Source organism: Paraburkholderia sp. OAS925, from assembly GCF_040543975.1.
Lineage (GTDB): Bacteria > Pseudomonadota > Gammaproteobacteria > Burkholderiales > Burkholderiaceae > Paraburkholderia > Paraburkholderia graminis.
In genome coordinates this window covers 1,951,793-2,874,538 of record NZ_JBEUNO010000001.1, presented here as the reverse complement: position 1 = coordinate 2,874,538, position 922,746 = coordinate 1,951,793, and the positions used below count along the sequence as shown (strand labels likewise).

754 protein-coding genes, 12 tRNA genes, 1 other RNA gene, 37 pseudogenes and 1 riboswitch (2 of these 805 only partly in view) are annotated in these 922,746 nt (G+C 63.8%); of the genes and pseudogenes, 405 read left to right on the top strand and 399 right to left on the bottom strand.

The genetic code is table 11. The annotated features are described in order from the left end of the window. From ABIE53_RS12505 to ABIE53_RS12495, 3 genes are all read left to right on the top strand, one after another. Window positions 1–497, top strand: partial view of an ABC transporter permease gene (locus tag ABIE53_RS12505; RefSeq protein WP_006053091.1) — the final stretch only. The gene continues 610 nt to the left of window position 1, outside the view; the window shows 497 of its 1,107 coding nt (coding positions 611–1,107); its start codon lies off the left edge, out of view; the stop codon is at window positions 495–497. A 2-nt stretch (window positions 498–499) separates the two neighbouring features. Continuing rightward, a complete protein-coding gene (locus ABIE53_RS12500; RefSeq protein ID WP_114156176.1) occupies window positions 500–2,146 on the top strand; it encodes an ABC transporter ATP-binding protein in 1,647 nt (548 codons plus the stop codon). A gap of 137 nt (window positions 2,147–2,283) precedes the next feature. Beyond that, on the top strand, window positions 2,284–2,949 hold the full coding sequence (locus ABIE53_RS12495; protein ID WP_107706669.1) for a C40 family peptidase: 666 nt from the start codon (window positions 2,284–2,286) through the stop codon (window positions 2,947–2,949). Between the two features lie 121 nt (window positions 2,950–3,070). Here ABIE53_RS12495 and ABIE53_RS12490 read toward each other — a convergent pair whose 3' ends face one another. Next, on the bottom strand, window positions 3,071–4,021 hold the full coding sequence (locus ABIE53_RS12490) for a patatin-like phospholipase family protein (protein ID WP_114156715.1): 951 nt from the start codon (window positions 4,019–4,021) through the stop codon (window positions 3,071–3,073). A 409-nt stretch (window positions 4,022–4,430) separates the two neighbouring features. Between ABIE53_RS12490 and gltX the strand changes: the two genes are divergently transcribed. The 7 genes from gltX (at window position 4,431) to ABIE53_RS12455 (ending at window position 7,387) form a co-directional block, all read left to right on the top strand. Continuing rightward, window positions 4,431–5,840: a glutamate--tRNA ligase gene (gene gltX, locus ABIE53_RS12485; RefSeq protein WP_114156175.1), complete on the top strand. Its 1,410-nt coding sequence runs from the start codon at window positions 4,431–4,433 to the stop codon at window positions 5,838–5,840. Window positions 5,841–5,979: 139 nt separating this feature from the next. Beyond that, window positions 5,980–6,055 (top strand) — tRNA-Ala (locus tag ABIE53_RS12480). A 186-nt stretch (window positions 6,056–6,241) separates the two neighbouring features. Then, window positions 6,242–6,317: transfer RNA gene (locus tag ABIE53_RS12475), tRNA-Glu, on the top strand. A gap of 80 nt (window positions 6,318–6,397) precedes the next feature. Further along, a tRNA-Asp gene (locus tag ABIE53_RS12470) sits at window positions 6,398–6,474 on the top strand. A 61-nt stretch (window positions 6,475–6,535) separates the two neighbouring features. Then, window positions 6,536–6,611: transfer RNA gene (locus tag ABIE53_RS12465), tRNA-Glu, on the top strand. A 92-nt stretch (window positions 6,612–6,703) separates the two neighbouring features. Continuing rightward, window positions 6,704–6,780, top strand: a tRNA-Asp gene (locus ABIE53_RS12460). Window positions 6,781–6,922: 142 nt separating this feature from the next. Further along, on the top strand, window positions 6,923–7,387 hold the full coding sequence (locus ABIE53_RS12455; protein WP_013338845.1) for a GNAT family N-acetyltransferase: 465 nt from the start codon (window positions 6,923–6,925) through the stop codon (window positions 7,385–7,387). Between the two features lie 16 nt (window positions 7,388–7,403). Here the strand turns inward: ABIE53_RS12455 and ABIE53_RS12450 are convergent, their stop codons facing one another. Further along, on the bottom strand, window positions 7,404–8,324 hold the full coding sequence (locus ABIE53_RS12450) for an AraC family transcriptional regulator (protein WP_244230929.1): 921 nt from the start codon (window positions 8,322–8,324) through the stop codon (window positions 7,404–7,406). Between the two features lie 145 nt (window positions 8,325–8,469). Between ABIE53_RS12450 and ABIE53_RS12445 the strand changes: the two genes are divergently transcribed. Further along, a complete protein-coding gene (locus ABIE53_RS12445; RefSeq protein ID WP_006052985.1) occupies window positions 8,470–8,871 on the top strand; it encodes a gamma-glutamylcyclotransferase family protein in 402 nt (133 codons plus the stop codon). 139 nt (window positions 8,872–9,010) lie between these two features. On the opposite strand, the gene aceB is transcribed toward ABIE53_RS12445, so the two are convergent. Further along, window positions 9,011–10,621 (bottom strand): malate synthase A, encoded by a 1,611-nt coding sequence (aceB, locus tag ABIE53_RS12440; protein ID WP_107706671.1) that lies wholly within the window; start codon window positions 10,619–10,621, stop codon window positions 9,011–9,013. Window positions 10,622–10,715: 94 nt separating this feature from the next. Continuing rightward, complete coding sequence (locus ABIE53_RS12435) at window positions 10,716–11,534, bottom strand: haloacid dehalogenase type II (RefSeq protein WP_107706672.1); 819 nt, start codon at window positions 11,532–11,534, stop codon at window positions 10,716–10,718. Window positions 11,535–11,682: 148 nt separating this feature from the next. Between ABIE53_RS12435 and ABIE53_RS12430 the strand changes: the two genes are divergently transcribed. Together ABIE53_RS12430 and ABIE53_RS12425 are read left to right on the top strand one after the other, a co-directional pair. Further along, entirely contained in the window at window positions 11,683–12,585 is a 903-nt protein-coding gene (locus ABIE53_RS12430; RefSeq protein WP_006052988.1) for a LysR family transcriptional regulator, read from the top strand. Between the two features lie 170 nt (window positions 12,586–12,755). Continuing rightward, on the top strand, window positions 12,756–13,190 hold the full coding sequence (locus ABIE53_RS12425) for a universal stress protein (RefSeq protein ID WP_006052989.1): 435 nt from the start codon (window positions 12,756–12,758) through the stop codon (window positions 13,188–13,190). A gap of 333 nt (window positions 13,191–13,523) precedes the next feature. Here ABIE53_RS12425 and aceA read toward each other — a convergent pair whose 3' ends face one another. The 3 genes from aceA to ABIE53_RS12410 form a co-directional block, all read right to left on the bottom strand. After that, on the bottom strand, window positions 13,524–14,831 hold the full coding sequence (gene aceA / locus ABIE53_RS12420) for an isocitrate lyase (RefSeq protein WP_006052990.1): 1,308 nt from the start codon (window positions 14,829–14,831) through the stop codon (window positions 13,524–13,526). A 431-nt stretch (window positions 14,832–15,262) separates the two neighbouring features. Continuing rightward, window positions 15,263–16,876 carry a DEAD/DEAH box helicase gene (locus ABIE53_RS12415; RefSeq protein ID WP_006052991.1) on the bottom strand — a complete coding sequence of 538 codons (1,614 nt, stop codon included), beginning with the start codon at window positions 16,874–16,876 and terminating at the stop codon, window positions 15,263–15,265. 478 nt (window positions 16,877–17,354) lie between these two features. Then, complete coding sequence (locus ABIE53_RS12410; protein WP_006052992.1) at window positions 17,355–17,624, bottom strand: acyl-CoA-binding protein; 270 nt, start codon at window positions 17,622–17,624, stop codon at window positions 17,355–17,357. 169 nt (window positions 17,625–17,793) lie between these two features. Between ABIE53_RS12410 and tsaB the strand changes: the two genes are divergently transcribed. The 4 genes from tsaB to ABIE53_RS12390 all read left to right on the top strand — a co-directional run bounded on the left by tsaB (window position 17,794) and on the right by ABIE53_RS12390 (window position 21,308). After that, on the top strand, window positions 17,794–18,612 hold the full coding sequence (tsaB, locus tag ABIE53_RS12405; RefSeq protein ID WP_107706820.1) for a tRNA (adenosine(37)-N6)-threonylcarbamoyltransferase complex dimerization subunit type 1 TsaB: 819 nt from the start codon (window positions 17,794–17,796) through the stop codon (window positions 18,610–18,612). After that, the gene (rimI, locus tag ABIE53_RS12400; RefSeq protein WP_006052994.1) at window positions 18,609–19,103 is read left to right on the top strand and encodes a ribosomal protein S18-alanine N-acetyltransferase; all 495 of its coding nucleotides are present in this window, start codon (window positions 18,609–18,611) and stop codon (window positions 19,101–19,103) included. The genes tsaB and rimI overlap by 4 nt, the downstream gene beginning before the upstream one ends. Then, the gene (locus ABIE53_RS12395) at window positions 19,090–20,262 is read left to right on the top strand and encodes a uracil-DNA glycosylase family protein (RefSeq protein WP_192698854.1); all 1,173 of its coding nucleotides are present in this window, start codon (window positions 19,090–19,092) and stop codon (window positions 20,260–20,262) included. Before rimI ends, ABIE53_RS12395 begins: the two co-directional genes overlap by 14 nt. A gap of 83 nt (window positions 20,263–20,345) precedes the next feature. Further along, window positions 20,346–21,308, top strand: coding sequence for a DUF1853 family protein (locus ABIE53_RS12390; protein ID WP_107706675.1), 963 nt, complete (start codon window positions 20,346–20,348; stop codon window positions 21,306–21,308). Window positions 21,309–21,324: 16 nt separating this feature from the next. Here the strand turns inward: ABIE53_RS12390 and thiD are convergent, their stop codons facing one another. Together thiD and lplT are read right to left on the bottom strand one after the other, a co-directional pair. Continuing rightward, window positions 21,325–22,134 (bottom strand): bifunctional hydroxymethylpyrimidine kinase/phosphomethylpyrimidine kinase, encoded by an 810-nt coding sequence (gene thiD / locus ABIE53_RS12385; RefSeq protein WP_107706676.1) that lies wholly within the window; start codon window positions 22,132–22,134, stop codon window positions 21,325–21,327. Between the two features lie 82 nt (window positions 22,135–22,216). Beyond that, window positions 22,217–23,525 (bottom strand): annotated as a pseudogene (lplT, locus tag ABIE53_RS12380) (lysophospholipid transporter LplT). A 218-nt stretch (window positions 23,526–23,743) separates the two neighbouring features. On the opposite strand from lplT, the gene alr reads away from it, so the two are divergent. The 3 genes from alr (at window position 23,744) to ABIE53_RS12365 (ending at window position 26,687) form a co-directional block, all read left to right on the top strand. After that, window positions 23,744–24,814: an alanine racemase gene (alr, locus tag ABIE53_RS12375; protein ID WP_006052999.1), complete on the top strand. Its 1,071-nt coding sequence runs from the start codon at window positions 23,744–23,746 to the stop codon at window positions 24,812–24,814. Window positions 24,815–24,876: 62 nt separating this feature from the next. Continuing rightward, the gene (gene radA, locus ABIE53_RS12370) at window positions 24,877–26,253 is read left to right on the top strand and encodes a DNA repair protein RadA (protein ID WP_006053000.1); all 1,377 of its coding nucleotides are present in this window, start codon (window positions 24,877–24,879) and stop codon (window positions 26,251–26,253) included. Window positions 26,254–26,408: 155 nt separating this feature from the next. Then, window positions 26,409–26,687 (top strand): DUF2866 domain-containing protein, encoded by a 279-nt coding sequence (locus tag ABIE53_RS12365; protein WP_006053001.1) that lies wholly within the window; start codon window positions 26,409–26,411, stop codon window positions 26,685–26,687. 44 nt (window positions 26,688–26,731) lie between these two features. Here ABIE53_RS12365 and ABIE53_RS12360 read toward each other — a convergent pair whose 3' ends face one another. Together ABIE53_RS12360 and ABIE53_RS12355 are read right to left on the bottom strand one after the other, a co-directional pair. Then, window positions 26,732–27,874 carry a CaiB/BaiF CoA transferase family protein gene (locus tag ABIE53_RS12360; RefSeq protein ID WP_053858277.1) on the bottom strand — a complete coding sequence of 381 codons (1,143 nt, stop codon included), beginning with the start codon at window positions 27,872–27,874 and terminating at the stop codon, window positions 26,732–26,734. Window positions 27,875–28,022: 148 nt separating this feature from the next. Further along, on the bottom strand, window positions 28,023–29,987 hold the full coding sequence (locus ABIE53_RS12355; RefSeq protein ID WP_107706677.1) for an ATP-binding cassette domain-containing protein: 1,965 nt from the start codon (window positions 29,985–29,987) through the stop codon (window positions 28,023–28,025). Window positions 29,988–30,122: 135 nt separating this feature from the next. On the opposite strand from ABIE53_RS12355, the gene ABIE53_RS12350 reads away from it, so the two are divergent. Next, window positions 30,123–30,602, top strand: coding sequence for a glutathione peroxidase (locus tag ABIE53_RS12350; protein ID WP_029970836.1), 480 nt, complete (start codon window positions 30,123–30,125; stop codon window positions 30,600–30,602). Between the two features lie 23 nt (window positions 30,603–30,625). Here the strand turns inward: ABIE53_RS12350 and cls are convergent, their stop codons facing one another. The 6 genes and pseudogenes from cls to dapC form a co-directional block, all read right to left on the bottom strand. Further along, window positions 30,626–32,107, bottom strand: coding sequence for a cardiolipin synthase (cls, locus tag ABIE53_RS12345; RefSeq protein WP_006053005.1), 1,482 nt, complete (start codon window positions 32,105–32,107; stop codon window positions 30,626–30,628). 281 nt (window positions 32,108–32,388) lie between these two features. After that, window positions 32,389–33,273, bottom strand: coding sequence for a 50S ribosomal protein L3 N(5)-glutamine methyltransferase (prmB, locus tag ABIE53_RS12340; RefSeq protein WP_107706678.1), 885 nt, complete (start codon window positions 33,271–33,273; stop codon window positions 32,389–32,391). A gap of 38 nt (window positions 33,274–33,311) precedes the next feature. Continuing rightward, the gene (dapE, locus tag ABIE53_RS12335; protein WP_107706679.1) at window positions 33,312–34,451 is read right to left on the bottom strand and encodes a succinyl-diaminopimelate desuccinylase; all 1,140 of its coding nucleotides are present in this window, start codon (window positions 34,449–34,451) and stop codon (window positions 33,312–33,314) included. Between the two features lie 117 nt (window positions 34,452–34,568). Continuing rightward, window positions 34,569–34,934: an ArsC family reductase gene (locus ABIE53_RS12330; protein WP_006053008.1), complete on the bottom strand. Its 366-nt coding sequence runs from the start codon at window positions 34,932–34,934 to the stop codon at window positions 34,569–34,571. Continuing rightward, window positions 34,934–35,761, bottom strand: a complete 828-nt coding sequence (gene dapD / locus ABIE53_RS12325; protein ID WP_053858274.1) for a 2,3,4,5-tetrahydropyridine-2,6-dicarboxylate N-succinyltransferase — start codon at window positions 35,759–35,761, stop codon at window positions 34,934–34,936. Before dapD ends, ABIE53_RS12330 begins: the two co-directional genes overlap by 1 nt. 107 nt (window positions 35,762–35,868) lie before the next feature. Then, window positions 35,869–37,087 (bottom strand): annotated as a pseudogene (dapC, locus tag ABIE53_RS12320) (succinyldiaminopimelate transaminase). A gap of 428 nt (window positions 37,088–37,515) precedes the next feature. Here dapC and ABIE53_RS12315 point away from each other — a divergent pair. The 5 genes from ABIE53_RS12315 (at window position 37,516) to def (ending at window position 46,464) form a co-directional block, all read left to right on the top strand. Next, window positions 37,516–38,541 carry a DMT family transporter gene (locus ABIE53_RS12315; protein WP_107706682.1) on the top strand — a complete coding sequence of 342 codons (1,026 nt, stop codon included), beginning with the start codon at window positions 37,516–37,518 and terminating at the stop codon, window positions 38,539–38,541. Window positions 38,542–38,701: 160 nt separating this feature from the next. Next, on the top strand, window positions 38,702–42,220 hold the full coding sequence (smc, locus tag ABIE53_RS12310) for a chromosome segregation protein SMC (RefSeq protein ID WP_107706683.1): 3,519 nt from the start codon (window positions 38,702–38,704) through the stop codon (window positions 42,218–42,220). Between the two features lie 138 nt (window positions 42,221–42,358). Beyond that, window positions 42,359–43,666: a cell division protein ZipA C-terminal FtsZ-binding domain-containing protein gene (locus ABIE53_RS12305; protein WP_107706684.1), complete on the top strand. Its 1,308-nt coding sequence runs from the start codon at window positions 42,359–42,361 to the stop codon at window positions 43,664–43,666. 186 nt (window positions 43,667–43,852) lie between these two features. Continuing rightward, complete coding sequence (ligA, locus tag ABIE53_RS12300) at window positions 43,853–45,934, top strand: NAD-dependent DNA ligase LigA (RefSeq protein ID WP_107706685.1); 2,082 nt, start codon at window positions 43,853–43,855, stop codon at window positions 45,932–45,934. Further along, window positions 45,931–46,464, top strand: a complete 534-nt coding sequence (gene def, locus ABIE53_RS12295) for a peptide deformylase (protein ID WP_006048667.1) — start codon at window positions 45,931–45,933, stop codon at window positions 46,462–46,464. Before ligA ends, def begins: the two co-directional genes overlap by 4 nt. Window positions 46,465–46,582: 118 nt before the next feature. On the opposite strand, the gene ABIE53_RS12290 is transcribed toward def, so the two are convergent. From ABIE53_RS12290 to map, 3 genes are all read right to left on the bottom strand, one after another. Next, a complete protein-coding gene (locus ABIE53_RS12290; protein WP_425183905.1) occupies window positions 46,583–48,313 on the bottom strand; it encodes a pseudouridine synthase in 1,731 nt (576 codons plus the stop codon). Window positions 48,314–48,994: 681 nt separating this feature from the next. Next, the gene (locus ABIE53_RS12285; protein WP_006048670.1) at window positions 48,995–51,574 is read right to left on the bottom strand and encodes a [protein-PII] uridylyltransferase; all 2,580 of its coding nucleotides are present in this window, start codon (window positions 51,572–51,574) and stop codon (window positions 48,995–48,997) included. 30 nt (window positions 51,575–51,604) lie between these two features. Next, a complete protein-coding gene (gene map, locus ABIE53_RS12280; protein WP_006048671.1) occupies window positions 51,605–52,414 on the bottom strand; it encodes a type I methionyl aminopeptidase in 810 nt (269 codons plus the stop codon). Window positions 52,415–52,923: 509 nt separating this feature from the next. On the opposite strand from map, the gene rpsB reads away from it, so the two are divergent. From rpsB to ABIE53_RS12200, 16 genes and pseudogenes are all read left to right on the top strand, one after another. Further along, entirely contained in the window at window positions 52,924–53,676 is a 753-nt protein-coding gene (gene rpsB / locus ABIE53_RS12275) for a 30S ribosomal protein S2 (RefSeq protein WP_006048672.1), read from the top strand. A gap of 181 nt (window positions 53,677–53,857) precedes the next feature. After that, a pseudogene (tsf, locus tag ABIE53_RS12270) lies at window positions 53,858–54,741 on the top strand (translation elongation factor Ts). A gap of 219 nt (window positions 54,742–54,960) precedes the next feature. Next, window positions 54,961–55,674: a UMP kinase gene (gene pyrH / locus ABIE53_RS12265; RefSeq protein WP_006048674.1), complete on the top strand. Its 714-nt coding sequence runs from the start codon at window positions 54,961–54,963 to the stop codon at window positions 55,672–55,674. A 100-nt stretch (window positions 55,675–55,774) separates the two neighbouring features. Further along, window positions 55,775–56,335, top strand: coding sequence for a ribosome recycling factor (frr, locus tag ABIE53_RS12260; protein WP_006048675.1), 561 nt, complete (start codon window positions 55,775–55,777; stop codon window positions 56,333–56,335). Window positions 56,336–56,487: 152 nt separating this feature from the next. Then, on the top strand, window positions 56,488–57,270 hold the full coding sequence (uppS, locus tag ABIE53_RS12255; RefSeq protein WP_006048676.1) for a polyprenyl diphosphate synthase: 783 nt from the start codon (window positions 56,488–56,490) through the stop codon (window positions 57,268–57,270). After that, window positions 57,264–58,085, top strand: coding sequence for a phosphatidate cytidylyltransferase (locus ABIE53_RS12250; protein WP_107706687.1), 822 nt, complete (start codon window positions 57,264–57,266; stop codon window positions 58,083–58,085). Before uppS ends, ABIE53_RS12250 begins: the two co-directional genes overlap by 7 nt. 10 nt (window positions 58,086–58,095) lie before the next feature. Then, window positions 58,096–59,301 (top strand): 1-deoxy-D-xylulose-5-phosphate reductoisomerase, encoded by a 1,206-nt coding sequence (locus ABIE53_RS12245; protein WP_053858268.1) that lies wholly within the window; start codon window positions 58,096–58,098, stop codon window positions 59,299–59,301. A gap of 7 nt (window positions 59,302–59,308) precedes the next feature. Continuing rightward, window positions 59,309–60,712 (top strand): RIP metalloprotease RseP, encoded by a 1,404-nt coding sequence (gene rseP, locus ABIE53_RS12240; RefSeq protein WP_107706688.1) that lies wholly within the window; start codon window positions 59,309–59,311, stop codon window positions 60,710–60,712. Between the two features lie 67 nt (window positions 60,713–60,779). Then, entirely contained in the window at window positions 60,780–63,092 is a 2,313-nt protein-coding gene (gene bamA, locus ABIE53_RS12235; RefSeq protein ID WP_029970852.1) for an outer membrane protein assembly factor BamA, read from the top strand. Between the two features lie 47 nt (window positions 63,093–63,139). Next, complete coding sequence (locus ABIE53_RS12230; RefSeq protein WP_006048681.1) at window positions 63,140–63,661, top strand: OmpH/Skp family outer membrane protein; 522 nt, start codon at window positions 63,140–63,142, stop codon at window positions 63,659–63,661. Window positions 63,662–63,741: 80 nt separating this feature from the next. After that, window positions 63,742–64,866: a UDP-3-O-(3-hydroxymyristoyl)glucosamine N-acyltransferase gene (gene lpxD / locus ABIE53_RS12225; RefSeq protein ID WP_006048682.1), complete on the top strand. Its 1,125-nt coding sequence runs from the start codon at window positions 63,742–63,744 to the stop codon at window positions 64,864–64,866. Between the two features lie 207 nt (window positions 64,867–65,073). Beyond that, window positions 65,074–65,538, top strand: coding sequence for a 3-hydroxyacyl-ACP dehydratase FabZ (fabZ, locus tag ABIE53_RS12220; RefSeq protein WP_006048683.1), 465 nt, complete (start codon window positions 65,074–65,076; stop codon window positions 65,536–65,538). A 105-nt stretch (window positions 65,539–65,643) separates the two neighbouring features. Continuing rightward, window positions 65,644–66,432, top strand: a complete 789-nt coding sequence (lpxA, locus tag ABIE53_RS12215) for an acyl-ACP--UDP-N-acetylglucosamine O-acyltransferase (protein ID WP_053858266.1) — start codon at window positions 65,644–65,646, stop codon at window positions 66,430–66,432. Between the two features lie 3 nt (window positions 66,433–66,435). Then, window positions 66,436–67,606 (top strand): annotated as a pseudogene (lpxB, locus tag ABIE53_RS12210) (lipid-A-disaccharide synthase). Continuing rightward, on the top strand, window positions 67,603–68,424 hold the full coding sequence (rnhB, locus tag ABIE53_RS12205; RefSeq protein ID WP_107706689.1) for a ribonuclease HII: 822 nt from the start codon (window positions 67,603–67,605) through the stop codon (window positions 68,422–68,424). Before lpxB ends, rnhB begins: the two are co-directional and overlap by 4 nt. 133 nt (window positions 68,425–68,557) lie before the next feature. Further along, entirely contained in the window at window positions 68,558–69,346 is a 789-nt protein-coding gene (locus ABIE53_RS12200) for a TrmH family RNA methyltransferase (RefSeq protein ID WP_107706690.1), read from the top strand. Between the two features lie 16 nt (window positions 69,347–69,362). On the opposite strand, the gene ppsR is transcribed toward ABIE53_RS12200, so the two are convergent. Next, on the bottom strand, window positions 69,363–70,178 hold the full coding sequence (gene ppsR, locus ABIE53_RS12195) for a posphoenolpyruvate synthetase regulatory kinase/phosphorylase PpsR (protein ID WP_006048688.1): 816 nt from the start codon (window positions 70,176–70,178) through the stop codon (window positions 69,363–69,365). A 540-nt stretch (window positions 70,179–70,718) separates the two neighbouring features. On the opposite strand from ppsR, the gene ppsA reads away from it, so the two are divergent. From ppsA to ABIE53_RS12180, 3 genes are all read left to right on the top strand, one after another. Then, window positions 70,719–73,124: a phosphoenolpyruvate synthase gene (gene ppsA, locus ABIE53_RS12190; RefSeq protein ID WP_029970856.1), complete on the top strand. Its 2,406-nt coding sequence runs from the start codon at window positions 70,719–70,721 to the stop codon at window positions 73,122–73,124. Between the two features lie 177 nt (window positions 73,125–73,301). Then, a complete protein-coding gene (locus ABIE53_RS12185; RefSeq protein WP_107706691.1) occupies window positions 73,302–73,757 on the top strand; it encodes an NfeD family protein in 456 nt (151 codons plus the stop codon). 96 nt (window positions 73,758–73,853) lie between these two features. Next, the gene (locus ABIE53_RS12180) at window positions 73,854–74,789 is read left to right on the top strand and encodes an SPFH domain-containing protein (protein ID WP_006048692.1); all 936 of its coding nucleotides are present in this window, start codon (window positions 73,854–73,856) and stop codon (window positions 74,787–74,789) included. Between the two features lie 132 nt (window positions 74,790–74,921). Here ABIE53_RS12180 and smpB read toward each other — a convergent pair whose 3' ends face one another. Then, complete coding sequence (smpB, locus tag ABIE53_RS12175; protein WP_006048693.1) at window positions 74,922–75,368, bottom strand: SsrA-binding protein SmpB; 447 nt, start codon at window positions 75,366–75,368, stop codon at window positions 74,922–74,924. A gap of 100 nt (window positions 75,369–75,468) precedes the next feature. Here smpB and ABIE53_RS12170 point away from each other — a divergent pair, with 100 nt between their 5' ends. Then, window positions 75,469–75,906, top strand: a complete 438-nt coding sequence (locus ABIE53_RS12170) for a type II toxin-antitoxin system RatA family toxin (protein WP_006048694.1) — start codon at window positions 75,469–75,471, stop codon at window positions 75,904–75,906. After that, entirely contained in the window at window positions 75,903–76,235 is a 333-nt protein-coding gene (locus ABIE53_RS12165) for an RnfH family protein (RefSeq protein WP_029970859.1), read from the top strand. Before ABIE53_RS12170 ends, ABIE53_RS12165 begins: the two co-directional genes overlap by 4 nt. Window positions 76,236–76,293: 58 nt before the next feature. On the opposite strand, the gene ABIE53_RS12160 is transcribed toward ABIE53_RS12165, so the two are convergent. Further along, complete coding sequence (locus tag ABIE53_RS12160; protein ID WP_107706692.1) at window positions 76,294–77,271, bottom strand: DMT family transporter; 978 nt, start codon at window positions 77,269–77,271, stop codon at window positions 76,294–76,296. Window positions 77,272–77,518: 247 nt separating this feature from the next. On the opposite strand from ABIE53_RS12160, the gene guaB reads away from it, so the two are divergent. From guaB to ABIE53_RS12140, 4 genes and pseudogenes are all read left to right on the top strand, one after another. Beyond that, window positions 77,519–78,979, top strand: a complete 1,461-nt coding sequence (gene guaB / locus ABIE53_RS12155) for an IMP dehydrogenase (protein WP_006048697.1) — start codon at window positions 77,519–77,521, stop codon at window positions 78,977–78,979. A gap of 6 nt (window positions 78,980–78,985) precedes the next feature. Beyond that, window positions 78,986–79,786 (top strand): hypothetical protein, encoded by an 801-nt coding sequence (locus tag ABIE53_RS12150; protein ID WP_107706693.1) that lies wholly within the window; start codon window positions 78,986–78,988, stop codon window positions 79,784–79,786. Between the two features lie 257 nt (window positions 79,787–80,043). Further along, the gene (gene guaA, locus ABIE53_RS12145) at window positions 80,044–81,627 is read left to right on the top strand and encodes a glutamine-hydrolyzing GMP synthase (protein ID WP_107706695.1); all 1,584 of its coding nucleotides are present in this window, start codon (window positions 80,044–80,046) and stop codon (window positions 81,625–81,627) included. A 222-nt stretch (window positions 81,628–81,849) separates the two neighbouring features. Continuing rightward, window positions 81,850–82,581: pseudogene (locus ABIE53_RS12140) on the top strand (tyrosine-type recombinase/integrase); the annotation flags it as partial. On the opposite strand, the gene ABIE53_RS12135 reads toward ABIE53_RS12140, so the two are convergent. Continuing rightward, window positions 82,576–83,145, bottom strand: coding sequence for an MFS transporter (locus ABIE53_RS12135; protein ID WP_376915792.1), 570 nt, complete (start codon window positions 83,143–83,145; stop codon window positions 82,576–82,578). The pseudogene ABIE53_RS12140 and the gene ABIE53_RS12135 sit on opposite strands and share 6 nt — an antisense overlap. A gap of 542 nt (window positions 83,146–83,687) precedes the next feature. Here ABIE53_RS12135 and ABIE53_RS12125 point away from each other — a divergent pair. The 8 genes from ABIE53_RS12125 (at window position 83,688) to ABIE53_RS12095 (ending at window position 102,057) form a co-directional block, all read left to right on the top strand. Continuing rightward, complete coding sequence (locus tag ABIE53_RS12125; protein WP_216649313.1) at window positions 83,688–85,853, top strand: two-partner secretion domain-containing protein; 2,166 nt, start codon at window positions 83,688–83,690, stop codon at window positions 85,851–85,853. A gap of 32 nt (window positions 85,854–85,885) precedes the next feature. Further along, window positions 85,886–87,730 carry a ShlB/FhaC/HecB family hemolysin secretion/activation protein gene (locus ABIE53_RS12120; RefSeq protein ID WP_374710187.1) on the top strand — a complete coding sequence of 615 codons (1,845 nt, stop codon included), beginning with the start codon at window positions 85,886–85,888 and terminating at the stop codon, window positions 87,728–87,730. A 10-nt stretch (window positions 87,731–87,740) separates the two neighbouring features. Then, window positions 87,741–88,655: a peptidylprolyl isomerase gene (locus tag ABIE53_RS12115; protein ID WP_192698856.1), complete on the top strand. Its 915-nt coding sequence runs from the start codon at window positions 87,741–87,743 to the stop codon at window positions 88,653–88,655. Window positions 88,656–88,721: 66 nt separating this feature from the next. Beyond that, window positions 88,722–89,090, top strand: coding sequence for a CC0125/CC1285 family lipoprotein (locus ABIE53_RS31990; RefSeq protein WP_502922731.1), 369 nt, complete (start codon window positions 88,722–88,724; stop codon window positions 89,088–89,090). Further along, a complete protein-coding gene (locus ABIE53_RS12110) occupies window positions 89,050–89,349 on the top strand; it encodes a hypothetical protein (protein ID WP_376915223.1) in 300 nt (99 codons plus the stop codon). Before ABIE53_RS31990 ends, ABIE53_RS12110 begins: the two co-directional genes overlap by 41 nt. 131 nt (window positions 89,350–89,480) lie before the next feature. Continuing rightward, complete coding sequence (locus ABIE53_RS12105) at window positions 89,481–101,159, top strand: two-partner secretion domain-containing protein (protein WP_192698858.1); 11,679 nt, start codon at window positions 89,481–89,483, stop codon at window positions 101,157–101,159. A 6-nt stretch (window positions 101,160–101,165) separates the two neighbouring features. Further along, window positions 101,166–101,495 carry a colicin immunity protein gene (locus ABIE53_RS12100; protein ID WP_107707655.1) on the top strand — a complete coding sequence of 110 codons (330 nt, stop codon included), beginning with the start codon at window positions 101,166–101,168 and terminating at the stop codon, window positions 101,493–101,495. 121 nt (window positions 101,496–101,616) lie between these two features. Continuing rightward, window positions 101,617–102,057: a hypothetical protein gene (locus ABIE53_RS12095; protein ID WP_207909686.1), complete on the top strand. Its 441-nt coding sequence runs from the start codon at window positions 101,617–101,619 to the stop codon at window positions 102,055–102,057. A 475-nt stretch (window positions 102,058–102,532) separates the two neighbouring features. On the opposite strand, the pseudogene ABIE53_RS12090 reads toward ABIE53_RS12095, so the two are convergent. After that, a pseudogene (locus ABIE53_RS12090) lies at window positions 102,533–102,859 on the bottom strand (transposase); the annotation flags it as partial. 372 nt (window positions 102,860–103,231) lie between these two features. On the opposite strand from ABIE53_RS12090, the pseudogene ABIE53_RS12085 reads away from it, so the two are divergent. Then, a pseudogene (locus ABIE53_RS12085) lies at window positions 103,232–103,501 on the top strand (Arm DNA-binding domain-containing protein); the annotation flags it as partial. 164 nt (window positions 103,502–103,665) lie between these two features. On the opposite strand, the gene ABIE53_RS12080 reads toward ABIE53_RS12085, so the two are convergent. Further along, a complete protein-coding gene (locus ABIE53_RS12080) occupies window positions 103,666–103,878 on the bottom strand; it encodes an FAD-dependent monooxygenase (protein ID WP_310399736.1) in 213 nt (70 codons plus the stop codon). A gap of 67 nt (window positions 103,879–103,945) precedes the next feature. Between ABIE53_RS12080 and ABIE53_RS12075 the strand changes: the two genes are divergently transcribed. Beyond that, the gene (locus ABIE53_RS12075; RefSeq protein ID WP_053858234.1) at window positions 103,946–104,281 is read left to right on the top strand and encodes a helix-turn-helix domain-containing protein; all 336 of its coding nucleotides are present in this window, start codon (window positions 103,946–103,948) and stop codon (window positions 104,279–104,281) included. Window positions 104,282–104,299: 18 nt separating this feature from the next. Then, a pseudogene (locus ABIE53_RS12070) lies at window positions 104,300–104,410 on the top strand (helix-turn-helix domain-containing protein); the annotation flags it as partial. A 185-nt stretch (window positions 104,411–104,595) separates the two neighbouring features. On the opposite strand, the gene ABIE53_RS12065 reads toward ABIE53_RS12070, so the two are convergent. Further along, the gene (locus ABIE53_RS12065) at window positions 104,596–105,507 is read right to left on the bottom strand and encodes a LysR family transcriptional regulator (protein ID WP_029971596.1); all 912 of its coding nucleotides are present in this window, start codon (window positions 105,505–105,507) and stop codon (window positions 104,596–104,598) included. A 165-nt stretch (window positions 105,508–105,672) separates the two neighbouring features. Here ABIE53_RS12065 and ABIE53_RS12060 point away from each other — a divergent pair, with 165 nt between their 5' ends. Genes ABIE53_RS12060 through ABIE53_RS12050 form a run of 3 tightly spaced genes read left to right on the top strand, consistent with a single transcriptional unit; the run spans window position 105,673 to window position 111,557 of the window. After that, on the top strand, window positions 105,673–109,119 hold the full coding sequence (locus tag ABIE53_RS12060; RefSeq protein ID WP_107706821.1) for a molybdopterin-dependent oxidoreductase: 3,447 nt from the start codon (window positions 105,673–105,675) through the stop codon (window positions 109,117–109,119). A 26-nt stretch (window positions 109,120–109,145) separates the two neighbouring features. Next, a complete protein-coding gene (gene lhpI / locus ABIE53_RS12055; RefSeq protein ID WP_107706697.1) occupies window positions 109,146–110,081 on the top strand; it encodes a bifunctional Delta(1)-pyrroline-2-carboxylate/Delta(1)-piperideine-2-carboxylate reductase in 936 nt (311 codons plus the stop codon). A gap of 24 nt (window positions 110,082–110,105) precedes the next feature. Then, the gene (locus ABIE53_RS12050) at window positions 110,106–111,557 is read left to right on the top strand and encodes a short-chain fatty acid transporter (RefSeq protein ID WP_053859044.1); all 1,452 of its coding nucleotides are present in this window, start codon (window positions 110,106–110,108) and stop codon (window positions 111,555–111,557) included. Between the two features lie 53 nt (window positions 111,558–111,610). On the opposite strand, the gene ABIE53_RS12045 is transcribed toward ABIE53_RS12050, so the two are convergent. The 4 genes from ABIE53_RS12045 to ABIE53_RS12030 form a co-directional block, all read right to left on the bottom strand. Then, window positions 111,611–113,173: a DHA2 family efflux MFS transporter permease subunit gene (locus tag ABIE53_RS12045; RefSeq protein ID WP_006050945.1), complete on the bottom strand. Its 1,563-nt coding sequence runs from the start codon at window positions 113,171–113,173 to the stop codon at window positions 111,611–111,613. A 31-nt stretch (window positions 113,174–113,204) separates the two neighbouring features. Continuing rightward, window positions 113,205–114,467: an EmrA/EmrK family multidrug efflux transporter periplasmic adaptor subunit gene (locus tag ABIE53_RS12040; RefSeq protein ID WP_006050944.1), complete on the bottom strand. Its 1,263-nt coding sequence runs from the start codon at window positions 114,465–114,467 to the stop codon at window positions 113,205–113,207. A gap of 88 nt (window positions 114,468–114,555) precedes the next feature. Next, window positions 114,556–116,112: an efflux transporter outer membrane subunit gene (locus tag ABIE53_RS12035; protein ID WP_006050943.1), complete on the bottom strand. Its 1,557-nt coding sequence runs from the start codon at window positions 116,110–116,112 to the stop codon at window positions 114,556–114,558. A 48-nt stretch (window positions 116,113–116,160) separates the two neighbouring features. Further along, entirely contained in the window at window positions 116,161–116,676 is a 516-nt protein-coding gene (locus ABIE53_RS12030; protein WP_006050942.1) for a MarR family winged helix-turn-helix transcriptional regulator, read from the bottom strand. 356 nt (window positions 116,677–117,032) lie between these two features. On the opposite strand from ABIE53_RS12030, the gene typA reads away from it, so the two are divergent. From typA to ABIE53_RS12000, 6 genes are all read left to right on the top strand, one after another. Then, window positions 117,033–118,859, top strand: coding sequence for a translational GTPase TypA (typA, locus tag ABIE53_RS12025; RefSeq protein ID WP_107706698.1), 1,827 nt, complete (start codon window positions 117,033–117,035; stop codon window positions 118,857–118,859). Window positions 118,860–119,251: 392 nt separating this feature from the next. After that, window positions 119,252–122,113 carry a 2-oxoglutarate dehydrogenase E1 component gene (locus ABIE53_RS12020; RefSeq protein ID WP_006050940.1) on the top strand — a complete coding sequence of 954 codons (2,862 nt, stop codon included), beginning with the start codon at window positions 119,252–119,254 and terminating at the stop codon, window positions 122,111–122,113. Window positions 122,114–122,256: 143 nt separating this feature from the next. Beyond that, window positions 122,257–123,540, top strand: a complete 1,284-nt coding sequence (odhB, locus tag ABIE53_RS12015) for a 2-oxoglutarate dehydrogenase complex dihydrolipoyllysine-residue succinyltransferase (RefSeq protein ID WP_029971603.1) — start codon at window positions 122,257–122,259, stop codon at window positions 123,538–123,540. A gap of 164 nt (window positions 123,541–123,704) precedes the next feature. Then, complete coding sequence (gene lpdA / locus ABIE53_RS12010) at window positions 123,705–125,135, top strand: dihydrolipoyl dehydrogenase (RefSeq protein ID WP_107706699.1); 1,431 nt, start codon at window positions 123,705–123,707, stop codon at window positions 125,133–125,135. A 107-nt stretch (window positions 125,136–125,242) separates the two neighbouring features. After that, a complete protein-coding gene (zapE, locus tag ABIE53_RS12005; RefSeq protein ID WP_006053265.1) occupies window positions 125,243–126,340 on the top strand; it encodes a cell division protein ZapE in 1,098 nt (365 codons plus the stop codon). Window positions 126,341–126,515: 175 nt separating this feature from the next. Further along, a complete protein-coding gene (locus ABIE53_RS12000) occupies window positions 126,516–126,971 on the top strand; it encodes a transposase (protein ID WP_006053264.1) in 456 nt (151 codons plus the stop codon). A gap of 99 nt (window positions 126,972–127,070) precedes the next feature. Here the strand turns inward: ABIE53_RS12000 and ABIE53_RS11995 are convergent, their stop codons facing one another. The 4 genes from ABIE53_RS11995 to ABIE53_RS11980 all read right to left on the bottom strand — a co-directional run bounded on the left by ABIE53_RS11995 (window position 127,071) and on the right by ABIE53_RS11980 (window position 133,422). After that, window positions 127,071–127,556 carry a DUF2147 domain-containing protein gene (locus ABIE53_RS11995; RefSeq protein WP_029971605.1) on the bottom strand — a complete coding sequence of 162 codons (486 nt, stop codon included), beginning with the start codon at window positions 127,554–127,556 and terminating at the stop codon, window positions 127,071–127,073. Between the two features lie 266 nt (window positions 127,557–127,822). Next, window positions 127,823–129,544 (bottom strand): ShlB/FhaC/HecB family hemolysin secretion/activation protein, encoded by a 1,722-nt coding sequence (locus ABIE53_RS11990; RefSeq protein ID WP_107706822.1) that lies wholly within the window; start codon window positions 129,542–129,544, stop codon window positions 127,823–127,825. Between the two features lie 339 nt (window positions 129,545–129,883). Then, complete coding sequence (locus ABIE53_RS11985; protein ID WP_107706717.1) at window positions 129,884–131,269, bottom strand: collagen-like triple helix repeat-containing protein; 1,386 nt, start codon at window positions 131,267–131,269, stop codon at window positions 129,884–129,886. 371 nt (window positions 131,270–131,640) lie between these two features. Next, a complete protein-coding gene (locus ABIE53_RS11980; RefSeq protein ID WP_107706718.1) occupies window positions 131,641–133,422 on the bottom strand; it encodes a collagen-like triple helix repeat-containing protein in 1,782 nt (593 codons plus the stop codon). A gap of 654 nt (window positions 133,423–134,076) precedes the next feature. Between ABIE53_RS11980 and ABIE53_RS11975 the strand changes: the two genes are divergently transcribed. The 15 genes from ABIE53_RS11975 to ABIE53_RS11905 all read left to right on the top strand — a co-directional run bounded on the left by ABIE53_RS11975 (window position 134,077) and on the right by ABIE53_RS11905 (window position 148,242). After that, complete coding sequence (locus ABIE53_RS11975; RefSeq protein WP_006053275.1) at window positions 134,077–134,244, top strand: Flp family type IVb pilin; 168 nt, start codon at window positions 134,077–134,079, stop codon at window positions 134,242–134,244. Window positions 134,245–134,394: 150 nt separating this feature from the next. Beyond that, window positions 134,395–134,895: an A24 family peptidase gene (locus tag ABIE53_RS11970; RefSeq protein WP_053858227.1), complete on the top strand. Its 501-nt coding sequence runs from the start codon at window positions 134,395–134,397 to the stop codon at window positions 134,893–134,895. After that, entirely contained in the window at window positions 134,892–135,464 is a 573-nt protein-coding gene (locus ABIE53_RS11965) for a TadE/TadG family type IV pilus assembly protein (protein ID WP_107706719.1), read from the top strand. Before ABIE53_RS11970 ends, ABIE53_RS11965 begins: the two co-directional genes overlap by 4 nt. Before the next feature lie 91 nt (window positions 135,465–135,555). Beyond that, window positions 135,556–136,497 (top strand): Flp pilus assembly protein CpaB, encoded by a 942-nt coding sequence (gene cpaB, locus ABIE53_RS11960; RefSeq protein ID WP_107706823.1) that lies wholly within the window; start codon window positions 135,556–135,558, stop codon window positions 136,495–136,497. A gap of 41 nt (window positions 136,498–136,538) precedes the next feature. Next, window positions 136,539–137,990 carry a type II and III secretion system protein family protein gene (locus ABIE53_RS11955; protein ID WP_107706720.1) on the top strand — a complete coding sequence of 484 codons (1,452 nt, stop codon included), beginning with the start codon at window positions 136,539–136,541 and terminating at the stop codon, window positions 137,988–137,990. A 149-nt stretch (window positions 137,991–138,139) separates the two neighbouring features. Next, window positions 138,140–139,381: a fimbrial protein gene (locus ABIE53_RS11950; RefSeq protein WP_053859039.1), complete on the top strand. Its 1,242-nt coding sequence runs from the start codon at window positions 138,140–138,142 to the stop codon at window positions 139,379–139,381. A 3-nt stretch (window positions 139,382–139,384) separates the two neighbouring features. Continuing rightward, window positions 139,385–140,749: a TadA family conjugal transfer-associated ATPase gene (locus ABIE53_RS11945; RefSeq protein ID WP_114156170.1), complete on the top strand. Its 1,365-nt coding sequence runs from the start codon at window positions 139,385–139,387 to the stop codon at window positions 140,747–140,749. Continuing rightward, the gene (locus ABIE53_RS11940; RefSeq protein ID WP_107706824.1) at window positions 140,742–141,860 is read left to right on the top strand and encodes a type II secretion system F family protein; all 1,119 of its coding nucleotides are present in this window, start codon (window positions 140,742–140,744) and stop codon (window positions 141,858–141,860) included. Before ABIE53_RS11945 ends, ABIE53_RS11940 begins: the two co-directional genes overlap by 8 nt. A gap of 2 nt (window positions 141,861–141,862) precedes the next feature. Beyond that, a complete protein-coding gene (locus tag ABIE53_RS11935) occupies window positions 141,863–142,972 on the top strand; it encodes a type II secretion system F family protein (RefSeq protein WP_107706722.1) in 1,110 nt (369 codons plus the stop codon). A gap of 49 nt (window positions 142,973–143,021) precedes the next feature. Next, the gene (locus ABIE53_RS11930) at window positions 143,022–143,849 is read left to right on the top strand and encodes a tetratricopeptide repeat protein (RefSeq protein ID WP_244231003.1); all 828 of its coding nucleotides are present in this window, start codon (window positions 143,022–143,024) and stop codon (window positions 143,847–143,849) included. 26 nt (window positions 143,850–143,875) lie between these two features. After that, entirely contained in the window at window positions 143,876–144,238 is a 363-nt protein-coding gene (locus tag ABIE53_RS11925) for a DUF3613 domain-containing protein (protein ID WP_107706724.1), read from the top strand. A gap of 1 nt (window position 144,239) precedes the next feature. Further along, window positions 144,240–145,160, top strand: coding sequence for a TadG family pilus assembly protein (locus ABIE53_RS11920; protein ID WP_376915212.1), 921 nt, complete (start codon window positions 144,240–144,242; stop codon window positions 145,158–145,160). After that, the gene (locus ABIE53_RS11915; RefSeq protein WP_376915210.1) at window positions 145,091–146,047 is read left to right on the top strand and encodes a Tad domain-containing protein; all 957 of its coding nucleotides are present in this window, start codon (window positions 145,091–145,093) and stop codon (window positions 146,045–146,047) included. The genes ABIE53_RS11920 and ABIE53_RS11915 overlap by 70 nt, the downstream gene beginning before the upstream one ends. 10 nt (window positions 146,048–146,057) lie before the next feature. Further along, complete coding sequence (locus ABIE53_RS11910; protein ID WP_107706726.1) at window positions 146,058–147,449, top strand: sigma 54-interacting transcriptional regulator; 1,392 nt, start codon at window positions 146,058–146,060, stop codon at window positions 147,447–147,449. A 49-nt stretch (window positions 147,450–147,498) separates the two neighbouring features. Next, the gene (locus tag ABIE53_RS11905; protein ID WP_053858219.1) at window positions 147,499–148,242 is read left to right on the top strand and encodes a DUF2968 domain-containing protein; all 744 of its coding nucleotides are present in this window, start codon (window positions 147,499–147,501) and stop codon (window positions 148,240–148,242) included. A 243-nt stretch (window positions 148,243–148,485) separates the two neighbouring features. Here ABIE53_RS11905 and ABIE53_RS11900 read toward each other — a convergent pair whose 3' ends face one another. Then, complete coding sequence (locus ABIE53_RS11900) at window positions 148,486–148,704, bottom strand: hypothetical protein (protein WP_053858218.1); 219 nt, start codon at window positions 148,702–148,704, stop codon at window positions 148,486–148,488. Window positions 148,705–149,003: 299 nt separating this feature from the next. Between ABIE53_RS11900 and ABIE53_RS11895 the strand changes: the two genes are divergently transcribed. Beyond that, on the top strand, window positions 149,004–149,228 hold the full coding sequence (locus tag ABIE53_RS11895; protein WP_053858217.1) for a hypothetical protein: 225 nt from the start codon (window positions 149,004–149,006) through the stop codon (window positions 149,226–149,228). Between the two features lie 24 nt (window positions 149,229–149,252). Here ABIE53_RS11895 and hfq read toward each other — a convergent pair whose 3' ends face one another. After that, complete coding sequence (hfq, locus tag ABIE53_RS11890; RefSeq protein WP_192698859.1) at window positions 149,253–149,756, bottom strand: RNA chaperone Hfq; 504 nt, start codon at window positions 149,754–149,756, stop codon at window positions 149,253–149,255. 358 nt (window positions 149,757–150,114) lie between these two features. Between hfq and ABIE53_RS11885 the strand changes: the two genes are divergently transcribed. From ABIE53_RS11885 to ABIE53_RS11865, 5 genes are all read left to right on the top strand, one after another. Continuing rightward, window positions 150,115–150,258: a hypothetical protein gene (locus ABIE53_RS11885; RefSeq protein WP_165919791.1), complete on the top strand. Its 144-nt coding sequence runs from the start codon at window positions 150,115–150,117 to the stop codon at window positions 150,256–150,258. 14 nt (window positions 150,259–150,272) lie between these two features. Continuing rightward, window positions 150,273–150,803: a sigma-70 family RNA polymerase sigma factor gene (locus ABIE53_RS11880; protein ID WP_053858215.1), complete on the top strand. Its 531-nt coding sequence runs from the start codon at window positions 150,273–150,275 to the stop codon at window positions 150,801–150,803. Then, window positions 150,800–151,675, top strand: a complete 876-nt coding sequence (locus tag ABIE53_RS11875; protein ID WP_192698860.1) for an anti-sigma factor family protein — start codon at window positions 150,800–150,802, stop codon at window positions 151,673–151,675. The genes ABIE53_RS11880 and ABIE53_RS11875 overlap by 4 nt, the downstream gene beginning before the upstream one ends. A 28-nt stretch (window positions 151,676–151,703) precedes the next feature. Then, window positions 151,704–153,281 carry an FAD-binding oxidoreductase gene (locus ABIE53_RS11870; protein ID WP_114156169.1) on the top strand — a complete coding sequence of 526 codons (1,578 nt, stop codon included), beginning with the start codon at window positions 151,704–151,706 and terminating at the stop codon, window positions 153,279–153,281. 114 nt (window positions 153,282–153,395) lie between these two features. Then, the gene (locus tag ABIE53_RS11865; RefSeq protein ID WP_107706729.1) at window positions 153,396–153,812 is read left to right on the top strand and encodes a hypothetical protein; all 417 of its coding nucleotides are present in this window, start codon (window positions 153,396–153,398) and stop codon (window positions 153,810–153,812) included. Between the two features lie 18 nt (window positions 153,813–153,830). Here the strand turns inward: ABIE53_RS11865 and ABIE53_RS11860 are convergent, their stop codons facing one another. The 8 genes and pseudogenes from ABIE53_RS11860 to ABIE53_RS11825 all read right to left on the bottom strand — a co-directional run bounded on the left by ABIE53_RS11860 (window position 153,831) and on the right by ABIE53_RS11825 (window position 165,918). Continuing rightward, window positions 153,831–154,811 (bottom strand): DUF1571 domain-containing protein, encoded by a 981-nt coding sequence (locus ABIE53_RS11860; RefSeq protein ID WP_374710142.1) that lies wholly within the window; start codon window positions 154,809–154,811, stop codon window positions 153,831–153,833. Between the two features lie 92 nt (window positions 154,812–154,903). After that, window positions 154,904–156,682 carry an AMP-binding protein gene (locus ABIE53_RS11855; protein WP_107706731.1) on the bottom strand — a complete coding sequence of 593 codons (1,779 nt, stop codon included), beginning with the start codon at window positions 156,680–156,682 and terminating at the stop codon, window positions 154,904–154,906. 80 nt (window positions 156,683–156,762) lie between these two features. Further along, a complete protein-coding gene (locus ABIE53_RS11850; RefSeq protein WP_107706732.1) occupies window positions 156,763–158,064 on the bottom strand; it encodes an acetyl-CoA C-acetyltransferase in 1,302 nt (433 codons plus the stop codon). Window positions 158,065–158,167: 103 nt separating this feature from the next. Continuing rightward, a complete protein-coding gene (locus tag ABIE53_RS11845) occupies window positions 158,168–159,103 on the bottom strand; it encodes a MaoC/PaaZ C-terminal domain-containing protein (RefSeq protein WP_053858209.1) in 936 nt (311 codons plus the stop codon). A gap of 2 nt (window positions 159,104–159,105) precedes the next feature. Then, window positions 159,106–160,548 (bottom strand): 3-oxoacyl-ACP reductase, encoded by a 1,443-nt coding sequence (locus ABIE53_RS11840; protein WP_107706733.1) that lies wholly within the window; start codon window positions 160,546–160,548, stop codon window positions 159,106–159,108. Between the two features lie 116 nt (window positions 160,549–160,664). Next, window positions 160,665–163,164: pseudogene (locus ABIE53_RS11835) on the bottom strand (acyl-CoA dehydrogenase). Window positions 163,165–163,294: 130 nt separating this feature from the next. Further along, complete coding sequence (locus ABIE53_RS11830) at window positions 163,295–164,281, bottom strand: TetR/AcrR family transcriptional regulator (RefSeq protein WP_107706735.1); 987 nt, start codon at window positions 164,279–164,281, stop codon at window positions 163,295–163,297. Between the two features lie 389 nt (window positions 164,282–164,670). Beyond that, complete coding sequence (locus ABIE53_RS11825; RefSeq protein ID WP_053858205.1) at window positions 164,671–165,918, bottom strand: MFS transporter; 1,248 nt, start codon at window positions 165,916–165,918, stop codon at window positions 164,671–164,673. Window positions 165,919–166,363: 445 nt separating this feature from the next. On the opposite strand from ABIE53_RS11825, the gene ABIE53_RS11820 reads away from it, so the two are divergent. Next, entirely contained in the window at window positions 166,364–167,557 is a 1,194-nt protein-coding gene (locus tag ABIE53_RS11820) for a hybrid sensor histidine kinase/response regulator (protein WP_044021885.1), read from the top strand. Between the two features lie 33 nt (window positions 167,558–167,590). Here the strand turns inward: ABIE53_RS11820 and ABIE53_RS11815 are convergent, their stop codons facing one another. Beyond that, window positions 167,591–170,221 (bottom strand): response regulator, encoded by a 2,631-nt coding sequence (locus tag ABIE53_RS11815; RefSeq protein WP_192698861.1) that lies wholly within the window; start codon window positions 170,219–170,221, stop codon window positions 167,591–167,593. 28 nt (window positions 170,222–170,249) lie between these two features. Continuing rightward, on the bottom strand, window positions 170,250–171,464 hold the full coding sequence (locus tag ABIE53_RS11810; RefSeq protein ID WP_192698862.1) for a hypothetical protein: 1,215 nt from the start codon (window positions 171,462–171,464) through the stop codon (window positions 170,250–170,252). Between the two features lie 412 nt (window positions 171,465–171,876). On the opposite strand from ABIE53_RS11810, the gene ABIE53_RS11805 reads away from it, so the two are divergent. The 6 genes from ABIE53_RS11805 (at window position 171,877) to ABIE53_RS11780 (ending at window position 177,589) form a co-directional block, all read left to right on the top strand. Next, complete coding sequence (locus ABIE53_RS11805) at window positions 171,877–172,671, top strand: OBAP family protein (RefSeq protein WP_107706737.1); 795 nt, start codon at window positions 171,877–171,879, stop codon at window positions 172,669–172,671. A gap of 203 nt (window positions 172,672–172,874) precedes the next feature. Beyond that, window positions 172,875–173,204 carry a four-helix bundle copper-binding protein gene (locus ABIE53_RS11800; protein WP_082367054.1) on the top strand — a complete coding sequence of 110 codons (330 nt, stop codon included), beginning with the start codon at window positions 172,875–172,877 and terminating at the stop codon, window positions 173,202–173,204. Between the two features lie 16 nt (window positions 173,205–173,220). Then, entirely contained in the window at window positions 173,221–175,347 is a 2,127-nt protein-coding gene (locus ABIE53_RS11795; protein ID WP_107706825.1) for a protein-L-isoaspartate(D-aspartate) O-methyltransferase, read from the top strand. Between the two features lie 107 nt (window positions 175,348–175,454). Continuing rightward, window positions 175,455–176,063 (top strand): cytochrome b/b6 domain-containing protein, encoded by a 609-nt coding sequence (locus ABIE53_RS11790; RefSeq protein WP_310073292.1) that lies wholly within the window; start codon window positions 175,455–175,457, stop codon window positions 176,061–176,063. A gap of 2 nt (window positions 176,064–176,065) precedes the next feature. Continuing rightward, window positions 176,066–176,857, top strand: a complete 792-nt coding sequence (locus tag ABIE53_RS11785; RefSeq protein ID WP_006051790.1) for a molybdopterin-dependent oxidoreductase — start codon at window positions 176,066–176,068, stop codon at window positions 176,855–176,857. A gap of 114 nt (window positions 176,858–176,971) precedes the next feature. Next, window positions 176,972–177,589: a hypothetical protein gene (locus tag ABIE53_RS11780; protein WP_006051789.1), complete on the top strand. Its 618-nt coding sequence runs from the start codon at window positions 176,972–176,974 to the stop codon at window positions 177,587–177,589. A 55-nt stretch (window positions 177,590–177,644) separates the two neighbouring features. Here the strand turns inward: ABIE53_RS11780 and ABIE53_RS11775 are convergent, their stop codons facing one another. Further along, complete coding sequence (locus ABIE53_RS11775; protein ID WP_192698863.1) at window positions 177,645–178,487, bottom strand: EamA family transporter; 843 nt, start codon at window positions 178,485–178,487, stop codon at window positions 177,645–177,647. Between the two features lie 423 nt (window positions 178,488–178,910). Further along, entirely contained in the window at window positions 178,911–179,423 is a 513-nt protein-coding gene (locus tag ABIE53_RS11770) for a low affinity iron permease family protein (protein ID WP_107706739.1), read from the bottom strand. 291 nt (window positions 179,424–179,714) lie between these two features. On the opposite strand from ABIE53_RS11770, the gene ABIE53_RS11765 reads away from it, so the two are divergent. Beyond that, window positions 179,715–180,575: a class I SAM-dependent methyltransferase gene (locus ABIE53_RS11765; RefSeq protein ID WP_107706740.1), complete on the top strand. Its 861-nt coding sequence runs from the start codon at window positions 179,715–179,717 to the stop codon at window positions 180,573–180,575. Between the two features lie 224 nt (window positions 180,576–180,799). Here the strand turns inward: ABIE53_RS11765 and chrA are convergent, their stop codons facing one another. Further along, the gene (gene chrA / locus ABIE53_RS11760) at window positions 180,800–182,128 is read right to left on the bottom strand and encodes a chromate efflux transporter (protein WP_107706741.1); all 1,329 of its coding nucleotides are present in this window, start codon (window positions 182,126–182,128) and stop codon (window positions 180,800–180,802) included. A 234-nt stretch (window positions 182,129–182,362) separates the two neighbouring features. Here chrA and ABIE53_RS11755 point away from each other — a divergent pair, with 234 nt between their 5' ends. From ABIE53_RS11755 to ABIE53_RS11705, 11 genes and pseudogenes are all read left to right on the top strand, one after another. Further along, the gene (locus ABIE53_RS11755) at window positions 182,363–182,968 is read left to right on the top strand and encodes a 2'-5' RNA ligase family protein (protein WP_053858194.1); all 606 of its coding nucleotides are present in this window, start codon (window positions 182,363–182,365) and stop codon (window positions 182,966–182,968) included. A gap of 258 nt (window positions 182,969–183,226) precedes the next feature. Continuing rightward, window positions 183,227–183,673: a DnaJ family domain-containing protein gene (locus ABIE53_RS11750; protein WP_006051782.1), complete on the top strand. Its 447-nt coding sequence runs from the start codon at window positions 183,227–183,229 to the stop codon at window positions 183,671–183,673. A 440-nt stretch (window positions 183,674–184,113) separates the two neighbouring features. Further along, complete coding sequence (tadA, locus tag ABIE53_RS11745; protein ID WP_244231002.1) at window positions 184,114–184,650, top strand: tRNA adenosine(34) deaminase TadA; 537 nt, start codon at window positions 184,114–184,116, stop codon at window positions 184,648–184,650. A gap of 167 nt (window positions 184,651–184,817) precedes the next feature. Further along, complete coding sequence (gene ldcA, locus ABIE53_RS11740; protein ID WP_053858191.1) at window positions 184,818–185,744, top strand: muramoyltetrapeptide carboxypeptidase; 927 nt, start codon at window positions 184,818–184,820, stop codon at window positions 185,742–185,744. A 311-nt stretch (window positions 185,745–186,055) separates the two neighbouring features. Beyond that, a complete protein-coding gene (locus ABIE53_RS11735; RefSeq protein WP_192698864.1) occupies window positions 186,056–186,922 on the top strand; it encodes a GntR family transcriptional regulator in 867 nt (288 codons plus the stop codon). A 355-nt stretch (window positions 186,923–187,277) separates the two neighbouring features. Then, complete coding sequence (locus ABIE53_RS11730; protein WP_006051777.1) at window positions 187,278–188,759, top strand: NCS1 family nucleobase:cation symporter-1; 1,482 nt, start codon at window positions 187,278–187,280, stop codon at window positions 188,757–188,759. Between the two features lie 60 nt (window positions 188,760–188,819). Continuing rightward, window positions 188,820–189,647: an aspartate/glutamate racemase family protein gene (locus tag ABIE53_RS11725; RefSeq protein ID WP_107706745.1), complete on the top strand. Its 828-nt coding sequence runs from the start codon at window positions 188,820–188,822 to the stop codon at window positions 189,645–189,647. 240 nt (window positions 189,648–189,887) lie between these two features. Beyond that, window positions 189,888–190,839 (top strand): annotated as a pseudogene (gene puuE, locus ABIE53_RS11720) (allantoinase PuuE). After that, complete coding sequence (gene uraD / locus ABIE53_RS11715; protein ID WP_107706747.1) at window positions 190,836–191,357, top strand: 2-oxo-4-hydroxy-4-carboxy-5-ureidoimidazoline decarboxylase; 522 nt, start codon at window positions 190,836–190,838, stop codon at window positions 191,355–191,357. Before puuE ends, uraD begins: the two are co-directional and overlap by 4 nt. Window positions 191,358–191,430: 73 nt before the next feature. Beyond that, window positions 191,431–192,444, top strand: coding sequence for an allantoicase (alc, locus tag ABIE53_RS11710; RefSeq protein WP_006051773.1), 1,014 nt, complete (start codon window positions 191,431–191,433; stop codon window positions 192,442–192,444). Continuing rightward, window positions 192,441–192,953 carry an ureidoglycolate lyase gene (locus ABIE53_RS11705; RefSeq protein WP_107706748.1) on the top strand — a complete coding sequence of 171 codons (513 nt, stop codon included), beginning with the start codon at window positions 192,441–192,443 and terminating at the stop codon, window positions 192,951–192,953. Before alc ends, ABIE53_RS11705 begins: the two co-directional genes overlap by 4 nt. Window positions 192,954–193,330: 377 nt before the next feature. On the opposite strand, the gene ABIE53_RS11700 is transcribed toward ABIE53_RS11705, so the two are convergent. After that, the gene (locus ABIE53_RS11700; protein WP_006051771.1) at window positions 193,331–194,524 is read right to left on the bottom strand and encodes a urate hydroxylase PuuD; all 1,194 of its coding nucleotides are present in this window, start codon (window positions 194,522–194,524) and stop codon (window positions 193,331–193,333) included. 181 nt (window positions 194,525–194,705) lie between these two features. Continuing rightward, entirely contained in the window at window positions 194,706–195,059 is a 354-nt protein-coding gene (gene uraH, locus ABIE53_RS11695; RefSeq protein ID WP_006051770.1) for a hydroxyisourate hydrolase, read from the bottom strand. A gap of 118 nt (window positions 195,060–195,177) precedes the next feature. On the opposite strand from uraH, the gene ABIE53_RS11690 reads away from it, so the two are divergent. After that, window positions 195,178–195,435 (top strand): hypothetical protein, encoded by a 258-nt coding sequence (locus ABIE53_RS11690; RefSeq protein WP_161966571.1) that lies wholly within the window; start codon window positions 195,178–195,180, stop codon window positions 195,433–195,435. A gap of 172 nt (window positions 195,436–195,607) precedes the next feature. Further along, the gene (locus tag ABIE53_RS11685; protein ID WP_107706750.1) at window positions 195,608–197,014 is read left to right on the top strand and encodes an 8-oxoguanine deaminase; all 1,407 of its coding nucleotides are present in this window, start codon (window positions 195,608–195,610) and stop codon (window positions 197,012–197,014) included. Window positions 197,015–197,093: 79 nt separating this feature from the next. Here ABIE53_RS11685 and ABIE53_RS11680 read toward each other — a convergent pair whose 3' ends face one another. Next, the gene (locus ABIE53_RS11680) at window positions 197,094–198,026 is read right to left on the bottom strand and encodes a LysR substrate-binding domain-containing protein (protein WP_006051768.1); all 933 of its coding nucleotides are present in this window, start codon (window positions 198,024–198,026) and stop codon (window positions 197,094–197,096) included. 249 nt (window positions 198,027–198,275) lie between these two features. Between ABIE53_RS11680 and ABIE53_RS11675 the strand changes: the two genes are divergently transcribed. From ABIE53_RS11675 to ABIE53_RS11660, 4 genes are all read left to right on the top strand, one after another. Next, window positions 198,276–199,889: an ABC transporter ATP-binding protein gene (locus ABIE53_RS11675; RefSeq protein WP_107706751.1), complete on the top strand. Its 1,614-nt coding sequence runs from the start codon at window positions 198,276–198,278 to the stop codon at window positions 199,887–199,889. An 83-nt stretch (window positions 199,890–199,972) separates the two neighbouring features. Further along, window positions 199,973–201,079, top strand: a complete 1,107-nt coding sequence (locus tag ABIE53_RS11670) for an ABC transporter permease (protein ID WP_006051766.1) — start codon at window positions 199,973–199,975, stop codon at window positions 201,077–201,079. A 28-nt stretch (window positions 201,080–201,107) separates the two neighbouring features. Next, window positions 201,108–202,037, top strand: coding sequence for an ABC transporter permease (locus tag ABIE53_RS11665; RefSeq protein ID WP_029968638.1), 930 nt, complete (start codon window positions 201,108–201,110; stop codon window positions 202,035–202,037). A gap of 65 nt (window positions 202,038–202,102) precedes the next feature. Next, window positions 202,103–203,209, top strand: a complete 1,107-nt coding sequence (locus ABIE53_RS11660; protein ID WP_107706752.1) for a BMP family ABC transporter substrate-binding protein — start codon at window positions 202,103–202,105, stop codon at window positions 203,207–203,209. Between the two features lie 154 nt (window positions 203,210–203,363). Here the strand turns inward: ABIE53_RS11660 and ABIE53_RS11655 are convergent, their stop codons facing one another. Further along, window positions 203,364–203,573: a dodecin gene (locus ABIE53_RS11655; RefSeq protein ID WP_006051763.1), complete on the bottom strand. Its 210-nt coding sequence runs from the start codon at window positions 203,571–203,573 to the stop codon at window positions 203,364–203,366. Window positions 203,574–203,798: 225 nt separating this feature from the next. Here ABIE53_RS11655 and ABIE53_RS11650 point away from each other — a divergent pair, with 225 nt between their 5' ends. Further along, window positions 203,799–205,391, top strand: a complete 1,593-nt coding sequence (locus ABIE53_RS11650) for an ABC-F family ATPase (RefSeq protein WP_006051762.1) — start codon at window positions 203,799–203,801, stop codon at window positions 205,389–205,391. 103 nt (window positions 205,392–205,494) lie between these two features. On the opposite strand, the gene ABIE53_RS11645 is transcribed toward ABIE53_RS11650, so the two are convergent. Next, entirely contained in the window at window positions 205,495–205,947 is a 453-nt protein-coding gene (locus ABIE53_RS11645) for a hypothetical protein (RefSeq protein ID WP_006051761.1), read from the bottom strand. Between the two features lie 199 nt (window positions 205,948–206,146). On the opposite strand from ABIE53_RS11645, the gene ABIE53_RS11640 reads away from it, so the two are divergent. From ABIE53_RS11640 to ABIE53_RS11630, 3 genes are all read left to right on the top strand, one after another. Further along, window positions 206,147–207,571: an aldehyde dehydrogenase family protein gene (locus ABIE53_RS11640; RefSeq protein ID WP_107706753.1), complete on the top strand. Its 1,425-nt coding sequence runs from the start codon at window positions 206,147–206,149 to the stop codon at window positions 207,569–207,571. 129 nt (window positions 207,572–207,700) lie between these two features. After that, window positions 207,701–208,891, top strand: coding sequence for an NAD(P)H-dependent flavin oxidoreductase (locus tag ABIE53_RS11635; protein WP_107706754.1), 1,191 nt, complete (start codon window positions 207,701–207,703; stop codon window positions 208,889–208,891). Window positions 208,892–208,959: 68 nt separating this feature from the next. After that, on the top strand, window positions 208,960–209,616 hold the full coding sequence (locus ABIE53_RS11630; protein WP_006051758.1) for an OmpW/AlkL family protein: 657 nt from the start codon (window positions 208,960–208,962) through the stop codon (window positions 209,614–209,616). 9 nt (window positions 209,617–209,625) lie between these two features. Here the strand turns inward: ABIE53_RS11630 and ABIE53_RS11625 are convergent, their stop codons facing one another. From ABIE53_RS11625 to ABIE53_RS11615, 3 genes are all read right to left on the bottom strand, one after another. Further along, a complete protein-coding gene (locus ABIE53_RS11625) occupies window positions 209,626–209,829 on the bottom strand; it encodes a DUF1289 domain-containing protein (protein WP_006051757.1) in 204 nt (67 codons plus the stop codon). Window positions 209,830–209,949: 120 nt separating this feature from the next. Beyond that, window positions 209,950–211,314, bottom strand: coding sequence for a phospholipase A (locus tag ABIE53_RS11620; RefSeq protein ID WP_107706755.1), 1,365 nt, complete (start codon window positions 211,312–211,314; stop codon window positions 209,950–209,952). Window positions 211,315–211,608: 294 nt separating this feature from the next. Continuing rightward, window positions 211,609–212,904 (bottom strand): Nramp family divalent metal transporter, encoded by a 1,296-nt coding sequence (locus tag ABIE53_RS11615; RefSeq protein ID WP_107706756.1) that lies wholly within the window; start codon window positions 212,902–212,904, stop codon window positions 211,609–211,611. Between the two features lie 427 nt (window positions 212,905–213,331). On the opposite strand from ABIE53_RS11615, the pseudogene ABIE53_RS11610 reads away from it, so the two are divergent. The 4 genes and pseudogenes from ABIE53_RS11610 (at window position 213,332) to ABIE53_RS11595 (ending at window position 217,438) form a co-directional block, all read left to right on the top strand. Then, a pseudogene (locus tag ABIE53_RS11610) lies at window positions 213,332–214,433 on the top strand (polyamine ABC transporter substrate-binding protein). Between the two features lie 94 nt (window positions 214,434–214,527). Then, window positions 214,528–215,694, top strand: coding sequence for an ABC transporter ATP-binding protein (locus ABIE53_RS11605; protein ID WP_161966570.1), 1,167 nt, complete (start codon window positions 214,528–214,530; stop codon window positions 215,692–215,694). Beyond that, entirely contained in the window at window positions 215,691–216,620 is a 930-nt protein-coding gene (locus ABIE53_RS11600) for an ABC transporter permease subunit (RefSeq protein WP_006051752.1), read from the top strand. The genes ABIE53_RS11605 and ABIE53_RS11600 overlap by 4 nt, the downstream gene beginning before the upstream one ends. Further along, entirely contained in the window at window positions 216,620–217,438 is an 819-nt protein-coding gene (locus ABIE53_RS11595; protein ID WP_107706757.1) for an ABC transporter permease subunit, read from the top strand. The genes ABIE53_RS11600 and ABIE53_RS11595 overlap by 1 nt, the downstream gene beginning before the upstream one ends. 42 nt (window positions 217,439–217,480) lie before the next feature. Here the strand turns inward: ABIE53_RS11595 and ABIE53_RS11590 are convergent, their stop codons facing one another. The 3 genes from ABIE53_RS11590 to ABIE53_RS11580 all read right to left on the bottom strand — a co-directional run bounded on the left by ABIE53_RS11590 (window position 217,481) and on the right by ABIE53_RS11580 (window position 221,803). Then, complete coding sequence (locus ABIE53_RS11590; protein ID WP_029968623.1) at window positions 217,481–218,884, bottom strand: methyl-accepting chemotaxis protein; 1,404 nt, start codon at window positions 218,882–218,884, stop codon at window positions 217,481–217,483. Window positions 218,885–219,195: 311 nt separating this feature from the next. Beyond that, window positions 219,196–220,197, bottom strand: a complete 1,002-nt coding sequence (locus ABIE53_RS11585) for an alpha/beta fold hydrolase (RefSeq protein ID WP_107706758.1) — start codon at window positions 220,195–220,197, stop codon at window positions 219,196–219,198. 97 nt (window positions 220,198–220,294) lie between these two features. Next, on the bottom strand, window positions 220,295–221,803 hold the full coding sequence (locus tag ABIE53_RS11580) for a flavin-containing monooxygenase (RefSeq protein ID WP_107706828.1): 1,509 nt from the start codon (window positions 221,801–221,803) through the stop codon (window positions 220,295–220,297). 170 nt (window positions 221,804–221,973) lie between these two features. On the opposite strand from ABIE53_RS11580, the gene ABIE53_RS11575 reads away from it, so the two are divergent. After that, window positions 221,974–222,663, top strand: coding sequence for a TetR family transcriptional regulator (locus ABIE53_RS11575; RefSeq protein WP_192698908.1), 690 nt, complete (start codon window positions 221,974–221,976; stop codon window positions 222,661–222,663). Between the two features lie 97 nt (window positions 222,664–222,760). Here the strand turns inward: ABIE53_RS11575 and ABIE53_RS11570 are convergent, their stop codons facing one another. From ABIE53_RS11570 to ABIE53_RS11560, 3 genes are all read right to left on the bottom strand, one after another. Next, window positions 222,761–223,972: a tetratricopeptide repeat protein gene (locus ABIE53_RS11570; RefSeq protein WP_107706830.1), complete on the bottom strand. Its 1,212-nt coding sequence runs from the start codon at window positions 223,970–223,972 to the stop codon at window positions 222,761–222,763. A gap of 125 nt (window positions 223,973–224,097) precedes the next feature. Beyond that, entirely contained in the window at window positions 224,098–224,778 is a 681-nt protein-coding gene (locus ABIE53_RS11565; RefSeq protein ID WP_006051744.1) for a PspA/IM30 family protein, read from the bottom strand. Window positions 224,779–225,195: 417 nt separating this feature from the next. Next, complete coding sequence (locus ABIE53_RS11560; RefSeq protein WP_029968619.1) at window positions 225,196–225,885, bottom strand: plasmid mobilization protein; 690 nt, start codon at window positions 225,883–225,885, stop codon at window positions 225,196–225,198. A 532-nt stretch (window positions 225,886–226,417) separates the two neighbouring features. Between ABIE53_RS11560 and ABIE53_RS11555 the strand changes: the two genes are divergently transcribed. Beyond that, window positions 226,418–228,919, top strand: a complete 2,502-nt coding sequence (locus tag ABIE53_RS11555) for a penicillin-binding protein 1A (RefSeq protein ID WP_006051741.1) — start codon at window positions 226,418–226,420, stop codon at window positions 228,917–228,919. 156 nt (window positions 228,920–229,075) lie between these two features. Here ABIE53_RS11555 and ABIE53_RS11550 read toward each other — a convergent pair whose 3' ends face one another. The 4 genes and pseudogenes from ABIE53_RS11550 to ABIE53_RS11535 all read right to left on the bottom strand — a co-directional run bounded on the left by ABIE53_RS11550 (window position 229,076) and on the right by ABIE53_RS11535 (window position 235,884). Further along, window positions 229,076–229,795 (bottom strand): glycosyltransferase, encoded by a 720-nt coding sequence (locus ABIE53_RS11550; RefSeq protein ID WP_107706760.1) that lies wholly within the window; start codon window positions 229,793–229,795, stop codon window positions 229,076–229,078. Between the two features lie 228 nt (window positions 229,796–230,023). After that, window positions 230,024–231,593, bottom strand: a pseudogene (locus ABIE53_RS11545) (efflux transporter outer membrane subunit). A 2-nt stretch (window positions 231,594–231,595) separates the two neighbouring features. Beyond that, entirely contained in the window at window positions 231,596–234,724 is a 3,129-nt protein-coding gene (locus tag ABIE53_RS11540; protein ID WP_053858173.1) for an efflux RND transporter permease subunit, read from the bottom strand. Continuing rightward, window positions 234,721–235,884 carry an efflux RND transporter periplasmic adaptor subunit gene (locus tag ABIE53_RS11535; RefSeq protein WP_107706762.1) on the bottom strand — a complete coding sequence of 388 codons (1,164 nt, stop codon included), beginning with the start codon at window positions 235,882–235,884 and terminating at the stop codon, window positions 234,721–234,723. Before ABIE53_RS11535 ends, ABIE53_RS11540 begins: the two co-directional genes overlap by 4 nt. Before the next feature lie 217 nt (window positions 235,885–236,101). Here ABIE53_RS11535 and ABIE53_RS11530 point away from each other — a divergent pair, with 217 nt between their 5' ends. Further along, on the top strand, window positions 236,102–236,719 hold the full coding sequence (locus ABIE53_RS11530; protein ID WP_029968608.1) for a TetR/AcrR family transcriptional regulator: 618 nt from the start codon (window positions 236,102–236,104) through the stop codon (window positions 236,717–236,719). Between the two features lie 99 nt (window positions 236,720–236,818). Here the strand turns inward: ABIE53_RS11530 and ABIE53_RS11525 are convergent, their stop codons facing one another. Continuing rightward, on the bottom strand, window positions 236,819–237,031 hold the full coding sequence (locus ABIE53_RS11525; RefSeq protein ID WP_006051735.1) for a hypothetical protein: 213 nt from the start codon (window positions 237,029–237,031) through the stop codon (window positions 236,819–236,821). A gap of 275 nt (window positions 237,032–237,306) precedes the next feature. Here ABIE53_RS11525 and ABIE53_RS11520 point away from each other — a divergent pair. Next, window positions 237,307–238,318 (top strand): annotated as a pseudogene (locus tag ABIE53_RS11520) (LysR family transcriptional regulator). Here ABIE53_RS11520 and ABIE53_RS11515 read toward each other — a convergent pair. The 7 genes from ABIE53_RS11515 to ABIE53_RS11485 form a co-directional block, all read right to left on the bottom strand. Then, complete coding sequence (locus ABIE53_RS11515) at window positions 238,315–238,704, bottom strand: cupin domain-containing protein (protein ID WP_006051733.1); 390 nt, start codon at window positions 238,702–238,704, stop codon at window positions 238,315–238,317. The pseudogene ABIE53_RS11520 and the gene ABIE53_RS11515 sit on opposite strands and share 4 nt — an antisense overlap. A gap of 185 nt (window positions 238,705–238,889) precedes the next feature. Further along, window positions 238,890–239,120 carry a DUF2795 domain-containing protein gene (locus tag ABIE53_RS11510; RefSeq protein WP_006051732.1) on the bottom strand — a complete coding sequence of 77 codons (231 nt, stop codon included), beginning with the start codon at window positions 239,118–239,120 and terminating at the stop codon, window positions 238,890–238,892. Between the two features lie 183 nt (window positions 239,121–239,303). Beyond that, on the bottom strand, window positions 239,304–239,558 hold the full coding sequence (locus tag ABIE53_RS11505) for a hypothetical protein (protein WP_029968601.1): 255 nt from the start codon (window positions 239,556–239,558) through the stop codon (window positions 239,304–239,306). A 334-nt stretch (window positions 239,559–239,892) separates the two neighbouring features. Then, on the bottom strand, window positions 239,893–241,230 hold the full coding sequence (locus ABIE53_RS11500; protein ID WP_029968600.1) for a C45 family autoproteolytic acyltransferase/hydrolase: 1,338 nt from the start codon (window positions 241,228–241,230) through the stop codon (window positions 239,893–239,895). Between the two features lie 140 nt (window positions 241,231–241,370). Next, a complete protein-coding gene (locus ABIE53_RS11495) occupies window positions 241,371–243,104 on the bottom strand; it encodes a ClcB-like voltage-gated chloride channel protein (RefSeq protein ID WP_029968599.1) in 1,734 nt (577 codons plus the stop codon). A gap of 112 nt (window positions 243,105–243,216) precedes the next feature. After that, complete coding sequence (locus ABIE53_RS11490) at window positions 243,217–243,954, bottom strand: glutathione S-transferase (RefSeq protein WP_029968598.1); 738 nt, start codon at window positions 243,952–243,954, stop codon at window positions 243,217–243,219. A 211-nt stretch (window positions 243,955–244,165) separates the two neighbouring features. Continuing rightward, a complete protein-coding gene (locus tag ABIE53_RS11485; RefSeq protein ID WP_053858169.1) occupies window positions 244,166–245,269 on the bottom strand; it encodes a YeiH family protein in 1,104 nt (367 codons plus the stop codon). A gap of 114 nt (window positions 245,270–245,383) precedes the next feature. Here ABIE53_RS11485 and ABIE53_RS11480 point away from each other — a divergent pair, with 114 nt between their 5' ends. The 8 genes and pseudogenes from ABIE53_RS11480 (at window position 245,384) to ABIE53_RS11445 (ending at window position 253,744) form a co-directional block, all read left to right on the top strand. Beyond that, entirely contained in the window at window positions 245,384–246,295 is a 912-nt protein-coding gene (locus ABIE53_RS11480; protein WP_006051726.1) for a LysR family transcriptional regulator, read from the top strand. A gap of 187 nt (window positions 246,296–246,482) precedes the next feature. After that, the gene (locus ABIE53_RS11475) at window positions 246,483–247,256 is read left to right on the top strand and encodes a sugar phosphate isomerase/epimerase family protein (protein ID WP_107706763.1); all 774 of its coding nucleotides are present in this window, start codon (window positions 246,483–246,485) and stop codon (window positions 247,254–247,256) included. Window positions 247,257–247,537: 281 nt separating this feature from the next. Then, a pseudogene (locus ABIE53_RS11470) lies at window positions 247,538–248,522 on the top strand (sugar kinase). Window positions 248,523–248,781: 259 nt separating this feature from the next. Then, window positions 248,782–250,071, top strand: a complete 1,290-nt coding sequence (locus ABIE53_RS11465; RefSeq protein WP_053858166.1) for an MFS transporter — start codon at window positions 248,782–248,784, stop codon at window positions 250,069–250,071. A gap of 4 nt (window positions 250,072–250,075) precedes the next feature. Then, complete coding sequence (locus ABIE53_RS11460; RefSeq protein WP_107706765.1) at window positions 250,076–251,041, top strand: 2-hydroxyacid dehydrogenase; 966 nt, start codon at window positions 250,076–250,078, stop codon at window positions 251,039–251,041. Between the two features lie 109 nt (window positions 251,042–251,150). Next, window positions 251,151–252,251 carry a LacI family DNA-binding transcriptional regulator gene (locus ABIE53_RS11455; protein ID WP_107706766.1) on the top strand — a complete coding sequence of 367 codons (1,101 nt, stop codon included), beginning with the start codon at window positions 251,151–251,153 and terminating at the stop codon, window positions 252,249–252,251. Window positions 252,252–252,428: 177 nt separating this feature from the next. Then, window positions 252,429–253,277: a YhfC family intramembrane metalloprotease gene (locus tag ABIE53_RS11450; RefSeq protein WP_107706767.1), complete on the top strand. Its 849-nt coding sequence runs from the start codon at window positions 252,429–252,431 to the stop codon at window positions 253,275–253,277. A 101-nt stretch (window positions 253,278–253,378) separates the two neighbouring features. After that, a complete protein-coding gene (locus ABIE53_RS11445) occupies window positions 253,379–253,744 on the top strand; it encodes a DUF3022 domain-containing protein (protein WP_029968588.1) in 366 nt (121 codons plus the stop codon). Window positions 253,745–253,761: 17 nt separating this feature from the next. On the opposite strand, the gene ABIE53_RS11440 is transcribed toward ABIE53_RS11445, so the two are convergent. Further along, complete coding sequence (locus ABIE53_RS11440) at window positions 253,762–254,199, bottom strand: PGDYG domain-containing protein (protein WP_029968587.1); 438 nt, start codon at window positions 254,197–254,199, stop codon at window positions 253,762–253,764. A gap of 243 nt (window positions 254,200–254,442) precedes the next feature. Then, on the bottom strand, window positions 254,443–254,967 hold the full coding sequence (locus tag ABIE53_RS11435; RefSeq protein WP_006051717.1) for a Spy/CpxP family protein refolding chaperone: 525 nt from the start codon (window positions 254,965–254,967) through the stop codon (window positions 254,443–254,445). Window positions 254,968–255,191: 224 nt separating this feature from the next. On the opposite strand from ABIE53_RS11435, the gene ABIE53_RS11430 reads away from it, so the two are divergent. From ABIE53_RS11430 to ABIE53_RS11420, 3 genes are all read left to right on the top strand, one after another. After that, window positions 255,192–256,076 (top strand): LysR family transcriptional regulator, encoded by an 885-nt coding sequence (locus tag ABIE53_RS11430; RefSeq protein WP_006051716.1) that lies wholly within the window; start codon window positions 255,192–255,194, stop codon window positions 256,074–256,076. A 70-nt stretch (window positions 256,077–256,146) separates the two neighbouring features. After that, window positions 256,147–256,605: an Lrp/AsnC family transcriptional regulator gene (locus ABIE53_RS11425; protein WP_006051715.1), complete on the top strand. Its 459-nt coding sequence runs from the start codon at window positions 256,147–256,149 to the stop codon at window positions 256,603–256,605. 276 nt (window positions 256,606–256,881) lie between these two features. Then, complete coding sequence (locus ABIE53_RS11420; RefSeq protein WP_029968583.1) at window positions 256,882–257,988, top strand: saccharopine dehydrogenase family protein; 1,107 nt, start codon at window positions 256,882–256,884, stop codon at window positions 257,986–257,988. 70 nt (window positions 257,989–258,058) lie between these two features. Here ABIE53_RS11420 and ABIE53_RS11415 read toward each other — a convergent pair whose 3' ends face one another. After that, window positions 258,059–258,646: a P-loop nucleotide/nucleoside kinase family protein gene (locus tag ABIE53_RS11415; protein WP_029968582.1), complete on the bottom strand. Its 588-nt coding sequence runs from the start codon at window positions 258,644–258,646 to the stop codon at window positions 258,059–258,061. A 263-nt stretch (window positions 258,647–258,909) separates the two neighbouring features. Here ABIE53_RS11415 and corA point away from each other — a divergent pair, with 263 nt between their 5' ends. The 11 genes from corA (at window position 258,910) to ABIE53_RS11360 (ending at window position 275,740) form a co-directional block, all read left to right on the top strand. Next, window positions 258,910–259,887, top strand: coding sequence for a magnesium/cobalt transporter CorA (gene corA, locus ABIE53_RS11410; RefSeq protein ID WP_053858160.1), 978 nt, complete (start codon window positions 258,910–258,912; stop codon window positions 259,885–259,887). Between the two features lie 355 nt (window positions 259,888–260,242). Next, window positions 260,243–261,205: a sugar ABC transporter substrate-binding protein gene (locus tag ABIE53_RS11405; RefSeq protein ID WP_006051711.1), complete on the top strand. Its 963-nt coding sequence runs from the start codon at window positions 260,243–260,245 to the stop codon at window positions 261,203–261,205. A gap of 287 nt (window positions 261,206–261,492) precedes the next feature. Beyond that, a complete protein-coding gene (locus ABIE53_RS11400; protein WP_006051710.1) occupies window positions 261,493–263,088 on the top strand; it encodes a sugar ABC transporter ATP-binding protein in 1,596 nt (531 codons plus the stop codon). Then, on the top strand, window positions 263,085–264,158 hold the full coding sequence (locus tag ABIE53_RS11395; protein ID WP_029968580.1) for an ABC transporter permease: 1,074 nt from the start codon (window positions 263,085–263,087) through the stop codon (window positions 264,156–264,158). Before ABIE53_RS11400 ends, ABIE53_RS11395 begins: the two co-directional genes overlap by 4 nt. Window positions 264,159–264,305: 147 nt before the next feature. Further along, complete coding sequence (locus ABIE53_RS11390) at window positions 264,306–265,346, top strand: LacI family DNA-binding transcriptional regulator (RefSeq protein WP_006051708.1); 1,041 nt, start codon at window positions 264,306–264,308, stop codon at window positions 265,344–265,346. 60 nt (window positions 265,347–265,406) lie between these two features. Beyond that, complete coding sequence (rbsK, locus tag ABIE53_RS11385) at window positions 265,407–266,330, top strand: ribokinase (RefSeq protein WP_029968579.1); 924 nt, start codon at window positions 265,407–265,409, stop codon at window positions 266,328–266,330. A gap of 498 nt (window positions 266,331–266,828) precedes the next feature. Next, complete coding sequence (locus tag ABIE53_RS11380) at window positions 266,829–268,652, top strand: methyl-accepting chemotaxis protein (protein ID WP_107706768.1); 1,824 nt, start codon at window positions 266,829–266,831, stop codon at window positions 268,650–268,652. A gap of 457 nt (window positions 268,653–269,109) precedes the next feature. Then, window positions 269,110–269,871: a 2-keto-4-pentenoate hydratase gene (locus ABIE53_RS11375; protein WP_107706770.1), complete on the top strand. Its 762-nt coding sequence runs from the start codon at window positions 269,110–269,112 to the stop codon at window positions 269,869–269,871. Between the two features lie 828 nt (window positions 269,872–270,699). Then, a complete protein-coding gene (locus ABIE53_RS11370) occupies window positions 270,700–272,625 on the top strand; it encodes a PrkA family serine protein kinase (protein WP_376915177.1) in 1,926 nt (641 codons plus the stop codon). 131 nt (window positions 272,626–272,756) lie between these two features. After that, window positions 272,757–274,028, top strand: a complete 1,272-nt coding sequence (locus ABIE53_RS11365) for a YeaH/YhbH family protein (protein ID WP_006053195.1) — start codon at window positions 272,757–272,759, stop codon at window positions 274,026–274,028. Continuing rightward, window positions 274,025–275,740 (top strand): SpoVR family protein, encoded by a 1,716-nt coding sequence (locus ABIE53_RS11360; protein WP_006053194.1) that lies wholly within the window; start codon window positions 274,025–274,027, stop codon window positions 275,738–275,740. The genes ABIE53_RS11365 and ABIE53_RS11360 overlap by 4 nt, the downstream gene beginning before the upstream one ends. 113 nt (window positions 275,741–275,853) lie before the next feature. Here ABIE53_RS11360 and ABIE53_RS11355 read toward each other — a convergent pair whose 3' ends face one another. Continuing rightward, window positions 275,854–276,891 carry a GSU2403 family nucleotidyltransferase fold protein gene (locus tag ABIE53_RS11355; RefSeq protein ID WP_053858155.1) on the bottom strand — a complete coding sequence of 346 codons (1,038 nt, stop codon included), beginning with the start codon at window positions 276,889–276,891 and terminating at the stop codon, window positions 275,854–275,856. Window positions 276,892–277,159: 268 nt separating this feature from the next. Between ABIE53_RS11355 and ABIE53_RS11350 the strand changes: the two genes are divergently transcribed. Next, entirely contained in the window at window positions 277,160–278,464 is a 1,305-nt protein-coding gene (locus ABIE53_RS11350) for an MFS family transporter (RefSeq protein ID WP_006053192.1), read from the top strand. Window positions 278,465–278,513: 49 nt separating this feature from the next. On the opposite strand, the gene ABIE53_RS11345 is transcribed toward ABIE53_RS11350, so the two are convergent. The 6 genes from ABIE53_RS11345 to ABIE53_RS11320 all read right to left on the bottom strand — a co-directional run bounded on the left by ABIE53_RS11345 (window position 278,514) and on the right by ABIE53_RS11320 (window position 283,724). Continuing rightward, on the bottom strand, window positions 278,514–278,735 hold the full coding sequence (locus ABIE53_RS11345; RefSeq protein ID WP_006053191.1) for a hypothetical protein: 222 nt from the start codon (window positions 278,733–278,735) through the stop codon (window positions 278,514–278,516). A 154-nt stretch (window positions 278,736–278,889) separates the two neighbouring features. After that, window positions 278,890–280,071 carry a glycosyltransferase family 2 protein gene (locus ABIE53_RS11340; RefSeq protein WP_053858154.1) on the bottom strand — a complete coding sequence of 394 codons (1,182 nt, stop codon included), beginning with the start codon at window positions 280,069–280,071 and terminating at the stop codon, window positions 278,890–278,892. A gap of 212 nt (window positions 280,072–280,283) precedes the next feature. Further along, a complete protein-coding gene (locus tag ABIE53_RS11335; protein WP_006053189.1) occupies window positions 280,284–280,460 on the bottom strand; it encodes a hypothetical protein in 177 nt (58 codons plus the stop codon). A 54-nt stretch (window positions 280,461–280,514) separates the two neighbouring features. After that, on the bottom strand, window positions 280,515–281,435 hold the full coding sequence (locus ABIE53_RS11330) for a LysR family transcriptional regulator (protein ID WP_114156713.1): 921 nt from the start codon (window positions 281,433–281,435) through the stop codon (window positions 280,515–280,517). 231 nt (window positions 281,436–281,666) lie between these two features. Beyond that, complete coding sequence (locus ABIE53_RS11325; protein ID WP_107706774.1) at window positions 281,667–283,058, bottom strand: DHA2 family efflux MFS transporter permease subunit; 1,392 nt, start codon at window positions 283,056–283,058, stop codon at window positions 281,667–281,669. 228 nt (window positions 283,059–283,286) lie between these two features. Continuing rightward, window positions 283,287–283,724 carry a carboxymuconolactone decarboxylase family protein gene (locus tag ABIE53_RS11320; RefSeq protein WP_029968571.1) on the bottom strand — a complete coding sequence of 146 codons (438 nt, stop codon included), beginning with the start codon at window positions 283,722–283,724 and terminating at the stop codon, window positions 283,287–283,289. 229 nt (window positions 283,725–283,953) lie between these two features. Between ABIE53_RS11320 and ABIE53_RS11315 the strand changes: the two genes are divergently transcribed. Beyond that, on the top strand, window positions 283,954–285,057 hold the full coding sequence (locus tag ABIE53_RS11315) for an NAD(P)/FAD-dependent oxidoreductase (RefSeq protein WP_376915172.1): 1,104 nt from the start codon (window positions 283,954–283,956) through the stop codon (window positions 285,055–285,057). 72 nt (window positions 285,058–285,129) lie between these two features. Here the strand turns inward: ABIE53_RS11315 and ABIE53_RS11310 are convergent, their stop codons facing one another. Then, on the bottom strand, window positions 285,130–285,366 hold the full coding sequence (locus tag ABIE53_RS11310) for a hypothetical protein (RefSeq protein WP_006053184.1): 237 nt from the start codon (window positions 285,364–285,366) through the stop codon (window positions 285,130–285,132). 198 nt (window positions 285,367–285,564) lie between these two features. Between ABIE53_RS11310 and coxB the strand changes: the two genes are divergently transcribed. From coxB to ABIE53_RS11280, 6 genes are all read left to right on the top strand, one after another. Continuing rightward, entirely contained in the window at window positions 285,565–286,659 is a 1,095-nt protein-coding gene (gene coxB, locus ABIE53_RS11305) for a cytochrome c oxidase subunit II (protein WP_114156712.1), read from the top strand. 53 nt (window positions 286,660–286,712) lie between these two features. Further along, complete coding sequence (ctaD, locus tag ABIE53_RS11300) at window positions 286,713–288,743, top strand: cytochrome c oxidase subunit I (protein ID WP_114156164.1); 2,031 nt, start codon at window positions 286,713–286,715, stop codon at window positions 288,741–288,743. Window position 288,744: 1 nt separating this feature from the next. Continuing rightward, window positions 288,745–289,407 carry a cytochrome c oxidase subunit 3 gene (locus tag ABIE53_RS11295; RefSeq protein WP_114156163.1) on the top strand — a complete coding sequence of 221 codons (663 nt, stop codon included), beginning with the start codon at window positions 288,745–288,747 and terminating at the stop codon, window positions 289,405–289,407. After that, the gene (locus ABIE53_RS11290) at window positions 289,392–289,832 is read left to right on the top strand and encodes a hypothetical protein (RefSeq protein ID WP_029968560.1); all 441 of its coding nucleotides are present in this window, start codon (window positions 289,392–289,394) and stop codon (window positions 289,830–289,832) included. The genes ABIE53_RS11295 and ABIE53_RS11290 overlap by 16 nt, the downstream gene beginning before the upstream one ends. Before the next feature lie 2 nt (window positions 289,833–289,834). Then, window positions 289,835–291,301, top strand: coding sequence for a c-type cytochrome (locus ABIE53_RS11285; protein ID WP_114156711.1), 1,467 nt, complete (start codon window positions 289,835–289,837; stop codon window positions 291,299–291,301). A gap of 165 nt (window positions 291,302–291,466) precedes the next feature. Beyond that, the gene (locus ABIE53_RS11280; RefSeq protein ID WP_053858148.1) at window positions 291,467–291,961 is read left to right on the top strand and encodes a DUF421 domain-containing protein; all 495 of its coding nucleotides are present in this window, start codon (window positions 291,467–291,469) and stop codon (window positions 291,959–291,961) included. Window positions 291,962–292,188: 227 nt separating this feature from the next. Here the strand turns inward: ABIE53_RS11280 and ABIE53_RS11275 are convergent, their stop codons facing one another. Further along, window positions 292,189–293,586 (bottom strand): MFS transporter, encoded by a 1,398-nt coding sequence (locus ABIE53_RS11275; protein ID WP_114156162.1) that lies wholly within the window; start codon window positions 293,584–293,586, stop codon window positions 292,189–292,191. A 234-nt stretch (window positions 293,587–293,820) separates the two neighbouring features. On the opposite strand from ABIE53_RS11275, the gene ABIE53_RS11270 reads away from it, so the two are divergent. Then, window positions 293,821–293,973 carry a hypothetical protein gene (locus ABIE53_RS11270; RefSeq protein ID WP_013588207.1) on the top strand — a complete coding sequence of 51 codons (153 nt, stop codon included), beginning with the start codon at window positions 293,821–293,823 and terminating at the stop codon, window positions 293,971–293,973. A gap of 181 nt (window positions 293,974–294,154) precedes the next feature. Here ABIE53_RS11270 and ABIE53_RS11265 read toward each other — a convergent pair whose 3' ends face one another. Beyond that, on the bottom strand, window positions 294,155–294,301 hold the full coding sequence (locus ABIE53_RS11265; RefSeq protein WP_165919781.1) for a hypothetical protein: 147 nt from the start codon (window positions 294,299–294,301) through the stop codon (window positions 294,155–294,157). A 156-nt stretch (window positions 294,302–294,457) separates the two neighbouring features. After that, window positions 294,458–294,664 carry a hypothetical protein gene (locus ABIE53_RS11260; RefSeq protein WP_006053305.1) on the bottom strand — a complete coding sequence of 69 codons (207 nt, stop codon included), beginning with the start codon at window positions 294,662–294,664 and terminating at the stop codon, window positions 294,458–294,460. Between the two features lie 40 nt (window positions 294,665–294,704). Here ABIE53_RS11260 and mprF point away from each other — a divergent pair, with 40 nt between their 5' ends. From mprF to ABIE53_RS11235, 5 genes are all read left to right on the top strand, one after another. After that, window positions 294,705–297,257: a bifunctional lysylphosphatidylglycerol flippase/synthetase MprF gene (gene mprF, locus ABIE53_RS11255; protein ID WP_244231001.1), complete on the top strand. Its 2,553-nt coding sequence runs from the start codon at window positions 294,705–294,707 to the stop codon at window positions 297,255–297,257. Continuing rightward, entirely contained in the window at window positions 297,254–298,558 is a 1,305-nt protein-coding gene (locus ABIE53_RS11250) for a virulence factor family protein (RefSeq protein ID WP_114156160.1), read from the top strand. Before mprF ends, ABIE53_RS11250 begins: the two co-directional genes overlap by 4 nt. A gap of 266 nt (window positions 298,559–298,824) precedes the next feature. Then, window positions 298,825–300,396, top strand: coding sequence for a threonine ammonia-lyase, biosynthetic (ilvA, locus tag ABIE53_RS11245; RefSeq protein WP_114156159.1), 1,572 nt, complete (start codon window positions 298,825–298,827; stop codon window positions 300,394–300,396). A 248-nt stretch (window positions 300,397–300,644) separates the two neighbouring features. Further along, the gene (locus tag ABIE53_RS11240; protein ID WP_006052830.1) at window positions 300,645–301,823 is read left to right on the top strand and encodes a 4-hydroxybenzoate 3-monooxygenase; all 1,179 of its coding nucleotides are present in this window, start codon (window positions 300,645–300,647) and stop codon (window positions 301,821–301,823) included. A gap of 154 nt (window positions 301,824–301,977) precedes the next feature. Continuing rightward, window positions 301,978–302,229, top strand: a complete 252-nt coding sequence (locus ABIE53_RS11235; RefSeq protein ID WP_114156158.1) for a hypothetical protein — start codon at window positions 301,978–301,980, stop codon at window positions 302,227–302,229. 87 nt (window positions 302,230–302,316) lie between these two features. Here ABIE53_RS11235 and ABIE53_RS11230 read toward each other — a convergent pair whose 3' ends face one another. Both ABIE53_RS11230 and ABIE53_RS11225 read right to left on the bottom strand, forming a co-directional pair. After that, entirely contained in the window at window positions 302,317–302,586 is a 270-nt protein-coding gene (locus ABIE53_RS11230) for a hypothetical protein (RefSeq protein ID WP_006052828.1), read from the bottom strand. A 114-nt stretch (window positions 302,587–302,700) separates the two neighbouring features. Continuing rightward, window positions 302,701–303,075, bottom strand: a complete 375-nt coding sequence (locus ABIE53_RS11225; RefSeq protein WP_029968545.1) for a hypothetical protein — start codon at window positions 303,073–303,075, stop codon at window positions 302,701–302,703. 659 nt (window positions 303,076–303,734) lie between these two features. On the opposite strand from ABIE53_RS11225, the gene ABIE53_RS11220 reads away from it, so the two are divergent. Then, window positions 303,735–304,289: a cytochrome b gene (locus ABIE53_RS11220; RefSeq protein ID WP_181324897.1), complete on the top strand. Its 555-nt coding sequence runs from the start codon at window positions 303,735–303,737 to the stop codon at window positions 304,287–304,289. Between the two features lie 59 nt (window positions 304,290–304,348). Here ABIE53_RS11220 and kdgR read toward each other — a convergent pair whose 3' ends face one another. The 3 genes from kdgR to kduI form a co-directional block, all read right to left on the bottom strand. Continuing rightward, window positions 304,349–305,227 carry a DNA-binding transcriptional regulator KdgR gene (gene kdgR, locus ABIE53_RS11215; RefSeq protein WP_114156157.1) on the bottom strand — a complete coding sequence of 293 codons (879 nt, stop codon included), beginning with the start codon at window positions 305,225–305,227 and terminating at the stop codon, window positions 304,349–304,351. A 111-nt stretch (window positions 305,228–305,338) separates the two neighbouring features. Further along, complete coding sequence (kduD, locus tag ABIE53_RS11210) at window positions 305,339–306,139, bottom strand: 2-dehydro-3-deoxy-D-gluconate 5-dehydrogenase KduD (RefSeq protein WP_114156156.1); 801 nt, start codon at window positions 306,137–306,139, stop codon at window positions 305,339–305,341. A 49-nt stretch (window positions 306,140–306,188) separates the two neighbouring features. Next, window positions 306,189–307,025 carry a 5-dehydro-4-deoxy-D-glucuronate isomerase gene (gene kduI, locus ABIE53_RS11205; protein WP_114156710.1) on the bottom strand — a complete coding sequence of 279 codons (837 nt, stop codon included), beginning with the start codon at window positions 307,023–307,025 and terminating at the stop codon, window positions 306,189–306,191. Between the two features lie 323 nt (window positions 307,026–307,348). On the opposite strand from kduI, the gene kdgT reads away from it, so the two are divergent. Then, window positions 307,349–308,365 (top strand): 2-keto-3-deoxygluconate transporter, encoded by a 1,017-nt coding sequence (gene kdgT, locus ABIE53_RS11200; RefSeq protein WP_053858142.1) that lies wholly within the window; start codon window positions 307,349–307,351, stop codon window positions 308,363–308,365. 104 nt (window positions 308,366–308,469) lie between these two features. Here the strand turns inward: kdgT and ABIE53_RS11195 are convergent, their stop codons facing one another. Together ABIE53_RS11195 and ABIE53_RS11190 are read right to left on the bottom strand one after the other, a co-directional pair. Continuing rightward, window positions 308,470–309,003, bottom strand: coding sequence for a GNAT family N-acetyltransferase (locus tag ABIE53_RS11195; RefSeq protein ID WP_310073336.1), 534 nt, complete (start codon window positions 309,001–309,003; stop codon window positions 308,470–308,472). Between the two features lie 107 nt (window positions 309,004–309,110). Next, window positions 309,111–310,556, bottom strand: a complete 1,446-nt coding sequence (locus tag ABIE53_RS11190; protein WP_107707802.1) for an NAD-dependent succinate-semialdehyde dehydrogenase — start codon at window positions 310,554–310,556, stop codon at window positions 309,111–309,113. A 306-nt stretch (window positions 310,557–310,862) separates the two neighbouring features. On the opposite strand from ABIE53_RS11190, the gene ABIE53_RS11185 reads away from it, so the two are divergent. Together ABIE53_RS11185 and ABIE53_RS11180 are read left to right on the top strand one after the other, a co-directional pair. Then, complete coding sequence (locus ABIE53_RS11185; protein ID WP_006052818.1) at window positions 310,863–311,066, top strand: cold-shock protein; 204 nt, start codon at window positions 310,863–310,865, stop codon at window positions 311,064–311,066. A 529-nt stretch (window positions 311,067–311,595) separates the two neighbouring features. Further along, window positions 311,596–312,459 carry a ProQ/FinO family protein gene (locus ABIE53_RS11180; RefSeq protein ID WP_114156155.1) on the top strand — a complete coding sequence of 288 codons (864 nt, stop codon included), beginning with the start codon at window positions 311,596–311,598 and terminating at the stop codon, window positions 312,457–312,459. A gap of 29 nt (window positions 312,460–312,488) precedes the next feature. Here the strand turns inward: ABIE53_RS11180 and ABIE53_RS11175 are convergent, their stop codons facing one another. After that, window positions 312,489–313,829 carry a TAXI family TRAP transporter solute-binding subunit gene (locus tag ABIE53_RS11175; protein ID WP_006052816.1) on the bottom strand — a complete coding sequence of 447 codons (1,341 nt, stop codon included), beginning with the start codon at window positions 313,827–313,829 and terminating at the stop codon, window positions 312,489–312,491. Between the two features lie 490 nt (window positions 313,830–314,319). Here ABIE53_RS11175 and ABIE53_RS11170 point away from each other — a divergent pair, with 490 nt between their 5' ends. Beyond that, complete coding sequence (locus tag ABIE53_RS11170; RefSeq protein WP_006052815.1) at window positions 314,320–315,066, top strand: glucose 1-dehydrogenase; 747 nt, start codon at window positions 314,320–314,322, stop codon at window positions 315,064–315,066. 84 nt (window positions 315,067–315,150) lie between these two features. Here the strand turns inward: ABIE53_RS11170 and ABIE53_RS11165 are convergent, their stop codons facing one another. Continuing rightward, window positions 315,151–316,020, bottom strand: a complete 870-nt coding sequence (locus tag ABIE53_RS11165; protein ID WP_107707799.1) for a LysR substrate-binding domain-containing protein — start codon at window positions 316,018–316,020, stop codon at window positions 315,151–315,153. Between the two features lie 133 nt (window positions 316,021–316,153). Between ABIE53_RS11165 and ABIE53_RS11160 the strand changes: the two genes are divergently transcribed. Together ABIE53_RS11160 and phnX are read left to right on the top strand one after the other, a co-directional pair. After that, window positions 316,154–317,386, top strand: coding sequence for a 2-aminoethylphosphonate--pyruvate transaminase (locus ABIE53_RS11160; RefSeq protein ID WP_114156154.1), 1,233 nt, complete (start codon window positions 316,154–316,156; stop codon window positions 317,384–317,386). Window positions 317,387–317,426: 40 nt separating this feature from the next. Continuing rightward, window positions 317,427–318,230 carry a phosphonoacetaldehyde hydrolase gene (gene phnX, locus ABIE53_RS11155; protein ID WP_006052812.1) on the top strand — a complete coding sequence of 268 codons (804 nt, stop codon included), beginning with the start codon at window positions 317,427–317,429 and terminating at the stop codon, window positions 318,228–318,230. Window positions 318,231–318,256: 26 nt separating this feature from the next. On the opposite strand, the pseudogene ABIE53_RS11150 reads toward phnX, so the two are convergent. The 3 genes and pseudogenes from ABIE53_RS11150 to ABIE53_RS11140 form a co-directional block, all read right to left on the bottom strand. After that, window positions 318,257–321,174, bottom strand: a pseudogene (locus ABIE53_RS11150) (Hsp70 family protein). Continuing rightward, window positions 321,171–323,030 carry an Hsp70 family protein gene (locus ABIE53_RS11145; protein WP_114156152.1) on the bottom strand — a complete coding sequence of 620 codons (1,860 nt, stop codon included), beginning with the start codon at window positions 323,028–323,030 and terminating at the stop codon, window positions 321,171–321,173. The pseudogene ABIE53_RS11150 and the gene ABIE53_RS11145 overlap by 4 nt, the downstream one beginning before the upstream one ends. Continuing rightward, window positions 323,027–323,590, bottom strand: a complete 564-nt coding sequence (locus ABIE53_RS11140; protein WP_006052809.1) for a DUF2760 domain-containing protein — start codon at window positions 323,588–323,590, stop codon at window positions 323,027–323,029. The genes ABIE53_RS11145 and ABIE53_RS11140 overlap by 4 nt, the downstream gene beginning before the upstream one ends. 467 nt (window positions 323,591–324,057) lie before the next feature. Here ABIE53_RS11140 and deoC point away from each other — a divergent pair, with 467 nt between their 5' ends. The 7 genes from deoC (at window position 324,058) to ABIE53_RS11105 (ending at window position 333,609) form a co-directional block, all read left to right on the top strand. Next, window positions 324,058–325,065 carry a deoxyribose-phosphate aldolase gene (gene deoC, locus ABIE53_RS11135; protein WP_114156151.1) on the top strand — a complete coding sequence of 336 codons (1,008 nt, stop codon included), beginning with the start codon at window positions 324,058–324,060 and terminating at the stop codon, window positions 325,063–325,065. Between the two features lie 14 nt (window positions 325,066–325,079). Continuing rightward, on the top strand, window positions 325,080–327,497 hold the full coding sequence (locus ABIE53_RS11130) for an aldehyde dehydrogenase family protein (RefSeq protein WP_114156150.1): 2,418 nt from the start codon (window positions 325,080–325,082) through the stop codon (window positions 327,495–327,497). A 167-nt stretch (window positions 327,498–327,664) separates the two neighbouring features. Then, entirely contained in the window at window positions 327,665–328,633 is a 969-nt protein-coding gene (locus ABIE53_RS11125) for a ribokinase (RefSeq protein WP_114156149.1), read from the top strand. A 49-nt stretch (window positions 328,634–328,682) separates the two neighbouring features. Beyond that, window positions 328,683–329,756 carry an ABC transporter permease gene (locus tag ABIE53_RS11120; protein ID WP_114156707.1) on the top strand — a complete coding sequence of 358 codons (1,074 nt, stop codon included), beginning with the start codon at window positions 328,683–328,685 and terminating at the stop codon, window positions 329,754–329,756. 130 nt (window positions 329,757–329,886) lie between these two features. Continuing rightward, window positions 329,887–330,891 (top strand): autoinducer 2 ABC transporter substrate-binding protein, encoded by a 1,005-nt coding sequence (locus ABIE53_RS11115; RefSeq protein WP_006052803.1) that lies wholly within the window; start codon window positions 329,887–329,889, stop codon window positions 330,889–330,891. Window positions 330,892–330,951: 60 nt separating this feature from the next. Beyond that, window positions 330,952–332,499, top strand: a complete 1,548-nt coding sequence (locus ABIE53_RS11110) for a sugar ABC transporter ATP-binding protein (RefSeq protein ID WP_006052802.1) — start codon at window positions 330,952–330,954, stop codon at window positions 332,497–332,499. Window positions 332,500–332,574: 75 nt separating this feature from the next. Beyond that, complete coding sequence (locus ABIE53_RS11105; protein ID WP_310035324.1) at window positions 332,575–333,609, top strand: ABC transporter permease; 1,035 nt, start codon at window positions 332,575–332,577, stop codon at window positions 333,607–333,609. A 78-nt stretch (window positions 333,610–333,687) separates the two neighbouring features. Here the strand turns inward: ABIE53_RS11105 and ABIE53_RS11100 are convergent, their stop codons facing one another. Further along, window positions 333,688–334,413 carry a DeoR/GlpR family DNA-binding transcription regulator gene (locus ABIE53_RS11100; RefSeq protein WP_029968517.1) on the bottom strand — a complete coding sequence of 242 codons (726 nt, stop codon included), beginning with the start codon at window positions 334,411–334,413 and terminating at the stop codon, window positions 333,688–333,690. 250 nt (window positions 334,414–334,663) lie between these two features. On the opposite strand from ABIE53_RS11100, the gene ABIE53_RS11095 reads away from it, so the two are divergent. The 4 genes from ABIE53_RS11095 to ABIE53_RS11080 all read left to right on the top strand — a co-directional run bounded on the left by ABIE53_RS11095 (window position 334,664) and on the right by ABIE53_RS11080 (window position 338,388). Next, window positions 334,664–334,915: a DUF2934 domain-containing protein gene (locus ABIE53_RS11095; protein ID WP_006052799.1), complete on the top strand. Its 252-nt coding sequence runs from the start codon at window positions 334,664–334,666 to the stop codon at window positions 334,913–334,915. Window positions 334,916–334,968: 53 nt separating this feature from the next. Further along, window positions 334,969–335,244 (top strand): hypothetical protein, encoded by a 276-nt coding sequence (locus ABIE53_RS11090; protein ID WP_006052798.1) that lies wholly within the window; start codon window positions 334,969–334,971, stop codon window positions 335,242–335,244. Between the two features lie 223 nt (window positions 335,245–335,467). Next, a complete protein-coding gene (locus ABIE53_RS11085) occupies window positions 335,468–336,523 on the top strand; it encodes a glycosyltransferase family 4 protein (RefSeq protein ID WP_006052797.1) in 1,056 nt (351 codons plus the stop codon). A 38-nt stretch (window positions 336,524–336,561) separates the two neighbouring features. Continuing rightward, window positions 336,562–338,388: an HAD hydrolase family protein gene (locus ABIE53_RS11080; protein ID WP_114156148.1), complete on the top strand. Its 1,827-nt coding sequence runs from the start codon at window positions 336,562–336,564 to the stop codon at window positions 338,386–338,388. 47 nt (window positions 338,389–338,435) lie between these two features. Here ABIE53_RS11080 and ABIE53_RS11075 read toward each other — a convergent pair whose 3' ends face one another. From ABIE53_RS11075 to ABIE53_RS11060, 4 genes and pseudogenes are all read right to left on the bottom strand, one after another. Next, window positions 338,436–341,402 carry an ATP-binding protein gene (locus ABIE53_RS11075; protein ID WP_114156147.1) on the bottom strand — a complete coding sequence of 989 codons (2,967 nt, stop codon included), beginning with the start codon at window positions 341,400–341,402 and terminating at the stop codon, window positions 338,436–338,438. A 181-nt stretch (window positions 341,403–341,583) separates the two neighbouring features. Next, entirely contained in the window at window positions 341,584–342,561 is a 978-nt protein-coding gene (locus tag ABIE53_RS11070; RefSeq protein ID WP_192698867.1) for a helix-turn-helix transcriptional regulator, read from the bottom strand. Window positions 342,562–342,990: 429 nt separating this feature from the next. After that, complete coding sequence (locus ABIE53_RS11065) at window positions 342,991–343,812, bottom strand: alpha/beta fold hydrolase (protein WP_029968505.1); 822 nt, start codon at window positions 343,810–343,812, stop codon at window positions 342,991–342,993. 319 nt (window positions 343,813–344,131) lie between these two features. Then, window positions 344,132–344,651: pseudogene (locus tag ABIE53_RS11060) on the bottom strand (Dps family protein). A 295-nt stretch (window positions 344,652–344,946) separates the two neighbouring features. Here ABIE53_RS11060 and ABIE53_RS11055 point away from each other — a divergent pair. The 10 genes from ABIE53_RS11055 to ABIE53_RS11005 all read left to right on the top strand — a co-directional run bounded on the left by ABIE53_RS11055 (window position 344,947) and on the right by ABIE53_RS11005 (window position 358,705). Beyond that, on the top strand, window positions 344,947–346,818 hold the full coding sequence (locus ABIE53_RS11055; RefSeq protein ID WP_006049060.1) for an amidohydrolase: 1,872 nt from the start codon (window positions 344,947–344,949) through the stop codon (window positions 346,816–346,818). 72 nt (window positions 346,819–346,890) lie between these two features. After that, window positions 346,891–348,417, top strand: a complete 1,527-nt coding sequence (locus ABIE53_RS31985) for a mechanosensitive ion channel domain-containing protein (protein WP_502922730.1) — start codon at window positions 346,891–346,893, stop codon at window positions 348,415–348,417. Between the two features lie 155 nt (window positions 348,418–348,572). Further along, a complete protein-coding gene (locus ABIE53_RS11040) occupies window positions 348,573–349,214 on the top strand; it encodes a phosphohydrolase (protein ID WP_114156144.1) in 642 nt (213 codons plus the stop codon). 24 nt (window positions 349,215–349,238) lie between these two features. Then, on the top strand, window positions 349,239–349,490 hold the full coding sequence (locus tag ABIE53_RS11035) for a DUF1427 family protein (RefSeq protein WP_006049057.1): 252 nt from the start codon (window positions 349,239–349,241) through the stop codon (window positions 349,488–349,490). A 71-nt stretch (window positions 349,491–349,561) separates the two neighbouring features. Next, window positions 349,562–350,530, top strand: coding sequence for a VOC family protein (locus tag ABIE53_RS11030; RefSeq protein WP_192698868.1), 969 nt, complete (start codon window positions 349,562–349,564; stop codon window positions 350,528–350,530). Next, window positions 350,520–352,136 carry an alginate export family protein gene (locus ABIE53_RS11025; RefSeq protein ID WP_244230927.1) on the top strand — a complete coding sequence of 539 codons (1,617 nt, stop codon included), beginning with the start codon at window positions 350,520–350,522 and terminating at the stop codon, window positions 352,134–352,136. The genes ABIE53_RS11030 and ABIE53_RS11025 overlap by 11 nt, the downstream gene beginning before the upstream one ends. Window positions 352,137–352,188: 52 nt before the next feature. Continuing rightward, window positions 352,189–353,916: an FAD-dependent oxidoreductase gene (locus ABIE53_RS11020; protein ID WP_006049053.1), complete on the top strand. Its 1,728-nt coding sequence runs from the start codon at window positions 352,189–352,191 to the stop codon at window positions 353,914–353,916. An 11-nt stretch (window positions 353,917–353,927) separates the two neighbouring features. Beyond that, window positions 353,928–354,941, top strand: a complete 1,014-nt coding sequence (locus ABIE53_RS11015) for an MBL fold metallo-hydrolase (protein ID WP_114156143.1) — start codon at window positions 353,928–353,930, stop codon at window positions 354,939–354,941. A 99-nt stretch (window positions 354,942–355,040) separates the two neighbouring features. Beyond that, window positions 355,041–355,580 carry a DUF3331 domain-containing protein gene (locus tag ABIE53_RS11010; RefSeq protein WP_029968496.1) on the top strand — a complete coding sequence of 180 codons (540 nt, stop codon included), beginning with the start codon at window positions 355,041–355,043 and terminating at the stop codon, window positions 355,578–355,580. Between the two features lie 113 nt (window positions 355,581–355,693). Next, entirely contained in the window at window positions 355,694–358,705 is a 3,012-nt protein-coding gene (locus ABIE53_RS11005) for an ATP-binding protein (protein WP_114156142.1), read from the top strand. A 72-nt stretch (window positions 358,706–358,777) separates the two neighbouring features. On the opposite strand, the gene ABIE53_RS11000 is transcribed toward ABIE53_RS11005, so the two are convergent. From ABIE53_RS11000 to ABIE53_RS10985, 4 genes and pseudogenes are all read right to left on the bottom strand, one after another. Next, the gene (locus ABIE53_RS11000; RefSeq protein WP_006049049.1) at window positions 358,778–359,713 is read right to left on the bottom strand and encodes a LysR family transcriptional regulator; all 936 of its coding nucleotides are present in this window, start codon (window positions 359,711–359,713) and stop codon (window positions 358,778–358,780) included. 131 nt (window positions 359,714–359,844) lie between these two features. Beyond that, window positions 359,845–360,757 (bottom strand): annotated as a pseudogene (locus ABIE53_RS10995) (MBL fold metallo-hydrolase). Window positions 360,758–360,833: 76 nt separating this feature from the next. Further along, a complete protein-coding gene (locus ABIE53_RS10990) occupies window positions 360,834–361,772 on the bottom strand; it encodes a LysR family transcriptional regulator (RefSeq protein ID WP_114156141.1) in 939 nt (312 codons plus the stop codon). Window positions 361,773–361,895: 123 nt separating this feature from the next. After that, on the bottom strand, window positions 361,896–362,849 hold the full coding sequence (locus tag ABIE53_RS10985) for a 2-hydroxyacid dehydrogenase (RefSeq protein ID WP_107707780.1): 954 nt from the start codon (window positions 362,847–362,849) through the stop codon (window positions 361,896–361,898). 424 nt (window positions 362,850–363,273) lie between these two features. Here ABIE53_RS10985 and ABIE53_RS10980 point away from each other — a divergent pair, with 424 nt between their 5' ends. Beyond that, window positions 363,274–364,671 (top strand): MFS transporter, encoded by a 1,398-nt coding sequence (locus tag ABIE53_RS10980; RefSeq protein ID WP_107707779.1) that lies wholly within the window; start codon window positions 363,274–363,276, stop codon window positions 364,669–364,671. 37 nt (window positions 364,672–364,708) lie between these two features. Here ABIE53_RS10980 and ABIE53_RS10975 read toward each other — a convergent pair whose 3' ends face one another. Further along, a complete protein-coding gene (locus ABIE53_RS10975; protein ID WP_107707778.1) occupies window positions 364,709–365,026 on the bottom strand; it encodes a TFIIB-type zinc ribbon-containing protein in 318 nt (105 codons plus the stop codon). Between the two features lie 33 nt (window positions 365,027–365,059). Beyond that, window positions 365,060–365,818, bottom strand: a complete 759-nt coding sequence (locus ABIE53_RS10970) for a TerC family protein (RefSeq protein ID WP_044020922.1) — start codon at window positions 365,816–365,818, stop codon at window positions 365,060–365,062. Window positions 365,819–365,961: 143 nt separating this feature from the next. On the opposite strand from ABIE53_RS10970, the gene ABIE53_RS10965 reads away from it, so the two are divergent. Further along, complete coding sequence (locus tag ABIE53_RS10965; protein ID WP_006049042.1) at window positions 365,962–366,843, top strand: LysR family transcriptional regulator; 882 nt, start codon at window positions 365,962–365,964, stop codon at window positions 366,841–366,843. Here the strand turns inward: ABIE53_RS10965 and ABIE53_RS10960 are convergent. From ABIE53_RS10960 to ABIE53_RS10935, 6 genes and pseudogenes are all read right to left on the bottom strand, one after another. Further along, window positions 366,816–367,277 (bottom strand): tellurite resistance TerB family protein, encoded by a 462-nt coding sequence (locus tag ABIE53_RS10960; protein WP_107707777.1) that lies wholly within the window; start codon window positions 367,275–367,277, stop codon window positions 366,816–366,818. The genes ABIE53_RS10965 and ABIE53_RS10960 overlap by 28 nt on opposite strands. 217 nt (window positions 367,278–367,494) lie before the next feature. Beyond that, window positions 367,495–368,931: an aspartate aminotransferase family protein gene (locus ABIE53_RS10955; protein WP_107707776.1), complete on the bottom strand. Its 1,437-nt coding sequence runs from the start codon at window positions 368,929–368,931 to the stop codon at window positions 367,495–367,497. A 37-nt stretch (window positions 368,932–368,968) separates the two neighbouring features. After that, the gene (locus ABIE53_RS10950; protein WP_029968479.1) at window positions 368,969–370,303 is read right to left on the bottom strand and encodes a glutamine synthetase family protein; all 1,335 of its coding nucleotides are present in this window, start codon (window positions 370,301–370,303) and stop codon (window positions 368,969–368,971) included. A gap of 30 nt (window positions 370,304–370,333) precedes the next feature. Then, window positions 370,334–371,130 (bottom strand): annotated as a pseudogene (locus ABIE53_RS10945) (gamma-glutamyl-gamma-aminobutyrate hydrolase family protein). 306 nt (window positions 371,131–371,436) lie between these two features. Next, entirely contained in the window at window positions 371,437–371,670 is a 234-nt protein-coding gene (locus ABIE53_RS10940; RefSeq protein WP_244230926.1) for a hypothetical protein, read from the bottom strand. 274 nt (window positions 371,671–371,944) lie between these two features. Then, a complete protein-coding gene (locus tag ABIE53_RS10935; RefSeq protein ID WP_107707775.1) occupies window positions 371,945–372,688 on the bottom strand; it encodes an SDR family NAD(P)-dependent oxidoreductase in 744 nt (247 codons plus the stop codon). Window positions 372,689–372,858: 170 nt separating this feature from the next. Between ABIE53_RS10935 and ABIE53_RS10930 the strand changes: the two genes are divergently transcribed. After that, window positions 372,859–373,446 (top strand): TetR/AcrR family transcriptional regulator, encoded by a 588-nt coding sequence (locus ABIE53_RS10930; protein ID WP_244230925.1) that lies wholly within the window; start codon window positions 372,859–372,861, stop codon window positions 373,444–373,446. A gap of 242 nt (window positions 373,447–373,688) precedes the next feature. Next, complete coding sequence (locus tag ABIE53_RS10925) at window positions 373,689–374,030, top strand: cupin domain-containing protein (protein WP_006049034.1); 342 nt, start codon at window positions 373,689–373,691, stop codon at window positions 374,028–374,030. 21 nt (window positions 374,031–374,051) lie between these two features. On the opposite strand, the gene ABIE53_RS10920 is transcribed toward ABIE53_RS10925, so the two are convergent. Beyond that, window positions 374,052–375,524 carry an HD domain-containing phosphohydrolase gene (locus tag ABIE53_RS10920; RefSeq protein ID WP_107707773.1) on the bottom strand — a complete coding sequence of 491 codons (1,473 nt, stop codon included), beginning with the start codon at window positions 375,522–375,524 and terminating at the stop codon, window positions 374,052–374,054. Window positions 375,525–375,808: 284 nt separating this feature from the next. On the opposite strand from ABIE53_RS10920, the gene ABIE53_RS10915 reads away from it, so the two are divergent. Both ABIE53_RS10915 and ABIE53_RS10910 read left to right on the top strand, forming a co-directional pair. Next, window positions 375,809–376,513 carry an FMN-dependent NADH-azoreductase gene (locus tag ABIE53_RS10915; RefSeq protein WP_114156140.1) on the top strand — a complete coding sequence of 235 codons (705 nt, stop codon included), beginning with the start codon at window positions 375,809–375,811 and terminating at the stop codon, window positions 376,511–376,513. Further along, on the top strand, window positions 376,510–376,962 hold the full coding sequence (locus ABIE53_RS10910) for a cupin domain-containing protein (protein WP_114156139.1): 453 nt from the start codon (window positions 376,510–376,512) through the stop codon (window positions 376,960–376,962). Before ABIE53_RS10915 ends, ABIE53_RS10910 begins: the two co-directional genes overlap by 4 nt. A gap of 74 nt (window positions 376,963–377,036) precedes the next feature. Here ABIE53_RS10910 and ABIE53_RS10905 read toward each other — a convergent pair whose 3' ends face one another. Further along, window positions 377,037–377,348, bottom strand: a complete 312-nt coding sequence (locus ABIE53_RS10905) for a hypothetical protein (RefSeq protein ID WP_029968463.1) — start codon at window positions 377,346–377,348, stop codon at window positions 377,037–377,039. Window positions 377,349–377,637: 289 nt separating this feature from the next. Here ABIE53_RS10905 and ABIE53_RS10900 point away from each other — a divergent pair, with 289 nt between their 5' ends. Continuing rightward, window positions 377,638–378,990 carry an MFS transporter gene (locus ABIE53_RS10900; protein ID WP_029968461.1) on the top strand — a complete coding sequence of 451 codons (1,353 nt, stop codon included), beginning with the start codon at window positions 377,638–377,640 and terminating at the stop codon, window positions 378,988–378,990. 52 nt (window positions 378,991–379,042) lie between these two features. Here the strand turns inward: ABIE53_RS10900 and ABIE53_RS10895 are convergent, their stop codons facing one another. After that, complete coding sequence (locus ABIE53_RS10895; protein ID WP_114156138.1) at window positions 379,043–381,559, bottom strand: penicillin-binding protein 1A; 2,517 nt, start codon at window positions 381,557–381,559, stop codon at window positions 379,043–379,045. 309 nt (window positions 381,560–381,868) lie between these two features. Here ABIE53_RS10895 and fabV point away from each other — a divergent pair, with 309 nt between their 5' ends. After that, window positions 381,869–383,065: an enoyl-ACP reductase FabV gene (gene fabV / locus ABIE53_RS10890; protein ID WP_006049027.1), complete on the top strand. Its 1,197-nt coding sequence runs from the start codon at window positions 381,869–381,871 to the stop codon at window positions 383,063–383,065. A 116-nt stretch (window positions 383,066–383,181) separates the two neighbouring features. Here the strand turns inward: fabV and ABIE53_RS10885 are convergent, their stop codons facing one another. Then, on the bottom strand, window positions 383,182–383,805 hold the full coding sequence (locus tag ABIE53_RS10885) for a glutathione S-transferase family protein (protein ID WP_029968457.1): 624 nt from the start codon (window positions 383,803–383,805) through the stop codon (window positions 383,182–383,184). Between the two features lie 344 nt (window positions 383,806–384,149). On the opposite strand from ABIE53_RS10885, the gene ABIE53_RS10880 reads away from it, so the two are divergent. Continuing rightward, window positions 384,150–384,515 (top strand): hypothetical protein, encoded by a 366-nt coding sequence (locus ABIE53_RS10880; RefSeq protein WP_006049025.1) that lies wholly within the window; start codon window positions 384,150–384,152, stop codon window positions 384,513–384,515. Between the two features lie 311 nt (window positions 384,516–384,826). Then, window positions 384,827–385,759: a LysR substrate-binding domain-containing protein gene (locus tag ABIE53_RS10875; protein WP_114156137.1), complete on the top strand. Its 933-nt coding sequence runs from the start codon at window positions 384,827–384,829 to the stop codon at window positions 385,757–385,759. Window positions 385,760–385,880: 121 nt separating this feature from the next. Here ABIE53_RS10875 and ABIE53_RS10870 read toward each other — a convergent pair whose 3' ends face one another. The 4 genes from ABIE53_RS10870 to aldA form a co-directional block, all read right to left on the bottom strand. Beyond that, window positions 385,881–387,557: a GMC family oxidoreductase gene (locus ABIE53_RS10870; protein ID WP_114156136.1), complete on the bottom strand. Its 1,677-nt coding sequence runs from the start codon at window positions 387,555–387,557 to the stop codon at window positions 385,881–385,883. 3 nt (window positions 387,558–387,560) lie between these two features. Beyond that, entirely contained in the window at window positions 387,561–388,778 is a 1,218-nt protein-coding gene (locus ABIE53_RS10865; protein ID WP_114156135.1) for a mandelate racemase/muconate lactonizing enzyme family protein, read from the bottom strand. Beyond that, window positions 388,779–390,125: an MFS transporter gene (locus tag ABIE53_RS10860; protein WP_114156134.1), complete on the bottom strand. Its 1,347-nt coding sequence runs from the start codon at window positions 390,123–390,125 to the stop codon at window positions 388,779–388,781. It lies immediately after the preceding gene. Window positions 390,126–390,227: 102 nt separating this feature from the next. After that, complete coding sequence (gene aldA / locus ABIE53_RS10855) at window positions 390,228–391,682, bottom strand: aldehyde dehydrogenase (protein ID WP_114156704.1); 1,455 nt, start codon at window positions 391,680–391,682, stop codon at window positions 390,228–390,230. 274 nt (window positions 391,683–391,956) lie between these two features. Between aldA and ABIE53_RS10850 the strand changes: the two genes are divergently transcribed. Further along, window positions 391,957–393,135, top strand: coding sequence for a porin (locus ABIE53_RS10850; protein WP_029968447.1), 1,179 nt, complete (start codon window positions 391,957–391,959; stop codon window positions 393,133–393,135). Between the two features lie 13 nt (window positions 393,136–393,148). Here the strand turns inward: ABIE53_RS10850 and ABIE53_RS10845 are convergent, their stop codons facing one another. From ABIE53_RS10845 to nirB, 5 genes are all read right to left on the bottom strand, one after another. Beyond that, the gene (locus ABIE53_RS10845) at window positions 393,149–393,649 is read right to left on the bottom strand and encodes an MgtC/SapB family protein (protein WP_192698869.1); all 501 of its coding nucleotides are present in this window, start codon (window positions 393,647–393,649) and stop codon (window positions 393,149–393,151) included. 75 nt (window positions 393,650–393,724) lie between these two features. Next, window positions 393,725–394,447: a type IV pili methyl-accepting chemotaxis transducer N-terminal domain-containing protein gene (locus ABIE53_RS10840; protein ID WP_114156132.1), complete on the bottom strand. Its 723-nt coding sequence runs from the start codon at window positions 394,445–394,447 to the stop codon at window positions 393,725–393,727. 37 nt (window positions 394,448–394,484) lie between these two features. Then, window positions 394,485–395,852 carry an MFS transporter gene (locus tag ABIE53_RS10835; protein WP_006049016.1) on the bottom strand — a complete coding sequence of 456 codons (1,368 nt, stop codon included), beginning with the start codon at window positions 395,850–395,852 and terminating at the stop codon, window positions 394,485–394,487. Window positions 395,853–396,001: 149 nt separating this feature from the next. Next, complete coding sequence (nirD, locus tag ABIE53_RS10830) at window positions 396,002–396,355, bottom strand: nitrite reductase small subunit NirD (RefSeq protein ID WP_114156131.1); 354 nt, start codon at window positions 396,353–396,355, stop codon at window positions 396,002–396,004. A 33-nt stretch (window positions 396,356–396,388) separates the two neighbouring features. Further along, complete coding sequence (gene nirB, locus ABIE53_RS10825; RefSeq protein ID WP_114156130.1) at window positions 396,389–398,929, bottom strand: nitrite reductase large subunit NirB; 2,541 nt, start codon at window positions 398,927–398,929, stop codon at window positions 396,389–396,391. A 784-nt stretch (window positions 398,930–399,713) separates the two neighbouring features. Here nirB and cobA point away from each other — a divergent pair. Beyond that, entirely contained in the window at window positions 399,714–400,493 is a 780-nt protein-coding gene (cobA, locus tag ABIE53_RS10820) for a uroporphyrinogen-III C-methyltransferase (protein ID WP_114156128.1), read from the top strand. A 36-nt stretch (window positions 400,494–400,529) separates the two neighbouring features. Here cobA and ABIE53_RS10815 read toward each other — a convergent pair whose 3' ends face one another. Beyond that, window positions 400,530–401,411 carry an MOSC domain-containing protein gene (locus tag ABIE53_RS10815; RefSeq protein ID WP_114156127.1) on the bottom strand — a complete coding sequence of 294 codons (882 nt, stop codon included), beginning with the start codon at window positions 401,409–401,411 and terminating at the stop codon, window positions 400,530–400,532. A gap of 288 nt (window positions 401,412–401,699) precedes the next feature. On the opposite strand from ABIE53_RS10815, the gene ABIE53_RS10810 reads away from it, so the two are divergent. Both ABIE53_RS10810 and ABIE53_RS10805 read left to right on the top strand, forming a co-directional pair. After that, a complete protein-coding gene (locus ABIE53_RS10810) occupies window positions 401,700–402,104 on the top strand; it encodes a GlcG/HbpS family heme-binding protein (protein ID WP_006049011.1) in 405 nt (134 codons plus the stop codon). 160 nt (window positions 402,105–402,264) lie between these two features. Next, complete coding sequence (locus tag ABIE53_RS10805) at window positions 402,265–404,442, top strand: malate synthase G (protein ID WP_114156703.1); 2,178 nt, start codon at window positions 402,265–402,267, stop codon at window positions 404,440–404,442. A 180-nt stretch (window positions 404,443–404,622) separates the two neighbouring features. On the opposite strand, the gene galU is transcribed toward ABIE53_RS10805, so the two are convergent. Both galU and ABIE53_RS10795 read right to left on the bottom strand, forming a co-directional pair. Further along, the gene (gene galU / locus ABIE53_RS10800) at window positions 404,623–405,537 is read right to left on the bottom strand and encodes a UTP--glucose-1-phosphate uridylyltransferase GalU (protein ID WP_006049009.1); all 915 of its coding nucleotides are present in this window, start codon (window positions 405,535–405,537) and stop codon (window positions 404,623–404,625) included. A gap of 286 nt (window positions 405,538–405,823) precedes the next feature. Next, window positions 405,824–405,994, bottom strand: coding sequence for a hypothetical protein (locus ABIE53_RS10795; RefSeq protein ID WP_157140611.1), 171 nt, complete (start codon window positions 405,992–405,994; stop codon window positions 405,824–405,826). A 220-nt stretch (window positions 405,995–406,214) separates the two neighbouring features. Between ABIE53_RS10795 and ABIE53_RS10790 the strand changes: the two genes are divergently transcribed. Next, the gene (locus ABIE53_RS10790) at window positions 406,215–407,450 is read left to right on the top strand and encodes an acyltransferase family protein (RefSeq protein ID WP_029968437.1); all 1,236 of its coding nucleotides are present in this window, start codon (window positions 406,215–406,217) and stop codon (window positions 407,448–407,450) included. A 118-nt stretch (window positions 407,451–407,568) separates the two neighbouring features. Here the strand turns inward: ABIE53_RS10790 and ABIE53_RS10785 are convergent. The 3 genes and pseudogenes from ABIE53_RS10785 to ABIE53_RS10775 all read right to left on the bottom strand — a co-directional run bounded on the left by ABIE53_RS10785 (window position 407,569) and on the right by ABIE53_RS10775 (window position 413,746). Continuing rightward, window positions 407,569–410,044: pseudogene (locus ABIE53_RS10785) on the bottom strand (glycosyltransferase family 4 protein). Continuing rightward, entirely contained in the window at window positions 410,041–411,507 is a 1,467-nt protein-coding gene (locus tag ABIE53_RS10780; RefSeq protein ID WP_192698910.1) for a flippase, read from the bottom strand. The pseudogene ABIE53_RS10785 and the gene ABIE53_RS10780 overlap by 4 nt, the downstream one beginning before the upstream one ends. 35 nt (window positions 411,508–411,542) lie before the next feature. Then, window positions 411,543–413,746: pseudogene (locus ABIE53_RS10775) on the bottom strand (NHL repeat-containing protein). A 709-nt stretch (window positions 413,747–414,455) separates the two neighbouring features. Here ABIE53_RS10775 and ABIE53_RS10770 point away from each other — a divergent pair. Genes ABIE53_RS10770 through gmd form a run of 3 tightly spaced genes read left to right on the top strand, consistent with a single transcriptional unit; the run spans window position 414,456 to window position 417,432 of the window. Further along, a complete protein-coding gene (locus ABIE53_RS10770) occupies window positions 414,456–415,553 on the top strand; it encodes an acyltransferase family protein (RefSeq protein WP_114156123.1) in 1,098 nt (365 codons plus the stop codon). Window positions 415,554–415,599: 46 nt separating this feature from the next. After that, window positions 415,600–416,349: an SGNH/GDSL hydrolase family protein gene (locus ABIE53_RS10765; RefSeq protein ID WP_114156701.1), complete on the top strand. Its 750-nt coding sequence runs from the start codon at window positions 415,600–415,602 to the stop codon at window positions 416,347–416,349. A 39-nt stretch (window positions 416,350–416,388) separates the two neighbouring features. Beyond that, window positions 416,389–417,432, top strand: a complete 1,044-nt coding sequence (gene gmd / locus ABIE53_RS10760) for a GDP-mannose 4,6-dehydratase (protein WP_029968426.1) — start codon at window positions 416,389–416,391, stop codon at window positions 417,430–417,432. A gap of 151 nt (window positions 417,433–417,583) precedes the next feature. Here gmd and ABIE53_RS10755 read toward each other — a convergent pair whose 3' ends face one another. Continuing rightward, the gene (locus tag ABIE53_RS10755; RefSeq protein ID WP_198143912.1) at window positions 417,584–417,961 is read right to left on the bottom strand and encodes a hypothetical protein; all 378 of its coding nucleotides are present in this window, start codon (window positions 417,959–417,961) and stop codon (window positions 417,584–417,586) included. 69 nt (window positions 417,962–418,030) lie between these two features. Between ABIE53_RS10755 and ABIE53_RS10750 the strand changes: the two genes are divergently transcribed. Beyond that, window positions 418,031–419,182: a Fic family protein gene (locus ABIE53_RS10750; RefSeq protein ID WP_376915139.1), complete on the top strand. Its 1,152-nt coding sequence runs from the start codon at window positions 418,031–418,033 to the stop codon at window positions 419,180–419,182. Between the two features lie 24 nt (window positions 419,183–419,206). Here the strand turns inward: ABIE53_RS10750 and ABIE53_RS10745 are convergent, their stop codons facing one another. The 10 genes from ABIE53_RS10745 to ABIE53_RS10700 form a co-directional block, all read right to left on the bottom strand. Next, window positions 419,207–420,373 carry a glycosyltransferase family 4 protein gene (locus tag ABIE53_RS10745; RefSeq protein ID WP_114156121.1) on the bottom strand — a complete coding sequence of 389 codons (1,167 nt, stop codon included), beginning with the start codon at window positions 420,371–420,373 and terminating at the stop codon, window positions 419,207–419,209. A gap of 73 nt (window positions 420,374–420,446) precedes the next feature. Then, window positions 420,447–421,676, bottom strand: coding sequence for a glycosyltransferase family 4 protein (locus tag ABIE53_RS10740; RefSeq protein WP_114156120.1), 1,230 nt, complete (start codon window positions 421,674–421,676; stop codon window positions 420,447–420,449). After that, window positions 421,673–423,199: a glucose-6-phosphate isomerase gene (locus tag ABIE53_RS10735; protein WP_114156119.1), complete on the bottom strand. Its 1,527-nt coding sequence runs from the start codon at window positions 423,197–423,199 to the stop codon at window positions 421,673–421,675. Before ABIE53_RS10735 ends, ABIE53_RS10740 begins: the two co-directional genes overlap by 4 nt. A 3-nt stretch (window positions 423,200–423,202) precedes the next feature. Next, window positions 423,203–424,408 carry a glycosyltransferase gene (locus tag ABIE53_RS10730; protein WP_114156700.1) on the bottom strand — a complete coding sequence of 402 codons (1,206 nt, stop codon included), beginning with the start codon at window positions 424,406–424,408 and terminating at the stop codon, window positions 423,203–423,205. Between the two features lie 79 nt (window positions 424,409–424,487). Next, window positions 424,488–425,420 (bottom strand): glycosyltransferase family 2 protein, encoded by a 933-nt coding sequence (locus ABIE53_RS10725; RefSeq protein ID WP_006048995.1) that lies wholly within the window; start codon window positions 425,418–425,420, stop codon window positions 424,488–424,490. Window positions 425,421–425,481: 61 nt separating this feature from the next. Then, window positions 425,482–427,680 carry a polysaccharide biosynthesis tyrosine autokinase gene (locus ABIE53_RS10720; RefSeq protein ID WP_107707754.1) on the bottom strand — a complete coding sequence of 733 codons (2,199 nt, stop codon included), beginning with the start codon at window positions 427,678–427,680 and terminating at the stop codon, window positions 425,482–425,484. Window positions 427,681–427,723: 43 nt separating this feature from the next. Further along, entirely contained in the window at window positions 427,724–428,959 is a 1,236-nt protein-coding gene (locus tag ABIE53_RS10715; protein ID WP_029968417.1) for a polysaccharide biosynthesis/export family protein, read from the bottom strand. Further along, window positions 428,953–429,390, bottom strand: coding sequence for an arsenate reductase/protein-tyrosine-phosphatase family protein (locus ABIE53_RS10710; protein ID WP_029968415.1), 438 nt, complete (start codon window positions 429,388–429,390; stop codon window positions 428,953–428,955). Before ABIE53_RS10710 ends, ABIE53_RS10715 begins: the two co-directional genes overlap by 7 nt. 53 nt (window positions 429,391–429,443) lie before the next feature. Next, a complete protein-coding gene (locus tag ABIE53_RS10705) occupies window positions 429,444–430,916 on the bottom strand; it encodes a UDP-glucose dehydrogenase family protein (protein WP_029968413.1) in 1,473 nt (490 codons plus the stop codon). 31 nt (window positions 430,917–430,947) lie between these two features. Then, a complete protein-coding gene (locus tag ABIE53_RS10700; RefSeq protein WP_006048991.1) occupies window positions 430,948–432,345 on the bottom strand; it encodes an undecaprenyl-phosphate glucose phosphotransferase in 1,398 nt (465 codons plus the stop codon). A 666-nt stretch (window positions 432,346–433,011) separates the two neighbouring features. Here ABIE53_RS10700 and ABIE53_RS10695 point away from each other — a divergent pair. Beyond that, entirely contained in the window at window positions 433,012–434,577 is a 1,566-nt protein-coding gene (locus tag ABIE53_RS10695; RefSeq protein ID WP_114156118.1) for a mannose-1-phosphate guanylyltransferase/mannose-6-phosphate isomerase, read from the top strand. A gap of 115 nt (window positions 434,578–434,692) precedes the next feature. Here ABIE53_RS10695 and ABIE53_RS10690 read toward each other — a convergent pair whose 3' ends face one another. Next, the gene (locus ABIE53_RS10690) at window positions 434,693–436,129 is read right to left on the bottom strand and encodes a DUF6566 family protein (protein ID WP_192698871.1); all 1,437 of its coding nucleotides are present in this window, start codon (window positions 436,127–436,129) and stop codon (window positions 434,693–434,695) included. A gap of 599 nt (window positions 436,130–436,728) precedes the next feature. Then, the gene (locus tag ABIE53_RS10685; RefSeq protein ID WP_029968407.1) at window positions 436,729–437,025 is read right to left on the bottom strand and encodes a YciI-like protein; all 297 of its coding nucleotides are present in this window, start codon (window positions 437,023–437,025) and stop codon (window positions 436,729–436,731) included. 466 nt (window positions 437,026–437,491) lie between these two features. Here ABIE53_RS10685 and ABIE53_RS10680 point away from each other — a divergent pair, with 466 nt between their 5' ends. The 3 genes and pseudogenes from ABIE53_RS10680 to ABIE53_RS10670 all read left to right on the top strand — a co-directional run bounded on the left by ABIE53_RS10680 (window position 437,492) and on the right by ABIE53_RS10670 (window position 439,511). Then, window positions 437,492–437,785, top strand: a complete 294-nt coding sequence (locus ABIE53_RS10680; RefSeq protein WP_006048987.1) for a PsiF family protein — start codon at window positions 437,492–437,494, stop codon at window positions 437,783–437,785. Window positions 437,786–438,100: 315 nt separating this feature from the next. Beyond that, a pseudogene (locus ABIE53_RS10675) lies at window positions 438,101–438,554 on the top strand (hypothetical protein). A 369-nt stretch (window positions 438,555–438,923) separates the two neighbouring features. Next, the gene (locus ABIE53_RS10670; RefSeq protein WP_006048985.1) at window positions 438,924–439,511 is read left to right on the top strand and encodes a BPSL1445 family SYLF domain-containing lipoprotein; all 588 of its coding nucleotides are present in this window, start codon (window positions 438,924–438,926) and stop codon (window positions 439,509–439,511) included. Between the two features lie 377 nt (window positions 439,512–439,888). Here the strand turns inward: ABIE53_RS10670 and ABIE53_RS10665 are convergent, their stop codons facing one another. From ABIE53_RS10665 to mltG, 11 genes are all read right to left on the bottom strand, one after another. Next, the gene (locus ABIE53_RS10665) at window positions 439,889–440,956 is read right to left on the bottom strand and encodes a glycosyltransferase family 4 protein (protein ID WP_006048984.1); all 1,068 of its coding nucleotides are present in this window, start codon (window positions 440,954–440,956) and stop codon (window positions 439,889–439,891) included. Window positions 440,957–441,208: 252 nt separating this feature from the next. After that, the gene (locus ABIE53_RS10660) at window positions 441,209–442,375 is read right to left on the bottom strand and encodes an AAA family ATPase (protein ID WP_114156115.1); all 1,167 of its coding nucleotides are present in this window, start codon (window positions 442,373–442,375) and stop codon (window positions 441,209–441,211) included. Between the two features lie 100 nt (window positions 442,376–442,475). After that, entirely contained in the window at window positions 442,476–443,885 is a 1,410-nt protein-coding gene (gene otsA / locus ABIE53_RS10655) for an alpha,alpha-trehalose-phosphate synthase (UDP-forming) (RefSeq protein ID WP_006048981.1), read from the bottom strand. A 290-nt stretch (window positions 443,886–444,175) separates the two neighbouring features. Continuing rightward, window positions 444,176–445,414, bottom strand: coding sequence for a mechanosensitive ion channel family protein (locus ABIE53_RS10650; protein ID WP_114156114.1), 1,239 nt, complete (start codon window positions 445,412–445,414; stop codon window positions 444,176–444,178). Window positions 445,415–445,737: 323 nt separating this feature from the next. Then, on the bottom strand, window positions 445,738–446,094 hold the full coding sequence (locus tag ABIE53_RS10645; protein WP_006048979.1) for a Rap1a/Tai family immunity protein: 357 nt from the start codon (window positions 446,092–446,094) through the stop codon (window positions 445,738–445,740). Between the two features lie 176 nt (window positions 446,095–446,270). Then, the gene (locus ABIE53_RS10640; protein WP_029968403.1) at window positions 446,271–447,008 is read right to left on the bottom strand and encodes an ankyrin repeat domain-containing protein; all 738 of its coding nucleotides are present in this window, start codon (window positions 447,006–447,008) and stop codon (window positions 446,271–446,273) included. Window positions 447,009–447,055: 47 nt separating this feature from the next. Beyond that, window positions 447,056–447,847, bottom strand: a complete 792-nt coding sequence (locus ABIE53_RS10635; RefSeq protein ID WP_029968401.1) for a TatD family hydrolase — start codon at window positions 447,845–447,847, stop codon at window positions 447,056–447,058. A 33-nt stretch (window positions 447,848–447,880) separates the two neighbouring features. Then, the gene (locus tag ABIE53_RS10630; RefSeq protein ID WP_114156699.1) at window positions 447,881–448,405 is read right to left on the bottom strand and encodes a GNAT family N-acetyltransferase; all 525 of its coding nucleotides are present in this window, start codon (window positions 448,403–448,405) and stop codon (window positions 447,881–447,883) included. Window positions 448,406–448,501: 96 nt separating this feature from the next. Next, window positions 448,502–449,545, bottom strand: coding sequence for a DNA polymerase III subunit delta' (locus ABIE53_RS10625; protein ID WP_029968397.1), 1,044 nt, complete (start codon window positions 449,543–449,545; stop codon window positions 448,502–448,504). Window positions 449,546–449,642: 97 nt separating this feature from the next. After that, window positions 449,643–450,263 (bottom strand): dTMP kinase, encoded by a 621-nt coding sequence (gene tmk / locus ABIE53_RS10620; RefSeq protein ID WP_114156113.1) that lies wholly within the window; start codon window positions 450,261–450,263, stop codon window positions 449,643–449,645. After that, window positions 450,264–451,274 (bottom strand): endolytic transglycosylase MltG, encoded by a 1,011-nt coding sequence (gene mltG, locus ABIE53_RS10615; RefSeq protein ID WP_029968395.1) that lies wholly within the window; start codon window positions 451,272–451,274, stop codon window positions 450,264–450,266. A 77-nt stretch (window positions 451,275–451,351) separates the two neighbouring features. On the opposite strand from mltG, the gene ygfZ reads away from it, so the two are divergent. Together ygfZ and ABIE53_RS10605 are read left to right on the top strand one after the other, a co-directional pair. Beyond that, window positions 451,352–452,428: a CAF17-like 4Fe-4S cluster assembly/insertion protein YgfZ gene (ygfZ, locus tag ABIE53_RS10610; RefSeq protein ID WP_029968394.1), complete on the top strand. Its 1,077-nt coding sequence runs from the start codon at window positions 451,352–451,354 to the stop codon at window positions 452,426–452,428. Window positions 452,429–452,565: 137 nt separating this feature from the next. Continuing rightward, window positions 452,566–453,447 carry an NRDE family protein gene (locus tag ABIE53_RS10605; protein WP_029968393.1) on the top strand — a complete coding sequence of 294 codons (882 nt, stop codon included), beginning with the start codon at window positions 452,566–452,568 and terminating at the stop codon, window positions 453,445–453,447. Here ABIE53_RS10605 and ABIE53_RS10600 read toward each other — a convergent pair whose 3' ends face one another. From ABIE53_RS10600 to ABIE53_RS10580, 5 genes are all read right to left on the bottom strand, one after another. Next, a complete protein-coding gene (locus ABIE53_RS10600; protein ID WP_114156112.1) occupies window positions 453,448–454,407 on the bottom strand; it encodes an alpha/beta hydrolase in 960 nt (319 codons plus the stop codon). A 64-nt stretch (window positions 454,408–454,471) separates the two neighbouring features. After that, window positions 454,472–455,365 (bottom strand): SDR family oxidoreductase, encoded by an 894-nt coding sequence (locus ABIE53_RS10595; protein WP_192698872.1) that lies wholly within the window; start codon window positions 455,363–455,365, stop codon window positions 454,472–454,474. 232 nt (window positions 455,366–455,597) lie between these two features. Further along, window positions 455,598–456,596 carry an NADP-dependent oxidoreductase gene (locus ABIE53_RS10590; RefSeq protein ID WP_029968390.1) on the bottom strand — a complete coding sequence of 333 codons (999 nt, stop codon included), beginning with the start codon at window positions 456,594–456,596 and terminating at the stop codon, window positions 455,598–455,600. 116 nt (window positions 456,597–456,712) lie between these two features. Further along, a complete protein-coding gene (locus ABIE53_RS10585) occupies window positions 456,713–457,198 on the bottom strand; it encodes a PaaI family thioesterase (RefSeq protein ID WP_006048967.1) in 486 nt (161 codons plus the stop codon). A gap of 126 nt (window positions 457,199–457,324) precedes the next feature. Beyond that, window positions 457,325–458,872, bottom strand: a complete 1,548-nt coding sequence (locus ABIE53_RS10580) for an aminotransferase-like domain-containing protein (protein ID WP_114156111.1) — start codon at window positions 458,870–458,872, stop codon at window positions 457,325–457,327. Between the two features lie 213 nt (window positions 458,873–459,085). Between ABIE53_RS10580 and ABIE53_RS10575 the strand changes: the two genes are divergently transcribed. Then, window positions 459,086–459,442, top strand: coding sequence for a hypothetical protein (locus ABIE53_RS10575; RefSeq protein ID WP_114156110.1), 357 nt, complete (start codon window positions 459,086–459,088; stop codon window positions 459,440–459,442). A gap of 68 nt (window positions 459,443–459,510) precedes the next feature. Then, on the top strand, window positions 459,511–460,014 hold the full coding sequence (locus ABIE53_RS10570) for an LEA/WHy family protein (protein ID WP_006048964.1): 504 nt from the start codon (window positions 459,511–459,513) through the stop codon (window positions 460,012–460,014). A gap of 10 nt (window positions 460,015–460,024) precedes the next feature. Here ABIE53_RS10570 and ABIE53_RS10565 read toward each other — a convergent pair whose 3' ends face one another. The 3 genes from ABIE53_RS10565 to ABIE53_RS10555 all read right to left on the bottom strand — a co-directional run bounded on the left by ABIE53_RS10565 (window position 460,025) and on the right by ABIE53_RS10555 (window position 465,291). Next, window positions 460,025–461,203, bottom strand: a complete 1,179-nt coding sequence (locus tag ABIE53_RS10565) for an acetyl-CoA C-acyltransferase (protein WP_114156109.1) — start codon at window positions 461,201–461,203, stop codon at window positions 460,025–460,027. 132 nt (window positions 461,204–461,335) lie between these two features. Continuing rightward, window positions 461,336–463,420 (bottom strand): 3-hydroxyacyl-CoA dehydrogenase NAD-binding domain-containing protein, encoded by a 2,085-nt coding sequence (locus ABIE53_RS10560; protein WP_114156108.1) that lies wholly within the window; start codon window positions 463,418–463,420, stop codon window positions 461,336–461,338. A gap of 185 nt (window positions 463,421–463,605) precedes the next feature. Then, window positions 463,606–465,291, bottom strand: a complete 1,686-nt coding sequence (locus tag ABIE53_RS10555; RefSeq protein ID WP_114156107.1) for a 3-(methylthio)propionyl-CoA ligase — start codon at window positions 465,289–465,291, stop codon at window positions 463,606–463,608. A 221-nt stretch (window positions 465,292–465,512) separates the two neighbouring features. On the opposite strand from ABIE53_RS10555, the gene ABIE53_RS10550 reads away from it, so the two are divergent. The 5 genes from ABIE53_RS10550 to ABIE53_RS10530 all read left to right on the top strand — a co-directional run bounded on the left by ABIE53_RS10550 (window position 465,513) and on the right by ABIE53_RS10530 (window position 469,364). Beyond that, the gene (locus ABIE53_RS10550) at window positions 465,513–467,069 is read left to right on the top strand and encodes a protein adenylyltransferase SelO (RefSeq protein ID WP_114156106.1); all 1,557 of its coding nucleotides are present in this window, start codon (window positions 465,513–465,515) and stop codon (window positions 467,067–467,069) included. Window positions 467,070–467,130: 61 nt separating this feature from the next. Continuing rightward, window positions 467,131–467,553: a peptide-methionine (R)-S-oxide reductase MsrB gene (msrB, locus tag ABIE53_RS10545; RefSeq protein WP_006048959.1), complete on the top strand. Its 423-nt coding sequence runs from the start codon at window positions 467,131–467,133 to the stop codon at window positions 467,551–467,553. Window positions 467,554–467,729: 176 nt separating this feature from the next. Continuing rightward, on the top strand, window positions 467,730–468,260 hold the full coding sequence (locus tag ABIE53_RS10540; protein WP_006048958.1) for a septation protein A: 531 nt from the start codon (window positions 467,730–467,732) through the stop codon (window positions 468,258–468,260). 1 nt (window position 468,261) lies between these two features. Then, the gene (locus ABIE53_RS10535; RefSeq protein WP_006048957.1) at window positions 468,262–468,573 is read left to right on the top strand and encodes a BolA family protein; all 312 of its coding nucleotides are present in this window, start codon (window positions 468,262–468,264) and stop codon (window positions 468,571–468,573) included. 11 nt (window positions 468,574–468,584) lie between these two features. Further along, a complete protein-coding gene (locus ABIE53_RS10530) occupies window positions 468,585–469,364 on the top strand; it encodes a peptidylprolyl isomerase (RefSeq protein ID WP_006048956.1) in 780 nt (259 codons plus the stop codon). A gap of 55 nt (window positions 469,365–469,419) precedes the next feature. On the opposite strand, the gene ABIE53_RS10525 is transcribed toward ABIE53_RS10530, so the two are convergent. The 3 genes from ABIE53_RS10525 to purL form a co-directional block, all read right to left on the bottom strand. Continuing rightward, window positions 469,420–470,712, bottom strand: coding sequence for a HipA domain-containing protein (locus tag ABIE53_RS10525; RefSeq protein WP_114156105.1), 1,293 nt, complete (start codon window positions 470,710–470,712; stop codon window positions 469,420–469,422). Continuing rightward, the gene (locus ABIE53_RS10520) at window positions 470,702–470,989 is read right to left on the bottom strand and encodes a helix-turn-helix domain-containing protein (RefSeq protein ID WP_029968379.1); all 288 of its coding nucleotides are present in this window, start codon (window positions 470,987–470,989) and stop codon (window positions 470,702–470,704) included. The genes ABIE53_RS10525 and ABIE53_RS10520 overlap by 11 nt, the downstream gene beginning before the upstream one ends. A gap of 315 nt (window positions 470,990–471,304) precedes the next feature. Continuing rightward, window positions 471,305–475,399, bottom strand: a complete 4,095-nt coding sequence (gene purL, locus ABIE53_RS10515) for a phosphoribosylformylglycinamidine synthase (RefSeq protein ID WP_114156104.1) — start codon at window positions 475,397–475,399, stop codon at window positions 471,305–471,307. Between the two features lie 350 nt (window positions 475,400–475,749). On the opposite strand from purL, the gene ABIE53_RS10510 reads away from it, so the two are divergent. The 3 genes from ABIE53_RS10510 to pgi all read left to right on the top strand — a co-directional run bounded on the left by ABIE53_RS10510 (window position 475,750) and on the right by pgi (window position 480,845). After that, window positions 475,750–477,057 carry an FAD-dependent oxidoreductase gene (locus tag ABIE53_RS10510; RefSeq protein ID WP_114156103.1) on the top strand — a complete coding sequence of 436 codons (1,308 nt, stop codon included), beginning with the start codon at window positions 475,750–475,752 and terminating at the stop codon, window positions 477,055–477,057. Window positions 477,058–477,292: 235 nt separating this feature from the next. Then, the gene (locus ABIE53_RS10505) at window positions 477,293–478,879 is read left to right on the top strand and encodes an NAD(P)H-hydrate dehydratase (protein WP_114156102.1); all 1,587 of its coding nucleotides are present in this window, start codon (window positions 477,293–477,295) and stop codon (window positions 478,877–478,879) included. Window positions 478,880–479,222: 343 nt separating this feature from the next. After that, window positions 479,223–480,845 (top strand): glucose-6-phosphate isomerase, encoded by a 1,623-nt coding sequence (gene pgi, locus ABIE53_RS10500; protein WP_114156101.1) that lies wholly within the window; start codon window positions 479,223–479,225, stop codon window positions 480,843–480,845. Window positions 480,846–481,023: 178 nt separating this feature from the next. On the opposite strand, the gene ABIE53_RS10495 is transcribed toward pgi, so the two are convergent. Further along, window positions 481,024–481,710 (bottom strand): ABC transporter ATP-binding protein, encoded by a 687-nt coding sequence (locus tag ABIE53_RS10495; protein WP_029968371.1) that lies wholly within the window; start codon window positions 481,708–481,710, stop codon window positions 481,024–481,026. Between ABIE53_RS10495 and ABIE53_RS10490 the strand changes: the two genes are divergently transcribed. Beyond that, window positions 481,709–482,455: an arylesterase gene (locus ABIE53_RS10490; protein ID WP_192698873.1), complete on the top strand. Its 747-nt coding sequence runs from the start codon at window positions 481,709–481,711 to the stop codon at window positions 482,453–482,455. The two genes, ABIE53_RS10495 and ABIE53_RS10490, sit on opposite strands and share 2 nt — an antisense overlap. Window positions 482,456–482,571: 116 nt before the next feature. Next, on the top strand, window positions 482,572–482,913 hold the full coding sequence (locus tag ABIE53_RS10485; protein WP_006048947.1) for a hypothetical protein: 342 nt from the start codon (window positions 482,572–482,574) through the stop codon (window positions 482,911–482,913). 177 nt (window positions 482,914–483,090) lie between these two features. Here ABIE53_RS10485 and ABIE53_RS10480 read toward each other — a convergent pair whose 3' ends face one another. Next, complete coding sequence (locus ABIE53_RS10480) at window positions 483,091–485,031, bottom strand: SurA N-terminal domain-containing protein (RefSeq protein WP_114156100.1); 1,941 nt, start codon at window positions 485,029–485,031, stop codon at window positions 483,091–483,093. Window positions 485,032–485,114: 83 nt separating this feature from the next. Next, window positions 485,115–485,191: transfer RNA gene (locus ABIE53_RS10475), tRNA-Asp, on the bottom strand. A 244-nt stretch (window positions 485,192–485,435) separates the two neighbouring features. On the opposite strand from ABIE53_RS10475, the gene ABIE53_RS10470 reads away from it, so the two are divergent. The 3 genes from ABIE53_RS10470 to ABIE53_RS10460 all read left to right on the top strand — a co-directional run bounded on the left by ABIE53_RS10470 (window position 485,436) and on the right by ABIE53_RS10460 (window position 488,274). Next, window positions 485,436–486,341 carry a LysR family transcriptional regulator gene (locus tag ABIE53_RS10470; protein ID WP_114156099.1) on the top strand — a complete coding sequence of 302 codons (906 nt, stop codon included), beginning with the start codon at window positions 485,436–485,438 and terminating at the stop codon, window positions 486,339–486,341. 116 nt (window positions 486,342–486,457) lie between these two features. Beyond that, the gene (locus ABIE53_RS10465; RefSeq protein WP_114156098.1) at window positions 486,458–487,135 is read left to right on the top strand and encodes an HAD-IA family hydrolase; all 678 of its coding nucleotides are present in this window, start codon (window positions 486,458–486,460) and stop codon (window positions 487,133–487,135) included. After that, complete coding sequence (locus ABIE53_RS10460) at window positions 487,132–488,274, top strand: DSD1 family PLP-dependent enzyme (RefSeq protein WP_114156097.1); 1,143 nt, start codon at window positions 487,132–487,134, stop codon at window positions 488,272–488,274. Before ABIE53_RS10465 ends, ABIE53_RS10460 begins: the two co-directional genes overlap by 4 nt. Before the next feature lie 35 nt (window positions 488,275–488,309). Here ABIE53_RS10460 and ABIE53_RS10455 read toward each other — a convergent pair whose 3' ends face one another. After that, complete coding sequence (locus ABIE53_RS10455; RefSeq protein WP_053858065.1) at window positions 488,310–488,813, bottom strand: flavin reductase family protein; 504 nt, start codon at window positions 488,811–488,813, stop codon at window positions 488,310–488,312. Window positions 488,814–488,938: 125 nt separating this feature from the next. Here ABIE53_RS10455 and budC point away from each other — a divergent pair, with 125 nt between their 5' ends. The 3 genes from budC to ABIE53_RS10440 all read left to right on the top strand — a co-directional run bounded on the left by budC (window position 488,939) and on the right by ABIE53_RS10440 (window position 491,729). Further along, a complete protein-coding gene (gene budC, locus ABIE53_RS10450) occupies window positions 488,939–489,721 on the top strand; it encodes a meso-2,3-butanediol dehydrogenase (RefSeq protein ID WP_192698874.1) in 783 nt (260 codons plus the stop codon). Between the two features lie 9 nt (window positions 489,722–489,730). Next, window positions 489,731–491,101 (top strand): 3-deoxy-D-arabino-heptulosonate 7-phosphate synthase, encoded by a 1,371-nt coding sequence (locus tag ABIE53_RS10445; RefSeq protein WP_114156096.1) that lies wholly within the window; start codon window positions 489,731–489,733, stop codon window positions 491,099–491,101. Between the two features lie 103 nt (window positions 491,102–491,204). Continuing rightward, window positions 491,205–491,729, top strand: a complete 525-nt coding sequence (locus tag ABIE53_RS10440) for a cyclophilin-like fold protein (RefSeq protein WP_244230989.1) — start codon at window positions 491,205–491,207, stop codon at window positions 491,727–491,729. A 141-nt stretch (window positions 491,730–491,870) separates the two neighbouring features. Here ABIE53_RS10440 and ABIE53_RS10435 read toward each other — a convergent pair whose 3' ends face one another. Then, window positions 491,871–492,146, bottom strand: coding sequence for a DUF4148 domain-containing protein (locus ABIE53_RS10435; RefSeq protein WP_006048938.1), 276 nt, complete (start codon window positions 492,144–492,146; stop codon window positions 491,871–491,873). A 234-nt stretch (window positions 492,147–492,380) separates the two neighbouring features. On the opposite strand from ABIE53_RS10435, the gene ABIE53_RS10430 reads away from it, so the two are divergent. From ABIE53_RS10430 to ABIE53_RS10405, 6 genes are all read left to right on the top strand, one after another. After that, the gene (locus ABIE53_RS10430; RefSeq protein WP_006048937.1) at window positions 492,381–493,274 is read left to right on the top strand and encodes a LysR family transcriptional regulator; all 894 of its coding nucleotides are present in this window, start codon (window positions 492,381–492,383) and stop codon (window positions 493,272–493,274) included. A gap of 346 nt (window positions 493,275–493,620) precedes the next feature. Further along, on the top strand, window positions 493,621–494,808 hold the full coding sequence (locus ABIE53_RS10425; RefSeq protein WP_114156094.1) for an MFS transporter: 1,188 nt from the start codon (window positions 493,621–493,623) through the stop codon (window positions 494,806–494,808). Between the two features lie 212 nt (window positions 494,809–495,020). Continuing rightward, window positions 495,021–495,602: an RNA polymerase sigma factor gene (locus ABIE53_RS10420; protein WP_192698875.1), complete on the top strand. Its 582-nt coding sequence runs from the start codon at window positions 495,021–495,023 to the stop codon at window positions 495,600–495,602. Window positions 495,603–495,614: 12 nt separating this feature from the next. Next, window positions 495,615–495,923 (top strand): hypothetical protein, encoded by a 309-nt coding sequence (locus ABIE53_RS10415; RefSeq protein ID WP_006048934.1) that lies wholly within the window; start codon window positions 495,615–495,617, stop codon window positions 495,921–495,923. 2 nt (window positions 495,924–495,925) lie between these two features. Continuing rightward, window positions 495,926–496,222: a 4Fe-4S dicluster domain-containing protein gene (locus ABIE53_RS10410; RefSeq protein WP_114156092.1), complete on the top strand. Its 297-nt coding sequence runs from the start codon at window positions 495,926–495,928 to the stop codon at window positions 496,220–496,222. A 5-nt stretch (window positions 496,223–496,227) separates the two neighbouring features. Then, a complete protein-coding gene (locus tag ABIE53_RS10405) occupies window positions 496,228–496,944 on the top strand; it encodes an O-methyltransferase (RefSeq protein ID WP_114156091.1) in 717 nt (238 codons plus the stop codon). 153 nt (window positions 496,945–497,097) lie between these two features. Here ABIE53_RS10405 and ABIE53_RS10400 read toward each other — a convergent pair whose 3' ends face one another. The 7 genes from ABIE53_RS10400 to tig form a co-directional block, all read right to left on the bottom strand. Further along, window positions 497,098–498,720 carry an MFS transporter gene (locus tag ABIE53_RS10400; protein ID WP_114156090.1) on the bottom strand — a complete coding sequence of 541 codons (1,623 nt, stop codon included), beginning with the start codon at window positions 498,718–498,720 and terminating at the stop codon, window positions 497,098–497,100. A gap of 188 nt (window positions 498,721–498,908) precedes the next feature. Next, window positions 498,909–498,984, bottom strand: a tRNA-Val gene (locus ABIE53_RS10395). A 59-nt stretch (window positions 498,985–499,043) separates the two neighbouring features. After that, a complete protein-coding gene (locus ABIE53_RS10390; RefSeq protein ID WP_006048930.1) occupies window positions 499,044–499,316 on the bottom strand; it encodes an HU family DNA-binding protein in 273 nt (90 codons plus the stop codon). A 333-nt stretch (window positions 499,317–499,649) separates the two neighbouring features. After that, window positions 499,650–501,992: an endopeptidase La gene (gene lon / locus ABIE53_RS10385; RefSeq protein WP_502922729.1), complete on the bottom strand. Its 2,343-nt coding sequence runs from the start codon at window positions 501,990–501,992 to the stop codon at window positions 499,650–499,652. Between the two features lie 281 nt (window positions 501,993–502,273). Next, on the bottom strand, window positions 502,274–503,545 hold the full coding sequence (gene clpX / locus ABIE53_RS10380) for an ATP-dependent Clp protease ATP-binding subunit ClpX (protein WP_006048928.1): 1,272 nt from the start codon (window positions 503,543–503,545) through the stop codon (window positions 502,274–502,276). A 180-nt stretch (window positions 503,546–503,725) separates the two neighbouring features. Continuing rightward, the gene (gene clpP / locus ABIE53_RS10375; protein ID WP_006048927.1) at window positions 503,726–504,379 is read right to left on the bottom strand and encodes an ATP-dependent Clp endopeptidase proteolytic subunit ClpP; all 654 of its coding nucleotides are present in this window, start codon (window positions 504,377–504,379) and stop codon (window positions 503,726–503,728) included. Between the two features lie 171 nt (window positions 504,380–504,550). Beyond that, window positions 504,551–505,897: a trigger factor gene (gene tig / locus ABIE53_RS10370; RefSeq protein ID WP_006048926.1), complete on the bottom strand. Its 1,347-nt coding sequence runs from the start codon at window positions 505,895–505,897 to the stop codon at window positions 504,551–504,553. On the opposite strand from tig, the gene ABIE53_RS10365 reads away from it, so the two are divergent. From ABIE53_RS10365 to ABIE53_RS10355, 3 genes are all read left to right on the top strand, one after another. Further along, window positions 505,896–506,192 (top strand): hypothetical protein, encoded by a 297-nt coding sequence (locus ABIE53_RS10365; protein ID WP_376915113.1) that lies wholly within the window; start codon window positions 505,896–505,898, stop codon window positions 506,190–506,192. The genes tig and ABIE53_RS10365 overlap by 2 nt on opposite strands. Before the next feature lie 105 nt (window positions 506,193–506,297). Further along, complete coding sequence (locus ABIE53_RS10360; protein WP_006048925.1) at window positions 506,298–507,443, top strand: glycerate kinase; 1,146 nt, start codon at window positions 506,298–506,300, stop codon at window positions 507,441–507,443. Between the two features lie 64 nt (window positions 507,444–507,507). Further along, window positions 507,508–507,960 (top strand): MarR family winged helix-turn-helix transcriptional regulator, encoded by a 453-nt coding sequence (locus ABIE53_RS10355; RefSeq protein ID WP_029968344.1) that lies wholly within the window; start codon window positions 507,508–507,510, stop codon window positions 507,958–507,960. A gap of 136 nt (window positions 507,961–508,096) precedes the next feature. Here ABIE53_RS10355 and ABIE53_RS10350 read toward each other — a convergent pair. Together ABIE53_RS10350 and ABIE53_RS10345 are read right to left on the bottom strand one after the other, a co-directional pair. Next, window positions 508,097–509,630: pseudogene (locus ABIE53_RS10350) on the bottom strand (DUF3999 domain-containing protein). After that, a pseudogene (locus tag ABIE53_RS10345) lies at window positions 509,627–513,149 on the bottom strand (DUF2339 domain-containing protein). The pseudogenes ABIE53_RS10350 and ABIE53_RS10345 overlap by 4 nt, the downstream one beginning before the upstream one ends. A gap of 518 nt (window positions 513,150–513,667) precedes the next feature. Between ABIE53_RS10345 and ABIE53_RS10340 the strand changes: the two are divergent. From ABIE53_RS10340 to ABIE53_RS10330, 3 genes are all read left to right on the top strand, one after another. After that, window positions 513,668–513,955: a hypothetical protein gene (locus ABIE53_RS10340; protein ID WP_114156087.1), complete on the top strand. Its 288-nt coding sequence runs from the start codon at window positions 513,668–513,670 to the stop codon at window positions 513,953–513,955. Between the two features lie 347 nt (window positions 513,956–514,302). Further along, the gene (locus ABIE53_RS10335; protein WP_006048920.1) at window positions 514,303–514,530 is read left to right on the top strand and encodes a hypothetical protein; all 228 of its coding nucleotides are present in this window, start codon (window positions 514,303–514,305) and stop codon (window positions 514,528–514,530) included. A 34-nt stretch (window positions 514,531–514,564) separates the two neighbouring features. Beyond that, window positions 514,565–514,804, top strand: coding sequence for a hypothetical protein (locus ABIE53_RS10330; RefSeq protein WP_107707717.1), 240 nt, complete (start codon window positions 514,565–514,567; stop codon window positions 514,802–514,804). A gap of 203 nt (window positions 514,805–515,007) precedes the next feature. Here the strand turns inward: ABIE53_RS10330 and ABIE53_RS10325 are convergent. Continuing rightward, a tRNA-Leu gene (locus ABIE53_RS10325) sits at window positions 515,008–515,094 on the bottom strand. Between the two features lie 230 nt (window positions 515,095–515,324). Between ABIE53_RS10325 and ABIE53_RS10320 the strand changes: the two genes are divergently transcribed. Continuing rightward, window positions 515,325–516,185 (top strand): squalene/phytoene synthase family protein, encoded by an 861-nt coding sequence (locus ABIE53_RS10320; RefSeq protein WP_114156698.1) that lies wholly within the window; start codon window positions 515,325–515,327, stop codon window positions 516,183–516,185. Between the two features lie 25 nt (window positions 516,186–516,210). On the opposite strand, the gene ABIE53_RS10315 is transcribed toward ABIE53_RS10320, so the two are convergent. Both ABIE53_RS10315 and ABIE53_RS10310 read right to left on the bottom strand, forming a co-directional pair. Beyond that, window positions 516,211–517,413, bottom strand: a complete 1,203-nt coding sequence (locus ABIE53_RS10315) for a DUF1501 domain-containing protein (RefSeq protein WP_114156085.1) — start codon at window positions 517,411–517,413, stop codon at window positions 516,211–516,213. 325 nt (window positions 517,414–517,738) lie between these two features. Next, entirely contained in the window at window positions 517,739–518,065 is a 327-nt protein-coding gene (locus tag ABIE53_RS10310; RefSeq protein ID WP_082366974.1) for a hypothetical protein, read from the bottom strand. Window positions 518,066–518,294: 229 nt separating this feature from the next. On the opposite strand from ABIE53_RS10310, the gene ompR reads away from it, so the two are divergent. The 4 genes from ompR (at window position 518,295) to ABIE53_RS10290 (ending at window position 521,803) form a co-directional block, all read left to right on the top strand. Continuing rightward, window positions 518,295–519,029, top strand: coding sequence for an osmolarity response regulator transcription factor OmpR (gene ompR, locus ABIE53_RS10305; RefSeq protein ID WP_006048917.1), 735 nt, complete (start codon window positions 518,295–518,297; stop codon window positions 519,027–519,029). Window positions 519,030–519,073: 44 nt separating this feature from the next. Further along, the gene (locus tag ABIE53_RS10300) at window positions 519,074–520,423 is read left to right on the top strand and encodes an ATP-binding protein (RefSeq protein ID WP_006048916.1); all 1,350 of its coding nucleotides are present in this window, start codon (window positions 519,074–519,076) and stop codon (window positions 520,421–520,423) included. A gap of 238 nt (window positions 520,424–520,661) precedes the next feature. Then, on the top strand, window positions 520,662–521,210 hold the full coding sequence (locus tag ABIE53_RS10295) for a peroxiredoxin (protein WP_006048915.1): 549 nt from the start codon (window positions 520,662–520,664) through the stop codon (window positions 521,208–521,210). 74 nt (window positions 521,211–521,284) lie between these two features. Next, window positions 521,285–521,803 (top strand): carboxymuconolactone decarboxylase family protein, encoded by a 519-nt coding sequence (locus tag ABIE53_RS10290; protein WP_006048914.1) that lies wholly within the window; start codon window positions 521,285–521,287, stop codon window positions 521,801–521,803. 77 nt (window positions 521,804–521,880) lie between these two features. Here ABIE53_RS10290 and ispF read toward each other — a convergent pair whose 3' ends face one another. Together ispF and ispD are read right to left on the bottom strand one after the other, a co-directional pair. Further along, window positions 521,881–522,360, bottom strand: a complete 480-nt coding sequence (gene ispF, locus ABIE53_RS10285; RefSeq protein ID WP_114156084.1) for a 2-C-methyl-D-erythritol 2,4-cyclodiphosphate synthase — start codon at window positions 522,358–522,360, stop codon at window positions 521,881–521,883. A gap of 54 nt (window positions 522,361–522,414) precedes the next feature. Then, window positions 522,415–523,128 (bottom strand): 2-C-methyl-D-erythritol 4-phosphate cytidylyltransferase, encoded by a 714-nt coding sequence (gene ispD, locus ABIE53_RS10280; RefSeq protein WP_029968333.1) that lies wholly within the window; start codon window positions 523,126–523,128, stop codon window positions 522,415–522,417. 120 nt (window positions 523,129–523,248) lie between these two features. Between ispD and mfd the strand changes: the two genes are divergently transcribed. From mfd to mscL, 4 genes are all read left to right on the top strand, one after another. Then, a complete protein-coding gene (gene mfd / locus ABIE53_RS10275) occupies window positions 523,249–526,731 on the top strand; it encodes a transcription-repair coupling factor (RefSeq protein WP_114156083.1) in 3,483 nt (1,160 codons plus the stop codon). 199 nt (window positions 526,732–526,930) lie between these two features. Then, window positions 526,931–528,178 (top strand): acetylornithine deacetylase, encoded by a 1,248-nt coding sequence (gene argE / locus ABIE53_RS10270; RefSeq protein ID WP_114156082.1) that lies wholly within the window; start codon window positions 526,931–526,933, stop codon window positions 528,176–528,178. A 62-nt stretch (window positions 528,179–528,240) separates the two neighbouring features. Next, a complete protein-coding gene (locus tag ABIE53_RS10265) occupies window positions 528,241–529,275 on the top strand; it encodes a threonine/serine dehydratase family protein (protein WP_006048909.1) in 1,035 nt (344 codons plus the stop codon). Between the two features lie 110 nt (window positions 529,276–529,385). Next, window positions 529,386–529,832: a large conductance mechanosensitive channel protein MscL gene (gene mscL, locus ABIE53_RS10260; protein ID WP_006048908.1), complete on the top strand. Its 447-nt coding sequence runs from the start codon at window positions 529,386–529,388 to the stop codon at window positions 529,830–529,832. A gap of 67 nt (window positions 529,833–529,899) precedes the next feature. Here the strand turns inward: mscL and ABIE53_RS10255 are convergent, their stop codons facing one another. The 3 genes and pseudogenes from ABIE53_RS10255 to ABIE53_RS10245 form a co-directional block, all read right to left on the bottom strand. Next, the gene (locus ABIE53_RS10255) at window positions 529,900–531,873 is read right to left on the bottom strand and encodes a hybrid sensor histidine kinase/response regulator (protein ID WP_006048907.1); all 1,974 of its coding nucleotides are present in this window, start codon (window positions 531,871–531,873) and stop codon (window positions 529,900–529,902) included. Between the two features lie 52 nt (window positions 531,874–531,925). After that, a complete protein-coding gene (locus ABIE53_RS10250; RefSeq protein ID WP_006048906.1) occupies window positions 531,926–532,411 on the bottom strand; it encodes a response regulator in 486 nt (161 codons plus the stop codon). Between the two features lie 142 nt (window positions 532,412–532,553). Next, a pseudogene (locus ABIE53_RS10245) lies at window positions 532,554–534,165 on the bottom strand (sensor histidine kinase). 334 nt (window positions 534,166–534,499) lie between these two features. Here ABIE53_RS10245 and ABIE53_RS10240 point away from each other — a divergent pair. Further along, entirely contained in the window at window positions 534,500–534,991 is a 492-nt protein-coding gene (locus tag ABIE53_RS10240; protein ID WP_006048904.1) for a hypothetical protein, read from the top strand. Window positions 534,992–535,092: 101 nt separating this feature from the next. Here the strand turns inward: ABIE53_RS10240 and ABIE53_RS10235 are convergent, their stop codons facing one another. Then, on the bottom strand, window positions 535,093–537,732 hold the full coding sequence (locus tag ABIE53_RS10235; protein ID WP_114156081.1) for an AsmA family protein: 2,640 nt from the start codon (window positions 537,730–537,732) through the stop codon (window positions 535,093–535,095). A gap of 191 nt (window positions 537,733–537,923) precedes the next feature. On the opposite strand from ABIE53_RS10235, the gene ABIE53_RS10230 reads away from it, so the two are divergent. Beyond that, a complete protein-coding gene (locus ABIE53_RS10230) occupies window positions 537,924–538,634 on the top strand; it encodes an ABC transporter ATP-binding protein (protein WP_114156080.1) in 711 nt (236 codons plus the stop codon). Further along, window positions 538,631–539,437: an ABC transporter permease gene (locus ABIE53_RS10225; RefSeq protein WP_029968320.1), complete on the top strand. Its 807-nt coding sequence runs from the start codon at window positions 538,631–538,633 to the stop codon at window positions 539,435–539,437. The genes ABIE53_RS10230 and ABIE53_RS10225 overlap by 4 nt, the downstream gene beginning before the upstream one ends. Window positions 539,438–539,461: 24 nt before the next feature. Here the strand turns inward: ABIE53_RS10225 and ABIE53_RS10220 are convergent, their stop codons facing one another. After that, on the bottom strand, window positions 539,462–540,025 hold the full coding sequence (locus ABIE53_RS10220; protein ID WP_006048900.1) for a DUF6013 family protein: 564 nt from the start codon (window positions 540,023–540,025) through the stop codon (window positions 539,462–539,464). Between the two features lie 396 nt (window positions 540,026–540,421). Next, on the bottom strand, window positions 540,422–541,438 hold the full coding sequence (locus ABIE53_RS10215; protein ID WP_029968319.1) for a zinc-binding alcohol dehydrogenase family protein: 1,017 nt from the start codon (window positions 541,436–541,438) through the stop codon (window positions 540,422–540,424). A gap of 160 nt (window positions 541,439–541,598) precedes the next feature. Here ABIE53_RS10215 and ABIE53_RS10210 point away from each other — a divergent pair, with 160 nt between their 5' ends. Next, window positions 541,599–542,564, top strand: a complete 966-nt coding sequence (locus tag ABIE53_RS10210) for a LysR family transcriptional regulator (RefSeq protein WP_192698878.1) — start codon at window positions 541,599–541,601, stop codon at window positions 542,562–542,564. 19 nt (window positions 542,565–542,583) lie between these two features. Here the strand turns inward: ABIE53_RS10210 and ABIE53_RS10205 are convergent, their stop codons facing one another. The 4 genes from ABIE53_RS10205 to ABIE53_RS10190 all read right to left on the bottom strand — a co-directional run bounded on the left by ABIE53_RS10205 (window position 542,584) and on the right by ABIE53_RS10190 (window position 548,388). Further along, window positions 542,584–542,886: a hypothetical protein gene (locus tag ABIE53_RS10205; protein WP_029968318.1), complete on the bottom strand. Its 303-nt coding sequence runs from the start codon at window positions 542,884–542,886 to the stop codon at window positions 542,584–542,586. A 271-nt stretch (window positions 542,887–543,157) separates the two neighbouring features. After that, window positions 543,158–545,980 carry a DNA ligase D gene (gene ligD, locus ABIE53_RS10200; RefSeq protein WP_192698879.1) on the bottom strand — a complete coding sequence of 941 codons (2,823 nt, stop codon included), beginning with the start codon at window positions 545,978–545,980 and terminating at the stop codon, window positions 543,158–543,160. Window positions 545,981–545,989: 9 nt separating this feature from the next. Further along, window positions 545,990–546,997 carry a non-homologous end joining protein Ku gene (gene ku, locus ABIE53_RS10195; RefSeq protein ID WP_114156077.1) on the bottom strand — a complete coding sequence of 336 codons (1,008 nt, stop codon included), beginning with the start codon at window positions 546,995–546,997 and terminating at the stop codon, window positions 545,990–545,992. Window positions 546,998–547,158: 161 nt separating this feature from the next. Continuing rightward, window positions 547,159–548,388 carry a cytochrome P450 gene (locus ABIE53_RS10190; protein ID WP_114156076.1) on the bottom strand — a complete coding sequence of 410 codons (1,230 nt, stop codon included), beginning with the start codon at window positions 548,386–548,388 and terminating at the stop codon, window positions 547,159–547,161. Window positions 548,389–548,815: 427 nt separating this feature from the next. Between ABIE53_RS10190 and serB the strand changes: the two genes are divergently transcribed. After that, entirely contained in the window at window positions 548,816–549,661 is an 846-nt protein-coding gene (gene serB, locus ABIE53_RS10185) for a phosphoserine phosphatase SerB (protein ID WP_114156075.1), read from the top strand. A gap of 283 nt (window positions 549,662–549,944) precedes the next feature. On the opposite strand, the gene ABIE53_RS10180 is transcribed toward serB, so the two are convergent. The 12 genes and pseudogenes from ABIE53_RS10180 to ABIE53_RS10125 form a co-directional block, all read right to left on the bottom strand. After that, window positions 549,945–550,406 (bottom strand): hypothetical protein, encoded by a 462-nt coding sequence (locus ABIE53_RS10180; RefSeq protein WP_029968309.1) that lies wholly within the window; start codon window positions 550,404–550,406, stop codon window positions 549,945–549,947. A gap of 205 nt (window positions 550,407–550,611) precedes the next feature. Continuing rightward, window positions 550,612–551,798 (bottom strand): annotated as a pseudogene (locus ABIE53_RS10175) (cystathionine beta-lyase). 126 nt (window positions 551,799–551,924) lie between these two features. Beyond that, a complete protein-coding gene (locus tag ABIE53_RS10170; RefSeq protein ID WP_114156074.1) occupies window positions 551,925–552,557 on the bottom strand; it encodes a hypothetical protein in 633 nt (210 codons plus the stop codon). A gap of 59 nt (window positions 552,558–552,616) precedes the next feature. After that, window positions 552,617–553,801, bottom strand: coding sequence for a beta-ketothiolase BktB (gene bktB, locus ABIE53_RS10165; RefSeq protein WP_006048888.1), 1,185 nt, complete (start codon window positions 553,799–553,801; stop codon window positions 552,617–552,619). A gap of 77 nt (window positions 553,802–553,878) precedes the next feature. Further along, window positions 553,879–554,816, bottom strand: a pseudogene (locus tag ABIE53_RS10160) (sugar kinase). A gap of 3 nt (window positions 554,817–554,819) precedes the next feature. After that, on the bottom strand, window positions 554,820–556,211 hold the full coding sequence (gene rimO / locus ABIE53_RS10155) for a 30S ribosomal protein S12 methylthiotransferase RimO (protein WP_114156073.1): 1,392 nt from the start codon (window positions 556,209–556,211) through the stop codon (window positions 554,820–554,822). Between the two features lie 286 nt (window positions 556,212–556,497). Then, the gene (gene phaR / locus ABIE53_RS10150) at window positions 556,498–557,109 is read right to left on the bottom strand and encodes a polyhydroxyalkanoate synthesis repressor PhaR (RefSeq protein ID WP_006048885.1); all 612 of its coding nucleotides are present in this window, start codon (window positions 557,107–557,109) and stop codon (window positions 556,498–556,500) included. Between the two features lie 127 nt (window positions 557,110–557,236). Continuing rightward, the gene (locus tag ABIE53_RS10145; RefSeq protein WP_006048884.1) at window positions 557,237–557,977 is read right to left on the bottom strand and encodes a 3-ketoacyl-ACP reductase; all 741 of its coding nucleotides are present in this window, start codon (window positions 557,975–557,977) and stop codon (window positions 557,237–557,239) included. A gap of 210 nt (window positions 557,978–558,187) precedes the next feature. Further along, window positions 558,188–559,369, bottom strand: a complete 1,182-nt coding sequence (locus tag ABIE53_RS10140) for an acetyl-CoA C-acetyltransferase (RefSeq protein ID WP_006048883.1) — start codon at window positions 559,367–559,369, stop codon at window positions 558,188–558,190. Between the two features lie 123 nt (window positions 559,370–559,492). Then, complete coding sequence (gene phaC, locus ABIE53_RS10135) at window positions 559,493–561,460, bottom strand: class I poly(R)-hydroxyalkanoic acid synthase (protein ID WP_192698880.1); 1,968 nt, start codon at window positions 561,458–561,460, stop codon at window positions 559,493–559,495. A gap of 374 nt (window positions 561,461–561,834) precedes the next feature. Beyond that, on the bottom strand, window positions 561,835–562,695 hold the full coding sequence (gene pgeF / locus ABIE53_RS10130; RefSeq protein ID WP_107707701.1) for a peptidoglycan editing factor PgeF: 861 nt from the start codon (window positions 562,693–562,695) through the stop codon (window positions 561,835–561,837). Further along, window positions 562,692–564,017, bottom strand: coding sequence for an RluA family pseudouridine synthase (locus ABIE53_RS10125; protein WP_029968293.1), 1,326 nt, complete (start codon window positions 564,015–564,017; stop codon window positions 562,692–562,694). Before ABIE53_RS10125 ends, pgeF begins: the two co-directional genes overlap by 4 nt. Before the next feature lie 38 nt (window positions 564,018–564,055). Here ABIE53_RS10125 and ABIE53_RS10120 point away from each other — a divergent pair, with 38 nt between their 5' ends. Then, window positions 564,056–564,916, top strand: coding sequence for an outer membrane protein assembly factor BamD (locus ABIE53_RS10120; protein ID WP_006048879.1), 861 nt, complete (start codon window positions 564,056–564,058; stop codon window positions 564,914–564,916). Window positions 564,917–565,035: 119 nt separating this feature from the next. Here ABIE53_RS10120 and rlmD read toward each other — a convergent pair. The 6 genes and pseudogenes from rlmD to surE form a co-directional block, all read right to left on the bottom strand. After that, window positions 565,036–566,465: pseudogene (rlmD, locus tag ABIE53_RS10115) on the bottom strand (23S rRNA (uracil(1939)-C(5))-methyltransferase RlmD). 91 nt (window positions 566,466–566,556) lie between these two features. Next, on the bottom strand, window positions 566,557–567,333 hold the full coding sequence (locus ABIE53_RS10110; protein ID WP_029968289.1) for a 3'-5' exonuclease: 777 nt from the start codon (window positions 567,331–567,333) through the stop codon (window positions 566,557–566,559). Window positions 567,334–567,337: 4 nt separating this feature from the next. Beyond that, window positions 567,338–568,417, bottom strand: a complete 1,080-nt coding sequence (gene rpoS / locus ABIE53_RS10105; protein ID WP_006048876.1) for an RNA polymerase sigma factor RpoS — start codon at window positions 568,415–568,417, stop codon at window positions 567,338–567,340. Window positions 568,418–568,428: 11 nt separating this feature from the next. Then, window positions 568,429–569,376: a peptidoglycan DD-metalloendopeptidase family protein gene (locus ABIE53_RS10100; RefSeq protein WP_107707699.1), complete on the bottom strand. Its 948-nt coding sequence runs from the start codon at window positions 569,374–569,376 to the stop codon at window positions 568,429–568,431. A 5-nt stretch (window positions 569,377–569,381) separates the two neighbouring features. Then, window positions 569,382–570,512 carry a protein-L-isoaspartate(D-aspartate) O-methyltransferase gene (locus ABIE53_RS10095; protein WP_107707698.1) on the bottom strand — a complete coding sequence of 377 codons (1,131 nt, stop codon included), beginning with the start codon at window positions 570,510–570,512 and terminating at the stop codon, window positions 569,382–569,384. Then, window positions 570,509–571,267 (bottom strand): 5'/3'-nucleotidase SurE, encoded by a 759-nt coding sequence (gene surE / locus ABIE53_RS10090; RefSeq protein WP_053858026.1) that lies wholly within the window; start codon window positions 571,265–571,267, stop codon window positions 570,509–570,511. Before surE ends, ABIE53_RS10095 begins: the two co-directional genes overlap by 4 nt. A gap of 252 nt (window positions 571,268–571,519) precedes the next feature. Here surE and ABIE53_RS10085 point away from each other — a divergent pair, with 252 nt between their 5' ends. Continuing rightward, window positions 571,520–572,494 carry an NADPH:quinone oxidoreductase family protein gene (locus ABIE53_RS10085; protein ID WP_107707697.1) on the top strand — a complete coding sequence of 325 codons (975 nt, stop codon included), beginning with the start codon at window positions 571,520–571,522 and terminating at the stop codon, window positions 572,492–572,494. Window positions 572,495–572,588: 94 nt separating this feature from the next. Here the strand turns inward: ABIE53_RS10085 and ABIE53_RS10080 are convergent, their stop codons facing one another. The 8 genes from ABIE53_RS10080 to ffs all read right to left on the bottom strand — a co-directional run bounded on the left by ABIE53_RS10080 (window position 572,589) and on the right by ffs (window position 581,745). Further along, window positions 572,589–573,413: an ABC transporter permease gene (locus ABIE53_RS10080; protein WP_006048871.1), complete on the bottom strand. Its 825-nt coding sequence runs from the start codon at window positions 573,411–573,413 to the stop codon at window positions 572,589–572,591. A 78-nt stretch (window positions 573,414–573,491) separates the two neighbouring features. Beyond that, window positions 573,492–574,304 carry an ABC transporter ATP-binding protein gene (locus tag ABIE53_RS10075; protein WP_006048870.1) on the bottom strand — a complete coding sequence of 271 codons (813 nt, stop codon included), beginning with the start codon at window positions 574,302–574,304 and terminating at the stop codon, window positions 573,492–573,494. A gap of 88 nt (window positions 574,305–574,392) precedes the next feature. Continuing rightward, a complete protein-coding gene (locus ABIE53_RS10070; RefSeq protein ID WP_029968283.1) occupies window positions 574,393–575,430 on the bottom strand; it encodes an ABC transporter substrate-binding protein in 1,038 nt (345 codons plus the stop codon). A gap of 137 nt (window positions 575,431–575,567) precedes the next feature. Further along, entirely contained in the window at window positions 575,568–576,815 is a 1,248-nt protein-coding gene (locus ABIE53_RS10065) for a CaiB/BaiF CoA transferase family protein (RefSeq protein WP_192698881.1), read from the bottom strand. Window positions 576,816–576,887: 72 nt separating this feature from the next. Then, window positions 576,888–577,484, bottom strand: coding sequence for a recombination mediator RecR (gene recR / locus ABIE53_RS10060; protein ID WP_006048867.1), 597 nt, complete (start codon window positions 577,482–577,484; stop codon window positions 576,888–576,890). A 356-nt stretch (window positions 577,485–577,840) separates the two neighbouring features. Further along, window positions 577,841–578,167 carry a YbaB/EbfC family nucleoid-associated protein gene (locus ABIE53_RS10055; protein WP_006048866.1) on the bottom strand — a complete coding sequence of 109 codons (327 nt, stop codon included), beginning with the start codon at window positions 578,165–578,167 and terminating at the stop codon, window positions 577,841–577,843. A gap of 79 nt (window positions 578,168–578,246) precedes the next feature. Next, window positions 578,247–581,324: a DNA polymerase III subunit gamma/tau gene (dnaX, locus tag ABIE53_RS10050; RefSeq protein ID WP_192698882.1), complete on the bottom strand. Its 3,078-nt coding sequence runs from the start codon at window positions 581,322–581,324 to the stop codon at window positions 578,247–578,249. Between the two features lie 322 nt (window positions 581,325–581,646). After that, window positions 581,647–581,745: signal recognition particle sRNA small type (gene ffs, locus ABIE53_RS10045), an RNA gene on the bottom strand. A 428-nt stretch (window positions 581,746–582,173) separates the two neighbouring features. Here ffs and trxA point away from each other — a divergent pair. The 8 genes from trxA to ABIE53_RS10005 all read left to right on the top strand — a co-directional run bounded on the left by trxA (window position 582,174) and on the right by ABIE53_RS10005 (window position 591,130). Then, window positions 582,174–582,500 (top strand): thioredoxin TrxA, encoded by a 327-nt coding sequence (gene trxA, locus ABIE53_RS10040; RefSeq protein ID WP_006048864.1) that lies wholly within the window; start codon window positions 582,174–582,176, stop codon window positions 582,498–582,500. Between the two features lie 262 nt (window positions 582,501–582,762). Then, on the top strand, window positions 582,763–584,031 hold the full coding sequence (gene rho / locus ABIE53_RS10035) for a transcription termination factor Rho (protein WP_006048863.1): 1,269 nt from the start codon (window positions 582,763–582,765) through the stop codon (window positions 584,029–584,031). 185 nt (window positions 584,032–584,216) lie between these two features. Next, the gene (locus ABIE53_RS10030) at window positions 584,217–584,798 is read left to right on the top strand and encodes a MerR family transcriptional regulator (protein WP_107707694.1); all 582 of its coding nucleotides are present in this window, start codon (window positions 584,217–584,219) and stop codon (window positions 584,796–584,798) included. After that, on the top strand, window positions 584,795–586,351 hold the full coding sequence (locus ABIE53_RS10025; RefSeq protein ID WP_107707693.1) for an MFS transporter: 1,557 nt from the start codon (window positions 584,795–584,797) through the stop codon (window positions 586,349–586,351). The genes ABIE53_RS10030 and ABIE53_RS10025 overlap by 4 nt, the downstream gene beginning before the upstream one ends. Before the next feature lie 14 nt (window positions 586,352–586,365). Then, window positions 586,366–587,199: a M90 family metallopeptidase gene (locus tag ABIE53_RS10020; protein WP_192698883.1), complete on the top strand. Its 834-nt coding sequence runs from the start codon at window positions 586,366–586,368 to the stop codon at window positions 587,197–587,199. Window positions 587,200–587,394: 195 nt separating this feature from the next. Beyond that, window positions 587,395–587,661: a type B 50S ribosomal protein L31 gene (locus ABIE53_RS10015; protein WP_006048858.1), complete on the top strand. Its 267-nt coding sequence runs from the start codon at window positions 587,395–587,397 to the stop codon at window positions 587,659–587,661. 325 nt (window positions 587,662–587,986) lie between these two features. Then, window positions 587,987–589,744 (top strand): ArnT family glycosyltransferase, encoded by a 1,758-nt coding sequence (locus ABIE53_RS10010; RefSeq protein ID WP_006048857.1) that lies wholly within the window; start codon window positions 587,987–587,989, stop codon window positions 589,742–589,744. A gap of 6 nt (window positions 589,745–589,750) precedes the next feature. Beyond that, window positions 589,751–591,130 carry an MATE family efflux transporter gene (locus ABIE53_RS10005; RefSeq protein WP_107707691.1) on the top strand — a complete coding sequence of 460 codons (1,380 nt, stop codon included), beginning with the start codon at window positions 589,751–589,753 and terminating at the stop codon, window positions 591,128–591,130. 193 nt (window positions 591,131–591,323) lie between these two features. Here the strand turns inward: ABIE53_RS10005 and ABIE53_RS10000 are convergent, their stop codons facing one another. Beyond that, window positions 591,324–591,755, bottom strand: a complete 432-nt coding sequence (locus ABIE53_RS10000) for a carboxymuconolactone decarboxylase family protein (RefSeq protein ID WP_006048855.1) — start codon at window positions 591,753–591,755, stop codon at window positions 591,324–591,326. Then, window positions 591,707–592,207: a MerR family transcriptional regulator gene (locus tag ABIE53_RS09995; RefSeq protein WP_053858018.1), complete on the bottom strand. Its 501-nt coding sequence runs from the start codon at window positions 592,205–592,207 to the stop codon at window positions 591,707–591,709. Before ABIE53_RS09995 ends, ABIE53_RS10000 begins: the two co-directional genes overlap by 49 nt. A 321-nt stretch (window positions 592,208–592,528) precedes the next feature. Here ABIE53_RS09995 and ABIE53_RS09990 point away from each other — a divergent pair, with 321 nt between their 5' ends. Further along, window positions 592,529–593,179 (top strand): ComEA family DNA-binding protein, encoded by a 651-nt coding sequence (locus ABIE53_RS09990; protein WP_107707690.1) that lies wholly within the window; start codon window positions 592,529–592,531, stop codon window positions 593,177–593,179. A gap of 228 nt (window positions 593,180–593,407) precedes the next feature. After that, window positions 593,408–593,836, top strand: a complete 429-nt coding sequence (locus ABIE53_RS09985; protein WP_029971378.1) for a YidB family protein — start codon at window positions 593,408–593,410, stop codon at window positions 593,834–593,836. 195 nt (window positions 593,837–594,031) lie between these two features. On the opposite strand, the gene clpB is transcribed toward ABIE53_RS09985, so the two are convergent. Both clpB and ABIE53_RS09975 read right to left on the bottom strand, forming a co-directional pair. Next, window positions 594,032–596,629, bottom strand: a complete 2,598-nt coding sequence (gene clpB, locus ABIE53_RS09980) for an ATP-dependent chaperone ClpB (RefSeq protein ID WP_006048851.1) — start codon at window positions 596,627–596,629, stop codon at window positions 594,032–594,034. A gap of 132 nt (window positions 596,630–596,761) precedes the next feature. Continuing rightward, a complete protein-coding gene (locus tag ABIE53_RS09975) occupies window positions 596,762–597,271 on the bottom strand; it encodes an Rrf2 family transcriptional regulator (protein WP_107707689.1) in 510 nt (169 codons plus the stop codon). A gap of 310 nt (window positions 597,272–597,581) precedes the next feature. Here ABIE53_RS09975 and ABIE53_RS09970 point away from each other — a divergent pair, with 310 nt between their 5' ends. After that, window positions 597,582–598,124: a group III truncated hemoglobin gene (locus ABIE53_RS09970; protein ID WP_029971376.1), complete on the top strand. Its 543-nt coding sequence runs from the start codon at window positions 597,582–597,584 to the stop codon at window positions 598,122–598,124. A gap of 36 nt (window positions 598,125–598,160) precedes the next feature. Here the strand turns inward: ABIE53_RS09970 and ABIE53_RS09965 are convergent, their stop codons facing one another. From ABIE53_RS09965 to ABIE53_RS09940, 6 genes are all read right to left on the bottom strand, one after another. Further along, complete coding sequence (locus tag ABIE53_RS09965; protein ID WP_006048848.1) at window positions 598,161–598,637, bottom strand: molybdenum cofactor biosynthesis protein MoaE; 477 nt, start codon at window positions 598,635–598,637, stop codon at window positions 598,161–598,163. A gap of 17 nt (window positions 598,638–598,654) precedes the next feature. Further along, entirely contained in the window at window positions 598,655–598,912 is a 258-nt protein-coding gene (moaD, locus tag ABIE53_RS09960) for a molybdopterin converting factor subunit 1 (protein WP_006048847.1), read from the bottom strand. Between the two features lie 24 nt (window positions 598,913–598,936). Beyond that, entirely contained in the window at window positions 598,937–600,193 is a 1,257-nt protein-coding gene (locus ABIE53_RS09955) for a molybdopterin molybdotransferase MoeA (protein WP_107707688.1), read from the bottom strand. A 123-nt stretch (window positions 600,194–600,316) separates the two neighbouring features. Next, window positions 600,317–601,768 (bottom strand): threonine synthase, encoded by a 1,452-nt coding sequence (gene thrC, locus ABIE53_RS09950; protein WP_107707687.1) that lies wholly within the window; start codon window positions 601,766–601,768, stop codon window positions 600,317–600,319. 7 nt (window positions 601,769–601,775) lie between these two features. Continuing rightward, window positions 601,776–603,107 (bottom strand): homoserine dehydrogenase, encoded by a 1,332-nt coding sequence (locus ABIE53_RS09945; protein ID WP_107707686.1) that lies wholly within the window; start codon window positions 603,105–603,107, stop codon window positions 601,776–601,778. Window positions 603,108–603,201: 94 nt separating this feature from the next. Next, complete coding sequence (locus ABIE53_RS09940; protein WP_029971373.1) at window positions 603,202–604,449, bottom strand: pyridoxal phosphate-dependent aminotransferase; 1,248 nt, start codon at window positions 604,447–604,449, stop codon at window positions 603,202–603,204. A gap of 464 nt (window positions 604,450–604,913) precedes the next feature. Here ABIE53_RS09940 and ABIE53_RS09935 point away from each other — a divergent pair, with 464 nt between their 5' ends. From ABIE53_RS09935 to ABIE53_RS09880, 12 genes and pseudogenes are all read left to right on the top strand, one after another. After that, window positions 604,914–605,288: an Mth938-like domain-containing protein gene (locus tag ABIE53_RS09935; RefSeq protein ID WP_107707685.1), complete on the top strand. Its 375-nt coding sequence runs from the start codon at window positions 604,914–604,916 to the stop codon at window positions 605,286–605,288. A gap of 163 nt (window positions 605,289–605,451) precedes the next feature. Then, window positions 605,452–607,173, top strand: a complete 1,722-nt coding sequence (locus ABIE53_RS09930; RefSeq protein ID WP_107707684.1) for an ArnT family glycosyltransferase — start codon at window positions 605,452–605,454, stop codon at window positions 607,171–607,173. Between the two features lie 25 nt (window positions 607,174–607,198). Further along, on the top strand, window positions 607,199–607,570 hold the full coding sequence (locus ABIE53_RS09925) for an SMR family transporter (RefSeq protein WP_006048839.1): 372 nt from the start codon (window positions 607,199–607,201) through the stop codon (window positions 607,568–607,570). 198 nt (window positions 607,571–607,768) lie between these two features. Further along, window positions 607,769–608,929 (top strand): DegT/DnrJ/EryC1/StrS family aminotransferase, encoded by a 1,161-nt coding sequence (locus ABIE53_RS09920; protein WP_107707683.1) that lies wholly within the window; start codon window positions 607,769–607,771, stop codon window positions 608,927–608,929. A gap of 6 nt (window positions 608,930–608,935) precedes the next feature. Continuing rightward, entirely contained in the window at window positions 608,936–610,006 is a 1,071-nt protein-coding gene (locus ABIE53_RS09915) for a glycosyltransferase (RefSeq protein WP_053858011.1), read from the top strand. Next, a complete protein-coding gene (locus ABIE53_RS09910; protein WP_006048836.1) occupies window positions 610,003–610,938 on the top strand; it encodes a formyltransferase in 936 nt (311 codons plus the stop codon). The genes ABIE53_RS09915 and ABIE53_RS09910 overlap by 4 nt, the downstream gene beginning before the upstream one ends. Continuing rightward, a pseudogene (locus tag ABIE53_RS09905) lies at window positions 610,935–611,982 on the top strand (bifunctional UDP-4-keto-pentose/UDP-xylose synthase). Before ABIE53_RS09910 ends, ABIE53_RS09905 begins: the two are co-directional and overlap by 4 nt. 10 nt (window positions 611,983–611,992) lie before the next feature. Then, window positions 611,993–612,886 (top strand): polysaccharide deacetylase family protein, encoded by an 894-nt coding sequence (locus ABIE53_RS09900; protein WP_192698884.1) that lies wholly within the window; start codon window positions 611,993–611,995, stop codon window positions 612,884–612,886. 198 nt (window positions 612,887–613,084) lie between these two features. Beyond that, the gene (locus ABIE53_RS09895; RefSeq protein ID WP_107707681.1) at window positions 613,085–613,546 is read left to right on the top strand and encodes a peroxiredoxin; all 462 of its coding nucleotides are present in this window, start codon (window positions 613,085–613,087) and stop codon (window positions 613,544–613,546) included. A 361-nt stretch (window positions 613,547–613,907) separates the two neighbouring features. After that, window positions 613,908–615,782 carry a PhoH family protein gene (locus ABIE53_RS09890; RefSeq protein ID WP_107707680.1) on the top strand — a complete coding sequence of 625 codons (1,875 nt, stop codon included), beginning with the start codon at window positions 613,908–613,910 and terminating at the stop codon, window positions 615,780–615,782. A 213-nt stretch (window positions 615,783–615,995) separates the two neighbouring features. Continuing rightward, window positions 615,996–617,261, top strand: a complete 1,266-nt coding sequence (locus ABIE53_RS09885; protein ID WP_107707679.1) for a C40 family peptidase — start codon at window positions 615,996–615,998, stop codon at window positions 617,259–617,261. Window positions 617,262–617,535: 274 nt separating this feature from the next. Continuing rightward, window positions 617,536–618,342 carry an SDR family oxidoreductase gene (locus tag ABIE53_RS09880; RefSeq protein WP_006048830.1) on the top strand — a complete coding sequence of 269 codons (807 nt, stop codon included), beginning with the start codon at window positions 617,536–617,538 and terminating at the stop codon, window positions 618,340–618,342. A gap of 155 nt (window positions 618,343–618,497) precedes the next feature. Here ABIE53_RS09880 and ABIE53_RS09875 read toward each other — a convergent pair whose 3' ends face one another. From ABIE53_RS09875 to ABIE53_RS09830, 10 genes are all read right to left on the bottom strand, one after another. Continuing rightward, a complete protein-coding gene (locus ABIE53_RS09875; RefSeq protein WP_006048829.1) occupies window positions 618,498–619,508 on the bottom strand; it encodes an inorganic phosphate transporter in 1,011 nt (336 codons plus the stop codon). Continuing rightward, on the bottom strand, window positions 619,508–620,134 hold the full coding sequence (locus ABIE53_RS09870; RefSeq protein WP_006048828.1) for a DUF47 domain-containing protein: 627 nt from the start codon (window positions 620,132–620,134) through the stop codon (window positions 619,508–619,510). The genes ABIE53_RS09875 and ABIE53_RS09870 overlap by 1 nt, the downstream gene beginning before the upstream one ends. Before the next feature lie 194 nt (window positions 620,135–620,328). Next, the gene (locus ABIE53_RS09865) at window positions 620,329–621,714 is read right to left on the bottom strand and encodes a replicative DNA helicase (RefSeq protein WP_006048827.1); all 1,386 of its coding nucleotides are present in this window, start codon (window positions 621,712–621,714) and stop codon (window positions 620,329–620,331) included. 146 nt (window positions 621,715–621,860) lie between these two features. Beyond that, window positions 621,861–622,313 (bottom strand): 50S ribosomal protein L9, encoded by a 453-nt coding sequence (gene rplI / locus ABIE53_RS09860; RefSeq protein WP_006048826.1) that lies wholly within the window; start codon window positions 622,311–622,313, stop codon window positions 621,861–621,863. Window positions 622,314–622,340: 27 nt separating this feature from the next. After that, entirely contained in the window at window positions 622,341–622,616 is a 276-nt protein-coding gene (gene rpsR / locus ABIE53_RS09855; RefSeq protein WP_006048825.1) for a 30S ribosomal protein S18, read from the bottom strand. A gap of 2 nt (window positions 622,617–622,618) precedes the next feature. Beyond that, complete coding sequence (priB, locus tag ABIE53_RS09850; RefSeq protein ID WP_006048824.1) at window positions 622,619–622,918, bottom strand: primosomal replication protein N; 300 nt, start codon at window positions 622,916–622,918, stop codon at window positions 622,619–622,621. A 53-nt stretch (window positions 622,919–622,971) separates the two neighbouring features. Next, window positions 622,972–623,346: a 30S ribosomal protein S6 gene (gene rpsF, locus ABIE53_RS09845; RefSeq protein ID WP_006048823.1), complete on the bottom strand. Its 375-nt coding sequence runs from the start codon at window positions 623,344–623,346 to the stop codon at window positions 622,972–622,974. Window positions 623,347–623,539: 193 nt separating this feature from the next. Continuing rightward, the gene (locus ABIE53_RS09840; protein WP_107707678.1) at window positions 623,540–624,520 is read right to left on the bottom strand and encodes an anti-sigma factor family protein; all 981 of its coding nucleotides are present in this window, start codon (window positions 624,518–624,520) and stop codon (window positions 623,540–623,542) included. Next, window positions 624,510–625,223 carry an RNA polymerase sigma factor gene (locus ABIE53_RS09835; protein ID WP_374710193.1) on the bottom strand — a complete coding sequence of 238 codons (714 nt, stop codon included), beginning with the start codon at window positions 625,221–625,223 and terminating at the stop codon, window positions 624,510–624,512. Before ABIE53_RS09835 ends, ABIE53_RS09840 begins: the two co-directional genes overlap by 11 nt. A 137-nt stretch (window positions 625,224–625,360) precedes the next feature. Further along, on the bottom strand, window positions 625,361–626,275 hold the full coding sequence (locus ABIE53_RS09830; RefSeq protein WP_107707676.1) for a LysR family transcriptional regulator: 915 nt from the start codon (window positions 626,273–626,275) through the stop codon (window positions 625,361–625,363). 165 nt (window positions 626,276–626,440) lie between these two features. Here ABIE53_RS09830 and gcl point away from each other — a divergent pair. The 4 genes and pseudogenes from gcl to ABIE53_RS09810 all read left to right on the top strand — a co-directional run bounded on the left by gcl (window position 626,441) and on the right by ABIE53_RS09810 (window position 631,156). Beyond that, window positions 626,441–628,220 (top strand): annotated as a pseudogene (gene gcl / locus ABIE53_RS09825) (glyoxylate carboligase). A 103-nt stretch (window positions 628,221–628,323) separates the two neighbouring features. Beyond that, window positions 628,324–629,133, top strand: a complete 810-nt coding sequence (gene hyi, locus ABIE53_RS09820) for a hydroxypyruvate isomerase (protein ID WP_006048818.1) — start codon at window positions 628,324–628,326, stop codon at window positions 629,131–629,133. 112 nt (window positions 629,134–629,245) lie between these two features. After that, entirely contained in the window at window positions 629,246–630,154 is a 909-nt protein-coding gene (locus ABIE53_RS09815; RefSeq protein ID WP_006048817.1) for a 2-hydroxy-3-oxopropionate reductase, read from the top strand. A 600-nt stretch (window positions 630,155–630,754) separates the two neighbouring features. Next, complete coding sequence (locus tag ABIE53_RS09810) at window positions 630,755–631,156, top strand: DUF3597 domain-containing protein (RefSeq protein WP_006048815.1); 402 nt, start codon at window positions 630,755–630,757, stop codon at window positions 631,154–631,156. 134 nt (window positions 631,157–631,290) lie between these two features. Here the strand turns inward: ABIE53_RS09810 and ABIE53_RS09805 are convergent, their stop codons facing one another. The 6 genes from ABIE53_RS09805 to ABIE53_RS09780 all read right to left on the bottom strand — a co-directional run bounded on the left by ABIE53_RS09805 (window position 631,291) and on the right by ABIE53_RS09780 (window position 637,693). Next, window positions 631,291–632,322: an asparaginase gene (locus ABIE53_RS09805; protein ID WP_107707675.1), complete on the bottom strand. Its 1,032-nt coding sequence runs from the start codon at window positions 632,320–632,322 to the stop codon at window positions 631,291–631,293. Between the two features lie 111 nt (window positions 632,323–632,433). Continuing rightward, window positions 632,434–633,360, bottom strand: coding sequence for a CysB family HTH-type transcriptional regulator (locus ABIE53_RS09800; RefSeq protein WP_006048813.1), 927 nt, complete (start codon window positions 633,358–633,360; stop codon window positions 632,434–632,436). Between the two features lie 85 nt (window positions 633,361–633,445). Continuing rightward, window positions 633,446–634,504: a sulfate/molybdate ABC transporter ATP-binding protein gene (locus ABIE53_RS09795; protein ID WP_107707674.1), complete on the bottom strand. Its 1,059-nt coding sequence runs from the start codon at window positions 634,502–634,504 to the stop codon at window positions 633,446–633,448. Next, entirely contained in the window at window positions 634,504–635,583 is a 1,080-nt protein-coding gene (cysW, locus tag ABIE53_RS09790) for a sulfate ABC transporter permease subunit CysW (RefSeq protein ID WP_181324884.1), read from the bottom strand. Before cysW ends, ABIE53_RS09795 begins: the two co-directional genes overlap by 1 nt. After that, complete coding sequence (cysT, locus tag ABIE53_RS09785) at window positions 635,580–636,482, bottom strand: sulfate ABC transporter permease subunit CysT (RefSeq protein WP_006048810.1); 903 nt, start codon at window positions 636,480–636,482, stop codon at window positions 635,580–635,582. The genes cysW and cysT overlap by 4 nt, the downstream gene beginning before the upstream one ends. A 152-nt stretch (window positions 636,483–636,634) precedes the next feature. Further along, entirely contained in the window at window positions 636,635–637,693 is a 1,059-nt protein-coding gene (locus ABIE53_RS09780; RefSeq protein WP_107707673.1) for a sulfate ABC transporter substrate-binding protein, read from the bottom strand. A 311-nt stretch (window positions 637,694–638,004) separates the two neighbouring features. Between ABIE53_RS09780 and lexA the strand changes: the two genes are divergently transcribed. The 3 genes from lexA (at window position 638,005) to ABIE53_RS09765 (ending at window position 639,995) form a co-directional block, all read left to right on the top strand. Further along, complete coding sequence (lexA, locus tag ABIE53_RS09775) at window positions 638,005–638,676, top strand: transcriptional repressor LexA (protein WP_376915071.1); 672 nt, start codon at window positions 638,005–638,007, stop codon at window positions 638,674–638,676. 107 nt (window positions 638,677–638,783) lie between these two features. Continuing rightward, window positions 638,784–639,164: a hypothetical protein gene (locus ABIE53_RS09770; protein ID WP_006048807.1), complete on the top strand. Its 381-nt coding sequence runs from the start codon at window positions 638,784–638,786 to the stop codon at window positions 639,162–639,164. Between the two features lie 129 nt (window positions 639,165–639,293). Beyond that, the gene (locus ABIE53_RS09765) at window positions 639,294–639,995 is read left to right on the top strand and encodes a DUF2939 domain-containing protein (RefSeq protein ID WP_107707672.1); all 702 of its coding nucleotides are present in this window, start codon (window positions 639,294–639,296) and stop codon (window positions 639,993–639,995) included. 85 nt (window positions 639,996–640,080) lie between these two features. Here the strand turns inward: ABIE53_RS09765 and ABIE53_RS09760 are convergent, their stop codons facing one another. Further along, complete coding sequence (locus ABIE53_RS09760; RefSeq protein ID WP_006048805.1) at window positions 640,081–640,545, bottom strand: universal stress protein; 465 nt, start codon at window positions 640,543–640,545, stop codon at window positions 640,081–640,083. A gap of 275 nt (window positions 640,546–640,820) precedes the next feature. Here ABIE53_RS09760 and nodI point away from each other — a divergent pair, with 275 nt between their 5' ends. Together nodI and ABIE53_RS09750 are read left to right on the top strand one after the other, a co-directional pair. After that, a complete protein-coding gene (nodI, locus tag ABIE53_RS09755; RefSeq protein ID WP_006048804.1) occupies window positions 640,821–641,735 on the top strand; it encodes a nodulation factor ABC transporter ATP-binding protein NodI in 915 nt (304 codons plus the stop codon). 75 nt (window positions 641,736–641,810) lie between these two features. Beyond that, window positions 641,811–642,638 carry an ABC transporter permease gene (locus tag ABIE53_RS09750; protein WP_107707671.1) on the top strand — a complete coding sequence of 276 codons (828 nt, stop codon included), beginning with the start codon at window positions 641,811–641,813 and terminating at the stop codon, window positions 642,636–642,638. 81 nt (window positions 642,639–642,719) lie between these two features. Here ABIE53_RS09750 and ABIE53_RS09745 read toward each other — a convergent pair whose 3' ends face one another. Both ABIE53_RS09745 and ABIE53_RS09740 read right to left on the bottom strand, forming a co-directional pair. Next, window positions 642,720–643,142 (bottom strand): hypothetical protein, encoded by a 423-nt coding sequence (locus ABIE53_RS09745; protein WP_006048802.1) that lies wholly within the window; start codon window positions 643,140–643,142, stop codon window positions 642,720–642,722. Window positions 643,143–643,353: 211 nt separating this feature from the next. Next, a complete protein-coding gene (locus ABIE53_RS09740; protein WP_192698885.1) occupies window positions 643,354–644,406 on the bottom strand; it encodes an NADP(H)-dependent aldo-keto reductase in 1,053 nt (350 codons plus the stop codon). 142 nt (window positions 644,407–644,548) lie between these two features. Here ABIE53_RS09740 and ABIE53_RS09735 point away from each other — a divergent pair, with 142 nt between their 5' ends. From ABIE53_RS09735 to ABIE53_RS09710, 6 genes are all read left to right on the top strand, one after another. Beyond that, window positions 644,549–644,761, top strand: a complete 213-nt coding sequence (locus ABIE53_RS09735; protein WP_006048800.1) for a DUF3820 family protein — start codon at window positions 644,549–644,551, stop codon at window positions 644,759–644,761. Window positions 644,762–644,865: 104 nt separating this feature from the next. Further along, a complete protein-coding gene (locus ABIE53_RS09730; protein WP_107707670.1) occupies window positions 644,866–645,210 on the top strand; it encodes a hypothetical protein in 345 nt (114 codons plus the stop codon). A gap of 271 nt (window positions 645,211–645,481) precedes the next feature. Continuing rightward, on the top strand, window positions 645,482–646,720 hold the full coding sequence (locus ABIE53_RS09725) for an acyltransferase family protein (RefSeq protein ID WP_035570657.1): 1,239 nt from the start codon (window positions 645,482–645,484) through the stop codon (window positions 646,718–646,720). 83 nt (window positions 646,721–646,803) lie between these two features. Next, entirely contained in the window at window positions 646,804–647,811 is a 1,008-nt protein-coding gene (locus ABIE53_RS09720; RefSeq protein ID WP_310399477.1) for an SGNH/GDSL hydrolase family protein, read from the top strand. A gap of 15 nt (window positions 647,812–647,826) precedes the next feature. After that, window positions 647,827–648,900, top strand: coding sequence for an acyltransferase family protein (locus ABIE53_RS09715; protein WP_107707669.1), 1,074 nt, complete (start codon window positions 647,827–647,829; stop codon window positions 648,898–648,900). Between the two features lie 50 nt (window positions 648,901–648,950). Further along, entirely contained in the window at window positions 648,951–649,076 is a 126-nt protein-coding gene (locus ABIE53_RS09710; protein WP_279635428.1) for a hypothetical protein, read from the top strand. A 230-nt stretch (window positions 649,077–649,306) separates the two neighbouring features. Here the strand turns inward: ABIE53_RS09710 and ABIE53_RS09705 are convergent. After that, window positions 649,307–649,382: transfer RNA gene (locus tag ABIE53_RS09705), tRNA-His, on the bottom strand. A gap of 99 nt (window positions 649,383–649,481) precedes the next feature. Next, complete coding sequence (gene dusA / locus ABIE53_RS09700; protein ID WP_107707668.1) at window positions 649,482–650,483, bottom strand: tRNA dihydrouridine(20/20a) synthase DusA; 1,002 nt, start codon at window positions 650,481–650,483, stop codon at window positions 649,482–649,484. Between the two features lie 333 nt (window positions 650,484–650,816). Here dusA and ABIE53_RS09695 point away from each other — a divergent pair, with 333 nt between their 5' ends. Then, the gene (locus ABIE53_RS09695; RefSeq protein WP_029971350.1) at window positions 650,817–651,083 is read left to right on the top strand and encodes a hypothetical protein; all 267 of its coding nucleotides are present in this window, start codon (window positions 650,817–650,819) and stop codon (window positions 651,081–651,083) included. Window positions 651,084–651,205: 122 nt separating this feature from the next. On the opposite strand, the gene ABIE53_RS09690 is transcribed toward ABIE53_RS09695, so the two are convergent. From ABIE53_RS09690 to ABIE53_RS09680, 3 genes are all read right to left on the bottom strand, one after another. Next, window positions 651,206–651,580 (bottom strand): glyoxalase superfamily protein, encoded by a 375-nt coding sequence (locus ABIE53_RS09690; RefSeq protein WP_029971349.1) that lies wholly within the window; start codon window positions 651,578–651,580, stop codon window positions 651,206–651,208. Between the two features lie 73 nt (window positions 651,581–651,653). Further along, window positions 651,654–651,896, bottom strand: a complete 243-nt coding sequence (locus ABIE53_RS09685; RefSeq protein WP_006048792.1) for a DUF6566 family protein — start codon at window positions 651,894–651,896, stop codon at window positions 651,654–651,656. A gap of 152 nt (window positions 651,897–652,048) precedes the next feature. Then, window positions 652,049–652,246, bottom strand: coding sequence for a hypothetical protein (locus ABIE53_RS09680; protein WP_006048791.1), 198 nt, complete (start codon window positions 652,244–652,246; stop codon window positions 652,049–652,051). A gap of 176 nt (window positions 652,247–652,422) precedes the next feature. Here ABIE53_RS09680 and ABIE53_RS09675 point away from each other — a divergent pair, with 176 nt between their 5' ends. Next, window positions 652,423–652,719 (top strand): hypothetical protein, encoded by a 297-nt coding sequence (locus ABIE53_RS09675; protein WP_029971346.1) that lies wholly within the window; start codon window positions 652,423–652,425, stop codon window positions 652,717–652,719. A gap of 8 nt (window positions 652,720–652,727) precedes the next feature. On the opposite strand, the gene ABIE53_RS09670 is transcribed toward ABIE53_RS09675, so the two are convergent. Genes ABIE53_RS09670 through ssuD form a run of 4 tightly spaced genes read right to left on the bottom strand, consistent with a single transcriptional unit; the run spans window position 652,728 to window position 656,123 of the window. Next, window positions 652,728–652,943, bottom strand: a complete 216-nt coding sequence (locus tag ABIE53_RS09670) for a TOBE domain-containing protein (protein ID WP_006048789.1) — start codon at window positions 652,941–652,943, stop codon at window positions 652,728–652,730. 47 nt (window positions 652,944–652,990) lie between these two features. After that, the gene (locus tag ABIE53_RS09665) at window positions 652,991–654,049 is read right to left on the bottom strand and encodes an ATP-binding cassette domain-containing protein (protein ID WP_107707667.1); all 1,059 of its coding nucleotides are present in this window, start codon (window positions 654,047–654,049) and stop codon (window positions 652,991–652,993) included. Beyond that, window positions 654,046–654,912, bottom strand: a complete 867-nt coding sequence (ssuC, locus tag ABIE53_RS09660; protein WP_053857989.1) for an aliphatic sulfonate ABC transporter permease SsuC — start codon at window positions 654,910–654,912, stop codon at window positions 654,046–654,048. Before ssuC ends, ABIE53_RS09665 begins: the two co-directional genes overlap by 4 nt. 50 nt (window positions 654,913–654,962) lie before the next feature. After that, window positions 654,963–656,123, bottom strand: coding sequence for an FMNH2-dependent alkanesulfonate monooxygenase (ssuD, locus tag ABIE53_RS09655; protein ID WP_006048786.1), 1,161 nt, complete (start codon window positions 656,121–656,123; stop codon window positions 654,963–654,965). 371 nt (window positions 656,124–656,494) lie between these two features. Between ssuD and ABIE53_RS09650 the strand changes: the two genes are divergently transcribed. Further along, a complete protein-coding gene (locus ABIE53_RS09650) occupies window positions 656,495–656,920 on the top strand; it encodes a hypothetical protein (protein ID WP_006048785.1) in 426 nt (141 codons plus the stop codon). Between the two features lie 58 nt (window positions 656,921–656,978). Here the strand turns inward: ABIE53_RS09650 and ABIE53_RS09645 are convergent, their stop codons facing one another. The 3 genes from ABIE53_RS09645 to ABIE53_RS09635 all read right to left on the bottom strand — a co-directional run bounded on the left by ABIE53_RS09645 (window position 656,979) and on the right by ABIE53_RS09635 (window position 659,222). Beyond that, window positions 656,979–658,115 (bottom strand): enoyl-CoA hydratase/isomerase family protein, encoded by a 1,137-nt coding sequence (locus ABIE53_RS09645; RefSeq protein ID WP_107707666.1) that lies wholly within the window; start codon window positions 658,113–658,115, stop codon window positions 656,979–656,981. Between the two features lie 250 nt (window positions 658,116–658,365). After that, window positions 658,366–658,650, bottom strand: coding sequence for a DUF1488 family protein (locus ABIE53_RS09640; protein WP_029971341.1), 285 nt, complete (start codon window positions 658,648–658,650; stop codon window positions 658,366–658,368). A 305-nt stretch (window positions 658,651–658,955) separates the two neighbouring features. Beyond that, window positions 658,956–659,222, bottom strand: a complete 267-nt coding sequence (locus tag ABIE53_RS09635; protein WP_006048782.1) for a hypothetical protein — start codon at window positions 659,220–659,222, stop codon at window positions 658,956–658,958. 219 nt (window positions 659,223–659,441) lie between these two features. Here ABIE53_RS09635 and ABIE53_RS09630 point away from each other — a divergent pair, with 219 nt between their 5' ends. Continuing rightward, the gene (locus tag ABIE53_RS09630; RefSeq protein ID WP_029971340.1) at window positions 659,442–659,633 is read left to right on the top strand and encodes a hypothetical protein; all 192 of its coding nucleotides are present in this window, start codon (window positions 659,442–659,444) and stop codon (window positions 659,631–659,633) included. Window positions 659,634–659,678: 45 nt separating this feature from the next. Beyond that, complete coding sequence (locus ABIE53_RS09625; RefSeq protein WP_053857986.1) at window positions 659,679–660,059, top strand: hypothetical protein; 381 nt, start codon at window positions 659,679–659,681, stop codon at window positions 660,057–660,059. Window positions 660,060–660,149: 90 nt separating this feature from the next. On the opposite strand, the gene ABIE53_RS09620 is transcribed toward ABIE53_RS09625, so the two are convergent. Together ABIE53_RS09620 and ABIE53_RS09615 are read right to left on the bottom strand one after the other, a co-directional pair. Further along, complete coding sequence (locus tag ABIE53_RS09620) at window positions 660,150–660,482, bottom strand: SMR family transporter (protein ID WP_370882129.1); 333 nt, start codon at window positions 660,480–660,482, stop codon at window positions 660,150–660,152. A gap of 10 nt (window positions 660,483–660,492) precedes the next feature. Further along, on the bottom strand, window positions 660,493–660,990 hold the full coding sequence (locus tag ABIE53_RS09615; protein ID WP_006048778.1) for a heme-degrading domain-containing protein: 498 nt from the start codon (window positions 660,988–660,990) through the stop codon (window positions 660,493–660,495). A 373-nt stretch (window positions 660,991–661,363) separates the two neighbouring features. Here ABIE53_RS09615 and ABIE53_RS09610 point away from each other — a divergent pair. The 7 genes from ABIE53_RS09610 (at window position 661,364) to ABIE53_RS09580 (ending at window position 666,898) form a co-directional block, all read left to right on the top strand. Beyond that, window positions 661,364–661,440: transfer RNA gene (locus tag ABIE53_RS09610), tRNA-Met, on the top strand. A gap of 278 nt (window positions 661,441–661,718) precedes the next feature. Beyond that, a complete protein-coding gene (locus ABIE53_RS09605; protein WP_006048777.1) occupies window positions 661,719–662,264 on the top strand; it encodes an NUDIX hydrolase in 546 nt (181 codons plus the stop codon). A gap of 9 nt (window positions 662,265–662,273) precedes the next feature. Further along, window positions 662,274–663,011, top strand: a complete 738-nt coding sequence (gene aat, locus ABIE53_RS09600; RefSeq protein WP_107707665.1) for a leucyl/phenylalanyl-tRNA--protein transferase — start codon at window positions 662,274–662,276, stop codon at window positions 663,009–663,011. A gap of 129 nt (window positions 663,012–663,140) precedes the next feature. Next, window positions 663,141–663,962 carry an arginyltransferase gene (locus tag ABIE53_RS09595; protein ID WP_107707664.1) on the top strand — a complete coding sequence of 274 codons (822 nt, stop codon included), beginning with the start codon at window positions 663,141–663,143 and terminating at the stop codon, window positions 663,960–663,962. A gap of 178 nt (window positions 663,963–664,140) precedes the next feature. Continuing rightward, window positions 664,141–665,163, top strand: a complete 1,023-nt coding sequence (locus ABIE53_RS09590) for a quinone-dependent dihydroorotate dehydrogenase (RefSeq protein ID WP_107707663.1) — start codon at window positions 664,141–664,143, stop codon at window positions 665,161–665,163. 155 nt (window positions 665,164–665,318) lie between these two features. Next, a complete protein-coding gene (locus ABIE53_RS09585) occupies window positions 665,319–666,113 on the top strand; it encodes a cystine ABC transporter substrate-binding protein (protein ID WP_107707662.1) in 795 nt (264 codons plus the stop codon). Window positions 666,114–666,238: 125 nt separating this feature from the next. After that, window positions 666,239–666,898: an amino acid ABC transporter permease gene (locus ABIE53_RS09580; RefSeq protein WP_006048772.1), complete on the top strand. Its 660-nt coding sequence runs from the start codon at window positions 666,239–666,241 to the stop codon at window positions 666,896–666,898. Window positions 666,899–666,995: 97 nt separating this feature from the next. Here ABIE53_RS09580 and ABIE53_RS09575 read toward each other — a convergent pair whose 3' ends face one another. From ABIE53_RS09575 to ABIE53_RS09560, 4 genes are all read right to left on the bottom strand, one after another. After that, window positions 666,996–668,054: a Gfo/Idh/MocA family protein gene (locus ABIE53_RS09575; RefSeq protein ID WP_244230987.1), complete on the bottom strand. Its 1,059-nt coding sequence runs from the start codon at window positions 668,052–668,054 to the stop codon at window positions 666,996–666,998. A gap of 172 nt (window positions 668,055–668,226) precedes the next feature. Next, complete coding sequence (locus tag ABIE53_RS09570) at window positions 668,227–668,955, bottom strand: FadR/GntR family transcriptional regulator (protein ID WP_053857982.1); 729 nt, start codon at window positions 668,953–668,955, stop codon at window positions 668,227–668,229. A 384-nt stretch (window positions 668,956–669,339) separates the two neighbouring features. Beyond that, window positions 669,340–670,209, bottom strand: a complete 870-nt coding sequence (locus tag ABIE53_RS09565) for a class I SAM-dependent methyltransferase (protein WP_107707661.1) — start codon at window positions 670,207–670,209, stop codon at window positions 669,340–669,342. A 57-nt stretch (window positions 670,210–670,266) separates the two neighbouring features. Continuing rightward, on the bottom strand, window positions 670,267–670,800 hold the full coding sequence (locus ABIE53_RS09560; RefSeq protein ID WP_192698886.1) for a GNAT family N-acetyltransferase: 534 nt from the start codon (window positions 670,798–670,800) through the stop codon (window positions 670,267–670,269). Between the two features lie 1,545 nt (window positions 670,801–672,345). On the opposite strand from ABIE53_RS09560, the gene ABIE53_RS09555 reads away from it, so the two are divergent. Genes ABIE53_RS09555 through ABIE53_RS09545 form a run of 3 tightly spaced genes read left to right on the top strand, consistent with a single transcriptional unit; the run spans window position 672,346 to window position 675,472 of the window. Next, a complete protein-coding gene (locus ABIE53_RS09555; protein WP_006048767.1) occupies window positions 672,346–673,080 on the top strand; it encodes a Crp/Fnr family transcriptional regulator in 735 nt (244 codons plus the stop codon). A 35-nt stretch (window positions 673,081–673,115) separates the two neighbouring features. Next, window positions 673,116–674,510: an undecaprenyl-phosphate glucose phosphotransferase gene (locus tag ABIE53_RS09550; RefSeq protein ID WP_107707660.1), complete on the top strand. Its 1,395-nt coding sequence runs from the start codon at window positions 673,116–673,118 to the stop codon at window positions 674,508–674,510. A gap of 2 nt (window positions 674,511–674,512) precedes the next feature. Then, a complete protein-coding gene (locus ABIE53_RS09545) occupies window positions 674,513–675,472 on the top strand; it encodes a glycosyltransferase family 2 protein (protein WP_192698887.1) in 960 nt (319 codons plus the stop codon). Window positions 675,473–675,560: 88 nt separating this feature from the next. On the opposite strand, the gene ABIE53_RS09540 is transcribed toward ABIE53_RS09545, so the two are convergent. From ABIE53_RS09540 to rnr, 5 genes are all read right to left on the bottom strand, one after another. After that, entirely contained in the window at window positions 675,561–675,983 is a 423-nt protein-coding gene (locus tag ABIE53_RS09540) for a helix-turn-helix domain-containing protein (RefSeq protein ID WP_006048764.1), read from the bottom strand. Window positions 675,984–676,283: 300 nt separating this feature from the next. Beyond that, complete coding sequence (locus ABIE53_RS09535) at window positions 676,284–677,498, bottom strand: glycosyltransferase family 4 protein (RefSeq protein WP_107707658.1); 1,215 nt, start codon at window positions 677,496–677,498, stop codon at window positions 676,284–676,286. Between the two features lie 322 nt (window positions 677,499–677,820). Further along, the gene (gene rpiA, locus ABIE53_RS09530; protein ID WP_107707657.1) at window positions 677,821–678,516 is read right to left on the bottom strand and encodes a ribose-5-phosphate isomerase RpiA; all 696 of its coding nucleotides are present in this window, start codon (window positions 678,514–678,516) and stop codon (window positions 677,821–677,823) included. Between the two features lie 64 nt (window positions 678,517–678,580). Further along, window positions 678,581–679,324, bottom strand: a complete 744-nt coding sequence (gene rlmB / locus ABIE53_RS09525; RefSeq protein ID WP_006048761.1) for a 23S rRNA (guanosine(2251)-2'-O)-methyltransferase RlmB — start codon at window positions 679,322–679,324, stop codon at window positions 678,581–678,583. A gap of 254 nt (window positions 679,325–679,578) precedes the next feature. Next, window positions 679,579–682,074: a ribonuclease R gene (rnr, locus tag ABIE53_RS09520; protein WP_006048760.1), complete on the bottom strand. Its 2,496-nt coding sequence runs from the start codon at window positions 682,072–682,074 to the stop codon at window positions 679,579–679,581. Window positions 682,075–682,391: 317 nt separating this feature from the next. On the opposite strand from rnr, the gene ABIE53_RS09515 reads away from it, so the two are divergent. From ABIE53_RS09515 to ABIE53_RS09500, 4 genes are all read left to right on the top strand, one after another. Continuing rightward, window positions 682,392–682,478, top strand: a tRNA-Leu gene (locus ABIE53_RS09515). 152 nt (window positions 682,479–682,630) lie between these two features. Next, window positions 682,631–682,717 (top strand) — tRNA-Leu (locus tag ABIE53_RS09510). A 144-nt stretch (window positions 682,718–682,861) separates the two neighbouring features. After that, entirely contained in the window at window positions 682,862–683,254 is a 393-nt protein-coding gene (locus tag ABIE53_RS09505; RefSeq protein ID WP_244230986.1) for a phage integrase central domain-containing protein, read from the top strand. Window positions 683,255–683,563: 309 nt separating this feature from the next. Further along, window positions 683,564–683,944, top strand: coding sequence for a hypothetical protein (locus ABIE53_RS09500; protein ID WP_181324911.1), 381 nt, complete (start codon window positions 683,564–683,566; stop codon window positions 683,942–683,944). 289 nt (window positions 683,945–684,233) lie between these two features. On the opposite strand, the gene ABIE53_RS09495 is transcribed toward ABIE53_RS09500, so the two are convergent. The 3 genes from ABIE53_RS09495 to ABIE53_RS09485 all read right to left on the bottom strand — a co-directional run bounded on the left by ABIE53_RS09495 (window position 684,234) and on the right by ABIE53_RS09485 (window position 687,577). After that, window positions 684,234–685,253 (bottom strand): aldo/keto reductase, encoded by a 1,020-nt coding sequence (locus ABIE53_RS09495; RefSeq protein ID WP_107708275.1) that lies wholly within the window; start codon window positions 685,251–685,253, stop codon window positions 684,234–684,236. 81 nt (window positions 685,254–685,334) lie between these two features. Next, window positions 685,335–686,201 (bottom strand): NmrA family NAD(P)-binding protein, encoded by an 867-nt coding sequence (locus ABIE53_RS09490; RefSeq protein WP_053858245.1) that lies wholly within the window; start codon window positions 686,199–686,201, stop codon window positions 685,335–685,337. A gap of 62 nt (window positions 686,202–686,263) precedes the next feature. Continuing rightward, entirely contained in the window at window positions 686,264–687,577 is a 1,314-nt protein-coding gene (locus tag ABIE53_RS09485; protein WP_107708276.1) for a serine hydrolase domain-containing protein, read from the bottom strand. Window positions 687,578–687,865: 288 nt separating this feature from the next. Between ABIE53_RS09485 and ABIE53_RS09480 the strand changes: the two genes are divergently transcribed. The 9 genes from ABIE53_RS09480 to ABIE53_RS09440 all read left to right on the top strand — a co-directional run bounded on the left by ABIE53_RS09480 (window position 687,866) and on the right by ABIE53_RS09440 (window position 698,160). Then, window positions 687,866–688,798, top strand: a complete 933-nt coding sequence (locus tag ABIE53_RS09480; RefSeq protein ID WP_029969346.1) for a LysR family transcriptional regulator — start codon at window positions 687,866–687,868, stop codon at window positions 688,796–688,798. Between the two features lie 324 nt (window positions 688,799–689,122). Continuing rightward, a complete protein-coding gene (locus ABIE53_RS09475) occupies window positions 689,123–689,443 on the top strand; it encodes a hypothetical protein (protein WP_053858247.1) in 321 nt (106 codons plus the stop codon). Window positions 689,444–689,557: 114 nt separating this feature from the next. Further along, complete coding sequence (locus ABIE53_RS09470; RefSeq protein ID WP_161966568.1) at window positions 689,558–689,716, top strand: hypothetical protein; 159 nt, start codon at window positions 689,558–689,560, stop codon at window positions 689,714–689,716. Between the two features lie 137 nt (window positions 689,717–689,853). Then, window positions 689,854–690,885, top strand: a complete 1,032-nt coding sequence (locus ABIE53_RS09465) for an acetamidase/formamidase family protein (RefSeq protein ID WP_006050995.1) — start codon at window positions 689,854–689,856, stop codon at window positions 690,883–690,885. A 139-nt stretch (window positions 690,886–691,024) separates the two neighbouring features. Further along, window positions 691,025–693,400, top strand: a complete 2,376-nt coding sequence (locus tag ABIE53_RS09460) for an acetamidase/formamidase family protein (RefSeq protein WP_192698888.1) — start codon at window positions 691,025–691,027, stop codon at window positions 693,398–693,400. Between the two features lie 136 nt (window positions 693,401–693,536). After that, window positions 693,537–694,439, top strand: coding sequence for a polysaccharide deacetylase family protein (locus ABIE53_RS09455; protein ID WP_006050997.1), 903 nt, complete (start codon window positions 693,537–693,539; stop codon window positions 694,437–694,439). A 76-nt stretch (window positions 694,440–694,515) separates the two neighbouring features. Beyond that, on the top strand, window positions 694,516–695,367 hold the full coding sequence (locus tag ABIE53_RS09450) for an ABC transporter substrate-binding protein (protein ID WP_232292322.1): 852 nt from the start codon (window positions 694,516–694,518) through the stop codon (window positions 695,365–695,367). A 59-nt stretch (window positions 695,368–695,426) separates the two neighbouring features. Beyond that, on the top strand, window positions 695,427–697,130 hold the full coding sequence (locus ABIE53_RS09445; protein WP_114156068.1) for an amino acid ABC transporter permease/ATP-binding protein: 1,704 nt from the start codon (window positions 695,427–695,429) through the stop codon (window positions 697,128–697,130). 13 nt (window positions 697,131–697,143) lie between these two features. Continuing rightward, window positions 697,144–698,160, top strand: a complete 1,017-nt coding sequence (locus ABIE53_RS09440) for an alpha/beta fold hydrolase (protein ID WP_029969339.1) — start codon at window positions 697,144–697,146, stop codon at window positions 698,158–698,160. 125 nt (window positions 698,161–698,285) lie between these two features. Here the strand turns inward: ABIE53_RS09440 and ABIE53_RS09435 are convergent, their stop codons facing one another. Beyond that, on the bottom strand, window positions 698,286–699,365 hold the full coding sequence (locus ABIE53_RS09435; RefSeq protein ID WP_232292323.1) for a LacI family DNA-binding transcriptional regulator: 1,080 nt from the start codon (window positions 699,363–699,365) through the stop codon (window positions 698,286–698,288). A 342-nt stretch (window positions 699,366–699,707) separates the two neighbouring features. Here ABIE53_RS09435 and ABIE53_RS09430 point away from each other — a divergent pair, with 342 nt between their 5' ends. The 3 genes and pseudogenes from ABIE53_RS09430 to ABIE53_RS09420 all read left to right on the top strand — a co-directional run bounded on the left by ABIE53_RS09430 (window position 699,708) and on the right by ABIE53_RS09420 (window position 703,536). Further along, the gene (locus tag ABIE53_RS09430) at window positions 699,708–700,910 is read left to right on the top strand and encodes a CaiB/BaiF CoA transferase family protein (protein WP_006051003.1); all 1,203 of its coding nucleotides are present in this window, start codon (window positions 699,708–699,710) and stop codon (window positions 700,908–700,910) included. A gap of 159 nt (window positions 700,911–701,069) precedes the next feature. Continuing rightward, entirely contained in the window at window positions 701,070–702,431 is a 1,362-nt protein-coding gene (locus ABIE53_RS09425; RefSeq protein WP_107708283.1) for an MFS transporter, read from the top strand. A gap of 114 nt (window positions 702,432–702,545) precedes the next feature. Further along, a pseudogene (locus ABIE53_RS09420) lies at window positions 702,546–703,536 on the top strand (D-2-hydroxyacid dehydrogenase family protein). On the opposite strand, the gene ABIE53_RS09415 reads toward ABIE53_RS09420, so the two are convergent. Genes ABIE53_RS09415 through ABIE53_RS09405 form a run of 3 tightly spaced genes read right to left on the bottom strand, consistent with a single transcriptional unit; the run spans window position 703,511 to window position 707,634 of the window. Continuing rightward, window positions 703,511–703,792 (bottom strand): CoA transferase, encoded by a 282-nt coding sequence (locus tag ABIE53_RS09415; protein ID WP_244230985.1) that lies wholly within the window; start codon window positions 703,790–703,792, stop codon window positions 703,511–703,513. The pseudogene ABIE53_RS09420 and the gene ABIE53_RS09415 overlap by 26 nt on opposite strands. A 57-nt stretch (window positions 703,793–703,849) precedes the next feature. Continuing rightward, on the bottom strand, window positions 703,850–705,535 hold the full coding sequence (locus tag ABIE53_RS09410; protein WP_244230999.1) for a hydantoinase B/oxoprolinase family protein: 1,686 nt from the start codon (window positions 705,533–705,535) through the stop codon (window positions 703,850–703,852). Between the two features lie 59 nt (window positions 705,536–705,594). Continuing rightward, window positions 705,595–707,634 carry a hydantoinase/oxoprolinase family protein gene (locus ABIE53_RS09405; RefSeq protein WP_114156696.1) on the bottom strand — a complete coding sequence of 680 codons (2,040 nt, stop codon included), beginning with the start codon at window positions 707,632–707,634 and terminating at the stop codon, window positions 705,595–705,597. A gap of 312 nt (window positions 707,635–707,946) precedes the next feature. Between ABIE53_RS09405 and ABIE53_RS09400 the strand changes: the two genes are divergently transcribed. Continuing rightward, window positions 707,947–708,882, top strand: a complete 936-nt coding sequence (locus tag ABIE53_RS09400; protein WP_044021608.1) for a LysR family transcriptional regulator — start codon at window positions 707,947–707,949, stop codon at window positions 708,880–708,882. A 79-nt stretch (window positions 708,883–708,961) separates the two neighbouring features. On the opposite strand, the gene ABIE53_RS09395 is transcribed toward ABIE53_RS09400, so the two are convergent. The 6 genes from ABIE53_RS09395 to ABIE53_RS09370 form a co-directional block, all read right to left on the bottom strand. Next, a complete protein-coding gene (locus tag ABIE53_RS09395) occupies window positions 708,962–709,855 on the bottom strand; it encodes an MBL fold metallo-hydrolase (protein ID WP_244230984.1) in 894 nt (297 codons plus the stop codon). An 84-nt stretch (window positions 709,856–709,939) separates the two neighbouring features. Continuing rightward, window positions 709,940–710,899 carry a hydroxymethylglutaryl-CoA lyase gene (locus ABIE53_RS09390; protein ID WP_107708289.1) on the bottom strand — a complete coding sequence of 320 codons (960 nt, stop codon included), beginning with the start codon at window positions 710,897–710,899 and terminating at the stop codon, window positions 709,940–709,942. Window positions 710,900–710,941: 42 nt separating this feature from the next. Further along, entirely contained in the window at window positions 710,942–712,309 is a 1,368-nt protein-coding gene (locus ABIE53_RS09385) for an MFS transporter (protein WP_107708291.1), read from the bottom strand. A 72-nt stretch (window positions 712,310–712,381) separates the two neighbouring features. After that, window positions 712,382–713,197, bottom strand: a complete 816-nt coding sequence (locus tag ABIE53_RS09380; protein ID WP_006051012.1) for an enoyl-CoA hydratase-related protein — start codon at window positions 713,195–713,197, stop codon at window positions 712,382–712,384. An 862-nt stretch (window positions 713,198–714,059) separates the two neighbouring features. After that, on the bottom strand, window positions 714,060–715,178 hold the full coding sequence (locus ABIE53_RS09375; RefSeq protein WP_107708293.1) for an NAD(P)/FAD-dependent oxidoreductase: 1,119 nt from the start codon (window positions 715,176–715,178) through the stop codon (window positions 714,060–714,062). A gap of 107 nt (window positions 715,179–715,285) precedes the next feature. Then, the gene (locus ABIE53_RS09370) at window positions 715,286–716,677 is read right to left on the bottom strand and encodes an MFS transporter (protein ID WP_029969331.1); all 1,392 of its coding nucleotides are present in this window, start codon (window positions 716,675–716,677) and stop codon (window positions 715,286–715,288) included. A gap of 120 nt (window positions 716,678–716,797) precedes the next feature. Here ABIE53_RS09370 and ABIE53_RS09365 point away from each other — a divergent pair, with 120 nt between their 5' ends. Next, a complete protein-coding gene (locus ABIE53_RS09365) occupies window positions 716,798–717,667 on the top strand; it encodes a LysR family transcriptional regulator (protein ID WP_006051015.1) in 870 nt (289 codons plus the stop codon). Window positions 717,668–717,691: 24 nt separating this feature from the next. On the opposite strand, the gene ABIE53_RS09360 is transcribed toward ABIE53_RS09365, so the two are convergent. Continuing rightward, entirely contained in the window at window positions 717,692–718,477 is a 786-nt protein-coding gene (locus tag ABIE53_RS09360; RefSeq protein ID WP_192698889.1) for an IclR family transcriptional regulator, read from the bottom strand. A 192-nt stretch (window positions 718,478–718,669) separates the two neighbouring features. On the opposite strand from ABIE53_RS09360, the gene ABIE53_RS09355 reads away from it, so the two are divergent. Next, window positions 718,670–719,953 carry an MFS transporter gene (locus ABIE53_RS09355; protein WP_029969330.1) on the top strand — a complete coding sequence of 428 codons (1,284 nt, stop codon included), beginning with the start codon at window positions 718,670–718,672 and terminating at the stop codon, window positions 719,951–719,953. A 4-nt stretch (window positions 719,954–719,957) separates the two neighbouring features. Next, a complete protein-coding gene (locus ABIE53_RS09350; RefSeq protein WP_006051018.1) occupies window positions 719,958–720,404 on the top strand; it encodes a type II 3-dehydroquinate dehydratase in 447 nt (148 codons plus the stop codon). A 12-nt stretch (window positions 720,405–720,416) separates the two neighbouring features. Here the strand turns inward: ABIE53_RS09350 and ABIE53_RS09345 are convergent, their stop codons facing one another. Continuing rightward, window positions 720,417–721,337: a helix-turn-helix transcriptional regulator gene (locus ABIE53_RS09345; protein ID WP_107708294.1), complete on the bottom strand. Its 921-nt coding sequence runs from the start codon at window positions 721,335–721,337 to the stop codon at window positions 720,417–720,419. 233 nt (window positions 721,338–721,570) lie between these two features. Here ABIE53_RS09345 and ABIE53_RS09340 point away from each other — a divergent pair, with 233 nt between their 5' ends. From ABIE53_RS09340 to ABIE53_RS09295, 10 genes are all read left to right on the top strand, one after another. Continuing rightward, complete coding sequence (locus tag ABIE53_RS09340; protein ID WP_107708296.1) at window positions 721,571–722,725, top strand: ABC transporter substrate-binding protein; 1,155 nt, start codon at window positions 721,571–721,573, stop codon at window positions 722,723–722,725. After that, the gene (locus ABIE53_RS09335; protein WP_107708298.1) at window positions 722,722–724,296 is read left to right on the top strand and encodes a sugar ABC transporter ATP-binding protein; all 1,575 of its coding nucleotides are present in this window, start codon (window positions 722,722–722,724) and stop codon (window positions 724,294–724,296) included. The genes ABIE53_RS09340 and ABIE53_RS09335 overlap by 4 nt, the downstream gene beginning before the upstream one ends. Beyond that, the gene (locus ABIE53_RS09330; protein WP_053857966.1) at window positions 724,280–725,233 is read left to right on the top strand and encodes an ABC transporter permease; all 954 of its coding nucleotides are present in this window, start codon (window positions 724,280–724,282) and stop codon (window positions 725,231–725,233) included. Before ABIE53_RS09335 ends, ABIE53_RS09330 begins: the two co-directional genes overlap by 17 nt. After that, entirely contained in the window at window positions 725,230–726,201 is a 972-nt protein-coding gene (locus ABIE53_RS09325; RefSeq protein WP_053857965.1) for an ABC transporter permease, read from the top strand. Before ABIE53_RS09330 ends, ABIE53_RS09325 begins: the two co-directional genes overlap by 4 nt. Before the next feature lie 56 nt (window positions 726,202–726,257). After that, window positions 726,258–727,328 (top strand): 2,3-butanediol dehydrogenase, encoded by a 1,071-nt coding sequence (locus tag ABIE53_RS09320; protein WP_029969320.1) that lies wholly within the window; start codon window positions 726,258–726,260, stop codon window positions 727,326–727,328. A 4-nt stretch (window positions 727,329–727,332) separates the two neighbouring features. Beyond that, window positions 727,333–728,241, top strand: a complete 909-nt coding sequence (locus ABIE53_RS09315; protein ID WP_107708300.1) for an NAD(P)-dependent oxidoreductase — start codon at window positions 727,333–727,335, stop codon at window positions 728,239–728,241. Between the two features lie 29 nt (window positions 728,242–728,270). Beyond that, entirely contained in the window at window positions 728,271–728,555 is a 285-nt protein-coding gene (locus tag ABIE53_RS09310) for a YciI family protein (protein ID WP_006051026.1), read from the top strand. Between the two features lie 20 nt (window positions 728,556–728,575). Next, window positions 728,576–729,439 (top strand): intradiol ring-cleavage dioxygenase, encoded by an 864-nt coding sequence (locus ABIE53_RS09305; protein WP_107708302.1) that lies wholly within the window; start codon window positions 728,576–728,578, stop codon window positions 729,437–729,439. Continuing rightward, the gene (locus ABIE53_RS09300) at window positions 729,436–730,515 is read left to right on the top strand and encodes a maleylacetate reductase (RefSeq protein ID WP_107708304.1); all 1,080 of its coding nucleotides are present in this window, start codon (window positions 729,436–729,438) and stop codon (window positions 730,513–730,515) included. The genes ABIE53_RS09305 and ABIE53_RS09300 overlap by 4 nt, the downstream gene beginning before the upstream one ends. 70 nt (window positions 730,516–730,585) lie before the next feature. Next, window positions 730,586–731,656 (top strand): SDR family oxidoreductase, encoded by a 1,071-nt coding sequence (locus ABIE53_RS09295; protein ID WP_006051029.1) that lies wholly within the window; start codon window positions 730,586–730,588, stop codon window positions 731,654–731,656. A gap of 10 nt (window positions 731,657–731,666) precedes the next feature. On the opposite strand, the gene ABIE53_RS09290 is transcribed toward ABIE53_RS09295, so the two are convergent. Next, window positions 731,667–732,566 carry a LysR family transcriptional regulator gene (locus tag ABIE53_RS09290; RefSeq protein WP_107708306.1) on the bottom strand — a complete coding sequence of 300 codons (900 nt, stop codon included), beginning with the start codon at window positions 732,564–732,566 and terminating at the stop codon, window positions 731,667–731,669. Window positions 732,567–732,666: 100 nt separating this feature from the next. On the opposite strand from ABIE53_RS09290, the gene ABIE53_RS09285 reads away from it, so the two are divergent. Further along, a complete protein-coding gene (locus ABIE53_RS09285) occupies window positions 732,667–733,530 on the top strand; it encodes an SDR family oxidoreductase (RefSeq protein ID WP_107708308.1) in 864 nt (287 codons plus the stop codon). Window positions 733,531–733,577: 47 nt separating this feature from the next. On the opposite strand, the gene ABIE53_RS09280 is transcribed toward ABIE53_RS09285, so the two are convergent. The 7 genes from ABIE53_RS09280 to ABIE53_RS09250 all read right to left on the bottom strand — a co-directional run bounded on the left by ABIE53_RS09280 (window position 733,578) and on the right by ABIE53_RS09250 (window position 744,631). Further along, on the bottom strand, window positions 733,578–734,855 hold the full coding sequence (locus tag ABIE53_RS09280) for an NAD(P)/FAD-dependent oxidoreductase (RefSeq protein WP_107708502.1): 1,278 nt from the start codon (window positions 734,853–734,855) through the stop codon (window positions 733,578–733,580). A gap of 103 nt (window positions 734,856–734,958) precedes the next feature. Next, on the bottom strand, window positions 734,959–736,530 hold the full coding sequence (locus ABIE53_RS09275) for an ABC transporter substrate-binding protein (RefSeq protein ID WP_107708310.1): 1,572 nt from the start codon (window positions 736,528–736,530) through the stop codon (window positions 734,959–734,961). Between the two features lie 243 nt (window positions 736,531–736,773). Continuing rightward, window positions 736,774–738,801 carry a hydantoinase B/oxoprolinase family protein gene (locus ABIE53_RS09270; RefSeq protein WP_192698890.1) on the bottom strand — a complete coding sequence of 676 codons (2,028 nt, stop codon included), beginning with the start codon at window positions 738,799–738,801 and terminating at the stop codon, window positions 736,774–736,776. A 31-nt stretch (window positions 738,802–738,832) separates the two neighbouring features. Next, entirely contained in the window at window positions 738,833–740,872 is a 2,040-nt protein-coding gene (locus tag ABIE53_RS09265; protein WP_107708314.1) for a hydantoinase/oxoprolinase family protein, read from the bottom strand. Window positions 740,873–740,924: 52 nt separating this feature from the next. Next, window positions 740,925–742,259: an NAD(P)/FAD-dependent oxidoreductase gene (locus tag ABIE53_RS09260; protein ID WP_107708315.1), complete on the bottom strand. Its 1,335-nt coding sequence runs from the start codon at window positions 742,257–742,259 to the stop codon at window positions 740,925–740,927. 66 nt (window positions 742,260–742,325) lie between these two features. After that, the gene (locus tag ABIE53_RS09255; protein WP_244230982.1) at window positions 742,326–743,750 is read right to left on the bottom strand and encodes an aminotransferase; all 1,425 of its coding nucleotides are present in this window, start codon (window positions 743,748–743,750) and stop codon (window positions 742,326–742,328) included. Next, a complete protein-coding gene (locus tag ABIE53_RS09250; protein WP_107708317.1) occupies window positions 743,747–744,631 on the bottom strand; it encodes an aldo/keto reductase in 885 nt (294 codons plus the stop codon). Before ABIE53_RS09250 ends, ABIE53_RS09255 begins: the two co-directional genes overlap by 4 nt. Window positions 744,632–744,793: 162 nt before the next feature. Between ABIE53_RS09250 and ABIE53_RS09245 the strand changes: the two genes are divergently transcribed. After that, a complete protein-coding gene (locus tag ABIE53_RS09245; protein ID WP_029969294.1) occupies window positions 744,794–745,525 on the top strand; it encodes an IclR family transcriptional regulator in 732 nt (243 codons plus the stop codon). A 28-nt stretch (window positions 745,526–745,553) separates the two neighbouring features. Here ABIE53_RS09245 and ABIE53_RS09240 read toward each other — a convergent pair whose 3' ends face one another. Beyond that, window positions 745,554–746,477, bottom strand: coding sequence for a LysR substrate-binding domain-containing protein (locus ABIE53_RS09240; protein WP_107708319.1), 924 nt, complete (start codon window positions 746,475–746,477; stop codon window positions 745,554–745,556). Window positions 746,478–746,579: 102 nt separating this feature from the next. Between ABIE53_RS09240 and ABIE53_RS09235 the strand changes: the two are divergent. From ABIE53_RS09235 to ABIE53_RS09215, 5 genes and pseudogenes are all read left to right on the top strand, one after another. Further along, window positions 746,580–747,726, top strand: a pseudogene (locus ABIE53_RS09235) (NAD(P)/FAD-dependent oxidoreductase). Next, window positions 747,710–748,012, top strand: a complete 303-nt coding sequence (locus ABIE53_RS09230) for a (2Fe-2S)-binding protein (RefSeq protein ID WP_107708323.1) — start codon at window positions 747,710–747,712, stop codon at window positions 748,010–748,012. Before ABIE53_RS09235 ends, ABIE53_RS09230 begins: the two are co-directional and overlap by 17 nt. After that, window positions 748,009–749,478, top strand: coding sequence for an FAD-dependent oxidoreductase (locus ABIE53_RS09225; RefSeq protein ID WP_192698891.1), 1,470 nt, complete (start codon window positions 748,009–748,011; stop codon window positions 749,476–749,478). The genes ABIE53_RS09230 and ABIE53_RS09225 overlap by 4 nt, the downstream gene beginning before the upstream one ends. 68 nt (window positions 749,479–749,546) lie before the next feature. After that, complete coding sequence (locus ABIE53_RS09220) at window positions 749,547–750,341, top strand: ABC transporter substrate-binding protein (protein WP_006051045.1); 795 nt, start codon at window positions 749,547–749,549, stop codon at window positions 750,339–750,341. Window positions 750,342–750,547: 206 nt separating this feature from the next. Beyond that, complete coding sequence (locus ABIE53_RS09215; RefSeq protein WP_107708326.1) at window positions 750,548–752,506, top strand: acid phosphatase; 1,959 nt, start codon at window positions 750,548–750,550, stop codon at window positions 752,504–752,506. 69 nt (window positions 752,507–752,575) lie between these two features. Here ABIE53_RS09215 and ABIE53_RS09210 read toward each other — a convergent pair whose 3' ends face one another. The 7 genes from ABIE53_RS09210 to ABIE53_RS09180 form a co-directional block, all read right to left on the bottom strand. Then, window positions 752,576–754,132, bottom strand: a complete 1,557-nt coding sequence (locus ABIE53_RS09210) for a DHA2 family efflux MFS transporter permease subunit (RefSeq protein WP_107708328.1) — start codon at window positions 754,130–754,132, stop codon at window positions 752,576–752,578. 105 nt (window positions 754,133–754,237) lie between these two features. Beyond that, window positions 754,238–755,578 carry an HlyD family secretion protein gene (locus ABIE53_RS09205; protein WP_107708330.1) on the bottom strand — a complete coding sequence of 447 codons (1,341 nt, stop codon included), beginning with the start codon at window positions 755,576–755,578 and terminating at the stop codon, window positions 754,238–754,240. 46 nt (window positions 755,579–755,624) lie between these two features. Further along, window positions 755,625–757,127, bottom strand: coding sequence for an efflux transporter outer membrane subunit (locus tag ABIE53_RS09200; protein WP_006051049.1), 1,503 nt, complete (start codon window positions 757,125–757,127; stop codon window positions 755,625–755,627). A 37-nt stretch (window positions 757,128–757,164) separates the two neighbouring features. Then, a complete protein-coding gene (locus ABIE53_RS09195) occupies window positions 757,165–757,602 on the bottom strand; it encodes a MarR family winged helix-turn-helix transcriptional regulator (protein ID WP_107708332.1) in 438 nt (145 codons plus the stop codon). 151 nt (window positions 757,603–757,753) lie between these two features. Continuing rightward, window positions 757,754–758,191: a MarR family winged helix-turn-helix transcriptional regulator gene (locus ABIE53_RS09190; protein WP_107708334.1), complete on the bottom strand. Its 438-nt coding sequence runs from the start codon at window positions 758,189–758,191 to the stop codon at window positions 757,754–757,756. Window positions 758,192–758,293: 102 nt separating this feature from the next. After that, window positions 758,294–760,162 carry a serine hydrolase domain-containing protein gene (locus ABIE53_RS09185; RefSeq protein WP_114156067.1) on the bottom strand — a complete coding sequence of 623 codons (1,869 nt, stop codon included), beginning with the start codon at window positions 760,160–760,162 and terminating at the stop codon, window positions 758,294–758,296. Between the two features lie 284 nt (window positions 760,163–760,446). Then, window positions 760,447–761,235: a phytanoyl-CoA dioxygenase family protein gene (locus tag ABIE53_RS09180; protein ID WP_114156066.1), complete on the bottom strand. Its 789-nt coding sequence runs from the start codon at window positions 761,233–761,235 to the stop codon at window positions 760,447–760,449. 165 nt (window positions 761,236–761,400) lie between these two features. Here ABIE53_RS09180 and ABIE53_RS09175 point away from each other — a divergent pair, with 165 nt between their 5' ends. The 5 genes from ABIE53_RS09175 (at window position 761,401) to ABIE53_RS09155 (ending at window position 767,195) form a co-directional block, all read left to right on the top strand. Further along, window positions 761,401–762,498, top strand: coding sequence for a LacI family DNA-binding transcriptional regulator (locus tag ABIE53_RS09175; protein WP_006051054.1), 1,098 nt, complete (start codon window positions 761,401–761,403; stop codon window positions 762,496–762,498). Between the two features lie 108 nt (window positions 762,499–762,606). Then, complete coding sequence (locus ABIE53_RS09170; RefSeq protein WP_006051055.1) at window positions 762,607–763,617, top strand: ABC transporter substrate-binding protein; 1,011 nt, start codon at window positions 762,607–762,609, stop codon at window positions 763,615–763,617. Between the two features lie 83 nt (window positions 763,618–763,700). Next, window positions 763,701–765,263 carry a sugar ABC transporter ATP-binding protein gene (locus tag ABIE53_RS09165; protein ID WP_107708338.1) on the top strand — a complete coding sequence of 521 codons (1,563 nt, stop codon included), beginning with the start codon at window positions 763,701–763,703 and terminating at the stop codon, window positions 765,261–765,263. Further along, window positions 765,253–766,233: an ABC transporter permease gene (locus tag ABIE53_RS09160; protein ID WP_107708340.1), complete on the top strand. Its 981-nt coding sequence runs from the start codon at window positions 765,253–765,255 to the stop codon at window positions 766,231–766,233. The genes ABIE53_RS09165 and ABIE53_RS09160 overlap by 11 nt, the downstream gene beginning before the upstream one ends. A gap of 5 nt (window positions 766,234–766,238) precedes the next feature. Next, window positions 766,239–767,195, top strand: a complete 957-nt coding sequence (locus tag ABIE53_RS09155) for an ABC transporter permease (protein ID WP_053857943.1) — start codon at window positions 766,239–766,241, stop codon at window positions 767,193–767,195. A 31-nt stretch (window positions 767,196–767,226) separates the two neighbouring features. On the opposite strand, the gene ABIE53_RS09150 is transcribed toward ABIE53_RS09155, so the two are convergent. Beyond that, window positions 767,227–768,189, bottom strand: coding sequence for a quinone oxidoreductase family protein (locus tag ABIE53_RS09150; RefSeq protein WP_107708342.1), 963 nt, complete (start codon window positions 768,187–768,189; stop codon window positions 767,227–767,229). Then, on the bottom strand, window positions 768,186–768,470 hold the full coding sequence (locus ABIE53_RS09145) for a hypothetical protein (protein ID WP_107708344.1): 285 nt from the start codon (window positions 768,468–768,470) through the stop codon (window positions 768,186–768,188). Before ABIE53_RS09145 ends, ABIE53_RS09150 begins: the two co-directional genes overlap by 4 nt. Window positions 768,471–768,565: 95 nt before the next feature. On the opposite strand from ABIE53_RS09145, the gene ABIE53_RS09140 reads away from it, so the two are divergent. The 3 genes from ABIE53_RS09140 (at window position 768,566) to madM (ending at window position 770,828) form a co-directional block, all read left to right on the top strand. Next, the gene (locus tag ABIE53_RS09140; protein WP_107708346.1) at window positions 768,566–769,393 is read left to right on the top strand and encodes an AraC family transcriptional regulator; all 828 of its coding nucleotides are present in this window, start codon (window positions 768,566–768,568) and stop codon (window positions 769,391–769,393) included. A 257-nt stretch (window positions 769,394–769,650) separates the two neighbouring features. Then, window positions 769,651–770,046, top strand: a complete 396-nt coding sequence (gene madL / locus ABIE53_RS09135) for a malonate transporter subunit MadL (protein ID WP_006051063.1) — start codon at window positions 769,651–769,653, stop codon at window positions 770,044–770,046. Window positions 770,047–770,060: 14 nt separating this feature from the next. Further along, window positions 770,061–770,828 carry a malonate transporter subunit MadM gene (madM, locus tag ABIE53_RS09130; RefSeq protein ID WP_006051064.1) on the top strand — a complete coding sequence of 256 codons (768 nt, stop codon included), beginning with the start codon at window positions 770,061–770,063 and terminating at the stop codon, window positions 770,826–770,828. Between the two features lie 45 nt (window positions 770,829–770,873). Here madM and ABIE53_RS09125 read toward each other — a convergent pair whose 3' ends face one another. The 11 genes from ABIE53_RS09125 to ABIE53_RS09075 all read right to left on the bottom strand — a co-directional run bounded on the left by ABIE53_RS09125 (window position 770,874) and on the right by ABIE53_RS09075 (window position 783,000). After that, window positions 770,874–771,788, bottom strand: coding sequence for a LysR family transcriptional regulator (locus tag ABIE53_RS09125; protein ID WP_006051065.1), 915 nt, complete (start codon window positions 771,786–771,788; stop codon window positions 770,874–770,876). A gap of 132 nt (window positions 771,789–771,920) precedes the next feature. Beyond that, on the bottom strand, window positions 771,921–772,088 hold the full coding sequence (locus tag ABIE53_RS09120) for a hypothetical protein (RefSeq protein WP_192698892.1): 168 nt from the start codon (window positions 772,086–772,088) through the stop codon (window positions 771,921–771,923). A gap of 48 nt (window positions 772,089–772,136) precedes the next feature. Beyond that, window positions 772,137–772,334, bottom strand: coding sequence for a hypothetical protein (locus ABIE53_RS09115; protein WP_006051067.1), 198 nt, complete (start codon window positions 772,332–772,334; stop codon window positions 772,137–772,139). Between the two features lie 464 nt (window positions 772,335–772,798). Further along, entirely contained in the window at window positions 772,799–773,002 is a 204-nt protein-coding gene (locus ABIE53_RS09110; RefSeq protein WP_107708347.1) for a hypothetical protein, read from the bottom strand. Window positions 773,003–773,038: 36 nt separating this feature from the next. Next, complete coding sequence (locus ABIE53_RS09105) at window positions 773,039–775,888, bottom strand: nitrate reductase (protein ID WP_107708349.1); 2,850 nt, start codon at window positions 775,886–775,888, stop codon at window positions 773,039–773,041. 13 nt (window positions 775,889–775,901) lie between these two features. Then, window positions 775,902–777,191, bottom strand: a complete 1,290-nt coding sequence (locus ABIE53_RS09100) for an NAD(P)/FAD-dependent oxidoreductase (protein ID WP_053857937.1) — start codon at window positions 777,189–777,191, stop codon at window positions 775,902–775,904. Further along, window positions 777,188–777,535 (bottom strand): nitrite reductase small subunit NirD, encoded by a 348-nt coding sequence (gene nirD / locus ABIE53_RS09095; protein ID WP_107708508.1) that lies wholly within the window; start codon window positions 777,533–777,535, stop codon window positions 777,188–777,190. Before nirD (ABIE53_RS09095) ends, ABIE53_RS09100 begins: the two co-directional genes overlap by 4 nt. 396 nt (window positions 777,536–777,931) lie before the next feature. After that, window positions 777,932–778,312 carry a DUF3579 domain-containing protein gene (locus ABIE53_RS09090; protein ID WP_029969264.1) on the bottom strand — a complete coding sequence of 127 codons (381 nt, stop codon included), beginning with the start codon at window positions 778,310–778,312 and terminating at the stop codon, window positions 777,932–777,934. A gap of 6 nt (window positions 778,313–778,318) precedes the next feature. Then, the gene (locus ABIE53_RS09085; protein WP_029969263.1) at window positions 778,319–779,704 is read right to left on the bottom strand and encodes a sigma-54-dependent transcriptional regulator; all 1,386 of its coding nucleotides are present in this window, start codon (window positions 779,702–779,704) and stop codon (window positions 778,319–778,321) included. Beyond that, window positions 779,694–781,634: a sensor histidine kinase gene (locus ABIE53_RS09080; protein ID WP_244230981.1), complete on the bottom strand. Its 1,941-nt coding sequence runs from the start codon at window positions 781,632–781,634 to the stop codon at window positions 779,694–779,696. The genes ABIE53_RS09085 and ABIE53_RS09080 overlap by 11 nt, the downstream gene beginning before the upstream one ends. Then, window positions 781,624–783,000 carry a 2-hydroxycarboxylate transporter family protein gene (locus tag ABIE53_RS09075; RefSeq protein WP_107708350.1) on the bottom strand — a complete coding sequence of 459 codons (1,377 nt, stop codon included), beginning with the start codon at window positions 782,998–783,000 and terminating at the stop codon, window positions 781,624–781,626. The genes ABIE53_RS09080 and ABIE53_RS09075 overlap by 11 nt, the downstream gene beginning before the upstream one ends. Before the next feature lie 596 nt (window positions 783,001–783,596). On the opposite strand from ABIE53_RS09075, the gene ABIE53_RS09070 reads away from it, so the two are divergent. Then, complete coding sequence (locus tag ABIE53_RS09070) at window positions 783,597–784,604, top strand: sulfonate ABC transporter substrate-binding protein (protein ID WP_006051076.1); 1,008 nt, start codon at window positions 783,597–783,599, stop codon at window positions 784,602–784,604. A 62-nt stretch (window positions 784,605–784,666) separates the two neighbouring features. Here the strand turns inward: ABIE53_RS09070 and ABIE53_RS09065 are convergent, their stop codons facing one another. From ABIE53_RS09065 to ABIE53_RS09020, 10 genes are all read right to left on the bottom strand, one after another. Continuing rightward, window positions 784,667–785,140: a VOC family protein gene (locus tag ABIE53_RS09065; RefSeq protein ID WP_107708352.1), complete on the bottom strand. Its 474-nt coding sequence runs from the start codon at window positions 785,138–785,140 to the stop codon at window positions 784,667–784,669. A gap of 284 nt (window positions 785,141–785,424) precedes the next feature. After that, window positions 785,425–785,850 carry an organic hydroperoxide resistance protein gene (locus ABIE53_RS09060; RefSeq protein ID WP_006051078.1) on the bottom strand — a complete coding sequence of 142 codons (426 nt, stop codon included), beginning with the start codon at window positions 785,848–785,850 and terminating at the stop codon, window positions 785,425–785,427. Between the two features lie 183 nt (window positions 785,851–786,033). Beyond that, on the bottom strand, window positions 786,034–786,600 hold the full coding sequence (locus ABIE53_RS09055; protein WP_107708354.1) for a TetR/AcrR family transcriptional regulator: 567 nt from the start codon (window positions 786,598–786,600) through the stop codon (window positions 786,034–786,036). Window positions 786,601–786,728: 128 nt separating this feature from the next. After that, window positions 786,729–786,995, bottom strand: coding sequence for a hypothetical protein (locus ABIE53_RS09050; RefSeq protein WP_029969256.1), 267 nt, complete (start codon window positions 786,993–786,995; stop codon window positions 786,729–786,731). A gap of 79 nt (window positions 786,996–787,074) precedes the next feature. Further along, the gene (locus ABIE53_RS09045; RefSeq protein WP_107708356.1) at window positions 787,075–787,917 is read right to left on the bottom strand and encodes an IclR family transcriptional regulator; all 843 of its coding nucleotides are present in this window, start codon (window positions 787,915–787,917) and stop codon (window positions 787,075–787,077) included. 70 nt (window positions 787,918–787,987) lie between these two features. Continuing rightward, a complete protein-coding gene (locus ABIE53_RS09040) occupies window positions 787,988–789,529 on the bottom strand; it encodes an AMP-binding protein (RefSeq protein ID WP_107708357.1) in 1,542 nt (513 codons plus the stop codon). Between the two features lie 26 nt (window positions 789,530–789,555). Beyond that, the gene (locus ABIE53_RS09035) at window positions 789,556–791,337 is read right to left on the bottom strand and encodes an ABC transporter permease subunit (protein WP_192698893.1); all 1,782 of its coding nucleotides are present in this window, start codon (window positions 791,335–791,337) and stop codon (window positions 789,556–789,558) included. 11 nt (window positions 791,338–791,348) lie between these two features. After that, window positions 791,349–792,449, bottom strand: a complete 1,101-nt coding sequence (locus tag ABIE53_RS09030) for an ABC transporter ATP-binding protein (protein WP_107708361.1) — start codon at window positions 792,447–792,449, stop codon at window positions 791,349–791,351. A 9-nt stretch (window positions 792,450–792,458) separates the two neighbouring features. Beyond that, window positions 792,459–793,520 (bottom strand): ABC transporter substrate-binding protein, encoded by a 1,062-nt coding sequence (locus tag ABIE53_RS09025; protein ID WP_006053144.1) that lies wholly within the window; start codon window positions 793,518–793,520, stop codon window positions 792,459–792,461. Between the two features lie 104 nt (window positions 793,521–793,624). Then, complete coding sequence (locus ABIE53_RS09020) at window positions 793,625–794,386, bottom strand: enoyl-CoA hydratase/isomerase family protein (protein WP_006053145.1); 762 nt, start codon at window positions 794,384–794,386, stop codon at window positions 793,625–793,627. 614 nt (window positions 794,387–795,000) lie between these two features. Between ABIE53_RS09020 and ABIE53_RS09015 the strand changes: the two genes are divergently transcribed. The 3 genes from ABIE53_RS09015 (at window position 795,001) to ABIE53_RS09005 (ending at window position 796,578) form a co-directional block, all read left to right on the top strand. Further along, a complete protein-coding gene (locus tag ABIE53_RS09015; RefSeq protein WP_310073563.1) occupies window positions 795,001–795,195 on the top strand; it encodes a hypothetical protein in 195 nt (64 codons plus the stop codon). Between the two features lie 229 nt (window positions 795,196–795,424). Then, window positions 795,425–795,832, top strand: a complete 408-nt coding sequence (locus ABIE53_RS09010; RefSeq protein ID WP_029969247.1) for a hypothetical protein — start codon at window positions 795,425–795,427, stop codon at window positions 795,830–795,832. A 119-nt stretch (window positions 795,833–795,951) separates the two neighbouring features. Beyond that, complete coding sequence (locus tag ABIE53_RS09005; RefSeq protein ID WP_107708366.1) at window positions 795,952–796,578, top strand: dihydrofolate reductase family protein; 627 nt, start codon at window positions 795,952–795,954, stop codon at window positions 796,576–796,578. 34 nt (window positions 796,579–796,612) lie between these two features. Here ABIE53_RS09005 and ABIE53_RS09000 read toward each other — a convergent pair whose 3' ends face one another. Continuing rightward, entirely contained in the window at window positions 796,613–797,515 is a 903-nt protein-coding gene (locus tag ABIE53_RS09000) for a LysR substrate-binding domain-containing protein (RefSeq protein WP_029969244.1), read from the bottom strand. Window positions 797,516–797,612: 97 nt separating this feature from the next. Here ABIE53_RS09000 and phnA point away from each other — a divergent pair, with 97 nt between their 5' ends. The 3 genes and pseudogenes from phnA to ABIE53_RS08985 form a co-directional block, all read left to right on the top strand. Then, window positions 797,613–798,842: a phosphonoacetate hydrolase gene (gene phnA, locus ABIE53_RS08995; protein ID WP_107708368.1), complete on the top strand. Its 1,230-nt coding sequence runs from the start codon at window positions 797,613–797,615 to the stop codon at window positions 798,840–798,842. A gap of 51 nt (window positions 798,843–798,893) precedes the next feature. Beyond that, complete coding sequence (locus tag ABIE53_RS08990; RefSeq protein WP_107708370.1) at window positions 798,894–800,183, top strand: MFS transporter; 1,290 nt, start codon at window positions 798,894–798,896, stop codon at window positions 800,181–800,183. Window positions 800,184–800,516: 333 nt separating this feature from the next. Beyond that, window positions 800,517–800,789 (top strand): annotated as a pseudogene (locus ABIE53_RS08985) (cation efflux transmembrane domain-containing protein); the annotation flags it as partial. Window positions 800,790–801,032: 243 nt separating this feature from the next. On the opposite strand, the gene truB reads toward ABIE53_RS08985, so the two are convergent. From truB to ABIE53_RS08940, 9 genes and pseudogenes are all read right to left on the bottom strand, one after another. After that, window positions 801,033–801,971, bottom strand: a complete 939-nt coding sequence (gene truB / locus ABIE53_RS08980) for a tRNA pseudouridine(55) synthase TruB (protein WP_107708371.1) — start codon at window positions 801,969–801,971, stop codon at window positions 801,033–801,035. Window positions 801,972–802,083: 112 nt separating this feature from the next. Then, window positions 802,084–802,449, bottom strand: a complete 366-nt coding sequence (gene rbfA, locus ABIE53_RS08975) for a 30S ribosome-binding factor RbfA (protein WP_006053158.1) — start codon at window positions 802,447–802,449, stop codon at window positions 802,084–802,086. A 261-nt stretch (window positions 802,450–802,710) separates the two neighbouring features. Beyond that, window positions 802,711–805,660 (bottom strand): annotated as a pseudogene (gene infB, locus ABIE53_RS08970) (translation initiation factor IF-2). Between the two features lie 94 nt (window positions 805,661–805,754). Then, the gene (gene nusA, locus ABIE53_RS08965) at window positions 805,755–807,230 is read right to left on the bottom strand and encodes a transcription termination factor NusA (RefSeq protein ID WP_006052963.1); all 1,476 of its coding nucleotides are present in this window, start codon (window positions 807,228–807,230) and stop codon (window positions 805,755–805,757) included. Beyond that, complete coding sequence (gene rimP, locus ABIE53_RS08960) at window positions 807,227–807,685, bottom strand: ribosome maturation factor RimP (protein ID WP_006052964.1); 459 nt, start codon at window positions 807,683–807,685, stop codon at window positions 807,227–807,229. The genes nusA and rimP overlap by 4 nt, the downstream gene beginning before the upstream one ends. A 481-nt stretch (window positions 807,686–808,166) precedes the next feature. Beyond that, window positions 808,167–810,110: a 23S rRNA pseudouridine(2605) synthase RluB gene (gene rluB / locus ABIE53_RS08955; RefSeq protein WP_114156064.1), complete on the bottom strand. Its 1,944-nt coding sequence runs from the start codon at window positions 810,108–810,110 to the stop codon at window positions 808,167–808,169. Between the two features lie 64 nt (window positions 810,111–810,174). Beyond that, window positions 810,175–811,329, bottom strand: a complete 1,155-nt coding sequence (gene scpB / locus ABIE53_RS08950; protein WP_029969238.1) for an SMC-Scp complex subunit ScpB — start codon at window positions 811,327–811,329, stop codon at window positions 810,175–810,177. 340 nt (window positions 811,330–811,669) lie between these two features. Continuing rightward, on the bottom strand, window positions 811,670–812,896 hold the full coding sequence (locus ABIE53_RS08945) for a pyridoxal phosphate-dependent aminotransferase (RefSeq protein WP_107708374.1): 1,227 nt from the start codon (window positions 812,894–812,896) through the stop codon (window positions 811,670–811,672). Window positions 812,897–813,228: 332 nt separating this feature from the next. After that, window positions 813,229–814,131 (bottom strand): LysR family transcriptional regulator, encoded by a 903-nt coding sequence (locus tag ABIE53_RS08940; RefSeq protein ID WP_107708375.1) that lies wholly within the window; start codon window positions 814,129–814,131, stop codon window positions 813,229–813,231. 408 nt (window positions 814,132–814,539) lie between these two features. Here ABIE53_RS08940 and ABIE53_RS08935 point away from each other — a divergent pair. Together ABIE53_RS08935 and ABIE53_RS08930 are read left to right on the top strand one after the other, a co-directional pair. Then, window positions 814,540–814,935, top strand: a pseudogene (locus ABIE53_RS08935) (transposase); the annotation flags it as partial. Window positions 814,936–815,318: 383 nt separating this feature from the next. Next, window positions 815,319–815,573, top strand: coding sequence for a hypothetical protein (locus tag ABIE53_RS08930; protein ID WP_006052970.1), 255 nt, complete (start codon window positions 815,319–815,321; stop codon window positions 815,571–815,573). 301 nt (window positions 815,574–815,874) lie between these two features. On the opposite strand, the gene ABIE53_RS08925 is transcribed toward ABIE53_RS08930, so the two are convergent. Next, a complete protein-coding gene (locus ABIE53_RS08925) occupies window positions 815,875–816,198 on the bottom strand; it encodes a hypothetical protein (protein WP_053857918.1) in 324 nt (107 codons plus the stop codon). A gap of 267 nt (window positions 816,199–816,465) precedes the next feature. On the opposite strand from ABIE53_RS08925, the gene ABIE53_RS08920 reads away from it, so the two are divergent. The 3 genes from ABIE53_RS08920 (at window position 816,466) to ABIE53_RS08910 (ending at window position 818,178) form a co-directional block, all read left to right on the top strand. Then, complete coding sequence (locus ABIE53_RS08920) at window positions 816,466–817,185, top strand: YdcF family protein (RefSeq protein WP_181324916.1); 720 nt, start codon at window positions 816,466–816,468, stop codon at window positions 817,183–817,185. A gap of 257 nt (window positions 817,186–817,442) precedes the next feature. Next, window positions 817,443–817,688 (top strand): hypothetical protein, encoded by a 246-nt coding sequence (locus ABIE53_RS08915; RefSeq protein WP_006052973.1) that lies wholly within the window; start codon window positions 817,443–817,445, stop codon window positions 817,686–817,688. 232 nt (window positions 817,689–817,920) lie between these two features. Then, window positions 817,921–818,178 (top strand): hypothetical protein, encoded by a 258-nt coding sequence (locus ABIE53_RS08910; RefSeq protein WP_006052974.1) that lies wholly within the window; start codon window positions 817,921–817,923, stop codon window positions 818,176–818,178. 115 nt (window positions 818,179–818,293) lie between these two features. Here ABIE53_RS08910 and ABIE53_RS08905 read toward each other — a convergent pair whose 3' ends face one another. Continuing rightward, entirely contained in the window at window positions 818,294–818,584 is a 291-nt protein-coding gene (locus tag ABIE53_RS08905; protein WP_006052975.1) for a putative quinol monooxygenase, read from the bottom strand. A 604-nt stretch (window positions 818,585–819,188) separates the two neighbouring features. On the opposite strand from ABIE53_RS08905, the gene ABIE53_RS08900 reads away from it, so the two are divergent. Beyond that, complete coding sequence (locus tag ABIE53_RS08900; protein ID WP_192698911.1) at window positions 819,189–820,499, top strand: EAL domain-containing protein; 1,311 nt, start codon at window positions 819,189–819,191, stop codon at window positions 820,497–820,499. Here the strand turns inward: ABIE53_RS08900 and arfB are convergent. After that, a complete protein-coding gene (gene arfB / locus ABIE53_RS08895; RefSeq protein ID WP_029969227.1) occupies window positions 820,496–820,900 on the bottom strand; it encodes an alternative ribosome rescue aminoacyl-tRNA hydrolase ArfB in 405 nt (134 codons plus the stop codon). The genes ABIE53_RS08900 and arfB overlap by 4 nt on opposite strands. A gap of 139 nt (window positions 820,901–821,039) precedes the next feature. On the opposite strand from arfB, the gene ABIE53_RS08890 reads away from it, so the two are divergent. Further along, window positions 821,040–821,681: a VC0807 family protein gene (locus ABIE53_RS08890; RefSeq protein ID WP_107708378.1), complete on the top strand. Its 642-nt coding sequence runs from the start codon at window positions 821,040–821,042 to the stop codon at window positions 821,679–821,681. Window positions 821,682–821,775: 94 nt separating this feature from the next. On the opposite strand, the gene ABIE53_RS08885 is transcribed toward ABIE53_RS08890, so the two are convergent. The 3 genes from ABIE53_RS08885 to recC are packed head-to-tail and all read right to left on the bottom strand — an operon-like array spanning window position 821,776 to window position 831,241. Then, on the bottom strand, window positions 821,776–824,142 hold the full coding sequence (locus ABIE53_RS08885; protein WP_192698894.1) for an AAA family ATPase: 2,367 nt from the start codon (window positions 824,140–824,142) through the stop codon (window positions 821,776–821,778). Further along, the gene (gene recB / locus ABIE53_RS08880; RefSeq protein WP_107708380.1) at window positions 824,139–827,840 is read right to left on the bottom strand and encodes an exodeoxyribonuclease V subunit beta; all 3,702 of its coding nucleotides are present in this window, start codon (window positions 827,838–827,840) and stop codon (window positions 824,139–824,141) included. Before recB ends, ABIE53_RS08885 begins: the two co-directional genes overlap by 4 nt. After that, window positions 827,837–831,241 (bottom strand): exodeoxyribonuclease V subunit gamma, encoded by a 3,405-nt coding sequence (recC, locus tag ABIE53_RS08875; protein ID WP_192698895.1) that lies wholly within the window; start codon window positions 831,239–831,241, stop codon window positions 827,837–827,839. Before recC ends, recB begins: the two co-directional genes overlap by 4 nt. 244 nt (window positions 831,242–831,485) lie before the next feature. Here recC and ABIE53_RS08870 point away from each other — a divergent pair, with 244 nt between their 5' ends. Next, on the top strand, window positions 831,486–834,068 hold the full coding sequence (locus ABIE53_RS08870) for an FUSC family protein (protein ID WP_502922737.1): 2,583 nt from the start codon (window positions 831,486–831,488) through the stop codon (window positions 834,066–834,068). Window positions 834,069–834,165: 97 nt separating this feature from the next. Here ABIE53_RS08870 and ABIE53_RS08865 read toward each other — a convergent pair whose 3' ends face one another. Further along, window positions 834,166–834,399, bottom strand: coding sequence for a hypothetical protein (locus tag ABIE53_RS08865; RefSeq protein WP_029969219.1), 234 nt, complete (start codon window positions 834,397–834,399; stop codon window positions 834,166–834,168). A 246-nt stretch (window positions 834,400–834,645) separates the two neighbouring features. On the opposite strand from ABIE53_RS08865, the gene ABIE53_RS08860 reads away from it, so the two are divergent. Together ABIE53_RS08860 and ABIE53_RS08855 are read left to right on the top strand one after the other, a co-directional pair. Continuing rightward, complete coding sequence (locus ABIE53_RS08860) at window positions 834,646–836,073, top strand: homospermidine synthase (protein ID WP_107708382.1); 1,428 nt, start codon at window positions 834,646–834,648, stop codon at window positions 836,071–836,073. Window positions 836,074–836,095: 22 nt separating this feature from the next. Beyond that, window positions 836,096–837,406, top strand: a complete 1,311-nt coding sequence (locus ABIE53_RS08855; protein ID WP_107708383.1) for an NAD(P)/FAD-dependent oxidoreductase — start codon at window positions 836,096–836,098, stop codon at window positions 837,404–837,406. 49 nt (window positions 837,407–837,455) lie between these two features. On the opposite strand, the gene ABIE53_RS08850 is transcribed toward ABIE53_RS08855, so the two are convergent. Further along, window positions 837,456–837,923, bottom strand: coding sequence for an Lrp/AsnC family transcriptional regulator (locus ABIE53_RS08850; RefSeq protein WP_006052938.1), 468 nt, complete (start codon window positions 837,921–837,923; stop codon window positions 837,456–837,458). 132 nt (window positions 837,924–838,055) lie between these two features. On the opposite strand from ABIE53_RS08850, the gene ABIE53_RS08845 reads away from it, so the two are divergent. Next, complete coding sequence (locus ABIE53_RS08845; protein ID WP_374710133.1) at window positions 838,056–838,688, top strand: cysteine dioxygenase family protein; 633 nt, start codon at window positions 838,056–838,058, stop codon at window positions 838,686–838,688. Between the two features lie 95 nt (window positions 838,689–838,783). Here ABIE53_RS08845 and ABIE53_RS08840 read toward each other — a convergent pair whose 3' ends face one another. The 4 genes from ABIE53_RS08840 to ABIE53_RS08825 all read right to left on the bottom strand — a co-directional run bounded on the left by ABIE53_RS08840 (window position 838,784) and on the right by ABIE53_RS08825 (window position 843,550). Then, the gene (locus ABIE53_RS08840) at window positions 838,784–841,495 is read right to left on the bottom strand and encodes a mechanosensitive ion channel family protein (RefSeq protein ID WP_107708384.1); all 2,712 of its coding nucleotides are present in this window, start codon (window positions 841,493–841,495) and stop codon (window positions 838,784–838,786) included. 188 nt (window positions 841,496–841,683) lie between these two features. After that, complete coding sequence (locus ABIE53_RS08835; RefSeq protein ID WP_107708385.1) at window positions 841,684–842,331, bottom strand: NAD(P)-dependent oxidoreductase; 648 nt, start codon at window positions 842,329–842,331, stop codon at window positions 841,684–841,686. Between the two features lie 163 nt (window positions 842,332–842,494). Further along, a complete protein-coding gene (locus tag ABIE53_RS08830) occupies window positions 842,495–842,950 on the bottom strand; it encodes an Rrf2 family transcriptional regulator (RefSeq protein ID WP_006052942.1) in 456 nt (151 codons plus the stop codon). A gap of 123 nt (window positions 842,951–843,073) precedes the next feature. Beyond that, on the bottom strand, window positions 843,074–843,550 hold the full coding sequence (locus tag ABIE53_RS08825) for a BCAL1086 family glycoprotein (RefSeq protein ID WP_107708386.1): 477 nt from the start codon (window positions 843,548–843,550) through the stop codon (window positions 843,074–843,076). A gap of 209 nt (window positions 843,551–843,759) precedes the next feature. Between ABIE53_RS08825 and ABIE53_RS08820 the strand changes: the two genes are divergently transcribed. Further along, window positions 843,760–844,341 carry a DJ-1/PfpI family protein gene (locus ABIE53_RS08820; RefSeq protein WP_029969212.1) on the top strand — a complete coding sequence of 194 codons (582 nt, stop codon included), beginning with the start codon at window positions 843,760–843,762 and terminating at the stop codon, window positions 844,339–844,341. A gap of 117 nt (window positions 844,342–844,458) precedes the next feature. After that, a complete protein-coding gene (locus ABIE53_RS08815; protein WP_006052945.1) occupies window positions 844,459–844,785 on the top strand; it encodes a hypothetical protein in 327 nt (108 codons plus the stop codon). Between the two features lie 172 nt (window positions 844,786–844,957). Here ABIE53_RS08815 and ABIE53_RS08810 read toward each other — a convergent pair whose 3' ends face one another. Further along, window positions 844,958–846,658, bottom strand: a complete 1,701-nt coding sequence (locus ABIE53_RS08810) for a sensor histidine kinase (RefSeq protein WP_029969211.1) — start codon at window positions 846,656–846,658, stop codon at window positions 844,958–844,960. A gap of 418 nt (window positions 846,659–847,076) precedes the next feature. On the opposite strand from ABIE53_RS08810, the gene ABIE53_RS08805 reads away from it, so the two are divergent. From ABIE53_RS08805 to ABIE53_RS08795, 3 genes are all read left to right on the top strand, one after another. Next, window positions 847,077–848,279 carry an ammonium transporter gene (locus ABIE53_RS08805; RefSeq protein ID WP_107708387.1) on the top strand — a complete coding sequence of 401 codons (1,203 nt, stop codon included), beginning with the start codon at window positions 847,077–847,079 and terminating at the stop codon, window positions 848,277–848,279. An 89-nt stretch (window positions 848,280–848,368) separates the two neighbouring features. Beyond that, window positions 848,369–848,474, top strand: a riboswitch (Fluoride riboswitch). A 75-nt stretch (window positions 848,475–848,549) separates the two neighbouring features. Further along, the gene (crcB, locus tag ABIE53_RS08800) at window positions 848,550–848,930 is read left to right on the top strand and encodes a fluoride efflux transporter CrcB (RefSeq protein ID WP_006052948.1); all 381 of its coding nucleotides are present in this window, start codon (window positions 848,550–848,552) and stop codon (window positions 848,928–848,930) included. 76 nt (window positions 848,931–849,006) lie between these two features. After that, a complete protein-coding gene (locus ABIE53_RS08795; protein ID WP_006052949.1) occupies window positions 849,007–849,480 on the top strand; it encodes a PRC-barrel domain-containing protein in 474 nt (157 codons plus the stop codon). 123 nt (window positions 849,481–849,603) lie between these two features. On the opposite strand, the gene ABIE53_RS08790 is transcribed toward ABIE53_RS08795, so the two are convergent. Further along, a complete protein-coding gene (locus ABIE53_RS08790) occupies window positions 849,604–849,882 on the bottom strand; it encodes an ElaB/YgaM/YqjD family protein (RefSeq protein WP_029969205.1) in 279 nt (92 codons plus the stop codon). A 235-nt stretch (window positions 849,883–850,117) separates the two neighbouring features. Between ABIE53_RS08790 and ABIE53_RS08785 the strand changes: the two genes are divergently transcribed. Continuing rightward, a complete protein-coding gene (locus tag ABIE53_RS08785) occupies window positions 850,118–850,570 on the top strand; it encodes a DUF3597 domain-containing protein (protein ID WP_006052951.1) in 453 nt (150 codons plus the stop codon). A 64-nt stretch (window positions 850,571–850,634) separates the two neighbouring features. Here the strand turns inward: ABIE53_RS08785 and arsN2 are convergent, their stop codons facing one another. After that, window positions 850,635–851,063: an arsenic resistance N-acetyltransferase ArsN2 gene (arsN2, locus tag ABIE53_RS08780; RefSeq protein ID WP_244230980.1), complete on the bottom strand. Its 429-nt coding sequence runs from the start codon at window positions 851,061–851,063 to the stop codon at window positions 850,635–850,637. Between the two features lie 44 nt (window positions 851,064–851,107). After that, the gene (locus tag ABIE53_RS08775) at window positions 851,108–852,370 is read right to left on the bottom strand and encodes an MFS transporter (RefSeq protein WP_181324918.1); all 1,263 of its coding nucleotides are present in this window, start codon (window positions 852,368–852,370) and stop codon (window positions 851,108–851,110) included. Between the two features lie 304 nt (window positions 852,371–852,674). On the opposite strand from ABIE53_RS08775, the gene arsH reads away from it, so the two are divergent. The 8 genes from arsH to ABIE53_RS08735 all read left to right on the top strand — a co-directional run bounded on the left by arsH (window position 852,675) and on the right by ABIE53_RS08735 (window position 865,016). Beyond that, window positions 852,675–853,376, top strand: coding sequence for an arsenical resistance protein ArsH (arsH, locus tag ABIE53_RS08770; protein ID WP_232292400.1), 702 nt, complete (start codon window positions 852,675–852,677; stop codon window positions 853,374–853,376). A 9-nt stretch (window positions 853,377–853,385) separates the two neighbouring features. Further along, window positions 853,386–853,736 (top strand): ArsR/SmtB family transcription factor, encoded by a 351-nt coding sequence (locus ABIE53_RS08765; protein WP_006052955.1) that lies wholly within the window; start codon window positions 853,386–853,388, stop codon window positions 853,734–853,736. A gap of 64 nt (window positions 853,737–853,800) precedes the next feature. Next, window positions 853,801–854,316: an arsenate reductase ArsC gene (locus ABIE53_RS08760; protein ID WP_107708390.1), complete on the top strand. Its 516-nt coding sequence runs from the start codon at window positions 853,801–853,803 to the stop codon at window positions 854,314–854,316. A gap of 2 nt (window positions 854,317–854,318) precedes the next feature. Beyond that, complete coding sequence (gene arsB, locus ABIE53_RS08755) at window positions 854,319–855,392, top strand: ACR3 family arsenite efflux transporter (protein WP_053857902.1); 1,074 nt, start codon at window positions 854,319–854,321, stop codon at window positions 855,390–855,392. Window positions 855,393–855,856: 464 nt separating this feature from the next. Further along, window positions 855,857–856,693, top strand: coding sequence for an IclR family transcriptional regulator (locus ABIE53_RS08750; RefSeq protein ID WP_192698896.1), 837 nt, complete (start codon window positions 855,857–855,859; stop codon window positions 856,691–856,693). 429 nt (window positions 856,694–857,122) lie between these two features. Further along, on the top strand, window positions 857,123–858,550 hold the full coding sequence (locus tag ABIE53_RS08745) for an MdtA/MuxA family multidrug efflux RND transporter periplasmic adaptor subunit (protein ID WP_107708396.1): 1,428 nt from the start codon (window positions 857,123–857,125) through the stop codon (window positions 858,548–858,550). Window positions 858,551–858,568: 18 nt separating this feature from the next. Further along, window positions 858,569–861,691 carry an MdtB/MuxB family multidrug efflux RND transporter permease subunit gene (locus ABIE53_RS08740; protein WP_029969190.1) on the top strand — a complete coding sequence of 1,041 codons (3,123 nt, stop codon included), beginning with the start codon at window positions 858,569–858,571 and terminating at the stop codon, window positions 861,689–861,691. 4 nt (window positions 861,692–861,695) lie between these two features. After that, on the top strand, window positions 861,696–865,016 hold the full coding sequence (locus ABIE53_RS08735) for an efflux RND transporter permease subunit (RefSeq protein ID WP_107708400.1): 3,321 nt from the start codon (window positions 861,696–861,698) through the stop codon (window positions 865,014–865,016). Window positions 865,017–865,060: 44 nt separating this feature from the next. Here the strand turns inward: ABIE53_RS08735 and ABIE53_RS08730 are convergent, their stop codons facing one another. The 3 genes from ABIE53_RS08730 to ABIE53_RS08720 form a co-directional block, all read right to left on the bottom strand. Further along, window positions 865,061–865,525: a hypothetical protein gene (locus ABIE53_RS08730; RefSeq protein ID WP_107708402.1), complete on the bottom strand. Its 465-nt coding sequence runs from the start codon at window positions 865,523–865,525 to the stop codon at window positions 865,061–865,063. Window positions 865,526–865,547: 22 nt separating this feature from the next. Next, a complete protein-coding gene (locus ABIE53_RS08725) occupies window positions 865,548–866,108 on the bottom strand; it encodes a peroxiredoxin (RefSeq protein WP_006051082.1) in 561 nt (186 codons plus the stop codon). 157 nt (window positions 866,109–866,265) lie between these two features. Then, window positions 866,266–867,600: an EAL and HDOD domain-containing protein gene (locus ABIE53_RS08720; protein WP_107708404.1), complete on the bottom strand. Its 1,335-nt coding sequence runs from the start codon at window positions 867,598–867,600 to the stop codon at window positions 866,266–866,268. 298 nt (window positions 867,601–867,898) lie between these two features. Here ABIE53_RS08720 and ABIE53_RS08715 point away from each other — a divergent pair, with 298 nt between their 5' ends. Beyond that, window positions 867,899–869,737 carry a putative bifunctional diguanylate cyclase/phosphodiesterase gene (locus tag ABIE53_RS08715; RefSeq protein ID WP_107708405.1) on the top strand — a complete coding sequence of 613 codons (1,839 nt, stop codon included), beginning with the start codon at window positions 867,899–867,901 and terminating at the stop codon, window positions 869,735–869,737. Window positions 869,738–869,828: 91 nt separating this feature from the next. After that, the gene (locus ABIE53_RS08710) at window positions 869,829–871,286 is read left to right on the top strand and encodes an HDOD domain-containing protein (RefSeq protein WP_006051085.1); all 1,458 of its coding nucleotides are present in this window, start codon (window positions 869,829–869,831) and stop codon (window positions 871,284–871,286) included. Window positions 871,287–871,440: 154 nt separating this feature from the next. On the opposite strand, the gene ABIE53_RS08705 is transcribed toward ABIE53_RS08710, so the two are convergent. The 15 genes from ABIE53_RS08705 to ABIE53_RS08635 form a co-directional block, all read right to left on the bottom strand. Next, window positions 871,441–872,856, bottom strand: coding sequence for an EAL and HDOD domain-containing protein (locus ABIE53_RS08705; RefSeq protein ID WP_107708407.1), 1,416 nt, complete (start codon window positions 872,854–872,856; stop codon window positions 871,441–871,443). 306 nt (window positions 872,857–873,162) lie between these two features. Beyond that, window positions 873,163–873,957 (bottom strand): ABC transporter substrate-binding protein, encoded by a 795-nt coding sequence (locus tag ABIE53_RS08700; RefSeq protein WP_053857895.1) that lies wholly within the window; start codon window positions 873,955–873,957, stop codon window positions 873,163–873,165. A 299-nt stretch (window positions 873,958–874,256) separates the two neighbouring features. Beyond that, window positions 874,257–875,309 (bottom strand): succinylglutamate desuccinylase, encoded by a 1,053-nt coding sequence (gene astE, locus ABIE53_RS08695; RefSeq protein WP_029969182.1) that lies wholly within the window; start codon window positions 875,307–875,309, stop codon window positions 874,257–874,259. Further along, window positions 875,293–876,633, bottom strand: a complete 1,341-nt coding sequence (gene astB, locus ABIE53_RS08690) for an N-succinylarginine dihydrolase (protein ID WP_006051089.1) — start codon at window positions 876,631–876,633, stop codon at window positions 875,293–875,295. Before astB ends, astE begins: the two co-directional genes overlap by 17 nt. A gap of 9 nt (window positions 876,634–876,642) precedes the next feature. After that, window positions 876,643–878,106 carry a succinylglutamate-semialdehyde dehydrogenase gene (gene astD, locus ABIE53_RS08685; protein WP_107708520.1) on the bottom strand — a complete coding sequence of 488 codons (1,464 nt, stop codon included), beginning with the start codon at window positions 878,104–878,106 and terminating at the stop codon, window positions 876,643–876,645. Between the two features lie 2 nt (window positions 878,107–878,108). After that, window positions 878,109–879,146, bottom strand: a complete 1,038-nt coding sequence (astA, locus tag ABIE53_RS08680; RefSeq protein ID WP_107708409.1) for an arginine N-succinyltransferase — start codon at window positions 879,144–879,146, stop codon at window positions 878,109–878,111. After that, window positions 879,143–880,219, bottom strand: coding sequence for an arginine/ornithine succinyltransferase subunit alpha (gene aruF, locus ABIE53_RS08675; RefSeq protein WP_053857893.1), 1,077 nt, complete (start codon window positions 880,217–880,219; stop codon window positions 879,143–879,145). The genes astA and aruF overlap by 4 nt, the downstream gene beginning before the upstream one ends. A 68-nt stretch (window positions 880,220–880,287) precedes the next feature. Further along, window positions 880,288–881,523, bottom strand: coding sequence for an aspartate aminotransferase family protein (locus ABIE53_RS08670; protein WP_029969174.1), 1,236 nt, complete (start codon window positions 881,521–881,523; stop codon window positions 880,288–880,290). Between the two features lie 141 nt (window positions 881,524–881,664). Then, complete coding sequence (locus tag ABIE53_RS08665) at window positions 881,665–882,714, bottom strand: GlxA family transcriptional regulator (RefSeq protein ID WP_006051094.1); 1,050 nt, start codon at window positions 882,712–882,714, stop codon at window positions 881,665–881,667. 49 nt (window positions 882,715–882,763) lie between these two features. Continuing rightward, window positions 882,764–883,555 (bottom strand): ABC transporter ATP-binding protein, encoded by a 792-nt coding sequence (locus ABIE53_RS08660; protein ID WP_107708412.1) that lies wholly within the window; start codon window positions 883,553–883,555, stop codon window positions 882,764–882,766. Between the two features lie 44 nt (window positions 883,556–883,599). Beyond that, window positions 883,600–884,313: an ABC transporter permease gene (locus ABIE53_RS08655; RefSeq protein WP_107708414.1), complete on the bottom strand. Its 714-nt coding sequence runs from the start codon at window positions 884,311–884,313 to the stop codon at window positions 883,600–883,602. Between the two features lie 4 nt (window positions 884,314–884,317). Continuing rightward, on the bottom strand, window positions 884,318–885,007 hold the full coding sequence (locus tag ABIE53_RS08650) for an ABC transporter permease (RefSeq protein ID WP_006051097.1): 690 nt from the start codon (window positions 885,005–885,007) through the stop codon (window positions 884,318–884,320). A gap of 325 nt (window positions 885,008–885,332) precedes the next feature. Beyond that, complete coding sequence (locus tag ABIE53_RS08645) at window positions 885,333–886,286, bottom strand: patatin-like phospholipase family protein (RefSeq protein ID WP_006051098.1); 954 nt, start codon at window positions 886,284–886,286, stop codon at window positions 885,333–885,335. A 47-nt stretch (window positions 886,287–886,333) separates the two neighbouring features. Further along, a complete protein-coding gene (gene bamE, locus ABIE53_RS08640) occupies window positions 886,334–886,885 on the bottom strand; it encodes an outer membrane protein assembly factor BamE domain-containing protein (RefSeq protein WP_107708417.1) in 552 nt (183 codons plus the stop codon). 611 nt (window positions 886,886–887,496) lie between these two features. After that, complete coding sequence (locus tag ABIE53_RS08635) at window positions 887,497–888,474, bottom strand: ABC transporter substrate-binding protein (protein ID WP_107708420.1); 978 nt, start codon at window positions 888,472–888,474, stop codon at window positions 887,497–887,499. 179 nt (window positions 888,475–888,653) lie between these two features. Here ABIE53_RS08635 and ABIE53_RS08630 point away from each other — a divergent pair, with 179 nt between their 5' ends. Next, window positions 888,654–889,619 carry a LysR family transcriptional regulator gene (locus ABIE53_RS08630; RefSeq protein WP_107708422.1) on the top strand — a complete coding sequence of 322 codons (966 nt, stop codon included), beginning with the start codon at window positions 888,654–888,656 and terminating at the stop codon, window positions 889,617–889,619. On the opposite strand, the gene ABIE53_RS08625 is transcribed toward ABIE53_RS08630, so the two are convergent. The 4 genes from ABIE53_RS08625 to ABIE53_RS08610 form a co-directional block, all read right to left on the bottom strand. Further along, window positions 889,607–891,208, bottom strand: a complete 1,602-nt coding sequence (locus ABIE53_RS08625; RefSeq protein ID WP_107708424.1) for a rhodanese-related sulfurtransferase — start codon at window positions 891,206–891,208, stop codon at window positions 889,607–889,609. The genes ABIE53_RS08630 and ABIE53_RS08625 overlap by 13 nt on opposite strands. Further along, on the bottom strand, window positions 891,205–891,813 hold the full coding sequence (locus ABIE53_RS08620) for a cysteine dioxygenase family protein (RefSeq protein ID WP_107708522.1): 609 nt from the start codon (window positions 891,811–891,813) through the stop codon (window positions 891,205–891,207). The genes ABIE53_RS08625 and ABIE53_RS08620 overlap by 4 nt, the downstream gene beginning before the upstream one ends. A gap of 193 nt (window positions 891,814–892,006) precedes the next feature. After that, complete coding sequence (locus ABIE53_RS08615; protein WP_244230978.1) at window positions 892,007–892,855, bottom strand: class II aldolase/adducin family protein; 849 nt, start codon at window positions 892,853–892,855, stop codon at window positions 892,007–892,009. Window positions 892,856–892,866: 11 nt separating this feature from the next. Continuing rightward, the gene (locus ABIE53_RS08610; protein WP_107708426.1) at window positions 892,867–893,943 is read right to left on the bottom strand and encodes an LLM class flavin-dependent oxidoreductase; all 1,077 of its coding nucleotides are present in this window, start codon (window positions 893,941–893,943) and stop codon (window positions 892,867–892,869) included. Between the two features lie 316 nt (window positions 893,944–894,259). Between ABIE53_RS08610 and ABIE53_RS08605 the strand changes: the two genes are divergently transcribed. Continuing rightward, window positions 894,260–895,255: an LLM class flavin-dependent oxidoreductase gene (locus tag ABIE53_RS08605; protein WP_006051107.1), complete on the top strand. Its 996-nt coding sequence runs from the start codon at window positions 894,260–894,262 to the stop codon at window positions 895,253–895,255. A gap of 64 nt (window positions 895,256–895,319) precedes the next feature. Here ABIE53_RS08605 and ABIE53_RS08600 read toward each other — a convergent pair whose 3' ends face one another. The 6 genes from ABIE53_RS08600 to ABIE53_RS08575 form a co-directional block, all read right to left on the bottom strand. Next, window positions 895,320–896,090 carry an alpha/beta hydrolase gene (locus ABIE53_RS08600; protein WP_107708428.1) on the bottom strand — a complete coding sequence of 257 codons (771 nt, stop codon included), beginning with the start codon at window positions 896,088–896,090 and terminating at the stop codon, window positions 895,320–895,322. A gap of 165 nt (window positions 896,091–896,255) precedes the next feature. Then, window positions 896,256–897,659, bottom strand: a complete 1,404-nt coding sequence (locus ABIE53_RS08595) for an NAD-dependent succinate-semialdehyde dehydrogenase (RefSeq protein ID WP_107708430.1) — start codon at window positions 897,657–897,659, stop codon at window positions 896,256–896,258. A gap of 97 nt (window positions 897,660–897,756) precedes the next feature. Next, window positions 897,757–898,563, bottom strand: coding sequence for a helix-turn-helix transcriptional regulator (locus tag ABIE53_RS08590; RefSeq protein WP_029969150.1), 807 nt, complete (start codon window positions 898,561–898,563; stop codon window positions 897,757–897,759). A 387-nt stretch (window positions 898,564–898,950) separates the two neighbouring features. Beyond that, on the bottom strand, window positions 898,951–900,108 hold the full coding sequence (locus ABIE53_RS08585) for an alkene reductase (protein ID WP_107708432.1): 1,158 nt from the start codon (window positions 900,106–900,108) through the stop codon (window positions 898,951–898,953). A 162-nt stretch (window positions 900,109–900,270) separates the two neighbouring features. After that, window positions 900,271–900,960 carry a type 1 glutamine amidotransferase domain-containing protein gene (locus ABIE53_RS08580; RefSeq protein WP_107708526.1) on the bottom strand — a complete coding sequence of 230 codons (690 nt, stop codon included), beginning with the start codon at window positions 900,958–900,960 and terminating at the stop codon, window positions 900,271–900,273. A gap of 162 nt (window positions 900,961–901,122) precedes the next feature. After that, a complete protein-coding gene (locus ABIE53_RS08575; RefSeq protein ID WP_107708434.1) occupies window positions 901,123–901,428 on the bottom strand; it encodes a DUF4148 domain-containing protein in 306 nt (101 codons plus the stop codon). A 175-nt stretch (window positions 901,429–901,603) separates the two neighbouring features. Between ABIE53_RS08575 and ABIE53_RS08570 the strand changes: the two are divergent. Together ABIE53_RS08570 and ABIE53_RS08565 are read left to right on the top strand one after the other, a co-directional pair. Then, window positions 901,604–901,921, top strand: a pseudogene (locus ABIE53_RS08570) (5'/3'-nucleotidase SurE); the annotation flags it as partial. A gap of 240 nt (window positions 901,922–902,161) precedes the next feature. Beyond that, entirely contained in the window at window positions 902,162–903,610 is a 1,449-nt protein-coding gene (locus ABIE53_RS08565; protein ID WP_006051115.1) for a sialidase family protein, read from the top strand. Between the two features lie 87 nt (window positions 903,611–903,697). On the opposite strand, the gene ABIE53_RS08560 is transcribed toward ABIE53_RS08565, so the two are convergent. Next, window positions 903,698–904,207 carry a DUF2867 domain-containing protein gene (locus tag ABIE53_RS08560; RefSeq protein WP_107708437.1) on the bottom strand — a complete coding sequence of 170 codons (510 nt, stop codon included), beginning with the start codon at window positions 904,205–904,207 and terminating at the stop codon, window positions 903,698–903,700. A gap of 98 nt (window positions 904,208–904,305) precedes the next feature. Further along, window positions 904,306–905,454 (bottom strand): alpha/beta fold hydrolase, encoded by a 1,149-nt coding sequence (locus ABIE53_RS08555; protein WP_107708528.1) that lies wholly within the window; start codon window positions 905,452–905,454, stop codon window positions 904,306–904,308. 552 nt (window positions 905,455–906,006) lie between these two features. On the opposite strand from ABIE53_RS08555, the gene glgC reads away from it, so the two are divergent. The 5 genes and pseudogenes from glgC to ABIE53_RS08530 all read left to right on the top strand — a co-directional run bounded on the left by glgC (window position 906,007) and on the right by ABIE53_RS08530 (window position 912,173). Next, window positions 906,007–907,272, top strand: a complete 1,266-nt coding sequence (gene glgC, locus ABIE53_RS08550) for a glucose-1-phosphate adenylyltransferase (RefSeq protein ID WP_107708438.1) — start codon at window positions 906,007–906,009, stop codon at window positions 907,270–907,272. Between the two features lie 86 nt (window positions 907,273–907,358). Continuing rightward, a pseudogene (glgA, locus tag ABIE53_RS08545) lies at window positions 907,359–908,820 on the top strand (glycogen synthase GlgA). 227 nt (window positions 908,821–909,047) lie between these two features. Next, entirely contained in the window at window positions 909,048–909,914 is an 867-nt protein-coding gene (gene pdxY, locus ABIE53_RS08540; protein ID WP_006051120.1) for a pyridoxal kinase PdxY, read from the top strand. 178 nt (window positions 909,915–910,092) lie between these two features. After that, window positions 910,093–910,554, top strand: a complete 462-nt coding sequence (locus ABIE53_RS08535; RefSeq protein WP_006051121.1) for a hypothetical protein — start codon at window positions 910,093–910,095, stop codon at window positions 910,552–910,554. A gap of 467 nt (window positions 910,555–911,021) precedes the next feature. Next, on the top strand, window positions 911,022–912,173 hold the full coding sequence (locus ABIE53_RS08530) for a branched-chain amino acid ABC transporter substrate-binding protein (protein WP_107708442.1): 1,152 nt from the start codon (window positions 911,022–911,024) through the stop codon (window positions 912,171–912,173). A 16-nt stretch (window positions 912,174–912,189) separates the two neighbouring features. On the opposite strand, the gene ABIE53_RS08525 is transcribed toward ABIE53_RS08530, so the two are convergent. From ABIE53_RS08525 to hutH, 9 genes and pseudogenes are all read right to left on the bottom strand, one after another. Beyond that, on the bottom strand, window positions 912,190–914,097 hold the full coding sequence (locus ABIE53_RS08525; protein ID WP_374710132.1) for a DUF3857 domain-containing transglutaminase family protein: 1,908 nt from the start codon (window positions 914,095–914,097) through the stop codon (window positions 912,190–912,192). 82 nt (window positions 914,098–914,179) lie between these two features. Continuing rightward, window positions 914,180–914,848, bottom strand: a complete 669-nt coding sequence (locus ABIE53_RS08520; protein WP_053857875.1) for a hypothetical protein — start codon at window positions 914,846–914,848, stop codon at window positions 914,180–914,182. 581 nt (window positions 914,849–915,429) lie between these two features. Continuing rightward, window positions 915,430–916,242 (bottom strand): N-formylglutamate deformylase, encoded by an 813-nt coding sequence (hutG, locus tag ABIE53_RS08515; RefSeq protein WP_006051125.1) that lies wholly within the window; start codon window positions 916,240–916,242, stop codon window positions 915,430–915,432. A 73-nt stretch (window positions 916,243–916,315) separates the two neighbouring features. Further along, complete coding sequence (locus tag ABIE53_RS08510) at window positions 916,316–917,713, bottom strand: formimidoylglutamate deiminase (RefSeq protein WP_107708446.1); 1,398 nt, start codon at window positions 917,711–917,713, stop codon at window positions 916,316–916,318. Between the two features lie 15 nt (window positions 917,714–917,728). Next, window positions 917,729–918,989: pseudogene (gene hutI / locus ABIE53_RS08505) on the bottom strand (imidazolonepropionase). Then, window positions 918,986–919,672, bottom strand: coding sequence for a HutD/Ves family protein (locus ABIE53_RS08500; RefSeq protein WP_107708450.1), 687 nt, complete (start codon window positions 919,670–919,672; stop codon window positions 918,986–918,988). The pseudogene hutI and the gene ABIE53_RS08500 overlap by 4 nt, the downstream one beginning before the upstream one ends. A 2-nt stretch (window positions 919,673–919,674) precedes the next feature. Beyond that, window positions 919,675–921,363 carry a urocanate hydratase gene (gene hutU / locus ABIE53_RS08495; protein WP_006051130.1) on the bottom strand — a complete coding sequence of 563 codons (1,689 nt, stop codon included), beginning with the start codon at window positions 921,361–921,363 and terminating at the stop codon, window positions 919,675–919,677. 63 nt (window positions 921,364–921,426) lie between these two features. Beyond that, on the bottom strand, window positions 921,427–922,122 hold the full coding sequence (gene hutC / locus ABIE53_RS08490; RefSeq protein WP_006051131.1) for a histidine utilization transcriptional repressor HutC: 696 nt from the start codon (window positions 922,120–922,122) through the stop codon (window positions 921,427–921,429). A gap of 21 nt (window positions 922,123–922,143) precedes the next feature. Beyond that, window positions 922,144–922,746, bottom strand: partial view of a histidine ammonia-lyase gene (gene hutH / locus ABIE53_RS08485; RefSeq protein WP_006051132.1) — the 3' portion only. 921 nt of this gene lie beyond the right edge of the window; the window shows 603 of its 1,524 coding nt (coding positions 922–1,524); the start codon falls outside the window, past its right edge; it ends in the stop codon at window positions 922,144–922,146.

The window sequence follows — 922,746 nt, the reverse complement described above, 5'->3', positions numbered from 1 at the left end:
CGATGCCGGAGCTTTATCTGCTGATCATTTTCTCGTCGATCTTCGAGCCCGGATTTATTCTGCTGATCGTGCTGCTCTCGTTGTTCGGCTGGATCGGTCTGTCCGACTATGTGCGCGCGGAGTTTTTGCGCAACCGTCAGCAGGACTACGTGCGTGCGGCGAAAGCGATGGGCCTGTCCAACTGGCAGATCATGTGGCGTCACGTGCTGCCCAACAGTCTGACGCCGGTGATTACGTTCCTGCCGTTTCGCATGAGCGGTTCGATTCTCGCGCTGACCAGTCTCGATTTCCTTGGCCTTGGCGTGCCTTCGCCGACGCCGAGCCTTGGCGAGCTGCTCGCGCAGGGCAAGGCGAATCTCGACGCGTGGTGGATTTCGTTGTCGACCTTCGGGGTGCTGGTCGCGATGCTGTTGCTGCTGACTTTCATGGGCGACGCGCTGCGCAACGCGCTCGACACCCGCATCTCCGATGCGATGCGCGCCGGAGGAAACCAGTGAGCATGCAACGGCAAACGAACGGACAGCAGCACGACGGCGGCGAAGCGGGGAGCCACGCGCCGCTACTGGAACTGGATCACCTTCATGTGAGCTTCGGCGAAACGGTCGCCGTCGACGACGTCACGCTGACCATTCGCCGCGGTGAGCGCATCGCGCTGGTCGGCGAATCGGGTTCGGGCAAGAGCGTGACGGCGCTGTCGATCCTGCGTCTGTTGAGCGACGCGCAGGTGAGCGGCGCGATCCGTTTCGACGGCGAGGATCTGCTTGCCAAGAGCGAGCGCGAGATGCGCGGCCTGCGCGGCTCGGACATCGCGATGATCTTTCAGGAGCCGATGACGGCGCTCAACCCGCTCTACACGATCGGCGAGCAGATTGCGGAGACGATCGTCGTGCACGACGGCGTGCCGGCAGCGGAAGCCCGCAAGCGCGCGGTCGCGCTGCTTGGACGCACGGGCATTCCCGAGCCGGGCAAGCGCGTGAACAGCTACCCGCACGAGCTTTCCGGCGGACAACGACAGCGCGCGATGATCGCGATGGCGCTCGCGTGCCGTCCGCGTCTCTTGCTCGCGGATGAGCCGACCACCGCGCTCGACGTGACGATTCGCGCGCAAATCGTCGACTTGCTGCTCGAACTGCAGCGCGACGAAGCCGAAAAGCGCGGCATGGCCGTGCTGCTGATCACGCACGACCTGAACCTCGTGCGCCACTTCGCGCAGCGCATCGCGGTGATGGAAAACGGCGTGCTCGTCGAAAGCGGATCGGTGGAGCAGGTGTTCGAGTCGCCGCAGCATCCGTACACGCAGCGGCTGCTCGCGAGCCGGCCGCAGCGCACGGTCGTGCCGGTGCTGCCCATTTCGCCCGTGCTGCTGGAAGCGCGGGGCGTATCCGTCGATTTCAAAACGAAGTTGCCGGGCGTGGCCGGCTGGTTCCGCTCGGGGCGCTTTCGTGCGGTCGCCGACGCGACGATTGCCGTGCGGCAAGGCGAGACGCTCGGGATTGTCGGCGAATCGGGCTCGGGCAAGTCGACGCTCGCGATGGCGCTGCTCGGCCTGCAGCGCACCGCGCATGGCGACATCGAATTTCAGGGCAGGGCGCTCGGCAGCTACCGCGGCACGGAGCAGACGACGTTGCGCTCGAACATGCAGGTCGTGTTTCAGGACCCGTTCAGCTCGCTTTCGCCGCGTCAGACGATCGAACGCATTGTTGGGGAAGGGCTCGCGCTGCACCGGCCGCAGATGTCGCCGCAAGCGCGGCGCGACAAGGTGCTTGCCGTGCTGCGCGAGGTCGCGATCGACCGGACCGCGCTTTTCCGGTATCCGCACGAGTTTTCCGGCGGGCAGCGCCAGCGCATCGCGATTGCGCGGGCGCTCGTGGTCGAGCCGCGCATTCTGATCCTCGACGAACCGACCAGCGCGCTGGATGTTTCGATCCAGCAGCAGGTGCTGAAACTCCTCGCCGGACTGCAGCAGAAGTACAACCTCGGCTTCGTTTTCATCAGCCACGACCTGGCCGTGATCGGGGCGATGGCACACCGCGTGGCGGTCATGCAAAACGGTTCTATCGTCGAAAGTGGAGACGTTGAGAAGATCTTTGCGACGCCTTCGCACCCGTACACTCGAAAACTCCTGAAAGCCGCATCAGACCGCTGATTTTTCACCCTTTCACCAATTGGGTGCGTGTCTCGATTGTATTTTTCTATTTGTTTTGACACGTGAATACTTACTGGCTAGTATCGACCAAACTTTTTTCCGTAGACCCCTGATTCTTTAGCAAAAAATACCGACCAATGCAGCACAGAAATCTGACCCAGGCTTGCACGCGCGCCGTCGCCGGGATGTTCATTGGCGTCTTGATCGCAGCAGCTCCCGGCGCTTTCGCCGACGAAGTAAGCAGTTTCAATCAGAATGCCTCCTTTTCGCCGACTAACCCGGCGAATTCCTCGTCTTCCTCCAGTTCGCAATCGCTCGCCGGCAACACCGACAGCGGCGCCAAATCGTTTCTTTCCGGCATGGCCGGCAAGGCGGGCGACGTGGTCGTCGGCGCGCTGAACATGATCGGCGTGCGCTACCGCTGGGGCGGCAACACGCCGGACTCCGGGCTCGATTGCAGCGGATTCGTGCGCTACGTGTTCCAGGACACGCTGGGCATGGCACTGCCGCGCCGCGCCGAGGAAATGAGCCGCGTCGGCGAAAAGGTTCGCGTGAGCGACCTGAAGCCGGGCGACCTGGTGTTCTTCAACACGATGCGCCGCACGTTCTCGCACGTCGGCATCTATATCGGCGACAACAAGTTCGTGCATTCGCCTTCCACGGGCAGCACGATCCGCGTCGACGACATGGATAGCGGCTACTGGGAAAAGCGCTTCACGGGCGCACGCCGGATCGAGACGTCGTATCAGGAAGGCGAAGATCTGCGCAAGCGCGTGAATGCGACGATCGGCGGAAATAACTGATTCCGGTTCGCCGGCGGTTGTTGTGCTGATCCAGCGAAAAAAGCCTGCTTCTTAAAGAAGCAGGCTTTTTTGCGTGTTGCCGCTAAGCCCTTAGGTCCTTCGCCACTAAGCCCTTAAGCCCTTAAGCCGCCACCCGGCTCGCGGCCAGCTTGCGCTGCAACTCCGGCATGATCTTCGCGACGGCTTCCTCGCCGGCGAGAATCGCGGCGTTGCGTTGCGAGAAGTCGCTGCCGCTCATGGCCGCCAGATTCGGCCGGATCACGATGTCGGCGTATTTGTCGAGTTCGTACGCCTTGATCGTCTGGCCCATGATCGTGAAGGTTTGCATCAGCACGTCGAAGGAACTGGCCGTGAGGCCGCTTTCCGGGCGCTGCGAGATGTCGACCGCGATCACGAAGTCCGCGCCCATCTTGCGCGCGAACGACGCCGGCACCGGACTCACGAGGCCGCCGTCCACATATTCATGTCCGCCGATTTTCACCGGCTCGAAGATCGACGGCACGCTGCACGACGCGCGCACCGCAACGCCGGTATTGCCGCGCTGAAAAAGAATCGGCTGGCCGGTTTTCAGGTCGGTGGCGACGACGCCAAGCGGCTTGACCATCTTCTCGATCGGCCGATTGTTGAGCGTGGTGTTCAGATAATTCTGCAGCGCGATGCCTTGCAGAAAGCCACGCGTGCGAAACGGCATGGCCCAGTCGCTGATCGACGCTTCGTCCATGGTGAGCGCGAGCTTGTTTAGCGCAAAGCCGTTCATGCCCGACGCGTAGAGCGCGCCGACCACCGCCCCGGCGCTCGTGCCGGCCACCAGATCCACCTGAATGTTGCGCGCCTCGAGCGCCTTGATCACGCCGATGTGCGCGAAGCCGCGCGCCGCGCCGCCGCCCAGCGCGAGCGCGACGCGCAGCGGCCGCTGCGGCTTGTCGAGCGGCGGCGCGTTCGTGGTGGGCGTGGCGGCGTTCGACGACACGCCGTCGATTTTGCTGCCGGCCGTGGTGCAGGCGGCGAGCACCGCTGAGGCGGCCGCGAGCGAAAAATGGCGGCGGCCGTAACGAGGCGACGAAGGTTTCAACGAGTTCTCCAGCAACGGCGTAAGCGGCGAAATGGGCGCCGCCAACTGCCGCGATCAGGCAAGGGTCAGGGACAAGCCAGGGACAGCGCCAGGGACAAAGTCCACGCGGCCGCAAACAAAGCGGCTCCAGCGCGCTGACGCGTCCGCGCCCCAGCGCGCGCACATCATAAAGCAAAGCGGCGCGCTCGCGGCGGCGCGTAATGAAACGTTGCACGGACGCTTCCCTGGGGCCTCGCCAGGCCATTCGGACGAGGGCGGGCGGGCCGTCCGTGAAAGGTATAATTCGGCTCTTGCTTTGATTCCTTCGTGTCCGCGCGCGGCAGCCTTTGTGCCGTCCGGGCGCGCTTCGCTGCCGCGCCTGACGGGCGATGTCTGTCCGACGCCGGCGCCCGTCTTCGAGTAACCGCTAATGACCACCTCCGTTCGCACCCGCTTCGCACCGAGTCCCACCGGCTTCATTCACCTCGGCAACATCCGCTCCGCGCTCTATCCGTGGGCGTTCGCGCGCAAGATGAAAGGGACCTTCGTGCTGCGGATCGAGGACACCGACGTCGAGCGGTCCACGACTGAATCCGTCGACGCCATTCTGGAAGGCATGGAATGGCTCGGCCTCGATTTCGACGAAGGCCCGTTCTACCAGATGCAGCGCATGGACCGTTATCGCGAAGTGCTCGCGCAGATGCAGAGCGCCGGGCTCGTGTACCCGTGCTACATGTCGACGGAAGAACTCGACGCGCTGCGCGAGCGTCAACGCGAAGCCGGCGAAAAGCCGCGTTATGACGGCACATGGCGTCCCGAGCCGGGCAAAGTGCTGCCCGAGCCGCCGGCGGGCGTGCAGCCCGTGCTGCGCTTCCGTAATCCGCTGACCGGCGTGGTCGCCTGGGACGATGCGGTGAAAGGGCGCATCGAGATTTCGAACGAGGAACTCGACGACCTCGTGATCGCGCGGCCGGACGGCACGCCGACCTACAACTTCTGCGTGGTGGTGGACGACCTGGACATGCGCATCACGCACGTCATTCGCGGCGACGACCACGTGAACAACACGCCGCGGCAGATCAACATTCTGCGCGCGCTCGGCGCCGAGCCGCCCGTCTACGCGCATCTGCCGACCGTGCTCAACGAGCAGGGCGAAAAGATGAGCAAGCGTCACGGCGCAATGAGCGTGATGGGTTATCGCGACGCCGGCTATCTGCCGGAAGCGGTGGTGAACTATCTCGCGCGCCTTGGCTGGTCGCATGGCGACGCCGAGATTTTCTCGCGCGAGCAGTTCGTCGAATGGTTCGATCTCGAGCATCTGGGCAAGTCGCCGGCGCAGTACGACCACGACAAACTCAACTGGCTCAACGCGCACTACATCAAGGAAGCGGATAACGCGCGCCTCGCCGGCCTCGCGCGTCCATTCCTCGCCGACCTGGGTATCGACGAAGCGACGATTGCGCAAGGCGCCGATCTGACCGCGGTGGTGGGCTTGCTGAAAGATCGCGCGTCCACGGTCAAGGAGATCGCCCAGAACGCGGCGATGTTCTATCGCACGCCGGCGCCGGATGCCGAAGCCCTCGCGCAGCACGTGACCGATGCGGTGCGCCCGGCGCTCGGCGAACTGGCCGCCGCGCTGAAAACGGTCGAGTGGACCAAGGAAGCCATCGCCGCCGCGCTCAAGGCAACGCTTTCCGCGCACAAGCTGAAGATGCCGCAACTGGCGATGCCGGTTCGTTTGCTGGTGGCGGGCACGACGCATACGCCGTCGATCGATACGGTGCTGATGCTGTTCGGGCGTGAGGTTGTCGTGAGCCGTATCGAGAAGGCGCTGGCTTAAGACGCGGAAGGGCGCAAGCGCATTCGCCCGTGCATTGAGATGGTTTGCGTGCGAGTTCGGAAAAAAGTCGCAGGCAGTTGCTCAAAGGGTATTTACAAAGCGCAAAACGGCCTCTAGAATCTCGTTTCTGTTCTGCAAGGGGGGTATAGCTCAGCTGGGAGAGCGCTTGCATGGCATGCAAGAGGTCAGCGGTTCGATCCCGCTTACCTCCACCATCAGAGCAGAGTGAAGTCGTTCCGAAGTCTGGAGCTTGTAGCAAAAAAGACTTCACAAGCCGCTGTATCGTAGTTAAAATAGCGGTCTTCGCAGTTGACGAAACGAATATCTGACCAGTAAGTGCGGTTAGTATCTCAGTTGATTCGAGTCAGCAGCGAGTTAAAGACAGAGTCTGAAAAGATTATGTCCCCTTCGTCTAGAGGCCTAGGACATCACCCTTTCACGGTGAGTACAGGGGTTCGAATCCCCTAGGGGACGCCAAACATCAGCGTCGCTTTAGCAGTAAAGCAGCGCAGCTTGCAGAGACATAACCGACGCTCGCAAGCCAGGGTGTAAAGACTGGAGTGGTAGTTCAGTCGGTTAGAATACCGGCCTGTCACGCCGGGGGTCGCGGGTTCGAGTCCCGTCCACTCCGCCAGACAAAGCCCGTTCATGCAAACTTGAACGGGCTTTTTCATTAAAGGTGTAAGCAGTACGTTGTCCCCTTCGTCTAGAGGCCTAGGACATCACCCTTTCACGGTGAGTACAGGGGTTCGAATCCCCTAGGGGACGCCAGAACATCGGCGTCGTTCGGTAAGAAGTTGAACGGTGCGGTTGGCGAGCGAGCAAAGCCTTGCTTCTCACTTGCCGGTCAGTTGTAAAAATCTGGAGCGGTAGTTCAGTTGGTTAGAATACCGGCCTGTCACGCCGGGGGTCGCGGGTTCGAGTCCCGTCCGCTCCGCCAGATTTTGGAAAGCCCACTTCGAAAGAAGTGGGCTTTTTTTATTTGCGCTGCCTTTCCGCCTGGCTATGCTCGGGACAAACAGCCATTGCCAGCGCGCGCGGCCTGTTTTACCGTTTATCCGACTTCTCTTCGTCGTGCCGCCATGTTCGATCCAACCGAAGCTCCGTCACCGTTCCATCTGCGCAAAGCCAGCATGGACGACTTCGAGTTCGCCGAGGCGCTGACTCACGGCAACATGGGCGGCTACTATCAGCGGCATCATCTCGTCTGGCGCGGCGATCTTTTTCTCGGCAGTTGGCGCGAGTCCGAAAACTTCATCCTCGAAATGGACGGCAAGCCGATCGGCGTTCTGCGCATCACGCAGGAGGGCGATTCGCTGCATATTCGCGACGTGCAAATCGCCGAGGGCTACCGGCGGCTCGGCGCCGGCACCTACCTGCTCGACATGTCGCACCAATGGGCGCGCGAACGTGGACTACGCGAGCTGCAACTGCGCGTGTTCGTCGACAATCCCGCGGCACGTCTCTATCAGCGCAAGGGCTACAAGCTCGCGGGGCCGCGCCTCGCGCAACTCGGCGCGATTCGTCATCTGGCGCGGCGGGTTTGAGTTCGCCGAGCGGCGCTTAGCGGCGGTCCGCGCCCGGCGCGATCGGATCGGCGCTCGTCGGCAAAGTCTGTTCAAGAGAAATTTCGTCTTGATCGGCGTCGTCAGCGCTTTCGCCATTTTCCAGCCGATGTTCCGAGCCGCGCTCGATAAACGCGCGCGGGCTTTCGCCAAAGGCACGGCGAAACATCGCAGAAAAAGCGCTCTGGCTTTGATAGCCCAACTCTTGCGCGACGTGCGACAGCGGCCGTCCCTGGCTCAGCAGCGGAATCGCGCGCGCCAGAATCGCCTGCTGGCGCCATTGCGAAAAGCTCACGCCGAGTTCCTGCCGAAAAAGCCGCGCGATGGTGCGCGTGCTCGCGCCCACGCTCGCCGCCCATTGCTCTAGCGATTCACCGGGCGTCGGGTCGGCGATCACCGCTTCGCAGAGCGCGCGCAGGCGCTTTTCGTTGGGCATCGGCACCGAAAGGGGCAGCGGCTGGGAACGCGTCAGCTCGTCGAGCGCGAGTGCGCCAAGCAGGCGCTCGCGCGCGGGCGAGAGGCCGGGCGTATCCAGCGCGGCAATGACTTCGCGCAGCAGATTCGACACTTCGACGACACGGGGCGCGTCGAGCCCCGCGGGCACCGTGCTTTCGGTGATGTACAACGTGCGTAGAAACGCGTCTTCGACGGCCACGACTTCGTGCGTCACATGCGGCGGCACCCAGATGGCGCGCGAGGGCGGCACCATCCACGTCGTGCCGGTTGTGGCGACGCGCAACACGCCGCGCGACGCATACGCGACCTGCGCCCACGCATGCTGGTGACGCGCGAAGTGCGAACCCATCGGCATAGGACGCGAGCGCACGCGAATCGGGTGCGCTTCGTTCGGCTGAAATTCTGGCGGCGTGTCGGTCAGGCTGACGAAGCTCGAGCGGTCCGAGCCGGCGTACGGAGTCATGGGCAAAGGTCGATCCATAAAACGAAACGCCACTGAACGAAGCGCGATCGCGGGCGGGCGGTTTCCTATTGTAGAGCGTGCGCGCTTTGCGACGTTGCATAATGGCCAGTCTGACCGACCACATACTCGAGGAGCACGAACGACGATGCAAACCGTCTTTGTCTACGGCACGCTGCGAGCGGGCGAAGTAAACGACATCCGCGAAGCTGCGGCGCGCAACGAGATCGCCGAGCCGACGCTGCTCGGCACGGCCACGGTTCGCGGCCATCTGTTCGACTTCGGCTCGTATCCGGGCCTGGTGGTCGACGATCAGGGTGTGGACGTGATCGGCGATGTGTACGAAATCGACGATGAACTCGTCGCCGTACTCGACGAAATCGAGGCCGTGTATCCCGGCGTCGAAGATCGTTTTCTGGCTCGCGACGTGATGGTGAAAGTGGACGGCAATGTGGTGAACTGCCGCTTCTATCCGGTCGCGCCGAACACGGTGAAGGGACTGCCGGAAATCAAATCCGGCGATTGGGTCAAGTATCGCGCGACGCGCTGATAGATAGCCCGCACAAGCGCCGGCACGCCGCAAAAAAAACAGCCCGCGAGACAGCAAGCCTCGCGGGCCGTAAGGCCGGTCATTCTTTGCGCCCGCCGTGCGCCCGCTCGCCACTGCATTGCGACGCGGGCGCCCTTGCTCAGATTTCCTCGTAGAGCGGCAGCGTCAGGAAGTCCGTGAACTGCTCCGACGTCGACATCTGCTCGAAGATCTGCGCCGCGCGCTCGTACGGCTTCGTATCGCCGCCGACAGCCTGCTTCACCTTGTCGAGTTCCTGCACGGCGAGTTCGCGCACCAGTTCCGCCGTGACCTTGCGGCCGTCGTCGAGTGTGCCCTTCGGCGAGCGAATCCACTGCCACACTTGCGAGCGCGAAATCTCGGCGGTCGCGGCATCTTCCATCAGGTTATGGATCGGCACGCAGCCGTTGCCCGCGAGCCATGAGCCCAGGTAGTGAATCCCGACGTTGATGTTGTTGCGCAGACCCGCTTCGGTGATCGGCGCTTCCGGGCGGAAGTCCGTGAGATCCGTCGCGGTCACGAGCACGTCGTCGCGTTGCTTGCCGATCTGGTTCGGCTTGTCGCCGAGCACCTTCACGAACTCTTCCATCGCGATCGGCACGAGGCCCGGATGCGCGACCCAGCCGCCGTCATAGCCGTCGCCGGCATCGCGCGCCTTGTCCGAGCGCACGCCGGCCATGGCCTTGTCGTTCGCGGCCGGATCGTTCTTGATCGGAATCAGCGCGCTCATTCCGCCGATAGCCGGCGCATTGCGGCGATGGCAAGTCTTCAGCAGCAACAGCGCATAGGCGCGCATGAAGGGCGACGTCATCGTGATCTGCGAGCGGTCCGCAAGGCAGAAGTCGCGGTCGGACTTGAACTTCTTGATCGCGGAAAAGATGTAGTCCCAGCGGCCGGCGTTCAGGCCCGAGCTATGTTCGCGCAGCTCGTACAAGATCTCGTCCATTTCGAACGCGGCGAGAATGGTTTCGATCAGCACGGTCGCGCGAATCGTGCCGCGCGGCACGCCGACCGCTTCCTGCGCGGCGACGAAGATGTCGTTCCACAGACGCGCTTCGAGATGGCTCTCCATCTTCGGCAGATAGAAGTAGGGGCCCGAGCCGCGCGCGACCAGTTCCTTCGCGTTGTGCACCATGAAGAGCGCGAAATCGAAGATGCCGCCCGACACGCGCTTGCCGTCCACCTTCACGTGCTTTTCGTCGAGATGCCAGCCGCGCGGACGCACGATCAGCGTGGCGACCTTGTCGTTCAGCCTGTAGCTCTTGCCGTTCTGCTCGAGCGAAATCGTGCGGCGCACCGCGTCCTTCAGGTTGATATGGCCGATGATCTGGTTCTCCCAGCTCGGCGCATTCGAATCCTCGAAGTCGGTCATGTACGAATCCGCGCCCGAGTTCAGCGCGTTGATGATCATCTTGCGCTCGACCGGCCCGGTGATTTCCACGCGGCGGCATTGCAGGTCGCGCGGCAGCGGCGCGATGGTCCAGTCGCCTTCGCGCACGCTCTTCGTCTCGGCGAGGAAGTCGGGGCGCTCGCCAGCGTCGAGGCGCTTGGTCCGTTCGGCGCGTGCCTGCAGCAACTGCTGACGGCGCGGCTCGAACGTGCGATGCAGCGCGGCGACGAGCTCGAGCGCCTCGCGCGTGAGAATCGCTTCATAACCGGGCTTGATTTCGCCGGTGATTTCCATGCCTTGCGGCAGGTCTAACGATGACAGCGATGGCAGCGAATTCGCCATGTTTTCTCCTTGGTCGGTCAGATTGCGAAGATGCAAAGTTGAGGTGCGGTTGTAATCGTTTGAGTGGGCTTGATGAGTCGGCTACGGAGCGTGGCTATGCGCCCCCGCTGCTGCGCGGACGGCGCGTGCGGCTCGCGGCGGTAGCGCGGCTTGGGCGCGGCGCATCGCCGGCAGATGCGAGCGTGTTCACGAAAGCCAGCAGATCGTTCATGCCCGCGCCCGTGCCGTGCGGCGTCACGCCCAGTTCCTCGAGCGGCGCGTTCTGGCGGTTGAGCCAGAACGTCGTGAAGCCGAACCACGTCGCGCCCGCCACGTCCCAGCCGTTCGACGAAACGAAGACGATCTCGCGCGGCTCCACACCGAAAGCCTGGGTGCCGAGCGCGTACGCGACGGGCGCGGGTTTGTAGGCGCGCACGGCGTCGACGGAAAGCACCTGGTCGAAGAGGCCACTCATGCCCGCGCTTTTCACGGCGACGTCGAGCATTTGCGGATTGCCGTTGGAGAGAATCGCGAGGCCGGGGCGCGCGCTAGTCGCCGCTGACGACGAAACCCCATCGCGCAACAGACGCAGCGCCGGCACCGCATCGGGAAACGCCGACAGACACGCGTATTCGTCCATCAGACGTTTTTCCGCGGTACGGCCGAGCGTGAGCTGAAGTTTTTTCGCGGAAAAGCGCAGAGCGTCGAGCGTGATGTCCCAGAACGGCCGATAGTGCGCGGCGCCTTCGCCGGCATCGGCAAGCGTGCGCAACTGCGTGTATTCGATCTGTTTCTGGCGCCACAACTGGGAGAGCGCGTCGCCGCGCCCGGGGAAGATCTGCTCCGCCGCGGCGACCACCGAGTGCACGTCGAACAGCGTGCCGTAGGCGTCGAAAATGATGGCTTTTGGGGAGAGTGTCGTTGTGGCCGACATTGCCGTGCGCTCCTGTCAGAGGTCGGGACAGATTGTATTAGCGGTACTGCGCGCTAAAAAAGAGGCTAAAGATCACTTGATCTTTTACTTTCATCCACCTAATCTGGCGCGCACCGGCCAACTTTGCCGCGCGAGCGGCGCTTCTTCCATGGACCGTTTCAAGCAGATCGAGACTTTCGTCACAGTCGCGGCCAAAGGCAGCCTGTCCGCCGCGGCGCTTGCCGAAGGCGTGGCGCCGGCGATCATCGGCCGCCGTATCGACGCGCTCGAAGAGCGCCTCGGCGTCAAGCTGCTGGTGCGCACGACCCGCAAGATCACACTGACCTTCGAAGGCTCGGCGTTTCTCGAGGACTGTCAGCGCATCATTCACGACATGCAGAACGCCGAGGCGAGCGTGTCGGCGGGCGGCGTGAAGGCGAGCGGGCATTTGCGCGTTTCCGCGCCGGCCGGCTTCGGACGCCGGCACGTCGCGCCGCTGGTGCCGGCGTTCACCGTCGCGCATCCCGATGTGTCGATCACGCTCGATCTGTCGGACCGGCTCGTCGATCTGGTCAACGAAGGTTTCGATTGCGCGGTGCGGCTCGGCGAATTGCCTGATTCGTCGCTCGTGTCGCTCAAGTTGGGCGAAAACCGGCGCGTGTGCGTGGCGTCGCCGGCGTATCTGAGCCGGCGCGGCGCGCCGCACAGCCTCGCGGATCTCGCGCAGCACAACTGTCTCGCGCTCGGCGCGAGCGCCAATCAGCAGCGCGGCTGGATGTTCCAGCAGGACGGCAAAGTGGTATCGATCAAGGTATCGGGCACGATGGAATGCTCGGACGGCGCGGTGCTGCACGAGTGGTGCCTCGAAGGCCACGGCCTCGCGTGGCGCTCGTGGTGGGAAGTCGGCGCGGACATCGCGGCGGGCCGGCTCGTCAGCGTGCTCGACGAGTTCGCCGCGCCGCCCATCGGCATTCATGCGGTGTTTCCGCAGCGCCGCCATTTGCCGCTGCGCGTGCGGCTGTTCCTGGATTTTCTCAAGCATACGTATGGCCTTCCAGATTACTGGGGATGACGCCGCGCAACGGGTTTTCGATATTCGGACAGACCCGCAATAAGACCTGGGCGCCGGTTTCTGCGGCCTACAATCGGTTTTAAGGCGTGGATGAAAAGCGTCGCGGGGATTGCTCAAATCCGACCCGCAACCGCAGCAGCAACCCAACCGGGCACGCAAACGGAGGGCACATGTTCAGGCACATTCTCGTCCCGACCGACGGTTCGGACCTCTCGCGCAAAGCGATCGCGGGCGCCATCGATCTCGCGCAGGCGGTCGGCGCGCGAATTACCGCGTACGCGTGCCTGCCGCAATATCCGTACGCGCCGTTCTCCGAGATCGCCGTCGAACCGCCGTCGGAGTTTCTCAACCGCAGCGAGCGCGAAGCGCAAGAGCATCTGCGCGAAGTCGAATTTGCGGCGAGCCGCGTCGGCGTGGTCGTCGATCGACGCACGAGCGTGCATCCCGCGCCGTATCTCGGGATCATCGAAGCCGCGGAGCGCGGTGGCTGCGATGTGATCTTCATGGCGTCGCACGGACGGCGCGGTCTCGGCAGTCTGCTGATCGGCAGCGAAACGCAGCGCGTGCTCACGCACACGAAAATTCCCGTGCTGGTGTATCGCTGAAATCGCGGATACCGGCGCTTATCGTCGTCGTTATCGCCGTCGTTACCGCCGTCGTTACGGCCGTCGTTACGGCCGTCGTGATCGCTGATAGTGGAGAACGCGCCGGCGCCTGGGCCGGCGCGTCGTCCATTCGCCGCACAATCCGGTGATGCCTGGCTGTGCTGGCTTTATGCAGCCCCCGCCTTACCGTCAACTCCCTCCGGCGCTGCGCACAAGAACCGCCGATGCGCCGCCGAAGCTCCTCCCTGCCGACGGCGGCCAGCCGGCGCAACCGCTGCGCCGCCCGTCCGCTGTCTATCTGCCTTTCATTTTTGCGATCAGGTCGCGAGACCGTTACGCGACTTTCTTGTCGAAGAACTGCTCGTCTTCCGTCGAGCCGTGCAGCGCCGTCGTGGATGCTTCGCGCTCGACCGTCTGCGTGACCGCGTCGAAATAGCCGGTGCCCACTTCGCGCTGATGCTTGACGGCGGTGAAGCCCTTTTCCGCTGCCGCGAATTCGGCCTGCTGCATCTCGACGAACGCCGTCATCTGATTGCGCGCGTAGCCGTGCGCGAGGTTGAACATCGAGTAGTTCAGCGCATGGAACCCGGCCAGCGTGATGAACTGGAACTTGTAGCCCATGGCGCCCAGTTCGCGCTGGAATTTGGCGATGGTCGCGTCGTCCAGGTTCTTCTTCCAGTTGAACGACGGCGAGCAGTTGTACGACAGCAGTTGGTCCGGATACTCCTTGTGGATCGCGTCGGCGAATTTCTTCGCGAACTCGAGGTCCGGCTTGCCCGTTTCGCACCAGATCATGTCGGCGTAGGGCGCGTAGGCGAGGCCGCGCGAGATCGCCTGTTCGAGACCCGGCTTCGTGCGATAGAAACCTTCGACGGTGCGCTCGCCGGTCAGGAACGGCTTGTCGTTTTCGTCGACGTCCGATGTGATCAGGTCGGCGGCTTCCGCATCGGTGCGGGCGAGCAGCACGGTCGGCACGCCGGAGACGTCGGCGGCGAGACGCGCGGCGGTCAGCTTGGCGATGTTTTCGCGCGTCGGCACGAGCACCTTGCCGCCCATGTGGCCGCATTTCTTCACCGAGGCGAGCTGGTCTTCGAAGTGCACGCCCGCGGCGCCGGCTTCGATCATCGCCTTCATCAGTTCGAACGCGTTCAGCACGCCGCCAAAACCGGCCTCTGCGTCCGCGACGATCGGCGCGAAGTAGTCGATATAGCCTTCGTCGCCCGGATTCTTGCCTTCCGACCACTGGATCTGGTCGGCGCGCGTCAGCGTGTTATTGATGCGCTTGACGACGAGCGGCACCGAATTCGCCGGGTAGAGCGACTGGTCCGGGTACATTTCGCCGGCCACGTTCGCGTCGCCCGCGACCTGCCAGCCCGACAGATAGATCGCCTTCAGACCTGCCTTGACCTGCTGCATCGCCTGATTGCCGGTCAACGCGCCGAGCGAGTTGACGAACGGCTCGGTGTTCACGCTATGCCAGAGCTTTTCGGCGCCGCGCTTCGCGAGCGTGTGCTCGACCTGCACGGAGCCGCGCAGGCGGATCACGTCTTCGGCGGTATAGCTGCGCTTGACGCCTTTCCAGCGCGGATCGGTTTCCCATTGCTGTTGAAGTTGGCGGGCTTGTTCTTCGCGCGTCGTCATGATTTTCTCCTTGGTTGCCTAATGAACAGATGGTGGACTCTGTCTTCGTCGAAGCGGGCCGGCCGGCGCTCAGCGCCTAAGCGTTCCGTTTCGTGAAGTCTTATATAAGAGTCTAGGCAAATCGACAGACGCGCAATAGCGGGGCGGGCGCGATTTTCCAATAAATCTTTGTTCGGATAATCAGTGGCTTATCTTCGACGTTCCGCATTAAGAAACGTTATTTTCCCTGCTGCAATGCCCGTCGTTGTGCCGTGCAGCACGATTTTTTACGACGCAAAAATTTTTTCCACATCGTGAAATTTGGGCGGCGATGCGTCGCAGGCGAAAAAAAAACCGGTGCCTGGGCACCGGTTTTTCTGTCGACCAGCCGACGATGAAGCGCTGTCGGGGTCATTCAACTCATTGCTACGCAGAGCGTAGCGCTGCGTACGTTAGCTGCCGCGACGCGCGGTACGCGGACCGTCGCTGCGGCGTGCGCCGTAGCCGCCGTCACGCGAGCCGCCGTAGCCTTCGCGCGAACCGCTGCCTGCCGGCTTACCGGCCCAACCGCTGCCATTGCCGCTGCCGCTGCGCGAGCTGCCTGCGCTGCCGGCCGGCTTGCCCGAGCCGCTGCCGAAGCGACGGCCGCCGCTATTGCCGCCGCCCGGACGGCCGCGGCCGCCAAAGCCAGGACGGCCGTTACCCGACGGAGCCGACTTGCGCGGCTCGAAGCCTACGACAACGTTCACCGGCAGCGGCGTGCGCACGAAGCGCTCGATGCGCTTGAGCGCGCCCTGTTCGGCGTGATGCACGAGGCTCACCGCGATGCCCGAGCGACCGGCGCGGCCAGTACGGCCGATACGGTGCACGTAGTCTTCGGCGAACTTCGGCAAGTCGTAGTTGAACACGTGCGTGATGCCCGGAATGTCGATACCGCGAGCGGCGACGTCCGTTGCCACCAGCACGCGCACGCGACGCTCGCGCAATGCCTTGATCGTGCGGTTACGCGCGCCTTGCGGCAGGTCGCCGTGCAGTGCGGCCGATTCGAAACCGGCGTCGGCGAGACGTCCGGCCAGTTGATCGGCGTCCATCTTGGTTGCCGTGAAGACGATAGCCTGGTCGAGGCCTTCGTCACGCAGCAGATGGTCGAGCAGACGGTCCTTGTGATCGCGGTCGTCCACGTAATGGACGGTTTGCGCGATGTTCGTGCGTTGTTCCAGGCGCTGAACGATCTCGATACGCTCCGGATCTTTCAGCAGACGGCCCGTCAGCGAACCGATCTTGCCGTCGAGCGTGGCCGAGAACAGCATCGTCTGACGCGTAGCCGGCGTAGCGGCGACGATCGTTTCGATGTCTTCGATGAAGCCCATGTCAAGCATGCGGTCAGCTTCGTCGAGCACGAGAATCTGCAGTTGCGACAGGTCGATACGGCCGCGTTCCAGGTGGTCGATCAGACGACCCGGCGTGGCAACCAGGATTTCCGGGTTCTTTGCCAGCAGCATCAATTGCTGACCATAAGCGACGCCGCCGAGAATGCTGACGGTGCGCAGGCGCTTCAGGTGCTTCCCGTACGTGGCGGCGGCGGTGGTGACCTGCATCGCGAGTTCGCGGGTCGGCGTCAGAACCAGCATGGTCGGACGTGCAACCGGTTGCGGACGGCGCGTGTTGCGGGCGCCGTCGGCCGGACGCGGTTCGCGCGGCTGGCTGGCTTGCGCCTTTTGCAATTGCGAGAAACGCTCGATGGCGGGCAGCATGAACGCGGCGGTCTTGCCCGAACCGGTCGGGCTCGAGACCATCAGGTCGCGGCCGGCGATGGCGGCGGGCACTGCGCGTTGCTGAACCGGCGTCGGGTTCTGATAGCCAGCGGCGGTCAGCGCGGAGACGACATCCGCGGACAGGCCGAGCGACGCGAACGACGGGCCGGCGGGGGCGGCGGCTTCAGCGGCGACGGCAGGCGCGGCAGCGGCAACAGCGGGTGCTGCGGCTTGCGCGGGTGCGTCGGCGAAACCGAGGGCCTGGTCGGCGATGGCGTTCAACGGGCTGCTGGGGGTATTGCTCGAAGTCATGAGAATCCTTAAAACACAGGGAATTAAAACGTCGGCGCCAATCGGCATACCCAAGTCGTCGGATTCAGCGAGCAAAGAAGCAGCGAGCAAATCGAAAAACGGGGGCAACTCGCACCAATGGAGGGCGAGTTTTTCGTTAGAAGCTGTATCGGATGCGACACGCCAACATTGGCTTGCCGCCAGCCTGGGACATGATCGCCCGTAGGGGGCTAGGCAGGAGGGGACAGGTTCTAAACTGGATTGGAGCTAAACGCTACGAGGCGCTGCGCCGCAAAGGCCGCTTGAGAAAGCCGGGCAAAGCAGTGAAGCGCAGGCAGCATTGTATAGGTATTTGTTGCACTGCGCCACTGTTAGGATATTTCCTAGCGCGAAAGTTGCGGCGCCGCCCGGCGCTGCGGTGCGTTGGGGCGCGTGTTTCGGCCGCTTTATGGCTGCGCTTATGGCCGAATTTCCAGCCGGATTCCCGCCCGCACGCGTGTCAGGCCGAGGCGCCGCTCTTCAGCGATTCCACGAGTTCCACGTATTGCTGCTTGGCTGCGTCCTGCGCTGTGCCCTTGAGCGCGGCCCACGCGTCGTACTTGTATTTGCCGACGATGTCGGTAAAGCCCGGCTTGTCGCCCTGCACGTCGCCTTCGCTGGCCTGCTTGAAGAGCGCATAGAGGCGCAGCAGCGTGAGGTTGCCCGGGCGTTCGGGCAGTTGCTTGACGTCTTCCTGGGCCTGGGTGAACTGCGTGTCGAGGTTCGTCATCTTGATGCGCTCCGGCGCGGTGATCGGGTGGCCGACGATCATAACAATTGCATGCCGCGGCGTGGCCGAGGGCTTATTCCAAACGCCGGCGATCGCTGATCGGCAAACGGGCAACCGGATGCGGGCCCAAACCGCATCCGCGCGCGCCGTGCCGATTACAATACCGTCCATGACTCAGACCGTGCTTCTTGCCCTCGATACCTCCACCGAATTCTGCTCGGTCGCGCTGTTGTCCGTCGCCGTCGACGCCGCCGGCCACGTGCAAACCGGGCCGCGCGCGTGGGTCCGCCACGAGCAGACCGGCGCCGTGTCCAGCACGCGGCTTCTGCCCGCAATCCGCGAACTTTTCGACGAAGCCGGCCTGACGCTCGCCGATTGCAACGCGATCGCATTCGGCTCCGGCCCCGGCTCTTTCACCGGACTTCGCACCGCGACCGGCGTCGCACAGGGACTCGCGTTCGGCCTCGATCTGCCGGTCGTGCCGATCAGCACCTTGCTCGTTTGCGCGGAAAGCGCCCGGCGCCGCGATCCGGCCGCGACGCGCGTGCTGGCCGCGCTCGACGCCCGCATGGACGAGATTTACTGGGCCGATTACGCGTGGGACGAAGCACAAGGCGAGTGGCGCGTCTTGCAGCAAGCGTCGCTCGACACGCCTCAGCAGCTTGTCGTGCCCGCCGAGCCGTTCACGCTCGCGGGCAACGCCGCCGCGGCTTTCGGCGCGCGTCTGCCGGCCGCGTCCGCCGCCCGAACCGTCGATCACGACGCGCTGCCGCATGCGTTGCCGCTCGCCTACGCCGCGCTGCGGGCGTTCCACGCGGGACGCACGGTGCCCGCCGACCAGGCCGCGCCCGAGTACGTGCGCAACAAGGTCGCGCAGACCACGGCGGAGCGCATCGCCGAAAAAGCCGCGAAAGCGGAGCAGGCGGCGGCGCTCGCGGAGCGCCCGAACGGTGCGGAGGACACCCCGTTGCGCGAGGGCCGGCCATGAGCGGCGTGCTGCTGGCGGATCGCTACATGTCGCCGATGACCGAAGGCGATCTGGACGAAGTGGCCGCCATCGAAAAGCTCGCCTATGAATTTCCGTGGAGCCGCGGTAACTTCGGCGACTCGCTGCGCAACGGCTATTTCGGCATCTGTCTGCGGCACGTCACCGGCACGTTGATTGGCTATTGCGTGCTGATGCCCGTCGTCGACGAAATGCATTTGCTCAATCTGTGCGTCGCGCCCGATGCGCAAGGCGCGGGCGCCGGGCTCACGCTGCTGCGCGAAGCGGTGCGCATCACGCGCGCCGAAAAGCTCGACGGACTGCTGCTCGAAGTGCGGCCGTCGAACCATCGCGCGATCCGGCTTTATGAGCGCTTCGGCTTTACGTCGATTGGCCGGCGCAAAAACTATTATCCGGCGCGGCATCGCAGCCGGGAGGACGCCATCGTGATGCGTTTATCGTTTGTCAGGGAGGGCGCGGATGGCGCTGCATGAATCGGTATTGGAAGAATTCGGACTCGCGCCGCGCTGGGTGCGTCGCGGCATGGGCGCGGTGCAGGAAGCGGCTGCCGGGCTGAGCGACGAGCCGCAGGGCACACGGGCCGACGATGCGGTCCACGCGCGAACGTCGGTTGAAACCGGACCGCGTGCTGACGGGGTTCAGACGCCACGAGCGCCAGCGCTGCCGCGTGAGCGGTCGCAGAGCGCGGAGCCGGCCGGGCGCGCCGCCGAGTCCACGCGCTTCGTCGAGAGCGCGCAGCAGGGCGCGGAGAAGCACGACCGCGCTGCGCCGCCTGCGTCGCAAGCGCGGCAGCAGCAGCGCGTGCAACCCGCAGCCGACGGCAGCGATCCGCGAACGGCGCAACCGTCGCGCACGCCTGAGCCGGAGCGCGAGCCTTCCATCGCCGCAAGCGATGAGCCGGCCGTGGCGCAGCCGCCGCGCACATCGGAGCCGTCTTCTTTCGACGCTCCGCCCGACGACGGTTTCGCGTGGTTCGACGATCTGCCGCTGCATCCGCCGGGCGAGGGCGACGCCGACGCCGCCATGCCGGCGCTGCCCGCAATCGACACGCTCGACTGGGACGCACTGAGCGAGCGCGTCTCGACCTGCGAGCGCTGTCGGCTGTGCGAGAAACGCACGAAGACCGTATTCGGCGTCGGCGATCGGAACGCGGACTGGATGCTGATCGGCGAAGCGCCAGGCGAAAACGAGGACCGCGTGGGCGAACCGTTCGTCGGCCAGGCCGGCAAGCTGCTCGACAACATGCTGCGTTCGCTGACGCTCGCGCGCGACAGCAACGTCTATATCGCGAACGTCATCAAGTGTCGGCCGCCTGGCAACCGCAATCCCGAGCCCGACGAAGTCGCGCGCTGCGAGCCGTATCTGCAACGGCAGGTCGCGCTCGTCAAGCCGAAGCTGATCGTCGCGCTCGGCCGCTTCGCCGCGCAAAGCCTGCTCAAGACGGATGCGAGCATTTCGTCGCTGCGCGGCCGCGTCCACGAATACGAGGGCGTGCCGGTGATCGTCGCGTATCACCCGGCCTATCTGCTGCGCAGCCTGCCCGACAAAGCCAAGGCGTGGGCCGATCTGTGCCTCGCGCGCGATACGTGGCGCGAGGCGGGCGGCGAGTCGTCGAATGCGGCGAGCCAGTGACGGTCGACCCACCGTCGGCGCCCCGGCCTGACGCGGCCCGGCCTGACGCGGCCCGACCTGACGCGCCGCGCGCCGACGCGGCGATGCTTCGCGCCTTGCTCGACGCGTTGCATGACCCCGCGGTGCGCGATCTCGCGTGGCTGCTTCTGAGCGTCGATTTGTTGCGTCCGCAACCGCCGGCAGGCGAGTTGGCCACGCTTTTTCATACGCCGCAGGAACTCGCCGAAACGCTGGACTTTCTGCGCTCGCTCGACGCCGCGCCCGAGCCCTTGCACCGCGATCTCGCGGCGACGCGCATGACGCGGCTTGGCCGGTACGCTGAACGTCTGCTGGGCTGGTTTCTGCAGCACGGACCGGCGGCGCGGCTCGTCGCGGCCAGTGTGCCGTTGCGGCGCGCGGGCGTCACGCTTGGCGAATGCGATTTTCTGCTCGAAACGCAAGAAGGCGCGCGGCTTCACTGGGAACTCGCGGTGAAGTGCTATCTGCATGCGGGCCATTCCGGCACGCACCACGCGTCAGAGCTATCGGACTATGTCGGCCCAAATCTGAAAGACCGCTTCGATCTGAAGCTCGCCCATTTGCTCGGCCATCAATTGCTGTTGAGCGCGCGTGAAGACTTTGCGTCGGCCGGTTATCCGGGCTTGTGGACGCCGCAAATGTTCATCAAAGGCTGGCTGTTCTATCGGCACGGACACGGCGAGACGCCGGCCGATCCCGTCGAACTCGATCCCGCGCATGGCCGCGGCTGGTGGGTGACGCATGGCGAGTGGCTGCGGTTCGCGTCGGCGCATGGCCAGCATTGGCGCACGTTGCCGCGTCTCGAATGGCTGGCGCCGCGTCGCTATCGCGTTGGCGAACAACACGCGGCCAGCACGCCGTTCGTCGATGCACAAACGCTCGCGGCTCAAACCTCGCAGCAACACGTTCCGACGATGGTCGCCGCATTCGACGAAGACACGACGGGCAATCTGCTCGAACGCAGTCGCGGTTTCATCGTGCCCGACGATTGGCCGCAGCGGGCAAGGGACTACGCACGGCAGCAGTAGCAGTGGGCGCGCTGCGTTACCACCATCGATAGAAATGATGCACCGGGCCGACGCCGCTGCCGACGTCGAGGCGATCGCTCGCCTGCAATGCGCCGGTCAGATATTCCTTCGCATCCGCGACCGCGCTCGCCAGATCGCCGCGTTGCGGGATCAGCGCTGCAATCGCCGACGACAACGTGCAGCCCGTGCCGTGCGTGTTCTTCACCGGCACGCGCGGACCTCCCAGACGCAGCGTGCCGCTCTCCTGCACCAGCCAGTCGGGACTGTCGGCGGCGTTCAAATGGCCGCCCTTCATCAGCACCGCGCGGGCGCCGAGCGCGCGCAGCGCTTCGCCTTGTTCGAGCATCGCGGCTTCGTCGGCAGCGGCTTGCGCGCCGCCGAGCAGCGCGGCGGCTTCGGGCAGATTGGGCGTCAGCAGATCGGCAAGCGGCAGCAGTTCGTCGCGCAAGGCCGCGACCGCGTCGGGCAGCAGCAGCGCATGGTTGCTCTTCGAGATCATCACGGTATCGAGCACGATGTGCGCGGGCTTGTGCCGGCGCAACGCGTCGGCGACGGCGCGCACGATCGACGCATTGGCCAGCATGCCGATCTTCACCGCGTCGATACGGATGTCGTCGAACACCGCGTCGAGTTGCGCGCCGACGAAGCCCGCGTCCGGCGCGTGAATCGCGGTGACGCCGCGCGTGTTCTGCGCGGTCAGCGCGGTAATCACGCTCGCGCCGTAAGCGCCGAGCGCGGAGAAGGCCTTCAGATCGGCCTGAATGCCGGCGCCGCCGCCCGAGTCGGAACCGGCGATCGTCAGCACATTGGGAATCGATTGGGTCATGGCAAAGCGGACTGGCACAGCAGCGTAAAGCCGCGGAGACGGTTGACGGTGGGCGGCCCGACAACCGGGCCGCGCGCGTGGTTCAGTGCTTGACTTCGCCGATCAGCGCGACCGAGTCGAACGCGCGCTGATTCGCCTGGTGACGTCGCATGACGAGCCACATCATCACGCAGACGAAGGTGCCGAACAGCACGATCACCGCCGCGACGGGCACGTCGAGCCAGACGAGCACCGCGTACAGGCACAGCATGACGAGCACGGAGAGATTTTCGTTGAAGTTCTGCACGGCGATGGAATGGCCGGCCGACAGCAGCACGTGGCCGCGATGCTGGAGCAGCGCATTCATCGGCACGACAAAGAAGCCCGACAGGCCGCCCACGATCATCAGGAAAATTGTACGCGAAGATCAGATAGCCGGGCACATGCATGCGGCCGAAGTACAGCCCCCAGTGAGCGGGGAACAGATGCCGCGTGTAGAACGCCATCAGCATCACGGCAATGCCCATCATGATGCCGACCGGCAGCACCGACAGCGACTTTTTGAGCGGCACGCGCGAAGCCGCGAAGATCGCGCCGGCCGCGACGCCGACGGCCACCACGGCCTGCAAAATCGCGGCTTCGGAGAGCGACATGCCGAGCGACACTTCCGCCCACTTCAGCACGATGAATTGCAGCGTCGCGCCTGCGCCCCAGAAGAGCGTGGTGACGGCCAGCGAGATTTGCCCGAGCTTGTCGCGCCACAGCACGACGAAGCAGTCGGCGAAATCGGTCACGAGCTTGATCGGACCGTGCTGCTGCTTCGGATAGCGCGCGCCGGTATCGGGAATGCGCAGATTGAAGAGCGCCGCGATCACATAGATCACCATGATCACGAGCATCGCCGCTTCGGCGGGCGTGTTCACTGTGGGAATGTGGTGCCGCAGAATGGGCGCCGCGATATGCGGACTGATCAGCGCGCCGCCGAGCACGGTGCCGAGAATGATCGAGCCGACCGTGGTGCCTTCAATCCAGCCATTGGCGGCAACCAGGCGGTCAGGCGGCAGCAGTTCCGTGAGAATGCCGTATTTGGCCGGCGAATACGCCGCCGCGCCGAAACCGACAATACCGTAGGCAATAAGCGGATGCGCGCCGACCAGCATCGTGATGCAGCCGAGCACCTTGATCGTGTTCGTGATGAACATCACGCGTCCTTTCGGACGGGAATCGGCGAAGGCGCCCACGAAGGCGGCAAGAACGACGTACGACAGCACAAAGAACAGCTTGAGCAGCGGCGTCATCCAGTTCGGAGCGTGAAGATCTTTCAGCAGTGCGATAGCGGCGATCAGAAGCGCATTGTCGGCCAGCGACGAAAAAAACTGCGCGGCCATGATGGTGTAAAAACCTTTTTTCATCTGATGCGATGCTGTCCTCGCTGCGGTCTGTCCGCCCCGGCCGTTTGTTATGCGTCCGGGCTTATGCCGTTCGAAATGGGTTGTGCGCACGGCTTTATATCATGAAAATAGCTGCATTCAGACTAGCAGAATCCTTGATCGCACCGCCCAGCGGGCTGCCGCGCGTTGAAAACGCCCTGTAAGCCGCTGATTCGCAAGCGTCTTTACGAAAATATTCCATGCCGCGCCCCCTCTCAGCCACGATTCACACGTCCGCCCTTGCCAATAACCTTGCCGTCGCGCGCCGCTATGCGCCTAAATCGAAGATCTGGGCGGTCGTCAAGGCCAACGCCTACGGGCACGGCCTCGCGCGCGCTTTTCCAGGTTTGCGGGCAACCGACGGCTTTGGGTTGCTGGACCTCGAAGAAGCCGTGAAGTTGCGTGAATTGGGCTGGGCCGGCCCGATTCTTTTGCTCGAAGGCTTTTTTCGTCCGACGGACATCGACGTCATCGACCGCTATAGCCTCACGACGGCGCTGCATTCGGACGAGCAGTTGCGCATGCTGGAAATGGCGCGGCTCTCCAAGCCCGTCAACATCCAGTTGAAGATGAACAGCGGCATGAACCGGCTCGGCTACACGCCGGAAAAATTCCGCGCGGCGTGGGAGCGGGCGCGCGCCTGCCAGGGCGTCGGCCAGATCACGCTAATGACCCATTTCTCCGACGCCGACAGCGAGCGCGGCGTGGCTCACCAGATGGAAGCGTTCGAGCGCGGCGCGCAAGGCATCGCCGGCGCGCGCAGCCTCGCTAATTCCGCTGCGACGCTGTGGCATCCGCAATCGCATTTCGACTGGGTGCGGCCGGGCATCATTCTGTACGGCGCGTCGCCTTCGGGCGTGTCCGCGGCGATCCAGGGCACGGGCTTGCAGCCGGCCATGACGCTCGCGTCGGAACTGATCGCCGTGCAAAACATCGCGGAAGGTCAGACCGTCGGCTACGGCTCGCTCTTCAAGGCGCGCGGGCCAATGCGCATCGGCGTGGTCGCGTGCGGCTATGCGGACGGCTATCCGCGGGTCGCGCCCGAAGGCACGCCGGTGATCGTGGACGGCGTGCGCACGCGGATCGTCGGACGCGTTTCGATGGACATGCTGACCGTCGACCTCACGCCGGTTCCCACGGCGAACGTCGGCTCGCGCGTCGAATTGTGGGGCGCGTCCTTGCCCATCGACGATGTGGCGCGCGCGTGCGGCACGATTGGTTATGAGCTGATGTGCGCGGTCGCGCCACGCGTTCCGGTGCGCGCGGAATGACGTAGGCAACGGCAAACAACAACCAAGCAACATTAGAACAACCGCAACTCGGGCAGGAACGCGTGGCAAAAGCAAAAACGTTGTACGTATGCAGTGAATGCGGCGGTCAATCGCCGAAATGGGCAGGACAATGCCCGTCATGCCAGGCCTGGAACACACTGGTCGAATCGGTTGCGGAAGCACCTTCCACGCATCGCTTCCAGTCGCTCGCGAAGAGCGCGCCGGTGCGGCGCCTCGCGGACATCGAAGCGTCCGACGTGCCGCGCTTCACCACCGGCGTCGGCGAATTCGACCGCGTGCTCGGCGGCGGTCTGGTGCCGGGCGGCGTGGTGTTGATCGGCGGCGATCCGGGCATCGGCAAATCGACGCTGTTGCTGCAGTCGCTCGCTGAAATTGCCGCCGACAAGCGCGCGCTCTACATCAGCGGCGAGGAATCGGCTGCGCAAATTGCGTTGCGCGCGCAACGATTGTCGCTGCTCGAACCGGGTTCGAAGGCGAGCGAGTTGCAATTGCTCGCCGAAATCCAGCTGGAAAAAATTCAGGCGACGATTGCCGACCAGCGGCCGGATGTCGCCGTCATCGATTCGATCCAGACCGTGTACTCGGACGCGCTCACGTCCGCGCCCGGTTCGGTCGCCCAGGTGCGCGAGTGCGCGGCGCAATTGACGCGCATCGCGAAGCAGTCGGGCACCACGATCATCATGGTCGGCCACGTCACGAAAGAGGGCGCGCTCGCGGGGCCGCGCGTGCTGGAACATATCGTCGATACGGTGCTGTACTTCGAGGGCGACACGCATTCGTCGTTTCGCCTCGTGCGCGCGATCAAGAACCGCTTCGGCGCGGTCAACGAGCTTGGCGTGTTCGCGATGACCGAGCGCGGTTTGCGCGGCGTCGCCAATCCGTCGGCGCTTTTTCTGTCCCAGCATGAACAGTCGGTGCCGGGCTCGTGCGTGCTGGTGACGCAGGAAGGCACGCGGCCGCTGCTGGTGGAAGTGCAGGCGCTGGTCGATTCCGCCAATGCGCCGAATCCGCGGCGTCTCGCCGTCGGCCTCGAACAGAATCGTCTCGCGATGCTGCTCGCGGTGCTGCATCGGCATGCGGGCATTGCCTGTTTCGATCAGGACGTGTTCCTGAACGCGGTGGGCGGCGTGAAGATCACGGAGCCCGCCGCTGACCTCGCGGTGCTGCTCGCGATTCATTCGTCGATGCGTAACAAGCCGTTGCCCAAAGGCCTCGTGGTGTTCGGCGAAGTCGGCCTCGCCGGCGAAATCCGGCCGTCGCCGCGTGGTCAGGAACGTCTGAAGGAAGCGGCCAAGCTCGGCTTTTCGGTGGCCGTGATTCCGAAGGCCAATGCGCCCAAGCAGCCGATAGAAGGCTTACAGGTCGTTGCGGTCGAGCGTATCGAACAGGCAATCGACCGGGTTCGTACGCTCGAGTAGACGGGCCTTTCGCCGCTGCCGCGACCGGGGCGCGCGCGGCGCTTGCCGTAATGCGCGGTAAATATCTCCAGGTTGGCTGTAACCAACAAGCCCTTCCTTTTTCCTTAAGCTGCCAGGGTATTGCATCCCTTCGATGCCGGAAAAAGGATCGCGCCTTGAAACAGTCACATGAAACCGTAGCCGAGCGGCCGATACAGGTGCGCGGTTGCCGGGTCTCCGCGCCCATTCAGCAACCGTGGGGCGGCGCTTGCCGGATTGTCGAGTGGATCGACCGGACCGGACAGATTTCACGCCGCGTGGTAGCGGGCGACGCCACCGCCGCCGACGTGCGCGCCACCATCAATCGCCACGTGGAAGGCCGCAAGCATCTGCTTTACGACGATGAAAAGACGCCGCGTCAGACGTTGCCGCGGCAGACGGTGGCGCGGCGGTAGTTGTCGGCGGCGTCCTCGGGTTGGGATGAGGAGCGAAGGGCGCTTTAGCCTTCGCTTTCCTTGTTGCGCTGACCGAACGCGTCGAGCTCGTGGTTCGGCTCATGCGCTTGATCCGCTTCCTGCGTTTCATACGCCCGCGGATCAAACAGCACATGCCGCGCCGCTTCCGCCGCCGTCAGTACAGGCGAGACGCAGCAATCCAGCGGCTCGAGCAGCGCGACCCATTCATCGAGTGCGCGCGAGCCGAACACGTCGGCAAGCTCCTGCGTGAGCGCGGCGGCGTCCGGTCCGCCAATCGCCTGACCCAGGCTCCAGTGACGCGTGGCCCACTCGGGGCGATCGAGCGCCATGCACAAGCTCTCCCAGAACTTCAGTTCGAGCGCGCCGACCGCGAGCCAGCGGCCGTCCAGCGTGCGGTAGAGGTTGTAGCAGGGCACGCCGCCGTTCAGCAGACCCGAACCCGCGCGTGTTTCTTCCGGCGCCTGTCGCGCTGCGCTTGCCGCCATGTTTCCCGCTGCGCTTGCCGCTATGTTTGCCGCGGCATTCTCATTGGCAAGCGCAACTTGCGCGACCACGTTATGCGCATGCGTGGCGTGTGTCATGGAAACGTCGACAAAGCGGCCCTCGCCGCCGCGCGACACCTGCCACAACGCGGCGAGAATCTGCGTGACCGCGCTAAGCGCGCCGCCAAGCAGATCGGCGATCTGAAAGTTGGGCACGATAGGCGTGCCGTCGCGACTCTGGAGTTGATCCAGCACACCCGCGTAGCCGATGTAGTTCAGGTCGTGCCCGGCGCGATCGGCGAATGGTCCGCGTGCGCCGTAGCCGCTAATCGCGCAGTACACCAACCGTGGATTGGCCGCGCGCAGCGTCGCGTAGCCGACGCCGAGCCGGTCCATCACCCCCGGCCGGAAGCTTTCGATCAGCACGTCCGCCTCGGACGCGAGCGCGCGCAGCACATTGCGTCCCGCTTCGGATTTGAGGTCGAGACGCGTCTCGCGCTTGCCGCGATTGACGAGCCGGTAGAACGCGCCGGGCCGCCCGGCTACGCGGTCGCTCGACGACTGCATCATCGTGCGGGTAGGGTCGCCGGCGCCGGGCGCTTCGATCTTCAGGACGTCGGCGCCGAGTTCCGCAAGCCGCAAAGCGGCAACGGGGCCGGGGAGCAGGCGCGTGAGGTCGAGCACGCGCAGGCCCTTTAGAGGCGGTGGCGCGGCGTCGGCCGGCGCGGACTCGCCGAAAGACGAAGCAGATGCAGCAGATGCAGCGGAAGACGTCGCAGATGACAAAGCCAACCTCTCGTCGATGCCGGCGCGGATCGCAGCGAGCGTTCCGCTAACCGATTTGTTCGAGTTCCTCGTGTGTCTCGAGCCACTCGGCTTCGAGCGCCTCGAGGCGTGCGTTCACATCTGCCTGACGGCGGATCGCGTCCGTCAGCTTGCTCTTCTGAGCGGGCTCGTAACTGGCCGGATCGGCGACGAACGCGTCGAGCGTCGCCTTCTCCGCGTTGAGCGCGTCCATTTCCTTCTCGATCTTCGTGATGCGGCTTTGCAGCGGCTTTTTCAGATGCGCGAGCTTCTGACGCGTTTCTGCTTCGAGCCTGCGTTGCTCCTTGCGATTCACGCCGCCGTCAGCGCCGTTGTCGGTGCCGTTCGAGCCACCATTGGACGCGCCGTTCGCCGCATTCCCCGCCTTCAACGCCGCGCGCTGCTCCGCTGCGTGCTGCAAGAGCCAGTCGCGGTAATCGTCGAGATCGCCGTCGAATTCCTGCAGACGGTGCTTCGCGACCAGCATGAACTGATCGGTCGTGGCGCGCAGCAAATGCCGGTCGTGCGAGACGAGAATGAGCGTGCCTTCGAACTGCGCGAGCGCCATCGTCAACGCATGCCGCGTCTCCAGATCCAGGTGATTGGTCGGCTCGTCGAGCAGGAGCAGGTTCGGCTTTTGCCAGATGATCAGCGCAAGCGCGAGCCGCGCCTTTTCGCCACCGGAGAAGGGCGCGATTTTCGACGTCGCCATTTCGCCGGAAAAATTGAAGCTGCCGAGGAAGTCGCGCAATTCCTGTTCGCGTGTGTCGGGCGCGAGACGCGCGAGGTGCTGCAACGGCGTGTCGTCGGCACGCAGCGTTTCGAGCTGATGCTGCGCGAAATAGCCGATGCGCAAACCCTTGCCTTCGCGCACATGCCCGCCGAGCGGCGCAAGCGTGCCGGCCAGCGTCTTGATCAGCGTGGACTTGCCCTGGCCGTTCGCGCCGAGCAGGCCGATGCGCTGACCGTTCTGGATAGACAGCATCACACGCTCGACGACCGGAATCTCCGCGCCGTCCTCGCTGTGGTAGCCGCAGCGCACGTCTTCCATCACCATCATCGGATTCGGCGCGGAATCGGGCGTGCGGAATTCGAACGTGAACGGCGACGTGGCGTGCGCCGGCGCGATCAGTTCCATCTTTTCCAGCGCCTTCACGCGGCTTTGCGCCTGGCGCGCCTTGGTGGCCTGCGCCTTGAAACGGTTGATGTAGCTCTGCAGATGCGCGACCGTGCGCTGCTGCTTCTCGTACGCATTCTGTTGCAGCGCGATCTGCTGCGCGCGCAGCACTTCGAATTGCGAGTAGTTGCCGCCGTAACGCTTGATCTGCTGCTGTTCGAGATGCAGCGTGACGTTGCAGACGGAGTCGAGAAATTCGCGGTCGTGCGAGATCACGATCAGCGTGCCCGGATAGCGATGCAGCCACTCCTCGAGCCAGACGATTGCGTCGAGGTCCAGGTGGTTGGTCGGTTCGTCGAGCAGCAGCAAGTCCGAGCGGCACATCAGCGCCTGCGCGAGATTCAGGCGCATGCGCCAGCCGCCCGAGAAGCTGCTGACCGGCTCGCGGGTCTGCTCGAGCGTGAAGCCGAGACCGAGCAGCAAGGCTTCGGCGCGCGCGGGCGCCGTGTAGCCGTCGGCGTCCGCAAAGGCGGCGTGGGCTTCGGCTTCGGCCGCGCCGTCGTGCGCGGCGGAGGCGGCGGCAATGCGTGCTTCGATCGCGCGCAACGCGGCGTCGCCGTCGAGCGTATAGGCGAGCGCGGTCTTGTCGGCAGCGGGCGTTTCCTGCGCGACGTGCGCGATCTGCCACGTGGGCGGGATCGAAAAATCGCCGCCGTCCGCGTGCAGTTCGCCGAGCAGCACGGCAAACAGCGTCGACTTGCCCGCGCCGTTTGCGCCCACGAGGCCGGCCTTTTCGCCGGGATTGAGCGTGAACGTGGTGTTGTCGAAGAGCGGCTTGGTGCCGCGCGCGAGGCTGAACTGGTTAAAGCGGATCACGAAAAGGCCGGCTGAAGAAAAACGCTATTTTAGACTGCCGGGGATGACACCGGGACCTTAGCCGGCATCGGCCATTCGGCCGACTGTATCGGCCGCGCTTTTGACATAGACTGACGGCTTTCGTGGGGAGAGCATATGACATCGATTTATTCTTTTACGGCCCGCACGCTAGGCGGCGAGGAAGTGAGCCTCGCGCAGTACGAAGGCAAAGTGCTGCTGATCGTCAATACGGCGAGCGAATGCGGGTTCACGCCGCAATACGCGGGCTTGCAGAAGCTCTATGACGGCTACGCGGCGCGCGGGCTCACGGTGCTGGGCTTTCCATGCAATCAGTTCGGCAAGCAGGAGCCGGGCGACGCCGCGCAGATCGGCAGCTTCTGCGAGAAGAACTACGGCGTGACGTTCCCGATGTTCGACAAGATCGACGTGAACGGCGCGAATGCGCATCCGCTGTTCCGTTATCTGACGGGCGAAGCGCCGGGGCTGCTCGGCCTGGAAGGCATCAAGTGGAATTTCACGAAGTTTCTGATCGGCCGCGACGGCAACGTGGTCAAGCGCTATGCGCCGCTGACCAAGCCGGAGACGATTACCGAGGACATCGAAAAGCTGCTGTGAAACCGGCGGCACGTGGCGGGGCTTTACAGGATCGGCGAGAACAGCCGGGCCACGTGCATGAGTACGCGCCGCACCGCGCTTGCCTGACGATACTCGTTGCGGTCGATCTCGCGCGATTGCGCGAAGTCGTCGAGCAGCATGGCTTCGACTTCTTTCGCGAATGACTGATCGACGGTCACGACCATGATCTCGAAGTTGAGCCGGAACGAACGGTTGTCGAGGTTGGCGCTGCCCACCGCGGCGGCCACGGTGTCGATCAGCACGACCTTCTGGTGCAGAAAGCCGGGTTGATAACGAAAGATGCGGATGCCCGCGCGCAGCGAATCGTACGCGTACAGCTTCGACGCTTCGAACACCACGACGTGATCGCGCCGGCTCGGAATCATGATGCGCACGTCGACGCCGCGCAGCGCGGCGAGCCGCAATGCGGAGAACACGGCTTCGTCGGGAATGAGGTAGGGCGTCGTGATCCAGATGCGCTCGCGCGCCGCGTTGATCGCTTCGACGAAAAACAGCGAGCAGGTTTCCTGCTTGTCGGCGGGGCCGCTCGGCACAACCAGGCAGTGCATGTCGTGGTTGGCGGCGGGCGTTGAGCTTGCGGGGAGCGACGCGTTCGTGGAGTCCACCGGCATCGGCGGCACATCGAGTTGCGGCAATTGCTGCGTGGCCCAGTACCAGTCCTCGGTGAACACGAACTGGATGCTCGCGACCGCCGGCCCGCGCACTTCGATATGCGTGTCGCGCCACGGCGAAAGCGGCGGCTTCGCGCCCAGATACTCGACGCCGACATTGTGTCCGCCGACAAACGCGCGCTCGCCGTCGACGGAAACGATTTTGCGGTGATTGCGGAAGTTCAGTTGCAGCCGGTTGACGAACAGGCGATTGGTCGCGAACGGATGCGTGTCCACGCCGCCCGCGCGCAACGACGCGACGTAACGATGAGGCAGATCGAAGCTGCCGATGCTGTCGTAGAGGAAATAGACGCGCACGCCCTGGCGCGCTTTCGCGATCAATGCTTCCTTGAACATCTCGCCGAGCGCGTCTTCACGGACGATGAAGAACTGCACGATGATGTAGTGACGCGCGTGCTCGATGGCATCGAAAATGGCCTCGAAAGTCGCCGTGCCGTTCACCAGCGTACGCACGGCATTGCCCGGCAGAAACGGCATGCCGCCCAGGCGCGTCAGCGAGTGCACGAGCCTGCCTCCCAGCGCATGCGCGGGCAGTTCGACCGACGAAGCCAGCTTGTCCCACTGCGGAGGATGCGCGTGCGTGCGCAACAGTTCGTTCTCGACGCGGCGGGCGTCGGCATAGCCGGCGAACTTGCTGCGCCCGAGGAACAGGTAAGGGACGAGTGTCAGATACGGCATCGCGACCAGCGACACGGCCCACGCGATCGCGCCTTGCGACGTGCGGGTATTGAGAATCGCGTGACACGCCGCGACCGCGCCGAGTATGTGCGCGAGGGCCACCAGCGTGCCGACGTGAAGCAGGTCGAATTGCATAGGCGAGCGAAGGGTTGAGCGAAATGCCGTGCCGGGGCGTCGGAGGAACGCGGGCAACGGCGCTCATCTTACCGAACGCGAGGCGGTTGGGGTGAGGGCGGGGTTTGTGTGGGGCGACGGCGGGGGCGGGCTTAGAGCTTCCGTGGACGGCGCGTGCGCGCGGCGGCGCGCGTGCTGGCTGGCTTCGGCGGGCAGCCCAGCAAAAGCGGCAAGCCAACGTCGACCGGCGCGCAGGCGCCTCTCGCCCACACACCGCTCGGCGCTAAAACATCGTCACAACATCAGAGAGGCAGATCCGCGGCCTGAATCAGGAACACGTTGTCGTCGCCGGCGCTCGTCGACAGCCAGACGAGGTTCAGGCCGCCGAACGCCGCTTCCACATGCTGACGCTCGTTGCCGATCTCGATCACGAGCACGCCGTCTTCGGTCAGCCAGTTGCGTGCGTCCGCAATGATTCGCCGCACGATGTCCATACCGTCCGCGCCGCCCGCAAGCGCCATTTCCGGCTCGTGCTTGTACTCGGCGGGCAGTTCCTGCATCGACGCCGCGTTCACATACGGCGGATTGCTGATGATCACGTCGTAGCGGCGCTGCGCGAGCGGCGCATAAAGATCGCCTTCGAAGAGCGCGATGCGGTCGTCGAGCTTGTAGTCGGCCACGTTGCGCGCGGCGACTTCGAGGGCCGGCGCGGACAGGTCCACCGCGTCGATGTCGGCATTCGGAAACGCGTGCGCCGCGAGAATCGCGAGACACCCGGAACCCGTGCACAGTTCGAGCACGGCGCTCACCTGCTCGGGATCTTCCACATACGGTTGCAGGCCGTCCTGCAGCAGCTCGCCGATAAACGAACGCGGCACGATCACGCGCTCGTCGACGTAAAAGCGAAAGCCGTGCATCCACGCTTCCTGCGTGATGTACGCGGCCGGCACGCGCTCGCTGGCGCGGCGCTCGATCACGTTGAGCACGGCGTCGATTTCGGCTGCCGAGAGACGCGCGTCCATGAACGGCTCGAGCAGGTCGAGCGGCAGATGCAGCGTGTGCAGCACCAGGTAGGCGGCTTCGTCGTAGGCGTTGGCCGAGCCGTGGCCGAACGACAGCCCGGCCTGGTTGAAGCGCGACACCGCGAAACGCAGCAGGTCGCGGACGGTGGAAAAGGGCAGCGTCATCGCAATAGTCCTTGAATGTCCCTCGTATGTGCCGAGGGTTAAGCGATCAGTTGTTCGAGCACGCGGCGATACACGTTCTTGAGCGGCTCGATGTGGGCAACTTCGATATGTTCGTCGATCTTGTGGATGCTGGCGTTCAGCGGGCCGAACTCGACCACCTGTTGGCAGATGCGCGCGATGAAGCGGCCGTCCGACGTGCCGCCCGTGGTCGACAGTTCGGTGCTCACGCCGGTTTCGTCCTTGATCGCTTTCGCCAGCGCGCTCGACAGTTCGCCGTGCGGCGTGAGAAACGGCAGGCCGCTGACCGTCCATTGCAGATCGTATTCGAGGCCGTGCCGGTCGAGGATCGCGTGGACACGCTGCTGCAATCCTTCGACCGTGCTGGCCGTCGAGAAGCGGAAGTTGAACATGATGTCGGCGTGGCCGGGAATCACGTTGGTGGCGCCCGTGCCGCTATGAATGTTCGACACTTGCCAGGTGGTGGGCGGGAAGTACTGGTTGCCGTCGTCCCAGCGTTCGGCGACGAGATCGGCCAGCGCGGGCGCGAGCAGATGGACCGGGTTTTTCGCCAGGTGCGGATACGCGATATGGCCTTGCACGCCCTTGACGACGAGTTTGCCCGACATCGAGCCGCGCCGGCCGTTCTTTACCGTGTCGCCGAACTGCGCGCTCGAAGTCGGTTCGCCGACGATGCAGTAGTCCATGCGTTCGCCGCGCGCCTGCAGCGCTTCGACCACTTTGACGGTGCCGTCGGTGGCGGGGCCTTCTTCGTCGCTCGTGATCAGGAACGCGATCGAGCCGCGATGCTGAGGATGCGCCGCGACGAATTCCTCGCTCGCCACCACGAAGCCGGCGATCGACGTTTTCATGTCGGCTGCGCCCCGGCCGTACAGCTTGCCGTCGCGATGCGTCGGTTGGAACGGCGCCGATTGCCATTGATCGAGCGGGCCGGTGGGCACCACGTCCGTATGACCGGCAAACGCGAGCAGCTTGCCCGCCCGGCCGTCGACGCCGCGTTTCACGGCCCACAGATTCGTCACGCCGTTCGATTCGATGGTTTCGTGCTCGAAGCCGAGCGCGGACAGGCGCTCGATCAGAAGGCGCTGGCAATGCTGGTCGTCGGGCGTGACGGAGGCGCGCGCGATCAGTTGTTCGGTAAGGGCGAGGGTGCCGGACATGGATTCAGTACAAGCCACTTGGAAATGAAAAAATGCCGGCTGGCGGTGAAGCACCGCAGCCGGCAACAGCTTTGACGCAACGCGGCGGACCGCGTTTTTAGATAAACAACGCTACGCTTACGCAAACAACGCCGCGTATTCGTCGGCGGAAAAACCGAGCGACTTGACGCGGCCGTTGACCACCAGCACCGGCCGCTTGATCACCGACGGCTTGTGGATCATCAACGCGATCGCGCCCGGCTGCGTGTCGGCAGCGGCCTTCATGTCGTCGGACAGGCCGCGCCATGTGGTGCCGCGACGGTTCAGCAGCGCGTCGAGCTTCACGTCTTTCAGCCAGTCCTGCACGAGCGGCTCGGTCACGCCGGCCTTCTTGAAGTCGTGAAACTCGAACTCGACGCCGTGCTCCTCGAGCCACACGCGCGCTTTCTTCACCGTGTCGCAATTCGGAATACCGTAGACGACAGTTTTTGTGCCGCGCGCCATCAGTCGCCTCGCAGAAGCTCGTTCAGGCCGACCTTCGCGCGTGTCTTCGCGTCGACCTTCTTGACGATCACGGCGCAGTAGAGGCTATGCGAACCGTCCTTCGACGGCAGATTGCCCGCCACCACGACCGAACCCGCCGGAATGCGGCCATACGACACTTCGCCGGTTTCGCGGTCGTAAATCTTGGTGCTCTGGCCGAGGTACACGCCCATCGAAATGACCGAGTTTTCCTCGACGATCACGCCTTCCACCACTTCCGAGCGCGCGCCGATAAAGCAGTTGTCCTCGATGATGACCGGGTTCGCCTGCAGCGGCTCCAGCACGCCGCCGATGCCCACGCCGCCCGACAGGTGCACGTTCTTGCCGATCTGCGCGCACGAACCGACGGTGGCCCACGTATCGACCATCGAGCCTTCGTCGACGTAAGCGCCGATGTTGGTGTACGACGGCATCAGCACGACGTTTTTCGCGATGAACGAGCCGCGGCGCGCGATGGCGGGCGGCACGACACGAAAGCCGCCGGCCGCGAAGTCTTCAGCGGTGTAGTTCGCGAACTTCGACGGCACCTTGTCGTAGAACTGGCTGTAGCCGCCGGCCGGCATCGGCGCATTGTCTTCCAGGCGGAACGACAGCAGCACGGCTTTCTTCAGCCATTGATTGACGACCCAGTCGCCGTCTTTCTTCTCGGCGACGCGCAGCGCGCCCTTATCGAGTTGCTCGATGGCGTGGGCGACGGCTTCGCGCACGTCGGCCGGAGCGGCCTTGGGCGACAGCTCGGCGCGGTTGTCCCAGGCGGTGTCGATGATCTGCTGAAGTTGTTGCGACATATGCGTGCTTTATGAAGAGTTGAAGTCTGAAGAAGGGAGGCGGTGTGCAGTGTTCGCGCAAAGCCGGCAGCGCAAAGCCGGCAAGCGCAAACGCGGCAGCACGACAGTCAGCCCGCGAGCCCGCGGCAAAAATCGACGATTCGTTGCGCACCCTGCGTGCATTCGTCGACGTCGGCGACGAGCGCCATGCGCACGAAATTGCGGCCTGGGTTCACGCCGTGCGCGGTGCGCGCGAGGAACGAACCCGGCAGAACGGTCACATTATAGTCGGCGTAAAGACGCTGGGCGAACTCGGTATCGGAGAGGCCGGTGCGCGAGACGTCGGCCCACAGATAGAACGCGGCGTCCGGCAGACGCACGTCGAGCACCTCGGCGAGCATCGGCGTGACCGTCGAAAATTTCTGCACGTATTTCGCGCGGTTCTCGCGCACATGCGCCTCGTCGTTCCAGGCCGCGATGCTGGCGCTCTGATACACGGTCGACAACGCCGCGCCGTGGTACGTGCGGTACAGCAGGAAGTCCTTGAGGATGGCGGCGTCGCCCGCGACGAAACCCGAGCGCATGCCCGGCACGTTCGAGCGCTTCGAGAGGCTCGACAGCATCACGAGCCGATCGTAGCCGCGGCCCAGTTTGTGCGCGGCTTCGAGGCCGCCGAGCGGTGGGTTGGCTTCGTCGAAGTAGATTTCGGAGTAGCACTCGTCGGAGGCGATCACGAAGCCGTGACGGTCCGACAGCGCGAAGAGTTCACGCCAGTCTTCGAGCGTCAGCACAGCGCCCGTCGGATTGCCGGGTGAGCACACGTACAGCAACTGCGTGCGGGCCCAGATCGCTTCGGGCACCGCCGAGTAATCGCACGCGAAGTTGCGCGCCGGGTCGCTGTTCACGAAGTACGGCTCGGCGCCCGCGAGGATCGCGGCGCCTTCGTAGATTTGGTAGAACGGGTTGGGACAGAGTACGATCGCAGGCTCGCCTTCTGCATTACGCTTCGGGTCGATGACCGTTTGCGCGAGCGCGAACAGCGCCTCGCGCGAGCCCGACACCGGCAGCACCTCAGTCGCGGGATCGACGGGCGGCAGACTGTAGCGCTGCGTGACCCAGGTCGCGATCGACTCGCGCAACGGCGCCGAGCCGAGCGTCGCCGGATACGCGGACAGACCGCCGAGCGATGCGATCACCGCGTCGCGTATCAGCGCGGGCGTCGGATGCTTGGGCTCGCCAATGCCGAAGCTGATATGCGCGAGGCCGGCGGCCGGCGTGACGTCCTTGAAAAAGCGCGCGCAGCTTTTCGAACGGATAGGGCTGAAGGGAGTCGAGTAGCGGATTCACTGGGCGGATCGGGCCTGATCGAAGAAAGCGCGGAAAGAGGTGCGACGGCGCATGCGCCTCCGCTGGTGTCCTGTCGAGCCGCGCTAAGTGGCGGCGGGACGGCGGCGGCGAGCAGGGAATTATAGCGTGGCGTGGGGCGGGCTTGGGCCTGGCGCGGCGCGGACGGCGCGGGCCGTAACGCGAGCAGCAACGCAAACAACGACGAGCAGCAATACAAGCAGCAACACAAGCAACAAGACACGCAGCAACACGAACAGCAACACCGCAGGAGCAGCAATGTACGCAGGAGCCGGGCAGACATCCAGGCAATGCAGCCGTGAAAACACCGCTGCTTACCACACCAGCAACAGCAGTAACGCGAGCAAAACCAGCAACACCAGCAACGCCGTCGAGCGAATCGCCGCCACGCTCTCGCGGAGCCCGTCGCCATGACGAACTGGCTGCGCACAGGCTGGCCGACGCTCGCGATCATGCTGGGCGCGTCGGTGTGGGGCGTGATCTGGTATCCGTTGCGGATGCTGGCGTCGCTCGGCGTTACGGGCACGGCGGCGAGCGCGCTGACGAGCGGCGCGGGTTGCCTGTTCGTGCTGCTCGTGCGTCATCGGGCCATCCGGACCGTGCGCTGGCACTGGCTGCTGCCGGCGCTTGCGCTCGCCGCGGGCATCACGAATCTCGGCTTCGTGTGGGGCTCGATCCACGGCCAGGTGATGCGCGTGCTGCTGCTCTTCTATCTGACGCCCGCGTGGACCGCGCTGTTCGCGCATTTCATCCTGCATGAGCGCCTGACCTGGCCGGGCGCGGGTCTCGCCGCGCTGTCGCTCGTCGGCGCGATGACGATGCTATGGTCGCCGCAGCTCGGCATTCCGCTGCCGGGCAACCTCGCCGAATGGGCGGGCCTCGCGGGCGGCATGGGCTTCGCGATGAGCAACGTCCTGATCCTCAAGACAAGCCGCGTGTTGCCGCAGATGAAACCGGAGATGCGCACCGCGACCATCTTCGGCGGCGCGGCGATTTTCGGCGCGTGCGCGTCGCTGTTCGAAGCGATGCCCTCGCCGCCGACGGGCGCGCATCTCGGCACCGCGGCGTGGCTCGTGCTGGGGCTCGGTTTCCTGCTGGCGTCGAACAACATGCTGGTGCAGTACGGGCTCTCGCGCGTGCCGGCCAACCGGGCGTCGATCATCATGCTGTTCGAACTGGTAGTGACGGCGCTCTCCGCATGGCTCTTCGCCGGCGAAACGCCCGGCCCGCGCGAATGGGCGGGCGGCGCGTGCATCGTGCTGGCGTCGGCGCTGTCGAGCTGGATGCATCGCCCGAAGGCCATGCCGCCCGATCCCGCCAATCAGGACACTGGCGACGCCGCCGCGGCCGACCGCGACGACAAGGACGACAACAAGCACGACAGCGCGGGCGAACAGTCTAACGACCGCAAGAACCGCCGACGCGCGATGGTATGATTGCCCCTCATTAGCCGGCGCATGCGCGACCCGCGTGCAACCGGCGCCCCAATTCCCGAGGGCTGGCAAGGACCGTAGGCCGTCTCGCCGCAGCCGCGAACGGCTCGTGCGGTCTTCGTGAGCCACCTATTATTTTTCCTTCTCAAACAGCGAAATCGCCGTGCGTCTGACCTCGATCAAACTCGCTGGATTCAAGTCATTCGTCGATCCCACGCATTTCCAGGTTCCGGGCCAGCTAGTCGGCGTGGTCGGACCGAATGGATGCGGCAAGTCCAACATCATCGACGCCGTGCGCTGGGTGCTCGGCGAATCGCGCGCCTCCGAGCTGCGCGGCGAGTCGATGCAGGACGTGATCTTCAACGGTTCGACTGCGCGCAAGCCGGGCAGCCGCGCGAGCGTCGAACTCGTGTTCGACAACGCGGACGGCCGCGCCGCCGGCCAGTGGGGCCAATATGCGGAGATTGCCGTCAAGCGCGTGCTGACGCGCGACGGCACCTCGAGCTATTACATCAACAACCTGCCGGCGCGCCGCCGCGACATCCAGGATATTTTCCTCGGCACGGGCCTCGGGCCGCGCGCGTACGCGATCATCGGGCAGGGCATGATCGCGCGCCTGATCGAAGCGAAGCCTGAAGAGTTGCGCGTGTTTCTCGAAGAAGCCGCGGGCGTCTCCAAGTACAAGGAACGCCGCCGCGAGACCGAGAATCGTCTGCATGACACGCGGGAAAACCTGACGCGGGTCGAGGACATCGTCCGCGAACTGAGCACGAATCTGGAGAAGCTCGAAGCGCAGGCGGTCGTCGCCACGCGCTACAAGGAACTGCAGACCGACGGCGAGGAAAAGCAGCGTCTGTTGTGGCTGTTGCGCAAGAACGAGGCGGGCAGCGAGCAGGAACGTCAGCAGCGCGCGATCGAACAGGCGCAGATCGACCTCGAGGCGCAAACCGCCAAACTGCGTGAAGTGGAAGCGCAACTCGAGACGCTGCGCGTCGCGCACTACTCGGCGAGCGACGCGATGCAGGGCGCGCAAGGCGCGCTCTACGAGGCGAACGCCGACGTCAGCAAGCTCGAAGCCGAGATCAAGTTCATTGTCGAATCGCGCAACCGCGTGCAGGCGCAGATTGCCGCGCTCACCGCGCAGCGCGAGCAATGGCTCGCGCAAGCCGAAAAGGCGCAAGGCGATCTGGAAGACGCCGAAGAGCAGCTTGCCGTCGCCGAAGAAAAAGCGGTAGTCGCCGAGGAAGAAGCCGCGGCGAAACACGACGCCATGCCCGCGCTCGAAGCGCGCTGGCGCGACGCGCAAGCGGAGCTGAACGCGGAGCGCGGCGGCATTGCGCAGACCGAACAGGCGCTCAAGCTCGAAGCCGCGCACCAGCGCAACGCCGACCAGCAATTGCAGCAGTTGCAGCAGCGTCACGAGCGGCTGAAAGCGGAAGCCGGCGGTCTCGATGCGCCCGACGAAGCGCAACTCGAAGAACTGCGCATGCAGCTCGCCGAGCACGAAGAAATTTTGCACGACGCGCAAGCGCGTCTCGCGGATGCGCAGGAAACGCTGCCGCGTCTGGACGCCGAACGGCGCGCCGCGCAAGAGCGCGTGCAGGCCGAAAGCGCGCAGATTCATCAGCTCGATGCGCGCCTCGCCGCGCTCAAGCAATTGCAGGAAAACGTGCAGACCGAAGGCAAGATCCAGCCGTGGCTCGAAAAGCACGAACTGGGTGCGTTGCCGCGTCTGTGGAAGAAGCTGCATGTCGAAGCCGGCTGGGAAGCCGCGCTCGAATCGATGCTGCGCGAGCGGCTTGCCGCGCTCGAAGTGTCGAATCTCGACTGGGTCAAGGCGTTCGCCACCGACGCGCCGCCCGCGAAGCTCGCGTTCTACGCACCACCCGTCGCCGGTCAGCCGGTTGCGGCGCCCGCTGGGCTGCGGCCGTTGCTGTCGCTGGTGCGGATCGACGACGCGGGCATCCGCGCCGTGCTCAACGACTGGCTCGGCCTCGCTTTCGTCGCCGACGATCTGCAGCAGGCGCTCAGCATGCGCGCGCAGTTGCCCGAAGGCGGCTCGTTCGTCGTGAAGGCGGGGCACGTGGTGACGCGCGTCGGCGTGCAGCTTTATGCCGCCGATTCCGAGCAGGCCGGCATGCTGGCCCGTCAGCAGGAAATCGAAAATCTCGCGCGCCAGGTGCGCGCTCAGGCTTTGCTCGCCGACGAAGCGAAGGCCGCCGCGATCCGCGCCGAAGCCGCGCACACGCAAGCCGCGCAGGCGCTGACCGACGTGCGCCAGCAAGCCGAGCGCGCGACGCAGCGTGTGCATGCGTTGCAGCTCGACGTGCTCAAGCTCACGCAGGCGCACGAGCGCTATACGCAGCGCAGCACGCAGATTCGCGAGGAACTCGAAGAGATCAATGCGCAGATCGACGAACAGCGCGCGCTGCGTGCCGAGTCGGAAGCGAACTTCGAGCGCTACGACGGCGAACTCGCGGAATTGCAGGCGCGTTTCGAAGATCATCAACTGGCTTTCGAGGCGCTCGACGAAGAGCTGACCACGGCCCGCGGACAGGCGCGCGATCTCGACCGCGCCGCCACCGACGCGCGCTTCGCCGCGCGCAACATGGCCGCTCGCATCGACGAATTGAAGCGCAGCATTCAGGTCGCGCATGAGCAGAGCGAGCGCGTGGCGGCGTCGCTGGAAGACGCGCGCGCCGAACTCGAAACGATCAACGAGCAGACCGCGCACACCGGCTTGCAGGACGCGCTCGACATTCGCGCGGTCAAGGAAGAGGCGTTGCACGCCGCTCGCCTCGAACTGGACGACCTGACCGCCAAGCTGCGCGCCGCCGACGAAACGCGTCTGACCGCCGAGCGCGCGCTGCAACCGCTGCGCGACCGCATCAACGAATTGCAGTTGAAGGAACAGGCCGCGCGGCTGAACGGCGAGCAGTTCGTCGAGCAACTGGCGGCAGCCGGCGTGGACGAGGCGGAACTGCAGGCCAAGCTCACGCCGGACATGAAGCCGTCGTACCTGCAGGGCGAAGTCACGCGCATCAACAACGCGATCACCGCGCTCGGTCCGGTCAACATGGCCGCGCTCGACGAACTGAAGGCGGCGACCGAGCGCAAGACGTTCCTCGACGCGCAATCGGCCGATTTGACGAGCGCGATCGAAACGCTCGAAGACGCGATCCGCAAGATCGACGCGGAAACGCGCACGCTGCTACAAGGCACGTTCGACGAAGTGAACCGTCATTTCGGCGAACTGTTCCCGCGTCTTTTCGGCGGCGGCCAGGCGAAGCTGATCATGACCGGCGACGAAATTCTCGACGCCGGCGTGCAGGTCATGGCGCAACCGCCGGGCAAGAAGAACTCGACCATTCATCTGCTGTCCGGCGGAGAAAAAGCGCTGACCGCGACCGCGCTGGTGTTCGCGATGTTCCAGTTGAATCCCGCGCCGTTCTGTCTGCTGGACGAAGTGGACGCGCCGCTCGACGACGCCAACACCGAACGTTTCGCGAACCTCGTGCGCGCGATGTCCGACAAGACCCAGTTCCTTTTCATCTCGCACAACAAGATCGCGATGGAAATGGCGCAGCAACTGATCGGCGTGACGATGCAGGAGCAGGGCGTGTCGCGCATCGTTGCCGTCGACATGGAAACGGCTGCGGGTTTCGCCCAGAATATCGTTTGAGCTTAGGTTCGAATTCGGTTCGAATTTCGTTTGAATCATGGAAGCGCGGCCGCCCGCGTTCAGCGCTGCGGCCGCGGCTGCGCGACACGTGGAGCGGGCATCGGGCCGCGCATATAAAGAATTGCTGATGGAGCATGCATGGACGAGTTGACACTCGGTTTGATCGGCGCGGGCGCCGTGGTGGTCGGGGGCGTGGTCGTGTACAACGCGTGGCAGAGCGCCAAGGTGCGTCGCAAGATGCCGCGGCCGATGCCGGCGGACGCCGCGGAGAGTTTCGCGCGCGACGACCACGAGGAGCAGAGCCCGTTCATCGAACCGGCCCGGCCGACCACGCGCCGCGAGCCGGTGGTCGGCGCGGATACGTCTGCCGATACGGCGTCGGCACGTGTAGAGCCGACTTTCGGCGCGCCGGTGGGCGCTGCGCCGCTCGATACGCCGGCTGATATTCAGGCCGAGACGACTACGCCGAACGGTTTTACACCAGCGGGCAATGACGACGATGCCGAGCGCGGTGCGAGCGCCGGTGCTGACAAAGACGCAGCGGCAGCACAATCCGCCGACGCTTCGCGCGAGCCCGACGAGCACATCGAACCGATCCTGCCTGCGGCCACTACTATCTCGTCGGCGCCGCCGGCTATCGTCGATCGCCGCATCGACTGCATCGTGCCGATTCGTCTGAACGGACCGGTTGCGGGCGACAAGGTCATCCCGCTTGCGCAGCGTTTGCGCCGCGCGGGCAGCAAGCCCGTGCATATCGAAGGCAAGCTCGAAGGCGGCGCGTGGGAACTGCTGCAAAACGGCGCGCGTTACGAAGAGTTGCGCGCGGCCGCGCAGTTGGCCAACCGCAGCGGCGCGCTCAACGAACTCGAGTTCTCCGAGTTCGTGACAGGCGTGCAGCAGTTCGCCGACGCGCTCGACGCATCGCCGGAATTTCCCGACATGCTCGAAACGGTTGCGATGGCGCGAGAGCTCGACGCTTTCGCCGCGCAGTGCGACGCGCAGTTGTCGATCAACGTGCTGTCGGACGGCGCGCCGTGGTCGGCCAACTATGTGCAGGCGGTCGCTTCGCAAGACGGCTTGCTGCTGTCGCGCGACGGCACGCGCTTCGTCAAGCTCGACGCGCGCCAGAGCCCGGTGTTCATGCTGCAGTTCGGCGACACCAATTTCCTGCGCGACGACCTCACGTACAAGGGCGGGCAGATGATCACGCTGGTGCTCGACGTGCCGGTCGCCGACGAAGACATCCTGCCGTTCCGTCTGATGTGCGACTACGCGAAGTCGCTGGCCGAGCGCATCGGCGGGCGAGTGGTCGACGATGGTCGGCGCCCGTTGCCCGAGACCGCGCTGCTCGCGATCGAAAAGCAGCTCATGACGCTTTACGCGAAGCTCGAGCAGGCCGGCATTCCGGCGGGCTCGCCGGCCACGCGGCGCCTCTTCAGCCAGTAACTCACCGAAGGTTTCCAGTGTTGCCGACGGCCGCGCGATGCGCGGCCGTTGTCGTTTGCAAATGACGTTGCGCTCACTTTAACGCCATTGCACGAGGCCCGAAACCTGGCCATTCGGACGATGTAAAGGGGCACGCTTTCCTGCGATAATCCAGTGTCCGATTTCACTGAAGAAGCGTCCCACAGCATGGCTCGAACTCCCGCCTCACATTCAGCCACGAGCGCTCCGGCCGAGCGCGATCCGGCTGCACGCGCCGAGTGGCTGCGCGCGGAACTCGAACGCGCCAACTACGCGTACTACGTGCTCGACCAGCCTGATCTGCCCGACGCCGAATACGACAAGCTGTTCAAGGAGCTCGAAAGCATCGAGGCGGAGCACCCGGATCTGATCGTGCCGGATTCGCCCACCCAGCGCGTGGGCGGCGAAGCGGCGAGCGGCTTCGAGCCGGTCGTTCACGACCAGCCCATGCTGTCGCTGAACAACGGTTTCGCCGACGAAGACATCATCGCGTTCGACAAGCGCGTCGGCGACGCGCTCGGCAACAATGCGAAAGAGCCGCCGGTGCCCGTCGACTACGCAACGGAGCTCAAGTTCGACGGCCTGGCCATCTCGCTACGTTACGTCGACGGCGTGTTCGTGCAGGCCGCGACTCGCGGCGACGGTGCGACGGGCGAGAACGTCACCGAAAACATCCGCACGGTCCGTTCGATTCCGCTCAGGCTCAAAGGCAAGCGCGTGCCGCACATACTCGACGTGCGCGGCGAAGTGCTGATGTTCAAGCGTGACTTCGAACGTCTGAACGAGCGTCAGCGCGCGGCGGGACACAAGGAGTTCGCCAATCCGCGCAATGCAGCCGCAGGCAGCTTGCGTCAGCTCGATCCGAAGATCACCGCGCAGCGGCCGCTGTCGTTCTTTGCCTATGGCATCGGCGTGCTCGACGGCATCGAGATGCCGGCCACGCACAGCGAACTGCTCGACTGGTACAAGGAGCTTGGCCTGCCGGTCAATTCGGAGCGCGCGGTCGTGAAGGGCGCCGAAGGTTTGCTCGCGTTTTTTCACGCGGTGGGCGAGAAGCGCGACAAGCTGCCGTACGACATCGACGGCGTGGTCTACAAGGTCAACCGGCGCGACGAGCAGGAAGCGCTGGGCTTTGTATCGCGTGCGCCGCGTTTTGCGCTCGCGCATAAATTCCCAGCACAGGAGGCGCTTACGAAGCTCGTCGCGATCGACGTGCAGGTCGGGCGCACCGGCGCAATCACGCCCGTTGCGCGGCTCGAGCCGGTGTTCGTCGGCGGAGCCACGGTGACCAATGCGACACTGCATAACGAAGACGAAGTGCGCCGCAAGGACATCCGCATCGGCGACACGGTGATCGTGCGGCGTGCCGGCGACGTGATTCCCGAAGTGGTGAGCGCGCTCATCGACCGTCGTCCGGATGACGCTCGCGAATTCGTGATGCCGACGCATTGCCCGGTGTGCGGCTCCAACATCGAACGGCTGCCGGACGAGGCGATTGCGCGCTGCACGGGCGGCCTTTTTTGTCCGGCGCAGCGCAAGCAGGCGCTGTGGCATTTCGCGCAGCGGCGCGCGTTGGACATCGACGGATTGGGCGAAAAAATTATCGATCAACTCGTCGAACAGAACCTGGTGCGCACGCCCGCCGATCTGTTCAACCTCGGCTTCTCGACGCTCGCGCAACTCGACCGTTTCGCCGACAAGTCCGCGCAGAACCTGCTCGACTCGCTCGAGAAGGCGAGGCACACCACGCTCTCGCGTTTCATCTACGCACTGGGGATTCGGCATGTCGGCGAATCCACGGCAAAGGATCTGGCGAAGCACTTCGGCTCGCTGGACCCGATCATGGAGGCTTCGGTGGAGGCGCTGCTCGAAGTCAACGACGTCGGGCCGGTTGTCGCCGAATCCATTCACCAGTTTTTCGCCGAAGAGCACAACCGCACGGTGATCGAGCAACTGCGCGCGCACGGCAAGGTCACATGGCCCGAGGGCCCGCCCGCGCCGAAGGCGCCGCAAGGCGTGCTGGCCGGCAAGACCATTGTGCTGACCGGCACGTTGCCGAGCCTTGCCCGCGAAGAAGCGAAGGAAATGCTGGAAGCGGCCGGCGCGAAAGTGGCCGGCTCGGTGTCGAAGAAAACAGACTATGTGGTGGCAGGGGCCGAAGCTGGCAGCAAGTTGGTGAAGGCCGAGGAACTCGGCATTCCCGTACTCGACGAAGATGGTATGCGTAAGCTCCTGGAGGGGCAGTCATGATCCGCGAAATTCTCAAGATGGGCGATCCGCGCCTGTTGCGTATTGCCGATCCGGTCGATCACTTCGACACGCCGGAATTGCATGAGCTCATTAAAGACATGTTCGAGACCATGCACGACGCGAACGGGGCAGGGCTTGCCGCGCCGCAAATCGGCGTCAATCTGCAGGTGGTGATCTTCGGCTTCGGCAGCAATGAGCGTTATCCGGACGCGCCGCCCGTGCCGGAAACCGTGCTGATCAATCCGACCATCACGCCGGTCTCGCTCGATATGGAAGAGGGCTGGGAGGGCTGCCTGTCGGTGCCGGGCTTGCGCGGCGCGGTCAGCCGCTTTTCGATGATCAAGTATCACGGCTTCGATCAGTACGGCAAACCGATCGACCGCGTTGCCGAAGGGTTCCATGCGCGCGTCGTGCAGCACGAATGCGATCACCTGATCGGCAAGCTGTATCCGATGCGAATCAACGATTTCGCGAAGTTCGGCTTTACGGAAGTGCTGTTTCCGGACCTGGACCCGAATAGCGACGATTGAGGCGGAAGTTCGAGGCGAAAGAAAAAACTCACGCAAATGAGTGGGTTCGATGAGATTGCTGGATGACTGGGACAGCCCGATCGGCTTACGCTGATCGGGCTGTTTTTTCGGACGTCTGTCAGAACGACTCGTCGGCGGCCAGGTAGCGCCACTGTCCGGGCGGCAGCGCGCCGAGCACCACGCGACCCATCCGCACGCGCTTCAAGCCGATCACTTCGAGGCCGACCAGTTCGCACATCCGGCGAATCTGGCGCTTCTTGCCCTCGCGCAGCACGAAGCGCAACTGCTCGCCGTTTTGCCAGCTGACCTGCGCGGGCTTGAGCGGGACGTCGTCGAGCGAGAGGCCGTGGCGCAGCAATTCGAGGCTTTCCGCCGGAAAGTGACTTTCGACGTCGACGGTATGCTCGCCGTAGGCGACGCGCACCAGATATTCCTTGTCGATCTCCGAATGCCCGCCGATCAGTTGCTTGGCGATGCGGCCGTCCTGCGTCAGCACCAGCAAGCCCGTTGAATCGATGTCGAGACGCCCGGCCGGCGCCAGTTGACGCAAATGCGCGACGGAAAAACGGATGTCCGAATGGTCGCCTTCCCAGCGGTTTTCCGGCGTCACGAGCGTGATGGCCGGCTGATAGCCGTCCTCCGCCTGGCCCGACACGTAGCCGACTGTCTTATGGATCAGCACCGTGACCTGGCTCGCTTGCACGGCTTCGGCGGCGGGGTCGATCTCGATCCGCTGATCGGGACGCACTTTAGTGCCCAGCGTGTCGATCCGTTCGCCGTCGACGAGCACCCAGCCTTTCTCGATCCATTCGTCGGCCTCGCGGCGCGAACAGAGGCCAAGCTCCGACATGAGCTTGGACAGACGCAGCGTGCCTGGCGCGTCTTCGATGTCGCGACGCGGTGTGCGCGGGGCCTGCTCGGCTTGCGCGTGACGGTCGGCCGATGCGGCGCCGCGCGGCTTGCCGGCGCGCGCGGGGCGGTCGTCGGGGCCGCGGCGTGTGGCGGATGGCTTATCGAAGCTGCGGGGGGCGCGGTCCGTGCGCTCTGTGCGCGGGGCGGAGGCGTTGCTGAAATCGCGTCGGGCGGGTGTGCGTTCGCCGCGTTCGTCACGGGGCGCGCGTGCTTCACGGTCCGGGCGGTCGCCGTAGCCGCTCTTCACGGGCTTCGCAAAGCTTCGTTCTCCACGCTCTCCGCGTTCGCCTTCGAAGCGACGCGGGGCGCTGTCGCTACGCGGTCCGCGCTCGCTGCCGAAACGCGGGCGATCGGATGCGTCGCGCTCGCGGCCCGTCGGACGTTCGCCGCGCGCACCGGCTTCCGCAGGACGGCCTGCTCCGGTGCGTGGTCCAGCAAATGGCCGGCGCTCGCCGCTGTCGCCGCGCGGCGCACGGTCTCCACCGAATTTGCGCGCGGCGCCGCCGTCGGCGTTGCCGTCGAAGCGGCGGGGCGGGCGCTCGGTGCTGTCTCCGAAACGACGGGGGGCGCGTTCCGCGCCTGCGCCGCGAGGGGCTCGGTCGGTGCTGCCGGTGCGGTCTTCGAAGCGTCGCGGTGTGCGGTCGCTGCTGCCGGCGCGGTCTTCAAAGCGTCGGGGTGTGCGGTCGGCGCTGCCGGCGCGGTCGCCGACCGGTGCGCGAGGTCCGCGCTCGCTGCCACCTGCGCGATCGTCAAAGCGTCGGGGTGCGCGGTCACTGCCGCCCGCCCGATCTTCAAAACGTCGCGGTGCCCGTTCGGCGCGCTCGCCGGCCGGGGCACGAGGTCCGCGCTCACCACCACCTGCGCGATCGTCGAAGCGCCGCGGTGGGCGGTCGCTGCTACCGGCACGATCTTCAAAGCGTCGCGGTGCGCGCTCGATGCGGTCGCCGGCCGGGGCACGAGGCCCGCGGTCGCTGCCACCTGCGCGATCCTCGAACCGTCGCGGTGCTCGCTCGCCGCCACCTGAGCGATCTTCAAAGCGTCGCGGCCCACGTTCGGCGCGCTCGCCGGCCGGGGCACGAGGCCCTCGCTCACCACCACCTGCGCGATCCTCGAACCGTCGCGGTGCGCGCTCGCTGCTACCGGCGCGATCTTCAAAGCGCCGCGGCCCACGCTCAGCGCGGTCGCCGGCTGGGGCACGCGGTGCGCGCTCGCGACCACCGGCCCGATCCTCAAACCGTCGCGGCGCTCGCTCGCCACCGCGCTCACTGCTTCCTTCAAAACGCCGTGCAGGCGCACCGCTCGTACCTTCGCGACGCGGCGGCCGATCGGACCCGCTCCGCCGCGCGCCAGCCGCGCCGCCAGCCCCGCCAGCGCCACGCTCACGCGCGAACCCACCTTCCTCGCGAGGAGCACGCGGCGCGCGTGCGCCAGCCGAACGTTTCTCGCCCGCCGACGCCCCCGCGCCTTCGCCGCGCGCCTCGCCCGGGCCGGACGTCGACGGTTTGGGTCCCGCCGGCCGTGTCGGCTTGCGCGCCGACGTGCTGCCGCTACGGACAGGGGCGCGTTCGGACGAAGCCGGCCGCGGGTGCTTGGCTGTTAATTTGACTCGCATGAAATCTCACACTGCGATCGCGCGCAGCAGTTCCGTCTCGACCTGAATTTGCAGGCGGTTGTCCGACAGACCGTGCCCGTCCAGCAGGAACACGTCCTCGACGCGTTCGCCGAGCGTATTAATCCGTGCCGACGCGACGCCGACACGATGTTCGGCGAGCACGCGCGCGATCGAATAAAGAAGGCCTGGCCGGTCGTTCGCCGACACGGACAGGATGTAGTATTGGCCGCGATCGTCGGCCCGAAGATCGACGCGCGGCGTAACAGGGAAGGTCCGCGACAGCCGCGACAAGCGGCCCTTCGACGGGCCCGGAAGCCAGGTGCCGTCGCCGGTGAGGCGCGCGGTCAGTTCCTGTTCGACGAGATTGGCAATGTCGCGATAATGCACGTCTTCTTCGGTATGCGCGACGAGGAAATTATCGAGCGCGTAGCCGTGACGCGTCGTGCTGACGCGCGCATCCAGCACCGACAAGCCATTGCGGTCGAAATACGCGCAAATGCCGGCGAACAGATCCGGCTGGTCCTTCACGTACACGAGCACCTGAAGCGCTTCGCCGATCGGCGACGGGCGAGCCCGGACGATCGGCGTCGGCGTCTCGACGTAACGGTAGAGCACACGCGTTTGCCAAGCGATGTCGGCCGCGTCGTGACGCAGGAAATAGCCGACGTCGAGCTTGTCCCACAGCGCCTTCTGCGCGCCTTCCGGCACTGTTTCGAGACGCAAGAGCGCAAGCGCCTCTTCCTGACGCGACTCCAGTTCCGAATGCGCGTCCGGCCGCGCGCCGCCGAGCACGGCGAGCGTCGCGCGATACAGGTCCTCGAGCAGCTTGCCCTTCCACGTATTCCAGACCTTCGGGCTGGTTCCGCGGATGTCGGCCACCGTCAGCAGGTACAGCGCGGTCAGGCGGCGCTCGGTGCCGACCAGTTCCGCGAATCGCTTGATGACCTCGGGATCGCTCGTGTCCTGCTTTTGCGCGACCTGGCTCATGGTCAGATGCTGCTGGACGAGCCAGACGACCAGTTCGCCGTCGTCGCCCTCGATGCCGTGATTGCGGCAGAAGCGCCGCGCGTCGGCCATGCCGAGCGTGGAATGGTCGCCGCCGCGGCCTTTCGCAATGTCGTGAAAGAGCGCCGCGACGTACAGTACCCACGGCCGGTCGAAGCTGACGATCAACTGGCTGCAGAACGGATATTCATGCGCGTGTTCGGCCACGGCGAAGCGCCGCAGATTGCGCAGCACCATCAGAATGTGCTGATCGACCGTGTAGACGTGATACAGGTCGTGCTGCATCTGTCCGACGATGCGCCGGAAATTCAGCAAATATCGCCCTAGCACGCTGGTCTGGTTCATCAGGCGCAACGCGTGCGTGATGCCGGCCGGCTGCTTCAGGATGTCCATGAAAAGACGCCGGTTTTCCGGATCGCGGCGCCAGTGCTGGTCCATCACCTCGCGCGCGTTGTAGATGGCGCGCAGCGTACGCGCCGAAAGCCCTTTCACGCCCGGCGTCTGCTCGTACAGCAGGAAGGCTTCGAGAATGGCGTTCGGTTCGCGCTGGAACAGGTCGTCGCTGGCGATTTCCAGCATGCCCTGTTTTTCGACGAAACGGTCCGACAGCACCCGCGTAATGCCGCTCGTGCTGGGAAAAAGCTGAGCCTCGATGTTCTGGATCAGAATTGTCGCGAGCTGCGTGACCGCCTTCGCCGCCCAGTAATAGCGGCGCATCAGCTGTTCGCTCGCGCGCTTGGTGGCGGTCGGCTTGTAGCCGAAACTCTCGGCTACCGGCGTTTGCAGATCGAACACCAGAATGTCCTGGCGACGGCCGGCAGTGACGTGGACCCGCGCCCGCAGCGACTTGAGGAAGCCCTCGTTGCGCCGCAGTTCCTGCGCTTCGCGCTCGGTGATGAGTCCGCGCGCCTCGAGTTCGCGCCAGCTACTGCCGAAGCCGGCCGCCTGGGTCACCCACAGAATTAGCTGAAGATCCCGCAGACCGCCGGGGCTTTCCTTGATATTCGGCTCGAGCGCGTAAGGCGTGTCCTGGAACTTGGCGTGACGCTGACGCATTTCCAGCACTTTCGCCTGGAAAAACGCTTTCGGATCGAGCGCCTCGCGATAGCGCTTCGCGAAGTCGTCGAACAGGGCCGCGCTGCCGGTAATGCGCCGCGCTTCGAGCAGCGACGTGCGCACGGTGACGTCGTTAGCGGCTTCTTCCAGACACTGCGAGACGCTGCGTACGCTGCTGCCCAGCTCGAGCCCGAGATCCCACGCGAGGCTGATGAAACGCTCGATGCGCGCTTCCAGATGCTCGAGCGGCGCGTCCGGCAGCAGCACCAGAATGTCGATGTCGGAATGCGGAGCCAGTTCGCCGCGACCGAATCCGCCGACGGCGACGAGCGCCAGCTCGGCCGGCAGTTCGCAGGTGTTCCAGGCGGCGCGCAGGGAGTCGTCGGTGGTACGCGAGAGCGCCGCCATCAATCCTTCTACGTTGGTGGCGGTCCTGAAGCGTTCCAGCAACTGGGCTTTGGCCACTTTGTAGTCCGCCTTGAGCGACGTGGCGTGGGATCGGGCGACGGCTGGAACACTACTCATGGGCGGCTGGCGGTGAAAAGGCGGGATCGATCAGGCCGTGGCGGCGATCACCGGCGGGCGCGCGGGCGTGCCGGCGGACACGGTCAGCACGTCGTAGCCGGTTTCCGTCACGAGCACCGTGTGTTCCCATTGCGCCGACAGACTGCGGTCTTTCGTCTTGACGGTCCACTGGTCGGGCATGGTGCGGATGTCGCGGCGGCCGGCGTTGATCATCGGCTCGATCGTGAAGATCATGCCGGCTTGCAGTTCCAGCCCGGTGCCGGGGCGGCCGTAGTGCAGAATCTGCGGGTCTTCGTGAAACACGGTGCCGATGCCGTGGCCGCAATATTCGCGCACCACGCTGTAGCCTTGCGCCTCGGCGTGCTTCTGGATCGCATAGCCGATGTCGCCCAGATGCGCGCCGGGGCGGACCTGGTCAATGCCGAGCCACATGCACTCGAAGGTGGTCTGAACCAGCCGCTTCGCGAGAATCGAGCCCTCGCCGACGATGAACATGCGGCTCGTGTCGCCGAAGTAACCTTCCTTGATCACCGTAATGTCGATGTTCAGCGCGTCGCCGTTCTTCAGCGTCTTGTCGCCGGGAATGCCGTGGCAGATCACGTCGTTCACCGAGATGCAGGTGGCCTTGGGGTAGGGCGGATAGCCGGGCGGCTGATAATTCAGCGGCGCGGGCACGGTGCCCTGTTCCTTGAGCATATATTCGTGACACAGGCGGTCGAGTTCGCCGGTCGTGACGCCGGCCGTGACGAACGGCGTGATGTAGTCGAGCACTTCGCTCGCAAGTTTGCAGGCGACGCGCATTTGCGCGATGTCGTGTTCGTTTTTGAGCGTGATAGCCATGAGTCGGGCCTGAAATGCGATTTATTCCGGGATTATCGCACCATATTCCCCGTGCCGCAGTCTTTTGGCGGCGTTTCGGCGGCTGTAACGATAGAGCGGAGGGCTTTGCGGTTCACGGCTGGAAGACGACGCGCGAGGCGGCCAGCCAGGCGCCGGGTGCAACCGGAGCCCGCGCGAAGGAGCCACCCGGCAGGTTGAGTCGGCCGATAGTCGCATGCTATAATGTTTGGCTAAGTCGATCCTTTTCCTGTCCTGGTGGCTTCTTGTCATCGTTCAGACCGACTCTAGGCTGATTATGGTGGCAGCGGGCCAGCAACCAATCAACCAACGGCAGATAGAGGTGAAGCTTCCCGTGGCGCTTGTCGCCCGAGCCACGGGTGAGAGCAGTATCAAGGCGGCAGACTCGCAAGCCGGCGCACCCAGGGTGTTCGCGGCGCTCAGCCAGACAAGACATGGCGGCGCGGCGGATACGGCAGCCGGCTTAAGACCCAACCCTCGCGGAGATTTTCATGGCAGTTACCATGCGTCAAATGCTGGAAGCCGGTGTCCACTTCGGTCACCAAACGCGCTTCTGGAACCCGAAGATGGCCCCCTTCATTTTCGGCCATCGCAACAAGATTCACATCATCAACCTCGAAAAGACGCTGCCGATGTACAACGACGCGCTGAAGTACGCGCGTCAACTGGCAGCCAATCGCGGCACCATCCTGTTCGTCGGCACGAAGCGTCAGTCGCGTGACACGATCGCCCAGGAAGCGCAGCGCGCCGGCATGCCTTATGTCAACGCACGCTGGCTCGGCGGCATGCTGACCAACTTCAAGACGCTGAAGGTTTCGATCAAGCGCCTGAAGGACATGGAAGCGGCGCTGGAAGCAGGCGAAACGGAACGCATGAGCAAGAAGGAAGCTCTGCTGTTCGAACGCGAAATGGCCAAGCTGCAGAAGTCGATCGGCGGCGTGAAGGACATGGGCGGCATTCCGGACGCGATTTTCGTGGTCGACGTCGGCTACCACAAGATTGCCGTCACCGAAGCGAACAAGCTCGGCGTGCCGGTCATCGCAGTGGTCGATACGAACCACTCGCCGGAAGGCATCGACTACGTGATCCCGGGTAACGACGACGCCAGCAAGGCCGTCGCTCTGTACGCGGCCGGCGTGGCTGACGCGATCCTCGAAGGCCGTGCCAACGCGGTCAACGAAGTGGTGCAGGCTGCACGCGGCGACGACGGCGACGAGTTCGTCGAGGTCAACGCGGAAGCGTAAAGCTGCCCCGTGTCCGGCAAAAAAGGGGGCTTTCTACAGGCCCCCTTTTTTTAAGCCGCGACGCTGTAGCAAGGCGTTATCCGTAAAAAATTCGCATAACGCTGAAACGAATTCTTGCCGCCGGTATCGAAGTGCGGGCGGCGTGTGACACGGAACACAGACGGAACTCAAGGAGCAAATGATGGCGGCAATTACCGCAAGCATGGTTGCAGAACTGCGCGCAAAGACCGACGCGCCGATGATGGAATGCAAGAAGGCGCTGACGGAAGCCGACGGCGACATGGCGCGCGCCGAAGAGCTGCTGCGCGTGAAGCTGGGCAACAAGGCCAGCAAGGCGGCATCGCGCGTCAACGGCTGAAGGCGTGGTCGCATCGTTCATCGGCGGCAATGCAGGTTCGCTGGTCGAGCTGAACTGCGAAACCGACTTCGTTTCGAAGAACGACGACTTCCTGGCTTTCTCGAAGAAGATCGCCGAACTGGTCGCCACGCAAAACCCGGCCGACGTCGCCGCGCTGTCCGCTCTGCCGCTCGACGGCCAGACCGTCGACGCAGTGCGCCTCGCGCTGGTCGGCAAGATCGGTGAAAACCTGTCGATCCGCCGTTTCGTGCGCTTCGAGACGTCGAACAAGCTGGCAGCGTACCTGCACGGCACGCGCATCGGCGTGCTGGTCGAGTACACCGGCGCCGACGAGCAGGTCGGCAAGGACGTGGCCATGCACATCGCCGCGATGAAGCCGGTCTCGCTGTCGTCGGACGACGTGCCGGCGGACCTGATCGCCAAGGAACGCAGCATCGCCGAGCAGAAGGCCGCCGAATCGGGCAAGCCGGCTGAAATCGTCGCGAAGATGGTGTGAAGGCAGCGTGCAGAAGTACCTGAAGGAAGTGTCGCTGCTGAACCAGACGTTCGTTAAGAACGACAAGCAGACGATCGAACAGATGCTGAAGGCGGGCAACGCGAGCGTCCAGAAGTTTGCGCTCTTCGTGGTCGGCGAAGGCATCGAGAAGAAGCAGGACGACTTCGCCGCTGAAGTTGCCGCTCAAGTGGCTGCTGCGAAGCAACAATAAGCATCGCGAGTCTTAGCTAGTACCGTTGTACCCGCGGCGCAGCAAGACTGTGCCGCGGTCGGCAGCGCCGCAAGGCTGCGCGCGGGTTGATCCTCGCCGCGCGGCCGCCGCCGGTGGACCTTCCGGGTTCATCAATTTGGCGGCGCTTGCCCGAATCGGCGTTTCACCCCTACATTAGTCCCTTGTTGTTGCCCTGTTCTGCGCGATCTGGATACCCCTATGCCCACTGCCTACAAACGCGTCCTGCTCAAACTCTCCGGTGAAGCTCTGATGGGCGACGATGCCTTCGGCATCAATCGCGCGACCATCGAACGAATGGTGGCGGACGTGGCCGAAGTGGTCCGTCTTGGAACGCAGTTGGCGGTAGTGATCGGCGGCGGCAACATCTTCCGTGGCGTCGCGGGCGGCGCGGCCGGCATGGATCGCGCCACGGCCGACTACATGGGCATGCTGGCCACCATGATGAACGCGCTGGCGCTGCAAGACGCCATGCGTCACGCCGGCATCGAGGCGCGTGTGCAATCCGCGCTGCGCATGGACCAGGTCGTCGAGCCGTACATCCGTCCGCGCGCGATTCGCCAGCTCGAAGAAGGCAAAGTCGTGATTTTCGCGGCCGGCACCGGCAACCCGTTCTTCACGACCGACACGGCCGCCGCGCTGCGCGGCTCGGAAATCGGCGCCGAAGTCGTGTTGAAAGCCACCAAGGTGGACGGCGTCTACTCAGCCGACCCGAAGAAAGATCCGAGCGCGACGCGCTACACCACGATCAGCTTCGACGAGGCAATCGGCCGCAACCTGCAGGTCATGGACGCCACGGCGTTCGCGCTGTGCCGCGACCAGAAGCTGCCGATCCGCGTTTTTTCGATCGTCAAGCCGGGCGCATTGAAGCGCATCGTGCTCGGCGAGGACGAGGGCACCCTCGTCCACGTGTAAACTCTCGTTCACATAACGTGGGCTTTGACGCGAGCCCGGGCCGCCGCATATCGCGCGTGCTGGCCGGCTCGCACCGTTTTGAAGGTTCGGAGGTTTTAAAATGTCTGTGGCTGATATCAGGAAGGGCGCTGAACAAAAGATGCAGCGTTCCATCGACGCGTTCAAGAACGATCTGTCGAAAATCCGTACGGGCCGTGCGCACACGGGCCTGCTTGATCACATCCAGTGCGATTACTACGGCTCGCCGGTGCCTATCTCGCAGGTCGCGAACCTGACGCTGATCGACGCACGCACGATCGGCGTGCAGCCGTGGGAAAAGAAGATGGTCCCGGTCGTCGAAAAGGCGATCCGCGAGTCGGATCTCGGCCTGAACCCGGCTACCCAGGGCGACGTGATCCGCGTGCCGATGCCCGCGCTGACCGAAGAACGCCGCCGCGAACTGACGAAAGTCGTCAAGAGCGAAGCCGAAACGGCCAAAGTCGCCGTGCGCAATCTGCGCCGCGACGCGAACGAGCAACTGAAGAAGCTCGTTAAGGACAAGGAAATTTCGGAAGACGACGAACGCCGCGCCGGCGACGACGTTCAGAAGCTGACGGACAAATTCGTCGCTGAAATCGACAAGCTTGTTGTGACCAAAGAAGCAGAGATCATGACGGTATGAGGCTGCGAGGCTCCGAACAGAACGCCGGCTCGCTTCGGCGTTACTGTCTGTGCGGAGCTCGCGCGAAGTCCGAGTCGTGAAGCGCCAGGTCTGGGAGCACTCACACTTTCAGGATTTTTACTTCTTCATTTGCAGTTATTGTCCCGACGGCCATGACCTACACCAGTTCAACCGTGCGCGTGCCTGATGTCGCCGCGGTGCCGCGACACATCGCGATCATCATGGACGGCAACGGCCGTTGGGCCACCCAGCGCCGCTTGCCGCGCGTGGCCGGTCATACGCGCGGCGTCGACGCGGTGCGCGCGGCCGTCGAGGCGTGTGCCCGCCAGGGCGTCGAATATCTGACGCTGTTCGCTTTCAGCTCCGAAAACTGGCGCCGTCCGAACGACGAAGTGTCGTTCCTGATGCGCCTTTTCGTCACGGCGCTGGAGCGCGAAATCGGCAAGCTGCACGCAAACGGCATCCGTTTGCGCGTGGTCGGCGATCTCGAACGTTTCGATGCGCGCATCCGCGACCTGATCAAACGGGCGGAAACCAAGACGGCGCGCAATTCCCGCCTCACGCTGACCATCGCCGCCAATTACGGCGGCCGCTGGGACATCATGCAGGCGACCCGCAAGCTCGTGGAACAGGCCGCGCTCGCCGGCAAGCCGGTCGAGGTGAACGAGGATTCGTTCGCCGAGCATCTGTCCATGGCCTATGCGCCTGAGCCCGACCTCTTCATCCGCACGGGCGGCGAGCGGCGCGTCAGCAATTTCCTGCTGTGGCAACTCGCCTACACCGAGTTCTATTTCACCGACACCTTCTGGCCGGATTTCGACGCCGACGCGCTCGGCCGCGCGATTGCCTCATACGGCGAGCGCGAGCGCCGTTTCGGCCGCACCAGCGCTCAGCTCGAGCCGCAATCGCAAAACGTCGATTCGCTTCCATGCTAAAAACCCGTGTCATCACGGCGATTGTGCTTCTGGCGGTGTTCCTGCCCGTCACGTTGTTCGCGCCGGTCGGCGCGTTCGGCGCGCTGATCGCTTTCGTCGTCGTGTTCGCCGCATGGGAATGGGCCCGCCTGCTGAAGCTGGGCGGCGCCGGCCCGGTTATCTACGCGCTCGTCGCGGCGGTCGCGCTCGTGGCCAGCACGCGGCTTGGCATCGGCGTGGACAGCGCGCAGCCGTTTTACAAGGCGGCCGCCATTTTCTGGGTGATCGCCGGCCCGTTCGTGCTGCTGCGCAAGCCGACGCTCGCGCAAGGCGCCTGGCGCAGCTTTCTGCTGCTTGTCGGGATTGTGATATTCGTCGCCTGCTGGCATGCTCTCGTCGCCGCGCGCATGCAAGGCGTGCCGTTCGTGCTGTCGCTGCTGCTATTGGTATGGCTCGCGGATATCGGCGCATACTTCTCGGGTAAGGCGTTCGGCAAGCACAAGCTCGCGCCCGCCATCAGTCCCGGCAAGACGTGGGAGGGCGCGATCGGCGGCTGGCTCGCGGTGATGATCGTCGCGGTGGCGGCGGTCCTTTCGCATGCGTTCGAGCCGACCCTGTATTCTGAGCTGTGGGCGCATTGGGGCGCCCCGCGCGCGCTGCTTGCCCTGACGCTGCTGGTGGCGTTCAGCGTGGTGGGCGACCTTTTTGAATCCATGATGAAACGCCAGGCCGGCGTGAAAGATTCGAGCGGCCTGTTGCCGGGGCACGGAGGCGTGCTCGACCGCATCGACGCATTGTTGCCGGTGCTGCCGCTTGCCATGCTGCTGCTCGGCTAGAGAAAGAGATATGCAAAAACGTCTGACATTGCTCGGTTCCACGGGCTCGATTGGAGACAGCACGCTCGACGTCGTCGCGCGTCATCCCGAGCGCTTTTCGGTTTATGCGCTCACTGCGCACCGCAACGGCGACAAGCTCGTCGAGCAATGCCTGCGCTTCCGGCCAGAAGTCGCCGTGGTCGGCGACGCCGACACGGCGGCGCGCGTCGCGGCCAAGCTGCGCGACGCGGGCTGCAAGACGGAGGTGACGCACGGCGCCGAGGCGCTCGTCGAGGTGTCGAAGAGCGACGGCTGCGACACCGTGGTCGCGGCCATCGTCGGTGCGGCCGGCCTCGCGCCGAGCCTCGCGGCCGCGCGCGCCGGCAAGCGCATTCTGCTCGCGAACAAGGAAGCGCTCGTGATGTCGGGCGCGATCTTCATGGATGCCGTGCATGACAACGGCGCCGTGCTCTTGCCGGTCGACAGCGAACACAACGCCATTTTCCAGTGCCTGCCGCGCGAAGCCGCGCTGCATGGTGGCGTCTCCAAGATCATCCTGACCGCGTCGGGCGGCCCGTTCCGCACGCGCGAACCGGCCACGCTCGCCGACGTCACGCCCGATGAAGCCTGCAAGCATCCGAACTGGGTGATGGGCCGCAAGATCTCCGTCGACTCCGCGACCATGATGAACAAGGGCCTCGAGGTCATCGAGGCGCATTGGCTGTTCGGTTTGCCGGGCGAACGCATCGACGTGCTGATTCATCCGCAAAGCGTGATTCATTCGCTGGTGTCGTACGCCGACGGTTCGGTGCTCGCGCAACTCGGCAACCCCGATATGCGCACGCCGATCGCGCACGCGCTCGCGTTCCCGGATCGCGTGGATTCGGGCGTCGCGCAACTGGATCTCGTGGAAATCGCGTCGCTGTCGTTTGAAAAGCCGGACTACACGCGTTTCCCTTGCCTGGCATTGGCCATGAAGGCGCTCGCCGAAGGCGGCGTCGCCAGCGCGGCGCTCAATGCCGCTAACGAAATTGCTGTTGAAGCGTTCCTGTCGCGCCAGATCGGCTTCATGGCGATCGCGCAGGTGGTCGACTCGGTGCTCAACGCGTTGCCCAATCGCAGCGCGCATGCGCTCGAAGACGTGATCGAAGCGGACGCCGCCGCGCGTCGCGCCGCAGCCGAATTCATCGCGCGTCTGCCCGACGCCGCCCGCCGCACGGAACGCGCCGTCCAGTGAGGCGCCTATGAATCTGCTGATCGAAGTGCTCGCCTTCGCGGTCGCGATTGGCGTGCTGGTGGTCGTCCACGAATATGGGCATTACAGCGTGGCGCGGCTGTGCGGCGTCAAGGTGCTGCGCTTTTCGATTGGCTTCGGCAAGCCGCTGTTCCAATGGGTTAGTCCCAAGAGCGGCACCGAATGGACGGTCGCCGCGCTGCCGCTCGGCGGCTACGTGAAGATGCTCGACGAGCGCGAGACGGGCGGCGCGCCGATTCCCGCCGAAGCGTTGCCGCATGCGTTCAACCGGCAGTCGGTGTGGCGCCGCATCGCAATCGTCGCGGCCGGGCCGGTCGCGAATTTCCTGCTTGCCATCGTCCTGTTCGGCCTCGTGTTCGCGACCGGCGTCACCGAACCGGCGGCGATCCTTGCCACGCCCGCGCCCAACACGACCGCTGCGGCCGCCGGTTTCGAAGGCGGCGAAACAGTGGTGGCGGTGCGCGCGGAGAACGCGGCCGACTCCGAGCCGGTGCGCTCGTGGTCGGATTTGCGCTGGAAGCTGCTCGGCGCGGCGTTCGATCACAAGCGCGTCGTGCTGATCGCGAAAGGCGCGAACGGCCCGTCCGACTTCCAGCTCGATCTGCGCGGTGTCACCGAAAAGGACGTCGACGACGACTTCATGTCGCGGCTCGGCTTCGAACCCGGCGGGGGCAAGCTGACGGTTGCCGGCGTGCAGCCGGGCAGTGCCGCGCAAAAGGCGGGCCTTCTTCCGGGCGATCGCTTGCGCGCGATCAACGGAGTCGCGACTGATAACGCCACAGCCTTCATCGCGTATGTAAAATCGCACGCCGGCCAACCGCTGACGCTGCAAGTAGAGCGCGCAGCCGCGGGTCAAACGGAAGCGCAGGGCTCGGGCAAGCTCGAAGACATCAGGATCGTTCCGCAAGCGCAGCGCGACGCGGCAACGGGGCAGCAGGTCGGTCGCATCGGCGCTGAGCTTGCGACCCAGGTGCCGTCCATCAACGTGCGTTATGGACCGGTCGAAAGTCTTCAGCTCGGCGCGCGCCGCACGTGGGATCTCGCGGTTTACTCGGTGCGGATGTTCGGCCGCATGATCGTTGGCGATGCATCGCTGAAGAATCTGTCGGGTCCGGTGACCATCGCCGATTACGCAGGAAAGAGCGCACGTCTGGGTCCTTCTGCATTCCTGTCGTTCCTCGCCCTCGTCAGTATTAGCCTCGGTGTACTGAACCTGCTACCAATTCCGGTATTGGACGGGGGTCATCTGTTATATTATTTGGTTGAAGCTGTGACCGGTAAAGTTGTCTCCGATCGCTGGCAACTCGTTTTTCAGAGGGCGGGTCTCGCCTGCATCGTCGCTTTGTCGGCGATTGCACTGTTCAACGATCTCGCTCGTTTAATCCACTTTTAAAGTGTCCGGCGGCGCTCACAATAGCGACCGTCCGACCTGATGCAGCTATACACACTGGGGAAGCACGTTGTTTAAACCTCATCGCTTTGTTCCGAAGACGGTTATAACCGCGGCATTCGCCGCGCATGGGCTGGTTGCTCACGCAACCACGCCCTTCGTGGTGCAAGACATCCGGATCGAGGGATTGCAACGCGTCGAACCCGGTACGGTGTTCGCCTACCTGCCCATCAAGCAGGGCGACACGTTCAACGACGACAAGGCATCCGAAGCGATTCGCGCGCTGTACGCAACGGGTTTCTTCAACGACGTCAAGATCGCGACCGAAGGCAATGTAGTGATCGTGCAGGTGCTGGAGCGTCCGGCCATCGGCACGATCGACTTCGCGGGCATTCACGAATTCGACAAGGAAAACCTGACCAAGGCGCTGCGCGCGGTCGGTTTGTCGCAAGGCCGTTACTACGACAAGGCGCTCGTCGATAAGGCGGAACAGGAACTGAAGCGCCAGTACCTGACGCGCGGCTACTATGCAGCCGAAGTCACGACCACCATCACGCCGATCGACCGCAATCGCGTCTCGGTGCTGTTCTCGGTGGCCGAAGGGCCGAGCGCCAAGATTCGCCAGATCAACTTTATCGGCAACAAGGCGTTCAGCACCGGCACGCTGCGCGACGAAATGCAGTTGTCCACGCCGAACTGGTTCTCGTGGTACACGAAGAATGACCTGTACGCGAAAGACAAGCTCACCGGCGACCTCGAAAATATCCGCTCGTACTACCTGAACCGCGGCTATCTCGAGTTCAACATCGAGTCGACCCAGGTGTCGATCACGCCGGACAAGAAGGACATGTATCTGACGGTCACGCTGCATGAAGGCGAGCCGTACACGATCTCGAGCATCAAGCTGGCCGGCAATCTGCTCGACCGCGAGCCGGAGCTTGCCAAGCTCATCAAGATCAAACCGGGCGACCGCTTCTCGGCCGAAAAGCTGCAATCCACGACCAAGGCAATCGTCGACAAGCTGGGCGAATACGGTTACGCGTTCGCGACCGTCAACGCGCAGCCGCAGATCGACCAGTCGAATCACAAGGTGGACCTGACGCTGCAAGTGGACCCGAGCCGCCGCGTCTACGTGCGCCGCATCAACGTGGTGGGCAACACCCGTACGCGCGACGAAGTGGTGCGCCGCGAAATGCGCCAGCTCGAAAGCTCGTGGTTCGACTCGAACCGCCTCGCGTTGTCGAAAGACCGTATCAACCGTCTTGGCTACTTTACCGACGTCGACGTGACCACGATCCCCGTGGAAGGCACGCCCGACCAGGTGGACGTGGACGTGAAGGTCGCCGAAAAACCGACCGGCGCGATTACGCTGGGCGCGGGCTTCTCGTCGACGGACAAGGTGGTGCTGTCCGCAGGCGTCTCGCAAGACAACGTGTTCGGTTCGGGCACGAGCCTCGCGGTGAACGTCAACACCGCGAAGACGTATCGCACGTTGACCGTCACGCAGGTCGACCCGTACTTCACGGTGGACGGCATCAAGCGTATTACCGACGTCTACTACCGCACGTATCAGCCGCTGTATTACTCGACCGATTCGAGCTTCAAGATCGTCACGATGGGCGGCGACCTGAAGTTCGGCATTCCGTTCTCGGAAGTCGATACGGTGTACTTCGGCGCGGGTCTGGAGCAGAACAAGCTCGACGTCGACGCGAACACGCCGGCATCGTACAAGCAATACGTCGACGACTTCGGCCGCGTGTCGAACAACGTGCCGGTCACGGTGGGCTGGTCGCGCGACGCGCGTGACAGCGCGCTCGTGCCGAGCCGCGGCTACTTCGCGCAGGCGAACGCCGAATACGGCACGCCGATCGGCAGCACGCAGTATTACAAGGCCGACATCAACGCACAGTACTATTACTCGTTTGCGCGCGGCTTCGTGCTGGGCTTCAACTTCCAGGGCGGCTACGGCAAGGGCACGGGCGGCAAGCCATACCCGATTTTCAAGAACTACTACGCGGGCGGTATCGGTTCGGTCCGTGGCTACGAGCCGAGCTCGCTCGGTCCGCGCGACAAGACGACGGGCGATCCGATCGGCGGCTCGAAGCTGCTCGTCGGCAACATCGAATTGACATTCCCGCTGCCGGGCACCGGCTATGATCGCACCTTGCGCGTGTTCACGTTCCTCGACGCCGGTAACGTCTGGGCGGACGCGAGCGCTGCGGCCAATTCGAACGGCGCGAACGGTCTGCGTTACGGCTACGGTGTCGGTCTCGCATGGATTTCGCCGATCGGGCCGCTCAAGCTGAGCCTGGGCTTCCCGCTCACGAAGCACACGGGCGACCAGTATCAGAAGTTCCAGTTCCAGATCGGGACGGCGTTCTGATCCGCGTTGCGGACGGCTCGCCAAACAACAGTATCGAGAGGATCACTTTGCTAACCGGTATGTTTTCGAAACGTGTGGCTTGCGCGCTGGCGCTGGCAATGACGCTGGGCGTCGGAGTGGCGCACGCTCAGGAAGCCAGGATCGCCGCGGTGAATTCGGACCGGATTCTGCGGGAATCGGCGGCGGCGAAGGCGGCCCAGGTCAAGCTCGAGGCCGAGTTCGCCAAGCGCGACAAGGACCTCGCGGACATGGCGCAGAAGCTCAAGTCGATGTCCGATTCGCTCGACAAGAACGGCGCGTCGATGTCGTCCACGGACCGTGCGCAAAAGCAGCGCGATCTGTCGCAACTCGACACCGACTTCCAGCGCAAGCAACGCGAGTTTCGCGAAGACCTGAATCAGCGCCGCAATGAAGAACTGGCAGCGGTGCTGGATCGCGCGAACAAGGTGATCAAGCAGATCGCCGAGGCGCAGCACTATGACCTGATCGTGCAGGAAGCGGTGTATGTGAGCCCGCGCATCGACATTACGGATCAGGTGCTCAAGGCTCTCGCGGCTTCAGGCAACTGAAGGCGGTAGTAGAGCGCCGACAGCGCGCACTGACAGCGCGCACCGACAAGTTGTACTGATCAGCAGGAGACACGATAGGCATGGCTTTTACGCTCGAGGACATCGTCCAGCGGTTCGGCGGTGAAGTAGTGGGAGACGGTTCGCAGCGCGTCGGCAGTCTGGCGCCGCTCGACCAGGCAGGCCCGGACCAGCTGGCGTTCCTCGCCAACCCGAAGTACCTGTCGCAAGTCGAAACAACCCGCGCGGGCGCGGTGCTGATCAATGCGGACGACCTCGCGAAGCTCGCATCGGGCAGCGGGCGTAATTTCATCGTCACACCGAACCCGTACGCTTACTTCGCGCGCGTCGCGCAAACCTTCATCGACCTCGCCACGCCGAAGGTCGCGCCCGGCATTCATCCGAGCGCGACGATCGATCCGTCCGCGCAGATCGCCGCAAGCGCGGTGATCGGACCGCATGTCACGGTGGAAGCGGGCGCGGTCATCGGCGAGAATGTGCGGCTCGACGCGAACGTGGCCATCGGCCGCGGCACGCGCATCGGCGCTGGCTCGCATCTCTATCCGAATGTCACCGTGTATCACGGCTGCAAGCTTGCGGAGCGCGTGATCGTGCACGCGGGCGCGGTCATCGGTTCGGACGGCTTCGGCTTCGCGCCGGATTTCGTCGGCGAAGGCGACGCGCGCACCGGTAGCTGGGTGAAGATTCCGCAAGTGGGCGGCGTGTCGATCGCGGCGGACGTCGAAATCGGTGCGAACACCACGATCGACCGCGGCGCGATGGCCGATACGATCATCGAGGAATGCGTGAAAATCGACAACCTCGTGCAGATCGGGCACAACTGCAAAGTCGGCGCATACACGGTCATTGCCGGTTGCGCGGGCATTGCGGGCAGCACGACCATCGGCCGTCACTGCATGATCGGCGGCGCGGTCGGCATTGCCGGGCATGTGACGCTGGCCGATCACGTGATCGTGACCGCGAAGTCCGGCGTGTCCAAGTCGCTGCTCAAGCCCGGCATGTACACCAGCGCGTTCCCGGCCGTGAATCACGCCGACTGGAACAAGAGCGCGGCCTTGCTGCGCAATATCGACAAGCTTCGCGACCGCATCAAGGCACTGGAAAACGCCGCAGCGGATCAGCAGGACAGCAAGCCGGCGAGCGCGGCATCCGGCGCGGCAGGTCATGCACGGAGTGAGAAAAGCTAGTTTTCCGGACGGCCCGCCGACTCCGCGTAAAATGGCGGGCGAATATCAGGAAGCGAAGAGGGTTGCCGTGACCCGCGGTGGCATGGCAACCGGTTCACGGCGAGCGCCGGCAGCATGCGCTCATCACGCGCTAACAACGCGTTGACAACCCACCTGCACCAGCATCCGCAGTCATCATCGCGCAGTCAATGCGTGAGCAGAAACACCATGAGCACCGAAAAAATCAATCTCGACATCCATAAGATTCTCACGCTGCTGCCCCATCGTTACCCGATCCTGCTGGTCGACCGGGTGCTCGAACTCGAGCCGCACAAGAGCATCAAAGCGTTGAAGAACGTGTCGATCAACGAGCCGTATTTCCAGGGGCATTTCCCGACGCGTCCGGTCATGCCTGGCGTACTGATCCTCGAAGCGCTTGCGCAAACGGCGGCGCTGCTGACGTTCTCGGAAGAGCCGAGCGATCCGTCGAACACGCTGTATCTGTTTGTCGGTATCGACAACGCGCGCTTCAAGCGTGTCGTCGAGCCGGGCGATCAGCTCATCCTCAACTGCACGTTCGAACGGCATATGCGCGGCATCTGGAAGTTCAAGGCGCGAGCCGAGGTGGACGGCGTGGTGGCGGCTGAAGCCGACCTGATGTGCGCGGTGCGTCACACGGACAAGGACGCCTGAATCAAGGGCACCTGACTCGAGCTTCGGCCAGCCGGCGCCTCATGCAGCGCAGCCGGCTCGCCGCAGCCCATCCAGACAACGCAACAGAATCAGAAGCGAGGACGCATGAGCAGGATTCATCCCACTGCGATCGTCGAACCGGGCGCACAACTCGACGAATCCGTTGAAGTCGGACCGTATGCCGTGATCGGCGCGCATGTCACGATCGGCGCGCGGACCACGGTCGGCTCGCACAGTGTGATCGAAGGTCACACCACGATCGGCGAAGACAACCGCATCGGCCACTACGCATCGGTCGGCGGCCGTCCGCAGGACATGAAGTACAAAGACGAGCCGACGCGGCTCGAGATCGGCAACCGCAACACGATCCGCGAGTTCACCACGATCCACACCGGCACGGTGCAGGACGCAGGCGTGACCACGCTCGGCGACGACAACTGGATCATGGCGTACGTGCACATCGGCCATGACTGCCATGTCGGCAACAACGTCATTCTGTCGAGCAACGCGCAGATGGCCGGCCATGTGACGATCGGCGACCACGCGATTGTCGGCGGCATGTCGGGCGTGCATCAGTTCGTGCGCATCGGCGCGCATTCCATGCTGGGCGGCGCATCGGCGCTCGTGCAGGACATTCCGCCGTTCGTGATCGCGGCCGGCAACAAGGCGGAGCCGCACGGCATCAACGTCGAAGGTCTGCGCCGCCGCGGGTTCTCGCCGGACGCCATTTCGGCGCTGCGCTCGGCGTACCGTCTGTTGTACAAGAACAGCCTGTCGCTCGAGGAAGCCAAGGCGCAACTGCGTGAGCTTGCATCCGCCGGCGGCGACGGCGACGGCCCGGTTGGGACGCTGCTCGCATTCGTCGAAGCGTCGCAGCGCGGCATCATCCGCTAAGCGATGGCATTGCAACCCAGTCCGCTGCGCATCGCGATGGTGGCCGGCGAGCCGTCCGGCGACCTGCTGGCGTCGTCGCTGCTGGACGGCCTTGCGAGCCGCCTGCCTGCCGCCACGCATTATTACGGGATCGGCGGTCCGCGCATGGTCGCCACCGGTTTCGACGCCCATTGGCCGATGGAGAAGCTGTCCGTGCGCGGCTATGTCGAAGCGTTGCGGCATATCCCCGAGATTCTGCGCATCCGCACCGACCTGAAGCGCCAACTGCTGGCCGAGCCGCCCTCGGTGTTCGTCGGCGTCGATGCACCCGATTTCAACTTCGGGCTCGAGCATCCGCTGCGCGAGGCCGGCATCCCGACCGTTCACTTCGTGTGCCCGTCCATCTGGGCGTGGCGCGGCGGGCGCATCAAGAAGATCGCCAAGGCGGTCGACCATATGCTGTGCGTGTTCCCGTTCGAAACGGCGCTGCTCGAAAAGGCGGGCGTCGCGGCATCGTACGTGGGTCATCCTCTCGCCGACGAAATTCCGCTTGAGCCGGACACGCTCGGCGCGCGCCGCACGCTCGGTCTGGCGGAAAGCGGTCCGGTCATCGCGGGTGCTGCCGGGCAGCCGCCGCTCGGAGATCGATCTGATCGGGCCGACGTTTTTCGCCGCGATGGAAATGATGCAGCACCAGGAGCCCGGTCTGCGCTTCGTGATGCCCGCGGCGACGCCGGCGTTGCGCGAGATGCTGCGCCCGCTGGTCGATTCGCACCCCGGCCTCGCGCTGACCATTACGGACGGCCAGTCGCAACTCGCGATGACCGCCGCCGACGCGATCCTCGTGAAAAGCGGCACGGTCACGCTCGAGGCCGCGCTTCTGAAAAAGCCGATGGTCATCTCGTACAAGGTGCCCTGGCTGACGGGCCAGATCATGCGCCGGCAGGGTTATCTGCCGTACGTCGGCTTGCCGAACATTCTGGCGGGCCGCTTCGTGGTGCCGGAAATCCTGCAGCACTTCGCGACGCCGCAGGCGCTCGCCGAAGCCACGCTGAAACAGTTGCGCGATGAAGCCAACCGGCGCACGCTGACGGAAATCTTCACGGAGATGCATCACGTGCTGAAGCAGAACACCGCGCAGCGTGCGGCGGAAGTGGTCGCGAGTGTCGTTGAGAAGCGCAGGGCGCGGCCGTGAGCGACGAACGCACCAAGCGCACTAACGAGCACGCCGCTGCGCACGCCGCTGCCCGCTCGCCACGCCGCAAGACCGCGGCCGTCGCCAGCGCGGCGACTCGGCAGGTCGGCCTGAACTTCGAGACGGCGGAGGACATCGTCTGCGGCGTCGACGAAGCCGGGCGCGGGCCGCTGGCCGGGCCGGTCGTCGCTGCTGCTGTGATTTTCGATCCGTCGAAGCCGATGATTCGCGGCCTCGACGATTCGAAGGTGCTTACCGCGAAAAAGCGCGACGAACTGTACGAGAAGATCGTCGACCGTGCGCTCGCTTACTGCATCGCCTCGGCAACGGTCGAGGAAATCGATACGCTGAACATTCTGCACGCCACCATGCTGGCCATGAAGCGCGCGGTAGAAGGGCTGTCCGTCACGCCGACGCTCGTGAAGGTGGACGGCAACCGCTGCCCCACGCTGAGCGTTCGCAGCGAAGCGGTGATCGGCGGCGACGCACTGGTCAAAAGCATTTCCGCGGCGTCGATTCTTGCGAAGGTGACGCGCGACCGGATGCTGCTCGAATTGCACCAGACTTATCCCGTGTACGGCTTTAACGCGCATGCCGGCTACGGCACGCCGCAGCATCTGGCGGCCTTGCGTGAACATGGGCCGTGCGAGCATCACCGGCGCTCGTTCGCACCCGTGCGCGAAGCGCATCTGCGATTTGGCACCGGCGTGCCGCTGCCGGCGGGCGAGATTATCGCCGTGCCGGAAATGCTCGCGGACGGCGTGCTGGACGATGCGCTGCTCGACAGCGACGCGTTCGGCGAACGCAGCGGCGCGTGAGCATAAGACGCCACAGCTAACGTGGCACAATCGCCCGTCAATGCTGCCGTCGCCGTAACCAGCACCTAGCCGCACCGCCTGCGATCAGCAACGCGCTCATCCTTCTCCTCATTTCTCATCGTCTTCGCTGCCTGTGAAAGCCATCACCTCGCGGGAGAATCCGCTCTATAAACGCCTGAAGGCGCTTGCCGGATCGACGCATCAACAGCGTCGCAGCGGTCATGCGCTGCTGGAAGGTTTTCATCTCGCGAGCGCGTATCTCGACGTCGCGGGGCAGCCGGAAATGTGCATCGTCACCGAGGGCGCGCTTCGTCACGACGAAGCTCAGGCGATCGTTTCGCGTATCGACGAGCAACGCATCGTCACGCTGCCAGACGCGCTGTTCGGACAACTGTCGAATGTCGTGCACGGCGTCGGCATGCTGCTGCTCGTGGAAAAGCTCGATACGCCGCTGCCCGACACGGTCGCGCAAACCTGCATCGTGCTCGACGGCGTGCAGGACGCAGGCAACGTCGGCTCCATCTTGCGCAGTGCGGCCGCGGCCGGCATTCAGCAGGTGTTCTGCGCGCCGGGCACGGCATACGCTTGGTCGTCGAAAGTATTGCGCTCGGGCATGGGCGCGCACTTCCTGCTGCAGATTCACGAAGACGTCGAAGCGCAGACGTTGATCGAGCGCCTCGCGGTGCCGGTTGTCATCACGGATTCGCACGGCGCCGAAGCGATCTACGATTGCGATCTGAGCGCGGAACTGGCGTGGGTATTCGGCAATGAAGGCGCCGGCGTGTCGCAAGCATGGCGCGACGCGGTCACGTTGCGCGTGACGATTCCGCAGCCGGGCGGCATGGAATCGCTGAACGTCGCGGCGGCCGCGGCTGTCTGCGTGTTCGAGCAATGCAGACAGCAGCGCGCGAGCCGCGCATAAACGAGCGAAGGCTCGCTCAATACGACGGCCGATCCAGCTTGATTTCCTGCAGGATCGTGGTCGCGATCTCTTCGATCGACTTGTGCGTCGACGACAGCCACTTGATCCCTTCGCGACGCATCATCGCCTCGGCTTCGTTGATCTCGTAACGGCAATTTTCCGGCGCAGCGTATTTGCTGCCAGGCCGGCGCTCGTTGCGAATCTCCGAAAGCCGTTGCGGATCGATCGACAAGCCAAACATCTTCTGCCGATGCGCCAATAGCGGCGTAGGCAGCTTGCCGCGCTCGAAATCTTCCGGAATCAGCGGATAGTTCGCTGCTTTCACGCCGTACTGCATCGCGAGGTAGAGGCTCGTCGGCGTCTTGCCGCTGCGCGATACGCCGACGAGGATCACGTCTGCGTCGGCGAGATTGCGGTTCGACTGGCCGTCGTCGTGCGCGAGCGAGAAGTTGATCGCCTCGATGCGGTTCTTGTACTCCTCGGTGTCCGCGTTCTGGTGGCCGCGCCCCATCGCGTGGCTCGACTTCAGCTCCAGTTCCTGTTCGAGCGGCTCGACGAAGGTCTGGAACATGTCGAGCACGAGCGCGTTCGAGCCTTTGACGATCTGATTCGATGCGCTGTCCACGAGCGTGGTGAAGACGATCGGACGGCGACCGTCCTGCTGGACCGCTTCATTGATTTTTTCGAGCGTGGCGTAGGCCTTTTCTGTCGAGTCGACAAAAGGCACGCGGACCAGGCGAAATTTCTGGTCGAACTGGGAGAGGATCGAATGCGCGAAGGTTTCGGCAGTGATCCCGGTACCGTCGGAGACGATGAATACGGTGGGCGGCATCAGTGGGGCAGGGAACGTGAGCGGCAAAAAGCGCTCGAATGGAACATTGCTGGAGCGACTTCGCTGCGCGGTGGCTGACCACTCATGCAGCGGCGTCGAAACAGCGCGCCGTGGGCACCGCTACTACGCCAGGACTGGCCTGGAGGCTCTCTTCATGCATTGGAAGAGCCCTGCGGGCAGCCTGGCGCGATTCGAGGCGCAATTCTCGTCCGACAGTCACATTTCGAGAGTCGGCACGGTAGAATAGCGGCAACCTGTTGGATAAGCAATTGCAGGCGATTGGCGTCTAACTCGCTGCGAACGGTCGTTCAACGCGATGTTATCTGGTGCTAAAGCGGGCGGATCGCGATTGATCGGGCGCTAAATGCGTCGATTCGCCTTCTTCGTGTGGAACGGGAGCGCAAGCCCGAACCCGCGCGGCGCCACAAGCGATTGCTTCTCCAACAGGTTGTGCAAGACGCGAGCTCACGCTTCCAATGAGCGTCTCGCGTTCGAGCCCACTTGCACAGCCGTGAATTTCTTTCACACTTAGGGGCTTGTATGACTAACGCAGTTACCGTCGCAAAGGATAAGGCGTATGTAGTTCCGTTCGAGCAGTTGCGGATGACCGATGTGGAGATTGTCGGCGGCAAGAACGCGTCGCTAGGCGAGATGATCAGTCAGCTTGCCGAAGCCGGCGTGCGCGTGCCGACCGGTTTCGCCACGACGGCACTGGCTTTCCGTGACTTCCTGCATCACAACAACCTGACGGAACGCATCGCCCAACGTCTCGAGACGCTCGACGTCGACGACGTGAAGGCGCTTGCCGAAGCGGGCAAGGAGATCCGTCAATGGATCGTCGACGCTCCCATGCAGCCGCAACTCGAAGCCGACATTCGCGCGGGCTTCGACACGCTTCAAAACAGCTCGCCTGAAGAGCTGTCGTTTGCCGTGCGTTCGTCGGCAACGGCGGAAGACTTGCCGGACGCATCGTTCGCGGGTCAGCAGGAAAGCTACCTCAACGTGGTCGGTATCGAAGACGTGCTCGATCGCATGAAGCACGTGTTCGCGTCGCTCTACAACGACCGCGCTATTTCCTATCGCGTTCACAAGGGCTTCACGCATGCTGAAGTCGCGTTGTCGGCGGGCGTGCAGCGCATGGTGCGCTCGGACGTCGGCGCGGCCGGCGTGATGTTCACGCTCGACACGGAATCGGGCTTCAAGGACGCGGTGTTCATCACGTCGAGCTACGGTCTCGGCGAAACGGTCGTGCAAGGCGCGGTGAATCCGGACGAGTTCTACGTCTACAAGACCACGCTCGCGCAAGGCAAGTATCCGATCATCCGCCGCTCGATTGGCTCGAAGCTCATCAAGATGGAGTTCACGAAGGCCGGTGAAGAAGGCCGCGTGAAGACCGTCGACGTGACGCACGAGCAGCGCAACCGCTTCTCGATCACCGACGAAGACGTGATCGAACTCGCGAAATACGCGGTCATCATCGAAAAGCACTACCAGCGTCCGATGGACATCGAGTGGGGCAAGGACGGCCGCGACGGCAAGATCTTTATCTTGCAGGCGCGTCCGGAAACGGTGAAGAGCCAGGCGACGGGCAAGGCCGAGCAGCGCTTCAAGCTGAAGGGTCAATCGAACGTGCTGGCTACCGGCCGCGCGATCGGCCAGAAGATCGGCGCGGGCCCGGTGCGCGTGATTCACGATCCGTCGGAAATGGACCGTGTGCAGCCGGGCGACGTGCTGGTCGCCGACATGACCGACCCGAACTGGGAGCCGGTCATGAAGCGCGCGTCCGCAATCGTCACCAATCGTGGCGGCCGCACGTGCCACGCGGCAATCATCGCGCGTGAGCTGGGCGTGCCGGCCGTGGTCGGCTGCGGCGACGCGACCGACGTGCTGAAGGATGGCGCGCTCGTCACGGTTTCGTGCGCGGAAGGCGACGAAGGCAAGATCTACGACGGCCTGCTCGAAACGGAAATCACCGAAGTGCAGCGCGGCGAACTGCCGCCCATTCCGGTGAAGATCATGATGAACGTCGGCAACCCGCAACTGGCTTTCGACTTCTCGCAACTGCCGAACGCGGGCGTCGGTCTCGCGCGTCTCGAGTTCATCATCAACAACAACATCGGCGTTCATCCGAAGGCGATTCTCGAGTACCCGAACATCGACCAGGACCTGAAGAAGGCCGTGGAAAGCGTCGCTCGCGGTCACGCATCGCCGCGCGCGTTCTACGTCGACAAGCTGACTGAAGGTATCGCGACGATCGCCGCGGCCTTCTATCCGAAGCCTGTGATCGTGCGTCTGTCGGACTTCAAGTCGAACGAGTACAAGAAGCTGATCGGCGGTTCGCGCTACGAGCCGGACGAAGAGAATCCGATGCTGGGCTTCCGCGGCGCGTCGCGCTACATCGCCGAAGACTTCGCCGAAGCGTTCCAGATGGAATGCGTCGCGCTGAAGAAGGTGCGCGAAGAGATGGGCCTCGACAACGTCGAGATCATGGTGCCGTTCGTGCGTACGCTGAAGCAGGCTGAGCGCGTGGTCGGCTTGCTGGAGAAGTTTGGCCTGAAGCGCGGCGAGAAAGGCCTGCGTCTCATCATGATGTGCGAAGTGCCGTCGAACGCGATTCTCGCCGAAGAGTTCCTGCAATTCTTCGACGGCTTCTCGATCGGTTCGAACGACCTGACGCAGCTCACGCTCGGCCTCGACCGCGACTCCGGCATGGAACTGCTGGCGGTCGATTTCGACGAACGCGATCCGGCGGTCAAGTTCATGTTGAAGCGCGCAATTGAAACGTGTCTGCGTCTGGACAAGTACGTCGGCATCTGCGGTCAGGGTCCGTCGGATCATCCGGACTTCGCGCAATGGCTGACGGATGAAGGCATCAAGTCGATCTCGCTGAACCCTGACACGATCATCGAGACGTGGCAGCAACTGGCGAAATCGTCGACGAAGTAAGCGTGCGGCGTGCCGCGTCCTAAGCGGCACGCATAACGAAAAGTGCGGCATATCAACGGCGCGTCAAACGCGCGTCAGCGGCGCAGTGAAGCGCGTCCTGAATGCCGGTAATTTGTCCGCGCTTCGTGCTATAAACACCCCGGTAGATCCGGGGTGTTTTGCTTTGTGGAGGTCGACGTGGCGCCAGGGGGATTGTTCTGGTGGGTCGGGGCGGGCGTGCTGGTCGTGCTGGAATTGCTCAGCGGCACGTTCTATCTGCTGATGATCGCGCTCGGTTGCGTCGCGGCGGCTATCGCGCATATTGCGGGCGCCGCCGCCGACGTGCAGTTCGCCGTTGCCGCGGTCGTCGCGCTGGCGGCCGTGTTTGTGCTCAAGCGTTCGCGCTTTGGCCGCAGGACGCGCAAGGAAGCGTCCGCGAATCCGGACGTCAATCTCGACATTGGGCAGACGCTCAGCGTGCCCGCGTGGCACGAGCGTCGCGCGCGGGTCAGCTATCGCGGCGCGCAATGGGACGCCGAACTGGCGCCCGGCGAGCCCGAAGATGCTCAAACCTACGAAATCATCGAACTGCACGGCAGTTGTCTTGTGGTCGCGGCGAAGCGGCCCGCGACGCATCACGCTAATACGCGGTAAGCGTCGGACATTCGCTGACTTGTTTGACCCAAACCAGTCAACCGAACTAGTTAACCGAACTAACTAATCAAACCAACTAAAGATTGGAGGGCGTAAATGGATTCCACCATTATCGGGGCAGTGCTGCTCGTCATTGTGATCGTGCTGGCGGCGCAGACCATCAAGATCGTGCCGCAGCAGCACGCGTGGGTGCTGGAGCGGCTCGGCCGCTATCACCGCACGCTCACGCCGGGCCTGAGCTTCGCGTTTCCTTTCGTCGACCGGATCGCGTACAAGCACATTCTCAAGGAAATTCCGCTCGAAGTGCCGAGCCAGGTCTGCATCACGCGCGACAACACGCAGTTGCAGGTGGACGGCGTGCTGTATTTCCAGGTGACCGATCCGATGAAGGCGTCGTATGGATCGAGCAACTTTGTGTTCGCGATCACGCAGTTGTCGCAGACCACGCTGCGCTCGGTGATCGGCAAGCTCGAACTCGACAAGACTTTCGAGGAGCGCGACTTCATCAATCACAGCATCGTCTCGTCACTCGATGAAGCAGCGGCGAACTGGGGCGTCAAAGTCCTACGCTACGAGATCAAGGATCTGACGCCGCCGAAGGAAATCCTTCACGCGATGCAGGCGCAAATTACGGCCGAGCGCGAAAAGCGCGCGTTGATTGCGGCTTCGGAAGGGCGCAAGCAGGAGCAGATCAACATCGCGTCCGGCGGGCGCGAGGCGGCAATCCAGAAATCGGAAGGCGAGCGCCAGGCGGCGATCAACCAGGCGCAAGGGCAGGCCGCGGCGATTCTTGCGGTTGCCGAGGCCAATTCGCAAGCCATCCAGAAGATTGCTGCTGCGATTCAGTCGCATGGCGGCATGGAGGCGGTGAACCTGAAGGTCGCCGAGCAATACGTGAACGCGTTCGGCAATCTGGCGAAGCAGGGCACCACGCTGATCGTGCCCGGCAATCTCGCGGATATGAGTTCGATGATCGCATCGGCGCTGACCATCGTGAACAAGGGCAAGAGCGGGGTGGCGGAGGCGCGCTGAGCGCGCGTTGGTTTTTGCGTTGGGCGCCGTTGCGCCATTGCTGTAAAAAAATGGCCCGCAGCAAGCGGGCCATTTTTATCGTGCTCGGTAAACGCTGCTCTGGCAGCGTCGCGGCAAACGCCCGCCCACGACTCAGGTCGGCGAGCGCATCAAACGCGCCTTTTCGCGCTCCCAATCGCGCTTTTTCTCGGTTTCGCGCTTGTCGTGCATCTTCTTGCCCTTGGCGAGGCCGATCTCGCATTTGACGCGGCCGCCCTTGTAGTGAAAATTCAGCGGCACGAGCGTGTAGCCGCGCTGTTCCACCTTGCCGATCAGCTTGCTGATTTCTTCGCTGTGCAAAAGGAGCTTGCGCGTGCGAACAGGGTCGGGGTTGATGTGGGTCGAGGCTTCGGGCAGCGGGCTGATGTGCGTGCCGATCAGGAACAGCTCGCCGTTCTTGATCACGACGTAACCTTCCTTGATCTGGCCGCGCCCGGCGCGCAGCGCCTTGACCTCCCATCCTTCGAGCACGAGCCCTGCTTCGTAACGTTCTTCGACCGAGTAGTCGTAGAACGCTTTTCTGTTGTCGATAATGCTCATGAATGGAAAGTGCCCAACTCGTTTAAAATCACGATTTTAGCAAAGCGGGGCAAGGAAAGCCCGCCGCGCCCGTCCACCCTTGCCACGTGCTGTTCAATTTATGGCAGATGTCCAGAAAACCGTGTTGATCCGCCATTCGGCGGAACAGATGTTCGACCTCGTCACCGACGTCGCCGATTACCCGAACTTCCTGCCCTGGTGCGGAGGCGTCGAGGTCCGTCATCGGGACGATACCAGCATGGAGGCGAAGATCGACATCAATTTCAAGGGCATCAAGCAGCACTTTGCGACGCGCAACAGCATGGAGCGGCCCACCCGCATCGACATGGAATTCGCCGACGGGCCGTTTCGCAAGTTCACCGGCTTCTGGCGCTTCACGCCGCTGCGCGCGGACGCCTGCAAGATCGAGTTCGCGCTGCACTACGAGTTCACCAACATCATCCTCGAAAAGATCATCGGGCCGGTGTTCAATCACATCGCCAATACATTCGTCGAATCTTTCGTGAAGCGCGCGGACCAGCGCTACGGCAAGGCATGAGCGGGCGTCTGTCCGTCCAGGTCTGTTATGCGCTCGCGAACGAACAGGCGCTCGTCGACGTGCAATTGCCGGCGGGCGCCACGCTCGCACAGGCTATCGAGGCAAGCGGCATTCTTCAGCGTTTTCCTCAGATCGATCTAGCGACGCAAAAGGTCGGCGTATTCGGCAAGCTCAAGCCGCTCGACACCGTGCTCGCCGATCACGACCGCGTCGAGATCTACCGGCCGCTGCTCGTGGACCCGAAGGTGTCACGCCAGCGTCGCGTCGAGAAGACCCGCAAGGCCGGCTCGATCGAAGGGCGTCGCTGGCAGAACAAGGATTCGCGTTAAACGCGTACGTTGCGCGGTGCGCGCCCTGCAATGCGGGGCGGCCCGTGGACCATGCGTGCTAGGGCGCCGAACCCTGAGCCTTTTCTTCGACCGGCGCAGTGCCGCCGGAATCGTCGTCCGCATGCTGACGCACCGACCAGCACACGCCCGCCACCAGCAACAGAATCGCGGCGAGTTCGAGCGGCCGCGGCAGGCGCTCGTCGTAAATGAACGCGTAGAGCAGCGCGAACAGCGTTTCAAACACGATCATCTGACCGGAAAGCGTCAACGGCAGCCGCTTCGACGCCGCATTCCACAGCCCGTTGCCAAGCCACGACGCGCCGATCGCGAGAACCAGATTGAGCGCCCAGAAGCTGTGCCAGCGGCTTTGCGCGAGTTCGCCCTGCGGGCCGCCCGGCGGCAGCGCGGCGATCGCGAGCCACAGCGCGGCGCCGAGCGCGCCTGTCACGACGCCCCACAGCACGGACCACTCGTTGCCGCTGAAATGCGTGTGCCGTTGCAGGTAGCGGGTGTTCTCGACCGCGAACCACGTCCAGCAGCCGAGCGCGCCGACTGCGCAGGCAAGGCCCAGCAGCTTCGTCAGGACGCCGGCGGGCGTGCCGTCGGCGGCCGTAAAGACGTCGATATTGATGCAGACGATGCCCGCCATCACGGCCGCAAGCGGCCACGCGAGGCGCGCGAGCGGCACCGCGCCGCGGTCGCCGCGGCCCATCAGCGTGACCGTCACCGGCAATACGCCGACGATCAGCGACGCCGGCGCGATGCCGACGAGGTGCACCGCCGCCGTCAGCAGCAGGTAGTACAGGAGATTGCCGCCCAGCGCGAGCTTGACGAGCGCGACGAGGTCCTCGCGAGTCAGGCGCTTGAGCAGCGAACGCGCCGTGGGCAACGCCGCTGCGAGCGCGACGACGCCGTACATCGTGTAGCGGCCGGCCGACAGCAACAGCGGCGAAAAATCCGGCAGCACGCGCGGGACCAGAAACACCATGCCCCATAGGGCTCCGGCCATGACTCCATAGGCGACACCGCGCTGCATCGACTGCTCCTGCGAAAAAACTGGAATGGTCGCAAGCGTAGCCGGCCGGCGCGAGGGGCGTCTTGTTTGATTCTGCATTCGGGCCCGAGCAAACGAAACGCGATCGAACCCGAGGCGAACGGCGAAGCGAAATCAAGGGTGTAAAAGCCACGAAAAAATGCGCCCGAAATTCGCTAAGCTGCTGTTCGCGCAGTGAAAAGCGGGGAGGTATCGCGTATAATTCGCTTTTGCGCCTATAGGATTTGCCATGCGTCTGATCCAAACAGCACTCACGTTCGATGACGTGCTCCTCGTCCCGGCCTTCTCCGATGTTCTGCCGCGCGACACCAGCCTCAAGACCCGGCTGACCCGCAACATCTCCCTGAATATGCCGCTCGTGTCCGCCGCCATGGACACCGTCACCGAAGCCCGTCTCGCCATTGCGATGGCGCAAATGGGCGGCGTCGGCATCATCCACAAGAACCTCACGGCTGCCGAACAGGCGCGTGAAGTGGCCAAGGTCAAGCGGTTCGAGTCAGGCGTGGTGCGCGATCCGATCACGGTGCCGCCGCAAATGAAGGTGCGCGACGTCATCGCGCTGTCGCAGCAGCATGGCATTTCCGGCTTTCCGGTGGTGGAAGGCTCGCAGCTGATCGGTATCGTGACCAACCGCGACCTGCGTTTCGAGGAGCGTCTGGACGAGCCGGTGCGCAGCATCATGACGCCGCGCGAGCGCCTCGTGACCGTCAAGGAAGGCACGTCGCTCGCCGAGGCCAAGGCGCTGATGCACAGCCACCGCCTTGAGCGCGTGCTGGTCATCAACGACGCATTCGAGCTGCGCGGCCTGATGACGGTGAAAGACATCACCAAGCAGACCGAACACCCGGACGCCTGTAAGGACGAGCACGGCAAGCTGCGCGCGGGCGCGGCCGTCGGCGTCGGCGCGGACAACGAAGAGCGTGTCGAACTGCTGGTGCAGGCGGGCGTGGACGTGATCGTCGTCGACACCGCGCATGGCCACAGCAAGGGCGTGCTCGAGCGCGTGCGCTGGGTCAAGCAGAACTTCCCGCACGTCGAGGTGATCGGCGGCAACATCGCCACCGCGGCGGCAGCCAAAGCGCTCGTCGAATACGGCGCGGACGGCGTGAAGGTCGGCATCGGCCCGGGCTCGATTTGCACGACGCGAATCGTCGCCGGTGTCGGCGTGCCGCAGGTCACGGCAATCGCGAACGTGTCGGAAGCGCTCAAGGGCACGGGCGTGCCGGTCATCGCAGACGGCGGCGTGCGTTTCTCGGGCGACGTCAGCAAGGCGCTGGCAGCGGGCGCGAACGCCGTGATGATGGGCAGCATGTTCGCCGGCACCGAAGAAGCGCCGGGCGACGTGTTCCTCTATCAAGGCCGTCAGTACAAGTCGTACCGCGGCATGGGCTCGGTCGGCGCAATGAAGGACGGCGCGGCGGACCGCTACTTCCAGGACAACTCGGCGAATATCGACAAGCTGGTGCCGGAAGGCATCGAAGGCCGCGTCGCTTATAAGGGTTCCGTGAACGCGATCCTGTTCCAGCTGATCGGCGGCGTGCGCGCGAGCATGGGCTACTGCGGCTGCCGCACGATTGCCGAGATGAACGAGAAGGCCGAGTTCGTGCAGATCACGGGCGCGGGTTTGCGCGAGTCGCACGTGCACGATGTTCAGATCACCAAGGAAGCGCCCAACTACCACGTGGACTAAACGCCAATGAAGCCATTGCTGCGCGCTGTACTGATTGTCGATGCGCTGTTGCTGCTCGCGTTCGGCTTGCTGTTCCTGCTGACGCCCTGGACGTCGTTGTACAACGCGCTGCTGTTGGTGCAGACGCAGCCGGCTCTGGCCGGCCAGGCGTTTGGCCTGGCGCTCATCGGGCTCGCCTGGCTGGCGTTGCATGCGTCGATCGACGGGGCGCTGACTTCGTCGGTGGCACGCGTGGTCGGCCATGTGAACTGGCTGACCGGCGTGCTCATGCTGGTGTGGCTGCTCGGGCTGCATACGCCGTCGCTGAGCGCGTTCGGGCAGATCGTCGCGGTGCTGACCGGTGTCGTGCTGCTGGTGCTCGGTCTTGGCGGCGTGCGTTTGTCGGGCGCGGTGCGGCGGCGCGAGAAGTTGCGCGTCGCTGAGGCTGTTGCCGCTGAGCGCGCCGAAAAGCAGGCCGCAAAAGACGCCGCGAAAAACGCGGCGAACCTCGAGGCAAATCGCCGTGAACCGGTTGTGCCGGCTACGGCGGGGTTTCCGGTGTATCACGCGGAGCCGGTGGTTGAGCCTGTTATCGGGCGTGGAGTTGATCCGGTTGCAAGGCCTGGCGTGGCGCCTGTGGTGCCCGCGGCGTCCGAAGCGTCGCCGGTCAACCCGACGACCTCCGCCCATTTGCATGCCACGACGGGCGAAGTGCTGAGCCCGTCGGAGCGAGCGGCACGCGCTGAAGCTGCTGCTGCCGCACGCGACGATGCCCGCAATGCCGCCGACGACGCCGCGAATGCGCCACGGCCTCCGTTCCATGGTTGACTGGCCGCGCGCGACTCGTTTGCCGAAGCAACCGGAATCCGCACGCGCGCCGCACCGCAGCCTGGTGACCCATGTTGTGGCTTCGGGCGCAACGAGCGAACGTCACGCGGGCATCAGCATTGCGTTCCGCTTTCCCGCCGTTGCGCTTCACCGTCGCAAGCCCCGGCCGTTTGTTCCCTCGTGGACCGCTTTGAATTCAACGCCGCGCCGTACGCGCGGCATTCCGTATCCGCTCACTTTTGACATCGTCCGCTGCCATGCATGACAAGATCCTGATCCTCGACTTCGGTTCGCAAGTCACCCAACTGATTGCACGTCGCGTTCGCGAAGCCAACGTGTATTCGGAAATCCATCCGTATGACGTCGATGCTTCGTTCATCCGCGACTTTGCGCCGAAGGGCGTGATCCTGTCGGGCGGACCGAGCTCGGTCACTGAAACCGACACGCCGCGCGTGCCGCAAGTGGTGTTCGAACTCGGCATGCCCGTGCTCGGCATCTGCTACGGCATGCAGGCCATGGCCGAGCAACTGGGCGGCCGGGTCGACATCGGCCATCTGCGTGAGTTCGGTTATGCCGAAGTGCGCGCGCGCAATCACACGAGCCTGCTCGAAGGCATCAGCGACTTCACGACGCCCGAAGGCCACGGCATGCTGAAGGTGTGGATGAGCCACGGCGACAAGGTGCTGGAGATGCCGCCGGGGTTCGCGCTGATGGCATCGACGGAATCGTGCCCGATCGCCGCGATGGCCGATGAGCAGCGTCATTTCTATGGTCTGCAATGGCACCCGGAAGTCACGCACACCGTGCAAGGCCGCGCGATGCTCGAGCGCTTCGTGCTGCAGATTTGCGGCGCGCGTCCCGACTGGGAGATGGGCCATTACATCGACGAGGCGGTCGCGAAAATTCGCGAGCAGGTCGGTAACGAGCACGTGATTCTGGGTCTGTCGGGCGGCGTGGATTCGTCGGTCGCGGCGGCGCTGTTGCATCGCGCGATCGGCGATCAACTGACGTGCGTGTTCGTCGATCATGGCCTGTTGCGCCTGAACGAAGCCGAGCAGGTCATGGCCACGTTCGCGGATCACCTGGGCGTGAAGGTGATTCACGTCGACGCGAGCGATGTGTTCCTGCGCAAGCTCGAAGGCGTGACCGATCCGGAAGCGAAGCGCAAGATCATCGGCGCGGAATTCGTCGAAGTGTTCCAGACGGAAGCCGGCAAGCTGACCGACGCAAAGTGGCTCGCGCAAGGCACGATCTATCCGGACGTGATCGAATCGGCGGGCAAGGGCAAGAAGGCGACGCAGACCATCAAGAGCCACCACAACGTGGGCGGCCTGCCGGAGACGCTGAACCTGAAGCTGCTCGAGCCGCTGCGCGAACTGTTCAAGGACGAAGTGCGCGAACTCGGCGTGAAGCTCGGTCTGCCGCCGGCGATGGTGTACCGCCATCCGTTCCCCGGTCCCGGTCTTGGCGTGCGGATTCTCGGCGAAGTGAAGCGCGAGTTTGCGGACCTGCTGCGTCGCGCGGACGCGATTTTCATCGAGACGCTGCGCACGTTCATCGACAAGGAAACCGGCAAGTCCTGGTACGATTTGACGAGCCAGGCGTTCGCGGTGTTTCTGCCGGTGAAGAGCGTCGGCGTGATGGGCGACGGCCGGACTTACGAGTATGTGGTCGCGCTGCGCGCGGTGCAGACGCTCGACTTCATGACCGCGCATTGGGCGCATCTGCCGCACGAGTTGCTGGGGCATGTGTCGAACCGCATTATTAATGAAGTGCGCGGGATTAACCGGGTGGTGTACGACATTTCGGGGAAGCCGCCGGCGACGATTGAGTGGGAGTAATTTAGGATCCTCTGCAGTGGTCTGCAGAGGTCCGTTGATTCCCTGATTTCCCACACAAAAACAAGGGTTTATCGACTATTTTGATCCGCTGCCGTCCGTCGGCAGCGCTGCGTCGCCGACGGCATGAGCGACGGTATAGCATCTTTCTCTGCAGACGATCCATTTTGATACCGTCACGGCGCATAACGGTATCAAACACGGTATCAGTTCTTGGAGGATTACATGCTGACGGACCTCGAATTGCGGGCGCTCAGACCGACCGGCAGGATATACAAGGTCGCTGACCAGCGTGGCCTGTACGTGGCGGTTACCTCGGCCGGAGCGGTGAGTTTTCGCTTCGACTATCGTCTGAATGGTCGCCGGGAGACCTTGGTCATTGGCCGCTACGATCCCGGGCTACCTGCGCGCGGCGCGCGCGCTGCCGACGAACTTTCCTTTGGCATGTCGATGCGTCTTGCAGAAGCAAGGCTGCTACTTGAGCATGCTCGGCGGGAAGTAGAGCAGGGCGTCAGTCCCTCCAGAAGCAAGGTTGAAAAGCGCGTAGAAGCGGCCGACGCGATGACGTTCGGGAAATGGGCCGAAAAATACTTCGTGGAAGCCAAGCTCGCGGAGTCGACCCGCGCGATGAGGAAGTCCGTCTACGACCGGAATCTTGCAGCGGAGTTCGGGCGGCTGAAGCTCGAAGAGATCACACCTTCAAGACTCCTGATGAGGTGTGAAAAGATCAAGGCGCGGGGTGCGGCTGCACCTGCCGTTCAGGCACGCGACATCGTCCTCCAGGTCTATCGTTTTGTGCAGGCAAGAGGGCTGAAGGTAGCCAATCCAGCGGAAGACATCCGGCCCTCCGCTATTGCTACCTTCAAACCGCGGGATCGCGCACTAACACCCGGGGAGATCCACGTGTTTTTCAAGGCCTTGGAGCGCACGCCCACGCTTCCTACGCTGCGTTTAGCGTCGCAGGAATGCAGAAAGCAGTCCGAAGGCACCGCCGAGGATGAACGGCACGCGCCAACCGCTCACCAGAAACGCTTCCGTGCTCAAGTGATGCAGCAACAGCGTTATGACGCCCGACGCAACAACAAACCCAAGCACGACGCCGGTTCCAAGGATGCCAAAAGCAAGCCCCAAGCGGCGTTCAGGGACATGCTCTGACACGAACACCATAGCCGTTGGCAGTTCCCCGCCCAACGCGGCACCTTGCAACAGGCGACATGCAAGCAAAGCAACTGGTGCGCAGACTCCCATCTGGCCGTACACAGGCAACACACCGATGGCAAGAGTGGGAGCGGCCATCAATAGTATGCTCACTGCGAACATCCTTTTCCGCCCGAGCTTGTCGCCCAAACTTGCTAGCCATATTCCTCCCAGCGGGCGTGTAAGGTATCCCGCCGCGAATATCGTCAACGTTTCGAGCTCGCGAAGCCACGCAGGACTTGCTGCCGGGAAAAACAATTGACTGGTGAAAGGGCTGAGAAAGATGAAGACAGTGAACTCGTAGTACTCAAGCAATCCTCCCATGGACGCCAATGCCAAGACCTTGCAATGTTCAGCGCTGATGAGGTCGATTTCGAAGCCGCGGTGTGGACCATACCGAAGTTCCGGACGAAAGCGCGCCGAGCCCACAACGTATATTTGTCCCGCCAGTCGATCGACATCATGGTGGCGTTGCATACCTGCGCAGCGGCCTCATGAGGACTGTCGAGACGTTCTCCAGTGCGAGCGCCCGTTGAAGCATCGACGCGTCGACTGAGACTTCAGTTAGGACATGCCTTGCGTCCAGTGATGACTCGCTTCGTCGTACTTCAGGGGTTGCGGGCAGTCGTCGACGTGCTGAGTGCGCGCAATCCGAACGAAAGATCAGAGTATGCAAAATGGATAATCGATTAGGGGTAGATCATTGCTTTGCTTCTATATCGAAGCTGTAATGAAAAAGTAATCAAAAAAATTCCGTAACTTACTAAAGTTTTCTCAGATAAGGCCGACATTCGTAATGCGGGTGCATGGGTCCACAGAACCCGCCCTACAAAAACCAAACGAGAGAGTCCGTCGGACGGGGTTGCATGAAAGGCCGGTATTGTCTACGACACCCGCTATTCGGGAGTCGACGCGCGATTGCGCGCGCTGCGCATTTTCTTATCTCAGTGTCTGCTGCTGTGCCGGCTACGGCCAGTGCGGCAGGCATCGTCGTCGATGGTGCAACTGCAACCACGGTTTCCACTGCCACAAATGGCCACCAAACCGTTAATATTGCCCCAGCATTTGCCGGCGTATCAAACAACACTTATACGAATTTCAGTGTCGATGCTGCCGGCGCTTCGCTGAATAACGTTGGCATTAATGCCCGGACCATCGTCAATCAGGTCACGAGTACTAATCCAAGCATTATCAGTGGCCGTATCGATGTACTCGGGTCGCGGGCCAATGTGATACTGGCCAATCCCAACGGCATCACGGTGAACGGCGGCTCGTTCGTGAACACCGGCCGGGTGGCGCTAACCACCGGTCACGTCAGTTTCAAGGACACCGTGCCGGTGGCCGGACTCCCCGAGCGCGACATTGTGCTGGACACAAGCACGGGGACGATCGTGGTTGGCCCACAGGGATTGACGGGCGCACTGATCGGTCTTGACCTGATCGCGAAGAACCTGCAGATCAACGGGCCGCTCGCCAATACTTTCACGTCACAAACCGCTGCGATACGCGCGGTAGCGGGCACGAGCAACGTTACGTTAAACACCGCTGTCTCGCCCACCGACAACGGCAACGACTGGCTCACGCTCAATTCCTCAGCGACGCCCGCCACCGCAAACTCCTTTGCTATCGACATCACGGCAGCCGGCAGCCTGACGAGCGGCCGCGTCCAACTGATCGTTACCGACAAAGGCCCGGGCGTACGCAGCGCTGGACCGATGAATGCGACGCTCGGCGACTTCACGCTGTCTTCTAACGGTTCGGTACAGTTTTCGAACACCACGCTTACCGCGCAGAACAATCTCGATCTGCAGGTTCAGGACGGCATTGCGCTGACCGACACGAAGCTCAAAACGAACAACGGTTCGGCCACACTCGCTGCGAGCGGCGCCGTGTCGCTGACGGGCAGCAGTCTGCTTGCCGCGACGGGCATCAATATCAGCGGTGCGGGGATCGCCCTGACGCAGGACGCCACGGCGCAGTCCGTGGTGGCCTCGACCAACAGCGGTGTAGTGCTGACGAGCACCGGAGACATCACGAACTTCGGCTCGCTTATCCAAGGCCAGCAGACCAACGCGCTCGACAGCGCATCGCTTGGCGCCGTGACACTGAAAGCGACGGGGAATGTCTGGAACCACTCGACTGCGGAAAGCAAGCTCGCGGTTCTATTCGGCGTGGCCGGTGACGTGTCGGTCACGGCCGGCGGCTCCGTGACCAACCAGAACGCCCGCATCCTGTCCAATAAGGCACTGACGATCACCGCTGGCGGCGACGTCAACAACATCGTAGATCATTCCGCGGGAACGAACGGCGGCGCGCCGGTCGGCTATTCAGATCGCAGCTGGCGGCTCATTTTTATCGAGCATCGCGAGAACGGCTTCGATGTGGATTATGGCGCAATCGCCGATCCCTCGAAGCTCTCCTACATCACTGCGGACGACGGCAAGCTGACGATCTCAGGCACGAACGTGGCAAATATCGGCGGCTCGATTCTCGCGAATGGCGGTTCCATCGCGATCACCGCGCGCAATCAGTTGTTGACGCAAGGCGTCTTTACTGGCCAGGCCTCGTATCGGCAGACGTGCTTTTTCTTCTGCAGTTCATCGTCGTCAAGCAGCGTTCAGACGTTCGGCGGCGTCATCGAAGCATCACAGGACATCACGCTCAAGGCAGGCACGCAGATCACGAACACGGGCGGTACTGTCCTCGCGCTCAACGTGCTGAAACTGGACGCACCAAAGACGCTCGCTCAGGCTGTGCTCGGCTACAGCGCGATCAACCGCAACCACGATCTGAAGGCCTGGTTCGGCAATTCCTGGTCGGCAATTTTCGCGGCAGACACAGGGGGCGTCTTCACCGGCGGCACTGGGCAGGTTGAACTGACTGGAGAGGCCGATATAGAGGGCGGCGCCTTTAACGCGCCTGGCGGCATCAAGGCCGCAGGCGGTGTGAACACCATCCGCGCGCCATACCGCGCACCGGTGACGGTCGGCAATCACAATCACATCGGGCTCGTATCATGGTTCGGGCTCTAGATCGCACCATGAAGCGCACCATCAGGCGGCTCATGGAGCGACCGACAGGGCAGGGGGCAAAGCGCCACGTGCACTGCCTCGCGCGCTGCGCGCTGGCCGTGCTCGCCGGTACGGCGTCGGCCAGAGCCTGGACGCAAACGGTGCCGCCAGGCTTGCCGAATCTCCCGGCACTCGGCGGCGTTCCGTTAGGCGTGCCGATGCGCGCGGAACAGGACCCTGCGCAAAGGCTGCTTCAGGAGCAGCGCGACCGCCAGCGTCGCGAGGAAATCCAGCAGGCGCCTGCGCGGATCGAAGTGCAGCAGCCCACCGTGGTCAATCTGCCCGAAGGCGCGGATGTTGAAACACTGCCGGACGTGGCGCCGTTGTTCAGAATCGACCACGTCGAATTTGTTGGCGATACGGTGCTCGGCCGACGCGAGCTCGATACGATCGCCGCGCCCTTCATCGGCAAGGAGCTCGGCCGCAACCGCATCAACCTGCTGCTGCGCCGCGTGACCGAAGCATTCATCGCGCGGGGCTATATCACGACGCGGGCCTACCTCGGCGCGCAGAACCTCGCGTCGGGGACGCTCAGGATCAACATCGTTGACGGCAAGGTTTCGGCTTTTACGCTGAATGGCCATCCGTTGCGTCCGCGCGAGCGCGACGAGCCCTGGTACAGGACACACGGCGGGGGCCTGCTGACCGACGCAGGTACCGCGTGGGCGTTCGGCGACAGCGTAGGGGACGTGCTGCGCCTGCCCGATCTCGAACAGGGCGTGGACCAGATCAACCGGCTGCGCCGCAACCAGGCTGAAATCCAGATCCTGCCGGGCGAGACGCCGGGCGATTCGGTCGTGGCCATCACGAACCACTATGGCGACCGCGTTTTCTACGATCTTGGCATCGACAACTATGGCAGCTCGCAGACCGGCACGCTGCGCTATCGCGCCGGCGTGCAGGCGAACAACCTGATCGGTCTGCAGGAGTCGCTGTCGTTCAACTTCGTGGGCACGCAGGACAGCAACGCAGTGGTGTTTTCTGCTGCGGCGCCCTACGGTTATCAGACTTTCAGCTATACGACATCACTCTCGGAATATCAGCAGGCCATTGGCGACGTTGCTCTGCTTCAGGGCCGCACGTTCAGCCAGATCCTCGGCTGGAACGATGTGCTGAGCCGTTCACGCGCGGGCCGTACGAGCGTTGACGTCACGCTCACGAAAATGCGCACCGAGCGCAGTCTGAACGGTATCGAACTGTCGCCGCAGGACCTCACGGTATTGCGCATCGGACTGAATGGCTTGCGCCGTTTCGTGGCGAACGAGCAGGGCGCTGCTGCCACCTGGGACGTCGGCGTGTCACAAGGTTTGCCCTGGCTTTCGGCTAGCCACGACAGCCCTGGCATCGATGAGGTCGAGGCGCACAGCCAGTTCACACGGCTCGACGCGACGGCCACGCTGCAGATCGCGCTCGGCACACTGGCGGGCACGCAATGGACCTATCGCGGCACCCTGCGCGGACAGTACAGCCGCGTCGCGCTATTCGGCAACGAACAGATTTTCCTCGGAGGCATGGACTCGGTGCGCGGCTTCACCGAAGGCGGCATTGCGGGTGACAGCGGTTTTTATCTGCGTAACGAGGCGGCCTGGCAGAACGTACCTCCCTGGCACGACGCGCGGCTCGAACCATATGTGTTCCTCGACGGCGGCAAATCTCATCTGGTCGCGCAAGGCGGCTGGCCGACGTTGATCGGCACAGGCATCGGCGCACGCGCGCAATGGCGCTACAAAGCGCAAACCGTCACCAGCGAGGTGCTGCTCGGGCAGGCCTTGCTCCAACCGGCTGCACTCGGAAAGAAAGCCACCGTGCTGCTCGCCACACTCAACTGGTCACTTTGAAGAGGTTCTCATGAAACATCGCCCGATCGCAGTCACGATCCGCAATGCCGCCCTGCTCGCGATGCTTGCCGCGGCGGGTCTCGTTGTCAGCATGCCGTTCGCGCACGCGTCCAACAAACCGTCGTCGAAGCCATCGCCGGAAAAGACGGTCGAGGCCGTGTCGGGCCCGCTGCCCGCGAATGCAGTCGCGCGCGTAAACAACGTGACCATCACCCAGACGCAGCTCGACGATGCGGTGCGCGCCTCGAATGCACCGGACACGCCTCAATTGCGTGCGTCGATAAAAAACCAGTTGATTGCACGCGAACTGTTCCGCCAGGCTGCGGAAAAACAGCATTACGAATCGCGCCCACAGGTGGTGGCGGCGGTCGAACAGGCGAAGACCGTAGCGATGACAGCGGCCTATCTGCGCGACCAGGTGAAGCCCGAGCCGGTGACCGACGCGGACGTGAAAGCGAAGTACGACGCGATCGTCGCCACGCTCGGCGAGTTCGAGTACAAGCCCAGCGCCATTGCCGTGAAGGACGCGGATACGGCGCAAACGGTACTCACGCAACTGAAGAAGGGTACTGATTTCGCGCAACTCGCGAAGCAGTACAGCCAGGCGCCAGGCGCCGCTCAGGGTGGCGCGCTGAACTGGATTTCATTCAAGACGCCGATCCAGCCGGGCAACACACAGAACTGGCCGCAGCCGCTCGCCGAAGCACTGTTGAAGCTGCCGCAGGGCGGGGTGTCGAGCACGCCGGTGCAGGTTGGCGACGCATTCTGGATTTTGCGTGTCGACGAAAAACGCGCGACGCAGGTTCCGCAGTACGACCAGATCAAGGACGCACTGCGCAAGCAGCTTGAGCAGGTTGCGCTGCAGAAAGCGACCGCGCAGGTCGTCGTAGATCTGATGAAGAACGCAAAGATTCAGCAGCAGTAAAGGTGCGACGGCGATACACACGCTGATCAAAGACAGTACAGAAAACTCAAAAAAGGCTCGGGGAAAATGAACGTCAATATCAAGCGGACACTTCTTGCCTATGTAGTGGCGGCGGCTATGGCTACGTTGACGGGTTGCGTGACGTCATACCAGCCTCTCGGCACGACGGGCGGCTACAAGGACAGACAGATCGACGATCAGACGTTGCACGTCGAGTTTCGTGGCAACGGCTACACATCCCGGGACACGGTGCACAAGTACTTCATGTACCGCTGCGCGGAGCTGACCCAGCAGCATGGATTCAGATACTTCATGGTCGTCCCGACCGCCCTGTCGGGAGCGATCCCTCCGACGAGCAATCTCGTTCGAAGCAGGGGGCTTCGATCGCACGCAGATGCGCAAGGTCCATGGCTACGTTCCGATCATCATCTATAGCGGCGGAAACACCGGCGTCAGGTACTCCGCCGATGCTGCGGATATCCGCATGTTCAACGACGACGCAGTGATCACGACGAAGGTTGCCGGCTGGGACGCGGCTGAAGTGGTCCATCAACTGGAGCCCTTTGTTCACAGTGCGGGCCGGACCGCAGCGGATGTTCCGAAGGCCTGGGTGTTCGAGGCGGGCCACCCCAAGGTACGGGCGGAGGATTTACTGCCGAGCGCGCCGAAGAGCAGCACCGTATCAGGCGTCTGACAGCGCAAGTCAAGCGCATGCAACTCACCCGATACCGGGGATGCGGCAGACGGGGAAACGCTGCCGCAGCGCGATGCAGACTGGCCATCCTGCAACGTGCCTGAAAAGAAAAGACGAAGAACGAGAAGACCATGAGAGTTTGGACGCGCAACGCTTTACGACTACTCGAACAGAACCGTCACGTCCACGACGAGCGGCACGAACGCAGCGTGCAGTCCGCGCATCAGCGTTGGTCTGTGCTGACGCCTGCGCGTGTGTATCGCGTGTACGGACTCTGGCAGCGCGCCGTCTCGGCGCTCGTGGCGCTCACACTTTTCGCCGGACCGCTGTCCATCACGTTCGAGCAGAGCCGCGACGCCGCGGGCGTGCTTGCCGCCGGAAGCACGCGCCTGGACGACGAAGCGTGGCAGCAGATTCAGGATCTTGCCGGCTTGCGCGTTCACTTCACGATGCAGGAGGCGCAGGCCGCGCCTATCGTTGACCCGACCGCGCCAATTTCCTTCCAGCCGAAGATCACGCAGAGCACCGGCGCGAACGGCGGTGTGCCCGTGGTCAACATCACCGCGCCCAACGCGGCCGGCATTTCGCTGAACCAGTATCAGAGCTTTAACATCGATCCTGTCGGGCTGATCCTCAACAACAGCCTGATGTTCGGCACGTCGCTCACCGGCGGCGATGTGCAGGCCAATCCGAATCTTTCCGGCCGTACGGCAAGTGTGATCGTCAACCAGGTGACGTCTACGGGCGCCGCCTTCGCGAGCCTGCTCAATGGTCCGCTCGAAGTGTTCGGCGCGCCGGCCACGGTCATCATCGCGAATCCGAACGGCATCACGACTCACGGCACCGGCTTCACGAACACGATTGGCGTCACGTTATCGACGGGTACGCCGCAATTTCTGAGCGACCTCAAAGGCAGTGTCACCGACTTCAACAACGCACAGGCAATCGGCTATAGCGTGACCGGTGGTCACATCCAGATTGAGGGCAACGCGGGTGTGAACGGTCCGGGCGCAGGTATCGAAGGCACGGTCGGCACGATCGACCTGATCGGCGAGACCATTGGCATCAACGCGCCGCTGTATGCCGGCCAGCGCATCAATGCGATCGCGGGGCGCCAGTTCGTGCTGCCCTCGGCCGTGACGGCTAGCGGCACCACGTATGCCACGTCGTCAAACGGCGCCGACAACACGGCGAACGCCATCAACAACGCAAACGGCCGCGCCAACAACGGTCTCGCAATCGACGCCACCGCGTTCGGCGCGATGACCGCGGGCCAGATCCAGGTGATCGGCACAGCGGCGGGCATGGGCGTGCGCACCGATGCACAGATGGCCGCGAACACCGGCGACCTCTTGCTTTCGTCGAACGGCGATCTCACGGTAAACGGCTCCGCCGCGCAACAGCAGGCAACCTTGCAGGCAAGTGGCAATGTGTCGATGACCGGCGCTCACGTCGGCGTCACCGGCTACACCATCAATGCGAATGGCGATGTGACCTCGAGCGGGACGATCCAGAGCGGCGGCAAGCTCGCGGTGAGTGCGGGCGGCAACGTGAACGTGGCGAACACCCAATCGAGCGGCGACGCCGCGATCAAGGGTGGTGCCAATGTCACGCTCGGCGACGTGCAGACGGGCGGCGCACTTTCGGTTAGCGCGCAGGGCAACGACGGTGCGGGCGACATCAACCTGAATGGCACGTCGGTGGTGAGCGGCGCGACGAACCTTCAGGCCGCGCGCGATATCAACGTCAATGGACAGGCCAACGGCGGAACGTTGCAGGCGACTGCGCAACGCAACGTCAATGTGAACGCGGCTTTGCAGACGTCAGGCGATCTTGCCCTGAGCGCCACGCAAGGCAACCTGAACGCAGGCGCCACGGTGAAAAGCGGCAACAACCTTGCGCTCACATCTGGCCAGAACACCATCGTTACCGGACAAGCCACTGCCCAGAACGCAGTCACCGTCGCGGCAGGCGAGGACCTGAGCGTGAGCGGATCGCTCGCCAGCGGCACGACGCTCGCCGCGAATGTCGCGCGCGATGTGTCGGTGCCGGGGTCGCTCCTCGTCGGGACTAATGCGCAGGTGAATGCAGGGCGCAATGTCGATGTGCCCGGTGTCGTCATCGTGCAGCAGGACGGTGTGATCAACGCGCAGAACAATATGACCGGCGGCGGTTCTGTCGCATTCGGGCAAAACGGCACGCTGGCCACGGGGCAGGACGTGGCATTCGCCGGCAAGCTGCTGGCCAATGGTCTCCAGGTGACGGCGGGCAATAACGCGAGTGTCGCCGATGTGCAGGCAGGCGGTGCATTCAGCATCGCCGCGAACGGGTCGACCAGTAATCCAGCCGGCGGCGGCGACGTCAGCTTCAATGGCAATGCGGCGGCGGTTGGTGCGACGACCGTGCAGGCCGCGCGCGATGTCATCGTGAACGGAACGCTCGCAGGCGGCTCGCAGGTCGCCCTGACGGCGCAGCGCAACGTGACGGTGGCAACCAGCGGTACGGTGCAGGCCGTCGGCGATCTGGCTGTTGCGGCGGTGAGTGGCAGCGTCAGTTCGAGCGGTACCGTGAACGGTGCCGCAAACCTATCGGTTAGCGGCGTCCAGGATGTCGCGTTGACCGGCGCGACGAGCGTGACCGGCGATACGACGCTCACCGCAGGGCATGACGTTGTGATTGGCGGCACGCTCGCGGGACAGGGCGCGGCGACGCTCAATGCTGGCCATGACGTCATCGCGGGCGGCAGCAGCGGCTTCGTGAAAGACGCGAGTGTGACCGCGGCGAACGATCTTGCGGTGACCGGTGCGCTGCAAGGGGCGGCCGTTTCGCTGACAGCGGGGCGATCAGTCGCGCTGAACAACGTGCAGGCCAATAATGCGCTGCAGGTGACGGCAACGGGCGGCACGCTAGCGGTGAACGGGCTCGTTGCTTCGCTTTCGACGGCGTCGTTGAGTTCCGGCGGCGACACGTCGATTAACGGCGCATTGCAGAGTGCGAATGCATTAAGCGTGACGAGCGGCGGTAACACGTCGATCGCCGGCAGCGTCGCGTCGAACGGCAACGTCACGCTGGCGAATGCGGCGGGCTCGCTGACGAGCACCGGGAACATTCAGTCCGGCGACAACCTGCTGATCAATGCGGCGCAATCTGTCGACCTTGGCAGGCAGGGTACTTCCGCGCTCGGCGATCTGACTGTCAACGCCGGCCAGAACCTAACGACGAACGGCTCGGTGGTTGCGCAAGGCAACGGCACGCTGACTGCCGGCGGTACGATCGCCGGTGCGGCGACAGCCGCGTTCGGTCTCGCGGCGAACGTCAGTTCCGGCGGCGATACGGATCTCACCGGTTCGCTGCGCGGCGGTTCTGTGCAGACGACGGCCGGCGGCTCTGCGTCGCTGCATGACGTGCAGGCCGCATCGGGCCTTGCACTCGCATCCAGCAATGACCTGACTATCACCGGCGCTGTGACAGGCGGCGCGGCAGTGGCGCTCAACGCGGGGCAGAACATCGTCATCAGCGGCTCGATCCAGTCCGCTAACGACACGACGCTCAGCGCCCGGAGCGGCAGCCTCAGTTCGACAGGCACCATCGCCAGTAATGGTGCATTGAGTGCGCAGGCCGGCTCCGACATCAACCTTGGCGGCACGACGTCCGCCGCGCTCGACACCACGCTCAGCGCAACGCGCGACATCAACGTGACCGGCATGCTCGCCGGGCAAGGGCAGGGCGGCGTGACAGCGGGGCGTGACATCGGTGGTGCAGGCACCATGACGTTCGCGCAGGCGGCCACGCTTGATGCGGGCCGTGACGTCGCGCAAGGCGGTCTGATCCAGGGCCAGTCCGTGCAGGTAACGGCCGCAGGCAACATCGGCGTGAACAACGTCGAGTCGGCGAGCACGGTCGTGCTCACCGCGAATGGCACGAACACGGTTAACGGTCCCGGCAATGTCACCGTGAATGGTTCGGTCGCGGCGGCGGGTGCCGTGACGGCAACGGCGCGCAACGACGTTTCGGTTGTATCGACCGGGAAAATCGCAAGCGGCACGACAGTCAACGTCAATGCCCAGCACGACATTGACATTGCAGGCGCCGTCGAGTCGGTCGGCGATACGGCGCTCGCGGCCCAAGGCAGTCTGAATGCAACGGGCGGTATCAACAGCGGGGGCAAGCTGAATATCGCCACGGGGCTCGATCTTTCGCTTGGAGCGAGCACGAGTGCGGTTGGCGATGCGACGTTGAACGCAGGCCGCGACGCGCTGCTAAATGGCCTGCTGATAGGCGAGGCGAACGGCTCTGTGACGGCGGGCCGCGATATAGGTGGCGCGGGCACACAGGCCTTCACGCAAGCTGCGACTTACACGGCGCAGCGCGATATTGCGTTGACAGGTGGCGTGCAGGCCAATGTCATCAACGCGACGGGCGGCAATAACGCCGCGCTGCACGACGCCCATTCGGCGAGCACGCTGACGCTGAGCGCCAACGGCAACGCCGGCGGTGGCGATGCGGCGATCACGGGAACGGCCACGGCGCCGGGCACCGTTACGTTGAGCGGCGCGCGCGACGTACTTGTGAGCGGATCGCTGACTACTGGAGACTCGCTGACGCTGGCAGCGCTTCGTGACGTATCGGCGAGTGGCACGCTGCAGACTACAGCCGGCGACCTGAGTGCGACTGCGGCTACCGGCAGCATCGCGCTGACGGGCACCACGACCACATCGGGCGCGTTGAATCTGAGTTCGACGCTCAACACCCAACTGGGTGGCCAGATCAACGCGGCGAAGGATGTCACTGTGCAGGCGGGCCGCGACATTACGTTGAGCGGCTCGCTTGCCGGTCAGCTTGGCGGCACGCTGAACGCATCGAACGATATTGCCGGCGCGGGCACTGCGGCGTTCGCTCAGGCTGCGACGCTCAACGCTTCGCATGACCTCGCATTGACTGGCGCATTGCAGGGCGCAAACGTCACGGTGACGGGCGGCAACAATGCCGGACTCGGAAGCGTGCAGGCAGTGACCGGCAATGTGGACGTGACGGCCAACGGCAATGCAGGTGGTGGCGATGTGACGATCGGCGGTGCAGTGACCGCGCTCGGCGCGCTGGCTGTGCAGGCGGCGCGCGATGTCAGCGTGAGCGGCGCGATCAACACCGGCGGCACGACGACAATCGACGCAACTCACAACATCGCGCTTGCCGATGTGAATTCGGCTGGCAACCTTGCGCTCACCGCGACGAACGGCAACGCGAGCGCGGCGAACCTCACCACGCAAGGCAACCTGACCGGACGCTCCGGGCAGGCGCTGAGTATCTCGGGCGCGACGACCGTGGGCGGCAATGCGCAACTCGCGTCGGGTGGCGACATGACGCTGACGGGCGGCATCGGTGCGCAGAACGCGGGCACGTTGACAGCAGGCGGCTCGATCAGCGCGGCGTCGGTCGCATTCGGTCAGCAGGCCACGTTGAATGCGGGCGGCAGCATCGGTGTGACTGGCGCTGTGGCGACCAATGGCGCGTTGAGCGCGACCGCGGGCAACGATCTGTCGATGGGTTCCGCGCAGGCGGGCGGCGCGCTTGCATTGCAGGCGCAAGGCCATAACGGTGCCGGCGACGTGAAGGTGAACGGCGCACTGGCGTCCGGTGGCGCCATGGCGGTCAATGCCGTGCGCGATGCAACGATCGGCGGCAATGCAAGCAGTAGCGGCGCGCTCGCCGTGAGCGCGGGGCGCAATGTCACCGCGAGCGGAACCGCCGGTGCAAACGGCGATGTGACGTTGACGGCGACGGGCGGCAACCTGGCGGTCGGCGGTGCGGTCACGAGTCAAGGCAACTTCAACGCGACTTCCGGCGGTGCGCTTGCGTTGAACGGCGAACTCGTCAACGGTAATACGACGTTGACCGCGGGCGGCACCGCGACGCTGAGCGGCGCGTTCCTCGGCCTCGGTCTCGCGACGATCAACGCGGGCGGCTCGGTGAACGGCGGCGGCTCGCTGACGTTCGGCAAGGACATCACGGTAGGCGCGGGCAGTGGCATGACGCTCGGCGCGATTCAGGGCGCGGGCCAGTTCACGGCGACCTCGGTCGGCGATATGTCGCTCGGTGCGACGACGGCCGTGGGCAATGTGAGTGCGAAGTCGACGGGCGGCAGCGTGAGCGTTGGCGGCGATCTGCAGTCAGGCGGCAATGTAACGATCCTGGCTTCGAAGAGTGCGACGGTGGTGGGCGCTGTGTCGTCGATGGGCACTGTGAACGTCACCGGCACGCAGGGCAATGTGAGTGTGGCGGGCGTGTCGTCGAACGGTGACACGACGATGAGCGCAGGTCAGACGCTTACGCTGAGCGGCACCAGCACCGTGGCAGGGCAGTTCACGCTGAGCGGGGGCAACGTCACGCTAAGCGGCTCACAGGGCGGTTCGAAGAACGTGAGCGTGACTGCGCAAGGGGCGCTCGATGCGAGCGGCGCGTCGATGGTCTCGACGCAGAACATGCAGTTCAGCGGCACGAACGTAACGTTGGGTACGGCGATTGTCGGCGGCGCGCTGACGGCCACAGCGTCGAACCAGTTGTCGCTCGTGGGAGCTGCTGTGGATGCGGTCGGCGCAGCGACGCTGACGGCGGGCAACGGCTTCTATAACGCGAGCCAGGTGCTCTCGGGCGGGGCGCTGTACGTGTCGGCGCCCAATGTGACGAATGCGGCGAATGCGTCGCTCGCGTCGACGAGCACCACGACGATCAACGCGACGAACTTCACCAACGCGGGGCTCGTGAACGGCTCGACCACCAATGTGACGGTGGCGGGCGGGCTGAACAACAGCGGCGGCTCGTTGATGGCGGTCAATAGCCTCAACATCAACACGGGGACGTTCAACAACCAGAACGGGATCATTTTTGCGGGCAATCCGAACACGCCGAATGGACCGACGACCGGCGACGTGTCGCTGACGATTAATGGCGGCGACGGTTCGTTCAATAACGGCGGCGGCCAGTTGCTCGCGCAGCGCAATATGGGCGTGAGCGCGGTGAACATGGCGTTCGATCCGTCGCAGGGGACCATCAGCCAGGGCGGGCAGCTGTCGATTACCGCGGCGTCGATCAGTAATAGCGGTACGTGGAATTACGGTGGCCAGGGTGTGACGCTGACCGGCGTGTACGGCATCAATAACTACGGGACGATGACGGGGACCGCGCCGCTGACGCTTTCTACCAATGGCACGTTTACGAATTTTGGGCAGGTGAGCGGTGGCAACGTTACGTTCAATGGGACGTTGAGTAATGTTGCTGGGGCGGTGATGCATGCGGCAGATTCGCTGACGCTCAACGGCAACGTGACCAACCGGGGGACAATTGAAAGTGCAGGAAACCTGGCGTTCAACGGGGGTGGCAACTACGACAATCAGTACGGATTGACCCAGGCTAACGGCAACATCACACTGAACACCGGCGGAACGGTGTACAACACGGTCGGGACGATTACAGCGGGCGGCAATATCGGCATTACCGCCGGCGCCGTGATCAACGATGCTCTCCAGGGACCGACTCAAACGTATACGCAGCAGGTCAGCGCTTCTGCGGACCCTGATCTTCTAAACGGCATCGTAGTGGGTACGGTAACGGGTTGGGGCTGCACGCTCAGTCAAGGCGACTGCTATCTGGGTTCGCATACGGCGTCGGCCACAATCGCTACGCTCAAGCCAGATCTCACGAATGGATATGTCGACGTGCGCAGCGGCGGCAGCACGTGCTATGGGGATGACAGCGCGTGTCAATACGTAGAGGTCGGGAACAGCCTCGCAGGAGACCATCAGTATGTTTCCTTGCCCGGTATCGATAGGACTGTCACTGCCCCGGGGGCAGTATCTCCCGGTGTGATAGCGGCGGGTGGAAGTGTCAATATTTCCGCGGGCACGCTGTCGAATGCGGGCAGCACGATTTCGGCAGGGCTTGATGTTAACCTCAACCTGCAATCGCTCAACAATGCGCCTGTCGGCAATGCAACGGCGACGATCGTCGATACCGTCAATAAGGCGCAGCTTGATGCCTTCATGGCGCAAATGTATGCGATCGGACTCGTCGGCATTTACGGCACGGTTCATGTCGCCATATCCGGCACGGTGGTTCCTGAGTCCACCGTGACGTTCGATTCCTCAGCGAGCGTGCCTCCGAGTTCGGTCAGTACGAACACGGCGTTTGGCTCGCAAGGCCAGATTGTCGCTGGTCGAAACATGACTTTGTCGGGTGGGAATCTGGTCAACGGCGGCTTGCTCTATGCCGGCAATAATTTCAACGCCAGCGCTGCGCAGTCCTTTTCCAATCAGGGACAATATAATTCGGTCACCACGACGCAGCCTGGCAGTTCCATGCGCGGGGGCAACCCGAGCTCGACGACATTCTCGTATGCGCAGCAAAGCGCCACAGTGTTTGCGGGCAACGACCTGGTTATCGCCGCGGGGCAAATCAGCAATACGTATGGCAGCCTGCTGGCGGGCCACAACATCGTCATTGGCGGCGTGGGAACCACAGCGACATCGACGACGCCGGCGCAAAGCCTGAATAACACGTCGGGCAACATTGTCGCGGGCAATAACATCGCACTGAACGTAGCGGGCGCCATCTCCAATACGCTACCGCCGCCTGTGACTCTTCATCAGAACTACGGCGCGACAGAGCAGTACAACGGCTGCATGACAGCCGGTGGATACAAGGAAAGCTACTGCGAAGCTTATGTCGACCAGCAATCGGGCAACTCGTCGGTGATCAGTGCGGGCAACAACCTGCAGATCAACGCGGGTAGTTTGACTAATATCGGCAGCCTGATCGCAGCAGGTACCAGCGCTACCATCAATGTTGCCGGCCCAGTCGTGAATGAGGCTCAGACGCTAAATGCATACTGGCATTCGCACTGGGTCCAGGAGACAGGTGATTTCAGCCCCGATAAGCGTCACGACGTGTGGGCGTGCGGTTCAGTGGCCCAATGTACGGCGCTTTACGGGAGTGCCTATACGAGCGCTGGCGGCACGATCGATCCGCCGACCCCGGTGGACAACATCGCCGCGACGATCCAGGCGCCGAATCTATCGATCACGTCGACTGGAGAAATTCGGAACGTTGGCAATGTGATCGGTACGTATGTCTCTTTGACAGGGCAGAAGCTCATTAACGGCATCACTACGGCGAACACTTATACGCCGCGGGTCAATGCGCCGTCGCAAGTCATATCGTTGAGCCTTGTGAACCTGCCCGGGCTGCATCTGTCGACGCCGCGGTCGGTCGGTGGGGCCCTGCCCACGCCCGTTGCAGGCAAGGCGTCGTACGTTACCGGTACGCTGGATGGCTCGGCGCTCGGGGCGGTGAGTCCGCAAGCGCTGCTGAAAAATCTGCCATCGAGCCTGCAGCCTTCCTCCACGTTGTTCTACTACGACCCGCAGGCGGAAGACCTCATGCTGCAGCAGGCGGCGCTGCAGCAGACGGGGCAGGCCAGCTTTGTCAACGGGCTCTCTTACGACAGCACACGTAACCTGTCGGTGACTGACCAGGAAAAGGCGATCCTGTATCAGAACGCCATCGACTACGCGAAGCAGAACAATCTTCAGCTCGGCAATGCGTTGTCGCAAGCGCAGATCAATGCGCTTTCCGAACCGATGTTGTGGTATGTCCAGCAGTCTGTGCCCGATCCAAGTTGCCTCTCGACCGGCGTGGTCGCTTGCCCGACTGTTAGCGCGCTCATGCCCCAGGTCTACCTGCCCCCGAACTGGAGTGCGATGTCTGCCGGCGGCAACATCACCGGCCAGAACGTCTCACTTGATTTCAATCAGGGTGGGCAGGGAAGCATTCTCAACACAGGCAACATTGCTGCGTCGAATACGCTGACGGTCAATACCGGCACGCTGACCAACCAGGCGAATCAGGTAAACGTAGGGGATGTCTGGCAGTACATCGCAGCCACCGGCTACCTGAAGACGAGCGGTACTGAGGTCCAGCCTGGCGGGTTCATGAGCGCGGCTGACATGAATCTGAACGTGCAGACGCTCAACCAGATTGGTGGAGCATTGCAACTGCTGGGTAGCGACACAACGGTCGATCAGGCCGGTACTGAGCAGTTGCTAGCCAGTCTGCAGCAACAGCTCGGGACCAACTTTACGCAGACGACGGTTACCGACCACCTCGATACGAGCTTTACCGCAATTGGCGGGTTTGGAGCGGCGGATATCGTCGGAATGGCCTTCGCTGTCGTCGTGTCGATCATGACGGCCGGCGCTGCGAGTGCGGCCATCGGGGCGACCCTTGGCACGACGGCCGGTAGCACGTTTGCAGCAGGCACGGCGGCAACCACTGCAACGGCGACCTCGGCGGCTACAGTAGCGACGACAGCAGGGCTGGGCAACATGGCGCTGTCGGCGGCTTTTGCCGGGTTCACGTCGAGCATCGCCTCGCAACTGACGATGACCGGAAGTCTGGATTGGGGCAGCGCATTCGAAGCGGCTGGCGTTGCAGGTATCACGGCGGGGCTGACGAATGGCATTACTTACAATTCGGACACCGGATTCGATTTCACGACGGCACCCTTAACTGTCGGAGGTCCGACTAGCTCCCTTGCCAGCCTCGCCGGTGTTAATCCGTCGATTGGCACCACTGTGAATCAGGCGACTGCATCAACCGCCTCTACCTTGGAAACCCGAGCTCTGGCAATGCTGGCCGAGGCCGGGATTTCGGCTGGCGTAGGTACAGCGATTGAGGGAGGCAGCCTGCTTGGCGCATTCCAGAACGCGCTGATTCAGGAAACGGCGGCATCTGGCGCGTATGCCATCGGCGATGGCACAGCCCCTCTTTCGATCGAAAACATACTGGGACATGCGGTGCTGGGGTGCGCTGCCAGCTCGCTAAGTGGCACCGGATGCACGGGCGGAGCTATTGGAGCGGCCACAAGTGCGATGTTGTCGCCGCTTGCAATCATCGCGATGGATCCGACCGGGGCACCGCTTACTGAGGGCCAGGCCGCAGTCGTGACGGCTCTGTCCGTCTTGACGGGTGGCGTCGCCGCAGGCCTTGCAGGCGGCGATGCGCAAGCCGGAGCAACTTGGGCCGAAAACGAAGCGACTAACAACTCCGAGAAACATACCGCTGACATCCTCAAGGCTTGTCTGCAGAGTTCTTTTTGTAGCGCAATGTTGCCCGCGCCGGCGAAGATCGCTGCAATCGGTTATGTCGCGAGTGCAATGGGCAGTTCAAAGGACGATTCCGGGAACAACCTGCCGCAGTTGCCAGATCACCCAGGCAACAACGATGACGACCTAAGCGGTGGCTCGCAGGGACAACACGCCAGCGGCTTTACCCTGGCCGGAACGCCTATTCCGGTCTGCGTACCATACGGTGGCTGTACGTTTGTAATCGTGCCGGTACCCACGCCGTTTTCCTTGCCCAGCATTGGCGCCATCTTTTCTACCGGTAATGGAAGCGATAGTGGGAACAGCGGCGATTCAACCAAAAGTGCGAACAATGACACCACGAAAGGAGGCGTGAATAGCGCCACAAACAAAGGCGGGATTATTATCGACGGAAAGATTGGCGGCCAACTTGGAGCTCGCGGATGGACGCAGCAAGAAGTTCAAGCGGTCGTCGATGAGGGACCTGTCGGAACGACGATGGATAATCGATCCGCGGGGAAGACTCCAGACGGGTTGCCGAGAAATGATTCCGCATCCGTGTATGGCTCGAAGAGCGGTTACGTGGTGGTCAACGACCGGACCGGCGAAGTTGTTCAGGTGAGCGGCAAGAACGATCCCGGCTGGATTCCCGACAGTCGAATTAAATGGAAGTGAGTCGAGATGAAAATTGATCTTCAACGACGCTACGATTCTTCGGACGACTTCTTCTCAATAGGTGGGAGCATTGTGATGAAGTTGTCCGCCGATGCGGCAATTGCGGTTTGTGAGCGGGCGGGGCAACACGGTTTGATTATCGCTAGGATCGAGGGAGGAATTTGGCATTTCCCCGGTTTCGAAGCGAGGCTTGATTGCATTTGGGATGGCGTCGATCCGCCCGTTGATGATGGTGTCGCGGAACAAAACAATCTAGCCGCGGCCGAGTTCATTCGCTCAGAGAGCCAAGTTCACGATGTCTTTGTTGTAACGGCCCCGCAGATGACAGGCTGGTGAACTGGACGAAGAGCATCCTAACCAACGTCGGCGCAGGTGATTTGTTGTCACAAACAATAGCCTGCCTAACAATGCATCCTAGCTGTCTCACATCTTCCGTGACGACGCCGGGATCAGACCGATGCTCCTGAAAATCGGCAAGCGTTGGTTAATCTGGTCAACAATGCCGGCAATAGCTTCGGTACCGACCAGTTTGGTAATCAATGGTTTGCTCATACGCAGCCAAACGGAACTCAGCTTTGGGGAAGTGTCCGAAACGGGGTTATCAAAATGGCGGATTGAATACGACGCCCCGGAGCTTCAGCCCAGCTACCGGATTGTCGAAAGGGAAATAGCAATGAACGCTGAAAATTTGACACCTGAACTCGCGTATCTAGCGATGTATGAGTTCCTAGCGGAGCTGTACCAGCGAACGAAGTCGGACGAGTTAGGTTCGTTGTTGGGCAGCATGAGTTATCTAGCCGATGGCGAAACAGCTGATCCCGCAGTCTGGACGGATTGGATGCGCTGCGTGACCAAAGTCTTGGTTGGAGAAGGCGATGCAAAACTCAAATTGCGATGAGTTGCTGCCACAAACAGAAAAGCATCCTTGCTACTTCCCTGCACGCGTCCTCGTTGGAGTGCATTTGCTTCGAAGTATGCATCGCGCTCTGAATTTAATCGGTGGCCGCGTCGGTTGTGCCCCGGTGCGCGGCGGTGGCGATGCCGCGCAAATGCGCGAATCGCCGTGGGACGCCGGGCCGTCACCGGCCGGGGTAATCGCGAATGTTCGTGGTAGGGATGCGGACTGGATCTTGGACTTCTTGGGGGTAGCTCATGTATTCATACGAAGACCTCATCCGCGCGGTCAAGCCGTACATCAAACTGGGGCAGCTAGTAGCGGCGGCCATCCGATAGCTTGGTTACTCAACCAAGAATGCTCCTAAAGGCTGGCAGCGGGAACTCGAACGGCGTCTTGATCTACCTGCAAGCTAGCTGCCGAACTCGATCGAAGCTAACGTCAAGAGTGGTGTATGGGCGGCTTAATAGCGTCCGACTCAAGCGGCGAGTTTCTGCAGAACCGGCTGGTCGCCTTCCACCGGTTCGCCGTCCCTAAAGGCGATGCGCTCTAGTAACAGCTTGATCCGTTCGGGGTCGTTGATGCGGCGCTAGGTTTTCTCAGCTTCCATGACTAGCTTGAATGCCAAGCCGAGGAACGTAGGTCGGGACAGGCAGGTGCGCGTACGAGTCGTCCGGTGTCGCACGATTGCGAACGTCGACTCAACCGCATTCGCCATGCGCAAATGCTGCCAGTGTTCGGCCGGAAAGTCGTAAAAGGCCAACAGGCTCTCCCGGTCCTTCGTCAGCGTTTCGGTCGCCTTTGGACATATCGCACGAGCTTCGCGCTTTGGAGGTGTGCGAAGGGAGCACGTGATCTTGAACATCGCGGCATCTGTTGGCTTTAAGCGGCTGCGTCGGAAGGAGCCTGGCGGTATTTGTGACGGTATTACCTTTGTGCAATGTCTTTCGGTACTCTTTCTCCGCGGGAGTTGTGACGGAAAGGGGCGCTGTCCTCCATTGCAATCGACCGGAAGCCGAGAAGTGCTGGTGGGATTTGTCGGCATCGTTGTCGGTATCGCTGTCGTGTCAAACTGCGGAAGTGCCGTCTACGCAAGGCTCCAGCCCAATGATTGACAATCGAGTGGGAGTGATTTAGGATCCTCTGCAGAGGTCTGCAGAGGTCCATAAGCGCCTGGATTTCCCCGACGCTTACGGACCCCGGATTGCGGGCGCTCAACCCGACCGGCAGTATCTACAAGGTGGCCACCAAAGTGGCCGACCAACGTGGCCTGTATGTGGCCGTTACGTCGTCTGAGGTAGTTAGTTTCCCGTTCGACTATCGCCTGAATGGGCGTCGCGAGACGTTGGTCATAGGTCGCTACGATCCGCGGCTCCCTGCCTGCGGAACGCGTGATGCCGAGGAACTGACTCTCGGTATGTCATTGAGTCTCGCAGAGGCGAGGCTTGGATGGACCCAGCGCCAGCGCGCGCCATCCCTCCCGGTCCGATAGACATTTCGGCGGGAGAGCCGTCTCGAGGAGACTGCTCTGCGAAGAAGCGTGCCCGGTGCGCACGAACTCTGCCGCCTGATGCCGCTTGTGCTCCCGTAAAGCAGTGTGTGCGAGCGCCACTACGCGTCGAACCATTCGCCGAAACCGCGCAAACATTCTTCAACGATAGGCGCCGCCCGATCAAGCATGACTTGCTCCTGTGCGCAAACCGCGTCTCGCCAGTTTGCCGCCGCGACGATTGCTTCAGCGAGTTCGGCAGCGTCAAGCATGGCCAGATTGACGCCTGCGCCCATTGGCGGCATTACGTGGGCGGCATCGCCTACGAGCGTCAGTCCCGACTTCGCGGGCCATGTCGTCCCAGCAGGAAGACTGCTACCGCAGGTCCTGGCGGTCGGACCTTTGCTCGGAGCGCTGATACAGCGCGTCGCACCGTGGAACCATCCCGTCGAGCGGACGCCTGAAGAGGCGCGGGTCGTCTCAGTGCTGATAGACGAAATGCGCGCGGCAGAGCATGAACCACTGCACCTTCCCATACCGGACGACAAGCGCCTGCTGAAGATGGTCAGCATCGTGCTGAAGGATTTGAGCCGGGAACACTCTCTGGAAGCACTGTCGTCAATGGCCGGCCTGTCGGCTAGAACCGCTCGGCGCCTGTTTTCCGTATCGCTCGGCATATCGTTGGCCGAGTGGCGACAGCAGGCGTTGCTGCTGCGTGCCGTGTATCTGCTCGCGTAGGGCGAGTGCGTCTCGGCGGTCGCAGACGTCTTGGGCTATGCCAGCCCAAGCAGTTTCATCGCGATGTTCCGCAAGGCTTTTGGCGAGACGCCGGGGAGATATGTCAGGGCTGCGGGGCAGGATGCCTGATATTGACGTTCTGGCGAAAGCGTTTAGTTTTGCCGGCTCGGCAAGTAGCGCCTTTTGCCTGTCGGCCCAAGAATCTGCCGTTCGCCTTCACCTGGCTCGTAGGTGTGACGTTCGTGTGTCGGCTTCGCATCAATTCCCGGTCGCTCGCATACCGAACGTCCGCTATGTCCGTCAGGAACGATCAACTATTGGATTGTCTTCTTCCAGGACCGGAAGAGATCTAGCAGCACTTTCGCGGGCGTCGGCAGGATGCTCTTTCGGTGCCAGACGGCGCCGACGTCCATGGTCGGGATCGGAATGCTCAGGTCACGCCTCATAATCCGGCTCCCTTCGAGCGACCACGGACGATAGACGAGGTCCGAAAGAATCGTGACGCCCAACCCGAGTGCGACCATGCTTCGCACGGCTTCTATCGACTTGCTCTGGATACGCACGTGCGGTGCGAGGCCATATTTTCCCCAATACTTGCGAACAGTTCGGACATGCTCGTCCATGTCGAGTAAAAGGTAGTCCTCCTGCGCAATGTCCTGCAGCGTGACCTGTTGTGCATCTTGCAACGGGTGATCCGGATGGGTCCAAAGCCGGCGCATGGAGCGCAGAATCGTTTCGTATTTCAGCTCGTCCACGTTGGCCGTATTGGACACAAGCATCAGACCGATATCAAGCTGATTGTCGACGAGACGTTGCTCGATATCCTCGCGCGCGTCTTCGATGACCTCGACAGTCAGGTGCTCGAAGCGCTGCGAGACGGTAGCAAGCATTGACGGCATCAGGTAAGCCGAGACGGTTTCCGTGACGCCCACCCGAACGTGCCCCGAAATCTGTTCAGGTTCCTCCTGGGCCGCGACCACGGCGCGCCCGACGGACACATTCGCGTTCTGCACATGCCGAAGAAATCGCTCGCCTGCTCGGGTCAGGCGGACGCCCCTTGCGTGGCGCTGCAGCAGCGGCACCCCCACGGTGTCTTCGAGATTCTTCAGCGCGATCGTCATCGACGACTGCGAAACGGCGCAGAGATTGGCAGATCTGGAGATCTGCCCGGTATCAGCCACCGAGATGAAGTATTCGATCTGGCGAAGCGTAATGTGTGTGGCCACGTTGACGTACTCCCCTAGGTTGTGGCGCCGTGCAAACCGACGGCGCGAACCCACGACCGAACTGAGGTATTGAAAAATTATATATCGCGAGGCAAGAAATATGAATTAGGCAGGGCAATTTCGGCTGCATAGCATCCCGTCATGAAAGGAAACAGTGGAACGATGATGGAGACGCAGGAGAAGAAGGGGTACTGCACGTTATGCCGGTCAAGATGCGGCACGATCAATACGGTCCGCGGCGACGTGTTGCTGAAGGTTCGTCCCGACAACACGCACCCGACCGGCAACGCGATGTGCATGAAAGGCAAGGCCGCGCCGGAACTCGTACACAGCCCCGACCGGGTGTTGTATCCCATGCGCCGCACTGCCCCAAAAGGGGCGGCCGATCCGCGCTGGAAACGGATCAGCTGGGACGAGGCCCTTGACGAGATCGCGACCACGCTCGCGCACGTCAAGCGGGAAAACGGCGCTGAATCGGTGGTGTTCGGCGTCACCACCCCGAGCGGTACGCCGATGAGCGACAGCATCGACTGGGTGGAGCGATTCGTGTGGTCTTTCGGGAGTCCGAATATCTGCTACGCAACCGAGATCTGCAACTGGCATAAGGATTTCGCGCACGTGTTTACGTTCGGTTGCGGCATGCCAACGGCCGATTACCGGAATTCCGACGTCATCGTGCTTTGGGGTACGAATCCAGCCAACACGTGGCTGGCCCAGGCGGACAGTATCGCAGCGGGTCGGCGCAACGGCGCAAAGCTGATTGTCGTGGACCCGAGACCCACGGCGCTTGCGCGCGATGCGGATGTATGGCTGCGCGTGCAGCCAGGCACGGACGGCGCGCTTGCTATGGGAATTGCCCGGCAAATGATCGCGACGGGAAATATCGACGATACATTTGTCCGCGAGTGGACGAATGGCGCGTTCCTGGTTCGTCGTGATAGCGGATATTTTCTGCGTGAGCGCGACATCGATCCGGAGTCGTCGAACAATCGATATGCGGTCTGGAATGGCGCGCTCAATCGACTCGAACTCGTCGGAGAGGAGGCGAGCACGTCGCCGTCCGATCTTTCGATTTCAGCCTCGTATCAGATTCGCGTATTCGACCTGACGGGCCGGGTGATAGAAGTCACGTGTACGCCCGCTTTCGAGGTGTACCGCGATGCGCTGTCTGGTTACACGCCCGAACACGTGAGCAGAATCACCGGTGTCGACGCCTCGGCGATCGAAATCGTGGCGGCGATGCTCAGCCCACGCCAGCGCATTGCCTATCACGCGTGGTCTGGCGTGGGACAACATACGAACGCGACGCAAACGGAGCGGGCGATCGCTACGCTGTATGCACTGACAGGTGCATTCGATACGCAGGGTTCAAACCGCGAGTTGCTGAAGCAGCCAGCAAATCCTCTCAGTAATTACGCCATGCTGAGTCCTCAGCAGCGAACAAAGGCGCTCGGACTTGACGAGCGACCGCTCGGTCCGCCGTCCCAGGGATGGGTGACCGCGCGCGACGTTTATCGTGCGATTCTCGAGTCCAGGCCTTATCGGGTGCGCGCGCTTGTCGCGTTCGGCACCAACATGGTGATGTCGCAAGCCGACAGCGCATTGGCGCGGGACGCGCTGTGCGCACTGGATTTTCATGTCCATTGCGACCTGTTCGAAACGCCATCCGCCCGCTATGCGGATATTCTCCTTCCGGTCAATACGCCTTGGGAACGGGAAGGACTGCGTCTCGGCTTCGAGATCAATGAGCGGGCCGTCGAATTGGTCCAGTTGCGGCAGCGGATGGTGACGCCTCGCGGGGAGAGCCGGGCGGACTACAACATCGTGCTGGATCTGGCGGTCAGGCTCGGGATGGGGGATCAATTCTTCGGTGGCGACGTCGAAAAAGGATGGAACCATGTTCTCGAACCGTTGGGCCTGGACGTCGCGACGCTGCGTTCACATCCCGAAGGCATTTACCGGCCGCTCAGGCAGCAGGAAAAGCAATACGCTTGCGCCACGCCGAATGGCCCGCGAGGCTTTGCGACCGAAACGCGGCGCGTCGAGTTCTATTCGGAGAAGCTGCATCGGTACGGTTATCCGGCCGTACCTCACTATGTACCGCCGAGCCGCGGAGAAGTAGCACGCGCAGCTGAGCGTCGACGCTTTCCCTATACGCTCACTTCCTTCAAGAACGGCTACTACTGCCACAGCCAGCATCGTAGCCTGCCAAGCCTTCGTCGCCGTGCCCCTTATCCCGTCGCGGAACTGAGCGCCGATCTGGCGGCCGTGAAGGGCATTGTCGACGGCGACTGGATACGCGTCGCCAGTACCAACGGCACCGCGCGATTTCGTGCGCGAGTTGTCCCCGAACTCGCGCCGGATGTCGTAGTCGCGGAGTATGGCTGGTGGCAGGCGTGCGACGAAATCGGCATGGAATCGTCGGCGGCACTGGGAAGCGCAAACAGTAACTACAACAGCATCGTGTCCGGCGCCATTGTCGATCCGCTGAGCGGTTCGTCGCCGCTTCGTGCCGTGCCATGCGACGTCACGCTCGACGCGTCGGTCGATCCAGCGCGACGGGCATGGCAAGGATTCCGGGACTTTGTCGTGTCGGCCGTACATGGAGAAGCCGAAGGCGTTCGCACGGTTACGTTCAGCGCAGCCGACGGTGGACCGCTCCCCGACTATCTGCCCGGACAGCATGTGACGGTCCATATTCCGGAGTTGTGCGAAGGAGGAACGACGCGTGCCTATTCGCTCACTGGCCATGCGATTGAAAGCGATCGCCGGACATACTCGATCTCCGTGCGCCATCAGCGAGGCCGAAGTGCCGATGGTGAGCAGTTCGAGGGCGTCATGTCCTCGCATATTCATCGCGAGTTGGCAGTTGGACACAGGGTCTTGCTTCAAGCCCCCAGCGGCACCTTCGTCGTACCGCCGGCTTCGAAGCGACCGGTCGTCATATTCGCGGGTGGGATTGGAATAACGCCCTTCATTTCGTGGCTGGAAACGATCGGGGAACTGGGCACACAAGCGCCTGAATCGCAGCTGTTTTACGCGAATCTCAATAGCTCGACTCATGCGTTCCGGAAACGAATTGCGCAATTGCAGCGTGCGTTGCCAACGCTCAAGGTCGTGAATTGCTATAACCAGCCGCGCGACGAAGTACTCGGACGCGACTTCGAGATGCAGGGCTACCTCACTGCGGACGTCGTGGACGACGCATTGATACAGCACCGCGCGCGATTCTATTTATGCGGCCCGGAGCCGATGATGAACGCCATCACGGCAGGCCTCGTCGAGCGCGGCGTACCGCCGTTCGATATCTTCAGCGAGGCCTTTCGGTCTCCGTCAAAGCCGGCCCTCGATCCATCACAGCGCTTCGCCGTCGAATTCCGGCGGTCGCGGATCAAGGCGGAATGGGCACCCGAACGGGGAAGCCTGCTCAGCTTCGGCGAGAGCCTCGGCATCAGCATGCCGAGCGGCTGCCGGGTCGGGCAATGCGAGAGCTGTGCCGTCAAGGTCCTGGCGGGCAAGGTGTCGCATATGACGGGGCATGGGCCGGATGAAGCCGATATGTGCCTCGCCTGCCAGGCGATCCCGGCCACTGATATTTCCATTGAAGCGTGAATGACCCACGAGGAGCCAAATCGAGCATGAAATTTTTCGACACGCCAGCGACACGCGAAGCGCTGGACTTCGCCACGCTGATTCCGTCGCTGAAGAAGGCGTTCATCAAGGGGTGTGAGGTTCCACTCCGGCACTCGCACACGATCAATAGCGGCGACGGCAATAGCGGCACCGTATTGATCATGCCGGCGTGGGAGGCGGACGGATATCTCGGCATCAAGACCGTGAACATTTTCCCCGGTAACCAGGGCCGCGGAATGCCCGGCTTGCACTCGACTTACGTGCTGTACGACGCCAGCACGGGTGAGCCACTCGCGCAGATGGACGGCAATGAAATCACCTCACGCCGGACCGCCGCCGCCTCGGCACTCGCTGCAACCTTTCTGGCGCGCGACGACTCCTCGCACATGGTGCTGTTGGGCGCCGGACGCGTGGCAAGCCTGGTGCCGTCAGCGTATCGAAGCCAGCTCCCAATCACGCATGTCGAGGTCTGGGACATCTATCCGGAATCGGCCGCGCGACTCGTGCAGCAACTGCGAGGCGAAGGTTTCAATGCGGCCGTTGTCGCCAGTCTGCCGGACAGCGTGGCGCGCGCGGATGTCGTGAGCTGCGCGACGCTCGCCACCGAGTCGATCGTACGCGGCTCGTGGTTGAAAGCGGGAACGCATCTCGATCTTATCGGAAGCTTCACGCCGCAGATGCGCGAGGCTGACGACGATTGTTTCCGCCACGCACGCGTGTTTGTGGATACGGACGAGGCGCCGCAGAAGTCCGGCGACCTGATTGGGCCGTTGTCGCGCAACGTGATTTCGCCGGCGGACCTGAACGGTACGCTCGCGGCCCTGTGCCGGGGCGACGTCGGTGGGCGATTCGACGGCAGCGAGCGCACGGTATTCAAAGCGGTGGGGACCGCACTCGAAGACCTGGCTGCGGCAGTGCAGGTTTATGAACAGCATGTTTAATCACTCGAAGCGTCGGAGACCATGATGAAGGAATTGAACCGTCAGCAAGACCTGGCAGCCTCGACAGCCGACGATGCAGTCGGACTCGAGCGTATGGCCGCAGCAGTGACCCGTTGGTCGGAAAAGTGGTTTCCCGACGCATACATATTCGCGGCGATCGCGGTTGTCGTCGTCGCGGTCGGCGCGCTGGCGACGGGCGCGCCTGCACAACGTGTGGGCATTGCCTTCGGAGACGGATTCTGGAGCCTGATTCCCTTTACGATGCAGATGGCGATCGTGGCCATTTCAGGCTACGTGGTCGCGGTATCTCCGCCTGCCGCCAAATTGATCGCATGGCTTGCCCGCTTGCCGTCGAACGGCAAGTCTGCGGTGGCATTCGTCGCGCTGGTCAGCATTTCGGCGTCGCTTTTCAACTGGGCGATCAGCCTGATCTTCAGCGGCCTGCTGGTTCGTGCGCTCGCTCGTCGCACCGGGCTCCGTATGGACTATCGAGCGGCGGGTGCCGCCGCCTATCTCGGCATGGGCGCGACCTGGGCGCTGGGATTGAGTTCGTCGGCATCGCAATTGCAGGCGAATCCGGACAGTTTGCCGAAAGCGCTGCTGGCGATCACCGGTGTCATTCCGTTCTCCGAAACGATTTTTCTTCCCCAGTCGTTGCTGATAGTCGCCGCTCTGACCGTCGTATCGCTTTTGATCGCGTATCTCTCTGCGCCGGGCACCGAACGCGCCAAAACCGCGCAGCATCTGGGCATCTCGCTGAACGAGGCGGAACTCGAAGTAGCAGCGCCTTCACGCCCCGGCGACTGGCTCGAGTACAGCCCGTTGATCACAATCCTGATCGTCGCACTCGGCTCTGTTTGGGCATGGCACGAATTCACCGCGAAAAATCCGGTGCTGGCGATCTCGAATCTCAATACCTACAACTTCGTGTTCCTGTTGGCCGGGATGCTGTTGAACTGGCGCCCCCGCCGCTTCCTGAACGCCGTGGCGAAATCGGTGCCGTCCGTGGCTGGCGTGTTGATCCAGTTTCCTCTCTACGGAGGCATTGCGTACATGCTGACGAAAGCCTCCGCGCCGTCGGGACTACCGTTGGCCGATCATCTTTCGCATTTCTTCGTTGCAGTGTCGTCGCATGCGTCGTTTCCGGCGCTGATGGGCATCTACTCTGCCGTCCTTGGATTCTTCGTGCCGTCAGGTGGCGGGAAATGGATCATCGAGGCACCGTACGTGATCGCGGCAGCCAGGGAACTGCAGGTTCATCTGGGCTGGGCGGTAACCGTCTACAACGCGGCGGAGGCGTTGCCGAATTTGATCAACCCTTTCTGGATGCTGCCGTTGCTAGGCGTGCTGGGATTGCGGGCTCGCGACGTGGTGGGCTTCACGTTTACCCAGTTCATCGTGCATCTTCCGCTCGTGATCTTCATGCTGTGGATTCTTGCGGGGACGTTGACCTTCCATCCCCCCGTCATGCCCTGATCCGTCTGTGGCGCCAGCCCGGTGCAGCAGGTTGTCAGTCTGGTCTGCTCGTCTCAATGCGCCGCCGCAGCAGCCGCGCCCGCATCGCCACCGGCTCTTTCCGGCTTCGTGATCCAGATCAGCGCAATCAGCGCGACGAAGATGCCGGCCGAAACGAAGAACAGGTCGTTCACGCCCAATTGCGCGGCCTGTTGCGTCGCCATCGAATTGAAGAGCCCATACGCTTGCGGTTGACTGAAACCCGCCGCGCCCATTTGCCGGATCGACTGATCGAAGACCGGGTTGTAGGCGTTGGCGCGCTCGGTCAGTTGCGCATGATGCATGATAGAGCGATGGTCCCACGCCGTCTGAAAGATCGACGTGCCGATGCCGCCGCACATGATCCGCACGAAGTTCGACAAGCCCGAGGCCGCCGGAATCCGGTTGCCCGGCAAGCCCGACAGCGTGATCGACACGAGCGGAATGAAGAACCCGGCCATGCCGATGCCCTGAATCAGCGTGGGCAACAGCAGCGAGTACGTATCGACGCCGGTCGTGTAGCGCGAGCGCATCCAGAAGCACAGCGCGAACACGAGGAACGACAGGGTCGCGATGTAGCGCGGATCGGTGCGTGGCAAGACCTTGCCCGTGATCGGCGACAGCAGCACGGCAAACAGTCCGACGGGCGCCATCACGAGACCGGCGTCGGTCGCCGTGTAGCCGATGTCGGTTTGCAGCCACAGCGGCAATAGCACGAGATTGCCGAAGTAAAGGCCGTAGCCGATCGACAGCGCGACCGTGCCGCCCGTGAAATTGCGCTTGCTGAAGAGCGAGAGGTCGACCACCGGATGCTCGGCCGTCAATTCCCACACGATAAAAAACGCGAGCGCGATCACGGCGACGAGCGCCAGCACGACGATCGTGGTCGACGAAAACCAGTCGAGGTCCTTGCCCTTGTCGAGCATGACCTGCAACGAGCCGACCCACAAGATCAGCAGGCCCAGGCCGACACCGTCGATCGGCGCCTTTTTCACGACGGAATCGCGGTTGCGGAAGATCATCCACGTCGCGGCCGCGGCGACGGCGCCGACGGGAATGTTGACGTAGAAAATCCACGGCCACGAAATGTTGTCCGAGATCCAGCCGCCGAGAATCGGGCCGGCGACCGGCGCGATCAACGTGGTCATTGCCCACATCGACAGCGCCATCGGCGCCTTCGCGCGCGGATAGCTCGCGAGCAGCAGCGTTTGCGACAGCGGAATCATCGGGCCGGCCACCGCGCCTTGCAGCACGCGCGAGGCGAGCAGGAAGGGCAGCGTCGGCGCGAGGCCGCACATCCATGACGAGATCACGAACAGCACGATCGACGCCATGAAAAGCCGCACCTGGCCGATGCGGTCGGTGAGCCAGCCGGTCAGCGGCACGGAGATCGCGTTGGCGACCGCGAACGACGTGATCACCCACGTGCCCTGATCGGCCGACACGCCGAGGTCGCCGGAAATGGACGGGATGGAGACGTTCGCGATCGACGTGTCGAGCACGTTCATGAAAACGGCGAGCGACACCGCGATGGTGCCGATCACCAGTTGCGCCCCCTCGAGCGGCGGATGAGGGGCTTGCGCCTGAGCCTGAGCCATTCAAAAAGCCTTGTAGGAGTCGCCGCGCGGCTTACATCAGTTTTGCGGCCGCAGCCGCGGGCTTGCCGGTTCCCGACTGCACGGCTTTCTGCGCGCCAGCGTTCGGACCTGCGTTTTCCGCGATGATGCGGGCGATTTCGGCGTCGGCTTCGTCGCCGTATTTCGCGAACACGTTCGTCTGATAGACGGTGTTCTGCGCGTTGCCGAGCTGGCCGCCGTTCTCGTCCTTGATGCTGACGTCGGCTTGCATCGACAGGCCGATACGCAGCGGATGCTTTTCAAGCTCCTGCGGATCGAGCGCGATACGCACCGGCAGGCGCTGCACCACCTTGATCCAGTTGCCCGTCGCGTTCTGCGCGGGCAGCAGCGAAAACGCCGAACCCGTGCCCGCCGAGAAGCCGACCACCTTGCCGTGATAGACGACCGACGAACCGTACACGTCGGCGGTCAGTTCGACCGGCTGGCCGATGCGCATGTGCTTGAGCTGCACTTCCTTGAAGTTGGCGTCGACCCAGACGGCGCCGAGCGGCACGATCGCCATGAGCGGCGTGCCCGGCGAGACGCGCTGTCCGACCTGCACCGAGCGTTTCGCGACATAGCCGGTGACCGGTGCCGGCAGCGTGTTGCGCGCATTGTTCAGATACGCGTCGCGGACCTTCGCGGCAGAAGCCTGCACGTTCGGGTGATTCGCGATCGTCGTGTTCGCGGTCAGCGCGCGGTTCGACGCGAGTTGTTGCTGGGCGGCCTCGACGGCGGCCTGGGCGCTCTTCACGGCGTCGCGTGCGTGGGAAATTTCTTCCTGCGACACCGCGCCGGTTTGAGCCACGGTCATGCGGCGCTTCAGGTCGTCCTGAGCACGCGACAGGTCGGACTGGCGCTGGGCGACCTGAGCCTGGTACTGGTTGTCGTCGGCGAAGAGGCCGCGCACCTGGCGCACCGTCTGCGCGAGATTCGCTTCGGCCTGTTCGAGCGCGACGCGGGCGTCGGCCGGATCGAGCACGACGAGCGGGTCGCCGGCCTTGACCGTTTGGGTGTCGTCGGCGTTGACCGCGACGACCGTGCCGGTGACCTGCGGCGTGATCTGCACGACGTTGCCGTTCACGTAGGCGTCGTCGGTGTCTTCGTGAAAGCGCGCCACGAGGAAGTAGTACAGGCCGTAGGCGATGGCGGCGATCAGGATCACGATGACGAGCAGCGTCATCATGCGCTTGCGTTTGCCGTTGTTCGCGGATTGCGCCGGCTTGTTCGGCTGTGCCGGCTGGTTGTTAGCCGCGGGCTGCTGGGGGGTGCTCATTGATGTGCTCCGGGTTCTCTCTAACGTCGTCGTTTATTCGGATGTTCGTGTGTGGTCTGTTGCTGTCGATCCGTTGCGGTCCGCGCTGTTACTTCGCAGCCGCAGCCGTGGTCGTGGCGGTGGCCGCGGTGCCGCTGGCGCTTGCCGCGGCGGCCGGCGCGGCTGCTTGCTGGGGTCCGTCGCCAGGCACCACGAGCCCGGTTTGCGTCGCGTCGAAACCGCCGCCGAGCGCCTTGACGAGACCGATCTGCAGATCGCGGCGGCGCATCTTCAACGTGGTCACGGTCTGTTCGGCGGCGAGGCGGTTCTGGTCCGCGGTCAGCACCTGCAATTGCGGCGACAACCCGGCCTTGTAGCGGATCACGGCGAGCTGATACGCCTTCGTGGATGCGTCGAGCGCGCGCTGTGCGTCGCCCGATTGCTGGTCGATCGAGCGGATCGACGAGACTTGCGTGGCTACATCCGACAAAGCATTGATCAGCGTCTGGTTGTAATTCGCGACGTCCAGGTCGAAGTCGGCGTAACGGCCCTTCAACTGCGAGCGCAGCGCGCCGGCGTCGAAGATCGGCAGATGAACCGCCGGGCCGAACTGTATCTGCCGGCTGCCGGCCTTCAGGAAGCGGCCCCAGCCGAACGCGTCGAAGCCGAAAGCGGCGGCGAGATTCACATCGGGGAAAAACTCGGCCTTCGCTTCCTTCACGTCGTGCATCGCCGCTTCGACCTGCCAGCGTGCGGCCACGATGTCCGCGCGGCGCGCGACCAGGTCGGCCGGCAGATTGTCGGGCAGGGTCACCGCGTTGCCGGCGCCGAGCACAGGTTGCGCGATCTGCAGGCCGCGGTCGGGCCCCTTGCCGAGCAGCGCGCCCAACTGATAGCGCACCACGGTGATCTGGCCGTCGAGGTCGGTCAGGTTCGACTGGCTCGTCGCGATATTGCCGGTCGCGGTCTGGCGTTCGACGTTGGTGTCGAGGCCCGCGGCGACGCGGCCATTCGTGATCCGGCCGATTTCCTGGCGATTCTCGATCTCGCGCGCGGCGATGTCGCGCAGCGCGTAGAGCTGCGCAAGCTGGTTATAGGTGCTCGCCACGGAGGCCGCGAGCGTCACGCGCGCCTGCTGCATGTCCGCCTGAGCCGCCTTTTCCTGCGACACCGCCTGGCCGAGCCGCTGACGGTTCTTGCCCCACAGGTCGAGGTCCCACGAGGCGCTCGCCAGCACGTTGTTTTCGCTATACCAGGTGCCACCGTACGGAGGCGGGTAGAGCGCGTTGCCGGAGAAGAGTTCGCGCGTCCACGAATAGCTGCCGTTGACCTTCGGATAGAGCGCCGAGCGCGAACTTTCGATATACGACGACGCCTTCGCGAGACGCGCCTGCGCCTGCGCGATCGATGGATTGCCTTCCAGCGCTTCGTCAATCAGCTTCGGCAACTGGGGATCGCCAAACTGGTTCGCCCACTCGAGCGACGGCCACTGGCCGCCCTGGCCCGTCAGACTCTGCGTGGACTCGTACTGCTCCGGCGACGAGATCTGCTTGTCGCTTTTGACACCGAAGTAGTTCGCGCACCCCGCGAGGGCGAGCGCTGCCACCGCGGCGGCGACAGCGGCCCGGCGCGGAAACGCGGGCGCGGACAGGGAAAGGGATTTCATCGCTCGACTCTTTGAGTGGAATGTAATGATGGACGCTGCAAGTAATTTTTAAGTCTTGTTGCCGGAGCTGCTTGCCGCATCGCGAGCAAATGCCGTGCATTCGCCGGAATTGATCAGGGCTCGCCGCAGCATGCTCTTTAAGAAGCCCACTTCTTCCGGGGTGAAACCGGAGAGCAGACTATCCAGCACGCTGGTGAAAATCTTCGGCATCTTCGCCGCGATTGCGTGGCCTTCCGGCGTCAGCGCGAGCCGCACGGCGCGCCGGTCTTCGCTGCTGCGCACCCGCGTCAGCAGCCCGCGCTTTTCCAGCCGGTCGATCAGCCTCGTGACGGCGCTTGCGTCGATGCCGTATTCGCGGGCCAGTTCGGCCGCCAGCACGCATTTGCCGCTCGCCACCATGAACAGGATGCTGCCCTGCTGACTGGTGATGCCCAGTTCGGCCATGCTGCGCTGGGTGACCATGTTCGACATGGTCGACTTCACTCGCGCGAGCAGGTAGCCGACGCTTTCGCCGAGCTGATACTCGCTGATCTCCGGCGCGGGTGTTGAGGACGGCTCCGTCATGATTCTCGTGCGAATGCAATGGTTGACTATGCACGATTATAGGAGCCGGATGATTGACGCGGCAAGGGTTATTACAGCTTAGGCAAGGAATTTTCCGCACTCAAGAAGGAATCGGCGCGTTTTTGCGTAGGCGCAAATGAGGTGCGCTGTCAGTGTTGCGGGCTGCAAATGGCACGCCGCGGCGTCCGCTATCGGGGAATACCAGAAAGCGTCACCATCGCGTGCTATAATGTTGGGTTCCCAAAAGTGCGCTTTGGGCTTGTCGTAATTTTGTCCTCGTATTGCTCTGATAGAAGGGTAAGCGGCAGGGGTAAGCGGCATGAGCAAGCGGCGCACTCAACTGTCTCCAGGTTCCTATGACCCGCGCCCTACGCAACATCGCCATCATTGCCCACGTCGACCACGGCAAGACCACGCTCGTCGACCAGCTCCTCCGTCAGACCGCCACGTTCCGCGACAACCAGCAGATTGCCGAACGCGTGATGGACTCGAACGACATCGAAAAAGAACGTGGCATCACGATTCTTTCCAAGAACTGCGCCGTCGAATACGAAGGCACGCACATCAACATCGTCGACACGCCGGGACACGCCGACTTCGGCGGTGAAGTGGAGCGCGTGCTGTCGATGGTCGACTCCGTGCTGCTGCTCGTCGACGCCGTCGAAGGCCCGATGCCGCAAACGCGCTTCGTGACCAAGAAGGCGCTGGCGCTCGGCCTGAAGCCGATCGTCGTGATCAACAAGGTTGACCGTCCGGGCGCGCGTATCGACTGGGTGATCAACCAGACGTTCGACCTGTTCGACAAGCTCGGCGCGACCGACGAGCAGCTCGATTTCCCGATCGTCTACGCGTCGGGCCTGAACGGCTATGCCGGCCTCACGCCGGACGTGCGCGAAGGCGACATGCGCCCGCTGTTCGAAGCCGTGCTCAAGCACGTGCCGGTGCGCGCAGCCGACCCGGAAGGCCCGCTGCAATTGCAGATCACGTCGCTCGACTACTCGTCGTATGTCGGCCGTATCGGCGTGGGCCGCATCACGCGTGGCCGCATCAAGCCGGGCATGGCCGTCGCCGTGCGTTCGGGTCCGGACGGCGCGATTCTGAACCGCAAGATCAACCAGGTGCTGTCGTTCAAGGGTCTCGAGCGCGTGCAGGTCGAGTCGGCGGAAGCGGGCGACATCGTGCTGATCAACGGTATCGAGGAAATCGGCATCGGCGTGACCATCTGCTCGCCGGAACAGCCGGAAGCGCTGCCCATGATCACCGTCGACGAACCGACGCTGACCATGAACTTCCTCGTCAATTCGTCGCCGCTGGCTGGCCGTGAAGGAAAGTTCGTCACGAGCCGTCAGATTCGCGACCGCCTGATGAAGGAACTGAACCACAACGTCGCGCTGCGCGTGAAAGAAACCGGCGACGAAACCACGTTCGAAGTGGCGGGCCGCGGCGAACTGCACCTGACCATTCTCGTGGAAAACATGCGTCGCGAAGGCTATGAGCTGGCCGTGTCGCGTCCGCGCGTGGTGATGCAGGAAATCGACGGCGTGAAGCACGAGCCGTACGAAAACCTGACCGTCGACATGGAAGACGCGCACCAGGGCGGCGTGATGGAAGAGTTGGGCCGCCGCAAGGGCGAAATGCTCGACATGGCGTCGGACGGCCGTGGCCGCACGCGTCTCGAGTATCGTATTTCGGCGCGTGGCCTGATCGGCTTCCAGTCGGAATTCCTGACGCTCACGCGTGGTACGGGCCTGATGAGCCACACGTTCGACTCGTATCAGCCGGTCAAGGAAGGCGCGGTCGGCGAGCGCCGCAACGGCGTGCTGATTTCGCAGGACGACGGCGCCGCAGTCGCTTACGCGCTGTGGAAGCTGCAGGACCGCGGCCGTATGTTCGTGTCGCCGGGCGAGCCGCTGTATGAAGGCATGATCATCGGCATTCATAGCCGTGACAACGACCTGGTCGTGAACCCCATCAAGGGCAAGCAGCTCACCAACGTGCGTTCGTCGGGTACGGACGAAGCCGTGCGCCTCGTGCCGCCGATCCAGATGTCGCTGGAATACGCGGTCGAGTTTATCGACGACGACGAACTGGTCGAGGTCACGCCGCAATCCATCCGTCTGCGCAAGCGCTACCTGAAGGAACACGAGCGCCGCAGCGCAAGCCGTAAGGGCGCGGTGGACTAGGAGCAGCGCGCGCCGGTTACGGCGCCTTTGCTCTGACTGCTGTTCAAAAGCCACCCGAAGCCTTCTTCGGGTGGCTTTTTGTTTTTGCCGCGCCGATAGCGTTATCAGCACTTACCGCCGGTTCGCACTTCGTTTATGCGCGTTTGTCTCCGTTAATCGCAGAAGACTGTTGCGCGCCGCGAAAATCGCCGCGAAGGCCCGTCGTTGCGGGCCCGGGCGGCAATCCGTCTGCTATCTGGACTATCGGTTCTGTGATATGCTCCCCGGGTGCAAGTTTTAGGTCCTTCCAAGCAAGACTTGATTCGCGCAATCCGCTAAACGGTCAGGCCGTGTCGCGGAAGGTTCTGTAACCCGCTATTTCTCGAGAAACTCGAAGAAAGGTGAGCGTAAAAATGATGAAGCAATTCCAGTCGAACTCTTATCTGTTCGGCGGCAATGCTCCGTACGTAGAAGAAATGTACGAAGCATATCTCGACAATCCGGCGTCAGTGCCCGAGAACTGGCGCAGCTATTTCGACGCGTTGCAGAATGTTCCCGCATCGGACGGCAGCAATGCCAACGACGTGGCCCACGGCCCGATCGTCGAATCGTTTGCGCAACGGGCCAAGGCCAATGCCTTCATCCCGCGCACCGCACCCGGCGGCGAAGACCTCGCTACCGCGCGAAAGCAAGTCTATGTGCAGTCCCTCATCGGCGCATATCGCTTCCTCGGCTCGCAATGGGCCAATCTCGATCCCCTGAAGCGCCGCGAACGTCCCGCAATCCCCGAACTCGAACCCGCGTTCTACGACTTCACCGAAGCCGACATGGACCAGGAGTTCAGCGCCACGAATCTGTATTTCGGATTCGAGCGCGCGTCGCTGCGTGAGATCGTCAAGGCACTGCGCGACACGTATTGCGGCACGATCGGCGCCGAGTACATGTACATCAGCGATCCGGAACAGAAGCGCTGGTGGAAGGAAAAGCTGGAGTCGATCCGCTCCACGCCGAACTTCTCGAACGAGAAGAAGAAGCACATCCTGAATCGCCTGACGGCCGCTGAAGGCCTCGAGCGCTTCCTGCACACCAAATACGTCGGCCAGAAGCGCTTTTCGCTGGAAGGCGGCGAGAGCTTCATCGCGTCGATGGACGAAGTCGTGCGTCACGGCGGTGCTCGCGGCGTCCAGGAAATCGTCATCGGCATGGCTCACCGTGGCCGTCTGAACGTGCTGGTCAATACGCTCGGCAAGATGCCGGCTGACCTGTTCGCCGAATTCGAAGGCAAGCACGTCGACGACCTGCCGGCCGGCGACGTCAAGTACCACAAGGGTTTCTCGTCGGACGTCTCGACCGAAGGCGGCCCGGTTCACCTGTCGCTCGCGTTCAACCCGTCGCACCTCGAAATCGTCAACCCGGTGGTCGAAGGTTCGGCGAAGGCGCGTATGGACCGTCGCGGCGACGACAGCGGCCTGCAAGTGCTGCCGGTGCAGATCCACGGCGACGCGGCTTTTGCCGGCCAGGGCGTCGTGATGGAAACGCTGAACCTCGCGCAAACGCGCGGTTACGGCACGCACGGCACGCTGCACATCGTCATCAACAACCAGATCGGTTTCACGACGTCGGACCCGCGCGATTCGCGCTCCACGTTGTACTGCTCGGACGTCGTCAAGATGATCGAGGCGCCGGTGCTGCACGTGAACGGCGACGATCCGGAAGCGGTCGTTCTGGCCACGCAACTGGCTATCGACTTCCGCATGCAGTTCCACAAGGATGTCGTGGTCGACATCGTGTGCTTCCGCAAGCTGGGTCACAACGAGCAGGACACGCCGGCTGTCACGCAGCCGCTGATGTACAAGACCATCGCCAAGCATCCGGGCACCCGCGCGCTGTACGCGGAAAAGCTGGTGCAGCAAGGCGTGATCACCGCCGAGGAAGGCGAGGAATTCGTCAAGGCGTATCGCAAGGCGATGGACGAAGGCCATCACACGGTCGATCCGGTGCTCTCGAACTACAAGAGCAAGTACGCGGTCGACTGGGTGCCGTTCCTGAACCGCAAGTGGACCGACGCAGCCGACACGGCCGTGCCGCTCGCGGAACTGAAGCGCCTCGCCGAGCGCATCACCACGATTCCGGAAAACTTCAAGGTTCACCCGCTGGTCGAGCGCGTCATCAACGACCGTCGCGCGATGGGCCGTGGCGAAGCGAAGCTCGACTGGGGCATGGGCGAGCATCTCGCGTTCGCGTCGCTGGTCGCATCGGGTTATGCCGTGCGTCTGACGGGTCAGGATTCGGGCCGCGGCACGTTCACGCACCGTCACGCGGTGCTGCACGACCAGAACCGCGAGCGCTGGAACGACGGCACGTACGTGCCGCTGCAGAACATCGCCGAAGGTCAGGCGAAGTTCACGGTAATCGACTCGGTGCTGTCGGAAGAAGCGGTGCTCGGCTTCGAATACGGTTACTCGACGGCTGAACCGAACACGTTCGTCGCGTGGGAAGCGCAGTTCGGCGACTTCGTGAACGGCGCGCAAGTCGTGATCGACCAGTTCATCTCGTCGGGCGAAGTAAAGTGGGGCCGCGTGTCGGGTCTCACCATGCTGCTGCCGCACGGCTACGAAGGCCAGGGTCCGGAGCACTCGTCGGCGCGTATCGAGCGTTTCCTGCAACTGTGCGCAGACCACAACATGCAGGTCGTTCAGCCGACCACGCCGGCGCAGATTTTCCACCTGCTGCGCCGTCAGATGATCCGCCTGTTCCGCAAGCCGCTGATCGTCGCCACGCCGAAATCGCTGCTGCGTCACAAGGAAGCGGTGTCGGATCTGTCGGAACTCGCGAAGGGTTCGTTCCAGCCGGTTATCGGCGAAGTGGACGACACCATCGACGCGAAGAAGGTCAAGCGCGTGCTGGCGTGCTCGGGCCGCGTGTACTACGACCTCGTCGCGCATCGCCGCGAAGCGAAGGCAAACGACGTCGCGATCATCCGTATCGAACAGCTCTATCCGTTTGCGCACAAGCAGTTCGAAACGGAAATGAAGAAGTACGACAACGCGACGGAAGTGGTGTGGGTCCAGGACGAGCCGCAGAATCAGGGCCCGTGGTTCTACATCGAGCATCACCTGAAGGAAGGCATGAAGGAAGGACAGAAGCTGGCATACAGCGGCCGTCCGGCTTCGGCTTCGCCGGCAGTGGGCTACTACGCGAAGCACTACGAGCAGCAGAAGGCGCTGGTCGAAGGCGCTTTCGGCCGCCTCAAGAGCGCGTCGATCGCTAAATAAAGAGAACAGACGAACCGGGAAAGCGCAGCGCGCTTTCCCGTGCCGCGTTCTGCAACCCATCAAGGTTGAAGCGCGGCACGCAGGGTTCGCAGGCGGTCGTCGTTCACCGCGCCGTCACCCGATACGTATTCAGGATATTCATAATGGCTATTGTTGAAGTCAAGGTTCCCCAGCTGTCCGAGTCGGTCTCGGAAGCCACCATGCTGCAGTGGAAGAAGAAGCCCGGCGAGGCTGTGGCGCAAGACGAAATTCTCATCGAAATCGAGACCGACAAGGTCGTGCTCGAAGTGCCGGCACCCTCGGCCGGCGTGCTCGCGCAAGTCATCGCGAACGACGGCGACACCGTCACGGCCGATCAGGTCATCGCCAAGATCGACACCGAAGGCAAGGCTGGCGCCGCTGCCGTCGAAGCCGAAGTGAAGCCGGCTCCCGAAGCGTCGCCGGCTCCGGCTCCTGCTGCCGCACCGGCCGCGCAAGCCGCATCCGCAACGGGTGCGAACACCGCTGCTTCGCCGGCTGCCGGCAAGCTGATGGCGGAGAAGGGCCTGTCGTCGGGCGACGTCGCCGGCACGGGCCGCGACGGCCGCATCACCAAGGGCGACGTGCTGACGGCCGGCGCACCCGCCGCCAAGGCCGCAGCGCCGGCACCGGCTGCCGCACCGAAGGCCGCCAAGCCGTCGCTGCCGGACGTGAAGGCGCCGGCATCGGCTGATCAATGGCTGAAGGACCGCCCGGAACAACGCGTGCCGATGTCGCGTCTGCGCGCGCGTATCGCCGAGCGTCTGCTCGAGTCGCAGCAAACCAACGCGATCCTGACCACGTTCAACGAAGTGAACATGGCGCCGGTCATGGATCTGCGCAACAAGTACAAGGACAAGTTCGAGAAGGAACATGGCGTGAAGCTCGGCTTCATGTCGTTCTTCGTGAAGGCGGCTGTTCACGCGCTGAAGAAGTTCCCGCTGGTGAATGCGTCCATCGACGGTAACGACATCGTCTATCACGGCTACTTCGACATCGGTATCGCTGTCGGTTCGCCGCGCGGTCTGGTGGTGCCGATCCTGCGCAATGCAGATCAGCTGAGCCTCGCCGACATCGAGAAGAAGATCGCCGAGTTCGGTCAGAAGGCGAAAGACGGCAAGCTGTCCATCGACGAAATGACGGGCGGTACGTTCTCCATCTCGAACGGCGGCGTGTTCGGCTCGATGCTGTCGACGCCGATCATCAACCCGCCGCAGTCCGCGATTCTCGGCGTGCACGCCACGAAGGAACGCGCCGTGGTCGAGAACGGCCAGATCGTGATCCGCCCGATGAACTATCTGGCGCTGTCGTACGACCACCGGATCATCGACGGCCGCGAAGCGGTGCTGTCGCTGGTTGCCATGAAGGACGCGCTCGAAGATCCGGCGCGTCTGCTGCTCGACCTGTAAGCAACGGTCCGACCGGAGCCGGCTTGTAAAACACGCAAGCCGGCTCCAGATGAGCAATACGTCTTTCGCATTCCGCAGTACTGGAACGAGCCGCGCCACCAAGTGTGGCCAATAAGCTTGGCCAATAAGCGTGGCCGCGCCGTTCCGTCATCAAAAGGATTGTCATGTCCAAAGAATTTGACGTCGTCGTGATCGGCGCCGGCCCTGGCGGTTATATCGCCGCGATCCGCGCAGCGCAGCTCGGCAAGACCGTCGCATGTATCGAAAAATGGAAGAACCCGGCCGGCGCGCTGAAGCTCGGCGGCACCTGCCTGAACGTGGGCTGCATTCCATCGAAGGCGCTGCTCGCGTCGTCGGAAGAATTTGAAAACGCATCGCATCACCTCGCGGACCACGGCATTTCCGTGGAAAACGTGAAGGTCGACATCTCGAAGATGATGGCCCGCAAAGACGGCATCGTCGACAAGATGACGAAGGGCATCGAATTCCTGTTCCGCAAGAACAAGATCACGTGGCTCAAGGGCCACGGCAAGTTCACCGGCAAGACGGACGCCGGCGTGCAGATCGAAGTGAGCGGCGAAGGCGAAACCGAAGTGGTCACGGCGAAGAACGTGATCATTGCGACGGGTTCAAAGGCGCGCCATCTGCCGAACATTCCGGTCGACAACAAGATCGTCGCCGACAACGAAGGCGCGCTCGCTTTCGACTCGGCTCCGAAGAAGCTCGCCGTGATCGGCGCAGGCGTGATCGGCCTGGAACTCGGCTCGGTGTGGCGTCGTCTGGGCGCGGAAGTGACCGTGCTCGAAGCGCTGCCGGAATTCCTCGGCGCGGCTGACCAGGCTTTGGCGAAAGAAGCGGCCAAGCAGTTCAAGAAGCAGGGCCTCGACATTCACGTCGGCGTGAAGGTCGGCGAAGTCACGACCACTGAGAACAGCGTCACGATCAACTACACGGACAAGGACGGCAACGCGCAGAAGCTCGAAGCGGACCGCCTGATCGTGTCGATCGGCCGCGTGCCGAATACGGACAACCTCGGTCTCGAAGCAATCGGTCTGAAGGCGAACGAGCGCGGCTTCATCGACGTGGACGATCATTGCGCGACGGCCGTGCCGAACGTGTACGCGATCGGCGACGTGGTGCGCGGCCCGATGCTCGCGCACAAGGCTGAGGACGAAGGCGTGCTGGTGGCCGAGATCATCGACGGTCAGAAGCCGCATATCGACTACAACTGCATCCCGTGGGTGATCTACACCGAGCCGGAAATCGCGTGGGTCGGCAAGACCGAGCAGCAACTGAAGGCGGAAGGCCGCGAGGTCAAGACCGGCCAGTTCCCGTTCATGGCGAACGGCCGCGCGCTCGGCATCAACAAGGCGGATGGCTTCGTCAAGATGATCGCCGACGCAAAGACCGACGAACTGCTCGGCGTGCACATCATCTCGGCAAACGCATCGGATCTGATCGCAGAAGCCGTGGTCGCGATGGAGTTCAAGGCGGCGTCGGAAGACATCGGCCGCATTTGCCATCCGCACCCGTCGCTGTCGGAAGTCATGCGCGAAGCGGCGCTCGCCGTGGACAAGCGCGCGCTGAACATGTAAACGCGCACGCCTGACTGAACGCAACTTCGGCATTTCTGGCATCACAAGGCGGGCGGGTTCAATCCCTCCCGCCTTTCTTTTTGCAGCAACACTTTTGCAGCAACACAATGAACGTCACCGAATACTACGAGAAAGAACTGCAGACGCGGGGTTACCAATCCGATCCGGCGCAACGCGCGGCGGTGGACCGTCTGCAGCGGTGCTACGAAGAGTGGGTCGAGTACAAGTCGCGCCGCTCGAATGCGTTCAAGAAGCTGATCAATCATCCGGAGCAGCCGCGCGGCGTGTACATGTGGGGCGGCGTAGGGCGCGGCAAGAGCTTTCTGATGGACAGCTTCTACATGATCGTGCCGGTGCAGCGCAAAACGCGGCTGCATTTTCATGAGTTCATGCGCGAGGTGCATCGCGAGCTCGAAGAATTGAAAGGGCAGGCCGATCCGCTCGATGAACTCGCGCGGCGCGTTTCGAAGCGTTATCGGCTGATCTGTTTCGACGAGTTTCATGTGTCCGACATTGCCGACGCGATGATTCTTTATCGCCTGCTCGACAAGCTGTTCGAGAACGGCGTGCAGTTCGTGATGACGTCCAACTACGATCCCGACACGCTGTACCCGGACGGCCTGCATCGCGACCGCATGTTGCCGGCGATTGAGTTGATCAAGCAGAAGCTCGACGTGATCAACGTCGACGCGGGCATCGACTATCGGCAACGCACGCTGGCGCAGGTCGAGGTGTATCACACGCCGCTCGGCGCGGCCGCCGACAAGTCGCTGCGCGACGCGTTCGCGCGCCTCGCCGCGGTGCCCGACGAAAGCCCGATCCTGCACATCGAAAAGCGCGAGTTGAAGGCGCTGCGCAAGGCGGACGGCGTCGTCTGGTTCGACTTCGCGACGTTGTGCGGCGGTCCGCGCTCGCAGAACGACTACCTGGAACTGGCGAGCCGTTTTCACGCGGTGATTCTGTCCGCGGTCCCGCAGATGTCGGCGCGCATGGCGTCCGAAGCGCGCCGCTTTACGTGGCTCATCGACGTGTTCTACGACCACAAGGTGAAGCTGCTGATGTCGGCCGCGGTGCCGCCCGAGCAGCTTTACGTGGATGGCCCGATGGCCAACGAATTCACGCGCACGGTGTCGCGCATCGTCGAGATGCAGAGCAAGGAGTATCTCGATGCGCCGCGGCGGATCGTCGATACGTCGCTGACTTGAAGCCGGCGCCGCGGCGAGCGCGTTCGCAAGCTGCCGGGTGTGCTTTTGCGATAGGTCACATCGCCTGCGCCTAGCGGCCTAGGCCTAACGGCGTATTTTCAAGATTCGGATTGCTCCGATGTTTTGCCTTCGGGTGACTGGCTATCTTTGTCGGGTATCTGACAAAGGAGAAACCATGAATCCCTATCGCGACATCAACGACGAAGAATGGCAGCGCATCGCGCCGTTGCTGCCCGAACTGCGTCCGCGCTCCGAATTGCGCGGCCGCCCGCTGGCCAACACCCGGTCGGTGCTCAACGGCGTGCTGTGGGTGATGTACAGCGGCGCTACCTGGTCCGCCATGCCGCGCAAGTACCCGTCGTATCAAACCTGTCATCGCCGCTTCAAGGCGTGGTATCAGTCCGGCGTGCTCAAGCGCGTCATGGAACAGTTGTTCGGCGCCGCCAGCGAAGAACTGTGCGCAATGATGGAAGCACGCATGCGCACGCATCTGAGCGCGGAAAAGAAAAACGTCGCTGCAGCGCAGAAAGCGCCGGCTCCGGTGGCCCCTGCGGTATATACCCCGCCGCCGGTCAATCCGTTGCCGTCGTCTCCGTTTGCTTTCACGTCGCCCTTCAAACACGCTGCATGACGATTCAAATCACGCGACATCACGTAGAAAAAACGGCCGAACGATCATCTCGTCGGCCGTTTTCTTTTTTCGCTCGCGCGCCGGGTTAGCGCGTCTTCGCTACTGCTGACGAACCCACGTTTGCGAGCGCCCGAGCAGCGACACGCCAATATACCCGCGCACCACCAGCTTGTTCCCGCCGTCTTCCAGGTGCATCTTGCACTTGTAGAGCTTGCCGTTTTCCGGGTCGAGAATCTGCCCGTGATCCCAGGCATCGCCGTCTTTTTTCATGTCATCGATGATCGTCATGCCGAGAATCGGCTGATCCTTGCGCGCATCGGTGCAGGCGGTACAACGGCGATCGGGTTGGTCGTTCGGACCGAGACCCTTGATCACCTTGCCGCTCAGCGTGCCGTTGCCGCTGTCGACGATCTGCACGAGCGCCTTCGGTTGGCCGGTGTGATCGTCAATGGTCTGCCAGGTGCCCACAGGCGTGTCGGCTTGCGCCATCGCGGTGACGGCGCTCGCGAGCAGCACGCCGGCCAGCGCGGCCTGTTTCGCTGTACGAAGCGCGATCGCGCGGGCACGTTGGGTGAACTGCATCATTGTCTTCCTCCTTGATAAAAGACGGCGCGATCGTGGTCGCGCAGCGTTATTGGCATCGCGTGAGGCGCGAGCCGCGTGATGCCGCGTGATGCCCGGTGATGCCGCGTGATGCCTTTAGGTTCTCCCGACGCGCGCCGCACACGGGGCTCGGCTGGCGGCTCTGGCGCGGCCGCTTGATGCGATCGATGCAGAATACGTGATGTGCGCGCGAAAGTGCGCGCACGGTTTGATAGTGGAACCTCTAATCGGAGCAGGGCACTCGCCGCTCAATTGAGCTGATACGAGAACGTCGCATTGATGCGCGGACTGCGCGACGCGCTTTCCACTGGAGCATCGCCGACCGCCTTCGCCACGGAAAGATCGAGGCTGTAATACTTCGCGTCGCTGATGCGAAAGCCGAACGCAATCGACGCAAGCCGCGACGGCGACGGCGTGCCCGCGTGCAGATAGACGCGCGCCATGTCGAACGAAACGTAGGGCGTGAACGTGCGCAGATAAGTGAAGCCCGGCGTGAACGCACGGTTGATCTCGAACATGGCGCCCCAACCCGAATCGCCCGACGCTTCGCCCGGCTGATAGCCCTGCGCAAAACGCTGCGCGCCGAAGGCGATCTGCTCGGACGTGGGCAGCGACACCGCACTGTACTGCCCCGTCAGCGAAATCGCCGTGCCGATCTTCAGCGGCCACTCGTTGGTTTGCGAAAAGCTCGCACCTGTGCGCACGAAATTGATCGAAGCTGGATTGTTGATGCTGGTGCCGGGCACGTTCGAATCGCCCGATTTCGACGCGCCGAGAATGTCGAACGCCTTCGCCACGTTGATGCTCGCGCGGCGCACCTGGCCGGTTCCGACGCTCGCGTAATCGGCTTGCAACTGCATTACGCGCACTTGCGAGCGCAGACCGATCTGCGCGCCGTTCACCTGATTGTGATAGCGGTCCTCGTTGCGCGACGCGTAGACGGAAGCCGTGCCGATCACGCTTTGCGTATTGCTCAGCAGAAGCGGATACGCGAGCGAGCCGCCGATCTTGTCGTTGATGACCGTGCGCTCCACATACGACGGCAAACCCGGATTGTTGACCGGATTGCCGCGATAGTGCGACGCGTCGAGCTTCGAAATCAGGCCGTTGCTGCCGATCGGCACGGCGGCATGCGCGGCCAGATAGGTGACGTTGTCGCGGCCTTTCGGCAGCAGCGCCGACACGCTCAGTTGCTCGCCGAGCGCGGTGAGGCCGTTCTCGGTCGCGGTCAGCAGACCTTGCACGCCGGGATGATTGAAGTCGATGCCCGTACTGACGTCGAAAGGCTTGCGCTCCACGTTGAGCGCGAGCGTGGTCGCGCCGTCGGTGTTTTGCGGCGGTGGCACGTTGGCCGCGACCTTCACGCCGGGCAACAGTCCGAGCACGTTGATGTAGCGCTCGAAGGTCGCGCGCCGCAGCGGCCGGTCGGCGGTGATGTGATCGGCGATCGCGCGAATCCGGTCTTCCACGGCGCCGGCCCTGCCGGTCACCTTGACGGCGGACACGTAGCCTTCCACGACGGTCACGCGCACGACGCCGTCGTCGAATGTCTGCGCGGGGATGAATGCGAACGAGAGCGCGAAGCCGCGGTCCTGGTAGAGCTTGGTCACGCCATTGGCCACCTGGATCAGATCGCCGATGGTCGTGTCCTTGCCGACGAGCGGCGTGAAGCGCTGCGCGACGTCGTCGAACGGAATGGACTTGACGCCTTCGACCTGCACGCGCGTCGGCGTGAGATGGCGCGCGAGCAGTTCCTGGAGTTGAGGCGCCTGGGGCGCGACCTGCACGGTCACGTTCGGGCCTTTGTCGGGCGCCTTGATCTGGGGGAGGGAGTCGAGCGGATTGCCGCCCAGCGTACTACCGCCTGCCGTCGGTGCCGGGCGCGATTGCGCGTGCGCCGGTGCTTGCCATGCACTCGCGGCGAGCGCCGCGAGCACGAAGGTCCAGGTGCTGCCGTACCCGAGTTTCATCGGATTGTCCTCGTATGCCATCTTGTTTTACGGGCGCCTGTCGATGCGCGGCATGGCCTTGCCGCCTGACGGCGCCCGCTTATGTATGGCCGGACGAACTTTGCCGTCCCACCATGTATTACGTCATGCAGTGCACGAAGCTTGAATGCAGCGCCCATCGCGCGGAGTGTCGCGGGCATCGACGGCGAGCCTCGCAGCCGCACAATCGAAGCGTGTTCGTTTCAGCAGGCGTCGCGCGATGAGTCTCACTGTCTTTGCGAGCGGCATCGGCGGGAACCGTGGAGTGTTCCGGCCGATGCCACGCGCGCCGCATCCGCGCCTCAGCACCGCTTATGCGGACTACTTACGATTAACCGGCAGGAGGCCGCCGACCAGCGTCGTCAGTCCGCTCGCCGGATTGCCCGACGCGCCAGCGGAACCGCCGGAAGCCGTCGAGCCCGCCGCGCCGCTCAATGTGCCGGTAAGTTGCCCGACGAGAGCCGTCACGGGCCCGAGCGCCTGAGCGCCGCCGCCGGAACCGCTTGCCGTACCGCCTGCAACGCCGGACAGCGCGCCGCCCAGCGAGGACAGCGACGACAGCGGGCTCGCTGCGCTGCCCGTGCCGCCGAGCGTCGATGTCAGCGAGCCGAGCGGTGCGCCGCTCAGGCCGGAGCCGAGGCCGGCGAGAGGCGTGCCTCCGAGCAGCGTCGACACCGAGCCGAGCGGATTGCCGCCCAGACCGAGACTGGCCAGCACGCTTTGCAGCGGGCTCAACGGGCTGCTGTTCGACGGCGGTCCGTTGGCCACGCTCAGATTCGTGTTGCCGACGAGGCTCGTAATCAGGCCAGGAATCGGCAGTGCGCCGTTCGGGCCGTTCGGATTGACGAGGCCGCCGGCGTTCGTCACCGTGTTGCCGAGCGAGGCGACCAGCGCGCCCGCATCCGCGCCGACCGGATTGCCGCTCGCCGCGCCGATCTGCGAGCCGGCCGAGCTGAGCGCGCCGCCCACCTGAGCCAGCAGACCGCCGACCGGCGCGCCCAGGCCCGTCTGCGTGCCGGCCGCCTGGGTGACGAGACCCGCGGTCGTGACGATCGGCGTGATCGCGGTGCTGAGCGGCTGCGTGACCTGCTGGACGGGCACGGAGCCGAGCGTATTGCCGAGCGTCGCGCCGCCCGCGTTGAGCGCCGTTGCGGTGGTCGAGAGCGCGCCGGCCAGCGGCGTCGTCACCGGCGACAGCGGCGCGAGATTACCGCTGCCCAGGCCGTCGACGGCGGTGCTCAGTCCTTGCACGACACCGCTCGTCGAACTCACCACGGAGCCGAGGCCCGCGACGGTCGCGCCGACCGGGTTCGGCGTCGCGCCGATCTGGCCGACGCCGCTCGTCACCGCATTGGCAAGCGAGTTCAGCGTGGCGCTCGTGCCCGACACGGCGTTGCCGAGGCCTTGCGTGACTTGCGGGCTGAGGCCGGGAATCGTCTGCGCGGCGATCAACGCGCCCAGGTCGTTGGTCGTCTTGGCCGCGCCGGTAACGGCGCCGGAAGTCCCGGTCGTGGTCGTCGTGGTGCCTCCGCCGCCCGTCGATCCGGAGCCGCCGCCGGTGCCGGTGCTCGCTGTCGGCGGCGAGTTGACGGTGCTGCCGCCGCACGCGGCGAGCAGGCCGGCGACGGCCACCGCGATCAACGGAGTGCGCAGCGACAGAAAGGCGCTCGCGGCGGGGCGGCGGTTAAACAGGCGGTGCGTGGACATGTGTGCTCCTCAATGCCTTTTCTGGCGATCGTGTTTGCTGCTGGAACGTGCCGTTTGTGTGGTGGGTGGCGGCGCGTGGTGTTTAAGGCCGGGTTCGAAGCCGTGTTCGAAGCTGCATTCGAAGCCGTGTGTCGAGCCCGGTTGGAAGCGTGCTCAAAGCCGTATCTGAAGCCGTGTTCGACGCTGTGCCCAAACCCGTGAAACTGCATTCAAAGCGGGCGCGAAGGCCGCCGTTGAACATCGCTGTCCGTGCCGCAGGCGAGCTTGTGCGGATGTGCGTCGATTGCAGGTTCATCTCGCGTTAGTCGCCGCCCGGCGCGTGCCGCGCCAGCCGCACTGAGCGCGCGGCGACGCGCGAGCGGTTGCGCTTCTTACTTCTTCGACAATCCGCCGAGCAGACCGCCCACCAGCGAGGTCACGGGCGCGAGCGGATTGTTCGTGGTCGCATTACCCGAGGTCGCCGTGAGCGACACGCTCGCGGGCGCGGCGCCCGGCGCGCTCGACGTTGCCGCTGCAGGCGCAGTGGCGCTGCCGATGGCGCCGGTCACGGTCGACAGCAAGCCGGTGACGGGTGCAAGCGGGCTGCTGGTGGCGCCGCCGCCGGCAGCGCCGCTGAGTCCGCCCGTCACACTGGAGAGAATGCCGGTCACGGGCGCAAGCGCGTTGGTGCCGCCCGATGCGCCGCCGACCGCGCCCGTCAGGCCGCCGACCAGGCCGGCAACAGGGGCGAGCGGCCCGCTACCCGTTCCGCCCGTCAGGCCGCCGAGCACACCGGTAACTGGCGCAAGAGGCCCGCTACCCGTTCCACCCGTCAGGCCGCCGAGTACGCCGGCAACTGGCGCAAGCGGCCCGCTGCCAGCGCCGCCCGTCAAGCCGCCGAGAACACCGGTAACCGGCGCAAGTGGCCCGCCGCTAGTGCCACCCGTCAACCCGCCAAGCACGCCGGTAACCGGAGCCAGCGGCCCACTAGCCGTTCCGCCAGTAAGCCCACCAAGTGCACTCGTCAGCGGCGCAAGCGGCCCGCTACCGGTTCCCCCCGTCAAGCCACCCAACCCACCAAGCGCCCCCGTCAGCGGCGCGAGCGGGTTGCCGCCCGTTCCCCCCGTCAAAAGACCGCCAACCGACGCGACCGTCGCGCCCGTATCCGTCACCGTGCGTCCGAGCGCGGTCGTCACGGGATTGCCGCCGCTCGCGCCGAGCAGTACGCCGGCGTGGCCGAGCCCGCCGCCGAGCGTCGACAGCAGTGTGTTGACGGGCGCGCCGAGACCCGTCGTGTTGCCGACGGTCTGTGTCGTCGATGCCACCATCGACGTGATCGGCGTAATCGCCGTGCTCAGCGTCTGCGTGACCTGCTGCACCGGACCGGTCGACAGCGCCGTGCCGAGCACGCTGCCGCCGTTCGTGACCGCGCCGCCCAGCGTGCCGACCGCGCCGCCCAGCGGCGTCGTGAGTGCCGACAACGGAGCGAGCGGGCCGCTGCCGAGGCTCGTCACGAGCTTGCCGGTTTCCGTCACCGCGCCGCCGGCATGTCCGACGACGCCGCCAAGGCTCGACACCGTGGTCCCGACCGCGTTGCCGCCTGTGCCGAGCTGGCCGAGCCCCTGCGTGACGCCGCCGCCGAGCGTGGAGACGGCAGCGCCGACTTCGTTGACGATGCCGCCTGCGGCCTGGGTGGTCTGCGGGCTCACGCCCGGCAGCGTCTGTGAGCCGATTACCGTGCCGACGCCCGAGACCGTCGAGCCGACGTCGCCGATCACGCCGCCCGAGTTGCCGACCACGGTGCCGATCGCATTCGCGACCGGCGTCGTGCTCGGGTCGGTGCCGGGATCGGTGTGCGTGTTCGGATCGGTATTCGTATTCGTGCTGGTGTTTGTATTAGATTGGCCGCCCGAACCGCCGCTACCCGAACCGGCCGAGCCCATCGAGCCGCTGCCGCTCCCGGTCGACAGCGTACCGCCTGCCGAACCGCTGCCGTTGCTGCCGGTGCCCGAGCTGAGGCTTCCCGAGCCTCCGCACGCGCCGAGCGAAAGCAGCGCCGCCACGCCGGCCGCGATCAGCGTGGTGCGCAACGTGACGACGTTCGCCGCCTTCGTGATCCGGATTGTTCCGTTGAGGTTGGTCGTGTGGTTCGTGCCGATTGTTTGAATGTTCATGTCGCCCTCGCATCGCATGTGTTGTGTGTGGTCCTGCTGCGGGCTCTCTCTGCACGACCCATGCCATTTCGACTGACCAATAGCGAAGATTTTCGAATGGGCGTCGCAATGCCTTATCGAATAAGGCGTTGCCGAATTCGATGGAGCAAGCGCTAAATCAGAAAATGCATGGGAAAAAGGCGCCGCGGCGCATTGGCGATAGCGGCGTAACGTAACGGGCCGGGGACGCCGTTACGGAATTCGCCGTAACGCGAGCGCATATCGCGGCGTGTTCCGCTTGAAACATCCTTTCAAATAGTTAATTAGTGCACCGATTCAAAATTATGGTTAATACTATGTGCTGCAACGCACGAACAGCCGTTAACCTATGTGTACGGGAAGAACCAACGGGCAATCATCCGTGCGGGCACACGAGAATTGCTTAAAAAAGATTGTTCAGCTATAAAGCCCAAAAGCCGGACGGATTCACGAGGGAGGTGGGTTATCGAACAGACAGCTCATGCACATCCGTTTTATTGGGGGCGGCCGCAACGCTCAGATGCTGCACGGTAGCAACGCGCACCGGAACGAGAGACCAACGGTGCAGTGCGTGCTGGACCTGGCTGCAACACGCGGCACACAGAATGACGAATAAATCGAAAATCGAGGGTAACAATGAAAAAGTTCACCGCAAGCTTCCTGAGAGATAACCGGGGCGTAACAGCGCTGGAATATGGTCTGATCGCAGGTCTGATCGTCGTCGTTATCGGTTCGACAGTGCAGGGTCTGGGCACGCAGCTCAATACGGCATTCCAGACGATCGCCGGGCTTTTGCCTCATTAGCAAATAAAGCAATGGGGTCTCGGCAAGCACGGCGTAAGGCATTATTAATTTAACGTTTTACGTTCTTATTCCTGCCGGGATCTTGCCTGATAGGCGCACCCGGATTGCGATTGCAATCCGGGTGAATTGATGCGTCTGTCGAGTTCTAATATGCAAGTATCCTTCGCGCTTCTCGTATTCATGCTCTGGTGTGCGTGCGTCGCCATTTGCGATTACCGCAGCCGGCATATTTCCAATGCGCTTGTCGTTGTCGGTTTAATAACGGCGGTTTTGTGCGCTCTATTTAACATTTCTCCGTTCGGTATTTCCGCCGCTCAGGCCGCGGCCGGCGCCGCCGTCGGCCTCATCGCCCTGTTGCCGTTTTTCGCGCTCGGTGTGATGGGCGCCGCGGACGTCAAGGTGTTCGCGGTGCTTGGCGCGTGGTGCGGCGTTCATGCGCTGCTCGGGCTGTGGGCGGTGGCGAGCGTCGCCGCCGGGCTGCATGCGCTGTGGGTGCTCGTCGCGACGCGCACGCGCGTGGCCGCGCTGCTGCAACGCCGGGCGCCTACCTTCGAGCTGGCCGGCCGGCGCTCGACGCCGTTCGCCACATGCCTCACCGTGCCGTTGATGGTATGGCTCGCCGCGCAACTCGTTGTAGGAGGCGCCCGATGATCGCGCGTCCGCAACGCGGCAGGCAGGCCGATTCGAGACCCGCCTCGAGACTGGCCTCGATACCCGCCAACGGTATCGACGCCGCGCCGCGCGTCCCCGCACGCAACGCACACGCACGCAACACACACCCCCGCCGTTCCCAGCGCGGCGCTACCGCGATCGAATTCGCGCTCGTGTTCCCGCTCTTCTTCTGCGTGTTCTATGCGATCGTGACCTTCAGTCTGATCTTCGTCGCGCAGCAGAGTCTCACGCTGGCAAGCGAGGAGGGCGCGCGCGCCGCGCTGAACTATCAGAAAGCGAACGACGTCCCCGCCGCCATCAATCTGCGCGCCGCAGCCGCGTGCACGACCGCCACAAACATGGTCGCGCAGATGATCAGCACCGCCGCATGCCAGACCGTGCCCGCCGCATGCAGCTACCAGCCGGCCATGACCTGCATTGCCGTGACCCTGACCTACAACTACGCGGCGCATCCGCTCGTGCCGAACCTGCCTCTGCTCGGGCTCGTGCTGCCCGACAACCTGACCAGTACCGCCACGGTGCAACTCAATCCGGTGAACATACTTTGACTGACGCACACGCTCCGATTCCGTCGACTCCGGCTCGCTCGTCCGCGCATGACGGCCGCATGGCCTCGCGCGATTCATGGCGCGCCCGGCCATGCTGAAGCTGACCCGCATCGTTGCCGGCGCGCTGATTGCCGTCGCGCTGTTGCTCGGCGTATTCGCCGTGATGTTGCTGCGCCGGCCCGCGCCCGCGCCGGTCGCGTCCGTCAAGCAAACGGTGTTTCCGGTGGTGGTGGCGATGCGCGTGCTGCCCGCGGGCAAGCCGATCGGCGCCGATGCGCTGCGTGTTCAGCCGTTGCCGATCAACCCCAACGGCGCGTTCGCCGATCCTTCGCTGGTCGCGGGGCGCGTGCCCGCCGCCGACATCGGCGCGGACTCGCCGGTGCTCGAGGAGCAACTGTCGTCCGGTCTCGCCGAGCGGATCGAGCCGGGCGAGCGCGCGGTCGCGGTGCGCGTCGAGGAATCGAATGCGGTCGGCAACCGCTTGCGGCCCGGCAATTTCGTCGACGTGTTCTTCACGCTCAAGCGCGACGGCAATATGGGCAGCGGCGGCGAGATCGAGCGTACCCAGGCGCGTCTGTTGATGTCGAAGGTGCGCGTGCTCGCGTTCGGCAACGCGACGGCTGCCGGCGACACGTCCGGCGATCCGAACGGCATGGTCAGGACAGCGGTTCTCGCGGTGCCGGTTGCCGATGTCGACCGTCTGACGCTCGCCGAAAGTTCGGGGCGGCTCGTGTTCGCGCTGCGCAATCCCAAGGATGCCGAAGTAATCGACGCCGCCGCCTTCGCGCCGCTGCCCGCGGTGTTGAAGACAGCGACGCGAGCGGGCGACGCCGCGCCGTCCGGCGATTTAACGCGCGCGGCCGCCGGCGTCTCGCTCGACGCGCTGTCGGGCGGCGCGGGCAATGCCGCGCCACGCACGCCGGCCGCACCGCATGCAGCGCCGCCCGTCACGCGCGTCGTGAATCATGCGGGAAGCGCGGGCGGCGTCATCGAAGTGATACGGGGTGGGCGCGCCGAGACGGTCGCCCGATAGCGGTTTCAGGGAGCCGCGCGGCCACGCGCGTCCATAAAAAAATGAACAAACGCATTTTCGGGTACGGATTAACGGCGCTGCTGTGCGGCTCGTCGATGGCGATGTCGTCCGCGAGTTTTGCAGCGGGCGGCGCGGAGCAGCTCGACATCGCGGTCGGCTCGCAGCAGTCGCTTGCGGGCGGCCATACGCTGCGGCGCGTTGCGATCGGCGATCCGAGCGTCGCGGACGTGCTCATCATCAAGGGCGACAAAACGGGCGGCGTGCTGCTGATAGGCAAATCGCCGGGCACGACGAACGTCATGTTGTGGGAGCAGGGCAAGGACGCGCCGTTGTCGTACGTCGTGAACGTGAGTTCGCCGGCCGCGAAAAGTTTGCTCGGGCCCGGCACGCCGTCCGTGAAGGTGCTCGGCGACACCGCACTGATCACGGGCGCCGCGCCGACGATGGAAGCGCATCACCGCGCAGCAGCCGCCGCCGAGATCGAGGCACATCAGCGCGCGGCGCTGGGCGGCGCGGGCGGCATCGGCGCTGTGAACGGAGCAAAAAGCGGTGCAAACGGCGGACCAAACGGCAGCGCAAACAGCGCCGCAAACAGCGCCTCAAACAGCGCGCAAATCTACGACACCTCGACAATCGCGACCCGCTCGGTCGTCCAGGTCGACGTGCGCGTGGTGGAGTTCAGCCGCACGGTCCTCAAGCAGGTCGGCCTGAACATTCTCAAGCAGAACAACGGCTTCACGTTCGGCTCCTTCGCGCCGTCGGCGCTGACCTCGGCGACCTACGGCTCCACGCCGTCGTTCAGTTCGGTCGCGCCGATTTCGTCGGCGTTCAATCTCGTGTTCAACTCGGCCACGCACGGCCTGTTCGCCGACCTGAGCCTGATGGAAAGCAACAACCTCGCGCGGATTCTGGCCGAGCCGACGCTCGTCGCGCTGTCCGGTCAGAGCGCGAGCTTTCTTGCCGGCGGCGAAATTCCGGTGCCGATTCCGCAAGGTCTCGGCACGACGTCGATCGAATACAAGCCGTACGGCGTCGGTCTCACGCTCACGCCGACTGTGTTGAGCCCGCAGCGCATCGCGCTCAAGGTCGCGCCCGAAGCGAGCCAGCTCGACTTCGCGAACGCGGTCACGATCAGCGGCGTATCGGTGCCCGCGATCACCACGCGCCGCACCGACACCACGGTCGAACTCGGCGACGGCGAGAGCTTCGTGATCGGCGGGCTGATCGATCGCGAAACGATTTCGAACGTGGCCAAGGTGCCGCTGCTTGGCGACCTGCCCGTGATCGGCGCGTTCTTCAAGCAGCTCAACTATCAGCAGAACGACAAGGAACTGGTGATCATCGTCACGCCGCATCTGGTGTCGCCGCTCGCGAAAGGCGCGACCTTGCCGGCCACGCCGGGCGAGCAGTCGGAGCAGCGCAACGCGCCGGTGTGGCGCTCGCTGATCGGCGGCGTGGCGGCGCGCGACGCGGCGCCGGGATTTTCGAAATGAACGCGCGCGGCCAGGCGGCAGTTCGCGGCGCACGGCGCGCACGGCTTGCCGCTGCAAGATCGGCGCGCGTCTGCCGCAGTTAGGCTGCGGCGGGCAACGAAAGGCAAAGGCACGCGTCGTTGCGCCGATGCCGCAAGAGGATGGGCACGATGAACGCAAGAACGCACTCGTTGACTGACCGGGCCGTCACCGACTATTTCATGTTTGCGTCGCTCGCCGACGAACATGTGCACTGGCTCTCGGAGACCTTGCTTGCCGCGGGCGCGGTCGAGGCGGTCACGCTCGATCCGTCGATTCTTACGCAGCGTATCGCGACGCTCAACCCGTCGCTCGTATTCGTCGACTTTTCGGGCGGACGCGGCGCGGCGGCGAGCGCGGCGACGAACGCGGTGCGCGCGCAGTATCCGGGGCTCCAGATCGTCGCGATCGGTTCGCTCGCCGAGCCGGAGAGCGCGCTGGCTGCGTTGCGCGCGGGCGTGCGCGACTTCATCGATCTGACCGCGCCCGCCGCCGACGCGCTGCGCATTACGCAGCAGGTGCTCGACAACCTGGTCGAACCGGTGAGCCGGCATGGCCGCGTGACGGCGCTGCTCGGCGCGCGCGTCGGCATGGGCGTGAGCACGCTCGCGACCAATCTCGCGGTCATGCTGCAACGGCGCGACGCGCAGCAGGGCAGGCAGGCGGCCTTGCTCGATCTCGGCTTGCCCGCCGGCGACGGCCTGCTGATGCTCAACACCCGCAGCGACTTTCATTTCGTCGAAGCCGTGCGCAATCTGCGGCGCTTCGATCAGACCTTCGTGCACACGGCGCTTTCGCATCACACGAGCGGCCTCGCATTCACCACGCTGCCGCCGAATCTCGCCGACATGCGCGAGATTTCCTATTCGTCGTCGATCAGTCTCCTGAACCGGCTGCGCGCGTTTTTCGACCAGCAGATCATCGACCTCGGCGGCTTCTCGAACATCGAATTCATCGCGCACGTGGTGCGTGCTTCCGACGAAGCGTGGCTCGTCTGCGATCAGGGCGTGGCGTCGATCGTATCGGCGGTCGGCGTGCTGGAGGCATTGCGCGATGCGGGCACGGACACGACCAACGTCAGGCTGATCGTGAACAAGTTCGACCCGGATCTCGGCCTCGGCGCCGCGCAGATCGCGGAGCGTCTCGAGATTCCGCTCGTCGCGAGCTTGCCCGATCGCCGCGTGGCGCTCGGGCAGACGGCGAACCAGGGCTTGCTGCTCGCCGATGCCGCCGCGCGCGACCCGTACGTGCGCGCGCTCGAGCCGCTGATCGAGCGGCTCGCGGGCCCGGCACACACGAGCGCGCCGGCGCGCGGCAAGTTCGCGTTGGGCGCGCTCAAACGCTTCATCCCAACTTCTTCCAGACGGTCATAGACGATGGCAAAAGAAATCGAATTCGCCGACAACGCGCCGTCGTTTGCGCAAAGCCAGCAGTTCCAGGACATCAAGAACGCCGCGCACGAACATCTGCTCACGCGTATCGAGGAACTCGGCTCGGAGTTCGGCCGCTGGTCGCGCAACGCGATCAATCAGTTCGTCGATCTGGAAATGGACAGCTTCGTGCGGCTGCGGCGCGTGCCGATCAACGAGGCCGAGGTGCGCGCGATTGCCGACGCGTTGACCAAGGAGCTCGCGGGCTTCGGACCGATCGAGGATCTGCTCAACGATCCGGCCGTCGAAGACATCCTGATCAACGGCTATAACGACGTGTACGTGTCGCGCCACGGCATCCTCACGAAGATACCGGTGCGTTTCGCCGACAACGCGCATTTGCTGCGCATCGTGCGGCGCATTCTCGCGCCGATCGGCCGGCGTCTGGACGAATCGAATCCGATGGTCGATGCGCGCCTGCCGAACGGCGGACGCGTCAACGTGGTGATCGAGCCGCTGTCGATCGACGGGCCGATCGTGTCGATCCGCAAATTCCGCAAGGACCCGCTGCGTCCCGACGATCTGCTCGGCAACGGCACTTACAGTCCCGAAATCGGCGCGCTGCTCGAAGCCGCGGTCATGGCGCGCTGCAATGTGCTGGTGTCGGGCGGAACGAGTTCGGGCAAGACGTCGCTGCTCAACGCGCTGGCCTTTCACATCCCCGAGCCGGAGCGTGTCGTGACGATCGAGGACACGGCCGAACTGTCGCTCAACCATCCACATGTGGTGCGGCTCGAAAGCCGTCCGGGCGGCTTCGACGGTGCGGGCGTCGTGACGATCCGCGACCTGCTGCGCAATACGCTGCGCATGCGCCCGGACCGCATCATCGTCGGCGAAGTGCGGGGCGGCGAAGTGCTCGAAATGCTCCAGGCGATGAACACGGGCCACGACGGCTCGATGGGCACCGTTCACGCAAGCTCGCCGCGCGAGTGTCTGTACCGGCTCGAAATGCTGGCGGGCTTCGCGGGCTTCCAGGGCACCGAGTCGAGCCTGCGCCGTCAGATCGCCAACGCGATTGACTTCATCGTGCAGATCGGGCGGCTTTCGAACGGCCGCCGCCGCATTCTGTCGATCACCGAAGTGACGGGCCTGTCGGACAACATCATCGCGACGCAGGAGTTGTACCGCTACGAGCCGGTGCTGTCCGCGGACGGCGAAGAGCTCGATCAATGGGTGTCGCTCGGCATTCATCCGCATTCGCCGAAGCTCGCGCGCTTCCGTCAGCCGCTCGGGGGTGTGGGCTTCGGCGGTAGCGGCGGTGGCGGTTTTAATGGCGGCGGTGGTGGCGGTTTCGGCGGCTTCAATGTCTAGCGCCGCATTGATCTTTGCCGCGCTCGCGCTGCTGTGCGCGGCGCTTGCGCTGCTCGTCCTGCAGCGCGGCGCGCAACGCAAGGAGCAGGCGAGCGCGGAGCGCTTTATCGACAGCCGGATGAGCGTCGCGTCGACTGCCGCGATGAGCGGCGCGGCGATGGCATCGGGCGCAGCGGGTGCAAGCGGTGCTGCAAGCGCGCCGCGTGGCGCATCGTCTTCGGGCGGCGCTTCGTCTTCGTCTTCGTCTTCGGGCGCGGCCACGGGATCTGCGTCCGCTTCCGCACGCCGCGCCGCGCCCGGCGTCGCGTTCGCGCCGCGAGCGCCGGCCGCCGACGCGGGCTGGGACGCGCATCTGCGTTATCTGGGCGCACGCGTGCGCTATGCAATCGGCGCGAGGCTCAACCGCGCCGGACTGCGCAACGCGCGCGCGTCGCTCGCCGCGGTTGCGGCCATCGTCGCGACCTTGTGTCTCGTGGCCGGCAGCCAGGGCGGCCCGCTCGCCGCCGGCATCACGCTGCTGGGCTGCGCGGTGTTCCTCTACTTCGTGACGTCGATGCGCGCAAGCCGGCGCCGTCAGGCGATCGTGCGGCAACTGCCGTCGTTTCTCGACGGCATCGTGCGTCTGATCACGCTCGGCAACAGCGTGCCCGCCGCGTTCCAGGCCTCGCTGCAAACCACCGAGGCGCCGCTGCGCGAATGCCTGGACCACGTTTCGCGGATGCTCAGATCGGGCGTCGAGATCGACCGCGCGCTGTCTCACGTCGCGGTGCTGTACGGCGCGCGCGAACTCGAACTGGTGGGCGCGGTGCTGCGGCTCTCCGTTAAATACGGCGGCCGCGCGGACGTCATGCTCGACCGCATGTCGTCGTTCATGCGCGATCTCGAGCAGGCCGAACGCGAACTCGTCGCGATGTCGTCGGAAACGCGGCTGTCGTCGTGGGTGCTTGGCATGTTGCCCGTCGGCATAGGCGGCTTTCTGATTCTGACGAACCCGCGCTATTTCGGCTCCATGTGGTTCGATCCGGGCGGCCGCCAGATTCTCTATCTCGCGTTCGCGCTGCAATTGACGGGCGCGTATCTGCTCTACCGGCTCGCCCGGTTGAAGGCATGACGATGCGCCCGAACGAACTCTTCGCTCTTGCGCTTGCGTTCGCCGCCGCGGGCTTGCTGCTGCTTGCCGGCTTGCTGGTCGCGCGTCTTGCCGCGGCACGCCGCAGCGCTCGCACGCTCGCGCACGCACTCGACGGACGCGCGCTGCAAAGCGCGGCGGCAGCGGGCGCTCGTGGGGCGCAGGCGGGCAATGCGGCGAATGCCGCGCAGGGCGGCGGTGCTGCGAACGCATCGAGCGCGGCAAGCGTGGCAAGCGTGGCTAATCTGGCTAGCGGGTCGCACGCGTCCAACGCATCGTCCTCGCGCGGCACTTCGGCCAACGTCAAGCGCGCACGCGGCATGAAAGGCCTGCTCGAACGATGCGCCGACGCCGGCACGCGCTGGCTCGACACGTCGATTGGCCGGCAGGTCGTCGCGCAGGAGGACCGGCGGCTTCTCGAACAGTGCGGTTTCGTCGATGCCCGCGCGCGCGGACTGTTCCTGATGGCGCGGATCGCGGGCGCGATTGTGCTGCCGCTCGTCGCCGGCCCGATCGCGCACGCGCATGTCGACGGTCCGCGTTATGTGCTCGTCGTGATCGTCGCGTTCATGTGCGGCGTGATGGCGCCGAAGCTGGTGTTGCGCCGGCGCGCGGCGGCGCGTCGCGGCGCGGTCGTCGACGAATTGCCGATGCTCGTCGATCTCTTGCGCCTCTTGCAGGGCGTCGGTCTCTCGCTCGATCAAAGCCTTCAGGTGATGGTCAACGATTTTCGCGGCGTCTTGCCCGTGCTCGCGAGCGAACTCGAAATCGCGCAAGGTCAGTTCGCCGCGGGCCGCACGCGCGAGCAGTCGCTGTCGCGACTTGCGTCCAGCTTCGACAACGAAGACCTGCGCGCCGTGGTGCGCCTGCTGATTCAGGTGGACCGCCACGGCGGCGCAGTGCAGGAACCGCTCAAGCAGTTCGGCGACCGCCTGCGCGAAACGCGCCGCGCGATGCTGCGCGAACGGATCGGCCGAATGGCGGTGAAGATGACCGGCGTGATGATCCTGACACTGCTTCCCGCGCTGATGATCGTCACCGCGGGGCCGGGTGTGATGTCCGTGTCCCATTCGCTGAAGTCGATGCATCGGTAAGGAAACAGCAATGCAATTGATCAAGATACCGAACTATTCCGCGCGTGCGATGCGCTGCGCTTGCAGCGCGTTGGCGCTCGCGTTGCTCGGCGCGTGCGCGTCGCAGCAGTCCGGCTACGGCATCGGTCCGCAGGCCGAGCGGCAGGCCATGCTGCAGCGGACCAATCGCGATCCGGCGCCGGACACGCCGGGCATGTACCTGGGTCTGATCGACCGGATGCAGTCGCAAGGGCTTTACTTCGCGTCGCTCGCGCATATCGACGCGTTCGAGAAGCAGTACGGCGTCACGCCGGATTCGATCCTGTTGCGCGCGGACGCATTGCGCATGACCGATCAGCCGGAGGCGAGCGCGGCCGCTTACGCGCAGTTGTTACAGACGCCGCTGGCGGCGCGCGGGCATCGCGGGCTCGGATTGATCGCGGGCGGACAGGGCGACTTCGGCCGCGCGGCGAGCGAGTTGCAACAGGCGGCGCAGCTCGCGCCGACCGATGCGACGGTGCTCTCCGACCTCGGTTACGCGCGCCTGCGTGCGGGCGACGTCGCTGGCGCGCGCGTGCCGTTGATGAAGGCGGCGGAACTCGATTCGACGAACCCGAAGGTCGTCAGCAATGTCGCGCTTTTTCTGCTGGCGAACGGGCAGGCGGCCGCTGCACAGGCGCTGATGAACCAGCAGAAGCTCGCGCTCGACGTGCGCGCGGCGATCCGCAGCGATGCGGCGAAAGTCGCCGCCGCGAGCCGCGACGGTGCGCATGCGGGCGCTGCCGTCACCGGCATGACGGTTCCGTCGAGTGCGCGAAACGCGCCGGCGGGCACGGTCGCGAGCATGCAGAACACGATGGAACCGGCGCCGCGTCTCTTGCAACGGTTCGCACAATAACAGGCGGCGCGGCCGCGGAGGGTAGCGTGAAAAATAACGAAAGAATCGGGATGCGGTGGCGCTGGTGGTGCTTTGCAGTGCGCGCGTCGGTGTTCGTGCTGGCGGCGGGTGCGGCCGTGCACGCGAGCGCTCAGTCGGCGGCAGCGGGTGAGCCCGCCGTCGTAAGCAGCGAAGTCGGGCATTCGACTTCAGCATGGCTCGAGCTTCAGCGCAGCAACGCGCAAGCCGCAGCCCCTCAGCCGATGCTCGGCGAAGAGGCGGGGCTCGCCTATCGGCGCTACATGCAGTCGTTCAAATCGCGCATTCCCGATCTGTACGGTTCGGCGCTCAACCAGGGCAGCGGCGGCGGGCAGGGCGGCGGGCTCACGGGCCAGTTGCCGCAGAACTGATATGCGATCAGCCGATTCCGTCCACCGCCGTTTGCGATCGCTGCGCACGCATCGTCGCGCAGGCGCTGCCCTTGCGCTCACCCCGCGCCGGCAGCGCGGCGCGATCGCGCTGCTGGCGGCGGTGTTCGTGAGCGTCGCGGTGATCGCGCTCGGCGCCGTGGACATCGGCCACTTCTATTACGCGCGCCGCGATTTGCAGCGAACCGCCGATCTCGCCGCGGCGGCCGGCGCTCAGGTGATCGGCAGCGCGGGCGGCTGCGCGGCGGCCGCCAACACGGCGCGGCTGAACGCAACCGCAAACGGTCTGCCGGCCGACGGCACCGTCCAGGTCACTTGCGGACGATGGGACCCGTCGGCCAATGCGGGCCAGTCGTATTTCGTTGCGTCGGGCACGCCGCTCAATGCGGTGCAAGTGGTGGCGAGCCGGCCCGTGCCGTTTCTGTTTCTGATCGGCCAGGCGCGCGACCTGAGCGCGAGCGCCGTCGCGCAGGCGACCAACATCAGCTCGTTCTCGCTGAGCACGTCGGTGGCGAGCCTTTCCGGCGGTCTGCTCAACGGATTGCTGAACGGCTTGCTCGGCACCAGCCTGAATCTCGACGTCGGCTCTTATCAGGGGCTCGCCACCGCGCAGGTCAAGCTGGCGGATCTGGCGGCCGCATTGGGCGTCGCGTCGATGTCGCAGTTGCTGCAGACGCAGGTGACGGTGAGCCAGCTCGCCACCGCGATGGCGACCGTGCTCGGTCAGAGCAAGGTGGCGAGCGCGAGCGCGACCAGCGCGCTGGGCGCGCGATTGCGAGCGCATCGACGGGATCGACGGCGATCCGGCTCGGCGACACGACGAGCGCAAACGGCTTGCTCGCGATCGGTCTGGCGAACCCGGAGGCGGCCGCGTCCGCCACCATCAACGCGCTCGACGCGCTGATGATCGCCGCCGAGATCGCGCACGGCAGCTCGGCGGTGAACCTGGGCACCGCGCTCAATCTGAGCCCGGTCGCGAACGTCACGGCGCAAGCGCGGGTTCTGAAGCCGCCCGTGATCGCGGTGGGCGAGGCCGGCACCTATCCGGACGGCCGCTATCGGACGAGCGCGCATTCGGCGTCGGTGCAGCTTTATCTGAACGTGCAACTGGTCAACGCCAAGCTCGGGCTCGGGGCGGGATTTCCTTCGCTTGTCAACGTGAGCCTTCTCAATCTGCCGATTTACCTCGAAGTCGCGCCCGGCACCGCCGGCTTGCAAAGCACGCAGTGTTCGACGCAGAAGTCGACGAGCTATAGCGGGATCGACGTCAGGCCAGGCGTGCTGTCGATGTGCGTGGGCGGCGACGCGTCCAGCAACCTGACCAATAGCAGCGTGCCGACCACTTGCTCGACGCCCGCGTCGCTGACTTCAGTGAGCGTGCCGTTGCTGAGTCTCGGCGTAATCGACGTGACGGTCGGCAGCAGTTCGCCGGCGAACGGCTTCAACCTTCATATACAGCCGCAGTCGAGCGTGCTGCGCTTTAACAACGTGGCCGGCGATGCCGACGACTTTCAGAGCACCAACACCAACGCGCTCGGTTCGGCGACGAGCGGTCTTGTGGGCCAGCTCGCGGCCGGGCTCGCGGGCTCGATGCATGCGAGCGCGCTCGGCCTCGACATCACCGTTCTTGCCGCGCCGCTCGTTGGCGCGCTCGCCGGGACGCTCACGCCCGTACTGAATTCGCTCGACCTGCTGCTCGTTCCGCTTCTGCAACTCCTCGGCGTGCAGGTCGGCGTCAGCACGGTTCACAGCCTCGGACTTGCCTGCGGTCAGGCACAACTGGTTTATTGATTCGGCGACCATGAGAACCACCACCAAAATCGAGGAACTCGATATTTACGTCTGGGAGGGCAAGGCCGACATCGTCGACCGGGTCGCGCGCTGCATGGCGAGCTTCGACGTCGAAGTGATCCGTGCGGATGACATCGCGATCTCGCCCGAGCGGACCGCGCAGCGGCCGTCGCTCGCGATCATCAGCGTCTCGGTGATCGACAGCGGCGCGCTGATCGTGCGCGACTGGCAGGCCGCTCACGGCATTCCGGTCGTGTGGGTCGGCGCGGCGCCGCGCGACCACGATCCGTCGATGTATCCCGCCGAGTATTCGCACATTCTGCCGCTCGACTTTACGTGCGCCGAGTTGCGCGGCATGGTGACGAAGCTCGTGCTGCAAATGCGCGCACACAGCGCGAAGACGCACGAGTCGGACGCGATCATCGCCAACTCCGAATGCATGCAGGCGCTGCTGCACGAAGTCGATACCTTCGCCGACTGCGACACGAGCGTGCTGGTGCACGGCGAGACCGGCGTCGGCAAGGAGCGCATCGCGCAACTGCTGCACGAAAAACATAGCCGCTACGGCAAGGGCCCGTTCGTCGCGGTGAATTGCGGCGCGATTCCGGATGGCCTGTTCGAGTCGCTGTTTTTCGGGCACTCGAAGGGCTCGTTCACGGGCGCCGTGGTCGCGCACAAAGGCTACTTCGAGCAGGCCGACGGCGGCACGCTGTTTCTCGACGAGATCGGCGATTTGCCGCTTTATCAGCAGGTCAAGCTGTTGCGGGTGCTCGAAGACAGCGCCGTCACGCGCATTGGGTCCGCGACGCCCGTCAAGCTCGACTTCAGGCTCGTCGCGGCGACCAACAAGCATCTGCCGCAGCTCGTGAAGGACGGCACTTTTCGCGCGGACCTCTATTATCGGCTGGCGGTGATCGAGCTAAAAATCCCGTCGCTGGAAGAGCGGGGCGCCGTCGACAAGATCGCGATCTTCAAGGCGTTTATCGCGCATGTGGTGGGCGCCGAGCGCCTCGCCGGCTTGCCGGATTTGCCGTACTGGCTCGCGGACGCCGTCGCCGATACGTATTTTCCGGGCAACGTGCGCGAACTGCGCAATCTCGCCGAACGGATCGGTGTGACGGTGCGGCAGATCGGCGCATGGGACGCCGCGCGTCTGCAGCGTCTGCTCGCGCTTGCCCGCAGCAGTCAGCCGGTGCCGGCCGAGAGCGCGGCCGAAGTGCTGGTGGACCGCAGCAAATGGGACATGGCGGAGCGCAACCGTGTGATCGCCGCACTCGACGCCAACAGTTGGCGGCGTCAGGACACGGCGCTCTATCTGGGCATCAGCCGCAAGGTGCTGTGGGAGAAAATGCGCAAGTACCAAATTTTCGACGAAGAGCCCGAAACCCGCGAAAGTGAGTAATAATGAGACGATTGGGAACTAAAACAAAAACTGTCGAAGCAGGAATTACATGGACCAAAAGTCGAAACTACGACAGATCGCCGTTGCCGCGATCATGGCGTTGGGGGTAGCACACGGCGCATGCGCACAGGCTCAGTCTTTGCCTCAGTCTCAGTCTCAGTCTGACAACAATGGCGCATCCGGCGTCGTTTCCCAACCGGGTGCGACAGTCGCGCTGCCGTCGACGCAGCCTGCGCAGCCTCAGGTTCAGACTTCCGCGCTCACGCCGGACGAAGCGAAGCAATCCGCCGCGGGCAACGTCGCCGAATTGCAGCAGATGATCAAGGGCTCGGACCTCAGCGAACTGCGCACCACGTACAACGGCAGCTACGGCGCGAGCTTGCTGTTCCACGGCAAGGAGATGACGTACTACGTCGCGCTCTTCCAGCAAAAGAACTTCTGGCGTGTCATCAAGACGCAGGACGCGGCGCGCGCCGAAATGATCTACCGCGATTTCGCGCGCCAGACGCTGCAACTGTCGGACGTGGAAATTCGCCGCACGCAACTCGAGGCGCAAAAGGCGTTCACCGAACGCATGATCGCGCTGTCGCAGAACCGTGCGAATCGCCTGCAGGCCGACCTCGATGTTGCGCGCCAGCAGCAGACGATCGTGGCCAACCAGCAGCAACAGACCCGCGCCGAAGCCGTGGCGCTCGCGCAGCAAAAGGCTGCCGCGCAGGAGCAACTGCGTGCGGCGCAGCGTCAGGTGCGCGAACTGCAGCGGCAGCTTGAAAGCGGCTTGCCGGTGCATTGAGGCGGAAGCGGCTGACCGTCTGACGGTCTGCTCGCACCAGATAAGCCGGGTGGGCGATGCTCAATACGCTCGCTCGGCTTGCTTTCATACGAGGCGTTACTCGACCGGCTTTGTCCTTGGCATAAATCAGCGTATCTGTCGGCCGGCGTCATCACGGCGCGCGTGCCGAAGGCGCTTGCGAATTGCGCACTGTGCCTGCGCGCGCCATGCGTTCGTGGCGCGCGACTGCGTTGCCGTTGCGCGCTAGCGCCGCTTCTTCTCTTCCCCTGGCTTCTGCGCTTGCCCCGGCGAATGCGGTTGCGCCTCCGACGCACGAGGCGCGTGATTCTCGTGGACGGCAATCGGATCGCTCGCGGGGAAGCTTTCTTCCAGCGCCTCGTCGAGGCGGCTTTCCGTAGAGTCGAGCACCCGCTCCGGCTGGTTTCCGGTGGACGGCGGCGCAGTGTGCTTCTTGCTCGTCATGACGGGCTCCCTTAGACGTAATCGACGATCCAGCATAGCGCAAACACTGCGCCGGCGACATTAGCCGGATGGCATAGGACCGCGACGCGCAACGCCAACACCGCGCCATCTAGTAAAGAAAAACTTCAAACGTAGGTTCGCCGGCTCGTTTTCCGTGTGTCGCAGGAATGCAGTGCGGAAAACAACCATCATCGGACGGTCGCGTGGACCGGCCCATCGCACCGCATGCGGCGCAACGACACTGTCCAGCTTCGGGAGGGGCGCAAACTCAAACGACCAACAACAAGGCAGCGAACACCATGAACACGAAACACGTGCGCACAAGGCGTTTCAACGCTTCACACGTGGTGGAAGCAGAACTGGATCATCTGGATTGGGCAACGAAACAGCCGACGCAACGGATGCTGGACGCCGGCTACTGGCGGCGTCGTCTGTTGGCGGTCAAATGCAGGTTCGAGCTGTCAGAACAACAGGTGGCGAGGGTGGAGAAAATTCTGCAGCGGCTCGGCCCTCTGCAGAAGTAAGCGGCGCTGCGCGCCGCTTATTGCTTACTCGTGGCCGCCGTTGCCGTTGCCATTACCGTTGCTGCCGCCACTGCCGTGATTGCCGTGGTTGCCGCCGTCGCCGCCCGTGCCGAACAGACGGCGCCGGCGCGTGACGACCACCGGCGTATCGGACGAACTGCCGCGCTCCGATGCGGGCCGGTCAGACGGTGCGCCGTACGATTCGCGCGGTTCACGCGGTTCCCGATGCTCGCGCGGCTCACGCGGCTCACGCGAGCCGTGCGGCCCGCGGGTGGTGTGCTCGCCATGCGACGGGCGGCCCGCGCGCGGAGCCGGACGGGTTCCGGTATCGAGCTGGATCGTCGAGATGGCGCGCTTGTAGATGCCCTGCAGGCCGACGGGCGTGCGCAGCATCACCAGATATTGGTCGAACGACTCGATGCACCCTGTCAGGCGGATGCCGTTGACAAGGTAAATCTCAACGCGCTTTCGTTCTTTGCGCGCGGCGTTCATGAAGTCGTTTTGCGGATGCGATTCTGCGGAAGCCATGGACAATTCAGGTTAGAAAGACGGTTGTTCGCCGCGATTCTACCCTGTGCGGGGCGGAACGCGTCGGCGGGCGAACTGCGTCCACTATAACGGCTTGCGCCCACATAAGCACCTGGTAACTATGGGCTGTAACGTTGAGTTACCAAATCAGCCGATGATTGACCGGCTTCTTCGGCCAGAGCGGGCGCTTCCCGATGCCGATGGCGGAAAAAGCTGGCCCCGCGGGATGCATCGTCGGAATAAATCGCCTGGCTGCAGCGTTAAGAGAGGGGACGGTGCAGGAAAGATGAGCACCGAGTTTGATCGACAGCCTCGCATGGGACGGAAGTAAGCGCCCTGCATGACAACGGAGACTCACATGAAACGCACTCGCATCCTCGGCATGATCGTCATGCTTTTCACACTCGCATTGGGTTCGCTCGCCACCACGGCGTGCTCGTCGACGGACAGCGGCGCGTCCAGCAGCGGCACGAGCGGCGGCAGCAGCAGCGGCGGCTACTGAGCGCTGCGCTCGGGGTGAGCTTCGAAGCGGAAGTGATTTCGTGGCTCCCGCAGTTGCGCCGCTATGCGCGCGCGCTGACGGGGGACCGCGCGTGGGCCGATGACCTTGTGCAGGACACGGCCGAGCGCGCGCTCGCGCGCTGGGCGGCGTTCCGGCCGAACAGCAATCTGCGCGCGTGGCTCCTGACCATCCTGCGGCATCTTTATATCGATCAGCTGCGCGGGCGCCGCGAAATCGCCGTCGATGAAGAAAGCGCCCCGTGGCGCAATCTCGAGGCGCCGCAACGCGAGGTCGACGGTCTCGTGCTGCGCGATCTGCAGCGCGCACTGTATCGCCTGCCGCTCGAACAGCGCGAGGTGCTGCTGCTCGTGTGCGTCGAGGAACTGACGTATCAGGAGACGTCGAAGGCGCTCGGTGTGCCCGTCGGCACGGTGATGTCGCGGCTGTCGCGCGGGCGCGAGCATCTGCGCGCGTTGCTGGAGGGGCCCGCGCAAGGGCCGGCGCGCAAGCCGCCGCCGTTGAAAGTAGTGAGAAATCCGCGATGAATAACGACCACGACGACCACGATTCCAGCTTGCCCGACGGGGTGGACCTGCGAGCGCTGTCGGCGTTCGTCGACAGCGAAATGCCGGATCACGAGCGCGAGCGCATCGCGGCGCTCGTCGCCGGAAATCCGCAAGCGGCCGCGCGGGTGGCCGCGTGGCGCGCGCAAAAGGCCGCGCTGCGCGTGTTGTGCGGCGTGTCGCCTGGCGAAGCGGAGCGCGTATCGGCGGATTATGCCGAGCCTGGCGGCCCCGATGAACCTCATGCCGCCGACGACCCCGCCGTCATCGTGCTGCGTCCGCGCACGCCGTGGTGGCGGCGCGTCGGCGTGGCCGCGTGCTGGCTCGCGGCGGGCGCCGGCCTCGCGCTCGCGCTCGGCCCGCTCGCGCCGCGTTTGACGGGCGGCGCGTGGAACGGTCTCGGTGCAAGCGCGCCCAGTTTCGCCGAACGCGCCGACATCGCGTATGCGGTCTATACGCCCGAGCGGCGACATCCGGTGGAAGTGGCGGCGAGCGAGGAAGAGCATCTGATCGCCTGGCTCTCCAAGCGTCTGAACCGGCCGCTTTCGGTGCCGTCGTTGCAGGAATACGGCTACTCGCTCGTGGGCGGCCGCCTGTTGCCCGGCGAGGCGGGACCGGCCGCGCAGTTCATGTACGAGAACCGCGGCGGCGCGCGCCTCACGCTGTACGTGACCGGCACCGCGCGCGACGAGAACGCGTTCCGTCTGCTGCGCGACGGCAACCGGCGCACCTTCTACTGGATCAGCGACGGCATGGGCTACGCGTTGTCCGGACCGATCGCGGAGGGCAAGCTGCGCTCAATTGCCGTCGACGTCTGCAGCGCGCTCGGCGGCAAGCCGGAAGCGTGGCAGTAGCGACGCGCGCGCCACAAACGGAGACCCCTTGAACCGCACCCTGCCGCCGAACGTTTCCGCCGCGCAGTTCGACGCTGCGCTGGCTGCCTGGCGCGCGATCGTCGGCGACCAGCATGTGGTGAATTCGGCGACCGCGCTGTCGACCTATCTCGACCCGTTCGCGCCCGGCGAGCGCGAGGCGTTCGCGGCGAGCGCCGCGCTGCTGCCCGCATCCGTCGATGAAATCCGTGCGGTGCTGCGCATTGCCAATCAATATCGCATTCCGTTGTGGACCGTTTCCACCGGACGCAACTTCGCGTACGGCGGCGCCGCGCCGCGTCTGACCGGCTCGGTCGTGCTCGATCTGCAACGGATGAAGCGCATCGTCGAGGTCAACGAATCGCTCGCGTATGCGCTCGTCGAACCGGGCGTCAGCTACTTCGATCTGCACGCGCACTTGCGCGAGAAAGGCTATCGGCTGTGGGTCGATCCACCGGCGGCGGGTTGGGGCAGTGTGGTCGGCAATACGCTGGAGCGCGGCTTCGGCTACACGTCGTATGGCGACCATGCGGCCACGCAGTGCGGCATGGAAGTGATACTCGCCAACGGCGACGTGCTGCGCACCGGCATGGGCGGCATCGACACGAGCACCGCATGGCAGCTTTATCAGCCGGGTTACGGGCCGTCGTTCGACGCGATGTTCATGCAGTCGAACTACGGCATCGTCACCAAGATCGGCGTGTGGCTGATGCCCGCACCGCCCGCGTATCTGCTCGGAGAAATTCAGTTTCGCCATGAAACGGATCTCGAAGCCATCGTCGAAATATTGCGGCCGTTGCGGCTCGACGAGACGATCCGCAATCATGCGGTGATCGAAGGCGGTTTGCGGCGCGCTGCCGGACTGTCGGCTCGCGCGCAGTGGTACGACGGTGCGGGCGCGATGCCGGAAAGCGCCATCACCGCGATGCTCGACAAGCTGAACGTCGGCCGCTGGAATCTGCATTTCGCGCTGTACGGCACGCCCGAGCTGGTCGACGCACGCTACGCGATCGTCGAGCGCGCGTTCGCGCGTGTGCCGCAGGCGCGAATCTTCGCGAAGCGTTATGCGGGCGACGCCGAGCCCACCGCGGGCGGCGATCGCAATCTGGCCGGCATCCCGGCGATGAGCGCGTTTCGCATGCTCGACTGGCGCGGCGGCGCGGGCGCGCATGTGGACTTCGCGCCGGTGTGCCCGGCGACCGGGCGCGATGCGCTGCGCCAGTACTTCATGGTGAAGGCGCGCGCGGCCGAATACGGCTTCGATTACTACGGCGGATTCACGGCGGGCGTGCGTCATCTGCATCACATCTTCGCGGCGATTTTCGATCGCGACGATGCGAACCAGGTCGAGCAGGCCGGCGCGCTATTGCGCTCGCTGATGAGCGACGCGCGCGCGGCCGGTTACGGACAATACCGCGCGCATCTCGCGTATATGGATTTCGCCGCCGCGCAGTACAGCTTCAACGAAGGCGCCTTGCTGCGGCTCTCGGAAACGATCAAGGACGCGCTCGACCCGAACGGCATTCTTGCGCCGGGCAAGCAGGGTATCTGGCCGGCGGCGTGGCGCCGACGGCGCGGCTATACGTAAGCGCAACATGAGCGCAAAGTGGAGCGCAACGTGGAGCGCAAAGTGGAGCGCAACGTGAACGCAACGTGAGCGCAAGCGGCGAAATGAGCCGCATCGAACAACCGGAGCACGAGCATGGACCGGCGCACTTTCATGATGACGAGCGCATGGCTTTCCACCACGGCGGGCTCCGTGTGGCCCTGGCTCGGCCACGCGGCGGCACGCGGCGACACCTTCGCGATCGCCGATTCGACGCTGCCGGCTAGCGCCGCGTTTGCCCGCTACGCCGCCGCGATGAACCTGCCCACTTTCGAAACCGGCGACGACATCGGCTTGCTATGGCACACCACGCTTTCACCGCTGCTGCACGCATCGGCTGCCAATGCAAACGCGGCGCGCTGGCTGATCGGCGTGACGCGCGCGTCCGATTACTTCGTGTTGAGAGAACTCGCGACTCGCGCGACGCATCGCATCGAGCATAGTCACGAACAGGCCGCGCAGTCCGCCGATGCCAAGCCCGCTCACGTCAGCTTCGTATTCGCGCCGCGTTGAGCCGCGACGACGCTAGGACTAGAATTTATAGGCCTTGTTTTGCGGGTCGAAAGTCGAGTCGTCGAAAGTTTTCGGCGTGATGGTTTCGAACACGATCTTCTCGAAGATGCGGCCGTCGTTGTCATAAGACTCGACGGTGCGGAAATACGGATGCCGCAAATCGAGCCCGAGCGTCTCCTTCTTCGCGTAGAACTGCGGCTGACCGGTCGGCGTCTCGAACGTGAACGCGACCACGCGCACGCCGTCGATGGTCTGCACGTCGATCTGCATCGAGCGCGGCAAGCCGGCCTCGATAAATTTCTTGCCCTCGGCGAGGTACTGCTGCGCGATGTATTCGGTGCCGAGATCGCGCACCTGGTGATTCGATTGCGAGCGGGCGAGCGCGCCGTTCAACGACGTCCATAACGGCATCACGTTCATGATGCCGCCGAGGTGCCCATACATTTCGTCGCTGCGCTTCGATTCGTCGTAGATGATTTCCTGGCCCGCGTGCCCGCCGTCGGGCAGCCACTTTGCGTAGATGCGCAGCGGGTCGTGCGCGACGCGCACCAGCATGTGATCGGGCTTGTCGGGCCACTGGCCGCGAACGCGCTCGGAGCGCGACATCGTGAACTCATACGACGCGTAGCCGTTCGGACCTTCCTTGATATAGCGAGGCAGCGCGAGCGGATCGAGCGACTTGAATAGCGCGACCAGTTGCGCGTCGTCGAGTGCTTCGAGCGTGCCGCTTTGCTGAGCGGCGCGCAGCCATTTGACCTGCTGATCGAGCGTCAACTTGCCGACTTGCGAAGCGGGCGTCGAAGGTGGCTTGACCGCGCTTGCGGTTTCGAGCGGCGGCGGCTTGTCGTCGTTTTGTGCGAAGGCGGGCGAGACGCCGATGCTTACGATTGCACATGCTACGGCGCACGCGACGAGCGCGCCGGACCGCAGCTTGCGAAACGGCAGCTTGTCGCGCTGAGCCGGCGGCGCGCAAACAGCGGCTGTCGCGTTCAAGCGCATCGCGCGAAACAACCGCAAGCGTGCGAACAGGCAAGGCGTCATCAAAACTCTCCCGAAAGGTGGCGCAACGCTTCACGCGAGCGCCTTGGGAGTCAGGCAGACTTTTGCTTCGCGAGTTCCTCGTCCCGCAGCGCGCGGCGCAGAATCTTGCCGACATTGGTTTGCGGCAACTCATCGCGGAACTCCACGACCTTCGGCACCTTGTAGCCCGTCAGATTCTTGCGGCAATGCGCGATCACCTGTTCGGCGGTCAACGACGGATTGCGCTTCACGACGAACACTTTCACGCGCTCGCCCTGGGCGTCGTCGGGCACACCGATTGCCGCCACTTCGCGCACGTCGGGATGCGCCGCGATTACGTCCTCGATCTCGTTCGGATAAACGTTAAAGCCCGACACGAGGATCATGTCCTTCTTCCTGTCGATGAGACGAATGAAGCCGCGCGAATCCATCACGCCGATGTCGCCGGTCGCGAGCCAGCCTTCGTCGTCGATCACCTTGGCGGTCTCCTCAGGCCGGTTCCAGTAGCCCTTCATGACCTGCGGGCCCATCACGCACAATTCGCCTGCCTCGCCGATGTCCGCCCAACTGCCGTCGTCTTTTCTGAAGCGCACTTGCGTCGACGGCGCGGGCAAGCCGATCGAGCCTTCGAAGTCGCGCAGGTTCGACACGTCGACGGGATTCATCGACACGATCGGCGAGCATTCGGTCAAGCCGTAGCCTTCGATAATCGGCTTGCCCGTCACCGCCTTGAAGCGCTCGGCCACCGACCTTTGCGTCGCCATGCCGCCCGCCATCGCGAGCTTGAGGTCGGAGAAATCGCGCTTGCGAAATTCCTCGTTCTCGAGAAACGCGTTGTACAGCGTATTGACCGCGGTCATGCCGGTGAACTTCTCATGACGGATGATCATCATCACGCGCTTCATGTCGCGCGGATTCGCGATCAGGATGTTGCGCCCGCCGAGTCCCATGAAGATCAGCGCGTTCACCGTCAGCGAATAGATGTGATAAAGCGGCAGCGGCGTGAGCACCGTTTCTATCTCGCCGCTCAATTGACCTTCGGACCACGCCTTCGCCTGCAGCAGATTGGCGATGATGTTGCGATGCGTGAGCATCGCGCCCTTCGCGACGCCCGTGGTTCCGCCGGTGTACTGAAGAAACGCGATGTCGTGATGCGTCGGGCGAACCGGTGTGAGCGGCCGCGCATAGCCGACGGCGAGCGCCTTCAGAAGCGGCACCGCTTGCGGCAACTGATACTCGGGCACCATCTTCTTCACATGACGCAGCATGAAATTGAGCAGACGTCCCTTGATATTCAGGCCGTCGGCGAGCAGGTCGCCGAGTCCAGTCACGATCACGTTCTGTATCTTCGTGCCCGGCAGCGCGTCCTGTACCGTCTTCGCAAAGTTCTCGAACACGATGATGGTTTGCGCGCCGCTGTCCTTCAACTGATGCGCAAGCTCGCGCACTGTGTAGAGCGGGTTCACGTTGACCACCACGGCGCCCGCCTTGAGCACGCCGAACAGCGATACCGGATACTGGAACGTATTGGGCAGCATGATCGCGACGCGTTCGCCGGGCTTCACGCCGATGCTCTGCAAATACGCGGCGAAGGCCGTCGCCTTGCGGCCCAGTTCGCCATACGTCATGCTCGCGCCGACGCTCACGTACGCAACGCGCTCGCGAAACTGCGCGATGCATTCGTCGAAGAATTGCACGAGCGACTCGTACTTGTTGACGTCGATTTCATGCGGCACGCCGGCCGGGTACGACGCGTACCAGATACCGTCGGTGTTGGGCGCGCGCCCGGCACGCCCGCTTGCCTGATTCGCAGCGGCGGGCGAGGGCGAGGCTTGAGTGGGCTCGGTCATCGGTCGTCTCCTGAAGCCGGGGCTTCATGTGTTTGTGTGCTGTTTGTGCAGTGCTTTGCTTATGGTTCGCGCGACGCCGGTCAGCGCTCCAGAATAGCCACCACGCCCTGGCCGCCCGCCGCGCAGATCGAGATCAATCCGCGCGCGGTGCCCGCGGGCTTATCGAGTTGCGCGAGCATCTTCGCAAGACCCGCGACGATGCGCCCGCCCGTCGCCGCAAACGGATGACCCGTCGCGAGCGAGCCGCCGTTGACGTTGAGCTTCTCGCGATCGATCGCGCCGAGCGGGCCGTCGAGGCCCAACTGCGTGCGGCAATATTCGTCATCCTGCCATGCCGCGAGCGTGCACAACACTTGCGCCGCGAACGCTTCGTGGATCTCGTAGAAATCGAAGTCCTGCAACGTCAGTCCCGCGCGTGCGAGCATGCGCGGCACCGCATACGCAGGCGCCATCAAGAGGCCCTCTTTCTTGTCGAAGTAGTCGACGGCCGCCGCTTCCGACCAGCTCAGATACGCCAGCACCGGCAGCCCGCGGCGCGCGGCCCAGTCCTCGCTCGCGAGCAGTACCGCCGATGCGCCGTCGGTGAGCGGCGTCGAATTGCCGGCGGTCAGCGTACCGGCGTCGCGATCGAACGCGGGCTTGAGCGAAGCGAGCCTTTCGAGCGTGAGGTCGGAGCGCAGATTGTTGTCACGCGCAAGGCCGCGGTACGGCGTCATCAGATCGTTGACGAAGCCGCGCGCGTACGCTTCGGCGAGCTTGCGGTGACTGTCGTAGGCGAGCACGTCCTGCGCCTCGCGCGAGATGTTCCAGCGCTTCGCCATCAGTTCGCAATGCTCGCCCATCGAAAGACCCGTGCGCGGCTCGCCGTTGCGCGGCAACAGCGGCTTGAAAAACATGCCGGGCCGCAGCTTCGCCAGCGCGCCGACGCGCTGACCTGGGCTGCGGCCGCGGTTCGCCTCGAGCAGAATCTTGCGCAGGTTCTCGTTCACGCCGATCGGCGCATCCGAAGTCGTATCCACGCCGCCTGCGATGCCCACGTCGATCTGCCCCAACGCAATTTTATTGGCCACGAGGATCGCGGTTTCGAGCCCCGTGCCGCATGCCTGTTGCACATCGTACGCGGGTGTTTCCTTCGCGAGTGTGGTGGACAGCACGGATTCGCGCGTGAGATTGAAGTCGCGCGAATGCTTGATGACGGCGCCCGCCGCGACTTCGCCGAGACGTTCGCCATGCAGGTTGTAGCGGTCGATCAGTCCTTGCAGCGTGAAGGTCAGCATGTCCTGATTCGACGCGGTCGCGTAGGCCGTATTCGAGCGGGCAAACGGAATCCGGTTGCCGCCGATAATCGCGACGCGGCGCACGGGTGGCAGCGGGTGAGGCATGCTCGGCTCCTTCTTGTGGCGTGTTGGATTGATGTGGCTCGCGTAGACAGCGGCAAGCGCCGCTATCGTTGTTCCGGCGCGGGTCTGATTGCAGGACATGCGTTCATTGCAGTCTCCATTGCATGCGCCCGCGCAAATGCGGCTTTTCTCCAGCGATGTCGCGCACCTCGATATCGCGTTCGATCAGCGAGGACGACGCGCTCCATAGCGTCGCTTCGCCGGGCAGCAGCATCGGCAACTTGAATTCGGCGCTGAGCGTGGCTTCGGCAAGCGGCTTCGGCGGCTGCAATGACGATGCGGCGCGCGCAAGCGTCCACATGCCATGCGCGATCGCACGCGGAAAACCGAACGCCTTCGCGGAAAGCGCGCTCATATGGATCGGGTTGTAGTCGCCGGACACGCTCGCATAATCGCGGCCGAGTTGCGGCGCGAGCTGCCAGCGAGCGATGCGCTGCAACGCGGCGGCATCCACCACGAGCGGATCGAGCGGCGCGCCGCTCGCCGCCACGCCGCGCTTCAGATAAACGCTGTCGCCGTCCCACACCGCTTCGCCGCGCCGGTAAATGCGCGTATGCAGCAGGAACGCCTGGCCCTTGTCGTGACGCAGCAGCGCGCCGAACTCCACCTCGATACGCAAAACGTCCTTGTACGCGAGCGGCCGGCGCAGACGCACATGATTGGCGAGATGCAGCAGCCCGACCGCGGGCCACGGGAACGCCGGATCGGTGAGCATCAGCAGATGCAGCGGAAACGCGAGCAGATGCGGATACGTGAGCGGCACGCCGTGTTCGGGAATGAATCCGCACACGCGCGCGTAACGCCAGGCCGGCCCGGCATCGAGCGCGACGGCGGGGCGCACCAGACGCAACGCCGGCAACTGCGCTGGACGTCCGCGCTTGACGACGCCCGACAACGCGCGCGCATAAAGACGCGCCGGCGTGGGCAAGGTATCGATAACGACGGTCTTCGGCCGGACCGCATCGCGTTGCGCGAGAGTCGACGCGTGCTGGCCGCCGAACGGATCACCGGGTTCTTGCATGGTCACGCTCCGATCAGGCTTTGTCCGCACACGCGCACCACCTGGCCGCTGATGCCGCCCGAGCCCGGATGCGCGAGCCACGCGATGGTCTGCGCGACGTCGACCGGCTGGCCGCCCTGGGCGAGCGAATTCATGCGGCGGCCGGCCTCGCGAAGCGTGAACGGCATCTTCGCGGTCATCTGCGTTTCGATGAAGCCCGGCGCGACCGCGTTGATCGTGATGCCGCGCGCGCGCAACAGCGGCGCCATGCTTTGCACGCGGCCGATCACACCCGCTTTCGACGTCGCGTAGTTGGTCTGCCCGAGATTGCCCGCAATGCCGCTGATCGACGACACGGCGACGATGCGGCCGCCGTCGCGCAGAATGCCGGCCGCGAGCAACGCGTCGTCGATGCGCTCCTGCGCGCACAGGTTGATGTCGATCACGCTCTGCCACATAGCGGCGGTCATCTTCGCGATGGTTTTGTCCTTCGTGATGCCGGCGTTGTGCACGATGATGTCGATGCCCTGATCGTCGAGCGCGGCGGCGATCTGCGCGGGCGCTTCGGGCGCGGCGATGTCGAAGGCGAGCGCGGTGCCGTTCAACTGGCGCATGGTCGCGTCGAGCGCGTCGCGTGCCGACGGAATGTCGATGCCGATCACATGCGCGCCTTGCGCCGCGAGCACGCTTGCAATGGCCGCGCCGATGCCGCGCGCCGCGCCCGTCACCACCGCGCGCTTGTTCGCGAGCGGCGCTTGCCAATCGAAGGCCGCGGCTTTGCCGTCTTTCGTAAGCGAACGCGTGGCGCTCGAGTCGGGGCCGTCGGCGGTAATGTGCACGACCTGACCCGACACGTACGCCGAGCGCGGCGACAGAAAAAAGCGCAGCGTGGCCTCGATCCGCGCTTCAGCGCCTTCGCCGACATAGACCAGGTTCGCGGTGATGCCGCGCCGCGCTTCCTTGCCGAGCGATCGCGTGAGGCCTTCGAGCGCGCGCTGCGCGGTCCATTGCCGCGGATTCGCGCAGTCTTGCGGCGGCCGCCCGAGCACAATGATGCGCCCGCACTTGCCGAGCGAGCGCAGCGTGTCGTGGAAGAACGCATGCAGCGGCTCCATCTGGCTGCTGTCCTCGATACCGCTCGCATCGAAGATCAACGCGGCAAGACGCGTGGCCGAGCCTGCCTCCGCCGCCTGAAAACGCCCCGTCATCAGACCGTGACGATGCGCGAGCGGCATCCACAAGCCGGCGCTTTCATGCGCGACGCTCGTCACGCCGATGCTTGCGACGAGATTCGCGAGCGCATCCAGCAGATGCGGCCCGCGTCCCGCGCCGATCGCAATCAGGCCGTCGAACTCGGGGCGATCCGCGCGATAGCGGCGCAGCACCTCGGGCTTCGGCAGACCCAGCGAACGCGCAAGACGCGCGCCGAACGGCGAATTGACGAAGTTCAGGTAAGAGTCGTTCATGTTGTTGGTTGCTCCGCTGGACACGTCCGCACGTCCGTCAGTGTGCACTGAGTTTCGCGCATCGGCGTGTTTCGCAGCGAGGTTTTTTCATGGCGAGGCCCGAGCCCTGCTGCGCGTCACAGCGCGACTTCGAGCGCCGTTTCGAGTGCGTCCTTGCGTCGTTGCAGACTGGCGAGCAGGTCGAAGTCGGCGGGGAAGTCGTCGACCTTCACGACGTGTGCCGCGTAGCGCGCGTACTCGTCGAGCACGCGGCGCTCGTCGGCGTCGATCAGGCCTTGCTGCAGCGCGGCGTCGGCCCATGCGCCCAGTTGCACGACGCTCTGCGGCATCGGCTCGAGGCGGCGCGCTTTCACCGCTTCGCGAAGCTTCTGCTCGATCTGCGTGAAGCGCGGGTTCAGCTCGAACACGAGTTCGCCGTAGCCCAGCGCATCGACGTCGGGATGCGGCACGTACGAGTCGGACACCAGCCGGTTGCGCGCCCGCGCCCGGCGTCTGCATCAGTTCCGCGATCGCGCTGCCGAGGCGGTCGGACGGCTCGCGATGCGGCAGGCCGAACGGGAAGGCGAGCACACGCACGAGGCCGGCGGCAAGGCGATTCGGATAATTGGCGAGCACGCCGTCGAGCGCCTGTTGCGCGCGATACAGCGAGTCCTCCACGCCCCAGCGCACGAGCGGCAGATCGTCTTCCTGACGGCCTTCGTCCTCGAAACGCTTCAGCGTTGCGGAGATCAGATAGAGCTGCGAGAGCACGTCGCCAAGACGCGCCGAAATGCGTTCGCGGCGTTTCAGATCGCCGCCGAGCACGAACATGGAGACATCCGCGAGCAGCGCGAAAACCGTGGCGATGCGCGTGGCCGCGCGATAGTACGCGTGCAGCGGCGCATGCGCGGCGCGCGGCGTGGCGATGAAGGCGCCGCCCGTGATGCCGTACACGACACTACGCACGACGTTCGACAGCGTGAAGCCGACGTGGCCGAAGAAGGCGTCGTCGAAATCGCGCAGCGCTTTGGCGCGGTCGGCTTCGCGCGTTGCGCTCATTTCCTTCAGCACGTACGGATGGCAACGAATCGCGCCCTGACCGAAGATGATCAGGCAGCGCGTGAGAATGTTCGCGCCTTCGACGGTGATCGCAATCGGCACCTGCTGATAGGCGCGTGCGAGAAAATTCGACGGCCCCATGCAAATGCCCTTGCCGGCGGTGACATCCATTGCGTCGTTGATGACCATGCGCGCGCGCTCGGTGATGTGATACTTCGCGATCGCCGAAATCACCGAAGGCTTTTCGCCGAGATCTACCGCATGCGCGGACAGGCGGCGCGCGGCGTCCATCACGTACAGATTGCCGCCCATGCGGCCGAGCGCTTCCTGCACGCCCTCGAACTTGCCGACGGCCGTGCGGAACTGGCGGCGCACGGCGGCATACGCGCCCGTGCCGCGCACGGCGAGCTTCGCCATTCCCACATTCGACGACGGCAGCGAAATCGCCCGGCCCGCCGCGAGACATTCCATCAGCATGCGCCAGCCGTTGCCCACTTGCGCGCGTCCGCCGATCACCCACTCGAGCGGAATGAAGACGTCCTTGCCGGAGTTCGGGCCATTCTGGAACACCGCGTTGAGCGGCCAGTGACGGCGCCCGATGTTCACGCCCGGATGATCGGTCGGAATCAGTGCGCACGTGATGCCGGGTTCGTCGTTCGAGCCGAGCAGACGGTCGGGATCGAGCGCGCGAAACGCGAGGCCGAGCACGGTGGCAATCGGCCCGAGCGTGATGTAGCGCTTGTCCCAGGTGACGCGAAAGCCGAGCGTCTCGCGGCCTTCGTGCATGCCTTTACACACGATGCCGACATCGGGAATCGCGGCGGCGTCCGAGCCGGCGTAGGGACTCGTCAGTGCGAAGCAGGGGATTTCATCGCCGCGCGCGAGACGCGGCAAATAGTGGTTCTTCTGCTCGTCGGTGCCGTAGTGCATCAGCAGTTCGGCGGGGCCGAGCGAATTGGGCACCATCACCGAAACGGCCGCGGCCGAGCAGCGCGTGGCGAGCTTCATGATGACCTGCGAATGCGCGTACGCGGAGAACTGCTTGCCGCCATACTGCTTCGGAATGATCATGCCGAGAAAGCCACGCTCCTTGATGAACTGCCACGCTTGCGGCGACAGGTCCTGCCACACCATCGTGGTTTCCCAGTCGTTCGCGAGGTCGCATAGCTGTTCGCATTCGTTGTCGAGAAAGGACTGCTCTTCGGCCGTCAATGTTGCTGGGCCGTAGCCTAGCAGCGTGTCCCAATGCGGACGGCCGGAGAAGAGTTCGGCGTCCCACCAGACGGTGCCGGCTTCGATCGCGTCACGCTCGGTCGGCGACATGTCCGGCAAGATCTTGCGGAACGTGTCGAGCACCGGCTTCGCGAGCCACGCGCGGCGCAGCGGCTTCACGGCGAGCACGAGGGCGGGCAGGACCAGCACGATCGCGAACAGCGTGGTCGCGGCCACGCCCGCCGCTCCGCTCACGCGCACGGCGGCGACCCACGCGACCATGAAGACCAGCCACCAGAGCGCGCGCGCCTGAACGTACACGAGCGCAAGCGCGCCGACGACCAGCAGTAGAACGAACCACGACATGACGTTTCCTCCCTGTTTCGATGATGCGCGCGAACGCATCCACGGCGCGTGGACGGTTCGCTTTTTTGATGTTGTGCGAGCAGGCTTGGCGTCGATTGGCGCTTGGCCTGCTTTTTGTCGAACGGCGTTTTTATGTCGCGCCGTGCCACACCTGCTGCAACGGACAGGCTTCTATCGCACTGCCGCGAGACTCGCCGTCGAGGCTCGCATGTGCCGGTGTATGTGCATGTGTATGTGCATGTACATGTGCTGATGCAGCCGACATGCCTGGGTTGCCTCGCGAAGCAGATGACCTCGCTGAGTCGTCAGCGTCGCGATGTGCTTCGTTCGCGGCATCGTTCGTAGCGTGTTGGCTGTTCTGCGCGGCCGTGGCGGTGCTCGCGTCGCTGTCCGCATCCGCTTCGGCATCCGTATCCGTCGCGTCGCCGAGCACCGCCGCGAACATCGCCAGTTGCGACGCGTCGGGCAGCGGCGCCTTCAGTGCGGCGACCATCAGCGATGCAAGACGGGCGATCAGTTGCAGGTCGTTCATCGACTTGCCCTGCGAGAACTCCGCGATCAGGCTCTCGGTGTCGGCGCCTGCCAGCACGCCCGACAACGCGCCGATCGCAAAGTGCAGACGCCAGCCGAGTTCCTCGCGCGGCAGATGCGGCAGCGCGCGCTGGAACGCGTCGAAAAAACGCACGGCCACCGACGCATAGTGCGCATTCAGAAAGTCGCGAATGAAGGCGGACGGGTCCGTGTAAGCGCGGCCGAGCAAGCGCAAAAATGCCTTGCCGCCGACGCGCGGATCGCGCGACAGCCGCAGCGCCGGAATGAACATCGCGCCGAGCACATGCTCGCAGGTGAGCCGTTCGCCGAGCATCTGATCGAAGCGATCGAGCAGCTTGACGCGCTCTTCGTTGAGGCGGTCGAGCCGGCGCGACAGCATCGAGTGAATCAGCGATTCCTTGCTGCCGAAGTGATAGTTGACCGCCGCGAGATTCGCTTCGGCGCGCGAAGTGATCTGCCGCAGCGACATGGCCTCGTATCCGCAATCGATGAAGAGCGTCTCAGCGGCGTCGAGAATGCGTGACTTCGTATCGCCGGCGTGCCGGCTTGTTGTGCGACCTGCCATGTTGCGTCTCCCAGTTGCCGGGCGCCCGGCCCGCAAACAGGCGATTCAAATGTCAATTTGAAACAGCCGTTTTTTTCAGGATATGAAGGATGGTGAAGCTGAGCAAGGGTTGCGTGTCGATTAACTCCTCTAGAAGACTCAAGGTTGGGCGCAACGCTTCGCGCGCGAAAAATAAAAAGGCCGTTCCGACGAATCGGAACGGCCTCGTATGAATCGGTGCTGATCGGTACTCTGTTTGGCCTGCGCTTATGCGCTAGTTCAAGCGGCACGCGCGCTATGTATGCCGTGGTGCTCTGTGCATACAGGCTGCGTGCCGTGGCGGTTCGAGCCGCCTTGTCGTCTATTGTGCCCGATAACCGCGCGGCGAAACAGTTGTTTGGTTCGAACGCTTAAAGCTGTCCTCCAACGGGGCGGCCTTGCACGTGTTCGCCGACATGCGCGGCCGACTGCGTCATGTCGATGCCGCGGCGCTCGCGGCTAAACGGAATCAGCGCGCAGATCACGAGCGCGACGACGCCGATCACGACGGCCATCACGAGTGCATAGTTGTTGCCGTGGGCTTCGGCGGCGCTCGCCTGCAGCGGTCCGTTCACGGACGCAATCAGATTGCCGAGCTGATACACGAGACCAGGGAAGGTCGCGCGGATTTCATCGGGCGAGATCTCGTTCAGATGAACCGGTATCACGCCCCATGCGCCTTGCACGGAGATCTGCATCAGGAACGCGCCCACCGCGAGCAGCACCGGCGTGCTCGAAAAAGCCCACAGCGGCAGCACCGGCAGAGCGATCAGCGCGGCGATAAAGATTGCGCGCTTGCGTCCGATCTTCTCCGACAACATGCCGAAAAAGAGCCCGCCGCAAATCGCGCCGATGTTCAGCGTGATCGTGATGAGCGACACCGTGTGCGCGTCGAACTGATGCTGCACGCGCAAGAAAGTGGGGTACAGGTCCTGCGATCCGTGAGAGAAGAAGTTGAACGCGGTCATCAGCACGATCGCGTACAGCGACAGCTTCACGTTCTTTTTCAACGTGGCGACGAGGCCGGGCCGTGCCTGCTTTTCGAGTGTCTTGAACGCGGGCGATTCCGGCACGTGCGCGCGAATGTACAGCACCAGCAGCGCGGGCAACACGCCGACGAAGAACATGCCGCGCCAGCCGATATACGGAAAGAAGAGGCCGAACACCACCGACGCGAGCAGGTAGCCGCTCGGATAGCCCGCTTGCAGCAAACCGGAGACGATGCCGCGCGACTTCGGGGGCACGGTCTCCATCGTCAAGGCGCCGCCCACGCCCCATTCGCCGCCCATCGCAATACCGAACAGCGCGCGCAGCACCAGCAGCGTGGCGAGGTTAGGGGAGAAACCGGATAGCAATTCGAGCAGCGAGAAGCACGCGATGTTGACCATCAGCGTGGGCCGGCGGCCGTAGCGGTCGGCGAGCCAGCCGAAAATGAGCGCGCCGACCGGCCGCATCATCAGCGTCAGCATAATGCCGAACGCGACATCGGGGATTTTCGTATTGAATTCCGCTGCAATATCTTTCAATACGAAAACCATCAGAAAGAAATCGAATGCGTCGAGTGTCCAGCCGAGATAGGCGGCGATCGTGACGTTTCTCTGCTCGCGTGTCCAGCTCATGGATTGTTCTCCTGGTCTCCATTCCGTTTTCGGTAAGCCGCGCGCGATGCCGATGACCGACACGCCCGTGGCATGGTCTTCGAGCGCGAGTGTACGCCGACCTTTAAGCGTCTGCAGGAATCCGCGCAGCGTTATCGGTGTTAATCCTGGAGCAATTATCGTGCTGAATGCGCAATTGAAGCCGAGTGTCGGTTTAATGTAATTATTGTATCGGGCTTGTTTGCGAAAGTGCATGCGATATGTAATGGAATGAATCGCGGAATGAATTGCGGAATGGATTGCCGATCAATTGCCCGATCAATTGCAAACGCGGCCTCATCCGGTCGCAATGACTTCGCCGTTTTGCGTAGCCCCGCAAGCTTTTCCGATGCGCCCGCGCCGCAACGGTAGAATGCAATCGACCGCCGACTGTCGGCATCCACGAATGGATGTGCCCGAAAACGCAATGAGCGATTCAACACAAACGACAAATCAGACGGCAACGCCCGCGCCGCTCCAAACACCGTTCTCCGTCCTGTTCGTCGACGACGATGAGATGTCGCGCAACCACTTCGCCCGCGCCGTCCGCGACGATTACCGCGTGCATCTCGCGCGCGACGCCGACGAAGCGATGGCGCTGCTGCACGATCTGGGTCCCGAGATTGCCGTGCTCGTCACCGACTTTCGCATGCCGGGCCGCGACGGCGGCCATCTGCTGCGCGAAGTCGGAGAAACGTATCCGCAGATCGTGCGCATCCTCGTGACCGCGTATGCCGACAAGGACATGCTGCTGCAAACCTTCAATACCGGCGACCTGTTCCGCATCCTCGAAAAGCCGCTTCGCGTGGAGTCCGTGCGCGAGGTGCTGCGGCAGGCGGTGACGCGGTACGCCGAGCGCGAAACGCGTCAGCAGCGGCTGCTCGCGATGGACGAGACGCTTGCGTTCCTCGCTCACGAACTGAACACGCCGCTCGCCGCGATCTCGCTCTTTGCGCGCTCGGTGGAGAACGACGTCGCGCAGGACTACGATCCCGAGCGTCAGCGCGAGATCGGTCTCGCGGCCACGTCCATGCTCAACAACGCGCAGTATTGCCTGACGCTGATCTCGTCGTTCTGGGCGACGGTGCACAAGAGCGGCGGCCCGCAGCCGGCGTCGGGCAGCGCGGCGCGCGAGGTGAAGGCGACGCGCCTCATCGCCACCTTGCTCGACTCGTATCCGTTTGCGGGCGCACAGCGCGAATGGGTCGCCGTCGACGCGCGCGGCGATTTTGTCATTCACGCGATGCCCAATTGCGTCGCGCTGGTTCTCTCGTCGCTGATCTCGAATGCGTTGCGCGCGCTCGACGGTTGCCCCGCGCCTTCGTTGCGTGTCGAAGTGGTAAGCGAACCGGAGCCGGAAATTCGTCTGCACGACAATGGTCCGGGCATCGAACCGGAGGTCAAGGCGCGCTTGCTGCTCGATCCGGTGACGACGCACGCCGGCCGCGGCGGTCACGGCATGGGCATGATCTTTTGCAACCGCATCATGCAATCGTTCGGCGGCGGGCTGCGGATCGAATCGGCGGTCGGCGAGGGCACGACCGTGACGATGCGCTTTCCGGGCATCAGAGGCCGGGTGCAGAGTGGCGTCGGCGAAGCGCGCGACAGCGGCGCGATCTGACTCGATAGTTTGACGCGGACGCCTTAGTCTTAGTTAATGCTCGCGCATCGCGATGCCGTTCGCGCTTGCCGACGCGGGATCGCCTGACGATTCGGGCGGGCCAGGCCTTACTGTCACCGACTCGAGATACCGACGCAGCGCCTCGGTCGAGCGCTCGCCGAGTTCGCCGATCCGTTCCAGCCAGTCGGGTTCCGCGGGCCATGCGCCTTCGAGCGTGCGTGGATAAATTTGCCGCGTGTACTGCTGCAACGCCTTCGCGCCGATGTTGCCGCTCGCGCCGAGCAGCAGATGCAGCGCGCCATGCGTGGCGTCCAGGTCGCGGTCCGCGGCGTGCGCACGAAGCTGCGAAATCAGCGTGCGAATCTGCTCGATACCGCTTGAAAACGTCTCGTCGATGAGGCCGAGCGCGGCCAGCTCGCGCAGATGGTTCGTGTCGAGGAGATCGTTCTTGAGGATTGCGTTTTGCGTGTTGCCGGAGTCGAGCAGCGTCGGCAAGCGCCGCAGCTCGACCGCAGCGCCGGCACCGTTGCCACTTTTGCCACTCTTGCCGCCACCACCGCCACCACCACGCTGTTGCGCAAACTGCCTCGTCAGACACGCGTACAACGACCCGCCTTGCACCGGCTTGACCATGACCTCGTTCATCCCCACGCTCATGCACGCCTGCACCGAGCCAATATCCGACTGGCTCGTGAGCGCGATGATCGGCACGCTCGCGTGCGCGTCGGTGCGTGCGCGAATGGCCGCGGCCGTCTCGAGCCCGCCCATGCCCGGCATGTTCATGTCCACCACGATCGCGTCGATGACGGGCTCCTCATCGAGCCGTTCCAGCACCGCCTGTCCATGCTCCGCTTCGACGACGCTCGCGCCGAAGCGCTCCAGATACGCCTTGGCGACGAGCCGGCTGTAGGTGTCGTCGTCGGCGACGAGAATCGACTTGCCGGAGAAGTCGTCGAAGCGCTGGTTCAGATGGCGCCGGTTGCCGTTCTCGAACAGCGCCTGCAGCGACGTGAACAGTTCCATCACGCTGCACGACTTGCTGATCATGTCGTCCATGCCGGCACGGCGCGCCAGCACTCGCGCGATGTTGCCCGGCTCCGACGTGTACGCGGCAACCAGCACGTTCCAGTTCGGATGATCGCGGTCCGCGCGCAACTGTTCGGTGGCGGTGTAGCCGTCGAGCACCGGCATGTTGACGTCCATCAGCACGAGGTCGTAAGCCGTCGCTTCGCGCAGCATCGTCAACGCGGTATGGCCGTTGTCGGCCTCGCTCACCTGCATGCCGACCTTCGATAACGTGCGTCGCGTGCGCATGCGCTGAGCGGCGTCGTCGTCGACGAGAAGAACGTGCTTGCCGTCGAGCACCGTCGTTGCGCGCGCAACGACAGCGCGCTCGTGCGCGGCGACCTCGCTTTCGGTGACGGGCGGGAACTGCAGCGTGAATTGCGTGAACTTGCCGGGCTCCGACTTGCACGCGATGCTGCCGCCGAACGCACGCATCGCGCGCTGGCAGTACGCGAGCCCGAGGCCAGTGCCGGCCGAATTGCCGGCGGTGCGAAACGGCTCGAACAGATGCGGCAGGATTTCCGGCGCGACGCCGCTGCCGGTGTCGTGCACCGTGACCGTATGCCGGTCCACCGTCAGCGTGAGCGTGGCCGAAGCAAGCGGCGCAATGTGATGCAGCGCGTTCTTGATCAGATTGAAAAGCGTGAACAGGTAGACGGTTTCGTCGACCTTGAACATGAAATCCTCGAGCACGACGAGGCGAACCTTGCCGCGCTCCTTTTTATCCGCGAAGCCGTATTCGTCGAGCGCCTTGCGCGTGGTGGCCGCCGCGCTCAGGTAAGTGAGCGAGTCGGAGCGGATCTGTTTCGCGCTGACTTCGTCGAGCGTCATCGCAATCACGCGCAGGCCGCGCTCGATCGACAACTGCCCATGCGCGATATGCCGGTACAGCAGGCCCGCGCCTGCACCGGACAGAGCGGGCCCGCGGCCGGTTTCGGTGAGCGCGGGCAGCGTTTCTTCGACGCGATCCAGAACGTGCTTCAACTGGCTGAGCGGGTTGCGCATTTCATGCGCGATCGACCCGGCGAGCGCCTGCAGCGCGCGATTTTTCTCGACAAAGATGCGTCCCTTGCTGATCGCATGAGCGAAGGCCATGCTGCACAGCACGACGACCGGCAGCACCGCGAGATCCGATTGATTCGCCGTACTGAGCACGATAGGAGCGGGCGAACTGGCCACCGCGGCCCATGCGCCCGACAGCATGCCGATGCCGATGCAGCCCATCAGCAGGAAAGGGTTGTCGATGCACAGCGCCATGATGAAGATCATCATGACCTCCGTCATCATCCACATGGTGGAGAACGAATTCCGGATAGCCAGGAACGTGCAAACGAACGGCAGCACGTAGATCAGGCAGATGTGCCAGTAGATCAGCAGGTACTGGTTGAAGCGCTTCGGCCAGCGCGCCTGGAAGATCAACGGAATGCAGAGCAACGCGGCGCTCAGACGCAGCGCCAGGTTGTCGTACGGCTGCGGCAGGATGTAAGTCCAGACCAGGTAATAGATGGGGTGGCACACGAGGCCGAGTACGCCTCCCCATCGAATTGCAAACCGGCTTCGTTCAAGCACGTCCTGCATGCTTTCGCGCGGTATGATCATCTGGCCTCCAGAGACATTGACGACCCGGTCAAGTCATATTTGCAGTCACGCCCAGATCGAGGTTGATCGCCGAGCCGTCTTTGCCGTGAAAAGGTCCGACCGAGAATCCGTACTTTTTCAGCAGGCCATGAGTATAGGAGACGGACCACACAGGCGGACTGCCGATGATGAAGTCCGAAGCAATCCCTTCCTGCCAGGCGGCATAGCCCTCGGCGAAACAGGTATAGCAGTCGCGCGTGGTGGGCAGTCGGAACGGGAACCTCGAATCGAGACCGGCGGGGCCGCGCGCGAAGCATTCAATATATAGCGTATGTCCGCGCGACGCGAGTTCCGCTTCCACGCTTGCCGCGCGCGGATGCGAGTCGTCGATCCAGAAGCGCGCGCGCCTCAGATCGGCGGCGGTGAGATACGGCACGCTGGTGCTGCTCGCGAGGATCGCGCCGTCGAACTGCGGCAACGGCGTGTCGGGGCTGAAGGTGTGGACCGATACCTTCGTGCGCCCGAGCAGGTCGGCCGCCATCAGTTCGCGCGCCTGGTCCGCCAGCAGATTGACCTTGTCGGGCAGGTCGATCAGCACCAGTTCCGTCGGTGTTTCCTTGTACAGCAGATATTTCGCCACCGTGGTGCCGAGCCGTCCGGCCGCGCCGAAGAGCGCGAGCTTGGTCTTGCCGAACTCGAGGTCGAGTTCGTTGCAGCAGTGAATCGCCCAGTCCTTCAGCATGGCCGCAGTCGCTGCATGGCCCGTGGTGATGTGGGGCGGCTTCGTCTGCCGCGGCAGCGCCCCATAGTTGCAGGCATAAGGCGTCGAGGCGCCCATTGCCACCATGTTCAAGCCGGCCTGCCTCGCCAGTTCCAGCGCGGGGAAGAATTGCGTTTCGCGAAACCGCTTGATGCCGCGTGGACTGCCGAGCCAAAGCTCGAGCGGCACCGGGCAGGCAATGTTCGCGCCGATCATCTGCGAGCCCGAATAGATCGGCGACGCGATAAAAGGCTTGGTGCGCCAAAGCTCTTCTTCGAATGACTCGCTTCGGGTTTTGACATTGTGAAAGGAGAAAGCAAGCGTATCCCAGTCTGTAGCGTGAAAGAGAAAGCCGACACCGCCCTGGCCCGCCGGCAGATTGTCGCGAATCTGCTCGGGGTGGATCGTGTGCTTGAGTGTCAGCGGCGCACCGGATAGATGCAGCCTCGAGGTGCCGTGCCCGTGTTGGCCGGTCGATCGATCTTTGTAAAGAGACGTTCCCATTTGTTTTTCCCTGGTTTCCTCTGGATGACCCGCGCTGCGTGTTAGCGCGGCTTCGCCAGCCGCCATTGGCCGGCGATCCATCAACTCTAGAGAAATCCAATAGTTTTTGTCCGTGTGTTCGTGCGCATCGCCCGCCGTTGGGGGGATTGGGCGGCTTGGACCGCGCCGGCTTGGCGGGATTTGCGGCTCGGGCGGGCGGTCGGCTGACGGCCGGCTTGCTGCGAATCGCGCGCGGCTGGGCATAGGCGATGCTGGCTTTGATCAGGCTGGGCCTGAGCCTGAGCCTTCGACGGCGCCGCCGCCAGGCAACCCGCCGTGCGGACGCGTCAGCGCCGCCTCGCCTTGAAACCGAACCGCCGCGCGAAGCCGGACTGCCACGCGCCGGCCGCGCCCATCCGTGGAGGAAACCCGTATGAACCGACCTGCCGCGTGCGGCTGCCGCCGCGCTTTCACGTCGTCGATACTCAAAAGCGTGCTGCTGCTGCCGTTCGCGAGCCTCTTCGTGCCCGAGGCGCGGGCGCAGCACAATCTCGGCGTGCCGCCGCCGGGGTCGCAAAAGAGCGCAAAGAGCAAGGCGCTCGACGCGGGCGCCGACGTCTTGCAGAACCGCAAGCCGATCGACGCGATGAGCGCCTACCTGAACGGCTTTCATTTTTACGCGGACGACATGGGCCGCCAGGTCGAGGCGCATCACTTCTGCACGCATGTGACCGAGGATTTTCACCAGTGCGTGATCTTCGATTCCAACGAGAGCAACGCGAAGCTGATCGGCATCGAGTACATCGTCAGCGAGCGCATTTTCAAATCGCTGCCCGACGACGAAAAGAAGCTCTGGCACAGCCATCATTACGAGGTGAAGTCGGGCGAACTCGTCGCGCCGCGCATTCCCGAACTCGCCGAACATGCGCTGATGCAGGACCTCGTGACGACCTACGGCAAGACCTGGCACACATGGCAGATCGACCGCGACGCGAGCCTGCCGCTCGGCATCCCGCAACTGATGATGGGCTTCACACGCGACGGGCAGATCAATCCGCCGATGCTCGACGCGCGCGACACGCGGTTTCGCACGTCGACCGTCGAAGAGAGACGCAAGCGCGCCGACATCGCCGAGCCGCAAGTCGTGAAGGGCGCGAACGCGTGGGAAAGCGGCAAGACCGTGCAACTGACGTTGGCCGAAGTTGACGTGAGAAATCTGCGGCGCTGACACGCATCGGCACGCGAGGTTTGCCTAATACCCGCGCCTGCGAATCGCGAGCGCATTGGCACCGAAACACTGCGGCGCGACGCTGCTGCCCAAGCAGAAAAACCGCAGCCGGAATGCGCTTTGCTGCTCATCATGCAGGACGCGCGACGCGAGAGCGCGTTGCGTCGTCGATTGAAAATTCGACTCGTCAGATGGAGGTCACCATGACGCACGAACAGTTTCAGTCCTGTATTTCAGCCTGCGATGCGTGCGCGCTCGCCTGCGGCCACTGCGCCGGCTCTTGCCTCGCGGAAGAGGGCGTGGCCGACATGACCCGATGCATCGAACTCGACATCGATTGCGCGGCGGCTTGCCACTTCGCATCGGCTGCGATGGCGCGCGGCAGCAGCGAGGCAGCCACGATCTGCCGCATGTGTGCCGACATTTGCGACGCCTGCGCAGCGGAATGCGAAAAGCACGAAGCGCAGCACTGCAAGGATTGTGCTGCGTCGTGCCGCGCGTGCGCGAAAGCGTGCCGCGCAATGGCATCGTGATGCGTGAAGGCCCATGATGGACGAATCGACAGTCAATGAAGAGGCGTTCGACGAAGCGCGGCAGCAGATGGTCGAAAGCCAGATCGCCGCGCGCGGCGTGCGCGATGCGCGCGTGCTCGACGCGATGCGCGAGGTGCCGCGGCATCTGTTCGTGCCGCCGGAGCTTGCCGAGTTTGCCTACAGCGACACGCCGTTGCCGCTGGACGATGGCCAGACCATCTCGCAGCCGGTGATCGTCGCGCGCATGCTGGAGGCGGCTCAGTTGTCGCCTGGCGATCGCGTGCTCGATGTCGGCACCGGTTCGGGGTATGCGGCGGCCGTCGCGTCGCGGATCGTGGCCCACGTGGACAGCATCGAACGGCATGCGTCGCTCGCCGACAGCGCGCGGCAAGCGCTGCACGAGCACGCTTTCGACAATGTCGTCGTGCATCACGCGGACGGCACGCGCGGCTGGCCCGCCGCGGCGCCGTTCGATGCGATCATCGCGGCTGCCGGCGGCCCCGATGTGCCGCAGGCGTGGCGCGAGCAACTGGCGATCGGCGGCAGGCTCGTGATGCCCGTGGGGGCGTCGACGGAGACGCAGCGGCTTATCAAGGTCACGCGCCGCAGCGACACGGAGTTCGACGAAGAGGACATCTGCGGCGTGCATTTCGTGCCGCTGATCGGCGAGCAGGGCTGGCCGGAGGAAGACGGCGTTGCGGCGGCGGGTGCTGAGCAGTCGAGTGAAGCGGGTGGTGGCGTTTCGGTGGATGAGCCGCAGGGGCAAGAACGAGGGCCAACCCGAGGGCGAACGCAAAGACCAACGCAAAGACCAACGCCTAAGCAAGCGCGAACCCAGCGGCAACCCCATTCGCTCGCCGGCCTGATCGCAGCGAGCGCGCGTCCGCTGCCTGAGCCCGAAGACGAAACCTTCGCCGACGCGTTCGATCATCTGCGCACGAAGCGAGTGGTGCTGCTCGGCGAATGCAGTCACGGCACGTCGGAGTTTTACCGGGCGCGTGCGGCGATTACGCGGCGGCTCGTCGAGCGGCATGGCTTCATGATCGTCGCAGTGGAAGCGGACTGGCCCGATGCCGCGGTCATCGACAGTTACGCACGCGCGCGCGAGCCGCGCAACGGCGAGCCGCCGTTCCAGCGCTTCCCGGTATGGATGTGGCGCAACGAAGAGTTCGCGGCGTTCGTCCGCTGGTTGCGCGCGCATAACGAACAGCAGAGCGACGGGCGGCGCTGTGGTTTTTATGGGCTCGACATGTATAGCCTGTCGGCGTCGATTGCCGCCGTGCTCGATTATCTCGATCGCACCGATCCCGAGGCAGCCAGGATCGCACGCGAGCGCTACGGCTGCCTCACGCCGTGGCAGAAGGACCCGCAAGTGTACGGACGCGCGGCGTTTTCGGCGGGCTTCAGGACTTGCGAGAATGCGGTGATCCAGCAGTTGCAGGACCTGTTGCGCAAACGGCTCGACGAGGCCAACGTCGACGGCGAGCACTGGTTCGATGCGACGCAGAATGCGCGGCTCGTGGCATCGGCGGAACGTTATTACCGGACCATGTACCGCAGCTCCGCCGCAAGCTGGAACCTGCGCGACACGCACATGTTCGAGACGCTCGAAAGCCTGCTCGACTCGCAAGGCCCCGACAGCCGCGCGGTGGTGTGGGCGCATAACTCGCACATCGGCAACGCGGCCGCGACCGAAATGGGCCGCGTGCGCAACGAGCTGAACGTGGGGCAGCTATGCCGCGAACGTTTCGGTGACGCCGCGGCATTGATCGGATTCGGCACGCATGCTGGCGACGTCGCCGCCGCGTCCGACTGGGACGGACCGATGGAAATCAAGGCGGTGCGGCCTTCACGCGAGGACAGTTACGAGTATCAGTTTCATGCGTCCGGCGAGCCGCGCTGCGTCGTGGACCTGTCGAACGGCGCGGACGCGCTGCTGCGCGCGCGCTTGAGCGAGGCGCGGCTCGAACGCTTTATCGGCGTGATTTACCGGCCCGAGACCGAACTGCATAGCCACTATGCGGAAGCCGTGTTGCCCGAGCAATTCGATGCCTATGTCTGGTTCGACACGACGCGCGCCGTCGAGCCGCTGGCCACGCGCGCGACCGAACGCGCGCCGGACCTGTATCCGTTTGGCGTATGAAGGGTGGAGCCGAAATAAATTTATCGTGCGATGGAATAGCTGCCCACACGCGCTGTTAACGCCCATGACAGTGCCGATTTTTTGCAGCTATCCACCACGAGGCCGCCTTGAATTACGCCAGAATTCGTCATGCCACGATTCAACCCGCATGGGTTCGGATCTCACACTGGGTCAACGCGCTCGCCGTCACGCTGATGGTGATGAGCGGTTGGCAGATCTATAACGCTTCGCCGATCTTCGCGGGTGTGCGGTTTCCTGCCGCCATCACGCTGGGCGGCTGGCTCGGCGGCGCGCTGCAATGGCATTTCGCGATTATGTGGATGCTGGTCGCGAATTTCGCCGTGTACGTCGCGCTCAATGTTGCTTCGGGCCGTTTGCAGCGCAAGCTGTTGCCGCTCAGCATGCGCTCGCTGATGAGCGATCTCGCCGCCGCGCTGCGCGGCAAGCTCGGGCACGACGACCTCGCGCATTACAACGCGGTGCAGAAGTTCGCGTACCTCGTGGTGATCGTCGATATTGTGCTCGTTATCCTGTCGGGGCTCGCGATCTGGAAGTCCGTGCAGTTCCCGCTGCTGCGCACGCTGATGGGCGGATACGACAACGCGCGGGTCGTGCATTTCGTCGGGATGAGCGTGCTGGTGGCGTTCTTCGTCGTGCATGTGGCGATGGTCGCGCTGGTGCCGCGCTCGCTTCTCATAATGATTCGGGGGCGCTGATCATGACGCTTCGAAACAAGTCAGGAAGGCTAAGCGAATTTGCTTCGTCGCATGCCGAGAGCATCATCAAGGATGCGCGCAACGAGCTCAAGAATCCCGCACGCCGCCTGCTCGGCAAGCGCATTCTCACGCTCGGCGGAATCGCGATGCTGTCGGGCTGCGATCTGTCGAACGACAAGTCCGTGAACAGCATGTTGCGCAAGATGTCGTCCTTCAACGACGACGTGCAGGCGCTGCTCTTCAGTCCGACTACGCTCGCGCCGACCTATCCGGAGTCGATGATCACGCGGCCGTTTCCGTTCAACGCGTTCTACGATATCGACGACGTACCCGAGGTCGACGCCGCGAGCTATCGGCTGCAAGTGAGCGGCCTTGCCAACGGCAAGCGCGTGTGGACACTCGACGAACTGCGCGCGTTGCCGCAGGAAAGCCAGATCACGCGCCATATCTGCATTGAAGGCTGGAGTGCGATTGGCCGTTGGGACGGCGTGCGCTTTGCATCGTTCCTCAAGCAAGCGGGCGCCGATCTGACCGCGAAATATGTGTCGTTTCATTGCGCGGACAACTACTGGACCAGCATCGACATGCCGACGGCGCTGCATCCGCAGACGCAACTCACGCTCGGTTACGACGGCGAGACGCTGCCGCCGAAATATGGTTTCCCGATGAAGCTGCGCATGCCGACCAAGCTCGGCTACAAGAATCCGAAGCATATCGTCGCGATCAGCGTGACGAACGACTATCCCGGCGGCTACTGGGAGAACCAGGGCTATAACTGGTTCGGCGGTTCGTGATTTGCAGCGGGCCGTTCAGGGTGTTGCAGTTTCGGTTTGCATTGTCGTTTTGCAGTCCCCGCTTTGCAGTTCTTTTTTGATCGTTTTCGATCGTTTCTCACGGAGCATTCATTCATGTCTATTCGCCTGAAAATCGGCATCACGCTCGCGACGCTCGCCTTTGCCGGCGCCGCGCTCGCACAGACGCCCGCCGCCAAACCGTCGCGCATTCGCGGCGATATCGTTTCGCTCGACGGCGACGTGCTGAAGGTGCATCGCCGCAGCGGCGACACGGTATCGATTGAACTGAAGCCGGCTGTCGCCGTGTCGGCGGTCAAGTCGATGCAGCTTTCCGACATCAAGCCGGGCTCGTTCGTCGGCACGGCCGCGACGACCGGCACTGACGGCAAGCTCACGGCAACCGAAGTCGTCGTCTTCCCCGAAGCCGCGCGCGGCACGGGCGAGGGTCACTATGGCTGGGACCTCGGCCCCAACAGCACGATGACGAATGCGAACGTCGACACGGTGGTCCAGGGCACGAGCGGCCGCAACCTGAAGCTCTCGTACAAGGGCGGCAGCAACGAGGTGACGGTGCCGCCGAACGTGCCTGTCGTGACCTTCACGCCGGCTGCCCGTTCGGATCTGACGCCGGGCAAGAAGGTGTTCGTCGTGGCAACCGCCGCATCGCAGGGCGGCGCGTATGTCGCTCAGCGCGTGGTCGTCGAAAAGGATGGCGTCGCGCCGCCGATGTAATGGGCGCTAGTGCGGCAAGTGCGGCAAGCGCGGCGGCGCGGCGAGGGCTTGAGCATCAGAGCCCGAGACAAACCGCGCCGGCCGCGACCACCACGCAGGCAAGCCAGCGCTTGCCGTTGACCGTTTCGCCGAGGAACACGCGTCCGATCAGCACGGCGAACACCACGCTGGTCTCGCGCAACGCCGAGACGGTGCCCATCGCGCCCGACTGCATCGCCCAGATCACGATGCCGTACGCCGCCACCGACACAAGCCCGCCCACGAGCGACGAGCCGACCGCCGCCGGCGCCGAGCGTATCGGCATCCGCAGCGCGGGCAGCCCGCGCCTCGCGATGAACAGCAGCGGCATCAGCCAGTAGAACAGGAACATCCACGCGGTGTAGGCAAGCGCCTCGCCGCCGGACAGCCGCACGCCGATGCCGTCGATCACCGTATAGAGCGCGATGGTCGCGCCGGTCGTCAAGGCGGCCAGCACGCCCGCGCGCGACACGCGCCCCGCTTGCAGTGCAATGGCGATGATGCCGCCGGAGATCATCGCGATCCCGAGCGCGTGCAGCGGGCCGATCGCCTCGTGAGCGAAGAGCGCCGCGCCGAGCGTGACGAGAAGCGGCGACGAGCCGCGCGCGACCGGATACGCCTGCGCCAGATCGCCGCGTCGGTACGCGTGCACGAGGCTCGCGTTGTAGCCGATATGCACGAGCCCCGATGCGACCACATACGGCCACGCCGCGGCGGCCGGCAGCGACGTGAACAGAACGATGACCGTGCTGACCGCCGCGATGGCGATGCTCATCCACGTCATCGACAGGAAACGGTCGCGGTTGCCGTGCAGCAACGCGTTCCAGCTTGCATGAAGCAGGGCCGCGACGAGGACGAGACCGCCGGTATAGCTGAGCATGCGCGGGTCAGGCCAGGGGTACGGGAAGCGGACTTGCAGGCGCGAAAGCGGGGACAACGGCTTGAGCGATGTTCATGGTTTTTCTGTTGCAGCGTGGTTGGCGTAAGGCGGATCAGGTGCCGACGCGCGAGCGCGCGTGAGGCCGCGCGAAGCGTTCGATCTTAAACGGAATTCACAGGGATTGCCCGCGCGTCTCGCAAGGGCCTGCACGGCGGAGGAGCGTCGGTGCGCGGCAAGCGCTCGACGTTTCGCCGGTGTCGCTTGAGGAGCAGAGCCGCGAGTTGAACGATGCGGTGGCCGTGTTTCGTTTGAAGGGAGACGCGGTGGTGCGGTGAGGCGAAGCGGCCTTCTTTGCTGTTATCGATGGGTGCGTGGTTCGCCTCGCCTGGCCGCGTTGCGTTGCGTCGCGTTAGGAAACGTGCGCTAGTTTTTTCGCTCGTGTGGGTTTGGTGTGTCTCGCTTGTCTTGCTTGTCGTCGTCACGATGGCGGTCGTCGTCGCTCCGCTTTTCGTCGCTCATGTCGCGATTGTCGACGAACGGCGAATCGGTATCGCTGCCGCCTTTGCGCAGCGCGACGCGCGCATCTTTCGCGAGATTTTCGTACTGTTTGCGAAAGCGCGTGAGGTCTTTCTCCTCCAGTTCTTCGAGATCGAGCAGTGCGTTATGCGCGCCTTCGATCGCGCGGATCAGTTCGTCGAGCTTGATCTGCATCGCGGCCGTATCGCGGTTCTGCGTGTTCTGGATCAGGAAGACCATCAGGAACGTGACGATCGTCGTGGATGTGTTGATCACGAGCTGCCACGTGTCGCTGTAGTGAAAGAACGGCCCCGTAACGGCCCACACGATCACGAGCGAGACGGCGATGACGAAGGTGCCCGGCCGGCCGGTCATCGTCGAAAGATAGCTCGCGAAGTTCGAAAACCATCTGCTGCTCATGGCGATCTCCCTGAGGTCTGGTCTGGTTCATAGGATGATCGCATAGAGATGCGAAGGGATCGGATGTTGAGTGGCGATTCGGCGCGGTGGGGATCTGTATGGTGTTGTGTGCCGATGCTATGCTTTTTGTTTGCTGCGGGCTGGGCGCGCAGAGCAGAGGTTATGGCGCGGAGCTTTCCGTGCGTGGGTTGCCGCGTACTGAGACTGCGGTGCTGCGCTCTGTGCTGCTGCTCCCCCAGCCGGCGATGAAGCGAAGCACACGCATCGCATAAATGAGGAGGATCGGCGATCATGAACGAAGAGCGAGAGCTGGCACCCGACAGCACCGCGGCCCGCGTCGCCCTGTGGCGTGCGTTGCATACCGAGGCAGACGCCGCGCCGCATGTTTTCGACGATTCCATTGGGCTGAAGCTGCTGTCTCCTGGCGACGACTGGCGTCAGCGCGGCGACATGGACCCGCAATTCACGCGTCCGTTTCGCGCATCGATCGTGGCTCGCGCTCGCTTCATCGAAGATCTCGTGGCCGAGCAGGCCGCGCACGGAATCGATCAGTATGTGATACTTGGCGCGGGCCTCGACAGTTTTGCGCAGCGCAGGCCCGAGCTTGCTTCACGCCTCACCGTGTTCGAGATCGATCAGCCTGTGCCGCAGGCGTGGAAACGTCGGCGGCTGATTGAGCTCGGCTTCGGCATTCCACAGTGGCTGCGTTTCGTGCCGGTCGATTTCGAGGCCGGCGAAGCGTGGCGCGAGCGGCTGATGGCCGAGGGCTTCGACAGCAGCAAGCCGGCAATCGTGGTCTCGACGGGCGTGAGCATGTATCTGACACGCGATGCAAACGCGGCCACGCTGCGCGAAGTCGCGGCCTTCGCGCGCGGATCGACGCTCGCCATGACTTTCCTGCTGCCGCTGCAGATGGCAGACCCCGAGGTACGCCCCGGACTGGAAATGGCGGAGAAGGGCGCGCTCGCAAGCGGCACGCCTTTTCTCAGCTTCTTCACGCCGGCGGATATGCTGGCTCTTGCGTACGAAGCCGGGTTCACGCAGGCCCGGCACGTTTCGGCGGCAGATCTCACGCAGCGCTACTTCGCGGACAGGACCGACGGTTTGCGTCCGCCGAGCAATGCTGAAGAGCTATTGGTCGCGAGTATGTAAGGCTGTTCTTGGCGGACGCCGCTGAGCGGCCTTCCGCGCTTAGTGTCGCGAGTACCTGGCCCGCTCTTGACGGACGCCCGCGAGGCAGCGGCGTTTCGCGCTTCATGCTGAGAGTACTTGGCCCGCTCTCGACGGAGGCCACGATGCACCCGCCTTCCGCGCTTCATCTCGCGAGTACCTGAACCGTTCTTGACGGACGCCGCGACGCAGCAGCGTTCCGCGCTTCATGCAAGCAGCCGGAACGCGAGCCCTGCCGCGCCGCACGTCAGCACCACCGGTATCACGCCGGCCTTCAGCCGAAACAGGGCAAGCGCCGCCGCGAACCCGATGACGAGCGACGGCCAGTCGAAACTTCCATGCAGGCCGTGCGGCCACAAAACGTGCAACGCAAAGAAGACCGCGAGATTCACGATGACGCCGACCACGGCTGCGGTGATCGCCGTCAGCGGCGCGGTGAATTTCAGGTTGCCGTGCGTGGTCTCGATAAACGGGCCGCCAAGCAGAATGAACATGAACGAAGGCAGGAAGGTGAAGAACGTCACGACCGTCGACGCGACGACCGCGGACAAGAGCAGCGCGTGCGGACCGAATATCGCTTTCGTCCATCCACCGACAAAGCCGACGAACGCGACGACCATGATCAGCGGGCCGGGCGTCGTCTCGCCGAGTGCGAGGCCGTCGATCATCTGAAGTCCCGTGAGCCAATGCTGATGCTCGACCGCGCCCTGATAGACGTACGGCAAAACAGCGTAGGCGCCGCCGAACGTAAGCAGCGCGGCCTTCGTGAAAAACCAGGCCATTTGCGTGAGCGCGCCGCTCCATCCGTAGAGCGCCGCCAGCGTACCGATCGCCGCGAGCCATAAGGCGACGAAGCTCGCGAGCACAATAGAAAAGCGCTTCCACGTGAAGAGCGCATGGCGAGGCGTCGGCGTGTCGTCGTCGATCAGCACCGGACCATGAAGCTGTGCGGCGGCGGCGTGTTTCCCGCCCATCGCGAAGCGGGCCGGCGCATATTTGCCACCCAAGTACCCGATGATGCCGGCGACGAGAACAATCAGCGGGAAGGGCACATTGCCGACGAAAATCGCGAGAAACGCGGCGGCGGCGATCGTCCATAGCCACGCGTTCTTGAGCGCTCGCGAGCCGATGCGATACGCGGCGAACACGACAATCGCCGTCACGGCCGGCTTGATGCCATAAAGCACGCCGGCCACGGCCGGGACGCTGCCGAACACGAGATAGACCCACGAAAGGCCCATCAGAATGAAGAGCGACGGCAGCACGAACAGTCCGCCCGCGATCACGCCGCCCCACGTGCGATGCATGAGCCAGCCGATGTACGTGGCCAGTTGCTGCGCCTCCGGGCCCGGCAGCACCATGCAGAAATTCAGCGCATGCAGGAAGCGCTTTTCCGAGATCCAGCGCTTTCTTTCGACGAGTTCCTCATGCATGAGCGCAATCTGGCCCGCCGGACCGCCGAAGCTCATGAAGCCGAGCCGCAGCCAGTACCAGAACGCCGTGGAAAAAGGGACCTGCGCGACGTCGTCTTTCATTGAGGTAGACCTGTTGTTTTCTCTGCCAGAACTTCTGGTTTTTCTGCAATTTCACGTTGCCGCCCGTACTGTATGAATGTACAGTATTCTACGTAGACGGTTTGGTACGGCAAGCGTTTTTTTGGGGGGGCGGCAGTGCGGCTTTCGCGCTCGCAGCACCCCCGAGTCAGTTAATGGCCAGTTAATGTGAAGGAGGATCCGTGTAGATGCCGGCTTTCACCACGCAGGAGCAAGATGCCTGAACAACTGTGGTTGCCCGGGCTCGAGGCGCCGCCAACCCCGACCGACGGTCTGTTCTTCGCTGTGTTTCCGGACACTAGCACGGCGGCCAGCATTTCAAAGCTCGCGCAGGAGCTTTGCGGGGAGGCGCGCGCCCGCGGCAAGCCGCTCGCCGCCAATCGGTTGCACGTCACGCTGCGTCACCTCGGCACTTTTGCAGGCGGGCTGCCGCAGGCCCAGGTGGCGGCGGCCATGCAGGCGGCCGCGTCGGTGCGCGTGGCGCCGTTTACCGTCGAATTCGATACGGTCGAGAGCTTCGCTTCGAAGCCACGGCCGGGGCCATTGGTGCTGACGGGAACTGAGGGCGTCGTCGGCCTGCATGCGCTTCATGATGCATTGCGCAGCGCGTTGGAGAGCTGCGGCCTCGACAGTCATCGGGGCTCGGGGGCCGTGGCTTTTACGCCGCATGTGACGTTGGCTTACGGTTTGCCGTGGGCTGCGCCGCGCCCGGTCGAGCCGGTCTGCTGGAATGTGCGCGGTTTTGCGTTGATACATAGCTTGTTGGGGCGTACCCGGCATATCGCGCTTGCGCGGTGGCCGCTCGAAGCTGCCGAGTCATAGGGGAGGGAAGTCCGCATCGTGGGCTCTCGGGCTTGCTGTGGATCGTACGAGGGCCCGGCGCTACCGCGGAACTGGGCTCGAATTGATTGCACGCTCGGCGCGCTCACATGGCCGGCTTGCGTCCACAAACGCCGCATACACAGCATCCACGAAATGTCCGCGCAAGATGCGAAGGGGCGGCGGCGCCGGTCGCCCCGGCGGAGGCAACCGTCGCGCGCCCTGATAGAATGCCTTGGGCCGCAACGTAGTGGATTGCAGATGAGATTGCTTGATGCGTTAGTCGAACAGCGTATTGCCGCCGCCGCGGCGCGCGGCGAGTTCGACGATTTGCCGGGCGCGGGCGCGCCGCTTTGCCTCGACGACGATGCACTCGTCCCGGAAGAGGTGCGCGTCGCGAACCGGATTCTGAAAAATGCGGGTTTCGTGCCGCCTGCCGTCGAGCAGTTGCGCGCGTTGCGTGACTTGCAGGCCGAGCTGAATGCCGTGAGCGACAAGGCTACGCGCTGTCGCCTCCAGGCGCGCATGCTGGCGCTCGATATGGCGCTGGAATCGCTGCGCGGGAGCGCTATGGCGTTGCCGCGCGAATATTGCCGTCGGATCGCCGAACGGCTGTCCGAGCGTGCTTCCAATGACGAAACGTCTCGATTGGAAAGCGCGGCGTCGGTTGTGTCCGGCGCGGAGAACGTCGCTGCGAGGTCGCGGTGAGCGAGCCCGTCGTCCATCGGGGCGCGGCGCATGCCGAGCCGGATCGGATCGAGGGCAGCAAGGCGTCGGATGGATCGCCTGCTGTTGTCGAGGGCGTTGACACGGCGAGCGGTGCTTGCGCGGGGGGCACGCCGCGCGTCGACGCCACTGGCGTGTCCGCGCCAGGGCGGCCGCTGGTCGCGCAGTCGGCCGTCGCTGAGCCTTCACCCGCAACTACAACGGCCTCTGCTGAAACCGCTGGGTCTGGTGCTCCTGCTGCAACTGCCGCGATCCCCGCAGCCGCTGCGACTGCCGAAACTGCTGCACCTGCCGAAACCGCTGCCTCTGCTGAAACCGCTGCCTCTGCCACAACTCCGGCAACTCCGGCAACTGCCGCAACTGCCGCAACTGCCGCAACTGCCGCAACCGCCGCAAGCGATCCGGCTGCACCGCCCACCGGCATCCCCACCCCCATCTCCGACCGCGACCGCCGCTTCATGGCGCTCGCCCAGGCCGCCGCCGAAGAGGCGCGCGCGGCCGGCGAAGTGCCCGTCGGCGCAGTGCTGGTGCGCGGCGACGAAGTAATCGCGACGGGCTTCAACCATCCGATCGGCGCGCACGATCCGTCGGCGCATGCGGAGATGGTCGCGTTGCGTGCCGCGGCGCAAGTTGCGCAGAACTATCGCTTGCCGGGCTGCGAACTGTATGTGACGCTCGAGCCGTGTTTGATGTGCGCCGGCGCGATCATGCATGCGCGCATCGCCCGGGTTGTGTTCGGCGCACGCGATCCGAAAACGGGCGCGTGCGGGAGCGTCGTCGATGCGTTCGCGAACCCGCAGTTGAATCACCACACCGAGGTAACGGGCGGCGTGCTCGAAAGCGAATGCGGCGCCGCACTGAAGTCGTTCTTCGCGGAACGGCGGCGCGCAAGCCGCGAAGCGCGGGCGGCGGCGCGCGCCGGCGTCGGTGCGCAAAGCAAGCCAGGCGAGCCGCTCTGAACAGCAACCGCGCGCACAACTCCAACCAGCAACCTCGATCAGCAACCGCAACCAACAACCGCAACCAACAACCGCAGCCAACAACCGCAGCCAACAACCGCAGCCAACAACCGCAGCCGACAACCGCAACCAACAACCGCAGCCAACACCATAACAAGGTCCCGCCGATGACTGTCCACCGTACCTTCGATCTGATCGCACCGTCCGGCTACCCGCCTGACTCCGAGGTGCTGAATCGGGCGTTGCAGCGCCTGCGCGGGCAAGGGCATCGGGTGGAGGGCGTCGACGCGACGCGGCGTCGCTATCAGCGCTTCGGCGGTACGGACGGCGAGCGCGCTGCGGACCTGAACCGGCTCGCGGATGCATCGCGCGCGTTGCCCGATATTGTGCTGGCCGTGCGCGGCGGATACGGCGCGATGCGTCTCCTGCACGGCCTCGATTACGACGGGCTGCAACGCCGGCTGACCGATCAACCGGTCGCGCTCGTCGGCCATAGCGACTTCACGGCGATTCAGTTGGCGCTCCTCGCGCGCGCCGGGCTGAAAACGTTCAGCGGGCCGATGCTGATGAGCGACTTCGGCGCGGAACACGTCAGCGAATTCACGATGCAGCACTTCTGGTCCGCGCTGACAAAGCCCAGCGTGACGATCGCGCGAAACGTCCCGCAAGCGCACGCGGTCGACGTCTCCGGCACCTTGTGGGGCGGCAATCTGGCGGTGCTGACGTCGCTCATCGGCACGCCGTACATGCCACCAGTGCAAGGCGGCGTGCTGTTTGTCGAAGACGTCAACGAGCAACCGTTTCGTATCGAGCGGATGCTTTATCAATTGCATCTGTCGGGCATCCTGGGTCAGCAGCAGGCACTCGTGCTCGGCGATTTTTCGGGCGGCAAGTTGTATGACTATGACAACGGCTACGACCTGCAAGCCATGATCGAGCACATGAGATCGGTGATCGGCATTCCGATCGTCACTGGCCTGCAGTTCGGCCATGTGCCGGACATGGTGACGCTGCCTGTGGGCGCCGACGCGCACCTCATCGCCGACGCCCGCGGCTTCAGGCTGACGTTATCCAACTATCCATTCCTGGGTTGAATGCCCGGGCACCTAAGAAGCGGGCTGCGGCCCGTTTTTCATGGCGCGTCAACGCAACTAACGGCCTCATCCGAACGCCCGTTCGGGCAACGAAGGCAGCGGTGAAGTAACGATTTTGTCGACAAAATAGCCGCTCAAAGACAGCGACTGTGCTCGCCGGCCGAGCGGCGCGTCCTTGCTGACAAAGCCGCCAAATCACCCAGGCCAATTCACGCCGCACCGCACCACGAAAAATTGTCGATGATCGCCGCAAAAATTGTTGACAATCTTTATGTCCATCCTAATATGACCAACATACCGAGACACACATCATGTCCGACACCGACACCGACACCGACACCGAATCCGTCAGCGTAAATAGTTCGAAGCCCGAAGCAATTGCCGAGCGCATTCGTGCCGCGATTCTCGAGCATCGGTTGGCGCCCGGAGCGAAGTTGACCGAAGCACAGTTGTGCGAAGTATTCGCGGTGAAGCGTGGTCCGATCCGGCAAGCGTTGGCGCAACTCGCGACGGATCGTCTCGTGGATCTTGAGCCGAACCGCGGCGCGTTCGTCGCGAGTCCGTCGCTTCAGGAAGTGCATGAGGTGTTCGAGATGCGCCGCATCATCGAACTGGCCGTCGTCGAAAAGATTTGCAACGGACACGGCATGCGGCGGTTAAAGAGCATCGGCGGCATGATCGGCCGCGAACGCAAGGCGTTCGAGACGCGCGACTTTTCGTCGTGGATTCGTTTGTCCGGCGAGTTTCATACGGAGCTGGCTCAACTCACCGGCAACACCGTGCTGTGCGATTGCCTGAACGGACTGGTCGCGCGCTCCACGCTGATCTCGGCGTTGTACGAGTCGCTTGGACGAAGCCCGTGTTCGTTCGAGGACCACGAAGCGATTCTCGCCGCGCTCGACGCCGGCGATGCCAAAGAGGCGGCGGCACTCATGTCGCGCCATCTGCAAAGCGTCGAGTTGAAGATGCTGGAGCGGCCCGCACGCGGCGCAGCCGACCTGCATGAAGTATTCGGCGCGCTGAGCGGCGGCATGAGCGGCATGAGCGGCATGAGCGGCATGAGCGGCATAAGCGGCGCAAGCAGCGGCGCAATGAGCGGCGCACCACGCGGCGCCGCGAAAACATCGCGTGAAGAATCACCCAAAGCGTTATCCAAACGCAAGTCCGCGCCAAGCTGAGGCAAGCGGCCGGCGTGCGCCCGTTGCTGGTGCGCGCCGCACTGAACTGAACCGATAGAGCGAGCGTTGCAAGGCGGCCCGGCGCGGGCGCTGCCGGCCGGCGCACGCGCGTCCGTCGCCAACGCGCCGGACGAAAGTAGCAGCAGACCCATTGCCGGACGTCCGCGGAACGCCGGCAATGCGATAACCACAAGTACTTCAGTACGGAGACATCCGCGGCGTGGCCATCGCGGCGGCCCGAGTCTGTTGCGCTTGCAACGACAGCAGGCGCGGGACCGGCAGCAAAGCCGCAAGTGGCATGGCCAATGCATTGCCCTTCGATTCGCAATCGACGGTCCCATCACAAGGAGGAATCATGGCTCAGTTCAGTGCAGCGCCCGGCAGTTCCGCAATCCCCCCTTATGCAGACGGCGACGCATCCGGCAATCCCGCCATGCCGGCCGGCTACAGCGAGCGCTTATACAACGAGGATCTCGCGCCGCTGCGTCACCAGACCTGGGGCGCCTACAACATCTTCGCGTTCTGGATGTCGGACGTGCACAGCGTGGGCGGTTATGTGTTCGCCGGCAGTCTCTTCGCGCTCGGTCTGACGAGCTGGCAGGTGCTGATTGCGCTGCTCGTCGGCATCGGCATCGTCAACGTGTTGTGCAACATGATCGCGAAGCCGAGCCAGGCGAACGGCGTGCCGTATCCGGTCGCATGTCGCGCGACTTTCGGCGTGCTCGGGGCCAATGTTCCCGCCGTGATTCGCGGGCTGATCGCGGTCGCGTGGTACGGCATCCAGACGTATCTCGCGTCGAGTGCGCTGGTGATCGTCGTGTTGAAGTTCGTGCCGCAACTGCTGCCGTACGCGGACGTGCATCGTCATGGCTTTATGGGCCTCTCGACGCTCGGCTGGTCCGGCTTCATGCTGCTCTGGGTGTTACAGGCGCTGGTGTTCTGGCACGGCATGGAGACGATCAAGAAGTTTATCGACTTCGCGGGTCCGGCCGTTTATGTCGTGATGTTCATCCTCGCCGGTTACATGGTGTATCGCGCGGGCTGGCGCAACATCGGCATCAATCTGGGCGGCGTCAAATATCACGGCATGGAAGTGCTGCCGGTGATGATCACGGCGACCTCGCTGGTGGTGTCCTACTTCTCCGGGCCGATGCTGAATTTCGGCGACTTTTCGCGCTACGGCAAGAGCTTTCGCAGCGTGCAGCGCGGCAACTTCTGGGGACTGCCGGTCAACTTTCTCGCGTTCTCGCTCGTCACGGTGATTACGACGGCGGCCACGCTGCCGGTGTTCGGTCAACTGATTACGGACCCGGTGGAAACGGTCGGCCGCATCGACTATCCGACCGCCGTGATTCTCGGCGCGCTGACTTTCACGATTGCGACCATCGGCATCAACATCGTCGCGAACTTCGTTTCGCCGGCCTTCGACTTCTCGAACGTCGCGCCGCGGCTCATTAGCTGGCGCGCGGGCGGCATGCTCGCGGCGGTTGCGTCGATCTTCATCACGCCGTGGAATCTGTTCAATAACCCGGCCGTGATTCACTACACGCTGGATGTGCTCGGCAGCTTCATCGGACCTTTGTACGGAATCCTGATCGTCGATTACTACCTCGTGAAGCGCCAGAAGATCGTGCTCGACGATCTGTACACGGTCGCGCCGACGGGTTCGTACTGGTATCGCAACGGCGTCAACTATCGGGCCGTTGCCGCGTTGTTGCCGGCCGCGCTGATCGCCGTGTTGTGCGTGATGGTGCCGTCGCTCGACGGCATGGCGAACTTCTCGTGGTTCATCGGCGCGGGTCTTGGGGCGTTGTTCTATCGCCTGCTGGCACGCTGAGCTTCGGTAGGTGAAGGGCAGTGCCGGTGCATTGCCCATGCAGTCGAAAGAGGAGACGAGATGCGTATCAAACTGATCAACCCGAACACGACCCAACGCATGACCGATGCAATGGGCCGCTGCGCGCGCGAAGTCGCCGCGCCGGGCACCGAGGTGATCGCGGTCAGTCCGACGATGGGGCCGCCGTCCATTGAAGGCTATTACGACGAAGCGCTCGCGACGCCGGGCCTGCTCGCCGAAGTGATGGCGGGCGAGCGCGAGGGCTGCGACGGCTACGTGATCGCGTGTTTCGGCGACCCTGGTCTCTACGCGGCGCGCGAGCTCGCGCGTGGCCCGGTGATCGGCATCGCGGAGGCGGCCATGCACGCGGCGAGCGTGCTCGCGCCGGGCTTTTCGGTGGTCACGACGCTTGCGCGCACTTGCGGCATGGCGTGGCATCTCGCCGAGCGTTACGGCATGCGGCGTTTTTGCCGCAACGTGCGCGCGACCGACGTCGCCGTGCTCGACCTCGACAAGCCTGGCTCGGCGGCGCGCCGCATCATCCTCGACGAATGCCGGCGGGCGCTGGCCGAAGACGGTTCCGATGCAATCGTGCTCGGCTGCGCGGGCATGGCCGAGTTGTGCGCGGAGATCGAGGACGCGCTCGGCGCGCCGGTGATCGAAGGCGTGACGGCCGCCGTCAAGTGGACGGAAGCGCTCGTCGCACTGCGGCTGTCGACCGCCAAGCGCGGCGACTATGCGCGGCCATTGCCCAAGCGCTATGACGGCGCGCTGGAATCGTTCAGTCCGTCGGCAGCGGACCCGAATCCCGCGCCGCCGCGCGTGAGCCATGCCGATTCGCTGCGGGTAAACACCAGCGAAGCAGAGCCGCACATACATTCAGTCTGACACGCACTATCTGCGCCGGTGTATGGGCGCACCAACGCGTTTTCGCTACACTGGTCCAACTCGCCGCGGGCCGTCCGACGTGCTGTGCGCTGCCTTGTGGTGGCCGTTGTGGTGGCCATCTCGGTGGCCATCTCGGTGGCCGTCGCGACGGTTATCGCGGCGGCGCCGCACAAGGCTTCAACAGATCCTGCAGCGCGCTTCGCGAGCCCACACGTATCGTCACTACGCATTCGTCAAACCATGCCACTCGACCCCAACTATCCACGCGATCTGATCGGCTACGGCCGCCACCCCGTGCAGGCCAACTGGCCAGGGCGAGCGCGCGTCGCCGTGCAATTCGTCCTCAACTACGAGGAGGGCGGTGAAAATTGCGTGCTGCACGGCGACCCCGGCTCCGAGCAGTTCTTGTCGGAGATCGTCGGCGCGGCTGCGTATCCGGCGCGTCACATGAGCATGGAGTCGATCTACGAATACGGCTCGCGCGCGGGCGTGTGGCGCATTCTGAGCGAATTCGAAAAGCGCGGCTTGCCGCTCACCGTGTTCGGCGTGGGCATGGCGATCGAACGGCATCCCGAAGTGGCGCGTGCATTCGTCGAACTCGGCCATGAGATCGCGTGTCATGGCTATCGCTGGATTCACTATCAGGACGTATCGCCGGAAAAAGAAGCCGAGCATATGCGGCTCGGCATGCAGGCGATCGAGCGCGTCACCGGCGAGCGGCCGCTTGGCTGGTACACCGGCCGCGACAGTCCGAACACGCATCGGCTCGTCGCCGAATACGGCGGCTTTCTATACGACTCCGATTACTACGGCGACGACCTGCCGTTCTGGATGGACGTCGAGGTCACAGGCGGCTCGACCGTGCCGCAACTGATCGTGCCCGTACACGCTCGACACCAACGACATGCGCTTCGCGAGCCCGCAGGGCTTCAACACCGCGGACCACTTCTTCACGTACCTGCGCGATGCGTTCGACGTGCTCTACGAAGAAGGCGACGAAGCGCCGAAGATGCTGTCGATCGGCATGCACTGCCGGCTGCTCGGACGCCCTGGGCGTTTCCGCGGACTGCAGCGTTTTCTCGACCATATCGAACAGCACGATCGCGTCTGGGTGACACGGCGCGTCGACATCGCGCGGCACTGGCGCGAACATCATCCGTATCAGCAAAACAACCGCGAGGCGGCGGCATGAAGGCGATGCAATACACACTGGACCAACTCAACACCGTTTCCACCGACGCATTCGTCGCGGCGCTCTCGGGCATCTTCGAGCACTCGCCGTGGGTCGCGGAAATCGCCGCAAATGAGCGGCCATTTGCGAGCATCGACGAGCTGCATCGCAAGATGTCGAAGATTGTCGAGACGGCGGGCGAAGACAAGCAGCTCGCGTTGATCAATGCGCACCCGGAGCTCGCGGGCAAGGCGGCGGTGCGCGGCGAACTCACCGCGGAATCCACGCGCGAGCAAAGCGGCGCGGGCCTTGCGCAATGCACGCAGGCAGAGTTCGACAGGCTGCTTGCGCTGAACGCGGCGTATCGCGAGAAGTTCGGCTTTCCGTTCATTCTCGCGGTGCGCGGTTATGACCGTCACGGCATCATCGCGAACTTCGAGGCGCGCGTGAACAACAGCCGCGCCGACGAACTGCGCGCGAGCCTCGATCAGATCTACCGTATCGCACGTTTCCGGCTCGAAGACCTGATTAGCGCGTGAATGGACGTTTGAATCAACGCGCGGCTTCACGGAACGTTTTCTCGCACTAACAAACACATCAAGGAAGACAAAGATGGCACTCCCGACTCTCGACCCCAACGCACCCGAATTCACGCGGCGTTACGTGAATCTGGCGGACCCGCGCCTGGGCGCGCAGGCGCTCGAGGCCAGCGACGAATTCTTCGCGCCGAAGGACCGCATGCTGAACCCGGAGCCGGCCGTCTTCATTCCAGGCAAGTACGACGAGCACGGCAAGTGGATGGACGGCTGGGAAACGCGCCGCAAGCGCGTGACCGGCTACGACTGGTGCGTCGTCAAGCTCGCGCGTCCGGGCGTGATCAAGGGACTCGATCTCGACACGAGCCACTTCACCGGTAACTTTCCGCCGGCCGCTTCCGTCGAAGCCGCGCGCGTGGTGGACGGCGTGCCGAATCAGTCGACGCAATGGACCGAAATCGTGCCGTCGATCACGTTGCAAGGCAACAGCCATCACTATCTCGAAGTCGGCGACACGAATGCGTACACGCACTTGCGCGTGAACATCTATCCGGATGGCGGCATTGCGCGGCTGCGTGTGTACGGTCAGCCGCAAGTCGACTGGGCGGGCGCCAGCCGCACGCAGCAATTCGACCTCGCCGCGATGGAGAACGGCGCGTATCTGGTCGCGGCGAACAATCAGCACTTCGGCGCGGCGTCGACGATTCTGATGCCGGGCCGCGGCGTGAACATGGGCGACGGCTGGGAAACGCGGCGCCGTCGCGAACCGGGCAACGACTGGGCGATCGTCGCGCTGGCACAGCCGGGCGTGATCTCGAAGATCGAAGTCGACACCGCGCACTTCAAGGGCAACTATCCGGACCGCTGCTCGATTCAGGCCGCGTATGTGACGGGCGGCACGGACAGTTCGCTGATCACGCAAGCGATGTTCTGGCCCGTGCTGCTCGGCGAGCAGAAGCTGCAAATGGACAAGCAGCATTACTTCGAAAGCGAGATCGCGGCGCTCGGTCCGGTGACGCACGTGCGCTTTAACATCATTCCGGACGGCGGCGTATCGCGTCTGCGTTTGTGGGGCACGCTGGCATCATGAAAACGCTCGCTATCGAACCATTGACGAAGGAAGCGTTCGCCGCGTTCGGCGACGTGATCGAACTCGAGGGCGCGAAGCAGATCCCGATCAACCTCGGCACGACGATCCGCTATCACGACCTCGCAAAGGTGGACGTGACGGACGAGAACGGCCGCACGCTGATCAACCTGTTTCGCGGACAGCCGCGCACGCTTCCGTTCGAAGTGAAGATGCTCGAACGGCATCCGCTCGGCAGTCAGGCTTTCGTGCCGCTGAACGACAAGCCGTATCTGGTGGTGGTCGCGCCCGCGGGTGATCTCGACGAATCGAAGATTCGCGCATTCGTGACGAGCGGTTGGCAGGGCGTTAATTATGCGAAGGGGGTTTGGCACCATCCGCTGATCGCGTTGGGCGAAGTGAGCGACTTTATCGTCGTCGATCGCGGCGGGGAGGGGCTTAATCTTAACGAGCAGGATCTTGTGGAGCCGCTGTGGTTGACTGAGGATGCGTTGAGTGGGGTGGCGGTTTAGCGTTCCTGTTCCGGCGTAATTGGCAATTGACGAGCAGGATGATGGTAAGGAGCTCATGGCAGAAATGCCGTGGGCTCTTTTGGTTTTTGACGGTCCTCAACATCGGCGAGTCGGCTTCGACTTGGCCAGCGGCGGCATCACTGAGAACGTGCGTTAGCCGGCGCCTCGGCTGCGGCCATGACTGGTGAAACCAACGTCGACCGGCAGCAGGCCGTACAGAATGCCTGCGGGACAGAGGAAGCGTCCAGCAAGCAATTCAACCATCACCGCGCAGCAAACAAAAAACGGGCTTCCCGCTTCCGCGAAAAGCCCGCTCCATGATGCTGAGCGACCTCGGCCCCAACGACCTCACATCCGGCAAAGGCCCAGTCCCGCCATCACTTCGCCGCACCCCCCTCGAACCACGCAGCGATCTTCATCCGTTCGTCGTCCGTCATATGCGTGACATTGCCAAGCGGCATCGCCTTCAGCGTCACCGCTTGCTGATAAATCCGCTGCGCGTTCTGCGAGATCTCGTCCGGCGTATCGAGCAACACCCCAGCAGGCGCGCTGCCCATCATCGTCGGATGCGCGGAGTGGCATGCCACGCAACGCTGCTGCAACACCGGCGCGATGTCGGCCACTTTCACCGTCGGCGCATTCGCCGCTTGCGCCTGCGGGACCATCGGCTTGGGCATCGTCCAGAAGAGGGCGCCGAACATCAGCGCGATGCCGGCGAGCGGCAAATACCACAGCACCTGGCCACGATGACGCATCACGAAGAACTGACGGATCAGTGCGCCGGCCAGCATGATGACGACGAGCACCGCCCAGCTGTGCGGATGCGTGTACGTCATCGCGTAGTGATTCGACAGCATCGCGAAGACGACGGGCAACGTGAAATACGTGTTGTGCACCGAGCGCTGCTTGCCGCGCTTGCCGTAGATCGGGTTCGGCGTGTCGCCCTTGAGCATCGCGTCGACCATCTTGCGCTGGCCCGGAATGATCACGAAGAACACGTTGGCCGACATGATGGTCGCGAGCATCGCGCCCATGATCAGATACGCCGCGCGACCCGCGAAGATATGGCACGCGAGCCACGCCGCGATCAGCACATACACGCCGACGCAGATGCCGAGCACCTTGTCCTTGTTGCCGAGAAGGCGGCACAGCGAGTCGTAGACGATCCAGCCGGCGGCGAGAAAACCGAGCGCCGACGCGACCGCGACCACGGGGCCCATGTCGAGCACGTTTTTGTCGATCAGATACGTGGACGGCGAGAACAGATACAGCACCGTGAAAAGCCCGAAGCCCGACAGCCACGTCGTGTACGACGGCCACTTCGACCAGTGCAGGTCGTCCGGCATTTCCGGCGGCGCGACAGTGTACTTCTGCATGTTGTAGAAGCCGCCGCCGTGCACATGCCACAGTTCGCCGAACACGCCGCGCTTGCGCTGGTTCGGGTCCTGCGGCGGTTTCAGGCTGTTGTCGAGGGCGACGAAATAGAACGACTCGCCGATCCATGCGATTGCGGCGACGACGTGAAACCAGCGAATCGCGAGATTCAACCAGTCGGTGATAAAGCCTTCCATGAAACTCCTCCACTTCTGATTCGTTGCTCGCGCGGCGGCGTGGTGTGCGTCACGCCGCCCCGCGGACTGCGGGGTGAAAGACGCGGTGCGCTCAGTTCGCACGGCGTCGTCGTTCACTCGTCTCTAAGGTTTGTTATTGCGCTTCTGCAATCGACCGCACGCTTTTGCGGTTCCCGATCGATCAGCTGCCGCGATAAGTGCTGTACGACCACGGCGATACGAGCAGCGGCACGTGATAGTGCGCGTTGGCATCGGCGATACCGAAGCGCAACACGACGCGATCCACAAAACGCGGCTCGGGCACCTTGGTGCCGATCGACGCGAAGTAATCGCCCGCGGCGAACACGAGTTCGTACTCGCCCGGAACCAGCGCGTCGCCTTGCAGCAGCGGTTCGTCGCAGCGGCCGTCGTCATTGGTGAGAGTGGTTTTCAGCGCGCGGCGCGTGTCGCCCGAAAGCGCGAAGAGTTCGACCTTGATGCCCGCGCCGGGACGGCCGTTCGCGGTGTCGAGCACATGGGTAGTGAGCTTTCCCATTCGCAGTTTTCCTTGTGTGTTTGCGAGGTTTCGGCGGCAGCCCGATCCAGATACGTTGCGGCGGATCGAGGCTCCACGTCAGTGGCTACATACCCGTCGGCGAATTGAAGCGAGCGCCGTGGCAGCCATTGTAAAAACTTGTTCTGTCGAGCGCGCGCGCGATAAGAAAGATAATAGCTGGCGCATGAACGACAGTCTGCTGAAATCCTCGGCGGATGCGTTCGCGCGGCCTTGCCGTGTAGACGATCCCCGTTGGATCGTACCGTCGTCAAAAATGACCGACTATATCGCCGGCCTGAGGATGGTTATCGCAACGGCGCGAGTTGCCAGCGTTATTTTGGCCGTCGAAGGTTACGTCTGTGCGCCGCAGCAATAAGGCCCGAGCAACTCAAGGCTTATGCGCGGCACACGTCCCGAAGACGGCGGAGCACGCCGGGTAACCGGGCCAACGGCGTTCGACGGGACGCGGCGGCGCGGCGACACGGCTCACGCGCGGTCACATCGCGTTCGAACGACTTTGCACGGAAGCAATCAGGCGGAGAAAGCGGATGACGATGGAACAGGCAGCACAAGAAACCAACAATACGAACAAACCGAACAGAACGATGCTGGTCAAGCACGCCGACGTGCTCGTCACGATGGACGGCGCACGGCGCGAACTGCGCGACGGCGGCTTGTATATCGAGGACAACCGCATCGTCGCGGTCGGGCCGACGGCGGAACTGCCGCCCACCGCCGACGAAGTGCTCGACATGCGCGGACATCTGGTGATTCCCGGCCTCGTGAACACGCATCATCACATGTACCAGAGCCTCACGCGCGCGCTGCCCGCCGCGCAGAACGCCGAGCTGTTCGGCTGGCTCACGAGCCTCTACAAGGTGTGGGCGAACCTCACGCCGGAGATGATCGAAATTTCGACGTTGACCGCAATGGCCGAGCTGTTGCTCTCGGGATGCACGACGTCGAGCGATCACTTGTATATCTATCCGAACGGCAGCCGGCTCGACGACAGCATCGTCGCGGCGCGCCGCATCGGCATGCGTTTTCATGCGGCGCGCGGCAGCATGAGCGTGGGGCGCAAGGACGGCGGCCTGCCGCCGGATTCGGTCGTGGAGCGCGAGGCGGACATTCTGAAGGACACGCAGCGGCTCATCGAGAGTTACCACGACGAGGAGCGTTACGCGATGCTGCGCGTCGTCGTTGCACCATGCTCGCCGTTTTCGGTGAGCCGCGATCTGATGCGCGAATCGGCGGTGATGGCGCGGCACTACGGCGTATCGCTGCACACGCACCTCGCCGAGAACACGAACGACGTTGCCTATAGCCACGAGAAATTCGGCATGACGCCCGCGCAATATGCGGAAGACCTGGGCTGGGTCGGGCGCGACGTATGGCACGCGCACTGCGTGCAACTCGACGACGCCGGCATCGAACTGTTCGCGCGAACCGGCACGGGCGTCGCGCATTGTCCGTGCTCGAACATGCGGCTCGCGTCCGGCATCGCGCCGATCAAGCGGATGCGGCTCGCGGGTGTGCCGGTGGGTCTCGGCGTGGATGGCTCGGCGTCGAACGACGGCGCGCAGATGGTCGCCGAAGTGCGCCAGGCGCTGCTGTTGCAGCGCGTCGGCTTTGGGCCGGATGCGATGACCGCGCGCGAAGCATTGGAGATCGCCACGCTCGGCGGCGCGAAGGTTCTGAATCGCGACGACATCGGCGCGCTCGCGCCGGGCATGGCGGCCGACTTTGTCGCGTTCGATTTGCGTCAACCGCTCTTCGCCGGCGCGTTGCACGATCCGGTGGCGGCGCTGGTGTTCTGCGCGCCGCCGCAGGTGAGCCATAGCGTGATCGGCGGCAAGGTCGTGGTGAAGGACGGACAGTTGACGACGCTGGAACTCGGACCGGTCATCGAGCGGCACAACCGGTTGGCGAAGGCGCTTTACGAAGCCGCGGTGTGAGGCGAAGGCAAAAGGCGGCCGCGTGCGGGGATGCAGATGCACGAAATCGCCGTCGACCGCTCGCGCGGCCACAAAAGCTTCAAGGCTTGTCGATCAACGTCCTGGTCGCTTCCGCGACGAGGCTGCGCAGCCAGCGCACTTCGTCGGAGTAGTGAACGCGCTCATGCCAGAGCTGGTAGTACTGCATCGGCGGAAAATCGAGCGGTGCGGGCACCACGGTCAGCGGCAAAAACTTGGCGTAGTAATCGGCGAAGAGACGCGTCGTCGTGAAGATCAGATCCGATTTGATCAGCACGTACGGCGCGAGATTGAAGTACGGCAGCGTGACGACCACATGGCGCTTCAAACGCTCGCGCGCGAGATGCACGTCGATGGCGCCGCGCTGGCCGACCGAATACGGCGTTGGCGCGAGATGCGGCGCGTTCAGATACTGATCGAGCGTGAGCCCGCCGCGCTTCGCGAACGGATGCGTGTTGCTCATCAGGCAGACGATCTGGTCGACGAACAGGTTCGACAGATGCAGCTGCTCGGGCGGCTCCGGCCAGTTGCCGACGACGATGTCGAGCTTGCCGTCTTCGAGCGCGAGTTCGTAGTCGAACGCGGGGCCGAGCGAATGAAATTCGAGCGTCGCGTTCGGCGCGGCCTGGCGAAAGCGTTCGACCACCGTCGGCACGAACAGCACGTTGAGGTAGTCCGGGCAGCCGATCCGGTAGCAGCGGATCGACGTCGCCGGATCGAAGTTGTGTTGCTGGAACTTGATGCGCTCGATTTCGCGCAGTGCGTTCTGCACCGGTTCGAGCAGGCGCAGGCCGTACTCGGTGGGCACCATGCCGGATTTGCCGCGCACCAGCAGCGGGTCGCCGGTGATGTCGCGCAGGCGGCGCAGCGCGGCGCTAATGGCCGGTTGCGATTGATTCAGTTTGACGGCCGCGCGCGTGACGCTGCGTTCCATCAACAGGGTGTGCAAGACGCGTAAAAGATAGGTATCGATCGCCTCGCGTTGCTGACTCATGACTTCTCCGAAATATATGTTCTGGCTGATCGATGGGGTGCAGGGGTATATGCGTTTTAATATGAACGAAAAACGGCGTCAAGGGAGGCATACCCGCAGAGCTTGCTGTGGCGCGGGTTTCAGCGAATTTTGTCGGCTCGACTGAGCGGGGCGAATTAGGTATTGTCATCCGGTTGTGGTGACGGATCGGCCGCCGGGAAGGTGGGCGAACGCACGGCGACCGCAGTCACTGACGCACTACGGAATCACATGAGCGACTCTTCTTATAGCGACGGCGCCGCCGCGCAGCCGGCAGCCGGATCGGAACCCAGGCCGGAACAGGCGGCGCCCCGGTTGATGCTCAAGGGCATCACCAAACAGTATCCGGCCGTGCGAGCCAACGACGACGTCACGCTGATCGTCGCGCCGGGCGAGATCCATGCGGTGCTCGGCGAAAACGGCGCGGGCAAGAGCACGCTGATGAAGATCATCTACGGCGCCGTGCGGCCCGACGCAGGCGAGATTCACTGGGAAGGCGAGGCGCTCGACATCGCGAGTCCCGCGGCCGCGCGCAAGCTCGGCATCGGCATGGTGTTTCAGCACTTTTCGCTGTTCGAGACGCTCACGGTCGGCGAAAACATTGCGCTCGCACTCGACGAACCGTTCGATCTGAAAGCGCTGTCCAAGCGCATTCGCGAAGTGTCCGCCGACTACGGCCTCGACATCGACCCGCAGCGTCACGTGCATAGCCTGACGGTCGGCGAGCGGCAGCGCGTGGAGATCGTGCGCTGCCTGCTGCAGAACCCGCGGCTGCTCATCATGGACGAACCGACGTCCGTGCTCACGCCGCAAGCGGTGCGCAAGCTGTTCGCGACGCTGCGGCGGCTCGCGGCCGAAGGCTGCAGCATTCTCTACATCAGCCACAAGCTCGACGAAATCCAGGAACTGTGCGACACGGCCACGGTGATGCGCGGCGGTCGCGTGACGGGCCATGTGAAGCCTAAACAGGAAACGCATGCATCGCTCGCGCAACTGATGGTGGGCCACTCGCTGCCCGATTACACGCGCCGCGAGCACAAGCCCGGCGACGTGCTGCTCGAAGTGAAGGCGCTTTCGGTGGCAAGCGACGACCCGTTCGGCACGTCGCTCGATAACGTGTCGTTCGCCGTGCACGCGGGCGAAATCTTCGGCATTGCGGGCGTGTCGGGCAATGGTCAGGCGGAGTTGCTGTCGGCGTTGTCGGGTGAGAAGCGGGGCGTGCGCGCCGATGCGGTGACGATCTGCGGCAAGCCCGCGGGCCGTCTCGGCGCGGGCGCGCGGCGCGCGCTCGGTTTCGGCTTCGTTCCGGAAGAGCGGCTTGGCCGCGGCGCAGTGCCCGCGATGACGCTCGCTGAAAACGCGCTGCTGACCGGGCATCGGCAGAAGATGGTGCGCTCGGGCTGGATCAACGCGGGCGCGATGCGTGCGTTTGCGAAGCGCTGTATCGAAGCGTTCGACGTGCGTTGCGGCGGTTCCGAAGCGCTCGCGCAGAGTCTGTCGGGCGGCAATCTGCAGAAGTACATCGTGGGCCGCGAGATCTTGCAGGCGCCGAAGGTGCTGGTGGTCGCGCAGCCGACGTGGGGCGTCGACGTCGGCGCGGCCGCGTTCATTCGTCAGCAGTTGCTCGATCTGTCGGCGCGCGGCGTGGCGATCCTCGTCATTTCCGAAGAGCTGGAGGAACTGTTCGACATCTGCGACCGGATCGCAGTGCTCGCGGGCGGCAGACTCTCGCCGGTGCGCGCGACAGGCGCGACCAACGCCGAGGAAATCGGCCGCTGGATGGCGGGGCTTTTCGGCGGCCGCGAAGGCGCGGCGCCGTCGGCGGAACAGCCGGCGCATGCCTGAACCGCGCCTGTCCACGCGTTTATCCGTGCGTTTATGCGCGCCTTGCGTCCAATAACAGAACCCGACAACACGACACGCTACTCATGATTCTTCCGTATCGACTCGAAGCGCGCACGACGCCCTCGCGCACCATGCAGATCGCCGTGCCGCTGATCGCCGCGTTGCTCACGCTCGCCATCGGCTTCGTGATCTTTGGGCTGGTCGGCCGCGATCCGCTTCAAGCCATGCACGCGTTTTTCATCGAACCGCTGTCGAGCGTGAACGGCTGGTCCGAGCTTCTGCTGAAGGCGTCGCCGTTGTGCCTGATCGGCCTCGGCCTCGCGATCGGTTATCGCGCGAACGTGTGGAATATCGGCGCCGAAGGGCAGATGCTGCTCGGCGGCATTGCCGCGAGCGGCGTCGCGATTTATTTCGATCAGGCGAGCGGCTGGTGGATTCTGCCGTTGATGATGCTGGCCGGCGTGATCGGCGGCATGCTGTGGGCGGCGATTCCCGCGCTGCTCAAGAGCCGTTTCAACACCAACGAAATTCTCGTAAGCCTGATGCTCACGTACGTCGCGACGCAGTTGCTGATCTATCTGGTGAGCGGCCCGTGGCGCGATCCGCAGGGCATGAATTTTCCCCTCTCGGAGATGTTCAGCGGCGACGCGCTTTATCCGACGTTTTACGGCGACTGGCACTGGAAATGGCTGCGCGGCACGCGGCTGAACGCGTCCGTGTTCGTCACGCTGATCGCGATTCCGCTGGTGTGGATCTTCATGCGCAAGAGCTTCGCCGGCTACCGGATGAACGTCGGCGGTCTCGCGCCGCTGGCCGCGCGCTACGCCGGTTTTTCCGACAAAAAAACCATCTGGATGTCGCTCCTCATCAGCGGCGGCCTTGCGGGTCTTGCCGGCATGGGCGAGATCGCCGGGCCGATCGGTCAGTTGCAGGCGACGTGGTCGCCGGGTTACGGCTTTACCGCGATCATCGTGGTGTTCGTCGGACGGCTGCATCCGCTCGGCATCGTGCTCGCCAGTCTGCTGATGGCGCTGCTGTATCTCGGCGGCGAAGCGGTGCAGACCTCGATGCAATTGCCGCAGGCGCTCTCCGGCGTGTTCCAGGGGCTGCTGCTGTTCTGCCTGCTCGGCGCCGATCTGTTCGTGAATTACCGTGTGCGCCGGCGCTCCGTTGCCGCGCAAGCCCACTGACCCGCTCACCGCTTCGCTCACGCCATTCATGGATATTCAACAAGCCAGCGCGCTCACGTCGAGCGCCGTCACCGCCGCGATCCCGCTGATGTTCGCGGGCGCGGGCGAACTCGTCGCCGAAAAGTCGGGCGTTCTCAACCTCGGCGTCGAAGGCATGATGCTGATGGGCGCCGTCACCGGCTACGCGGTCACCGCGATCACCGGCAACCCGTGGCTCGGCGTGCTTGCCGCGATTGGCGCGGGTCTCGCGATGTCGCTGCTGTTCGCGTTTCTCACGCTGACCATGCTCGCCAACCAGGTCGCCACGGGCCTCTCGCTGACGATCTTCGGCATTGGCCTCTCCGCGTATGTCGGCAAGCCGTACACGTCGGCGGCGGTGCGCGCCACCATCGACACGTGGACCATTCCGGGCCTCTCGAAGATTCCGGTGCTCGGGCCCGCGCTTTTCAGTCTGACGCCGCTCGATTACCTCGCGTTTGCGATGTTCGCGGCGATCGGCTGGTTTCTGTATCGCACGCGCGCGGGGCTCGTGTTGCGCTCGGTCGGCGAGTCGCCGCAGGTCGCGCATTCGGTCGGCTTTCCGGTGGTCGGCGTGCGCTATGGCGCGGTCGCGTTCGGCGGCGGCATGGCGGGACTCGCGGGCGGCTACTACTCGATCGTCAATCTGCACTTGTGGCAGGAGCAACTGACGTCCGGCCGCGGCTGGATCGCGCTTGCGCTCGTCGTGTTCGCGACGTGGCGGCCGGGGCGCTTGCTGATCGGCGCGCTGCTGTTCGGTGCGGTCACGGGCCTGCAGTTCTACGCGCAGGCGATCGGCGTGCCCGTGCCGACGCAATTCCTCGCGATGCTGCCGTATGTCGCGACGGTCGTCGTGCTGGTGCTGATTTCGCGCAACCCGAACACGATTCGCCTGAATGCGCCGGCGTCGCTCGGCAAGCCGTTTTTCTCGGCGGGCTGACGCGCCGCTTTCATAACCAGACATCGCCATACGTTTCAATGACTAATCACACGACTGGAGAAAACATGAAGAAAAGGAATCTGCTGACGGCTTTCGCATGGGGCGCCGCCTCGCTCGCGCTCGGTGCAGCCGTGACGGCGCCATTCGCGCAATCCGCGCAGGCGGCGGATGCACCGGGCGTCGCGTTCGTCTATCTCGGCAATCCGGGCGATGCCGGCTGGACCTTCGCGCACGACCAGGGATCGAAGGAAGCGGAAGCGAAGTTCGGCAACAAGATCAAGATCACGCGTATCGAGAACGTGCCGGAATCGGCGGACTCGGAGCGTGTGTTCCGCGATCTGGCGAACAAGGGGAACAAGGTCATCATCGGTTCGAGCTTCGGCTATCAGGACTTCGAACTGAAGGTCGCGAAGGACTTCCCGGACACGGTGTTCCTGCATGCAACCGGCTACAAGAAGGCGCCGAACTTCGGCACCTACGACGTGCGCATGTACCAGGGCGCGTATCTGGCCGGCGTCGCCGCGGGCTATGTGACGAAGACCAACACGCTCGGCTTCGTCGCGTCGGTGCCGATTCCCGAAGTGGTCCGCAACATCAACGCGTACACGCTCGGCGCGCGCTCGGTGAATCCGAAGGTGCATACGAAGGTCATCTGGATCAATAGCTGGTTCGATCCCGGCAAGGAAAAGCAGGCCGCTGAAACGCTGATCGGCCAGGGCGCCGACGTGCTGTTGCAGAACACGGATTCGAGCGCGACGCTCGCGACCGCGTCCGAGAAGCACGTGCATGCTTTCGGCTGGGATTCCGACATGAAGAAGTTCGGCCCGAGCGCGCATCTGGGTTCGGTGGTCGCGCACTGGGGCGTGTACTACAACTCGGCGATCCAGCAGGTGCTCGACGGCAAGTGGAAGAACGATCCGGTGTGGTGGGGCATTCCGCAGAAGGCGGTCGATCTCGAGGACCTGAACACGTCGGCGATTCCGGCTGACGCGCAGAAGAAGGTTGCGGGCAAGCGCGAAGAACTGGCGAGCGGCAAGTGGGATGTGTTCGCCGGTCCGATCAAGGATCAGTCGGGCACGGTCAAGGTGCCGGCCGGCAAGACGCTGACGGACCCGGAGTTGCAGCGGCTGAACTGGTATGTCGAAGGTGTCGACGGGTCGTTGCCGAAGTAAGCGGGTGATGCCGGGCGGGTTGTGCTGCTCGCCTGGTTGATTACTTGTTGAGAAAGAGCTGCATCCGTTGTTGGCGGATGGCAGCTCTTTCGGTTTACGGTTTTGTGCTTGTGGGGCTGGGCGTCAGCGCGCCACATGCGCGACGTGCTCTGCCTCAATCGTCGATGCGCAGCCCGACCTTGATCGTCACCTGCCAGTAAGCGACGCGGTCGTTTTCGATCTGGCCCCGCGTTTCCGTCACTTCAAACCAGTGCAGATTGCGCAGCGTTTTCGACGCCTTGGCGATGGCGGTGCTGATCGCGTCGTCGATCGATTTCGTCGATGAGCCGGTCAGTTCGATCTGCTTGTAGACGTGGTCTGACATGAAATCTCTCCTTTAATCTTCGTTGGCGTTCAAAAAGTATAGGTAACGCGGACGGTTGCGCACGGCCGCCGTGTGAACGCGTTCTATCGCACGTCGCATGCCCGATACGCCGGACGCCCCCAGCCAGCAGGGCGCGGCGCGCGCCGAATTCCCGTCCGGTTGAAATCCCGGTAACCTGCTAAAATATTGGGTTTTTCGCCGATATCACATTCAAAGGGACGCGCCGTGCTGTCTACTGCCAACATCACCATGCAATTCGGGCCAAAGCCCCTGTTCGAGAACATCTCGGTCAAATTCGGGGGAGGGAACCGCTATGGCCTGATCGGTGCTAACGGCTGCGGCAAGTCCACCTTCATGAAAATCCTCGGTGGCGACCTGGAGCCGAGTTCCGGCAACGTCATGCTGGAGCCGAACGTGCGCCTCGGTAAATTGCGCCAGGACCAGTTCGCGTATGAAGACGTGCGCGTGCTCGACGTCGTGATGATGGGCCACGCAGAAATGTGGGCCGCGATGACCGAGCGCGACGCGATCTACGCGAACCCCGACGCGACCGACGACGACTACATGCACGCCGCCGAGCTCGAAGCGAAGTTCGCCGAATACGACGGCTACACCGCCGAAGCGCGCGCGGGCGAACTGCTGCTCGGCATCGGCATCGCCATTGAAGATCACAACGGTCCGATGAGCAACGTGGCTCCGGGCTGGAAGCTGCGCGTGCTGCTCGCGCAGGCGCTGTTCTCGAAGCCGGACGTGCTGCTGCTCGACGAGCCGACCAACAACCTGGACATCAACTCGATCCGTTGGCTGGAAGACGTGCTCAACCAGTACAACTCGACGATGATCATCATCTCGCACGATCGACACTTCCTGAACCAGGTGTGCACGCACATGGCCGACATGGACTTCGGCACGCTGAAGGTCTATCCGGGCAACTACGACGACTACATGCTCGCGAGCACGCAGGCGCGCGAGCGTCAGCAGAACGCGAATGCGAAGGCGAAGGAGCGTGTCGCCGACCTGCAGGACTTCGTGCGCCGCTTCTCGGCGAACAAGTCGAAGGCGCGTCAGGCAACCAGCCGTCTCAAGATGATCGACAAGATCAAGATCGAGGAATTCAAGCCGTCGTCGCGGCAGAATCCGTTTATCCGTTTCGAGTTCGAGAAGAAGCTGCACAACATCGCAGTGGTCGCCGAAAACATTTCGAAGAAGTACGAGCGGACCATCTTCAATAACTTCAGCATCAGCGTGCAGCCGGGCGAGCGCATTGCGATCATCGGCGAGAACGGCGCGGGCAAGACCACGTTGCTGCGCTCGCTGCTCGGCAATCTGCCGCTCGATCACGGCACGGTGAAGTGGGCGGAAAACGCGAACGTCGGTTATATGCCGCAGGACACGTACGAAGAGTTTCCGCAAGACGTCACGCTGATGGACTGGATCGACGCCTATCGCAAGGAAGGCGACGACGAGCAGATGGTGCGCGGCACGCTCGGGCGGCTGCTCTTTAATGCCGACGACATTCGCAAATCGGTGAAGGTGCTGTCGGGCGGCGAGAAGGGCCGCATGATCTGGGGCAAGCTGATGCTCGGCCGCCACAACGTGCTGATGATGGACGAGCCGACCAATCACATGGACATGGAATCGATCGAGTCGCTGCAAATCGCGCTCGACAAGTTCGAAGGCACGCTGATTTTCGTCTCGCACGACCGCGAGTTCGTGAGCGGGCTGGCGAACCGGATTATCGAAGTGAAGACGGACGGCACGCTGAACGACTTTGGCGGGAATTACGAGGACTTTTTGGCGAGCCAAGGCGTGCAGTAAGGGTCCCGGAACGCCTATTCATGTGACGCCGTTGTCCTGCGGGATTGTCCCGTTGGGACAATGGCGGCCGACATATCCGCCGGGAAGCCGCCGCGTGGAATCGCTACTCCGTTGGGGGCAGCGCCGCCTTCAGCGCGATCAGTGCGTCAACAAAGCTCTCTGCATCTTTCTGATTCTCCACGTACACGTCAGCAAGCTTTCGTCCTTGCCCTGTGCGCGGCTCGACTATGTACCAGTGACCCTTCAACGAAGCACGATCTAACAGCTTTACGTCGGCCATCGTTCGATAGTAGAGCCTCGTTACGTCCTTCTTGGACGAATGGTTGAACCCGGTCAGCGTCTCGCGAGACGAGCCTTTACTGCCGGCTCCGAATTCCACATAGTCATCAGTAACATCGACGTATTCCGGCCGTTTGCTCCCGGGCTGCTCGTACATAACGCGTTCCACGATTTTCTTCGGATCACCTTGGACCGGCCCGGCTTTGTATTCGGTCGGGACGTAGACACAAGCGGTAAGCGCGAGAGCGGATAGAGCTACGGACAGAACGGCTTTCATTTGGTCCCTTTTATGTTTGTCGACGGCATCGTAGCAGAGGTAAGACGGGAGCTAGGCGGCGATCAAACTACAAAATAGTGCCCTTATCCGCGGGTACTTCGCCGCATGCCGGCAACTCACCGCCCATCTCGCCCACCGAACCCTTCCCCCGACGCTGGCTAAAATAGAACAACCACCATCGGAAGCCAGGGCCGACATCATGAAGATCTACGACAAACTCTACATCGACGGCAAATGGATCGCGCCGTGCGGCACCGGCACGATCGACGTGATCGACTCCGGCACCGAGGAAGTCATGGGCCGCATCCCCGAGGGCGTCGACGCCGATGCGGAAAGCGCGATCGCGGCCGCGCGTGTGGCCTTCGACGGCTGGGCCGCCACGCCCGCCGCCGAGCGCGGCCGATACCTCGAGCGGATCGCCGAGAACCTCAAGGCGCGCACCGACGAACTCGCCGCGCTGATCGCAGGCGAAGTCGGCATGCCGCTGAAGCTCGCGCGCGCGATCCAGGTCGGCAGTCCCGTCTACAACTGGAACGCCTATGCGAAGCTCGCGGGCAGCTTCCAGTTCGAAGAACGCGTCGGCAATTCGCTCGTCGTGCGCGAACCGGTCGGCGTGGTTGCGGCGATCACGCCGTGGAACTATCCGCTCAATCAGATCACGCTGAAGGTCGCGGCCGCGCTCGCGGCCGGTTGCACGGTGGTGCTGAAACCGTCGGAGATCGCGCCTTTGAATGCGTTCGTGCTGGCCGAAGCGATCCACGAAGCGGGGCTGCCCGCCGGCGTGTTCAACCTCGTCAGCGGTTATGGGCCGGTGGTCGGCGAAATGCTGGCGAGCCATCCATCGGTCGATATGGTGTCGTTCACCGGCTCGACGCGCGCCGGCAAGCGCGTGTCGGAACTGGCATCGGCGACGATCAAGCGGGTCGCGCTCGAACTGGGCGGCAAATCGGCATCGGTCATTCTCGACGACGCCGATTTCGCCGCCGCGGTCAAAGGCACGGTCGGCGCGTGCTTCCTCAACTCGGGGCAGACCTGTTCGGCGCACACGCGCATGCTGGTGCCCGAAGCACGCTACGACGAAGCGTGCGCGCTCGCGAAACAGGCGGCCGAAAGCTACGCGGCCGGCGATCCGCGCGACGAGAAAACGCGCCTTGGCCCGCTGGCCTCCGCCGCGCAACAGGCGCGCGTGCAGCAGTACATCGCGAAGGGCATCGAGGAGGGCGCCGAACTCGTGACGGGCGGCGCGGGGCTGCCCGACGGCGTGTCGAAAGGCTTTTTCGTCAAGCCGACGGTGTTCGGCCGCGTGCATCCGAAAGCGACGATCGCGCAAGAAGAAATCTTCGGCCCGGTGCTGTCCATTCTGACTTACAAGGACGAAGACGAAGCGATTCGGATTGCCAACGATTCGCCATACGGACTCGGCGGCGCAGTGTGGGCCGGCAGCGACGAGCGCGCGCAACGCGTCGCGCGCCGCATCCGCACGGGGCAGATCGACATCAACGGCGGCGCGTGGAATATGGCGGCGCCGTTCGGCGGCTTCAAGCAGTCGGGCTTCGGACGCGAGAACGGCGTCTTTGGACTCGAGGAATATCTCGAACTCAAGTCGATGCAATTCAAAGTCTGACGCGGATGACCGGCATCAACGAACCCGCGCGCGCCGCAACGGCATGCGCGCGCCGCTTGATCTGACGCAACCCCGGCCGCGCCCGACCGACGATTATCCACGCTTTGATAATCGTCCGTCGGGTCAGCCATGCTCAACTCTCATTCGTTTTCTCCGCTGGTCATTCGCGGCCGCTCGCTCTTGCCGATCGTGCAAGGCGGCATGGGCGTCGGCATTTCGGCGCACCGGCTCGCAGGCAGCGTCGCGCGCGAGGGCGCGCTCGGCACCATCGCCAGTATTGATTTACGCCATCATCATCCCGATCTCGTCGAACGTTGCCGGCAGTCGCCCGACCGTGCCACGCTCGAAGAGGCGAATCTCACCGCGCTCGCGCGTGAAATTCATGCGGCGAAGAAGCTGAGCGAAGGCCGCGGCATGATCGCCGTCAACGTGATGAAGGCGGTCAGCGCGCAAGCCGATTACGTGCGCGCCGCCTGCGAAAACGGCGCCGACGCGATCGTGATGGGCGCGGGCCTGCCGCTCGATTTGCCGGAGATGACGCAAGGCCACGACATCGCGCTGATTCCGATTCTGTCGGACAGCCGCGGCGTCGCGCTGGTGCTGAAGAAGTGGATGAAGAAGGGCCGCTTGCCCGACGCCGTCGTGATCGAACATCCGGCGCATGCGGGCGGCCATCTCGGCGTCACGAACATCGCCGATATGAACGATCAGCGCTTCGACTTCAGGCGCATTCTCGATGAACTCGAGACCGTGTTCACGTCGCTCGGGATCGATCGCAAGCAGGTGCCGTTGATTCTCGCGGGCGGCATCAATAGTCATGAGGCCGTGCGCGCGCTGCTGAACGCGGGCGCGAACGGCGTGCAGCTCGGCACGCCGTTCGCCGTGACCGAGGAAGGCGACGCGCATCCGAACTTCAAGCGCGTGCTGGCCGAGGCGGCGCCGGATGACATCGTCGAATTCGTCAGCGTGACGGGTTTGCCCGCGCGTGCCGTGAAAACGCCGTGGCTCACGCGCTATTTGCGGCATGAAGCGAGGATTCGCGAGAAGGTCGGCGCGCTCAGGCAGGCGTGCCCGACGGCGCTCCAGTGTCTGAGCGTGTGCGGGTGGCGCGACGGCGTCGAAAAGTTCGGGCACTTCTGCATCGACACGCGGCTTGCCGCGGCCTTGCGCGGCGATGTGGCCAACGGCCTCTTTTTCCGCGGCAAGGAAGCGCTGCCGTTCGGCTCGGCGATTCGCAGCGTGCACGACCTGATCGAACTGCTGCTGACTGGCGCGACGCGACCGGCTGTCGCAGGGCGGCTGGCTTTCTCGCTCGGTTGATGGGAGTCAAACTGACGCGCGGCGGGAGCTTCGACAATCCCCGTAGATCAACAAAAAGGGGAAGAAAAATGAAGCTCTCGCTCAGCAACACCATCAGGACGGCTGCGTTGGCATCGGGGCTGCTCTGCGCCGCCGCGCTCATTCCGCAGGCGCATGCCGCCGGCGACGATTCGATGAGCGGCATTCACGCCGGCGACGTGATCGTTCGATTGCGCGCGATCAGCATCATGCCGAGCGTATCGACGACAGGCACGCTCTCCACGCTGAACACCGACGTCAACAACGCGATCGTGCCGGAACTGGATCTGACCTACATGATCCGCGATTATCTCGGCGTCGAACTGATTCTCGGCACGTCGCGTCATCAGTTGACTTCGAGCATCGGCCCGCTTGGCGGAGTGAACGTGCTGCCGCCCACGTTGCTGCTGCAATATCACTTCAATCACGCGGGGCGCGTGCGTCCGTATGTCGGCGCGGGTCTGAACTACACGTTGTTCTATAACAATGGCTTGCACGCCGGCGGGCAGCCGGTGTCGATCCGCAATCACAGCTTCGGTCCGGCATTGCAGGCAGGCGTCGACGTGCAGGTGACGAAGACGCTCTTCGTCAACGCGGACATCAAGAAGATCTGGATGCACACGGATGCCTCGCTCGGCGGGCAGCCGCTCGGCCGCGTGAGCATCGATCCGGTGGTGGTGGGGCTCGGCGTCGGCATGCGCTTCTGAGCGAAAAGCTCAGAGCTTGTCGTTCTGAAAACGCATGGCCGTGCCTTCGCGTTCGATGCGGGTCCACACGGCCCGCTTTTCTTCATCGCTCATGAATACCCAGTTCGATACCTCGCCGGCCGTGCGGCCGCAGCCTTTGCAGACTTCGTCGAAAAGTGTCGAACACACGCCGATGCACGGGCTGTCGGGTAGAGCGTGGAGATTGGAAGCCATCGGAAACCTTGCAGCAGAAAAGCGGAGGTCCGCTATGTTAACCGATACGGGACGTGAAGCCGCCCGAGCCCGTCCGCGAGGCCGATACTGCGCCGCCGCCGAGCGCGGCCCGCGTCGGCCTCACCGCGCGATGCTGTAACCGATTCGCGCCATCCAGTGCTGACGGTTGTTGTAGTCGAGCAGATCCTCGCCGTAGCCGTTGAAATAACCGATCCACAGATAGCCGCCCCACGCGCTGCCGAGCAGCTTCGCGAGCGGATAGGTGAATTGCGTGTCGACGCTGCCGTACCAGTGCTTCGTGCCTTTGCGCAGCGTGGTCGCCAGTTGCCAGCCATCGGGGCTGCCGTATTTGACGAGCAGATCGACATAGCCGCGATAGTCCGCAATGTCCGGATTACTGGACGTGCCGACGTAGTAATAAATTTTCGGCGACACCGTCAGATGGTTGGCCGTCAGATCGCCGAATTCCCACGTCGGGCGGATGAACGGCATGTTGATGCTGCGCGAATCGCTTCCGCCTTTGCCGTTCGATTCATGCGCGACGCCCGCCGCAAAACCCATGCGCGTGAAGAACGGACTGCGCCAGCCCGTGTCCGGCACGTAGTAGAAAAGCTGCGGCGAGTACGTCGTGTCGCGAAACGGACGCGAGTCGGCGGAGAGATCCCAGATCGACGTCTGCGTGTAGGCGAAGTAGAGGTTGTCGGTGAAGGCTTTGGAGCGCAGGTCGTCGGGAATGCGCAAGCGATACTTGAAGCTCAGTTGCAGCCGCGCATTGGTGTCGCCGTTGTGGCCGACGCCGATATACATCGGGTCGTAGTAGGAAACGTGCGCAAGCACGCCGCGTCCGGTCGTCGATAGCGAGTCGCCTGGCGGCGAGATCGCGTCGCCCGAGGGGCCGTCGAGCGCGGCAGCCGTCGCCGCGGCCTGGGCCGGCGTGCGGGCCTGGCTTTCGCTGCGCTCGGCCTGCGCTATGGCGTTCTGGTTGGGACCGCGATTGATCACGACGACCGCGGGCGAAGCATCGAAACCGATCGGATCGACACGCACTTCTCCGCGAGCCGAGTCCGGCCAAGGCGCGGAAAAGCGCACCTTGCGGAACTGGCCCGGCCGCAGACGCAGCGTGTCGGGCACGCCCGCTTCGCGCGCGAGTTCGAGCGGCTGCGGAGACTGCTCGCCGCCGCTCAGGTTGACGCGCAGTGTTTGCGGCACGGCGACGGTGAGCGGCGCGGCGTCGTCGGCGGAATAGAGCAACGTGATCTGCAGCGGCTCGTTCGCAGCGGCGATGCGCGCCGGCTGCAGCATCGCGACCGTGGCCGCAACCTCGCCGGAAAAGGCGCTCGACAACAACAGCGCAGCGAGGACGCAGACGAACCTGCCGCGGCCGAAGCGGTGGCCGGGCACGCGCAACGGTCGGTTGGAGGCGCGATGGGTAAGGCGATCGAATGGAGCAATGAGGAAAGCCGGAGGCAAAGCAGGAAGCGGCATGGGCTGTCGTCCAGGAGCAAGGGCGGTGAGCAAAACGGCGCGCCGCGTGTCGACTGAAGTCATGCTCGGGGCATGGCGTCATCGCCGCCGCCTGGCGGATACGGCACGCAGACGGCACAACGCGGTGGCAAGACAAACAAGCGAATGGCCGCCGCAATAGCGCAGGCAGCCATCGGGACTACGGCGAAGGCGGCGCCACGGCCAGCGGCGGCGCCGTTCAACTCGAAATACTAAAAGAATATTTACAACTGCGTTGCAACGATTGGCGAATGGCCTCGCGGCTCGCGAAGCGGCTCACTCACCCAACGCAACCTGCCACAACAGCGCGCCGTTAAGCAGGATGATGAAACCCGCCGACATCCACGCCAGCACCAGCGGCACGCCGTGCACGCGCCAGTCGCGCATCAGGCTGGCATCCGACGCATAGCGGATCAGCGGCACGACCGCGAGCGGCAATTGCAGGCTCAGCACCACCTGGCTTGCCACCAGCAACTGATTCGAGCCTTCCTGGCCGAACATCGTCACGGCCACCAGCGCCGGTCCGATTGCCAGTGCGCGCGTGAGCAGCGCACGCTTCCAGCGCGGCAGACGCAGTTGCAGGAAGCCTTCCATCACCGCCTGGCCGGCCAGCGTGCCGGTGACGGTCGCGCTCAGTCCGCAGGCCAGCAGCGCCGCGGCAAACAGGATGCCGGCCCAGCGCGTGCCGAGCAGCGGCGCGATCAGACGATGAGCGTCCGCGAGATCGGTGACGTCGCGGTGGCCGCTCGCATGGAACACGGCGGCGGCGACGATCAGCAGCGCGGCATTGATCACGAAAGCAAAGAGCAGCGAGCCGATGGTGTCGATATTGACGACATGCAGCGCGGCCTTGATCTGCGCGTCGCTGCTGTCGGGCGCGTGATGCTTGACGAGCGACGAGTGCAGATAGAGGTTGTGCGGCATCACCGTCGCGCCGACGATGCCCGCCGCGAGCCACAGCATGCCCGCGTTGCGCAGAAGCTCGGGGCTCGGCGCGGTGCCCGCCAGCGCCGCATGCCAGTCGGGCCGCGCGAGCGCCAGTTCGATCACGAAGCACAAGCCGACGAAGCCGATCAGCAACGCGATCACCGCTTCCAGCTTGCGGCCGCCTATCTGCTGAAGCGCCAGCAGCGCGAACGTGCATACCGCCGACATCAGCACACCCACGGTCAGCGAGACGCCCAGCAGCAATTGCAACGCGACGGCGCTGCCGACCACTTCGGCGACATCGCAGGCGATGATCGCCACTTCGCTGGTCAGCCACAGGAAGATCGTGCGGCGCGGCCCCGAACGCTCGCGGCAAACCTGCGCGAGATCGCGTCCGGTCACGACGCCGAGCCGCGACGACAGCCATTGCAGCAGCATCGCCATCAGGCTCGAGAGCACCACCATGCCGAGCAACTGGTAGCCGTAGCCGGCGCCCGCGCCGAGCGCCGTCGCCCAATTGCCGGGATCGATATAGCCGACGGCAATCAGCGCACCCGCGCCGACGAACGAGAACCAGTGCGCGGGTCCTCCTTCGGGCAGACGTCGACGGCGGTTTGGGCGCAGCGCGAACGGATTGGTGTTCATGGATGCCTGAGGTCAAAGACTGCCTGGTTTCGCAAGGCTTGTGCCCGCCGCGCGCGTTGCTGCCGATCGAGCCCGCGCCTCGCCGCTGTTGCCCCTTGTCCGTTGTCAGCTATTGTGCTCCGTCGCCCGGCTTCGCGTTTGGCTTGTCATGCGCGTGGGGAGCCTGCGTGAGGCCGCCGCCAGAGCGCCTAAGCGTGGCGGCGTTTTTTTCGGGTAGACACGCGCCCATAACCCGCTAAAATTGCGCCCATTTTCCGGCGGCGCGGCTTACGCTGTACCGTTTGCGCGACAGTGCGGCATTTTTTTTGGACCGCGCAATAATTGATGGTAGTTTTCGGGTTTTTCAGGGGAGCCGCTAGCGCAGCATGGCGCTGCTCGCGGCGTGCGTGAGGACGGCCGGCTCGGACCGGCACGATCGGAGAACGGGATGAAAAGACGGGTAGTGGGGCAAGTGGCTGCGCTGGTCTTGTGCGCGGCGCCGTGGTTGACGGCGGCAGCGAAGGATACGCAGCTCAACGTGTACAACTGGTCCGATTACATCGCCAAGGACACCATTCCGAACTTCACGAAGCAGTCCGGCGTCCAGGTCAAATACGACAACTACGATAGCGACGACACGCTGCAAGCCAAGCTGCTGACCGGCAATTCCGGTTACGACATCGTCGTGCCGACCAGCAATTACGCCGGCAAGCAGATCGCCGCGGGCATCTTCGCGCCGCTCGACAAATCGAAGCTGCCGAACCTCAAATACCTCGACCCGTCGCTGATGGCGCTCGTGGCCGGCGCCGATCCCGGCAACAAGTTCACGGTGCCCTGGGCATACGGCACGACCGGCCTCGGCTACAACGTGACGAAGGCCCAGCAGATTCTCGGCAAGAACGTGCCGCTCGATAACTGGGACGTGCTCTTCAAGCCGGAAAACATCTCGAAGCTGAAGGCGTGCGGCGTGTCCGTGCTGGATGCGCCGGATCAGATGTTCGCCGCCGCGCTGCATTACATCGGCAAAGACCCGATGAGCACGAATCCGGCCGACTATCGCGAGGCGCTCGCGATGCTCAAGAAGATTCGCCCGTACATCACGCAGTTCAACTCGTCGGGCTATATCAACGATCTGGTGGGCGGGCGACGTGTGCTTCGCCTACGGCTGGTCGGGCGACGTCGTGATCGCCAAGCATCGCGCGATCGAGGCGAAGAAGCCGTACAAGATCGAGTATTACATTCCGAAGGGCGGCGCGCCCGTATGGTTCGACGTGATGGCGATTCCGAAGGACGCGAAGAACAAGGAAGCCGCGCTCGAGTGGATCAACTACATCGAAACGCCGCAAGTGCATGCCGCGATCACCAACGCCGTCTACTACCCGAGCGCGAATCTCGAAGCGCGTAAATACGTCGATAAGGACGTCGCGAACGATCCCGCCGTGTACCCGCCGCCCGAAGTCATCAAGACGCTGTTCCTGTTGAAGCCGTTGCCGCCCGAAGTGCAGCGGCTGCAGACGCGGCTCTGGACCGAGTTCAAGTCCGGCCGCTGAAGCGCGGCCGGAGTGAACGGGTAACAGCATCATCAAGAAGCCCTCGGTGTTCACCGGGGGCTTTGTTCGTCAAACGCCGGAGTGAAGCATTGTGATGAGTAGTGAGCAGCCGGGCGCGCTGGACCGGACGGCCGTGCCGCCCGCCGGCGGCAACGCCGCGATCGACGACGCCGCCGATAATTTCGTGCAGGTCGTCGACGTCGTGAAGAAATTCGGCGAGACCGTGGCGGTCAAGCAGGTCAATCTGTCGGTGAAAAAGGGCGAGCTGTTCGCGCTGCTCGGCAGTTCCGGCTGCGGCAAGTCGACCTTGCTGCGGATGCTCGCCGGCCTCGAGACCGTGACCTCGGGCAAGATCCTGATCGACGGCGAAGACCTTGCGCAACTGCCGCCGTATCGCCGGCCGGTCAACATGATGTTCCAGTCGTATGCGCTTTTTCCGCATATGACGGTCGAGTCGAACGTCGCGTTCGGTCTGAAGCAGGAAGGCGTGGCCAAGGCCGAGCTGAAGGACCGCGTGCAGACCGCGCTCGAACTCGTGCAGATGGGCCGCTTTGCGAAGCGCAAGCCGCATCAGCTTTCCGGCGGCCAGCAGCAGCGGGTCGCGCTGGCGCGTTCGCTGGTGAAGCGGCCGAAGCTGTTGCTGCTCGACGAACCGATGTCCGCGCTCGACAAGCAGATTCGCCAGCGCACGCAGATCGAGCTCGTCAACATTCTCGACAAGGTCGGCGTGACCTGCATCATGGTCACGCACGATCAGGAAGAAGCGATGACGATGGCGGGGCGCCTCGCGGTAATGAGCGAAGGCGAGATCGTGCAGCTCGGCACGCCGCACGAGGTGTACGAGTATCCGAACAGCCGCTTCTCGGCGGAGTTCATCGGCTCGACGAATCTGTTCGAAGGCCATACGGTCGAGGACGAGCCCGATCACGTCTTTATCGAAACGCCCGATCTGACTTGCCGTTTGTATGTGAGCCACGGCATTACCGGTCCGCTCGGCATGCCGGTGACGATCTCGGTGCGGCCCGAGCGGATCGCGCTCACGAGCAAGCCGCCCGAGGGCGCGTTCAACTGGGGCAAGGGCGTCGTGTCGAATATCGCGTACATGGGCGGCTATTCGCTGTATCACGTGAAGCTCGACGGCGGCAAAACCGTGATCGCGAACGTGACGAGCCTCGCGCTGACGGAGATCGATCCGCCCACTTGGGGCGACGAAGTGTACGTGCGCTGGAGCGCATCGGCCGGTGTGGTGCTGACGTCATGAAGCGCCAGTTCCATTCGGTTCTCAATTGGCCGGTGCGGCGCTTTAACCTGACGGGCCGTACCGCCGTGGTGGCCGGTCCGTTCGTCTGGCTGCTGCTGTTTTTTCTGGTGCCGTTTCTGCTGGTCGTGAAGATCAGCTTTGCCGATTTGCAGCTCGGCATTCCGCCGTATACCGAGCTCACGAGTTTCGCGGACGGCGCGATCAATCTCAAGCTCGATCTGTCGCATTACGCGTTTCTCGTCACCGACAGCCTGTATTTCGCGACGTATGTGAATTCGGTTGTCGTGGCCGCAATTTCGACGCTGCTGTGCCTGCTGATCGGTTATCCGATGGCGTATTACATCGCACGTTCGGATCCGGCGCGCCGTAATCTGCTGATGATGGCCGTGATGCTGCCGTTCTGGACGTCGTTCCTGATTCGCGTGTATGCGTGGATCGGGATTCTGAAAAACAACGGGCTGCTGAATAACTTCCTGATGTCGATCGGTCTGATTCATTCGCCGATCGAGCTGTATCACACGAATACGGCGGTTTATATCGGCATGGTCTATTCGTATCTGCCGTTTCTCGTAATGCCGTTGTACGCGCATCTCGTGAAAATGGACATGACCTTGCTCGAAGCCGCCTACGACCTGGGCGCAAGACCCTGGAAAGCGTTCTGGCAGATCACATTGCCGCTTTCGAAGAATGGCATTATCGCCGGTTGCCTGCTGGTGTTTATCCCGGCGGTGGGCGAGTACGTGATTCCGGAATTGCTCGGCGGCGCGAATACGCTGATGATCGGCCGCGTGATGTGGAATGAGTTTTTCGACAATGCCGATTGGCCGATGGCTTCTGCCGTGACGTGTGCGATGGTAGTGCTGCTGTTGGTGCCGATGGCGTTTTTCCAGTACGCGCAGGCCAAGGCGATGGAGGAAAAACGCTGATGAAGCCGAACCGGATTTTGCAGTTCACCGCGTTGGCGCTGGGCTTTCTGTTCCTGTATGTGCCGATTATCAGTCTGGTCGTCTATTCGTTCAACGAATCGCAACTCGTCACCGTATGGACGCGTTTTTCGACGCGCTGGTATGCGGCGTTATTGCACGACGACGAACTGATTGCGGCGGCGTGGCTGTCGTTGAGAGTAGCGGTGCTGACGGCGTTTGCGTCGGTGATTATCGGCACATGGGCGGGTTTTGTGCTCGCGCGCATGGGGCGTTTTCGCGGCTTTACGCTTTATACCGGCATGATCAACGCGCCGCTCGTGATCCCCGAAGTGATTCAGGGCATATCGCTGCTGCTGCTCTTTATCGAAATGGCGAAGTGGCTCGGCTGGCCGGCGGGGCGCGGCATTTTCACGATCTGGATCGGGCACGTGATGCTGTGTATTTCGTACGTGGCGATTATCGTGCAGTCGCGTGTCAAGGAGTTGCATCCTTCGCTCGAGGAAGCGGCGCTCGACCTCGGCGCGACGCCGCTGCGGGTGTTTTTCTCGATCACGTTGCCGCTGATTTCACAGGCGCTGGTGTCGGGCTGGTTATTGTCTTTTACGTTGTCGATCGACGATCTGGTTTTATCCGCGTTTCTGTCGGGGCCTGGGTCAACGACATTGCCGCTGGTGGTTTTCTCGCGCGTCAGGCTGGGTTTGAATCCCGAGATGAATGCGTTGGCGACGTTGTTTATCGCGGTGGTGACGGTTGGCGTGGTGGCGGTGAATTATTTTATGCAGCGGGCGGAGAGGAGAAGGGTGCAGGTGAGGGGGTAGGTGACGGGGCAAGTGCGCTTGCCCTGTTTCACGAATTGCAGCTTAAACCCTATACCCAATCCGAACCCCGCCCCAATGCCGCCCCTGCACAAAAACCGGCGCGGACGCATCCTTCATCAAAACAAACTGTCCACCGCCCATATCGCGCCGATACGTCTGCAGTAAAAACTTCTTCGTATGCGACCCGGCAGCCAGTCCAGTGCGGTCGTTAAAAATGCGCCGGTTCCGGCAATTGGCCATATTCCACACGACATCGTCACGCTGCGGCAAAGAGAACTTCAGGTTGTGCGTCGGCAGATAACCGCGCACGTCGATTGCGGCAGAGAACGCGACCCGCGGATCGAGATCGAGTAGCGGCTCCTGAATCGCCGGCAAAACGCGATCGGTAAAAGCCGTGAACCGCGTCATGAACTGCTGTGGATTGCTGCCCGGCACGGGCACGTAATGCTGATCGAACAGATCGTCGAGCGAAATCTCGCCGCGCGCGACCGCCGCCTCGAACAGCTTGCTCACCGCCGCCGCCGCGTCCTGCACGGCTTCGATGAAACGCGTGTCCGGCGTCTCCACGCCCGCCGCCGCCGTCAGTTCGATCAAGGTCTCTGAGACGCCGAGCAGATTGCCGAGCCGATCCTTCGCCTGCACGAAGTTTTCGCTCGAATCCTCGACGCCGCTCGCCATTTCCAGCACCTGCGCCTCAAGCCCGCCGCACTGCGTCTCGATCTCGCCGGTCAACGCGGCGATCTGCTCGGCCTCGTTGTTCAGATGCGCGATGGCGTCGCCCGTCGAATGCACGACGTCGCCGATCTTGCGCGTGCCCTCGCGCACCCGATGCGCCCGCTCCGTATTCACCGAGCCTTCGTTGATCAACTGCTCGGTCTGCTGCGTGAGTTGCGCGAGCGTGGTCTCGATCTGGCCGGTCGCCTGCGCGGTCTTCGCCGACAGATTCTTCACCTCGGCCGCCACCACCGCGAAGCTTCGGCCGGATTCGCCGGCGCGCGCGGCTTCGATCGCCGCGTTCAGCGCGAGCAGATGCGTTTGCCGCGCGATCAGCGAGATTTCCTCGGAGACGCGGCTCACATGCGCGAGCGCGCTGCGCAGCGCGCCGATCTGGCTCTCGATCACGGTCACGCCTTCCACCAGTCCGTGGATGTCGGCAAGCGACGCCTCCAGCGTCTCGTGCGACTCCTGCACGCCGGTCGCCGCTTGCGCCGACACGTCGCGCATACCCCGCGCGGCGGTCGCGATCCGATGATTGCCGGCGAGCGTCTGCGCGGCGGATTCGCGCAACGCCCGGCACACCTGTGCCTGATGCTGCACGCGCGCGGCGACTTCATCGACGTGGCCCGATACATCGCAGATTTCGATACCCAGTTTGCCCGCCTGCGCGGCAATATCGCCGACGACCCCTTGCGGTCGGCCCGTCCGGCGAAAGCTGAAACGCGACATGAACGTCTCCTTGATGACGCTAGCAACGCTGCCGGTCACGCGCTCGTCGAGCACGAACACAGCCTCTTCTCGACGCGTTTACGGCTGGCTTTCGGCGGACTTGATACGGGGTATCCCGCAGTCGCTACGCCGCAGTCGTTATGATGTCCGGTTTGGCGCCGCGGCAAGCGCCGCCATTCCTGACCAACTTTAACGATGTTCGATTCCTTCGCGCGCGCTTCGGGCTGGCAACAGCTTTACCATCTGTGGGAGCTGATCGTCATGCTCTTTAAATTTCTCTGGGACTTGCTGCGCTTGCTCGGAGGAAGGGGCTAGACGCGCGCGACGGTGCCTGCTTTCGGAGCGGCATGCGTGCCGAGAAACGCCCGCAGGTCGGTCAGCACGCGCTCGGGCGCTTCCTCCATCGGAATGTGTCCAAGGCCCGGATACATGACCGATTTCGCGCCCGGAATGCGCTGCGCGAATTCAGCCGCGTGCGCGGTCGGAATCCAGCGGTCCTTCGCGCCCCACAATACGAGCGTCGGCAGCGCGAGTGTTGTCAGCACATTCGTATCCAGTTCGGCGAAATCGAGCGTCGGCACCATCTTGCCGATCGCGGCGCGCGTGCCTTCGCCGTGAAAAAACTCGACGTAGCGCCGCAGCGTGACGGCATCGATTTTGCGCGGATCGCCATACACGTTGCGCACCGCGCTTTTGATGATCGCTTCCGGCAGCCAGCGCGGCGAACTCGCGCGCACCAGCGCGCTGTTGAAGAGGCCAATATAGATGGGCAGCCGCATCGGAAAGCCCGCGGAGTCGATCAGCACGAGCCGCTCGACGGCCTCGCGATGCCGCACCGCGTAGTCCCACGAAATGAGCCCGCCAAGCGAATTGCCGATGAAAGTCGCGCGCCTAATGCCGAGTGCCTGCAAAAAAGTGTCGATGAAACGCCGGTAGGTCGGGAGGTCCATCGTTTCGATCGCGCCTGTGCTGGAGCGCAGCGGCCCAGTCACGCCGAACGGCGGCAGATCGAGACGAATGATGCGGTAAGCGTGCTTCAGTTCATCCGCGACACGATTCCATGTGTGCAGCGACGACGCGAAGCCATGAATCATCACGATGATGTCGCCGCGGCCTTCGTCGACATAATGCACGTCCGCGCCCATGATGCGGATGAACTTCGAGCCGCTTTGCGTGTAGCGCCGCCGCAGTTCGTCGCGCGGCACGCTGGTGATGCCGAGGCGCGCGGCGAGCGAGCGGGGCGGCAGCGCCGCGACTGAACTGTGCGTCAACGAGTTCGACGAATTCGACGAACGAGGATCGATGCTTGCCATGTTTTCCGTCTCCCTTTTTTATTTGAATCGGGATACTAAATAATCGCCATCGGATCGGGCGACGTGACTTGCAATCGCACCGCGTGAGCGTCATTCCTCAAGGCAGAAAGCGGTAATCGCCTGGCCGCACGCGGCGCGTCCTTTTGCGAAAGCTGAACGTGAATCCCGGCCACAGCGCGGTCACTTTGCCGCTTCGCGTCTGATACCAGCTATGGCAACCGCTCGACCACACCGAGCGCCGCATATCGTGCTGCAGGCGCGCGTTGTAGTCGCGCTGCACGTCGGGCCGCAGGTTCATCGTGCGGGCGTTGCGCCGGCGCAGCGTCCGCAGGCAATCGGCGATGTACTGCACTTGCGACTCGATCATGTAGATCAGCGAGTTGTGGCCGAGTCCTGTGTTCGGGCCGACGATCATGAAGAAGTTCGGAAAGTCGGCGACGCTCACGCCGAGATAGGCTTCGGGGCCGTCGCGCAGCCACAGCGCGCCGAGGTCCGCACCGCCGACGCCGGTCACGTCGAACGGCGCGCCGACGTCGTTGACCTGAAAGCCGGTGCCGCAAATGATTGCATCCGCACGATGATGCGCGCCGTCCTCTGTCACGATGCCGTCCGCGACGATTTCGCGGATGCCCGTCGTGATCACGTTCACATTCGGCTCGACTAGCGCGCGATAGTAGTTGCTCGACAGCAGCACGCGCTTGCAGCCGAGGCGGTAGTTCGGCGTGAGCGTCGCGCGCAACTCAGGGTCTTTCACGCGCCGCTCGAGATAGCTGAGGCACAGCTTCATCGGGCGCTTCATTAGCTTTGGATGACTAACGAAAGCGACCGCCTGCGATTCGAGCTTCCAGTAGATCGCGCTGCGCACGAATCGCTGCGTGAACGGTAGATGTTCGAAAAGCCAGCGCGCGCGTTCGCCGATGCACTTGTCCGGCTTCGGCATGATCCACGGCGCGGTGCGCTGGAACAGATCGAGCCGGGCGACGCGCGGCTGGATTTGCGGCACGAACTGAATCGCGCTCGCACCCGTGCCGATCACGGCGACGTGCTTGCCCTCGAGCGGATACGCGTGATCCCAGCGCGCGGAATGGAACAGCTTGCCTTCGAAGTTCTCCAGTCCCGCGATGCGCGGCATCGCCGGCCGCGACAGCGGACCGCTCGCCGCGATCAATACGTCGGCCTCGATGTTCTCGCGCATGCCGCCGGCATCGAGTTCGATCTGCCACACATGACGTGCTTCGTCGAAGCGTGCCGCCACCACGCGCGCATTGCAACGCACGTAACGGTCCACGCCATACTTGCGCGCGCAATGCTTCAGATAAGCGAGAATTTCGTTCTGGCCGCTGAAGGCGCGCGACCACGCCGGGTTCGGCTCGAACGAAAACGAATACAGATGCGAGGGCACGTCGCACTCGGCGCCCGGATAGGTATTGTCGCGCCATGTCCCGCCGATGTCCGCGGCGGCTTCATAGAGGGTGAACGACGTGATGCCCATTTTTTGCAGCCGCACCGCCATGCCGATGCCGGAGAAGCCGCTCCCCACAATGGCGATGCGCGGCGCGACAGCTTGTGGTGATGCAGCGGATGCAGCGGATGCAGCGGACGTCACGTCGATCTCCTGCAAGTGGAAGTCGGGCGCTGCCTGCGCACACGGCAAGCCGCGTAGCCGCCCAAACGTAACGCGCAGGGTAGACAACTGTACACCTCGCGTCAAGATCGTTTAGAGTACGTCTATCAAACGCGCGTCCCGCGCGGCGATTGAAAGTCACCATGAACGCGATGAAATCCGTATCGGAAACGGCGCGGCAGCCCGCGCGCGACGCTGCGGCAGAACAGGAACTGCCGCCCGGCAAACGCAAACTGATCGAAGCCGCGTTGCGCTTGACCGCGGGCGGGCGCGGCTTCGCGAGTCTGGGTCTGCGCGAACTCGCACGCGAGGCGGGACTCAATCCGAACACGTTTTATCGGCATTTCGGCACGCTCGACGAGCTCGCGCGCGAGGCCGTCGATTCGGTCAGCCGCCGCTTGCGGCCGATGCTGCGACGCGAGCGCTGGCTCGCCGCGCACGACGAACCGCATAGCGTGCCGCGGCGCGCGTGCGTCGCGTTCTTCATGTTTGCGCTCGAAAACCGCGATGCGTTTCTCAGTGCGTTAGCTGAATATCACGGCACGTCGCCGGCACTGCGCGAAGCGGTGCGCGCGACGCTTCATGCGGTGTCAGCGGAAATGGCCGACGACGTCGTTCAGTTGCAGCTAATGCCCACACTTTCGCACGATGTCGTCGATGAAGTCTGCACGCAGATCGTGCTGCAACTGTTTCATCTCTCCGCCGAGTATCTCGATGCCGACGCCGCGCGCCGCGATGCGCTCGTCGGCTATGCGGAGCGTTTTATCGTGAGGCTTTTTGCGGGCTCGGTGCTGCTCGCGCAGCAGGAGGGGGTGCGGGCGCCTGTCTCGCGGCGCGCGTGATTTTCGCTGAACGTGCAGGCAAAAAAAACAGGCTCCGTGTAGGAGCCTGTCTTCAATGCACACGCGGAGAGTGCCGCGACTGAAAGAGCGCGAGGACTCAGGTATTGTCGTCGCTCCAGCCGCCGGAATCGTCGTTGCTGCCCATGTCGATGCCGCCACCGCTGTTGTCGTTCCAGTCGTTCGAGCCCTGGCCGAAATCGAGCCCGCCGCCATTGTCGCCTGAGTTGCCGCGCCTGCGCCCTTCATCGTCGACGATGACGTCGCGCTCCACGACGCGTTCACGCCCCGAGTTCAGCGCCTCGCCGAGCAGCACGCCGGTCAGCAGCCCGCCCATGCCGCCGCCGAAACCGCCGCCTTGCTGCACGACAACAGGCGGTTGCTGCTGATACGGACCTTGCTGCGGATAGGGCGCTTGCGGCGGATTGCCGAAGCGCTCGGCTTCGCGCGCATACGGCGACTGCTCGTTGCCTGCCGCGGCTGCTGCGTTCGGATCGGGCCGGCCTTCGGCGCGTGCGCGCAGGCTGCCGATACGCTGCTCCAGTTCATCGAGCTGATACGGCGGCACCGGATTCTTGCTGTTCGACAACGCTTCGACGAGCGTGCGCAACTGGTCTTCGGTTGCTTCGACTTCCTTTTCGAGCGCTTCGTGACCGGGCGCAGTGGAGAGCTTCACGTCGAGTTTCAGCGAACGCACGGTGTTGAGCAGGTCGGTTGCACGCTTGAGTTGCACGCGACGATCGTCGTTCGCGCGCGTGTCGTCTTGCGTGCGGGCGCGGCGCAAGGTCCAGCGCAACACGAGCGCAATCACGCCCACGATAAGCAGAATGCCGACCCACATACCGATGCCCGGGCCGTGGCGCTCAGGCGCTTGCGGCACTTGCGGCGCGAGTCCGGCCTGTTGCTGCACGGCCGGTGCATTCGCGTTTTGCTGGGCGAACGGGTTGTCCGCGCGGCTCGTCGATTTGGCGTTGGCGTTGCCCACCCGTTCGGCGTCCCGACGAATGCGCGCCTCGACTTGTGCGAAGCGCGTGGGGTCGGTGAAACGGATTTGCGGGTCGAGCGTCTTTGCCTGTTGAAGCTGCGCGAGCGCGTCGCCATAGCGGCCTTCACGGTCGAGCACCTGGCTGTACAGGTAATGCGCGCGCGCATTGTTCGGATGCGCCTGCAGCACTTCGGACAAGCCGGCGTCGGCCTGCTGCCAGTTGCCTTGCGACATCGCGGATTCGATCTGCTGCACGGTCGGCACGGCAAACGCCGCGGCCGAAACGAGCATGAGCGAGACGAATGCGCTTGCGATAAGTTTTTTCATTTGCGGACCGGGCGTCATACGCCCGTCTCCTTCAGTCGATTGCGCCGGGCCGGCGATCCGGCGGCGGCCGGCGGCCGGTTAAACATCCACGCTCACCGGCCTGCCGTCAGACACTACTCACGCAATTACTGGGCCGGCGTATTGAGCTGCTTCTTCAGCGCTTCGAGACGGTCTTCCACCGACGGGCCGCGGTTCAGATCCGCGAGCTTGTCGTCGAGCGCCTTGCCGCTTTTGACGTCGGCGGAATTCAGGCGTGCGTCCGACCGTGCATTCGACAGTGCGACCTTGTCCTCGAGCTTCTGAAAATCTTCGGAAAGGTTTTTTCCGCCGATGCCGCCGAGCGCCGTCGCAGCGACGTCTTTCGCCTCGGCGATTTGCTGCTTGGCCTGGAGAATGTTGGACCGCGCGTTCAGATCGTTGCGGCGCGCGCGCATGTCTTCGATCTGGCTCTTCAATTGCGCGACCGACGGCTCGAGCGTGGCGAGTTCCTTCGTCAGTGCATCGCGTTCCGCCTCGGCGGTGGCTTGCGCGCTCAGCGCTTCACGCGCGAGCGCTTCGTCGCCGGATTGCAGCGCACGCTTCGCGCCGTCTTCATACTTCTTCGCCTTGTCGGCGGCAACATCGCGCTTGCTTTGCTGCGTGGCCACCTGCGCCTGAATCTCGATCAGCGAATTTTCGGCCTTGCCGATGCTCTCGTCCAGTTCGCGCACGATCTGGCGCGAGTCGCGCGACGGGTCCTGCACGGAGTCGGCCGCGTCGTTCAGGAGACCTTTTAGCGTGCGCGAAATGCTGTCAAAAAGCGACATGAAAACCTCCAAAGAATGGTGTCGGCGCTGAATAGTTCACGCGCGTTCGATTGCTTGCCACTGCTACTTTACGCCGCCGCGCGACAAGCAGCGCAGCGTTCGGACCGGAGGTCGGGGCGCGCGTGCGGAATGCAATAGCACGAGCGCAAATTGTCCGGCCGGTTCGCGCATGCGTCGCGTGATGAAGCGGCAAGCTTCGATGATAAACACGCGAGCGCGTCCCTCCAGCGGCTCGCGGATATTACACCACGGGCTCTCTTAAAATGCGCTTAAAGGGCACGATGCGCGAGCCGCTCAGTGTGCGAGCGGCGAGTGTCGTCGGCGTGAATTGAGCGATGGTTGCGAAAGCGTAAGCGCGCGGAGACGATGAGCTTGCATCGTACATTCGCCTTACACCTCCATTGCGTTTCGCCGGCGCTAGGCGAAGCGTCCGCCTTCGGGGCCCAGATCGCCTTGCGGATCGTCGTCATCGCGCGCGATGTCGAGGCGAGGGCGCTTCAATACGCTCTTTATGTGCGTCTGTACTTGCGTCTGCGTGGTGACGGCAGCGGGCGCCGGCTTCTGATCGGCAGCCGCTCGGGCCGCGGCGACTCGCGCGACGGCTTCGGCCGTAGCGACGGCGTCTTCATCGACATCGGCAGTGAGCGCGGCCAGCACATCGGCGGGCAGCAGCGGGGCGGGTTCGGAAGGAGCGGGTTGAGATGCGTGCGGCGCGCTACCCGCAAGCGCTTTGCCTGACGACGTCATCGGCTCATGCGCCGCGCGGTTCGCCGCATCGGGCAGTGCGTGGTTTGCGTCGGCGTTCGCGAGTCCGCTCGCCTCGCTGCTCGCGCGCGTGCGCAAGCCTGGCGGCAGCGCCGCGCGCGCATGCTCCGTGTCCTGCGCGACGCGCCGCAGCGCGGCGTCGAGCGCATCCGGTGCGCGCGGCGCATTGAGCCTGTCGACGATGCTCGCCGCTTTCACCTGCTCGCTCGTCGCGTCGAAACTCAGCACCGCGCGCCGCATGAGCTCGCTGACGCTGATGCCGAGCTCGTCGGCGGTGGCGGCGATCGCGCGTTTCTGCGCGGGCGTAACGAATACGACGATGCGTTCGCTGGGCTTTGTCATGATCGGCTCGCATACTTTTGTTGGTGTGGCGCTTCGCGGCGCGCATCGGCGTGCGCCGAATCCATCATATGACGAGTTGCGCCGATCGCAAACGGGCGCGTCGTGAAAATGCCGTGACATCAACGGCTTGTGGCGTTTTTGGTGGGCTTGTCCACAGGCTTGTGAACGTTTTCTGTTGATAACTCGCGCTGTGTGCGCAAGCGCATCGAAAGCTTGCCGAATCTACTCAAGCCCGCGCCGCCGGGGCCGCCGCGAAGGGAATTCTTACAAAAAAACTGCGTTGAGCGCGGCTTGATTTCTTTAAAATGCGCTGTTACGTTGCGCCGGACAGTGTTCGGGCGCGCCGTGGCGACTCGCGGGGGCAAAGGGTCGCGCGGCGGTTTGCGTCCCGGACAACGCCCGCTCAGGATTCATGCGCGCTTCAAGCGCGAGAACAAGGCGTTGAATCATGGCATCCGGTCATGGCATTCAGTCATCCACTGAGTCATGAGACTGAGTCACGCCATTGATTCACGCGCCCACTATTCCAGTCATGCCAATCATCAAACGACCGCATTCTTCGCATTCTCCCGCCGGTCAAGACCGGGACTCCTACCGCCGCACCGAGGGACGCAACGCCGCTTCGCGAGATCGCGAAGAACGCGGCCGCCCGATCGGCGCGACCATCGCGATCTGGTTCGCGAGCTTCGCGGCGATTGTCGCCGTGGTGGGCGCGCTGATCGTCGGCTATGCGCTCGTCGTGATGGGGCCGAACTTGCCCTCGCTCGACGCGCTCACCGACTATCGTCCGAAAGTGCCGCTGCGCGTCTACACGGCGGACCATGTGCTGATCGGCGAATTCGGCGAGGAGCGGCGCTCCCTCGTGCGCTTCCAGGACATCCCCGACCAGATGAAAAAAGCCGTGCTCGCGATCGAGGACTATCGCTTCTACGAGCACGGCGGCGTCGACTTTCTCGGCATCTTGCGCGCGGGTTTCGCGGACCTCGCGCACGGCGGCGCGTCGCAGGGCGCGAGCACGATCACGATGCAGGTCGCGCGCAACTTCTTCCTGTCGAGCGAAAAGACCTACACGCGCAAGGTTTATGAAATGCTGCTCGCGTACAAGATCGAGCGCGCGTTGACGAAGGACCAGATTCTCGAGCTGTACATGAACCAGATTTATCTGGGTGAGCGCGCGTATGGTTTTGCCGCGGCGGCCCGCGTGTACTTCGGCAAGGATCTGAAAGACATCACGCTCGCGCAGGCCGCGATGCTCGCGGGTCTGCCGAAAGCGCCGTCCGCGTATAACCCCGTGGTGAACCCCAAGCGCGCGAAGATCCGTCAGGAATACATTCTGAGGCGCATGTTCGAGCTTCGCTATATCAGCCAGGAGCAGTACGACCAGGCGGTGAAGGAAGAGATTCACACGCGCAATCCGGGCAACGAATACAGCGTGCACGCCGAGTACATCGCCGAAATGGTTCGGCAGATGATGTATGCGCAGTACAAGGACGAAACCTATACGCGCGGCCTGAACGTGACGACCACGATCGATTCCGCCGACCAGGACGCCGCGTATCGCGCGGTGCGCAAGGGCGTGATGGATTACGAGCGGCGCCACGGTTATCGCGGGCCGGAAGGTTTCGTGCAATTGCCGGCTGCGGGCGACGACCGCGATCAGACTATCGACGACGCGCTCACCGATCATCCGGATAACGGCGAACTCGTCGCCGCCGTCGTGACGGACGCGAGTCCGAAGCAGGTGAAGGCGCAACTCGTCGACGGCACGCAAGTCACGATGAGCGGCGAGGGCTTGCGTTTTGTGGCGAATGCGCTGAGCGCGCGCGCCGCGTCGGCGACGAAGATCAAGCCCGGCTCGATCGTGCGCGTGATGAGCGACGACAAGGGCAACTGGCAGATCACGCAGCTTCCGCAAGTGGAAGGCGCGCTTGTGTCGCTGACGCCGCAGGACGGCGCGATTCGCGCGCTCGTCGGCGGCTTCGATTTCAACAAGAACAAGTTCAACCACGTGACGCAGGCATGGCGTCAGCCGGGTTCGAGCTTCAAGCCGTTCATCTATTCGGCCGCACTCGACAAGGGCCTCGGACCGGCGACGATCATCAACGACGCGCCGCTGTACTTCCCGTCGAGCACGCCAGGCGGCGACGCATGGGAGCCGAAGGACGACGATCAGCCGGATGGTCCGATGCCGCTGCGTCTCGCGTTGCAGAAGTCGAAGAACCTGGTGTCGATCCGCATCCTGTCGTATATCGGCACGAAGTACGCGCAAGACTTCGTCACGCAGCGTTTCGGTTTCGATGCCGACAAGACCCCGCCGTATCTGCCGATGGCGCTCGGCGCGGGGCTCGTCACGCCGTTGCAATCGGCGGGCGCGTATTCGGTGTTCGCCAACGGCGGCTATCGGATCAACCCGTATCTGATCAGCGAAGTCACGGACGCGCGCGGCGAGCCGCTTTCGAAAGCCCAGCCGCTCACGGCCGGCCGCGACGCGCCGCGCACACTCGAGCCGCGCAACGCGTACATCATGAACAGCCTGTTGCATTCGGTCGCGACGGCGGGCACGGGCGCGGGCACCAACGCGCTGCATCGTTCGGACTTGCAGGGCAAGACGGGTACGACCAACGACGCAAAGGACGGCTGGTTCGCCGGTTATCAGCAATCGCTCGTCGCCGTTGCGTGGATGGGTTACGACCAGCCGAAGACGCTCGGCAGCCGCGAGTTCGGCGCGCAACTCGCGTTGCCGATCTGGGTCGAGTACATGCAGCGCGCGTTGCGCGGCGTGCCGCAAAGCGAGCCGGCGCAACCGGACGGCGTGACTTCAGTCGACGGCGAGCTGTTCTATTCGGATATGACGCCGGGGAATGGTTTCGTGGCGAGTATCGGGCTCGATTCCGCGAATCCGACGGCCGGTGTGAGCGATGCGGTCGGCGGCGTGGGCCCTGCGGGTATGACGCCGCCGGCGGTGCCGCCGCCGAGCGTGTCGTCGAACGAGAAGAAGCAGATCATGGATCTGTTTGAGTCGAATAAGCCTTGAAGATGGGAAGCGCGTGCGAGCGGTGCTCGCACGCGCTGTGTTCTGTGCAGACCGCAAGGCAATGCGGACTTATGCGCGGGTCTGCCGTGTCGCTGAGACTAAGCGGAGGGCCGCGGCGTGCAATGCCGCCGAACATGGCCCGGTGCAGGTTCTCTTTCAGTAGCCTGCCTCTCGGCGTATCTCTTTCAGTTGTGCGTAACTGATTATCTGAAAATGCTGATCGTCGTTAAATTGGGCGATGAGCTTTGAGTCGTCGGGTGGCGTTTCTCCAAACATCTGGTAGTGAAATGCAAGCGTGGTCACATAGTTGACAGTTGGCACGATTGAGTGGGCTCGCGTGTAGCCACCGGTCTTCACGGCACGCCAGAAAACCCTGTCGCCGACGATGCTCTCAGACGAGTCCTTGAAGAGCCAGACTGCGCATGCGGGAAACGCAGCTCGCGTCAGGAAATAGCAATTCGTGTCGTTGAAATCGATCCCGTTGGATTCCTTGCAGATGCCAAGCACGCGGCCGTCTGCCGCAATTATTGTGCGAGTAGCCGTGACCACCTGCGCACCCGTCATCTGTACTATTGAGCGCATCGTTTCGATGTGGTTTGGCTCGTACCAGTTGTCGGCATCGAGAAAGCAGATCGCATCGAAACCATTGGCAGCCGCGCACGCGGCACCTACTCCACGAGGAGTGTCTCCATAGTCACCGTGATTCGGAATCTTGATGTGGACGACGTTTTCCCAGCTATCGACATCGGCAGCAGGGAACCCATCGGCGACCATGAAGTGAGTGACGTCCCCTTGCTGTCCAAGGACGCTCTCGTGGCACCTTCGTAGAACGTCAAGCGGCTCTTTATAGTACGGGCTAATAACGGCGACTCGCATGAAGAATTCCCGAGGTATCCATGGAGCGGCGAATTATATATATCGGTAGGTCGCAGAAGGCTATCTCGATTAATGGTCGCGCGAGGTCTACGTCTTTAAGGCAATCCCCGCCGCTTATGCTTCATTCCGCACCGCTGCCGATAACCCCAGCCCGCTCAACGAGTTAGCCTGCTTATCAGAAAGTTTTCAACAGGCTCATGAACATCAACTGGGGATAACTCCGGCCGACTAATTCGTACCACCAGGTTTCGCCTCTACTCCCCGCGAAACCTCGCCCAAACTCGCCTGCCCACCGTCACCCCCCACAGGCGGATTCCCCATCGCCTGAAACAGCGCCGCCGTATCCGCGAGCCGTGCGCTCGTGTAGCGAATCTCATCGAGCTGCGCATTACGAAACTGCTGCTCGCTGGTCCGCGTCGACGACACCGGCACGGCGCCGAGCCGATAGCGCCCCGACGTTTCATCGAAAACACCCTGCGCCGAACGCGCCGCCGTACTCGCGGCATCCAGCGCCTGCGCGTCATGCTCGAGCGCGGCGAGCGTATCGGCGACGTTCTGGAACGCGGCGAGCACCGTTTGCTTGTATTGCGACACCGTGGCCTCGTAGGTGTTCATGGCCGCGCGGCGCTGCGCCATCAGCGCGCCGCCGTGAAAGAGCGGCTGCGACAGTGACGCGCCGATGCTCCAGATCGCGCCCGCGCCCGAAAGCGCGACCGGCCAACTGAAGCCGCCCTTGTCCCATCGACGCGCTCAGCGACAGGCTCGGATACATCTGCGCGGTCGCCACGCCCACATCGGCGGCGGCGGCTTTCAACGCGGCGTCGGCGGCCTGAATGTCGGGCCGCGCACGCAAGAGTTCGCTCGGCACCACGACCGGCACCTGCTCGGGCAGATGCAAGCTCGCGAGTTGGAGATCGTCCGGTGCGGCGTCCGGCGTGCGGCCCAGCAGCACGGCGAGCGCGTGACGCGTCGTTTGCCATTGCTGCCTGAGCCCCGGCAGACTCGCCGACAAACTCGCCGCACTTTGTTGCGCGCTCAACTGATCGGCATGCGAGACGGCGCCAAGCGCATAGCGCCGCGCGGTGTCGTGAGCCTGATCGTTCGCGAGCGTGACGAGCCGCTCGGTTGTGTCGATTTGCGCGCGCAATGCCGCGCTCGTGATCGCGGCGCTCACGATGTTCGCAGCGAGCGCGCGCCGCGCGGCGTCGAGTTGATAGGCCTGCACGTTCACGCGCGCGGCGAGCGCGGCATCGGCGAGACGCGCGGCGCCGAACAGGTCGATCGTATAGTGCGCCTGCAATTGGCCGACGAAGATGTTGTACAGAAACGTGTTCGGGCCGATCTCCGGAATCGCCAGCGCGCGATTGCGGGTTGCCTGACCGCCCGCGTCGATGGTGGGCAGCATCGAACTGCCGATCTGCGCGCGCAGTTGCTCGCGCGCGGCGGCAAGCGTCTGTTCGGTGGCGGCGAGCGTCGGGCTATTGCGCAAGCCTTCGTCGACGAGCGCGTTCAACGCATCCGACCGATACAGCGTCCACCACTCGGGCACCGGTTTGCCGCCGACCATGAACTGCTGCGCGACGCCTTGCGCGGCGACGGTTTGCGCCGGTTGCGCCTCGCTGCCGTAGTGGAGCGGCTGCGGCATCGCCGGCGGCTCGCCGTTCGGTCCGAACGAACAGCCGGCAAGCGAAGCGGCGAGCGCGAAGGTGAAGCCCGCAAGCGCCGTGCTGCGCGAGACGCGTGCCGGCGAGAAAACCGCCAACCTGCGCAAGAGGCGGGAATGTGCGAACTGGTTCATGTTCAATTTCCCGTGTGCGCCGCGCCGGATTCGGGCGGCGTTTGCGGCTCGCGCTCGTCGTTGCGTACGCGGAACGACAGCGCGTAGAGAGCCGGCAGATAGAACAAGGTGAGGACGGTCGCGCTCGTGATGCCGCCCATCAGCGCGGTGGCCATCGGCCCGAAAAAGTTCGAGCGCAACAGCGGAATCAGCGCGAGCACGGCGGCGGCAGCGGTCAGCGTGATCGGCCGGAAGCGCCGCACGGTCGCGCCGACAATCGCGTCGAAGCGCTTTTGCCCCGAGGCGATGTCCTGCTCGATCTGGTCGACCAGAATCACCGAATTGCGCATGATGATGCCGAACATCGCAATCACGCCGAGCATCGCGACAAAGCCGAACGGCTTGCCGAACAGCAGCAGGGTGAAGACCACGCCGATCAATCCGAGCGGCGCCGTCAGCACCACCATCAGCACGCGCGCGAAGCTCTGCAACTGGATCATCAGCAATGTGAGCACGACGACGATCATGATCGGCATTTGCGCATTGATCGACGCCTGGCCTTTGCCGCTTTCTTCGACGGAACCGCCTATCTCGATCCGGTAGCCGACAGGCAAGCTCGCGCGAATCGGCGCGAGCGCCTTGTCGACGGCATGCGTCACGTCGATGCCTTGCGCGCCCGGCGCGACGTCGGACTGCACGGTGATGGTCGGCTGACGGTCGCGTTCCCAGATCACGCCGTACTCAAGATCGTTGCGCAGATGCCCGAGCGTGCCGAGCGGCACCGCGCCGTTCGGCGTGGGCATGGCGAGCGTGACGAGCTTCGCCGGGTCCACGCGCTCGGCTTTCGGCGCGCGCAGATCGACGCTGATCAGCTTGTCGCGCTCGCGATACTGCGTGACGGTATAGCCGGACAGCGTCATCGCGAGGAAGCTCGAAATGTCGTCTGAACTCACGCCCAGTTCGCGCGCTTTTGTCTGGTCGACTTCGAAGCGCACCGAGCGTTCGGCCGGCTCGTCCCAATCGAACTGCACGTTGCGCGTATCGCGGTCGGCGCGCAGCGTCGCGGCGACTCGCTCGGCGATCGAGCGCACCGTCGCGATGTCGTCGCCGCTCACGCGAAACTGCACGGGATAGCCGACCGGCGGCCCGTTTTCGAGGCGCGACAGGCGCGTGCGAATCGCGGGAAAGTTATTGCGCAGTTCGGGCTCGAGCCATTGCGCGAGCTTCTCGCGCTCTTCCACGGACTTTGCGGTGATCACGAACTGCGCGAAATTCGGCTGCGTCAGTTGCTGGTCCAGCGGCAGATAAAAACGCGGCGCACCGGTGCCGACGAAGTCCACCGAGTGATCGATTTCAGGGCGTCCCACAAGTACCTTTTCGAGCCGTTTCGCTTCGCGCAAGGTCGCGTCGAACGATGCGCCTTCGGGCAGCCGCACGTCCACCAGCAGTTCGGGCCGGTCCGAACTCGGGAAGAACTGCTGCGGCACCAGCGCGAAGCTGGCCATCGCCACGACGAACAGCACGATGGTGATGGCGAGCACGATGAAGCGCCGCTCGATACACCAGCCGATCCAGCCGCGCAGACGCTTATAGAAGCCCGTGTCGTAGATGTCGTGTTCGTGATCAGGAGCGTGGTGCGCCTCGCGCTTGCGCTCGGGCAGCAGGTGAAAACCGAGCAGCGGAATCAGCACGACCGCCGCGAGCCACGACGCGATCAACGCGATCGCCGAGACTTCGAAAATGGAGCGCGTGTATTCGCCGGTGCTCGACTTGGCCAAGGCAATCGGCAGAAAGCCCGCGACGGTGACGAGCGTGCCGGTCAGCATCGGAAATGCCGTGCTGGTGTAGGCGAACGCCGCGGCGCGCGTGCGGTTCCAGCCCTGCTCGAGCTTCACGGCCATCATTTCGACGGCGATGATCGCGTCGTCGACCAGCAGGCCGAGCGCAAGCACGAGCGTGCCGAGCGATACCTTGTGCAGTCCGATGTCGAACATGTACATGCACAGCGCGGTGACGGCGAGCACGACCGGAATGGAGATGACCACCACCATGCCGGTGCGCACGCCGAGCGACACCAGGCTCACCACCAGCACGATCGCGATGGCTTCGGCCACGGCTTCCAGGAAGTCGTCGACGGAATGAGCGACGGCGTGCGGCATGCTCGACACTTCGGTCAATTGCAAACCGGCGGGCAGCGCCTTGCGCAGGCCGACCATTTGCGCGTCGAGCGCCTTGCCGAGACGGATCACGTCGCCGCCCGGCTGCATCGTCACGCCGATGCCGAGCACCGCCTTGCCGCCCGCGCGCATCTGCGTGACGACCGGATCGTCGTAACCGCGCTTGATCGTCGCGATGTCGCCGAGACGGAACGAGCGGCCGTTGATGCGGATCAGCGTGTCGGCAAGCGCGTTCACGTCCTTGAACTGGCCGGTGGGACGCACGAACACGCGGTCGTCGGTCGTGGTCAGCGTGCCCGCCTGCGACACCGCGTTCTGCGAGTTGATCGCCTGCCCGAGTTGTTGCGGCGAAATGCCGAGCCGCGTGAGCTGCGTGTTCGTGATCTCGACGTAGATGTGCTGATCGGGATCGCCGAAGTAATCCACCTTGGCGACGCCGGGCACGCGCAGCAGCACAGTGCGCAACTGGTCCGCGTAATCGTGCAGTTGCGCGGGCGAGAAGCCGTCGCCTTCGAGCGTGAAGATGTTGGTGTAGACGTCGCCGAATTCGTCGTTGAAGAACGGACCCTGAACGCCTTGCGGCAAGGTCGCGGCGATGTCGCCGACTTTCTTGCGCACCTGATACCAGGTTTCGGGCACGTCCTTCACGGGCGCGGAGTCTTTCATCGTGAAGAACATCAGCGACTCGCCGGGGCGCGAGTAGCTGCGCACGAAGTCGATGGCGGGCGTTTCCTGCAGCTTGCGGCCGATGCGGTCCGTCACCTGTTCCTGGACCTGGCGCGCGGTCGCGCCGGGCCAGAAGGTGCGGATCACCATCACGCGAAACGTGAACGGCGGGTCTTCGGATTGCGCGAGGCGCGTGTAGGCGAGGGCGCCGAACGCGGTGGCCAGTGCGATCAGGAAGACGACCAGCGCCTGATGGCGCAGCGCCCACGCGGACAGATTGAAGCGTCCTTCTTCGTGCGTCGCGCTCATGAAGCGAAGTCCTCGGGATGCAGTGGCGCAATCGCGCGGACTTTCTCACCGGCGCTGACCGTATGCACGCCTTGCAGCACGACGTGTTCGCCGTTCTTCAGGCCCTGGCTCACGACGATCGTGCGCTCGTTATAGCGCGCGACCGTGACGCGGCGCAGCTCCAGCGCGCTGTCCGCCGCTCGCACGACCCACACGGCCGGCTGCGTGCCGTCGTGAAAGAGCGCGGTGGACGGCAGCACGAAAAAGCCGTGCTCGCCTTCGGCGTTGCTCGCCGCCGAAGACGAACGCGCCGACAGCGCGATGTCCGCGGTCATGCCGAGGCGCACGTCGGGCCCAGGATTCTCGAGCGTGAGTTTCGCGCGATAGGTGCGGCTCTGTGGATCGGCGGCGGGCGACAGTTCGCGCACGCGCGCCGTGAACTTGCGGCCAGGCAGTGCGCCGAGCGTGACGTTCGCCGTTTGCCCGACGGAGAGGCCGGCGAGCGCGCTTTCCGGCACGTCGCAGACCACGTCGAGTTCGCCGCTCCACGCGAGGTTGTAGACGGCCTGGCCCGCCGACACGTTCTGACCTGTGTCAGCCTGCTCGGCGGTGATCACGCCGGCGTGATCGGCGGCGAGCGTCGTGTATTGCAACTGATCTTTCGACAACGCCGCCTGCTGCGCCGCCTGATCGCGCTGCGCAGCGGCCGACGCATATGCGTTGGTGGTCTGCTCAAGTTGCGCGGGGGCGATCAGATTTTCCTTGGCTTGCGCCCGGTCGCGGTCGAGCTGCTGCTTCGCGTATTGATAGCTGTGCTCGGCGGCGGCGAGCTGCGCCTGCGCGCTCGCAGCGTTCTTTTGCGCATCCGCGGGATCGAGGCGGGCGACGATCTGGCCGCTCTTCACCACGTCGCCAAGACGCACGCGCCGCTCGACGATTTTTCCGCCGACGCGAAACGACAGCGGCGTCGAATAACGCGCCTGCACCTCGCCGGGCAGCGACGCGACGGGCGCGGCGTTGCCGTCCGCATGAACGGCGACGGCCACGACGGGCCGCGGCTCGGGCGCCGCGGCTTCCTTTTTCGAACACGCGCTCAACGCGACGACGCCCGCAAGCGCGAGCGCAACGGCGAGGCGGCGCGCACGCCGTTGCCCCGCGAGGCGAGGAGACTGCTGGCGCATCGCTTCAGATGCGCGGAAACCGGGACGCTTCACAATGACCCCAACCGGAAACAGCGAAGAACATGGCAGGCCGCAGCGGCATACCAGCGAAGAGCGCACGCCCGGTCATGCAATTGGCATACGCATCTGATTTTCAATGATGCCTCGCATTCTAATACACACCTGTATCTGAATGTCGATGTGAATTAGAATTCTTTTCGGTGCTAGACTTGCGCCCATGAAACGGCAAAGACTCACACGCGAGCAAAGCAAAGACCAGACGCGGCAGCGTCTGCTCGACGCTGCGCAGGCAACTTTTATGAAGAAGGGCTTTGTCGCGGCGAGTGTCGAGGACATCGCCGCGGCGGCGGGCTACACGCGCGGCGCGTTCTATTCGAACTTCCGCAGCAAGAACGAACTGTTCCTGGAACTGCTGCGGCGCGACCACGAGGCCATGCAGGCGGGCTTGCGCGCGATTTTCGAAGAGGCGGTCACGCGCGAGCAAATGGAAGAGCGCGTGATGCGCTACTACAGCAACCTGCATCGCGAGAACAAATGTTTTTTGCTGTGGGTCGAGGCGAAGCTGCTGGCGGTGCGCGACGGCCGCTTCCGGCTGCGGTTCAACGCGTTCATGCACGAGAAGCTCGAGCAGCTCGCCGCGTATGTGAGCGAGTTCTCGGAGCGGGTCGGCACACCGCTGCCGCTGCCGGCCGCGACGCTGGCGCTGGGCTTGATGGGTTTGTGCGACGGCGTGCAGTTCTTCTACACGGTCGATCCGCAGAATGTGCCGAGTGAAACGGCAGAAGCGGTGCTGGCTGGATTTTTCGCGCGCGTGGTGTACGGGCGCAGCGCCTGAGGGCGCGAGGTGCTTAAAGCGCGCGAGGGCGCGTGAAGCGCGAGCATGCGTGGGGCTGAAGATGCCCCACGCCTTTGCGCATAAGTCCCGCTGCGGGAATCAGTTTGTCGTGAACTGCGTGCAGGTATCGACGACGGGGCTCGCGCACACGAACGAATATTCGCCGCTGTAGCGCAGGACTTCTTTACCCGCATGAAGAACGACCTTGATGTCCGGGCAGCGCTCGTAAGCGATAAACGCCGAGCAGGCTGCGGCGGACCAGCAGACCAGAGAAAACGCGATTTTTTCGAGAAGCTGGAAACGGTGTGGCATGGCTAGAGGCTGACGAAATAGCTAGCGGTGAAATTGTTCAGGCGCCATCTTACCAGCATCTAAGGGTTTATACCTAGTCTGACTCCGCAATCACGGGTGAAACGTCGCGCGCACGCATCGGCCAAGCTGGCGGGATTGTCATGTAGAGGTCAGGGTTGGGACAGGTCAGGTCGATACAATCGATTCGTTGGGCAAATCCGCGCGAGCTTTGCCGCGCGGGGTGATGGAGGCGGCAGCGCGCGCCCGGCCCGGCATCTCGACGCAGGAGTCGCCCCATGAATCAATTGCAGTCCATGCGCGTGTTCGTCAAAGTGGCGGACCTCGGCAGTTTCGTCCGCGCGGCAAACGCGCTGGATCTTTCCACCGCTGTCGTCACGCGCCATGTGGCCGATCTGGAAGCGCGCCTCGGCGCCCGTTTGCTCAATCGCACCACGCGCCGTCTGTCGCTGACGGAGTCGGGCGCGACCTATCTGGAGCGCGTGCGTCATCTGCTCGACGATCTCGAAGGCGTCGAGCAGATGCTGGCCGCGCGCCATCACGAGCCGGTCGGCACCCTACGGATCGTCGCGCCGGTGGTGTTCGGGCTGCAAAGCCTCGCGCCGGCCGTGCAGTCGTACGCGGCGCGCTATCCGGACGTCGTGCCCGATGTGACGCTCGCCGACCGCCAGGCGGATCTCGTCGAAGAAGGTTTCGACGTGGGCATCATGGTCGGGCGTCCGGCGCGCAGTGCGAGCATCGTCACGCGGCGACTCACCACCTGTCAGCTAACCGTTTGTGCGACGCCGGCCTATCTCGCGCAGCACGGCACGCCGACGCGCCCCGACGATCTGTTGCGTCATCCGTGTCTGAGCCGGGCGCCCGAGCAGGGCGGCGAGGAGCGTGTGTTCAGCGGACCGGAAGGGCTCGTGCGCGTGAGGACCACCAACGCGATTGCCGCGAACAATAGCGAAATGCTGCGGCAGTTCGCGCTGCTCGGCATGGGCGTCGCGATTCTGCCCGAGCTATCTGATTGGCCGCGACCTGGCGTCGGGCCGGCTTGTCGAACTGCTCGGCGATTACCGCCTGCCCGAGATCGAGATCACGATTGTCTATCCGAGCCGCCTTCACTTGCCGGCGAAGGTGCGGACTTTCGTCGATCACCTCGTCGAGCATTTCGAGTCGGACTTCACGGCGCCGGCGCGCGATTCGCGACATGCGAAGCGTGCAGGTGCGCTCGCGGGTTGCGGAGTCCGGCATGTGCGGCCACGAGCGGGCGCCGCCGCCGGTCTCGCAACGGCGCCGGGCTAGATCCAGAGATCGTTGACGGCCGTGCGTTCGTTGGTTGCTTCGCCAGTGTTCTTGACGCCGCGCGGCTCGATCAGCAGCAGCTTCACTTCGCGCTCCGCGAACGGCTTGTGTTCGGTGCCTTTCGGCACGACGAACATTTCTCCCGCCGACAGCGTCACGAAACCGTCGCGCATGTCGATGCGCAACTGGCCGTCCAGCACGATGAAAGTCTCGTCGGTGTCGGCATGCTCGTGCCACACGAAATCGCCTTCGATGCGCACGACCTTGAACTGATAGTCGTTCATTTCGGCAACGACGCGCGCTTGCCATTGGTCCTGGAACAGCGCGAGTTTTTCAGCGAAATTGATCGCGCGGTAGGTTTGTTGTTCTGGCTGGACGTCGGACATGTGGTGCTCCTTCCAAAGAGGGTTGCTGTCTCGGGAAAGAGCATAGCGCGCGCGGACGAGGCGCGTCTGGAACGTTTGTGCGCGGGAGCGGGGCGCGAGCGGCGGCGCTTAGGTCGCGCTTAGGTCGCCTTTAGGTCGGGCTTTTGACCGCGCTCACCTGCGCCCGCACTCACCTGCGGACAAACTCACACACTGAGTCCCGGCCCGAAATTGCCGCCGATCAGCCGCGTGACCGAATCGACGTCCGCGTAGTCCTGCTCAGGCAGGCCGTCGAGCATCGACAGGACTTCGTTGCTCGCACCTGCCTCGCGCGCCGCGTCGACGAGTGCGTCCTTGTTGGCGGGGAAATGGATTTCGCTGAGTACGTCGGAGATCTGCAAGTCGATGGATTCCCCGGGGATGGACGATGCCGTCATGCAAGCGCTCCTGCAGATAAAGTTGGAATGAATCGCGGCGCCGCCCGAGCCGCACAAGCCGCCGGCGCCGCTCAAGCCGCACGCGGACCGCCGCGAGCCGGAACTCCGTATTGCCGGCCGGTTCGCCGCACTCGACCCCTCGGTCGAAGCGGACCGAGCAAAGCCACGCAACGGGCGCTGCTGTCAGGTCTGCAAGCGCTCATTGCGCGCCGCAAACCCACGCTCCGGATGTCGCGACTTCGGCAGGACGATATGCTGCCATTGCTGCGGACGATTGTCGTCCGTGACGGCCACGTCAGGCGCTGCGGGGGCGACTGGCGCGGCGTTCGCGCGTTCGGCGAGGGTGCTCGCCGGCGTGCCGTCCTGCGCGGTGTGAACCGGCGCGGCAAAGCACGAAGCGGACAGCGTCACCATGGTCAACAGTGTCGAGGTTTTCATGCCCGACCTCCTAAGCTCATGCGGCGCTAAGCATTCAGCAAGGGCTGTGCCGTCCCCGCGTCGAAAGGAAAGCGCAAGCCGCGCGAGGCCGGGCTGCAAAGGCCGCGCGCTTTGGTCGGGCGGGGCGCGTAATGCTTGCCCAGCGGCCTGCAAAGCAAGCTTGCCGCGCGCCTCGTGACCACCCATTGTAAATCGCCGATGATGGCGCGGGAATGGCAGTCAAAAGGCAGTGGTGTTCAGCAGTTTGCAGGCGCGGCGGCGCGGCACGGCTGATCGCGCGAGCGGCTGTTCGCGCGTCGCGAAGCTCGCGTCGCTCCATCCTTGCACGCCGCCGCTACCTCAGCACATCGAAGCGCGTCCACGGCCACGACGGCCGGTCGCGCATATAGCCGTTCAGCCAGTTCCACTGCGGATGCCGCTTCATGAACGCCTGGGCGTCGAACGGCCGGCCGCACGGATGTCCCCAGCGCGCCGAGAACGCCATGTCGCGCGCCATCTCGCTGTCGACCACCTTGCCGTCGTTCGCGCCCCACGGATTGAACGGCCCGTGATCCGAGCCGCCGAAACGCGCGTCGTCCAGTTCCAGATGTCCGCAGATCGTGCGCGAACACGGGTTGTCGTTGCGATCGAGATAGACGTCGTGATGATCGGCGATCATCGCCTTCGCGAGCTCGACGTCGATCTTGCCGCGGTGCATCTCCTCGAGCTGCATGAAGCGCAGACGCCGCGCGCCGTTCTTGCGCACGTCGGTATAGTCCTCGCCTTCGCCGATGCATTCCTGGTTGCGGATCTTCAGATCGGTCGCCGTGTTGTAGCCGCTGTAGAAGCCGTCCTTCGTGCTCTCGAAGCCGGAGTAGTGCAGCCCCAGTTCATAGCGCGCGATCTCGCCGGTCTTGATGTCGCCGAGCAGCCAGCTATTCGCGTAGCCGCCGTTGTTCGCCACGGCAAACATTTCGCACCATTCGCCGATGCTGTTCGCGTATTGCGACGCGCGTCGAGAACGGTAGAACTCGGGCGCGCCCGCCGCGTTGTAGCCGACGAAGTTCGAGATGGTCGTCTCCGTCACCATCAGTCCCGCGGCCGTGACCCAGAAATCGGTGAGGCTCGAAATGCAGCCCGGCAGGCCCTGCATCAGAATGCGGTTGCCCTCGTCGGGCACGATGTCGAAGATGACGTTAAACGCGTCGCCCGCGGCGTAGCGGTCCCACGAGTTGTGCGCCATCACGATGCGGCCGTCGCGCGTGGCGTTGCCCGTTGCGATGAACGCGCTGCAATGATGGCCGCGCCGGCCGCGCCAGGGCTTGAGTCCGAGGCCGGGCTTTTGCTGGGCCGCGTGCGCGGGCCACCAGCTTTGCAGCAGGTCCATGTAGCCGTTCCACGCGAGCACTTCGGCGAACGGCAGTTTCGCGCCGTCCGCGATGCCCTGAATTTCGTCGGCGAATTCGGTGTCGAGCTTGTTGGCGAACTGCGAGACGGCGGCCTCGACGAAGGTGTCGAACTCTTCGCCGGTGTCCCATTTCGCAAGGTAGCGGGCGGTGCGGATTGCGTTGCGGATTTCGGCTGCGAGCAGTTGGCCGTGCTGTTCGCCGCGATCGTACGGCTCACCTTCGATATGCAGGAAAATCCAGCCCGCCTGGTCGCGGCGCGCGGCGTCAAGGGACGGTTCGCTCATCTTCCCTCCGATCGGATGGCGGGCGTCGCGCTCGCCCGGCCTGGCGTAAGCTCGCGCTGCCGATGCCGCCACAGCGTCTTTTCATTGTAGAGATTCTGCGATGCTTTGCACGGGCGCGCCGCCCGCGTGCGGAGCCGTGCTCAGCGCGTCGGATTCATGCGGAAGTACGCGTCCAGCAGCGACGTTTTATAAACCACGCCCGCAAGCCGCGGATGCGCGGCGCTTTCGACAACCGGCAGGCGCTCGCCCTGGAACGCCATGAAGTGCTGCAACGCGACGCCGAGCGGCATGTCGGGCGTGAGCACGTCGAAGTGCGGCTGAAGATAGTCGGCGGCGGTTCGCGTCGAGGTATCGCGCTTGTCGAGCAGATCGGACGTGATGTCCTTCAGCGCGACGACGCCGAGAAACGCGCCCGATTCGTTCGCCACATACAGATACTTGACCGGATATTCGAGGAACACGCGCGTCATGTCGTGCACGGTCGCATTGGGCGGCACGACGGTCTGCGCAGGGCGGATCAGCTCGCGCATCTGCGTCGCGCGCAGGCGCGTGCGTTCCTGCTCTTCCTGATTGCGGCGCAGCGTGATTTCGTACATCGACGTCTTGCCGATCGCCCGCGAGACAAAGTACGCGACGACGCACGAAAGCATGAGCGGCAACACCACCTGGTAGCTGAGCGTCATCTCGAAGATCATCAGGATCGCCATCAGCGGCGCCTGCGTCGCGCCCGCGAGGAAGGCGCCCATGCCGACCATCGCATACGCGAACGGCGCCGAGGTGCCGTGCGGCCACAACGCGTGCATGCTCTGCCCGAACAGCGAGCCGACCACCGCGCCGACGAACAGCGTCGGCGTGAACACGCCACCCACGGCGCCCGAACCGGCAGTGGCCGCGGTCGCCACCAGCTTGAACACCAGCACGACGACGAGCGCGGTCCACGTCCACGGCGAATGCAGGATGGAGTTGACGACGCTGTAGCCGTTGCCCCACACCTCGGGCGTCCATACGGACAGAATGCCGACCACGAGCCCGCCGAGCGCAAGCCGCGCGGGCAGCGGCAACGGCAGCTTGCCGAACAGCGCCTTGGAGCCGTCGAGCAGCCGCAGAAACTGCGGCGCGGCTGCGCCGCACAGCAGACCGAGCGCGACGAACAGCAACACCTCGACGCCCGCCACCGGCGGAAACACCGGCATTTCATACGGCGGCTTGTAGCCGGCGAATTCGCGCATCGTGATGTTGGCGACGACTGCCGCGACGACCACGGGCCCGAAGCTTTCCATCGCGATCGAGCCGAGCACGATCTCGGTGACGAAGAACGCACCCGCGATCGGTGCGTTATACGCCGAGGTGATGCCGGCCGCCGCGCCGCAGGCCACCAGCAGGCGCAGCCGCGGCGGATCGAAGTGCACCCAGCGCCCGATCAGCGAGGCCGCGAGCGCGGCAAGCTGCACCATCGGACCTTCACGGCCGATCGAGCCGCCGCTTGCAATCGTGAACAGCGACGAGACGCTGCGCCACAGACTCAGCTTGACCGGCACCACGCCGTCGCCGATCGCCACCGCCTCCATGTAGTCGATGTGATTGCATTTGTCGGCGTGACGACGGGCGATCAGCAGCAGCGAACCGGCGATCAGGCCGCCCGCCGCCGGCAGCCAGATGCGCACCGTCCACGGCAGGCTGCGCGCCATTTCGACAAAGCTGCCGGCCTTGCCGGCCACCAGCAGTTGCAGGATCTCGATGCCGCGGCGAAAGGCGATCGTCGCAAAGGCGCCCGCGACGCCGACCACCACCGACCAGACCAGCATCGTATGGGCGTCGGAGAGACGGAAAAGATCTTGCGCGCGGGTGCGCAGCTTCAGCAGGAATGAAAGCACGTCGGCGGTACGGAGCGGGAAGAAGCGTTGAAAAGCGCGCACGGTAACAGCAGCGCGCCCGCTGGACGAAGCGGGCGCGCTGCCGGACGTGAACGGGGAAGGGCGGCGCGGCTCAAGCCGCCGCCTTGTCGAGTTCGGGATAGTGCCTGAAGATGCACGCCTCGTTATGTTCAATGCGGCGCTCGGACTGCAGATAGGCGGCGATATTCGGCCGCTCCATCACCGCGGCATGCAAGGCGGCGAGCCGCGGATACTGCTCGCCGAAGCGCTTCAGCGCGCGCGGGAAGGCGTAAAGCAGTCCGTCGATCAACTGGAACATCGAGAGATCGACGTAGGTGAGCGAGTCGCCGACCATGAAGGTGTCGCCGGCCGGATTCTGTTTCAGCACGCGCTCGAAATACTTCATGAACTTCGGAATCCGGTTGTCGATGAAATCATGCGCGCGCGTTTTCGCGGCGTCTTTCTGGTCTTCGTAGTAGAGGCTGGCCGCAAGCGGGTGATGCGTGTCGTGGGCTTCGGTCACCACGTCGGCGATAGTCAATTGCAGGCCGTTTGCGACGTAGCGCAAGCTTTCCACGGACGGCGCGAGATTCAGGCGCGGTCCGAGATAAAAGAGGATGTTCGCGGTCTGCGCGATCACCAGGTCGCCGTCTTTCAGAAACGGCGGAGCGAACGGCGGATAGGGCTCGTCCCTGCTTTTCATGACCGCCATCATCGCGCCGGTGCCGAGACCTTCGGACGGCTCGCCGCGCGCCACTTCGACATAGTCCGCGCCGGCTTCTTCCAGCGCGAGCCTCACAAATTCGCCACGGCCTTGCAGGCCGTCCCAATAGTAGAGTTCCAGGCTCATCGATCTGTCCTCATTCGGGTTGCGGGAAGGGTGTGCGGAACGCGTCGCGCTTGCTGCTGCGGGCGCTGGCGATGCTGTTTTGCGTCGTTCGCGTCGTTTGCGTTGTTCGCGTTTCTCGCACGCCAGCCAGTATGCCGCGCGGCGCGGCCGGATGCTTTCCCAGACGCACGAAACCCCGCACGCGGCGGGGTGTGTTCGGGCGAAGTGCGGCTTAGCCGAAGAAGTGCTGGACAGCCCATGTGATACCCAGTCCGCCCGCAATCAGCCACACGTACAGGATGAAGCCCGTGGTCAGCGCACGCGGACCTGCCTCGCGGATTTGCGAAATGCGCGTTTCGATGCCGAGCGCGGTCATGGCCATGGTCAACGCGAAGGTGTCGAGCGTGTTGAGCGTGCTGGTGGCGGCTTGCGGCAGCACGTGCAGCGAGTTGATCACGACGAAGGCGAGGAAGCCGAGCGCGAACCAGGGAATCGCGAGCTTGCCCGGACGACGCTGTTGAACCGAAGCGCCTTGTTGCGAGCTGGCAGACGATGCGTCAACGTCGCGGCGCGCCGCACGGTTGACCCACAAGCCGACCACGAGCAGCACCGGCACGAGCAGCATCACGCGAGTCATCTTGACGATGGTGGCGATATGCGTCGCTTCCGGGCTTACGTTGCTCGCCGCGCCGACCACCTGCGCGACCTCGTGAATCGTGCCGCCAAAAAAGAGTCCGGCGCCCGTCGTGTCGAGATGCAGCCAGCCCGCCTTGAAGAGAACCGGGTAGAGGAACATGGAGAGCGTGCCGAACAGCACGACGCTGCCCACCGCCATCGCGCTTTTGTGCGGCTTGGATTGCAGCGTCGACTCGAAGGCGAGCACGGCCGCGGCACCGCAGATCGCGCTGCCCGCAGCGGTGAGCAGCGCGGTGTCGCGGTCGAGCTTCATGATTTTCATGCCGGCCCACGTGCCGATTACGAGCGTGCTCACGACGATCAACACCGATTCGGCGAGGCCCGGCAAACCGACCTGGGCGATTTCCTGAAGGCTCACGCGCAGGCCGAAGAACGCGACGGCGATGCGCAGCAGCTTGCGCGCGGAAAAATTGACGCCGGCCGCCCAGCTTGCCGGCATGCCGTCGCGCAGCGCGTTGCCGTAAATCGCGCCGGCGACGATACCGACGATCAGCGGGCTCAGCCCCAGCCCCGCAATCGCAGGGATCTGGGCGATGCGCGTGACGGCGGCGGCGAACAGGGCGACGAACAGAATGCCGTTGAGCTGGCCGCGGGCGGATGACGCTTCGGCGGTGGCGGCGGTGAGGCGGGCGGTGGTCATGGGTGCAGCCTTTGGACTGACTGAGTCGATGGGTCTAATCCTAAGTTAGATATATGAATATGAAAAATCGTGATTTAGAATGGAAACTATCCGCGCTGCCGATAGTTCGTTGCGATGACCCCTGATCAGCTTATAACGTTTGCCGCCGTCGCCGAGCATCTGAACATCAGCCGCGCCGCGCTGGCTCTGCATTTGTCGCAGCCGGCGGTGTCGGGGCAACTGCGCCAGCTTCAGGATGAATTCGGCGAGCCGCTTTATCAGCGCGACGGGCGCGGCGTGCGTCTGACGCCCGCGGGCGAGCAACTCGCGCAGTACGCCGCGCGGCTGCGCGACACCTGGCGCCAGGCGCATGCGTACCGCGACGCGCTGCGCGGCCTCGAACACGGCACGCTGCGGATCGGCGCGACCACCACGCCCGCCAGTTATCTGCTGCCTTACCTGATCGCGGATTTTCATCGGCAGTATCCGGACGTGACGCTGCATACCGCCGACGGCAATACGACCGACATCGTCGGCGCGCTCGGCTCGGTCGACATCGCACTGATCGAGGGGCCGGTCGGCACCGACCTGCCGCCGGATACGGCCGTGCACGCGTGGCGCGAGGACGAGATCGTGGCGATCATGCCGCGCACGCATCGGCTCGCGGAGGGGATGGGAGCAGACGCGGCAAATGCGGCAAATGCCGGGCTTGACCTTGCCGCGCTCGGCGCGGAGCCGCTGATCGTGCGCGAGGCGGGCTCGGGCGTGCGGCAAGTCGTCGAGCGTGCGTTTGCCCGCGCGGGCGTGCCGATGCGCGTGGCGCTGGAAATTGCCGGCGTCGAAGGCGTCAAGGAAGCGGTGCGGGCGGGCATGGGCATCGGCTTCGTCTCGGCAATGTCGATGCGGCACGAAAACGGCGCGCTGCGCGTGTTCTCGCTGAGCCCCGAGCCGCTGACGCGGCGGCTGTCGATTGTCGTGCCGCACGCGAGCGCGCCGTCGCGTGCGGTCAAGCGGTTTTTGGCGTTGTGTCTGGAGGATGGGGCGTAGACACCGAGCGCTGCGGCGCGCCGTGCCAACACAGCCCACAGCCCCGCCTGGGGATTTCCACTATGGTCTCCGACACGAACCCAAGCGCACTATTCGCCTATCGCAAGCGCTTCGGCGCTTTTTTGAAATCCGCCTTTGGAACCGGTTCCATAGATGGAAGCGGGACGAAACACACGGTAGTGACGACATGACGGATGCAGTGGAAGTAGCGATTGTTGCCAGCGCTTTCGGCGCCGACGCGGTGCGCACGGCGGGTCATCGCAAGTGGGCGGAGGCGAGCCGGCGCGCCCGGGCGACCGGTTTCGAAGTGCGTCGCGAGCTGTTCGGCGACGAAGCCGACGCGGAGCCGGCGTGCCTCGCGGTACTGGGCAAGCAGATTGCGGAGCTGGGCCTGTGGTCGGTGTACTCGACACCGGCGTCGCTGTACGCCGGAGACGGTCAGCTCGACGCGGCCGCGCTGCGGCGCGCAGTGGATGAAGCGACGGCCCTCGGCGCGCGCTTCGTCAAACTGCAACTCGGCGGCTTCGCGGACCGCGCGCACGGCGACGCGATCGCCGCGCAATTGCACGGCGCGAACGTTCGGCTCGTCGTCGAAAACGGGCAACTGACGCAGGGTGGTTCGCTGCATCAGTTCGTCGGCCTGTTCGACGGACTGCAGCGCGAAGGTCACGCGGATCTGCTCGGCATGACGTTCGACGTCGGCAACTGGGCGTGGTGCGGCGTGCCCGCGCTCGACGCCGCTGTGGCGCTCGCGCCTTACGTCGAGTACGTGCATTGCAAGATCGCGGCGGGCGAGGGCGCGCGGCGTTTTGCGGCCGCGCCGGCTGCCGACGATGCGCGCTTCGCCGCCGTGCTGGACCGGCTGCCGCGCCGCGTGCCGCGCGGGATCGAGTTTCCGCTCGATCCCGCCTGCATCGACGACGACGCCACGCGGCGCGTCGCCTGGTTGGCCGCAGCGTAGGCGGTGGCGAGGACTGAGGCCCGAGAGTCAGCAGCCTAGAGTCAGCGGCCGAGAGCGAGCAGCCAAGAGCCGAAAGCGAAAAGCCGACAGCCGAAAGCCGAGAGCCAGAACCTGAGAGAACGAGCAGCAAACAAGACATAACAACAGAAGCAACAGCAGCAACAGCACCAAGGCACCAAGGCACCAAGGCACCAAGGCACCAAGGCACCAAGGCACCAAGGCACCAACCGCAGCAACCGCACCACCGCACCACAAGCCCGACGCACAAGCAGGAGCAACGCATGACCAACCCGCCCGCAGCACTGGACATCATCACCTACGGCGAAGCCATGGCCATGTTCGTGGCCGCCGAAACCGGCCCGCTCGCGCGCGTCGGCCAGTTCACGAAACGCATCGCGGGCGCCGACCTGAACGTGGCGATCGGCCTTGCGCGGCTCGGCTTCAAGGTCGGCTGGATGAGCCGCGTCGGCAACGATTCATTCGGCCAGTACGTGCGCGACACGTTGACGAGAGAAGGCATCGACCAGCGTTGCGTCACCACGGACGAGCGCTATCCGACCGGCTTCCAGCTCAAGTCGAAGAACGACGACGGCAGCGATCCCGCCGTCGAATATTTCCGCCGCGGCTCGGCGGCGAGTCACCTGTCGGTCGCGGATTACGTGGCGGACTACGTGTTGCCCGCGCGTCATCTGCATCTGACCGGCGTCGCGCCGGCAATCTCGGAGAGCTCGCGCGAACTCGCGTTTCATCTGGCACGTGAGATGCGCGCAGCGCGGAAAGACCATTTCGTTCGATCCCAACCTGCGCCCGACGCTGTGGCCGTCGCGCGCCGCGATGGTCGAAGGCTTGAACTCGTTGGCCGCGCTCGCTGACTGGGTGCTGCCCGGCATCGGCGAGGGCGAGATTCTGACCGGCTACACGCAGCCCGAGGACATCGCCAGCTTTTATCTGGAGCGGGGCGCGCGCGGCGTGATCGTCAAGCTCGGCGCCGAGGGCGCGTACTTCCGCACCGCCGACGATGCCGCGATGATCGCCGGCCAGCCGGTCGCGAACGTCGTGGATACGGTCGGCGCGGGCGACGGCTTCGCCGTCGGCGTGATCAGTGCGCTGCTGGAAGGCAAGACGCTGCCCCAGGCGGTCGCGCGCGGCAACCGTATCGGCGCGCTGGCGATTCAGGTGATCGGCGATTCGGAAGGCTTGCCGAGCCGCGCCGAACTCGATGCGCTCGAACGCGATGATGCGGCGAGCGTCGCGCATGCGGCATGACGCGCAGGCGCGGCGAACGTGGCGCAGGCGCCTCGGCGGCAGAGGCGGCGCGCACTGGCGAGCGCGCGCACGCACCGGCAGCCAGCGGCACACGCATGCATCGAAACGGCAAGCACACGCATCGAAGCGCCGCGCGCAACGAAGACAGATCCAGCAAAGCACGGCGCGAGCCGCGCACCGATAACAGCAAGAGCGCTCGACAAGCGCCGCACCAGCTCCGTCCATCATTGTTTCGGGAAGCCGTAAAAGGAGACACCCCATGACTTCATCTCTCGCGATCCGCCGCTGGTGGACGATCATGCCGATCGTATTCATCACCTACAGCCTCGCTTATCTCGACCGCGCGAACTACGGTTTCGCGGCGGCCGCCGGCATCAACCAGGACCTGGGCATCAGCAAGGGATTGTCGTCGCTGATCGGCGCGCTGTTCTTCCTCGGTTATTTCTTCTTCCAGATTCCCGGCGCGATTTACGCCGAGCGCCGCAGCGTCAAGAAACTCGTGTTCTGGAGCCTGGTTCTCTGGGGCGGCTGCGCGGCGTTGACCGGCATGGTCAGCAATATTCCGTCGCTGATGGTGATCCGCTTCGTGCTCGGCGTCGTCGAGGCCGCGGTGATGCCGGCGATGCTGATCTTCATCAGCAACTGGTTCACGAAGAACGAGCGCTCGCGCGCCAACACGTTCCTGATTCTCGGCAATCCGGTGACGGTGTTGTGGATGTCGGTCGTGTCCGGTTATCTGGTGCACTCGTTCGGCTGGCGCCATATGTTCATCGCCGAGGGCGTGCCCGCGATTCTGTGGGCCGTGTGCTGGTGGTTCATCGTGCAGGACAAGCCGCAGCAGGTGTCGTGGCTCACGCAGCAGGAGAAGGACACGCTCGCCGAAACGCTGCGCGCCGAGCAGGCCGCGATCAAGCCGGTGCGCAATTACGCCGAGGCGTTCCGCTCGTCGGCGGTGATCAAGCTGTGTGCGCAGTACTTCTGCTGGAGCATCGGCGTGTATGGTTTCGTGCTGTGGCTGCCGTCCATTTTGAAGAACGGCTCGACGCTCGGCATGGTCGAAACCGGCTGGCTGTCGGCGCTGCCGTATCTCGCCGCGACCATCGCGATGCTGGCGGCGTCGTGGGCATCGGATAAACTCAACCGCCGTAAAGTGTTCGTGTGGCCGTTCCTGCTGATCGGCGCGGTCGCGTTCGCGGCATCGTATGCGCTCGGCTCCACGCATTTCTGGCTCTCGTATGCCGCGCTCGTGATTGCCGGCGCCGCGATGTACGCGCCGTACGGTCCGTTCTTCGCGATCGTGCCGGAACTGCTGCCGAAGAACGTCGCGGGCGGCGCGATGGCGCTGATCAACAGCATGGGCGCGCTCGGTTCGTTCGTCGGCTCGTATGTGGTCGGCTATCTGAACGGCGCGACGGGATCGCCCGCGGCATCGTACGCGTTCATGAGCGTCGCGCTGATCGCCGCCGTTATCCTCACGCTGATCGTGAAGCCGCAACAGCAGGCGGCAGCGCCGCGGCACAAGCTCGCTACACCGTTGCAAGGAAAATAAGCTGATGAAGAAGATCGTCGCGTGGAAGTCGTTGCCTGAAGACGTGCTTGCGTATCTGCAACAACATGTCGAAGTGGTGCAGGTCGACCCGGCCCGCCATGATGCGTTCGTCGCCGCGTTGCGCGAGGCCGACGGCGGCATCGGCGCGAGCGTGAAGATCACGCCGGCCATGCTCGAGGGCGCGACGCGATTGAAAGCGCTCTCGACGATCTCCGTCGGCTTCGATCAGTTCGACGTCGCCGATCTCACGCGGCGCGGCATCGTGCTCGCGCACACGCCGGACGTGCTGACCGAATCCACCGCGGACACGGTGTTCTCGCTGATCCTCGCGTCCGCGCGCCGGGTGGTCGAGCTTGCCGCGTGGGTGAAGGCGGGGCAATGGCAGCACAGCATCGGGCCCGCGCTATTCGGCGTCGACGTGCAGGGCAAGACGCTTGGCATCGTCGGCCTGGGACGCATTGGCGGCGCGGTCGCGCGGCGTGCGGCGCTCGGTTTCAACATGCAGGTGCTCTATACGAACCGCAGCGCGAACCCCGAGGCCGAAGCGGCTTACGGCGCGCGCCGCGTCGAGTTGGCCGAACTGCTCGCCACTGCCGATTTCGTCTGTCTGCAAGTGCCGCTCACGGAAGAAACGCGGCACATGATCGGCGCAAAAGAACTCGCGTCGATGAAGAAAAGCGCGATCCTCATCAACGCGTCGCGCGGCGCGATCGTCGACGAAAGCGCGCTGATCGACGCGCTGCGAAACGGCACGATTCACGGCGCGGGTCTCGACGTGTTCGAGAAGGAACCGTTGCCCGCCGACTCGCCGCTATTGCAGATGGCGAACGTGGTCGCGCTGCCGCACATCGGCTCGGCGACGCACGAGACGCGTCATGCGATGGCGCGCAATGCCGCCGAAAACCTCGTCGCCGCGCTCGCCGGTACGCTGACGACGAACATCGTCAATCGCGAAGTATTGCAACGGTGACGGCAGTCGCGATGAAGCGTTCGGCGGCCGGGTCGTTCGTTAAGCGACGCATCTTGCGTTGCACCTTGAGTTGCATGGGGCGTCGTATGGCATCGAGCGTGAGCACGCGATGAGCGCGACGCCCACATCTCAAGGCGCGCCGCGCCGCGCGACGATCACCGACGTCGCGCGCGAAGCCGGCACCGGCAAGACCAGCATTTCGCGCTACCTGAACGGCGAGATGAGCGTGTTGTCGCCGGAACTGCGCGCGCGCATCGAGGCGGCGATCGAGCGGCTCGACTATCAGCCGAATCAGATGGCGCGCGGCCTGAAGCGCGGCCGCAACCGGCTGATCGGCATGCTGCTCGCCGACCTCACGAATCCTTATACCGTCGAAGTGCTGCAAGGCGTCGAGGCCGCATGCCACGCGCTCGGCCTGATGCCGCTCATCTGCCACGCGGCGAACGAAGTGGAGATGGAGCGGCGCTATCTGCAACTGCTCACCACGTATCGCGTCGAAGGCGTGATCGTCAATGCGCTCGGCGTGCGCGAGGAAACGCTGCGGCCGGTGGGCGGCGGCGGGATTCCGGCGGTGCTCGTCGATCGTTCCGTCGAAGGCCTCGCCGCCGACATCGTCGGACTCGACAATCGCGCGGCGGCGGAACTGGGCACGCGGCATCTGCTGGACAGAGGCTTTCGGGAAATATGGTTCGTCGTGCAGCCGTTCGAGCAGGTCAGCTCGCGGCGGCTGCGCGAGGCGGCGTTTCGGGACGCGATGCGGGCACATGCGGATGCGGGTGCCCATGCCGATGCTGATGCAAGCGCTGCGCAAGGTCATACGCTCGTGCTCAATCTCGCCGACGTCGCGCAAACAGATCACAGCCTCGCCGAACTGGACCGCGCCATCGACACCGCGCATCAACGCGCAGGCAGAATCGGCGTTGATGCCCGCATCGCCGTGTTCGCGGCGAATGCGCCGGTCGCGCTGCGGCTCGCGCTGCATCTGAAGGCGCGTTACGGCGACGCCTGGCAGACACGCGTCGCACTGCTTTCCATCGACGACCCCGAGTGGGCCGAACTGACCGGCATCACGACGATTCGCCAGCCGACCTATGACATCGGCTATCGCGCGGTCGAGTTTCTGCATGAGCGGATCGAGGGCGTGCAGACCACGGCGCGCGATTGTCTGCTGCCGGGGGAGTTGATCGTGCGGGCATCGACGGCGAGCTGACAGGCTCACGCGCTGCGAGCGCACTGCGCGGCACTGCGCGACACCGCGCGACGTCATTCGCCCCCGCCACTCGCCGCACCCCCATCCTCGCGAACTTCGCCGCCCGTTTCCCGCCGATCTGCGATCATTCGGGCTGCGGCGCGCAGCGGGTGCGCGCCAGTCATCGCAAGGAAACTCATGGTCGTTGCACCGCTCACTCTGTCGAGCCTCGCGCTCGCGACGCTCGTCGTCGCCGCTTTGCCGTTTGTCATTTACCGCCGCCTGCGCCGGCCGCTTGCGCTGAAGCCGCGCCCGGCGATCGCCGGCATCGCCGTATTCGCGCTGTTCGCGATGGTCATCGAGCGCGCGCTGAACGATTATGTGCTGCATCGGAACGAGGCGACCGCGACGTTCCTGTCGCATCCGCTGGCCTTCGTCGTGTATGGCGCGCTGGCCGCGGGAATCTGCGAGGAAGTGGGGCGGTTCATCGGCATGCGCCTGCTGATTAAGCGTGCGTCTGCAAGGGCGGCTGCAACGCCCGCGTCCGCGCAACAAACCCCGCGCACCGACGACGGCACCGCGCTCGCGTACGGACTCGGTCATGGCGGCGCGGAAGCGTGGCTCGTCGGCGTAATGGTGCAGGTTCAATGGATTCTGTTCGCCGTGTTCGAAAACCGCGGCCAGCTCGACAGCTATCTGAGCAATCTGCCGACCGAATCATTGATGCGCATCCACCTGATACTCGCGAGTCTGACGCCGCAAACAGCCGGCATTTTCGCGCTCGAACGGATCGCGGCGCTCGTCTTCCAGATCGGTTTGTCGGTGCTGATGTGGCGCGGGCTGCGCGCCGGCTGGCGCGGCATCCTGCCGCTCGCAATCGCGCTGCATGCGCTCGTCGACGTGCCCGCCGCGCTGTTCCAGGCGCAGCTCGTGCCGCTTGCCGCGGTCGATGCGGTCTATGCGCTCGCAGCGGTCGTCGTCGTGGGATTGCTGTTCAAGACGTTGCGGCGTCCCGTCGCGGACGCTGTGACGGAACTGCCTCGCTAGGATGATGGCGTCGCTGCGGCCGCTGCGCCGCAGCGGCCTCGATAGCCGCTGCTTTACAATCGACGGCCATCCACCGCATGCCTATGACCTTCGGCACATCCATGGAAGCTTACCAATACGACTGCGCGAATCCCGAGTTCGAGGAATTGGCGCGCGTCATCAGCGATCTCTTTCCCGAGCAGACGCAGTTCATCCAGCGTGCCGCCGAAGACGGCACGCCCACGCTGGCGATTCACTGGGTCGCGATGCGCTTCGGCGCGACCGCGCGACGCATCGTGATGACGGTGCAGATCGCGCCGGCGGCGCTCGCGCGTTACCGCGCGCTGCCTGCACGCTTGCGCGGCCGCAGCTTCGCGGTGTTGCGCGCGTATGTCGAGGCGAGCATCGGCTCGCTCGAGGAACAGTATGCGAATGGCGAAGCGGTGCCGCGCGAAGTCACCGTGGATCTCGGCGACGAATTTGCGTAACGCGCGCGTGACGTGCTTTAGTCCGCGAGACGGTAGACCTTTGCGAAGCGCGCGGCCTGCACGACGCCGTAATCGCCGGGCGCGTACTGCATGATCCAGTCGCCGGCCACGCCGCGCAGCACGTCGCCGCCGTTCGCCGAGCGGGCCAGCGAAAACGCTTCGTGCATCTCTTTCGCGAGCACGACGGCCGGGCGGTTGCGATAGGCGCCGGGCTCGCCGTGCGTGAGCGCGGCATCGGCGGGAACATACTTCGCGTCGAAGCGTTCACGCGACACGACCCAGCGGTCGCCGGTCGAGCCGGTGATCAGCGCGTCGCCTGGCAGATAGCGGTTCGGGCCTTCGAGGCTCATCAGTTCGCCTTGCGTGGCGGCGAATTCGACGTTGACCGTTTCGTCCTTGACGACACGCCGGGCGGCGGGGTCCTGGCTCAGGTCGAGATTTTTCAGGTGGTTCATGAAGCGGGGCAGAAGGTGTGTTGACGGCGGCGCCGCGATCTCGATGTGATCGAGCGCGGACTCGCATCATGCCAGACGCATCTTACGGAGCGCTTCTTTTGCGGTGCGACGTGCGGGACGCGATGCGATCCGATTCGACGTGATGCAATCCGGCGCACATCGCGAAGCGGGCGCGGCACTCAGAACAAACGGCGTCTAGCTTCGAACCGCGCCGCTTGCATCACGCACCGCGCCTGCAATCCGTTAAGGCTTCACCGTCGCATCGCTCGCCGGAGCCGGCGCCGCTTTGCCGCTCTTGCCCTTGCCGTGATGACGACGCCCGCCCTCAGCACCGCCTTCGCGATGGAACGTCGTATCGGCGAGCTTCTTCTGTTCCGGCGAGAAGCTGTTGTAGAGCGGATCGAATGCGTCCACCAGTTTCTTCACGCCGTCCGCATGGGCCTGCGCGATGGTCGCATACTGCTTCATGTCGTCGAGCGCGGACAGGTTTGTCGCGGCGCGGCGTTCCTTGAACAGTTCGCCCATCGTCTGGCCGTTGCCGCGCATTACGTCGGCGAATGCTTTCCATTGCGGCTCCTGCTCGGGCGTGATCTTCAGTTGCGAATGCAGATAGGCGATGCGGTCTTCGACATTGCGCTCATGCCCAGCTTTCGCGGCGGGCGCGGACGCGGCCGTGCCCGAGGGCGCCGCTGCCGGCGCCGAGGCTTGTTGTGCGAATGCGCCGCTCATCGCGACTGCGGAGGCCAGCAAGACCAGTGCTTTTTTCATCGAAACTCCTGATGTCTATTCGAATTGGGACGATTGGACCAGTGCGTGCGGCGAGCGTTCCGCGTCATGACGCGGCATAACGTGACATAACGCCGGATAACTCGCCAGGCGTCATGATGCGGATCGCTCGATCCTTACGGTCGCCGCTATTAGTATCACGATATCCCTACAATGCGGCTCTTGTGCGACAAACGCTTACAACCGAAACGAACAGGAAATAGCGGGTGGATAAATTCGTCAGCATGGAGATTTTCGTGGCCGTGGTGGAGGCGGGCAGCCTCACGGCGGCAGCGGAGCGCTTCGACATTTCGTCGGCGATGGTCGGCAAACACATCCGTTCGCTCGAGACGCGGCTCGGCACGCGGCTGCTCACGCGCACCACGCGCCGTCAAAGCCTGACCGAGATCGGCCGGCAATACTACGAGCAGTGCCGGCGCATTCTCGCGGACGTGAAGGACGCCGAGTCGCTCGCCGAAGCGATGGCCGCCGCGCCGCGCGGCGTGCTGAAGGTGACGGTGCCGCTCACCTACGGCGTCGAAGTCTTCTCTTCGGCGATGACCGATTATCTGAGCGCATGGCCCGACGTCACGCTCGAACTCGACCTGTCGAACCGCATGAGGGACCTCGTCGAAGAAGGTTTCGACGCAGCGGTGCGCATCGGCCATCTGCCGGATTCGAGTTTTGTCGCGCGGCCATTGAAGCCGTATCGCATGCGCGCGTGCGCGTCGCCGGCGTACCTTGCGCGCGCGGGCATTCCGCGCACGCCGGCCGATCTCGCGCATCACGAATGTCTCGGTTTCCTGCATTGGGGCCGCGAGGGGACATGGAGGCTCGGCGGCGAAAGCGCAACGGAAAACCCGCTCCGCGCAGGACGTTTTCGCGCGAATAACGGTCAGGCGCTCAAGGTCGCCGCATTGCGCGGCTTCGGCCTCGTGCTGCAACCGGAGGCGCTGCTCGCACGCGAGATCGAGAGCGGAGAACTGGTGTCGGTGCTGGAAGAGCATCTGCCGCAAGGCGCGCCCGTGCATCTCGTCTATCCGCGCGATCGGCGCGCCACGCCCAAGCTGACCAGCTTCATCGACTTCGTGATCGAGCGCTTCGGCGTTTGAAGACGCGCCGCATGGCACTGAAGACGCGCGATAATCCGCACCACTCCGACCACTTCTTCTTCCTTCTCCGATGAGACCTCCGCGCCTCGACCAACTCGACGATCTCGACCGCAACCTCGTGGCGCTGCTTCAGGCAAACGCGCGAGAAAGCGTCGCCAATCTCGCGCGCCAGCTCGGCGTTGCGCGTACCACCGTGATCGCCAGAATCGCGCGGCTCGAGCGCAGCAACGTGATCGCGGGCTACAGCGTGCGGCTCGGCCAGGACGTGCTCGATTCGAGCATCTATGCGTATGTGGGGATCATCATCGCGCCGAAGCATGGGCCCGCTGTGCAAAAGCGCCTCGGCAAGATGCCCGAGGTGCAACTGCTATGCGCGGTGAGCGGCGAATTCGACTACGTCGCCTGGCTGCGTGCGGATTCGCCCGATCGTCTGAACGATCTGCTCGATCAGATCGGCGGACTCGAGGGCGTGGAGCGGACCACGACCTCGATCATTCTCGCGCGCAAGATCGATCGCGGCATGGTGTGAAGCGCACGTTGCCGACGTTTTTTAGATGATCTTTTATGGCGCTTTTGACGCGTTCCTGACGTTTCGTCGGCGTGGCTCGTCAAAACGTCGAAGTTGATGGTCATTACGCAGCATTTTGCGCGTATGAACTGGTTTTGCTTCTCCCTACACTGTCGTTCGAGGGTTCAGCCCGCCGCGCGCCGCGCTCGATCGCGGCGCACCTGAAGCTGGAGACAGCGCACGAAATGAACCGGACGAGGTGCTCACGCGCCGCTCCGATCGACAAAGGAGAAGAACATGAAAGTTGCCATCGTTGGTGCAGGTCTGATCGGTCACACCATTGCGCATATGCTGCGCGAAACCGGCGACTATGACGTCGTCGCATTCGACCGCGATCAGCCCGCGCTCGACAAACTCGCCGCGCAAGGCATTGCGACCCGCCGCGTGGATTCCGCCGATGCCGCCGCACTGCGCGCCGCGATTCATGGCTTCGATGCGCTCGTCAATGCCCTGCCGTATTATCTCGCGGTGAACGTGGCGGCTGCCGCCAAGGGCGCGGGCGTGCATTATTTCGACTTAACCGAAGACGTGCGCGCGACCCACGCAATCCGCGCGATCGCCGACGACGCCGAACACGCATTCATGCCGCAATGCGGTCTCGCGCCGGGCTTCATCGGCATTGCCGCGCACGAACTCGCGAACCGCTTCACGGAGATTCGCGACGTGAAGATGCGGGTCGGCGCGCTGCCGCAATTCCCGACCAATGCGCTGAAGTACAACCTGACGTGGAGCGTGGACGGCCTCATCAACGAATATTGCCAGCCGTGCGAAGCGATTCGCGATAGCCGCACGCAGTGGGTGCAGCCGCTCGAAGGCCTCGAACATTTTTCGCTCGACGGCACCGAGTACGAAGCGTTCAATACATCGGGCGGTTTGGGTACGCTCTGCGAAACGCTGTCGGGCCGCGTCGAATCGCTCGATTACAAGTCGGTGCGCTATCCGGGCCACCGCAATCTGATGCAGTTCCTGCTCGAAGACCTGCGTCTTTCCAGCGACCGCGATACGCTCAAGAGCATCATGCGCCGCTCGGTGCCGTCGACCGCGCAAGACGTGGTGCTCGTGTTCATCACCGTGAGCGGCATGCGCGACGGGCAACTCGTGCAGGAAGTGTTTACCCGCAAGATCTTCGCGAAGACAGTTTGCGGCGTGCCGATGAGCGCGATCCAGATCACGACGGCCGGCGCGATGTGCGCGGTGCTCGATCTGTTCCGCGAAAAGAAGCTGCCGCAACGCGGCTTCGTGCGTCAGGAGCAGGTGTCGCTGCGCGACTTCCTCGGCAACCGCTTCGGCCAGCTTTATGAAGGGCAAACTCTGGACTCGCTGCAAACACTCGCGACGGTTTGACGAACCATCTTCGATAGAAGCTGAAAGCGCAAACGCCCCATACGTGGGGCGTTTTTGCGCGTTTTTTCGTTTACTGCGGCTCGCCGAGAATACGCGCGAGCAGCGCGTCGTAATCGGCCGCGCTCGGCGCCGTGTTATCGAACATCAGCAGATCGTTGCACATGTCGCCGGCCGGCACGAAGCGCCGCTGACGGTATTCGTCCCAGTGAGCGAGTTTGTACGCGTCGTTCGGATTGGCGCGCGCCACGATTCGCTGCTGCGCCGTCTCTTCCGACACATGCACCCACGCCACGCGCACGCTGACATCGTCGCCGACGCCGAGCCACGCGCGATCGAAAAGCCGCCGCTCGCGGACTTCGCGTGACAGCGGCCCGACCACCAGTGCGCTCACGCCGAGTTCGAGATTATCGCGCGCGGTGTCGATCAGCCCGCGATACTCCGGCTCGCGCAAATGCTCGAGGAAAAGCGGGCTGTCGCGATCGTTCGGGTCGCCTGTCAGCATGCCCATCGCGGCCGCGCTATAGCCGCCGTACAGCGTGTCCTTGTCGAGCAGACAGAACGGCGACCCGGTTGCTTTCATCAACCTGCCGATCAGCATTTTTGCGAGCGTCGTCTTGCCGGTGCCCGCGTGACCGCAAATAAAAACGAGGCGGCTCACGACAAGCTGTCCTCCATCCGAACCGCCGCGGCAATAGCGGGCATCGAATTCAAATACCACATTGCAGTCTCCTTACTGTCTTCCTTTGCATCGATCATGAAGAAGAACGCAGAGGCGCGCAAGCGCCGGGGCCTTTAACAAATCGATACATGAGCGCAGCCCGCAGCCCTTAACATGACGGTTACTTGTTCCATTCATGCAGAGGGGCTTGCACGCGTGTGCCGCGATGCAGCCCGCTCTGTTCCGCTTTCAGGGTAACCAACATGCTGATCAATTGCGCCGCCTATCAGGACGGCCGGAAGCTGGCAGACATCGACATCGATAGCATCAGCGACTACGTCGCGCGGCCCGAGTGTTTCGTGTGGGTCGCGTTGAAAGATCCGGGCCCGGGCGAGCTCGCGGTGATGAAGCACGAGTTCGGTCTGCACGACCTCGCAATCGAAGACGCGCAAAACGGTCATCAACGGCCGAAGATCGAGGAGTACGGCGAGTCGCTGTTCGCGGTCATGCACACTGTCGAGATGGACGAGGACGGCGAACTGCTGCTCGGCGAGGTCGACGTATTCGTCGGAGCGAACTATGTGCTGTCGGTGCGGCGCGGCACGCGCGCGGGTTTTCAGAACGTGCGGGCGCGCTGCGAGCGCGAGCCGCAGTTGCTGAAGGCGGGCTCCGCGTTCGTGCTGTATGCGCTTGCGGATGACATCGTCGACCGTTATTTCCCGATCATCGACGCGGTGAACACCGAGATCGAAGCCATCGAAGACCGCATTTTCGAGCGCAACAATTCGGCGGCATCGCGCGCGATCATTCAGGATCTGTATTCGCTGAAGCGGCGCCTCGTGATTCTTCAGCATCACATCGCGCCGCTGCAGGAAGCGATCAGCAAGCTCACGGGCGGGCGCATTCCGAGCGTCTGCGAAGGCATGCAGGCTTACTTTCGCGACGTGTACGACCACCTTGAGCGGATCGTGCGGATCATCGACGGACGGCGCGAAATGGTCGTAACCGCCGTGCAGGTGAATCTCGGCATGATTTCGCTTGCGGAGAACGAAGTGACCAAGCGGCTCGGTTCGTTCGCCGCGCTGTTCGCGGTGCCGACGATGATCGCCGGCATCTACGGCATGAATTTTCAGAACATCCCCGAGCTGCATTTCCGCTACGGCTATCCGCTTTGCCTGGGGATCATGCTCACCGTCGACCTCATCCTCTACTGGCGTTTTCGCAAGGCCGGCTGGCTCTGAGCGCAAAGCCGCGCTTGCGCGCCGGTCCTGCTTGCACGCGGCGCAATAAAAGTCCAGCATAGGCGGCCCGTCGGCGGCGGAGATTGCAGCCGACGGCAACACCGTCACACGCGGACACAAGCGAGGACCCATTGCCAACCATCGTCTGCCGGACCGTCTGCGAGGCGTTTCGGAGCCCGGCCGTCGGGCGCTCGTGCGAGCCGCCCCGACGCGCCGCACTTTTTGCGCGCCGATGCACTGCAACACTTTGGATCGTTGACAGTTTGGCCGCGATGCGCTGAGAATGAGTCCCGCAAACGTTTGCGCGTAACTAAAAATACGGCTCGACAGAGCCTGACAAACCCAGGAGATATGCATGAGCAATCGCATTCGCCGCCGCATCGTGGCGGCCGCAATCCTCGCCACCGCCAGCACCGCCTTGCCGTTTTCCGCCGCCTATGCCCAGACGGCGCCCGCTCATAAGCCGAAAGTCGCGCTCGTCATGAAGTCGCTCGCCAACGAGTTCTTCCTCACGATGGAAAACGGCGCGAAGGACTATCAGAAGCACAACCCGTCGCAGTTCGACCTGATCACGAACGGCATCAAGGACGAGACCGATACGGCGAACCAGATCCGCATCGTCGAACAGATGATCGTCTCCAAGGTCGACGCGATCGTGCTGGCGCCGGCCGACTCGAAGGCGCTCGTGCCGGTCGTGAAGAAAGCGGTGGACGCGGGCATCATCGTTGTGAATATCGACAACCGGCTCGACCCGGACGTGCTCAAGTCGAAAGACCTGAACGTGCCGTTCGTCGGACCGGATAACCGCAAGGGCGCGCAGAAGGTCGGCGACTATCTCGCGAAGAAGCTGAAGGCGGGCGACGAGGTCGGCATCCTCGAAGGCGTGTCGACCACGACCAATGCGCAGCAGCGCACGGCCGGCTTCAAGGACGCGATGCAGGCGGTCGGCGCCAAGGTGGTGTCCGTGCAGTCGGGCGAATGGGAAATCGACAAGGGCAACGCGGTCGCTTCCGCGATGCTCAACGAGTACCCGAACCTGAAGGCGCTGCTCGCGGGCAACGACAACATGGCGATCGGCGCGGTTTCCGCGATCCGCGCGGCAGGCAAGCAAGGCAAGGTGATGGTGGTCGGCTACGACAACATCAATGCGATCAAGCCGATGCTGAAGGACGGCCGCGTGCTCGCCACCGCCGACCAGTACGCCGCCAAGCAGGCCGTGTTCGGCATCGACACCGCGCTGAAAGCGTTGAGCGAGCACAAGAAGCAGTCGCAGTTGTCGGGCGTGGTGGAAACGCCGTGCGACCTGGTGACGAAATAAGCGCCGCCAGCGCATGACCGACTAGCAGGGCGCGCGGATTCGCGCCGCATCAGCACGCGAATCCGCGCCTACTATTCAATGAACGCTCAATAGCCGCTCAAGAAACCCGCCGGGCCGCCGTTAATTCAGAGGTAAGCGTCATGACGGCGGCCGTGCGGCGAGAGGGAGCGCGGCCAGAGCGCCTGCGCATTCCGCGCATTGGGCCGGCATTGACCGCGCGGCGCCCGGCGCCGTCTCGCCCGAGCAGATCGTGTGAGACGCGCCTCGCGCCGCGAAACAGGATCGCGATGGATTCAACCGACCACGACGCCTTGCCTGCCGTGCTGTCCGTCAGCGGCATCGGCAAGACCTACGCCGAACCGGTGCTCGCCGACGTGTCTTTGTCGCTGCGCGCCGGCGAGGTATTGGCGCTCACCGGCGAGAACGGCGCCGGCAAGAGCACGCTGTCCAAGATCATCGGCGGACTCGTCGAGCCGACCGCCGGCACCATGCAGCTTGCCGGCAAACCGTATGCGCCGGCGAGCCGCACCGAAGCCGAGGCGCTCGGCGTGCGCATGGTGATGCAGGAGCTGAATCTGCTGCCGACGTTGTCGGTGGCCGAGAATCTGTTCCTGAACCGCTTGCCGCGCGCGGGCGCGTTCAGCTTCGGCTGGATCGATCGCCGCAAGCTGCGCGAGGACGCGCGTCACGCGATGGCGCAAGTCGGGCTCGACGCGATCGACCCCGATACGCTCGTCGGCGAGCTTGGCATCGGTCATCAGCAGATGGTGGAGATCGCGCGCAATCTGATCGACGACTGCCGCGTGCTGATTCTCGACGAGCCGACCGCGATGCTGACCGCGCGCGAAGTCGATCTGCTGTTTGAGCAGATCGAGCGCCTGAAGGCGCGCGGCGTCGCGCTCGTCTATATCTCGCACCGGCTCGAAGAACTGGCGCGAGTCGCCGGGCAGATCGCGGTGCTGCGCGACGGCCGCCTCGTGCACGTCGACGCAATGGCCAATCTGACCAGCGACGAAATCGTCACGTGGATGGTCGGCCGCGAGCTTGGCGAGCAGATCGATCTCGGCGTGCGCAAGATCGGCGCGCCGCTCTTGCGGGTCGAGCGGCTTTCGCGCGGCAAGGTGGTCCGCGACGTGTCGTTCGAAGTCCGCGCGGGCGAAATCTTCGGCATCAGCGGGCTGATCGGCGCGGGCCGCACGGAGTTGATGCGGCTGATTTACGGCGCCGACCCGAAAGACGGCGGCACGGTGGCGCTGGCTCCGACGCCCGGCGCACCGCCTGCGCCGGTCAGGATCGATTCGCCGTCGGACGCGGTGCGCGCGGGCATCGCGCTCATCACCGAAGACCGCAAAGGCGAGGGTCTGCTGCTGCCGCAGCCGATCGCGGCGAACGTGTCGCTCGGCAACATCGGCAGCGTGGCGCGGCACGGCATCGTCGATGCGAAGCGCGAGAACGCGCTGGCGAAAAAGCAGATGGACGCGATGCGGATTCGCAGCTCCGGCCCGGCGCAGATTGTCGGCGAGCTGTCGGGCGGCAATCAGCAGAAGGTCGTGATCGGCCGCTGGCTCGCGCGCGATTGCCGCGTGCTGTTATTCGACGAACCCACGCGCGGCATCGACGTCGGCGCGAAGTTCGATATTTATGGCTTGATGGGCGCGCTGGCTCGTGAAGGGCGCGCGCTCGTCGTGGTGTCGAGCGATCTGCGCGAACTGATGCTGATCTGCGACCGGATCGGCGTGATGTCGGCGGGAAGCCTGACCGGTGTGTTCGAGCGCGGCACGTGGTCGCAAGACGCGTTGCTCGCCGCCGCTTTCGCCGGCTATCGCGGCCGCGAAGCGCTGCTGCACGACCTCGACGCCAATGAAGCAGGGAGTTTGTCATGACCGATCAATCGTTGCGCGACGCGCCGGGCGCGAAACATGGCGCGGATGGGAGCAAGGCCGCCGCGAATGCGAATGCAAACGCCGCGCCGCCGGCCGATCCGTCGGCGCCGCTCGCGAGCGGCAAACCCGCGGGCACCCGGCTCGGCTTTTCGAACTACCTCGGCCTCGCCGGTGCGCTGCTCGCCATGATCGTGCTGTTCTCGCTGCTGAGTTCGCACTTTCTGACGTACGACACGTTCAGCACGATCGCCAACCAGATTCCGGATCTGGTGGTGATGTCGGTCGGCATGACGTTCGTGCTGATCATCGCCGGCATCGATCTGTCGGTCGGGTCGGTGCTTGCGCTTGGCGCGTCGGTGGTGAGCGTGGCCGCGTTGAAGTGGGGCTGGGGCCCGCTGCCGTCCGCACTGCTCGGCGTCGCAGCCGCCGCGCTGACCGGCACGGTCACCGGCGCGGTCACGGTCGGCTGGCGGATCCCGTCGTTCATCGTGTCGCTCGGCGTGCTCGAAGCGGCGCGCGGCCTCGCGTATCAGATGACGAATTCGCGCACCGCCTATATCGGCGATGCGTTCGATTTTCTGTCGAACCCGATCGCGGTCGGCATCTCGCCGGCCTTCCTGATCGCGGTGGCGGTGATGATCATCGCGCAGCTCGTGCTCACGCGCACGGTGTTCGGCCGCTACCTGGTCGGCATCGGCACGAACGAGGAAGCCGTGCGGCTCGCGGGCGTCAATCCGCGGCCGTACAAGGTGATCGTGTTCGCGTTGATGGGCGCGCTCGCGGGCCTTGCGTCGCTGTTCCAGATTTCGCGGCTGGAAGCGGCTGACCCGAACGCGGGCGTCGGCATGGAACTGCAGGTGATCGCGGCCGTGGTGATCGGCGGCACGAGTCTGATGGGCGGGCGCGGTTCGGTCATCAGTACGTTTTTTGGCGTGTTGATCATTTCGGTGCTGGCGGCCGGCCTCGCGCAGATCGGCGCGAACGAGCCGACCAAGCGGATGATTACCGGCGCGGTGATCGTGGTCGCGGTGGTGCTGGATACGTATCGCAGCCGCCGCAAACGCGCCTGACATGTTCAGCGTAACGTGTGGCGGGTGCCAGAAGGGCGATTTGCGGTAAAGCGTAAGAATTCATGAGTACGGCGTGTTCGATGAGGACGTCCCGGGGTCGGCGCAAAGTCTGACTGGCGGGAAAAACAGGCGGGAGAGCAACAGGTTATGGCGACGATCAAGGATGTAGCAGCCGTGGCGGGCGTGTCCTTCACGACGGTATCGCACGTCGTGAACAACTCGCGGCCGGTGTCGGCCGACGTGCGCGCGAAGGTCGAGCTCGCCATCCGCCAGCTTCACTATGTGCCCTCGGCGGTGGCCCGTTCGCTGAAGGCGCGCGCCACCGCGACCATCGGACTCGTGGTGCCGAACAGCACCAACCCGTATTTCGCGGAACTGGCGCGCGGCATCGAGGACGGTTGCTCCCGCAACGGCTACTGCGTGTTTTTCTGCAATTCCGACGACGACCCCGCGAAGCAGCGCAACTATCTGCGTGTGCTGCAGGAAAAGCGTATCGACGGGCTGATCGTCGCGTCCGCCGGCGACGACGCGGTGCTCGCGCAGACGCTTGCCGACGCTCGCGAGCCGCTTGTGATCGTCGACCGCAATATTGAAGGCGTGAACGCGGACCTCGTGCAGATCGATCACGAGAAGGGCGCGTATCTCGCCACGCGTCATCTGCTGGAACTGGGGCACGTGCGGATCGGCTGCATTAGCGGGCCGGTCGACACGGCGGTGAGCGCGATGCGCGTGCACGGCTTCATTCGCGCGATGAGCGAGCGCGGCATCGAGATTCCGCCGGACGCGATCGTCGAAAGCGATTTTTCGGGTACCGGCGGCCATCGCGCGGCGGCGCAACTGTTCGACACCGTGAAGCCGTCGGCGATCTTCGCCTGCAACGACATGATGGGCATCGGCGCGCTGCGCGCGGCGGCGGAGCGCAATATCAGCGTGCCGCGCGACTGCTCGATCATCGGTTTCGACGACATCGAGCTCGGGCGCTTCACCTATCCGGCGCTGTCGACGGTCGGGCAGTCGGTGCGCGCGCTCGGCGACATGGCCGCGCAGACGCTGATCGAACGGATTGCCGGCAAGTCGTCGGCGAACGCGCGGCCGGGCGGGCGCAGGCGCGTCGTGTCGCCGCGGCTGATCGTGCGCGAATCGACGGCGACGTGGGCGGGCGCGGGAAAGCGTCATCTGGCCGCGTGATCGGGCTGCAGTGCAGCGCGGCGTATCGGCAGCTTAGAAGCAGGACAACGGGAGAAATGAGTGGCCAGTAAGGAAACGCGCTCACGCGTGGCAGTGGTCGGCAGTCTGAACATGGATCTGGTGGCGCGCGCGCCGCGTCTGCCGCATCCCGGCGAAACGCTGGCCGGCCGCACCTTCGCGCAGGTCGCGGGCGGCAAGGGCGGCAACCAGGCGGTGGCCGCGGCGAGGCTCGGCGCGCAGGTGTCGATGCTCGGCTGCGTCGGCGCCGATGCGAACGGCGCGCAATTGCGCGCGGGGCTGGAGGCGGAAGGCATCGACTGCGCGGCGCTCGAAACCGGGCGCGAGGCGACGGGCGTGGCGCTGATCGTCGTCGATGACGCGAGTCAGAACGCGATTGTGATCGTCGCCGGCAGCAACGGCGAGGTGACGCCTGAGACGATCGCGCGCCACGAAGCGGTGCTGGCTGCCGCCGACGTGGTGATCTGCCAGCTCGAAACGCCGCTCGCCACGGTGCACGCGGCGCTTGCCGCGGCGCGGCGCCTCGGCAAGACGGTCATTCTGAACCCGGCGCCGGCCACCGGGCCGCTGCCCGCCGAGTGGCTGCCGCTGATCGACTATCTGATTCCGAACGAGCTGGAAGCCGCGACGCTCACTGGTTTGCCGGTCGGCTCGCCCGAAGAGGCGGCGACGGCCGCTGCCGTGCTGCGCGCGGCGGGCGCGCGCAATGTCCTGGTGACGCTCGGCCCGCGCGGCGTGCAGGCGGCGCTCGAAGGCGCGGCGCCTGTGCTGTACGACGCGCCGAAAGTCGAAGCCGTCGATACGACGGCGGCGGGCGATACGTTCATCGGCGGGTTCGCCGCGCAGCTTGCGGAAGGCGCGGACGTGGATGCGGCGATCCGCTTCGCGCAGCGCGCCGCGGCGCTGTCGGTGACGCGCGCCGGCGCTCAGCCTTCGATTCCGACGCGGGCGGAGTTGGGCGGGTAGGTTGTTGGGGGCGACGCTGAACTGCGCTCGCCTGGTTTCTTCGTCGTAGTTCAAAGGCTTGTGTTCGGCTGCGCAGCGCAGACGCGGTGCGCCCAAGCGCGCGCGGGCCAGCTTGCCCGCTTAAACTCGCCATTGCCGCCCGAGCCGTAGACGCGCGGCCCAAGCCGCAGGTCTCCTTTCCCGCAACTCAAAGCCCTCACATTGCCGCTCGAGCCGCAGACGCCTCGCGGCAAGCTGCATTCGTCCGTCGCTCCCAGCTTGTCCCTGCGCAGCCTTGCAACTACCGCCCCCCCCGCTCAGCCATCCTCCCACCCACCTTGTAACTCTTTCCGCCTCATCTCCCGCCTTTCCTCAGACGTATAAAAACTTCAAGTCCGCATCGCAACTGCCGTTAATGCGGCTATCAGAGCGCCGACGAAACCAATAACAACCAACCGCGCGCAGGCCGTCATCGGACTTTTATTGCTGCAAAGCAGCCTCTCAAGCACAGGACACTTTATGTTGAACAAGGGCATTTCGATCAAGGCCCGCATTGGCCTCACGATGGCTTTTCTCGCCGCCTTGCTGCTGGGCATCGGCGCGTTCGGGCTGTTCGGCATGAGCCGTTCCAACGACGCCTACCAGGAAACCTTCACGAATTCGATGCCGAGCGCCGTGAACATCGGCAACGCCGAACTCTATGCGGCGCGCGAGCGTCTCGCGCTCGATCGCGCGGCCTTCATGATCGGCACGCCGGAAAGCGCGCCGACGCTGGAACGCGCGCGCTCGATGCGCACGACCTCCGACATGTGGTGGAAAAAGTATATGGATCTGCCGCGCGACGCCGACGAGGACCGTCTCGCGCGCGACGTGGTCAGCAAGCGCGACGCGCTGCACCAGCGGGCCGACGCGTTCGCCGCGGTGGTCGCGGCGAGCGACCAGAGCAAGCTGATCGACGGTGCCAAGCTTCTGCAAAGCGCCTACAACGAACTGGCGACCTCCGACGACGCACTGCGCAAATATCAGTTCGAGCTGGCGCAAGCCGGCTACGATGACGCGCAATCGAACTTCCATATGTTCCGCATGGTCAGCATCGGCGCGCTGATTGCCGGTATCCTCGCCGCGTTGCTCTCGTACGTGGCGCTCAGCCGCGCGATCGCACGGCCTCTCGCCGAGGCGCTCGACCATTTCGACGCGATCGCCGCAGGGGATCTGCGCCGCCAGGTCGTCGTCAGCTCACGCGACGAGATGGGCCAGATACTGGAAGGCATCTCGAAGATGCAGCGCAGTCTCATCGAAACGGTACGCGCGGTGCGCGGCGGCAGCGAATCGATTGCGACTGCCACGCGCGAGATCGCCGCCGGCAACATCGACCTGTCCTCGCGCACCGAAGAGCAGGCGTCGGCGTTGCAGGAAACCGCGTCGAGCATGGAAGAACTGACCGGCACCGTGAAGCAGAACGCGGACAACGCGCGTCAGGCGAGCGCGCTCGCGGCCAATGCGTCGGAAATCGCCAACAAGGGCAGCGCGGTGGTCGGCCAGGTCGTCGGTACGATGGGCGAGATCAACCAGAGCTCGGCGAAGATCGCCGACATCATTTCGATCATTGAAGGCATCGCGTTCCAGACCAACATCCTCGCGCTCAACGCGGCCGTGGAAGCGGCGCGGGCCGGCGAGGAAGGGCGCGGCTTCGCGGTCGTGGCGGGCGAAGTGCGCAGCCTCGCGCAGCGATCGTCGGCGGCGGCGAAGGAAATCAAGGAATTGATCGACACCTCGGTCGACCGCGTGCAATCGGGCTCGGCGCTCGTCGATCAGGCCGGCCGCACGATGAACGAAATCATCGGCGCGGTGCAGCGCGTGACCGACATCATGGGGGAAATCGCCGCGGCGTCGGAAGAGCAGAGCAGCGGCATCGACCAGGTTGCGCGCGCCGTCACGCAGATGGACGAAGTCACGCAGCAAAACGCCGCACTCGTCGAGGAAGCGGCGGCGGCAGCGTCGTCGCTCGAAGATCAGGCGGACAAGCTGCGCGGCGCGGTCGCCGTGTTCCAGCTCAGCGACGAAGGCAAGGCGTCGGGCGGTTCGTTGGCGAAGCACACGCCGACGCCTGCGCGTGCCGTCTCTGCTGCGCCGCGGGCAGTTTCCCGGACCGTCGCCCACGCACGCTCAGCCGCCGCGCCGCGTGCGGCCGCAGCAGCCCCTGCGCAGCCCGTGACGGCTGCGCACGCTCCGGCCGCCGCCTCGGCGCCTGCGGCACCGAAAGCCGCGCCGGCTCCGCGCGCGCCGGCGAAGTCCGCCGCCGTCGTCAGCGCCGGCAGCGATCAGGACTGGGAAACGTTCTGACGGCATCCGCGGCGTTTGCCGCACGGCTGCGCGAGCGCCGGACAGGCGCCGTGCAACCGGCGTTCCCGGCGCGACGGCGTCTGAATCGACGTCACGACGCCCGAGCCGCCTATATTGAAGACAGCAACGAAAAGACCGCGCCTGCTGACGCAGCCGCGGTCTTTTTTTATGGCGTGCGCATTAAGTCGCATTTGCGAAGCGGCGGGCGCCCTGGCGAGCCTCGCGATCCGGTACATTGACGGGCGGGTGACGGTAATTCGTAACCGGATCGCCGGCGAAGCACGGGTTGGCAAAGCGGCAGTGTGCAAGTCGGCGCCGCGCCCGACCAGTGCATCGCGCTCCACGTCACGTCACGCTTGCCGGTCAGCCGGTCAGCCGGCCAGCCGCTCGCCCTCACGCTTCTCACGCTTCTCATGCTTCAAACGCACGTTCAATGCGCCAGCCACAAAGGACCGACATGACGCCACACGACCTCGCGCATCGCCTCGTCGAAGCACGCCGGCAGCATCGCCCGATCGACGGGCTGCCCTCCGAACAGTTCCCGCCCGACGCCGCGACCGCGTATGCGATCCAGCAGGCGGTCATAGCAGGCCTCGGCGACTCCACCGGCGCGTGGAAGATCGGCGCGAAGGCGCCCGGCGGATCGACCTCGGGCGCGCCGATCCCGGCTTCGCTGGTGCGGGCTTCGCCGGCGCGCGTCGAGCATGCGGGCTTCTTTCGCGTACTCGTCGAGCTGGAGATCGCGTTCCGTTTCACCGAGGTCATCGAGCCGCGCAGCCGCGCCTATACGCGCGACGAGGTGCTCGCGCTCGTCGGCGTGGTGCTGCCGGCCATTGAAATCGTCGATAGCCGCTTCGCCGAATGGCCGAACATCGCGCCGCTCGCTCAACTCGCCGACGCGCAAAACAACGGGGCGCTCGTCACCGGTCATCCGGTCCCGTATGCGGGGCTCGCGCGCGGCTTCGACTTCGTGTCGCCGGAACTGGAACTGAGCTTCGACGGCGAGTCGCTCGTGCCCGACGCCACCGGCAATCCGGCCGGCGATCCACGCGAATTGCTGGTGTGGTTCGTCAACCATTGCGCCGCCATGGGCATCACGATCGAACCGGAATGGACGCTGACCACCGGCTCTTACGTCGGTGCGCATAAAGTGGGAAAGCCGGGCATCGTGCGCGGCCACATCGACGGACTCGGAGAGGTCGAGATCGAACTGACCTGATTGCGCGACACTGTGTCATGTGACACAGCGCTGCATTTCTTTCGACGCCGTCCTTGTAACGGCGCATTACAAACTCATCATCAAGCGGCTGCCCACGGGCGGCCGTTTTACATTTGACGCGTCGCCGAGGACTCCTTAGCCGTATACCCTATTGAAGCGGTTGCGCGCCGCGCCGTTATCCAGTTAACAAAGTTGAACGACAGTTCAACGAGGCATCGACAACGTAAAGCGGAGCAAAGCCGACCATGCCGTCGACGCGGTTATGCAAAGCATGTGAAGCATCGCATTGATAGCAAAGCATGCGCAGCGATGTGATGGAACAAAAGCTCGCGTGCATGGACGAACTGCATGAACGTGCGACGCCGAACGCCGCTTGCAACTTTGGTCGATCGACGTGTAACAGATGCGCACACAGGTAGACCAAATGCGTGTCAAAGCGTTAAGGAAGCAAGAGGCGAAAGCAGAAAAGAGTGGGGACGTAGCGCGAAAATGCGCGATGTGCGGCTGATGCGAGGCTTCAAGGTACGCGACGTGCGTGTGCAGGCAACGCGTGAATGTAACTGCTGATGAGTGCCGTCAAAGAAGTAGTGAAGCGACACTGTGAAGCGAGGTCGTCAAGCAACGTTCGCGGCACTGTTCGACGCGCAAGATTGTAGGTGGTCGAAACGGTGTTTCCAAGTGATGAATGTCGGGAGGCCCGCACGGCGCGATTTTCGCAACGTAGTTCGTGAAAAAAAATTTAAAAGGGTTTAGGATGAATTCGAGCGATGTCGTTTCCGAATAGCGCGCCGCGCACGACATCGGTCTAGACTTCGGCGAGGAGGTAGCATGGATATCTACAGCAGTTTCGCGACCCGCTTCGAGAAAACGCGAGAGGACGAACTCTCGCTCGAGGAGTACCTCGCGCTCTGCAAAGACAATCCCGCCGCGTACGCCACGGCTGGCGAACGCATGTTGACGGCAATCGGAGAACCCGAACAGATCGACACTCGCAACGATCCGCGCCTGTCGCGCATCTTCGCGAACAAGGTCATCAAGGTATACCCCGCATTCCGTGAGTTCTACGGAATGGAGGAGGTGATCGAGCAGGTGGTCGCCTACTTCCGGCACTCGGCCCAGGGGCTCGAAGAAAAGAAGCAGATTCTGTATCTGTTGGGCCCCCCGGTCGGCGGCGGTAAATCGTCCATCGCCGAACGTCTGAAGCAGCTCATGGAGCGCGTGCCGTTCTACGCGATCAAGGGCTCGCCTGTGAACGAATCGCCGCTCGGTTTGTTCGATTACGACGAGGACGGTCCGATCCTCGAAGAGCAATACGGCATACCACGCCGCTACCTGAAAAGCATTCTGAGCCCGTGGGCGGTCAAGCGCCTGCACGAGTACAACGGCGACATCCGCAAGTTCCGCGTGGTGCGGCGCTATCCGTCCATCCTGCGGCAAATCGGCATCGCCAAAACGGAGCCGGGCGACGAGAACAATCAGGACATCTCCTCGCTCGTCGGCAAGGTCGACATTCGCAAGCTCGAGCAATACGCGCAAGACGATGCGGACGCCTACAGCTACTCCGGCGGCCTGTGTCTCGCGAATCAGGGCCTGCTCGAATTCGTCGAAATGTTCAAGGCGCCGATCAAGGTGTTGCACCCGCTGCTCACCGCGACCCAGGAAGGCAACTTCAAGGGCACGGAAGGCTTCGGCGCGATTCCTTTCGACGGCGTGATCCTCGCGCACTCGAACGAGTCGGAGTGGAAAGCCTTCCGCAATAACCGCAACAACGAAGCCTTGCTCGACCGGATTTTCGTCGTGAAGGTGCCGTACTGCCTGCGCTATTCGGAAGAGATCAAGATCTACGAGAAGCTGTTGCGCAATTCGTCGCTGGCTAATGCTGTCTGCGCGCCCGGCACGCTGAAGATGATGGCGCAAATGTCGGTGCTCACGCGCTTGCAGGAGCCCGAGAATTCGAGCCTCTTCTCGAAGATGCAGGTCTACGACGGCGAGAATCTGAAGGACACCGATCCGAAGGCGAAGTCGTACCAGGAATACCGCGACTTCGCGGGCGTCGACGAAGGCATGACTGGCGTGTCGACCCGCTTCGCGTTCAAGATTCTGTCGCGCGTGTTCAACTTCGATTCGACCGAAGTCGCGGCCAATCCGGTGCATCTGATGTACGTGCTCGAACAGCAGATCGAGCGCGAGCAGTTCCCACCGGAAACCGAGCAGAAGTACCTGTCGTTCATTAAAGACGTGCTCGCGTCGCGTTACGCGGAATTCATCGGCAAGGAGATCCAGACGGCGTATCTCGAGTCGTACTCCGAATATGGGCAGAACATTTTCGATCGCTATGTGACGTATGCGGACTTCTGGATTCAGGATCAGGAGTTCCGCGATCACGACACCGGCGAGAGCTTCGACCGCGCGGCGCTCAATGCCGAGCTGGAGAAGATCGAGAAGCCCGCGGGCATCAGCAACCCGAAGGACTTCCGCAACGAGATCGTGAACTTCGTGCTGCGCGCGCGTGCTGCGAATGCAGGGAAAAATCCTGCGTGGATCAGCTACGAAAAGCTGCGCGTCGTGATCGAAAAGAAAATGTTCTCGAATACGGAGGAACTGTTGCCGGTCATTTCGTTCAACGCCAAAGGTTCGGCGGAAGAACAGCGCAAGCACGAAGACTTCGTCAACCGGATGGTGGCGAAGGGCTACACGCCGAAGCAGGTGCGCTTGCTGTGTGACTGGTATCTGCGCGTGCGCAAGTCGTCATGATACGCACTGCGTGCCGCTCGCGCGGTCCGACCGCGCGAGCACCCTGCGAGCCGCAAGCTGCATGGACATAGCATCGGGCCATCCAGCGTGCGTCTCGCGCACCCGAATTTGGGCAGTATGGGAGACCGGGCGTGCTTCATCAAATCATCGACCGCAGGTTGGCAGGCAAGAACAAAAGCATTGCAAATCGCGAGCGTTTTTTGCGCCGCGTCAAGAACTACATTCGTCGCGCCGTTTCGGAAGCGGTGCGCGACCGCAGCATTAAAGACATTCAGAACACCCAGAGCATCACCATTCCGCGTAAGGACATCGCGGAGCCGTCGTTCCGGCACGGACCGGGCGGCCGGCGCGAAATGGTGCATCCAGGCAACTCCGACTACATCCGCGGCGACAAGATTCAGCGGCCGCAAGGCGGTGGCGGCGGAGGCGGCGGCAGTCAGGCGAGCAACGAAGGCGAAGGTCAGGACGACTTCGTGTTCGAGCTGAGCCGCGAAGAATTCATGCAGTATTTCTTCGACGATCTCGAACTGCCGCGGCTCGTCAAAACCCATCTGATGGCCGTGCCCACATGGAAGAGCATCCGCGCGGGCTGGGCGGCCGAAGGCACGCCGAACAACATCGACGTGGTCCGTTCGCTGCGCAGCGCGCTTGGCCGCCGCATCGCGCTCGGTGCGCCGCTCGTCAACCAGTTGCACGAAATGGAGCGGCAACTCGAGGTGCTGAAGGCCGACCCCGACGATCGCCGCGAAGAAATCAAGCTGCTCGAAGACGAGATCCACCATCTGCGCGGGCGCATCTGGCGCATTCCGTTTATCGACCCGTTCGACCTGCGTTACGTGAACCGCGTGAAGCAGCCCACGCCGTCGAGCCAGGCCGTGATGTTCTGTCTGATGGATGTGTCCGGTTCGATGGACGAGCAACGCAAGGATCTCGCCAAGCGCTTCTTCATCCTTCTTTATCTGTTTCTCAAGCGCAATTACGAAAAGATCGAGGTGGTGTTCATCCGCCACCACACGCGCGCCGAGGAGGTCGACGAAGACACGTTCTTCCACTCGACCGAAAGCGGCGGCACGGTGGTATCGAGCGCGCTCGAGCTGATGCAGAAGGTGATGGACGAGCGCTATTCGCCGACTGAATGGAACATTTACGGCGCCCAGGCGTCCGACGGTGACAACTGGACCGACGACTCGCCGAAGTGCCGCAAGATACTCTCGGATGACATCCTCGAGAAGGTGCGCTATTTTGCGTATATTCAGGTGACGCCCGAAGAGCAGAACCTGTGGCTCGAATATGCACAACTGGCCTTGAGCCAGCCGCATATGGCGATGAAGAAGGTCGAAACCGCGGCTGACATCTATCCGGTGTTTCGCGAGTTGTTTGAAAAGCAGGTGGCGTCGTCATGACGACCAAACATTTGCATAACGAAGCGCGCGGCTATCAGCCGGAGCGTGGGACAGGCGTGCCGCAGCGTGAGTCGGGGCATGCCGAGGCAGGGGCGGACGAAGAGCGGGCCGCCGCAGCCGGAGCAGTCGACAACGCTGACGCACGGGGACACACCGGAACGCCCATCGAGGGGCAAAGGGAAGTCCGTATGAACGTAGCCGATAGACGGCCTTTGCCGTGCCCGTCCGACTGGACCTTCGAGTTGATCGAGGAGTACGACTCCCATATTGCCCGTGTTGCAGAGCAATATGAACTCGACGTGTATCCGATCCAGCTCGAACTCATCAGCGCTGAACAGATGATGGACGCGTATGCGTCCGTCGGCATGCCGGTGAATTACCGGCACTGGTCGTTCGGCAAACACTTTCTCTCTACCGAAAAAAGCTACCGTCGAGGGCAGATGGGGCTCGCGTACGAGATCGTGATCAACTCGAACCCCTGCATCGCGTATCTGATGGAAGAGAACACGATGACGATGCAGGCGCTCGTCATCGCGCATGCGGCGTATGGGCACAACTCGTTCTTCAAGGGCAACTATCTGTTCCGGCTGTGGACGGATGCGCATGCCATCATCGACTACCTCGTCTACGCGAAGAATTACATTGCGGAATGCGAGGAGCGCTTCGGGCTCGACCGCGTGGAAGAACTGCTCGATTCGTGCCACGCGCTGATGAACTACGGCGTGGACCGCTACAAGCGTCCGCAGAAGCTGTCGCTGGAAAAAGAATTCGCCGCGCGTCGCGAACGCGAGGCGTATCTGCAATCGCAGGTGAACGAGTTATGGCGCACGCTGCCCACGCGACATACGCCGCTGCCCGAGGAAATCGAGGAGCGTTATCCGCCTGAGCCGCAGGAAAACCTGCTGTATTTCGCGGAGAAAAACGCGCCGCTGCTCGAGCCGTGGGAGCGCGAGGTGATCCGCATCGTGCGAAAAGTGGGGCAGTATTTTTATCCGCAGCGGCAGACGCAGGTGATGAACGAAGGTTGGGCCACGTTCTGGCACTACACGCTGCTTAACACAATGTACAACCAGGGCAAGCTGGAAGACGGCTTCATGATGGAGTTCCTCCATTCGCACAGCAATGTGGTCTATCAGCCGCCCGTCACCAAGCCGTACTACAGCGGCATCAATCCGTACGCGCTGGGTTTTTCGATGATGAGCGACATTCGCCGCATCTGCGAAAACCCGACCGAGGAAGACCGCAAGTGGTTCCCGGAGCTGGCCGGCAGTCCGTGGTTGCCCGCCATGCACTACGCGATGCGCAACTTCAAGGACGAGAGCTTCGTCGCGCAATATCTGTCGCCGCATCTGATCCGCGAAATGCGGCTGTTCTCAGTACTCGACGACGACATGCGCGACGCGCTGGAAGTCTCGGCGATCCACGATGACAGCGGCTATCAGTACGTGCGCCAGGCGTTGTCGCGGCAGTACGACATGCATCATCGCGAGCCGAACATTCAGGTGTGGTCGGTGAATACGCGCGGCGACCGCAGTCTGACGCTGCGGCATTTCATGAGCGACAACCGGCATCTTTCGTCCGATAGCGACGAGGTGCTCAAGCACATGGCGCGCTTGTGGCAGTTCGACGTGTATCTGGAAAGCGTCGACGAAAACGGCACGGTCAGGAAGCGTTACGAGTGCCGCTACGTGCCGCCGGCCGTGAGGGCGTGAGGACGTCTCACGGCGTGAGGGTCTTTTGGGCGCGCCCGCCACTGTCGTGGCCGGCGCGCCAGTCTTTATGGTGTCGAAGCCTGGCAGGCGATTCGCGCGCGGCCTGTCACGAGTTACGCGTGGGCACCCAGATCAGCCAGAAAATCGCGGGCGCGTTCCGACAAGCCCGGCGCGAGGTTTAGCGCCTGGGTGGCCGCCGTGCCGACCCGGCTGCGCGCGTTTTCCTCGAGTTCGTCGGCGGCTGTCGTCAACCAGTCTGGAAACTTCTCCGCGAGCGCGTCGATCAACACGGCGGCCTGCCGCCGGTCCTTGTCCGCCTTGAGCGCCCGCGACGGGTCGCGAAGCGTGCTGACGACAAGCTTGTGAAGCGCGAATCTGGCGGGGTCGGGCAGCATGACCGGCACCACGTGTTCCTTGCCGAGGATAAAGCCTTGCGTAGGGTTCGTTACCAGATACCTGAAGTAGGGAAGTCCGGTTGCGTGGGCGCGCAAGTGCGGCAAGGCCTTCGTCTCGTACGCTTCCGTACCCGGCACGAGCAAGTCCACCTTGAGGTGCTGTCCACGCGCCTTGAACGACGTGGACGGCTTTCGCGAGTGCAGTTCCGGCATCTCGAGAAACGGAATGCCGCTATCACGAAGGATGTCGAGAAAGCTGCGCTCTTCGGGGATAGCCACCGAAATGCTCCCGGCGCTGCCAATGTCGATATCTTCCGTCCGGTAGTTCGCAGGCAGCCGCACGCCCAGGCTGTTCAGAAGCGCGCCGAAGGCGTGGGAGCCGGCCAGCACTCCGCCGTGGCTGAAGATGCCCGCGTTGAAGAGCGTTGCCAGCGTGAGCGCCGAAGAGTTGTCCGCGGCGGCAAAGTTCGCCTTGCGCAGTATCTGGACCTCGGCGGCAAGCGCGCGCATCTCCGCGCTCTCGAGTAGTTTCGCCTCGAGCGCAGCCTCGGTAGCGGGCTCGCCTGCGCGGCCAAGCGACGTTTCCTTATGCTTTCCCGATGCCAGATAGACGCGCCAATAGGTGTACGTTTTCCCGTCGACGGTCTTCTGGGCCGCCGAGCCCGGAGAGTGCAGGGGAATATGACCTTGTGCGCCGGCGCGCTCGGTGACGGACGAATACAGCGTTTGCAATGCGTCGTTGTGGAAGCTGGCCATTGCTGGCGTCTCCTCATACCCTGTGATTGAGCATTAAGGTATAAATTCACAACAGTCAAATTTATACCTCACGATTAAACCCGAGGGATAAACTAGGAATGAGCTCCGAACTGTGCCGGGACCGGACTGGCGACGGCGCTCGCCGTAGCGCTTGCCAACAAACCCCCAACTTTTACTTGCGATTCTGTAAAATTCGCCCACGCTAAAAATCGCGTGCTGAAGGCGGCGCCACGACCGTCGCCTCCGTTCAAGAGACAAGGAAGACAACATGACCGACCTCACAGACCACAGCGTGGCCTCCGCCCACGACACGCGGCGCCGCATTTTCGCGATCGTCGGCGCTTCATCGGGCAATCTCGTCGAGTGGTTCGACTTTTACGTCTACTCGTTCTGCGCGCTGTACTTCGCGCCCGCGTTCTTCCCAAGCGGCAACACCACCACGCAATTGCTGAACACGGCCGGCGTGTTCGCGGCAGGCTTTCTGATGAGGCCGATCGGCGGCTGGTTCTTTGGCCGTCTCGCCGACAAGCACGGCCGGCGTACCGCGATGATGATCTCGGTCTTCATGATGTGCGGCGGCTCGCTGGTGATCGCCGTGCTGCCCACGTACGCGCAGATCGGCGCGCTCGCGCCGGCGCTGCTGCTCGTCGCGCGGCTGTTCCAGGGACTCTCCGTGGGCGGCGAATACGGCACCAGTGCAACGTATATGAGCGAGGTCGCGCTGAAAGGGCGGCGCGGCTTCTTCGCGTCGTTCCAGTACGTGACGCTGATCGGCGGCCAGTTGTGCGCGCTCCTCGTGCTGGTGATCCTGCAACAGACGCTCTCGACCGCGGAACTCAAAGCCTGGGGCTGGCGCGTGCCGTTCGTGATCGGCGCGATCGCGGCGCTGGTCGCGCTCTATCTGCGTAAATCGCTCGATGAAACCACTACCGCCGCGACGCGTCAGCGCAAGGAAGCGGGCACGCTGCGCGGCTTGTGGCAGCACCGCGTCGCGTTCATGACGGTGCTCGGCTTCACGGCGGGCGGCTCGCTGATTTTCTATACGTTCACCACGTATATGCAGAAGTATCTGGTGAACACGGCGGGCATGAATGCGAAGACCGCCAGCAACGTGATGACCGCGGCGCTCTTCGTCTACATGCTGCTTCAGCCGCTGTTCGGCGCGCTGTCGGACCGCATCGGCCGGCGTCGTTCGATGCTGTGCTTCGGCCTCTTCGCGACCATCGGCACGGTGCCGCTTCTGCATGCGCTGAAGGACGTGACGAGCCCGTATGCGGCGTTCGGTCTCGTGGTGCTGGCGCTTGCCATCGTCAGCTTTTATACGTCGATCAGCGGCCTCATCAAGGCGGAAATGTTCCCGCCCGAAGTGCGCGCGCTCGGCGTGGGCCTCTCGTATGCGGTGGCGAATGCGATCTTCGGCGGCTCGGCCGAATACGTGGCGCTGTGGCTCAAGTCGACCGGCAGCGAACCGATGTTCTACTGGTACGTGACCTTGATGTGCGCGATCGCCGGCATCGTCGCGCTGCGCATGCGCGATCCGTCGAAAGAAGGGTATTTGCGTCACGAACCGTGAGCCGAGGCGCGGGCTCGGGTGCGTGCTTAGGTGCGTGCTCAGTGCGTGTTCACGCCACCACGATTTCGGTGCCCAGTACGTGCAGAAGGTCGCGCAGCGCTTCGGCCTGCGCCATCTTCGCGTCGCTGCGCAGGTGGATCTGCACGGCTCGCCCGGCAATTCCGTCGATGGGTTGAGCGAGCCACAATTCCACCGCCAGTCCCAATCCCTCGGGCTGATTGGCGGCGACCGGCTCGATCACACGCGGCTTGAAACAGGCACTGTCGGACATGGCGAATCACCTCGGACTTGATGACGTGTCCGGCTCATCGTAATCAGCGGCGCGCGCGAGTCCAAGCAACAAATACGCCTTTGCTAAGCAGAGGATGCTTAGCAGAAAACGCGCTGACGGCGCATGTCGGCGACCGCCGACGACGTCGCCGCGATCAGCGCGATTCGGTCGTATCGGCGGTGAGTTCCGCGACAAGCTCTTTGATGGTTGTGCCGGGTTCACCGGTCAAGGCTGCTACAGGAGCCGCCGTTGCCACGGCGCCGGCTGCGCCCGCTGCGGCCACCGCCGTAACCGTGGCTGCGGCGCTCGCCCTCACCACGCTCTCCGTCTCCGCCATCACCACATCCCCCGCAGCAATCCCCGCCCGCCCGCGCGCATTCACCGCCGCTCGCGAAAGCATCAGCAGGTGGTAGTAAAGCCGCGCGCTGAATCCATAGCGATACGCGAACAGATGACCCAGCGCGATCTTCAACCCGAGCCGCGCCTGACGATTCCTCGCATGCACGGACACGACGATTGGCGCGAGCCGCCGCAGCGCGAGCTTGCGCGAAGGCTCGAGCTGCGGCGGCAACTTCAGCTTCCTGACGAACGCGTAGGCGCTCAGCGTGGCTGCCGCCGCGGTCCCGCGCGTGCTGTGCGAAATCGAAGTCGCGGTCTTGCGATACACCGACACGTAATCGTGCAGATAAAAGACCTCGCGCGCCGCGAGGCACAGCTCGGTGCCGAACACGAAGTCGCAGCACGCGCCGTATTGCTCCTTATAGCCGACGTGCCTAACGAGCCGCGCGTCCGCCATCCAGCCGTTGTTCGGGAACATCTGAACGAGCCCGGTTCTGCCCGGCAGCGGCTGCAAGCCTTCGGCGTCCTTCGTGCGCCTGAACGCCGCGTTGAGCCGCGCGCTGGCCTCGACGTCGATCGCGCCGTCATGGTTGGCTTCGTACTGTGCGCCGAACGCCGCATCGAGTTGCGGATGCAGCTTCCACAGCGACACGAGTTTTTCGACGCCGTCGGTGGTGAGCAGGTCGTCGTCGTGAAGCAGCAGAATCTTGTCGCCGAGCGCGCGCTCGAACAGGCTCGCGACGTTGCGCGCCTGGCCAAGCGGCGGCTCGTTCCTCGCATAACGGATGCGCTCTTCGCTCAACTCGTGCGGATAACGCGACGCGAGCAGTTGCGCGGTGCGCGCATCGTTTGAATCGTCGCCGATCACGATTTCCAGATTGCCGTAGGTCTGCGCAAGACACGAGTCGATGCACTCGACGATCAGCTCCGGCCGGTTGCAGGTCGGCACGCAGATCGACACTTTGGCTGGCTCGGCGGAGGGCACGGGAATGGACATGGGCGTCGCCTTTGTTATCTGTTGAAGGGGCGGCAGCCGGCTGCTTGTTCGCATACATCGCTGCAAGCAGAAAAGTAGTGCATCGCGCCGAAAAAATATTCGGTAAAAAAGCGGAAAAAATGTCTGCTGTATGAAAGCTGCGGAAAGGGAAAAATTTATGCGGCTTTGCGCGCTCCAACGCAGCAAAGCCGCTTCCAGACCTGCGCTTAATTTCAGCCGACTGACGGCTCGCCTTCACCCGGCTTCTGACCCGGACGGTCCGCCGGCGACTGATCGCGGTCGGCGTCGCCGCGCTCCGGCAGCTTGCTCTTTTCGTTGTCGCTATGTACCGCGGGGTGCGGATGGGCGATGTCGTCGGGCTTGTCGTTGCCTTGCTTGGGGTCGGCCATGGCGTTCTCCTGATCTTGAAGACTTACTCAGGAAGCAAAGCCTGGGCCCGCACTTCACTCGGCGTGAGCGGCGCCCGTCAGCGAAATGATGAAATCGATGAAGGCGCGCACCTTGGCGGGCGGATGATGCCGCGACGGATAGAGCGCGTAGAGCGGATAAAGCTCGTCGCCCCATTCGGGAAAAAGCTCGACCAGCTTGCCGCTCGCGAGCAAGGATTCCGCGCCGAGCGCGAGGATTTGCGCGATGCCCTGGCCCGCGGCGCACACGCTGTGCAAGGTGCCCACATCGTTGACGGTCAGGCGGCCTTGCGGCGTGACGACGATTTTCTTGCGGCCGCGATGAAACTCCCAACTGAACGGATAACCGGTCAGCGGATCGCGAAACTTGATGCACGCATGCTGGCCGCTTTCGAGTTCCGCAGGATTCGCCGGATGCCCATGCTTCTTCAGATACGACGGCGCGGCCACCGTCAGAATGCGCGTGTCGAGCAGCTTGCGCGCGATCAGCGACGACACCGGCGGCTCGCCGAAGCGGATCGCGACGTCGAAACCGTCGCCGACCATATCGCCCAACTGGTCGCGCGTGATCAGTTCGAGCTGCAAATCGGGATGTTTGTCGACGAAACCGCCGAGTCTCGGTCCGAGCACGAGGCGCGAAAAGAACGGGTCCATGTTCACGCGCAGGCGTCCGCGCACGGCCGTCGCGCCTCGGGCGGCGCTGGCCGCCGCGTCCTCGAGGCCGCTTAGCAGCGGCACGATCTGTTCGTAGAAGCGCCGGCCCTCGTCGGTGAGCGTGACCGAGCGCGTGGTGCGATCGAATAGCCGGATGCCGAGCCGCGCCTCGAGCCGCGCCACCGAACGGCTTACGCCCGATTGAGACATGTCGAGCGCGACGCCTGCTGCCGCGAAGCTGCCGCAATCGACGATCGCTGTCAGCACGCCCATGCCGTTCAGCACGCGCTCGTCAAATGGCATCGGAGAATCCTTTTCTTGTTCGTTGACGCGGTACATGCTAACGCGAAACGTGCGGCGGGGAGCCCGTCCACGAAGGATCGCGGGTCCGTCATGCGCGGCGCATATGAGAAGCGACAGCGTGTGAAAGCAACGCGGCGGCGCGGACTCAGTTGCAACGTTACCGAACCCGAACCCGAACCCGAACCCGAACCCGAACCCGAACCCGAACCCGAACCCGAACCCGAGCGCGAATCAGCGCCCCGCGCCCTGGCTAGCCGGCGCGCGCACGGCGGGCGCCGCGTCGAGATGGCGGAACACCCACGCGGACAGCAGCGTGATCGCGCCGACGCAGACGAAGCTCAGCCGGAAGCCGAGGGCCGCCGAGCCCCATTGCGCGGCAAAGAGCTTCACGAGCCCGCCGCCGATGGATACGCCCAGGCCGATCGCCAGCATCTGCACCATCGAAAAGAGGCTGTTGCCGCTGCCGGCGTCTTCGTGCGAGAGGCCCTTGAGCGTGACGCTGTTCATCGCCGCGAACTGCATGGAGTTGGCTGCGCCGAATATCGCGAGAATCACGATTTCGACGATGAGCGGCGTGCCGCGCGAGATCGACGCAAACGCCACGATCGACGAACCGACGATGAGCGTATTCACCAGCAGGAAGAGGTCGTAGCCGTAGCGCCGCACGAGCGGCGCGATCCAGCGTTTGGCGACCGTGCCGGCGAGCGCCGCGGGCAGCATCATCAGCCCCGAATGCAGCGGCGTGTAGCCAAGCTGAAGCTGCAACAGCAGCGGCACCAGAAACGGCACGGCGCTCGAGCCGATGCGGCACACGAGGTTGCCGATCAGCCCCACGCTGAAATTCGGCTCGCTGAACAGCGACAGTTTGAAGAGCGGGTTACGCCGCCGCCTCGCGTGCGGAATGTAGGCGAGCGCGCTCACCGCCGCGAGCGCGAACAGCGCCGCGGACCACGCCGCCTGATGCGTCGGCACGGGGGCATCGACGGCCAGCGAAAACGCGATCATGCAAAGCGACAACAACCCGCAGCCGATGAAGTCGAACGGCGGCGCCTGGGTCTCGCCATGCGGCGGCAAAAAACGCTGCACCGCGTAGAGACCGGCGGCGCCGATCGGCACGTTGATCAGAAAGATCCAGTGCCATGTGATCGCCTGGACGAACCAGCCTCCGAGCGTTGGTCCGACAATCGGGCCGAGCTGACCGGCGACTGAAATAAACGCGAGCGCCGCGACGTATTGCTCACTGGACACGCTGCGCAGCACGGCGAGGCGTCCGATCGGCAGCAGCATCGAGCCGCCCACGCCTTGTAGCACGCGCGCGAGCACGAGTTCGCCGAGCGTGTGCGCGCTCGCGCAGCAAATCGAGCCGATCACGAAGACGAGGATCGCGGCGAAGTAGACGCGCCGCGTGCCGAAGCGGTCGGCGAGCCAGCCGGAGGCGGGCGTGAGCATCGCCATCGTCAACGTGTAGGCGACCACGATCGGCTGCATCGCAAGCGGCGCGACATGCAGGCTGTGCGCGATGGACGGCAGCGCCGTGTTCACGATCGTCGTGTCGAGCGACTGCATGAAGAAGCCCGCGGCGACGATCCACAGCAGCGCGGTATGCGACGAATCCCTGGTCATGTGATGGCAAGCGGCGGCGCGCGGGCGCCGGTTAAGCGGAGTTTTTTGTCAGCAAACGCTTCAATGATACGGCATTGAGCGGTGTTGCAAGGCGGGAATGGGGAGGGCGTGCGAGCGGTGGAGGTGTGCGGTACGAGTGCGCAGCGCGAGCCGCCTCTTTGAATCGCGTGATCCAGCCGAGTTGAAAGAGGCGCTGCGCCAGCGGTGCTGCTATGTACAGTGACGCGCTTATTCAGGCATCGAGCGGAACGAAATCGCGAAGCGGTTCCATGCGTTGATCGTGGAAACGAGCAGCGTGAGGTCGACCAGTTCTTCGTCGCTGAAGTGAGGGCGGACCGCTTCCCACACGGCGTCGGGCACGTGATCGTGCGAGATGAGCGTCAACGCTTCCGTCCATTCGAGCGCGGCGCGTTCGCGATCCGTGAAGAACGGTGTTTCGCGCCACGTCACGACCGTTGCAAGACGGCGGTCGGTTTCGCCGCCTTTACGGGCGTCGGTGGTATGCATGTCCACGCAGAACGCGCAGCCGTTGATCTGCGACGCACGCAGGCGAACCAGTTCCGCGAGCGACTTTTCAATCGACGATTTGCCGATGCGTTCTTCGAGGCCCAGCATTGCCTTGATCGCGGCGGGACTGGCTTTGTAGTAGTTCAGACGTTGTTTCATGATTCACTCCTTGGCTTTGGTGGGACGCATCCGGTGATGCGATGAGTGAATACTAGTCCCGGCATTGGCTTTGCAAAATGGCCATTTTCGACGATTTATAGGTGGCCACTTGAACGTCCGCAACCGGCTGCGAATCCCCGCTTAAGCGCCCTTGCTGGCTGTAATGGCATCGTTGCCGCGCTCACGGCGATTCGGTATGGTGGGTCATCACCTTATGAAGAGATAGCGAATGACGTCCGCCGCCGAGCCTGTTGTGCAACCTGGTTCACCGCCTATCCGCACCGACGTGCTGATCGTCGGCGCGGGTCCCGTTGGGCTCTTCGCCGCTTTCGAGGCCGGCGTGATCGGCTTGTCCTGCCAGATCGTCGATGCACTCGGCAAGATCGGCGGTCAATGCACCGAGCTCTATCCCGACAAGCCGATCTACGACATTCCCGCGATTCCATCGTGCACGGCGCGTGAACTCGTGGACCGCCTGCTCGCGCAATGCAAGCCGTTCGACGTGCCGATTCATCTCGAGCAGCGTGTGGAATCCGTCGAGCAGCGCAGCGACGGCCGGTGGACCGTGCGCACCGATCGCGGTCTTGTGTTCGACGTCGCGGCAATCATGCTGGCCGCGGGCAACGGTGCATTCGTGCCGCAAAAGCTGCCGCTTGCCGAAGCCGTGCCGCTCGAATCGCGCCATGTGCACTACAGCGTGCAGCGTCTCGCCGATTTCGCCGACAAGACCGTGGTCGTGGCAGGCGGCGGCGATTCCGCGCTCGACTGGGCGCTCGCGTTGCGCAAGGTCGCGCGGCGCGTGACGCTCGTGCATCGGCGCAACGGATTCAGCGCCGCCGATTCAAGCGTCGAGTTAATGCGGCGCGCGGTCGAAGCGGGCGAGATGGACTTTATCGTCGGCGCCATTTCAGGGTTGAAGGTGCAAAGCGACGCGCAAGAGAACGCCGAAAGCGGCGCGCTCAAATCCATCACATTGCGACATATCGAAGGCGAGACCGAGTTGCCGGCGGAACAGCTTGTCGTGCTATACGGACTGGTCGCGGACCTCGGTCCGATAGGGCAGTGGGGCTTGAGCCTGCACGGCGGCCGCGTCGATGTGGATACGTCCAACTACGAGAGCTCGCGGCCAGGCATCTTCGCGGTCGGCGACATCGCCAACTATCCGAACAAGCAGAAGCTGATTCTGTCGGGCTTTCACGAGGCGTCGCTCGCGCTGCGCAAAGCGTATTCGTATGCGTATCCCGAGCGCAAACGCGTGCACGTCCATTCGAGTTACGACGCGAAGCTCGCGGAAAAAGTCAGCGCGGCGAGGCTGAGCCTGCAAGACGATTGAAAGAGACCCGCTGGAGACCGCACGATTGCAAGATGGTCCGATCGCAGCGGGTCTTTTTTACATCACAAGCTGCTATTTTCCCGCAGGCTGACTCGCGGCCGCCGCCGCGCTGGCCGCCTTGTCTTTCTTCTTTGCTTCATGATGGCCGATCGCGCAGCCTGCTGCTGCGCCGGCCACGCCGTGGCCACCCGCAATATGTCCGCCGACGCCGCCGACCACCGCGCCTTTGGTGCAACCTTCGGCATGCGCCGCGGCGTGAACGAACGCGAATGAAACCACGAGAGCCGTGGCGAGAGAGGCATGTTTCAAGGCAAGCTCCTGATGTTGAATTGATCGTGTGTCGATAAAGCAAGTGCGAGACCTGACCCGTGTTTAGCGGTCTGAAAGGTTCGTTTCTTGCTGCGCGATGAGCGCTGCTCGACGAAGCGCCGGGCACTTCGCACGAGGGTCGGGCGCCGCGCCGCGCAGCGTGAGTCCCAGGTCGAAACGCAATCGGAGCCGAGCGGCATGCCACGCACGAGGACCGCGCGAATCACATCGGACAGGGCAAACTTTTTCGCGCGCCCGAGCGCGTGGTTCGTGCTGAGCCTGTTGTCCGCGAGCGCTGTTCTTCCATCCACAGCTTCTGCCGACTCCGCGCCCCTCGCTTATTTTCTCCATACCGCAGGGCCCGCTGCTGCGCCGACGATGCGCCTCGGCTGGGTGCTGACTGCAATCGTCGTGCTGGTGGTGCTGATCGTGAGCGGCTTGCTTGTCGTGGCGCTCGCTCGCAAGCGGCCTGCTGAACCGGCGGACACGATTGGTCCCGAAGCGGGCGGATTGCGCTGGATTTATGTGGGGACCGGTGCCTCGTGTGTGGCGTTGCTCGGCATGCTCGTCTACACGATGACGACGCTCGAATCCGTCGCTTCGCCCGCATCGCATGCGCGGCTTGTCATCACCGTGACCGCCTACGACTGGTGGTGGAAAGTCGATTACGCCGACGACCCCGACGCCGCGCGAAACTTCAGTACCGCCAACGAAATTCATGTTCCTGTCGGCGAGCCCGTGAAGGTGCGGTTAAAAAGCGCCGATGTCGTCCACGCGTTCTGGGTGCCGCAGCTTGCCGGCAAGACGCAGACCATTCCCGGTCAAACGAACGAGCAATGGATTCAGGCCGATCGTCCCGGCATTTATCGCGGACAGTGTTCGCAGTTCTGCGGCGCGCAGCATGCGCATATGGCCTTCGAAGTCGTCGCACAAAGCGCCGCCGATTTCGATGCGTGGCGAGACGCGCAAGGGCGCAACGCGATGCCGACGCAGGCATCGGCGCACGACGCGCACGACGCGCAATTCAGCGCGGGCAAGAAACTGTTCGACGAGCGCTGTGCCGGCTGCCACACGATACGCGGCACCGACGCGCACGGCTCGCAGGCCCCTGACCTCACGCATCTCGGCTCGCGACGTCTGATCGCGGCCGGTGCGCTGACGAACACGCCCGAGCATCTGCTCGACTGGGTACAGCACGCGCAGCGAATCAAACCGGAAGCATTGATGCCGAGCATCGCATTGACCACGAGCGATGCCGCCGCGCTGTCCGCTTATCTCGCGACGCTGCATTGAACCCGAGCCGGTCGCGAGTTTGCGCGACCGCCTAACGTAAGGAGCGCATTTCGATGTCCGATCATGCCGACGCGCCGAGCTCGGGCGCATCGTCTTCGTTAGCGGCTGCACATGCGCCGCGCCTCGCGCGCCGGCCGCGGCGCGGCCGCGTGCCGCCTGGCAGCGCCGACGAAAAACGCATGCGCGAGATCTGGGAAACGCCGCCGGGCTGGCGCGGCTGGCTTTCGTCGGTGGATCACAAGACGATCGGCTTGCGCTATCTGGTGACCGCGTTCTTGTTTCTGCTGATGGGCGGCGTCGAAGCGCTCATCATGCGCGTCCAGCTCGCGCGGCCGAATGCGACGGTGCTCACGCCTGAGCAGTACAACCAGCTCTTCACGATGCACGGCGTGACGATGATCTTTCTGTATGCGCTGCCTGTGCTGTCCGGCTTCTCGAACTACCTGTGGCCGCTTGTGCTGGGTTCGCGCGACATGGCTTTTCCGCGGCTCAATGCGCTGTCGTACTGGATCTTTCTATTCGCGGGCATCTTCCTGTACGCGAGCTTTCCGACCGGCCAGGCGCCCGACGCGGGATGGTTCAACTACGCGCCGCTCTCGGGCCTCGAATACAGCACCGGACCCAACATCGACGTCTACGCGCTCGGCATGGTGCTGCTCGGTATTTCAACGACAGTCGGCTCGATGAACTTCGTCGTGACGTTGCTGCGCATGCGCGCACCGGGCATGTCGCTCGATCGCGTGCCGGTGCTCGTATGGGGCACGCTCACTGCATCGGCCGGCAATCTGCTCGCGGTGCCGTCAGTGAGCCTCGCATTTTTCCTGCTGTGGATGGACCGCCGCATCGGCACGCATTTCTTCGACGTACTGAACGGCGGACGGCCGCTGCTCTGGCAGCATCTGTTCTGGATCTTCGCGCATCCGTGGGTCTATGCGGTCGTGTTGCCGGCGATGGGCATCGTGTCCGATGCGTTGCCGGTGTTCTGCCGGCGCCCGCTGGTCGGCTACGGTCCTGTCGCGCTCGCCACCGTCGCGACGATGGCGATTGGTTTCGTCGTGTGGATTCACCACATGTTCGCGACCGGAATTCCGGCGCTCGCGCTGTCGTTTTTCGGCGCGGCGAGCATGGTGATCGCGATCCCGAGCGCAGTGGCCACGTTTGCGTGGATCGCGACCATCTGGACGGGGCGGCCGGTGTTTCGCGTGCCGTTCCTGTTTTTCGCGGGCTTCGTTTTTCTGTTCGTGGTGGGCGGCGTTTCGGGCGTGCTGACCGCGGCCGTGCCGTTCGACTGGCAACTCACCGACACCTACTTCGTCGTCGCGCATCTGCATTACGTGCTGCTCGGCATCAACGTGTTCCCGGTGATCGGCGGCATCTACTTCTGGTTTCCTAAGTTCACCGGCAAGATGATGAGCGAGCGTCTTGGCAAGCTTGGTTTCTGGGTGATGTTCGCGGGCTTCAACATCGGCTTTTTCCCGATGCATATCGCGGGGCTGCTCGGCATGCCGCGCCGCATCTACACGTATCCCGCCGATATGGGCTGGAATACGGTGAACCTCGTTACGTCGCTCGGCTCCTTTCTGTTTGCGTTCGGTATCCTGATCTTTCTCGCCGATCTCGCGGTGAGTCTGAAGCGCGGCAAGCCGGCAGGCAATAATCCGTGGGACGCACCATCGCTCGAATGGGCCGTGAGTTCGCCGCCGCCGCCGTACAACTTCGCGGTGGTGCCGACGCTCGCGAGCCGCCATCCGCTGTGGGAAGGCCGTATCGAGGAACCCGGCAACGCGGGCAACGTGCGCTCGCAAATCGACGAAGGTTATCTGCTGGCGGAAGGGCGCGAGGCGCTCGGTACGACCGCGCTCGAAGCGAATCCCGACGTGATTCTGAAGATGCCTGGCGACTCGTACGCGCCGTTCTTCCTTGCGTTGTTCGCCGCGCTTTTCTTCGCGGCGCTCGCGCTCGCGGCGTGGCTTTTCGCGGGCGCGATGCTGGCGGGCTGCGCGGTGTCGATCATCGTATGGCTGTGGCCGGAGCGCGAACTGATTCAGCGCGAACCGGTTGCCGTCCACGACGCCGGAGGCTGACATGAGCGACGCCGTCAACCTGCAGCGCTCATCGCGTGAGCCTCGCGAGCCGGACGAACCGGCGGGTCTGTTGCCGATAGGCAGCGCGGGCGAGCGTTCGGGCGGCTGGTGGGGTTGCCTCACGCTTGTGCTGACCGAAGGTGCATTGTTCGGATACCTGATCTTCACGTATCTGTATCTCGCTTCGCAAAATCCGCAGCACTGGCCGCCGGAAGGTTTGCCCAAACTCACGCTCGGCGTCGTCAACACAGTCATTCTGCTGACTAGCAGCGTGTTCGTCTGGCTATGCGAGCGTTGCGTGCGCCGCCGACGCGTGCGCTGGGCAGTCGCGTCGATGGCCACGGGTGTCGTGCTCGGCATCGTCTTCATGGGCATTCAGCTTGCGGAGTGGCACGACCATCCTTACGGGCTTACGACGCATCTGTATGGCTCGCTCTACTTCACGATCACCGGCTTTCATATGGCGCACGTCGCCGTCGGCATCGTCGTGTTGCTGTTGCTGCTCATATGGACCGCGCTCGGCTATTTCGACGAGCGGCGTTGCGCGGCGTTGAAGATCGGCGGACTGTATTGGCATTTCGTCGATATCGTCTGGCTGTTCATCTTCAGCACGCTGTATCTGACGCCTTACCTCTTTCAGGAGTGGTCATGGCCCAGGACATGAACACGCCTTCGACGAGCCCATTGCCCGGCGCGCCGCACCCGCTGCGCCATGTGCTGATCGGTCTGCTGGTCGCGCCGCTCGCCTGGCTCTTGCAGATGACCGTCGCCGAAATGCTCGCTGCGCAAAGCTGTTATCCGTTCGATCATCCGTTATCCGAACCAATTCTGCCGTGGATGAAAACCGCGCTCATCGTGCTCGGCGCATTGTGCCTCGCGGCGGGCTCATTCGGCACCTGGGTCGCGTGGCGCGAAATGCGGCAGCTTGCGCCGGTCGAGTGGGCCGCGCTCGATGCCGCGCGCCGCAAGCGGGTAGAGTTGCAGCGCTTTCTGCTGAGGGTCGCGGCGTTGTGCAGCACGCTGTTTCTGGTCGCTTTGATTGCGGTCGACGCCGCCATCGCGATCGTCTCGCCGTGCAAATGGTGGTGACGATGCGCGGCCTTCGTGATTTTATCGTGATGCGCGGCGGCCGCCTGGTGCCGCGAGGTTGGCGCGCGGGCAGTGTGGCCGCGGTCGCGCTCGCGGTGATGGGCATGTTGTTGCACGATGCCGCGAGCCATGCGCGAGAAGCCGCGGCGAGCGGGGCGGGCAAGGGCATAACCAGCACCGCAACGAACAGCACGGCCACGGGCGAGGCCAACGCCAACACCAACGCTACCAACACCAACCCCACCGAAATCGCCCGCGGCGCCTACCTCGCGAAAGCCGCCGATTGCGCCGGCTGCCACACAGCCCCGCCGCGCATCCCCCAGCCTGGCGCGAAGCCGGTAGCGACGCCGCCGTTCGCGGGCGGCCTCGGCATGGGCTCGCCGTTCGGCACCATCTATTCGTCGAACATCACACCCGATCCGCAAGCGGGCATCGGCCGCTACAGCTACGAAGACTTTGCGCGCGCGTTGCGCGAGGGCGTCGCGCGAGGCGGCAAGCGGCTTTATCCGGCGATGCCATACCCATCGTTTTCGAAGATCACCGACGACGACATGCACGCCCTCTACGCGTACTTTATGCACGGCGTGCAGCCTGTGCCGACACCCGCGCCGACGACGCGTCTGCCGTTCCCGTTCAACCAGCGTTGGGCGCTGCTGTTCTGGGACTGGGTTTTTGCGCCGACCAGGCAGTACCAGCCGGACCCCGCGCATGACGCGCAATGGAACCGCGGCGCCTACCTCGTGCAATCGCTCGGACATTGCGGCGCGTGCCACACGCCGCGCGGCCCCGCGTTCAACGAGCGCGGCTACAGCCATTCGAGTTCGACGTATCTGACGGGCGGCACCAACGACAACTGGTTCGCCTCGAACCTCACCGCCGATCCCGGGTCGGGCCTCGGCCGATTTTCCGCCGACGACATCGCCGCCTTCCTCAAAGCCGGCCACGGCGGCGGACTCGTGACTTTCGGCAGCATGGTGCAAGTGGTCGAAGACAGCACCCAGTACCTGAGCGATGCCGACCGCGCCGCCATCGCCGCATATCTGAAGAGCCTGCCGCCGCGCGCGCCGAACGGCCGCTTCAACGCAAACTCGCGCGCCGCGCAGCAGACCGTGCGGGCGCTCAGAACCGGCGACGTCGAGCGGCCCGGCGCCGGCATCTACGCAACGTATTGCGCGCGATGTCATCAGATGGACGGCGCCGGCGTGCCGCAAAAGTATCCGCGGCTGGCGGGCAATCCCGCCGTGCTCGGGGCATCGAGTACATCGCTCGTGCGCTTGCTGGTCGAAGGCGGCGAGAGTCCGCACACACTCAGCGGTCCGGAGCCGCGCAAGATGCCGTCCTTCACGGACAAACTGACCGATAACGAAATGGCGCGCGTGCTGACGTTTATCCGCAATACGTGGGGCAACGCGGCTGCGCCGGTGACGTCGCGCGATGTGTCGCGTGTGCGGGCGAAGCTGGGGAAGTAGCGCCTCAAACAGCGCCTGGAATAGCGCCTGGAATAGCGCCTCGGAATAGCGTCGCCGCGTCCGGCGATCGGCACATGGTTTGCTTCTCCTTGGCATCTGCTGCCGGTACTGCGCATGGCCTTGCCTTCATCGAACGGAGGCGGGCCGGACCCGGAGGACAAAACAATGATGGACGCGATTTATCTGCTGTTCGGGCAAGGGCGCGATCTCGACCCGCTGCAGATGAGCCTGCGCGCGGTCGTCGTGTTTCTGATCGCACTCGTGCTGATCAGGATCTCCGGACGGCGTTCGTTGGGACAGCGCTCGCCGTTCGATTCGGTGGTGGTCATTCTGCTGGGCGCCACGTTGAGCCGCGCGATCGTGGGCGCCTCGCCGTTCGTCGCGACTGTGCTGGCGTCGCTCGTGATCGTCGTTTGCCATCGCCTGCTTGCGTGGATCTGCATGCGCTCGCATGCGATCGAGCGGCTCGTCGGCGGCGTCGAGCGCGAGCTGTTCAGCAACGGCGCATTCAACGACGATCAACTGCAGGCCGCGCTGATGACCTCGAACGATGTGCGGGAAAGCGTGCGGCAGAAGATCGGCTCCCGCTCGCTCGACAAGGTCGCCGCGGCGATTCTCGAGCGCAACGGCGAAGTGAGCGTGATCCGCAAGGAGCAGTGAATTCGGCGCGGCGGGCAGCGGGGCAGACGAGCAGCGCGGGAGACCTGCAGCGCGACAGACGAGCAGCGTGGCAGACGAGCAGCGCGACAGACGAGCAGCGTGGCAGACGAGCAGCGCGACAGACGAGCAGCGTGGCAGACGAGCAGCGCGACAGACCAGCAGCGCGACAGGTAAGTCACCAGCTCGCCAAGCCACCAGCCCCCGCAGCCCGCGCTATCGGCTCGTCGTCAGCCGCGCCCACCGCGCGAGATTTCTTCCCCGGCGCCACGCGGCAGCCGCAACGTCACCGGAATCGACGCGAACGAGCACAATCCCACCACGAGAAACGCGGGCCAGAAATCCGACCACATGATCGCGTCGTGGCCGTTCAGCATGCGTGAAATCTGCAGCACGATGCCGCCGACCGTCACGCCGAGACCGAGCGACATCTGTTGCACGACACTGCCGAGGCTCGTCGCCCGCCCGACGTCGCGGCTCGCGATTTCCGCGTAGGTCAACGAATTGAGACTCGTGAATTGCAGCGCGGGAAAGAAGCCGCCGAGCAGCACCACGACCCAGATGATCCACGTCGGCGTGCCGGGAAAAAACAGCCCGCACGCCGCGATCGAAACGCCCGACAGCGCCGCGTTGACCACCAGCACCGAGCGAAAACCATAGCGATGCAGCACGCGCGACGCGACCGTGCGCATGAACATGCCGCCGAATGCCGACGCGCAGGTAATCAGGCCGGACTGAAACGCGCTCATGCCGTGTCCTTCCTGAAGCATCAGCGGCAGCAGGAACGGCAGCGCGCCGAGACCGATGCGAAACAGCGATCCGCCGAGCACGCTCGCCTGAAACGTCGGCACCTTGAAAAAGCGCAAATCGAGCAGCGGCAGCCGCGCGCGCTGCGCATACACGACGTAAAGCACCAGCAGCACCGCGCCGACCCCGCACATGCCGAACGCGTCGCGATTGGCGATCAGCTCGCCGCCGATCAGCGACAACCCGAGCAGAAGCAGCACCGCGCCCGCCGCCGACAGAAAAAAGCCGATCCAGTCGAGCGGGCCGGGATGCGGCTCGCGCGTGTTGGCGATGTGCTTGTTCGTCAGATAGATGCCGAGGATGCCGATCGGCACGTTGATAAAGAAAATCAGGCGCCAGTGCAGATAAGTCGTGATGAAGCCGCCGAGCAGCGGCCCGGCTGCGGGGCCGAGCATCGCGGGCACGCTCAGATAATTCATCGCGCGGATGAAGTCGGCCTTGTGCACGACCCGGAAGATGATGATGCGGCCGACCGGCACCATCATCGCGCCGCCGACGCCCTGGACGAAGCGCGCGAGCGTGAAGGTGGCCAGCGAATTCGACGCCGCGCACAGCAGCGAGCCGGCCACGAAGATGCCGATTGCCGTGCGAAACACGGTGCGAGCGCCGAAGCGGTCGGCGAGCCACCCGCAAACGGGGATGAACACGCCGAGCCCGAGCACGTAGCTCGTGACCGCGATTTTCAGCGCCACCGGGTCGCGCCCGAAGTCGCGCGCCATCGCGGGCAGGGCGGTGACGATCACGTTGGCGTCGACGCTTTCCATGAACATCGCGCACGCGACGATCAGAGGCGCTATCAGGGCGGTGCGGGCGGCGGTCATGGACAAAGCTGCGGCGGGCGGTCGCAGGCAAAGGGGTCATTATTGCACCTGTACGGTGCGGTTTGTTAATACTGCGGGCCTGCATGCCGCCCTTTTTGCGGTCATCGACCTCGGAGCGCGCTGCCGACGCCGCTGTGATTCTTGCGCAACAGCTTTATTTTTTGTTGCACTGCGCAACGAGAGGACTATAATCGGGTTATTCCCTAGGTAGAAACCCTATACAGGAGCCTCGATATGAACACCGCCACGAACGCTGCATCCGCCCGTAACACCGTCGCCGCCAAGGGCAACTGGCTCGCGAAACTGCGCGCTCTCGCGCTGCACGCACTGAATCTGCATCTGCAAAACTGCGCCGTGATCGCTGAGGCGCATCGCCGCCCGCAGTAAGCGGCAAACGCGGCCGGGCACGCTGAAAGGCGCTGTCGACGGTCGCGCGTTAAAGACGGTCGCGCGTCAAACGAACGCGGGTCAGCAAGCAACAAGCGGCGCATTTCGCGCCGCTTTTGCTTTGTGAACGCCGCGCGCTTCCCGTGGCTTATTCGCGGCTGACTCGCGGCTTACTCGCGGCTTACTCGCCCGAACGACGCGGCAAACGGATAAGCGTAACCGTTCGCCGCATTTTCGCCGCTCGCGCGGACCAGGCGCTCATCGCCAGCACGGTCGACGCGAGGGCCGCCAGATACAAGCCCGCCATCATCCAATCCTGTTCGGCCATCATCGTTTCTCCCGTCAAGTGCCCCGTTTGTGCGACCAACGGATCGCATCTCGCGAGGCTATTGCTTGCGATTACGGCACTTGCGGCAAAAAGCTTAGCCAGCCGTGGCTCACAGCTCACGTCAACCCGCGACGAATCTTCGTTGACCGTCCACGATTAGCGTTTAAACTTCAGCCCCCTGACTTCCGGGCCGGCCGGCGCGGCGCGGGTTCCGCCCAGGTTAAACCCCGGCGCAAAGGCCCGCAGTGTCAACCTTTTGATCTGCTTGCCGTTATCCAGTTGTAATCGCCGCAAGGCGACCTGGCGGCAGACGGCCCGTCGCCGCGACAGCTGACAGCTCCACGCAAGGCCCGCATTGACCATGTTCCATCGATATAAGAATAAATTCGACCGGCTGGGCGCGATGTTCGTCCGCGCATCCAAAGCGCGAGGCATCAGGGGATTGCTCTCGCCCGTGCTCGCGCTGGCGATCTGCGCGCTGCTGCTCGGCGTGCTCCAGCATTTGTCGCAGGCCGTCGACTACCGCTCGGTGATGCACGAGCTGCGCCGCTTGTCCGCCTCCGAGTGGACCGCCGCGCTGGCCGCCACGGCGCTCAGCTACGTGGCGCTCGTCGGCCGCGATGCAGTCGGCTTGCGCTACCTGGGTGCGAGTGTGCCGCGCCCGGCGCTATGGATCGGCGCGACGGCCGGCTCGGCGCTCGGCAACGCCACCGGCTTCGGCGCGTTGACGGGCGGCGCGGTGCGCGCCCGCGTGTATGGCGCCTCGAGCATCACGCCCGCGCAGATCGGCCGCATGACGGTCTTCACGAGCGTCTCGCTCGCGCTTGCACTGGTCCTGATGACGGCGTTCGGCATGGTCTGCCTCGCCAGCCCGCTTGCACCGATGCTGCATCTTTCGCCCGGCACCGTCCGCTGGGTCGGTGCGTTGCTGCTCGCCGCGCTGATTCTGCTGACCGCCGCATGCCGCGCCGAGACGCGCGCGATCCGCACGCGCTGGCAATGGCTTTCGTTCGACATCCCCGCGCGCCGCGATCTGCTCGAGCAAGTCGGCCTTGCGGTCGTCGACGTGATCGCCGCCGGCCTCGCGTTGTGGGCGCTGCTGCCGCATGCACACGTGAGCTTCGTCACCTTCATTACCGTCTATGCCGCGGCCATGCTGCTCGGCCTGATCGGCCATACGCCCGGCGGCGTCGGCGTGTTCGAAGCGGCGATGGTGTTCACGCTGAACGGCAGCGTCGCGACCCAGCAAATGGTCGCCGCGCTGCTCGCTTATCGAGCGATCTACTTCGGCGCGCCGCTCGTCGTATCGGCTGCGCTGCTCGCGGGTTTCGAGGGCCGCGCGCTGAAAGGCCGTCTGCCGCTGCGCCATGCGGCGGCCGCGTCGAAACTCGCGCCGCTGTTTCTGAGCCTCGTCACGTTCGTGGTCGGCGGCATGCTGGTGATCTCGAGTGCGACGCCCGCGTTCTGGCAGCGCCTTCATATTCTTCGCGACGTGCTGCCGCTGTGGGTGCTCGAAAGCTCGCAGATGCTGTGCAGCGTGCTCGGCGTGCTGCTGCTGTTCGTCGCGCGCGGGCTGCTGCGGCGTCTCGATGCCGCCTGGTGGATGACCTTGCTGCTCGCGGTGCTGAGCCTCGCGTTGTCGCTGACCAAGGGGCTGGCATTCGTCGAAGCCGGTGTGTTGTGCACGCTGATCGTGCTGCTGCTCGCGACGCGCCGGCGCTTCAATCGTCATTCGTCGCTGTTCGCCGAGCGCTTCACGGCCGGCTGGCTCGTCTCGGTCGCGATGGTGCTGATGCTCGCGACGTGGGTCATGCTGTTCGCGTTCCGCGACGTTCCTTATACGCGTGACCTGTGGTGGCAATTCGCCTTCGACGAACGCGCGCCGCGTGCGCTGCGCGCAACGCTCGCTGCGAGCCTGTTCGCCGCGACGTTCTCGTTCTGGCAGTTGCTGCGTCCCGCGCCGGGCCACTTCGTGAAGCCCGCGCCGGAAGATTTGCAGGACGCGGCGCGCATCGTGCGCGCGCAGGAGCGCAGCGACGCCGGCCTCGCACTGATGGGCGACAAGAGCTTCCTGTTCTCGGAGTCGCGGCAAGCGTTCCTGATGTACGCGAAATACGGCCGCACGTGGGCCGCGCTGCACGATCCCGTGGGTCCGCGCGCGGAGTGGGCCGGTCTCATCAGCAAGTTCGTCGCGCTCGCGCATGCGCACGGCGGACGCGCGGCCTTCTACCAGGTGCGCGCGAACGCGTTACCGCTCTATCTCGACGCGGGCCTCTCGCTGATGAAGCTCGGCGAGGAAGCGCACGTCGTGCTCGATGATTTCGATCTCAAGGGCTCGCACCGCGCGCATCTGCGCTACGCGCTCAAGCGCGGCGAGCGCGACGGCTTCACGGTCGAAGTGATCGACCAGGCGAACGTGCCGGCGTCGCTCGAAACGTTGCGCGGCATTTCCAACGGCTGGCTCAATAGCCGCGATGCGCGCGAGAAGAGCTTTTCGGTCGCCGCTTTCACCGACGAATACCTCGCCGCGCAATCGGTGATGCTGGTCCGCCAGAACGGCGAGCCGGTCGCGTTCGTCACCTTCATGACGACCGACCTGAACACCGAGGCGACCGTCGGCGTGATGCGTCACGTGGAAAGCGCGTCGCCGTACGCGATGGAATATCTGTTCACGCAACTGGCCTTGCATCTGAAGCAGGCCGGTTTCCGCTCGCTGAGTCTCGGCATCGCGCCGCTCTCGGGCATGCAGCCGACGCCGCTTGCGTCGCGCTGGCACCGGCTTGCCGGCATCGTGTGGCGCTTCGGCGGCCGCTTCTATAACTTCCGCGGACTGCGCGCTTTCAAGAGCAAGTTCCAGCCGCATTGGGAGCCGCGCTATCTCGCGGCGTCGGGTTCGGTGGGCGTGGTCTTCACGCTCGCGGACCTGTCATTGCTGGCGGGAGGCCGGCGTTCATGACTTTGCAATCGTTTTTCAGGCTCGCCGTCGTGGCGGGCCTCGTGGCGGGCAGCACGCTCGCGAACGCGGCGACGACCACCATTTCCGGCGGCCGCTACGGCAACGTCACCGTCACGCAGCCGGTCGGTCCCCTGCGCGGCTTCGTGGTGCTTTACTCGCAGGCGAGCGGCTGGAGCGCGGCCGATCAGCAAAGCGCCGACGCGCTGGCGAAGCAGGGCGCATTGACCGTCGGCGTGGATACCGCGCGCTATGCCGCGAAGCTCGCGACCGATCCTGCGCAGAAGAAAGAAGCCTGCCATCAGCTCGTCGGCGATGCCGAAGCGTTGAGCCATCAACTCGAGCGGCAGTCGCTGTCGAACCATTACTTCGCGCCGATCGTCGCGGGCACGGGCCAGGGCGCGACGCTCGCGATGCAGGTGCTGGAGCAGGCGCCGTCGAACACGATCGCCGGGGCTGTCGTCGTGGATGCGGAGCACACGCTCGATCCGCGCTTCAAGCCGTGCCCGCCCGATTCGACGATCATTCGCGACAAGATTCCGGGCTTCGTCGAAAAGGCATCGACGGGCAACGCAGGCAACGCAGGCAACGCAGGCAACGCCGACCGCGCGCGTCTTGTCGCGCTGATCGCGCCGCATCTGCAAACCGTGTCGACGCATGACGAGGACGTCTCCGATCTGCCGCTCATCGAACTGCCCGCCGCGCATCCGAACGGCCTGATGGCCGTCGTGATTTCCGGCGACGGCGGCTGGCGCGATCTCGACAAGACCATCGCCCAGGCGTTGCAGAAAGACGGCGTGTCGGTGATCGGCATCGACAGTCTGCGCTACTTCTGGAGCGAGAAGCCGCCCGCGCAAACGAGCCGCGACCTCGCGCGCGTGATGCAAACCTACGGCGCGCGCTGGCATGCCGAGCACATTGCACTGATCGGCTATTCGTTCGGCGCGGACGTGATGCCGTTCGCGTATAACCGCTTGCCCGAGGCGTTGCGCGCGAAGGTGTCGCTGATCTCGCTGCTCGGCTTTGCGCCTGACGCGGATTTCCAGATTCGCGTCGGCGGCTGGCTCGGCATGCCCGCGAGCGACAAGGCGCTGAAAGTGCGCCCTGAACTGGCGCGTGTGCCGCCCGCGATCGTGCAATGCATCTACGGCCAGAACGAGGAGGACACGCTGTGTCCGACGCTGACGAAGACCGGCATCGAAGTGATTCGCACGTCGGGCGACCATCATTTCGGCGGCGATTACAACGCGCTCGAGCGGCGCATTCTGAGTTCGTTCAAGAAGCAGAGCGGCGTGCGGGATTGAGTGCGCTGATCGCGCGCTCGTTTCGCACGGTGGACTCGCGGCACACTTGCATTGACAAATCCTGACCAGTCAACGATGATCGTCCGCATGAACTGCCTCGACATCCGTATTGCGCTGATTATTAGCATCATTCATCGAATGGTGGGTTAGCGCGCGTCTGATAGCAGTCACACATAACCCGCCCCACGAGGCGGGTTTTTTATGTCCGCTTGCTCCGCCTCCTGGTCGACTTTCGATGACACGTCCTTGCCGCACAGGAGCTTGCCTTGCCCTCACGCGAATCACAACCGCTCGATGAAGCCGTCGACCATGTCGCGCTTCGTCACGACTACCTGAAAAAAACCCTCACCGCGCGCGTCTACGACGTGGCCCGCGAGACCGAGCTCGAACGCGCGCGGCATCTGTCGGCGCGTCTGCGTAATCCCGTGTATCTAAAGCGCGAGGATAACCAGCCGGTGTTCTCGTTCAAGCTGCGCGGCGCGTACAACAAGATGGCGCACATGTCCGCCGACGCGCTCGCGCGCGGCGTAATCACCGCGTCGGCGGGCAATCATGCGCAGGGCGTGGCGTTGTCGGCGGCACGCATGGGCGTTAAGGCGATCATCGTGGTGCCGGTCACGACGCCACAGGTCAAGGTCGATGCCGTGCGCGCGCATGGCGGGCCGACGGTCGAAGTCGTGCAGTTTGGGGAATCGTTTAGCGATGCGTACGGCCACGCGGTTCAGTTGCAGAAAGAGCGCGACCTGACCTTCGTGCATCCGTTCGACGATCCGTATGTGATCGCCGGCCAGGGCACCGTCGCGATGGAAATTCTGAGCCAGCATCAAGGCCCGATTCACGCGATCTTCGTGCCGATTGGCGGCGGCGGACTCGCGGCGGGTGTCGCGGCGTATGTGAAATCGGTGCGCCCGGAGATCAAGGTGATCGGCGTGCAGACCGACGATTCGTGCGCGATGGCCGCGTCGTTGAAAGCGGGCGAGCGCGTGACGCTGAATGAAGTCGGTCTGTTTTCCGATGGCACCGCCGTCAAACTCGTCGGCGAAGAAACCTTCCGCCTGTGCAGCGAATATCTCGACGACGTGCTGCTGGTCAACACCGACGCACTCTGCGCCGCGATCAAGGATGTCTTCCAGGATACGCGCAGCGTGCTCGAACCGGCGGGCTCGCTCGCAGTCGCGGGCGCGAAGCAATATGCGGAGCGCGAAGGCATCGAGAACCAGACGCTGATCGCGATCACGTCGGGCGCGAACATGAACTTCGACCGGATGCGCTTCGTCGCCGAACGCGCCGAAGTCGGCGAGGCGCGCGAAGCGGTATTCGCGGTGACGATCCCGGAAGAGCGCGGCAGCTTCAAACGATTCTGCGAACTGGTCGGCACACGCAGCGTGACCGAATTCAATTACCGGATTGCGCAAGCCGAATCCGCGCATATCTTCGTGGGCGTGCAGATCAGGAACCGCAGCGAATCGGCGCAGATCGCAAGCGCCTTCGAGGCGCACAACTTCGCCACCGTCGATCTGACTTTCGACGAACTCTCGAAGCAACACATTCGCTATATGGTCGGCGGCCGCTCGCCGCTCGCACACGACGAACGTCTGTTCCGCTTCGAATTTCCCGAGCGGCCAGGTGCGCTGATGAAATTCCTTTCGTCGATGGCGCCGGACTGGAACATCAGCCTCTTCCACTATCGGAACCAGGGCGCGGACTACAGCTCGATTCTCGTCGGCATCCAAGTGCCGGAAACGGATAACGCCGAGTTCGACCGCTTCCTCGCGACGCTCGGCTATCCGTACTGGGAAGAGACGCAGAATCCGGTTTACCGGCTGTTCCTCGGCTGAACGTTATCGGCGCACTCGGGGTTTACCTTGAGCGCCTCACGTACGAGCAATCGCACCGCATAAACAGGCACTGCGCTGCAAGCGCCGTCAGCAGGGCGTCGCGCCGTATCGGCGGCTTTGCGTGACGCTTGCAGCGCTGTCCTGCTATCTCAAAAGACGATACAGCGTATCCGCCGTATCGCGTTGCGCGATAGCCGGGCCAATCGTCAAACTGGGCGCAAATCACACTTGCACTCAGGAGACACATCATGCGCACTCAGGTTGGCATCATCGGCGCGGGGCCCGCGGGCCTGCTTCTTTCTCATCTTCTTCATCTGCGCGGTATCGAGTCGGTCGTGCTCGAAACGCGCACGCGCGAGCAGATCGAATCGACGATACGCGCCGGCGTGCTCGAGCAGGGCACGATGGATCTGCTGACGCAAGCCGGCGTCGGCGAGCGCATGAAGGCGGAGGGCGCGCTGCATCACGGCTTCGAGCTTGCGTTCGAAGGCAAGCGCCGCCGCATCGATCTGACCGGACTGACGGGCCACTCGATCACCGTGTATGCACAGCACGAGGTCATCAAGGATCTGGTCGCGGCGCGCGTGGCAGCGGGCGGGGAATTGCGCTTCGGCGTATCGGAGACGTCGCTGCATGGCATCGACACCGACAAGCCGTCGATCCGCTACCGCCACGAAGGCGAACTCTGCGAGTTGCAGTGCGACTTCGTAATCGGCTGCGACGGCTCGCAGGGCGTTTCGCGCGCATCGATTCCGCAGGCGTTGCGCCGCGACTTCGAACGCGTGTACCCGTTCGGATGGTTCGGGATCCTATGCGAAGGGCCGCCGTCTTCCGATGAACTCATTTATGCGCGCCACGACCGCGGCTTTGCGCTGATCAGCACGCGCTCGGCCAACGTGCAGCGCATGTACTTTCAATGCGATCCGAAAGATTCCGTCGATAACTGGTCCGACGACCGCATCTGGGCCGAACTGCATGCACGCGTCGATTCGCACGATGGTCAGCACGTGAAGGACGGCAAGATATTTCAGAAGAACATTGTCGGCATGCGCAGTTTCGTTTCGGCGACGATGCAGCATGGCCGGCTCTTCCTGGCCGGCGACGCCGCGCATATCGTGCCGCCGACCGGCGCAAAAGGGATGAACCTTGCGGTCGCCGACGTGCGGTTGCTCACGAAGGCATTGAACGCGTTCTACGTCGAGAACCGCAGCGATCTGCTCGAACGCTATAGCGAAACGGCGCTCAAGCGCATCTGGCGCGCGGAGCATTTCTCGTACTGGATGACGAGCATGATGCATCGGATCGAGGGCGCGTCGCCGTTCGAGCAGCAGCTTCAGGTGGCCGAACTGGAATACGTGACGACGTCGCGCAGCGCGGCCACGGTGATGGCGGAGAACTACGTCGGCGTGGCCGTGCCGCAAGACTGAGCGCAACGCCGGCGGCTGCGATTGTCGGTGCAACAGCAACAGTGAATTCAGGATTAGCGGATTTATCGTCTACGACGGCGCACCTACACTGCCTTCACCGCTGCAACGAATTCCGTTCGCAGCACACATAAGAAGCATGACTGGAGGTGGTCAAATGAAATCGCTCATTCAGGCTGTTGCAGTTGCCGTCGCGCTGGGCGCGCCGATCGTTTCGATGGCGCAGACGTCGGGGCAAGCCGCGCAGCAAGGCGTCGAGGTTATTCAAAGTCAGGCCGCGGGCCAGCAGGGCGCCGCGCGAGTCGAGAACAGCGGCTATGGTTCGGGCAGCCACGGTTCGTGGCAAGCGGGCCGCGGCGGCGACGTCACGTTCAGTTCGTATTCGCCGCCGGTTTATAACGCACGATAAAGTTTGTCGAAAGAGCAGGGCGCGGAGTTTTCGCGTTCAAACCGCAAACGAAAAAACCGCATGACGCCCTAGGCGCCGCGCGGTTTTCTATTTCTGCATCGTGCCGGATTGCGGCGAGCGCAACAACGTCATCTCGTTGCGCAGCAGTGCGATGAGGTCGTCGTCGGTTGGTCGCGTGCCCCAATGCCGCGCGCCCGCGACGGACGCAATCGCCATCCACGAATGCGGTGGAAACCATTCGCGAACGAGCGCGCCGTTCTGCCGCAAACACAACTGGCCGGTCTGTTCGCTGTACTCCGCGCAGACGAGCATGCCGTCGATCTGCGCGCTGACTCGTCGTGGATCAGTGCGTACCAAGTTGTCGCTCCTGCAAGCTGCCGATGCAAACGCAAACGCAGACCTCAATGCAAAGGCAAAGCCCAATGCAGCGCGGCGCGATCGTCATAACGTGTAGCGCCGCACTACGCGCGATCAATGATCGCCGCCGTGGCCGTGCCACTCGCCGCGGCCATGTCCTTCGCCGTGGCCGCGCCAGTCTCCGTGCGGACCGCGCGCGTCGCGCCATTCGCGTTCGCGATGACGCTCTTCCCATTCGCGACGTTCCCAATAGCGATGACCGTCGTAGTAACGCTCGCCATACCAGCCGGGACTAACGACGACCACCGGTGGCGGCGGCGCATACACCGGCGGCGGAGGCGGCGCATAGACCGGCTCGGGCGCATACACGACGCCCGGAACGCCGATGTTCACGCCGACGTCGACGTGAGCGAGCGCCGCCGACGACGCCCCGATGCCGACACCGGCGACGATCGCAATAGAGAGCAAGCGGCTTCGTGATTGATTCATGGGGTGGGTTCCCGTGTTCTTATGATTGAGTGTGTAGGGCTCGGCGCGCGCCGCGATCAGTAACGGTCGTGGTAACGGTAATGGTTGTGATAGCCGCCATCGGGCACCACGATGCAACCGCTCAACGCGGTGCCGAGCGTCGCCGCCAGAATGACCAGCGCAAAAATTCGTTTCATGAGATTGCTCCTCGTTGCTGTTGATCCGAACTCTACTGAGAGGCGGTATTACCGTTGTGTTCGTGTGTAACAGGACGTGTCGCGTGCATCGCGTGGACTGTTTGTGCAGGGCGCGGGCAGGCGAGGGCGCACGTGCCGCGTGATGACCGCGGCTACGAAGTGCAAACGAGGGGCAAGCCATTGAGCACGCTATGAAAAGGCCGCGTACGCAGGTCTTGGATGAGGCGTGGCGCAACAAAGGCGTGGTGCAAGCAGCGCTGAAAAGCGGAAGGCAGGGCGAGACGCGGCCTATATGCCGCGCGGATACATTCGGTTGCAGACTGGCGTTTTACGTTGATCGTTTGCGACGCGAGGCCTGAGATTGGTCAATCGGCCGGACCGCAGTTCAGCTTTTATTAATATTTGACCGGTAGCATACTGGCTCGCACGCCGGCGCCCGCCCCGTGCCCAACCCACGATGCCCAACGAGAAACGAGACGTCCTATGAAGATGCAATCCTTCGATACGAATGCGCGCCGTTATGCGACCGGCTATGACGGCGTCGCCCGCTTGCTTCACTGGCTGATCGTCTTGCTGATTGCGGCGCAGTTCGTGATCGGCTGGACCATGCCGGACATTCACAAGGGCACGCTGCCCGAAGGGCTGATTGCGTGGCATCTCGGTGTGGGCGCAACCTTAATCGCGGCCGTCGTGCTGCGAATCGTCTGGCGTGCCACGCATCGTCCGTCGCCGGCATCGGTGTCGCCGTTTTTTCGCGTCGTTTCGCATATCACGCACGGACTGCTGTATCTCGCGCTTGTCGTCGTGCCGGTGCTCGGATGGGCGAACGCGTCATCGCGCGGCTGGACGATCAAGCTTTTCGGCGTGCTGCCGTATCCGTCGATTTCGCCGACCGGCTCCAGCGTCGGGCATGAGATGGGCGACATCCACGGGTATCTTGCGTGGGTCTTGCTCGTGCTGATCGGCTTGCATGTGGCGGGCGCGCTCTTTCATCGCTTCGTGCTGAAGGACGATGTCTTGCAGCGGATGCTGCCTTGAGCGGGTGCGATTGCCTGAACGCAACCTGAACGCAACCTGAACGCTGCATCAGCGCTCGATCAACCCGGTTCGGCGGCCGCATGCTGCGGCGCGGCTGCTTCGCGATAGCCGAGCCGCGTCGAGATCGCAAGGCCCGACTCGCGCAGCAGCGCGACGTAGTGCGACTTCGTATCGGCGCCGCAGCGCATGGTCGGAAATGAAATGGACAGGCCGGCGATCACGCGGCCAAAGCGGTCGAACACCGGCACCGCGATACACTGCAAGCCTTCTTCCTGCTCCTCGTTGTCTTCGCCGTAACCTTGCTCGCGAACGCGCGGCAGAATGCTCAACACTGCCTCGGCCGACGACAACGTCTTTTGCGTCGACTTGCGGAATTCGACGTGAGACAGCACCTCGCGCGCGTCGGCCGGCTCCATCCACGCGAGCAGCACCTTGCCGATTGCCGTGCTGTGAAGCGGATTGCGCCGGCCAATCCGCGACTGCATGCGCAGCCCGTAATCGGCGTCGATCTTGTGGATATAGATGATCGCGTCTTCGTCGAATGCGCCGAGGTGCACCGCCTCGCGTGTGAGCTGGCCGATGCGGCGCATTTCGACGTCGGCTTCGCGCACGAGATCGACACTCTCCAGCGCCTTCGCGCCGAGTTCGAACAGACGGATGGTCAGACGGTAGCGCTCGGTCTCGACTTCCTGCGTCACGTAGCCGAGCGCCTTCAGCGTCTGCACGACGCGATGCACGGTCGTCTTCGACATGCCGAGCCGTTGCGACAGTTCGCTGATGCCGATCTGCCCGCTGTCGCCGATCGCGCCGAGAATCGCGAACACGCGGCCAATCGACGAAGCCGATTCGCCTTTGTCGCTGCCGCACTCGACGCTGTCCGCGTCGTGCGCAAGGGTCGCGGGAACGTCCTTACGCTGCTGTTTGCCGGTTGCTGCCATTTCCGTGATTCCCTGATCGAACTTCTATTCGAACCGTATTCGAACGCTATTGCGTGCCGCGTTGCGGCGGACGCCGCGAGCATACCGCGTCTCGTCGCGTATGTTGAAGACTCAGCGCGCGAGCCATCCGCCGTCTACTGCGAGTGTATGCCCGTGCACGTAGTCCGACGCGGACGACGCCAGAAAAACCACCGGTCCCGCGAGATCGTCCGGCGCGCCCCAGCGGCCGGCCGGAATGCGGCTCAGGATTTCGTCGTTGCGCTGCGCGTCCTCACGCAACGCCGCGGTGTTCGCGGTGGCCATGTAGCCGGGCGCAATCGCGTTCACGTTGATGCGCTGCGCGGCCCATTCGTTGGCAAGAAGCCGCGTGAGCCCGAGCACGCCGCTTTTCGACGCCGTGTACGACGCGACGCGTATGCCGCCCTGGAACGACAGCATCGACGCGATGTTGATGATCTTGCCGCCGCTTTGCTGCGCGACGAATTGTCTTGCCGTGGCCTGCGCGAGAAAGAAGAGGCTTTTCAGATTGAGGTCCATCACGGCGTCCCAGTCGTCCTCGGTGAAGTCGAGCGCGTTCTCGCGACGGATGATGCCCGCGTTGTTCACCAGCACGTCGACACGTCCGAACGCTTCCACTGCGGCGCGCACGATGTCGTCCACTGGCGCAATCGACGCGAGGTCCGCGCGCACGTCTGCGAATCTGCGCCCCGCGGCGGCGACGCGCTCGGGCGTATCGCCCGCATCGGCACGCGACACGCCGACGATGTCGCAGCCCGCCTCGGCGAGCGCGAGCGCCATGCCCGCGCCGAGGCCCGCGTTGCTGCCGGTGACGATGGCGACCTTGCCAGTCAGATCGAACGGATGGGTCACGGGGCGGTTGGTGGCGGAGATATTCACAATGTCAAAGCCCATGTCGTGAGTTTCGTATGGCGAGCGGCCGATGCGATGCGATGCGATGCGCTCAGCGCAGGTCCCGCACCGCGATATGGTCCATGTCGCTGAACACCTGGTTTTCGCCGACCATCCCCCAGATGAACGTATAGGCCCGCGTGCCGACGCCCGAGTGGATCGACCAGCTCGGCGAGATCACCGCCTGTTCGTTATGCACGACGATGTGCCGCGTCTCGCTCGGCTCGCCCATCATGTGAAAGACGGCGGCATCGTCGGCGACATTGAAATAGAAATACACCTCCATGCGCCGCTCGTGCGTATGGCAGGGCATCGTGTTCCACAGGCTGCCGGGTTCGAGCTTGGTCATGCCCATCGACAACTGGCAGGTCGGCAGCACCTCGGGCACGATGAACTTGTAGATGGTGCGGCGGTTGCTCGTCGCGGCATCGCCGAGCGTTTGCGGCGACGCCTGCGCGAGCGAGATCGTGCGAGTCGGATGCGACTCGTGTGCGGGTGCGCAGTTCAGGTAGAACTTGGCCGGCTGCGCGGCGTCGTCGCTGCCGAAGGCTACCGATTGCGCGCCGCGGCCGATGTAGATCGCCTCCTCGTTACGCACCGTGTAGCGCGTGCCGTCGACGTCGACCCAACCGTCGCCGCCGATGTTGATCGCGCCCAGTTCGCGCCGCTCGAGCAGATAGCTGACGCCGATCGCCTTGCCGAGCGAGCCGGGCACTTCGACGGCGCGCGCGGCGGGCCACGCGCCGCCCACAATGATGCGGTCGATGTGGCTATACGTGAGCCGCAGCGCGTCGCGCTCGAACACCTCGTCGACGAGGAACTCCTTGCGCAATCCGGCGGTGTCCAGCGTCTTCGCATACTCGCTGTTGACGGCCTGCCTCACGTGCAGCGTTGCTTCCATGATTGTGTCTCCGGTGGGTGGGCGCCTTCCCGCAGTTACCCAGCTTAGCGGCGGCGCACGCATGGGCTCGACTGTAGCGCGTTATTCGCCTTTTCGGAACAGTGGTCCATAAAAAATTGCGAGGCATGGGTGAGCCAGCGGAGGCCCGCCAGCATAGGCCGGGTAAACGATTATCCTCGTCGCGCAAAAAACCGGAACGACGTTCCTGACTCGATGCTATATTGCGCCGAAAGGGAGCAGCCGGCGTCAGACCGGTGCTTACCCAAGGTGGAGTTACCGGACAACTGGACGTCAAGTCCACGGAGGAGACAATGAAGCTCAAGAAGGCCATCGACCGCATTCCTGGCGGCCTGATGCTCGTGCCGCTGCTGCTCGGCGCCTGCGTTCATACGTTCGCGCCCGGCGCGGGCAAGTATTTCGGCTCGTTCACCAACGGCCTGATCGCCGGCACCGTGCCGATTCTCGCGGTCTGGTTTTTCTGCATGGGCGCGACGATCGACCTGCGCGCCACCGGCACTGTGCTGCGCAAGTCCGGCACGCTGCTCGTCACGAAGATGGTCGTCGCGTGGATCGCGACCCTCGTGGCATCGCATTTCATTCCCATCGACGGCATCAAGGCCGGGCTCTTCGCCGGGCTCTCGGTGCTCGCGATCACGACGTCGATGGACATGACCAACGGCGGTCTCTACGCCGCGGTGATGCAGCAGTACGGCACGAAAGAGGAGGCCGGCGCATTCGTGCTGATGTCGGTCGAATCGGGGCCGCTCGTCAGCATGATCATTCTCGGCGCGACGGGCGTCGCGTTCTTCGAGCCGCGGCTTTTCGTGGGCGCGGTGCTGCCGTTTCTGATCGGTTTCGCGCTCGGCAATATCGACAGCGATCTGCGCGAGTTCTTCGGCCGCTGCGTGCATCCGCTGATTCCGTTTTTCGGCTTCGCGCTCGGCAACGGCATCGACCTGAACGTGATCGCGAAGAGCGGCATGGCGGGCGTGCTGCTCGGCCTTGCGGTGATCGTCGTGACCGGCATTCCGCTGATTCTCGCGGACCGCTGGATCGCGGGCGGCAACGGCGCGGCGGGACTCGCGGCTTCGTCGACGGCGGGCGCGGCGGTGGCCAACCCGGCGATCATCGGCGAGATGATTCCGAGCTTCAAGCCGCTCGTGCCGGCCGCGACGGCGATGGTCGCGACCGCCTGCCTCGTGACCGCGATTCTGGTGCCGATGCTGACCGCGCTGTGGGTGCGCCGTCATCACGCGCGCGATACGTTGCGCGAGGAATTGCTGACGCCCGCGGCGACGCCGCTGAAGGAGAGCGACGTGCATGTGTGAGCGGGTGTGAGCATGCGCGCTGATGCTCGCTGACCGAGCGTAGAAACGCCGGGGCCGCTTTAACGCGGCCCCAGTTTCGTTTCGAGCATGGCCTTAACGTGCGCTCATTCGTCGTCGATGATGCTAAAGCGCACCGAGTTGCGCTTGCGGCCGTCCGGCATGATGCGCTCGTGGCGAACCACGCCTTCCTGCTTTGCGCCGATTCGCAGAATCGCCGCGCGCGACTTGTCGTTGAGCTCGTCGGTGGTGAACTGCACGCGCACGCATTGCATTGCTTCGAATGCATGACGCAGCAGCAGATATTTCGCCTCGGTATTGACGGCCGAACGCTGCGCCGATTCGCCGAACCACGTGTGCCCGATTTCGAGCTTGCGATTCGCGTAGTCGATTTTCCAGAACCGCGTGCTGCCGACCACCGCACCCGTATCGCGGCGCACGATCACGAACGGCATGACTGTTCCCGCGTCACGTCCGGCGAGCGCCGCGTCGATATAACCGTCGATCGTGCCGGGCCCTGGCACGACAGTCAGCGTCAGATTCCACAATTGCCCATCGGCGGCGGCTTCGAGCAACGCTTGCGCGTGATCGCGTTGCAGTGGCCGCAGTTCGACCGTGTTGCCCGTCAGCGTGGGTTGCATGAGTTCACACAAAACGTTTGTCGATGAAATAAAAAAGTCCGCGAGCATCAACTCGCGGACTCTCTACAGCCAGCAACGATCAGCCGTTGCCCGCGTTACTGCATGCGTTACGACGACATCACCGTCACGGCCTTCGTGACCAGATACGCTTCCATCGCTTCCGGTCCGCCTTCCGAGCCGTAGCCCGAATCCTTCACGCCGCCGAACGGCATTTCCGGCGTCGGCGTGGCGGGCTGGTTGATCCACAGCATGCCGACTTCCAGTTGCTGCGACAGCAGATGCACATTCGCGAACGACTTCGTGAACGCGTAACCCGCGAGACCGAACGGCAGGCGGTTCGCTTCGGCGATCGCTTCCTCGAGCTTGTCGAAACCGCGGATCGCCGCGATCGGGCCGAACGGCTCGTTGTTGAACACGTCGGCTTCGAGCGACACGTTGGTGAGCACCGTCGGCGCGAAGAAGTTGCCTTCGGTGCCGACGCGCTCGCCGCCCGTTTCGATCTTCGCGCCGGTCTTGCGCGCGTCGTCGAGCACCTTGCTCATCGCCGTCAGGCGTCGCGCGTTGGCGAGCGGCCCGAGGGTCGTGCCGTCCGCGAGACCGTCGCCGAGTTTCAGGCCCTCGGCGTGCTTGACGAGCGCCGCGGCGAACTCTTCGCGGATGCTGTTGTGCACCAGAAAGCGTGTCGGCGAAATGCACACCTGGCCCGCGTTGCGGAACTTCGCGCCGCCGGCTGCCTTGACCGCGAGCGCGACGTCGGCGTCTTCAGCGACGATGACCGGCGCGTGGCCGCCGAGCTCCATCGTCGCGCGCTTCATGTGCGCGCCGGCCAGCGAGGCCAGTTGCTTGCCGACCGGCGTGGAGCCCGTGAACGTGACCTTGCGGATCACCGGATGCGGGATCAGGTAGTTCGAGATTTCGGCCGGATCGCCGAACACGAGGCCAACGGTGCCCGCCGGCACGCCCGCTTCGACGAACGCCTGCAACAGACCCGCCGGCGACGCCGGGGTTTCTTCCGGCGCCTTCACGAGGAACGAGCAGCCGCTCGCGAGCGCCGCGCTCAGCTTGCGCACGATCTGGTTGACCGGGAAATTCCACGGCGTGAAGGCGGCGACCGGGCCGATCGGTTCCTTCAGCACGAGTTGCTGCGCGGCGAGATTGCGCGACGGCACCACGCGGCCATAGAGGCGGCGGCCTTCGTCGGCGAACCATTCGATGATGTCCGCCGCGGCCAGCACTTCGACCTTCGCTTCGGCGAACGGCTTGCCCTGTTCCTGCGTCATGAGGCGGCCGATGTCGGACGCGCGCTCGCGCACCAGCGCGGCTGCCTTGCGCATCACCGCGGCGCGCTCGTGCGCGGGCACCTTGCGCCAGGCTTCGAAGCCGCGCTGAGCCGCTTCGAGCGCACGGTCGAGATCGGCGATGCCGGCGTGCGCCACCTTGCCGATGACCTGGCCGGTAGCGGGGTTCAATACGTCGAGAGTCTTGCCGCTCGCGGCATCGCACCACTCGCCGTTGATCAGAAGTCGGGTATCGGTATAGCTCGAAATTGCCATGCTGGTTCCTGTAAATGGGAAAACGACAGGCTGCGCTGCGCTCGCGTACAGAGCCGAACGCGCGTGGCCGAGAATGGACTGCCGATAAGGAAACATCTTATCTGATTGCGCTCAAACGTACCGGCGGCCGCTCCGCTCGCGGCGGGCGCGGCACGCATCTTGCGACCCCAGTTTCCGGACGGCCGCCGCGGCCTGTGCGTCGACGCCAGGCGCTAGTCATGGAAAGCCCGGGGAGAGCGCCGGCGCGTCAAGTGGCGTACAGTCGAGCGGCAGTCCCAGTCAACCAGATGCACATGAGGAATCGACATGCCTACCGGTACAGTAAAGTGGTTCAACGACGCAAAAGGCTTCGGCTTCATCACACCCGACGACGGAGGTGAAGACCTGTTCGCCCATTTCTCGGAGATTCGCTCCGAGGGTTTCAAATCGCTGCAGGAAAATCAGAAGGTCAGCTTCGAAGTGAAGCAGGGGCCGAAAGGAAAGCAGGCCGCGGACATCAAGCCTATCTAGCCGGCGATGCGGCTAGCGCCGCGCACACGTTCGCGATCGTTGCGCGGCGCTTTGCATGATGACGGCGAGCGCCGCGCTTGCTGCGATCGCCGAGATCGCCGCAGCGTCTGGCGTGGCTGTGAACGCCGCGCTCGAGCGTCGCCGGCTTCGGTGAGCGCGGCCCGTCGTGCGCCGATGCGGTTATCTTGGCCGCGCTTAGTGGGCGCGCTTAGTGGGCGCGCTTAGTGGCCGCGCTGAGCGGCCCGCTGAGTGGAAACTTGCCGGCAAGTTAATCAGCATCCCGAAACCTTCTGCAACCCTCGTGCGGGCGAAGCCGACGCAATGCCCGCGCGGACACCCGGTTCGCTCGCCGGGCGGGGAGCGAGCGTCCGAACGGTTATTGCACCTTGCATAATCCGCTGCGTTAGTGCCCAACGGCATCGCAAAGAGGCGCCCGCGCATGCTGGCAGCCCGCCCGGCGTTGCAATGCCGTCACTAATCTCTTACGGAGCGCTGCTACAATCTCCCCTTTCTTGATTGGTTGTGCGCTATGGGTTTCGAACAACTCGCTGAACTGAAGAAGCAACTGGCCGCGGCACGGGCCCAGGCTGCGCCGGCCGCGAAGGCTGACGGCAAATCCGGCGCGAGGCCCGAGGGCAAGCCGGATTCAAGGCGCGATGTCAGGAGCGATGGCAGGCCGGCTGCGAAATCCGCGAAGCCGGGCGCGGGCCCCGGTGCGGGCGCCCGACAGGGCGCGCGGCCTGCCGGCAAGCCGTCGCAGCCGTCACAATCGCGGCGCGGTCCCGGCGGGGGTCCCAATGCTGGCGCGCCGGCCGCGGACGCCAAGCCGGTCGATCCGGTGGTGAAGTCCATCGGCCGTCTGCAAAAGCGCTTCCCGAACGCGTTCCCGAAGAACCCGGCGCCGAAGCTGCCGCTGAAGGTCGGCATCTTCGAAGACCTCGTGGTGCATGCCAAGGAACTGTCGCTGAGCGAAGCCGAGTTGCGCGACGCGATCAAGACGTGGTGCCGCGGCAGCCGCTACTGGAAGTGTCTCGTGGAAGGCGCCGCGCGCGTCGACCTGACGGGCGCCGAGGCGGGCAAGGTCACGGCTCAGGAAGCGGCGGGCGCGCAGCGCCTGCAGGCGCATCGCGCGGCGAAGAGCGCGAAGAGTGCGGCGGCAGCGGCTGCGCCGGCTGCATCTGCTGCTTCCGCCGATGCTGTGGGTGCGCAGAACCAAGCGCCTGTGGATGCGCAAGCGTCACAGCAGGGTTCGCAAGAAGCGTCGCAAGCCACCCCGCAACAAGCCGAGCCCAACGAGCCGCAGTCCACCGCCGCCGATGCGCCGTCTGACGACAAACTCGCTGCGCAATCCGCCAACCTCTCCGAGACGGCTCCCGCCACTCGCGAAGCCTGAGCATCGGCCACCAATCACCCGGTGGCCGCTCAACGCACCGCCGCCCCCAGCCGGCCGCGCACGAAGCCGACGTGTTCGCGCAGCACATAGAACGCGTCGGCGTAAGCGAGCGGCATGCGCAGCCGATTCAACGATTCCTCGATCTGATCCAGTTCCGCGAAGAGCCGCTTGCGCTCTTCGTCGGTGGTTTGCGCGAGCGCGCCGCGCTCGATGGCGATCAGCGAACCGTAATAGCGATAGATGCGCGAACGTACACGCCAGCGATACAGCGCCGGAACCAGCCGCATCGCCGGAAAAAGCAGCACTGCGATCGGCAACAGCAGCACGAGCGTGCGGTCGCCGATGCTCGCGAGCCAGAACGGCAGCGTCCGGTATAGGAAGCTCTTGCCGGTGCGGTAGTAGCGCTGCGCGTCCTCGCTGATCTGATACTCGTGCGCGATCGGGCTCGGGAATTGTCCCGCGCGCTGCAGCAGGCCCGGCCTGCCGTGCACTTCCTGCGCCGCCTCGATCAGCAGATCGGAAATGGCCGGATGCAGATCGGTACGCGCGACAAGCTCGACGGTCGGGCTGATCAGATGCACGGTCTCGGGCGGAATCTTGTGCCGCAGATCCAGCACGCCAGGCGGCAGATCGATCTGATCCAGATACGGAAAAAGCCGCGTATAGGCGCTGGCTTCGTCGAAATTCATCACCGAAATGCCGGGCACGCGAAGCAGGCGCAGCATCAGCCCGCGGGTCGCGGAATCGCCGCTGAGAATCGCCGCATCGACCTCGCCCGCGACGAGCTGCGTGGCCGCTTGCAGACCGTCGCTCGGCACGAGCGTCGTATCGTCGCCGGACCCAATGCCGTTCGCGTCCAGCAGCTTCAGCGCGAGCAGGCGCGTGCCGCTGCCTTCGCGGCCCACGGCGATCCGCTTGCCTTCGAGCTGCGCCAGCTCCGTTACGCCGGTGCCGCGATAAAACACCACGATCGGCACATAAAAGACGCTGCCGAGCGACATCAGCGACGACGTATCCAGCCCGTCCGCCACGCCGCCTTGCACGAGCGCGAGGTCGACGTGCTGCTTCGGATCGAGCAGACGCTGAAGGTTCTGCACCGAGCCGTCCGATTCGAGTACGTTCAGTTTGATGCCGTTTTGCGCGAGAATTTTCTTGTACTGATCGGCGGCGGCGACAAACGAGCTATCTTGCGGACCGGCGCTGAGCGTGATCGTTTTCGGCGGCGCCGGATCGACGAGCCACACGATCAGCGTGACGACAAGCGCGACCGCCGCGGCGACGACGATATAGGGCAGCGTGTGATCGCGCCACTCGGCATGAAGCGATTCGCGAGGAAGCGGCGGAGGACGACGCGGACGTTGCGCTTTCATAGGCATGGCGTGCGGTAGCCGGGATCAGGGCATTGTCTACTGCGGCGGGCGGACTTGTCGTCGGAAGTTTGCTCTATTGTTGGTTGCCCTGTTGTTTGCCTGATTCGCGGCGCGCGTTGCAAAAGTCCTTTAATCGAAGGGCCATGCAATCGTTCTCAAGCAATGAGCAGCCCGAGCTGCCAAGGAGACGATCGTGTTGTCTGCTGCATTGGATACTTTAGGTGCATTGGCGGTGCTGCTGAGCATCGCTCTGCATATTCTCGTCTTCGGACGCAAGCGGTGAGCGCGACACATCGCCGGCCGACCGCATCTTTCCCATTGTTCGGCTGCCTTGACGTATCTATTCGCCTTGAGCCGCTTTATCCGCGTGGCCGTGGTGCTTACATTGTCACCAGTGTCAGCGCCGCAGCGTCCTGCTGAAGCAGCGTGAATGCCGCGATTTTCCGCGGCAGCACGCCGGCGCAAATCCAGTCAAAGGACGAACCAGATCATGAGTAAGCTCACAGGCAAGGTCGCAGTCGTAACGGGTGCATCGAAAGGTATCGGCGCGGCAATCGCAAAGGGATTGGCCGCGCAAGGCGCGTCGGTAGTCGTGAACTACGCGTCGAGCAAGGCCGGCGCGGACGAAGTGGTGGCCGCGATCACCGCCGCGGGCGGCAAGGCCATCGCCGTCGGCGGCGACGTATCGAAAGCCGCCGATGCGAAAGGCATTATCGACAGCGCCGTCGAAACCTACGGCCGCCTGGATATTCTCGTCAACAACTCGGGCGTGTACGAATTCGCGGCGATCGAGGACATCACCGAAGCGCACTTCCATAAGCACTTCAATGTGAACGTGCTCGGTCTGCTGCTGGTCACGCAGGCAGCGGTCAAGCATCTGGGCGAGGGCGCGAGCATCGTCAACGTGAGCTCGGTCGCGAGCCGCATCACGCCGCCGACGAGCGCAGTCTATTCGGCGACGAAGGGCGCGGTGGACAGCATCACGGGCGTGCTCGCGAAGGACCTCGCGCCGCGCAAGATTCGCGTGAACTCGGTGAATCCGGGCATGGTCGTGACGGAAGGCACGCATAGCGCGGGCATCATCGGTTCGGACCTGGAGCAGTGGGCGCTGAGCACGACGCCGCTTGGCCGCCTCGGCCAGCCGGACGACATCGCGGACGTCGTCACCTTCCTCGCATCCAACGACGCGCGCTGGATCACCGGCGAAAGCCTGATCGTCAGCGGCGGCGTGCGTTAAGAATATCCATTGAAGTAGCGGCAAAGCGGCGCCCTCGGGTGCCGCTTTTTTTGCGCGTCGCTTTTTGCCTCGCTTATTCCTCGCTTATTCCTCGCTCCCCGGCAAGCGGACGGCAAAGAGCGCATCGAGCAGATTCGACCCCGGCCGTCCGGCGAGCCGCGTGAGCGATTCGGTCATCCGTACCTGACAATCGTCGAGCGGAATCATTCTGATACGCCGCGACGGGTTGAATTCCGCGCGCGCGATCACGCCGACGCCCATGCCTTGCGCGACGGCTTCCTCGAGCGCCTCGCGGCCGTCGACATACATGACCGGCTCGACTTGCAGCGACTCGCGCACCAGTTCGATCTCCAGCAATTGCTGCGTGACCGATTGCGGTTCGCGAAAAATCATCGGCTGCTGCACGAGTTCCCCGTAACTCAGCTTGCGTTTCTTCGCGACGGGATAGCGCACCGGCACCATCGCGACCAGCGGGTCGCGCCGCAATACGCGCGATTCGAGCCGGCTGTGAACCTGCGGCGCGGCGGTAATGGCGGCGTCGACGGCGCTCGACAGCACGCGCTGCATGCAGTCCGCCGCATTGGCGATGGACAGCGTCACCACGATCCCCGGATGCAGCTTGCGAAACGCGCGGATCAGCGCGACCGCGAGATCGGGCGCGTCCGCCGCGAGCGACAGCGACCCCGACTCCAGGCCGCCCGCCGATTCGAGCAACTGCCGCGCGTCGCGCTCGCAACCGAGCATCTGCCGCGTCACGCTGAAAAGCCGTAGCCCGAGTTCGGTGGTCTCGACGCCGCGCGGCCCGCGCTCGAACAGCTTCACGCCGTAATCCTGCTCGAGCCGCCGCACGTGATCCGACACCGCCGGTTGCGAGAGCGACAACGCCTCGGCGGCCCGCGAAAAGCCGCCATGTTCCGCGACCGCATGAAACGCCCGCAATTGCGCGTATTGCACCTGAGCCTCCGTCGCAGCGAAACTCGCCAGCTATAAGTATTTACGATGAGCGCATCGATTATATCGATTTTACCGATGCACCACGTTTCGGTACTGTAGGCGCTATCTCAACCAGCCAGACCGGAGATTGGGCATGCAAAACGCGACTGGCAATTCCCCGGCGACAGCGCAAGAAAGCGCAAGCTGCGCCCCGCCGGCTCAAGGCGAGCCTTATCTGTTGACGCCGGGCCCGCTGACCACCGCCTTCTCGACCAAGCAGGCGATGCTGCGCGACTGGGGTTCGTGGGACGGCGATTTTCGCGCGATGACGGCGCAACTGCGCCGCAGCCTGCTCGACATCGCAGGTGACGCAAGCGACGATGCCGGCGAATACGATTGCGTGCCGTTGCAAGGCAGCGGCAGCTATTGCGTCGAAGCGATGCTGGGCAGTCTGATTCCGCGCGACGGCAATGCGCTCGTGCTTGCGAACGGCGCCTACGGCAAACGCATCGCGACGACGCTGCGCTATCTCGGCCGCGCGCATACCGTGCTCGACAAGGGCGATTACTTGCCGCCGCGCGCGACGGAAGTCGAACGCATGCTCGATGCCGAGCCGGCCATCACGCATGTCGTCGCCGTGCATTGCGAAACGAGCTCGGGCATTCTCAATCCGATCGAAGAGATTGCGGCGGTCACGGCGGCGAAAGGCCGCAAGCTGCTGATCGACTCGATGAGCGCATTCGGCGCGGTGCCGCTCGACGTGCGCAAGATCGCGTGCGAAGCGTTCGTCTCGTCGGCGAACAAGTGTATTGAGGGCGTGCCCGGCTTCGGCTTCGTGATTGCGAAGAAGAGCGCGCTGCACGACGCGCGCGGGCGCAGCCATTCGCTCGCGCTCGACGTGCACGATCAATGGGACGTGATGAACCGCACCGGCCAGTGGCGCTTTACGCCGCCAACGCACACGGTCGCCGCGTTTATCGAGGCGCTGCGGCTTCACAAGCTCGAAGGCGGGCAGCCCGCTCGCCTCGCGCGTTACGCGAACAATCGCGACGTGCTGGTCGCGGGCATGCAGGAACTCGGCTTCGAGCCGCTCCTGAATGCGCGCTGGCGTTCGCCGATCATCGTGACGTTTTTCTCGCCGGCGCATCCGGCGTTCAGCTTTGAGCAGTTTTACGAACTAATGAAGCAACAGGGTTTCATCATTTATCCGGGCAAGCTGACGGTGGTGGAGAGTTTCCGCATCGGCTGCATCGGCCAGGTGGACGCGCAGGTGATGCGCCGCGTCGTGCAAGCGTGCGCGAGCGCGCTGCGGACGATGGGCGTCGATCACGCCGCGCCGCCGGCCGCGGCCATCGAAGAACGCAAGCTGCTGGCGGAGCTTGCATGAGCGATAGCAGACAACATCGAATGGAAGCGAACGAAACACGATGAAGCACGTCAAGGCGGTGATTTTCGACTGGGCCGGCACGGTGGTCGATTATGGTTCTCTTGCGCCGATGGGCGCGTTTGTCGAAACCTTCGAGCAGTTCGGCGTGCCGATCACGATCGACGAAGCGCGCGGACCGATGGGCATGGCCAAGCGCCCGCATATCGCGGCGCTGATGGCGCTGCCGCGCGTCGCGCGCGCATGGGCCGACAGGTATGGCCACGCGCCGGGCGACGCCGACATCGACGCCGTGTACGACGTGTTCGTGCCGAAGAATATCGCGGTGGCCGCGAGCTACAGTTCGGTGATTCCGGGCGTCGCCGAAGTGACGAGCGCGCTGCGCGGCGACGACATCCGCATCGGCACGACGACGGGCTACACGCGCGAGATCATGGCCGAGATCGTGCCGGGCGCGGCGGCCCAGGGTTTCTCGCCGGACAGCATCGTGTGCACGGGCGATACGCCCGAAGGGCGGCCGTCGCCGTACATGATCTACAAGACGCTGCCGGAACTGGGCGTGTGGCGCGCGAAAGACGCGATCAAGGTCGACGATACGGAAGTCGGCATCGAGGAAGGCATTAACGGCGGCACGTGGGCGGTGGGTGTCGCCGTCAGCGGCAATGCGTTCGGTATGGCGGAGGACGACGTCAAGGCGCTCGCGCCCGACGACTTCGCGCGGCGCCGCGCGGCCGCCATCGACAGATTGCGGGCCGCGGGCGCGCATTATGTGATCGACAGCGTCGCGGATCTGATGCCGGTGGTCCGCGATATCGACGCGCGGCTCGCGCGGGGCGAGCGGCCTTGAGGGGCGTGTTGGGCGCCGGTCCCAACTTAGTCGGAAATCAGCTTCAACCCCGCGGGCAAGGACTCGCCGAACACGCGGCCTTCGTCCGCGTTATCCAGTTCGACGACCTCGCCGACCATCGCGATCCACGCGCGCGGCGCGCTGGCCGCCTCCAACCTGCGAATCACGGCGTCGCGCAACTCGTGCGGCAGATCGCGCGAGCGGTCGCCGGTCATGCGCGCGATCTGCACGGCGGCGAACGCGGCCGGGTCGATCTTCTTCCAGTCGAGCGCGAGAATCGCGTCGAGCCATCCACTCGCGACATCGGCCGGCACGACGTTGTGCGCGCTGCCATAGAACGGCCGGCGCGCGCCGATCCGCCCGACGGCCCACCAGCTCTGATGATTCTCCGAAGGCTTGCGCAAGCGCGCGAGCACCGACTCGCCGAGTTCGATCTTGCGCTCCACCGGAATGCGTTCCAGCGACGCGCTCAGCCGAACCATATCGGCGATACCCGTTTTCGCGACGTCGAACGGCAGCTTGTGACGCGACTGCGCGGCCGTTTGCAGATAGGTCATTGCATCGAGCACGCGCAGTTGCGCGGTTTCGTCGAGGCCGCCCGCGGCGCGCCGCCACAGCGTCCACCATTCGGACCAGACCTGGCTTTCCTGGACGTACTGAATACCGTCGTCGAAGAGCGACCACAGTTGTTCGACGCGCCATTCGTCGAGCGGATAACCAAAGCCTGGCCGCACGCAATAGCCGGCGAGGTTCAGCCAGAGCCGCTCATGATCCGCCGAGCGGCGCCGCCTGCGCGCGCGTTCCCCACAGCGCGCCGAACAGTTCGCGTAGCAGCGCGCTGTTCCAGCTCTCGCGCGGGCCGAGCAGTTGTTCGAGCTGCGCGCGCAGACGTTTGACTTCCTTTTTATCGACGTCTTGCGAGCGCGAACCGAACGAGCGGTCGATCTGCGTGATGGCTTCGTCGAGCCGCGGATGCCGCGCCGCGGCGGCATCGTCCGCGAGGTTGACCTGCGCATGCTCACGACGCAACTGGAACTCGAGCAACCAACGCTCGGCGGGATTGTCGCGGTCGATGCAGTGGACTTCGAGCGTGCCGACTTCGGTCAGCGAAGTCGCGATGCGCACGGCTCGCTCGCGGGCGCTGCCCGCGCCCTGCGGCGGGACGATGGTGGCGATGGGCGGCAGGCGCACGAAGTCGCCGCCCGCGAGGTCCGCCAGTTCGCCTGGTGCATACACGGTGTCCGCGCTCGACGACACCAGGTGAAAGCGCACCGGATGCCCGAGCCGCAGCGCGAACGTGCGATCGGCGATGAGGATTTCGTGGCCTTCCTCGGTGCCGCGCGGCAGGAGGCAGATGCCGCGTTGGGTGGTTTGCTCGGGCTGTGCGGGTTGCGAACGCTGCCGTTCCTCGCGCGCGTCGGCGGGTTCGTCCAATACGAGAAAATAGCTGCGTGGCGAACCGCCGCCGATTTTCGGCGCGCCGCCCGCGCGTGCGAGGCTGTAGGCAACAGCGCCGCGCGCCACGGCGACGTCCGGATTGTCGTTCTCCAGCACATGCAGCGGTTCGCCGCGCCACGCGCCCAATGTGTCGGCGAGGCGCTGCGTCAACGCCTGCGCGCGGAACACGCCGCCGTTGAGCAGCAGCGTATCGGGGACGGGGAGTGGGGCGGATTCATCTTTGTCCCGCCCCAACGCCTTGCGCGACTGCGCCTCGAAGCGGCCCAGAAAAGCGGCGATATGGCGTGTGACGGCGGCATCGGTTGCATACGGCAGACCGAACTCGACGATCGCGCCGCGCGGCCGGGCCCGGCCGTTCGTGTGCAGCCACCGCCGGAAAGAATCCATCGACGATCACACGCTCCACCTCGTCGCGCGTGACCTGCGCGGTGCGCGCGCCGCCGACGAGCTTCGCGCCCGCGCCGAGCAGCGTGATCGACGCGGAGTCGGGCGCTTGCGGCCCGAGCAGCAACTCCTTCGCACCGCGGCAGCGCTCGACCAGTTGCGACAGGCTCGCCGCCGACAAACGCGCGCGCTCGCCGCCGCCAGGCAGCCGCGCTTCGACGAGATGCGCGAGCGCGAGGTCCATGTTGTCGCCGCCGAGCATCAGATGATTGCCGACGCCGATACGCGTGAGTTGCGGCTCGCCGTCGGCCATGCTTACTTCGATCAGCGTCAGGTCGGTGGTGCCGCCGCCGACGTCGCAGATCAGCACGAGACGCGTGTGCGCCAGTTCGTTGGCAAGCCGCTCGCGATGATGGAACAGCCAGTCGTAGAACGCCGCCTGCGGTTCCTCCAGCAGCCGCAACGACGGCAGCCCGGCCATGCGCGCCGCTTCGACGGTCAGCGCCCGCGCGCCTTCGTCGAACGAGGCGGGGACCGTGAGCACCACGTCCTGCTGTTCGAGCGGCGCGTCGGGAAAGCGCTGATTCCACGCCGCGCGCGCGTGCGCGAGATAGCTCGCGCTGGCTTCGACGGGCGAGACCTTGTGGACATCGTCGGCGGCGCCCCACGGCAGGATCGGCGCGACGCGATCGACGGCGGCATGCGAGAGCCAGCTTTTCGCGCTGGCGACGAGGCGTCCGGGAACCTGCGCGCCGAGCACGCGCGCAAGCCGGCCGATGACGACAGGCGGCGCGTCCTGATCGTCGGTGGAAGGCGCCGCGGCTCGCGCCGCGCTTTCGCCCGAGACCGAGACGCTTGCCCCGACCGCCTGCACCCCGCGTCCCGAGGTCCACGGCAACTGCAAATCCCCCGCATCCAGCTCGCCCGGCGCGGCGTGATACCGCACCGAAGGCAGTAGCGGCCGCGCCGCAACCTCGCCCGGACTAACAAGCTGTTCGATCTCGAAGACGCGAATCTCCTGCGACCCGGCCTGCGCATACGCAAGCACCGTGTTGCTCGTGCCGAGGTCGATGCCGACGCTGTACCGCTTCATCTCAGTCATGCATTCGCGTTGCCGCGCACGTCGAATTCGACTTTCCAGCGCTCGTCCGCTCCGCGCGGCACGGCTTCGAGTTCAAGCGTGCCCGCTTCGGTCACGCGCGCGTGCAGCTTCACGGGCACGACCTCGCCGGACGTGCGGCCGGAGGCGGGCAGCGTCGCCTGAATCTCTTCGAGTTCCTGCAACTCATCGGGGCCCCAGAAGTCGAGCAGCGTGCCGACCTGATCCTGACGACGCACCGACGACCCGAAGAAACGGAAATGCACCGGCTCGCCGACGACAAGCCCAAACTCCTGCGCCGGTAACTCGGCCTCGGTGCCTTCTTCCATGCCGAACGGCGCGACGCACAGCGCCTGGATGGGCGGCTCGAGGCCAGGCACGGCGGGCATCGCCGATTCGATCGCGATGTAGTACGCCCGCGCCGTGCCGCCACGAATCCGCACGCCCTGGCCGCGCCGCACGTAGCCGTAATACGCCGCGCCACGGGCGACGGCCAGATCGAGATCGGCGCCTTCCAGCAGGCGCGCGGGCGCTGCGCCTTCCGCGGCGAGCCAGCCGTTCAGCGTGCTCATGATCCGCTCGACGAGCAGCGTCGACTTGAACACGCCGCCGTTGAACAGCACCGCCGTCGGATGCAGGAAGCTCGCGCCTTGCGCCGACGCGTCGGCAGCCGTCTCGCGCAAGCCTTCCAGTTCCGCGAGCGCGCCGACCTGACGGCCGAGAAACGCCGCCAGATGCCGCGTAATGCCCGCGTCCTGCGCATACGGCAAGCCGAGTTGCGTGAGGCCGGCGCGCGTGCGGCTCACCGGCCGCGCGGCGCTCTCCACCTGCGGGAAAAAGCCGTCGAGAATCGTCTGCGTCAACTCCGCGCGCGTGAGTTCCGTGCGGATCGATCCGCCGATCAGCTTCGAGCCGCGGCTCGGCACGACGAGCGGCACGGTGTCGGTGGTCGGGTCGCTTAGCAGCGTTTCCTTCGCCGAGCGGCACGCATAGGTGAGGGCGCGCAACTGCCACGCGTCGGCCTGCGTGCCTTGCGCCGCGAGCTTGCGCGCGACCACGTGCGCGAGCGCGAGGTCCATGTTGTCGCCGCCGAGCAGAATGTGTTCGCCGACCGCCACGCGATGCAGTTCCAGATTGCCTTGGCGCTCGACCACCGCGATCAGCGAGAGGTCGGTCGTGCCGCCGCCGACATCGACCACGAGAATGATGTCGCCGACCTTGACCTGCTTGCGCCACTGGCCGCCGCTCTTCTGAATCCAGCTATAGAGCGCGGCCTGCGGTTCCTCGAGCAGCGTCATGCGGCCATAGCCTGCGGCTTGCGCGGCTTCGGCGGTCAGTTCGCGCGCGGCCGGATCGAACGATGCGGGAATCGTCACCGTGATGTCCTGCTCGTGAAACGGCGCGTCCGGATGCGCGTGATCCCACGCTTCGCGCAAATGCGTCAGATAGCGGACCGAACTTTCGAGTGGCGACACGCGCGCGACTTCGGGCGGCGCATCGCTCGGCAGAATCGCCGCGCGCCGGTCGACGCCCGGATGGCACAGCCAGCTTTTCGCGCTCGAGACGAGCCGGATCGGCGTCGCCGCGCCGCGGCTGCGCGCGAATTCACCGACCGCGAACTGGCGCTCGCCCGTCCACGGCAGATGCAGGTCGCCGGAACCGAGTTCGTCGGGATGCGGCAGATACAGGAACGAGGGCAGCAGATCGAGATCGGCAATTGCGCCGGGGCCGGTCAATTGCGCGATGGGCAGCACGGCCAGCGTGGTCTTTTCGCCGTCGCTTGCGCTGGTGTCGACGTAGGAGAGCGCGCAGTGCGTGGTGCCCAGATCGATGCCGATGGAATAACGCGCGCCGCTCATAGCTCCACCTCGGCCGGCGCGATGACCTTCGCGTTATGGCTTTCCGCGAGCTTCGGCAGACGCACGTCGTCGACGCGCCAGCCGCGGTGGCTGATGCTGCCGACAAACGGCGCGCGGCCGACCACGTTGCCCGTCAGACGGATCGCGCTCGCGTCGAAACCTTCCTGAAGCGTGACGCGGCTGCCTTCCGCCTCGTCGCGCACCGGGCGGATCGTGAAGTGCTCGCGCAGCGTCGCGCGGCAGCCTTCGTGCACGAGGCGCGCGGCGGCGCCGATGTCGGCGTCGCTGAAACGCTTGATGTCTTCCTCGACGAAATCGATGAAGCGCGCGTCGCGTTGCAAGAGGCCGAGCAGTTGCAGCGCGGCGTCGGGGCTGGCTTCCTTGAGCGTCGGCGCGGCCTTGGGGGCCGGCGAGGGCGCCTGGGTTTGCGCTTGCGCAGCCGCGCCGCCGTCGCGCACGCGCAGCACCGCGGCGGCGAATTCGCCATCGCCGAGAATGCGGAAAAACGCGCTGACGGCCAGCGAAATCCTGCCGAGGAAGGATGGGTTCGAATCGGTCATAAATGCTCCTGAGAGGCTCTGTTAGAGGACGAGCTGTCCTGTGTCCGGGAGTGGGCGCGGCGGGCGAAACGGCCCACGGCGCCCTGTGGCGATGCACGTATCGCGGAAAGCCTGCGACGCAGCGAGCGGTGCGCTTCGCTTGGCGCGACCGGCGCAATCCGCGCGCGCAAAACCCGTATTTTGCCTTGTGACGCGCCGGCTGCGGGCAAACCCGCACGTTCTCGCGTGAGAAGGCAGCCAGATTGGCGGCTTGGGAGGGGGCAGCCCAACAACCTCGCAACCTCGTTTGTGACATCTACATCACGTTCAAGCGCCTCGCCTCACATGCAAACACCGCAGCAACAGCGTTCGCCGCCCGCAATGTGAGGATTTACCCGTACTGCGTGTGACAATCCTATCAAACGGAGTAACATAGCCCCGTCATTCGCCGGCTCGCCGTCGTGCCGCATTCCAACCCCGGACGCCTCATGCCTGATTCTTCTCCGTCGTCATCGGTCGTCGCGCTGCGCGGCGGGCCGCTCGTTCATCCGGTACGCAATCCGGGCATGCCGTTCGACGCTTCGTGGCTCGACGGTTTGCGCGTCAACCAGTCGGCGGTCGAACGGCGCTCGGCCACGCTCGTCACGCGCCGCAGCGTCAAGAAAGACGCGCAGGCCGCCTGGCTGCTCAAAGCGGTCACCTGCATCGACCTCACCACGCTCAGCGGCGACGACACCGAAGGCCGCGTGCGGCGCCTGTGCGCGAAGGCGCGCCAGCCGGTGCGCGCCGATATTCTCGACGCGCTCGGCATGGCGCCGCAGCGCATCACGACTGGCGCGGTATGCGTCTATCACCGCTTCGTCGCCGCCGCCGTGGATGCGCTAGAAGGCAGCGGCGTGCCCGTCGCGGCGGTGTCGACCGGCTTTCCGGCCGGACTGATTCCGCATCCGCTGAAGCTGAAGGAGATCGAGGCGTCGGTCGCCGACGGCGCCGCGGAAATCGACATCGTCGTCACGCGCGAATACGTGCTGACCGGCAACTGGCAGGCGCTTTACGACGAAGTGCGCGAGTTTCGCGCGGCCTGCGGCCCCGCGCATCTGAAGGCGATTCTCGCGACCGGCGACATCCGCACGCTGTCGAACGTGGCGCGCGCGTCGATGGTCTGCATGATGGCCGGCGCCGACTTCATCAAGACGTCGACGGGCAAGGAAGGCGTGAACGCGACGCTCGACGTGTCGCTCGTCATGGCGCGCATGATCCGCGAATACCACGAGCGCACCGGCGTGCTCATCGGCTTCAAGCCGGCAGGCGGCGTGTCGAGCGCGAAGTCGGTGCTGGCGTATCAGATCCTGATGAAGGAAGAACTGGGCCGCGCGTGGCTCGAACCGGAGCTGTTGCGCATCGGCGCATCGAGCCTGCTCGCCGACATCGAGCGGCAACTCGAACATCACGTGAGCGGCCGTTATTCCGCTTTCAACCGTCACCCCGTAGCCTGAAGCAGACCCAACCCATGAGCGTAGCGGAGTATTTTTCTTCGATGGAATACGGCCCCTCGTCCGAGGGCGACCAGCCCGCGCGCGCCTGGCTCGCGCAACATGACGCGCGCTTCGGGCATTTCATCAACGGCGCGTGGCACGCGCCCGCAAGCGGCGCGCATTTTGTGTCGCACGCGCCGGCAAGCGGCGAGCGCCTTGCCGAAGTCGCCCAAGGCGATGCAGCCGACGTCGACGCCGCGGTAGCCGCCGCGCGCGCCGCGCAACCCGGCTGGCTCGCGGCGGGCGGCGCGGCACGCGCGCGGCATCTGTATGCGCTCTCGCGCATGGTGCAGCGGCACAGCCGGCTCTTCGCGGTGCTCGAAGCGCTCGACAACGGCAAGCCGATTCGCGAGACGCGCGACATCGACGTGCCGCTCGTCGCGCGTCATTTTCTGCATCACGCCGGCTGGGCGCAGTTGCAGGACAGCGAGTTCGCCGATCATGCGCCGCTCGGCGTGATCGGCCAGATCGTGCCGTGGAATTTCCCGCTGCTGATGCTCGCGTGGAAAATCGCGCCGGCTATCGCAACGGGCAATTGCGTCGTGCTGAAGCCGGCCGAATACACGCCGCTCACCGCGCTCCTGTTCGCGGAGCTCGCGCATCGCGCCGGCCTGCCCGCGGGCGTGCTCAATGTCGTGACCGGCGACGGCGCGACGGGCGCGGCGCTCGTCGAGCACCCGCAAGTGGACAAGCTCGCGTTCACCGGCTCGACGGAAGTGGGCAAGCTGATCCGCTCGGTCACGGCGGGCTCGGGCAAATCGCTGACGCTTGAGTTGGGCGGCAAGTCGCCCTTCATCGTATTCGACGACGCGGACCTCGACGCTGCCGTCGAAGGCGTGGTCGACGCGATCTGGTTCAACCAGGGCCAGGTGTGTTGCGCGGGTTCGCGCCTGCTGGTGCAGGAGGGCGTCGAAGCGCGCTTCATCGCGAAGCTCAAGCGTCGCATGGAGTCGCTGCGCGTCGGAACGTCGCTCGACAAGAATGCCGACGTCGGCGCGATCGTCGATCCGGTGCAGCTCGAGCGGATTCGCTCGCTCGTCGAAAGCGGGCGGCGCGAGGGCTGCGCGATCTGGCAGGCGAGCAATACGACGCTGCCTGCCAACGGCTGCTTTTATCCGCCGACGCTCGTCACGAACGTTGCGCCCGCATCGACTCTGGCTCAGGAGGAAATCTTCGGCCCGGTGCTCGTGTCGATGAGCTTTCGCACGCCGGAAGAAGCCGTCGCGCTCGCCAACAATTCGCGCTATGGACTCGCTGCGAGCGTGTGGAGCGAGACCATCGGCCGCGCGCTCGATGTCGCGCCGCGGCTCGCGGCGGGCGTCGTGTGGATCAACGCGACGAACCTGTTCGACGCGGCGGTCGGCTTCGGCGGCTATCGCGAGTCGGGCTTTGGACGCGAGGGCGGACGTGAGGGCATTTACGAATATCTGAAACCGCGCGCGTGGCTCAATCTTCCGAAGCGCCGGCCGCTGGGCGCGACGCAAGAGGACAGCGGCCGCGTACAGATGCTGGCTGCCGAGCAGGACACCGCGAACACCGCGAACATCGTATCGATCGACCGCACGGCGAAGCTCTTTATCGGCGGCAAGCAGGTGCGCCCGGACAGCGGCTATTCGCTGACGATTCACGCGCCGGACGGAACGCCGGTCGGCGAGGTGAGCGAAGGCAATCGCAAGGACATACGCAACGCGGTCGAAGCGGCGCGCGCGGCGCACAAGTGGTCGCAGGCGAGCACGCATAACCGCGCGCAGGTGCTGTTCTATCTCGCCGAGAATCTCGCGGTGCGCGCCGACGAATTCGCGCATCGGCTGGTGTTGCGGCATGGCGTGACGGCTGACGCGGCGCGTGCGGAAGTGGAGGCGTCGGTCACCCGCCTTTTCACGTACGCGGCGTGGGCCGACAAGTTCGACGGCGCGGTGCACACGCCGCCGTTGCGCGGTGTCGCGCTTGCGATGCACGAGCCGCTCGGCGTGATCGGCATTGCGTGTCCGGACGAAGCGCCGTTGCTGGCTTTCGTTTCGCTGATCGCGCCGGCGCTCGCAATGGGTAATCGCGTGGTCGTGCTGCCGGGCGAGGCTGGTTCGCTGGCCGCGACGGACTTCTATCAGGTCGTCGAGACGTCCGACGTGCCCGGCGGCGTGGTGAACATCGTCACAGGCAAACGCGCGGCGCTGCTGCCGGCGCTCGCGAGCCACGACGACGTCGACGCGGTCTGGTGCTTCGGCAACGCGGCGGATTCGGCGCTGATCGAGCGCGCATCGGTCGGCAATCTGAAGCGCACCTTCACCGACTACGGCCACCAGTTCAACTGGTTCGACCGTGCGAGCGAGGGCAGGCCGTTTCTGCGCCAGGCCGTGCAGGTGAAGAACATCTGGATACCGTACGGAGATTGACCGCACAGCAGCACACGCAACGCAAGCAGCGCAGAGCATGCGCGTCGATCACAAAATGAAGGAGACAACGTGCCGAACATTCTGGACTTCCTGCTGTTGGCGAACGCTGCGCCATCGCACGCGGCGCGCCGCATGACGAAGCACGCGGCGCACGAAGGGCTGCCGTCATGAGCGCGCAGCAAGCGAGCGGACGCGTCGTCATTCTCGGCATCTACGTGACCGATCTGACGTTTCGTGCGGCGCGCATGCCTTCCATCGGCGAGACGATTGCGGGCTCCGCGTTCGCGATGGGCCCTGGCGGCAAGGGCTCGAACCAGGCCGTGGCGGCGGCGCGCGCGGGCGCGCAGGTCGTGTTCTGCACGCGCATCGGCGACGATGCGTTCGGCTCCATCGCACAGGCCACCTGGGCGCGCGAGGGCATCACGGCGCGCGCGTCGGTGGTGCCCGGCGTGGCGACGGGCGCGGCGCACATCTTCGTCGACGACACCACGGGCATGAACGCGATCATCGTCGCGGCCGGCGCGGCGGGCACGCTCGGCGCAGCCGACGTCGATGCGATAGAAGCCGACATTGCCGGTGCGCGCGTGTTCGTCACGCAGCTCGAGCAGCCGCTCGCGGCCGCGCGGCGCGGACTCCAAGTGGCGCGTAAGCATGGCGTCATCACGGTCTTCAATCCCGCACCGGCCATGCCGCTTGACGACGACATCTTCCCGCTGTGCGACTACATCACGCCGAACGAAAGCGAGGCGGCCGCGCTCACCGGCGTGCCGATCGCGAATGTCGACGATGCGCGGCGCGCGGCCGACGTGCTGCTCGCAAAAGGCGTGGGCGCCGCGATCGTGACGCTCGGCGAAGGCGGCGCGTTGCTGCACGACGCCACGCAATCGGTGTGGCTGCCCGCGTTCCGCTGCGGTACGGTAGTGGAAACGGCGGGCGCGGGCGACGGCTTCACGGGCGGCTTCGCGGCTGCGCTTGCGCGCGGCGAAGACCCAATTGCGGCGATGCGCTTCGGCTGCGCGCTCGCGGGCATCTCGGTCACGCGCGCAGGCACCGCGCCCTCGATGCCCACGCTTGCCGAAGTGAACCAGGTGTTGAGCGAGTACAGCGAGTCGGGCCAGACCGCGCAGGTGTCGTAACTCATCCGTGCAGTAACGTGCAGTGCAGTGTCAGGAGATCATGAGCGCCATGAAGTCTTCGTTTGCTGCGGGAAAACTGTTTGCCGACCGGCAACTCAACTTCCTTCTGATCGTCAACGTGCTCGTCGTGCTGGTCGCGACGTGGCTCTCGCGCGGCCAGTTCGTCGACATCGACAATCTTCAGTCGATGGGCGGCCAGTTGCCCGAACTCGGTCTGCTCGCGCTCGGCATCATGCTGTCGATGGTGTCGGGCAACGGCGGCATCGACCTGTCCGGTGTCGGCCTCGCGAACCTCTCGGGCATGGTCGCGGCGATCGTGGTGCCGCGCTTCGTCAATGGCGACGATTCGCCGATGCTTTACACGTCGCTCTTTTGCGCGATCGTGCTCATCATGGGTCTGCTCGGCGGCCTGCTCAACGGCGTCGTGATCGCGCGCCTCAGACTCACGCCGATTCTCTGCACGCTCGGCACGCAGTTGCTGTTCACCGGCTTTGCGGTCGTGATCAGCAACGGCGCATCGGTGCACGTCGACTATGTCGAGCCGCTGTCGGACATCGGCAACGGCACCGTGTTGCAGGTGCCGATTGCGTTCTGCATCTTCATCGCCGCGGTGATCGTGCTGGGATGGCTGCTCAGGCGCAGTCCGTTCGGCCTGCGTCTCTATCTGATGGGCACGAATCCGAAAGCCGCGTTTTACGCGGGCATTCCGCGCGCGCGCATGCTCATCACGACCTATGCGATGTGCGGCGTGCTCGCGTCGCTTACCGGACTGATCAGCGCGACGCATACGTCCAGCGCGAAATGGGATTACGGCAACTCGTATCTCTTGATCGCGATCCTCATTGCGGTGATGGGCGGCGTGAATCCCGCAGGCGGTTATGGGCGCATCGTCTGCGTGTTTTTTGCGGCAACAGTGCTGCAGTTTCTGTCGAGCCTCTTTAATCTGCTCGGCGTCTCGCAGTTTTTCGGCGACTGCGCGTGGGGCTTTTTGCTGCTGCTCTCGCTGGCCTTTGCGGGCGGCGAACGCGTGCGCGCAATCTTCGGCTTCGGCGGCGGCGCTGCGCATCCGGCAACGGAACCGGCAGCGGCTCGCGCCGACGGCGGCACGCCGCCAAAGCGCTAGCGCATAGCGAAGTATCGGTAAAAGCAAACGCAACGCAACGCAACGGATGAAGGCGAACAGGGTGCCCTCCCTGTTCGCGACGGCTGACACGGCCAGCACGGGCGACATCGAACGATAAAGGAGACATTGCATGAAACTGACTCGACTGGGTGCCGCGCTCGCAGCAGGCGCAGTGGCGGTGGGCGCGATCGCCGCGGCGCAGGCCGCCACCAACGAAACCATTGTCACGGTCGTCAAGGTGACGGGCATCAACTGGTTCAACCGGATGGACGACGGCGTCAAGGAATTCGCGAAGGAAAACACCGGCATCACCGCGTACCAGACGGGCCCGGGCCGCGCGGACGCGGCGCAGCAACTGAAGATCATCGAAGATCTGATCGCGAAGAAAGTCACCGCGATTGCAGTCGTGCCCTACGATCCGCCGACACTCGAACCGGCGCTGAAGAAGGCGATGGATCGCGGCATCAAGGTCGTCACGCATGAAGCGGACAACGCAAAGAACACGATGGTCGACATCGAGGCGTTCGACAACACGGCCTACGGTGCGGGTCTGAACGAACGGCTCGCGTCGTGCATGCATAACGAAGGCAAGTGGGCGGTGCTGGTCGGCTCGCTCGGCAGCCGTTCGCAGGTGCAATGGGCCGACGGCGGCATTGGGAACGCCAAGGCCAAGTACGCGAAAATGAATCTCGTCGAGCCGAAGCTCGAAACCAATAACGACGGCGAGCGCGCGTACGAAGTCGCAAAAGAAGTGCTGCGCAAGCATCCGGATCTGAAGGGCTTCCAGGGTTCGTCGTCGCTGGATGTGATCGGCATCGGCCGCGCCGTCGAGGAAGCCGGCATGCAGGGCAAGATCTGCGTATACGGCACGGGTCTGCCGACCGAGGCGGGCAAGTTCCTCGAGAGCGGCGCGATCAACGGCATCGCGTTCTGGGACCCGAAACTCGCGGGCATCGCGATGAACAAGGTCGCGAAGATGCTGGTGGACGGCAAGACCGTCGAGAACGGCGCGGACCTCGGCATTCCGGGCTACACGAAGGTGACGGTCGCGAAAGGGCCGGGCAAGGGCATCATCGTGCGCGGCCAGGGCTGGGTGAACGTCGACAAGTCGAACTACAAGCAGTATCCGTTCTGATTCCGTTGTTCACTTCGGGGCGCGTCCGGTGGGCGCGCCCCGGCATCGCGACCGCTCATCATGAATCGACAAGACGTCTCTTCCGCCCAGTCTTCGCAACCCTTTCTGCAAGTGGTCGGCGTGCATAAACGCTTTACCGGCGTACATGCGTTGCGCGGCGTGAGCCTCGCGTTCGAACGCGGGCAGATCTATCACCTGCTCGGCGAAAACGGCTGCGGCAAGAGCACGCTGATCAAGATCATTTCCGGCGCGCAGCCGCCGGACGAAGGCCAACTCGTGATCGAGGGCGTGCCGCATGCGCGGCTCTCCGCGCTCGAGGCGCTCGCGGCCGGCATCGAAACCGTGTATCAGGATTTGTCGCTGCTGCCGAACATGAGCGTCGCCGAAAACGTTGCGCTCACATCGGAACTCGCGACGCATGCAGGACGGCTCGCGCGCACCTTCGATCGCCGCGTGCTCGCCGCCACGGCCGCGCGCGCGCTCGAAGCGGTGGGCCTGCCCGGCAACGCGGATTTCCAGGCAACGCTCGTCGAGCAACTGCCGCTCGCCACGCGGCAGCTCGTCGCGATTGCGCGGGCCATTGCGAGCGAGGCGAAGTTCGTCATCATGGACGAGCCCACCACGTCGCTCACGCAAAAGGAAGTCGACAATCTGATCGCGGTGCTCGCGAATCTGCGCGCGCAAGGCGTGACGGTGCTGTTCGTGAGCCACAAGCTCGACGAGTGCTATGCGATCGGCGGCGAAGTGATCGTGCTGCGCGACGGGCAAAAGATGGCGCAAGGACCGATCGCGCAGTTCACCAAGGCGCAGATCAGCGAACTGATGACGGGCCGCCATCTGTCGAACGAGCGGTATCGCGAAAGCGCGCACGCGGACGACGTCGTGCTCGACGTGCGCGGCTTCACGCGCGCCGGTCAGTTCAGCGACGTCACGTTCAGGCTGCACGGCGGCGAGATTCTCGGCGTCACCGGACTGCTCGATTCGGGGCGCAACGAACTCGCGCGCGCGTTGGCGGGCGTCGCGCCGGCGCAAGCGGGCGAGGCGCGGCTCGACGGCAAGCCGATTGCGCTGCGCACGCCGTCGGACGCGAAACGCCACCGCATTGGCTACGTGCCGGAAGACCGGCTGAACGAAGGGCTCTTTCTCGACAAGCCGATTCGCGACAACGTGATCACCGCGATGATTTCGAGCCTGCGCGACCGCTTCGGCCAGATCGACCGCGCGCGTGCGCAGGCGCTTGCCGAGCAGACCGTGAAGGATTTGCAGATCGCGACGCCCGGCGTCGACAAGCCCGTGCAATCGCTTTCCGGCGGCAACCAGCAGCGCGTGCTGATCGGCCGCTGGCTGGCCATCGACCCGCGCGTGTTGATTCTGCACGGCCCGACGGTGGGCGTCGACGTGGGCTCAAAGGACATCATCTACCGGATCATGCAGCGGCTCTCGCAGCGCGGCATCGGCATCATTCTGATCAGCGACGACCTGCCCGAGCTTCTACAGAACTGCGACCGCATCCTGATGATGAAGAAGGGACGCGTGGCCGCCGAATATCAGGCCGACGCATTGAGCGAGGCCGATCTGTATCACGCGCTGCTTTCCGAAGCGGCCTAGAGGACGTCAACCGCCATGAACTCGCGCATCCAGCCGCGCATCGACTTGCCCACCGACTCGTCCACCGAATCGCCCATGAAGCAGACCATGACCACTCTGAATGTCGTCGAAGTCGCGCCGAGCGTCGAACCGGGAGGCTTGCGCATGCGGCTCGCGCGCAACCCCGAGTGGTTCACGGTCGCGCTGATCGTGGTCACGTGCCTGATCGTCGGCGCCATCAACCCGCGCTTCTTTCAGTTGGCGACGCTGTTCGATCTGCTGCATTCGGCGACGACCATGTCGCTGTTCGCGCTCGGCACGCTCGTCGTGCTCGCGTCGGGCGGCATCGACGTGTCGTTCACCGCGATTGCCGCGCTGACCATGTACGGCATCACCAAGGCCGTATTCGCGTTCTGGCCGGACGCGCCGTTCGCGCTGATTCTCGTAGCGGGTGCAGTGGGCGGCGTCGTGCTCGGCGTCGTCAACGGCTTGCTCGTGCATCGGCTGAAAGCGCCGTCGCTGATCGTCACGATCGGCACGCAATACCTGTATCGCGGCTTGCTGCTGACGTTTATCGGCACGACGTTCTTCATGAACATTCCGCACAGCATGGATCGCTTCGGCCGCATTCCGCTGTTTTTCTATCACACCGCGGACGGCTTGCGCGCGGTGCTGCCGGTCTCGGTGCTGGCGCTCGTCGCCGCCGCGTTCGTCACCTGGTGGCTGCTCAATCGAACGATGATGGGCCGCGGCGTCTACGCGATGGGCGGCTCGCTTGCGATTGCCGAGCGGCTCGGCTACAACCTGCGCGCGATCCATCTGTTCGTGTTCGGCTATACGGGCATGCTTGCCGGCATCGCGGGCATTCTGCATGTGTCGAACAACCGCCTCGCGAATCCGTTCGATCTGGTCGGCTCGGAACTCGACGTGATCGCCGCGGTGATTCTCGGCGGCGCGCGCATTACGGGCGGCACGGGCACGGTGGTGGGAACGCTGCTCGGCGTGGTGCTGGTTACGCTGATCAAGAGCGTGCTGATTCTTGTCGGCGTGCCGACTACCTGGCAGAAGGTGATTATCGGCGCGTTCATTCTGCTCGCCGGCACGCTGTTCGCGCTGCAACGCAAGCGCTGAAAACGCGCCGCGCGGGGTTGCGTTCGTGTGAGCGGAAGGCGCGTCGCGATGCGCGCCTGCCGCTTCACGCTAAACATATTACGCGCGCTTGCGCGGCGCCTGGCCCTCTTCGGTGATGATCGAATCGAAGTCTTCGATCTGTGAAAAGCGCACGGCTTTCACGACGCCGAACTTGCTTCTGTCCACGACCAGATGCCGCTCGACGGCGCTCGCCATCGCGGCCTGCTTCACTGCGACTTCGTGGAAATTCCAGCAGGTCACGCCGCGCGCGGTGTCCACGCCGCCCGCCGAGATAAACGCCTTGTTGATGCCCATGCGGCGCAGCATCTCGAGACTTTCCTCGCCCGCGAACGAATCCGACGAAGGCACATAGACGCCGCCGAGCAGAATCATGCGCACGTTCGGCTTGCGCCGCAAAATCTCGGCGACGTTCAGCGAATAGCAGACCACGGTCACATGGCGCTCCGGCGGAACGAGGCGCGCGAGTGCAGCGAGCGTCGTGCCGCAATCGATGAAAAGCGTTTCGTTGTCGCCGATCAATCCCGCCGCGATCGACGACGCGTCGGCCTTGGCCTGCGCGAAGTGATCCTTTTCCTGCTCCAGCGAATAGCCGGCGTTATTCGGCACGTCCGTCGCGCTGACGATATAGCCGCCGAGATACGTGAAGCGATCCGAATTCGCGGCAATGTCGCGGCGCACCGTCATTTCCGATACGCCGAGCAGCGCCGCGGCATCGCGCAGGCGCATCACGCTTTGCCGTGTCAGCGCGTCGGCCAGAGCGCGAAGGCGATCGGGTTTGAGCATGGAGGTCCTGGCGCGTGGAGAGAATGTGAATGTCGTTAGATTTCAATCATGCTTGCTGAAACGATTATAACGACAGGCTCATCGTGAGGCGAGCGGAAAGCCAACGCAGTCGCGCAAAAGCGCTTGCTTCGAGACTTCACATGCAGCGTGCGCACAGCGCGCATGGGAACGCGCTTTGCTCACCTCACCGGCGCAGCGGCCCGCATCGCGTGCGCTGTTTTCGACTGACGACAAACGTTTGGAGATTGCCATGGACGGCCTGCCGGGCGAACCCACCGTAGAGGACCGAATCCGCAAGCGCGCGTATGAGCTATGGCAGAGCGACGGCTCGCCGGAAGGAAGCGCCGACGATTACTGGACACGCGCTCAGGCGCAGATCGAAGCCGAAGGCGATACGGGCAACGCCGAGCCGCCGGTTGCCGTCGACCAGTCGAGCAAGGGGCGACGCGCGGACGAAGCCGTCGGCGAAGACAGCGAACCGCGAGCCGATAACGGTTCGTGAGGGCACCTGGCAACACAACTGAGCGACACAACCACGACACGCGGGAGAACATCATGGATTTCGAATACGGAGGGTGCATCGTTCATCTGACGGCAGGCGTCGACGGCGGCGCGATCGTTGCACATGCGAGGATCGAGGTCACGCCAGGCAGCGTGAGTTCGGGCGACGATACGCACGACATGGAGTTTCACCGCGATTTCGTCGATGAACACGAGGCGCTCGAATTCGCGCGCGAACGCGCGACGGCCTGGATCGACGAGCACGTCGAACGGGCAAACGGAGCGGAGCCCGCGGCGTCCGCCGATGGCTATAGCGGCCCGATCAGCTAGCGGCGCATGCAGTCCGCTCAGGTTCAGAATGACCACGCGACTGACCATGCGAATGACCACGCGACTGACCATTGCGACTGACCATTGCCGCGCGTACCGCTTAATTTCATCGCCGGCCTGTACATTTTTCCATCGGCGAAAAGTACTGCGGCTCGCGCGTGACGGCGCCGGGCATGCACCATGCGGCGGCTTCCGAACATAGGTTCGTCGAATGGAGCAGGGCATGCGTATCGCGCAGGTTTCGCCGTTGTATGAGAGGGTGCCGCCCGTGGCCTATGGCGGCGTCGAAAGAGTGGTGGCGTGGCTCGTGGACGGTCTCGTCGCGCGAGGCCACGACGTGACGCTCTTTGCAAGCGGCGACTCGCGCACGCGCGCGCGACTCGTCTCGGGCAGCGACTGCGCGGTTCGTCTGATCGAAGATACCGCCGACCCGCAGGCCTTCCATTTCGCGATGCTCGAGGACGTGGTGCGACGCGCGGACGAATTCGACATCGTGCATTTTCATACCGATTACGCGAGCTTTCCATTCGCCCGGCGTTTGAACTGCGCGTCGCTGACGACCTTGCACTGGCGGCTCGACGTGCCTGGCTTGAGCACGCTTTACCGGCAGTTCGCCGACATGCCGGTGGTCTCGATCTCCGCCGCGCAACGCGCGCCGTTGCCGTGGCTCAACTGGCGCGCCACCGTGCATCACGGCTTGCCCGTCGACCTGCTGCGCTTTCATGAAGAGCCGGGCGACTACGTCGCGTTTCTCGGCCGCATCGCGCCCACCAAGCGGCCCGACCGCGCGATCGAAATTGCGCGGCGCGCGGGCTGGCCGATCCGCATCGCCGCAAAAATCGACAACGGCGATCGTGCGTATTTTGAGCAGGAAATCGCGGAGCTGTTCGAGCTGCCGCATGTCGAGTATTGCGGCGAAGTCGGCGATTCCGACAAGAACGATTTCCTCGGACGCGCGCGTGCGTTGCTGTTTCCGATCGACTGGCCGGAGCCCTTCGGCCTCGTGATGATCGAAGCGCTCGCGTGCGGCACGCCGGTGATCGCCTTCGATCATGGCGCGGCGCATGAAATCGTCGAACACGGCGTGACCGGCTTTCTCGTTCACTCCGTCGACGAAGCGGTCGACGCGCTCGCGAAGATCGACACCATCAGCCGCGCCGCATGCCGCGCGGCCTTCGAGCGCCGCTTCACCGTCGAGCGAATGGTCGATCGGTACGTCCGCATTTACGAAGCGATGCTGCGCGACGCGTGCGACGCGCAACCGCTCGAGGCCGGCTGAAACAAGGCTGAACAACACGCGATCACGGAGCACTTTCCATGCGATTTTTTGCCATTGCGACCGACTACGACAACACCCTTGCATCCGACGGACGCGTTGCCGACGCGACGTGGGCCGCGCTCGAACGCCTGCGCGCGTCGGGCCGCCAGGCGATCCTCGTGAGCGGCCGCGAGATGGACGATCTGCTCGCGATCTGTCCGCGGCTCGATCTGTTTTCGCGAGTCGTCGCGGAAAACGGCGGCGTGCTGTACACGCCGTCGACGGGCGCGCGGCGCCTGCTCGCTCCACCGCCGCCGCCGGCTTTCGTCGACGAATTGCGAAGCCGCGGCCTGCGCCATTTCAGCGTGAGCGAAACGCTCGTCGCGATGATGAAGCCCGCGGAACAGATCGCGCTCGCGGCGATTCGCGATCTCGGCCTCGGCTTGCAGATCATCTTCAACGGCGACGCGGTGATGATCGTGTCGCCGGGCATATCGAAAGCAACCGGCTTGCATGAGGCGCTCGACGAACTCGCGTTGTCGGCCTTCAACGTCGCGGGCGTCGGCGACGCGGAAAACGATCACGCGCTGCTCGACGCATGCGGTTTCTCGGTGGCGGTGGCGAATGCGCTGCCGGCGTTGAAGCAGCACGCCGACATGGTCACGAGCCAGGCGGCTGGCGCGGGCGTCGCGGAACTGGTCGACGCGATCGTAAAGGACGACCTGCGCGAACGCGCGTGCGCCGCGCCGAAGAGCCGCGTGCTGATCGGACATGCACGCGATGCACGCGATGCACACGACACGCGCGAACCCGCGGACCGTTACTGCCCGGCGCACGGCACGGTCGCGCTGCTCGCCGGCGAATCGGGATGCGGCAAGTCGACCGCGTGCGCGGGTCTGCTCGAACGCCTCGCGGGCATGCATCAGCAGTTGTGCATCATCGATCCGGAAGGCGACTATCAGAACGACGAGGATACGATCGTGATCGGCGACGCGCACACCGCGCCGGTCATCGATGAAGTCGTGCAGTTGCTGTTGCGGCCTCCGCGTCCGGCGGTGGCGGTCAATCTGCTGCGTGTGCCGTTGCCCGAGCGGCCCGCGTTCTGCGCGTCGCTGCTGCTCGAAGTGCAGCAGTTGCGTCTGCGAACCGGACGGCCGCACTGGCTCGTATTCGACGAGGCGCATCATCTGTTTCCGGCCGGCTGGGCCGGCGCGAACCAGGCGATTCCGCAGGCGCTCGAGACCGCGCTCGCGATCACCGTTTCTCCGCAGCAACTGGACGGCGCGTTCCTGCGTCAGGTGAACCTGATACTCGCAATGGGTCCGAGCGCCGGCAAAGCGGTGCAGGAACTCGCGAATGCCACCGGCCGCCCCGTGCCGCAGCTTCAGGAAACGCAGCTCGAAACAGGGCAGGCGTTGTTATGGCGGCTCGATGAGCCCGAGCCCGAAGGCGTGATCCGGCTCGAGCCGGGCAGCAAGCATCGCCTCAGGCATCGGCGCAAATACGCGGAAGGGCTGCTGATTCCCGAGCGCAGTTTCTATTTCCGCGGGCCGCAGAACGCATTGAACCTGCGCGCGCATAACCTCGTGCTGTTCGTCGAAATCGCCGAGGGCGTCGATGCGGGCACCTGGCAGTATCATCGCGAGCGCGGCGATTATTCGCGCTGGTTCGAAAAGGAAATCGGCGATCCGGATCTCGCGGCGCAAGCGCGGCAGATCGAGCAGGACGCTTCGCTAGATGCAGCCGCGAGCCTCGCGCGCATCAAGGCCGCCGTGCAGGAGCGTTATACGCAGCCGGAGAATCCGTCGATGCCGGCGGTGCTGACGGCGAAGAATGCGGACGTGGCGACGGCAGATGGCGAAGACGCGGATGGAAAAAAAGAATAGTTCGGATGGCGTAATAAATCCGCGCTCGGGGCTTGCGCGACGCCAATCTAATCGACGCGCGCGAGGCTCGCGTTCGGTTTGCGCGCGGCTTTGCGACGATCATCCAGCGGTGCCGGACTTGTCAGCATCGGCGACGCAGTGCTCACCGTGCGTTCCGCTCCACCCATCGTGCTGAGCGTGTCGAACAGCGCACGCACATCGGCGGCATTCGACGGCGCATCGAAACACAGCGCGAGGCGCTCGAGCATGTGCAGCGCTTGCGAATCGCGCTCCGCGTCGTGAGATTCTTCACGCCACAGCGCGGCCAGCGACAGCGACGCGCGCAGCTCCCACATTGTCGCGCCTTGCCTGCGGGCCATTTGTATGGCCGTGGTGAAATGCGCTTCGGCGTCGGCGGATCGGCGTCGTGCGCGCGCGGCGATACCGAGCACGCGCCACAGTTCAGGGACGAACATCATCTCGCCGTTGTTCTCGCAGAACTGCAACGTGTCGTTGAGCCGGCGTACCGCTTCGTCGATTCGTCCTGCTGCAACCAGCGCCTCCGCATAGGCCGCGATGAACAGCGTGATGAGCCGGCGAAAGCCGCGCGCGATCAGCGCGTCGAGCGAACGCTCCAGCAATGCGACGCCTCGTTGCAGTTGACCGTCGAGAATGTCGCGATGCGCGGACAAACAGTTGCAGTAGTCGCGCCACACGTCGAGCCCATGCAGCGCCACTTGCGAGCGCATGATGTCCAGATACACGGCGGCGCGGCCGAGGTCGCCGCACATCAGCGAGAGCGGCGCGGCCGAAGCGCCGAGCGTGTGCGTGAGCGACGGCTCCATGATGTCAGGCCGCACGAGACCGACGAGCGTGTCGACGAGCCGCATCGCCTCGCCGCAATGTCCCTCGAGCCATGCAATGCGCGCGAGCGTGCCATTGCAGTAGACGAGTGGATCGACGGCAATCGTGTTGTCGCGCTGTCCGCTGTATTCGAGCTCGGCGAAGCGGTTTCTCGTGCGAAGCAGTTCGGCCTTGGCCTCCGCATGGCGGCCGAGGCAATGCTGCGAAATGGCGGCGATCTGATCGGCTAACGTTTCCTGCCAGGCGTTCTCGCGTTGCTGCGCGAGCTGCCGCAAGCGCACCGCGAATTCCGCCGATGCGTGGATGTTGCCGCTTGAAATCATCGTGGTCCACAGGCCCCACAGCGCGCGTGCGTGGTACGCGTCGTCGGCGCGTTCCGTTGCGAGCGCATAGACCTTGCGCCACAATTGCTCGGCTTTCGAGACCGAGCCGCGCACATGCGGCAACGCCGAGGCCAACGCCGCGCGCACGCGCATTTCGTCGCGCGCATCGATGCTTGCGGCGGGCAGCGCGTCGAGCGTGTCGACGGCGCGCGTCGCGCGTTCGCAGCATTCCGCGATCATGCCGCCGTCGAGCAGCGCAGCCGACAGCGTCGATGCCAACTCGACGCCGAGTTGCACGTCGCCGTCGGGCGAGAACGCCCAGTCGTACGCATGGCGCGCGTCGTCGAGCGTGTGTTTGAGTGCGGCGGCGAGTGCGGCGGCGCTGTCCGCGTTGCCGCGCACGGTTTGCGCGGTGTGCGTGATGAAGCACTGCGACAGATAGCGCGCGTGGCGCACCGCGAGTTCCTGGCGCTCGCCTTCGGCTTGCAGCTTGTCGAGCGCGTATGCGCGGGTCGATTCCGACAACCGGTAGCGCGCGACCGGCCCGTCGAACTCCACATTCACGAGCGACTTCGCGAGCAGTTCGCTGATCGCGATGATCGCATCGGCGACCGTCAGCGACGCATCGCATGCGACCGCGCACATCGCTTCGAAGCTGAACACGCCGCCGAACACGGCGCTTCGCCTGAACAGTGCCTGCGACTTCGCGTCGAGCAGCGCGAAGCTCCAGTCGAAGGTCGCGCGCAAGGTCTGGTGACGCGGCAACGCAGTGCGATAGCCGCCCGCGAGTATCGCGAGGCGATCGTCGAGCCGTTGATACACGCCGACCACGCCGAGCGTCACGACGCGCGCGGCCGCCAGTTCGAGCGCGAGCGGAATGCCGTCGAGCCGCCGGCAGATTTCGCCGACGAGCCGCAGTTCGGCGCTGTCCGTGGCCACCTCGCGCTGCATCGAGTTGGCGCGCAGCAGAAACAGATTGACGGCGGAGCGCCGCAGGATGTCTGCATCGGCGCTGCCGGGCTGCGGCACGTCGAGCGGCTCGACGCGAAACACCGCTTCCGCCATGATCCGCAGCGGCTCGCGGCTCGTTACGAGCATGCGCAGATCCGCGTTGACGGCGGCCAATACTTCGACGGCTTCGGCGACGTGCTCGATCACGTGCTCCGCATTGTCAAGCACGAGCAGACGGCGTCCGTCCAGCGCCGACGCGATTTGCGCGAGGCCCGGCGTGGCGTGTTCGACCGGCAGTCCGCAAGCTTGCGCGATGGCGGCGAGCACTTCGTCGCGTGTGCCGAGCGTCGCGAGTTCGACCAACCAGACGGGCTCCGTGAAGGGCTCAGTGACATCTGCCGCGGCCTGGCGCGCGGCTTCGACGGCGAGACTCGTCTTGCCGATGCCGCCCGCGCCGACGAGCGTCAGCACGCGCGTGTGGGCCAGCATCGAGCGGATCTGGATGACGTCCGCTTCGCGCCCGACCAGTTGCATGCGTAACGGCGGAAGCGGGCGTCCGACCGGCGCGCATTGTGCCTCTGGCGAAAGCGCCGCGATGCTCGCCGCACGGTGCCGCTGCACGAGCTGATAGCCGCGGCCAGGCACGGTCAGGATCAGGTCGCGGTCGGCGCCGAGTATCTTGCGCAACGCGGACAGATGAACCTGGATATTGTTTTCCTCGACGATGGTGTTCGGCCACACGGCGTCCATCAGCTCGTCCTTGGTGACGAGGCGGCCGCCGGCCTTGACGACCATCGCGAGAATGTCGAAGGCGCGCGAGCCGAGCGGCACACGTTCGCTGTCACACCATAAGGTGCGCAGTTCCAGATCGATTTGAAAGCGGCCTAGTTCAATCATGTCGTTTTCAATTTCCGGACAACGGGCTGAGGGAAAAACGTGCAGGCGGTAGGGCAGAAATTACCGCGTCCGCGCCTCGGCGTCTTGTCGGTTAGTGCGATGCTTTGTAGGAAAGTCTCGCGATGGCGAGCGCAGGCGGCCGTCATGCCGGCGGGGCGTTGCGTGCGGCGCCTGACGCGCCTTAACGCCCAGCCTGCCGACGCCAATGTCCAGGGGGCGTGCCGACCAGTTGCGAGAATGTGCGCGTGAAATGGCTCTGATCCGAAAACCCACAAGCCATGGCGATGTCGGACAGCGAACGGTCCGATCGTTTCAGAAGTTCGCGCGCCTGGTCGACGCGCCGCTCGAGCAGCCATTGATGCGGCGTGCGCTGCGTGGTCTCGCGAAACGCGCGAATAAAATAACTGCGCGACAGATTGCACGCGCCCGCGATCTCTTCAATAGAAACATTGCCCTGCGATCTGGCGAGCAGCATCTCCTTCGCGCGCGCTTCCTGCAAGGGTGAAAGACGGCGGCTCGCCTGACCCGTTCCACGCGCGGGCTCGCCATATCGATCGAGCAGATGCGTGCCGATGGTCACGCCGAGTTGTTCGACGAAAAGCGGGCTCGCGTTGTTCTGTGCGTCGAGTGTGAGCGCGAGCACCTGGGCGAGATGGCCGAGCACCGGGTCCTTGTGTCCCGCGACGGTCGCGATGCGTGCGAGGCCGCGGCCGCGTTCATGGCAGGTGTCGCTGACGAACGCGCGCGACAGTTCGATCAGCACGAAGTCGAAGCCGCCCAGCAGTTCGGCGCGATAGTCGTCGGCGAGATCGCGCACGTACACCGAGTCGCGCTCGAACTCATGCGTGGTCCATCGATGCTGCGAGTGGATGCGCCGCCGATGTCCCGTTCTCAGCGATACGCCGATCAGAAAGCCGCGGCCCGAGCCGTCCATGACGACCGGGTTCGTGTCGCTGCCGAGCGTGCATTTGCGATAGAACCTGAACTCGCCGGTATCGAGTTCGCGGTCATGCTGCAAGCGGCTCGACAGACAGCCGAGCGAATCCTCGCGAGCCGCGGTGGCAGACCCTGTGGAAGAAACGGTGGAAGAAGCGGTGGAAGAAGCGGTGGAAGAAGCCCCAGTGGAAGAAGCGGCGGATGCAAGCCTATCGTTGAGCATGGTCGTTACCCCTGTTCGTCGCAGCGCCCGACTGCATGCCGTTAATTTACTCGGAAATAATTAAATGTAAGTGAATTGTCATTATGCCGGGTTTTCCGGCGAATTGGGGATGGCGGCTCATTCGCCATATGCACAAACAATAGGCAAAAAGCGCGATAAGAAACGCGATAAGAAGGGCGAGAGCCGCGCCGGGACTGGCTTTGCGCGCAGGAGCGGGATGGCGGACGCCCGGCGGCAATTGATTTTGTGATTTCTTTAGACGTATTGCCGCAATCGAGCGCGTGTCAAAATTCAGCGCCGACAACAGTCATGTATTTGAAGTGCATCTATTAATCGGCAACGCGCGCTTTGCAGCCACGAAGAAGGCGCGGCGCCGCTGCAATCGCGGCGCCGCGCCTCAGCCATTAACGGCATTAACAGCTAACAGCATCAGCTCTGCAGGAACTCCAGCAGATCGGCATTCACCTTATCCGCGTGCGTCGAGCACATGCCATGCGGCGCGCCGGCATACACCTTCAGCGTCGCGTTCTTGACCAGCTTGGCCGACAGTCGCGCCGCGCCGTCGATCGGCACGATCTGGTCGTCGTCGCCGTGAAGGATCAGCGTGGGCATGTCCATCTTCTTCAGGTCCGGTGTGTAGTCGACCTCGGAGAACTGCTTGATGCATTCATACTGGCCTTTGATCGAGCCGAGCATGCCTTCGCGCCAGAACTCGTCGATCAGGCCTTGCGACACTTTCGCGTTCGGCCGGTTGAAACCATAGAAGGGCACCGCGAGGTCCTTGTAGAACTGCGAGCGGTTCGCCGCCACGTTCGCGCGAATGCCGTCGAACACGGACATCGGCAGGCCGTTCGGATGCGCTTCGGTCTTGACCATGATCGGCGGCACTGCGCCGATCAGCACGGCCTTCGCGACGCGCGCGCTGCCGTGGCGGCCGATATAGTGAGCGATTTCGCCGCCGCCCGTCGAATGGCCGACGAGCGTCGCTTCCTTCAGATCGAGCGCGTCGATCACCGCCGCCAGATCGTCCGCGTAGGTGTCCATGTCGTTGCCGTGCGACGGCTGGTCCGAACGGCCGTGGCCGCGGCGGTCATGAGCGATCACGCGATAACCCTTCTGCACGAGGAACAGCATCTGCGGGTCCCAGGCGTCCGCGTCGAGCGGCCAGCCGTGCGAGAACACGACGGGCTTACCGGTGCCCCAGTCCTTGAAAAAAATCCGCGTGCCGTCTTTCGTCGTGACCGTGTTCATGCTGTGTCGCTCTCCGTGATGTGAGTGAGATGAGTTGCCCGCATGGCTCGCGCCGCCGGCCGATGCCGCGGCCATCGCGGCGCCGGGCGCGGCAAACGCGGCAACGGCCGCGCTTGCGCCCGCTGCGAGCAACTGGCGGCGATTGGCCGATGGAACTGCGGATGAGTTAGCCAAATTATTCTCCGTACCTGTGACGTTGTTGTGTGCCGCTTTCAATGCTACGGGCGCGCATAGTCGCCGTACTTCAGATTGCTTAATTGTTGTTAACCTCGTGTTGTTAACCTCGTGTCGTTAAGCCCGTGTCGCCCGCCGCGCCTCATCACGCATGCCGTCCCGACTCGAACAGGAACCACACGCGCTGTTCGGCTTCGTCGATCCAGTTTTCGAGCAGGCTTGCCGTCGCGACATCGCCATACTCGTCGCACAGCGAATGCGTTTCGCGCATATAGCCGGCAAGCGCCAGGTTGTCCTCGCGCAACTCGGCGAGCATGTCGTCGGGCGTGACGAAGTCCGCGTCGTTATCGGCGATGCGCTGCAGCTTCGTGATGTGTCCCGCCGAGCGCAGCGTCTTTCCGCCGATCTTGCGCGCGCGCTCCGCGATCGGATCGGTGGTCGCGTAGATCTGGTCCGACTGCTCGTCGAGCAGCAGGTGATAGTCGCGGAAGTACGGGCCGGACATATGCCAGTGGAAGTTCTTCGTCTTCAGATAGAGCGCGAAACACGTCGGCGAGCAGCGTGGTCAACGCGGCGGCGATGTCGCGCGTCGCGTCTTCGCTGAGGCGGGTCGGCGTCTTCAGCGGCGCCGCGCGATGCGCTGCGGCCTCTTTGATGTCTTTCATGGCGATTCCTTTTTAAAGGCCAGTGAGCAGTGGGTCGAACGTGTCGAAGCATTCGGTTTACCGCGCTGCCAGTGTAAAAACTCCGCCTGCAAAAAGTCCTGCAGAAAAGATGAAAAGTTCTGAGGCGCATCACCCTCTCGCCACGCCTCGCCGGACAGTTCTTTTAAGAACTATTAAGGGCTTGCACAAGGACTCGGCAAAACCCCGCCGATAGACTGCCTCCCAGTTCGACTCGCCATGAGTGCGAGCCCCGCACTCATCCCAGTCTGCCTGTCCTTTCCCACTGGAGCCCGTCATGTCCCAGGACCCGTCAACCGGATTCACCCCGGCCGAAGTCGTTTTCTTCAACGGCAAAATCGCGACGCAGGACGACAAGCGTTCGTTCGCGGATTCGCTTGCCGTCGCGAACGGCCGTGTGATCGCCGCAGGTTCGCGCGATGCCGTGATGCGTCACGTGAACGACGCCACCCGCCATGTCGATCTGAAAGGCCGCACGGTCATTCCGGGTCTCAACGATTCGCATCTGCACATCATTCGCGGCGGTCTGAACTTCAACATGGAGTTGCGTTGGGACGGCGTGCCGTCGCTCGCCGATGCACTCGACATGCTGCGCAAGCAGGTCGCGCGCACGCCGGCCCCGCAGTGGGTTCGCGTGGTCGGCGGCTGGAACGAATTCCAGTTCGCCGAGCGGCGCGGCCCGACGCTCGAGGAAATCAACGCGATCGCGCCGGATACGCCCGTGTTCATCCTGCATCTGTACGACAGCGCGCTGCTGAATGCGGCGGCGCTGCGCGCGGTCGGCTACACGAAGGACACGCCCAATCCGCCGGGCGGCGAGATTCAACGCGACAAGCGCGGCAATCCGACCGGCATGCTGATCGCACGGCCCAACGCCGGGCTGCTGTATGCGACGCTCGCGAAGGGTCCGAAGCTCGCGCTGGAAGACCAGCGCAATTCGACGCGCCACTTCATGCGCGAACTGAACCGCCTCGGCGTGACGAGCGCGATCGATGCGGGCGGCGGCTATCAGGCCTATCCCGACGACTACGCGGTCATCATGGAGATGGCCAGGCGCAATGAACTGACCGTGCGCATCGCCTACAACCTCTTCACGCAGAACGCGAAGAAAGAGATCGAGGACTTTGCGAAGTGGGTGAAGATGACGAAGCCCGGCGAAGGCGACGACTTCCTGCGCGTGAACGGCGCCGGCGAAATGCTGGTGTTTTCCGCAGCCGACTTCGAAGACTTCCTGGAGCCGCGGCCCGATTTGCCCGACACGCTCGAAGTCGAACTCGAGGCGGTGGTGAGACTGCTGGTCGCGAACCGCTGGCCGTTCCGTCTGCATGCCACGTATAACGAGTCGATCGAGCGCTTCCTGAATGTGTTCGAGCGCGTGAACGCCGACATTCCGTTTAACGGCCTGCGCTGGTTCTTCGATCATTGCGAAACGATCACGCAGAAGAACATCGAGCGGGTGCGCGCGCTCGGCGGCGGCATCGCCATTCAGCATCGGATGGCGTATCAGGGCGAGTACTTCATCCAGCAGTACGGCGAAGAAGCGGTCAAGCACACGCCGCCGATCCGCCAGATGCTCGACGCGGGTCTGCCGGTCGGTGCGGGCACGGACGCGACGCGCGTCGCCAGTTTCAATCCGTTCGTGTCGCTTTACTGGATGGTGTCGGGCAAGACGGTCGGCGGCACGGCGATGTATTCGAGCGCGAACAAGCTCGACCGCATGGAAGCACTGCGCCGCTACACGGTGGGCAGCGCGTGGTTCTCGAACGAAGACGACCGCAAGGGCGCGCTGATGCCGGGCCACTTCGCGGACTTCGCGGTGCTGAGCGACGACTACTTCAGCGTGGACGAAACCAGCATCAAGTACCTCGAATCAGTGATGACGGTCGTGGGCGGCAAGGTCGTCTATGCGGCCGACGAGTTCGCGCCGCTCGCACCGCCCGACCTGCCGGTGAGCCCGTCGTGGTCGCCGGTCGCTGAGTTCGGCGGCTACAGCCGTTATAAGCCGACCGCGGTGGCCTGTGTGGACGGCTGCGTGAATCTGTGCGGCGTGCACGCGCATGCGCACGGCTGGGCGTGGCGCAAGAACGTGCCGGTCAGCGATTCGAACGGCTTCTGGGGCGCGCTCGGCTGCAGTTGCTTCGCGTTCTGACGCGCGACACACGCACCAGGCACTTGATGTTGCGCCCGGCTCTTTAATACATCGTCGCAAGCGGGAACCCTCATGCCGACTCTGACCGATGGCGTGCTCTATGGGCTCGGCATTCTGGTTCTCGACTTCCTCGCGTGGCGCTTCATGGGCCGGCGCAGCGAGCAGGCGCGGCTCGCGTTGCGCGCGCTGATGTTCGGCCTGTCGAGCTACGTGCTGTTTAGCCACGGGATGAATCCGCTGCGTGAGGCGCCGTGGTCCGCGGAACCGGTGCGCCATCTGCTCGCGCAGATTCTCGAGGTCGTCTGGTGGCTGCAAGGCGCGCGGCTTGTCACCGTCGTGCTCGACCGGATGGTGTTGCCCGACACCTGGCACAAGGAGCGTCTCTTTCAGGACGTGCTCGGCGCGCTGGTGTTTCTCGCGGCCGCGGTCGGCGCGATTGCGTTCGTGCTGCAACTGCCGGTGCGCGGGCTGCTCGCCACTTCGGGAGCGGTCGCGGTGGTGCTGGGTCTCGCGATCCAGAGCACGCTGAACGACGTGTTCTCCGGCATCGTGCTCAATGCGACGCAGCCGTTTCGCATCGGCGACTGGATCACCATCGGCGAAGTGGAAGGCCGGGTCGTGGAGAGCAACTGGCGCGCGACGAGCCTGCTCAACTCGCAGGGCAACATCGTCGTGATTCCGAATAGCGTGGCGGCACGCACGAACATCGTCAATGCAAATCAGCCGATGCACACGCACGGCGTGAGCGTGGTGCTGCCGGTCAAGCCGTCGGTTCGTCCCGCGACGGTATTGCAGGCGCTGATGCACGCCGCGGCGAGTTCGCCGGAAGTGCTCGCCGAGCCGAAGCCGCTGGTGAGCGTGAAGCGCGCGACCAACGACGCGATCGAGTACGAGATCGTTTGTTATGTCGACGCGTGGACCAAGAAGATCGGCGTGCGCAACGATCTTTACGACCTCGCGCACCGGCATCTGCTATCGCGCGGTGTGGTGTTGCGGCCGTTGTCGGTGGCCGAACCCATAGGCGAGCCCGCCGACGAAAAGCAGCGACTGCTGCGCAACGTGCTGATCTTCCAGACGCTCGACGACGGTGAAATCGCCGAGCTTGCCGCGCAATTGACGCCGCACGAGTTCGACGCCGGCGACACCATCTACAGCGCCGCCGACGAGGGCGGCCACGAGCTGCATATTCTCGCGCGCGGCGTCGCGAAAGCGGGTCGTGACGAAAGAGGGCGTCGAGGTCGAGTTGCGCAGGCTCGCGCCAGGCGACTCGGTCGGCCAGTCCGGAATACTCGCCGGTGTCAGAACCGGCGTGATCGTGCGCGCACTGACGCGGGCCACGGTGTTCCGGCTCGACAAGGACGCGCTGACACCGATCCTCGCGCGGCGGCCGGACGTGGCGCGCGAAATGTGCCGGCTGCTTTCCGTCCATCACGAAAGCGAAAAGATGCTGCTCGCGCCGTCCGCGAATGCCGATGCGGGCAGCGGCGGTTTGCTGCAATGGATTCGCGACGGCGTGCGGCGTTTTCACGAACTCGCGCTGTGAGCGCGGGTGTGCGTGTGAACGTGCGCTTGCGCTTATTTCCGCTTCAGGCTTTTTAAGTTTGCGCCAAGGCTTTTATCGGCGGCAATCGTTACGCTGTTCAAGGCTCGGTCGATGGCCTGCCGATGGCAGCCTTTCGCGTGTTCGCAGGAATCGCGCGAGGACTACGGCCCGATGAAGAGGCCCGCGCGATGCGCTACGTGGAGGAGATGAGATGAACAGGACCATAGCGGGCATCGCGATGCCGGACAGTGCGATGGCCCGCGGGGCAACCGAGCGGGTCCGCGCGACGGAATCGGCGCTGATGTTCCGTCACGCGCAGCGGGCGTTTTTATTCGGCGCGTTGACCGGCTATCGCGAGAACCTGGTGTTCGACATCGAACTGCTGTACGTGGGCGCGATGTTTCATAACGTGGGCCTGAATATCGTGCATCGCGGATCGTCGTGCCGCTACGAGGTCGATAGCGCGAACGCGGCGCGCGACTTCATGCGCGAGCACAAGGCCGCGGCGAGTGCGATCGACGAAGTCTGGCTGGCGGTCGCGCTGCATACGACGCCGGGCATTCCCGAGCATCTCGCGCCGCTCGCGGCGTTGCTTGCCGCGGGTGTGCAAATGGACGTGCGCGGCGCGTGCTACGACGAATTCGCCCCGCAGCAGCGCGACGAAATCGTCGAGGCGTGTCCGCGGGAAGCCGGCTTCAAGAAGCGGATTCTCGAGGAATACGCGCGCGGCATGGAGTTTCGTCCGCATACGACGTTCGGCACGGTGAACGCCGACGTACTGGACCGGTGGGACCCGAACTACCGGCGTCTGAATTTTTGCGGGCTGGTGCTCGGTTCGGAATGGCCGAACTGAGCATGGCCTCGATAGGAGGTTGATATGGGCTACATCATTTCATTGGGCGTCGGCTTCGGCGTCGGACTGCTCTACTGGCTGCTCAAGGTGCAGTCGCCGGCACCGCCGTTGATCGCGCTCGCCGGCCTGCTCGGCATGGTGCTCGGCGAACACGCGATCCCTGTCGTGAAGGGCCAACTCTTCACGCCGAGCGCGGCGGTCCAAAGCGCGCCGCCCGCAGCGGATGGCGCCGCGCAAAAACCGCTCGCGCCGGGCGCCGCGAAAGAGGGTGGTTGATTCCACGCCATCGCAGCGCATTCCTCCGCTCCATTGCACACGCATTTTTCCAACACGATCAGGTCATGCATATGTTCCATTCGCTCCAGCGTCTTCGTCCTCTCGCGGTGGTGTCCGCCGCGCTGCTCATCGGCCTGACCGGCCTCACGCCGTTCACGTCCGCTTTCGCCGATGCCGGTCCGCCCGAAGTCGCGAGCGCGAAGACCGCGCTTGCCGCGCGTCATCCCGATGTGTCGGTCGGTCCGCAATACGACACGACCCACGTGTATGTCGCTTCGGCGGATCTGGACGCGTTCGTCAACAGCTTCATCGCGACGTTCGGCGGCAAGGCGTCGCCGCGCGCGGTCTTCACCGTCACGCCGACGCCGAGCCGCACCGCTTCGCAATATGTGCAGACGCCGGTGGGCATGCTCTCGGTGTTCGGCTTCGAAACGCCGGTGCCGTATCCGTTCGGCAATGAGCGCACCGGCTACCTCGTTACCAATATCGATCAGGCCGTGAAGGCCGCGCGCGCGGCGGGCGCGGACGTGCTCGTCGACAGCTTCGACGATCCGATCGGCAAGGACGCGATCATCCAGTGGCCGGGCGGTCTGACGATGCAGCTCTACTGGCACACCAAGGCGCCCAACTATGCGCCGCTGCAAAGCGTGCCGGATAACCGCGTGTACGTGTCGCGCTACGAGGCCGACAACTTCGTGCGCCGCTGGGTGCACTTTTCGCACGGCAAGGTGCTGTCCGACAATCCGCGTGCCGATGGCGGCGTGATCGGCCGTCCGGGCGAAACGATCCGCGAGATTCGCATCGCTTCGGGCTTTGGCCGCATGGTCGTGTTCGTCACCGACGGCAAGCTGCCGTTCCCGTTTGGCCGCGACACCACTGGCTATGCCGTCGACGATGTCGCGCAGACGCTGCAACGCGCGCAAGCGGCCGGCGCGAAGGTGCTGTATGCGCCGTATGCGTCCAATGGCAGCGCGGCGGGCAAGACCGCGATGCTCGAATTCCCGGGCGGATATATCGCCGAAGTACACGATGGCCGCTAAAGCGACCGCGATGCAGATGACGCAGACGATGCACGCAACGTCGGCGGCGGCGAATTCACGCAAGGTGGAGGCGACGGCGCGTGCTCGAACGGCGCGCCGTACCGCGCTGCGTGCGTGGCTTTTCGCCACGAGCGTGACGACGGGACTGGCAACGGGCCTGACTGCGGCTACGCCGGCTCTGGCCGCAGAGAGCGCGTCGGGCACCGCCGCGAATACGGCGAGCGCCACCAACACGGCGCTAGGCAGCGCCGACGACACAGCCCTCGTCAGCGCTCCCGCCACCAGCACGTCATGCGCGCGCCCAGCCGTGATGTTCAACCGCTGGCAGGAAAACTGGTCGGCGCTCGCGAATCCGTGCGTCCCGAAGCGTCCGTTCGATTCGCTGAAATACATCCCGCTGTTCGGCAATCCCGACGCGTACGTGTCGCTCGGCGTGGTGCTGCGCGAGCGGCTCGAAACCAACGACGCGCCGCTCTTCGGTCTCGGCTCGGGGCATGCCGACACGTATCTGCTGCAACGCCTCGAAGTGCATGCGGACGTGCGCCTCGGTCCCCACGTGCAAATCTTCACGCAACTCGAGGACGCGCATCCCTACGGCAAGAACACGGTCTCGCCCGTGGACAAGAATCCGCTCGACTTGCGTCAGGCGTTTGTCGCCATCGTGGAGCCGCTCGGGCCTGGCGTGATCAAGTTCCGCGTCGGCCGCCAGGAGATGGCGTTCGACTTGCAGCGCTTCATCTCCGTGCGCGACGGCCCGAACGTGCGCCAGGCGTATGACGCGATCTGGGCCGACTACGAGACCGGTCCGTGGCGCTGGATCGCCTACGCGACGCAGCCGGTCCAGTACCGCGACAACAGCGATTTCGACGATGTGTCGAACCGGCATCTCACGTTCAGCGGCGTGCGCGTGGAGCGCCAGGGCGTCGGTCCCGGCGACGTGTCCGCGTATTACTCGCGCTACAACCGCAGCAACGCGCGCTTTCTCGACGCGACCGGCGACGAGCATCGCGACGTGTTCGACGCGCGCTATGCGGGCAAGCTCGGTCACGTCGACTGGGACGTCGAGGGCATGTATCAGTCGGGGCATGTGGGCACGAAGACGATCGGCGCATGGGCGGTCGGCTCGCTCGCCGGCTACACGTTCGCGTCCGCGCCGTGGACGCCGCGCGTCGGCATCCAGGTCGATGCGGCATCGGGCGACAACCATCCGGGCGACGGCCGCGTCGGCACCTTCAATCCGCTGTTTCCGAACGGTTATTACTTCGCGCTCGCCGGCTACACCGGCTACGCGAACCTGATCCACGTGAAGCCCTCGCTCGTCGTCAAGCCGACCAGCAAGCTCTCGCTGCTCGCGGGCGTCGGTCTGCAATGGCGCGAGACGACCGCCGACGCGGTCTATCAGCAAGGCTCGGCGGTCGTGCCGGGCACGGCGGGACGCGGCAGCCGATGGACCGGTTTCTATACGCAACTGCGCGCCGACTGGGCCGTCACCGCGAATCTCGCGGCGGCGCTCGAAGCCGTGCATTTTCAGGTGGGACCGTCGCTGCGCGAACTCGGCGCGCGCAATGCCGACTATGTCGGCGCGGAGCTGAAGTTCGGCTGGTAGGTAAGAGAGAAGAAGAGAGCGGCAACGGGTCACGCATACAAAGGTCATCGCAATGAGCACTTCCGGTTTTTCGCTCGACGCCTCGCAACCGTCGGAGCTCGAGTTTCCTTATTCATCGCTCGAATACCGGCAACATCAAATGTTTCCGCGTCTGTCGGCGGCGGAGATTCAGAGCGTGCGGCGCTTTGCGCGGCCGATGAGCTTCAAGGCGGGCGAACTCATCTTCAAGACCGGCGAAGTCGCGCTCGGACTCTTCGTGCTGCTGCATGGACGCGTGCGGATTTTTTCGCGCGACAGCTTCGGCCGCTCGACGCTCGTCACCGAACACGACGACGGGCATTTCATGGCGGAGATGGCGCAACTGTCCGGCAAGCCGGCGCTGATCGACGGTCTCGCGCTGACGGACGCCGAGACGCTCGTGATCGAACCCGAGCGCCTGCGCGCGCTGATCGTCGCCGATGCGCAACTCGGCGAGCACATCATGCGTGCGCTGATCTTGCGGCGGCTCGGACTGATCGAGCAGGGCCTCGGGCCGATCATCGTCGGCAATGGCGACGATGCGCGGCTCGTCGGCCTGCAAGGCTTCCTGCGCCGCAATGCGTATCCGGCGACCGTGATCGACGCGCGCTCGGACCCGGAGGCGGTCGCGCTGCTCGGCGGCATGACGACCGGCCCCGGCGATTTTCCGCTGGTGTTCTGCCCGAACGGACATGTGCTGCGCGCGCCCGATGAAGCGCAACTCGCGTCGTGCCTCGGACTCGTGCCGACCTTCGAGCAGTCGCATCGCTACGACGTCGCGATTGTCGGCGCGGGTCCGGCCGGACTCGCCGCGTCGGTGTATGCGGCGACCGAGGGACTGTCCGTCGCCGTGTTCGATCAGCGTGCGCCTGGCGGCCAGGCGGGCGCGAGCTCGCGCATCGAAAACTATCTCGGCTTTCCCACCGGCATCTCGGGTCAGGCGCTCGCCGCGCGCGCATTCCAGCAGGCGCTCAAGTTCGGCGCGCATCTCGCGATTCCCGGCAAGGTCACGGAGGTGCGCCGCGATGACGGCATGTTCGCGCTGACGCTCGTCGACGGCCAGCGCATCAGTGCGCGCACGGTCGTGGTGGCGAGCGGCGCCGCGTATCGCAAGCCGACGGTGCCCGGCTTCGAGCGTTTCGAGGGACGCGGCACCTACTACTGGGCATCGACGATCGAAGCGAAGCTCGTCAAGGGGCAGGACATCGTGTTGATCGGCGGCGGCAATTCGGCGGGGCAGGCGGTGGTGTTTCTCGCCAACTTCGCGCGCAGCATCCGCATGCTGATTCGCGGCCGCGATCTCAACGCGAGCATGTCGAAGTATCTGATCGACCGGATCGGTTCGCTGCCCAACGTGTCGTTGTGCACAGGCTGCACGTTGAGCGAGCTCGAAGGCGACGAAGCGGGCCTCACTCAAGTGCGCGTGCGTCACGAAGCGAGCGGCGACGAAGAAGTCGTGGCCACGCGGCATCTGTTTCTCTTTATCGGCGCGGACCCGAAAACCGATTGGCTCACGGCGAGCGGCGTCGAACTCGACAATCGCGGCTTCGTCGTGACAGGAATCGCAAGAAGCGACGCGGGCGGCTCCGCGGCGGGCCTGCGCTATCCGCTCGAAACGAGCGTGCCGGGCATGTTCGCGGTCGGCGACGTGCGCTCGGATTCGGCGAAACGCGTGGCCGCGGCGGTCGGCGACGGCGCGGCGGTCGTCGCACAGATTCATGCGTATCTCAGCCAGCCGGCGAAAGTCGCGGCTCATTCCTGACGGAGCAGAAGATGAAGTCGTTTCAACGTAGCTGGACTTTGCATGCGGCCGCGCGTTGCATGATGATTTTGGGCATGGCCGCGGGCTTTTTAAGCAGTGCGGCGCTTGCGGCCGCGCCGCAAGTCAAGACACAAGGACCGGGCTTTTACCGGCTCATGCTCGGCAAGTTAGAAGTCACGGCGCTGCTCGACGGCACGCATCCGTTTCCCATCGACACTGTGATTGAAGACGTGTCGAAGGCCGAGATCGCGCGCGACCTCGAACGCGATTTTCTGAGCGCGCCGGTGCAAGGCTCGATCAACGCGTTTCTGATCAACACGGGCTCGAAGCTGATCCTGATCGACACCGGCGCGGGGGTGCTGTACGGCGATTGCTGCGGCAAGCTGCTCGCCAATCTGCGCGCGGCCGGGTATCGGCCCGAACAGATCGACGAAGTGTTGCTCACGCATCTGCACAAGGATCATGTCGGCGGGATCGTGATCAACAGTGCGAGCAGCGGCACGATGGCGTTTCCGAACGCGCTCGTGCGAGCAAGCCGGGCCGAAGCCGACTACTGGTTGAATCCGGCCAACAAAGCGAAAGCGCCGGCTTTTCTGAGCACCTTCTTCGACGCCGCGAGCGCAAGCGTCGCGCCGTATATCGCGGCGGGCCGCTTCAAACCGTTCGATGTCGACGTCGATAGCGATATCGAACTGGACGCAGGCATCCGCGCCATCGCGTTGCCTGGCCACACGCCTGGCCACACCGGTTATCTGATCGAGAGCGGCACGGAGCATCTGCTCGTGTGGGGCGACATCGTGCATGTGGCCGCGATCCAGTTGCAGAACCCGACAGCCTCGGTCGAATACGACACCGACGCCGCCGCTGCACAACGCTCGCGCCGCAGCGCGCTCGAACTCGCCGCGAATCGGCGCTACCTGATCGGCGCCGCGCATATCGCGTTTCCAGGCATCGGGCATATTCGAAAAAACGGCGGCACGTATGACTGGGTGCCGGTCAACTACGAGGCCGCGCCTGGCCACTGATGCGGCCACTGATGCGGCCACTGATGCAGCCGACCTTGCGAGGCGAGCCGCCTGCAACATGGACCACCGGCGCATAGTCAACACTCGAGGAGAATCGCGATGCACATCGAATCCCCCGCCAAGCAATGCACGAATGCAGCCAGGCACGAAGCGGGCGTGCATCGTGACGAATGCCGTGCAGCGCGCGACGAGCGCGAGCACGAACCTGAACATGAGCACGAATACGCGCGCGACGGCACCAGCGCGCCCATCTGGAATCACGTGATCGCACGGCTTCTCGCAGGCTATCGCGGCGACGCCGAAGGCGAGCCGTATCGCGTGCTGCCGCTCACGCGCGAGGCCGCCAACGGGCCGTCGCGGCATCGGCAGGTCGAGGTGATCGAGCGCCTGTCGGAGACGTCGATTGCGGTCCTCTGGCAGGACGCCACGCTGTGCCGTTATGCGGACCAGGTGTGGATCAGTTGCCGCGCGCGACTGAAGGGACGCTGCGCGCTGAGCGGCGCGACGATCCGCCGGAACGACATGATCTACAAGCCGAGAGTGCGCAGCGCGGTGCCGGTCAACGCCGCGGCGATGATTCTCGCGTCGGTGGTCGAGCTTCAGCATCCGCTCGTTCAGTACAAAAATTTTGAACGATAGGTTCAGTTTTTTCCGCGCATGCGTGATTACTGTTGGTCTAGACTTCGGGGACTCATCGCCGGGTAGCCATTGCCCGGCAGCATCTTCATCCCTCGTGCTCTGGATACCGCCTCATGATCCGCATCGGCCCGCTTCAGGTGGACCTGGCCAGTCGGGAACTGCTTCTCGACGGACAACCCGTGCGCATCGGCAGCCGCGCATTCGACATGCTCGCCGTCCTGATCGCCGCAAAAGGCGAACTGGTGTCGAAGAACGACATGTTGAAGGAAGTGTGGCCCGACACCATCGTCGAAGAAAATAATCTGCAGGTTCATATGTCCGCGCTGCGCAAGGTGCTGGGCGAGAGCCGCGGACTCATACAGACCGTCTCGGGCCGCGGCTACCGGCTCGTCGCGCGGCAATCGCCGGTGCGGCACGCGAGCGGCGTGACGTTGAGCGGTTTCGGCCGCGACCTGCAGGCGGCCAACGACCGCCAGAGCGCGGCCGCTCACATCCCGCACAATCTGCCCGCGAGCTTCTCGCCGCTGATCGGCCGCGACGACGCGCTGCGCGACGTCGCGCAGGCGCTCGCATCGGCGCGTCACGTCACGCTGCTCGGCGCGGGCGGCATCGGCAAGACGCGTCTTGCGGTCGAAGTCGCGCGCCGCCTGCTCGACGCGTATCCGGACGGCGTCTATCTGATCCCGCTTGCATCGACGTCGGACGCGAACAGCGTGCTCGCGATGTTCGCCGCGAGCGTCGGCGTCAGCAAGGCGAGCGGTCCGCTCACGCTCACGCGCGTCAGCAGCGAGTGGGGCGAGCGGCGCGTGCTGTGCGTGATCGACAATTGCGAGCATGTGCTCGGCCCGGCCGCCGAACTCGCCGACGCGCTGCTGAATGCCGGTCCGGGCGTACGCGTGCTGACCACGAGCCGCGAGCCGCTGCGCCTCGCGCAAGAGCACTTGTACTGGGTCGCCTCGCTCGATGTTCCCGCGCACGACGATCAAAGCCAGCAGGTACTCGAGCGCAGCGCCGTGCAGTTGTTCCTGTCGCGCGCCCGTGCGATGGACGCGCGTTTTTCGTCCGACGAACGCAGCATTCAATTGACCGGCACCGTATGCCGCCGGCTCGACGGCATACCGCTTGCGATCGAACTTGCGGCCGCGCGCGCGGCGACGCTCGGCATCGAAACACTCGCGGATCATCTGGACGACCGCTTCGACATGCTGACGGGCGGCAACCGCACGGCGCTGCCGCGGCATCAGACCTTGAAGGCCACGCTCGACTGGAGCCACGGCCTGCTCGACGACGCCGAACGCGCGACGCTGCGCAGGCTCGGCATCTTCGTCAACAGTTTTTCAATCGACGCGGCCATTGCCGTCGCCGCGGACTCTGGCTTGCAGCAAGCCGGGGTGATCGCGGCGGTCTCGGGGCTCGTCGAAAAGTCGCTGGTGGTCGCGCGCGTGGAGCGCGGCAAGGCGAGCTATCGGCTGCTCGAAACCACGCGTGCGTACGCGCTGCAAAAGCTCGACGACAACGGCGAGCGGCGCGCGGTCACGCTCAATCACGCGCGCTATTTCACCGGCTTGCTCGAGCGTCATATGTCGGCGGAAGCGCGCTTGTCGGAAGGCGATGCCGATGCCGACGCCGACCGTTGGCATGCGCGCATGCGCGGCTGGCTCGACGATCTGCGCGCGGCGCTCGGCTGGGCGCTTTCGTCGAAAGGCGACGACGCGCTCGCGGAAAAACTCGCGGTCAAGGTGGTCGCGTTGTTGTACGAGCTTTCGCTGGTGGACGAATGCTGCGCGTGGGCGCGCCGCGCGCTGGAAAGCGTCGCGCATACGCATGGCGCGTCGGGGTCGACCCGGCATCTGCGGGTGCGCATGCAACTGCTCGCGGCGCTCGGTGCGGCGCTCGTCTACGTCAACGGACCGAACCGCGAAACGCTCGCGGTCTGGGCCGAGGTGCTGGCGCTCGCCATCGCGCTTGCCGACCGCGCATTCGAAGCGCGCGCGTTGTGGGGCATGTGGAACGCGAGCCAGTCGTCGGGCGCGGCGCGCAATGCGCTGGCGTTCGCGCATCGGTTTGCGTCGCTCGCGGCGCAGACCGGCGACACGAGCAACGGCATTCTCGCCGCGCGGCTTCTCGGCATAGCGTGGCACTACGCGGGCAATCAGCAGCAGGCGCGCGCGTCGCTCGAACGCTTTCTGCTGCAAGCGGATACGCTGCAGCACGGTTTGCCGCTCGGTCAATCCATCGATCAGGGCGTGGTCGGCCGCGCGACGCTTGCACGGCTGCTGTGGTTTCAGGGCGCGCGCGACGAGGCGCTCGATCTCGCGCAAGCCTGCGTCGCGAGCGCGTGCGCGGAAGACCAGGCGATCGTCACCTGCTACGTGCTCGTCGAAGCGGAGATTCCACTCGCGTTGCTGTCGGGTCAACGCGAGCGGGCCGCAGACGCCATCGCGTTGCTGCGCGATGTATCGGCGCGCACGGGCCTCGGTGTCTCTCAAGCGTGCGCGCGCTGTTTCCACGAGTACCTGCGTTCATTCGACGACGTGAGCCCCGCGCGTCTCCAGGCATTTCGCGCGGCGCTCGACGAACTCGACGCGCTCGAATACGCCGCGCAACGCGCGATGCTGGTCGCGCAGTACGCGCTCGCATTGGGCCGCGCGGGACGGCGCGAGGAAGCCCTCGCCGCGGTGACGCGCGCGCTGGCCCAATGCGACGAAAGCGGCGACCATTGGTATGTGGTCGAACTGCGGCGCGTGCAGGGCGAGTTGCTGCTTCAGGATGCCGATGTGTTTTCAATTGGCAGCGCCGCGATGGATGCGAACGCGTGCCTGACGGCGGCAATGGAGGAATCGCTCGCGCAAGGCTGCGCTTCGTTGCAGTTGCGCGCGGCCACCAGTCTCGGCCGCCTGTGGTGCGCGCAAGGGCGTGCTGCCGATGCGGTGCGCCTGATCGAATCGGCGTGCGCGAAACTCACGCAGGGGCTCGATTTCGACGATTTCCGGGCGGCGCTGCAACTGCTCGAAACCGCGAGGGCTTCGGCCGCGATGGTGCCGCAATGCGCGCACAGCGAAGGCGAGGCGCGTGTGCCGCCTGTCAGGCATTCGCGGCAGCCGAGAGTGAGCGAAGGATGCTAGCCGGCGCGCGGCATTGGCTTTGAGCGGCCTGGGTTATGCCCGAGTCACGCCTGAGTCACGGGTGCGTCTGCATCACGGCGGACTGATCTGCATGTCGAGCATTTGCCGTTGCACGGCCTGGTCGACCAGGTCGGGATGATCGAGGCGCTCGACCCACCAGCGCAGCGCCTTGCCCGTCTCGTCGTCGCGCCATGCCAGATAAAAATGCGTGATCTCGCGCATGCCGAGCACTTCTTTCTGCACCAGGTCGCCGTTCCTGAGCGCCTCGACGGCGAGGCATTCGGGGATCGTGCCGGCAGCGAGCCCGCGCAACTGCGCGGCGAGCTTGGTTCCGAGCGTCGGCACGGTCAGCACTTCCTGATTGTCGGCAAGCGCGATGGTGCGCGGCGCGAGTTTGCGCGACGTATCGCCGATCGCCACCGCGCGATAGCGCGCGACCACGTCGAGCGTCAGCGGTCCGGGCATGCTTGCGAGCGGATGATCGGGCGCGACCACGAATACGTGCCGCAATGAGCCGATCGGCTTTGCGACGAGATTCGGAATCGGCGGCGGATCGCCCGCGGCGCCGACAATCAGATCCGCGCGGCGCGTGAGCAGCGCGTCCCACGACCCGCCCAGCACTTCCGTCGACAGATTCAGGCGCGTGTCGAGCTTGAGCTTATAAAACTCGCCGACGTGATCCCACAGCAGCGCGAACGGAATGATCTCGTCGACGGCGACGTACAGGTCGGACTCCCAGCCTTGCTCGATGCGCTTCGCCTTGCATTCCAGATCTTCTGCTGCGGCCAGCAAACGGCGGCCTTCCTCGACGACCACGCGCCCCGCATGCGTGAGCGTGGCGCGCCGGCCACTGCGATCGAACAGCTTGACGCCGAGATCGAGCTCGAGCTTCTGCACCAGATACGTGAGCGACGACGGCACCTTATGCAGCGTTTCCGCGGCGCTCGCGAAGGTGCCGGTTCGATCGACGGCGTCAAGCACCTGAAGGACTTCAAAGGAAAGATTCATGACGAAGAAGGGCGAAGGACGACATCCATTCGAGCCGGGCGGCTGAAGCGCTCAGCATACTGGATTTCATCGCAGGCGCGGTGGCTGGCGCGCCGGCTTCTTCGTTGTTGTCTGTTCTTTTGTTGACGGCGCTAGGCCGTGCGATTGTCGGACGACCAGGCCGCGTGCGGGGCGGCAGTGGTGTCGACGGCCCGGCGCGCCGGCATGTTCGCGGGACGCTTCGCGAGCCGTTCGAACTCGGTCACGTCGTGACTGCAAAACACGCTCACCGCCTGGCTCGTCAATGCGAGGTCGCGCAACCGGCTTTGATTATCGAAGCGCGCCGCGCGATCTTTTTCGAGCATCCACTGATAAAAGCGCAGCCCCGGCGTGCAATGCGGTTTTGCATGCATTTCGGCGTGATGGAAATAGGCGTCGGCCGCGTTGAACAGCCACCGGTCGCCCGTCGTATTTACGGCGATGCCCGCATGACCGAACGTGTGTCCGCGCAACGGCACGACGAGCAATTCGGGCGGCAGTCCGTCGAATTGCTGCACGCGCGAAAAGCCATTCCACGTTTCGCCTTCGCTTGCCTGATACACGCGCCATTTCGCGGACGTCGACCACTGCTGCGGACGAAACCGCTGCCGGTCCATCCACGTTCTTTGCTCGAACGCGTAATCGCGCTCGACGCGCAACAGGTGCACGGTGGCGTGCGGAAAGTCGTCGAGGCCGCCCGCATGATCGAAGTCGAGATGGCTCAGCACGATATGCGTGACGTCGCGCGGATCGAAACCGAGCCGCTGAATCTGGCGGATCGCGGTCATTTCCTCGCGGAAAATCCGGGCTCACGAGTCCGAGAAAAAAACGGCTGATCCGCGAGCGCGGATCGGCGACGTCGCGCAGACCGAAGCCGGTGTCGACCAGCACGAGCCCCGCGGAAGTTTCGACCAGCAGGCAGTGGCAGGTGAGCAACCCGCGCTCGGCGAGCGAACGCGTGCGTCCGTCCATCAGGCGGCCGCCCAGCGGGCAGGTCGAAATGCAGTTGAGATGGTGCACGATCATCGCATTCGTCCCGTAACGGAAGGGGAAGGAGTGATGCAACGTCGCGCAAGCGCTATACCTGGTCGTGCGAGAGCTGCTATGGGTTCGGCGCGGCTCGCTTCGCGTTAGTGACGTTCGCCACATTCGCCACATTCGCGAAATATTCCGCGGCCATCAGGCGGAATGCGGTGACGGCGGGATTGTCCTGATCCGCGCGCCAGGCCATGCTCATTTCCGCGTGGATCGTGTTGCCGGCGATATGCCGGAACTCGACATTGTCGTAATGAAACCGTTGCGCAGACGCGGGCAGAATCGCGAGGCCGAGTCCCGCGCGAACCAGCGACAGAATCGTGGGCGTCTGATCGATGTATTGCGCGATGTTCAGATTCACGCCTTCGGCCGCGAGCATGCCCATGATGCGGTCATGAAAGTATTTGCCTTGCGCGGGCGAATGCATGATGAACGGCTGCTCGTCGAGCTGCTTCAGTTCGATCCGCTCGAACTGGCACAACGCGTGGCGCCTCGGCAGCGCGACGATCAACGGCTCTTCGTCGACGAGAAGAAACTCCAGCTTTTGCCTCGATTGCAACGGACGCAGAAAGCCGAGGTCGATTGCATTCGCGGCGAACGCTTCGATCTGCGCGGCGGAAACGAGTTCGAGCAGTACGACGTCGATCTCGGGCAGCACGTCGGCGGCGGCGACCAGCAACTCGGGAATCAGCTCATAACCGGCCGCGCCAGTGAAACCGAGCCGCACGCGCCCCGTCTTGCCCTTGCTCGCGCGCCGTACGGTGCTTTCGGCCTGCTCGGCAAGATTGAGCAGACGCGTCGCGTCGGCGAGAAACACGCGGCCTTCGGTGGTCAGCTTGACGGTGCGGCCAATGCGTTCGAACAGCTTCACGCCGAGGTTGTCCTCGAGCAGTTGAATCTGTCTGCTCAATGGCGGCTGGGTCATGTGCAGCAGCGCGGCAGCGCGTCTGAAATTCAGTTCTGTCGCCGCGGCGACGAAGCAACGCACTTGTCCGAGATCGAGCATTCTTGTATCGGCATGGAAGGGAAGTCGACGCTCATTATAGGTGCGCGCGCTCCCCATCCGATCCGGACGCCGCGGCGAGCCGCGGGCCGGTGCTGCATCACGTCGCTGCGTCAGGTCGCTGCATCACGTCGTGAGACTGCCCTCGGGACGCTGCCCGGCGAGCGCCTGTTCGAGGCTTGCCAGCACCATTTCGCCCATCGCGGTGCGCGATTCGACCGTGGCGCTCGCGCGATGCGCCTGCAAAACAACGCGGTCCATGTCGAAGAGCGCGGGCGGCACGTTTGGTTCGTCGACGAACACGTCGAGTCCCGCGCCCGCGATCACGCCGCCTTGCAGCGCCTGCACGAGGTCGCTTTCCACGACGAGCTTGCCGCGCGCGACGTTGATCAGGTAGCCGTTCTTGCCGAGCGCATCGAGCACGGCGGCATTGACGATGCCTTGCGCCTTGTCGGCGGCGGCGGCCAGCACGAGAAAATCGCAACCGCGCGCGAGCGACAGCAGATCGGCGACGAACGGATGCGGCACATCGTCCATGCGGCGCAAATCCGTGTATGAGATCGGGCAGTTGAACGCGCTCGCGCGCTGCGCAATCGCACGCCCAACCTTGCCCATTCCGACGATACCGACGCGCTTGCCGCTCAAGCGGCGCGACAGCGGCAACGCGCCCGGATGCGGATTCTTCTGCCAGTTGCCCGATTTGACGAACTCGTTGCCCGCGCAGATTTCGCGGCATACCGCGAGCATCAGACCAATCGCGAGGTCGGCGACATCTTCCGTCAACGCACCGAACGTCGCTGTCACCGGAATGCCGCGGGAGCGCGCGAATGCCAGATCCACTGCATCGGTGCCCACGCCGTTGACCGCGATCACTTCCAGAGCGGGCAAGCGCTCGATCAGGTCGTTCGAAATGCCGGTGTGGCCGCCTGTGATAACGCCTAGGATCGACGCGCCGTGCTCACTGATATAGGCATCCTTATCATTTTGTTCGAAGAGGCGATGCACCGTGTAGCGCGATGCGAGCGTGTCGTTGATCGCGGGAATCAGAATGGGGTTCAGTTGCAGAATGTTCGGTTTCAAAGCGGCGCTCCTTGTTGTAGTCGACGATCCGGCCGGCGCGGCGAGCGGCGCACGCATCCAGTCGCGATGTCGGCGGATGATGGGCCCTTTCACGAATCGCGTCCAATCCCAAAACGCTATCAGTTGATCCACGGATCGAAGCGTAACGGCGCGCTCGCCGGTGATTCAATCCAGGCATCAATTAATAGCGAGAAAAGATTGGACGGCCCATGACACCGCCCGCAGAATCGAAGCATCGGAAGGAGCATTCCTTCGGCTGCTTCCTCAAGGGAAGCGGCTAATAAGTTCTAAATACATCGGAGACAAAGCGTGAAAACATGCCGCTGCATGACGCCTCTCGCTGCATCAGGTTTTTTACCGATGCACCCGCCGTTGCACTCGCAATTGCATTCCCGTCCCGACGCAAGCTCGCGAGGGACTCGCCATGAATAATGCGGAGAGTGTGGTCGCGGATGCGAAAGCCGCGCCGCTTGCGCAAAAGCGCACGGGCCACCGCTGGATCGTGATGGGGCTGATCTTCTGCATCTGGGCGATTGCCTGCGCGGACCGCGCCAATTTCGGCTTTGCGCTGCCGTACCTGAAAAAGGAATACGGCATCACGAACACGCAGGCGGGACTCATCGTGAGTCTCTTTTCGTTTGCGTACGGCTTCGTGCAGATACCCGTCGGCCTGCTTTACAAGCGGCTCAGTGAAAAGACCACGGGCTTTCTGTTTTCGGTCTTCATGATTCTCACGTCGGTATTTACCGGGCTGATGGGCACGACGTCGTCGGTGTTTCTGCTCCAGGCGTACCGCGTCGGTCTCGGGTTATCCGAGGGTCCGTTGGGGATCGGCTGCACGAACGTGATCAACCGCTGGTTTCCCGCGAAAGAGAAGGGCACGGCCACCGGCCTGTGGATCGCCGCGTCCAAGCTCGGGCCGCTGATCGTGCCGTCGGTGTGCATCGTCGTGATCCAGTTGTGGGGATGGCGCGAGATCTTTTATGTTTTCGCGGTGCCGGGCCTTGTGCTTGCTGTCGTGTGGATGGTTCTCGTCACGAATTCGCCCAGTGAAAACCGCTTCTGTTCGGAAGCCGAGCAGCGCTATATCGCCGACGATACCCCGCGCCAGGGCCGGGGCGCCACCGCGTCGCGCCGCAATGAAGTCGCGCGTATTCCGTATCTCGACGCGTTCAATCGGACCAGGCCTGTCGCGCAACTCGAGACGATCCGCCAGGTGTTCGGATCGTGGAATATTCTGGGCGTCGCGATCGGCTATGGCTGCATGATCGGCATCGGCAATATTTTCATGTCGTGGATGCCGACGTACCTCGTCACGGTCAAGGGTTTTGCGTCGGTAAAAATGGGCTTTCTCGCGTCGGCGCCGTTTATCGGCGCGGTGGCCGGCAACATGCTCGGCGGCGTCATATCGGACCGGCTGCTCGCCGGCCGCCGCAAGCCGATGATGATGCTCGGCGCGCTCGGCACCATGCTGATGATGCTGCTGCTGATCGACGCGCCGGACAGCGTCGCGTATCTCGGCGTCGCGCTGATGCTCGCGGGCCTGATGCTTGGCATCGGCTTCGCCGGTTATTCCGCGTACCCGATGGGACTCGCGACCAAGTCCACTTATCCGACGGCCTTCGGCATCGTTAACTGTGTCGGGCAGATTGGCGGCGCATGCGCTCCGCTTGTCGTCGGCATTCTGCTCGACAAGTTCAGTTGGACGAGCGTGTTTCTGTATATGGTCGGCACGGCGCTGCTGTGTCTGCTGCTGCTCTTCAGCGTGGCCGAGCCGATTGCGACGCGGCGCGGTGACGGGCCGCAAGCGCGCGCGAAGTAGCAGGGCCACGCGAGGCGTATGACGCAGGTTTAAGCGCTCAATCGAAGTCGAACACGTCGAAAATCGAGCGCTTTTTCTTGTGCGTCCGATAACCCGATCGATGATCGTCGTAACGGCGTTGATCGTCGTAGACATGCCCGCGATCGCGATCCCGATAGTCGTCGTGGCTCGGGCGCGCGTGGGCAGGCGGGGCTGGCGCGGCTGGCGCGGCTGTTTCGGCGGCGTCTTGCGCGATCAGCTTGTCGAGCTCGCCGCGGTCGAGCCACACGCCGCGGCACTGGGGACAGTAGTCGATTTCGATCGAGCGGCGCTCGGTCATCAGCAGGTCAGGCGTTTTGCAAGCAGGGCATTTCATGGTGTCGCTCCTTGTTACGAGAGGTGGAAACGCTCATCGAGCGGTGCCCGCAGCGCGCTTCGACTTCGAGCGGCGCACGAGCATGTTCACTGCCTCGACGAACGCGGAGAAAGCCATCGCCACGTAGATATAGGCCTTCGGCACATGCGTTCCAAAGCCTTCCGCAATCAGCGTCATGCCGATCACGAGCAGGAAGCTCAATGCGAGCGTGACGATGGTCGGATTGCGGTCGATGAATTGCGACAGCGGGCGCGCCGCGAACAGCATCGCCATGACCGCGCTGATGACCGCGAGGAACATGATCGGCAAATGGTCGGTCATGCCGACCGCCGTGATGATGCTGTCGACTGAAAACACGATATCGAGCAGCAGGATCTGGCCGATGGCGCTCGCCACGGTCAACTGAACGGTGCTGCCCGCGCTGCGGTCTTCGTGGTCCGCCTGCGCGTGCACGACGTGATGGTGCATTTCACGCGTCGCTTTCCACACGAGGAACAGGCCGCCGCCAAGCAGAATCAAATCGCGCCATGAAAACGCGTGGTCGAACAGCGTGATCGCGGGCGCGGTCAGTTGCGCGATCCATGCGACCGTGCCGAGCAGGCCGAGCCGCAGCACGAGCGCGAGCATGATGCCGAGACGCTGCGTGCGCGCACGCTGCGCCACGGGCAGCTTGTTGCTGAGGATCGAGATGAAGATCAGGTTGTCGATGCCGAGCACGATCTCCATCACGACGAGCGTGAGAAGCGCGACCCATGCGGCGGGATCGGCAGCGAGTGTGAGCAGGGTGTCCATGAGTTTGTCGGCGAATGGGGTTGAATAACGGTGGAATAGCGATGCGATAGCGATCATGATCGCCCAATGCGTGGATCGGATAAACCAGTGTTAAGCTGATCGACATATCAGTTTTTCCGAAGCTAATTTATATCGGCCGTGCCATGCTCAACTACCGTCACCTGTACTATTTCTGGATCGTCGTGAAGGAGGGCGGCTTTGCGCGCGCAGCCGAGCGGCTCGATATGGCGGTTCAGACCATCAGCGCGCAGGTGCGCGAACTCGAAAAATCCATCGGGCGGCAATTGCTGAAACCGGCCGGCCGCGGCGTCGCGATGACCGAAGCCGGTGAGACCGCGTTCAGCCGCGCGGAGCAGATTTTTCAGCTCGGCGAGGCGCTGCTCGACGACATGCAAGAGGCGGGCGGCGAAGGCGTCGCGCGCCTTGCGGTCGGCCTGTCCGATGGCATTTCAAAGCTCGCGGCGCATGCGCTTCTCGCGCCCGTGCTCGGCACGCCGTCGCTCAGGCTGCTGTGTCACGAGGGAGAGCCCGCGCAGTTGCTGTCCGAGCTCGCGCTGCATCGGCTCGATCTGGTGCTCGCTTGCCAGCCGGCGCCGCACAATTCCGATCTGCGTGTGCTGAGTCAGCGGCTCGTCGGCTCGCCCGTCGACTGGTACGGTCCTGCGGAAATCGTGCGCAAATCCGCGCGCGCGAGTTTTCCGCACTGTCTTGCCGATTTGCCCGTGCTACTGCCCACGCGTCACGCCGCGTTGCGAGCGCGGCTCGATCGCTGGTTCGATTCGCACGGCATCCGGCCGCGCGTCGTCGGCGAGTTCGAGGACAGCGCGCTGATGGCCGTCTTCGCCGCGCGCGGCCTCGGCGTGTTTCCGCTCGCCGAACTGGGCGCGGAAGAGTTGTCGCTGCTGCGCGGTTTGCGCCCGCTCGGCCGCGCGGACGGCGTGGTCGAAGAGATTCACGCAATCCGCTCGCGCCGCGGGCAGCATCATGCGCTGGCTTCTCAGGTGATGGCGAGCGCGCGCTCGTAGTTGCGCATCACATGCGACGGAAAGCCGTGGCGACGTGCGACCGGTTTCAGTTGGTGTCCCCACGCATCGAACACCGCGGCGAGCAGCGCGATTTCGCCGTCCGCGAGATAGTCGTCAGCGACCGTCACCGCGACGCATAGGCGGATGACCTTGCGGCGCAGCGCGGGATCGTCTATTTCGTCGATCAGCGTGGCGAGCAGCGCGGTGTCCAGGCGGCCCATCGGTGGCGCGGACGATAGCTGCGCGATCGAGCGGTCCTCGCACAGCGTCTGCAGGATCTGCGCGAACTGCGCCGGCGCGAGGCCGAGTTCGCCGGCTATGTCGAGCTTCTCGAGTGCGCGTTCTTCCGAACTGCACACATGGCCGTCCGAAGTGAGCGCAAGCGCGACGATACGCGCTGCTGCCTCTTTGCTGTTAAGCGGATAGCTTCGCATGATCGGGTCCTTTCTCGGACAATGTCCGTGTTGATGATGAGCCCAGTCTGCGGCAGTATCCGTATCGGATAAACCTGTCAATCGCGAAGTTAAGGTGCGGAAAATGCGAAGTGTCACGAACCGCCGTTGCCGCGCGGTTTTCAGCGTCGGCGTCGGCGTGAGCGTCGGCGGCATGCGCGTGCCTGACGCATGCGCGCATGCCTGAAGCCGCAGTCCGTTATAAAAGGCCCAGTTGCCGTGCTGTCGCATCGACGGCCTTTTTCGCCTTCGCAACGATCTCGTCGATTTCCTCCCTGCTGATCACGAGCGGCGGCGACAGCAGCATGCGGTCGCCGGTTGCGCGCATGATCAGATTGCCGTTGAAGCAGAAGTCGCGGCAGAGCGTGCCGACATCGCCGCCATTCGCAAAGCGTTTGCGCGATGCAGGTTGTTCCGCGAGTTGCAAGCCGGCCACGAGTCCGGCGCCGGCAATGTCGCCGACAATCGGATGATTGGCGAACGTCTCACGCAGTTTTTTCTGGAAGTACGGACCGGTGTCCGTCTTCACGCGCTCGACAATGTTCTCGTCGCGCAGCAACCTGAGGTTCGCTACCGCAACGGCTGCGGCCACGGGATGACCGGAGTAGGTGAGGCCGTGATTGAACTCGCCGTTGTCGATAATCGCGGTTGCGATGCGATCGTGCAAACCGACGGCGCCCATCGGCACATAGCCGCTCGTGAGCCCCTTGGCGAGCGTGATGAGATCGGGCTCGAAACCAAAGTGCTGATGAGCGAACCATTCGCCGGTGCGCCCGAATCCGCCGATCACTTCGTCCGCGACTAGCAGCACGTCGTATTTGCGGCAAATACGCTGAATTTCCGGCCAATAAGTCGACGCGGGAAAGATCACGCCGCCCGCGCCCTGGAACGGCTCGCCGATAAACGCGGCCACGTTTTCAGCGCCAAATTCGAGGATCTTTGCTTCGAGTTGCTGCGCGCGAGCCAGCGCGAATTCCTCGGGCGTCTGGCCGCTTTCTGCTTCGCCGAAGAAATACGGTTGATCGATATGCACGATGTTCTCGACTTTCGACGGCATCTGCTCATGCATATAACCCATGCCGCCGAGCGTCGCGCCTGCGATGGTCGAGCCGTGATAACCGTTTCTGCGCGCAATCACGATCTTCTTCGAATGCCGGCGCTGCGTGGCCCAGTATTGATGAACGATGCGCAGCACCGTATCGTTGCCTTCCGAGCCGCTATTGCAGTAGAAAAAGTGATTGAACGGCTCGGGCGCGAGTTCGGCGAGTAAGGCAGACAACTCGATTATCGGCGGGTGCGTGGTCTTGAAGAACGTGTTGTAGTAGGGCAGTTCCTGCATCTGCCGATAGGCCGCATCCGCGAGTTCCTTGCGCCCGTATCCGACGTTGACGCACCAAAGACCCGCCATGCCGTCGATAATTTTGTTGCCATCCGAATCCCACAGATACACGCCGTGCGCTTTCACGATCACGCGACTGCCGCTGCGATTGAGCGCGCCCATATCAGAGAACGGATGAATGTGGTGAGCGGCATCGAGTGCGCGGAAATCGGCGGTAGTGCGTTGCTGCGCGGCAGGCGTGTTCGCCGCGAATTGCGCCGGCTGCATGTAAGCGATGTCTTCTGTCCGGTAACTCATGTTGCCTCCAGTGTTTGGCTTGTTGGCTTTGTGTGCGTTAGACGTGCAGCAGCAAATGCCGGCGTTCCCACGAACTGATCACGCGGAAAAACGCTTCGTATTCGGTCTCTTTCAATGCGAGGTAGGCCTTCACGAATTTTTCGCCGAGTACTTCGGCAATGGGTTCGCATGCGCTCATCAACGTTAGACCCTCTTCGAGATTGCGCGGCAATTGATAGGGCAATTCATAGCCGTCGCTAAGCAGCGGCTCGGTGGCTTCGAGTCTTTGCGTGATGCCCAGATAGCCGGCCGCGAGCGTCGCCGCAATCGCGAGGTACGGGTTGCAATCCACGCCCGGAATGCGGTTTTCTATGCGGCGCGCGGCGGGCCCGGAATGCGGAATACGAAAGCCGACTGTGCGGTTGTCGTAGCCCCACGCGACGTTGATCGGCGCGGCCATGAAGCGCGACAGCCGCCGATACGAGTTGATGTACGGCGCGAAAATCGGCATCAATGCCGGCGTGTATTTCTGCAAACCGGCGATATAGCTCGTGAAAAGCGAGGTCGGCTTGCCGTCCGCGGCGGTGAAAAGATTGCGGCCGGTTTCTTCATCGACGAGGCTCTGGTGCATATGCATCGCCGACCCCGGCTCGCTTTCCATTGGCTTCGCCATGAACGTCGCGTACATCTTGTGACGCAAGGCGGCTTCACGCACCGTGCGCTTGAAGAGGAACACGCTGTCCGCGAGTTTCAACGGATCGCCATGCATGAAGTTGATCTCCATTTGCGCGGCGCCCACTTCGTGAATCAGCGTATCGACTTCGAGTTCCTGCACCTCGCAGTACTCGTAAATGTCTTCGAAGAGCGGGTCGAACTCGTTGACCGCTTCTATCGAATAGGACTGGCGTCCGGTCTCGGGACGTCCGGTTCGGCCGATCGGCGGTTGCAAGGGCAGGTCCGGGTCCTTGTTCATGTCGACCAGATAGAACTCGAGTTCGGGCGCGATGACGGGCTTCCAACCTTTCGCGCGATACAACTCCAGCACACGGCGCAACACGCGGCGCGGCGAGATGGCAACGGGCGTGCCGTCGAAGTGCACGCAGTCGTGAATCACCTGAGCGGTTGGATCGACGGCCCAGGGAATCATTCGGATTGTCGTGGCGTCCGGAACGCACACCATGTCCGGATCGGTGACGCCGGTCAGCGTGCCGTCGTCCGGATAATCGCCGGTGACGGTCTGGATCATTACCGCTTGCGGCAAGCGCATCGACTCGCCGGATTCGAACTTGCTGCGCGGAATGATCTTGCCGCGCGCGATGCCGGCCATGTCGGGAATGATCGCTTCGATTTCAGTCACATGGTGCTTCTTCAGAAAATCGTCGATGTCATGCATGATTTTTCTCTCGGTTTTATAGCGCTACTGTTAGCCTTGCTTCGCGGCGACGGATGACGCGCCGTAACTCGTCGTCATGCGTAGCCGGTTGCGGCACGCGTCGCCGAACGCACGAAAAATCGCGGTGGAGAGCGCGTCGCTCGCATGCTTCCACTCGGGGTGCCACTGCACGCCAAGCGCGAAAGCACGCGCGTTTTTTACGCTGACCGCTTCGATCAGCCCGTCCGGCGCGCGGTGGCTTCAATCGCGAGGCCCGCGCCCAATCGCTCGATGCCCTGGCCGTGCAATGAATTCACGCGCGCTTCATTTGCGCCGCATGCGAGGCGCTGCAATAAGCCGCCTGGCGCGAGAGAAATAGAATGAGAGGGCGCGTATTGCACGTCGAGGCTGTCTGCTTTGTTCTCGCGATGGTCGGCAAAGCCCGCACTCGTATGCACGCTTTGATGCAACGTTCCGCCGAACGCCACGTTGATTTCCTGGAATCCTCGGCATATGGCGAGTACGGGCACGCCGGCTTCCATTGCGGCGCGCAGCAAAGGCAGCGTCGTTGAGTCGCGGGCCGCGTCGTAGAGCGTGTCCGGTTCGTGCGGCTCGCCGCCGTAGCGTTGCGGCTCGACATTTGAATAGCTGCCGGTGAAGAGGAGGCCGTCGACAGTGGCCAGTACGTCTTGCGCCGATTGACGCTCGCCGAACGCGGGCAGCAGCATGGCGAGCGCTCGCGAGCCATCCACGATCGCTGCGATGTATTTTTCGCCGGCCACGTGTGATGGATGCATGCCTATCGTCGTTCTGTCGGCGCTGATGGCAACCAGTGGTTTAGTTCGCATAACGAATAGATGTGTTTATCCGGCCACGAAATGCGGCGCGACATTCTTCGAAACACGGCGGGGCGCGAGTTCGCGGCCGCACGGCCTGCTTCAAGGCTTCGGAGCAGGGCAGGCGGTCGCCGTCAACGGAACGCGCCGCGCGTGACGATCTGATGAGCCGTTCGATGCCGCCCGCCGCGATGCGCGAGCGGGCGCACGCGTGCGCGACGGATGGACGTCAGGCAACGGCGCACGCAAGCAAACGCGCGATTCAGGCGAACGCGTTCACGCAGACGGACGGATCGAACGGCAAAAAGGAGGGAGGCGCTAGGGCAACAGCGACGCGACTTCGTCTGTACGCACCGCGATGAAGGCGCGCGCGGAGATAGAGTTGTGACGCCGAACTGAACGGCGGGAGATGATTGTAAAGACGATCTTGAAGACGGACAGGAAGCGGCGGAACGCAAGGCTGCCGCTGCTGCCGTTGGCGATGGCGCCGTCAGCGCGCGGACGACTCGCGTGACTGCGGTTCCATCTCACCAAAGGGCCACGGACTCTCACGATGACACTCGATTAGCGACGTTGAACGTATTGAACACGCTGCCTTGATCGCACGGGGCATTGACAGAAGCTGCGCGTCGGATGATCGTGTATTCGCTGCGTCGGAAAACATGATGAACGTGTTTTCCGACGGCGGTATCACGATCGCCTGTTAACCAGCATATACGAGCCGGTGATGCCGTCAAATTGTTTTCTGGATTGGTGGGCGCCGGTGGATTGTTGGGATGTATGCACTCGGCAATTTTGGAGCGCCGAAAAATCGTGCATTACCGACCTAAGTCAGCAAGCCCCCGTCGACCGTGAGAATTGTTCCAGTGACATGCCTTGCCGCCGGGCTCGCAAGAAACGTGACGGCCGCAGCGATGTCAGCCGGCGCGGCGAAGCGCCCGAGCGGCGCGAGGCTGCGTTGGAAGTCCGCGCTCTCGCCATTAGCCGGGTTCATTTCGGTATCGGTCGAGCCCGGTTGAACGAGGTTGGCAGTGATGTCTTTCGGGCCCAGTTCCTGAGCCAGCCCGCGTGTCAACGACTGTAGTGCGGACTTGGTCATGTAGTAGACCGTTCCCGCTGCGCCCACGATGCGATCAGCTCCGGCGGAGCCGATCGTGATGATCCGACCGCCCGCTTTGAGGTGAGGGATGGCTGCCTGCGTCGCGAGAATGGGACCGCGGACGTTGACCGCAAGGAGAGCGTCGATGTCCGCCAGGTCGAAGTCGGCGATCGTGTTGTAGCGAGCGATGGCAGCGTTGTTGACGAGAATGTCGAGCCCACCCAGCGCGCCAACGGCCTCATCGACCGATCGCCTGATGGCGGCCGGATCGGCAATGTCGGCTTGGATCGCGACACCGCGGCGGCCTAGCTTCTCGATTGACGCCACGACTGCCTGCGCGCGCCCGGCTGAGTTCTGAAACGTTAGCGCAACGTCCGCGCCTTCTTCTGCAAGCGCAAGTGCGATCGCGGCGCCGATGCCCCGGGACCCGCCGGTAACCAATGCCCGTTTTCCGACTAGATTGTTGTTCATTGTCCGCCTTTTATGTAGTGATCGATGCACAAATGGTAAAATCGGCGGTACGGACAGTCAAGATATTTGTGTAGTGATCGATGCAAAAAAAATCAGAGAAATCTCCGAGCACCGTTGGACGCCCACTTCGTGGCCGCGGCAGGCCACGCGCTTTCGATCGCGAGGCTGCATTGGCGCAAGCCATGAGGCTTTTTTGGATCAAGGGTTATGAGGCGACCTCAATCGCAGACCTGACCAATGCGCTCGGCGTCGGCCCGACCAGCCTCTATGCCGCTTTCGGATCGAAAGACGAGCTATATGCCGAAGCGATGCGGTTTTACTCGGAGACCTACGAGCATCTGGTGCTGGGAAGCTTTCGCAAGGCGGTCACAGCACGCGAAGCGGCGTTCGCCTATCTGTGGGACTCAGCCGTGGCGATGACTGGGGCCGATTGCGGTCTGCCGCACGGCTGCATGGTCACACTGGGGAGCGTCGGAAGCGACGGCCATGCCGAGCTCGGCGACTTGATGCGGGCCGCGCGAGGTGGAGCGTTTGATGTGCTCGTGTCGCGCCTGGAAAGGGCCGTTGCCGAGGGTGAGTTGCCGGGGTCCGTGGATATAGCGAAACTCGCGAGGTTCCTGCAAACAGTACAAAGCGGTATGGCGATCCGGGCGCGGGACGGCGCCGAAAGAGCAGAACTCCAGGCCGTCGCTGAGATGACGATGGCGGGATGGGAGGCGCTGGTTCGTCACTGCGACACACATGCAAAGCCTGATTAACATTGATTCGGACAGCGGAGTATCTCGCTGGGCTTGAAAACCGGCTTCGCTTCGCGTCAAGGTGTTTTCAGGCGCGCAGAATTTCGCTATTCCGGCTTCTTTCGACTGGAACGGAAACGTGCTTTAGAGGCACGCTCGCGCGTATCGGTCATTCGACCGATACCTCAGCGATCAGTCGGCTGCCATGATGCCGTTGGAGCCGCGGCGACACAACACGCTACTGACTCGCATCGGAGAATGAAATGAATGACAACGATATTCCGCTTGCCAACGGCAAGGTGCAGTACAAGACGCTATTGCGCGAGGAAGGGTGCTCGATCCTGCAAACGACGGTTCAAGCCGGCGGTGAAACGCAATGGCATCACCACACGAATGTCAGTGACCGGTTTCTCGTGATCCGGGGCGTCTTGACCGTCGAGTTGAATATCGACGGTCAGGTTCAGAGCACCGAGGTGCGCGAATTTTACTCGGTTGATCCGGGCACCGTTCACCACGTCAAGAACGAGACAAATGAGGATGTCGTCTATCTCACGGTCCAGGCGGGCGGCGTCCCGGACATTGTGCTGGCCGGATCGTCTCGCTGAGGGCAGGGCAACGCCATGCAGCTAGATCAGGCCCATCGTCGACGCCTTGAGTGTTGCTGCCGCGCGTGTCGAACACTCGAGCTTGCGAAACACGCTCTCGACGTGGGTGCGCACCGTGCTCGGACTCATCGTCAATTCCTGCGCGGCTTGCTTGTTGCTCGCACCTCGCGAGATCGCACGCAGGACGTCGATCTCTCTCGCAGACAGACGCGGACCATGTGACACACTTCTTGCCGCGCGCCTTGCGACGGGGATCCGTTCCGCCACCAGCGCGTCCACCACCTCGCGGCATAGCCGGCCATTGGCAGCCTCGTCTTGCAGCACGTGTGCGGCCGCCTCATCGGTCAGCGCGGCGCGCCACGGGCGCGTCGAGCGCAACGCAACCCATGCCACCGACGCAGCCAGCACACGAGCCTCCAACGTCAATGCCGGGTCGCGCACGCCGCGAAAATACCCCGAGCCGTCTTGCCGCTCGTACGCATGGGACGCAAGCACGGTGGCTTCGCCGAGCGAGCCGGTTTGCTTGCCGGCGCGTTCCGTCCAGTAGGGCACGAGCCGCACCTTTTCCCAGGCGCTCGGCGACAAGCGAGTAGGTAGGTTCCACACTTCATTCGGCACGGCGGCCCTGCCGATGCCATGAATCAATCCAGCCCGATAGACAAGCGCGCCTGCTGCGTCATCCGACGCGAATCGTGCGTAGCATTCGGCGGCCGTCACTGCGACCGCACGTGAAAAGCCCGTCATCCACGGCAATTTCAGATCGATGATGTCGGCGATCAATTCCGCCGACGTGGTCCGTTGCATATCGGCGGTCGCGAGCACGACGTCAAAATCATCCAGCGCCTGGCGCTCCAGTTCCGTCAGCCAACTGCCGGCGTGGCGCGTCGCGACTGCGACGAGGCTCTCCGGATACCGCGCGCCGGAGCGTTGTTCGATCAGCGCAAGCGCCGCTTCGACTCCATATGTGCGGCTGAACACCTCCAGGTCGCCAGCAAGCGCGACGACGAGTACGGATATCGGCACCGCCTCGCGGGCGAGTTGTGCGGGCACGCCGCTGCCGTCCCAGGTTTCGAAAATGTGGCGCAGCGCCGTTTCGGTCCCACTCGAAAGCCCCATTATTCGCGCGACCTCGCCGGATACTTCGCAGTGAGTTTGCGCGAGAGGCATCATCGCGGCGCCGACGCCGCCAATCGTCTCCGCGATGCCGGGCCTGCTCTCGAGCATCGCGGTCCGGACCGCGATGTCGTCGCCGAACACTGTTGCGAACCCTGCCGCGTTTGCCGTGCAACCCGACCAACGTAGCAGCGACACCTCGCGGACCGCGTCGCAGGCCGAGGCCTCGAGTCCGGCCGCTTGTGCGAGCCGTACTGCCAGCCAACCGGTGCGCAACGAATGATCGGTCGGCTGTCCCATGCTCAGATCGCCGATGAAAGCGAGAGCTCTTACCGCATCGAAAATACGCAGCGTGGCGTGGCTGGTCTGAAGGTCGAACATCGGATGGGATAGGGTACGTCGCCGGAATGGGCTAACAATCATACGCGACGGTTAGAAGCGCTGCACCGCAGTGCCTGGTGGATCGGAGGTGATGAAGTGTGCGCGCCGTCGAATAGTTGATTTGACATAAGATAAATTATCAACAAATCGCATGTCAGAGCTTTTTAGAAATGTCCGCCCGCAGCCGCGAACTGGCCACCTCAATTTCCCAAAAACCGGTCATTTCCCAAAGCCACTCCAGACACTAATCTCACATCATCCATTCAACCCTGAAGGAACCGACGATGAAGCTCATGCATGTCGATGCCAGCGCGAAACGCGAGCGTTCGAACTCGCGGGCGTTGAGCCGTTTTTTTGTTGAACGTCTGCGCGCCGGGCACCCGGACCTGGAAGTCGATTATCTAGATGTCTCCGTCGATACGCCGCAGCACGTCGACGAAGCGTTCGCGATCGCAATCTACGCGGCGCCGCACGAGCGCACGCCGGCCATGAAGGCGCGGCTCGCGGCGTCGGATGCGCTCTGCCAGCGCGTGCTCGCCGCCGATGCGCTCGTGTTCGCGATGCCCATGTACAACTGGTCGATGCCGTCCGCATTCAAGACGTTCGTCGACGCGATTTCGCGCGCCGGCGTTACCTATAAGCATGGCGACGACGGCCGCATCGTCGGCCAGCTTGCGGGCAAGAAAGTGCTGTTCATCACGAGCCGCGGCGCGGACTTGCGGCCGGGCTCGCCGTACGCGTCGATGGACGCGCTCACGCCCGCGCTCAAAGCCGCGTTCGGATTTCTCGGCGTCGCGGCGCCGACGTTCGTCGATGCCCAGCCGTTGCAGTTCGCGAATCAGGAAGCACGAGCCGAAGCGCTCGAACGCGCACGCGGCGAGTTATCCGCAGTGGCGGCTAGCTGGGCCAATTCGGCAAACGCGGCTTCGCATGCGAATAACGCAGACGCCGCACAACATGAAGACGCAGACTCGGAGATGACGCAATGAAACTACACACCCTGATTGCCGCGGCAACGCTCGCCGGTTTCGGCATGCTCGCCACTTCACAACCCGCGCTTGCCGCCGACTCAACCGGCCAAGCCGCCGCCGCTGCCGCTGCCGAGACTATCACGCCTGCCTTCGCCGAAGCGATCGCCAACGTGCCCGGCAAGAAAATGACGGCGCTGGTGGTCGATTACGCGCCGGGCGGCAAGTCGTCGCCGCATCGGCACGGAAAGGCTTTCGTGGTCGCGTATGTGTTGTCGGGCGCGATTCGCAGCGGCGTCGACGGCAAGGAAGCGCAGGTGTTCCATGCGGGCGAGCACTGGATCGAGAAGCCGGGCGCGCATCACACCGTCAGCGAAAATGCGAGCGATACCGAGCCGGCCCGCCTCCTCGCCATTTTCGTGGCGGACACAAACGACAACAAGCTCGTCACGTTCGACCACAAGAAATAAGCTACCAATAAGCCGCAAAATAAGCGGCAACCGCAGCGCCAACCGCGCAACACCCCTGCCGCACGCGCTTCGTTCTAGAACTTCGGATGACATTCGAAGTTCAGCGAAGACGCGTGCGTCGTCAGCATCGCCACCCCGCTCACCGATTCTTCCTTGACACTGCTTTGCATGCCGAGGCGCTCGCAATAATCGCGCGCTTCGTTCAGCGCCTCGCCGTGTGCGCGGGCCCATGCCATGCGCCCGCCCGTCGCGCTCGCCGCGACCGTGTACGTGCCGGGTTTATCGGTTGCGACGACATGCGTCGACGATGCGCAGCCGGCAAGCGCGCCGCCTATCGCGAGCGCTGCGAGAGCGACGCGCGCCCAATCGCGTAGCTTATTCAACATGATGTACCTGAGTTTGCTGATCGTTGCGTGATCCGCCGACGGAGTCGTCGCGGATCGGTTAGATGGTTTTTCCGCGAATCGAATTATCCGGAATCTGCCGCTGGAGATCAGCCTCATGGGTCGAAAACACTGTTGCCTTCGCCCGAACAATCCGCGTGCGCTTACTGACCGCGGCCTCGACGCATTGCCGCGCGCGGACTGTTTAAAGCACTTCCCGAAACGTGGCCGAGCGACTAGTCTGTAACGGCATCTTCTGAACCATCCGGACAATGAACTGGAGGAGACATCGATGGAACTCGAAGCACGTACCATGAAACGTGTGACGGTTCGGCTCGTGCCGTTCCTGATCGTCTGCTATTTCATCGCCTATCTGGACCGCGTGAACGTCGGCTTCGCCGCGCTGCAGATGAACAAGGCGCTCGGCCTTTCCGCGAGTGCATTCGGCTTTGGCGCGGGGATTTTCTTTATCGCGTACTTCTTTTTCGAAGTGCCGTCCAACCTGCTGCTCGAGAAGTTCGGCGCGCGTCGCTGGATCGCGAGAATCATGTTCACGTGGGGCCTGCTCGCCGGCGCGATGGCGTATATCCCACATATCGCGCAATACACGGGGTTTTCGGCGGCGCATGTTTTTTACGGCTTGCGCGTTCTGCTCGGCGTGGCCGAAGCGGGCTTCTTTCCCGGCGTCATTTTCCTGCTCACATTGTGGTTTCCGGCGGCCTATCGCGGCCGCGTGGTCGGCTATTTCATGGCGGCGATTCCGTTATCCACGGTGATAGGCGGTCCCATTTCAGGCGCCCTGCTTTCCATGGATGGCTTCGGCGGGCTCGCCGGCTGGCAATGGGTTTATCTGATCGAAGCGGCGCCCGCGCTGCTGCTCGCGTTCGCGGTCTGGTTCTACCTGACCGACAAGCCGGCCGACGCAACCTGGCTTGCCGACGACGAACGCGAATGGCTCGTCGCGCGTCAGAAGCAGGAGCGCGAACATCGCGAGGCCGCGCATGCATTCAGCGTGAAGGAAGCGCTTTTCAATCGGCGGGTGCTTGCCATCGCGCTCATCTACTTCGGTGCAAACGCAACGAATTATGGTTTGAGCTTTTTCCTGCCGCAGATCGTGAAGTCGTTCGGCTTGACCAACTTGCAGACGGGCTTCGTGACGTCGTTGCCGTATATCGTCGGCGTGATCAGCATGGTCTATTGGGGACGTCATTCGGACCGCAAGCTCGAACGCAAACGCCATGTCGCTTTCGCGCTGACGGTGGCCGCGGTTGGCATCGCGGCGTCGGCGGGGCTCGATAATCCGGTGCAGAAAATGATCGCGCTGTCGATCGCCGGCTTCGGCATTTTCGGCTGCCTGCCCGTTATCTGGACGCTGCCGGCCGCGTTCCTCTCGGGCGCGGCAGCGGCGGGCGGCATCGCCGCGATCAATTCGCTCGGCAACCTCGCGGGCTTCTTCGGACCTTACGCGATGGGCTGGATCAAGGACAGCACCGGCGGCTTCGGCGCGGGCCTCCTGTGCCTCGGAGGCGCGGGACTCGTCGGCGCGGCCGCCGCGCTGCTGCTGCATCACGATACGGCGCTGGAGACGTCGGCGGGCGCGGCGCAGCGGGAAGCGCCGGGGCGGCCAGGCGTGGCGGAGTATTAGGCGAGGCTCACGTGACTTGCGCCGACAGTCACGTCGACATTCGCGTCGAGATTCACTCCGACGCACCCGCTCCGCTCGGCTGACCTTCGACGCTCACCGCGTCCGGCGGCATCACGTCGTCGGGCGTGGGCGTCGGTGCCGACGCCGCTGTGCCGGCGCCGCGCGCTTCGCCGTGGACCGGCTCATTCAGAACCGCCGCACCTGAAGCCGCGCCAGGCGCCGTCAGCAACGGCGGCAGCGCCCGCGTGTCTTCGCTCGCCGCCGCGGCTGCCGAAGCAGCAGCCGACGCAGCCGCCCCCGCCTCCGACGAAACAACCTCAACCGGCGCGCGCCGCGTCGTATTCCGCGCAGTCACCGCCGCATCCGGCTTGACCGTCGGCGCCGTCGACGGAAACAGTAGCTGGAACCACGCCCGCAACCGCTCCGAACGCTCGGCGAACCAGCCAGGCTGGTGCTCGGTGTCGAATTTGACGCGCGTGTCGACGAGCTTCGAGCGCTGCGCGCGCTGGAAAAAATCGCCGACGATCGGCAGCGCGCTATGCGCCCCCTGCCCCCAGTAATCGCTGCGCAAGGTCACGCGGCTGTCGTTGAAACCGACCCACGCGCCGGCCACGAGTTGCGGATGGATCAGGATGAACCAGCCGTCCGCGTTGCCCTGCGTCGTGCCGGTCTTGCCGGCGACGTCGCCGCGCACGCCGAAGCGTCCGCGTATCGCCGATCCGGTGCCGCGATTGACGACGTCGCGCATCACGTCGACGAGCGTGCGCGCCGCATCGGCGGACAGTTCCTGCTGCGGCGGCGTCGGCGCGAAGTCGGCCAGCACCTCGCCGTTGCGGTCCTCGATGCGCGTGACCATCACCGGCTCGACGTATCCGCCGAGGTTGGCGATCGTGCCGTATGCCGAGACCATTTCCTTCAGCGTGACCGGGCTCGTGCCCAATGCCAGCGACGGCACCGCCTCGAGCGGACTGTCGCGCACGCCCATCGCGCGGGCGAGCCGCGCGACCTTGTTCGGACCGACTGTCTGCATCAGTTGCGCGGTGATGCGGTTGCGCGAATACGCGAGGCCGTCGCGCAGCGTGATGGGCCGCTCGCTCGGTTCGTCCTCGTCGCCCGGACGCCAGACTTCGCCGCCCGCGAGTTGAATTTCGACGGGCTGATCGAGCAAGGTATCAGACGGTTTCGCGCCCGCCTCGAAGGCCGCCGCGTAGACGAACGGCTTGAAGGTCGAGCCCGGCTGACGCCGCGCCTGCTGCACATGATCGAACGGGTCCTGGCTGAAATCGCGGCTGCCGACCCACGCGCGGATCTGGCCGTTGCGCGGGTCCATCGCGAGAAAATCGGCCTGCACGCGCGTTTTCGATTCGCATACCGACTGCACGAGGCCGCGGTTCGCCGACACGCGCTTGAGCGCGTCGTCGTCGGAGAGGCCCGTATCTTTCGCGGCGCGGTAGTCGGGCGTTTCGCGCAGGAACGTCGCGAGCAGGTCCTTGCCGTTCGAACAACCGGCACGGCTGCCCCACGCCGCATTCGCGATGCCTTGCAACTGGTTGCCCTGCAAAATGACCGCCTGCGTGGCCATCGTCTGCAGACGCGAATCGATCGTGGTGCGCACCACGAGGCCGTCCGAATACAGGTTGTAGTCGTTGCGGTCGGCCCATGCCGCAAGCCATTTGCGCAGTTGCTGCGCGAAGTGCGGCGCGGGTCCGGGCGGCTCGGTCTGCCGCTCGAAGTCGATGCGCAACGGCTTTTTACTGAGCGTCTGATACGCGGCGGGCGTGAGCTTGCCGAACTTCACCATCTGCGCGAGCACGGTATTGCGCCGCTGCAATGCGCGCTCCGGATTGAGCACCGGGTTGTAATAGCTGTTGCCCTTCAGCATGCCCGCGAGCGTCGCGCTTTCGAGCACGTTCAGCTCCGACGCCGACTTGTCGAAGTACGTGCGCGCGGCCATCTCGATGCCGTACGCGTTGTACAGAAACGGCACGGTGTTCAGGTAGGTTTCGAGGATCTCGTCCTTCGTATAGAGCGCTTCGATCTTGAAGGCCGTGATCGCTTCCTTGAGCTTGCGCGTGAGCGTCGGCGCGCGGCCGATTTCGTCGGGATAAAGATTGCGCGCGAGTTGCTGCGTGATGGTCGAGCCGCCCTGCCGGTCGCCAGAAAACGTATGCAGCGCGGCCGATGCCGTGCGCCGCCAGTCGAGCCCGAAATGCTGATAGAAGCGATGGTCTTCGGTAGCGATCAGCGCATTGACCACGTTCGGCGAGATGTCCTTCAGCTTGACCCACTCGCGGTTGGACGGCTTGAACTCGGCGAGCAGTTTGCCGTCTGCCGAGAGAATGCGCGCCGGCTGCTCGATCTTCGCCTTGCGAATATCGCCGATGCCCGGTGTGAACGGAATCAGGACCAGCACATACAGCACGAACAGCAGCGGAAGCGCCGCGCACGCCTTGAGTACGCCGCGGCGGGTCGGATGGCGCAGATGCCACAGCGCCGCGGCCACGAGCGGGTTCACGCGGGTTAGACCTCGGTCGAGTGTCTCCAGAATCAGGGGAATAAGGCGCTTCACGCTGGCTACCGTCTGCGGGAAAAGGCTGAATCCTACCAAGATGTGCGGGTTGGGCTGATTTTTGCCCGTGCAGCCGTGGGACGGCGGTGGCTTTATTGCAGCTTTGTTGTGCGTTTGTTGCTGCTTTGCCGATGCTTTTCGGCGGCTTTGCCGGTTCTTGCCGCGGCTCGCCGCTCGTTTGTTGCTCGCTCGCCGCTCGTGTGCCGCTCGTCTGCTGCCTGTTTGCCGCTCCCCGCAGCCGATCCCGCGCGCCGCGCCAGCAGCCGCGCGGGCCACTATAATGTCGCCAATTCCGACAAGAGGTGCTTCATGATCATCAAACCGCGCGTGCGTGGCTTCATCTGCGTAACCACCCATCCGACGGGCTGCGAGGCCAACGTCAAGGAACAGATCGACTACGTCAAGGCACGCGGTCCCATTGCGAACGGCCCGAAGAAGGTGCTCGTGATCGGCGCATCCACGGGCTACGGACTGGCCGCTCGCATCAGCGCAGCGTTCGGCTGCGGCGCGGACACGCTCGGCGTGTTTTTCGAGCGCGGCGGCAGCGAATCGAAGGCCGGCACGGCAGGCTGGTACAACAGCGCGGCGTTCGAGAAGTTCGCCGCCGCCGAGGGCCTCTACGCGACGAGCATCAACGGCGACGCGTTTTCCGACGAAGTGAAGGCGCGCACCATCGAAGTCATCAAGCGCGATCTCGGCCAGGTCGACCTCGTGGTCTACAGCCTCGCCGCACCGAAGCGCACGCATCCGAAAACCGGCGAGGTGTTCACGTCCACGCTCAAGCCGGTCGGCAAGGCAGTCACGCTGCGCGGCATCGATACCGACAAGGAAGTGATCAAGGAAACCGTGCTCGAACCGGCCACGCAAACCGAAATCGACCACACGGTCGCGGTGATGGGCGGCGAAGACTGGCAAATGTGGATCGACGCGCTGCTCGAAGCGGGCGTGCTCGCGGACGGCGCGAAGACCACCGCGTTCACCTACCTCGGCGAGAAGATCACGCACGACATCTACTGGAACGGCTCGATCGGCGCGGCCAAGAAGGACCTCGACCAGAAGGTGCTCGATATCCGCGCGAAGCTCGCGGCCAAAGGCGGCGACGCGCGCGTGTCGGTGCTGAAGGCGGTCGTCACGCAGGCGAGTTCCGCGATTCCGATGATGCCGCTCTATCTGTCGCTGCTCTTCAAGGTGATGAAGGAGAAAGGCACGCACGAAGGCTGTATCGAGCAGGTTTATGGCCTATACAAGGACAGCTTGTACGGCGCGGCGCCGCATATCGACGAAGAAGGCCGTTTGCGCGCGGACTACAAGGAGCTGGACCCGGAAGTGCAGCAACGCGTGGAAGCGCTGTGGGGCCAGGTGACGAACGACACGATCTACGAACTCACGGATTTCGCCGGCTATAAGACCGACTTTCTGCGGTTGTTCGGCTTCGAGATCGCGGGCGTCGACTATGAGGCCGACGTGAATCCCGACGTGCAGATTCCGCGGCTTGTTCAGGTCTGAGTTTTTGCGGGTTTTAGCCGCGTTTTGAGAATGCGGGGCCGCTGCGCCCCGCATTGTTTGTCTCGTTTGCTTCCTCCTCTGCTTTTTCTCCCCCTCGCTCGCTGATGCTGTCGCGCTTACGGCGTGCCGTTGCGGCAGTACTCGCGATACGCATCGCGCGACGCAAGGCGCGTCATATAAGTGTCGACCGCGGGCAGATCGTCGCGTGCAATTGGGGTTTCGAGCCAACGGTTGATCGATAGCGCGATCGGAATGTCCGCGAGCGAGAAGGCGTCGCCCGCGATGAACGCGCCGGTGCGCTGCAATTGTCCTTCGACGATTGCCATGTGCTTCGCCCAGTTCGCGCGCGACGCCTCGATCTGCTGCGCATCGCGATGAGCCGGCGATTGCCGCACGAGCGCGAGAAACGCGTAGCTCCACGAGCGGTTCAATTCGCTTGCCTGCCAGTCGATCCACTGGTCGCAGCGCGCGCGTTCGCGCGGGTCGGCCGGATAAAGCCACTCGCCGCCATAGCGCCCCGCGAGATAGCGGATGATCGAGTTCGACTCCCATAGAACGAAGTCGCCGTCCCTGATGACGGGAACCATCGCGTTCGGATTCAGCGCGAGAAATTCGGGGACGTTGGTTGGACGGAACCCCGCGCCCCAATCTTCCCGTTCGAACGCGAGGCCGAGTTCCGCGCAGGTCCACAGCACCTTGCGCACGTTGATGGAGGTAGGTTTGCCGAGAATCTGCAGCATGGGGCGTGGATGCGGTGGTGGAAGGAACCGTTACGTTAGCGCGTTGGCGGATTTTCCGCTGGGGCGCGGCGGGTGCCTGCGCGGTTGGGCGCGTTGCTTGCCGGGCGCCTCGTTACCGGCTCTTGCTGCTTGCTTGCCGCGCGCCTCGCGCTCGTGTCCGGTTTTGTGCCAACGGGGCGAGTGGGCCGCCGTTAAACCAGCGCCCGAACAAAGCGCCGCCCCGCGTGCGCCAGGGTACGCCCGGGAATTGCCGCTGATGAATTCTGCGTGATATTGTTAATCCATGCGGAGGACGGCCGCACGCCGCCTCCCCCGGAAAGCAATTTACCGCAGCGAGCGTCGCCATGAGTGATGTACGCCACCATCTGAGTCCGCGGGACCGTCTGGAGCTGTTGTGCTGGCTCACATGCGGCAGCCTCGGCGCTTACTACCTCAACGAGGACTGGCCCGACGCGGCGTTCCACGTGCAGGCCGCCCACAAATGGCTCGACCGGCGCGCGCGCGAGGCCGACTGGCTCGCCATCGCCAAGCTGTCGGCCACCGCGCTGGAAATCGCCCGCCGGCACGCGCGCTTCGTCGACACTGACTGGGCCCGCGACGCCGTCGAGGAAATTCTCGACACCGACGAACTCGATCCGCAAGCGCGGCTCGTCCGGCAGGTTCTCGCGGACTGCGAGAAGGCGCTGGCGGACCGGCGGACGGCGGACTGATTGCTGTAGGAGGGCAAAGGCCGCGCGGTTTCTGCCCGCAAGCTCAAAGACGAACGTTCCCCGGAAATGCTGGCGCCGAACCCCGGCGGTGCGGGAAGCCGTTTCAGCAGCAAGTCCGCATCTCGCGCTTCGCCGTGCTCGCCATCTCTTCAAACCCGCGAAAACACCTGCGCGACACGCCTTCCCTCCCCCGTCCCCTCCGCAAAAAACACCCGCCCAAACCACCTCGCCTCCCTCTCCCCAGCCGCTAAAATACCGGGCACATCGCGCGTCGCGCTTCCCTCTCCCGGTCGAACATCTTGAAACGCAAAATGCCGGCGCTGAACGCGCTCAAAGCCTTCGAAGTGGCTGGCCGCACCGGCAGCTTCACGCGCGCCGCGGAATTGCTGAACGTCACGCAAAGCGCCGTGAGCCGGCAAGTGCGTCAACTCGAGGCGCAAATCGGCGAGACGCTGCTGCAACGCCATCATCACCATCTCGAACTGTCGGCGGCCGGGCGCGTGCTGTTGCAGGCGCTGCAGCAATCGTTCGACCGTATCGAACTGACGGTGCGCAGCCTGCAGGAGAAAACGCATCGCAACCGGCTGCGTATCAACGCACCGCCCACCTTCACGAGCCGCTGGCTGATGCCGCGTCTCGGCCGGCTGCGCGACGCGCACCCGCATCTCGAACTGAGCCTGTCGACGCGCATCGACGACAAGCTCGCGGAATCCGGCGTGCTGGATTGCGCGATCCGCTTCGGCAACGGCGAGTGGGAAGGTTTCGACAATCGTCTGTTGATGAACGAACGGCACGTCGCCGTTTGCGCGCCCGCGCTGCTCGCGCGCCAGGCGGGGCGCGCGTCGATCGATCTGAACGAATTCACGCTGCTGCACGTATTGGCGAGCGCGGATCAGCGCTACCTCACGTGGCAACACTGGCTCAAGGCGGCCGGAATCGACAATGTGGATACGCGCGGCGGCTATGAATTCGATCTGCTCGACCACGCGATTCGTGCGGCCATCGACGGCCTCGGTGTGACGATCGCCGACCGTCACATGGTCGCGCGTGAACTCGCCGACGGGCAACTGGTGCAGGTGCTGAACGTGCACGTCGACGGCCATCAGTCGTACTGGCTTGTGACGCGCGCCGGGCAGGAGGAATTGCCGCACGTCGCGCTGTTTCGCGACTGGCTGCAACAGGAAATGTGGCTGGGCGAACGGTCTTTCGAGGGCTCGGAGGCGATGCCGCTCGGCGACGTCTAACGTGTAGTGAAACGCGCGGCGTCAACCGCGTTTGTTTTTCACAGAGTGCCGATAAAAAACGCGCCGATCGCATTGCCTCGGCGCGCTGTCCTCGTCAGCTTGAACACAACGCCGACATCCCTCAAGCGGCGCTAGCCCACTCCGCCACCTCAGGCTCGCGCGCACCCTGCGCGGCGGCGTCTTGGAGAATCATGTCGGCGCCCTTCTCCGCGACCATCATCGTCGGCGCATTGATGTTGCCGGATGTGATGTTCGGGAAGATCGACGCATCGACGACGCGCAAGCCCGCCATGCCGTGCACGCGCAAACGCGCATCCACCACCGACGTCCGCGGATCGTCGCCCATCGCGCACGAGCCGCACAGGTGATAGATCGAGCCGGACTGCTCGCGGAAATATTGCAGGAAGTCCTCGCGCGACGCGACCTGCGGCCCCGGCGAGATTTCCTCGACTGTGATCTCCTTCAGTGCCGGCGAGCCCATGATCTTGCGCACGAGTTCGCAACCCTGAATCACTTCGTCGATGTCCTTCTGCGTGCTGAGCGCGTTCAGCCGAATCTTCGCGGCGTCGGCCGCGCGATTCGACGCGATTTCGATCGAGCCGCGGCTCGTCGGCCGGCAAGGGTTGAATGCGAGCAGGAAGCCCGAGTACGGCTCCGGTTCGAGATTCGCCTTGCTGCTCTTCGGAATCCGGTACGACAGCGGATTGAAGTAAAGCTGCAGGTTCGGCTGCGCCTCGCGTTCGCTGCCTTTGAAAAAACCGCCCGACTGATTCACGCTCATTGCAAGCGGCCCCTTGCGCGTGAGCAGATATTGCAGCCCGAGCTTGAGCTTGCCGAGAAGCGGCCGCATTTCGTCGTTGAGCGTTTTGACGTTCGCGCGGTAGTAGAAGCTCACGCACAAATGGTCCTGCAAATTGCGGCCGACGGCGGGCAACTCATTGACGGTGGCGATGCCGTGTTTCGTGAGCAGCGCACTGTCGCCGACGCCGGATAATTGCAAGAGCTTCGGCGAATCGACCGCGCCCGCGCACAAGATCACCTCGCGATTCGCCATGAAACGCCGCACGGCGCTTTTCTGCGCGACGCCGTTCTGCGTGACGCTCACGCCAATCGCGCGCCGCTCGCCGTCGAACAGCACACGATCGACCAGCACGTTATGCTCGATCGTGAGATTCTTCCGCGCGAGCGCCGGATGCAGATACTCGAAGCTGCTCGACGAGCGCTGACCATTGCGCGTGTTGACATCGTAAATACCGGCGCCTTCGAATTGCGCGCCGTTGAAGTCGTCGCTGCGCTGATAGCCGGCCTGATCGCAGCCCTTCAGAAAGACGTGGCAAATCGGATGCACGGCGTCTTTCATCGGCGAGATGCGGATCGGCCCATCGGCGCCGTGATATTTCGTATTGCCAAGCGGATGCGATTCGAGCTTGCGGAAATACGGTAGCACGTCGCGAAACGCCCAGCCGGAGTTGCCCGCTGCCGCCCAATCGTCGAAATCGCCCGCTTGCCCGCGCACGTAAATCATCGCGTTGATGGAGCCCGAGCCGCCCTGCACCTTGCCGCGCGGACAGTAAATAGGCCGGTTATCCAGCGCTTTTTCCGGCTCGCTGTAATACATCCAGTTATAGGTTTCGTTGTAGTAGGTCTTTGTAAAACCCACTGGAATCCTGAACCAGAACGAACTGTCCTTGCCGCCCGCCTCGAGCAGCAGCACCGAATATTGGCCCGACGCCGACAGGCGATTGGCGAGAATGCAGCCCGCCGAACCCGCGCCGACGATGATGTAATCGTAGTTCATGCTCTAACCCTTGGCCGGCGCCAGATCTTTCACGTCGGCAGGTTGTGCGGCCATTTGCAGATGCAGACGCTCGCCTGTGTACGGCGTGTGCTGTGCGACGACTTCCATGTTCAGCTCGACGCCAAGGCCAGGTTCGCGCGACGGAATGATGTAGCCGTCTTCCCATTGAATCGGCTTCTTCAAAACCGCCGCATGAAAACCGTCCCACGTGCCGATGCTTTCCTGAATCAGGAAGTTCGGCGTGCATGTCGCCAGTTGAATGCTTGCGGCCGCACCAATCGGACCGTTGTACAGATGCGGCGCGATCTGCGCGTAATACACCTCGGCGAGCGCGGCCACTTTCTTCGCTTCGAGCAGACCGCCCACGCGCGCCACGTTCAATTGCAGAATCGATGCGGCGCCCGCTTGCAGCAGCCTGAAAAATTCGTACTTCGTAGTCAGCCGCTCGCCGGCTGCAATCGGAATGCTCGTGTGCCGCGAGACTTGCGCCATCGCGTCTTCCTGGCCGGGCGGCACGGGTTCCTCGAACCATAGCGGATCGTATTTTTCGAGGCGCTTCGCAAGCCGGATTGCCGATGAAGGCACCATCTGTCCATGCGTGCCGAACAGCAGATCGGCCTTGCTGCCCACCGCGTCACGCACGCGGCGGCAGAATGTCTCGCAGCGGTCGAGTACTTCCATCGACAGTTGATGCCCCGAGTACGCTGTGTACGGCCCGGCCGGATCGAACTTCACCGCGGTAAAGCCGCGCTTCACATTCCCGGCGGCGCATTCGGCGGCAAGGTCGGGATCGTCGTAGTCGTATTCGCCGCGGCTGTTCTTCGGGTACAGGTACGTGTATGAGCGCAGACGCTGATTCACCATGCCGCCGAGCAATTCGTAAACCGGCTTGCCTGCCGCCTTGCCGATGATGTCCCAGCACGCCATTTCGAGGCCGCTCACCACGCCCATCATCGTCAGATCGGGACGTTGCGTGAAGCCGCTCGAATAGGCTTCGCGCCACAAGCGCTCAATATGATGCGGGTCCTTGTCGAGCAGATAGCGCGCAAACACATCGTCGACGATATGCGTCATTGCTTTCGGATGAAACGTCGCCGAATAGATTTCGCCGACGCCTTCAATACCGCAGTCGGTTTTCAGCTTGACGAAGATCCAGTACATGCCGCCCACGTGCGGCGGCGGTACGGCAACGATATGCGTTTCGAGCGAGACAACTTTCATTTACGCAACCTCTTTCCTGTTAAGCATGTTTCTCAACGCGAGCCCCGCAAAACCGCCGAGCGCAGCCATCGCCGCCACATAGCCGAAATACAGCTGATAGCCGAATACGCCGGGGAACGTCTGCGTCAGATAACCGTTGATGAGCGGCAAAAATACATCGGGCGAATAACCGAGTACGGAGATGAGGCCGATGGCGAGGCCCATCGTCGAAACGGGAATGTTGCAGCGGTCCAGCAGCGACCAGTAAAGCCCGCGAATCGCGTAGGTCAGAATGCCGATGAACAGCACGAGGAACACCAGCAATACGTGGCTCGCAATGCGTGGTGCGGCCATCAGTCCGAGCAGGGACAGCGCGGCGAGGAACAGCGCGATGACCAGCACCGATACCTTCGAGTAACGGTCGCCGAGAAAGCCGCCGCCGATGCCGCCAATCGGCCGCATCCACAGTTTGAGCGTGGTGATCGTACCGGCCATGACGACGGTCAGGCCGATTTCGCCTTCGTGCAGATAAGCGGAAAAGCTATACGTCGCCCAGAACACCTGATAGCCGCAGAACACGATCGCCGCGACGAGCCACAACTCCGGAATCTTTGCGAGCGTGGCGAGATCGGCGAGCACGTTGTTGCGCCGGCGCGCAGCGCGATTGGCCGCGTCGTCACGCGCGCCCTGCTCGCCTTGCGGGTCTTTCACGAGAACCAGCACCACACCGAGCGCAATGCACAAGAACGCGTACATGTAGACGACCATTCTGAAACCCGCGGCGACGGACTCGCCCTTCGTCTGCGTCGCCCATGCGAACAGCGTGATCGCGACGGTCGCGAGCATCGCCTCGATGAGCCCGCGCCCGCCGTCGAGCAGACCGAAGAAGCGGCCTTGCTCGTCGGCGCCGGCGATCATCGTCACGCGTTTGATCACAGCGGCCCAGAACGTCAGGCCGGTCGACAAGCCCCAGCCGCCGAAGATCAGCATCAGCATCTGAAACGAAGGCGCGGTCGAATACCAGAGCCCCAGTGCGCCGGTCGCGATCAGCGAAAAACAGATCAACAGGCGTGGCGCGATGCGATCCGCGAGCCAGCCGCTCGGCAGATAGCTGAGCAGAAAAATCGTGCCGAGCGACGAATACAGATAGCCGAGTTGGCTATCGGTGATATGAAACACTTCGAGCATCGTCGGCTGATAAACCTGCCGCAGATACAGGATCGGATAGATCGCGCCGGCTGCGAGAACCAGCAACATCAGTTGCGTATAACGGCGCGCTTTGGTGTTTTGCAGCGCGGCTTGCAGGTCGTTTTCGTTTAACGCGAGTGCAGCGGCGTTCGAAGCGGATCGGACGGGTTGAGATGACACGTGAGCCTCCTGAGAGACACCGCGCCGCATGAGCGGCCCGTGAGTCTCCAATATGTTTTGATGTTTTGTAATGAATGAGCAGCGTTTTGCTGCGTGTTTGCATCAGTACTTCATGACGACAAGACGCGTCTGCGTGAATTCGAGCATGCCGTGCTTGCCGTCGTCGCCGCCGAGGCCCGAGCGTTTCCAGCCCGCATGAAAGCCCTGATACGGATCGGCCGGCGTGCGGTTCACATACAACTCGCCCGCTTCGATGCCGTTGGCGATCTTCATCGCGCTGCGATAGTTCTCGGTGTAAAGCACCGACGACAAACCGAACTGGTGATCGTTGGCCATCTCGAGTGCTTCGTCGAGCGTGCGGTATTTGACGACCGGCATCACGGGGCCGAAGGTCTCTTCCTGCACGATCTCCATGTCCTGCCGGCAGTTCGACAACAACGTGGCCGGATAGAAGAACCCTTTGCGTTCCGTCGATGCCGGCAGCTTGCCGCCTGTTTCCAGCGTCGCGCCTGCTGCAACCGCGCGCTCGACCATCGCGTGAATCGACTGACGCGATGCTTCATTGACGAGCGGACCCATCAGCGACGGCTGTTCGCCGCGGTCGCCGAACTCGACTGCGCTCATGTGGCGCTTGAGCAGCGCGACGAAGCGGTCATGCACGCTTTCCTGCACATAGACGCGTTCGATCGCCGTGCAAAGCTGGCCGCAGTGCGTGGTTTTCGACGCGACCAGTTCACGCGCGGCTTTTTCCAGATCGGCGTCGGCTTCGATAATGGCCGGCGTCTTGCCGCCCAGTTCGAGCGACGGCTTCGCGATATTCGCCTTGCAGTAATCGAGCACCTTGCGGCCCGCGCCGACGCTGCCCGTCAACGTGATCATGCCGACCTTGGGATGCGTGCAGAGCGCCTCGGCAGTCGCATGATCCATCGCGAGAATGTTGACGACGCCTGCGGGCAAACCGGCCTTCTCGACGGCCTTGGCGATTTCGAACGCCGAGGTCGGCGTGTTGTTGCTTGGCCGCACGACGACCGTGTTGCCCGCGATCAGCGCGGGCGCCACCTTGCGCATGAACGTGTAGACCGGGTAGTTGAACGGAATCAGGCACGCGACCACGCCGATCGGCTCGCGATGCAGCACGAGGTTTTCGTCGGGCGTATCGCTTGGAATCACTTCGCCTTCGATGCGCCGCGCCCACTCTGCGTGGTAACGCGTGATCTGCGCGGCGTAGATCGCTTCGTTCGTGGCATCGGCGAGACTCTTGCCCGATTCGAGCGCGAGCGCCGCGCCGATGGCCGGCGCGCATTCGGTGAGCGCGTCGGCGAGCTTGTGCAGCCACGCGCCGCGTTCCACCGACGGCAGTTTGCGCCAGGCCTTTTGCGCGAGCGCGGCGGCATCGACGGCGGCCACGGCTTCCGCACGAGTCGCGGCGGTGACGTGCGCAATGAGCGCTTCGGTCGCTGGGTTGTGGACGGCGATCAACGCCTGATGCGTGGGTGAACCGGCATCGGCGGCCGGTTCGAGAAAGCGGCCGTTCACGTAGTTCCGGTCGAGTCGCATGTTCGTCTCCTTCGTTTTCTTGCCTGCGGAAAACGCATGCCTTGCGTTTCCGGCTTCATGCAAAAGTGCATGAACGGAATTTTTGTCGGCCTGATTACCGGCCACAAGCGAATAATTCGCGGGACAAACATTCGAAAAAATCACGTTTATCCAGGGATGTGCCTCATACGCGAGCCGCATCTCGAATAGCAGAATCCGGGCTTCGCCAAAAAGCAGCGGCCGCGCCGAGTCCTGGCATCGGGCCGCTCATTACCAACGTCTGGAGTTCACGATGATGAGAAAGAACCTGTTCGCCACGGCTAGTGCCAAGGCCATTGCGGGCGCTATCGCCGCCCTCGCCTCGCTGGCCAGTCCCTGCGCGTTCGCGCAAAGCAGCGTGACGCTGTACGGCGTGCTCGACGAAGGCCTCGACTACACCAACAACGCCGGACGCGGCGCGGTATGGGAAATGGCGAGCGGCTACGCACAAGGCAGTCGCTGGGGCCTGAAGGGCTCGGAAGATCTGGGCGGCGGCATGCAGGCCGTGTTCCAGTTGGAAAACGGCTTCGACATCAATTCGGGGCGGCTCGGCCAGGGCGGCCGCATGTTCGGCCGCCAGGCGTACGTGGGTTTGAGCGACAACCGGTTCGGCACACTCACGTTCGGACGACAGTACGACTCGGTTGTCGATTACCTCGCGCAGACCACGGCGAACGGCAACTGGGCCGGCTATCTGTTCGCGCATCCGTACGACAACGACAACACCGACAACTCGTTTCGCCTCGGCAACAGCGTGAAATACGCGAGCCCGAACTTCGCGGGCCTGCAGATCGGCGGCGTCTACAGCTTCAGCAACGACACGAACTTCGCGAACAATCGCGCGTACAGCTTCGGCGCGCAGTACGCGACCGGCGGGCTTCTGATTGCGGCTGCTTATCTGCAGGCGAACAACCCCGGCGTGGGCGCGACCGGCGCAATCACGGCGAACGACGCGAGCTTCATCGCCGGACGCATGCGGGTTTTCGGCGGCGGCATCAACTACACGTTCGGCTCGGCCACCGCCGGTTTCGCCTACACGAACTCCAGCTACAGGAGCCCAACGGGCAACGGCTATATCGGCGTGCCGCTCGCGGCGGCGGGCGTGACGTTGAACACGCTGAAGTACCAGAATTTCGAAGTGAACGGCAAATACCAGTTCACGCCCGCGTTTTTCGTCGGTGCGCAGTACGTGTACACGATGGAGAATTACGACGCGTCGTCAGGCGGCGTGAAGCCGAAGATTCATTCGGCCGGTCTGATGGCGGACTACAACCTGTCCAAACGCACGGACGTCTACGTGCAGGGCGTGTACCAGAAGGTCACGGGAGACTCGACGCATTCGATCCTCGATAACGCGTTTATTCCGGGCGTGCAGGCGCCGTCGTCGACGGGTACGCAGGTCGCCGCGCGAGTCGCGCTGCGTCATAAGTTCTAACGTCGACGCACGCTTATTTTCGTGGATGCGAGCGGCCTTTCACGAGTCGCGCGCTCGAGAGAATCAGCAGCGCAATGACCACGCTCAGAATCGCGGTGGCTTCGCGCCCAAGGCCCGCCGCCATGCCCACACCCGCGCTCAGCCACAGGCTTGCGGCCGTCGTCAGGCCGCGCACCTCGCGCTGCGCACTGAGCTTGATGACGGCGCCCGCGCCGAGAAAGCCGATGCCCGACACGAGCCCTTGCAGCACGCGGCTCATATTGTCTTGCGAAAAGCCGGCGTGCAGCGGCACCACGACGAATAGCGCCGCGCCCACGGCGACCATCATATGCGTGCGCATGCCGGCATCGCGCCGCGAGATCTCGCGCTCGAAACCGATCACGCCGCCGAGCACGAGCGCGATGCCGAGACGCATCAGCACCTGAGTCAGATCGGCCGCGCTGCCGAGGTCCGAGAACTCACCCTTGGCCGTCTGCCACACCGTTTCCCACACCGTTTGCGATCCGCTGTTCATATGGCTGACCCGACGTTGGCGAAAACGTCAAGCATAGCCGGGATAGCATCGGGTGGGCAGACCTCGGCGCGCGGATCAGGCGGACGCTGTCTTCTTCACGAAGGCGCTCACCACGGACTCGAGTTCCTTCGTGACCGAAGTCATCACGCCCGCAACGACCGCGAACTCGCGACCGGTCACATTGGTGCGGCTCGCCACGATCTGACCGTTGAAGGACACGATATGCGCTTCCTTCGCGATCGACTTGATTCGTTCGATCAATTGCTGCTGCTCTTTTTTCTGCAAGCGGGCAATGCGCCGGCTCTCCTGTTCGTAGACCGCCGTGATGCCATGCAGGTCGTTCAGCAACGGATCGGCGCACGCGATCAACGCCTGCACGGCGTCTTCGGCGCGTGCCGAGTCGCGTGCCGAGTCGCGTCCTATCGCGTCGAGCGCGGCCGACGCCACTGCGATGAAGTCGGCGATTTTCTTCGCGACGTGTCCGTTGCCGTTGCCCTTGTCTTTGTCATTGCCCATCCCGTGAAAGGCCTCGCGCAACGCCGGTGAAAAGAGCCCCGGCAGACCGTCGCGGCCTTGCACGAGCGCCGCGTGGCTGTCCGCGAAGGTGCGCAGCGTGTCTCGCGCGATCGCGAGCGCGCCGTCGCTTTGACGCAGCGCGAGCATCGCCTTGAAGACGATGCGCTGCGAGAGCATCCGTTGACGCCCAGCGATGTTGATCAACGAGCTCAACACTTCGCTGGACACGTCGGTTTGCGCTGCGTCGGCCCGCACTGTCTGAATCCGTTCTATCGTGCTCACGCTATTTGTTTGTGAAGGTTCAGATCAAAGCGCCGCATCACTCCGTAGCATGCGCGTGCATGCCGGCAGATTGCATCGACCACGCCATCCACGGACGGCGCAGCGCGACGATCGCGAGGAACGCGCAGGCGGCCAGCGCGCCGAAGGTCGCAAAGCCCATCTGATACGAACCGGTGCTTTCCTTAGCGATACCCATCACGACCGGCAGATAGAAGCCGCCAATCCCGCCCGCCGCGCCGACGATGCCCGACATCAAGCCCGTGCGGCCAGCCCAGCGATGCGGCACGAGCTGGAAAGTTGCACCATTGCCGAGTCCGAACGCCAGGTACAGGCACACCAGCAGCGCGATGCCGCCTGCGAGCGAAGGCATGACTGCCGCGAACACAAGGTCGCACAGCGAAATCGTCGCGAGCAGCACCGTCAGCGCGCGCACGCCGGACACCTTGTCGGCGATCAGGCCGCCGAGCGGACGCACCAGCGCGCCGGTTGCGGCGAGCAAGGCCATGAAGAGACCCGCGTCGATCTTCGAGAGCTGATAGAGGTTGGTGAGCAGCAGCGAAACATACGAGGACATGCCGACGAAACCGCCGAACGTGATGCTGTACACGAGCATGATGACCCACGTATCGCGCTCCGCGAGCACCGAGCGATAGCGCTTGGGCAGCACCGCAATCGCGAGCAGCGCGCCGATCACCGGCAACAGCAGCACGCCGGTCTTGCCCGAACCGAAGATGCCCGCTTCGACGAGCAGCACGAGCACGATCAGACCGACGAGCGTCACCGCGAAACCGCCGAAGGCACGCAGCACGCTGCCTGTCTTCACGCCGGAATCGTTGGCCCAGAAGTACAGCGTGATCGCGGCGATCGCGAGCAGCGGCAATGCGCCGCCGGTTGCGACCTGCCAGCCGTAGTGCGTGGCGAGCTGCGGAAACAGGAAGCCGTCGAGCACGGCGCCGATGTTGCCCGCAGCGGCAAGCCCCAGCACGAGGCCCTGCACTTTCGGCGGATAGTTGCTGCCGGCCATCGGCAACGCGACTGCGAAGCTCGCACCGCCCACGCCGAGAAACACGCCGAGCACGAGCAGCAGCGTGTACGACGGAACGAACGGCAGCACCGGCAACACGATGGTCGGCACCGCCGAGAGCAGCACGCCGAGCAGCGCAATGCGCTTGCCGTGCGCCGACTGATAGAGGTTGCCGAGCGTCACGCGCAGGATCGCCGCGGAGAGCACGGGCACCGCGACGAGCAGGCCCTGCTGCGCCGGCGTCATCGAAATGCTTTTGCTGATGAACGGCGCGAGCGGGCCATACAGCACCCACACGGTAAAGCCCGTGTCGAAATAAAGGAAACACGCCACCAGCGCGCGCCAATCGCCGCTCTTAAGCGAGCTCATCACGTTTTTCATCAGACATCCTCATTAAACTGATTTTCGATCACCCGGCTGGCCGTATGCTTCGCCGCGCACCGGAATGATCACTCTGTTTGGACCCCGCGCTGTCAATGCAACGTCTGTGCCATGCGGGCCGTTCTTATGCAGCGGTGAAACGTACCGGCTCAAACGGCGACCCACACCTGGCCGTTTTCGACGCGCGCGGGAAATGCGCTGACGGAATGCGCGGGCGTTTCGAGGCACTCGCCGGTGCGCAGATCGAAGTGATGCTTGTAGATCGGCGAAGCCACCACGACGCGCTCGCCGAGACTGCCGATCAGCCCGCGCGAAAGCACGGCCGCGCGCGAGCCCGGATCGAAGTTTTCGATCGCGTACACCGCGGCCTGATCTTGGTCCGTGTTCACGTGAAATACGGCGACCTGTTCGCCTTTGACGAGCGCGCAGACGCCCGTGTTCGGAACGATGTCGTCGAGCGTGCAAACAGGGGTCCAGGTTTGCGGCAAGCGGTCGTTACTCATGGCGGAGCTCCTCATTTTCGATGACGCTAAAAATCAAACGGTTTCGACTACGACAGGAATCGCAGCGAGCTTCGACTGACGTTCCTCCGGCGTGGCCGGGCGAATCTGTCCGCGCTCCTGAACGAACGTCACAGTGCTGTCGGCCTGATCGCTGTTGACAAAGTGACGGAAGCGCTTGCGCGTCTCCGGATCGGTGACCGCTTTCTTCCACTCGCATTCGTACGTGTCGACCACGCGCTGCATGTCCGCTTCGAGTTCCGTGGCGACGTCGAGCTTGTCGTGTACGACCACGTCGATCAGATACTGAAGCCCGCCTTCCAGGCTTTCGCGCCACACGCTGGTGCGTTGCAGACGGTCGGCGGTGCGTACATAGAACATCAGGAAACGGTCGATGTAGCGCACGAGCGTCTCGCGATCGAGGTCCGACGCGATCAGTTCCGCATGCCGCGGCTTCATCCCGCCGTTGCCGCACACATAGAGATTCCAGCCCTTCTCGGTCGCGATCACGCCGACGTCCTTGCCCTGCGCTTCCGCGCATTCGCGGGTGCAGCCCGACACGCCGAACTTGATCTTGTGCGGCGTGCGCAAGCCCTTGTAGCGGTTCTCGAGTTCGACCGCGAGCCCGACCGAATCGCCGACGCCATAACGGCACCACGTCGAGCCGACGCACGACTTCACCGTGCGCAGCGATTTGCCGTACGCATGCCCCGATTCGAAGCCGGCTGCGATCAGCTCTTCCCAGATCAGCGGCAACTGCTCGACGCGCGCGCCGAACAGGTCCACGCGCTGGCCGCCCGTGATCTTCGTGTAGAGGCCGTATTTCTTCGCGACCTGCGCGACGGCGATCAGCCCGTCCGGCGTCACTTCGCCGCCCGGCATGCGCGGCACCACCGAATAGGTGCCGTCGCGCTGAATGTTCGCGAGGTAGTAGTCGTTGGTGTCCTGCAACGACGCGTGCTCTTTCTTCAGCACGAATTCGTTCCAGCACGACGCGAGAATGCTCGCCACCACCGGCTTGCAGATGTCGCAGCCCAGACCGTGGCCGTGCCGTGACAGCAGTTCGCCGAAGCTGCGCACGCCTTCCACTCGCACGATGTGATAGAGCTCCTGGCGCGAATATGCAAAGTGCTCGCACACATGATTGTTCACGGCGAGGCCCTGCTTCTTCATCTCGGCCTTCATCACCTGCGTGACGAGCGGCACGCAACCGCCGCACGACGTGCCCGCGGTGGTCGCGCATTTCAATGCGCCGATGTCGGTCGCGCCCGCGCAAACGGCGGCGCACAGTTCGGCCTTCGACACGTTGTTGCACGAACAGATCTGCGCCGTGTCGGGCAACGCGTCGACGCCGAGGCCCGGTTTCGCGGCGCCGTCGCTTGGCGGCAGGATCAGGAATTCGGGCGACTCGGGCAGCTCGATACCGTTGAGCATCATCTGCAGCAGCGTGCCGTATTCGCTCGCGTCGCCGACCATGACCGCGCCCAGCAACTGCTTGCCGCATTCGGAGACGACCAGCTTCTTGTAGACCTGCTTGCGCTCGTCGCTGAACTGGTACGCGCGGCTGCCCGGCGTCGTGCCGTGCGCATCGCCGATGCTCGCGACGTCCACGCCCATCAGCTTCAGTTTCGTGCTCATGTCGGCGCCCGCGAAGGCCGCGTCGTCGCCGAGCAGATGTTTCGCGGCCACGCGCGCCATGTCGTAGCCCGGCGCGACGAGGCCGTACACCATGCCGTTCCATGCGGCACATTCGCCGATTGCGTAGATGTCGGGATCGCTCGTGCGGCACGCCGCGTCGATGGAAATGCCGCCACGCGCGCCGACTTCGAGGCCGCATGCGCGCGCCAGTTCGTCGCGCGGACGGATGCCCGCGGAGAACACGATCATGTCGGTGTCCAGATGCGAGCCGTCGGCGAACTGTATGCGGTGCGTGCCCGCTTCGCCGTCGACGATTGCCGTGGTGTTCTTCTGCGTGTGGACCGTCACGCCGAGTTCCTCGATCTTCGCGCGCAGCACGCGGCCGCCGCCTTCGTCGACCTGCACGGCCATCAGGCGCGGCGCGAACTCGACCACATGCGTTTGCAGGCCCATGTCGCGCAGCGCCTTCGCGCATTCGAGACCGAGCAGCCCGCCGCCGACGACGGTGCCCGTCTTCGAGCGCGCGCCGCATTCCTGCATCGCTTCGAGATCCTCGATAGTTCGGTAGACGAAGCAATCGCGGCGCTCGCGGCCTGCCACGGGCGGCACGAACGGCGACGAACCGGTGGCCATCACGAGCTTGTCGTAGGCAAGCGTCTCGCCACTGGAAAGCGCGACCGTGTGCGCGTCGCGATCGATCGACACGGCCTTCGCGTTGAGTTTGAGCAGCACGTTCTCGCGCTCGAAAAAGCCGGGCTCGACAAGCGAGAGGTCGTCTGCGGACTTGCCCGCGAAGAATTCGGACAGGTGCACGCGGTCGTACGCGGGACGCGGTTCTTCGCACAGCACGGTGATGTCGAGGCCGTGCGCGGCGTCTTGCGCCAGACACTCGACCAGTTTGTGACCGACCATCCCGTGACCGATAACGATGATTTTCATGACCGCGGTTTCCTCAATGTGCTGGGCATCGGCTGCCGCGCTGCCGTCATCGGCAAAGCGGCGCCGGAAATAAAAACGGCGTCCCGCGAACCCAGTCGATGACTGAATTCGGGGGACGCCGTTGTCCTGACCTGGGTGCTGCGGCGAGCGCTTTGTGTGCGCTCACGGCGGATCGTCGTTGATCCGATGGGACCGTTAAATGCAAGGGCTGTGCCAATGGGGTTTTATAGGCTCGTGAGCCTTGCAGCGCGTGGTTTTGCGAGGAATCGCGGCATCGTATGAAGGACTCGACGCGCGACGTATTTCGATGCACGTCAGCACAGCGATGGTGCGACGCAGCACTGTGTGCGTGCGAAACGTGCGTGGATCGGCGGCGCGGGAAGCGCGCTCCCTACCCGGCTTTTTCAAGCGTGCAACGGCGACTCGAATGCGGGAGCGCGAGCGTCGGCGCGCGAGTCATCGGCGCTTTGCGTCGAACGAATACGCATGCCGTTACCGCGCAAGCGCTCCGTTGGCCTGCTCCTTGCATAAACACGATGCGCGTCGCGTTCGACGTTCGACTCCGGCAACGCAGCCAGAGCGCAACACGCGACCATCGCGCGAGACACAACGCAGTGCCTCGCGACGCATCGAACAAGTCAGCAACACAGCAAGCAACGCAGCAGCATCGGACAACGGCGTCCCCTCGTGATCATCGCGAGAGGACGCCGTTTTTGTTTTTGCGCCGGCGGCACACGAGGCACACCAAAGCCGCCGGCCACCAGAGAATCAAAAGGACATCGCGATGAACACGAACTCCGGCAAGGTCACGTTATTGAGCGCCGGCCCAGGCGAACTCGATCTGCTCACGCTGCGGGCCGCGAAAGCGCTCGCCGCCGCCGACGTCGTGCTGCTCGACGACCTGGCGAATCCCGAGATCGTGTCGCTCGCGCCGCAAGCGCGCGTGATTCGCGTCGGCAAACGCGGCGGCTGCCGCTCGACGCCGCAGGCTTTTATCGAGCGCCTGATGCGGCGTTACGCGCAGAAGGGCTTGCATGTGGTGCGCGTGAAAGGCGGCGAAGCGCTGCTGTTCGGCCGCGCGGGAGAAGAACTCGCGAGCCTGCGCGAGGCCGGCATTCCGGTCGAGATCGTGAACGGCATTTCATCGGGCTTCGCTGCCGCGACGGGCCTCGGCATTTCGCTCACGCATCGCCGTCATTGTCATGGCGTGACCTTCGTCACCGCGCACAAAGAGGATCACGGCGAACCCGATTGGGCCGCGCTCGCCGCGACGCGCACCACGCTCGCGATCTATATGGGCATGCGGCGGATCGAGAGCCTCGCCGCCGCGTTGCTCGCGAGCCTGCCCGCCGAGACGCCCGCAGCGGTCGTGCAGTGGGCCGGCAGCGCGAATGAACGGCGCTTGATGACGCGCCTCGATCGTCTCGCCGCCGATGCTGCCGACGCGGGCTTCGGCAGTCCCGCCGTGATCCTGGTGGGCGATGCGATCGGCGAAAGTGTGGAAGCGATGTGGGTGCAAGACGCGGCATCGCACGATGAATCGGCGCGTGCTCGGGCTGCGTGACGCACGTCACGCGCGCGGCCGCGCTGCAAAACCCAGCTAATCGTCGAAGCCCAACTCCGCTTCGACCGTCTGCCCCACGCGCAGCCACGTGCCCGCCCCGCTCGCGACGACCGCGTTGTTGCCGAACGTGACCGCGCCGTTCCTCTGCGGATTCGCGCGATAGGCGCTCATCGTGTCGGTCGGTTCGTTCGGCCATTCGGGATCGCGCTCGCCCTTCGCCTGGTCGATGGTCGGCATCGGACAGCGCGAGCATGGCTTCACAAGGCGCAGCTCGACGCGCGGCCCCGAGGTTTGCGCGCCGTCGATGCCGAGCGTCTCCACATAATCTTCCTCATACGCATCGAGCCCGTTCAGCACGATGTTCGGACGAAACCGGTCGATCGGAATCGACGGCGCGCCTTTCGCGTTCAGACGCGTGTTCAGATCGTCGAGCGAAGCCTGGCCGATCACGAGCAACGGAAAGCCATCGGCGAAATAAGTCGTGGCGCCGCCCACGCTCTGCGTGTAGGTGGGATCGACAATGCGCTCGCGCTCGGGATCGAAGCGCAGCAGCCGCACCGGCATGCCGAGAAACGCGGTGAACCAGGCGGCGCATTCGTCGCCGGTGTCGAGTCCGTAAGCCGCGTCGCGCCATACCTTCGTAGTTAATTTGTTCGCAGCGCCGAGTTGCGCGGCGTCGAGCGGCGTGCGCAACTCGCTCATGCCGGGCGCGCGGATCACGAGTTCATGATCCGCAATCTCCACCTTGATGAGCGCCATGCGCGGATACGCGCGCTGCGTGAGCATCTCGCCGTTTGAATCGACGGCCATCCAGTAACGATCGTATTCGAGCCCCGTGGCCAGCAGACGCGCTTCATTCAGCGCAATGCCCGCGCAGGATTTGATCGGATAGACAAATAGCTCGCTGATGGTCGGCATGATGTGGGGTTCTCGCTGGTTTTTATGAGGCACTTGGGCGATTGTAAATCGGCAAATCGCGCCGCTTGTTCCTTTCGAGCCGCAAGCTTGGGACGGCGGCCGTTTCCTCCCGCCGCTCGTGGAAGTAAAATCCCAAAGCTTGGCACGCAGCATGGCTGTCGACGCGGCCCGCGCTTTATTGCCCCGTTTGATAGCCCCGTTTGATACCCGCGGCAAGCATGAACATGCGCACGAGCCGGAAGAAGTGGCACAAAGCCTCCCTACCATGAACGAGACAGGAACCTGATTATGCTGAGCAAACCCGTACTGACCATCGCCGAAACGACCCGCATCCTCGAAGCCGCGCGTGCCGAAGCCGAGAAGAACCGGTGGGCCGTCGCGATCGTCGTGTCCGACGACGGCGGCCATCCGCTCGGCATGCTGCGTCTGGACGGCAGCGCGCCCGCGAGCGCCTATATCGCGACCGAAAAGGCCCGCACCGCGGCCATCGGCCGTCGCGAAACCAAGGTTTACGAGGACATGATCAACAATGGCCGCACCGCGTTTCTCAGCGCGCCGCTCTCCGGTACGCTGGAAGGCGGCGTGCCGGTGATCGTCGAAGGCCAGGTGATCGGCGCGGTCGGCGTGTCGGGCGTAAAGTCCGACCAGGATGCGCAGATCGCGAAGGCCGGCATTCAGGCGCTCGGCGTCTGATGTCGGCAACGTTGTGAGCATGGCGCGTGCGTCACGAATGCCGTCGTGATTGCATGATTCGCGAACCGAACGCAGCAACAGCAGCAGAGAGCTTGTCAGCAGTAGCCCCAACGCGGGCCGATACCCCACATCGGCCCCACTCAGACAGATGGAGCAGTCGATGACTCAGATGAACCCGCGTGGCGGCTTGCAGGTCGCCGCCAATCTCGACCAGTTCGTCGAAACCGAAGCCCTGCCCGGCACCGGAATCGACAGCGCCGCGTTCTGGTCGGGTTTCGACGCCCTCGTGCACGAGCTGGCGCCCAAAAACCGCGCGCTGCTCGCCGAGCGCGATCGCCTGCAAACGGAACTCGACAACTGGCATCGCGCGAATCCGGGCCCGGTGCGCGACTTGCGCGCGTATCGTGCGTTTCTGGAAGGCATCGGCTATATCGCGCCCGCGCCGGCCGGCGTGAAGGCGACGACCGCGAACGTCGATACTGAAATCGCCGAACAGGCCGGCCCGCAACTGGTGGTGCCGTTGTCGAACCAGCGCTATGCGCTGAACGCGGCAAACGCGCGCTGGGGCAGCCTGTACGACGCGCTCTACGGCACCGACGCGATTCCCGATACGAACGGCGCGGAGCGTCAGAAGAGCTTCAATCCGGTGCGCGGCGCGGCGGTCATCGCCTATGCCCGTAAGTTTCTCGACGAAGCCGCGCCGCTCGCGAACGGCTCGCATGCCGACGCGACGCGCTATAGCGTGCAGAACGGCAAGCTCGTCGTCGCGCTGAAAAACGGCACGAGCGAGCTTGCTGCGCCCGCGCAATTCATCGGCTATCAGGGCGGCGCGAGCGAGCCCTCGGCGGTGCTGCTCAAGCACAACGGTCTGCACCTCGAAATCCAGATCGACGCGAACGACTCAATTGGCAAGACCGACGCCGCGCATGTCAAGGACGTGGTGGTCGAAGCGGCGGTGAGCACGATCATCGACTGTGAAGATTCCGTTGCGGCCGTGGATGCGAGCGACAAGGTTCAGCTCTATCGCAACTGGCTCGGCCTGATGAACGGCGATCTGACCGAAGAGGTCACGAAAAACGGCAAGACGTTCACGCGCCGTCTGAACGCGGATCGCGAATACGTCGGCGCGGACGGCAAAACGCCGGTCAAACTGCATGGCCGCTCGCTGCTTTTTATCCGCAACGTCGGCCACCTGATGACCAATCCGGCAGTGCTGACGAAAGACGGCGCCGAGATTCCCGAGGGCATTCTCGATGCGGTCATCACGACGCTGTGCGCGCTGCACGACCGCAAAAACAGGCTCAATTCGCGCACCGGCTCGATCTATATCGTGAAGCCGAAAATGCACGGCCCGGCTGAAGTGGCGTTCGCGAGCGAACTCTTTGCGCGCGTCGAAGACTTGCTGAAGCTGCCGCGCAACACGATCAAGATGGGCATCATGGACGAGGAGCGCCGCACCAGCGTCAATCTGCTGGCGTGTATCGGCGAGGCGTCGGAGCGCGTCGCGTTCATCAATACGGGCTTTCTCGACCGCACCGGCGACGAGATGCACAGCGCGATGGAAGCCGGCCCGATGATGCGCAAGGGCGATATGAAGTCGAGCACCTGGATTGCAGCGTACGAGCGCAGCAATGTGCTGGTCGGTTTGCATGCCGGGCTGCGCGGCCGCTCGCAGATCGGCAAGGGCATGTGGGCGATGCCCGATCTGATGCACGCGATGCTCGAGCAGAAGATCGGGCATCCGAAGGCCGGCGCGAACACCGCGTGGGTGCCCTCGCCCACGGCCGCGACGCTGCATGCGCTGCACTATCACCAGATCGACGTGCAGGCGGTTCAGCAGGAACTCGAGCGCACCGATTACGCGAAGGTGCGCGACGAATTGCTCGACGGCCTACTGACGATTCCCGTCGTCGAAACGGCGAAGTGGAGCGCCGATGAAATCCGCGCCGAGCTCGACAACAACGCGCAAGGCATTCTCGGCTACGTGGTGCGTTGGATCGATCAGGGCGTGGGTTGTTCGAAGGTGCCGGACATTCACGACGTCGGCCTGATGGAAGATCGCGCGACGCTGCGTATCTCGAGCCAGCACATCGCCAACTGGCTGCATCACGGCGTGGTCACGCGCGAGCAGGTCGAGGAGACCTTCAGGCGCATGGCGAAAGTGGTCGATCAGCAGAATGCCGCCGATCCGTTCTACACGCCGATGGCGCCGGGCTTCGACACGATTGCGTTCAAGGCCGCGCAGGCGCTCGTGTTCGAAGGACGTCAGCAGCCGAGCGGCTACACCGAGCCGTTGCTGCACAAGTTCCGGCTCGAAGTGAAGCAGGACCGGGCGTGAGGTTCGCCGTTGCTCGAAAGCATTGAAGTTCGAGCAGCGGCAGCCGCAAAAAAGACGGGCGCCTCGTTGCTGCGAGGCGCCCGATTTCAATGCGCGCGATGTATTGCGCGCTTTCTGCGTGATTTACGTGTGGACCGCAGCGATCGCAGACCGTAGCGAGCGTTGCGACCGCCGCCCCAATCAGGCCGCTTCAGCCGTGTACTCCGGCGGCACGCCGTGCGCGTTCGCCTGCAAATAAGCCTGCAAATAGGCTCCAAACTCGTCTTTCACTTCCGGATGACGCAGCGCGAACTCCACCGTCGCCTTCAGATAGCCGAGCTTGCTGCCGCAATCGAAACGCGTGCCGAAGTAGCGATAGGCGAGCACCTGCTCTTCGGTGAGCAGCGACTGCACGGCATCGGTCAACTGCAATTCGCCGCCCGCGCCGGGCTTCAGCGCGCGAATATGCTTGAAGATGGTCGGCATCAGCACGTAGCGGCCCACTACGCCGAGGTTCGACGGCGCCTTGTCCGGCGCGGGCTTCTCGACGATGCCCGAGAGCTTGATCACGTTGTCTTCCCACTCGCGGCCGTCGACCACACCGTATGAGCGGCTGTCTTCACGCGCGATGGTTTCCACGCCGATCACCGAGCTGTGATAGTGATTGAACGTATCGACAAGCTGGCTCATGACCGGCTTCGAGCTATGCAGCAGGTCGTCCGCGAGAATCACCGCGAACGGGCTCTGACCGACCAGCTTTTCCGCGCACAGCACTGCATGACCGAGACCGAGCGCTTCGGCCTGGCGAACGTAAAAACAGTCGACATTAGCGGGCTTGATGCTGCGCACGAGATCGAGCAGCTTCTGCTTGTTGCGCGCTTCGAGCTCGGCCTCGATCTCATACGACTTGTCGAAATGATCTTCGATAGCGCGCTTGCTGCGGCCCGTGACAAAGATCATTTCGGTGATGCCGGCAGCAATCGCTTCTTCGACAGCGTACTGAATCAGCGGCTTGTCGACAATAGGCAGCATTTCCTTCGGACTTGCCTTGGTAGCCGGCAGGAATCGTGTCCCGAGGCCCGCTACGGGAAACACGGCTTTGGTGACTTTCAGCATGGTAGGCATTCCCAGATCGGTTAGAAATTGGTGTCGCGGGCATGGCGGCCGCTCGACGTCGCCGGAAAGGCTAACAAAAAAGCCACGCGAGATCACGCGTGAAATTTCTCAAACAATGCTTAATAAAACCGGTTTGCATCCATTGGAGCGGCGTGTAATGCGCAAGACAGGCAACAATTACATTGCAAAATCGAATTATTTTTAAGCAGTTGCGAAAAATTTACTCGTGGATTTTCTCGCGCCGCGCGCGCGAGTCCGTGCGCAACGAGGCGTGCCGCGGCCGGCTTTACGAACGGGCTTCTTCGTTTTCGTCGAGTTGCGGCAGCTTGCCCGGATTGATGCGAAAACGGCGGATCGGCTCATTGCGCAGCGCTTCCCGGTAGGCGGAGGCGGCGACGAGGATCAGCAGCACGGCGATGCCGGCCAGCAAATGCAGGTTCATGACTTCACCTCTCATCAGGAGAATCCGTGCTTCAAAGTAGCATGACAAAACGGATAAATAATTATTCGATACGGCTCGTCATGTGTAATTACAATTCGTCACAAAATGGCCTTTTTAATGGAGAATATGGCCGATTTTTTTATCCATTTTTGGTGCGCGCGGTGCACTAGCATGTGATGCACCGCGCGCGCATCGCGCGAATCCGCATTGCACCACTTCGAATAAAGGACCGCGCATGAGCGACTCAGCACTGGATGCCGCCGGCTCATCCCTGCCCCTGTCTCCTACGTCAAAACCCGCGGCAAAACCCGCCGCGCCGCGCGCGCAAAGCGACGCGCGCGCCGACAGCGCCGGCAAGGAACATGTGATCGACGCAATGCGAGGCTTCGCCGCGCTGCTCGTCGCGTACTTCCATTGCCGGCAGATCGAATGGGTCGGCATGCAGGCCTTTCACCAGAACGCCGGTCATTCATTCAGCCTGAATACGATTGCCGCCTATCTGACCTTTCCGATTGCGTGGGGCTCGGCCGGCGTGCCGATTTTCTTCGTGATCAGCGGCTACTGCATTCATCGCAGCGCCGCATTGCGGCTCGCCGCCAATCCCGCTTACCGGCTCGGCGCGGCGAACTTCTGGGCGCGCCGCTTTGCGCGCATCTATCCGGTGCTGCTCGCGGCATTGCTGCTGACGTTCGCACTCGACTGGTTCAGTCTGCAATTGCCACCTGTGAGCCACAAGATTCGCGAGATCGGCCTCGAGGCATTTCTCGTCAATCTGTTTTCGCTGCAAGGCGTGGCCGGCAAGACGTATGGATCGAACGGCGCGCTGTGGACCCTCTCGCTCGAAGTGCAGTTCTATGCGATCTATCCGCTGCTGTTCGCACTGCGCCGGCGCATTGGCATGACGTCGGTGCTCGCGATAGTCGGCGTGGTCAATGTCGTGTCGGCTTATGCGCTCGAGCGGCACGACATTCAGTTCTTCACGTCATACTGGTTTTCGTGGACGCTCGGCGCATGGATCGCCGACGCGAAGGCGCACAGCGTGTTGCAAACGCGTTCGTCGCGGTGGCTTTACGCGCTCGCGGCGGCCTGCATCGCGCTCGGCTGCGCGGCGTTTCATTTCGGTCAGTACGGTGCGTTCCAGTTGTGGGCGATCGGCTTCGCGTTCTATCTGTACAAGGCGTTGGAACCCAACGACCGCAATAAGGGCAACGGCAGCGGCCGCGCCGGTTGGGGCCTGCGGCTGCTGTCGCGCTTCGGCGACTTCAGCTTCTCGCTGTATCTGATTCATCTGCCGATCTTCGTGCTGCTCTCGTCGCTGCTGTTCCGCTCGTCGTTGCAGATGTCGATCTGGCCGTCGTTCGGCTATATGCTCGTCGCGGTGCCTGCCGCGTATGTGTTCTATCGTCTCGTCGAATTGCCGGCGATGAAGTGGTCGGCCAGTTTCAAACCGAAAACGAAAAGCGCGCTGTAACGTTCCTGATTAAAAAAAACGGAGCAACGCCGGCGAGTTCGTCGCTGACTCGTGCTCCGCTTTCTTTCTTTCACGCAAGCGGCGCTCAAAATCGCGAGCGCCGTCCCTTCCTCAAGCTTCACGCATCCGCAGACTTCTTCGCCGACGCCGCCACACGCCTCAGAATCCGCTCGACGCTCTCGACATACGCTTCCGTGCCGAAACGGCTCAGCGCCGTCCTGTAGCCGTTTTTAACGAGCCTCTCGCGCAGTTCCGCATTCGAGCGCAGTTCGGCCAACGCGTCGGCCAGCGCATGCGCATCGCCTGGCGTACACAGCACGCCGTTCTCGTAGTCGTCGACGATCTCCAGCACGCCGCCCGCGCGTGCGGCCACCACGGGCCGCTGCGCGAGCATGCCTTCGACGATCACGCGGCCGAACGGCTCGGGCGTGATCGACGTATGCACGACCGCATCGACGGCACACATGCACGCCGGAATATCGTGCTGAAAGCCGAGGAAATGCACGCGGCCACCGAGCTTGTTCGCCGCGACGAACGCATGCAGTTCGATCTCGTACTGATCCTCGCCGAAGAGCGGCGCGCCCGACCAGCACCGCGTGCATGTGCGGATTGAGGACCATCGCTTCGAGCAGCACATGCTGGCCTTTCCAGCGCGCGAGCCGGCTGAACGAGCCGACCAGAAACGCATCCTGCGGCAGGTTCAGGCGCTCGCGCAGCGTCGCTTGCGGCACGTCGCGCAACGCGTCGAACGGGGCTGCGGAAATGCCGTTGAATACGACGTCGATACGCTTGTCGTCGAACTGCGTGAGTTCGGCAAAGGCACGCGCCGATGCCGCCGAATTCGCGATCACATGGCTAAGGCCGAGGCGCGCGCACCACTTGATGATCGCAAGCTGCTTGCCGCCGAAATGCTCGGGACTCACGATGTCGCGCAGATGCCAAACCACCGGCCGCCTCGCGAGCTTGCCCGCGACCGCGCCGATCACCATCGCGCGCTGCGTGTTCGCATAGATCACCTGCGCATTGCGCGCGCGTTTGGCCGTCGCCCGAACGAGCGACAACAAACCCTTCAGCGCCGCGCCCTTCGGGAGCGAGCCGCCCTGCTTACGCACGTTGCGCAGCGCGCCGGCGTCGAGCACCTCGACGCTCACGCCCGCTTTGTCGAGTGCGGTGCGGAACGGGCCGTCGTCGAACAGCACGACCTCGATGCGCGAACGCAGCGCCTTGACGATTTCGAGCAACGACAGTTCGGCGCCGCCCAGCACGCCGCTTTGATCGACCGCGAGAATGCGCGGCGCGTTCGCCGTAGGCCCGGCGCGCTCTGGCACATACGGCATGTACGGCGGCAGCGTCGCGTTGCGCAGCGCGGGGACAGCAGCGCGCACATGGGCGAAGAGGCGCTCGCGGAAATTGGCCGCGGAGAAACGCTCGGCGTTCGCGCGGCAATCCAGCGGCGAAAAACGCTTGACGTGTGCGTCGAAACGCTCGACAGCGGCAATGATCGCGTCCGCGCTTTGCTCGTCGAAGAACATGCCGGTCGCGCGCGGCTCGGCCACGTCGCGCACGGTTTCGAGCGCCCCGCCCTTGCCGTATGCGATCACCGGCGTCCCGCACGCCTGCGCCTCCACCACCGAAATGCCGAAGTCTTCTTCTGCGGCGAACACGAACGCCTTCGCGCGGCTCATCCGGTCCTTGAGCACCTCGAACGGCTGATAGCCCATGATCTCGACATTCGCGCCGGCCTTCGCGCGGATCTTCTGCATCTCGGGACCGTCGCCGATCACGACGAGCTTGCGCTCGGGCATACGCGCGAATGCCTCGACGATCAGATCGATCTTCTTGTACGGCACCATGCGCGAAGCGGTCAGATAGAAGTCGTCCTTCTCCGTGCACAGCGTGAAAGCATCCACGTCGACGGGCGGAAAGATCACTTGCGCATCGCGCTGATAAACCTTCTTGATGCGCCGCGCGATGAACTCCGAGTTCGCGATAAAGCCATCCACGGAATTCGCCGTGCGGATGTCCCAGTTGCGGATGTAATGCAGAATCAGCCGCGCCATCGCGGACTTCAGGCCGCTCGTCAATTTCGACTGCTGCAAGTACTGATGCTGCAAATCCCACGCATAACGAATCGGCGAATGCACGTAGCTGATATGCACCTGGTCGGGCCCGGTGAGAATGCCCTTCGCCACCGCGTGGCTGCTAGAGATCACGACGTCGTACGCGGACACATCGAGTTGCTCGATGGCGAGCGGCATCAGCGGCAGATAGGTGCGGTACTTCGTGCGTGCGAGCGGCAGCTTCTGGATAAACGAGGTGGTCACGGGCTTGCCGCGCAGGAAGCTGCGGTCGTCGAGAAAATCGACGAGGCTGAACAGGTCCGCCTCCGGAAAGCACGCGACGATCTGTTCCAGCACCTTCTCCGCGCCTGCATAGGTGACGAGCCAGTCGTGCACGATCGCGACGCGCACGGTTTTATTGTCGCGCGATGCGGCGCGCGAAGGCGTGCCTATAGCGGGAGCCGTGGTCAGTTCGGCCAATGCGCTGCGCGTCGGCGGTTGCAGCACGGCTTCTTCAAGGACTTCGTGGTTCATGCGCTTTTCCTCGGATTCAGTCGCAACAGCAGTGAACGCGCTAGATCGCGCAATGCGGGAGTCATCGTGATGGACCACGCGATGTTCGCGCCGACCATCAGCGCGCCGGCGACAATCGCCATCGCGAGGCCGGGCAGGAAGCCGGAGAGCCAGAGGCTCGCCAGCAGGAAAACGAGGTGAGCGAGCATGTCGAGCGCGATCTGCCGCGCGCGGATTGCGGAGAGCCGCAGCAGCACGACGTAGTCAAAGAGTGCGCGGCCGGCCACCGCGATCGCCGCGCCGGTCAGTCCGAAATGCGCGATGCCGAACCACAAAGCCCCTGCAAACAAGGGCAATTCGAAGAGACCGACGCGTGCGGCCGTGGCCGGATTGACCTGCGACTGGATCAGGATGCGCGTCACGTTCGCCTGGCCGACGAGCCAGACGGCGACGATCATGATGCGTCCCACCGGCGCCGCGACGGTCGCAATCTCATTGCCCACCCATAGATGCAAAAACGGTTCGAGCACGAGCATCGCGATCAGCGCGACAGGCGTGAACACGCCGTTGAGAAATTCAAGCGATTGCTGCGTGATCGTGTCGGCGTCCGCGCGGCCCACAGCGGAGAGCCTTGGAAACAGCGTGCGCACCATCGCGGTCGGCACGATGTTCAAACGCGTGACGAGGTTTTGCGGCACCGTGTAATACGTGACGAAGCGCGCGCCGAGACTAGTGCCGAGCATCACGCGGTCGAGCGATTCGGCGATCATGTTGGTGACGCTCGCAATCAGCATCCAGCCGCCGAAGTTGAAAAGCCCCTTCGCCACGCCGAGCTGCGGCGGCAGAATACTGCGTATTTCAAGCACTTTTAGCGCCGAACGGCCGAGCAGGATCGCGGCAAGTATGCGTGCGAATACCGCGGCCGCGAGCACGTTCTGCAAATTCGCGCCGAGCCACAGCGCCGCGCCGAGCGGCAGGAGCTGGAACAGGAAAGTGCCGATCGTCTGATTCGTGTTGTAGACGCCGAAGCGTTCCGCGCCGTTGATCGCGCCTGCGAATACCCACGAGACATTGGCCAGCGGAATCGCCACCGCGAGCCACGGCAACGCCATGTAGACCTCGTGCTGCAGTTCCGGCGATACCTTCGTGAAATACGCCGTGTACAGAAACGCGCCGAAATAAATAATCAGTCCGCCGATTACACCGGTCGCGAGATTGAGCCACGTCGCGCTCCAGAACACGCGCGCGCTTTCGTCCTTGTCGCCCGATGCGCGCGCTTTCGAAATGTGATTCTGCGCGGCCATGCTCATGCCGAGATCGAGAATGCCGAAGTAGCCGATCAGCGTCCACACGAGACTGATCACGCCATAGCGCTCGACGCCCAGCAGTTTGATATACGACGGCACGGTCACGAGCGAGACGAAAGTCGGCAGCACGAGGCCGAAGAAATTGATCGCTACGTTCTTGAGAATGCCTTTGTCCATCGGATGCCCTGGGTTCGACTGCGATTGGTAATTCGTCACGGTTTCCAGCGGTACATGAGCACCTTGCCGCGCGCGTCTTCTTCGACGAACACGAGGTACTCGCCGTTGCTTCGCTTCGCCGCGCTGATGCCGTTGGGCACGTCGACCCAGCCCGACGCGCGGCCTACTTCGGGGCCCGGCCGAATCACGCCGACCTCGCGGCCGTTGTCCTTGTCCCACACGTGCACGGCGCCCACGGGTTCGACGCCGAAGATGTACTGCCCTTCGACCGTGAGCCCGATGATCGTCGCGATGGGTTTGCTCTGCGTCTGCCAGGGGAGCGTGATCGAATAGCGCTGCACCGGCTTGCCGCTCGACCACTTGTCGTAGCGCACGAGCACGCGGCCCACTTCCTTCCAGAAGCCGCGGTCGGCCGGCGTGTCCGGCGTATAACCTGTTACGTACAGCGTGTCGGTGTCGGGTTCGTAAATCGCGCGATGCAGCTCGGCGAACGGTTGCGGCACCGGGTATTGCGTGAGGTCGGAATATACGAATAGACGGGGTTGCCTTTCGCATCGATGCCACCGAAGCGGAAGCGATAAATGCCCTTCGTATCGCGTGTGCGCCAGATGTCGCCGGCGCTGTCGACCCACCAGCCCCAGCCACCCGCGAGCTTGGTGCCGGTCGTGTTGAGCGCGAACTCGTCGGAATTGAATTTGCCGTCGCCGTTTGCGTCGCGCCAGATCCAGTCGCCGCCCGGCGGCGCGTTCGGCACCTTCGCGACCGCACGCTCGCGGCCCGCGATAAAGCCCGACGGAATCGCCGTCTCGCCATCGTGTTGCGGATCGAAGCGATAGATCTTCAGATGATCCGCATACATGTCCGTCAGATACAGAAACGTGCGGCCCTTCAGCTTGCGGGCAATCGGCAGGCCCGGATACTGGTCGGTGTGAAAGACCGGATCATCGGGATACTTGAATCGGTTGGACAGGAATCCGACATATTTCCAGTCCTGCCCCGCGGGTTTCGAGAGGTCGAGTTCGAAGCGTTTGTTGCCGGTATAAACGCTGTCCGGTCGCGACGGATCTATCCACGCGCCGTCGACGAAAAGCAGTCCCTGAACGAGCCAGTTCTGTTTGCCGTCGGACGCGTAGCTTTCGAGCGTCGCGCCGAGGCCCGCGCCGATCGGCTCATAGCGCGGACCGATGCCGTTGGTCGACACGTACACATTGCCGCGCGCATCCACGCCCACACCGGTGAGTCCGTTAAAACGCCGCGGTCCCGGCCTTCCGGCGACGCCGCTAAAAATGCCGCCGCGCTCGCCGAGCGAACCGCTCTCTTCGTAGCGCCCTTCCTTCTTGCTGAAGAACAGCACCTGCTGACGTGGGCCGTTATCGGCGATCAGCACACGGCCTGTTGCATCGACGGCGACGTCGACCGCGAGCGTATCGGCGGGCAGTTCTAAGTTCTCGTCGATGCGTTTTCCGCTCGACGTGTAGTGCTCGACATGCGGCGCGCGATCGTTGCGCGTGCCGCTCAGCACCCATAGCGTGCCGTCCGGCGCAAGCGCGAGGCGGCCCGGTTCGTGCACGCTCCACGTGGTCTTCTGTTGCATCGATTCCGCGTCGTACACCTCGATGCGATCACGCGCGGTGTTCGCCGCGTAGAGCGTCGTTTCGCTCGCCGCGAGTCCGCCGATTTCGGCGCTCGTGCCGGTCGGCACTTCGTTCATCATCAGGAAGCCGGCTGCGAGCTGCGCATGCGGATCGGCGCTTTTCGCCGCAGGCTGAAACGGTGCGGCGCGTTTCGGATCGGCGATCTGCCGGCGCGAGATACCGAACCACTGCTTGCCCTTTTCCGGCCACACGCCCGGCTGTACGAGCCGGCCTTTTTCGTTGCCGACTGCAATTGCGACAAACGCGTACTTGCGATTGATCGCGATTGCATTGCCGCCGCTGTTGCCCCAGCCGTGCGTGCCGCCTGCGAAGCCGAGCATCTTGCCGTTCTGATAGACGCTCGCCTCGGCACCGCTTTCGTCCCACGGCGCATTGGTGTAGACCTTGCCGTCGGGCGCGACGGCAATTGCCGTGATGTTGATTTGCGTCCAGGTGCCGTCGCCGAAGCCGAACGTATTGCCGATCCACGACGTCTTAGCGTTCAACGCCGTTTCGGCACGCGCGATCGAGCCGGCCGATAGAGCGGCCAGCCCGGCAGCGCACGCGAATATCGCGAGACGGCGTTTGAACGTGCAGCGTAGCAAGGTATGTCCTCCAGTCGATACGGATCGATGCTTTAAAAAACCGATGAGGCCGATAGGCGAGCGCGCGCGAGCCTCACAGACGTACGCTGCTATCCGCACACACAGGCATTCAATGAAGGTGACGGCATGCGCCGCAAGTTGCCGATGAAAGACGAAGCGCGAACGTTCGCCTATGCCACGCAGGCCGCATAAGCCACGTCGAAATGCGGTGCTCGGCGCACGCGCCGTCCTTGGCCGCCCAATCCGCACGGTTCACATTACGCGTACAAAAGTCGGCGACGAAAATCAAAAATAATTCAAAAATATTCCCGGCTTTATACCGGGATAAAGAAATCGATTTAAAAATGGATTAAAAGAAAATTTGGCCGTGCCATGCTGTATAAGGAGCACGCTTGCGGATGCATGAGCCCATGTTTTACCGACTCCGCTTCACCGATCCGGCGAATTCACGCATGAACTCTGACTCGGGCTCCGGGTACAAGACAAGCATGAAAACCGCCTTCAAATGGATAACGAAACACCCTGTTGCAATCTGATTCACTTATCCATTTCATTCGCGTTTTTTCGCGATTTTCTTTTGCCTAGAATCGATTGCAGCCGGATTGCATTCCGATTGCGCTCCGGATCGCGGCCGTTATCGGCGCGACGCGTCTTTCGCAATGCCTTGCGGCTTCTCGCGGCTTTATCCGCTTCACACCATGGACGGTTCATGACTGCTAGCGCCCTGCCCATAGCGCCTTCTCATTCACGCCGCATCGTGCAGCTCGACGGCTTGCGTGCGATCGCCGTGCTCGCGGTGTTCGCGCAGCACGCATTGAAAGCGCCGCTGTGGATGGGCGTCGATCTGTTCTTCGTGCTGAGCGGCTTTCTGATCACCGGCATCCTGCTCGAACGCAAGGCGCGCGGGCAGTCGTACTTCGGCTATTTTTATGCACGCCGCGCGCGGCGCATTCTGCCGCCGTATCTGCTGCTGATGGTGGTGTCGTCGATCCTGTTCGGCTTCGGTTGGGCGCAGCACTGGCAGTGGTATGCGTTCTTCGCGACCAACATCGGCGATGCACTCAACCAGAGCGGACACGACAGCCTGAACGTGCTGTGGTCGCTTGCCGTCGAAGAGCAGTTCTATATTGTGTGGCCGTTCGTGATTCTGCTCGTGCCCGAGCGCGTGCTCGCATGGGTCGCGGCCGCGCTGATCCTGCTCGTGCCGGTGCTGCGCGCGGTGGCCACGCCGTGGTTCGATTCGTTCTGGCCGATCTATTACCTGACGCCCTTTCGCATGGATTTGCTTGCGGCGGGCGCGCTGCTCGCGGTCGCCGTGCGCCGCGATCGTGACGCGCTCGAACCGTTCAAGGGCCTCGCAGTGCTCGGCGTGATTGCCGCACTCGCGGCGCTCGCGTGGCTGCATCTGCATTTTCCGCGTTTTCGCGCGGCCAATACGCCGCTGTCGAACGCGGGGCTTTACAGCATTTCGTTGGTGCTTTGCACGTCCGTCGTGGTCATCGCCCTGCAAAGCCGGGGCATCGTCAAACGGCTGTTGTGCAATCCGGTGCTGGTGTACATCGGCACCATCAGCTACACGATCTATCTGATTCACCTGAGCGTGCTGTATGCGTTGTGGCCGCTGAACATGAGCCGCTATGTGACCGCTACGCTTGCGCTCGCGATCACCCTCGCCTATGCAAGCGTCACATGGTTCGCGTTCGAGAAGCGGCTGATTTTCGGCTCGCGCGGCAGTTCGCACGCAACGGCCGGTGCGGGTGCGAGTGTGCCGCGCGCCGCGCCGCAAGCACCGCACGGCCGCGCATGAAGTGGCACATGAGGTGGCACATGAAGTGGCGCATGAGATGGCTCGCATGAAGCGCCGCGCATGCGCCGCCGCCGCAGCGATGCTCGCGCCGCTTACCGCACTCATCACGCTCACGGCACTCACTGTCGCAACGACCGCGCATGCTCAGGCCACGCAGCACCAGATCGTGATCGATGCCTACGGCGACTCGACGACGCTCGGCATTTCATGCAGCGAAGGCCGTTGCGCGCCGCAAGCGCAAAACGCCGTGGCCTATCTGCAAGACAAGCTGCAGATGCATTTCGGCGAGCGCGTGCGCGTCGTCAACTATGGCGTCGGCGGGACGATGGCGACGCAATTGCGCGACGGCACCGGCAACCGCCGCGCCGGGCCGACGGCCGGTTTGCCGTGGCGCGAACGGCTCGCGGCATCGCCCGCGCAAATCGTGCTGATCAACTACGGCATCAACGAAGTGATGCAGGACCAGACGCCCGAGCAGTTCTACGCAGCGCAAAGCGCGCTCGTGCAAACCGCTCGCGCGCTCGGCAAGGAGCCGGTGCTCGAGACGTCGAATCCGATGCCCGATAACCGGCTCAACGCGCGGCTCGCGTCGATGGTCGCGGTGACGCGCCGCGTCGCCGCCGAGCAGCATGTGCCGCTCGTCGACCAGTTCGCGTACATCAGCAGCCTGCCGGACTGGAAGACGCTGATGTCCGACGGCGCGCATCCGAAGCCGGGCTTGTACCGGCTCAAGGCCGAGCAGGATGCCGAGGTCGTCGAACCGCTGGTGCGGCGGCTCCTGGATGGCACGCTCTGAGGTGCTCTTTTTTTCTTTTACCCATATCGAAGGCAAGCTATGAGCCAACCACGCAAAGCGATCATCACCGGTGTGTCCGGACAGGACGGCGCCTATCTGACCAAGCTGCTGCTCGACAAGGGCTATCACGTGACCGGCACCTACCGGCGCACGAGTTCCGTCAACTTCTGGCGCATGCGCGAGCTGGGCGTGCTCGATCATCCGAATCTGCGTCTCGTCGAGCACGATCTGACCGATCTCGGCTCGACGCTGCGTCTGCTCGAAGGCGCGCAGGCCGACGAGCTGTATAACCTGGCGGCGCAAAGCTTCGTGGGCGTCTCGTTCGATCAGCCGGTCACGACCGCCGAGGTGACCGGCATCGGCGCGCTGAATCTGCTCGAAGGCATCCGCATCCTCAATCCGAAGATGCGTTATTACCAGGCGTCGACGTCGGAAATGTTCGGACTCGTGCAGGCTGTGCCGCAACGCGAGGACACGCCCTTCTATCCGCGCAGTCCGTATGGCGTGGCGAAGCTGTTCGCGCATTGGTCGACGATCAACTATCGCGAGTCGTATGGTCTCTTTGCGAGCAGCGGCATTCTGTTCAATCACGAATCGCCGTTGCGCGGCCGCGAGTTCGTGACGCGCAAGATCACCGACACCGTCGCGAAGATCAAGCTCGGCAAGCAGGACGTGCTGGAGCTCGGCAATCTCGGCGCGAAACGCGACTGGGGCTTCGCGCTCGAATATGTGGAAGGCATGTGGCGCATGCTGCAAGCCGACGAGCCCGACACCTTCGTGCTCGCGACGGGCCGCACTGAAACGGTCCGCGACTTCGTGCGCATGGCGTTCGCAGCGGCCGGTTATCAACTCGAATGGTCGGGCAAGGAAGAGCGCGAAACGGGTATCGACGTGGCGACCGGCAAGACGCTCGTGCGCGTGAATCCGAAGTTCTACCGGCCGGCCGAAGTGGATCTGCTGATCGGCTGCGCGGACAAGGCGCGCGAGAAGCTAGGCTGGGAGCCGCGGACGAGTCTCGAGCAACTGTGTCACATGATGGTTCACGCGGATCTTGGGCGGAATGAGCATCAGGAGACGTTTTGAGGTAAGGGGCGCGGGGACGGCGTGACGGCTGTGGGGGCCGGCACGCGAGAGCCGCGTGTCGCGGTCGGAGAGCACGTCGTAAGCTGGTAAACGACATTTATCCGCGTTCCTTAGCTGGTTTACGACAAATTCGCCAATCCGCCCGTGTCGATTAGCTGGTAAACGACACGCCTCCCGGATAGCGTTTTAGCTGGTAAACGACAAAACCGGTAGAATGGAAGCTGGTTAACGACAAATTCCCGGCTCCATGCCCTCCCTCGAAGTCGAAAAACGACAATCCGATGAAATTGTCTTCGCGACCGGTGACACCGGCTTCGACCGCACGCTTCAAAGGCGCGCGAAGGAAGGCGGCCTGTTGCGCGTCGCGCGAGGCGTCTACGTCGAGCCCGGTAATCAGGAAGAGGTCGCGGGGCGGATTCGCCGAAACTGGCAGAAAATCGCCGCGCACGCGGTGCCTGGCGCGGTAGTCTCCCACTGTAGCGCATTCGCCGGCGGCATCACCGCGGCCAATGAAGTCGTACTCTCCCATCCCACGCGGTTTAACCGGCGTATCACCTACCCCGGCCTCACGCTCGTGCTGATGAAAGGCCCCGGGCCTATGCCCCGCGATCTGCGGCTTGGATCGCTCGATCTTTACTGGGCCTCGCAGGAACGTGCGCTACTCGAAAATCTCGCGCGGGGGGCGGCCGCAACCCGGGCGTCGCGCGAGGAGATTGAAGAACGCCTCGTTGCCTGCCTGAGCGCGAACAAAGAGCCAGGCCTCAACCAGATTCGGGATCGCGCTCGCGAACTTGTCGAACCGCTCGGCGCAGCAAAGAGCTATGAGACGCTCAACGGACTGATAGGCGCGCTGCTGAGCACGCATTCAAAGGGCGTGCTCAAAACGAAGGCTGGATTGGCTATCGCCCAGGGCGCGCCTATCGACATGGCGCGCATGACGCTCTTCGGCACGCTGGCAACCGCGCTACGCACGGCGGTGTTGCCCGACATCGTGGACGTGGCCGTTGCGGGCGACAGCCGCATCCATTTCGCGTTTCTTGAATCGTATTTTTCCAACTATGTCGAAGGAACACGGTTCTCTGTCGAGGAAGCGGAAGGCATCGTCTTGCGCAATCAGATCGTTGCGCAAAGACCCAAGGATTCACACGACATCCTGGGCGTATTCAATCTGGCGTATCGCACCGAGACCCGCGCAATAGTGCCGCAAGTCGGTGAAGATTTCATCGACGTGCTTCAGGAGCGCCATCGGATCATGCTCGAGCGCAGACCTGAGGCAGACCCTGGCAATCTGAAGCTCGAGGCAAATTATGCGGGCACCACGCAGTTCGTCGAGCCCTCTCACGTTCGCGGCACGCTCGCCGAAGGATCTCGCCTCGCGTTGACCGTCCCCGAGGGCCTCGCGCGGGCCATTTTTTATCTCTTTCTGATCGCGGAAGTTCATCCCTTCGCGGACGGCAATGGGCGTCTGTCGCGGCTGATCATGAATGCGGAGCTTTCGCGGGGCGAGCGCGCTCGCATCATTATCCCCACGCTTTTCCATCCGCAGTTCGTGGACTGCCTGAGAGCCCTCACACAAAGCGGACGTCCCGAGCCGCTCATCAGTTCCCTCGCACGAATGGCAGCGTGGTGCGCGGGCTTCGACTATGCCGAACTTGAAGCAGTCGTGCCCGCCATGCGCAGCGCACACGCGTTCGAAGAGTCGCCGGCGGAATTCCGGCTGCTCAATGCGGACGGCAGCCGGGCCACGTAGTAGCGTCTCGTCCCGTCACAAAGCTCAATGCATCCCACCCGCCCCAATAGCCTCCCCATAAACCGCAGCCACGCGCTTCGCGATCACCGAATTATCGAAGTTCTCACGCGCATAGCGTCGGCACGCGTCGGCGTCCGGCAGCTTCAGCCTGCCGCTTAGCGCGCCCGCGAGACCCGCCGCGATGGCTTGCGCGCCCGTCTCCGGCAACACGAGATCGGGCGACAGCCCCGCCACCGCTTCCGGCAAGCCGCCGACCGGCGTCACCAGCACCGGCGTGCCCGACGCGAGCGATTCGACCGTGATGAGCCCGAAGCCTTCGAGCGCCACCGTCGGCACCACGCTGATATTCGCCGCACGATACAACGCCGCGAGATGCTGATCGGGCACGAAGCCGAGCAGCTTCACGTTGTCCTGCAAACCGGCCTCGTCGATGCGCGCCTGCAATTCGTCCGCGAGACGCCCCTTGCCCGCGATCAGCAGCAGCACGTCCGGATGGGCCGCCTTCAGCAGCTTGACCGCGTCGATCAGATCCTCCAGACCCATGCGCCGCACGAGACGCCGCACCGCCAGCACGATCGGACGATCCTGCGGCAATTGCAGCTTCAAGCGCGCTTCGGCCGGTGTGATCGGCAGATTGAATTGCTCGACGTCGACGCAACCCGGCACCACGCGCACACGGTCCGGCGAAATGCGATAACGCGAAGTCAGAATCTTGCCGAACGCCTCCGACAAGACGATGAGCCGTGACGAACGCGCATACACGGATTGCTCGAGATAACGCTTCGCGCGCTGGCCGAGCGAATCGGCGCCTTCGACATGGCTCTCGTCGGCCCACGGTCCCTGAAAATGCGAGACCTGCGGAATGCCGCGCGTGACGTCGAGCCCAGGAAACGTATACAGCGCGAAGTGCGACGAGATCACGTCGGGACGCGAGCGGCCGATCTCCTCGCGCAGCGCGCGGCGTGCGGCCATCAAGCGCAATGGCAGCGATTGCCCGGCCGAACCGAAGCCGTTGATCGCACCGCCGGTATCGGCGGCCACTTTCGGCGAGCCGGCCACGACGCCGCGCACCGCGACGCCCGCGCCCGGCAGCGCGCCGACCAGCGAGTAATACATGCGGTCGAGGCCGCCCGCGCGCTCGGGGAACCAGTGCATCCCGATCTGCAGCGATTTGATTGAACTCGTCGTCATTGTCATTGCCCCTTGTCGATTTCGTGAGGTATTCGTTGGATTGCGATGGTCGCGTGTCCGACGCGCCGTCGCTTCATTCGCCGCTCTTGTGGCCGGCCAGCGAGTTGAGCGTCAGCGCGTCGGTCTTAGCGACCGCCGCCGCGTCGGCTTCGCTGCGCCGGCGATTTTTCTGCTGCCCTTCGAGCTGCCGATACAGCGCAATGTATTGCGCGGCCATGCGCGCCCAGCCGAAGCCGGTTGCGAGTTCGTTGGCGGCTTTGCCCATGTTGCGGCGCGCGTTGTCGTCGGCGGCAAGGCGCGCGACTGCGGCAGCAAGCAAGCGCGGATCGTCGGGATCGTCGAGCACGATGCCGCACTCCGGCGTGATGATCTCGGCGCCGCCCGCGGTGCGCGCGGTCACGACCGGCAGACCCGCGGCCATCGCTTCGAGCAGCGACAGGCTCATTGCCTCATAACGTGATGGAAACACGAACGCATCGACGGAATGCATCAGCACGGGCATCTCTTTCACGAGCCCGAGAAAATGCACGCGATGCGCAATGCCGAGCGCCTTCGCTTCGTCCGGATAAGGACTGCCCGGCAGGAAACCGGCCACCGCGATATGCACATGCTCGGGCAAATGCTTGAGCGCGGCCAGCACCGTGCCGAGGTTCTTGCGCGGCGTGCGCAGATCGCCGACGAACAGCAGCAGGAACGCATCGGAAGGCAGACCGAATTTCGCACGATCGCCGGTGGCCGCCGCAAAGCCCTGCGTATCGACGCCGTTATAGATCACGTCCACACGGTTATCCGGCGTGAGGCCGATCGCGCGGATTTCGTCGGCGACCTTCTGCGAGACCGCCGTGATCACCTTCGAGCGCCGGTAGGCCCAGCGCTCAAGCATCGCATTGCAGCGCGTATAGATCGACTGATACGCGGACCACACGCCCTTCAGCAGCCCGAACGGGTAGTACTTGCTGCCGAGCCAGCCGCTATGCACGAAGTGCGATGTGTTGACGTCGGCGGGCATCCACGTAATGAAGCCGTTCACATGCAGCACGTCGTATTCGCGGCGATGCGCGCGCAGCCACAGCGCGCTCTTGAACGCGAACACCTGCTGGCGCAGCAGATTGGTGGGCCACCAGCGGCCGATCTTGATCGGCGCCCAGCGGACATTCGGATGAACGAGCAGATCGGGCGCCACATGCGAAGCGATCAGCGTCACGCCGATGCCTTCGTCGAGCGCCGCGCGCGCGATCTCGTGGTTGACGCGCCCCTGGCCGTCGTTATGGCGCACAACGTGCGTGACAATGGCGACTCTCAATCAGTGCCTCCGTGAAAAATTGGCGTGCGCGATGGGCTATTGACCGCGTTGACGCGGTTGATCTTGTCGTAATGCACCGCGGAAAGAATTGAAAAAACGCTCATGAAAAGCAGCAGTCCGCCGGTGCCGACGAGCGAATTGGTGAACACGAGCATCGCGAAGGTCGCGAGGCACAGGCTCAGGCACGCGGACACGTATTTGTCGTGGCGCAATCTGAACGACGCGAGCACCGCGCGCGTGAGCAGCCACACGATGCCCGACATATAGAGCAGCGTGCCGGGCCATCCCAGCACGAACGGTATGTTCATCACGCCGCTGTCGAAGTTGCCGTACTGGCCGAGTTGGCCGCCGTCGTTCGAGAGTTTCGTCGACGTGCCGGTCGCGCCCATGCCTTCGCCGGAGACATCGGTGAAGGCGGTCTTCGCGAAGGTCGCGTAGAACTCGTTGCGCGCGGCATAGCTCTGGTCGTCGTTCAGATTGACGATGGTCGACAGACGCGCCTGCATCCGCTCGGCCACCGGACCGACCGCGAGCAGCGGCACGCATAACCCCGCAAGCAGCACCGCGCTCGCGACGATCCGCAAGCGCACCTTGTTGTTCGACTTGATCAACTGGATCAGCAGCGCGATCACCCAACCGCCCCATGTGGAGCGCACGAGGCTCAGCGCAAACGAGAAGAAGCCGAGCGCTGCCGCGACCCAGCGCACGCGATGCGTGGCGGCCATCACGTAGACCATCGCGCCCATCATCGCGAACGCGAACGGTCCCGACGAATTCATCGTGCTGAAGACGCGCACGCCCATCGGCACGGGATCGCCTTGCGAGTTCATCTGCGAGCCGAGCATCCACAGCGCGTCCCACTGCGGCATGATGAAAAACTGGATCAGGCCGTAGCCGCCCATCACGAGCATGCCCCAGATAAACGTGTTGACGATGATGTCGCGATACTGCGGATACTGGCGCGTGTTCGCCATGATGTGAAAGCCGATCAGGATCGGATAGAGCCAGTTCGCGAGGTCGTAGGTGGCCGCGAGCGGACCGCTCGACACCACGCCGACGAGGTACGCATAGACGAGGCCGAGCAGGATCAGCAGCACAGGCAGACCGCGTCGCTGGCCGAGCAGCCGGTAGTAGCGCAGCAGCGAGAATGCGCTGATCATCGTGACGGCGAGCGGCGCGACCTGGATCAGGCTCGTCGGCGTGAACGAGCCTTTGGACCAGTCGGCGAGACGCCGCACTTCCGGGCTCAGAAACCACAGCCACCACATGAAGCCGATATAGCGCGCGGGACTCTTGAAGTAGAGCCACAGGCCCGTGAGAATCGCGAGGACGGGAAACGCGAGCGTCAACACCGTGCCTTGATGCGCGACGATCAGCACCGCCGTGATGAGCCAGAGCATCGCCGATGGTAGCCATTCGCGGCGGCCTCGCCTTGCGCCCTGCACGGCCGCCGCCTCTACAGCGCTGGACATGCCAGGTATGCCGGGCGTAGGCGGGAAGTCCGCTCGCGGAAACGTCGACATCGCTTACAGACCTCCGCGCGATTCTTGCGCGGCGCCGGCCTGCGCTTGCCTGCTTGCGGCGTTATTCGCGGCCTTGCTCGCGGCCTTGTCTGCGTCGGCGCTCTGCGCGCCCCGGCCGCGCACTCCAGCGCGTGCACGCAGCATCTCCTGCGTGATGCGCACGTGCTGCATCGCGTAGTGCTCGGTCGTGAGATCGCGCGCGAGCAGACCGGTCGCCGCCGCTTGCGCCTGTCTCAGTGCATCCATTGGCGCGGCGGCGAGCTGATCGACGGCATCGCGCAACGCGGGCGGATTGAATGGCGGAATGTAGAAAGCCTCGCTCGCCGGAAAATAATCCTGCAAGGCGCCGACGTTGGTCACGACCATCGGCTTGCCGACCGCCGCCGCCTCAAGCATCACCGTAATGCCCGACGCGTGCGTATTCGGCCGCAGCGGCACGACGATCACATCGGCCCAGTCATACAACTCATGCTGTTTCTTGATGCCTGAAAACAGCGCGATCTCGACGTTCGGCGCACGCAGCGAAGCGGGAATCCGGCGACGCGTGGCGAGCTTCACCGTGTAGCGCGCGTCGTTGCCGAATGCCTTGATGAGCGTCTCCCAGTCGCGGTCGCGGTCGTTGCCGATCGCGGCGATGCGGATCGGCGAATGCGGCTTCCATTCGGTCGGCGTCTTCACGGGGAAGTCGCGCGTGTTCAGACCGTACAGCAACGGCTTCGCGTCGCGATCGAAATAGCGCTTGCACAGCGCGGCGTTTTCGCTGGCGAGCGTGGTCAACTGATCGGCGCGAGTCATCAGCTTGCGATACAGCCAGCGACGCACGATGCCATACGAAGGCCACTTGTCGAGCAGCCACACGCTTTGCGCGAGCAGCAGCGGCGACGCATTCGCGCCGGCCTTGCGGCCGCTCAGCAGAAGCATCAGCGCGGCGGAAAGCCATTCCTGTTCGGTATGCGTCCAGATCACGTCGGCATTCAGCATGTCCGCGCGATTGCGCCACGTGTGAATGAAATCGAAGCCGAGCGCCGCCTTCAGTGCGCGGCGCGCGAGGCGCACCGGTTTGCTTTCGCGCGCGTCTTGCGAATAGCTGAGCGCGAACGCGTCGGACTCGGCGTGGTGATAGCCGTACAGGCAACCGATGTTGTCGCCCGGTCGATAGAAACGCGGATCGGCGCCGTAAAACAGATGAACGTGAACCTTGGTAGTCATGTAGAGATTCCCTTTGCCGATGCCGATGCCGATGCCCACGCGTCCAACCCGCTGCGTGCCGCTTGCATGAACCGCCGCGTCACGCGGTCCGCGACAGCGCGCGCCGCGCCTCGTGCGCGCCGGTTCGCACCGCGCGCCAGCGCGAGAGCTTCAAACGCGCCTGTTTTGACAGCAGCGCGAGCGCCGCATGCGTGAGCCCCGGATACACCTTCGTGCCGACGAGCGTCCACCACCACCACGCGGTTTCGCGGCGCAGCGGCGGCAACTGGTCGCGCAGAATCAGATGGAAGTTGAACGCGGCGTTACGCAATGCGGCCATGGTCTGCGCATCGCGGCGGTCGTCGTCGAAACGTTCGGCGGGGAAATGATCGACCGCCACGCGCGGGTCGTACATCAGCTTCCAGCCGGCGTTCTTGACCGCGAGGCTGAACGCCATGTCGTTGTGAACCTGGGCGCCCGCGCCGCGCAGCCGTGCATCGAAACGGATGTTGCGCACCGCGTCGCGCCGATAGCTCATGTTGGCGCCCTTCAGGATGTCGACTTCGCGTGCGCCGCCCACGCCGAGATGATGATTGCCGATGATCTTGCCGTGCGCGGTGACCTTGCCGACCAATGGCCGCTCGCCGTCGAGCACGCGGCCTTTTTCGTGCACCCAGTCGCGGCCGCCGAGCGCGCCGAGCCGCGCGTCGCTTTCGAACGCGGCGGCGATGCGCTGCACCCAGTCGGGATGCGGCGCGGCGTCGTCGTCGGTGATGGCGATCACGTCGCCGCTCGCGGCGTCTAGTCCGCGATTGAGCGCGGCCACCTGGCCGGGCACGTCGACGAGCGCCACCGATAGCGGCAGCTTGCCCGGCACCGCCGGATCGCGCAGACAGGTATGCGTCGCGTCGTCGTCGGCGCGCGCGACCACCACGACTTCGTCGGGCGCGCGCGACTGCCGTTGCAGCGCCGCGAGGCAACGCGCGAGGTCGGCCGGGCGGCGGTAAGTCGGAACCAGTACCGTCACTTTCATTGCGATGTCCTTGTTGCTGAGTCCTTGATGCGATGCGTTTCGCTAGCCAAGGCCGTTACGGTTACGTGCTCAGATATTCCTGCACCGCCGCGTAACTGCGGTCATAGCCGCCGCGAGCACGCGCCGGCATGCCGTTGAAGATGCCGCCCTGCACATGTACGCCGGCCCCGCGCAGACGCTTGAGCGAGTCGATGATCTCGCCCTCGCTGTGCATGCCCGAACGCATCACGAAGAACGTCGAGCCTGCATACGCGCCGATGATCGACGCATCGGTCACCGCGAGCACCGGCGGCGTGTCGATCAGGATCACGTCGTAGCGTTTCGCGAGGGCGTCGAGGTATTGCGGCAAACGCGGCGACATCAGCAACTCGGACGGATTCGGCGGACGGCGTCCGCACGAGATAAAGCTGAGGTTCTCGATCTCCGACGCGCGGATCGACTCCTCCAGCGAAATCTGACCGCTCAGCAATTCCGACAAACCGTTTTCCTGCGTGCCGCCGAGGTAGCGTTCGAGCACACCGCGGCGCATGTCGCCGTCGATCATCAGCACGCGCTTGCCCGAATGCGCGAGCAGCACGGCGAGGTTGACCGTGAGGAAGCTCTTGCCGACGCCCGCCATCGGTCCCGTGAGCATGACGATGCGATTCTTTGCATCCATGATCGTGAACTGCATCGACGTGCGCAGACTGCGCAGACTCTCCACGGTGACGTCCTTCGGCCGCGCATTCGCGAGCACGGAACGCAGGCGCTCGCCGCCGCGCGCGAATCCGTTTTCGAGCAGCGTCTGCTCGGCGCTCATCGGCACGAGGCCGAACACCGGCAGACGAAATGCGCGCTCGATATGCTCGGGGTCGTCGATGCCCTTGAACATATTGCGGCGCAGGAACACGAAGCCGGTGCCCGCGATCAGCCCGAGGATCGTCGCCGCCGACAGGATCAGCGCCTTCTTCGGCTTGACCGGCGATCCGGGACGCAGCGCGGCGTCGACGATATGCACGTTGCCGCCGGTGCCGGCCTTCTGCACCGACAACTCCTGCACGCGATTGAGCAGCAGCACGTAGATGTCTTCCGCGACCTTCGCGTCGCGCTGCAACTGCACGGCCTTGACCTCGGTGGCCGGCAGATCGCGGAAACGGTCCGCGTATTTCGTGCGTTGCGCCTGCAACTCGGCCATCTGCTCGCGTGCGGCCTTCAGCATCGGATGGTCGTCGCCGTAACGTTCGGTGAGCTGCGCCATCTGCAGACGCAAGCCGGCAATCTGCTGTTCGTACTGCACGCTGCCTTCGAGATAAACCTTCGCCTCCTCGCTCGCGTTGATCGAGCCGGACTGACGCTGATACGCGGTCAGCGCGGCCTCGGCGCGTTCGAGATCGGACTTCAGGCGCGGCTCTTCGCTTTTCAGGAAGTCGAGCATCTTGCTTGCATCGGACTGCTTGTTCGCGATGTGCTGACGCACATACGACTGCGCGAGCGCGTTGGCGACGAGCGCGGCATGCTCGGGGTTTTTATCCTCCAGCGAAATCTGGATCACGCCCGTCTGCTTGCCCTGCTCCTGCACGCTGATCGCGGATTGAAACGCGCTGATCGCGTCGAGATCGTTCGCCCGCATCACGGTGAATTCCTCGCCCGGACGCGCGACCAGCTTGCTGACCAGCATCGTCACGCCGCCGCCTTGCGCCTGCTGCCCGACCTGACCGCGCAGCAGCAGCGCGCCGTTCTCCGCATGCAGTTCGTAGCGGCCGCCGTCGAGCGCCTTCATGGTCAGCTTCTGGCCTTCGAGCGCGGGCAGCACGTCGATCGAATCGACGTCGACAACCTCGCCGCCCCATGCATACGACGACAAGCCGAGCCACGGCTTCGCCGGCTCGCCAGGCGTCGCGACGCGCGCGGCGATGCTGCCGAGCAGCGGCAGCGTTTTCGGCGTGACGCTGAAGTTCAGCTTCATCTGCTCGACGACCGGCGCCACCACGCCGCGGCTCTTGATGATTTCGATTTCGGCGTCGGTCGGCAGCGAACTGGAGCCGCTCGTGATCGCGGCGCCGGTCTGCGTTTGCGTGAGCGCCTGCGACGTGTTGTCGGCCTGCTCGACACGCACATGTGCATCGGCCGAATAGATCGGCTTGGCGAGCACGCAGTACGCGCCGGCAATCGCGACGACCGCCGCCGCGATCGCGATGAGCCACCAGATGTCGTCGAGGATCACCTGCACCAGTTGCCCGAGGACCACGTCCTCTTCTTCGGTCCTGATCGGGCCGGCCATGTGTGGAGAAATTTGATTGCTCACAGTTCGATCCCGTATCTGGTTAGCGCGTCAGTTGCTTCAGGTAGAACAGCGTCTGCACGCTCGGCAACACCTGCTGCAACACGCGGTTGAACGTGGTCGAGGCGGCGGTGCCCACATACACGACATCGAGCGGCTGCAACTGGAACTGCGCGGACAGCATGATCGCGTCGGGCTGCGTCATGTCGAGGCGGTACACGTCCGGCGTGGTCGGATGCTCGCGCATGCCGCGCATCACGAAGATCTGCCGCGGATTGGCGTCGGTGTCGAGAATGCCGCCGGCTTGCGTGAGCGCGTCCGCGATCGTCAGACGGCCCTTGAGCATCGGCACCTGAATCGGCGTCTTCACTTCGCCCATCACGAAGATGCGGCTGTTGCTGCGGTCCGGCACGTTGATGACGTCGCCGTTTTGCAGCATCACGTTCTGCGTGGTGTCGCCCGCATCGAGCATGCGGTTCGCGTCGAGCACGTAAAGCGTCTTGTTGCGCGTGAGGCGCACGCGCTGGATGTCGGCGTCGGCAGTCGTGCCGCCCGAGCGCGTGAGCGCATCGACGAGCGTGAGCGGCACGTCACTGACCGCGAGCGGACCCGGCGTTTTGACTTCGCCGGTGACCTGCACTTTCTGGCCGCGATACGACAGCACGCGCACATCGACTTGCGGATTGCGGATATAGCGCACGAGGCCGCGCGCGAGCTGATCGCGCAACTCGCCGACGGTCTTGCCCGCGGCCATGATGCGGCCGACGAACGGGAAATAGATGGTGCCGTCCGCGGCGACGGTCTGGCCGTACGGATCGGCCTGGCCCGGCAACGCGGCCGTGTACGGCTGCTGCAACGCGCCGGCGATGGTCTGCGTGCTGGTGCCGCCCGCCGACAGCGTGCTGCCCTGCGGCGTGGTCAATTCGGGGTGATCCCACACGGTGATGCCGAGAATGTCTTGCGGCGACAGCCGGTAGACGTACTGCGAAGGATCGCTGAAGGTCGAGGTCGGCAACGGACGCGGCGGTGCGCTGGCTTCGGCCTGCGCCTGGGCGGCGACGACGCTCGCGTCGATCACATGGACCGGATAGGTTTCGGCGGACTGGCTCTGACTCTGGTGCTGGCCGTCGTCTTTCAGACGCGACGTGTCGAGGTAATTACCCGGTGCGGTGGCGCAGGCCGACAGAAAGGACGTCAGCAAAAGCGTGGCGGCGAACTTCGTGATCAGCTTCGTTTTCGGGTTCGCGAATGTAGGTGTAGCGAGTGTTTTCATCAGCATATTTTTTTCAGCCATCCCATGACCAGATGTTCGATGAGCACGAGACTTTCCCTGTAAGCGGATTCCTCGCCGCCGTGCGGATCGGCGACGTCGGCCAGGTCTTCCCACTTGCCGAGCGGAAAGACCTTGCCGCGCGAAGCCGGATCGAGTGCTTCGACTTCGCCGATCTGCGCGCGCTCGCTCACGAGCACGAGATCGGCGGATCGCACGAGCCGGCGGTCAAGCCGCCGCGAGTGATGCGCGCCGGATGCGACGCCGCGCTCGGCGAGCAGGCGCCGCATCACCGGGTCCATGCCGTGGCCGTTCATCGCGCGAATGCCCGCCGAATGAAACGCGATGGACGCCGACGCCTGGCGCGCCTTGAACAGCATTTCGGCGGCCGGCGAACGGCACACGTTGGCGTGGCAGACGATCAGAACATTGGCGAACATGTCGGGCTCCGGGATGAGGCGCGTAGTGCGGGCGGGCGGCGTGACAGGCAGGCTTATTGGCCGGCCTGGGCCACGGCGAGCGCATCCGCTTGCGTACCGCCGTGCGTATCGCCATGCACGGGCGGCAGGCCGTTCACGCCGACTCTTGCGGGCGCATTGCGCAGCGCATGCTGGCGTCCGATCGCGTGATACTCGATGCCGAGTTCGAGCAACGCGTCCGGTTCGTACAGATTGCGGCCGTCGAAAATAAGCGGCGTTTTCAGCATCGTTTTGAGCGCATTGAAGTCCGGGCTCTTGAAGACTTTCCACTCGGTCAGGATCACGAGCGCGTCGGCGTCTTGCGCTGCTTCCATCTCTTCGTTCACGAACTGCAGACGCGCGTGCTGCTGCGGCACGTCCTTCAGATCGAGCGCGAACACGCGCTTCGATTCGTCGATTGCGACCGGGTCGTACGCCTTCACGCGCGCGCCGCGGCGCAGCAGTTCGGCAATCAGCGGGCGGCTCGGCGCTTCGCGCATGTCGTCGGTATTCGGCTTGAACGCGAGGCCCCACACAGCGAACGTGCGGTCGGACAGGTCCTCGCCGAGACGCGCGACGATCTTCTGACCGAGCACTTTCTTCTGCGTGTCGTTGACCGCTTCCACGGCTTCGAGAATGCGCAGGTTCGCGTGGTGATCGGCGGCTGTGCGGATCAGCGCCTGCACGTCTTTGGGGAAGCACGAACCGCCGTAGCCGCAGCCCGCGTACAGGAAGTCGTAGCCGATGCGCGGGTCCGATCCGATGCCGCGGCGCACGGCCTCGATGTCCGCGCCGACGCGGTCGGCGAGATTCGCCAGCTCGTTCATGTACGAGATGCGCGTGGCGAGCATCGCGTTGGCCGCGTACTTGGTGAATTCGGCCGAGCGCACGTCCATGTACAGCGTGCGTTCGCGATTGCGGTTGAACGGCGCATAGAGGCGCTTCATCAATTCGCGCGCCTTTTCTCCGGGCACGTCTTCGTCGCAACCGAGCACGATGCGGTCGGGCCGCGTGAAGTCTTCCACTGCCGCGCCCTCTTTCAGGAACTCCGGGTTCGACACCACCGAGAACATGTGACTGAGGTTGCGCGCGGCAAGCTCTTCGGCGATTGCGTCGCGAACGCGTGAAGCCGTGCCGACCGGCACCGTCGATTTGTCGACGATCACCTTGAAGCCCGTCATGTGGCGGCCGATATTGCGTGCCGCGGCGAGCACGTATTGCAGATCCGCTGAGCCGTCTTCGTCCGACGGCGTGCCGACCGCGATGAACTGGATGTCGCCGTGCGCGACCGCCGCTTCGACGTCGGTCGAGAACGTGAGGCGTCCGGCCTTGCGATTGCGCGCGATGATCTCCTGCAGGCCCGGCTCGTGAATCGGCACGCCGCCGCCGTTGAGCACGTCGATCTTGCGCCGGTCGACGTCGAGACAGAACACGTCGTGGCCGATGTCGGCCAGACATGCGCCCGTCACGAGGCCTACGTAGCCGCTACCGATGATCGTCAGGTTCATGTATTACCTCGCAGGAGTTTGGAGTGAGTGTTCAATATGCGTTGCTGCCGACAAAGCCCTTCCACAGCGTCAGCACGACGATCTTGATGTCGAGCCAGAAGGTCCAGTGCTGCATGTAGTAGAGATCGAGCTTGACGCGGCCCATCATTTTTTCGATGCGGTCGGTTTCGCCGCGATAGCCGTTGATCTGCGCCCATCCGGTGATGCCCGGCTTGATCCGGTAGCGGTGCATGTAGCCCTTCACCAGATCCTTGTAGATGTCGTCGTGTTCGAGCGCATGCGGACGCGGGCCGACCACCGACATCTCGCCGCGCAGCACGTTGATGAATTGCGGCAGCTCGTCGAGGCTCGTGCGCCGCAGGAATGCGCCGACCGCGGTGATGCGCGGATCGCGCCGCGTGGCCTGCGTGATCTTGCCGGCCTCTTCCTTGTGTACTTTCATCGAGCGGAACTTGTAGATCTCGAACTCGTTTCCGTCGATGCCCTTGCGCTTCTGGCGGAAGAACACCGGACCCGGCGAGCTGAGCTTGACGAGCACCGCGATTCCGAGCATCAGCGGCGCGAGCGCGGTCAACGCGGCGAGCGCGAACAGCCGGTCGAAGATGCGCTTGGGCAGCACGCGCAAATCGGTGATCGGCGAAGCCGCGAGGTTGATCGCCGGCACGCCGAGCAGCTCCACCATCGGCTGATTGAAGAGCGTGAGGCTGCGCACGTCGGGAATAAAGCGGATGTTCACGAAGTCGTTGCGCAGATCCATCACAATGCGATGTATTTCCTTTTCCTTCGAGATGGGCAGCGCGAGCCACAATTCGCGGATCGCGCGCTGACGCACGAGCTGGATCATGCGCTGATAGTCGCGTTCGACGGGCACGCCTTCTATCGCGGCGGCCGCGTCGGGATCTTCATAGGGGTTGATCGTGCCGTTCTCGTCGAACACCACGACGGGGCTGAAGCCGGCGTCCGGGCGGCTGCGCATCTGCTGGATCAGAAAGCGCCCATACGGTGCGCCGCCCACGATCGCCACCGCGCGCTGATTGAAGCCTTCGCGGCGCAGCCCGCGCAGAATCGAGTAGACGATCACCTTGGTGACGATCAGCAGCACGATGGTCGCGGCCGCCCAATAGACGAGCCACAGCCGCGACAGACTGTCCGCGCGATGCAGGCTGAAGCTGATCAGCACGCCGGTGACTTCGACCATCGCCCAGCCGCCCGCGACGCGGCACAGCAGGTCGTAGAGCGGCTTGCCGCGCCATGACTGATAGATGCCGAGCGCGGGAAAGAACACGACGACGAGCAGCACGTCGAAGGCGAGCGACACGCTTTGCATGTCGTCCAGCCACACGACTTCTCCGTTGTGCACGGCCGCCGCGATCGCGGCGCCGAGCGCGACCATCGCGATGTCGATCAGTCTCGATAGAACGCTCAGCATGTGCTGCCCCTCAGTTCGTCAGTCAAGTGCCATCCTGCTGTTAGTCCGTTGCGTGCATCCGCCGGCCGCTTGGAACGCGCTGCCCGGTCGATTGGGCGGCACGCAAAAACGCCAGCAGCCGCGCCGGCAAATGAATTGCCCGACGCGAATCCGATTGAAGCCGTGCTAATTGCAATTACGCTTTCCGCTTTGCTAAACCGGACGCTCGGCCGCGGCGAAAAACGTGTCTCGGAATGAGTGAATGTCCTTCTACAGGTATAGATAAAGCGTTATTAAAATTCGCGCCGCAAGGCTGCAAAAATCTCAAAATGTATCGGTCAAAATTTCGGAATTTTTTGTGAATTTTGTGGGGTGTTTTTACCGGAATAGCGGCTTTGACCATGCTTTTGCGCCTTCATGACGAGTAACGGCGGCCTTTCTGTCGCTTTCCGGCGATGCCCGCGCGGGCTTGCGCCGTCATAATTCTCGTGCAGGCGCCGCGGTAAAAAAATAGCCCGCCGTTAATTTCCGCATAATTTTTCTTTTTATAAAATAGCCGCGACATTTTTTGTTCATCAAGACGTTAGCTCTATTCGGCTTATATATAGTTTCCAATTAACGGGCTTTTATTCATTTCGGTCTTCGTGATAAAACTGGACGCATCCATCCAGTCCCGAGGAGTCCATCATGACCGCTCCGGTTACGGCCACGTCCGCCGACACCCGGCCCACCCAGACGACGTCCGCGCACGTCAAACTGAAGGTTCATCCCGTCATTCTCGCGGGCGGCTCAGGCACGAGGTTGTGGCCGATGTCGCGCGAACAGCATCCCAAGCAGTTGATCGGCCTGCTCGGCGAAGACTCGCTGCTGCAGTCCACCACGCGCCGTCTCGACGCGCTCGAGGCCGGCTATCCGCTCGCCGGGCAACTCGTCGTGGTGGCCAACGAGGAACAACGCTTCACGACCGCCGAGCAATTGCGCACGAGCGGCAAACCGACTCGCCTGATTCTCGAACCGGTAGGCCGCGATACGGCGCCGGCGCTGACTGTGGCCGCGCTATCCATTGCTGCGCAGGACGAGGACGGCATCATGGTGGTGATGCCCGCGGATCACGCGGTCACCGATCTCGAAGGCTTTCACGCCGCAGTCGCCGCGGGCGTGCAGCATGCGGCGGCGGGTCAGATCGTCACAATGGGCATCGTGCCGACGCGCGCGGAAACGGGCTACGGCTACATCCGCATTGGCGCGGCTATCGGTACGCCTGGTAATCCTGATGAAACGCAAGCGGCTGACGCTGTGGATGCGAGTGCTTCAGTCACCGCGCACAAGCTCGATCGCTTCGTCGAAAAGCCGCATCTCGAACTCGCGCAACGCTATGTCGAATCGCGCGAATACTGGTGGAACAGCGGCATTTTCATCATGCGTGCATCGACGTGGTTGAAGGCGATCCGCCACTTTCAGCCGGCCATTCACGACGCCTGCGAAGCGGCCTACGCGGGCGGCAAGGCGGACGGCGACTTCTTCCGCCTGCAACGCGATGCGTTCAGCGCGTCGCCGTCCAATTCGATCGACTACGCGGTGATGGAGCAACTCGGCCAGGACCAAAGCGCGGCCTCGGGCGTGGTCGTGCCGTTGCAGGCGGGCTGGTCGGACGTGGGCTCGTGGGACGCCATCTGGGACATCTCCGAGAAAGACGCGGAGCAGAACGTGGGCCGCGGGCGCGTGATGTTCGAAGGCGCCTCCTCCACCTTCGCGCATTCCGAAGGACGCCTGATTGCCTGCGTGGGCACGCAGGATCTCGTCGTCGTCGAAACGGCCGACGCGATTCTCGTCGCCGACAAATCGCGCGTGCAGGACGTAAAGAAAATCGTGGGCCGCATTCGCAGCGAAGGCGGCATCGAAGCGGCCAATCATCGCAAGGTGCATCGCCCGTGGGGCAATTACGATTCCGTCGATACCGGCGAGCGTTTCCAGGTGAAGCGCATTGTCGTGAAGCCGGGCGCTCGCCTCTCGCTGCAAATGCATCATCACCGCGCCGAACATTGGATCGTCGTGCGCGGCACCGCGCTCGTCACGCGAGGTGAAGAGCGCTTTATCGTCTCCGAAAACGAATCGGCTTATATCCCGCTCGGCGTCACGCACCGTCTCGAGAACCCGGGCAAGATGCCGCTCGAAATGATCGAGGTGCAATCCGGCTCGTATCTCGGCGAAGACGATATCGTGCGCTTCGACGACACGTACGGACGCCAGTAAAGCCCTGGGTCACACATCAGGCACGCGAGGTCGGTTGCGGGAACAGCGTTGAATCACAGCGAATGAAGCGGGATCCTGCGGCGGTTGCTCCAGACTGCCGCGGGGTGCTGCGTGCTCATCCCGCGTGGGAGATGAGTTCTGTGTACGACGGATAACGTTCTGCTCGATCTGCTGCGGCTGGATTGGCGGGCGTTGCGGTTGCTGCGCCTGGTGCTGCGACTGCGCCTGATGCTGCATTGGCTGATGCGTTTGCGCTAGTCATCCCGCCATTCACCGCGCTGCCGACGGCAGCAGCGGCGGGTTCGCTCGTGTAGCGCCGCAGCGGTCCGCGAAACGCATTCAACGGACCATGCAACGGCGCTCCATGATGCGCGGCGACGGACTCGGGCACATGACGCATGCCCGCCGCCATCGGACGAGCCGGCGGCGCGGTATACGGCGAGTGAGCGGCAGACACGTCCGACGTGTACACGGGCTTGTGCATCTGCGTGTGCATCGGCGCGCCGTACGCTTGCGGTGCCCGTACCTGCGGCGCCGCATAGGCCGCGGCCTGCATCGCGCATTCACGATCGATCCACTGCGCGGCCCACTCGAACGCATAATGCTCGGCCGCCTCGGCGTCCGTAAAGCGCGGGCCGACGAGGCCCGAACGCTCGACGCGCTTGCCGTCCTTCATGATCTCCGCCCATGCGCGATACATCGCGTTCGGCACCCGCTCGGCGGCGACGTAGATCAGATAGCCGTGCCGCTCGGCGACTTGCCGCCCGCGCGGCGCGAGAGCCGTCGACAGCGGGCTGCGTTGCAGCGCCGCTCCCGAGATTCCGCGCGCCGATGCGATGGCCGCGTCCAGACCCTGCATGGCTGCACCGACCGCGCCGGCTTCGTTCATCGCGCGCAAGTCGGCACGCAGCGCCGGGCGCGGCGCATAAGCGACCGATGGAGTCGGCAAAGCCGGCGCACGCGCGATGGCATGTGCGGCTTGTGCAGCGTAGGCATCTTGCCGATCCTGCGCGACGACGGGCGCGGCGTGGTCGAAACCCGCCAGTTGACGCGTGATATCCGCGATCGGATCGGCCGAACGCCAGGGCCGCGCGTGCGACGCCTGAGCCTCGTGCAGCGCGTTGGCCGCGTGGCCGTTCGTGCCGGGCGCCTGCCACGACTCGGGGCTTTTCCACGACACGCCGCGCGGACTCTCGTCACGCATGCTGGTTGTATCCGCGACAGGCGCTGCGGGTTTGGCGGCGACGGGCGGCGCCGGTTGAGGCACGTAGGCGAACGTGCGCCCCTTTCTGGACAGAAGCCGAACCATCTCGAGCAGCGTGCCGTTCAGTTGCCATTCCTCGAAACGGCGCCGGCAAGTGGGCCCCGACGGATAACGGCCTGGCAGCTTCGACCAGGGCTCTCCGGTAGTGAGGATCCACAAAACCGCATTGGCCACGACACGTGGGTCGGCGCGAGGCCGCCCACGTCGGTTCAGACGGACGGCCGGCTCATCGGAGACAAGCGCAGATAGCAGCGCCCATTCGTCATTGCTTAGCTCATCGAAAAACATGGATTTTCTCCACGCAGCCTGGCCGGGCCGCGGCTTTGGGTGGACCACAGATTCAGCCTTCACGATCCGTGTGTCACCCTCGGTTGCACAAATATGTCTTGTACGTTCTGTTGGCTGGTCAACCCCGCCCTGTGTTAGTGCGGTTTATCCCTATTGCGAAGCACAAAACGTGGTCTCACTCGTGCATGGGAGAATTGTGCACGAAGCATACCATCACCAGGGTTTGCGTGAATATCGGCGAGACAAGTGTTACGGATAGAAACAAACTTATGCTTTTCACTCGCTTAATTCACGTCATGCCGTAACGGAAATGCTTCATGCGATAGCGACGGAATTGCTATTGTCCACTCGACAGCCGGCGAAAAAGCACAGCCAATGCGCGCTAAAGGCCTGCTAAAAAATGCGGCAGACACGCCGAATAAGCCGCCCGAATTCGACCGCATCACGGCGCAATAATTCAGGCATTCTTTGTCTGTCTGCCGGTGTGGCAGGTTCGTTGCACGCGCATCGAGTCAACGGTGCCAACGCTTGATGACATCGATGTGGCAACGCAGGCGAGCCGCTCGCTTGGGGCGTCGCCCGCGTGGTGTGTGGAACGGCTAGCGCACGGGATTCGCCGCGCCCTCGCCCGCCACGGTTTTCCATTCGCGTACGCGCCAGCGTGTAACAAGCCCCGCTCGCACGTACGGATCTGCCTGGGCGAAGGCTTCGGCGACGCGAGGCGTGTCGCTGTTAAAAAGCAGCATGGCCGTGTCGACCGGTTCGGTCAGCGCACCGCCCAGCATCAGTTCGCCGCGCCCCGCCGCTTCCCATGCGAGTTTCAGATGCGCATCGCGGTACTCACCACGCCGTTCCAGATAGTCGGGCACGAGGTCATAGATCAATAGATAGTGCATGACGAATTCCTCCTTAAAAAACACTACTGCGCCGGTGGTGAACGGACACGGCAACCTGTCAATAGCCGTTAAGGATTTCCCTGCGAATTTCCTTACCAATTGCCATTCATGTGCTAGCGCAGCAAATGGACAATGCAGCAAAACAATGCAGCGCGAATTTTTCAACCGCTCGCAGTGGGCGATACGGTAGCGAATTGCAGTCCGATTGCATCATCGTTTAATCTGCAATGCATAACATAATCGCGTGTCCGGATTCGCTGCAATTCAACGCCAATCGGCCTGAAATACGCACTCACTCCGCCTGGTCAGGGAAAACCAGCGGGCGCGGCTGTCAACGCAAACGCGGTTTTGACCGTTGATGCAGACAGCATTTGCCATAATGGACTTGCCGAGGGCCGGATGCCGGATCCCGTCGACGCCCACGTGCATGAAGACCAAAAACGTTTCCACACCGATGGAGTGTCACATGAAAATCCAATCCGCAATCGCTTCCCTGGTACTCGGCGCCGTCCTGGTTTCGCCGGCATTCGCGCAGAACAGCCAGCAGACGAAGATGGCCGACTGTAACAAGCAGGCCGGCGACAAAAAAGGCGACGAGCGCAAGGCGTTCATGAAGACGTGCCTGTCGGCGAAACCGGCCGCCGCGCCGATGAGCCAGCAGGACAAGATGAAGGTATGCAACACGCAAGCCACCGGCAAGAAAGGCGACGATCGCAAGGCGTTCATGAAGAGCTGCCTGTCGTCGGCGCCGGCTAACTGAACTTGGCTTAAACCCAACCAGATTCGACCAGGCGGGTTTCCAGCACGCTCGACCATGCGCCGCGCGCTTCGCGCGGCGCATGCGGTTCGCATCGGACTCTCGCATCGGACTCCAGCATCCCACTCTCGCATCCGATCTTTCGCACCACACCCCCTACGCTTTTCCGCTCCGCGCTTCGCCCGCCCTTCACAGTCCTCTCGCCCGAACGCGCCGTTTTTCTTCTATGATGGCTGCGGAGACGGCCCACCCCCACACAACATTCATACGGGCCGCCATCTTGTCGTTGATGCCGCAAAGCATCGATTGGAGGCAAGGATGGTATCGAAGCATAAAAACCGCTGGTTGAGGCGGTGGCTGGTCGTCATCGTGTTCTGGGCGGTGCCCGTGGCGATCGTTGCTGTCAGCGAGATTCGCGAGGAGATGGCGTACAACGCCGTCGACCTGGACCGCGCGCTGACCACCTGGAATTTCACCGACGCGCAACGTGCGGCCGGCGCCCCCGCGCGCTGCCACGGCAAGCCGGACGAGGCGCAAGCCGCCGGTTGTCCCGCCGACGTGCTCGCGGCCAACGCGCCGCGTCAGCAGGACGCCCGCAATGAATACAGCGTGCGCCGCTCCACCCTGATGGCTTATCTCTGGCATGCGTTCGTCGGCTACTGGATCGTGCCGGCGCTCACGCTGTTTGTTATCGGCGTGTTGATCGGCGCGGTGCGCCGCGCGCTCAGGCGGCCACCGGCGGTCAAGAGTCCGCGCCAATCACGGCGGATAGCGCGCGCATCTGACTTCAGATTTGCGGCGTCGAGACAACAGTTTCGCGCCGATCGCGACAGAAAATGCGAAGCGCTGGAGTCGGTAAAAATGGGCGAATGCGGCGATTTTGGCTCGCGTGCCCGGCGGCTCGACCGAGCGCGATCCGCGGCACGGCGGCCCGTTTTCTGCGCGTTGATGCGGTCGGCGAGCGTCGCCCGGCAGCCGGTCAAATTTACAGAAGACTCTTTTCGATTTGCCTCAAAGCCCCGCCGCATAAGGCTTTGAGGCTTGCGACCGAGGGCGCGTTTTGGCGTGCCGTGTGATATAACTCAGAGGCGACCGCGCGATTTGTTCGCGGTCGCGCCCCGGAACCATACGGAGAAAAACGATGCAAAGACGACACTTCATGTTGAAGACTACCGCTGCGCTCGCTTTCGGAGGCCTTGCTCTCGCCGGTTGCACAACCAACACCGGCGGCCACGACACCGCCGCCACCGATTCGTCCAAACGCCGCTCGATCGACGCCGACGTCGACGGCACCATGTCGCGGCTGTACACGACCGTGAAGGGTTCGCGCGAACTCGTCGCCAAGGCGCGCGGCGTGCTGGTGTTCCCGTCGGTGCTGCAGGCGGGCTTCATCGTCGGCGGGCAATACGGCGAAGGCGCGCTGCGCGTCGCCGGCACCTCAGTCGGCTACTACAGCACGGTTTCCGGCTCGTTCGGGCTCCAGGCGGGCGCGCAATCGAAGGCCATCATCTTCCTGTTCATGACGCAGGATGCGCTCGACAAATTCCGCAATGCGGACGGCTGGTCGGTCGGCGGCGACGCCTCCGTTGCGCTCGTGAAAATGGGTGCGAACGGCGCGATCGATTCGAACACGGCAACCGCGCCGGTCGAGGTCTTCGTGCTGACCAACGCCGGGTTGATGGGCGACCTGTCGTTGCAAGGCACCAAGGTTTCGCGCCTGAAGATTTGACGCCGAAGGGTTGGCCCCGGCGGTTTGTGTCCGCGGGCCGACTCTGTGAGCGTGACAATGGCTCGACGAGCCGCCGCTGCGTTGGTTGCGGCGGTATAGCGTCTTTGCGGCGGGACACGCAATGTGTCCCGCTGGGCCTAGGGTTGTGGAACGCAACCGTAGTAATGCAGCCATCGCGACAGTTGAGTTGCCGCGAGCGCGCCTAGTGCGCTATGCCGGCATCGGCTCACCGCACACGCGGCACAGCCTCTCGCAGTAAAAAGCCGGCGCTCGCCACGAGCGCCGGCTTCGTTTCTCTCTCCTGTTTTCGCTCAATCCCGCTTTGTCTGATCGCGCGAGCAAACCAGACAGCAGCATCGCGCGCCCACTGGCCGCGATCAACGCCCCGAGCTATCCACCACCTTGAAGCGCGAACGCTTCTGCGCGCGAATCACCGACTGATACGCATCCACGTATTGCTGCGCCATCCGGTGCGACGTGAAGCGCTCTTCGAAGCGCTGCCGCACGCCCGCACGCGACATCTTGTGCAGACGGTTGACCGCCGCGACCGCGCCGATCTCGTCTTCGACGATAAAGCCCGTCAGCCCGTCTTCGAGCACTTCCGGCACCGAGCCGCGGTTGAACGCGACGACCGGTGTGCCGCACGCCATCGCCTCGATCATCACGAGGCCGAACGGCTCCGGCCAGTCGATCGGAAACAGCAGCGCATGCGCGCCCGACAGGAACTCCGCCTTCTGATTGTCCGCGATTTCGCCGATGAACTCGACGTACGGCAGGTCCAGCAGCGGCCGGATATCGCGCTCGAAATATTCCCGATCGGCGGCGTCGACCTTGGCGGCGATGCGAATCGGCATGCCGCAGCGACCGGCAATGCGGATGGCCGTATCGACGCGTTTTTCCGGCGAAATACGGCCGAGAAACGCCAGGTACTTTTGCTCGACCGGCTGCGGCGTGTAGAGATGCTCGGGCAAGCCGTGATAGACGGTGGTGAGCCAACGCGCCTGCGGCAGCGGATGGCGCTGCGCATTCGAAATCGAAATTACCGGCGCCGAGCTGAACGTGTCGAACACCGGCTGCTGTTCGGGTAGGTCGAGACGGCCGTGCATCGTCGTGACGAACGGCGTGTCCTGGCGCTGAAACACCGAGAACGAGTAATAGTCGAGGTGAAAATGCAGGACGTCGAACTGCTCGGCCTGGCGGCGCACCAGTTCCATCAGCAACATATGCGGCGCGACGCGATCGCGAATGCCTGGGTCGAGGCGCAGCGCGCGCGGCCACACCGGCTCCAGTTTCGCACTCGTAACGGAATCGCCGCTTGCGAACAGCGTCACATCGTGGCCGAGCTCGACGAGCGCCTCGGTGATGTACGACACGACGCGCTCCGTGCCGCCGTATAGCTTCGGCGGCACCGATTCGGTCAAGGGGGCGATCTGCGCAATCTTCATAGTTGTCTCCGTGAACTGACAGCTCGTGGCCCGGCTTGTTCCGAGGCCGCGTTTTGCGGCGCCGTCAGTGGCGCCCTTTTGAGCGCCGGTCTTCGATCAGTGCACCGCGGCAGCACGCGCGCACCATAGGCATCGGAGCATTATTCCCTGGCAGGGACTAAAAAGCGCCCGTTATTGCATTTCCTGGGCGCTGTTACATTCAGCTTACAAGCGGCCTGGCACCGAAATAAACGCCGCATCGCACCGCGCGATTCAGCGCGACGGCCACTTCCAGGCCGGCATGTCGCGTTCGTCGGCGTCCGCGAGACGCGTGGCGCCGAAATGCTTTTCCAGCACCAGCGATTCGCTGGCGTCCTCGCGTTCGAGCGCCGCGATCAGCCGCGCCGCATGCGATACGACGAGCACCTGCGAGTGCGCGGCGGCCCGCGCGATCAGCCGCGCGAGCGCCGGCAGCAGATCGGGGTGCAAACTGGTTTCAGGCTCGTTCAGCACCAGCAGCGCGGGCGGGCGCGGAGTCAACAGCGCGGCGACCAGCAGCAGATAGCGCAAGGTGCCGTCCGACAATTCCGCGCCCTTCAGCGGACGCAGCAGGCCGTGCTGCTGCATCAGCACTTCGAAGCGGCCGTCCTGCGAGGCAATCTCGAGCCGCGAGCCGGGAAACGCGTCGTCGATGGCAGCGTCGAGCGCGCTCGAATCGCCGATTTCGCGGATGGTCTGCAACGCGGCGGCGAGGTCCGCGCCGTCGTCGGAGAGCACCGGCGTATGCGTGCCGACTTGCGGCATGCGGGCGGGGGCGTCGACGTCGGTCCGGAAGTGATCGTAGAAGCGCCACGAGCGGATCTGTTCGCGCACCGCGATCATCTCAGGCGCGGAGCGCGGGTCGGCGAACTCCGTCATCATGCTGTCGAAACTCGCGACCGGCTGCGGCACCGTTTGCCACTCGCCGCTTTCATCGCGCGTGCGTAACGCCGGACCCTGCCTGTCGACGAGCAATGCGGACGGCCGCAGCACCGGCCCGCTCCAGATGCATTCGCGCTTGACGACGGGATCGAGCATAAAACGGGTGCTCTTATTGAGCAGCGGCAGCCCGAGATCGATCGCATAACTAAACTGCTCGCCCGCGAAACCGAGCCTGAGACTCACCGGCGTCTTGCGTGCCGTGGGTTCAACCTCGAATTCGCCGCTCAGCACGCCGCGCGAAAAGCGTTCGGGACCGGCCCATAAGGTGGACGGCAGGCCGCCTTCCCGCGCAAGCGACGTAATCACGCCGCCGCGCGCCGTTTCCGCAAGCAGACGCAGCGAACGGTAGACGCTCGATTTGCCGCTGCCGTTCGCGCCGGTAATGACGTTCAGCCGGCCGAGCGGCACGATCAGTTCGCGCAAAGACCGATAGCCCGCGATGGCGAGCGCACTCAGCACGCGGCCATCCGAAGATACGAAGCTTGTGGACGCACGCGCGCCTTGCTAGCCGACAACCTCCGCTGCCCGAGGTTGAAGGTTGCGTATTGCCGCAAGCTCATTACCTGTGCCCTCCGCCCGCGGCCGGTCTTTGTATCGGCACGCTGCGCAGGTCGCGCAGGAAGCTGTCGCGCCACACGCCCAGATCGTTCTTGCGCAGCGCCGCCATGTTGATCTCGTGACGCCGCTGCCGTGCGTCGAGCGGCATTTGCAGCGCCCGCTGCAACGCCTCGCACATGCCGATCGCGTCATGCGGATTGACGAGCAGCGCGCCTGTCAACTCAGCCGCCGCGCCCGCGAAAATCGACAGCACGAGCACGCCCGGATCGTCCGGATTCTGCGCGGCGACATATTCCTTCGCGACCAGGTTCATGCCGTCATGCAACGGCGTGACGAAACCGATCTGCGACTCGCGAAACAGCGACATCAGTTTCCAGCGGTCGTATTGCTGATTCAGATAACGGATCGGCGTGTAGTCGAGGCCCGAATAGCGGCCGTTGATACGCCCCGCTTCGTACTCCAGGTCCTGGCGGATCTTCTGATAGGTCGCGACATCCGACCGCGTGGGCGGCGCGATCTGCACGAGCGTGACATTGCCGCGCCATTCGGGCGAGCGTTCCAGCAGATGCTCGAACGCGCGAAAACGTTCGACGAGCCCCTTCGAATAATCGAGCCGGTCCACGCTCATGATCAGCTTGCGGCCTTCCAGGCTCTGCTTCAGGTCGAGCACGTGCTGACGGCTTTCGTAGCGCTTGGCCTGTTCGGCGATCTCGTCGGGAAACACGCCGATGCGGTAAACGCCCGTGCGCAGCTTCCGGCCGAACGCCTCCACCATGCCGTTCGACACCGTGCCACGCGCGTGGCGCGTCACGTAGTCGTGAAAAGCCTCTTCGTCGGTCGCGGTCTGGAAACCAAGCAGGTCGTAGCACGACAGCGACTTCACCAGTTCCTCGTGCGGCGGAATATTCAGCAGGATTTGCGGCGACGGAAACGGAATGTGCAGGAAAAAACCGATGCGATTCGTGATGCCCTCGCTGCGCAGCGCCTCGGCGAACGGGATCAGATGGTAGTCGTGAATCCAGATGACGTCGTCGGGTTCGAGCAGCTTGATGAGCTTGTGCGCGAGCCACGCGTTGACGCGCCGATAACCGGCATATTCCTCCCGCTCGTAGCGCGCGAGGTCGTTGCGATAGTGGAACACCGGCCAGAGCGTCGCGTTCGAAAAACCGCGGTAGTACTGGTCGTAATCCTTGCGCGTGAGGCCCACGGTCGCGAAGGTCACCGCGCCGTCCTGTTCGAGCGTGGGTCCCGCGTTGGCGACGGTCTCGCTGACCACGTCGCCGCTCCAGCCGAACCACACGCCTCCCGCGTCTTTCAGCGCGCCGAACACGCCGACGGCGAGGCCGCCCGCCGATCCTTTGGTTTCCGTCGGCGTAGCGACGCGATTCGACACGACGATCAGTCGGCCCATGTTGCAAGTCCTCCTTGTTTCGCGCGGCATCTGCCAGGGTGCAGCCCGCGCCCGCCACGCAGCGGACGCGTCGACATCGTTTTGCATGGTGCACGCCATGCCGCGCCAGGTTTATTCAATGAGTGGACGGTTCGACCCTTTGGCGAACGATCGGTTGCATCGTTTAGCCGGTTGGCCAGGGCAGATAGCGCACGGCGCGCACATTTCAGCGAATTCGGTTGCGCGCTTCCGATCGTCGCAGCACTGCCTGCCAACGTTCCGCGCAGCGTCGCGCGGATTCTGACTTCGCGCTAGGCCGTTTCCTTCACTTTGTGCGGCGACCCAGCCGCCGACGACGGCCCAGGCCCAGGCCGGCTTGCCACCGGGTCCGCCTCAGTATGCGCCGCCGTGCTGCCGGCCGGCGTGCGCGTGCCGCGCGGCACCCAGTCGAGCGGTTCGCCCTTGCCGTTTTCGAGTTCCGCCGACACCTCCGCGCGCGCCCGCGGCAAATACTGCGGATAGTGCTTCTGGATGAAGTCGAGCAGCCCCTCGCGCACGCGGCAGCGCAGGTCCCAGTTCAGACCCGAATCGAGCGAACTGACGAGCGCGCGCAACTGCATCGAGCGCTCGGTGCCTTCGGTGACTTGCAGCACCTGCACGCGACGGTCCCACTCGGGCGCCGCTTCGACGATGCGCGCGAGTTCCTCGCGCAACGGCGCGAGCGGCATCCGGTAATCGACGTACAGAAACACCGTGCCGATGATCTGCGAACTGCTGCGCGTCCAGTTCGAAAACGGATTCTCGATGAACCATTGCAGCGGCACGATCAGCCGCCGCTGGTCCCACAGACGCACCGACACATACGTCCCGGTAATCTCCTCGATGCGCCCCCACTCGCCCTGAATGACGACGACGTCGTCGAGGCGGATTGGCTGCGACAGCGCGATCTGCAAGCCCGCGATCAGATTGCCGAGCACCGGCCGCGCGGCAATACCGGCGACCAGACCGGCGACGCCCGCCGACGCCAGCAGGCTCGCGCCGATCTGCCGCACGTTCGGAAACGTCATCAACGCGCCGCCGACGCCGACGATCACGATCACCAGCATCACCGAGCGCGCCAGCACCCTCGCCTGCGTATGGATGCGGCGCGCGTGGAGATTGTCGGCGGTATCGAGCGGATGGGCCTGAATGATCGCCTCGCCGATGGCCGCCGCCGAGCGCACCGACAGCCACGTCAATGCGCCGATCAGCGCAATGGCCGCGGCGTCGCGCAACGGGCCGATAAAAGTGAGCGTGTCCGGCGCCTCCCACCAGACGGCTTCGAGCGAGAGAATCAGCAGAACGAACAGCGACGGCTTGTCGATATAGCGCAGCACGACACTCGTGAGCGGATAAGGCCGCGCGATCCGCGTGACGATGCGCGCGCCCACGCGGTGCGCGCCGATCGCGATCAGCACGGCGATGACCGAGACCAGCAACGCGCCGGGCCAGGTATGCAGCGGCGCTTCGGCGATGTGGTCCAACTGGTCGAGTCGATCGAAAAAAGCCATATAGGACAGTTTCCTCCTCGCTTGGATGGGGACAGGCCGGCCGCGTGTGACGCGGCGACGGCGTAGAGATGAGGCGCCCGGCCGGCACGCCCGCGAAAGCGCGGATCAAACGATGCGCCCCGCTATCAAAGCCGGCTGCGACCGCGCAAAGCGGCGCCCCGGCTCATGTTGAACGCGTGCACGGCATACGGCACACGCGGTGAGCAAACTCAGTGACAAAAAACCCGTGACAAAAACCCATGACAAAACAACAAAGCTGGCGACCCGCACGCCTCGCGACACGAGGCCGCAAACCGCGCCGGCTCGAATCAACTCAACTCAAATCAGCTTCCGCTTTTGCAAGGAAACGCCTTGCCGAGCCCCAGCGAAATCGCCGTGCTCGCGTTATAGCCCGCCACAATCGGATTTTCCGCGATGTATTTGCGCACCGCATCCGTCAACTGCGCCGAACGCGCGTCTTGCGGCAGGCAGAAGTACTGGCCGACGCGCGGCCCGGTCGTGCCGCCGATTGCGTCGATCGTGTTGAAAATGCCGTCGGCGGCGCCTTCAATGTACGCGGCGCATGCACTGCGCGACGCCACGTCGGTCTTCGTGCACAGCTTGTTGAGGTCGCCTCCCGTAAACGCGGCCGCCGACAACGGTACGGCAAACGCGCTGGCGAAAATCAAAGCCCGCAGCATGGTGTTCCTTTCCAGGTCGTTTATCAGGCGGTCTGTTGCCGCATCCCGAGGGCGCGCACACGAGAGGCGCGCCAAAGTCGTCATTCTGCACTGTTTTACGGGGCCGCAGCAGGCAGCCGCCGCTATCTTCAGGCATATAAGCGGCAAAACGCGCACAAGCCGCTTCGCCGCGCGCCTTACTTCTGCTGCATCTGTTGCAGGCGGGCGGTGAGGCCCTCGACCACGTCCGGCTCCTTGTAGGTCTTCGCGAAATCGAGCGCGGTCAGGCCGATCTGGTTCTTCACGGTCAGGTCCGCGCCGTTGTCGAGCAGCAGCTTCACCGTCGACACATGGCCGCCGCGCGCGGCCATCATCAGCGGCGTGGTGCCGTTCGGGGAGCCGGCGTCGACGTAAGCCGAATGGTCGAGCAGCAGTTTCACGATGTCGTCGTGGCCGTTCGCGGCGGCGTAGTGCAGCGGCGCCCAGCCCTTCTTGTTGACTTCGGCGTCTTTCGCGATCAGTTGCTTGACGAATTCCAGGTCGCCGTTGAGCGCGGCCATCATCATCGCGTTCTCGCCCGCCTTGTCCTCGATTTCAACGTTGGTCTTCGGATTCGCGAGCAGCGCGGCGCCGACCTTGTCCGACTTCTCGCGCGCGGCGAGGACCAGCAGCGGCATGCCCTGGTTGTCGACGCTGTTCGGGTCCATGCCCTTCGCGAGCAATTTCTTGACGCCGTCGACGTCGTCGAATTTCACCGATTTGATCAGCGAGTCGATCGGCGCGGCTACAGCCGGCGCGGCGATCAGCGAGCTCAGCGCGGCACAGGCGAATGTGGCGGCCAAGGCGGCGCGCGACAAACCGCGGCGGACGGACGAGACTGCCGTGGCCGTCGTGTCAGCGGTATGCGGTGTGTGGGTTAATGTGAAATATGTCATATTTTACTTTAGGGCTAAGCCCTATCCTATTGATTTATTTACATTCTCTACGCGCCAGCCGGCGCGGGAATCTTGAAAAGGCGGAAGAAGTTTTGCGTCGTCGCGGCGGCGAGCGCCTCGTCCGTCATCTCGCGCTGCTGCGCGATGAAACGTCCGACATAACTCACGTACGCAGGTTCATTGGGCTTGCCGCGATACGGCACGGGCGCCAGATACGGCGAATCGGTCTCGATCAGCAGCCGCTCCAGAGGCACGCGACGCGCGACGTCCTGCACGTCCGTCGCGCTCTTGAACGTGACGATGCCCGACAGCGAGATGTAAAAGTTTTGCGCAAGCGCCTGCTCGGCGACGCTCCACGGCTCCGTGAAGCAGTGCATGACGCCGCCCGGCTCGCTCGCGCGCTCCTCGGCCATGATGCGCAGCGTGTCTTCCGACGAAGAACGCGTATGGATGATGAGCGGCTTGCCGGTCGCATGCGCGGCGCGGATGTGCGTGCGAAAGCGCTCGCGCTGCCATTCCATATCGGCGATCGAGCGGCCTTCCAGGCGGTAATAGTCGAGCCCCGTTTCGCCGATCGCGACCACTTTCGGATGTTCGGCCAGCTCGACCAGTTCGGCGACGCTCGGCTCGCGCATGTCCTCGTGATCGGGATGCACGCCCACCGACGCATAAACGTTGTCGTGCCGGCTGGCGATTTCAAGAACCGACGGCAGCGTTTCCAGATCGACCGACACGCACAGCGCATGCGTGACCGCGTGGCTGCGCATGTTCTCGAGCACCTGCGGCAGACGGTCGGCGAGTCCTTCGAAATTGATGTGACAGTGTGAATCGACAAACATGACGATGTCCTGCAAAGGAATGCCTGAGGCGGATCAGCTTGCCGCGCCCTGCGCGTCGAGCCGCTTGCCGAGAATCACCAGATCGCGCTCGACGCCGTCCAGCACGGCCACGCGCGGCAGCGACCCCCACGTGTCGAAGCCGAAACCCCGAAAGAGGCGCAGGCTCGCGTCATTGTGGCCGAAGATGAAACCGAGCACGGTGTCGATGCCGAGCGCCGGCGCCGCCGCGAGCGAGGCCGCCAGCAACTGCTTGCCGAGGCCCTTGCCGCGCGCGCGCTCGTCCAGATAGATGCTGACTTCCGCGGTGCGCTGATAGGCCGGACGGCCGTAAAAGTCCGAAAAGCTGAGCCAGCCGAGCAGGCGGCCGGGCGCTTCGGCGTCGTCGACGACCCACAGCGGACGTTTCTGCGGCCCGTGCGCATGAAACCATGCCAACCGGCTCTCGACGCTGACCGGCTCCAGATCGGCCGTCACCTGGCGCGACGCGACCGTCGAGTTGTAAATGGCGACGATCGCGGGCAGATCGTCGAGCGTGGCATCGCGGTAAGACAGGCTCATGGTGCTTTCGGATTGGAATGAGAGGCTGGGTAAAAAAATCAGAAACGGTTCTTCAGACGACGCTTGCGGCATGGACGGCATGGCGCTTCGTGAGCGTCATGCAAAAAGCTCGCGGTAGCCCAGAAACAGCTCCTCGAACACAAGCCGCGCGTTCAACGGATGATTTTCGACCGCGCGCTGCCGCGTCACGGTCCGCATGAAGCGCGCGAACGCGCTCGCGTCAGCCTGCGACGCGCAACGCGTCAACGCCGCCGACGCCTGCGGAAAGTAGCGCGGCGCGCCGGCCGCGCGCTGGGCGAGCAGATCGTACATCCAGCGCTGCAGCCAGCCGAGCACGAGCGGCACCGGCAGCTTCTGCAGCGCCTCGCCGCACGCAAAGGCGTCGCACTCGGGGCCCGCAGCCAGTTGCTTGAGCGTCCAGTCGCGCAGCGTGCGGTTTTCGTCGCTGGCGAGGGCGAGCGCGGTGAGCGGTGCGCCGCCCGCCTCGGCGAGCAGCGCCGGCGCTTCGGCCACGCCTTGCGCCGCGAGCCATTGGGTGGCGGCTTCGGGTGACGGCATGCTCATCGGCCATTGGCGGCAACGGCTGATGATGGTGGGCAGCAACCGGTCGATGCGTGCCGACACCATCAGGAACACGACGCCCGCTGGCGGCTCCTCGAGCGTCTTCAGCAGCGCATTGGCCGCGGCGATGTTCAGCCCTTCGGCGGGATACAGCACGACCACGCGCGCGCCGCCGCGATGCGAGCCCACGCCGACGAAGTCGAGCAAGCCGCGAATCTGCTCGATCTTGATCTCCTTGCTGGGTGCACGCGTTTTCTTGCCCTCGTCGGCGTCGGCCTTGTCGGCTTTATCCGCTTTGTCGTCGGCGCCGTAGCCGAGGCCGGCCTCGGCGGCCAGCGCCTCGGGCACCACGATCCGGTAATCGGGATGGTTGCCTTGCACGAACCAGTTGCACGCGACGCACGCGCCGCACGGCTCGCCGTTCTCGCGCTGGTCTTCGCACAACAGGCCCTGCGCGAGGTGCTGCGCGAAGCGCAGCTTGCCGATGCCCGCCTGGCCATGCAGCAACAACGCATGCGGCCAGTGGCCGCGCAACTGCTGCAGGCGGTTCCAGTCATCGGCTTGCCACGGATAAATCATCGTTTGTCTTTTCGAATCAATCGGTTGGGGACGTTATTTGATGCTTTGCCGGAGCTTTGGCGTGCGCTCGCCTGGATTTGACATTACCTTGGCAGAATCAAAGACTTGCAATCAACTCTTCAAGCTGCTTCTGGATACGGACAATGCTCTGCGAAGAGTCAATGATAGCGAAACGATACGGTGCTTCTTCCGCCCGGCGCAGATATTCGGTCCGCGTGCGCTCGAAAAAAGCCGCCGATTCGCTCTCGAAGCGATCCGGGTCGCGCGCCGCGCTGCGCCGTTCGTTGGCAATTTCCGGCGCGAGGTCGAACAGAACGGTCAAATCCGGCTGGAAGCCGCCCTGCACCCAACGCTCGAGCGTTTCCAGCTTGTCGCGCGGCAGCCCGCGCCCGCCGCCCTGGTAGGCAAAGGTCGCGTCGGTGAAGCGGTCGGACAGCACCCAGTCGCCGCGTGCGAGCGCCGGCTCGATCACTTCCGCCAGATGCTGGCGGCGCAGCGCGAACATCAGCAGCGCCTCGGTTTCGAGATCCATCTTTTGATGCAGCACGATTTCGCGGATCTGCTCGCCAAGCGGCGTGCCGCCGGGTTCGCGCGTCATGACGACCGCGCGGCCGGTGGCCGCCACCTTCTGTTCCAGCCGCTCGCGGAACCAGGCGAGATGCGTCGTCTTGCCGGCGCCGTCTATGCCCTCGAACGTGATGAATTTGCCGCGCGCCATTTATTGCCCTCGAATGTATTTGTCCACGGCCTTGTTGTGATCGCCAAGGTTGTCGGAAAAGATGCTGCTGCCGTCGCCGCGCGACACGAAGTACAACGCGCTCGTTTGCGCCGGGTTCATCGCCGCCTGCAGCGACGCGACGCCGGGCAGCGAAATCGGCGTGGGCGGCAGGCCCATGCGCGTGTAGGTATTGTAGGGAGTGTCCGTCTGCAGGTCTTTTTTGCGGATGCGGCCCGCGTAGCTCTCGCCCATTCCGTAGATCACAGTCGGGTCGGTCTGCAGCGGCATGCCCACGCGCAGACGGTTCGCGAACACGGCCGCGACCATCGGACGGTCCGACTTTTTGCCGGTTTCCTTTTCGATGATCGAAGCCATGATCAGCGCCTCGTACGGCGTCTTGTACGGCAGGTTCGGCGCGCGCGCGAGCCATGCTTCATCGAGACGCACGCGCATCAGACGATACGCGCGGCGATACACGTCGAGGTCGCTCGTGTTCTTGTCGAACAGATAGGTGTCCGGGAAAAAGAGCCCTTCGCCGTTGCCGATCGACGCTTCCGGTGCGCCGATCGCGCTCATCAGCTGCGCGTCGTTCATCGCGACGCTGTCGTGCTTGAGCGCCGGATTCGCGTCCAGCTCGGCGCGCATGCGCTTGAACGTCCACCCTTCGATGATGGTCGCGACGTATTCGTTGACGTCGCCGCGCGCGATTTTTTGCAGCACTTCGTAGGGCGTCACGCCGGTCTTGAATTCGTAATTGCCGGACTTCAGCTCGCTTTGCAGGCCGAGCAGCCGCGTCATCACGATGAATAGCTCGGGCTCGACCGGCACGCCGCCGCGATTGAGCTGCAGCGTGACGCTGCGCAGGCTGCTGTGCGGTTTGACGGTGACGTCGAGTTGCGCGGGATTCAGCTCGAGCGGGCTGTTGGCCCAGTGGTATCCGCCAGCGATCGCGGCTGCGGCCAGCACGAGGACAATCGAGCCGGCAACCAAACATTTCTTGAAGAGGGACATGAAAACGTGGCAGGGTTGGACTGCATATAATACTTGTTTGCCTTAGCTAAAGTCAGAATTGACTGTTCCCGGAATCCATGAACACACCGCTCGCTACCGCTTCAGGCACTGTCCCAGCTAACCCCGCAGTGCATCCGTCAGCCGCGGCCGTCACGGCGCTGCCGGTGTGGCCGCGTCCGTCCGCCGATGAGTTCGACGCCGCCCTCCAGCACGGCGCCTACGCGGTGCTCACGCAGTTCGGCGTGATCGACGCGACCGGCGACGACGCCGCGAGCTTCCTGCACGGTCAGTTGACGAACGACACGCAGCACCTCGACGCCGCCAACGCGCGCCTCGCAGGCTACTGCTCGGCGAAGGGACGCCTGCTCGCGTCGTTCCTGACCTGGCGCAGCGGCGACACGCTCCGTCTGCTGGTCTCAAAGGACGTACAGGCGGCGGTGCAAAAGCGCCTCTCCATGTTCGTTCTGCGCGCGAAGGCGAAGCTCGCCGATGCAAGCGGCGAGCTGGCGGTGATCGGCCTCGCGGGCGACGTGCGCAAGGCGCTGTCCGGCGTGTTCGACGCGTTGCCGGACGGCGTGCACGTCAAGGTGGACGGCGCGGCCGGCTCGCTGATTCGCGTGCCGGATGCGTTCGAGCGGCTCCGTTATCTGTGGATCGGGCCGAAGGCGCAGGTCGAAGCGCATCTGCCCTCGCTCGGCGAGAAGCTCACGCAGGTTTCGCCGGCCGTGTGGGACTGGCTCGACATTCGCGCGGGCGAGCCGCGCATCACGCAGCCGGTGGTCGAACAGTTCGTGCCGCAAATGGTCAATTTCGACGTGCTCGGCGCGGTCAATTTCCGCAAGGGCTGCTACCCTGGCCAGGAAGTGGTCGCGCGCAGCCAGTACCGCGGCACGATCAAGCGGCGCACGTCGCTCGCGAACGTGGCGGGCGAGCTCGATACCGTGAAGGCGGGCGTCGAGCTGTTTCACTCCGACGATCCTGGTCAGCCGTGCGGCATGGTGGTGAACGCGGCGTCGGCGCGGGACGGCGGCGTCGATGTGCTCGTCGAGATCAAGCTCGCGGCGCTCGAAAGCGGTTCGGTGCATCTGGGCGCCGCGGACGGCCCGGCGCTGCGCTTTCTCGCGCTGCCGTACGGACTGCCCTCCGAGGTTTGAACGGCGCTCCGCGGTACGCAGATGAGCGGCGCAGTGCGCTCGAAGCACGCGCCGCTTTTTGCCGGCGTCCTCGTCCGACTACTGTTCGCCATTGCGTTTTGAAGCAACATTGAAGCAACAACCGGGAGACGCCCCCGATGTGCCTGATCGTGTTCGACTGGCGACCCGATGCGGTCGACGGCCCGCTCTTCACGCTTGCCGCGAATCGCGACGAATTTTTCCACCGCACGGCCCAGCCGATCGGCTGGTGGGACGACGCGCGGGGCGTGCTGGCCGGCCGCGATCTGGTCGGCGGCGGCACCTGGCTCGGCATGTCGCGCCACGGACGCTTCGCCGCGCTGACCAACTACCGCGCGCCGCACGACATGCGCGCCGACGCGCCGACCCGCGGCACGCTCGTCAGCGACTGGCTGGCTTGCGAGGAGCCCGCATTTGACGCGGGACGGAATGGCGGCGAAAACCACGACGCAAACGACGGCGAACAGGAAACGCCCCTCGCCTATCTGCGCCGCGTCGCGCAAACCGGCGATCTGTACAACGGCTTTAATCTGCTGGTAGGCGACTGGACGCGCCGCGAGCTGGCCTGGTACTGCAATCGCTCGAATCTGGCGCCCGCGCTGCTCGCGCCGGGCACGCACGGCATCTCGAACGCGATTCTCGACACGCCGTGGCCGAAGCTCGTCAGGAAGCGCGCCGAACTGGGCGCGCTGCTCACGCGCAATTCGATGCCGCCGCTCGAACATCTGATCGACCTGATGCGCGATCCGCGCGTCGCCGCGGACGCCGAGTTGCCGTCCACCGGCATTGCGCTCGAGCGGGAACGGGCGCTGTCGGCGGCGTTCATCGAAACGCCCGGATACGGCACGCGCGGCACCACGGCGCTGCGCGTCGTCGCGAACGGCGAGATGGTCAGCGTCGCGGTGGCCGAGCGCAGCGACGACAACGGCTCGCACCGCATCGTCCGGCCAGGCGACTTCGAACGCAGCTTCGCGTTCAACGTCGAGCGGGAAATCGCCTAGTCAGTCCACGCCGAATGCCGCGCGCAATGCCGCGGCGGCATCGGCATGCGCGTGCGCGACCTCGGGCACGAAGCCGCCCATCTTGAAGAACTCGTGGATCATGCCCGGATAGCGCCTGAGCGTCACCGCGTTGCCGTAGCGGCGCAGCTTGTCCGCGTAGGCATCGCCTTCGTCGCTGAGCGGATCGTATTCGGCGGTCGCGATCCAGGCCGGCGCGAGTCCGCTGAAATCGGGCGCACCGCGCGTGCCGTCGAGCGGCGCGAAACGCCAGTCGTCGCGATCGCTCGTATCGCGCACATACTGCTCGAAGAACCATTGGATCGTCGTGCCCGACAGCAGGAATCCGTCGGCGAGGCGCGAGTGCGAATCGGTCTGCTGATAACCGGTCGTGCCGGGATAGATCAGCAATTGCAGCGCGAGCGGGATGCCTGCGTCGCGCGCGAGCACCGCGCACACCGTCGCCAGCGTGCCGCCCGCGCTGTCGCCGCCGACCGCGAGCCGGGCCGCGTCGATGCCGAACTCCGCGCCGTGCGTATGCAGCCACGTGAGCGCGTCGAAAGCGTCGTCGACGGCGGTCGGGAACTTGTGTTCCGGCGCGAGCCGGTAATCGACCGACAGCACCGCGCATTGGCCGTCGCGCGCGAACATCCGCGCGAGCGCATCGTGCGTGTTCACGCTGCCGACCGTGAAGCCGCCGCCGTGATAGTAGACGAGCGCGGGCGCGGGGTTCGCCCAGCTCGGCTCTTCGGCGTGGTAAAGACGTGCGCCGATCGTCGCGCCGTCGCGTGTTGGAATACGCAGGTCTTCGACGGAGAACATCGGCGCGCTGGCGATCTCCAGAATCGGCGCGCTTTTTTCATACGATGCGCGCGCCGCTTGCGGCGTCATCTCATGGAGCTTCGGGCGCTTTGCGCGCGCGATCATGTCGAGCACCTGCTCGATCTTCGGATTCAACGGCATGTGACGTGAGGTGGGTTGAAGAGAACTCGCGGGACGGCTCGGGCGGGCGGCTTCCGTACCGCATTCAAATCTCGCTGGCGCTTCTCACTTCCGGCTTCAGCGACATCGGATCGGTCGGATCGCGCAACTGCTCGATGTCCTCGTGACGCAGCTTGACGGTCGCCATGATGGCCGGGTGCGTGATGATATAGAAGCGCCGTGCGGCGATGGCGTCGAACGTGAGCGCGGCGACCTCGGCCGCGCTCAGCTTGCCCGCTCGCACCGCGCGCTGCAATTGCTTGCCGGCGGCGATCTGCGAGCGCGTCGGGCCGTTTTCGTTGCGCAGACCGGCGGGCCGCATGCGCTCGGCATCCGCGATGCCGGTCGGCGCGAAGGCCGGACACAGCAGCGAACAGCCGACCCGGGCGTTGGCGTCGCGCCCGGCCTGCGCGAGTTGCAGGTCGTGATACAGCGTCTCGGTGAGCGACACGACGGCGTGCTTCGACGCGTTGTAGACGCCCATCGCAGGCGGCGACAACAGCCCCGCCACCGACGCCGTATTGACGATATGCGCCGGCTCGTTCTGCGCGAGCATGAGCGGCGCGAACGCGCGCACGCCGTGGGCGACGCCCATCACGTTCACGCCGAACACCCAGGCCCGGTCGTTCGCCGAACTCTCCCACAGGAAGCCGCCCGAGCCCACGCCCGCATTGTTGAAGAGCAGATGCACCTTGCCGAACGCATCGAGCGCGGCCTGGGCAAGCGCTTCGACCTGCGCCGCGTTCGATACGTCGGTCGGCACGCCGATCGCGTCGGCGCCCGCGGCGCGCAATGCATCGACGGTCTGGGCGAGCGCCTCGGGGTTCACGTCCGCGAGCACGAGCTTCATGCGAAGCGCCGCGGCTCGTTGCGCGAATGCCTGGCCGAAGCCGCTCGCCGCGCCGGTGATGACCGCGACCCTGGCGGGGAATTCGAACATCTGGCGACTCCTTTTTGCGTGGGGCCTAATGCGTGGCTTTTGAATGTGTGATTCGCGATGCGCGACTTCGACTGCCGTGACTTCGGCTGCGTGCCGTTTGATGCCTGATTTTGCCGCATGCCCTCAACCCGCGACTTCCGCGCAACGCAACGCATCGCATCGCATCGACAAAACGGCTCAATGAGCGACTCGCGCGTCCCACTCACGCTTCACTCACCGAGCCGAGCCTCACTCAAATCAGCTTCACCAGCTGCTTGCCGAAGTTCTTGCCCTTCAGCAAACCAATGAAAGCCTCGGGCGCGGCATCGAGCCCTTGCGCGATGGTCTCCCGATATTGCAGCTTCTTCTGCGCGACGAGCGTGCCGAGTTCGTTGAGCGCCTGCGGCCAGACGTCCATATGCTCGGTCACGATGAAGCCTTGCACCAGCAGGCGCTGCGTCAGTATCAGCGACGGGTGCTTGAGCGGCACCGGCTGACCGTCGTAGCCCGCGATGTATCCGCACACCGCGATGCGCCCCGACGGGTTCATGCGCGCGAGCGTCGCGTCGAGCACTTCGCCGCCGACGTTCTCGAAGCAGCCGTCGATGCCGTCCGGCGTCGCCGCCTTCAGGTCCTGATACAGATTGCCGGCCTTGTAGTCGACGCAGGCGTCGAAGCCGAGCGTCTCCACGACGTAGCGGCATTTCTCGACGCCGCCGGCGATGCCCACCGCGCGCGCGCCGGCCCGCTTCGCCAGTTGGCCGACGACGCTGCCCACCGCGCCGCTCGCCGCGCTCACTACGACGGTCTCGCCCGCCTTGGGCGCGATGATCCGGTTCAATCCATACCATGCCGTCACGCCCGGCATGCCGACGGGTCCGAGATAGGCCGACAGCGGCACGTGCGTGTCGTCGACTTTCTGCACGCCCGCGCCGTCCGACGTGCCGTATTCCTGCCAGCCGAATATGGCGACGACCTTGTCGCCGACCGCGAACTTCGGGTTCTTCGACTCGATCACTTCGCCGACCGTGCCGCCGATCATCACTTCATCGAGCGGCTGCGGCGCCGCGTACGACTTGCTGTCGTTCATGCGGCCGCGCATGTACGGATCGAGCGACAGGTAGTGATTGCGCACGCGGATTTCGCCATCGGCAAGCGGCGCGAGCGGCGTCTCCACGAGACGGAAGTTGTCGGGCGTGACAGCGCCTTGCGGACGCGAAGCGAGCAGGAACTGGCGGTTGATTTGTGGCATGTCGATCGTCTCCTTGGGTTGTGGATTGTGGACTACCGATTACGAATCAGCGATGGCAAGTCGCGCTCGCCGATGGCATGTTCGGGCATGTTGCCGCCTCGCACCTTGCCACTCGCTCAACCGTCGCTAGGACCGGGTTTCGCCGACGGGTCGCTGCGCAAGCGCTGGCGCGTCACGTCGCGGCCCACGGCGAGGCGGCGCATGTATTTGAACGTGCCGAGCGCCTTGCCGACGAAGTGGCCTTCGCTATCGCGGATCTCGCCTTCGCAATAGGCCATGGTGGTCGAGCGGTGCAGCACGCGCGCCGTCGCGCGCAACTCGCCGCGGCCTGGCTGCATGAAGTTGACCTTCATCTCGACCGTGACCACGCCGACACCGTCGCCGGCGAGACTGCGCGCGGCCATCGCGAGCGCGACGTCGGCGAGCGTCATCGTGACGCCGCCGTGCGCGACGTCCCAGGTGTTCATATGCTCGGGCAAGAGGGACAGCACCACTTCGCTGGCGCCGTCCGCAGCGGAAACGAGCCGTGCGCCGAGCCGGTCGACGAAGGGACTTTCGGGCAACGACGCGCCGCCCGCAGTGGATGAAGATGAATCGGTCATTGCGGCTTTCGGTTTTCCTTGTCTTGACGTGCGGCGGCGCGTGCGCGTGTGCGCTGATGCAGCGGCGATGCGGGCACCTTCATGCACGCGCGACGCGACGCGCCGGAAGAGAAGAAATGATACCTGCTATGCCGTTTCGCAGTGGGAGAGAGGCGTGGGTTTGTCTGCCGCCGACGCATATGCCGACGCCCGCGCCGCCATCGCTGTCGCAAGCCGTCCGAGCCGGCGCAGCGCGTCATCGGCGAGATCCAGATCTGTGCTTGGACAACTGAGGCGAATGAAGTGATCGAAGCGGCCCGCGTTCGAGAACACGGTGCCCGGCATCACGCGAATGCCCTCTTTCAGCGCGGCGTCGAAGAAATCGGCCGACGACACCTCGCGCGGCAGCTCGATCCAGAAGAAGATGCCGCCCGCGGGCGGCGTGAACCGCGTGCCCTCGGGAAAGGACGCGCCCAGCGCCGCCGCCATCCGCTCGCGCTGCATCCTCAGCCGGTCGCGCAAGCGCCGCAGATGCCGCTCATACGCGTTGGTCTGCAGAAACTCCGCGAGCACGACTTGCGACAACTGCTCGTTGTGACGCGACTGCGCGAATTTCAGCATGCCGATACGCGGATGCCAGCGCCCGCCGTTGATCCAGCCGATGCGCATGCCCGGCGCGAGCGTCTTGTTGAACGACGTGCAATGGATCACGGTGCCGTCGCTGTCCCAGGCCTTCAGCGAACGCAGCGGCTGTGTGCTGTCGACCAGTTCGCGATACGGGTCGTCCTCGATCAGCGCGATGCCTGCCCGCGCGCACAACTCGACGAGCCGAGCCTTGTGCGCGTCGGGCATCACGCTGCCAAGCGGATTCTGCAGGTTCGGCACCACGACCACGGCCTTGATGTCGGGATGCGTTTGCAACGCGAAGTCGAGCGCCTCGATGGCGAGCCCCGTACTCGGGCTCGCGGGAATTTCGAGCGCGCGCAGCCCGAGACTCTCCAGCGCCTGCAACAGGCCGAAGAAACACGGCGATTCGACGGCGACGGTGTCGCCCGGTTGCGTCACGGCCCGCAACGCCAGGTTGACTGCCTCGATGCCGCCGTGCGTCATGATGATGTCGTCCGCGCCGACCTGGATGCCCGCGTCGAGCGCACGGCGCGCGATGATCGCGCGCAACGCGGGATCGCCCTGATCGGGCCCGGCTGCGGTCAACAGCGTCGGCCGTCGGCGCAATGCGCGCAGCGCGGCTTTCTGCAACGCGTCGGTCGGATAGAGATCCGGCGACGCGGTCGCGCCGCCCAGATTGAACGCGTCCGGATAGCGCTGATATTGCGAGACGATGGTTGAAATGACCGAGTGAATGCCGACGAACTGCGCGGTGCGAGGCATCGTTGCGAGGTCGGGTTCCGATGCGGCGGGCAACGCGGCGCTTTGCGACGCGCGCACGAAATAGCCGGCGCGCGGCTGTGCTTCGATCAGCGCCTCGCGTTCGAGCACGCGATAACTCTCGGTGGCGGTCGCGAGGCTCACGCCGTGACGCTGCATGAAGGCGCGCATCGACGGCATGCGCTCGCCGGGGCGCAGCACGCCGTTGCGAATCGCGCGGCGATATTGCGCCGCCAGTTGGCGGTAAAGCGGTTCGCTCGCGGTGGCATCGTTCGGCGGCGCGAGGGGCATGCTGGTGTACGCGTGCATGGGCTTTTCTGCTTGCGTTCAGGTTGATCGGCTCATGAGCCGATGGTGCGCACGGTCCGCGTGCGGCAACAGATACACATCGACCTCATTTCGACCGATACAGCGTATCAAAGAGCCGCGTTGTACCGGTGCAGATTGTCGGCGACTGCGGCTGTTTTCCGTGGCAGCGGGTCAATAAGCTGAATGGCATGCAAACGCACCGAAGGAAACGTTATGTCAGCTCACGCCAACATCAATGTGTGCCGTCTCGCCGCGGGCCAGGTCGCGCTGCACGACCTGCGCGCGAGGAGCGCCGTCGTCGCGGTCGAAGGCGATCTGCACCTCGTCGTCCGCGATCATTCGCTGTCGTGGCTCGGCGACGCGGTTCCGTCGACATCGATCATGCTCAGCGAAGGCGAGTGCTTCGTGCCGACCGAACGCAGCATGGTGTCGATCAGCGCGTTGCATGGAAAAGCCGCGGCGTTCGCACTGCCCGCATCGCATGCAGCAGCTAGAAGCAATACGCAGCGCGCGAATGGGATTCGCCAACTCGCCGCGTTTCTCAAAGCGACGCTGCGGCGCGCTGCCTGATGCGTTGCCGCGCGCCGCCTGTCGCCCGCTACAATGCATGACCCCATCCGCTCTTCGAGGTGCCGGTCATGTCCTTTGTCCGCAAGCTGTTCGGCGCTAGTCTGTTGCGCGTCGCCGCGTTATGCGCGGTTCTCACGCTGACGCTCAGCGGCTGCGCGGGGCTGTTCGGCGGCGACCCGTTGCGCGTGAGCGTGGCGGGCATCGAACCGCTCGAAAGCCAGGGGCTGGAGGTGCGCTTTAACGTCAAGCTGCGCGTGCAGAATCCGAACGAATCGGCGGTGAGCTTCAACGGCGTGTCGCTCGATCTCGAACTGAACGGCCACTCTTTTGCGAGCGGCGTCAGCGATCAAGCCGGCACCGTGCCGCGCTATGGCGAAACGGTGCTGAACGTGCCGTTGACGGTGCCCGCATTCGCCGCGGTGCGCCAGGCCTTCGCGTTCGCCGGCGCCGCGCAGTCGGGACAGGTTCCGTATATTCTGCGCGGCAAGCTGGCGGGCGGCCCGTTCGGCACCGCGCGTTTCGTCGATCAGGGCATGCTCAGCCTGCCGATGTCAGGCGCCGGCATGCCGTAATCACGCGACCTCAGACCACTTCAAAGAGGCCCGCCGCGCCCTGCCCGCCGCCGATGCACATCGTCACCACGACGAGCTTCGCGCCGCGCCGCTTGCCTTCGATCAGCGCATGTCCGGCGAGGCGCGCGCCCGACACGCCATACGGATGGCCCACCGCAATCGCGCCGCCGTTCACGTTCAAGCGCTCCTGGTCGATGCCGAGTTTGTCCGCGCAATACAGCACCTGCACGGCGAACGCTTCGTTCAGTTCCCACAGATCGATGTCCCCGACTTTCAGACCGGCCTGCTTCAGCAGCTTGGGCACCGCGAAAACCGGGCCGATGCCCATCTCGTCCGGTTCGCAGCCGGCCACCGCGAAGCCGCGGAAAATGCCGAGCGGCTGCAGCCCTTCGCGCTCCGCGAGCTTCGCGTTCATCACCACGCAAGCCGACGCGCCATCGGAAAACTGGCTCGCGTTGCCCGCGGTAATCACGCCGCCGGGCAGCGCCGTGCGAATCTTCGATACGCCTTCGAGCGTCGTGTCCGCGCGAATGCCCTCGTCGCCGCTGACGGTGACTTCCTTCGTATAAAGACGCCCCGTTGCCTTGTCGGCGACGCCCGCGAGTACCGTCAACGGCACGATCTCGTCGTTGAAGCGGCCGGCTTCGAGCGCGGCTGCGGCGCGCTGCTGGGAGCGCACGCCGTATTCGTCCTGACGTTCCTTCGAAATCGAATAGCGTTTCGCGACGTTCTCGGCGGTCTGCAACATCGACCAGTAGATTTCCGGCTTGTTTTCGCTGAGCCAGCCTTCGATCATCATGTGGCGGTTCATCTCGTTCTGCACGCACGAGATGGATTCCACGCCGCCCGCGACGAACACATCGCCTTCGCCGGCGATCACGCGTTGCGCGGCAAGCGCGATAGTTTGCAATCCCGACGAACAGAAACGGTTGACCGTCATGCCCGGCACGCTGACCGGCAAGCCCGCGCGCAACGCGATCTGCCGCGCGATGTTCATGCCCGTCGCGCCTTCCGGATTCGCGCAGCCCATGATCACGTCTTCGATGCGCGCCGGGTCCAGCTTCGCGCGCTCGACCACGGCCTTCGTCACGTGGCCGCCGAGCGTCGCGCCGTGGGTCATGTTGAAACCGCCGCGCCATGATTTGGCGAGCCCCGTGCGGGCGGTCGATACGATTACGGCGTCAGTCATGCGAATCTCCTGCGTGTCAATGTCGATGGTGGCGCATGCGCTAATGCGCTAATGCGCTAATGCGCTAATGCGCGCGAGTGACCCGCGCCACCTTTGTCGTTCGATGCGAGCGTTTTTGCTCTACGCGTCAACTCAGCCGTTAAACGTGCGGCCCTGCGCCGCCAGTTCGGCGATGCTTGGCGCAAGCTGCCACGCGTCGCCGTTCGGCTGCGATGCGTAGCGGCGTATCGCGCGCTCGACGTTGTAAAGCCCGACGGTGTCCGCGTACAGCATCGGACCGCCGCGATAAAGCGGGAAGCCGTAGCCGGTCAGATAGACCATGTCGATGTCCGACGCTTTCGACGCAATGCCTTCCTCGAGAATCTTCGCGCCTTCGTTCACGAGCGCGAACACGAGGCGCTCGACGATTTCCTCGTCGCCGATCTTGCGCCGCTCGCTACCGGTTTCCTTCGAATAAGCGACGATCATTTCGTCCACCATTTTCGACGGATACGCGGTGCGGTCGCCCGCCTTGTAGTCGTACCAGCCGCCGCCGGTTTTCTGGCCGAAGCGCCCGCTCTCGCACAAACGGTCGGCGATTTTCGAGTAGTGCATGTCAGGCTGTTCCTGATAGCGGCGCTTGCGGATCGCCCAGCCGATGTCGTTGCCCGCCAGGTCGCTCATGCGGAACGGCCCCATTGCAAAGCCGAATTTTTCGATGGCCCGATCGACCTGCGCGGGCAGCGCGCCTTCTTCGAGCATGAACAACGCCTGGCGGATGTACTGCTCGATCATCCGGTTGCCGATAAAGCCGTCGCACACGCCCGAAACAACCGCGGTCTTCTTTATCTTTTTCGCGAGCTTCATGACGGTGGCGAGCACGTCTTTCGCGGTCTTCTCGCCACGCACCACTTCGAGCAGCTTCATCACATTGGCCGGACTGAAGAAGTGCGTGCCGACGACGTCCTGCGGACGCTTCGTGAACGCGGCGATCTTGTCGACATCGAGCGTCGACGTGTTCGACGCGAGAATCGCGCCCGGCTTCGCGATTTCATCAAGACGCCTGAATACCTGCTCCTTGACGCCGAGTTCCTCGAACACCGCTTCGATGATCAGGTCGGCGTTCTTCAGGTCGTCGTAGGAAAGCGTGGTCGTGATGAGCGCCATGCGCTCCTGCAGCGCCTCGGGCTTGAGCTTGCCCTTCTTCACGCTCGCTTCATAATTGTTGCGGATCGTGGCAAGGCCACGCTCGAGCGCGTCCTGCTTCATCTCGAGCAGCGTGACCGGAATGCCCGCGTTGATGAAGTTCATCGCGATGCCGCCGCCCATCGTGCCCGCGCCGATCACCGCGACCTGGCGGATCTCGCGCACCGGCGTATCGGCCGGCACATCGGGAATCTTGCTCGCCGCGCGTTCAGCGAAGAACGCATGGCGCAGCGCGCGGCTCTCGGGCGTTTGCACGAGCGCGACGAAGCACTCGCGCTCGAATGCGAGGCCCTTGTCGAAGCCGTTTTTCACGCCGGCCTCCACTGCGTCGATACATTTGAGCGGCGCGGGAAAATTCTTCGCGATAGCCGCGACGCTGTTGCGCGCGAACTGAATGAAACCTTCCGGGTTCGGATGCTCGATCTCGCGATCGCGCACTTTCGGATGCGGGCCTTGTTTCGCACCGACCTTGCGCGCAAACGCGAGCGCGGCTTGCGTGAGATCGCCTTCGGCGAGTTCGTCGAAGAGACCGGAACCGGCCAGTTTCTGCGAGTCGACCGGCGCGCCGGACACGATCATGTTGAGCGCGCCTTCGAGGCCGATTGCGCGCGGCAGACGCTGCGTGCCGCCCGCGCCCGGCAGAATGCCGAGCTTCACTTCGGGCAATGCGATCTGCGCGCCGGGTGCGGCGATGCGGTAGTGCGCGCCGAGCGCGAGTTCGAGGCCGCCGCCCATCGCGACGCTGTGAATGGCCGCGACCACCGGCTTGGCGCTCCCTTCCACGGTCTTGATGACGGTGGCGAGCGTCGGCTCCTGGGTCGCCTTCGGCGTGTTGAATTCGGTGATGTCGGCGCCGCCCGAGAAGGCCTTGCCCGCGCCCGCCAGCACGACGGCCTGGATGGCCGGATCGTTTTGCGCGCGCTCGATGCCCTCGACGATCCCCGCGCGCGTCGACAGGCCGAGGCCGTTGACGGGAGGATTGTTCAGCGTGATGACGGCTACGCCGTCATGGGTTGTGTAGTCCACTGCCATCTGCCTGCCTCCGTGCGATGCATTGCATCCATGAGATGAGGCGGCGCAGCGCGCGCCGCCCGTCCGGTTGATCGAGCCGGCGAATGGCCCAACTCGAATGCGCCGGCCTTCGTCTTCAGCTTAGGTCGGCGGTTCCGGTGTCAGCAGGCAGAATACACAAAAAAGCACGCTCGTTCAATTTACGATCAGGCGGGGTTTCCCCTGGCGAGCGGGCAATCGCCTTCGTGCATGCGGTCTTCGAGCGCGGACGGCAGCACATGATCGCGGAAAATATCGCGCAGCTTGAGCTTCTGCAGTTTGCCCGTCGCCGTATGCGGCAGTTCGTCGACGAACACGACGTCGTCCGGAATCCACCACTTGGCGACCTTGCCGTTATAGAACGCGAGCAGTTCGTCGCGCGTCACGTCGAGGCCCGCGCGCTTGACCACGACGAGGAGCGGCCGCTCGGTCCACTTCGGATGCGCGCACGCAATGCACGCCGCTTCGGCCACTGCGGGGTGCGCGATCGCGACGTTTTCCACGTCGATCGAACTGATCCATTCGCCGCCCGACTTGATCACGTCCTTCGAGCGGTCCGTGATCTGCAGGAAGCCGTCGTGATCGATGGTCGCGACATCGCCGGTCGGAAACCAGCCGTCCACGAGCGGCGAGTCGTCCTTGCGGAAATATCGGTCGATCACCCACGGCCCACGCACGTACAGATCGCCGAACGCGACGCCGTCCCACGGCAGTTCCTGCCCGTCGTCGCCGACGATTTTCATATCGACGCCATAGAGCGCATGCCCCTGCTTCTCGAGCAGTTTGCGCTGCTCCGCGACGGGCCGCTGCGATTGTTCCCACGTAAGTTTGGAGAGCGTGCCGAGCGGCGACATCTCTGTCATGCCCCATGCATGAATGACCTGCACGCCGTAGTCGTCGACGAAGCTGCGCAGCATCGCCGGCGGACACGCGGAGCCGCCGATCACCGTGCGCTCCAGCGACGAAAACCGCGAGCCGCTTTCGCGCAGATAGTTGAGCAGCCCGAGCCAGACGGTCGGCACGCCCGCCGAATACGTGACGCGTTCGCGCTCCATGAGTTCGAACAGCGACTTGCCGTCGAGGTCCTTGCCGGGGAACACGAGCTTTGCGCCGGTGAGCGGCGCGGCGTGCGGGATGCCCCATGCGTTGACATGGAACATCGGCACGACGGGCAGCACGGAATCGCGCGCGGACAGCGCCATCGCATCGGGCAAGGACGCGCCGAACGCATGCAGCACCGTCGAGCGATGCGAGTACAGCGCGCCTTTCGGATTGCCGGTCGTGCCCGACGTATAGCAGAGATACGACGCCTGACGCTCGTCGATGAGCGGCCACTCGAAGTCGCCGTCGTGCGCGTTCACGATCGTTTCGTAGCTGAGCACGGGCGTTTGCATGGCCGGCAGATGCGCTTCGTCGGCGAGCGCGATCCAGCCGCGCACTTTCGGACATTGCGGCGCGAGCCCGTCGACGAGCGGCGCGAACGTGGTGTCGAAGAGCACGTAGGCGTCGTCGGCGTGATTGACGATGTAGGCGATCTGATCGGGAAAAAGCCGCGGGTTGATCGTGTGGCAGACCGCGCCGAAGCCGGTCGTGCCGTAGTACGTTTCTAGATGCCGGTAGCCGTTCCATGCGAGCGTCGCGACACGCTCGCCGGGCTGCACGCCAAGCGCGATGAGCGCCTGCGCGAGTTGCTTCGCGCGCCGTTCGCAATCGCGATAGGTATAACGGTGGATGTCGCCTTCAATGCGCCGTGACACGATCTCGGCGGTGCCGAAATGCCGCGCGGCGTGCGCAAGCAGCGAGGACACGGTGAGGGGCACGTCCATCATCTGGCCAAGCAGCGGCATCGTCATAAAGAGTCGTCTCCTCGCCTTTTGCTTTTCAAAGAGTGCGGATCGGAAAGCGCCGTGCGCGGGAAACCCGCCGCGGCAGTGAAATTGCTGAAGCAGTCGGCAAGCGGGCCGGCGGCTCGCCACGCATCGGCAGCCACGCGGCCCGCGCGGCTTACGTGCCGGCCCGCCAGCAGCGCCGCGGGTGCGGACTTACAATATCGGTTAATAGTGAGGCGCTCAACATGTCGTTTTCCCCAAGCATTGCAGGCCTGTCCGGGCCTTTGGCGGCACTTTCCGAAGCTCTTTCCACCTCCAACGAAAACGCGTTCGCGCAGCTTGGCAGCACGTTTGTCACGCGTTTGCCGGCCACGCCGCTCAACGCGCCGTACGTCGTCGGTTTCTCTTCCGAGACCGCGGCGATGCTCGGCCTGGAGCCGGGGCTCGAAAAAGATCCGGGCTTCGCCGAGCTGTTTTCGGGCAACGCCACGCGCGAATGGCCGGCAGACGCGCTGCCCTATGCATCGGTCTATTCGGGGCATCAGTTCGGCGTGTGGGCGGGTCAACTCGGCGACGGCCGCGCGCTCGGACTCGGCGAAGTCGAACATGACGGCCAGCGCTTCGAGCTGCAACTGAAAGGCGCGGGCCGCACGCCCTATTCGCGCATGGGCGACGGCCGCGCGGTGCTGCGCTCGTCGATTCGCGAGTTCCTGTGCTCGGAGGCGATGCATCATCTCGGCATTCCGACCACGCGCGCGTTGTGCGTGATTGGCTCGGACCAGCCCGTGCGGCGCGAGGAAGTCGAAACGGCCGCCGTGGTCACGCGCGTCGCGCCGAGCTTCGTGCGCTTCGGCCACTTCGAGCACTTCTATTCGAACGACCGCACGGACGCGCTGCGCGCGCTCGCCGATCATGTGATCGAGCGCTTCTATCCGCATTGCCGCGAAGCCGACGACCCGTATCTCGCGCTGCTGAACGAGGCGGTGCTGTCCACCGCCGACCTGATGGTCGAATGGCAGGCCGTGGGCTTTTGCCACGGCGTGATGAACACCGACAACATGTCGATCCTCGGTCTGACGATCGACTACGGCCCGTTCGGCTTCATGGACGGCTTCGACGCCGGCTATATCTGCAATCACTCCGATTCGCAAGGCCGTTACGCGTACCGGATGCAGCCGCAAATCGCGTACTGGAATCTCTTCTGCCTCGCACAAGGGCTCTTGCCGCTGCTCGGCGAACGCTATGAAGAGAGCGTGCGCGGCGACAAGTCGATCGAAGACGCGCAGCGGGTGCTCGCCGGTTTCAAGGACCGCTTCGGTCCGGCGCTCGAACGGCGCATGAGCGCGAAGCTCGGACTCGAGATCGAGCGGGACGGCGACGCGGCCCTCGTGAATCGCCTGTTCGACGTGATGCACGCGAATCGCGCCGATTTCACGCTGACGTTCCGCAATCTCGCGCGTCTCTCGAAGCACGATGCGAGCGGCGACGCGCCGGTGCGCGATCTGTTCCTCGATCGCGCCGCGTTCGACGCGTGGGCGAACGACTATCGCGCGCGGCTGTCCCATGAAACACGCGACGACGCGGCGCGCGCCATTGCAATGAACCGCGTCAACCCCAAATTCGTTCTTCGCAATCATCTGGCGGAAACGGCGATCCGCCGCGCGAAAGAGAAGGACTTTTCCGAACTGGAGCGTCTGGCCGCCGTGCTGCGCCGTCCGTTCGACGAACAGCCCGAGCATGAGGCGTATGCCGGCTTGCCGCCCGACTGGGCAAGCTCGCTCGAAGTGAGCTGCTCGTCGTGACGCGCGCGACGCCGCATCGCGCGAACCGCGCTCCCACCCAAGCCCGAGAGAGGAACCGACCATGAACAATCCCGACGACCTCAAGCACGACGCCCCGGCCGTACAGAAAGACGACGCCGAGTGGCGCAAGCAGCTTTCCGACATCGAATATCAGGTGACGCGGCACGCGGCCACCGAGCGTCCCTTCACCGGCCGCTATCACGATCACTGGGATCGCGGCATCTACGACTGCGTCTGTTGCGGCACGCCGCTGTTCGAGTCGGACACCAAGTTCGACGCCGGCTGCGGCTGGCCGAGCTACTTCAAGCCGATCAACGGCGAAGTGATCGCGGAGAAGACCGACCGCTCGCACGGCATGCTGCGCATCGAGGTGCAATGCAAGAACTGCGGCGCGCATCTCGGCCACGTGTTCGAGGACGGCCCCGCGCCGACCGGTCTTCGCTACTGCATCAATTCGGCTGCGTTACAATTCGAGCCCAAGTAACGCAGCGCGTGCGCTGATGGCGGGACACGACGAGTGGTTGGCGGCCGCTTGCACGGTCCGCCAGGCGCCGTCGGTCGTGATGCTGAAGCTGAGCGCCCGGCGCAGCCAGCCAGTTGGCGGATCACGGCGCGGCGCCCCTGCCTCTCCGACCCACTTCCCGAGTTCCCCGTCCACACATGAAATTTCTGTTCGATCTGTTCCCGATCATCCTGTTCTTCGTCGCCTTCAAGGTGTGGGGCATCTTCACGGCGACGGCAGTGGCGATCGTCGCCACGCTGGTGCAGATCGCGTGGGTGGCCTTCCGCCATCGCAAGGTGGATCCGATGCTGTGGGTGAGCCTCGGCGTCGTCACCGTGTTCGGCGGCGCGACGCTCGTGCTGCATAACGACACCTTCATCAAGTGGAAGCCGACCGTGCTGTACTGGGCTTTCTCCGTCGTGCTGATCGTCTCGCAACTGGCCTTCAACAAGAACCTCATCGAAGCGATGATGGGCAAGCAGATCACGCTGCCGCACGCGATCTGGGGCAAGCTGAATGTCATCTGGGCGATCTTTTTCGTGCTGCTCGGGCTGCTCAATCTGTTCGTCGCGTACAACTACACGACCGACCAATGGGTCAATTTCAAACTGTTCGGCGCGACCGGCTGTCTGGTGGTGTTTATCGTCGGGCAAAGCTTGTGGCTGTCGAAGTACATGAAGGAGGAATGACATGAGCGACGTGTTCATGCACGCCACCACCGCCGAGCGCGCCGCGCTGATCGAGGCGCGTCTCACGGCTGCGCTCGCGCCCATCGCGTCGATCCAGATCACCGACGACAGCGCGCAGCACGCAGGCCACGCCGGAGCCTCTGCCGGCGGTCATTTCAGCGTCACGATCGTGGCCGCCGCGTTCGCCGGGAAGCCCCGCGTGGCGCGGCATCGCATGGTGTATGATGCGCTGGCCGACGCCATGCAGCGCGGCATTCATGCCCTTGCCATCACGGCTTACACGCCCGAAGAATTCGCTTTGTTGCCCCGCTAGGAAACCTTCCGATGACCTTGAAGAAAACCCGCCTTTGGGTATTGCTGGCTGCGTTTGCGGCCGCACCTGCATTCGCACAGAACATCGCCGTGGTGAACGGCACGCCGATTCCGAAAGCGCGCGCCGACGCGCTGATCGATCAACTGGTTCATCAAGGCCAGCAAAACACGCCGCAGTTGCAAATGGCAGTGCGCGAAGAGCTCGTGAATCGCGAGATTCTGATGCAGGAAGCGCTGCGCCGCGGGCTGCCGAATCGGCCGGACATCAAGGCGCAAATCGCCGTCGCACAGCAAACGGTCGTGCTGCGCGCGCTGATCGAAGACTTCGTGAAGAAGAACACGCCGAGCGACGCGGAAGTCACCGCTCGCTATAACGCGCTGATCAAGGACGCGGGCGGCAAGGAGTATCACCTGCATCACATCCTCGTCGACAACGAACAGCAGGCGAAGGACCTGATCGCGAAGATCAAGGGCGGCGCGAGCTTCGAGGATCTCGCCAAGCAATATTCGAAGGACCCCGGCTCGGGCAAGAACGGCGGCGACCTCGACTGGTCCGATCCGAAAGCCTACGTGCCTGAGTTCGCGGACGCGGCCACGCATCTGCAGAAAGGCCAGATGAGCGAGACGCCGGTGCATACGCAATTCGGCTGGCACATCATCCGCGTGGACGACGTGCGCAGCATCACGCCGCCGCCGCTGGAACAGGTGCGCCCGCAGATCGTGCAGCAGATTCAGCAGGAAAAGCTGCAGGCGTTCGAAGAAGGTCTGCGCAAGAACGCGAAGATCCAGTAAGCGGCAAGCTGGTTCGCTTCATGGCCCCGTTCAGTCGATGACTGAACGGGGCTTTTTATTTGCGCAGCGCCCGGCTCATTTCAGCAAGCGGCATTGCAACGATCGAATCGAGCAGGCGGACTTCGCCGGCATTCGGCTGCGCGATTTCGTCGACGGCCCGCCGCGTGTTCGCGACTTTCGCGTCGGCCAGTGCCAGCATTTCGTCCAGCAATTTCTCGCAGCCTTTCAAAGGAAGGCGCAGTGCTTGCCCGAACTCGAGCATGTTCTTCCTGGAGATGTCGGCGAAACGCGTTGCCTGACCGACCGGCATGGTCAGATCGCAGTTGGGCCAGCGGTCCTGATTGTGCGGCTGGTAAGTCGGCGTGTGATAGACGACTGTGCTCACCAGGTCATAGAACGGCGCGAGCATGTAGCCCCGGAAAGTCGCGAAAAACGACACGTTCTTGAGATGCGAATCCGCATTGCCGATAAGCACATTGAAGATGGCCCAACGGAACAGATGCAGCCGCGCGACGGCTCGCGTGCTGGTTATCTCGATGGCATCGCTCAATACCTGCGCGTTCGCGTTCCGGTATTTGAAGCTGCGGTCGTAGTTCAGCAGCTGCATCGCGTCGATCGTGTGCAGGCGCCGAACCGGCTCGCTGGAGATGTCGCGATCGAAGCGGTCAATCACATAACACGCCGACGGCACGCGCAGAAAATGCGTGGGCGGCACCGGCAGGCCCATGGCCTGCGCCAGTCGCATGCAGAAAAATTCGTTGATTGCCGAATGCGGATAGCCCGTGCTTCGCATATCGGGCTTCAGCAAATGCATGGACGGCTCGCTGCCTAGCGGCTCGAGAAGCTCGTACTCCGGTGCATTGCCCCTTAACGTCAAAAGAAGCTTCTGCTGCGCGCCTGCCGCCGACATGCGCTTGGGTGCGGTGGCGGTCAGCGCACGTTCGGGCATGGCGCGAATGCGCGCGTCGAGATTGGCGTACGACAAGGGCTGCAAACCGCCCGATGCCTCGCGCTCGCCTTCCGCGAGCAGCGTCAGCGCGCCTGCCGATTCCCGGCCGTAGTAGGCGAGCAGACCCCACGCATCGTTTGCATCGACGGTGGCTTCGCGAGCAAGCGCCGCTCGCATTTCTTCTTCGGGCAACAGATTGTCGAAGAACCATTGAACCGGCCTCTCGCTCGAGCCATCGACAAAAGACGCGGACTGGAACGCGAAAGCGGGCGACAGCGCGAACGCGTCGCCGTAGCCGAGCCATTCCTCGTCGTAGGTGAACGACCAGACGCCGTTTTCATCGCTCACGGTGCCAACGCGCCGGCGGTTGGCGTATGCAACGAGTGTTCTAGCCGCCACGATTGCTCCGCCGGCGACGAGGTGCACCTGCGGCCGCGGCCGCAGGAAGATTGACGGGGGTCTCGGCGCGCAGTGTTATGCCGAGTTCGCCAAGCAGATGCAATACCTTGCCGATCTGCGCCGTCGTCTTGCCCGCCTCGATGTGGCTGATGAATTTGGGCGACAGGCCGGTGGCAAGCGCGACGTCGTCCCGCGTGAGCCCTTGGGCGAGCCGCGATGCTCGCGCAAGTTCGCCCAATTGCGCAATGTCAGTAATCAACACTCCGGATTCCCGCACTTTCGACTCCCTCGCCGTCCGTATCCGCTCGGGAACATTATGGCACAGCGCAGCGGTGCAAAGCCGTTTTCGTACCCGAGCGGATACGAAGCGGGCCAAAATTGGGTGAAACCGGGTGTTTCGTACCCGAGCGGGTACGAAACCGGTGAAAAGCAGGAGAAATGAGGTGTTTCGTACCCGAGCGGGTACGAAGAGAACTGGACCGAAGCGGCCGCGAGGGCGAGGACGGCGACCTGCGGCTCGGCGCAGCGGAACAGGCTGCCGCGAAAAACGCGGCAGCCTGTTCTACGGCTCTACCGGCTACGCTCCAGGCGATCAGCCCAACCAGCGCCGTGCGTTCTGGAACACGCGCAGCCACGGGCTTGCGTCGGTGGCGCCCTCGCCCCAGCCTTCCGGATGCCAGCTCATCTGCACCGCGCGGTGCACGCGCTCGGTGTGCGGCATCAGTACCGTGAAGCGGCCGTCCGGCGTCGTGACCGATGTGATGCCGTCCGGCGAACCGTTCGGGTTGAACGGATACTGCTCGGTCGCCTGACCGCGGTGATCGATATAACGCATTGCCACCGCGACCTTCGACGCATCGCCCTGCTGCGAGAAGTCCGCGTAACCCTCGCCGTGCGCGACCGCGACCGGAATACGCGAGCCTTCCATGCCGGTGAAGAAAATCGACGGCGAAGCCTCGACCTGCACGAGCGAAAAGCGCGCTTCGAATTTCTCCGACTTGTTGCGCGTGAACTTCGGCCAGGCTTCGGCGCCCGGAATCATCGACGCGAGGCTGCTCATCATCTGGCAGCCGTTGCAGATGCCGAGCGCGAAGGTGTCCGCGCGGCCGAAGAACGCCGCGAACATGTCGGCGAGCTGCGCGTTGAAGCGGATCGCCTTCGCCCAGCCTTCGCCCGCGCCGAGCGTGTCGCCGTACGAGAAGCCGCCGCACGCAACCGCGCCGGCAAAGTCAGCGAGGTTCGCACGTCCCGCGAGCAGGTCGCTCATGTGCACGTCGTGCGCATCGAAACCGGCGCGGTCGAACGCATAGGCGGTTTCCAGGTGCGAGTTCACGCCCTGCTCGCGCAGGATCGCCACACGCGGACGCGCGCTCTTGCCGACGTACGGCGCGGCGACGTCTTCGGCGGGATCGAACGTCAGCACCGGCGTGATGCCCGGATCGGCGGCGTCGAGCAGCGTGTCGTATTCGGCGTCGGCACAAGCCGGGTTGTCGCGCAGACGCGAAATGCGCCAGCTCACCTCGCTCCACGCGCGATGCAGTTCGACGCGCGGCGCTTCGTAGACCTTCTTCGCATCGCGATAAATTTCGATGACGTCGCGGTCGTTGATCTTGCCGATCACATGCGAGCAGGCCGCGAGGCCATGTTCGCGCAACGCGGCGAGCACCACGTCGCGGTCGGCTGCGCGCACCTGCACCACCGCGCCGAGTTCTTCGTTGAAAAGCGCGCGGATCGTGCGGTCTTCGCGGCGGCCGCTCGTCTGCTTCGCCCAGTCTTTGGCGTCGCCGTAATCGGACTCGTGATGCGGGTCGAGCACCAGCATGTCGACGTTCAGCGACACGCCGACGTGACCCGCGAACGCCATTTCGCAGACCGTCGCCCACAGGCCACCGTCGGAGCGGTCGTGGTAAGCGAGCAGCTTGCCGTCGCTGTTCAGCGACTGGATCGCGTTGAAGAAGCGCTTGATGTCTTCGGGCTCGTCGACGTCCGGCACCGTATCGCCGATCTGCTGCGTGACCTGCGCGAGGATACTGCCGCCCAGCCGATGCTTGCCGCGGCCGAGGTCGATCGCGATCAGCACCGAGTCGCCGACGCCGTCGGCACCGCTCGCGCGACGCAGTTGCGGCGTGAGATGCCGGCGCACGTCTTCGACGGGCGCGAACGCCGAAATGATGAGCGACACCGGCGCGACCACTTCCTTCGCGACGCCGCGGTCTTCCCATTTCGTGCGCATGGACAGCGAGTCTTTGCCGACCGGAATGCTGATGCCGAGCGCCGGGCACAATTCCATGCCGATCGCCTTGACCGTGTCGTAGAGCGCCGCGTCTTCGCCCGGCGCGCCGCACGCGGCCATCCAGTTCGCCGACAGCTTCAGCTTGTCGAGCGACGCAATCGGCGCCGCTGCGATATTCGTGATCGCCTCGCCAACCGCCATGCGGCCCGACGCCGGCGCGTTGATGACGGCGAGCGGCGTACGCTCGGCCATTGTCATGGCTTCGCCGCGGAAGCCCGCGTAGTCCATCGTCGTGATCGCGACGTCCGCGACCGGCACCTGCCACGGGCCGACCATCTGGTCGCGCGCGGTCGTGCCGCCCACCGAACGGTCGCCGATGGTGATGAGGAATGACTTGCTTGCGACCGTCGGATGACGCAGCACGCTGACCGCGACTTCGGAGAGCGCGATGCCGGTCACATCGACGGCTTGCAGTTTGGACTCGACGCGCTTGACGTCGCGATGCATGCGCGGCGCCTTGCCGAGCAGCACTTCCATCGGCATGTCGACCGGTTGATGCGCGTTGTCGTCCTTCAGTTCAGGATCGATCAGCTTCAGTTGACGCTCGGCCGTGGCCGTGCCGATCACGGCGAACGGGCAGCGTTCGCGCTCGCACATAGCCTGGAAGGCCGGCAAATCTGACAGCGCAATGGCGAGCACATAACGCTCTTGCGCCTCGTTCGACCAGATTTCGCGCGGCGACAAACCGCTTTCCTCGAGCTGAATCTTGCGCAGATCGAACAGCGCGCCCTTGCCCGCTCCGTCGACGACTTCCGGAAACGCGTTCGACAGACCGCCCGCGCCCACGTCGTGAATGCTCAGAATCGGATTCTTGTCGCCGAGTTGCCAGCACGCGTTGATGACTTCCTGCGCGCGCCGCTCGATTTCCGGGTTGCCGCGCTGAACCGAGTCGAAGTCGAGTTCGGCTGTGTTCGTGCCCGTCGCCATCGAACTCGCCGCGCCGCCGCCCATGCCGATACGCATGCCGGGGCCGCCGATCTGAATCAGCAGTGAGCCTTCCGGCAAGTCGTGCTTGTGCGTGTGCTGATCCGAGATATTGCCGATGCCGCCCGCGATCATGATCGGCTTGTGATAGCCGCGCACGAGGCCCGCCACGTTCTGCTCGTAAGCACGGAAATAGCCGCCCAGATTGGGCCGGCCGAATTCGTTGTTGAACGCGGCGCCGCCGAGCGGTCCGTCGATCATGATTTGCAGCGGCGACGCGATACGGTCCGGGCGGCCATACGCTTCGTACTTATTGTTCGGATTGCGATGCGCGAGCGGCTCGGCGACGTCGCGCGCGTTTTCCCATGCCTCGACGGCGTCGGGCAATTCCAGGTTCGACACCGTGAAGCCCGCGAGCCCGGCCTTCGGACGCGCGCCGCGGCCCGTCGCGCCTTCGTCGCGGATTTCACCGCCCGCGCCGGTCGCGGCGCCGGGGAACGGCGAAATCGCGGTCGGGTGATTGTGCGTTTCGACCTTCATCAGCGTGTGCGTGAGTTCGACGCTGCGGCGATAGTGCTCGGGCAATTCGTTCTCGCCGAGCTGCTCCGGCGTGCGCGGGAACCAGCGCTCGGCCATGCCGCCCGCCATGATCGCCGAGTTGTCCGAATACGCGACGATCGTGCCTTGCGGATTGAGCTTCTCGGTATTGCGGATCATGTTGAAGAGCGAGATGTCCTGCTTCTCGCCGTCGATGGTCCATTCCGCGTTGAAAATCTTGTGACGGCAGTGCTCGCTGTTGGCCTGCGCGAACATCATCAGTTCGACGTCGGTCGGATTGCGGCCGAGTTTCGTGAAGGCGTCGACCAGGTAGTCGATTTCGTCGTCGGCGAGCGCGAGGCCCAGTTCCGTGTTCGCGGTTTCCAGCGCGCCGCGGCCCTGGCCCAGCACGTCGACGGTTTGCAGCGGCCTGGCCGGCAGTTCGTCGAACAGATGCAGCGCGTAATCGCGCGACGGCGCGACGCTCTCGGTCATGCGGTCGTGCAACGCGGCGGCGACGGCCTCACGGGCTTCGTCGGAGAGCGCCTTCTTGCCGCCGAGCAGCCCGCTTTTCAGCGTGACCGTGTACTCGACGCCGCGCTCGATGCGGCGCACCTGCGTGAGCCCGCACAGATGCGCGATGTCGGTTGCCTTGCTCGCCCACGGCGACACTGTGCCGAAGCGCGGCACGACGAGGAACGTCTCTGCGGCGCCGCGCTCTTTGACTTCTTCGAGCGGATGGCCGTAGTGCATCAGCGCCTCGATTTTCGCGGTGTCTTCAGCGGAAAGCGGAGCGTGCGCGTTGACGAAGTGCAGGTATTGTCCGCGCACGCCCGTGATGTTCGGGTCGATGCGCGTGAGCGTTTCGAGCAGGCGGGTTTGACGGAAATCGGAAAGGGCCGAAGCGCCGGGGAAACACGAGAAGTGGGCCATGGACTTGACGTTGCGTCGCTCAATGATGCCGAAGAGTCGCGCGTGATGGCGACATGAGGCGGAAAGGAAGTCCGGGATTATACCCCGGGAACGGGCTTCCAGCGGCCTGCGACGTGGGCTCGCCCGCGCTCCGCGAGGCGCTCTCGGCCATGCTCCGGCGCGCCGCGCGCGGTCGTTGACTGCTATCATTCGCCCTTTCATCAGATCGGTGCGAGCAAGGCGTGGCCTTGCGCCGGCCTCACGTCGCGAGCCGCGCCGGACTTCGTTCCGGACGTCATGGCTGCGCGCGAGGTGCGGCCGCGCCGCATGTCACGCCTCGGCGCCTCGCCCCGGCAAATCGAATCAGAACAATGGATGTCATCGTCATTGGCGGCGGGATTGCTGGCGTCGCCACCGCTTATCAGCTACGCGCGGCCGGCCACCGGGTATGCGTCGTGGAGCGCCACGCCACCGTCGCGCAGGGCGCCACCTATGGTCACGGCGGCACGGTCCTGCCGACGCCGCTCGACGTCTGGTTCGGCCCGACCTTCATGGCAAGCCGCCAGAACGCGAAAAACGGCGTGATCAGCAAGCCCGGCTTCAGCGGCCCGGCGCGCCAGTTCGTGAAGAAGCTCGCCGCGTTGCAGGAGCCGGACGAGTTCGGTCATCAGTACGAGATGCTGCGGCCGCTCATCGAGTCCTCGCGCGAGGCGATGGCGGACATGGAAGCGCGCTTTGGCTACGAGTTCGAACAGGCAAGCGGCCTGCTCTATCTGGTGCGCTCCGCGCAGGAGTGGCAGCAGTTGCAGCCCGCGCTCGGTCTGCTGGCGCTTCACCATGTGCCGCATCGCGTGCTCACTCCCGCGGAATGCGCGGCCTACGAGCACTCGGTGCGCACCGAGCCGGAATTCGCGGGCGGCGTGGTGTTCGATCACGAACGAACCGCCAATTGTCCGCTCTTCACCAAGCTCATCAAGCAGACGCTCGACAACCAGGGCGGCGTGCAGTTCATGCTCGGCTGCGAGGTGTCGTCGATCCGCCTCGACGGCCAGCGCGCGGCGGTCGAACTTGCGCCGCGGCCGGGCGAAACTTCCCGTTCGCGCGAAGTCGACGTGATTCACGCGGACGCCGTTGTGGTCGCCGCCGGTCAAGGCAGTCTCGCGCTGCTCGAGCGCCTCGGCTTGCGCTTGCCGCTCTATCCGCTGCGCATTCACACGCTGGTCGCACCAATCGCGCATGAGGAGTGCGCGCCGCACGTGGCCATCGTCGATGCGGTCAAGCGCATCACGATCAGCCGCATGAATCACCGTTTGCGGATTGCCGGCGGCGCGGTCCTGCAAGCCGCCAACCAGCTCGAGAAGCCGCTTGGCGAGGCGCTGACCAAGGAAGCGCTCGCGCTGCTCGGCCAGGCCACGCATGACTGGATTCCCGGCGCCGCGCGCATCTCGGCGGCCCTGCCGTGGGAAGGCGTCAAGCTGTTGTCGCCGGACGGACTGCCCGTGGTCGGCAATGCGCTGCATCCGCGGCTCTTCGTCAATGTCGGGCATGGCCCCGCGGGCTGGGGCGTCGCCTGCGGAGCGGGCAAGCTGGTCGCGGATCTGATCTCGGGCAAGACGCCGGATCTCCCGGCGGAAACGCTCGCCGCGTTGCGGGCCGAGCGGTTCGGGCAAGGGGTTTAAGCGCTGCGCGGGCGGTGGGACGTAGCCACGGTTTTGCGAATGCCGTTCGCGCCCGGCCAGCGCTAGCAGTGCCGCCGGCGCTTTGCATGGCCGCAGACCAGCTCGCCTCATCTCACTTCATCTCGCCTCGTCTCATCTCGCCTCGCCAAACTGCCACGCGGCGCGTCCATCGGCACTACCATAGCGATTCCAGAAGCTCTCGCGCCTGACTCAAGGTGCTCGCCCTGTTCTCGCCATGACCGATGCCGACCTCACGCCGCCGACGCTGATCCGCCCGCAAAACCGCGCGCTGCCGCTGCTCACGCTGACCGATCTGCGGATCGCCGAAACGCAAGCCGCGGCGTCGCTGCCCGCGCACACGCTGATGGACCGCGCCGGCAAGGCGGCCGCCAGCTTCCTGCGCGAACAGATCACGCGCGACACGTCGACGGAAAAATCCCGCCAGCGCGTCTGGCTGATCGCCGGCCCCGGCAACAACGGCGGCGACGCGCTGATTCTCGCGACGCAACTGCACAAGGCGGGCATCGCCACGGAACTGTGCATGCCCGTCGAAGTGAAACCGGACGACGCCCGCTGGGCGCTCGACACGGCGCGCGCGAACGGCGTCTCGATCACCCAGGCGCCGCCTGCTTCGTTCGATGGGTACACGTGGCTTGTCGACGGCATGTTCGGCATTGGCCTCGCGCGCCCACTGGAAGGGGTGTTCGCCGACATCGCGCGCCGGCTTTCGCAGCGCACGCGGGCCCGGCCGCATGGCGGCGGCGTGCTGGCGCTCGACGTGCCGAGCGGTCTCGACAGCGACACCGGCACGATCGTCGACGACGGCGAAGCCGCGGTGCGCGCGACGCACACCGTCACGTTCATCGCCGGGAAGCCGGGTCTTTTCACCGCGCAGGGCCGCGATCTTGCCGGCGCGGTGACGGTCGCGCCGATCGGCATCGACAGCACGGCGCGCGCCTCGGTTCGGCTGAACGCGCCGGAACTGTTCGCGACGTTCCTGCCGCCGCGCGACTTCGCGACCAACAAGGGCACGTTCGGCAGTCTCGCGGTGGTCGGCGGCGACACCGGCATGTGCGGCGCGCCGATTCTGGCATCGCGCGCCGCGCTTTTCTGCGGCGCGGGCAAGGTCCACGTCGCGCTGCTCGGCGCGGGCGCCCCGCCCTACGACCCGCCGCATCCCGAACTGATGCTGCATGCCGTCGACGATCTGCCGCTCGACAAAATGGACGCGCTGGCGGTGGGCTGCGGCATGGGCCACGGCGAGCGCGCCACGCGCGTGCTGCGCGACGTGCTGCAACTCGACGTGCCGAAGCTCCTCGACGCCGACGCGCTCAATCTGATTTCGAACGACGCCGCGTTGGCCGCGGCCGTCACCGCGCGCGGCGTCGAAGGCGATCCGTGCGTGCTCACGCCGCATCCGCTCGAAGCCGCGCGCCTGCTCGGCACCGATGCCGCCGGCGTGCAGCGCGACCGCCTCGGCGCGGCGCGCGCGCTCGCTGCGCGCTTCGCGAGCGTGGTGGTGCTGAAGGGAACGGGCACGGTGATCGCCGCGCCCGACGGCCGTCTCACGATCAATCCGACCGGCAATGCCGCGCTCGCGACGGGCGGCACCGGCGACGTGCTCGGCGGCATCATCGGCGCCTTGCTCGCGCAACGCCTGCCGGGCTACGAAGCGGCGCTCGCGGGCGTCTATCTGCACGGACTGGCCGCCGACACGCTCACCGCGCAAGGTCATGGCCCTGCCGGATTGACGGCGGGCGAACTCGCGCCGATGGTGCGCAGCCTGATGAACCGCATGTTCTATCCGTCGACGCAATCATGAGTGATGGCGCGCTGAGCGGCATTGCGCCGCGTGCGGCAAGAGGCGTCCTATACCGGGTGGCTAAAGCCCTGCCGCCTGTCACGCAACGCCGCTATACTGAGTGACTGCGTGACCCACTGTGTAGATAGACCGCGCTAAGCGATTATGTTCGCCGCGTGTCGCATGCAGTGCCTCGCGAATCGCGATGGATTCCACGAACCGCGGCGAAGCGCTGCATGGTGCCGCAGCTTCTGAAATTTCACCACGAACGCGGCCGTGCGGTCTCGCTCTAACAGCATCGTTGCATCATCCCTGGCGGCGCTTCGCGCGCGCCTTTCTTCGTGCCCCTGGTTAGACGGACGCTATGACCCAGAACTCGCTCCCCTCCTGGTCCTCGCTGCAAACGCATTACGAGCAGATTCGCAATGCACACCTGCGCGACTGGTTCGCCCCCGAGAACGATCCCGCGCCCACGCGCGCCGAACGCTTTGCGTTCGCCGGCGGCGGTCTCGCGGCCGACTTCTCGAAGAACCGCATCACCGACGACACGCTGAAGCTGCTCGTGCAACTCGCCCGCGAAGCGGGCGTCGAAAAGCGCCGCGACGCGATGTTCGCGGGCGAAGTCGTCAATCCGACCGAAGGCCGCGCGGCGCTCCACACCGCGCTGCGCGCAAGCAGCCCGAGCGCGCCGTTCCACGCGCAGGTGCAAGCCGAGCGCGCCAAGATGGCCGCGTTCGCCGACCAGGTGCGCAGCGGCGCATGGACCGGCTACACGGGCAAGCGCATTCGCCACGTGGTGAACATCGGCATCGGCGGCTCGGACCTCGGGCCGAAAATGGTCGTGCACGCGCTGCATCATCTGGCTACGCCCGAGATCGCCACGCACTTCGTGTCGAATGTGGACGGCGCGGATCTCTACAACGTGATGCAGCAGATCGATCCCGAAGAGACGCTCGCCATCATCGTTTCGAAGACCTTCACCACGCTCGAAACCATGACGAACGCGCGCTCGCTGCGCGACTGGTTCATCGAGAAAGGCTGCCCGGAAAACGCGCTCGCGAAGCACTTCGTCGGCGTATCGGCGAACCCTTCGGAAGTGGTCAAGTTCGGCATTGCGCAAGAGAACGTGTTCGAGATGTGGGACTGGGTGGGCGGCCGCTATTCGCTGTGGTCGGCAGTCGGTCTGTCGATCATGATCGCGGTCGGACCGCAGCAGTTCGGCGAGCTGCTCGCGGGCGCCAACGACATGGACGAACATTTCCGCACCGCGCCGCTCGAAAAGAATCTGCCCGTGCTGCTCGGCATGATCGGCATCTGGTATCGCAATTTCTTCGGCTCGCAGAGCTATCTCGTCGCGCCGTATTCGGAAGCGCTGCACTACCTGCCTTCGTATCTTCAGCAACTGGAGATGGAGAGCAACGGCAAGTCGGCGCGTCTGGATGGCGCGATGGTCGACTATCCGACCTCCGCCGTGACGTGGGGCGAGCCGGGCACGAACGGCCAGCATGCGTTCTTCCAGATGCTGCATCAAGGTCCGACCATTGTGCCGATCGACTTCGTCGCCGTGCTGACGCCTGAGCATCCGCTCGTCAATCATCACGCGAAGCTGCTCGCCAACTGCTTCGCGCAAAGCGAAGCGCTGATGCTCGGCCGCACGTTCGAAGAAGCGAAAAAGGTCGCCGGTCCGGACAAGCCGGAGCTCGCGCCGCACCTCGTGTTCCCGGGCAACCGTCCGACCAGCACGCTGATTCTCGATGCGCTCACCGCGCGTTCACTCGGTGCGTTGATCGCGCTGTACGAACACAAGGTGCTGGTGCAGGCGTCGGTGTGGAACATCAATCCGTTCGATCAATGGGGCGTCGAGCTGGGCAAGATTCTCGGCAAGGTGGTTGAAGCCGATCTCACCGCGGCAAGCGTCGACGAAAAGAAACATGATTCGTCGACGTCGGCGTTGATCGCAAGGGCGCGGGCGGCTTTGAAGCGCTGATGTTCGTGCGCTGGTCGAATAGATGCTTGCGGCCGGCGTGTCGGATATGCGCTGTGCCGGGTGAAGTAGAAAGCGGGCCTTTAGCGGCCCGCTTTTTTTCGACCTAACGGCATGTGTCGCGCTTACTGGTTGTAGCTCGCTGATGGGCGCGGTGTTAACCGTGCGTCCTCCACCTCGCTCACGCCAGACGCCCCGCTTCGATCGTCACTGTCGTATCGCAGCGACGCGCCAGTTCGACGTCGTGCGTGACGAGAATCAGCGTTGCGCCATTCGCGCGATTCATCTCGAACATCAGGTCGATCACCGCGTGGCCGGTCGCGGCATCGAGACTGCCGGTCGGTTCATCGGCGAAGAGAATGGCCGGGTGCGTGACGAACGCGCGCGCCAGTGCGACGCGTTGCTGTTCGCCGCCCGACAGCAGCTTCGGATAATGACCGGTGCGCTGTCCGAGGCCGACTTGCTCGAGCAGCCGGCGCGCGCGCAGCGCGGCCTCGCGGGTGCCGATACCGCCTTGCAGTTCGAGCGGCAACGTGACGTTTTCGAGCGCGGTCAAATGCGGCATCAACTGGAACGACTGGAACACGAAGCCGACCGAGCCGCTGCGCAGTGCCGCGCGCTCGTCTTCGTTCAATGTCGTCAGCTCGCGGCCGAGCAGACGAACCGAGCCGGCGCTTGCGCTGTCCAATCCTGCGAGCAGGCCGAGCAGCGTAGACTTGCCCGACCCAGACGCGCCGACTATCGCGACACTGCTGCCGGCCTGGATAGCCAGGTCGATGTTGTCGAGAATGGTCAGTTCGCCCGTTGCATCCTTAACCTTCTTGCACAAACCCCGCACTTCAATGACTGGATCAGTTTTGTTTAGCATGGTGAGGCGTAGGTTGAAAGTGCGCGCCATCAGGCGTTGCGCCAACGCCATTATTCCGGCAACGAGCTCAGTGGTAATCGGCCCGGTCGTATTGGCCGCGGCCTTGCTATCGGCGAGTTTCGCTGTTCGCGCGGCTAATGTACCCAACGCAGCCAACGCACCGAATGCGCCCGAAGCGGCCAGGCCGGTGATCGTCGTATTGGGCGACAGCATCTCCGCCGAATACGGCCTGCCCCGCGATACGGGCTGGGTTGCGTTGCTGCGCCAGCGCCTGACCGAAGAGCGAATCGATTATATCGTTGCCAACGCCAGCATCAGCGGCGACACGACAAGCGGCGGACGAGCCCGCTTGCCGGCGCTCATGCAGCGTTTGAAGCCCAGCATTGTGATCGTGGAACTGGGTGCGAACGACGCGTTGCGCGGCGTGCCGCTCGCCACGACCGAAGCGAACCTGCGCACGATCATCGAAGAGGCGCAGCAAGGTCACGCGAAAGTCGTGCTCGTGGGCATGTACGTGCCGCCTAACTACGGCCCCGACTATACGCAAAAGTTCCACGGCATCTATGGCCAGCTCGCGAAGCAACTGCGCGTGCCGCTGGTGCCGTTTCTGCTCGCCGGCATTGCCGACAAGCCCGATATGTTCCAGGCGGACCAGATTCATCCGACGCAGCAGGCACAGCCAGTGCTACTGAACAACGTGTGGCCTGCTGTGAAGCCACTCCTTCGTGCAAGTTCGCCGCGCTAGGCAGGCGGCTAGCAACTTGTGTCCGACATCACGGGAACACGGATCGGCGCGCTCTATCTCACGCTTCGCAATCCCGTGTACCCGGCTCGATTCTGAGCGACTTCTGAGGAGATAACGTGAAATACCTACCGTTAATCGCTTTGACCGTGGCAATTTCTGCCTGCGCCGCTCAACCGCCGGCTGGCGTCCAATCCGTTGGACAAAGCCAGCAACCGCCGAAGGCCGTGGCGACCTGCATCGCGCAAAAGTGGGCGGACGGCTCGCAGCAGCAGGTCGTGTCGCAAGACACGCTCGCTAACGATCAGGCCGTCGACGTGTATGTGCCTGGCCAGCAGCCGCCGAACGGCGCGGCCGCTGTCGTGCGTCCTTCATACTCCGGCAAGGGTTCGTGGGTCGGCTTCCGCGCAAACGGCGCAGCAGGCAGCGACGCCACCGGCGCGATCAGTTCGTGCCTGTAATCGCGAGGCGCTGACCAGCGCCAGGATCGTTTGACGAGCGCTCAGTTGTCGAATGAAGCTTGTCGAATGAAAAGTGTCGCGAAATGCAAAAAGCCCCGCGGTTGCGGGGCTTTTTGCATTTGCGTGCTGCTGACTAACAGGCTGCAACGAGGCTGCAACCGGGCTGCAACGCGAGCCTTACTGGTCGCTCGCCTGCGCGTTGCCGCTGCTTTCGAGCGAGCCGTACAGCTTCACCTTCGAGCGGGCGCGCAGTGCCTCGACATAGGCCTCGGCTTCCGACTGCGATTGCACCTGCGCGATCTGCTGCTGAGCCGCAGCCAGACGCTGCGGGTCCACTGCTCCGCCCGAGACGACCGCGTTCACCCGATAGATCGCGTAACCATCGTCGCCGAGATCGACGCCTACGTAGGCGGGCAACTTTTGCGCGTCCGCCTTGTAGATCGCGCTCAAGGCCGCCGGAGGCATGCCTTGCGCGTCGTTGCGCGACACTTTCAGCGGCGACGAGAAACCCGTGGTCGCCTTCGACTTCTCCAACTCCGCGAGCTTTGCGATGCCGTCCTTATGCGCGGCTTCGTTCGACTGGGCCGCGATGACCTTCTGACGCACGGTGTCCTTGATCGCGTCGAGCGCCGGCACGGCCGCGGCCTTGTAGTCGGTGACGCGCGCCGCGATCAGCGTGTTGCCGCCGACGTCGATTGCCTGCGTGTTGTTGCGCGCATTGACCGAGTCGTTCGCGAACACGGCGGCGAGGAACTTCGCGTTGTTCAGCGGGCTGTCGGGCGGCAGCTTCGGATCGGGCTGCGGCGTGACAGTGGCCGTCTGCAACTGAAGCTTGTACTTGTCGGCAGCCGGTTGCAGGCTCTTCGCCTTCTCATAGACGATGGACGTGAAACCTTCCGAGTCGTCGCTGAACGCCTTGCTCGCCAGTTGGGCCTTCAGGTCGCGCGCGATCTGATCTTTCACTTCGTCGAACGGCTTGGTAGCGGCCGGCTTCACGTCCGTCACCTTGACGATGTGATAGCCGAAGTCCGTTTGCACGATGCCGCTGACCTCGTCCTTCTTGAGCGCGAACACCGCGTCGTCGAACGCCTTGCCGCCTGCGATCATGCCGCGGCCAAAGTAACCGAGATCGCCGCCCTTCGCCGCCGAGCCGGGGTCTTGGGAGTTCTGTTGCGCGATCTGAGCGAATTGATCAGGATGCGCCTTGATCTGTGCGAGCAACTCGTCGGCCTTCTGCTTCGCCTTGGCCTTGTCGGCCGCGCTCGCGTCTTTCGGCGCTGCGATCAGGATATGGCTCGCGCGCACCTGGCCTTCAGTGCGGTAGTGCGCGATGTTGTCGTCGTAGTATTTTTTCAGCTCGGCGTCGCCGGGCTGCACCGACGCGGCGACCGTGGCCGGCGACATCACCAGATACTGGATGGTCGCCGTGGCCGGCGTCGCGAAGTCGTTGCGATGGGCGTCGTAATAGGCCTGCAACTGCGCGTCGGTAGGCTGCACCTTCGCGGCATAGTCGCGCGGATGGAACGCGATGCCCTGCACTTCGCGCTGCTGCTCGGCGAGTTCGGTCAAATGCTGCGCGAGCGTTTTCGACGTGAAGGCGCTGCCCTGAATGGCGGCGGGCAACTGCTGCGTGGCGATGCTGTAGCGCACGCGCTCGTCGTACTGATCGGGCGTCATGCCCTGCATGGCGAGCAACTGCTTGTAACGGTCGACGTCGATCGAGCCGTCCGGATTTTTCAGCGACGAGATGACCGGATCGTTCAGCAGCACGCGGCGCACGGCGTCGTCGGACGCGGTGAGGTGCAGGCGCTGCGTTTCATCGGCCAGCACGCGTTGTTCGATCAGGCCGTCGAGCATCTGGCTGCGACGCTCCGGCGTGTCGAACGCCTTGATGTCGAACTGCGCGCCGAGCATCTGCCGCGCGCGGTCGAGCTGCTGACGCATCGCGTTGTCGTACTCTGCCCGCGTGATCTTGTGACCGTTGACGCTCGCGACGTTTGCGCTTTCGTCAAAGAAGCCGCGAAAGCCCTGAATGCCCACAAAACCCAGCCCCGGCACAATGACGAGGATGAGCATGAACATCATCAGGCGTTTGTGATTACGGAAAAAATCGAGCATGCGTGAGTGCCAAAAACAGAACGCCCGATCTTACAACAGCGGGCAATAAAAAAGGCGAACCGGAGTTCGCCTTTCAAGGATACTGGCGGAGTGGACGGGACTCGAACCCGCGACCCCCGGCGTGACAGGCCGGTATTCTAACCGACTGAACTACCACTCCTTCTACTACACACTTCTGCATCCTGGCTGCGCTTCTTCTTGCAAGCTGCAGCTTGCCGGGACTGCCCAAATCGCGGCGAAATCGCGGCAAAAAACGAATTGTAGCTGAAGGCGCCGCGTGTCCGCAACTTTTGCGTCCCGAGGTTCGGGCGGCTCCCGATGCGGTTCGGGCAAGGTTCGGCGCGTACCCGACCGGTCCGGCCCACAATCCAATCTCCGTCACTGATCCAGTTAGCGTCACCCAAATGACCGATACCGCCGATATCCGCTTCCTCCTTACCATCCAGCAGAACGGAAGCCTGATCGCCGCCTCGCGCAAGCTCGGCCTCACCGCTTCGGCAGTAACGCAGCGCCTGCAACAGATCGAAAAGAAGCTCGGCAGCAGGCTCGTCGAAAGAACCGCGCGCAAGCTGACCTTTACCGAAGAAGGCACGCTGCTTTGCCTGCGCGGTGCGGAACTGATCGAGCAACTCGACACGCTGCTGGAAGATCTGCGGATTCATCATGGAGGACTGGTCGGCACATTGAAGGTCAATGCGCCGCTCGGTTTCGGCCGGCGCTACCTCGCACCGGTCATTGCCGATTTCCAGCAGGAGAACCCCGACGTCGATGTCGCGCTCACGCTATCCGACCAGCCGCTCACCGAAGCGGCGGACCGGTTCGACGTCGTGGTTCATATCGGCGAGTTGCGCGCATCCAATCTTGTCGGCCATACGATCGCACCGAACGCGCGATTCGTCTGCGCATCCCCTGCTTTCGTGAAGCGTTTCGGCAATCCCGAGCAGCCTGACGATCTGGCGGGACTGCCGTGCATCGTCCTTCGCGAAAACCAGGAAGACGTGTCGCTGTGGCATTTCAGCAAAGGCAAAACCGGCCGCAGCGTCCGCGTGACGTCGAAACTGAGTTGCAACGACGGCGACGTGATCCGCCGATGGGCGTGCGAGGGCCGAGGCGTCATTCTGCGTTCCGAGTGGGATGTCGCGGACGATATCCGGCAAGGCCGGCTGATGAGGCTGCTGCCCGGCTGGAAAGCACCGGATGCTCACGTGATCGCGCTGACTCACAACCGTTCCGGCTTGCCGAGAAGAACCCGGAATTTCATGCAGTATCTGCAAGCGCGCTTCAAGCCGCTTCCGCCGTGGCGCGTTTAAGGACGCATCGCATGTTCAGTTTTTGTGAATCACTGAGTTAGCGCGGCTAAATTCACAGCGGGCTGCTGAAACCTATAATCGAATCGTCTCTGGATTCCGATTGGTTATCAACGTCCATGTCCGCGAAAGATTCCTCACCTCAACCCGGCTATCCGAAAGCGGTCCTGTTCGACCTGTTGACCGCCCTGCTCGATTCGTGGACGCTCTGGAATCGTTGCGCCGGCTCCGAACAGGCAGGCAGAGCGTGGCGCGCGGAGTACCTGCGCCTCACCTACGGCTGTGGCCAATACGTCGAGTACGAAACGTTGGTCAAGCGCGCGGCGCAATACGTCGGCCTTCCCGACTCCGCGCCGCAAGCGCTCGAGGACAACTGGCTCGAACTGACGCCGTGGGAAGGCGCATTGGCTGCGCTGCAACAGCTACAGCCTCACTGCAAGCTCGCAGTGGTCACCAATTGTTCGGCACGGCTCGGCCGGCAAGCCGCATCGATTCTGCCCGTGCAATGGGACGTGGTCGTGACAGCGGAACAAGCCGGCGCCTACAAGCCCCACCCTCGTCCCTACGAGTTGGCGCTCGACGCGCTGAACGTGCTGCCTCACGAAGCGGCATTCGTCGCGGGTTCCAGTTACGACATGTTCGGTACGGCTGCCGTCGGCTTGCGGACGTACTGGCATAACCGGATCGGCCTGCCGCTCGTCGCCGGCGCACAGCGGCCGGAAATCGAATCGCCGGCACTCGATTCCCTCGCCGCCTGGGCGAGCCATTTCACGGCGAACAACTCGCAAACATCATGACACTCGATTCACAGGAAACGCCCGCGGCCATCGTCGATGTCCGCAAGATGGAAAAGAATATCGCCGCGATGCAGGAGCGGATGAACGCCCTCCGCGTGAAATTCCGCCCGCATGTGAAAACGTCGAAATGCGTCGACGTGGCACAGGCGCAGATCGCCGCCGGGGCTCGGGGCATCACCGTTTCCACGCTGAAAGAGGCGGAAAATTTTTTCGCGGCCGGCATCGTCGATATTCTTTATGCGGTCAGTATCGTTCCGTCGAAGCTGCCTAGAGTCATGGCGCTGCGGAAACGGGGATGCGATCTGAAGATCGTCGTCGACAATGCGAGCGCCGCGCTCGGCATCGTGGAGTTCTGCAAAACAGCGGGCGAATCGCTGGAAGTGTGGATCGAAGTGGATACCGACGGCCATCGCTCCGGCCTCAAGCCAGAAGAAGATGCGCTGCTGGAAATCGGCCGCATTCTGCACGCGGGCGCGATCAAGGTCGGCGGCGTGTTGACACATGCCGGTTCGAGCTACGAATTGAATACGCCCGCAGCGTTGGCGGCGCTCGCTGAACAGGAACGCGCCGGCTGCGTGCGCGCCGCGCAACGCCTGCGCGCGGCCGGCATTCCGTGCGAGAGCGTGAGCGTCGGCTCCACGCCGACGGCGCTCGCCGCACGCAGCCTCGAAGGCGTCACCGAAGTGCGTGCCGGCGTCTACGCATTCTTCGATCTCGTGATGCACAACGTCGGTGTTTGCGCGATCGACGATATCGCGCTGAGCGTCCTGACCACGGTGATCGGCCATCAGGAGGACAAATCGTGGGTGATTGTGGATGCGGGCTGGATGGCCATGAGCCGTGACCGCGGCACGTCGAAGCAGTCACGCGATTTCGGCTATGGACTGCCGTGCACGCTCGACGGCACTCCGCTCGACGGCTATCTGATGATCGGCGCAAACCAGGAGCACGGCATTCTTGCACCGGCCGATGCCGGCCACGCTCCTGATCACGGCGATCTGAAGGCCCGCTTTCCGATCGGCAGCCGGCTGCGCATCCTGCCCAATCACGCGTGTGCAACGGGCGCGCAGTTCCCCGAATATCACGCGCTGCAAGCAACGGGAGAACTCGCCGTGTGGAGCCGCCTGCATGGCTGGTGAAACTCGCGGACCTGCTTGTGAGCCCGCGCCCGTGGCTAGCCAAACCGGTCCGGATAGAGCGCCGCGCTGCCGTCGAGATTGCCGGTTTGCGCGTAGATCAACGGCTCGCCGTCGCGGCGAATGATTGCTCCATCAACGACACGGCCGATGACCAGGCGATGATCCCCCGCCTCGACGTCGTTCGCCACTTCGCACTCGAAGTGCGCGAGCGCCTCGAGGAGCAAGGGCGCACCCGTTCGGCCCGGTTGCCACGACACGGACGCGAGTTTGTCGACGGTGCGGCCCGACTGCGTGCCGAAGTGTTCCGCGAGCGGCTGCTGGTCCGCACTCAACACGTTGATGGCGAAGACCTGGCCGCTTCGCAGCAGTTTGTACGACTCGTGGTCCGTGCCGATCGTGATCGCGACGAGCAACGGCGAAAACGAAACCTGCATGATCGAACTGGCGGTGAACGCGTTGCGTCGATTACCATCCGCAACGCCGACGACATACACGCCGGCCGTCAAATGCCTGAAAAGTTCTGCGATGCGCTCGCTCATCGTGGACTCCTCTTAAGTGCGAAGAAGCGTGTTTCATCATAGCGCCGCTCATGCGTTGCGGCTCGCGCATCGGCTGGAACGCGGCTTGCGGCGCGAAGGTGTTTTACAGCGATCTTCATTTCATCATGAAAGACTCTCTCATCTACAACCGGTTCAGTTCGAAAGTGGTCGTCGTGACAGGCGCCGTGTCCGGGATCGGCGAAGGTGCGGCGCGTCGCTTTGCCGGAGAAGGCGCGTCGGTCGTGTTGGCCGGACGCACTCACGAGAAGCTCGAGCGGGTGGCGCGCGACCTCGACGCTCAACGCACGCTCGTTCACCCCTGCGATGTCTCCAGTTACGAGGCCGCCGAGCAACTGATGGCCGCGGCAATCGCGCGCTTCGGCCGTATCGACGTGCTCGTCAATAACGCAGGAATCGCGCCGACTGACCGCATCGACGAAGCCTCGCTCGACGACTGGCGCGCGATCATGTCGACCGATCTCGACGGTGTTTTCTATTGCAGCCGCGCGGCGATTCGTCATTTGATCGACGCGCGCGGCTCGATCGTGAACGTGTCGTCGGTGTCCGGCTTGGGCGGCGATTGGGGCATGAGTTTCTACAACGCGGCCAAGGGCGCGGTCACCAATTTCACGCGGGCGCTTGCCCTGGATCACGGCCGCGACGGCGTGCGAGTCAACGCGGTCTGCCCGAGCCTGACGGCCACCGACCTCACGCAAGACATGCTCGGCGACGAAAAGCTGATGGCAAAGTTTCGCGAGCGCATTCCACTCGGCCGCGCAGCCGAGCCCGCTGACATCGCGGCGGTCATCGCTTTTCTCGCCAGCGACGACGCGCGTTTTGTGACCGGCGTGAATCTGCCCGTCGACGGCGGTCTGAGCGCGTCGAACGGCCAGCCGCCGCAAGCGTGAGCGCGACGCGTGCCTGCGCTGCTCGATGACACGCTGAATCGCGTCGTGCGGCGTTATCGCTTGCCGGCCGACGCCTGCAAATTTCCGCCGACGCCCGATGCCAGTCCTGCTGAGGCGCTCGCGATCGTCATCGAGCGGGCTCGCGAAGCCGTGGTCCGCGGCGAAGCGCCCGATGCGGAATTGAAGCGTCGTTTCATCGCAGCGCTCGCTCAGATGATTCGTGACGCGATGCGTGCCGAATCCGGCGACCCCGTTTTCCAGGCGATGGCGTTTCGTCATCGAACGGCTGAGGTGCGCGAGTACGCGTCGCTGGCAGCGCGTGCCGCGCGGGACCGCCGTACGATTCACGCGGCCGTGAACGCCATCGCTCATCCGGCGAAGCAGCAACGAACTCCGCCGGGGCGGCAACGCGACGCGCTGGCTTTGTTGCATGCGTCCGCGGCGTCGGGAGCCTGGTCGGAGTTCGACGCGACGCTGCGGCGGCTTTGCGTCGAGCATTGCTCGGGCGAGTTTCCGTTCGAACGCAGCTTGAGGCAATTGCTCGACAGTCCCGAGTTGTCACGCTTGCGGCGTCTCGAACTGCTCGCGTCCGATGATCGTGTGCGTCAATATCAGTCGCTGTGGGATCGGCATGCTCATCGTCCGGGAAGCGCAGCGGCGATTGCCCTCGGCATTGCATCGAAAGAACGCGGCGCCCAGGTTGAAGCGTTAGCCACGCACGCGCTCGAGCTATTGGCGCGACGACTGAACGACGCGGAAGACTCGCTCGCGTCGTATCGCATCGTCAACTCGATGCGTGTTCCGGCCGCGATGCCCGCGAGCCACGAGCGTGCAAAAACCGAGTGGGACGTCGTGCTGTTAAGACGTGCAAAGGCGAATGACGAAGCTGCGGCCTGGGACGTATGCCTGCTCGTGGAGGCGAAGGCATCCGTTGACGCCGCGACCACCGACTTCCCGCGTCTTTTGCGCGGTGTGAATCTGCTTGCCCACGCGGATGAAAACACGGTCTATTCGTTCCTCACTCAGCAAGGCACGGTGAGTGTGCGTGGCGCTTCACTGAGCGCGCTGCGAACCGACGACGCAAGTCTCGCGAAGACCGTGCTCTATTGTTGTGACGCTCCTGCTGAAGCGAGTCCGCGTTTGCTTGGTGCCGCCGCTCGTATGCAGTTGTTGTCGGCAGAGGCCAGTCTGGTGTTTGCCAATGTTCTCGCTACCGAACACGATGCCGATTCAAGCGCTCTAGAACCAGTCTGGCAGCAGTTACTCGAATCTCCGAAGTGGCATGCCCTGCTCTATCAGTATCCGACGCTGCGCCGGGTTCGCGAGCTGATGGTTCATGCGGAAGATCTTCGATCGGCGGTCATGGCGGCGCTGCATTGATGACGCCGATTCATAGCCTCAAGAAAGCACAGCAACTTAATCTAAGGAAGACTCTCGGATAGAGTGGACAGCGACGTGGACTTCCCAGGCAAAGGAGCAGCATTTGGACACGAAGGTTTGCCGAACAGTTGCACTAGCTGTTGCATTTGCAACGACTGCTCTCCCCTTTATGAGCCGTGGCGCGTCCGCATTAAAGAGCCAAACGAATCCTGCTTACGTACAGACCGCTTCAGCAAAACAAGCCGCAACCATGTCGAACAATTCAACAGCGCTGGCCCGAATCAGGCTGAACTTCGACGGTAAGCAAGCGGAGGTCGAACTCAACGACAACCCTGCCAGCCGCGACTTTGTTTCCATGCTGCCGCTCACGCTGAACTTCCGGGACTACAACGGAGTTGAGAAAGTCGCCTATCCTCCGCGCAAGCTCTCAACCAAAGGCGCGTCCTTTGGATTGACACCCTCAGTAGGCGACTTTGCGTTGTATGCGCCGTGGGGAAACCTCGTGGCCTACTATCGCGGGTTTCGACATTCCGACGATCTGGTTCATCTCGGTCGCTTCACTTCCGGTATAGAAGAACTGTCGAAGATGGACGGCGAATTCAGCGTCCGTATTGAAGCTGTGCAGTAGTCGGCTTTTGAACTTTCGATGCCGTTCCGTCGTTTTCTCGAACATGCACAAAGAGGCTATGGGACTCGCATCCCATAGCCTCTTTTGCTTGCGAGCGTCGGCAGATAACCGATAGACAACTATCGTCGCGCAATACAGCGATCAGTTGCAGTGCGCGTTGTCGTCGCTCTTATTCGCCGCGAGTTGACTCGACGTGCGTTCCGCTTTCGCGAGCGTCACCTTCGCGGACGCTGCGTGCGCGTCGTCCACCCAGGTCCGCGGATTCATGCGCGCGGGGTTATATCCTGCTGCCGCGTAGTCGGCAGCTTCCTGACGGACCTGCTCACGCGTCAAACCTTGAGAGGACGTTTGCGCCGAGGCGAGCATAGGCGCGGAGATGGCGATTGCGATAAGAACAAGTTGAAGTTTGCGTTTCATGGTCGTAGCTCCGGAAAGATGGGCAAGGTTTGCCCGATAGCTTCGATGAAGCAACGGGCATCGCTTCGGCTCATGCACACTTTAAGGATTTCTACTGATTCGATTAAGTAGACGCCTTCCATTGAGCCTATTAGTATCATTCATGAATCACGAGATCGAAGCGACGCTCGAACACGCAACGCGCTGCTCGCCCCTGGCACCGGATGTTTGCTCACAAAGAATGGATGATGCGAGATGCCTCGAGAAAACCTGAATGACATCCTTGTGTTTATCGCGGTTGCACGCGAGAAGAGCTTCACGCGTGCGGCGGCAAAACTGGGCGTTTCTCAATCGGCGTTGAGTCATACCATCCGCGATCTCGAGGCGCGACTCGGACTGCGCCTCCTCACGCGAACGACCCGAAGCGTTTCGACCACTGAAGCGGGCGAAGAACTCTTTCAGGCGGTGGCGCCGCGCATCGAGGAAATCGATGCAAGCATTGCGGCTTTATCGGATTTCAGGGACAAGCCCGCTGGGATCATTCGCATCACCGCAACGGATCATCCCGTGGAGACGGTCATCTGGCCGAAGCTGCGAAAACTCTTGCCGTCCTACCCGGATATCAAGGTCGAGGTGACCGTCGACTACGGTCTTTCGAACATCGTCGAAGAACGCTATGACATTGGCGTCCGATTCGGCGATCAGGTCGCAAAGGACATGATTGCGGTCCGTATTAGCCCGGACATTCCGATGGCTATCGTCGGCTCACCCGGCTACTTTGCAAATAGAGAACTTCCGAAAACGCCGGAAGATCTTCTCCGCCACGAATGCATTAGCTTGCGCATGACGACCACGAAGGCGCTGTACGCGTGGGAATTGAAAAAGGGAAAGAGAGAGACGCAAGTGCGCGTTGCAGGACAGGTCACCGTCAATACGCAGCCTCAAATGATCCAGGCCGCGCTGGACGGCTTTGGACTGACTTTCGTCCCGGAAGATGCCGTAATCCAACACATGCGCAATGGCCATTTGCTAAGCGTTCTGAGAGACTGGTGCCCAGTCTGGCCCGGCTACCGCGCCTACTATCCGAGCCGCCGTCAAACGTCGCGTGCATTCTCGCTTGTGATCGATGCATTGAAACACCAAAGCTAAGCCGACTCCCAATTCGCCGCACCGATTGATCACAACAGCTCATAAGTCCAATCGACCGGCTTGGGTTTATCCGAACTGCCCGCGCAGCTAGAATAACTTCAATCGGTCAGGCATTCACTCGCTAACTTCAGTCTTTTTAGTCAACACGCGCCCGCTGCATTGCTTTAACGGATCGCAGCGCCGGCGACTCGCACGTCCATTCACTGCTTGAGCGCGTATCGTCGCGCCTGAACGCCGTAGTCAGGCATTGTCGACTGCCAATTCGTTGGCCGGTCGCGCATTCCTTTTATCGAAGCACGTTCAAGTATTGCAGCGAATCGGCGCCCAAGATGAACGAGGAAATCCGATGTCCACAGTGTCGAATCAATCCGCTATTTCCAGACGCCAGGTATGGAGCGCGGTCGCCTCGATGGCGATGTGCGCGGCCATGCTGATAGCGTCCGAATTCATGCCCGTTAGTCTTCTGACGCCGATTGCGTCAGACCTGCGTGCGTCAGTCGGTATGGCGGGCCAGGCCATTTCTATCTCGGGCCTCTTTGCTGTCGCGACAAGCCTGATCATTCCTTCGGTGACGAGCCGTCTCGATCGACGTCATGTGCTGGCCGGACTCGCGGGACTGATGCTGATGTCGTTGGTGCTGATCGCCGAGGCCCGCAGCTTCGAGATGTTGATGGCCGCTCGCGCGCTTCTCGGCGTGACAGTAGGTGGTTTCTGGTCGCTTGCAACCGCAACGATCATGCGACTCGTTCCCGAGGAATCGGTGCCGAAGGCATTAGGTGTTCTCTATACGGGCAACGCCGTCGCGACGTCGTTTGCCGCGCCCATTGGTAGTTACCTGGGCAGTGTCATCGGATGGCGAGGTGTGTTCTGGGCACTCGTCCCAATCGTGGCAATCAATCTGGTCATGCTGCTGGTGACGCTTCCGCCTATGAAAACCCGCGCATCGCAAGACGGCGGCGCGAACGCGCTTGCACTCCTGCGGCGCCCGCATGTGTCGTTTGCGATGCTCGCCGTCATGCTGACGTTTGCCGGCGCTTTTGAGGTCTTCACGTACTTCCGGCCGTTCTTTGAAACCTACACGCACGTCGGCGTGCCACGGCTACCAGTCCTTCTGCTTGGCATGGGACTCGCCGGTTTCGCCGGCACGTACGGTGCGAGCGCACTGATCGGTAAACGCCTCTTCCATCTGTTGATGGCTTTGCCCGTTGCACTGGCCGTCGTGACGCTCATCATGCTTCCCGCGGGTCACTCGTTCGGCGCAGCGGCATTGCTGGCAATTGCGTGGGGCGCCGTTAATGCAGCCATTCCGGTCGCTTGGTCGACGTGGCTTTCAAAAGGCGTGAAGGACAAGCCGGAAAGCGGCGGAGGCTTGATGGTTGCGTCTATCCAGCTATCCATCATGGTGGGCGCGGAGCTAGGCGGCACACTACTCGATCATTATTCGATCGGCGCGACCTTCTTGTCCGGCGCGGCGCTGCTGGTTCTTTCGGCGATTGTGGTTGGCAGCGGCAGGCGTCTCAGGCCTGCGGTGTGATAGACGATGCGGACGTTGCGCAGTTCATGCGCGGCGCTGACGTCAATGCTTGTCCGGCTAACGGCCATCTTATGTTTCCAGTTTGCGCGTCTGAGTCCTGCCGCGTACAGTTGATTATTCTTCTATCGGCGGCAACGAGCGGCCGCAGTCGCCCGACAAAACATTTTTCACGCTCGCCACAATATTCGCGTTCCTGAAACGTCTTCAGGCGCATGGAACCGCCACCTACCTCGCAGCCGATGACCGACCGAGACAGCGACATCACCGCGACCGTGGTGCGTGAGCGCACGAGGCTCGTCAATTTCATCCGGCGTCGAATACGCGACCCGGACGATGCCGAGGACATCCTGCAGGACGTGTTCCACGAATTCGTGCAGGCTTACCGGCTTCCCGCTCCGATCGAACAGGCTAGCGCGTGGCTTTTCCGCGCCGCGCGCAACCGCATCATCGATCGTTTTCGCAAGAAACGAGAGCAGCCGCTGACCGATCCGTTCGAGACCGACGACGACGCCGGCAGCGAATATCGCCTCGACCTCGCGCTGCCGGCGCACGATGCCGGTCCCGAAGCGCTCTACGCTCGCGCTCTATTGCTCAAGGCTTTGCAGGACGCGCTCGATGAGTTGCCGCCGAATCAACGTGACGTATTTATCGCCCACGAGCTCGAGGGGCGTTCCTTCAAGGACATGGTCGCGCAAAGCGGCGTGCCGCTTAATACGCTGCTCGCGCGCAAACGCTATGCGGTTCTTCATTTGCGCGCTCGACTGCAAGTCATTTACGACGAACTGGATCTTTAAAGGAGTCAACGGATGAAATTCCGAATCAGATGTGCCGGTAAAGCGCTGCTTGTGGTGGTCGCAATCGCCGCGCTTGGGTGGGTGGTCATGACGCTATGGAATTGGGTGATTCCTGCGCTATTCGTCGGCGCCCGTGCGATCGATTTCGCTCATGCGTTGGGCTTGCTGGTCTTGAGCCGCATTCTCTTTGGCGGATTCCGCGGACATGGCGGCTGGCGCGAACGGCGTCACTGGCGCAAATGGGAAGCGATGACGCCCGAGGAACGCGAGCATTTCCAGACGGCGTGGCGCTCGCGCCATGCCCCGCGCAAGGAGGATTGAATATGCGCGAGAACGCGGTGCGCGACTGCAAACAGGAGCCGGGCGTGATTGCGCCGGTCGTCCATCTGAAACGTTGCGAAGGCAAAGGCGATTGCGTGAACGTTTGCCCGGAGAATGTGTTTGAGATCCGGCGTATCGATGAGGCCGATTATCTCAGCCTCGGTTTGATGCATCGCCTGAAGCAGCGCGTGCATGGAATGAAGGTCGCCTACACGCCGAATGCGGACGCCTGCCGCTCGTGCGGTCTTTGCGTGACGGCATGCCCTGAACGCGCGATCAAGCTCGCCAGAACGGCATAGCGCATATGAGTCCATCAACCACAGTGCTTTTGCGCGAGCTTCACGAGCAGAGCCAGTCAGAAGTGATAGCCCGCGCATGCGCGCAGTTTCATGGATCGAGCGAGGAGTTTCTAACTCTCGCCGACGAATACGAAACGCTCGCACCCAGATTGCGTGGCCGGTTTCTCGAAACGCTCGGGCTATCCAGCGAAGATTTCGAGTCCTCGCAAGGCACGCCTCTTTCGCTGGCCGTCTCGGCGGAGACGGGACGGTTCCTGCGCAACATGGTGCTGTCGCACAAACCGGCTCGAATCCTAGAACTCGGGAGTTCGTGCGGTGTGTCCACGTTGTATCTCGCCGAGGCTCTTCGCACGTCAGGCAGCGGCATCGTTGTAGCGACTGAAGTCGATCCGCTGAAGTGCGTACGTCTTCGGGACAACATCACGACGGCGGGCGTCGATGCTTATGTCGAGCTGCGGGAAGGCGATGTGTTCCAGACCGTCACCGAGCTGGACGGCACGTTCGACATGGTGTTCATCGACGTATGGGCCAACGCCTATCTGGATCTGTTCAAACGGATCGAACACCTGCTGCGCCCCGGATCGATCGTTCTCGCCGACAACATGTACACAGCCGAAGACGCGGTTCGGCCGTACAAGCAATATCTCGATGCGGACCCGCGCTTCTCGAGCACGACCTTGGGCTTTGAATCGGGGATCGAGTTTACGGTCGTGGTTTGCTGAATGAATCGGGAGTGCGCTCGCGTTCTTGCGCCATGCAATCGGGATGATTCCAATGCGCCGTGATTGATTGCTGCTTGTATGAAGGCGCCCGGTCTCAGCCGGAGATGGAAGCAGAGAGTCCGTGAGCAAACGCGTCCGGTGAAGTGAAGCCTCTCACCTGCGTCGCTGGATGGTTGCCAACGCGAGCCCCGCTCCTGCGAACGCGCACGCGGCGGACACCAGCGCGACTGCGCGCAGCGCGGCAACGATGGCGTCGGCTTCCGCTTGCGCCGTCGGCGTCTGCGGCGTCTGCGGCGGCGTATGGGCACCGCCGGCTTGCGCGCCGGCTGCCGCGTTCAACCCCGATAACTGTGCGCTCTGGCGTGCATCGTGAGGAACGTGCAGTGCGTCCAGCCGCGCGGACAGCGCCGCGTCGTGCGACCACACAAACACGATGCCGAGCACCGCAACCGCCAGCAGGCTCGCCACGCGTGCGACCGCGTTGTTGATACCGGAGGCTACGCCCGTGCGATGAGCCGGCACTGAGCCCATCACGGTCGTCGTGAGCGGTGCCACGGTGATCGTCATGCCGAGCCCGAGGACGGCGAGCGCAGGGAAAAATCCGGCCCAATAGCTGCCGCGCACGAACGGCATCGCGAGCATCGCAAAGCCGATTGCAGCGATGGCCGGGCCAACGCTCAATAGGACCCGCGAGCCGAAGCGGGTCGTCAGGCCGCCGGTCAAGCGCGACAACGAGCCGATGATGACCGGCACCGGCAGCAGCGCCGAGCCCGCTTCCGTTGCCGTGTAGCCATGTGCGCGGATCAGCGTGAACGGCAGGAAGAAAAACACGCCGCCCATACCGAAGTAAAGCAGCAGCGTGACGAGATTCGCGCCGGTGAAATCGCGCGAGCGAAACACCTCAAGCGGCATCATCGGGTCACGGCTCTTCGCTTGGATCATCAGGAATGCGGCCAGCACGAGCGCGCCAACGCCGATCGCGCACAGTACGAGCGCATGCGCGAAGCCACGCGCCGACGCCTCGGTCAGGCCATAGGTCAATGCCGCGAGCCCCGCTGCCGCACTCAGCGCGCCAGGCCAGTCCAACTGCTGAGGGGCATCCGGCGTGTGGCTGTTCGGCACCGACGAAACCGCGAGCACAATCGTCGCCGCTGCAAGCGGGACGTTGAGAAAGAAGATCGCGCGCCAGGAGAATGCGTCGACGAGCAGGCCGCCGGCCACTGGCCCGAGCGCCGACGTAATCGCGCCGACACCCGCCCAGGTGCCGATCGCCCGTCCGCGCTCCTCGCCGTCGAAGATCGCGCCGATGATCGCAAGACTGCCGGGTACGAAGAGCGCCGCGCCTATGCCCTGCACCGCACGCCCGGCGATCAGCGAGCCCGCGTTCGGGGCGAGCCCGCAAGCGGCCGATGCCAGCGTGAAGACCGCGATTCCCGCGATGAACACGGTGCGGTGGCCGAGTTTGTCGCCCATCGATCCACCCACCAGTACGAGCGATCCGAGAAACAGAAGGTAGGCGTTGATGATCCACTGCATCGCCGCGACGCTCGCGCCGAGCTCGCTCTGAATGGCGGGCAACGCGACGTTGACGACGGAGCCGTCGATAAACGCCATGCTCGAGCCGAGGATCGTCGCGGCGAGCGCCAGACGCTTGCGCCGGCACGGGCTGTCGAGTGCGGTGGGCTGCATGCGGATGATGAGTTCGTCGCACGGGCTCGCTTGCGCAGCGACAACGTGCGCGCGGTGTGGGTCGCTATGAACGCGCGGGTCGGCCATGCTCGCTCCAGTGCCGGTCGATGGTGACTAGCATAGCAACTGGGGCGCAGGAGCGCAGGTGTGGGTGCTCGTGGACTTGCGCGCCGCGCCACGGCCAAGAAAAAACCCGCAGAGCCAATAGCTGTGCGGGTTTTCGGATACTGCGGCAGAACACTACGGAACTGCGTGGAAGCAGGTCGCGAAACGAATGGTGGGTGCTGAGAGGCTCGAACTCCCGACCTACGCCTTGTAAGGGCGCCGCTCTACCAACTGAGCTAAGCACCCGTTTCGCAGACTTCTGATGCTGCTGCCTCGCTGTTGCCTTTGCCGAAGCAGCAAGCCCGTTAGTTTAGCGCATCCTTTAGGGCTTTGCCAGGCCTAAATTTCGGCACTTTTGCCGCCTTGATCTTGATCGCGTCGCCGGTGCGCGGATTGCGTCCCGTGCGCGCCGTACGCTTGCCGACGGCGAACGTGCCGAAGCCGACTAGCGTCACCGAACCGCCTTTCTTCAGCGTGCCTTTTACACCGCCGATCACTGCGTCCAGCGCGCGGCCGGCCGCAGCCTTGGAAATTTCCGCCTGCTGCGCAATGTGGTCGATCAATTCCGTCTTGTTCATCCTACCCCCGCGAATGTTTTAGAAGCGAAACGGCGCGTGCAGCGCCTGACATCGTGTGGCCGGCGCAACGCCGGGCCGAGTCATTAGAATTGGCCGAAACCGCCGTGTCAACCGGGGTTGAGCCTGATTTTGCAGAGATTCGAACGGACTTGCTTATCGCCGCCATGCTTGCGCCTTTCGATGCGCGCACAACCAGTTTACAGCCTGGCATTTTCATCGCTCGAATGAGCACCGTGTCGCTGCAAATTTCTTTGCACTCGAAAGAAAACAGGCAATAAAAAACCCGCGGCGATAAGACCGCGGGTTTTGTGCAGCGAAACTACCGCTGAAGGTTTAGTGCTTCACGACTTCGGTCGCGCCGGAGTCCTTGCCGGGTTCGGCAGCGACCGGCGACGCAGGCTTCGCCTCTTCTTCCGGCAACGCTTCAGGCACACGTTCGAGCGCCAGTTCGAGCACCTTGTCGATCCAGCGGACCGGCACGATTTCGATTGCGTTCTTCACGTTGTCCGGAATCTCCGTCAAGTCCTTGACGTTTTCTTCCGGGATCAGCACGAGCTTGATGCCGCCGCGATGCGCTGCCAGCAGCTTCTCCTTCAGACCGCCGATCGGCAGCACTTCGCCACGCAACGTGATTTCACCCGTCATCGCGACATCGGCACGCACCGGAATACCGGTCAGCACCGACACCAGCGCGGTGGTCATCGCGATACCGGCCGAAGGACCGTCCTTCGGCGTGGCGCCTTCAGGCACGTGGATGTGAATGTCCTGCTTCTCGAACGCTTCGTCCTTGACACCGAGACGACGCGAACGCGAACGCACAACCGAGCGCGCTGCCTCGACCGATTCCTTCATCACGTCGCCGAGCGAACCGGTGCGGATCACATTGCCCTTGCCCGGCATCACGGCGGCTTCGATAGTCAGCAGATCGCCGCCCACTTCGGTCCACGCGAGACCCGTGACCTGGCCAACCTGATTTTCCTTCGCGGCCAGACCGAAGTCGTACTTGCGCACGCCGAGGAACGTGTCGAGGTTGCTGCCGTCGACCTTCACCGCGCCTTCCGCCTTCTTCAGCAGAAGCATCTTCACGACCTTGCGGCAGATCTTCGAAATTTCACGCTCGAGCGAACGCACGCCGGCTTCACGCGTGTAGTAACGAATGATGTCGCGGATCGCCGTTTCCGTCACATCGACCTCGCCATCCTTGAGGCCGTTGTTCTTCTTCTGCTTGGGCAAAAGATAACGTTGCGCGATGCTGACCTTCTCGTCTTCCGTGTAACCCGACAGACGGATCACTTCCATCCGGTCGAGCAACGGCGGCGGAATATTCAGCGAGTTCGACGTCGCCACGAACATCACGTCCGACAGATCGAAGTCGACTTCGACGTAGTGATCGGCGAACGTATGGTTCTGTTCCGGATCGAGCACTTCGAGCAATGCCGACGACGGATCGCCGCGGAAATCCTGGCCCATCTTGTCGACTTCGTCGAGCAGGAAGAGCGGATTGCGCACACCGACCTTGGTCAGGCTTTGCAGAATCTTGCCCGGCATGGAACCGATATACGTACGACGGTGACCGCGAATCTCGGCTTCGTCGCGCACGCCGCCGAGCGCCATGCGCACGAACTTGCGGTTCGTGGCGCGAGCGATCGACTGACCCAGCGACGTCTTACCGACACCCGGAGGCCCAACGAGGCACAGGATCGGCGCCTTCACCTTGTCGACACGTTGCTGGACCGCGAGATACTCGAGAATGCGTTCCTTCACTTTCTCGAGACCGAAGTGGTCTTCGTCGAGCACGCGTTCCGCATTCGAGAGGTCGTTGTTGACCTTGCTCTTCTTGCGCCACGGCAAGCCGATCAGCGTGTCGATATAGTTGCGCACGACCGTTGCTTCAGCCGACATAGGCGACATCAGCTTGAGCTTTTTGAGCTCGGCGTCGGCCTTCTTCTTGGCTTCCTTCGGCATGCGGGCAGCCGTGATGCGCTTCTCGAGTTCCTCGAGATCCGCACCTTCTTCACCTTCGCCGAGTTCCTTCTGGATCGCCTTCACCTGCTCGTTCAGGTAGTACTCGCGCTGGCTCTTCTCCATCTGGCGCTTCACGCGCCCACGGATGCGCTTTTCGACCTGCAGGATGTCGATCTCGGCTTCGAGCTGCGCGAGCAGATGCTCGAGACGCTCAATGACCGGGAACATCTCAAGAATGTGCTGCTTCTGGTCGAGCTTCAGCGGCAAATGTGCCGCGATGGTATCGGCCAGACGCCCGGCTTCGTCGATACCCGACAGCGACGTCAGAATCTCCGGCGGAATCTTCTTGTTCAGCTTCACATACTGATCGAACTGCGACACGATCGCGCGGCGCAGCGCTTCAGTTTCAGCGCTGTCGGCGTGGTCGGGTTCGAGCGGCATGACTTCGCACGAGAACTGCGTTTCCTGTTCTTCGATGGAAAGCGTTTTCGCGCGCTGCAAACCCTCGACGAGCACCTTAACGGTGCCATCGGGCAGCTTGAGCATTTGCAGGATGTTGGCAACACACCCTACTTCGTACATGTCCTTTTCGGTCGGCTCATCTTTCGCAGCCGTTTTCTGGGCGACGAGCATGATGTGCTTGCCGCCTTCCATCGCTGCCTCGAGAGCCTTGATCGACTTCGGGCGGCCTACGAAGAGCGGAATCACCATGTGCGGGAAAACGACTACGTCACGCAGCGGGAGCAGCGGGAGAGCGTAATGCGTTCCTGCGGAAGGAGTTGGGTTCCTGACATTTCATTTCCCCATGAGTGGAATCAGTTCGTTCGATAGGTGAGGCCGGCAGAAAATATTGCAAGCCTCCGCGTGTGGGAAAAGTTCAGTGACTCCGAAGGTTCAGTGACTCCATTGTGAAAACAATCTTTCTGACCACACGATAAACGAAAAAGCCGTTCACGTCGCCATGAACGGCTTTTTGCGGTATCCGAAGCCGATCAGTTCGAACCCGCGACTTTGGGCGCGTCTTCGTAGATCAGTAACGGTTTGCCGTCGCCGTCGATCACATTGTCGTCGATGATGACCTTGCTGACACCTTTCATTTGCGGCAGATCGTACATCACGTCCAGCAACGCCTGTTCCAGGATGGAGCGCAGTCCGCGCGCGCCCGTCTTGCGACGGATCGCCTTGCGCGCCACAGCCTGCAACGCGGCCGGACGAATTTCGAGTTCGACCCGTTCCATGTTGAAGAGCTTGTGGTACTGCTTCACCAGCGCATTCTTCGGTTCGACGAGAATTTTCATCAGCGCCGCTTCGTCGAGCTTGCCAAGCGTGGCGACCACCGGCAGACGGCCGATCAGTTCGGGAATCAAACCGAACTTGATCAGATCTTCCGGTTCCACTTCGCGCAGCACTTCGCCGGCGTCGCGATCCTGCTTGCTCTTCACGCTCGCGCCAAAGCCAATGCCGGTCTTTTCAGTACGATCGACGATGACTTTTTCGAGGCCGTCAAATGCGCCGCCGCAGATGAACAGAATGTTGGTCGTATCGACCTGGATGAAGTCCTGATTCGGATGCTTGCGGCCACCTTGCGGCGGCACCGACGCCATCGTGCCTTCGACCAGCTTCAGCAACGCCTGCTGCACGCCCTCGCCCGACACGTCGCGGGTAATGGACGGGTTATCCGACTTGCGGCTGATCTTGTCGATTTCGTCGATATAGACAATGCCGCGCTGGGCCTTGTCGACTTCGTAATTGCAGTTCTGCAGCAGCTTCTGGATGATGTTCTCGACGTCTTCACCCACGTAACCCGCTTCGGTGAGCGTGGTTGCGTCCGCAATGACAAAGGGAACGTTCAGAAGACGCGCGAGCGTTTGCGCGAGCAAGGTCTTGCCGGAACCGGTCGGGCCGATCAGCAGGATGTTGCTCTTGGACAGCTCGATCTCGTCTTTCTTGTCGAGATGCTTCAGGCGCTTGTAGTGGTTGTACACCGCGACCGCGAGAATTTTCTTCGCGCGTTCCTGACCGATCACATACTGGTCGAGGATTTCACGGATTTCCTGCGGACTCGGCAGATCGGACTTGGACAAGCCCGCCTCGATACCCGCGCCTGCTGCTTCGTCGCGAATGATTTCGTTGCACAGGTCGATACATTCATCGCAGATGAACACCGACGGGCCGGCAATCAGTTTCTTGACTTCATGCTGGCTCTTGCCGCAAAACGAGCAATACAACAGCTTTTCGCTGTTAGAACCTTTCTTGTCCGCCATAGATGTGTGAGCCTCCGGACACTCGATTACATGATACGCCGTTTGCCCCAGCCTCGCAGTTGGGCGCGGCGGGGCTGAGCAAGGTGACGGCGTTTGCCGCAGGCGCTCGGACGAGTCTTGATTATTTCACAACCGATCAGGCGCCGGATTTGCCCCGAATTAGGGCAAATCCGTACCCGATCAAGGACGCTTGTGGGCTACCTGATCGACCAGACCGTACGCTTGCGCGTCGTCGCCGGACATGAAGTTGTCACGGTCGGTGTCGCGCGCAATACGCTCGACCGGCTGGCCGGTGTGGTGCGCCAGCAGATGATTCAGCCGCTCCTTCAGGTAAAGGATTTCCCGCGCCTGAATTTCGATGTCCGACGCCTGACCGCGCGCGCCGCCAAGCGGCTGGTGAATCATCACGCGCGAGTTCGGCAGCGCGAAGCGCTTGCCCTTCGCGCCCGCTGCCAGCAGGAACGCGCCCATGCTCGCCGCAAGCCCCATGCACAGCGTGGAGACGTCCGGCTTGATGAACTGCATCGTGTCGTAGATCGCCATGCCCGCCGAAACCGATCCGCCCGGGCTGTTGATATAGAAGTAGATGTCCTTGTCCGGATTCTCGCTCTCGAGGAACAGCATTTGTGCGACGACGAGATTGGCCGTCTGATCGTTCACCTCGCCGACCAGGAACACAATGCGTTCCTTCAGAAGACGCGAGTAGATGTCATACGAGCGCTCGCCCCGACCGCTCGTTTCCACGACGATCGGCACCAGTCCGAGCGCCTGCGCTTCGAGATCCCGGGACGACTGGGAGGTCAACGTGTCCAGCATTTGGGCGCGAAAGGTCATGCAATGGATCCTTGTCTGGAAATATTCTAAATATTTGATGCTAGACAGGTGTGGTCGACCGGCCCGTATTCAAGTGCGCGCCGACTGCACGACAGGCAGTACAAAAATGCAGCACAAAAAAACGGCGTGCTGGCCGTCGCTCCGACAGCCGGCACGCCGTTGCAGCGACGCTTACGCTTGCGCCGTTGCGCTTGCCAGTTCTTCGAAGCTCACTTCCTTGTCCGTCACCTTGGCCTTGCTCAGCACGAATTCGACGACGTTGGCTTCAACGACGTACGCTTCCATTTCAGCAAGGCGTTGCTGGTTCGAATAATACCAGCGGACGACTTCCTTCGGGTCTTCGTAGCTTTTCGCGAATTCGTCGACTTCGGCGCGGATCTGTTCCGGCTTTGCCTGCAGGTCGTTCGCCTTCACAAGCTCGGCCAGCACGAGACCCAGCTTCACGCGACGCTCGGCCTGTTCCTTGAACATAGCGGCAGGAATCGGCGCATCTTTAGCGTTCGGCACGCCGCGCTGCTCTAGATCCTGGCGAGCCATCGCGACGAGGCGTTCCTGATCCTGTTCGATCAGCGCGTTCGGCACGTCGAGTTCCGAAATCTTGAGCAGCGCGTCCATCACCTGATTCTTGACGATGGCTTGCGTGCGGCGCTTGGCTTCGCGCTCCAGATTGTCCTTGATCTCGGCGCGCATCTTGGTCAGATCGCCGTCTTCAATGCCGAGCGACTTCGCGAATTCAGCGTCGATTTCCGGCAGATGCGGCCACTCGATCTTCTTCATCGTGATCGTGAATTGCGCGGTCTTGCCGGCCACTTCCTTGCCGTGATAGTCGGCCGGGAATGCCAGGTCGAATTCCTTCGACTCGCCGACCTTCAGGCCCGTAGCCGCCTTTTCGAATTCCGGCAGCATGCGGCCTTCGCCCAGCACGAACGCGAAGTCTTCGGCGCTGCCGCCCTGGAACACTTCACCGTCGATCTTGCCGACGAAGTCGACCGACACGCGATCGCCTTCCTTGGCCGCCGTATCCGCGCCGCCGTCGCCGTGCTCGCCGGCTTCGCCGCGAGCGTGGAAATGCACGCGCTGCTTGCGCAGGATTTCGAGCGTGCGGTCGATTTCCGCTTCGGTGATCGTGGTCGTGGTGCGCTCGATTTCAGCCGTGGCGACATCGCCCAGCTTCACTTCGGGATAGACCTCGAAGGTCGCGTCGAAAGCGTAATCGCCTTCAGTCGCGTCGACCTTCGGCGCAAAGCTCGGCTGACCGGCGACGCGCAGGTTTTCGGCGCGGCTGATGTCGAAGAATTCCTTGCCGACCTTGTCGCTCAGCACTTCCGCTTCCACCTGGCCCGAATACTGTTGCGTCACCATCTTGAGCGGCACCTTGCCCGGGCGGAAACCCGGCATGCGCACGTTCTTCGCGAGTTGACGGATACGCGAGTCCACTTCCTTCTGCACGGCGTCCTTCGGCAGGGAAATCGTTACGCGGCGTTCGAGCTTGCCGAGGTTCTCAACAACGTTAGCCATGGCTTCAATCGTCCTAAAATTATTCGAGCGAATTCAGTTATCTTCTCGTGCCGCATTTGCGCGCCTGCGCCGCGGGCTTGCAGGCCGCCGGCAGCACGGTTGGGTCCAAAGAGCCGAATATTTTAGCAAACTATTTGCCGCGCCTAGCCGGGATTCGATGATTACGCGCGTTTTTATCGGCATTCGGAGCCCTTTCCGGGCTGTTTTCGAGTCGGTTTCGCACTTCGCCGGCGATGCCGCCGCGCTACCGGATCGCAATTTCCACAATGCCGCCTATGCCTTTCGGCATATTTAGTCGGCGCGGCCATGCTGATAAGCTAGCGAACGCGCTCGGAGCGGCGCCGCGTCCGCTTCACCGCCGCCTCCCGGCTCGTAACCATTCCAACCATTCAGAGACACCATGCCGAATTCGCCGTCCACGCCTGTCGTCGTCATCGCCCCCGATTCCTTCAAAGGCTCGCTCAGCGCCGAACAGGTCGCGCAGGCGATCGCGTCGGGCGTGCGGCGCGCCCGTCCGGACGCCGAAGTCCGTATCTGCCCGATGGCGGACGGCGGAGAAGGCACGCTCGACGCCATGCTGACGAGCGGCGGCGAGCGCCGCACGCTGAGCGTGCGCGGTGCGGCCGGGCCGGTGCGCGACGCGCTGACCGGCGTGCTCGCCGACGGCAGCGCGATCGTGGAAACCGCGGAGATCGTCGGCATCACCGATCCGGTCGGGATGGGCGTGCCGGTTCAGGCGCGCAACACGCGCGGCATGGGCGAAGCGATCAGCGCGCTGCTCGACGCGGGCGTGCGGCGATTTTTCGTCGCGCTCGGCGGCAGCAGCACGAACGACGGCGGCGCGGGCCTTCTCGTCGGACTCGGTCTGAAACTCTTCGATGCGCAAGGCGGGGAACTCGAGCCCTCGCCCGAGCAACTCGCTCGCGTCGCGCGCGTGGACGTGTCGCAACTCGACGCGCGGCTCGCGGGCACGCAATTCATCGGCATGTCCGATGTGGACAATCCGCTGACCGGTGAGCATGGAGCGACCGCCGTCTTCGGCCCGCAAAAGGGCGTCAAGCCGGAACAGGTCGCGACGATCGACGCCGCCCTCGCCCGTTACGCGGATCTCCTCGAAGCGGCGCTCGGGCGCAGTGCCCGCGATCTGCCCGGCGCGGGCGCCGCGGGCGGCCTGGGCTTCGCGTTGCACATGCTCGGCGCGCAGTTCGAGCCGGGCGCGGAAACGGTCGCGCGGCAACTCGGGCTCGACGCCGCGCTCGAAGGCGCGAACTGGCTGATCACCGGCGAAGGACGCTCGGACGTGCAAACGCTGCATGGCAAAGCGCCCTTCATCGCGTGCCGTCATGCGCAAGCCGCAGGCGTGCCGGCCACACTTTTGTCGGGCGCCGTGGACTCCGCCGCGTTGCCGCGCCTTGCCGAATTTTTCAGTGGTTGCTTCTCGCCGGCACCCGGTCCGATCACGCTTGAATTCGCGATTCGCGACGCCGCGCGGCTCCTGGCGGATGAGGCCGAACAACTGACGCGTTTGAAGTACGGCGCGCGTTGACCAGGCGGCATGGTTGCGGCAACAATCACAGCGCCACAACCACGCCACTCATCACGGGAAGACCATGAAGGACTCCGCCAAAGCTGGCCTGGAACAGCTCCTCACTTATCGTCTGCATGTACTCAACAAGCTTGCTGAGCGCGGCATCAGCGAGCGCTACCAGGACAAGCTCGGCGTGACGTTGCCGGAAGCTCGCGTGATTGCGTCGGTGGGATCGTTTGGACCGTTCTCGATCATGGAACTCGCGAGGCATGCCAATCTCGACAAGAGCCAGGCGAGCCGCGCCGCCGAAGGTCTGATCAGACAGGGACTCGTCAAACGCGAAGCGAGTGCCGACGACGGACGCGTGGTGCTCGTGTCGCTCACGCCCGAGGGCCGCGCGCTGTATCGCAAGGTGATGCCGATCGCGCGCAAGTGGAATGGCGACCTGTTCGATTGCCTCGACGAAAACGAAAAGCTCGCGCTAGGCGAAGCGCTCGACAAGGTCATCGAGATGATGACTACGCGCGACGCGTGAAGCGTGTGAAACGCGGCTCGAGTCTGAAGCCGGCAAGCGCCAGACATGACGCGCGGCGCTTCAAATTTGCGACGAATGCCGCGCTCATGAACAGAGGTCGATAACGCGTGTCGTTCGTTGCGAACGCACGCGCGTCTCAGTCGTTGCTCTCGCGCCGATGCCCGGCTTCCGGCGCGTGCCCTGCACCAGCTGAAACCGCGTTCGCATTATCCTGGGGCGAAGCACTTGCTGGAACGTTTAAGTCTGTCGCCGCAGCCGCCGTACTGGCAAGACCGCCGGCCATCGCGCCCGATGCGCTTGCCGCGGCATCGCCCGCCGGCACCCGATGCGACACGCTGCGCGCCAGACGCCACGCGATCGCCGCGAGCGAGCCGACGGCCAGCAGCAATGCGGCCCACAGCACATAGCGCCGATACGCATCCGCATTCGCCGGCGACGGCGCATTCGCATTCGGCGCAAGCGCGAGCGGCTCGCCGACGCGCGCGGTGGCAATCGCCGAGGACGCGTCCATCAGCAACTCATCGCGCCCGACCGCGGTCGACACTGCGGACGCATTGCCCACGCCGAGCGTGAAAGAGCGCCGATCCGCGCGCGACGAACGTCAGCGTCGCCGGACGCCAACCCGCTGCAACAGTCAGCACGCCGCTGCCGAGTCCGCCGTTACGCGCATCGACAACCACCCGCCAGTGACGGTCCGTATCCGGCGTCAATTGAAGCGACGGATTGTTCTGTTCGACGTCCCCGTTATGCAAACGGAACAGCGTCGCATTCGACACCTCGCGCCACGCCCCGCCCAGTTCGCCGCGCGAATAGACGACCGCGGGCGCCACCGTGTTGGGCTGCGGCAGATTGAGCCGCAGCCGGTCGACCGGAAAAGGACCGCTGGTGCTAAAGAAATATTCGCCGGCCTTCGGACCCGCGCGCGCAACGATGCCTTCGCGCCACTCGCGCTGGCTGTCCGCGAGTTGTGTGCGCCCCGCGCCGGCCGCCTGCACTTCCACATCGATCGATTCGAGGTACGGCGCGCCGTCGAGCCAGCGTAGGCGCAGGTAGCGCGCGTGCGCACCGTTCAGTTCGATCCGGTCCTGGCTCAGCGTGCTGCCGTTGTAGCTGACCTTGAGCAGTTGCGCATCGCCGGCCGGTTGCCAGTTGCGCAGATCGTCGCTCGATTCGACCGACACACGCCCTTGGTAATTGTCGTCGCGCAGATGGATCAGCAGCGCGCTCGCGCGGCCTTCGTGCGACGCCTGACCGGCATCGATCAGATCGGTGTCGTGCTGCGCGCGCCCAGGCGGCGCGGCGGTGGCGCGCAGCGATCCGTCGGCGGCGATCGTCACGCCCAGCGGTGCACCCGCCTGACCTGCGGCGGCCGGACGAAGCGGGAACCAGCGGGCCGGACGCAGCGTCGGCGGCGTGCGGGCCGGCTCGCGCGGCCCCTCGAGCGAGTACGGCACGGGCTCGCCCGCGCCGTTGAAAACGCGCACGTCGCCGAGATCGTTGCGCTGGCTTGCCGCATAGACCGCGGCCGGCAGCGTCACACTGTAGTAGGCCGCGCCGTCGTCGAGCTGAAGCGCAAAGTGCCGCGCGAAATCTTCGGCCCACGCGGGCGCCGCGGTCCACGCGCACACGAGCGCGGCACACCAGCCCGTCACTTTCAGAAGATGCTTCATTGTTCAGTTTCCCTGACCATCGGCTTGGGCGGCAGCGGCGAGAAGTAGCCGATCAGCAGCAACATCAGGCCGATACCGATAAACGATACGATGCGCTCGATCCCCGTCACGTGCGACAGGTCGAACAGAAATAATTTGACGACAGTCGCGCCGAGCAACCCGCCGCCGATGAACCACACGATACGGCTTGCGCGCCTCGTCGCCCAGATCATCGCCGCCAGCGCGCAGAGCGTCCAGAAGACCGAGACCGACGCCTGCACGAGCATCGACTCGGACATCTGCGCGAACTCGTACGGCACGCCGATCCAATGATGCAGCGTGCGCAGCAGCATCGCATTCAACCACACGAAGCCGGTCGCCCCGGCCGCGACTTGCAGCGGCAGCCGGTAGCCGTCGAGCGGCACGCCCGAGACGGTGAACGCGCACGAGCCAGAGCGCGGCCAGTGCAAAGACCACGGCCTGCACGAGATCGAGCGGATTCAATAACGGCAGCCGCGCCCACGCGCCGCCGTCCTGCGTCAGGTTGGCGTAGAACGTCCACAGCCACATCACGAGCACGAGCGGCGTCGACGCAATCGCGCACAGGCGCACGATGTTGTCGCGTCGCGCGAGCCACAAACCGGCGAACGCGAACGCGCTCCATCCGACCAGGAACACCTGCTGCAGCGTGAACGACGCGAGCACCGCGGTCACGTCGTACGCCGCGTCGAAATGATGATGCAGCGTGCGAAGCAGCAACGCATTGAACCACAGGAACAGCGTCGCGAGCACGGCATAATCGAACGCGCGCGGATGCCATTGCACGCCCAGTGCGCGCAGCCGTCGCAGCCACACTGCGCCCGCGACGAACACGAGTATCTGCGCCACGTCGAGCGGATTGACGATGGGCAGCCAGAAGAGCGGCGCGGCGCTGCCGTCGCTCGTCACGCTTGCAATGGTCCACGCCCACAGCAACGCGGCGAGCGGCGCCGCGGCCCACACCTGATAGGCCCGCGTGAAGCGCGCAACCGGCCAACGCAGACGATGCCCCACGCCGGCCAGCAGCAACAGCAGCGCGCCGAAGCCATACGCCCACGCGCTCCAGCTCCATGCACCTTCGGGCACGTAAGCGCGCAACGCCCAGTAGCCTTCGAGCGCGGCGAGCGTGCCGGCGGTCCAGAACATCAGCGTGTGCAGCGGCGCGAGAATGCGCTCGCCGACGTCACGCTGCTGACGCCATAAAAGCGCGTAACTGGCGACGGCAACCAGCAGACAAACCAGCCAGCCGTAACCGCTGACCGGCCTCATGTTCAATGCAAAAAGTTCGAGTGTGAGCGCGGCGAGAACAGGCACGAGCGCGAGCGCCGGCCACTCGGCGAGCGGCCAGCGCAGCTTGCGGCGCGCGCCATGAGCGAGCCATGCGCTCAGCGCGGCGAACAGCGCGACGAATGCGATGCCGACTCGGTCGCGGTCGTCCGGAACGTACGCATGGACGTAGCTCTGTATCTCGTTGAGCCCGCCCCCCACCCACCACAGCAGACCCCACAGACTCGCGACCACGCCAATCTGCGGCAGCCACGCGTGCCAGTCGCGTGCTTCGCTGCGGCCGTGCAAACGCCATCCGGTGAAGATGCCGGCGAGCGCAATCAGTACGCTTGCCAGATACGCGCCGTTCAGCACCGGCAAGCTCGCCGCGTGGCTGAACGACAAAACCGTGCCGACGACAAACGCGCCCGCCGCGGCCAGTTGCATCAGCAGGCCGAAGGCGAACGCGACGAGGCGTCGTTGCCGCACGGCGAGCCATGTCACCGCGGCGCCTTCGATTGCCCACGTCGCGCTCGTCGTCGGTCCGGTGAACGCGAGCGGCACGGCGAGCGTCGCGAAGATGACGGCGAGCGCGAACATCGAGTCGAAAAGCAGGCCGAGGCGCGCGCGGCGCGGCGCGAGCCAGCCCCCTATCGCGAGATAGAAGACGGCGAGCGCGACGGCGCTCCATGCGAGCCCGAACTCGGTGCCTCGCATCAGCGCGGACTGTAGGCCGATTGCGACGAGCGGCGTGCCGAACACGAGCGTGCCGTCGACGTAATGCCTGAGCGTCAGTTCGCGGCGCACCGCGTAGAGCAGCGCGATACCGACATACATCAGGAAGAAGAGGATCAGAAACGGCTCGGTGCTCGCGAGGAGTTCCGGACGATATGCCGTCGCGCCCCACGCCGCGCCGATCGAGAACGTGAAGACGAAGCCGAGCAGATTCAGCGGACGCCATGCCTTGAACCACGCGATCGCGAAGATGCCCGCGTTGAGCAACGCGTAGTAGCTAAAGAGCATCACATGACTGCCGCCGCCGGTGGACAAGAGGAGCGGCGCGAGGAAGCCGCCCGCGCTGCCCATGAACGCGAGCGAAGGCGCGTTCTGCCGTACCGCGAGGAACGCGCTCAGCGCGCAGGTGGCGATCATCAGCGGCAAGGCTGCGCCGGCGGGCAGCAGATGATAGAGCCGGGTCGCGGCGAACACCGTCAGGTACAGCGCGCCGACGCCGCCGCCTTGCAGCACGAGCCCGTACGCGCCGCGACTGTCGCCGATGCGCCAGCCGAGCACGAGCAAGGCCGTCGCGGCGAGCGCGACGCCGGCGAGGCGGAATTCGATCGGCAGCAGGCTGTTGTCGGCGGCGTATTTGAGCAGGAACGCAATGCCGAAGAACAGCACGACGATGCCGACGCGCACCACCGTATTGCCGCCGAAGAGCCAGTCGCGGCCTGCTTTGAAAAGGCGCTCGACGACGCCGGGGCCGCGTGGGGGGGCGGGTGGGAGGTTGGGTTGTGCCGGGGCGGCGAGGTCAGGTTGGGTATGCGCGGCGGCGTCGGGTTGCGGTTGGGCGGGTTGTGCCGCGTCGGTCGCAGTGGCTTGCGGGAGGCCCGCGAGGTTCGGTTGTGCTGGCGCGGCGGCGTCGGCTTGGGCGCGCGCGGCTGCGTCGAGTTGTGCTTGTGCTTGTGCTTGTGCTTGTGTTTGTGCTTGTGTTTGTGCGGCGGCGTCCATGCCGGTTGACGTTTCCGTCTGCCGATCAATCGACGCGCCCGCCTCCCCGCCCGCTGGCGCAAGCGCCGCCGACGCTCTCGCCGTGAGCTTCACAGCCTCTTGCGGCGCGATTGCATAGCGATGCTCTGTGGTGCCTGCCGCAACTGAATCGCGCATCGTTGCGGCGTCTGATGCGTGCATCGGCGCTGGCGCTCGAGCGTCGTCGTCGGCTGATGCAATACCCGCTGCCTCACGCAATTGCCGGATCTCGCCGCGCAGCGAAACGAGTTCACGTTCCAGCCACTCGACGCGAGCCGCCAGGTCACGAGGCGCGCCGGGCGCATCCGTGGCGGTAGCGCCCGGCAATGGCGACTGCGCAGTGCCCGCTGGATTTCTCTTGCGCAAGCGCGCCAGCGCAAAGCCCGCGAGCGCGCCGAACAATGCGCCGTAGCCGAGCGGAAGATCGTTCGACAACGAAGCCAGCATGCCGACCACCGCGCCCAGCACGGCAAATATCACGCTCATCGCATCCCTCTTTTATTGTGTTTTCCGGCGATACCCGTTTGATCGCAACCTCGGTCGCGCGGATTATCCGCGAATACGGCATGTGGAATCAGCGAAAATCGGCGCGCAGAATAACATGCAAAGCGACGTGCAAAGCGGGCTTTTCAAGCAGCTATCCCCCGATAGATGATGACGAGCGGCAGGCAAGCCAATTGAACGCGGATGTCGCCACGTCTCCGACAACACTTGCCGAAATTTCATCGCTCATTATGCGGCTGATGTGCGTCGATTAATTAAAGCGAATCGCTTACCGAATCGAACCGTTATTGCCAGCGCCTTTGCCGAGTCAATTACCCGAACAACGGCACGCGATTATCCGCGCGCCGCATTCTCACTGATCGCGACGCTGTCTTCGCGGCAAAACGCCAACCGTGTCAAAATCCCGGGTCCGCCGCGTGCGCCGGGTTATCGCTTCCATTCAAGTCGATGAACCGCGCGGCGCGCGAGCCAGTCATCCAACTCTATTCAGGGAAGTTTCAGTGGACATCAACAAACAGGTCGCGGCGCTCACGGCGTCGGAACTCCAGACGGCCGGTGCGAGCCAGGCGACGGCGATCGCGGTAAGCGTGCTGTTCCGCCATCTGCGTTCGCCGGAACTGGTGAAGCTGTTGTCGTCGGCATTCGAAAACCATCAGGCGGTCATGCTGCAAACGCCGTGGCCCGAGCCGATGTTGCAGGCATTCGAATCGACGCGGCGCTTTCTCGAGGGCGCCGCGCAATCCGATCTGCCGGGCACGCAGGCGCCGCCCGCCACACCGGAAGCCTGAGCGGCCTGACCTCGCCATGCGGGCCTCTACCGGCCTGCATCGTGCGCGCCGCCTATCCGGGTCACCAAAAAAGAGTCACCCAAGGGACCATTCAAGAAAGAGCCCCGGCGAGTGCTGTGACCTGACGGGGGTTCTCACTGCACATCGCGACGATCGCGAACACTCGGCGTCGTACCGCTTCAGGCCGCCGTCAATTCCTGATTGCAGCCTCGCCAGCAGATTGTCGGGCGCGCTTTTGATTCGTCCCGCATGACGGGACGGCACAACTTTCCGAAATTGGAAGTTACGACATCAGAAAATCGGAGTATCTTTCCGATCAACCAAAAAAAAATACCAAAGACCAAGAGATGGCAGATAACGAACCAACCAAGCCGGACTACCTTCTGTTCGATGAAATGAAGGAAGTCAGCGCGACCGTGCGCCGCACTCGCTCAGCGCAGGGCAAAAAGAATCCCGAGGACGTTCCGTTCGGTACGCCCGAGTGGATCGAGGTCAGCACGGACCTCATGCGGGACATGTGTGTGGCGATGGGTGGAGATCCCGACGCATGGCCGGCACTCCCGAATATCGAGTGATTGATAACCTGCGGAACCGGACCGACGGTCTCATTTGTACAGGTGGGCCATAGCGGACGGCCCGCTGTTCATCGACCCAACGACGCGCGAACGGTACGCCGGCTCGCACCAGATTTACCGCGTCTGGCAAACGGCGCGCAAGCGCGCCGGCGACGATTCTTCAGGCGCAAAGACCGTGGATAAGTTTGGAAAAGAAAACGGCGAAAAGAATGCAGCGATGCACGGAAAGCTTCTTGAGCGCGCAGGCCTTCAACAGGTTCCGATTCCGGCCTAGCGCCGCGGACTCTATTTCTTCTTGAGGCAGCGGAATATCCAATACATTGGAAAGACAGAAGATGTCTATACGCGGCTCGGGCAGCACATCAACGTCAAGAAATTCGATGATGTTATGTTCCTGCCGAGAATCCCGGATTCGCTTCAAGGCCGCCGGTCAACACGCCAAGGAAATCCGCAGACCGCTCTATATCGAGAAGTTAATGGTGCGAGGGAGGGGACTCGAACCCCTACACCCTTGCGGGCGTCAGGACCTAAACCTGGTGCGTCTACCAATTTCGCCACCCTCGCAGCCGGGCCAACGTTGTACGTCTCGCCCGATGTCCTGCATGCTTTCCGGCGCGTTCAAATGTACGCGCCCAAAAGCGTAAGCGCGAGATTCTAACGCATTGATTCGCGCTTGTCTGCAACTGCCGGGCATCCGGCTCGCGCCTCTGCCGTTGCCCCGCCGATGCTACAATTTTCGGCTTCGCGCACGCATGCCGTGCTCACTTCGCCTGCCCTTCCCCACATTCCACGCCGTGAATTTCGACGAATATTGCCAGCAAAAAGCGGCGCCCCCTGGATCGAGCGCCTACTACGCGCTGCGGCAAGCGCCGGCCGCCAGTCAGCCGCGCTTGACCGCGCTCTTCGCACTGCGCCGCGAGTTCGAGGAAACGGTCAAGGAAGTGAGCGACCCCGCGATTGGCCGCACGAAGCTCGCGTGGTGGCAAAACGAACTCGGCGCGTTGGCTGCGGGCTCGCCCACGCATCCGGTTGCAAAGGCGCTCGCGGCTTCGCTGCCCGACGTCAAAGCGGAATACCCCGCGTTGCAGACGCTGCTTGGCGGCTTCGAGATGGATCTCGACCAGGCGCGTTACCTGGACTACCCGAATTTGCGCCGCTATGTGCAGGCGGTCGGCGGCACTTTTGCCGCGCTTGTGGCGCGCGCGGCGAGCACGAATGGATCCACGAGCGCACCCACGAGCGCACCCACCGACGGCGCACAGGCTCCGGGCTGGTCCGCACCGTTAGGCGAAGCGCTGCTGCTCGCACAACTCGTGGCGGAAACGGGCAACGATGCGCGCCACGGCCGCATCTACATTCCTATTGACGAAATGCAGCGCTTCAGTGTGACAGCCGCGGACCTGATCAATCGAAAATATTCGGATGCGTTTACGGAGCTCATGCGCTTTCAGACGAAGCGTGCCCGCGATGCCTTGCATAGCGCGCTCGCCGCCGTGCCGCGCAGCGAGCGCCGTTCGCAGCGCACGCTGCTTGCGCAGGGCGCGCTCGCTGGCGCGTTGCTCGATGAAATAGAGCGCGACGGTTATCACGTGCTGCATCAACGCATCGCGTTGACGCCGGTCCGCAAGCTGTGGATCGCGTGGCGCGCAAAGTAAGCGTAACGGGCGGCGCGCGCCGTCGTCAGATGTGCAGCAAAGGGAGTGGCTCGAACTGCTGCCGCAAGATCGCCTGTGCGTCGACACGCCACCAGCGCGCGAGCACCGTCGCGTAAAGCTGTCGAAAATCGACGCCGACCGGCAGCTCCCCATTGCCGTCGAGCCGCGCCAACTGCGGCGGCACGCCGTGCAAGCCGCCGAGCACTCGTCCACCCATCATGAAATGCGGCGCCACGGTGCCGTGGTCCGTGCCGGCGCTGCCATTCTCACGCGGATGCCGCCCGAACTCGCTGTACGTCATCACGAGCGTGTCGTTCCAACGGCCCAGTTCGACAAGCGCCGATCGCATTGCAGCCAAGCCTTCAGCAAATTGCGTCAGCAACAGACGGTGGCGCTCCGGCTGATTCTGATGCGTATCGAAGCCGTTTAGCGTCAGGCGGATTGCGGTTGCAGGGGCGGTTGTGTCCGCTTGCGCAGCATGTAGTCGCAGTGCCTGCCCTTGCTGTGCTTGCACGCGCAACCTATCGCGGGCCGCGAGCATCTGCATCGCGCTCTTTATCGACGCGCCGAACGAACTGCATGGAAACGCGGTCGTCAGTCGCGTTGCGTCTTGTGCGCGCAGCGGCCGACCACATAGTTGAGCGATGCCTTTCCCGGCCTCTACAACTTGAGTGCGACCGGCACGCGCCCCGTCACCGCCGCCCAGCGCCAACGGTCCCATTTCAGCGCTGCCGATCACGACGCCCTCAGCGGCAAAACCAGCCGCCGCCGACGCGCTGTCGAACGCGCGACTGAGCCAGCCTTCGCGCAGGTACTGATCGGAGCGCGATGCCGTGTCCCATATCTGCATCGAACGAAAATGCGAGAGATTGGGCGCCGCGTAACCGACGCCCTGAACGATCGCAAGCTGCCCGCTTCGCCACAAAGGCATCAACGGTTCGAGCGATGGATGCAGCGCCGTGCGTTCGTCGAGTTGAATCGCGTGCTCGCGTCTGATTGCGATGCGCTTACGGAGCCGGTAGTACGCCGGATCGGCGAACGGAATGACGGTGTTCAGACCGTCATTGCCGCCCTTCAATTCGATGAGGATCAGCAGCTTGCCGTTATCGCGGGCGAACGCTGGAACGTGACGTGCCGTGTGCGCGGCCGGCTCAGCGCCGAATGTGCGAGGCAGCCAGAGGGCCGCGCTGGCGGCGGCGCTCATCGAGAGAAAGCTGCGTCGTTTCATTGGGCGTCCGGAAGGATGCGCGAATCACTGGCGAGCAAATGTGCAAGGCGCGCGATGCGTTCATGACAGACCGCATCTTCACGCACGATGACGCATCGCATGCGGCATGCCGCTCCCTTGTCTGCCCGCTTCTAGTACACAGGCCATATGCAAGACTCGACACACCTTGTCAGCATGATGAGCAAGACATGCCCAGCAAAATCACGAACGGGAAGCACAGCGAAGAGCGATGCAAGTGCGAACAAGCACAAGACAGCACAAGAACGGAAAGACAGCGTGGAACGCTAAAACCAGAACAAGCACGACGACCACCACCACCAAAACCCTACCGCTTATAAAGCTCCCGCACAGCATCTTCGATATGCTGCCTCAGCAAACGACGTTCGTCCGGCGTCATATGCCCATCGCGGCGGCGTTGATCGAGGTCGGGGGGAACCGCGGTGCGCAGCATCACGTCCGATGCAGGCCGCTCGCTGTTCGAGTCATGACGGTTTGCTTTTGAGGGGCTCAGTCTGGGCGCGCGCGCGCTCGCAGCTCTGTCGGCAGAAGGCTGGGCGTGGGCGAGCGTTGATCCCAATGTGCCTGCGAGCGTACCGGCGACCGCCAGTGCAATCACGTTCAGGCGCACATTCGGCCAAACCCCTCCCTTCATGTTGTTCCCTTCGTGGCGCGGCAACCGGCGACCTCAAATGCGTGTGACAAACCCGGTTACGAGCCGGGCGCGTGGGTTTTAGTCGAGTGAAGTATCCACCGAACAGCCGCATTCAGTAAAGGAGTCTAACTGGCGTCGCTTTACGCCGTGCCACAGGCAGGGTAAATTTTGTAACTGACTGTAACTCGACAAATGATGCAACCGCGCACCACTTTCTAATCGCGCTAAGATGCCGACCATGGAAACCAAAAACCCTTCGAAAATCCTCGTCGTCGACGACGATCCGCGCCTGCGCGACCTGCTGCGCCGCTACCTCGGCGAACAAGGCTTCAATGTTTATGTGGCGGAGAACGCGCCGTCCATGAACAAGCTGTGGGTGCGCGAGCGCTTCGATCTGCTGGTGCTCGACCTCATGCTGCCTGGCGAGGACGGCCTGTCCATCTGCCGCCGTCTGCGCGGCAGCAACGACCGCACGCCCATCATCATGCTGACGGCCAAGGGCGAAGACGTCGATCGTATCGTCGGCCTCGAAATGGGCGCTGACGACTATCTGCCGAAGCCGTTCAATCCGCGCGAACTGGTCGCGCGAATTCATGCTGTGTTGCGTCGTCAGTCGCCGTCGGAATTGCCGGGCGCGCCGTCCGAGACCACCGAGGTCTTCGAGTTCGGCGAGTTCGCGCTCAATCTCGCGACCCGTACGCTCACCAAGGCAGGCCAGGAAATTCCGCTGACCACCGGCGAATTCTCGGTGCTTAAAGTATTCGCGCGTCATCCGCGCCAGCCGCTGTCGCGCGAGAAGCTGATGGAACTCGCTCGCGGCCGCGAATACGAAGTGTTCGACCGCAGCCTCGACGTGCAGATCTCACGTCTGCGCAAGCTGATCGAGCCCGACCCAGGCAGCCCGCGCTTCATTCAGACGGTATGGGGTCTTGGCTACGTGTTCATTCCCGACGGCGCAGCCTGAGTTTGTTCACACCTCAAGCTTTTGTTTTCAGATAAGAAGGGCCCATGCGGATCGACCGGCGCCTCCTGACGCTCGCGTTCGGCGGCCTTTTCTGGCGGACCTTTCTGCTGATCGCGCTGTTGATCGCAGTCAGTCTCGCCGCGTGGTTCCAGAGCTTCCGGGTGATCGAGCGCGAGCCGCGCGCGCAGCGCGTGGCGTTGCAGCTCGTCGCCATCGTCAAGCTCACACGCACGGCACTCCTTTATTCCGATCCCGATCTGCGGCGCGCGTTGCTGCAAGATCTGGAAAGCAATGAAGGCGTGCGCGTGTATCCGCGCGAAACCACCGACAAGTTCAAGCTGCAGCCCGACGAGTCGCTGAACCGGCTGATCGAACACGACATTCGCGGCCGTCTCGGCGACGACACCGTGATCGCGCAAAGCGTCAACGACATCCCTGGCGTGTGGATCAGCTTCAAGATCGACGACGACGATTACTGGGTCGCCCTCGACCGCGATCAGCTCGACAATGCGACCGGCCTGCAATGGGCCGGCTGGGGCGTGTTCGCGCTTGCGTTGTCGCTATTCGGCGCGGCCTTCATCACGAGTCTCGTGAACCGGCCGTTCGCACGTCTCGCGATGGCCGCGCGCCGGGTCGGCTCGGGCCAGTCGCCCGAACCGCTGCCCGAGCGCGGCATGGGCGTGGCCGCCGAAACCAATCGCAGTTTCAACCAGATGGTGCGGGACCTCGAACAGCTCGAGGCCGACCGCGCCTTGATGCTCGCCGGCATCTCGCACGATCTGCGCACGCCGCTCGCGCGGCTGCGGCTCGAAACGGAAATGAGCCCGTCGGATCAAAGCACGAAAGACGCAATGGTCGACGACATCGAGCAGATGGATATGATCATCGGCCGCTTCCTCGATTACGCGCGGCCGGTGCAGCGCGTGCCCGAGCCCGTCGATCTGTCGGTGATCGCAAGCGAACTCGCCGCGCGCATGCAAAGCGAGGACAGCATGCGCCTGATCACGCGGCTTGCGCCGTCGGCGGTGATCGAAGCGGACGAGACCGACATGCGGCGCGTCGTCGGCAATCTGCTGGAAAACGCGCGCAAATACGGTTTGAGCGATGGCGACGGCATTCCGCACGTCATTCTGGAGACGCGTGTGTCGCACTCGCGCGTCGAGCTTTCGGTGGTCGACGAAGGCCCGGGCATTCCGGAAGACCAACTCGCGCTCGTCACACGGCCGTTCTATCGTGTGAACTCCGCTCGCACGCAGGCGAACGGCACGGGTCTCGGCATGGCGATCGTGCAGCGGCTCGTCGGCCGTTATCGCGGCGCGCTGCGCTTGCGCAATCGCACGCCAGGCCCTGGCCTCGAAGTTACGATCGAATTCCCGCTTGCCAAAGGCGCTTGAGTCCACTGCGAGCCCGCTGTGAACCGCTGTGGCCCGCGCCTTGCGGCACCGGCGACATCAGACCAGGCTGCGCACTGCCAATGCCCGCCCCGTTGAATAATAACTATCCGGGTTGTTAGTTAAAAACTATTGAGCGGATAGTTCCATAGAGCTATAGTTAAAAGCCTGACACGCGCTCGTGATGACGAGCTGGTAGCCTCAACATGCTGTTTTTTCCAACACACGAAGGAGCACTCGCATGAAAACCGTTGGCGACAAACTCGAAGCGTTCACCGTCACCGCTGCCAAGCCTGGCTTTAACAACCACGAGGAAAACGGCGTCTCGGCGTTCGAAGAGATCACGGAGCAGTCGTTCCCCGGCAAGTGGAAGATCATCTACTTCTACCCGAAGGATTTCACCTTCGTGTGCCCGACGGAAATCGTCGAGTTCGGCAAGCTCGCGAAAGACTTCGAGGAACGCGACGCGGTGCTGCTCGGCGGCAGCGTCGACAATGAATTCGTCAAGCTCGCATGGCGCCGCGAGCACAAGGACTTGAGCAAGCTGAACCACTATTCGTTCGGCGACGTGAAGGGCGAGCTGATCGACCAGCTTGGCGTGCGCGACAAGGAAGCGGGCGTCGCGCTGCGCGCCACGTTCATCGTCGATCCGGACAATACGATCCAGCACGTTTCGGTGAACAACCTGAACGTCGGCCGCAATCCTGAGGAAGTGCTGCGTATTCTCGACGGTCTGCAAACGGACGAGCTCTGTCCGTGCAACCGCGCAGTCGGCGGCGCGACGCTGTAAGCCGTGTCTGCCCAGGCCCGCCACGCTTGAAAAAGCCGCGGGCTTTTTTATCGACAACCCGATAGGAGATCGCAATGGAGTTCTTGTCTTCCATTAAGGCGCTCGTGCCCGACTACGCGAAAGACATCCGGCTGAATCTCGACGGCACGATCGCGCGCTCGTCGCTGGAAGGTAACGATGCGGTGGGCGTCGCGTTGGCCGCGGCTTTCGCCGCGAAGAGCACGGTGATCGTCAACGCGATTCGCAACGCGGGCGTGCTCTCGCCCGAAGAGACGAACGGCGCGTTGACCGCCGCCGCGTTGATGGGCATGAACAACGTCTGGTATCCGTACGTCGAAATGACGGACAACGCGGATCTGAAATCGCAACCGGCGCAGTTACGCATGAACGCCTATGCGTCGCATGGCGGCGTGGACAAGCGGCGCTTCGAGATGTATGCGCTGGCCGCGTCGATCATCGGCAAGTGTCATTTCTGCGTGAAGTCGCACTTCGATACGCTGGTCGCCGAAGGCATGAGCACGACGCAGTTGCGCGACGTGGGCCGGATTGCCGCCGTGATCAATGCGGCCGCGCAGTGTATTGCCGCAGAATAACGGCAGTTGATTTCGTCGCGGCTTAGGGCTTTGTCGACGCCGCGCGAGCCGCTCTTCGCGGCCGCATAAAAAGCCAGTCAGTCCTTGACCAGCAACACCACGGCCTGCGCCTCGATGCCCTCGCCCCGGCCAAGATAGCCGAGCTTCTCATTGGTCTTGGCTTTTACGTTGACCTTTTCCGTCGGCAAGCCGAGGTCGGCGGCAATGTTCGCGCGCATGCCTTCGATATGCGGCGCGAGCTTCGGCGCCTGCGCGACCACGCTGCTGTCCACATTCGCGATCGAAAAGCCCGCGGCCTTCACGCGCGCCACGCACTCGCGCAGCAGCACGCGGCTGTCGGCGCCGGCGAACTTCGCATCCGTATCGGAGAAATGGCGGCCGATGTCGCCGAGCGTGGCCGCGCCGAACAGCGCGTCGGTGATCGCGTGCAGCAGCACGTCGGCATCCGAATGGCCGAGCAAGCCGCGCTCATAGGGAATCGTCACCCCGCCGATAATCAACTGACGCCCCGGCACCAGCGCATGCACGTCGTAGCCTTGCCCAATTCTGAAATCCATCTGCGTCAAGTCCTCAAGTCCGTTCACTGAATTCACTGAAAATGAAACCGCCGGTCACGCTGCCGAAGGCCGCAGCAAAATCGCCTCGGCGAGATCGAAGTCTTCCGGGTACGTCACCTTGAAATTGCGCAAGCTGCCCTGCACGAGCCTCGGCGCATGGCCGGCCCATTCGATCGCGCTCGCTTCGTCGGTGAGATCGTGGCCGTCGGCCTGCGCGCGCAAGATCGCTTCGCGCAACATGCCGATGCGGAACATCTGCGGCGTCTGCGCCTGCCAGAGTCCGTCGCGCGATTCGGTGCGGGCAATGCGGCCGTCCGCCGATGCGCGGTCGATGCGCTTTAACGTATCCGCGACCGGCAAGGCCATGATGCCGCCCACCGCGTCGTCTTTCAGCGCGCCGGTCAACGTGCGGATCAGCCCCGGCGTGATGCCCGGCCGCGCGGCGTCGTGCACGAGCACCCAGTCGTCGTCGCGCGCGTTGAACTCGGTGAGCGCGTGCAAGCCGTTCAGCACCGACGCCTGGCGCGACGCGCCGCCGCAACGGCGCACGGCAAAGCGCAAGCCGCCGAAGCGGCGCGCGTCGAAGTGCTGGTCGTCGGGCGCAATCACGACGAGCGTTTGCGCGAATTCGCTGCACGCGTCGAATGCCGCGAGCGAATAATGCAGCAGGTCGCGGCCGGCGACGGTGCGATACTGTTTGGGCATCGCGGCGCCGGAACGGCTGCCGGTGCCTGCGCACGGAATCAGGGCAAATAGACGGGAAGTCACGAGTGCGGATGCCGCGAGGTCAAAGTAAAGGACGGATTTTATAATAGGTCCTTCGCATCCACGCCCCGACACGCGTAAACTTGCCGGTTCGTGTGAGCCCGAGGCCGCCTTTTCCTTTCTATGCCAGATATCGCCGCAACATCGCAGTACTCCCCGCCCGTCGCGCTCGTCAAGGCCGGCCAGCGTTTCGCCTTCGACGGCACGCATGGCTCGTCCGACGCCCTGCTGATCGCCCGCTACCATCTCGCCTATCGCGAGAAGGTGCCGTTGCTCGCGGTCGTCTGCGAGAGCGCGGTCGATGCACAGCGGCTGTCGCAGGAAATCGGCTTTTTCGCGCCGGACGCGCGCGTGCGCCTGCTGCCCGACTGGGAAACGCTGCCTTACGACACCTTTTCGCCGCACCAGGATCTGGTCTCCGAGCGCCTCGCCACGCTGCACGACCTCGGCGAGGGCCGCTGCGACATCCTGCTCGTGCCCGCCACCACGGCGCTGTACCGGATGCCGCCGGCGTCGTTTCTGGCCGCCTATACGTTCTCGTTCTCGCAAGGCGAGCGCCTCGACGAGGCCAAGCTGAAGGCGCAGCTCACGCTGGCCGGCTACGAACACGTGAGCCAGGTCGTGCGCCCCGGCGAATACTGCGTGCGCGGCTCGCTGCTCGATCTTTACCCGATGGGCTCGCCCTTGCCCTACCGGATCGATCTGTTCGACGACCAGGTGGATTCGATCCGCGCGTTCGATCCCGACACGCAGCGCAGCCTTTATCCGGTGAAAGACGTGCGCCTCTTGCCGGGCCGCGAATTCCCCTTCGACGAAGCCGCGCGCACCGCGTTTCGCAGCCGCTGGCGCGAGACGTTCGAGGGCGATCCGAGCCGCGCGTCGATCTATAAGGACATCGGCAACGGCGTGCCGTCGGCGGGCATCGAATATTATTTGCCGCTTTTCTTCGACGAGACGGCCACCCTCTTCCACTATTTGCCCCAAGGCGCGCAACTCGCGTTTATCGGCGATCTGGATGCGGCGATCCGGCGCTTCACCAACGACACCAAGCAGCGCTACAACTTCCTGTCGCACGATCGCGACCGGCCCATTCTCGAGCCGCAGCGCCTCTTTCTGACGGACGAGGATTTCTTCACGCTCGCCAAGCCGTTCGCGCGCCTCGTGCTGCCGGCCAATGCGGGCGGCGGCTGGGCGACGCCGCTGCCGAATCTCGCGATCGACCGTCATGCGGACGATCCTGTCTCGGCCTTGCGCGCGTTTCTCGACACGACGCCGAACCGCGTGCTGTTCGCCGCGGAATCGGCGGGCCGCCGCGAAACGCTATTGCAGTTGCTCGCGGACAATCATCTGAAGCCCGCGTCGAGCGACAGCTTCCAGGACTGGCTCACCGGCGACGCGCGTTTTTCGCTCGGCGTCGCGCCGCTTGCGAACGGCTTTGCGGTGCCGGTCGACGGCATCGCGATCATCACCGAGACCGAGCTTTACGGACCGCTCGCGCGGCGTGCGGGGCGTCGTCGCCAGGAACAGGCGAGCAACGTCGATTCGATGGTGCGCGATCTGTCCGAGCTGAAGGTCGGCGATCCGGTCGTGCATTCGCAGCACGGCATTGGCCGCTACATGGGCCTCGTCACGATGGACCTGGGCGAAGGCGAAACCGAGTTCCTGCACCTCGAATACGCGGGCGACAGCAAGCTCTACGTGCCGGTCGCGCAACTGCATGTGATCTCGCGCTATAGCGGCGCCGACCCGGAAAGCGCGCCGCTGCATTCGCTCGGCTCGGGTCAATGGGAGAAGGCCAAGCGCAAGGCTGCGCAGCAGATTCGCGACACGGCCGCCGAGCTGCTGAATCTCTACGCGCGCCGCGCCGCGCGCTCGGGCCACGCGTTCGCGCTCGAACCGAAAGACTATGTGAAGTTCGCCGAGAGCTTCGGTTTCGAGGAAACGCCGGACCAGGCCGCGGCCATCGCCGCCGTGATCGGCGACATGACGAGCGGCAAGCCGATGGACCGTCTGGTATGCGGCGACGTGGGCTTCGGCAAGACCGAGGTTGCATTGCGCGCGGCGTTTATCGCGGTGATGGGCGGCAAGCAGGTCGCGCTCCTCTCTCCTACCACGCTGCTCGCCGAACAGCACACGCAAACCTTCACAGACCGCTTCTCCGATTGGCCGGTGCGCATCGCCGAACTGTCGCGCTTCAAGTCGACCAAGGAAGTGAACGCCGCGATCCAGCAGATCAACGAAGGCAGTGTCGACATCGTGATCGGCACGCACAAGCTGCTCTCGTCGGATGTGCAGTTCAAGCGGCTCGGGCTCGTGATCATCGACGAAGAACACCGCTTTGGCGTGCGTCAGAAAGAAGCGCTCAAGGCGTTGCGCGCGGAAGTGGACGTGCTCACGCTGACCGCCACGCCGATTCCGCGCACGCTCGGCATGGCGCTCGAAGGGCTGCGCGATTTCTCGGTGATCGCGACCGCGCCGCAAAAGCGTCTGGCGATCAAGACCTTCGTGCGTCGCGAGGAAGAAAGCGTGATTCGCGAAGCGATGCTGCGCGAACTCAAGCGCGGCGGCCAGGTTTACTTTTTGCACAACGAAGTCGAGACCATCGAGAATCGCCGGCAGATGCTTGAAGCGCTCGTGCCCGAAGCACGCATCGCGGTCGCGCATGGGCAGATGCACGAACGCGAACTCGAACGCGTGATGCGCGACTTCGTCGCGCAACGCGCGAACGTGCTGCTGTGCACGACGATTATCGAAACCGGCATCGACGTGCCGAGCGCGAATACGATCCTGATTCATCGCTCGGACAAGTTCGGTCTTGCGCAATTGCACCAGTTGCGCGGACGCGTCGGGCGCTCGCATCACCAGGCGTACGCGTATCTGCTCGTGCACGATCCGCAAGGGCTGACGAAGCAGGCGCAGCGCCGGCTCGAGGCGATCCAGCAAATGGAGGAACTCGGTTCGGGCTTCTATCTGGCCATGCACGACCTGGAGATTCGCGGCACGGGCGAAGTGCTCGGCGACAAGCAGTCGGGTGAGATTCACGAGATCGGTTTCCAGCTTTACACCGACATGCTCAACGACGCCGTGAAGGCGCTGAAGGACGGCAAGGAACCCGACCTCACCGCGCCGCTTGCCGCGACGACCGAGATCAATCTGCATGCGCCCGCGATTCTTCCCGCCGACTATTGCGGCGACGTGCAGGAACGTCTGTCGCTCTACAAGCGGCTCGCGAATTGCGAGCACAGCGATTCGATCGACGGCATTCAGGAAGAGCTGATCGACCGCTTCGGCAAGCTGCCGCCGCAGGCGCATGCGCTTGTCGAGACGCATCGGCTGAGGCTGGCGGCGAAGCCGTTGGGCATTTCGAAGATCGACGCGGGCGAAGCCGTGATCGGCTTGCAGTTCATTCCGAATCCGCCAATCGACGCGATGCGTATCATCGAGATGGTGCAGAAGCACAAGCACATCAAGCTCGCGGGCCAGGACAAGCTGCGTATCGAAACGCGCAGTCCCGACCTTGCGGTGCGCGTCGCGACCGTCAAGGAGACGTTGCGCGCGCTCGGGTCGCCGAGCCGCGGTACGGCCGCAGCAACGGCCGCGCGATGAGTTGAGGCATGGCGTAGGGCGGGTTCATTCAGCGCACGCGTTACGCGCTGCCCAGCGCACAAAACCGCCCTACGTCTAGCGTTATTCCGCAATGCTGCGCTGCGCAACCCGCGCGCAGCAGCGCACTCACTGTACACAAGCCGCATACGGCACGGCATTTTTGGGTATGATCGAAAGACTCAAATGCCGGAGTCTTGTCATGTCTCACGTCGCTGATTCAGCGCAGTCCTCGCAAACATCCGCCACTGCATCATCCGCTTCCGCCTCCGATACGCCTGTCTCGCTGCCCTGGGTCACACGGCTCGTGTCGATGGACACGGTGAGCCGCAATCCGAATCTCGGTCTGATCGAAACCGTGCGCGACGAGTTGCGCGCCGTAGGCATTGACGCCACGCTCACGCACGATCAAAGCGGCAAATGGGCCAACCTCTTTGCGACGATCCCCGCGCACGACGGCGAAACGAATGGCGGCGTGGTCTTGTCGGGCCACACGGACGTGGTGCCCGTCGACGGTCAGCAATGGGACAGTGATCCGTTCAAGCCGGAAATTCGCGGCGACAAACTGTATGGCCGCGGCACCTGCGACATGAAAGGCTTCATCGGCGCGGCGCTCGCTCTCGTTCCTGAAATGCAGCGCACGAAGCTCGCCAAGCCGATTCACTTCGCGCTTTCATTCGACGAGGAAGTCGGCTGCGCGGGCGCACCGCTGCTGATCGCCGACCTGATGAAGCGCGGCGTGAAGCCGGACGGCTGCATCGTCGGCGAGCCGACCAGCATGCGGCCCATCGTGGCGCATAAGGGCATCAACGCTTATCAATGCTGCGTGCGCGGCCAGGCGGCGCATTCGTCGCTCACGCCGAAGGGCTTGAACGCGATCGAATACGCGGCGCGCCTCATCTGCTATATCCGCGACATGGCCGATCAGTTCCGCGAGCAAGGTCCGTTCGACGAACTGTACGACGTGCCCTTCACCACCGCGCAGACCAGCACGATCGTCGGCGGCAATGCGATCAATACGGTGCCGGCCGAATGCAAGTTCCAGTTCGAATTCCGTAACCTTCCCACGCTCGACCCGGAGCCGATCTTCGCGCGCATCGACCAGTACGCACGCGAAACGCTGCTGCCGAAAATGTTGCGCGAGCATCCATCGGCGGCCATCGAGATCACGAAGATCGCCGCGGCGCCGGGACTCGATTCGTCCGAACAGGCGGCCATCACGCAGCTCGTGCGCGCGCTCACCGCGGATCAGGACAAGCGCAAGGTTGCATACGGCACGGAGGCCGGGCTGTTTTCGCTGGCGGGCATTCCGAGCATTGTGTGCGGCCCCGGCGACATTCAGCAGGCGCACAAGGCCAACGAGTTCGTCGCACTCGATCAGCTCGTGCAGTGCGAACGCTTCCTGCGCAAGTTTATCCACAGCATGTCGGTGGAAGCGCATGCGCTCTGAAAACGCGTGAGAAAGAAGCAGACACTCACGCGTTTCCCGATCAACCCATTGTCGCCCACGCCATGTCAACCGCCACGCCGCAGCACACCGACCATACGATCGACGGCGAGCCGATCCCCACTCTCGACGACATCGCCGCGCAGCACTTCGCGCTGACGCCGTGGGTGGCGCGAACGCCGGTGTTCGACAGGCTCGACTTCGCGTCGCTCGAAGGCACGGTGGTGAACTTCAAGTTCGAGTTGCTGCAGGCGGGCGGCAGCTTCAAGGCGCGCGGCGCGTTCACGAACCTGCTCGCGTTGGATGAAGCACAGCGCAGCGCGGGCGTCACCTGCGTATCGGGCGGCAACCATGCGGTAGCGGTTGCGTATGCGGCGATGCGGCTTGGCATCAGCGCGAAGGTCGTGCTGTTTCGCGCGGCCAATCCGGCGCGCGTCGCGCTGTGCCGGCAATATCGCGCGGAAATTGTGTTCGCCGAAGATCTCGCCGAAGCGTTCGAACTGGTGCGCCGCATTGAAGCGGAAGAAGGCCGCTACTTCGTGCATCCGTTCAACGGTTATCGCACGGTGCTCGGCTCGGCCACGCTCGGCTACGAATGGACCACGCAAACGCCCGACCTCGAAGCCGTGATCGTGCCGATCGGCGGCGGCGGTCTCGCGGCCGGCGTCGCCACGGCAATGCGGCTCGCGAATCCCGACGTCCACGTGTTCGGTGTCGAGCCAGAAGGCGCCGATGCAATGGGCAAGAGTTTCGCCGCGAATCACACGGTGAAGATGGGCCATATGCACAGCATCGCCGATTCGCTGATGGCTCCGCATACCGAGGAATACAGCTATGAACTGTGCCGCCGTCATATCGACGAACTCGTCACGGTTTCCGACGACCAGTTGCGCGCGGCCATGCTGACCCTGTTCGGACAACTGAAGCTCGCCGTCGAACCGGCTTGCGCGGCTGCCACCGCGGCGCTGCTCGGACCGCTGCGCGAGAAGCTGCAAGGCAAGCGTGTCGGCGTTCTGCTGTGCGGCACCAACACCGACCCGGTTACTTTCGCGGCGCAGATCGAACGCGCGCGCCACAGCGCGTCGCAGTTTCCCGACTAGGCTAGTCATGCCGACCAAGCCGAACTACGCTCACTAAGCTATAACTAAGGGCTGGCCTATCCGTCTGAGATTGGTATGATTAAGTCATCGATATTCGGGAGGAAAACCCTATGAGCATGGTCAAGGAATTCAAGGAATTTGCCCTTAAGGGCAACGTGATGGATCTCGCGGTCGGTGTGATCATCGGCGGCGCGTTCTCCACCATTGTCAATTCAGTCGTGAAAGACCTGATCATGCCGGTCGTCGGCGTCGCCACGGGCGGCCTCGACTTCTCGAACAAGTTCATTCGCCTCGGCGACATTCCGCCGAGCTTCAAAGGCAGTCCGGAATCGTATAAAGACCTGCAAACAGCGGGCGTCGCCGTGTTCGGTTATGGCTCGTTCATTACGGTGCTCATCAACTTCATCATCCTCGCGTTTATCATTTTCCTGATGGTGAAGTTCATCAACAATCTGCGTAAGCCGGACGCTGCCGCGCCGTCCGAACCCCCGCCGCCGCCGGAAGACGTGCTGCTGTTGCGTGAAATCCGCGACTCGCTGAAAAACTCGCCGCGCTAGGCGACCGATGCTTGCCGTGCGGCGCTCTCATGTGCCGCACTTATGTGCCACACCTACGCGCCGCGCGTCACATTTCCTTCTGCGCCTTCAGATTGATCGCGTTCTCGATCATCGTTTCCAGTTGCGCGAAGTTCACCGGCTTCGTCAAATGCGAGGTGAAACCGGCGGCGAGACAACGGCGCACGTCTTCGTCGGTGCCGAAACCGGTCAGCGCAACGGCGGGCGCATTCGAACGCTCGCGATACGCCTTGATGAAGTCGAGGCCGGTGCCATCCGGCAAGCCGACGTCGCTGATCACGAGATCGAAAGTTTGCAACTGCGTGGCGGCGAGCGCGTCGTCCACGCGGCCCACCGTCGTCACGTCGTGGCCGAGCGTGCGTATCAGTTGCGCCATGACTTCGGCAGTATCGACGTGATCTTCGATCAGCAAAATGTTAAGTACACCGGCCGGATGCACCGGGTCGGGCAACACCGGCTGCGAGGTGCGCGCGGGGGCGGCAGCCGTCGGCAGCGTGATGGTGAACGTGGCGCCGCAGTGCGGGCCCGGGCTTTGTGCGGTCACCGTGCCGCCATGCACGTCCGTGAGCGCCTTGGTGATGGCGAGGCCGAGCCCCAGCCCGCCGAACTGCCGCGTCATCTTCTGATCGCCCTGCTCGAACGCGTTGAACAGCTTGCCGATCTGTTCGGGCTCGATGCCGATGCCCGTGTCTTCCACCGAAATCTGCACATGCATGCGCTCGTCGCGCGTGCGTACGTAGATGTGGCCGCCGTCGGGCGTGAACTTCGCGGCGTTGCGAATCAGATTCCATAGCATCTGTTGCAGGCGCGCGCGATCGGCAAGCACGTAGTGATGCGTCGCGTCCTTGTGCACATGCACGTCCTGCTGCTTGACCTGGATTTCGCTGCGGAACAGTTCGAGCACGCTGTCGATCACCTCATGCACGTCGACCGTTTCCAGCGACAGACGCAGCTTGCCGTTGGCTACGCGCGTAAGGTCGAGCAGATCGTCGATCAGGCGCGCTTCCAGTTCGATGTTGCGGCGAATCATGCGCACGCTCGAGCGCGCCTGATCCGGCAGATCGGGAATCATCTCGAGCACGCTCGCGCCCGCCAGCACGGGCGTGAGCGGCGTGCGCAACTCGTGCGAAAGCATCGCGAGGAAGCGGTCTTTCGCGCGGTTCGCTTCTTCGGCGATCTGGCGCGCGGCCTGTTCGGAAGCGAGCAGCCGCTCGCGCTCCTGCATCGCTTCGCGCTCCGAATGGATGTCCGTGCAGCTGCCGAACCATTTGCTGATGTTGCCTTCGTTGTCGCGCGTGGCGACGATGCGCGTGTCGAACCAGCGATATTCGCCGTCATGGCGGCGAATGCGCAGTTCGTGCCGATAGGTGCCCGCATTGCCGGCCACCGCTTTGAGCCAGCTACGGCGCACTTCCTCGCGATCGTCCGGATGCACGGCATCGAGCCACGCAAGACCATGCGAGCTGTTTTCGGTGAGACCGGTGTAGTCGTACCATTGCTTCGACAGGAAATCGCAGTCGCCCGCGGCGTTGCAGGTCAACACGAGGTGAGGCAGCGCTTCGGACAGGTCGCGGTAGTGCTGCTCGCGATCGCGCAGCAGCAATGCTTCGTCCGACGCGCGCTGCAGGCGCACTTGCGACAGCACGCGCTCCACCGCTTCGGGCAGGTAATCAAGGTAATCGCCTGACTTCGGCACCACGTCGGACACGCCCGCGCGCAGCGCTTCGATCACACGCGATTCGTCGGTAAAACCAGTCACGAGGATGGCCGGAATCCGCACGCCTTCGGAACGCAGCCGGCGAAAGAAGTCGAGGCCCGTTTCCGGTCCACTCAACTGATAGTCGAGCACCAGCAAGTCGAGGCCGCCCGCGGCGAGCCGTTCGCGCGCGGCCTCCACGCTCGGGCATACCGCGACCCGGCAGCCGGCGCGTTCGAGCGACTTGCGCGCGAGACGCAAGATGCCCTCGTCGTCGTCGACGACGAGAACACAAGCGGCGGGCTGCGTGGACACTTCTTCGGTCATGCGCGATCTTCGTCGGGTAGATAGATAGAGTATGTGAACAAATTGAGGCACGTCATGATGGCGACGCAAAGCGATGCCCGGACGGCAGCTTCACCACTTGCAGGAAAAACCCGAGGCGGCGCACCGCTTCAATAAATGCATCGTACTCGACTGGCTTCGTAATGTAGACATTGCAGCCCAGTTCGTAGCAGCGCGCGATTTCGCGAGGATCGTCGGTCGTGGTGAGGACGATCACCGGCACCGGCGCCGTTTGCGGCGACTCCTTCAGGCGCCGCAATACTTCGAAGCCGTCGACGCGCGGCATCTTCAGATCGAGTAGAACCACGGAATTCCTCAGATCTTCCGCATCGGGATGCGCGCCCGGCGCGCTCTCGCTATCTGTCTGCGCGCCGAAGAAATAATCGAGAGCCTGCTGTCCATCGCGAAAGCGCACGAAGCCATTCGAAATACCGGCACGGCGCAGATTGCGTTCGACGAGCGTGGCGTGGCCGTCGTCGTCTTCGATCAACACGATGCTGACCGTTTCCCCGTGACTCATATGCCCTCCGTTCTCCCAGTTCACGGCAGTTCACGCCAGGTAAGGCCAGGTAAGGCCAAGTAAGGCCACGTAGTGCCGGCGTTGCGCTGGAGCGCAGGCCGCGCGAATCATGCGCTGCGAGTTTTCATTGCGCCCGCGCGACTCAGAGGCGCGCGGGTTGTTCCGGCAGTACGACGAAAAAGCTCGATCCCGCACCTTCCGCGGACTCGACCCACACTCGCCCGCCATGCCGTTCCACCGTGCGCCGCACCACCGCGAGACCGACGCCGTCGCCCTTTGCCACGTCGATATGCAGACGTTGAAACGCACGAAACACTTTCGACATATACGCGGCCGGAATGCCGAGGCCGTTATCGCGCACATAGTACGTGCGCATGCGCACGGCGCGCGGCCCGTTCGCTTCGACGGGCTCCGGCTCGAGCGCGCCGATCTCAATGCGCCCGATGCGCGCCGGGTCGAGGTAATTCAACGCATTGCCAATCAGATTGCTGAAGACCTGTTCGATCGCGGCCGGGTCGCCCCAGGCCGGCGGCAAATCGCGCACGGTGACGACCACGCCGCGCTCGTCAATGACACTTTGCAGATTGTCGACAACGCGCGCCACCGCGCGCGCGACGCTCACCCGTTGCCACTGATACTCGAGCCGCCCCGCACGCGAAATGCGCAACAGCGCCTCGATAATCGCAGCCGCCTGCGTGACCGCACCACGCAAGTATTGCAGGGATTCGCGCACGTCGCCGTCGAGAATATGCGCCATCCGTTTATGTTCCGCTGCCGGCAGGCACGCCTCGCCGACGATACCGTCCAGCTCGTCGCACGAAACCTGCAATTCCTTCGAGAACCCTTGCAGATTCACGAGCGGCGAGCGCAGATCGTGCGATACGCTGTAGATAAACATTTCGTTGTCTTGCGTCTCCTGGCGCAGTTCCTCATTGACGCTGGCGAGTTCGTGCGCACGCGCTTCGAGGCGCCGCTTGAGCGACGCCTGCTCGGCATCCGCCTCGCGCAGACGCGCGCCTGTCTGATGCAGCACGGCGTCGAGCGCAGCGATTTCGTCGTTGCCGGACAGGCGCGCGGCAAGCGGCCGCCCGTTGCCGAGGCGCTCCGCGTTATCGGTCAGCACCTCGAAGCGCCGGCCGATGCTGCGCGCAAAAACGACTGCGGTGCCGGCCCAGATCAGCATGGAGCCGATCACTGCCGCGATCAATGCATATTGCTGACGCTCGCGACGCCGCGCGAGCGCCGCGGCACGCTCGCCATCCAGACGCGAGGCCTCTTCGCCGAATGCCGCGAGTTCGTCGCGAAAGAGCGCGATAGGCTGCGGCAGCGCACCACTTTCGAGCGCGGCCAGCGACTTGCCGCTGCGCCCTTCATGCAACGCCTCCGACACGGTGGCGGTCTGCGCGCGATAAGCGTCGATCGCGCGTCTCATGTTCTGCACGCGTTGCACTTGCTGCGGCGTGTCGGCCACGAGCGCGTCGAGCTTCGACAGACGATCGCTCATGTCGATCCACACCGTGTGCCGGTCGAGCAATGATGGATCGCCGATCACCATGCCGGTTCGAACGCGTGCGGCCTGGCGCAGCAGCGGATCGACGAGCGCCGACGACTGATAAAGGAATCTGCTTGCTATTGGTGACCCATTGCGCGGCCTGCGCTGTCTCTTCCTGCGTATCGAACACGGCGCCGAGAAGCGCGAGTTCGACGAGGCTAGGCACTGCGATCAGCAACAGACCCTTGGTGAATAATTTCATGGTCGCCCGAAGGTCGTTCACGCCGCGGCAAGTCACGGGAACCCGCCAGCCGGACGGGCCATTATCGACGTGAATCGGCAATATTTCAACGTGGCCCAAAGATGCGCCGACCCACATAAAAACGACTTTTTTATTGGTGCGAGATGTTTTTTCGGCGCGCCGTGCGTCTATGATGGAGTCAGATGTGCTCGAATGCTAAGGCGCACGGCGAGGCGGTTCGGCATGATTCGTGCGGGAGACGGTGAGGCGGCGGGATTGTCGAATCATCGTGAATCCGGCCTTGTCGTATGCTATAAAAGATCGACGTGCGGCGCGCGAAGCCGGGAGTTGTCGCATGAGGACGCTGCGTTTCTTGCAATTCTTTTTCAGGCGAATTTTTATGTCCTTCCCGAAAAAGCGTAGACGCGCGAAGGTGGACGGCGATGAGTCGTTCCTCGCGGTACTGCGGCATTTCAAACCCTTCGGCCAACTCGACACCAAGATCGCACGCGCTCGGGCGCAAGACGAGCCGGTGCTTTATGCCCACGTGCTGCCGGGACTCGACGTACTCCTATGCAGCGTGCGCGGCGCACATCCACCCTACCCGGCCGCTGCCGAACTGCGGCGGCGCTGCATCGAATCCATTACGAATGCGCTGGAACAGCCGCTCGACGGTCTCGAGAACGGCGGTTACTGGTATGAAGCCGACGGCTTCGGCTTCCTCGTATTCGCAAGCCGCGCTCGCGGCAAGATCCTGACCGAGTTCGGCGCGACCCGCGTGGGCGCACGTCGCGGAGTTCGCCGGCAGGACGCGGCAGGCGACGCGACGCCGCGTTCGCTGCGCTAGGCACGCTGGCCTTTCATAGAAAGACAAAAGAAAGGCCGCCGCCGAACGTGCGAGGTTCACGAGTCGGCGGAAACAGGCAAGTGCCTTAGCTTCCCTTGGCCTCAGCTTCCCTTGTATTCGGCGGCGCTCGCGGGCGACATCGGCGCGGGCTTGCGCGTTGCCGGTGCAACCGCCGAAGCGCCAGAAGCCGCCGATGCCCCCGAACCTGCCCCCGCCCCCGACGAACGCTTGTTGACCGGCACGCCCTCGAGCGAGATGGCGGGCTTCGGCTGCTGCTTGCTGCCCGGCGGCGGCGCAGTCGGCGCCTGACGCACTTGCGAGAGTAGTTGCGCGCACGGCAACGGCTTGTTGTTGCTCGGTGCGAGCAACGGCAACAGCGCCGCAAACGGATTGATGAGGCCGAGGCCGACGGCCGCGCCGCCTCGCAATGCCAACGCGGCAGCATTCACGCCGACATGCGGGTTCTTGAACGTGCCCTTCGCGTACAGCGGCGAGCGCAGCGAGAACACGCGAAAACCCTTCGTATGCGGATGCACGCCGAGGTCCATCGTTTCGTCGCGCATGTTGACGTTGCCGTCGATGTCGATCACCGCGTCGTCGGTATCGAGTGCGAACACGCGCGAATCCAGCACGCCGTTGGTCGCGACGAAGTCGGCGGCCGCGCAGTTGATCTTCACGTCGCGATTGCCGAAGAGCTTCTCGTACACGACGTTCGCCACGTTCAGGCCGGCGGCCTCCATCAGCAGGCGGCTCACGGTGCCTTCGGTGACGAGCGCCTTGACCTCGCCGTTCGATGTCGCGGCGAGCGCGGCCGGCGAATTGCCCGTCGCGGTCAGCGAGGCGTCGCCGTTGATTTCGCCGAGTGCGTTTTGCATCGTCTTGAAGTTCGGGAAGAGCTGCTTCAACTTCAGATGCCGCGCCGAAGTCGCGAAGCGTCCCTTGAGCGGCGTGCCGCTACCGTCGAGATGAATGTCCGATGCGAGCGTGCCGCCGGCCACGCCGAACTTCAATGGTTGGAGCGACAGCACGCCGTCGGTCATCACGATGTGTGTGTACAGGTCGGTGATCGGCAAATCGGCGTTCTTGACGATGCGCCGGCCGGTGAACTTCACGTCGGCGTCGATCGCCTTCCAGCGGTCAGTGCGGAATTCTTCAACGGGCAGTGCCTTGTTGGACGGCTGCTTCGCCGCATCGCCGCGCTTGGCCTTGCTCGCGTTCGAGTCCGCGCCGATCACCGGCGCGAGATCGGAGAATTGCAGCAGGCGCGACTCGAGTTCGCCCTGCAGCAGCGGGCGCGGCCGACGCGCGGTGTAGGTCAGCGAACCGTTCAGATCGCTGCCGCCCACGCGGCCTGTAAAGTTTTCATACTTGAAGACGTTGCCGCTCGTCTTGAACTGGCCGACGAGACGTCCTTCGGTTGCGTAAGGCGGCGTGTCGGGCAAGGTGACGCCCGTCAGCGAATAGAGCTTGGCCATGCTGCTGCCTTGCACCCACAGGCGCAGGTCGACGGCGGCGAGATGCGCGGGGTCGGTGATGGTGCCGACGAGGCCCACGTGCAGATCGCCCGCCTTCACGTCCGCTTGCACGGGAAACGGGCGGTTCGCGTCCTGCAGCGCGAGCACGCCGCCGACCTTGCCGCTGCCCGACACGGGCGTCTTGTTGTAGGTGCCTTTCAAGGTCCAGCCGATCGCGTACGGCGGGAGTTCGGGTTTGCCGTTACGGGCGGTATTTGGGGCGCTGGCGGGGTTCGTATTGCTGGCCTCGTTGGCGCCGTTGGCTTCGTGGGTACCGCTCGTTCCGTTTGCATCGCTGGCGCGGTTCGCTCCATTGGCTCCGCTCGCGCCGCGTGCATCGCTCGGCGTCGCAGCCGATGCAACCGCCGCGCCGCTCGCGCCTGACCGCGCAGTCGCGCTTGCCCCCTTCGAACCGCCCGCGACCAGCCCACCCGAAGCGCCCGTGGCCGCCGTGGTCCCCGACGCATGCACATCCGTCGCCGAAGCCCCGCGCGCCGCGGCCGCGGAAGCAGCGGACGCCGCCGAGGCCGCCTGCGCATCGGCCTGCGCGCTCAGCTTCTTCGCGCCGTCCTTACCCACCGCTTCCGCCGATGCCTTGCGCGACGCCTCTTCCTGCTGCTTCATCGCCTCGCCGATCGGAATCGGCTGGCCGAGCGTATCGACGACCATCTGCGCGTCGACCTTCTTCTGCTGATCGGACAGCGCGATGTTGCCCTTCGCGAACACGATGTCGTGCAACTGCAGCTTCCACTGCGACGGCGTCTTCGACTTCGGCAACTCGAAGGTCCAGTTGTTGCGTCCGTCGAGCATGCGTTCGAGATCGACGGACGGATTCACCAGATTGATGGCGGGAATCACGATGTCGTGCGCGAGAAGCGGCAGCACCTTCACCTGGAAATCGATTTCGTCGAGTGTCGCGAACTGCGGGCGCTTGGCCCAGTCCGGGTTCGCGATGGTGATGTTTGCCGCCGAGAAGCGCGGCCACGGCACCCAGCTTTTCAAGCCGGTCTCGCCCACGGGACGCCGCAAGCCGACCTTCAGATCGCCGTTGATCGTGAACTGCCGGCCGATGGCCTGCGTGACCTTGTCATTGACATAAGGCCGCGCGCGGTTCCAGTCGAAGGTCAGAATGAAAACCGTGAGCGCCACTATCAGAATGACGATGATCGCCAGTATCCATGCGACGATTTTGCCGGCCCGTCTTCCGATTGTGCTCGACCCTGCCATCAACGGCTCCGCGTTTTCTTCTTGGGTGCCGATCGTTCAGCAGATATTGTGCCCGGCGATTGCGTATCGTAAGAGTCGCGATCGCGTTTGAGCGCGGCACGGACTCATGCGAATGCTGTGCGTCTTGTGCCCTTCCGTGCCCTTATGATGCTGCATCGCTCATCGCGTTTTCTCACGCCTCGTCCATTGTCATGACCGACGTCCCCCTCGTCCTCGCCGACGGCATCGTGCGGCGCGATCCGTCGCGCGGCCAGACGCTTCTGCACTCCACGCGCTTCGCGCTCGACGCCGGCGACCGCGTCGCCATCACCGGTCCGTCGGGCTCCGGCAAGAGCGTGTTCCTGCGCGCGCTCGCCCTGCTCGATCCGCTCGACGCGGGACGCATCGTCTGGCGAGGCGCGCCCGTCGCGCGCGCCGCGATCCCGCAACATCGGCGCAACGTCGCGTATATCCGGCAGCGGCCCGCTCTGCTCGATGGCACGGTCGAAGACAATCTGCGTTATCCGTTCGAACTGCGCGCGTATCGCGATGTGCGCTTTGACCGCGAGCAGGCGGCGAGTCTCGTTGCGCAGGCGGGCCGCGGCAACGGCTTCCTTGACAAGCTCGCAAGCGAACTGTCAGGCGGCGAGGCGCAAATCACCGCATTGATTCGCGTGCTGCAACTCGCGCCCGAAGTGCTGCTGCTCGACGAACCCACCGCGTCGCTCGACCCCGAGTCGTCGCGCGCCATCGAGGGACTCGTGCGCGCCTGGTTCGACGCCGCGCCGCACGCGCGCGCTTCGATCTGGGTGTCTCACGACGCCGCGCAAGCCGCGCGCATGAGCGAGCGTCATCTGACGATGAAGGCTGGCGTGCTCGACGAACCGGCCGTCGCCTCCACTCACGAGGAACCCAGCCGATGACCTTGCAGAACCTGACGCTCTGGGACGTCGCGATCGCCGCGTTGCTGATCGTCGTGAACGGCGCGGTATCGGTTGCGCTGAAGCTCGATCTCGAGCGCAAGCTCGCATGGGCCGCCGTGCGCACTGTCGTGCAACTGCTCGCGATCGGCTATGTGCTTGGTTGGGTGTTTCGCTACGACCACTGGTTCGTCGTGCTGCCCCTGATGATCGTGATGACGCTGATTGCCGGCTTCGCGGGCGCGCAGCGCGGCAGCCGCACTTACCCGGGCCAACGCGTGGACAGCGCCCTGTCGATCTGGATAAGTTCGTGGCTGGTGGCCGCGGTTGGGCTCTTCGTCGTGATCCGCATTCACCCGTGGTACGAGCCGCAGTATGCGATTCCGATTCTCGGGATGATCCTCGGCAATACGCTCACGGGCGTATCGCTCGGCATCGAACGCATGACCGAGGAGTTGACCGCGCGCCGCGACCGCGTCGACATGGCGCTCGCGCTCGGCGCGACCCGCTGGGAAGCCGCGCAGGCGCCCGCGCGTCAGGCCGTGCGCGCCGGCATGATGCCGACGCTGAATCAGATGGCTGTGGTCGGCGTCGTGAGCCTGCCCGGCATGATGACCGGCCAGGTGCTGGCCGGCCAGTCGCCGCTGCAGGCGGTGCGCTATCAGATCGTGATCATGTTCCTGATCGCCGCGTCGTCGGCGCTCGGGACCGTGGGCGCCGTGCTGCTTACTTACCGGCGGCTGTTTTCGGCGGAGCACCGGTTTTTGTCGGCGCGGCTGGTGGAGCGGAGCGCTGGGCGGCGGTGAGCCGGGCGAGCGCGGGCCAACGCTTCACCGCCTGGCGCTGATCGCGACAACCGTGCCGTCGCTGAGCGTCAGGGATTTGGTGCTGCCGTTCACGGGCATCGTGAAACGCAGGACCTGGCTCATGCTGACATCGTTCGGACACTTGAGCGATTTGCCGCCGGCCGTGACCGTCTTCATGCCGTCCGGCTTGTGCGCCTGGAAGCTCAGTTGCACGGTCGCCGTGCCGTCTTCGCCGACGACCGGCGCGAGCCGAATCTGCGTCTGGCGGATCATTGCGCCGTTCGCGTCGAGCGGCAGCGACGCGTAGTTCGGGCACGCATCGGTGGCAGGCACCGCCCCGCCGGGCGGCACCGTTTTCCACGTGAAATCATCCGACTGGCCGGAGCGGATCGTGCGGGTTTCCTGCGAGTTGCCGAACTGTTTCGACGTGACGCGCACCGTGTAGCGAATCGGACCGTCGAGCGCGGATTGCGACGTCACCGTGATCGGCGTCGCCGCATGAGCGGCCGGCGCGAGCATGCCGCAAGAAAGCGCGCATGCGAGAGAAGCGACAACTGGAACGGCGGAGAGTTTGAAGCTGGAGCTCATACTGTCACCTCGTTGTTGTGCCGTTGCATGCCCGCCAGAGCGCGGCCCTCCCGCATGGTCCCAGGTACGGTCCAGATACAGCGTGCGGGAGCCGGCAACGGACGCGAGACACGCAACCGTCTTAGCATGATGCATTACCAGTCTACCGCCAAGCGATGCCGCGCGTGCTCGCGCGGCATCGGGTGTTACCCCGCTTGCGCTGACGCGTTTTATCGGGGGCCGCTTGTCGAAGTTGCGTCAACAGCCGCACGTCGCAAGCCGCTCATGAAAAGCCGCGTGAGAAGCTGCTTATCGAAGCCGCGTCAGCAGCCACTCGTCACAAACCGCTGAGCGAAAGCCGCGTTAAAAGCCCCTCGTCACGAGCGGCTCGTCTAAAGCCGCGTCACAACGCACGCATCAAAACCCGCTCAGCACCAGCTTCCCGATCGCGCGCCCTTCCTCCAGCAGACGATGCGCGCGACGCAGATTGGCCGCGTTGATCGCGCCCAGGTGCTGGCCGACCGTCGTGCGCAACGTTCCGGCATCGACGAGACGCGCCACCTCCGTCAGCAGCTTGTGCTGTTCGATCATGTCGGGCGTGCCGAACATCGAGCGCGTGAACATGAACTCCCAGTGAAACGCGGCGCTCTTCGCCTTCAGCAGTTCGACCGGCACCGGCTTGCTGTTCTCGACGATCGTGCAAATGCCGCCTTGCGGCTTGACGAGCTCTGCCGCGGCGGGGAAATTCGCGTCGGTGTCGTTGAAGAGCAGCACGTAGTCGACCTGATCGATGCCGAGCTTTTTCAGTTGCGCCGGCATGTCGCCGAAGTGATCGACGATATGATCCGCGCCCAGCTCGCTCGCCCATTTCGCCGACTCCGGGCGCGACGCCGTCGCAATCACCTTGAGCTTGCCGAGCTGCTTGGCCAATTGGATGCCGATCGATCCGACGCCGCCCGCGCCGCCGAAAATCAGCACCGTGCGGCCTTCGTGCGCGCCCTGCGGCGAGACGCCGAGGCGATCGAACAACGCTTCCCACGCGGTGATCGCGGTCAACGGCAACGCGGCGGCGTGCGTGAAATCGAGCGATGCCGGCTTGCGTCCGACAATCCGCTCATCGACGAGATGAAACTCGCTGTTCGCGCCCGGCCGCGTGATGCTGCCCGCATAGAAGACCGGGTCGCCGACCTTGAAAAGCGTCGCCTCCGGGCCGACCGCGACCACGGTGCCGGCGGCGTCCCAGCCGAGCACGCGCGGCTCCTTCTCGACGGTGTCCTTCGGCGCGCGCACTTTCGTATCCACGGGATTGACGGAGATGGCTTCGACTTTCACCAGCAGGTCGCGTCCGGTGGCTTGCGGTTGCGCAATCTCGACGTCGATCAACGCTTCTTCGTGGTCGATGGGCAGATAGCGGTAGAGGCCGACGGCTTTCATACAGGCTCCTTGTTTTGTTCAGGTCAGAGTTGAAGGACGAGGACCGGCGGTGTGCGCGTGTGACGAGTACAACCGTCGATCCGTGGACGTGATCGTAAGGCGCCTCTTACTGCGACAAAAGCGGCATAATCGCTGAAACATCTTTTTGATTTTCCGAAGAATGGACCTTGCTGCTGCTCCACAATCGCGTGATGCGCGCCCCGCTGCCGGCGAGCGCGAGCGCCTCGATCTGCTCGACGTCGCCCTGTTCGTACGGGCTGCGCTGCTCGCCAACGTGTCGGCGGCCGGACGCGAGTTCGGGTTGTCGGCGGCGGTCGCGAGTTCGCGCATCGCGCAACTGGAAAAGCTGCTCGGCGCGCGGCTGCTGCATCGGACCACGCGCCGCATCAGTCTCACGCAGGACGGCGAAGTGTTCATGACGCGCGCCGAAGCGCTGCTCGACGCGGCGGCGGCCGCGCGCGCGTCGGTGGGACGCGGCCAGGTGGAGCCGCAAGGCCGCTTGCGCGTGTCGATGCCGTCGTCGTTCGGACGGCAGCACGTGTCGCCTGTCATCAGCGAATTCCTGCGCCGTTATCCGGGCGTGAGCGTCGATCTGCGGCTGACCGATCAGGTGATCGATCTCGTCGATGCCGGTATCGACGTCGCGATCCGGATTGGCGCACTCAAGGATTCGTCGCTGGTGGCGCGCCGGCTCGCGGTCAACCGGCGCGTGTTGTGCGCGGCGCCGTCCTACCTCGAAGAGCGCGGCACGCCGCATCATCCGTCGGATCTCGCGCAGCACGAATGCATCATTCTGTCGGACCAGCGGGACTGGGCCTTCCACACGCCGGCCGGACGGCTCGATGTGCGCGTGAGCGGGCGCATCGTCAGCGACAACGGCGAAGTGATCCGCGATGCGCTGCTCGCCGGCTTCGGCATCGCGCTGAAATCCACTTGGGACGTCGCGTCGCTTTTGCGGAGCGGCGAACTGGTCAGCGTGCTCGAAAATTATCCGCTCGCCGAGCAGGTGGCGATCTGGGCTGTGTATCCGAGCCGCGCATTCGTACCGCCGAAGACAGTTGCGTTCATCGACTTTCTCGCCGCTCATTTCGGCGATCCGCCCTATTGGGACGTCGAGCCGGACTAGCTAGCGTCGCTCGCGCGAATCAGCGTTTGCCGGTGCCCGCGCCGGGCGATCTGTCGTCCGAATTGGTGTCGGCGTGCGCGTCGTTCTGCGTCTTTTCCTGATATTCGCCGCCACCGCGGCGGTCCGTGTCCTGCAGACCGCGTTCGACGTCCTGATGTGCCTGCTTGCCGACGCGCCGCGGATCTTCGTCGTTCTGCGATTCGGCATTCTGGTCGTTCTCATGCGGCAGCGGCGCGGCAGCTTCCTCCAGCGACTGAGGATTCTTCGGTGCGTGCGGATCGGCTTGCTTGTCGCCGTCGGACGATTGCGGTGTGCTCTTCATAATGGGCTCCTTTTTTGCGTTTGAGGTGCCTGAAGGAATGCGGCAGAGGCGATATGTCACGATGTGCTATGTGTGCGAAGGCGCGTTTGACGTGGTGAGGACGTGCCGCCGTATGTGCCAAGTACGCCGCATATGGCATGTACGCCACGTATGGACATACGCCGCCAACGTCACGCACGCGATTTCCGCCACATACATCACAACGTGACATATGCCACATAGGCTACATAGGCCAAATACTCCACGCCCAGCGAGCCGCAGCCACCCTCAGCTACGCGCCGCTCAGACGCTTCCTCATCGCCGCCGTAATGCGTTGCCGCGTCTTTGCATAATCGGCCCACGGGTCTCCCTTCAGTTCGTCGAGGCGCTCGTGCAGGTTCTCGATATTCCACTGATCGCCGCCCGTCGTTTGCGCAACTTCGTCCCAAGCAAGCGGAACCGAAACGCCGAGGCCGGGACGCGCCCGCACCGAAAACGCGGCGACGGTACTCGAGCCGCGGTTATTGCGCAGATAGTCGACGAAAATCTTCTGCTTGCGATTCTGCGCGCCCATCTTCGCGCTGAAGTACTTGGGCAGCGTGCTCGCCATGTGTTGCGCGACGGCCTGCGAGAACTCCTTCACCTCGTCCCACCCCGCGTGTTTCGAGAGCGGCACGACCACGTGCAGACCTTTGCCGCCGCTCGTCTTGCAGAACGACGTGAGGCCGAGTTCCTCGAGCAGCGAGCGCGTCAACATCGCGGCCTCGATCATCCGGTCCCAGCCGAGCGACGGGTCCGGGTCGAGATCGAACACCACGCGGTCCGGCTTTTCGATGTTCGACGCCACGCCGTTCCATGTGTGAAATTCGATCGTGCCCATTTGCGCGGCGCCGACGAGCGCCTTCGCGCTATCGACGGTGATCAGCGGAGGATGACCCGGATCGAGCCCGGGATGCTGCGTGATGTTTGGAATCGACAGCTTCTGCGTGTGCTTCTGAAAAAACAGCTCGCCGCCGATGTCCTCCGGCGCGCGCACGAGCGACACCGGCCGGTCGACGAGATGCGGCAGCATCCATTGCGCGACGGATTCGTAGTACTGCACGAGGTCGATCTTGCGCGCGCCGGTGCTCTTGTCGATGACGCGGTCGGGATGCGAGATGCGGACGCCGGCGACTTCGGCGGGCGAGGATTTTTTGGCTCGCGGTGCGGTGGGTTCGGCTGAGTTTTGGGTGGCGGATTTGGTGGCTACTTTGCTCGCGGTTTTCGTGGCCACTTTGCTGGCGGATTTGGCGGCGGTTTTGTTGGCCTCGCCGCGCGCCGCACGCTTTTTCGGCGCAACCTCGGCCTCGATATCGGTTTGCTGTTGCACGTCGTCCCCCTTGCGTGGTGCTTCCTTGACGATCTGGCGCGCCGGCTTGTCCTTGCGCAGACTCACGAACGACGCCTGACGCACGATGCCGTCGCTCGTCCATTCGGCGAAATTGCATTCCGCGACGAGCACCGGCTCGACCCAATGCACAGGCGTGCGGCTGCGCTCGCGCGGTGTGCTCGCGAACGGCATGCGCTTCGTTTCGTGCGCGTCGAGTTCCTTCTTCACCGAGCGCAACAACGCGGCGTCGAAACCGGTGCCCACGCGCCCCGCGTACTGCAGTTTGCCCTTGCTGTCGTGCACGCCGAGCAGCAGCGCACCGAACGCCGCGCGGCTGCCCGACGGTTCCGAATAGCCGCCGATCACGAACTCCTGCCGCCGACGGCACTTCAGCTTGATCCACGTGGCAGAGCGGCCGGACACATAGCCGCTGTCGCGCCGCTTGCCGATGATGCCCTCGAGCGCCATGTCGCACGCGCTTTTCAGCAGATCGTCGGCGCTGAACTCGAAGTCGTTCGAAAAACGCAGCACGCTGTCGTCGACGGGCTCCAGCAGCGCGCGCAGAATCGCGCGGCGCTGTTGCAGCGGCACGCCGCGCAAGTCGTAACCGTTGAGAAACGGCACGTCGAACAGATAGACGACGATGTCTTGCGGACGGTTCGAATCGAACGCGTTTTGCAGCGCCTGGAAACTCGGCACGCCGTTTTCGTCGAGCACCACGGCTTCGCCGTCGAGCCACGCGCTGTCGAGGCCCAGTTGCGCGAACGCCTTCACCTGCTTGCTGAATTTCGCGGTCCAGTCGTTGCCCGCGCGCGTGAAGACCTGCACGCCGCGGGTTTTCTCGCTTGCGTCGATGCGGGCCAGCACGCGATAGCCGTCGAACTTGATTTCGTATGTCCAGTCGTCGCCGGGCGGCGTCGCGTCGACGAGCGTCGCCAGTTGAGGCTTCAGCGAGGCAGGCAGTTTGGCCTTCACCGCGCCTTCTATCGCGGGCGATGCGGCGAGTTCGCGCAGCGACTCGCTGCTGCGCGTCGCGACGATGTCGGGGCGCTTCGGATCGCCGCGCACCGAGGCGGTTCTGGTTTTGCCGGCGCTCTGCTTGATGGCCTGCTTATCGCTCTGCTTGCCGGCTTTTGCCTTCCCCGCAGGCGTCCCCGCGCCGCTCAGCACGCTGCCGGGCCGTTCGGCCAGAATGTCGTATTCGCTTTCGTCGCGCGCCTCGTCGTCGCGTTCCTTGATGAGGAGCCACTGTTCCTTGTCCGCGTCGCCGCGCATGTGGCTGCGCACGAGCGTCCAGTCGCCGTGCAGCTTGTCGCCGTGCAGATGGAACTTGAGCTTGCCTGCGCGATACGCACGCGCCGCTTCGGCCGGGCCGCCGACAGGTTCCCATGTGCCGCGGTCCCATACGATGACCGTGCCCGCGCCGTAATTGCCCGGCGGAATCTCGCCTTCGAATGTCCCGTATTCGACCGGATGGTCTTCGACATGCACGGCGAGGCGCTTCACCGACGGATCGAGGCTCGGCCCTTTCGGCACGGCCCACGACAGCAGCGCGCCGTTCAGTTCGAGCCGGAAGTCATAGTGCAGACGCCGTGCGTGGTGTTCCTGGATCACGTAGGACAGGCCCTGTTCGACTGTCGGCCTGGTGGCGCCGCGGCTGCCGCGCTTTTTCGCGGCGGTGCCCGCGGGCTCCGGCGTTTCGTCGAAGCGGCGCTTGCGGTTATAGAGGTCGAGTCTGTCGTTCATGGAGTGTCGTCATGCCGCCGCGCGGCGTTTGCGCGAAGCCGTCGTCGACTTCGCCGCGGCGCGGCCGGTCTTGCTGCCGCTCGTGCTGGCGCGAGACGTGCGCGTCGAGCGTGACTTTTTAGGCGCTGCCGTCGAGCCGCTGTCTTCTTCCGCCTCCGAGTTTTCGTCGGCGGCTTCATCGTCCGCGGCACGCTTGCGCGAGCCCGACGCGGGCTTGCTCTTACCGCGTCCCAGGCTACGTTTGAGCAGATCGGACAAATCGAGAATATCCGCCGATTGACGCGATTCGCGCGGCGCTTCGATGTCGGTGATTTCCTCGGTCTTGCCCTCGCGGACCTTGCGCTCGACGAGCGCCATGATGTCGTCGCGGAACGTGTCGTGATATTTCGACGGGTCCCACGTGTCGCTCATGTCGTCGATCAGTTTCTGCGCCATGTCGAGCTCGCGCGCGCTCACGCCGGCGGCCTTGGCACCTTCGGCGGGCAACTTGAATTCGTCGAAATCGCGGACCTCGTCCGCCCAGCGCAGTGTGTTCAGAGCGAGCACGGGGCCGACTGGAATCAGCGCCGCGAGATGCTGCTTGTTGTGCAGCACGACGCTTGCGACGCCGACCTTGCCCGACGATTTCATCGCCTCGCGCAGCAGCGCATAGACCTTTTCGCCTTTGCGGTCGGGCGTCAGGAAGTAAGGCGTGTCGAGATAGAGAAAGGAGATGTCCGGGGCGTCGACGAACGCGAGAATATCCACCGTCTGCGTCGACTCGGGATTGGCCGCGCGGATTTCCTCGTCGCTCAGGACGACGTACTTGTCCTTCTCGTACTCGAAGCCGCGCACGATGTTATCGCGCGTCACGTCCTTGCCGGTGCGCTTGTTGATCTGCTTGTAGCCGACCGGATCGATCGTGCGCTTGTCGAGCAGATTGAAGCCGACCTTTTCCGATTTCGTGGCCGGATATAACTGCACCGGTACGTGGACAAGGCCGAAGCTGATCGCGCCTTTCCAGATCATGTGTGCCATCGTGCGCTCCCCTGGGTCTGGAATCTAGGAGAAGCAGCAAGCATGCCACGGCGCTCTGCCGACGCACGGCGCGGGCGCGCCGTCATCAGCGCGCGCCGTGCTGTAACTCTTGCATGATGGCGGCAAGAACTACGGAGTCCCGCGTATTGCCGCCTCGCCTTCTATCGACACAACAGCGGTACTTCCGCGAAGCCGCGAAAACGCACGCGTCCGCCGCGCGTCGGCTCGCCATCGAGCTGATACGACGGAAAACGTCGAACGAAACGTCCGATGGCGATCCGTGCCTCGAGCCGTGCCAGCGAAAGCCCCGCGCATTGATGGATGCCGAAGCCAAAAGCAAGGTGCCGGTTCGGCTCGCGGCGGATATCGAAGCGGTCGGGCTCGGCGAACTGCTCGGGATCGCGATTCGCCGCGCCGATGCACAGCGTGACCGGCGTGCCGCGCGCGACCGGCAGGCCGCCGATTTCGGTATCGACAGTGGTCATGCGGTTGCCGAGCTGGTTCGAGCTCTCGAAGCGCAGGCATTCCTCGATAGCCGATTCGATCAACGACGGTTCGGCGAGCAAGGCCGCGCGTTGGTCCGGCCATTCGGTCAGCGTGACTAGCCCGTTGCCGATCAGATTCGTGGTAGTTTCGTGGCCTGCATTCAGTATGAAGATGCAGTTTTGCAGCAGTTCTTCTTCCGACAATTGCTCGCCGCCGGCCTCGCCCTGAATCAGCCGCGTCAGCACATCGTGCTGCGGATCGCCCGGCTCGCGTCGGCGCCGCGCGACCAGGCCGCGCAGATAATCGACGAATTCGCTGACGGCACGGTTGCCGCGCTCGAATTGCGCGTCGGTGAGCGACGGTTCGAGCGCGCCGAGAATCGCGAGCGACCAGTCGCGCAACGGGGCGCGTTCGGCATGCGGCACGTCGAGCAGATTGCCGATGATCTCCACCGGAATCGCCGACGCGAAGTCGCCGATCAGGTCGATGCGTCCGCGCTCGGCAGCGGCGTCCAGCAAGCCGTCGACGAGTTGGACCAGACCCGGCTCCATCGCCGCGATTGCTCGCGCGGTCAACGCGCCGGCGATCAGCTTGCGCACGCGCGTATGGCGCGGCGGATCGTTGAATACGAGACTCGTGGTGTGATGCGTGTAGAGCGGCGAGTCGCCGTACTTCGGACGGAATTCGACGGTCTTGTCCGAACTGAAGGTTTTCGGGTCGCGGTACACCGCCTGCACGTCGCGAAAGCGCGTGAGAAAGAGCGAGCCGTCCGGCATGCGCTTGACGGGTTCGTGAGCGCGCAGCGCGTGGTAGACCGGGTATGGGTCCGCATAGAACTCGGGGCTCAGGTGGCGCAGATCGAAGTTGCGCGCGAGGGTGGCTGCGTCGGCGGTCGCCGTGGACATGCGTTGTCTCCTTGTTGTGTGTTTCTGTGCTCGTGTGTTTCTGTGCTCGTGTGTTGCGGGGCGTGTTTTGGTCGGGCGCTCGCTGCGTTTTGCGTTTTGCGTGTGCTTTGCCTGTACGTTGGCTGTGCGTTGCCACTGCTTCGCGGCGCTTCAGTGCAATGAAGTCCGTTTGAACTTCACGCCAAAATCTCGCGGCGGCTTCTGCATGCAATGGCAGTGAGCAGTGAGCGTGGTTTGATGCGTCAGTATGAACCGGGCGGACGCGGATTGCACTTGAGCCAACGCCCTGTTTGCGTTTCACGCGCGCAGAGGCGCTCGACGGCGGCAGCAAAGCACTAGGACGGCCCCCTAGCCCCCGAGCCGTTACAATAGCGGCATTTTCCGCGCGCCTCGCGCGCTCGCCCTTTCCCGCGTCAATGCGTCGTTCATGAACCTCGTCATCCAAAGCCCCGCGCCCCTTTCCGCCGATCACCACAAGACGCTCGTCGCGCTCGCACGCGGCTCGCACGCGACCGTCATCGATGCGACCGCGATTCGCATTGCCGACGCCGACGTCGCGCAGCGCCCCGACCTCGACGTCTATTGCGGCACGCATCGGCTGGACTACGCGTTTATCGAAAGCGGCCGCCGCTTGCGCGACTTCGGGCTCGTGGCGATGGACATGGATTCGACGCTGATCACGATCGAATGTATCGATGAGATCGCCGATTTCTGCGGCCTGAAAGCGGAAGTGGCGGCGATCACCGAGGCCTCGATGCGCGGCGAAATCAAGGACTTCAACGAAAGCCTGACGCGCCGCGTGGCGCTTCTGAAGGGCCTCGACGCGAGCGCGCTCGAACGCGTGTACGAAGAACGCCTGCAACTCTCGCCAGGCGCCGAGCGGATGCTGGCAGGCGCAAAAGAAGCCGGGCTGAAAACGCTGCTGGTCTCGGGCGGTTTCAACTTCTTCACCGAGAAGCTGAAGGCGCGGCTTGGACTCGACTTCACGCGCGCCAATACGCTCGAGATCGTCGACGGCAAGCTGACCGGCAAAGTGCTCGGCGAAATCGTCAATGCCGATGTCAAAGCGCGCACGCTGCGCGAGACCTGTGCGCAACTGAACATCGAGCCGTCGCGCGCGATTGCAATGGGCGACGGTTCCAACGACCTGAAGATGATGGCGGAAGCCGGACTTTCGGTCGCGTTCCGTGCGAAGCCGGTAGTACGCGAAGCGGCCAGCGTGGCGTTCAACTACGTGGGGCTCGACGGGTTGTTGCGGTTGTTTGAAGCGTGATGCAGTTCGACGGACCGGCGCGATAGCTCGACGCGACGGTGCGATGATGTGATGGCCAGGTGAAACGGCTGCATGATCGTCAACCAATGCTGCGCCTGACGGCGCAACCAGGCGACGTTATTTTCTCGGAAGCCCGAGAAGAAATAATAAAGCCGTGCTGATCCCGTCGACGACGATGAAGATGGTGGACCACTTCACAAGACGCGTGCGATTTTGTTCCGATGCCAGAAAACTTACGACCTTATTCATAGTGCCTCCTTGAGTGGTCAGTATAACGGCCCGACTATCCCATAAATGACATGATGCAGATATGTAGGATTGCCAATAGTAGGGCGGCCGCACACGTGGATGCGATCGAGCAGCCGATTGCCGTTCGGGAGAACGTCCGCGCCGCCGGACGCGCAGTATCGGAGTTAGAGGCTGCAGCCGGCCGGGCGTACCGTGTACTCAGAAGACACGTCATCACCACAATAGAACACGCAAACGCGAGCAGGCAAAAAGCCACAATCCCCGACTCCAGAATCGGCGCAGCAGCGCTGCCTTGTTCCAACGCCGTCACCAGTTCATACACTCCGGCAGCGCACAGACCGATCGCACACCAGAACAGTTGTCCGTCCTTGATCGAGTCGGCGATCAATTCTTTCGCCACCGTCCAGCCATGTGCCGGCGCGACGAGCGCCAGCGTGAAGACAGGGCCGACGATCGGCACGCCGAGGTTCAGCAACATCCAGAAGAATAGGTTCATCGAAGCTCGCGGTCGTGCTCGGCAGTGAAATCGGATACGCACGATCGTAGCGTTTGCGCACTGCCGCGGCTATTCAGCCAAACGGCTAGTTCGTGAGGCAAAGCATAAGAAAAAAGCCCACTGAAAACCGAAGTCCAGTGGGCTTGTGTCGCTGCAACATTGCGTCGTCGCGGCGCGGAAAATTCACATCAGGTTTGCCTAAACTTCACGCGAGCGCCGCGAGACATTGCTCGATGTCGGCGCGCAGATCCGCTTCCTCCTCGAGGCCGATATAGAACCGGACCAGCGTGCCGCGATGCGGCCATTGCGCCTCGGTCCGCATCGACGCGATGTCGTACGGCATCACGAGGCTATGCGCCCCGCCCCAGCTCCAGCCGATGGCAAAGAGCTCCAGCGACTCGCAGAACGTGTCGATTTGCGCCGCACTATAGCGGGCGTCGAACACGACGGAAAACAGTCCGCCCGCGCCCGTGAAGTCGCGTTCGTAAAATTCATGGCCTGGACAGTCGGCGATGGCGGGATGCAGCACCGCGGCAATTTCCGGCCGCGTCTTCAGCCACTGCGCGAGCGCGAGCGCCGAGCGGTCGTGCTGCTGAAAGCGCACCTGCATGGTCGGCAGGCTGCGCAGAATCAGCGAGCAGTCATCCGACGATACGCCGAGCCCCATGCGCATGCGCGCCGACTTCAGCTTCAGATGCAACTCGCGATCGACGGTAATGGTCGCGCCCATCAGCACGTCGCCGCCGCCCGATTGGTACTTGGTCAGCGCCTGCACCGAAATGTCCACGCCGTGATCGAACGGCCGGAAAGCGAGGCCGGCGGACCACGTGTTGTCGATCGCCGTGACGACGTTGCGCGCGCGGGCCGCGGCCGTGATCGCGGGCACGTCGGACACTTCCATCGTCACCGAGCCGGGCGCCTCGAGCCAAATGAGCCGCGTGTTCGGCTGGATCAGGTCGGCGATTCCCGCGCCGATCATCGGATCGTAGTAGCGCGCCGTCACGCCGAAATCGCGCGCGAGCCAGTCGGCGTGATCGCGATTCGGCGAGTAGACGTTATCGGGAATCAGCACGTCGTCGCCCGACTTCACAAGCCCGAAGTACACGTTCGAAATCGACGACAAAAGCCGGACGGCTGCAACAGCGCGTGATTGCCGCCCTCGATGGCGGCAAGGCGCTGCGCGAGCGCTAACGACGTGGGCGTCGCATGCAGGCCGTAGCGCCACTGCGCGTCGTTTTTCCAGTCGAGCGCGCGCATCGTCGCGAGATCGGGAAATACGACCGTCGACGCGCGCGTCACCGGCACGGAGAAAGACTCGAAGCCCGGCGTGAGTTGGTCTTCGGCTTGCACGATGCGGGTTTGCAAAGCCCGCTTGAGTTTTGATTGGGTCATGGCGAATTCGATGAAAAAGACAATGCGACGAGCGGACAATGCCGCGCCGTTCACGCAAGAGTAGACGAGTCGGCGGATTTTCGCCGCGGCGGGCGCAAGGGCCGCGAGGCTCGCGCCGTGGCGCGATTACTCGCCGGTTTGGAGATTGCTGACGCCGCCCACCGGGTGGCCCGCGCCGGTTGCGGGTGCGGATTGAGCCGGCAACGAAGGTGCGGTTGCAGCAGGCGCAGTCACATTACCCGGCTTACCCGCGGCCGGCACCGCTTGCCCCGCCGCCAGCGGCTTCAGATCGAACGGCTGCGGGTCGGAATCGTCGACGTTCATCCGCTCGCCGGCCAGCGAACCGTCGGCGGCAAACTTGCCGACCCAGTTCCCTGTGATGTGCGTGCCGTCGTTCGACTCCTCGACTTCGAGCGTGTCGCCGTCACGGTCCCCCGCGATCAGGATCACTTCGCCGGTATCCGCGAACTGATATTCGCCGTGGACGCCCGCCGGATCGTCGGCTTTCGGGCCTAGGCGCAGCACGATTGGCCGCGAGCCGAGCGTGCCGCTGTAGCGCGGCAATTTCGCGAATTCGGGGCTCGGCTTGAGCGGCAACTGGATCGGCGGCGGCGCGGCGAGTTCCTTGACTGCGTCGCTTTGCGCGCAGGCCGCGCCCGGAAACCAGGCCACCGCGCTCACCGAGAGCAATGCGGCAACACTCGTCACGGCCCAGCCGCGCCGGCGTACCGCGCCTTCCACCGATTTCACTTCCCGCATCCGTCGATCCTCATTGCTTGATACAGCTTGTGCGCCGTTCGCGACACCGTTCGTAAAATTCAGATCCGCTCGAAGACCGCCGCGATGCCCTGCCCGCCGCCGATGCACATCGTCACGAGCGCGTAGCGCCCGCCGATGCGCTGCAGTTCGTACAGCGCCTTCACGGTGATTAGCGCGCCGGTCGCGCCGATCGGATGACCGAGCGAAATGCCCGAGCCGTTCGGGTTGACCTTGGCCGGATCGAAGCCCAGTTCCTTGCTGACCGCACAGGCTTGCGCGGCGAACGCCTCGTTGGCCTCGATCACGTCGAGATCGGCGACCGTCAGGCCGGCGCGCTCGAGCGCCTTGCGCGTCGCCGGCACCGGACCGATGCCCATATACGCCGGATCGACACCCGCATGCGCGTACGACACGAGCCGCGCCAACGGCTTGATGCCGCGCTGCTCGGCGACGCCGCGCTCCATCAGCACGACGGCCGCGGCCGCGTCGTTGATGCCCGACGCATTGCCCGCCGTCACCGTGCCGTTTTCCTTCGCGAACACGGGCTTGAGCTTCGAAAAGTCTTCCGCCGATGCGTTCATGCGCGCGTGTTCGTCGGTGTCGAACACGACATCGCCTTTCTTCGACGCCAACGTGATCGGCAGGATCTGTTCCTTGAAGTAGCCGTTCGTGATCGCGTGCGCCGCGCGGCGATGCGATTCTAGTGCGAGCGCGTCTTGCGCTTCGCGCGAAATTTCGTATTTGCGCGCGACGTTTTCCGCGGTCACGCCCATATGGATCGACTGGAACGGATCGTTCAGCGCGCCGACCATCATGTCGACGAGCCGCGCGTCGCCCATGCGCTGACCGAAGCGCGCGGCGGGCATCGAGTAAGGCGCGCGGCTCATGTTCTCCGCGCCGCCGCCGATCGCGATGTCGGCGTCGCCGAGCAGCACGCTCTGCGCGGCCGAGACGATGGCCTGCAAGCCCGAGCCGCACAGCCGGTTGACGGTGAGCGCGGGCGTGTGCTGCGCGACGCCGCCGTTGATCGCGGCCACGCGCGCGAGGTACATGTCTTTCGGTTCGGTATGCACGACATTGCCGAACACGACGTGCCCGACTTCGTCGCCGGACACGTTGGCGCGCAGCAGCGCCTCGCGCACGACGCGCGCGCCGAGTTCGGTCGGCGCAATATCCTTCAGACTGCCGCCGAAACCGCCGATTGCCGTACGCACACCGCTCACCACCACTACGTCCCGTTGCATCGTTCGCTCCTCTTTCAGTCTCTGCCGATAGTTTTGCTGCGGCGTGACCAGCATCGCCACGCGCGCCTTTACGACGCTCAGCCCGCCAGAATCTCTTCGACCGCCGCGCGCGAAGGAATCGGCGCGACCGCGCCATAGCCTTGCGTGGACAGCGCCGCCGCAACGTTCGCATAACGCGCGGCTTCGAATGGATCGTCGCCCTCAACGAGGCGCGCGATAAACGCGCCGCCGAAGCAATCGCCCGCGCCGGTTGCATCGACCGCATTGACGACGTGGCCCGGCACGACGCGCCGTTCATCCGGCGTCGCGATATACGAGCCGTCCTTGCCGAGCTTCAGCGCCACCACTCGCGGACCGTGCGACAGCAGAAAGTCGACGATCTCGTCGCGGCCCGTCAAACCGGTAAGCTCCGTGACGTCGTCCCAGCTCGGCAGGCAGATGTCGGTTTGCCGGATCGCTTCGAGCATCACGGCGCGCGCGCGGTTCAGTGGCCACAGCTTGAGGCGTAGATTGGTGTCGAAGCTCACGCGCACGCCGTTGGCGCGAGCATGCGCGATCGCTTCGAGCGCCGCGTCGCATGCGGACAGGCTGATCGCGAGACTGATGCCCGACAGATGGATGACCTTGGCCGCGGCAATCGCGTCGAGCGGCAGGTCATGCGGCGCATAGCGGCTCGCCGCCGAGCCCGCTCGCAGATAGTCGAACGCCCGTGGCCGTCCGGACCGTGCGACACGAAATACACGCCGGTCGACGCCTGCGGATCGACGCGCACCTGCGCCGTGTCCACGTTCTCGCGTTCCCACAGGTCGATCAGCAGCCGACCGAAATGATCGGCGCCGACCGCGGACACGAAGCCCGTCCGCGCACCTTGCCGCGCTGCCGCGATGCAGAAGTTCGACGTATCGCCGCCGAAGCCTTGCAGATACTTCGGCTCGCCTTTCGCCGACTGGTTGAACTCGATCATCGCCTCGCCAAGCGCGAGAATGTCCGGGTTAGCGGGCGTGTTCACCGTCATCGTTCAGACCTCGCCCCACAGGTCGTGACCGTCCGCGCCGGTGATTTTCACCGACACGAAGTCGCCGACCTTATAACGCTTCGACGCCTTCGCGGCCGGCGCGATATACACGACGCCGTCGATCTCCGGCGCATCCGCGGCCGTGCGGCCAATGCCGCCGTCGGCGTTGATTTCGTCGACGAGCACTTTCAGCGTCTTGCCGACCTTCTTCGCGATCCGTTTGGCCGACACTTGTTCGGCCACTTCCATGAAGCGCGCGCGACGCTCTTCGCGGACTTCGTCCGGCAACGCGCCGTCGAGCTCGTTCGCCGTTGCGCCTTCGACCGGCGAATACGCGAAGCAGCCCACGCGATCCAGTTCGGCTTCGCGGATGAAGTCGAGCAGCGCCTGAAACTGCTCCTCGGTCTCGCCGGGAAAGCCCGCGATAAACGTGCTGCGGATCGTGAGGTCCGGACACATCTCGCGCCACGCCTTCACGCGCTCCATCACCTTCTCGGCGTTGGCCGGGCGCTTCATGCGCTTGAGCACTTCGGGATGCGCGTGCTGGAACGGCACGTCGAGATACGGCAGCACGTGGCCCTTGTACGGACCCGTTGCCATCATCGGAATGACTTCGTCGACGCTCGGGTACGGATACACGTAATGCAGGCGCACCCACGCGCCGTATTGCGCGGCCAGTTCGCCGAGCGCGCCGACGAGATCGGTCATGCGCGTCTTGATCGGCTTGCCGTTCCAGAACCCGGTGCGATATTTGACGTCGACGCCGTAGGCGCTCGTGTCCTGCGAAATGACGAGCAGTTCCTTCACGCCGGACTTGAACAGATTCTCGGCTTCCAGCATCACTTCCGCGACCGGACGCGACACGAGGTCGCCGCGCATCGACGGAATGATGCAGAAGGTGCAGCGATGATTGCAGCCTTCGGAAATCTTGAGGTACGCGTAATGGCGCGGCGTGAGCTTGACGCCCGCGGGCGGCACGAGATCGACAAACGGATCGTGCGGCTTCGGCAGATGCATGTGAACATGCTGCATCACTTCGCCGACAGCATGCGGGCCGGTCACGGCCAGCACTTTCGGATGCACTTCTTCGATGAGGCCCGAGCCGCTCGCGCTCTTCTTCGCGCCGAGGCAGCCGGTCACGATCACCTTGCCGTTTTCGTTGAGCGCCTCGCCGATGGCGTCGAGGCTTTCCTGCACCGCTTCGTCGATGAAACCGCAGGTATTGACGACCACGAGGTCCGCGCCGTCATAGGTGCCCGAAATCTCGTAGCCTTCGGCGCGCAGCTGCGTGATGATCTGCTCGGAATCGACTAAAGCTTTTGGACAGCCGAGGCTAACGAACCCTACCTTCGGACTGGAAGGCGTCGGCGAGGCGGAAGAAGTGGTTTGCGACATAGGTGAATCCGGCGGATAGCGGTGACGTGGCGACAATGGGGATCGGGGATGGTGCGGCAAGCGGTGTGGCAAGGACAGGCGGCTCAGAAACCCATGTCCCCGACTGCTGAAGATTCAGCGCCCCGCGCACGCAACCCGCTATTGTACCGCGCGCATTGGGCACACGTTGGGGCACACGTTGGGGCACACGTCGGGGCACGCGTTCGGACCCGCACCCGCACCTGAGCCGCTCGCCTACCCGCCGTCCGCCGTCCGCAACGAGCGCGAACGCCGACACAACCCTACGTCACTTCTTCTCCGGCTCCGGATTCGCCTGCGGAGTGGCGGTAGCAGACGGTGCCGCGGAGTTTGCGCCGCCCGGCGTGAACGGGAACGTCGCGAACATCGACTTCGCCTGGTTCTGCATCTGCTCCTGCATCTGCACGAACATGTTCTTCGACTGCTCGATGTAGCTGGTCATCATGCCTTGCATCATCGGCGCCTGCATGTTCATGAATTGCGACCAGACCTCCGGGTTCATCGCCTTGCCTTCGTACAGGTTCTTCGACTGGTCGGCGAGCTTTGCCTGAATGTCGATGAACGCCTGGATGTTCTTCTCCAGATACGTGCCCATCATGCCCTGCATCGCATGGCCGTAGAAACGGATGATCTGCGACAGCATCGACGACGAGAACATCGGCAGCCCGCCGCTCTCCTCTTCGAGAATGATTTGCAGCAGGATCGCGCGCGTCAGGTCCTCGTTGCTCTTCGCATCGATAACCTTGAAATCCTCCTGGTCCAGCACGAGCTGCTTGACGTCCGTCAGCGTGATGTACGTGCTTGTCTCGGTATCGTAAAGCCGCCGATTCGGATATTTCTTGATCAGTCGTTCGGCTGCTTTCTTTGTAGTAGTAGTCATGTAACGCCTTTGAGCGCAAGTAAAGCGCGGACGGCGTGCCGGCTGCGCAATCGGGCCGTTGCGCAACGGGACGCCGCCGGAACCATCCGAGCGGGGCGCGCTGCCTCGTGAGCGGCGCGCCGCTTGCTCAGCCCATATGCAAACCGCCGTTCAGCGAGAAATCGGCACCCGTGGAAAAACCCGATTCTTCGGACGCGAGCCACGCGACGATCGAGCCGATCTCATCCGGCCGGCCGAGGCGGCGCACCGGAATCGTCGCAACGATCTTTTCGAGCACGTCGGGGCGGATCGCCTTGACCATGTCCGTGCCGATGTAGCCAGGCGACACGGTGTTGACCGTCACGCCCTTGGTGGCCACTTCCTGCGCGAGCGACATCGTGAAGCCGTGAATGCCGGCCTTCGCGGTCGAGTAGTTGGTCTGGCCGAACTGCCCTTTCTGCCCGTTCACCGACGAAATATTGATGATGCGCCCAAAGCCGCGCTCCACCATCCCGTCGATCACCTGCTTGGTGACGTTGAAGAGACTGGTCAGGTTGGTGTCGATCACCGCGGTCCAGTCTTCGTGCGTCATCTTGCGGAACACGACGTCGCGCGTGATGCCCGCGTTGTTCACCAGCACGTCGATCTCGCCGACTTCGGCCTTGACCTTGTCGAACGCGGCCTTGGTCGATTCCCAGTCGCCGACGTTGCCTTCGGATGCGACGAAGTCGAAGCCGAGCGCCTTCTGCTCTTCGAGCCATTTCACGCGGCGCGGCGAATTCGGGCCGCAGCCCGCGACGACCCTGTAGCCTTCCTTGTGCAGGCGCTGGCAAATGCTCGTGCCGATGCCGCCCATTCCGCCCGTTACATACGCAATTCGCTGTGTCATAACCTAGACTCCGTTGTCGTTCTTGAGGCGCCGGCCGGCTGCCCCAGCCGGCTACCTCTACCCTCGCCTGATGCTTTGTCCACACTGCCGCCGGGCGACCGGCCGGCGAGGCCGCTCTCGGGCGTCACACGAGCGCGCGCCGGATTCGCAAAGCGGCGCGCGTCAACACCGTGCACGGCGCCTGATGCGCGGTCGGCGTGCGGATCGTCGTCAAACGCGCTCGAGCGCCAGCGCGACGCCCATGCCGCCGCCGATGCACAGCGAAGCCAGGCCCTTCTTCGCATCGCGCTTCTGCATTTCGTGCAGCAGCGTGACGAGAATCCGGCAGCCGGACGCGCCGATCGGATGGCCGATCGCGATCGCGCCGCCGTTCACGTTGATCTTCGACGTGTCCCAGCCCATCTGCTTGTGCACGGCGAGCGCCTGCGCGGCGAAGGCTTCGTTGATCTCCATCAGATCGAGATCGTTCACGCTCCAGCCCGCGCGCTCCAGACAGCGCTTCGACGCCGGCACCGGACCCATGCCCATGATCTTCGGATCCACGCCCGCGTTCGCGTACGCCTTGATGCGCGCAAGCGGCGTGAGACCGAGCGCTTCGGCCTTTTTCGCGGACATGACGACCACAGCCGCCGCGCCGTCGTTCAGACCCGACGCGTTAGCCGCCGTGACCGTGCCTTCCTTCGAGAACGCCGGCTTCAGACCTGCCAGCGACTCGGCCGTCACGCCGTGACGCACGAACTCGTCGGTGGCGAAACGCACCGGGTCGCCCTTGCGCTGCGGAATCTCGACCGGCACGATTTCGTCGTCGAAACGGCCCGACTTCTGCGCGGCTTCCGCCTTGTTCTGCGACAGCGCCGCGAACGCGTCCTGCTGTTCGCGCGTGATGTCGAATTCCTTCGCGACGTTTTCCGCCGTCACGCCCATGTGATACTGGTTGTACACGTCCCACAGACCGTCGACGATCATCGTGTCCACGAGCTTGGCGTCGCCCATGCGGAAGCCGTCGCGCGAGCCCGGCAGCACGTGCGGCGCCGCGCTCATGTTTTCCTGACCACCGGCGATCACGATGTCCGCGTCGCCCGCGATGATCGCGTTGGCCGCGAGCATCACCGCTTTGAGGCCCGAACCGCAGACCTTGTTGATCGTCATGCCGGGCACCGCGGCGGGCAGACCCGCCTTGATCAACGACTGGCGCGCCGGATTCTGTCCCGAGCCCGCCGTCAGCACCTGGCCCAGAATGACTTCGCTCACCTGCTCGGGCTTCAGGCCCGCACGTTCCAGCACCGCGCGAATCACGGTCGCGCCGAGTTCGGGCGCGGCGATCTTCGCCAGCGACCCGCCGAATTTGCCCACTGCCGTACGCGCGGCCGATACGATCACAACATCAGTCATTTCCATATCCTCCGGGCTTCGCGGCCAATCTGGCCGTGGCCCGTCAAGTTAAAAATCTCGTTGCTCGTGAACCTGCTAGCTCGTCTTGCCCCGTTGCGTTGGGTGGCATCTGAGATCGTGTTCTTACTCGCGCTTGCACACGTAGCGGCCCGGCGCCGGCTCGATGACCGGGAATTCCTCCGAGCCCGCCGCGGCGCGCGGCTTCACTTTCCTGCCGCCGTACTGATCGAGCCACGTGGTCCACTCGGGCCACCAGCTTCCGGGCACTTCCTTCGCCTCGCCGAGCCAGTCGTCCGGGTTCTCGGGCAAGCTCTTCTGCTCGCCCTCGAGCGTCCAGTAGCTGCGCTTGTTTTTCGCGGGCGGGTTGATGACACCCGCGATATGACCCGACGCGCCGAGCACGAACTTCAACGGTCCGGTGAGGAGCGGCGCCGACGCATAGGCCGACGGCCACGGCACGATATGGTCGTCGCGTGAACCGTAAATGAAGGTGGGCACGTCGATCTTCGACAGATCGACCGGCTCGCCGCAGGTGGTCACTCCACCCGGTTCGCGCAGACGATTCTCGAGATACGTATTGCGCAGATACCAGACGTACATGGGACCGGGCAGGCTCGTGGAGTCGCTGTTCCAGTACAGCAGGTCGAACGGCACCGGCGTGCGTCCCTTCAGATAATTGTCGACGACGTAGTTCCACACCAGGTCGTTCGGACGCAGGAACGAAAACGTGTTGGCGAATTCGATGCCGCGCATGAGTCCCGCCGGCGCACCGTTCTTGCCGCCGATGGTCTGCTCGCGCATTTGCACATGCGCTTCGTCGACGAAAATATCGAGCACGCCGGTGTCGGAAAAGTCGAGCATCGAAGTGAGCAGCGTCATCGACGCGGCCGGATGTTCGCCGCGCGCCGCCGCAACCGCGAGCGCGGTGGCGAGCATCGTGCCGCCGATGCAGAAGCCGAGCGTGTTGATCTGCTCGCGGCCGCTGATCTTGCTCACGGTTTGCATCGCGGTGAATACGCCCTCGCTGACGTAGTCGTCCCACGTCTTATGCGCGATGGAGGCGTCCGCATTGCGCCACGAAATCAGGAACACCTGGTGGCCCGAATCGAGCGCATGGGCGACGAGCGAGTTCTCCGGCTGCAGATCGAGAATGTAGTACTTGTTGATGCAAGGCGGCACGATCAGAAGCGGCCGCTCGCGCACGGTCGCCGTGCGCGGCTTGTACTGGATCAACTGCATCAGGTCGTTTTCGAACACGACCGAGCCTTCGGTGGTCGCGAGATTTTCGCCGACCACGAAACGCGATTCGTCCGTCTGCGAAATCTTGCCGCGCTGCATGTCGGCAAGCAGATTCATCACGCCTTGCCGCAAGCTCTCGCCCTGGCTCTCGAGCAAGGTCTTTTGCGCCTCGGGATTCAACGCTAGGAAATTGCTCGGCGACGCGGCGGCCGTCCATTGCTGAACGGCGAAGCGGATGCGCTCGCGCACTTTCGGCTCGGTCTCGAGCGCGTCGACCATTTCCTGCAGATAGCGCGCGTTCAGCAGATACCATGCGGCGGTGAATGCGAAGGCCGGCGTGGCGCTCCATGCGTCCGAGCTGAAGCGGCGGTCCTTCAGTTCGGGCGCCTTCGGCGCCGCGCCGCCGCCGCTTGCCTGCTGCAGCAGCACCATCGCTTCACGCGTGTAGTCGGCTTGCAGTTTCTGCAGACGTTCAGGAGGAATCGCCGCGGCAGGTAGGCTCAGACCGGCGAACGACGGCATGCCGGGTATCCCACCACCGGCACCCGCTGCACCCGCTGCGAGCTTGCTGAAGTCAGGCATGCCAGGGAACGATGGCATCGACGGCATGCCGGGCACGCTCCACGGCGCCGCGCCTTGAACCGGAGGAAATTGCGGCATCGCGAACGGCGCGCCGTTGCCGCCGCCCGCCGTGCCTGCGCCCAACGAGCGCCAGGCGTTTAACCACGCGTCGAAAAATGGCTGAAGGCCCGCGGTCGCTGCGGCGCCGCTCGCGCCACTGGTGCCGGCCTGCTGCGTTTGCTCCTTCGAGGAGTCGGTGCTGGGGGAAGCTGGGGAATGAGGAGCTGCCATACCTGCTTTTGACCGGTAAGTCCTTGCGGACGGTTGAGAGGCAGGTTCTTGCGCACGTGGGCGATCGCTCGCGCCCTCGTCACGCCCTGTCCCATGTACGAGGAGCTGTGAGGAACATTCTTGCTCCCCATCGCAAGGCATGTCAATGCTTGTTCCCGATTTTGCCGCAGTGCGATAGTTTTTTAATTATCGTTTTCCCTGTATCACTGGCCGGCATTTTCAGACATATGTCAATCGAATGGCGGATTGCGAAAAAACGCTGTATTGCCGCGCTTAATTCACATTTATTGCTCGGTGTTAATGCGGGTATTAACGGACGAAACGATTCCGTTCGACGCTTCCGGCAGCGCAGCAAAATGCGAGTCGCGCTCGTCTCAGTCGCCGAGTGTCTGAGCTTCGTTGTCGAGCCAGATCAATGCGGCCATGCGCCCTGTCTCACGATCGCGGCGGTATGAATAGAAGCGCTCGCGCTCGCTGACCGTGCACATGTCGCCGCCGACAACGCGCGTCACGCCGAGCCGCTGCAAACGCAGACGAGCCAGCGCCGGAAGATCCGCAAGATATTTGCCGTCGGTTCGCGGATGCGCGACGAAGGCGCTCGCGGTTGCATCGCGTTCGCTCGCTTCCGCGCCGTCGAGGAATGCGTCGCGCACGTCGGGCCCGACTTCGAACGATTGCGGTCCAATGCAAGGTCCGAGATACGCGTGCAACGCGTGCGCTTCTACGCCGGCGAGTTCGGCGACGCGGCCGGCCGTCTGCTCGACGATGCCCGCAGCGAGTCCGCGCCAGCCCGCGTGCGCCGCGCCCACTGCACGGCCGGTTTCGTCGCACAGAAGCACCGGCATGCAGTCCGCGATCATCACTACGCACGCGATGCCCGCGCGATCCGTGGCGCTCGCGTCCGCTTGCGTCGGCGCGCCGTTCGCTTGCGCTTCGCGAAGCGCGTCCTCGGCTCGCACGATGCGCGCCGCGTGTACCTGATCGAGCCACGCGGCATCGGCGACGCCTGCCAGCGTGAGGAGCCGCTCCCGATTGGCCGCGACCGCGGCGGGATCGTCGCCGGACTTCATGCCGAGGTTCAGGCCGCCGGGTTCGTCCGCGCCGTCGCGCCAGCGACCGAACGGCGGCTTGCTCACGCCGCCGTTACGCGTTGTGACGAGCGCGCGCACGCGCGGCGCCACATTCCACGCGGGTTGCACGACATCGGCAAAGCTCAGTTCGGGCAGGCTGGTCATGCGCGATCGTCCTTGTCTTGCTGTGGGTTGTGGTCGTCGGGTTCGTCGGCTTGGTCGTGCTCGTCGGACTCGTCCTGCTCGTCGTATTCGCCGTGCGGATCGTGCTCGTCGGCGTCGTCGTGCTCGTCGTAGTCCGCGGCCTCGTAGCCGTCTTCCTCATAGTACGTCTCGTCGAACTCGCCCGCATCGTCGCGACCAAGACCCAGCGCCGCCGACAGCGCCGCGATATCTGCCGGCACGTCCGCGCGCCATTGCATCGTGCGGCCGGTCTTCGGATGAATCAGACCGAGGCGCCATGCATGCAGCGCCTGACGCGCGAACTCGCCGGGCAGCGGCGTCACCGAGCGCTTGCCGCGCGCGCGCCCATACACCGGATCGCCAAGCAGCGGATGGCCGATATGCGCGCAGTGCACGCGGATCTGATGCGTGCGGCCGGTTTCGAGATCGCAGTGAATCGCGGTGACCGGCTGACGCTGCCAGATCGCCGTATCGACGCGCCGGAAATGCGTGCGCGCCGGTTTGCCCGATGCGCCGGTCACGACGGCCATGCGCGTGCGCTCGCGCGGATCGCGGCCGATGGGCGCGTCGATCGTGCCTTCCTCGGGCATGTTGCCCCACACGAGCGCGAGATAGCGGCGCTTGACCGTGCGCGCCTGCAACTGGCGCACGAGGTCGGTCTGCGCCTCGAGCGTGCGCGCGACCACCATCAGCCCCGACGTTTCCTTGTCCAGCCGATGCACGATGCCCGCGCGCGGCAAGCCCGCCGCGGCGTCGCCGTAGCGGTACAGCAGACCGTTGAGCACGGTCCCGCTCCAGTTGCCGGCCGCCGGATGCACGACCATGCCGGCCGGCTTGTTGATGACGACGAGCGTGTCGTCTTCGTAGACGATCTCGAGCGGCACCGGTTCGGGCGTGAACGCGAGCTGTTCGGGCAGCAGGTCGGGCACGAGTTCGATGGTCGCGCCAAGCGGCACCGGCTGGCGAATCTTTGCCGGCTTGCCGTCGATCCGCACGCGCTCCGCCTCGATCCAGCTTTGCAGGCGGTTGCGCGAGAATTCGGGGAAAAGGCGCGCGAGCACCTTGTCGAGGCGCTCGCCTGCCAGTTCGTCGGGCACCACGACACTGCGCGGCGTTTCGTCCGCGACACGGTTTGCCACACTCGGCACCATGCTGGCGAGCGCGGCTTTGCCGAGCGCGTCGGCGGGGAGGTCGTCGTCGAGCGAATCGGGGCCCAACGCGTCGGAGGGGTCGGCGCTTACGTTATAATCTTCGTTGCTATTCCGGGCACCGGTTGCAGCGCCTGGAGTATTTGAGCGGGTCATTGAGTCTGGGTCACCTGGACGTAAAGCTAGACTGGAAAATGCGAGCCTTGAACACCATCACTAAAGCGGCGATCAATTTGAAGGCCATGAAGAGCGCGGCCCGGAAAGTGGCCGGATACATTGCGTGTGCCGCAGCCGTCGCGGTTGTTGCGGCTTGCCACGGCCTGCCGGAGAAGACCGACGAAACGGCAACGTGGAACAACAACAAATTATATACGGAGGCGAACGACGCCCTGAGCGGCGGCGACTTCGGCAAGTGCGCGAAGTACTTCGAAATGCTCGAAGGCCGCGACCCGTTCGGCCACTTCGCCCAGCAGGCGCAGATCAACGTCGCGTACTGCAACTGGAAAGACAATGAAGCCGCGGCTGCTGATCAGGCTATCGACCGCTTCATCCAGTTGCACCCGGATCACCCGGACATCGCCTATGCGTACTATCTCAAAGGCATGATCCACTTTAACGACGACCTCGGTCTCTTCGGCCGCTTTTCCGGCCAGGACATGAGCGAGCGCGATCCGAAGTCGCTGCGCGAGTCGTACGACGCGTTTAAGGTCGTGGTCGACCGGTATCCGAACAGCAAATATGCGCCGGACGCCGCCCAGCGCATGCGCTACATCGTGAACGCGCTGGCGTCGCACGAAGTCCATGCGGCGGATTACTACTACCGCCGTGGCGCGTATGTGGCTGCGATCAATCGCGCGCAGCTCGCGTTGAAGGAATACAAGAACGCACCGGCTATCGAAGACGCGCTGCACATCATGATGCTGTCGTATCAGAGGCTGAACCAGCCGCAACTCGCCGACGACACCAAGCGCGTGCTCGCCGGCACCTTCCCCGACAGCCCGTACGTCACGGGTCATGCAAGGCCGGGTAAGGAAAAGTCGTGGTGGCAGTTTTAAGCCGCGCCGCGGTGTGAACCGCGGCTGAACACGAGTTGCAAAGCAAAACGCCACGACTTCGGTCGTGGCGTTTTGCTTTATGCGTTAGCGGGATGGGTTGGCCATATCGACTAGCCGAATCAGTCCCGCTCGAACAACGCAATCGACTCGACATGCGACGTATGCGGGAACATGTTGACGACGCCCGCACCCACCAGCCGGTAGCCCGCCTCGTGCACGAGCAGACCGGCGTCGCGCGCAAGCGTCGACGGATTGCACGACACGTAGACGATGCGCTTCGGCAGCGGTCCATCGCCGCTTTGCGCGATTTCCGCCAGCGCCTTCGCGACGGCCAGTGCGCCTTCGCGCGGCGGGTCGACCAGAAACTTGTCGAAGTGGCCGAGCGCGCGCATGTCGTCGGCGGTGACTTCGAAAAGATTGCGGCATGCAAACGACGTGTGCGCCGCCACGCCGTTCAGCTCGGCATTGGCCAGCGCGCGCGAGGTCAGCACGTCGCTGCCTTCGATGCCCACCACTTCCCTCGCGATGCGCGCGAGCGGCAGCGTGAAATTGCCGATGCCGCAGAACAGATCCAGCACGCGGTCCGTGCGCGCGGGCGCGAGCAGGCGCAGCGCGCGGCTCACGAGCACACGGTTGATCGCGTGATTGACCTGCGTGAAGTCGGTCGGCTTGAACGGCATGCGGATGTTGTACTCGGGCAGCGTGTAGTCGAGCTGCACGTCGAGCGGATACAGCGGCGTGACCGTGTCCGGGCCGCCTGGCTGAATCCAGAACTGCACCTTGTGCTCATCGGCGAACTCGCGCAGCACTTGTTCGTCGGCGGCAGTCAAAGGCTCGAGATTGCGCACGACAAACGCCGTGACCGACGAGCCGACCGCCAGTTCGAGCTGCGGCATGCGGTCGTAGATGGACAGCTTGCGCACCATGAAGCGCAGCGGCATCAGCATCGCCGACACATGCGGCGGCAGCACTTCGCAGGTTTTCATATCCGCGATGTAGCTGCTCTTCTTCTCGTGAAAGCCAATGCGCATGCCGCCTTTTTCGGGCAGAAAACGCACGGCGAGACGCGCGCGATAGCGATAATCCCAGGCCGGTCCGTGAATCGGCCGGAACACACCGTTTCGGGGCGCAGCTTCGCGAGATGCTGAAGGTTGTCCTCGAGCACGCGCTGCTTCACCGCGACCTGCGCGCGAATGTCGAGATGCTGCATCGAACAGCCGCCGCAAATGTCGAAATACGTGCATTTCGGCTTCGTGCGCATCACGCTTTCGCGGAACACCTGCACCACTTCGGCCTGTTCGAACTTCGGCTTGCTGCGATGTGTCGAGTAGCTCACGCGCTCGCCGGGCAGCGCGCCTTCGACGAAAATCACCTTGCCGGGTGTGCCGTCTTCGGACTCGATGCGGCCGACGCCGCGCGCTTCCATATCGAGCGAAACGATTTCGACGACCGGCTCGTTGCCGGTAATGACGGGCGCCGGAGCCGGCGCGGCTTTGTGGTATTTCGACGGGCGCTTCGGCGAGCGACGATGGTGGGCAGTTCGGGACACCTGCTACTTCCTGACAAACTTGGGGGAAAGGCGAGATTGTAGACGAAGCCGGCGCGAGCGACGCCCCGGCTCCGTGCACGCGGCCCCACGGCTATTGATCGAACGCCGCCAGATATTCCGCCCATTGCGGCGCGGTTTCGAGCGCGAGCGCGTTCTTGACGAGATTGATCTCGTCCGCATATTCGGCGGCGGAGAACGCGCCGCGAATCAACTGAAAGCGGCAATACAGCAGATACGTATTGACGACGTCGGTCTCGCAGTAATTGCGGATTTCCTCGATGCGCCCTTCCTGATACGCCTGCCACACCTGGCTGCCGTCCATGCCCATCTTGCCGGGAAAGCCGCACATCTTCGCGAGCGCGTCGAGCGGCGCGTTGGCGCGCGCCTGGTACATCGCGAGGACGTCCATGAGATCGGTATGGCGCGCGTGGTAGCGGCTGATGTAGTTGTTCCACTTGAACTCGCGGTCGTCCTCGCCGAGATCCCAGAACCGGTAGGCGGGAATCCCGTTGACGAGCGCGCGGTAGTTCAGCACCGGCAGGTCGAAGCCGCCGCCGTTCCACGACACGAGCTGCGGCGTGTACTTCTCGATCACGCGATAAAACGACTGCACCAGCGCCGCCTCGCCGTCTTCGAGCGTGCCGAGCGAGCGCACGCGAAAGCCGTTGTTATCGCGAAACACGCAGGAAATCGCGGCGATGCGTTGCAGATGATGCGGCAGAAAATCGCCGCCGGTCTTTTCGCGGCGCGCGGCGAACGCGTGCTCGGCGACTTCGGCGTCGCTCATCGTGGCGGGCAAATCTTCGAGACGGCGGATGCCGGCGACATCGGGAATCGTCTCGATGTCGAAAACAAGAATCGGTGTCATCAAGTCAGAGAACGGCGTCTTTGCGAACGCCATTAGAGGCGAAGAAGCGCTTTAACCGCACAAGCGCTTCCTGTTGGATCTGGCGCACACGCTCGCGCGTGAGGCCCATTTCATCGGCCAGCTCTTCGAGCGTGGCGGGTTCGATGTGATTCAGACCGAAGCGGCGTTCGATCACATGGCGATGCTTGTCCGACAGACGCGCGAGCCATGCGCGCGTGAGCGTTTCCAGTTCGCGATGCTGAACCTCCGCATCCGGCGACTGGCTCTGGTCGTCCGACAACAGATCGAGCAGACTGCTGGCCGGATCGAGATCGAGCGGCGCGTCGAGCGAGGCGGTGTGTTCGTTCAGCGCGAGAATGTCGGTGACTTCGTCGGTGGTCTTGCCGGTCAGATAAGCGATGTCGTCGATGCTGGCGTCGCGGCGCTCGGCTGCTTCGCCGGAGTTCATCGAATTCTTTTCCAGATGGCGCTTCGCACGCAGCACCTGATTGAGCTCGCGAATCACGTGCACCGGCAAGCGCACGGTGCGCGCCTGGTTCATGATCGCGCGCTCGATGCTCTGTCGGATCCACCACGTCGCGTAAGTGGAAAACCGGAAGCCGCGTGTCGGATCGAATTTCTCGATGGCGTGCATCAGGCCGAGGTTGCCCTCTTCGATCAGATCGAGCAGCGGCACGCCGCGATTCAGATAACCCTTAGCGATGCTGACGACCAGCCGCAGATTGCGCTCGATCATCACTTGCCGCGCTTCGAACTCGCCCGCCTTCGCGAGACGCGAGTACTTCTGCTCTTCCTCGACGGTGAGAAGCGGCTTCACGCTGATGCGATTCAGATAATGCTGGATCGTGTCGGCCGTGAGTTCGGCTTGCAGCAGCGCGCGGAAGTCGTCCGCGTCGGGCACGACCTCGGCTGCGCCTTCGCGCGCGTCGCCGCCTTCTTCGGCGCTCGGGCGCTCGTCGAGCTCGCGCTCTTCGACGAGCTCCTCTTCCGCTTCCGAAGCGCCGCTGTCGTCCACCGAAGCGGACGTGGCATTGCTGATCGTTTCAGATTCGGCTTGCGGCAGGCGGCGCTTCGGTTTCGGCATGGTCGTATCGCTTATTGCGGCGGCAAATACTTCAGTGGGTCGACAGGTTTACCCTGCCGGCGAACTTCGAAATGCAACATGACACGGTCTGAATCGCTGTTACCCATCTCGGCGATTTTCTGCCCCTTCGTGACCGCATCCCCCTCTTTTACCATCAAAGAGCGGTTGTGTGCATACGCGGTGAGATAAGTTGCGTCATGCTTGATGATAATTAGATTGCCGTAACCACGCAGCCCATTTCCGGCATAAACCACGCGGCCGTCCGCGGAGGCCTTCACCGCTTCGCCCGCCGCGCCGCCGATATTGACGCCCTTGTTGGTCGAATCGTTGAAGGTGCCGAGCAACTGGCCGCGCACCGGCCAGGAGAAGCTGATGTTGCTCGACGCGCCGGCAGTCGAATCGCTGGCTGCAGCGGCGTTCGACGGCGGCGTGAGCGCCGCGCTGTTCGCGCTCGAGCCGTAGATGGGCGGCGCGGCCACGCCGGCTGCCGCGCCCGTCGACGGCGCCGCGCCATTGAGCGGCGCGCTTTGCACCGCGCCGTTACTGCCGAGCGGCGCAGTCGCGACGCCCGGCGTCAGCGCAGCGGTGTTCGCGCCCGGCGGCACCACGCGCAGCAGTTGATCGACCTCGATCTGATTCGGGTTCGTGAGGTTGTTCCACGCGGAAATGTCGCGGTAGTTCTGGCCGTTCTCGAGTGCGATCCGGTACAGCGTGTCGCCCGGCTTCACGCGATAGTAGCCAGGCGGCGGCGGGCCGAGCGGCACGGCCGGTTGCTGCCCGGCCTGCGCGGCTTGCGTGCCGAGCACGCCGCCGCCGGAGCGGTCGACGACCGGCGCCTGATCGAGCCGGGATGCACAGGCTGTCATCAACAGGGACAAGGCGAGCACGCACACGCTACGCTGGGTTACGGACATGGGGACATTCAGGCTGGTTCTTTGCATCGCGCGCAACATACTCATCGGTGTCAAATCACTCCGGATTTTAAGGGTACAAAGAAAACGCGATCAAGCTGCGACTCGCGCCACTGCGCCGGCCCAAGGCGCTCGACGAGCGTCAGCACCTGGTTCTGGCCTTCCTGCGAGCCGACCGGCGCGATCAGGCGGCCGCCGATCGCGAGTTGTTCAAGTAATGCTTGCGGCACGTCGAGGCCCGCGGCGGCGATCAGGATCGCATCGAAAGGCGCCGCCGACGGCAGCCCCAAACGTCCGTCGCCATAGTGCAGCCGGATGTTCGGAATTCGCAGCGGACGCAAGTTTGTCTTCGCGCGCTCGGACAACGGCTTGATGCGTTCGATCGAATACACCTCGCGCGCGACCTGGCTCAGCACCGCCGCCTGATAACCGCAACCGGTGCCGATCTCGAGCACGTTGTTCAGCGCACGGCCCGTTGCGGCCAGCTCGATCATTCGCGCGACCACCGACGGCTTCGAGATGGTCTGGTGATGGCCGATTGGCAACGCCGCATCTTCGTAGGCCTGAACCGCGAGGCCGGGATCGACGAACATATGGCGCGGCACCACGGACATCGCGCTCAACACGCGCTGATCGGTGATGCCGTTCGCACGCAGGCGTTCGACCATGCGTTCGCGAACCCGTTCCGACGTCAATGCGGTTGCACGGTTCAGCGCGACGTTCGGCGCGGCGCCGCGCTCGTTCGAGCGGCTTGTCACGGACTTGGCGGCCGGCGAGGACGGTGCAGAGGAACTCACGGCCTTGCTCGCGGCTCGCGTAGACGACGACGCTGCACCCTTCACCGCGGACGACGGACGCGCGCCCGTGCTCTGCGCAATCGGCCGCGCCGGCGTCTTCACCGCAGGCGCGGCGAGCGCCCTGGGCGGCGTCACGATGAGCGGCCTCGCTGGCGTGCCGGCCGGCAATCTGTCCGCGACCGAAGCCGGCGCTCTCGCCTGCTTCGGCTGCGTCTTGCCAGCCGAACCGGGCTGCCCATGCTTCGCCGGCTGCTGCCGCGCATTGAGCGCGGCACTCGCGGCAAGCGCCGCCGCGCGCACTTCCCCTGGACGGCCTTCGGGCCGGCGCGGCTCGCGCACCAGATCTTCGAGGCCGAGTGGAAAGCGCTTCGCGCGCTCGCTCGTCATGAAGCGCCGCTGCCCGCACGCGCCCAGTCGTGTGCGGCCGGGAGCATTTGCGTGTGCGTCAGATCGAGCTGCAGCGGCGTGATCGACACATGGCCGTTCGCGACTGCGTGGAAATCCGTCCCTTCGCTCGCATCGCGCGCGCTGCCCGACGGCCCGATCCAGTAGATCGGCTCGCCGCGCGGATTGGTCTGCCGGATGACCGGCTGCGACGGATGCCGCTTGCCCAGACGAGTGACGCGCCAGTCGCGCAGTTGCTCGTACGGCAGGTTCGGAATGTTGACGTTCAGAAGGGGATGCCCCGGCAGCGGATGCGCGAGGTAATGCGCGACGATTTCCGCGGCGACGCGCACCGCGTCTTCGAGATGCACCCAGTCTTTATCGACGAGCGAAAACGCGATGGCCGGCACGCCGAACATGATGCCTTCGGTAGCCGCCGCGACGGTGCCCGAATAGAGCGTGTCCTCGCCCATGTTCTGGCCGTTGTTGATGCCCGAGACGACGAGGTCCGGCGTGTGGTCGAGCATGCCCGTCAACGCAATGTGCACCGAGTCGGTCGGCGTGCCGTTCACGTAGTAGAAACCATTGGCCGAGCGCAAAACCGAAAGCGGCCGCGACAAGGTCAGGGAATTCGACGCGCCGCTGCAGTTCTGCTCGGGCGCCATCACGGTCACGTCGGCGAGCGGCTTGAGCGCTTCGTAAAGCGCGCCGAGGCCGGGCGCCAGGTAACCGTCGTCGTTGCTGAGTAGGATTCGCATGCGGCGATTGTAACCGAGGAAAGATGGCGCGCGAACGACACGGCAAGCGCGTTGCGCAGGCCACGCAAAGCGCTTGCGCTGGTGTGTGAATGCGGGCTTGTTGTCTTGTCCCTATGCGCTCGTGAGCAGCGCAGTAAATGCAGATCGATGCGCGGCGCCCTGCTGCCGCCAGACCGCGAACCCGCGAAACGTACGGTCGTGCGCATGCATTACACTCGAAGCCATTGCGAACTCTGATCGAATGGAGACACGATGCGCGCGATTCGCTGCAATCAGTACGGCCCGCCGGAGAGCCTCACCGTCGAAGAGTTGCCTGATCTGGAACCGCCGCCAGGGCATGTCGTGATCGACGTGAAGGCGGCCTCCGTCAACTTTCCCGATGTGCTGATCATCCAGAACAAGTATCAGTTCAAGCCGCCACTGCCTTTTACGCCAGGCTCGGAAGTCGCGGGCATCGTGCGCGCGGTCGGTGCGGGGGTCACGCAGTTCACGCCCGGCTCCCGCGTGGTCGCGTTCACGGGCTCGGGCGGCTTCGCGCAGCAGGCGCTTGCGAGCGAGTCGGCCTGCGTGCCGCTCGCCGAAGACGTCGACCTCGAACTGGCCGCGGCCTTCACGCTCGCGTATGGCACGTCGCATCACGCGGTGGTCGACCGCGCCGCGCTGCAAGCCGGCGAGACGATGCTCGTGCTGGGCGCGGCGGGCGGCGTGGGACTCGCGGCTGTGGAAATCGGCAAGGCGCTCGGCGCGCGCGTGATCGCGGCGGCGTCGAGCGATGAAAAGCTCGCGGTGTGCTTGCAACATGGCGCCGACGCGACGATCAACTACGCGACCGAGGACCTGCGCGAGCGCATCAAGACGCTCACCGACGGCAAAGGCCCGGACGTGATCTACGATCCGGTCGGCGGCGTGTATGCGGAGCCGGCGTTTCGCAGCATCGGCTGGCGCGGTCGCTACCTGGTGGTCGGCTTCGCGAACGGCGAGATTCCGAAGCTGCCGCTCAATCTGACGCTGCTCAAAGGCGCGAGCGTGGTCGGCGTGTTCTGGGGAGACTTTGCGAAGCGCGAGCCCGAGCGCAATCATGCGGCGTTCCGGCAGATGGTCGGCTGGATCGGCGAAGGCAAGCTCAAGCCGCATGTGTCCGCGCGTTATCCGCTCGATGAAACGGCGCGCGCGCTGCGCGATATGGCCGAGCGTCGCGTGATCGGCAAGGTGGTGATCACGCCGTAGCCGGCCTCGCTGAGACGCGGCGCTCGCTCAAACAAAAACAGCGTGCGGCTCTGCGAGCCCACGCTGTTTTTTTGCGCTGTGAAGTTTACGGCGCCTACAGCTTTTCGGTGTCTCCGGTCTTTGGCTGCCACTTCATCAGATGCCGCTCGCCGACGCCGACGATCGCATCGAGAATCAGCGCGAACGCGGTCAACACGAGAATGCCGGCGAACACGGTGTTGATGTCGAACGTGCCTTCGGCCTGCAGGATCAGATAGCCGACGCCGCGCGCGGAGCCGAGGTACTCGCCCACCACCGAGCCCACGAACGCGAGACCCACCGACGTGTGCAAGCTCGAAAAGACCCAGCTCATCGCGCTCGGCAAATAGACATAGCGCAGCAGTTGCTTGCCGTTTGCGCCGAGCATGCGCGCGTTCGCGAGCACGACCGGACTCACTTCCTTCACGCCCTGATAGACGTTGAAGAACACGATGAAGAACACCAGCGTGACGCCAAGCGCGACCTTCGACCAGATGCCAAGACCGAACCACACGCCGAAGATCGGCGCGAGAATCACGCGCGGCATTGAGTTCGCGGCCTTGATGTACGGATCGAACAGCGCGCTCGCAAGCGGCGACAGCGCGAGCCATAAACCAACGCCGAGTCCGAGCGCCGTGCCGAGCGCAAACGCGAGCACGGTCTCGAGCAGCGTGATCCACAGGTGCAGATAGATCTCGCCGGTTGTGAACCATTCCCAGATCCGCAGCAAGACTTTTTGCGGTTCGCCGAAGAAGAAAGCCGCCTTGTTCGGATCGTCGAAATAAAACGCGGGCAGCAGTGTCGGGCTCGTCAGCACGTACCAGAGCACGAAGCACAGCACGAGCAGCAGCCACTGCCAGATCACCAGATTCGCCCGGTTCGGGCGCAACGTCTTCCACATGACTCGGTTTGCCTCGGTTTGGCTTGGACGGTTGATAGACGTAAAGCGCGTTGCGTTCAGAGAGCGTTCAATGAGACGTCATACAGCGGTGAGTTGCTGTTGATAGCCTTTTAGCACCTCGTCGCGCAGCACGCTCCAGATCTGCGCGTGCAACTCGACGAAGCGCGGATGCGAACGGATTTCGGCGACGTCGCGCGGACGCGGCAAGTCGATCGTGAATTCGCCGATCGGATGCGTGCCCGGTCCCGCCGAGAGAACGACCACGCGATCCGACATCGCAATGGCCTCGTCGAGATCGTGCGTGATGAAAAGCACGGCCTTGCGTTTTGCCGCCCACAGGTCTAGCAACTCGTTTTCCATGAGTTGCCGCGTCTGGATGTCGAGCGCGGAAAACGGCTCGTCCATCAGGATGATGTCGGGGTCGAGAATCAGCGTCTGCGCCATCGCGACGCGCTTGCGCATGCCGCCCGACAATTGATGCGGATAGCGGTCGCCGAAACCGCCGAGACCCACGCGCTTGAGCCACTCCTCGGCTTTGGCACGCGCTTCCTGCTGCGCCACGCCGTGAAACGCGAGGCCGGCGATCACGTTGTCGATAGCGGAGCGCCACGGCATCAACGCGTCGGCCTGGAACATGTAGCCCGCGCGCCGGTTGATGCCGTTCAACGGCTCGCCGAATACGCTGACCGTACCCGCCGACGGCCCGAGCAAGCCCGCGCCGACATTCAGCAACGTGGACTTGCCGCAGCCGGTCGGGCCGACCACCGAGACGAACTCGCCGGGCGCGATCCGCAACGTGGTGTCCTTGACCGCCGTATAGCGCTGCGCGCGGTTGTCGCGCGCGGCGAAGGTGCAAGTGATGTTTTCGAGCGCCAGAGCTGCAACGGTCATGGTTCGACTCGCTTCGAGGATCGGTTGTTCGATGATAGGCTGACACGCGCCGCGCGCGGCATGTCGTCGTCGCGCGGCGCTCGAAGTTTTACGCCTTGACGGTGCTGAGCGCTTTCTTGACGAAGTCGTTGGTCCACGTCTTCGACACGTCGATCGGCTTGCCCTGCACGGTCGCGTCGAACGCCTGCAAGGTCTTGAGCGCGGTGCCGGGGCCGTCGGTCGGCATGAGGCCGTCGGGCGACATGGCTTCCTTGACGTGCTGCCATGCGTCGAGATAAACGGCGCGATCGCCGAGCAGATAGCTCTCCGGCACGGTGTTGATCAACTCGGTGCCGGTCGCCGTCTGCAGCCACTTCAGCGCGCGCACCATTGCATTGGTCAGCGCCTGCGTGGTGTTCGGATTCTTCGTGATGAAGCTTTGCGACGCATACAGGCAGCCTGCCGGCATGTCGCCGCCGAATACGCTGCGCGTATCGGCAAGCGTGCGCGTGTCGGAGACGATACGAATGTCGCCGGTGCGTTCGAGCTTGGTCATCACCGGGTCGAGGTTCGCCAGCGCGTCGATCTGGCCGGACTGCAGCGCGGCAATCGCGCCCGCGCCCGCACCCACGCCGATGAACGCGACGTCTTTCGCGGTCAGCCCGCCCTTGGCCAGCACGAAGCTCGCCATGATCGACGTCGACGATCCGGGCGCGGTCACGCCGATCTTCTTGCCACGCAGATCGGCGATCGACTTGTAGTTGGGCATCGTCTTCTTCGACACCGCGAGCACGATTTGCGGCGCGCGTCCTTGCAGCACGAATTCGCGGAACGACTGCTTTTGCGCCTGCAACAGCAGCGTGTGTTCGAACGCGCCGGACACCACATCGGCGCTGCCGCCCACCGCCGCCTTCAACGCTTGCGAGCCGCCGGCGAAGTCGGAGATTTCGACGTCGAGTCCTTCGTCCTTGAAGTAATTGCGGCGCTCGGCAATCGTGAGCGGCAAATAATAAAAGAGGTTCTTTCCGCCGACGGCAATGGCCACCTTCGTGGTTTCCAGTTTGCCCTGTGCGAAGGCGAGCGGCGTGGCCGTGAGCGTGGCGCCGGCAAGCGCGGCCGTACCGGCGAGGAAGCTTCTGCGATGCATGTTGGTTGTCTCCGAGGCTCTTGCAATTCTGCTGTTGCGATTTTATTGGCAGGTTGCTGCTTGCGTTGTGCGTGCGTGCGCGGCGTTCATGTGTCGGTCACATGGCTCACATGGCGCTCATGTCTCTCACGCCGCACTCACACAACTTGTTGCGCATGCAACCTTGCGATGTGGTCTGCATCATAACCTAGCGACTGCAGGACTTCATCCGTATGTTCACCCAGTTCGGGGCCGAGCCAGCGCGTTTCGCCGGGCGTCGCCGAGAGCTTCGGCGTGACCGCGGGCAGCGTGATCTCGCGGCCGTCCTGCCACTTGAAGCGCTGAATCATCTGACGCGCGAGGTACTGCGGATCGGTGAACATATCGGCCACGCTGTAGATGCGCCCCACCGGCACGTCGGCGGCGTTGAGCACTGCGAGCGCTTCGTCGATGGTGCGCGGCGCGAGCCACTCGGCGATCGCCGCGTCGATTTCCCCGGTGCGCGGCACGCGGCCGTCGTTGTGTGCGAGAGCGGGATCGTTGGCGAGATCCTCGCGTTCAATGGCAATCATCAGCCGCCTGAAAATCGGATCGCTATTGCCGCCAATCACGATGCTGCCGTCGCGGCAAGGGTACGTATTCGACGGCACGATGCCCGGCAGCGACGCGCCGGTGCGCTCGCGCACCATGCCGTACACGCCGTATTCGGGCACCACGCTTTCCATCATGTTGAAGACGGCCTCGTACAACGCGACGTCGACGACCTGCCCTTTGCCGCCGTTCACCTGCTTGTGATGCAGCGCCATCAGCGCGCCGATCACGCCGTGCAGCGCCGCAATCGAATCGCCGATCGAAATGCCGATGCGCGGCGGCGGCAATTCGGGGTAGCCGGTGATATGACGCAGACCGCCCATCGACTCGGCGATCGCACCGAAGCCAGGCCGATCGCGATACGGCCCGGTCTGGCCGTAACCGGAAAGCCGCACCATCACGAGTCCCGGATTTTCCGCCGATAGCACGTCGTAACCGAGCCCCAGCTTTTCGAGCAAGCCAGGCCTGAAATTCTCGACGACGATGTCTGCTTCACGCGCGAGGCGGCGCACGATCTCCTTGCCCTCCTCGGCCTTCAGGTTGATCGTGACGGACTTCTTGTTGCGCGCCTGCACGGCCCACCAGAGCGACGTGCCGCCGACTTCCGGATAAAGCTTGCGCCACTTGCGCAGCGGATCGCCGCCTTTCGGATCTTCGATCTTGATGACGTCGGCGCCGAACTCGCCGAGAAAGCGCGCGGCGAATGGGCCGGCGATCAGGGTGCCGAGCTCGAGGACTTTGACGCCGGCGAGCGGGCCAGCGCCGGGTGGGTTTTGCGGCGCGCCGTTCGCGCCCGAATCGGGAGTTGCGCTCATAGTCTCCTTCTCTGTTTTTGCTGTTTTGGCTGTTTCGGCGGCAGCGCTGGCGCCCACTCCTGCGGCTTGCCGCTACATCGAGCGGCGGTCAAGCATCGCGCGCGCGATGGTGCCCGCGTCGACGTATTCCAGTTCGCCGCCCACCGGCACGCCGCGGGCGAGGCGCGTGACGGCCAGACCGCGCGCCTTCAGCGTTTGCCCGAGATAGTGCGCGGTGGCCTCGCCCTCGTTGGTGAAGTTGGTGGCCAGCACGACTTCTTTAACGATGCCGTCCGACGCGCGCTTCACCAGCCGGTCGAAATGTATCTCCTTCGGGCCGATGCCGTCGAGCGGACTCAGACGCCCCATCAGCACGAAGTAGAGGCCGCGATAGGTCATGGTCTGCTCGAGCATGATCTGATCGGCGGGCGTCTCGACGACGCACAGCAACGTTGGATCGCGCTCCGAATCGAGGCACACTTCACAGATCTGCGCTTCGGTGAAGGTGTTGCACTTCTCGCAGTGCTGCAGATGCTCGGTCGCGAACAGCAACGCGCGACCGAGCTTCTCGGCGCCGTCGCGGTCGTGCTGCATCAGATGGTAGGCCATGCGTTGCGCGGACTTCGGCCCGACTCCAGGCAGCACGCGCAGCGCTTCGACGAGCGCCGACAAGGCGGAAGGTTGTTTCATGCGGATCGGCGTCGAGGTGAGTGAGGCCCGGGAATGCGGATTGGAACGCGTTTTTTGCGAACGTGGTACGAGCTTGTTTCAGCGGGCAAAGCTACGCGTGGCGATCTGCCGGCAGGTGGCATGGAGCGGCTCTTCACCGGCGAGTCTGGTCAGACAGCGCGCGGCAGCAAACGGCAACGATGCGCAACCAGGCGCGTCCGCGGTCGTCTCGCGAGGCGCACGGTCAGGCATCGCGCGGTGGGACCGACCACGAGTTCGACGCGTGCCGCGCTCTGCGTCGGCCCTCTTTACTCAGCCGCTTTGTGCACGCCCGGCAGACGACGTTGCCAGTTTGCCGCGTCGCCTGGAAGCGTCGCTTAGAACGGCAGTTTGAAGCCGGGCGGCAGCGGCAGGCCCGAGGTCATTCCGCCCATCTTTTCCTGCGCGGTCGCTTCGGCCTTGCGAACGGCGTCGTTGAATGCAGCGGCGACGAGGTCTTCGAGCATGTCCTTGTCGTCGGCGAGCAGGCTCGGATCGATCGACACGCGACGCACGTCGTTCTTGCAGGTCATCGTCACCTTGACGAGACCGGCGCCCGACTGCCCTTCGACTTCGATCTGAGCGAGCTGCTCCTGCATCTTCTTCATGTTTTCCTGCATCTGCTGAGCCTGTTTCATCAGCCCGGCGAGTTGACCTTTCATCATGGAAATGCTCCTTCTTGATAGCGTGAAATTCGGGAATCGGGCGCGCTTTTAATGTGCTTGCGTTCAGCGGCGCGGCGAATCAGTGAACCTGGGACGCGCCGTTCTGGCCGGCGTCGGGAGTAATCGGGCGGATCGAGCCCGGCACGATGCTCGCGTCGAATTCGCGGATCAGCGACTGCACGAACGGATCGGCGCTGATCTCGCGCTCGGCTTCCTGCTGACGTTGCGCGCGCATTGCGGCGTCGTGAGCGGCTGCAGTGCGGCGGGCCGGGCCGACTTCGACCACCACGTCGACATGCTGGCCGAGCTTGTCGGCGAGCGCCGCCTTGAGCTTCGCGACCTGCGAGGTTTCCGCGTACTGCGGCACGGGCACGTTGAGTTTGAGCGTGTTGCCTTCGAGCGCCATCAGTTCGCTGTTGAACGCAAGCTGATACGAAATGCCCTTGAGCGGCAGATCGACGGCGAGCGCCGGCCAGTCGCCGTTGAAGCCCAGCGGGTCGAGCGGCACGGCGGGCGGCAGCGGACGCCGATCGACGGCCGGTGCCGGTGCGGACGGTGCCGACGCGTTCACGCGGACGTCGTCCGGACCGCTGTCGAACACAGGCATGTAGTTGTCGTCGGGCGGGCCGTAGTAGCCGTCGTCCGATGCGGAAAGCGGCATGTAGTCGTCGGGCGGCATGTCGTCCCACGGCGGAACCGGCGAGCCGTTTTGCTGCGCGTCGTTGCGGGTCGCTGATTGCGCTGATTGCGCTGATTGCGCTGATTGCGCTGATTGCGCTGATTGCGCTGATTGCGCTGATTGCGCTGATTGCGCTGATTGTGCTGATCGTGCTGGTTGCGCTGGTTGCGGTGGCTGCGTCGACTGAGCCGATTGCGCTGACGCGCGCACGGTCGACGCGGGCGGCTGCTGCGCAGCAGCGCCGCGCGGCGCGCCGGGCGTGGGCACGGGGACTACCACGCGTGGCGCGGCTGGCTTCGGTGTTGCCGGCGCCGCGGTTTTCGCGGCCGTGGCGGCACTCGCGCGGCCACGATCGGACGATACCTTCAACCCGGCGCTGCGCAGAACGTCGAGCGCTGCGCTCGCACCGCCCGCGCGACGCGGCGGCATTTCAGATTCGGCTGCGGCGGCGTTGTGGCCTGCGGCTTGATCGACCGCTTCGCTCGCGCGTGCGAACGCGGCGGCGGCGGGCGGGTTCAATGCGGCGGGAGGCGCATCCTCGGCGAGCTTTGTGTCGGTGGAGGCGGAGTCGGATGCAGTGGTAGTTGCTGTGTCGGGTGCGGACGGCTGCGCCGTATTCAAAGGTGTCGGCGCAGAAGACGCCTGTCCGGCATCAGAAGATGCGGTGGCGGATGCCTGCCCCACTTCCGAAGATCCGGTGGCGGATGCCGTTTCCGATGATCCGGCGGCGGATACCTGCGCCGCGTCGGAAGGCCGCGCGGCGGATGCCTGCGCCGCATCGGAAGACGCAGTGCCAGCGGATGCAGAAGCAGAGGCATCCGATGCGTCTGCGGCGGCGCGTCTATCAGCTACGGGCTCAGCCGGCGCGTCCTCCCACGGCGCCAACGGCGGCGCGGCAGCGGCCTGCGCTGCGGCAGGCGTTGCGCTGGACGGCGCGGACGCCGGAGCACTTGCCGCCGATCGCTCCAATTCTGCGCTCTCTACCACTGACGAAGAGGCGGCCTCGACCGCTGACTCAGACGCCGCAGCCGCTGTACGCGCTACATCGTGCGCCGCACGCTCCGCCGCATTCCCGCCATCCTGCCCCGCTGCGGACTGCGCATCCCGCCCAGCGGGCTCCATCGAATCGGCTCGACGAACCGGCTCGGCTAACGCAGCGGGTTCGGAAGACACCTTAGCTGCCACATCTCGCGACTCACCAACCGGCGACGCAGCCGCAGCAACGCCGCCCACCCCCGCCCTGCCCGCCCCGCCCATCGACGCAACACTCCCAGGCGAAGCCAACGCGCGTGGCTGCGCGGCCACCGCCGGCGCGCCCGCCCGCTTCGATCCACCCGCGCCCGCCTGCCCGGCTTGCGCACCAGACCCCGCGACGCCGCCACCGCCGCCCGTCGGCGCCGGCTCGAAAGCCAGCATGCGCAGCAGCGTCATCGTGAAGCCCGCGTATTCGTCGGGCGCGAGGCCGAGCTCGCTTCGTCCGATCGTCGCGATCTGATAGAACAACTGCACCTGCTCGGCGCTGAGCGTCTCGGCGAAACGCCGCAAATCGCCGGCTTCGGGCCATTCATCCAGTACCGACGACGGCGCGAACTGCGCCCACGCAATCCGATGCAGCAAGCTCGCGAGATCCTGCAGCGCCGTGGAAAACGACAGACTGCGCAGCGCCATTTCGTCGGCAATCGTGAGCACCGTTGCGCCGTCGCCCTGCGCGAGCGCATCGAGCAGGCGAATCAGGTAGCTCTGATCGAGCGCGCCGAGCATGCCGCGCACGGCTTCTTCATTGACCTGATTCGCCGAGTAGGCGATCGCCTGATCCGTCAGCGACAGCGCGTCGCGCATCGAACCGTCGGCGGCACGCGCGAGCAGACGCAACGCCTGCGCCTCGTAAGGCACTTTCTCTTCGCCGAGAATGTGTTCGAGGTGCGAGACGATATGGCCGGCCGGCATCTGCTTCAGATTGAACTGCAGACAGCGCGACAGCACCGTGACCGGAATCTTCTGCGGATCGGTGGTGGCGAGAATGAACTTGACGTGCGGCGGCGGTTCTTCGAGCGTCTTCAACATTGCGTTGAAGGCGTGATTCGTCAGCATGTGCACTTCGTCGATCATGTAGACCTTGAAGCGCGCGTCGACCGGCGCGTACACCGCGCGCTCGAGCAGCGCCGCCATTTCGTCGACGCCGCGATTACTCGCCGCGTCCATCTCGACGTAATCGACAAAGCGCCCTTCATCGATCTCGCGGCACGCCCGGCACACGCCGCACGGCGTGGACGTCACGCCCGTTTCGCAATTGAGCGCCTTCGAAAAAATGCGCGACAACGTCGTCTTGCCGACGCCCCGCGTGCCGGTAAACAGATAGGCGTGATGCAGACGGCCGCCGTCGAGCGCGTGCGTGAGCGCGCGCACCACGTGCTCCTGTCCGACGAGCGACGCGAAATCCTTCGGCCGCCATTTGCGTGCGAGAACTTGATAGGTCATCCGGAAATTGTATCAGTAACAATGCCGCGCAAAACCGATTCGGCTGGCCGCGCGAACGCGCGTCGCCCGTCGATTGAAAGCGGCTAATGGAACGATAGAAAAAAATGGTCGCGCGGCGCGCAGTGCGGCTTGCGTGCGGGTCCGTGCGCGTTGCGTGCGTTGTGCAGAGAGTACGCCCACCGCCGCGCGGCAAAGGCCAAGGGCCAAGACACCGCGAGCACGCTTGCGAAGCGAACGGACGAAGCAAAGCGAACCGGCATCTGAAGTAGATGCAACGTGGGCAAACGCAAGGGGAGAAAAGCAGGACAAACAGAAAGAGGAAGGTGACGAGCCTGACCCTCGGCACTGGTGGAAAACGGCTGTGGCTGCTTCGTTCCCGACCTGACCAGGTTGACCATCCCTCCATGCGAGGAGGCCCGTCACGAAACATTCTATCATCGCGTGGCGCTTTGTGCGACTGTTAATACGACCAAACCGGCAAGCACACGCCGAATCGCGAACCCGCCGATTCGGTTGCGACGCGCGCGCCGCTCACTTGAGTTTGTCCGCCGAGCCTCCACATAGGCTACGTCGCAGTTGATGAAATACGGTGGCACTTCATCGGCAGCCGTTGGCCCCACTGCCTGTGATGACTACTATCGCCCCCGGCAACGCATAGCGAATTAAGCTAAACTGCCGTACGGATGACCCGCAAACGCGGGCCCTTTGCCGAAGCCAGAAAGTCTCGTACTTTTCAGGCGCCGGCAGCGGGGCTCCGGGTGCGGCTAAGCGAACGGAAGTTTCCCCAGGTTTTGACGTATCGTGGCGAGCAATTCAGGCGGGCCTCGAACCGATAGAGGTATTCATACAATGAGCGAACAAATCAAGCATATTAGCGACGCATCGTTCGAACAGGACGTCGTGAAATCCGATAAACCCGTGCTGCTCGACTTCTGGGCTGAATGGTGCGGTCCGTGCAAGATGATCGCGCCGATCCTCGACGAAGTCGCCAAGGATTACGCCGATCGCCTGCAAATCGCCAAGATCAACGTCGACGAACATCAGTCGACGCCGGTCAAGTTCGGCGTGCGCGGCATCCCCACGCTGATCCTGTTCAAGAACGGCGCTGTCGCCGCGCAAAAGGTTGGCGCATTGTCGAAGTCGCAACTCACCGCGTTCCTCGACGGCAACCTGTAAAACAGCGGCGCGGGTGCGTCACGCGGTCCGCCCGGACCCGCGCGCGCCCGCGTTGTTCTGCTTGCTGTCCTGGCTTGCCGTGCTGTTGTCAGCCGGCAACGTTTCGAAGAAGAAAGATGCCGCGCCGGCGCACTGGCGGAAACTGGCGTGTGCTATGCTAGAATCCGCAAAACGTCGAAAAGACGTGTAAGTCCTTGAGCGGTTCCGCTCACTTCTCCTCCCAGATTCCATTTCGTCGCACCTTCTCCTGCGGGTTCTCCGTATGCATTTATCCGAGCTTAAGACTCTGCACGTGTCCGAATTGATCGAGATGGCCAATGGCCTCGAGATCGAAAGTGCGAACCGCCTGCGCAAGCAGGAATTGATGTTCGCCATTCTAAAAAAACGAGCCAAAACGGGCGACACGATTTTCGGCGACGGCACGCTCGAAGTGCTGCCGGACGGCTTCGGCTTCCTGCGTTCGCCGGAAACCTCCTATCTCGCCAGCACGGATGATATTTACATCAGCCCGTCGCAAATCCGCCGCTTCAACCTGCATACGGGCGACACGATCGAAGGCGAAGTACGCACGCCGAAAGACGGCGAACGCTATTTCGCGCTGGTGAAGGTGGACAAGGTCAACGGCCAGCCGCCGGAGGCCTCGAAGCACAAGATCATGTTCGAAAACCTGACGCCGCTGCACCCGAACAAGGTGCTGCTGCTCGAACGTGAAATGCGCGGCGAAGAAAATGTCACGGGCCGCATCATCGACATGATCGCGCCTATCGGCAAAGGCCAGCGCGGCCTGCTCGTCGCGTCGCCGAAGTCCGGCAAGACCGTGATGCTTCAGCATATCGCGCACGCCATCAAGCAGAACCATCCCGACGTCGTACTGTTTGTTCTGCTGATCGACGAACGTCCGGAAGAAGTGACGGAAATGCAGCGTTCGGTGGCGGGCGAAGTGATCGCATCCACGTTCGACGAACCCGCCGCACGTCACGTGCAGGTCGCCGAAATGGTGATCGAAAAGGCCAAGCGCCTCGTCGAAATGAAAAACGACGTGGTGATTCTGCTCGACTCCATCACGCGTCTCGCGCGCGCATACAACACGGTTGTGCCGGCTTCGGGCAAGGTGCTCACGGGCGGTGTCGACGCGAACGCGCTGCAACGGCCGAAGCGCTTCTTCGGCGCGGCGCGCAACATCGAGGAAGGCGGTTCGCTGACCATCATCGGCACGGCGCTGATCGAAACGGGCAGCCGCATGGACGACGTGATTTACGAAGAGTTCAAGGGCACCGGCAACATGGAAGTGCACCTGGAACGCCGCCTCGCCGAGAAGCGCGTGTATCCGTCGATCAATCTGAACAAGTCCGGCACGCGTCGCGAAGAACTGCTGATCAAGCCCGAAGTGCTGCAAAAAATCTGGGTGCTGCGCAAGTTCATTCACGACATGGACGAAGTCGAGTCGATGGAATTCCTGCTCGACAAGATCCGCCAGACCAAGAGCAACTCCGAATTCTTCGACATGATGCGTCGTGGCGGCGGCAGCTAAGCTGTTTGCCGACCAACGCAGCATCGGATGTGAAAACCGCTCGTCGCCGACGAGCGGTTTTTTTTTCGTCTGGCGGTTTTGCGTGAGCGTATAGGGGCAGCGTTTCGGGTCGCATCGGCCAACCTGTACGTGAACGTACAGGTTGAAGTACAATCACCCCGCCGCCACTCCGAACGCCACCGCTCATGCCGACCGAGCCGCCTGCCCTGCTGACCGTCGCCGATGCCGCCGAGCGCCTCGGCGTCACGCCGCGCACACTGAAGTACTACGAGGAGCGCGGGCTTGTTTCGCCGACGCGCAGCGAAGGCCGCTACCGTCTCTACGACGAGGACGATTTGTCGCGCTTCGGGCGCATCCTGCGTTTGCGTTCGCTCGGTTTCTCGCTGCACGGCATCACCGAAATGCTGAAACGGCCGCTCGAACCAGTGGAAGGCAAACACCGCTTTTCGACGGAATCGCTGCAGCAGATTCATGGCGCCTTGGCGGCACAAGTCGACGCGTTGAACGCGCGTATCGAAGCCATGCGCCGCGAGCTGAAGGAAGCGCAGAAACTGCGCGACGAATTGAGCCCTGATCTCGACTATCTGAAGCGCCGTCTGGCCGGCGAAAATGCGGACGCGTTGCTCGAGCAACGCCGCAACGCGCTGACAAAAAACGGCAACGCGCGTAAAACAGCGAGCGCCATTAAACCCGCCAAGGCCGACGCAAAGCCCACAGCAAAACGCGCCAAAAAACCGCGTGCCTCGGCGTCGCGCGAGCGGTCATGAACACATCGCGGGCTCACGCAGGCTGGCTCAGTGCTGACAAGCTGCGTGGCGATTTTTTCCCGTGGGTGCTCGCGGTCGTCACCGGCCTCGACTACTTCGACAATTCCGTCTTTTCGTTTTTCGCGAGCTATATCGCCGGCGGCGTGAATGCGTCGCCGGATGAACTCGTCTGGGCTTCGAGCGCGTATGCCGTGGCTGCTGTGCTCGGTATCCTGCAGCAGGAATGGTGGGTCGAGCGTTTCGGCTACCGGCGCTATGTGGCAGGCTGCATGTTGTTCTACGCGGCCGGCGCGGTGGCCGCCGCGCTCAGCGAATCGTCGGTTGAACTTGCGTTTGCGCGCGGCTTTCAGGGCTACTTCATTGGCCCGATGATGGGCACCTGCCGCATTCTGATCCAGATGAGCTTCACACCCAGAGAGCGCCCCGCCGCAACCCGCGCGTTCCTGATACTGATCGTGTTGAGCAGCGCGCTGGCGTCGTTGATCGGCGGTCAGTTGATTGGGTATTTCGGCTGGCGCGCGCTCTTTGCGTGCACGGCGCCCGTGGGCGCGCTGTTCGCCGTGCTTGCGTTCGCCGCGTTGCCCGACGCGGGCAACCGTCTGCCCGAAGAGCGTGGTTCGGCGCATTTCTGGCCGTACATCATCTTTGCGTTTGCGCAAGGCGCGCTGCAGATCGTGATGCAGCAAGTCCGCTTCCAGTTGTTCAGCGCGTCGCCCGGTCTCATTCTGCTGACGGTCGCCGGCATCGTCGCACTCGGCTGGTTCGCGTATCACCAGTGGCATCACCCCGCCCCGCTCATGCGTCTGCATGCGTTGCGCGAAAAGGTGTTTCAGGTGGGCCTCGTGCTCTACATGTTCTACTACTACCTGTCGACCGCGTTCAGCTACCTCGTGTCGCGTTTCCTCGAAAGCGGGCTGGGTTATCCGGTCGAGAATGCCGGGCAACTCGTCGGCGTCACGTCGCTGATTTCGGCGAGCGCGCTCTTCGTCTACCTTCGCTATGCAAAGCTGCTCACGCGCAAGAAGTGGATCATCGTGCCGGGCTTCGCGATCGCCGCGCTGACGGCCGCGTGGATGACGCGCATGTCGCCCGCCGCCGGCGAGGCCGCGCTCGCGGGACCGCTGCTGTTGCGCGGCCTGCTGTTATTGTTCATCGTGCTGCCGGTCGCGAACCTCACGTTCAGAATCTTCGCGATAGAAGAGTTCTCGCACGGCTACCGGCTCAAGAATGTCGTGCGCCAGTTGACCATCTCGTTTGCGACGGCGTCGGTGATCATCGTCGAGCAGCATCGGCAGGCGTTGCATCAGGCGCGCCTCGCGGAGTTTGTGAATCCGTACAATCCGGTGTTTCAGGATTCGCTGGCCGCACTTACGCGGGCGTTTTCCGCGGCCGGACATTCGCCCTCGGACGCGCATTCGCTTGCCGTCGTCGAGATCAGCCGGGCCGTGGCGCGGCAGGCGAGTTTTCTGAGTTCGCTGGACGGCTTCTATTTCCTGATCGGCATCGCGATATGCGGCGGGATTTTCGCCGCGTTGCAAAAACAGATCGACTAACGGTTTCATCGCCCATGCTTTCGAAACTCACTGGATGGCTCGGCTCACGCCGGCGCGAGCGCGCGCTGCGCGACTACGCGATCGGCGACACGCTGTGGCAAGCCACGCTCGACGGCCTGCCGTTCCTCGCGCATCTCGATGCGCCGGACCTCGCGCGCCTGCGCGAAATGAGCAGCCTGTTCATCGCGCAAAAGGAGTTCTCCACCGCGCACGAGCTCGAACTGACCGACGCGATGACCGTCGCGATCGCGGCTCAGGCGTGCTTGCCGGTGCTGAATCTGAGCCTCGACCTGTATCGCGGATGGGTCGGCGTGATCGTCTATCCGGGCGAGTTCGTGATCCGCAAGACCGTCGAGGACGAAGACGGCGTCGTCCACGAAGTCGAGCACTACGCGAGCGGCGAAGCATGGGAAGGCGGCCCCGTGATCCTGTCGTGGGAAGACGCGCAGATGACCGACGGGACGGACGCGTACAACGTGGTGATCCACGAATTCGCGCACAAGATCGACATGCTGAACGGCGAAGCGGACGGCCATCCGCCGCTCGTGCGCCGCTGGCATGCGCCGCTCGACTCAGAGGCGTGGGCGGACGTGTTCGATTCCGCCTACGACCAGTTCTGCGCCCGCGTCGACGCCGTGCCGCAGCGGCGCTGGACGCGCTTCGAGCGCGAGTCGCTGATCGATCCGTACGCCGCGGACCATCCGTCGGAATTCTTCGCGGTATGCAGCGAAGCGCTCTTCGTCAAGCCGCATGCTTTCGAGGCGGAGTCTCCGGAACTGTACAGATTGCTCGCGCGCTATTACCGCCAGGACCCGGCGCGAGCCGGTCTGACGTTCGCCGCACCGTGATTTTCCGAATAGCGGCTGAATTCAGGCGGAAATGTGTCAAGAAAGCGGTCAAAAAACCTCGTCAGATTCGTCAAGCGACTGATTTTCTGGCATAATCGCCGTTTTTCGACCATAGGCAAGTGGCTCGCGCCTAAATGCGGTCCGCGCAACAGCGGCCTCACGCGGGTTGGCTACCGCCAGATTTAAGGAAAGATCATGAAAGAAGGCATTCACCCGAATTACCGCGAAGTCCTGTTCATCGACGTGTCGAACGACTTCAGGTTTGTGACGCGCTCCACGATCCAGACGCGTGAAACCGCCGAATTCAACGGCAAGACGTACCCGCTCGCCAAGATCGAAGTGTCGTCGGAATCGCATCCGTTCTACACCGGCCAGCAAAAGATCATGGACACGGCAGGCCGCGTCGAGAAGTTCCGCAACAAGTTCGGCTCGCGCGCTACCGGCAAGGCAGCAGCAAAGTAATACGCGCTTTGATCACCGCTTCGCCGGTTTCGGCCAGCAGCGGTGCAGCGAAAAGGAAGGGCAGCGCAAGCTGCCCTTTTTTGTCGCCTGCGCGCGGGCGGCTTGCGTCGCCTGGCTATGCTCACGCGCCCATCGCGCTCACGAGCGGCATCGCGCAACTCGCGCCTGAGCGCCTATGCGGGCCGATTGCAGCCCCGTTGCACGCGATTACTTGCCGTGACGCGCACAGTGCCGCCCGACTACAATGCCGGATGCTCCAATCGGGCCATCGCCGGCAGGAAGGTAGTCCGGTGACGGCTTTCGCTTATCCACTATCCCAAACCGCATGAGACCTGTCGTTCGCCTCACTGCCTCCGCGACCAGTGCGCTGCCACGCTGGCTGCTGTTGACCATCTGTATCGTCTACGCGTCGTTCGGCCTGTTCGGCCGCGATCCGTGGAAGAACGAGGACGCAGCCGGCTTCGGCGTGATGTGGACCATGGCGAACGGCAGCGCGCACGACTGGCTGCTGCCGAATCTCGTCGGCAAATACCTCACTGAAGACGGCCCGCTCGGCTACTGGCTCGGCGCGATCGCGATCCGCGTGCTGGCGCCGTGGGTCGACGCGAGCAATGCATCGCGCGTCTTCACAGGGCTGCTGTTCTGCGCGGGCTGCGCGTTCGTCTGGTATGCGGCCTACCTGCTCGGGCGGCGCGCCGAAGTGCAGCCGTTCAAATACGCATTCGGCGGCGAGCCGGAGCCGCGCGACTACGGCCGCACGCTCGCCGACGGCGCCCTGCTGATCCTGCTCGCGTGCTTCGGCCTCGCCGAACGCGGCCACGAAACGACGCCGCAACTCGCGCAATTCGTCGGCATCGCGATGCTGGTGTACGGCCTCGTGCGGATGATCGACAAGCCGATTCAGGGCGCTTCGATCTGGGGCCTCGCACTCGGCCTCGTGACGCTCGCGAGCAGCCCGGTGCTGGTCGGCGCGCTGCTGCTCGGCACCCTCGCGATGACCTTGATCGTGCGCGAAACGCGCTCGCGCTGGCTGCTGCTGGCGGGCCTGCCGATCGCTCTGGGGCTCTCCGTCGCATGGCCGATTGCCGCGCTGGCCGCGTTTCCCGTCGACGCCGTCTGGTATCTGAACCAGTGGGTGCACGTGAGCCTGAGCTCGTTCGCCGGCCCGCCCGGCTCGGTGGCGGCTTACGCGCTCAAGAACCTGCCGCTCTTCACGTGGCCCGCGTGGCCGCTCGCGCTATGGGCGTGGTTTAGCTGGTCGGGGCTGCGCCGCGGGCCGCACGTGGCGATTCCCCTTTCGGTGATCGGGCCGCTGTTCGTGCTGGTGGTGCTGCAAAGCCATCAGTCGAACCGGCTCTATATGCTGCTGCTGCCGCCGCTCGCGGTGCTGGCCACCTTCGCGCTGCCTACGCTCAAGCGCGGCGCAATCAACGCAATCGACTGGTTCGCCCTGCTCAGCTTCACGATTCTCGGCAGCTTCGTGTGGCTCGTTTATGTGGCCGGGCTGACCGGTTTCCCGCATCCGCTGGCGCGCAATCTCGCGCGTCTCGCGCCGGGCTTTGCGCCGCAGTTCAAGATTCTTTCGTTCGTCTGCGCGGTCGCGGTGACGGTGTGCTGGTTCGTGCTGGTGCAATGGCGTCTCGCGCGCCATCCGAAGGTGTTGTGGCGCAGCGTGGTGCTCTCCAGCGCGGGCACGACGCTGATGTGGGTGCTGCTCATGACCTTGTGGCTGCCGGTCGTCAACTACAGCCGGACATATAAGGACGTGGCCCAACAGATCTCGAGCCATCTGCCCGACGACTACACCTGCATATCGCCGGTGCGCCTCGGCAATGCGCAGATCGCGACCTTCGCGTATTTCGGCGACATGCACTTCGCGTTCAATGAAGATTGCGACGTGATTCTGCGTCAGGACACGCAGGACTACGGCGAGCCGAGCGCAATGTCCAACTTCGTGTGGAAGCTCGTATGGGAAGGCCGACGCGCGGCCGACCGCGACGAACGCTTCCGTCTGTATGTCCGCATCGACCGGCCGAAGCCGCCCGTCGTCAAACGGCGCAGCTGGCACAAGAAAGCCGACTGAACGACGATGCTCGCCGACCTACGGAAAATCGCAGGGCTCGCGTGGCCGGTGCTGATCGGCCAACTGGCGATCATCGCGTTCGGCGTGATCGACACGGCCATGGTCGGCCGTTATTCGGCCGTCGATCTCGCCGCGCTCGGCCTCGGCTCGTCCATCTACATTTCGGTGTACATCGGCCTGACCGGCATTCTCACGGCGCTGCAGCCGATCACCGCGCAACTCTACGGCGCGCGCCGCTATGAAGAGATCGGCGAGGAGATCCGCCAGGCGCTGTGGCTCGCGCTTGCGCTGACGGTGATCGGCTTTCTGATCCTGTTCTTTCCGGGCCATCTGCTGAAGCTCGCGCGCGTGCCGGAGGCGCTGCACGAGCGCACGGTGTCGTATCTGCGGATACTCGCGTTCGGTCTGCCCGCCGGTCTCGTCTTTCGCGTTTACGGTTCGATCAGCAATGCAGTCGGCAAGCCGCGGCTCGTGATGATTCTGCAGATCGGCGGCCTGTTGCTGAAGGTGCCGCTCAATACGTGGTTTATTTTCGGCGGTCTCGGTGTGCCGGCGCTCGGCGGCCCTGGCTGTGCGCTGGCAAGCAGCCTGATTAACTGGGCGCTCGCGCTCGTCGGCATGCTGCTGCTCACGCGCGTCGACGTGTTCACGCCCTTCGCGATCTTCCGGCGCTTTTGCTGGCCGGTCTGGCGGCGCCAGGCGGCGCAGTTGCGGCTCGGCATCCCGATGGGACTGTCGTATCTAATCGAAGTCACGTCGTACACGTTCATGGCGCTTTTCATCGCGCGCTTCGGCACGACGACGCTCGCCGGGCATCAGATCGCCGGCAACATCGGCGCGGTGTTGTACATGACGCCGCTGTCGATCGGCATTGCTTCGTCGACGCTCGTCGCTCAGGCGCTCGGCGCGCATCGCCCGGAAGCGGCGCGCACGCTGTCGCGGCACGGCATCATGATGGCCGTCGCGATCGCCTGCTGTTACGGCGTCATCGTGCTCGCGCTGCGCCCGTATGTGATCGAAGGCTATACGCCGAATGCGCAAGTCGTGGCCGCGGCGATGCCGCTCGTGCTGATCGTCGTGTGCTACCACGCGTTCGACGCGTTGCAGATCACCACCGCGTTCGTGCTGCGCGCGTACAAGGTCGCGGTCGTGCCGACCGTGATCTACGCGGTGGCGCTATGGGGCGTGGGGCTCGGCGGCGGCTATCTGCTCGGCTTCAATGTGAGCGGCACGATCCCGCCGTGGTTGACCGGCGCACGCGGCTTCTGGGTGGCCAATACCGCGAGCCTCGCGATTGCCGGCATCGGCTTGCTGCTTTACTGGCGAGTGGTCAGCAGGCGGCACGTGCGCGCGGCCGCGGCGTTGCGGGCGGATGCTGGGGTTTGATGGTGGAAGTCGCGGGCGGTCGCACTGCGGTGCGGTTGGTTGAAAGCGCGGATTGTTTCTATGTCCGCCCCCCGTACCGGGCGCGGGCGGGCCGGGCATAGGTGCAGTGCGTGTGTTGAGCGCAGGTTCCGAACGCCGGTTCCAGGCGACGACTAAACGCAGCCGCTCAAATACGCGGCCCGCATCCACCGCTTCAACCCGCATCCGCCGCTTCAACCCGCGCCTCCGCCCCTCCCGCCTCCCGATCATGCCGCTCGAAAATCTCGCGTGCGGCAAAGAGCGCGTTCAGCGCCGCCGGAAAGCCGGCATACAACGCCATCTGCATGAACACTTCGACGATTTCCTCGCGCGAGCAGCCGACATTCAGCGCTGCTTCGATATGCACCTTCAACTGCGGCTGCGCGCAGCCGAGCGTGGCAAGCGAAGCGATCGTCGCAATTTCGCGCGCGCGCAAATCGAGCTGCGGACGGCTGTAAATATCGCCGAAACCGAATTCGATCAAAAGACGCGCGAAGTCCGGTGCGATCGGCGCGAGCGCGGCGATGACCTGCTCGCCCGCCGAGCCGTCGATTTCCCTCAGCTTGTTCCAGCCTTGCGTGTAGCGGTCGTTTTGTGCGTGGTCCATGGTGAGTCCTTTTCCGAGTGTGATAGGGATGACGTGTCGTCGATCCGCCGTGTCCGGCCGCCCGCCGCGGGCGTCTGGCCGGCCGCTTCGCCTTCGTAATACGCGATCTTGTCGATGATCGCGCCGAGGTTCGTCTGCAACTCGGCGATCCGCGCCAGCACCGCATCGCGATGCGCGGCGAGCAGGTCGCGACGCGCGCCCATCGTCTGCTGACCCTCGGCCCGCAGCGCCGCGAAGGCCTGCATGCCGGCGATCGGCATGCCGGTCGCCTTCAGGCGCATCAAGAACCGCAGCCAGTCGAGGTCGGCCGGCGAGTACAGGCGATGCCCCGCCTGCGTGCGGCCGACCGCGCGAATCAGCCCGGCCTGCTCGTAATAGCGTAGCGTGTGCGTGGAGACGCCGATGGTTTCGGCGACCTGCCCGATGGTGAGTGCGTTCGACGTTTTCGACATGACAGGACTCAGGTTAGGACTTCGAGTGCACTCTAAGTCAAGCGCGCCGCGCTGTCATTCGCGCTGTCGTTTATTGCCGCTCATTCGTCGACACGGCCACGCGCGCGCGGACGATGTGAGCAATCGGCGCACAACCGCCTTATATCGAGGCAAAAGGTTTAAAGATTGTTCATGGCGATTTACTTGCCATCAATCGATCGGTATAAATCGTCGGCGTTCGCAAATAAAGGGGCGCATTTGTCCTATGCTTATGCGCAGCGCCTGCTGAGCGATGCGTCGCCCGTTTCCGGCTAACTTTTTGCCCCCAATGGAGTGCTTGCCATGCTGAAAAAGCTCGTGATGCTTTGCGTTGCTCTCGCGTTCTCGCTGTCGGCCGGATTCGCGGCAGCAGTGGAAGTCAACTCCGCCGATCAGGCGGCGCTCGAATCGGTCAAGGGCATCGGGCCCGCGCATGCGAAGGCGATCATCGAAGAACGCAGCAAGAACGGCCCGTTCAAGGACGCCGACGATCTGGCCGCGCGCGTCAAGGGCATCGGCAGCAAGTCGGTCGTGAACCTGGAAGCGGCGGGCCTGACGATCAACGGCTCGTCGACGCCGCCCACGGGTGCAAAGGCGGCCGCCAAACCTGCGGCTACGCCGTCCGCGGCCACGAAGCCGACGGAGACGAAGGCCGCGCCCACGGCTAATACGACCGCGACCGCGGCCACAACGCCGGCAACCGCGGCGCCGGCCACGCCTGTCGATGCTTCGGGCGCTAAGGCGTCCAAATCCGCAAAGTCATCCAAGTCGAAGAAGGCTAAGGAGGCTGCAGCGGCATCGGCGCCTGCGGGCACTGCTACTACCGCCACAACCACGGCCACCGCCGCCACGGCCGCGAGCGCGCCGGCCGACGCGTCGGGCGCCAAAGCATCGAAGAAGAAAGCGAAGAAGAGTAAAGCCGCGTCGGCAGCGGCGGCTTCCGGCGGCGCATAAAGAACCCGTCCGATGCAAACCGTGTCGGACATTGATCGAACAGCAAGGCAGTGCGCCGCGCAGCGATGTTTGCGCCGTGGGCGCACCCAGTGCAGCCGGCACAGTTGGCGCACCACGGGCACCACCGCACCGCACGCACTACCTTCTTTCCCCTCGACGCCGCGCAGCCGCGCGGCGCCTCACCCGCCGGCCCGTCATCGACGTGCCGGCATTCAAGAGAGACCCATCATGAGCCTACTCGATACCCTCGGTTCCCTGGTCGGTAAATCGCCCGAAGGCGGCGGCCAGGCAGCGCTGATCACAGCCGCACTCGAATTCGTCAACAGTCAGCCGGGCGGGCTGAACGGCCTGATCCAGCGCTTCCAGGAAAAGGGCCTCGGCGAGGTCGCATCGTCGTGGGTCAGCAACGGCGAGAATCAGCCGATCGCCGCCGACGCGCTGCATAGCGTGCTCGGTTCCGACGCCGTCGCCGGCCTCGCCGCGAAAGCCGGCGTGCAACCGGATCAGGTCACCGGCCTGCTCGCACAAATCCTGCCGCACGTGGTCAACGCGGCCACGCCGGAAGGCGAAGTGCCGGCCGAAGGCAAGCTGAACGCAACGACCGTGCTGGGCGCGCTCGGCGGTTTGTCGGCGCTGTTCGGCAAGGGCACGGCCTAAGCGAAATCGGGCTGGCGCGAGCGGCGTGAGCGATTGAAGCGCGCCTCGACGCACCGAGCGGACCGCTGAAGCAAGCGAACCACTCCTGCCGGCCACGGAGCAGCAAAAAAAAGCGGCAACGAAGTCACCTTCGTTGCCGCTTTGCCATCTACGCGCGCTTGATTACCGCGCGTGAGACCGTTCGTGACGTGTGGCTCAATGCACCACGCGCTCGAACACCAGGTTGCCGTCTTCCAGTTCGACCGGAATCACATCCTTCGGACCGAACTTGCCCGCCAGAATCAGCTTGGCGACCGGGTTCTCGATCTCCTGCTGGATCGCACGCTTCAACGGCCGCGCGCCGAACAGCGGATCGTAGCCGACCTTGCCGACGTGCTCGAGCGCCTCGTCGGAGACCACCAGTTGCATGTCGAGCTTCGCGAGCCGGTCATGCAGACGCTGCAACTGAATCCGCGCGATGGACTGCACGTTCGAGCGGTCGAGCGCATGGAACACCACGACGTCGTCGATCCGGTTCAGGAACTCAGGGCGGAAGTGCAGCTTCACCTCCGTCCACACCGCGTCCTTCACGGCTTCCTGCGGCTCGCCGACCATCGCCTGGATGACCTGCGAACCCAGGTTCGACGTCATCACGATCACCGTGTTCTTGAAGTCCACGGTACGCCCCTGGCCATCGGTCATACGGCCGTCGTCGAGCACTTGCAGCAGCACGTTGAACACGTCCGGATGCGCCTTCTCGATTTCGTCGAGCAGAATCACGCTATACGGCTTGCGACGCACCGCTTCTGTCAGATAACCGCCCTCTTCGTAGCCGACATATCCCGGCGGCGCGCCGATCAGACGCGCGACGCTGTGCTTCTCCATGAATTCGCTCATGTCGATACGGATCAGATGATCTTCCGAATCGAACAGGAACGCCGCCAACGCCTTGCACAGCTCGGTCTTGCCCACGCCGGTCGGCCCGAGGAACAGGAACGACCCGTACGGACGGTTCGGATCGGACAGACCCGCGCGCGAGCGGCGGATCGCGTCGGCCACCGCGCTGATCGCCTCGTCCTGGCCGATCACGCGCTCATGCAGCTTGTCTTCGATCTGCAACAGCTTCTCGCGCTCGCCTTGCATCATCCGCGAGACCGGAATGCCGGTGGAGCGCGACACGACTTCCGCGATTTCCTCGGCGCCGACCTGCGTGCGCAACAGGCGCGGACGCGTCGGATTGTTCTGCTCCTTCGCCTCGGCCTGCGTCACTTCCTTCAGTTGCGCCTCGAGACCCGGCAGCTTGCCGTATTGCAATTCGGCGACTTTTTCGAGCTTGCCTTCGCGCTGCAAACGCGTGATTTCCGCACGCGTCTTGTCGATCTCTTCCTTCAACTGCGCGCTGCCCTGCACCGCTGCTTTTTCCGCGGTCCAGATTTCCTCGAGGTCCGAATACTCGCGATCGAGCCGCTCGATTTCCTCTTCGATCAGTTGCAGACGCTTTTGCGACGCTTCGTCCTTCTCTTTCTTGACGGCTTCGCGTTCGATCTTCAACTGGATCAGCCGACGGTCGAGCCGGTCCATTTCTTCGGGCTTCGAATCAATTTCCATCTTGATCTTCGACGCGGCTTCGTCGATCAGATCGATTGCCTTGTCCGGCAGGAAACGATCGGTGATGTAGCGATGCGACAGCTCGGCCGCCGCGACGATCGCCGGGTCGGTAATGTCCACGCCGTGATGCAGTTCGTACTTTTCCTGCAAGCCGCGCAGGATCGCGATCGTGGCCTCGACCGTCGGTTCGTCGACGAGCACCTTCTGGAAGCGGCGCTCGAGCGCGGCATCCTTCTCGATGTACTTGCGGTATTCGTCGAGCGTGGTCGCGCCGACGCAATGCAGTTCGCCGCGCGAGAGCGCCGGCTTCAGCATGTTGCCCGCGTCCATCGCGCCTTCGGCCTTGCCCGCGCCGACCATCGTATGAATTTCGTCGATGAAGACGATGGTCTGCCCTTCGTCCTTCGCGATGTCGTTCAGCACGGCCTTCAGGCGCTCTTCGAATTCGCCGCGATACTTTGCGCCCGCGAGCAACGCTGCCATGTCGAGCGACAGCACGCGCTTGCCCTTGAGCGTCTCCGGCACTTCGCCATTGACGATGCGCTGCGCGAGCCCTTCGACGATCGCGGTCTTGCCCACGCCCGGCTCGCCGATCAGCACCGGATTGTTCTTGGTGCGGCGCTGCAGGATCTGAATGGCGCGCCGGATTTCGTCGTCACGGCCGATCACCGGGTCGAGCTTGCCGGCCCGCGCGCGCTCGGTCAGGTCGACCGTGTACTTCTTCAGCGCCTCGCGCTGGCTTTCGGCGTCCTGGCTGTGCACTTGCGAGCCGCCGCGCACCGCCGCAATCGCGCTTTCGAGCGACTTGCGCGACAAGCCATGCTGACGCGCGATGCGGCCGGCCTCGCCCTTGTCGTCGGCGACCGCGAGCAGAAACATTTCGCTCGCGATGAACGTGTCGTTGAGCTTCTGCGCTTCCTTGTCGGCCTGGTTTAGCAGTCCGGTCAACTCGCGGCCGATCTGCACATTGCCGTCGGTGCCCTGAACTTGCGGCAGACGCGTGATGGCGTCGTCGAGCGCGGTTTGCAGCGCCTGAACGTGCACGCCGGCGCGCGACAGCAGCGAACGCGCGGACCCGTCCTGCTGCGCGACGAGCGCCGCGAGGACGTGAACCGGTTCGATGTATTGATTGTCATGGCCGACCGCGAGACTCTGCGCGTCCGCCAGCGCTTCCTGGAATTTAGTGGTGAGTTTGTCGATTCTCATGCGAGACCTCCAATTTCGATTACCACCAAAATGAGGCGTTTTATTCAGGTTTCAAGCGCTTTTTTGTCCTCAGGACGTAGTTTTTAACGTTGCACGCGAAGAAAAATGCGCGACGCTTCGCGCGAGCCGCGTTCAGGCGACCGGCAGCGGGTTGTCGCTCGCCGGCTCGACGGGCACCGCCGGCACGACCGGGATCACCGTGCGGATGCCGAGCAAGGCCGCCAACGGCCCTTGCGGACCCGCGACTTCATCGATCGTATGGCGATCGAGTTCGGAGAGAAAGGCATTACGCGCAGCCTCGAGCACGTTGCGCAACCGGCATTGAGGCGTAATGACGCAAGGACGGCGTTCGCCGTTCTGGTCCGGCAGACACGCGACCAGCGCGAAGTCGCTTTCCGTCGCGCGCACGATCTCGCCGACCGTCAGCTTGCGGGTGCGCTCGGCAAGCCGCAAGCCGCCGTTACGGCCGCGCACGGTTTCCACCCAGCCCAGTTCGCTCAACTGCTGCACCACCTTCATCAGGTGGTTCTTGGAGACGCCGTACGCGTCGGAAATGTCCTGAATGGTCGACAAGCCCTCGCCGCGAATAGCGAGGTATAAAAGGACGCGCAGCGAATAATCGGTGTAATCGGTCAGTCTCATGGTTGCAGTATCACAATGAGCGCAAGCCGCGATCCGTGGGATAACCGCGTCGATGCAAGGGTTGCCGGGGGCCGCGGCTTCGCCATAAGATGCAGGGTTGGCACATGTTTAATTATGCTGCATCGATGAATCCGGGCCTTCGACGCCAATGGTAACGTTTCGCGCCGCGCCTATTCACACCAAAAGCGCGCTATTTTGAGCTGACTTCCGCGGAACTGGTAGTTTTTATGGCAGTTCCGGACGCCCGGTGGCGCCCGGTGGCGCGCTTTGACGAATCGCAGCGCAATCGTCGCATATTTCTGGAACCCGCATGAAACCGTCTTTTCCGGCCGCGCCGGTTGTCGAGCGCGCCGCCGAGCCTACCGAAACGAACATCCGCGAGCTGGTGTACGCGTTTTATGACCGCGTGCGCGCCGATCCGCTGCTCGGGCCGGTGTTCGACGCAACGCTCGCGGGCCGCTGGGACGACCATCTGCCAAAGATGTGCACGTTCTGGGCGAGTCTCGTGCTCGGCGCGAAGCAGTACCGCGGCAATGTGCAGCAGGCGCATCAGCCGCTCGAGGGAGTCGAACCGCAGCATTTCAGCCGCTGGCTGTACCTGTTTCTCGACACCGTCGAATCGCGTTACGAGCCGGCTGCGGCCGTGCGCTTCATGGAACCGGCGCTGCGTATCGCGCAGAGCTTGCAGCTAAGCCGCTTCGGCTGGGACTACAAGATTCCGGCGGAACAGCAGGCGTTGCTCGAACGGGTGGCGCCGAAGCGGCCTCGGGCGGACGACGAACCGCATCTTCCCGCACGGCCCGCCGGGGAACCGTTTCCGACGCGCATTATCGGTAAATCGCGGGACGAGTGAGAGCGGTTGGCGCCGTGCCGAGCGAGCGCCCGGCGCTTACTCCAACCCGCCGTTGCCCGACTCGATGCCCCAGCGCGCAAGCGCCGCGTCATCGGTCACGCGGGCGTCGACCCAGCGCTCGCCCGCCTCGGTTTTTTCCTTCTTCCAGAACGGCGCCTGCGTCTTCAGATAGTCCATCACGAATTCGCACGACGCGAATGCGTCGCCGCGATGTGAAGCGGTGGTCGCGACCAGCACGATCTGATCGAGCGGATAAAGCTTGCCGACGCGGTGCACGATCAGCACCTCGATGCCCGGCCAGCGCTCGCGCGCGCTCACGATGATCGCTTCAAGCGACTTCTCGGTCATGCCCGGATAGTGCTCGAGTTCCATCGCCTCGACGGTGCTGCCGTCGTTCAGATCACGCACCGTGCCGACGAAACACGCCACCGCGCCGACCTTCGGATTGCGGGCGCGCAACGCGGCGACCTCGGCGGTGAGATCGAAATCTTCGGTCTGGACACGAACGGGCATAGCGGGCTCCTTGCGGCTCAACCGCCCGTGACGGGTGGGAAGAACGCGACCTCGCAGCCTTCGGTGATGCGCGTGCCGGCGTCGGTCATCACGTGATTGCAGGCCATGCGCAGCGCGCGGCCTTCGGCCAGCGTGTCGGCCCAGATGCCGCCGCGCACGCGCAGCCATGCGCGCACGTCGCCGACGGTCGCGATGCCCTCGGGCACCTCGACGGTTTCGTCGGCCAGGCCGAGCGCTTCACGCACGCTCGCGAAATATCGCAGTTGAATCTTCATGGGATGCCGCCGGCTCAGCCGGCCTCAATTCAGCAATTCGGAAAAAGGAATGAAGCGCACGGTTTCGCCCGCGCTGATCGCGTGATTGGCCGGATTGTCGATCAGCCCGTCGCCCCATACCGTCGACGTCAGCACGGCCGAGCTCTGGTTCGGGAACAGGTCGAGCCCGCCCTCGGCATTGATGCGCGCCCGCAGGAATTCATTGCGGCGATCGGCCTTGCTCTGCGTGAAGTCCGCGCGCAGCGACAGCGCGCGCGGCACGACGGCCTGCACGCCGGCAAGACGCAGAATGAACGGACGCACGAACAGCAGAAAGGTGACGAAGCTCGATACGGGGTTGCCTGGCAGGCCGATGAAAAACGTGTCGGCTGAAGGGGTAGCGGGAGCCGCGGCTGAATCTTTTGCCGAGCCGCTGTCCACCCCGCGGCGCACCGCGCCGAACGCCAACGGCTTGCCCGGCTTCATCGCGATCTGCCACATCGCGAGGCGCCCTTCCGCTTCGACGGCCGGCTTCACATGATCTTCCTCGCCGACCGACACGCCGCCGCACGTCAGAATGAGATCATGCGCCTGCGCGGCTTCCCGCAGCGTGGCGCGCGTCGCATCCAGACTATCGGCGACGATGCCGAAATCGCTCACCTCGCAGCCGAGCTTCTCGAGCAGGCCACGCAGCGTGAAGCGATTCGAGTTGTAGATCGCGCCGGGCTTGAGCGGCTCGCCGGGCATGGTCAGTTCGTCGCCGGTAAAGAACACGGCGACTTTCACGCGACGGCGCACGGGCAGTTCCGCGCAACCGACAGACGCCGCGAGCCCTAGCGCCTGCGGCGTGAGCCGCGTGCCGGCCGGCAGGATCACCGAGCCGCTGCGGATGTCCGCGCCTTGTGCGGTAATCCATTCGCCCGGCTGCGGGCCGTGCAGGATAGTGACTTCGTCGGCAGCGGCTTCCGTTTGCTCCTGCATCACGACCGCGTCCGCGCCCGGCGGCACGGTCGCGCCGGTGAAAATGCGCGCCGCCGTGCCGGGCTTCAGCGGATCGGGCGCGTGGCCGGCGGGAATGCGTTGCGATACCGGCAGGCGGCGATTGCTGTGCGTCGTGAGGTCGGCGGTGCGGATCGCGTAGCCGTCCATTGAACTCGTGTTCATGGGCGGCACGTCGAGCGGCGACACGACGTCGGCCGACAACACACGGCCCGACGCTTCGAGCGTCGGAACCGACTCGCTGCCGTCGACGGCGCGCGCGGCGTCGAGCAGGGTCGCGAGTGCGTCGGCAGTGGCGAGCATCGGAGCGCGGGGCGTGGGAGTGGACATCTGTGGTTTCAGGCCGCTGGTCAAAAGAACATTGTAGCGGGCCAACGGCGAGCCTTGTCGGGTCGGCGATGCTGGCACCGACCCGCCCTTCGATACTCAGGCGCCCGTATTCGCGGCAATGAAGTCCTTCACGCGCTGCGCGTCCGCCGGCAACACTTCGAAGCGCTGCGGCAGCGACTCCAGTCCCGCGAACGCCGCCGGACGCTCCGGTTCGCGCAACAGCGCTTCGCGAATCGTTTCACCGAACTTGATCGGCTGCGCGGTCTCCAGCACGATCATCGGAATGCCCGGCTGCAGATGTTCGCGCGCAACCTTCAGGCCGTCGGCGGTATGCGTGTCGATCATCGTGTCGTAGCGCTGGAACACGTCGCGGATCGCCTCGACGCGATCGTCGTGACTGCTGCGGCCCGACACGAAACCGAACTCCTTCACGCGCGCAAAGTCGCCGCTCGCCGCAAGGTCGAACCCGCCCTTTTCCTCGACGTCGCGGAACAGTTGCAGCACGCGCGACGGATCGCGGCCGAGCAGATCGAACACGAAGCGCTCGAAGTTAGACGCCTTCGAAATGTCCATGCTCGGGCTGCTCGTGTGATACGTCTCGGCCGCCTTGCGCACGCGATAGATGCCGGTGCGGAAGAACTCGTCGAGCACGTCGTTTTCGTTCGTGGCGACCACGAGCTTTTCGATCGGCAGACCCATCATGCGCGCGATGTGCCCTGCGCACACGTTGCCGAAGTTGCCCGACGGCACCGTGAACGACACGCGCTCGTCGTTGCTCTTCGTCGCCGCGAAGTAGCCCTTGAAGTAGTAGACGACCTGCGCGACGACGCGCGCCCAGTTGATCGAATTGACCGTGCCGATCTTGTACCGCGCCTTGAACGCGTGATCGTTCGACACCGCTTTCACGATGTCCTGGCAGTCGTCGAACACGCCCTCGACCGCGAGATTGAAGATGTTCGGGTCTTGCAGGCTGTACATCTGCGCGGTTTGAAACGCGCTCATTTTCTTGTGCGGCGACAGCATGAACACGCGAATGCCCTGCTTGCCGCGCATTGCGTATTCGGCGGCGCTGCCGGTGTCGCCCGAAGTCGCGCCCAGAATGTTCAGCGTTTCGCCGTGCTTCGCGAGCGCGTATTCGAACAGGTTGCCGATCAACTGCATCGCCATGTCCTTGAACGCGAGCGTCGGACCGTTCGACAGTTCGAGCAGCGACAGCGGCGCGCCGTTTTCGACGCCAAGCGTTTTGAGCGGCGTGATCTGCGCGGCGCTTTCGTCGTCGCGCACGTTGCTGTACGTGGCCGCCGTGTACGTCTTGCGCGTGAGCGCGCGCAGGTCTTCGGCGGGAATGTCGTCGCTGAACTTCGACAGAATTTCGAAGGCGAGGTCCGCGTACGGCAGCGTGCGCCAGCGCGTGAGTTCGTCGGCGCTGACGCGCGGATAGTCGGCCGGCAGATAGAGGCCGCCGTCTTTCGCGAGACCGCCGAGCAGGATTTCGGAGAAGGTGTGGCGCTCGCCGGCTCCGGCGCCGCGCGTTGACAGGTAGTTCATAGTTGGCCTAGTTCAGCGCTTCCATGCGCAGCTTCGTGACTTGCGAGACAACGGTCTTCAATGCTTCGATCGTTTTGATCGCCGCGTTGACGTGCTTTTCGACCGTTTCGTGCGTGATCAGGATGATGTCGGTCTCGCCCTTGCCGTTGGCGTCGACCTGTTCCGATTCCTTCTGCAGCAGCGCGTCGATCGAGATACCCGTGTCGGCCAGAATGCGCGTGATGTCGGCCAGCACGCCGGTCACGTCGGCAACGCGCAGACGCAGGTAATAGCCGCTCGTCACTTCGTCGATGGGCAGAATCGGCGTGTTCGACAGACGGTCCGGCTGGAAAGCCAGATGCGGCACGCGATGCTCGGGGTCGGCCGTGTGCAGGCGCGTCACGTCGACCAGATCGGCGACGACCGCCGACGCCGTGGGCTCCGCGCCCGCGCCCTTGCCGTAGTAAAGCGTGGTGCCGACCGCGTCGCCGTGCACAACGACCGCGTTCATTGCGCCTTCCACGTTGGCGAGCAGACGCTTGGCCGGGATCAGCGTGGGATGCACGCGCAATTCGATGCCCTTGTCGGTACGGCGCGCGATGCCGAGCAGCTTGATGCGATAGCCGAGTTCCTCGGCGTATTTGATGTCGATCGCGGCGAGCTTGCTGATGCCCTCCACATACGCGCGGTCGAACTGCACCGGCACGCCGAACGCGATCGCGCTCATGATCGTCGCCTTATGCGCGGCGTCGATGCCTTCGATGTCGAAGGTCGGGTCGGCTTCGGCGTAGCCCAGTTCCTGCGCGGCCTTCAGCGCGGTCGCGAAGTCGAGCCCGCGGTCGCGCATTTCCGAAAGAATGTAGTTCGTCGTGCCGTTGATGATGCCCGCGATGTACTGAATCTGATTGGCCGTCAAGCCTTCGCGCAGCGCCTTGATGATCGGGATGCCGCCCGCGACGGCCGCCTCGAACGCGACCATCACGCCGTTCGCGCGCGCCGCCTCGAAGATCTCGGTGCCGTGCACGGCGAGCAGCGCCTTGTTGGCCGTGACCACGTGCTTGCCCTTGCCGATTGCGCGCAGCACCAGATCGCGCGCCACGCCGGTGCCGCCGATCATTTCCGCGATGATGTCGATCGACGGATCGTCGACCACCGCGTTGAAGTCGTCGGTCAGCGCGACGCTCGCGGCTTGCGCGCCGAGCGCCGCCGTCGCCTTGGCCGGATTGCGCACGGCGATGCGCGCAATCTCGATGCCGCGGCCCGCGCGACGTTTGATTTCATCCTGATTGCGGCGCAGTACCGTGAAGGTGCCGCTGCCTACCGTGCCGAAGCCCAGCAGTCCAACTTTGATCGGTTCCATGCAGCGTGGTGTCGTGTAGTGATTAAGGGAATTCGGGTGCCGGTTGGCCGGTGCGCGCAGCGGACAGATCACGCGTTGCGCACCGTATTGTGCGCTACGCCGTGTGACGTTTGCGATAACCGTCGAGGAAGCGCGCGATCCGGTTGATGGAATCGGCCAGATCGTCGACGTTCGGCAGGAACACGACGCGGAAATGATCCGGCGTCTTCCAGTTAAAGCCGGTGCCCTGCACGAGCAGCACGCGCTCCTCCAGCAGCAGGTCGAGGATGAACTGCTGGTCGTTCTCGATCGGATAAATCTTCGGATCGAGGCGCGGGAACATGTAGAGCGCCGCCTCCGGCTTCACGCAGCTCACGCCCGGAATCGCCGTCAGCATGTCGTACGCGAGCTCGCGCTGCTTGTAGAGGCGCCCGCTCGGCACGATCAGGTCGTTGATGCTCTGATAGCCGCCGAGCGCGGTCTGGATCGCGTACTGGCCTGGCACGTTCGGGCACAGGCGCATGGACGCGAGAATGCCGAGCCCTTCGAAATAGTCTTTCGCGTTGCGGCGGTTTTCGCCGGTGAGACCCGAAATGAACATCCAGCCGGCGCGGTAGCCGCACGAGCGGTAGCTCTTGGACAGGCTGTTGAACGTGACGGTCAGCACGTCTTCGGACAGCGCGGCCATCGACGTGTGCGTCTTGCCGTCGTAGACGATCTTGTCGTAGACCTCGTCGGCGAAAATCACGAGGCCATGCTGGCGCGCGATTTCGATGAGGCCGAGCAGCAGTTCGTCGGAATACAGCGCGCCGGTCGGGTTATTCGGATTGATGACGACGAGCGCGCGCGTATTCGGCGTGATTTTCGCGCGGATGTCGTCCAGGTCCGGCATCCAGCGGTTCGATTCGTCGCAGATGTAGTGCACGGGCGTGCCGCCCGCGAGGCTCACGCCGGCGGTCCACAGCGGATAGTCGGGCGCGGGCAGCAGCACTTCGTCGCCGTCGTTCAGCAGCCCCTGAAGCGCCATCACGATCAGCTCGGACGCGCCATTGCCGATGTAGATGTCGTCCAGTTCGACGCCGTGCACGCCCTTTTGCTGCGTGTAATGCATGATCGCCTTGCGCGCGGCGAACACGCCCTTGGAGTCCGAGTAACCGGACGAACCAGGCAGATTCAGGATCATGTCCTGAATGATTTCGTCCGGCGCTTCGAAGCCGAACGGCGCCAGGTTGCCGATGTTCAGCTTGATGATGCGATGGCCTTCTTCTTCGAGCCGCTTCGCATGTTCGAGGACGGGCCCGCGAATGTCGTAGCAGACATTCAACAACTTGTTGGATTTGAGAATCGGTTTCACGGCGGGCACTTCATCCTGGTTAATGTCCTGGTTAATGTCCCGGTTAAGGGCATTGAGGGCTTCAAGGCTTGAGCTCGGGGCTGGCGGCGAACGGCTCGGCCAACCGGCTCTGGCGAACAAATCGACGGACCGTGCAGGCTCGCCGATTGCGGAATTCGGGTGCGGCAACGCCGCGGGGCCGCCCGGGATCGGGCCGCCCATGATGGACGAAAGCGGGCGGAACCAGGTAGGTAGCCGGTGGGTCGCACCCCGAACCTTAGCGCCACTTGTGACGGCGCGTGAGCAGGGGCGCCGCGAGGCGGCTAAAAAGTTATAATTTAGCGGATTTTGGCCGACTTCCGCAATGCACCAGGCGTAACGGGAGCCTTTTGGGCCCTTTCCTGTCCCACCTCGTGTAGAACCGCCCTGCTCGCGCCTCGCGCGATCAGGCCTTCAACACGCATGATGTCTCGCGACGACTTCGGAAAACGAATTTGAAATTACATCAGGATTCCAGCGGCGCCCTCAATACCGTCACCGGTTACGGCGCCGGCTATGTCGAAATCAATCTGGTGCGTCACGCGGGCAGCCTTCTCGTGCTGCCGGACGCGCCTGTCATCCCCTGGCCGGTTACGTCTTTCGAGCAGTTGAGCGCCGAGCTCTTCGCGATGCTGGTCGAGCCCGCGCCCGAGGTCGTGATATTCGGCAGCGGCGAGCGGCTGCGCTTTCCGCATCCGCGCCTGACGGCGGCGCTCACCGCGAGGCGCATCGGCGTCGAAACCATGGACTTCAAGGCCGCCTGCCGCACGTACAACATTCTGATGGCCGAGGGCCGCAAGGTTGCGGCCGCGCTGCTGATCGAAGGCTAGCGCGGCAGCCGACGCGCCTCCCGCGCGCGCCCAGGCTCGCTCTCGCCGCGTCACGCCCGATCACGTACACTGCGCGCCATCCGCGCGAGGCCGGCTGCGTGCCGCCATCTCCGAATAACAACGCGGCGCCGCGCGAGCGGCGTCGCCAGAAAGGTTTGAATCCATGAACGATACGCCGTCGAGGCTACCGCTCAACCGCACCGCCATCCTGCTGCTGGTGCTCGCCCTTGCCGTCATCTGGTTCGTGCCGCTCGGCTGGCGCCATCTGCTGCCGAGCGACGAAGGCCGCTACGCCGAAATGGCCCGCGAGATGTTCGTCACCGGCGACTGGATCACGCCGCGCTACAACGGCTACAAGTACTTCGAAAAGCCGCCGCTGCAAACCTGGGCGAACGCGCTGACGTTCGCGTGGTTCGGCATCGGCGAATGGCAGGCGCGGCTCTATACGGCGCTGACCGGCTTTGCCGGCGTGCTGCTGATCGGCTACACCGGCGCGCGCGTGTTCAATGCGGCGACCGGCGTGTTCGCCGCGCTCGTGCTGGCGACCTCGCCGTACTGGAACCTGATGGGCCACTTCAACACGCTCGACATGGGCCTGTCGTTCTGGATGGAGCTCACGCTTTGCGCGTTGCTGCTCGCGCAGCGCCCCAACCTCAAGACTTCGTGCGAGCGCGGCTGGATGTGGCTGTGCTGGGGCTCGATGGCGCTCGCGGTGCTGTCCAAGGGTCTCGTCGGCGTGATTCTGCCGGGCGCGGTGCTGGTGCTTTACACGCTGATCGCGCGCGACTGGGCGGTGTGGAAGCGTCTGCATCTGATCGGCGGCCTGATCGTGTTCTTCGCGATCGTCACGCCGTGGTTCGTGCTGGTGCAGCAGCGCAATCCGGAATTCCTCAATTTCTTTTTCATCGTCCAGCAGTTCAAGCGCTATCTGACGCCTGAGCAGAACCGCCCCGGAGCGTTCTATTACTTTGTGCCGGTGCTGATTATCGGTTTCCTGCCGTGGCTTTCGGTGACGGTGCAAAGCGTGCGTCACGCGTGGCGTCTGCCGCGTCAGCCGAACGGCTTCGCGCCCGTCACGATGATGCTCGTCTGGATCGGCTTCATCTTCCTGTTCTTCAGCGCGTCGCACTCCAAGCTGCTGTCGTACACGCTGCCGATCGCGCCGGCCATCGCGCTGCTGATCGGCATGTATCTGCCGCTCGTCACGCGCGAGCAGTTGCGCCGCCATCTGACCGGCTATGTGCTGTTTCTCGTAGTCGCCGCGTTTGCCTCGCTGTTCCTGCCGCGCTTCGGCAGCGCGCGCAATCCGGCCGAGCTGTATGCCGAGTACCGCACGTGGGTGCTCGCGGCGCTCGCCGTTGCCTTCGTGCTGACGCTCGCCGCGCTGTGGCTGAATCGCCGTGGCCGCGCGAGCAGTCTCGGCGCCATCGCCAGTTTCGGCGCGGCATGGCTGCTGCTCGGCACGATCGCCGGCACGGGCCACGACGTGTTCGGCCGCCTCAGTTCCGGCGCGCCGCTCGCGCCCGCGATCAAGGCGCAAATGGCGAAACTGCCTGCCGACACGCCGTTTTACTCGGTCGGCGTGCTGGATCACACGCTGCCGTTCTACATCGGCCATACGATGACGATGGTCGAGCATCCCGACGAACTGGCGTTCGGCGTTTCGGTGGAACCGCAGAAATGGCTGCCTTCGGTGCAGGCATGGGTCGAGCGCTGGAAGGCCGACCGCTACGCGCTCGCGCTCATTCCGCCGTCCACCTACGACACGCTTCTCAAGCAGGGCCTGCCGATGCAGGTCATCGCGCGCGATTCGCGCCGCGTCGTCGTGATGAAGCCGCTCGCGGCGGGCGCGGCGGCCGCGGCGCTGGAAAAACCGCAGCAGTGACCCCATATCAGGACCTGAACATTCGATGAATCCGATTTCCCTCTTTTGCATTCTTGCCGGCGTCACGTTGAACGCCGGTGCGCAGTTGTTGCTCAAAGCCGGTACGAATGCCGTTGGACACTTCGAATTCACCCGTGCGAACATCCTGCCGATCGCCTTTCGACTTGCGACGCAGCCGCCGATCATCGGCGGGCTGGCGTGCTATGTGATCAGCGTCGTGGTGTGGATCGTCGGGCTGTCGCGCGTGGACGTGTCGATCGCGTATCCGATGCTGTCGCTCGGCTACATCGTCAATGCGTTCGCCGCGTGGTATCTGTTCGGCGAAGTGCTGTCGGTGCACAAGCTCGTCGGCATCGGCGTGATTCTGGTCGGCGTGGTGATACTTGCGCGCAGCTAGGCGCGTCGCGTAGAACGCCGCGGCAAACGCCGGGGTAAAGACAGCGTAAGCCGGCATCCATGCCGGCCAAGCAAAATGTAAGGTTCATCGCGGTATGCTCCGCGGTTGCACCCTTTTTCGGCCTTGGCCTCGAATCGCGCGCAGTGTGTTTCCACAGCGCCGTTCGGGCCCCGGCCTCATTGATCGAGCGAAGCATTCATGACCCAGTCAACCGTTGCGTCTCTGCCCTTCCTGCCGTTCGTCAAACCGGAAATCGACGAAGAAACGATTCAGGGCGTAGCCGATGTGCTGCGCTCCGGCTGGATCACCACGGGCCCGCAAAACCAGAAATTCGAGGCGGCGCTCTCCGAATTCTGCGGCGGCCGTCCGGTGCGCACGTTCAATTCCGGCACGGCGACGCTGGAAATCGGTCTGCGCATTGCAGACGTCGGCGAAGGCGACGAAGTGATCACGACGCCTGCCTCGTGGGTGTCGACGAGCAACGTGATCTACGAAGTCGGCGCGACGCCGGTATTCGCCGACATCGACCCGGTCACGCGCAACATCGACCTCGACAAGCTCGAGCAGGCGATCACGCCGCGCACCAAGGCGCTGATCCCCGTCTATCTGTCCGGCCTGCCCGTCGACATGGACCGCCTGTACGCGATCGCTCGCGCGCACAAGCTGCGCGTGGTCGAAGACGCCGCGCAGGCGTTCGGCTCGACATGGAACGGCAAGCGCATCGGCGCGATCGGCGACATGGTCTCGTTCAGCTTTCACGCGAACAAGAACCTCACGTCGATCGAAGGCGGCGCGCTCGTGCTGAACAATGAGGACGAAGCCGTGCTCGCGCAAAAGTACCGCCTGCAAGGCATCACGCGCACGGGTTTCGACGGCATGGACTGCGACGTGCTCGGTGGCAAGTACAACCTGACGGACGTCGCCGCGCGCGTCGGCCTCGGTCAATTGCCGCATCTGGAACGCTTTCTCGCGCAGCGCAGGAAACTCGCGCGCGCGTATTTCGCCGGCTTCGAGGGCGGCGCGGCGCAGAAGCTCGGCGTCGGCCTGCCGTTCGCCGACTTCGAGAACAGCAACTGGCACATGTTCCAGATCACGCTGCCGCTCGACAAGCTTTCCATCGACCGCGCGGGTTTCATGAGTCAATTGAAAGACCGCGGCATCGGCTCCGGCGTGCACTATCCTGCGATTCACCTGTTCACGCTGTATCGCGCGCGCGGCTTTACGGAAGGCATGTTCCCGCACGCCGAGCGTTTCGGCGCGACGAACGTCACCCTACCGCTCTTCACGCTGATGAACGAAGGCGACGTGCAGCGCGTCTGCCGCGCAGTCAATGAAATTTGCGAACAATACGGAAAATAAGCGGAAATGATTTATACGGAACAACGCGCCGTCACACCGGAAGTGTCGATCATCATTCCGGTGTACAACGAGGAAGCCGGGCTGGGCGCGCTCTTCGCGCGGCTCTATCCGGCGCTCGACGCGCTCGGCACGTCGTATGAAGTGATCTTCATCAACGACGGCAGCCGCGACAAATCCCCCGCGCTGCTCGCCGAGCAGTTCCGCGCGCGCCCCGACACGACCCGCGTGATCCTGCTGAACGGCAACTACGGGCAGCACATGGCGATTCTCGCGGGCTTCGAGCAGTCGCGCGGCGAGATCGTCATCACGCTCGACGCCGATCTGCAAAATCCGCCGGAAGAAATCGGCAAGCTCGTCTCGAAGATGCGCGAAGGCTTCGACTACGTCGGCACGATTCGCCTGCAACGCCAGGACAGCTTGTGGCGCCGCAAGGCTTCGCGCGCGATGAACCGTCTGCGCGAGCGCATCACGCGCATCAAGATGACCGACCAGGGCTGCATGCTGCGCGCGTACAGCCGGCACATCATCGACACGATCAATCGCTGCGGCGAAATCAACACGTTCATTCCGGCGCTCGCGTACACCTTCGCGCAGAATCCGGTCGAGATCGAAGTGGCGCACGAAGAGCGCTTCGCGGGCGAATCCAAGTACTCGCTGTATTCGCTGATCCGCCTGAATTTCGACCTCGTGACCGGCTTCTCGGTCGTGCCGCTGCAGTGGCTGTCGTTCATCGGCGTCATCCTGTCGCTCGGCTCCGCGGCGCTGTTCGTGCTGCTGCTGATTCGCCGCTTCATCATCGGCGCGGAAGTTCAGGGCGTGTTCACGCTGTTCGCCATTACGTTCTTCCTGCTCGGCGTGATCATCTTCGCGCTCGGGCTGCTCGGCGAGTACATCGGGCGGATTTATCAGCAGGTGCGCGCGCGTCCGCGTTATCTGGTGCAGACCATTCTCGAAGAGCGCAACGGCACGGCGGTGGCCGACATGCCGCGTCAAACCGTCGTGCAGGCTGTTCAACCGGCGCCGATTGTCGACCAGCGCGACCAGCGCGATCACCGCGACCAGGGCCCGAACCGATGAAACCGCGCGCCGTCGTATTCGCGTATCACAACGTCGGCGTGCGCTGCCTGCAGGTGCTGCTCGCGCGCGGCGTGGACGTGGCGCTCGTCGTCACTCACGAAGACAGTCCGACCGAGAACATCTGGTTTGGCAGCGTCGCGAGCGTGGCGGCCGAGCACGGCATTCCCGTCGTGACGCCCGCCGATCCGAAAAGCCCGGAACTGCGCGCGGCGGTGAGCGCGGCGCGGCCGGACTTTATCTTCTCGTTCTACTACCGCCATATGTTGCCGGTCGACGTGCTCGCGCTCGCCGCGCGCGGCGCCTACAACATGCACGGCTCGCTGCTGCCAAAGTACCGCGGCCGCGTGCCGACCAACTGGGCGGTGCTGCACGGCGAAACCGAAACCGGCGCGACGCTGCACGAAATGGCCGCCAAGCCGGACGCGGGCGCGATCGTCGCGCAAACGCCGGTGCCGATCCTGCCCGACGACACCGCCGCGCAAGTGTTCGACAAGGTCACCGTGGCCGCCGAGCAGACGCTGTGGCGCGTGCTGCCGGCGCTGCTGGCGGGCGAGGCGCCGCATCTGCCGAACGATCTGTCGCACGGCAGCTACTACGGCGGGCGCAAGCCGGAAGACGGCCGCATCGACTGGAGCCAGCCGGCGCAACAGGTCTACAACCTGATTCGCGCGGTCGCGCCGCCCTATCCCGGCGCGTTTACCGACGTCGGCGGCCGGCGTTTTGTTGTTGCGCGCGCACGCCTCGCGACACCCGGCGCGCTTCGCCCGGATTTGCCGCCGGGCCTGCACGTAAGCGATAATGCCGTTTTCGCGATATGCGGCGACGGTCGCGCGATCGCCATCCACGAATTGCGGCATCAGCACGACGGCACCGAAACTGTCGTCACTCCGGCCGAATTCGCCCAGCTCATTCAAACTCCCCGACCTTTATGAAGAAAGTCCTGATCCTGGGTGTGAACGGCTTTATCGGCCATCACCTGTCCAAACGCATTCTCGAAACGACCGATTGGGAAGTCTTCGGGATGGGACATGCAGACCGAACGTCTGGGCGATCTCATCAATCATGAGCGGATGCACTTCTTCGAAGGCGACATCACGATCAACAAGGAGTGGGTCGAATATCACGTCAAGAAGTGCGATGTGATTCTGCCGCTGGTCGCGATCGCGACGCCCGCCACTTACGTGAAGCAGCCGCTGCGCGTGTTCGAACTCGACTTCGAGGCGAACCTGCCCATCGTGCGTTCGGCGGTCAAGTACGGCAAGCACCTCGTGTTTCCGTCGACGTCCGAGGTCTACGGCATGTGCACGGACGAGCAGTTCGATCCGGAAGAATCGCAACTGTCGTACGGCCCGATCAACAAGCCGCGCTGGATCTACGCGTGCTCGAAGCAGTTGATGGACCGCGTGATCTGGGGCTACGGCATGGAGGGCCTGAACTTCACGCTGTTCCGTCCGTTCAACTGGATCGGCCCGGGCCTCGACTCGATCTACACGCCGAAGGAAGGCAGCTCGCGCGTGGTCACGCAGTTCCTCGGCCACATCGTGCGCGGCGAGAACATCAGCCTCGTCGACGGCGGCGCGCAAAAACGCGCGTTCACGGATATCGACGACGGCATCGGCGCGCTGATGAAGATCATCGACAACAAGAACGGCGTCGCGACGGGCAAGATCTACAACATCGGCAATCCGACCAACAACTTCTCGGTGCGCGAACTCGCGCACAAGATGCTGACGTTGGCCGCGGAATTCCCTGAGTACGCAGAGACCGCGAAAAAAGTGCAACTGGTCGAGACGTCGTCGGGCGCGTACTACGGCGCGGGCTATCAGGACGTGCAAAACCGCGTGCCGAAGATCGACAACACGATGCAGGAACTCGGCTGGGCGCCGAAGTCGACCTTCGACGAAGCGCTGCGCAAGATTTTCGAAGCGTATCGCGGCCACGTCGCCGAAGCACGCGCGCTCGTCGAACAGCAATAAGGGCTGATCCTTGGCCCGTATCGTCCTGAAGATCGACGTCGACACGCTGCGCGGCACACGCGAAGGCGTGCCGAACCTCGCGCGTATTTTCGATCGCTTCAAGGCGCGCGCCACCTTCCTCTTTAGCCTCGGGCCCGACCACACCGGTTGGGCGATGCGCCGCGTGCTGCGGCCGGGCTTTCTGAAGAAGGTGTCGCGCACGTCGGTGGTCGAGCACTACGGCATCAGGCAACTGATGTACGGCGTGCTGCTGCCGGGGCCGGATATCGGCGTGAAGGCGTCGGCGGAGATGCGCGCGATTCACGAAGCCGGTTTCGAATGCGGCATTCACACGTGGGACCACGTCTATTGGCAGGACAACGTGCGCTCGAAAGATCGCGGATGGACCGCGGCGCAAATGCAGCAAAGCCATGATCGTTTCGTCGATATTTTCGGCGCGCCGCCGCTCACGCATGGCGCAGCCGGCTGGCAGATGAACGGCCACGCGTTCGAGCAGATCGACGCGTGGGGCATGCACTACGCGTCCGACGGCCGCGGGCATTCGCCGTATCTGCCGGTCGTCGACGGCAAGACGCTTGCGCATGTGCAGATGCCGACCACGTTGCCCACGCTCGACGAAGTGCTCGGCGTGAACGGCGTCGACGAACACAACGTGGCCGCGTTCATGCTGAAGCACACGGAAAACAATCCGCACGATCAGGTCTTCACGCTGCACGCGGAACTCGAAGGGCAAAAGCTCGCGCCGATCCTCGAACAGTTGCTGAACGGCTGGCGCGCGCAAGGCCATACGTTTGCGACCATGGGCGACTATTACGCGGCGCTGGACCGCGGCGCGCTGCCATCGTACCCTGTTACGTGGGGCGAAATTCCAGGGCGCTCCGGCGAGTTGATCGTCCAGCCGTGACGGGTCGGTCGGCGCGCTTCCAGTCGACGCAGCCTTCGTTGCCATCCGGTTGCTGTTCGATTAAGGCCGGCAGACTGCCCTTATGCCCAGCCGCCACGCGAGACTATGCGCGCACCGGTAGCCCCTCCCCCAAAAAGTTTCGATGCCAGGCCCGCGCCGCCATAACGCGCACGCCGACCATAACAACCGGAGAACCTCGTGTCCATCGCAGTCGATAAACCCATCCCCGACTTCACCGCTGCCGCTACCGGAGGCGAGATCACGCTGTCCGGCCTGCGGGGTAAGAAGGTGGTGCTGTACTTTTATCCGAAGGACAACACGCCGGGCTGCACGACCGAAGGTCTGCAGTTTCGCGATCTGTATCCGAAGTTCAAGAAAGCCGGCGCCGAAATTCTGGGCGTCTCGCGCGACAGCCTGCGCTCGCATGACAATTTCAAGGCGAAGCTCGAATTGCCCTTCCCCTTGATCTCGGACCCCGAAGAAAAACTGTGCGCGCTCTTCGGCGTCATCAAAATGAAGAAAATGTATGGCAAAGAAGTGCGGGGAATCGAGCGCTCCACGTTCCTCATCGACGCTGACGGCGTGCTGCAGCAGGAGTGGCGCGGCGTGAAGGTGCCGGGCCATGTCGACGAAATTCTGGAGGCTGTACAAGCGCTTTGAGGCGCGTTATATTGGGTTGCAATGAGTGCCTGTCCACCCCAAATTTTTCGTCGCTGCGCAAGACTTGACGGTCATATCGCCGTCGTCGCCCTCATCGGGACTGGCGGAGTCGTCAGGCGCAACGCGAACACCGTAGGCGAGCCGCTTGCCCCGTACGACGGGGCGGCGGCTTTTTTAATTGCGCGCAGCCGTTCGTTCATTCGGCCACGCGTTTCCGTTAAGGAGCCGATCGAAGACCAGGCGAACCGGCATCTCTAGACCGAATGCGCGCCTCCGGGCGCAAACTGCGTGCGCAACATCGGCACCGGCAGAATGCGACAGGCGGCGCACGATATGCGACCCGATAATTTCGAGGGAAACCATGCCTTTGCCTACCCCCCCGAGCAAGCTCGGCAATCTCCTGCCCCCTGACGAATACAAGGCCAAGGCCGCCACGCCGGCGCGCTCCGCCGCGAAGAAACAGGCCGAGGGAGAATCCGCGGAGCCGGCCGACTACGGCCGCGCGAATGTCGCCACGCCCATGGCGCACGCCGCCAATGCCGCGACCACCTTGCGGCCGGTGCCGGCATCGTCGGCTGCCGCCACCGCGTCCGCCGCAGGCGAGGCCGCGCAGTCACGCGGCGCGTCGGGCTCCGGGCGCAAGACCCGGCAAACCGCCGCGCTGCTGCAGCCGGTTCCCGCAGCGCGTCCGCAGGCCGAGCCCGCTGTCGAGCCGTCCGCCGAACCGCAGCCGGCCATCGCGCGCAAGCCAGGCGCGAAGCAACCCGCCGCCAGCGCGCCCACTGTCGCGCCAACCGCGCGCGGCACGAGCAAAAAACGCGGCACGGACGCACAGTTGGTCGAGATGCAAAAGCTCTTCGTGCTCGACACCAACGTGCTGATGCACGATCCAAGCTGCCTGTTCCGTTTCGAGGAGCACGACGTCTATCTGCCGATGATGACGTTGGAGGAACTCGACAACCACAAGAAAGGCATGTCGGAAGTCGCGCGCAACGCCCGTCAGGTGAGCCGCACGCTCGACGCGCTGGTGGCGAACGCGGGCAACATGTCCGACGGCATTTCGCTCGCGCGGCTCGGCAGCCGCGAGGCTTCCGGGCGCCTCTACTTCCAGACGAAGCTGACGGCGATCGAACCGGTCGAGGGCTTGCCGGAAGGCAAGGCCGACAATCAGATTCTCGGCGTGGTGCGCGCGTTGCAGCGCGACCGGTCGGATCGCCAGGTCGTGCTGGTGTCGAAAGACATCAACATGCGCATCAAGGCGCATGCGCTCGGCTTGCCCGCTGAAGACTACTTCAACGACCAGGTGCTCGAGGACAGCGATCTGCTGTATTCGGGCATCCGCGCGCTGCCGCAGGACTTCTGGACCCGCCATGCGAAGGGCATGGAGAGCTGGCAGGACACCAAGACCGGCACCACGTATTACCGCGTGACCGGGCCGCTGTGTCCGTCGATGCTCGTCAACGAGTTCGTGTATCTCGAGCCGCAGAACGGCGAGCCGGCGTTCCATGCGCTCGTTCGCGAGCTCAACGGCAAGACGGCGCTGCTGCAAACGCTGCGCGACTACGGCCATCACAAGAACAACGTGTGGGGCATCACCGCGCGCAACCGCGAGCAGAATTTCGCGCTGAACCTGTTGATGAATCCGGAGATCGACTTCGTCACGCTGCTCGGCCAGGCCGGCACCGGCAAGACGCTGGTGGCGCTCGCAGCGGGGCTCGCGCAGGTGCTCGACGACAAGCGCTACAACGAGATCATCGTGACGCGCGCGACCGTGCCCGTCGGCGAGGACATCGGCTTCCTGCCCGGCACTGAAGAGGAAAAGATGCAGCCGTGGATGGGTGCATTCGACGACAACCTCGAAGTGCTGCAGAAAACCGACGACGCCGCGGGCGAATGGGGCCGCGCCGCGACCCAGGAACTGATCCGTTCGCGCCTGAAGATCAAGAGCATGAACTTCATGCGTGGCCGGACGTTCGTGGACAAGTATCTGATCATCGACGAGGCGCAAAACCTGACACCCAAGCAGATGAAGACGCTGGTCACGCGCGCCGGGCCGGGCACGAAGATCATTTGCCTCGGCAATATCGCGCAGATCGACACGCCTTATCTGACGGAAGGCAGTTCGGGTCTGACGTACGTGGTCGACCGTTTCAAGGGTTGGGCGCACAGCGGGCACGTGACGCTGGCGCGCGGCGAGCGTTCGCGCCTCGCCGACTACGCATCGGAAATCCTTTAAAGATCAACCGGCTGGCCGTCAGGCCGGTTACCGCTCAAGCCGCGCCCCGCTTTCCCGGGGCGCGGTTTTTTTATGGCTGCGGCGTCTTTGGCAGGCAACACTTAGCGTGTGAACTTCAAGTAATTTGTCAAGAATTCTTGCCGGTTGCGCGTTTCACCGGCTACCATCCGGACATCGTCCGCCTTTAAACGAGCGTTTACCGCCTTCCCTTTCATGCGCCGACTCGCCCTCTCGCTACTGACCGTCGTGCTGCTCGCCGCGTGTGCCGGCGCGCCGCAGAAGACGTCGTCGCGCGCGGGAAGCTCCGTCGTCGTCGCAAACGGGGCGTATCGGCCGCCGCCGCCGGGCTTTCCGAACTTCGTGGACCACAGCATCGGCCGCGAGGAAATCTCCATTCAGGCGATGAGCCTCGTCGGCGTGCCCTACCGCTGGGGCGGCAACACGCCCGATAGCGGCTTCGATTGCAGCGGCCTGGTTCGCTACGTGGTCGCGCGCGCGGCTTCGGTGAATTTGCCGCGCACGACCGCGGATATGAGCGGACGCGGCGAATCGGTCGAACCCGACGAGATAGCGCCGGGCGATCTGATCTTCTTCAACACGACTGGGCGCCCGCACTCGCATGTGGGCATCTACGTGGGCAAGCTGCGCTTCGTGAATGCGCCGTCGACGGGCGGCACGGTGCGGCTCGACTACCTGACCAATCCGTACTGGGCAAAGCGCTTCGACGGCATCCGCCGTATGGCCGGACCGGCCGCCAAGCCGGCGCCGTTCGACGCGCCGAGCTATCAGGCTGCGGCGCCGCAGCCTGAGCGCTCCGCTGCGACTGGCTACGGCAGCGATCAAGGCGGTGCCCGCGCGAGCGCCGCGAATACGCCGTCTGTGACGGCGAAGACGGGTTCGGACTACGCCGCCGATGCTGGACTTTCGCAAACCACCACGGCTCGGGTTACCGGACAACCGCGAGTGACATCGAACGCGACTGGCGATTCGGCCGCGCTCTCGACGGTCTCAACGGCAGCGACCCGCGCGCCGCAAGCCGATCCGTTCGAGCCGCCGCCGCCCGCGATGACCGCAGCGCAATTGCAGGCCCGCGCGGCCGGCGCCGTCTCGCCGACGCCGGTCGCGTCGACGCGGGCAAGCGGCTATGGCAGCGACAGCGGCAGCAGTGGAACGCCCGTTCAAGCGCAATCGACAGCCACAGCGCGCGCGATGCCGCAGACGGCAAACGCCGCTACACCGGACGCCATCGATGCAGCCGCCGACGCTTTCGAACCGCCGCCACCGGCTTCGATCGCCGCCCGCCAGGCGCGCCTCGCACAGCAGACTGAACAAACGGGGCAAGCCCAGCGCGCAGGTGAAGCACAGGCGGATGACGGCGCCGTGCAAATCATGCGCGCCTCGACGGCCTCGCGACCCACACCCGCTCCTTCGCAGACCAACGACGACCCGATCGCCCGTTTCGCCAACGGCAAGTTCTAGCGAAAGCGGCGACCCCAGCACGCGCCAACGCGCGCGCCCTTATACATGCTGGTTAGTTGCCTGGAGCACAAAGCATCCGCCATCTGCAATGCGGTCAATCTGCTTCGCAATGCTGATAAATACGCGAACTAAACGCGCACACATTGTCCCAGCGATGAATCGGATTCGTCCGATCGGCACGTCCAGAAACACCGCGCGCAGCCTGGCTCGGTCAGCACGCGGACGCCGCCGATCTGCTATCGTCATCGGTATTCTTCCGAAGCGGGTGACGACAATGGATCTCGGGCTGAAAGAAAAAGTGGTCTTGATCACGGGTGGCAGCAAGGGCATTGGCTTTGCGTGTGCCCGCGCGTTCGCGATCGAAGGTGCGAAGGTCGCGATCGTTTCGCGCGATCCCGCCAACCTGGCGCGCGCCTACGAGCAGCTGAAACAGGAAGGCTTGCACGTGCATCGCACGCGCGCCGATCTGCACGAACCGCACAGCGCCGCGGACATCGTCGAGGAAGTGACTACCGCCGTCGGCCCGATCGATGTGCTGGTCAACAGCGCCGGCGCGGCGCGCCGCTACGACCCCGAAACGCTCGATGCGGACGCGTTTCGCGCCACGATGGAAGCCAAGTATTTCCCGTACATCTACCCGCAACAGGAAGTGCTGCGCCGGATGGCGGAGCGCGCGAAAAGAGGCGATGGCGGCGACCCGGGGACGATCGTGAATATCATCGGCATGGGCGGCAAGATCGCGAGCGACATCCATATTGCCGGCGGCGCCGCAAATGCCGCGCTGATGCTCGCCACGGTCGGCCTCGCCCACTACTACGCGCGTTACGGCATCCGGATCAACGCGATCAATCCGGGCGCGACGCTGACCGAGCGCGTCGAGGAAGCAGTCCAGTTGGAAGCGACGCAGCAAGGCATCGGGAGCGCGGAGGCGCTGGCGCGCGGACAGGCGAAGGTGCCGCTCGGGCGCTATGCAAAACCGGAGGAAATCGCGGACGTCGCGCTATTTCTGGCGAGCCGCCGCGCGAGTTATGTGACGGGCGCGATCGTGCCGATGGATGGCGCGAGCGCGCCGTTGATATGAGGTGAGGCGTTGAGCCTGGGCGTTGGGCTTGGCCCGTTCATCCGCCCGCGGCGGTAGAGCCGTTGACCTGCACCGCTGCCACGCTGTGTTACGCCTACCGTGTTACGCCTACCGGGCGGACGACCACAGCGTCCCCCGCCGGCAGGCCGTGAAACTTACAGGAAATGGTGGCCGAGCCACCATGCGACGGCGGCGAGCGCCGCCGAAGCCGGGATCGTCAGAATCCAGGCCCACACGATGTTGCCGGCCACGCCCCAGCGCACCGCGCTCAGCTTCTGCGTCGCGCCGACGCCGACGATCGCGCCGGTGATCGTATGCGTGGTGGACACCGGAATACCGAGCCACGAGGCGGTGAACAGAGTAATCGCCCCGCCCGATTCCGCGCAAAAACCGCCAACCGGCTTCAGCTTCGTGATCTTCTGCCCCATGGTGCGGACGATTCGCCAGCCGCCGAACAACGTTCCAACACCCATCGACAGATAGCAGCCGCCGATCACCCACAACGGCGGCGCATCGGCGAGCGACGACGCATAGCCCGTCGCGATCAGCAGCATCCAGATAATGCCGATGGTTTTTTGCGCGTCATTGCCGCCGTGCCCAAGACTGTACAAACCGGCGGATACCAGTTGCAGGCGGCGGAAGCGCCGGTCGACCTTGCTGGGTGGCGTGCGGAAATAGATCCACGACACGGCCAGCATGAAGAACGAGCCGAGCACGAAGCCGAGCAGCGGCGAGACGAGAATAAACGTCACGGTCTTCATGAGCCCGTCGAAATTCAGCGAGCCCCAGCCGGACTTGGCGAGCGCCGAGCCCACGAGCCCGCCGATCAGCGCGTGCGACGAACTCGACGGAATGCCGTAGTGCCACGTGATGACGTTCCACCCGATCGCGCCGACGAGCGCGCCGAAAATCACGTAGTGATCGACGATGGCCGGGTCGATCGTGCCCTTGCCGACCGTCGCGGCGACTTTCAGGTGGAACACGAAATACGCGATGACGTTGAACGCCGCGGCGAACGCGACCGCCTGCTGCGGCTTCAGCACGCCGGTCGACACGACGGTGGCGATCGAATTCGCCGCGTCGTGAAAGCCGTTCATGAAGTCGAAAATCAGCGCGACGGCGACCAGGGCGGCGACCACCCAGATAGCGAGTTGTATCGATTGCATTATGCGTTTTCCAGCACGATGCCTTCAATGATGTTCGCTACGTCTTCACACTTGTCGGTGATCGTTTCGAGCAATTCGTAAATCGCCTTCAGCTTGATAAGCGTCTTGACGTTGTCCTCTTCGCGAAAGAGTTTCGACATGGCCGCGCGCAGCACGCGGTCCGCTTCGGATTCGAGCCGGTCGATTTCCTCGCACGCCTTCAGAATCTGGCTTGCCTGCTTCATGTCCGACAACAGTCTCACCGCGAACTGCACGCGCTCGGACGTCGCCGTGCAGATGTGCGCGAGCTGGCTCGCCTCGGAGGTGACGGACTGCACGTCGTAAAGGGAAATAGCGGTGGCGACGTCTTCCATCAGATCGAGGATGTCGTCCATCGTGGTGATGAGCTTGTGGATTTCGTCGCGGTCGAGCGGCGTGATGAACGTCTTGTGCAGCAGGTCGATGGTTTCGTGCGTGAGCTTGTCGGCAGCCTTTTCGGCCTTTTGCACGTTTTGCTTGTGGGTTTCCGCGTCCTGCAGATTGTCGATCAGCAGTTCGAGTTCGCGGCTCGCCGAGACGATGCACTCTGCATGCGCGTTGAAAATATCAAAAAACTTGCCCTCGGTGGGCATGAATCGACCGAACATTGGGATCCCGAAAATTGGTCACATAATGGCTGACATAAAACCGCCATATTGTACCGTTGCAGGATCGATGTCGCACTTTGCAAAGCGCGGTTACAACAGCGCCATTGCTTCGGCGCTGCTTTTGGTCGCGGCTTTCGTGCTACGTCATCGATTCGCGGCTGCTCGCCGCTTTATTTGCCGTGCTACTCACCACGCTACTCGCCGTAAAAATTCTGCGCGCCGGCAAAGTTGTCGAACTTCGTGAATTGGCCGTGGAACGTGAGCCGAACCGGCCCGATCGGACCATTCCGCTGCTTGCCGATAATGATTTCCGCCGTGCCTTTGTCAGGGCTGTCGGGGTTATACACTTCGTCGCGGTAAATGAAGAGGATCACGTCGGCGTCCTGTTCGATAGCGCCCGATTCGCGCAAGTCGGACATGATCGGCCGCTTGTTCGGACGCTGTTCGAGGCCGCGATTGAGCTGGGACAAAGCAATTACCGGTACGTCGAGTTCTTTCGCGAGACTCTTGAGCGAACGCGAAATCTCCGAGATTTCGGTCGCGCGGTTTTCGCCGGACGACGACCCGCTCATCAGCTGCAAATAGTCGATGATGATGAGCCCTAGCTTGCCGCACTGGCGTGAAAGCCGCCGCGCGCGCGAGCGCAGTTCCATCGGATTCAGACCGCCGGTTTCGTCGATGAAAATCTGCGCCTCGCTCATTTTCTGCACGGCGTGCGTGAGCTTCGGCCAGTCCTCGTCGGTCAGGCGGCCGGTTCGCATGCGGTGCTGGTCGAGCCGGCCGACCGAGCCGAGCATACGCATGGTGAGCTGGGAGCCTGGCATTTCCATCGAGAACACGGCGACCGGCAAGCCGTATTCGACCGCGACGTATTCGCCGATATTCATCGAAAACGCCGTCTTACCCATCGACGGACGCCCTGCGACGATGATCAGCTCGCCGCCGTGCATGCCCGACGTCATGCGGTCAAGGTCGACGAAGCCCGTCGGCGTGCCCGTCACATCGCTCGGATTGGCCGTGTGGTAAAGCGTATCGATGCGCTCCACCACTTCGGTGAGCAGCGGCCCGATTTCGAGAAAGCCCTGGGTGCCGCGCGCGCCGTCTTCGGCGATCGAAAACACCTTCGACTCCGCTTCGTCCAGCAGTTGCCGGACTTCCTTGCCTTGCGGATTGAACGCGTCTGCCGAGATTTCATCGGCAACCGAAACCAGCCGGCGCAGCACCGCGCGATCGCGCACGATCTCGGCGTAGCGCCGGATATTCGCCGCGCTCGGCGTGTTTTGCGCAAGCGCATTCAGATAGGCAAGCCCGCCGACCTCTTCCGCCTTACCCGAGGTGCCGAGCGCTTCGTACACGGTAATCACGTCGGCCGGACGCGTGGCCGCGATCAGCTTGCCGATGTGCTCGAAGATGATGCGGTGGTCGTAGCGGTAGAAATCGCTTTGCGACAGAAAGTCGGCGATGCGGTCCCACGCGGCGTTATCCAGCAGCAAGCCGCCCAGCACCGATTGCTCGGCCTCGATCGAATGCGGCGGGACTTTCAGCGACTCGAGTTGGGGATCTTTGGACGGTGCGTTCATGGAGAGGGATTATCGTGGAAATGAGGCGACCGCGGCCAGCAGGAAATCAATTTGACGCGCACAAAAAAACAGGGGCCGGTTGCCCGGCCCCTGCCTTTAGCCAGCAACTTCCTGGCCGATACTATCGGATGCTCGACGCAGCCGGTTTAAACGTGCTCGCCCAGCACCGACACCGTCACGTCCACAACCACGTCGGTGTGCAGCGAAACCTGGATCGGGTGGTCGCCCACCAGCTTCAGCGGGCCTTCCGGCAGACGCACTTGCGCCTTTTCCACTGCGAAGCCTTGCTTGCCCAGCGCTTCAGCGATGTCAGCGTTCGTCACCGAGCCGAACAGACGGCCGTCGACGCCGGCCTTCTGGCCGATCTGAACCGTCGAGCCAGCCAGCTTTTCGCCTTGAGCTTGAGCAGCAGCCAGCTTTTCAGCGGCGATCTTTTCGAGTTCGGCGCGGCGGACTTCGAATTCAGCCAGCGCTTCTTTCGTTGCACGGCGAGCCTGCTTGTTCGGGATCAGGAAGTTACGTGCGTAACCGTCCTTGACCTTCACGATGTCGCCCAGGTTGCCCAGATTGACGACTTTTTCCAGAAGAATGATTTGCATTCGGATGCTCCTTATCGCGTCGTCGGGTTAGGCCTTGTGCTGGTCGGTGTACGGCACGAGCGCGAGGAAACGCGCGCGCTTGATTGCCGTATCCAGCTGGCGTTGATAGTGCGACTTCGTACCCGTGAGACGCGCCGGCGTGATCTTGCCGTTTTCGCCGATGAAGTCCTTCAGCGTTTCGATGTCCTTGTAGTCGATGTACTCGACGCCAGCGGCCGTGAAACGGCAGAACTTCTTGCGCTTGAAGAGCGGATTTTGTTGCTGACGACGCTTGTCGAATTTCTTACCAGTCGGGCGGGGCATGTTCAGTCCTTTCCAATGTCCTGCAATGCTGTGATGTGAAATACCAGAGTTCTCGCGTTGCGGTGCTTTTTAGCCAGGAAGCCTGTGAAGAGCGTTTCGACGCCCATCGGACAGCTTTCCAGCTTACCGCTCGCCTCGCCTGCGGCTACTGCCTGCATGGTCAGTTCGACTTGCCGGGCAATCCCGGCTTCGACGACTTCGGTGCGGTGCTGCAACGTGCAGCCTGCAATCGGAACGCCGGCGGGTGTGTACCGCACCGGTTCGCGTTCGACGACGCTGGCCGTAAGTTGCAGCCGGTTCATGTAGCCTTTGGCAAGAGCGGCGCGCTGTGCTCTGGTAGCTTAAATTGGGTGTCTTAAGCCTGCGCTTCGGACGGTTGCGTAGCAGCCGACTTCTTGGCTTCTTCGCGCTGCACTTCCTTCATCATCGGCGACGGGCCGGTTTCGGCCTTCTTCATCTTGACGATGAGGTGACGCAGAACTGCGTCGTTGAACTTGAACGCGTGTTCCAGCTCGTCGAGCGTGGTCTGGTCGCATTCGATGTTCATGCAGACGTAGTGAGCCTTCGCGAGTTTCTCGATCATGTAGGCCAGTTGGCGACGGCCCCAGTCTTCGATACGGTGGATCTGGCCACCGTGCGAGGTGATCGTGCTCTTGTAACGCTCGATCATGGCGGGCACCTGCTCGCTCTGATCGGGATGCACGATAAAGACGATTTCATAATGACGCATACACACTCCTTGTGCTGACTTATGGATAGAAGCCACCCGGGCGTCGAACCGGTGTGGCAAGTGAGAAGCCGAAGATTGTAGCCCGATTGGGGCCGGGTTGCAAGGCATCGAACCGCGCCAGCACGCGGTTCGGGCGTGTTTTCAGGCATTTAGCGAACGCGCCCCGGTGCGGGCGCCGGCTTGCCGCGCCGGCTCAACCGCTCTCGGTGCGCGCGCTGCCGGCCGCGAGGCGCGCCTTGAGCGCCGTTTCCAGACCGCTCAGCGCCTCGGGCGCAGCGTCCGTGATCGCCCACCAGGTCATGCCCTCGGCGTCCCAGTGCGCGAGCGAATAGCCTTCGCGGGCAAGCGCCGCCGGCGCGCCGCCGTCCGTGCCGCCCGTCTGCGGGAACACGTAGACGTCGATCACGTGCTTGCGGTAACGGTAGACCAGCACGGCGACCCGTCGATGCGCGAGGTAATCGAGCCGCCCGCCTTCCAGCGCGAACCCGCTCGCCGCGAGGTCCTCGACCGGCGGCGAATAATCCAGCCGGCCGTTGAACCAGGGCTTGACGGTATGCCGGTCCGTCGAAATCACGTCGATGTCGCGGCCCGACACCTGCGCACGCACATGGCTCGCCACGAGTTCGTCGGCGAACGGCGCGAAGTCGGCGGGACGGCGCAGGTTGAGCGTCACTGTGACGGCCAGCGCGCCGAAGGCGACGACGAGCGGCACCAACCAGCCGGACGCGAGCGGCGCTGCCACGCCACGAGGCGCCGCCGGACGGCTCCCCCCGCCCAATGCGCCCTGCCCGCCCTCGGCGGAACGCCCGCCGAACCATCTGTCGATCCGATCGCGCAAACCATCGCCTAGCCTGCGCGGCCGCTCGCCGCCCAACGGCTGCGGTGCCGGCGCGCGCCCCGCCTGCTCCGCCTCAGCGCCCGCACCCCGCGCTCCAGCGTCTTCCGCCGCGCTTTGCGTCTCCGGCAAGCCCGCAAGAATGCGCGAGCGCAACGACTGCGGCGCGCGATGATAAGGCGCCGTGCGCAGCGCGTGGCTCATCGTCCGGAGGCTCTCGCTTTCGCGCCGGCAGGCCTCGCAGCTCTCGATATGCTGCTGGACGCGCCGTGCATCCGGCGCGGGCAATTCGCGATCGGCGTTCGCATCGAGGAGCGGCCGCGCTTCGTTACAGTCCATCTGGCGTCTCCTGAGCGTTGCCGGCGGACGCGCCGCCGCGGTTGTTGAGCGATCTGCCGTTGGCCACGGCCCGAAGCGGCGTCACCGACGCGCTCGGCGCGCCCGCCGCATCGCGCGGCTCGCCGAGGAGCGCCGCGAGCTTGCGCCGCCCGCGTGCGAGCCGCGACATCACAGTGCCGATCGGCACATCGGCGACCTGAGCGATCTCGCGATAACCCATCTCTTCCAGTTCACGCAGAATCAGCACCTCGCGATACTCGACGGGCAGCAGCGCGAGCGCCTCGTGCACGCGCTTCGCGTCCTCGTCGCGGATCAGGAGCGCCTGTGGATCGGCGCCGCCCGCGCTCCACCCCTCGAACGTGGCGTCGTCCATCGTGTCGTCGAACTCCACTGTTTCATGCGACGACGCGCGCCGCCGCCACTCCGTGTACCAGGTGCGGCGCACGATCGCGAGCAGCCACGGCCGCGCCGAATCGCCGCGGAACGTGTCGAAAAAGCGGAACGCGCGCATGAAGGCTTCCTGCACGACGTCGTCGGCATCGTTCGGATTGCCGCACAGCCAGCGCGCGAGGTTGTACGCGGCGTCGAGATGCGGCAGCGCGAGCTGCTGGAAACGGCGGCTGCGCGCGGCATCGGTCTCGCCGTTCGCGCGGGCAGCGTCTGAATCGGCGTCTGAATCGGCGTCTGAATCGATCTGGACCACCTCGGCCCTCCAGGGCATGTGCGGCTATGCGGTGCGGTTCGTCGTCAAGCTTCACATCGCATAACCGGCCATGCGCCGAGTTTATTCCCGCCGCGGCGCGCCGCTGACAAAAAACCGCGGCAGAACCCGAAACAGCGCTAATACGCGGGCCGGTTCCAGTAGTCCTCGCTCGCGTAAATCTCCTTCAGATAATCGATGAAATAGCGCACCTTGGCCGGCACGTAGCGCTGCTGCGGGTAGACCGCGAGGATGTCGTAGTCGGGCAGCGCGAATTCGTCGAGCACCGTTTCGAGTTCACCGCGCGCGAGCTGCTGCTGGATTTCCCACGTGGAACGCCAGCCGAGGCCGAGCCCTTCGGACACCCAGCGGTGCAGCAGTTCGCCGTCGTTGCAGTCGAGCGTGCCGCCCACGCGCACCGTGACGAGCTTGCCGTTGCGGCGGAAATACCAGCCGCGGTTCTGCCCGCCTTGCAGATTGAACGCGAGGCAGTTGTGGCGCGGCAGATCTTCGAGCGTTTTCGGCTTGCCGTGCTGGCGGAAATACTCGGGCGTGCCGCAGACCACGCGCCGGTTCGACGCCAGTTTCACCGCGACGAAGTTCGGGTCGACCGCGCCGCCGATGCGAATCGACAGGTCGTAACCCTCGCGCACCAGGTCCACCACACGGTCGGTCAGGTTGAACGACACCTGCAATTCGGGCTTGTCGGCGACAAACGCGGGCGCGAGCGGCGCGACATGCTTGCGGCCGAACGCGGCCGGCGCCGACACGATCAGGTGGCCGTTCACCGCCCGCCGCCCCGCGCTCAGTTCGTTTTCCGCCTGATCCCACTCGGTCAGAAGACCGCGGCAGCGCTCGAGAAACGCGGCGCCGTCTTCGCTGACGACGAGCCGCCGCGTCGAGCGGTACATCAGCTTCACGCCGAGGCGCTTTTCGAGCGCGTCGATGCGCCGCCCGAGAATCACCGGCGACACGCCCTCTTCCAGCGCGGCGGCCGCGAGGCTGCCTGCGTCCGCGACACGCACAAACGTTTCGATCTGCTTGAAGCGGTCCATGTCTGTCTCCTCACGCTTTTTTGCCCGCGTCGCCCGCCCTCCGGCATTCCATACTTTTTGTTTCGAAATAAGCGACGCGGACTGATCTTATCAAACCTTTAGGTCGAGCCTAAAGTGCGTTCAACAGCCTTAATCGCCATTTCCCAGGACATTCAGGAGACATTCATGGCCAAGATGAGAGCCGTCGACGCCGCCGTGCTGGTGCTCGAAAAAGAAGGTATCGACACCGCGTTCGGCGTGCCGGGCGCCGCCATCAACCCGTTCTACTCGGCGATGCGCAAGGCCGGCAACATCAGCCACGTGCTCGCGCGTCACGTCGAGGGCGCGTCGCACATGGCCGAAGGCTATACGCGGGCGCAGCCCGGCAACATCGGCGTGTGTATCGGCACGTCGGGTCCCGCGGGCACCGACATGATCACCGGTCTCTACTCCGCCCAGGCCGACTCGATTCCTATTCTGGCCATCACGGGCCAGGCGCCGCGCGCGCGTCTCTACAAGGAAGACTTCCAGGCCGTCGACATCGAGTCGATCGCCAAGCCCGTCACCAAGTGGGCGGTGACGGTGCGCGAGCCGGCGCTCGTGCCGCGCGTGTTCCAGCAGGCGTTCCATCTGATGCGCTCGGGCCGCCCCGGTCCGGTGCTGGTCGATCTGCCGATCGACGTGCAGCTCGCCGAAATCGAATTCGATATCGACACCTACGAACCGCTGCCGGTCTACAAGCCGAAGGCGACGCGCAAGCAGATCGAGGCCGCGCTCACGCTGCTCAACGATTCCGAGAAGCCGCTGATCGTCTCCGGCGGCGGCGTGCTGAACGCAGCCGCCGAGGACCTGCTCGTGAAGTTCGCGGAAACCGTCGGCGTGCCGGTGATCCCGACGCTGATGTCGTGGGGCGCGATTCCCGACGACCATCCGCTGATGGCCGGCATGGTCGGTCTGCAGACCTCGCACCGCTACGGCAACGCGACGATGCTCGCGTCCGACTTCGTGCTCGGCATCGGCAACCGCTGGGCGAACCGTCACACGGGCAGCATCGATGTCTACACGAAGGGCCGCAAGTTCGTGCACGTCGATATCGAGCCGACGCAAATCGGCCGCGTGTTCGGTCCGGACCTCGGCATCGTGTCGGATGCGAAGGCGGCGCTCGAACTGTTCGTCGAAGTGGCCAGCGAATGGAAGGCCGCGGGCAAGCTGAAGGACCGCAGCGCGTGGGTCGCCGATTGCCAGCAGCGCAAGCAGACCATGCATCGCAAGACGCACGCACTTCGACAACGTGCCGATGAAGCCGCAGCGCGTCTACGAAGAGATGAACCAGGTGTTCGGCCGCGACACCTGCTACGTGAGCACGATCGGTCTCTCGCAGATCGCCGGCGCACAATTCCTGCACGTCTACAAGGCGCGCAACTGGATCAACTGCGGCCAGGCGGGCCCGCTCGGTTGGACGATTCCGGCCGCCCTCGGCGTGCGCGCAGCCGATCCGCAACGGCCGATCGTCGCGCTCTCCGGCGACTACGACTTCCAGTTCATGATCGAAGAACTCGCCGCCGGCGCGCAGTTCAAGCTGCCGTACGTGCATGTGGTCGTGAACAACTCGTACCTCGGCCTGATCCGCCAGGCGCAGCGCGCGTTCGACATGGACTTCTGCGTGCAGCTCGGCTTCGAGAACATCAACTCGCCGGAAATGAACGGCTACGGCGTGGATCACGTCGCGGTGGCCGAAGGTCTCGGCTGCAAGGCGATTCGCGTGTTCAAGCCGGAGGAGCTCAAGCCGGCGCTGCAAAAAGCGCAGTCGATGCTCTCCGAGTTCAACGTGCCGGTCATCGTCGAAGTGATTCTCGAGCGCGTGACCAATATTTCGATGGGCGCCGAGATCGACGCGATCAACGAGTTCGAGGAACTGGCCACGACGCGCGAGGACGCGCCCACCGCAATCAGCATCGCCGACTGACATCGCAAGACATCACCGGTTCGATCATGCAGGCGCGATGCGCGGCCGCGTTGCGCCTGCATGACGATCCACTCCACCGACCGACCAGCGAGACCTACGCACCATGCCGAAATTCGCAGCGAATCTCACGATGCTTTTCAACGAAGTCCCGTTCCTCGACCGCTTTGCGGCGGCGGCGGACGCGGGCTTTCACGCCGTCGAATTCCTGTTTCCGTATCCGTATGCGATCGCCGAGCTGAGCGAGCGTCTTCAGCAGAACCGGCTCAAGCTCGTGCTCCACAACCTGCCTGCGGGCAACTGGGAAGCCGGCGAGCGCGGCATTGCGTGCCTGCCCGATCGCGTGAGCGAATTCCAGGAAGGCGTGGGCCGCGCGATCGAATATGCGAGCGCGCTGAAGGTGCCGCAACTGAACTGCCTCGTCGGCATTCCCGGCGCGGGCATCGATGCCGACAAGGCGCGCTCGACCATCGTCGATAACCTGCGTTTCGCGGCCGGCGAACTGAAGAAAGCGGGCATCCGGCTGCTCGTCGAACCGTGCAACTCGTACGACATTCCGGGCTTCGCGCTGAACCGCTCGAGCGAAGGTCTTGACGTGATTCGCGCGGTCGGCTCGGACAACCTGTTCCTGCAATACGACATCTATCACATGCAACGGATGGAAGGCGAACTCGCGGCCACGATCAAAAAGAATCTGCCGCACATCGCGCACATCCAGCTCGCCGACAACCCGGGGCGCAACGAACCCGGCACCGGCGAAATCAACTACCCGTTCCTGTTCGATCTGCTCGACTCGATCGGCTACGACGGCTGGATCGGCTGCGAATACAAGCCGCGCACCACCACCACGGCCGGCCTCGTCTGGGTGCAGAGCGTGGCCGGGCAAACGCGCGGCGCCGCGCACGCGGCAGCGTGAGCCAGGCGCGATTCATCTTCACCGCATTGCTCGAACCGGGCGCAGCGCGCCTTTGAAGCACGTCCCCTCGCGGGCGCGCAAACAACACTGGAAACACTGGAGATTCAGACACATGGCAAAGATCGGTTTCATCGGGCTCGGCATCATGGGCGCGCATATGGCGCGCAACCTTCTCAAGGGCGGTCACACGCTGTTCGTGAACGGCGCGTATCCGGTGCCGGAAGACCTGGGCAAGAGCACGAACGTGGTGGCCGATTCCACCGCCGTCGCGCAAGCCGCCGACATCGTCATCATCATGGTGCCCGACACGCCTGACGTTGCTAACGTGCTGTTCGCCGACGACGGCGTCGCCGCCGGTCTGACAGCGGGCAAGCTCGTGATCGACATGAGCTCGATCTCGCCGCTCGACACGCAGGCGTTCGCGAAGAAGATCAACGCGCTCGGCGTCGACTATCTGGATGCGCCGGTGTCCGGCGGCGAGGTCGGCGCACGCGAGGCCACGCTCACGATCATGGTCGGCGGCCCCGAAAAAGCGTTCGCGCAGGCCAAGCCGCTCTTTGAACTGATGGGCAAGAACATCTCGCTGATCGGCGATAACGGCGCGGGTCAAACGTGTAAGGTCGCGAACCAGATCATCGTCGCGTTGAACATCGAGGCCGTGGCCGAAGCGCTGCTGTTCGCGTCGCGCTCGGGCGCCGACCCGGAACGTGTACGCAAGGCATTGATGGGCGGCTTCGCTTCGTCGCGCATTCTCGAAGTACATGGCGAGCGCATGACGAAGCGCACGTTCAATCCGGGCTTCAGGATTGAACTGCATCAAAAGGATCTGAACCTGGCACTCGACGGCGCACGCAAGCTAGGCATCGCGCTGCCGCATACCGCAAGCGCGCAGCAACTGTTCAGCGTGTGCGCAGCGAACGGCGGCAAGGCGTGGGATCACTCGGCGATGGTTCGCGCGCTCGAGATCATGGCCAACTATGAAGTCGCGCAGGCGCCGGATAGCGAGGCGAAAGCGGCCTGATGTCGCAAGGTTGCTTCGCGGCTTGCGGAGCAGCGTAGTAACACCGATTGCCGCCGACGCCGCTTCCTTCGGCACGTCACGGCAATCCAATGTGGGGCGCCTGTTCCGTCGCGCGGCATCGCGGCGGAGCGGGCAAATCGAGCCGCTCTGGGCTGAGAGCGGCAAAGTGGGGTCCGCAGCGGCACCCGGCGGCGCCGGGGAAGCCTTGGTCGGTCAGACGTCGTCGTCGGGTGTCCGGCTGTCGGATTCATCGTTATGCGCTTTCCGCCAATCTCTCGCAGCAGGTGCGCCATGCGCGCCGCCTGCCAGCGCCTGTCTTTGCAGATTCCCTCGCACGTTGGCTCGCAAGTCCGCTTGCATTTGCTTGCAACTCCGCGTCCGCGGCACGACCTTTTTTGACACTTCGGTCCGCGCTTTTCTCCTACACTCCCTGAGTCTGGTTGCAGCGTATCGGCGATCACGTACGGCTTGCCGATCATTGCAGCGCATGTGCCCTGCTTCGTTCGCCCGAGTCGAAACGACTTGCAACGACTCGCAACCAGTGTTCAACCCGTGAGCGGTATGTGCTTGCGCCGGTAACCCATCTGCAAAGGATTCAGAATGAGCATCTTTGGTGACATCGTGAACAAGCTCTTCGGCAAAGCGAAGCCCGACCAGCCCGCACCGGCAGTCGAGCCGACACCGGACCCGGCAGCGGCGCAAGCTGCCGCACCGCAGGCTGCACCGGCGCCCGCGCCGCTGGCCGATGTGGACGTCGCTGCCGTGATGGACCAGTTCGTCAGCGAGAGCGGCCAAACGTTGAACTGGCGCACGTCGATCGTCGACACGCTGAAGGCGCTCGGCGTGGACAGCAGCCTCGAGCATCGCAAGGAACTCGCACGCGAACTGAAGTACAGCGGCGACACGAACGATTCGGCGAGCATGAATGTCTGGCTGCACAAGCAGGTAATGCAAGCGCTGGCGGCGAACGGCGGCAAGTTGCCCGCGGATCTGGCGGACTGACGTCCATCGCGACAAACGTCAAGCTCAAACGATAACGCGGCGCCAGGTCGATGACCTGAGCGCCGCGTTGTCATTTGACGTTCATCTGCGGGACACGTTTCCGACTTTGAATCGGGCCGCTCGCGCGAGATCGATCAGTACGTATCGAACGCCTTTTGCAGTGCAACCGGCCCCGCGCCGCCCGCGGCCAACGCGAGCATCAACAGCACGCGCGCCTTGTACGGATTGAGCGAGCCGGCGCTGACGAAACCGAGTGCATCGTCGGCGGCTGCGCCGTTGCGCATCACATGTCCCGAACCCACGCGCGACGAACGCACGACGGCGACGCCCTGCGACGCTGCATCGGCGAGTGCCTGCGCAAGCGACGCGTGAATCGAACCGTTGCCCGTGCCCGCCACCACGATGCCGCGCACGCCGGCTGTCACGAATGCATCCACGGCGATACGCGATACGCCCGCATAGCTCGCGACGATCTCCACATGCGGCCAGTTCGCGCCGATCACGAACTCGGTCGCGCGCGTATGCGGACGCACGACGCTGCGCTGAAACTCGACGCGCCCGTCCTGCACCCAACCCAGCGCGCCAATTTCCGGCGACTGGAACGCATCGACGGCATAGGTGCTCGTCTTGACCACGTCGCGCGCGCTGTGAATCCTGTTGTTGAACGCAACCAGCACGCCCTGCCCGCGTGCGGCCGGATTCGCTGCAACGGTGACCGCATTCAGCAGATTGAGCGGACCGTCCGCCGACAACGCCGACGCCGGACGCATCGCGGCGGTCAGCACGACCGGCTTATCCGACTTGACGGTCAGATGCAGCAGATAGGCCGTTTCCTCGAGCGTGTCCGTGCCGTGCGTGATGACGACGCCGTCGATGTCGTCGGCGGCAAGCAGCGTGTTGACGCGTTGCGCGAGCGTGGTCCACAGCGGCATCGCCATGTCCTTGCTGTCGATGCTCGCAATCTGCTCTGGCGCGATGCGCGCCACCGTCGACAACGCCGGCACCACGGAGAGCAATTGTTCGACGCCGACCACGCCGGCCTGATAGCCGGAAGTGTTGGTGGCGTCCGCGGCGGCGCCGGCAATCGTGCCGCCGGTCGCCAGCACGGCGATGCGCGGCAGCGGCGCCGCAGCGCTTGACGAAGAGGAGGAAGTCAGTGTGTTCATGGCGGCGATTGTAAGCGATGATGCGCCGCCCTCTCGCGCCGTTGAAGTCCTCACAAACCCTTTGGTTGCTTAAGCGGATCGTTTAGGCAGATCGCTTAAGCAATCGCGCGCTCACACCGCCTCGCGCAATTGCACGGCGATTTCCGCCTCCGTCAATTGCGGCGCGAACATCTCGATCAGCCGATACGCGTACGCGCGCAGGAACGCGCCCTTGCGCAAGCCGACGCGCGTCGTGCTCGCTTCGAACAGATGCTGCGTATCGAGCGCGACCAGTTCCGTGTCGCGCTTCGGGTCATAGGCCATTGCGGCCACCACGCCGATGCCCATGCCGAGTTCGACATACGTCTTGATCACGTCGGCGTCGATCGCGGTCAGCACCACGTCGGGCAGCGCGCCCGCTTTCGCGAACGCCTGGTCGATATGCGAGCGGCCCGTGAAGTCCTGGTCATACGTGACGATCGGGAATTCGGCGATTTCGTCGAGCGTCAGATTCGGGCGGCCGACGAGCGGATGATCCTTCGGCACGACCACGACGTGATGCCACGAATAGCACGGGAACGTGACGATGTCCGGGAAACGGTCGAGCGCCTCGGTCGAGATGCCGATGTCCGCCTCGCCGTTGATGATCATCTGCGCGATCTGCTGCGGGCTGCCCTGACGCAGCGCGAGATGCACCTTCGGAAAGACCTCGGTGAACTGGCGAATCACTTTCGGCAACGCGTAGCGCGCCTGCGTGTGGGTGGTCGCGACCACGAGGTGGCCGCTGTCCTGATCCGCGAACTGGCGCGCCACGCGGCGCAGATTCTCCGCGTCGAGCAGCATCCGCTCGATCAGTTGATGCACCGCCTTGCCAGGTTCCGTGAGGCCGGTGAGCCGCTTGCCGCGTCGAATGAAGATGTCGACGCCGAGTTCGTCTTCCAGATCCTTGATCTGTTTCGATACGCCCGACTGCGACGTGTACAGCACGTTCGCCACTTCGGTCAGGTTCATGTTCTGACGCACGGCCTCGCGCACGAAGCGCAGTTGCTGGAAGTTCATGTTGAAGTGTCCGGTTCAGCGAAAATTGAATTATTGGAGTGGGTCGCGTTGGATCGAATCGGGTTGCGCATGCGTGCTGAGCCGCTCATTGCGCCGGAAATACGCGCAGCGCGCGCGGCACGGCCGTCACGCCGTCGCCGACCGCGAGTTGCAGCTCGCGCCATGATTCGCGATCGAGTTCGGCTTCGAGCAGATGGCCTTCGCGGCCCGCGAGTTCCACTCGCACCGAGCCGCCCAGCGTCACGACACGCCGCACATCGACGACGATACCTTCGCGGTGCCCCGCCGACTGCGGATACAACTGCAGATCGTGCGGACGCACATAGGCGAAAGCCGGGCCGCTGAAGTCGGTGCTGATCGCAACCGGCAACGCCGCGCCGTCCACCACGAAACCCCTTGCGTCGACCTTGCCGTGCAGCCGGTTGGCCGCGCCGAGAAACTCATAGACGAACGAAGTCTGCGGATGGTCGTACACGTCTTGCGGACTGCCGACCTGCTCCACGTGTCCATGATTCAGCACGACGATGCGGTCCGCCACTTCGAGCGCCTCTTCCTGATCGTGCGTGACAAAGATCGTCGAGATATGCAGGTCGTCGTGCAAACGCCGCAGCCAGCTACGCAGTTCCTTGCGCACCTTGGCGTCGAGCGCGCCGAACGGTTCGTCGAGCAGCAGCACTTTCGGTTCGACGGCAAGCGCGCGAGCGAGCGCGATGCGCTGCCGCTGGCCGCCCGACAGCTCCGACGGATAGCGTTGCGCGAGCCAGTCGAGTTGCACGAGCTTCAGCAGCTCATGCACCTTTTCGCGGATCACCGCTTCCGAAGGCCGCTCTTTCCTCGGCTTCACGCGCAGCCCGAACGCCACGTTCTCGAACACCGTCATGTGACGGAACAGCGCGTAATGCTGGAACACGAAGCCCACTTCGCGCTCGCGCGCGCCGACCGTGGCGACGTCCTGGCCTTGTAGTTCGACCTGTCCGCCATCCGCGTATTCGAGGCCTGCGATCACCCGCAGCAAAGTGGTCTTGCCACAACCCGAGGGCCCGAGCAGCGCAACCAGTTCGCCCGGCGGAAAATCGAGCGAGACGTTATCGAGCGCGACGAAATCGCCGAAGCGCTTTTGCAGGTTACGTACGGTGATACCCATTACAGCTCTCCTTGCTTGAGCGGGTGTTGCTGCGAGACTGATGTTTTGAGCGGCCTGGAGCCAGACGACGAGGCCGACGACGACGCTGGGGACGACGACGCCGACAGCGCCGACGGCAGCGTGACAGGACCAGCATGTGCGGGCACGTCGCGCACGTCCGACAGCTCCGCCGACATATGACGCTCGGCGAGCAGCTTGAGCGCGAGCGTCACGAGCGCGAGCAACGCCAGCACCGACGCCACGGCAAACGCCGCCGAGAAGTTGTATTCGTTGTAGAGAATTTCGACGTGCAGCGGCATCGTGTCGGTCTGCCCGCGAATGTGGCCCGACACCACCGACACCGCGCCGAATTCGCCCATCGCCCGCGCGTTGCACAGAATCACGCCGTACAGCAGGCCCCATTTCACATTGGGCAGCGTGACGCGGCGGAAAATCTGCCAGCCGGACGCGCCGAGCACATGCGCGGCTTCTTCCTCGTCGTTGCCTTGCGCCTGCATCAGCGGAATCAATTCGCGCGCGACGAACGGGAACGTGACGAAGATCGTCGCGAGCACGATGCCCGGCACCGCGAAAATAATCTGTATGTTGTGCGCCTGCAGCCACGGACCGAACCAGCCCTGCGCGCCGAACATCAACACGTAGATGAGACCCGAGATCACCGGCGACACGGAAAACGGCAAATCGATCAGCGTGGTCAGCAGCGCCTTGCCGCGAAACTCGAACTTCGCGATGCACCACGAAGCCGCGAGGCCGAACACGAGATTGAGCGGCACCGCGATCGCCGCGGTGATCGCCGTGAGCTTGATGGCGGCGAGCGCATCCGGGTCCGCGAGCGACTCCAGATAGAAGCCGAGCCCCTTGCTCAACGCCTGATAAAACACCGCGACGAGCGGCACGACGAGAAAGAGCGCGAGAAACAGCAGCGCGATGCCAATGAGAATCCAGCGCACCACGGGCGGCTCAGTCACGGGGTCGGGCCGGCGCGCGGCAGTCAGCGGCGCGCGTGCGGGCGCGGCATGCGCGTCAATGCTTTCGGCGCTTTCGGCAGGCTTGAGGGTTTCGACAGACTGGCGGCTCATTGCACACCTCCGCCAATCGCCGCGACGCTCGTCACGCTCGCTGCGGGCGCAGGACCGGAACCGCCGCGGCTCGTGCGCCGCTGCAAGTACCACTGCAACGTGTTGATGAAAAGCAGCATCAGGAACGAGACGACGAGCATCACCACGGCAAGCGCGGTCGCGCCTGCGTAGTCGTATTGCTCGAGCTTCGTGATGATCAGAAGCGACGTGATCTCCGACTTCATCGGCACATTCCCGGCGATGAAGATGACCGAGCCGTATTCGCCGAGCGCCCGCGCGAACGCGAGCGCGAAGCCCGTCAGCAACGCCGGGAAAACCGCCGGCAGCACGACGCGGCGAAACGTCAGCCAGCGCGACGCGCCGAGGCAGGCGGCGGCCTCTTCCTGTTCGCGCTCGAACTCCTCGAGCACCGGCTGCACCGTGCGCACGACGAACGGCAAGCCGATGAACGTCAGCGCGACCAGCACGCCCACCGGCGTAAAGGCGACCTTCAGGCCGAGCGGCTCGAGAAACTGTCCGATCCAGCCGTTGCCCGCATAGACAGCCGCGAGCGAAATGCCGGCGACCGACGTCGGCAGCGCGAACGGCAGATCGACCACCGCGTCGACGATGCGCTTGAACGGAAACGTGTAGCGCACCAGCACCCACGCGACCAGAAAGCCGAACACCGCGTTGATCAGCGCGCCGCCGAGCGCGGAAAAAAACGTCAGCCGGTATGAAGCAAGCACGCGCGGCGAGCTGACCGCGCGCACGAACTGGCTCCAGTCGAGGGTCGCCGTTTTCAGAAAAGTCGCCGCGAGCGGAATGAGCACCACGAGGCTCAGATAAGCCACCGTGATGCCGAGGGTCAGGCCAAAACCGGGCAACGCGCTCGGCTTTCGGAAGGTCAACGTCGTCATGCTCGTACTCTTTCAGTTGATGCTCGTGTTGCAGGCCTCGGCGTCCCGATCGGCCAAAAGCGCGCCCGCGGCGCGCTCCTTCACGACGCCTGACGGCGCGTCGCGTTTGCCCTGTCCGCGCCGGGTTGCGGCGCGGACCTGGACGATGCTACTTACTGCGGCTGATAGATCGAATCGAACACGCCGCCGTCGGCAAAGTGCGTCTTTTGCGCGTTGGTCCAGCCGCCGAACGAATCGTCGACCGTGTAGAGCTTCAGCTTCGGAAACTTCGCGGTCAACTCGGCCGGCACCTTGTTCGAACGCGGACGGTAGAAGTTCTTCGCGGCGATTTCCTGGCCTTCCTGGCTGTACAGGAAGTTTAGATACGCCTCGGCGAGCTTGCGCGTGCCGTGCTTGTCGACGACCTTGTCCACCACCGCGACCGGCGGCTCGGCCAGAATACTCACCGACGGCACGACGATTTCGAACTTGTCCGTGCCGAATTCCTTGATCGACAGGAACGCCTCGTTTTCCCACGCGATCAGCACGTCTCCGATCCCGCGTTGCACGAAGCTGGTGGTCGCGCCGCGCGCGCCCGAATCGAGCACGCCCGCATTCTTGTAGAGCTTGCCGACGAATTCCTTGGCCTTCTGGTCGTTGCCGCCCGGCTGATGCGCGGCGTACGCCCACGCGGCCAGGTAGTTCCAGCGCGCGCCGCCCGAGGTCTTCGGATTCGGCGTCACGATCGACACGCCCGGCTTCGTCAGATCGTCCCAATCCTTAATGTGCTTGGGGTTGCCCTTGCGCACCAGGAACACGATCGTCGACGTATAAGGCGATGCGTTGTCGGGCAGGCGCTTCTGCCAGTTCTTGTCGATCAAGCCCTTGTTGGCGAGCGCGTCGATGTCGTAGGCGAGCGCAAGCGTCACGACGTCGGCCTGCAGGCCGTCGAGCACCGAGCGAGCCTGCGCGCCCGAGCCGCCATGCGACTGCTTGAACGTGATGGTTTCGCCGGTCTTCGCCTTCCACTCCTTGCCGAACGCCTGGTTCACGTCCTGATAGAGCTCGCGGGTCGGGTCGTAGGAAACGTTCAGCAGCGTGTTGTCGGCGGCTTGCGCCTGGCCGATTGTGCCAATTACGCCGAGCGCGGCCGCCGCGCCGAATGCGAGCGCGGCGATGATGCTCCGCGCCTTATGGGTAGTCCGTGCCCGCCCCGTGTTCCGATGATTCATGTCCTGTTCTCCGCGTGTTGGTCCGCTAAAGCTGCGAGTGGTGTTGTTTTGCGTCGGGTCACGTGCACATGAGCGCGACTGGAGGCCAGTCTATCGAAGGGCTTTCATCATTAAAAATAATGTTTCCTCATTTTTTAATACGCAAAAGTGGTAATGGCAGCCAGACAAGGCGTTGCGGCATGCAAACCGATGTTTTGACGTCGATTGACGACGTTGCAGCGCGGTGCTTGAGCGCGAACTTAAAGTAAAGCTTGAATTGCGCCGAATACTGTATAAAAATACAGTCACCTGTTCATACATACAGTGGCGCCATGACAAAACTCACCGCACGACAGCAGCAGCAGCAGCAGGTTTTCGATCTGATCCGCCGGGCGATCGAACGCACCGGCTTTCCGCCCACCCGCGCGGAGATCGCCGCCGAGCTGGGCTTCAGCTCTGCCAACTCGGCCGAAGAGCATTTGCGGGCGCTTGCCCGCAAGGGCGTGATCGAACTCGCCGCCGGCGCGTCGCGCGGCATCCGTCTGCTGCCCAGCCAGGACTTCGGACAGGACGGCACCCAGCATCAGTTCACGCTGCCGCATCCGAGCATCATGCAACTGTCGCTGCCGCTCATCGGGCGGGTCGCGGCCGGTAGCCCGATCCTCGCGCAGGAACATATCGCGCAGCACTATGCGTGCGACCCGGCGCTGTTCTCGAGCAAGCCCGACTACCTGCTGAAGGTGCGCGGCCTGTCCATGCGCGACGCGGGCATCTTCGACGGCGATCTGCTCGCGGTGCAGAAAAGAAGCGAGGCGAAAGACGGCCAGATCATCATTGCCCGCCTCGGCGACGACGTCACGGTCAAGCGCCTGAAGCGCCGGCCGAACGGTATCGAGCTGATCGCCGAGAACCCCGATTACGAAAACATCTTCGTTGAGACAGGCAGTGCGGACTTCGCGCTGGAAGGCATTGCTGTCGGTCTGATTCGCCCCGGCGAGTTCTGATCGCGCCTGCCGGGTTGGTCGCCTGTCAGTACACCGTACACAGGCGGATCAACCCTCGCCTGCCACTCACTACCGCAGCACACACGTTGAATCGCCCGGAGAGCCTCATGGAACGCCTTGCCCGCCTGTTGCCGTTTCGCCAGTTCGGCCGTTTGCGCCATCTGCGCAAGCTGGTGCCCTGCTCACTGATTGAAGCATCCACGGCCGCCACTGCGTCGCTGTTCGATTCGCCGGTGAACGGCTCCGGTGCGCATGCCGCTTCGTCATCCTTACAGGCGTCTTTGTTGCCGTCGTCGTTGCCGGCGTTCGCGCGGGTGTCGCTGAATTCCGGGCTCAACACCGCGGAGCCGGCGCGTCGCGCGCCGGTGCGGGTTTATCACGGGCCGTCGCGGCTCATCATGGTCGGCACCATGGACGCGGTGTGCAGAATGATCGACCGTTGCATCGCCGACGAAACCAACGTCCAGGGCGCGGTGTTCGAGTCCTGATGTGCGGTAAGGTGTGCGGGCGCGTTGCGGGAAACGTCGTTCGTCGCATCGAACGGGAATCATGAGTGGGGATCGTTTCGGCGCAACGCCGGTCCACGTTCGATCTCACCTGATGGAGAATCCCGGCCCATGGCAGCAGTATCAATACGCAAGAAGCGCGGTGCTCGTCCGCTTGTCGTCGCGCTGATCGTCATCGCGATAATCGCCGGCTTGGGCTTTGGCTATGCATCGCCGTATATCGCGCTCAACAACCTCAAACGCGCCGCCGACGCGCGCGACGCGCAGACGGTGAATCAGTACGTCGATTTCCCGGCGTTGCGCGAAAGCCTCAAGCAGCAGGTGACGGGTTTGCTGACGCGGCGGCTCGACTCGCGCGGAAACGGCAACCCATTGGCCGCGATCGGCGCGATGATCGGCGTCGCATTGATCGGCCCGCTAGTCGATGCGTATGCGACGCCCGACGGCGTGGCCGCGTTGCTCAACGGCATGCCGCCGCGCGGCGTACCGGGCGAACGGCCGCCCGCGCCGCCGGCTGCGAGCAATCCGGCTGCGGCAAATGGACCTGCGCCGGCAGCGCCGGGCAGCGCTAATAGCGCGGATCAAAGCGGCGCGGATCAAAGAGCCGGCAATGGCGCCAACTCCGGTGGAGAAGGCAACGCGGCGCATGGCGCCACGCCGCCGCAGCCGCCGGAAACCACCGCCGGTTATCGCGGCATCAACGAATTCGTCGTTACATACCAGCACGGCGCCGGCGACGCGCGTTACTCCGCGATCTTCCTGCGCGAAGGCCTGTTCACATGGAAGCTGGCCGCGGTCAATCTGAACGAGTGAGCGGGAGCGCGGCGCTTGGGCGTTGAAGTTCGCGAATTCGACAGCCGCACTCGCGCCGCGAAGGTCGCAAGCGCGAGCCGTGTGCTCAGGCCGCCTCTTGCTGCTGCTCCTGCGCCGATGAACACGCCACCAGGATACTGCACGACACGCGATCGAGCAGCGGCGTGTTGCCCGCGCCCATCCACCATCGGGACAAGCCGGTGCGGCAGCGGTGGCCGACCACTACGAGGTCGACATGCAGTTCATTGGCCAGATTGGCGATCTCGTCGATCGGATGGCCGAACGCAAAGTGCCCTTGAGCCCGCACGCCGCGCTCCGTCAGCCAGTCCACGCCTTCTTGCAGGATGTCCCGCGCGGTCTTTTCGAAGCTGCCGCACGCGACGTCGGTCAGCAGGCCCGCGCTTTGCGCGATGCTCGAGCGCATGTCCACGACCGAGAGCAGATGCGTTTCCGCTTTGAGGTCCAGCGCAAGATCGGCGCCGCAGCGCAGCGCTTTGCGGCCTTCACGCGAGCCGTCGTAGCACAGCAGGATTTTCTGGTAGCTCGCCATGGTATTTCCCCTTTCCGCAAAAGCGCGGTCTGAGTTAATCATGGTGCGCCGCAATTCAGCTTGCAAGGGATGGAAAACGCTAAGTGCGACTCGTGCATGCCCCTGCCCTGTGCATGCGAGCTTCGCGCCGTTGCGACAGCGTCGGCGGCGTTCATGCGGCGGTGCAAGAAGCGGCTCCGACCGCGCGCCGCAGCGGCCACCCGTTCGCAGCCGATGGCCTAGAATGAGCAGCCTTCCCGGCCATTCGCGCCTTTTCCATGACGTCGATCTCATTCATGCCCGATACCGCCATCCAGTTCGATCAGGTTGAAAAAAGCTACGGCGAAAAGAAGGTAGTCGACGGACTGTCGTTTCACGTCGACACCGGCGAATGTTTTGGCCTGCTCGGACCAAACGGCGCGGGCAAGACGACCACGCTGCGCATGCTGCTCGGCATCGCCGCGCCGGACGCCGGCGCGATCCATCTGTGCGGCGAGCCGATTCCAGGCCGCGCGCGCGTAGCGCGGGCACGCGTCGGCGTCGTGCCGCAGTTCGATAACCTCGACCCGGACTTCACCGTCCGCGAGAACCTGCTGGTCTTCGGCCGCTACTTTGGCCTGAGCGGCGCGCAATGCCGCGCAATGGTGCCGTCGCTGCTCGAATTCGCGCGTCTGGAAAGCAAGGCCGACGCGCGCGTGAGCGAGCTGTCGGGCGGCATGAAGCGGCGCCTGACGCTCGCGCGGGCGCTCGTCAACGATCCCGACGTGCTGATCATGGACGAGCCGACCACCGGCCTCGACCCGCAGGCGCGGCATCTGATCTGGGAGCGTCTGCGCTCGCTGCTCGCGCGCGGCAAGACGATCCTGCTGACCACGCATTTCATGGAGGAAGCCGAGCGGTTATGCGACCGGCTGTGCGTGATCGAAGAAGGACGCAAGATCGCGGAAGGTGCGCCGAGGGCGCTGATCGAATCGGAAATCGGCTGCGACGTGATCGAGATTTTCGGCCCCGATCCGCTCGCGTTGCGCGACGAACTCGCGCCGCTCGCGCAGCGCACGGAAATCAGCGGCGAGACGCTTTTCTGTTATGTGAACGACGCGGCGCCGGTGCACGCGCGGCTCAAGCAGCGCGCGGATCTGCGCTATCTGCATCGTCCGGCGAATCTGGAGGATGTGTTCCTGCGGCTCACGGGCCGCGAGATGCAGGACTGACTTTCGTCGATACCGCACGAGATACCGAAAGAGACACTAGAGAATCACGGCACCAAACCCCGCACGAGACACGCAATGGATGCACGCACCTACCGAAGCAACGAAGCGAGGCCGCCGAGCCAGGCGCTGCTCGCCGCACTGCCCGCCAACGCGGTCAACTGGATCGCCGTGTGGCGCCGCAACTACCTCGTGTGGAAAAAGCTCGCGCTCGCGTCGATGTTCGGCAATCTCGCCGATCCGATGATCTACCTGTTCGGCCTCGGCTTCGGCCTCGGATTGATGGTCGGCCGCGTGGATGGCGTGTCGTATATCGCGTTCCTCGCCGCGGGCACGGTCGCGTCGAGCGTGATGATGTCGGCGAGCTTCGAGTCGATGTATTCCGGCTTCTCGCGCATGCACGTACAGCGCACGTGGGAAGCGATCATGCACACGCCGTTGACGCTCGGCGACATCGTGCTCGGCGAAGTGATCTGGGCGGCCAGCAAGTCGGTGCTCTCGGGCGTGGCCATCATGCTGGTGGCGGGCGCGCTCGGCTACGCCAGTTTTCCGTCGATGCTGCTGGCGCTGCCCGTCATCGTACTGACGGGACTGGCGTTCGCGAGTGTCGCGATGGTGGTGACCGCGCTCGCCCCGTCGTATGACTTTTTCATGTTTTATCAGACGCTGGTGTTGACGCCGATGCTGCTGCTTTCGGGCGTGTTCTTCCCGATCTCGCAGTTGCCCGCCGCGGCGCGCGGTGCGGCGCAAGTACTGCCTTTGGCACACGCCGTCGATCTGCTCCGCCCGGCGATGCTGGCGCGCCCGCTCGATAACGCGTTATCGCATGTCGTCGTGCTGACGGTTTATGCGGTAGGCGGCTTTGTTGTGTCGGCGGTGCTGTTCCGGCGCAGGATGATGAAGTAGCGGACGGCTTCGCGCGCGTTCCTCCAAAGGAGCCGGCGCCCGCGAATGAACGTGCATGACGATGATGGCGATGCCGCGGACTCAGTCCTCGTCGTCGGTCCACGGAATGTCGACGTCCGAGATAAACGCGACCGTCGCGAACGGGCCGCCTTCATGCCGGCCGATCTTGCCGTCGGCACGCTGCCACTCCACGCGAAACACGGTGCCGGGGTCGTCGGCGATCAGGCGCACGGTGCGGATCTCGTCGGGATCGGCGTCTTCCACGGGACCGTCGAGCGAGATTTGCAGCTCTTGCGGCCACAGGCCGTCGGCGGGATCGTAAATCTTGTCGCCGTCCGGGATCAGCGTGAACGCCTCTACGCCGATGGTCGCCGACGCCTCGACGATCATCTTGGCCAGCGCGCGCAGCAACGCAGTCGCCCGCGCCGAATTCGCCTGACGGATTGCAAGATCCCCGCGCGTCAGCGCCTGCTCGAGTTTTGGGTTTGTTTTTTGTTGAGCCATTCGATGTCCTGGTCCTGGTGCTGTGTTTTGTGCAGCGCGGCGGAACAACCGCCGCGGCTGCCGATTCACGGGCCGAGTCGCATTATTCGCGCGCGCCGTTAACTTACGACGTGCCGGATAAGAAGGACAAGCCCGTACTGCTCACCACAGTTTAGGTCGTGATTTGCCGACAGGCAGGCACATTTGCCTTTCGTTGCATGTCCGTGCGAACTCAGGGCGCGGGGTTCGGCTGCAACTGATGCAACGCGTCGATTTCATCGAGCACGTCTTGCGAGAGCTTGACGTCGACGCTCGCAATGTTCTCCTTCAACTGATCGAGCGATGTCGCGCCGATCAGATTGCTCGTCACGAACGGCCGGCTGTTCACGAACGCGAGCGCGAACTGCGCGGGCGAGAGGCCATGCCGCTTCGCCAGCTCGACGTAGCGCGTGGTGGCCTGAACCGCTTGCGGCTTGCTGTAGCGCTGGAAGCGCTCGAACAGCGAAATGCGCGCGCCTGCCGGACGCGCGCCGCCTTCATACTTGCCCGACAGCCAGCCGAACGCGAGCGGCGAATACGCGAGCAAGCCGATGTTGTCGCGATGCGCGTACTCGGAGAGCCCGACTTCGTAAGTGCGATTAAGCAGACTGTACGGATTCTGAATACTGACGATGCGCGGCAAGCCGAGCTTCTCCGACGCGCGCAGGAACTGCGCGACGCCCCACGGCGTTTCGTTGGAGACGCCGACATGGCGCACCTTGCCCGCCTTGACGAAATCGGCGAGCATGGAGAGCGTTTCCTCGATAGGCACCGTGTATTCGTCGTCGACCCACGGATAGGCCGGGCGGCCGAACGTCATCGTGTTGCGGTCGGGCCAATGCAACTGGTACAGATCGACGTAATCGGTTTGCAGGCGCTTAAGGCTGTCGTTGAGCGCCTCGGTGAGATTCTTGCGGTCGAACTGATTGGTTTCGCCGCGGATATGACGCGGATTGTGCGGCTGACGCGCGGGTCCGGCGATCTTGGTGGCCAGCACGATCTTCTCGCGTGCGCTGCGATGCTGCGCGAGCCAGGTGCCGATAAAGCGCTCGGTGGAGCCTTGCGTTTCCGCGCGCGGCGGCACCGGATACATCTCCGCGGTATCGATCAGGTTGACGCCGTGATCGAGCGCGTAGTCGATCTGCGCGTGCGCCTCCTGCTCGGTGTTCTGCTCGCCCCACGTCATCGTGCCGAGCCCGATCAGGCTGACCTGTACATCCGAATCGCCGAGTCTGCGGTATTCCATTGAACCTGTCCTATCGGTTGTATGAACATAAACCGCTGACGTTACCACGCCCGCGCGATGCCTGCAGCACAGCTAAAATGCCGTCGTCGCGGGCGTCTGAAGATGCGCCGCGCTCAACCTTCCTTGCGTCGATCGAATCACGATGAATCCCGAACACCTCGAGTTGCTGGTCACGCGCGTCATGCCCTACGGCAAGTACAAGGGCCGCCTGATCGCCGACCTGCCTGGCCACTACCTCAACTGGTTCGCGAGTCAGGGCTTTCCGCCCGGCGAGATCGGACGGCTGCTTGCGTTGATGCATGAGATCGATCACAACGGTTTGTCGTCGCTGATCGAGCCTTTGCGCAAACGCTAAAGGCGTGGGCCGCGCTGTAACGCGACGACACAAATACGGCTGAACTCCCGGACGCGCGATCTTTCTGACTCTTTAGTGAGGACGTATGGGGACGGGAGACGATCGTGAGCAGACTCTTTGCATCGATGGCATGGCTGGCGATTGCAGCGGGCGTGAGCGGATGCGCGGTCGCGCCCGGCTATGACTACGGCTACGCGCAGCCGTATTACCCCGACTATGGTTATGCGTACGGCGCGCCATACGCACCGTATGCGCCGGTATACGGCACGGTCGGGATCTGGGGCGGCTGGGGTGGCTCCTGCTGCTACCACGGCGGCGGCGGGCACTGGCGCGGCGGTGATTGGCATGGCGGCCACGGCGGTGGCGGCGGGCATGGCGGCGGTTATGGTGGATCGCGCGGCGGCAGCTCGTGGAGTGGTGGCGGCGGGCATGGCGGACGGAGTCATTGAGGCTCGCAGCTCATGCGACGATGGTTGCCGCGATCCGTGCGGTAGAACAAAAGCGGCGTTGTGGTTTCTCACGACGCCGCTTGCAAATGCCTACTGAAGCTTACCGCTGAAATTCTTCGGGTCGCTACGGGGCTCGCAAACGACCCGAACTCAATCGTAATTTCTGCAAGAAGCCGGACCGGGCGGCCGCGCCATGCCTGCGCTCGAGCCGCTGAAATCCTTACCAATTCATGTAGACTCGTCCGCACCGATCCTAAGAAAGATATGGGACATGGGCCTCTACAACATCGCGCCGTACTTTGTCGTCATGGCGGCGTTGTGCTGCCTGTTTGCGCTGCCCATATTCAGGTTTGTGGACACTGTCGGTGGAGACTCCGGGAGAGTCGTCACCATCGACGGCTTGCGCGGATTCCTGGCTCTGTCCGTCATGATCTACCACGGCCTGATCAGCTATAACTACCAGGCGAATGGCCAATGGATCGCGAGCGACTCCCTTTTCTACAGACCGCTTGGCGGCGTCGCGGTGATGCTCTTTTTCATGATCACAGCCTACCTGTTCTGGACGCGCCTATTGAAGCGTGACGGTCGACCGGACTGGAAAGGACTTTATATCGGTCGTCTTTTCAGGATCGGCCCGCTTTACGTCTTTTCCATTCTGGCAATGACTCTCATCGTATTCTGGCGAACCGGCTTTGAACTGCGAGAACCGTTGGATTCAATGGTCTCGAATCTGGGCCGGTGGTTCGCGCTCGGCCTGAACGACGATATGAAACCGATTAATGGATTCCCGTGGACTATATTCATCCTGATGGGAGTCACATGGAGTATCAAATATGAATGGTGGTTTTACTTCTCACTGATCATCACTGCAATATTTATTCAGCTGAGAATGCACCTGACTTTTGCGGTCGTCGGTCTGGCCGCGTCGTTCGCCCTGATTCTCACAACGCAGTCTGACCTGTGGTGCCTTCCTGCCGCGTTTTTTTGTGGCATCTTGACCGCATCGCTGTTGCACGAGGGCATCAAGCCGCGGCTCAGCGCTAACTGGATGTCGATCATGGCGCTTACCGCATTAGCGATAATGTTCTCGTTCGCCAGGACACACGCGGGCGTGATCCAGATCGCCCTGATTGGGATTGCCTTTTACCTGATTTGCAGCGGCGCCGACCTGTTCGGCCTGCTTTTGCTGCGGCCCGCGCAGCGCATGGGGCACATCAGCTATGGAATCTACCTGTTGCAAGGCATCCCACTGACGCTTCTTTTCTGGCATGCGCCATTCAAAGCCTGGGCGCTTTTCTCGCCGACGCATTATTGGACAGCGCTACTGATCTGCGCAGCAGTTTTGTGTGTCGCTGCATCGATCACATTTGCGGCAATCGAACGGCCCTTTATCGAACTTGGAAAATCGCTAACTCGCATAGGCAAGCGCGATGCAGTCAAAATCGAGCCGACGCAATCGCCGCAAAGCGTCGGCTCGATGATGAACAAAAACCAGAAATACAAACGCTAGTTCTTTCTCCTGTCCGAGAAATGCGGCGCGGTGTCTACTTGCCCGCGCATTAACGCCGTCAGGCAGCGCAACGGCTGCTGGCGATGTGCGATGGCGGAAGGGATTACCCGTTTGTGTTCGACCTCGGCTATCGGTCTCAAAGCATACGCGAAGCACCCTGTATGAAGAAGGCATCCGGTCCTCGCCATGCAACGACCCGGGGCATCAAGTGTTGGCCGAATTGGTCGCGTAGCGACTACAGTCGGCGATGCATTAGGCGTGCGTCGACTAATAAGTGTACTATCCCGGTCCGGGTTATTACACTTTCTTACAACGTGATAAAAATAATTTCTGTTGCATGCTTTCTCGCGTGCACCTGCGCCCATGCAGCGGGACCCGAGTGTTACATCACAGATCCGAAGCTGCCTCAATCCTGCGTCGTCGACCCAGCCGCACTGAACCGGTCGGTTATCCAATACGGAGACGATTCGCGCCTTTGGAAAGTTTTCGAGAAAGCCCGGGCGGGTAAACCGATAACCATTGCCGCGATCGGCGGCTCAATCACGCAAGGTGCATGGGCGACGAGTCAGGAAAAAAACTATGTGGGCCGCGTGTTCGGCTGGTGGCGAGCGACCTTTCCGAAAAGCAGGATGAGGCTTGTCAATGCCGGGATCGGCCAGACGAATTCCGAATACGGCGACAAGCGCCTGCAGAAAGACCTACTGAGATACAAGCCAGACTTCGTAATTACCGAGTGGGCAAATAACGATGCCATCACTCCAGAGATGAGAGCGAGCTACAAGCGAGTCGTGCAGCGCATCCTGGCTGCGCCCAATCATCCAGCCGTACTGATGCTTTTCACGATGGATCGTAAGTGGTCAAGCGCGGAAGACAACCAGATCCCAATCGGTCGGGAACTCGGCGTGCCAATGATCGCCCTGCGAGAGGCCATCATGCCTTTGGAGAAGGCCGGGAAATTCGATCCCATGGAGCGCACAGCGGACCCGATCCATCCTAATGACCTTGGCCATCAGATCATCGCTCAGCTTGTCGCATACCGCCTCCAGTCCGGGCTCAACAATATGCACGCGACGTTGTCGGCGAGCAAGTGACAGGAGCACTTATCAATGACACTCGATGATGCTCTCCGGCGTGAAAATAACAACGCGGATCTGTTTCGTTTGATCGCCGCCCTGGCGGTGATATGGGGGCACGCTTTCGGGCTGTCTCCTCGCGAGGGCGAGCATGAGCCAATCGGAGCGCTTTTGGGTTTCGACTACTCCGGCTCGCTTGCGGTCAAGTTTTTCTTCTTCCTCAGTGGGATTCTCGTCACGTCTAGCTGGCTTCGCCAGCCGTCGCCAGTGAAGTTCGCCGTCGCCCGAGTATTCCGCATTTTCCCGGCGCTCATCGTGAGCGGCTCCATTTGCATGCTCGTCATCGGCCCCATGTTGACCTCGCTACCTTTAGGCCAATATTTCGGGAACACCTGGATGTACATCCACATTTTCAAGCAACCCTATATGGGTTACGTGATGCCGGGCGTGTTCCAGAATAATGCATACCAGGATGCGAATGGCTCGCTTTGGACAATCTGCTATGAGCTCCTCATGTATGCAGCGTTACTGGCGCTTGCCATGTGTGGTTTATTGCGATTGAAGGTCGTTGCGGCATTTGCTTGCGGTGCAGTGATCGTTTGGTTTTTGTATCGACCAGACAGCATCTCAATCTTTGGCTTGCCCAACAACAATGATGCTGGACGCCTACCGGCGTTCTTTTCATTTGGCGTCTTGCTGGCACTCTTCAAGGAAAAAATCCGCATCGACGCGCGAGTGGTCCTCGGTACCTATCTCCTTGCATGGCTGCTTCGAGACGGACCAGTGTTTGAATACGCGTTCTATGCTGCCTTCCTGCTGACGCCGCTATGGCTGATGACACTGAGGCCCATCAAAGCGCTTAAACTTCCCGGAGACTATTCATACGGGGTTTACGTTTATGGATGGCCGATACAGCAAACGATCACTGCTTTATTTCCTGACATTAGCCTGCAGCAAAATCAGCTTTTCTCAATTGCTGTGGCTATCGCTGTCGGTGCTGCTTCATGGCATTTTCTCGAGAAGCCTTTCGTCAAAGTCGGGCACCGCCTTCCGGACGTTCTTCAAGCAATCCGACCGATGGTGCCGACCCGCTGGTTTTCAGGATGAAGAGTGTTACATCACCGCCGCTTTTTACCAACCGCAGGTTGGCGTCATTGATGCAATGCGCAGATCATGGCTACGACGAGCACATCAATCCGCTGATGGCTCACATCGCCGAGATCTGCCGTGCCGACAAGATTGCATTCGGTCTCGTTCTTCGGTCTGGCGACATCTTGCAGTAGGCGTCAAACGCCGGGTTTTGCTTGGGCTCCCGTTGCCATCGCCAATCTAATAGTCGTAGTACTCGACCAAATTAACGAGCGGCTGCACCCCTAACGTCGAAATCGTTTTATTCCCCGGTCTCTCTAGCCGGCTTATGTCGACTGCGTAAGTGCGCAGAACGAAAAAAAGCCCGCAACGGTGTGCGGGCTTAATTCCGAAACTTCCAACTGCTTGATACCGCTGAATTCTTTGGGGTGGCTGATGGGGCTCGAACCCACGACAACAGGAATCACAATCCTGGACTCTACCAACTGAGCTACAGCCACCACTGACATCTGCTTTGACTCGCCGGAAACAACTAAAAAACCCGGGTCACCAACGAAGAAACGAGATTATACGAACACAAACGGCGTTTGCCTAGCCCTTTATTCAAAAATCTCGACAGGCTCACGCAGATGCTGTCTCGCCTCGTCGAAGATCGCGAGGTCGCGTGCCGCGAGCCGTTTGCTGTCCGACAGAACGCGCCGCCAGCCGCGCGCCCCCGCCTCGCCGCGATAGAGGCCGAGCGCATGACGCGTGATCGCGCCGAGATACGTGCCGCGCGCCATCTCGGCCGCGCAATACTCGATCAATTGCGCTTCCACCTGCTCGCGCGTGAGCGGCGCCTGCGTCGAACCATAGAAGCGCGCGTCGACGTCAGCCAGCAGATACGGGTTGTGATAGGCCTCGCGCCCGAGCATCACGCCATCGACGTGTTGAAGGTGCGTCTCCACTTCGTCGAGCGTCCGGATTCCGCCGTTGATGATGATCTCCAGGTGCGGGAAGTCGCGCTTCAACTGATAGGCGTATTCGTACTTGAGCGGCGGAATTTCGCGATTCTCTTTCGGGCTCAGACCTTTGAGAATCGCGTTGCGCGCATGCACGATGAAAACATCGCAGCCGGCCTCTGCGATCGTGCCGACAAAGTCGCGCACGAAGCCGTATTCCTCGACGGCATCCACGCCGATCCGGTGCTTGACCGTGACCGGCACCGACACCACGTCGCGCATCGCCTTCACACAGTCCGCCACGAGTTGCGGCTCGTTCATCAGACACGCGCCGAATGCGCCGCGCTGCACGCGCTCAGACGGGCAGCCGCAATTCAGGTTGATTTCGTCGTAGCCCCAGTGCTCGCCGAGCTTCGCCGAGCGCGCGAGATCGTCCGGCTCGCTGCCGCCGAGTTGCAATGCGACGGGCGCTTCGTCGGGCGTAAACGCCAGATGGCGCGGCACATCGCCGTGCAGCAGCGCGCCGGTCGTCACCATTTCCGTGTACAGCCACGTATGGCGCGAAATCATGCGATGAAGCGACCGGCAGTGGCGATCGGTCCAGTCCATCATGGGGGCGACGCTGACGCGGCGCGGACTGGCGGGACGAGCTGAAGACATGGGCGGTAACGACTTGAATCGAAACCGCAATTTTACCGCAACGCGGGAAGCGGCCGGCGTCGGTGCCCCTCGACTGCCCGATAAACCCTTGCAAGATCAGGTATTTGGACTCCGGCCAACGCACAGGAAAGCCGCGGAAAGCAGGGTCGAACCACTGCTAAGCCATATGCGGCGCGGCTCTGACGGATTATTTCAGCAGCGAGAATAGTAATTTCAGATTATCGGCACAAATTTTCGATAGTAGGGGTATACACTGCATTCCATCGACGTAGCAGACACAGCCCACGGCTTCCTGCCACGCCATCCTGAAAATCGAAATCCTGGAGGTACATCATGAAGACCAAATTTATCGCTGCCTTGCTCGTCGCTGTTTCCGCTTCCGTCGCTGCACCGGCTTTCGCAAGCGGCTACGGCCCGGCACCGTTCTATCGCCCGTCCGTCGGCGCACCGGCTTCGCAACAAGGCCAGAACGCGCAAACCGTCGCGGCCGAACGTGCTAACGCCGGCTCGACCGCTTACGGCGGCGTGAACAACGTGTCGTCGCAATCGGGCACCCGCGAACCGGTTTCCGGTCCGCAATCGGTGTTCTTCGGCCACTAAGCACTCGCCGTCGACCCTCCTGCCCCTGCTGCCCAGGTGGCAGCATGCGAACTGGGCGCTGCATCGGATTCCGGTGCGGCGCCCAGTTTCGTTTACGGGAATGAATCGCCACCCACCGCGCGTTACGCCGCCCCTTCTTCCGGCGCCTCACAAAAGCGGATGCGATTGCCAAACGGATCGGCGACTTCCAGCACTTTGCCCCACGGCAGCGCGTCGACACCCGGCTTCGCGTACTTATAGTCCTTCGCATCGAGCTCGGAATGCAGCGCGTCAATCTCCCGTACCGGCACGAAAATCGTCGAGCCGGGCGTCGCGTCGCCATGATGTTCGCTGAGGTGTAGAACCAGATCGGAGCGCCGCACTTGCGCATACAACGGGAAGTTGTCGCCGAAACGGTGTTCCCAATCGACGCTAAAGCCCAGGAAATCCACGTAGAACTCGCGGGCTTTGTCCTCGGAGAAGATGCGGATGATCGGCACAGCAGGCGCAAGATGCATGACGAGGCTCAGCGAGTCGGAATGAGCCGCCAAGCATAGTCGAATACGTTGCCGATTTCACGCGCCGCCGCAATCAAGCCGCGAGCCCCGCGTCGATCACGTCGCGCGCCGCGCGAAAGCCGGCCTCGGCGGCGGCGTGCTCGGTGGGCCAAAGACTGTCGATATGCACGAGCCGCCAGTCGACCACCACCGCGCTCTCGCGCAGCACGCGGAAATGCGCCTTGACGCCGGTGAGCACCTGTTCGACCGCGACTTCGATGTCGTAGTCCTGATAGCGCTCCTTGTAATCGCCCATGTCGAGGCCCGTCGGCTCCATCTTCACTTCCCCCTTCACTGCGGTTCCAATCGCCGTTTATCGCGCGCGAACGCGCCGGCACCGGCGGCAGCGCGGTGCGCTGCAACCTGCCCTTGCCAACCCGCTTGCGGCTCGTTCGAACAAGGTCGCGCAAACGTCGCCCGTCGGTTCGCTCAGTCGCAATCGCCGGAAAGGTACTGCCTGCCGTTGCAGGTGATTTCGACTTCGTCGCCGCTCGATTCGGCGACGAGTCCGCTCGCCAGCAACTGCGCGGTGACGGACTGCGGGAATTTCGGCGCCGGCTGGCCGACGCCCACTTCGTTCAGGCGCCGCAACGCTTCGATTGCTTCGGGACTCAATGACTTCGACATGGCGGTCTCCGTCGACGTGACTGAATTTATCGTAGCAAGTTTCGAGAGCGAATGGAGGCGCATTGGCGCATCGTCACGAGCGAATGGCTCGCGCGTGAATTTTCGCGGGCGACGCCGGTCTACCGGGAAAACCCATGCAACCCGAGCAGACGCGAGGAACGCAAAAGGAGAAGGCGATGAAGCGAAGCACTCTGGCCGCGCTAAGCGCAGCCGCCGCGCTGCTGGCGCTGGGCGCGAGCGGAACGGCGGCATCGGCGACGCCAACGACGACCAACGCGGCAGGCTCGACCACGCCGCCCACGCAAGCAGCGCAACCGGCCGACGCCGCATCGTCGATGGTAAAGCCGCCCGAGTCGGCATCAGGCGCGACCGGCTCGAGCAATCCGGACAACATGCCGATCAAGCGTCCGCGCAAGCCCACCAACGACAAAATGATGCACGAGCCGCCCGCGAGCGGCGCGAACGCGAAATAGCGCGGCGCTTACAGGCGCGCGATCGAGACCTCCGTCGACTTGACGAGCGCGACGACTTCCGAGCCGACCTGCAGCTCGAGTTCGTCGATGGAGCGCGTCGTGATCACGGAGGTCACGATGCCGAACGGTGTGTCGACATCGACTTCGGACACGACCGGTCCGCGGATGATTTCCTTGACCTTGCCTTTGAACTGATTGCGTACGTTGATTGCGGAAATGCTCATTGCGAGTGACTCCAGGGAAAGCGATTAGATTCAGTCAGTCAAGGATGTCAGATGGCCCAACGGACATCTGTTGGCCGCGTGAAACGGCCTGCGTTGCCAGCGTTACCTGCACCACGTGCGTCGCGCGAATCGTGCGCCTCCTCGCGCAACGCGTCGTCGTTCGGCGCATTTTTCAGCACGCGCTGCAGCACATGCTCTTCGAGCGCGGCAAAACCCGCGGACGCACGCGCCCGCGGACGCTCGAGCGGCACCGGCTGATCGAGCGCGATGCGCCCTTCTTCGATCAACAGGATGCGATCGCCTAACGCGACGGCCTCGTGCACGTCGTGCGTGACGAGCAGCGCGGTGAACTTGTGCTCGCGCCATAGGCGCTCAATGAGCGCATGCATTTCGATGCGCGTCAACGCGTCGAGCGCGCCGAGCGGCTCGTCGAGCAGCAGCAATTGCGGACGATGCACGAGCGCGCGGGCCAACGCGACGCGCTGACGCTGACCGCCGGAAAGCTGCGCGGGCCAGTCGTTGGCGCGCTCGAGCAAGCCGACTTCGGCAAGCACCGCGCGCGCGTCGTCGCGCGCGCCGCGCGGCAGGCCGAGCATCACGTTTTGCAGCACGCTCTTCCACGGCAACAGACGCGCGTCCTGGAACATGATCCGCGTGTCGAGCGGCCGGCCGTCTTCGGCGCGTTTTTCGAGCACGCCGGCGCTCGTCTTCTCGAGACCGGCGACGAGCCGCAGCAACGTCGATTTACCGCAGCCGCTGCGGCCGACAATCGCGACAAAACTGCCGCGCTCGATCGACAGATCGAAGTCCGTCAGCACCTTGCGTTCGCCATACTGCTTGCCGACGCCGCGCAGCTCGACCGAGTAATCGGCTGTGCGGGTTGTGCGGGTTTTTCCGTTCGCGTCCCTTGCATCTTCGCGCGCCACGGCGCCCGCCTGCTCCGCCGCCCGTCGCTCATTGCGCACCTGACGACGCGCACGCTCACGCTCATCGAGATCCGCGGCGACATCCGCGTTGTGATCCGCGACGCGCGCCTGCGCCAGCTCGACCTCCAGATCGCGGCCCGCGATGCCGCCGAACGTCGTCGACAGTGTCGTTGCGCTCATGCCTTACCTCCACGTTGATAGGCCGGATGCCAGCGCAGCGACACGCGCTCGAGGCTCTTCGCCAGCACGTCGGCGATCTTGCCGAGCGCCGCGTACAGCAGAATGCCGACCACGACGACATCGGTTTGCAGGAATTCGCGCGCGTTCATCGTCATGTAGCCGATGCCCGATTGCGCCGAAATCGTCTCGGCGACGATCAGCGTCACCCACATCAGCCCGAACGCGAAGCGCACGCCGACGAGAATCGACGGCAGCGCGCCCGGCAAAATCACGTGCCGATAGAGCGCTACGCCCTTCACGCCGTAGCTGCGCGCCATCTCGATCAGATTCGAATCGACCGAACGGATGCCGTGGAACGTGTTCACGTAGATCGGGAAAAAAACGCCGAGCGCGACGAGGAACACCTTCGCCTGCTCCTCGATACCGAACCACAGAATCACGAGCGGGATCATCGCCAGCGCGGGAATATTGCGGATCATCTGCACGGTCGAATCAAGCGCGATTTCGATCGGCTTGAAGAGACCGGTCGCGAGCCCGAGCACGAGACCGATTCCACCGCCGATCGCAAAACCGGACACCGCGCGCCACGTGCTGACCTTCACGTCCGCCCACATTTCGCCCGACTGGATCAACGACCACGCCGCCTTTACCACCGCGAGCGGCTCAGGCAGAACGCGCGTGGACAGCACGCCGCTGCGCGCGGCGGCTTCCCAGGCGAGCAGAATCAGAAGCGGTGCGACCCACGGCGCAAGCGACGCGCCGACTTGCCGCAACGACCCGAAAGCGGACCGCAGCGCGGGCCGGAAAGCCGCGCCGCCCCGCGCGCCTTCATCGCGTTGCGCACTCACAGTGGATTGAGTCATGTGACTTCCCTCATTGCGTGTCGAAGGTGTCGTAACCGAACGGACGCCGCTCAGCTCGCACTCGCCGCCTTCGGCAGATAGTTGTTGCCGACGATCTCGCCGAACGGCCCGGAAAGCGGCCCGTTTGAGGTCTTGCTCTGGCGGCCGGGCAGCAGCGGAAACACGAGTTCGGCAAAGCGGTACGACTCTTCGAGATGCGGATAGCCCGACAGAATGAACGTCTCGATGCCGAGCTCCGCGTATTCCTTCATGAGCGCCGCGACCTGCTGCGGATTGCCGACGAGCGCGGTGCCCGCGCCGCCGCGCACGAGGCCGACGCCGGCCCACAGGTTCGGATAAACCTCAAGCTCCGCGCGTCCGCCGCGCTTGCCGCCGTGGAGCGCGGCCATGCGGCGCTGACCTTCGGAGTCCATCTTCGAGAACGACGCCTGCGCGCGCGCAATGGTCTCGTCGTCGAGCTTGCTGATGAGTTTGTCGGCGGCGGCCCACGCTTCTTCTTCCGTCTCGCGCACGATCACGTGCAGGCGAATGCCGAAGCGGATCGTGCGGCCATTCGCAGCCGCGCGTGCGCGAATGTCGGCGATCTTTTTCGCGACCGCCGCGGGCGGCTCGCCCCACGTCAGATAGGTGTCGATATGCTCGCCCGCCATGTCGTGCGCGGCCGGCGAGGAACCGCCGAACCACAGCGGCGGATGCGGCTTCTGCACGGGCGGATACAGGGCCTTGCCGCCCTTCGACTGCAAGTGCTTGCCTTCGTAGTCGATCGCATCGTTCGTATGCGCGGCCGTGAGCAGCTTGCGCCAGATGTGCAGGAACTCGTCGGTGATTTCATAGCGCGTGTCGTGATCGACGAACACGCCGTCGCCTTCGAGCTCGGCCGCATCGCCGCCGGTCACGACATTGATCAACAGGCGCCCGTTCGACAGACGGTCGAAAGTGGCGGCCATGCGCGCGGCAAGACCCGGCGACGAAATGCCCGGCCGGATCGCGACCAGAAATTTCAGGCGCTTCGTCGCGGCGATCAGGCTCGACGCGACGACCCATGCGTCCTCGCAGGAGCGGCCCGTGGGCAGCAGCACGCCCTCGTAGCCGAGCGTATCGGCGGCGACGGCGATCTGCTGAAAGTAGTCGTAATCGGCCGCGCGCGCGCCTTGCGACGTGCCGAGATAACGGCTGTCACCGTGAGTCGGAATGAACCAGAACACATTCATTTGCTGCTCCCCGCGTATTCGGAAACTGGAGTGGATCGAGACAACGCCGGACGCACGCATCCAGCCGGTCATCGGACATGAACCGGACGATGCATCGCGAAGGGACGGAAAAAGGTTGCGGTATCGACGCTAAAGGCAACGGCGCGAGGCGCCGTCTGCATGGAGAAACAGTCTATGGACGGGGGCGCGGCTTTTGAACGATTTTTTTGAGCTTAGGTTTTCCACTTCCGTGATTAGCCCGACGCTACAGCATACGGGCACGACCCCGGAGGCCCGCGGAAAAGCCGCGAGCGCTGGATATAATGGCGCACGTTTCCAATAATCCGGTGCAGGCAATGCAATCACGCGCCTGTACCCTGGCGGTGCAATGCATGCAAAAACTCATCCTGCCGTTTGTCGCCGGTTTTCTGGCATCGCTGTTCTTTCATGAATCCACGCTGGCGCTGCTGCATGCCGCAGGCGTCGTCGATCAAAGCGGTTTTTCCACTGCCCCGTTCATGCCGCTCGGCCTGCCCGAGTTCATCGCCAACGCGATCTGGAGCGCGTTCTGGGCGGTGTTGATGGCGTGGCTCTTGCGCGTCGCGCCCGAGCGCCGCGCGCCGTGGCTGCCGGCGTTCGTGTTCGGCGGCATCGTATTGACGGCGGCCAGCGTGTTCGTCGTCGATCCGATTCGCGGCATCTGGCCAAGCGGCAACATGCTGCCGCGCCTCGCGATGGGCTTTGCCGCGAACGCGATGTGGGGCTGGGGCGCGCTCGTCTTCATGCGCGCGTTCATGGCGGGTGAGGATGCGGATTGAGCGCGCGCTGAGCGTTCGTTCCGATGTTCGTCCGCGACTAGTGGCGAGCGACTAGCGGCTAGCTCCGCAGGTCGCGCAGCGGATGCTCGTTCGGCGGCCACGGGCTTTCGAACATCTTCTCGACGTCGGCGACGCTGACGTCTTCAATGCGCGCAAAGCGCCAGCGCGGCGCATTGTCCTTGTCGATGATGCGCGCGCGCACGCCCTCCACGGCGTCGCCTTGTTCAAAGCTCGAGCGCGTGAGATCGAGATCGCTGCGCAGCACCTCGGCCATCGAGCCTTCCGCGCGCGTCACCACCTCGAGCGATACCGCCATCGAAAGCGGCGAGCGCTCGCGCAACACGGCGATCACCTGCTCGGCCCACTCGGCGCTGTCGCGATCGCACTTCTGCTGCAGCGACGCCAGAATGCGCGGCACGTCCGGCAGCGCGAAATGCCGGTCGATCAGCGTTCGCGCGCGAGCGAGCGGCGACTCGTCCGGCGGCGGCGTCACCTGATCCTGATACGCGCGGCATTCGCGCTCGACGCACGCCACCACATCTGCGCCGCGCTCGAACAGTTCGCTGCGCAACGTGTCGACGAGCGCGGGCAACGCGGCGTCTTCCATATAGACATCGGCGAGACCGGCGTACAGCGCGTCGGCCGCGCCGATGGTTTCGCCCGTCACCGCGAGATAGCGGCCGATCGCGCCCGGCGTGCGCGCGAGAAACCAGCTCGCGCCGACATCGGGAAAGAGGCCGATGCGCGTTTCCGGCATCGCCATCTTCGTGGACTGCGTGACGACCCGCAGCCCGCCCGTGCGATGCGCGCCCTGCGAAATGCCCATGCCGCCGCCCATCACCACGCCGTTCGTCAGCGCGATATAGGGCTTCGGATACGTGAAAATCGCGTGATTGAGCCGGTATTCCTCGATAAAAAACGCGTCGCGAGCTTCGTGGTCGCCGCGCTGCACGGACTCGTACAGGAAGCGGACGTCGCCGCCCGCGCAGAACGCCCGGGGATGCTGGCTGCGCACCACGACCGCGAGCACGTTGGGATCTTCCGACCAGGTGTCGAGCGCGGCGTGCATGGCGCGGATCATGCCGATCGACAGCGCGTTGAGCGCCTGCGGTCTTTCGAGTTCGATGAAACCAATGCGGTTGGCTACGTAAGTCGCGAGCTGGTCGCTGGCTGCGGGCGAGGCGGAAAGAGACATGGAAGACGACGCGCGACGGCGCAGAGTCACGGGAAACCCAACGTTATCACGTAGCTGCGGCGTCGGACCTGTTTGTGGTGGAAGGCGGCGCGGCGTCGGGCAGGTTGCCGGCGGCTATGCGCGGGCGCGCGCTGCACGTTGTGCGTTGGCGCGGCGAGCCGCTGTCTTGCGGTGCGGCTCGCCGCATGGGGTTCGTTGAGCTTGAGCTTGAGCTTGAGCTTGAGCTTGAGTTTGAGCTTGAGCTTGAGCTTTAGCCCGCCGCGTTGCCGGGCGGAAAGTGGCCGCTCTTGAGCAGCACCGGCGTGCCGTTGCTGATCTGCAAGTGCTCGCGCGCAACGGCTTCGATGCGCGGACGGCCGGCGTCGAACGCGCGCATCCAGCCTTCTTCGTCCTCGGAGTGGGCGCCGAAGTGATCTTCGAGCGCCTCGACGGAGATCGCACAGGGCACGGGCTCGCCATCCACGAGCGCGGAAAACACAACGGTCAGATTGGAATCGCGGTAGGCTGGCGCGCCTGCGGGAAACCTGATTTCCATGGTCGCCTCATCGGAAGTATCTGGCACACAACCGGAGCCCGCAAAAACCGGCCGGCCCCGGACGACCCGAATATGGTACTCGCGGGGCCGGACCGCGGTCCAGAGCGCTGCGGCTGGCGTGTGGGCGGTTGGTTGGGGATGGGCGTCGGCGCCAGAGTGGCTTTCGGTTCGACTCCTGGCCTGGCTTTGGGCGTGGCTTCCGGTGCGCGTTTCGGTTTGACTCTTGCCGTGACTTTGGGGGTGACTACGGGCGTGACTCCGCGCCTCGGTGCGCGCGTGCTTGCGCACTCCACGATCGCGCGCCGTCATGGCCGGCCTCCGAGCAGCCGGTCGATGTAATCGCGCGCGGCCTGTTCGACGAATGCGAGCGCCTCGTCCTCGCTGCCAAAGCGCTGCTCGCCGCCGAGATCGACCAGGGTTTCCATCCGGTGCGAATCGTCGGGGCCGAGTTCGGCGAGGCTGACCGACCCGACGTAATGGCCGCCCGCGCCTGGCGCGTCGCCTGCCGGCACGAGGCGCGCGGCGGCGCTGATGTAATAGCCGCGATAAGGGCCGCTGACCCGCTCAGCCATGTTCGTTCTCCTCGATGCAATGATTGAGGTAAGGCGCCGGGGAAGCCAATTAGTTCTGCGAGCGTGCGCTTGTTGAGCGCTTTTCCACCCTTGTTAGGCCCTTGCTTCGCGCTCGCTGCGCATGTATGCCGCACGTTCGCGCTTGGCGCCGGTCGAAGAGCTTTATCGGCACACTCCATGCTCATGCAGTCGGTCCCTTTCCAGTTCCGCGAGCGCAATATGGGAAAATATTTTCTGGACGACCACGAATTGCCCGAGCCGGATGCGGCGAACAGATGGTTTGCGTACGCCGAAAGTCACGGCATCGACATCGCGAGAGCCATCAGCATCTGGGAAGACGCGGCCACCGAAAGCGGCGCGGAAAGCCGCAAGCTGGTCGGCGCAGCGGGCATCACTATCGACGCACCCTGAGCTTGCGCGCGTCGCAAGCTCGCATGATCAAAGGAAACAATCACGATGCATTTCATGACGCAATTGCCGCGCACCCGCCATCTTCGACATGGCCTCGCGCGGGCTCTGCTGCGCCGCATTTCGCTTTTTGCCGCGTTGCCGGCCGCGCTCGCGATCGGCGTGGGCATAGCCGGCTGCGCGTCGTCGAATACGACGTCGCTGATCAATCTGCCGAACGGCCAGACCGGCTTTGCGGTGAATTGCAGCGGCGCCGGCGCCGATTCGAGCTGGGCCTCATGCTACGTGCAGGCCGGCAAGGCGTGCGGCGCGACGGGCTATGACATCGTGTCGAAGGACAACGACGAAGGCGGCACCGCGGGCGGCAGCGTGACGAACGTCGTGTCGGCCAACGTCAAGAACCGTTCGATGATCGTGCGCTGCAAGTGAGCGCGTTCAGCTTCAGTTGCAGTCGCAGTTGCAGTTGCAGTTGCAGCGCAGTTGGCGCCCACCGTTGCGGCACAGGCGCCGGAGCATGCTTCAATGCGCCTGCATCTTCGAGAACATATTGAGCACGGCGACGCCCGCGATAATCAGCCCGAGGCCGATGACGGCCGGCACGTCCGGCACCTGTCCGTACAGCAGCAGCGCGACGAGCGTGATCAGCACGATGCCCGCGCCCGACCACACCGCGTAGACGATGCCGACCGGAATGCTGCGCAGCGTCAGCGACAGGCAGTAGAACGCGACGGCGTAGCCAAGCACCACAATCGCCGACGGCACGAACCGCGAGAAGCCCTCCGACGCGCGCATCGCCGATGTCGCGATCACTTCGGCCACGATGGCGATGCCCAGCAATGCATAAGGCGGCAGCCGCATCGGCTCAGGCCTTTGCAAGCGCGAGCTTGCTGTAGTCGTGACCGAGATGCGCGCATAGCGCTTCGACCACAAACTCATGATCGGCGCGCTGCGGCAGACCGGACACCGTGATCGAACCGATTACGCCCGCGCCCGTGACTGTCAACGGAAACGCGCCGCCGTGCGACGCGTATTCGGTGGCGGGCAGACCGTGTTTGTCGGCGAGCGTGCTGCCGGCCTGCTGCATTTTCAGACCGATCGCGTACGAGCTGCGCCGGAAATGCGCGACCGTGTTGCCCTTTCGGCGTGCCCAATCGATGTTGTCCGGCGTCGCGCCGTCGAGCAGGCTGAAGAACAGCGGTTGACCGAACGTGCGGACGTCGATGGCGGCCGCGATGCCGCGCGCCTTCGCGACCTCGTGCAAATAGGCGCCGATTTGCCAGGCGCGGTCGGCGTCGAATTGAGGAAACACGAGCGCGTGTTCCTGAGCGGCAATGACCTGCAGATCGTGAGCGATGTCCATGAAATTCCGAGGGCGAATGGGAGTGCGGGCGCGTCGTCGTGCAGTGCTGACGGTTTGTGCGGTTGTCTGCTTTGTCGTGCGGCGAGTCGCGCGGTTCCTTGCGAATCGATCGGGATTACTTCGCGACTACCTGGCGACGGAGCGACATACGTGACGGCGCGTCGAATTGCGATTTTAGCGCAGCGTGTTGCGGGGGCCTTGCGCGATGCGACGCGGGGCACGCATCGCGCGACGTGCTGTTAGTTAGCGCCGGCGCTTGTCAGAGCGAGGAGAAAGCGTTCCGCTGAGGAAAAGGCCCGCGCCCAAAAAGCCGTTTTCTTAAACGCCTATTGCACGCGCTTCCCATCTGTTCTATAATCTTTTCTTCGACGGACGCGGGGTGGAGCAGTCTGGCAGCTCGTCGGGCTCATAACCCGAAGGTCGTAGGTTCAAATCCTACCCCCGCAACCAAGTGCTCAATGCGAGCGAACAGGTCAAAGCGTCGAAAACAACATTCAAGGCTTGCCAAATCGGCAGGCCTTTTTTGTTTTGAGCTTGCCATTCCTCTTCCAAGCTTCGACACGCGGGTCATCGGCTCGCACACAGCGTTCCAGTTGTTCGCAAACGCTCGCGCTCGCGTCGCCGTGGCAACCCCCGCCAACTTCGCCTCTCCCACCGCCCTTCGCTCCCGCCACAAAACCACGCCGCCCCAGTGATAAACTCCTAGCACCCTTTCTCGTCCCCTTCCTATGAAATTCTGTTCTGTCTGCGGCCACGGCGTCAGCCTGAGCATTCCGCCGGGCGACAACCGCGAGCGCTTCGTGTGCGGCAGTTGCGGCACGGTGCACTATCAGAATCCGCGCAACGTCGTGGGCACCGTTCCGGTGTGGGACGACAAGGTGCTGCTATGCCGCCGCGCGATCGAACCGCGCTACGGCTACTGGACGCTGCCTGCGGGCTTCATGGAAATGGGCGAGACCACGGCCGAGGCCGCGTCGCGCGAAACGCTCGAGGAAGCCGGCGCGCGCGTCGAAGTGCAGAGCCTGTTCTCGCTGCTGAACGTGCCGCACGTGCATCAGGTGCATCTGTTCTATATGGCGCGCCTGCTCGATCTCGACATTGCCGCGGGCGAGGAAAGTCTCGAAGTAAAGCTCTTCGAGGAAGGCGACATTCCGTGGGACGAGATCGCGTTTCCCACCGTCGGACAAACACTGCGCTTCTTTTTCGCCGACCGCGCGGCCGGCAGCTTCGGCCTGCATACCGGCGACATCTTCCGCTCGCTGCGCGAAGGCTGAGCGGCGCGCATGGTCCCCTGGCTCGGCCCCGACGATCCCTTTCCGCCCGTCGAGCGTGCGCTCGGCGCGGCCAGTGGCGCGCCGGGCCTGCTCGCCGCGAGCGGCGACCTGCTGCCGTCGCGGCTCATCGACGCTTATCGTCACGGCATCTTCCCGTGGTATTCCGACGGTCAGCCGGTGCTGTGGTGGAGCCCCGACCCGCGCATGATCCTGCGTCCCGCGGAGTTCAAGATCTCGCCGTCGCTGCGTAAAACGCTCAAGCGCGTGCTGCGCGACGACGCATGGGAAATTCGCGTGGATCACGATTTCGCCGCGGTGATGCGCGCGTGCGCGCAGGCGCCGAGGCGCGGACAGCGCGGCACCTGGATCACCGCCGACGTCGTCGACGCCTACACGTCGCTGCATCGGATGGGCGATGCGCACAGCATCGAAACATGGTTCGAAGGTGAGCGCGTGGGCGGCTTATACGGCGTCTCGTTCGGCAAGATGTTCTTCGGCGAATCGATGTTCGCGGACGTCACCGATGCCTCGAAAATGGCGCTGGCCGCGCTTGTCGGGCACTTGCGCCGTCACGAAATAGAAATGATAGACTGCCAGCAGAACACGTCGCATCTGGCGTCGCTCGGCGGTCGCGAGATAGCGCGCAAGGCGTTCATCGCGCATGTTCGCGCGTCGGTCGACGCACCGCGCATTCCCTGGCGCTTCGACAAGACCGCGTTGCTCGATGTGCTCGCGCGAGCGGCGTAGAAGGAATCAGGCCGAATCCGGGTCCGCATGATCGAACGCACAAGCGAACGCGCGGATCGACAAGCTAGCCGCAACGCGCGCCGGGTTTGCATTACCAGAGACACCAGAGACGCTTCGAGAGCTGCCAACGTGACTCATCCCAACGAGCTGCCTCTTTCTCCGCTTTCGGCGCTGCAATTTTATGCAACGGCGCCTTATCCCTGTAGTTATCTCGACGGGCGCATCGCGCGCTCGCAAGTCGCCACGCCCAGTCACCTCATCAACTCCGATGTCTACACGGACCTCGTGAAGGCCGGCTTCCGGCGCTCCGGCGTGTTCACCTACCGGCCGTATTGCGACGGTTGCCGCGCGTGCGTGCCGGTGCGCGTGCCGGTCGAGCGCTTCGAGCCGAACCGTACGCAGCGCCGCGTGTGGAAAAAACATGGCGAGATGATCGCCACCGTCGCACCGCTTCACTACGACGAAGAGCACTACGCGCTCTACATGCGCTATCAGTCGGCGCGGCATGCGGGCGGCGGCATGGACCGCGACAGCCGCGATCAATACGAGCAGTTCCTGCTGCAAAGCCGGATCAATTCGCGGCTCGTCGAATTCCGCGAGCCGCTGCCGGACCGGCCCGATTCGCCGGGCCTGCTGCGCATGATCAGCATGATCGATATTCTCGGCGACGGGCTCTCGTCCGTGTACACGTTCTTCGAGCCGGGACTGCCGCATACGAGCTTCGGCACGTACAACATCTACTGGCAGATCGAGCAGGCGCGCAGTCTCAAGCTGCCGTATGTGTACCTCGGCTACTGGATTCGCGAGAGTCCGAAGATGGCGTACAAGGCCAATTTCCGGCCGCTCGAAGGATTGATCGACGGCACGTGGCGCGTGCTCGATCCCGCCGGCGTCGATCTCCAGCCGACCGGCGCGGGGATGCAAGGCAGGCGCGGGCCGCTGCGGCCTTGAGTGTGGGCTGAGTGTGGGCTGAGTGTGGGCTGAGTGTGGGCTGAGTGTGGCCCGAGGAACACCACGCTCGACCCGCGCCCGCGGCAACGCACCGCCCTCGCCTTCCGCCTTATCTCATTGACAGCGCAAAGCCGGTAAAATAGCGGGTTCCCATTTTCCGGCCGCCCGGCTTCGTCCTGTGTTCAGTTCCCTCTATCCGCTCGTACGCGCCCAACTCTTTCGCATGGACGCGGAAGACGCTCATCACCTGACCTTGCGCGCGCTCGGCGCCGCGGGCCGCACTGGGCTCGCGGGCGCGCTCGCCGCCCGCGTGCCCGATGCGCCGCGCACGGTGATGGGACTGACGTTCCGCAATCCGGTAGGACTCGCAGCGGGACTCGACAAGGACGGCGCCGCGATCGACGGGCTCGCCGCACTCGGCTTCGGCTTCATCGAAGTGGGCACCGTCACACCGCGCGCGCAGCCGGGCAACCCGCGTCCGCGCATGTTCCGGCTGCCGCAGGCGCAAGCTGTGATCAACCGGATGGGCTTTAACAACGCGGGCGTCGACCAGTTCGTGAAGAACGTGCAGGCCGCGCGTTACCGCGGCATTCTCGGGCTGAATATCGGCAAGAACGCCGATACGCCGATCGACCGTGCCGCCGACGATTATCTCTATTGCCTCGAGCGCGTCTATCCGTTTGCGAGCTATGTGACGGTCAACATCTCGTCGCCGAATACGAAGAACCTGCGCCAGTTGCAAGGCGCGGACGAACTCGACGCGCTGCTCGCCGCGCTCAAGGACAAGCAGCAGCGTCTGGCCGACATGCACGGCAAGCTCGTGCCGCTCGCGTTGAAGATCGCGCCCGACCTCGACGACGAGCAGATCAAATCGATCGCCGGCACGCTGCTGCGCCACCGCTTCGAAGGCGTGATCGCGACCAACACGACGCTCGCGCGCACGGCCGTCGCGGGCATGCAGCACGGCGACGAAGCGGGCGGCCTGTCGGGCAAGCCGGTGTTCGACGCGTCCAATGAAGTGATCCGCAAGCTGCGCGCCGAAGTCGGCGAGACGGTGCCGATCATCGGCGTCGGCGGGATTTTTTCCGGCGACGACGCGCGCGCCAAACTTGCCGCGGGCGCTTCGCTCATTCAGCTTTATACGGGTTTCATTTATCGCGGCCCGGCACTCATCGGCGAATGCGTGCAGGCGTTGCGCTAGGTATGCGGTCAGCGTGCGCGCTCTCACGCGTCGCTGATGGTCATGCACACGCCCGCCTCGTAATACAGACATGAGCAATGGGTATTTAGCGACGGGCACTCTGCTTTGTTAAGCTCTCGTCCGCTATAACGCCATACGAACAAAAAAGGACCACGATGCAACTTCGCTTGTTGAAAAAACTTTTCGTCGCCGCGATGATCGGCGCTTCGTTCACCGCGATCCCGGCCCATGCCGACGATCTGCTGGATCAGGTCAAGCAGCGCGGCACGCTGCGCGTCGGCCTCGAAGGCACCTTCCCTCCGTTCAATTCCAAAGCGCCGTCGGGCGAACTGGTCGGCTATGACGTCGACATCGCGAAGGCTGTCGCGTCGAAGCTCGGCGTGAAGCCGGAGTTCGTCACGACCGAATGGAGCGGCATCATTGCGGGCCTGCAGGCCGGCAAGTTCGACGTGATCGTCAATCAGGTCGGCATTACGGACGCACGCAAGCAGTCGCTCGACTTTTCGCCTGCGTACACGTACTCGGCCGCGCAACTGATTCAGCGTAAGGACGACACGCGCCAGTTCAAGTCGCTCGACGATCTGAAGGGCAAGAAGCTCGGCGTCGGCCTCGGCACCAACTACATGGACATGGCGAAGTCGGTGCCGGGCATCGACGTGAAGACGTATCCGGGCGCGCCCGAATATCTGCGCGATCTCGCGGCCGGCCGTCTCGACGCGGCGCTCAACGACCGCCTGATGCTCGCGTATCTGCTGAAGAACTCGCAGTTGCCGCTGCGCACCGGCGCGAACGTCGGCGCGGGCAACCCGTCGGGCATTCCGTTCAAGAAGAACAACCCGAAGTTCGCCAAGGCAATCGACGACGCGATGACGCAGCTTGAAACCGACGGCACGTTCGCGAAGATCTCGGACAAGTGGTTCGGCATCGACGTGAGCAAGCCGATCAAATAAGCGCCTGAAATAAGCGGCTCGCGATGAAACGAAGGGCGGCATGCTCGGTATGCCGCCCTTCGCACTTGTGCGGCACGCGCTCCCATTGACGATATGCGCCTTGCGCGCCAACCCGAGCACTGCTCATGTCCACCACTTCCCTGCTCGTCGAATCGCTTCCTGCGCTCGCGCAGGGCGCCGTCCTGACGGTCAAGTTCGCCGTTCTGTCGATGTTCTTCGGCCTGATCGCCGGCGCCGTGCTCGCGCTGATGGGCGTGAGCCACAGCCGCACGCTGAACCGCCTCGCGCGCGTCTACGTGAGCGTGATGCGCGGCACGCCGCTGCTCGTGCAGATCTTCGTGATTTACTACGGCTTGCCGAGCTTCAATATTTCGCTCGATCCGACGCCGGCCGGCGTGATCGCATTGTCGGCGAACGTGGCCGCGTATCTGTCGGAGAGCATGCGCGGCGCGATCCTCGGCATTCATCAGGGACAATGGCTCGCCGCGTACAGCCTCGGACTCTCGCGGCGCCAGACGCTGCGTTACGTGATCGCGCCGCAGGCGCTGCGCATCGCCGTGCCGAGCCTGTCGAACAGCCTCATCAGCCTGATCAAGGACACCTCGCTCGTGTCGGTGATCACCGTCACGGAACTGCTGCGCAGCGCGCAGGAAGTCATCGCGTCGACGTATCAGCCGTTGCCGCTTTATCTCGCCGCGGCGGCTGTTTACTGGGTGCTGTGTCAGATACTGGAACTGTTGCAGCGCTGGTATGAGCGGCGTCTTGCGTTGCCTTCGCGGCATTGAGCGCGGCACGCGATGAACGCGTGGTCGGCTACGCTTTCATTGCGAGCCGGGTGAAACGCGATGCGTGTAAGTCGTGAGTCGTGACTCGCGGCCCCCTTCACTCTCCCGCAAACTTCAGCCCTAGCGCCGCGCGCGCCGCGTCGGCCATCTCGATCATCTGCAACGATTTACTGTGCGGCATCAGCGGACTTTCGAGCTGTCCCGCGCGAATCAGGTCGCAGAAATGCGCGGTCTCGTAGTTGAGGCCCCCGCCTTCGAACGGCTCGTCGAGCTCGACCACGCGACCGTCGGTGTAGCGGATCGTCGCGCGCGACGGGTTCCACCACGGCTCGTGAATCGTCACGTGCCCGCCCTTCGCCATCAGCAGCGCGTCGCCCTTGCCGTGCAGATCGAGCCCGCAAAACAGTTGCGCGATGCCGCGCTCGTGCCGGCTATTCAGGCTCGCAAACGTATCGACGCCGGTCGAGCCGAGCCGGCCGAGCGTTTGCACTTCCAGCGGCGCGCCGAGCCAGTCGACGGCAAGAAATATTTCATAGATGCCGATGTCGAGCAGCGCGCCGCCCGCGTGCTCGAACGACAGCGACGGATGATCGTCGGGTACGCCCGGCACCGAGCAGCCGGCCCGCACGAGTCCCATGTCGCCGATCGGATCGTCGTTTAGATGCGCGCGCAACTTTCTGTAGAGCGGATAAAACGGCGGCTTCATCGCTTCCATGAAGAGCCGTTGTGCGCCGCGCGCGGCATCGACCACACGCTCGAGCTGCGGCCTGTTGATCGTCGCGGGCTTTTCGCACAGCACATGCACGCCCGCTTGCAGCGCGGCGACGGCGTAGTCGGCGTGGCTGTCCTGAACCGTGGCGATGTAGAGCGCGTCGATGCCGCTCGCGAGCAACGCGTCGAAGCTCGCGCAAGCCTCGCCGCCGAACTCGTCGGCGAAAGTCTGAGCGGGCTCGGGCCGCCGTGACCACAGCGCGGCGAGACGCGCGTGCGGCACATAGGCGAGGCCTTGAGCGAACCGGCGCGCAATGCGGCCGGCGCCGACGATGCCCCAACGGATGTCGCGGTCCGAAGCAGTGGTTTGGGTTGCGGTTGAGTTGGCGTTCGTCACGATCGGCTGGCGTCCATGCGGATAAAGAGAGCCGCTATTGTCGCGCATGCGGCCCCGCACGTGTGCCGTCGCCGGCGAACGCCCTGCCTGTTTGTCTCTATCGAAGAACTAACGGCGACCGAACCATGAGCGAACACTCGCGCGCCGCTGCGCGAACGCGCGCAGCAGCAGCGCGCAACCGATGCGCCGCCCCGTGTTGCCCTGCGTCTTGCCCAGCGTGTCAGCCGCGTGAGGGCGGCACCGGCGGCGCGCCGGCGAAGGTGCCGGCGATTTCCTCGGTCGTGTGATCGATCATCGCCATCGCAGCGAGTTCGGCCTCTTTCGGGTCGCGCCGTTCGATCGCCTCGACCACGCGCCGATGCGAGTTCACTGCCGTTTCCCACGCGCCTTCGCGAGCGGTGACGATGGGATTACCGGTCGACAGCGCGCCGCGAATAATCGCCGCCATCTGCTTGAAGAACTGATTGCCGCTCGCGACGACGATGCGCGTATGGAACAGCTCGTCGGCTTCCTGATAACCGGGTTCGCCCGGACGGATCACCTTGAACGCCTCGAACGCGTCGCGCACCGCCGCGATGTCGGCCGCGCTGCCGCGCGACGCGGCCTGCGCCGAAGCACGCGGTTCGATCAGAATACGAAACTCGATGACGTCGCGCAGGAACACCGGATCGGGCTTCGCGCGAAAACGCCAGTTCACGACGTCCTCGTCGATCATGCGCCAGTCGCTCATCGGCCGGATGCGCGTGCCGATCTTCGGGCGCACGTCGAGCATGTCGCGCGCGAGCAGCATCGAGAGCGCTTCGCGCATCACCGTGCGGCTCACGTCGAACTCTTTCGACAGCACGTCCTGCGGCGGCAGTATCGCGCCGTATTTCTCCTCGACGATCCCTGTGACGAGCCCATCCATGACCTTGCTCACCAGCGATCGATCCTTGTTTGCCTGTTCCATGACCCTCTCCCCGAAGCGGTGTTCGCCCCCGCGTAGCCTGTTGATAAACCGCCCTTTTGTGTGTTTTATCGTCGCGTGGTTACTCATCCACGATACGTTGCTAGCTTCACAACGGTTACGCCAGTTGGGACACTTCCTGACAGGGTTATCCCTCTGAAGAATTGTTTCTTCTGTGTAACGCGATCGGCCCCGAAGGACCATAAGCTTGCGTCTCAAGCATGCCTTTCACGCCGACTTTGCATCGTGCGAAGACGCACGTAGGACGGCAAATTGTCTGAACGGAGGCGGCGTGCAATCGATCATGGGTTGCCGCAAGCGGCGGACCTGGTGCCTGTGTGGTTGCTGGTGCGACTGCCCGTGAGTCTTTAGTGCGCTCACCGCTCTTCAATTCGACACACGTGAGCATGCATGGCCTCGCTCGTCATCAAGGCGATGCGCCGCAAGCGGCTTGTGCGCGATGAAGTGGAACCAGCACGCGCCGCTGTTCTCGACGCCGTCGGAAATACGGTTGCCCGCGCAACTATCAAACACCGCATCGCATTGCAAGCCAATCTGCGCAAGTTGCCGGCGCTGTTCGGCAAGTGTCGTGTAGACGATCACAATGCCGAAGTTGTGAGCCGCCGCTGTCTTGACCGCATAGCCGCCATAGTCGCGATTCAGCTTGACGTTGTGTATATAGTTGAGCGTGCCGAGCTGGAAGCGGCGCATCGAGCGCAGCGTACGCCAGCCGAGCGTCAGCGGATTGAGCGTGAAACGCGGCAGCAGATGCCAGATGCCCTCGCGGTAACCGGGGCCGCCGCGATTGTGCGACGAGAACAGCACATAGCCGCCTGGCCGCACCACGCGATACATTTCCTGAAGGATCTTCACGCGATCGTTGTAGTCGACGCAGTCGATACCGTTCCAGCTAAATGCAGCGAGCCCGTAATGATCGGACGGCAGTTCGGACATATCGCGTGCATCCATATGCCGCAAATCGCAGCCGGGATAGCGCGATCGCGCCGTCTCCAGCAGGTTCGGCGCGTAGTCGACGCCGGTGTATTCGTTCGAGATACTAAGCATCAGCGCAACGGTGCGTCCGGTGCCGATGCCGATATCGAGCAACGGCGTGCCCGAACAACGCGGCGCGAGCCATCTGAAGGCGGCCTCTTCGCCCGCGTCGGAGAAGCTCTTGCCGGTCGTGAAAACGCGGGCCGCGTCGCGCGAATTCCAGGCGAGGCGATTGATGCGGTCCAGCTCCGATTGACTATTCACGACACGTCTCCAGTGCGATGCAAGAGCGCGGCGACAGCGCGATCAGCAGCGGCTTCCTCACAGCATCTCAAACGTGTTGACGAGCGCGGCACGATCGCCCTCGCGGCGCCGCAATGCGGTGAGCGGTTGCGAGGCGCGCACTTGCCGCGTGAGACCGATGAACGGCACGCCATGCTCGAGATACGGACCTTCCGTCTTGCGAAAGCCGAACTGCTCGTAGAACTCGCGCAAACTGAGCGGCGCGCTCACGCGTGCGGCGTGTCCCGGCCAACGCTCGGCAATGGCCTGCAATACGCGCTCCATTAGCATTTCCGCGGTGCCGTCGCCGCGGCGCAGCGGACTCGTCAGCACCTTGTCGATCATGATGTCGGGATCTTCCGCATCGCCGGGCTGCACACGGGCGTACGCAAGAATCGGCATCGGCCGCGCCATGTCTTCGACGGCGAACACGTGCAGCGAAGTTTCGTCGCGTCCATCGGCATCGAGGCACACATGCGATTGCTCGACGACGAACACTGCGCTGCGCGCCCGCAAGATCAGGTACAGCTCGCGTGCAGAAAGCTGCTCGAATTCCAGCGTTTTCCAGTTCATCACGTTCCCCAGCGGATTCTTTAATGTTCGGTGCGGCGAGCGCACAGGTTGCCCTCGCGGGCCTCGCACGATTGGCGGGCCGGTTTTGACGCCTACACGGTACGGCCGCCATCCGGCTGTTTCCGTTCGCCATCGCACTCACGCTGGAGGTTGCCGAATCTTCATACGAGGCACCGATAACGCGGCGCGAACGGAGACGCTGCACACCAGATCGTGACGGCTTTAGAGTTGCTGAGTGATGCGCGCCACGCGATCGGAAACGTGGACATCGCAAGCAAAATAGACGGCGACAACGGCGTTGTTTCGCTGACGCTACATTTCGCTGATTTGCACGGTGCCGCGACAACGGCGCATAGACATGGCCGCGAGGCTCGTTCGGCTCTCGCGAGATCGGAGTCGAACGCGGCGCGCACGGCACCGGACTTCGCGCCGCGTATCACCGACGTGCCGGTGTTCTTCCACGGCACCTGTCGGACGAATGCCGATCCCGTCAGCCGGAGAAGCAGCGAAGCGCAACCACAACACGCCTTCGAGCCGGCCCGCGACGCACGCATGAAACATGCTGCGCGCGAGCAGGACAATGGCGTACGAATCGGACAGGTTCTATGCGCTAGCCGACGAGCACGGCCGTGCGCATCTGGCCACACGTCGCATTGGCGAATTTCGACTATGCGAATGACGCGGCCCGCGCGCCCACTACAGACGTCTGGCCATTTTCAACTAATAAGGGCATCACTCATCACCACGCGTGGCGCCCTGCCCGACGCGATCCCACTCTCGCCACCCACATCACAAAGCGCGGGCTGTTGCGTGCGCATCCATCATTCAGCTTTAAAGCGGATGCAACACTTGCGGCACGGGCCGCCGAAGTCCGGGCGCTCGATGACGCATCCGCCACTTCTACGGATACCCGTACCATCCGCCCGCCATTTGCCCGCGATGTCTTCGCGAAGCGCGTAAAACCTCGCGCTGCGCGAACCCATTGGTCGGGCTGCGCCCATCACTGTCGTTTTTTTTGCGACTCCTGACAGCCATAAATGATGAACCGTGCGGCAACCGACGCAAGCGGTTGAACACATCTGAATCAATTCCGGCACATCGCGGACACCGCGCCAAAAGGCGCTCACAAAGCGCGGAACAACCCTGGCGCTCCAATCGCAAAACCGCCGCCACGCGCAGCGAACTCAATTGGATCAAGCACTTGGCCCGTATAAAAAGACCATCGCGCGCACGGTCGACGCAAACGTCGGATGTACAGAATTGAAACAAAAAGGCGCGCACAGGGGGTTTATTTCGCCCGCCCGTCGTCGCTGCGCCGCACCAGTCACGCTTTCCCCTATGGTTGGCACAGTCCTCGCTAATACAAGGACGCAACACCGCGGCGCCGTGAGGACGACCACAACGGCGGCGGCGCACCAACCAATACGGGGCCGACTCTGTTCACCCTGCGCTGACTGCAATGCAGAGCGCGCGTTATCAAAGGGTGCAGGAATCGGATCAAAAACAGGAAGACGCGAGACCCGCGGCTTCACGCGAGGACCGATCATGTTGACACTTCAATCAGATCTGCACGGAAACCATTTGCTCGGCGCATTGCCGTCTCACGAATGGCAAGCGCTTGCTCCGCACCTCGAACTGGTTCATCTGCGCACGGAACAGTTGCTCTGCGATTCCGGCCAACGCATTCATCACGTGTACTTCCCGACGACCGCGATCATTTCGATGCTGTCGACGATGGAAGACGGCAGCTCCGTCGAAATCGCCGCGGTCGGACGCGAAGGCATGACCGGCGTGCCCGTGCTCACGGGCGGCGAAACCATGCCGAACCGCGTGCAGGTGCAATGTGCGGGCTTCGCGTATCGCATGAGCGCGCAGGCCCTCAAGCAGCAATTCGCCCGCTCCGACTTCCTGCGCCGTCTGATGCTGCTCTACATGCACGCGCTTCTCACGCAAGTCGCGCAGACCGCCGCATGCAACCGCCATCACGCACTGAACAAGCAACTGTGCCGGTGGCTGCTGATCGAAGTCGACCGTGTCGCGTCGAACGATCTGACGGTGACGCAGCAATTGATCGCCGACATGCTCGGCGTGCGCCGCGAGGGCATCACCGAGGCAGCCGGCAAGCTGCACGACGAAGGCCTGATTCACCACAGCCGCGGACACATCAAGGTGCTCGACCGCAAGGGGCTCGAAGCGCGCGCGTGCGAATGCTACGGCCTCGTCAAGCGCGAATTCGATCGCCTGCTGCCGCGCCTGCGCCAGGCCGAAACCGTCGAATAACACGCGGCGCGATTGCCGTCCTCGCAGAGTCGATAATGTTCAGGAATACTGCGCGATGCCTCGACGCATTCCTCGTGATTGCGGGAGGCCTGCTCGCCCACTGGATGCGCTTTGCCACGCTCGCCGCTTTGCCGGACACCGAACGCCTGCTGATCGCCTTCAACTGCGTGCTGGTGCTGTTGATGTTTCCCGGCTTCGGCGTGTATGAAACATGGCGCGGCAAGCCGTTGACGGCGATGCTCGCACGCGTGGCCGCGGCGTGGCTCGCGGTCGTCGCGGCGGCGTTGCTGCTCGCCTTCACGCTGCATCGCATGGATGCGGTGTCGCGGCTGTGGTTCGTCTACTCGACGTTGATCTCGGGCGCGTTGATCGTCGCGACGAAGTGCGCGGTGCATGTCGCGTTGCGCAGTGTTCGCCGGCGCGGCATGAATTTCCGCACCGTTGCGATTGTCGGCGCACCTGGCTTTGCGCGCACGCTGCTCGCGCATCTCGAGCATGCGCCGCAAGCGGGCTTCAAGCCGGTCTGCGTGTTCGACACGAGCGTGGACAGCAGCGTTGAACGGGCAGCGTATGGCGCGCGGCTTAATCGCCTGCCGGTGCTGACCGACCTGACTGCATTCGCCGCCAAAGTGCGCGACGAGCGCGTGAACGAAGTCTGGCTCGCGCTGCCGCTCTCGGAAGAACGCACGATCTATCGCTTTCAGCGCATGTTCAGGCATGACTTCGTGAACCTTCGTTTTATTCCTGACGTACGCAGCCTCTCGCTTTTCAACCACTCGCTCGTCGATGTGGTCGGTTTGCCCACGCTAAGTCTCGGCGCGCCGTCGCTCTCGCCGCCGCAGATGTGGCCGAAGCTGATCTTCGACCGGCTCTTCGCCGCAGGTGCGCTCGTCACGCTCGCGCCGGTGTTCATCGTGCTCGCGACGGCGATCAAGCTCACGTCGCCGGGGCCCGTGTTCTTTCGCCAGACGCGCAAGGGCGCCGACGGCGAGCCGTTCTCGATCTACAAATTCCGTTCGATGACCGTGCATCATGAAGCGCAGGGTCAGGTCACGCAGGCCACGCGTCACGACGCGCGCGTGACGAAGCTGGGCGCGTTCATGCGCCGCACGAGCCTCGACGAGCTGCCGCAGTTTCTCAATGTGCTGCTCGGACAGATGTCGGTGGTCGGCCCGCGTCCGCATGCGCTCGAACACGACGATCTCTACAAGGACCAGGTGTACGGCTACATGCACCGCTACCGCATCAAACCCGGCATCACCGGATGGGCTCAGGTGAACGGCTATCGCGGCGCGACCGCCAAGGTCGAGAAGATGGAAGCGCGCGTGAAGTTTGATCTCTTCTATATCCACAACTGGTCGTTCTGGTTCGACATGAAGATCGTCTTCATCACGATTTTCAAGGGCTTTATCAGCCGCAACGCGTTCTGATCATGCCGCTACGGACGCCGCTCCTGAAAGTCTCCGTGATCGTGCCGACGTATCGGCGCACCGCCGATCTCGCGCGGTGTCTCGCGGCACTCGACGCACAGGAGCGCCGCGCCGACGAGGTAATCGTCGTCGCGCGTCACGACGATCACGCGACGCTCGACTGGCTGCATACGCGTGAGACCACACGCCCCGATCCGCGCCGCTGCGTCGTGCTCGTGCACAAGCCCGGCGTCGTGGCCGCGTACAACCTCGGGATCGACAGCGCATGCGGCGACGTGCTCTGCTTCACCGACGACGACGCCGCTCCGCATCCTGACTGGGTCGCGCGAATCGCCCGCACATTTGGGGGCGATGCATGCCTCGGCGGTCTCGGCGGCCGGGACATCGTGCATGAACGCAACGGTATTCCGCAGGGGCGGAAACCGTGCGTCGGCATCGTGCGATGGTATGGCCGCACGATCGGCAACCATCACATCGGTCATGGCGAGGCGCGTGAGGTGCACGTACTCAACGGAGTGAACATGGCGTTTCGCCGCGAGGCGATCGGCGCGCTGCGTTTCGACGCGCGGCTGCTCGGCAGCGGCGCGCAGGTTCATTGCGAAATGGCCTTCAGCCTCGACGTGCGCCGGCGCGGCTGGACGCTCGTCTACGATCCTGCGCTGCTCGTCGAGCACTTTCCCGCTCAACGCCGCGACGAGGACCCGCGCTTCGTCTTCAACGATACGGCGTTCTATAACGCGTCGTTCAATCTTCGACTCATCATGTGCGAACACCTGACGCCGCCAGGCCGATGGGCGTTCGTCGTTTACTCGACGCTGATCGGCGATCGCGCGGACCCGGGGTTCCTGCGCGCGTTGTCGTTGTCGTTGGCGTTCGAGCGCGGCGGAATGGCGCTTGCGTTTCGCAAATGGCGAGTGGGCTTACGCGCAATGCGCGGAGCGTGGCAGGAAGCGGCGCGCTAACGCCCGCAAGCCGAAGTAATTTGCGTTGCAATAGATAGCCGGTCAAGGGCTGCGCCGCATGAAGGCGCAGCCTTTTTTTTTTACGCCACTACAAAAACGCGCTGACGTCCGTCTGAAAGCGCTGCGCCAGCGCCTTCGCGACCTTCTTGCTGATCGCCCGGCGGCCCGCGAGGATATCGCTCACCACCGTCGGCGATGCGATGCCCATCAGATCTTTTTGCCGCAGCCCGTGCGTTTCGAGCAGATGCCGCAACACCTCGCGCGGCTCCGCTTTGGGCAGCGTCACGTTCTGCGCCTTCCAGCTCCGAACCAGGTCCGACACGATCGCGTGAAGATCGGTGAGCGGCTCGTTCTCCTTGCCGTTCAGATGATCGGCAAGGGCACTGGAGAGTTCGACCATCGTCTGATAGTCTTGTTCGTTGCGAATGGGAGTAATGGGCAATTGGGCCTGTAGCGCGGCCCAGCTTCGAGCGATGTCGGGAAAAGAGCCCGGAAGGCGATCGGCATTCATGAGTGTAGAGTCTTCCTCGTCCAAAGGTCGCGCATCGCATGCGTCATCGCGTGACGTACGGATTAACGACTGCCTGTTTTAGTAAATCGCAGCGACGATCCGTGATTGTTTGCGTTACCACGGCGGTTACGATTCGTCGCCTGCGTCGAATATCGCGTATTGAGGCGGCTTATGATCCACGCTGCCGCCTGCCCCCGATAGCCGCTCCGGTGGCATCGCCCGAACGGCTTGTTGATGGTGCTGCCCTGCTGAAACACGAGAGGATCGCCGAGCCGCGAAGCCGGCGAACGCCTCGGCTAATCATCCGCAACTGCTCTGCGCCGCCGGCTCGACCGGCCATCCGGCCGGTTCGGCGAGGCGCTCAGCGTCGATCCGCTGCACGGTTGCGGACTCGCCGCGTAAATGCTCGGAAGCGATCGTGCGCGTGACCTCGGCCATGAACGCGCGACGAAACACGGCCGCCGAAAACCGCTCGGCGTTCGCGCGGCACGCGGCCGGCGTGATCTGTTCATGCTGCCGTTCGAACCGGTCGATTGCGTCGAGCATCGACACAACAGTTTGTGATCCGAAATAAATGCCGGTGGGATGCGCGTCGCCGACGGGCACCACGGTCTCGAGCGACCCGCCCTTGCCGAATGCGATCACCGGCGTGCCGCACGCCTGCGCTTCGAGCGTGACGATGCCGAAGTCCTCTTCGGCGGCGAATACGAAAGCTCGCGCACGCTGCAAGTAGCTCTTCAGCACGCCGATCGGCTGATAGCCGAGTATCGTCACATTCGGCCCGGCCTTCGCGCGAATCGCAGCCATCTCCGGTCCATCGCCGATCACGATCAGCTTGCGATGCGGCGTGGCGCTGAACGCCTCGACAATCAGATCGATGCGCTTGTACGGCACCATTCGCGAGGCCGTCAGATAGAACTCTTCCTTATGCGTGCACAGTTCGAATTCGTCGACATTGACCGGAGGTGGAATCACGGCGGCGTCGCGCCGATAGGTTTTCATCATGCGCCGCGCGACGAATTGCGAATTCGCGATCAGGCGGTCGACGCCATTCGCCGAATGCGAATCCCAGCCGCGCAGATAATGCAGCAACGCACGCATGAGCCAGGACTTCGGCCCGCGCGTCAAACCGGCTTCGCGCAGATACTCATGCTGCCGGTCCCACGCCTGACGCATCGGCGAATGCACATAACTTATGTGCGTTTGATCGGGGCCGACGAGCACGCCCTTTGCGACCGTATGCGAACTCGTGATGATCAGATCGTAGTCCGCGAGATCGAACTGCTGGACCGCGAGCGGCATCAACGGCAGATAGCTGTCATAGCGACGGCGCGCGAACGGCAGGCGTTGAATGAAGGAAGTGGTGACGGGTTTGCCGTGCAACGGTCGACGGTCTTCGAGAAAATCCACGAGGCTGAAAAGATCCGCGTCGGGAAAGCATTCGATAATCTGCTCGAGTACCTTCTCGGCGCCGCCAGGTGCGACCAGCCAGTCGTGCACGATCGCAACTCTCATGATCTCCCTATCCTCGTTAACGCCTCCTGGGCATAGCGACGAGTGTAGGTGGCGCGTGCTTTACTGTGCGTGCGCGTGACCACATTCGACGCACGACAGCACGGGAATAATTCATTCGCCGCCATTCGCTTCTTGCGAATGCACGGAACAAATTAATTCGCTTTCCTATGCGCCACGCGTTCGATGTTTCGCTCGACACGGCAATGCAGCGGCCCGCCGGCGAGCTAATGCTCAGACGGGGCCGCTGAAGCGTGTTTCGGTGAACGGAAAACGAAGGGCCGCAGGTGCCCGCACGATGCGATGCGGGCGCCTGGGTTATTGCTCAGACCTTGCGGTACTCGATGGTCTGTACGCCGGTGTCCGTGCCGAGCAGGCACAGATTCGCGCCACGGCCCGCGAAAAGGCCCACTGTCATGACGCCCGGCCACGCGTTGATATGCGTCTCGAGCGTGCGCGGATCGCTAATGCGCAGACCTTTGACGTCGATGATTTCGTTGCCGTTGTCGGTGATGAACGGCGTGCCCTCTTTCGTCACACGCACGACCGGCACACCGCCGAGCGCGGTCACACGGCGGCCGATCGCGGTGCGCGCCATCGGCACGACTTCGATCGGCAGCGGGAAGTTGCCGAGCGTGTCGACGAGCTTGCTGGCGTCCGCGATACAGACGAATACGTCCGACACCGACGCGACGATTTTCTCGCGCGTAAGCGCACCGCCGCCGCCCTTGATCATAGCGCCGCTGTGATCGATCTCGTCGGCGCCGTCGACATAAACCGGCAGCGAGTCGATCTCGTTCAGATCGAGCACCTTGAAGCCGTGCGATTGCAGGCGCGCGGTGGTGGCGAGCGAACTCGACACCGCGCCGCGATAGCGCGCCTTGTTGGCGGCCAGCGCGTCGATGAAACAGTTCGCGGTGGAGCCGGTGCCGACGCCGATCACCGAGCCTTCCGGCACGTTCGCGTGGACATAATCGGCGGCGGCCTGACCGACCAGTTGCTTGAGTTCGTCTTGAGTCATGAGAATGCGGGCGAGCTGTAAAAGACGCTAGTTTACCGGAGTAAGCGGCGGAAACCGGGCGAAATTACTTCTTCACCGCCCGCTGCCTGACCGCCTCGAACAGACACACGCCGGAAGCTACGGAGACGTTCAGGCTCTCGACCGTGCCCGCCATCGGAATCTGCATGACGATGTCGCAGGTGTCGTGCGTGAGGCGGCGCATGCCCTCGCCTTCGGCGCCCATCACGATCGCAACGGGGCCGTCGAGTTCCGTCTCGTAGAGGCTCTTCTTGGCCTCGCCCGCCGTGCCGACGATCCACACGCCGGCCTCCTTCAGTTCACGCAGCGCGCGCGCGAGGTTCGTCACGGTGATGTACGGCACCGTGTCGGCCGCGCCGCTCGCGACTTTCGCGGCGGTCGCGTTCAGGCCGACCGCGCGGTCGCGCGGCGCGATCACCGCGTGGGCGCCGGCGGCATCGGCGACGCGCAGGCAGGCGCCGAGATTGTGCGGATCGGTCACGCCGTCGAGCACCAGAAGCAGCGGCGAGCCGTTGATGCCGTCGAGCAGTTCCGCGAGATTCTGCGCGAGCGGCATGTCGCCCGCGCGCGCCACCACGCCCTGGTGACGCTCGGTGTGCGCGAGCCCCCACAGACGCGTTTCGTCGGCGGCGATCAGGCGCACGCCCGCTTCCTTCGCCGTGTGCAGAAACTCCGTCATGCGGCGGTCCTTGCGCGTGGCGTCGTAATAAACATCTTCGACGGTCGACGCGTCGTGCCGGATGCGCGCGGTGACTGCATGAAAACCGTATAGAACCTTGTGACGTGCCATGACTGATACAACCTTTGATTGAGCGCAGCGGAGAAGCCGCGCTGCTGTGATGAATACGTGTGCCTGTCCGCGATCGGGCCGGCGCGTTACTCAATGACTGCCTGATGAAGCGTGCTGAGGCTGCATGAAGCGCCGATCAAACTCGAATCAAGCGCGGACTAAACTCGAACCAAGCGCGGACCAAACGAACACCGCGCGCAACCGGCACGTCTTCACGTACCCGCTGCGCGCGGTTCGGGCGCCGACGCGCGGCGTTAGCGCTTCTTGCGCGCGGTCTGCCTGGACGCCGCCTTGGCCGACGCGCCGCCCTGCTTCTTCGCGGCGCCGCGCGCTTCCTTGACGGCCGCGCTTTGCACCGGCGCGGCCCGCTTGCGGCGCGCACCCGGCGCTGCCGCGCCGCCTTCGGGCGACGACAACTCGCGCACGCGCGGGCCGCCGTTGTCCGCGGACGACTTGTCTGCCGACACGCTGCGAGCCGGATGCGGCTTGATCGGCGTATCGCGCACGAGGCGGAAGTCGATCTTGCGCGCGTCCAGATCCACGCGGCTCACCTGCACGCGCACGCGATCCGAGAGCCGGTAGCGAATGCCCGTGCGTTCGCCGCGCAGTTCGTTCTTGATTTCGTCGTACTGGAAGTAGTCCGAGCCGAGTTCGGTGACGTGCACGAGGCCTTCGATAAAGAGCGAATCGAGCTGCACGAAGATGCCGAACGACGTGACGCCGTTGACCATGCCGCCGTACTCTTCGCCGAGCTTGTCGCGCATGAAGTAGCACTTGAGCCAGGCTTCGACGTCGCGCGATGCTTCGTCGGCGCGGCGCTCGTTAGCCGAGCAATGCAGGCCGAGCTCTTCCCAGATCGCGACGTTGGTGCCGCGCGTGCGGCCGGTTTTTTCGTCGTCGGCCTGCTGCATGGCGCGAGCGCGCGGCGACAGCGCCGTGTTCAACACGACGCCTGCCGGCGGCTCCGGCTGATACTTGCGGCCTTGCAGAATCGCGTAGATGGCGCGGTGCGTGAGCAGGTCGGGATAACGGCGGATCGGACTCGTGAAGTGCGCATACGCCTCATACGCGAGACCGAAGTGGCCGATGTTGTCCGGGCTATAAACCGCCTGCTGCATCGAGCGCAGCAGCATGGTTTGCAGCATCTGCGCGTCGGGCCGGTCGCGGATTTGCGCCATCAGCGCGGCGTAGTCGCTGGCGTGCGGCTTGTCGTTGCCGCCGAGCGTGAGGCCCATGCCGCGCAGGAACGTGCGCAGATTCTCGAGCTTCTCCGCGGTCGGGCCGGCATGCACGCGGAACAGACCCGGATGCTTGTTGCGCTTCAGCAGGTCGGCAGCGCACACGTTCGCGGCCAGCATGCATTCCTCGATCAGCTTGTGCGCCTCGTTGCGGGTGCGCGGCACGATCTGCTCAATCTTGCCCTGCGCGTTGCAGACGATGTACGTCTCGGTCGTATCGAAGTCGATCGCGCCGCGCTTCTGCCGCGCGGCGAACAGCGCCTTGTACACGCCGTAGAGGTTCTGCAATTGCGGCAGCAGCGCGGCGCGGCGCGCGGCTTCCGGACCCTTGGTGTTTTTCAGCACCGCCGCGACTTCCGTGTACGTCAGACGCGCAGCCGAATGCATCACACCAGGATAGAACTGATACGCCTTAACTTCGCCGCGCGCGGTGACGATCATGTCGCACACGAGCACGCAACGGTCGACGTTCGGATTGAGCGAGCACAAACCGTTCGACAGTTTCTCCGGCAGCATCGGAATCACGCGGCGCGGGAAATAGACCGACGTGCTGCGCTCGATCGCGTCGGCATCGATCGCGCTCTTCGGATGCACGTAGTGCGAGACGTCGGCAATCGCGACGATCAGACGGAAGCCGTCGCCGCGGCCGACCTTGATCGGCTCGCAATACACGGCGTCGTCGAAATCGCGCGCGTCTTCGCCGTCGATCGTGACGAGCGGCACGTCGCGCAGATCGATGCGATGACGCACGTCAGTGGGACGAACTTCGTCGGGAAGTTTCGCGGCTTCGGCAAGCGCGTCGGGGCTGAACTCATGCGGCACGCCGTATTTGCGCACCGCGATTTCGATTTCCATGCCGGGGTCGTCGATATCGCCCAGCACTTCCGCGACGCGGCCCAGCGGCTGCGAATGACGGCTCGGAAAATCGGTCAGCTCGACCACCACCACCTGGCCGACCTTGGCCTTCTTGGTGTTCTGCGTGATGAGGATGTCGTGGCCGATGCGCTTGTCTTCGGGCGCGACGATCAGCGCGCCGTTCTCGTTCAGCAGACGCCCGATCACGCGCTTGTTCGCGCGGTCCGTGACCTCGACGATGTGCCCTTCCGGCCGGCCGCGCCGGTCATAGCCGACGATGCGTGCAAGCACGCGGTCGTTGTGCATGACCTTCTGCATTTCGGCGGTGGGCAGGAACAGATCGTCCTGACCGTCGTCGCGAATCAGGAAGCCGTAACCGTCGCGATGACCCTGAACGCGGCCTGCGACGAAGTTCGACGGATGAGTCAGCTGATAGAGATTGCGCTGATCGAGCCGGATCTGGCCGTCGCGCTCCATGGCGCCGAGGCGCTTGAAAAATCCTTCGCGCTCCTGGCGCTTGATGGACAGGGCTTCGGCGATCTCGTTGGCGGCGAGCGGCGTTTCGCTCGTACGCAGGACGCCGAGGATTTCCTCGCGGCTCGGAATCGGATACGGAAATTTGCTCAAGGGCTTGTCGATGATTTTTTCTCGTTGCATGGACGTCGGTCGGCGATCTGGCTCGGCTTAAGAAGCGTTTGCGTGGCGCCTGAATGGCACTTGCTGCTGCACTAAAAGACTCTCTCGGGTCCGGCTTGTTCAAGGCTGAGTCCGACGGGCTTGTGTACCGTGCCAACGAACTACTGCGAGGCATTCTAACACCCGTCTCGCACGCCACGCGGGCCGTCAATAGTCGCCAGGAAGCGTCGCCGGCAAGCCCGCGCGGGCTCGTTTGCGGCGTGTTTAAGCAGCTTTTGAGAAACGCTTGACAGCCTCGATGCTGTCGCTATAATGTCGGTCTTTGCTGTTCATCACCTGCCCAGGTGGCGAAATTGGTAGACGCACTAGGTTCAGGTCCTAGCGGTGGCAACACTGTGGAGGTTCGAGTCCTCTCTTGGGCACCAGGATTCAAAATTGAAGCCGCCTCGGTTCATCGGGCGGCTTCAGTTTTTATGTAGAGCGGTAATGTTGTTTGTTTCGGTTCAAGGCGTGGGTTGGCGGCGGGGATTGACACGCTGCATCATCCCGCTAAAATAGCGGTCTAGCTTCAAGACGTGCCCAGGTGGCGGAATTGGTAGACGCACTAGGTTCAGGTCCTAGCGGTGGCAACACCGTGGAGGTTCGAGTCCTCTCCTGGGCACCAACAGTTGTTCCGGCTTGGTTTTAGCTCAAGCCGCAGTAGTTCGAGAAACCCCGTAAGGTTAAAAACTTTACGGGGTTTTTTGTTTTTGCAGGTCTCGGGCGTTGCACCGACATCGGTGATTTTTTGCGTTTAGACGCAATCGGGATGTTGGACCATGCTGGTCAGACGACAACAAAACCTGACTGCTCCGCTATCGACGACCGAATACGGGCGGACGAAACCTACCGGAAAGCGGAGTTTGTCGTGCGCGAGTACCTGACTTACGCACTCCGCAACAAGCCCATCTCGACGCTTGCCACATCTGAGGTCAAGCCCGTATTCGAAGCGATTGCCTCTCATGCGCCTAACCTCGCGACCAAGGCACGGCAGTATGTCGGTGGCATCGTGACGTACGCCGTCAAGAACGGACTGCACGCAGATGGCGCCCCCTTGATACCGACATACGCCGCTTTTTCACGGCCTCCGGGCTTCGTCCACTGCGCCAACGAGTTTTCGAAACCGGTAGGCGCACGCATCGTACTTTTCCTTCATGGCTAACTACGCGCGTCTGATACGCCGAAAGCCGGTGCACGCGCTGAAAAACGAATAGTGCAGTACCTGGACGCTAAAGACCTGTCGTCCATAGCCGATATTCAGTCACCGCGCGACCGTACAACGTGGGTAAGTCCTGGCAAATACGCCGACTCCACCGCAAGCCTTTGACCCGGATTTTCCGCCGGCCCCACATCCCTAAACTGGAAACTATCAATGCGTCTCGTCCCGATTTCAGCCATCTGCGTCGTCCTTCTCTCAGCGTGTGCGGGAACTCCGACCACGAATCCACTACCTGCCGACCGCGGACACGAAGTGGCCACGGTGCTCACTGCCGGTGTAAGCGATCTGCAGATCGATGCAGGATCGTTCGACATTTCTGCCGAAGCGAAGCAGGAAGTCGTCGGGGCATTCCGTGCCGAGTTGACGAAGATCGGTGTGCCCGTCGCTGCGTCCGGTGCGCCGGTCGTTCTTCACGTCACGGAATTCAAGACGCGGCCCGCCGCGGCACGAATCATGTTTGGTGCACTGTCCGGCAGCGACCACATCAAGGGAACGGTGACGGTCGCGGGAGCCACGTTTGAGGTGGCCGACACAGGCGTCACCATGATGGGCGGCCTGGGTGTCGTCGCGAGAAACGTGGGCAAGCAAACGGCAGACGGCGTAGGACAACTCGCCGGTGTGGCCACCCGATAGCAGGCGGAACATTCGCGCGCGGTCAGCGCATCCGCAGACCGCGCATAACCGTTGAAGAGACGATGAGAAGGAAGCCATCACCGGACATGTGCGATGCGCAAACCGAATCTTCGGTCGATGCGGCGATGCTTCGACGGGCGCTCGCTCCGGGGAACGTCCCCCACAGTCTCATGAGGCCGCAGTCGCCCCCTTCCGGTCGGCCAGCCGCAGACTTCGAGCGGCGGCTATTCGAGGATGAGCTGCCGCACACGGCCACAGGCACTCCCCATTCAACCGCCTCCCCCGCCACTCATCCGCAGATGCGGTCGCGGTCATGAAAGCGTTGCATCCAGTAGGGAAAGGGAACCGACGGCTCAGATACTTTATCGAGCCGGGCACACTGTTCGGCGGTTAATGCGAGATTCTGTGCGTCGAGGTTGGCTGCGAGTTGCTCGCACGTGCGGGCTCCGACGATGACAGAAGTGATCGGCTCGCGCGCAAGCAACCAGCCTAACGAGACTTGAGCCGGCGTGGCCGCCAGTTCGCCGGCGACTTCACGCAATACTGCGAGGATCGGCTCCGCCCTGACTAGATCGACCGGCGGAAAGTCGAGTTTCGCACGCCGCCCGGCAGCTTCGCCATTCTGCGCGTACTTGCCGCTCAGGTAGCCACCTGCGAGCGGACTCCAGACCAGAAGGCCCATTTTGTTTGACGCGGCAACCGGCATGATTTCGTGTTCGATATCGCGGCTCGTCAGCGAATAGTGCACCTGATTGCTCACGACATGAGCCCGATCGGTACGGGACGTTATGCCGACGGCTCGTTCGAGATCGGCTGCACTGAAATTGCACACGCCAATGTGACGGACCTTGCCTTGGGTGACGAGATCGTCCAGCACACGAAGCGTCTCGTCGAGCGGAACGAGCGCGTCACGGTCATGCAACTGGAACAGGTCGATGTGATCGCGACCGAGTCTCTTCAGGCTTGTCTCGACCGAGCGCATGATGTGCGAGCGGCCCAGTCCCACTTCGTTCTGGCCCGTGCCGGTGCGTAACCGAACCTTGGTCGCGACGAGCATTCGATCTTCGTCCAGCCCCAGCGCTTTCAGCACATGGCCAACGACCTCCTCTGAGCGGCCCTGCGAATAGGCGTCCGCCGTGTCGATCAGATTGACGCCACGCTCCACGGCCATCGCGACGAGCCGGGCGGCCTGATCGCTTTTCAAGCCGGCAATATTGCCCCAGATGCCCGAGCCGGCACCGAAAGTCATTGCGCCCAGGCTCAGCCGTGAAACGCGTAGACCAGTTCTGCCAAGCGTGCTGTATTCCATCGTGTATTCCTTGTTTGAACGAAAACCTGATGCATCGGTAGAGCAAGGCCCTGAGTCCACGCGCCGCGCTATCGGCTCTGGTCAGGTTCGACGCGACACAAGCTCGCCCAGAACGGTCTCCAGTTCGACGTGGCCGCGCAAGATTCCATCGGAACTGTTTTCGAAATCGATCCAGCCTTCGTTGAAGCCGTCCAGCATGCGCATGCGCGGTAGAGGATGCTTCATGCCCTGCGTGCGGAACAGCGCTTCCCACGTCTGCCTTTCGACGACTTCTGCACGTACCTGACGACGCAACACGCCGGCGAAAGCCGCTGCGAGATCGTTAGGACTGACCCGGCGTGGACCTTCAAGCTCGACGACGCGCACCCCGCGCCACGTCTGCTGCAGCAGTTCCGCAGCAACGCGGCCTACGTCCGCGGTGGCGACCATCGGCACCGGCTTGTCGAGCGGCTGCAGGTAACTGGCGATGACGCCATCGTCGCTTGCAGACGCAACATCCCATGCGGCGTTCTCCATGAACCAGCCAGGCCGAAGGAACGTCACGGGCATCGGCATCTCGCGCAGCGCCTGCTCCATCAGCGTGCGTTGAGTGAGCAGGTTGACTTCGTCGGCCTGTGCGCCGATCGTCGAGAGGCAAACAACCTTGTCGGGCCGTGCCTTCAGTAGTGCTGCGGACACAGCGTCAATCACTGTGCGCGCTTCCGGAAACCCGGGCTCCGGATCGAACTCCGAAGGCGGCAGGATGAAAACGCCCGTCGCGCCTTCGAACGCGGCGGCGAGTGACGAAGCGTCTTCCATGAAAGCCGTCGCGATCTCGCAACCTCGTTCTGCCCACGCCTGTGCCCGCGTCGCATCGCGCACGACTGCGCGCACCGGCTGACCAGCAGCCAGAAGTTCGCGGGCCAGTGCGCCGCCCACCTTGCCGGTGATTCCTGTGATTGCATACATTGCTCGTTCTCCTGTGTGGATATATCGGGTGACGCAGCGTCGACGTGCCGACGGCCAATCGCTCACGCGCGACGCAAACCGTCGTAAAACGCCTGCTCGAACTGTCCGTAGAGATTCACTACGCGCGCATCGTAGAAGGGCAGCATCTGCGTAAAGAGTGATCCGGCGACACGCTTGACCGGATCCACCCAGAAGTAGGTGTTCAACAATCCGGCCCAACTCACGCTGCCTGCGCTTCGTCCGTGGGGTCCTTGCTCTGTATTGATGTCGAACGACAGCCCCCACTTGTGCGCGGCGCCCGGAAACTGATCGAAGCTGTTCGACCACGACGGCTGCGCCGTCCTCATTTCCGTGACCTGCAGATCGCCAATGTGATTGCGGAACATCGTCGCGACGGTGTCGCCGCGTAGCACGCGTTCGCCGCGATACGTGCCGCCGTTCAACAGCATCTGCAGAAACGCCATGTAGTCGCGCGGCGTGCTGAAGAGCCCGCCTCCGCCCATGAAAAATTCGGGGCGCTGGTTGATCTCGAACGGCTCGGGCGCGAGTGAGCCGTCCGCCTGACGCCTGTGCATGGTGGCGACGCGCTGCTTCTGCTTGCTGCCGATGAGAAAGCCCGTGTTGCGCATGCCCAGCGGATCGAAGATGTGCTCGCGGAAGTAGACTTCCAGCGACTGATCGGTCACGGCCTCGACCAGTTTGCCGACCCAGTCCATGCTGATGCCGTACTCCCAGCGCTCGCCCGGCTCGAACTCCAGCGGCGCCGCGAATGCACCGTTCATCGAATAGCCGATGTCCGCCATGCCCGTTACCTTCTCGTACCGGCTGAGCTCGTCGCTCCAGATGCTGTACGTGAAGCCGGAGGTATGCGTGAGGAGATGGCGCACCGTGATCGCATTGCGCGCAGGACGCAGCCTGGGCTGCCCGGAGACGTCGAATCCGTCGAGGATTTGAGGCGACTTCAACTGCGGCAGGATGTCGCCCGCAGGTTGATCCAACCGCAGTCGGCCCTGTTCGATGAGCTGCATGCACGCGGTTGCGGTGATCGCCTTTGTCATCGACAGGAGCCAGAAGACTGTGTCAGGACTAATGGCCTCGCCAGTGCGGGCGTTCGCCCGGCCACACGCTCCCTCGTAAACCAGTCCGCGGTCGGTTGCGCCCATGGCGACAACAGCGGCAACCGTGCCGTCGTCCACCGCCCGTTGCAAGCATTGATCGATCGAACTGTAGGCCGGGTGATGCGCCAGCGCGGCGTCGCCACGAGCGCGCTGCGATACTGCCCGCGCGTCGCGGCTCGCGACGCCACCAAGTGTCGCGAGAGCCAGCAGGCTCGACGCTCCCTTCAGAAGACGGCGACGATCTGTTTGAACTGCCATTTTTCGTTTCTTCCCGAATGAGTGAATGAAGCGCGGCATCGCAGTGCATCAGTGATTGGCGAAAAACGCGCGCTGTGAGCGGTTCCCGTTGAGGCGTCCAGCGGATGTCTCGGTGAGACGTATTCTGGACAAGCACCAAACAAAACAAAATGACATGGATGTCATCAGATAAGTGACAATGAGTCACCTATTTGGCATGATCAACGGAGACTCCGAACTGCTGCGCGGCGCAGCGTTCGCTTTCACCTGGTCGATCGCGCTGCGCCACGCGCATTAACTCGAGTAACCATGAGATCCAGTAGCGAGAAGCTTTCCGGCAGCATTAGCGTGTTCGCCGCCGTAGTGGATGCGGGAACGTTTGTGGCCGCTTCGGAGGTGATAGGAATGACGCCGCCGGGCGTCAGCCGGGCGATTGCGCGGCTGGAAAAAAGGTTGAACATCCGGCTCTTCAGCCGGACAACGCGCTCCGTCTCCCTGACTGAAGAGGGCCGCCGCTTTTACGAGCAGGTCATGCCCCATCTCGCCGGATTGGAAGAAGCAGCGGCCGCTGCGGCAGGTGGCGCGTCCGCTGTGCGTGGAAAGCTGAGAATCAATCTGGATCCTGTCGTCTACCGGACCATTCTCGGGCAACAACTCGATGCGTTCATGGACGCACACCCCGAACTCGAAATCGAGTTCATCGCGCGAGACAGTCTTGGCGACCTCGTCATGGACGGCTTCGACCTCGCCGTGCGATTCGGCGAACCCAAAGCGTCTACCCTGATCGCGAGAAAGCTGCTCGACACCCGCATCGTGACGGTCGCGGCGCCCTCGTACATTGCTCGCTGGGGACGGCCGTCAAGACCCGAGGACCTCAAAGGCCGAAGCCACCGATGCCTTGAATTTCGCAACCCGGAGACAGGCAAGCCGTTCCAGTGGGAATTTCATCGCAAGCGAAAACGCATTGTGGTCGACACTCAGGGACGACTCACGGTCAACGACCCGGGCGCTTTGCTCAACGCATGTCTCGCCGGTTCCGGAATTGCGCAGATGTTGCTGCTCGGCGCCGAGCCCCTGATTGCCGACGGCCGGTTAATCAATCTCTTTCCCGAATGGGTAGACGAACGGTATCCGTTATACGTCTACTACGCATCCCGGCACCACGTGCCGGCAAAGACCCGCGCTTTTCTTGACTTCGTGATCGAGCTGACGCGCAATCACGCGCGCCTCGGCACGCGCTAGCGCCGTTGCGGGGTACATCGGCACGAATGTCTATAGCCGGACCTCGTCAAAACCTGGCAGCGCCCCGTCCGTTGAGCAGGTCATGCGGGAGTTCGGCAGTCTCTATGACGCGTATGACGCAGTCGGGCACGTGCCGAAGCTCGCCCCGAGCGCTCTGCAAACAGGCATGCAGAAAGGAAGTCTGGTCCTGGGGCATTCACCGTTGTCTGTCGCCACGGACAGACGTTCCACCGCGCGGCGTCCGGCACGTGGATTGCTGCATACGTAATAAGAATGCGGCCGACGGCTGCATCCCTATTCTCTCTGACTAAGGAGGCAGAAATCATGAGCAAGGCAACGAGCGCGTTACTCGCGGCTGTCGCCGCACTCACGCTGTCCGGCGGCGCCTACGCCCAGGCCGCCGGTGGCTCCAGCGGTAACGGTTCGACAGGCAGCACGGCTAGCCCCGCAAACCAGGTGAATAGTGCAACGGGCGGCTACGGCACACCGGGCACCACCAATTCGGACAGCGGCATGTCGGGGCATCCCAATTCGGGGCTGCCGAGCAGCGTCAATAGCGATTCGACTTCCGGCGCTACCGCACCCGTGGGTGGCAACAACACCTTGGCGACGCCGAGTGTGAAGTCGCCGACATCGGGTAAGTAGAAGCAATTTAGTTGACTATCGGTGGCGATGAAGCCACCGTCGGGACCCGCTGTCGCGGTCTGGCACGAAATGAGACTGTTGCCCGCGCGACAGCGGGCAGCCCCCCGCGTCGTCGTGAAATTCCCCCATTTCGCATCGAAGGCGGCGGTCGATGATCTGTTACTCCTCAAGCTCGATCCTTCCTACCGCAGCGAACTGCTGCGCCGTTGCGGCGCAAAGGCGCCTATCGAACTGCCGCTGCGCGCGCGTTCGCTGAAGTCGCTACTGAAGTAAGTCAGGGCCGGTAGACGTGATTCGCTCATGCACAAGCTTTTGTGCGCAGCCGCCCAAGTCGTTGCATTTTGTCGCCCGTACGATCTGCCATCGGTAGCGCCGCACCGACCGCATACTCTTACGGAGCCAAGCCAAGCATGCTTCACGAACTGCCAGCCATTACACGGAATGTCCACTGGGGCTACTTTGACGCGGCGCTAGCGCCCGCACTGATCGTCGAGAGCGGCGACTTCGTGCGCGCCGAAGCAATCACGCATCATGCGGGCGACGCGCCGGACCTGATGATGGACGACACGGTGCGGGCGCTTTACGACACGATTCCGGAATCTGACCGGCAACCTGGTGTGCATCTTATGACGGGGCCGATCTTCGTGAGAGACGCAAGACCCGGCGACCTGCTCGAGGTGCGTTACCTGCAAATGAACCCGCGCTTCAATTACGGCTCGAATCTCGCCGCGCACTGGGGTCATCTGTTTACCGACTTCGACAAAGAGCGCGTCACGATCTATGAACTCGATCAGACGTCCAATACGGCTCACGCATTGTATGCATACGACTACCCGGGAAAATATCTGGTGCCGGGCAAACGATCGGAGGTCCGGGACTGCTGCCGCGAACTCGCGCTCGAAGGCATTCGTGTGCCGGTGCGCCCTCACCTGGGCACTGCAGGCGTCGCGCCCGACGTGGCTGGCCGCGTGAGCACCGTGCCTCCCGGCGCGCATGGCGGCAATATCGATAACTGGCGCATCGGCGCTGGATCCACCATGTATTACCCGGTCGCGGTGGACGGCGGTCTCTTCTCGATTGGCGATCCTCATGTATCGCAAGGCGATGGCGAGATTAGCGGCACCGCAATTGAGGCCTCGCTCAATGTGATGTTCCAGATCGTGCTGCGGCGGGACTTTACATTTCCTTCACCGCTGCTGGAGACACCGGATTACTGGATCGTCCACGGTTTCGATGAAGATCTGAATATCGCAACCAGAAACGCTTCACGCGACATGTTGCTTCTGCTTACCGAACGGCAAGGCTTATCACGCGACGACGCCTATTCGCTGATGAGCGTTGCGGCCGATTTCTCCGTGACGCAGGTGGTCGATGGCCGTCAGGGCATTCACTGCAAAATCCCCCGCAGCATTTTTCCTCCGAAGAAACAACCTCGCGCGTGAGCTGTGCGTGCGCGCTACGGCGGTGCGTCCACGCACTGCCGTAGCGCAGCGCTGCGGCGCCAACCGGGCTGTTATCGATGGCACGGACATTGCCCTTGAACAACTCGACTGACGTTCGTCAGCGTACGGGAGCCTTGGGTTGGATCTACAGCGTTTCACCACCGAGTCATACGCCGAGACAGATCGCCTGCGAGCATGGAAAGCGGAGCTGGGCCGATTTGGCCTGCGTTCCGGCGCGCCTGGGGCAGCCGCGCCCCACTTGCATGGCACGATCAGGTCACGCACGTCGACCAACGGCTTCGAGTTGATCGCACTCGCCGCTTTCGCGCAAACCATCGAACTCAACGTCGACGGCGCCGACAGTCTCCTGATCGCGCTGCATATCGACGGCTGCCTGACGCTTGTCGCCGACGGTGCGGGCGAGAGCGTTGCTACCGGCGATATCGTCTATGCTTCCTCGCGCGAGGAAGCGCTCCTGTCGTTCGCGTCAGACTTTCGAGCGTTTGTGATCCGCGTGCCCCGCGCTGCGATCAACGCACGTCTTCTTACACCGTTTTCATTGCGTGCCGGGCGGTTGCCAGGAGACGCCGGTATCGGCCATGTGTTTTCCGGCTTTCTGCGCTCGGTTGCGGAAAGCGTGGAAACGTTGTCGCTCGACGAGTTGCGTCCGCTGGAACTCGCGCTTGCGGAGTTCCTCGTCGCGTCTCTCGTCGGTCATGACAAGGAAGGCAGCTTCAGTGGCCTCACTCCCTCTCAAGCCGCCCTTTTTTCGCGGGTGTGCCGAACCATCGAGGCCAATTTAGCGGATCCGGATCTGGGGCTGACATCGATAGCAAAACAGGAGCGCGTCTCGCCGCGTTATCTACAGAAGCTGTTCGAAGCCGTCGGACAGAACTTCTCGACTTATCTGCGCTCGCGCAGGCTGGAGCGTTGCCGCGCGGATCTGGTCAATCCTCTATACGAAAAGCTTTCCATTGCCGATCTCTGCTTCCGCTGGGGTTTCAACGACGCTGCGTATTTCAGCCGCGCCTTCCGGGAGCAATATCGGGCATCGCCGCGCACGTTCCGGCACGAAGCGGGTCTCGAACTGGCGCGCCATCTCGTGCAGCGTATCTCGCGCGGCTTGCCCGTCAACGCGGGGAACCTGCTCGTACATGCACAACTCGCCGGCCAGGGTGCCGTTCAGGAAACCGCGGACGAGCCGTACTTTACGACGCAACCCGAAGCTCCTTCCCCATCGCCCACCCGCGAGTCCAGCAAGCCGCGTCATCATCTATTGCGCGCGACGGCCAATACAATTCATTGGGGTTACTTCAGTCACGATCTGAAGCCCGTGCTGGAAATCGACAGCGCAGACACCGTGACTATCGAAACACTCACGCAACACGCGGCGGATGACTGGGAGCGGATGGTGCGTGGCGATCCTGGCGCAGAAAGCGTGTTCCACTGGACCGCGGCGCGCAAGAACGTGAACCGCCGCGGCGCGGGCCCCATGGACGCGTCCATTTACGGACGTGGCGCAGGAGAAGGCTTCGGCGTGCACATCTGCACCGGACCTATCGCCGTGCGCGGAGCGCAACCCGGCGATGTGCTGGAAGTGCGCATCCTCGACATTCACCCGCGGCGTTGCGCCAATCCAAAATTCGCCGGCCGTGCGTTCGGCAGCAATGCTGCCGCGTGGTGGGGATTTCACTATCGCGAGCTGTTGACCGAGCCGAAACCGCGCGAGGTCGTCACCATCTATGAGCTCGATGCGGACGCAACCGACAGTGAGACCGCCTGCGCCCGCGCCGTCTACAACTTCCGCTGGACGCCGCAGCGTGATCCTTTCGGCGTGATGCATCCGACAATCGATTATCCTGGCGTGCCGGTCGATCATTCGACAGTGGTCGAGAATCACGACATCCTGAAGAATGTCCAGATTCCGGTGCGTCCGCATTTTGGCGTGATCAGCGTCGCGCCGCAGCAGGATGGGCTAATCGATTCGATTCCGCCTTCCACCTTCGGCGGAAATCTCGACAACTGGCGCGTCACCCGCGGCGCTAGCGTGTTCTTGCCGGTCGGGGTGCCCGGCGCCCTCCTCTCCATTGGCGACCCGCATGCGTCGCAAGGAGACTCGGAACTCTGCGGCACCGCGATCGAGTGTTCGCTCACCGGCGAATTCCAGGTCGTGCTTCACAAGAAAGAAACGCTCGGCAACGAGGTGTACGCCGACCTCACGTATCCATTAGTAGAAACCGCAGACGAATGGGTACTCCACGGCTTCAGCTATCCGAACTATCTGGCCGAGTTCGGTACGAGCGCGCAAAGCGCCGTGTACGAGAAATCCACGCTCGACCTCGCGATGCGCGACGCTTTCATCAAAACGCGGCGCTTCCTGATGACGACCAAGGGCCTGTCCGAGGACGAGGCGATTTCGCTGATCTCAGTCGCGATCGACTTCGGTGTCACCCAGGTGGTAGACGGCAATTGGGGGGTGCACGCGATCATCCGGAAATCGCTGTTCTCCGCGTGACGTAGCAAGCGGCGGCCTCGATACGCGCGCGTACAAGAGTTTGTTCGCAGCAAGCTCGATGCGGCGATTTTGGCTTCCGTACGATGGGTCCTGACGTGAACACAGGCGTACGCGCCGTTCGACAGGACACTGCACCATGGATTCTCCCGCATATCGCGCGCTGGCCGGCCACGGGCGCTTTGATTATTCGCCGATCGGCGGCCGCCCCGTCTATCGCTGGCCCGACGGTTCCCGCCTCGCCGTCTATATCGGTTTCAACATCGAACACTTTGCGTTCGGCGAAGGACTTGGCCCGACCATCGGTCCAGTGATGCCTGAGCCAGACGTACTGAATCACGCATGGCGCGAGTACGCCTTGCGCGTGGGAGCATGGCGCTGTCTCGATCTGTTCGATGAGCTCGCACTGCCGGTAGCGGGCATCATCAATACGGCGCTCTATGATCACTGCCCTGACCTGGTCGCCGCGTTCGCCCAACGTGGCGATGAACTTGTCGCCCACGGCCATACCAATTCAGACCGACAGGGAACGCTGTCCGAGGCCGAAGAACGTGCGCTGATCGTGGCATGTCGCGAGCGGATCGCCGCGGAAAGTGCACAGCAGCCAGCGGGCTGGTTATCGCCATGGTTGTCCGAGAGTCATGTCACCAGCGATCTCGTGGCGGAAGCGGGTTACCAGTACACGCTCAACTGGTGTCACGACGATCAACCCACGCGCCTCGTTACACGCAACGGTCAGCCGCTGTGGGCAATTCCGTATCCGGAAGAAGTCAACGATATTCCAATGATCCTCGCGCGTCAGATGGACGCAAGATCGTTCGCCGATCTGGTGATAGATCACTTCGAGGAGATGCTGCGACAATCCGCCCGCGAGCCGCTGGTGATGGGCATTGCCTTGCATGCGTACCTGGCAGGACAGCCGCACCGCCTGCTTCACTTGCGGCGGGCACTCGAGCATATCGTCCGCGCGCGCGACGAAGGCCGGATCTGCATCACTACGCCGGGTTCGATCGCAAGTCACATGGACTTCCTTGGCCACTGACTCCCCCTCTTCCCGCATCGCCATATCAGCCGTTTAACCGATGTTTTGTTCAACCTCATCAAGGTTCGCCATGTTCATGCCAAAAGCATTCAAGCTTCTCTTATGCGCTGTCACCAGCCTTCTTCTCGCACAAGGCGCGTCCGCGCAATCGTGCGAACCGTCCAAAGTGGCCCAGAAATATCCGTCGCTGGCCGGAAAGACCATCAAGATCGGCGTCGATCCGGAGTCGCCGCCTTATGCGTTTCGTGACAGCAAGGATTTCAACAAGATTATCGGCGCCGATGCCGACATGGCTCGCGCCGTGTTCGATTGCGCGGGCGTGAAAACGGAGTTCTTCACCGCCGGCTGGCCCGGGCTGCTGCCGGCCCTGCGCGCCGGACAGATCGATGTCATGTGGGACTTGCTGTACTACACGCCCGAACGCGCGAAGGAAACGACTTTCGTCACGTATATGCAGGCCGGTACCGGCGGCCTGGTGGCCGCCGGCAACCCGAAAAAAATCGATGACATCTCAAAGCTCTGCGGCCTCACCGTCACAGCAGGCATCGGCACAGTCGAACTCACGATGGCGCAAGCGCAGGCCGCGAAGTGCAAGGCCGAAGGCAAATCCGACGTGACCATCATGACTTCAGCCGATATCGCCTCGGGTGCGCGCCTCGTCGCCAGTCATCGTGCCGACGTGATGATGTACGACCTCGCGCTCGTCGACGGTCTCGCGAAACAGAACCCGCAGCTCTACACCCGCGGCTTCATGGTGACGAGCGGCATGAAGATCGGCGTGGGCGTGAAAAAAGGCAACGCCGACATGATCGCTGCGGTGTCCGATGGACTCAGAATCATGCAGGCCAATCAGACTCAGAAGAAAACGTTCCAGCAGTACGGCGTGGATCCGTCGCTGGAAATGTCGACCACGTTGCTTACTCAATAAAGGCTGCCTGCGCGGCACACCGTCCAGTGTGTCCGTAGCGTCATGAATCAGGTTCTGACATGAAGGCATCGCGTATCAAACAAAACGTCGTCGGCACGCTCGTTGCGGCCGCCATGCTGGTCTTTCAGCCGGCCATGGCGGCCGGCCTGAATGGCGTCCAGGTGCTCGACGGTTTCAGGGAACTGGCGGGTTATGTCGGCTCGCCGTTCCTGCTCGGCGGCGCGTGGATCGCGGTGAAGATCACGCTGATAGCGATGTCGATCGGGCTCATGCTCGGCCTCGGCCTTGCACTGATGCGGCTCTCGCGATTCAGGACTTTGAACTCGGCGGCGTGGGGCTATATCTGGTTCGTGCGCGGCACGCCGCAACTGCTGCAGCTCGTATTTATTTTCGACGCGTTGCCGCTGATCGGTCTGCGCTTCGACGAAGTCTCGACTGCGGTTATCGGCTTCGCACTGAACGAGGCGGCGTTCAGCGCCGAACTGTTTCGTGCCGGCATTCTGTCGGTGAACCGCTCGCAATCCATCGCGGCCGCGGCGCTCGGCATGGGACCGTTGCTGACATTACGCCGCATTATCCTGCCGCAGTCCATGCGGGCGGTGATCCCCGGCCTCGCCAACGACACCATCGGCATGTTGAAGCTAACCTCGATCGCCTCGGTCATTTTCGTCAACGAACTCACCTTTCGCTCGCAACAGGTCGTCGGCCAGAACTTCAAGTTTTTTACCGTGTTCGGCGCAGCGGCGGTGATCTATCTGTTCCTCACGAGCGGAATTTCACTGGTTCAGGTGTGGCTCGAACGCATCTTCGATCACGAGCGCGACCGGAAACTCACATTCTCGTGGTTCGGACTGCGCGTTTCGACGCCCGATGCGAAACCGCCCGGCGCTCCGGATCTCGCGCCAGTCGCCGCTCAGGAGATGGAACCGAATGGTCACGCGTGGATCGGCACGCTGCTGCCCGCAGAAAGCCGCACGCCCCGGCATCGCGACGAACCGTTTGTCGCATGCAGGAACGTCTGGAAGTCGTATGGCAAACGCGAGATTCTGCGGGGCGTCGATCTGTCGATTGCGCATGGCGAAGTGGTCGTCATTCTGGGTCCGAGCGGCTCAGGCAAAAGCACGCTGCTCAAGCTCATCAACCATCTGGAACCGCTCGACTGGGGAACGATCAAGGTCGATTCACGGTATGTGGGTTATCGGGAAGTGCCGGGCGGCGGCGGCACGGTTCGGCCTCTGCACAACCTCGCACGCGCACGCGCCGAAGCGCGCGTCGGCATGGTATTTCAGCACTTCAATCTGTTCAGTCATTTGAGCGCGCTGGACAATATCGTCGAAGCACAGCGGCAGGTCTATGACGTGCCGCGCGCCGAAGCACAAGCGCTCGGCCGCGACCTGTTGAAAAGCGTCGGCCTCGCCGCCCATGCGGATTTTTTGCCGCATCGGTTATCAGGCGGACAGCAGCAGCGGGTGGCGATTGCGCGGGCGCTCGCGATCAAGCCCAAGCTGATGCTGTTCGACGAGCCCACTTCGGCGCTCGATCCAGAACTTGTCGGAGAAGTGCTTGGCGTGATGCGTGGCCTCGCCGATGCCGGCATGACGATGATCGTGGTCACCCACGAAGTCCGCTTTGCCCGCGATGTCGCCGACCGCGTCGTTTTCATGGATGGCGGCGAAGTCATCGAGCAGGGGACGCCGCAGCAGGTCATCGACAACCCGGTTCACGAGCGCACCAGAAAATTCCTTAACGTCGTCGCTAATTGAATATGAGGCTCTCATGACGGACTTCGAAACTTTCAACCTTGGTCGCGTCGTGCTGCAGTCCGGCGCGACGCTGCCCGACATGCTGCTCAGCTACAAGACCTATGGCCGGCTGAATGCGGCACGCGACAACGCGATTGTCTACCCGACGTTTTATAGCGGCAGCCATCTGGACAATGAATGGTTGATTGGCGAGCACATGGGACTCGACCCGCGTGAGTACTTCATCATTGTGCCGAACATGTTCGGCAACGGCGTATCGAGTTCGCCGAGCAACAATCCGCCGCCTTATGACCGTGGACGCTTTCCGCGCGTCACGCTATACGACAACGTCGCGATGCAATATCGCCTTGTGACCGAGAAGTTCGGCATTGAGTCGCTCAGGCTCGTCACCGGCTGGTCGATGGGCGCGATGCAGGCGTTCCACTGGGCGGCGATGTATCCGCGAATGGTCGAGCGCATTCTGCCGTTTTGCGGAGCGGCACGGTGCTCGCGGCACAACTTTGTGTTTATCGAAGGGCTCAAGGCACCGTTGCTGCTGGACCCTGCATTCCACGACGGGTTCTACGACACACCGCCCACGCGCGGAATGCGTGCCGCTGCCCGTGTGTTTGCGGGCTGGGGATTTTCGCAGGCGTTTCTGCGCCAACGGCTCGACATGGAAGCAATGGGATATGGCTCCCTCGAGGACTTCATTACCCAGTTCTGGGAGGGCGATTTCCTGAAGAAAGACGCGAACAACATCCTGTCAATGATGTGGAGCTGGCAACACGGCGACATATCCGCGAATTCGCTGTATAACGGCGATTTCGATCTGGCGTTGGGCAGTATCACCGCCAGGGCAATCGTGATGCCCGGGCGCACCGATCTATATTTTCCGCCGGAAGACAGTGAGTATGAAGTGTCGAAGATGCCCAATGCACTGCTGCGGCCTATCGAGTCAGTCTGGGGGCATTTTGCAGGCGGCCCAGCGGCCAATCCCGTCGACGTCAAGTTCATCGACAATGCAGTAAGGGAAATTCTGGCTATGTAACGCTCCTGGAACATATCGACCTATTCGCTGATGATCGAGCAGTTCGCTTGCCGGAACTCAGGAGACTCGGAGACCGTTAAGTTGATGATGCAGCGGTTCGCCGGAACGCCAGGGGGAACGGTACTTCAGTGCCGTATGCGCGGTGCCGCGCACGAGCCTCGCATCACCAGTTCCGCGTCCACCGTCAATCTTCGTCGCGGCAGTTTTGGGTTGTCCAGCCGCTCCATCAGGAACCTCCCCGCCGCCTTGCCCAACTGGTCATGACTCCAGCGCACCACGGTGAACGCAGGCGTGGCGAGAAGCGCAACGTCGCTGTCGGCCCCCGCGATGACCGATAGGTCTTGCGGTACCACAAGTCCGCATTCCCGCGTCGCCTGCATTACACCGGGAAGCAGTGACGTTCCGCCGGCAACGATGGCCGTGGGCGGCTCGGCCAGCTCGAGCAGATGGCGTGTCTCTGTATAGCCGGCGTCGCGTGCAAACGTGGCGTGTCGAATCAATTCCGGTTCCAGCGTCAGCCCGCGCTCGTTGAATGCATCGCCGAACCCCTTCAGGCGGCTTTGAGTCGGATGCACGCCTGGCTCGCCAGAAATGAGTGCAATGCGACGATGCCCAAGGTCGGCAAGATGATGCACCGCTTGCCGAACACCCGCGGCATGGTTGACCGTGACCGAATCCAGCTCGGCAGGCATCTCACGGTCCAGCAGCACGACTGGAAACTGCACCTCGCGCAGCATTGTCAGAAGGGCCGGGTCTTCTTCCGACGAGGTAGCGATAACGAGGCCATCAATCCGCCTCTGCTGGAATCCGAGCAGCAGTTCCAATTCCCGCTTGATGTCGTGATAGCTGGACGCAACCATCAGTGAGAACCCGAAACCCTCGATCTCCTTCTGCATCGAGTCCACGAACATACTCAGCACGGGCACGGTGAAGTCGCGCATCACGCAGGCGAATGTCATCGACCTGTGATTGCGCATGCTTTGGGCCACCATGTCCGGCACATAGCCGAGTTCGACGATGGCCGCCTTCACGCGCTTGCGCGTATCCTCGCGGACGTTCGGGTGCGCGTTTATCACGCGCGAGACGGTTCCGAGACTTACGTCGGCCAGAAGCGCTACATCACGGATTGAAGGCTTGCGCTCGTCGTCAGAAGCCGTATCCGCCGAAGTCCGGCGTGGAGAAGTGCCTTTCGATTCTGTGCTCATTGGTTGGAACAGGCCTTTGTCAAGCCATTGGAAGAAGCGCCTGGGACTCACTCGCCCGGCCTCCCTCGGTACGAGCTTGCGGCTTTTGCCAGCGTGGCTCCTGCCCGCCGGTTTGCCCTGCGGCATGAAACGTTCCCAATGTTCCGGGCTCGGCCGGCTTTGTCAAGCAGGCTGTAAAAAGCCGCTTTTCCAGGGAACCACCGCCTTGACAACGATAATTGACGCTCTATATTGGAAACGTTTCATTGAAGATCCGCATCGAGTGCAAAAGCTGCTTCTCTTCAGATCTTTGATTTTGGAAACGTTTCATTTCAATAGCGAGACACCGTGACGGGCATTACCATGACTGAACAACGAAGCACCCGAGGGCTCCCGCTCGAAGACATCTGTGTGGTGGAGATTGGGCACAGCCTTGCGGCACCGTACGCGGGCATCATCCTGGCTCACCTTGGCGCCCGGGTCGTGAAGATTGAGAACGCTGCCCAGGGAGATTACGCCCGCGGATGGGGGCCGCCCTTCATCGACGGCGCGTCCGCGCTCTTTCACGCAATGAACCACGGCAAGGAAAGCATCAGCGCCGATTTTGGCGACCCGGCCTGCGCGAGATCGATTCGGGACTTCATCGTCGAGAATGCGGACGTGGTCCTTCAGAACCTGAGGCCCGGCAATCTCGACCGTTATGGCCTGGGTGCACAGGACCTGACGGAACTCTGTCCGTCGCTCGTCTATTGCAACCTTGGAGCCTTCGGAGCCACAGGCCCTTTGCGCAACAAGCCCGGTTACGACCCGTTGGTGCAGGCCTATAGTGGAATGATGAGCATCGTCGGACATGCAGACGATGCGCCCAGCCGCGTCCCCGTTTCGATCAACGACATGGGCACGGGGATGTGGGCCGTCATTGGAGTTCTGGCCGCGCTGCGAGATAAAGGCCGTGACGACCCAGAACGCGGTCGGATTGTCGACGTGTCGCTCTATGAAACCGCCCTCGCCTGGATGACGGTACCTCTGTCGGACTGCCTCGCCGGCGGTCCGGAGCCCACCCGCATTGGTTCCGGTAGTCCGAACATCGTGCCTTATCAGGTCTTCGACTGCACCGATGGCGCAATCCTCGTCGCCGCGGGTAATGACACGCTGTATCGGCGTCTGTGCAATGTCATGGACCTGCCCTCGCTCGCCGACGATCCTCGATTCTCCACCAACGGAGACCGCGTTCTGAACCGGAAGGTGCTCATTCCGCTTCTCGAAGCCAGGTTCGCGCAGAAGCCCGCGGGAGACTGGCTTAATGCGCTCGAGGCCGGATCGATTCCATGCGGCCCGTTGCAAACGGTCGATCGCGTGGTCACAAACGAACAGACCGCGTCTCTCGACATTCTTCGCCGGACGCCCGACGGACGCACTACGACCGTCGCGCTTCCCGTTTCTTTCGACGGCCGGCGCCCACCGTTGCCCGGCAATACACCGGGGCTCGGCGAACACAACCATCTGCTGATCAGGACGCCGGCACACGACCGTGCTGACGACCTGTTGCGGCAGGAAAGCGATTGACGCCAGTTGCATCCTCAAAGAGGCAGATAAAGACCCAGGTAAACGCCGAAGTGAAGGTCCGGATAACGATTCAAATAGAGTTGCACACACACTTCCATCAAGGATTCCCGGACGTCGGCCTCATGCGGCAGGCGAACCGGGACAATCAGGAGACAGCAATTGAGCCAGACCTTTCTTGAACCCACGCCGGCGCCATCGGACGAAATGCCGGCCGTCACGGCCGTGAGCGCGGATGAACACAAGCTTTATCTCCGCGTCGCGCTTCGCATCGTGCCGCTGCTCTTCGTTTGCTATGTGGTCGCATTCCTCGACCGCATCAACGTCGGCTTCGCGAAGCTGCAAATGCAGGACGCCCTTGGTTTTAGCGATGCGGTATATGGTCTGGGCGCGGGCATCTTCTTTCTTTCGTATTGCCTGCTCGAAGTGCCCAGCGCTTTGCTTCTGAAGCGCATGGGTGCGAAGAAAACCATCGCCCGGATCATGATCTGCTGGGGGATTGTGGGGATGTGCACGGCATTCGTCACCAACGTGACCGAGTTTTACATCGTCAGGCTGCTGCTGGGCGTATTCGAGGCGGGCTTCTTTCCTGGCGTTATTTTCTATCTCAGCTCCTGGTTTCCGGAGAACCGGCGCGGCGTCATCATCTCCTGCTTCATGGTTGGATTCCCCATCGCCGGTCTTGTCGGCGGTCCCGTTTCCGGCTGGGCGATGACGGGGCTGGCGAACGTCGCGAACATGGCGGGATGGCAATGGCTTTACATCGTCGAGGCACTGCCCGCGGTCGCGCTCGGCATCCTCACGCTCTTTATCCTCGACGACAACATCGACAAAGCCAAATGGCTGACCGACGCGGAAAAGAACACGCTGCGGGAAGGCTTCCGGGTCGAAACCGAACGCAAGCGCAAGAACCACCAGGACGGGCACGGCACTCTTGCGCAGGCTCTTGCGGACCCGAAGGTCTACATGCTTGCGTTCATCGACTTTGCGTTTGTTTGCGGCACCTATTCCGTCACGTTCTGGTTGCCGACCGTCATGAAGAGTTCGGGCATATCCAATCTGTCGCAACTCGGGTGGCTATCGGCCATTCCTTACGGAATGGGCGCGCTGGGAATGATCGTCATCAGCCGAAGTTCCGACCGGATGCTCGAGAGGCGCTGGCATGCAACCATCGCCGGCGTGATAGGCGCGATAGCGCTTCTGCTGGTATCGCAGTCGATGAGCTCGGCCGTCGTGACCCTCGCGCTGCTGACCGTCGCGTGCGTCGGCATCTTTTCGATAAACGTGCTGATCTGGTCGATTGCTGCCGACTATCTTCACGGTTCTGCCGCGGCAGCGGGCAGCATCGCGTTCGTGAACTGCATAGGTTTGCTTAGCGGGTTTTGCAGCCCATTCGTCATCGGATGGTTGAAGACAATGACAGGCACGCTCAATAGCGGCCTCTACGTCATGACGGCCGTTCTCTTTCTTGGAATCATCGTCATGTTCGCAGGATTCAAGCCCAGGGCGGTCAGGTCAGCGTAGACGCCCCAGAGGCCGCATCCAGACGTAAGCAGCAGCAACCGGCCTGTTTTCCCTGAACGATTCACCGGGTGGGCCTTCGCAAGCCCATTCAGGATCAACGGTAAAGAAACTCTCATGCACAAAATCGCCATCCTCGACGACTATCAGAATACATCGATGAAGTTCGGTAACTGGCACGGTCTACGTGAGCATGCCGAAATAACGGTCATCACCGACCATATCGACAATGAAGACGCTCTGGTCGAACGGCTTGAGCCGTATGACATTCTGTGCGTCATGCGGGAACGGACCTGGTTTCCGGGAAGCGTCCTCTCGCGACTCAAAGGCCTCAAATTGCTGGCAAGCACCGGGCCGTGGAACGCCGCGATCGATATCGAAGCCGCGGACGAACTCGGCATCACGGTCTGCGGGACGGCCTCGTCGCTCACCGCCGCGGCTGAACACACATGGGCGCTGATTCTGGCCGCGGCACGCCACATCCCGACAGAAGTAAGCTCGTTCAGAAACGGAGGATGGCAAGTTACCGTCGGCCGGGACCTGAACGGCAAGACGCTCGGTGTGCTTGGACTAGGCTATTCGGGAAGCGTGACCGCACGCGTCGCACAGGCCCTTCGGCATGAAGACAATCGCATGGAGCCAGAACATGACTGCGGAGTCCGCGGCGAGCCATGGGGCTCAGTACGTATCGAAAGAAGAATTGCTCGCCTCCAGTGACATTCTGTCTATTCACGTTCGCCTTTCGGAGCGCACACGCAATATGATTGGTGAACACGAGCTTTCTCTGATGCAGCCTCACGCGCTGCTCGTCAACACCGCGCGCGGCCCGATCGTCAACGAGCAGGCTCTGATTGCCGCGTTGAACCGCAAGCAGATTGCGGGTGCCGCCATGGACGTATTCGATGTCGAGCCATTGCCCGCGAATCATCCATACCGGACCATGGACAACGTCATAGCAACTTCACATATCGGCTACGTCACCGAAGGTTCTTACGAGTTCTACTATGGCGAATCGGTGGAAAACATCCTTGCCTGGATTGAAGGCAAACCGATTCGCACGCTGACCGCAGCGAAGCGCGAAATCAGCTACCAGACGGTTCCCTCCTGACAAGGTAATCTACCGGAAAAAGCGGCGGTGTCCCGCCGCATTTCTTCGACAGGCAGGCCGACAAACGTAGCTGCACCGTCTTGTGTCGTCCGCTCGATACGAGCGCCCTTGTCTGTTCGTGTGCGACCACCTGATCGACCGTTTGAATCGGGCCACAAGAAATACCGGCCTCGTCGAGGCGTTCAAGCCAGTAAGCAGCGGCCTTCTTGCCAAAGGCACGCTGCAACAGGTCGATAAGTTCTACACGGTTACTCACTCGTCGAGTGGAAGCTGCCTGGTCATCTGCATACTCCGTTTATATGCTGTCACCGGCTTACGTTGCCTCCACGGCGACTTCATATTTCTCCGGCTGGATCGGCCCCAGGTCGAGCTGATAGATGCGGACTGCCGCCTCGCGACTGATGTAGCCGTCGGCAACATCGGCGAGCACCCGCGCGCGCTCGCGCTGCCGTGGCTCGCCGAAACCGCCGCTGCCTGCCGGCTGCACGACGACCCGGTCATTCCGGTAGACCACCGTCTGGCCGCCCTTTGCAGGTACGGCCACCTCCTGGCCGTCCGCGCGCCGTACCTTGCACACAAACGGGCTGCCGGCGAGGCCGCCAAAATGTCCTTCAGGCGCCGTATAACCGCGCTCTCCCGAGACCGTAAAGGTGGCTTCGTCATATTCGACCCGGTACACGCGGCGAGAGGTCAGCCCACCGCGCTGCCGGCCGGCGCCACCCGTATCCGATACGAGCGACCACTCTTCCACCAGCAACGGCGATGTCCGTTCGATCATCTCGATCGACTGGCTGCCAGCGTTGCCGACATAGACCCGGATCCCGCTGACCCCGTCCTTGTCTGGCCGCGCACCCATGCCGCCGGCGTGAACGTCATGCATCGTGACGAATTTTTCTCCAGTCTCCGCCACTCGCCTCTGATTCGTATCGCGTCCGCTAAAGATTCCCGCGCAGGCCGCGCAGTTGCTTTGTCCGAGGATGCGATCCGGGACGGCAGGCGCAAGAGCCTTGAGAAGAAGGTCGATCACTCGCGGCGAGGTTTCGGTGTTGCCCGACACGACAGAGGCCGGGTACTCGCAATTGAGGACACTGCCTTGCGGAGCAATGATGGTCACGGGCCGATAGCAGCCCTGGTTGATTGGAATGCTAAGGTCCGTCAATGCCTTGACTGTGAACCAGGTGCTGTTGCAGGTGACTGAAAACGGACAATTGATCCCGCCGCGCACCTGAGCGCCTGTCCCCGTGAAGTCGAAGGTAATGTGGTCGCCCTTCACGGTAACGTTCACCTTCAGGAGCGGTCGCTCGTGCTTCCATCCTGGCGCCTCGATCGGGTCGAGGAATTCCTCAGCTTCATAGACGCCGTCCGGGATCTTCGCAATCTCCGCGCGGATGAGCTTCTCCGAATGGTCGAGACTCTGGCTCATGACTTCGCGCAATGCATCGGCGCCATATTTCGCCACCAGCTCGGCAATGCGCCGGTCGCCCACGTACGTGCCGGCGTACTGCGCCTGGATATCGAGCCTTAATTCATGCGAGTTTCTGCTGTTGCGCGTGAGTATTTCCAGTACGTCGCGCACCGGCTCGTCGTTCCGGTACAGCAGAACCGGCGGAATCCGGATTCCCTCGGCGAAGACGTCCCACGTCGCAATCGCATAGCTGCCCGGCGACTGACCGCCAATATCGGTCCAGTGGCCACGCGTCATCACGAAGGCGACGATCTCGCCGCCGACAAAGACAGGGCGCGTGAACTGCACGTCCGGCTGGTGATTGCCGCCCCCCACGTACGCGTCATTGCTGACGATCACATCGCCAGGCCGCAGATTGTCGCGGCCGATCGCCTCCACCGACACGCGCGTGGAGATCACGGCCGAACCCAGCATCGTTGGAATGTCGTTGCCTTGAGCCACGAGTTGCATATCCGCGTCGAAGATTGCGGCCGACGAGTCGCCACTCGCATGCATCAGCGGACTTCCCGCCGTGCGCATCATTGCAATCTTCATTTCGCGCGCAACCGCATACAGGCTGCTACGGATGATTTCGTATGTCACGATGTTCATGTTCAGGCCGCCAGTTCGATCACAAGGTTCAGGTCGTCGTCGACGCGTGCTGTATGCGATTCTTTCAGGACCGCGCAACTGCTGTGCTCTTCGATGACGGCCGGGCCGTCGATCTGGGCGCCGACCGGAAGCCGGCTGCGAGCAAAGACCGGCAAGGCCCTGACAGTTCCATCGATGTACACATCGCGTGTTCGCACAGGAGTAACCGCTGCTTCCTCATCCGAATGCGCGACGCCGCCTTGCCAGCCGCTCGTCGCAATGAGTTGCAGCCGCAAGTTGGCGACCATGATCGTCTTGTCCTTGCTTACGAAGTTCCATAGACGCTGATGCGCCGCCTCGAAGTCGCTCGCGAGCGCAGCGCACGATGCGCCTTCCGGGACGTCTACCGTGATGACATCCGGTTGACCGACGTAGCGGCAATCCGCGAGACGCACAGCGCGGGTCGCATTTGCCTCGACACCGTGGCGCCCTGCTTCGCTTCGCCCGAGCGCAAGCAGTTCGCTGAATTCCGCGTGCAGTCTTTCGTCGCCGAGCTGGGCGAGGTCGCATTCGACCGGGCGTTGATAGTCGTACTGCTGGTCGGCGACCATCATGCCGAACGCGCTGAAGAGGCCCGGCAGCGGCGGAATCACAACGCGGCGAATCCCCATTTCATGAGCGAGGTCTACCGCATGTACAGGGCCCGCGCCGCCATAACAGATGTACGAGAATTCACGCGGGTCGTAACCCCGCTCCACCGTCATGATGCGGACCGCCTGCGCCATCAGTGCGTTGGTGACGGAGCGAACCGCCTGCGCCGCCTCCGGCACGCTCATGCCCAAAGGCCTGGCAATGACTTCGTCGACGACGCGCCACGCCACCTTGGCGTCCAGCTTGAATTCGCCCCCGAGAAAATTGTCCGGGTCGATATAGCCAAGCACGAGATTGCAGTCGGTGACGGTCGGTCGGGTACCGCCGCGGCCATAGCATGCGGGACCCGGGTCGGCGGCGGCGCTCTCGGGTCCGATGCGTACGCCGCCACCCGCGTCGATCCAGACGATGGAGCCGCCGCCCGCACCCACGGAGTCGATGTCGATGCTGGGAGAGCGCACTGTGTAGCTGTGCAACAGGCTTTTGTTCCGGATCTCCGGTCTGAAGTCGCGGATGAGCGAAACGTCGAACGTCGTGCCGCCCATATCGCCAAGAATCGCATTGCGCAGGTTGCCCCGCTCGCAATTGCGGATTGCAGCGCTAACACCGCCCGCAGGCCCCGACTCGAGCAGCACGATCGGACGGTCAGCGACGCGCGCCGGGCTCGCGAGCCCACCGTTGGATTGCATGAACAGAAACTTGCCGGCAAAGCCAAGCTGCGCAAGCGCATCCACCAGACGGCCGATGTAGCGCCCGCACACCGGTCCGAGCATTGCGTTAATGACGGTCGAACTGGTCCGCTCGTACTCCATGGCTTCAGGGTTGACTTCGTGCGAGGCGCACACGAACCGGTCCGGCAGCATTTCGCGCAGCGCGCCAACGGCAGCCCTTTCATGCTCGGGATTGACGTGCGCGTGCAGGAAACACACAGAGACCGCTTCAACGTCTGAGTCACGGATGTGCGCGGCGATCTGCGTCAGTTCCTCGTGCGAGAGCGCTGTCTCGACGCTCCCATCGAAACGCAGGCGCTCCGTTACCTCCAGTCTCCAACGACGCTCGACCAGCGCCCTTGGGTTGTCGAACAGCAGGTCGTACAGGTCGGCACGGTCGTGACGGGATGCACGCCTCAATTCAAGAATGTCCCTGAACCCGCGCGTGGTGACCAACGCAGTTTTCGCGCCCGTGCCTTCGACCACCATGTTCGTGGCCATTGTCGTTCCGTGGCCAAGGAATGAAATATCGCCGCTCTTCGAGCCCGAGATTTCGAGAATCCTTCGAAAACCTTCGACCGTCCCCAGGACGCGGTCTTTAGGCGTCGTCGGCACCTTGGTCGACCACACTTTTCCGGTCGAGTCGTCCACCATGACGACGTCGGTGAAGGTCCCGCCGACGTCTATTCCTATTCGTTTCACGCTTCGTTGTCTCCGTTGACAAACATGAGCCTCCTCGAATACCGGTCGGACGTCGACGAGCCATTCGCGGAATGAGCCTCCCGGCGCCGTCTGCATGCATCGAGGCGGAAATCGCGAGTACACTGCGCGACAGTGATTCGCGTGAGTTATCGCCTGGCGTCGAATGCATCGTGTGATCCGTCCGAATACGTTGCATCGACGTGCGCGCCTTGCAGATCGCGTACTCGTCCACCGGCAAGTCCAGTGTACTGATGCGTCGTCCAAGGCAGATAATGAAAGGTTCGAATCAGGTGAACGTCTGAGGTTATATCCGTGATAACCAGTAACGATGCGATTCTCAGGCGCCTTCGGGGAGCCCACATTGCGCTGCTGATCGCGCTCGACGACCACGGGTCTTTGCGCAAGGCAGCGCAGCAGATCTCCTTGTCGCAGCCGGCGATAACCAAATCGCTGCAAGAGCTCGAAGCCATATTCGGTGTTGAACTGTTTTCCCGCTCGCCACGTGGGATTGTTCCCAACGACCTGGGGCGATGCGTGATACGTCACGCACGAACGCTTCGGGCGGACGTCGGAACGATGCGCGATGAGATGGCGGCAATCCTGCGAGGCGGCGGCGGAACACTCGCCGTTGGCGCAGTGATGGGCTCGTTGCCGGTGTGGCTGGCGCCTACTGTAAAAGCGCTACGCGAGAGTCAGCCCGATACCTCGATCGAGGTATGGGAAGACAACAGCGCGCGGCTGCTCGCCATGCTCGACCAGCGGCTGCTGGACCTCGTGATCGGGCGGTCCAGTGTCAGCGTTCATCCGGAGGCCTACGACTTCATTCCGCTAGAGGTGGAAGAGATATGCGTGGTGGTAGATGGCGCCGACCCTCTGGGCGACAGAACCGGCGTGCAACTAGCCGACATTATTGGTAACCCGTGGATCGTTCCGCAGGCAACACTGCCGATGCGGTCACTCTTCGAGCAGCTTCTCGATGACGAAGGTCTCGGCTTTCCACGCTACGCGATGGAAACCTCGTCCACCTTCGCCACACTCGCTCTGCTCCAGACCGGAGGCGGCACGGTGGGCCTGATACCTCGCAAGGTCGCGGAGTATTTCGCGGTGGGCGGGCTCGTAAAGATATTGCCGATTTACATCGAGCGGCGTGGAGCGCCATACGGCATTGCAACGCGTCGTGGCGCCACGCTGACGCAACCTGTGTTGAAGTTCATCGAACTTTGCCAGAGCCGCATCGCACAAAAGTGAGGGGCGGTTATTCACGGCTAATCCCGGCTCACGATAGGCGCACGCAATCTGCGTCTTGCGCGCGCATGCCCTCTACTGCTTATTCCTTGTCGAAAGCAAAGCGGAAGCTGTCACCGTGGCTCACCACGCGACCGGCCGTTGGCGACGGGAAGTGAGCCGTCAGGATTTTCGTTGACGTGTCCGCGTAGCGGCTCATCACACCCAGCCGCGCCTGATGGGCCAGCCCGGCGTCGAAATCCGCCGCGTTCGGGAGCGAAGGGTCGACAAACTGGATTGGATGGTGGATCACGTCGCCGGTCATTACGGCATGTTCGCCATGCTCATGCCCGACATGAATCAGCACATGGCCCGCAGTGTGGCCCGCTGCCGGAGTGAACCACACATTCTCGCCGAGTTCGTGCTCGAACGAATGGTCCATTTCGACAAACCTCGCCTGGCCGTGTTCGACGACAGGCAGCACGCTATCGACGAACGAGCCGCGATTCACCGGCAATTCAGGATTCGACTGATGCAGTTTCATCAGATGGTCGTACTCGGTGCGCGAGAAGATGTATTTCGCACGCGGGAAGGTCGGAACCCAGCGGCCATCTTCTAGACGAGTGTTCCAGCCGACATGATCGGTGTGCAGATGCGTGCACATCACGTAGTCGATGTCTTCCGGACGGATGCCCAGCGCCGCCAGGTTATCGATGTATGGCGTCTGCAGGTTGCTCCATGCCGGCATCGACGGACGTTGCTTGTGATTTCCGTTGCAGGTGTCCACAAGAATGGTGTGATGGCGCGTTTTGACAACGTAGCTGTGGAAGCTGAGATACAGCTTGAGGTCGGTCGGTTCGATCAGGCGCGGACCGAGCCAGCTGCGCTGCTCCTTCACGAAGTCGCGCTCGACCGTGGGGAAAAGCCAATTCGGTTCAAACTCCAGGCTATCGATCTCGCTGAACTTGCTGATCTCGACGTCGCCGATTTTCTGCACGTGCACTGCGTTCTCCTTCTTCCGCTTCAAAAACATTTCATGCCGGGGCGCGGACCGACGCGCACACGTGGCAATGCATTACCGTCACTGCCCCGCCGGGAACATCTCCGCCTCGCGCAGATCGAATGTCTTGGGAACGCCTGCTCGCGCAATGGCACCCGTGAACGGCTCACCTGGTAACCAGCCCGCAATCGTCTCCCTGATTGCAAGCAGCGCATCGATATTTATGCCCGTATCGAACCCTTCGGATTCCAGGAGAAAAATAGTGTCTTCGGTATTGATGTTCCCAGTGGCATTCGGCGCGAACGGACACCCGCCAAGACCGCCTAGCGAAGAGTCGAAGCTGCGCACACCGGCATCGAGCGCGGCGACAACATTGGCAAGACCGAGGCCCCGGGTGTCGTGGAAATGACAGGCGACCGGCACATCCCTGGTGATCGCGAGAACCTCGCGCATCAGCGCCTTCACCTGGCGGGGATTCGCATAACCGACCGTATCGGCAATCGTGATCTCGTCAGCGCCTGCTTCGAGGAGTGTTTCCACGAGACCGAGCACCCCGCTTTCTTCGACGCGGCCGGAGATCGTGCAGCCGAACGCGGTCGCCACGCCCGCGCCGAGCGTGATTCTGCGCGCTGTGCGTTCAACGGTGTCGCGCTCGAGGACAATCCGCGCGAAGTCTTCCACTGACTCCGCCGTCGTCCGGCGCACATTTTTCAGGTTGTGTTCGTTACTTGCCGACAGCACGTAATGCACCTTGCTCAGACCGACTTCAAACCCGCGTTGCGCCCCCTTCAGATTCGGAACCAGCGCCGCAGCGTGCAGTCCGGTTATATCGAGCGCGCCCCGAGCCACTTCCACTGCATCGGCAAACTGCGGGACGATTTTGGGAGGCACGAACGACGTCACTTCGATTTCGACCGAGCCGGCCTCCACCATTCGCCGGCACCACTCCAGCTTCTGCTCTGTCGACAGAATCGTCCGGACCATTTGCAGGCCATCGCGCAGCCCTACTTCCCGCACTGTCACCTTTTCACGCGTCGTCATTCCTGAATCTCCTTCGTCACCAGATGACCGCATGGGCATCTGTCAAAGCATTACGTTCGCTGCCGCGGAGTCGTCCAGCCTGTCAGCGGCAAGCTCCTCGAGCGACCTGGCACCCGTCGTTTTCGGAGCGAGCACAATTGCAGCAAGCGCGCCGATGAGCATGAGCAGGGAGATGGCGCCGAGTCCTCCAGCCATGCTGTTGGTCGCCGTCTTGATCGAGCCGATGATCATGGGACTGACAAACCCTCCGAGCAGACCGATACAGTTCACGACGGCGACTCCGCCTGCTGCTCCGCTGCCGCGGATGTAGTCCGTCGAAATCGCCCAGATCAGAGGATTGGGCGCAAGAATCCCCGCCGTCGCGATCGAAAGCGCCACCAGCGACCATGCAAGGCTGCCGTGAATCAGACCCGCCGCAAACAGACCGAGGGCACCGATAATCATCGTGATGCCACAGTGCCAGCGGCGCTCCATCGTGCGGTCGGAGTTCCAGTTCATCCCGATCAGCGCAATCCAGCTCACAAAGTACGGAATGGCCGAATAGATACCGATTTCTAGCGGACTCGTCAGCCCCGTACTCTTGATCAGCGTGGGTAACCAGAAGCCGATCGCAAACACACCCGCAATCTGTGCAAACCAGACGAAGCCCATCACATACACGCGTGGGTCGCGAAGTGCATTCATGAAGGTGTGTTCCGCGTGCGTCCCGCTCACACCTGAACTGTGCTTCAGGTCCGCGAGAATCTGCGCCTTCTCGGCGTCACTCAGCCACTTTGCTTTTTCGGGGCCGTCGTCCAGGAAGAAAAATGCGGCAATGCCAAGGAAGCTTGCCGGCAAGCCCTGTACGATGAACATCCATTGCCAGCCATGCATGGCGCGGATGCCCTCCATGTGCGTCATCAGCCAGCCGGACATCGGGCCGCCAAGCAACCCGGCTATGCCCGTTGCACAAGTGAAGATAGCAATGGCTTTGGCACGGCGCTCGACGGGGTACCAGCGCGTCAGATAGAAAATGATGCCCGGATACAGACCGGCTTCGGCAAGACCGAGCAGAAAGCGTACGGTGTAGAAATGCGACGGGAGGGTCACGAATGCGGTCGCCGCAGCCAGGATGCCCCACAGAACCATGATTCGCGAGAAGGTCCGCTTTACGCCGATTCTCGTCAACAGAAGGTTGCTCGGCACTTCCATCAGCACGTAGCCGAGAAAGAAAATGCCTGCGCCAATGCTGTAGGTGAAGTCGCTGAAGCCGACGTCGTGTTTCATGTCGAGCTGCGCGATTCCGACGTTCACACGGTCCAGGAAAGCGAACACGTAACAGAGGAACAGGAAAGGAATCAGGCGCCGCGTGATTTTTCGATATGCTTGCTCTGCCAGCGGACTAGCCGCGGCACTGATGGGCGAGTTCATGCATGTCTCCTCCGGCGAAAGGCCGGTTAGTTGGCCGCCACGCGCGACTGGCGGCTTTCCTGTGCGGTGCGGCTAGCGTCCCTTGAAGACAGGCTGCCGCTTCTCGTTATATGCACTGATACCTTCGAGACGGTCTTGCGTCGGGATGAGCCGGTTGTAGGCTTCTATTTCGATGAAGAGACCCGTGTTCAGATCGCTTTGCATCCCGAGGTCGATCGCCTTCTTTGCCTGCGCAACTGAAAGAGGTGCGCTCGTGCAGATGTCACGGGCGGCTTCGATCGCGCGTGCCAGCACCTGGTTCGGCTCGTACAACTGGTTCACGACACCCCACGCGAGCGCTTCTTCCGCTGAGAACTTCGAGCCGCGAAAAATCAGTTCTTTCGAGCGTCGCGTACCGATCGTGCGAGGAAGCTGCTGGGTACCACCGCCCCCCGGCATGATTCCGCGTTTCACCTCTGTAAATCCGAAGACGGCCTGATTCGATGCGTAGGCGAAATCACACGCCAGCAGCAGTTCGAGGCCGCCTGCAACTGCCGATCCATTGACGGCGCAGATAAGAGGAATCGGGCAATGGGTGATTGCGCGCACCATGCGTTCGAACAGATAGTGCTGCGTGCCGAACTGCTCGTCCGTCATGCCTTCGCGTTGCTTGAGATCCGCTCCACCGCAGAAGGCCCGCTCGCCCGTACCCGTGAGAATCGCGCAACGATATTGAGTGGGGTCGACCTCCAGCGCACCGAAGACCTTGATCAGCTCCTGGCCCATTGGTGTGCTGATTGCGTTCGACACTTCTGGACGGTTCAACCGGATCACGAGAATCTGGCCATCGATTTCTTCAAGCGCCAACGTCCTGATCGTGGCCGGGTCGAGGTGTTGAGCTATCTTCAATGTGACTCCTGATGCGTATCTATCAATGAAAAACTGCACCGGCGAGACGTGGGCTGCTCACCGCTCCGATGCCTGTCACTACTGGATGCGGGCAGCGCCGAGCGCAACGGCGCCTGATCGTTTCATGTTGTGAGCGGATCAGCAGGCCGGAACCATTTCCCTGATATCGGTAAGCTGCACGGTCACGGACTCGGCGACTGATAGCCGCGCCTCGCACTGACAACCGAGTGTACTGATGCGCCCTATGTACGGGTAATGAAACGTTGCAATCACGTGAACGTAATAGGTTATATCCGTGATAACCAGTAGCGATGGCCCGGCACTGGCAAAGAATCTTTCCCCGTCTATCGGACAAGTGCGACGAAAACAGGCGTATCGCATGCCGCACGGGCCGCATCGAAGTCAGCCGCCGCGCGATCGTACTCAGCTATTGGTGAGTCCATTTCAGCCTTAAGCGCAGGCGTAGGGGTAGGCGTAGGAACGTAGTTCATCTGCGGAATTTGCCGTCCAACCCGCACTTGTTCTTGAGCCTAACAATGCAGCGTGTTCGCGCACCGCTGCTTATGTTGAAGTGCTGCGTTGCTCATGATTTTCCGATCTCAGTTTGCCACCGGCACGGCGCTCATGATCGCCACGCTCGTTACCTTCGGTTTTCACGGCCGCGACAATCGCGTTCGTCATGGTTTGGTTTTCCTGGCGTGCCTCAGTCCAGGATTCAATCCAACACCGGACGCCGCCGGATAGACGACGTCCGGTCTCCCGAGCAAAGGTTGAGCGGAGCGGGCGGCCGCGCGGCCTCGGCAGGTTCATCCACCGAGGCCGCTTCATGGCGATGCGCCTGGGGCAGACGTCAAAGCATTGCTTAGCCGACAAAGCGCTCTGAGCGATAGGGGTCCAATAGCTTCACAGTCACGCCGTCAAGCAGTTCCGTGGTGATCAGTTGCGACAATCCGGCTGCCAGACTAATGCCTGCGTTCGTCGTAATAGAAAGCACGCCGGGAAGTTCTTTAGAGCGGCTCACGACAGGCAACCCGTCAGCCGGAATGACGCGACGCGTTTCGGTGACTTTCTCGACAATGGCGTTCTTCAAACCTGGTAGCACTCGGGCGGCGACACGCACGAGCTCCTCCGGGTCGGGCGTGCTTGGATCTCCAACGGGTGAACCGGAGAAGTGCTTGGCGATGACCACGCGACCGTCGATGCGCTGAATCGCATGAACGTGTGCGCCAAGAATGACCGAATCGAAAAGCCGCGGCAACGGCGCGAGGTGGACGACGCTGCCCGTGCTGTGGATGAGCGGTGCCTTAAGCCCCGTACCTTCGACGAGCTCCGGGTTCGCAATGCCGCCCGCGAAGATGAGAATATCGGCCTCGCGCTTGCCACTTCCGCTCCGGATTTCGTAACCGCCCGCCGTCTTCGTAAAGCCCTGATACGCGTCGTGCGGCGAATACTGCGCCCCGTGTGCGACCGCGGCCTCGAGCATCATTGACGTCAGTTGCACAGGCGACATCATCCCTTCGTCAGGCGTGTAGAAAATATCCGTCTCGGCGCCTGGTTCAAACCCCGGCTCAATGTCGCGTGCCTCGGCCGTGGTGACGCGATAAGTCGGGCTGCCCCACCGCAGGCGCCGGTCGAGTTCCGCCGCGAGTTCCGCTGCCTCAGCGGTATCCGGCTCGGCGCTTTGCAAGCAGCCAGACCAGCGGATCGGCAGACCGTCGATCTCGCTTTGCAGATAACGCCAGCGCAAGTGCGACAGTCGATGCAGATTGAAGTAATGCTGCGCGCCGACTTCGCCGAGCGAGTCCGCGTTGCGGAACTTCGTCTGGTTCGTAATCCACGCGAAGGATCCCGATGTCGCGCCTTTCGCGACCTCGTGCTTGTCGAGCACGGTCACGCGCGCGCCGCGTTTCGCGAAATCATAAGCGAGCGTGGTGCCGATGATGCCTGCACCGATGATGACCACTTTAGGTGCCGAATTCATAGAGTGCCTCTTTTCGTTGATGCAAATAGCGTTGCCAAGGTGAGATTCTTAAAATTTGAGTTTCCGTGGCTCCCCAGTGTCAAGGAAGGCTGCGCCGTTCCTACCGGTCAGCTGCGAGCCTCTCTTCGCTGCAGAGCGTGTTCGCCGGCGCTCGCGTCCACCGTCGGAGCGTTTGCCGCGCCAAGCGACACATGACGGGTCTCGGGAGCCATGCGAGCAGATACGAGCAGGCCAACCAGGCTGATCCCGCCCGCGATAAGCAGACCAGTCGCGCTTCCGAAATGGACGAGTACCGTAGGAAGGAGGAAGGTTCCTGCCGCGGCTCCGATGCGGCTCGCAGACATGGCGAGTCCCATACCGGTTGCTCGAAGGTCAGTCGGGAAAATCTCGTTCGGGTAGATGAACTGCAGCCCGGAACCGGCAGCTTCGGCCACCGTGAAGAGAATGAATAAACCAATCGCAACAGTGGCAATGCCCGACATCGGCGTCGCGAGAAGAAACAGCGCGAGCGTTGCAAGAACGAATGAGGCAAGACAAAGCGTGCGTCGACCGACCCGGTTGACGACGAACATGCCGATCGCGGTTCCGACGATCGCAAACGAAATGATTACGAGCGAGCCGGCGAGTGGCCTGGTGACGCCGAGCGACTTCAGCAACATCGGTTGAAACGTCTTGATTGCGAACGAGGGCGCAATCTGGCACATCCAGAAGATCGAGCAGAACACCAGCATGCGCCCATAGCCCCGCGAAATCAGTTCGCGGATTTTTGACAGTCCGAGGCCACGCCTTGAAGTGCTGACACGCGTCTCAGCAACGAGCGCATCAAAGTCAACCTGGGGCCCAAGATGCTGTTCCACGATGCCACGCGCCGCCTCTACCCGTCCTACGGAAATCAACCAGCGCGGCGACTCGGGGATGTTAAGGCGCAGCAGCAGGAAAAGTGCTGAAGGGATGGCAGCGCTCGCAAGAATGTAGCGCCATACACCGCTTTCGCTACCGCTCACGATCAAACCCGTTGCAAGGCTTAACGTGTATCCGACCCAGAGCAGAAGCACGAGGCTCGCGAGAACCGGCCCGCGAAGCTTCCGGGGCAGGAATTCAGCTGCGAGCGCGGTGGCGATGGGATAGTCCGCGCCCAGCGCAACCCCCATGATGAAACGAAGGATGAAGAGCGTCGTCACGTCATGCACGAACAAGTGCGCGAGTGAGCAGATAACGAATACGGCGAGATTGAGCACATACATCTTCTGGCGGCCGAAGCGGTCCGTCATTGGTCCGAAAACGACGCCACCCGCGAACATGCCAATGAGGCTGGACGCGCCGATCAGACCGATCTGCAGCGCGCTCAGCGCGAGATCCTTTGCAATGAACGGCAGCGCTACAACAATGATCCCTAGCAAATAGCCGTCGCAGAACGGCCCCCCTGCCGCCACAACGGCAATCCTCCTGTGGAAGCGGCTCGTAGGTAAATCTTCGATGCCGACGAGTGTCTTTGCCATATGTGCCTCCAAACCTTGCCGAATCAGATGACGGAGATGTTGTTCTGTTCGAGTAGGCTAAGGTTCGGCACAATATCGGTCAATGTCGGATTTTATTCACCGAATATCGAAGGGCTAAATATGTTGTTTAGCGAGGAGATCAACACATTCCTGGCGGTGGTCCGCTCGGGAAGCCTGCTTCAGGCGGCCGAGATCGTATCCACGACGCAGTCGACTGTCTCGTATCGGATCCAGTCCCTCGAGCGCCGGATAGGACATCTGCTGTTGCTGCGCTCGCGGGGAGCGCGGGGCATATCGCTGACCGCCGAAGGTGAGCGGTTTCTCGACATTGCCGAGCGCTGGAAAATGCTCGAAGTCGAGGCTGAGCAACTTCAGGGCAATCAGGTAAGACACCTTGCCGTCGGTTCGGTCGACGCGGTTGCGATCAACGTCCTTCCGCCGTTTATCGCTGCGCTCTGCGACGAGACACCGCCCGTTCGTCTGCACATGGAAAGTTCGCGCTATTTCCAGCTCGCTAACCGCGTTGCATCTGGTCACCTGGACGTAGCCTTCACACTGACCCCGTCCGAACACGTCGACCTTGTCTCAAGAAAGCTCCGCGATTACGCGATGCTTGTGGTCTATGCTGCGTCGGGTAAGACATCTTTGCCTGAAGCGCTCGACATGACGGATCTCGACCCATCGAGAGAAATTCATTTGCCGTGGTCGCCTCAGTTCGATTTATGGCGCATTCGGCGCGGGTTTTCGCGGCACGTAAATTGGGTTGAGAAAGCACACATGCTCGCGCCGATGCTCAGAAATGCGGCGTGGGCAATCGTCCCGAGTTTTTTGACGGCGCCATTGGCGAAGGAGACCGGATGCACGATCCACCGGATCGCGGTAGATCCCCCCGAGCCCCTTTCTCTTTTCATGATTTCGCGCAAACAGAGTAGCGACGCAACCAGACGTCACGAGCAACTCATCGAAATGGCGCTCGCCGCCCTCGACTGATTGGGTGATTTTTCGAGGAGTCGATCACCCCTTCCCAAGCGGCGGCCGACCAGGAAACCCGGCCATGTTGCTCAACTGCGCAAGTTCGTTCGCAGCCTCGCGCAGCGGCACCGAGTACTCGTGAATCTTTTCGGCGGTCAGCCGCACCCGCGGCCCCGCCAGACTGATCACGCCCACGCAGCGCGAGCCGCTCACCACGGGCACCGCCACCGCCGACATGCGCGGCGCAAACACCTCGTCGATCATCGCGTAGCCGCGCACTCGCGCAGCGTGCAGGAAACCGAGCAGTGCCTTGATCGTGGTCGGCGCATTCGGCCCGAACTCGTTCGGCTGACCGAAGCCCTGCTTGATAACCAGCGCCACCGCCTGCTCGTCGGTCATTGTCATGAGCCACGCGTGACCGGTCGACGTGCATGACAGCCGCGCCGCGTGGCCCATGTCGGGATCGTAGCGAAAGCCGACGCGCTGCCCGTCCGCCTTGCCGACCCAGATAATGGCGTCACCGTCGACGAGCGACAGCCGCGCCAGTTCGCCGGTCTTTGCGGCGACGCGCTCGATAATCGGCTGGGCGATATCGGCAATGCCGGTGAGGCTCAGAAACTCGAGTCCGTTCGACGTCATCCGCATGGTCAGGATATAGCGGCTGTGATCGACGAGCTGCCGCACATACCCGCCTTCGACGAGGTCCGTGAGCAGACGGTGGCACGTGCTGCGCGGCAGGGACAAGGCGTCGGCAATCGCCACGAGGCCTGCGCCCTCGCCTTGCGAGGCCAGCCAATCGAGAATCCTGGGACCGTTCTTCAGCGACATGTCGCGTCCGCTTCCATCATGTGAAAAGCAGTTCCAGCGTGGAACGCCTCGTTTGGAGAGCGCAAACAATAGCATTTGTTCGTCGCCAGAACGAACGTTTCAACACATCGGGATTGAGGAGACAACATGTCGTCGTTCGCAGATTCAGACTCAGACGTGGCCGCGGGGAAACAGTCCGCGCAGGCCCATTTGATGGCGCGCCGCGCGGTAGCGGGCGCAACCGTCGGCACCGCACTCGAATGGTTCGACTTCGCGCTGTATGGCGTGGTCGCGGCCACGATCTTTCCAAAGCTGTTTTTCCCTTCACTCGACCCGACCGCGTCGCTGCTCGCATCGCTGGCGAGTTTCTGGGCGGGGCTCGCCGCACGGCCGCTCGGCGCGGTGATCTGCGGGATGCTCGGCGACCGCTGGGGACGTCGCAAGCTGATGCTGATCACTGTCTCGGTGATGGGCGTGTCGTCGTTTCTGATGGGCTTGCTGCCCACTTACCAGCAGGTCGGCATTCTCGCGCCGACGTTGCTGGTGTCGCTGCGTATCATCCAGGGCTTCGCGCTCGGCGGCGAATCGACCGGCGCGCAACTGATGGCAGTGGAGCACGCATCAGCCAACCGGCGCGGCTGGTATTCCGGACTGCTTGGCATCTGCTCGCCGCTCAGTCAGATTCTCGCCAATCTCTCGCTCTTTACGATGGCCGCCCTGCTTTCATCGGACGACTTCAACGCCTGGGGATGGCGCGTTCCGTTCCTCGCAAGTTTTGTCCTCGTGCTGCTCGGCATCTACATCCGCAGGAAGGTCAGCGAGACACCGGCCTTCGAGGCGCTCAAAAAGACGGGCGCTCCGGTGCGCGCCGCCAATCCGCTCGGCACCGTCTTCAGGTATCACTGGCGCACCGCCCTTCGCCTGACGCTGTTCTTCTGCGGCCCCGCTGCGCTCTTCTATCTGATCGTGGTCTTCTCGCTCAGCTACCTGACGAAACATTTGGGCGTGCCCAAGCAAACCGGCTTCATGCTGCTGATGGTTGCAAATGTCTGCGCGATTGCCGGCGCGCTGCTGGGCGGCTATCTGAGCGATCGGATCGGACGCAGGCGTGCGCTGATGATCGGCTCGTTCTGCACGCTGATCTGCTGCCTGATCTATTTTCCGGTTCTGAACCAGAACTCGATTGGCATGACGATGGCGGTGATGGGCGCCTTCCTCGGCTTCACACAATTTCAGAGCGGCATCCAGCCGGTCTGGTTTGCCGAGTCCTTTCCGACCGAGGCACGCTACACCGGCTCTGCCCTATCGTACTCGGGCGCCAACCTGCTCACCGGCGGGCCGATGCCGATTGTCGCGGTGGCGCTGCTCAATGCATTTCACGGTTCTCCGTGGGCCATCGTCGCGGTGTGCGGCTCGCTGAACCTGCTCTCGTTCCTGATGATCGCGATATCGCGCGAAACCAGAGGCACCGCGCTCGAAAGCTCTTCTACACATTGAAACCATGACCCGCAAACTCTATATCCTCAACGGCTCCAATCTGAACATGCTGGGCGCAAGAGAGCCCCATATTTACGGCAGCACCACGCTCAAGGAGATCGAACAGAACTGCCTGACGTTGGCCGACACGCTCGAGTTCGACTGCGTATTCCGTCAGACCAACAGCGAAAGCCAGTTGATCGACTGGATTCAGGAAGCATTCCTGCAGGACGCCGCGCTCATCATCAATCCGGCGGGCTTCTCGTTCGGCCGGATTCCGGTGCTCGACGCAGTCAAGCTGATTCGCCGGCCGGTGGTGGAATTGCACATCACCAATATCCATAAGCGCTCGGAAGAATACCGTCACTCGACCATTTCGGTGGCGGCCACCGCCGTGATCTGCGGGGCCGGCGCAAACGGCTATTTGCTGGCGATCCGCGCAGTCGACGATCTGTGGGGCAGCCCGACTTAAGCCAGTCCTTTCTTATCCGCGATGTCCTGCTTTCGGTGCCCGTGCTTTCCGAAAAGTATCGAGTACCGTGGCAGCCGGAAATGGAATGGCATCGACGTGGCCGGTTCTCATCAACGCCTCGATACGCTGCGCCGTATCCGTCGACGGCGCGGGCGTATAGACCATGATGCGCATGCCGGGCGCGTCCGGCACCTCGAGCGACAGCGCATCGAGTTCGAGCACGCCCGCAACGGGGTGCTCGATAACCTTGCGCCAGTCGCTTCGCTTGAGCACCTCATGCTCCGCCCACCAGCGGCAGAAGTCAGCATCGGTATCGTTCAGTTCTTCGACGAGATCACGCAAAAACACTTCACCCGACGGGCGAAGAATATAGTCGCCGCGAAACTGCGCAAGCACGCATTTTGCGTAGGCATCCCAACCTTGAAAGAGCGAGCGCGCACCGTCCTGCTGGAATGTGAACCACAGCAGATTGCAGCGGCCCGCAGGCATCTTGCGGAAATCGGTAAACACACGCACCGCCGCTTCGTTCCACGTCACATAGTTCCAGTTGCCGTCAACCACGTAGGACGGCATGTTGCCGAGCTGATCGAGCATGCGTCGAACGGTATCTGTCACGTTTTGAGCAATCGGATACGGACCGGGCGGCGTGTAGTGGTTGGCCAGTTCGAACAGATGTGTGCGCTCGTGCGGCGATAGCTTCAACGCATTCGCAAGACTTTCGATCGTCTTGAACGACACATTCACTTCCCTGCCCTGTTCGAGCCACGCATACCAGGTGACGCTGATGCCGGCGCGCTCGGCCACTTCTTCGCGCCGCAGTCCCGGTGTCTTGCGACGGCTGCCGCTTGGAAAGTCGATGTCCTCGGGTCGAAGACGGGCGCGACGCGTCCTCAGAAAATCGGCCAGTTCGTCCAGACGCTGCTGCTTTTCCATGTTTCGTGTCCTCCTGCGTTCCCTGTTACTGCCATTACTAGTAATGGCAATTGCTAGATGCGCTCCGTCAACCATGCGACATTGGCGCCGTCGGGAAGCACGCTGTATCCAGCATCGGTAACGCCAGATTATAGAACTCGTTACCCGCGTAGGTGCCAGCCAGCCGCGTCGAAAATTAGCGGCCACAACGCGTGCGTCTCCCGACAGATATCAGAACATTTACGGAGACATTCATGCGTCGTTCGACCCGCTTTCACCGTGCGAGCGTATTCGCCGCCGCGGCCTTCATTCTGACAGTTTCGTGTGCCGCGCGTGCGGACTACACCGGTGCGCCGCGTACGTTTCTGTTCAATCCCGCCGTGCAGATTCCGTTCGCCGACACGGCGAAGTTCAAGAAGAAGCCGCCCTATGTGATCGGTTTTTCGAATGCGGGACTCGGCGATAGTTGGCGCGTCGTGATGCAGCACTCGCTGATGAAGGCGGCGGCCGACCATCCCGACCAGATCAGGCAACTGCTGATCACAAACGGAAACATGGACGACGCCAAACAGGCCGCCGACATTCAGGATCTGATCTCGCGCGGCGTGGATCTGCTGATTGTCAGCGCGAATACGCAGAAGGCACTCGACCCCGTTGTCACGCGTGCGATGAAACAGGGCATACCCGTCGTGATGGTCGACCGGCGCATTTCATCCGACAACTTTGTTTCGTTCGTGACGGGCTCCGACGCGATGATGGGCCGTGTGTGGGCGCAATGGATCGTCGAGAAGTTGCATGGCAAGGGCAACGTCATCATGCTCGCAGGCCAGGCGGGGTCGAGCGTCAGCGCTGACCGCGAGGCGGCCGCGCACGAAGTGTTCTCGCAATACCCCGGCATCAAGGTGCTCGACACGGTGTATTCCGACTGGAGCCCCGTGAAGGCCAAGCAGCAGATGCAGGCCATGATCGCGAAGTACGGGCACAACATCAACGCCGTGTGGTGCGCACACGGCTTGCCCGTCGCGGGCTCGATCGAAGCGTTCGTCGCGGCCGGATTCAAGCCAGGCGAAATTCCGCCGCATACGACAGCCGATCTGAACGGCCCATTGCAACTCGCGTTGAAGTACAAGATTCCGATGCTCGAGATCGGCTATCCGCCTTCAATGGGCGGCACGTCGCTCGATGTCGCGCTCAAGGTGCTGCAAGGTCAGCCCTTGCCCAAGATCTACGAGATCAGTCCGCAGATCGCATTGACGCGTGGCGACGAAACGGCATCGGTCCCGCATCCCGACCAGTACATCGATCAGGTGGTCGACGCGAAGGGTCCGCCCGACAAGATCATCGACGGCGGCATGGGCGCGGACTATAACCCGTCGACCTTCAAGATCAAGTTGCCGGGTGAAAAATGAACCAGCCCACATCCAGTCCGGCAGGCGAAAGCCTGGACGCGCAGCCCGACGTGATCGAGGTCACCGGCATCACGAAGCAATTTCCTGGTGTAAAGAGCCTCGATGCCGTGAACTTCGGTGTGCGTAGCGGTGAGATTCACGCACTCGTCGGCGAGAACGGCGCAGGCAAATCGACGCTGATGAAAGTGCTTGCGGGTGCCTATGTCCCCGACGAAGGCGCATTGCGATTCGAAGGTCAGCCAATGGTGTGGAAGTCCCCCGCCGACGCAAAGGCGCACGGCGTTCACATCATCTATCAGGAACTCGTGCTGTTTCCGCAATCGAGCGTGGCGCAGAACATCTTCGCCGGAATCGAGCCGCGCACGCGGCTGGGCACGATCGACCATCGCGCGATGAACGAACGCGCCGCCGCCTTGCTGCACGAACTCGGCGTACAACTCGATCCGCGCGAGCGTGTCGGCGCGCTTTCGGTCGCCAGTCAGCAGATGGTCGAGATCGCGAAGGCGATGGCCAGCGAGATACGAGTGCTGATACTCGACGAACCGACAGCAGTCATCGCGGGCAAGGAAGTTCAACTGCTGTTCGCACGGCTGCGCGTGCTGCGCGAGCGCGGCGTCGCGATCGTCTATATCTCGCATCGGCTCGATGAAATCTTCGAACTGTGCGACCGCGTGACCGTCATGAAGGACGGCCGCAAGATCGGCACACAGCCCGTTTCCGAAACGACGCGCGCCGATCTCGTGCGCATGATGGTCGGCCGCGAAATGAAGGACATCTATCCGCCAAAGCCCACGCTGCAACCGGGCGGCACGGTGCTGATGAAGGTCGAAGGGCTGCAGGTCGGCAATCGCGTATTCGATGCTTCGCTTTCGGTACGCGCCGGCGAAATCGTCGGGCTCGCCGGCATGGTCGGCTCCGGCCGCACCGAACTCGCGTCGGGCGTATTCGGCGCGCTGCCCGCGCGCGGCACGATCGAAGTGCGCGGCGCGCGCCATACGCGCATGACACCGGCAACGGCAATCCGCCTCGGCCTCGGCTTCGTCACGGAAGACCGCAAGTCCGAAGGCTTGCTGATGTACCTGAACGTCGCGCAGAACGTCACGGCGACAACGCTCAAGCATGTGTCCCGTTTCGGATTGCTGAAAGCGAAACACGAGCGAAGCGCGGGCGCCGATGCAATCCGCGAATTCGGCATTGCGGGCGCGCGCCCCGCGGGCAGCGTCGCGACACTGTCGGGCGGCAATCAGCAGAAGGTGCTGATCAGCCGATGGGTGCGCGTGTGCACCAGCGTGCTGATTCTCGACGAACCGACCCGCGGCGTCGATATCGGCGCGAAGGCGGAAATCTATCGCCTGATGCGCGAACTGACGAATCGGGGACTCGGCATCCTGATGATCAGTTCCGAGTTGCAGGAAGTGATCGGCATGTCCGACCGCGTCCTCGTGATGCGCGAAGGACGCATCGCGGGCGAAGTCAGCGGCAACGAGATGACCGAGCACGGCATCATGGCGCTCGCGACCGGCGGCGGGCAATTCGTTCGAACGGGAGGCGCACATGCATTCGCTCATTAGGCGTCATGTTCCGCTGAACGCAGCCGCGTATATCGTGGCCGGTTTGATCGTCATGCTGTTCGTCGCCGGGGCCAGCGTGAATGACCGCTTTTCGACGCTGTCCAATCTGCTGAACGTCCATCAGCAGGCGACGGGACTTGCGCTCGTCGCACTGGGGCAGACACTCGCCGTGCTGACGGGCGGCATCGATCTGTCGGTCGGCTCGCTGATCAGCGTGTCGGCCACGCTCACCTCCGGTTTGTCGGAAGCCACACAAGGCGGATGGGCCGTGGCGATCGCAGTGGCGATTGCGCTGTCCGTCCTCGTGGGATTGGTCAATGGCCTGCTCGTGCTCTGGCTGCGCGTGCATCCGCTGATCGTCACGCTCGGCATGGGCGCGGTGCTGCAAGGCGGCATTCTGTACTACGCGAACGGCCCGGCGGGCGGCGTGCCGGACGGCTTCGACGCACTCGCTTACGGCCGCTACGCCAACGTGCCCGTGACCGCCACCGTCGTGCTGCTGCTCTACGGCTGCGTATCGTATTTCATGCGCAATACGCGCCTCGGGCGATACGTCTACCTCGTGGGCGACGACGACAACTCGGCGACGCTGTCGGGCATTCCCCGCAAACGCGTCATTCTGTTCGTCTACACGTTCTCGTCCCTCTGCGCGGGTCTCACGGGCATCTATCTGGCTGCCCAGTTCGGATCGGGTCAACCGTATCTCGGCGCCAACTACACGCTCGCGTCGATTACGCCGGTTGTGGTCGGCGGCACGATTCTGAGCGGCGGGCGCGGCGGCGTCATCGGCACGCTGCTCGGCGTGTATCTGCTCAGCATGCTCAACAACCTGATCAACTTCGCGGGCGTGCCGTCGCAGTATCAGCTTATCGTGCAGGGCGTCGCGATCATTGCCGCCGTCTGCGTGAATGTCCAGCAGAAACGGAGGCTCGCATGAACTCGGTTGCTCCACGCACGGACGCCTCGCCTGCGCGCAAGCTCTCGCTCGGTGTCGCGCGACGCTATGGAATCTATCTGTTTCTCGTGGCGCTGATTGCGCTTTCGGGTGCAAGGTCGCCGACGTTCCTTCGTGCCGACAACGTCGTCAACATGCTGGTGCAGTTCGCGCCGCTCGGCATCGTCGTGATCGGCCAGGTGTTCGTGATTCTTGTCGGCGGACTCGATCTGTCGGTTGCCTCGGTGATGGCCACGGCAGCCGTCATCGCCACCGCATTCGACGACACCAACCATTCGGCGCCCGCCATCTTCGGCGTCACGCTCGTGTTGTGCATCGGCGCCGGTCTGCTCAACGGCCTGCTCGTGACGAAGCGCCAGGTGTCGCCGTTTCTCGCGACATTTGCCACGGCGGTCGTGCTCGACGGCCTGCGCTTCGCCTATACGCAAGGCGCGCCTTCGGGCAACGTGCCACCGCTTTTTCACACGCTGGGAACGGGCTCGGTCGCGGGCGTGCCCGTCAACGTGCTGTTGCTGCTCGCGTGCGCGATCGTGTTCGGCACGCTGCTGCATCTGTCCACCTTCGGGCGACGCGTGTACATGGTGGGCGGCAATGCCGTCGCCGCGAGACTGGTCGGCGTGAGCCCCGACACCGTGCGCATCGCGTGCTACGCGATCAGCGCGCTGCTTGCCGGGCTGGCGGGGCTGATCCTGTCGGGCTATGTCGGCATCGTCGACAACTGGGTGGGACGCGGCTTCGAGCTCGATTCGATCGTCGCCGCGGTGATGGGCGGCCTCGCCCTTTCCGGCGGCCGCGGCTCGCTGCCAGGCGGACTCGCGGGCGCAGCGATTCTCGTCGTCGTCTTCAACATCGTGCTCTTGATCGGCATGCCCGTGCAGGCGCAGATCATCGTCAAGGGCGTCATCATCATCGGCGCATCCGCGTGCTACGTGAGCCGCCGGCAGCGCTGAATTTACCCATTCACACGAGGCCATACGAAATGGCCCGGCTAACCAAGGAGTCGAACATGAGAGCAGTGCGTTTTCACTGTGCGCACGATGTCCGGGTCGAAAACGTACCGGACCCGACGGGCATGGGCGCGAACCAGATGATCGTCAAGCCGCTGTGGTGCGGCATCTGCGGCACCGATCTGCACGAGTATCAGGCGGGGCCCATCGTGGTGCCGACCGAACCGCATGCGCTGACAGGCGCGAAAGCGCCTCAGGTGCTTGGCCATGAATTCAGCGCGGAGGTCGTCGAAGTCGGCAAGGACGTGAAGAACGTGCAACGCGGCGACCGCATCTCGGTGATGCCGCTCGCGTCGTGCGGACAGTGCTATTACTGCGCGCGCGGCATGCGCCATCTGTGCTCGAAAATGGGCTGCGTCGGGCTCAGTTGGGACGGCGGCGGAATGGCCGAATACACGCTGCTCAACGACTATCACGCGAACCGCTTGCCCGACACCGTGAGCGACCAGCAGGGCGCGCTGATCGAACCGGCCGCTGTCGCGCTGTATGCCGTCGACCGCGGCGGCGTCACGGTCGGCTCGACCGTGCTGATTACCGGCGCAGGCCCGATCGGCGTACTTGCCGCCCTCGCCTGCCATGCAGCGGGCGCCACGAAGATTTTCGTGAGCGAACCCAATGCGGCGCGAGCCGACAAGATGGCCGGCTTCGGCGTCACGACCGCAATCTTCGATCCATCCGACGGCGAACTGCCGCAAAAGATTCGCGACCTGACAGAAGGCGTCGGCGTGGACGTGGCGATCGAATGCGCGGGCAACCAGCATGCGCTGAACGCATGCGTCGACGCGGTGCGATCGGCGGGCGCTGTGGTTCAGGCGGGTCTGCACGTGGGCACAGCGAGCGTCGACCCGATGAAATGGTCGCTGAAGGACATCCGGATCGAAGGCACATGGTGTTACCCCGTCACGATCTGGCCGCGCATCATCGGCATGATCGCGAACGGCAAGTTCCCGGTTGAAAAGCTCATTCACGATCTGATCGATGCCGACGAAGTCGTCGAGAAAGGCTTTGACGTACTGAGCGACAAAGGCAGCGACAAGATGAAGATTCTCATCAATCCCCAGACACGGTGACGACATGCCGCACACGCAAGAGAAGCAACACACACAAACGGTAGGCTGGATCGGGCTCGGCAAGATGGGGTCGCCCATAGTGCGCAATCTGCTCGCCGCGGGGTTCGACGTGACCGTGTACGACGTCGATACAGGACGCGTCGACGAGGCCGTTGGACTCGGCGCGCGCCGTGCAGAGGATGTCGCGAGTGTCGCGCGTTCGGCACCGCTCGTGTTCTCGATCATCCCCGACGACGACGTATTGCGTAAAGTCGCGCTCGGCACACATGGCGTGATCGAAAATGCGAACGACGGCGCCGTTTATATCGACATGAGCACGGTGTCGCCCACGGCATCGGGCGAAGTTCGCGAAGCAGCGCGTAAGCGCGGCGTCGGCTACATCTGCGCGCCGGTATCGGGCAGCACGGTCCTTGCCGGCAACGCGCAGTTGACGGTATTCGCATCGGGCGCGAAAGAGGCATACGGGCGCGCGTTGCCCGTCTTCCAGGCCATGTCGGCGCGTCAGTACTATGTCGGCGAAGATCAGCAGGCACGTTATCTGAAGCTCGCCATCAATCACCTTGTCGGCTCGACGGCCGTGCTGCTTGCCGAAGCCTTGACGCTCGGCACGAAAGGCGGCCTCGACTGGGCCGAGATGCTCGATGTGATCGGCGACAGCGTCGCGGCATCGCCGCTCGTCAAATACAAACTCGATCCGCTGAAAAAACGTGACTTCTCTCCCGCGTTTTCTTCGCGGCAGATGCTCAAGGACATGTCGCTCGTGGTCGACGCCGGCGTCGAAGCCGGCGTCCCGATGGCAGCCGCGGCACTCGTGCGCGAGCAGTTTTCGCACTACGCCCAAGGCGATGGAGCGGAACTGGACTTCTTTTCCATCGTGCGTGCTGTCGAAGCACAAGCCGGCCTTACCCGCTAAGTACGCTTTCACCTTACTCCGGAGTCACGATGCACTACACCGTCTACTGCCTCGACCACGACAACATGGTCGAACGCCGCCTTGCCCATTACGAAGAACACAAGGCGTACCTGGCCACGTCGCCAGTCAGAATGGTCATGTCGGGCCCGCTGCTGGCCGGCGACGAGGAAACGATGATCGGCAGTTTCTTTCTTTTCGAAGCCGACGAGATCGGCGACGTGATGCGCTTTAACAGCAACGACCCGTTCAACAAGGCTGGAATCTGGCGTACCGTCGATATCCGCCCGTTCCTCAAGCGCGTCGACAACCGCTAGGCAGATCAAGGAATCGATTCATGCGAAACCTCGACGAAAACACCATCACGGATGCCGTTCTTGCACGCCACGAACACGCACCCGATGAGCGGCTGAAGACGATCGTCACGAGTCTCGTGCGGCATCTGCACGACTTCGCCCGCGAAGTCGGCTTGAGCGAACGCGAATGGGAAGCCGGTATCCGCTTTCTCACCGAGGTCGGCCATATCACCGACGAGCGCCGTCAGGAATTCATTCTGCTGTCGGATACGCTCGGCCTTTCGATGCTCGTGACCGCGATGGCGCATCGCAAGCCTCAAGGCTGCACGGAAGCCACGGTTTTCGGGCCGTTTTTCGTCGACCATGCGCCCGAGTATCGCGACGGCGACGACGTGGCCAACGGCGCGCGAGGCGAACCGTGCTTCGTGTCGGGCGTGGTGCGCGGCCGGGACGGCGAACCGGTGAGCGGCGCACGCATCGAAGTCTGGCAGGCGGACGCCGATGGTTTCTACGATGTCCAGCACAGCGACGCCGACACGCACCGCGCGCGCGGCGTGTTGCATAGTCTTTCCGATGGGCGCTATCACTTTCGCTCGATCGTCGCGGTGCCCTACCCGATTCCGCACGATGGTCCGGTGGGGCGAATGCTCGAAGCGCTGGGGCGCCATCCGTGGCGCCCTGCGCATCTGCATTTCATGATCACGGCGCCCGGCTATGAACGGCTCGTCACGCACGTGTTCCGCGACGGCGATCGTTACCTCGATTCGGACGCCGTGTTTGGCGTGCGCTCGTCGCTGATTGCGCAGTGGATTCATCACGAGAGCGGCACGGCGCCCGACGGCACCGCAATGACGACGCCCTTCAGCACCCTCGAATTCGACTTTGTCTTGAGCCGATCGTCATGATTGCCTTCACCTACACCAGCCGGCCCGGCCGCATCGTGTTCGGCGCGGGAGCGATCGAGCGCGTCGCGGAGGAACTCGACGAACTGTGCATCCGGCGCGCGCTCGTGCTCTGCACACCGGAGCAACGTTTTCTCGCCGACCGCGTGCGCAGGATAGCCGGCGAGCACTGCGTGGACGTGTTCGATCGGGCTGTCATGCATGTGCCCGTCGAAACCGCGCAGGAAGGCGTTGCGGCCGCGCTCGCAGCGGGCGCCGATGGACTGGTCGCGGCGGGCGGCGGGTCGACGCTGGGGCTCGCAAAAGCCATCGCGCTGGAAACGTCGTTACCGATCCTCGCGATTCCGACGACCTACGCGGGCTCCGAAGTCACGCCGATCTACGGCATGACGTCCGCCGGTGAGAAAAAGACCGGCAAGAGCTACCGTGTACTGCCGCGCACCGTGATCTACGACGCGTGCCTCACGCTGACCTTGCCGGCAGCGCTGTCGGCAACGAGCGGCCTCAACGCGATCGCGCACGCCGCCGAAGGGCTCTATGCGCAGGACGCCAATCCCGTGATGTCGCTCTTCGCGGAAGAAGGCATCCGCAGTCTCGCGCATGCGTTGCCGCGCATCGTCGAACAGCCGGACGACATCGCGGCACGTGAAGCCGCCCAGTACGGTGCATGGCTATGCGGGACCGTGCTGGGGAGCGTCGGCATGGCGTTGCATCACAAGCTGTGCCACACGCTCGGCGGTATGTTCGATCTGCCGCACGCGGAAACTCATGCGGTGATGCTGCCGTACTCGATGGCGTTCAATCTGCCGGCAGCGCCAGCGGCACACGAACGTCTGTGCAGAGCGCTCGATACGCCGGAGCCCGCGACCTCGCTCTACGAGCTTGGCCGCTCGCTTCATGCGCCGGCGTCTCTCAAAGCGCTGGGCCTGCGCGCAGCGGATATTCCGACGGCTGCGGCCGCCGCAATGCAGGCGCCGTATTACAACCCCCGGCCACTCTCATACGAAGCGGTACACCGCTTGCTCACTTCAGCTTTCGACGGCATGCGGCCCGACAGCCGCACGTTCGAAAGCGTATAAGCGCTTCCCTTACCGAAGCGCGGCTCCGCAAATACTCCTGCAAACAGACACTTTTCAATTTCAATTCGCTATGAAAAAACGGGCACTCATCATCGGCGCGACGGGCATCGTCGGCGGCAATCTCGCGCAACATCTACTCGCGTGCGGAGACTGGGACGTGACAGGTCTTTCACGCGGCCGGAGCGCAGCGAATCGCGCGATGGAATCCGTCACCGCCGATCTGACTTCCGCCGCATCCGTCGCCAATGCGCTACAGGGCCGGCAGTTCACGCACGTTTTCTTTACTGCGTGGTCGCGACAGGCGACCGAGCGCGAGAACATCGAAGTGAACGGTGCAATGGTCCGTCATGTACTGGACGCGCTGGGACCGTCCGGCACGCTGGAACATGCGGCTCTCGTCACAGGGCTCAAGCACTACCTCGGACCCTTCGAAGCGTATGCGCAGGGCACTGTGCCGCTTACGCCGTTTCGCGAGGAACAGGGCCGCCAACCCGTCGACAATTTCTATTACGAGCAGGAAGACCGGCTGTTCGAAGCAGCGCGTCAGTACGGCTTTAACTGGAGCGTGCATCGGCCGCATACGATTATCGGCTTCGCGCTCGGCAACGCGATGAACATGGGCGTGACGCTCGCCGTGTACGCGACGCTGTGCAAGGAAACGGGACAACCGTTCATGTTTCCCGGTTCGGCCGCGCAATGGAACGGTCTCACGGATATGACCGACGCGCGCCTGCTTGCGCGACATCTCGAGTGGGCTTCAACGTCGCCCGCCGCGCGCAACGAGGACTTCAACGTTGTGAATGGCGACGTGTTCCGCTGGCAATGGATGTGGTCGCAACTGGCGCAGTACTTCGGCATCGAGCCTGCGCCTTTCGACGGTGAGACGCGTCCGCTCGAACATCGCATGCAGGGAGCCGGCGAACAATGGGCGACAATCGCGGCCCGCTATCAATTGAGGGAAGCGAGCATCGAAAAGCTCGTGTCGTGGTGGCACACCGACGCCGATCTCGGACGTCCGATGGAAGTTCTGACCGACATGAGCAAGAGCCGCAAAGCCGGCTTCCTCGACTATCAGAGCACGCCGGATGCCTTCTTCGCACTCTTCGACAAACTGAAAGAGGAACGCGTCATACCTTCGTAGAGGGCACGCCTCACGGATCCAACCCAATAAATCCCGCCAGTTCCTCGGGCTTTCCGAGAGGAAACGCTTCCTTGATGTGATCGAGAAAGGCGGAGACCCGAGGGCTTAGCAAGCGTCGCGAAGGATAAAGCGCCCATAGCGGGATGTCGGGACCGTCCACATCGCCCCAATGCGCAAGCCTGCCGGCCGCGATGTCATGACTCACGAGCGACAGCGGCAGCCTCGCGGCGCCTACGCCAAGACGCACCGTATCGCGGACCATGAGCAGCGACGAAAGGTGCGCAACCGGCGTGATCGAGATGCGCGATTTTCCCTTCGGGCCCGTGACGTCCCACGCGGCGATCCGGTCAGGCGTCCCGCGAACGACAGCCGGAACACTCGACCCATCCGTCGGCCGCGCCAGGCCCGGTGTGGCCACGACGACCAGCCGGTCGCGCAGGAACACACGGCCGATCAGGCTCTCGTCCACATCGGGGTTCACGCGGATCACCAGATCGTAGCCTTCCTCGACCATATCGACGGGACGATCTTCCGTCGTCACTTCCAGTCGGATGTCGGGGTATTTCAGCGCAAAGGTGGCGACCAGCTTGCCCATCGCGATCTGCGAAAAGAGCGCGGGCGCGCTGATGCGCAGTCGGCCGCGCGGGTGTTCGCTACCCGACGTGATGGCGGCGGCGCTGTCCGCAAGCTCCGCGAGAAGCGCACCGGTCCGCTCGTAAAGCGCGCGTCCTTCCTGCGTGAGTTTCACTCCGCGGGACCCGCGTTCAAACAGCCTGAGCCCCAGGCTGTCCTCGAGCTCGCTGACCCTGCGCGAGAGCGTGGCCTTCGGACGCTCCGCCACACGGGCGGCCTCGCCGAAGCTCCCGTGACGGGCAACCAGGTTGAAATCCGCGAGAGCAAGAAGGTCCATGTGTTCCACCAGTGAGATACCCCGTCTCTTTATAACATCTTCCGGACCACGCATGGATCACTTACCTTGGAGGCGTCCCAACCAACCAAGGAGTAACACCATGACTATCCTCGTTACCGGTGCCACCGGCCGTGTCGGCCGCCAGGTCGTCAACCAGCTCGTCAAGCGCGGTGCCAAAGTGCGCGTGCTTGTCCGCGATCCGTCGAAGGCCGACTTTCCCGCCGATGTCGCCGTGGCCCAAGGCGACATGCTCGATATCGACTCGCTGCGCAGCGCGTTCAGCGGCGTGCGCACGCTGTTTCTGCTCAACGCCGTGGCAGCCGACGAATTCACTCAGGCACTCATCACGCTCAACGTTGCCCGCGAGTCGGGCGTCGAGCGCGTGGTCTACCTGTCGGTCATGCACGCTGAGCGCTCCGTGAACGTGCCGCATTTTGCGGTGAAGTCCGGCGCCGAGCGGATGATCGAACAGATGGGCTTTAACGCGACTATCCTGCGTCCGGCGTACTTCATCGATAACGATCTGACGATCAAGGACGTCATCCTGAACCACGGCGTCTACCCGATGCCGATCGGCAGCAAGGGCGTCGCGATGGTCGACACGCGCGACATCGCGGAGGTCGCGGCAATCGAACTGCTGCGTCGGGATCAGGCGCCCGGCAAATTGCCCGTCGACGTCATCAACCTCGTTGGGCCCGACACGTTGACGGGTCCAGGCCTCGCGTCCATCTGGTCGGAGCTGCTTGGCCGGCCGGTTGCCTACGGCGGCGACGATCCCAGCCAGTTCGAGCAGAACCTGACGAACTTCCTGCCGAAGTGGATGGCGTATGAGATGCGCCTGATGGCCGAGCGCTTCGTCAGCGACGGGATGGTGCCGGAAGCGGGCGACGTCGCTCGGCTTGTCAGCATCCTCGGCCGGCCACTGCACTCATACCGCGACTTCGCCGCCGGCCTCGTCGGCTGAGTCTCACGCGCCGTTGCATGCGGTGCGCGAGCGCGCACCGCATCGGCTCAGTGCAGAACGTCCTGCAGCCGATAGTAGACGCCGACGAGCGGCAGCATCCACCGGCGCGCGGCATGCGCCGGCACGGGCGGCCACGGCAACGCGCGCCACGGGTTGGCATCGGCGGAACCGGACATCACGTCCGCCATCACGCGGCCCATATGCGTGGACATCTGCACGCCGTGGCCGCTGTAACCCATCGAGTAGTAAAGCCCGTCGTGTTGTCCGGCGCGCGGAAGACGGTCCACGGTGATGTCCACGAGACCGCCCCAGCAATAGTCGACTCTCGTTGTGGCCAACTCGGGAAAGTACTTCGCGAGATTGGCTTGCAGTACGTGGCCGCTTTTCGCATCGGAGCGCGGATCGGACATTGCGAATCTCGCTCGCCCGCCCCACAGCAGCCGGTTATCAGGCGTGACGCGAAAGTAGTTGCCGATGTTCAGCGACGTCACATAGTTGCGCCGCTGAGGAAACAGCGCGTCCAGTTGCCCCTTCGAAAGCGGCTCTGTCACGACGATAAAACTGCCGACAGGCGCCATTCGTTGCTGGAACCATTGCAGCGGACCTTGCCGCGAAGGCCCTGTCGCCACCAGCACGTTGTCCGCCCGAACCACGCCGCGCGCACTAGTGATCTCGTAACCGCCACCGGCGATTCGCCTGATCTGGGTCACCGCCGCGTTCTGGAAAATGCGCGCCCCGTGACGCGCCGCCGCCTGCGCGAGCCCCACGCCGAACTTGCCCATATGCATCTGCGCGCCGTTGCGTTGCAACAGTCCGCCATGAAAACCATCGGAGCCGACTTCAGTGCGCATGCGCGCCGGCTCGATCAGTTCGATATCCTGATCGACTTCGCGATGCAACACGTCGTAGGTCCGCGCGAGCTTGTCGAAGTGCTTCGGCTTGGCCGCGAGTTTGAGCTTGCCGCTACGCACGAAATCACAGTCGATCCGATGTTGCGTGACGATGGATTCGACCGTCTGTACCGCGCTTTCGTACGCACGGTAAAACGCGCGCGCTTGTTCCAGCCCGACGCTGGCCGCGAGCGAAGCGAAGTCTTGCGCGACGCCGGTGTTGCATTGTCCGCCGTTGCGCCCCGATGCCTGGCCCGCGATCCGCCCCGCCTCGAGCACCGTGACCGACGTCCCACGCAACGCAAGTTCCAGCGCGGCCGATAGACCTGTAAAGCCGCCGCCGATCACGACCACATCGCTGCGTCCCTCGACGGGACCGTCGGCGCCCTCGTTGAAGTCGGGAGCGGTGTCCAGCCAGTACGAATCTAGCTTCATTGCATTTTCTAATTGAATGTCGGAGCAGACCGGCTTTGCCAGCGAGCGAAGCCTCGGCGGCGAGCCGGTCACCGTAGCGATCAACCGCGAGCACCCGCCTCGCTCATGCCGACCACCACGCATATTCGGCGAACGAAAAACCCATCATCGCGCCGGTCGGAATCGCGCCGAGCCCTTTAAGGCGCTTGTCGTTCGCATCGATCAGACTGATGAACGACGGGATGCCGATGCCGCCTTCGTCCGTGACCAGCGCCTGCATTTCGCCGTACATCTGCTTGCGTTTGGCGTCGTCGGTCTCGCCGCGCGCGCTCACGAGCAATTGATCGAACTTCGGGTCCTTCCACGCCGATTCATTCCACGGCGCATCGGATTTGAAGAACTGCGTGAACAGCACATCCGCGCTAGGCCGCGGGTTGATGCTGCCGAAACCGAGCGGATGCTTCATCCAGTGATTCGACCAGTAGCCGTCGGACGGCACGCGATTCACGCTCAGATTCACACCGATCTTCGCGGCCGTTTGCTGGATCAACTGCGCCATTTCGATTGAGCCGTTGGCGTCGGTGGTGGCATAGATCGGCGGCAATGTAGTTCCGACCGCGCCGGCCTTCTGCATATAAAACTTCGCCTTGTCGAGGTCGAAGCCGCGCTGCGGCAGCGAAGCATTGAAGTACCGATGACCCGGCGGAATCGGCTGATCGTTGCCGGTCACCGCATAGCCGAGAAACACCGCGGAGCGGATCTGCTCCCGATCGAACATGTACTTCATGCCCTTCACAAAATCGGGGTTGCCCGTCAGCGTGTTGTCGCGACGCATGATCAGGTCCGTGTACAGGCCCGACTTCGTCTCCTTGACTTCGTACCCCGGCGTCGACGAAATGCGCCGCGTCGAACGGGGATCGACCGAGTTGATCAGGTGGACGTCGCCGGCGAGCAGCGCGCTGACACGCGCTGCGTTGTCGCTGATACTGATGAGTTCGATCTGATCGAGGTACGGGTGCCCCGGTTTCCAGTAGTTGTCGTTGCGCACGCCCACCGTGCCCGCGCCCGGCGCGAAACTTTTCAGCTTGTAGGGACCGGTGCCGATCGCCGAGTTGAAGTTGGTCGTGCCGTCCTTGACGATGACGAGTTGCGGCGTCGCGAGAATCACGGGCAGATCGGCATTCGGCACCTGTAGCGTCAACGTCACTTCGTTCGGCCCGCTCGCCGTCACGCTCGCGAACTGGTCGGCGAGTGTCTTCACGCGCGAGGCCGTTTGCGGATTCTTGTGACGCATCAGCGAGTACACGACGTCGGCGGAAGTAAGCGTCTTGCCGTCGTGGAAAGTGACGCCTGAGCGCAGCTTGATGATCCACGTCTTCGCGTCCGCGCTCGACACCGACTCCGCGATGTTCATGCGCGGCGCGAGGCTTTCGTCAAGTTGCGTCAGGCCGCTGTAAAACATGAAGAAGCGGATATAGTCGCCGCCGGTCGAGCCCGCTGCGGGATCGAGCGTATCCGACACGGAGCCCGCGTTATAGGCGACGCGAATGCTGCCGCCCTTCTTCGGAACCTCGGCGGCAAGCGCGCCGGGCGCAGTCGTCAGGAGTCCCCCGCCGGCTACCATCATGCCGGTCCCAGCCAACATGCGCATCATGTCGCGGCGGCTGATGCCGCGGCTATTCGTTTCGTCGTTCATCTGAATTGGCTCCGCAGAGGTAAGTGATCCTGGCAATGTTGCATAGAAGTTCGTATAGGCAGCGAGAAGAGATTTTTTCGCGGCTCGTTAGCAGCATCGTATGCCTGCACAAACCGCGTAAAGCGCCGACAAAAAAGGGCAGACGGCATAAACAAACTGTTCCTGCGGCGCTAACGCGGCAATTTGCATGGTCGCCGGTTATGCGCGAAAGACTCGCTGCAAGCGCGGCATCAACGGGCGATATCAGGCGCTCGCCGATGCCTCGACTTCAAGCAACTGCGGATAGCGTTGCAGCACTTCTTCATACAGTTGCGTGATCACTGTTGGCCCCGGCTGCAAGCTGCCGGCCGCTTCTCTTGCATCGAGTGCATCGAAGATCTTGTGCTTGAGAAAATGCCGCCATACCACCGGCGCGCGCGACAGAATGCCGGTCAGCACGTCGTAGCGCTCGCGCGTCCATTTCGCTTCGTACGCGTTGCGCTCCGCGCCATAGTCGAAGTGAGAGGCCGGCCGCCGATGAGCGTCGCTCTTCGCGGCCTCGCGCATATGCAGGGTCGCGGCTTTGTCGATGGCGATGGCGCCGGCTTCTGCGCCGAGTACCACGCCATACAACTCGCGCGCCTGATCGACGGACAGATAGCCGCGTCGCACGTCTTCGAGCACCTTCTGCACGTCTCGTTCGTACGGATCGCCATAGCCGCCGCCGCCACAGCCTTCGAGACGGATCACATCGCCGGGGCCGCACATCACGAGATCGGTCACGCCGAGATCTTCTTCGCCGTCGGTGCCAGGGTTGCGGGTAAACCGCGATACGGCGCCCGCCTTGCCGCCCAGCACGCCCCATGAAGCGAAGCGCGAGCGGTCGCGATTGCGCGCCGTGACGAGCGTACCCGGCGACGACACGCGAAATTCCATCACCGTTCCAAGCCCGCCGCGATACTTGCCGGCGCCGGCGCTGCCTGGCACCACGCCATAGCGCGTGATGCGGATCGGCACTTCGGCTTCGTTGATTTCGACTGGCGTGTTGCGCAGGAACGCGACATTCGCACCCGATGCGTCCGAGCCGTCGGCCGACGCCATGCCGCCCGCGCCGCCGCCCACCGGTCCGATCGACGCGATCACCGTGCGGCCGTTGCGGTCGACGGTCTTCACGTTGAGAATCGACATGCCGCCCGCTGGACAGGCCGGCAGGCGCTCGGGGCACACCATCGAAAATGCGCCGAAGGTGACGTACTGTGCGACCTTCGCAGTCAGACTGCGCATGCCGACCGCGGCCGGCGGCAAGCAGTTCATGATCGTGCCTTCGGGCAGGATGCAGCGCGCGACTTTCAGCATGCCCGCATTCAGCAGCAGATCGGGATTCAGCGAATACAGCACGTAGTTCAGGCCGACGAGCGCGAGCACATGGCGCTCCTTGCCGCCCGTCGGCATATTCAGCGACGAACTCAGTTGCGGATCGCTACCCGTGAAGTCGAACACGAGCGAGCCGTCCTTCACCGTCAGCGTCAGCGCGACGCGCAGCGGCTTGCCGTTGACCGAATCCTCGTCGGCGTACTCGGCGAAGAAGTACTCGCCATCGGGCATGCCGCGCACGATCGTGCGCGCCTGCTCCTCCGAATAGTCGAGCAGCGCGTCCATGCCGGCGCGAAACTGCTCGATGCCGAAGCGCTCGATGATTTCGAGCACACGCCGCTCGCCGGTCATGAGCATCGCGATCTGCGCCTTCAGGTCGCCGCGATTCTGCTCGGCCGCGCGCACATTGATCGCCATGTGTTCGAGCAATGCTTCATCGAGCACGCCCGCGCGGACGATCTTGGTCGGCGCGAAACGAATGCCTTCCTGATAGATCTCGGTGAGCGTGCGCGACAGCGACGCGGGCACCGCGCCGCCCATATCGGTGTTGTGAATGTGCCCGCCGACATAGCAGACAATCTCGCCGCCGAAGAACACCGGCTTCCACATCATCACGTCCGGCGTGTGCGTGGCCACGTAGCCGCTATACGCGTCGTTCGTCATGCAGATGTCGCCCGGCTCGTAGTGATCGATCATGTCGATCACCGCGCCGAAGTCGAGTCCGGGATACCAGGTCGCGCCCAGCGTTTTCGGCGACGCGAAAGTCAGGCCGCGCGTGTTCATCAGCGTGCAGGAGAAGTCTTCCGTCTCCTTCACGAACGCGGAGTGCGCGGTTCGCACGAGCGTGTATGCCATGCTTTCGGCGGCCGCGACGCAATAGTTCGCGAAGATCTGAAGGACGGATTTATCGAATGTCATGGTGTGTTTCCTGGATCGATCTATCGATCTATCAGACCGCTTCGAGAAAGAGGTTGCCGTATTCGTCCACGCGTCCGTCGAAACCCGGCAGCACGCATGTCGTGGTGTCGTCCTGCGCGACGATCGCGGGCCCGGCGAACCGGTGTCCGGCGAGCAGCGCGGAGCGCCGGTAAAGCGGGACGCGCCGCCACGCGCCGTCCAGATACACGTCGATCTCCGATTCCGCGCGCGGCGCACCCTCGCCTGTCGCGATGCGCGGCAGCGCGGGCTTCGGCGTGGGCGCGGTGATGACGAGCCGCAGCGCCACCACCTGAATCGGCGACTTCTCGTCGCTATGCCCGAAGAGGCGCGCGTGTTCGCGGTGAAACGCCTGCGCGATTGCTTCGATATCGCCGCCGGTGATCGCTTCCCGCGCGAGCGGCGTGTCGATTTCAAACGATTGCCCGCGATAGCGCATATCGGCCGAAACGACGATCTCGGCGCTTGCGTCCGTCCCCGCCTCGCGAATCACCCATGCGCGCGCGTCGGCTTCCAGATGCGCGAGATCTTGCGCGAGCAAGGCGAGCGAAGCACGGTCCAGCGGATAGTACGTCGTCCGAACAAAATCGTTTTTCGTATCGGCGATCAGGCCGCCCAGCGCGCTCAACACGCCCGGCGTGGTCGGCACCAGCAGATTGCGCACGTTCAGCGCGCGTGCGAGAAAGCAGCCGAGCATGGGCCCCGCGCCGCCGAACGGCATCAGCGCGAACGTGCGCGGGTCGATGCCGAAGCGCGAACTGAGCCGGCTCACGCCCGCATACATGCCGGAGATCGACACCTCGATGATGGCCGCGGCCGTCTGATAGATGTCGAGACCCAGGCGCCTCGCGAGCGGTTCGATTGCCCGCCGCGACGCGTCCACGTCGACCTTCACCGCGTTGTAGCCGAGCGCGGCGCTGCCGAGCACGCCGATCACGGCGAACGCATCGGTGATTGTCGGGCGCGTGCCGCCACGGCCGTAACACACTGGCCCAGGGCTCGAGCCCGCGCTTTCGGGCCCGACCTTCAGCACGCCGAATTCGTCGACCCACGCAATCGAACCACCGCCGTCGCCGACCGATGACACCGACACGGACGGAATATGAATCTGGAATTCGCCGATGTATTCGCCGGTCGCATATTGCGGCTGGCCGTCCACGATCAGCGCGATATCCGCTGTGGTTCCGCCGATGTCGAGGCTCATGCAATCTTTCACGTTACAAAGGCGCGCGAGATACGCCGCGCCGATCACGCCTGAAGCGGTGCCGGACAGGATCATCTGCACGCAGTTCTGTTTGCCGTGCTCGGCGCTCATCACGCCGCCGTTCGATTTCGTGACTTTCAGATCGGCCGCGACGCCGCTTTCCGCCAACGCCGCCTGCAACTGCGTCAGATAGTTGGACACGCGCGGCTGCACATAGCCGCCGATAGTCGCCGTCACCGTGCGCTCGTATTCGCGGATGATGGGCCAGACCTCGTGCGAGCACGACACAAAAAAGCCCGGCAGCGCAGCCTCGATAATTGCTTTCACCTGCTGTTCATGCGCCGGGTTGCGGTACGAATGCAGCAGCGACACCACCACGCCTTCGCAGCCCGCCGCCTGCAAGCCGCGTATCGCATCGAGCACGCTTTGTTCATCGACCGGTGTCTCTTCTTCGCCGTCAGCGCCGAGCCGTCCGATGACACCGAACACGCGGTCGCGCGGAATGAGCGGCGCGGGACGGCTCGACATCAGGTGATACATATCGGGAATCTTCAGGCGCGCGATGTCGAGCACGTCTTCGAAATTGCGCGTTGTGATGAGGCCGAGTTTCAACCCGCGGCGCTGTACCACCGCATTCACGCCGACCGTCGTGCCGTGCGTGAAATAGCTGACATCGTGCGGCTCGATGCCGTAGCGCTCGCGCAGTCCTTCGACGCCCGCGAGCACTTCGCTGCCCGGGCTGTCCGGGCGCGAAAACACCTTTAGCGTGCGGATGCTGCGCGTGTCCTCGTCAAGCACCGCGAAGTCGGTGAACGATCCACCGATATCGACTCCGATTCTCAAGCCCATTGTCGTGCCCTTGCGTGTGTTAAATGGTATGCGTCAAGCGATGTGCGGCCGTTCATGCGTGCCGCCTGCGTTTGTCGATGACGTCGCGAATCTGGTAGTAACTGCCGAGCGCGGGCATGAACCACGGCTTGCCGCTATAAAGCGGATGCGTGACCATCGGCGTGCCGTAGGCGCTTGTCTCGGGCGCCTGTCCTTCGGCGATCAGCCGCGCGACCTTGTAGCCGAGGTAGGTCATCATCACGACGCCGCTGCCGTTGCAGCCGAGCGCGTAGTAAATGCCATCGGCGGTGCGGCCCAGATGCGGGAGAAAATCGAGCGTGAGCGCCACGGTGCCGCCCCAGCTATACGCGACCTTCACATCGGCCATCTGCGGAAAGCGCTCGACCATCTGCGCGTGCAGCACCGCAGCCGACTGGCGGCGATCGAGGTGATAAAAGCGCGCGCGGCCGCCGAACAGCAGGCGTTTGCCATCCGGCGAATAGCGGTAGTAGTTGACGACACGCCGTGTCTCGGAGATGCCGCGACGCTTCGGTATCAGCGAGGCGCGCAGGTCGGCCGGCAATTCCTCGGTGGCAATCTGGTGCGATACGACCGGCACCACGCGACGCTGCAAATCGGGCATCGACGAACCGGTGTAGCCGTTCGTGCAGATCACCACATGCCGGCTCGTGAGCGCGCCGCGCGACGTTTCCACCCGGTATTGAGCGCCGCTTCGCGCGATGCTTCGAACCGCCGCGCGGCTGCATACGGTCACGCCCGCGCCGCGCGCGGCGGCGAGCAAACCGGCGAACATCATCGACGGATGAACCTGGCCCGCGCGTTCGATCAGCACGCCGCCCGCATAGATGTCGCTCGCCAGTTCGCCGCGTAATTCGTCGCGCGACAGCATGCGTGCGCCGGCGCGCGCATAGGCGTTCAGATTGACGATGCGCTTGCGCCAGGCGGCCATGTGCGCATCGGTCCACATTGCGTTGATGCGCCCTGCCTTGACGTAGCTGCATTCAATCGCGTTGTCGCGCAGAATGTTTTCAAACACTTCGTACGACACGGACGCTTCGCCGAGCAACCTTCTCTGTCTTTCTTCGGATACCGAATTATCCAGCTTCTTACCCGACGGCGCCTTGCCGACGTTCACGCCTCCCGATACCTGGCCACCGCTTAGCGTGCTGGCGCCGATGCCCGGCACGTCCGCTTCGAGCACCGCCACGCGCAAGCCCTGCTTCGCGAGTTCGAGCGCGCACGACAAGCCCGCATAACCGGCGCCGACAATCGCCACGTCCGCGTCGCGAGGCACGTCCGACATCAGTTCGTCATGAGGACGCCAGTCTTGCCACCAGTACGGCGTGTCGGTGAAATCGGAAGAGAAAACCTGCTTGCGCGTGGACACGGTCGAGTCCCTGGTTGAGTTGAAGAGCCCCGCTCGCGAGGCAAGCGAGGGCGTGAAAACAGGCGGCTACTGCACGGATAACGCGTCGCTAACATCGTCCAGCGCACGGCGCGCAATCGCGACAATTTCGTCGATGTCCGCGCGCGTGGCGACAAGCGGCGGCGCAAAGCCGACGATGTCGTTCGTGCCGAGCGCACGCACGATCAAACCGCGCGCAAGCGCTGCCTGCGCTACCCGCTGGCTCGCCTTCGCCGCGGCCGGAAACGGGCGGCGCTCGCTCTTGCCGGCCATCAGTTCGAGCGCGGCGAGCATGCCCACGCCTCTGACATTGCCGACGAGCGGATGCGCGTCGAACGCCTCATGCAAACGCGCCTGGAAATAAGCGCCAACCTGCGCTGCGTTGTTCACGAGCTGCTCGCGCTCGATGATGTCGAGATTCGTCAACGCCGCCGCCGCGCACACCGGATGGCCCGAATAGGTCCAGCCGTGATTCATCGCGCCCTGCTCACGCGAGCCGCGCTCGATCACATCCCACACGCGCTCGCTGACGATCACACCCGACAGCGGTAGATACCCGCTCGTCAGGCCCTTCGCCACCGACATCAGATCCGGCTCGAGACCGTAGTGCTCGCTGCCCGTGCGCGAACCGAGCCGGCCGAAACCGCACACCACTTCATCGACGGCGAAGAGAATGTCGTGACGCCTGAGCACCGCCTGAATCGCGGGCCAATAACCTGACGGCGGCGGCACGATGCCGCCCGAGCCCATCACCGGCTCGCCGAAAAATGCGGCGATCGTGTCGGCGCCTTCACGCGCGATCAGTTGCTCCAGGTGCTCGACGCAATCCGCGACGAACTCCGCTTCGCTCGCGCCGGGACGTGCATCGCGATAGAAGTCGGGACTAGCCGTGTGCAGCACTTCGCGCATCGGCAGATCGAAACCGGCGTGGAACTTGGGCTGCCCCGTGAGGCTGCCGGTCGCGATGCCCGAGCCGTGATAACTGCGCTGCCGCGCGATGATCTTTTTCTTGCGCGGCCGTCCCAGCACGTTGTTGTAGTACCAGGCGAGCTTGATCTGCGTTTCGTTCGCGTCCGAGCCCGACATGCCGTAGAACACTTTCTTCATGCCGGGCGGCGCCCACTCTTCGATCAGGCGCCGCGACAGTTCGACAGCGGGGTCGTTCGAGAAGCCCGCATACGTGTGATAGAACGACAACTCGCGCGTCTGCGCGGCGATGGCGTCGGCCATTTCCTCGCGTCCATAGCCGATGTTCACGCAGTAGAGTCCTGCGAACGCGTCGATGTACGAACGTCCCGCCTGATCCTCGATGCGAATCCCTTTCGCCCGCGAGATGAGGCGTGCGTCGAGTTGACCCGACGCATGATCGGACGCATGCGTGCCGGGATGCATCAGATGCCGCCGGTCGGTTTCGAGCGTCAGTTCGCCAGGCGTGCGGATCGCGGGGTTCATGGCGGTGTCGATGAAGTTCATGGTTTGTCCGCCGCTGATGAATGCGCAGGTGCGTCCCACTCGGGATGCCACGCGGGCTTGCTCACGCGGCCGTCGGCGCGAGTGAGCGCGCCGATGCGCGCCATTGCGCCCGCATCCAGTTCGAAATCGAACACGGCCAGGTTTTCGCCGATGCGCAGCGGATTCGACGACTTGGGAATCGCCGCCACGCCAGGCTGCTGCACGAGCCAGCGCAAGATGATCTGAGCCGGCTTGCGCCCGTATTCGCGTGCGATCTCCGCGATGACCGGATCGGCGAGCAGCTTGCCGCTGCCAAGCGGCGTATGCGCAATGAGCACCATGCGATGCCGCCGGCACGCGTCGAGCACGCGCGTCTGATCGAGATACGGGTGGTATTCGCACTGATTGGCGGCCAATGGCACAGAAGCAAGCGCGACCGCGCGATCGAGCAGCGCGGCCGGAAAGTTCGATACGCCGATATGCCGCGTCAAGCCGCTGCGCTGCGCGTCGCAGAGCGCGCCGATGGTCTCTTCGAGCGGCACATCCGGATTGGGCCAATGCACCAGCAGCAGATCGACGTGATCGAGCCCGAGCCGCGCGACGCTCGCCTCGGCGGCACGCCTGAAATCCGCCGCGCGCAATTCTGTGTGCCACACCTTGGTCGTGACGAACACTTCGTCGCGCGGCAAACCGCTCGCCGCGAGCGCCTGCCCGACCGCCTGCTCGTTCTCGTAACGCGCCGCCGTGTCGATATGGCGATAGCCCGCTGCGAGCGCCGCGCACACCGCTTGCACCCCTTCGTCATGGGTGGAGCGCCAGGTGCCGAGGCCGATGGCGGGCAAGCGCGCGCCGTGCGCTTCGATAACCGGCGCAGCGCCGGGCGGCTGAAAAGAGAGTCCCATTGCCTTAATCGTTCTCCGATGCTTTGCAACTCTAAGAGAGGTGTGCCACAATACGGCACGGCGTGCCACGAACAGTGCCCGAAAAGTAACACGCGCTTTTTTGCGTTGCAAGCGCAGCGTGGGCGCGCGCGCGCCCGTCGCCGTCGCTCATCGGAGACCTGCATGAAAAGTTTGTTGAAGAGCCTCGAGATTCTCGAAGCTGTGTCGAAGAACCAGCCGGTCAGCGTCGGCGTGCTGGCGCGCCTGCTCGATATGCCGAAGTCGAGCGTGCAGCGCGCGCTGCTGACGTTTCACGAGGCCGGCTGGCTTCGCCAGACGAGCGGCGACCTGACACGCTGGGAAGTGGGTCCGCGAATCCTCGGCGTGCGGCCTGCCGCGCTGCGCGGCGGTGCGCTGTATGCGGCCGCGCGCGGGCCGATGCGCGAGTTGCGCGATTTGACCAACGAGACAGTTCATCTGTCGGTGCCGGACAGCACCAACTCAATGGTCCTGATCGATCGTGAAGACTGTACGCAGACGGTGCGCACCTTCAGTCCGATTGGCGATCTGAGTCCGTTTCATGCGACCGCGACGGGCCTGGCGGTACTGGCGTACATGACGGAAGCCGACGCCGACGAAATCCTGAGCCGTGACTTGCCGAAGTTCAGTGACACGACGCCATCCGATCCGGCCGAGATACGTCTCGAACTCGAGCGCATCCGGCAACGCGGCTATTCGGTGAATCTCTCGCAGTATCGTCCTGCGGTGTGCGCGATCGGTGCGCCGGTCATCGACTCGGACGGCGCGCCGGCGGCGAGCATCTGCATCTCGATGCCTGAATCGCGCTATGACCCGGCACGTCTTGAAGAATGGGGTAATGCGGTGGCGAAGGCCGCTGCCGCGATCGGCGTCTAGCAGTCGGGCGGCATGCGGATTTCACCAGTCATTTTTTGCAGATATCAGCTTCAGCTATCGCGCGCTCAAACGCTTCCCGTATCGCGCCGCAAAACGTCTCTGCCACGAGCGATAACGGCCGTGACCCATTGGTCACGAGATAAAAATGATCCGGCACGGCGGGCGTGAACGGCCTCACGGCCACACGCTGCCGCGCAAATGCAGCGGTGACCGGATCGATCAGCGCGACGCCCGCGCCATTCGCGACGAGCGCCACGATGGCTTGCGAGAGTTGCGCCTCAATCACGAGATCGCGCGCGATGCCTGCATCGACGAAAACCCGGTCGATCGCGCTGCGTGCATCGAAACTCTGCGGAAACGACACGAAGCGCTCGCCGCGTAAATCCGCGGGAGTCAGCGACGTCTTGCGCGCCAGCCGATGCCCGCGCGGCACGATGCAACGCATGACCGCATTCGCCAGGCGTTCGCTTTTGACGGCCGGATGCGGAATCGGCTCCGCGATCACGCCGACATCGCACTGCCCGGACGCGACTTTCTCGACGACCGTCGTCGCGCTATGCGTAAGCAGACTGATGTCGATACCCGCATGCCGCTCCACGAACCGCGCGATCACCGAAGGCAGCAAATCCAGCGCCACGGCGGGCGAGCCTGCCACGCGCAACGAGCCGCGCCGCATCGCGCGTATCTGCCGCGCCGCCTGCGAGATGCGGTCCATGCCGACGAACGCGCGCTCCACTTCCTCGGACAACACGCGCGCTTCCGCCGTGGGCGTGAGCCGCCCCTGCTGACGATCGAACAGCACGAAGCCGACGCGGCTTTCCAGATCGGCGATAAGACGGCTCACGGCAGGCTGCGAAATATGCAGCGACTCCGCGGCGCGGGTGACGGTGTGCCGAAGCATGACGGCGCGAAAGGCCTCGATCTGGCGAATCTTGAGTTCGGATGTGTCCATAACATTGGATTATAGATGACCGACAAACTGGCATTTGACGCAGTTTTTTGCAGCGCCCAAAGTTCGGTCTCGACTCGTAAAAACAGGCAGGAAACGCATTTCATGCAGCATAAGCTGGCTCATAACACGGCACGCCGCTTCGACATCGTGATCGCGGGCGGAGGACTCGTCGGCATGGCCATCGCCTATGGGCTCGTTCGTGCAGGAAAACGCGTGGCCGTATGCGACGGCGCGGACTCCGCGCATCGAGCGGCACGCGGCAATTTCGGGCTCGTCTGGGTACAAGGCAAGGGCGGCCGGTGCCTGCCCTACGCGCAGTGGTCGCGTGAATCGTCCGAGCGCTGGGGCGCGTTCGCCGCGCAATTGCAGCGCAAGACCGGCGTCGATGCGGGCTTCGAACGTCCCGGCGGCATCGAGTTGTGCGAAACCATCGAGCAGCTCGAAGCGGGCCGGCAATTGCTTGAATCGATTCGCTCGCGCGACGCGTCGCTCACTTATGAGGTGCTCGATATCCATGCGCTGAAGGCGCGCGTGCCCTCGGCATCGGACAAACTGGCGGGCGCGCTGTACTCGCCGCATGACGGACACGCGAGCCCGCTCTATACGTTGCGCGCGATGCAGCAGGCCTTCGCGCTCGCGGGCGGCACGTATCTGCCGCATCATGAAGTCCGCGAAATCCGCCCATATGTGGGCCGCTTCGAAATCGATACGCCGCACGGCACGCTGGAAGCCGAACGCGTCGTGCTCGCCGCGGGCCTCGACAACCAGCGCCTGGCGCCAATGGTCGGCATGCTCGCGCCCATCACGCCCCTGCGCGGCCAGATCATGGTGACGGAGCGGCTCGCGCCGTTTCTCGACTATCCGACGCTCGTCGTACGGCAGACGCCCGAAGGCTCGGTGCTACTCGGCGATTCTGCCGAAGCCGTCGGCTTCGACGACGGCCAGACGCGCGCCGTCATGGCCGATATCGCGCGCCGCGCACGCACCGCATTTCCGGTGCTCGGGCATGCGCGCATCGTGCGCGCGTGGGGCGCGCTTCGCATCATGACGCCCGACGGCCTGCCCGGTCTACGAGGAATCGTCCACGCATCCCGGCGCGTTCCTCGCCATCTGCCATAGCGGCGTGACGCTCGCCGCCGCCCATGCCGACGTGATCGCGCCGTGGATCGCGGGCGGCGCGCGACCTTCAATACTTGATCCCTTCGTCGCCACGCGTTTTTCGAATTCGACCGATGCCCACGTACTTTGAATCTCTCGTCACCTTGCCGGCGCCCACGGTGCGCGTCGATATCGACGGCACGCACCGGCATGTGCCGCAGCACTACACGGTCGCCGCGGCGTTGCTCGAAAGCGGCGCGCTCGCCTGCCGGACCACGCCCGTCAGCGGCGCCCCGCGCGGACCGTTCTGCATGATGGGCGTGTGCTTCGACTGTCTCGTGGAAGTCGACGGCGTGCCGAACGTGCAGGCGTGCATGACGCGCGTCTGCGACGGCATGCGGGTCCGCGCGATGTCCGGTAAAGCGAGGCTCGCATGACGCAGCGTCCAGTGCAATCGACGTGCGATCTGCTGATCATCGGCGCGGGACCGGCGGGCATGTCGGCGGCGATCGCTTCGCGCCGTGCGGGTCTCGATGTGATCGTCGCGGACGAAGGCGAGGCGCCTGGCGGACAGATTTATCGCAACGCCGCGCAGTCTCCGCTCACGGATGCGCATGTGCTCGGCGACGAGTATCTCGGCGGACGCACGCTGATCGCGGCTTTCGATGCCAGCGGCGCGAAGCATCTGGCGCGCTGCGTCGTATGGCAGATCGCGTTTGAAAACGGCCGCGCCGTCGCGATGCTCACGCGCCGCGCGCAAGGTGCACAAGGTGCGCAACCTGGCGGCACGCTCGACATCTCGGCGCGCGCGGTGCTCGTCGCGACGGGCGCGCAGGAGCGTTCGTGGCCGGTGCGCGGCTGGACGCTGCCGGGCGTGATGGGCATCGGCGCGGCGCAAACGCTGCTCAAGTCGTCGGGACTCGCGCCATCGCAGGACGCGGTGCTCGCGGGTTGCGGACCGCTGCTGTGGTTATTCGCATCGCAGTTGCTGAATGCCGGACGCCGTGTGCGCGCCATCATCGATACGACGCCGCGCGATGCGTGGCGCGCCGCCTTGCCTCATGCGCTGCCCGCGCTTGCAGGCGCCGATTATCTGCTGAAGGGTCTGCGCATGATGCGCGCGGTAAAGCGCGCGGGCATCCCCATTTATCGCGGCGCAAGTGCGTTCTTGATCGAAAGCGAAGAGCGCGCCGAACGCGTGCATTTCGCCGATGAACACGGCACGCGTCGTTCGATCGACACGTCGCTCGTGCTGCTGCATCAGGGCGTGATTCCGTCGACGCAACTGGCCCGCTCGCTCGGTTGCGAGCACGAATGGGATGCGTCGTCGGCCTGCTGGCGCCCGCGCACCGATGCGCACGGACGCAGCACGGTCGGGCATGTTTGGATCGCGGGCGACGGCGCGGGCATCGGCGGCGCGAAAGCGGCTGCGCACGCGGGCACGCTTGCGGCACTCGATATCTCGCGCGAACTCGGCGCGCTCGATGCCGCGTCGCGTGATGCACGCGGCCGCCGCTCGCGGCTCGCGATGAAACGGCACCTCGCCGTGCGCCCGCTGCTCGATGCGCTCTACACGCCGCCTGCCGCGCTGCGCCGTCCCGCCGACGACGTCATCGTGTGCCGTTGCGAGGAAGTCACCGCAGGCGAGATTCGCGCGATCGCGGCAATCGGCTGTCAGGGGCCGAACCAGATGAAGGCGTTTTCACGCTGCGGCATGGGCCCGTGTCAGGGCCGATGGTGTGGCGCGACGGTCGGCGAACTCATCGCGCAGGTGCAGGAACGCGCGGTCGGCGACGTCGGCTACTACCGCATTCGCGCGCCGACCAAACCCGTTACGGTCGACGAAATCGCCGACTCCATCGCGCTCGGCGACGACTTCACTCGCGGCGAATTTCCCAGTTGATCCCATCCATCGCAGACGAAACGAATCGCACCACACCCACACCACACCACATCACACACGGAGCCTCTATGAAGACCACACGCGTAAAGACGATGTTGAGCGCCGCCCTGCTCGCCCTGATGGCCGCGAGCACGATGGCATCGGCCAAGGAGTGGACCACGATCCGCATCGGCGTCGACCCGACGTACCCGCCGTTCGAATCGATCGCAAAAGACGGCACGGTCGTGGGCTTCGACGTCGACCTCGGCAATGCAATCTGCGAGAAACTGAAGGCGAAGTGCGTGTGGGTGCAAAGCAGTTTCGACGGACTGATTCCCGGCCTTCAGGCGCGCAAGTTCGACGTGATCCTTTCGTCGATGGCGGCGAACGCGAAACGCCGCGAACAGATCGACTTCACCGACCGGCTGTACCGCAACCAGACGCGCCTGATCGCGAAGGACAGCGCGCATCTGCTGCCCGAAGCGTCGAAGCTCGCGGGCAAGCGCGTGGCGGTCGAGCAAGGCACGGTGCAGGAAACGTATGCGCGCGAGAAGTGGGCGTCGTCGGGCGTGGAAGTGGTCGCATATCCGAGCTACGACCAGGCTTATTCCGACTTGACGGCGGGGCGCGTCGATGCGGTGCTGATGGACGCCGTGCAGGGCAAGCTGGGTTTTCTCGCGACGCCGGCCGGCAAGGGCTTTTCATTCGCAGGCGATGTGGTCTACGACGCGAAGATCATGGGCGACGGCGACGCGGCGGGCGTGCGCAAGTCGGAGCCGCAACTGCGCGACGCGTTAAACGGCGCGATTGCCGAATTGCTCAAGGACGGCACGTATCGCAAGATCGAAGCGAAGTACTTCGATTTCGACATGTACGGGAAGTAACAACCGTTTTTCTCGCTTGTTGCGTATGTATGCGCCGGATAGCCACATCCATTGAACACCGGCGCATCGATCCAGCTAAAGAGTAGCGAGCGTCGCCTCGCTCTCTCCTACTCCAACACCAAATCCCCCGCTAAACGGCTCCGTAACCTCCACGTCACGTTCGCCCACGACAATGCGCCATCTTTGACCCTCAGGATGGAGTTGGCATGTTTGCGTCACGAAGCCGTTTTCCGCTGCACGTCGCAGCGTTGTCGAGTGCGATCGTTCTGGCTGCCTGCGGCGGCGGCGGCGATGTCGTCGCCACTAATACGCCCGTCGCGGCCGTGCCGGCGCCGCCGGCCGATCCCGGTTTCGTCGACAGCGCGCCCGTGCCGGGCGTGCCCGCCTTCGTCGATAACATCGCGACCAACCAGCGTGGCGACGCGCGCTATGCAACGCTGTCGACCAACGCCGCAGTGCGTGTCGTGAGCCGCTTTCTCGACCTGTGGCAGCCGTCGACGATGCTGGTCGACGCGGGCGTGAGCGCGCCGGCAAACGGCGCGTTTCCGGCGATCGTGCCGTCGACCTGCTCCGGCTTGCCCGCCAGCGGCACGCCGTGCGGCACGATCCTGAACAGCACGGTGCTGAGCGCCAACGTTCAATACGTGATCGACGCGACGACCGCGCGCACGCCGCAGCAGGCCGACGCCGCGTATTTCGACGACCGCCGCGGCAAGGGCTACAGCGTGACCGACGGGATGGGCCCGCTCACCGCCGCATGGCGCACGGCGGCGCAGCAGACGACCAGCATCACGAGCGTGCCGCCGGATGCGACGACCGTGCTGTACAACGACTCGGGCAATAACGTCGGCGTCGGCGGCAGCACGAACGCGAGCTTCGGCAAGGTCGTCGATCTGCTCAACGAGATGGGCAACAACGCATCGACGGAACCAGCGAAACGCTTTTACAAGTACGCACGGCCGTATCGCTGGAGCGCGAGCGTCGTGGTCGCGCCGACGCTCGTTCCCGCGGAAAGCACGACACCCGCGACCGACGGCGGCTTCATCAGCGGTCATGAGGCCGAAGCGATGCGCGATGCGACGACGATGGCGTGGCTCGTTCCCGAACGATTCCAGGAAATGGTGAGCCGCGGTCTCGAACTCGGCGAGAACCGGATTCTCGCCGGCATGCACTCGCCGCTCGACGTGATCGGCGGCCGGATGCTCGCGCTCGCCGTCAGCGCGGCGAACCTGAACACGTATGCAAGCGACGCGCAGGCCGCCTACGTTCAGGCTCACCAGGCGCTGCAGCAGCTCAGCGGGACCAACGGCGCGAGCTTCGCCGCATTCGCTCGTTCGGGCACGGCGGCAACGGACCGCTTCGCCGATTACACCGCAAATAAAGCGGCATTCATGCGCCGCATGACGTTCGGCTTCGGCCCGATCGCATCGACCGATGCGCCGCCGCTCGTGCCCAAGGGCGCGGAAATTCTGTTGCAGACGCGCTTCCCGTACCTGAGCGCGGACCAGCGGCGCGTCGTGCTGAAGACGACCGAGATGCCGTCCGGCTATCCGGTGATGGACGACGCGGAAGGCTGGGGCCGCCTGAACCTGTTCGCCGCGGCGGACGGCTATGGCGCGTTCAACGGCAACGTGATCGTGTCGATGGATGCGTCGCAGGGCGGGCTCAATGCGGCCGACGTGTGGCGCAACGATATTGCCGGTGCAGGCAAGCTGACGCTGCAAGGCACAGGCACGCTGACGCTGTCGGGCAACAACCGCTACACGGGCGGCACGCAAGTGAGCGGCGGCACGCTCGCGGCGGGCTCGGCGAACGCGTTCGGCAACGGCGACGTGTACGTCGGCTCGGGCGGCAGCGTGAAGATCGCGGCCGGCGTGCCGGTGACGATCGCGACGCGCTACACGCAGCTCGACAACACGACGCTCGAACTCGACATCGACGGCAACGGCGGCGGGCGTCTGCGTGTGGGCGGCACGCTGAGCGTCGTGGGCGGCACGCTGCATGTGAAGTTCGTCAACGGCTATGCGCCGAAAGCCGGCGACACCATCGCGCTGATCGACGGTGCGGCCGGCTCGGCGAAGTTCTCGACGGTGACCGTCGACGGCTTCAAGGCGACGCCGGTTTATACGGGGACGGGCGTGTCGGTAAGGTTGTCGGCGGCGTAACGGTTGTGGCTGAGCAGTGAACCGCGACGAGACGTTCGCTACTTCAAACGTCTCGTCGCCTCGCGCATCCTAGTGCGCGCCTGCCGCCGCCCCGCCGCCACCGCCCTTGCCCGGCTTCGTGAGCCAGATCAGCGGAATGATCACGATAAAGATCATCGACGAAAGCCAGAAGATGTCGTTCAGCCCGAGCATCGCGGCCTGTGCATTCAGCGAGCGCTCGAAGAACGCCGCCGCCTGATCCATGTTGCCGCCGAGCGTCGTATGAATGTCCGCGAGCGCGGACGTATAAGCCGGATTGTTGACGCTCGACTGTTCCGCGAGTTGCGCGTGATGCAGGATCGTCCGGTTGTTCCAGCCCGTCGTGATCAGCGACGTGCCCACGCCGCCGGCGAATACGCGCACGAAGTTCGACAGGCCGGCGGCCGCAGGAATTTTATCGGGTGAGAGTCCCGACAGAATGATCGCGGTAAGCGGCGTGAAAAAGAGCGCCATCGGAATGCCTTGCAGCAGCGTCGGCAGCACGAGCGTATAGGTGTCGACGCCCGTCGTGTAATGCGAGCGCATCAGGAAAACCGCGGCGAAACCGACGAAAGCCAGCGTCGCGAGCACGCGTGCATCCGTCTTCGGCATGATCTTCGCCATCACGGGCGCGAGCAGCACCGCGAAGATGCCGAGCGGCGCGGTGACGAGACCCGCATCCACCGAACGATAGCCGAGATAGCCCTGAATCCATTGCGGCAGAATCACGAGGTTCGCGAAGAACACCGCATACGCGACCGAAATCGCAATCGTGCCGCCGCGGAAATTGCGTACCGCGAAGAGCCGGAGATCGACGATCGGGTTCTTTTCCGTGAATTCCCAGATCAGGAAAAACACGAAGCTGACCGCCGCCACTGCCGCGAGAATGCAGATCACCGGCGAGCTGAACCAGTCGAGGTCCTTGCCCTTGTCGAGCATGATTTGCAGCGACGCGACCCATGCGACGAGCGACATCAAACCCACTTTGTCGATGGGCAGTTTGCGCGCCGGCGTCTCGCGGTCGCGATAGATAAACCACGTCACGGCCGCAGCAAAGAGACCAACCGGAATGTTGATGTAAAAGATCCACGACCAGCTATAGCTGTCGGTGATCCAGCCGCCCAACGCCGGACCGGCAATCGGGCCGACCGTGGCCGTCATCGCCCACAACGCCAGCGCGGTCGAGCTCTTTTCCTTTGGATACGAGCCGAGCAGAATCGCTTGCGACAACGGAATCAGCGGACCGGCCACGGCACCCTGCAACACGCGCGCGGCGAGCAGGATCACCAGGTTCGGCGCGACCCCGCACAGCCACGAAGAAAATACGAACAGCACGATCGCGGCGACGAACAGCTTGATTTGACCGACGCGCTGCGTGAGCCAGCCCGTCAGCGGAATGGCGACTGCATTCGCCGCGGAAAACAACGTGATGACCCACGTGCCTTCATCGACGGATACGCCGAGGTTGCCCGAGATAGTCGGAATCGCAACGTTGGCAATGGACGAATCGAGCACGTTCATGAACGTCGCGAGGGCGACGGCGAAGGTCGCGAGAACCAGCTTTGCGCCGCTCAGCGGCGGCGGTGCGAGTTGCGTCGAGGAATTCATCTTACTTCCAGTACGAAGTCGCGAACAGGCCGGCAATATCTATCTGACCTGTCAGCTAAATGGATAAATGAAGACGCGATAACGAACGGCGTCACGTTCTGCACTTCAGCCCGCGCGTTTTGGCATGGCGGCGCTGTTGCGCTTGTCACGCGTGCCCTGTGCCGACGATACGACACGCTCCGTCGGTCCCGGATGCGCGACAACACTATTCCGCTCGATGATCTTCTGAATCTCCGCATCGGCCTGAGCCCCGTATTGCGCGAAGACATCGGTGCGGTACGTCGTATTCACGGCCGCGCCGAGTTGCGCGCCGGTGCTATCGCGTGTGTCCACATCGACCTGCATCGACAAGCCGATTCGTAGCGGATGCGCTTGCAGTTCCTTCTGATCGAGTTCGATGCGCGCGGGCAAACGCTGAACCACCTTGATCCAGTTACCGGTCGCGTTCTGCGCGGGCAACGTCGCAAAGGCGCTACCCGTGCCCGCCGAAAAGCCGACCACGCGGCCGTGATATTCGACCTTGCTGCCGTACACGTCGGCCGTCAGTGTGACGGGCTGGCCAATACGCATGTTGCGCAACTGGCTTTCCTTGTAGTTGGCATCGACCCAGACGCCGTTGAGCGGCACTACCGCCATCAACGGCGTGCCCGGCGATACCCGCTGGCCCACCTGCACCGAGCGCTTCGCCACATAGCCGGTGACGGGCGCGGGCAACGTGTTGCGTGCATAGGCGAGGTACGCGTCGCGCACTTTCGACGCCGCCGCCTGCACGCTCGGGTGCTGTTCGATTGTCGTGTGGTCGGTCAGCGCGCGATTGGCTTCCGCCTGCTGACGCGCGGCGTCGAGCGCGGCCTGTGCGGCGGTCACCGTGTCGCGTGCATGCGCGATGTCTTCCGCGGACACCGCGCCCGTGTCGGCGACGGCCTGGCGGCGGCGCAGATCGTCTTGCGCCCGAGCCAGATCGGACTGTTTCTGCGCGATGTTGGCGGCGTAGAAATCGTTGTTCACGTACAGGCTGCTCACCTGGCGAACGGTCTGCCCCAGCATCGCTTCGGCGTTGCCGAGCGCGACTGTGGCGTCCGCGTTATCGAGCGTGACGACAGGGTCGCCCGCCTTCACGATCTGCGTGTCGTCGGCGTTCACCGCGACGACCGTACCGGTTACTTGCGGCGTGAGTTGCACGAGATTGCCGCTTACGTAGGCGTCGTCGGTCGTCTCGTGATAACGCGCATAGGTCATGTAATAGGCACCGTATGCCGCGACCGATACGACGACGGCCGCACCAAGCAGCGTGAGCAGCAGTTGGCGCTTGCGCGAATTCGGTTCGCTCGCGGCGGTGGGCGCGGTGGCCGCGGTGGCCGCGGCGGCATTGGGTGCCGTCGCTGTGTCTACGTTGGCGGGCGCCGCATGCGTCGCGGCGCGCTCCGGCGTGTTGATTTCACTCATGTCGATTCTCCAGGCAGATTCGGTCGTGGGTTATTCGGAAGGCCGCTCAACGCGCGGCGTCAACGGATGGGTTCGATGCTTGCGTGCGCCCCGCATCGGTGTTCGATGTATCGACGAAGCCGCCGCCAAGCGCGGAAGCCAGCGCAATCTGCTGATCGCGGCGGCTCATGCGCAGGTTCGCCACGGCCTGATCGGCGGAAAGCGCGTTGACGTCGGCGTTCAATACGGTCAGTTGATTCGTCAGGCCCGCCTTGTATTGCACGAGCGCGAGTCTGTCGGCCTCGCGCGCGGCGTCCTGTGCCGCCTGTGCATCGACAAGCTGTGCATCGGTCGAACGCACATTGGCCAGTTGAGATGCGACCTCGCTCAGCGCCGTCACGAGCGTCTGGTTGTAGGTCGCGACCGCATAGTCGAAGTCGGCGTAGCGGCCCTTCAACTGCGCCCGCAGTGCGCCTGCGTCGAAGATCGGCAAGTGAATTGCCGGGCCGGCCGATGCCGTTCGGCTAGCCGCCGTCAGAAAGCGGCCAAAGCCGAATGCGTCGAGCCCGATTGCCGCGCTCAGGTTGATGTCGGGATAGAACTCGGCCTTCGCTTCCTTCACGTCATGCGTCATCGCGTCGACGCGCCAGCGCGCGGCCACGATGTCGGGGCGGCGGCTCACAAGATCGGCGGGCAGGTTGTCGGGCAGACGGACTTCGTCGCCGAGACCGAGCGACGGCCGCGCAATCTGCAACCCGCGGTCCGGGCCCGCACCGAGCAGCGCGGCGATCTGGTAGCGCGTCGCGAGAATCTGTCCGTCGAGCGACTTCAGCGCGGCACGGCTCGTCGCGAGATTGGCCTGCGCCGTCTTGCGTTCGACTTCGGTATCGAGCCCGGTCGCAATGCGCCCCGCGGTAATGCGCTCGATCTGCTCACGCTGCGTGACCTCCTGCTGCGCGATGTCGCGCAACAGATAGAGGCGCGCAAGCTGGTTGTATGTGCGTGCAATCGACGTCGTCAGCGTCAGCTTCACGACCTCGGCATCGGCCTGACTCGCTTGAAGTTGCGAAATCGCGGCCTTCAGCGCTTCGCGATTCTTGCCCCACAGATCGAGATCGTATGAAGCATTCAACAAGCCCTTGTTTTCCGTTTGCCACGAGCCGCCGTACGGAGGCGGAACGAGCGCCGTGCCCGAGAATTGCTGACGCGTCAGCGAATAACTCGCGTCGACGCGCGGCATCGTGCCGGCCTTCGCGGTTTCGCTATAAGCAGCGGCCGCCGAGACGCGGGAGCGCGCCTGATCGAGCGTCGGGCTGCTCTTCAGCGCTTCGTCGATCAGCGCTTTCAGTTGCGCGTCGCCGAACTGGTCGGCCCAGTCCGCGGCGGGCCAGTGACCTTGTTCGGCGGGAATGCTTTGTTGCGTGGCGTACTGCTGCGGGCCGGCCGTCTTTGCGTCGCTGTGGATGCCCGCATAATTCGCGCACGCCGACAGCACCGCGGCAAACATGATCGACACACCCGCTTTCAGCAGCCGTGAAGCGCGCCGTTCTTTCTTTAACTCGTTTCTCATTTGCTGACCTGTCAGATATATGGTTAAAAAAAAGCGCTCAGTCGCTCAGAAACTTGCCAAGCAGACGGCGCAGTTCATTGAATTCGTCGCGAGTGAAGCCTTCGAGCCGGGCATTCAGCACATCCGGCACAATCTCGGCGATACGCAGCGCAACGTCGCGGCCCGCTTTCGTGAGTTCGACGTTGACGACGCGGCGGTCGCCCGTGCTGCGCGAGCGCGTCAACAGGCCCCGCGTCTCGAGTTTGTCGAGCGTGCGCGACATCAGGCCGGTATCGACGCCCAGATGACGCGACAGCGCCGCCGGTGTCGTGTCGATGCCCTGCAGTAGCGACAGCAAAATGCCGACGTGATGCGCGCGCACATTCAAGCCCTTCACCGCCGCGTCCATGTGCATCGCCATCAGATTGCGCGCCTTGCTGATCGCAAAGCCGACGCTATCCGTCAAATGAAAGTCAGCCTTTGAATAGTGCGACATGCGTTGCTCCTCGTTGCCTGCCGACACAATAGTTGACATGTCAGATACTATCAACGGCGCCACATGGAACTCATTGTTTCATTGGCGGCGACAGTCTTTAGTTTTGCGGAGGCACGGGCGAAGCAGACGGAGCAGACGGCGAGCGCCGCGTTCAGTCGCTCAGGAATTTACGCAGCAAACGGCGCAATTCAACGAGTTCGGATTTTGTGAAGTCGTTCAGCCGTGCGTTCAGCACAGCGGGCGCGACGTGAGGAATCTGATCGGCGACGGCGGCGCCCTCTTTCGTGAGTGAAAGATTGACCACGCGGCGGTCCGTCTCGTCGCGCGAGCGCACCAAAAGGCCCTTGGTTTCGAGCTTGTCGAGCATGCGCGTCATCAGGCCCGTATCGATGGCGAGCATTTTCGACAGCTCGAACGGCGTCGACGCGAGGCGCTGGCGAAGCGTCAGCATGATGCCCATTTGCTGGCTGGAGATGTCGAGTTCCTTGAGCGCCGCGTCCATTTCGGCGACGATCAGGTTGCGCGCCTTCACCAACTGGAAGCCCACGCTCTCCGTCAGCCTGAAATTGTTTTTGGTGTAGTGACGCACGCGAGGCCTCCTGAATGATCCGATATAACTGACCAATCAGATATTATCAAATCAGGCCTCGGGACATCGGCGTTCGGTTTACCGCGGTGCGCGCACTCAGCGTCAGATACGAGCGTAAATCGAACTGCCGATCGTCAGCGTCGTCGCGCCAGGCGACGCAAAGCGAATCTCGTACAGGTCGCGTCCGAAGTTGCCCGGCACTTTAACCGACATGCCGCCGAGCGTATCGCTCACCGGCACGAACAGTTCGTAGCGAAGATCTTCGTTGCCGAACAGCACGTAGCCGGGAAGTTCAGCCAGGGTCGCGAAAAACGCCGGCGGATTGCCAAGAACGACAATCGGCACGGCGCTCGGCGAATCGTTGGTCAAGGTCCATTGCGTGCCGACGCGTTGCTGCCACGCGCTGTCGAGCGGCGCCAGCGGTGCGAGTTGCTGGCCGACCGGCAGCGTCAGATACGCGTAGCCCGCGCCCGGCACGACCCGCTTCATCAGATAGCGATAGTTGAATGCATTGCCCTCGCTGTCGTTGCCCGACACGACGGTGAAGCGGTACGACGCCGTATCGGCAGCGCTCCACCACCAGCCGTCGCTGCGGTACTGGTATGCGCCGATCTCGGCCCAGCCTCGCGTATCGGCGTCCCACTGGTTGATCTGCAGACTGCCGTTCGCATTGGCGAGCACCTGATACGGCGAATCGGAATTGCCGTAAATGCCGGCGCCGCCCGCGATGCCCGGCCCCGATGCGGCCGGCGGCGCCGTGTTGGCGAGCTTCGCCGGCAGCGACGCGATCGTGCCGTCTTCCTTCAGCGCCGACAGCACCAGCGTTTCGGCAATCGCACGCGCGTTGTATCCGGCATTGCCGGTCACCATCAGCGCGAACTTCGCATTGGGGACGACGAAAAATTCGGTCGAGTAGAACGCCGTGCCGCCGTCCTTCTCCCAGCCGAGCACGCCTGCGGCGTTGAGCGCGGGCTGGACCACGCTGTCCCAGCCCAGACCCCAGCGCCATTCCGGCGACGGGTTGATCGTCAGGCTTTTCGTCTGGTCGGCGCCCATCTCCGCGATGCCCGCCGCGGACACGATGCGCTGTCCCTGGAAGACGCCGCCGCCGTAGATCATCTGCGCGAGATTCATCATGTCGACGGGTGTCGAACTCAGTCCGCCGGTCGCGTACGCATTGACGAATTCCTGATGCTGCGCGCCCTTCACGTACGGCAGCGAGAACGATCCATCGGACGGCACACTCGTCAGATAGCTGGAGTGCGTCATCTTCAGCGGCGCGAGAATCTCCGACTGCACGAAGTCCGCGAAACTCCGGCCCGTCACGGCGAGCACGATCTGCTCGACCATCGTGAAGCCGTCGTTGCAATAGACGGCCAGCTCGCCGGGCAAATGCTTCAGATGCGAGTTGGCGAGTTCGGCTTGCGTGTCGGCGGCGTAACCGGCGACCGGCTCAAACGTGAAGAGATTGCGCCCGTTCGTGCCGGGCAAACCGGATGCGTGCGACAGCAGATGACGCGTGGTGATTCGCGCGTATTCCGGCGACAGCATCGTGAAGGCCGGCAGATATTTGACGATCGGCGTGTCCAGCGTGATGAGCCCGCGGTCGACGAGGATCGCCGCCGCCAGCGCCGGGAACAGCTTGCTGACGGAGCCGATGTTAAAGCGCGTTTGCGGCGTCGCCTTGATCTGCCCCGGCACCGACGCCACACCGAACGCCTGCTGCCAGACCACCGCGTTGCCCTTGACCATCGCGACGGAGATTGCCGCGACGGGAGTCGACGGATCGCTGACGACCTGCTGGATCATCTGCTGACCGAGTGCAATGGTCTGCTGATAAGGCGTCGACTGCACCTCGTCGCTGCCGCAACCGGGCAGCATCGCGGCGAGCACGCCGGCGCCGGTGTAGCCGAGAAACTGCCGCCGGCCTGTGTTGAACGGAACCTCGTGATTGCGATCGTAGCTGGCCACGGCATTCCCCTTCGTTCTGGTTTGTTTCCAGGACCTGCAAAAGGCGCTTTGTTCAACCGCTTGTTCAACCGCTTTGTTCAACCGCTTTCTTCAACCACGAGCCGCCAACGCGGCAAACACAATCTTCACCAGTTTCGACGCAGCGGGACGGCGCTTTTGAATAGGCCAGGCGCCGCCCTGCTCCAATCATAGCTGCGCGGCGCGTGCGCGAATAGCGGCGTGTCGAGATGCTGCGAAGCTATGGCTCAATAGAGCGTCCTTGCGCCTCGCCGCTCAATACGCGCTCAATAAGCAAATTGCCGGTAGTTTTCATCGAAGGTGCGCGCGGTTTCTTCGACGACCGGATTAAAGCGCAACAAACGCCGCGCGCGCGGCGGCAGTTCGGCGAGCACCTTGCGCGGCACGTCGATATGCACTTCCGGCCGGAAATACCACCCGCGGCTATAGCCGATCACGACCATCGGACGCGGCACGCCGGTCAGATTCGGCGTGCCGCGATGCAGCCCGCGCACGTCGCGGATCATCACGTCGCCGACCTGCATCGGCACGCGCTCGGCTCGGAAGCGCCCCGCTTCCAGACCTTCCAATGCTTCTTCCCGCGAGATGCGATGCGTGCCGCGCGTCGTCTCGAGCGGCCCATTGCTATCGTCGACATCCACGAGCGGGAAGTTGACCGCAAGCTGAAACGACGGCGTTTCCGGCGCGTCGTCAAAGAGCGGCGGCGTATCGCGATGCCAGTCCTGGAACTGCGAGCCGAGCACCGGCGTATCGGTGGCAAGCTGGCACATCACCGGATCGTGGCCCGCCACACGCTCCACGATACCGACGATGTCTTCATCGCAGACAATGGCCGGATCGGCAAAGAGGCCTTCGAACGGCAGCGTCACGTAATAGCGGCCGGGGCCGCGATTGCCGTTCGCGTCCGATTCGACATGAGGCTCGAGCAGCGGCGCGAATGCGTCGCGCCACGCTTCGATCGTCGCGCGCGGAAAGTGATTGCGCAACAGCACGAAGCCGTCGCGGTTGAACGCATCCGCGAGTGCGTCTCTCGTGCTTTCGTCGTAACGGGCCATGCGCGTCTCCTCCATGTCGGTTTGCAAAAAAGAATCGCATGCGTCGCTTTGGGTCGTCAATATTATTAGTAATACTCGGTGAAAACCCCGATCGAATGGGCGCCGATGCGCGTTGTTCATCGCTAATATTAGTGGTAAGTTTGCTGCACTCCAGCCGGCAAGCCCATGAAGAAGACGACCCAACGCCGCCCTACCATGACCGACATTGCGAAGCTCACCGGAGTCTCGCAATCGACGGTTTCACTCGTGCTCAACAACGCGAGCGGCGCGAAGTTCTCCGACGCCACGCGCGACAAGGTACTGCGCGCGGCCCAGGAACTCGGCTACCGGATGACGCAGCGCGAAACGAGCGCGCTGCCCTCGTTCGACACGGCACAGGGCGAACGCAACCTGATCGTCTATCTCGCCGATGAGATCTCCACGAGCCCGCATCCGGTCGTCAGCATCGACGGCGCGCGCGATGCCGCGTTCGCTCACGGCCGCATGCTCGCGGTGTATTCGACGCACGGCAACGCGGAGATCGAAGCCCGCGTGCTCGAAGCGACGCTCGGCAATGCGAACGTGCTCGGCGTGATCTACGCGACCGTGTACACCCGCCGCGTGACCGTACCCGCGGCGCTCGCGCGCGTGCCGACCGTGCTGCTCAACTGCTATTCGAGCGATGCCGATGTGTCGTCGGTGGTGCCCGCCGAAGTCGCGGGCGGCCACACGGCGACAGACTATCTGCTCGCGGCGGGACACAGGCGGATCGGTTATATCAACGGCGAGCCGTGGCAGGATGCGGCGCGCGATCGTTTGAAGGGTTATCGCACGGCTTTGGCGACGGCCGATTTGCCGTTCGCGCCGGAACTCGTGCGCGAAGGCGACTGGGGACCGGCGACCGGCTTCGAGGAAACGCTCTCGCTGATGCGCGAGCCGAATCCGCCGACGGCCATTTTCTGCGCCAACGATCTGATGGCGCTCGGCGCCATCGAAGCGCTCAAGCAGCTCGGCCTGCGCGTGCCCGACGATGTGTCCGTGCTCGGCTACGACGATCAGGAAATCGCGCGGCACACGCATCCGCCGCTATCGACCGTCGTGTTGCCGAACTACGAGCTTGGCAAATGGGCGGTCGACACGCTCTTGCAGGAAGAACACAACCGCGCGGCGGGCGCGCCCGTGCGGCGTCGCACGGTCAAGCTCGACGGACCGTTGATCGAGCGCGGCTCGGTCAAGGTCATCGCCGAAACGAAGCAACTCGCTATTAATAATATTAACGACTAGCCAGTGCATCTAGCTCTCTAGCTGGCGCTCTCGCAGCACGCAGTAGACCGGGCATCACAAGCATCGGCATTGACAAGAAGAGGCAAACCATCCTTATCGGAGGAAGACATGCTGTCGCTCACAAAGAAAACGGGCCTGCGCCCGATCGCTGCATCGTTTATCGCACTCGCTGCGCTCACCTTTTCCGCCGGCTTCGGCATCGCGCATGCCGCGGACGACGCGCTGCCGAAGATCCCAAACAAGAAGCCGCTGAGAGTCGGCTTCGCGCAGACGGAAAGCAATAACCCGTGGCGGCTTGCGGAGACGAGAAGCTTCAAGGAGATCGCCTCGAAGTGCGGCTGGCAGATGGTCATGACCGACGCGAACAGTTCGGCCGCCAAGCAGGTCGCGGACATTCAAAGCATGATCGCGCAGCACGTCGATCTGCTCGTGTTCCCGCCGCGTGAAGAGAAGCCGCTCGTGCCCGTCATCATGCAGGCGAAAAAGGCCGGCATTCCGGTGATTCTCGTCGACCGCAACGTCGATCAGTCGATGGCGAAAGCCGGCAAGGACTACATCACGTTCATCGGTTCCGACTTCATCGACCAGGGACAGCGCGCCGCCGACTGGCTCATCAAGGCGACCAATGGCAAGGCGACCATCATCGAACTCGAAGGCTCGACGGGCGCGTCCGCCGCGAACGATCGCAAGAAAGGCTTCGATGAAGTCATCGCCAAGAATCCGGGCATGAAGATCGTTGCATCGCAAAGCGGCGACTTTGCACGCGACAAGGGCCGCCAGGTGATGGAGACGCTGTTGCAGGCGCATCCCGACGTGACCGCCGTCTATGCGCACAACGACGAAATGGCGCTCGGCGCGATCGCCGCGATCAAGGCCGCGGGCAAGCAGCCGGGCAAGGACATCCAGATCGTGACAATCGACGGCACCAAGGGCGGACTCGAAGCGATCAAGGCCGGCGAACTCGGCGCGAGCGTGCAATCGAGCCCGTTCTTCGGACCGCTCGCCTGCGACGTCGCGCAGAAGTACGCGAAAGGCGAAACGATCCCGCCGTGGGTCAAGGTCTCCGATCGCTTCTATGACAAGAGCAACGTCGACGCGAGCATGCAGTACGGCTATTGAGCGACAGCTCTGTGCCTTCGCGGGCGCTTTTTCCAAAGCGCCCGCTTTGTCGTTTCAGTTCTTTCGATGATGGATGACGCACGATGGCTCAAGCTCCGTTGCTCGACATGCAGGACATCGACATCTCTTTCGGCGGTGTCGCCGCGTTGAAACGCGCGCGGCTGACCGTAACGGCGGGTGAAGTGCATGCGCTGATCGGGCAGAACGGCGCGGGCAAATCGACGCTCATCAAGATCCTCACCGGCGCGTATCGGAAAAGCGCGGGCACGATTCGCTTCGACGGACGCGAAGCCGATTTCCGCACGCCGAAGGAAGCGCGCGAAGCGGGTATCAGCACGATCTATCAGGAGATCAATCTGGTGCCGTTCCGCTCGGTCGCGGAGAACATCTTTCTCGGACGCGAGCCGCGCCGCTTCGGCCTGATCGACTGGAAAACCGTGCAGCGCCGCGCGGACGAACTGCTCGAATCGTTCGGACTGAAGATCGATGTGAAGAAGCCCGTGCGCGAATATTCCACAGCGATTCAGCAGATGGTCGCGCTCGCGCGCGCGGTGTCGTCGGATGCGAAGATGGTCATCATGGACGAGTCCACCTCGTCGCTCGATGAACGCGAAGTCGAGTTGCTGTTCAGCGTCGTGCGCCGTCTTCGCGATGACGGACGCGCGGTGATCTTCGTCTCGCATCGGCTGGACGAACTGTATGCGTTGTGCGATCGCGTCACCGTGATGCGCGACGGGCAAACCGTCGCCGAAAGCGCGATGCAGGACATGGACAAGCTCAGGCTCGTCACGACGATGCTCGGCCGCACGCTCGCCGCCGTCGTCCACGAAGACAGCGCGGTCAAGGAAGCGAATCTCGCGAAGCGCGGCGGCCTCGCGCTGAGTGCGCAAGGACTGTCGGCCGGCGCAAAAGTCGCGGACGTGTCGCTCGACGTGCACGCGGGCGAAGCCGTCGGCCTCGCCGGACTGCTCGGCTCGGGCCGCACGGAGACGATGCGTTTGCTGTTCGGCGCGGATCGTCCGGAGAAAGGCACGCTGTCGATGAATGGCGAGACCGTCGCATGGAAATCGCCGAAAGATGCGATCGCGCATGGCGTCGCGTATCTGACCGAAGACCGCAAGGCCGAAGGCATCGTGCCGGAGTTGTCGGTGCGCGACAACCTCACGCTCGTGTGTCTGCCCGCGCTCACGAAACGCGGCATCGTGGATGTCGCGCGGCAGAAAGAAATTGTCGATGGCTTTATCGAGTCGCTCGGCATCAAGCTGCGTTCCGCCGATCAGCCGATCCGCGAACTCTCGGGCGGCAATCAGCAGAAGGTGCTGCTCGCGCGCTGGCTCGCGACGCATCCGCGTCTGCTGCTGCTGGATGAACCGACGCGCGGCATCGACGTCGGCGCGAAGGCCGACGTCGCGAAGATCGTGCGCGAACTGCGCGATTCGGGGCTGGCGGTGCTGCTGTCGGCCTCGGAACTCGAAGAGCTCACGGCGGTCGCGGATCGCGCAGTCGTTATCCGCGATGGACAGACCGTCGCGCAGCTCGACGGCGCGCAGATGAACGAGGCCTCGATCATGGACGCAATCGCACACGGCGCGGGCGAGCGGTCGACGCTGGCCGAAGCGGTGGAGGAAGCCAAACATGATCGATGATACGCAGCGCGCGGCGCAAATCGTTCAGGCGCCCGCGAGGAAAAAACGCGGCGTCGCGATTCAGCGCGAGATCGTCGTGCTCGTCGCGATGATCGTCTTCAATCTGCTTTTCACGCCGCACTTCGTGTCGCTGCAAACCTTCAACGTCAACTTGACGCAAGTGGTGACGATCGTGATCGTCGGCATCGGCATGACGCTGGTGGTGGCCACAGGCGGCATCGATCTGTCGGTGGGCGCGTCGATGGCGATTGCCGGCGCGGTCGCGCCGATGCTCTTTATGAACATCGCGGGGCCGCCCGGCATTGCCCTCGCCTTCACGCTGCCGATCGTCGCGGCCGCGCTATGCGGCGTGTTCAACGGCCTGCTCGTCACGCGGCTTCGCGTGCAGCCGATCGTCGCGACGTTGGTGCTGTTCATCGCGGGACGCGGCATCGCGCAGGTCGTCACCGACGGCAGCCTGCAAGCCTTCTCCAATCCGGCGTTTCAATGGATCGCGCTCGGCAAGGTCGCGGGCGTGCCCTTCCAGATTCTGTTGATGCTCGCGCTCGTCGCCGTATTTACGTGGATCGTGCGCAAGACGCTGTTCGGCAAGTATCTGCTGGTGACGGGCGGCAATGAAGACGCGGCGTATCTGTCGGGCATTCCGACCGTGCGCGTGAAGATGATCGCCTATACCGTCTGCGCGGCGCTCGCCGGACTCGCCGGTCTGATTTCGATTTCGGTGAATTCGTCGTCGGATGCGAACGTCATCGGTCTGGGCGTCGAGTTGGATGCGATCGCGGCGGTGGCCGTCGGCGGCACGGCGTTGACAGGCGGCAAGGCGTATATCACCGGCACGCTGATCGGCGCGCTCATCATCCAGTTGCTGCGTTACACGCTGCTCGCGCACGGCATTCCGGATGCGGCGGCGCTGGTGCTCAAGGCGGCGATCATCATCGTCGCGGTGTACGTGCAACGCAAGCGAGGCTGACGCTTATGAAGAAGAATCTGCCCATTATCAGCGCACTCGTAGCGCTGCTCGTGCTAGGCGTGACGCGCTACGAGCATTTCGCCGACGCGTACAACGTGCTTTCCTTTTGGCGCTACAACTCGATGTTCCTGCTGATCTCGATCGGCATGGCGTTCGTCATCATCACGGGCGGCATCGATCTTTCGGTAGGCGCGGTGGCGGCGCTCGCGAGTGTCGTGTCGGCGCTGGCGAGTCCGCATGGCGGCGTGGCCGCGGTGCTGGCGGGATCGTTAGCAGGGCTTGCTGTCGGCGTGCTCAACGGACTCGTCATCACGCGCATGCGTATTCTGCCGTTCATCGTCACGCTCGCGACGAGTCTCGGCGCGCATGGTCTCGCGCTGCTGCTCGGTCACAACGACGCGGTCGGCATCGCGTCCGATTCGAGCTTTGCGGGCTTCGGCCAGGGCGATCTGTTCGGCTTGCCGATTCCGGGCATCGTGTCGGCAGTCGCTGCGATTCTCGGCTGGATCGCGCTGCGCTCGTCGCGCTTCGGGCGGCATGCGCTGGCTATCGGCGGCAGCGAGGAAGCGTCGCGGCTCATGGGGCTCAACGTGGATCGCACGCTGGTCGCCGTGTATGCGGTGAGCGGTTTGCTCGCGGGCATTGCCGGCAGCATTCTCGCCGCGCAGTTCGGCGCGGGGCAGCCCAACGAGGGCGTCGGCTGGGAGCTGTTCGCGATCTCGGCGGTCGTGCTCGGCGGCACACGGCTGACGGGCGGCGAAGGCTCGATTGCGATGACGATTGCGGGCGTCGCACTGCTCGCGCTCGTTTTCAATCTGCTCAACTTCGAGAACGGGCTCGGCTATATCAGCTTGTCGGCTTACTGGCAGTCGGTGATTCGCGGCATGTTCCTGCTGCTTGTCATCGTGTTGCAGGCGCGCGTGCTGAACCGCAATCGCGGCGCGGTGAAGCTGGCGCATTGAGTCGCAGCCGCAGCCGCAGCGCAGCCGCCGGTTAGCCTTGCATCGTGAAGACGGTGCGCAAGCGGCTGCCGCTTTCGTTCCAATGCGTCGCAAGTTCGGCGAGAGGAACGGCCTGCGTGGCAATCTCGAAGCGGGATGGAATCGCGGCATGCAACACCTCGCGCGTCGCGTTGAACAGCCGCTCGAGAGGAATGCTGCCAATTCCGCTGCCCATCAACATAATCGCCGATGCACGCAGCGCCGCGCCCGGCAGCGAGATGGTTGCGCCGCCAACCGAGCCGATCTGCACGAAGCGCATCGGATAACCACCCGGAAGCGACCGCGCCGCGCCCGTCAGCAGCGTGAGCGCGCTGGCGCCCCAGAGGTAATCGAGCACCACGTCCACACCTTCATGAAAGTGAGGCTCGAGCGCGCGCTGCAATGCGGACTCTTCCTGATCGAGCGAAAGCACGTAATCCGCGCCCACGGATGCAAGCGTGCTGAGCGTCTGCGGATGCCGCCCTGTGGCGATCACCTTCGCGGCCCCGAGATGTCTGGCGATCTGCACAGCCAGCCGTCCCGACGCACCTGTCGCGCCGTTGATCAACACGGTCTCGCCGCGAGCGAAGTGCGCGCGTTCGGCGAGCGCTGCCCACGACGACATGCCGGGAATCGCCATCGCCGCAGCCAGGACGGGATCGAGCGTCTCGGGGATTTCGATGCACTGGCTTTGCGCGACGACGGTTCGCTCGGCCAGGCCGCCTGACGGCTCCTTCGGCGCGAAGAAATAGACGCGCTTGCCGTCCTCGCGGCGGCGGCCCACACCGTCGATGCCCGCGACGAACGGCAGACGCGCCGATGACGAATAGTGCGTGCCGGACGCCCTGCCGCGCGTGATGTGACTGAGCGCCGAAGCCTCCACGTCGATTATCGCGTGACCTTCCGCGGGCGCGGGCTCGTCGATGTCCGAATACACCGGCATCTGACCGGCTTGCATGACGACCGCTGCTTTCATGACCGCGCCTCGGTAGCCGAATGAGTCGGTGCCCCGCTATCGATCCACTCGCGCAACTGTGGATCGCGAATCATCACGAAGTCGAACAGGCCGGACGCGCGCAACGCCGGCAGCGCCTCGCGAATATCGGCGGCGGCCTGGCCGCGTGCGGTCTCGCTTGCGGTGGGATCGGTCCACACACGCGCATTGGCAAAAAAGGCCGCGATCGTGCCCTTGCGAATCGTCACGCCGCCGACATCGACGGAATCGGCATGGTCGGGAAGAATGTGTTCGGCTCGCATCGTGATGAACTCCTCGAAGTGGTAGTGAGTTCAGTCTAGAGATGCAGTGCCGGGTCGTCTCAGGTATAAATGCCATTCGATACGGATTTCGAGCCATGACTATTCCGCTGATTCGTCCAGAACTGCTCACAGCGCCTGACGTGCCCTTTCTGATGGCGGGAGAACTCACACAACGGGCGTCCCGCGAAGTGGCCTCGCACGCGCATGCACGCGGGCAGTTGATGGGCGCGTTGAGCGGCCTCGCGTCGGTCGGCGTGGGCCGGCAGCAATGGGTCGCGCCCGCCATTTACGCCATATGGGTGCCGCCGTATTGCGAGCATTCGATGCGCTCGCATGGTCCGTTTTCCGGCTGGAGCGTGTTCATTGCCGAGGAGCGGTGTGCCGGGTTGCCCACGCAACCGCGGGCGATCCGCACGACGCCTTTGCTGCGCGCGGCCGTGCGCCGCGCGGCGAGCTGGACCGGCGCATTGCTCGATGCGCAGCAGGCGCGGGTTGCCGAAGTCATCATGGATGAACTGGCGGCGTCGAAGGCCGAGTCGCTGAATTTGCCGAGCCCGGAAGACCCGCGGCTCATGCGTATCACCGACGCGCTGGCCGCCGATCTTTCCGACTCGCGACGTCTCGAGGAATGGGCCGAGTGGGCGGGACTGTCGCCGCGCACGCTGAGCCGGCGCTTCGTCGCCGAGACGGGACTCAGCTTTGCGCAGTGGCGCGCGCAGGCGCGCCTGCTTCGCGCGCTGGAACTCGTCGCCGAGGGCGTCAGCGTGACGACGATCGCGCTCGAACTCGGCTATGAAAACGTGAGCGCGTTTATCGACATGTTCAGGCGCGCGACCGGGACCACACCGGGGCGCTATGCGGCGGCGGCGACGTCAAATCAAGAACCGGGCTGCGCCGCGTCTCGCGCGAGGGAAAACCCCTAAACCGCGCCACGTCCCCGCCCCACGCTGCTTTCACCGCTTCTTGCCGCGAATCGTTAGCCTCGCGATAACAAATGCTTGCCGAAGGTGATTGAAACCGGGTCTCTGTGTCCCATAGACTCGGCCATGCCCTAAAGAGCCGCGTTGTGCACGCAATGCTGGCTCGTAAGCGGTCAACCCCACCCGTCAGCAGCCCTTGCACAAAACGCGGGTAAGACACTAAAGCAAGAGAGTCGACCGCGGTCGACAGGAGACAACAGATGATCATCTACGGAACGGCGCTGCTCGCTTTCTGCCACCTTGCGGGACTCTTTCTCGGCGATCTGCTCGGGGTCGCGATCGGCGTCAAGACCAACGTCGGCGGTGTCGGCATCGCGATGCTGCTGCTGATTTTCCTGCGGCTCTATCTGCACGGCAAAGGACTGCTGCCGAAAGAAACCGAGGCCGGCGTCGGCTTCTGGGGCGCGATGTACATCCCCGTCGTCGTCGCGATGGCGGCGAATCAGAACGTGGTTGCCGCGCTCAAGGGCGGACCGGTCGCGCTGCTTTCCGCGTTGGGCGCGGTGGCTGTGTGCGCCGTGTGCATCGCGGTGCTCTCGCGCACCGGACGCGACAGCACCTCGTTCATCAGCAGCCCGCAACCCGAAGAGATCTGACGCAGGAGCCAGCCATGATCCATATGATCGACAAAGTACTGATACAAAACGGCCTCGTCACTGCGTTCGCGCTCGTGGGACTCATCATGTGGGTGTCGTCGATGATCTCGCGCAAGCTCACGTTCGGGCGCGTGCACGGCTCGGCGATCGCCATCGTGATCGGCCTCGTGCTCGCGTACTTCGGCGGCGCGTTCACCGCGGGTCAGAAAGGTCTCGCCGATTTGCCGCTGTTCGCGGGCGTCGGCTTGATGGGCGGCGCGATGCTGCGTGACTTCGCGATCGTCGCGACGGCCTTCGAAGTGCAGGCCACCGAAGCGCGCAAGGCCGGGCTCATCGGCGTGCTGTCGCTGCTGCTCGGCACGGTGCTGCCGTTTATCGTGGGCGCAAGCGTCGCGCATGCGTTCGGCTATACCGATGCGGTCAGCATGACGACCATCGGCGCCGGCGCGGTCACGTACATCGTCGGACCGGTGACGGGCGCGGCGATCGGCGCGAGCTCCGACGTGATCGCGCTCAGCATTGCAACGGGTCTCATCAAGGCGATCATCGTGATGATCGGCACGCCGCTCGCGGCCAACTTCATGGGCCTCAAGACGCCGCGCTCGGCGATGATTTTCGGCGGCCTCGCGGGCACGGTCAGCGGCGTGAGCGCGGGACTCGCGGCGACCGACCGGCGGCTCGTGCCTTACGGTGCGCTGATCGCCACGTTTCATACAGGCGTGGGCTGCCTGCTTGGACCGTCGCTGCTGTTCTTCGCGACGCGCGCGCTGGTCGGCGGCTGAGCGGCGACGCAAATGCGCAGCCCTGGTTTATGTGTCAGCCTTCGTTTAGCCTTCGTTTCGCGTACGAAGACGGCACACGGCCATCAGCGCGAGGAGATTCGGGTCGCGCTCGCGCGCCCGCAAAAAACTCACGCCGATGGTCTGGCGCATCCGGTATGGCGGTTTGAGCGCGATGAGTTGGACCTTGTCGCCGAACACGTCACGCACGCGGCCCGGCAACAGCGTATAGCCGACGCCGCCGCTCACGAGGTTCATCAGCGAGAAAATGTCGCCGACTCGCATGGTCACGTTGGGCGTGAACTCCGCGACGCGAAACGCTTCCTGAAAGCCGTGATAGGTCGCAAAGCCCTCGCCGAGCGAGACGAAAGTTTCGTCACGGCAGTCGCGCAGATCGACCGCTTCGAGATTGGCATACGGCGAGTTGGCGGGCGCGGCAAAGAAAATGTCGTCTTCGAAAAGCGGAATGGATTCGATCTCGGGCTCGGCGTCGGGCAAGGCCATCAGCGCGGCGTCGATGGCGCCCTGCTTGAGCTTCTCGATCAGTTCGGCATTCGGGCCGAGCACGAGTTCGACCTGAAGCGCGGGCCGCCGCACCTTGATGTCGACGACGATGCCCGGCACCGTCCTGATGGTCAGCGAATAGAGCGAGCCGATCTTCAACCGGTCCGATGAATAGCCCGCCGCTTCGCGCGTCGCACGAATGCCGTCGGACATCAGCGTGATGACTTCCTGCGCGACGTCGGCGAGCATTTGCGCCGCGTCGGTCGATCTGAGATTGCGGCCTTCGTGGCGAAACAGCGCGCAGCGCACGCCCTGTTCGAGCGAATGCAACGCGCGATGCACGCTGACCGTGCTCACGTTCAGCGCTTCGGCCGCCTTCGCGAGACTGCCGGTTTGCATGAAGGCGAGCAGCACTTCCAGTTTACGAAAGGTGATTTCGTCGTCGATTCGGTCGCGCATGTCGAGCTATGGAACGGTCGGAACCGTCCATTATCGGCTCGTGCGCGCCTGCTGCAAATAGCGTTAATCCCTCACGCGCCGGCGAGCTTGCGGCGCGTGCCTGCATACGTCACGTCGGGGCTGGCCGCGTTGTCAGTGGCGATGCTGATGATGCCGCAACCAGTTCCACACGGGCGCGTGGTCGAGTTGGCGCAGCAATTGTGCGCGGCGATGCTCCCGCCGATAGTGGCCGACCGCGAAGATGATGCCTGTCGCGAGCACCGCGCAGCCCATTACGATGCTTACCAGTTGTTCGTCCATGACTACTTTCTCGTCAATATTTCGATGCAACGATGAGAGGTTCGCCGCCTAGCGTTTGCGCGCCACCGCGTTGAGCATGGAATGACCTGCACAAGTGACATGCAGGCGCTGGTGTCCGGAAGCGAGGTCTTCGAGTGCGACGAGTTGCCGTTCAAGCAGCGTGTCGAGTTCTTCGCGACACATATCGATCTGATCCGGAGCAGCCTTGACCAACATGAGGGTGGCAAACTCCTTGGGGCTTAGCATAGTTGTCTCTCTCCAATGTTCTATTAATGCAGACGGAAGAATCAATTACCGGCCGGTCTATCTGAAAAGATAAAATGGCGGGAAGTCTTTCCGCTTTATATTGTTTGCGGCAGCGATGCGCCGGGGAAATAATTGTAAACTGAAATGATGCAATTCCGCCGCATGAATAAATGGATCGGCGTGGGGGGGCCGATAGCGATGGTTTAAAACATATGATATGCAATCGGCGACCAGGCGGGCACGCGGTGGATCGGGATAGGGCGACCGGGTGATTGAACGTTTGAAGCTGAAAACGGCTATTTTATTTTTAATTCGCCCGCTTTCATTAAAACTTCTTAAAACGGGTTATCAGCTATCGTGCATTTCGCGAATCGCGAATTAAATCGCCGCATTCGAATTACGCGAATTTTTTACGCCGCTATGGCGAGTTAATAGCCGCGCATGACGCGCGCGACCACTATCCGTTATCGCGGCACGATCCTCGGCCGACGCGAACGTGCGGCACGCCACGGGCCGCGCAAGCGCGCCGGACGAGGATTGGCCGCATGCCGTTGTTGCAGGCCGCCTTCGCCTTGCACCGACGACATCGCGATACCCGCGTCGTGCTCGTCGTTGAATCCGCGGGCCGAGTCGATCGCGCGCAGCATCGTTTGCAGTTTTTTCAGCATCGCAGAAGAGGTTCCTCGTTAGGCCCACTCAAGCACTCAAGCCGCATTAAGCCGCGCCAGCTCCGTATCGACCAGGAGCTTCTTCAACTCCGGCACGCACGAGCCGCAGTTGCCGCCCGCCTTCAGACACGCGGTGATGTCGGCGGCGCTCTTCAGGCCGTGCTCGCGTATCGCCGTGCATATCGTATTGCGCCCGACGCCGAAGCACGAACAGATGGTCGGCCCCGTATCGGCGCCCTTGCCGATCGACTGGCCGGAGAGCACGCCGATGCGGTCCGCGTCGTCGAGCTTGCCCTTTGCAAAGAGGCTCGCGAGCCATTCGCGCGCCGGCAGGTCCGGACGCGCCGAGAGAAACACGCAGTTCTCGATGCGATCGTCGACGAGATGCACCGCGCGATAAACGCCTGCCGCGCGATCCTCGTATTCGAGCCAATCGGCGTGTGCATCGTCGACACAGAAGAGCGCACGCGCCCACGCGCCGCGATCGCCCTCCTCTCCAGGCGGATTGCGGCCGGCCAGTTCATAGCGCACGAACTGCGTGCCCTGCACGCGCGTCCAGTACGTGACGCCGTCGAGAACCGGCGCGCGGCGGCTCAGCGAAAAGCCATGCCACGCGACATGAAACTTGTCGACGCGCACGGGCGTGTGCTTGAACTCGGGCTCGCCGGAAACCGGATCGACCGACGGATTCACCACGGCCCCGACGCGCGCGTCGGACGCCACCTGATCGTTCCAGTGAATCGGCACGAACACGCTGCCGCGCGGCATGCCGCCGCCGTATTGCACGCGCGCGACCATCGCGCCCCAACGGCTCGACACTCGCGCGAGGTCGCCTTCGCGCACGCCGCACAACAACGCATCCTGTGGATGCATGTCGACGAACGCCTCGGTCACATGGCCCGCGAGTTTTTCGGACCTGCCCGTGCGGGTCATCGTGTGCCACTGGTCGCGCACGCGGCCCGTGTTGAGCGTCAGCGGATAGTCGTCGTCGGGCGCATTCGCGGGCGCGCGCGGCGGCGTGGCGATGAAACGCGCGCGGCCGTCCGCGTGGCTAAAGCGGCGATCGTCGAAAAGACGCGCGGTGCCGGGTGCGGCCGTGTCGCTGGCCGTGTCGCTGGCCGTGTCGCTGGCCGTGTTGTTATTGGCGCGTACGGGCCATTGAACAGGCTGCAACGATGAGTAGCCGTCGCTGCCGAGGCCCACCAGCCCCGCCAGATTGAACGCGCGACGCACGCTGTCGCCGTGTTGGCTATGCGATTGGCTTTCGCTCTCGCTCTCGCCGTTGCGCCATGCGCTCAACCGCGCATGCTCGTCGAAGATCTCCTGCTGGCTCGCGAATTCGAAGCCCGCATAGCCCATGCGCTTTGCCACATCGCAGATGATTTGCCAGTCCGCGCGCGCCTCGCCCGGCGCGGGCAAGAACGCGCGCTGACGCGAAATCCTGCGCTCCGAATTCGTGACGGTGCCGTCCTTCTCGCCCCAGCCGAGCGCCGGCAACAGCACATGAGCGAACACATTGGTGTCCGTGCGCTCGACAATGTCGGAGCTGACCACCAGTTCGCAACGCGCGAGCGCGCGCTTTGCCTGATCGCCGTCGGGCAGGCTCACGACCGGATTCGTGCCCATGATCCACACGGCCTTGACGCGTCCTTCCTCGATCGCCTCGAACAGCTCGACTGCTTTGAGCCCCGCGCGCGATGCAATAACCGGCGCGCCCCAGAATTGCTGAACGAGTTCGCGATGCTTTGCATCGTCGAGTTCGAGATGCGCGGCGAGCGTGTTCGCGAGACCGCCGACCTCGCGCCCGCCCATCGCATTCGGCTGTCCGGTGAAAGAGAACGGCCCCATTCCCGGCTTGCCGATGCGCCCCGTCAGCAAATGGCAATTGATGATGCTGTTGACCTTGTCGGTGCCCGCGCTCGATTGATTGACGCCTTGCGAATAGACCGTCACGACGCGCTCGGTGCGCGCGAACAGGCGGTAAAACTCGAGCAGATCGTGCGGATCGACCTTGCACGCCTTCGCGCATTGGGCGAGATCGAAGGCCGCTGTCGTGCCCGATACTTCACCCTCAGAAGCAGCGGCCAGTGCCTGCGCAAAACCGTTGGTATGCGCATCGACGAACTGCGCGTCGATCGCACCATGCTCCGCGAGAAAACTGAGCAGCCCGTTGAAAAGCCGCACGTCGCTGCCGGCGCTCAACGGCAGATGCAGATCGGCCATCTCGCACGTCGCGGTATAGCGCGGATCGATCACGACCACTTTCATGTCGGGCCGCGCTTCCTTGATCTTGACGATCCGCTGGAACAGGATCGGATGACACCACGCCGTGTTCGAACCAACCAGCACGACGAGATCGGCGAGTTCGAGATCTTCGTAGCACACCGGCACCACGTCTTCGCCGAAAGCCCGCTTGTGTCCCGCAACGGAAGACGACATGCAGAGCCGCGAATTCGTATCGATGTTCGCGCTGCCGACGTAGCCTTTCATCAGCTTGTTCGCGACGTAGTAGTCCTCGGTCAGCAACTGGCCCGATACGTAGAGCGCGACCGCATCCGGCCCGTGTTCGTCGACGATCCGGCGAAAGCCGTCCGCGACCGCATCGATTGCTTCGTCCCACGAAACATCGCGCAACGCGCCGCTCGCGCGCTCGCGCATCTTCGGATGAAGCAGCCGTCCGTCGAGCCCGATCGTTTCGCCGAGCGCCGAGCCTTTCACGCACAGGCGTCCAAAGTTCGCGGGATGCTGTTCGTCGCCGGCAATGTCATGGCCGCCGTCGGGGCGCGCTCGCGCGCGCACGCCGCAACCGACGCCGCAATACGGACAGGTGGTTCTGACAGCATCGCCGCTGCCGGACGTGCTCGAAATAGCGATGGGAAAACTCACGGTGTGTTCCAGGTCAGGCTGCCTGCGTCTCGCAGAGGGCTTTGCCGAACAGCAACTGGCTGCGCAGCGAGGAAATGTCGGTCCGGTTCTGGATCAGCTCGAAGTACCACGCGCCTTCGTTGACGTCGCCATACAGCACGGCGCCGATCACGCGGTTCTCTTCGATCACGAGGCGCTTGTAGACGCCGCGCCGCGGATCGCGCAGCACGAGGTCTTCGCTGTCCGGGCCGCCGATGAAGTCGCCGGCCGAATACAGTTCGACGCCGGTGACCTTGAGCTTGGTGGCAGTCGCGCGCTGCACGTAGCGGCGATGGCCCGCGCCCGCGAGATGCGCGCCGCACACGCGCGCCTGATCCCAGATCGGCGCGACGAGGCCGAAGGTCGCCGTGCGGTGCTGCACGCATTCGCCGACCGCGTAGACGCGCGGATCGTAGGTCTGCAACGTATCGTCGACGACAATCGCGCGCTCGCAATGCAGCCCCGCCTGTTTCGCGAGGTCGATGTTCGGGCGCACGCCGGCCGTCATCACGACGAGGTCCGCGGGAATCTGCGTGCCGTCGGCGAAACGCACGGCGCTCACACGATCCGGTCCGACGATCTCCGCGGTGTTCGCCTTCAGCAGGAAACGCAGGCCCTTGCGCTCGAGCGCCTGTTGCAGCAGGACCGACGCGCTGCGGTCGAGTTGGCGCTCCATCAGGCTGTCCATCACATGCACGACGGTTACCGACATGCCCTGGCGCATGAGTCCGTTGGCGGCCTCGAGCCCGAGCAATCCGCCGCCGATCACCACGGCATGCCGATGATTGCGCGCCGCCTCGAGCATTGTTTCGACATCCTGAATGTCACGAAATGCGATTACGCCAGGCAGATCGTGGCCCGGCACCGGAATCAGGAAAGGCTTCGATCCCGTCGCGATCAGCAGACGGTCATAGCCGACTTCCACGCCGCCTTGCGAACGCACGACGCGGCGCCTGCGGTCGATCGCGATCACCGGGTCGCCCGCATAGAGGCGAATGCCGTTCTCGTCATACCAGTCGCGCGTATTGAGGATGATGTCGTCGACCGTCTTTTCGCCCGCGAGCACCGGCGACAGCAGAATGCGGTTGTAGTTGCCGTACGGCTCGGCGCCGAACACGGTGATGTCGTACAGATCCGGCGCGAGCTTCAGCAGCTCTTCGACGGTGCGCATGCCGGCCATGCCGTTGCCGATCACCACGAGCCGCGGGCGCGCGGGCGCGGCGTGGGAGGCGTGTGACGCGTGCGAGGCGCCTCCCGACAACTGTGCGTCGATCTCGTGTCTCATGCCGCGACCCACACCTTGCCGCTTTCCACCCGCACCGGATACGCGCTGACCGAATTCTCGGGCGCTTCGAGGCACTCGCCGGTGCGCAGATCGAAGTGATGCTTGTAGATCGGCGAGGCCACGACGATGCGCTCGCCGAGGCTGCCGATCAGCCCGCGCGACAGCACGGCCGCGCGCGAGCCCGGGTCGAAGTTGTCGATGGCGTACACGCCGCCCTCACCGTCCGTGACGTGAAATACGGCGACCTGTCCGCCGTTGACGAGCGCGCAGACGCCCGTATTCGGAACGATGTCGTCGAGCGTGCAAACAGGCGTCCAGGTTTGCGGCAAGCGGTCGTGACTCATGGCGGAGTTCCTCTCGGCAACGTTCATGACAAAGGCTTCCTTCATTTGCGATGCGGTACGCGGCATGATGTGTCCGGCAATAAAAAAGCGTCCCGCGGATGCAATCGCCAGTGCGACTGTATTCGGGGGACGCCGTTGTCCAAAACGAGTGATCTAAAACAGAGTGCGTGCTGCAGATGAGCCGGATCGCCTTTGATCCGCAGCCACGTTAAATGCAAGGCTCATGCCATTAGGCGAGAACGCCGCGAAGGCCCCGCGCGGTGGGCTTCTGGCGAGTATTGGAGCGCGCGCCGTGCGCCGTGGGCTGGCGCATTCCGATGCATGAACGCGCGATGATGGTGCGGCGCAGCACCTTGGGCGTGCAACGCTGCCTGGCCGATTGGGCCATGCTCCGGGTCAGCAACGCGACGTTGTAGAAGCCTCGGACGCAAGAACATCCGGCGAAGCGAGCCTCTGCGCGCGACGCACATCGACCGGCAGATCATTGTCTTTCGCGAAGCGCATCACGAAGTCGAATGCGTCGGCACAGACTGCGCGCAGTTCGTCGGAAACGAAAAAGCATTTGATCCCGGCGTCGATCACAGGCATCGCGAGACGCGTGCACGCGATATGAATGCCCGGCCGCTTTTCGCCGACGAAAAGCGTGATGACGCCGGCAAGACGCTCGGGCCAGTCGCCTGGCCGAAAGGTCTTCTGCGAATGCGTGATGCCCTTGATCAGATAGCCCTGAATCGCCCCTTCAATCGGCTCTTGTGTAGTCAGAGGTAGACGGTCCATGCGGGTCTACTCGCCTCCCGATGACGACCGGTCGACGTCGCTCTCGTCGCCCGGCACATCGCGAGCGGCGATCTTGAGTTGCCGGAGCTTGTGATACAGCGTCTTTTTCGGCATGCCGAGCTCGACGCTGGCTTCCGCGACGTTGCCGTTGTGACGCCGCAGCATGTCTTCAATCAGCATGCGCTCGAAGTACGCAAGCTGTTCGCCGAGCGTGCCGCCCTTGCTTGCGTTGCCGCCGGGCGTCAGCAGACTATCGCCGGTTAGTCCGAGCACGAAGCGGTCGGCGACGTTCTGCAACTCGCGCACGTTGCCGCGCCACGAATGCGTCATTAGCTCGGAAAGCTGCGACGCCGATACGATCGGCGCGGGCTGCCCGAAACGGCGCGCGGCCGCGAGCACGAAATGCTCGAACAGCAAGGGCACGTCCTCGCGCCGTTCGCGCAACGGCGGCAATTCGATCTGCGCGACGTTCAGGCGATACAGCAGGTCCGCGCGAAACTGGCCCTCGGTGGAAAGCTGCATGAGGTCGGCCTTGGACGCCGCAACGATCCGGCAATCCACCGATATAGGTTCGTTTGCGCCGAGACGCTCCACGGTGCGTTCCTGCAGCACGCGCAGCATCTTGATCTGCAAGGACACCGGCATGGTTTCGATTTCGTCGAGAAAAAGCGTGCCGCCATGCGCCCATTCGATTTTGCCGATGCGCTTTTTGATCGCACCGGTGAAGGCGCCCGCTTCATGCCCGAACAGCTCGCTTTCGAAAATCTGTTCCGGCAAGCCGCCGCAGTTCAGCGCGACGAAATGCTTGTCGCGTCGCGCGCCGAACTCGTGCAGGCTGCGTGCGATCAACTCCTTGCCCGTGCCGGTCTCGCCGGTGATGAGCACCGACACCGACGTATCCGCCAGACGCAGGATCTTCTTGCGCACCTCGGCGATGGCGGGCGACTTGCCGAGTACGAGCGCCTCGATGCCTTGCCAGTTATCGAGCGCGGCGCGCAAGCCCTGCACTTCGAGCGTGAGGCGGCGCTTTTCGACGGCGCGCGCCACGCGCCGCGCAATATGGTCCGACGAGAACGGCTTTTCGATGAAGTCGTACGCGCCCACCTGCATCGCGCCGACGGCGGTGGAAATATCCGCGTGTCCGCTGATCAGAACGACCGGGATTTGCGGGTCGATCGCCATGACCTTGTCGAGCAATTGCAAGCCGTCGATGCCCGGCATTCTCACGTCGGATACGATCACGAGCGGCGCGCCGGGCGCGACTTCGGCGAGCGCATCGGCCGCACCCGCGTAAGCGGACACGGGCAGGCCCGCGAGCTCGACGGCCTGCTGGACACCGAAGCGCACGTTCTCGTCGTCCTCTACCACGAGAACGCGAATTTCATCTCCCATCGACAACTCCCTTCGCTGACGCAAACTCGATATTGAAGCGCGCGCCGCCTTCATCGCGATTGACGGCGGAAATTTTCGCGCCGAATGCTTCGACGATACGCGACGTGATCGCGAGGCCAAGCCCGAGGCCGTGGCCTCGCGGCTTCGTCGTGACGAACGGCTCGAACAGATGCTCGAGCACTTCGGGCGCGATGCCGGTGCCGCTGTCGGCAATCGAGAACAGCACGCGGCCATTGTCGGCGGACTCGGTTGCTTCGAGCGTAATCACGCGCTGCTCCTGTTCGCGGACCGCGTCGAGCGCATTGCCGAGCAGATTGACGATCACCTGTTGCAACTGGCTCGCCTCCGCACATACCAGCGTGCCCGGCGCCATTCGCACGTCGACTTGCACGGCCTCGTCGCGGATTCGCGCGTCGTAAATGAGCCGCGCATGCGCCACCGCTTCGTTGAGCGACACGGCCACGCGCTCGACAACCGGCTTGCGCGCAAACGCTTTCAATTCGCCGGTGAGCGTGGCCATGTTGTCGACGAGACGCGACACGCGCTCAAGATTCGTGATCGCGTGCGCCGGCTGATCGCGTTCGAAAAACGTGCGCGCGTTATCGCACAGCGTGCGGATCGCGACGAGCGGCTGACTCAGCTCGTGCGTGAGACCCGCAGCCATCTGGCCGAGCACCGCGAGCTTGCCCGCATGCACGACTTCCTGCTGTGACTCGCGCAAGCGCTCTTCAGTCCGTTTGCGCTCGGCGATCTCCTGCTGCATCCGTTCGTTCGTTTGCGTGAGCGCCGCGGTACGTTGCGCGACGGTCGCCTCGAGTTCATCGTTGGCGCGGCGCAATGCGTCCTGCGCTTTCAGCTTCTCCGCAATCGTGCGACGGCGCTGCACCGCGTAAAGCGCATAGAGACCGGCGATCAGAAAGCCGCCCGTCACGAAACCGAGCGCAAGCTCCTGCTGACGCCGCGCGCCCGCGACGTCGAGCAGCACCATGATCGAGTCGCCCGCTTGTGGCGCGGGCCGCGACATCGCGAGATAACGCGTGGTGTGACCGGGGCGGCGCGGGTCAGGAAAGCGGCCGAGCCACGCGCTTGCGCCCCACTCGCCGATGCGCCGATATTGAAGCGGCTCCACGAGGCGGCCCGCGTATTGCCGCGACGCCTGAATCTCGCGCTGCTGTTCCGAAGTGATGGGCCGCAGCGCGGTGAATTTCCACGCCGCCACCGTCGAGATGACGATCACGCCGTTGTGGTCGATGACCATCGCCGCCTCATTCGGCCGGCGCCACGCCGACTCGAGTTCGTCGACGCTGATCTTCACCGCCGCCGCGCCGATCGCCTTGCCGCCGTCGCGCACCGCGCTCGCGAAGTAAAGCCCCGGAATGCCGGTATTGGTGCCGATGCCGAAGAAGCGCCCGCTGCCGCGCGCGAGTGCATCCTTGAAGTAAGGCCGGTACGACACGTTAGTCCCGACGAAGCTCAGCGGCTGGTTCCAGTTGCTCGCGGCGATCACCGAGCCTTGCAGATCGATCACGTCGACCGCGACGCTGCCCGCCTCCTGGTTCACCGCTTCGAGATACGTATTGACGCCCTGCACCAGCGCGGGCGACGCGTGCGGCCCGGCGTTGAGCAACGCACGCACGCTGTCCTGTCGCGCGACGATCGCGGGCATCATCTCGAAGCGCCCTAGTTCGCTTTTCAGGCTCGCGCCGTACAGGTCGAGCTGATGCGCGCCGGCCTCGGCGAGCGCGTCAATCGCGCGATTCCACGCGAGTTCGATTGCCGCCGCGGCCATGCCGGCATACAGCAGTGCCGCGATCGCCCACACCCACAGCGGTATCCCTCTTATTCTCACTTGATGTTCGACCTCGCGAATACCCGATGCCCGACGACGCCACGCGCGCGCCGCACCGGAACGCGACGCGTCAGACACCATGCGCGACCGCGATCAGCGTAACCGTGACGACGATCGCACCGCCGATGCGCGTGGCGATCTGCGCGAACGGCATGAGTTGCATGCGGTTGGCCGCGGTCAGGATCGCGACGTCGCCGGTGCCGCCCTGCCCGCTGTGACAGGCGTTCACGATCGCGGTGTCGATAGGGTACATCTTAAGCTTGCGGGCAACCAGAAAACCGGTGCCCATCAGCGTCGCCACCGTCGCGACGATCGTCACGATATTGGCGATGGTGAAGGCGGCCATCAGCTTGTCCCACGGCGTCATCGCGACGCCGATGGCGAACAGCAGCGGATACGTGACCGCGGTCGAGAAGAACTTGTAGACGACGAACGCGCCTTCCTGCAATTGCGGCGACACGGCGCGCGCGAGCTTGACCAACACGGCGAGAAACAGCATCGCGACCGGCGCGGGCAAGCCGAACAGATTGCGGCACATCAGGCCGAGCAGATACAGCGTGATCGCGGTGATGCCGGCCGCCGCGATATGCGTGACGTCGATATGGCCGCGAATTTCTTCTTCGGCGGGCGCCATTTCGTCGGTCTCGCCGACTTGCAGACGTCCGTCGCCGGTGAGATGCGGAAAGCGCTTGCCGAGCATGTCGAGCGCACCCGACAGAACGATCGCGGTGAGGCTGCCGAGCATGACGGGCGGCAGCACTTGCGCGAACAACTCGCCCTGCGGCAAGTGCATGATTTCCGAATAGCCGATCGACAGCGGAATAGCGCCTTCACCGACACCGCCGGCCATGATCGGCACGACGATATACAAAAGCGTATGGCGCGCGCCGAGCCCGAATGCCGCGCCGACGGCAATGCCGACAATGGCCGCGGCCAGCGAGCCCAGCGCAAGCGGCACGAAGATCTTCACGAAGCCGCGGATCAGCACGCGCCGGTCCATGCTCAGAATGCTGCCGACGATAATCGACGCGATGAAGAGATACAGGAAGTTCGTCGACTTCGTGAACTCGGTCGTGAGATGAAGAATTGGCTTGGGCAGCACGTGGTAGTACGTGAGCGCCGACGGCACGAACGTCGCGCAGATTGCGGCCGCGCCGATGTTGCGCAGAAGAGGCAGACGCTTGCCCAGTTCGGCGCACGTGAAGCCGAAGAATGCGAGCACGGCGATTGCCATCGAAATTTCGCCCGGCATTTTGCCCGTCACCGCAAAGCCGACGATCAGCGCGAGGAGAATGAAATAGACCGGCAGCGGGATGATGCCGATGCGGTATTCCATCAGCTTCCACCAGCCTTCTGGCCAGAAGCGGGTCTTTTCGTTGGACAACGGCGCGGCGTCGAGCGCGGGCGTGGAACGCGAAGCGTCCTGGGTATGGGCGGGTGTGGACAAAACATGTCTCCTTGCTTTGGCGCGCCGCGGTGGCATGGCGGCGTCGCGTTTCGATGCGGATGTCGGCGCATCCGGCTGCGGCTCTTCGAGCCAGGTGCTGGATAAGCTCGGGGAAAACCCGGGCGATCCGTGGAAAATATTGTGGGAAGTGGGAAGCGATGCGCGCGGGTTAGCGCCGCGCGGGTCGATGAGAGTTGGGCTGGGTCATGAGTGTCTCCGTGAGGATCTCGAGTCTTGTGGATTGCGCTCTGGGCGCTCTTGTAGGGGTATAAGGCAAGGCCTATGCCAATGGCGGCCTGATTGCGGATATGTTTTAAGCCATTGATCTAGCGGGCTTTTTTGTGACGTGAGCGGACACCGCAAGCCCCGTGTTCCGAGACTTCAGAATTCGCCGCGGTGGGCAGGCTGAGAGTTCAGCCGTGAGCGTGTGGATGAGCGCGATCCTCTGACGAAAGGAGCGAGCGGCGCGAAGGCCATCTTCGATTGCGTGCTTTCGATATGCGCAAACATTGGTTGGATTTGCGCGGGCGTCGATTTAACGTCGCGAGTTCAACGCGCACCGTGCGCCGCATCTTTCACGCAGAGAGCAAAGACCGATGACCACACGCAAAGATTCGATCGATACACGCAGGCGCCGCCTTCTGCACGGCGCCGCAGCCGGTTTGACGGGCGCCGCGCTCGGCGGCGTACTCTCGCCTATCGCGCCGTTCACGGGCGGCTCCGCTCACGCGCAAGGCGACAGCAAGCGCATCCGCATCGGCTATCAGAAGTACGGCAACTTCGTCGTGCTGAAGGCGCGCGGCACGCTGGAAAAGCGGCTGGCAAGCGAAGGCGTCGCGGTGCAGTGGCTCGAATTTCCGGCCGGCCCGCAGTTGCTCGAAGGATTGAATGCCGGTGCCGTCGATGTCGGCACGGTCGGCGAAACGCCACCCATTTTTGCGCAGGCTGGCCGCGTGGACTTCGTTTATATCGGCAACGAGCCGCCCGCGCCGCGTGGCGAAGCGATCGTCGTCCCGCAGGATTCGCCGATTCGCACGGTGGCGCAATTGCGCGGCAAGAAGGTCGCCTTCAACAAAGGCTCGAATGTGCACTTCCTGCTCGTGAAGGCGCTGCAGCAGGCGGGACTGACGTACGCGGACATCGAGCCGGTCTACCTGACGCCCGCCGACGCGCGCGCCGCGTTCGTGCAAGGCAGCGTGCACGCGTGGGTGATCTGGGACCCGTACCTGGCCGCTATCGAACGGCAGGCGAATGCGCGCACCATCGCGAACGGCGACGGGCTCGTGCGCAATACGCAGTACTACGTCTCGGCGCGCAAGTTCGCGACGGCGCAACCGCGCCTGCTGAATGCGCTGCTCGAGGAAGTGAACGCCGTCGACAGTTGGGGACGCGACAACGTGGCCGAAGTGGCGAGCCTGCTGTCGCCGCTCGTGGGCCTCGACGCGGCCACGCTCGAAGTCGCGCTCAAGCGCACCGGCTACGGCGTACAGCCGATCACCGATGCAACCCTCGCCTATCAGCAGCAGATCGCCGACACGTTCAGCGCGCTGAAGCTGATTCCCGGCAAGCTGAGCGTGGTGGACGCGCGCTGGAAAACAAGCTGATTTGAGGATGTGCGTCCGCGCGCGCCGCATCGTGTGGCGCGCGACGCGCTGCACGTGTGAGACTACCCCGCCGTCCCGTTGTACGCTGCCCGCAGCGCCGCGACGTCGAACTTCACCATTTTCATCATCGCCTCGGCGGCGCGCCGGGCCTTCTCCGCGTCGGGGTCGCCCATCATGCCGATCACATCGTTCGGCGCGATCTGCCATGAGACGCCGAAGCGGTCTTTGAGCCAGCCGCATGCCTCGGGCACGCCGCCGCCTTCCAGAAACGCGTCCCAGTAACGGTCGATTTCCGCCTGATCGGCGCAATTGACCAGAAACGATACCGAGTGATTGAACGGGTCTTTGCCGCTCGAACTCATTGCGAGAAACGGCTGTCCGAACAGCACGAAGTCGACGACTTTCGTCGAGCCGGCGCTCGGCACCTCCGTGACGCGAACCACGCGCGAGTCCGGAAAGACGCTCGTGTAGAAAGCCGCGGCCTCTTCGGCCTCGTTCAAATACCAGAGAAACGGGGTGATCTTCTGAATCGTCATGGCGAGTCTCCTGTCAGGATCGGTCAACTGGCGGCCGAGCCGCATGCCGCTATTAGAACGACGAAGGAGGATCATCCGAATCGACACGACGGCAATAAAAAATTTTCGCCTGCCGTGCTTTCGATTTGACGTGCCAGCTTCGTCGTTGCATCCGGCCGATTATAGACAGCGGAGCACTGCGCGATGTTGATAGCGAGCCGGCATGATCGCCATGCACCAACCTTCATGCGGCGGCAAGGGGTTCGCCCTGGCCGCCGCTTGCGATCATGCCGTGAAGCGACGCATCAAACGATGGTCAGCGTCACGTCGATATTGCCGCGCGTTGCGTTCGAATACGGGCAAACGATATGCGCCTTGTCGACGAGCGCCTGAGCGGCGTCGCGCGGCATGCCCGGCAATGCGATCTTCAGTTCGACTTCGATGCCGAAACCGTTCGGAATTGCGCCGATACCCACGCTGCCGTCGATCGAAACATCCGCGGGAATCGCAATCTTGTCGCGCGCCGCGACGAATTTCATTGCGCCGAGGAAGCACGCGCTGTAGCCGGCCGCGAACAGTTGCTCGGGATTCGCGCCGTCGCCGCCTGCGCCGCCGAGTTCGCGCGGCGTGGTCAGCTTGAAGTCGAGCTTGCCTTCGGGGACGATGGCGCGGCCATCGCGGCCTCCGGTAGCGTGAGCATGAGCGCGATACAGAACTTTTTCGACCGACATGGTGAAGCTCCTTAGTGAACAGGTTTAAAGTCGCCTATCTATGTACAGATAGATGCGATTGCACAGTCAAACGGGTTTTATAAAACTACCACTTACATCATTCAAAGTCTATCTATCACAAGATAGACAACACACCGCAAAAAAAGACAGACGTGCTGCTTTCGGATATGCCCGCTTGACGTCTTACCGAGCTATCCTTACCGACGCCTCGACATCATCCAGCCGGGCCTTGGTATTGAATAACCGGCTCGCCAACACGCTACCTTGAAACGCCGCGAAGAGCGCGCGCGCCGCGTTCTCAGGCTTGCCATTTACCGCCAGCGTACCCGCTTTCGAGCCTTCCGCGAGCACCTTCGCGAGCCACTTCTCGTTCGCCTTGAAGAATGCCTGCACCGCTTGCCGAATATTGTCCGGCAATGTTTCGATGTCCGACGCCAGCATGCCGCACAGGCAGATCTGGTGCCCGTCGCCCAGCGTGCGGCCGAACAGCTTGGTGTACTTGCCGAGCCTGGCCTCAGCGGGCAACGATTCGTCAATCCCTTTCAACGTGTTGAACACTTCGTTGCTATAGGCGTTCACCGCTTCGAGAACGAGGTCGTCTTTCGACGGGAAATAGTAATGAATGCTCGACGTCTTGACGCCGACCAGGCTCGACAGGTCCCGATAGCTAAAGCCGTTATAGCCGCGCATCATGATAAGCGTGATGGCGTGCTCGAGAATCTGTTCGCGCACTGAAGTCGTCGTGTCCATGAACCGAACTCTATCTACCTGCAGATAGATTGTCAAGCACGATTGAATCGGCGGACAGCGTTGCCCGATTGGCATCGGCGAATGGTGTCGCGCGCGGCGACGTGACCGCCGCCGCGCTCTACCCTGCGCTACTGCTTGACCTCGCCAGTCCGCGGCGGCGCCGACGCGCCTTCCGGCGACATGGCATTCGCCCGCTTGTCCATCAGCGTGCCCGGCTTGTTGCCTGGCGCGCCGACGTCCGCCGGCTTATCCACGGCCTGCCCTGCCTGTCCTGGCTGAATCTGTTTTCCGCTTTGCGTACCGCTGTTCGCCGGCGCGTTACCGCTTTGTTGCGAGTAAGCCACGCTGCTCATGCAGACGATCAACGCGATGCCGGCAACCTTGAAGGTTCTCATGTCTGTCTCCCAGTTTCACGGCGCTTGCCGCTTTTTAGAAGCACAGCATGGAGCGTGCCGCGTGCGGAAGCAGGCGCGGTTATTCGATCCGCCGACGTGTGGAAATAGCCGAAGCGGTCGAAATCACGAGATCGGCGAAGCGTTTTTCGTCGCGATCGGCCTGCCAGCGCGAGCGCGCCACGGCGATATTCACCGCGCCGATGCCGCGTCCGTGCGCGTTCGTAATAGCCGCCGCCGTCGAAATATCGCTGACGAAGTACTCGTCTTCCGTATGCGCGTAGCCCTGCTTGCGGATCTGCACGATCCGCTCCTTGATCTTGCGCGGCTGACAAACCGTGGAAGCCGTATAAGCGACGAGATTCGTGCGCGACAGAATGTCGTCGATTTCGCCGTCGGGCAGCGTCGCAAGAATAGCGAGACCCGGCGCCGTGCAATACGCGGGCAGCCGCGAGCCGGTAATGACGTGCGCGTTGAATACATTGCGGCTGACGATGCGCAGCACGAACACAATGTCCGTATCGTCCAGCACCGTGAGGTTGGTCGCCTCTTCCGTCTCCGAGCCGAGTTGCTGCAGATAAGGCGTTGCGCGGCTCACCAGATCGTTCGACGTCAGATAGTGATAGGTGAAGTCGAGAAGCCGCGGCGAGAGTTCGTACTTGCGGCTGTCCGCGTCCTTGAAGAGATAGCCGAGCGCAGCGAGCGTGTAAGTAAAGCGCTGTGTCGCGCTCATGTCGAAGCCCGTGGACGCCGAGATCTCGGAGAGCGACAACTGACGCTTGCTGCCGTCGAACGCGGTGAGCACCTTCATCGCCTTCTCGACCGACTGCACGTAAAGCGGCGACGCGCTCGGGTCGGCTGCCTCCGCGGGCAGCTTTGCCTGCGAAGTGTTGCGCTTGCGTGCGGCTTTGGGCTCGTCGCTCATCACGTCAGTGTCTGTCTGGTTCGAACGGGAAATTATCGCATAGCCCTAACAATCCACCTCTATACGATAACTATTGCGTGACCGTCGCGAGACGGTCCCACGCGTCTTCGGTGTTGCGCGACAGCAGATGCTTCTTCACGCGCTCGCTCGCGGTCAACTCGAACGCGGAGACCGCGCGGTAATAGCGCGGCAACTGGAAGCTCGCAAGGCGCTCTTGCGCCCACGCGTGCAGCGCCGGCCACGCGACCGGCTCGTCCTTGAACTGGACGTTGAGCAGGATATCCTGCTCGCCGATTGCCGACGCGACGCCAATTGCCGCGCTGGCGCGAATCGCCGGATGCGCCGCAAAAATACGCTCGATTTCCCATGCGGACACGTTCTCGCCGCGCACGCGCATGCTGTCCGTCTGCCGGCCGATGAAGAACAGATCGCCGTCCGCATCGCGCCGCGCACGATCGCCGGTGTGAAGCCGCCCGTCGCGCAGCGCGGCTTTCGTCGCATCGGGATTGTTCAGATACGTCGGCAAAAACGTGCCCTCCACTTTGCTCGACAGCACGATCTCGCCGGCTTCGCCGTCTTGCACGCGCTGCCCGTTTTCGTCGAGTAACTCGATGTCGATCCACGGCAACGCGCGGCCGATCGAGCCCGGCTTTCCCGTGAGATTTGCGGTTGCGAAGCTCGAGCATTCGGTCATGCCGTAGCACTCGCGCAGCGAGACCTTGAGCCGCGCCTGAATCGCTTCCCACGACGCCGCGCTCACACCCGCGCCCCACGCGACGCGCAGCGTGTGCGCCGCCGGCTGCTCGCTCTCGGGCAACTGCATCAGAATGTCGAGCACGCCGCCGAGATAATGCAACTGAGTCGCGCCCGCGCGCTCGATCTGCGGCCAGAACTGCGATGCCGAAAAACGCGGCACCGCATGCAACGTCACGTTCTCGAGGAACGGCAGCAGCAGCATTTGCGCGCCGCCGATGTGACACAGGGGCTCCCACAGAAACAGCCGGTCGCCGTCGCGCACATCGGCGACACGCAGCGCCGCCTCGCTCGCGATGCGCATCATCCGGTGCGTGAAGACGACGCCCTTCGGCGCGCCCGTCGTGCCCGACGTGTAGATGATGCACAGCGGATCGTGCACGCCGATCGCGGGCGTCGCGAACGCCGCATGGGTGTCGCTTGCGTCGAACGCAGGCAGACGCGTGCGTTGCGCCGCGCCGCAATCGAGTTGCGCGGTCACCGCGTCGAATTCATCGTCGATCACGAAGAGCTTGGGCTGTGCATGTTGCAGCAGATATTCGAGGCCCGCTGCACGCAGCTTCGTGTTGACGGGCACCCACACAAGCCCGCTGACATGCAGCGCGTAAATCAGGTGAATGTGTTCGGGACTATTGCCGAGCATCGCGGCGACGCGATCGCCCTGTACGAGACCGCGTTCGCCGAACCAGCGCTGCAACTGCGCGACGTGCCGTGAAGCGTCTTCGCAGGTGATCGCGTGATCCTCGAAATGCACGACGGTGCGCGTGGGATCGCGGCGCAATCCTGCCGCGAGCAGCGGCACACAGTCGAGCTCGTCGTTGGCGTGCCGGTGAGCAAAATATTCTGGATAACGATGCATGTGTGAACCGGTTGAATGACCGAAAATTAGCGCGCCTTGCGCTTGAGCCAGGAAGAAACCGCGACGACCAGCGCGATCAGTATCACGAGCGTGGTCGACACGGCCGCGAGCGTCGGCGTGATGGCGAGCTGGATGTCGTCCCACATCTGCTTGGGCAACGTCGAGTTGATGCCGCCGGAGACGAAGATCGCGATAGTCAGGTCATCGAACGAAACGAGGAATGCGAACAGGAACGCGGCGGTCACGCTTGCCATGAGGAGCGGCAACACGATCGACGTGATGCGCCGCAACGGCGACGCGCCCATCACGCGCGCGGCGTCGTCGAGGCGCCAGTCGAAGCGCTGGAAGCCTGCGGCCAGCGTCACGACGACATAGGGAATAGCGAGCACGGTATGGCCGATCACGAGGCCGAGGTTCGTACCCGTCAGCCCAAAGCGCGCGAACAGATACAGCAAACCGACGGCCACCACGATACGCGGCACGATCAGCGGCGCGACCAGCAACGCGAATACGGGCTTGCTCACGCGGCGCGGCATGCGCGTCATCGCGAGCGTCGCGCCGAAGCCGAGCAGCAGCGACAGCAGCGCGGTGCCGAGACCCACTTCGAACGAACGGATCACTGCGCTTTGCCACACCGGCGAATCCATGAACGTGCCGAACCAGCGGATGCTGAAGAGCTTCGGCGGAAACGCGATGTAGTCGCTCTTCGTGAACGCATACGGGATCACGGACAGCACCGGCACCACCAGCACGAGCATCACGACACAGGTGTAAAAACCCAGCGGGCCGAGCGCGCGCGATGCTTCGCCGGCGTGCACCTTGCGGCGCATCGTCAGCGGTGCGAAGACGCGTCCCGCGGTCATCAGCAGCGCGAGCTTGAGCCCTTGCGCACGCGAGCCGCGTTGACGCTCGGCGACTTCGCCGGTCAGCGACGTGAGGCCCACCATCCGGTCGTAGATGAAGAAGATCACGATCGAGCAGACCAGCAGCACGGTCGAGAGCGCGCCGGCAAAGCGCATGTCGAAGAGTTCGAGCACCGACGAGATCACGAGTTGTGCGATCATCGTTTCCTTCGGCGAACCGAGAAGCGCGGGCACGATAAAGAAGCCGAGGCTCGAGATGAAGACGAGCAGACCCGCTGCCGCCACACCGGGCGACGACAGCGGCAGATAGACGGTAAAGAAACTCGTGCTGCGCTCCGCGCCGAGCGTTTCGGCGGCTTGCGTCAAACGGTCGTCGATGCCGCGCATGACGGGCAGCATCGTCATCACGGCGAGCGGCAGCATGGAATGCACCATGCCGATCAGCACGCCGGTCAGCGACGGAATCGTGCCGCTCGTCTCGCTCACGAGACCGAGCGATAGCGCGATGGTCGACAGTACGCCGGTCTTCGACAGCAGCAGCATCCACGCATACGTCTTCACGAGATAGCTGGTCCAGAACGGCAGCATCACCCACAGCAGCCAGCGTTCGCGGGCGCGCTCCGACAGACGGCTCAACAGATACGCGACCGGATAGCCGAGCACGATGGAAAGCGCCGCTGTCATGAACGAAATGGCGAAGGTGATCCATAAAACCTTCGCGTAAACCGGCGTGCGCGCGATGCGCTCGAACTGCGTGAGCCCGATCTGCCCGTCCGCGCCGACGAGCCCGCCTTGCAGAATCTCGCCAACCGGTACGATAAAGAACACGAGCAGAAACAGCAGCGTCGGCACGATAGGCAGAAAGCGCAGGCAGCGCGCGAGCCACATCGAACGGCCGCGCCGCGAGGCTTCGCTTTCGCGATGCGCGTAAAGAGCGATGGTCATTCCGATCCCTTTCAGCTATGCAGAAGCGTCGTGCGATACGGGTCCCACACGAGGCCCACCTTGTCGCCGATACGCGGGGACAGACTGCGTTCGCAACGCACGGTGAGCTCGCTGCCGTCGTTCATCGCGAGCTGCACGCGCGTATCGCTGCCGAAGAACACGACGTCCGCAATCGTGCCGTCGACAAAACCGCTGCGCGGCTCGACGAGACGCGGCGCTTCGGGCCGCACGAGCAGCGTGTGGCGCGCAGCGGAAGCCGCGCCCTTCCCGTTCGTCGCCTTCATCGTATTCATTGCGTTCATTGCGTTCATCGGCAATGGAATGCGGCCGCCGGCTGCGAGCAGGATCGGTTCGCCGCTCGCGCCGCGCGTGTCGTCGAGCGCGCCTTCGAGCAGATTCGAATGACCGATGAAGCCGGCCGCGAAACGCGTCGCGGGGCGGTCGTACAGATCGGCAGGCGTGCCCACCTGCTCGATGCGCGCCTGATTCATCAGGCAGATGCGGTCGGATAGCGTGAGCGCCTCGTCCTGATCGTGCGTGACGTACACGAACGTTGCGCCGAGCTCCTTATGCAAGCGACGAATTTCGCCCTGCATGTGCTCGCGCAATTTTTTGTCGAGTGCGCCGAGCGGCTCGTCGAGCAGAATCACCGACGGCCGGTAGGCGAAGCAACGCGCCAGCGCGATGCGCTGCTGCTGCCCGCCCGACAGTTCCTTCGGAAAGCGCTTCGCGTAGTCGGTCATGCGCACCATCGCGAGCGCGCTGTCCACAGCCGCGCGTACTTCGTCGCGCGACTTGCGGCGCATGCGCAAACCGTACGCGACGTTGTCCCACACGCTCATGTGCGGAAACAGCGCATAGCTCTGGAACACCATGCCGATGCCGCGCTTGCCCGGCTCGACGTGCGTGACGTCGCGCCCGTCGATTTCGATGCGGCCCGCGCTCGGCGCGACGAGCCCCGAGATCATCTGCAGCAGCGTCGTCTTGCCCGAACCCGAGGGACCGAGCAGCGTCAGGAATTCGCCTGCCTGCACGGCGAGATCCGTCGGTTCCAGCGCGAGAGCCTCGCCGTAGCGCTTCGCAATGCCTATCGCCTCGAGTTTGGAGCTCATCGTGCGTCCTTACGAAATGATCCACGAATTGAACCGTTCGGTGACTTTCTGGCGGTTCGCTTCCCACCATTGCGGACTCGGCAGCCGCATGTCGCGAAGATTGTCGGGCGCCGTGGGCAGCAACGTCGCACGCTCTTTCGAAATCGTCTCGAACGCTTTTTTGTTGGTCGGCCCGTAGGCGAGCGTGCGCGTGAGCAGCGCCTGGCGCTTCGCGTCGGCGCAAAAACGCACGAACTGCTTCGCCGCATCGGCACGCGGCGTGCCCTTCGGAATGCCCCAGCCTTCGATCGAATACAGCCCCTGATTCCACACGATCGTGACCGGCGCGCCCGCGTCTTTCGCGGCTTGCGCGCGGCCGTTCCATGTCGAGATCATGTCGACGTCGCCGCTCTGGATCGCCTGCATGGCCTGCGCGCCCGAGGTCCACCAGATGTTGACGTGCGGCTTGATCCTGTCGAGGCTCTTGAACGCGCGGTCGACGTCGAGCGGATAGAGCTTGTCGAGCGGCACGCCGTCGGCGAGCAGCGCCTGTTCGAGCGTGTCGAGCGGACTGCGACGCAGGCAGCGGCGGCCGGGGAATTTCTTCACGTCCCAGAAGTCGGCCCACGATTTCGGGCCGCCGTCCTTGAACTTGTCGGCGCGATACGCAAGCACCGTCGAATACACGTCGACGCCGAGCCAGTTCGGCGTGATCGCTTCGGGCATGAGCTCCGGATAATCGCTCGCTTTCAGGCCGATCGGTTCGAGCAGACCTTTTGCTTCGAGGTACGGAATATCGGCGGAGAGCGTCAGCGTGGTGACGTCCCACACGTAGTTCTTCGTCTGCACCATCGCCGCGAACTGGGCAACGGGCTGCGATTCGCGCGCGACGCTCACGACCTTGATGCCCGTCGCTTTCTCGAACGGATCGTAGAACGCTTCGCGATAGGCGGTCGTGTAGGGACCGCCCGGGTCCGACACCACGATCTGCTTGGCCTGCGCACGCGCGGCGAGCGGCAATGCGCTCGCCACGGCAAGCGCGCCCGCGCCGTGAAGGATGCGGCGGCGCGCCGCGTTGAAGTCTTGCGTCATTGTTCAGGTCTCCGCACTACGGTTGAGATTGGAACGGCTGACTTGCGGTTGCTGTGGGACGGGCCTGACTCGCAGGCCTGATTCGCGAGCCTCGCTCGCGGCGGCTACTTCGCGCGCTTGCTGAAGAACTCTTCCATCATGCGTGCAGGCTCGCCGGAGTCGTACGCTTCGCGCTGAATCCGCTCGCCCGCTTCGATGCAGTCGATGAACCCCGGCTCCGTCATTTCGCGAAAACGCTGCTTGTCGAGGCGCATCGCGACGGGCGGCTTCGCGGCGAGTTCGGTGGCGATTTCGAGTGCCTTGTCGAACACCTTGTCTTCGTCGACGAGGTGATGAATGAGGCCGATGCGATGGCACTCTTCCGCCTCCATCAAACGGCCGGTCAACGTGAGCTCGATAGTGCGCGACATGCCGAGCATCGCGTTCATGATCCACGGGCCCGTGGTGCTCGCGATGCCCGCGTTGATCTCCGGCTGCCCCATGCGCACGCCGGGATGCCCGACGCGAATGTCGCCGAGCAGCGCCACCTGAAATGCGGAGCCCGCAGCCGTGCCGTTCAGCGCCATGACGAGCGGCTTCGACAGGCTGCGCAGCGCCGTGTAGTAACGCTGCCATTCCTTGACCCACGCGACCGCGCGTTCGCCGTCGAAATCATGCGCTTCCGACAGGTCCTGGCCCGCCGAGAACGCGCGATTGCCCGCGCCCGTCATGATGATCGCCGCGACCTCCGGGTCACGGTTAAAGCGCTCGAGCGCGTCGATGATCGTCTCGCGCATCGGCGTCGTCCACGCGTTCAGGCGCTCGGGACGGTTCAGGGTGATGACCGCGACGCGGCCGTGATTCGAGAACAGCACGTCATTGCTCATGATTTATCGCATCGCAATAGTTGATGGTGTATAGCAATATAGGCGCGTCAAAATCATGATGCAACCGGGTTTACCAGAGAGATGGAGAGGTCGACGAAAACCGGGCGGGTGCGCGTGAAGCGCGGGCGCCGGGAGAGACTTAGTCGTGTTGCGAGGGGGAAGGCGCGCCGCCTGTCGTCAGGTCAAAGGCGTCTGACGAACGCAGAGACTTGCGACTGCGAGGCGCAAAGAAAAAAGCCGCAGACAAAGCTGCGGCCAAAAAACAAACACACACGCCGAACGTTTGGGAACGCTGACGCCTTACAAATCGTAGCCATGTTTACCCGCGCTGGAAATCGGGTATTTCGTATGAATGGTTAGCGTTGTGCCGTCAAATGCTTCCGGCGCGTGCTGTTCCCGCATGCGGCGTTTTGTGCAGGTCGCGAAAAAACAACGATCCACTCCGACGTCGGGCGCGGCGCGTCGAGCGGTCAGGCCGGAAGCTTGCTTTTGAACCTGCATTCATGACCGGGACGGCAAAACGCGAACCGGTCTTATCGATCACTGCAGGCCGACGAAATAGCAAGCGACGCGACGCTTTGCATTTCAGCGGCCACAGCGTGCACGAAACGCTGATGGGTCATACAAGCAGCGGACGGATCGAAGCGCCGCTCGTTCATCATACGTTGGAGACCACAGCGGAGATGATGCAAAAGCTCGATCTTTATACCGATCTCGCTTCGATCGATCTGCTCGACAGCAACGACCCGGCTGCGATGCTGTGGCTCAAGAGTTGCATCAGCCCGCTCGGCGCGTTCGTGAAGTGGTAGGTTCGCAAGGGGAAGATCCGCGACGGTCGCGTCGGTCTGATATTGGCGCTTTACGCTTGCGCTTATACGCGGCGCAAGTACCACAAAGCGCTGGCGCTGGCGCGGCGGCGTCGCGAGCGATGACGCACTTACTGGCAACGCTCGCAAGCGAAATGAAAAGTGCCCCGCCGATACTGGACCATGCCGCGCGATCCGTATCGCAGTGAGTGAAGACGACCGGGAGTGAGCCATGACGGTATCGATGAATGCGTGTTTCGAGGGTCCGGGCAGTTTGCGCGCGGGCACGATCGGGCTGACGCTGGCGCTCTTCGTGTCCAGCGCCGACGCCACGTCGAGTTGTCCGACGGTGATCACGACGCCCGCCGGCAGCGCGTTCGACGTCGCTTCGCTCATTTCGGACAACGGCTCGCCGCAAGCGGCGCTCGCGAAGCTGCGCACGATGTTGTCGAAGCTCGGCGGCGGCGCTCGCTGCAAGCTGCTGAGGGACGTGGTCGCGTGTAACGAAACCGTTGAGCTTGCAAAACGCGCGGCGGTCGCGCTCGAGGCATGCGCGGGGTCCGCGCCGCCAGGACCGAGCGTCGACCGGCGAGATCAGAAGCGTCCCGATCGACGCGAGTCCGCGGAATTGAGCCGATGAAGCGGTGAGGCAGCGCGGGGCTCGATCGACGGCGCAAGGATGTCGCCTGGTTGTCGATCGTGATACGACTCGCTCGTCGTATGGATGGGCCGATCCGGTCCGTCAACCTGGAGAACCCCATGCGCAAGCTCACTGTTTCGGCATTCATCAGTCTGGACGGCGTCATTCAGGCGCCCGGCGGTCCGCGCGAAGATCTCAGCGGCGACTTCCGCCTCGGCGGCTGGATCGTGCCGTATGGCGATGAAGCTATCGGCGGATATGTGCAGGAACTGCTCTCAGAGCCCTTCGAATTGCTGCTCGGACGTTGCACCTACGACATTTTCGCGGCGCATTGGCCGCAAGTGCCGGCTGGTTCGCCGAGTCGCGGCATCGCCGATCTGTTCAACAGCGTGCGCAAGCATGTGGCCACGCATCGGCCCAAGACGCTCGAGTGGCAAAACAGTCATGCGCTTGAGGGCGGTTTGGCCGATGCGCTGCGCGTGCTTAAACATGATGACGGTGCGGATCTCTTGACGTTTGGTAGTGCGAATATGGTTAGGCAATTGCTCGCTGCCGGTTTGGTGGATGAGCTGAGGTTGCTTGTGTATCCGGTGATACTTGGGCGGGGGAAGCGGCTTTTTGGTGATGACGCTGCGGCGTGCGCGTTCAGGCTGGTGCAGTCGGTGGGGACGTCGCGTGGGGTGATTATCACGCGGTATTTGCGCGACGGTGAGGTGCGGACTGGGGCGTTTGGGAAGGAAGGTTAGGTTGCTGGGCGGTTCTTGGGTACTTTGCGAAAGCTCATCTTTTATCGGAATGGCCGTCGTCGCCACCTGATCGCAACCAATCGACGAAATCCCTCATATGCACAGGCTTGTCGGCATCCAGCGGTACCAATGCAAAGTAAGTCGCTCCCTTCGAAGTCAGATCGGGAAACGGTTTTTGTAGACGCCCTGCAGTGCAATCGGCATCGAGCGTTGGGAACGGTCCGATACCAAAACCCAGGCCATCGACCACGGCCTGCAACGTCACAAAAAAGTGATCGAATCTCAAGGTACGACTGGCCCGGAGCGTGGGTTGACCGACGGCCTGGGTCCATCTCTCCCAATCGCTCGGACGCGATTCCGTGGTGAGCCATGTTTCGGCGGCAAGTTGTTCGACCGACGAGATTGTGGTTTGCGCGATCAGCGCCGGACTCGCGATCACCGTGTTGCGCTCCTCAAATAATGGCCACGCCTGATATTGCCCGGCTGCGGGTACTTCGCGACGAATCGCCAGATCGAAACTGCCACGCAGTGCGGAATCGGTCGTCAGCGTCGTGGAGACGCGCACATCCACATCCGGGCAGATCGCCGTGAACAACGGCAGGCGAGGAATCAGCCAGCGCATTGCGACCGTCGCCGCCGCGCTGACCCGGATCACTTTACGGTGCTGGCTCTTGCCATAGCGTTCCGCCGCGTCCGCAATGTGGTCGAAAGCCGCGCTGATTTCTCGGGCCAACGCTCGTGCATGCCCGGACGCGACCATGCTTTGCCCATCGCGCACGAACAGTGGCTGGCCGAGCCAGTCTTCAAGGATGGTGATATGACGGCTCACGGCGCCGTGCGTCAGGTTGAGCTCACGCGCGGCTGCGGAGTAGCTGCCCGCGCGCGCGGCGACTTCGAACACGCGCAGGGCGTTGAGTGGGGGAAGCTTCGATCGCATGTGTGAGTTTATTTAACGCAATCCGGACAATTTTGTCGGTTGTGTGAGTAGATTGATCATCATACGCTGCCGTCATTCCACTCAGAAAGGTGTCCCCATGACCCAGCAGATCACCGTCAACTCCCGAACTTATCAATTGCCCTCCGCGCCGACGATTGTGGTGTGCGTCGACGGTTGCGAGCAGGAATACATTAATCAGGCGATCCTGGCCGGCAAAGCGCCGTTTCTGGCCAGCCTGCGTTCGTTCGGCACAGTGCTGACCGGGGACTGCGTCGTGCCGTCGTTCACCAACCCGAACAATCTGTCGATCGTCACAGGCGCGCCGCCGTCGGTACATGGCATTTGCGGCAATTTCTTTTTCGACGAGGAGACGCAGACGGAAGTCCTGATGAACGACGCCAAATACCTGCGCGCGCCCACCATTCTTGCGGAGATGGCTCGCGCGGGTCAGCGCGTCGCTGTCGTTACCGCGAAGGACAAGCTGCGCAGTCTGCTCGGACACCGGCTGGAAGGGATCTGTTTTTCGGCTGAGAAAGCTGACGAAGTGACGCGGCAGGAGCACGGCATCGACAACATCCTGGCAAGAGTCGGCATGCCTGTGCCGTCCGTGTACAGCGCAGAGCTTTCGGAGTTCGTGTTTGCCGCCGGGCTTTCCCTGTTGCGCGAAGAGCGCCCTGATCTCATGTACCTCTCTACAACAGATTACGTCCAGCATAAACACGCGCCGGGCACGTCAGACGCAAACGCCTTCTACGCGATGATGGACGACTACCTGCTGCGTCTGCACGCCGAAGGCGCCGTGTTGGCGCTCACCGCCGATCACGGCATGAATGCGAAAACCGATGCGATCGGCCGGCCCAACATCGTGTTTCTGCAAGATAGGCTCGATGCGCAATACGGCGCGCGCACGACGCGTGTTCTCCTGCCAATCACTGATCCGTATGTCGTGCATCACGGCGCGCTCGGCTCCTACGCTACGGTGTACCTGCGCGATCACGACGAACAAAAGCAGCGCGACGTGGCAGCGTTCCTCGCGGCTATCAACGGCGTCGAGGCGGTATTGACCCGTGCACAGGCTAGCGAGCGATTCGAGTTGCCGTCAGACAGGATCGGTGAACTCGTGGTGCTCGGCGAAAGGCTCACGGTGCTCGGCAGCGCAGCCGACAAACATGACCTGTCCGGGCTCACCGTGCCGCTGCGCTCCCACGGCGGTATGTCCGAACAGAAAGTGCCGCTCATTTTCAATCGCAAGCTCAGTGGCAACGACGGCACGCGACGCTTGCGCAATTTCGATGTCATCGATCTCGCGCTCAATCACCTCGTCTGATAACGAAAAACGGCCAGCGCGGCAAAGACCGCGCTCCGCATGGAGACAGCAATGCCCACAGATACGCCTGACGCGTTGCAATACGCGTCGATCAAAGGGAGCACGACGTTCGCGCAATATAAGTGGCGTGCGTTGATCGGCGTGACGTTCTGTTACCTGTTCTACTACACCGGCCGGCAGACGCTGGGTTTTGCCGTTGCCGGTATTCAGCACGACTACGGTCTATCGAAGTACGAGATTGGCTGGATCAGCGCGACCATGCTGTGGTGCTATGCCGGCGGCCAGTTCATCAACGGCAATCTGGGTGACAAGCTGGGTGGCAAGACGATGATGATCGCCGGGGCCGTCCTGTCACTGGCGGCGAACTGGCTATTTAGTTTCGGTCACACGTTCGTGTTCTTTCTGCTGGCGTGGGGGCTCAACGGTTATTTCCAGTCGATGGGTTTCGCGCCTGGCAGCCGCCTGCTATCCAACTGGTGGGGTCACAAACATCGCGGCTTTGTCTATGGCGTTTATGTGGGCTTCTCCGGATTCTCTTCGGTGCTCGCCTACGTTTTTCCGGTCATCATTCTGGGCACGATGCAGCTCGGCTGGGTCTGGATCTTCCGTCTTGCGCCGCTGTCCATGCTGCTGGGCGCACTGGTGTTGTTGCTATTCGTTTCCGAACGACCGGAGGCTCAGCATCTGCCCGCTGCGGAAAAACCGGAAGACGCGGCCTCTCCAGCGGAGTCGGAGGATGAGCTGACGAGCGCGCAGCGATACGCGCTCGTGATGAAGAACTGGAGGCTCTACATCACGGGTCTCGCAATCGGTTTCCAGAACGCGGCACGGTACGCATTGGTGGTCTGGGTGCCGGTCCATTTTCTCGGCATGGACTGGAAGACTTCATCGGCGCTGATCGACCCCAAGTGGATCACGGTCGCGTTACCGGTAGGCATGGCGCTCGGCTCGCTGTCGAATAGCTGGATATCCGACGTATTGTTTCAAGGGCGCCGTTATATGGCGATCGTCTGGTACATGGTGCTGGCCTGCGCGACGGCGATCGTCATGATGTTCGTGCCGCACGGTAGTATGTTTGCGATCGTGCTTCTGTTTTTGTGCGGCTTTTTTGTCTTCGGGCCGGCGTCCTCTTTCTGGGCCTTGTGTCCTGATATTTTCGGGCGCCGCGCTGCGGGGACAGCAACAGGTGTGCTCAACACCATGTCGTACATGTTCGCTGGCATCGGCGAACCGGTTATCGGCCGCATTATCGATGCCACCGGCCATACGTCGATCATCTTTCCGATTGTCGCGGGGCTTTGCGCAGCAAGCGCAGTGCTTTCGATGCTGATCAAGCGCTGATGAATCGCGCCGCGCGAACCGGGATGGACTTATGACGCTTCACTGGAGAGGCGCTGCCGCGGTCTTTATGCGGTCAACCAGTGCGTCTTGCGACCCACGTCCGCTTTGATCTCAGATGTCGAAGAGGGAGACGGCTTGCGCGACGCCGGCCGCTTTCAGACGGATTTCTTCGGATATCGAAGCAACGGGGTCCACCAGTGGCGCAATGAATGGGCTTCTCGACGAAATTATCGAGGCGCATGCCCGCGAGCATGTTGCCCACCCTGACTTGACCGCTAAAAAGCGAGAAAGCGGGCTTGACGCACTGATTGAAGCCATTCGGCGATACACGAAATGACAGACTCAAAGAACCAGGCACTCGGACACGAGCACTCTTTTTTAGGAAGCTCCCACGACGAGAACGCACGCCGGACGCGCTCTGTCGTCGCACTGACGTTCATCATGATGGTCGGCGAGATAGTCGCTGGGTACGTCACCGGCTCAATGGCGTTGCTCGCTGATGGGTTTCATATGGCAACCCATGCAGGGGCGCTCGGAATCGCGGTCCTTGCATACGGATATGCAAAGCGAAACGCTGATAACCGTGCCTACAGCTTTGGGACTGGATTCGGGCCATACAGCCTTTCAAGCGGCAAACTACTCGATCGAGCGAATGACCGAAGCTGGCCGATCACGGTCCGACGTTGCACTGGCCGAGTAAGCCGCGATTGATCGGTCCGCGTCGTGCAGAAGTCGGCCCTCAACGGGCCTTCAAGTTTCTACAAAGCGGACATTGCCGCGCCGGCAGATTTGTCAAAGCGCCGCTTGCGCGACTTCTGTCAGACGCGTTGCCGCCCCGAACCCTGGTTCCTAGTTTTCCGCCGTGACCACGAGCCGTTCGGGCGCAAGCACTCCCTCGCCCGGCTTCGCGACACCGAGCAGGCGGCCCTGCGCCGCCGCGTAGACTCGCACGCGCGACGCGTTCATCGCCTCGCGGCTCACGTTCAGTTCCGCGAGCTTCAAGCGCTGGCCATGCAGAAAGCGGCGCGTCGCGTCCTCGTCGAGATGCACGGACGGGAACGTCGACAGCAACGCGTCGACCGGTTGGAGCCACGCATCGCGTTCGCTTTCCGTTGCGTCCGACAACGCGTCGAGCGTCACCGAATGCTCAAGCGTCAACGCGCCGACGCCGGTGCGCCGCAACGCCACCAGATGCGCGCCGCAGCCGAGCGCCTCGCCGATGTCCTCGGCGAGCGTGCGCACGTACGTGCCCTTGCTGCACGTGACGCGAAAGGTGACGTCGGGCAGCGCGCAAGCGAGCAGTTCGAGCGCGTGGATCGTCACCTCGCGCCCTTCCCGGTCGACGGTCTGACCGGCGCGCGCGTATTCGTAAAGCGGCTTGCCGTCGCGCTTGAGCGCCGAATACATCGGCGGCACCTGAACGATGTTACCGAGAAATCCGGGCAAGGTCGCCAGCACCGCCGCTTCGTCGCAGGTCACCGCGCGCGTGTCGACGGGCTCGCCTTCGGCGTCGCCGGTCGTCGTGCGAATGCCGAGGCGCATGGTGGCCTCATAGGTCTTGTCGGCCTCGAGCAGATCCTGCGAGAACTTGGTGGCTTCGCCGAAACACAGCGGCAGCAGGCCCGTGGCAAGCGGATCGAGCGTGCCGGTGTGGCCTGCCTTCTTCGCCAGATAGAGGCGTTTGGCGCGAATCAGTGCGTCGTTGCTCGACAACCCGAGCGGCTTGTCGAGCAGCAGCACGCCGTCGAGCGCGCGGCGCGGCACGCGGGGGCGTTGAGGTGCGGTCATGTCGAAAGAGGAATTTGATAGTGAAGCCGGATCGGTGCGCGTCAGGTGCGCTGGGTTGCTGCGCCGCGGCCCGTTGCAACACGCGGCGCAACGCGAGAACCCCACGCAGCGCTCAATCCTCTTTCGCACGACTGGCGTTAGCCTCGTCGATCAGGCGCGACATTTCGACAGCGCGCTCGATGGTCTTGTCGTAATGGAAATGCAGCGTCGGCACCGTATGGATATGCAGGCGCTTGAACAACTGATTGTGCAGATGGCCGGCCGCGTGCGTGAGCGCCGCGAGCGTCTGCTGCGGATCGCCGGTCAAGGTCGTGAAATAGACCTTCGCGTGCGCATAGTCCGGCGTCAGCTCGACGCTCTGGATCGTGACGATGCCGATGCGCGGGTCCTTGACCTCGCGCAGCAGCTCCGACAGATCGCGCTGGATCTGATCGGCGATCTGCACGTTGCGATTGGGTGAAGAACGTTTTTTAGGCATGGTGTTGTGTGATCCGTTGTGACGGATGCAAAAAATGGTTCGCGGCCGGGGCGTGCCGGACAAATCGCGGCGTTCGCGCGGCGGCGCCGCTCACGGCGCCAGAAGCAGCAGGCCCGAAACGGAAGAGCCCTAAACGGAAGGCCCCAAGCGGCAGGCCCAAACGGGCCGCCCCCAGCGGGTCGCCCCAAACGGGTCGCCCCAAAAACAACGGGCGGAGCGGGCGTTGATGCCCGCTCCGCCCCTGGAACCGTGCCGCGTGACTTACAGCGTACGCGCGACTTCGGTGACCTCGAAGACTTCGAACTGATCGCCTTCGACGATGTCGTTGAAGTTCTTGACCGACATACCGCACTCGAAGCCCTGACGGACTTCCTTCACGTCGTCCTTGAAGCGCTTGAGCGAATCCAGCTCGCCCGTGAAGATGACGACGTTGTTGCGCAGCACACGCACCGACGACGAGCGCTTCACGAAACCGTCCGTGACCATACAGCCGGCCACCGTGCCGACCTTCGGCACCTTGAATACCTGGCGAACTTCGACCGTACCGGTCACGACTTCGCGCTTCTCCGGAGCCAGCATGCCCGACATCGCGGGCCTTCACTTCATCCACTGCGTCATAGATGATGTTGTAGTAGCGAATGTCCACGCCGTTGGACTCGGCCAGCTTGCGAGCCTGCGCATCCGCCCGCGTGTTGAAGCCGATGATGACCGCCTTCGAAGCCGTTGCCAGGTTGACGTCCGACTCGCTGATGCCGCCCACGGCGCCGTGCACGATCTGTACGCGCACTTCGTCGGTGGAGAGCTTGAGCAGCGACTGCACCAGCGCTTCCTGCGAGCCTTGCACGTCGGCCTTGACGATGAGCGGCATGTACTGCACTTCGCCTTCGCCCATCTGCTCGAGCATGTTCTCGAGCTTCGCGGCCTGCTGCTTCGCCAGCTTGACGTCGCGGAACTTGCCTTGACGGAACAACGCGACTTCACGCGCCTTGCGCTCGTCCGGCATGACGATGACTTCCTCGCCAGCCTGCGGCACTTCCGACAGACCCTGGATTTCGACCGGGATCGACGGACCCGCCGACTTGGTCGGCTTGCCGGTTTCGTCCAGCATCGCTCGCACGCGGCCATAGGCGCTGCCTGCCAGCACCACGTCGCCACGGTTCAACGTACCCGACTGGACGAGGATGGTCGCAACCGGACCCTTACCCTTGTCGAGCTTCGCTTCGATGACGAGACCCTTGGCCGGCGCTTCGACCGGTGCCTTCAGTTCCAGCACTTCGGCTTGCAGCAGCACGTTTTCCAGCAGGTCGTCGATACCCGAGCCGGTCTTGGCCGACACGGACACGAACGGCGAATCGCCACCGTATTCTTCCGGCACGACGCCTTCGGCGACCAGTTCCTGCTTGACGCGGTCCGGATTCGCATCCGGCTTGTCGATCTTGTTGATCGCGACGACGAGCGGCACGCCGCCTGCCTTCGCGTGGGCGATCGCTTCCTTCGTTTGCGGCATCACGCCGTCGTCGGCTGCGACCACCAGAATCACGATGTCCGTTGCCTTCGCACCGCGGGCACGCATGGCCGTGAAGGCCTCGTGACCCGGCGTGTCGAGGAACGTGATGACGCCACGCGGCGTTTCGACGTGATAAGCGCCGATGTGCTGCGTAATGCCGCCCGCTTCGCCCGCTGCAACCTTCGCGCGGCGGATGTAGTCGAGCAGCGAGGTCTTGCCGTGGTCGACGTGACCCATGACGGTGACGACCGGCGGACGCGGCAGTGCTTCCGCATCCGACACTTCGCCTTCCACCAGCATGGCTTCCGGATCGTCCAGCTTGGCCGCCACCGCGTGATGGCCCAGTTCCTCGACGATGATCATCGCCGTTTCCTGGTCCAGCATCTGGTTGATCGTGACCATCTGGCCGAGCTTCATCATCGACTTGATGACTTCCGACGCCTTCACCGCCATCTTGTGCGCCAGATCGGCGACCGTGATGGTTTCCGGCACGTGCACTTCACGCACGATCGGTTCGGTCGGCGCCTGGAACGTGGTGTTCTGGTCCTGATGCTTGCCGCGACCCTTCGGGCCGCCGCGCCAGCCGCGGTCGACGCCGCCGCTCGTGTCGCCGCGCGTCTTGATGCCGCGGCGCTTGGCTGCGTCGTCCTGCCAGCCGCCCTTGCCGCCCGGCTTCTTCTTGTCGCCTGCCGACGGCGTGGTCGTCGTCGCAGCCGGAGCCGCGGTAGCGGGCTTGCGGGCTGCGGGACGCGCGGCCGCTTCGCCAGCCGGACGCGCCGGCTTGTGCAGCGTGCCCTTCGCTTCGGCGGCCTTGGCCGGCTCGGCGGGCTTCGGTGCCGGTTCCGGCGCCTTCACCTGCGCCTTGCGCGGCGTGTTCATCATTTCGCGGATCGCACGCGCTTCGGCTTCCGCCGCGGCACGGCGCTTGGCGATCTGTTCCTGCTCGGCACGCGCCTTTTCAGCAGCCTGACGCGCTGCGTCTTCCGCCTTCTTCGCCGCTTCGCGTTGTGCCGCGCGTTCTGCTGCGGCACGCTCGTCGTCCTGCTCGGTGTCTTTCGCGACGGCCGGTTCGGCCGCGCTTGCAGCCGCCGCCTCGACCTTCGCCGTTTGCGTGGCCTGCTGCACTTTCTCGCGAGCCGTTACCTCGGCCGCAGCCGCTGCGCGCTTCTTCGCCGCTTCTTCTTCCGCGCGACGACGCTCCGCTTCAGCAGCCTGCTCGCGCGCCTGGCGCTCGGCCTCTTCGCGTTCGAGCTGCTCCTGACGCGCCTTCAGTTCCTGAGCCTGCTTCTCGAGCAGTTCGGCTTCATGACGCGCTTCTTCTTCGCGGCGCTGAAGTTCGAGATCGTCGACTTCCGGTGCCTCGGCCACATGATTCGATGCCTCTCCGCCTTCAGCGGAGGTTTCGTCGCGGCGGACGAAAGTGCGCTTCTTGCGCACCTCGACCTGAATGGTGCGAGCCTTGCCCGTCGCATCGGACTGCTTGATCTCCGACGTATGCCGTTTCGTCAGCGTGATCTTGCGCTTGTCTGCATCAGTCGAGCCGTGTGACTTGCGCAAGTGGTCGAGCAGACGCGCCTTGTCCGTTTCGGACAAGGAGTCGGCTTCGCTCGCTTTGGTGACGCCCGCCGCCTGCAGCTGCTCGAGCAGCACGCCTGCAGGCATTTTCAGTTCCGCGGCAAATTGGGCTACGTTGTTACTCGCCATTCATTCCTCTTAATGCAAGGACCGATTCCTTGCGGTTAGCATCGGGTCATGCGGCCTGACGGCCGCGTTCAATTTAGTGCGCCATGGTCATTTCTCACTGGAACCAGTGTTCACGTGCTTTCATGATCAACGCCTTAGCGGCATCCTCTTCCATTCCGGTCATCTCGACCAGTTCGTCCACAGCCAGCTCGGCGAGTTCGTCGCGCGTCTGGATCTGATGTTCGGCCAGCTTTGCGAGCAGGTCGGCGTCCATGCCGTCCAGGCTCTTCAGGTCGAGCGCTACATTTTCGACCTTTTCTTCATTCGCGATCGCCATTGTCAACAACGCGTCACGCGAGCGGTTACGCAGTTCGTGGACGGTGTCTTCGTCGAATGCTTCGATTTCGAGCATTTCGTTGAGCGGCACGTAGGCGATCTCTTCGAGGCTCGTAAAGCCTTCGTCGATCAGGATGTCAGCGACTTCCTCGTCGACATCGAGACGCGCCATGAACAGGTCGCGCAGAACACCGCGTTCCTGATTCTGCTTTTGCGCAGATTCGTCCGGCGTCATGATGTTGATCTGCCAGCCGGTGAGTTCGCTGGCAAGACGCACGTTCTGGCCGCTGCGGCCGATCGCGACCGCCAGTTCGTTTTCGTCCACGACGACGTCCATCGAATGCTTCTCTTCGTCGACGACGATCGATTGGACGGCTGCCGGCGCGAGCGCGCCGATCACAAACTGGGCGGGATCCTCCGACCATAGCACGATGTCGACGTTTTCGCCACCGAGCTCGTTACGCACCGCCTGCACACGCGAACCGCGAATGCCGACGCAAGTGCCGATCGGATCGATGCGCTTGTCGTAAGCGACCACGCCGATCTTGGCGCGCACGCCGGGATCGCGCGCCGCCGCCTTGATTTCCAGCAGGCCCTGTTCGATTTCGGGCACTTCCATTTCGAATAGCTTCATCAGAAATTCGGGCGCCGTACGCGACAGTTCGATCTGCGGACCGCGCGCGGTGCGATCGACCTTCGCGATATAGGCGCGCACGCGGTCGCCCACGCGCAGGTTTTCCTTCGGAATCAGCTGGTCGCGGCGCAAGAGCGCTTCGACACGGCCGGTTTCGACGATGAAGTTGCCCTTGTCCAGGCGCTTCACCGAGCCGGTCATGATGTGCTCGCCGCGCTCGAGGAAGTCGTTCAGGATCTGCTCGCGCTCGGCGTCGCGCACCTTCTGCAGGATCACCTGCTTGGCGGCCTGCGCGCCGATCCGGCCGAATTCGATGGACGGCACCGGTTCTTCGATGTAGTCGTCGATCTGGATTTCAGGCTTCTGCTCGCGTGCTTCGAACAGCAGGATTTCCTGATCCGGCTCTTGCAGACCGGCTTCGTCCGGGACCACTTTCCAGCGGCGAAACGTTTCGTGCTCGCCGCTTTCACGGTCGATATGGACGCGGATGTCCGCGTCTTCTTCGAAGAGTTTCTTGGAGGCCGAAGCGAGAGCCGCTTCGAGCGCGGCAAATACCACGTCTTTGTCGACGTTCTTCTCGCGTGCCAGCGCATCCACCAGCATCAACACTTCGCGACTCATTGTTTGCGGCTCCTAAAGTCAACTTTCGGAACGAGGCGTGCTTTGTCCATGTCCGCGAGCGTGAAATCGAGCATCGCGGCGCCTTCCTTCCCTTCAAATTCCAGACCGATGGTCTCGCCTTGCGGGGCATGCAAAATACCCCGGTACGATTTCCGTCCGTCCAATGGCTTTTTCAATGTGATTACCGCTTCGCTGCCTGCAAAGCGTTCAAAATCCGCCAGTTTTTTCAGCGGACGGTCGAGCCCCGGCGACGATACTTCGAGCCGCTCATAATCGATATTTTCGACCGTCAGTACGTGCTGGAGCTGACGCGTGACTTTCTCGCAGTCTTCGATCGCGATGCCGGCAGGCTGGTCGATATAAATACACAGCATGCCGCGCCCGGTGCGCTCGAGATCGACGAGCTCGTAGCCGAGTCCCACGACCGTGGTTTCAATCAGTTCCGTCAGTTGCACAGTGCCCTCTTAGATGTTCGCGCAGCGAGCCTGCCGCTTGTTCTGCAAACAACCAATGCGGGCCGCGCGCCTGGCCGGCGCACGTTCGTGCTACCCGAGATGACGAACCACGATGAACTGAGCGGCAAAAAAAAATGGGCTAAACGCCCATCATCTTATTACCGGTGGTCGCACCTGAGCCGCACATGAAAAGCCGCACGCCCAGCGACTCCGCGATTGTAGCCATTTTTCAGGACAAACGCAAACCGCAGAGCGCCGCGCCAAGCGGATTCCCGCTTGATTTCATGGCGATCTTTCGACGATATGGCGGCGCTTGCGGGACTTTACAAGGCGGCGCCGCGCGATGCGGCCCGAGTTCGGCCTGCGCGGCGTTTCATACGCCTCGCGGTCAGCGACCGCGACGCCCGTCGATTGAATGATTAAGACGGCACTTTGCGGCTGGCGCGATGAAGCCGGGCCGCAATGATCGTCACGCTCGCGATCAGCGCCCGCGCGAACGGCCGCGCGGTGCGCCGCCGCTACGGTTTGCACCGCCGGCGTTGGGGTTGCCGCCACCCGAGCGGTTGGCGTTGCCGCGGTTGCCCGCGGGCGCACGATTGCCGCCGCCCGCATTCGGACCGTTGCCGCCAGCGCGCTTGCCGCCGCCCGAAGGAGCGCGATTGCCGCTGCCCGAAGGCGCGCGGTTGCCGTCGACGTCGCGGCCGCCGCGCGGACCGCCTGCACCGCCGCCTGCGCCTCCCGCGCCGCCGCTAAATCCACCAGCGCCGCCCGCGCCGCGACCCGTGCCGCGATTGCCGTAGCCGCCGCCGAACCCCGTGCCCGCACCCGCGCCGCCGCCGAAGCCGCCGCCTGCCGCACCGCGCCGGCCCTGGCCGCGCGGCTGCTGCTCGAAGCGGCTATGCGACATCAGCACCGGTTCGCGGTTGATGAAGCCCATCGACGTCTGCATCGGATCGGGTTGCTTGCGCTCAGGCGCCGCATTGCGGCCGCCGCGCTCTTCGCTCGGCGCCTTCAGGCCAACCGACGCCATCAGCGCGCGCACCTGATTGTCTTCAAGCTCTTCCCAACGACCGCGCTTCAAGCCCTTCGGCAGCGAAATCGGGCCGTGACGCGTGCGGATCAGACGGCTCACCATCAGACCGGCCGCCTCGAACATACGACGCACTTCGCGGTTACGCCCTTCGGCGAGCGCGACGTGATACCAATGATTGGTGCCTTCGCCGCCGCCGTCGCGAATGCGCAGGAAGTTCGCCGGGCCGTCGTCGAGTTCGACGCCGTTCAGCAGCTTTTGACGCATGCCTTCGGCCAGTTCGCCGACCACGCGAACCGCGTATTCACGCTCGACGCTGTAACGCGGATGCATGAACCGGTTCGCCAGATCGCCCGAGGTGGTCAGCATCAGCAGACCTTCGGTATTGAAGTCCAGACGGCCAACCGCGAGCCACTTGGCGGTTTTCATCGGCGGCAGTTTGTCGAACACCGACGGACGGCCTTCCGGATCGGCATGGCTGACGATCTCGCCGGTCGGTTTGTGATACAGCAGCACGCGCGGCGGCTTGTTGGCGAGCTTGCGCTTGACCGGCTTGCCGTTGATGCGGACCTGGTCGGTCGGCATGATGCGCTGGCCGATGTGAGCCGGCTCGCCGTTCACCGACACGCGGCCGGCGACGATCAGCTCTTCCATGTCGCGGCGCGAACCCATGCCGGCCTCGGCCAGCACCTTGTGGAGCTTCGGCGCGTCGTCGTCGGCGGACAGCACGCGCTTCGGCGCAGCCGGCTTGCCACGGCGCAGCATCGGCGCGCGCACGCCGCCCGTCGTGCTGTTGTCGGCATCGAAGGCCGGCGACGTGACGTAGGAGAACAGATCATCCTGATTCCCTTCGGCCGCTGCGCCCGCTGCTGTGGGAGCTTCGCCGCCGCGGCGATTCTGCCGCTGGCCGCCTGCGCGCGGCTGACGCTCGCGCTGGCCTTCGCGGGGGGCGCCTTCACGGGGGGCGCCTTCACGCGGCGCGCCGTCGCGTTGACCGTCGCGTTGACCGTCGCGTTGACCGTCGCGCTGCCCTTCGCGTTTAGCGCCGCCTGCATTGCGTCGCGGCCCTTGACCCTTGGCGCCCGCGTCCTTGCGCGGCGGACGCGCTTGCGCCACCGCTTCGCCTTCCGGCGCAGCCTCGCCGGCGGCCGGCGCGGCCTGCCCCGGCGCGCCTTCGACGGCCTTCGTCTTCGCGCCGGCACGGCGCCGGGCGATCAGGCTGCGCGGCCCGCGACGCAGGCCGCGGCGCGGACGGTCCTCGCCGTCTGCTTCCGTGGTCTGCGCCGGGCGCTCATGCTCGCCTGCCGACGCTTGCGTGGTGCGCGTTTCGTCAGCGCGCGCCGACGGCACGGCGCGCTCGGATTCGGACGAATCGGTGTCGTGGGTATGTGTCAAAACAACCTCAAAATGTCAGGTCGCGCGCGCCCCTTGCAGGCGCGGCAAAAAATGTTCGGTTACGTCAGGCGCTGCGCGACTCGGTTTCGTCGTCGGTCAGAATGCCTGCGTCCTGTGCGGCGTCGCGACGATCTTCCTGATCGCCGTGCGCCGCCCTGGTCGGGTTCGATCCGGCCGCATGCTCCGCGTCGCGGAGAACGTCCGAACCATGTGCGGCTGCTGCCGGATCGGCCTTGGCGGCCGGATCGCGATTCTCTTCGGATGCCACGGCGGCGGGCAGCGGTGCAACGTTTGCCGCTTCGGCGCCGGCCTCGCGGGCGTGTTCCGCACGGTCCGCGTTGTCCGCGTGTTCCGCGTCGTTCATCACGTCCGCCTGCTCCGCGGGTTTTGCTTCTTCTGGTGCTACGTCGGGTTGCGCTCCGAAAGCCTCATTCGCGGCGACTTCAAGAGTGTCGACGCCATCAGCCGCGATGCCCGTTTGCGTGCCATCGGCCTGCTGCGCCGGATCGCCCTGAGCCTCTTCGCCAGCGATTTCCGTTCCTGCCGCGAGCTGCGCGCCGCTTGTTGCTTCCGCGTGAGCCATGTCCGGCTGTTCGGACGCGCTCGCTTCGCCTTCTTCGTTCGATGCCGGCGTCTCGCCGACCTCGGCGTCCGCATCGGAAAACTCGATTGCATGCTGTCCGAGCAAGTCCGCGTTCAGTTGCGCCGACGGGTCCGCGAGCGGCGGCAATTCGTCGAGCGCGCGCAAGCCCAGGTCGTCGAGAAACTGCCGCGTGGTCGCGTAGAGCGCCGGGCGGCCCGGCACGTCGCGATGGCCGATCACTTCGATCCAGCCGCGATCCTCAAGCTGCTTGACGACCTGCGTGTTCACCGTCACGCCGCGAATCTCTTCAATATCGCCACGCGTAACCGGTTGCCTGTATGCAATGATCGCGAGCGTTTCGAGCACCGCGCGCGAATATTTCGGCGGCTTTTCCGGATGCAGACGATCCAGATACGAACGCATCGCGGGCTTGCTTTGAAACCGCCACCCCGACGCCAGCCCGACCAACTCCACACCGCGCCCCGACCAATCCTGTTTCAGGTCTTCGAGCAGAGTCCTAACGGTGTCTGCCGACACGCCGTCGGCAAAGAGCTTGCGCAAATCGCCGAGCTTTAACGGCTCCTGCGCGCAGATCAAGGCTGTCTCGAGGACGATCTTCGCCTCTTGGGTATTCATGCAGCTAGGTCAGACCCTGTGGTCAAAGAACCGGATCAAACAGACGATGTGGAACTGAAGACGCGCTCGCCCGATTCTGATCGGTCATATTGATGGGAGCACGCACCGGGGGGAGGCGAAACAGACTATCGAGCCAAACCCAGCCGGACGGAGCAGCGATATTCCGGACAGGAATCGCGTGACTGAGCGCCATATTACGCAAAAACATCCGGTGCGTAAAGCCAACCGCCGCCAGGCGCCGGAGAACATGCCCGGCGCATTGGTGCATATGCGCGAATGCGGGTGCATCCGTGAGGGCGCTCGTCGCACGCGAGGTCCCTCGCGTCTTTCCCCGCATCAGCTACAGCGCGGCATGCCGCGCGAGAAAGCGCTTCAGGCGCTCGACGCCCGCATCCAGCCGCGCGACGTCGCACGCGTAGCACCAGCGCAGGAAGCCCTCGCCCTCGGGACCGAACGCGCTGCCGGGCGCGATTCCCAGGCCGACTTCGCGCACCAGCGCCTTGCATAGCTCGAGGCTGCGCGAGGCGCCCGTCATCGAGAAAAAGAGATACATCGCGCCGTGGGGCGCCTTCACGTCGACGCCGGGCACGGCAGACAACGCCCGCACCAGATGGTCGCGCGATGCCTTCAGGTCGCGCACCAGGTCCTGCGTGAAGCGCTCGCCCTGCTGCACGGCGGCGATCCCGGCCTGCTGGACGAACGACGGCGCGCACGAGGTGTTGTACTCGACGAGTTTGCCGAGATCGTCCATCAGACGCGTCGGCGCGACGATCCAGCCGAGACGCCAGCCTGTCATCAGCCACGCCTTCGAGAACGAGTTCACGCAGATCACCCGCTCGTCGCGCGAGGCCAGATCGAGAAACGACGGCGCCGTGCGGGCGGGAGCGGCGCCTTCGCTTTCGATGGAAGCGTCCGGGTAATAAAGGCGCTCGTAGACTTCGTCCGCGACGATCCAGATGCCGTGCCGCCGGCAATGCGCAAGCACCGCGCGCTGCTGCTCGCGGCTCATCACCCAGCCGGTCGGATTGTTCGGCGAATTGATGAGCAGCATTTTCGTGTCGGGCGTGAGCGCCGCGAGCAGGCGCGCCAGGTCAAGCTGCCAACCCCCTTCGCCGTAATCGAGCGAGACGGTTTCCACATGAGCGCCGAGAATTTTCGGAATCTCGACGAGATTTGGCCACAGCGGCGTGACGGCAACCACGCGGTCGCCCGCTCCCACGACCAGTTGCGCCGCCAGCATGAGCGCGTTGACGCCCGCGCTCGTCACCGCGACGTGGTCCGGCAAGGTGGCGCCATGCAGTTCGCCGACGTAATCGGCGAGCGCCGCGCGCAACGGCGCGATGCCCAGGTTATGCGTGTAGAAGGTCGCGCCCGCCTGCAGCGCGGCGCTGGCGGCATCGCGGATAAAGGCCGGCGTCACGCGGTCGGACTCGCCGAACCAGAACGGCAGCACGTCGGCGACGCCGAAGCCGGCGTTCGCCACTTCGCGAATCTGCGACGGACGCAGCGCGCGCACCGCCTCGCGCGCGTTGGGCATGGATGACACGGAGAGGTCCGGTTCGCTCATCGAGAGTTCCAGGTTAGAAGAAATGCAGAGGTCGGGCTGGCGCGCCACGAGGCGATATATGTTGTCGGGAAGCGCAGCCGGGAGTGTAGCCCAGCGTTCGGTTGCGTTCGGTTGCGAAACGTCGTGCCGCGCGGGGGTTATGAGAGGCGAGGTGTTGGGGCAAGGCATTGAGAACCTACTGCGGCCTTGGTATTGCGGGAACACCCGAAAGACCCGCCACGACGAATGCAACCCGCCGTGCGCCGGGCCACACCCTTCTGCCTCGGGCGACCGCACCGACCGCACCGACCGCACCCGCAATCGGGAGCTCAAAAGCATCCAGGCCCCCCTCCTCAAACCAGATCTTCCGCCCGCGCCGGCAGTTCGCGGATCAACTCCCACACCGCCTCGGCCGCCGGCGATAGCGAGCGGTCGCGCCGCCGCACCAGTTCGACCGTGCGCTCGGCCCGCGGCACGAGAGGACGCGCGGCAAGCGCAGCGCCCGCCGGCAACGGCAACGCGAGCCACGGCAGCACGCTCACGCCGATGCCCGCCTCGACAAGACCGAACACCGTCGCCGAATGCCCGAGCTCCTGCACCACCGTGGCGTTCACGCCGTGCTCGTGCATCACCGCGTCAATGAGGGGACGGCTCCCCGATGCGTAGTCGAGCATCACCAGCCGCTCGCCTTCGAGATCCGCCCACGCGACCTCCTTCTGGCGGGCAAGCGGATGATCGTCGCGCGAGACGAGGCAGAAGGAGTCGGTCATCAGCGATTCGCTCAGCAGATCGTCGGCGGCGAACGGCCCAATGATCACGCCGAAATCCACCTCGCCCGACTTCACCTTGCGCACCACGTCGCTCTGCACGTCGTCGCGCAAGCCGAGCGCAATGTGAGGAAAGCGCTCGCCGCACGACGCGAGCACGCCCGGCATCAACCGGCAGGCGATGGTCGGACTCGCGGCCACCACCACCCGTCCGCGCCGCTGCTCGCCGATTTCGCGGATCTCGCGCAGCGCGTCGTCCAGATCGCCGAGGAGCCGCGACACGCTCGAGACGAGATTCCCGCCGACGTCGGTGAGTTGCACCTCGCGCGTCGTGCGGTCGATCAGTTTGAGGCCGATTTCGCCCTCCAGCTCGCGCACGCAACGGCTCACCGCCGATTGCGTCAGCCCGACCTCCTCGCCCGCTCGGCTGAAGCTCTGCAGGCGCGCGACCTCGATGAAAACCCTTAGCTGGCGCAGCGTGACGTTCATTTCTTCGGCTCATCAATGGCATGTTTTGATGCGCATTGTACGCGCCGGCGCGCGGTGGCACGGGCTTTCGACGCACTCGTTGCAATGCAGCATTGAGGCGCAAACGCACGCCCTGCGGGCCTCGTTGCACAAGATTGGTGATTGTCCCGATTTGCGAGATGGGTTTTTTGGATTCTCATACGGCCCTAGCTAGCGCCCGCGCTGGCCCGCTGTTACGGGGCTTCGAGGCGGTTGGAGTCAACTTGGCATACATCCTGCATTGACATGCTCACAGGATCGGCGCCACGACTTCTGACCGCATGGCAGACCGTGGCAAACCCGACCCCCTTGGCACTCGCCTATCGAGTGCATGGAGAGTGCGCGGCGCGGGGCAGCGCACCGGAGTTAGCTTCGCTGAGGTGAAACATGATGCTGTTCGACGATTTGAGAGACAACGAGTGGGCGCTGGTCGAGGCGTTGTTCTGTGCGGAGCCTGCACGGAGCGAGCGTCGCGGTCGGCCGCGTGTCGAAGCGCGCGCGGTCGTCAACGCGGTGCTGTGGGTGCTGTCGACAGGCGAAGGCTGGTCCAAACTGCCGGGCCGCTATCCGTCGCCGCCGACTTGCCGCCGCCGTTTCGACGAGTGGCAAGCCGACGGCACGCTCGCCGAAATTGTGAAGCGACTCGGCACGAGCGGCCGCGAGATTTCGCTGCGCGGACGCATCGGCGCAACCGCAGCCAAGCCGCCCGCACCGCCGAGCCGCGACCGTCTGCGTGGCGCATTCTGGACCAATCCGGAATCGTGGCGCGCGCCGGTGAAGATGGCTTAAGCAACCTCGTTTTTCTCCGGGCGCCTGCGGGCGCCCGAAGCTTATCTGGACCCGCCCGGCGCACGCCCGGCGGCTTGTTCCCGACGGCCTCGTTTCCACGGAACTGGGCGGCCGCCACGGTTCACGTGGGCCGCTCGGCCCGCGTCTCCAGACGGTCGCCGGGGAGGCGGCAGTGCATCGGCAAGCCACCGCGCCGCTGGGCGCGCTCCTCCTCGCGTGTGCCGCCGCATTACGTGTCTCGAATCGAACACTCCCCGCAACCACTGAGTTGCGGGTGAAACATCCATTTACTATTACTTACAGCGTGCTTTCGTCCATCCGCATACCTTATACGTATGCAAACAGGCCTGGTAACCAGGGGGCTTGGACGGGAGCTCAGCATGAAACCAATGTCACTGCTTCTGTGCGGCATTGTGCTTTCATCAATGGCCGCATCGGCGCTTGCCCAACAGCGCCCGCAAGGCTGGAACTGGCGGCCCGACCGCACGGCTTCCGTCGAGGCCTGGCAGCGCAGCGCCGAGCGTGGCCGCAACTTCACGCCACCGGCGCCGCGGGGCGACTTGCGCGGCGATATCGCGAGCAATGTGCGCACGCGGCCCGAAGCGCCGCACGGCGACGCGCCGCGGCGCCGTTAACATGCGCGGCTTCGGTAGCTGCGCAGTGCGAACCGCAGCTCGCGCGAAGATCGGCGCGAGTCGCCGAAAGACAAGCGAATCTCGGGGAACCACGGCTATCCGTATCGGTCTGACTTAACGCCATTAGCACAGCGTGGCAGTAGTAATTCCGGTACGCCCGTATCCTTGCGATACGGGCTTTTTTTCGCCGGCGAGAAAGGGAAGAAACGAGAAGGACAACGACGGGCCGAACGCGCACACGCGTCGCGTGATTCGCGCTTGCGCGTCGCTCGACCAGCGGGATTGGCTAAATGCGGCGCAGCTAGGTGCGCGCTTCGAGCGGTGCGACGGCGTGCGTCTCGGCGGCAGCCAGGACGTAGTCGTTCATGCGCTGCACGGTCCAGGTCAGGCGGGTTTCGTCGTGTGAGAGCCGCGCAAATTCGGCGCGGCCGCGATCCGTGAGGACGGCGATGTCGACAGGAGCATGAAAGCCAGGCGCCGGCGCGACGGTACGTTGCCGAACAGTGTCCATCAGGCCGAGCGCGCGAAGATATTGGAAAACGCCCGGGCGCCTGGCCCACGGCACTTGACGATATTGCGCTCGCCGCAGCGCTTCGAGTACTGCTTCGTTGGAATACGTGGTCATCTCACTTCTTTCTTAAAGTGCAGCCATGACACATTTATGCCAACACGTCGCCGCGCCACCAGCGACGCGCCTGGCACCCGCCCATGGCTGGAAGCTGGCCGTAAGCACTACGGCCGAATTCCGCCAGGTGCTGCCTGGTCTAATGTTTCAGGACCCCCGTCAGAACGGCATGTTAGCGTTCTACCTACGAACCGACGATGCAACCGCTGCGGCGCGATAGCAGGCCCGAAGATTTAATCCCGAAAGACATACGTTACCCCATCTAAATTGATTCTATTCACTTTATTGGCGCTTTTTTTTGCAGCAATTGTTATATGGAAGCGCGCTCGACGGCCTCTCCTCTTTTGCACAATCGCCATTTTCTGGCTGCTTTCTGCCGGCTGGCTGACGGCTCCGCTCTTGAGCCTTGCGCAGCCGCAAGCGCAAACCAGCACGCCCGCCAGATTCGCGCCGCGCACCGCCATCGTCCTGCTCGGCGGCGGTACGGTGTACAACCGCGACAAGGTGCTCGTGCCGCCGCGCGAAGTGCTCGCGCGCATCGCGGTCAGCGCGAAAAACTACGCCGCATGCAAACGCAGCGCGACGGTCTGCAGCGTGATTGTCAGCGGCGGCAATCCGCAGCGGCATCCTGCAACCGAGGCCGACACCTATCTGCCCTACCTGCTGCGCGAACAGGTGCCGCGCTCGGACATCGTGCTTGAAAACCAGAGCCTCACGACATACGAGAACGCGCGCAACGTGTCGGCCATTGTGGGCCAGTCACGTTACGATTCCTTGATACTGGTCACGTCCGCGTATCACATGCCGCGCGCGATGCTCGACTTCAGACATTTCGGCCTCGAGCCGCAGCCGTTGATCTCGAGCGCGCGCCGCGCGCGCCTGGGCGTGCTGCCGCGCTACTCGAATCTGGCGAACGCTGAGATCGCGTTGCATGAACTGATCGGCATCGCGCAATATCACCTGTATAGCGCGATTGGCCTGTTCTGACATGGGTCTGACATGTGTCCGACATACGCGGCAGCGGCTTTGCTTAGCGATGCCAATCAATCTGACAGAGCGGCCTCGCTCGCGCGACAAGGACGCCGCATCTAAGCAACGCGCATCAAGAAGCCAGTAACAAGATGTAACCAATGGCGCGCGCGGTTACAAACCGTCCGCTGGAGCGGAGATTGCTGGCTAGAATGCACTGTCTCTCCGATGGATAGACAAGTACTCGGGTCCACAACCACTCTGCGGAGGTAGCAATGAAGAAAGTGTCCCTCGCGATTCTGATTTCTCTCGGTGCCCTATCCGGCGCGGCCTATGCGCAACAAGGCGGCGTCACGATGAGTACCGATCCGGCGCGGGCCGCCGACGTCGAGCAGCGCGCGCAAGATTTGCAAAACCGCCAGCAAACGATGGAAACCGCGCCCGCCGCGCCGATGAAGCATCACAAGGGCTCGCAGCATCATCACAAGAAGGGCGCGAAGGCCGACGCCTCGGGCTCCTGAGCGCAGTGCGCGGCCTTTGGTGAGAGCGGGCAACGCGGGCCATTTTGCCGACCCGCAGCAACGCCCCGCGGCCTCGCCGGCGCAGTGGAAAAGCCGAAGCCGGCAGCGCCGGTTCCGGCTTTTTTATTGTCCAATGGCCCGGCCGGCGCACGATGCCCGGTATGCTAAAGTCGCGCACCGACCGGCGCCTGCCGGAACCCTAACCCGTGCGCACCCTGGTGCGGAGGACAGCATGAGCAACATCCAGCTAGATATCGAATGGACTGAAGCAGCATCCCGCAAAATCGAAAAACTGATGCCGCGCGGCGGTCAGGAAGCGTTCCTTGCGCTGCCGCCCGTCGAATGCCTGCCGATGGAAGGCGACGTGCTGTTTCTCGGCCCGGACGGCAAGCAGCAACCGTTCATCGTCGCCGAGCGTCAGTATCATCACGATGGCGAGGCCGACTGGACGATCATTCTGATCCTCGACGTGCCGCAAGCCACGCATTGATGTGCGCGTCTAGCGGTGCGCGGCGCGCGCCGCGCTAGCCCACACCGCTGATCGCACGAAAACCGCACGATCAGCGCGTCGAACCGCCAGGCGCTCCGCGGAGCGCCCGGAAGACTTACAGAATTTTCGACACCACGCGAATCTCCGCGTGTTCGACCCAATCGGCCACCGCCTGCTTGTAGGCCGTGATGTGCGCCGACTTTGCGTGTGCGGCGAGCGCTTCCTGACTTGTCCAGCGCTCGAAAAAGACGAACCGGCGCGGCTCCTGCATGTCGCGGTGCAAATCGTACTGAAGCGCGCCCTGCTCTTTGCGTGTCGGCCCGACGATTCCTTCGAGCGCTTCGCGCAAGCGCTCTTCGTAACCGGGTTTCGCTACCGAAATGGCGACCACCGCGATCTCCGACATCTTGACTCTCCGTTTTTGCGAAAGCAGCAGCATACCCGCCACCCGCCGATGTTGCAGGCGGCCGCGCACCGCCGCCGCGCCGTTCGGCGTAGAAGCCGTCGAGCGCGCGAAGCTAACGTCTGAGCACCGTCGCCGCCTGGAGTTTGGCGGGCATTCACGGGCCGCCCTGATACCCTCGGCTCATGCAAGCTTGCAGATACCTCACGACGGCCCGCGGCCCGCCACAGCCGGCGCGCGGGGCGAAGCGATGCAAGCGCGCATCGCAGCGAACGCCGGCGAATCCACCGTGACACCGCGCGCGCCGCGCCGTTTGCCCGCGGCAACGCAAATGTCATGCGTTGCACGCGCGGTTCGCGCCTCTGTGACAGCCCGCACATTCATGCGAAATGCAAGCTGCTAGACTCAATTTGACCACTCCGCCGGAGTCCCGCATGGCTGGCACCGCTCTCCGCGTTCCAGGGTTCGATCCGGTCCGCCGTGCGGGTGCTCCGGTTGAGTATTCCGTTGCGCATCCGCCGCGCGCCGAACTCGCGCGCGTGCCCCGCCACCCGATTGCCGCGATGCCACCATGTCCGCTCTCATGCCCGCCGTTATGCCCGCCGTTATGCCGTCCGTCAGCGAACTGAGTCTGAGCAGCCTGCTTCCGCATCTGGTCCGCGACGAGTCCGGCTGGACGGCGACGTGGCGCGCGCTCACGCTGCACAGCGTGTTTCAGCCGGTGCTGTCGGTCACGCATCAATGCGTGGTCGGCTACGAGGCGCTGCTGCGTGCATTCGATCCGGTCGGTTTGCCGGTGTCGCCGGAAGTGCTGTTCTCGGGCACGCGCTCGGCGGCCGACGCGCGCGAGCTCGACCGCATCGCGCGTTGCCTGCACGTCGCGAATTTCATGGAGCAACGCGTCGCGAGCGGCTGGCTCTTTCTGAACACGCGGCCGCAGGTGTTCGAAACCGGCTGGCCGCAGCGGACGTTCATCGACGAACTGTCCGCGCATTTCGGCTTGCCGCAGGAGCGCATCGTGATCGAGGTGCTCGAGCAGCCCGCCGATGACGAATCCGCCGTCGCCAGCATGCTCGCCGCTTCGCAGCCGCGCGACTTCCTGATTGCAATCGACGACTTCGGCACCGGTTTCTCCAATTTCGATCGCGTCTGGCGCTTCCGGCCGGACATCGTCAAGCTCGACCGGTCGCTCGTCGCGCGCGCGGGCAAGCGCGAGGGCGACGACTCGATGATCGGTCACCTGATCGCGATGCTGCATCAGTCCGGCACGCTGGTGCTTGCCGAGGGCGTCGAAACGGACGAGGAGCTGATGATCCTGATGCAGGCCGACGTCGACTTCGTGCAAGGCTTCTGGCTTGGCCAGCCGAACGGTTCGATCGAGGCCGCCGTCGCGAGCGTGCCGGCACAGATCGAGTCGATGTGGGGCAAGTTCGCGGACTACGAGCGCGCGCACGCGCGCCACAAGCAGCTCGGCTTCGAAGGTTTCGCGGAAGCCGTCACAGCCGCCGCCGACGCATACCGGAACACCGGCGATCTGGATCAGGCGGCGCAGAAAGTGTGGCATCTGAGCGAGGCGCGCCGCGTGTTCATCACCGACGAGCACGGTCAGCAGACCCAGGCATCCGTCACGGCCGCGTCGGTGCCGCTGCCCGAACTGCGGCTCGCGCCGCTCACGAGCAGCGCGCGCAGCAACTGGTCGCGGCGCGCCTATCTGAAACACGCGCTCGCCGCCCGCGGACGCGTCGCGATGATGGGTCCGCACTACTCGCTCGCCGACGGCGACGACTGCTACACCGCCGCGCTCGCGTTCGAGCGTGACGGCAAGACGCACGTGCTGTGCGTCGACTTCGTGCCTGCTGGGTCTGCCGGGCCTGCCGGCTCCGTTGCAGGACCGCGCGCCGGCGGACGGGCTCGCTAATCGTCGATCCGGCCACGGCCGGCCTTGATCTCGCCGCGCCGCGTTTTGCTCTCGAGACGCCGCGTATTCGATGCGCGCGTCGGCCGCGTTGCGACGCGCGGCTTGCGCGTCACGCTGACGCTTTCCACCAGTTCGTCGAGCCGCGCGAGCGCCGCCGCGCGGTTCAGATCCTGCGTCCGATGCTCCTGAGCCTTGATGACCACGACGCCGTCACGCGTGATGCGGCGATCGGGCAACGCAAGCAGGCGCATCTTCAGCACCTCGGGCAGCGACGAAGCGCGCACGTCGAAACGCAACTGAATGGCGCTCGATACCTTGTTGACGTTCTGACCGCCGGCGCCCTGCGCACGAACCGCGGTCAACTCGACTTCGTTCAACGGAATGGGATAGCGGGATGTCATGGCGCTCAAAGTGTACACAGCCGCGCGATGCGGCGCGCGTCGGGGGCGGGTGAAAACCGGCGTGCGAGTTGATCCGGCGCCGCGCAATCGTCGATACTGGGCGCTGTCTCTTTCCCTTTCTCCTTCGACGGATCTTTGCATGAAGCTTCGTCCCGGTTTTGTGGCCGAACTGGCCGTCAATTTCGTGTTGCCCTGGCTCGCCTATCGGCTGGCCCTGCCGCATCTTGGCGAAACGCGCGCGCTGCTCGCCTCCGCCGCGCCGCCCGTGATATGGAGTCTCGTCGAACTGGCGCGGTTTCGCCGCGTCGACGCACTCAGCGTGACGGTCGTTGCCGGCATCGTGCTCTCGGTCGGCGCGATGGCGCTCGGCGGCAGCCCTCGCATGTTGCTGTTGCGCGAGTCGCTCGTGTCCGGCGCTGTCGGCGTGGCCTTCCTGCTGTCGCTCGGCATGCGCCGGCCGCTGATTTTCTACCTTGCGCGCGCGACCGTCGCCCGCGAGATGGAAGGCGGTGCGCAACGCTTCGAAGCGCTATGGCGCGAGCGTCCCGCGGTGGTCAGCAGTATGCGGCTGATGACCGTTGTATGGGGCGTCGGGCTCACCGCCGAAATGGTGCTGCGAGCATGGCTGGCAATGGCCTGGCCGATCGAGCGGTTTCTCGCGATGTCGCCGTTCATCGGCTACGGCATCTACGGAGCGTTGGCTCTGTGGACGCTGCACTATCGCCGGACGATGCGCAGGCGCGCGGAGGAACCGGTCGAAGCGGCGCCGAGCGCGAGTTGAGACGACGTGGCGGCTGTGGGTGTGATTGCTGTGTGCGGCGCGAAGCACCGAGCACAGCGCATCCCTCGCTTTTCACACCGATGCACCGCTACTGCTAACGCCCCCGCGAAGCCTCCGCAATTCTCGCGGCAAGCCCCGAGTCGCGCTGCGTCGGCGTGGCGATCGCTTGCGCCAGCACCGCGCGCGCCCCGATCACCTCGACCCGTTCACGAGCGCGCGTGATCGCCGTATAAACCAGTTCGCGCGACAACACCCTGCTGAATGCGGACGGCAGCATCAGAACCGCATGCTCGAACTCCGAGCCTTGCGACTTGTGCACCGTCAGCGCGAACGCGGTGTCGTGCGGCGGCAGCGCGGCGGGCGACACGGCTCGCAGACCGCCGTCGCCGGTGCGAAAATAGACCCGCAGCGCACCGCCCGCGCCCGGCAGCGCAATGCCGATGTCGCCATTGAAAAGCCCCAGCGCGTAGTCGTTGCGCGTGACCATCACCGGCCGCCCGGCAAACCACTGCGCACCGACTGCGAGCGTGACGCCGGCCACGCGCCGCACCTGCGCCGCCATCAGCGCGTTCACCTGATCGACGCCGCGCGCGCCGGAGCGCGTCGCGCACAAAACACGGAAGCGATTGAGCGCGTCGAATAGCGGCAACGGGTTCGGCGTCGCCTCGGCGAGCGCTGCGGCCAGCGCTCGCGCATAAGGCGCGAAGCCGGCGGCGAGGCGCTCGACGGTGCGCTCGGTCAGCGTCGCCTGCGCGTCTTCGTGAAGCACGGCCGCAGCTTGCGTCGCGTCGGCGAGCAGCACGTCGAGCGCGGCGCTCGCCGCGCCATTGCGAATCGCCAGCGACAGGCGGCCGATCGGCGATTCGAGCCCGAACCGATAATTGCGCTCGAGCCACACGACGCAATCCGCGAGTGGGCTTGGCGGCTGCTGAGCGGCCGGCGCGGGGCGCAAGTTGTTGCTGGAGACGTCGGCGTCAAAGAGATCCGCATTGACTGGCTCGCGGGCGGAACGGGCCGCAACGGGCTCGTGGAAAACGTCGTCTTCGGGGCCGCGGAAAAGATCGGGGACGTCATCGCCATCGCTGTCGGGCAAGTGCGAGCCTTTCGTGAAACGCCCGGCGTCCGCGTCGATGTCCTGCGCGACTCGCGGCAGCGACCGAACCAGCCGCGCCTCGTCAATGCCCAAAGCGCCGGCAATCCGCTTCAACCCTTGCGCGGTAAAAGTCGGCTGGGCGCTCAATTCCGCGAACACGGCGCCGGCCTCGACCGCCGCGAGCTGATCCTTGTCGCCGAGCATCACGAGCCGCGTATGCGGTGCAATGGCGTCGAGCAGATGCGCGGCCATCGCGACGTCGATCATCGACGCCTCGTCGATCACGACGACGTCATACGGCAATGGATTATCCCGATGATGCCGGAAGCGCCCGCCCGGCCCCGAGCCGAGCAGACGATGCAACGTATACGACCTCTGCGGCAAACGCGCGGCCAGCTCGGGCGGCAGATCTCCGGCGCGCGCGAGCAGGGCTTCCTGCATGCGCTGCGCCGCCTTGCCGGTAGGCGCCGCCAGCGCGATCCGCAAATCGGCGCGCGTATCGAGCAGACACGCGAGCACGCCGACCACGGTCGTCGTCTTGCCCGTGCCCGGGCCGCCGCTGACAATCGTGAGCCGTCCCGACAGCGCCATCACGGCAGCCACGCGCTGCCAATCGACCTGGTCGTCCTTCGGCGGGCCGAAGTAGCGTAGGAGACGTTCGTTGAGCGTTTGGGTGTCGTCGGCGTTGGTGGAGGCGTTGGAGGAGGCGTCGGTGATCGCGCCAGTGGCTGCGCCAGTGGCTGCGTCGGTGGCTGCGTCGGTGGCTGCGTCGGTGGCTGCGTCGGTGGCTGCGTTGGAGGTGGCGTCGGCATCGCCGCCCGCCACCTTTCTTGCACCGACCGCCTCGTCGCTGCGCGCACCGCCCGCTGGGCCGGAACGCCCGACGAGCCACGGCGCCGCGGCATCGGAAAAACGGTGAGCCGCGCCCGCATGCGCGACCAGCGCCCGTGCGAGACGCCGTTCGTAATCGTAGTAGCGCGCGAGGTACAGCCGCCCTTGTCCGTCGATAACAAGCGGCCGCAGCGCCGCAGCGCCGCTCGCGCCATCGCTCGCCATGCCGCTCGCGAACAGCGCTGCGCGTACCTCGGCAGCGGACGCCTCGAAGCGCTGCGCGAGCGACGCAAGCGGCACGCACACGTGCCCTTCCGCGGTCGCGCGACTCGCGGCGAAAGCAGCGCGCGCCGCCCACTTGACCGCGTCGCCGGATGCGCCGCCGCGTCGCGCCAATGCGCCAATGCGGCGCGCGAAACCTTCCGCGAGCGCAATGCTGAAATCAGCCGGCGCAGGCAGATTGACGCCGATGTCTTCGAGTTGCAACGACGGCACCGACGCCAACGGCACCGATGCGTCCCGATCGAACGTGCTCATACGCCGCCGCCGATCATCGCCGCGTCGAGCAACGCGACCAGTTCGAACGACGGCCGTCTGGCATGCACGCCGGCCGGCCCTTCCGCGTCGCGCCAATGCGGACGCACGCCGCGCACGAACAGATACAGATAGCCGCCGATATGCGCGTCGTACGAATAATCGCGCAACCGCGTCTTCAGATAGCGATGCAGCGCGACCGTATAAAGCAGCGCCTGGAGGTGGTAAGCATGGCTCGCCATCGCGGCTTCGAGCGGCACGGCCGAGTAGTCTTCGGCGGTCTCGCCCAGATGGTTCGACTTCCAGTCGACGATCCAGAAACGCCCGTCGTGTTCGACGATCATGTCGATGAATCCTTTGACGAAACCGCGCAGCGCGCCCGGCTCCAGCGCTACATCTGGATAGCCGTGCTCGATCAGCAACGCGCGCAGCGCGGCGAAATCGAGCGAAGGCGCGGCGAACAGAAATTCGAGCTCGTTCAGACGCCGCCGTGGATCGAGTTGCGCGAGCGTCATGCCGGGCACGAGTTCCGTGCTCACCACGTCCTCCAGCAGCTTATGCATCATCGCCGGCAAACGCGGCGCGAGGTCCGGCGACGCCGGCGCGGGACGCTCGCGCAACGCACCGCGAATCGCGTCGGGCCACGTGCACGGATGGCTGAAATCCGCCAGTTCGAACATCCGGTGCAGGCACTCGCCGGCCGCGGCACCGCGCGGAAACGCGAGAATATCGTCGGCGGCAAGCGAGGATACTTGCAGCGCAGGCGCGGCTGCCAACAACGTCGGCGCCGCGGCCAGCACATCGGCTATCTCGTCGTGATCGGGACGCACTTCCTCCAGCGGCGCTTGCGCCTCTTCGGCCTTGTCGCCCGCGGCGATCAGACCGCTAAAGCTCGCCATGCGCCACTGATCGCGTAAAGACCGGCGATGGCTCCGAGCGCGTTTCCGCGCGCCGCTTTCCTGCATGCTCTCGAGCGGCCTGCGGCGCTCCACCTTCGGCAGCGGCTGCAATGCGATCGGACCGCCCGCCAGCGCTTGCCAGCGCGCGGACAACGCCGCTTCGTCCGGCGGATCGGCGAGCCAGTCGTCGAATTCGTAGCCGCTGCCGGCCACCAGCCAGTTCAACACGCTGCGCCGCGACTCTTTCGTGGAACGCGACGACAGGTAGGTGCCCGCCACGAGATAACAGCGATACACCGCACGCGTCAGCGCGACGTAGACGAGCCGCGCCCGCTCGGCCGCCTGCTCGCGCGCCGCGTGACGGGCCGCGCGTTCCGCCTCTTCGTCGTCGCAGCCGTAATGCAGTACCGCGTCGCCGCCCGGATCGTGATATTCGCGTGCATCCGGCAAACCCGACGACGGCGGTTCGCGCAATCCGCCGTCATTCAGAAATGGGCAGAACACGACTGCATATTCGAGTCCTTTCGACTTGTGCACGGTGACGATCTGCACGAGATTGCGGTCGGACTCGAGCCGCAACTGCGCTTCCTCGCCGCCGCCCTGCGTCCGCTGCGCGGCAAGCCAGCGCAAGGTCGGCGCGATGCCCGGCTGCGTGGCCGCGCGCGCCTGCACGAGTTCGGCAAGATGGTTGACGTTGGTGAGACGTCGCTCGCCGTCCGGCGCGGCGACGAGCCGTTGTGCGATCCGCAGTTCGCGCATCAGCGTGCGCCACATGACGGCAAAGCCGCGCTCGTGCCAGAGCATGCGATAGCGCGAAAACCGCTCGACCCAGCCCATCGCGTCGGCGGCGTGCGCGGGATCGTCGGCGACAGCGGGCGCGTCGGCGACCTGCTCCAAACGCCACAGCGCCGCAGCATCGAGCCCGAGCCAGTCGGTCGCGAGCGCGGCGCGCAGACGGCGCAAGTCGCCGGGCGTATCGACGGCGGCCAGCACGCGCTCGATCTGCTCGGCGTCGAGCGTCGCGAACACCGACGCCTGCGCCAGTTCCACACTGCCGACGCCCCACGCCGCCAGCACGCGTTTGATGAGGCTGCCCTGCTTGTGCGTCTGCACGAGCACCGCGATATTGCCCGGCGCAAGCGGCGCGTCGCCGATCGTCACGGTGCCCTCGCGCGCGCCGCGCAACAGCCGGACGATTTCGGCCGCGCACGCTTCGCTCGCTTCGCGCTGAGCCTCGCGCTTGGTCAACGCCTGCTCGCCCGGTGGCAAGGTCCAGATGCAAAAGTCGCCGCCGCTCGCATCGAGATCGGAGAACGGCGGCCTGCGCCGTTCGCCCGCGCGCACCGGCTGATAGTCGAGCCCTTCGAGCACGAAGGCCTGCGGGTTCGCCTCGAACACGCGATTGCAAGCGTCGACGATGGGCGCCGTGGACCGCTGATTGACGGCCAGCGTATAACGCGCCGAAGCCGACGCGCGCGCCGCCAGATACGTATGCAGATCGGCCGCGCGAAAACTGTAGATGGCCTGCTTCGGATCGCCGACCAGAAAGAGCGGCCCGGCCGGCGCGAAAATGCGGCTGAAGATCGCGAACTGCAGCGGATCGGTGTCCTGAAACTCATCGATCAAAGCGGCGGGATAACGGGCGCGCAACGCATCGGCTAGCCACGGATGCGCGGCCAGCGCACGGTACAAATTCGACAACAGATCGTCGAACGAAACGACGCGGCGCGTGCGCTTGCGCGCGACCAGTTCGGCGGGCGCATGATCGAGCCAGGTTTGCACGATCGCGAGCCAGCGCGCGCGTTGCGCCGCTTCCGCCGCGACGACGGCCGCGGCGAGCGCTTCCGCGTGTTCAAAAAACGCGTGTTGCGGCGGATCCAACTTGACCTTCGTGGCCTTCTTCAACGCCGAGGCCGTCAGTTTCAGCGCGGCCCGCGGCGGCGGCGCATGGCAATCGCCTTGCGCGAAGTACTCGGTCCATGCGGCAATCGCGGCGCTCACGTGATCGGGCTTGTGTGTGGTCTTGCTCAAGCGGTCCTGTGCCTCGGCGAGCAGGCTGACGATCGCATCGCGCTCGGCATGCCACAACTCGCAGGCGGCGTCGAAACCGGCTTGCGGATCGGCGCTCGCGTCGGCGCTCATGCTTCCCCAGCGCAATTGCGCCAACGGCTTCTTCAGGCGCCGCGCGAGTTGTTCGTCGAGCGATGCGGGCCCGGCGCGTCTCGCCACCAGCCATGCGGCGAATGAGGGATGCGCATGCGCGACGGGCTCGACCTGCTCGCGCCAGAAATCGGCGGCCATTTCGAAGCGGAGTGCGGCGTCGTCGGCTTCCATCTCGAAGGCGAACGGCATGGCGGCAGCAAACGGCGCCTCCTGAAGCGCGCGCTGGCAGAACGCGTGAATCGTGTGGATGGCCGCCTGATCGAATGTGCGCAGCGCGCGGCGCACGACCTTCAGCGCGGTCTCGCGGTCGATGCCGCGCTCCGGCGCAAGCGTCGTTTCGAAGAGCCGGCGGATAAACGGATCGCCGCCGTCGTCGTCAAGTTCGATCGCGCGATGCAGTTCCGCGAGCCGGCCGCGAATGCGCTCGTGCAGTTCGGCGGTCGCGGCCTTCGTGAAGGTTACGACGAGAATCTGATCGGCGTTCAGGTTCTTCTCGAGCAGCAAGCGCACATACAGCGCGCAGATGTTCCACGTCTTGCCGGTGCCCGCCGAGGCTTCGATCTGATTGACGCCGTCGAGCGAACACGCGAAGACGTCAAGCTCCTCAGCCGCCAGCGTATGACGATGCAGCGCGCTCATGACGTGCTCCGCAGATGCTGCATCAACGGCTTGAACACGATCGACGCGAGGCTGCCGAACGGTTCGTCGAGCGTGAGCGGCGTGCCTCGCAGCGCGATGCGCAAGGCCGGGTCGTCGGACTCGCCGCGCACGCGGTCGTTGATCCACACGCCCTGCGCTGCGGAATCGCTTTCGCTGACTTTGGCCCACGCGCTCTTCGGGAAAAAGCGCAGCGGCAATCTGCGCCCTGCCCTGAACAGCGCGGCGAGCGGCGCGAGTTGATCGAGCGGCGCGGCGACCGGCGCAAGCTCGAAGCTCTCGCCGCTGCCGTGCCAGACGGTGCGGCGCGGACCGTCCGGCCGGGCCGCGCAATAAGCCAGATGCGCGAGCCATGCCGACAGATAGTCGCGCGCGGTGGGTTTGGCGTAGCGAAAAATCACTTGTCCCGTATCGGTCAGCAGGTTCAACGTGCCGTGCAATTGCAACGGCGCTTCGGCGGCTTCGCGAAGCGCTTCGTCATGCGAGCCGAACAGGTCGCCGGCGATGTCCGCAGCGTCCGGCCAGCGCGGCGCGATGTCGAGCACGAACGGCAAGCGCTCGATGCCCGACGCCACTTCGCGGCGCACGCTGTCGGCCAACTGGCGCAGCGCGCCCAGTTCGCGCGCGCGCCACACCGCGCCGGTCGCGCCTCCTGGCAATTCGGGACTCGCCTCGGCGACACGCCGCACGCGGTCGAACATGAGATCGCCGTCTTCGTCGTCCGTGTCGAGCAGTACCGGCAACAGACGCCCGGCCAACGCGTCGCGACCGGCGTAGTCGAGTTCGAACGGCTCGGTGTCGAGCAGTTCGGCCTGCGCGTCGGACAACACGATGCCGAGGCGATCGCGCAGCACTGCTCGCGCCGGATGACGCCAGAAACGCACGAAATCGTCGAACGCGACAGGCGCGGCGTCTTCGGGCGGCAAGGGCTGGTCGAAGAACGGCGCGGCGGTTTTCTGCTGCGGCGCGGCCAGCAAGGTCGCGAGTTCCGCGCGATCGGCGTCGTAGGTGAAAAGCTCGGGCTGCGCGGCGAAGTACTCCGACGCGAACGCCTGCAACGGATGATCGACAATGAACGCGCGGCGCGCCTCGTCAACCTCCGCGGGACTCGCGCCCTCGCCCGCCGACACTTGCGCGAGATAGTCGAGCAGTTCGTCGACGAGCGCGGCCGGCGGCAACGGTGCGTTGTCGCGAATGCTACGTCCCGTGTACGCGATAAAGAGACGGCTGCGCGCGGCGAGCAGCAGATCGAGAAACAGATTGCGCTCGTCGTCGCGGCGCTGGCGGTCGCCGGCTTTGCCGAACGCGGCCATCAGATCGAACTCGTCGGCACGCGCGAGACTCGGCAGCACGCCGTCGTCCATGCCGAGCAGACACACCACGCGGTAGGGCAAGCCACGCAAGCTCGTCAGCGATGAAAACGTCACGCTGCCCCAAGGCACGCCGCCACGCGCCGGGTCGTCGAGCGCTTCGGTGAGCGCGCCGCGCACGACCGCGGCGGGCAGCGTGACCTCCTGCGCGCCGGCCTGCATCGCGTCGCTCATCTTGTCGATCGCGTCTCGCACGGCGGAGAGCGACTCGGCGAACTGGACGCCGCCGTCAAAACATTGAGCAAGCGTTTCGAGCAGCAACTGCGTCCATTCGGCGGGCGTCTGTTCGCTCGCGCAGCGGCTCGCGAAGCTGTCCACGTCGTCGACGAAACGCGACAGACGGCCGAGCAGTTCGGCGTCCGAGCCGCCCGCGCCCTCGACGGGCAGCCACGCATCCACCGGCTCGCCGCCGTCGGGCATCGCATAGCCGAGGTACAGGCGCGTCAACGCATCGGCAAACGTGTGACGCGCGACCGGCACGTGTTCGCCGCTCGGCTCGGCAGGCGACAGCCCGCGCCGCGCGCCGGCCGCCGCGAGCCATTCCTGCGCGGCTTCGAGCGAACCCGCGTCGATGCCGTAACGCACCGCAACCGCGTCGACGCGCAACCATTCGATCAGGTCCGGCGCGCCGACGCTGCGCTCGGGCAACGCGAGCCAGTCGAGCAAGAGACGCGCGACGGGATTGGCCTGCGAAGGCGGCAAGCCGGTGATCCGATACGGAATGCGGCGCGTGTCGCCAGCCGGCGTGGTGCCGAACACGGCGTCGATCAGCGGACCGGCGGCGGCCAGATCGGACACGGCGACGAGCACGTCAGACGGTTCCAGGTTGTCGAACTCGTCGAACCAGCCAAGCAGACGATCGTGCAGCACTTCGAGCTGCCGCGAGAGGCTATGGCACACATGAACTTCGATGCCGTGCTCGTACGGCAACTCGTCCGCCTGCGTCTCGGAACGCAGATCCAGAATGCTGTTTTGCACGGCGGCGAGCCAGCTCGGTTCGGGATTCTCCGTGAACTCGCCCGTCTCGCCCGAAGCCGCGCTTTCGGTGAGTTCGTGCAGCATGTGCAACTGCGCCTGCGTCTGACGACCCCATTCGGCCAGCAGCGGATGACCCACTTCCTGATAGTCCAACTGCCCTGCCGCGTCGAGCGCCTGAACGCGGCCTTCGCTCACCACGTCGAACCAGAATTCGCGGCACGGGTTCATCACGTACAGACGCACGTCGACCCAACGCGATAGCGCGCGCAGCAACGCGACGTGCAATGGCGGCATGGTGGGCAGCGCGAACACGCTCACCGCTTCGGGCCACCTGGCGTTGGCAATCGCGTCGAGATCCAGCGTGCCGATTTCGTCGAGGAAACGATAGGCGGGCGGCAGCGCGGCTGCGGGCGCTTGTGCCCCCCCGGCACCCCCCGCGTCCCCGGCTTCCCCGGCGAGTTCGGTCAGCACCGCGCGCCACAGCGCCGCCTGCCATCGCTCATCTTCGCGCGCTGCCTCGCTTGCGCCGACGAGGCGCGGGCCCGTGTCGTCCGCTGCACCGCTCGCGAAAATCGAACCGCCCTTCTGCCATTGCAACAGCCACTCCGGCCGATAGGTCAGATAGTGATCGAGCACGGTCGCCACACGGCGCGCGAGTTCATAGCGCATGGACGGATCGGCCGCATCGAGATACGCGCGAAGACGCGGCGACGCATTCCACGGCAAGGCTTCGTTCGAATCGCCGAGCAAACGATAACAACGCCACACGAGCCGGTCCGGCGCGAACGGCGAATGCCGCGGCACCTCGATCACGCCGCCGATTTGCGCCCACAGCCATTGCGCGAGATAGCCGAAGCTGACGTTCGCGCACACGCCCTGGCGCGCCGCGATGTCCAGTTCGAGCCGCCGCCGCACAGCAGCGCTCGGCACGATCACGGGCTGCGCGGTCCAGGGATCGGACGGCGCTTGCGCGAGATCGTCGAGCAGCGCGCCGACGAGCGTTTCATAACGGTTCGAATAGAAGAGCTGGAGCATGGGTCCTGACAACGCGATGGGGCTTTGCCGCATTCGCGACGAACGCGCGAAGCTCGGCAGACATTGAAGCGACAGCATAACAAAGCCGCTCGCGGCGCAGAACCCGCCCGAATCGGGGAGGTCAGATCAGACGCAAAATCAGTTAGACTCGTCGGCAGTTTTGGGCTGTCCAAGTTGCGCCCGAAGTTGTATCCGAAGTTGTGTCCTCAACCGCTTTTTGTCAGTGAATGAAACCAGGCTGTCGATGCGCTATTCGGTCGAAATAAAAAAATTCCTTTACAGCCAGTATTTTTATGGCGGACTGCGCATCGCGGTCGGCGTGTCGTTACCAGCGGTGCTGTGCCTGATCGTGTTTCACAATCGCGAGCTGGGCTTCACGATTGCGACGGGCGCGCTCGGCGCATGTGTCGTCGACATGCCGGGTCCGCTCAAGTACAAGCACAACGAAATGCTGGCGTGCTCGGTGATCGGTTTTCTGTCCGCGCTCGCCACCGGCCTTGCCACGGTCAATCCGGTGGCGCTGTGGTGCACCGTCGTGCCGCTCACGTTCGTGCTGTCGTTGATCGTCGTGTATGGCAACCGCTGGCCGCAGATCAGCTTCGCCACGCTCTTCATGATGATCATGACGCTCGAGGAGCACTTTACGCCGATGCAGGCGCTCGTGAATGCGTCGTGGATACTCGTGGGCGGGCTCTGGTTCACGTACTGGTCGACTGCCGTGAGCCGCTGGATGATGCATCGGATCGAGCAGCAGGCGCTCGCCGAAAGCGTGTTCGCCTGCGCCGATTATCTGCTCGCGCGCGCCGCGTTTTACGACCTCGATAACGATCTGGACGAGTGTTATCGCAACCTGGTCGCCAAGCAGATCGCCGCGGTCGAGCGGCAGGACGCGGCGCGTGACATCGTGCTGCGCAATCTGCCGAAGTTAAAGAGCGGCAAGCTCGAGCCGCGTCGCGCGATGCTGTTCAATCTGTTTATCAACACGGTCGATTTGCATGAGTTGTTCGTCGGCACGCATACCGATTACCCGCTCGTGCGCAATACCTTCGGCGGCACCGACCTGCTGGTGTTCTATCGCGATCTGATCCGCAAAGCCGCTGAGGATCTCGAGGAAATCGGGCTCGCCGTCCTGCAGAATCATGCGCCGCGCGCACGCGTGAATGTGAAGGCGGAACTGCGCGCCATCGAGTTCGAAATCGAACTGATGCGCAAGCAGGAGTTGCCGGCGAAGAATCCCGAGGCGTATTCGGCGGTGTCGTCCACATTCCGCCGCGTGTGGAGCGCCACGCGACTGATCGACAAGATGCGCAAGAGTCTTTCGAGCGATCCGGCCACGACCGAAACGGAACTGCGCCTCGATCAGGCGCTGAACCGCTTCGTGTCGAGCCGCCGTGTGCCGTTCGGCCAGATCTTCTCGAACCTGACGATGTCCTCGCCGAGCTTTCGTCACGCGTTGCGCGTGACGATCGCGGTGGCGGTCGGCTTCTGGCTCGGCCGCCTGCTGCCGCTCACGAACGCTTACTGGATCGTGATGACTACGGTCATCATCCTGAAGCCCGGTTATTCGCTGACCAAGCAGCGCAACGGGCAGCGGATCGTCGGCACGTTGATCGGCTGCACGGCGAGCATCGCGCTGATGATCTTCGTGAAGGAGCCGCACATTCTGCTGGTGGTGATGTTCGCGTCGATGGTGATGAGCTACAGCCTGCTGCTGTTCAATTACGCGGCGAGCGTGGTGTTCACGTCATCGTATGTGCTGCTGATGTTTCATCTGCTTGCGCCCGGCAGCCTGCACATCATCGGCGAACGCGCGATCGACACCGTGGTCGGCTGCGCGATCGCGATTGCCGCGAGCCATCTGTTCCCGTACTGGGAATATCGTCTGATGGGCAAGCTGGTCAACAACGTGATCAGCGCGACGCGGCAGTTTCTTGAAGCAAGCTGGTGGTGGAGCGGCAAGCCGGCCGCGCCGCTCGCCGCCACCGTGACCGAAGCGGGCGCGCGGGCGCCGGTCGCGGCGATGGCGGACCCGGCGATCGATGTCGGCAGGCCGGCGTTGGCGGCTGCAAGCGGGCCGCTGACGAGTGATGGTTTGGTGGCTGGCAATCGGGGGCTATCGCAAGCGGATGTGTCGGCGAACGTGCGAACAGGCGCCGAAGCGAACATCGCAGGGAGCGCGGCGTTAGGAGCCGCGGCAGGCGCAACAGCAAGCCCATCGGCAACTGCACCGGCAACAACATCAAGCGCGCCCGCAAGCACACCAGCTTCCGCAACCACCAACACGACGGCGAAGCCCGTCGCCGGCGCCTCGCCCGCTGCCGCGGCCGCCGCCACTGCACTCGATCGCGATTACCGCTACCGCCTCGCGCGCAAGAACGTGCACGTCGCGTTTGCAAACCTCGGCCAGGCCTTTCAGCGGATGATGCTCGAACCGAAATCGGCGCAGAAGTTCGTCCCCGAACTCAATGGTTTGCTGGTGAGCAGCCATGTGCTTGCATCGCAAATCACCGCAGCCGCGCCGCTCTTGCGCACCTCCGCGCAACACGCCGAGGGCGTGTCGCTGCAGCCGCTGCAACGCGCGTTGAGTCTCGTGCGCGACAATCTCACCGAAGCAGAAGCAGGCACTGCGCCGCCTGCGGACCAGGGCGAGCAGATCAAACAGATCACGCGCGAACTGGACACGATGGTGGTCGAAGCGGAGAAATCGCAGGACTATTCGGCCGATGCGGTGCACGACATCAAACTGCTTGCGCATCAATGCAAGCAGATGCTGACGGCGGCGGCGTTGATTCGCAAGGACGCGGAGCGTGATCCGCCTGCCCGATGAATGACGCGACCGGGCTTGAACTAGCGTAGTGAAGTGCGACGCCTAAGCGCGTCCGACTCAAACTCACACGCGGTCATACACCATGACCGCGACAAGCTCACTGCGCCGTGCCGCTCGCAGGCTTCGCAGCAGTAGCCGCAGCGCTCGTCGCCGTGGCCGTCGCCGCCGCTGCGCCCGATGAAACGGAAGCCGCCGGCGCGTTGTCGTTGTCGAACTCGCGCTTCTCCTTGATCGCGTTATAGAACAGCGTGGCGATGACGAACAGTACCGCGACCACAATGAATACAGCGATGCCGAAGGTCGGGTTTTTCTTGCGCGGCGGTTTGTTCATGAGGCGACTCGGACCGCGAGGCAATCGCGGAAGATAGCGGAGAAGGCGGCATTCTACGCCGAGGCGCCTTGCACTCGCCTTGCAGTCGGCAAGCGGTGGACAGCAAGGCTTGCGATGCTATCGAACCGAAATGAAAAATCCCCGGCACGCGCAATGCTGCGCCGCTAATGCGGGCCGAAACATTGGAGCCACGCATCACGCCCGCACAAAGAAGCGCGACCCAACGCGCGGTAGTCGGGAGGAAAGATGGATGCGCATGTGCAGTGGACGAAGCACGCTGTTTGCAACAGCGGCGTTGTAATCATCGGATTCGGCAGCATAGCGAGTTCGCTTTTACCGGTGCTTTTAAGACACATCGAGGTGAGCCCAAAAGACGTGACCGTGGTGTGTCCGCCTGGTAATGACACGGCGATCGCCCATGAATGCGGCGTGCATGTCGTCGAGCAGGCGCTCAGCGAAGACAACTTCGAGACACTGCTTACGGCATATGTGACGAAAGGCACGCTGCTGGTCAACCTGTCCGTCAATGTGTCGAGCGAATCGCTGATTCGCTTTTGCTGGTCTCGCGACGCGCTCTATCTCGATACGTCCATCGAACCGTGGGAAGGCGGATCAACCGATCCCGACCGTCCTCCATCACGGCGCAGCAATTACGCACTGCGCGAGGCGGTGCTGGCTTTTCGCCTCGACAAGCGCGACGGCCCGACAGCGGTTTTGACGCAAGGCGCGAACCCTGGGCTCGCTTCGGCTTTCGTCAAACAGGCGCTGGTCGACATGGCGGAGAACAGCGGCATCCAGCCGACCGCGCTCGACAGCTACGAAGATTGGGCCGTGCTCGCGCAGCGCCTCGACATCAAGGCGATTCACGTCGCTGAACAGGACTGGCAGTTCTCCGAACGCCGCAAGGCGCGCAACGAGTTCGTCAACACCTGGTCCGTCGATGCCTTCGTCGAAGAAGGCATGCAGCCGGCGGAACTGGGCTGGGGCACGCATGAGCGTCATTGGCCCGCCGACGCACAGCGTCATGGGTTCGGCAGCGATGCGGCGATCTATCTGCAACGGCCGGGACTTGCCACGCGCGTACGCAGTTGGACGCCGCTCGCCGGCAGCTATCAGGGCTTTCTTGTCACGCATGGCGAGTCGATCTCGATCGCGGACCATCTGACATTGCGCAAGGACGGCGAGGTCGTGTATCGCCCGACGGTTCACTATGCGTATCGTCCGTGCGACGACGCGCTGCTGTCGATCGAGGAATTCGCCGGACGTGGCTGGCGCATGCAGGACAACAAGCGGATCATGCGCGACGAAATCGTCGACGGCGCCGACGAACTCGGCGTGCTGCTGATGGGCAACGACAAAGGCGTTTACTGGTACGGCTCGCGGCTGACCACGCCGCAAGCCCGGCGCCTCGCGCCGCATAACACCGCGACGAGCCTCCAGGTGGTGGCCGGCATCATGGGCGGCATCGTGTGGGCACTCGAGAATCCGCGGGCCGGCGTGGTCGAACCCGACGACATCGACTATCGGACGGTGATGCGGGTCGCTCGTCCGTACCTGGGCGAACTCGTCGGCGTGTACGACACATGGACGCCGCTCGACCAGCGCTCGCCGCTTTTCGACACGCCGTACGACGAGGACCCCTGGCAGTTTCTCAACGTACGGGTTCCGTGGTGAACCGATACCTGGAGCGCAGCCTATGTCGTCGCTGCTGAACAAGGAGCTTGGCGTCGTCGAGGACTCGTATTACGAGGCGAGCGTCACGCGTCCGCAACCGAGCGCGCCGCTGCAGCAAAAGCTGTCCGTGGATGTGTGCGTGATCGGCGGCGGCTACGCGGGCGTTTCGTGCGCGTTGGAACTGGCCGGGCGCGGCTTCGACGTCGCGCTGCTGGAAGCGCAGCGCATCGGCTGGGGCGCGTCGGGCCGCAATGGCGGGCAGGCGATTGTCGGCTTCGGCGCGGAAGGAGAAGACGCGATCGAGCAGCAGTGCTCGCGCGAGATCGCGCGCAAGGCCTGGGACGTGTCGCTCGAAGGTCTGCGCCTGCTCGAAGAGCGTCTCGCGCGTTATGACATCGAATGCCATTATCGGCGCGGTTATCTGACGCTCGCCGTCAACGATCGGAAGGCGCGCAAACTCAAGGAGTGGATGGAGCGCACACAGGACCGGTATGCGTATCCGCTCGAATGGCTGGATCGGTCGGCGCTTCGTTCGCATATCGCCACGCAAAGATTTTCTGCCGGCGTGTATGACGGCGGGTCCGGTCATCTGCATCCGCTGCTGTACTGCCTCGGTCTCGGCGAAGCGGCGCGGCAAGCGGGAGTCAAGGTCTTCGAAAATTCAGCGGTGTCCCGGCTCGAACGCGGCGCGCGGCCCGTCGTGAAGACAGCCGAAGGCGCGGTGTCGTGCGACCGCGTGGTGATCGCCGGCAACGTTTATCTCGGCGAATTCGGCGATCATCCGGCGCCCGAGATCGAGGCGCGGATCATGCCGGTGGGCACCTACATGGTCGCCACCGAGCCGCTTTCCGACGCATTCGCCAACGAGCTCATGCCGGGCCGAGCCGCGGCGTCGGACAACAATCTCATCCTCGATTACTTCCGGCTGAGCGCCGATAACCGGCTGTTGTTCGGCGCCGGAGAAAGCTATGACGCCACGACGCCGCGTAATCTGATCGACAGGATGCGGGATCGGATCACGGGCGTTTTCCCGCAACTCGCCGATGTCGGCATCGACTACGCGTGGGGCGGTTTCGTCGACGTCACCATGAACCGCGCGCCGGACCTCGGCCGGATCGGCGCGAACATTTACTACGTGCAAGGCTTTTCCGGGCACGGTCTGGTGTTCGCGGGAATGGCCGGGAAGATTCTCGCCGACGCGATCGCGGGCGACGCGTCGACCTTCGACGTGTTCAGCCGCATCCGGCATCGGCGCTTCCCCGGCGGCAAGGCGCTTCGCACGCGGGCTCTGGTGCTGGGCATGTGGTACTACAAGCTGCGCGAGCTTTTGTAGGGCAACGCCGTCAGAGACGCGAAGCCGATCGCTACGCGCCCGCTCGCCGTCACGCGCTATACCGCACCGGCAGCGCCGTCGAATATTTGATCTGCTCCATCGCGAAGCTCGAACTGACGTCGTACAGCGGCACGGCGGCGATCAACAGCTTGTACACGCGGTCGTAGTCGTCGATGTCGGAAACCACCACGCGCAGCAGGTAATCCGTCTCGCCGCTCATCCGGTAAACCTCCACCACTTCGGGAATGTCCTGCACCGCCTGCGTGAAAGTCTGCGCCCACGCCTGCGTGTGCTGATTCGTGCGCACGGCGACGAACACGGTCGTGCCGACGCCAAGCTTGCGCGCATCGCACAGCGCCACTTGCCCACGGATCACACCGGTCTCCTTCAGACGCTGCAGCCGCTTCCAGCACGGCGTTTGCGACAGATTCACGCGCTGCGCCAGTTCGGCAATCGGCATGGTCGCGTCTTCCTGCAGCAACTCGAGCAGTTTCCTGTCGATGATGTCCATTCCCATCGTCTCACCCCTTTAGCAAATTTTTCTACTTTTCAGATTGATGGGGGAATTATATGGAAACTCTTTCTCCGGACAAAACGGTATAAATCCTGATCCGAAGAAAAACACGGCAGCCAGTGCCGTTCAACGACCGTGACTCACAACCTCGCTTCCTCCGCCGCCCTCCTCGATACGTTCGCACAAGCTTGCGCCGCGCACGATCTGCCTTCGCGCGCCGCTCAGCCCGCGCCTCTCGCCCGCCTGTGCGATGCGCTCGACGCCATGTTCGAAGCGTGCGCCCAATTTGCCGAGCCTTCGCATTCGAGCTTCTTCGCGCGCAGCATGCGTATCGCGCTCGCGGAAGCGGCTGCGGACGCCGCGCTGCTGACGCCCGCGCAGCGCGAAGGATCTAGTGAGAACTACCGCCGTCATCTGCTCGCCGCCGATCCGCACGGCCGCTATGCGGTCGCCGCGCTTGTCTGGCAGCCGCATCAGGCGAGCCCCGTGCATGCGCATCACACATGGTGCGGATACGCGGTGATCGACGGCGCGTTGAGCGAAACGGTTTTTGAGTGGAACGAGCGCGAGCAGTGTGCGAGCGCTGAACGCACGCAGGCGCGCAGGCAAGGCGCGGTGTCGTTCGTGCGAGGCGGCCGCGGCAGCATTCATCGGCTGCAAAATTGCAGCGATGCGCCGGCCGTGTCGCTGCATATTTACGGCGTGCCCGGCGCGCGCATCGCCACGCATGTCAACGATGTAGTGCGCGCCGCGCCCGTGCTCGTCTGACAGCGGCACGGCGAGCACGGGCAAGGCACGAACAGGCGCACGCACATACGTACACACACGCACAAAACTTCGCGCCCTCTGCCCTCGCCGAATAATCAGCTCTTGCCTTCGCCCGCCGTGGGAACCTGCGGCGGAATCGGCGCCGTTTGCGCGGTCGCCGGCGGCGCCGGCCGTGGTTCATGCGACACGTCGCGCGCCACCGCTACCGCCGGATGCGCGCCGCGCATCGGCAGCGTTTTCTCCGTGTGCGGGCGAGCATGGCCGGACTCGTGGCCGTGCTCTTCATGTCCGGTTTCGTCCGGTGTACTGTCGTCGCGCCACGGCTGCCCCTCGCTGTCTTTCGACGACGTGAACAAGCGCATCTGCGGCACCGGAATCTCGATGCCGGCTTCGTCCATCTTGCGCTTGAGCCGCGCATTGAACGCCCGCGCCACGCTCCATTGCTGCAGCGGCCGCGTCTTGATCTGCCCTTTGACGACCATCCAGTTCGGATCGAAACGGTCGAGGCCCCACACTTCGATCGGCCCGAGCATCTCACGCCGGTAACGGAAGTCGGCCATCAGGTCGGCGCCGACTTCGCGGATCATCTGCGTGATTTCATCGACGTCGGTAGAGAACGACATGCGCACTTCGAACACGGCATACGCGAAGTCGCGCGACAGGTTCTTGACGATCTTGATCTGCGAGAACGGAATGGCGTGAATCGCGCCCTGACCGTCGCGCAGGCGCACCGTGCGGATCGACAGATGCTCGACCGTGCCCGCATGGCCGCCGTCCACATCGATCCAGTCGCCCACTGAAATCGTGTCTTCGATGATGATGAAAAGCCCCGTGATCAGGTCGGTCACGAGCGACTGCGCGCCGAAGCCGATCGCGAGACCGATCACGCCGGCGCCTGCGAGCAGCGGCGTCACGTTGATGCCGAGATTCGCCGCGGTGACGATGCCCGCGATCGTCATGATGCTCACGAGCAGCACGTTGCGCACGAGCGGCAACATCGTGCGCGCCCGCGTGCTCGGGTTGCGCGACTTGTTGCGCGAGCTGCCGGGATTGAGCGCCTCCGTGATCGCGGTGTCGACGAGAATCCACAGCAGCCACGCGATGAACACCGTCGCGACGATCGCGGTCACCGCATGTGCGATGCCGCGCGCCGCGACGTTTTCCTCGACGACCGCGGCCAGCGACACGCCCCACAAACGCGCCGCCAGTTCGAAGAAAAACAGCCAGATGAAAAGCGTCAGCAACGTGCCGCAAAAACGCAGCAAGCGCGTGAGGTACGGCGAGCGGCGCCGCGCGCGCGGACTGCGCGGGCGCGTCATGCGCAGGACGATGGCCGACAGGAAGAACGCGAGCACGAGCAACAGCGCGGTCACCACCGAAATCTGCAGCACGTTTTCGCTCGACCCCGAACCGCCAAGCGTGGCGACCACGGACGCCGTCGCCAGCACGAGGACCGGCACGTGCCACAGCGCGGCGAGCACCTCGAAGGCGTCGGTCGCGGCCTTGTGATCGTTGCGCTGTTCGTAAGGCCGGTTGCGGATCAGGTGCGCGACCGGCCGGCGAAACGCCAGCGCGAAATAGCCGGCGAGCACGGCGGCCGTCATGTTGGCGGCGGTCGAAACGAGTGCGGCCAGGTTGGTGCCGAGTTGATGCGCGACGTCGTAATTGACCGCCGCGTCGCCGAGCGCGCCGAACACGCCGACCGCGAACAGCAGGCGCCGCGCATGATCGATCAGCAGACGCACGGCGATGCGCCGGTGCCCCGAGCCGAACAGCGAAAACATGATCAGGCAGATCGCCGAAAACACCGCGCCCGCGACGATCGCATAGGCGACCACCATGCCGAGCGTGCGGCCGAGCGCATCGGGCATCGCGCGCACGAACAGCAGCGCGGCGACGAACGCGATGATCCACGGCCCCACGCGCCGCAACGCGAAGACGAGCAGCTCGCGTGTCGTCGGATTGGGATTCAGTCCCATCACGATGCCGAGGCGCCGGTACAGCCGCTGCTGCAAATAGATCAGCGCGGCCGCGCATGCGCCCCAGCCGGCCAGCATCGCGAACATCGACAGGAGAATGCGGCCGAAGCTCTCCGGCCCCTGCCCGGAGATGATGGTGTAAAGCTCGTTGCCGGCCGCGTTGAAGCGCCCGCCCCAGTAGCGCACGGGCGTACGGCCCTGATGCATGTCCGATTCGAACGACGCGATGCCCGACGCAATCGCGCCGAGCAAGCCGGGACTCGGCTGCGCGGGCGCCGGCGCGAGCGGACCGACGGTGCGCGAGACGTCGCGCAGTTTTTTGAGTTGCGCGACGAGCGCGGTGCGCTGGCGGTCGTTGTCGAGCGTGGCGATGACGCTGTCGAGCGAACGCGCGATTTCCGCCTGGCTCGCGGGCGACGGCGCCGACGCGGCCTCGGCCGCCGATGCGCCGGACGCCTCCGACGCGGGCGCGACCGTCGCGCTGTTGATCAGGCTCTGCAACGCGGGAATGACGGGCGTGCTGCTGGCTGCAGTGCCGGCGGCGTGCGCGCCGAGAGGCAGCGATGCGATGCAGACGAGAAGCGCGATTCCGATCGCGGCGGGACACGCGCTGATGACGGCACGAAGCCACGCACTGATCGAAGCGCTGATTGAACCGCTTCGCGCCGCATATCTGCGAGCCGACCCGCCCGCGCGCACACGAGCGCCGCCGCGGACGTGCGGCCATCCGACGCAAGCGGAAAGACGAACAAATGCAGCGTGAATCGAAGAAAGCCCGCCGTTTGACGGCGCAGCCTCGGATTCACGCCGCGATGGGCATGACTGCATGGCAATCCGTGAGAAAACGGGAGACGCCAGTGTAGCCTCAGTTGGCGCGCCCGCAACCGGACATGCGTAACGGATTGTTAGGACGCTTGCATGATTTCATGCGTGCAGCGCGCCGCGGAGGGTGACGAGCCGCGGCACCATGCCACCCACGCCGCGCGGCACGCACGCCGCGCAAGCACGCGGCGCCTTCAATAAGCGACCGTCGCGAGCTGACGGATGAAACGGCTCTGCTCGAGTTCGTCGACGAACGCGATCGCGTAATCCTCGGCGGAAATGCGGCTGTTGCCTTCGGCGTCGGCGATCAGCGAGTTCGTGCCGGTGCGGAACGTACCCGTGCGCTCACCCGGCGCGATGATCGCGGCCGGCGAAAAGAACGTCCAGTCGAGATCGGCGACGCTGCGGTAGTAGCCGAGCGCATCGCGATGCGCGAGCGCGACGGCCTTGTAGGCATCCGGGAAACCTTCGCTATCGACGAGCTGTTTGCCGGGCGCGACTTCGAGCGAGCCCGCGCCGCCCACCACCACGAGCCGCTTCACGCCCGCCGCGCGCACACCTTCGACCAGCGCGCGAGTCGCCTTGTCCAGCACGCCGACGTCGCCTTGCGGCGGCGCATATGCGCTCGCCACCACATCGTGACCGCGCACCGCTGCGCCCACGCTCGCCGCGTCGAGCAGATCGGCCTGCGCCGCTTTGAGATTGGGCACGTCGGCCGGAACGCGCGCGGGATTGCGCGCAAGCGCCGTGACCTGATGCCCGCGACGCGCCGCTTCGGCCGCAATTCGCGAACCGATCATGCCGGTCGCGCCGAACAATGCGATCTTCAACTGCCTGCTCATTTCAATGCTCCTGTCATTTGTTTATATGTAACCAAGATGATTACATATATGCCGCAAAAAAGAGGGGCCTCGGCCCCCGTCTGTCATTCCGCGCTTATTGCGCGCTCATTGCATGCGCATTAGCAATCATCGGCGAACGCGGTTTCTGCGCCAAGCACCCGCGTCATCCATGCGGCCGCCGCTTGCGTTCGCGCGCTCGCTCCGCGCGCAGCAAGTCCGCCGTCGCGTCGGCCAACGTGCGCTGCGCGAGCGACGCCTCCATCGCCTGCTGCGCTTCGTCGATGATTCCGCGCAGCACGACCTGGATGTTGCGCCCCACCATGCACGCCGGATTCGGCTCCTCGCGATGAAGCGCGAAGAGCTGCGCGTCGTCGACTGCGCGGTACACGTCGAGCAGCGAAATCTGCTCGGGCGCGCGGGCGAGCAGCGCGCCGCCGCCCGCGCCGAGCTGCGAGGTCGTGAGGCCGGCTTCGGCCAGCATGGTCAAAAGCCGCCGGATCAGCGCGGGATTCGTATTCACGCTGCCCGCGATCATCTCCGACGAAAGCGGCGTGCCCTCCTGCAAAGACAACAGCGCGAGCACATGCACCGCAAATGCAAACCGGCTACTGGTGTTCACAACAACCCGCCCTGCGACGACAATGTGTAACCATAGTAATTACATTTATCGGCACTGTCAAACCCGTCCGCTCTTCCCGGCCGAACGCACGAACGCGCGCGATGGAATCGGCTCACGCGCATCTCACTTGTCCATCTGCTTTTGCGCATCGCCGCCGTAGCCCGAACCGGACGACGAAGCCGCTGCGCTCGTCGACGAAGCCGAGCTTTGCGCCGACCACTGCTGCAGTTTGCGCCCCGCGTTTTCCAGGCTCTCGCCGGTCAGCGACGCGGCTTTGCCGAGCTGCGCCTGCGCCGCGCTGGCGGCGTTCTGCAGATTGGCCTGAGCGCTCGACGCGAGCGCATTCGGATCGATCGTGACCGTCGGCGCCGAAGCCGATTGAATGTTCTGCTGCGCCGCGGATTTGGTTTCGTCGACCTTCTGGCCGACGTAGCTCGCGGCCTGATCGAGCTTCTGCGACGCGGCCTGCGCGGCGTCGTTGAGCTTGCCGGCAACCTGCCCCGCCGACGCATCGTTCTTCTGGCAGGCCGCGAGACCGGCGAATACGAACAGGACCACGGCGGCACGGCGCAGCAACGGCGAACGGATGGATGAATTCATGTGTGTATGTGAACCGCGCGAAGCGGCCTCTCTGACGAAAACGCGCTCATCATACGCTGTTGCCGCCGCCTGCCGGACAACGGCTTCATGCGCGATAAATCGACGCGCACGGCGGGCGGCGGCCGTCGCGGTTCTGTCAAAGCTTGTGCGGTAGACTGGCCAACGCAATCGAGCATTGCTGTGTTCACTTGACCCACTGGAGGCATACGATGGCGGCAAAGAAGATTCTGTTTCTCACCGGCGATTTCGCCGAGGATTACGAAACGATGGTGCCGTTTCAGGCGCTGCAGGCAGTCGGACACGTGGTCGACGCGGTGTGCCCGGACAAGAAGGCCGGCGACCGGATCAAGACCGCGATTCATGATTTCGAGGGCGATCAGACCTACACCGAAAAGCCGGGGCATCTGTTCGCGCTGAACGCATCGTTCGAAGACGCCGATCCGCGTCAGTACGATGCGCTCGCGATTGCCGGCGGGCGCGCGCCCGAGTATCTGCGGCTCAATCCGAAAGTCATCGACATCGTGCGGCAGTTCGCCGAAGCCGGCAAACCGATCGCCGCGATCTGTCACGCCGCGCAGTTGCTCGCGGCCGCGGACGTGATCCGCGGCAAGCGCATCTCCGCGTATCCGGCCTGCGCGCCCGAGGTGAAGCTGGCCGGCGGCGAGTACGCCGACATTCCCGTCGACGCCGCGATCACCGACGGCAACTTCGTGACGGCGCCCGCGTGGCCCGCGCATCCCGAATGGCTGCGTCAATTCCTCGTTCTGCTCGGCACGCGTATCGAGCTTTGAGCCGGCTCAAATGCCGCGGGCGGCCACGGCGGTCGCGCGCGGCATTTGAGAGTCGTCCTATGGTTCGCGCCGGAGGGCCTTCCTATAGTCACGGGCTGACTTGTGGAGCGCTTTTCGATGGAACTTACCGACTGGATCGTCATTCTCGCCGTCGCGTTGATCGCGATTGCTTTTCGCTGCGCGCGCACGCCGGCCGGCTGGGCTCGTGAAAACCGCGCGCGGCGCCTCGCCGGCACGCGAATGCTGGTGCTGGCAGCCTGCTCGGTCTGGGCGGCTTTGTTGATTCTGGCGCGCTGCGTGTTCGCGCTCGACGGCCTGCTCGGCCTGCGCCCCACGCTCTACCAGGTGCTCGTCGTGGTCGCCGTTCTGCTTGCCTGCGCGTGCTACTGGTCGGTTCGCGGCCGGCAACTGCTGAAGTCGCGCCGTTTGTTTGCTTCTTGCTGAGCTGATGTAGCCTGCGGTCACGCTGGCCCACCATCCTGATCGGTTCCGAGCCATCACCTCGGTTTCCGCTTCACGCAACCTTCCTGATTTTCGATTCGCTCGCGCCTGCGCCGTCCGCAGGCCGTCGCGGGTGCTCCCGCATCACCCGCTCGACTGCAACCCACGTCAGCCCTTACGGGCCCATCCGCAGATTCCCCGGCTTGTCCATCGCCTGATCGTTGGCCGCCACGGATAGCGGTCGCCCGCCGCGCCCTTCACCGCCTTCACGCGCTCGCCCCGCCGCCGGCCGGGCCCCCGCTTCGGGCAGCGACAGATAGAACGTCGTGCCCACGCCTTCGGCCGACTCCGCCCAGACCCGCCCGCCGTGCCGCTCGACGACGCGCCGCACCAGCGCGAGCCCAATCCCCTCGCCCGCGGCCGCCGTGCCGTGCAAGCGCTGAAACGCGTTGAATAGCCGCGGCAGCGCGATCGCCGGAATGCCCAGGCCGTTGTCGCGCACGTAAAAGATCCGCAGCGACTGAACGCCCGGCGGCGCGGGCGTCGTGCCGATTTCGATCCGGCCTTCGCGCGACGGGTCCAGATAATTCACCGCATTGCCGATCAGATTCGCGAACACCTGCTCGAGCGCGGTCGGATCGCCCCACACGGCCGGCAAGTCGCTCACCTGCACCTGTGCCCGCCGCGCGCGGATCGAGCCCTGCATCGCGTCGATCACGCGCGGCACGATATCGCGCACCTCGACTTTCTGATGCCGGTATTCGACGCGGCCGATGCGCGACAGCCGCAACAACGCGTCGATGATGTGCGACGCGCGCAGCACCGCCGTCTGCAGATAATGCAGCGCTTCGCCGATGTCCTCGTCGACCACGCGCTCGATGCGTTGCCGCATCTGCGCGTCGATCGACGAATCGCTCAGGGCCGCGCGCAGTTCGTCGCACGCGCGGATCAGTTCCTTCGAAAAGCCCTGCAGATTGACGAGCGGCACACGCAGATCATGCGACACGCTGTAGATGAACATCTCGTTTTCCTGCGTCTGCTGCCGCAGCGTCTCGTTGATGCGCGCAAGCTCGTCCGCGCGGCGCGCAAGGTCCGCCTGAAAGCGCGCCTGGATGCGCTCGGCTTCGAGAAGACGCCGGCTGGTCTCGTGCAAGGTCAGGTCGAGTTGCGCGATTTCGTCGTGGCCCGGCCCGATCGGCGCGAGCGGCTCGTTGCCGGCAAGGCGCCCGGCGTTGTCCGACAGGACCGCAAGCCGGCCACGCAAGCCGCGCGTGAAAAGCCACACGGCCAGCGCCACAAACAGCAGAGAGCCGAACACCGCCGCGCCGACCAGCGCCTGTTGCCGCTCGCGCGCGGCGTCGGCGGCATTGGCGCGCTGGCTGTCGAGACGCCGCTCTTCCGCCTGGAAGGCGGCCACCTGCTGGCGAAAGCGGTCGAGCACGTCGGTCTGCGCAAGATCGCCGAAGCGCTCGACGATGTCGTTGCCGCGCCCCGAGCGCAGCATGTCCTGCATGCGGTCGGACCATTGCCGATAGGCCTGCACCGCCTGGCGTACCTGGACGACGCGTTCGACCTCGGCCGGGTTGTCCGAGACGAGTTCCGCGAGCTGATCGATCCGCCGGTCGACATCGACCCAGACGGAGAGCGGTGTCACAAAGTGGTTGTCGCCGGCAAGCACCGCGCCGCGCAGCGCGACAGACTCGCCGAGTACCGGATCGAGAATCGACGTGGTCTGGCGCAGCACTTCCTGACCGTGGACGGCCCAGCGCTCGGCGTCGGCCGCGTCGGACTGCGCCTTGACCAGTCCTGACAGAAGCGCCAGTTCGAAGACCGCCGGAATCGCGATCAGCAGCAGGCCTTTAGTGGTAAGTCGCATGCGAGCGCATTGGAAGGTGGGCCGCCAGTCGTGTACGGGACGGGACATTATGTCGGCGTTTGCTGCGGAAACAAAGGGTCGGGCTAGCGCCCAAACTTTGGCGGCAGGCGTGTCGATGCAGGCTGCAGGTCGGGCTGCACCGATGTGCTCGCACACCTTCAGGCTCGACGCCGCGCCCGTAAGCCGGACGAAAACTTTGGACCCGTAATGGATCATAGGAACCAAAACGGGACGTTTCCGCACATCTTTTGTGCTTGGACGCGTGCATTGAAGGTGCAGACTGCGCGACTCGGGGCTCGCCGTCGCAGGCGACAATCCCAATCCGGTGCCCGTTTGCACTGCGTTCGCCGGACAAGCACCTTTTTGGCCCGCTTCTTGCATCCAATGCCCGACTTTTTGGCATAAGCGGAAACAACCGATGGCTAGCTTGAAAACCGGCACCGATACGCTCTTTCTTTTGCTCGGGGCCGCCATGGTGCTGGCGATGCACGCGGGATTCGCCTTTCTCGAGCTCGGCACCGTGCGCAAGAAGAACCAGGTCAACGCACTGGTCAAGATTCTGGTGGACTTCTCGGTCTCCACGATCGCCTATTTCTTTATCGGCTACACGATCGCGTACGGCGTGCAGTTCTTCGACAACGCCGGGACGCTCGCCGCGCACAACGGCTACGCGCTCGTGCGCTTCTTTTTCCTGCTGACGTTCGCCGCCGCGATTCCCGCGATCGTCTCGGGCGGCATCGCCGAGCGCTCGAAGTTCAATCCGCAGCTTTTCGCGACCTTCGTGCTGGTCGGCTTCGTCTATCCGTTCTTCGAAGGCATCGCGTGGAACGAGCGCTTCGGCGTGCAGGCGTGGATCGCGCAGATGTTCGGCGTGCCGTTCCACGACTTCGCCGGTTCGGTCGTCGTGCACGCGTTCGGCGGCTGGGTCGCGTTGCCGGCCGTGCTGCTGCTCGGCGCGCGCCACGGCCGCTATCACCGCGACGGCGGGATTGCCGCGCATCCGCCGTCGAATATTCCGTTTCTGGCGCTCGGCGCGTGGGTGCTGGCCGTCGGCTGGTTCGGCTTTAACGTGATGAGCGCGCAGACCGTCGACAAGATCAGCGGACTCGTCGCCGTCAATTCGCTGATGGCGATGGTCGGCGGCACGCTGACCGCCTGGCTCGCGGGCCGCAACGATCCGGGCTTCACGTACAACGGGCCGCTCGCCGGGCTGGTCGCCGTATGCGCCGGCTCGGACCTGATGCATCCGCTCGGCGCACTCGTCACGGGCGGCATCGCCGGCGTGCTGTTCGTCTATATGTTCACGTGCGTGCAAAACCGCTGGCGCATCGACGACGTGCTCGGCGTGTGGCCGCTGCACGGTCTGTGCGGCGCGTGGGGCGGCGTCGCGGCGGGCATCTTCGGCTTGCGGGCGCTCGGCGGAATGGGCGGCGTGTCGTTCGGCGCGCAGGTGCTCGGCACGCTCGGCGGGATTGTCGTGGCGACGCTCGGCGGCACGCTCGTGTACGGCGCGATTCGCCTGACGGTGGGCCTGCGGCTCGACCAGGAGGACGAATACAACGGAGCCGACCTGTCGATCCACAAGATTTCCGCGACGCCGGAGCGCGAAAGCCTCGGCTGACGCAGCGGCTCGCGTGGGCGCAAGCCAATGCTCGTGGGCAAGCCGCGGCCTGGTCCGACCTGTCCCCATAGAGCCGCCGAATGTTAGACTTGCGCGCTGGAGATGGCATTCTCCAATGGGTGTCCGGCGTGCGCTTCAACGCACACGCTCGCGCCAATCCATTAACCGCCTCGTGCTGATGATGCCTGCTTCCCCGGACCCATGCGGAGGCGGCATCGCGTCTTCCCGCTCAGCCCGGCTTGTCGACTCCGGTTTCAGCAAAGTCCACTCATGTACTGGTCCATCTTGGCCGTCGCTATCGGCGGTGCGCTCGGTTCGCTGTTTCGCTGGTTTCTCGGCCTGCGTCTGAATGCGCTATTTCCGTCGCTGCCGCTCGGCACCTTTGCCGCCAATGTGATCGCCGGCTACGTGATCGGCGTGGCCGTCGCCGGCTTTGCGCGCGCGCCGCAGATCGCGCCGGAATGGCGGCTCTTCGTGATCACCGGGATGATGGGCGGACTCTCCACCTTCTCGACCTTCTCCGCCGAAGTCGTGCAGCATCTGCAGGACGGCCGCCTCGGCTGGGCCGCGGGCGAAGTCGCGATCCACGTCGGCGCATCGCTTTGCATGACGGTTCTCGGCATCGCCACGGTCGCGCTTTTATCGCGTTGAGAGAGCGGTTTTGCCGCCGGGCGGGCACATCGCTTGCGCACCTTCGGACGCACCCTTTTCGTTAAGGAGGTGAAAGATGGGCTCAATCAACCCGCAAGGCGCCACTCGAGGCGGAGCGAAGATTGTCGGCGGCGGCATCGGCGAAGGTCCGGGGCCGGAAGTCATGGCGGCTGCCACGCTGGACGGAACGAAGGTGATGTCGTCGGATGGTGAACATGTCGGCAAGATCTCCGACATCATGCTCGACGTGCGCAACGGACGCATCGCCTACGCGGTGCTGTCGGAAGGCGGTTTTCTCGGGATGGGCGCGAACCTGCACGCCATTCCGTGGAGTGCGCTGACGCTCGACACCGACCAGAAGTGCTTCTTCGTCGACATCACCGCACAGCGCCTGAAGGACGACCCGGGTTTCGACAAGGACCACTGGCCGTCGATGGCCGACCGTGCCTGGGGCGAATCGACGTACAGCTACTACAACCGGGAACCGTATTGGTCCGCGACACGCGGCGTCGTCGAGGACGACCCGGCCATCCGGCCAAGCGAACACTAATGCAGGATGACGCTCGCGAAGGAGCGCGCGTCTGACTGACCATGCCACCGCGTCGCAATGCGGTGGCATGGATCGCGCGCAAGCAACGCACGATCCCTCTTCACATGGCGCAACGCGCGTGAGTTAGCGCGCAGCCAGCATGCCGATGATGAGCCCGCCGATCAGCGCCATCGTCACCGCTTTCCACGGACTGTCGTGAACGAAATCATCGGTCGATTCGGACACGACGCGATATTTCGTTTTGACCACGTCCTGCGCGTCAGCAAGTTTGTCCTTCAATTCCGAGAGTTTCATCGTGCTGCGGGCACGCAATTCGTCGCTGCCGTTGGGTCGTCCCGCGAGGCTGTCGTCGCGCGACGCATCGGCGGAACCGGAACTGGTGGATTGATAAGACTCGGCCATTTTCAACCTCCCTCTCTTTGCGTTGAGTGGACAACGTTCAGCAAACCTTGTGCCTCGCGTGCGGCTTATCGTTATTAGTTAGGATGGCGATGCTTTTTTACTGCGCACGCAAATGTCTGATCAGTGACTGCGCCCCAGCAGACGACGGCATCTATGCCGAAGCCGGCCGCACAGGCACAGCCATTGCGCTCCGTGAAGGCCGGCCGCATTGGCCGGTACGAACGAGGAGCGACACATGAGCATTTTTTCAAGCATTCTCAACAAGATTTTCCCGCACGATCATCCGGCCAACACCGGCTCCGGCGCAGCGGCCGGCGCGGCGGCCTCGCCCACTGCGGCACCCGGCAGCGCGAGCGCTCCGGCGGGCACGCCGGCCACGCCATCCACCACGGCCGCCGGCAATTCGCAACCGCCTGTCACGCCGATGCCGACCGTCGACGTCGAAGCGGTGCTCGCGAAAATGCAGGAAAGCAGCGGCGAAAAGTTGAACTGGCGCACATCGATTGTCGATCTGCTGAAACTGCTCGGTCTCGACAGCAGCCTTGCCGCGCGTAAGGAGCTCGCGTCGGAACTGCACTACACCGGCAGCACGGAAGACTCGGCCGCGATGAACATGTGGCTGCACAAGCAGGTCATGCAGAAGCTCGCGGAGAACGGCGGCAAGGTGCCGGACGATCTGAAGAGCTGATAGGCCGGCGCGATAGTTGGTGTGCAACGCCGCGGTCACCCGCGGCTTTTCGCGCGACCGATTGCTACAACGTCTTCCTCATGCAAGCGGCAGTCGCCGGACACAGTTGCGCGAACTGCGTGGTGGACTTCACTTCCGCGGCCACTTTGCTTCTGTCGACATCCACGTAGCCCATGCGCCTGAAGAACCCGGCCGCGGTCGTCGTAAGCAGCCACAAGTCGGATATGTCCGACGCTCGCGCCATCGACTCTGCATGAGCGACCAGCATGGTGCCCAATCGCGCGTGACGAGCGGTCCGCGCGACTGCCAGCGAGCGTAGCAACGCATCGACTCCCAACCGCTCGAGCCCAACGCTGCCGACAATCCTCCCACCCTCGTCTTCCGCGACGAGGAAGTCCGCGAGCATGGCTGCATTCACATCGGCGACCGGGAGTTCGTTTTCTGCGAGCAATGCCTTGATGGCCTCAAGGTCTTCGCTTTGTGCAGCGCGCATCTTCATAGTCGATGTTGTCCCCTGTGACGATCCCTGAAGCGAAGTCAGGCGGCTCGGACTGTCGCGTGTCGGCTAAACCGGATAGCCGCAAAGAAAGCAATTGCCGACAGTATCGAGACGAGAAACACTGTCCACTCGACGGCCACGTAACCGTGCGTAAAGCTCCATATGCTGGCAGCGGCAATCGGTGCTACGCCCTTCGCAACGTTGGACGGAAACGAAAGCATGCCACTGACCGCGCCGTAGCCTTCGGTCCACATCAGGTCCTGAACAATGGTGCCGCGAAGGATCGTCATCATCCCATTCGCAGCGCCGTAGCACAGCGCGAAGAGCCATAGCAGCGCGGCCGAATGACCCGCGCCGATCAGGATAAGCGTCGAGACCGGGAACAACGTCACGATGACGATACCCACCGTGCTGATATGCACCCCTCGACCGAACATGAACCAGATTGCTCGAGCGGCGACCTGCGCCGGTCCGATGAGCGCCATGGTTGTCACGAGCACTGCGTTCGATATGCCGCGCTCGACCATGAGCGGCACGAGATGAAATGTGAGCGCGGCGAACGTCGCGTAGTAGGCGGTGAAGCAGACGGCGAGCGCCCAGAAAACGGGCGAACGAAGCGCGCGTTGCGTAGCGGCATCGTTCGTCTGTTTCACTTCGGCGCTGGTCGGCCGTGCTTCGGCGTCAAGCCTCGATGAACGGATTGCCGCCACGTGAACAGGAAGGCATATAAACACATTCAATGCGGCGAGGACAACAAGCGACGTGCGCCAGCCGACGGCGCCAACGAGGAACTGCGTCAACGGAATAAAGACCGTGCTCGCGAATCCGGCGACCAATGTAATGAGCGTGATCTTGGTGCGGAAGCTTCGCGGATAACGGTGCGTCACGACCGCGAACACCGGGTCATAAAACGTGGCGGCCATCGAAACGCCCAGGCCAATCCACACGACGAAGAGCACCGTCAACGATTGCGCATCGGCCCACAGCAGCAGCATCGCCGCGGCGATGATCGAGCCGAGGGCCATGACGCGGCGGCCAAATCCGTGGTCGATCCAGCGGCCGATCGGATAGGCCGCGACGCCCGAAACGAGTAAGCCCACGGAAAGCGCCGCGTTCATCGCCGTCCGGCTCCAGCCCATGGCCTGCTCCATTGGCACGACCAGCAGCGAAAAGGAATAGTAGACGGAGCCCCACGATACGAGTTGAGCGACGGCTAGTGCCCACGTCACCAGTCTGTCGCGACTGTCCGTTGTTTCTGTGTCGGCTCTTGCGCTCTCGTCCGGATTCGACGTCGTGCTCAATTTTTTTGGCCTTTCATTTGGCTTCGTGGATTAAAGGTCCGGAGTGCAGCCTTTCTTTTCACGCCGTGGTCGTTACTTTGACATTTCCAGAATACCGGAAACGTCATAGAATGCAAAGCACCAACAGTGATGTATTGCTCGTCATCCGCCGCAATGCCCGCGTTGACTCGCCAAACATCCGTGTGCAATTGCAAAGATCAAATAGCAAGGTAATCAGATGACCGTTGATGCAACGAAAGACGACCACAGCTTTCCGGCCGCCAGGACAGATTTTTTCGACACCGATATCGCAGCGCGCCTCGGCATGAATGGGCAACCGCCCGTGAGGATTTTGCTGCTCTACGGTTCGCTGCGTGAACGCTCGTATTCGCGGCTGCTAGTCGAGGAAGCCGCCCGCCTGCTGCAGACGTTCGGCGCTGAAACGCGGATTTTCGATCCGCGCGGTCTGCCGCATGCAGACGACGTCGACGTGAAGAACCATCCGAAAGTAAAAGAGTTGCTCGAGTTGTCGCTGTGGTCCGAAGGACACGTGTGGTGCAGCCCCGAGCGCCACGGCACGATCACCGGTTTGATAAAGACGCAGATCGATCATCTGCCGCTCGTCAGCGGCGGCATCCGCCCGACACAGGGGCGCACGCTTGCCGTCATGCAGGTCAGTGGCGGTTCGCAGTCGTTCAACTCCGTCAATCAACTGCGGCAGCTCGGACGATGGATGCGCATGTTCACCATTCCCAATCAGTCGTCGGTAGCCAAGGCGTTTGAAGAGTTCGAAGAGAACGGGCGAATGAAACCGTCCTCGTATTACGACCGCCTCGTCGACGTCATGGAAGAACTCGTGAAGTTCACGCTGCTGCTTCGCGGCCGCGCCGATTATCTCGTCGACCGGTACAGCGAACGCGTGAAGGAAGACCGTCTGCTCGACCCGGCGACCGACTTGGTGACCGACCCAACATCGCAGGCAATTACCGACCATTCGCGGAAAGAAGCACAGACGAGCAACCAATAAAGGTACGTCATGGCAACGTTCGATTCGAAGCTCGCAGTCAAGGCGCTGGCAGCGCTCGCGCATGAGACTCGCCTCGCCGTCTTCCGCCTTCTGGTTACGGCGGGCCCCTCGGGCATGAGTCCGGGCGCCATCGCCGAACAAATGGGACTGCCCGCGCCGACGCTGTCGTTCCATCTGAAGGAGCTTGCGCACGCGGGGCTTATCGAGGGAAAAAGTCAGGGGCGGTTCATCATTTACAGCGCCAGTTATGACCACATGCTGACGCTCATGGACTTCCTGATGGAGAACTGTTGCGCCGCGGATCAGGCAGAGCAATGCGACTGCGCGATCAATGAGACCCAGGCGTGGAGGAAGCCTTAGTGAAGCGCTTCTGCAGATGTCGATTTAAAACTCAATCGCGGCGAGACGTCGTCAGGAGAAATGTGTGACAGAAAACCGAAAGTACAACGTCTTGTTCCTTTGCACCCACAACTCGGCGCGTTCCATCCTTGCCGAGGCTGCGCTTAATCAGCTCGCCGGTGACCGCTTTGTCGGGTACAGCGCGGGCAGTCATCCGGGAACGGCGCCGAACCCCTACGCAATCGCCTTGCTCAAATCGCAAGGTATCGAAACGGACCGGCTGCGCAGCAAGAGCTGGGACGAATTCGCTAAAGACGGCGCGCCGCAAATGGACTTCATCTTCACAGTCTGCGACGATGCAGCCGGTGAAGTCTGCCCGATCTGGCCGGGCCATCCTGCGAAAGCACATTGGGGCGTCGCGGACCCATCGAAGGCAAAAGGTTCGGACGACGACAAGCGCGAGGCATTCCTGCAAGCCTTCGTGCAGATGAAAAAGCGCATAGAGCTTTTCACGAATCTCCCGCTCGAAAAGCTCGACGGTCTCGCCATCCAGCAGCAGATGCAAAGTATCGGCACGTCGCTGCGTGAGAAGGGAGAGTAACGATGGCGGGCAGTCAAACCGTCGCGAAAGCCGCGCGGCGCGCGCCAGGCGGCATCGGATTTTTCGAGCGCTATTTGTCGCTGTGGGTCGCGCTCTGTATCGTGGTTGGCATCGTGCTTGGCAAGCTGTTGCCCGGCGCAGTCCACACCGTGTCGATGCTCGAATTGGCCCACGTCAACATCCCCGTCGGCATTCTGATCTGGGTAATGATTATTCCGATGCTGTTACGCATCGACTTCGCGTCGCTCGGCAAGGTGCGGACTCAACTCAGGGGCATCGGCGTGACGCTGGTCATCAACTGGGCGGTGAAGCCGTTCACGATGGCCTTCCTCGCGTGGGTCTTCGTGCGGCACGCGTTTGCGTCGCTCTTGCCCGCCGACCAGTTGGACAGCTACGTCGCCGGGCTGATTTTGCTGGCCGCAGCACCTTGCACCGCGATGGTCTTCGTCTGGAGTCAATTAACGAAGGGCGACCCGTACTTCACGTTGTCGCAGGTCGCGCTGAACGACCTGATCATGGTGTTCGCGTTCGCGCCCGTGGTTGGCCTGTTGCTGGGCATCTCGAACATCGCCGTACCGTGGGATACGTTGCTGACTTCGGTGGTGCTCTACATCGTCGTGCCGGTCATCATCGCGCAGCTTGTCCGCAGGGCGCTTTTGCGCCAGGGCGAGGCGGCGTTCCAACGCGCGCTGACGAAGATCGGACCGTTCTCCATCGCGGCGCTTTTGCTGACGCTCGTGTTGCTGTTTGCCTTCCAGGGCGAGCAGATCATCGCGCAGCCGGTTGTGATCCTTCTGCTTGCAGTGCCGATCCTGATTCAGGTTGTGGTGAACGCTTCGCTCGCCTACCTGGCGAATCGGCAACTGGGCGTGTCGCATGAAGTCGCCGCGCCGTCGTGTCTCATCGGCGCGTCGAATTTCTTCGAGCTGGCTGTGGCAACGGCAATCAGTCTCTTTGGCCTGAAGTCCGGGGCGGCGCTAGCCACTGTGGTTGGCGTGCTCATCGAAGTGCCGGTGATGCTCGCAGTCGTGAAAGTCGTCAACTCGTCGCGGCGCTGGTATCAACGAGAGTCCTGAGCGAGCTCAGCCGCGCGCACAAAAAAAAGGCGCCACGTTTCCGTAGCGCCTTGAAAAGTTCTAGCCATTCCGAGGGCCGTGCTAGAACCTGAGAGACGGTATTTCGAAGAGAACCAGGCGACCGGGCGGTCACGCGAACTACGCGGTGCAAAGCATTTGATTGCCGCGGCAGACCGGGAGCCAACTCACCGCATTGGCACGGTGGAAAGCCAACGCTCGCGGCAAGAAACCGCCAACCCTGCTACTTTCTTTCGAAATGAGGTTCCATTTTTTATGGTTATGCTGACTAAGTCAAGCAAAATCTAAACAGCCGCCGCGCGCCGCGGAAAAAAATTCCGATACAATGAATAATACGAAGAAATCTGTGACAAGGCGCTCACGGCGGCGCATTGCGGCGTGCCAAACCCGCGCGCTCCGCTGTCCGTCCCGGCGCTGGTAATCTGAAATATCGTTCCACAATTTACATGAATCCACGAACGCGATCCCGCTCCGCCGCCGAGACCGACAAGGACAAAGACGGCTCCGGCGACGAGGTCACCGCGCTGGCGCGCGGCCTGACGGTGCTGCGCTCCGTTGCCGCGGCGGACGCGCCGCTCAGCAATCGCGAGCTGACCGAAATCACGGGCATTCCCAAACCCACGGTGTCGCGAATCACGGCGACGCTCGTCGGCACCGGCTTCCTGTTCCGGCTGCCCGACAGCGAACGCTTCGTGCTGACGTCGTCGGTGCTTGAACTGAGCAACGGCTTCTTGCGCAACTTCGACATTCGCGCGCGCGCCCGGCCCTTTCTGATCGAACTCGCCGAGCGCACGCGGCTCTCCGTGCATCTCGCGGTGCGCGACCGTCTCGACATGGTGGTGATCGACGTGATCCGGCCGCGCTCGGCCGTGCTCGTGTCGCGCCTCGAAGTCGGCGCGCGCATGAGCCTGAGCCGCACCGCGATCGGCCGCGCGTATCTCGCCGCGCTCGACGAGCCGGATCGCGCGAAACTGCTGACCGGCCTGCAGGCCGCCGAAGGCGACGACTGGGGCCACGTCGGCGGCCCGCTCGAAACGGCGCTGCAGGAAACCATCGAGCGCGGTTTTGCCGTCGCGACCGGCGAGTGGTACGACGGCCTGAACGCCATCGCGCTCGGGTTCACCGGGCCGTCGGGCGAGCGCTACGCCGTCAACTGCGGCGGCTCGGCCGACCAGTGCCCGCGCGATTGGCTCATCAGCCGCGCGGGGCCCGATCTGCTCGATTGCGTCGCGCGCATCGTGCTGGAAATCGGCGGCACGCCAGGGCGCCGCCTCGACAACTGAAAGCGCCGCGCCGCCAGCCGCCCGCTTCAACCGGACCGCTGCGATCCCGTCACCGACACTGTCTCCATCCTGTAACCGGCGTAATCAAAAGAAAAATACACGGGTGGACTGTTACAGAGCGCGGGACGTAGGATCATGCATTCCTGTCGCGGGGCGCCCGCGCAGTGCGGCGCGAGGCGCCTGATACAGCCTGCCGGAGCCCGGCATGCGCGGCCTTCACCTTAGGCGCGCGGCGCAAGCCTCTTCGCTTGCATCTCCGGTAGCATCGCGGTGAATCTGCGCGGCCGGTCCGCTGTCGAGACCGCCTGTCATGCGATCCGCAAGTGTGAGCGTCAGGCACGCGCCCGGCAATCGCCCAACAAGCGCCAGGCCGCGATGCGGCACAATCGCGCGTACGCCTCACTTCCAAGCCAGTCACTGACCGAACCGATGGACGAACAACAACAGCATTCGGAAACTTCACGCCCCGCCGCTCCGGCTTCCCCGAAGTCCCCCGGCGGCGCTCCAGGCCGTCCGACGGACAAGCGGGACACACCGCCTGGCGTCGTCAAGAGCCATCGCGGCCGCAATATCGCGCTGATTGTCCTCGCGCTGCTGATCCTCGGCTTCGTGCTGTGGCGCTGGCATCCGTGGGGCTCGCCGGACGGCGCGTCGGCGCCGGGCGCGAGCGGCACGCATAGCGGCCGGGCCGGCCGCGGCGGTCCCGGCGGCATGGCCAACATGCCGCAGCCGGTTCATGTCGCGACGGCGACGCAAGGCGAAATGCCGGTCGTGCTGACCGCGCTCGGCACCGTCACGCCGCTCGCGAGCGTGACCGTTCTGCCGCAGTTGAGCGGCATCCTGCAGGACGTCTACTTCAAGGAAGGCCAGATGGTCAAGAAGGGCGACCTGCTCGCGCAGATCGACCCGCGCCCTTATCAGATCTCGCTCGACAATGCCCAAGGCACGCTCGCCCGCGACGAAGCGCTGCTGCAAACCGCGCGTCTGGACCTGAAGCGCTATCAGACGCTGCTCGCGCAAGATTCGATTGCGAGCCAGCAGGTCGATACGCAGGCGTCGCTCGTGCGTCAGTACGAAGGCACCGTGAAGTCGGACAAGGCCAACGTCGACACCTTCAAGCTCGACCTCGTGTATGCGCGCATTACCGCGCCGGTGTCGGGGCGCGTCGGCTTGCGCCAGGTCGATCCGGGCAACTACGTGACGCCGAGCCTGACCAACGGCATCGTCGTGATTACGCAGTTGCAGCCCATCAGCGTGATCTTCACCACGTCGGAAGACAACCTCCAGCAGATTCTCGAGCAGACGCAAACCGGCGCCAAGCTGTCTGTCACCGCGTACGACCGCAGCAACACGAAGTCGCTCGAAGGCGGCGCGCTCGAGACGCTCGACAACCAGATCGACACCACCACCGGGACGGTGAAGCTGCGCGCGCTCTTTCAGAACAGCAGCAACCTGCTGTTCCCGAATCAGTTCGTCAACACACGCCTGCTCGTCAATACGATCAAGGACGCGGTGATCGTGCCGACCTCGGCGGTGCTCAACGGCTCGATGGGCCAGTTCGTGTATGTCGTGAAAGCCGACAACACGGTCACCGTGCGGCCGGTGAAAATCGGGCCCGTCGACGGCGAGCGCACCAGCATCAAGTCGGGCTTGCAGGTCGGCGAGCGCGTCGTGATCGACGGTTCGGACCGCCTGAAGGAAGGCGCGAAGATCACCATTCCGGCCGACAAGCCGCGCGGCGCTTCGGGCGCGCGTGGCGCGTCGGGCGCATCGGGCGCGTGGGCTGCTTCGGCCGCTTCGGGCGCCTCCGGCGCGCGCGCGCATCACGGCAGGCACGCGTCGCAAGCGTCGCAATAAAGGCACGGCACTTACCGCATGAATCCATCCCGCGCTTTTATTCTGCGTCCCGTCGGCACCGCGCTGCTGATGGCGGCAATCATGCTGGTCGGCCTCGTCGCGCTGCGCTTTTTGCCGCTCTCGGCGCTGCCCCAGGTCGACTATCCGACCATCCAGGTGCAGACGTTCTATCCGGGCGCGAGCCCGGACGTGATGACGTCATCCGTGACTGCGCCGCTCGAGCGTCAGTTCGGACAGATGCCGTCGCTCAATCAGATGTCGTCGCAAAGCTCGGCCGGCTCGTCGATCATCACGCTGCAATTCAACCTCGATCTGCCGCTCGACATCGCCGAGCAGGAAGTGCAGGCCGCGATCAACGCAGCAGGCAACCTGCTGCCGTCCGACCTCCCCGCGCCGCCGATCTACGCGAAGGTGAATCCCGCCGACGCGCCGATCCTCACGCTCGCGATCACGTCGAAAACCTTGCCGCTCACGCAGGTTCAGGATCTCGCCGACACGCGTCTCGCGCAGAAAATCTCGCAGGTCGCGGGCGTGGGTCTCGTGAGTCTTTCCGGCGGTCAGCGGCCGGCCGTGCGGATTCAGGCGAACCCGCGCGCGCTTGCCGCGTACGGCCTGAATCTCGACGACCTGCGCACCACCATCTCGAACCTGAACGTCAACACGCCGAAGGGCAACTTCGACGGTCCGACGCGCAACTACACGATCAACGCGAACGACCAGTTGACCGACGCCGACGCCTACAAGAGCGCGGTGGTCGCGTACAAGAGCGGCCGCCCGGTGATGCTGACCGACGTCGCGACCATCGTGCAGGGTCCGGAAAACACCAAGCTGGGCGCGTGGGTCGACGGCACGCCCGCGATCATTCTGAACGTGCAGCGCCAGCCTGGCGCGAACGTGATTCAGGTGGTGGACAACATCAAGAAGTTGCTGCCGCAATTGCAGCAGTCGCTGCCCGCCGCGCTCGAAGTGCGCACCGTCACCGACCGCACCACGACGATCCGCGCCTCCGTGCGCGACGTGCAGTTCGAACTGGCCATGTCGGTCGTGCTCGTCGTGCTGGTCATGTACCTCTTTCTCGCCAACGTCTACGCGACCATCATTCCGAGTCTCTCGGTGCCGCTTTCGCTGATCGGCACGCTCGCCGTGATGTACCTGTGCGGCTTCTCGCTGGACAATTTATCGCTGATGGCGCTGACCATCGCGACCGGCTTCGTGGTCGACGACGCGATCGTGATGATCGAGAACATCGCGCGTTACGTGGAAGAAGGCGAGCCGCCGCTCGAAGCCGCGCTGAAAGGCTCGAAGCAGATCGGCTTCACGATCATTTCGCTGACCGTCTCGCTGATCGCCGTGTTGATCCCGCTGCTGTTTATGGGCGACGTGGTCGGCCGCCTGTTCCATGAGTTCGCAATCACGCTCGCCGTGACCATCGTGATTTCGGCGATCGTGTCGCTCACGCTCGTGCCGATGATGTGCGCGAAGCTGCTGCGCCACACGCCGCCGCACGAAAGCCACCGCTTCGAGGCGCGCGCGCACCGCGCAATCGACTGGGTCATCGCGCGTTACGCGGTCGCGCTCACCTGGGTGCTCGATCGCGAGCGCTCCACGCTGGTCGTCGCGGTGCTCACGCTCGTGTTGACGGCGCTGCTTTACGTGTTCATTCCGAAGGGCTTCTTCCCGGTGCAGGACACGGGCGTGATCCAGGCGATCACGCAGGCGCCGCAGTCGGTGTCGTATGCGTCGATGGCCGAGCGTCAGCAGGAACTCGCCGCCCAGATCCTGAAGAACCCGGATGTGCAAAGCCTGACCTCGTTCATCGGCGTGGACGGCAGCAATATCACGTTGAACAGCGGCCGCATGCTGATCAACCTGAAACCGCGCGACGACCGCAGCAGCACCGCAAGCGAAGTGATCCGGCAATTGCAGCAGGACGTCGCGCATATCGCGGGCGCGTCGCTGTACATGCAGCCGGTGCAGGATCTGACAATCGATTCGACCGTCAGCCCCACGCAGTATCAGTTCATGCTCACGGACCCGAACATGAGCGAGTTCACAACGTGGGTGCCGAAGCTCGTCGAGCGGCTCAAACAGGCGCCCGAACTCGCCGATGTCGCCACCGACCTGCAGGACAACGGCCAGTCGGTGTATGTCGAGATCGACCGCGCGACCGCGTCGCGTTACGGCATCACACCCGCCACCGTGGACAGCGCGCTTTACGACGCATTCGGCCAGCGCATCGTCTCGACTATCTTCACGCAGTCGAACCAGTACCGCGTGATTCTGGAAGCGCAGCCGTCGATGCAGCATTACACCGAGTCGCTGAATTCGATCTATCTGCCCTCTTCCACGTCGTCCGGTGGCCAGGTGCCGCTCTCGGCCATCGCGAAGTTCATCGAAAGGCCGGCGCCGCTGCTCGTCACGCACCTGAGCCAGTTCCCCGCGACCACGGTCTCGTTCAATCTCGCGCCCGGTTCGTCGCTCGGCGCGGCCGTGAAGGCGATCGACCAGGCGCAGAAAGACATCGGCTTGCCGGCGTCGTTCCAGACGCGTTATCAGGGCGCGGCGCTCGCGTTCCAGGCCTCGCTGTCGAACGAACTGTTCCTGATTCTGGCCGCCATCGTCACGATGTATATCGTGCTCGGCGTGCTGTACGAGAGCTTCATTCACCCGATCACGATTCTGTCGACGCTGCCCTCGGCGGGCGTGGGCGCGTTGCTCGCGCTGCTGATCACGGGTCACGATCTCGACATCATCGGCATTATCGGCATCGTGCTGCTGATCGGTATCGTGAAGAAGAACGCGATCATGATGATCGACTTCGCGCTCTACGCCGAACGTGAAGAAGGCAAGGCGCCGCGCGAGGCGATTTACCAGGCGTGTCTGCTGCGCTTCCGGCCGATTCTGATGACCACGCTCGCGGCGCTGCTCGGCGCGCTGCCGCTGATGCTCGGCACCGGCGCAGGTTCGGAGTTGCGCCGGCCGCTCGGCATCGCGATTGCCGGCGGTCTGATCGTGAGCCAGTTGCTGACCTTGTTCACCACGCCGGTGATCTATCTCGCGTTCGACTCGCTCGCACGCCGCGCGCGCGAACGGTTCAATCGCGGCGGCCCGACGGCCGGCGCGACCGACGCAGGGAACTGATGCGATGAACCTGTCGCGTCCTTTTATCTCGCGCCCCGTCGCGACCACGCTGCTCGCAATCGGCATTGCGCTGTCTGGCATCTTCGCGTTCATGAAGTTGCCGGTCGCGCCGCTGCCGCAAGTGGATTTCCCGACCATTTCGATCCAGGCGTCGTTGCCGGGCGCGAGCCCCGATACGGTCGCCACCAGCGTCGCGAGTCCGCTCGAACGGCATCTCGGTTCGATCGCCGACGTCACCGAAATGACCTCGATGAGTTCGGTCGGCTCCGCGCGCATCACGATGCAGTTCGGCCTGAACCGCAATATCGACGGCGCCGCGCGCGACGTGCAGGCGGCCATCAACGCCGCGCGCGCCGACCTGCCGGCGAGCCTGCGCAGCAACCCGACGTACCACAAGGTGAATCCCGCCGACGCGCCGATCATGATTCTCGCGCTGACGTCGAAAACGCTGACCGCCGGCCAGTTGTACGACTCCGCGGCGACCGTCCTGCAGCAGTCGCTGTCGCAAGTCGAAGGTGTCGGCGAAGTGGACGTGAGCGGGTCGGCCAATCCCGCGGTGCGCGTCGAACTGGAACCGCAGGCGCTGTTCCACTACGGCATCGGTCTCGAGGACGTGCGCGCCGCGCTCGCCGCGGCCAACGCGAACAGTCCCAAGGGCTCCATCGAGTTCGGCGCGAACCGCGTGCAGATCTACACGAACGACCAGGCGAGCAAGGCGTCGCAATATCGCGACCTCGTGATCGCGTATCGCAACGGCTCGGCGGTCAGACTCTCGGATGTCGCCGAAGTGGTCGATTCCGTCGAAGACCTGCGCAACCTCGGTCTCTTCAACGGCAAGCGCTCGGTGCTCGTGATTCTGTACCGGCAGCCGGGCGCGAACATCATCGAGACAATCGACCGCGTCACCGCGATGCTGCCGCAACTGCACGCGTCGCTGCCCGCCGACGTGGACATCACGCCGACCGCCGACCGCTCGACCACGATCCGCGCGTCGCTCAAGGACACGCAGTACACGCTGATGATCGCCGTCGCGCTCGTCGTGATGGTGGTGTTCCTGTTCCTGCGCAACTGGCGCGCGACGCTTATTCCGAGCGTGGCCGTGCCGATCTCGATCATCGGCACGTTCGGCGCGATGTATCTGCTCGGCTTTTCCATCGACAACCTCTCGCTGATGGCCTTGACCATCGCGACCGGCTTCGTGGTGGACGACGCCATCGTGGTGCTGGAAAACATCTCGCGTCATATCGAGAACGGCGTGCCGCGCATGAAGGCCGCGTTCCTCGGCGCGCGCGAAGTCGGCTTCACGGTGATGTCGATCAGCATCTCGCTCGTCGCCGTCTTTCTGCCTATCCTGCTGATGGGCGGCATCGTCGGACGGCTGTTCCGCGAATTCGCGCTGACGCTGTCGCTCGCAATCGGCGTGTCGCTGATCGTCTCGCTCACGCTCACGCCCATGATGTGCTCGCGCCTCTTGCGCGAGCCGCACGAACAGAAAGAGGAAGGCCGCTTCGGGCGCTGGCTCGAACGCGGCTTTGCGTCGATGCAGCGCGGCTACGAACGCACGCTCGGCTGGGCGCTGCTGCATCCGCGGCTGATCCTGATGGTGCTGCTCGCGACCATCGGCCTCAATGTGTGGCTCTACATCATCGTGCCCAAGGGCTTCTTTCCGCAGCAGGACACCGGGCGGCTCATCGGCGGCATTCAGGCGGACCAGAGCACGTCGTTCCAGGCGATGAAAGGCAAGTTCTCGCAAATGATGGACATCGTCGGCAAGAATCCGGCGGTGGATAGCGTGGTCGGTTTCACCGGCGGCCGGCAGACCAATTCGGGCTTCATGTTCGTCTCGCTGAAGCCGAAGAGCGAGCGCAAGATTTCCGCCGATCAGGTGATCCAGCAACTGCGCGCGCCGCTCGGCGACGTGGCGGGCGCGCGCACTTTCCTGCAAGCGGTGCAGGACATTCGCGTGGGCGGTCGGCAGTCGAATGCGCAATACCAGTTCACGCTGCTCGCCGATTCCACGCCCGACCTGTACCTGTGGGGACCGAAGCTGACTGAGGCGCTACAAGCGCGCAAGGAACTGGCCGACGTCAACTCCGACCAGCAGCAAGGCGGCCTCGAAGCGATGGTGACGATCGACCGCGCGAGCGCCGCGCGCCTCGGCATCAAGCCCGCGCAGATCGACAACACGCTGTACGACGCGTTCGGCCAGCGCCAGGTGTCGACGATCTACAACCCGCTCAACCAGTATCACGTTGTGATGGAAGTCGCGCCGAAGTACTGGCAAAGCCCGGACATGCTCAAGCAGGTCTACATCAGCACGTCGGGCGGCAGCGCGAGCGGCGCGCAGACCACCAACGCGCCGGCCGGAACCGTGACGAAGGAGACCACGTCCACGTCGTCGTCCACTAGCGCTTCGGCGGGCGGCACGGCGGGCACGACTGCATCGAGCGCCGCCTCCATTGCCGCGGATTCCGCGCGCAACCAGGCGATCAACTCGATTGCGACGAGCGGCAAGTCGAGCGCATCGTCGGGCGCGGCGGTGTCCACATCGAAGGAAACGATGGTGCCGTTGTCGGCCATTGCGAGCTTCGGGCCCGGCAACACGCCGCTCTCGGTGAATCACCAGAGCCAGTTCGTCGCATCGACCATCTCGTTCAATCTGCCGCCCGGCGTGTCGCTTTCCACGGCGACCGACGCGATCTACCAGACCATGGCCGAGATCGGCATGCCGGCGACGATACACGGCAGTTTCCAGGGCACCGCGCAGGCGTTCCAGCAGTCCATGTCGGATCAGCCGATCCTGATTCTGGCCGCGCTCGCCGCCGTGTATATCGTGCTCGGCATTCTGTATGAGAGCTATATCCACCCGCTCACCATTCTGTCGACGCTGCCCTCGGCGGGCGTGGGCGCCTTGCTCGCGCTGCTGCTCTTCAAGACCGACTTCAGCATCATCGCGTTGATCGGCGTGATTCTGCTGATCGGCATCGTCAAGAAAAACGCGATCATGATGGTGGACTTCGCAATCGAAGCGTCGCGCCACGGCCGCTCGTCGAGCGACGCGATTCGCGAGGCGTGCCTGTTGCGCTTTCGCCCGATCATGATGACGACCTTCGCCGCGATGCTCGGCGCGTTGCCGCTCGCGTTCGGACGCGGCGAAGGCGCGGAGTTGCGCGCGCCGCTCGGCATTGCGATTGTCGGCGGGCTCATCATGAGTCAGATGCTCACGCTCTACACCACGCCGGTGGTCTACCTTTATATGGACCGGATTCGCGTGCGGTGGGAGTCGAGGAAGGCGCGCAGAGGCGGTGTCGCACCGTCTGCGTGAGGTTCTTGCATGGGATGCGCGGCGGGCTTTGAAGCCGGGCAACGCTAAAGCTTCTGCTCCATCGCGAGCAGAAAAATGCGCTGCCATTGCTTTGCCTGCCGCTCGTTCTGCATCGGCAGCAGCCACAGGCCGTGAGCGGCGTCCTTCACCTTCAGCGCGAGTTGCCATTGCGTTTCGCGACGCTCGACATCCGCGCCAAGCAGATCCGCGAAGATATACGCGCCGTGCTCAGCGCCGACGCGAATCTCGCAGAAGCGCTGACCCGCTGCGAGCCGCACCGAGCCCCAACTGCCGTCGAGCGCATGCGTCCAGTTGCCGTCATGAATATTCGGCGCGACTTCCTTGCGGCGGCGCAGCCAATAGGCGAGCGCGGCCATCAGCAGCAGCGCTACCAGCACGGCAACGCCCACGGCGACCGCCGTCCCCGCCGCCGCCTGTAACGCGTCGAACGCACGCACGGCGCCATACACGAGCGCGATCAGCGCAAGTAGTGCAATCAGAATCGGCATCGCGAACTCTCGACAAAAAGCCTTATTGCTTGTGCGCCGCGGCCCAATCCTTCACGGCCTTCAGCGTGTTCTCGACATGCTTTTCGGGCGAAAGGCTCGTGTATTCGTAGATGATCTTGCCGTCCGGCGCGATCACGTACGACACGCGATTGGCCATCGAGCTATGCATCGGCAGGCCCGCGTCGTAGGCGCCGATCACCTTCGACTCCGCGTCCGCCGCCACCGGGAATTTGCTGCGGCACTCGCTGACGGAGAACTTCGTCAACGTGTCGATGTTGTCGTGCGACACGCCGATCACCGTCGCGCCGTATTTGCTGTATTCGTCGACGGCCTCGGCGAATTCATGCGCCTCGATCGTGCAGCCCTTCGTGAAAGCCGCCGGGTAGAAGTACAGCACCACCGGTCCTTTCTTGAGCTGGTCGGCGAGCGAATACGTGTACGTCTTGCCGCCGAGCGACGCCTGCGCGGTGAACTGCGGCGCGGTGTCGCCGGGCTTGAGCGTCGCGCCCGCGGTCAACGACCAGGCGGCGCATGCCACCGACACGGCAGCGGCCAGCACGGCGGGCAGGAGTTTTCGTTTCATCGGCTGATCCTTTGAGCGTTGCGTTGATGCACGGCGTCTCCCTCGCAAAGGAGTCCGTCGGCCTTGTGCTCTATTGGACCACGTACGCGAAAAACACGCGCGGAACGCAGCGCCGCATGCAGCAATCGGCGCCGGGCAAAGAACCAGGGGCAAAGAATCAGGCGGCTTCCTGCACATGCGCGCCGAACCACGCGGCCGCCGACAGATTCAGCTCGGCCAGTATCTCCGGCGTGAGCGCGGCGAATTCCGGCGGCGCATCCGCCGAGCGCGCGATCGACGCCGCGTCGGCGCCCTCGCCGGCCGCCTCCGCGATACGCAACAGCATGCCGAGCGGCCCACGCAGTTCGACGATCGCCTCGCGGATCTGCGCCGCGAGACCGAGCTTCTCGAGCACGGCCTTCGGCGTCGTGCCGAGCAGCACATGGACGAGCGAAAAGATGCCGGTCATGAACGCGGCGTCGGCAAATTCGTCGTCGGCGGGACGCATCCAGCTTGCCGCCAGCTCCATGAAGCGCGAGCGCGTGGCCGCCAGTTGCACAAGCGGATCGGCGCGCCACGGCAGATCGCCGCTGTCCGCGTAAAGCAGCAGTTGCGCCCAGCGCGCGATCTGCCGCGTGCCGGTCGCGATGATCGCCTCGCGCAACGACGCGATATTGCGTCCGAGACCAAACGCGCTCGAATTGACGAGCCGCAGCAGTTGCACGACCACGCTCGGATTCAGCTTCAGTTCGGCTTCGAGTTCGACGATGCCCGCATCGCGCGAAAGCAGCGCGAGCAGACGCAGCAAACCCGGCCGCGGCGAGCGGTTGCGCGGCGCGGCCAGCACTTGCGGCCGCGCGAAAAAATAGCCCTGGAACAGATCGAAGCCGAGATCGCGAGCCAGCGCGAAGTCTTCGCGCGTCTCCACTTTCTCCGCGATCAGCGTCTTGCCCTGGCCGCGCATCGCGGCCGCAAGCTCGGGCAAATGCGCGCGCTCGGTCTGCAAAAAGTCGATCTTGACGATGTCCGCATGCGGCAGCATCGCGAGCAGTTCGTCGGACAGCGCGGTCACGTCGTCGAGCGCGACCTGGAAGCCGCCGCGCCGCAGCTCGCCGAGCCGGCGGCCGAGTTGCGCGTCGAACTGAACGGTTTCGAGGATCTCAAGCACGAAGCGCTCGGGCGGCATCACATGCACGATGTCGTCGAACAGCATGGTCCGGTCGATGTTCACGAAGCCGCGATGCGGGCCGAGCACGGCCGGCACGCCGATTCCGCCGAGCGCGCGCGCCACCACCTGCGCGGTCGCCTGCGCGTCGTTGGTCACCTCGGCGTAATTGTGGGCGCCGGCCCGGAACAGCAGCTCGTACGCGTTGAGCGCGCCCTGGCGATCGAGGATCGGCTGCCGGCCCAGATAAACGAACTGCGGGGCGGCAGCCGCGTCGGGATCGTCGCCGGACGCGTCGCGCACCTCGATGCGCCGGGCGGAGGCCCTGACCAGATGTAGTTCAGACATGGATCGTCGATGCAGCTTTCGAAGGACTGCACGGCAGCGGCGCGCGCCACCGCACAGGGGGTTTGCCGTATTAACGGACGTGAGGCAACCGCACTTTAACGGAATCGGCGGTTGGGAATTGCCGCCGCGCGCAGTCTCGTCCCTTACGGGATGTTTTTCTCGCGCAAGCACTAAAGATTCCAGGGCGCAGGCCGTTATCTAGTCCTGATGGGGCGGCCTGATAGTTTTTCACCGCCCTCACCTGGCGGACCGTCAAACCGCTCCGCCCGCAGACGAACACAGGTTGCCAGCGACAAACATGGAAGCGAACAGGATCACCGCGCCCCGCCGGGGCTCCTTGCGCACGGTCGTCGACCGGCTTCTGGCGCTTGGCCGGCGCGTCGAACAGAAGCCGCAATCCAGGCCGCAAGCCCGACCGCAAGCCGAGCCGCCCGCCGCGCTGCACTTCGAGCACGTGGTCGGCGCCGTGGACCTGCTGGCGCACGTGGACACCGACCTGCGCTTTATCTATGTTTCGGACGCGAGCCTGCGCTTTATCGGCTATCACCGCGAGTATCTGGAGACGATCACGCTGCATGAGCTGGTGGCGCAGGCCGACGTCGCGCGGCTCGACGCGCTGCTGGTTCGCGCCTCGGCCTCCGGCAATGTCGAGAAGGCGACGCTTGGGCTCATCAAGTCGCTGACCTATCCGATCACCGTCGAGCTGCGTGTGGTGCGCAACAGCCATAACGGCATCGACGGCTTTGCGATCGCCGGCTTCGACGTGTCCGCGTGGCGCGCAAGCGAAGAGCGCCTGATCCAGGCGCTGCATCTGGACCGGCTGACCAATCTCGCCAACCAGTCGGCGCTGATTCCCGCGCTGCTCGAGGCGCAGCAGCAGGCCGACGCGCACGGCACGCCCGCCGCGCTGCTGCTGCTCGACATCGACGATTATCAGCGCGTGAACCGCGCGCTCGGCTACGACGCCGGCGACGACATGCTGCGCGACACGGCGCGGCGCATCCTGAACATGACGGGACCGAACGAGACGGTGGCGCGCGTGGCCAGCGACGAGTTCGCGATTCTCGTGAAGCCCGCCGCGAACCGCACCGACGCCGCGGCCGCCGCCGAAGCGCTGGCGCGGCGTCTGTTGACCGCGATCCAGCAGCCGTATGTCTTCAGCGGCCAGCAGGTGCATCTGTCCGCGAGCATCGGCATTGCGCTCTATCCGGACGTGCGTCACGCCAACGACACCGCCGCGCACGACACCCATCTGCTGCGCTGGGCCGATCACGCGCTGCTGCAGGCGAAGTCGGCGGGCGGCAATACGCTCGCGTTCTACGTGCCGGACGACAATCCCGCCGACGCCGAGCGCCTGAAGCTGGAGGCCGATCTGTACGACGGCGTGCGCAACGGCGAGTTCTCGCTGCACTTCCAGCCGATCACGAGCAGCCGCACGCACGGCGTGGTCGGCGTCGAGGCGCTGATCCGCTGGATGCATCCGGTGCATGGACTCGTGCCGCCGTCGATGTTCATTCCGCTCGCGGAGTCGGTCGGGCTCATCAACTTCCTCGGCAACTGGGTGCTCAAGGTCGCCTGCATGCAGTTGATCCAGTGGGACGCGCGCGGCATCTCGCTGCAATACGTCGCGGTCAACGTGTCGCCGCAGCAGTTCCGCGACCCGCGCTTCAAGGACGCCGTGCGCGAGGCGATCGAGCTGACCGGCATCGATCCGCGGCGCCTCGTGTTCGAGATCACCGAAAGCCTGCTGATGCACGACCCGGCGCACGCGAAGGTGCTGCTCGAGGATCTAACGGCGATGGGCATCCGCTTCGCCGTCGACGATTTCGGCACCGGCTATTCGAGCCTGGCTTACCTGCAACGGTTTCCCCTTGCAAAACTTAAGATCGACAGGAGTTTTGTCGAGAATCTGCTAACCTCCCGGAACGATCAGGCGATCGTCAGCGCAGTGGTCGGGCTCGCCCAGACGCTCGACCTCGAACTGGTCGCCGAGGGCGTCGAAACGGAAGCGCAGCGCAGCCTGCTCACCGAAATGGGATGTGACCACATACAGGGATGGCTCGTCTGCAAGGCGCTGCCCTCCGACGAACTGGCGCAGCGTTTCGAAGCGCGTTCGCTTCATCTGCACAGCGCATAGCGGTGCGGCTCAAGCGCTCAAGCAGCGGCATCAGCCGGCCTCGCGCCGGCATGGCATTCATTGGAACACGTATGGCTTTTGCGGGACTCACATGGTAAAGGCGGCGGTGCTCGACCGGCTCTGGACGCGAATGAGCGAGCGCGGCGATTTCCCCATGCTGTCGCAGTCGTTGCGCACCACCATGGCGGCAATGAACAACGACGACCTCGACTTCACCGGCCTCGTGCAGGTGGTGCTGTCGGACTTCGCATTGACGCAAAAAGTGCTGCGGCTCGCGAACTCGGCCATGTACATGGCGTTCGGCGGCAATATCACCACGGTGTCGCGCGCGTTGATGGTGCTCGGCATGGACGCGGTCGGTCATCTCGTCGTCGGCCTGAAGATCGTCGATCACTTTCATCACAGCGCGCCGCGCCGCATCGACGCGAAACTCGAACTGAACCGCACGCTGCTGTCGGGCTGCGTCGCGCGCAAGCTGACGGAGCGCGGCGATCTGCGTGCCGGCGAGGAAGCCGTGGTCTGCACGCTGATGCGGCAAATCGGCAAGCTGCTGGTGGTGTTCTATCTCGACGCGGAATGGGATCAGATTCGCCGGCACATCGAAGGCGGCACGCTCGAAGCGGATGCGTGCGTGCTGGTGCTCGGCGTGACGTTCGACGAAATCGGCGCCGAAGCCGCGGTGCGCTGGCGCCTGCCCGACATGATCCGCTCGGGCATGGGCGAGTTCGATCCGCAAGACACCGAACAGCCGCGCCAGGTGCAGTGGCTGCGCGCGATCACCAATTATTCGACGGCGGTCGCGGACGTCCTCACGCAGCAGAACATGCCCGACTTCGAGCGCGAGGAGCGCATCGCCGAGCTCGCGCAGGAATATAGCCGCGCGCTCAACACCGATCCCGAAGTGCTGCTCGAAATGAGCGTGGCGTTGGCGCGCGAGGAAGGCGGCGACGGCGTGATGCGCGAGATCGTCGAGTTGCGCGCGAATGCGGACGCAATGGCGCGCGAGGCGCTGGACCCCGAGTCGCGCATTGCGGCGGGCGTCCAGGATTTGCGCAATCTGCCTGACAGCAGCTCGCTCGCGCCGGCCCTCGGCATGGCGTCGGAAACGGTTCTCGCGGCGCTCGGCTTTGCGCGCACCGTGGTATTCGTCAAGCACAGCAACGGCACGTTCCGCGCACGTCTCGGCCTCGGCCCGAAAATCGACGCGGCGCTGCCCAAGCTCACGTTCAGCTCCGCGTTCGAGCCCGATGTGTTCCATCTGGCCATCGCGAATTCGGTGGGCATCTTCATCGAAAATGCGCGCGATCCGAAAATGGTCGCGCGGCTGCCCGAGTGGTTCCGCCGTTCGTTCGACGACGCCCGCGCCTTCGTGCTGTTACCCGTGGTGGATGAAACGGACCAGACGGTCGCGTTGCTGTATGGCGACTGGTCTCATACGCAGGAGCCACGCCGTATCTCGCAGAAGGAGATGAGCGTGCTGAACGAACTGGCCAGGGAGTTAGGCCGTTTTTTCGGCCTGGGGCAGATGCGGGAAATGGAGACGATGTAAAGACGTGGCGTGATCGCTGATCACGTCGCGTGAGTCTGCAGTTTTCTGTGTTTGCCCGACGCCAGGTGTTTTTAAGCTGAATTGCGAAGCTGATTTCCAAGGCTGATTTTGAAGCCGGCATGCGCTGCATGCCGGCTTCGTCGCAGGTGCGGCCTCAGTCCTCGATTCTTTCCAACCCTTCCGCGCTGCGGTCCGCGACGCCTGCCCAGGCGCCGGCCGCGAGTCCCATTTGCGCGACCTCTTCGATCGTCAACGGCGCAAGCTGCGCGCAGCGCGCGGCGAGCGTGTCCCACGCGCCGTTTTCCAACGCCTCGACGGCGGCGAGCAGTTGGCCGAGCACGCCCTCGCGATGCAGAATCGCCGCCTGAATCGGACGCGACAACGTCAGCACATTAAGCGTGCTTTCGAGCGAGCCGCCGAACACCGCATCGACGAATGAAAACACACCCGTGAGAAAGGCCGCGTCCGCTTCGTCGCGGCCCGCGTCCGGCAGACGCTCGATCGCCAGTTCCATGAAACGCGCGCGCGTGGCCGCGAGTTGCAGCAGAGGATCGTCTTCGAGCGCGACCTTGCGGCCGTCCGCATACAACAGCAACTGCGTCCAGCGCGCGATGCGGTCGGTGCCGGTTGCGTTGATCGCCTCGCGCAGCGTCGTGACCTTATGGCCGACCGCGAAGCCGCTCGAATTCGCGAGCTTCATCAGATGCATCACCAGCACCGGATTGAGCTTGAGCTCCGCTTCGAGCTGCGCGACGGTCGGGTCGCCGGCGAGCAATTGCAGCAGATTGAGCAACGCGTGGCGCGGTGCGCTGACACGGCGCGTCAACGAGGTTTGCGGACGCGCGAAGAAGTAGCCCTGGAAGCGGTCGAACCCGAGGCCGTGCGCCGTTTCGAAATCGGCTTGCGCGTCGAGCCCCGCTGCGATCAGCAGCTTGCCCGCCGATTTGAGCACGCTCGTCAGCTTGGGCAGCAGCGCGGCGGGCGCGCGCGTGATGTCGATCTTGATGGCTTCCGCGTAGGGCAAGAGCTTCGCGAAAGTCTCGTTGGGCTGCGTGACGTCGTCGAGCACGAAGCGATAGCGCCGGCCATGCAGCAGCACGATGCGCGCGATCAGATCGTCGTCGACGTGCATGTCGGGCGGCAGTTCGAACAGAAAGCGCTCGGCGGGCAGCCGCTCGATTGCGTCGTCGAACAGCATGTCGCGGTTCGTGTCGATATACGCAGGATGCCCGGTCAGCGCGTTGCGCACATTGCTCTCGACCAGTCCGCGGATGATCGCGCGGGCCACGCGTTGCGCGGGCGTGGGCGCCCGCCCGGCTCGCGGGTCTTGATCGTCTTGATCGTCTGCGCCGCTTTCGGTGTCTGCCTCAGAGCCGAGGTCGAACTGCGCCTCTGCCGGCGCTTCCGGCGCGCGTATCTTTAGCTCGTAGCCGCACAGCATGCCGTCCCGATTGAGGATGGGCTGCCGCGCGAAGCTGGCGTTCAACTGCGCATCGTCCGTGGCGTCGCTGGCGTCGCTGGTGTCGCTGGCATATGCACGGCCCGGATTTTCGACTGCAATGGTGCTCATTGTGGTCCCCCGCGAGGCGCCGCCCCGGCGCTTGCTGCTGTCTTGTGGTTTTCGCCGCACGGCAACGCGCGCGGCGTGTTTATCGTTTGCGACGTCGCGTTGGCGACGGCAACTTCGCCATCGCAGCGCGCCCGGCGATTTTAGCGCAGGCTGTCTTGCGCGCACATGTCCACAAAACAATATCTGGAAATATTTGGCAAGTGGACAAAGCCGATAACGCCCATGACGAGGCGGACAACCACGCGCACCATGCAAAACGGCCGCAAGCAGCGGCCGTTTTTTGTTGAGGCGTCAAGCAGCAACGCGTTACTTCAGCACCACTTTCACGTCGAAGTATTTCGCCGCGAAACGGTCGATCGTGCCGTCGGCCTTCAGTTCCTTCAGCGCCTGGTTCAACGCATCCTTCAACGCCTTGTCGCCGCGGCGAATGCCGAAGCCCACGCCCGCGCCGAGCAGCTTTTCGTCCGTGACGGCCGGTCCAGCGAACTCGAAGCCCGCGCCTTGCGGCTTCTTCAGAAAGCCCTTCGATGCCGCTTCCGCGTCCTGGAACGATGCATCCAGACGCCCGGACGAGAGGTCCGCGTAGATCTGATCCTGCGTCTGATACGGCACGACGTCGACACCGGCCGGCGCCCAACGCGCCTTCGCATAGGTTTCCTGAATCGTGCCCTGCAGCACGCCGACGTGCTTGCCCTTCAGCGACGCGGGCGTCGGCTGCAAGCCGCTGCCCTTCTTCGCGATCATCTGATTCGGGATCGTGTAGATCGGGTCGGTGAAGTCGATGGCCTGACGACGCTGCTCGGTGATCGTCATGTCCGAGTTGATCGCGTTGAATTTGCGCGCCTGCAACGCGGGAATCAGGCCGTCGAACGAATTCTCGACCCACACGCACTTCGCCTTCAGCTTCGCGCACACGGCATTGCCGACGTCGATGTCGAAGCCCTGCAGTTCGCCCGACGGCGACTTCGATTCGAACGGCGCATACGACGCCTCGACACCGAAGCGCACTTCCTTGATGTCCGCCGCCGAAGCGGACGCTGCCGTGAGCGTTGCCGTCGCGAATAGCGCGAGCGCAGCCGTGTTTCGCCAATTCATCTTCATTACGGGTGTTCCTCTACGGTATTGAACAGGACGGAGCCGAATCCGGACAGGCATGATTGCCGCGCCAAAAATGCGATTCAAACTCGCGCGGCCGTTGTGGTGCAGCGCAACAGCCGCGAGGCGGGGATTGTACAGGCTCGTTTGCCGCGGCTGCGTGGCGTTGGGGTGAAGGCTGCGTCGCGAGCGCGGGGCAGCGCTGAAGCGCAAAGCTGCAAGTTGATGTCGCGGTGGCGCAAGCAATGCAACGAGCTCAACCGGCGCGAATAGTATGCGCCTTCGTGTCTTTACACATCGCGCCGCTAGACGAGCGCGCCGTGCGTCTCTTCAGTCGTCTCGATCACCATCAAGCCCGCGCGCAAACCGGGCTTCACCGTCGCATTCGGAAACACGAGGCGCTCTTCGTCATGCTGCACGACGTAGCGATAGTCGCCATCGCGTGCGAGCAAGGTGTGCTTCGCGAACGGCGTGAAGTTCGCGACATCGGGCGCGACCAGCAATTCGAACGCGTCGCTTTGCTTCGTGATCTGGTCGATCACCGTGAAGGCGCGCGGCAGTTCCGCTTGCGTATTGCCATTCGTGCCCGCGAGCAGATGACGCAACGCCTGATCCGCGCCCGCAAAACGCGTGAGGTCGTTCTGGCCGAACGGACGCACCTTGCCGAGTTCCAGCGTGCACGCGTCGGCAGCGCAAGCCTGCGCGGTGAAATGCGAGTACGTGTTGCCCTTCGTGGTGTGCAACAGCACTGCGCTAATGCGCGCCTCGCCGAGCCACTCGAACATCGCGCGCGAAAATGGCCTGCCCGTATGCGGCAGCAGCGCGAAGCGCTCGAACGCGGACGCGCGGATCGCCGTGTGCATGTCGATATGCCAGCGCGCGCCCGGCTCTTTCGAAGCGGCATCGAAGAACTGCACAGCGGCCCGCTCGAGCGCCGCGGCGCGCGGCGCCTCGTGACTGTGCGGCAGTTGCAGATGCCGGCCGCTGAAGAGGCGATTGAGATCGTCGTCGCGATAGCGGCACGCGTCGCGCATCGCATCGACATTGCCGAGGATCGCGAGCAGGCGGCAGGTCAACGCTGCGTCGCCGCGCGCGATGTCGCGCACGAGATGCGACAGCAGTTCGATCGGCGCGGTTTCGTCGCCATGCACGCCGGCCGATGCAAGCACGCTGCGTGTGTTGTTCAAAGACGCGGCCGGCTCGAGCAGCAGCACGCCGTCATCGAGCCACGACCAGCGCACGCCGCCGGCGCACGTGCCTTGCATGTCGTTCGCGGCAGGCCGCGTGCCCGCGAGCGTATAGGCGAGGAAATCGTCGAGCATTGCGACCGGCTCGCCGCGCTCAGCGCTGGAAGTCATAGAGCGATCCGAGGCCGAGAATCTGCGTGAGTTCATCGAGCGCGGTGCGCGACTCGACGAGCAGTTTAGGATCGGCGAGATCAGACGGTGCGAGACGGTCGCGATAATGCTTTTCGATCCACGTATCGAGCCGCCCGAACAACGTGTCGTCGATCCACACGCCGCGTGTGACCGCCGCGCGCTCCGCTTCGTTCAGCACCACACGCAGACGCAGGCACGCCGGCCCGCCGCCGTTCTTCATGCTTTCGCGCAGATCGAACACGAGCACCTCGTCGATCGGACCCGTGTGCGACGTCAGATCGTCCAGATACGCGGCCACGCGCGGATTTTCGCGGCACTCCTGCGGTACCACCAGCACCTGCTTGCCGTCGGGGCGCGTCAGCAACTGGCTGTTGAACAGATACGACGAGACCGCGTCCGCCACGTTCACCTGTGCATCGGGCACTTCGATCACGTTGAAGTCCGCCTTCAGGCCAGCGAGTTTCGCGCGCAACTCGTCGTACACCGCCTGCTGTTCGACAAACGCAAGCTGATGACAGAACAGCGTATTGCGATTGCCGACCGCGATCACGTCGTTATGAAAAACGCCTGCGTCGATCACTTCGGGATTCTGTTGCGCGTAGACAGTTGCTTCTTCCTGCAAGCCATGACGATGCGCGACCGCGCGGCTCGCTTCGAACGTCTGACGCGCGGGAAAGCGTTTCGGCTCGGGTCCGCGGCGATACTCGCTGCGGCCGTACACGAAGAATTCGACGCCACGTGCGCCATATTCCGCGCTAAAGCGCGTGTGGTTCGCCGCACCTTCATCGCCGAGCGCGGGCGTGCCGGGCAAAGCCTCATGCACCGCGAAGCGATCGGCGTCGCTGAAAATCGCGCGCAACGTGCGGCGCGTCGATTCGTGTTCGATCGCGCGATGCAGTTTGCTGCACAGATTGGCCGGCGTGAAATGCACGCGGCCGTCGTGCGTGTCGGCGGACGGACTCACGGTCGCGGCATTCGCGGTCCACATCGCCGAAGCCGAACTCGCGGCGGCCAGCAACTCGGGCGCATTCTTCGCCACGTTGGCGATCACCGTGGCATCGTCGCCGGAAAAACCGAGCTCGCGCAACAGACGCACCGACGGCCGCTCCTGCGGCGGCAGCACGCCCTGATGAAAGCCGAGATCGGCCAACTGCTTCATCTTGCGCAGACCCTGCTTCGCGGCCGCCTTCGGATTCGCAACCGACTTCTCGTTGTTCTGCGACGCGACGTTGCCGAACGACAGCCCCGCATAGTTGTGCGTCGGGCCGACCAGGCCGTCGAAATTGGCTTCAGTGGCTTGCATCGTCGATCCTTAGAATTGAAGGCCCGGCGAGACGCTCGCGGGCATTTGCAGTTGCGCGCTTTCAACCGACGCCATCGGATACGCGCAGTAATCGGCCGCGTAATAAGCGCTCGGCCGGTGATTGCCCGAACGCCCCGGCCCGCCGAACGGCGCACCCGACGACGCGCCGTTGGTCGGCCGGTTCCAGTTGACGATGCCCGCGCGGATGGTGCGCTGGAAATGCGTCCACAGCGATTCGTCGTCGGCGAGCAGGCCCGCGGACAAACCGAACTCGGTGTCGTTGGCTTTTTCGAGCGCTTCGTTAAAGCTGTCGTAACGGATGATCTGCGCGAGCGGCCCGAAGTGTTCCTCGTCGGGCAGATTCTTCACGGCGCTCACGTCGAGAATGGCCGGCGTGACGAAGCCGAGCTTCGGATCGCGCTGCTCCATTTTCAGCAACGCATGTGCGCCATCCGCGAGCAAGCGTTCCTGCGCCGCGACGAGGCGCGAGGCCGCGCGCGCCGAGATCACCGCGCCCATGAAAGGCTGCGGCTCGGCGTTATATTCGCCGACGCTGATGCGCGAACTCACCTCGACGAAGCGCGCGAGAAAGCGCTCGCCGAACGCGTCGTTCGGTACGAAAATGCGGCGTGCGCAAGTGCAGCGCTGCCCCGCCGACAGAAACGCCGACTGGATCGTGTGATGCACGGCGGCGTCGATGTCCGCGACCGGCCCGATCACGAGCGGATTGTTGCCGCCCATTTCGAGCGCGAGCACGATCTCCGGCCGTCCGCCGAACTGCTTGTGCAACAACGTTCCGGTATCCGAACTACCGGTGAAGAACAGACCGTCGATCTGCCGATGATTCGCTAGCGCAACGCCCGTGTCCTTCTCGCCCTGCACGAGGTTCAGCACGCCGGCCGGCAAGCCCGCATCGGCCCAGATTTGCACGGTCAGCGCGGCGACGCCCGGCGCGAGTTCGGACGGCTTGAACACGACCGCATTGCCCGCGATCAGCGCCGGCACGATATGCCCGTTCGGCAGATGCCCAGGAAAGTTATACGGCCCGAACACGGCGACCACGCCATGCGGACGATGCCGCAAAACCGCGGTGCCGTCCGCCATCGACGAACGCTTTTCGCCGGTGCGCTCGTTGTACGCCTGAATCGAAATCTCGACTTTCGCGGCCATCGAAGCCGCTTCGGTGCGCGCTTCCCACAGCGGCTTGCCGGTCTCGCGGCCGATCGCTTCAGCGAGCGCTTCCTTGCGTTCGGTGACGAGCGCGGCGAAACGGCGCACCACCGCGCAACGCTCATCGAGACTCAGCGCCGACCATGCCGCGAACGCTCGCCGTGCGCCGCGCACCGCGCGATCCACGTCGTCCGCGGACGCGCTATTGCCTTCCCACACCGTCGCGCCCGTACCGGGGTTGCGCGACGCGAATGCGGGTCCTGTGCCGGCAGCCCATTCGCCGCCGATGAAAAGCTCGCTCATGATCATCCCTGTTTATGTTTCAGCGGCAGCACCCGCACCGGGTCGCCTGCCTTGACGCCGAGTGCCGACGCTTCGATCGCGTTCATGCGGAACACGCCGTCTTGCGGCACGCCCGCCGCCACGCCCACGCGAAAATCGCCGAGCGACGTGTTCGACACCATTGAACGCGGCGCATCCTGCGGCGCGCCCGCCGGCACGTCGGCCATTTCGAGCGGCACCATCACGCTTTCGCGCACCGTGCGCAAGTCGGAGATATGGCACTCGAGCACCGGACCGGCATCGAAAATATCGACGTGGTTCTCGTAGCGCAGCCCTTCCGCTTCGAGCATGCGGCGCGCCGGAATCGTGTCGCTATGCGTGAGGCCGACGCATTGCTGCGCTTCTTCAGGCAGCAACTCGACATACACCGGATAGCGCGGCATCAGCTCGGCAAGAAACGCCTTGCGTCCATGAGAACTGAGGTAATCGGCCGCGTTGAAGTCGATCTGATAGAAATGCGAGCCGACCGCGCGCCAGAACGGCGACGTGCCTTGCTCATCGAAATGGCCGCGCAATTCCGCGCACAAACGCTGCGGAAAGCGCTCGCGAAACTGCGCAAGAAACATGAAGCGCGAACGCGACAGCAGGCCGCCCACTCCGCTCGTGCGATAACGCGGGCTCAGAAACAGCGAGCACACTTCGGCGTAACCCGTCAGGTCATGCGAGATGTTGAGCGCGCGCATGCGCGTCCAGATGCCGAGGTCCTGGCTCGCGTGCACCACCGTGCTCACGCGATAGTTGTAGAACGGCTGCTGCAGGCCGACAGCCGCTTCGATGCCGCAGACGCCGGCGACGTCGCCGGTTTGCGTGTCTTCCATCACGAAGAAGTAGCCTGCTTCATGCGGCGCGGCCTTGTCTTCCATCGTGCGGCGCGCCCGTTCGACGCGTGCGGCAAGCGCTTCGCGGTCCGGCTTGAAGGTGGTGAGGCCTGGGCCGGTTTCCTGCGCGAGCCGCATCAACGCGTCCACATCGCCTCGTTGCACAACGCGAACGACGATCATTGCGCGTCTCCCGATTGTTCGTGCTGCTGTTGATCTTCTTCGTCTCCCGGACGATGCAGCGGCGCGCAACGCACCGCATTGCCGTCCTGCACGCCGAGTGCCGCCCGCGCCGCCTGCGCGAGGGGTGCCCCTTCGCTTTTCGTCGACGGCAGATCGCCGAGCACGCAGCGGAATTCGCCATCCACGCCGTTGTGCGCGATCAGATACGCAGCGCCGCTCGCGGCTGCGGCCGTCTCGTGCACGACGCGCGTTTCATTGCGCGCGACCGACGCACTGCGGTCCACCTGCGCGGTGAGCACCGGCCCCGCGTCGAAAATATCGATGAAGCGGTCCGTCTCGAAGCCTTCTTCCAGATGGATTTCATACGCCAGTAGAGCGTTCGAATCCGGCTCGCCGAGCACGCGCTGCGCGGCTTCGGGCAGCAAAGGCACATAGATCGGATACGTCGGCATCACTTCGGCGATAAACGTTCGGCTGCGTCCGCCCGATTCGATTTCGATGTCGGCAAAATCGCGGCCGAAGAACTTGCGCCCCACCGCTTCCCAGAATGGCGACACGCCATGCTCGTCGGTCACGCCGAGCAGCAGCGAGAACACCTCGGACGTAAAGCGCCTGCGATTCGCGGCGATGTACATCATGCGCGCGCGCGACAGCAGATGCGCAGCGGCGTCGCCACGCAGCGACGGGTCGATGTAATAGCCCGCGAGCCGGCTCTTGCCCGTCAGTTCATGCGACATGGTGAGCGCGTGAATCTTGCGGTTCACGTGCAATTCGCGCGACGCATGAATCAGCGCGTCGTTACGAAACGCGTAGAACGGGTCCGAATAACCCGCCGCCGCAATGATGCTCGCCGTGCCCATCAGTTTGCCGGTCTCGCTGTCTTCGAGCACGAACAGATAGAACTCCTCGCCCGGAAAGTCGACGTCCGCGCGAAACGAATCTTCCGACAGCGCGACGCGTGCCTCGAGCGCGCGCCGGTCGTGCGGCAGGGAATGCAGCACCGGTTGCGCGGTGCGCGCCATATGTTCGAGCGCATCGAGATCGGCGAGGCGGCCGGGGCGTACGAAGAGCATCATCGTTCCTGTTGAATGTGACGCATGAGTTCCCCTATGCGTCGGTGCGAGGCGTTGAACGCGCCGTTTTATTTCGACGCCGCTTCGGCCTTCGCGCCGACCACTTCGGCAATCGCTTTCGCGAGCCGTTCGAAGCCTTCGTTCATGTCGTCGAGCGGCATGATCAGCGACGGCACGAAGCGCAACACGTCCGGTCCCGCCATCAGCATGATCACGCCATGCTGGCCCGCGGCCGTGACGAAGTCTTTCGCGCGGCCCTTGTACGCATCCGTCAATTCGGCGCCGATCAACAGGCCCTTGCCGCGCACTTCGGTGAAGAGGCCGAAGCGCTCGTTGAGCTTCGCGAGATGACCCCTCAGCACGTCGCTGCGCGTGCGCACGCCTTCGAGGAGCTTCGGATCGCTAACCAGTTCGACCACCTTCTCCGCGATGGCCGAGCCAAGCGGATTGCCGCCATACGTGGTGCCATGCACGCCGACCTTGAAATGCGCGGCCAGTTCGTTCGTGGTCAGCATCGCGCCGATCGGGAAGCCGTTGCCGAGCGCCTTCGCGGTGGTCAAAATGTCCGGCGTGACGCCGGTGTCCTGATACGCGTAGAAGTAGCCGCTGCGGCCCACGCCCGTTTGCACTTCGTCGAAAATCAGCAGCGCGCCGTGCTGGTCGCAGGCTTCGCGCAGCGCTTTCAGGAACGCCGGATCGGCCGGAATCACCCCGCCCTCCCCCTGAATCGGCTCGACGATCACCGCGCAGGTCTTCGCGCCAATCGCCTTCTTCGCGGCCTCGATGTCGTTGTACGGCAAATGCACGATGCCTTGCGGCACCGGTCCGAAGCCTTCCGAATACTTCGGCTGACCGCCGACGCTGACAGTGAAGAACGTGCGGCCATGAAACGACTGCGTGAACGAGATCACTTCGAATTTCTCGGCGCCGTGGCGGTCGAACGCGACGCGGCGTGCGAGCTTCAGCGCCGCTTCGTTCGCTTCGGCGCCCGAGTTCGCGAAGAACGCGCGGTCCGCGAAGGTCAGGTCTTCGAGACGTTTCGCAAGACGCAACACCGGCTCGTTCGTGTAGCCATTGCCGATATGCCACAGCTTGCTGCCCTGCTCCTGCAAAACTTTCAGCAGTTCGGGATGCGCGTGACCGAGCGCGGTGACGGCGATGCCGCCGGCGAAGTCGATATAGTCGCGGCCCTGCGTATCCCAGACGCGTGAGCCGAGACCGCGATCCGGCACGAAGGCGGCGGGCGCGAATACCGGCACCATGACTTCGTCGAAGGTCTTGCGTGTCACAGTCAGGTCGTTCATGGCAAATCCTCGTTACGGTGAGAGGTAATACAGGTAGTGTAGGAAACCGCGCGCGATACGTCTTGCGCATACGCGACGCTTTCTATGAGCTTCCACCTCGCGGCGCGCTGCGAGCGGCGCCCGCCGCGAGCCGAGATGCTTTCAATCCGCGAGATCCGGCCGCTCGATCAACGCGCCCGCGCGCGGCTCGCTCGCCGCCGCGCCGCCCGCGCCCGTCTGCCGGTCGAGCCAGTTGCGGCGATCCTCGCGCGGCGTCACGCCGAAGCGCTCGCGGTATGCATTCGAAAAGTGCGCCGCCGACGAAAATCCGCACGCGAGGCTGATCTGCACGACCGATTTGCTGGTGCGCTGCAATTGCGTGCGCGCTTTCGAAAGGCGCAGACCCAAGTAGTATTTGGACGGCATCGAGCCGAGATACTGGCGAAAGAGGCGCTCCAGTTGCCGCCGCGAAACGCCGACGAGACCGGCGATTTCGTCGGTGGTGAGCGGGTCTTCGATATTCGCTTCCATCAGCATCAACGCATCGTTCAGACGCGGATGGCGCTCGCCCGGCGCGGTCACGAACGGAATGCGCTGACGTTCCTCGCCCGCGCGCAACACGCCGACGCCGAGCGTATCCGCGATGCGATCCGCGAGTTCGGGGCCGTGTTCGCGGCCGATCATCGCGAGCATGAAGTCGACGGTGGCCTGACCGCCCGCGCAAGTCGCGCGATCGCGGTCGATTTCGAAAATCTGCTGCGTGACGATGGAGCGCTCGAACTGCTCGGCGAACTGCTGATAGGTTTCCCAGTTCACGCTCACGCGATAGCCCGACAATTGCCCCGCCATCGCGAGCCACCACACGCCGTGATGAATACCGGTGACGAGCGGCGTGCGTTGCCCGACGCGCGCAAGGCTCGCGAGAAACAGCCGATAGTCGGCAAATTGCTGAAAGCGTTCCGTGATGACGATCAGCCAGTCGCACGCGATCGCGTCGCCGAATGCGGCGTCGGCGGGCCATTGCGCTCCGCCCGCGAGCGGCACCGCGCGGCCGTCCCACGAGCAGACCTGCACGCGATACAGCGCGCGGCCGTCGATTTCGTTGGCGAGATTGAGCGCGTCGACAATCGGCCCGACGCCCGACATCGACACGGGCGGCAATGCGACGATTGCAACCTGCGTGGTGCGTGCGGGACTGGACGTGCGGGCCATCAGCGGATCACAACGCGGCGAGCGGGCGAACGGGCGGACGCGGCGCGCGTTACTTCAGGCTGCCGGAGAGGAACTGCTTGAGCCGCTCGCTGCGCGGCGCGCTCAGCACTTCGGCGGGCAAGCCTTCTTCTTCCGTGCGGCCTTGATGCAGGAACATCACATGGTTCGACACGTTGCGCGCAAAACCCATTTCGTGGGTGACGACGATCATCGTGCGCCCTTCTTCCGCGAGCTTCTGCATGACCTTCAACACTTCGCCGACGAGTTCGGGATCGAGCGCCGAAGTCGGCTCGTCGAACAGCATCACATCGGGATTCATCGCGAGCGCGCGGGCAATCGCCACGCGCTGCTGCTGACCGCCGGACAGATGCGCCGGATACTGTTTTTCGACGCGCGGCGCGAGGCCCACCTTCTCGAGATATTCGCGCGCGCGCTCTTCGGCTTCGCGACGCGGCAGGCCGAGCACGTGAATCGGCGCCTCGACGACGTTCTCGATCACGTTCATATGCGCCCACAAATTGAAGTGCTGGAACACCATCGCGAGTTTCGTGCGAATGCGTTGCAACTGCTTGTGATCCGCGACTTCGAGATTGCCCGCGCGGTCGGCCTTCGTCTTGACCGCTTCGCCGTCGACGACAATCTGCCCCGCGTTCGGCCGCTCGAGAAAATTAATGCAGCGCAGGAAGGTGCTCTTGCCCGAACCGCTCGCGCCGATGATGCTGATCACGTCGCCCTTGTTCGCGTTCAGCGACACGCCCTTGAGCACTTCGTTGTCGCCGTAGCGCTTGTGGATGTCCTGCACGGCGAGCTTGCAAGCCTGGGTTTGCGTGGTGTGGAGCAAGGTGCTCTCCCTTTGAAAATACGATCGAACTTGCGACGGCGCGCTCAATGCGTGCGGACCGCCAGATAACCGAGCCAGTGACGCTCGGCGCGGCGGAACAGCGCGACGAGAGCAAACGACACCACGAGGTAGATCAACGCCGCGAGGCCGAATGCGTCGAACGAACGATAGGTTGCCGAATTCGCGTCGCGCGCCACCTTCAGGATATCCGGCACGGTAGCCGTGAACGCGACGGTGGTCGCGTGCAGCATCAGGATCACTTCGTTACTGTACAACGGCAAGGCGCGGCGCAGCGCGGACGGTATCACAATGCGGCGGTACATCGTGAACCAGCTCATGCCATAGGCACGGGCCGCTTCCACTTCGCCATGCGAGGTCGAACGAATCGCGCCGGCGAAGATCTCCGTGGTGTACGCGCAGGTGTTCAGCGCGAAAGCGAGAATCGCGCAGTGAAAGCCGCTGCGGAAAAACGCATCCAGCAGTTCATGCGAACGCACGAATTCGAGGCTGTACATGCCGGTGTAGATAAGCAGCAGTTGCACGTACAGCGGCGTGCCGCGAAATACATACGTGTAGAGACGCACGGGCGTCGACAGCCAGCGCTTTTTCGACACGCGCGCGACCGCGAGCGGAATCGCAAGACAAAAGCCGATGCCGACGGACACGACCAGCAGCCACAACGTGACCGCGAGGCCGGACATGCGCTGGCCGTCCCAGTAGAGAAACGCGCGCCAGAAGTCGTTGAGAATGTCGATCATGGTCTTAAAGCTCCGCGTGCCGGACGCCGATCGAATAGCGGCGTTCCAGCCAGATCAGCGCGAGGTTCGAGACGGTCGTCAGCGCGAGATAGATGAGCGCCGCGATCAGGATGAAGAAGAACATGTTGAAGGTGCTTTTGCCCGCGTCCTGCGCGGCCTTGACGACATCCGCGAGACCGATGATCGACACCAGCGCCGTCGCTTTCACCAGCACCTGCCAGTTGTTGCCGATGCCGGGCAGCGCGAAACGCATCATCTGCGGAAAGAGAATGCGCGCGAACACGCGCACGCCGCTCATGCCGTAGGCGCTGCCCGCTTCGAGCTGGCCGCGCGGCACGGCGAGAAACGCGCCGCGAAACGTCTCGGTGAAATACGCGCCGTAAATGAAGCCGAGCGTCAGCACGCCGGCGACGAATGGGTCGATGTCGAACTGCGCCACATCGAGCGCGTCGGTCAGATTGTTGACCGCGATCTGGATGCTGTAGAAAAGCAGCAGCATCAGCACGAGGTCGGGCACCGAGCGGATCAAGGTCGTGTAGCCGGTGGCGAGCGCGCGCAACGGCCGGTTGAGGGAGAGTTTCGCCGCCGCGCCCGCGAGGCCGAGCAGCACGGCGGCCGCGAGCGACAGCACCGACAGTTCGACCGTCTGGATCGTGCCGGCCAGCAGGACCGGACCAAAGCCGTATAGCACCACGCGTGTCTCCATCCAGTTTGGTTTGAGAACGCCTCGATGCAGCCGGCTCGTCGGACCCCGGCTCATCAGGCATGGCGCGGAGTCTCCCAAGCGAAAATTAATTTCTCAAAGGCCGACGCAAAGTTTGCTGCGCCGCAACAGGGTACGCGGAAAGCGCCGGGCGGCTCGCGGCGCTTGGTGTTGGGGGACGCGGCGGGATGCAGTCACCAGCGTGGCGCGGACGCGCCGCCGCGATTTAGCAAGTTTGAGGTCGCTTTTTCGATAGACGGCGCGCGCTTCGCGCAAGGCGAAGCGCGGCCGTGCGAAGACCAGGAGCGGGCCGCCGCTAGTCCATGCCGAGCCGCGCGCGGATCGCGGGCAGCATGTATTCGACCGCCGCGCGCCCTTCCTCGATGGCCGGCGCCGCGCGATGAAAATCGAAGATGCCCATGCCGCCCAGGCGCGGCTGGATCAGGATGTCCGCGGGCTCGCCCGCGAGGCGGCTGCGCGTGATCCGCACCTGCATGATGTCGATGCTTTGCGCGATCGAACTCAGCATGGACGGCACGCGCGCGCTCGGCGCGGGCGGCACGCGCACGTCGTCGGTCGCGCGCTCTTCGGCGGGCGCGAGCCAGCGCGGCCAGGGCTTGCCGTTGCGGCGCATCGAAACGGGCGTCGGTGCGTTCGGATCGATGGCGGGCGTGTCCACGACCGCGCCGCCGAAATCGCGTCCGTTGAGAATGTCGTTGTTCAGATCGACGGCAATCACGCAGTCGGCCCGCATGCCGCGCGCGACCGACACCGGCACCGGATTGCTCAACCCGCCGTCGACGAGCCATACGCCGTTGTGCCAAACCGGCGTGAAAATGCCGGGAATCGCAATCGACGCACGCACCGCGTCGACCACGCTGCCGTCCTGCAGCCAGCTTTCGCGGCCGGTGTCGAGTTCGGTGGCGACGGCGGCGAACGGCATGTTCAGTTGCGCGATGGACCGGCCGTTGAATTTGTCGGCGAATAACTGGATCACCTTGCGCCCGCCAAGCAGACCGCCGGACAAACGCAAGTCGAGCAGGCGCACGACCGTCTGCCACGTGAGCCGCGACACCCACTCCTCGAGCCAGTCCAGATCGCCGTTCGCATAGACGGCGCCGACCAGCGCGCCAATCGACGTGCCGCATACCACGTCGGGCTTGATGCCCGCGTCGTGCAGCGCGCGGATCGCGCCGATATGCGCCCAGCCGCGCGCGGCGCCGCCTCCCAACACCAGCCCGATACGGCTGTATCGACGTCGACGTATCATGATGCCCCCCGTCTTTCTTCGTCTGCTTCTCGTTGTTTACAGCGTTTCTAGCGCCCGCGCATGACGTCCGAACGCGATGTCGTGTACACCGTGTGATTCTGGTCGAAGTGCACGTTGAAAATGCCTTCTTCCGTCACGCCGCCCTCGCGCCACTTCCAGCTCCACACCGTTTCCGGCTTGAGCGGAAACACCGCGACCTGACCCGGTTTGCCGAGCAGCCGCCGCACTTCGTCCTCGCTCATGCCGATGCGGATCTTGCCGAAGTTCGCCGCGGTCAGCACTTGCGTGATGGATTGCAGTTTACCGTCCCGGTCAATGTCCACCATGTACGTATTCATACCTTGCGGACCACGTGGATACTCGAAGCGCTTCGAGCCGTCCGTAAAGGTGCGTTCGGTTTCGGGCTTGCCCATCTGCTCGCGGATCTGCGCTTCGGTCGTGACGCCCGGCGTCATGTCCTTGAGCAGCAGCGCGTCGGGCTTGACGGCGTTAAACAGGTCCTTGATTTTTTGCACGGCGTGCTCGCTCTGTTGGTCGTCGCACGCGGTGACCACGAGGCATGCAGCCAGCATGGCGACAAGAGGCAGTTTCAGGCTCACAGCAAATTTCCTGTAGCGATGCGGACGCGAATGACCGCATCGGTCGTGTAGTGATTCCCCGCTGGATTTCCCGCTCGACATCCGCTGGACGTTCCTTAGGGCGCGCTACAGGATAACCGCGTGACGCAAAAACCGCGAGCGCGCACACGGCGCGCAAAGACACGGCGAAACCGGCCTCGCAGGCGAAAAATGCAGGACGTAAAGCGCTTTTCCGACGATGACGCCCTCTGCGCGCCAATTATTGCAAAGCGCAACAGACGCAACAGAAAGCAAAAAGGCGACGCTGTGCAAAGCGTCGCCCATGCCGGACGGCAGTGAAGCGATGGTCGTGACGGCGGGTACGGTCAGTACGCCGGTCTTGAAGATGTGCGAAAACCGCGTGAAGGACGACGCGCAGCGGTCCGTTCCGGCGCGGCGATGAACGGCCTTGGCCGTACACCTTGCGCCATCGCCGGAAGTGGCGAACCGCTGCTTGACTGGCCGCCCTGGTCCCCTCAATAAGCCTTCCAAGTGACGTTAATCTAACGGGATTGGAAGCGCTAGACGAGAGCGCGTTTACACCGAATTTGCAGAGGATTTCGCGGCGCTGTCAGTGGCACCGCGGGACGCGGTCAGGGCAACGGGAAACTGCGGTCGAAACTTGCACGCACATCCAGATGCGCGCGAATCACGTTGGCCGCTTCGTAGGTGTCCGCGGTGCGCTGCTGCGCGGCCACGACCGTATCGTCGATTGCGACCGGATGCACCTGGCCGCGCTGATAGACCGTCTTCAACACATCGGTGGGCAAGCCCGTGACGCGCGATTGCATCGCCGCGACTTCGTCGGGATGCGTGAGCGCCCAGCGCTGGCCGATCGCCACGCGCCGCAGGAAGTCCGCCAATTGCGCGCGTTTGCCGGCAATCGCGGCCTCGGTCGCGACCTGATAGCTGAGCCCTTCCGACAAACCCACGCCGTTCGCGATGATGCGGTCGTGATCGCGCGACTCGCCGAGCGCCGTGTACGGGTCCCACACCGACCACGCGTCGACGCTGCCGGACGCGAGCGCGGCCTTGGCGTCGGCGGGCGCGAGGAACACGAACGCGACGTCGCTTGCGGACAGGTTGGCCTTTTTCAGCGCGGCGAGCGCGAGATAGTGGCCGATGGAGCCGCGCGTCGTCGCGAGACGCTTGCCCTTCAGACCCGCGACGTCCGTGAGCGGCGAATGCGGACCGACGACGATCGCCAGATCGAGCGGATTCGAGCGCGTCGCGGCGACCGCCCTCACCCGCGCGCCCGCTGCGAGCGCGAAAACGAGCGGCGCGTCGCCGAGGCCGCCGACGTCCACCGCGCCCGCGTTCAATGCTTCGCCAAGCGGCTGCGCTGCCGGAAAATTGAACCATTCGATCTTGTACGGCAGGTCTTTCAGTTGGCCGGACGCTTCGAGAATGCCGCGCGTCTGCAACGACTGATCGCCGACCTTGAGCACGGGTAAGTCGGCCGCGGCGGCGGGCATCGCGCAGAACACCAACATCGCGGGAATGGCCACGATAATTGCGGCAAGCGGTTTGACAAGTGCCCGAGGCACGACGGAGAAAATCGCAAAAGACATGATGAGGATGACGTTCCAGGAAGGTGTCGAGCAATAGATTCGACGACGATAAGCGAGCGTCTTGTATAAGACAAACGCATTATCGTGCTAAGCAAATATGCGAATTTTTGTTGCTTGCAAAGTATGCGGGAACAGCGATGCAGGTATCATCGGGCGCACGAACCACCTCATCGCTCATCATGAAGATCGACGAAATCGACGCCTACGTCACCGTTATTCGCTGTCAGTCGCTGCAGCAGGCGGCGCTCTCGCTCGGGCTCACGCAACCGGCCATCACGCGCCGTCTGCAGAATTTCGAGGAAGCGCTCGGCGTCGAATTGCTCGACCGCAACACGCGTCCGCTGAAGGCGACCGCGACCGGCCGGATCGTCTACGAGCAATGCCGCGCGATTCAGCGCGAACTCGACGTGCTGCGCGAAATGGTCGCGACCGACACGCCGCCCACCGGCACGCTGCGCGTGGGCGTCGCGCAGACCATCGCCGACGTCGCGCTCGGCGACGCGCTGCGGGCGGTGAAAGACGCCTACCCCGATTTGCAGGCGCGCGCGTCGACCGGCTGGGGCGGCCAGTTGCTCGAACGGCTGCAAGACGGCGAACTGGATGTCGCCGCGATCCTGCTCCCGGCCAACAAAACCTTCGACGACACGCTGTCGGCGCGCTCGCTCGGCCGCATCAAACTCGCAGTGGTCGCGCGCAAGGGTTTGCTCACGAAACGCGCGCATACGCTCGCGCAGTGTCAGTCGATTGGCTGGGTGTTGAATCCGGACGGCTGCGGCTTCCGCGACGGTCTGCAACGCGCGCTGACGGGTCTCGGTCTCGCGCTCAAGCTGAATCTGGAAACGCTCGGCACGGAGTTGCAGTTGCAACTCGTGGCGGACGGTCATGGTCTTGGGCTCGTGCCGCTGCCGCTCTTCAATGCGAGCGCCTATGCCGACAGGCTCGACGTGGTGTCGGTCAGCGACTTCAAGCCGCTCATCGACATCTGGCTCGTGCAGCCGCGCGCGCTCGGCAAATTGCAGCAGCCGGTGGAGCGGTTCGGCGCGGCGATCGCGCGGCAATTCAAGGACACGCGCGCAGCCGCGGGCGCGCGTCGTCAGTCGCCGTCCCTGTCCCCGCGATCCGCCGAACCCCGTCAGATCACATGAAAACCATGCGTGCCGTCGCGAGCCAGTTGCGCGACGAGCCCGTATTCCCACTCGAGATAGGCATTCATCGCTTCGCGCGCGTTATCGGTGCCCTCATAAGGACGCCGGTAACGGTCGATGCGCGGTGACGCCAGCCGCGTCTCGCCGCTTTCCACCGGCAGGCCCGCTTCGATCCACGCCGCCGTGCCGCCCGTCAGCACCTGCACCGGCTTGCCGGCGAGCGCCGCCACGTCGGGCGCGGCGAAGCGCGCGAGCAGACTGCTGCCGCACGTCAGCACATAGCGGCGCGCGTCCGGCAGCTTGTGCAATGCCGTCTCGAGCTGGCTGCGGATCACGAACCACGCGCCCGGTATGTGGCGCTTCACGTAGTTCGCGCTGCTCGTGAAGTCGAGCACCACCGTGCCCGGCGACTGAAGCAGCGCGGCCAGTTCGGCGGGGGCGATTTCATCGGCGTCGGGCGGCTGCGGGGCCAGGCGCGCCGCGGGCGCCGCGCCCTTTTCCGCGAAGTCGGCGGCCGTCAAACCGTCGACCACATAGACCTCGATGTTCATCTGCGCGAGCCACGACGCGGTCATGTTCGCGCGCACGCCGTCGCTGTCCGCGAGAATCACGCGTGCGCCGCGCACCGGCGCGAACATTTCGGTTTCCTGCACAAGCTGGCCGCCTGGCGCAGAACGAAAGCCCGGCACGTGGCCCGCTTCGTATTCCTCCGGCGTGCGTACGTCGAAGCGGTACACGGTGCGCACCGCTTCGTCGGCCCAGCGGCGCGCTTCATCGCGTGACGTGCGGCCCACTTTCGCACGGTCGGCGACGGCGCGCGCGCCATCGGCTGCGATGAGACGCAACGCGTCGTCGACGACGGGACCTGGCCGCCGCGAACTGCCGTGCGCGAGCGGCTGCCCCGCGAGCGTCCAGCCGATGGTGCCGTTGCGCAGCGCGGCAACCGGGTTCGGCAAACCCGCGTTGATCAGCGACTGCGCGCCGATGATGCTGCGCGTGCGCCCCGCGCAATTGACGATGATCCGCGTGGCCGGGTCCGGCGCCAGTTCGCGCGCGCGCAGCACGAGTTCCGCCCCCGGCACGCTGATGCTGCCGGGAATGTTCATGGTCTGGTATTCATCGAAACGGCGCGCGTCGAGCACGACCATGTTCTCTTCGCGGTCGAGCAGCGCCTGCACCTGCTGTGCCGGGAGCGACGGCGTGTGGCGCACGCTTTCGACCAGTTCGCCGAACGCCTTGCTCGGCACGTTGACGTCCTGGAACAACTCGCCGCCGGCTTTGCGCCAGCCTTGCAGGCCGCCTTCGAGCAGCGCGACGTCGCTATAGCCGAGGCTTTCGAAACGTTCAGCGGCGCGCGCGGCGAGCCCTTCGCCGTCGTCGAGCACGACGATCGGCACGTCGCGGCGCGGCAAGCGCACCGGTGCATCGAGTTCGAGCCGCGACAGCGGCAGATTCGCGGCAAAGAGCGGATGACTGCGCGCGTGCGGATCTTCCTCGCGCACATCGACGAGCGCGATTTCCTCGCGTTCGAGCAGTGCGCGGCGCACGTCTGCATAAGATCGGGTACGAAAATCTTTCACGAAAGTCATGGGATCGGAGACTCCTTCGACACATTCCAGATGTTCGGCAACACGTCGTTCGAGTAGCCGGACACAAACTTTTTTCGACGGGCGCCGCCCGGGTACACCGAGCGGTTCACTGCGCCGATATTTCCACCGTACACGTGAATGCTGATCGACGTACGGTCACTAAATGCGTTGCTCACGCGATGAATATCGCCGATGCGTGGCGACACGGCATCCACGGCGCCCGCGCCAAGGCGCTCGGGGGCGCCCTCGGCGACGACTTCGCCGTGCGCCGCGACACGGTAACGCTGCGCAATTTCCGCGCCACGCAGCACGCCGATCAAGCCCCAAACCGTGTGGTCGTGAACCGGCGTCGCCTGCCCCGGCCCCCACACGAAACTGACGACCGAAAAGCGCTGCCGCGAGTCGGCGTGCAACAGGTACTGCTGATAGCGCTCGGGATCGGGCCGCGCGAATGCGTCGGGCAGCCAGTCGTCGTGAGCGATCAGTTCACGCAGCGCGGTCGCGCCGGCGTCGAGCAGCGCCGCTTCGGGCGTGTCGCCGTCGACGAGCGCCGCGATCTGGCCGACGAACGTGCGCAGCCGGTCCGGCCGCAGGGTCTGGGTCATCGCTAACATTGAAGGATAGGTCCGAAGATTGATGCGCGCGAGTTCTCTTCGTCTTTTACGCACATCGAGAGAGCATCGCGCGGCAGCGGCGGCCCAAAGCGGTGCAACATCGACCGCGAACGGCTGCCGCCTGCACGACGTGGCGCGCAGCGTCTCGCGAAGAAACGCTGCGCGTGGCATGCGTACGCGCGCTTCAATTCAGCACGTCGGGCTCCGCTTCGACGAGCCCTTCCAGCAGGCTCTGAAACGCGAACAATGCGCCATTCGCGCGGCCCACCTGCTCGTGCGTGAGCTTGGCAACGTCGTGCGGGATACGTTGCGGCGTGCCGGCCGCTTCGGCGAGCAGTTGTGCATGACACGCGTTATCGAGCGCGATGTACCACCACGCGGCCGCCTCGACGCTCGGACCTGCCGTGAGAATGCCGTGGTTCTTGAGGATCACCGCCTTGTGCGTGCCGAGCGACGCCGCGATGCGCGAGCCTTCGCCGGTATCGAGCACGACGCCGCGAAAATCGTCGAACAGCGCGTGGTCCTCGTAGAACGCGCACGAATCCTGCGTCAGCGGATCGAGCGTGCGGCCCAGCGTGGACCACGCCTTGCCGTACAGCGAATGCGTGTGCGCCGCCGCGATGACATCGGGACGCGCCTCGTGAATCGCCGCATGAATCGCAAACGCCGCCTGATTCACGGGCCCGTCGCCCACCACGATCTCGCCTTGCGCATTCACGAGCAGCAGATCCGACACGCGGATGCGGCTGAAATGCTTGCCGAACGGATTGACCCAGAAGTGATCGGTCCATTCCGGATCGCGTGCGGTAATGTGACCGGCGAGCCCCTGATCGAAGCCGTAGCGCGCAAAGAGACGAAACGCGACGGCAAGCCGCTCCTGGCGATAACGGCGCTCGGCGGCGAGATCCGTGCGCGGCGGCACGTCGTCGAACCAGAATTTGCGCAGCGGCGCGTGGCGTTGCAGGGTCGAGAGCGTGCTGGCCGGCGAACGTGCTTCGTCAGCCCGTGGATGCGCGTGAGAAAGGTCGGTCATCGCGGCTCCGTTCACGCGGCCAGCGCAACGCGCGCCACGCGTTCGCGTGTTGCGGGAATCAGTTCGCGGCCATAGTCGATGGCGTCTTCGAGCGGATCGAAGCCGCGCACGAGGAAGGTCGTGACGCCGAGCGCGTAGTACTCGGCGAGCGTGTCGGCGACCTGTTGCGGCGTGCCGACGAGCGCCGTCGAATTCGAACGTCCGCCGATTTCCTTCGCGATGCCGGTCCACAAGCGCTCGTCGGCGCGATCCGATTCGCCCGATGCCGCGAGCAAGCGCCGCGCGCCTTCGCTTTGCGCGGGGCCGCCCACGCCGAGTCCTTGCAGCGCGCGCAGCCGCTTCGTCTCGGCGAGGATGCGCTCGGCGCGCTCCCATGCCGCGCTTTCTGTCGCGGCGAGGATCGGCCTGAACGACACGGAAAAGCGCACGGTGCGCCCGTGCTTCGCGGCCTCGGCACGCACGCGCGTCACCTGCTCGCGCACTTGCGCCTTCGACTCGCCCCATAGCGCGTAGACATCCGCATGACGTCCAGCGATTTCGAGTGCGGGCACCGACGCGCCGCCGAAATACACCGGTATATGCGGCTGCTGAACCGGCTTCACTTCCGAGAAGCCTTGTTCGAAACGATAGTACTGGCCGTGGTGATCGAACGGCTTCGCTTCTGTCCAGAGACGGCGCAGGATCTGCAGATACTCGTCCGTGCGCGCGTAGCGTTCGTCGTGCGAGAGGAAGTCGCCGTCGCGGCGTTGCTCCGCGTCGTCGCCGCCCGAGATGATGTGCACCGCGAGACGGCCGCGCGAATAATGATCGAGCGTCGCCAGTTGCCGCGCGGCGAGCGTCGGCGCCACGAAGCCCGGACGATGCGCGAGCATGAAGTGCACGTTGCTCGTCACGCTCGCGGCGTGCGCGACGGTGAGCAATGCATCGGGGCTCGTCGAATGATGCGGCACGAGAATGCGGTCGAAGCCCGCCGCTTCATGCGCGCGCGCGAACTGTTCGAGATAGCCGACATCGATAACCGGCCCTTGCGGCGCGTGCGTTTCCGATACCTTGCGAGTCTGGATCATGCCGATGAATTCGATGGACACGCGAGTGCCTCCATGAATGATTGCTGCCCGGCGAGGCCGCGGCGTTGCGGGCCGAATGCAATGGCAGTGCATTGTTCGAGGCGTTCACGGTAGCAGGCCGTCATGCGCTTGTTAAATATTGATCGGCCATATCTATATCGAACTTGCATGTAACGGCAGAGGTGCCGGGGAAAGCGTTGCGGCGGTTCAGTGCCCATGATGCCGCCGACAAACCCTTTCGCAAACGTGGACATGCGGGCGTCGCCAGCAGAAAGCCGGAAGCTTTGCGAGAATGCCCCATCGCGTGAAAGCGCCAGAAACAGCAAGCCAACAGACAATGATCCCTTTTTCGGTCCTCGACCTTTCGCCGGTCATCGCGGGCGCCACGCCAGCGGACGCCTTCAGGAACACGCTCGATCTCGCGCAGCACGCCGAGCGGTGGAACTACCGCCGCTTCTGGCTTGCCGAGCATCACAACATGACCGGCATTGCGAGCGCGGCCACTTCGGTCGTGATCGGCTATGTGGCGGGCGGCACGAAGACGATCCGCGTTGGTTCGGGCGGCGTAATGCTGCCGAATCACGCGCCGCTCGTGATCGCCGAACAGTTCGGCACGCTCGAATCGCTTTATCCCGGCCGCATCGACCTGGGACTCGGACGCGCGCCCGGCACCGACCAAAGCACGGCGCGCGCGCTGCGCCGTGACCTGCAAAACAGCGCGGACTCGTTCCCCGACGACGTCGCCGAATTGCAGCGTTATTTCGCGGACCCGGTCGCCGGCCAGCGCATTCGCGCGGTGCCCGGCGCGGGCTTGCATGTGCCGCTGTGGCTGCTCGGGTCGTCGCTTTTCAGCGCGCAGCTTGCGGCGGCGCTCGGCTTGCCGTTTGCATTCGCGTCGCACTTCGCGCCGGATTACATGCTGACGGCGTTGCAGGTTTATCGCGCGCAATTCCGTCCGTCGGAGACGCTCGACAAGCCGTATGCGATGGTCGGCGTGAATCTGTTCGCAGCCGACACCAATGAAGAAGCGCGGCGGCTTTTCACGTCGCTTCAGCAGCAGTTCATCAATTTGCGGCGTGGCACGCCGGGGCAATTGCAGCCGCCGGTGGACCGGGTTGCGGCTTCGGAAATGGAACTGAATTCGGTCGCGCATTCGCTCGCGTGCACGGCGATCGGCGATCGCGATGCGGTGCGCGAGGGCTTGAAGTCGATCATCGAACAGACCGGCGCCGATGAGTTGATGCTCACCGCGCAGATCTATGATCATGAGGCGCGGTTGCGGTCGTTTGAGATTGGGGCGGAGATTTGGGAGGAAATGGCTGGGGGGAAGTGAGGCTTTCGAGGTGTATGAAGACGGCGGTGCGTCGATGCGCCGCCGTTTTGCTTTGGTCGGTTCCTCAGCGGCTGCCCGTTGCAGTGGCCGCCCGCTCGATCACCCGGGCGACTTCTGCCGGATGCGACAGATAGGCGACATGGCTCGACGGAACCTCCACGACCGTGCTCTTCGCGCGGCTCGCCATCCAACGTTCGAGATCGGGATTCACGGTTCGGTCCTGAGTCGCCACGACGGCCCAGCTCGGCTTCGTTTTCCATGCCGGCTGGCTCACCGGCGCGGTGAACGACTCATGCGCCGGCATGACCTGCGAACTCGCCATGAATGCGGCCTCCGCGGCGGGTACGTCGGCAGCGAAGTCGGCTCTGAAGTGCTCTGCGTCGAAGTAGAGGTGGCCATCGTCGGTTGCCTTGATGGCTTTTGTCGCGGCCGGCATTTTCGTCGTCAGGTCCTTGAGGCTTTCGCCCGCATCCGGTTCGAACGCGGCGATGTAGACGAGGCCCGCCACGCGCGCATTGTTGCCCGCCTCGGTAATCACCGCTCCGCCATAACTATGGCCGACGAGGATTGTCGGGCCGTCCTGCGCATCGACGATACGCGTAGTCGCCGCGACGTCTTCCTTGAACGAGGTCTCCGGCTCCTGAACCACCGAGACGTTATAGCCGTCCCGCGTGAGGATCTTCGACACGGCTTGCCAGCCTGAGCCGTCGGCGAAATAGCCGTGAACCAGGACGATGTTCTTGACAGGTGCGGCTTCGGCGAACTGCGTGGCGAATGCGCCGGCGCCAATGGTCAAGGCTGCGGCCAAACGGCGAATCTTGTTGATGGTTTTCATTTTCGACTCCAGAAGCTAACGATGATTGGACAATTGGTTGCAATGGTTCAGCTTGCAGGCTGCCGCCGATGACCCGTTAGCGTACGGGTCATGCGAAAGCCTGCGCGAATGTTTTGGATGCCTTAACGATACGCGAGGTGATCGGGCGAACCGGGGAACGTCGGATCAATCGACGGTCTTGGCCCACACCGCCTGAGCGTTGGTGAACTCGCGCAGACCGAAGTGCGACAGTTCACGGCCGTATCCGCTCTTCTTGACCCCGCCCACCGGAATGCGCGGATTCGAAGCGGAGAAGCCGTTGATAAAGACGCCGCCCGTTTCCAGCCGGCGCGCGATTCGCTGCGCACGGGCGACGTCGCGCGTCCACAGGCTGCCGCCGAGACCGTAGTCGCTCGTGTTGGCAAGTTCGATAGCGTGCTCGGCGTCGTCGGCAACGGTGATTGCGGCGACCGGGCCAAAGGTTTCTTCGTCGAAAGCAGCCATGCCGGGGGCGACATCCGCGAGCACGGTCGGCGCGTAGTAATTCCCGGCGCCTTCCACCTTGCTGCCTCCGAGCAGCAGCGTCGCGCCTGCTTCGATGGTGCGTTGCACCTGCCCGTGCAGCTCGTCGCGCAAGTCGGCGCGCGCCATCGGCCCGATGGTGCTTGCCGGATCGTGCGGATCGCCCGCCACGACCTGACGCGCGGCGGCCACGAACTTGCGCGTGAACTCTTCTGCAACGGGTCGCTCGACAATGAACCGCTTGGCTGCGAGACAAACCTGGCCGGCGTTCTGAAAGCGGGCCTCGATGGCCGCTTTCACGGCCAGATCGATGTTCGCATCGGCCAAGACGATGAAGGCGTCGGCGCCGCCGAGTTCCAGCAGCGTCTTCTTTAGCGCCCGGCCCGCCGTGGATGCGACGGCGGACCCGGCCCGCATGCTGCCGGTCAGCGTGACGGCGGCAACGCGCGGATCTTCGATCACGTGGGCCACGGTTTCGTTATCGGCATTCAGGTTGGCGAAGAGTCCGACCGGGAAGCCGGCGGCTTCATAAGCATCCTGCAACGCGTACGCCGAGCCCATCACATTGGCGGCATGCTTGAGGATGAAGCCGTTGCCCGAGAGCATGATCGGACCCGATGCGCGAATCACCTGCCACAACGGAAAATTCCATGGCATCACGGCGAGAATGGAGCCAATCGGCAGATAGGAGACATGCACCTGATCGTCGCCTTCGACAGGCGCCGGTTCGTCGGCGAGGAAAGCGGGACCATGCTCGGCGATCCAGTCGATCGCGCTGGCGCATTTTGCGACTTCGGCTCGTGCGGCGGCGAGCGTCTTGCCCATCTCCTGAGTAATCAGCGCGGCCAACGCTTCCGAGCGCTCGCGCAACGTCGCGGCCAGGCGGCGGTAAGTTTCCACGCGCACAGCCATGGGCGTCGCGCGCCACAGCCGGTAGGCCGCGGCGTTGTCCTCCAGCATGCGCTCGACTTCGTCGGCGGTCTGAAACGGATAGTGCGCGATGAACTCGCCGGTTGCGGGATTGCGCGACGTTGCGCCGATGGCGGTGGGAAGGTTCAGGTTCGACATGTTTGCCTCGATTGAGTGAAGTGACGAGCAGTGGAAAGTCGCTGCAGTGGTGTCACTTTATGCAAACCGGGGCGGGTCAAGAAGGCGTCTTGTGATCCTATGAGTCGGACTCACTGGCAGAGTGCCGGGGAATGTAAGTCACGAGCGACAGGTCCGGTCTGCCGGTGGGCGTCAACGCAACGTAAGTGAATTCGATGTGGCCGCCGGCTGGATGACGAAGCCGTTTGTCGCCTTCATCGAAACCTTTGACCTCGGTGTCCTGCCACCAGTCGCTGAACTCGGGGCTCAGTTCCGTGAGCTCGTCGATGAGGCTATCGAACGGCGCCTTGTCCGGCGCCTGCGCGCGCGCGGCGCGGAACGCGGAGATCATGCCGCGCGTCATCTGCTCCCAGTCGAGAATCAGCGTGCGATAAGGCTTGTAGAGAAACAGCAGACGCAACGTATTGCGCTCGTGCGGCTCCAGCGATCCATAGTCGACGAACAGGTCGGCAATGGCATCGTTCCACGCCAGAATGTCGAGCCGCGTGTTGCGGACATAGGCCGGAACGTTGATCGAGCGAACCAGTCGTTCGAGGCCTTCGGTGACGCCGCTGCCGGTTGCTACCTGCGAAAGCTCGCGCGATGAAAGCGCGAACAGATGCGCCGACTCCACGGTGTCGAGCTTGAGCACGCGCGAGATTCTGCGCAGCGCATCGGCGGACGGTTGAATGTCGCGGCCCTGTTCGAGCCAGGTGTACCAGCTAACGCTGACGCCCGCGAGTACGGCGACCTCTTCGCGGCGCAGGCCGGGGGTACGGCGGGGGCCGTCGGGCAGGCCGAATTCGGCAGGTTGCAGGCGGCCGCGGCGGCTTGAAAGAAACGCGCCAAGTTCGCGTCGCTGCTCGGCAGAGGGTCTTCTGGACATAGTGTCTCGGTTAACGGCGAATGGGCAGGCGGGCGGACGTGCCGGGCATCGTCGCGAGGCAGCTTACGACCAGCCAACTGACGGCCCGGGCATGCCTTGCTCGACCGGGAATGCGAACACTATCACGGCAAAATGTCCAGGTTGTGCCACGACGACTAGCGGCACTTCATACGAACGCGTCGAAACCGCTCTCGTATGAAGCGCCGCATTTGCGTGATGGCCACGCACAATATCTTGCGCGTGGCCCTGTCGCTGGAAAGTGTGAGTCAACGTTCGCTCAGAACTCCTGGCTCGTGGGACGGCTCGTGGGACGAAGCACGATCTCGTCGATGTCGACGTCGTCGGGCTGCCCGATCGCACAGGCGACGGCCCGCTTCGATCCCTTGCTCATGCGATCACCTCGTCTGCCTGAACGGATAACGATTCCGCGTAGGCCGGATAGTCCGTGAGTCCTTCGTCCCCCCCGCCATACAACGTTGCCGGATTCAGGGCATTGAGCGGCCAGCCGTTCGCGATGCGCTCAGGCAGATCCGGGTTCGCGATGTACGGGCGGCCGAATGCAATCAGGTCCGCAAGGTTCGCTTCGATCAGGCGCGCGCCGCGCTCGGCCGTGTAGCGACCCGCATAGATGATGCGGCCGCTGAACACCCGGCGGACTTCCTCGCGAAACGCCGCCGGCAGATCGGGTGCGTTATCCCAGTCGGCTTCCGCTATTGACACATAGGCCGCACCGGCAGCTTCCAGCACCTTGATTGCCTCGATATACGTGCGATGAGGATCGTCTTCGACGAGCCCGATGTACACGCGATCCTGATCGGTGCTCGTGAACAACGGCGTGAAGCGCACGCCCAGCCGTGCAGGCCCGACCACCGCGGCGACCGCCCCGACGATTTCGCGCAGAAAGCGCAAGCGGTTATGCAGCGAGCCGCCGTACTCGTCCTCACGTTTGTTCGAGTGTGCCGAGATGAACTGATTCACGAGGTAGCCATTGGCCGCGTGAATCTCGACACCGTCGAAGCCCGCACGCAGCGCGTTCTGCGCTGCCTTTGCGTAGTGCCCGACTAACTCGCCGATCTCGGCGACGCTCAACTCGCGTGGCACCGAAGGCTCGACCAGCGTGCCGGTGCCGGGACCGGTCTCGATGAACGCCTTGACCTTCTGTGCCGCGATCGCCGAAGGTGCAACCGGCGCTGCGCCGTAGGGCTGCAACGCGGTATGCGAGACGCGGCCCACATGCCACAACTGCGCGAAGATCACGCCGCCTTCGGCGTGCACCGCGTCGGTCACGCGAGCCCAGCCTTCGACCTGTTCGTCGCTGTAGATGCCGGGCGTCCACGCGTAGCCCTGACCGCGCGGTTCGATCTGCGTTCCCTCGCTGACCATGAAGCCCGCGCCCGCGCGCTGGCCGTAATAGAGCGCGCTCGATGCGGCCGGTATGTCGCCGGGCTGGGCGGCTCTCTGGCGCGTCAGCGGCGGCAGCACGATACGGTTGCGCAAGATGTGCCGCCCGAGCTTGAGCGGCGTGAAGAGTGAAGGATATTCCATGTTCTTTTCGCTCCCGAATGGACCCAGGTCGCACGTTGCGACGGGCTCGATCGAGCCGGCTGCGCGCGATCATGGCGATCCTGCGCGATCAGCTAACTGGCTCTCTGGTGAAAACGCCGCGCGCTTGCCCGAAGGCAACGCGCGTCGGCAGACAGGCGGCTTTTATTGCGCGGCGAGCGCCGGGTGCTGCATCAGAACGGCGGCAGCGGAGGACGACGAAGCCGGGTTTTGTCCGGTAATGAGCAGGCCGTCGGTGACTACATACGGAGCCCAGTCGACGGTCTTCGAATAAATGCCGCCCTTGGCCTTCAGTTCGTCTTCAACGAGGAACGGCACGATCTCGGTGAGGCCCACCGCGGCTTCTTCCGAATTCGTGAAGCCCGTCACCTTCTTGCCTTCGACCAGCGGCTTGCCGTCCGCCGTGGTGACGTGGCGCAGTACGCCCGGTGCATGACACACGAGTGCAACGGGTTTGCCGGCGGCGATGAACGACTGGATCAGCGCGATCGAATGCGAGTCTTCGGCCAGGTCCCACAACGGGCCGTGGCCGCCGGGATAGAACACCGTGTCGAAGTCCGCCTGCGAGACGCTGTCGAGGCGCACGGTTGCCGCGAGTTGCGCTTTGGCCGCCGCGTCGTTTTCAAAGCGGTGTGTCTGGTCGGTCTGATTGGCCGGCTCGTTGCTTTTCGGATCGAGCGGCGGCTGGCCGCCCTGCGGCGAGGCCAGCACGATCTCGGCGCCCGCGTCCTTGAACGTGTAGTAAGGCGCCGCGAGTTCTTCCAGCCAGAAGCCGGTCTTGCGGCCGGTGTTGCCCAATTGATCGTGCGAGGTCAAAACCATCAGTACTTTCATGTCGTTCTCCAATGCGTGATAGGTGAGTTGCGAATTTGAGTTGCGAATTGCCGGCAACGCTGTCATGACGACACGGCTATGTAGTCAGTGCTTCGCCTCTGCAATCGGTTAGGGCGCAGCAAGGTCCGTTCATTTCGTCGTGACATCGTTCGCAGCGTTGAATCAACGGCCGGAATACAGAGAGCGGACGCCGTTGGTCGCCGGTGCGCCACTGGCGGAGGAACCGCTGTTTGCACCGCCGAAGCCGCTCGCGGACTTTTCCTCCGCAGCCACACGTGCGGTGGCGGCCTCGATTTGAGCCGGATAGAACGCTTGATCGCCTTGGCCAGCACGGTATCCAGCCTTCTGGAGTTGCGCCAGTTCATGGCGAACCTGCGCGCGGGTGACCTGATCGTTCGACTGAGCGAACGATGCTGCGGGGATGGCAAGGGCGGCGGCGACTGCAACAGCATTGATGAGCGATTTCATGATTTCTTCCAAAGGTTGTCGTTGAATAAAGTGGCGAAGTAACTGTGCTTGCAGCAGTGGGACAGAAGGAAAGCTGCTGCAGTGGTGTCACTTTAAGCAAACGAAACCGAGGCAAGAAGGCGTCTTGTGATCCTATGAGTGAGGGTCACAGGCAGGAGCATCGTGGAGTTGGAAGGCACACGAAGTCTGGGTCGTCGCACCCGTACACGACCAGAGCGGAACGTCGCATTCCATAAGCCTGCATTCGCCGCTGCGCATTTCGCGTCACGGGCAGCGGCGCTTCGGCGTGCAACGCACGCCCGGCGATTGCATCGTGATGCTCGTGAGCAGGTGCGGACCGAAACGACAAACAAGAATGTGTATCGCTTTCAATCGTTACAAAAAATTCCCGCAACGTCCGTTGCCGCGACCTAAAGTCCAATCCACGCATCTGACAAAAGACGGTCTTCGCAAAGCGTCCGCTCATACCGTGACGACGTTTTCCGATGCGTGAGAAAACCACTTGATCTTGCGTAGTGAAACTGTGACCGACGCGCTGGCGGTGATCAGCGCTCGCGGTCTGTGGCAGTTGAAGCGGTAGTGAGTATGGCGAGCGAATAATGGCGGAAACAAGGCGCGCCGACGATGCCATCGTTAAGACTTCCGGCGAAGGTGCAACGCCACTCCACTTCTTTCGCAACTGCCGGCGCGCTACCGTGGGCTGCTACAGGTCGCAATGGAGAAGGAGCCTTCCATGCGTTGCAACAAGCCCCGTGCATTTCTGAGCAGCGTTCCGCTCGCTCTTGTACTCGCCGCAATCATTCCGACCAGTCGGGCCGCGCCCGTCCTCGTGTCCGGCCCCAGCCTTTTTGCCACTTGCACCATCGGCGGCCCCGGCACGAACTATGTGAATGCCGAAGTCGAGCCGTGGGTCGCCACGAACCCGAAAAATCCGTCGAACCTGATCGGCGTATGGCAGCAGGACCGATGGGACAACGGCGGCGCACACGGCCTGGTTGCCCGCCCATCATTCGATGGCGGTTTGACATGGGCCACGCCGGCTGCACTGCCTTTCACCGCATGCGCGGGCGGGACTGATTACGAGCGCGCGTCCGATCCGTGGGTGTCGATCGGCCCCGATGGAACCGCGTACGCCGTGTCGATCTCCTTCAACCAATCCAACAACAGCAACGCGGTGCTCGCTTCGGTTTCGAAGGACGGCGGCCTGACCTGGGCAAACCCGCGCACCATCATCGCCAACAACGAACCGACCTTGCAATTCTTCAACGACAAGGAATCGGTGACGGCCAATCCGATCAAGGCAGGCGTCGCCTATGCCGTGTGGGACCGGCTCGAATTGCCGAACGGCAATCCGTACGCCAACACGCACACGGCCGCCTTCCGGGGACCATCGATGTTCTCGAAGACATCCGATGGCGGCCTGACATGGAGTCCGCCATCCGTGATCGTGACGGTGCCTTCCCGGCAACAGACGATCGGCAACCAGATCGTCGTCAACTCGCAGAACGGAACGCTCTATGACTTCTTCGACCTTATCTCTCCGCCGTTTTCGAAAGCGGCCGGCAAGGTGGCGTTCATCAAATCGACCGACGACGGCGCAACGTGGACGAAGCCGAAAATCATCTCGGGTTTGCAGACCGTATCGGTGTTCGATCCGAACACCGGCGAAGCGGTGCGTTCGGGAGACATCATTCCCGAGCCCGCGATCGATCCGAAGACAGGGCAACTGTATGTCGTCTGGCAGGATTCCCGCTTCAATGGCGGGCTCTACGATGAGATCGCGCTGTCTACTTCAAAAGACGGCGGCAGCACCTGGAGCGCACCAATCCGCGTTAATACGCCCACGGGACGGCCGGCATTCAATCCGAGCATCAACGTCAATTCGTCGGGGACCGTTGCAGTGACGTACTACGATTTCCGCAATCTGGCGGATGGCAACACCACGACGTTACCGACGGATATCTGGCAGACGACATCGACGGACAAGGGAGCGACGTTCGCCAATGAAACACACGTGGCGGGCGCATTCGATCTCAAGACCGCGCCCGATGCCGAGGGCTTCTTCGTCGGGGATTATCAGGGGTTGGCCGCGATCGGCTCGAGCTTCGTGCCGTTCTTCGTGCAGACGAACTCGGGGAACCTCGGCAATCGCACTGATGTGTTTGCTCAGCCTCAGCCGTAACGGTTTTGCGTGGGAGTGGTTGGCTCGCAGTGCGGACTTCGCGCTGCGAGCCAAGAAGGACAAACGCGGGTACTGCGAGCGAGACGCTTAGCTTCTCATTGCTCTTACTGCCCGTTCCAGATTGGCCCGCACAATCGCGCGATGAAACGGCGCGATCGTCGCAAGATAGATTCGCCCGAGTCTGTTGTGGCAATGCACCACCGTGGCCGCGAGCAGTTCTCGCCCGTTTGCCGCGTCGCCGCGTAGTTGGATGGTCGCGCGGAAGTCCAGATGCCGGTCATCCGCGCCGACTACCAGCTCCGACGCGCTCTTCGACAGCAGCGGCAAGTAGCCGATAACCGGCCCACGCGCCGCTGCGGCAAGACCGACGTCGAGAGACGATTTGACGCCGACCGTCGCCATCGTCAGATCGCGGACACGCGTGAGCGCACGAATCCACCACGCCTGCCGCTCGAACGCGGCGCGTGCCAACACCTCAAGATCATCGCTGGCCCCCGCGGGCAGTCGGATTGCAAAGGCGTCCAAAAGATCCGCGCCCGCGTAGAGCGGCGCGAGTACGCTGTTGCCAGGCATGGGTACGGCGCGCGCTTTGGTCAAGGTCGTACTCCGGGGTTGGTTCATGGTGTGCAGCAGTCGAGCCGCTGCCGGTTAGCAAAATAGAAGCACGATCTCGAGACAAAGAGCCGTTTAAACCCTCACCGACTCCCCTGCACCGCCGCCAACCCATCCAGCAGCGCCTTATGAAACGCATCCGGGTCCTGCATCTGCGGCGCGTGGCCCAGGTCAGCGAACTCAACCAGCGTCGCATGCGGAATCGCTTTCGCCGCGGCCTTCCCCAACTCCGGATAATGACCGATCTTCGCGCGCACTTCGGGTGAAGCCGCGTCCTTGCCAATCGCGGTCGTGTCCTTCTGCCCGATCAGCAACAGCGTCGGCATGCTCAACTGCCCGAACTCGTAGACCACCGGCTGCGTATAAATCATGTCGTATAGCAACGCCGAATTCCACGCGACGATCTGCTTGCCCGGCCCCCGGTACATGCCCGCGAGCATCTGCACCCACGGTTCGTAATCGGCGCGCCATTGGCCGGCATAGTACGTCGACTGCTCGTAGCGGCGAATGCCGTCCGCGCTGGTCTTCAGTTCGCGCCGATACCAGTCGTCCACCGACAGCGACGGCACGCCCTTCGCCTTCCAGTCCTCGAGCCCGATCGGATTGACGAGCACCAGTTGCTGCGTCTCACGCGGATACATCAGCGCATAGCGAACGGCGAGCATGCCGCCCGTCGAATGTCCGACGACGGTCGCGTCTTTCACACCGAGCGACTCGAGCAGCGCATGAGTATTGCGCGCGAGCTGCTGGAAACTGTACTGATAGTGCTCCGGTTTGCTCGACTTGCAAAAGCCGATCTGATCCGGCGCGATCACGCGATAACCCGCTTCGCTCAGACGATGCATCGTCGCCTCCCACGTCGCCCCGCAAAAGTTCTTGCCGTGCAGAAGGACGACAGTGCGGCCGTTCGCGTGCGCCGGTTTGACGTCCATGTAGGCCATGTGCAGCGCGACGCCCTGCGAAGTGAAGCCGTATTGGCCGACAGGTTCGGGATAGGTGAAGCCCTGCAACTCGGGGCCGTAGGCCGGGCCGGCATTGCCGCCGGCTGCAGTGGTTTCGGATGCGCCGCTGGTTGAAGCGGCTGTGGATACGGTCGACGACGCGCCGACCGAGCCCGTCGCCAGCGTTTCGGCAGAAGCCGCAGATGCGGCACAAACCGTGACCGGCGCGGCGCCGAATGCGGCGGCGCTCAACGTTGCAAGCAATGAAAGACGGCGAAAGCTGATGGACATTTTTCTATCGAAGAAGCCGGGAAAAGGATGCGGATGGAGGCGGCTGCCAGCGCACATTAAAAGTTCGCCGCAAGCGGCCGCCGACATGCCGCGCAATCGCGGACGATTCTACGACGCCCACCGCGACCGCGCAGCGTCACGCACACAGCCCGCTTCTCCACGAGGCGCTGTGATACGCCGCGCCGTGCGGCACATCGCGTGGCACGCATATTGCGCACGGAACCTCGCTCGCTATGTGCCGTGGCGCACGGAGCGTCGGCGCGCCTCGGCCGAAGGTTCGCAGTTGGGCGCGTCGGCGGCTCGCAGCCGAGAAACGTCGCCCGCGCGAGGCCATTCAGTGCTAGAACTACAGGACGGGCTCGCCAGCGCAGCAGCCGCAATACGCGAATCAAAAGCGAATCAAACGCGAATCAAACGCGAATCAATGTAGAAGCGATCGACCAGCCGCATCGGGGAAGTAAGCGAGGCATTCATTGCATGGCACAACGGAACGATTACATGGGACCGCAGTAAGCGCTAAAGCGCTAACTGCGGTCGACAAAGGAGACAGACATGGATACGCCGGCACGGTTGAACGATCTGCAACGCACCACTCTCGCCATCGTACTGGCCGGCGGACGCGGCACCCGGCTCGGTCCGCTCACCAACAAACGCGTCAAGCCTGCGGTGCATTTCGGCGGCAAATTCCGCATCATCGACTTCGCGCTGTCCAATTGCCTGAACTCCGGCATCCGGCGCATCGCCGTCGTCACGCAGTACAAGGCGCACTCGCTGCTGCGTCATCTGCAGCGCGGCTGGGGTTTTCTGCGCGGCGAGTTCGGCGAGTTCATCGATCTGTGGCCCGCGCAACAGCGCGTCGAAGGCGCGCACTGGTATCGCGGCACGGCCGACGCGGTGTTCCAGAACCTCGACATCATCCGCTCGATTCGTCCAAAGTATGTCGTCGTGCTGGCGGGCGATCACATCTACAAGATGGACTACACGCGTATGATCGCGGACCACGCGGAGAGCGGCGCCGATTGCACGGTCGGCTGCATCGAAGTGCCGCGCATGGACGCGGTGGCCTTCGGCGTGATGGCCGTCGACGAAAACCGCCGCGTCACCGGCTTCGTCGAAAAACCGGCCGACCCGCCGGCGATTCCCGGCCGGCCCGACACCGCCCTCGCAAGCATGGGCATCTACGTGTTCAACGCCGACTACCTGTACGCGTTGCTCGAACAAAACATCTCGAGCGTCGATACCGATCACGACTTCGGCAAGGACATTCTGCCGCGCGTCGTCACGCAAGGCACCGCGATCGCGCATCCGTTCAGCATGTCGTGCGTGTCCTCGGACCCGAACGTCGAGCCGTACTGGCGCGACGTCGGCACCATCGACGCCTATTGGGCCGCCAATCTCGACCTCGCCTCCACGATCCCGACGCTCGACCTCTATGACCGCAGTTGGCCGATCTGGACTTACCAGGAGCAACTGCCGCCCGCCAAGTTCGTGCGCGACCTGAAGGGACTGCAAGGCTCGGGCAACAATCTGATCGTGTGCGGCGGTTGCGTGATCTCGGGTTCGCAGATTTCGCGCTCGGTGTTGTCGTCGAACGTCAAGGTGAGTTCGTTCTGTAATATCAATGAGGCAGTCTTGTTGCCGCAGGTCACCGTCGGCGCGAGTTGCCGCTTGCAGAAGGTGGTCGTGGACCGCGGCTGCACGATCCCGGACGGCACGGTGATCGGCGAAGATCCGGTGCGCGACGCCGAACGTTTCTATCGTACCGACGACGGCGTCGTGCTCGTCACGCCCGAGGCGCTGCGGCAGGACGTGAACTAATGAGCGCTGGTGCGGCCGTCCGCAGCGGCCCAGCGCAGCCCGCAAGCATCGACCGTCCACATCTTTAAAGGAACGAGACCGAGCCTATGACGATTCGCGCCCTACACGTCGCCAGCGAGCTGTATCCCCTCCTGAAAACGGGCGGTCTCGCCGACGTCGCGGGCGCGCTGCCGTCCGCGCTGGTCGAGCGCGGCGCCGACGTGCGCGTGCTGCTGCCCGGCTTTCCCGCGGTCGCGGCCGGCCTGCACGATCTGCGTCCGGTCGCCCAACCTGGGCCGCCGCTTCGATGCGCCGGGCGTGACGCTCGAACAGGGCACGTTGCCGTCGAACGGACTCGTCGTCTACATGATTCGGGCGGCCACGTTGTACGACCGGCCAGGCAATCCGTATCTGAACGACGAGCACGTACCCTACGGCGATAACGCACAGCGTTTCGCGCTGCTCGGCTGGGTCGCCGCGCAACTCGCGCAGCAGCTCGACCCGGCGTGGTCGCCGCAGATCGTCCACGCGCACGACTGGCACGCGGGGCTCGCCGCCGCCTATCTGAAAGCGGCCGAACGGCAGCACGGCCGGCCGCCCGCGCGCAGCGTCTTTACCGTGCACAACCTCGCGTATCAGGGCGTATTTCCCGCGCATCAGTTCGGCCAGCTCGGCCTGCCGGACGATTTCTTCAACATGCGCGGCGTCGAGTTCTATGGACAACTGTCGTTTCTGAAGGCCGGGCTCTATTACAGCGACCGCATCACGACCGTGAGCCCGACGTACGCGCGCGAAATTCAAACGCTCGCGCAAGGCGGCGGACTCGACGGCCTGCTGCGCAGCCGCGCGCATGACCTGTGCGGCATCCTGAACGGCGTCGACTATACGGTCTGGAACCCCGCGAACGACGCGCTCCTCGAGCACCGCTACACCGCGACGCGGCTCGCCGGCAAACTCGCGTGCAAGGAGGCGTTGCAAAAACGCTTCGGCCTCGCGCAGAAAAGCGATGCGCTGCTGTTCGGCGTGGTGAGCCGCCTGACCGAGCAGAAGGGTCTCGACCTGCTGCTCGAAACCGTGCCGGAGATCGTCAAGCGCGGCGGTCAGCTCGTCGTGTTCGGCACTGGCGACCCAGCGCTCGAAAACGGCCTGAAGCGCGTCGCGCAGACGCACCCGGAATCGGTCGCGGTGGAACTCGGCTTCGACGAGAAACTCGCGCACACGATCATCGCCGGCAGCGACGTGATCGCGGTGCCGTCGCGCTTCGAGCCGTGCGGTCTCACGCAGCTTTACGCGCTGGCTTACGGATCGCTGCCGCTCGTGCATCGCGTGGGCGGTCTCGCGGACACCGTGGCGGACGCATCGCTTGAAAATCTCGCCGAGGATCTCGCGACCGGCTTCGTGTTCGACGACTTCACGCCGCGCAGCCTGACCGCCGCGATCCGCCGTGCATTCGCGCTGCACGGCCGGCGCACCGAATGGAAGGCGGCGCAGCGCCGCGCGATGCGCCAGGATTTCGGCTGGGGCGCGTCGGCGGACCGCTATCTCGCGCTCTATCGCGAGCTTGCCTGATCCTGCCCGAGCCGTCGCCGGTGATGGTTCGGCGCAACAGCACGGGGACGGATCAACTGGCTTGCGGCAAACTCCTGTATTGTTTCCCTACGATGCAGACCGTGCATTGTTCTTGCAATACATGAAGCAGTCCTGCGCGCGGCGTAGCGGGTTCATGCCCGAACAGCGCCGCCGCGCATCCCTCCCGTTTTCACCGATCGCGCACGTCCGCCTGCGCGAGCCATACCATGACGAAGAACGTTCTCAGCATTCAGTCACATGTCGTTTTCGGGCACGCGGGCAATAGCGCGGCCGTGTTTCCGATGCGTCGGCTTGGCGTGAACGTGTGGCCGCTGAACACCGTGCAGTTCTCGAACCACACGCAATACGGCCACTGGACCGGCACCGCCATCAACGCCGCGCAGATGGAAGAACTCGCCGAAGGCATCGGCGCAATCGGCATGCTGCCGCGCTGCGACGCGGTGCTCTCGGGCTATCTCGGCACGCCGGAGCAGGCGCAGTCGGTGCTGGAAATCGTCAAGGCCGTGAAGGCCGCCAATCCGCGCGCCTGGTACTTCTGCGATCCGGTGATGGGCGCGGCAAGCGGCTGCAAGGTCGAGCCCGGCATCCAGCAGTTTCTCGTCGACACCATGCCGGAAGTGGCCGACGCGATGGCGCCGAATCACACGGAATTGCAGCGGCTCGTGGGCCGCGAGATCGAGACGCTCGAGGAAGCCGTCGCCGCGTGCCGCGAGATCATCGCGCGCGGACCGAAGCTCGTGCTGGTCAAGCATCTGCTCGATCGCAACAGTCCCGCGGATCGTTTCAACATGCTCGTCGTCACCGAACGCGAGGCGTGGATGGGCCAGCGCCCGCTCTATCCGTTCGCGCGGCAGCCGGTCGGCGTCGGCGATCTGACGAGTGCGGTGTTCGTCGCGCGCACGCTGCTCGGCGACACGATTCGCGGCGCGTTCGAGCACACGCTCGCCGCGGTCAACGCGGTCGTCAAGGCGACGTGGCAAGCCGGGCGCTACGAACTGGAACTGGTGCCCGCGCAAAACGAAATCGCGCAGCCGCGCGAATGGTTCGACGCGTGGGTGGCAGAGACCGCGTAGCTTGCGCATCGTGCGGCGCGGGCCGCAGCGTTGCCGGCGTTGCGCCGCCAGGAACCTTGTCAGCCGGCCGGTCGTCCTATAATGCGTGCCGCACGCGCGAGCCGATAATGGCTTTGCGGCTTTGCGGCTTCGCGCGGCGACTTTCTCAGGCATCCGGCATTCAGCAGACGAGGCATCGATGGACGGTTATATCCGCAGCGAGCGGGAAGAGTATTTTGAGCAGTTGTGCATCAGCGTCGACGCCGACGAGGTGCATGAACAGGAAGCCATCGAGTTCTTCGAGAACCAGTTCGATCAGCCCGACTTCGACCCCGCGCAGTGGCTCGACATCGCGCTTTACTACTCGCCGGCCGTGGCGCGCGGCATCATCGACATGGTGACGCCCGACGACAAGGCGCGCAGCAACATCGCCGAAGTGATCGCGGACAACCTCGACATTTCGTACGGCGAGGACGACTGCCAGCAGTTCGCCGAGACGATCGAATTCGCGCTGAACAACGGCGTGCCGGTGGACCTCGACCTCGTGCTCGACGGCTGCCAGCGCGCGATCGACGATCTCGACACGTGGGCCGACGACGAAACCAAAGCGCCGCTGCTGCGTCTGCGCGAAGAAGTGCTGCGTCAGCAAGGCGAGCGGTAAGGCTGGTTACTTAGGCGAGCGCGCGGGCATGGGCTCGCGCGTCCTGTTGCTCGCTTCTCTCGCATTCCTCTTGCACCCCGCGGCCATCGTGTTCGCGCGCATCTTCGTGCTGTGTGTTGAACACATAGCTTCGACACCTGCAACCAGTTAAGCCCACCACTTCGCCACATGTCTCCATGCATGTGTGCGCCAATCCGCACTCCCGCTTCCGCACCCATCAACGCTCGCGGCCCCCCTCGCGAGCTTATGCCGAAATCCTCATTCAAAGCGCCGCGAACTGCCAAGACGGCCGCATATTGGCTTCCTATATTCGCGCCACATGACCGGCGTGCGAATACAACCACACGTACTCCGCACGGTGCATCGCGAGCCTTCGTGCCCGCGGGAACCCGCTCGCTTTGTCAGCGCCGAGCCGCGTCATCGCTTTGCCGCTTTCATCACTCGAACTGTCGAAGTAAGGAGAGACCATGAGTCACCACACCACGCTCAAACCGCTTGCCCTGTTCGTCGGCGCCCTCTTTGCGGTCGCGCCGCTCGCCGGTTTCGCCGACGACATGCCCGTGAAAATCGGCTTCGCCGCGCCGATGACGGGCGCGAACGCCGGCTACGGCAAGGACCTCGAAAACGGCGTGCGGCTCGCCATCGAGGAAGCCAACGCGCAGAAGATCAGGATCGGCGACAAGGTTGCGCAGTTCCAGATCGTCTCGCAGGACGACCAGGCGGACCCGCGCATCGGCGTGCAGGTCGCGCAGAAACTGGTGGACTCGGGCGTCTCGGTGGTGGTCGGCCACTTCAATTCGGGCACGACGATTCCCGCCTCGCAGATCTACGAGCAGGCCGGCATTCCCGTGATCGATCCGGCGGCGACCAACCCGATCATCACCGGACGCGGCTTCGCGAACACGTTCATGGTGATTTCGACAGACGCGCAAAACGCCGGCAACGCAGGCGTCTATGCGGTCGAAGTGAGCAAGGCGAAGCGCATCGCGATCATCGACGACCGCACCGCTTTTGGTCAGGGCGAAGCCGACGAGTTCGAGAAGGCGGTGAAGGCGCATGGCGGCACGATCGTCGCGCGCGAGTACACCGACAATCACGCGGTCGACTTCAGCACGCAGATCACCAAGATCAAGGCGGCGAACGCGGACCTGGTCTTCTTCGGCGGGCTCGATACGCAGGCCGCCGGTTTCGCGCGGCGCATGAAGCAGCTCGGCGTGACGGCGCAACTGGTGGGCGGCGGCGGCGTGGAAGACCCCGAGTTCATCAAGCTCGCCGGCGACGCGGCGGAAGGCGTGATGGCCTGGGAATACGGCCGCCCGCTCGCGCAACTGCCCGGCGGCAAGGACTTCTCCGCGAAGTTCAAGAAGCGCTTCGGCGGCGAGATTCTGTCGTATGCGCCGTTCGGTTACGACGGCGCGTGGGCCGCGATCAAGGCGATGCAGCAGGCGAAATCGACGTCGCCGAACGACTACCGTCCGATGCTCAAGACGATCGACTTCGAAGGCGTGACCGGCAAGATTTCGTTCGACAACACCGGCGCGCTGAAAAGCGGCGCGTCGACGTTGTATCAGGTGAAGAACGGCGCGTGGGTTCCGGTCGTGACGAAGAGCGGGAGCTGAGCGGCCTTAGTTTCCGTTAGCGGTTCAACGCAGGCCGCGCGGCCTTGACGACGATCTGTGCGTCGAGGTCGCGCTCGATCCGCACGAGGTCGTCCTTCATCGCGGCAAACTCTTCTGCCGAACACATCTGGTGTCCGAAGGCGGCGCGAAGCTGCCGCCTGATCTGCAACACGCGCGCCGCCGGGTCGAATACATAGCGCGACGAGAACGTGACGAACTTGTCGTGGACATCGGTATCGACGGGCATGTCCGTTATCTTCGCGAAGCGCGGCAGCGTGATTTCGAGCGTCTCGTCGAACGCGCCGCCGATGCAGGTCCACGGCTGCGTGCGAGCCGGCTCCGCGAGCCATGCCTGCACCTGCGAACCCATGCCGCCGGAGAAGCTCGTCAGCGACGGCACGGCGGTCGTGCCGTCGCTCCAGATGAAGTGCTCGAGCTTGCCCTCTATCGACGTCGCGAACGGCCCGTCCGTCGCGGCGACGTCGCCCGTGCGCAATTGCGCGCTGCCATGCAGGCCGGTTTGCAACAGACGATTGCCGGCGATCTGCTGCGTGCGCTGCCGCGACGCGCGTCGAAAGATATTGCGCTCGATCTCCGCGGTGAATCCCGCATCTTCCACGCGATAGGCGTAATTCGCGGTGCCGTTTTCATCGACGTCGATCTGCACGCGCGCCGTGCGCTCGCGCGTTTGAGTGGCGGGCGTGCGCGACAGCGTTCCTTCGCCGACCAGCAAGACGGGCCGGTCCATCACGGCGGCGGGCAGATAAGCGAAGCCCACGCCGCCCGCGGTCGTGTCCGCGTACAGCGATAGTTCAGGAATCCAGATAATCGCGTGATTGATCGCGCTTGAGCCGTAGCCGGGTACGTTCGGCAGACTATAGTACGGCCCGAGATTGAGCAGCACCGCCTCGCTGCGAATGCCGACCGCGGCCAGCAGCGCGCTGTACAGCGCGACGTGGTCCTTGCAGTCGCCATAGCGATTGCGCAGGATGTCGGCCGCCTTGTGCGGAATCGCCGCTGTCTCGCCGAGAAAAAGCGCGACGTAGCGGATATTCATGCGCAACCAGTCGTACAGTATCCGCGCCTTCTCGCGCGGGTCCGCGGCGCGCGCGGTGAGCGACTGCGCTAGCCGCACGATGGCGGGATCGTCGAAGGTGGCGTCGGTTGCGGGACCGCGATAACGCGCGGCGAAGCTCGCGAAGTCCGGCACGGTCGACACCATCAGACGATCGCCCCAATTCGCATAGCCGACCGCGCCCGCTTCGAGCCGCGCATACGGTCCATGCTGGTAGCGGAATTCGTAACGCGTGCGGCCATTCTCGCTGACCGGCGGCAATGCCGTGTAGCCGCGCGCGTCGGCATACAGCGGCACATCGGCGGGAAGATCGAAGATCAGGCGTTGATCCTCGACCGGTTCGCGCGTCGGCTCGACGAGATACGCGAACGTGCCCGCCTGCAACGGCTTCGCGCGCGTCTTGCGAAACGCCAGATGGACGCGCGAGCCGGGCTCGACGCCCGGAAAAATCACCGTGCGCAACACACCGTCCTGGAAGCTCGGCGCGCCCGCCGAGCGCGGCTCCTGAATGTCGCGGATCGCTTCGGGACCGACCGTGTGCGTCGCGCCGTCCGGATCGATCGTCTCGGCGGCGAGCAACTGCACCTGTTCGATGTCCTTGTTGAACCACACGTAGCGTTGCGCGATGTCGTCGACGCCGCTCGCCGTGTTCGCGCGCAACACGCTGTCGTCGTGTTCCTCGATGGAACCGTCTTTCTGGATCACGAAGAGATGAACGTCGCGCTCGGTTGTGTAGGGCGCGCGGTCGTCGCTGGAGGGATCGGGGGTTGCGCCGCCGGCGAAAGCGGCAGACGCTGCCGCGCCTAGTGCGAGCGCGGTGGCTATCCGCAGGCACCGCAGCAGCTTCATGCAACTCAGGACGCTCACGCACCGCGTCATGACCGCTCTTTCCCGCGTAATGCCCCCGTGAGCAGGCCACCGGCCGCGCCGCTCATCCGTCGCCCTCGCCGAGTTGCGCGAGCAACGCCTGCAGGCTCTCCACATGCCGCAACAGCAAATGCCGATGCTTCTCGATCTGTTCGAGCCGCCCGGCAAGATCGGCCTGTATCGGACCGTCGGGATCGGCGGCGGCAATCACCTCTTCGACCTTGGCGCGCAACGACGGCAGTTCGACAGGCGCATGCGCGAGATGCCGCTCGAAACGCCGGACCTCCTGAAGCGCAAGCTCGCGGACCTTGCGAAAGTACGCCTGACGCCGATGCGCTTCGGCGTCCAGCGCTTCGTCCTCGATACGTTTGGCAGGCGCGCTCTGGCCGAAAATCGGCTCGGGCGGCCGCAGCACAGTCTTTTTTCGCGCGGGATGCGCGGTGCCGCGAAAGCGCGCCTGCGGCTCTTCGTTGTCGATCGCGGCGCGCGCGTTGGGCGGAATCTCTTCCTCGGTATGCGGCGCGTTCATCCAGCCATTCGGCAAGCCGGTCACCGCTTCGATGCCGCGCACGAACTCCTCGCTGAATTCGCGCTGGCCCGACAACATCAACTTCAGATAGCTCGCGGAAAACGTCATCATGCGCGCGAGCCGACTCGCCGCGCCGACCTCGCGCGTGAGCAGCACGAGATTCGCGCGCCAGACGGGAAGCAGCAATTCGTCGGAATCTTCCATTGCGGGGTCTTCCATCTTTTTGCCCGATGTCAAGACGACGCCGTGACGAGCGTCATCATTCTGAAAGGGTAGCCGTTGCCCGGCCTCGCTTGCAAGCGGCACGCCGCACATCACGCGAACTTTGTGCGGAGACCGGCTCGCCTTGCTCCACGTCAACGCGGACGGCCTTTTGCGCCATCCGCCGTGAGGATTGACACTGACGGAGCGGCGGCGTTCCTCCGCAGCAGCCGTCGATGTGGCATGCTTGCGTGCCGTGCGGCATACGTCCTGCTGCACCGCCAACTCCACAACACTGATTAAGGGTTTTGTAATGAAGAAGATCGTCCTGGCTCTTGCCGCAGCCGCTGCTGCTTTCAGCGCAATCGCTCCCGCACAGGCCGCTGGGCACCATCACGAAGTTTGCAAGAAGGTGCGCGTGCATCACCACTGGGAACGCCACTGCCGTTAAGCTTGCCTCGCATAGAGGGTAACGGCGGCGGACGCTCACGCCAAGCGTCGCGCGAATGAAAATGGCCTCGCATTTTTTGCGAGGCCATTCTTTTTGGTTGTCTATCTCGCGCGCGAGAGGTCCGCGCCCGCGATCACGCCGTCTTCACGCGCTCCAACGCGGTCGCGACGAGTTGCTCGAGCAAAGGCTCGATCTTCGCGGCAAGCGTTTCATCGTACGCGTACGGCAACTGTTCCTGCATATACGTGATTTGCGACAACTCGAGTTGCACCGCATGCACGCCTTGTGAAGGCTGACCATACTCGCGCGTGATGTAGCCGCCCTTGAAGCGCCCATTCGCGACAGCCGAATAAACGCCATGCCGTTCGACGATCGCAGCCAATTCCTCGGCGAGACCCGCCATCGCACTCGCGCCGTTCGACGTGCCGAAGTTGAAGTCCGGCAAGCGCCCTTCGAAGAAACGCGGCACGCGCGAGCGGATCGAATGCGCTTCCCATAGCAGCACTTTGCCGTGCTGCGCCTTGAGCGCGGCGAGTTCGCCTGCGAGCGCGCTGTGATACGGCATCCAGTAAGCGTCGCGACGACGGGCCACCTCAGTATCGTCCGGCAGATGACCTTCGCGGTACAACGGCTCCTTGTCGAACGTATCGACGGGCAGCAAGCCCGTGGTGTCCTGCCCCGGATACAGGTTCGCGCCGTCGGGCGGACGGTTCAGGTCGATCACGTAACGCGCGTAAGTCGGCGCGATGATCGACGCGCCCATGCGCTTCGCAAATGCGTAGAGCCGGTCGAGATGCCAGTCGCAATCGTCGGTGCGAAGCGCCGTGGGCGTCATCGTCGCGGCGATGTCCGCGGGGATCTGCGTGCCCAGATGCGGGATCGAGATCAGCATCGGCAGGTTGCCGCGATGCAGCGTGAAAACCGGTGGAGTGTTCGAAGCAGTCATGTCAGTCCTGAATCGGAAGAACGTTGCGGTGACGCGGGCACGCCGCGCGTGCGGTTGCGTGCATCGCGTCAACTCATTTGAGCAGTTCCGCGAGCGCGATGCGATAGCGCGCGTAAGCGCCCTCTTCGTCGCGATGCCGGCGATTCTCGACCAGCTTGTCGCCGCCTGCGTACACGTCGCGGATCGGCGTCTCGCCATGCTCGCAGAAAACGACGCCCGAGAGCCAGTTATTCGGCGCGTGCCCGGCAATGCTCGCGTGATCCGGGTCCAGCACGAGCCAATCCGCGCGATGGCCGGCTTGCAATGCACCCGTCGCGCGTCTCGTGGCGCGCGCGCCGCCTTCGAGCGCCGCGTCGAACAGACGATCGGCCACATAAGGCCTGTGTACCGATGCCAGCACGTTGCGTTGCCGGCGCGTCAGACGCTGCCCGTATTCGAGCAGGCGCAATTCCGCGCGCCAGTCGACGCCGATGTGACTATCCGAGCCGACGCCGATGCGCCCTTGCGCGTCGAGATACTCGTGCGCCGGAAAAATACCGTCGCCGAGATTCGCTTCCGTGGTCAGACACAGGCCCGCAACGGCACCGCTCTTCGCGAGCGCGAGCGTCTCGTTTGCATCGACATGCGTGGCGTGCACGAGGCACCATCTTCCGTCGACGTCGAAGCGATCCAGCAGCCACTGCACCGGACGCGCGCCTTCCGTTTCGATGCACGCGTCGACTTCGGCGGTCTGTTCGGCGATATGGATATGAACCGGCGCGCTGCGGTCCAGGCCGTCGAGCAAGGCACGCAGCGATTGCTCCGACACCGCGCGCAACGAATGCGGCGCCACGCCATAGCGCAACGCCGCGTTTTCAGGGCGAGCGGCGCGCAACGCGGCGAGCAGTTCGTGCAAACTTTCCGGCGTGTTGATGAAGCGCCGCTGATCGTCGCGCGGCGCGCGCGCGCCGAAACCACTGTACTGATAGAGCACCGGCAGCATCGTCATGCCGATGCCGGCCGCCGACGCCGCATCCACGACACGTTGTGCAAGTTCCGCCTGGTTCGTGTAGCGCTTGCCGTCCGGCGTGTGATGCACGTAATGAAACTCGCACACCGACGTATAGCCCGCCTTCAGCATTTCGATGTAGAGCCATTGCGCGACGCTCGCCAATCCTTCGGGCGTGATGCGCGCGGCAAAGCGATACATCAGATCGCGCCAGCTCCAGAAGTTGTCGGTGGCGCCGTTGCCGGAAGCGGCGCGATATTCGGTGAGGCCCGCCATCGCGCGCTGGAACGCATGCGAGTGAAGGTTCGGCATGCCAGGTAATATCGGACCCGCGGCTTTCTGCACGTCTGCGGGAATTTCCGCAGTGTCCGGCGTGACTGCCGTCAACGTGCCGTCAGCGTCCCATTCGAGCAGCACGTTGCGGCGCCAGCCGTCCGGCAGATACGCGTGTTCGGCGAATAGCGACTGTTTTTCTGGTGTCATCTCTCAGGTCCTGACTCAGTTCGCGTCGCGTGTAGAAGAACTCGAAGCACTAGAAGCACGCGAAGGCGCGGCATAAACCGTCTCGCCTGCACGCACGACCCGCGAGCACAGCGGACGCCCGATCCAGTAAGCAAGCTCCGCGAGCGAGTCGACCGACCACACCGCGAAGTCGGCAGCGCGCCCTGCTTCGAGCGAACCATGACGGTCCGCCTTGCCGAGCGCGCGCGCCGCATTCGATGTCACGCCCTTCAGCACTTCGGGCACGGTCATGCGGAATAGCGTCGTCGCCATGTTCATCATCAGCAGCAACGACGTGGCGGGCGATGTGCCCCGGATTGCTGTCGGTCGAAATCGCAATCGGCACTTCATAACGCCGCAGCAGATCGAGCGGCGGCAGTTGCGTCTCGCGAATGAAGTAGTACGCGCCGGGCAGCAACACGGCGACGGTGCCGGCCTCTTTCATCGCGGCGACGCCGGCTTCATCGAGAAACTCGAGATGATCCGCGGACAACGCGCGATGGCGCGCGGCAAGCGCGGTGCCGCCGCCATTCGACAACTGCTCAGCGTGCATTTTCACGGGCAGCTTGTAGCGCGCCGCCGCGTTGAACACGCGCTCGCTTTGTTCGAGCGAAAAGCCGATGCGCTCGCAGAACACATCGACGGCGTCGACGAGACCTTCGTCCGCGAGCGCGGGCAGCATGGTGTTGCAGACTTCGTCGATATACGCATCGGCGCGGCCCGCGAATTCGGGCGGCAATGCGTGCGCGCCGAGGAACGTCGTGTAGACGGTGACCGGATAGCGTTCGCCCAACTGGCGCGCGACGCGCAGCATCTTGCGCTCGCTGTCGAGGTCGAGCCCGTAACCGGATTTGATTTCGATTGCGGTCAAGCCTTCGGCAAGCAAGGGCTCGAGCCGCGCGGCCGACTGATTAAACAACGCATCTTCGCTCGCAGCACGTGTCGCGCGCACTGTCGACACGATGCCGCCGCCCTGACGCGCGATCTCTTCATAGCTGACGCCCGCGAGGCGCTGCGCGAATTCATCGGCGCGTTGCCCGCCGTATACCAGATGCGTATGGCAATCGACGAGACCCGGCGTCACCCACGCGCCGTGCAACTCTTCGCGCGGCCACGCGGCGTATTGCGCAGGCAGATCGGCGGACGCGCCGAGCCACGCGATCGTGCCGTGTTCTACGGCGATCGCCGCGTCGGGCAGCGTATGGTCGGGGTCGCCCTGAGGGCACAGTTTCAGTTGATGCCAGACAGTTTGCTTCATCGGATGCTCGCTGCTGCTGGTTGCGTGGCTGGTTGCGTGTAGCGAATGCGGATTGCCAGCAACGCGCCTTCGCCTTCTATCCTGCATGAGAGATTGTTCGGGGCGTCGATGCGCAAGGTGTCGCCTGGTTCGAGCCGTTGCGCTTGTGAATCTGCTTGTGAATCTGCTTCTGCATCGCCCAATGCGACTGCAATGGCGCCGCTCGCGCAATACAGCAGCGCGACATCCGCGGATAACGTGTGTTCGGTTTGCGCCTGCTGCTGCGTCGTGTGCCACACGTCCAGCTCGCCTTGCGCGCGGTCACGGCGCACCATCAGATTGAAGTCGCGCGTCGGACCGTCGACGAGACGTGCGTCGATGTGCGCCTCGCCGGCAAAGCGCGCGGTATCGAACGGTTGCGTCAACGCATGCGTGGTCACAGCTTCGCCGCTTTGCGCTTCATCGAGCAGCATGCCCGCGCCGGACAACAGCACCAGCGTGCGATCGATTCCGGCGAAGCGCGAAAACGGCCCGGCTTGCGCAACGTCCGCCACGCTCACGCGCCATACGAACGTGTCGAGCCCGGCATCCGCGGGAAACGCTGCGACCTCGCGCGTCACGCCGCCGCCGTTCTTCCACGGCGACGCCACGAGCTCGGCGCCGCGGATCAACGTGAGCGTCGCCATGCTGCCCGCGAGCGTCATGCTCAACGGCCCAGCATCGGCAGATTGAGACCCGCCTCGCGCGCGGTTTGCTGCGCGAGTTCATAGCCCGCATCCGCGTGACGCATCACGCCCGTTGCCGGATCGTTGAACAGCACGCGGCCGAGGCGTTCCTTCGCGGCGTCCGTGCCGTCCGCGACGATCACGACGCCCGAGTGCTGGCTAAAGCCCATGCCGACACCGCCGCCGTGATGCAGCGACACCCACGACGCGCCGCCAGCCGTATTCAGCAGAGCGTTGAGCAACGGCCAGTCGCTGACCGCGTCCGAGCCGTCTTTCATCGATTCGGTTTCGCGATTCGGGCTCGCGACGGAACCGGTATCGAGGTGATCGCGGCCGATCACGATCGGCGCCTTCAGTTCGCCGTTCTTCACCATTTCGTTGAATGCCTGGCCGAGACGATAGCGATCCTTCACGCCGACCCAGCAGATACGCGCCGGCAAGCCCTGGAACGCGATGCGTTCGCGCGCCATGTCGAGCCAGTTATGCAGATGCGGATCGTCGGGAATCAGTTCCTTGACCTTCGCATCCGTCTTGTAGATGTCCTCGGGATCGCCCGACAGCGCGACCCAGCGGAACGGCCCCTTGCCTTCGCAGAACAGCGGGCGGATATACGCCGGCACGAAGCCCGGAAAATCGAACGCGTTTTCAACGCCCATTTCGAGCGCCATCTGACGAATGTTGTTGCCGTAGTCGAGCGTGGCCGCGCCGCGCTGCTGCAACGTCAACATGGCCTGCACCTGTTTCGCCATCGACTGCTTCGCCGGCACGACGATCGAATCCGGCGCGGTCTTCATGCGCTCGCGCCAGTCTTCCACGCTCCAGCCTTGCGGCAGGTAGCCGTGAATCGGATCGTGCGCGCTCGTCTGATCGGTCACGCAGTCCGGCGTGATGCCGCGCGTTACGCACTCGGCGAACACGTCGGCGGCATTGCCGAGCAGACCGATCGACACCGGCTTGCCCGCCTGCTTCGCTTCGTCGAGCATGGCAAGCGCTTCGTCGAGCGTCTTCGCTTTTTTGTCGACATAGCGCGTCTTCAGACGGAAGTCGATGCGCGTCTCGTCGCACTCCACCGCGATCATCGAGAAGCCGGCCATCGTGGCCGCGAGCGGCTGCGCGCCGCCCATGCCGCCGAGACCGCCGGTGAGAATCCAGCGGCCCTTCGGATCGCCGTTGAAATGCTGGTTCGCCACCGAGAAGAACGTTTCGTACGTGCCCTGCACGATGCCCTGGCTGCCGATGTAGATCCAGCTACCCGCCGTCATCTGCCCGTACATCATCAGGCCCTTGCGATCGAGTTCGTGGAAATGTTCCCACGTCGCCCAATGCGGCACCAGGTTCGAGTTCGCGAGCAGCACGCGCGGCGCGTCGGCATGCGTGCGGAACACGCCGACCGGCTTGCCCGATTGAATCAGCAGAGTCTCGTCTTCGTTCAGGTCCTTCAGCGATGCGAGAATCTGATCGAAGCAATCCCAGTTGCGCGCCGCGCGGCCAATGCCGCCATACACGACGAGCGCATGCGGATGCTCGGCTACTTCGGGGTCCAGATTATTCTGGATCATCCGATACGCGGCTTCCGCGATCCAGGTCTTGCAGGTCTTTTCGGCGCCGCGCGGCGCGCGGATCGTGCGAGTGGGATCGAGACGCGGGTCGATGTGTTTCGGGTTGTTCATGGTGGCCCTCGGAATGCGTAAAGATGATCAGAATGTGTCGGGGAAAATCGCTCGGAAAGCGGATCAAAAATGTCCGGTGAAACGGTAGCGGCTGCCTGGATGCCATAAATTCGCGATCGACGCGACCTGGCTTTGCGACCACGTTCGCCGATGCAGCACGAGACAGGGTTCGAGTTCGTCCATGGTCAAAAGCTCGCGCGTGTCGCCGTCCGCCGCCAATGCCTCGATCCGGTATTCGACGCGCTGCAGCGGCGCGACGCGAACGAGGTACTGATTCGGCGTGGTGTTCGTGAAGTCCTGCAATGCATACTCGGGCGCGACGGCCGGATTGACCCAGCGCTCCTCGAGCTGCACCGGTTCGTCGTTTTCGAAGTGCAGCACACGCGAGAAAAACACCGGACTGCCCGCGCTAACCTGCATTTCCTCGGCGAGCGCGGCGTCCGCAATGCTCGCGCCGATGTGCAGCACCTTCGCCTGATAGCGATGCCCGCGCGCGACGATTTCGTCGGAAATACTGCGGATCGCCACCAGCGTCGACTCGTACTTGGGGCGCGCGACGAACGTGCCCGAGCCCTGCACGCGCGTGAGAACCTGCTCCGAGGTCAACTCGCGCAACGCGCGGTTGACCGTCATGCGCGCGACGTTGAATTCGCGTGCGAGCTCGTTTTCGGACGGCACCTGGTCGCCTTCACCCCATTCGCCCGCATGAATGCGCGCGAGGATGAAGTCCTTGATGCCCTGGTAGGCCGGTGCGTTCATTGGCTGCCGCTCGCTGTCCGCTTACTGTTCGGAGACGAAGGAGAACGGGCTCAGCTTCGCGATCGTGCCGTTCTGCACGAGACGCGTCACCGCCGCGATGTCCGGCGCGAAGTAATGATCGAGCTCGTAATGCGCGACGTCGTTGCGCACCGCGTCCATCACTTTTTGCAGGCTCGGGCTGGTCTTGTGCGGCGCGCGCAGATCGACACCTTGAGCGGCGGCGAGCAATTCGATAGAGAGAATATTCGCCGTGTTTTCGGCGATGTCGCCGAGCTTGCGCGCGGCGAACGTCGCCATCGAAACGTGATCTTCCTGGTTGGCCGACGTGGGCAGCGAATCGACGGAAGCCGGATGCGCGAGCGTCTTGTTTTCCGACGCTAGCGCGGCGGCCGTCACGTGAGCGATCATGAAGCCGGAGTTCACGCCGCCGTCGCGTACGAGGAACGGCGGCAGACCCGACAGCGTGGCGTCGATCAGCAACGCGATGCGGCGCTCGGCCAACGCGCCGATTTCCGCGGCCGCGAGCGCGAGATTATCCGCGGCGAAAGCAACCGGCTCGGCGTGGAAGTTGCCGCCCGACAGCACTTCGCCGGTGTCGGGGAAAATCAGCGGATTGTCGGAGAC

Excerpts from the sequence above, each read along its gene's own strand:
- ABIE53_RS11000 (WP_006049049.1), bottom strand. The coding sequence starts at position 359,713 with ATGAATCTTTCCTTTGAAGTCCTTCAGGTGCTTGACGCCGTCGATCGA.
- crcB (WP_006052948.1), top strand. The coding sequence starts at position 848,550 with ATGTACTGGTCCATCTTGGCCGTCGCTATCGGCGGTGCGCTCGGTTCG.
- ABIE53_RS09800 (WP_006048813.1), bottom strand. The coding sequence starts at position 633,360 with ATGAACTTCCAGCAACTGCGCTTCGTGCGCGAGGCCGTGCGTCAGAAC.
- ABIE53_RS09085 (WP_029969263.1), bottom strand. The coding sequence starts at position 779,704 with ATGGGAGATGAAATTCGCGTTCTCGTGGTAGAGGACGACGAGAACGTG.
- ABIE53_RS10250 (WP_006048906.1), bottom strand. The coding sequence starts at position 532,411 with ATGAGTCACGGGGAAACGGTCAGCATCGTGTTGATCGAAGACGACGAC.
- ABIE53_RS11040 (WP_114156144.1), top strand. The coding sequence starts at position 348,573 with ATGAACAGGACCATAGCGGGCATCGCGATGCCGGACAGTGCGATGGCC.
- ABIE53_RS09720 (WP_310399477.1), top strand. The coding sequence starts at position 646,804 with ATGTGCGATGGCGGAAGGGATTACCCGTTTGTGTTCGACCTCGGCTAT.
- ABIE53_RS08575 (WP_107708434.1), bottom strand. The coding sequence starts at position 901,428 with ATGAAATCGCTCATCAATGCTGTTGCAGTCGCCGCCGCCCTTGCCATC.
- ABIE53_RS12425 (WP_006052989.1), top strand. The coding sequence starts at position 12,756 with ATGTTCAGGCACATTCTCGTCCCGACCGACGGTTCGGACCTCTCGCGC.
- ABIE53_RS10810 (WP_006049011.1), top strand. The coding sequence starts at position 401,700 with ATGCTGAGCAAACCCGTACTGACCATCGCCGAAACGACCCGCATCCTC.
- phnA (WP_107708368.1), top strand. The coding sequence starts at position 797,613 with ATGACCCAGCAGATCACCGTCAACTCCCGAACTTATCAATTGCCCTCC.
- ABIE53_RS31985 (WP_502922730.1), top strand. The coding sequence starts at position 346,891 with ATGCCGACTCTGACCGATGGCGTGCTCTATGGGCTCGGCATTCTGGTT.
- ABIE53_RS10555 (WP_114156107.1), bottom strand. The coding sequence starts at position 465,291 with ATGACGATGCCGCTGCTTGGCCAGATGATGGACGTGCCCCTCACCGTG.
- ABIE53_RS11340 (WP_053858154.1), bottom strand. The coding sequence starts at position 280,071 with ATGTCCATTCCCGTGCCCTCCGCCGAGCCAGCCAAAGTGTCGATCTGC.
- phaC (WP_192698880.1), bottom strand. The coding sequence starts at position 561,460 with ATGGCAGCTCCTCATTCCCCAGCTTCCCCCAGCACCGACTCCTCGAAG.
- ABIE53_RS10900 (WP_029968461.1), top strand. The coding sequence starts at position 377,638 with ATGGAACTCGAAGCACGTACCATGAAACGTGTGACGGTTCGGCTCGTG.
- ABIE53_RS10765 (WP_114156701.1), top strand. The coding sequence starts at position 415,600 with ATGAAGCGCCGCGCATGCGCCGCCGCCGCAGCGATGCTCGCGCCGCTT.
- ABIE53_RS08700 (WP_053857895.1), bottom strand. The coding sequence starts at position 873,957 with ATGAAGATGAATTGGCGAAACACGGCTGCGCTCGCGCTATTCGCGACG.
- ABIE53_RS08595 (WP_107708430.1), bottom strand. The coding sequence starts at position 897,659 with ATGTCGAACCTGAACCTTCCCACCGCCATCGGCGCAACGTCGCGCAAT.
- ABIE53_RS08520 (WP_053857875.1), bottom strand. The coding sequence starts at position 914,848 with ATGGAAGATTCCGACGAATTGCTGCTTCCCGTCTGGCGCGCGAATCTC.
- ABIE53_RS09140 (WP_107708346.1), top strand. The coding sequence starts at position 768,566 with ATGACTATTCCGCTGATTCGTCCAGAACTGCTCACAGCGCCTGACGTG.
- mscL (WP_006048908.1), top strand. The coding sequence starts at position 529,386 with ATGAGCATGGTCAAGGAATTCAAGGAATTTGCCCTTAAGGGCAACGTG.
- ABIE53_RS08510 (WP_107708446.1), bottom strand. The coding sequence starts at position 917,713 with ATGACACCAGAAAAACAGTCGCTATTCGCCGAACACGCGTATCTGCCG.
- ABIE53_RS11945 (WP_114156170.1), top strand. The coding sequence starts at position 139,385 with ATGGCAAAAGAAATCGAATTCGCCGACAACGCGCCGTCGTTTGCGCAA.
- ABIE53_RS11505 (WP_029968601.1), bottom strand. The coding sequence starts at position 239,558 with ATGAAAACCTCGACACTGTTGACCATGGTGACGCTGTCCGCTTCGTGC.
- ABIE53_RS12450 (WP_244230929.1), bottom strand. The coding sequence starts at position 8,324 with ATGACTCCGTACGCCGGCTCGGACCGCTCGAGCTTCGTCAGCCTGACC.
- ABIE53_RS11800 (WP_082367054.1), top strand. The coding sequence starts at position 172,875 with ATGACGCACGAACAGTTTCAGTCCTGTATTTCAGCCTGCGATGCGTGC.
- ABIE53_RS08615 (WP_244230978.1), bottom strand. The coding sequence starts at position 892,855 with ATGACCGACCTTTCTCACGCGCATCCACGGGCTGACGAAGCACGTTCG.
- rplI (WP_006048826.1), bottom strand. The coding sequence starts at position 622,313 with ATGCAAATCATTCTTCTGGAAAAAGTCGTCAATCTGGGCAACCTGGGC.
- ABIE53_RS11485 (WP_053858169.1), bottom strand. The coding sequence starts at position 245,269 with ATGACCACCGCCCGCCTCACCGCCGCCACCGCCGAAGCGTCATCCGCC.
- ABIE53_RS11025 (WP_244230927.1), top strand. The coding sequence starts at position 350,520 with ATGGCCGCTAAAGCGACCGCGATGCAGATGACGCAGACGATGCACGCA.
- clpX (WP_006048928.1), bottom strand. The coding sequence starts at position 503,545 with ATGGCGGACAAGAAAGGTTCTAACAGCGAAAAGCTGTTGTATTGCTCG.
- ABIE53_RS09745 (WP_006048802.1), bottom strand. The coding sequence starts at position 643,142 with ATGGCTCAACAAAAAACAAACCCAAAACTCGAGCAGGCGCTGACGCGC.
- ABIE53_RS09230 (WP_107708323.1), top strand. The coding sequence starts at position 747,710 with ATGCCCACGTACTTTGAATCTCTCGTCACCTTGCCGGCGCCCACGGTG.
- ABIE53_RS09115 (WP_006051067.1), bottom strand. The coding sequence starts at position 772,334 with ATGCTAAGCCCCAAGGAGTTTGCCACCCTCATGTTGGTCAAGGCTGCT.
- ligD (WP_192698879.1), bottom strand. The coding sequence starts at position 545,980 with ATGAACGACAGACTCGACCTCTATAACCGCAAGCGCCGCTTCGACGAA.
- ABIE53_RS11765 (WP_107706740.1), top strand. The coding sequence starts at position 179,715 with ATGAACGAAGAGCGAGAGCTGGCACCCGACAGCACCGCGGCCCGCGTC.
- ABIE53_RS12330 (WP_006053008.1), bottom strand. The coding sequence starts at position 34,934 with ATGGCGCGCGGCACAAAAACTGTCGTCTACGGTATTCCGAATTGCGAC.
- ABIE53_RS11535 (WP_107706762.1), bottom strand. The coding sequence starts at position 235,884 with ATGCGCCAGCAGTCTCCTCGCCTCGCGGGGCAACGGCGTGCGCGCCGC.
- ldcA (WP_053858191.1), top strand. The coding sequence starts at position 184,818 with ATGACTGTCCACCGTACCTTCGATCTGATCGCACCGTCCGGCTACCCG.
- alc (WP_006051773.1), top strand. The coding sequence starts at position 191,431 with ATGGCACTCCCGACTCTCGACCCCAACGCACCCGAATTCACGCGGCGT.
- ABIE53_RS11070 (WP_192698867.1), bottom strand. The coding sequence starts at position 342,561 with ATGCTCAACGATAGGCTTGCATCCGCCGCTTCTTCCACTGGGGCTTCT.
- ABIE53_RS11370 (WP_376915177.1), top strand. The coding sequence starts at position 270,700 with ATGGATATCTACAGCAGTTTCGCGACCCGCTTCGAGAAAACGCGAGAG.
- hutC (WP_006051131.1), bottom strand. The coding sequence starts at position 922,122 with ATGAACGCACCGGCCTACCAGGGCATCAAGGACTTCATCCTCGCGCGC.
- ABIE53_RS11565 (WP_006051744.1), bottom strand. The coding sequence starts at position 224,778 with ATGTCGCTTTTTGACAGCATTTCGCGCACGCTAAAAGGTCTCCTGAAC.
- ABIE53_RS09550 (WP_107707660.1), top strand. The coding sequence starts at position 673,116 with ATGTTCAGGAATACTGCGCGATGCCTCGACGCATTCCTCGTGATTGCG.
- ABIE53_RS10030 (WP_107707694.1), top strand. The coding sequence starts at position 584,217 with ATGCCGACCGAGCCGCCTGCCCTGCTGACCGTCGCCGATGCCGCCGAG.
- ABIE53_RS09320 (WP_029969320.1), top strand. The coding sequence starts at position 726,258 with ATGAGAGCAGTGCGTTTTCACTGTGCGCACGATGTCCGGGTCGAAAAC.
- ABIE53_RS10530 (WP_006048956.1), top strand. The coding sequence starts at position 468,585 with ATGACCTTGAAGAAAACCCGCCTTTGGGTATTGCTGGCTGCGTTTGCG.
- ABIE53_RS12415 (WP_006052991.1), bottom strand. The coding sequence starts at position 16,876 with ATGACTTCGAGCAATACCCCCAGCAGCCCGTTGAACGCCATCGCCGAC.
- ABIE53_RS08715 (WP_107708405.1), top strand. The coding sequence starts at position 867,899 with ATGGAAGCGAACAGGATCACCGCGCCCCGCCGGGGCTCCTTGCGCACG.
- ABIE53_RS11825 (WP_053858205.1), bottom strand. The coding sequence starts at position 165,918 with ATGAGCTGGACACGCGAGCAGAGAAACGTCACGATCGCCGCCTATCTC.
- ABIE53_RS11190 (WP_107707802.1), bottom strand. The coding sequence starts at position 310,556 with ATGGCAATTTCGAGCTATACCGATACCCGACTTCTGATCAACGGCGAG.
- ABIE53_RS09890 (WP_107707680.1), top strand. The coding sequence starts at position 613,908 with ATGCCTTTGCCTACCCCCCCGAGCAAGCTCGGCAATCTCCTGCCCCCT.
- ABIE53_RS08890 (WP_107708378.1), top strand. The coding sequence starts at position 821,040 with ATGAAGCTTCGTCCCGGTTTTGTGGCCGAACTGGCCGTCAATTTCGTG.
- ABIE53_RS10095 (WP_107707698.1), bottom strand. The coding sequence starts at position 570,512 with ATGACGAGCGAGCGCGCGAAGCGCTTTCCACTCGGCCTCGAAGATCTG.
- ABIE53_RS11955 (WP_107706720.1), top strand. The coding sequence starts at position 136,539 with ATGAACAAACGCATTTTCGGGTACGGATTAACGGCGCTGCTGTGCGGC.
- ABIE53_RS09665 (WP_107707667.1), bottom strand. The coding sequence starts at position 654,049 with ATGAGCGCAACGACACTGTCGACGACGTTCGGCGGCATCGCGGGCCGC.
- ABIE53_RS11235 (WP_114156158.1), top strand. The coding sequence starts at position 301,978 with ATGAAATCGCTCATTCAGGCTGTTGCAGTTGCCGTCGCGCTGGGCGCG.
- coxB (WP_114156712.1), top strand. The coding sequence starts at position 285,565 with ATGCCACGCACGAGGACCGCGCGAATCACATCGGACAGGGCAAACTTT.
- ABIE53_RS08535 (WP_006051121.1), top strand. The coding sequence starts at position 910,093 with ATGGACGGTTATATCCGCAGCGAGCGGGAAGAGTATTTTGAGCAGTTG.
- ABIE53_RS12305 (WP_107706684.1), top strand. The coding sequence starts at position 42,359 with ATGGACGAGTTGACACTCGGTTTGATCGGCGCGGGCGCCGTGGTGGTC.
- ligA (WP_107706685.1), top strand. The coding sequence starts at position 43,853 with ATGGCTCGAACTCCCGCCTCACATTCAGCCACGAGCGCTCCGGCCGAG.
- serB (WP_114156075.1), top strand. The coding sequence starts at position 548,816 with ATGAACCTCGTCATCCAAAGCCCCGCGCCCCTTTCCGCCGATCACCAC.
- ABIE53_RS09920 (WP_107707683.1), top strand. The coding sequence starts at position 607,769 with ATGACCCAGTCAACCGTTGCGTCTCTGCCCTTCCTGCCGTTCGTCAAA.
- ABIE53_RS10190 (WP_114156076.1), bottom strand. The coding sequence starts at position 548,388 with ATGTCCACGGCGACCGCCGACGCAGCCACCCTCGCGCGCAACTTCGAT.
- ABIE53_RS10755 (WP_198143912.1), bottom strand. The coding sequence starts at position 417,961 with ATGGGAGAGTACGACTTCATTGGCCGCGGTGATGCCGCCGGCGAATGC.
- ABIE53_RS10100 (WP_107707699.1), bottom strand. The coding sequence starts at position 569,376 with ATGAGTATGTTGCGCGCGATGCAAAGAACCAGCCTGAATGTCCCCATG.
- ABIE53_RS12250 (WP_107706687.1), top strand. The coding sequence starts at position 57,264 with ATGCTAAAAACCCGTGTCATCACGGCGATTGTGCTTCTGGCGGTGTTC.
- ABIE53_RS09070 (WP_006051076.1), top strand. The coding sequence starts at position 783,597 with ATGACCACACGCAAAGATTCGATCGATACACGCAGGCGCCGCCTTCTG.
- ABIE53_RS10550 (WP_114156106.1), top strand. The coding sequence starts at position 465,513 with ATGTCGTTTTCCCCAAGCATTGCAGGCCTGTCCGGGCCTTTGGCGGCA.
- rlmB (WP_006048761.1), bottom strand. The coding sequence starts at position 679,324 with ATGGCACGTCACAAGGTTCTATACGGTTTTCATGCAGTCACCGCGCGC.
- ABIE53_RS11015 (WP_114156143.1), top strand. The coding sequence starts at position 353,928 with ATGAAGTCGTTTCAACGTAGCTGGACTTTGCATGCGGCCGCGCGTTGC.
- ABIE53_RS11460 (WP_107706765.1), top strand. The coding sequence starts at position 250,076 with ATGAAGAAGATCGTCGCGTGGAAGTCGTTGCCTGAAGACGTGCTTGCG.
- ABIE53_RS11170 (WP_006052815.1), top strand. The coding sequence starts at position 314,320 with ATGAGTAAGCTCACAGGCAAGGTCGCAGTCGTAACGGGTGCATCGAAA.
- ABIE53_RS10355 (WP_029968344.1), top strand. The coding sequence starts at position 507,508 with ATGAAGGACTCCGCCAAAGCTGGCCTGGAACAGCTCCTCACTTATCGT.
- ABIE53_RS09675 (WP_029971346.1), top strand. The coding sequence starts at position 652,423 with ATGAAGCGAAGCACTCTGGCCGCGCTAAGCGCAGCCGCCGCGCTGCTG.
- pdxY (WP_006051120.1), top strand. The coding sequence starts at position 909,048 with ATGACGAAGAACGTTCTCAGCATTCAGTCACATGTCGTTTTCGGGCAC.
- ABIE53_RS09880 (WP_006048830.1), top strand. The coding sequence starts at position 617,536 with ATGGATCTCGGGCTGAAAGAAAAAGTGGTCTTGATCACGGGTGGCAGC.
- ABIE53_RS11620 (WP_107706755.1), bottom strand. The coding sequence starts at position 211,314 with ATGCCGCTTCCTGCTTTGCCTCCGGCTTTCCTCATTGCTCCATTCGAT.
- ABIE53_RS08840 (WP_107708384.1), bottom strand. The coding sequence starts at position 841,495 with ATGCAGTCATGCCCATCGCGGCGTGAATCCGAGGCTGCGCCGTCAAAC.
- ABIE53_RS11930 (WP_244231003.1), top strand. The coding sequence starts at position 143,022 with ATGCGCTGCGCTTGCAGCGCGTTGGCGCTCGCGTTGCTCGGCGCGTGC.
- ABIE53_RS09300 (WP_107708304.1), top strand. The coding sequence starts at position 729,436 with ATGATTGCCTTCACCTACACCAGCCGGCCCGGCCGCATCGTGTTCGGC.
- ABIE53_RS10405 (WP_114156091.1), top strand. The coding sequence starts at position 496,228 with ATGAGTCCATCAACCACAGTGCTTTTGCGCGAGCTTCACGAGCAGAGC.
- ABIE53_RS11160 (WP_114156154.1), top strand. The coding sequence starts at position 316,154 with ATGCAAAACGCGACTGGCAATTCCCCGGCGACAGCGCAAGAAAGCGCA.
- ABIE53_RS09975 (WP_107707689.1), bottom strand. The coding sequence starts at position 597,271 with ATGAGACTGACCGATTACACCGATTATTCGCTGCGCGTCCTTTTATAC.
- ABIE53_RS08790 (WP_029969205.1), bottom strand. The coding sequence starts at position 849,882 with ATGGCCGAGTCTTATCAATCCACCAGTTCCGGTTCCGCCGATGCGTCG.
- rimI (WP_006052994.1), top strand. The coding sequence starts at position 18,609 with ATGAGCGGCGTGCTGCTGGCGGATCGCTACATGTCGCCGATGACCGAA.
- phnX (WP_006052812.1), top strand. The coding sequence starts at position 317,427 with ATGAAGCACGTCAAGGCGGTGATTTTCGACTGGGCCGGCACGGTGGTC.
- ABIE53_RS09865 (WP_006048827.1), bottom strand. The coding sequence starts at position 621,714 with ATGAACGCACCGTCCAAAGATCCCCAACTCGAGTCGCTGAAAGTCCCG.
- ABIE53_RS09680 (WP_006048791.1), bottom strand. The coding sequence starts at position 652,246 with ATGTCGAAGTCATTGAGTCCCGAAGCAATCGAAGCGTTGCGGCGCCTG.
- ABIE53_RS11125 (WP_114156149.1), top strand. The coding sequence starts at position 327,665 with ATGAGCGCGCAGCAAGCGAGCGGACGCGTCGTCATTCTCGGCATCTAC.
- ABIE53_RS10600 (WP_114156112.1), bottom strand. The coding sequence starts at position 454,407 with ATGCCGTTGAATCCGAAGATCGAGCAGGTGCTCGACATGATCGCGCGC.
- ABIE53_RS11855 (WP_107706731.1), bottom strand. The coding sequence starts at position 156,682 with ATGACCGAGCCCACTCAAGCCTCGCCCTCGCCCGCCGCTGCGAATCAG.
- ABIE53_RS09145 (WP_107708344.1), bottom strand. The coding sequence starts at position 768,470 with ATGCGAGCCGAACACATTCTTCCCGACCATGCCGATTCCGTCGATGTC.
- ABIE53_RS10730 (WP_114156700.1), bottom strand. The coding sequence starts at position 424,408 with ATGACTACCAAGGTTCACGTTCATCTGTTTTACGGCGCCGATCCGCGT.
- ABIE53_RS09365 (WP_006051015.1), top strand. The coding sequence starts at position 716,798 with ATGTTGTTTAGCGAGGAGATCAACACATTCCTGGCGGTGGTCCGCTCG.
- moaD (WP_006048847.1), bottom strand. The coding sequence starts at position 598,912 with ATGAAGATTCAACTGCGATATTTCGCGAGCGTGCGTGAAGCGCTCGGC.
- ABIE53_RS11380 (WP_107706768.1), top strand. The coding sequence starts at position 266,829 with ATGTTGAACAAGGGCATTTCGATCAAGGCCCGCATTGGCCTCACGATG.
- ABIE53_RS10145 (WP_006048884.1), bottom strand. The coding sequence starts at position 557,977 with ATGACACAGCGAATTGCGTATGTAACGGGCGGAATGGGCGGCATCGGC.
- ABIE53_RS09295 (WP_006051029.1), top strand. The coding sequence starts at position 730,586 with ATGAAAAAACGGGCACTCATCATCGGCGCGACGGGCATCGTCGGCGGC.
- ABIE53_RS11290 (WP_029968560.1), top strand. The coding sequence starts at position 289,392 with ATGGCCCAGGACATGAACACGCCTTCGACGAGCCCATTGCCCGGCGCG.
- ABIE53_RS10780 (WP_192698910.1), bottom strand. The coding sequence starts at position 411,507 with ATGGACAAAGGCATTCTCAAGAACGTAGCGATCAATTTCTTCGGCCTC.
- aat (WP_107707665.1), top strand. The coding sequence starts at position 662,274 with ATGGTCCCCTGGCTCGGCCCCGACGATCCCTTTCCGCCCGTCGAGCGT.
- ABIE53_RS12180 (WP_006048692.1), top strand. The coding sequence starts at position 73,854 with ATGGATTCCACCATTATCGGGGCAGTGCTGCTCGTCATTGTGATCGTG.
- ABIE53_RS10665 (WP_006048984.1), bottom strand. The coding sequence starts at position 440,956 with ATGAAGATTGCGCAGATCGCCCCCTTGACCGAATCGGTGCCGCCGAAG.
- ABIE53_RS10490 (WP_192698873.1), top strand. The coding sequence starts at position 481,709 with ATGGTGAGGCGTAGGTTGAAAGTGCGCGCCATCAGGCGTTGCGCCAAC.
- ABIE53_RS10005 (WP_107707691.1), top strand. The coding sequence starts at position 589,751 with ATGCTCGCCGACCTACGGAAAATCGCAGGGCTCGCGTGGCCGGTGCTG.
- arsH (WP_232292400.1), top strand. The coding sequence starts at position 852,675 with ATGAATGGGCAACCGCCCGTGAGGATTTTGCTGCTCTACGGTTCGCTG.
- ABIE53_RS08835 (WP_107708385.1), bottom strand. The coding sequence starts at position 842,331 with ATGAGCAGGCAGTTGAAGATCGCATTGTTCGGCGCGACCGGCATGATC.
- ABIE53_RS11280 (WP_053858148.1), top strand. The coding sequence starts at position 291,467 with ATGATGGACGCGATTTATCTGCTGTTCGGGCAAGGGCGCGATCTCGAC.
- ABIE53_RS09670 (WP_006048789.1), bottom strand. The coding sequence starts at position 652,943 with ATGAGCATTTCCGCAATCAACGTACGCAATCAGTTCAAAGGCAAGGTC.
- ABIE53_RS11985 (WP_107706717.1), bottom strand. The coding sequence starts at position 131,269 with ATGTCCACGCACCGCCTGTTTAACCGCCGCCCCGCCGCGAGCGCCTTT.
- ABIE53_RS11865 (WP_107706729.1), top strand. The coding sequence starts at position 153,396 with ATGGACCGGCGCACTTTCATGATGACGAGCGCATGGCTTTCCACCACG.
- ABIE53_RS09955 (WP_107707688.1), bottom strand. The coding sequence starts at position 600,193 with ATGCTCGCCACTGCCGACGCACTCGCGACCCTGCTCGACGCCGCGCGC.
- ABIE53_RS08810 (WP_029969211.1), bottom strand. The coding sequence starts at position 846,658 with ATGCGACTTACCACTAAAGGCCTGCTGCTGATCGCGATTCCGGCGGTC.
- ABIE53_RS10735 (WP_114156119.1), bottom strand. The coding sequence starts at position 423,199 with ATGTCGACGTTTCCGCGAGCGGACTTCCCGCCTACGCCCGGCATACCT.
- ABIE53_RS10975 (WP_107707778.1), bottom strand. The coding sequence starts at position 365,026 with ATGAAATGCCCTGCTTGCAAAACGCCTGACCTGCTGATGACCGAGCGC.
- frr (WP_006048675.1), top strand. The coding sequence starts at position 55,775 with ATGTCTGTGGCTGATATCAGGAAGGGCGCTGAACAAAAGATGCAGCGT.
- ABIE53_RS11195 (WP_310073336.1), bottom strand. The coding sequence starts at position 309,003 with ATGCAACCCACGCTGACGGGCAACACGGTCGAACTGCGGCCACTGCAA.
- ABIE53_RS10650 (WP_114156114.1), bottom strand. The coding sequence starts at position 445,414 with ATGGCTTTTTTCGATCGACTCGACCAGTTGGACCACATCGCCGAAGCG.
- ABIE53_RS09545 (WP_192698887.1), top strand. The coding sequence starts at position 674,513 with ATGCCGCTACGGACGCCGCTCCTGAAAGTCTCCGTGATCGTGCCGACG.
- ABIE53_RS11500 (WP_029968600.1), bottom strand. The coding sequence starts at position 241,230 with ATGAGCGAACCGTCCCTTGACGCCGCGCGCCGCGACCAGGCGGGCTGG.
- ABIE53_RS11400 (WP_006051710.1), top strand. The coding sequence starts at position 261,493 with ATGGATTCAACCGACCACGACGCCTTGCCTGCCGTGCTGTCCGTCAGC.
- ABIE53_RS11660 (WP_107706752.1), top strand. The coding sequence starts at position 202,103 with ATGAAGAAAAGGAATCTGCTGACGGCTTTCGCATGGGGCGCCGCCTCG.
- ABIE53_RS09175 (WP_006051054.1), top strand. The coding sequence starts at position 761,401 with ATGAAGAAGACGACCCAACGCCGCCCTACCATGACCGACATTGCGAAG.
- gltX (WP_114156175.1), top strand. The coding sequence starts at position 4,431 with ATGACCACCTCCGTTCGCACCCGCTTCGCACCGAGTCCCACCGGCTTC.
- ABIE53_RS10570 (WP_006048964.1), top strand. The coding sequence starts at position 459,511 with ATGTCCTTTGTCCGCAAGCTGTTCGGCGCTAGTCTGTTGCGCGTCGCC.
- ABIE53_RS09740 (WP_192698885.1), bottom strand. The coding sequence starts at position 644,406 with ATGGAATACCGCAGACTCGGCGATTCGGATGTACAGGTCAGCCTGATC.
- ygfZ (WP_029968394.1), top strand. The coding sequence starts at position 451,352 with ATGAACACACCGCTCGCTACCGCTTCAGGCACTGTCCCAGCTAACCCC.
- ABIE53_RS09155 (WP_053857943.1), top strand. The coding sequence starts at position 766,239 with ATGAAGAAGAATCTGCCCATTATCAGCGCACTCGTAGCGCTGCTCGTG.
- ABIE53_RS09325 (WP_053857965.1), top strand. The coding sequence starts at position 725,230 with ATGAACTCGGTTGCTCCACGCACGGACGCCTCGCCTGCGCGCAAGCTC.
- ABIE53_RS09200 (WP_006051049.1), bottom strand. The coding sequence starts at position 757,127 with ATGAGAAACGAGTTAAAGAAAGAACGGCGCGCTTCACGGCTGCTGAAA.
- tmk (WP_114156113.1), bottom strand. The coding sequence starts at position 450,263 with ATGGCGCGCGGCAAATTCATCACGTTCGAGGGCATAGACGGCGCCGGC.
- pgi (WP_114156101.1), top strand. The coding sequence starts at position 479,223 with ATGACCCAGAACTCGCTCCCCTCCTGGTCCTCGCTGCAAACGCATTAC.
- ABIE53_RS08745 (WP_107708396.1), top strand. The coding sequence starts at position 857,123 with ATGGACGAACAACAACAGCATTCGGAAACTTCACGCCCCGCCGCTCCG.
- argE (WP_114156082.1), top strand. The coding sequence starts at position 526,931 with ATGTCTCACGTCGCTGATTCAGCGCAGTCCTCGCAAACATCCGCCACT.
- ABIE53_RS10880 (WP_006049025.1), top strand. The coding sequence starts at position 384,150 with ATGAGTGATGTACGCCACCATCTGAGTCCGCGGGACCGTCTGGAGCTG.
- ABIE53_RS11795 (WP_107706825.1), top strand. The coding sequence starts at position 173,221 with ATGGACGAATCGACAGTCAATGAAGAGGCGTTCGACGAAGCGCGGCAG.
- ABIE53_RS09710 (WP_279635428.1), top strand. The coding sequence starts at position 648,951 with ATGCAATGCGCAGATCATGGCTACGACGAGCACATCAATCCGCTGATG.
- ABIE53_RS09050 (WP_029969256.1), bottom strand. The coding sequence starts at position 786,995 with ATGAGAACCTTCAAGGTTGCCGGCATCGCGTTGATCGTCTGCATGAGC.
- ABIE53_RS09450 (WP_232292322.1), top strand. The coding sequence starts at position 694,516 with ATGCCAAAAGCATTCAAGCTTCTCTTATGCGCTGTCACCAGCCTTCTT.
- ABIE53_RS10205 (WP_029968318.1), bottom strand. The coding sequence starts at position 542,886 with ATGAAGAGCACACCGCAATCGTCCGACGGCGACAAGCAAGCCGATCCG.
- ABIE53_RS31990 (WP_502922731.1), top strand. The coding sequence starts at position 88,722 with ATGAACGTCAATATCAAGCGGACACTTCTTGCCTATGTAGTGGCGGCG.
- ABIE53_RS11175 (WP_006052816.1), bottom strand. The coding sequence starts at position 313,829 with ATGAAAGCGCAACGTCCGCGTCGTCCTCCGCCGCTTCCTCGCGAATCG.
- ABIE53_RS09265 (WP_107708314.1), bottom strand. The coding sequence starts at position 740,872 with ATGGGCTTGAGAATCGGAGTCGATATCGGTGGATCGTTCACCGACTTC.
- ABIE53_RS11475 (WP_107706763.1), top strand. The coding sequence starts at position 246,483 with ATGACGGATGCAGTGGAAGTAGCGATTGTTGCCAGCGCTTTCGGCGCC.
- ABIE53_RS11975 (WP_006053275.1), top strand. The coding sequence starts at position 134,077 with ATGAAAAAGTTCACCGCAAGCTTCCTGAGAGATAACCGGGGCGTAACA.
- ABIE53_RS09015 (WP_310073563.1), top strand. The coding sequence starts at position 795,001 with ATGGGTCATACAAGCAGCGGACGGATCGAAGCGCCGCTCGTTCATCAT.
- ABIE53_RS10950 (WP_029968479.1), bottom strand. The coding sequence starts at position 370,303 with ATGCATGACATCGACGATTTTCTGAAGAAGCACCATGTGACTGAAATC.
- ABIE53_RS08850 (WP_006052938.1), bottom strand. The coding sequence starts at position 837,923 with ATGGGAATGGACATCATCGACAGGAAACTGCTCGAGTTGCTGCAGGAA.
- ABIE53_RS10210 (WP_192698878.1), top strand. The coding sequence starts at position 541,599 with ATGGACCTTGCTGCTGCTCCACAATCGCGTGATGCGCGCCCCGCTGCC.
- ABIE53_RS08990 (WP_107708370.1), top strand. The coding sequence starts at position 798,894 with ATGCCCACAGATACGCCTGACGCGTTGCAATACGCGTCGATCAAAGGG.
- ABIE53_RS09770 (WP_006048807.1), top strand. The coding sequence starts at position 638,784 with ATGGAACGCCTTGCCCGCCTGTTGCCGTTTCGCCAGTTCGGCCGTTTG.
- ABIE53_RS09555 (WP_006048767.1), top strand. The coding sequence starts at position 672,346 with ATGTTGACACTTCAATCAGATCTGCACGGAAACCATTTGCTCGGCGCA.
- ABIE53_RS09725 (WP_035570657.1), top strand. The coding sequence starts at position 645,482 with ATGGGCCTCTACAACATCGCGCCGTACTTTGTCGTCATGGCGGCGTTG.
- ABIE53_RS10955 (WP_107707776.1), bottom strand. The coding sequence starts at position 368,931 with ATGAGTTACCGGACAGAAGACATCGCTTACATGCAGCCGGCGCAATTC.
- ABIE53_RS09885 (WP_107707679.1), top strand. The coding sequence starts at position 615,996 with ATGCGCCGACTCGCCCTCTCGCTACTGACCGTCGTGCTGCTCGCCGCG.
- ABIE53_RS10795 (WP_157140611.1), bottom strand. The coding sequence starts at position 405,994 with ATGAGAGGTGAAGTCATGAACCTGCATTTGCTGGCCGGCATCGCCGTG.
- ABIE53_RS09100 (WP_053857937.1), bottom strand. The coding sequence starts at position 777,191 with ATGAGACACGAGATCGACGCACAGTTGTCGGGAGGCGCCTCGCACGCG.
- clpB (WP_006048851.1), bottom strand. The coding sequence starts at position 596,629 with ATGAGAATCGACAAACTCACCACTAAATTCCAGGAAGCGCTGGCGGAC.
- ABIE53_RS11540 (WP_053858173.1), bottom strand. The coding sequence starts at position 234,724 with ATGAGCGCGACGCACGAAGAAGGACGCTTCAATCTGTCCGCGTGGGCG.
- guaA (WP_107706695.1), top strand. The coding sequence starts at position 80,044 with ATGCATGACAAGATCCTGATCCTCGACTTCGGTTCGCAAGTCACCCAA.
- ABIE53_RS09580 (WP_006048772.1), top strand. The coding sequence starts at position 666,239 with ATGTCCACCACTTCCCTGCTCGTCGAATCGCTTCCTGCGCTCGCGCAG.
- ABIE53_RS11815 (WP_192698861.1), bottom strand. The coding sequence starts at position 170,221 with ATGATCATACCGCGCGAAAGCATGCAGGACGTGCTTGAACGAAGCCGG.
- nodI (WP_006048804.1), top strand. The coding sequence starts at position 640,821 with ATGCCCGATACCGCCATCCAGTTCGATCAGGTTGAAAAAAGCTACGGC.
- ABIE53_RS12000 (WP_006053264.1), top strand. The coding sequence starts at position 126,516 with ATGAATCCCTATCGCGACATCAACGACGAAGAATGGCAGCGCATCGCG.
- purL (WP_114156104.1), bottom strand. The coding sequence starts at position 475,399 with ATGGCCCACTTCTCGTGTTTCCCCGGCGCTTCGGCCCTTTCCGATTTC.
- ABIE53_RS11585 (WP_107706758.1), bottom strand. The coding sequence starts at position 220,197 with ATGGCAAGCATCGATCCTCGTTCGTCGAATTCGTCGAACTCGTTGACG.
- ABIE53_RS10670 (WP_006048985.1), top strand. The coding sequence starts at position 438,924 with ATGCAAAGACGACACTTCATGTTGAAGACTACCGCTGCGCTCGCTTTC.
- ABIE53_RS10180 (WP_029968309.1), bottom strand. The coding sequence starts at position 550,406 with ATGAACCTATTCTTCTGGATGTTGCTGAACCTCGGCGTGCCGATCGTC.
- hyi (WP_006048818.1), top strand. The coding sequence starts at position 628,324 with ATGCCGAAATTCGCAGCGAATCTCACGATGCTTTTCAACGAAGTCCCG.
- ABIE53_RS10085 (WP_107707697.1), top strand. The coding sequence starts at position 571,520 with ATGCGCGCGATTCGCTGCAATCAGTACGGCCCGCCGGAGAGCCTCACC.
- ABIE53_RS09645 (WP_107707666.1), bottom strand. The coding sequence starts at position 658,115 with ATGTCTCTTTCCGCCTCGCCCGCAGCCAGCGACCAGCTCGCGACTTAC.
- rbfA (WP_006053158.1), bottom strand. The coding sequence starts at position 802,449 with ATGCCTAAAAAACGTTCTTCACCCAATCGCAACGTGCAGATCGCCGAT.
- ABIE53_RS09035 (WP_192698893.1), bottom strand. The coding sequence starts at position 791,337 with ATGACCATCGCTCTTTACGCGCATCGCGAAAGCGAAGCCTCGCGGCGC.
- rpsR (WP_006048825.1), bottom strand. The coding sequence starts at position 622,616 with ATGCCCCGCCCGACTGGTAAGAAATTCGACAAGCGTCGTCAGCAACAA.
- ABIE53_RS10580 (WP_114156111.1), bottom strand. The coding sequence starts at position 458,872 with ATGCACGCGTACACCAGCATGCCCCTCGCGCCGCCGAACGATGCCACC.
- ABIE53_RS10225 (WP_029968320.1), top strand. The coding sequence starts at position 538,631 with ATGACCTTGCAGAACCTGACGCTCTGGGACGTCGCGATCGCCGCGTTG.
- ABIE53_RS11295 (WP_114156163.1), top strand. The coding sequence starts at position 288,745 with ATGAGCGACGCCGTCAACCTGCAGCGCTCATCGCGTGAGCCTCGCGAG.
- arsN2 (WP_244230980.1), bottom strand. The coding sequence starts at position 851,063 with ATGCGCGCTGCACAAAGCGAAGACCTTGAGGCCATCAAGGCATTGCTC.
- ABIE53_RS09195 (WP_107708332.1), bottom strand. The coding sequence starts at position 757,602 with ATGTCGCACTATTCAAAGGCTGACTTTCATTTGACGGATAGCGTCGGC.
- surE (WP_053858026.1), bottom strand. The coding sequence starts at position 571,267 with ATGCGAATCCTACTCAGCAACGACGACGGTTACCTGGCGCCCGGCCTC.
- ABIE53_RS10015 (WP_006048858.1), top strand. The coding sequence starts at position 587,395 with ATGAAAGAAGGCATTCACCCGAATTACCGCGAAGTCCTGTTCATCGAC.
- ABIE53_RS11645 (WP_006051761.1), bottom strand. The coding sequence starts at position 205,947 with ATGAAAGCCGTTCTGTCCGTAGCTCTATCCGCTCTCGCGCTTACCGCT.
- ABIE53_RS09925 (WP_006048839.1), top strand. The coding sequence starts at position 607,199 with ATGAATCCGATTTCCCTCTTTTGCATTCTTGCCGGCGTCACGTTGAAC.
- dapD (WP_053858274.1), bottom strand. The coding sequence starts at position 35,761 with ATGTCGCAACAACTTCAGCAGATCATCGACACCGCCTGGGACAACCGC.
- ABIE53_RS08820 (WP_029969212.1), top strand. The coding sequence starts at position 843,760 with ATGGCGGCAAAGAAGATTCTGTTTCTCACCGGCGATTTCGCCGAGGAT.
- ABIE53_RS08930 (WP_006052970.1), top strand. The coding sequence starts at position 815,319 with ATGAAACCAATGTCACTGCTTCTGTGCGGCATTGTGCTTTCATCAATG.
- cysW (WP_181324884.1), bottom strand. The coding sequence starts at position 635,583 with ATGAGCCGCCAGTCTGTCGAAACCCTCAAGCCTGCCGAAAGCGCCGAA.
- aruF (WP_053857893.1), bottom strand. The coding sequence starts at position 880,219 with ATGCTCTTCGTACGCCCCGGCCGCCTCGCCGATCTCGATGCGCTCGAA.
- ABIE53_RS09765 (WP_107707672.1), top strand. The coding sequence starts at position 639,294 with ATGGCAGCAGTATCAATACGCAAGAAGCGCGGTGCTCGTCCGCTTGTC.
- ABIE53_RS10805 (WP_114156703.1), top strand. The coding sequence starts at position 402,265 with ATGACTCAGATGAACCCGCGTGGCGGCTTGCAGGTCGCCGCCAATCTC.
- ABIE53_RS09685 (WP_006048792.1), bottom strand. The coding sequence starts at position 651,896 with ATGGAGCCGACGGGCCTCGACATGGGCGATTACAAGGAGCGCTATCAG.
- ABIE53_RS12120 (WP_374710187.1), top strand. The coding sequence starts at position 85,886 with ATGGAGCGACCGACAGGGCAGGGGGCAAAGCGCCACGTGCACTGCCTC.
- ABIE53_RS10240 (WP_006048904.1), top strand. The coding sequence starts at position 534,500 with ATGAGGACGCTGCGTTTCTTGCAATTCTTTTTCAGGCGAATTTTTATG.
- ABIE53_RS10915 (WP_114156140.1), top strand. The coding sequence starts at position 375,809 with ATGAAGCTCATGCATGTCGATGCCAGCGCGAAACGCGAGCGTTCGAAC.
- ABIE53_RS09490 (WP_053858245.1), bottom strand. The coding sequence starts at position 686,201 with ATGTATGCAATCACAGGAATCACCGGCAAGGTGGGCGGCGCACTGGCC.
- mltG (WP_029968395.1), bottom strand. The coding sequence starts at position 451,274 with ATGTCCCTCTTCAAGAAATGTTTGGTTGCCGGCTCGATTGTCCTCGTG.
- ABIE53_RS10700 (WP_006048991.1), bottom strand. The coding sequence starts at position 432,345 with ATGCTGAGCGTTCTATCGAGACTGATCGACATCGCGATGGTCGCGCTC.
- rnr (WP_006048760.1), bottom strand. The coding sequence starts at position 682,074 with ATGCAACGAGAAAAAATCATCGACAAGCCCTTGAGCAAATTTCCGTAT.
- ABIE53_RS11635 (WP_107706754.1), top strand. The coding sequence starts at position 207,701 with ATGCTCAACTCTCATTCGTTTTCTCCGCTGGTCATTCGCGGCCGCTCG.
- ABIE53_RS08630 (WP_107708422.1), top strand. The coding sequence starts at position 888,654 with ATGAAGATCGACGAAATCGACGCCTACGTCACCGTTATTCGCTGTCAG.
- ABIE53_RS11595 (WP_107706757.1), top strand. The coding sequence starts at position 216,620 with ATGAAGCCGAACCGGATTTTGCAGTTCACCGCGTTGGCGCTGGGCTTT.
- ABIE53_RS09390 (WP_107708289.1), bottom strand. The coding sequence starts at position 710,899 with ATGACGACGCGTGAAAAGGTGACAGTGCGGGAAGTAGGGCTGCGCGAT.
- ABIE53_RS09560 (WP_192698886.1), bottom strand. The coding sequence starts at position 670,800 with ATGAACTGGAAAACGCTGGAATTCGAGCAGCTTTCTGCACGCGAGCTG.
- ABIE53_RS09535 (WP_107707658.1), bottom strand. The coding sequence starts at position 677,498 with ATGAGAGTTGCGATCGTGCACGACTGGCTGGTCGCACCTGGCGGCGCC.
- ABIE53_RS09760 (WP_006048805.1), bottom strand. The coding sequence starts at position 640,545 with ATGGCGAGCTACCAGAAAATCCTGCTGTGCTACGACGGCTCGCGTGAA.
- ABIE53_RS10965 (WP_006049042.1), top strand. The coding sequence starts at position 365,962 with ATGCTCAACTACCGTCACCTGTACTATTTCTGGATCGTCGTGAAGGAG.
- ABIE53_RS10750 (WP_376915139.1), top strand. The coding sequence starts at position 418,031 with ATGCCCCGCGATCTGCGGCTTGGATCGCTCGATCTTTACTGGGCCTCG.
- ABIE53_RS11020 (WP_006049053.1), top strand. The coding sequence starts at position 352,189 with ATGAGCACTTCCGGTTTTTCGCTCGACGCCTCGCAACCGTCGGAGCTC.
- dusA (WP_107707668.1), bottom strand. The coding sequence starts at position 650,483 with ATGTCTTCAGCTCGTCCCGCCAGTCCGCGCCGCGTCAGCGTCGCCCCC.
- ABIE53_RS12150 (WP_107706693.1), top strand. The coding sequence starts at position 78,986 with ATGAAGCCATTGCTGCGCGCTGTACTGATTGTCGATGCGCTGTTGCTG.
- rseP (WP_107706688.1), top strand. The coding sequence starts at position 59,309 with ATGAATCTGCTGATCGAAGTGCTCGCCTTCGCGGTCGCGATTGGCGTG.
- ABIE53_RS12110 (WP_376915223.1), top strand. The coding sequence starts at position 89,050 with ATGCGCAAGGTCCATGGCTACGTTCCGATCATCATCTATAGCGGCGGA.
- msrB (WP_006048959.1), top strand. The coding sequence starts at position 467,131 with ATGAACAATCCCGACGACCTCAAGCACGACGCCCCGGCCGTACAGAAA.
- clpP (WP_006048927.1), bottom strand. The coding sequence starts at position 504,379 with ATGACCTTTCGCGCCCAAATGCTGGACACGTTGACCTCCCAGTCGTCC.
- scpB (WP_029969238.1), bottom strand. The coding sequence starts at position 811,329 with ATGAATACCCAAGAGGCGAAGATCGTCCTCGAGACAGCCTTGATCTGC.
- arsB (WP_053857902.1), top strand. The coding sequence starts at position 854,319 with ATGGCGGGCAGTCAAACCGTCGCGAAAGCCGCGCGGCGCGCGCCAGGC.
- ABIE53_RS09650 (WP_006048785.1), top strand. The coding sequence starts at position 656,495 with ATGCAAAAACTCATCCTGCCGTTTGTCGCCGGTTTTCTGGCATCGCTG.
- rpsF (WP_006048823.1), bottom strand. The coding sequence starts at position 623,346 with ATGCGTCATTATGAAATCGTCTTTATCGTGCATCCCGATCAGAGCGAG.
- ABIE53_RS08870 (WP_502922737.1), top strand. The coding sequence starts at position 831,486 with ATGCGCTATTCGGTCGAAATAAAAAAATTCCTTTACAGCCAGTATTTT.
- rho (WP_006048863.1), top strand. The coding sequence starts at position 582,763 with ATGCATTTATCCGAGCTTAAGACTCTGCACGTGTCCGAATTGATCGAG.
- ABIE53_RS11625 (WP_006051757.1), bottom strand. The coding sequence starts at position 209,829 with ATGGCTTCCAATCTCCACGCTCTACCCGACAGCCCGTGCATCGGCGTG.
- uppS (WP_006048676.1), top strand. The coding sequence starts at position 56,488 with ATGACCTACACCAGTTCAACCGTGCGCGTGCCTGATGTCGCCGCGGTG.
- ABIE53_RS09985 (WP_029971378.1), top strand. The coding sequence starts at position 593,408 with ATGAGCCTACTCGATACCCTCGGTTCCCTGGTCGGTAAATCGCCCGAA.
- uraH (WP_006051770.1), bottom strand. The coding sequence starts at position 195,059 with ATGGGAAAGCTCACTACCCATGTGCTCGACACCGCGAACGGCCGTCCC.
- ABIE53_RS10125 (WP_029968293.1), bottom strand. The coding sequence starts at position 564,017 with ATGACCCGCTCAAATACTCCAGGCGCTGCAACCGGTGCCCGGAATAGC.
- ABIE53_RS08725 (WP_006051082.1), bottom strand. The coding sequence starts at position 866,108 with ATGAAACGAAAACTCCTGCCCGCCGTGCTGGCCGCTGCCGTGTCGGTG.
- thrC (WP_107707687.1), bottom strand. The coding sequence starts at position 601,768 with ATGAACTACCTGTCAACGCGCGGCGCCGGAGCCGGCGAGCGCCACACC.
- ppsR (WP_006048688.1), bottom strand. The coding sequence starts at position 70,178 with ATGCCGCCCACCGTATTCATCGTCTCCGACGGTACCGGGATCACTGCC.
- ABIE53_RS09340 (WP_107708296.1), top strand. The coding sequence starts at position 721,571 with ATGCGTCGTTCGACCCGCTTTCACCGTGCGAGCGTATTCGCCGCCGCG.
- ABIE53_RS11315 (WP_376915172.1), top strand. The coding sequence starts at position 283,954 with ATGACGTCCGCCGCCGAGCCTGTTGTGCAACCTGGTTCACCGCCTATC.
- ABIE53_RS11665 (WP_029968638.1), top strand. The coding sequence starts at position 201,108 with ATGGATATTCAACAAGCCAGCGCGCTCACGTCGAGCGCCGTCACCGCC.
- ABIE53_RS10845 (WP_192698869.1), bottom strand. The coding sequence starts at position 393,649 with ATGAACAGCGGATCGCAAACGGTGTGGGAAACGGTGTGGCAGACGGCC.
- ABIE53_RS09005 (WP_107708366.1), top strand. The coding sequence starts at position 795,952 with ATGCGCAAGCTCACTGTTTCGGCATTCATCAGTCTGGACGGCGTCATT.
- ompR (WP_006048917.1), top strand. The coding sequence starts at position 518,295 with ATGCCGACCATGGAAACCAAAAACCCTTCGAAAATCCTCGTCGTCGAC.
- ABIE53_RS09625 (WP_053857986.1), top strand. The coding sequence starts at position 659,679 with ATGCATTTCATGACGCAATTGCCGCGCACCCGCCATCTTCGACATGGC.
- ABIE53_RS10695 (WP_114156118.1), top strand. The coding sequence starts at position 433,012 with ATGACCGCTCCGGTTACGGCCACGTCCGCCGACACCCGGCCCACCCAG.
- ABIE53_RS08815 (WP_006052945.1), top strand. The coding sequence starts at position 844,459 with ATGGAACTTACCGACTGGATCGTCATTCTCGCCGTCGCGTTGATCGCG.
- ABIE53_RS11225 (WP_029968545.1), bottom strand. The coding sequence starts at position 303,075 with ATGAATCAATCACGAAGCCGCTTGCTCTCTATTGCGATCGTCGCCGGT.
- ABIE53_RS10630 (WP_114156699.1), bottom strand. The coding sequence starts at position 448,405 with ATGAGCCTGTCTTACCGCGATGCCACGCTCGACGATCTGCCCGCGATC.
- ABIE53_RS11680 (WP_006051768.1), bottom strand. The coding sequence starts at position 198,026 with ATGAGTCAGCAACGCGAGGCGATCGATACCTATCTTTTACGCGTCTTG.
- ABIE53_RS10390 (WP_006048930.1), bottom strand. The coding sequence starts at position 499,316 with ATGAACAAGACGGAATTGATCGACCACATTGCGCAGCAGGCGGAAATT.
- ABIE53_RS11550 (WP_107706760.1), bottom strand. The coding sequence starts at position 229,795 with ATGCGAGTCGCCGTTATTAGCCCGTACTATAAAGAGCCGCTTGACGTT.
- ABIE53_RS09360 (WP_192698889.1), bottom strand. The coding sequence starts at position 718,477 with ATGTCGCTGAAGAACGGTCCCAGGATTCTCGATTGGCTGGCCTCGCAA.
- ABIE53_RS12430 (WP_006052988.1), top strand. The coding sequence starts at position 11,683 with ATGGACCGTTTCAAGCAGATCGAGACTTTCGTCACAGTCGCGGCCAAA.
- ABIE53_RS08900 (WP_192698911.1), top strand. The coding sequence starts at position 819,189 with ATGCCGTCCGTCAGCGAACTGAGTCTGAGCAGCCTGCTTCCGCATCTG.
- ABIE53_RS11010 (WP_029968496.1), top strand. The coding sequence starts at position 355,041 with ATGCACATCGAATCCCCCGCCAAGCAATGCACGAATGCAGCCAGGCAC.
- ABIE53_RS10315 (WP_114156085.1), bottom strand. The coding sequence starts at position 517,413 with ATGAAACGACGCAGCTTTCTCTCGATGAGCGCCGCCGCCAGCGCGGCC.
- ABIE53_RS11750 (WP_006051782.1), top strand. The coding sequence starts at position 183,227 with ATGAGATTGCTTGATGCGTTAGTCGAACAGCGTATTGCCGCCGCCGCG.
- ABIE53_RS09080 (WP_244230981.1), bottom strand. The coding sequence starts at position 781,634 with ATGGTGTCTGACGCGTCGCGTTCCGGTGCGGCGCGCGCGTGGCGTCGT.
- ABIE53_RS12410 (WP_006052992.1), bottom strand. The coding sequence starts at position 17,624 with ATGACGAACCTCGACACGCAGTTCACCCAGGCCCAGGAAGACGTCAAG.
- ABIE53_RS11265 (WP_165919781.1), bottom strand. The coding sequence starts at position 294,301 with ATGGCCGAACAGGATTGGATGATGGCGGGCTTGTATCTGGCGGCCCTC.
- ABIE53_RS09930 (WP_107707684.1), top strand. The coding sequence starts at position 605,452 with ATGAACGATACGCCGTCGAGGCTACCGCTCAACCGCACCGCCATCCTG.
- ABIE53_RS10425 (WP_114156094.1), top strand. The coding sequence starts at position 493,621 with ATGTCCACAGTGTCGAATCAATCCGCTATTTCCAGACGCCAGGTATGG.
- cysT (WP_006048810.1), bottom strand. The coding sequence starts at position 636,482 with ATGACGACGTTGACCTTCCGAAAGCCGAGCGCGTTGCCCGGTTTTGGC.
- ABIE53_RS11325 (WP_107706774.1), bottom strand. The coding sequence starts at position 283,058 with ATGACCAGGGATTCGTCGCATACCGCGCTGCTGTGGATCGTCGCCGCG.
- ABIE53_RS12500 (WP_114156176.1), top strand. The coding sequence starts at position 500 with ATGCAACGGCAAACGAACGGACAGCAGCACGACGGCGGCGAAGCGGGG.
- ABIE53_RS11755 (WP_053858194.1), top strand. The coding sequence starts at position 182,363 with ATGCCTGAACAACTGTGGTTGCCCGGGCTCGAGGCGCCGCCAACCCCG.
- ABIE53_RS11445 (WP_029968588.1), top strand. The coding sequence starts at position 253,379 with ATGGAAGCTTACCAATACGACTGCGCGAATCCCGAGTTCGAGGAATTG.
- nirD (WP_114156131.1), bottom strand. The coding sequence starts at position 396,355 with ATGAGTAACGACCGCTTGCCGCAAACCTGGACCCCTGTTTGCACGCTC.
- ABIE53_RS09125 (WP_006051065.1), bottom strand. The coding sequence starts at position 771,788 with ATGCGCGACCGAATCGACGACGAAATCACCTTTCGTAAACTGGAAGTG.
- ABIE53_RS10470 (WP_114156099.1), top strand. The coding sequence starts at position 485,436 with ATGACCGATACCGCCGATATCCGCTTCCTCCTTACCATCCAGCAGAAC.
- ABIE53_RS08655 (WP_107708414.1), bottom strand. The coding sequence starts at position 884,313 with ATGATCGACATTCTCAACGACTTCTGGCGCGCGTTTCTCTACTGGGAC.
- pgeF (WP_107707701.1), bottom strand. The coding sequence starts at position 562,695 with ATGACCAGCCTGCCCGAACTGAGCTTTGCCGATGTCGTGCAACCCGCG.
- corA (WP_053858160.1), top strand. The coding sequence starts at position 258,910 with ATGCTGATCAATTGCGCCGCCTATCAGGACGGCCGGAAGCTGGCAGAC.
- ABIE53_RS09995 (WP_053858018.1), bottom strand. The coding sequence starts at position 592,207 with ATGTCGAAAACGTCGAACGCACTCACCATCGGGCAGGTCGCCGAAACC.
- ABIE53_RS11270 (WP_013588207.1), top strand. The coding sequence starts at position 293,821 with ATGAACACCGCCACGAACGCTGCATCCGCCCGTAACACCGTCGCCGCC.
- ABIE53_RS09410 (WP_244230999.1), bottom strand. The coding sequence starts at position 705,535 with ATGAAGATTGCAATGATGCGCACGGCGGGAAGTCCGCTGATGCATGCG.
- ABIE53_RS09090 (WP_029969264.1), bottom strand. The coding sequence starts at position 778,312 with ATGGACCGTCTACCTCTGACTACACAAGAGCCGATTGAAGGGGCGATT.
- truB (WP_107708371.1), bottom strand. The coding sequence starts at position 801,971 with ATGACCGCACCTCAACGCCCCCGCGTGCCGCGCCGCGCGCTCGACGGC.
- ABIE53_RS10460 (WP_114156097.1), top strand. The coding sequence starts at position 487,132 with ATGACACTCGATTCACAGGAAACGCCCGCGGCCATCGTCGATGTCCGC.
- ABIE53_RS10255 (WP_006048907.1), bottom strand. The coding sequence starts at position 531,873 with ATGACCGAAGAAGTGTCCACGCAGCCCGCCGCTTGTGTTCTCGTCGTC.
- thiD (WP_107706676.1), bottom strand. The coding sequence starts at position 22,134 with ATGACCCAATCGATTCCCAATGTGCTGACGATCGCCGGTTCCGACTCG.
- ABIE53_RS11330 (WP_114156713.1), bottom strand. The coding sequence starts at position 281,435 with ATGCCATTTGACGAGCGCGTGCTGAACGGCATGGGCGTGCTGACAGCG.
- recB (WP_107708380.1), bottom strand. The coding sequence starts at position 827,840 with ATGAGCGCGCTGCATCGTCATACGCTGGCGGCTGAGGAGCTTGACGTC.
- ABIE53_RS08705 (WP_107708407.1), bottom strand. The coding sequence starts at position 872,856 with ATGAGCACCATTGCAGTCGAAAATCCGGGCCGTGCATATGCCAGCGAC.
- tig (WP_006048926.1), bottom strand. The coding sequence starts at position 505,897 with ATGGCTAACGTTGTTGAGAACCTCGGCAAGCTCGAACGCCGCGTAACG.
- ABIE53_RS10070 (WP_029968283.1), bottom strand. The coding sequence starts at position 575,430 with ATGCATCGCAGAAGCTTCCTCGCCGGTACGGCCGCGCTTGCCGGCGCC.
- ABIE53_RS09475 (WP_053858247.1), top strand. The coding sequence starts at position 689,123 with ATGAGCAAGGCAACGAGCGCGTTACTCGCGGCTGTCGCCGCACTCACG.
- ABIE53_RS10365 (WP_376915113.1), top strand. The coding sequence starts at position 505,896 with ATGGCTTCAATCGTCCTAAAATTATTCGAGCGAATTCAGTTATCTTCT.
- ABIE53_RS10535 (WP_006048957.1), top strand. The coding sequence starts at position 468,262 with ATGAGCGACGTGTTCATGCACGCCACCACCGCCGAGCGCGCCGCGCTG.
- ABIE53_RS11480 (WP_006051726.1), top strand. The coding sequence starts at position 245,384 with ATGACCCCTGATCAGCTTATAACGTTTGCCGCCGTCGCCGAGCATCTG.
- astB (WP_006051089.1), bottom strand. The coding sequence starts at position 876,633 with ATGCAAGCCACTGAAGCCAATTTCGACGGCCTGGTCGGCCCGACGCAC.
- ABIE53_RS08785 (WP_006052951.1), top strand. The coding sequence starts at position 850,118 with ATGAGCATTTTTTCAAGCATTCTCAACAAGATTTTCCCGCACGATCAT.
- ABIE53_RS10410 (WP_114156092.1), top strand. The coding sequence starts at position 495,926 with ATGCGCGAGAACGCGGTGCGCGACTGCAAACAGGAGCCGGGCGTGATT.
- zapE (WP_006053265.1), top strand. The coding sequence starts at position 125,243 with ATGAACGTCACCGAATACTACGAGAAAGAACTGCAGACGCGGGGTTAC.
- ABIE53_RS09180 (WP_114156066.1), bottom strand. The coding sequence starts at position 761,235 with ATGGCCCGTTACGACGAAAGCACGAGAGACGCACTCGCGGATGCGTTC.
- ssuC (WP_053857989.1), bottom strand. The coding sequence starts at position 654,912 with ATGACTCAATCCACTGTGAGTGCGCAACGCGATGAAGGCGCGCGGGGC.
- ABIE53_RS11705 (WP_107706748.1), top strand. The coding sequence starts at position 192,441 with ATGAAAACGCTCGCTATCGAACCATTGACGAAGGAAGCGTTCGCCGCG.
- ABIE53_RS09695 (WP_029971350.1), top strand. The coding sequence starts at position 650,817 with ATGAAGACCAAATTTATCGCTGCCTTGCTCGTCGCTGTTTCCGCTTCC.
- ABIE53_RS08945 (WP_107708374.1), bottom strand. The coding sequence starts at position 812,896 with ATGAGCGAACCGGACCTCTCCGTGTCATCCATGCCCAACGCGCGCGAG.
- ABIE53_RS12245 (WP_053858268.1), top strand. The coding sequence starts at position 58,096 with ATGCAAAAACGTCTGACATTGCTCGGTTCCACGGGCTCGATTGGAGAC.
- ABIE53_RS12050 (WP_053859044.1), top strand. The coding sequence starts at position 110,106 with ATGAAGGAATTGAACCGTCAGCAAGACCTGGCAGCCTCGACAGCCGAC.
- ABIE53_RS11120 (WP_114156707.1), top strand. The coding sequence starts at position 328,683 with ATGAAGTCTTCGTTTGCTGCGGGAAAACTGTTTGCCGACCGGCAACTC.
- ABIE53_RS11990 (WP_107706822.1), bottom strand. The coding sequence starts at position 129,544 with ATGAAACTCGGGTACGGCAGCACCTGGACCTTCGTGCTCGCGGCGCTC.
- ABIE53_RS10875 (WP_114156137.1), top strand. The coding sequence starts at position 384,827 with ATGCCGGCGCTGAACGCGCTCAAAGCCTTCGAAGTGGCTGGCCGCACC.
- ABIE53_RS12135 (WP_376915792.1), bottom strand. The coding sequence starts at position 83,145 with ATGGGAGGATTGCTTGAGTACTACGAGTTCACTGTCTTCATCTTTCTC.
- ABIE53_RS09120 (WP_192698892.1), bottom strand. The coding sequence starts at position 772,088 with ATGGACGAACAACTGGTAAGCATCGTAATGGGCTGCGCGGTGCTCGCG.
- fabV (WP_006049027.1), top strand. The coding sequence starts at position 381,869 with ATGATCATCAAACCGCGCGTGCGTGGCTTCATCTGCGTAACCACCCAT.
- budC (WP_192698874.1), top strand. The coding sequence starts at position 488,939 with ATGAAAGACTCTCTCATCTACAACCGGTTCAGTTCGAAAGTGGTCGTC.
- ABIE53_RS10935 (WP_107707775.1), bottom strand. The coding sequence starts at position 372,688 with ATGAACAACAATCTAGTCGGAAAACGGGCATTGGTTACCGGCGGGTCC.
- ABIE53_RS10865 (WP_114156135.1), bottom strand. The coding sequence starts at position 388,778 with ATGAAAGTTGTCTCGCTCGAAACGCATATCGTTGCCGTACCGCCGCCG.
- ABIE53_RS08670 (WP_029969174.1), bottom strand. The coding sequence starts at position 881,523 with ATGAACGACCTGACTGTGACACGCAAGACCTTCGACGAAGTCATGGTG.
- ABIE53_RS11080 (WP_114156148.1), top strand. The coding sequence starts at position 336,562 with ATGCGATTTTTTGCCATTGCGACCGACTACGACAACACCCTTGCATCC.
- ABIE53_RS11465 (WP_053858166.1), top strand. The coding sequence starts at position 248,782 with ATGACTTCATCTCTCGCGATCCGCCGCTGGTGGACGATCATGCCGATC.
- ABIE53_RS09160 (WP_107708340.1), top strand. The coding sequence starts at position 765,253 with ATGATCGATGATACGCAGCGCGCGGCGCAAATCGTTCAGGCGCCCGCG.
- pyrH (WP_006048674.1), top strand. The coding sequence starts at position 54,961 with ATGCCCACTGCCTACAAACGCGTCCTGCTCAAACTCTCCGGTGAAGCT.
- ABIE53_RS09970 (WP_029971376.1), top strand. The coding sequence starts at position 597,582 with ATGAAACCGTCTTTTCCGGCCGCGCCGGTTGTCGAGCGCGCCGCCGAG.
- ABIE53_RS10415 (WP_006048934.1), top strand. The coding sequence starts at position 495,615 with ATGAAATTCCGAATCAGATGTGCCGGTAAAGCGCTGCTTGTGGTGGTC.
- ABIE53_RS11395 (WP_029968580.1), top strand. The coding sequence starts at position 263,085 with ATGACCGATCAATCGTTGCGCGACGCGCCGGGCGCGAAACATGGCGCG.
- ABIE53_RS10075 (WP_006048870.1), bottom strand. The coding sequence starts at position 574,304 with ATGACCGTTGCAGCTCTGGCGCTCGAAAACATCACTTGCACCTTCGCC.
- ABIE53_RS09605 (WP_006048777.1), top strand. The coding sequence starts at position 661,719 with ATGAAATTCTGTTCTGTCTGCGGCCACGGCGTCAGCCTGAGCATTCCG.
- ABIE53_RS09225 (WP_192698891.1), top strand. The coding sequence starts at position 748,009 with ATGACGCAGCGTCCAGTGCAATCGACGTGCGATCTGCTGATCATCGGC.
- ABIE53_RS11810 (WP_192698862.1), bottom strand. The coding sequence starts at position 171,464 with ATGGGAACGTCTCTTTACAAAGATCGATCGACCGGCCAACACGGGCAC.
- ABIE53_RS08565 (WP_006051115.1), top strand. The coding sequence starts at position 902,162 with ATGCGTTGCAACAAGCCCCGTGCATTTCTGAGCAGCGTTCCGCTCGCT.
- ABIE53_RS12125 (WP_216649313.1), top strand. The coding sequence starts at position 83,688 with ATGAAAGGCCGGTATTGTCTACGACACCCGCTATTCGGGAGTCGACGC.
- aceA (WP_006052990.1), bottom strand. The coding sequence starts at position 14,831 with ATGACGACGCGCGAAGAACAAGCCCGCCAACTTCAACAGCAATGGGAA.
- ABIE53_RS08910 (WP_006052974.1), top strand. The coding sequence starts at position 817,921 with ATGAGCAACATCCAGCTAGATATCGAATGGACTGAAGCAGCATCCCGC.
- ABIE53_RS08765 (WP_006052955.1), top strand. The coding sequence starts at position 853,386 with ATGGCAACGTTCGATTCGAAGCTCGCAGTCAAGGCGCTGGCAGCGCTC.
- ABIE53_RS10480 (WP_114156100.1), bottom strand. The coding sequence starts at position 485,031 with ATGCTCGATTTTTTCCGTAATCACAAACGCCTGATGATGTTCATGCTC.
- ABIE53_RS11065 (WP_029968505.1), bottom strand. The coding sequence starts at position 343,812 with ATGAACACGGTCACGACGAAAGACGGCACGCGGATTTTTTTCAAGGAC.
- ABIE53_RS11655 (WP_006051763.1), bottom strand. The coding sequence starts at position 203,573 with ATGTCAGACCACGTCTACAAGCAGATCGAACTGACCGGCTCATCGACG.
- ABIE53_RS10080 (WP_006048871.1), bottom strand. The coding sequence starts at position 573,413 with ATGTGGAAGACGTTGCGCCCGAACCGGGCGAATCTGGTGATCTGGCAG.
- ABIE53_RS09330 (WP_053857966.1), top strand. The coding sequence starts at position 724,280 with ATGCATTCGCTCATTAGGCGTCATGTTCCGCTGAACGCAGCCGCGTAT.
- ABIE53_RS11995 (WP_029971605.1), bottom strand. The coding sequence starts at position 127,556 with ATGATGCAGTTCACCCAACGTGCCCGCGCGATCGCGCTTCGTACAGCG.
- ABIE53_RS11675 (WP_107706751.1), top strand. The coding sequence starts at position 198,276 with ATGAGCGACTCTTCTTATAGCGACGGCGCCGCCGCGCAGCCGGCAGCC.
- ABIE53_RS11700 (WP_006051771.1), bottom strand. The coding sequence starts at position 194,524 with ATGGAAGGCTTTATCACCGACTGGTTGAATCTCGCGATTCGCTGGTTT.
- ABIE53_RS09570 (WP_053857982.1), bottom strand. The coding sequence starts at position 668,955 with ATGGAACAGGCAAACAAGGATCGATCGCTGGTGAGCAAGGTCATGGAT.
- ABIE53_RS10910 (WP_114156139.1), top strand. The coding sequence starts at position 376,510 with ATGAAACTACACACCCTGATTGCCGCGGCAACGCTCGCCGGTTTCGGC.
- otsA (WP_006048981.1), bottom strand. The coding sequence starts at position 443,885 with ATGGGCCGACTGATCGTCGTGTCGAATCGCGTCGCTACGCCGACGGAA.
- ABIE53_RS10335 (WP_006048920.1), top strand. The coding sequence starts at position 514,303 with ATGGCAGATAACGAACCAACCAAGCCGGACTACCTTCTGTTCGATGAA.
- ABIE53_RS11260 (WP_006053305.1), bottom strand. The coding sequence starts at position 294,664 with ATGGTCAATGCGGGCCTTGCGTGGAGCTGTCAGCTGTCGCGGCGACGG.
- ABIE53_RS08865 (WP_029969219.1), bottom strand. The coding sequence starts at position 834,399 with ATGAACAAACCGCCGCGCAAGAAAAACCCGACCTTCGGCATCGCTGTA.
- lhpI (WP_107706697.1), top strand. The coding sequence starts at position 109,146 with ATGAAATTTTTCGACACGCCAGCGACACGCGAAGCGCTGGACTTCGCC.
- alr (WP_006052999.1), top strand. The coding sequence starts at position 23,744 with ATGCCGCGCCCCCTCTCAGCCACGATTCACACGTCCGCCCTTGCCAAT.
- galU (WP_006049009.1), bottom strand. The coding sequence starts at position 405,537 with ATGCTGAAAGTCACCAAAGCCGTGTTTCCCGTAGCGGGCCTCGGGACA.
- ABIE53_RS11560 (WP_029968619.1), bottom strand. The coding sequence starts at position 225,885 with ATGACAAAGCCCAGCGAACGCATCGTCGTATTCGTTACGCCCGCGCAG.
- ABIE53_RS09805 (WP_107707675.1), bottom strand. The coding sequence starts at position 632,322 with ATGAACACACTGACTTCCTCCTCTTCGTCAAGCGCTGCGGCGCCGCTG.
- ABIE53_RS09040 (WP_107708357.1), bottom strand. The coding sequence starts at position 789,529 with ATGCATCGTTATCCAGAATATTTTGCTCACCGGCACGCCAACGACGAG.
- ABIE53_RS11250 (WP_114156160.1), top strand. The coding sequence starts at position 297,254 with ATGACTTTGCAATCGTTTTTCAGGCTCGCCGTCGTGGCGGGCCTCGTG.
- ABIE53_RS11980 (WP_107706718.1), bottom strand. The coding sequence starts at position 133,422 with ATGAACATTCAAACAATCGGCACGAACCACACGACCAACCTCAACGGA.
- ABIE53_RS11875 (WP_192698860.1), top strand. The coding sequence starts at position 150,800 with ATGAATAACGACCACGACGACCACGATTCCAGCTTGCCCGACGGGGTG.
- ABIE53_RS10055 (WP_006048866.1), bottom strand. The coding sequence starts at position 578,167 with ATGATGAAAGGTCAACTCGCCGGGCTGATGAAACAGGCTCAGCAGATG.
- ABIE53_RS12350 (WP_029970836.1), top strand. The coding sequence starts at position 30,123 with ATGACATCGATTTATTCTTTTACGGCCCGCACGCTAGGCGGCGAGGAA.
- ABIE53_RS12060 (WP_107706821.1), top strand. The coding sequence starts at position 105,673 with ATGGAGACGCAGGAGAAGAAGGGGTACTGCACGTTATGCCGGTCAAGA.
- ABIE53_RS11180 (WP_114156155.1), top strand. The coding sequence starts at position 311,596 with ATGGGTTTCGAACAACTCGCTGAACTGAAGAAGCAACTGGCCGCGGCA.
- ABIE53_RS12160 (WP_107706692.1), bottom strand. The coding sequence starts at position 77,271 with ATGCAGCGCGGTGTCGCCTATGGAGTCATGGCCGGAGCCCTATGGGGC.
- ABIE53_RS11525 (WP_006051735.1), bottom strand. The coding sequence starts at position 237,031 with ATGCCACACCGTTTCCAGCTTCTCGAAAAAATCGCGTTTTCTCTGGTC.
- ABIE53_RS09780 (WP_107707673.1), bottom strand. The coding sequence starts at position 637,693 with ATGAATCATCGGAACACGGGGCGGGCACGGACTACCCATAAGGCGCGG.
- ABIE53_RS10575 (WP_114156110.1), top strand. The coding sequence starts at position 459,086 with ATGTCAGCTCACGCCAACATCAATGTGTGCCGTCTCGCCGCGGGCCAG.
- ABIE53_RS10065 (WP_192698881.1), bottom strand. The coding sequence starts at position 576,815 with ATGAGCGCAACTCCCGATTCGGGCGCGAACGGCGCGCCGCAAAACCCA.
- ABIE53_RS09945 (WP_107707686.1), bottom strand. The coding sequence starts at position 603,107 with ATGGAACCGATCAAAGTTGGACTGCTGGGCTTCGGCACGGTAGGCAGC.
- ABIE53_RS10310 (WP_082366974.1), bottom strand. The coding sequence starts at position 518,065 with ATGAAGGGAGGGGTTTGGCCGAATGTGCGCCTGAACGTGATTGCACTG.
- ABIE53_RS11035 (WP_006049057.1), top strand. The coding sequence starts at position 349,239 with ATGGGCTACATCATTTCATTGGGCGTCGGCTTCGGCGTCGGACTGCTC.
- ABIE53_RS09495 (WP_107708275.1), bottom strand. The coding sequence starts at position 685,253 with ATGGAATACAGCACGCTTGGCAGAACTGGTCTACGCGTTTCACGGCTG.
- odhB (WP_029971603.1), top strand. The coding sequence starts at position 122,257 with ATGGCTATTGTTGAAGTCAAGGTTCCCCAGCTGTCCGAGTCGGTCTCG.
- ABIE53_RS12285 (WP_006048670.1), bottom strand. The coding sequence starts at position 51,574 with ATGAGTAGTGTTCCAGCCGTCGCCCGATCCCACGCCACGTCGCTCAAG.
- ABIE53_RS11055 (WP_006049060.1), top strand. The coding sequence starts at position 344,947 with ATGTCCCAGGACCCGTCAACCGGATTCACCCCGGCCGAAGTCGTTTTC.
- guaB (WP_006048697.1), top strand. The coding sequence starts at position 77,519 with ATGCGTCTGATCCAAACAGCACTCACGTTCGATGACGTGCTCCTCGTC.
- ABIE53_RS11590 (WP_029968623.1), bottom strand. The coding sequence starts at position 218,884 with ATGTCGCGTTTCAGCTTTCGCCGGACGGGCCGACCGCAAGGGGTCGTC.
- ABIE53_RS08620 (WP_107708522.1), bottom strand. The coding sequence starts at position 891,813 with ATGACCCAGACCCTGCGGCCGGACCGGCTGCGCACGTTCGTCGGCCAG.
- ABIE53_RS09150 (WP_107708342.1), bottom strand. The coding sequence starts at position 768,189 with ATGAAAGCAGCGGTCGTCATGCAAGCCGGTCAGATGCCGGTGTATTCG.
- ABIE53_RS11780 (WP_006051789.1), top strand. The coding sequence starts at position 176,972 with ATGTCTATTCGCCTGAAAATCGGCATCACGCTCGCGACGCTCGCCTTT.
- ABIE53_RS11725 (WP_107706745.1), top strand. The coding sequence starts at position 188,820 with ATGCGTATCAAACTGATCAACCCGAACACGACCCAACGCATGACCGAT.
- ABIE53_RS10770 (WP_114156123.1), top strand. The coding sequence starts at position 414,456 with ATGACTGCTAGCGCCCTGCCCATAGCGCCTTCTCATTCACGCCGCATC.
- ABIE53_RS08750 (WP_192698896.1), top strand. The coding sequence starts at position 855,857 with ATGAATCCACGAACGCGATCCCGCTCCGCCGCCGAGACCGACAAGGAC.
- ABIE53_RS08795 (WP_006052949.1), top strand. The coding sequence starts at position 849,007 with ATGGGCTCAATCAACCCGCAAGGCGCCACTCGAGGCGGAGCGAAGATT.
- ABIE53_RS11805 (WP_107706737.1), top strand. The coding sequence starts at position 171,877 with ATGAACCGACCTGCCGCGTGCGGCTGCCGCCGCGCTTTCACGTCGTCG.
- ABIE53_RS12115 (WP_192698856.1), top strand. The coding sequence starts at position 87,741 with ATGAAACATCGCCCGATCGCAGTCACGATCCGCAATGCCGCCCTGCTC.
- ABIE53_RS10455 (WP_053858065.1), bottom strand. The coding sequence starts at position 488,813 with ATGAGCGAGCGCATCGCAGAACTTTTCAGGCATTTGACGGCCGGCGTG.
- ABIE53_RS08710 (WP_006051085.1), top strand. The coding sequence starts at position 869,829 with ATGGTAAAGGCGGCGGTGCTCGACCGGCTCTGGACGCGAATGAGCGAG.
- ABIE53_RS11405 (WP_006051711.1), top strand. The coding sequence starts at position 260,243 with ATGAGCAATCGCATTCGCCGCCGCATCGTGGCGGCCGCAATCCTCGCC.
- priB (WP_006048824.1), bottom strand. The coding sequence starts at position 622,918 with ATGAACCGGCTGCAACTTACGGCCAGCGTCGTCGAACGCGAACCGGTG.
- ABIE53_RS09345 (WP_107708294.1), bottom strand. The coding sequence starts at position 721,337 with ATGGAAAAGCAGCAGCGTCTGGACGAACTGGCCGATTTTCTGAGGACG.
- mprF (WP_244231001.1), top strand. The coding sequence starts at position 294,705 with ATGTTCGTCCGCGCATCCAAAGCGCGAGGCATCAGGGGATTGCTCTCG.
- ABIE53_RS10815 (WP_114156127.1), bottom strand. The coding sequence starts at position 401,411 with ATGCCGACCATCAGCGAGCTATTTGTCTATCCGATCAAATCCTGCGCG.
- ABIE53_RS10715 (WP_029968417.1), bottom strand. The coding sequence starts at position 428,959 with ATGCTGATGAAAACACTCGCTACACCTACATTCGCGAACCCGAAAACG.
- ABIE53_RS11075 (WP_114156147.1), bottom strand. The coding sequence starts at position 341,402 with ATGATTGAACTAGGCCGCTTTCAAATCGATCTGGAACTGCGCACCTTA.
- ppsA (WP_029970856.1), top strand. The coding sequence starts at position 70,719 with ATGACTAACGCAGTTACCGTCGCAAAGGATAAGGCGTATGTAGTTCCG.
- ABIE53_RS11185 (WP_006052818.1), top strand. The coding sequence starts at position 310,863 with ATGCCTACCGGTACAGTAAAGTGGTTCAACGACGCAAAAGGCTTCGGC.
- ABIE53_RS10605 (WP_029968393.1), top strand. The coding sequence starts at position 452,566 with ATGTGCCTGATCGTGTTCGACTGGCGACCCGATGCGGTCGACGGCCCG.
- ABIE53_RS09305 (WP_107708302.1), top strand. The coding sequence starts at position 728,576 with ATGCGAAACCTCGACGAAAACACCATCACGGATGCCGTTCTTGCACGC.
- ispF (WP_114156084.1), bottom strand. The coding sequence starts at position 522,360 with ATGGATTTCAGAATTGGGCAAGGCTACGACGTGCATGCGCTGGTGCCG.
- ABIE53_RS11885 (WP_165919791.1), top strand. The coding sequence starts at position 150,115 with ATGAAACGCACTCGCATCCTCGGCATGATCGTCATGCTTTTCACACTC.
- ABIE53_RS11840 (WP_107706733.1), bottom strand. The coding sequence starts at position 160,548 with ATGAACGACTCTTACCTGAACTTCGTCAATTCGCCGTTCGGCGCGCGT.
- ABIE53_RS08805 (WP_107708387.1), top strand. The coding sequence starts at position 847,077 with ATGGCTAGCTTGAAAACCGGCACCGATACGCTCTTTCTTTTGCTCGGG.
- ABIE53_RS08555 (WP_107708528.1), bottom strand. The coding sequence starts at position 905,454 with ATGTCCATCAGCTTTCGCCGTCTTTCATTGCTTGCAACGTTGAGCGCC.
- ABIE53_RS10990 (WP_114156141.1), bottom strand. The coding sequence starts at position 361,772 with ATGCTCGATCTCGGACAAGTGCGTTGCTTCGTCGCCGCGGCGACAGAA.
- ABIE53_RS09375 (WP_107708293.1), bottom strand. The coding sequence starts at position 715,178 with ATGAATTCGGCACCTAAAGTGGTCATCATCGGTGCAGGCATCATCGGC.
- ABIE53_RS10235 (WP_114156081.1), bottom strand. The coding sequence starts at position 537,732 with ATGGCAGGGTCGAGCACAATCGGAAGACGGGCCGGCAAAATCGTCGCA.
- lexA (WP_376915071.1), top strand. The coding sequence starts at position 638,005 with ATGACAAAACTCACCGCACGACAGCAGCAGCAGCAGCAGGTTTTCGAT.
- ABIE53_RS11220 (WP_181324897.1), top strand. The coding sequence starts at position 303,735 with ATGAAGATGCAATCCTTCGATACGAATGCGCGCCGTTATGCGACCGGC.
- ABIE53_RS10710 (WP_029968415.1), bottom strand. The coding sequence starts at position 429,390 with ATGTTCGCCAATGTTCTGATCGTCTGCCACGCCAACGTGTGCCGTTCG.
- ABIE53_RS11935 (WP_107706722.1), top strand. The coding sequence starts at position 141,863 with ATGCGCCCGAACGAACTCTTCGCTCTTGCGCTTGCGTTCGCCGCCGCG.
- ABIE53_RS09505 (WP_244230986.1), top strand. The coding sequence starts at position 682,862 with ATGTTGGACCATGCTGGTCAGACGACAACAAAACCTGACTGCTCCGCT.
- ABIE53_RS11435 (WP_006051717.1), bottom strand. The coding sequence starts at position 254,967 with ATGAAAAAAGCACTGGTCTTGCTGGCCTCCGCAGTCGCGATGAGCGGC.
- ABIE53_RS10560 (WP_114156108.1), bottom strand. The coding sequence starts at position 463,420 with ATGGCAGTGGACTACACAACCCATGACGGCGTAGCCGTCATCACGCTG.
- typA (WP_107706698.1), top strand. The coding sequence starts at position 117,033 with ATGACCCGCGCCCTACGCAACATCGCCATCATTGCCCACGTCGACCAC.
- ABIE53_RS10595 (WP_192698872.1), bottom strand. The coding sequence starts at position 455,365 with ATGTTCGAATTCCCCGCCAGGGTCGCGGTCATCACCGGCGCGGCGAGC.
- ABIE53_RS10430 (WP_006048937.1), top strand. The coding sequence starts at position 492,381 with ATGCCTCGAGAAAACCTGAATGACATCCTTGTGTTTATCGCGGTTGCA.
- ABIE53_RS12455 (WP_013338845.1), top strand. The coding sequence starts at position 6,923 with ATGTTCGATCCAACCGAAGCTCCGTCACCGTTCCATCTGCGCAAAGCC.
- ABIE53_RS09615 (WP_006048778.1), bottom strand. The coding sequence starts at position 660,990 with ATGGACATCGCTCACGATCTGCAGGTCATTGCCGCTCAGGAACACGCG.
- ABIE53_RS12165 (WP_029970859.1), top strand. The coding sequence starts at position 75,903 with ATGAGCGGGCGTCTGTCCGTCCAGGTCTGTTATGCGCTCGCGAACGAA.
- ABIE53_RS11345 (WP_006053191.1), bottom strand. The coding sequence starts at position 278,735 with ATGTCCGACAGTGCCTGTTTCAAGCCGCGTGTGATCGAGCCGGTCGCC.
- ABIE53_RS12395 (WP_192698854.1), top strand. The coding sequence starts at position 19,090 with ATGGCGCTGCATGAATCGGTATTGGAAGAATTCGGACTCGCGCCGCGC.
- ABIE53_RS12035 (WP_006050943.1), bottom strand. The coding sequence starts at position 116,112 with ATGAAATCCCTTTCCCTGTCCGCGCCCGCGTTTCCGCGCCGGGCCGCT.
- nusA (WP_006052963.1), bottom strand. The coding sequence starts at position 807,230 with ATGAGTCGCGAAGTGTTGATGCTGGTGGATGCGCTGGCACGCGAGAAG.
- ABIE53_RS09965 (WP_006048848.1), bottom strand. The coding sequence starts at position 598,637 with ATGCCCGTTCGTGTCCAGACCGAAGATTTCGATCTCACCGCCGAGGTC.
- ABIE53_RS11285 (WP_114156711.1), top strand. The coding sequence starts at position 289,835 with ATGCGCGGCCTTCGTGATTTTATCGTGATGCGCGGCGGCCGCCTGGTG.
- ABIE53_RS10850 (WP_029968447.1), top strand. The coding sequence starts at position 391,957 with ATGAGAAAGAACCTGTTCGCCACGGCTAGTGCCAAGGCCATTGCGGGC.
- ABIE53_RS10635 (WP_029968401.1), bottom strand. The coding sequence starts at position 447,847 with ATGTTTGTCGATTCACACTGTCACATCAATTTCGAAGGACTCGCCGAC.
- ABIE53_RS12100 (WP_107707655.1), top strand. The coding sequence starts at position 101,166 with ATGAAAATTGATCTTCAACGACGCTACGATTCTTCGGACGACTTCTTC.
- ABIE53_RS11335 (WP_006053189.1), bottom strand. The coding sequence starts at position 280,460 with ATGGCCGACCCCAAGCAAGGCAACGACAAGCCCGACGACATCGCCCAT.
- ABIE53_RS08585 (WP_107708432.1), bottom strand. The coding sequence starts at position 900,108 with ATGGAATATCCTTCACTCTTCACGCCGCTCAAGCTCGGGCGGCACATC.
- ABIE53_RS10725 (WP_006048995.1), bottom strand. The coding sequence starts at position 425,420 with ATGAAAGTGACGGTACTGGTTCCGACTTACCGCCGCCCGGCCGACCTC.
- trxA (WP_006048864.1), top strand. The coding sequence starts at position 582,174 with ATGAGCGAACAAATCAAGCATATTAGCGACGCATCGTTCGAACAGGAC.
- ctaD (WP_114156164.1), top strand. The coding sequence starts at position 286,713 with ATGTCCGATCATGCCGACGCGCCGAGCTCGGGCGCATCGTCTTCGTTA.
- ABIE53_RS10420 (WP_192698875.1), top strand. The coding sequence starts at position 495,021 with ATGGAACCGCCACCTACCTCGCAGCCGATGACCGACCGAGACAGCGAC.
- ABIE53_RS09990 (WP_107707690.1), top strand. The coding sequence starts at position 592,529 with ATGCTGAAAAAGCTCGTGATGCTTTGCGTTGCTCTCGCGTTCTCGCTG.
- ABIE53_RS10590 (WP_029968390.1), bottom strand. The coding sequence starts at position 456,596 with ATGCCACAAATCAACCGCCAGTTCCTGCTCGCTTCGCGTCCGCAAGGC.
- ABIE53_RS10120 (WP_006048879.1), top strand. The coding sequence starts at position 564,056 with ATGCGAGCCTTGAACACCATCACTAAAGCGGCGATCAATTTGAAGGCC.
- kdgT (WP_053858142.1), top strand. The coding sequence starts at position 307,349 with ATGAAGCTCAAGAAGGCCATCGACCGCATTCCTGGCGGCCTGATGCTC.
- ABIE53_RS11910 (WP_107706726.1), top strand. The coding sequence starts at position 146,058 with ATGAGAACCACCACCAAAATCGAGGAACTCGATATTTACGTCTGGGAG.
- ABIE53_RS10790 (WP_029968437.1), top strand. The coding sequence starts at position 406,215 with ATGAGCGACTCAGCACTGGATGCCGCCGGCTCATCCCTGCCCCTGTCT.
- ABIE53_RS11320 (WP_029968571.1), bottom strand. The coding sequence starts at position 283,724 with ATGAAACAACGTCTGAACTACTACAAAGCCAGTCCCGCCGCGATCAAG.
- ABIE53_RS09445 (WP_114156068.1), top strand. The coding sequence starts at position 695,427 with ATGAAGGCATCGCGTATCAAACAAAACGTCGTCGGCACGCTCGTTGCG.
- ABIE53_RS10835 (WP_006049016.1), bottom strand. The coding sequence starts at position 395,852 with ATGAAAAACGTGATGAGCTCGCTTAAGAGCGGCGATTGGCGCGCGCTG.
- ABIE53_RS12435 (WP_107706672.1), bottom strand. The coding sequence starts at position 11,534 with ATGTCGGCCACAACGACACTCTCCCCAAAAGCCATCATTTTCGACGCC.
- ABIE53_RS09830 (WP_107707676.1), bottom strand. The coding sequence starts at position 626,275 with ATGGACCGCTTCAAGCAGATCGAAACGTTTGTGCGTGTCGCGGACGCA.
- ABIE53_RS11775 (WP_192698863.1), bottom strand. The coding sequence starts at position 178,487 with ATGCTCAGCTATACCGGCGGTCTCGTCCTCGTCGCGGCCCTGCTTCAT.
- ABIE53_RS11425 (WP_006051715.1), top strand. The coding sequence starts at position 256,147 with ATGAGACCTCCGCGCCTCGACCAACTCGACGATCTCGACCGCAACCTC.
- ssuD (WP_006048786.1), bottom strand. The coding sequence starts at position 656,123 with ATGAATGTGTTCTGGTTCATTCCGACTCACGGTGACAGCCGTTATCTC.
- ABIE53_RS08925 (WP_053857918.1), bottom strand. The coding sequence starts at position 816,198 with ATGACCACGTATTCCAACGAAGCAGTACTCGAAGCGCTGCGGCGAGCG.
- lpdA (WP_107706699.1), top strand. The coding sequence starts at position 123,705 with ATGTCCAAAGAATTTGACGTCGTCGTGATCGGCGCCGGCCCTGGCGGT.
- ABIE53_RS08605 (WP_006051107.1), top strand. The coding sequence starts at position 894,260 with ATGATCCCTTTTTCGGTCCTCGACCTTTCGCCGGTCATCGCGGGCGCC.
- ABIE53_RS09870 (WP_006048828.1), bottom strand. The coding sequence starts at position 620,134 with ATGTTCGGTCGATTCATGCCCACCGAGGGCAAGTTTTTTGATATTTTC.
- astE (WP_029969182.1), bottom strand. The coding sequence starts at position 875,309 with ATGACTTCCAGCGCTGAGCGCGGCGAGCCGGTCGCAATGCTCGACGAT.
- astD (WP_107708520.1), bottom strand. The coding sequence starts at position 878,106 with ATGAGCGAGCTTTTCATCGGCGGCGAATGGGCTGCCGGCACAGGACCC.
- hfq (WP_192698859.1), bottom strand. The coding sequence starts at position 149,756 with ATGGCTTCCGCAGAATCGCATCCGCAAAACGACTTCATGAACGCCGCG.
- ABIE53_RS11900 (WP_053858218.1), bottom strand. The coding sequence starts at position 148,704 with ATGACGAGCAAGAAGCACACTGCGCCGCCGTCCACCGGAAACCAGCCG.
- nirD (WP_107708508.1), bottom strand. The coding sequence starts at position 777,535 with ATGAGTCACGACCGCTTGCCGCAAACCTGGACGCCTGTTTGCACGCTC.
- ABIE53_RS11965 (WP_107706719.1), top strand. The coding sequence starts at position 134,892 with ATGATCGCGCGTCCGCAACGCGGCAGGCAGGCCGATTCGAGACCCGCC.
- ABIE53_RS09635 (WP_006048782.1), bottom strand. The coding sequence starts at position 659,222 with ATGGCTGAGCGGGTCAGCGGCCCTTATCGCGGCTATTACATCAGCGCC.
- ABIE53_RS11830 (WP_107706735.1), bottom strand. The coding sequence starts at position 164,281 with ATGGCAGGTCGCACAACAAGCCGGCACGCCGGCGATACGAAGTCACGC.
- ABIE53_RS08915 (WP_006052973.1), top strand. The coding sequence starts at position 817,443 with ATGAAGAAAGTGTCCCTCGCGATTCTGATTTCTCTCGGTGCCCTATCC.
- ABIE53_RS11640 (WP_107706753.1), top strand. The coding sequence starts at position 206,147 with ATGAAGATCTACGACAAACTCTACATCGACGGCAAATGGATCGCGCCG.
- tsaB (WP_107706820.1), top strand. The coding sequence starts at position 17,794 with ATGACTCAGACCGTGCTTCTTGCCCTCGATACCTCCACCGAATTCTGC.
- ABIE53_RS11770 (WP_107706739.1), bottom strand. The coding sequence starts at position 179,423 with ATGAGCAGCAGATGGTTTTCGAACTTCGCGAGCTATCTTTCGACGATG.
- rimO (WP_114156073.1), bottom strand. The coding sequence starts at position 556,211 with ATGTCGCAAACCACTTCTTCCGCCTCGCCGACGCCTTCCAGTCCGAAG.
- ABIE53_RS09585 (WP_107707662.1), top strand. The coding sequence starts at position 665,319 with ATGCAACTTCGCTTGTTGAAAAAACTTTTCGTCGCCGCGATGATCGGC.
- ABIE53_RS10265 (WP_006048909.1), top strand. The coding sequence starts at position 528,241 with ATGTCAACCGCCACGCCGCAGCACACCGACCATACGATCGACGGCGAG.
- ABIE53_RS09010 (WP_029969247.1), top strand. The coding sequence starts at position 795,425 with ATGACGGTATCGATGAATGCGTGTTTCGAGGGTCCGGGCAGTTTGCGC.
- ABIE53_RS11950 (WP_053859039.1), top strand. The coding sequence starts at position 138,140 with ATGAACGCAAGAACGCACTCGTTGACTGACCGGGCCGTCACCGACTAT.
- ABIE53_RS11845 (WP_053858209.1), bottom strand. The coding sequence starts at position 159,103 with ATGCAAGAACCCGGTGATCCGTTCGGCGGCCAGCACGCGTCGACTCTC.
- ABIE53_RS08590 (WP_029969150.1), bottom strand. The coding sequence starts at position 898,563 with ATGTCCAGAAGACCCTCTGCCGAGCAGCGACGCGAACTTGGCGCGTTT.
- ABIE53_RS10625 (WP_029968397.1), bottom strand. The coding sequence starts at position 449,545 with ATGATTTATCCGTGGCAAGCCGATGACTGGAACCGCCTGCAGCAGTTG.
- ABIE53_RS10020 (WP_192698883.1), top strand. The coding sequence starts at position 586,366 with ATGCTTTCGAAACTCACTGGATGGCTCGGCTCACGCCGGCGCGAGCGC.
- ABIE53_RS11820 (WP_044021885.1), top strand. The coding sequence starts at position 166,364 with ATGAGCGATTCAACACAAACGACAAATCAGACGGCAACGCCCGCGCCG.
- phaR (WP_006048885.1), bottom strand. The coding sequence starts at position 557,109 with ATGACTACTACTACAAAGAAAGCAGCCGAACGACTGATCAAGAAATAT.
- ABIE53_RS08625 (WP_107708424.1), bottom strand. The coding sequence starts at position 891,208 with ATGACTTTCGTGAAAGATTTTCGTACCCGATCTTATGCAGACGTGCGC.
- ABIE53_RS10220 (WP_006048900.1), bottom strand. The coding sequence starts at position 540,025 with ATGAGCTCCAGCTTCAAACTCTCCGCCGTTCCAGTTGTCGCTTCTCTC.
- ABIE53_RS10510 (WP_114156103.1), top strand. The coding sequence starts at position 475,750 with ATGGATGTCATCGTCATTGGCGGCGGGATTGCTGGCGTCGCCACCGCT.
- ABIE53_RS09540 (WP_006048764.1), bottom strand. The coding sequence starts at position 675,983 with ATGAATGCCGATCGCCTTCCGGGCTCTTTTCCCGACATCGCTCGAAGC.
- chrA (WP_107706741.1), bottom strand. The coding sequence starts at position 182,128 with ATGAAAGACGACGTCGCGCAGGTCCCTTTTTCCACGGCGTTCTGGTAC.
- ABIE53_RS11115 (WP_006052803.1), top strand. The coding sequence starts at position 329,887 with ATGAAACTGACTCGACTGGGTGCCGCGCTCGCAGCAGGCGCAGTGGCG.
- ABIE53_RS09205 (WP_107708330.1), bottom strand. The coding sequence starts at position 755,578 with ATGAGTGAAATCAACACGCCGGAGCGCGCCGCGACGCATGCGGCGCCC.
- ABIE53_RS10140 (WP_006048883.1), bottom strand. The coding sequence starts at position 559,369 with ATGACTGATGTTGTGATCGTATCGGCCGCGCGTACGGCAGTGGGCAAA.
- ABIE53_RS10585 (WP_006048967.1), bottom strand. The coding sequence starts at position 457,198 with ATGACCGATTCATCTTCATCCACTGCGGGCGGCGCGTCGTTGCCCGAA.
- ABIE53_RS10690 (WP_192698871.1), bottom strand. The coding sequence starts at position 436,129 with ATGTTTTTCGATGAGCTAAGCAATGACGAATGGGCGCTGCTATCTGCG.
- ABIE53_RS11895 (WP_053858217.1), top strand. The coding sequence starts at position 149,004 with ATGAACACGAAACACGTGCGCACAAGGCGTTTCAACGCTTCACACGTG.
- ABIE53_RS09455 (WP_006050997.1), top strand. The coding sequence starts at position 693,537 with ATGGATTCTCCCGCATATCGCGCGCTGGCCGGCCACGGGCGCTTTGAT.
- ABIE53_RS12390 (WP_107706675.1), top strand. The coding sequence starts at position 20,346 with ATGCTTCGCGCCTTGCTCGACGCGTTGCATGACCCCGCGGTGCGCGAT.
- ABIE53_RS11735 (WP_192698864.1), top strand. The coding sequence starts at position 186,056 with ATGTCCGACACCGACACCGACACCGACACCGAATCCGTCAGCGTAAAT.
- ABIE53_RS10010 (WP_006048857.1), top strand. The coding sequence starts at position 587,987 with ATGAGACCTGTCGTTCGCCTCACTGCCTCCGCGACCAGTGCGCTGCCA.
- ABIE53_RS10705 (WP_029968413.1), bottom strand. The coding sequence starts at position 430,916 with ATGAACCTGACGATCATCGGTAGCGGCTACGTAGGCCTCGTGACGGGC.
- aceB (WP_107706671.1), bottom strand. The coding sequence starts at position 10,621 with ATGGCGAATTCGCTGCCATCGCTGTCATCGTTAGACCTGCCGCAAGGC.
- ABIE53_RS10110 (WP_029968289.1), bottom strand. The coding sequence starts at position 567,333 with ATGACACCGATTCTTGTTTTCGACATCGAGACGATTCCCGATGTCGCC.
- ABIE53_RS11450 (WP_107706767.1), top strand. The coding sequence starts at position 252,429 with ATGGTCGTTGCACCGCTCACTCTGTCGAGCCTCGCGCTCGCGACGCTC.
- ABIE53_RS09630 (WP_029971340.1), top strand. The coding sequence starts at position 659,442 with ATGGGAAAATATTTTCTGGACGACCACGAATTGCCCGAGCCGGATGCG.
- ABIE53_RS11145 (WP_114156152.1), bottom strand. The coding sequence starts at position 323,030 with ATGAGCGGCGCGCGTTATTCCATCGGCATCGATCTGGGCACCACGCAC.
- ABIE53_RS10000 (WP_006048855.1), bottom strand. The coding sequence starts at position 591,755 with ATGGACCACGCACAAAACGACCGCTACACGCAAGGCTGGAACAAGCTG.
- ABIE53_RS09285 (WP_107708308.1), top strand. The coding sequence starts at position 732,667 with ATGACTATCCTCGTTACCGGTGCCACCGGCCGTGTCGGCCGCCAGGTC.
- ABIE53_RS11355 (WP_053858155.1), bottom strand. The coding sequence starts at position 276,891 with ATGGCCAGCTTCCACAACGACGCATTGCAAACGCTGTATTCGTCCGTC.
- ABIE53_RS11275 (WP_114156162.1), bottom strand. The coding sequence starts at position 293,586 with ATGACCGCCGCCCGCACCGCCCTGATAGCGCCTCTGATCGTCGCGTGC.
- ABIE53_RS08525 (WP_374710132.1), bottom strand. The coding sequence starts at position 914,097 with ATGAAGCTGCTGCGGTGCCTGCGGATAGCCACCGCGCTCGCACTAGGC.
- ABIE53_RS09370 (WP_029969331.1), bottom strand. The coding sequence starts at position 716,677 with ATGGCAAAGACACTCGTCGGCATCGAAGATTTACCTACGAGCCGCTTC.
- ABIE53_RS09910 (WP_006048836.1), top strand. The coding sequence starts at position 610,003 with ATGAAACCGCGCGCCGTCGTATTCGCGTATCACAACGTCGGCGTGCGC.
- ABIE53_RS09715 (WP_107707669.1), top strand. The coding sequence starts at position 647,827 with ATGACACTCGATGATGCTCTCCGGCGTGAAAATAACAACGCGGATCTG.
- cobA (WP_114156128.1), top strand. The coding sequence starts at position 399,714 with ATGAACACGAACTCCGGCAAGGTCACGTTATTGAGCGCCGGCCCAGGC.
- ABIE53_RS11490 (WP_029968598.1), bottom strand. The coding sequence starts at position 243,954 with ATGAGCCTGGAACTCTACTATTGGGACGGCCTGCAAGGCCGTGGCGAA.
- ABIE53_RS10685 (WP_029968407.1), bottom strand. The coding sequence starts at position 437,025 with ATGCACTATCTATTGATCTATGACCTCGTGCCCGACTATCTGGAACGG.
- ABIE53_RS12095 (WP_207909686.1), top strand. The coding sequence starts at position 101,617 with ATGCTCCTGAAAATCGGCAAGCGTTGGTTAATCTGGTCAACAATGCCG.
- ABIE53_RS11785 (WP_006051790.1), top strand. The coding sequence starts at position 176,066 with ATGACGCTTCGAAACAAGTCAGGAAGGCTAAGCGAATTTGCTTCGTCG.
- ABIE53_RS08665 (WP_006051094.1), bottom strand. The coding sequence starts at position 882,714 with ATGGCCCGCACGTCCAGTCCCGCACGCACCACGCAGGTTGCAATCGTC.
- ABIE53_RS11605 (WP_161966570.1), top strand. The coding sequence starts at position 214,528 with ATGAGTAGTGAGCAGCCGGGCGCGCTGGACCGGACGGCCGTGCCGCCC.
- lon (WP_502922729.1), bottom strand. The coding sequence starts at position 501,992 with ATGGTGATTCCGCTCTTCGTAGGCCGCCCGAAGTCGATCAAGGCTCTC.
- ABIE53_RS09750 (WP_107707671.1), top strand. The coding sequence starts at position 641,811 with ATGGATGCACGCACCTACCGAAGCAACGAAGCGAGGCCGCCGAGCCAG.
- ABIE53_RS08600 (WP_107708428.1), bottom strand. The coding sequence starts at position 896,090 with ATGAAAACCATCAACAAGATTCGCCGTTTGGCCGCAGCCTTGACCATT.
- ABIE53_RS10540 (WP_006048958.1), top strand. The coding sequence starts at position 467,730 with ATGAAATTTCTGTTCGATCTGTTCCCGATCATCCTGTTCTTCGTCGCC.
- ABIE53_RS09045 (WP_107708356.1), bottom strand. The coding sequence starts at position 787,917 with ATGAGCGACGAGCCCAAAGCCGCACGCAAGCGCAACACTTCGCAGGCA.
- ABIE53_RS11630 (WP_006051758.1), top strand. The coding sequence starts at position 208,960 with ATGAAGCTCTCGCTCAGCAACACCATCAGGACGGCTGCGTTGGCATCG.
- ABIE53_RS09875 (WP_006048829.1), bottom strand. The coding sequence starts at position 619,508 with ATGCAATCGATACAACTCGCTATCTGGGTGGTCGCCGCCCTGGTCGCC.
- ABIE53_RS10230 (WP_114156080.1), top strand. The coding sequence starts at position 537,924 with ATGACCGACGTCCCCCTCGTCCTCGCCGACGGCATCGTGCGGCGCGAT.
- ABIE53_RS08740 (WP_029969190.1), top strand. The coding sequence starts at position 858,569 with ATGAATCCATCCCGCGCTTTTATTCTGCGTCCCGTCGGCACCGCGCTG.
- ABIE53_RS08645 (WP_006051098.1), bottom strand. The coding sequence starts at position 886,286 with ATGATACGTCGACGTCGATACAGCCGTATCGGGCTGGTGTTGGGAGGC.
- ABIE53_RS10640 (WP_029968403.1), bottom strand. The coding sequence starts at position 447,008 with ATGACATATTTCACATTAACCCACACACCGCATACCGCTGACACGACG.
- kduD (WP_114156156.1), bottom strand. The coding sequence starts at position 306,139 with ATGGGCTTTGACATTGTGAATATCTCCGCCACCAACCGCCCCGTGACC.
- ABIE53_RS09840 (WP_107707678.1), bottom strand. The coding sequence starts at position 624,520 with ATGGACTGTAACGAAGCGCGGCCGCTCCTCGATGCGAACGCCGATCGC.
- ABIE53_RS09335 (WP_107708298.1), top strand. The coding sequence starts at position 722,722 with ATGAACCAGCCCACATCCAGTCCGGCAGGCGAAAGCCTGGACGCGCAG.
- ABIE53_RS08635 (WP_107708420.1), bottom strand. The coding sequence starts at position 888,474 with ATGTCTTTTGCGATTTTCTCCGTCGTGCCTCGGGCACTTGTCAAACCG.
- ABIE53_RS09000 (WP_029969244.1), bottom strand. The coding sequence starts at position 797,515 with ATGCGATCGAAGCTTCCCCCACTCAACGCCCTGCGCGTGTTCGAAGTC.
- ABIE53_RS08500 (WP_107708450.1), bottom strand. The coding sequence starts at position 919,672 with ATGACGCTCGCGGGCAGCATGGCGACGCTCACGTTGATCCGCGGCGCC.
- ABIE53_RS10960 (WP_107707777.1), bottom strand. The coding sequence starts at position 367,277 with ATGCGAAGCTATCCGCTTAACAGCAAAGAGGCAGCAGCGCGTATCGTC.
- ABIE53_RS09795 (WP_107707674.1), bottom strand. The coding sequence starts at position 634,504 with ATGGGTATCACCGTACGTAACCTGCAAAAGCGCTTCGGCGATTTCGTC.
- ABIE53_RS09465 (WP_006050995.1), top strand. The coding sequence starts at position 689,854 with ATGCTTCACGAACTGCCAGCCATTACACGGAATGTCCACTGGGGCTAC.
- fabZ (WP_006048683.1), top strand. The coding sequence starts at position 65,074 with ATGAGCACCGAAAAAATCAATCTCGACATCCATAAGATTCTCACGCTG.
- recR (WP_006048867.1), bottom strand. The coding sequence starts at position 577,484 with ATGAAACAACCTTCCGCCTTGTCGGCGCTCGTCGAAGCGCTGCGCGTG.
- ABIE53_RS11005 (WP_114156142.1), top strand. The coding sequence starts at position 355,694 with ATGATCCGCATCGGCCCGCTTCAGGTGGACCTGGCCAGTCGGGAACTG.
- ABIE53_RS12170 (WP_006048694.1), top strand. The coding sequence starts at position 75,469 with ATGGCAGATGTCCAGAAAACCGTGTTGATCCGCCATTCGGCGGAACAG.
- ABIE53_RS09640 (WP_029971341.1), bottom strand. The coding sequence starts at position 658,650 with ATGGAAATCAGGTTTCCCGCAGGCGCGCCAGCCTACCGCGATTCCAAT.
- uraD (WP_107706747.1), top strand. The coding sequence starts at position 190,836 with ATGAAGGCGATGCAATACACACTGGACCAACTCAACACCGTTTCCACC.
- ABIE53_RS10215 (WP_029968319.1), bottom strand. The coding sequence starts at position 541,438 with ATGAAAGCCGTCGGCCTCTACCGCTATCTGCCCATCGACCACGAAGAA.
- ABIE53_RS11420 (WP_029968583.1), top strand. The coding sequence starts at position 256,882 with ATGAAAGTTGCCATCGTTGGTGCAGGTCTGATCGGTCACACCATTGCG.
- madM (WP_006051064.1), top strand. The coding sequence starts at position 770,061 with ATGATCCATATGATCGACAAAGTACTGATACAAAACGGCCTCGTCACT.
- ABIE53_RS11940 (WP_107706824.1), top strand. The coding sequence starts at position 140,742 with ATGTCTAGCGCCGCATTGATCTTTGCCGCGCTCGCGCTGCTGTGCGCG.
- ABIE53_RS11530 (WP_029968608.1), top strand. The coding sequence starts at position 236,102 with ATGAAACGGCAAAGACTCACACGCGAGCAAAGCAAAGACCAGACGCGG.
- ABIE53_RS11085 (WP_006052797.1), top strand. The coding sequence starts at position 335,468 with ATGCGTATCGCGCAGGTTTCGCCGTTGTATGAGAGGGTGCCGCCCGTG.
- ABIE53_RS11575 (WP_192698908.1), top strand. The coding sequence starts at position 221,974 with ATGAAATCCGTATCGGAAACGGCGCGGCAGCCCGCGCGCGACGCTGCG.
- dapE (WP_107706679.1), bottom strand. The coding sequence starts at position 34,451 with ATGTCCGGCACCCTCGCCCTTACCGAACAACTGATCGCGCGCGCCTCC.
- ABIE53_RS09275 (WP_107708310.1), bottom strand. The coding sequence starts at position 736,530 with ATGAACGACGAAACGAATAGCCGCGGCATCAGCCGCCGCGACATGATG.
- ABIE53_RS09250 (WP_107708317.1), bottom strand. The coding sequence starts at position 744,631 with ATGGGACTCTCTTTTCAGCCGCCCGGCGCTGCGCCGGTTATCGAAGCG.
- ABIE53_RS09440 (WP_029969339.1), top strand. The coding sequence starts at position 697,144 with ATGACGGACTTCGAAACTTTCAACCTTGGTCGCGTCGTGCTGCAGTCC.
- kdgR (WP_114156157.1), bottom strand. The coding sequence starts at position 305,227 with ATGGCAGCAACCGGCAAACAGCAGCGTAAGGACGTTCCCGCGACCCTT.
- ABIE53_RS12445 (WP_006052985.1), top strand. The coding sequence starts at position 8,470 with ATGCAAACCGTCTTTGTCTACGGCACGCTGCGAGCGGGCGAAGTAAAC.
- ABIE53_RS11100 (WP_029968517.1), bottom strand. The coding sequence starts at position 334,413 with ATGCTCAAACCCGATCGCCTTCGCGCTCTGGCCGACGCGCTGACACGG.
- ABIE53_RS11920 (WP_376915212.1), top strand. The coding sequence starts at position 144,240 with ATGCGATCAGCCGATTCCGTCCACCGCCGTTTGCGATCGCTGCGCACG.
- ABIE53_RS11730 (WP_006051777.1), top strand. The coding sequence starts at position 187,278 with ATGGCTCAGTTCAGTGCAGCGCCCGGCAGTTCCGCAATCCCCCCTTAT.
- ABIE53_RS09355 (WP_029969330.1), top strand. The coding sequence starts at position 718,670 with ATGGCGCGCCGCGCGGTAGCGGGCGCAACCGTCGGCACCGCACTCGAA.
- ABIE53_RS11860 (WP_374710142.1), bottom strand. The coding sequence starts at position 154,811 with ATGCGCTTGAACGCGACAGCCGCTGTTTGCGCGCCGCCGGCTCAGCGC.
- rpsB (WP_006048672.1), top strand. The coding sequence starts at position 52,924 with ATGGCAGTTACCATGCGTCAAATGCTGGAAGCCGGTGTCCACTTCGGT.
- ABIE53_RS10925 (WP_006049034.1), top strand. The coding sequence starts at position 373,689 with ATGAATGACAACGATATTCCGCTTGCCAACGGCAAGGTGCAGTACAAG.
- ABIE53_RS10565 (WP_114156109.1), bottom strand. The coding sequence starts at position 461,203 with ATGACTGACGCCGTAATCGTATCGACCGCCCGCACGGGGCTCGCCAAA.
- ABIE53_RS10465 (WP_114156098.1), top strand. The coding sequence starts at position 486,458 with ATGTCCGCGAAAGATTCCTCACCTCAACCCGGCTATCCGAAAGCGGTC.
- ABIE53_RS09060 (WP_006051078.1), bottom strand. The coding sequence starts at position 785,850 with ATGTCGGTCGAAAAAGTTCTGTATCGCGCTCATGCTCACGCTACCGGA.
- ku (WP_114156077.1), bottom strand. The coding sequence starts at position 546,997 with ATGGCACACATGATCTGGAAAGGCGCGATCAGCTTCGGCCTTGTCCAC.
- ABIE53_RS09065 (WP_107708352.1), bottom strand. The coding sequence starts at position 785,140 with ATGACGATTCAGAAGATCACCCCGTTTCTCTGGTATTTGAACGAGGCC.
- smpB (WP_006048693.1), bottom strand. The coding sequence starts at position 75,368 with ATGAGCATTATCGACAACAGAAAAGCGTTCTACGACTACTCGGTCGAA.
- ABIE53_RS09245 (WP_029969294.1), top strand. The coding sequence starts at position 744,794 with ATGAAAAGTTTGTTGAAGAGCCTCGAGATTCTCGAAGCTGTGTCGAAG.
- ABIE53_RS08720 (WP_107708404.1), bottom strand. The coding sequence starts at position 867,600 with ATGTCTGAACTACATCTGGTCAGGGCCTCCGCCCGGCGCATCGAGGTG.
- ABIE53_RS11130 (WP_114156150.1), top strand. The coding sequence starts at position 325,080 with ATGAGCGTAGCGGAGTATTTTTCTTCGATGGAATACGGCCCCTCGTCC.
- ABIE53_RS12020 (WP_006050940.1), top strand. The coding sequence starts at position 119,252 with ATGATGAAGCAATTCCAGTCGAACTCTTATCTGTTCGGCGGCAATGCT.
- ABIE53_RS09270 (WP_192698890.1), bottom strand. The coding sequence starts at position 738,801 with ATGACATTCGATAAATCCGTCCTTCAGATCTTCGCGAACTATTGCGTC.
- lpxA (WP_053858266.1), top strand. The coding sequence starts at position 65,644 with ATGAGCAGGATTCATCCCACTGCGATCGTCGAACCGGGCGCACAACTC.
- ABIE53_RS11095 (WP_006052799.1), top strand. The coding sequence starts at position 334,664 with ATGGACGGCCTGCCGGGCGAACCCACCGTAGAGGACCGAATCCGCAAG.
- ABIE53_RS09255 (WP_244230982.1), bottom strand. The coding sequence starts at position 743,750 with ATGAACTTCATCGACACCGCCATGAACCCCGCGATCCGCACGCCTGGC.
- ABIE53_RS10745 (WP_114156121.1), bottom strand. The coding sequence starts at position 420,373 with ATGACGACGAGTTCAATCAAATCGCTGCAGATCGGGATGCACTGGTTC.
- ABIE53_RS12495 (WP_107706669.1), top strand. The coding sequence starts at position 2,284 with ATGCAGCACAGAAATCTGACCCAGGCTTGCACGCGCGCCGTCGCCGGG.
- ABIE53_RS11905 (WP_053858219.1), top strand. The coding sequence starts at position 147,499 with ATGGACCAAAAGTCGAAACTACGACAGATCGCCGTTGCCGCGATCATG.
- ABIE53_RS11570 (WP_107706830.1), bottom strand. The coding sequence starts at position 223,972 with ATGAAAAAACTTATCGCAAGCGCATTCGTCTCGCTCATGCTCGTTTCG.
- ABIE53_RS08940 (WP_107708375.1), bottom strand. The coding sequence starts at position 814,131 with ATGAACGTCACGCTGCGCCAGCTAAGGGTTTTCATCGAGGTCGCGCGC.
- ABIE53_RS10495 (WP_029968371.1), bottom strand. The coding sequence starts at position 481,710 with ATGCTAAACAAAACTGATCCAGTCATTGAAGTGCGGGGTTTGTGCAAG.
- ABIE53_RS09240 (WP_107708319.1), bottom strand. The coding sequence starts at position 746,477 with ATGGACACATCCGAACTCAAGATTCGCCAGATCGAGGCCTTTCGCGCC.
- ABIE53_RS11510 (WP_006051732.1), bottom strand. The coding sequence starts at position 239,120 with ATGACGGCATCGTCCATCCCCGGGGAATCCATCGACTTGCAGATCTCC.
- def (WP_006048667.1), top strand. The coding sequence starts at position 45,931 with ATGATCCGCGAAATTCTCAAGATGGGCGATCCGCGCCTGTTGCGTATT.
- madL (WP_006051063.1), top strand. The coding sequence starts at position 769,651 with ATGATCATCTACGGAACGGCGCTGCTCGCTTTCTGCCACCTTGCGGGA.
- aldA (WP_114156704.1), bottom strand. The coding sequence starts at position 391,682 with ATGCGACTCGACCGGAACTACGTGAACGGCCGCTTTCTCGAACCGGCC.
- dnaX (WP_192698882.1), bottom strand. The coding sequence starts at position 581,324 with ATGACCTATCAAGTTCTCGCACGCAAATGGCGGCCGAAGGATTTCGCG.
- ABIE53_RS11600 (WP_006051752.1), top strand. The coding sequence starts at position 215,691 with ATGAAGCGCCAGTTCCATTCGGTTCTCAATTGGCCGGTGCGGCGCTTT.
- ABIE53_RS09210 (WP_107708328.1), bottom strand. The coding sequence starts at position 754,132 with ATGAATTCCTCGACGCAACTCGCACCGCCGCCGCTGAGCGGCGCAAAG.
- ABIE53_RS10295 (WP_006048915.1), top strand. The coding sequence starts at position 520,662 with ATGAAAACCGTTGGCGACAAACTCGAAGCGTTCACCGTCACCGCTGCC.
- ABIE53_RS09165 (WP_107708338.1), top strand. The coding sequence starts at position 763,701 with ATGGCTCAAGCTCCGTTGCTCGACATGCAGGACATCGACATCTCTTTC.
- ABIE53_RS11555 (WP_006051741.1), top strand. The coding sequence starts at position 226,418 with ATGCCAATCATCAAACGACCGCATTCTTCGCATTCTCCCGCCGGTCAA.
- ABIE53_RS11850 (WP_107706732.1), bottom strand. The coding sequence starts at position 158,064 with ATGCCTCACCCGCTGCCACCCGTGCGCCGCGTCGCGATTATCGGCGGC.
- ABIE53_RS09290 (WP_107708306.1), bottom strand. The coding sequence starts at position 732,566 with ATGGACCTTCTTGCTCTCGCGGATTTCAACCTGGTTGCCCGTCACGGG.
- recC (WP_192698895.1), bottom strand. The coding sequence starts at position 831,241 with ATGCTCCAGCTCTTCTATTCGAACCGTTATGAAACGCTCGTCGGCGCG.
- ABIE53_RS11685 (WP_107706750.1), top strand. The coding sequence starts at position 195,608 with ATGACGATGGAACAGGCAGCACAAGAAACCAACAATACGAACAAACCG.
- ABIE53_RS10970 (WP_044020922.1), bottom strand. The coding sequence starts at position 365,818 with ATGGACACCCTGCTCACACTCGCTGCCGATCCCGCCGCATGGGTCGCG.
- ABIE53_RS10505 (WP_114156102.1), top strand. The coding sequence starts at position 477,293 with ATGACCGATGCCGACCTCACGCCGCCGACGCTGATCCGCCCGCAAAAC.
- ABIE53_RS09215 (WP_107708326.1), top strand. The coding sequence starts at position 750,548 with ATGTTTGCGTCACGAAGCCGTTTTCCGCTGCACGTCGCAGCGTTGTCG.
- ABIE53_RS10645 (WP_006048979.1), bottom strand. The coding sequence starts at position 446,094 with ATGCTGCGGGCTTTGATTTTCGCCAGCGCGTTTGCCGTACCGTTGTCG.
- ABIE53_RS09385 (WP_107708291.1), bottom strand. The coding sequence starts at position 712,309 with ATGAACTCGCCCATCAGTGCCGCGGCTAGTCCGCTGGCAGAGCAAGCA.
- ABIE53_RS09480 (WP_029969346.1), top strand. The coding sequence starts at position 687,866 with ATGAGATCCAGTAGCGAGAAGCTTTCCGGCAGCATTAGCGTGTTCGCC.
- ABIE53_RS09735 (WP_006048800.1), top strand. The coding sequence starts at position 644,549 with ATGAATCCCGAACACCTCGAGTTGCTGGTCACGCGCGTCATGCCCTAC.
- ABIE53_RS11970 (WP_053858227.1), top strand. The coding sequence starts at position 134,395 with ATGCAAGTATCCTTCGCGCTTCTCGTATTCATGCTCTGGTGTGCGTGC.
- ABIE53_RS09915 (WP_053858011.1), top strand. The coding sequence starts at position 608,936 with ATGATTTATACGGAACAACGCGCCGTCACACCGGAAGTGTCGATCATC.
- ABIE53_RS11110 (WP_006052802.1), top strand. The coding sequence starts at position 330,952 with ATGAATCGACAAGACGTCTCTTCCGCCCAGTCTTCGCAACCCTTTCTG.
- lpxD (WP_006048682.1), top strand. The coding sequence starts at position 63,742 with ATGGCTTTTACGCTCGAGGACATCGTCCAGCGGTTCGGCGGTGAAGTA.
- ABIE53_RS09350 (WP_006051018.1), top strand. The coding sequence starts at position 719,958 with ATGACCCGCAAACTCTATATCCTCAACGGCTCCAATCTGAACATGCTG.
- ABIE53_RS12030 (WP_006050942.1), bottom strand. The coding sequence starts at position 116,676 with ATGACGGAGCCGTCCTCAACACCCGCGCCGGAGATCAGCGAGTATCAG.
- ABIE53_RS12105 (WP_192698858.1), top strand. The coding sequence starts at position 89,481 with ATGAGAGTTTGGACGCGCAACGCTTTACGACTACTCGAACAGAACCGT.
- ABIE53_RS11240 (WP_006052830.1), top strand. The coding sequence starts at position 300,645 with ATGCGCACTCAGGTTGGCATCATCGGCGCGGGGCCCGCGGGCCTGCTT.
- ABIE53_RS09435 (WP_232292323.1), bottom strand. The coding sequence starts at position 699,365 with ATGAGCACAGAATCGAAAGGCACTTCTCCACGCCGGACTTCGGCGGAT.
- ABIE53_RS12045 (WP_006050945.1), bottom strand. The coding sequence starts at position 113,173 with ATGGCTCAGGCTCAGGCGCAAGCCCCTCATCCGCCGCTCGAGGGGGCG.
- ABIE53_RS11615 (WP_107706756.1), bottom strand. The coding sequence starts at position 212,904 with ATGAACACCAATCCGTTCGCGCTGCGCCCAAACCGCCGTCGACGTCTG.
- ABIE53_RS09220 (WP_006051045.1), top strand. The coding sequence starts at position 749,547 with ATGAAGACCACACGCGTAAAGACGATGTTGAGCGCCGCCCTGCTCGCC.
- ABIE53_RS10980 (WP_107707779.1), top strand. The coding sequence starts at position 363,274 with ATGAATAATGCGGAGAGTGTGGTCGCGGATGCGAAAGCCGCGCCGCTT.
- deoC (WP_114156151.1), top strand. The coding sequence starts at position 324,058 with ATGCCTGATTCTTCTCCGTCGTCATCGGTCGTCGCGCTGCGCGGCGGG.
- ABIE53_RS09430 (WP_006051003.1), top strand. The coding sequence starts at position 699,708 with ATGACTGAACAACGAAGCACCCGAGGGCTCCCGCTCGAAGACATCTGT.
- ABIE53_RS09575 (WP_244230987.1), bottom strand. The coding sequence starts at position 668,054 with ATGCGCGACAATAGCGGCTCTCTTTATCCGCATGGACGCCAGCCGATC.
- ABIE53_RS10435 (WP_006048938.1), bottom strand. The coding sequence starts at position 492,146 with ATGAAACGCAAACTTCAACTTGTTCTTATCGCAATCGCCATCTCCGCG.
- rpoS (WP_006048876.1), bottom strand. The coding sequence starts at position 568,417 with ATGCCGAAACCGAAGCGCCGCCTGCCGCAAGCCGAATCTGAAACGATC.
- ABIE53_RS09280 (WP_107708502.1), bottom strand. The coding sequence starts at position 734,855 with ATGAAGCTAGATTCGTACTGGCTGGACACCGCTCCCGACTTCAACGAG.
- ABIE53_RS10920 (WP_107707773.1), bottom strand. The coding sequence starts at position 375,524 with ATGTTCGACCTTCAGACCAGCCACGCCACGCTGCGTATTTTCGATGCG.
- ABIE53_RS10680 (WP_006048987.1), top strand. The coding sequence starts at position 437,492 with ATGAAAATCCAATCCGCAATCGCTTCCCTGGTACTCGGCGCCGTCCTG.
- ABIE53_RS08735 (WP_107708400.1), top strand. The coding sequence starts at position 861,696 with ATGAACCTGTCGCGTCCTTTTATCTCGCGCCCCGTCGCGACCACGCTG.
- ABIE53_RS10400 (WP_114156090.1), bottom strand. The coding sequence starts at position 498,720 with ATGGCCGACCCGCGCGTTCATAGCGACCCACACCGCGCGCACGTTGTC.
- hutG (WP_006051125.1), bottom strand. The coding sequence starts at position 916,242 with ATGACTGCTTCGAACACTCCACCGGTTTTCACGCTGCATCGCGGCAAC.
- ABIE53_RS09020 (WP_006053145.1), bottom strand. The coding sequence starts at position 794,386 with ATGAGCAATGACGTGCTGTTCTCGAATCACGGCCGCGTCGCGGTCATC.
- ABIE53_RS11455 (WP_107706766.1), top strand. The coding sequence starts at position 251,151 with ATGAGCGCGACGCCCACATCTCAAGGCGCGCCGCGCCGCGCGACGATC.
- ABIE53_RS09485 (WP_107708276.1), bottom strand. The coding sequence starts at position 687,577 with ATGGCAGTTCAAACAGATCGTCGCCGTCTTCTGAAGGGAGCGTCGAGC.
- ABIE53_RS10300 (WP_006048916.1), top strand. The coding sequence starts at position 519,074 with ATGCGGATCGACCGGCGCCTCCTGACGCTCGCGTTCGGCGGCCTTTTC.
- map (WP_006048671.1), bottom strand. The coding sequence starts at position 52,414 with ATGGCTATCACGCTCAAAAACGAACACGACATCGCGCAAATGCGCGTC.
- ABIE53_RS11090 (WP_006052798.1), top strand. The coding sequence starts at position 334,969 with ATGGATTTCGAATACGGAGGGTGCATCGTTCATCTGACGGCAGGCGTC.
- ABIE53_RS08855 (WP_107708383.1), top strand. The coding sequence starts at position 836,096 with ATGTCGTCGCTGCTGAACAAGGAGCTTGGCGTCGTCGAGGACTCGTAT.
- prmB (WP_107706678.1), bottom strand. The coding sequence starts at position 33,273 with ATGACGCTGCCCTTTTCCACCGTCCGCGACCTGCTGCGTTTCGCGGTG.
- ABIE53_RS08860 (WP_107708382.1), top strand. The coding sequence starts at position 834,646 with ATGGATGCGCATGTGCAGTGGACGAAGCACGCTGTTTGCAACAGCGGC.
- hutU (WP_006051130.1), bottom strand. The coding sequence starts at position 921,363 with ATGAACAACCCGAAACACATCGACCCGCGTCTCGATCCCACTCGCACG.
- ABIE53_RS11350 (WP_006053192.1), top strand. The coding sequence starts at position 277,160 with ATGACCGACCTCACAGACCACAGCGTGGCCTCCGCCCACGACACGCGG.
- ABIE53_RS12315 (WP_107706682.1), top strand. The coding sequence starts at position 37,516 with ATGACGAACTGGCTGCGCACAGGCTGGCCGACGCTCGCGATCATGCTG.
- cls (WP_006053005.1), bottom strand. The coding sequence starts at position 32,107 with ATGCAATTCGACCTGCTTCACGTCGGCACGCTGGTGGCCCTCGCGCAC.
- ABIE53_RS09025 (WP_006053144.1), bottom strand. The coding sequence starts at position 793,520 with ATGACGCAAGACTTCAACGCGGCGCGCCGCCGCATCCTTCACGGCGCG.
- ABIE53_RS10905 (WP_029968463.1), bottom strand. The coding sequence starts at position 377,348 with ATGTTGAATAAGCTACGCGATTGGGCGCGCGTCGCTCTCGCAGCGCTC.
- ABIE53_RS08825 (WP_107708386.1), bottom strand. The coding sequence starts at position 843,550 with ATGAATTCATCCATCCGTTCGCCGTTGCTGCGCCGTGCCGCCGTGGTC.
- ABIE53_RS10870 (WP_114156136.1), bottom strand. The coding sequence starts at position 387,557 with ATGAACTACGATTACATCATCGTCGGCGCGGGTTCGGCGGGCTGCATT.
- rpiA (WP_107707657.1), bottom strand. The coding sequence starts at position 678,516 with ATGACTCAAGACGAACTCAAGCAACTGGTCGGTCAGGCCGCCGCCGAT.
- ABIE53_RS09170 (WP_006051055.1), top strand. The coding sequence starts at position 762,607 with ATGCTGTCGCTCACAAAGAAAACGGGCCTGCGCCCGATCGCTGCATCG.
- ABIE53_RS10025 (WP_107707693.1), top strand. The coding sequence starts at position 584,795 with ATGAACACATCGCGGGCTCACGCAGGCTGGCTCAGTGCTGACAAGCTG.
- ABIE53_RS11375 (WP_107706770.1), top strand. The coding sequence starts at position 269,110 with ATGACGCCACACGACCTCGCGCATCGCCTCGTCGAAGCACGCCGGCAG.
- ABIE53_RS09315 (WP_107708300.1), top strand. The coding sequence starts at position 727,333 with ATGCCGCACACGCAAGAGAAGCAACACACACAAACGGTAGGCTGGATC.
- ABIE53_RS09310 (WP_006051026.1), top strand. The coding sequence starts at position 728,271 with ATGCACTACACCGTCTACTGCCTCGACCACGACAACATGGTCGAACGC.
- ABIE53_RS08530 (WP_107708442.1), top strand. The coding sequence starts at position 911,022 with ATGAGTCACCACACCACGCTCAAACCGCTTGCCCTGTTCGTCGGCGCC.
- ABIE53_RS10360 (WP_006048925.1), top strand. The coding sequence starts at position 506,298 with ATGCCGAATTCGCCGTCCACGCCTGTCGTCGTCATCGCCCCCGATTCC.
- bktB (WP_006048888.1), bottom strand. The coding sequence starts at position 553,801 with ATGCAACGGGACGTAGTGGTGGTGAGCGGTGTGCGTACGGCAATCGGC.
- ABIE53_RS08885 (WP_192698894.1), bottom strand. The coding sequence starts at position 824,142 with ATGAGCACGTTCGATCGGGACGCATCGGTGCCGTTGGCGTCGGTGCCG.
- ABIE53_RS09690 (WP_029971349.1), bottom strand. The coding sequence starts at position 651,580 with ATGCATCTTGCGCCTGCTGTGCCGATCATCCGCATCTTCTCCGAGGAC.
- arfB (WP_029969227.1), bottom strand. The coding sequence starts at position 820,900 with ATGACATCCCGCTATCCCATTCCGTTGAACGAAGTCGAGTTGACCGCG.
- ABIE53_RS11515 (WP_006051733.1), bottom strand. The coding sequence starts at position 238,704 with ATGTCCGACGTCCAGCCAGAACAACAAACCTACCGCGCGATCAATTTC.
- gmd (WP_029968426.1), top strand. The coding sequence starts at position 416,389 with ATGAGCCAACCACGCAAAGCGATCATCACCGGTGTGTCCGGACAGGAC.
- ABIE53_RS12040 (WP_006050944.1), bottom strand. The coding sequence starts at position 114,467 with ATGAGCACCCCCCAGCAGCCCGCGGCTAACAACCAGCCGGCACAGCCG.
- ABIE53_RS11105 (WP_310035324.1), top strand. The coding sequence starts at position 332,575 with ATGAAGCAGACCATGACCACTCTGAATGTCGTCGAAGTCGCGCCGAGC.
- ABIE53_RS10720 (WP_107707754.1), bottom strand. The coding sequence starts at position 427,680 with ATGGCCGGCCCGATCAGGACCGAAGAAGAGGACGTGGTCCTCGGGCAA.
- nirB (WP_114156130.1), bottom strand. The coding sequence starts at position 398,929 with ATGAAAATCATCGTTATCGGTCACGGGATGGTCGGTCACAAACTGGTC.
- ABIE53_RS11390 (WP_006051708.1), top strand. The coding sequence starts at position 264,306 with ATGGCGACGATCAAGGATGTAGCAGCCGTGGCGGGCGTGTCCTTCACG.
- ABIE53_RS10290 (WP_006048914.1), top strand. The coding sequence starts at position 521,285 with ATGGAGTTCTTGTCTTCCATTAAGGCGCTCGTGCCCGACTACGCGAAA.
- ABIE53_RS08905 (WP_006052975.1), bottom strand. The coding sequence starts at position 818,584 with ATGTCGGAGATCGCGGTGGTCGCCATTTCGGTAGCGAAACCCGGTTAC.
- ABIE53_RS09815 (WP_006048817.1), top strand. The coding sequence starts at position 629,246 with ATGGCAAAGATCGGTTTCATCGGGCTCGGCATCATGGGCGCGCATATG.
- ABIE53_RS11360 (WP_006053194.1), top strand. The coding sequence starts at position 274,025 with ATGACGACCAAACATTTGCATAACGAAGCGCGCGGCTATCAGCCGGAG.
- ABIE53_RS11440 (WP_029968587.1), bottom strand. The coding sequence starts at position 254,199 with ATGAACCACCTGAAAAATCTCGACCTGAGCCAGGACCCCGCCGCCCGG.
- ABIE53_RS09055 (WP_107708354.1), bottom strand. The coding sequence starts at position 786,600 with ATGGACACGACGACTTCAGTGCGCGAACAGATTCTCGAGCACGCCATC.
- ABIE53_RS11030 (WP_192698868.1), top strand. The coding sequence starts at position 349,562 with ATGTTCCATTCGCTCCAGCGTCTTCGTCCTCTCGCGGTGGTGTCCGCC.
- mfd (WP_114156083.1), top strand. The coding sequence starts at position 523,249 with ATGCCAGATATCGCCGCAACATCGCAGTACTCCCCGCCCGTCGCGCTC.
- ABIE53_RS11670 (WP_006051766.1), top strand. The coding sequence starts at position 199,973 with ATGATTCTTCCGTATCGACTCGAAGCGCGCACGACGCCCTCGCGCACC.
- glgC (WP_107708438.1), top strand. The coding sequence starts at position 906,007 with ATGGATACGCCGGCACGGTTGAACGATCTGCAACGCACCACTCTCGCC.
- ABIE53_RS09030 (WP_107708361.1), bottom strand. The coding sequence starts at position 792,449 with ATGAGCTCCAAACTCGAGGCGATAGGCATTGCGAAGCGCTACGGCGAG.
- ABIE53_RS08730 (WP_107708402.1), bottom strand. The coding sequence starts at position 865,525 with ATGCCGATTCTGATTGCACTACTTGCGCTGATCGCGCTCGTGTATGGC.
- ABIE53_RS10170 (WP_114156074.1), bottom strand. The coding sequence starts at position 552,557 with ATGCGGGAAGTGAAATCGGTGGAAGGCGCGGTACGCCGGCGCGGCTGG.
- astA (WP_107708409.1), bottom strand. The coding sequence starts at position 879,146 with ATGATCGTCGTTCGCGTTGTGCAACGAGGCGATGTGGACGCGTTGATG.
- ABIE53_RS11140 (WP_006052809.1), bottom strand. The coding sequence starts at position 323,590 with ATGACCGATTCGAACCCATCCTTCCTCGGCAGGATTTCGCTGGCCGTC.
- ABIE53_RS09110 (WP_107708347.1), bottom strand. The coding sequence starts at position 773,002 with ATGCTGAAAAAACTGCAAACGATGCTGCGCGCGATCGACTCGGCCCGC.
- ABIE53_RS08580 (WP_107708526.1), bottom strand. The coding sequence starts at position 900,960 with ATGAAAGTACTGATGGTTTTGACCTCGCACGATCAATTGGGCAACACC.
- ABIE53_RS09810 (WP_006048815.1), top strand. The coding sequence starts at position 630,755 with ATGAGCATCTTTGGTGACATCGTGAACAAGCTCTTCGGCAAAGCGAAG.
- cpaB (WP_107706823.1), top strand. The coding sequence starts at position 135,556 with ATGCTGAAGCTGACCCGCATCGTTGCCGGCGCGCTGATTGCCGTCGCG.
- ABIE53_RS10885 (WP_029968457.1), bottom strand. The coding sequence starts at position 383,805 with ATGCTGCAGATTCTCGGCAAACCTACCTCCATCAACGTGCGCAAGGTG.